Origin of the sequence: Palleronia sp. THAF1, from assembly GCF_009363795.1 — a bacterium.
In the GTDB taxonomy this organism is placed as follows: Bacteria; Pseudomonadota; Alphaproteobacteria; order Rhodobacterales; family Rhodobacteraceae; genus Palleronia.
Genome location: NZ_CP045420.1, coordinates 2462637 through 3249532 on the forward strand (window position 1 = coordinate 2462637; position 786896 = coordinate 3249532).

The window sequence follows — 786896 nt, forward strand, 5'->3', positions numbered from 1 at the left end:
GCCGGATCGTCGATGCCTCGACGACTGGACTTGGCCCCGACGCGGCGCCCTGACCTACCCACATTTAGAAACTTTCTAACTTTCCCGTGCTTCGGGGGTGGCCAATCCGGCGACAGGCCCCATTTTTGGCTGACCCGCGCAGGCAACGCCGCGCAGGTCAGTATTCTCCGGCAGGCTCTTTGCGACTTTGCCGGACGGGACGACGACAAGGAGACGACTTCCATGAAAGATCAAAACGAACACGGCGCCACGCAAGGCGCATGCCCTTTCCGGGGGACGCGCATCGGCGGCGCCCAGGGCACCGACCCGCAACTCGACCATTGGTGGCCCAACCGCCTGAAGGTCGAGCTTCTGCATCAGAACGGTCCGCAGGCGAACCCGCTTGGCGAAGATTTCGACTACGCCGCCAAGATCGAAGAACTCGATGTCGACCAGTTGAAGGAAGACGTTCGCGAAGCCCTGCGCACGCCCGTCGACTGGTGGCCCGCTGACTACGGCCATTACGGCCCACAGATGTGCCGCATGTCGTGGCACTCTGCCGGCACCTATCGCATCGCCGACGGTCGCGGCGGCGCCGGTCAGGGCATGCAGCGCTTTGGCCCCGTGAACAGCTGGTGGGACAACGGCAACATCGACAAGTCCCGCCGCCTTATGCTGCCGATCAAGCAAAAGTATGGCACGCAGGTCAGCTGGGCCGATCTTATCGTGCTCGCTGGCACCATCGGCATGGAAGATATGGGCCTGCCGCTGCAGGGCTTTGCCTTTGGCCGCGAAGACGCTTGGGAAGCCGATCAGGCGACCTATTGGGGCCCCGAAGGCTGGAACGGCAAATCCATCGATGAGGCTCCGCGTGGCCCGCTCGAAGGTCACCCGGGCCAGATGGTCAACCGTGGCATCCGCTGGGAAGGCGACCCGAAGGACGACCACTACGACCTTGAGAACCCGCTGGGTGCCTCGCACCAGTCGCTGATCTACGTCGATCCCGAAGGTCCAAACGGCAACGGCGATCCGATGGATGCCGCGCGGGACATCCGTGAAACCTTCGCCCGTATGGCGATGAACGACGAAGAGACCGTGGCGCTCGTCGCCGGTGGTCACGCGTTCGGCAAATCCCACGGCATGACCCCGCCGGACGAGATCGGCCCCGCACCCGAAGGTGCTCCGATGTCCGCACAGGGCTTCGGCTGGCACAACCCGCGCGGCACCGGCAACGCCGAATACACCATGACGAACGGCATCGAAGGGTCGTGGACCCCGAACCCGATCAAGTGGGACAACGACTATCTGGAAAACCTGTTCAAGTTCGAATGGGAGCAAACGAAGTCGCCCGCCGGTGCATTGCAGTGGACGCCCGTTGCCGGTCAGAACGCGCCGACCACCCCGGACGCGCACATCGAGGGTAAAGAGCATCCGCTGATGATGATGACCACCGACATCGCGTTCAAGGTTGACCCGGAGTACCGCAAGATCTGCGAGAAGTTTCTGGCGGACTTCGATTACTTCACCGAGGCGTTCTCGAAAGCGTGGCACAAGCTGATCCACCGCGACATGGGCCCCAAGGACCGCTACCTTGGACCCGACGTCGGACCAGACTTCATCTGGCAGGACCCGGTTCCAGCCGTGGATCACCCGCTGGTGGACGATGCGGACGTGGCAACGCTGAAGCAGGCGTGCCTGGATACCGGTCTGTCCGTGCGTGAACTGATCGCCGTGGCCTTCGCCTCTGCATCCACCTACCGCGACACCGACAAGCGCGGTGGAGCCAACGGTGCGCGTATCCAGCTTGATCCTCTGAATGGCTGGGAGGTGAACAACCCGACCATGCTATCCCGCGTATTGGAGAAGCTGGAAGGCGTGAAAGCCGACTTCGACGGCAAGGCATCTGGTGGGAAGAAGATCTCGATGGCCGATCTGATCGTGCTGGCGGGTGCCGCTGGTGTCGAGAAGGCCGCCAAGGATGGCGGTCACGACATCACCGTCCCGTTCACGCCCGGTCGCACCGACGCGACGGCCGAGCAAACCGACCCCGAGCAGATGGACTTCCTTCAGCCCGTGGCCGACGGCTTCCGCAACTACATCAACACTGATGTGCGGTTCGGCGTCGCCCCCGAGCATCTGTTCCTGGATCGCGCGGCGCTGCTGAAGCTGACCACGTGGGAATGGACGGCGCTGACCGGTGGCTTGCGGGTTCTGGATCAGAACTACGATGGCTCGCAACACGGTGTCTTCACCGACCGTCCGGGCGTTCTGTCCAACGACTTCTTCAAGGTCCTGTGCTCGATGGACTACGAGTGGAAGCCGCACGACGAGGCAGAATCGACCTTCGATATCGTCACCCGCAACGGTGGCGAGCAGAAGTTCACCGCAACGCGTTGCGATCTGGTCTTCGGCACCAACAGCACTCTGCGCCAGTCGGCGGAACTGTATGCGGGGTCCGACGGTGAAGAGCGGCTGGTCAAGGACTTCGTCCGCGCTTGGACGAAGGTCATGATGGCCGACCGCTACGACGTACCGGCCGAACGCAAGGCTGCCTTCTCGATCTGCTGATCGGGTCACCATCGCATCGATTGAGACCGGGGTTTCGACCCCGGTCTTTTTTTGTCCAGATCCTTGGCACGAAAAAAAATGTGGGTTCCCTGTTCATCAGATTTGCCATCCTCACCAGAAACGGCAAAGATGCAGCAGATTATTTTATCAAGCGTAAAATTTCTGCGGCGCATTTCCGCACCGCAGCAACGGAGAGCAGTGTGACATCAGCCGGATCCGACCCAGACCAGAAGCCCCGGATCGACACGATGGAAAACCTCGCGGTCGCCATCGGCGTATCGCGCCCCACCCTGTCGCGCTACTTTCAGGACCCCGACCGGGTCAGCCGGACGTCCCGCGCGCGCATTGAAAAGGGTCTTGCCCGCGTCGATTATACGCCGAATTTCTTCGCCACTCGCATGAATCGGAAGTCTACCGGCCTCATCGGTGTTCTCATTCCTTACCTGAACGATCTGTTCTTCACCAAACTGCAACAGGCGATCGAACTGGCCGCAATGCAGGCCGGCTTCAAGGTGCTGTCGCAAAGCTCTCATGCCGATCCAGCGGTCGAGTCGCGGGCGATCGGCACACTTGCTTCGATGAATGTAGACGGCGCCATCGTCGTGCCGTTGGGCAATGGCACCGACTTCGAAGCGCAAAGCCGCCTGAACCGTCGCCTTCCCTTCGTTTTGGCCGATTCTCGCCCTAAGGCATTGAGCCACGTGGATTACGTGGGCACAGAACACAGTCAAAGCGTGGGCTTGATCACCGACTACCTGGCCCGGATGGGAGAGCCTCCGATCTTCCTGGCGATGCCCCGTGTGAACTTCAACGCAGTCAATCACGAGAACGCGTATCTTGAAAAGATGGCCGAGTTGAACCTGCCATCGCGCGTTATCGGAACCGAAGAAATTCAGCCGGGCTGGCACTATGAGGCGCACGGCGAAGCGGCGCTGGCAGAGTACTTTGCGCGGGGAGAACTGACCGATGCATCCATCCTCTGCGCGAATGATCGCGTTGCCATAGGCGCCCTGCGGGCCGCCGCCCGCTTCGGCCTGTCACCCGGCTCTCATCGCCGGGGCGGATTGCGAATCGCGGGCCATGACGACTACCCGCTTTCGCAGTTTACCGTTCCAGCCCTGACGACGGTCGAGCAAAACCTCGACGCCATCGGCGCGGCGGCAGTGAAGCGCCTGGTCGAAAAGATACACGGGGAAAACTCCGGTGTGGATCATTGGGTTAAGCATTATCCCGGAACATTGAAGATCCGCGAATCTGCCTGAGTTCAGCCCTCTCAATCGAACTTCCTTTGCGCCAAGGTCAATTCCGCATTGACGTGAGCGCATGCCGTGCCCTAGGAATGAACACGCGTAAAAAAACCACGTTCTGGGAGGAATGAACGCATGACCCTCAAGCATACCCTTACTTCTTCGGCTGCAGTGCTCGGCCTTGCCGCCGGCGCAGCCTTCGCCGAAAGCCACACCAGCGACGCCACGCTGACCATCGCCACCGTGAACAACGGCGACATGGTCCGCATGCAGGGCTACACCGATCAATTCACCGAAGAGACCGGCATCGCGGTCGAATGGGTGACGCTGGAAGAGAACGTGCTGCGTCAGCGCGTGACCACCGACATCACCACCGGCGGCGGTCAGTTCGACATCATGACCATCGGCATGTACGAAGCGCCGATCTGGGCCGCGAACGAGTGGCTGGTGCCGCTGGACGACCTGTCCGACGATTACAACGCCGACGACATCCTGCCCGCCATGCGCGCCGGTCTGTCCTATGAAGATACGCTGTACGCAGCGCCCTTCTACGGCGAATCCTCGATGATCATGTACCGCACGGACCTGATGGAAGAGGCTGGCATGGAAATGCCGGAAGAGCCCACCTGGCAGTTCATCCGCGAAGCCGCCGCCGCCATGACCGACCGCGACGCCGACATCAACGGCATCTGCCTGCGCGGCAAGGCCGGCTGGGGCGAAGGCGGTGCGCTGATCATGACGCTCGCGAACTCCTTCGGCGCGCGTCCCGTGAACGAAGACTGGCAGCCGCAGCTCGACAGCGAAGCCTGGTCCGAAGCCATGACCTTCTTCACCGAGATGATGGCCGAATCCGGCCCCGCCGGTTACGCGACCAACGGCTTCAACGAAAACCTGTCGCTGTTCCAGCAGGGCAAGTGCGGCATGTGGATCGACGCCACCGTGGCGGCGTCCTTCGTGACCAACCCCGACGACAGCGAAGTTGCCGACAGCGTCGGTTTCGCCCTGGCACCGAACGCTGAAGGCGTGGACAAGAAGGCGAACTGGCTTTGGGCCTGGGCGCTGGCGATCCCCGCCGGAACCGAGCAGGCTGACGCGGCCAAGCAGTTCATCGAGTGGGCCACCTCGACCGACTACATCGAGATGGTCGCCGAGAACGAAGGCTGGGCCAACGTGCCTCCGGGTGCGCGCACCTCGCTCTACGAGAACGAGAACTACGCCGAGGTTCCCTTTGCCGAGCTGACGCTGAACTCGATCGACGCCGCCGATCCCAACAACCCGACGGTAGAGCCGGTGCCCTACACTGGTGTCCAGTTCGCCGCGATCCCCGAGTGGGCCGGCATGTGGGGCCAGGTGAGTCAAGAGTTCTCGGCCGCCTACGCTGGTCAGCAGTCGGTCGAGGAAGCGCTGGAAAAGGGTCAGGCCATCATGACCGAGGAACTGGAAGCCGCTGGCTACTAAGTTCTGACACTTCGGAAGGGGCGGCCCGCCTGCCCCTTCCACCCCGACGATGCGGGTCTTGCGATCCCCGCAATCGGCCCTTCGTCTTGATCGCCACCAGAATTCTATCGCTCGTCCGCGGACCGCACCGCGCTCAGGGAGACCAGCATGGCCACTCAACACTCACGCTCCGCCGCGCGCTTCATGATGGCCCCCGCCGTCGTATTGCTTCTGGGGTGGATGCTCGTTCCGCTGGTCATGACGCTGTGGTTCTCATTCCGCCAATACCTGCCCCTGCGCGGCGGCGACCAGGGGTTCGTCGGGTTCGACAACTACGTCCGCTTCATCACCTCCTCGGCCTTCTGGCCTTCGGTGCAGGCGACGCTGATCATCGTCGGTGGAGCGCTGCTTATCACCATCGTCTTCGGCGTCCTGCTCGCCATGCTGCTCGACCAGCCGATGTGGGGTCAGGGCGTCGTGCGTATCCTTGTTATCGCGCCCTTCTTCGTCATGCCCACCGTGTCGGCGCTGGTGTGGAAGAACATGTTCATGGATCCCACAAACGGCCTGCTGTCGCACCTGTGGCGTGCCTTTGGGGCCGATCCGGTGGTCTGGCTGTCGGACGCCCCGTTGTTTTCCATCGTGCTGATCGTAAGTTGGCAATGGCTGCCCTTCGCCACGCTGATCCTGCTGACAGCGATCCAGTCGCTGGACAGTGACCAGTTGGAAGCCGCAGAGATGGACGGCGCGCCGATCCTCAAGCGGTTCTACTACATCATCCTGCCGCACCTAAGCCGCGCGATCACCATCGTGATACTGATCCAGACGATCTTCCTGCTGTCGATCTTCGCGGAAATCTTCACCACAACCGGCGGAGCCTTCGGCACCCGGACCCTGACCTACCTGATCTTCCAGCGCGTGCTGGAAAGCCAGAACATCGGCCTTGGATCGGCAGGCGGCGTCTACGCCATCATCCTTGCCAACATCGTTGCCATCTTCCTGATGCGCATCGTCGGCAAGAACCTGGACAATTAAGGGAGGGCACAGACATGGCACGTTCCGTCACCACACGGCGCAAGGCGATCAACACCGCCATCGCCTGGGCCATCGGCCTGCTGATCTTCTTTCCGATCCTGTGGACGATCCTGACCAGCTTCAAGACAGAGGCGCAGGCCATCGCCGATCCGCCCCTGTTCCTGAACTTCGACTGGACGCTGGAAAACTACCGCATCGTGCAGGAACGTTCTAACTACATGCGGTTCCTGTGGAACTCGGTCATCATCGCGGGCGGTTCGACCGTTCTGGGTGTGATGATCGCCGTGCCGGCCGCCTGGTCGATGGCCTTCGTGCCGTCGCGCCGCACCAAAGACATCCTGCTGTGGATGCTCTCGACCAAGATGCTTCCCGCGGTCGGCGTGCTCTATCCGATCTATCTGATCTGCATCGAAATGGGCATTCTGGACAGCCGCATCGCGCTGGTCGTGATCCTGATGCTGATCAACCTGCCGATCATCGTCTGGATGCTGTACACCTACTTCCGCGAGATTCCGGGCGAGATACTGGAAGCCGCGCGAATGGACGGGGCGAGCCTGCGCAGCGAGATCCTTTATGTCCTGACGCCAATGGCCATTCCGGGCATCGCCTCTACCCTGCTGCTGAACTTCATCCTGGCCTGGAACGAAGCGTTCTGGACCCTGAACCTGACGGCTGTGAACGCAGCGCCTCTGACGGCCTTCATCGCCAGCTACTCGTCGCCCGAAGGATTGTTCTTCGCCAAACTCTCGGCGGCCTCGACCATGGCCATCGCGCCGATCCTTATCCTTGGCTGGTTCAGCCAGAAGCAACTTGTCCGGGGCTTGACCTTCGGCGCCGTAAAATAAGCGCCCTCACGTAGCGCAGCGGTAGGGCATAAAAAGGAATCACTCATGGGACGTATCACGCTTGAGAAAGTGCAGAAGAAGTTCGGCGACGTGGAAGTCATCCCGCCGCTGGACCTGACCATCGATGACGGCGAGTTCGTCGTCTTCGTCGGTCCCTCTGGCTGCGGCAAGTCCACCCTTCTGCGCCTGATCGCCGGGCTGGAGGACGTATCGGGCGGAGAGATTCGCATCGACGGCAAGCCGGCGACGGACCTGCCCCCGGCCAAGCGTGGCCTTGCGATGGTGTTTCAGTCCTACGCGCTTTATCCACACATGACGGTGCGTAAGAACATCGCCTTCCCGATGAAGATGGCCGGCATGGATCAGGCCGAGCAGGACCGCCGCATCAAGAAGGCCGCCGATGCACTGAACCTGACCGACTACCTGGATCGCCGCCCCGGCCAATTGTCCGGCGGCCAGCGCCAGCGCGTCGCCATCGGCCGCGCCATCGTGCGTGAGCCCGCCGCATTCCTGTTCGACGAGCCGCTGTCGAACCTCGACGCCGCGCTTCGTGTCGGCATGCGTCTGGAAATATCCGAACTGCACAACCGGCTTGAGACGACGATGATCTACGTCACCCATGACCAAGTCGAAGCCATGACCATGGCCGACAAGATCGTCGTTCTGCGCGCGGGCCACATCGAGCAGGTCGGCACGCCGCTGGAGTTGTACAAAGAACCGCGCAATGCCTTCGTCGCGGGCTTCATCGGCTCGCCCAAGATGAACCTGCTGGGCGGCGAACATGCGGCGAAGCATGATGCCGCGCTTATGGGCATCCGTCCCGAACACTTGGATATCGTGCCCACGGGCGGCACCTTTACCGGTACGGTTGGCGTGGCCGAGCACCTTGGGTCCGATACCTTCTTCCACGTCCACGTGGATAACATCGAAGAGCCCATGACCGTGCGCGCGGGCGGCGAGGTCGGCCTGAAGCACGGGGACACGATCCACCTTGAACCGCAGGCCGACAAGATCCACCGCTTCGACGCAGAAGGCCTGCGCATCGCATGACCCGACTTGCCGGGAAATCCGCCCTGATCACCGGGTCTGCCCGCGGCATCGGTCGCGGCTTTGCGCAGGCCTATATCGCCGAAGGCGCGACGGTTGCCATCGCCGACATCAACATCGACGCGGCGAACGCGACGGCCGACGAACTCGGCGATCAGGCCTATCCCGTGCAGATCGACGTGTCGGACCAGTCCAGCATCGACGCGGCTATCGCCACCGTGGTCGCGCGCACCGGCAAGCTGGACATCTGCGTCAACAACGCCGCTCTCTTCGATGCCGCCAAGACGATCGACATCACGCGCGCCAGCTATGACAAACTCTTCGGCATCAACGTCGCGGGCACGCTCTTCACCATGCAGGCCGCAGCCGCGCAGATGATCGCGCAGGGCCACGGCGGCAAGATCATCAACACGGCCTCTCAAGCGGGCCGTCGCGGTGAGCCACTGGTGCTTGTCTACTGCGCCACGAAGGCGGCCGTGATCTCGATGACCCAAAGCGCGGGCCTCGACCTGATCCAGCATGGCATCAACGTGAACGCCATCGCGCCGGGCGTGGTGGACGGCGAACATTGGAAGCACGTCGACGCCATGTTCGCGAAACTCGAAGACAAACCCCTTGGCCAGAAACGGGCCGAGGTCGAAGCAGGCGTTCCAGCCGGACGCTACGCCCAACCCGAAGACCTGTCGCCCATGGCAGTCTTCCTTGCCAGCAGCGACTCGGACTACGTGGTCGCGCAATGTTACAACGTGGATGGTGGCCAATGGATGAGCTGACGAAAACGACTGCGACGCCCCTGTCGAACGCAACGCTGGACAGGTTGCCGGATTCCATCCGCACGCCACGCTATGATCGCTCGAAGCTAACCCCCGGCATCGTCCACATCGGCTTGGGCAACTTCCATCGCGCCCATCAGGCATGGTATCTGCACCGCCTCATGGATCAGGGCTTCGCCCACGACTGGGCCATCATCGGCGCGGGCGTCCGGGCACCCGATACGGCCATGCGCGACCGCCTTCTCAAGCAGGACTGCTTGACCACGCTGATCGAACTGGACCCCTCGGGCAAATCCGCCGAGGTGACCGGCGCGATGATCGACTTCCTGCCCGTGGAAGAGACCAACGCCGCCCTGATCGCGCGCATGTCCCGTTCCGACATCCGCATCGTCGCCCTGACCGTGACAGAGGGCGGCTACTACCGCACGCCCGACGGTGGCTTCGACGCGGACCATCCCGATGTCCAGCACGACGCACAGAACCCCGCGACACCCCGCACCGCCTTCGGCGCGATGGTCGCGGCCCTCCGCGCGCGTCGCGATGCCGGGATCGGTCCCTTCACCTGCCAATCCTGCGACAACCTGCAAGGCAACGGCGATATCCTGCGCCGCACCATTACGGGCCTTGCTCGTCTGCAAGACGCTGACCTTGCCGATTGGATCGACGCCAACGCCACCTTCCCCAATGCCATGGTCGACTGCATCGTCCCAGCCACCGGCCCGGCCGAGTTGGATCTGGCGCGCGACTTCGGCATCGACGACGCCGCCCCTGTCACCCACGAGAACTTTCGCCAATGGGTGATGGAAGATGCTTTCTGCGCGGGCCGCCCGGATTGGGACAAGGTCGGCGCCACCTTTACGGCGGGTGTCCACACCTATGAGACGATGAAGCTACGCTGCCTCAACGCGGGGCATCAGGTCCTGGCCAACGCTGGCGAGATCCTGTCGGTCGAGACCATCGCCGACTGCATGGCCCACAACGCGATCAACGCCCTCTTCCGCAAGGTCGAGATGGAAGAGATCGTGCCCCACGTCGAAGCTGTCCCCGACATGCAACCGCGCGACTACGTAGACCTGATCGACCGTCGGTTCACCAACCCGCAGATCCGCGACACGACCCGCCGCGTTGCCTTCGACGGCTCCTCCCGTCACCCCGGCTTCCTGCTGCCCATCCTGCGCGACGCCCTGTCCACCGGGGCCCCGATCGAGGGCCTGGCGCTCGTCGAAGCCCTATGGGCCCGCATGTGCGAGGGTACCCGCGAAGACGGCAGCACCATCGAGCCGAACGATCCCATGTGGGATGACCTGCAGGCTACCGCGACAGAAGCAAAGACCCGCCCCGCCGCCTGGATCGAACAGCGCCGAATCTACGATGATCTGGCGGAAAACGCCCGCTTCGCAGCCGCGTTCGACACATGGCTGACGATGATCTGGTCAGACGGGACCAAGGCCGCGATCAACGCCTATACCAACGCCTGACAGCAAAAGGCCGCGCCCATCACCGGGCACGGCCTTTTCGCTTCATCGTTCCCGAAATACCTCGGGGGAGTCCGATCCCTGATCGGACGGGGGCAGAGCCCCCGCGTCACCCGCCTTACCGCAAAGGCACCTGAAACAGCGGCATCACCGCCGCCATTTCGGGCCCCCGCGCAAGGCCGGTCACCGCCAGCCGCAGCGGCATGAACAGCTGTTTGCCCTTGCGGCCCGTCTGTTCTTTCACGGCATCGGTCCACGCGCTCCAGGTCTCCGGTCCATAGGGATGGGCGGGCAGCAGGCCATAAGCCTCGTCCACGAAGGCACGATCCTCCGCCTCAAGCTCCACGGCCTTCGGCCCGTCACGGAACAGTTCCCACCACCCGGCCAGATCGGCGCGTGTGGCGACATTCTCGCGCACGACCTCCCAGAAGTCCGGCGCGATCTCGTCCGGCACGCCTACGGCACGGATATCGTCCGCCATTTCCTCGTAGGGCCGCGCCGAGATCACCCGCGCGGTCAGCGGCTTCAGATCCTCTGCATCGAACTTCGTTGGGGCAGAGCCAAACCGCGAGACATCGAACCCCTCGATCAGCTCGTCCAATCCGCCGCGCAGCTCGACCGGATCGCTCGACCCCAGTCGCGCCATCAGCGAGAGCAGCGCCATCGGCTCGATCCCCTGCGCCCGCAGGTCGCGCAAGGACAGCGTGCCAAGCCGTTTCGACAGCGCCTCTCCGCCCGGTCCGGTCAGCAACGAATGGTGCGCGAAGGACGGATGCCCCTGCCCCAGTGCTTCCATGATCTGGATCTGCGTCGCCGTATTGGTCACGTGGTCGGACCCGCGCACCACATGCGTCACGCCCATCTCGGTATCGTCCACCACCGAGGCCAGCGTATACAGCACCTGTCCGTCGCCCCGGATCAGCACCGGGTCGGACACGCTGGCCGCATCGATAGAGATATCGCCGAGGATCCCGTCGGCCCAGTCAATGCGCGCCTGATCCAGCTTGAACCGCCAGACACCGTCGCCGCGCTCGGCGCGCAGACGCTCCTTCTCGGCCTCGTCCAGACCAAGCGCGGCGCGATCGTAGACGGGCGGACGGCCCATGTTCAGTTGCTTCTTGCGCTTCAGGTCCAGTTCCGTCGGCGTCTCGAACGCCTCGTAGAACCGGCCCGCCGCGCGCAGCTCATCCGCCGCTGCCGCATAGCGATCCAGCCGCTCGGACTGCCGTTCGACCCGGTCCCAGGTCAGGCCCAACCACTCCAGGTCTTCCTTGATCGCATCCACATATTCCTGCTTCGAGCGCACGGGGTCGGTGTCGTCCAGCCGCAGGATGAACGTGCCGCCGGCCTTGCGTGCGATCAGCCAGTTGAACAGCGCCGTGCGCAGGTTGCCGATGTGGATGAAGCCGGTGGGCGACGGGGCGAAACGGGTGACGGTATCGGTCATGGGAACGGCCTTTCGGGATGCGCGCGTGTCGTCGCACTTTGCCCCTGACTTGTCGAGTGTGCGGGTTGTCGGGCGCTCCGCAAGGGCCATATCGCAGGCATGAATACGACCGCCCTGACCGCACCCGACCTTGCAGACATCGAACGCCTGGCCCTTGCCGCGCGCGACGCGCTGTCGCCCGACTTCAAGCGCCCCGCGATGCAGGTGGCCTTGCGGGTCGAGGACTTCGCCGACGAAGACATGCTAGATGAACTGGAGTTGGAAAATGCCTTCCAGCTGACTGGCATGTATGAAGGCATCCCGCTGATCGAGAAATCCAGCTTCGACCAGCCGATGCGCCCTGACACCATCTGGCTGTTCCGCCGCCCGATCCTGGACGAATGGGCCGAACGCGGCGACGTCACGCTGGGCGCACTGGTCAGCCACGTCTACATCCACGAACTTGCCCACCATTTCGGCTGGTCGGATGCGGATATCGCCAGAATTGATCGGTGGTGGGAGTGAAGCTTGGAGGTCCGCTGTGCGGACTAAACGAACCTTGAGTTTTGGCCCCCATAGACCGATGTTGCCGAGATGATAATCTGCAAACTCTATCACTCCGCTTGTATTACGTCGCTTTTTGTCAGCATCTTTCCAACCATCGCACTTTCTGACCCGACAGATTTTTTCCCGTCTGTAAAGATCCACGAAGACGATAGCATTCGGAATGAGTATGAGATGCGAGTGGTTGGGTGCTCGTTCGAAATTACGGAGTACACCCCATCACGCTCGACACCTCGCTTTATAAGCAAGACCATCTTTGATCTATCGTACTACGACACGAGCTTAAGTCGTGTGAACGCTCCCTATTCAGATGGTCGTCTGTCAACTCGGCTTAACGTTGTTTGGTTCGCTGATGATGTATCTGATGCTGATCTTGAACATGTGAACGTCCCTTTACGGGATGCTGGTCTGTCTTTCGCAGAGCGTCGAGATATTGACACGGTCGCAGCGCGAGAAAAACAGACTCGATTGAGAGAGTTGCTCACCGAGATAGAAGCTGGGGATTTTGGCGCATTTGCGGCCCAAAATCATACGGTCTCTTTCAATGTCGAGGGGTCGGAACTAGAAATAGCGGGAGTTCGTGTTGATCGGGCGTTCCAACTCCCCGTCGAACGTGATGATGCAACACAACTCATTTATGAGGTAAAAAATTACCGCATGGATCACTGCCCTGAACGCTAATTGACTTGAGTTACCATGGGCTCAAACCGGACCTTCGCCGTGTTTAGAATTGCTCTCCGGTGGAAGCACCGACACCCCCCAAAACGCAAAACGCCGCCCCAAGGGACGGCGCAGCGTAATTCGTAAAGGCGAGATCTTACTTGATCTTGCCTTCCTTGTACTCGACGTGCTTGCGCGCAACGGGATCGTACTTCCGGACCGACATCTTCTCGGTCATCGTACGGGCGTTCTTCTTGGTCACGTAGAAGTGGCCGGTATCCGCCGTCGAGTTCAGGCGGATCTTGATGGTGGTGGGCTTCGCCATGTCTCTCTCCTGGATCGGACGGACGTGCCGCCCCGGACCTGTGGCCCGCTTGAATGCTGAAGTGGCCTTCTACCGCCAATGCCCGCGCTGTCAACCGGCAAACCGACGAGTGTCTACCCAGCCGCCGCCTGCGCCTGATGAACGGCAAGGATCTGCTGGATCAGCCCAGAGGCGTTGCGCACGGGCGTCAGGGTCACAGCGCCGACCGGCTCTATCATAAGCGTGACGACATCGCCCAACCCGGCCCGTGTCACGGCGTTACGCAAGGCTGGCCAGTTGTCCTTGGGCCATAAGGTCCACCACGCTTGACCGACCCGCGCGTGCGGTTCTGTTGTGCGAGACGCCTGCTCACCAATATATCGCAACGCGCCGTCACGCCCCATGACGGCCACGTTCAGCCCAGACCGTCTCAAGTAGCCAAGGGTCACCACGGGCCTGCCACCGGCAACGGCCCTTGTGAAGCGATCATCATGCGACGAAGAGAGTGGCATATACACACATCCGAAACGGTTGCCACACAACCATAGGCGGAATCGGCCACTACGGATAGCCCCATGATCGAGTGGAAAATGCGCGGATGGCCTGTAAGCCGGATTCTGTCCCCGACCCGAAGGTCAGGGGGTGATCATTCCTCTGCGCCTGCCGTTGCCGACAGGCTCTAGCTGCCTACCCGGAACCCTGGCGAAAGCAGCCGTGGGTTCCCTATTCGGCATTGCTCCCGGTGGGGCTTGCCATGCCGGCGCTGTTGCCAGCCCCGCGGTGAGCTCTTACCCCACCGTTTCACCCTTACCCCTACATGAAGGGCGGTCTGTTCTCTGTGGCGCTGTCCATCGGGTTGCCCCGTCCGGGCGTTACCCGGCACCGTCGCTTTCCGGAGTCCGGACTTTCCTCGCGAGGGACCGAAGTCCCCCACGCGATCACCCGGCCATCCGCGCGACGCCCCGGTTAGGCGTTCGCCGCCGCCCGGTCAATCGCCGCCTGCCCTGCCAACCCCTGCGCGATGCCGACGTCACGCACATCGCACGGCCCCTTGGCCCATGGACGGTGCCGCATTCGCAAGCTTGCCAACAGCGCGTCTTGGGGGGCATCGGCAGTATACCCAGCGGCCCGAATCGCCTGCAGGAAATCGCCAGCGCCTTCGCCATCGGGCGTGGCCGCCGCCAAACCCTGCCGCGCCAACCGCGCCCAGTCGAAGCGCGCACCGGGATCAACCTTGCGCCCCGGCGCGCAGTCCGAGTGGCCGATGACGCCCCGCGCCGGGATCGACCAGCGCTCCATGATTCCGGCGACCAGGGCCTCGACAGCATTCATCTGCGCCGCCGCAAAGGGCATCGTTCCGGTGTTGTCGATCTCCAGCCCGATGGAATTGGAGTTCACGTCCCTGCAATCGCCCCAGGCCCCTGCGCCCGCGTGCCAAGCGCGGTCCGCTTCATCCACCAGTTGTTGCACGCTTCCCATCCGGTCGATCACGTAGTGGGCAGAGACCTGCGACTCGGGATTGCACAGCCAAGCGGCGGCCCGCTCTGCGCTTGTCATCGCGGTGTAATGCAGAACGATCAGCCGAGGCGTGCCGCCATCCCGGCGCGGCCCGCAGTTGGGCGAGGGTCGCCAGATTGCGGTCAGCCCCGAGCGGCCCGGAACGGGGCCGGGTTCCACCCGCAAGCGAAGCCGTCGCCATCGGGATCGACACCCAGCTTGTCACGTTGCGGGCCACCAGCAGCAAGAAACGCCTGCTGCGCCAGATCGGAAGACGCATATTGCGCACAGGCCCGCGTCGGATCCTTGGTCCCGAACACCCCGCCACGCCGATAGACCTGCTGACCCACGGCATTCGACGTGGACAGCGCGTATTGCACGATGTTCGGCCCCGACTCGCCTTGGCGCTGGGGTAGCGCGCCGGGTTGGATCACGGTGTACTGCGCACGCTGACGCGCCAGCCTCTCAGCATCGGACTCAATGGTCTCACGAGCCGAGACGGCCTCGAAGTTCTGCTCGTCCGAGATCGCGGTGCCGTTCGATGGCGTCGGCGCTGGCGCTACAGGCGCGGACGCCACGGGCGCAGGGGTAAAGTTCTGCGGTGCGGTGTTCGTCGCGGGGGGCAGCGGGGTCGCGGCCACCGGCCCGGTCTGCGGCAGCGTGCCACCGCCAGCGGGCAACCCGGCGGAACGCAACTCTTCCGACGAGATCACTGGCGCCGTCGGCACCGGAGCGGCAGCCACCGGAGCACGGGGCGCAGCCAGCTGGGCAGTCGCCAGACGCCGTGACTCGTAAGCCTCGTAGTCACCGAAACCGACACCGCGTCCGATATCGACCTGCGACGTTCGGAAGTCCGGATTGCTGTCGGGCAAGGTGCTGCCCGCGCATCCGGCAAGCAGTCCGCAAAGAAGAATCGGTCGGATCGTGTAGGTCATCTTTGGCGTCTCACCCCATCCGCCCCGAACCGGAACGGTGAGTGTTCTTTACCACCACCGCTGCGGCTTGGCCACAAAGCCTGCGGCCTGTTCAAGCGACTGTGCGATATTCAGCAGATCGCCTTCCTCGAAGGGCCGTCCGATCAGTTGCAGACCCACTGGCAGACCCTTTGCATCCTGCCCCGCAGGCACGCTGATGCCCGGCAGACCGGCCAGGTTCGTGGTCACCGTGAACACGTCGTTCAGATACATCTGCACCGGATCGGCGTCCGCCATAGCGCCCAGCCCGAAGGCGGCAGAGGGCGTCGTGGGCGTCAGGATCGCATCCACGCCGTCCGCAAAGACCTGTTCGAAGTCCCGCTTGATCAGCGTGCGCACGCGGCGCGCGCGGTTGTAATAGGCATCGTAAAAGCCCGCCGACAGCACGTAGGTGCCGACCATGATGCGCCGCTTCACCTCATCCCCGAAGCCCTCGGCGCGCGTGCGCTCATACATCTCGGTGATGCCGTCGCCCTGCTGCGGCTCGGCCCGGCGTCCAAAGCGCACACCGTCATAGCGGGCAAGGTTCGAAGACGCCTCTGCGGGCGCAATCACGTAATAAGTTGGCAGCGCATATTTCGTGTGCGGCAGCGCCACGTCGACGACCTTCGCCCCCGCATCTTCCAGCATCGCGCGGCCCTTTGCCCACAGCGCGTCGATCTCTTCGGGCATACCGTCCACGCGGTATTCTCGCGGCAGACCTATGGTCTTGCCCCGAATGTCGCCGGTCAGCGCGGCTTCGAAATCCGGCACGGGCATATCGACGGAGGTGGAGTCCAGCGGATCGTGCCCCGCCATCGCGCCCAGCAGGATCGCGCAGTCGCGCACGTCCTTCGCCATCGGTCCCGCCTGATCCAACGAGGATGCGAAGGCCACGATTCCCCAGCGCGAGCACCGCCCGTAGGTCGGCTTCAGCCCCGTGATCCCGGTGAAGGCGGCGGGCTGGCGGATCGAGCCGCCCGTGTCCGTGCCGGTCGCGCCCAGACATAGGTCCGCCGCCACCGCCGCCGCCGACCCGCCCGACGATCCACCGGGCGTCAGCTGCGTGTCGCCATCCCGCCACGGGTTCACCGCGTTGCCGTAAACGCTGGATTCGTTGGAAGAGCCCATGGCGAACTCATCCATGTTCAGCTTGCCCAGCATGACCGCGCCCGCCGACCACAGCTTGGCAGTCACGGTGGATTCGTACTCGGGCCGGAACCCTTCCAGAATGCGCGACGCCGCCTGCGACGGCACGCCCTTCACGCAGAACAGGTCCTTGATCCCAAGCGGAATGCCCCGCAGCGCGCCCTGGCCGCCCCCGTCCGCTGCCTTCGCCTGCTCCATCGCAAGGTCCGGCGTGTGATGCACAAACGCGCCCAGCGCATCGGCTTCCTGGATCGCACCCAGACAGGCCTCGGTCAGCTCGACGCTGGTGACATCGCCCTTGGCCAGCGCGTCGCGCGCGGCGGAAATGGTCAGCGTGTTCAGATCGGTCATCGCGCCGCCCCTGCTCTTCTTTGTTTTCTCAAATACTCAAAGCCCGACACAGCGGTCACTCGACCACCTTCGGGACGGCGAAAAACCCTTCGCGGGCATCAGGTGCGTTCTTCAAGACTGCCGCCTGCTGATCGCCGTCCGTCACAACGTCATCGCGGCGTACAAGGCGCTGCGGCGTGACCGACACCATCGGCTCCACCCCGTCCACATCCACTTCCGAAAGTTGGTCGATAAAGCCCATGATGCTGTCGAACTCTGCCGCCAGCGCGGGCAACTCGTCTTCGGTCACGGCAATGCGCGCAAGTTTCGCGGTGCGGCGGGCGGTTTCGATGTCGATGCTCATGGTGCGGCCTTTCGCGGGATACGCGCGCCGCTTTACCCCTCGGCCCGGTGCGGTTCAAGGCGGTGGCGGCGCAACACCGTGATCATCCAGCCCAGCATGGTCGCATTCAAGAGGTGCCACATGAAATGCGTGCCGAACGGCAGGACCGGGCACAGTGCATCGTCCACGGATCGCGCAACCAGCGAGGCACACAGGATCCCCGTCCCGATCGCCAGCCCGGCGGAGACGCGCGGCAATCGCGATCTCAAGAGGAAAGCGTAGACGAAGATCAGCAACGGCACCGGCCAATAGAAGGACGATACCGCAAACCCCGGCAGAACCGCGAAGACCTGCCCCGCGGCCAAGGCATAGGGCACGAACAGGACCGCGCCCAGCGCGGACACCCACATAGACCAGCCCCAGAACCGCAGATTGGCGGCGTAAACGTAGATCAAGATGTACAGCAGGATCGGCACCACATCCGCCAGGCTCGCCCACGCCGTTGCGAAAGTGTGGAACAGCCCCGACCCGATCCCGATCACCGCCAGCACCGCACACAACCACCGTTCGACACCCCGAGCGCGTGGCCACAGCCACAGCGCCACAATGACGAAGGCAAGGTTGGTGACGGCATTCGCAGGCTCGGCCAGCAAGCCCGGCCCAAGGCGTTCGCAATAGCCGTCAATCTGGGCTGTCCAATCCATCCGCGCGCCTTCGCTATTCCGGTTCAGACTGCGCCGACTTCATGTCGTCCGTCCCTGCGACCCGTTGACCATCAACGTCAGGCGCCCGCACCGCTTCGCCGATTGCGACCCGTCCCGGAGTCACCACGCTGGCATACCAACCGCCATGGCCGCGCACGGCGGAATAGCCCCCCGGCCCGAAGGTCTCTTCCATACGGCTGCACGGCGGGCATGGCCCTTCGATACACAGAACCGCACTCCCCACCTGCAAAGCGCCCTTGCGGAACGCTGCAAGGTTGATCCCGGACACCACAAGATTCCGCCGCAGGTCCTGTGCCGTCACGGCGTCGCGCCCCAACAAGGCCGCGATCACCGGCAGATGCTCTGCCTGGATTAACGTCACCGCCCGCTTTCCCGCGCGTCCGTGATCGCCGTCCAGCCCATCCAAGCTGACGACGGCCGACTCGACCGCGTCCAACGCCTCTCGCCGCGCGGGACGCAGGCCGATCCACTCGATCCGGCCCGACTGAGCGTGACGCTCCAACATCCGTTGCATCGGTGTCTTGCCCCCTGACATGCCGCAATCCCGCCCTACTGTTTCAGTCAAATGATTATCGGAGGATAGACCATGCTGAACCGTCGCCAACTGATCGCAGCCGGAGCCACCGGCGCCGCCCTTCCGCTTCTGCCCGCAACCGTCCGCGCCGCCGCGCATGAAGGCGGCGAGATGGCCAATCTTGCCGATGCTTTGACCTTCTCGGTCGGCGACACGCAAGTCACCGTCCTGTCCGACGGCGCGATCAGCATCGGCGCGGACGCCCTGCAAGGCATCGACCAAAGCGGCTACGACACGCTGATGAAAGAGGCCTACCGCGACCCCGCAACCTTCCGCGCCGCCGTCAACGGCTTCTTGGTCCGGTCGGGCGACCAGACGATGCTGGTCGACGCAGGATCCGGCGGCGCCATGGGGCCCGACCTTGGCCGCCTGATGGCGAACCTGCAGGCCACCGGCACCGCGCCCGAAGATATCTCGATGCTGCTGGCCACGCACCTGCACCCCGACCACGTCGGCGGAGCGGTCGCGGATGGCAGCGCGGTCTTCCCCAACGCCGAACTCGTGGTGCACGAGGATGACCGAACCTTCTGGTCCGGCGACGCCCCGGAAGGCGCAGAAAACTTCTTCCAGCTCGCCCAATCCGTCCTGTCCGCCTACGGCGACCGCCTGCGCCCGATCACCGGCGAAGAGGCAGAGATCACCTCAGGCATCACCGCCATGCACCTGCCCGGCCACACGCCCGGCCACTCCGGCTACATGATCTCATCCGGTGATGAGAGCCTGCTGATCTGGGCCGACATCGTTCACGTCGCGCCCGTTCAGTTCGCCCGGCCAGAGGTCACCATCGGCTTCGACGTGAATCCCGATCAAGCCGCCGAGACGCGCGCCCGGATGTTCGATCGTGCCAGTGCGGATCGCCTGAAGATCATGGGCACCCACATCGATTTCCCCGGCACCGGATATGTCGCGACCGACGGCGACGGCTACCGCTTCGTCGAAGCGGCCTACCCCTACAAGGCCTGATCCCATGACCAATCTTCCTGACGCACAACGCATCCACGTGGGTGACATCCGCATCACCTGCCTGTCAGACGGCCCCCTGCCACTGGGGGTCGAACAACTGACCGGCGTGGACGAACCCGAATACGCCCGCCTGCTGCGCCTGCACCACCACGACCCCGAGACCTGGCGCTCCGGCCTCAACGCCTTCGTCATCGAGACCGGGGATCGCAAGATCCTCGTGGACGCGGGCGTTGCGGGCAACATGGGCGATCACACGGGCCGCGTGCCTGCCAACCTGAAAGCTGCAGGCTTCGCGCCCGAAGACATCGACACCGTCTTCGTCACCCACCTGCATCCCGACCATATCGCGGGGCTGATGGACGGCGGCACGGCGCGCTTTTCCAATGCGACCCTCCGCGTTCATCAGGCTGACAAGGACCACTTCACCGACGACGACCTCGCCCAATCGGTCCTGAAAGCCTACGAGCACGAAACCTTCGCTGGAGAGACCGAAATCGCCCCCGGCCTGCGCGCCCTGCCCCTGCCCGGCCACACGCCCGGCCATTCGGGGCTGGAAATCATGGACGGTAGCAAGACCCTGCTGATGTGGACCGACATCGTCCACATCCACCCCGTCCAATTGGCCAACCCGAGTATCGGCACCGGCTTTGACGTGGACGGCGAACAGGCCGCGCAGACCCGCCGCCAAATGCTCGACCGTGTCACTGCGGACGACATCCCGATCCTGGGCAGCCACATCACCTTCCCCGGTGCGGGCTACATCGAGAAAGCCACCGAAGGCTACCGCTTGGCACCGATGGCCTACACGCACGACGTTTGAAGCCGAAGGCAGGCGGCGTTTGGGTTCAGCGCCGCCTGTCGCTTGCGGGCGCTCCTACGAGTGTAAGCCGCTGGGACCTAATGGCATCTGTGCGGACTTTCCCGATATTGCACATCTCTGGCAGAAAGACCGTTCCTGCACGACGCTACACATCAAGGATGATCGGACAGTGGTCCGAGACTTCCGGATCGTAAATGACGTCAAACCCCCTCACGGCATCCTGGTCGTTGATCAGCATGTAGTCGGCGAAGCGTCCCGGCTTTTTGTAGTGCGAGTTCCGGGTGCCGCCGAACCCGTGGGTTGTTACGAGTTCGGTCATTCCGGCATCGGCAAGGATCGAGAACGTCTTGCTATCTGGCTCGACGTTGAAGTCTCCGCAGATCACCGTCAGTTCGCCTGGCTTCGCCACCTGGCTTGAAAGATCGCGCAGCCGGTGCGCTTGTTCGGCACGTTGGGGCGTGTCCATTTTTCCAGCAAGGTCCCGCAGCCCGTGCATGTGCGTGACGCTCAAGGCGCGGTTCGCGTCATAATCCCAAACGCGCACCCCATGGGCGCTTCGAGAGCGCGGGTGATCCCCGAAGCCAACGGGAGAGTAGTCTTTGTGAACGAAGCCTTGGGACTGTCCGATGACCGGGAAAGCGCGATGCACGAAGGTCGCCAAACCCCACTGCGAAGGGATAGACGTGTCGCCGTCCCACAGGACGCCTTGTGCCGCGGGACAAAAGATTGCCACGTGGTCCGGCAGCGCCGATGCGACGTCGCGAAACAGGTTCGCGCGTTGGGGCAAGACGTGATCGCCGTCGCGATAGGTTAGCCAATGCTTCTCGGACGAAGAGCTATGAATGACCTCTTGAAGGCAAAGGATATCGGGTGCGGTCGCAGCCAGATAGGGCAGCATCACTTCGTACAGCTTGCCTCCCCAAGCGTTCAAACACATGATTTTCATAAGCCGCCACTCTCCTTAAGGCTAACCTTGGGTATAATGCCATCAAGGTGCAACAAGGGCTTGAGCCGGACTTTCACCACGCCCAACCACTCTCCCCAGCCCGCAGCTTCCCCACCATCGCGTCGCACATCTCAATTGCAACATAGGACCTACGCCCTATACCAACGTCATGCCCCGCGCCCCCTTCCAGATTGGTGATCACGCCGTCGAACCCGGAACACGGCGCACCGTCGATCTGCCGGTCTCTGTTTTGTCCGACCATACGCCCGTCACGATGTCGGTGCATGTGGTACATGGCAAACGTCCCGGCCCTACCCTGTTCATATCGGCTGCCGTCCACGGGGATGAGATCATCGGGGTCGAGATTGCGCGCCGCGTCCTTGGTGCGTCCCAACTCGACACCCTCAAGGGCACACTATTGGTCGTGCCGATCGTCAACACCTTCGGCTTCCTGAACCACTCGCGCTACATGCCCGACCGGCGCGACCTGAACCGGTGTTTCCCCGGTTCTGCTGCCGGATCACTCGCCGGGCGTCTTGCGCATCTGTTCATGACCGAAATCGTCGCCCGCTCTGATATCGGCATCGACCTGCACTCGGCCGCGATCCACCGCACCAACCTGCCGCAGATCCGCGTCTCGGCCAGCAGCCCAGACACCCTGCAACTGGCGCAATCCTTCGGCGCCCCCCTCGTCATCCGCGCCAAACTGCGCGAGGGGTCGCTGCGCGCCGCCGCCCGCGACACCGGCGTCGACATCCTGCTGTACGAGGCTGGAGAGGCGTTGCGCTTCGATGAGATGTCGGCCCGCATCGGTGCGTCCGGCTGTCTGCGCGTGATGCAAGCCCTTGGCATGATCGCCAAGAAAGGTCTCGGCCGCCGTGCCGACCGCCCCGTCACGGTCAAAGAGTCGTCCTGGGTCCGCGCGCCCGCCGGTGGCCTTTTGCGCCTGTTCCGCGAGTCGGGTGAGACGGTGGACGAGGGCCAGACCCTTGCCACCGTGTCCGACCCCTTTGGCACCACCGACACCGACCTGACCGCGCCTTTCGCGGGCGTCATCATCGGGCGTGCTACCATGCCCATCGTCAACGAGGGCGACGCGGTCTATCACCTCGCCAGCGTCCCGGTCACCGACAGCGAAGACCGTCTGACCCAGCTGGCCGCCGATCTCGAAGCCGACCCGATGTTCGACGAAGACGAGATCCTGTAGCGCAGCACCTTCCGATGCCCGCGCAAATCCCTTAGATGGGGCAAAAGCTCATTCCAATCGAAAGGCGCATTCCGATGGCCGCTTACAAGTTCGTTTACCACATGGACGGCGTCTCGAAGACCATCCCCGGTGGCAAGAAGCTGTTCGAAGACATCAAGCTCAACTTCCTGCCCGGCGTGAAGATCGGCGTCGTGGGCCAGAACGGCGCGGGCAAGTCCACGCTGATGAAGATCATGGCCGGGATGGACAAGGACTTCACTGGAGAGGCTTGGCACGCCGAGGGCATCCGCGTCGGCTACCTTGCGCAGGAACCGCAGCTGGACGAGGCGCTGGACGTGCGCGGCAACGTGATGATGGGCGTGGCCGCCAAGCGCGACAAGCTGGAACGCTTCAACGAACTGGCCATGAACTACTCGGATGAGACCGCCGAAGAGATGGCCCGGTTGCAGGACGAGATCGACGCCGAGAACCTGTGGGATCTGGACACCGAGGTGAACATCGCGATGGAGGCCCTGCGCTGCCCCCCCGATGACGCGCAGGTCTCCAGCCTGTCGGGCGGAGAGGCGCGCCGCGTGGCGCTGTGCCGTCTGCTTCTGGAAAAGCCGGAAATGCTGCTGCTCGACGAGCCGACCAACCACTTGGACGCCGAGACGATTTCCTGGCTGCAACAGCACCTGATCGACTACGACGGCACCATCCTGATCGTCACGCACGACCGCTACTTCCTTGATTCGATCACCGGCTGGATCCTGGAGTTGGATCGTGGGCGCGGCATTCCCTACGAGGGCAACTACTCCGCCTGGCTGGAGCAGAAGGCCAAGCGGCTGGAGCAGGAAGCCCGTGAGGACAAGGCCAAGCAAAAGACCCTGTCGCGCGAACTCGACTGGATCAGGCAGGGCGCGAAGGCCCGGCAAGCCAAGTCCAAGGCCCGGATCGCATCCTACGAAAAGCTGGCCAGCCAATCCGCGCGGGAACGGATCGGCAAGGCGCAGATCGTCATCCCCAATGGCGAGCGTCTGGGCGGCAAGGTGGTCGAGGTCGAGGACCTCAAGCTGGTCAAGGGCGACAAGCTGCTGATCGACGGCCTGTCGTTCTCTCTCCCGCCCGGTGGCATCGTCGGCGTGATCGGCCCAAACGGCGCGGGCAAGACGTCGCTCTTTCGCTGCTTGACCGGTCAGGACCAGCCCGACGAGGGCAAGATCGACTGGGGCCCCACGGTGCAACTGTCCTACGTCGACCAGTCCCGCGACGCGCTGGACCCGGAAGCGACCGTCTGGGAAGAAGTCTCCGGCGGGTCGGAGATCATCGATCTGGGCGACGCCGAAATGAACTCTCGCGCCTATTGTGGTGCGTTCAACTTCAAGGGCACGTCCCAGCAGAAGAAGGTGGGCCTGCTGTCGGGCGGCGAGCGCAACCGCGTTCACATGGCGAAACTGCTGAAATCCGGTGGCAACGTCCTCCTGCTCGACGAACCTACCAACGATCTTGACGTGGAAACGTTAAGGGCGCTTGAAGACGCGCTCGAAGATTTCGCCGGCTGCGCCGTCATCATCTCCCACGACCGCTTCTTCCTAGACCGCCTCTGCACCCATATCCTTGCCTTCGAAGGCGACGCCCACGTCGAATGGTTCGAAGGCAACTTCGAGGCCTACGAGGAAGACAAGGTCCGCCGCCTGGGCGAAGAGGCGACCCGTCCGGGCCGGGTGAAGCACAAGAAGTTTGCGAGGTAGATTTGGAACGGAAACAGCTCAAAGATTTTATCAGTTTGGGCGTTTCGTGTCAGTATCTGAAACGCGCTAGGAGCATCGGTGATCTGCCGTATCGTGGTGATGGCTACGTGCGGTACAACATTGTTGAGTTTTCGCGCATCTTGAGGGCGAACAACTTAAAGGTTTCTTTAAATGCGGCGCGAATGCTGCTCGCGCCGATTACATTAAAATTGGATGAAAGTTATCCGGAAGATTCCGGCGATGTTATGACTAGGGATGAGTTGAGTTCGATCTCTGAAGCAATCAAACAGCTTGAAGTCGTCTTAGATGCCGAGTCACCGGAGGTGTCGGCCTTCTTTCCGATAGAGAAAAGGTACAATACCGACCTTCTACTAGATAATATAGGTGCGCTGTTCGGGACTGATAGCTTCGAGAAGCTATCAGAGAACTCTAAGGCGGACTTTGCTGAAGCTGGGAAGTGTATGCTTTTTGAAAGAAACACTGCGGCTGCGTATCATTTGATGCGCGGATCAGAGGGAGCGGTGAAGCACCTCTACAAATGCGCAATTAAGAGGAACCGCAGAAAGAATCTGACTTGGGGGTCCATGGTAGATCACATGAATGAGCGCGGTTTACTGTCAGAATCTTTGAAAGGCACCTTAGACAATTTCAGAAAGGGCTTCCGAAACCCAGTTGCTCATCCGGAAAAGTTTTACTCTAGTGACGAAGCACAGGACCTCCTCGGGACAACCACTCAATTGGTGAATCTGATCGTGGCTCACGAAAAATACGACGACTGTTAAGAAATCCGGCCTATACTTCACCCCTTACCCATCACCTTCCGTATATCTTTCAACCGCTTCTCGTGCGGACATCGTTCCACGCAGGCGGTGCACCATCCCTTGCGCAGGGATCATCATCTGTTCGTAGGTCATGTGCGGGCGATTGATGCGGGCCTGCGCGACCTTGCGGAAACCTGCCACCGGGGTGCGGTGATGGTACTGACCCTTGATTTATGGCTGCGCGAATGTTATTGCAGGGGTGCTGAGACGACCTCTATCGATCCCCTGTCTATCCCTCGCGGGCCGCAGCGTACTCGATCAGGCACCTTCTGCCGCTCTGTTGCACTTCCGCGAACAGGTTGATTAAGACAAGGAATATTCACATGGCCACTGGCACCGTGAAATGGTTCAACACCACCAAAGGCTTCGGCTTCATCGCTCCTGACGATGGCGGCAAGGACGTCTTCGTGCACATCTCTGCCGTCGAGCGTGCTGGCCTGACCGGCCTGCAGGACGACCAAAAGGTCTCCTTCGACCTCGAGTCCGGCCGCGATGGCCGTCAGTCCGCGACGAACCTGTCGCTCGAGTAATTCAGCGTCCTCGGACGTAGGAAAGGCCGCCCTTCGGGGCGGCCTTTTTCGTTTGAAACGCGGTTACTTGAGGTGCTTCTTCGCGGTGCGTGCAGCACCCTTGGCGAGCTGCGCCTTGGGCGATGAGCTGCGCGTCGTGGTGGCCGTGCGACGACGACCGCTTGTGGCGCTGGAAAAGACGCGGCGAAGGATGGATCCGATGGACATGGCGTTACTCCGATACTTGTGAATACAAAGCCAAACGTGCGTGCGCCGTCCCTGTTCCGCCTAGAGTTGCGCCACAACCTCGTCGCGCAGCGCTTCGATCTCGGACGTCCAGGCGCCCTTCCCCATTTCCAGCACGCCTTTGCCCAGGCCAAGGCTTTCCGCATAGACGATGCGGTTGCCCAGAACGGCCGTGGCACGCGGCACGTTGCGTTCGGCCAGCGCGCCTTCGATGTCCGACGACACCCGCGTGCCCGGCTTGAAGCGGTTGAGCACCACCAGCGGCGGTATCTCCAGCCGTTCGGCCAGTTCCAGGATCGAATCGAGCGCCCAGAGATCGACCTGGCTGGTCGCGACGGGCACCAGGACGAGCGATGATTCCCGCAACACAGGCCGCAAGTCGCTGTCGACCTTGGGCGGCGTGTCGACGATCACGAAGTCCACCGCCTTGCGCATCTTCTTGGTCTCGTAACCCGCACCCCACGCGCTTGCAGTGCCGAAGTCTATGCCTGCATCGCCCATCGCCTCGTCACGGGTCATGAACCAGTGGCCGGTGCTGCCCTGGGGGTCGGTGTCGAGCAGCGCGACCGAGTGGCCCGCCTTGGCCAGCGCGACCGCCAGATTGACGGCGAGCGTCGTCTTGCCGGACCCGCCTTTTTGCTGCGCAACGGTGATCACATGGCCCATGAAGCTTTCCCTTTATGCTGCAGCGCAGAATAGTGCTTGCCCCAACGACACGCAAGCGCGGCGGGCTTTCGCCGAAAACGCGGCAACACCTTGCCGATGGGCGTGGGCCTGCGCAGACTCAGCCGAAACGGGCAGGAGACGACACGATGAACATGACACGACGCACGGCAGGCTTCGGCTTGCTGGCATTTGGCCTCCAGGGGTGCATCGGAAACCCGATGGCCGGGCCATCCCCTGCGGTTGCGCGCGACACGATGCCGATGGTCGCCAATCCCGGCTGGGACGCGTGGGTTGCGAACTTCCGGCCGCGCGCGACGTCATCCGGGATCAGCGCGGCGACCTTCGACCGCGCGTTCCAGGGCGCGGGCTACATCCCCGGCGTGATCGAGCGGGATCGCAATCAGACCGAGTTCAGCCGCACGCTGGAAGACTACCTGCAAATCGCTGCCGGGCCGAAGAAGGTCGCCGCCGGTCGCGCGGCTTATGCCCGTCAGCAGAACACGTTGCGCGCCGTCGAGCAGCGCTATGGCGTGGATGCCAAGATCGTGGCGGCGATCTGGGGCGTAGAGAGCAACTTCGGAGAGCGACGCGGCGACATCAACACCGTCTCGGCGCTGTCGACGCTGGCCTACGACGGGCGGCGCGGCGCGTTCTTCGAGCAGCAATTGGTGGCCGCGCTGCGAATCCTGCAGAACGGCGATACGGCGCCCGCCAACATGGTCGGCAGCTGGGCCGGTGCGATGGGGCACACGCAATTCATCCCCACAAGCTACCAATCGCTTGCCGTAGATTTCAACGGCGACGGGCGGCGCGACATCTGGTCGGACGATCCGACCGACGCGCTGGCCTCTGCCGCCAACTACCTTGCCAAGAACGGCTGGCGCCGGGGGGGGCCGTGGGGGATGCTGGCCAGACAAGGCTCTGGCGGCACCGTCATCCAGCCGCAGCCGGGCGGACCGACGTTCCGGGTGTTCCACAACTTCAACGTCATCAAGCGCTACAATAACTCGACCAACTACGCGATCGGCGTCGGCCATCTGGGAGACCGCATCGTTGGTGGCCCGGCCATTGACGGCCCCTTCCCGCCCGACCAGTTCGGTCTGACCAAGGTGCAGCGTCTGGACCTGCAGCGCCGCCTAAACGCGGCGGGCTTCGACGCCGGAGAGCCGGACGGAGTGATCGGATCGGGCACTAAGGCAGCAATCGAGGGGTATCAGCGCCGCGCTGGCCTTGCGGTGACGGGCGAGCCTTCGGTCGCGTTGCTGCGGGCGCTGGGCGGCTAGAAAAGCGGTCTTGGTTCGGCACCCGACGCGGGCATGAACGCCGCCCGCGCCGGATGTCCGGATTCTAAGCGCCCGGCCCCATTGATCTTGGTCAGCGCGCCGGGTCGACCGGTTGCCATGGCGATGGCGGCCTCGACTGGCACGCCAACGTCGTTCACCATGAAACGAACGGCATTCGCCATCGTCAGATCGGCCCCGGCCAGCGTGCCATCTGCAAGGGTAAGCCGTCCGTCGGCCCGGCGGATTTCGCGCCCATTTAGCGTGAAGCGGTCGATTGGCGATCCTAGCGTCGCCATCGCGTCCGTCACAAGAAACAGCCCGCCCGGGCGGGACGCCTGTGCCGCGCGGATCGCGGCGGGATGGACATGCACGCCGTCTGCGATCAGCCCCATCGCGATGCCGGGCGTGTCGAGCGCGGCCCCCACTAGGCCCGGCGCCCGGTGAGACAGCGGGCTCATCGCGTTGTAAAGATGCGTGACCATGCTGGACCCGGCGGCGAAGGCGGCGCGGCACTGGTCGTAGTCGGTATCCGTATGGCCGAGCGAGACGATGGCCCCCGCCTTCGCGAGCGTTTTGATCTGCGCGGGTGTGACGCTTTCGGGGGCGACCGTGACCAGCAGGATCGGCAGGTGCGCAGCGGCTTCGCAAAGCAACGTCAGATCGTCCGCGTCCATCGTGCGGATCAGGGCCGGGTCGTGCGCTCCGCAGCGGGCGTGCGACAGGTGCGGGCCTTCGAGATGTAGGCCCGCGACGCAGGTGTCGCCCTGCGAGATGACTTGCTGGGCGGCGTCGATCGCCGCGCGCGTGCGGTCGGGTGTATCCGTGATCAGGGTCGGCAGGAGCCAGCCGGTGCCGGTGGCCGCGTGGGCTTGGGCGATCTGGAGCAGGCCGTCGGCGTCGGTCTGATCGTTGAACATCACTCCGCCGCCGCCGTTTGCCTGAAGGTCAACGAAGGCGGGGCAGATCGTGCCTTCTCCCAGATCGCGGCATTCGATGTCTGGTTGCAGATCAGCGATTGGAGTGATGCTTTGAACGATACCGTCTTGCAGTATCAAGGCCGCGTTCGGATGCTGGATCAGCCCGTCGTGGATGGTGGTGGCGGTGTAGGCGATCATCATGCGTTACCAGCCAGAGTAAGCGCCCCGTCGAGCGCGTCGCCCGTTGATCGTGTGAGATGGGCCATGTTCGAAGCGGCAAGCCAGGCGGCGTATGTGGGTCCAAGGCCACCGGTCAAGCACAGGCGTGCGCCAGGCGTGAGGCCGAGAGTCGTCAGCGCGCGGTCCAGATAGGCCGCGCCCTCTGACAACAGAGAGGCCGCGACCGGATCGGCATCGTCGGCCAAGATTAGGGGTGTCAGCGCTGCGAAATCACGTGGGGTCGCGGTGCGGGCGAAGCGCACGATACCGGCGGCACCGGCGTGGCGGTCGATCAGGTCGCGCGTGAGGTCGGAGTGCGGGATCAGCCCATCGACGGCCATCAGACACCGCGACAATGCCATGCGCCCCAGCCATGCGCCGGATGCCTCGTCCCCCAAGATCAACCCCCAGCCGCCCAATCCGCGAACCGTGCCGCCCGTAACACGGGCCACCGTCGATCCGGTGCCGACGGAAATGACGAAGCCGTCCTCTTCGCCCAGCGCGCCAATGGCATGCGTAGTCCGATCATCCGAAACGGTGCAGCGTGCGACCGGCAGATCGTCGGTGAACGCGGTGCCGACCGCTTGAGCATCGGCCTGATCCACGATGCCTGCCAAACCGAGGTGAGCCCGCGCATCCCGCATCACACCATCGGCCAAACCACTTTCGTCAACCGCAGCCCGCACCGCATGCAGGACATTCCGCACGGCCCCGTCCCGATCAGTCGTCGCGTTGGCCGGACCGCCTTCGGTGCGGACGACCGAGCCGTCGGGCGTTCGCAGGGCAACACGACAACCGCTTCCGCCGCCATCCACACCGATCAGCACAGGGTTCTGGTCGCTCAAGAGAGTTCCGATCGTTCAAGCCGCCTGGCCCTAGGAACGATACTTGGCTTCTTTGGTAAACCCCCTCGCAGCGGCGGACCTACATGGCCTGCTGCATGATCCCGGTCAAAGTCGCACCGTCGAGCGACACCGGGTTGCTCTTCATGGATGAGGATGCGTGAGCCTCATCGGCCACCTGCGCGGCAATCTCCGGCGTGACACCCATATCCCCAAGCCGCGGCAGACCGGCGGCGTCGATCCATGCCTCCAACGCCGACAAGCCGTCATCGCTACCGAACGCGGCGGCGATCCAGCGTTCGATATCCGTGCGGCGCGGCCCGGATATCTGGGCGAAATTCGCGCGCAAGGACGGGCATAGAAGGCGCCCGCACAACGCGCCATGTGCCGCGCCGGTGTGGCCGCCCAGCGGACCGGCGAGGCCGTGAACCACGCCCAGCCCGGCATTCGCGAGAACGATGCCGCCCGTGAGGCTGACCAGCGCCATGTCGTCAAACGCATCCCCATCCGGTGCCTCGATCACGCGGCGGAGGGCGGCCAAGCCGCGCGGGATGGCATCGCGGCAGAGCGCGTCGGTCAGGGGGTTCGCTTTGCTCGAAAGGTAAGGCTCGATCACCTGCACCACGGCGTCGAGGCCGGACGCGAGACGCACCGAGACCGGCGCGCTTTCTGTCAGCGCAGGGTCGACCAGTGCAAGTCGCGCCAACATTCGATCATCGCGCAAGGATACTTTGCGCGCGTGTTCGGGCACCCCGATGACGGCGTTCTTCGTAGCCTCTGCGCCGGTGCCAGAGGTCGTGGGGATCGCGACGAAGGGCAACGGTGCGACGTCCAGCGGCACGCCATCACCCACCACTTCAAGATGGCGCATCGGATCGCTGTCGGACGGGATCAGCGCGGCCAAGGCCTTTGCCATATCCAGCACCGCACCACCGCCGAGGCCGACGACCACGTCCGGCAGGTTGTCCTTGGCCGCCGCGATGGCCTCACGCAGGCTGGGCAGATCGGGCTCGCCGCGCGTCTCCAACACCTCGCCACCCAGCTTGCCTTGCAACTCCCGCGCGCGATCCGCAGAGGAGCGTCCGTGAACGATCAGCGGACGTGCGCCCAAGGCTGCGATCTCGTCGGCGGCGGTATCGAAGAGGCCGCGCCCGAAGGCGATGCGGGTGGGGAGTTGCAGGGAAAACGGCATGTCGCGGCTCCGGTATCGGACGAGTTCTCAAACGAAACCGGGGCGCGCGGTTTCCCACACGCCCCGGAACAGCAGTCAGGCGATGAGGATCACTGCCAGGACTGGATCAGCTCATCGTAAGAGATGGTCTGCGGCTCTTCCCGCTCGTTCTCCATCGCGGGCTTGGGTGCGCCCGGCTGCTCCAGCCAGTACTCGGCGCCCTGCTCGTCATTCAGGACCGGACCAAGATCACCCTGCACGCCGGCACGCTCAAGGCGCGCCATCACGTCCTCCATGTCCGAGCACAGCGTATCGAGCGCTTCCTGCGCCGTCTTCGCGCCAGACATGGCGTCGCCGATGTTCTGCCACCACAGCTGTGCCAGCTTGGGGTAGTCCGGCACGTTGGTGCCGGTGGGCGACCATTGGGTGCGCGCGGGCGAGCGGTAGAATTCCACCAGACCGCCCAAACGATCCGCACGCTCGGAGAAGTGGTCCGAGTTGATGGTGGATTCGCGGATGAAGGTCAGGCCCACGTCGGCCTTCTTCACGTCCACGGTCTTCGAGGTCACGAACTGCGCGTAGAGCCAAGCCGCTTTGGCGCGATCATCGGGAGTGGAGTCGAGGATCGTCCAAGACCCCACGTCCTGATAGCCGACCTTCATGCCTTCTTCCCAGTAGACACCATGCGGGCTGGGGGCGAGGCGCCACTTGGGCGTGCCGTCTTCGTTCATCACCTCGGGGCTGTCCACGAGTGGGGCCACGAAGGTGGTGTACATGAACATCTGCTGGGCGATGTTGCCCTGCCCCGGAACCGGACCGGCTTCAGAGAACGTCATGCCGGCAGCAGCGGGCGGCGAGTAGTTCTGAAGCCAATCGATCGCCTTTTCGACCGCGTAGACAGCAGCAGGCGAGTTCGTCGCACCGCCGCGATCCATGCAGGCGCCGACGGGCTGAGACTGCTCGTTCACACGGATGCCCCATTCGTCGACCGGCAGGCCGTTGGGCTCACCCGTGTCGCCCATCCCGGCCATGGACATCCATGCGTCGGTGTAGCGCCAGCCAAGCGACGGGTCCTTCTTGCCGTAATCCATGTTGCCATAGATTTCCTGATCCACGCCCATGTGGCTTAGATCGCGGCCGGTGAAGAAGGCGGCAATGTCCTCATAGGCGGCCCAGTTGACCGGAACGCCCAACTCGTAGCCGTATTCGTTCTGGAAGTCGGTCTGGTTCTTCTCGTCGTTGAACCAGTCATAGCGGAACCAATACAGGTTCGCGAACTGCTGGTCGGGCAGTTGGTACAGGTTGCCGTCCGGACCGGTGGTGAACTGGGTGCCGATAAAATCATCCAGGTCCAGAGTGGGCGAAGTCACTTCCGATCCTTCACCAGCCATCCATTCGGTCAGGTTGCGGGCCTGCCCGTAGCGCCAGTGGGTGCCGATCAGGTCAGAGTCGTTGACGAAGGCATCATAGACGTTCTGGCCGGATTGCATCTGCACCTGCAGACGCTCGACCACGTCGCCTTCGCCGATCAGGTCGTGGGTGACGTTGATGCCGGTGATCGCGGTGAAGGCCGGAGCCAACACTTGCGCCTCATACTCGTGGGTCGTGATGGTTTCGGACACGACGTTGATGTCCATGCCTTGGAACGGCTCCGCCGCATCCACGAACCACTGCATTTCGGCTTCCTGCTCCTCGCGGGTCAGGGTCGAAACATCACCGATTTCATTATCAAGGAACTCCATGGCTTCTTCCATGCCCGCGAATGCAGGCGCGGAGAGAAGCCCAAGCGCCACCGTCAGTGCGGTGGTCGATCTAAGAGCAACGTTCATCTTGTATCCTCCCTTGGATGTCGAACGGTCGTTATTGCGTCACGCGAAGCGAAAGATCGCAGCGGCGACGATCACACTGACGACAAGCGCCAGATACTGGGGGCCAAGCTCTAGCGCGAGCCAGCCCAAATTGATGAACCCAGCGGCGAGCAGCGAGATGAACAGCCTGTCGCCGCGCGTGGTCTCGATCCCCAGAACGCCCAGCTTCGGCGTCTCGGGATATCGAATTGCAAGGATGGTGAAGGTCACGAGCGTACCGGCCACCAGCCAGAAGAACAGCGCCGTGGGCAGCACCCACGCCATCCACCCACCGGGGTTCAGGCTGGCGGTCCATTCGATGGCACTGTCGTCCCCGCTTGCGGCCATGGCGCACCACAGGATGAACGCGCCAACGGCCAGCCAGACGCCGACGAGCGTGACGAACAGCGGGGTGTGCCCGTGGGAGACGGTGGTGCCGCCTTCGGTCTTTGCAATATCGGTCATCACACTCTCCCCAGAGCAAAGCCCTTCGCTATGTAGTTACGGACGAAGTAGATCACGAGCGCGCCGGGTACGATGGTCAGCACGCCCGCGGCGGCCAATACGCCCCAGTCGATGCCAGCCGCCCCTTGGGTGCGGGTCATCGTGGCGGCGATGGGCTTGGCGTCGACGGATGTCAGCGTGCGGGACAGCAGCAGTTCGACCCAGCTGAACATGAAGCAGAAGAACGCGGCGACGCCGATACCGGAGGAGATCAGCGGCATGAAGATGCGGGTGAAGAACCGACCGAAGGAATAGCCGTCGATGTAGGCGGTTTCGTCTATTTCCTTGGGCACGCCGCGCATGAAGCCTTCCAAGATCCACACCGCGAGGGGCACGTTGAACAGGCAGTGCGCCAGCGCCACGGCGATGTGCGTGTCGAACAGGCCCACGCTGGAATACAACTGGAAGAACGGCAGCGCGAAGACAGCAGGCGGGGCCATGCGGTTGGTCAGCAACCAGAAGAACAGGTGCTTGTCGCCCATGAAGTTGTAACGGCTGAAGGCATAGGCCGCTGGCAGGGCGACGGAAATCGAGATCACCGTGTTCAGAATCACATAGATCAGCGAGTTGACGTAGCCCATGTACCATGACGGATCGGTCAGGATCGTCTCGTAGTTCGCAAAGGTCAGATTCTGCGGGAACAGCGAGAAGGAGCCGAGGATCTCGGCGTTGGTCTTCAGGCTCATGTTCACCAGCCAGTAGATCGGCACCAGCAGGAACAGCAGATACAATGTCATGACCACGGCTGATCCGTTGATCCGATTGCCGCGCTTGAGCTTGGCATTGGCATTCTCTGCGGTGACGTCTCCGGGGAGATGCGCCGAGGCTGTCTGGTCGGTCACTGCCCGTTCTCCTTATCCAGGTTCGTCATGACGATGTAGAAGACATAGCTGATCACCATGATGACCAGGAAATACATCAGGCTGAACGCGGCTGCGGGGCCAAGGTCGAACTGGCCAAGGGCCATCTTCACAAGGTCGATGGACAGGAAGGTGGTGGCGTTGCCGGGCCCGCCCCCGGTCAAGACGAAGGGTTCCGTGTAGATCTTGAAGCTGTCCATAAAGCGCAGCAGGATCGCGATGGTCAGCACGCCGCGCATCTTCGGCAGCTCGATGTAGCGGAACACGGCCCAGCGGCTGGCTTGGTCGATCTTGGCGGCTTGGTAATAAGCGTCGGGGATGGATTGCAGGCCCGCATAGGCCAGCAGAGCCACTAGCGACGTCCAGTGCCAGACATCCATCGTGATGACGGTGGCCCAAGCGGCGTAGAAGCCCTGCGTGTAGTTGTAGTCGATGCCCATCGCGTCGAGCGTGTAGCCCAGCAGACCGATGTCCACCCGGCCGAAGATCTGCCAGATGGTGCCGACAACGTTCCACGGGATCAGCAGCGGAAGGCTCATCAGGACAAGGCAGAACGACGCCCAGAAGCCCTTTTTCGGCATGTTCAGCGCGATGAAGATGCCCAGCGGCACTTCGATCGCGAGGATGATGCCAGAGAACACGATCTGCCGTCCAAGCGCGTTCCACATGCGCTCGGAATGCAGCATGTCATCGAACCACGTCAGGCCCGCCCAGAAGAACTGGTTGTTTCCGAAGGTATCCTGCACCGAGTAGTTGACCACCGTCATCAACGGGATCACCGCCGAAAACGCGACAAGGATCAGGACCGGCAGGACAAGAAACCACGCCTTTTGGTTGTCGGTCTTCATGCCGCGATCTCCTGCTTTTTGGACCGCAGAGGCCCGTCGCCGCCCTCGGGGGCCACACGCCAGTCGTTTTCGTAGACGTTCACGCCACCTTCGACGAACTGCACGTGGGTGCCGCCGTCTGGCACGCTTTCGCCCTCACCCGCGATGGCCGCGACTTCCTGACCGCCAAGGTCCAGACGCACGATCTTGTGGCGGCCCACGTCTTCCACGCGCGTCACCCGCGCGGGCAGGCCGTGATCGCCCATACGCACGTATTCAGGCCGCACGCCGATCTTCAGCGCGCCGCCTTTGGTGGGGTAGGCTTGGCCCATGTCGAACCGGGTGCCGGCGATCTGGGCCTTCGTACCGTCAATCTTGGCGTCGAACAGGTTCATACCGGGCGAGCCGATGAAATAGCCGACGAAGGTGTGGCCCGGCCGCTCGAACAGCTCGTCCGGGGTGCCGATCTGCACGACGCGCCCGTCGTACATCACGACAACCTTGTCGGCGAAGGTCAGTGCCTCTGTCTGGTCATGGGTCACGTAGATCATCGTGTGCCCGAAATCCTGATGCAGCTGCTTCAGCTGGGTGCGCAGCTCCCACTTCATGTGCGGGTCGATCACGGTCAGCGGCTCGTCGAACAATAGCGCGTTCACGTCGTCACGCACCATGCCGCGACCAAGGCTGATTTTCTGCTTGGCGTCCGCCGTCAGTCCGGCGGCGCGACGGTCCAGCACATCTTCCATGTCGATGGACTTGGCAACGCGGGCGACGCGCTCGGCAATCTCGGTCTGTGGGAGTTTACGGTTGCGCAGCGGGAAGGCGAGGTTGTTGCGCACCGTCATCGTGTCGTAGACGACTGGAAACTGAAACACCTGCGCGATGTTGCGGTCCGCCGTGGGCAGATGCGTCACGTCCTTGCCGTCGAACAGCACGCGCCCGTGGGACGGGATCAGCAGGCCAGAGATGATGTTCAGAAGCGTGGACTTGCCGCAGCCCGACGGCCCGAGCAGCGCGTAGGCCTCTCCGTCGGTCCAGTCGTGGTTCAGCTCCTGCAACGCGAAATCGGACGGCGATTTCGGGTCGTCGAGGTAGCTATGGGCCAGAGTATCAAGGGTGATCTTAGCCATCAGGCGGCCTCTGCGTAGGGGGCGGGCTGCACAAGGCGGCCATCGGCACCGAAGATGTAGATGTGACGGGTGTCCAGATGCACCGTCAGCGCCTGCCCTGGATCCAGATGGCGCACCCCATGGACCAGCCCGACCCAACGCTGTCCGTCGTGGCGCACGTGCACGAAGGTTTCGGACCCGGTGATCTCTGTCACGCTGAGGGTGGTGTCGAAGCTGAGTCCGCCGTCGATGGCGTCCAGCGACAGATGGTTGGGGCGGAAACCGGCGGTGTAGGTGCCATCGGGTAGATTGACGCCGATCCGAACGGCGGGAACCTCTTGTCCGCCACCGAACCGAAGACGATCGCCGGTCTTTTCGACCTCGATGAAGTTCATCGGCGGATCGCTGAACACACGCGCAGTCGTCGCATCGGCGGGCTTGCGGTAGACCGTTGGCGTCGGGCCGAATTGCGTCACGCGCCCTTGCCAGAGCGTCGCGCAATTGCCGCCCAGCAGCAGCGCCTCTTCCGGTTCGGTCGTGGCATAGACGAAGATAGAGCCGGACTTCTCGAAAATGCGCGGGATTTCGGCGCGCAATTCCTCGCGCAGTTTGTAGTCAAGGTTGGCCAGCGGCTCGTCCAGCAAGACCAACCCGGCGTTCTTCACCAAGGCCCGCGCCAGCGCGCAGCGCTGTTGTTGCCCGCCCGACAGTTCCAGCGGCTTGCGGTCGATCTGCGGCGTTAGTTGCATCAGCTCTGCCGTTTCGCGCACGCGGGTGTCGATCTCGGCTTTATCCAGCCCCATCAGCCTCATGGGAGAGGCGATGTTGTCGTAGACCGACATCGAAGGATAATTGATGAACTGTTGGTAGACCATCGCGACCTTGCGGTCCTGCACGCGCTGGCCAGTGACGTCTTCGCCCTGCCAGATGATCTTGCCGGTGGTCGGCTTATCCAACCCAGCCATCAACCGCATCAGGGTCGTTTTGCCCGCAGACGTAGGCCCAAGCAGCACGTTCATCGTGCCCTTCTCAAGCGTCAGGTCGGTGGGGTGAATATGCGTCGCCCCGCCCTCGACCTTCGATACGTTCTGCAGCGTCAGCGTCATCTGGCTTGGCCCTCCCCAGTGTCGAATGTGAAGGTGTGAGCCGCCGCCAAGAACGCACACCCAAGGGTGAAGTGCGTGTGGCGCGGCCAGGCCTCCCATCCCGACAGCAACGGAGGGACGGTAGGAGATTCGACCCGACATGGAAAGCGGTATTTTCGCGAATGTTCGCTTTGACAGTGTCGTCGGTGGCACTACGGGCCTACTATGGTGGCTATACGTGTTTTTTGCCCATTTCGGCTGCGCCCCAAGGGCCTCGGCTTGGCCCTTTCGCATAATCGCGAAAATAAACTTGACTGAAACGAAAATCGCGAAAAGCTGGGTTCTGCGGAGGAGCCAGTGTCACAGACCATCAGATACCCCGAGATTATCGATATCGCCCGCCGCGATGGCAAGGTGACCGTCGAAGATCTGGCGACCCATTTCGGTGTGACGCTTCAGACGATCCGCCGCGACCTGACTGACCTTGCCGAAGCGGGGCGGCTGGAACGAGTGCATGGTGGCGCGGTACTGCCGTCTGGTACGTCCAACATCGGCTATGACGAGCGTCGTCGCCTGAATGAAGAGGCAAAGGCTGCAATCGGCCGCGCTTGCGCCGACGCCATCCCCAACGAAAGCTCTGTGTTCCTGAATATCGGCACGACGACCGAGGCCGTCGCGCGGCACCTGCTGACCCACCGCAACCTGTTGGTCGTGACCAACAACATGAACGTGGCCACGATCCTTGCCGGCAATCCCGATTGCGAGGTCGTCGTGACCGGCGGCGCGCTTCGACGGTCGGACGGCGGGTTGGTCGGGGATGTCGCAACAATGACCATCCGTCGCTTCAAGTTCGATATCGCCGTAATCGGATGCTCTGCCTTGGATGCGGACGGCGACCTGCTGGATTTCGACATGCAGGAAGTCGGCGTGACCCGCGCCATCGTGCAACACGCGCGACGGGTCATGTTGGTCGCGGACGGCTCGAAATTCCAGCGCAACGCTCCGGTGCGCGTGGCGTCGCTTGCCGATCTGGACGAAGTCATCACCGACATTACCCCGTCCACCCGTTTCCAAAACCGCTGCCGCGATGAGGGCGTTGCGGTGACACAGGCCAAGGTGGACGTCACAAAAAATGCCGCGGAATAGAGGCTCTTGTGCCGAATACGCGTCGTCGTCCGCTCCGGCCTGACTTCATGAAACTGCCTGGGAGTTGTCGCGCTTGCCGACCTGAATATGGCCTGCTTCGACCGCGTTAAGCAGGCCAATCGTGCCACCAAGAAGACCGTCCGACAATTCAGCTGTCGCGACGACTTGCAGACCGTGCCGACCCGACGCATCGCGGGCCGGGAACCCGACACCCATAGCGTCTGTCCGATCTGGACGCCGGCGCTGTTCTCCTTCGTCTACCAGCGCGATGCGTTCTTCTGAACAGACATGATCACCCGCTCTATCCCCGAAATGCAGACACGGCCTTTGGGCATGCTCCTGCGAGAAGACCAGTTCAACTCACTGGACCACAAGTCACCGCAGTGGGCCACACAAGTCGTCTCCGTGGCTCCGGTGACGCTCTTGTTCCTGACGGTCAAACGTCGGTTTCATGCCAGTGCGAACGCGGTTCGAAGCTAGGAAAGGTGAATCGCCAGAGGGAGATTTTTATGGAAATTTAATGATGATGATGGATTTTCCGCGATCAATTCCCAGCCGGCTCTGCCGCATTGGTGTTGTCGTCCTCATCTTTCTCACGCCCCCACAGCACGCCGCGCTTGCCGCTGCCCAGACGCTCCAGCACGGCGTAGATGGCCGGGATGATCAGGATGCCTAGGAAAGTCGCCGCGATCATGCCGCCCATGGCGGCTGCGCCGATAGCGTTGCGCGCCGCGGCTCCCGCGCCGCTGGCAAGGACCAAGGGCAACATGCCAAACACGAAGGCCAGCGCGGTCATCAGCACCGCACGGTAGCGCTGGCGCGCGCCTTCGGTCGCGGCCTCGGTGATCGACTTGCCGGACTCCCTCTGGTTCTTCGCGAACTCCACGATCAGGATGGCGTTCTTGGCCGCGAGTCCGATCAGCATCACCAGACCGATCTGCGCATAAACGTTCGCGGTGAAGCCCGCGAAGGACAGCGTCAGAGCCGCCCCCGCCCCCGCGATCAGAACGGACAGCATGATCGCCAGCGGTTGCAGCCAGCTTTCGAACTGCCCCACAAGGAACAGGTAGGCGAAGACGAAGGCCAGCGCGAAGGCGATGAAGGTCACGTTGCCCGCCTGCTGCTGCTGAAAGGACGCGCCCGAATAGGCAAGCTCATAACCCTCCGGCAGCTCTGCATCCGCAACGGATTGGAGCGCCTGCAGGGCCTCGCCGGAAGAGAACCCCTGTGCGGGTTGGCCCGATACGTCGGCGGCGGTGAACAGGTTGAAACGGGGCAGGATATAGGGGCCGAACTCGGTGCGCAGGTCCGACACGGCGGACAGCGGGACGACGCCGCCCATGCGATTCTGCGCGTAGATTTCGGTGATATTCTCTGGCGAAGAGCGGAAGCGATCCTCGGCCTGGATGCGCACCTGATAAACCCGCCCTTCGTACAGGAACTGGTTCACAAAACCCGCGCCAAGCGTCTGTCCTAGCGTTTCGTAGATCGACGCCACCGACAGGCCCAATTGTTCGGCGCGTTCGCGGTCGATATCGACGAAGATCCGGGGCACGTCGGCCGAGAACGTCGTGCGAGCGCCCCCGATGGCGGACTCTTGGTTCGCCGCGCCGATGAAGGAGCGCGCGACTTGCGCGACCTCTGCCGCGTCCTGCCCGTCGGTCGCAAGAATCTGCGCAGAGAATCCGCCGACCGATCCGGATCCCGGGATAGACGGTGGCGGGAAGGCGGTGATCTGCAAGCCCGGCAGTGTCTGGAATTGCCCATTCAACTGGCCCAACGTCTGGAAAACGCTAGGGCGCTCGCCCCACGGCAGCATCGTCACGATGGCGATACCGACCGAGGACCGCGATCCGCCAAGGAACGAGAAGCCCGAGACAGAGATGACGTTTTCGACGCCTTCCGTGCCTTGGATGATATCGGTTACCTCGGCCATCGCGTCTGTGGTGCGCTGGAGGGACGCGCCGTCCGGCAGGGCCACATCCACAAGGATCGCGCCCTGATCCTCTGAAGGGACGAGTTCCGTCGGCAGTTTCAGATAGGTCGATCCGGCTAGGAAAATCGCGATCCCCAAGACAGCGATGGCCAGAATACCGCGGGTCACGAAGAAGCTGACGACCTTTCCGTAGACATCCCTGCTCCACCACAGAACCTTGTTGAACTGGCGGAAGGGCCACCACGGTTCATCCTGCGGGTTCAGCATCGCGCCGCACAGGGCGGGTGTCAGGGTCAGGGCGACGACCGAGGACAGCACGATAGAGATCGACAGCGACAAACCGAATTGCCGGTAAAGCTGGCCGGAGATGCCCGGCAAAAAAGCGACCGGCAGGAACACGGCAAGCAAGACCAGCGTGGTCGAGATGATCGGGCCGGTGATTTCGCCCATCGCCTTTGTCACGGCTTCCCGGCGCGACATGTCGGGATTTTCCTCGATGACGCGGGTAGCATTCTCGACCACCAGAATAGCGTCGTCCACGACGATGCCGATGGCAAGGATCAGCGCGAGTAAGGTGATGACGTTGATGGAAAAGCCGATGGCCAGCAGGGCCGCGAAGGTTCCGATCAGCGAAACCGGGATGGCGATGATCGGAATGATCGTCGCGCGGACGCCTTGCAGAAAGACGAAAACGACCACGACGATGATCAGCGCTGTCAGGAGTAGCGTCTTGACGATCTCTTCGATTGTGACGCGCACGTATTGGGTAGTGTCGTAGACGACTTCATAGGTCAGTCCTTCGGGGAAACTGGCCTGTCGCGCCTCCAGCTCGGCCTTTACCTCGTCGACGGTGGCGATGGCATTGGCGCCGGGCGACTGGTTCACCTGCATCGTCAGGCTCTCGCGGTCACCGAGGAAGGAGTTGGTGGAATAGTCCTGCGACCCCAACTCGACCCGCGCCACATCCGACACGCGCACCAAGCCGCCCGCATCGCCCGAGCGCACCACGATATCTTCGAAGGAGGACACATCCGACAAACGGCCCTGCGCCGTGACGGTGAAGACCTGCGATTGCCCGTCGACGGCCGGTGCGCCACCGACCTGACCCAGCGCCGCTGCAAGGTTTTCGGACCGGATGGCGTCGGCCACATCGGATGGCGACAGACCGAATTGCGCCAGCTTGTCGGGGTCGGTCCAGATGCGCATCGCGTAGTTCGACGGGCCCAGGACTTGCGCGTTGCCCACGCCGTCGATCCGCTGCACGGCGGTCGTCAGGTTGGTGGACACGTAGCTGGCGGCGTCAACGATGGACAGGTCGCTATCCGGATCGACCGGGAAAGCAACGGCCAGCAGGAAGTTGGGCGACTGGGTTCGGATCGTCACGCCCTGATCGACAACAGAGGTGGGCAACTGCGGCGTCGCCAGCTGCACCCTGTTAGAAACGTTCACCTGCGCGATGTCCGGGTCCGTACCGATGGCGAAAGTGATCGACAGCGAATAGGTGCCCTGGTTCGACGACGACGAGGACATATACAGCATCCCCTCCACACCGTTGATCGCGCGTTCCAGCGGCGCGCCCACGGTCTCTGCCAGAACGGTGGAGTCAGCGCCGGGATAAGACGCCGAGACCTGCACCGTAGGCGGTGAGATGTTTGGATACTGCGTGACCGGCAACACGAACATCGCCAGCAATCCAGCCAAGACGATGACGATAGAGATCACGCCCGCAAGGCGCGGACGCTCGATGAAGATCTTCGAGATCATTGTGCGTCGCTTTCGCCCGAGTCGTCGTCCGTGCTGTTATCGCCGGAGTCCGCGCTATCGCCCCCTGACTCCTGCTCGCCGGAACCGCTGTCTTGCGATCCACCGGAGCCCTGCGATCCCGAACCGCCACTGCCCGGCGTTCCGCCCTGCCCTCCGGCCATGCGGGGATCGACTGTCTGACCCTCTTCCAACTGCAACGCACCCCGCACGATGACGCGTTCTCCGCCGTCCAACCCACGCGTGATCGCGACCTGGCCGGGCTCGGGGGCTTGCGTCACCTCGACCGGCATCCGCGTGACAGTATCGTCGTCGCGCACCACCCAGACCGCACGGCCGTCGCGGCTAAGCTGGACAGCGGCTTGTGGCACAACGGGAAGAACCGGTGGATCAATCTCGGACACCAGAAGAGAGACGTTTTGGTTCGGCAGGAGTAGCCCGTCGGGGTTGGCGAAGCGCACCCGCAGCTCGACCGTGCCCGTCTGCGGATCGACCTCGTTTCCCACGAAGGAAAACTCTCCGGCAGGCTGGTATGTCGAGCCATCCGGCAATTGCAGGCTCAGGCGATACTCCGAAGAGCCGCTCTGTGTAGATTGCGCCGCGGTCGCGGCTCCTTCTATCGGGGCCGACGACACGCCGCCGATGCCAAGCTGCGTCCACTCAAGCAGACGATTCTCGCCCAGCGAGAAGACACCCCAGATCGGATCGACCTGCACGACATTGGCCATCACTTCCGACGAGGGCGACACAAAATTGCCGCGCGTGATCAGCGGGGCGGAAATCTTACCGTCGATGGGCGCTTCGATCGTTGTATAGCTCAGGTCCAGCTCTGCCTGCTGAACCATGGCCTGCGCCTGATCGACCTGCGCACGCGCGGCTTCGGCGGCAGCGGTCGCGTCGTCCAGACCGGCTTGGCTGACCGTACCGCTGTCGCGCAGTTCTTCGTTTCGGGTCAACTGCCGCTCGGTTTCCAGTCGCGCCGCTTCGGCTGATGCCAAGCTGGCTCGCGCGGAGGCCAGCTGTGCGTCATATTGCGCGGACTGGATGCGGAACAGAAGATCGCCTTCGCTGACGCTTTCGCCGCCCTGAAAGCCGACATCTTCGACATAACCACTGATGCGTGCGCGGATCTCGACCCGTTCGATGGGCGCAACACGGCCCAAGAAACGGAAACTCTCACCCACGGCTTGCGGCTCAGCGGTCTGGAAGACGACGGCCGTGGGCCTGCTTTGGCCTTGCCCTCCTTGGCCCTGCTCCCCCTGCCCTTGCGCGCTTGCTTCCATTCCCAAGAGGTTCGCCAAGAAGTCCGGGACAGGAACCTCCCCAATCAAAGGCAATTCGACGCTCACGTCGCCCTCATCACCTTCGGAGTCACCATCTTGCGCCCCCGGCGCCATGGTTGTTGCAAGGAAAAATGCGGCCGTCCCGAAGAGGGCCGTCAAAGATATGTTTCGCACTGTCGGCCTCTCCTTCGAACGATGGGCCAGATAATGCAGCCGACCAGAATGGCGATGATTCTTAGCGCTTTGTCGCAGGCAAATGTAAAGCCTGAACCGACATGAACCGTTAGCGCGACCAAAACTGACAGGTAGGTGCGGGACATGCGAGCTGTACCATTCGCTCCCACTGCCCCCTTTTTTTGCACACGAAAGCGCGCCCTATTGGGGCGCGCTTTGTTTAGTCCGTTCATCGTTAGAGAGATACATTGAGATGGCGCTTACTAGGTTTGGCGGCGACCTACTCTCCCACGCCTTAGGACGCAGTACCATCGGCGCAACGGCACTTAACGACCGGGTTCGGAATGGAGCCGGGTGTTTTGCTCGCGCTATGACCACCAAACCGAGTAAGGGCCATCTCGTATCAGCTGGCCTGTGGGCCATCTATTTCAAGTCGTACACTGTGATGTATGCTTCTGATTTGATTTACTTCCTCACCTTTGGTGAGAGAGCCAGACTTCTACTGGATCAAATCAAGCCTATTGGACAATTAGTACCGGTCAACTGAATGCATTACTGCACTTACATCTCCGGCCTATCGACGTGGTGGTCTACCACGGTCCTCAGGGATACCTTGTTTTGAGGGGGGCTTCCCGCTTAGATGCCTTCAGCGGTTATCCTGTCCGATCATAGCTACCCAGCACTGCTATTGGCATAACAACTGGTCCACCAGTGGATCGTTCACCCCGGTCCTCTCGTACTAGGGGCAACTCCTCTCAAGTATCCTACACCCACGGCAGATAGGGACCGAACTGTCTCACGACGTTCTAAACCCAGCTCACGTACCTCTTTAAACGGCGAACAGCCGTACCCTTGGGACCTGCTCCAGCCCCAGGATGAGATGAGCCGACATCGAGGTGCCAAACGGTGCCGTCGATATGGACTCTTGGGCACCATCAGCCTGTTATCCCCGGCGTACCTTTTATCCGTTGAGCGATGGCCCTTCCACTCGGGACCACCGGATCACTATGGCCGTCTTTCGACTCTGCTCGACTTGTCAGTCTTGCAGTCAGGCTGGCTTCTGCCATTGCACTCAACGACCGATTTCCGACCGGTCTGAGCCAACCTTCGCGCGCCTCCGTTACTCTTTAGGAGGCGACCGCCCCAGTCAAACTACCCGCCACACAGGGTCCCGGATCCGGATAACGGACCGCGGTTAGACATCAAGCAGAGCAAGGGTGGTATCTCAAGGATGGCTCCACAGAAACTGGCGTTCCTGCTTCAAAGCCTACCACCTATCCTGCACATGCTCGGCCTAATGCCAATGTGAAGCTGTAGTAAAGGTGCACGGGGTCTTTCCGTCTAACCGCGGGAAGCCTGCATCTTGACAGGCAATTCAATTTCGCTGAGTCGATGTTGGAGACAGCGGGGAAGTCGTTACGCCATTCGTGCAGGTCGGAACTTACCCGACAAGGAATTTCGCTACCTTAGGACCGTTATAGTTACGGCCGCCGTTTACCGGGGCTTCAATTCAAAGCTTGCACTTCTCCTTTTAACCTTCCGGCACCGGGCAGGCGTCAGACCCTATACGTCGTCTTGCGACTTCGCAGAGCCCTGTGTTTTTAGTAAACAGTCGCCACCCCCTAGTTTGTGCCCCCCGCCAACAGTTGCCTGCTAACGGGGCCTCCTTCTCGCGAACTTACGGAGGTATTTTGCCGAGTTCCTTCAACATCGTTCTCTCAAGCGCCTTGGTATTCTCTACCAGTCCACCTGTGTCGGTTTAGGGTACGATCTTATAGTAGGGCTATTTCCAGGAACCTCTAAGCAGCCCAATCAATCCGATAAGATTGAACTACCCTCGAGATCCGTCACCTCTACATGGCCCAGGAATATTAACCTGGTTCCCATCGACTACGCCTTTCGGCCTCGCCTTAGGGGTCGGCTTACCCTGCTCAGATTAGCTTTAAGCAGGAACCCTTGGACTTTCGGCGACAGGGTCTCTCACCCTGTTTGTCGCTACTCATGTCATCATTCTCGCTAGTGATCTCTCCACGGGATCGCTCACGCGCCCGCTTCACAGAAAGCTCCTTGTCTCCAATACGGGCGAACCCGCTAAGGAGACAGTGAGCTATGTCACACTACGCTCCGCTACCATGCGCTATGCGCATCCTAAGCTTCGGCTCATGGCTTGAGCCCCGTTACATCTTCGCCGCAAGACAACTTATCTAGACCAGTGAGCTGTTACGCTATCTTTAAAGGATGGCTGCTTCTAAGCCAACCTCCTGGTTGTTTTGGTCGTCTCACATGCTTTCCCACTTAGCCATGAATTAGGGGCCTTAGCTGTAGGTCAGGGTTGTTTCCCTCTTCACGACGGACGTTAGCACCCGCCGTGTGTCTGCCAGATAGTACTCTACGGTATTCGGAGTTTGGTTAGGATCAGTAAGCCTGTGGGGCCCCATTACCCATCCAGTGCTCTACCCCCGTAGGTATTCGTCTGACGCTCTACCTAAATAGATTTCGCGGAGAACCAGCTATCTCCGAGTTTGATTGGCCTTTCACCCCTAGGCACAACTCATCCCGACCTTTTTCAACAGGTGTGGGTTCGGACCTCCAATAAGTGTTACCTTATCTTCATCCTGGTCATGCCTAGATCACTCGGTTTCGGGTCTGATCCCTCGAACTCATGCGCCCTATTAAGACTCGCTTTCGCTGCGCCTACACCTAACGGCTTAAGCTTGCTCGAGAGACCAAGTCGATGACCCATTATACAAAAGGTACGCCGTCAGGCCTCAAGGGCCCTCCGACTGATTGTAGGCGTTCGGTTTCAGGTACTGTTTCACTCCCCTCGTCGGGGTGCTTTTCACCTTTCCCTCACGGTACTGGTTCGCTATCGGTCAGTAAGGAGTACTTAGCCTTAGAGGGTGGTCCCCCCATGTTCAGACAGGATTTCACGTGTCCCGCCCTACTTAATACGTCCTATCGTGCTTCCTATACGGGACTGTCACCCACTATGGTCAGACTTTCCAGTCTGTTCTAGTCACATTCAAGGCTCGGCTGGTCCCCGTTCGCTCGCCGCTACTAGGGGAGTATCTGTTGATTTCCTTTCCTCCGGGTACTTAGATGTTTCAGTTCCCCGGGTTTGCTCTTATAACCCTATGTATTCAGGTTAAAAGTACCTGGTTAACCGCATTATTAGCCGTACCGAAGTACAGTAATAACACAGTATCAGGTGGGTTGCCCCATTCGGAGATCGCTGGGTCAAAGCCTATTCTCGGCTCACCAACGCTTATCGCAGAGTATCACGTCCTTCATCGCCTCTTACTGCCAAGGCATCCACCAAACGCCCTTTTCGCGCTTGATTTGATCCAGAAGAAGACTGGCTCCTTCTGCACCCCACCAGCCTTTTGAACTTCTGGCAGGGTATTAATCAAAAGCATACTTCCCGCTCCATCGCCTGGTTCAAACGATGGGCGTTTTGCGATCTTGCGATCGCATTGGTTAGTGTACTTGACTTGGAATAGTATTGTACCTTGTGGGTCGAACCCACGATCCACGGCGCACTGCCGGGATCAGTACAAAACTGATGTGTATCTCTCTTTACGATGTGAATGCGTCCGATTGGACGGTAAAGCAGCGCTGCTGCTTGACGGTACAATCGGGTTCTAGTGGAGCGTATCGGACCGAAGGTCCGTCAGCAAAACCGATACGCGCAACCAAGTCCGTGCGAAGCGCGGCATTGGTGGAGCGTATCGGGATCGAACCGATGACCCCCTGCTTGCAAAGCAGGTGCTCTCCCAGCTGAGCTAACGCCCCATTTTGCTGTGCAAAATGTGTTATTGGTGGGTCGAGGAGGACTTGAACCTCCGACCTCACGCTTATCAGGCGTGCGCTCTAACCACCTGAGCTACCGACCCAAAGACGGGCGGTAGCCCGTGTGTATCTGATCTGAAGAGATATGAGGACGGTCCGGTTCGTATATGTGCTCACTCCGGTGAAGGAGACCCCCGTGAGAGGGTGGCACTGCTAAGTGTTCCACGATCTTCCATGCGCTACCGCTTCGCTACTTGAGCGCGTTGGTAACTCATGTCCGATGACTAGGAACATCCTTAGAAAGGAGGTGATCCAGCCGCAGGTTCCCCTACGGCTACCTTGTTACGACTTCACCCCAGTCGCTGATCCTACCGTGGCCGCCTGCCCCCCGAAGGTTAGCGCAGCGTCGTCAGGTAGAACCAACTCCCATGGTGTGACGGGCGGTGTGTACAAGGCCCGGGAACGTATTCACCGTGGCATGCTGTTCCACGATTACTAGCGATTCCGACTTCATGCCGTCGAGTTGCAGACGACAATCCGAACTGAGATGCCTTTTGGGGATTAACCCACTGTAGGCACCATTGTAGCACGTGTGTAGCCCAACCCGTAAGGGCCATGAGGACTTGACGTCATCCACACCTTCCTCCCGCTTATCACGGGCAGTTTCCCTAGAGTGCCCAACTGAATGATGGCAACTAAGGATGTGGGTTGCGCTCGTTGCCGGACTTAACCGAACATCTCACGACACGAGCTGACGACAGCCATGCAGCACCTGTGTGTTATCCAGCCGAACTGACGGATCCATCTCTGGAAACTACGATAACCATGTCAAGGGTTGGTAAGGTTCTGCGCGTTGCTTCGAATTAAACCACATGCTCCACCGCTTGTGCGGGCCCCCGTCAATTCCTTTGAGTTTTAATCTTGCGACCGTACTCCCCAGGCGGAATGCTTAATCCGTTAGGTGTGTCACCGAACAGTATACTGCCCGACGACTGGCATTCATCGTTTACGGTGTGGACTACCAGGGTATCTAATCCTGTTTGCTCCCCACACTTTCGCACCTCAGCGTCAGTATCGAGCCAGTGAGCCGCCTTCGCCACTGGTGTTCCTCCGAATATCTACGAATTTCACCTCTACACTCGGAATTCCACTCACCTCTCTCGAACTCAAGACTAGCAGTATCAAAGGCAGTTCCAGGGTTGAGCCCTGGGATTTCACCTCTGACTGACTAATCCGCCTACGTGCGCTTTACGCCCAGTAATTCCGAACAACGCTAGTCCCCTCCGTATTACCGCGGCTGCTGGCACGGAGTTAGCCGGGACTTCTTTACTGGGTACAGTCATTATCTTCCCCAGCGAAAGAGCTTTACGATCCTAAGACCTTCGTCACTCACGCGGCATGGCTAGATCAGGGTTGCCCCCATTGTCTAAGATTCCCCACTGCTGCCTCCCGTAGGAGTCTGGGCCGTGTCTCAGTCCCAGTGTGGCTGATCATCCTCTCAAACCAGCTATAGATCGTAGGCTTGGTAGGCCATTACCCCACCAACTACCTAATCTAACGCGGGCCGATCCTTTACCGATAAATCTTTCCCCCGAAGGGCGTATGCGGTATTACTCTCAGTTTCCCGAGGCTATTCCGCAGTAAAGGGTACGTTCCCACGCGTTACTCACCCGTCCGCCGCTCACCCGAAGGTGCGCTCGACTTGCATGTGTTAGGCCTGCCGCCAGCGTTCGTTCTGAGCCAGGATCAAACTCTCAAGTTGAAACATCGCGAGCGATGTCCTTGACGTTCGAACCTCTGCACATCACACGACCTTTCCGCGCTACCGCTTCGCTACTTGAGCGCAACGACAACCCATAAAGGCCGTATAGTCTCTGTCTGTCGTGCTTCAGTTACCAAAGGCAACTGAGAGTCGTACAAACAGTGAAGCTGACCTTCCATCATCGACCCGAAGGCCTAGGAAGTCGATATACAGACGTTGATCCATCGAAATGAACCGTGACCGCCCACATATCTCTTCAGATACTCGCGATTTCAAAGAGCGTGAGAGACAAAACAAACCGTTGCGCCAAATCTTCGGCGCGCCCGCCTGCCGTCCCTCGAATTTCCGTGTTCGCCGTCTCTAGAGCTTGGCGAGAGTGGCGTCAACCGCTTTTTTGCGGCGTCTTCCGAAAGTCCCGTCCGCCCCGTCTGGCGTCCCGTCAGCGCCTCAGCGCCGCCGGTGAAGGGGCTTCTACGGATACCAACCGACCCCCGCAACCGCTTTTTCAAACAAAGATCACACTTTCTGCAGGCCCGCAAAAAAAGGCCCAAAATGTAGCGCGCCGCAGAACCCAACACCCAATATCAGCCGCCAAAGCGCAACTTTCGAAATCATAACACCACCATCTGGACCAACCAAAAGACACCCAAGCCCACCATGCCCCTGAGTAGCCCCGTGTATCGTGGACGCCTTCTTAGCTAAATCTGAAGCAAGGAGGCCATGATGGGCAGCAACACTTACAGTGACGATTTCAAGCGGGACGCGGTCGCGCAGATCACCGAACGGGGTTAACCGGTCAGGGAGGTTTCTGATCGCCTCGGGGTCAGCGCGTACTCTCTCTACACTTGGAAGAAGAAGTTCTCGAAGGCCTCCTCGGTCGACGCCGCGAGCGATGCAGAGATCCGGCGTCTGAAGCGGGAGCTGACACGAGTGACGGAGGAGCGCGATATTCTAAAAATGGGTCGTCGTTGACGCGCCGTCGCCAGCGGTCGCTCGGACCGGTGGCGCAGCCGCTGGCAACTCCGAGCGACAATGACGACGCGTATTTCGCCGGGGATGCAACCCTCTCGGGATCTTGCTCTGCAAGACCCTGCCGGGCAGCGAATGAGATACGCGTTCGTGGCCGAGCATCGCGGGAAATTCTCCGTCCGGGCGATGTGCCGATGTCTGCGCATCCAGCCGAGCGGGTTTTACGCTTGGCTGAGGAACCCTCTGAGTAAGCGGTCCATGGAAGACCAGCGTCAGACAGAGCTACTCAAGGAGGCCTGGGCCGAAAACGGGAAGGTCTATGGCCATCGTAAGCTGCATGACGACCTTCTTGAACAGGGCGAAAGCGTCTGCCTGAACCGTGTGGCTCGCCTGACCAGACTGGCCGGGATCAAGGCCCGGATCGGCCAAAAGCGCCGCCCCGGGAAGTATGGCGGCAAGCCGTCAGTCATGATCGACAACACGCTGGACCGCCAGTTCGACGTAGATGCGTCCGACAACGTCTGGGGTTGCCCATTGTGGCGGTTGCGATCAAGGCGCGATCCGTCTGAGCGACGATCGCGACGGTTCGAGCCCAATGGGCGACGACATCACCTACATACGGACGCAGGAAGGCTTCGCCTATCTCGTCGTTGTCATCGATCTCTTCTCAAGACGAATCGTCGGCCCCCTCTCGCGGTTTGCAGGCAAATCACTGCCGGGCAGCGGGATCGATGCAAAGTCGCCAAACGACCGATTTGGTCGTGCAGGCGTTGCTGATGGCGGTCTGGCGCCGAAAGCCCAAGACGAAGGTGCTGATCCACTCCGACCAAGGCAGCCAATTTACCAGTATTGACTGGGCCGCTTTCCTGAAAGCTCACGACCTCGAGCACTCGATGAGCCCCTCTCGGGATCTTGCTCCGCAAGACCCTGCCGGCAACGGACGCGGAAACTGCCATGACAACGCGCGCGTCCATCGTCCTCGGACTGATGGCGGACTTGGACTTGCCCTAGAGCTTCTTTAACCTGCTGAAGCGCGAGCGGATCAGGCGGCGAACCTATCGCACCCGCAAAGACGCCAGGCAGGACATGTTCGACCACATCGAGATGTCCTACAACCCGAAGCGAAAACACGCGCAAGACGGAATGTTGTCGCCTATCGACTTCGAGCGGCAGCAGAAACTGAGACACGAGGGCGTCTAAGAAACGCGGGGCTATTCAGTAGCAGGCTTTCGAGGGGCAGTTCCGGACCGATATAGGCAAGGATGCGGCACATCTTATTTCCAAACGTGGCAAGTGGGCGAAACCAAGACCGCTCCGCACGGCGCGGAGCCTGACCCTCGCAGGGACAACTTCCTAAGACAGTAGCCGTTCCTCGAACCACCGAAAACAAGTGCCGTGCTGACTTGGCGGACGGGAGTCAGTTCGTCGACGGGTAGCACATGCCTGAAGCGAACCCGCAAAGACAAAGCAGGACTGACGGTTCACGGCGTGGTCTAATCCGTTGCTCACGGCCCATAGCAGACCTTGACCAAATTCGGGGCATCGCTGCGTTAAGCTAAGCCGAACGCAGTGGTGTGCTGCGCCTGCAGCGTTATCGGCATCTTTGGGTTTGTCCTGCGAGCGAAGTATGTTCGTGCCAGTAGGAACGCGCTGTCTTCACGTACGATGATCTCTGGAGAAAGCGAAAATAAGTTCCATGCAGCGCATCATAAAATGACCTGACCTGCTGCGCCAAGCCCGGCGGCGAGGATCAGTATGCGGATGATGCTCCAACGCAAGCGCAACGCCAGAAAAGCGAACAAAAGGAACAGCGCCATTGCGAACCATTCGATCGTGGCCAAGTCTGGCTGCCAGAGCGTTATCGGTCCCATTTGCAGACGTGTGATTCTTGCGAACAAGACGTGCAGTGCGAACCAAATTGACAGGTTCAGGATGACGCCCACAGCCGCAGCCGTGATCGCCTTGAGCGCCCCATTGAGTCGGGGCTGGTTCGAGATCCAATCGATGTATGGGGCGCCCGCAAAAATCCACAGGAAGCAAGGTGCGAATGTCATCCATAGCGCCACCAGCGCAGCCGCGATCCCAAGAGCAAGCCCGCCGTCTTTGTAGCCGGCCAAAAAGCCCACAAACTCGGTAACGAGGATCAAAGGGCCGGGGGTGGTCTCTGCAAGGCCAAGGGCATCGACCATTTCCTGCGGCGACAACCATCCGAACTGCACCACGACATCCTGCGCCATATACGCAAGGACGGCATAAGCTCCGCCAAATGTGACCACGGCAAGCGTCGAGAAGAACGTGCCGACCTGAACCAGAAGGTCCGGCGCTCCAGCCGACGTCAGACCCAGAAGGGGAAGCAGCCAGATCGCCAGCCAGATGCCGATCGTGCGCCCGGTCTTGGCGATCGACACATGCGACATGTCGACGATCTGCGCCTGTGTTTCGCCGGTTGCCATGAACCACCCGACAAGAGCCGCAATCAAAACGATCAGCGGATAGGGGATCGACAGAAAGAAGATGCCAACAAAGGCAAGGCCGGCGACTGCCCAATGCCACCGTTGCGACAGGGCCCTCTTGGCAACGCGGAGTAACGCCTCGACAACGATCACGAGCACCGCGGCCTTGATGCCGTAGAATACGCCTTCGACAAGCGGCACGTCACCGTAGGTGCTGTAAATGGCCGCGAGAGTCAGGATCACGACCGCACCCGGGATGACGAACAGCAGTCCGGCAATCAGACCACCCACGGTGCCGTGAAGCCGCCAACCGGAATAGGTCGCCAGTTGCATGGCTTCCGGTCCCGGCAGAAGCATGCAGAAACTCAGCCCGTTCAAAAACTGTTCTTCCGTCAACCATTCGCGGTCGTCGACGACCTCTTTGTGCATCAGCGCGATCTGGGCGGCAGGACCGCCGAAAGACAGGACGCCGATCTTCCACCAGATGCGGGTCGCCTGTGCGAGAGAGGGATTGTCAGTCGCAGTCAAGTTTCTATCGGAACCGGCACACAACAGCGTCATGGTCCGAAAGCGGTGTCCCGGAGGACGATATCGATGGCAGGACCGATTGCGCGATGGGAGACACCCCTCGGCCGGCGAACCAGTCCAGCTTCATCACGCGCTCCGGGTGGGGCGTGATAAGGCTGGGGCGTGTGGTCGGCCCTTCCGCCGTGAAGGCCCAGGAATATCCGCGCGCCTCGGCAAGCGGGAAAAGCGCTTCGTCCCGCCAGTCGAATTGAGGCGGCGCATCGTTGCCGGTGTTCAGATCCCCGCCGATCAGAACCGGCATGTCCGGGGCGAAGTGGTCCACGCCATTCAACAGGATCTCCATCTGCGTCGCACGATGCGCAGAGTCCGCATTGCTTTCAAGGTGGGTGGACACGACACATAGCGGGCCGCCTTCCCGTTCGATCACCGCGGCAACAGCCATGCGGCCGCCGAGCCGTGGCTGCTCAGGGTCCGCGCCCGCCGCCTTAGAATACCAGTGGCCGTGGTCGTCGAGCCGGATAAGCGTCACCCGGCTTAGGGGCGCTTTTGACAGGATAGCGTTGCCGTGCCAGCCGATGGCATTGAAATCGTCCTTGCAGAATGACCGTTCCGTCGGTCCGCCCAGATCCATTTCATAGAACTCGACGCCGTAGGCGTAGGTCATGCCCAGCGCTTCGGCCATCGCAGCCGTGGTGTGGCGCTGGCCGGTGCGGGCCATGCCGTGGTCCATCTCGGACAAAAGCACGACATCGGGAGAATGGATCGCAAGATGCGCGGCGCTTTCCTCGGGGAAAAGACATCGTTCCAGGTTCCACGCCACCGCGGTCACGCTTCCCGGCAGCACTGAGATCGAAGGCGCACCGCCGGTCTGCACCATGCGCATCGCCGGAACGTCCAACATCATGGCACGATGGGCTTCCGCGGTGCGGGGCGCGTCCAAGAGCCTGTCGCGCTGGGCCTTCGTCACATTCGGCAGGGCGTCCGCAACGGTGATCGCGGGCATGGCATCTTCGGCCAGAAGAGCGCTCACAGCCGCATTCCCGTATCGGCATCGAACAGTGCAAGCGCATCGACGGGCAGATCGATCCGGTGCGTGCCCGCTGTGACGTCGGACTCCTTGAGGACATGCGCGGTGAAGGGTTGGCCCGAGACACTGCCATGCAGCAGGCGGTGCGCGCCCAGTTCTTCCACCAAAGCCACATCGAAGGTGGCGCTGCCTTGGCCGACCCGCACATCCTCGGGTCGGATACCAACTGTGATGGGCCCGGACCGACCAGTTGGTGTCTGCATCACGGTCGTGCCGTCGGCCAGTCGCACGGCAGCGTCGTCGGATGTCGCCTCGATCAGGTTCATCGGAGGCGCCCCCATGAAACTGGCGACGAAGGTGGACGCCGGAGAGTGGTAGATTTCGGCCGGCGTGCCGATCTGTTCGATCACGCCGCCGTTCAGCACAATGATACGATCTGCCATGGTCATCGCCTCGACCTGATCGTGGGTGACATAGATCGATGTCACGCCAAGCCGCCGTTGCAATGCCTTGATCTCTATCCGCATCTGATTGCGCAGCTTCGCATCGAGGTTCGAGAGCGGTTCGTCGAACAGAAACAGCGCCGGGTTCCGCACGATGGCGCGTCCCATGGCAACGCGCTGGCGCTGACCACCAGAAAGCTGCGAGGGCTTGCGATCGAGGTATTCGGTCAGATTGAGCATCCGCGCGGCCTCGTCGACCTTGGCAGCGATCTGGTCCTTCGACGTCCCCCGGTTCTTAAGCCCGTAGGCGATGTTTCGGCGCACGGTCATGTGCGGATAAAGAGCGTAGTTCTGGAACACCATCGCGATGTCCCGGTTCGCCGGATCGACTGTATTGACCTCACGCCCGCCGATGGTCAGCGTGCCGTCGGTAATGTCTTCCAGGCCAGCGACCATGCGAAGAAGCGTGGACTTGCCGCACCCTGACGGTCCAACGAGAACCAGAAACTCGCCGTCTTCGATCTCGAAGGAGCAGGGTTTCACGGCCTCGAAGCCGTTGGGATAGACCTTGCGGACGCGATCGAGTGTCACCCGTGCCATTTTCGCTTTTCCTTATTTGTCGGACTCGGTCAGGCCCTTCACGAACCATCGCTGAAAGAAGATCACGACCAGCACCGGTGGCAGAAAGGCGAAAACTGCCAGCAGGTTCGACCGGCCATACTCGGGGATATGACCGCCCTCCAGCCCCTGGGTGATCTGCTTGATCCCCTGAACAAGGGTGAACTTGCCCTCTTCGGTCGAAACCATCGTCGGCCATAGATACTGGTTCCAGCCGTAGACGAACATGATGATGAACATCGCCGCGATCATGGTGCGGGACAGGGGCACCAGAATGTCGATGAAGAATTTCACCGGCCCGGCACCGTCGATCTTGGCCGCTTCCAGCAGCTCCTCCGGCACTGACATGAAGAACTGCCGGAAGAAGAAGGTCGCGGTGGCCGAAGCGATCAGTGGTACGATCAGCCCGGTCCATGTGTTCAACAGGCCAAGCTTCTGGGTGATTTCGTAGGAGGGAACGATGCGCACTTCGAGTGGTAGGAGCAGCGTCGAGAAGATCAGCCAGAACGCCAGGGTAGCGAAACGCAGGCGGAAGTAGACGATGGCGTAGGCGGCCATCATTGCGACGACGATCTTGCCGACAGCGAAACCCACTCCTAGGATCATCGAGTTGCGAAACATGTTCAGACCGGTCGTCTCGCCCGAAAAGCTCATGCTTTCGTTCAGTGCAGCGTCCAAGTTTGTCCAGAAGCGATCGCCGATCTCAAGCGACGGTCCGGTTTGCATGATTTGCGCGTCGGGGATCGTGCTCATCTGAACAAGCATCAGAAGCGGTGCGATCATGAAGACCGCCCCCGCGATCAGCACTAGGTGATTCACGACCACGCTTGGGCGCAGGGGGCGGCGGTGACGGCGCACGGGCGCGTCCAACATGGACGCCTTGGCTTGATCCGGGGTTTGGTAAATCTCGGCCATTTTTCCGTTCACGTGTAATGTATGCGCCGCTCGACGAGACGGAACTGGAAGATCGTCAGCGCGAGCACCAACACCATGAGCACGACGGACTGCGCCGACGATCCACCGATGTCCTGCCCGCGGAAGCCGTCGAGATAGACCTGGTAGACCAGCGTGACAGGCTGATCGCCCGGATTGTTGCGCAAGATCGTGTCGATCATCCCGAAGGTGTCGAAGAGCGCATAGGTGATGTTGATGATCAGCAGGAAGAACCCCGTCGGTGCAAGCAGCGGGAAGGTGACTGTCCAGAACCTTGAGACACCCGAGGGATTATCGATCAAGGCCGCTTCGCGCACCGATCGCGGGATCGATTGCAGGCCGGACAGGAAAAAGATGAAATTGACGGGGATCTGCTTCCAGACGCTGGCCACGATCATCGCAAACGCGGTGTCGAAATACTCCAGCCGGACTCTGATTTGCCAGCCGAACTGGGCGAAGAACTCCGTCAGCGGTCCCCAGCGCTGGTTGAAGACAATCAGAGCGATGAAGCCCGCCACCGGGGGTGCCACGGCATACACCCACATAAGCAGCGTTCGGTAGGTCTTCGCACCGCGCAGAACCGTATCGGCCTTGACCGCCAACAGTAGTGCAATGGCCAGCGAGAAGAAGGTTACCAAAACCGTGAACCACAGCGTGAACCACGCATTCTTCAGATACTGAGAGCTTTCCCAAAGCCGTGTGTAGTTCGCCAAGCCGACAAACGTCTCGCCAAAGCCGAACGGGTCTTCGAGGTAAAAGGACGAGCGCAGGGCCTGCCAAGCCGGCCAGTAGAAGAACAGGCATATGATCGACAGCTGTGGCAGCAACAGCAGCATCGGCAGCCAGGGATTATCGAAACCAGCGCGTTTCATATCGGGTCCTAGAACGGGACACTGCGGCCACCCGGAGGTGGCCGCAGCAGATCATCAAAAGCGGCTTAGTTCGTGGCGGTCTGCGCGAAGCGGGCAAGCAGTTCGTTGCCTTCGGTTTCGATCGTCGCAAGCGCGTCCTCGATCGTGGTCTCGCCGTTCAGGAAGCGGGCCAGCTCACGGTTCTCGACGTCGCGGATCTGGACATAGAAGCCCATCCGGTAGCCGCGCGTGTTCTCGCCGGCCGGCAGCATAAGCTGCTTGATACCGGTCTCGGCGTCCGGGAACTGCTTGTAGTGGCCGTCTTCCTTGGCCATCTCATAGGCGGCTTCGGTGATCGGAACGTAGCCGGTTTCACGGTGCCACATGTACTGAACTTCGGGCGAGGTCAGATACTCGAAGAAGGCGGCCGTGGCGGCATTTTCTTCATCGTCGAAGCCCGACATCGCGAACAGCGAGGCGCCGCCGATGAAGCTCTGGTAGCCTTCCGAGGTGATGCTCTCCCAGTAGGGAAGATAGGTCGAGCCCCACTCGAACGGCAGATCCATAGAGGTTAGCCCGCCGAAATCGCCGGAGGAGCCGATGTACATCGCAGCAGAGGCATCGAGGAACTGCGCTTTGTTGTCATCCCAGCTGGTTCCGTGGAAGCCGAAGAGGCCGCCATCAAGCCATTCCTTCACCTTCGTGAAGTGCATGGCCATCTCGGGCGAGTTGATCAGGATTTCGGTCCCTTCCGCACCTTCATAACCGTTGTCGTTCGTGGCGAAGGGCAGATTGTGGCGGGAGTGGAAGTTCTCGACGAATTCCCACGGCAGGTGGGTCTGGACCAGCGGGGTATAACCGGCCTCTTGGATCGCCGGGGCGATCTGCTCGAACTCTTCGTAGGTGGCGGGCGGCTCGACACCGGCCTCTGCCAAGGCGTCGGCATTGTAGTACAGGACCGGCGAAGACGAATTGAACGGCATGCCGATCATCTTGCCGTCGGCATCGGCGTAGAAGTAGCGCACGCCGGCGATGTAATCTTCGATGTCGAAATCGACACCGTTCTGCTCCAGCAGATCCTGCACCGGGATCGTCGCGCCCTGGGCACCGATCACCGTTGCGGCACCGGCATCGAAGACCTGAACGACATTGGGCTGTTCGCCGGCACGGAAAGCGGCGATCGCACCAGTCAGGGTCTCTTCGTAAGAGCCTTTGAACACGGGCGTGATGACATAGTCACTTTGGCTGCCGTTGAAGCCTTCGGCGATCTCGTTGACGACATCGCCGAGGTGGCCGCCCATACCGTGCCACCAGGTGATTTCGGTCTGAGCGAAGGCTGCGTTGGCCGTCAGGCCGCACGTCGCTATCGCCGTGGTGATCAGAATTTTCTTCATGTCTTCCTCCGGTCCCGGACACGGCACGGCGCGCCCGCTGAACTGCAATCGCCCGGCGGCTGCCGCCGGTCCGCATGCACGTACGTGTCGCGCATGCAGCGTGACCTACGGCCCTTCCGTGACAGTCCTGCAAAGACATCGTTTCAGATTTGTGACGGCAGGCGGCGCCACGAGATCAGGTTTCGTCCGACCATAAGTTCGAGAACGCGGACCGGATGACGGCGTCTTCGCCTAAAGAACGCATGGTCTCTGCGATAGTCTGGCGGATGAAGTTCGCCTTGCCTACACAGGACAGCGCACCGGTCATGGTGGTCCGTCATATCGAATGAACGAGCGATACCACCTACGCATCGTCACGGTGAAAATGATGGTCTTCCAAGTTGCCTACGCGACCCGGTCGCCCAAGCTCCAGACACCGCGCAGAAGCGGTGTGTCGCCCGCCTGCCGCACGCGTAGAACATCGCCCCTTTGGCCCACCTCTAGCGCGCCACGGTCGTTCAGCCCGGCCGCGCGGGCGGGGTTGCGCGTGACCGTCGCAATGGCGCGCGGCAGGTCGGCCCAGATTTCGGCCAAGCGAAACGCTGAAAGTAACAGTGCCGCCGGAACATAATCCGACGAGACGATGTCCAGCAGGTCCGCCTGCGCAAGGTCTCGCGCCGCAATGTTGCCGGAGTGAGAGCCCCCTCGGATCAGGTTCGGCGCGCCCATCATCACGGCGATGCCGTGGGCGCGGCAGGCTTGGGCCGCTTCCAGTGTTGTCGGAAATTCCGCGAAGCCGACGCCATTCCCGGCAGAGGTCGCCACATGCTCGGCGGTCGTATCGTCGTGGCTGGCCAGAACCGCGCCCAGCCGGTGCGCCTCTGTCACGGCGCCGGCTTCGTGCTGTGCGCCAAAGCGGCGTTGCAGGTCCACGAGCTGCTCCACATGCTCGGCAAACTCCCCGTCGTTCATGCCTCGCTTCTTGGCGACGTAGGCTTTCAGCGCAGACATATCGCGAAACTGACGCTGGCCGGGCGTGTGATCCATCAGGCTCACGATGCCGACGCGGTCTTCGGGGCCAAAGGCGGCCAGCTCTTCCAGCAAGGTCTCCGAGCAGATTTCTGCCCGCAGGTGCAGAAAATGGCTGATCTTCAGAAGACCCGCCGTCCGGGCGGCGAGCAGTTCGGTGGCCAGCTTGCGGGCGTAATCCTCGTAGCGCGCCTTGCCGCTGTGGATCGAGCCGCAACGCAGCGCATCGAACACGGTCGTGATCCCGGTCGAAGCAAGTTCGGCGTCGTGGGCGACCAAAGCGGGCAGATGCGGCCAATCAACTTCGGGACGCGGCTCTAGATGGCGTTCCAAATTGTCGGTGTGCAATTCCACAAGACCGGGCAGGACAAAGTCGCCCGCGCAATCCACGGCGTCCGAAGGCAGGTGGTCCCCTTCGGCGATGTCGCGGATCGTGCCGTCTTCAATGGTCAACGCGCCCGTCATCACCCGATCGGCCAGAACGAGTTTTGCATTGGCCAAACACAAACAGCCTGACATGTCGCTGTTACGGGCGGTCGCCATAGGTGTCTTGGGGAAAAGAGAGTTCATGTCATACACCCGTTTTGCGATTTACTACTTTCCGCCAGAGGGGCCCTTGGCCACTTTCGGCAGGAATTGGTTGGGCTGGGACATCGCGCGGGGCGGCGAGGTCCCGCAGTTCGATCTTCCTGGTCTGCCCAGCATTACTGCGGCTCCGCGGAAATACGGTTTCCACGGCACATTGAAGCCGCCCTTCCGTCTGTCCGATGGCCAGTCGCTTACGGCGTTGGAAGACACTGTTGCGGAATTGGCTGCGACGACCGCTGCTGCGACCTGTGATACGCTGGAACTCAAAGCCATCGGCCGCTTCTTGGCGCTGACACCCAAAGGGGGAAATGAGGATCTGCGCCGTTTGGCAGCTGCGTGCGTGCGCGACCTCGATATCTTCCGTAAGCCGCCCGCGCCCGATGATCTGGAGCGCCGCAGGAAAGTCGGGCTGACGGATCGGCAAGAGGCCCTGCTGACACAGTGGGGCTACCCTTACGTGATGGAGGAATTCCGCTTTCACCTGACCTTGACCGGCCCCTTGTCGGAGGGATCGGCAGAACTCTGGATAGAGCGCGCCGAGCGTGTCCTGCCAGCACTGCCGAACCCATTCGTCGTGGATCAGATCGCGCTGTGCGGTGAGCGGGCCGACGGGCGGTTCGAAGTGATTCATCGCTACACGCTTGCTGGCTGAAGCAGCGCCGCCGCGCGGCCGACCGTTTCTGCCAGTGGTCCGTCGTTCGACACATGGATCACGTCCAAACCTGCCGGCAAGGGCATCTGCGCTCGTGACAATCGCAATGCGATGTCTTCCGCTGTCTCACGACCGCGGGCGGATAGGCGGCGCGATAGGGTGTCCGGTGTCGCGGTGATGTGAAGGACCGCGAAGTCGAGAAATCGCTCCGCAGCGTCAAGCAGTACGCCGCGGGACAGGTTCGCAAGGCAATCCCTTCCCCGTTCCAAATGCGCGGCCACCGTGGCGGGGATGCCGTAGCGCAGCCCGTGCGCGTTCCAATGCAGCACAAAGGACCCGCTGGATGCCATCTCCTCGAACGTCTGGTCATCGACGGCATCAAAGTCTTCCCCACCCAGTTCCGGCGCACGAGTGATGACCCGGCGCACCAAGTGAACGTTTGGCATCATCGCTTGCAGCCCCGCCGTCACGCTGTCCTTGCCGACGCCAGAGGGACCAACCACGGCGATGAACCGCCCCCGCGTCATGCGGCCAGACCGGGGGTGAAGCGGCCCACGTCAATCTCACGGTCGCAGACGCGGGCGCGCGCGGCCTCGTCGTGGAAGATGCCGACGATCGCCGCACCGCGGGCCTTGGCGTCCTCTATCAGCGACAGAACCACCTCTCTGTTCGCGGCATCGAGGCTTGCCGTAGGTTCGTCCAGCAACAGCGCCGGATAGGCATGCGCGAAGCCGCGTGCGATGTTCACCCGTTGCTGCTCGCCCCCCGAGAAGGTGGTGGGCGACAGAGACCACAGTCGCTCGGGGATGTTCAACCGGTTCAACAGATCGCGTGCGCGGCTTTGGGCATCATCCTCCGAAACACCCAGCACTCGCAGCGGTTCAGCGACCACATCCAGCGTCGGCACGCGGGGCACTACGCGCAGGAACTGGCTGACATATCCCAGCACTTCTCGGCGCAGAGCGATGATTTCACGGGGCGTGGCCTGCACGATGTCAGTGTCGCCGATGCGGATCTGACCCGCCTGCGCCAGATAGTTGCCGTAGATCATCCGCATCAGGGTAGACTTGCCAGCACCGGAGGCTCCGGTCAGCGCCACGCATTCACCGGGCTCGATGGAAAGGGAGACATCGCTGACGACCTCGATCACCGCGCTGCCCTGATTGTGCAGGGTGAAGGTTTTCGAGACATTCCGAAGGGTAATCATGCGCGAATCTCCGTTGACCAATCGAACTGCCGCAGCAATCCGCCGCGTCTGCCGCCTGTCTTCTGGAACGGCGTCGCAGCGGGTTCTTTGGGAAAATCGGTGGTTGCCGAGAATGCGACAGGTGGCGCGGCCTTTGCCTCTGCGATGTTCAGGAACGCTGAGACAAGCGACGTCCCGATACCCTTTCCCCGATGCGCGGGATCGACCAGAAGCTCATCCAGCATCGCAGTGTCACCCTGACCTACGAGGGTCGGAAAGACATACCCAGCGGCCCAGCCAACGACGCGATCGTTGTCGTACGCCAGCACTGCGATCACCGATCGGTCGGCCAGAACCCGTTCAAATTGCGTCTCGGACATGGGGGCCGAGCTGCGCCAATCATCCGGCAACGTCCTTTGCAGGAACGCCATGACGCCGGGATAATCTGCGGCGCGCATCGATGCGATACGAACAGTCATCCCCTCACACCTGCAAAACGGAACTGACAAGAAGCTGGCTGTAGGCGTGCTGGGGGTCGTCCAACACCTGATCTGTTAGCCCGGCTTCGACCACATGGCCCGATTTCATCACCATCAGCCGATCCGCCAGCAGGCGCACCACGGCCAGATCATGAGTTACGATGATTGCCGACAGACCCATGTCCCGCACAAGGCCGCGCAGCAGGTCCAGAAGGCGGGCTTGGACAGAGACGTCGAGACCCCCGGTCGGCTCATCCATGAAGACCAGCCTGGGTCCGGTGACGAGATTGCGCGCGATCTGAAGGCGCTGCTGCATACCACCCGAAAAAGTCGTGGGCCGATCGTCCACGCGAGCGGCATCGATCTCTACCCGTTCAAGCCAGTCGGAGGCCTGATCGCGGATGTCGCCATAGTGGCGCGCGCCCACGGCCATCAGACGCTCGCCGACATTGCCGCCCGCCGACACGCCCATGCGCAGCCCGTCGCGGGCGTGCTGGTGAACGAAGGCCCAATCGGTGCGCCCGAGCATCCGACGCTCCGGCTCGGACATGATGACAGTGTCGCGCGGGCCGTCGGTACCGGTGTTGAAGACCACCGTGCCCGCGTCCGGGGTCAGGTGTCCGGCAAGGCAGCTTAGCAGCGTGGACTTTCCCGACCCGCTTTCACCGACGATGCCCATGACCTCGCCGGGATAGAGGTCGAACGATACGTCGGCACAGCCCAAATGCACGCCGTAGTGCTTGGTGATGTCCCGGACAGACAGGAGGGGCGTCATGACCATGCCAGCGCCTCGAACTGCGGCCGGTAGGTGCCGAAGCTCCATTCGTGGCCCTCGGGGTCGCGGCACCGGTAGCGACGGGTGCCGAACTCGGTATCTTCAGGCGGATAGACGATGTCGGCGCCGGCATCCCGGGCGCGCGCGAAATGCGCGTCGAGATCGTCGACCACGATATAAAGGCCGGGGCTGGAGCCGGTATGGCGCGCGTCGGCGCTGCCCAGCATGATGATGGCACCCTCGTATTTCATTTCGCCATGCACGAGCCGTCCGTTTTCATCGTCGAAGGCTTGGATCGTCGCGAAGTCGAAGGCCGCCTGCAGAAAGGTCATGGCCGCCTTGGCATCGACATAGGAAAGGTAGGGTACAAGCGTGGGTGGCTGCGTCATGCGGCGTCCTTTCCCCGGTGGCCCGCCGCTTGGCGGGCGGTGCAGTAGTCGGTATCCGAGCAGACGAACATGCGGGTTCCCGCGTCGTCCACGATGACTTCGTCCAGATAGCTGTCCTCGGCCCCGCACAGGGCGCAAGGATAATCAGCGCGCGAGGGCTCGAAGGGGCGGTCTTCGAAATCGAGGCTGACGACCTGCGTATAGGGCGGCAGCGCATAGATGCGTTGCTCGCGTCCCGCGCCGAACAGCTGGATAGCGGCCATGTCGCCCAGCTTGGGATTGTCGAACTTGGGGATCGGCGACGGGTCCATCACGTAGCGGCCTTCGACCTTCACCGGATAGGCATACGAGGTGGCGATGTACCCATGGCGGCTGACGTCCTCGTACAGCTTCACGTGCATCAACCCGTATTCTTCCAAAGCATGCATCTTGCGAGTCTCGCTCTCGCGCGGCTCCAGAAAGCGCAGCGGCTCGGGGATCGGCACCTGATAGACAAGGATCTGCCCTTTGGTCAGCGGCTCTTCGGGGATGCGGTGGCGGGTCTGGATCACCGTCGCGTCCCGCGTGGCGGTCGTGGTCACCACTCTGGCGGTGCGTTCGAAGAAGCTGCGGATAGAGACGGCATTGGTCGTGTCATCCGCGCCCTGATCGATAACCTTAAATTGGTCGTCTGGCGTCAGCACCGCTGCCGACACCTGCACGCCTCCGGTGCCCCAGCCGTAGGGCATCGGCATCTCGCGACTGGCGAATGGCACCTGGTAGCCGGGGATCGCCAGGCCTTTCAGAATCGCGCGGCGGATCATCCGCTTTGTCTGCTCGTCGAGGTAGGCGAAATTGTAATCGGTCATTCTGCGGCCTCCTGCATGTCTTCGGCCCCTGCCCCGCGGCGCAACTTGCGCACCAGCTCCAGCTCGGACTGAAAATCGACGTAATGGGGCAGCTTGATATGCTCCAGAAAGCCCGTCGCCTGGATATTGTCGGCATGGTAAAGAACGAACTCGGCATCTTGCGCAGGCGCGCCCTGATCGCCCTCGCCAAGCTCTTCCCATCGAAGCGCACGGTCCACCAAAGCCATGGAAATCGCCTTGCGTTCCGTCTGGCCGAAAACCAGCCCGTAGCCGCGCGTGAACTGCGGCGGCTCTGTCTTCGACCCCTTGAACTGGTTCACCGTCTCGCACTCGGTCACGGCAATCTCACCGATCTCGATGGCAAAGCCGAGCTCGGGGATATCCATCTCCACCGGAACCGAGCCGATCCGCAGCTCTCCGACGAAGGCGTGGTTGCGCGCGTAGCCACGTTGGGTGGAATAGGCGAGGCCAAGGGTGAACCCTTCATCCGCACGGGCCAGAGCCTGCAGGCGCAACGCCCGGTCGGCGGGCAACTCCAACGGCTCGCGCGTCAGGTCGGGCGGTGGCGTGTCGTCTTGCGGAGCTTCTTCGATCAGGCCTTCGCGGTTCAGAAATTCTGTGACATGCGGGACTTCGCCGGGTTCGGTCTCGCGTATGGGGGCCTTTGGGACTTCGCCCTCGGCGGCTAGTTTGAAATCCAGCAGACGGTGCGTGTAGTCGAAGGTGGGTCCAAGAACCTGCCCGCCGGGCAGATCCTTGAAGGTCGCCGAAATGCGCCGGTCACAGACCATCCCGGCGGTATCGATCGGACGCGACGCCCCGAAACGCGGCAACGTGGTGCGGTAGGCCCGGATAAGGAAAATCGCCTCGATCAGGTCGCCCCGCGCCTGCTTGATCGCCAGCGCGGCAAGATCCGGATCGTAAAGGGAACCCTCTGCCATGACGCGGTTCACAGCAAGGCTCAGCTGCTCACGAATCTGGTCCACGCTCAGCTCTGTTACGGCGGTATCGCCCCGGCGTTCCTCGGCCAGCCACGCATGGGCGTTCTCGATCGCCCGCTCTCCGCCCTTCACGGCAACGTACATCAGCGCACCTCTGTCGATCGGGGCAGCGCCGCCAACCGGCTGCCGCTTGTGAAGATGAAATCAAGGCCAAGCGGGAACAGCGCATGATTGTCTTGGAAAGCGCGGGTCTCTGGCAGGGACAGGGCAGCACGGTCCTGGATACCGGGACCGGTGAGCGTTGCGCCCGAAGGGTCGAGCGTCGGACATTCCACGATCAACGTGGCCGACCGGTCCGGATATGCGGCAGTACCTTTGGGGTAGGCGTCAAGGGGAGCCAGCGCCTGCCACGTTCCAAGGGCGAACATGCAGTCGGCGGGCCCGGCGAACGGTGCGCTGGTGTGAAAGGCGATCCAATCGCGGACCGGATCGCAATCGGCGGCACCTGCCAGATAGAGTGGCGTATCCGTGTCGCACAGCGTCAGAAGCACGGCACCCGCCGCCAGGGACAGAAGCGCGGGCGGTTCTGCGCCCTGAACCTGATGTAGCGTTCCGGGGCGGGCCATCGCTTCCATGACGCCGCGGAAGACATGGGCCGACTGGCGAGACGGATCGGTGAAGCCTCCGGAAAGGATTTGGGCCTGCATCAATCTTCCCCTCGGACCATGGTGAAGAAATCCACTTTCGTTGCGGCGGCTTTGCCCGCGCGGGCGGCCTTCGTTGCAGCAGCTTCGGCTTCCAGCGGGTCCAATACCGCATCCTGCACCGCCCCTGCCCTGTCGGTCTGCATCAGCGCGTCGATCAGTGCCGCGGCTTCGGCATCCGCCTTGCGCCGGCCTTGAATGTAGGCATGACCGGCCTCTCCGCTTGCCAGGCTCAGGGCACAGCGGGTCACCGTCACCTCGCCCAGATTGAACGGCGATCCGGTCCCGCCCGCACGGCCGCGCACCATGGCGGTGCCGACTTCGGGCGCGCGGAGCCAAGTGAAGGACGGGCGCGGCATCGCGGCATCCAGAAGGGCCGCGGCACGTCCCTCAGGCGCCTTCGCCAAGACGCCCATCCAGTGCCTACGGTCTGCAATGTGGTCAAATCCGTCTTTCATCTCGACAACCGGCCAGTGATCTATACAACTATACATATGATACGCGATTCATCGCCGTCTGACAGAAGAGTTTTGTGAAACTTGCGTGACGCCAGCCCCAAGACGCCGATCTGGAAGGCCATAGCCGACTCCCTGCGGACTGACTTGGCAGAAGGGCGCTATACTTCCGGTGACAGGTTGCCGACCGAAGCCTCCTTGGCCGAGCGGTTCGGTGTGAACCGCCATACCGTGCGTCACGGGATCGCAGCGCTAGTGAAGGAGGGGTTGATCCGCACCCGGCGCGGCGCTGGGGCATTCGTGGCAGCCACGCCGACGGACTATCCCATCGGTCGCCGTGTGCGGTTTCACGAGAACCTGATTGCCGCCGGACGCAGGCCGGAAAAGCGCGTCCTCCATCTGGAAGAGCGTGCGGCAACCGAAGGAGAGGCTGCTGCGCTGAAGGTCGCGCCCGGCGATCCGGTTCTGGATTATCACGGCCTGTCGCTGGCGGACGCTCAACCCATCGCCCTGTTCGAAAGCCTGTTCCCGGTCGCGCGGCTAGAGGGGATATCAGAGGCGCTTCATGATACCAGCAGTGTGACTGCGGCCCTAAAGGCGATGGGCGTGGATGACTACACCCGCGCCTCGACCCGTTTGACAGCAGTGCGCGCCACGGCGACCCAGGCTTTGCACCTGTTGGTGACAGAAGGAGACCCGCTGCTGCGTTCCTCGGGTGTGAACGTGGCCGCTGACGGGATACCGGTGGAATACGGCCGGACATGGTTCGCGGGCGACCGGGTCACGCTGACGCTTGAGTCCGACTAGGAGGCCGCTCGAACATGATGCGCTCTGCGTCGTGCGAAATGGCCTCGAAACCGTCCCGCAGGTAGAAACGGGCGGCGTCGCGGTTTGACGTAAGGACCGAAAGGCGCAGGGGCATCCCTTGTGCGGCAGCCGCTTGAAACACGCGCGCAAGTGTCGATGCTCCGATGCCCTGCCTTCGACTGTCGGGTCCGATATAAAGCTTGCGGAGGCGCAGGTGATCGGTGTGCCAGGCGGTCGCCACGCAGCCCACGTCTTGCCCCGCAACTTCGATCATATCGTGGTTGGACAGATCGAGAGTGTCGGGGGTGGCAGACGGCGTCCAAACGCCCCACAGTGCCTCGGCGTAGGGCCTCATCCCGGCTTCTTCCAATATCAGGATGAGAGCAGCATCATCGCGCGTGGCGGGGCGCAAGGTGATGGACCCGCCAGTCATCGACCCTCGTAGCGCTCAAGAAAGGCTTCGGCCGTCAAAGTTCGGAAGTCCTGAAGCGTCGCACGTAGCGCCTCATGCGGCCAATCCCACCATGCAAGCGTAATCAAACGTTCGGCGATGTCCGGGGCTGGCGGGGGCGCAGGGGTTTGGCCGGGGTCCCCGTGACGATAGTGTAGGGGTCCACGTCGCGCGTCACGACGGCCCCGGCAGCGACGACCGCGCCGTGCCCCAGCGTGACTTCCGGTTTCACCATCGCCCCCGCACCGATCCAAGTGTCGTGCCCGATATGCGCCACTCGACTCTTGCGGTGGGAGAAGAAGGCATCGTCGCGCCCGGCATCGTCCCAGTAATCGTCCGAGCGGTACAGGAAGTGATGACATGCGGCGGTGTCGAGCGGGTGGTCCGTCGCCCCGATGCGCGAGAAGGCCGCGATATTTGCGAACTTGCCGATCCGGGTATTCGCAATATCCGCGTAGCGGTCGCAGTAGCTGTAATCGCCGAAGACCGAATGGGCGATGCGGCTGCCCCTGCCGATCTCGACGTAGGCGCCGAAGGTGCTGTCGGTGATCTCGCAGTCGGCATGGAGGAACGGCGTCTCGGCCGAAAGCCGCGCCATCAGGAGCTGCGCCCGATCAGCTTGCCGCGCAGCCAGCCGGAGAACCAGTCCATCACCATGACCATCAGAACGATCAGGATGATATAATACGCGACCTCTTCCCAGTCCTTCTGGGTCTGGATCGCCTGAGTCAGCAGCAGCCCGATACCACCGCCGGTGATCGCGCCGATGATGGTGGCCGAGCGGGTGTTGGATTCCAGGAAGTAGAGGACCTGGGACAGAAGCACGGGCACCACCTGCGGGATCACACCGAAGCGGTAGCGTTGCAGGGGCTTGGCTCCGGTGGAGGAGATTCCTTCGATCTGCTTGTCGTCGACGTTCTCCAGCGCTTCGGAAAAGACCTTGCCGAAGGTGCCGGTGTCGGTGATCAGGATTGCCAAAGCACCGGTCAGCGGCCCCGGTCCGAAAGCGCGCGCCAGCACAACCGTCCAGATCAGCGCGTCCACCCCGCGTACGAAGTCGAACAGACGCCGGGTCGCGGCGCGCATCACCATGACGGGTGAGAAGCGGCGCGCAGCCAAAAAGGCCAGCGGCAAGGCGATGATGGCGGCGCCCATCGTGCCGAGGAACGCCATCAGGATCGTCTCGCCGATGGCCCACGCTACGTCTTTGTGCCGCCACATGGCGTTGTTCCACCAATCGGATACTGCGCCCACGATATTTGGCCGCGCCGGGTCGATCCTGTCACCGAACAGGATCGAGAGCAGGCCTTGCCCGTGGTACGGGCTGTCGAGCGTGAACCAAAAGAGCTCCCACCCCGGGAAGTAGTTGAACACTTCGGTGCGGGACCCGGTCATGGTGATGCGGCCTTCGGGCGTGGTGATCCCGATGCGGCGGTCAGAAGCAGAAATCCAGTCGGGCACCTCGTCGGGCAAGTTGGTGACAAGGGTCCGGCCTTCGGCCTGAACCGCAATCAGGGGGAATCCGGGGATCTCTACCTCGGTGCGGGCATCGGGCAAGTAGCGTACGATGTGGTCGGCACCGAGATCGATGGTCAGGACATCCTCGCCCGACACCCAGTCGGGACGCTGTCCTTCGGGGTACTCTCCCTTGCGCTCTCCCTCGACCGCATAGGTCGTCTCATCCGATCGGTTGTCGCGCGTCACATGCACCTTGTAGGACCAGCTGTCCGAGGCGAGCGTAACCGCGTTGTTCAGATTGGCGCGTCCTGCCAGCCCCGGCACGTCGAAGGCGAAGAAGACATACGTCAGATAAAGGATCACGACTCCCAGAAGACCTACGGCTTTCAGGCGCTTGCGTTTGAACAGGTTGGCGGTGGCGAAGCGGGTGGTTTCCAGGTCAATCGCGGTCATTGGCTGTATCCCACGGTCAGTCGGTTACGATATCGGCTGGAGACCTGATCGAAAAAGACGATGGTCCCGAACAGAAGAATGAAGATCGCCGCGGCCTCGTCGAACCGTCCCGGCCCCCATGCCATCGAATTGCGCAGCTCGTAGCCCAGCCCGCCCGCGCCGACGAACCCGAGGATGGCGGAAGCGCGGATGTTGATTTCGAACCGTAGCAGGGCGTAGCTGACGTAGTTGGGCGCAACTTGCGGCACGATACCCAGCAGCATGGTCTGCGACCACGTTGCTCCGGTCGATGCCAGCCCCTCCACAGGCTTCACGTCCGCGTTCTCGGCGACTTCGGAAAACATCTTGCCCAAGGCACCTGCGGTATGGATCGCGATGGCAATCATCGCGGGCACCGGACCGCCGCCCAGAACGAAGATAAGAACGAGGGCGATCACGATCTCTGGCACCGCGCGCATCAGGTCGGTCAGGCGGCGGAATACCGGGATTAGGCGTGGCCATTTCGCCAGACCGCGCGTGGCCAGAAGCGACAAGACAAGCCCGCCGATAGCACCGATCAAGGTGGAAACGGCGGCGATGTTCACGGTCTCAACGAGCGCCGGAAAATATTTGGCGATCAGACCGGGCAGATCGGCGCGCTTTCCCCAAGCTTCCGACAGAACGTCCGCCGGGTAATCTCCGACCTGATGCAGGCCCGCCCAGAAACCACCCGCGTTGCGGTCATCCGCGATATTGAAGCCCGACACCATCAGCACCACGAAGATCAGCAGGGTCAGCCCGCCGTAAAGCCGGCGGCGATGGACCTGTGCCATGTAGCTGTCGCGGATGTTGTCCAGACGAGGCGCCGCGGCACCAAGAGTCGCGTCGGTCATGCGTGCCCCCCGCAAACGAAGAACCGGCGGCCCGCCATGGGGCCGCCGGTCGATGGTCGTATCAGGATCAGTTGCCGATCACGGACTGACGGGCGGCGATGATGCTCTCGTACATCTCGTGGGTCACGGGCTGGAAGCCCAGCGTGTCACCAGCGGCTACACCGTATGCGCAGTCGGGATCCGCGTCGTAAAGACCGTCCACCAGTTCGGTCATGGTGGTCTTCACCTCTTCGGGCAGCGCCGAGCGCAGCACGACGGGGCCTTCGGGGATGACATTGGACTTCCAGATCTCGACCAGGTTGTTCATGTCGACGAGACCGGCATCCACGGCCTTGCGCAGCGCGCCGGAGTTGTAGCCGTCTTCCCAGTTGCCCTGACCGTCGGCCCAGGTCACGCCACCGTCGATATCGCCGTTGGCGACGGCGACGATGGTCTGCTCGTGACCGCCGGTGAAGACGACGTCACCGAAGTAGTCGCCCGGCTCCATCGTGATGTTCTCGCCCTGCTCGGGAATCTCGATGGAGGGGATCAGGTAGCCCGAGGTGGAGTTCGGATCGCCGAAACCGAAGACTTTGCCTTCCATGTCATCGAGCGACGTGACGCCACTGTCGGCACGCGCGAAGCCGATGGAATGATAGCCAACGGAACCGTCGAGGTTCACCTTGATCAGCACCGGCTCGACCACTTCAGGGTCCTGCAGATAGGTCGCAGCGTAGGAGGATGCACCCAGCCACGCCATGTCGATGGTGCCGCCCAGCAAGCCCTGGATCACACCGTTGTAGTCGGCGGGCGCGAAAAGCTTGGTTTCGACACCCAAGGCCTCGGTCGTGTAATCGGCCAGGCACTGATAGCTGTTCATGCGGTCCTGCGCATTCTCACCGCCAAGGATGCCGATGCGGAACTCGGAAATCTCTTGCGCGAACGCGGTGCCGCTCAGGGCAGTGGTGGCGACGAGGGCCAGTGCGAGGGTCTTCTTCATCGGTCTCTCCGTGGGTTTTGCCCGGTTGCCTTTAGGCGTCTTGAGGGCGTGGTTATGGGTTCGCGCTTGGCGCGCAGTGGAACCGGGCTCAGACGTAGGCTTCCGCTTCGCGGACCTCCGGCCTGTCCAGTGTCTCGATCTGGGTAGATGTGGCAGCTTCCGAGAAATCCGCGCCCGCCCCGTAGATGTCGCGCGCCGCTCCGGTGGTGAGCTGCTCGGGTGTGCCGTCAAATACGATCTTTCCGTCGCGCATCCCGATCACGCGGTCGCAATAGCGCCGTGCTGTATCCAGCGTGTGCAGGTTGGCGACGACCATGCGGCCGTCTTCTTCGTGGATCGTGCGCAGCGACTGCATCACGACCTGCGCATTCATCGGGTCGAGCGAGGCGATGGGCTCGTCGGCCAGGATGATCTTCGGGTCCTGCATCAGCGCCCGCGCGATGGCGACGCGCTGTTGCTGCCCGCCCGACAGAGCTTCGGCACGCTTTGGCGCCTGTTCGGCGATCCCCAAGCGGTCCAGGATTTCGATCGCCCGATAGATATCTTCTTGGGGATAGAGGTTGAACATCGTGGCAACGGTCGAGCGCTTGTTCAACGTGCCATGCAGCACGTTTGAAACAACATCCATGCGCGGCACCAGATTGAATTGTTGAAAGATCATCGCGCAACGTGATTGCCAGTTGCGTTTGGCAGAACCCCGCAGGCCCGTAATCTCTTCCCCTTCGAAGCGGATCGTGCCTTCAGTCGCATCCGTCAGGCGATTGAGCATACGAAGAAGGGTCGACTTACCCGCGCCGGATCGACCGATGATACCCATCATCGTTGGCCGCTCGACAACGATACTCGCGGAATCTACCGCGATCTTGTCCCCGAAACGCTTTGTCAATGACTCGACGTGCAGCATACGGCCCCCTGATCGTTGGAAACGCATTAGGCGCGCAGTGCTACAGGTATGTGACGGTTCGAATTCGATTTCGTAAAACGGTCACGACTGCCGCCTGGCAGGCGAGCCGTTTCGTTTGCAGAAATTATCCACAGGTCGTCATTGAAGTGTTACAATAGACGAATTCAGCGTCCGGGAGTGTCCACTATCATGCGTCTTTGTCTCGTGTTCCTTGCCATGTTGGCCACGCCCGCATCGTCCCAGTCCGTAATTTCCGATCTTCGGTGTGACGACAGCACGCGTCTATCGCGTTCTTTACAGCAGAACATGGGCGCCGAACGCCGGGGCACTGGCCTACGCGATCCCGAAACAACTCTCGAAGTTTGGGTGACGCGCGAAAGCGGTGATTGGGTGCTCCTGCAGACTTATGCGAACGGAACATCTTGCATCGTCGCTGTAGGCGCACACTGGGAAGGTCTTCTGCCCGAACCGGCGTGACCTTTTCTACGACCCGCTTTACGGCGATGTTCTTCGGGACGCACAAAATGCACCTTCCCAGCAGTCCGAAACAAAAAGTAGAATTCGCCGAAAAAATTCCGCAGGCGCACCGAATGTCTGCTTACCGCCCTCCATGTTAATTTCTGCGCGGCGTAGGACTCCACAGCGCGGGCGGAATATGGACCTTCATGGCATTCTAAATGGACGACATGCGGACCTAGGGTGCCGATCTTCTAAACGGTCGCACCACCCCAACTTCTTAACCTCCTTGCCGTGGACCGTTGCCCTGCTCCGGTCCGCATTGCAGGCTCAGCCGGAAGACATCGTATAAGGCCCCCTCGATCATGTCGAAGAAAACGCTCAACAAGGCGAACCTCGAACGGCTCGGGGCTGACACACTTGCAGCGTTGATCATGGAGCTGGTGCAGGGAAGTGCCGCCCTGCAGCGTCGGGCGCGGCTGGAGTTGAGTGCGGCGCAGGGGCCGAAGGATGTCGCGGCCGATATTCGCAAGCGCTTCGCCGCGCTGCGCCGCGCCAAAAGCTTCATCGGTTGGCGCAAGCAGCGGGCGTTTGCCAAGGACCTGACCGGCCTGGTGCGGATGATCGACGACAGCGTTGCGCCCCATGATCCGAACGAGGCCTTCGAGCTGCTCTGGTCCTTCCTGCAGTTGGCCCCGTCGATCTTCGAGCGGACGGATGACAGCAACGGTACCGTCGGCGGCATCATGGATGACGCGATGGTGTCCCTCGCCGCCGTGGCGCCGCAGATCTCTGTAACGCCCGAGACGCTGGCGGAGCGCATCCTCGACGCTGTCGGCAGCGCGGGCTACGGAGAGTTCGACGGCATCATCCCGGCGACGGCAGAGGCCTTGGGCACCAGCGGCTTGGAGCACCTGAAACAGATCACGCAGGTCTGGATCGACACCGCGCCCGACCCGGACGAGCTGTCGCAATATCAGGGCTATGGACTATCCGCATCTGCCGCCGATCGGGCGCGGCGCGACAGGCATCTGACGGGGTCGATTATCCTCGCCGATGTCGCGGACGCGCAGGGCGACGTCGATGCCTATATGGCCCGCTATTCCGCCGAACAGCTGACCTATGGCACCATCGCACCGGGCGTGGCCCGCCGCCTGCTGGACGCCGGTCGGTTGGACGAGGCCTTTGCCATTATCACCCGCGCACGCGCCGCCGACGCGGCGAAGGAGTCCAGCCCATTCCATTTCGACATCGCCGAGGTGTACGAGGCGTGCCTGTCGCAAATGGGCTGCACCGATGACCTGAAGGCGCATCTTTGGCAGACGTTCGAGCAGACCCTGAGCGCCCCGCATCTGCGCCGGTACCTCAAACTGCTGCCGGACTTCGACGATATCGAGGCCGAAGAACGCGCGCTGAACTTCTCCGAAGCCTATCCCGATCTGGAGGCCGCCCTTGGCTTCCTGATCGACTGGCCCGCGCACGACCGCGCCGCGCGGCTGGTCCTGTCGCGCCCCACAGAGATCGACGGGGACTTCTACGAGGCCATCACTCCCGCCGCCGACGCGCTGGAGGCAAGCCAACCGCTCGCCGCCGCGGTTCTGCGCCGCGCGATGATCCTGGATACGCTGAGTCGGGCCAAATCCAAACGCTACCGCCACATCGCCCGCCACTTGCTGGCCTGCCGGTCTGCCGATGCAGAAATCGAAGACTACGGAAGCGTGCTGAGCCACGCTCAGTTCGAAGAAGGACTGCGTCAGGCGCACGGACGGAAGTATGCGTTCTGGAGCTTCGTCGATGATCAGTAAGCACTGAGCCGGTTCGCGAACCTCACCTGACCTACGCTTGTAACCGACGGCTGTTTCTTCTGCGTTCGTGCGGGAGGTCTGAAAGCCCCGGCCAGTTGGCTTCGCACAAAATCCGACTTCTGTCGAAAAGTCGGTGTTTGGATGTCGAACCACATGATGTGAAGTGGCCTGGCAGGGGCTGAGGGACTCGAACCCACGACCCTCGGTTTTGGAGACCGATGCTCTACCAACTGAGCTAAACCCCTAGGCCGAGGTCGGGGTATCCCCGCCGGGGCGGACGGTCAAGGCCGGATCGGACTGGAACAGGGCGCCGGGTTCCGCGTTGGCAGCGTGAAGAATTAAAGAGAACCGGAAGGACAGAAAAATGGCGCTCAATTCGCTGAAAGACGTGTATGTGGACCAGCTGCAGGACATCTACTCTGCCTGTAAGCAATCCATCGAAGCGACAACGAAGCTTGGCCAAGCAGCCAGCGATGACAAGCTGGGCAAGGCCCTGGCCGCCGGGTCGGCTGGTATTGCAGAAGGTATGGAGAAGCTGGAGCAGATCGCTAGCGATCACGGCTTCGACCCGAACGGTGAGTTCTGCAAGGGCATGGAGGGGCTTGTGAAAGAAGCCCACGCGCACGCGCTGGATGAACAGTTCGGCTCTGACGAAGCGCGCGATGCGATGATTATCACACAGTATCTGCGCATGGTGCACTATGCGCTCGCAGGCTACGGCATCACGGTGGTTTACGCCAACAAGCTGGGTCTCGACGGCGATGCGGCCCTTCTTCAGCAGTGCTACGACCAGACGCAGGACGGCCACGAGAGCATGATGGGCATTGCCCGTGAAGGTGTCGGCGCGGCTTAATCCCCCACTCCCTCCTCAGTCCATCGCAGCGCCCCGTTCCGAAAGGACGGGGCGCTTTTTGTATTTCAAGCCGATCACCGAAGTGTCGTTTTGCCGACCCCAAATCCCGGTGCAAGCTGAGCGCAGCCACAAAAGGAGATGATCCATGTCGACCCTGTCTCGCCGTGCCGTTCTGTCTGGCAGCGCCCTTGCTCTGCCCGCTTTAGCCGCCAACCGTTCCATGGCAGCGTCCACCGATCCATTTACATTTGAGGTCACGCGCGACGATACGGCCTGGCGCGCCCTTCTGGGCGATGATGTCTTCGGTATCATGCGCGAGGGCAAGACAGAGGCGAAGTACGCCAGCCCTCTCACAGAAGAGACGCGCGACGGCGATTATTGCTGCAAGGGATGCGAACTGACACTTTACACCGGGCGATGGAAGCGTTCCGTGGACAAGGGCTACGTCTTCTTCGCCCAGTCCGAACCAGATGCTATGCTGATGTCGATTGACCAGGCGATCCCGGACGATGCCGTCAAAGCGACGGCCGATGAACGCCGTATTCTGGACGACTCGGCCGCAATCGAGGTGCATTGCCGCCGCTGCGGCAGCCACATCGGGCACATCCTGATCGTGGACGGTGCCCTGCTTCACTGTTCGAACGGCACTGCGCTCGAGTTTCAGCCGTCCGATACCTAGAAGATCTTGAACCGGCGCATCAGCCAGACGGCGATGGCAGTAATCGCGATCAGCGCGCCGGCGAACACCCAGAACGCGTAGGGGTTGTTGACGCCCGGCATCCCACCCACGTTGATCCCCATCAAGCCAGTCAGGAAGCCCAGCGGCAGGAAGATCGCTGAAATCACACTGAGCACGTACAAGTTCTTGTTCAGCCGCTCTGCTCGCGCGCCCTCGATCTCGTCGCGGATCGTCTGCAACTGCTCTCGCGTCGCCTCTAGGGCTTCGGTGACGCGCAAAAGCTGGTCCGTCTGTTCCGCGATCTTGGTCGTGTCTTCATCCGTCAGCCAAGCCAGCTTCACGCGGGACGCATCCCGCACGGCTTCACGTTGTGGCCCCATGAAGCGGCGCAGCTCGGTCAGCTCCAAGCGCTGATCGGCCACCTCTGTGCGGAGAGATGCGTCCTCCGGCGTCGCAATCGCCGCCTCTTCCAGCCGGTCAGCGCGATCCTCGAGGTCCGCGACCTGTTCCTCGATCCGGTCGGTCAGTCGTTCGATCAGCGCTGCCAACAACCCGCCGGAGCGATCCGGGCCACTGCCGTCGGCGACCATCTGGGCCAGTGTCTCGACACTACGCAGGCGGAAGCGCGACAGCGACACGATGCGCGCGGAGTCGATATACAGGCGGACAGAAACCATGTCTTCGGGGTCCTGACCCGCGTTGAAGTTGATGCCGCGCAGGTTGACCAGCAGCCCGTCGCCGATCCGCAGCGCGCGGGGGCGCGTGTGGGCGTCGGTCAGCGCATCGCGCACCGAGGGATCGAGCCAATCCAGATGCGCGTCGATCCAAGGATCGGTGTCCGGGTGGTCTGCTTGCAGATGGAGCCACGCGGGCGACGGGTCGTGCAGGGCCTTCGAAATGTCGCCATCGCCGGTCAGTGGTCGGCCGCGATCCGGACCATCCAAGGCGTAGGCAAAGGCGATATGGTCGGTCATGGCGGTGATGGTCCTGGCTGACATTATAGTTTGGAAACATGGAGCCGAAACGAAAAAGGACGACCCCGAAGGATCGTCCTGTGTGTTTCGTGGCCCAGATTGGCTGGGCGGGACCGTTCGGGCTGACGCCCAAGCCGACCCTTACTCGATGATTTTCGACACGACGCCTGCGCCGACGGTGCGGCCGCCTTCGCGGATGGCGAAGCGGAGCTTCTCTTCCATCGCGATCGGCGCGATCAGCTCGACGCCGAAGGACACGTTGTCGCCCGGCATGACCATCTCGGTGCCCTCGGCCAGCTGAACCGTGCCGGTCACGTCCGTCGTGCGGAAGTAGAACTGCGGACGGTAGTTGGCGAAGAACGGCGTGTGACGGCCACCCTCTTCCTTGGTCAGGATGTAGGCTTCGGCCTCGAACTTCGTGTGCGGCTTGACCGAGCCGGGCTTGCAGAGCACCTGGCCCCGCTGCACGCCTTCACGGTCGACGCCACGCAGCAGCGCGCCGATGTTGTCGCCCGCTTCACCACGATCCAGCAGCTTGCGGAACATTTCCACGCCCGTGCAGGTCGTCTTCTTGGTGTCGCGAATGCCGACGATTTCGATCTCGTCGCCCACGTTGATCACGCCACGCTCGACACGACCGGTCACAACCGTACCACGACCCGAGATCGAGAACACGTCCTCGACCGGCATCAGGAAGGGCTGGTCCACGGCGCGCTCGGGCGTCGGGATGAACTCGTCGACGGCGGCCATCAGCTTCTTGATAGACTCTTCACCGATCTCGGGGTTGTCGCCGTTCATCGCGGCCAGGGCCGAGCCGGGGATGACGGGCATGTTGTCGCCATCGTACTCGTACGAAGACAGCAGTTCGCGGATCTCCATCTCGACGAGCTCGAGCAGCTCTTCGTCGTCAACCTGGTCGACCTTGTTCATGTAGACGACCATCTGCGGGATGCCGACCTGACGACCGAGCAGGATGTGCTCGCGCGTCTGGGGCATGGGGCCGTCGGCGGCGTTCACGACCAGGATCGCGCCGTCCATCTGGGCGGCACCGGTAATCATGTTCTTCACGTAGTCGGCGTGGCCGGGGCAGTCGACGTGGGCGTAGTGACGGTTCTCGGTCTCATACTCCACGTGGGCGGTCGAGATCGTGATGCCGCGGGCCTTCTCTTCCGGCGCACCGTCGATCTGGTCATAGGCGCGGAAGTCGCCGAAGTACTTCGTGATCGCCGCCGTCAGCGTCGTCTTGCCGTGGTCAACGTGACCGATCGTGCCGATGTTAACGTGCGGCTTGTTACGTTCGAATTTTGCCTTCGCCATGGCGTCAGACCCTCACTTGATTCAGGGGCAAGACCGCCGGTCGGGCGGGCCCGGTTCTACAACGCGGGCTACGTAACTTTCGCCCCTGGAAGATGCAAGCGTCAGTTGGCGGGAATGCCCCCGCCAGAGGACACGGCAGCGGCACTTCGCGCGCGCAACTCGCTGCGGCTGATGTTCATGCGGGTCTGGCCCGGCTCTGCCACGAACCAATCGGGGTTCTGCTTGAGCCAGGTTTCGACCTGCGCCGCACCATTGCGTGTCAGGTTCGCAAGCTGCTCTTCCTTGCCGCGAACGATGCCCGACCCGACGATGGGGGCAGTGTTCTCCAGTCCTTCGAAGGCTGTGAACTGCTTGGGCTCGGCGTTCAGGCGCTGCTGGGTTTGGTTGTCGTAGACGTTGACCTCGAAGATCAGGGCGGACTTCGGGGTGTAGACCAGCGGCAGGCCCGGTTGCGCCAGCACGTAGCCCCCGATGGAGACGCCGATGTGGTAAAGCCCGTCGCCGTTATAGCGGGCCAGACGCGTTTCCAAAGCCTGCTCCATCGCGCCGGTCAGCTCAGGTCCGGTGACGGTGCGCGAGAACGGCCCCTGCTTCACGCCGTTGGCCTGCACGATGTTATAGCCCAGCCGGAAGTCGCCCAGATCGGCGTTTTCGCTGACGGGCGGTGTGATGCATCCGGCAAGCGACAGAAGAAGGCCAAGGGCGGCGGCAAGGCGAAGGATCATCGGGCAACTCCTGAGACAATGACGTTACCGTTAGCGGGCGGAGGGCATCGCGCAACCCCCGCTCCCGGTCAATCGAAGCGGTTGTTGCGCGGGAACCCACGCGGCGCCATGCGGCCCGCGCTCGCGCGTTTGCCGACCCATTCAGCCAGTTCGTCGGACTTCACGGTGCGGGTGCGGCCTGCGGGATCGGCCCATGACAGGCCTTCGGAGAGCGGGAAGGTGATCGCATCCGACAGACCGCCGTCTTTGAACCGTTGCAGGCGAACGCCCTTGCCGCGCCCCATTTCCGGCAGTTCTTCCAACGCGAAGACGAGCAGCTTGCGATTCTCCCCCACCGCCGCAACGTGATCTCCCTGCACGGGGCGGACAACGCTGGCGACCACGGGCGCCTTCACATTCAGCACCTGACGGCCCGCGCGGGTCTGGGCGATCGCCTCGTCCTCTGGCAGAATGAAGCCGTCACCCGCGCTGGATACGACCAGCAGCCGCTCACCGGGGCGGTGGATGCGCAAGGACACGATCTGCGCCTCGTTCGGCAGGTCGATCATAAGGCGCACGGGCTCGCCCATGCCGCGCCCGCCGGGCAGGTTCGACACCGGGATCGTATAGACCCGTCCCATCGAGCCGACCAGCAGCAGCTTGTCCGTCGTTTCGGCGTGGAACGTGAACAGCGGGCCGTCACCGTCCTTGAACTTCAATTCGGCGTCCAGATCCACATGCCCCTTCATGGCGCGGATCCAGCCCATTTGGCTGCAGACGACCGTGACCGGCTCACGCTCTATCATCGCCTCCATGGGTACGTCTTCGACGGTGCCGGCCTCCGCGAATCGACTTAGGCGGTGGCCGCGCGGGTGGTCCTTGCCGAACTGCTTCTTGGTGGCGCGCAATTCGTCCGAGACGGCGTTCCATTGCAGGCCGACGTCGGCCAGCAGATCTTCGATCTCGGCCCGTTCCGCCATCAGCGCGTCGTATTCGCGCTTCAGTTCCATTTCCTCGAGCCGCCGCAAAGCGCGCAGACGCAGGTTCAGGATGGCCTCGGCCTGCACCTCTGTCAGCTCACCATCCGATGCGGGGGGCGAGACATAGGCCTCTTCGTCCATCGCGCGGGGCGGAATATCGGCCCAGTCCTGCCGCATCAGCGCGGCCTTCGGCTCGGTGTCGTAGCGGATGATCTCGATCACGCGGTCGAGGTTCAGGAAGGCGATGATGAAGCCTTCGAGGACCTCCAACCGGTGGTCGATCTTGCCAAGCCGGAAGCGCTTGCGGCGCAGAAGGACGTCCTGCTTGTGATCCAGGAAGGCGCGTAGCACTTCCTTCAGCGAGCAGACCTTGGGCGTGCGCCCGTCGATCAGCACGTTCATGTTCAGCGCGAAACGAACCTCCAGATCGGTCTGCTTGAACAGCATCCCCATCAGCATCTCGGGGTCCACCGACTTGGCGCGCGGCTCCAGAATCAGGCGAATATCCTCGGCAGACTCGTCCCGCACATCTGTCAGGATCGGCAACTTCTTTGTCTGGATCAGCTCGGCGATCTTCTCGATCAGGCGGGATTTCTGCACCTGATAGGGAATTTCGGTGACGACGATCTGCCACTGTCCGCGGCCCAGATCCTCGACCTCGTACTTCGCGCGCAGGCGAAAACCGCCGCGGCCGGTGCTGTAGGCCTCGGCCATTGACTCCGGCGATTCCACGATGACGCCGCCCGTCGGGAAATCCGGCCCCTTCACGTAGTTCAGCAGCGTCTCGTCGCGGGCGTCAGGCGTCTTGATCAGATGCAGGCAGGCGTCCACCAGCTCGACGATGTTGTGCGGCGGGATGTTGGTGGCCATGCCCACCGCGATCCCGCTGGAGCCGTTCGCCAGCAGGTTCGGAAAGGCGGCGGGCAGGACGACCGGCTCGGTCAGCGTACCGTCATAGTTCGGGCGGAAATCGACGGCATCCTCATCCAGACCGGACAGAAGCGCCTCTGCTGCCGTGGTCATCCGCGCTTCGGTGTAGCGCGACGCCGCCGGGTTATCGCCGTCGATGTTGCCGAAGTTGCCCTGTCCGTCGACCAGCGGGTAGCGGATCGTGAAATCCTGCGCCAAGCGCGCCATCGCGTCGTAGATCGCGCTGTCACCGTGAGGGTGATAATTTCCCATCACGTCGCCACTGATCTTGGCGGACTTGCGGTAACCGCCGTTCGATCCCAGCCGCAACTCGCGCATTGCATACAGGATGCGGCGGTGGACCGGCTTCAACCCATCGCGCGCGTCTGGCAGGGCGCGGTGCATGATCGTGGACAGCGCGTATTGCAGATACCGCTCCCCGATGGCCCGGCCAAGGGACTCGGACAGTTCGGCTTCGGCATCGATGTTCGGCTCGTCGGTCATATTGTCGGGATACCCAGACCGGTGCCGGGCCGAAAGTAAAATGGCACTTGGATGGACCTTTTCTGTTCACGGGGACGTTAGCGTGGCGTAATGTAGCAGCACCGCCGTCCGGAGCATCAAAATGATTCGCCTTACCCTTCTGCTCGTCGCAGGCCTCGTCGTGACCTTCAGTATTGCTGGGCAAGATCCGAACATCGAACAGGGCAGCGATGCCGGGATGGACGTTTCGCGGGCCCAGAACGATCTGGTCGATCCGGGCAAGCTGGCGCTGGACGATGAGGCGGGTGCGATCGAGCGGGCGATTGCCGCGACGGACACTTACGAGCCAGAGCAGGTCACCGAGATGGTGCAAGAGGCCTCTTTGATCCAACCCGCAAAGGCGTCGGAAACGTCTGCTCTTGCCGTAATCAACGCCACACGTGTGAACTTGCGCGCGGGCCCTTCAACCGCGAACGCCGTGCTGGACCAAGCCACTCGCAACCAGCAGGTTCAGATCGTCGAGCGCACTGCCGATGGCTGGGCGCGTATTCAGGTGTTGGACACCGGCACGACCGCTTGGATCTACGATCGCTTCCTCACGCCGCAGGGATAAGGCATTCCGTTCCGGGACGTGGCGCGCTAAGCCAATCTGACCCGAAACCAGACGGACTCGCCCATGTTTTCTGACCCGCTGTTCCTATTCGTGGTGATCGCTTGCCTTGCGGTCGCGGCGGTCCTGCTTCTTGGCATTGCGAACTTCGGCAAACCGGGACCGGACGCGGCCAAAAAATCCAACAAATACATGCGCTGGCGGATCTATGCACAGGCGGGTGCCGTGGTCGTCATCTTGATCTTCGTCTTCTTCCGCCGCATGGGGGGCTGATCCATGGTCGTTCTATCCAAAATCTACACGCGCACCGGCGACGGCGGCGACACCGCCCTGGGAAATGGTACCCGCGTGGCCAAGCATGACCGACGCGTCGAGGCCTACGGCACCGTGGACGAGGCCAACGCCACCTTCGGGATGGCCCGCCTGCACGCGACCGGAGATCTGGCCCAGCAAATCGAGCGTATCCAGAACGACCTGTTCGATCTGGGCGCGGACCTGTGCAATCCCGACATCGCGCGCGATGAGCAGGCCGAATATCCGCCTCTGCGCATGGTGGCCGCACAGACCGACCGGCTGGAGCGTGAGATCGACGCCATGAACGAACGGCTGGAAACGCTGCGCTCCTTCATCCTGCCCGGCGGCTCGCCACTCGCCGCCCATCTTCATGTGTGTCGCACCGTCACCCGCCGGGCCGAGCGTCGTACGATGGAACTCGCCGCAGCCGAAACGCTGAACGAGGCGGCGATCACCTACCTTAATCGCCTGTCCGACTGGTGCTTTTGCGCCGCGCGTCTGGCGAACGACGATGGCCGCGCGGATGTGCTATGGACGCCCGGCGCGAACCGCTGAATTCGCGAAAACGGGGCGTCACAGGTCCATGACGCGGCGTTTTTGACCTGTTGCCCTTCTTCGCTCCGCGCTACGTCTTCGCTGAAGATATAGTAGGAGGACGACATGAAGATTCTGGTCCCCGTCAAGCGTGTGATCGACTATAACGTCAAGGTCCGCGTGAAGGGCGACGGCAGCGGGGTAGATCTCGCCAACGTCAAGATGAGCATGAACCCGTTTGACGAGATCGCTGTCGAAGAAGCGATCCGCCTGAAGGAAGCCGGCACGGCCGAAGAGGTCGTCGCGGTGTCCATCGGCGTCAAGCAAGCTCAGGAAACGCTGCGCACCGCGCTTGCCATGGGTGCCGACCGCGCGATCCTGATCGTCGCCGCCGACGACGTGCATCAAGATATCGAGCCTTTGTCCGTCGCCAAGCTGCTGAAAGCCGTGATCGACGAAGAGCAGCCGGGCCTTGTCCTATGCGGCAAGCAGGCCATCGACAACGACATGAACGCCACCGGGCAGATGCTGTCGGCTCTGCTGGGTTGGTCGCAGGCCACCTTCGCCAGCAAGGTGACGATCGAAGGCGATCATACCACGGTCAAGCGCGAGGTCGACGGCGGGATGCAGTCGATCAAGGTGAAGATGCCCGCCGTCATTTCGGTGGACCTGCGCCTGAACGAACCGCGCTATGCATCGCTGCCGAACATCATGAAGGCCAAGAAGAAGCCGCTGGAAGAGAAGACGCCCGCCGACTACGGCGTTGACGTCTCGCCGCGGCTGGAAGTGGTCAAAACGGCCGAGCCTGCCGAACGTCAGGCTGGCATCATGGTCAAATCAGTCGAGCAACTGGTCGACAAGTTGAAGAACGAAGCGGGGGTGATCTGATGGCTGTTCTACTTCTTGCAGAGGTCGATGACGGTGAGCTGAACATGGACGCGACCGCGAAGGCGGTTTCGGCGGTCAAGGACTTGGGCGATATCCACGTCCTCTGCGCCGGGGCCAAGGCTGCGGACGCGGGTAAGGAAGCCGCGACGATCCAAGGTGTCGCAAAGGTGCTCGTGGCCGAAAACGATCAGTATGGCCACCGTCTGGCAGAACCGACCGCCGCGCTTCTCGTGCAGCTTGCGGGTGATTATTCGCATATCTGCGCGCCTGCGACGACGGATGCCAAGAACATCCTGCCCCGCGCCGCCGCCCTGCTGGACGTGATGGTCATCACCGACGTTTCCGGCGTGGTGGATGCTGACACGTTCGAGCGACCGATCTACGCGGGCAATGCGATCCAGACGGTGAAGTCGAAGGACGAAAAGAAGGTCTTTTCGATCCGCACGTCCACCTTCGACGCCGCCGAGACTGGCAACAATGCCGCCGTCGAGAACGTCGATCCGGGCGATGCGCCGGGCCTGTCCGAGTGGGTCGAGGATCACGTGGCCGAGTCCGATCGCCCCGATCTGACCTCTGCCGGGATCGTTGTCTCTGGCGGTCGCGGTGTCGGTTCGGAAGAAGACTTCAAGATCATCGAAGGTCTTGCCGACAAACTGGGTGCCGCCATCGGTGCATCCCGCGCGGCGGTCGATTCGGGCTACGCACCAAACGATTGGCAGGTGGGACAGACCGGTAAGGTCGTCGCACCCGATCTGTACATCGCCGTCGGTATTTCCGGTGCGATCCAGCACCTCGCCGGGATGAAGGACAGCAAGGTCATCGTTGCGATCAACAAGGACGAGGAAGCGCCGATCTTCCAGGTCGCCGATTATGGGCTTGTCGCCGATCTGTTCGACGCCGTCCCGAAACTGACCGAGAACGTCTGATCCAGACCTGTTCGCATTGAAACGAAGGGCCTGTCGAAGATATTCGGCGGGCCTTTTCCATTCCGGGCTTACGCGCTGCGCCGATGGCCCCCTCCCTCTCGCAACCGCAATCGTGACAGGCACCGCGCCACTCGCTCGGCTGCGATGTCCTGCACCTCTTCGGGGCTGATACGGCCTTTGAACCGCAGGGGCGATTTCGGTCGCACCACAACCTCTGTCCGTTCCGCCACCGATAGCGATGCCGCCATCGCCTTTGTTACGAACGGTGGATCGCCGTCATGCACGGTATCGCATTCTTCGTCTGGCCGACGCTCTCCGATCCACAGCAGGACGACCGGCTTGCCCAGTTGCGAAATCAGAATGCCCATCCGCTCCAGCCACGTGCGCTGCAGAGTTTCTCGGACCACGGCGAACCGACCCGGAGATACCGCGTAAAGGTCTTCCAACAGATGACGAACAAAGTGGTGCCGTTCGAACTCGATTTCAGGATACAGCGCGCGCAAGCGGTCTTGCTGTCCGATAATCCGATCATTCCGCCATTTGTGAACACGGTAATACGGATTGCTCAGCTGGTGCGCGCCCGGAACGGTCAGAACGACGGCATCCGCCTGCCGCGCGATCTCCAAAAGTCCCGGATCCCCCAAGATCGCGTCGGGTCCACTGTGGGGCGCCGACAAATCGATGCAAACGTCATGCGTCCTGTCTTCGATCCCGTCCATCAATGCCGCCGAATCTGCGGAAGACACCGCGCGACTATCCAGCAGCGCGATATACGGTTGCGTCAGTGGCTTGATCGGCCCCCGGCAATCACGTGCCGCTCCCGGATAGCGGCACATGTCCTCTGCGATCGAACTATAGCGGTCCATCCCACCCTCCTTGTTCCCCGCTTGGGACTAAAGCGCAGTCGGATGAGCAAAGGCTTAAGGTCTAAAATTCACCTGATTTTAAGCCCGCCTTGCATGTCGCGGAGCCCCCCGCCTATGGTCGCGCAAAGCAGTCCAAGGCGGAGCAAGTCGCGATGAGAATCGAAAGCGTTGGCGTGATCGGCGCAGGCCAGATGGGAAGCGGGATCGCGCATGTCTTCGCGCTTGCAGGCTTCGATGTGCACCTGACGGATGTCAGTGCCGATGCTTTGACGCGCGCTACCGACGGCATCGCCGCGAACATGGATCGTCAGGTCTCACGCGAGAAGATCGCCAGCGACGACCGAGACGCCGCGCTGGCTCGCATCGCCACAACCCAAACGCTGACGGACCTAGGCCAGTGCGATCTGGTGATCGAAGCCGCGACCGAGCGCGAAGCCGTGAAGGACGCGATATTCGCCGAACTGGTACCCGCGCTCAAGCCGGAAACGATCCTGACCTCAAACACATCGTCGATCTCTATTACGCGGCTGGCGTCGAAAACGGACCGGCCCGAGAAATTCCTGGGCTTCCACTTCATGAACCCCGTTCCGGTGATGAGCCTCGTCGAGCTGATCCGGGGTATCGCCACCGATGACGAGACGTTCTCGGCGTGCATGGATGTGGTCGACCGTTTGGGAAAAACAGCCGCGACCGCGGAAGATTTTCCGGCCTTTATCGTTAACCGCATCCTGATGCCGATGATCAACGAAGCGGTCTATGTCCTGTACGAAGGCGTCGGCAATGTGAAGTCCATCGACAAGGCGATGAAGCTGGGCACGAACCACCCCATGGGGCCGCTGGAACTGGCGGATTTCATCGGGTTGGACACCTGCTTGGCCATCATGAACGTGCTGCACGACGGCTTGGCGGACACGAAGTACCGCCCCTGCCCTCTGCTGACCAAATATGTCGAAGCCGGATGGCTGGGGCGCAAATCAGGTCGCGGTTTCTACGACTACCGCGGCGACGAACCGGTGCCGACCCGCTAGGCGACTCACAGGTTCAGAACCGCGGCTCTGACGCTTTCGGTGGTCAGGTTGAAAGGCGTCATTGGCGGCCCGATCCTGATATGGAACGGCTTGTCGGCGCGCCGCAGCACTTCGTGCAGCAGAACCCCTTGTCTCGATATCGGATGGACCCGCGCCGCAAAGCGATACAGCCGGGACGGCTGGTCCAGGATCCGAACCGGCAGAACGGCGGCGCCGACCTCCTGCGCCAGTCGCACTCCGAACGCTGACCATTCCGGCTCTGCCCCAGTTGCAATACGCCCCGCCGGAAATAGCGCGACCGATCCACCGCTTGCCAGATGCGCGCGGGCCGTCCGGGTCAACTCGCGGAGCCGCGCGCGTCGGTCGACGGAATGGCCATAAGGCACCGCCAAAAGCAGCGGGGCGACTTGCGGCATATCATCCGCCAAGGCCCGCGCCATGATCCGGGTGTCGCCACGCACACTGGATAAAGCCGACAACAGTGCGGCCCCGTCAAGGATACCGGTCGGATGGTTGGCCAGCACCACCAATGGCCCTGTCCGGGGCACATTTTCCAACCTGTCCGCGACGATCGCGATGCCCAGGGCCCTCAACGCGTCGTTGCACAAATCGATACCGTTCGGCAGCGGCCCGCTGGCCAGATGCCGGAGTCGCCACAGCAAGCGCGGCGTTGCGAGGGTCATCCATTCAAGCGTTCGGACAGCTAAGCCAAAAGACGTGCCGGGCAGACTGCGCGCATAGCTCAGCCGCCGTGCGATGCCGATCACATGTCTTCGCCGAAGCGACCCGCGACAAGCGTTTCCAACGCATCGGCCAATGCATCCGCATCCGGACCCGTCGTCTCAATCTCTATCGTGGTGCCACGATGGGCGGCCAGCATGAGCAAGCCCATGATCGAATCGCCCGATGCGCTTTGCCCATCATGCCGAACATCCGCGCGAGCGTCATGCGCTTCGACGACCTCGACCAGTTTAGCCGAGGCACGGGCGTGCAAGCCTTTCTCGTTGACGATTTCCAGCTTGCGCACGGCCACGCCTAGCGACCGCCGCTGGCAAGTTTCAATTCGGGCTGCGGCCCGGACATGGTGTCCAGATACTTGCGTCCGGCCATAAGGGCGGTCTGTATCGCCTCTGTCAGCGGCTGATGGCGCGACTTGGCGAGCTTGATCAGAAGCGGAAGGTTCGCGCCGTATATGATGCGCCGACTGTCGGGATTACAGGCGCGCAGTGACAGGTTTGACGGCGATCCACCGAACATGTCGGTCACAACGATAACGCCGTTCCCTTCGTCAACGGAATCGGCCGCGGCGCATATCTCTGCCTGTTTGCGCACGCGGTCGCATTCGGGTTCGATAGAAACGGCCACGATGCCGGGTTGCCGGCCCACGACATGCTCGACCGCCGCGAGAAACTCGCGGGACAAACCCCCGTGGGCGACGATAACGATGCCTATCAAGGCGACCACTCCCGTTGCGACGTGTCGAACCGACCCTGCCGCTTTAGCTCCCCGTTACATAATTGACACCCAGCGGACTCAATTCGCAAGGCCATCGGAGCAAAGTGCCGCAACGGCACGCGGACTGTTGCGGTTCGGTGCGTCATGCCAGCCGCTCTCCGGTCAGCAAAACCAGCACTGCATTCGCAGGCGCGGGATGATTGCGCGCGTGAACCAACGGCAGATTGATTCCGTCTACGCTGTCTGTACGCATGGGCGGCAGGCGTTCGGGTTCGGACATATCAAGGTCCACTATCAGACCAACGGATGTCGGTGGCGCGGTCGGTACACGCAAGATGCCGATGCCACGCGCTTCGATTTGGCCGAGAATGGCATCGGGTGCCCATGCCATAAGCGTGCCATTTGTCGCGCGAAGGCACGTGCGATCATCGGCTATCAGGCATGCACCCCGCGCCAGCAACGCAAGCGCCAATGTTGACTTGCCAGTGCCAGAATCTCCGCGGATCAGAAGGCCGCGGCCATTATACGCGACGGCGCTGGCATGAAGAATCAGCGAGGGTTTCCGGTTCACACCGGCAGGCCGACCACGAAGCGCGCACCCAACGGCGTAGAGGTGGGATCGGCATCCGTCGGAGCGATGTTCTCGGCCCAGATGACACCGCCGTGCGCCTCGACGATCTGTTTCGAGATCGCAAGCCCAAGACCGGAGTTGTTTCCGAACTGTCCTTCGGGACGTTCCGAATAGAAACGCGTGAAGATCTTTTCCAGCGCGCTGTCGGGGATGCCGGGGCCGGTATCTTCGACCACCACCAGCACGCGGTCATCGCGCTTACGAGCCCAGAGGCGGATCGCGTCGCCCTCGCCACAGAACGAAATGGCGTTGGTGATCAAGTTCACGAAGACCTGCGCCAACCGTCCCTCAAGGCCGTCAATGACGATAGGTTCAGACGGCAGGTCATCGATGAACTCGATACCCTTCGCTTCGGCATCGCGGCCAAGGTAGTCGGACAGGTTCGTGAGCATACCCAGAAGATTGAAGCTCTCTTCGTCTTCCTTGACCAACTCACTGTCCAGACGGGACGCGTTGGAAATATCGCTGACCAATCGGTCCAGACGACGCACGTCGTGGTCGATCACATCGAGCAGCTTCTCGCGTTGTTCGTCCTTCTTCACGAAGCGCAGGCTGCCGACGGCAGAGCGCAGCGAGGCGAGCGGGTTCTTGATCTCATGCGCGACATCGGCGGCGAACTGTTCATTGGCGTCGATGCGATCATAGAGTGCGGCGACCATGCCGCGAAGGGCCGATGACAGACGCCCGATTTCATCGGGACGCGCCGACAGGTCGGGGATGCGCACACGGCCGGGATTCATGGTGCGCGTGTTGCGGTCCCGTCCGATTTCAGCGGCTGCGGCCAGATCGGAAAGCGGATTAGCGATGGTCGAAGCCAGCACGAGGCTAAGGCCGATGGACACCACGATGGCGATGACGAACATCTGCAAAACTTGTTCGCGCTCGGCCCGCACGAGGTTGTCGATTTCGCCCGCGCCGCTGGTGAGGGCAACGGCGCCGATGACCCGCTCGCCGCTCATGATGGGAGTCGCGACCGCGAAGACGGTCGCGCCATTTTTCACTAGGTTGGTTTCGACATGGGTACCACCCTGCAGCGCGCGCTCAACCAGCAGGTTGGCCAGCCGTTGCGTTTCCGAGGACAGGCCGCTTTCGTCACCCTTCTGAAGCGCGTTCGCCAAGAACATCCAGCCGCTTTCAAGCGCGTCCGTAATGACCGTTGAGCGTGGCTGGCGATCCAGCCCGGTGACATCCGACAGACTAGCCCGTTCGGTGCCGCGAGAGGTCGCGACGATTTCGCCATCCAGATCGAAAACGAAAGCCGATGATGGGCCGGGCAGTTCCAGCGCCGTCAGAGTCTGTTCGGGGTCCAGTCCGTCGCCCAGCGCCGCGTCGGGGGTTTGCAGAAGCTGCGCCTCAAACACGTTAGCAAGCAGATGGGCCTCGGAGACCAACGCCGTTTCGCGCTGGAAGACCAGACTGTCGCGGAACGGGTTCAGGAACAGAACGCCGACGACGAGCATCAGGATCGCCAGCAGATTGAACGTGATGATCTTGCGCGCCAAGGGCGAGCGGTTGATGGCGATCATGCCGCCGCCGCGCGTCTTCTGACGCGCTTCGCGGTCGGCAGAGGCATCGGGGCGTACCCAGTCCTCTCCGAGCAGCAGCCCATCCTTGGGCCCGCCCCGGCTGTCAATGTCGGTCGCCATCGCCACGAGCTTACTCTTCGTTGTAACGGTAGCCAATGCCGTAGAGCGTCTCGATCGCCGAGAACTCATCGTCGACGGAGCGCATCTTCTTGCGCAGACGCTTGATGTGGCTGTCGATGGTCCGGTCGTCGACGTAGACCTGATCATCGTAGGCGACATCCATCAGCTGATCGCGGGACTTCACGAAGCCCGGTCGCTGCGCCAACGCCTGCAACAGCAGGAACTCGGTGACAGTCAGCGACACGTCGCGGCCCTTCCAGCTGACCGAGTGGCGCGCGGGGTCCATGTTCAACTGGCCACGGGTCATAACCTGCCCGGCTTCTGCCGCCGTGGGCTCATCACCGCCGATGACTTCCTGGCGCCGCAGCAGCGCGCGGATGCGTTCGACCAGCAAACGTTGGCTGAACGGTTTCTTGACGTAGTCGTCCGCGCCCATTCGAAGGCCGAGAACTTCGTCGATCTCATCGTCCTTGGAGGTCAGGAAGATCACCGGCATCTGCGTTTTCTGGCGGACCCGCTGAAGCAGATCCATGCCATCCATCCGGGGCATCTTGATGTCGAACACGGCCATGTCCGGAAGTTTCTTGTTGAACGCATCCAACGCCTGCTGACCGTCATTGTAGGTTTCGACCTCGAAGCCTTCGGCTTCAAGAGTCATGGCGACGGACGTCAGGATGTTCCTGTCGTCGTCGACGAGAGCAATTCTCGACATGTGACTGTCCTTTTACTGCGCGATGTAGTGTTGCCTGAGGTTTCTTAATTTTTTCCTTATCATTCCGGCTCGATCCCCCGATGGCAACAGATTTCGCGAATCACCGCCGCACTCCTGCCACATCGTTGCCAGAATGCAGTTGATGTTGACTTAATTGCCGCACCAGGTGGCACATGGTGGCGTTAACTTCTGGCAGATTGCGCTAACGACCCTTTAGCCATGGCTGGGGTTCGTGATAACAATCCGCACCTCAGGCGCGCCTGCCGCGCAACAATAATACGGATGCACCCCATGACCGACGGCCGCGTGAACCCCGATCACACCCTTGAGACGCAAGGTATCAGCGGGCTGGGCCACGTGCGGTATAACCTGAGCGAGCCGCAACTGATGGAAGCGGCCCTGTCGGCGGGCGAGGGCAAGCTGGGGCGCGGTGGCACGCTGCTGGTCTCTACCGGCAAGCACACCGGCCGCTCGCCCAAGGACAAATTCGTCGTCCGCACTCCATCGGTCGAGGACACGATTTGGTGGGAAAACAATCCCCCGATGGAGCCTGACGCCTTCGGGCAGCTCAAGTCCGACATGCTGGAGCACATGAAGGGTCGCGACTACTACGTGCAGGACCTGTTCGGCGGCGCAGACCCCGCGCACCGCCTGGACGTGCGGGTCGTGACGGAACTGGCTTGGCACTCGCTGTTCATCCGTCACCTGCTGCGCCGTCCCGATGCGGAAAGCCTGGCCGCTTTCACGCCCGACTTCACGATCATCAACTGTCCCAGCTTCAAGGCCGACCCCGACAGGCACGGCTGCCGATCCGACACCGTCATCGCCATCAACATGGACGACAAGACGATCCTGATCGCGGGCACGGAATACGCGGGCGAGAACAAGAAGTCCGTCTTCACGCTGCTGAACTACATCTTGCCCGAGAAGAACATCATGCCGATGCATTGCTCGGCCAACCATGCCCCAGGCAACCCTGTGGACACCGCCGTGTTCTTCGGCCTGTCGGGAACCGGCAAGACCACCCTGTCGGCCGATCCGGGTCGCATCCTGATCGGCGACGACGAGCACGGCTGGTCAGAGCGCGGCACCTTCAACTTCGAAGGCGGCTGCTACGCCAAGACCATCGGCCTCGATCCCAAGGCAGAGCCCGAGATCTACGCCACCACCCACCGCTTTGCGACGATCATAGAAAACATGGTCTACGATCAGGACAGCCGGAAGCTGGACTTCGAAGACGACAGCCTGACGGCGAACATGCGGTGCGCCTACCCGCTGCATTATATTTCTAATGCCTCCGAAAGTGCGCTTGGTGGCCATCCGAAAAACGTCATCATGCTGACCTGCGATGCGTTCGGCGTGTTGCCCCCGATTGCGCGACTGACCCCGGCGCAGGCGATGTATCACTTCCTGTCGGGCTTCACAGCCAAGGTCGCCGGGACCGAGCGTGGCGTGACCGAACCCCAGCCCACCTTTTCCACCTGTTTCGGCGCGCCCTTCATGCCGCGCCGTCCGGAAGTCTACGGCGAGCTTCTGAAATCCAAGATCGCCAAGCACGGCGCGACCTGCTGGCTTGTGAACACCGGCTGGACCGGCGGGGCCTACGGCGATGGCAGCCGGATGCCAATCAAGGCGACCCGCGCGCTGCTCACCGCCGCGTTAGACGGAAGTCTGGCTGACGCGCCGTTCCGCAAGGATCCGAACTTCGGGTTCGAGGTTCCGACCAGTGTGTCGGGCGTGCCCGACCTGCTGCTGGATCCGCGGCGCACCTGGGGCGACCCCTCTGCCTACGATGCGCAGGCTCGCAAATTGGTCGACATGTTCGCGGACAATTTCGCCCAATACGACAGCCACATCGACGACGACGTGCGCGCGATCGCGTTGGGCTAGGCGCGCCCTCACCCTTCGATCACAAAATCGGGAACCCTTTGCGCCGTCACCTCTTGATGGAGTGTGGCGGCGTTGTTGCGTCGCGTTAATGGTAACAAGGGTTACAAAGATGAAAATCACCACCAAAAATCTGCTTCTCGGCACCGCGTTGACGCTGCCCATGACGGGTTTTGCTTTCGCGCAAGACTCTCAGATCACCGAGGATATGCTGTCTGGCAAGTCTGACGAGTGCGTCCAGCTTGGCGAAGCCGCGATGGATGCGAACCTGGAAGACGGCATGGATCGCGTCATGTCCGCCATCGAGGCCGACAATGCCGAACAGTGCGATGCTCTGACCGAAGAAGTCGTGCAGCTTTCCGAGGAAAGCGCCGCGCAGGCGTCCGACAGCGCCGAAGCTTCTGCCAGCGACTCCGAGCAGGTGTCCGAGCAAGTGACGGCCGAAACGGAGGTCGATGTCGAAGCCGTTGCGCAGGCCTCTGTCGCCGATCCCAACGTCGACGTCCAAATGCCCGGGCCAGAGGTAAGCGTTACCCCCGCCACCCCGAGCGTCACCGTCGACAGCGCCGCGCCCGAAGTCGAGATCGAGCAGCAGCAGCCCACCGTCGGCATCGAGATCCCCGAGATCATCGTGCGCGTGAACATCCCCGCTCCGAACGTCTATATCCTGACCGAGGACCCGACCGTCAGCGTCAGCCAAGGCGATCCGCAGGTCGAGGTTACGCAGGGCGAGCCGAATATCACCGTTACGCAGCCTGATCCGACCGTCGACCTCAACATCGCAGGCAATTCGTCGGATGGCGGCAACGGCGAGGTCGATGGCGAGGGCATGACGTCTGCCGACGATGAGGAAATGGCTGCCGGTGGCAATGTCAGCAGCTCTGTCGGCGAGCCGACCGTTCAGGTCGTGACGTCGAACGACGAGCCGCAGGTTCAGGTGAACAGCGGCGGTGAGCCAACCGTATCCTACCAAGGCGCCGATCCCACCGTCGACGTGACCTTTGCGCAAGAGCCGACCATCGAACTGACACAGTCGGGCGATCCGCAAGTGACGTTCGAGACCGCAGAAGAGCGTGAGCAGCGTCAGAGCGAGCAGCAGGCTTCGAACGCTTCGAACGGCGAGCAGTCCAACGCGGATGGCGAGCAGTCCAACGCCGCGATGAGCGACTCGGAAGGTGCGGACGGCGAAATGGCCGCTGAAGGTTCCGATACAGACGTTCCGGCTGAACTCGAAGCCAGCACAGACGCCGAAGCCGACACCGCGGCCGATGGCGATACCGGTTCTGCCGAAAGCTCGGACATGGAAGCGACCGATCAGGACATGGAAGCGACCGATCAGGACATGGAAGCGACCGATCAGGCGGAAGCCGGTGCGATGGCCTCAGGCTCGACCATGATGGTCAGCGATCTGATGTCGATGCAGGTGATTTCCGCAAACGGTGAAGACCTTGGTTCGCCCGACGCGATCATCGACGACAACGGCAACACTGTTCTTGTCGTGTCTTCGGGTGGTTTCCTTGGCCTTGGCCAGACGCAGGTGCCCGTGAATCTGTCCGACGTCACGATCAAAGGCGAGAACATCGTGCTTCAGGACATGACCGAAGAGCAGATCGAAAGCGCATCGGACTTCGAGTACGACAGCAGCCTTGCTTTGTCCGACGACACCGAAGTCAGCGTCGGCAACTAAGCCAGCCGATGACGGGACGAAAAGGGCACCTTCGGGTGCCCTTTTTACATTCAGCCCATGATCCCGCGCCGGATCAGGTTCGCGCCCGCGACCACCAGCACCACCAGGGTCCACCGCCGGAACCGCGCCGGATCAAGCCGGTCTCCCATGCGGAACCCGACCCACATGCCCAGCGCCGCTGGCGCCATCAGCAAGAGCGAAAAAGGAAAGGTCTGCGCGTTTAGAACGCCAGAGTTCAGGTGCCCGGCCAGCAGCATAAGCCCGCCCAGCCCAAAAACCACACCCTGCACCGCCATCATCCGCGCGCGCGGCGTGTCCAAGGCCAGCAGGTACAGAACGGTCGGCGGCCCCCACACACCGGAGATCCCTCCGATCAACCCCGCCAGACTGCCGATCCCAAGGTCGGCGGGCAAACGATAGGCGTCCGCAATCCGAATCTGCCAGCCCGACAACAATAGCAACGACATCGTCAGCACCGGCACGCCAATGAACAGGTACATCCCTTGCGCGGGGATCGCTGTCACGATCTGCGCAGAGACGAACACCATCACGCAGACCGCCGCGATGAAGCGCCAGAAGCCGCGCAGGGCGTCCCAGGCCTCTGCCCGGCCTGCTCGCAACACCTGCAACAGGTTCGACGCCGCCGTCGGGATCAGCAGCCCGGCCAGCGCAAGCAGTGGGTCCATCACCATCGACAGACCGGAAATCATGATAAGCGGCATGGCGAATCCCACCGCGCCCTTCACGAACCCCGCGAAGAATGTGATGGCTATAGCAAGCGCCAGCGTGACGGGGGGCAGTAGGTCAAGCATCATGGCCAAGGCCTTACGCGATCCAATTGCGGAGCACAGGAAAAATTCATGCTGAAATCCGCTGCGTCATTTTCGGTCTTTCTAGGCATGTTTTGCGAAATCATCTTGCGCGGCCATTCTGCGCGCGCTACCTCCTCTCGCAACTGCAGAAACAGGAGCCACGCCCATGCCCCATGACGGACAGGACCGCATCGAAACGCCCGCCGCCACACTGCTGGACGATCTTCTGACGCTGACCGCGAAAGCCGTTCCCGTGGTCGAGGCGTTGCAGCACAGCGCCACCGCTGCCCTGCGCGACTGCGTTGTGATCGACGGGCGCGTCTCTGCCTCTGCCCTGGAAGCCGAACAGCATGCCGCGCACGGGCTGTCTTGGCTGGCCACCTACACCGAAGCCCTGCGCCAGATGCAGGCATGGGCCGACAAGCTGACCGCCGAAGGCACATTCGGAGAGGTCGAGGCCCTGCTGCACCAGATCGCGTTCGGCGAATACCTGGCGCAGATCAAGGGCGGCATCCCCATGTCGCAGACCGAGATCCTGCGCCTGTCTGCCTTGGGCATTGACGCCGCTCCGCTGGACACCCCGGCCATCGACACGCTGATCGCAAAAGGCAACTCCCCTGCCGCGCGCGCGCGCCTTGTCGCCCTGATGCGCGAGCGCAGCGCCGAGATCACGGTGGGCCGCTCTGGGCTGGACGAAGAGTTGGAGATGATCCGCGAGCAGTTCCGCCGCTTCAGCGTCGACCGGGTAGAGCCGCACGCTCACGGCTGGCACCTGCGCGATGAGTTGATCCCGATGGAAATCATCGACGAGATGGCCGAACTGGGCGTCTTTGGCCTGACCATCCCCGAAGAATACGGCGGCTTCGGCCTGTCCAAGGCCTCCATGTGCGTTGTCTCCGAAGAACTGTCGCGCGGGTATATCGGCGTCGGCTCTCTGGGGACGCGCTCGGAAATCGCCGCCGAACTGATCATCTGCGGCGGCACCGAAGAGCAGAAGCAGCACTGGCTGCCCAAACTGGCCAGCGGCGAGACCCTACCCACCGCCGTCTTTACCGAACCGAACACCGGATCCGACCTTGGCGCGCTGCGCACCCGCGCGGTCAAGGATGGTGACGACTGGACCGTCACCGGCAACAAGACATGGATCACCCACGCCGCTCGCACGCATATGATGACGCTGCTGGCCCGCACCGATCCCAGCACGACGAACTACAGCGGCCTGTCGATGTTCTTGGCGGAAAAGACGCCCGGCACCGACGAAGCCCCCTTCCCCGACACCGGCATCACCGGCGGCGAGATCGAAGTGCTGGGTTACCGCGGCATGAAGGAATACGAGCTGGCCTTCGACGGCTTTGCCGTGAAGGGCGAGAACCTTCTGGGCGGCGAAGAGGGCAAAGGCTTCAAGCAGCTGATGGAGACGTTCGAGTCCGCGCGCATTCAGACCGCCGCGCGTGCCATCGGCGTTGCGCAATCCGCGCTGGATGTGGCGATGCGCTATGCAGAGGACCGCAAGCAGTTCTCGAAATCGCTGATCGATTTCCCGCGCGTATCCGACAAGCTGGCGATGATGGCAGTCGAGATCATGGTGGCACGACAGCTCACCTACTTCTCGGCCTTCCAGAAGGACAACGGACGCCGGTGCGACGTCGAAGCGGGGATGGCCAAGCTTCTGGGCGCCCGCATCGCTTGGTCTGCCGCGGACAACGCGCTTCAGATCCACGGCGGCAACGGCTTTGCGCTGGAATACAGCGTCAGCCGCATTCTGTGCGATGCGCGCATCCTGAACATTTTCGAAGGCGCGGCAGAGATCCAGGCACAGGTGATCGCGCGCCGCCTCCTGGACACGCGCAGCAACTGAACCGAGTGATGTGCAGAGTGTCCGGCGAGCAAAGGGGTCGCGTGCGGCTACTCGATGACCTCGTCCGGTCCGACGCCCCACAGGGCCGTTTTTTCAATCCAGCCACGGTGGCCGTCCTTGCGGATCCGGCACCACGCCACGCCGCATTCATCGATCCGGGCAACGACCCCACGCTTGGCGACAGCGATCTGTGGCGCGCGCACGTCGGGCTGGGCGCGCAGAACAGCTTCTTCGCTTTCGATCAGCACGGTGCGCACGCCGGACAGCAGCGAATAGTGGACCCAGCCGCCCTGCCCGTCGCGATCCTCGACCCGGCGCCAGTGCTCGTATTCCGCCGTGATCTGCAAGGGCAGGTCCTTACGGCGATACACCCAGTCGATGCGGTGGCTCAGCGAAGGACCGCGCCGCACGTTGCCTTCCGTCGACTTCATCGACACGAAGCGGGGCAGCGGCAGGTTGGTCACCGCACCCCGCGCTTGAACGGCGGTCACTTGCGTCACCTCGGCGGCGTCCTGCGCAATGGCGGGATTCGACAAAAGACACGCAGCCAAGGCCACGCGGATCGCAAATCGTTTCATGGTCCTGCTCCGACCGCCTGCATTTCCGGGGTCTTCGGCTTGTGCCACGCCCCGTTCGCGTTCAACTTGCGCCACGTCGCGCCACAAGCCAACTGCCAAGGAGACCCCCATGCCCGCTGAGCGTCCGAGTGTTGTCGTCACGCGACGGTTACCCGAGCCCGTAGAGGCACGGATGGCGGAACTCTTCGACGTCACATTGCGCGAAGACGACACGCCGATGACCCGCGACGAGCTGATCGACGCCGTCGGGCGCGCCGACGTTTTGGTGCCCACCGTGACCGACCAGATCGACGCCCGTTTGCTGGCCCGCGCGGGAGAGCGGCTGAAACTGATCGCGCATTACGGATCGGGCGTGGACAACATCGACGTGGCGACAGCCCGGCAGCGCGGCATTCTGGTGTCGAACACGCCCGGCGCGTCCACCGACGATACCGCCGACATGACTATGGCGCTGGTACTGGCCGTGACCCGTCGCCTGCCCGAAGGCTTGCAGACGATGCGCGCGGGCGAATGGACCGGGTGGGCCCCGAACGCCTTGCTGGGCGGGCGGATTTCCGGTCGGCGTATCGGTATTCTGGGCATGGGGCGGATCGGGCAGGCGGTCGCGCGACGGGCTAATGCCTTCGGGATGCAGGTCCACTACCACAACCGCCGCCCCGTGCGGGATCGTATCGCCGACGAACTGGGTGCGACCTACCATGAAAGCCTGGATCACATGCTGTCCCGCGTGGATGTGCTTAGCGTGAACTGCCCACATACGCCGTCCACGTTCCATCTGCTGAACGCCCGCCGCATCGCGTTGATGAAGCCGACCGCAGTGGTGGTGAACACTTCTCGCGGGGAGGTGATCGACGAGAACGCTTTGGCTCGTGCCTTGGCCGACGGTGCAATCGCCGGCGCTGGCCTGGATGTGTTCGAACACGGGGCCGAGGTGAATCCCAAGCTGCGCGACACACCCAACACCGTGCTGCTGCCTCACATGGGTTCGGCCACCGTCGAAGGGCGGCTGGAGATGGGCGAGAAGGTTATCATCAACATCAAGACCTTCGCAGACGGCCATCGCCCGCCCGATCAGGTTGTGCCGGGCGATCTATAACCGCGCGCAATCCGGTCTTGTCAGCGATAGGATCACTGATGCGCAGCGTAGCGTAGGGTCGACCCGCTCGATCTTCGACGACCTGCATCCTGACACGGGTGTCCAAACTTGCTCCATTCTCACTCTCAGACTGGATAACGTAATCCTGCGGTCGCCCCATGAACGAAAGCTCGATCTTCTGACGTTCGCGGCCTTGGTAGTGACCGCACCCGATCACTTCCAACAGGTGACGGCCCGCCATGCGGCTAGGCGTGGTTCGATACGCTTCGGCCGCCGCGGCGCTGACAGCCAGATAGCGTTTGTCAGGCCCGATCGCGGCCACCCGCGTTGGCGCGCGCATGACCATCCGCGCCAGATCCTCGCTTTCGATCGTGGGCGGCAAGGGATCGGGCAGTCGGCTGAAACGCATTGCGCCCGCAAGGACGTTCGGAAGGCTGGCGCGGTCGTAGCGCGCCAAAGTCTCGCTCATTCGATCAAGGCCCGGCCCGAAGGTGTGCAGCGCATCAACGCGTCGACGCGCAAAGAAGTCGATCATCTCGTCCAACTCCTGCACGGAGGCGGGCACAAAACATTCGATCCGATCCAGAAGTGCCGCATTGCGCCGCAACAGCTGCGCATGCGAGCGCGTCGTTTCATCCGTCTGGATGGCGACGCGCAATTGGGCATCCGTAAGCCTGAAAGCGGCGCAGAGTTCGGTAAAACGTGTAACGACGCTCATCAGCAGTCCAATATTCGATCCGGTAGAAGTTGAGCGATAAGTCGCTCATCCGAAAGTGAATATTGCGGCGAAATCTAAACCCAAGGTTGATTTTGATCCGATTGCCTGAGGAAAGCCGACTCAGAGTTGCATCAAAATCCGGCGTTTACTTGTAAATGTGATCTTCACCGGGGAAGGCACGGGATTTCACCTCGTCCGCGTAGGCGCTGACGGCGTTCTCGATTTCCTCACCAAGACGCCCATAGACCTTCACGAATTTCGGCGCCCAGTCCCCCAGCCCCAGCATATCTTCAAGCACAAGGATCTGCCCGTCGCATTGGGCCGAAGCGCCGATGCCGATGGTGGGGATATCGACCGCGCGCGTGATCTCCTGCGCCAAAGGCTCAACCACACCTTCGACGACCACCGCGAAGGCACCGGCTTCGGCCACCGCTTTCGCGTCCTCGATGTGCAGCGGCCAGCTGTCTTCGTCGCGGCCTTGCGTCTTGAAGCCACCAAGCGTGTGCGAGCTTTGGGGCGTCAGCCCGATATGCGCCATCACGGGAATGCCGCGCTGGGTCAGGAAGTGGATGGTTTTCGCCATGCGCTTGCCGCCCTCCAGCTTGACGGCGCCGCATTGGGTTTCTTTCATGATGGTCGCTGCGTTCCGGAACGCGACGTTGGGGCTTTCTTCGTAGCTGCCGAAGGGCATGTCCACGACGATCAGCGCCCTCTTGGTGCCCCGCACCACCGCGCGCCCGTGCATGATCATCAGGTCCATGGGCACGCCGACGGTCGTCTCCATCCCGTGCATCACCATGCCCAGACTGTCGCCCACCAGAATGAAGTCGGCATATTTGTCGACGATTGCGGCGGTATGCGCGTGGTAAGAGGTCAGCGATACGATGGGCTCTTTGCCCTTGCGCGCGGCGATCTGCGGCACGGTGGTGCGACGGATGGGGGCGGCGTTCTGTGTGCTCATCATGGCTCCTTCGGGCTGGCGACGATGTTGTCGATCAGTAGCACGTCGCCGAAACGAACAGCCAGCAGAAGCACGACCGGACGCGTGGGCCGACCTGTGACGGACGACAGGTCTTCGGCGTCGCGGATATCGATTGAGCGGATGTCTGCGCCATCGGCTTGCGACAGAACTGTCCGCATCCGAGCCCGCGCAGTCGCTATCGTGCGCCCTTCGGCGATTGCCGCCTGCCCGGCCTGCAAGGCAGCGAACAGCGCCGGCGCCGCTGCGCGTTGCCCCGTATCAAGCCGCACATTTCGCGACGACATGGCCAGACCATCGGCTTCGCGCACCGTCGGTATCCCGTGGATGGCGACAGGAATATCGAGATCGCGGACCACGCGGCGGATGACGCACAGCTGCTGATAGTCCTTCTGACCGAAGAACGCGGCGTCGGGTTGCGCGATGTTCAAAAGCTTCGTCACCACGGTCGCCACGCCCCGGAAATGGCCCGGCCGCAAACGCCCCATCAGCACGCGCGACAGATCGGTCGCCTCGACGATGGTTTCGGCATCGCGGGCATACATCTGCGCAGGCGTCGGCAGGAACACCGCGTCCACCCCTTCGGCCCGCAGCAGCGCCAGATCGCGGTCGGCATCGCGGGGGTAGCTGTCCAAATCCTCTGTCGGGCCGAACTGCGTGGGGTTCACGAAGATCGTCGCAATGACGTGGTCGCATTGTTCCCGCGCCGCCCGAACCAGCGACAGGTGGCCGTCGTGCAGATAGCCCATGGTCGGCACCAGCCCAACACGGCCCGTCATCGCAGCCCGCTGCTTTCGAAGCTCTTCTTTCGTCTCGCAGACCTGCATCGCGCCCTCTTTTCCGTCGCGTGCTATCAACTTCGCCACCTTCGGCCAAGCCAGCGATTGTGGACGGACAGCAACGCTTACGCTCGCGACACCATTAAGGTCTTCGCGGAAGCTGCTCTGAGGGTTATGTGAATCCGCATAAGCGGCGTCAGACCGCAATTTGAGGCAGGATATTTTCAATATGGCGGGTTCCCCCGGCACATATGTTTTGGCGTGGTCGCAGACCGAGATTGACGGTCTGTCCAGCGCCCCCCCAGCCGCGATGCAAATCGGCGCCGCCTGGTCGTGGAGCGGCGAGGCGCAGCGCATCGACGGCAGTTCCAGCATCCTGATGCTGCTCGATCCCATCGGCGGGCGCGACTTGCGCCGCCGTGCGTCTCGCGCCGCGTTCAAGATCTTGCGGCGGGCTCAGGTACCCGTGGCGGATATGGACGAACTGGACTTCGAACCGTCAGCCATCGAGACGCAATTCTCCTTGACCGACGGCATCCGCGTTTTTCCAGCCGCGCTTGTGAGCACGGAGCTGACAGCACGCCCGCTGATTGTTTTCCCCGAGGCTTTGCCGCCAGCTGGTGCGCAGCTTTACGTGCTGACCGCGCCAGAGCCGTCGCGGCGCGCACGACCCGCAGCACCGCCCAGTGTCATCTGTTTCACCACCGGCACCCGGCTTGATACGCCCACCGGCCCCATCGCCGTCGAACACCTGCGCCCCGGCGACACGCTGCGCACCAAGGATGCAGGCGATCAGCCGATCCTCTGGACCGGTTCACGCGAATACTCCGGAGCGCGCCTGCACGCCCTGCCGCATCTGCGGCCTGTCCGCATTCCTAATGCCGCCTTCGGCGCGGGCGATCCCCGGGGCGATCTGCTGGTCTCCCCCGATCATCGACTGTTGATACAGGGGGCCGCGGCCCATGCGCTGTTCAACACGCCCGAAGTCCTTGTGACTGCCGCCGATCTGGTCGGGCGGTGCGGCATCGGGGTCGACCGCTCTGCGCGGGACGTGACCTACCACCATATCCTGCTGCCCCGGCACGAAATCGTCTGGGCCAACGGCATGGCGACGGAAAGCTTCCACCCCGATTACGCCGACCTGTCCGACATGCCGGATGCGGCGCGAACCGCCCTTCAAGCGGCGATCCCCGATCCCGGCCATGTCGTTGACGGCTACGGCCCCCCCGCCCGCCGAATGCTGAAAAGCGCGGAAGCCGAAATCATGTTTCACGACGGCGCTGGCCGTCAGGCGCTGCGGCAATTCGCCTGATCCCCAACAACGGTTGACTCCCCTGAGCGCGCGCTTATAAGCCGCCGCTCTATGGTGTTGGTGGCCCTCGCAAGGGGATGCCTGTCGGTGCGCAAGCGCAAAGGACAACGCCCTTCACAAGCGCGCTTCATCCCGAAAAGTGGATGCCGGTTTTCGGACCAAGATGAAGCGGCCACATAACGAAGGAGATCAGCCGTGACCAAACGCACGACTGCCAAGTACAAGCTCGATCGCCGCATGGGCGAGAACATCTGGGGCCGTCCCAAATCCCCCGTCAACCGTCGTGAATATGGCCCCGGCCAGCACGGTCAGCGCCGTAAGGGTAAGGTGTCGGACTTTGGTCTGCAGCTGCGCGCCAAGCAGAAGCTGAAGGGCTACTACGGCGACCTGACCGAGAAGCAATTCCGCCGCATCTTCGCCGAGGCAGAGCGCCGTCGCGGTGACACCGGTGAGATCCTGATCGGCCTGCTTGAGCAGCGTCTGGACGCCGTCGTCTACCGTGCCAAGTTCGTGCCGACCGTCTTTGCCGCACGCCAGTTCGTGAACCACGGCCACGTCACGGTGAACGGCCGCAAGGTCAACATCCCCTCCTACCGCGTGAAGGAAGGCGATGTGATCGAGGTCCGCGCCAAGTCCAAGCAGCTGGCCATCGTGCTGGAAGCCGCCGGTCTGCCCGAGCGTGACGTGCCCGACTACCTTGAGGTCGATCACTCCAAGATGACCGCCACCTTCACCCGCACCCCGGGCCTGGGCGATGTGCCCTACCCCGTGCAGATGGAGCCGAATCTGGTCATCGAATACTACGCCCAGAACTAAGCTGTTCTGGTTATCGAATTGCGAAGGCCGTGCCCCCGTGGCGCGGCCTTTTGCTGTTTGTCGCTGGCGCGTCTTGGCAGCGCCCCGTTGTTAGGCCTGACTGCCGACCTTAGGTAGCTGAGTGTCACCCCAACCGGAGCCGCCACCATGACCGATCTTGCCCTTATCACCGGAGCGTCGTCCGGCATCGGCCGCGAGCTCGCGCGATATCACGCGGCGAAGGGCGGCGACCTGATCGTCGTTGCGCGACGGGAAGAGGCGTTGAACGCCCTGAAGGCAGAGCTGGAGCAGGCGCATGGGGTCACTGTCCACCTCATGGCCGCTGATCTGGGCGCGCCAGGTGGGGCCGACGCTTTGGCCGACCGGATCGAAGCGGACGGACACTCCGTCGGCGTTCTTATCAACAACGCGGGCTTCGGCGGGCAAGGCCTGCACATCGACCGCGAGTTGAGTGACGAGCAAGACATGATTGACCTGAACGTCAAGGCGCTGGTCACCCTGTGCCACCGGATCGGCGGCGCGATGGCAAAGTCGGGGCGTGGGCGTATCTTGAACGTCGGCTCGACCGCCGGCTTCATTCCCGGCCCGAACCAAGCCGTTTATTTCGCCACCAAGGCCTTCGTGAACTCGTTCAGCCAAGCGCTGGATGAAGAGCTGCGCGACCGTGGCGTGACCTGCACGGTGCTGACGCCCGGCTACGTCGAGACCGAATTCGCCGACCGCGCCGACCTGCACGGCACCGGCTTGACCAGGCAAAAGGGCAAGACCGCCGCCGAGACCGCCAAGATCGGCTACGACGCGATGATGGACGGTAAGCTGGTCGCCCATAATCAAGCCGCTTTGGGCGTCGCGATGAACTTCCTTGTGCCCTTCGTTCCGCGCAGACTGCTGCTGAAGCAGATCAAAAAGTCACAGGCAAAGTAACGCAGTCTGGACGCTAGCCCTGTGGTGCAACCCTCGCTAGAAAGACGCCGAGCAGGAGTAACCAGTCATGTCCCACGCCATCGAGCCAAAGCCCGGTATTCTTCAGATCGCGCCCTATCAGGGCGGGGCGAGCCACGTGGACGGCGTGCGCGACGTCATCAAACTGTCGTCGAACGAGAACCCTGCGGGGCCGCCGCAATCGGCACGCTCGATGTTCAAGAAGGCCGAGCATCTTCTGAACCGCTACCCTTCGACCGACCACGCCAGCCTGCGCGCCGCTATCGGAGAGGTGCACGATCTCGACCCAGAGCGCATCATATGCGGTGCGGGCTCGGACGAACTGATCCACATGCTGTGCACCGCCTACACCGGGCCGGGCACCGAGGTGATCTACACCGAACACGGCTTTGCGATGTATCGCCTGTCAGCGCTTGCTTCCGGTGCGACCCCGGTGGAAGTGCCCGAGCATGAGCGCAAGGTGGACGTGGATCGCATACTCGACGCGGTGAACTTCCGCACCCGTCTTGTCTTCATTGCGAACCCCGCGAACCCGACCGGCACGATGCTCGGCTCGAACGAGATCGGGCGTCTGGCCGCCGAACTGCCCGAGAATGTGCTGCTGGTGCTGGACGGCGCCTATGCCGAATACGTCGATGGCTATGACGGCGGCGCCAAGCTGGCGACCAAGCGCGAGAACGTCGTGATGACGCGCACGTTCTCCAAGATCTACGCGTTGGGCGGCCTGCGCGTCGGCTGGGCCTACGGCCCGTCTCACGTGATCGAAGTGCTCAACCGCGTGCGCGGACCGTTCAACCTTGGCACCCTGCAACTGGTCGCTGCCGAGGCGGCGGTAAAGGATCGGGAGTTCGTGGAAAAGAGCCGGGCCGAGAACGCGCGCCTGCGCACGTGGTTGGCCAAGGCGCTGGCAGAGATCGGCGTGATGTCCGACACCTCTACCGCGAACTTCGTGCTGGCGCGCTTCGACTCCGAGGAAGAGGCAAGCGCCTGCGAGGCTCACCTAAGAGGCGATGGAATCCTTGTGCGCAAGGTCGGCGGCTACAAGCTGCCGCATTGCCTGCGCATCACCGTGGGCGATGAACCGTCATGCCGTCGGGTCGTTCATTCCATTGCAGCCTTCAAGGGCCAAGACGTGTGATCCGCCACGCGGCCATCCTGGTCGCGCTGATGGCGGGGCCGGTCTGGGCCGACGCGCCAGCATCCAGTCTGCGACCAGAGCCGCGCCCCATGCTAAGCGCGCCGATGCCCACCCGCGTCGAAGGTCCGCGCGTGGTGGCCCGAGTCATCGGTCCCGCGCGCGGCGACGTTTTGCTTGGTCCGGCGGGCAGCGTTGGGCTGGTGGCCTCTCCTCGCCCCGACGCGCGGCCCGACAATCTGCGACGCCGCAATACCGTGGCACGGGTGGGCACGCCCGATCTGGCACCGTCCGGCGTGCCGGGCGCGATCTGTGGCAGCGCAGCGATCCGCGGCGTGGCCATCGCCCCCGTCCCCGGCCGCATTGCAGGCTGCGGCGTGGCCGAGCCGGTGAAGGTGTCCATGGTGCAGGGCGTGGCACTTAGCCGTGCGGCCACGATGGATTGCCGAACCGCGCAGGCTCTGTCGAACTGGGTCGGCAGCGCGGTGCGCCCGGCCATCGGACGGTTGGGCGGCGGCGTCACCGGGCTGCGCGTGGCCGCCGGCTACGCCTGTCGCACGCGGAACAACCAGCCGGGCGGCAAGGTGTCGGAACATGGAAAGGGCCGTGCCATCGACGTGTCGGCATTCAGGCTTGCCAACGGAGCGGAGATCACTGTTCTGAAAGGCTGGCGCGACTCACAGCACGGCCCGATCCTGCGGCGCATCCATCGCGGCGCTTGCGGCCCGTTCGGGACCGTTCTTGGCCCCGAATCGGATCGCTTCCACAAAGATCACTTCCATCTGGACACGGCGCGCTACCGATCCGGAAGCTACTGCCGCTAGGGCGTCAACGTCTCGAACCGCAGACCCTTCGCGGTGCGGTTCGGGAAGCCTTCCCAGTAGGTATGCTCGTCGGACTCTGTGCCGTCTTCGGCAACATCGTAGACGCCGTCGTCCGACACTTCGACTAGATCAAGGTAGGCACCCCGATCTTCTTGGCCCTTCAAGTGCAGGTCCAAGAAAGCCGTCGTGAAGTGCTGCAGGATGTTGTTCATCCGTGTCGTGTCCCAGACAGCGTCGGCGTAGTGACCGTAGATGCCTTCAACCTCCCACGCCTCTTGCGGCGCGGGCATGGGGGCGGCGGCGTTGTGGTTCGCGTCCCCAAAGCTCAGCAGGTGGCGCGTGGTGCCAGAGGTTTCGACGAAGATCTGGCGGATGGCGGGATACTCCGACACATCGTCCACACTACCCGCGACAAGCATCAGCGGCAGGTCGATCTGACCCAGCCCTTCTTCGCTCCAGAAGTCGCGATTGCGGCCCCACGGGCCGATGGCAATGACGGCGGCAAGGCGGTCGTCTTGGATCTCCGCCAGTCGATCCGCACCCACGGCCAGTTCCTGCAGGATGGCGCCCGGCGGATTGTAGCGGTCAGGCCAGTCGCCGTCCGCCTCGATCCCGGCGCCAGAAAAGATCAGAGCACCGTAGCCCCCCATGGAATATCCGATCAGCCCGGTGCGGCTGGCGTCGATGATGCCGCCCAGATCACCCTCTTGCGATGCCATCGCGTCCAGCACGAAGGACTGATCCTGCGGGCGATTGTAAAGGGTCGAGGCGAAGGCACCCATGTCCGAATACGTGCTGTCCGGATGGTCGATAGAGACCGCGACATATCCCTTGGACGCAATGTTCTCGCCCAGATGCGTCATCAGAAAGCGGTTGCCGGGATACCCGTGAGAGATCAGCACCAGCGGGAAGGTTCCATCCGCCACATCGGCGTCGCGGGCGGCGCGGCCGGACAGCTGCACCTCGGTCTCGCCGTCGCGTAGGAAGGCGGTATAGGTGCCGCCCGGTTCAGTGCCATCGGCGGCGGGGTAGAAAACCTCGACCGTGATATCACGGTCATAGCGCACCATCTCACCTTCGGTGGAGTTCACCACATCTACGACGTCGGGCCGGGTCAGCGTCAACGTACGCACCCCGATGGTGTGATCCCCGTAGGCCGCAAGTTCGGGCGCGTCGGGGCGGATGCGGTCGATGGGGTTGTCCTGCGCTACGGCAGGCAAGGCCATCAGCCCGGCGGCGAAAATCGTGGCATGCTTCATTTGAAAGTCCTCCCGCCGCACAACCTAAGGCGGCGCGCGGAAGGACAAGGCATCATGCCGCAGGATAACCCAATATCTGGATGCGGGTGCCGATCTCATCAAGGATGGCCGGGTCGTCGATGGTGGCGGGCGTCTTGAATTGTTCACCGTCGGCGATCTGCGCCATGGTCTTGCGCAGGATCTTGCCCGACCGGGTCTTGGGCAGGCGATCCACCACAGTCGCCAGTTTAAACGCCGCGACAGGGCCGATCTTTTCGCGCACCAGCGCGACCAATTCTTTCGCGATCTGCGCGTCGGATTTGTCGGTGCCCTTTTGCAGCGTGACGAAACCCATTGGCAACTGCCCCTTCAGCGCGTCCTTCACCCCGATCACGGCGCATTCGGCCACATCGGGATGGGCGGCCAGAACCTCTTCCATCAGGCCGGTGGATAGCCGATGGCCCGCGACGTTGATGACGTCATCGGTGCGCGCCATGATCCACAGGTACCCGTCTTCGTCCATCATGCCCGCATCGCCGGTGTTGTAATAGCCGTCGAACCGTTCAAGGTAGGCCTTCCGATAGCGATCATCGGCCTGCCATAAAGTTGGCAGCGTGCCCGGCGGCAGGGGCAGCTTGATGGCGATAGAGCCCAGTTCGCCGCGCGGCTTCTCTGCCCCGTCCTCTGCCAGGATATGCACCTCGTAGCCCGGCATCGGCACGGTGGGCGAACCGATCTTCACTGGCAGCGCCTCGATCCCGGTAGGGTTGGCGACCATGGGATAGCCGCTCTCGGTCTGCCACCAGTGGTCGTAGACCGGCACGCCCATGACTTTTTGCGCCCATTCGATGGTGTCCGGGTCCGCGCGTTCACCCGCCAGATACAGCGCACGCAGGCCGGAAATGTCGTGGCCTTCCATGTATTTCGCTTTCGGGTCTTCTTTGCGGATCGCGCGAAAGGCGGTGGGGGCGGTGAAGAACGATTTGACGCCATGTTCAGCGATGACCCGCCAGAATGTCGACGGATCGGGGGTGCCGACGGGCTTGCCTTCGAACACCACGGTCGTGTTGCCGTGGATCAGCGGCGCATAGCAGATGTAGCTGTGACCCACGACCCAACCCACGTCCGACGCGGCCCAGAAGACTTCGCCCGGATCGACGTTGTAGACCGCCTTCATCGTCCAGTTCAGCGCCACGATGTGCCCGCCAGTGGGGCGCACGACGCCTTTGGGCTGACCGGTGGTGCCACTGGTATACAGGATGTAACAGGGGTGATCACCCCGGACGCTGACGCAAGGTGCAGGCTCTACGCCCTCTTGCGATGCGTGCCATTCGACGTCGCGGCCTTCGACCAGCGTCGCCTCGGCCTGCGGGCGTTGCAGGACGATGCAGGTCTCTGGTTTGTGCGTGGCCTGTTCAATGGCGGCGTCCAGCAGGGGTTTGTATTCGACCACGCGGTTCGGCTCGATCCCGCAAGAGCCTGCGATGATGGCCTTGGGCGTCGCGTCGTCGATCCGGGTGGCCAGTTCAGAGGCTGCGAAGCCGCCGAACACGACCGAATGGATCGCACCGATACGCGTGCAGGCCAACATCGCGACGACCGCTTCGGGCACCATCGGCATGTAGATGACCACCCGGTCGCCGTGGCCCACACCGCGCGCCTTCAGCGCGCCCGCAAGCATCGCGCAACGGTCCTGCAATTCAGCGTAAGAGATATGCGCCTTCGTATCGGTCACAGGGCTGTCGTAGATTATAGCAGTCTGCTCGCCGCGCCCCGCTTCGACATGGCGGTCGACGGCATTGTAGCAGGTGTTGGTCATACCATCGGGGAACCAGTTGGTGCCGTCGTCCGACAGGGCTGTTTCGGGGAAGGTATCCCAGTGGACGCGCTGCGCCTGCTCCATCCACCAGCCTTGCGGATCGGCCTTCCATGTGTCGTAGATTGCCTTGTAGCCCATGATCGTTCCTCCCCGGTCTTTCGCACAACTCCTGCCGCCAATGAGAGGTTTGCGCAAGATAGTTGCGCTAACAGGCTTTAGGGAGAGGTTCGGAACACCATCTCGCGGCCCGCTTCGTTCGACAGGATCAGCACGTTGCCCTGCGCCTCCGCGAACTGCATTTCGGCCAGTGTCGCGAAGAACCGCGTTTCCGCTGCAAGATCGGGGCACGCGCGCTTCGTTGCGGCGATGGGGCCCAGATCGAACCACGGATAGGGCACGGTGAGCGGGGCGGCGTAGCTGTTGCACGGCCCCTGCCCCGAGATGCGACCCTCCGCGAACGTCATCGTCGCCCGCGCGCCGAAGGGTTCCTGATTGATCCCATCGAGCGAGTAGGATGTGTCTTGCGCGTAGGCCGACACCGTTTCATCGGGGCCACAGGCTGCCAGTGCCAGCAGCAGTATCGTCAATCTTCGCATCTCGCCCCCTGTCGCGCTGTTTCGCATCGCCCTATCATAAGCCGCGATGACTGACACCGACCGATTGAACCTGCGCGCACAGACCGCTTCGGTCGCCGTGGCGCTGATCCTTGTGACCGCGAAGCTTTGGGCGCTGGCGGCGACGGGGTCGCTTTCGGTCGCCGCGGCTCTGGCGGATTCGGCGCTGGACCTGATGATGTCCTTGGGTGGCTTGGCCGCGATCCGCTACGCCGCGCGCCCCCCGGACGACGATCACCACTTCGGCCACACCTCTGCCGAGGATCTTGCCGCACTGGGTCAGTCCGCCTTCATCGCGCTGTCGGCCATCGCCATCGCGGCGGCGGGCGTGCTGCGGTTGGGCCAACCCGCCGCGCTAGAGAACGAGGGCGCGGGCATGGCCGTCATGGCGCTGTCCATCGGACTGACCGGAGCATTGGTCTTCTATCAATCCCGCGTGGCCCGGCGCACCGGCAACCGGGTCATCATGGCCGACCGCTTGCACTACGTGGGCGATCTACTGCCCAATCTGGGGGCGGCGGCGGCGCTTTATGCGTCGGGTGCGTTCGGGCTGGTGTCGCTGGATACGGTGGTTGCTCTGATCGCCGCCGTTATCATGCTGATCGGTGCGGGGCGGATCGGCGCAGGCGCGTGGAACGCCCTGATGGACCGCGCGGCGGGGCCAGAGATGATCGCCGAGATCGGGCGCATCGCGGACGATGCTGCCGGCGTCGAAGGCCACCACGACCTGCGCACCCGGACCGCCGGCACGCGCGTCTTCGTGAACCTGCACATAGAGATCGACGGCACGCTGCCGCTATCGGACGCGCATGAGATCGGAGAGGACCTGCGCCGCACCATCGTGCAGCGCTATCCCGGCACGGATGTGATGATTCACCACGATCCGGTCTAGGCCGAAGCCCCGAAGGACTTCGACCGAACGGCTTACACCGCGATGTTCGGGATGATCTGCTTTTTGCGGCTGACGATGCCCGGCAGAACGACCTGATCGCTGTCTCCGCACACGGTCGAGAAGCTCTTGTTCGCCACGTCGCGCACCTGATCGTTCGGCAGAAGCAGCGTCGCCTGCTGTTCCAGGATGTCCACGACGAAGAGCATCACGTGATCCACGCCGTCTTCGGCCTTCACGGTCTCCATCGCCTCGAACAAACCCTCTTTCCGCTTCAAAACGGTGTCGGGAGAGGTCGTTTCCAGCACCGACACGCGGAAGCTGGTGCCGTCCACCTCGTGCTTCTTGCTGTCCATCCGCACCAATTCCACGTCCGAAAACGCAGACACGTCGGACTTCGCGGCGAACATCTCTGTCGCGTAGCTGGGGATCTGGATGCCTAGGTCTTCGGCCAGACGCTGTGCCACGGCCTTGTCGTGGTCGGTCGTGGTGGGCGACCGGAATTCCAGCGTGTCGGACAGGATGCACGACAGCATCGCGCCCTTGATCGCGTCCGGCATACGGTCGGCATCGTCGCCCATCAGGTCGTGCATGATGGTTGCCGTACAGGCAAGCGGCTGGATGGTGATCTCGATCGGGCCCTTCGTCTCCAGCCCGCCGACAAGACGGTGGTGGTCGATGATGGCGCGGATGTTGGCGTCGTTGATGCCCTCGGGCAGTTCACCGGGATTGTTGGTGTCCACGATGACCACGTCCTGACCGGCCTCGACCCCGTCGATGATCTGCGGCTTGTCCAACTCCCACCGCTCCAGCATCCATGCGGCTTCGGTGTTCGGCTCGCCCAGCAGGGCGGGCTCTGCGGTGCGGCCCTTCACTTCGTTCAGGTACCACGCCCAGATGATGGGCGATCCGGTCGAATCGGTGTCGGGGGACAGGTGGCCGAAAACCAGTGTGGACATGGGTTATTCCTTGCGTGAGCTAAGCGTCGCGGCGCTGTATACCAGCACGGTGGCCCTTGTCACCCACGCGATCGCCGGGCCATCTAGCACCATGGGACTACGGGAAAGCGACCTTTACGCGCCGGTGAAGGCGCTGCTGGAAGGTCAGGGATATGTCGTGAAGGGCGAGATCGGCGCGCTTGACGTGATGGCCGTACGCGGGGACGAACCTCCGGTGATCGTCGAGCTGAAGGTGTCGTTCACGCTGGGCCTCGTGCATCAGGGTGTGGCGCGGCAGGGACTTAGCGATCACGTCTACCTTGCGGTGCCGCCGGGCAAACACGCCACGAACAAGCGCAACACCGGCCTGTGTCGACGGCTGGGACTGGGGCTGATCTTCGTGCGGCCTGCCGATGGGCATGTCATCGTTGCCTGCGATCCGGCCCCCTACAGCCCCCGCACCTTTCCCAAGCGCACGGCCCGGCTGCTGCGAGAGTTCGCGCGCCTGGAAGGCGATCCGAACGTCGGCGGCGGCACGCGGCAGGGGCTGATGACAGCCTACCGACAGGACGCCCAGCGCATCGCTGACGCTTTGGAAGATGGCCCACTGAAATGCGCCACGATCCGCAAAGCATCCGGCGTGGACCGCGCCACCCCGATCCTGGCCGACAATCACTATGGCTGGTTCGAGCGCGTCTCACGCGGGGTCTACGAGCTTAGTCCGAACGGCAAAGCGCGACATTCGGCAAAAACCTGAGAACCGTCATTCATTTGCCCTGATTTATCGGTAGACTGACCGCATGGATCAGATACTCGCACAAAACCTGCCCCTTTTGCTTCTTGCCGGGCTTATCCTTCTGGTGGTCTTTCTGGCCGTCAAGATCGTCCCGCAGTCCGAGAAATACGTGGTCGAACGGTTTGGCCGCCTGCGCTCTGTGCTGGGTCCCGGCATCAACCTGATCGTGCCCTTCGTGGATACCGTTGCGCACAAGGTGTCGATTCTAGAACGGCAGTTGCCCACACAAACACAGGACGCGATCACCGCCGACAACGTGCTGGTTCAGGTCGAAACGAGCGTCTTCTACCGCATCCTGGAGCCTGAAAAGACCGTCTACCGCATCCGCGACGTGGACGGTGCTATCGCCACCACGGTCGCCGGTATCGTCCGGTCGGAAATCGGCAAGAACGAGTTGGACGAGGTGCAATCTAACCGCTCGACCCTGATCGCGACGGTCAAGGAACAAGTCGCGATGATGGTCGATGACTGGGGGATCGACGTGACGCGGGCCGAAATCCTTGACGTGAACCTGGATGAGGCCACCCGCGCCGCGATGCTGCAACAGTTGAACGCCGAACGCGCTCGGCGTGCTGCGGTAACGGAAGCAGAGGGACTGAAACGATCAGTCGAACTGGCCGCTGATGGCGACCTTTATGCCGCCGAACAGTCGGCAAAGGCCCGCCGCATCACCGCAGAGGCCGAAGCCTACGCCACCGCCATCGTCGCAGAGGCCATTGCCGACCACGGCATCGAATCGGCGCAGTATCAGGTGGCGCTGAAACAGGTCGAAGCCCTGACCAAGATGGGCACAAGCAACGGCTCGCAAACCATCGTGGTCCCGGCGCAGGCGCTCGACGCCTTCGGCGATGCGTTCCGCATGCTGAAAGGACGCGGCTGATGCTGTCGGCGTGGGGGGCCTGGGCCATCCTCGCGGCGTTTTTGGCCGCCGCCGAACTGCTACTTCCAGCGCAAATCCTACTTGGCTTCGCCATCGGCGCCGCTGCCATCGCGGTGCAGATTTGGCTTGGCATCATAGGAGGATCGGTCGGCTGGACGCTGACGGTCTTCGCCGTACTCAGCCTTGCCGCCTGGATCGCGCTGCGCCAGCTGTCAGGCACGCGCGACGGCCAGATCCGTCTGTGGGACCGCGATATAAACGACGATTGATGTCCCGCCTGAAACGCACGCGCAATCTCGTTGACACGCGCCAGTGTTCTGCCTATCTGCTCCTTCGTTAGCACTCTCCCCGTGTGAGTGCTAACACCAGACATTCACTCGAACCAAGGAGCGTTCAGATGGCATTTACCCCCCTGCACGACCGCGTTCTCGTCCGTCGTATCGAAGGTGACGAGAAGACCAAGGGCGGCCTGATCATCCCCGACAGCGCCAAGGAAAAGCCTTCCGAGGGCGAAGTCGTCGCCGTTGGCGAAGGCGCGCGCAAGGAAAATGGCGATCGCATCACGCCCGACGTGAAAGCGGGCGACCGCATTCTCTTCGGCAAGTGGTCCGGCACCGAGATCACCGTCGACGGTGAAGAGATGCTCATCATGAAGGAAACGGACATCCTCGGCACCCTCGCCTGAGCTGACGTCCCGATCCATCCCTGAAACGATAGACTGAAGGAGCACCCATCATGGCTGCCAAAGACGTCAAATTCGAAACATCCGCCCGCGACAAGATGCTCAAGGGCGTGAACATCCTGGCCGACGCCGTAAAGGTCACGCTGGGCCCCAAGGGCCGCAACGTCGTGATCGAGAAATCGTTCGGCGCGCCCCGCATCACCAAGGACGGCGTTTCCGTCGCCAAAGAGATCGAGCTTGAGGACAAGTTCGAGAACATGGGCGCACAGATGGTGAAGGAAGTCGCTTCCCGCACCAACGATGAAGCGGGCGATGGCACCACCACAGCCACCGTTCTGGCCCAGGCCATCGTCAAGGACGGCCTGAAGTCCGTCGCCGCCGGCATGAACCCCATGGACCTCAAGCGCGGTATCGATCTGGCCACCGCCAAGGTCGTAGACGCGATCAAGGCCGCCGCACGTGACGTGTCGGGTTACGACGAAGTTGCCCAGGTCGGCACCATCTCTGCCAATGGCGAGTCGGAAATCGGTCGTCAGATCGCCGACGCGATGGAAAAGGTCGGCAACGAGGGTGTCATCACCGTCGAAGAGAACAAGGGCCTTGAGACCGAGACCGACGTGGTCGAGGGCATGCAGTTCGACCGCGGTTACCTGTCGCCCTACTTCGTGACCAACTCGGACAAGATGATCGCCGATCTCGACGATTGCATGATCCTGCTGCACGAGAAGAAGCTGTCTTCCCTGCAGCCGATGGTGCCCCTGCTCGAGCAGGTCATTCAGTCCCAGAAGCCCCTGCTGATCATCGCCGAAGATGTCGAGGGCGAAGCCCTTGCCACGCTCGTCGTGAACAAGCTGCGCGGTGGTCTGAAGATCGCTGCCGTCAAGGCACCGGGCTTCGGTGATCGTCGTAAGGCCATGCTGCAGGACATCGCGATCCTGACGGGTGGTCAGGTCATTTCCGAAGACCTCGGCATGAAGCTTGAGAACGTCACGATGGACATGCTTGGTTCCGCCAAGAAAGTGTCGATCACCAAGGACGAGACCACGATCGTCGACGGCGCTGGCGAAAAGGCCGAGATCGAGGCACGCGTTTCCCAGATCCGTACGCAGATCGAAGAGACCACCTCGGACTACGACCGTGAGAAGCTGCAAGAGCGTGTTGCCAAGCTGGCCGGCGGTGTTGCCGTCATCCGCGTCGGTGGCATGTCCGAAATCGAGGTGAAAGAGCGTAAGGACCGCGTCGACGACGCGCTGAACGCCACCCGCGCCGCGGTTCAGGAAGGCGTCGTCGTCGGTGGCGGTGTCGCTCTGATCCAAGCGGGCAAAGCGCTCGACGGTCTGGAAGGCGCGAACTCCGACCAGAACGTGGGTATCTCGATCGTGCGCAAGGCTCTGGAAGCCCCGCTGCGTCAGATTGCCGAGAACTCAGGCGTCGACGGTTCGGTGGTTGCGGGCAAGATCCGCGAATCCGAAGACAAGGCGTTCGGCTTCAACGCTCAGACCGAAGAATATGGCGACATGTTCAAGTTCGGCGTGATCGACCCCGCGAAGGTCGTCCGTACCGCGCTGCAGGACGCCGCTTCGGTTGCCGGTCTGCTGATCACCACCGAGGCGATGATCGCCGACAAGCCGTCCAAGGACAATGGCGGCGGCGGCGGTATGCCCGACATGGGCGGCATGGGCGGCATGATGTAATAGCGCGCCCAGCGCTACGTGAAGATTGGGGCGGTCCTTCGGGGCCGCCCTTTTTCGTGGCACCCCACAATGTCATTCGACATAGGCCATTTTTGACCTGTCCGAATTTTAGTCTGGATCGCGTAATCCGATCCCGCGTTGTCCTATCAGTTGTAACCAGTGAAGGAGTAACCCCCATGACCGCAGGAACCCACAATCTCGTATCGTCCGCCGATGTCACCGGTACGACGGTATATGGACACGACGGCGACAAGGTCGGCAGCATCGATCGACTGATGATCGACAAGCAAAGCGGCAAGGTCGCCTATGCAGTCATGAGCTTCGGCGGCATCCTCGGTATCGGCGGCGATGAGCGCCCTGTTCCGTGGAACACGCTGACCTATGACACCAGCAAGGACGGTTTCGTCACATCGATCACCGAAGCGCAGTTGAAAGACGCGCCCGACGCCAAGGACGACTGGCGCTCGGACCGCGACTGGGAGAAGCGCACGCACGAAAGCTACGGCGCTTCGCCCTATTGGATCTAGCGAAGGTAGGGGCGGCGCTTCGGTGCCGCCCTTTTCTATTTCGCGTCTTCGCGTAGGGTGCGCGGATGACGCCAACCATTACCCCCTACCGAGACCACGACGCCGCAACGGTCGAGGCCCTGTTGCGGGCCGCTTTCGGACAGCAGGCAGAGGCCGATCTGGTCGTTGCCCTGCGCCGCGATGGGGCTATGGCGGCTGAATGGCTGGCAATGGCAGAGGATCGGATTGTCGGCTACCTCGCCCTGTCTCGGATGGACGCTCCCGACGGGTGGTTGTGCCTTGCACCGCTCGCCGTGCAGCCGGAACGCCAGGGACAGGGGATCGCCATGGCACTTTTGCGCCACGTGGTCGATACGGCGCAAAGACCGGTTGTCGTTTTGGGAGAGCCCGCGCTTTACGAGAAAGCCGGTTTCTCGACACAGCACGCGCAACGACTGACCAGCCCCTACCCGCTGTCGCACACGTTGCTTCTGCACCCGGGCGACGACACCCCGGCAGAGACGCTGATCTATCCAGCCGCTTTCGGCTGACCCTATGCGCCTGATCCTGACAACCACGCTCGTTATGACGGCCTTCGCCGCGAACTCGGTCCTCAACCGGGCGGCGGTAGGCGGCGGGCAGATCGGCTCGATGGACTTCGCGGCGCTGCGGCTGGTGTCGGGCGCGGCTGTTCTGGCCCTTCTGGCCACGTGGCGCAGCGGGACTGCTTGGCTGGCGGGGTTCCGCGCGGTGAACATCGGCGCGTTGGCGACCTACGTGATCGGGTTCTCGCTGGCCTACGTTGCCCTGCCAGCAGGGGCCGGCGCACTGATCCTGTTCGCCACGGTGCAGGTCACGATGTTCGGGGGCGCAGTTCTGACGCGCGACGCGATCCCCGCGCGGCGATGGATTGGGGCCGTCGCTGCCTTGGCGGGGCTGGCGTGGATGCTGTTGCCGGGTTCAGGCGGTGTGGCCGCAGGGCCGGGCGTGCTGATGGTGATCGCAGGCATCGGCTGGGGCGTCTATTCCCTCCGCGGCGGCGCTGGCGGCGGCCCGCTGCACACGACGACCGCCAGCTTCGTCGGTGCTGTGCCCATTGGTTTGGCGGCGTGGCTGCTGGCCGGTCCTGCGCCATTCACCGGCACGGGCGCTGCACTCGCCATCGTTTCGGGGGCCGTCACCTCGGGCCTTGGCTACGCGCTGTGGTATGCCGTGCTGCCCGCCCTTGGCGCCACGCGCGCGGCGCTGTCGCAACTGACCGTGCCGGTGATTGCCGTGTTAGGCGGCGCGGCGCTGCTGGCAGAGCCGGTGTCCCTGCGGCTGGTACTGTCCTGCGCAATCGTGATCGGCGGCGTCGCCTTCGGTCTGGCCCCCTCGCGGGCACGCGCCTAGATACAGCGGATGAAAACACTTCTGCTTCTGGCGCTTCTGGTCCCCGGCATCGCGCGCGCCGATTGCGTCGTGCTGCTGCACGGCCTTGCGCGTTCCTCCCTGTCGATGGAGGTGATGGCTGAGGCTTTGCAGGCGCGCGGCTACACCACCGCCAACGCCAACTACGACAGCAACTCCGCCCCAATCGGGGAATTGGTCGAGCGCATCGTGCCGCCAGCGGTCGAAGCTTGTGGCGATCAGAGGGTGCATTTCGTCACGCACTCCATGGGCGGCATCCTTGCCCGTGTCTGGCTGGAGGACCATCGCCCCGCGAAGATGGGCCGGGTCGTGATGATGGCGCCACCGAACAAGGGCACGGAACTGGTGGATGCATTCGGAGAGCTGCCACCGTTCGAATGGTTGAACGGCCCGGCCGGTCTGCAGCTGGGCACTGGCCCGGATAGCCTGCCGAACCAGCTGGGCCTCGCGCGGTTCGAACTGGGTGTGATCGCGGGCAACCGATCGTTGAACCCGGTCTATTCAGCGATTATCGAAGGGCCCGACGACGGCAAGGTATCGGTCACCTCTGCTCAGGTGAAGGGAATGGATGATTTTATCGTCCTGCCGGTCAGTCACACCTTCATGATGATCCGACCCATCGTGATCGAACAGGTGGCGGCGTTCCTTGAGACGGGCGCGTTTCGGCACGATTGAGAGCGTAGAGCGAGGGCGCTGCCCTCGCGCTCCCGAGGTATTTTCGGAAAGATGAAACGGCCGGTCAGACGATGCGGTTGACGTGGCCCATCTTGCGACCGGCGCGGGTTTCGGACTTTCCGTAAAGGTGGATCGCCGTTGCAGGCTCTGCGCGGAGTGCCGGCAAACGGTCCATGTCGTCGCCGATCAGGTTCTCCATCACCACGTCCGAATGGCGCGATCCATCGCCAACCGGCCAGCCCGCGACGGCGCGGATATGCTGTTCGAACTGATCGATGGCGCAGCCGTTCTGCGTCCAATGGCCAGAGTTGTGAACGCGGGGGGCAATCTCGTTCACGATCAGCCCCTGCGGCGTGACGAACAGCTCCACGCCCAAGACACCAACGTAGTCGAGCGCCGTCAGGATGCGAGAGGCGATCAGGACGGCGTCGGTGGAAACGCTTCCCGGTACCCGCGCGGGCACCGTCGTCGTGCGCAGGATACCGCCCGCGTGGACGTTCTCACCCGGATCGAAACAGGCGACACGACCGTCGAGGCTGCGCGCCCCGATCACACTGATCTCTGCGGTGAAATCGACGAAGCCTTCGAGAACGGCAGGCGCGCCGTTCATCTCGGCAAGCGCTTGGTCCGCGTCCGACACGTCGTTGATCCGCGCCTGCCCCTTGCCGTCATAGCCGAAGCGCCGTGTCTTCAGGATCGCGGGGACGCCGATCCGGTCCATTGCAGCGCTCAGGTCATCGGCGCTTTCGACGTTTGCGTAGGGCGCCGGCGTCAGGCCCATGTCCGACAGCCAGTCCTTCTCTGTCAGACGATCCTGGCTGATCCGAAGCGCTTCTCTGCCCGGTCGGATCGGAACATGCGCCTCGATGGCGTCGAGCGCAGCGGTGGGGATGTTCTCGAATTCGTAGGTGACCACGTCGCAGGCCTGCGCAAAGCGGCGCAGGGCGTCGGCGTCGTCGTAGTCGGCTTGTAGATGGAAATTGCTGACGTGGCTGGCGGGGCAATCGCCCGCAGGCTCGAAGATGCAGGTCTTGAAGCCAAGGCGAGAGGCCGCGACCGACAGCATACGGCCAAGCTGACCGCCGCCCAGGATGCCGATCGTGCTGCCGGGGGAAAGGGGATCAGTCATCCGAAGGCACCTCTGGGATCGACGCGGTGAGGGACGCGCGCCACGCATCGACGCGTGAGGCCAGCGCGGGGTCCGTCATTGCCAGCATCTGCGCCGCCATCAACCCGGCGTTCGCAGCCCCTGCCGCGCCGATGGCCATGGTCGCGACCGGATAGCCCTTGGGCATCTGCACGATGGAGTAGAGCGAATCGACGCCCGACAGCGCCTTGGTCTGAACCGGCACGCCGATCACCGGCACGCGAGTCTTGGATGCCATCATGCCCGGCAAATGGGCGGCACCCCCTGCGCCTGCGATGATGACCTTCAGGCCCGCATCGACTGCGCCACGCCCATAATCATACAGACGATCCGGTGTGCGATGGGCCGAGACGATGCGCGCTTCATAAGACACGCCAAGTTCATCAAGAATGGTCGCCGCTTCGCGCAGCGTGGGCCAATCGGACTGACTTCCCATGATGATACCGACATCCGGCATTCCGGCCTCCTGCGATGCGTTCGGGCGCAACCATAGGCAGGCCCACAGCCGCCCGCAACGCTAGGCTATTATGTCAGGCAGCAGCCGGTCTTCGATATCGGCGATGCGATCCTTCAGCATCAGCTTCTTCCGCTTCAGCCGCTGCAGGGTCAGCATGTCGCCGCGCCCCGACTCGTGGATCGCGCGCACGGCCGCATCCAGATCGGCATGCTCGGCCTTCAGGAGCTGCAGCTTGACCTGCAGCATCTGCGCCTCGTCCATCGTCTGGGGGTTCGTCGTTCCATCCATCTGCCGGAACTTACACCGACTGCGCCGTCGGGCAAGCATTGCGATCTTGCGTGACGCCCCTGCACTCCCCATATTTTTGACACAGGCGGTCGCCATAACGGGACCGGCGTTGCACAGTCGCTTTGAAGAAGGACGTGTCGATGACGAAAATGGCTTTGGGAACCCATCCGTTCCTGCTGGGCTTCGATGAGCTTGAACGGCTGGTCGAACGCACCGCGAAATCCGACGCGGGCGGATACCCCCCGTACAATATCGAACAGACCGATCAGAACGCCTACCGCATCACGCTTGCGGTTGCTGGTTTCGCCGAAGACGACCTGTCGATCACGGTCGAGGATCAGCAACTCGTCGTGCGCGGTCGCATCTCTGACACCGGCGAACAGCGCGTGTTCCTGCACCGCGGCATTGCAGCGCGGCAGTTCCAACGGACCTTCGTGCTGGCGGATGGCGTTGATGTAACAGGTGCAAGGATAGAGAACGGCTTGCTGCACGTCGATCTGACCAAAGCGCAGCCCGACACGGTCGTCCGAACGATCCGCATCACGAAAGGTGAGACATAAGCCATGAACGAGAGCTTCGAAAATATCATCGAGACGCCCGAAAACATCGTCTACGTGCGCCCCGTCGCGTTGGACGATCTGCCAGACGAAATTCGCGAACAGGTCGACGGGATGACCGAACTTTACGCCGTGCATAATGGCGCGGGTGAGCGCTTGGCGCTGGTCAAGGACCGCGATCTGGCCTTCACCGTCGCGCGCCAGAACGACATGGCGCCGGTTTCAGTACACTGATTTCAACGCCCCGCGGCGATGCGGGGCGTTTTCGCTGGGCGGTCGCGGGCTGACATGGCACGACTGTGGCAACAGCATTGCCCGAGGCCCATATGACCCAGATCGTTCACTCTCTCTCCGAAATCTCCGAACAGTATGACGCCTTGTTCTGCGATCTGTGGGGCTGCGTGCATGACGGTATAAAAGCGCTGCCAGAAGCGGTTGCCGCACTGCAAGCGTTCCGCGCCAAGGGCGGTATGGTTGTTCTGTTGACCAACGCGCCCCGCCCGCGCGCAGACGTGGCCGAGCAGATTGCGAAGTTCGGCGTGCCGGATGACGCATGGGACACAATCGCGACATCAGGTGATGCGGCGCGCGTGGCCTTGTTCACCGGCGCCCTGGGGCAAAAGGTCTATCACATCGGCGAGCCGCGCGATCAGGGCTTCTTCGAGCCGTTGAACCTTGTCGAGAACCCCGTTGCCATCGAACAGGTGCCGCTCTCGCAGGCTGAGGGCATCGTGTGTACCGGCCCCTTCGATCCCAAAGCCAACCCCGACGTGCTGCGCCCGCAACTGCTGGAAGCAAAGACACGCGGGCTGACGATGCTGAACGCGAATCCCGATATGGTTGTGGATCGCGGTGACAGCCGGGAATGGTGCGGTGGCGCGGTGGCGCAACTGTATGAGCAGATGGGCGGCGCTGTGCTGGCCTTCGGCAAACCCCACCCCCCGGTCTACGACATGGCACGGCGACGGTTGGCGGAAGCGGGCGCGGCCTCTATCCCCGACGAACGCATCCTTGCCATCGGTGACGGCATCCTGACGGATGTGAAGGGCGCATTGCTGGAAAAACTGGACGTGCTCTTCGTGACTGGTGGATTGGCGGCGGCTGAAACGAACGTCGATGGCGAGCCCCAGCCCGAGCGATTGGACGCATTCCTTGGCAGAGAGGGCTTCGATCCGAACTACACCATCGGAATGCTGCGCTAGACCAAAGTACATGCTGCAGTTGCAAAGTAATTATATTGCAACTTTTGCCCGTTACGTGTAGCAATCTTGCAAGCAGGATTATTACGCGGAGACTGTCATGCTCGATACAACCACGTCCACCGGCCCGATTTTCATCGAAGATCTGACCGTCGGCCTGACTCGCCACATCGAGAAAACGATCATCGACCGCGATATCGAGCTGTTCGCCGAGGTGTCCGAGGACCGCAATCCCGTTCACCTGAACGAAGCTTACGCCCAATCCACCATGTTTCAGGGCCGGATCGCCCATGGCATGCTGACCGCCGCATTGATCTCTGCCGTGATCGGGGAACAACTGCCCGGCCACGGCACCGTCTACCTGCGCCAGTCCATGGCATTCCTTGCCCCGGTCCGCCCCGGCGATACGGTGCGCGCGGAAGTCGAGGTGAAAGCGATCGACATGAAGCGTCGCCGCGTGACGTTGGATACCCGGTGTCTGGTCGGTGAAACCCGCGTGCTGCACGGCGAGGCCACGGTGCTCGCGCCATCACGCACCGGCTAAGGCTTGCCCATCGCGCCGTGCGGGCCTAGGTCGCGCGGATGCGCATCTTCCGCAGTCATACCGGGCTGAAGCCCGACGCCCGCGGGGCCGCCGCCGCCATCGGCAACTTCGATGGCGTCCACCTTGGCCATCAAGCGGTGCTCGACCACGCCCGCGCCGCGGCCGATGATCTGAATGCGCCGCTGGGCGTCGTCACGTTCGAGCCGCATCCGCGTGAGCTGTTCCAACCCGACGCCGCGCCTTTCCGCCTGATGAACGCCGAAGCCAAGGCCCACCGGCTAGAGCGTCTCGGCGTCGATCATTTGTACGAATTGCCCTTCACGACCGACCTGACCGCCCTGTCCCCCGATGCCTTCGCGCAGGACATCTTGGCGGGTGGGCTGGGCCTGAGCCACGTCGTCGTTGGTCAGGACTTTCATTTCGGCGCGAAGCGCGCGGGCGATGCAGAGACGCTCCAGCTCTTGGGCGAGAAATTCGGCTTCGGCGTCACCATCGCGACGCTGGTCCAGGACAGCGGGACAGAGATCAGCTCGACCCGTATTCGCAAGGCGCTGAGCGATGGCGATCCCCGCTCCGCCGCGGCGATGCTGGGCCACCTGCACCGCATCGACGGGCCGGTGATTCACGGCGAGAAACGCGGGCGCACGTTGAACTACCCGACCGCCAATATGGACCTGACCGGCCTGCATCTGCCGCGATTCGGCGTCTACGCTGTGACGGTCGATATTTTGGACGGACCGCACAAGGGTCAGGTCAAGGGCGTCGCCTCACTTGGTGTCCGCCCGATGTTCGGAGAGAACGTGCCGAATCTGGAGACTTTCCTCTTCGATTTCTCCGGCGATCTTTACGGCGCGCACCTGTCCGTCGGGCTGGTGGAATTCCTGCGCGGAGAGGAAAACTTCGACAGCCTCGACGCGCTGATCCAGCAGATGGACGCCGACAGCGCGCAGGCTCGGAAGATCCTCGCATGACCGATGATCCCATCCGCCGTCAGGTCGGCCGCCCGAAGTTCTGGGAACGCTACCCGCTCGACCAGCTATCCAACGCCGAGTGGGAGGCGCTGTGCGACGGCTGCGGCAAGTGCTGCCTGAACAAGCTGGAAGACGAAGACACCGCAGAGATCGCCCTGACCCGCGTGGCCTGCCGCCTGTTCGACGACGACACCTGCCGCTGCGCGCAGTACGAGATCCGCAAGCAGTTCGTGCCGGAATGCATCGTGCTGACCACCGAAACCCTACCCAAGATCGCCTATTGGCTGCCACAGACTTGCGCCTATCGTCTGCTGCATGAAGGCGAACGCCTGTACCCTTGGCATCCCCTGATTTCCGGCGATCCCGAAACGGTCCACGAGGCCGGCGTCTCGGCCATCGGTATCACGGTGCCGGAATTCGAGGTGCCGGAAGAGGAATGGGAAGACTACATTATCGAGGAGCCGACCTGAATGTTCTTTGCCTCTGACAACGCCGGCCCCGCGCACCCCAAGGTGATCGAAGCCGTGATGCGCGCCAATGACGGCTACGCCATGCCCTACGGCGCCGAAGACGCGATGGCACGCGTGCGCGGCAAGCTGCGCGACCTGCTGGGGATGCCCAACGCCGCGATCTACCTAGTCGCCACCGGCACTGCGACGAACGCGCTGATGCTGGCCACCATGTGCAAGCCGTTCCAGACGATCTTCTGCTCCGAGGTTGCGCATATCGAAGAAGACGAGTGCGGCGCGCCGGAGTTCTTCACCTCTGGCGCCAAGCTGACATTGGTGGACGCGCCTCAGGCAAAGATGACGGCTGAGCACCTTCGCGAGGCAATCGACAGCACCGCCGATGGTGTCGTCCACGGCGTTCAACGGGGGCCGGTGTCGATCACCACCGTCACCGAGCGCGGCACGGTCTATACCTTGGACGAGCAGAAGGCGCTGGTGAACGTCGCGCGCGAATACGGCCTGCCCGTGCATCTGGACGGCGCACGGTTCGCCAACGCCGTCGCGTCGCTGGGCTGCACGGCGGCGGACATGGCGCAGGGCTTCGACGCGATCAGCTTCGGTGCCACAAAGAACGGCTGCATGGGGGTCGAAGCAGCCGTCTTCGCCGATCCCGCCCACGCGTGGGAGTTCGAGCTGCGGCGCAAGCGCGGCGGTCACCTGTTCTCCAAGCACCGCTTCCTATCGGCCCAGATGGAGGCCTATCTGGACGGCGACCTATGGCTGGAGATGGCGCAATCCGCCAACGCCGCCTGCGCTCGGCTGGTCGCGGGCTTGCGCAACATCAAGACGGTGACGCTCGCCAATGACAGTGAGGCGAACATGATCTACCTTACCTTCCCCCGTGCCGCACACCGCCGACTGAAGGACGCGGGCGCGCAGTTCTATTCTATGGGCACGATGGATGGACCGGACGACGAGCCGGTGCTGGCCCGAATCGTCTGCGACTGGTCGGCAACAGCAGAGAACGCGGACCGTTTCCTGCGCATCCTTGAAGGCTAGGCGCGCGGCGCTTTGATCGCCTGCGCCACCTGAGCCGCATGGGTCAGCGGCGCCATGTGGCCAGCCCCATCGATCCGGGTGCGCGTGGCGTTCGGCAGACGCATTTCCAGCGCATCAAGGATCGCGGGGATCACAGGATGCGTCTGGGCGCCCCGCACCAGCAGCACGGGCGCGTCGACGGCTTCCAGCGCGCCATCGGCCAGGAGCCCGCATTTGTCCTGCGACAATCCCGGCCCACTGCGCCGCACCAGGTCGATGCGCTTGACCATCTCTGCGCGCATCTCTTCGGGCATCGCGTCCCACGGTGCGCCGGTGCCCCAGATCTGCATGAAGGCGCGCGTTGCCGCCACGGCGTTTCCGCCACCGATGTCCGCCATGATAGGGGCGTGATCTTCCACATACCGGGCATGGGCATCCGTGCCCTCGGCCGCAGCGAAAAGAACCGGCTCGATCAGTGTCAGGCTGCGGACGAGCGCAGGATTTCGCACCGCGACGCCCAGCGCCACGACGCCGCCCAGCGAATGGCCAATCAGATCGGTGGGACCGTCAAGGAACGTTTCTGCCTGTGCGATGGCCCTGCCAAGATAATCCGCGTCGGCATCCGCATCGCCGCTGCGCCCATGCCCCGGCAGGTCGGGCAGGATCGCCCGCCCCTGCCCCAACGCCTTTGCCAAGGGCATCAGCGCGCGGCCCAATGCCAGCGAGCAGTGCAGCATCAGCACCCGCTCGCCTTCGCCGACCTCATCCCAGTGAGTGTCGATCCTGCCGCGTACCTCTGTCGGCATCAGCGCGACAACTGCCAGTCAAGGTGATCCAGCCGATCCTGCCCCCAAAAACGATCGTCGCTGTCGGTGATATAGAACGGCGCGCCGAAGGCCCCGTTCATCACGGCATCCTCTAGGTTGCGGGCGTAGTCGTCCGCCGCACTCAGCATCGCGCTAGAGGCCAGCGATGGATCGAAGCCCGCCGCGTCCAGCTTCTCGGCGATCACGTCATCTTCGGCGATATTCTTCTCTTCCGCCCAGCAGGCGCGGCAAAGCCCGTGCACCAGCGCGCCTATGTCGCCGCCACCGGCCTTCTGCGCGGCGATGATGGCGAAGGAAGACGGCGCGGGGTTCGTCGGCCAATGCGCGGGCTTCAGGTTGATCGGCAGGTCTTCCATCGCAGCGATCCGCGCCAGTTCCTGCAAGCGGTAGTCCTGACGGTTCGGGTGCCGATCCTTGGGCGGCACGCCCCCAGTCCGACCGAACAACTGGATCACGTCCAGCGGCTTGTATGTAATCGTGGCCCCGTGTTTGGCCGCAATCGTTTCCAGCCGAGTGCCTGCCAGATAGGTGAACGGCGAAACCGTTGCGAAATAGTAGTCGATATGGGCCATCCGCCCCTCCTGTCGTTTCGTTCCGGTTTCCGCCGTGGCGGGCGCTGTGCTAGGCCGCAGCGGCGGACCCGAGTCGTCCGTGCTGCCAAGGAAGTCCCATGCCGACCACCCAAGAGCCGAAACTGATTTCGGGCAATGCCAACCTGACGCTTGCTCGCACAATTGCGCGGCGGATGTCGATGCACCGGGGCAAGTCGGTCGATCTGGTGGACGCACGGGTGGAACGCTTCAACGACGCGGAAATCTTCGTGGAAGTCTATGAGAACGTGCGTGGCGAGGACATGTTCATCATCCAGCCCACGTCGAACCCCGCGAACGACAACCTGATGGAACTGCTGATCATGTCCGACGCGCTGCGCCGGTCGTCGGCGGCGCGCATCACCGCTGTCATTCCCTACTTCGGCTACGCCCGACAGGACCGCCGCACCAAGGCCCGCACGCCGATCACCGCCAAGCTGGTGGCCAACATGATCGCCGAAGCGGGGATCGAGCGCGTTCTGACGATGGACCTGCACGCGGCACAGATCCAAGGCTTTTTCGATATCCCAGTGGACAACCTTTACGCCTCTCCGGTGTTCGCGCTGGACATCAAGCATGCCTTCAAGGGTGCCATGGAAGATGTGATGGTGATTTCACCCGACGTCGGCGGTGTGGCCCGTGCACGGGAACTGGCAAAGCGCATCAATGCGCCGCTCGCCATCGTCGACAAGCGGCGCGAGAAAGCGGGCGAAGTGTCGGAGATGACTGTGATCGGCGACGTGACCGGCAAAACCTGCATCATCATAGACGACATATGCGACACCGCCGGCACGCTGTGCAAAGCAGCCGCGACATTGATAGAGGCAGGCGCGGCAGAGGTGCACGCCTACATCTCACACGGCGTGCTGTCCGGCCCGGCGGTCGAACGGATCACCAACTCGGTGATGAAGTCGCTGGTCATCACCGACTCGATAGAACCGACGGAAGCCGTGAAGGCCTGCTCCAACATCCGCATCGTCCCCACGGCGCCGATGTTCGCGCAGGCGATCCTGAACATCTGGAACGGCACCTCTGTCAGCTCGCTGTTCGAGCATCACACGCTTGGCCCGATCTACGAGGGTCTATACGCCGACGACTAGGCCCTAGCGCATCATCCAGTCGATCAAACGGCGTTGCAGTTTGCCGTAGGGCGGACGCGCAAGGGAACTGCCGGACAGGCGCGACTGGGTGAACACACCCTTCGCGTGGGACAGCGCACGGAATCCTTCGGGGCCATGATAGGCCCCGATTCCGCTGTCGCCGATACCGCCGAACGGCAGGTCTTCCTGAGCGTAGTGCAGCAGCGTGTCGTTGATCGTGACGTTGCCGCTGGTGGTGCGGTCGGTCACGGCGTCCCGCGCGGGTCCGGCAGGCCCGAAGACGTATAGGGCCAACGGACGGGGGCGCGCGTTCACATGGGCGATGGCGTCCTCGACCCCGTCATAGGGGATGATCGGCAGCAACGGGCCGAAGATCTCGTCCTGCATCACGGTCATATCATCGGTCGCGTTCAGGATCAGACGCGGCGTGACGGCTTTGCTGTCGGCTGGCTTCAGTAGATCGATAACACGCGCACCCTTGTCAGCGGCATCGCGGGCCATCGCCTGTAGCCTGTCACCGTGGGTGTCGTGGATCGGGTGCGTCAGACCAGCGGCCCCGTCAGGATAGAGCTTGCGCGCCTGCGCTTGCAAAGCCGCCACGACGGCGTCCAGCTCGCCACGCGGCACCAGACAATAATCCGGCGCGATGCATGTCTGACCCCCGTTGGCGAGCTTGCCGAACGCGATGCTGGCGGCAGTACGGTCCAGATCGGCGCCGTCCAGCACAATCGCGGGGGACTTCCCGCCCAGTTCCAGCGTTACGGGCGTCAGATTAGCCGCCGCAGCTTGCATCACCTTGCGCCCGACGCTGGTGCCGCCTGTGAAGACCAGATGATCGAAAGGCAGTCCTGCGAAGGCCGCGCCGACATCGGCACCGCCCTCTACCAGCGCAACCTGATCCTGCGGGAAGGTCTCGGCGAGCATCGCGCGCAACTCGGCGTTCACATGCGGCACGTATTCCGATGGCTTCAGTATCGCCCGATTGCCCGCTGCCAAAGCCGTGGCGAGCGGCATCAGCGACAGCGCAAACGGGTAGTTCCAGGGCGACATGATCCCCACGACGCCCTTCGGCTGATACAGCACGCGAGCGCGGGCAGGCATGAATGGCAGCGATACACGACGCTGTTCGGGCCGCATCCAACGGCGCAGGTTGGCGCGCAGGTAGTCGATGCCCTGCACCAACGGCACAAGATCCAGCAGTTCAGTTTCTGCCTTTGGACGGTGCCCAAAATCAGCCATCGCAGCAGCGGCGAAGGACTCGCGCCGCGCTAGAATCGCCGCCTTCAGCCGCGCCAGATCCGCCCGACGTGCGTCTGCATCTGGCGGGCCGTCACGCAGGAATGCGGCTTTCTGAGCCTCCAGCAAATCGTGCATCACGCGTCCTTCGGAAAGCGGGCCACGATCTCATCGGTGTCCTGCCCGAAGCGCGGCGGCGCGCGGTCGAAGCGCACGGGTGTCTTCGACATCTTCAGCGGATTGCCTAACAGCCGCACGGCGCCCTTCGCCGTGCCCGGCACATCCATCGATACCACCATCTCACGCGCGACAGCCTGATCGGATGCCAGCGCCTGCCCCACCGTCTGTACGACCGAGGCGGTCACACTCTGCGCATCCAGCCCCGCCACGATGTCCGCCGACGGCAGGGCGCGCATTGCAGGCTCCAGTATGTCCATTAGCGCCTCACGATTGTCGGTCCGCGCGAAATTGGTGGTGAAACGTGGATCGGCAGGCAAGTCGTCCCGGCCAAGAAACGCGCAGAAGCGGTGGAATTGCGCGTCGTTCCCGACAGCTACGACCACATGCCCATCGGCCGTTGCGAACTCTTGATAAGGCACAATGGCCGGGTGTGCATTGCCATGGCGCGCAGGCTCTTCGCCCGTTTCCAGATGCGTCGTGCCCACGTTGATCAGCCACGACATCTGGCTGTCGAGCAGCGCGATATCCACGTGCTGCCCCTCGCCTGTCCGATCCCGGTGACGCAAAGCGGCCAAGATACCGGTACAAGCCTGCAATCCGCAGATGATATCAGCCACCGCGACGCCCACCTTCATCGGCGCGCCGTCCGGTTCGCCCGTGATCGACATGATCCCGCCCGCCGCCTGCGCCATCAGGTCGTAGCCCGGCTTGTCGGCGTTGGGGCCCGTCTGCCCGTAGCCCGAGATCGAGCAATAGATCAGCCCCGGATTGAACTGCAGCATCGCATCCGCGTCCAACCCGTATTTCGCCATACCGCCTGGCTTGAAATTTTCGACCAGCACGTCCGCCTCGGCCACCATGCGCCGGATCAGCGCCTGTCCATCGTCGGACGACAGATCCACCGCGACGGAATACTTGTTGCGGTTGGCCGACAGGAAATAGCCCGACAGATCAGTGTCGCGGCCCGCATCATCCTTCACCGACACCGGCCCCCAGTGGCGCGTGTCGTCACCGCCTGTCGCGGGATTCTCGATCTTCCAGACCTCTGCTCCCAGGTCCCCCAGATGCTGCGTGCAGGTCGGCCCCGCGAGTACCCGGCTCAGGTCAAGCACCTTTACCCCGTCCAATGCTCCGGCCATGCGATCCTCCGTCAGTGTGCCATAGTGACAGACCATACCGCGCGGGTCTGCGAAAGGCGGTTCGGCGGCCCAAGATGCCGAACTATCGCGCCGCAACTGACGAGAGGATCGAAGACCAAGGCAACGACATGCATTCGAAATCGGTTAAATGAATGCCGATTCTTGGCTGAATAAGAAAAAGTGGCGCGCTGGGGAGGATTCGAACCCCCGACCCTCTGATTCGTAGTCAGATACTCTATCCAACTGAGCTACCAGCGCGTGCGAGGCGGTGACTAACGCCGCCCCGAGGGCTTTGCAAGCGGGAAAGCCGCGATAATTTACGTGCTACAATCCGGGGCGCACGCGGTCTGGCGATGTCAGCAGACGGGCGGGCACGTCATCGTCCACCGCGTAGTCCAGCGGCGCGTGGTCGGTGCAGAACGTGATGCGCTTGAAGTGGAAGCGATGCTCATCCCCTTCGACGGCGTCAGAGACGATCAGCCCCGTGGCGACATGGCGTTCACCTTCGTAAAGATGCACCAGACCCGGCACCGCGCGCGTTCCGGCATCCAAGGCCAGACCACTTTTCCAGAAGCGTCGGACAGGAGCATAGGTCTCGCCCCAGACAAGCCGTAGGCCGGTGAACCCGGCCGCTTTGGCCTTCCGATCCGATAGGGAAGATCGAGTTTGCATGGCACACCTCCTACTGCTCGGTGGAACATGACACTGCGCCATCCCCATTCAAGAACGGAAATATGAACAGTGGGTGAAATTCTCATGGCGCTTGCGGCACGCGTGGCGAAAGGGTCGCACTGGCCTAGGTGGCAGGCCGGACAAAAGGAGAGACTCGATGGGTAAGCTGATCGACGGTACATGGCGTGACGTCTGGTACGACACCGACGCCTCTGGCGGGAAATTCGAGCGTTCGGCGCAGGACTTCCGCAACTGGATCACGCCCGACGGCGCGCCGGGCCCCAGTGGCGAGGGCGGCTTCGCGGCACAGGCGAACCGATATCACCTTTACGTCTCTTACGCCTGCCCTTGGGCCAACCGCGCTCTGTTCTTCCGCAAGCTGAAGGGGCTGGAAGACATGATCGACGTATCCGTCGTTCACCCCGACATGCTGTCCGAAGGCTGGGAGTTCCGCACCGATTTTCCGGGCACGACCGGCGACAAAGTGTTCGGCGTTCCCTACATGCGCGACGTTTACCTGCGCGCCGAACCTGCGATGACGGGCCGTGTTACGGTGCCAGTGGTCTGGGATCTGAAGCAGAACAAGATCGTCTCGAACGAAAGCGCGGATATCATCCGCATGTTCAACGGCGCGTTCGACGGGCTGACCGGAAATACCGATGACTATTACCCGGAAGAACTGCGCGGCCGGATCGACGAGATCAACGACCGCGTTTACGACACCGTGAACAACGGCGTCTACAAGGCGGGTTTCGCCACCACGCAAGAGGCCTACGACGAAGCAGTCATCGCCCTGTTCGATTCGTTGGAGTGGTTGGAAGGCATCCTGTCCCAGACCCGCTATCTGACCGGCGACCGCATCACCGAAGCCGACTGGCGCCTGTTCTCGACACTCGTGCGGTTCGATCTGGTCTATCACACCCACTTCAAGTGCAATCGCAACTACCTGCGCGACTACCCCGCCATGTGGGCCTACACGCGCGAGCTGTACCAATGGCCGGGCATCGCGGAAGAGGTGCATTTCGACCACTTCGTGCGCCACTACCATTACAGCCATGACATGGTGAACCCGAATCGCATCATCCCCTTGAACCCGGTGCTCGACTGGTCCGAACCGCACGGGCGTGGATAGGACAGGAGCCTCCGGCGGAGGTATTTGGGGAACGATGAAGGTCTAGAGGCGGCAAGCGTCCGGGATATCGGCGTGGCCGGTCTCGATGAGGTCGGCCATGAGGCGGGCGGCCGGGATATGTGTGCCGAAGCCGATCTTGAAGCCGCCGTTCAGCACGTAGTGACCTGGCCGGTCGGGCCAGAGATCGATGACCGGCGCACGAGACTTGGCGCGGGGCCGCAGGCCGGCCCAGCGCGCGGTCACCGGGGCATCCTTCAGAGCAGGCACAGCGATGCGTACGCGGGTGATGACGTCATCGAGTTGCGTGTCAGTGGACAGGTCATCGTAGTCCCGCTCGGTCGTGGATCCGATGCCGACGGTGCCGTCCGCGTGGGGCACGATGTGCAGGCCGTCGGCATAGATCTGGGGTAGGTCTTTGGCGTCATAGGCCAGGCGCGCGGCTTGGCCCTTGATGGCTTTGCCAGCCGTTTTCCCCATCGCGGCGCTAAGATCATCCAGGCCAGCGGCGCCCGTTGCGTGGATGACCGCGCCGCGCTCGGGTGCGTCTGTTTCGATGGCACCGCCGCGCATCTGGATGGCGTGCGCCAAGGCGGCGATGGCGCGCGGCGCGTCTACGCGGGCGGTGAGGGTGTCAAAGATGACGCGGCCCGTGGGGCTGAGCGGGGTCCAGCCTTCGGGCGCGTCGATCGCCTGCCAGCGGTGGTCGGGCCAGAGGGTTGCCGCACTTGTCGCGCGGGCAAGCGCACGTTCCTCGGCATCCGCATCGGCAAGCGGTTGCAGGCGGCCCGTGCGCGCGTAGCCGGGGCTTTGACCCATGCCTTCGATCTCGGCCCAGAAAGGCTCTGCCGCGACAAGGCACTCATATTGCAGCGCTTTCAGCGGCGTCCAGTTCTCTGGCACATGCGGCGCCAGCGCGCCGACGAGGTTGCCGGACGCGCCCGCCCCCGGCCCGGCAGGGTCGATCACGGTGACCTGCCAGCCCCGCGAGAGAAGCTCCCAAGCGAGGGTCAGACCGTAGATGCCCGCGCCGCGGATTGTGGCCTCACTTGTCATCGTTCCGGTCCCGTGGTGAGTGCGCGTGATGCAGGGGTAGGGCCGATGATGAGCGATGAAAAGGTCACGTGGCGGGATGGCGTGCCGGTGTCGGTGCGGTTCGATGATCCATATTACTCACTGCAGGATGGCGTTGCCGAAACGCGTCATACGTTCCTGGCCGGGAACGGGTTGCCGGGGCGGCTGGTGCCCGGCTTTCGGATTGCGGAACTGGGGTTCGGAACGGGGCTGAACGCGGTCTGCCTTCTATCGGACTTTCGTCGGATTTCCGTCGGACCATTCCGCGATGCCCCGCTGCGCTACACCGCGTTCGAAAAGCATCCGCTTTCAACGTCAGAGATGGAGCGCGCGCTGGCCGGGTTCCCCATCGTGGCGAAGGCGGCGTCGGAACTGCTGGACGCTTGGGACGGGCATCGGGCAGAGTTGGACGGAATCGTGATCGAAGTGATCAAGGGCGACGCGCGCGAGACCCTGCCTGGATGGGAGGGGCGCGCCGATGCGTGGTTCCTGGATGGTTTCGCGCCCGCGAAGAACCCCGAATTGTGGGAGGCCGAACTGATGACGCAGGTCGCGGCGCATACCGCACCCGGCGGCACCTTTGCGACGTACACCGCCGCCGGGCAGGTGCGGCGCGATCTGGCCGCCGTAGGCTTCGACGTGCAGCGCGTTCCGGGATATGGGCGCAAGCGGCACATGAGCGTTGGGCGATTGGCATGAGAGAGCAGAACACGCGCGCGGGCATCTGGCTGATGGTGCTGGTGACGTTCATCTTCGCAGTGCAGGACGCGATAAGCCGCCATCTGGCGGCGGAATACAATGTCATCATGGTCATCACGATCCGCTACTGGTTCTTCGCCGCCTTCGTGATCGCGGTGGCGTCCCGCGCCGCAGGCGGCATCCGGGCGGCGGCGCGCACGTCGCAACTGGGCGTGCAGATCTTTCGGGGCGTGCTGCTGGCGGTCGAGGTTTGTGTCATGGTGCTGGCCTTCGTGCTGCTGGGGCTGGTGCAGGCGCACGCGGTCTTCGCCTGTTACCCGCTGTTGATAGCGGCACTTTCGGGGCCGGTACTGGGCGAAAAGGTCGGCTGGCGGCGCTGGGCGGCGATCGGCGTGGGCTTCGTCGGGATCATGGTGATCCTGCGACCGGGCTTCGCCGTGTTCTCTCCGGCGGCACTGGTGGCGCTGGTCTCTGCCTTCGCCTTCGCGCTGTACGGTTTGCTGACGCGCTATGTGGGCCGCAAGGACAGCACGGCGACATCGTTCTTCTGGACGGGTGTGGCGGGGGCGGCGGTGCTGACGCCGGTGGGCCTTTACCTTTGGGAGCCGATGAGCGGGCCGGATTGGGTCTGGATGGGCACCCTGTGCTGTTCGGCGGCGTTCGGGCACTGGTGCCTGATCCGCGTCTACGAAATCGCTGAGGCCAGCGCCGTCCAGCCCTTCGCCTATCTTCAACTGGTTTTCGCCTCGGCCATCGGCGTGTTCGTTCTGGGCGAAACGCTGGAGCCGTGGACAGCGGTGGGCGCGGCGATCGTGGTGTCGGCCGGGCTGTTCACGCTGATTCGGGCACGGAAGGTTGCGGGCTAGCCGGGCGTTCGCCCTCGAACGGGGTGTTTGGGAACGCAAAGAACAACGCGGGGCGGAAACAAGAAAGGCCGCCCCGGTGTGAGGGCGGCCTTTGATCTGGTCGAGGTCTGGAAACCTCAGCCCTGGCGGGCTTTGAACCGGCGCTGCGTCTTGTTGATGACGTAGACACGGCCCTTGCGGCGCACCACGCGGCAATCGCGGTGGCGGGCTTTCAGCGAACGAAGCGAATTACGAACCTTCATTTGCTCTCTCCCATCTGTCGCGGCGCGGGGCACGCGCCTGAGGTTTCGGTTCGGCACCCGAGGGGGCCAGTGAATATCGTGGCGGTGGTGGGAGATACTGGGATTGAACCAGTGACCCCTTCGATGTCAACGAAGTGCTCTACCGCTGAGCTAATCCCCCGTCCGCCTATGTCCCGATCCCGAAGGACGCCGCATCAAATGCAACACGCACGGCCAGGGCCCCGCGTCGGTGGGCGGTCTATAAAAGCAGACGCTGCCCTGTTCAAGCGCTTTCCGAACACCATCTTGCCGGATAGGAGAAGCCATGCCCGTCCGCCCCGACCCATTGCGCGCATTTGATCTGCATCAGCCCGAACAAAGGCTGACGCCGTTCGTATTTGCCTCTCCGCATTCGGGCCATCACTACCCGCCATCCCTTGCGCGGCGCACGATTCTGTCGGCGCGGCAGTTGCGCTCGTCCGAGGATGCGTTCGTGGATCGTTTGTTCGCTAGCGCACCTTCGCAGGGCGCACCCTTGTTGGCCGCGCATCTGCCGCGTGCGTGGCTGGACGTGAACCGCGCCGCCGATGAACTGGACCCAGCGCTGATCGAAGGCCAGCGGCGCGGCGCGCATAATCCGCGTGTGGCGTCCGGCCTTGGGGTGATCCCGCGCGTCGTGTCCGGCGGGCGCCCGATCTATTCGGGCAAGTTGCGCCGGACAGAGGTGCAGGAGCGGATCGAGAACACGTGGCACCCCTATCACGCCGCGCTCGAAGCACTGATGGCAGACAGTTGCGATCAGATGGGGCAGGCGATCCTGCTGGATTGTCATTCCATGCCACATGAGGCGCTGGATCAGGTGCGCGTCCGCGGTCGGCGGCCTGATGTGGTGCTGGGCGATCGGTTCGGAGCCTCTGCCAGCGACGATGTGACCGCTTTGGTCGAGTCAGAGTTCACGCGCGCCGGGTTCACAGTGTCGCGCAACGCGCCCTTCGCGGGGGCCTATATCGCACAGCACTACGGGCGACCCGAGGTGGGGCGGCACGTCGTGCAGATCGAGTTGGACCGCTCTTGCTACATGGATGAGGCCGCGATTGCCCCGCACGGCGGGTTCGATGAGGTGCGCGACCGTATTGCGCAGGTGATTGCGCGGTTGTGCGGCGCCGATATGTCGGGCGCTGCGCTGGCGGCAGAGTAGGCTTAGCCCAACGCGCGCCGTAGGCGATCCTGGAAATGCGGGATGACATCCGGGCGCGACAGGAAATCCGTGACGGGCATCAGGATCAGGCGTCGGCCTTCTTCGCCCAGCGCAAGGTCCGCATCGCGCAATCCGGGCCAGCGGGCCGCGAAGAAGATGCCCCGTCCGTTGGGCAGGTCGTAGGCGGCGCGGTGGAACAGGCGATCTGCGGCAAGGATCAGGCCGGTCTCTTCCCGCACCTCGCGGATCACCGTGTCTTCGGGAGATTCGGTCCCCTCTCGCCCGCCGCCGGGCAAGTCCCACCAGCCGGGCCATGGGATGTCGGGCCGGTCGTCGCGCAGAAGGGACACAACGCTGTCGCCTGACAGGATCGCGACCTTTGCGCCGTGAAACGCCTCTGTTGTCGGGCCGCCCGTCATCTTACATTGCCCCCATGCCCGTCCTGTGCCGAGATTGCCTGACCACCTTCGCCGATGGGGCACGCTGCCCCACCTGCCGGTCGCCGCGCATCCTGCGGCACGCTGAACTTTACGATCTCTCCATCGCCCATATGGACTGCGATGCCTTCTATGCCAGCGTCGAGAAGCGGGACGATCCATCATTGCGCGATAAGCCGATCATCGTCGGGGGCGGCGAGCGGGGCGTGGTGACGACCGCTTGCTACATCGCGCGGATCAAAGGCGTGCGCTCTGCCATGCCCATGTTCCAGGCATTGAAGCTGTGTCCGGAAGCCACCATCGTGCGCCCCCGATTCGAGGTTTATGCAGAGGTCAGCCGTGCCGTGCGGCAGATGATGGACGAGCTGACGCCGGTGGTGGAGCCGCTGAGCCTGGACGAGGCGTTCATGGACCTGACAGGCACTGCCAAGCTGCACGGTGCGCCACCTGCCGCGATGCTGGCAGGACTGGTGAAGCGGATGCAGGCGGAACTGGGGATCACGGGATCTATCGGGCTGTCGCACAACAAGTTTCTGGCCAAGATCGCATCCGATCTGGAGAAACCGCGCGGGTTTTCGGTGATCGGCAAGGCAGAGACGGTGGACTTCCTGACCCCGCAGCCGGTGTCGCTGATCTGGGGCGTGGGGGCTGTGACGCGCGAGGCGTTGGAGCGCGCGGGCATCCGTACATTTTCCGACTTGCGCCGCTGGGACCAACGCGACCTGACAGAGCGCTTCGGGGGCATGGGCACGCGTCTGTGGCATCTGGCGCGTGGAGAGGACGTGCGGCGGGTGACGGCCAACGCCCCCGTGAAAGGTGTATCCAACGAAACGACCTTCCGCGCCGATACCGGCGATGCAGAGGTCCTGGACGGTTATTTATGGCGAATGTCCGAGAAAGTCTCTGGCCGGCTGAAAGCCAAGGGAATCGCGGGCACCATCGTGACGCTGAAGCTGAAGCGGGCCGATCACCGGCTGCTGACCCGCCGTCTGACACTGGGTGAGCCGACGCAGATCGCGGACCGGATCTACCGCACGGCGCGCGCGCTGATGGAGCCTGCGCTGGCCGAAGGGCCGTTCCGACTGTTGGGCGTGGGTGTCTCTGATCTGTGCGACGGATCGCAGGCAGATCATTCGGGCGACCTGTTGGATCCCCAGGCGTTGGTACGGGCAAAGGCAGAGCGGGCGACAGACGCGATCAAGGCGCGGTTCGGGACGGATGCGATCGTGAAGGGGCGGGCGCTGCGGTAAAACCTGCACAACTCCGTTGATACCGTGTTTTCCCTTCCTTGTCCGGCAAGCCCCTCCCCGCTTGGCAGCATGCCCGAGGGCCAAGCGCGACAACCCGCGCACGATCGCGTCAGTCCGCTTGCCCGCGCGCCCTCCCCTGCTATGCCCAATCTCAACCCGAGATGTGCCCAAACCCAAGGTTTCCATGCGTCCCATCCTGACTGCCCTGCTGCTGTCCGTCGCCGCCCCCGCCCTCGCCGCCACTGGCGAAGGCGAGATCATCGTGCCCTGCGGAGGCCCCTTCTCCAGCTTCGTCCAGAACATGGAGCAAGCCGCCGTCCAACGCGGCGCCGATCCCGCGACCGCGCGCGCGTTCTTTGCCAACGTCCGGCAAGACAGCGCAACGCTGGCCGCCGATCAACGGCAGGGCGTCTTCACCTTGCCCTTCACCGACTTCGCACGCCGTCTGATCTCGAACGCGCGGATGCAGAACGGACAGGCCAACGCCGACCGCTACGCCCAGACGTTCCAACAAGTGCAGTCCCAGTTCGGTGTACCCGAAGGCATCCTGCTGGCCTTCTGGGCCTTCGAGACCGACTACGGCGCGGTGCAGGGCGACTTCAATACAGTGAACTCGCTGGTCACACTCGGGCACGACTGCCGCCGTCCGGGGCTGTTCCAGCCGCAAGTGCTGGCCGCTTTGGAGCTGTATGCGCGCGGCGATCTGGACCCTGCGACCACCACGGGTGCGTGGGCTGGTGAGATCGGCCAGGTGCAGATGCTGCCAGAGGATATCCTGACCAACGGCGTCGATGGGGACGGCGACGGACAGGTGACGCTGAAGACCTCTGCGCCCGATGCCCTTATGTCCGGCGCGAAGATGCTGCAGGATCTGGGCTGGCGCGCGAATGAGCCTTGGCTGCAGGAAATCACTCTTCCGCAGGGCTTCCCGCTGGATCAATCGGGGCTGGAAGTCACGAAGTCGGGCAGCGAATGGGCCGCGATGGGCGTCTCGCCCCGCTCTGGCGGGATCGCAGGGCCGAACCTGCCCGCCAGCGTGATCCTGCCACAAGGACAAGGCGGGCCCGCTTTCCTCGCCTACCCCAACTTCTCTGTCCTGTTCGAGTGGAACCAGTCCTTCACCTACGTGCTGACAGCCGCCTATTTCGCCACCCGTCTTGAGGGCGCGCCCGTCTTCAACGCAGGCAACCCCACGCCGCCGCTGTCGGACGCCGAGATGCGGTCACTTCAGACCAAGCTGCAGTCCATGGGCTACGACGTGGGCAGCGTCGACGGCATCCTTGGCGCAGGCACACGCGGTGCCGTGCGGGCCGAGCAAGCGCGCTTGGGGCTGCCGGTGGACGGGTGGCCCACGCGCCAGTTGCTGAACGCTCTGTAAGACAGGTGCGGCCCGCTTGACACCGGGCCGCCATTCCTCACGTTGCGCACATGACCCCTGACCACATCCCTGCCATCCTGACGCTGACCCTGAACCCGGCGCTGGACCTGTCGTCCGAGACGCCGCGTATCGCACCGGGCCACAAGCTGCGGTGTACAGAGCCCAGGTTGGATCCAGGTGGCGGCGGCATCAACGTCAGCCGTCTTGTCGCCCGACTGGGCGGTGACACGACTGCCTTCGTCGCACTGGGCGGAGGCACGGGAATGCAGTTGGTCGCCGCATTGCAAGCGGAACGGATTTCCACGCGCATCATCCCGATCGGCGGTGAGACCCGTCGATCCCTGTCGGTGCGTGACCTGACCACGGGCGAGCAGTTCCGCTTTATGTTGCCCGGCCCTGCCCTGACAGCCGCCGAATACGATGCCGCTGTCACCGCGCTGACAGAAGAGGCTGCGGCGGGCGATTTCGTGGTGATTTCAGGCTCTTTGCCCACGTGTGCCGCGCCGGACCTGATCAACGACATCGCGCACCGCCTGTCCGAGCAAGGCGCACGGCTGGTGATCGATACCTCGGGTGCGGCGCTGGATCACATTGTCGCGCATCCCCCTGCGGACGGAGCGATCCCGGAGGTCTTGCGTTTTGACCACCTGGAGGCGGAAGAAGCGGCCGGTCGCTTTCTGTCGACCAAGGAAGATACGGCCCGCTTTGCCGCTGATCTCGTCGCACGCGGGATCGCAAGGCGGGTGGTTGTAGGGCGGCAGGCAGAAGGCAACCTGCTGGCCGATGCAACCGGCATCTGGTTTGCGCAGGCGGCGACAGTCACGGTCATATCCACCATCGGCGCGGGCGACAGCTTTCTGGCCGCTCTGACCTTCGTGTTGGCCAGCGGCGCCTCTCCCGCCGAAGCGTTGCAATGGGGCACCGCAGCCGCCAGCGCTGCCGTGGCAACGCCGGGAACGCAGATCTGCACCCCCGAAGCGATCGAAGCACTGCTGCCCGAATGCGCCGTTCTGCCGGTGGCGATCTAGCACAAACCCGCCGCAATCCTTGCCGGACATCCGGCTTCGTCAGCCCTGAAATTTTGGTATACCATGTCAAGATTTTTGGTATACCAAATCAAGCAGGGGAGATTTCGCCGTGGATACACCATCGAAGGTTGCCGTCATTGGCCTGGGCTCCATGGGGTATGGCATCGCCGCTTCTGCCTTGCGGGGTGGCCATCACGTCTGGGGCTTTGACGTCAACACGACCCCGGCCGACCGCTTTCGCCAAGAGGGCGGAGCAGAGGGTACGTTGGCCGATGTCGCCGATGGCTTGGATGTCGCGATACTTGTGGTGTTGAACGCAGCGCAGACCGAAGAGGTGTTGTTCGGCGCAGATGCGCTGGTGCCCCGGTTGCGGCAGGGCGCCGTCGTCATGTCTTGCGCGACCGTGCCGCCGCAATTCGCGCGCGACATGGAAACGCGCTGTTCAAAGGCCGGTGTACTCTACCTGGACGCGCCGATCTCTGGCGGCGCGGTCAAGGCAGCAAGTGGCGATCTGACGATCATGGCATCGGGACCGGATGCGGCCTTTGCGGCGGCGCGACCCGTCTTGGATACCGTCGCGGCGACCGTGTTCGAGCTTGGCGACAGCGCCGGGCCGGGATCCGCGATGAAGGCGACGAACCAGTTGCTGGCGGGCGTCCACATCGCGGCGATGGCCGAAGCGCTGACCTTCGGTATGACCCAAGGCGTGACGCCGGAGGCGTTCCTCAAGGTGATCTCGAAATCCGCAGGCACCAGCTGGATGCTGGAGAACCGCGCCCCCCACGTGATCGACGGCGACTACACGCCGCGCAGTTCGGTCAACATCTGGCCCAAAGATCTGGGGATCGTGCTGGAGATCGCGGAAGACGCAGGCTTCGACGCGCCGATCACCGCGACCGCGCTGGCGCAATACGGCAAGGCGGTCGAGATGGGGTTGGGCGGCGTGGATGACGCGGCGGTGGCCAAGGTCTACGCGCGGCAGGCGGGCCTGACCCTGCCCGGAGAAGACGAATGACCACCGTTCTGGGCTGCATCGCGGATGATTTCACCGGGGCAACCGATCTTGCGGGGCTGCTCGCGCGCTCTGGTGTAAAGGTATCGCTGCGGATGGGCGTGCCTGATGAGACGCCATCCGAGACCGCACCGTTCGAGGTGATCGCCCTGAAAATCAGAACCGTCCCGGTGGATCAGGCCGTTGCGCAGGCGCTGAATGCACTGGAATGGTTGCAGGCTGCGGGCGCGCAGCGGTTCTTTTGGAAGTACTGTTCGACCTTCGACTCCACGGCGGATGGCAACATCGGACCGGTGGCGGAAGCGTTGATGGACGCGCTGGGGTCCACGCAAACGATCTACTGCCCCGCTTTCCCCGAAAACGGGAGGGCGATCTTCATGGGCAACCTGTTCGTGGGCCAGCAGCCCTTGGCCGAAAGCCCGATGAAGGACCATCCGCTGACGCCCATGCGCGATTCCAGCCTGATCCGGCTGCTGAAGCCGCAGGTGACACACCCGGTTTGCCTGGCTGACAGGCTTACGGTGGCAAAGGGGGCGGAAGCCCTACGCGATCACCTGAGCTACCTGTCGTCGGAAGGTGTTGCGCATGTGATCGTCGATGCGGTCGCCGATGAGGATCTGAAGACCATCGCGGAGGCCTGCCACGACATGCCGTTGATGACCGGCGGTTCTGCACTGGCGATGCCGCTGCCAGCGTTGTTCGCAGCCGATGGCCTGTTGGCCGCCGATGCGCCCGGCATGCTGCACCCCGATCTTGGGCCGGGCGCCGTGGTGCTGTCGGGCAGTTGCTCGGCGATGACCAATCAGCAAGTCGCCAGCTACTTGGCGACGGGCGCCGCCGCCTATCGGTTGGACCCGCTGGAACTGGCCGAGCGCGGGCCCGACGCCGCCGTCGCATGGATCGCAGCACAGGATCTGACGAAAACCCCCCTGATCTATGCCACTGCCGATCCAGCGTCCGTGCGCGCAGCGCAAGAGAGGCTGGGCGTCGAGCGGGCCGGGGCCATCGTGGAAGACGCACTTGCCGCCTGTGCCCTGGCCGCGCGAGACGCGGGCGCGCGTCGGTTCGTCGTCGCTGGTGGCGAAACCTCGGGGGCCGTGACGCAGGCGTTGGGTGTGGACCGGCTGGATATCGGAGCCGAGATCGCGCCGGGGGTGCCGTGGTGCTTTGCCGTGTCTGAGGGCACGCCCATTGCGCTAACGCTGAAATCCGGCAACTTCGGAGCCGAGACGTTCTTTGCCGACGCCCTGTCGAAGCTGACCCCATGAGCGAAGAGGCCCGCCTGCGCGACCTGATTTGCCTGTTGGCCAAGTCGATGTTCGACCGGGGGCTGACGGGTGGATCGACCGGCAACATCTCTGCCCGCACGCCCGACGGTGGTCTGCTGGTGTCGCCCACGGGCACATCGTTCGGGCGGCTCGATCCCGCGCGACTGTCACGCTTCGACTCGGATGGAAGGCTGATCGACGGAGACGCACCGACCAAGGAAATGCCGCTACATACCGCGTTTTACGATACGCGCAGCACGGCGGGCGCGGTGGTGCATCTGCATTCCTGCCACTCGGTCGCGTGGTCGATGATGCCGGACGCGAATGAGGATGACTTCCTGCCGCCGCTGACCCCCTACGCAATCATGAAGCTGGGCCGCGTGAAGCTACTGCCGTTTTTCCTGCCCGGCGATCCCGCGATGGGAGAGGCCGTGCGCGGACTGGCGGGCAAGCGCAGCGCGGTGATGCTGGCGAACCACGGGCCTGTCGTCGCGGGCAAGGATGTGGAAGCCGCCTGCAACGCTGTGGAAGAGCTGGAAGACACCGCGCGACTGGCGATGCTGATGCGGGGATATGACGCGCGCGCGTTGACGCCCGAACAGGTGCAGGCGGTTGTCACGAAATTCGATGTGGAGTGGGACGGATGAAGTTCTCGGCCAACCTTGGGTTTCTATGGACCGACCGCCCCCTGCCAGATGCGATCCGGGCGGCCCATGCAGCAGGCTTCGACGCGGTGGAATGCCATTGGCCGTATGACGTGCCGGCGGCAGAGGTGAAGGCGGCGCTAGATCAGACCGGATTGAGGATGCTGGGCCTTAACACCCGGCGCGGCGATGTGGCAGGCGGCGAGAACGGGGTAGCCGCCCTGCCCGGTCGCGAGGAAGATGCGCGCGCGTTCATCGACGAGGCGTTGGCCTATGCCGTGCAGATCGGCGCGGGCTGCATACATGTGATGGGCGGGTTCGCGCGCGGTGACGCGGCGCTGGCGGCCTACGTCTCTAACCTGCGCTACGCCTGCGATGCCGCTGCGCCGCAGGGGATCACGATCCTGATCGAGCCCCTGAACCGCCATGACGCGCCCGGCTACGTCCTGCGCACCACGGATCAGGCCGCGGAAATCATCGAGGCCGTCGGCGCGGCGAATCTGAAGATCATGTTCGACTGCTACCATGTCGGGCGCACTGAAGGCGACGTGACCACCCGCCTGCGCGCGCTGTTGCCGATGGTGGGGCATATCCAGTTCGCCTCTGTCCCCGACCGGGGCACGCCGGATCATGGAGAGCTGGACTACGCCTACGTCTTCGCCGCCATCCGCGATCTGGGGTGGGAGGCACCGCTGGGTGCCGAATACAAATCGGCAAAGCCGACCGATGAGACGCTGGCTTGGCTGGCCCCGATACGGGAGCGGTTCGCATGACCACCCGGATTGAAGCCGACTACCTGATCGAAACGCCTGTCGATCCTGCGAAGGCTGCTGCGGCGATGGCGGGCGAACAAAGCTCTGGCACCTTCGTTGCCGTGCCCGGAGAGACGCCCGAGTTGCACGAACGCTCTGCCGCGCGGGTCGAGGCATTGGAGGTCGTGGAAACGGTCGATGCCCCGTCGTTGCCCGGCGGGGCCACGGGCGACAGCTACACCCGCGCGCGCGTCACCCTGTCGTGGCCGTTGGACAACATAGGACCGGACCTGCCGAACCTGATGGCCACGGTCACGGGCAATCTGTTCGAGTTGAACCAGTTTTCCGGCCTGCGCATCCTCGATCTGCGGCTACCGGAAGCGTTCGCCGATGCCTACCCCGGCCCGAAGCACGGCATCCCCGGCACGCGCGATCTTGCTGGCGTGGCCGAAGGCCCGCTGATCGGGACGATCATCAAGCCCTCTGTCGGATTCAACGCAGAGCAGACCGCCGATCTGGTTGGCACGCTCTGCGATGCGGGCATCGATTTCATCAAGGACGACGAGTTGCAGGCCGACGGCCCGGCCTGCCCCTTCGAGGACCGCGCCCGCGCGGTAATGCGCGTGGTGAACGACCACGCCGACCGTACGGGCAAGAAGGTCATGTATGCCTTCAACCTGACCGGAGAAGTCGATCAGATGCGCCGCCGTCACGACCTGATCCGCGAACTGGGGGGAACCTGCGTGATGGTCTCGCTCAACTCGGTCGGGCTGTCGGGTTTTCTGGGCCTGTCGCGCCACGCAGACCTGCCGATTCACGCGCATCGGAACGGCTGGGGGTATCTCAGCCGCGCGCCGATGCTGGGATGGGACTATGCCGCGTGGTCGAAGTTCTGGCGGCTGGCGGGCGCGGATCATTTGCACGTCAACGGCTTGCGCAACAAGTTCAGCGAGCCGGACGACAGTGTAATGGCCTCGGCCCGGTCGCTGTTGGAGCCGATGTTCGAGAGCAAGCCGTGCGTTCCGATGCCGGTGTTTTCGTCCGGGCAGTCGGCGGTGCAACCGCCGGAGACTTACCGTCAGCTGGGCAGTGCCGATTGCATCTACGCGGCGGGCGGTGGGATCATGGCGCACCCCGGCGGCGTGGCGGCGGGCTTGCAAAGCCTGCGTGACGCGTGGGATGCGGCCATCGCGGGCGTTTCGGCGGATGACTACGCCAAGGACCACCCGGCGCTGGCCGCAGCACTCGGCAAATATCGCGCATGAGCCTGCCGGACGGCATATTGATCGGCTGGGTCGGCGATGACTTCACCGGATCGGCGGCGAGCATGGAGGTGCTGGAGTTTTCTGGTGTGCCCGCGGTTCTGTTTCTGGACGTACCGACGCCGGAGCAACTGGCGCGGTTCCCGGACGTGCGCGCGGTCGGCGTCGCCACGACCGCGCGCAGCCATGCGCCAGATTGGATGGACCGCCATCTGCCGCCGATTTTCGACTTCCTGCGTAAGACAGGCGCGCCGGTCATCCACTACAAGACCTGCTCTACACTAGATTCCGCGCCGCATGTGGGATCTATCGGCAGGGCGATAGAGATCGGACAGGGGGCGGTGGGCAGCGATACCGTGCCGTTCCTCGTCGCCGCGCCGATCATGCGGCGCTATCAGGCGTTCGGGCATCTGTTCGCAAGCGCTGGCGCGGACGTGTATCGGCTGGACCGGCATCCGGTAATGGCCCGCCATCCGGCCACGCCGATGACCGAGTCCGACGTGGCGCGGCATCTGTCAGCACAGACGGATTTGCCGGTCGGTGTGCAGACGGTCGAGGATCTGGAGCGCGACGCGCCCACTTTTCTAGCAAACGGCGGTATCGTCACGCTGGACGCGATGACCGACTCACACATGGGAACGAACGGCGCGCTGATCTGGGCCCGGCCTCAGCCCTGTTTCGTCGCCGGATCACAGGGCATCGAATACGCATTGATCGCGCATTGGCGGGCGACTGGCGACCTGCCGCACACCGTCCGCACCGACGGCGTCGGCTCCGTGGATCGCATCGTCGCGGTGTCGGGCTCCGTCTCGCCCACCACCGCCGATCAGATCGCCTGGGCCGGGGCGAACGGGTTCGAGGTCATCGCGCTGGACGCGGCGTCCGTCGTCGCGGGCGGCTCGGCGGACGCCACGTTCGACGCTGCGATCCGCGCGCTGGAGGCGGGCCGCGACCCGCTGATCTGCACCGCGCGGGGGCCGGACGATCCGGCGGTTGCACGAATGAAAGCGGCCTGCGACGGGATCGACGCAGAGACCGCGAACGCCCGCATCGGGGCGGCGCTGGGGCAAGTGCTGAAACGCATTCTGACGCAGACTGGCCTGACCCGCGCCGTCATTTCTGGCGGTGACACATCGGGCCACGCCTGCCGCGAGTTGGGGCTGTTCGCCTTTACCGCGCTGGCCCCGACCATCCCCGGCGCGGCGCTGCTACAAGCGCACTCCGACGACCCCGCGCTGGTGGGTCTGCAACTGGCGCTGAAGGGCGGGCAGATGGGAAGCGACGATTATTTCGGCTGGATCAAACGCGGCGGTGGGGCCGCCTGATGGAGAGAGACATGACAAAAGTTGCACTGCTGGGCGCGGGCGGAAAGATGGGCGTGCGTCTGGCGCAGAACCTCAAGCCGACGCGGTTCGAGATCGACCACGTGGAGGTCAGCGAAGCTGGGCGCCAGCGTCTGAAGGACGAGGTTGGCGTGGATGCCGTGACCGATGGCGACAACGCGATCTCCGACGCTGACGTGGTGCTGATGGCGGTGCCCGACCGGCTGATCGGAAAAATCGCCCATGGCTTCGTCGAAAAGCTCAAGCCCGGTGCCGCCGTCATCGTGCTGGACGCCGCCGCCCCCTACGCGGGCGAGATGCCCAAGCGCGATGATGTCACCTATTTCTGCACGCACCCCTGCCATCCGCATATTCTGGAGCCGCACGACAGCATCGAGGCGCAGAAGGACTACTTCGGTGGCATCGCAGCCCCGCAAGGGATCGTCTGCGCGCTGATCCAAGGGCCGGAAGAGCACTATGCCCTGTGCGAAGAGATCGCCAAGATCATCTACGCGCCGGTCGCCCGCTCGCACCGCTGCACGCTGGAGGGGATCGCCATTCTGGAGCCTGCCCTGTCCGAAACGGTCGCCGCCACCATGGCGCTGGCCCTGCGCGACGCGACGGACCGCGCGGTGTCCATGGGCGTGCCGGAAGCCGCGGCGCATGACTTTATTCTGGGTCACCTGAAGATCGAACTGGCCATCGCCTTCGGTATCTTCCCGGAGGGCAAATTCTCGGACGGAGCATTGATGGCTATCGACAAGGCGAAGTCGGTCATCTTCAAGGAAGACTGGTTGGATCAGATCTTCTCGCTCGATGCGGTGAAGACGTCCGTGAAAGACATCTGCGCCGGATAGGCGATCAGGGGAGGAGACCCGATGACCAAGACACTCGCAATCGGCGGCTATACGGAAACGGACCGCGCGGCCTATGAGGCAGATCTATCGCCCGTCTTTCTGGACGGACCCGCCGCATTGGCTGACATGGAAGAGGCCGCACGCGCCGAAGTGACCGCCATCGGCTACAAGGGCCACCATGCCTTTGGGGCCGAGCAGATGGACCTGCTGCCGAACCTTGGTCTGATCGCCAACTTCGGCGTGGGCTACGACGCCATCAACATCCCCGCCGCCGACGCGCGCGGGGTCAAGGTGACGAACACGCCCGACGTGCTGAACGACGATGTGGCCGACCTCGCCGTGGGAATGCTGCTCGCCCAGGTGCGCGAGATGATGCAGGCAAGCGAATGGGCGCGCGATGGCAACTGGGCGGAAAAGGGCGAATACCGGCTGAACCGCAAGGTGTCCGGCAACACCGTCGGCATCCTTGGGCTGGGTCGCATCGGGCACGAGATCGCGGACCGGCTGGCAGCGTTCAAGATGGACATTCATTACTGGTCGCGCTCGGAAAAAGAGACGCCGGGCTGGACCTACCACGACGATCCGGTGGCGTTGGCGCAAGCAGTGGATTTCCTGATAGTCGCCTTGGTCGGCGGCCCAGACACGGAAAAGTTCGTGTCGAAAGAGGTCATCGCCGCGATGGGTGAGCGGGGCGTGCTGATCAACATCTCTCGCGGGTCGACCGTGGACGAAGAGGCGCTGATCGCCGCGTTGAAGGACGGCACCATCTCGGGCGCGGGGCTGGACGTGTTCCTGAACGAACCGAAGATCGACGCGCGGTTCTACGACCTCCCGAATGTGGTCATCCAGCCGCACCAAGGCTCCGGCACCGTCGAGACACGGGCCGCCATGGGGCAGCTTCAGCGCGACAACATCACAGCGTTCCACGCGGGTGACAGCCTGCTTACGCCGGTGAACTAGGGGTACGATGATGCGCGAAAACCACTTCAAGAAAGCGATCCTGAACGGCGAGCAGCAGATCGGCATTTGGCATATGACGCGTGACACCCAGATCACCGAGATGCTGGGCGGCTGCGGGTTCGACTGGGTGCTGATCGATTGCGAACACACGCCGAATTCCGAAGCTGACGTGCTGGGCATGTTGCAGGCGCTGAACGGCAGCCCGTCGATGCCCGCCGTCCGCCCGACGCACCTGAACGTGGCAGAAATCAAGCGCCTGCTGGATATCGGCGCGCAGACGCTGATCGTGCCCTACGTCCAGACCGTGGAAGAGGCCAAGCTTGCCGCTGCTGCCGTCAGTTATCCGCCCGAAGGCGTGCGCGGTGTCTCTGGTGGGTCGCGGTCCAGCATGTATGGCACCGTGCCGGGCTACTTCCAGAAGGCGCGCGACGAGATCTGCCTGATCATCCAGATCGAAACCGTCTCTGCCATGGACCAGTTGGAAGACATTGCCGCGGTTCCGGGAATCGACGGCATCTTCATCGGCCCCGCCGATCTGGCAGCCTCCATGGGTCATCCGGGCAATACCGGCCACCCGGATGTGGTCGAGGCCATCTTGTCCGCGATGAAACGCATCCGCGCGGCGGGCAAACCCGCGGGCTTCCTGTCCGCCGACCAGACGATGCTGGACAAGGTGGTCGAGGCGGGCTGCACGTTCACTGCCGTCGATATCGACTTCGGCCTGCTCCGTCGCGCGGCACTGGACCGACTGGCGACCTGCCGGAAGTTCAAGGGCTAGGCGGCTCGGGAAGTGGACTGCCCCGGTGTCTTCAGGAGAGGCCAGATCAGTGGACGAGGCTGCCGTTAGCCGAAGGTGAAGAAACTCAGCAGCCCCGCAGGCGGAGGTTCGAGACGAATTAAAGCATAGAACCAGTTGGGTTTCAGTATGCGAGGCCTTGGTTCCGATAAAGGAAGCTGGTGAGAAGATATGGCTTCAACCGCTGCAGGAACAGCTTGATCTGACTTTCTCAGCGGCCTCGACCTCGATCATTCGGCTTGCAATCGCTTGAAGGATCATCTGCCTGTGTGAGCCGTGGGGGCACCAAGACTTCCACGCTTAGTCAAATTCCGGACGCTGCCCCTTTTCCTGCACTGCGACCGAAGACGGCACCAGAGGTCAGGCCAGAGCCGCCCGGGTAGCCTTCTTAGAAAACACCTCCGACAAGCTCTCCGGCGGCGAAGAGACCGGGGATCGGCGCGTCGTCTGCGTCCAGAACGGCGCCGTCGTCAGAGACCTTCAGCCCCCCATAAGTAAAGGTGATGCCGCCTGTCACGGGATAGGCTTTGAAGGGCGGGGTATCGAGCATCTGCGCCCAGTTCGACTTGGGCAACGGCAGTCCTTTGGTGCCCTTTCCGTCAAGCACAGTCGGGTCGAAGGCGACATCGGCGTTCACAGCCTCGTTGAACGCGCTGATCGTCGCGCGGGCCGCAGTGGGATCGACGCCGTCCAGTTTCTCGCACAGCTCTTCCAGCGTGTCGGCCTGCACGAAATGCGCGTCGTGAAAGCGATATTCGGCGTAGAGCAGATCATCCACTTTCGCGTCGAAGATCTGCCAGGCGAAATGGCCGGGCTGTTCCAGCACCGCCTTGCCGAATTGCGCGTAGGTGTAGTTGCGGAAGTTCTCGCCTTCGTCGACGAAACGCTGGCCCTCGGCATTCACCATGATGCCGAGGAAATAGCAGACCTCGCGGTAGTTCTTCCGCTCGGCCGCGGGTAGATCAAGGCCACCGAAATCGGCCATATGCAGGTCCATCGGCGTGGCGTGCGCGCCCGGATACAGGCCGTAGCGCTGGGCGCCGACGGTATCCGCCATCGCAAGCCCGTCACCGGTATTGTGCGGCGTGCCGCGCACTTTCGCCTTGTCCCAATGTCCGCCCATTAGCGTCTTGCGCATCTCGGCGCTGGCCTCGAACCCGCCGCTGGCGAGGATCACGGCGTCGGCCAGAATGTCTTCATCACCGACCTTCACGCCCGTGACGCGGCCACCTTCGGTCAGCAAGCTGGTCACGGCGCTATCGTAGCGGACCGTGCCGCCAAGGCGCTGGAACGCGGCCAGTTCCATGTCGAACAGGCCGACGCCTTCGTTCTCGGCGGCTAGCGTCAGGCCACCCCAGAACACGTGGCGACCGTCCTTCTCAAAGCTCTGGCGGCTGTAGATCGGCTCGAATTTTACGCCATGCTGGCCCAGCCATTGCATCGCGTCCAGCGACTCGCCGATCAGGCGGTTCTGCTAGGGCGACAGGGGCCGGCCTCCGTTGAAGCCCAGCAAATCCTCGGCGAACTTGGCGCGGCTGTAGCCGCCGAAGTCGGTGGTGGCGAGGCGCGGATCGTTCGGGTCCTTCAGCAACGGCAGCAGATCGTCGGCCCCATCATAGGCAAACCGCATGGCGCCAGCGGTGTATTTGGTGTTGCCACCCGCCAGCGCCTTGCCAGCCTTCTCCAACATCAAGACCTGCGCGCCGCCTTCCAGCGCGGCAAGACCCGCACACATGGCAGCATTGCCCGATCCCACGACGATAACCTGCTTTGACATTTGTAATTCCTCCGATTAGCAATTTGTGCATCCGAGTGGATACAATTTGGAAAGACCGTCGATGACCGCCGATCCAACAGACCTGTCACAAGGCGGCGTGGCCTTCGCCAAACTGATGCAGGCGATAGAAGCGGGTCAGTATCGGCCCGGTGATCGCCTGCGCGAGGTCGAGATTGCCGAGCGCCTGTCCCTGTCGCGCACCCCGGTCCGAGAGGCGTTGCGGCGGCTTGAGGCCGAAAACATCATCGAACACCGCCCCCGCGTCGGTGCCGTCATCCGTAAGTTGGAGCAGTCCGAGGTCGTCGAGCTTTATGAGATGCGACTGGTGCTGGAACGCACGGCCGCGCAGCTCGCCGCCAAGCACGCCGTCGCGGCAGAGGTCGACGTGCTGGCCGGATTGAACGACGATCTGGCCGCCTGTGAAGACGATCCCGCGCGGGCAGCGGCGATCAATCAGAGCTTTCACCGCACGATCTACCTTTCGGCGCGCAACCGGTTCCTGCTGGACGCCGCGCGCGCGATGAACAACGCGCTGCTGCTGCTTGGCCCGACCACGCTGGCAGATGCCGAACGGATCGCGACCGTGGCGGACCAGCATCGCCAGATCATCGAAGCCATACGCGCAGGTGATATCGACGTGGCAGGCGCGGCGGCAGAGGCGCATCTGCAAACCTCTTTGCGCTACCGTCTGCGGGCCATGCGCGAATGATCCGTATCGCGATCACACACGCAATCGCCGCTACGGGCGTCGCGGTCTTCCTGGTCCTGTCACTGCCCTTGCCGTGGCTGCTTGGACCGATCTTCGCCTGCCTGATCGCGGCGCTTGCGGGCGTGCCCATGCGCGGAATCCCGGTCCTGAACAACGCCATGCGCTCTATCTTGGGCGTCGCGGTGGGGGCGACCTTTACCACCGCGCTTGTGATCACGATGGCCTCAATGTGGTCGACGCTGATCCTTGTCCCGGTGATGGTCGCGGCGATCGGGCTTGTCGGCGTGCCGTATTTCCAGCGGCTCTGGGGCTTTGATTTCGCCACCAGCTACTACGGCGCGATGCCCGGCGGTTTGCAGGACATGCTGATCTTCGGAGAGGAAGCGGGCGGCAATGTTCGCGCGCTGTCCCTGATTCACGCGACGCGCGTCATGGTGATCGTGGTAGCGCTGCCGTTTATCCTGCAGGGCTACTGGGGCGTGGACCTGAGCAACCCGCCCGGAGCGCCGGCCGCCAGCCTCCCGCTGGCGCAGATGGCACTGATGGTCGTGGCGGGGCTTGGCGGCTGGCAGATCGCCAAGCGGGTGGGGCTGTTCGGAGCCTCTATCCTCGGCCCGATGATCCTGGCGGGTATCTTCGCGCTGGCGGGGCTGTTGCAACACCGCCCCCCAGCAGAGGCGATCTGGGCCGCGCAGTTCTTCATCGGACTGACGGTGGGCACAAAATACGCGGGCGTAACGGCAAAGGAGGTGCGGCATGACGTATCCGCCGCCTTCGGATTTTGCATCGTCCTGCTGATCCTATCGGCGATTTTCGTGGAGGCGATCCACCTCTTCTCGCTTGCCCCGCCGATGGAGACCCTGTTGGCCTTCGCCCCCGGCGGTCAGGCCGAGATGGCCGTGCTTGCCCTGATCGCGGGGGCCGATCTGGCCTTCGTCATCGCGCATCACGTTCTGCGGATCGTGGTCGTCATCCTCGGCGCACCCATCGCGGCGCGGCTGTTCAAGCCTGCACCAAAGGGGTAGGCGGATGGCCGGACCCGACCATGGCGATCAGAACCTGCGCCAGCGTCTCTTGATCTTCCGGCAAATCGGCGCGGTTCAGGTAGGGCCCGCGCGAGGTGCCGCCGCGCATGAAATGGAAGGGGATCGCGGTTTGGGTCATGTCAGGGGCCATGGCAGGTCGATGAAGTTTTGCAGCAGTCCGGGCGGGAAGTCGCGGTTCAGCGTCCACGCCATGCCGCAGATGAAGGCGATCCCGGCGACGGTGTAAAGCACGGCATGGCCCCAACCCTTGCCCGCGCGGTAGCGGATGAAGAGAGCCAGAAAGCCTGCCAGCGCGATGATGAACCCGAACAGCGCCGAGGCGATCAGAAGGCTCACGAACCACGCCAGCGTGGCCCACAGGCCGTAGGCATTGTCATCCGCTTCCTGCGCTTCGCGGTCGGCGAAGACGGGCGCGGTCTCACCCGCGCGCATCATTTGTACCAAGAGGAAAGCGCGACCGATCAAGGCAACGGTGACCACGAAGATCGGAAAGACCCGGTCCATACGAGCGTAGTCGGGGATGAGGACGGCGTTCCAATAGGCCACTGCGACGTAGCCGGTGATCGCCAGCATGAAGACCAGCGGCGCGCGTTTGCTGCCGGAAGACACCGCGCCTTCGGCCTGGATTGTCTTGGCCTGCCGCAGACCGACGACGACGGACAAGAGCGTGATGATGATCAGCACGATCACGATGGGGCTGAAGATGTAGTCGATGCCGTCTTCGAACCCGCGACGGAAACGGGACGCTCCGATCTGGTAGGCCTGGTTGGTGTAGCGCTCTGCCGGGCCGGACAGCACGAAGCCGATCAGGAAAGCCGGGCGCGACCAGTCGAAGCGGCGCATCAGGATGCCCAGAAGACCGATGCCGAACAGGGCAACCAGATCCCAGATTTCTTGCCGGGACTGGAACGCCACGAAGCTGATGATCATGAACAGGAAAGGGGCCAGCAAGGCGAAGCGGATCTGCGTGAGCCGCGCGATTTCGCCAGATGCAGCGATGCACAGAACCGTGCCCACCACATTCGCCAGCGCCAGAAGCCAGACGATGGCATCGGTGAAATCAAGGTTGTTCTTCAGCATCGACGGCCCGACCTCGATCGAGCCGGTGCCCAGAAGCGCCACGGCAGAGATGAAGATCGCCATCGAACCCGATCCGGGGATGCCGAACAGTAGCGTCGGCACCAGCCCGCCGCCTTCCTTTGCGTTGTTCGAGCTTTCCGGCCCGATCACGCCGCGCACGTCGCCCTTGCCGAACTCGGATTTGTCCCGCGCGCCCTGAACCGTGTGCCCGTAGGCGATCCAGTCCACGACCGATCTACCAAGCCCGGGGATGACGCCGACGACCACGCCGATCAGCGAGCAGCGCATGGACAGCCACTTGTTCGCCCACCAGTCGCGCACGCCGTCGACCCAGCCACCGCCGATGGGCGCGCGATCTGAAATCGCCTTGTCGCGGCGCAAAAGGGCGATGATCTCGGGGATGGCGAAGATGCCTAGGCCGACGATGACCAGCCGAAGGCCATCGGCGATGTAGGGTATGTCATACGTTGACATGCGCAGCGCGCCAGAGCTTGCGCCCTCGCCGATGGTGCCCACAAGGATGCCCAGACAGGCCGCGATCAGACCCTTCAGCGCCACCCGACCGGCAAGGATGCCGACCATCGACAGCCCAAAGATCGTGATCATCAACAGCTCTGGCGTCTGGAACAGCAGAACCACGGGACGCGCGGCCAGGATGAAGACGGTCAGGAACGCCGCCCCCACCAACCCGCCGAACAGCGACGACGCGAAGGCCGCCGACAGGGCACGCGCGGCCATGCCCTTCTTCGCCATGGGAAAGCCGTCGAGCACGGTCGCCTGCGAAGCGGAAGAGCCGGGGATACCCATCAAGACGCTCGCGAAGGTATCGGATGTCGGGACCACCGCGACCATGCCGACCATCAGGGCAAGGCCGGTCGCAGGTTCCATCCCGAACATGAAGGGCAGCAACAGCGACAGGCCCGCGATACCGCCTAGGCCGGGAAAGACGCCAATGCACAGGCCCATCACCACGCCAAGCACAAGGAACCCCAGCACGTGGACCTGCATGATCATGCCAAACGCATCGTTAAGCGCAGGCAGTGCTGTCGCGAAGACATCCATCACGGATTCCCCCAGAAAGTTCGAAAAAAAACCCACCCGTTCGGTACACGGATGGGGTCGAAGCGCCCTTAGTTCAGGACGACGCCGTAACGCTCTTCCAGCCAACCGATGATGAAGGCCTTGGCTTCGGGCGACACTTTGGTCGCGCTTTCCAGCGCAGCTTGCGCCGCATCGCCGGTCATCTGCGGGTAGACGCCCAGACGAGCTTCCGAGTTCTCGGCGAAGTCGTCGCGCGCTTTGACCGCCTCGAAAGCTTCGGTGTAGGTCGCGATGGCCTCTTCCGACGCGCCGGCGGGCAGGAAAACCATCTTCTGCGCGGCGAAACCGGCGATGAAGAAGGCTTTCCAGGCGTCCCAACGCTCACCGCTCGTTTCGCAAGATTCGGTGGCTTCGCAGACTTCCTTGAAGGACGGCATGTCGGGGAAGGTGGGATCGCGCACGATGTTGCCCGCGTCGTCCAGCGCACCGAACGAGACCCACGGGGTTGCCGTGCCAGCCTCGACCAGCGGCACGACGCCGCCCAGGTAGGAAGACGAGGTTTGGTAGTCGATATTGGCTTCGCCACGCTCGAACATCAGACGGCCATCGCCGCGACCTTCGATGCCGAAGACCGGCAGCCCCAGCATTTCCCATGCCAGAAGCGGGACGAGGTCAAGACGCGTGGCGCCTTGGCTGCCGTAGATGAAATCTTCGCCCTGCAGCGCGGTCATGTCACTGTTGTCGCCCGGTCAGCCGGGCAGCGCGTCGAATAGCACGGGCGCGTGCGCGTTCACCCACTTGGCCGATCCGTCGGTTTCCATGAACTGGATCATCCATTCGATCGTCTCGCCGGACATGTCCATTTTGCTGGCTTCGGGCAGCACCTGCGTTCCGCTTCGAGCAGTCGACAAGGCCAATGTACGAACCTTGCATCCGCCAACATTCGTACCTGGGCTGCACTTGCGCATCGTCGTCGTCGAGGACGACATCTCGGTCGCGAAAGGCATCGGCTACTACCTGCAGGACGCGGGCCACACCGTCGATCTGCTGCACGAAGGGGCAGAGGCGGATGCGTTTCTGGCCCATGATGACGCCGACATCGTAGTGATGGACATCAACCTGCCCGGCATCGATGGCATCGCAATCTTGCGTCGGATGCGAGATCGGGGAGACACCCGCCCGGTCTTGCTGCTGACCGCGCGGTCGGACACGGGGGACAAGGTGGCGGGCCTCGATGCCGGGGCCGACGACTACCTGAGCAAACCCTTCGAGATGGATTAGTTTTGCGCCCGCATCCGTGCCCTGTCGCGCCGTGTGTCCGCGCGGTCCGGACCGGTTCATACCATTGGAGGCCTACGCTTCGATCACGCCGCCCGCAGTCTGAAGGGCGCGGACGGCCCCCTTGATATCCCGCGCCGAGAGGTCGCGCTGTTCGAGCGTCTGCTGATGGCGGATGGGCGTATCGTGTCGAAACAGATCCTGCTCGACAGCCTGTATGGCACCGGGGCCGACGTGGATGAGCCGGTGGTCGAGGTCTACGTCTCGCGCCTGCGCAAACGGCTACAGCCCCACGGGATCTCGATCACCGTCAAGCGGGGGTTGGGTTACATGATGCAGGCGGTGCCGTGAACCGCAGCCTGTCCCTGCGCGCGCGTCTGACGGTCGTCATCCTGACCCCGCTTTTGCTGATCGCGCTGGCTGTCGGTGCTTGGGCCTACATTGATGCGCAGCGCGCCGCCGCCGCGCGGTTCGACCGTTCGCTTCTGTCTACCGCGCTCGCCATCTCGCGCGATACGGCCGTGACCGGGGGCGACGCGCTTAGCGAAGAGACGCGCGATCTGCTGCGCGACACCTCTGGCGGGGCAGTGTTCTACCACGTCTATGCTCCCGACGGGGTCTTCGTGACCGGCTACGCCACCCCGCCGGTGCCGCCCGAACAGGTTCCGTCCGACGCCACTCAGGCGTATTATGACGCCGTCTACCGCGGTGCCCCGGTCCGGGCGCTGCGCTTTTCGCAAAGCACATCCATCGACCAAGTGTCTGGCTTGTTCACTTTCACTGTGTGGCAACAAACGGCGCTGCGCGACGGCTTCGTCCAACGCCGCACCGAGCCCGTGTTCGTCATCATCGCGTCCATGATCGGCGCGTTGGCCTTGATCGTTTGGTTCGGGGTGCGTCTGGGCTTGACCCCGTTATTGGAACTGGAAGAGGCCATCGCGCGCCGGTCCGCAACCGATCTGTCTCCGATCCGTCGCCAGGTCCCGGAAGAGGCTTACGGCATCGTCGCCCGTTTCAATACGCTCCTATCAGAGCTGTCGCGCACCATGGCCAACAAGGACGCAATCATTTCGAACGCGGCGCATCAGCTTCGCAATCCCATCGCCGGCGTGCAGACACTGGCAGAGGCGGTTCATCATGCTCGAACCATGGAGACGGCGAAGGAACGCTCTGCCAACCTGCTGGTGGCTGTAAGAGAGGCGGGGCACCTGACGGACACGCTTCTGACGCTTGAAAAGGCACGTGCCCCTGCGACGCCCGTATAGTTAGACCCTGTTCCGATGCTCGAACAGATCGCTAGAAAGACCGCCGCCCGGTGCGCAGAGCGCGGTATCGTCTTTGCGCACGATCTTCCTGCACAGCCGGTCCAGCTTGCGGGCGATCCGGTCATGTTCGAGCAGGCGATCCTGAACCTGCTGGACAACGCGCTGGTTCACGGGGGCCCGGATACGCGCAAGATCGACCTGACCGCGCGCACGGTGGACGGGGCGCTGCACATCATGGTGCGCGACGACGGGAAAGGCATACCGCCGGACGCCTTCGATCGCACGCTGGAGCGGTTCAGCCAGATCGGCGCCGGCACGGGATCAGGCCTTGGGCTTCCCATCGCCGCCGCAGTGGCCGAGTCCTTCGGCGGCCGGATCGCCTTGGCGAACGAAGCGGGGCAGCTGTCGGTCACCTTGATCCTGCCGATGTAGGGGCGGAAAGGATCGTCGCCAATTTCCGAAGGTTCTGTGCGCTTGCGGAAAGGAGGAATTCGGCGTTTGCGCCGCAAGGCCCTTGCAATCGGAGCTCTCCGAGGCCGAGGATGCGCTTGAGGTGGGCGAATAGGGTTCTGAACTGCCGTTTGCTGCGCCGTGGGCGGCCGGTAATTCTTCGGTAGCGCGGCCGGGCATCGTCCTGCTTCGGCCGCCCCTGCCCGACTTTCAACCGAAGAGCCTGTCAGCCATTACGCCGCCGGTTTGTCGTCTTCAAGATAATAGCGGATGTTGTCCTCGAAGGTCTCATCCGCCTCCAGCCCCAGCGACAGCGCCTTGTCGGCGCGTAGATCGAAGCGCCATCCTTTGACAATGGCCTGAATGTCGGGCTGGGCGTCCCATGTGATGCGCTCCGCCGGTTCCGGACCTGCAACGGCGGTCATGGCGTCGATCAGCTGGCGGACGGACCACATCTTGCCGGGCATGATCATGCATCGGTTCTGGCCCAGATCTTCGGCCCTCAGCTCGGCCCCCTTGATCAGGTTCTCCACGCATTTGCGGGGGGACAGGTAGTAGTGCAGGAAGTCGTCCTCGACCGGGCAGTTTGCGGGCTGGCCGTTCAGAGGTTCTCGCAGGATGGATGACATGAAGCTGGACGCCGCGCGGTTGGGCGCGCCCGGACGGACAGAGATCGTGGGCAGGCGGAAGCCGCGCCCGTCGATGTAGCCCTTGCGCGAATAGTCGTTGATCAGAAGTTCACCCACCGCCTTCTGCGCGCCGTAAGAGCCTTGGGGGTTCAGGAACGTGTGATCGGTGATCGGGTCCGGGACCTCTCCGCCGTAGACGGCCATCGACGACGTGAAGACCAACACTGGTTTGCTGCCCAGCGTGCGCAGGCGTTCCAGAACGTGAAGCGTGCCGACCATGTTGATCTGCCAGCCCGCGTCGAAATCCTCTTCCGCGTGGGCCGAAACGATGGCGGCCAGCAGGTAGATCACGTCCGCCTCTGCGGTGACGGTCTGCTCGACCGATGCGGGGTCGGCGATGTTGCAGGTGGTGGTCTGCACCTCGAAAGAGGCATCGACCGGCGTGGGGTCATTGATGTCGGCCAGCGTCAGCTTGGTGATGGGCTGGCCGCGAAGGGTGCCGCGTTCGGCCAGCTTTGCGGCCAGCTTCTGACCGATGACGCCACCGCCGCCGATGATGAGGATGTTCATATGCGTTCTTCCTTATCGTTTGTGTCTCTGGCTTTCGTCACAGCAGCCCCCGCCCCGCCAGATTGCGCATCAGGGCAGAGGTGCCGAAGGTCCACGGCGGGCAGTCGGGCGAGAGGCGGACGGTGTTGGTCAGCGTGCCGAGCGATGGCTCTGATATGCGCACAACGTCTCCAACATGGTGGGTAAAGCCCTGCCCTTGGCCGTCGCGGTCCTGCGTTGGGGCGAACATTGTGCCGCAGAACAGCATGACGCCGTCGGGGTATTGGTGGTGTGCGCCAAGGGTCTGGGCGACCAGATCGGCGGGATCGCGGCTGATCTGAGTCATCGACGACGCGCCGGTCATCTCGAACCCGTCGGTGCCGGTGACCGTCATCGTCAGTTCGGCGCGCCGCACATCGTCCAGCGAGAAGCCGTCGTCGAACAGGCGGATCGCGGGACCGATGGCGCCAGAGGCATTGTTGTCCTTGGCCTTGCCCAGCAGAAGGGCGGATCGCCCCTCCACGTCGCGCAGGTTCACGTCGTTACCCAATGTCGCGCCGACGATGCGACCGGCGGGGCTGACGGCCAGCACGACCTCGGGCTCGGGGTTGTTCCAGGTGGACACCGGATGCAGCCCCACCGCCGCGCCCCAGCCCACGGCGGACATGGGCTGGCCCTTGGTGAAGACCTCTGCGTCCGGGCCGATTCCGACTTCCAGGTATTGCGACCATAGCCCTTCGGCCATCAGAACGCGCTTGACCTCGTCGGCCTGCGCCGAGCCAGGGGTCAGGCCCGCAAGGCTGTCGCCGATGATGCGACCCACCTTGGCGCGGATGGCGGTGGCGCGGTCGGCGTCGCCCGCGGCCTGCTCTTCGATCACCCGTTCCACCATGGAGGCGGCGAATGTGACACCGCAGGCCTTGATCGCCTGCAGATCGTTGGGGGACAGCCAGCGCAGCGCGTCACCGGTGGCGTCGGGGGTGGATGCGTCGTGCAGGTCGGTGACGGCGCAGACGTCTTCGCCAGTTGCGGCGCGCGCGGCATTGGCCGGGTCGTCGGTGGCCAGCAGGTCAGCCATCGTCGGGTGCGCTTTACCGGTGATGTCGATCACGCGGTCGCCGTCGATCCGGACCAGCGCGGGGCCGATGCCGGGACGCCAGATGCGACCGACGAGGGTGGCGTTCGTGGTTTCGGGCAGCATGGGCGTTCCCCCTAGTTTGCGGCGGGCAGCATCTTGCCCGGATTAAGGATGTTATGCGGGTCGAAGCCCGCCTTGATCGCGCGCATGTACGCCAGCGCGGCGCCGTGTTCGGCGGCCATGAACTTCTGTTTGCCCAGCCCGATCCCGTGCTCTCCGCTGACCGTGCCTCCAAGGCGCAGGGCGGTTTCGGCAAGAGCGGTCGTGAACTTCTCGGCGCGGGCCATCTCGTCCGCGTCCTGCGGATCGACGCTGAGGCCCGCGTGAAAGTTGCCGTCGCCGACGTGGCCGACGATGGTGCTTGTCAGCGCCAGCCGTACCGCGTCCCGTTGGGCCTGCAACACCGCTTCGGCAAGGCGAGAGATCGGGACACAGACATCCGTGGGCCAGATATGCCCGCCCTTGCCCAACGCGGCGCTGGCGTAATGCGAGTCGTGGCGCATGGCCCAGAGCGCGTTGCGCTCTTCGGTGGTCTGCGCCGTCGCCCAGCCTTTCGCGCCGAAGTCTGCCGCGATCTCTTCGAACGTCACCGCCTGCGCCGCGACGCCGTCGGGCGTGCCGTGAAATTCAAGGAACAGATGCGGTTCTTCCGGCAAGCTGACGCCGGAGTAGGCGTTGAAGCCGCGCACCATCATCTCGTCTACCAGCTCGATCCGCGCCATGGGCAAGCCGGACTGGATCGTCAGGATCACGCAGTTCACCGCATCTTCCACTGAAGGAAAGCGGCAGGTGGCCGCGGTGATCACCTCTGGCGTGCCCTGCAGGCGCAGGGTCAGTTCGGTGATGATCCCCAGCGTCCCTTCGGAGCCGATCAGCAAGTGCGTCAGGTCATAGCCCGTGGATGATTTGCGCGCCCCGCTGCCGGTGCGAATGGTCGTGCCGTCGGCCATCACGGCTTCCAACGCCAAGACGTTCTCGCGCATCGTGCCATAGCGCACGGCGGTCGTGCCGCTGGCGCGGGTCGCCGCCATGCCACCGACGCTGGCATCCGCGCCGGGATCGACGGGGAAGAACAGGCCGGTGGCGCGCAGGTCTTCGTTCAGCCGCTTGCGGGTGATGCCCGGCTGGACGGTGGCGGTCAGGTCTTCGGGGTTCACGCGCAGAACAGAAGCCATCCGCGCCATATCAAGGCTGATGCCGCCTTTCGTGCAAAGGTGCTGCCCTTCCAGCGAAGACGCGGCGCCGTAGGGGACCACGGGGCAGCGTTCCTCATTACAGATCTTCAGGATGGCCGAGATTTCCTGTGTCGTTTGCGGGAAGGCCACGGCGTCGGGCGGGGTCGCGGGATAGTAGGTCTCGTTCTGGCCGTGCTGGTCGCACATAGCCTGACTGGTCGTCAGGCGCTCGCCCAGCAAATCGGCAACGCGGATAATGGCATTCGCGATGGTCATGCAGCGTTCCCGGATGCCGACCACAGCGCCAAAGCCACGACACCCAGCATCGACAGCGCCATCGCTATATTGATCGCCCGTTGCGTGCGCGGCGGCAGGTTCAGGCGGTGCAGCGACACGCCCGCCCAAAGCCACGCCAGATGCAAAGGTATCCAGATCGCGTTCAGGATCAGCGCCTTGGTGATCATTTCGAACAGAAAGCTGTCGGGCGCATAGTTGAACCCCAGGATCAGAGAACTGTTCACCGCGTAAGCCTTCGGGTTGATCGCCTGCAGCATCAGGCCGCCCAACACGCCGGGCGCTGTCTTTGCCTCCATGAACGAGATCTGCGCGCCTGCGAAGGCGATCCGCGCGGCCAGATACAGCAAGTAGCAAACCGATCCGATCAGCAACAACGTGCGCAGCCACGGCACCGACAGGATGATCGCGGCAAGGCCTGTCATCACCGACAGCATCACAAGGTTCGTGCCGATGAACAGGCCCAGAACGTACCGCAGCGACGGGCGGAAGCCGTAGGCCGCGCCGAAGCCCGCGGTCGTCATCACGCCCGGTCCCGGCGTGATAATCAGGAAGAAAACGGCTGCGGCGAAGGTCAGCATGGGGCGAACGCGCCCCGCGCGGTGCTGGTGTCGAACGACGCTGTCACGGCAAGCCTCCCTCCCTTCCCCAGAGCGACGATTGCATTGCCCTCAGGATGGTATACCATTTCGATCAAGCCGGGTTGACCGGGCAATGTCAATGGCCTGCGCCGGATCGGATGGCATCGCGGCAGGGCGACAAACGGGGGGACTACCATGAGCGATAAACCAACAATCGGGTTCATCGGCGTCGGCTTGATGGGGCACGGGATGGCCAAGAACATCCTGCAGGGCGGCTATGCCCTTGTCATCAAGGGCAACCGCAATCGCGGCCCGGTGGACAGCCTGCTGGGCATGGGCGCGACAGAGGTGACGACCGCGCGCGAGATGGCCGAGCGGTGCGATATCATCCACCTGTGCCTGTCGAACTCGCCGCAAGTCGAGGCCATCATTCGCGGCCCGGACGGCATCCTTGCGGGCGCGCGCGAGGGGCTGATCGTGGTGGACACGACGACCGCCGATCCAACCTCGACCATGGCGCTGGCCAAAGAGATGGCCGCCAAGGGGGTTCACATGGTAGACGCACCGCTGGGCCGGACACCGAAAGAGGCAGAGGAAGGCAAGCTGGACGCCATGGTCGGCGCGTCGGACGAGGCCTTCGCCAAGGTGAAACCGGTGCTGGAATGCTGGACCGGATCGATCAACCACCTTGGGCCGGTAGGATCGGGCCACAAGATGAAGCTGATCATGAACTTCATGTCGATGTCCTATGCCGCGATCTACTCCGAGGCGCTGAGCATCGCGGTGAAGTCCGACCTGACGCCCCAATCGGTGCGCGACGTCATGGGCCCGTCCCGCATGGGTTGCGGTTTCTTCGACACGTTCTTTTCAGCAACCGTCGGCGGCGATCCGAACGCCCACAAGTTCGCCATCGCGAATGCCGCGAAGGACGTACGCTACGTGGCCAACATGGCGATGGCGGCGGGCGTGATGAACCCGATGGGCGCGGCGGTGCGCAACTACTTCGACCAAGCGGAAGCGGCGGGCAAGGGACAGGACTACGTGCCGACCATCGCCAACCACATCGCCGAGCTAAACGGCTGCGACCTGCCGAGGGCGGTGAAGAAGGGGGAGGAGTAGGGATTAGAGGGGTTGGTGGGGATGCGGCGTGATTGGGTCGCACCGTGTCGGGAATGACGGCTTTGAGTTCTCTAGCAGAGCCAAGAAAGATAACGGTATTTGACACGAACTCTTATTTGCCCGAGCAACAGTTTAATAAAGGCATGTGCGAGGCATTGAACGCTATATGGAACTATCAGAAAGTACAATCGCAACCTTTATGGAGTTCGGCGAGCGCTTCAATCTTCTTGCCCAACAAGAGATATATGAAGACGGTGCAATTTGCGTCTTCTATGATCGGCAAGCTGGTTTAGACGAAGACATATGGATGTGCTTCAACAATATTGATGAAATCTCTTATAGCGCAGGCAAATTTTTCGGTGGAAGCGCCTTTCCATGTCCGGACGCGCTAAATGATTTTACCGAGAGTATTAACGGTATCCTATCCGGCAGGCATCAAATCCGTTACGGCTGGTTTGGATCAGTTCTTGAAGAAAAAGTTGGTGAGACATGGAAGATCAGGGGAAGGTACTCAAGTCCACACTGGAACGGTTTTCGGTTCCGAACTTTCGCAAATAAACCGCTAGAAGGAAGCTATTGACCGCAAGAAATTTTTGGCATTTCCGCGACATCAGGTTCCAGGATTTCGCCAGTATTGGTGCCATGCGCGTGCCATGGCTTTTGTCGCTCCCCCCCCTACTCCACGATCTTCGCCGTTCCGTCGGCCAGCATCGCTTCCACCGCTGGCATCTCGCAGAAGCCGTCTTGGACCTTCGCGTCCAGCGTGTCTTCCAGTTCCTGAATGGCTGCCAGCTGCGCGATGACCGCGTCGATCTGGGCGTAGGGGACGACGACGACGCCGTCGCGGTCGGCGACGATGATGTCTCCGGTCTCGACCTGCCGCCCGCCGACGACCGCGCCGAAGCCGACCTTGCCGGGGCCGTTGGAGTAGGGGGAATTGGGGCTAAGGCCTGCGCACCACGCGGGCAGACCGGCGGCGACGATGCCGGGGTAGTCGCGCATCTGGCCGTCGGTCACGAAGGCCGCGACGCCCTTGTTCTTCATCATCCCGCAGAAGCGGTCTCCGGCGGCCGAGCAGTTCTTGTGGCCGTGCACGGCAGAGACGATGATGTCGCCCGGCTCTGCGATATGCAGCGCGCCCATGGTGGCCAGGATCTCTGCCGGCCCGTTGTCGGCCACCAGCGCGGGGCCGTGGGCGTGGGTGGGCAGGTCAAGGCCGCCGCCGATGGGCTGGATAGACGCGTCGAGCGCACCTTGTCCGCCCATCGCGTCGCATAGGAAACCGGTGGGAATGTCCTTGAACGCGCCCACCTGTTCAGCACTGGGGCGGCGGATGGTGGCGCGGATTTGCAGCTTTGGCGGCTCTTTGATCATGGGGTGTCCTTCGTGGTTCAGGTCAAGAGGAATTGCATCAGATACAACGCGCCCATCCCCGCCACGATGGCCCAGATCACGCCGAAGCGCAGACCTGCCACGAAGGCCGCGACGGCGGCGATCATGCGGATGGGATCGGGGGTGCCGCCCGTCGCTTCTGGCCACACGACCAGCGGCACGAAAAGCGCCGGGAAGACCGCGACACCGACATAGCGCAGGTAAAGCAGCGCCCAGTCGGGCAGCCTGCGTCCGCCCAGAAGGCCAAGGAACGAAAATCGGATCAGGAAGGTGCCAAGGCCCAGCAGCAGGGTCAGCACCCAGAAAGAGGTCGTGTCGATCATGCGCTCGCCCTCGCGCGGCGTTTCACGAACAACTCGGCTTGCCCGCCTGCCAAAATGCCGAGCAATGCCGCGACCATCAGGCCCAGCGACCACGGCACCCACGCAAAGGCCAGGGCAGAGACGCCCGCCACCAATGCCGTGACGATATGCGGGCCGGACCGCAAAAGGGGCGCCGTCAGCGCGATGAAGCAGATCGGCACCGCGAAATCGAGGCCGAAGGACGCCGGGATCGCCTGCCCCACCAGCGCGCCGACAAGCGTGAAGCCGTACCAGAACGGGCAGATCAGCATCATGCATCCGAAGTAGTAGGCGACCTTGGACGCGGGCGTCATCTCTGGCCGATCCTCATAGGTGCGGTAGGCGACGGCGAAGGCCTGATCGACCATGAGGTAGGCCATCAGCGCGCGAATGCTCAGGCGGGCGTGACCGATATGCGGAACCAGAGCGGCGGAATACATCGCCATGCGCAGGTTCACCGCCAGCGCCGTCAGCAGCGCGATGAAGACGGGCGCTTGGTCCTGCAGCAGCGCCAGCGCGGTGAACTGAGATGCGCCCGCGATCACCAGGACCGACATCGACATCGTCTGCAGGACGTCCAGCCCCGCATCCCGCGCCACCACGCCGAACAGCAGCGAGTAGGGCACCACGATCAGCGTGAACGGCGCGCAGTCGCGGTAGCCCTGCCAGAAAGCGCGGGCCTGGGTCATTCCACCTGTGCTGCGCGCTGGACCAACCGCACATAGGTCAGACCCGCGGCGTTCGCCTTGCACCGGGCACCTTGCCGCTGGATGACCTCACCCGTGTCGCGGCCCACGGCGCGCGACAGCTCCTCAAGACGGTCGCATTGCAGCAAGGCCGATAGAACATCGTACTTCGTTTCGATCCGCGCGATGGTCGCGATCTCTTCGGATGCGCCCTCGGTCAGGCGGGCGATACGCTCGGCGATACCCGCGTTGAACGTGGCTGCCTCCTTCGTGAAGCACAGCGTGGCCACGGCGGGTGTTTCCGGATCGGTCGCATCGCAGGTGGCCAGTGCGTCGGTAATACAGGCACCGGGCGTTTCGCTTTCGGCGATGCAGGCGTCTACCGCAGCGATATCGACCTGCGCCATCGCTGGCGCGGCCACTGCAAGACAGGCAACAGAGAGAAGCAGGCGGATTGTCACAGAAGGATCTCCCTGAACGCACGACCATCTCGGCCCTTGCATTTGGTATACCATTTAAGGAAGCTGTGCCAAGGCCGTCCGTTGGCCGAAAGGGGATCAGATGACAGATACGCGCGCCAACAAACGCTTCCGCTCGCAAGAGTGGTTCGACAACCCGAACAATCCGGGCATGACAGCCCTGTATGTCGAGCGCTATCAGAACAGCGAATACACGCGCGAAGAGTTGCAGGGCGGGCGCCCGATCATCGGCATCGCGCAGACCGGCAGCGATCTGGCGCCCTGTAATAAGATTCATGTCTTCCTCATGGACCGGATCAAGGCGGGCATCCGCGAGGCAGGCGGCGTTCCGATGGAATTCCCGGTTCATCCCATTCAAGAAACCGGCAAGCGCCCCACCGCCGCATTGGACCGCAATCTGGCTTATCTGAGCCTCGTCGAAGTGCTGCACGGCTATCCGATCGATGGCGTCGTGCTGACCACTGGCTGTGACAAGACCACCCCTGCCATGCTGATGGGCGCGGCCACCGTGGACCTGCCCGCCATCGCGCTGAACGGCGGGCCGATGCTGGACGGTTGGTGGCAGGGCAAGCGCGCGGGCTCTGGCACGATCGTCTGGGAAAGCCGCCGCCTGCTGGCCGAAGGCAAGATCGACTACGAAGAATTCATGAGCCGCGTGTGTTCGTCGGCCCCCTCGCTGGGTCATTGCAACACCATGGGCACCGCCAGCACGATGAACGCAATGGCAGAGGCCTTGGGTATGACCCTGACCGGCAACGCCGCGATTCCCGCGCCTTTCCGTGAGCGGATGGCAATGGCCTACCAGACAGGACAGCGCATCGTTCAGATGGTCCTGGACGATCTGAAGCCGTCCGACATCATGACGCGTGAAGCCTTCGAGAACGCCATCGTCGTAAATGCTGCCATCGGCGGGTCCACCAACGCACCGCCGCATCTGCAGGCCGTCGCGCGCCACATCGGGGTCGAGCTGGATGTGAAGGATTGGGAAACCATCGGCTTCGACGTGCCGCTTCTCGTCAACATGCAGCCCGCCGGCGAATACTTGGGCGAATCCTTCTACCGCGCGGGTGGTGTACCTGCGCTGATGGGGGAACTCCTGAAGGCCGGTCGCTTGCACGAAGACGCAATGACCGCCACCGGCGCGCGGGTGTTGGAAAACCTGACCGGCTGGCGCAGCCGGGACGAGGACGTGATCAAGCCATACGACGCGCCCATGCGCCCCAATGCGGGCTTCAAGGTGCTGTCGGGAAACCTGTTCGATAGCGCCTTGATGAAAACCAGCGTGATCTCTGACGACTTCCGCAAGCGATTCCTGTCAGAGCCGGGGAACGAGGGCGTCTACGAGGCCCGCGCCATCGTGTTCGAGGGGCCGGAAGACTACCACGACCGCCTGAACGATCCCGCGTTGGAGATCGACGACCGCTCCATCCTGTTCATCCGCGGCGTGGGCTGCGTCGGCTACCCCGGCAGTGCAGAGGTGGTGAACATGCAGCCGCCCGACGCGCTGATCCGGGCGGGCGTGAACCACCTGCCCACCGTAGGCGACGGGCGACAATCGGGTACGTCGGAAAGCCCGTCGATCCTGAACGCCTCGCCGGAAGCTGTCGTGGGCGGGGGGCTGGCCTATCTGCGCACCGGCGACCGCGTGCGGCTGGACCTGAACGCCAGCCGGATGGACGCGCTGGTGCCAGAGGACGAATGGCAGGCCCGCATCGACGCGTGGGAGCCGCCCGTGTTGCACCACCAGACCCCGTGGCAAGAGATCTACCGCACGCATGTGGGACAACTGTCCACCGGCGGCTGTCTGGAACTGGCGACCGCCTACCAGAAGGTCGGCCGTGACCTGCCGCGCGACAATCATTGAACGAAGGCGAGACAGCATGAGCAAGACCATCATCATCACCGGCGCGGGCGGCGGCATCGGCAAGGCGACCGCCGACGCGTTCCTAGACGCAGGCTGGCGCGTCGGCTTCGTGGGACGCACGCCCGAAAAAGTGGAAGAAGCGGCAGGCGGACGCGATGGCGCGCTGCCCCTGCCCTGCGATGTGACGAACGAGGCAGAGGTGTCGGACGCCTTCACCAAGGCGCAGAACCAGTGGGGCCGGATCGACGCGATCTTCAACAACGCGGGCGTGTCGATGCCGTCCGAGACCATCGACGAGATCGACGTGGACGCATGGCGCAACCTGATCGATATCAACGTCACCGGCAGCTTCATCTGCGCGAAAGTCGCTTTTGGATGCATGCGCGCGCAAAACCCGCAGGGCGGGCGCATCATCAACAACGGCTCTATCTCGTCCGACGTGCCGCGCTGGGGTTCGGCGGCCTACACCGCGTCCAAGCACGCGATCACGGGGCTCACACGGTCGATCAGTCTGGATGGTCGCGCGTTCTCTATCGCGTGCGGCCAGATCGACATCGGCAACGCGCTGACCGACATGGCGCGCAAGATGACCAAGGGCGTGCCGCAGGCCGACGGATCCATCGCGGTCGAGCCTGTGATGGACGTGTCGCATGTGGCGAACTCGGTCCTGCACATGGCCAGCCTGCCACTGGACGCGAACGTGCAGTTCATGACCGTGATGGCAACCAACATGCCCTATATCGGGCGCGGCTGAACAGAGTTACGCGGGCGCCTTCTGGCGCTCGCGGTTCCAGATATACAGGCCAGAGGCGATGATGATCAGCCCGCCGGCCAGCGTCCAGATCGTTGGATAAGTTGCAAAGACAAGGATGCCCGCTACCGCCGCAAGAAAGATCTGGCTGTAGACCATCGGCGCAAGGATCGACGCATCGGCCCAGCGATGTGCAACGGTGGCAAGGATATGCCCCATCATGCCGAACCCGCCGATCAGAAACATGATCAGCCACTGCAGGCCGTTTTCGGGCCAGACCCACACAGCCCACGCGAACGGCGCCAGGGCGACCGACGCCAGCCCTGACGACCACACCTGCTGGGTCGCGTTAGTCTCTATCCCAGCCAGCATCCGCGTCATGATGAAATAAAGCGACGCGATAATCAGCGCAGCTAGCGAGAAGAACATCGCCGGGTGGAACTCTGTCCCCCACGGCTGGATCACCACGAGCACACCCAGGAACCCCACGCAGACCGCCACGATCCGACGCAATCCCACGCGCTCTCCCAAGATCGGGATGGCCAGCAGCGTGACCACGATGGGACCGGCGAACATGATGGTCGTGGTGACGGTGATCGGCAGCGATTGCAGCGCGAAGAAGTTGCAGATTGTCGATCCGAACAGGAACAGCGACCGCAGGGCCTGCCGGAACGGCGCTTCGGAATGGAAGATCAGGCGCCGTTCCTGCGGCAGATACAGGATCATCGCATAGGCGAAGTGCCCGAAGTAGCGCACGAAAACGACCTGCATGACGGGTAGCCCCGCCAGCACCAGCCACTTGGCAGAGGTGTCGATACAGGTGAAGAAGACGACCGCGAAGAACATGGTCAGCACGCCTGCCTTGGCGCGGTCTTCTCTGGGAATGGGGGTGCTCATGGGCGTATCGCGATCAGATCGTCATTCCGCCATCAATGCAGACGCACTGCCCGGTCATGTAGCGGCTTTCGTCGCTGGACAGGTAGACGACCAGATCGGCGATCTCTTGCGCCTGACCAATGCGGCCCATGGGCTGACGGGCAACGAAGGCGGTCATTGCGGCATCGTAGTCTCCGCTCGCGCGCAGACGTTCATGCAGGCTAGGACTGTCCACCGTGCCCGGCGCGATGGCATTGCAGCGGATGCCCTGCCCCACGAAATCGGCGGCGACCTGCTTGGTCAGCCCGATCGTGGCGGCCTTTGACGTGCCGTAGATGAACCGGTTCGGCAGGCCCATGACGGAAGAACACACCGATGCGATGTTCACGATGGCCCCATGCCCCCGGTCTATCATCCCCGGCAGCGCCGCCTGAATCGCCTGCATATGGGGGCGGACATTCAGGTTCATTGCCGTGTCGAAGTCCTGATCGGTGGCCTCAAGGATCGTGCCCGCATGGACGATACCGGAACAGTTCACCAGAATATCGGGAGCGGTGTCGTGCACCGCCTGCGTCAGCGCCACCTTGTCGGTCACGTCAAGCGCGAAGGCATGGGCGGCCTTGAGCCCCTTCAGCAAATCACCATTCAGGTCGGTCGCCGTCACCGACGCCCCTTCACGGATCAGCGCCTCTGCCGTCGCGCGCCCGATGCCTTGCCCAGCGGCTGTGATGAAGGCGGTCTTGCCCTGTAATCTCATTTCTTTTCCCCAAGATGGGCCTGCATCCAGTCCACCATCGCGGGCACCATCATATTACCCTCTCCGCCGTCGCGCGCTTCGCGCAGGGTGGCGTCGGCGGCCCCGGACATGCGGCTTTGCAGGCCAAGATCCTGCGCCATCTGGCGGTAGTAGCCCACGTCCTTCGCCGCGTTCGCGACCGAGAAGGCCAAATCGACCTGACCGTCCACCGCATAGTTGCGGATGAAGCCCATCATGCCCGAATGGTTCGGCCCCGCCGCCATGACGTCATACAGCGCCTGCCGCTCGATGCCCGACGTGTCGGCGACCGCGAACGCCTCTGCCATGGCGCAGGCGGTGGTCATGGCGAAGTAGTTGTTGATCAACTTGATCGTGTGGCCGTTGCCCAGCGCACCAAGGTGGAAGACGTTTTCGCCCAACACGTCGAGCACCGGTTTGACCCGAGCGTAGGCGTCCGCATCTCCCGCGCACATGATGTTCAGCTGGCCGTCCTTGGCGTGCGCTGGCGTGCGGCCCAGCGGCGCGTCGAGGTACGTTGCCCCCTTCTCTGCCAGCGCCGCGCCGATCTTCTTGGTGGACTCGGGCAGCGAGGTGCCAAAGTCGATCACGACCTGCCCCTGTTTCGCGCCCGCCAGTACACCGTTGTCACCGTAGACGCGGCTTTCGACCTGATCAGAGGTGCCGACGCAGAGCATCACGATATCCGCGCTTTCGGCCAACGCCTTGGCGCTTTCCGCCTCGGTCCCGCCGCGCGAGATGGCTTCCTCCACACCCGTACGGTCGCGGTTGCCCAGAACAGTCACAGCATAGCCTGCGCCCTGCAGGCATTCGACCATCGCCCGGCCCATGAGGCCAAGGCCAATGAAGCCTATCGTCGGTGTCGTCATCGTTTTCCCCTTCGTTTCATACGCCAGTATAATCGCCGGGCACCTGCCCCGCGCGCACAGGCCTGCCCTGTTGTGCGGACAAGGCGGCTGCCAGCGTCATCTCCAACGCCTTCATGCCATCCGCGCCCGTACACAGCACGTCGTCTTCTGCTCCACCGACCACGCCGGCGAAACGGGTGATCTGTTCCAGCAGCGGATCGACCGTGTCGCAATGCGGGCCATCGCGGCGCGTCAGCGGCTTGGACCACTCGACCTCTCCGGGATCGGAGCGGCCCCAGAAGGTCAGCGATGGAAACTCCAGCGAGCCCAGCGTGCCGACGAACCGCAGGTAATCCTGCCCCGATGGCGCGATGGCCGGATTCTCGGCGGTCGCGGACTCAAACGACCAAGGTGACGCGCCCGCGTCGGAAATCAGGAACGAGCCCAAAGCGCCGCTTTCGAACCGCAAGGCGAGGGCGGAAGTATCCTCGACCATCAGCCCGCGCCGCGCGTTGGATGTCAGCGCGGTGATCTCATCGATTTCGCCAAGGAAGAAACGCAGGAGGTCCAACTCATGCGTCAGGTTGGTCAGCAGTGGGCCAGCGCCGGGAAGGCGCCGCCATTGTGCGTCGTAATAGGTGTCGTGTTTGCGCAGGGACCACATGCCCTGAACGCCGACGACATCGCCGATCTGCGTCAAGGCCTCGCGCGTGGCGCGCGAAAACGGATGGCAGCGGCGGTGGTGGCCGGTGAATAGCGGGACGCCCCTGTCGGCGGCGCGAGTCACGATATCCGTCGCCTGATCCATCGTCCCGGCGACAGGCTTTTCGACGATCACCGGCCAGCCCCGGTCGATGCATGCCAACGCAGAGGCATGGTGGTCCTGCGTCGGCGTGGCGAGGATCGCGGCGCGCGTCTCGTCGGGTACGTCATCCAACGTCGCGACCGCGTTCAGCCCCATGGACCGCAGTTCGGCCCGCCGCGCAGCCACCGGCTCGACCACCGCCGCGATGCGGGTCGCCGCACATTCCTGCGCCACCTGCACATGCCGCATCCCGATGGAACCTGCGCCGATGATGACGACCGGCAGTTGGCTCACATCACGGCCCCGACCTGCCACGGCACGAATTCGTAGTCGCCAAGGCCTTGCGCTTCGGACTTCGAGGCTTCGCCCGATGCCATGCGCAACCACATCTCGTAGATCTCGCGGCCCACCTCTTCGACGCTGGCGCCGTGCGACAGGATGGTGCCCGCGTTCACGTCCATGTCCGATGTCAGGCGCTGGAACATCTGCGTGTTGGTGGCGACCTTCATCGTCGGCGCGGGCTTAGAGCCGAAGGCCGATCCCCGCCCGGTGGTGAAGCAGACAAGATTGCAGCCACTGGCGATCTGGCCGGTGACGCTGGCCGGGTCGTAGCCGGGGCTGTCCATGAAGGTGAAGCCACGGGTGGTGACGGGTTCGGCGTATTTGAACACGCCGGTCAGGGGGGTCGTGCCGCCCTTGGCCGCAGCCCCAAGCGACTTCTCAAGAATCGTCGTCAGCCCGCCCGCCTTGTTTCCGGGGCTGGGGTTGTTGTCCATGTTGCCGCGATTGCGGCTGGTGTAGTCCTGCCACCACTCGATCAGGCCGATCAGTTTGTCGCCCACGGCGCGATCCGTCGCGCGGGCGGTCAGCAGGTGTTCGGCGCCGTAGATCTCTGGTGTTTCGGCCAGCACACCGGTGCCGCCCTGCGCCACCAGCAGATCGCAGGCATGACCGACCGCCGGGTTCGCGGTGATGCCCGACCACGCGTCAGAGCCGCCGCATTGCAGGGCGACCATCAGTTCAGAGGCTGGGCATTCCTCACGCTGCACATCATTAACCAGCGGCAGCATCGCCTCGATCTTCTTGATTCCCAATTCAACCGTGGTGCTCAGGCCGCCCACGTCCTGGATGTTCATTGCCTGAAACAGCGGGCCGGGGGTCAGGCCGTAGGCTTCGATCAGCCAGTCGATCTGCATCATCTCGCAGCCCAGACCCGCCATCAGCACGCCGCCCACGTTCGGGTTGCGCGCATAGCCCCAAAGGGTGCGTTGCAACAGCTCGAAGCCCGTGCCGTCCCCGCCCATGGCGCAGCCGGTGCCATGGACGAATGCGGCGACGCCGTCGACGTTGGGATAATCCGCCAGCTTGTCCGGCGTGAAGTGTCCTGCGATCATCCGGGCGGCGGTGGCCGAACAATTTACCGAGGTCAGAACGGCGATGTAGTTGCGCGTACCGACCCGTCCGTTGGACCGGCGATAGCCCTTGAAGGTGTCCCGCTGCGTGGCAGGCACGACCGGGCGCAGGTTGGTCGAGAATTCGTACTCCGTATCCACATTGCGGAACTCTAGGTTCTGTGTGTGAACGTGTGCGCCTTTCGCGATGTCTTCCGCTGCATAGCCGATGACCTGCGCGTATTTGTGGACGGGTTGGCCCTTGGCGATATCCACCGTCGCCATCTTGTGGCCGCGCGGGATCAGTTGGGTCGCCCCCTCCTGCCCCACTTCCAGCGGTGTGATCGCAGTGACGACGTTGTCTTCGGGGGACAGGCGGACAGTGTTCATGTGGGCAACTCGGTCAGGGGATCAGGCGCAGGCGGGGCTGTCGCTTTTCCAACGGTGGATCGGGATGTGTGGCTGACCGCCCAAGCGCAGGCGCGCATCGCGCCACATGTCCCGCCAAACCTGCCAATCGGTCAAAACACGTTCAGGATGCGCATGGGAGCGGGCGACGAACTCTGGGAAGTGCGACCGGCCCGTGGGTTGCCCGGTGACGTTGTAGCGTACATCGAAGGACCAGCGGAACCGGTCCGATGTATTGTCCAAAGAGGCATGCGGCGTCAGCGGATGGAAGATGACCGCGCCACCCGCCTTGACCGGAAGCGGCTGTGCTTTTTCCAGATCGAGGCAGCCGTCCGCGATGGCCGTCTGCTTCTTTGGGCAATGCGGATACATCTGCGGCTTGCCGGGGATCACCTGAAGGCAACCATTCTCCACAGTCGCATTGGAGATCGCCAGCCAAACCGTGACCATCTGCGTGCCGTCGCCGTCTGCGTGCGCGACGGCACGATCCTGATGCCAGTCGGTCGCCATGACATGGGCGCGGTTTTCAGAACCGTTCAGCGTCGGCGCAGGGGGCTTGAGGCGGACGTGCTGGATGGGATTTGATGTCAGTTCCGGCCCGATCAGCGACTCCACCAGATCCAGCAAGTGCGGCGCTGTTATCATGTCGAACACCGCAGGCCCGAAGTGGAACGGCGTATCCGGCGCGATGTCTCCGCCGGGCAACGAGATATCCATAGGCTGGAACCAGTCGCAGCCCGCGTCGTAGCTGGTCAGCAGCTTTTGCCAGAAGTCCATGTCGCCCGGCGGGGGCACCCGTCCTTCGGCGTGCCAACCGTCATACAAGGTGTCGAGCAGGTCTTCGTACTCGCGCTTCACACTGTTGAGGATCGGCATGGGCAGAACGTCAGGCACGACGATTACGCCGTTGGTGTTGAAGTCGTCGATCTGTTGCTGCGTCAGCATGGCGAAACTCCCTAGACTTTGACGGATTCCAGTTTGTCCCAATCGAACACCACCCCATGGCCGGGACGATCGGGCGCAATGGCGTGGCCGTCTTCGATCTGCAGCGGCGTCTCGACATAGTTTTCCAGCCCAAAGCCGTGCGCCTCCAGATACGAGCGGTTCGGACAGGCGGCGAGCAGGTGCACCGTGATGTCATGCGCGCCGTGGCTGGTGACGGGCAGGTGGAACGCCTCTGCCAGCCGCGCGATCTTCATGAAGGGCGTGACGCCACCGCAGTTGGTGACGTCCGGCTCTGGGAAGGTCACACCGCCTTCGATGGCTGTGCGGAATTCCCACAACGAGCGCAGGTTCTCACCCGCCGCGATTGGGATGCCGCCTTCTGTCAGGATGCGACGATGGCCGGCGGGGTCCTCTGGCGGGATGGGTTCCTCGAACCACGTCAGGTCGAATTCCGCGTAGGCCTTGGCCGCGCGCACGGCACCGTCGACGGTGAATTTCATGTTCGCGTCAGCCATCAAGGGCATGTCTGGCCCAAAAGCATCGCGCAGGGCGGCAAGCTTGGCCACATCCTCTCGCAGCAGATCCCGGCCCACCTTCATCTTGATGGCGCGGTGGCCCTTGGCGCGGTTTTCATGCGTCTGCTCGACCAACTCCGACGGCGTCAGGTGAATGTCGATCCCGCCAGCATAACAGGGCACCCGCGCGTCGAACCCACCCAACAGACGCCACAGGGGCAGATCCGCGCGTTTCGCCTTCAGATCCCACAGCGCCATATCCAGCGCCGAAAGCGCCAGCACCGTTGGCCCGCCACGTCCGCCGTAGTGGAAGGCCCACCATAGGTCCTTCCAGATCGCCTCGATCAGCGATGGATCGCGGCCGAGCACCAGCGGGGTCATCTCGCGGGCGAGAATGTCGGCGATGGCCCCGCCGTTCACACCGCAGGTAAAGGTATAGCCTACGCCCGTCGCCCCGTCGCTGTCGGTCACGCGGGCGGTGACGACCTCGAACGCGGTCATCGTGCCGTGCATGCTGTCTTCCAGCGCCACTGGCAGCGGGATCAGGTAGTGGTCGGTCTTCACGCTGGCGATAGTGGTCATGGCGCGGTCCGCAAATTGCAAAAGGGGCGGAACGCGCCCGCCCCCTTGGGATGTCTAGAATGCCGGCCCTGCGATCACAGGAAGATCGACACGATGGGCGGCCAGATCAGCAGGACCGACAGTGCCACAAGTTGCAGCGCGATGAACGGCAGGAAGCCCCGGAAGATCGCCGTCAGCGTGATGTGCGGCGGTGCGACCGACTTCAGGTAGAACGCCGCAGGGCCGAAGGGTGGCGACAGGAAGCTGACCTGCATGTTCATGCAGAACACCACACCGAACCAGATTGCCACGTGACGCGGCTCCAACTCTCCGAAGATGCCGATTTCCGCTACGGGAAGTTTCAGCACGATGGGCAGGAACACCGGCATGATCAGCAACACGATGCCGACCCAGTCCATGAACATCCCCATGATCAGGAAGATCAGCATCATCACCAGGATGATCGACATGGTGGGCAGTTCCGCCGCGATGATCAGGTTGGCCACGTAGGTCGGACCGCCGGACAGGGTGTAGGCCGCTGCCAGCGCCGCCGCACCGATGGTCACCCAGATGATCGTGCCGGTGGATTTCAGCGTGCGGATCAAGCTGTCCCACACGATCTCGAACGTCATCTCGCCGCGGACAAGGCTGATGGTGAAGACGGCAACGACGCCCATGCCAGCGGCTTCCGTAATGCCGGTGATGCCCATGTAGATGGATCCCAGAACCACGCCGATGACGATGACGGGCGCGATCAGGCCCTTGCCCATGTCCCAGCCGGTGGCGACACGCTCTTTGCCGATGGCGAACATCGCGGCGAACAGCGCGCCGAAGAAGCCCGCGATCCAGGGCAGGTCGGACACCATGCCCAGCGCAATGGGGTCTTCGCCCGGTTGCAGGGTGTTCTGTCCGGTGACGGTGAAGAACAGTGCGCGCAGGAACAGCACGCCGGTGACCCACAGGCCGAACTTCGTCAGGAAGCCCAGAAACATCAGACCCTTTTCACGTCCGTGCGGCTCATCGGGGTCGATGGGCGGCAGCGGGGCCAGCGACGGGTTCACCCGCGTGCGGATAAGGATGTAGACGATGAAGAACGACGCCAGCATGAAGCCCGGCAGGAAGGACGCGGTGAATAGCGCCTTGATCGAGGTTTCGGTGACGAGGCCGTAGAAGATCAGAACGATGGACGGCGGGATCATCGTGCCCAAGGAACCAGACGCACAGATCGTGCCGATGGCAAGGTTCTGATCATAGCCCAGCCGCAACATCTGCGGCAGCGCGATCAGGCCCAGCAGCACGACTTCACCGCCGATGATGCCCGACATGGCGGCCATGATGACGGCCATGATCGAGGTCACGACAGCAATGCCGCCCCGCGTGCCCGACAGCCACACGTTCAGTGAAGAGTACATGTCCTTGGCGATGCCGGAGCGTTCCAGCAGGGCCGCCATGAAGATAAACAATGGAATTGATATCAGGACGTAGTTGGTCATCTGCCTGTAGACCGCCTGGCCCAGCACAGACATCGGCCCTGCCCCGAAGTCGCGGAATAGAAGTTCCGGACCGAACTTCATGATAAGAACGGCAACCGCCAGAAAGGCCGAAGCAAAGCCAAGCGGCATGCCGATGGCCAGCAGGAAGAACATCGCCAGTAGCAGGATGATGCTCAGCGTTCCGATGTCGGGGACCTTCATCCACGAGAGCATGCTCAGGAATTCCATTGTCACTTACCTCAGCGTCTTGCGGATGTTTTCGATCTCGACTTCGTCCATATCGTCGAGGGACAAATGCTCAGGGGCCTTGTTCCAGTCGGCGATGATGTTCGACAGCGCCTGCAGCGCAACGAGACAGATGATGATCAGGATGGCGCCCTTCAGGATGCCCGGAATGGGCGGATCCCACGCGGTGCCGAAGGTCTCCATTCGCAGGAAGCGGCGCATGGCGTCATCGTAGCCGCCCCAGACCATTGCAAAGGTGAAGAACCAGATCAGGAACAGCGAGATGATGTCCGAGACCTTCTGAAAGAAGCGGGGCATCATGTCGTAGATCACGTAGATGCGAATGTGGCTGCGCTGCTGCATGGCGTAAAGGCCCGCAAGCAGGAACACGAAGCTGGCCATGAAGAGAGACAGCTCGTTCGCCCAAAGCGTCGGGCGCGCGAAGACGTAGCGAGAGACGACCTCGTAGAACATGACCAAAACGGTCAAGGCGACAAGGATCATCGCGACCCGCGACAGGACGAGGGATATGATGTCGAACACGCCGTCGGGATGATACTCGATCGCGCCACGGCTGTCGGACAGGTAAAGCGACAGGGTCAGGACGGTGCCCAGTATCACGAACAGCATCAGCTGAACCATCGGGCGACCCTCGGGGCGGATCATCTCGTACATTCCGATGGAGTCTTCAGTCAGCAGGCGGTTGGCGATCAACCAAACGTACAGAACGGCGAAGACGGCGGAAAATCCGATTGCGGCCATGCGTATCGGCTTGCGCATCGGACCCAGCCAAAGGCTTTCCTGATTCATCCTGACAATCCCCCGAAGAAAGCGGGCCCGTTGGCGGCCCAAGGTAACGGCACATCTGGAGAACGCGGGCCCCGCAATGGGGGCCCGCGATAGACGAGCGAAGAGGCACGACCATCAGGCCACGCGTCGTCGTCCTTAGTCGATCAGACCAAGCTGGCTGAGGTAGGCTTTGTGGCTTTCGACCAGCGCCGCGGCTTCGGGGCTGCGGGTGGCCCAGTCATCCCAAGCGGCCTGAGCGGCAACGCGGAATTCCTTGCGGTCTTCGTCCGACCAGGCGTACAGCGTCACGCCCTGCTCTTGGAGTTCAGCGGCGGCTTCGGTGTTGGCCTTTTCGTTCGCCATGGCGATCTGGAAGGACAGCTTCTGCCACGCGGTCTCCATGATGCGGCGCTGCTGCTCGGTCAGGCCGTTCCACACGTCGAGGTTACAGGCCAGGTGATCCGACGGCATCGAGTGGAAGCCGGGGTACGTGGCGTGCTTGACGATGTCATACAGACCAAGGCCCACGTTGTTCGCCAGACCCGAAGCGTCGGCACCGTCGATGATGCCGGTTTCCAGCGCGGTGAAGATCTCGGTGAAGTCCATCACGATGGGCGAGGCGCCCAGCTTCTCGAAGATCTCGGTCTCCATGCCCGGGGGCGAACGGAACTTCCAGCCTTCCAGATCCTCGGGACCGGCCAGCGGCTTGGAGGACGAGAACGATTCCTGACCGTAGATGGCCCAGCCGATCAGCTGCATGTTCTGCGCGTTGTAAAGCTCTTGCGCAGCCTCCCAGCCACCGCCGTGATACAGCCAGCTATACTGCTGCCACGGGGTGTCGTAACCGCCCATGATGTCGCCGACAAACTGGAACGCGGGGTTCTTGCCGGTCTGGTAGGCACCGCCCGTCGCGTCGCAATCCACGATGCCGTTGATCGCGGCGTCGAAGGTCTCGGTCGTTGCGACGACAGAGGAAGAGTAGAACATCTCGATGGTGATATCGCCGCCGGACATGGTTTCGACGTCGTCGATCCACGTGGCCAACATCTTGCCGGTCGGGTGCTCGGTTGCGTAGTGCGTCTGGATGCGCAGGTTCACAGGCTCGGCCACTGCGGCACCTGCGACCAATGCGGTCGCACCAGCCATCATCAAAGCTGACTTCAAGTTCATGGTTATTCCTCCCTAAGCGGCTCTGCGTGGCCACCTGTCTTAAATTGATGCAGTCGAGTGCATCGCGACGAATGGTATACCATCCTGACAAAACCGTAGCGAACGAAATCTCGACACGCAACGTTTTTTGGTATACCAGATTTGAACTTTCGTTGTTCTGTTCTAAGCAGCCGAAACGAAGGTAGCTGAACAGTCAGAACAGGCCGAATGTCGAAAGAATCGCTTGCCGAACACATCGCCAACGGACTTCGGCGCGACATCCTTCGGGGCAAGCTGTCGCCCGGCAAGCCGGTGAAGGAACGCGACATCGCGGCGGATATCGGCGTCAGCCGCACCCCCATCCGCGAAGCGATCCGCATCCTGTCGAAGGAAGGTCTGGTCGAGCTGCGACCCTCTCGCAGTCCCATTGTCGCGATCTCTGATTTCACCGAAATCTCGGACCAGACAGAGGTGCTGATCGCGCTGGAAAAGCTGTCTGGCGAGCTGGCCTGTAACAATGCCACCGACCGTCAGATCGAACAGTTGGCCAAGATCACAGCCAATATGTCCGACAACTTCGACACTGCCGATCCACTGGACATGTTCGAAACCGACATGTCCTTCCATACCGCCATCGCGGTCGCCTCTGGCAATCATGCGCTGGCCGAAACTCACGGGACATTCCTGCGCCGCCTGTGGCGCGCGCGCTATCTTGCTGCCAGCAAGCGCCGCAATCGCGACCGGGTGGTCAACGAGCACACGTTGATCCTGAATGCCTTGCGCGCACGGGATGCAAGCGCCGTCCGGGACGCGATCGACAACCACCTGTGGCACCTTGCGGACGATATACGCGCCGCCATGGAGCACGAAGCAACCGCACACGAATATAGGGAAGACAACGATGAAGCTTTTGCGATTCGGACCGAAGGGACAGGAAAAACCGGGCATGCTGGACGCTGACGGCAACGTCCGCGATCTGTCCGGCAAGGTTGCTGAATTCGCGGGTGACGGCGTGTCGCTGGACGCCTTGGATGCGATCCGCGCGCTGGACGTGGACCGCCTGCCGGTCGTCGCGGAACCGGGCCGCATCGGCAGCCCGCTGGCGTCTGTTCCGAACTTCTTCTGCATCGGCCTGAACTACGCCCTGCACGCGAAGGAAAGCGGCGCGGACGCGCCATCGGAACCCATCGTCTTTTCCAAGGCGACATCGGCGCTGTCCGGACCGTTCGATCCGGTCGTCATCCCGCGCACCTCCGAGAAGAGCGACTGGGAAGTCGAGCTGGGTGTCGTGATCGGCAAGCCGACCCTGTATGTCAGCGAGGATGACGCGCTGGATCACATCGCGGGCTACTGCACCATCAACGACGTGTCCGAGCGCGCCTTCCAGATCGAGCGTCTGGGCCAATGGATCAAGGGCAAGTCAGCCCCCACCTTCGGTCCCGTCGGCCCCTATCTGGTGACGGCGGACGAGGTTGGCGATCCGCAGAACCTGCGCGTATCTCTCGACCTGAACGGAGAGACCGTTCAGGACTCCAACACCAGCGACATGATCTTCAGCGTGCGCCAGATCGTAAGCTACATGAGCCAGTTCATGCAGCTGATGCCCGGTGACATCATCGCCACCGGCACGCCGTCGGGCGTCGGCCTCGGCATGTCGCCGCAGCGCTTCCTGAAGCCTGGCGACGTGATGGAGATCGAGGTTCACGGGCTGGGCCGTCAGCGGCAGGAAACCGTCGCCGCAGAGTGACCCCGAACCTCAACGCCTATCTCTACTTCGAGGCCGTCGCGCGGCGCGGGACCATCACCCGCGCCGCCGAGGAGCTTTCGGTCTCGCCGTCCGCCGTCAGCCAGCAGGTCAAGCTGCTGGAGCAACGTCTGGGCATCAAGCTGTTCCGCCGCGAGGGCCGCGCCCTGTCGCTGACGTTGGAGGGCGAGCAGCTTTACCAATCCTCGACCACCGCCTTGCGCTTACTTCGCGACGCCGGGCGGCACCTTGGCAAGACGCGCGAGACGCATCGCCTGAACCTGCGCGTGACGCCCAGTTTCGGGGTGCGCTGGCTGGGGCCGCGTCTGGCTGATTTCGTGGCGCGCCATCCCGATTGGGATCTGCGCATCGACGCCGCCCCCGATCCCACTGATTTCGAGCGTGAGATCATGGATCTGGATATTCGCTACGGCGCGGGCGACTGGCAGGGACTGCACGCGCAGGACGTGGTGCCTGACCATGTGCTACCGCTGTGCAGCCCGGATTATCTGGCAGAACTGAAGAGCGATGCAGGTCCCGCCATGATGCTGGATCAGGCCCGCCTGATCGACAGCGCGCGGGCCGTTTGCCAGTGGGACTTCTGGCTTCTGCAAAACGGCATTCAGACGCAGGCCAACCGCAAGTCGATCCTCATGGACCGCTCATCCATGGCGCTGCAATTGGCGCTGGACGGGGCGGGGATCGTGCTGGAATCACTGGCGCTGGCGCTGCCGGAAGTGACCGAGGGGCGACTGGTCCCTGTGCTGTCCGATGTGCCGGTGCTCAGCTTCCCCTCCTACCGCGCCATCTGCCCTGCCCGGAACCTGAACCGCCGTGCTGTACGGCAGTTTTTGGGTTGGCTGGACGACGCCGTGGCCGAGCACGCGACGCAGGTGGACGCAGTGCTCAGGCGTCACGGGCTAACGGTTCAGACGCTTGGCTTCGACGGTAGTCAGTTGATCGCGCCCTAGTGGATCAGCGACCCGCCGTTCACGTCGATTTCCGAGCCGGTTACATAGGCCGACAGGTCCGAGGCCAGGAACAGCGCACAACCCGCAACGTCAGACGCTTCCCCGGCGCGCCCCATGGGGATGCCGGCCTTGATCTGCTCCATCATCTCGTCGGTCAACATTCCGCCGGTGATATCCGTCGCGATGAACCCCGGACAGATCGCGTTCGAGCGGATGCCATCGGGCGCCAATTCCCGCGCCATGGCCTTCGTCAGCCCCAGCACACCGGCCTTGGCCGCCGAATAATGCGGCCCGCCGAAGATGCCGCCACCGCGCTGCGCCGACACGGATGACATCTGCACCAGCTTGCCCGACTTACGCTCCCGCATGTGCGGGATGACGGCCTGGCTCATGTGCAGGGTGCCCAGCAGGTTCACGTCCAGCACCGCGTCGTAGTTCTCGTGGCTGATGTCCATAATCTTCAGCGGCTGGGTGATGCCTGCGTTGTTGACCAGAATGTCGATCTGGCCGAACGCCTCCAGCGCGGCAGCGACGGCGACGTCGCAGTCTTCCTTGCGGGTGACATCGCAGGCCAGACCGATGTGCTCGTCCCCGATATCGGCGGCGGCATCTTCGGCCTTCGCAGCATCTAGATCAAGGATCGCGATGCGTGCGCCGTGGGCCGCGAAGAGTTGCGCGGTCGCCTTGCCCAGGCCCCGCGGGCTGGCGGCCCCTGTGATGATGGCGGTCTGTCCGTCCAGAAGCTTCATTGTCGGTATCCTAATCCTTGTGAACGGGATGGCCGGTCAGCGCCTCATAGGCGCGGATCACGGCGCTGTCGTCTTCGCGGCCCAGGCCCATGCCGCTTGCGCCGATCATCATCTGGTAAGCGGCAGCGGCCAGCGGCACCGGCGCGCCGCTATCCCGCGCAGTTTGCACCACAAGACCCAGATCCTTGATGAAGATATCGACGGTTGACGTCGCTGTCGCGCCGGTCGTCATCATACGCGGCGCGCGATCATCCATCATCCAGCTTTGCCCGGCAGAACTGGACACGATGTCGAACAGCGTCTGCGGATCGCACCCGGCTTTCGCGCCGAAGGCCATCAGCTCGGCAGCGGCGACAAGATGCACCCCGGCGGCAAGCTGGTGAACGACCTTGTAAGTCGCGCCCAACCCGGCCTCATCCCCCAGCCGGTGAACCTTTTTCGAGATTGCAGCCAGCACCGTATCGGCCCGGTCGAATGCCACTTGCGGGCCGGACGCCATGATTGTCAGCCTCCCATCATCGGCCCCGACCTGACCGCCGGAAACGGGCGCGTCGAGCATCGTGTGACCCTGCTCGGCCAGCCTTGCAGCAATCGCCCGCGCCTCTGAAGGCGCCACGGTAGAAGACAAGATAACGACCGCACCCGGTGCCAAAGCGTCGGTGACGCCGGCGAACAGCGCCGCTTCGGCCTGCGCGGCGGTGGCGACCATGACCAGCAGCAGATCGCAGTCTGCGACGACGTGGGCAGCGTCCTCTCCGGTCGAGCCGCCCTCCTGTGCGAAGCGGGCGCGCGCACCCTCGGACAGGTCGAACCCGGCCAATGGAATGCCCGCCGCCATGATGTTGCGGGCCATGCCCTGACCCATCGCGCCCAGCCCGATCATCGCGGTCCCGGTCATTCTAAGCGTTCAACCATGACTTGATCGACGCGCAGATGCGCGGAACGGTGATCCCGTACTGATCGTGCAGCGTCGGCAGCGCGCCCGCGTCAAGAAACGCGTCCGGCAGGGCGATCTGGCGGAAGGGCACATGCACCTGCGCGCGCATCAACGCACCCGCGACGGCCTCTCCCAGCCCCCCGGTGATTGAGTGGTTCTCTGCCGCGACGACCAGCCGCCCGCCCTTGGCGGCCTCGGCGCAGATGGTTTCGGCGTCCAGCGGTTTGATCGTGGGCGAGTGCAGCACCGCGCAGGATATGCCGTCGTTGGCCAGCGCCTTCGCCGCATCCAAAGCGCGCATCGTCATGAACCCGGACGAGACGATCAGCACGTCCGTCCCGTCGACGATCATCTGTGCCTTCCCCAGTTTGAACCGATAGCCGTATTCGCCCAGCACGTTCGGCACCTTGCCCCGCAGAAGGCGCATGTAGACCGGGCCGGGCGTGTCGGCGATGGCGCGGGTCGCTTGGTCAATGTCCACCGCGTCGCAGGGGTCCAGCACCGTCAGGCCCGGCATCCCGCGCATGATCGCCAGATCCTCGGTCGCTTGGTGGCTGGGGCCGTAGCCGGTCGACAGACCGGGCAAAGCACAGCAAATCTTGACCGGCAGGTTTTCCTCGGCAATCGCCATGGCGATGAAATCATAGGCGCGGCGCGCCGCGAAGACGGCGTAGGTGGTGGCGAACGGCACGAAACCCTCGCGCGCCAGACCGGCGGCGGCGGACATCAACAGCGCCTCTGCCATGCCCATCTGGTAGAAACGGTCTGGATGCGCCTCGGCAAAGATGTGCAGATCGGTGTATTTCGACAGATCGGCGGACAGCCCGACGATATCGTCGCGCGTCTTCGCCAGATCGACCAGCGCGTGACCGAACGGCGCCGCCACCGTGTCGCGTCCTTCCGCGTCGAGCGAGGCGATCATCGCGCTGGTGGCGACGCGCTCTCCATCCGGGACCGAACGCGGCGTGTATTTCGACTTGCGACGAGAGGAGGCGGGGATGTTCACAGCGGCGTCTCCTGATCCAGATGGGCAATGGCCTTGGCCCATTCGTCGGCCTCGACCCGAATGAAATGGGTGCTCTCGCGGGTTTCCAGGAACGGCACGCCCTTGCACATCTTGGTGCGGCAGATGATGACGCGCGGCTGATCGCCCGGATGGTTGCGCGCGGCGTCGAAGGCGGCGACCAGCGCGTCCAGATCGTTGCCGTCAACCTCTTGCGCGTGCCAGCCGAACGCGGCCCATTTCGGGGCCTCTTCCGCGGTGGCCAGTGCGTCCAGCGTGGGGCCGTCCGCCTGCTGGTTGTTGAAATCGACGATGGCGATCAGGTTATCCAGCTTCCACTGCACGGCAGACATGACTGCCTCCCAGGTGGAGCCTTCGCCCAGCTCGCCATCCGACAGAAGGTTGTAGACGAAGGCGTCCGACGTCTTGTGCTTTAGCCCCAGCGCGGCCCCTACGGCGATGCCCAGACCGTGGCCCAACGAGCCGCCCGTGATCTCCATCCCCGGCGTGTAGGACGCCATGCCGGACATGGGCATACGGCTGTCGTCCATCCCGTAGGTCTCGATCTCGTCTTCGGGCAGGATGCCAGCCTCTAGCAGAGCCGCGTAGAGGGCAATCGCGTAGTGGCCGATGGACAGGTAGAAGCGGTCGCGCCCCTCCCATTCGGGATCATCGGCGCGGTAGGTCATCGCGTGGAAGTAGGACGTGGCAAGCACATCCGCGACGCCCAATGCCTGCCCGATATATCCCTGCCCCTGCACCTCTGCCATACGCAGGGCATACCGCCGGATCGCCCAGGCACGGCGCGCAAGGCTGACGTTGGATCCAGAAATGTCGCGTTGATCTGGCAAGACGGTCTCTCCCACGTCGCTATCGGGGAACAGTCGCTGCAAGTTACGGCCTGCGACAAGCGGGAAATCGTAAAGGACTGTTTAGCACAGCTTAACGACTGCGTTGGAAAACATGATGGTTCTCTGCCATCGCCCGCCGTTATCGTGGCTTGACCCCACTGGAAGGCGCACGCCATGAACCTGTCCGCAATGCTCGCCAAACGCACCGCCGAAGGCCGCCCCGTTCGCATCGGCCTGATCGGCGCGGGCAAGTTTGGCTCCATGATCCTGGCTCAAGCGCAGCACATCGACGGCTATCACATCGTGGGCATCGCCGATCTGGATCCGTCTAAGGCCAAGGCGTCGCTGGCGCGCGTCCATTGGAGCGCCGAACAGTACGCCGCCACGTCCTTGCAGGACGCCGTCGCATCGGGGGCCACCCACGTCACCGACGATGTGGGCGCCCTGTTCTCCAACGACCAGATCGAGGTTATCATCGAGGCCACCGGACACCCCATCGCCGGTGTGCGCCACGCGATGGCGGCCATCGACGCGGGCAAGCATGTGATCATGGTCAACGTCGAGGCCGACGTGATGTGCGGCCCGATCATCGCGGAACGGGCCCGCAAGGCGGGCGTGGTCTATTCCATGGCCTATGGCGACCAGCCTGCCGCCATGTGCGAGTTGGTGGACTGGGTCCACTCCTGCGGGTTCGAACTGGTATCGGCAGGCAAGGGCATGAACTTCTGCCCCGGCTACCGCTATTCCACGCCCGATACCGTCTGGGATTACTTCGACTTCAGCGAAGAACAGGTGAAATCGGGAGACTTCAATCCGAAGATGTACAACTCCTTCACCGACGGAACCAAGGCCGCCATCGAGATGGCCGCCGTGGCAAACGCAACGGGACTCGACTGTCCGTTCGACGGTCTGGCCTTCCCACCCTCTTCGCTGGATGATCTGGCCGAGGTGTTTAAACCCGCAAGCGAAGGCGGGCGGCTGGAAAAGAACGGTATCGTCGATATTGCGGCCTCCCGCGAGCCCGACGGACGCTTGGTCCCGAACAACATCCAGTACGGCATGTTCGTCACCTTCCGCGCGCCCAACGAATACACCCGCCAGTGCTTCGACCAATACGGACTGCTGACCGACGCATCCGGCTGGTACGGCAGCATGTGGCGACCGTTCCACCTGATCGGGCTGGAAACATCTGTCTCGGTCCTGTCGGCGGCGTTGCGGGGCGAACCCACGGGTACGTCGAACCGCTACCGCGGCGATGCGGTGGCCACGGCCAAGGGCGATTTCGCAGCGGGCGACATGCTGGACGGCGAAGGTGGCTTCAAGGTCTGGGCCAAGGCGATCCCCGCCAGCCGCGCCGTGGCGGAACGCGCTCTGCCCATCGGCCTTGCGCATCATGTTAAGTTGAAGCGTGACATCAAGCGCGACCAGATCGTGACGCTGGACGATGTGGAAGTGGCCGACGATCTGGATATCCACGCCTTGCGCGATGAACAGAACGCCCTGCTGGACAGCTGATATGGCAGACGTCCAGAAAATGGCCGACGCCATCCGCTTCCTTGCGATCGACGCTATCCTTAACGCGGGCGAGGGCCATCAGGGCGTGCCGCTGGGCATGGCCGAAATCGCGGCGACGCTGTATGCGCGCCACCTGAAAGCCGATCCCACCGATCCCCTTTGGCCCGATCGCGACCGGGTTCTGCTGTCGAACGGCCACGGGTCGATGCTGCTCTACGCGCTGTTGCATCTGTCGGGCTATGAGAAGGTCTCGCTGGACGCGCTGAAGTCCTTTCGCCAGTTGCACTCCGTCTGCGCGGGCCACCCCGAAATCGAGCAGGACGCAGGGATAGAGATCACGTCCGGCCTGCTGGGTCAGGGCATCGCTTGCGCCGTCGGCATGGCGGTGGCCGAAGAACGGCTGGCCGCCCGTTTCGGACGCGAGCTGGTGGATCACCGGACGTGGGCCTTCGTGGGTGACGGCTGTTTGCAGGAAGGGATGGGGCAAGAGGCGATCTCGCTCGCCGGGCATCTGCAACTGGGCCGCCTGACGTTTCTGTGGGACGACAATCAGATCACCGACGACGGCGATACCGCGCTGTCGATTTCTGAAGACGTCCCCGCCCGCTTCCGCGCGGCGCAGTGGCACGTGATCGAGGTGGACGGTCACGATATCGACGCGCTGGACGCGGCGATGGCTAAGGCGAAAGCCGATCCGCGCCCGTCGCTGCTGGCCTGTCGCACGACCATCGCGCGCGGGATCCCGCGCCTGCAGGGGAAACGCGGTGGGCATAGCGCGCCGCTGACCGCACAGGACGCCGAAGATGCACGCTCCGACCGCGATTGGCCCTACCCGGCGTTTCAGGTGCCGCAGCCTGTTTACCGAGACTGGCGTAACGCGCTGGCGTCCGGCACACAGGCCCATGCGGGCTGGTCCGCGCGGTTGGCCGCCAATCCCGACGCCGCCGAGTACACCCGCTGGATCAGCGGCACCCTGCTCGATGGCTGGACCGACGCCCTGCCCCGCACCAATGCGCCGCGCCCTACGATACAATCCTCTGGCGACGTCTGCGATGCACTGGCCGAAGCCTTGCCCGAAACCATCGTCCTTTGCGCCGATCTGGAAGCGCCCACGAACCACAAGCGCAGCCGCGCTGCCTTCACCCCCAACAGCCGCGCTGGCACCTATGTCCACTGCGGCGTGCGCGAGCATCTGATGGGCGCGATGACCTGCGGAATCGCGGCGCATGGCGGGTTGCGCCCGATCAATGTCACTTACCTTGCTTTCGCCGATTACGAGCGTCCCGCGATGCGGATGGCGGCCCTGATGGGACTGCCTGCGATCTTCGTCTTCAGCCACGACTCCATTGGCACCGGCAGCAACGGCCCGACGCACCAACCCGTCGAAACCCTCGCCGCATACCGCGCGATCCCGAACATGCGCGTCTTCCGCCCCGCCGACGCGGTAGAGACCGTCGAGGCATGGCAGATCGCATTGGAAACCCGCACCGGCCCGTCGATGTTCGCGCTGTCCCGGCAGGACGCGGACCCAGTGCGCCGCGATACGAGCAAAATCCTGTCGCGCAAAGGTGCCTACGTGCTGGCCGGGCCCGAAACGGACCGCGACGTGACCCTGATCGCCACGGGAACAGAGGTCGGTCTGGCCATGCGTGCCTGGACTACGCTGGAGGCGCGTGGCCTGCGGACCACCGTCGTCTCGATGCCCTGCTGGGAGCTGTTCGAGGGGCAGAACGCCGACTATCAGGCGCAAGTCCTTGGCACCGCACCACGCATCGCCGTAGAGGCCGCGCTGAAGTTCGGGTGGGAGCGTTGGCTGCGCCCGCAGGATCGGTTCATCGGGATGACCGGCTTTGGCGCATCGGCCAAGGGCCCGGAACTCTACGCACATTTCGGCATCACCGAAGCGGCAATCGTGGATGCTGCGACCGAACTGGTGGATCACTGATTTACCAGGCAACGCGCCAACAAGTTGAGTGGGCACGCAGGGACCCGAAACAACCGGGTTGCACCTTCCCTACATCCCGATACCAACTACGTCCCAAGACATTGGGGCGTGCAGAACCCGGTGCCATGTGGAGGTGTCATGGGTTCGATCATCAAGATCATCGATACGGTCAACGAGATCGTGGGGCGCATCGTCGTTGTGCTGGCCGCCGTCTTCGCCGCCATCATCATCTACGATGTTGTCATGCGCTACGTCTTCAACGCGCCGACCCGCTGGGCGTTCGATCTGTCGAAGCAGCTTTACGGCTTCTATTTCATCCTCCTCGGCGGCTACGCGTTGCGCAACAATGCGCACGTCCGCGTCGATCTGCTGATCGAACGCTTCTCTGACGGCTGGACCCGCATCGTCGAGGTTCTGGGCTACGTCATCTTCTTCTTCCCCTTCACCTGGATCTTCCTGACCCGCTCTTACGACTTCGCGGCAACGTCATGGGCGCAGGGTGAAACGACCTACGGCGCCGTTGCGCTGCCGATCTACCCGCTGAAGGCAGCGCTTTGCGTCGCGTCAGGTCTGCTACTGATCCAAGGTGTGTCACAGGTTTTGAAGATCCTCTTCGACCACCGTGAAGAGCAGGAGATCCATCAATGACCGGGCTGGGCGGCGAATCCATCGCCATCGTTATGTTCGGCTTGCTGGTGCTGGGTCTGATGATGGGCCACCCGCTGGCCTTCGTGCTGGGCGGCACCGCCGTTCTGGGCGCGTTCATCGCCGGAAAGCCGATGGTGTTGGGCATCGTCATCAACCGCATCTTCGGGGATGTGCTGGACAATTACACGCTGATCGCGATCCCGCTGTTCGTGCTCATGGCCCAGTTCCTCAGTAATTCGGGCGTGACCGACAAGATGTTCGAATCCCTACGATTGCTGATGTCGAACGTGCGCGGCGGACTGGCGCTGGCAGTGGTCTTCATCTCGATCCTGCTGGCGGCGACGACCGGCATCATCGGTGCGTCGATCACCGTCATGGGCGTGATGGCGCTGCGGCCGATGCTGCAATACGGCTACGCGCCGACGCTGACGACCGGCGTGATCGCCGCGTCGGGCTGTCTGGGCATCCTGATCCCGCCGTCGATCATGCTGATCCTCATGGCGTCTTACTCACCACTGTCGGTGGGAGAGCTGTTCGCGGGCGCAATGATCCCCGGCGTCATCCTTGGCCTTCTGTACGCAGGCTGGGTCGCACTTCTGGCCGCCTTGCGCCCCGACATGGCCCCCAGCGTCATGCCCGACGACATGCCGCCGCGCCGCGAACTCTACCTCATGCTGATGAAGGAAGCGGTGCCACCGCTACTGCTGATCTTCGGCATCCTCGGCTCATTGCTGGCGGGCATCGCCACGGCGACGGAAGCCTCTGCCATCGGGGCCGCGTTGGCACTGGTCATCGTCATCGCGCGCGGGCGCTTCAGCCTGTCCGGCTTCTACGACGCACTGCGCGAGACCGGGAAGACCAGCGCGATGATCCTGTTCATCGTGGTCGGCGCCACCGCCTTTACCGGCGTGTTCAACATCACCGGCGGGCTGCGCGCGACGCAAGAGATCATCCGCGGATTGGAAATGGAAACCTGGATGCTGCTGACGGTGATGATGTTTATCGTCTTCATCCTTGGCGCATTCCTCGATTGGACCGGCATCGTGCTGCTGTCCTTCCCGATCTTCCTGCCCATCGTGCAGGAAATGCCATCGGTCGACCTGCTGTGGTTCGTCGTTCTGATGTCTATCGTTCTGCAAACCAGCTTTCTGACACCCCCCTTCGGCTATGCGTTGTTCTATCTGCGCGCCATTGCGCCGAAGGAGGTGAAGACCACGGACATCATCAAGGGGGTCCTGCCGTTCATCGGCCTGATCGTGATGATGTGCGTGGCCGTGGCGCTGTTTCCGGGTCTTGTGACCTGGCTTCCAGCCACGCTGTACCGTTGAGACCAAGAAAACCATTAGGGAGAGTAACCATGACTATCCGTTCCAAGGCGCTTGCCGCCACCGCCATGACGCTGACGCTTGCCGCGCCCGTCGCCGCTCAGGAAAGCTGGACGATGACGACGACGTGGCCGTCCTCGCTTGAACTGATCGAGTTCGACCGCCACTTCGTCGAATTGGCCAACCAGTTGACGGGCGACGCCCTGACCATCGAGTTCTTCGAGGGTGGTTCGCTGGTGCCAGCTGGCGAGGTGTTCGGCGCTGTGCAGTCGGGCACCGTTCAGGCCGGCGCCGACTGGCCGGGCTACTGGGCAGGCCGCGACGCCGCCTTCACCCCGCTGGCCACTACGCCGGCGCTGTTCAACGCGGTGGATTACGTCAACTGGATCCAACAGTGGGGCGGACGTGAGTTCTATGACCAGACCTACGGCGAATACGGCATGGTCTATCTGCCCTATGGCGTGACCAACAACGAATCCGGTTTCCACACCAACAAGTCGATGACCACGCTAGAAGACCTTCAGGGCATGCGCCTGCGTGTGTCCGGCAACGAACAGGGCCGCATCTTGGAACGCCTTGGCGGCAGCCAGGTCTCGATGGCCGGTGGCGAAGTCTATCAGGCACTGGAACGTGGCGTGATCGACGGTGGCGAGTTCTCAACACCGAACGTCGACTATTCGGCAGGCTTCCAGCAGGTCACGACGCACTGGTCGACCCCCGGCTGGCACCAATCGGCTTCCGTCTTCGGCGTGTCGATCAACCAAGCCGCGTGGGACGCGCTCGACGAGGACACGCAGGAAAAGCTGCGCATCGCGGCCGATGCGACGATGCTGTGGTCGCTGGCCTTCACCGAGAAGCGCGCCACCGAGGCCTACGCCAAGTGGGACGAGGAAGTGACCGTCGAGCGCTACACCGACGAAGCACTGGCAGAAGTTCAGAACATCGCGAACGAGGTGATCGTGGAGGTCTCTTGCGAGAGCCCGTCCGCAGGTGCGGTCTACCTGTCGATGGCCGAATACCTCGACAACTACGCCCAATGGCGTGAGGCATCGGCACCCTACAACCTCGGCCGCTCGCCCGATGGCCCGTCCGTAGAAGAACTGCAGGCCTGCGTCGACGGCTCGTGATCGACTGAACAGTCAGGGATGGGCCGGTCTTCGGATCGGCCCATTTCTATTGCGGGCCAGGCATTCCACCGACCCATTCGATATCCTCTATGACCGCCGCCGCTACATCCAGACTACGCGCCGCAGCCACGCCCAGCCCCGGCAGGATCATCCACTCCAACGCCCACGCAGCGCCGGAGCGCTCCTGTTCGTGAACCTGCGCATGGTGTATCGCGGATAGCTGCGTGGCGGTGTACCGTGCGAGCGTGACCAACAATTCCGCGCGGATCGGGTTCTGCTTGTGCGGCATCGCAGATGACCCACCACCCCCGGCAATTCCAATCTCCTGCATCTGCGCCATAAGCGCGATGTCCTGCCCGATCTTGCCGCAGCTGCCCGCGATCATCGACATCAGCCCAGCGCATTCGACCAGACCGTCCCGCGTCGTGTGCCAGCAGGGTCCGGCGGAAAGGCCGAGCGCACCGGCCACATGCGCAACCATCGCCTCCGGAATGTCCCTTCTGTCGCCCACCGGGCCGCCGATCTGAACGACCTGTACACGGGGTCGCAGGGCCGCCAGCCGTGCCCGATGGCGCGGCAAAGCAGATGCCCAGCCAACGAACCGGGTTCCGGCGTCGATGGGCAGCGCGTCCTGCATCCGGGTACGGCCCATGATGCGGGTTTGGCCGAACCGCGCATCGGCCCGCGCGAGCGCACTTTCCAATCGATTTAACCGCGTATCCAGTAGGTCGAGCGTGTGCTGCAGCGTCATCGCCAGCGCGCTGTCCATGACGTCTTGCGAGGTCGCGCCGACATGCACCGCCTCTGCCGCGTCACCGGCTGCGGCCTTCAGTGCGCGCACCAAAGCAGGTACCGGAAGGCCGTCATTCGCGGTCCCGCCGCGCAGCAGGTTCATGTCCGCTGGCCAGCCCTCAATCACCCTGGCGGCGCGTTCGGCTGTGTCCGGGTCGACGCGCCCGGTGGCACCCAGCGCGCGGGACCAGGCAGCCTCGAACGCCAGCATTTGGGACAGCTGCCGCTCTGGCGACCAGATCGCTTGCGCCTCTTCATCGGCGAACAAGCCGCCGAGCCAGGGGTGATCGAAGACAGAGATCATCCCAGCCGCGCCAGCAGATCATGGATTGCGCGGACGACGGCATCTGGCGCCTCGATGCAGGGAAGATGACCGCCCCCGTCGATAAGGCGGCACTCTGCATCGGGCAAAGCATCTGCCAACCCGGCGAGCAATTCGGGCGGCGTCGACAGGTCATCACTGCCCGCGATGCAGATCGCGGGCTTGGTGATCTCGGCCAGTCGGCTCCGCAGGTCTGTGTCGCGAATGGCGGCGCAGCAGGTGGCGTAGCCCTCGGTCGGCGTGCGGGACAGCATGGCGTGGTAGCCTGCAAGCTCGGTCGGGCGCTCGGTGCGGAAGGCGTGCGAAAACCAGCGCTCCATCACCACGTCAGCCATGACGTCCAGCCCCTGCGCAGCAAGCGTGTCCAGCCGGGCCGTCCAGAACGCATGATCGCCGATCTTCGCCCCGGTGTTCGACAGGATCAGCCCCGCGACCAGATCGGGACGCGTCAGGGTCAGCTGCTGCGCGATCAGCCCACCGACCGACACGCTGCAAACCAGCGCGTCTGTGATGACCCGCGCGTCCATCAAAGCCGCAACATCGGCGGCGTAGGTGGCCGTATCGGCGGGGTCGGTCCGGCTGAGACCGTGGCCGCGCTTGTCCATCCGCAAGATCGGATGGTCGCCTGCCAGCCGGTCGATCACCGCATCCCAGATGCGGAAATCGGTGCCGAGGCTGTTCAGGAAGACCAGTGGCCGCCCGGCGCCGGGGCGATGGGCGTAGTGGATGACCGTCCCGTTGAGCTGGGCAAACTCAGGCATGTCGGGCCACGATCATCATGGCGCAGCCCGCAGGCCCAGGATCGCCCGCGCCTGCGCAGGCGTCGCGACCGTGCGCCCAGCCTCGACCACGATATCCGCCGCCCGCTTCACCAGCGCGGCGTTCGAGGGCGCAAGCGTCTCGCGGTCAAGTCGGATATTATCCTCCAGCCCGGCGCGCAGGTGGCCGCCCGCTTCGGCGGCCCAGCGGTTCAGTTCCACCTGATGCCGCCCGATCCCGGCAGCACACCAGGGCGCGTCCGCGCCGAACAGCTCATGCACCGTCTGCACGTAGAAATCGAAGACGCGGCGCACGGCGGGCATGGCGTTCTGCACACCCATGACGAATTGTACGTAGGGCGTGCCCAGCAACTCCCCACGGTCCTTTATCGTCTTGGCCTGATAGATGTGAGACAGGTCGAACGCTTCGATTTCAGGCTTCACGTCGTAGGTTCGCATCTCGGACGCCAGCCATGTCACCAGATCGGGCGGGTTCTCATAGACGCGCGTGGGGAAGTTGTTCGAGCCCACGGACAGCGACGCCATGTCGGGTCGCAAGGGCAGCATCCCGCCGCGCGCCTTCCCAGCGCCAGAGCGTCCCCCGGTCGAGAGCTGCATGATCATGCCGGGGCAATGCGCTTCGACCCCCTCTTTCAGAGCGGCGAAGCGGTCGGGGTCTGACGACGGCGTCTCGTCGTCGTTGCGGACGTGGGCGTGGCAAATACTGGCTCCGGCCTCGAACGCGGCGTGCGTGCTTTCGATCTGCTCGGACAGGGTCGTGGGAACGGCGGGATTGTCGGCCTTCGTCGGGACGGACCCGGTGATGGCGACGCAGATGATGGCGGGATCAGACATCTAGGAACACGGTCTCCTTGGGGCCTTGCAGCCGGATATCGAAGGTGTATCGCCCATCGCCTTCGGCGCGCGCGATCAAGGTGTCGCGGCGGGTGGCCGGGTCGATCAACGCCAGAAGCGGATCGGCGGCGTTCGCCTCTGCCTCATCCCCGAAATAGAGACGGGTTTGCAGCCCGACGTTGATCCCGCGCGCGACCATCCACAGCGACAGGTGCGGCGCTTGAGGGCGATCGTGGCGGCCCGGAACGGAACCGGGTTTTACCGTCTCGATGCGAAAAGACCCGGTGTCGAAGTCGGTCGCCACCCGCCCGAAGCCTGTGAAGCCGGAGTCCACCTCGGCGTGGCGCGTATCGGCGGGGTGCGGATAGATGCCGTTCGGATCGGCCTGCCAAACCTCGATCAGCATGTCGCGCACCGGTGCGCCCATGCCGTCGTAGACGTGGCCTTCAATGACAATGCGGTCCCCGACAACGTCGGGTCCGGCAATGGTCTGCCCGAACGCGATCGGATGCAGTGACAATCCCGCAAGCGACGGCACCGTGCCGATATGGACAAACGGCCCGGCGGTCTGGGACGGCGACTCCTTGGGGTATTCCAGCGGCATCACGCGCCTTCCATCTTGTTCTCGAACAGCGTCTGGCGACTGCCGCGCAGAACGATGTCGAAGCGGTAGGCAAGGCTGTCCAGCGGGATCGAGGCGTTCAGGTCCAGCGGCGCGACCAGCCGATCCAGCGCAGCGGCATCGGGGATGGTCTGGGCGATGGGGTCTTGTGCACGCAGGGGATCGCCTTCGAAATACATTTGGGTAATCAGCCGCTGCGCCAGTCCCGCCCCGAAGATCGAGAAGTGGATATGTGCCATCCGCCAAGAATTCGCGGAGTTCCGGAACGGGTAGGCGCCCGGCTTTACAGTGCGAAAGACATAACCGCCTTCGTCGTCCGTCAGGCACCGACCGCAGCCGCCGAAGTTCGGATCAAGCGGGGCAAGGTAGCCGTCCTTCACGTGCCGATACCGCCCCCCGGCGTTGGCCTGCCACACCTCCAACAGCGCACCGCGCACGGGGCGTCCGTTCTCATCCATCACGTGTCCGTGGACGATAGTGCGCTCACCGATGGCCGCTTCGCCCGTGTAGTTGTGGATCAGATCATTGTCCAAATCGCCAAGGGAGGTGTGGCTGAACGTCGGTCCGGTGATCTCGGACAGCGAGCTCTCGACCGACAGAAGCGGCAGGCGCGGGCTGCGCGCAACGCTGGTCTTGTAGTCGGGCGTCAGCGCGGGCGGATGCCACCGCCGGTCGCGCTGGTAGTAGTCCCAACTCATGGCGCGCCCTCTTCGGCAAAAGTCTCGCGCGCGATCTTCAGCGCGTGATTGGCGCGCGGGACACCAGCGTAGATCGCTACGTGCATCAGGGCCTCGCGAATATCACTGGCGCTGGCCCCCGTGCGTGCGGTTGCGCGGACGTGCATCGCAAGTTCGTCGAAATTGCCGGTTGCGGCGAGCAAGGCGATCGTCAGCATCGATCGTTCGCGCGCCGTGATCGCGTCCGATGCCCAGACAGTACCCCACGCGCCCTCGGTTATCATCTCTTGGAACGGCGCGTCGAAGTCGGTCTTCGCGGCTTCCGCGCGGTTCACATGCGCGTCCCCCAGAACAGCGCGGCGCACCCTCATGCCAGCGTCGTATCGGTCGGTCATGGGCGGGACCTTGCGCCGGAGTGATCGATTCGGGTCATGTCGGCTCCTTCGCCAATAGGTCCCGCAGCAGGCGAGCCTCGTCCAAGGGACGGTCGCAGAAATGCGCCCATGCGTGGACCCCCTGATAGAAGAAAAGGTCCCAGCCGGACATCGCCATCAGCCCAGCCCGCGCGGCATGCTTCAGAAACGGCGTGTCGCGGGGCGTGTAGACAGAGTCGAAGGCCCAGCCTGCATTGGCCATAGCGCTGGGCTCGAGCGGGGTGCGCCCGTCGCCGTCCATCCCAAGGGGCGTGCAGTTGATCACACCCTCCGCCCCGTCTGCCATATCCTCGGCCACCGCACCCGCCGACAGGCGCAGGCCGGACGCCGCGTTCGACATGTCGCGCGCAAGCCGTTCGGCCCGGTCGGGATCGCTGTCGGCCAGCCGGATGTCCCGCGCACCCAACGAGATCAGCGCGAAGGCAATCGCACGACCCACACCGCCCGCGCCGATCAGCAAGACCGGGCCGGGAACGGCAGCGCCACGCTGACGCGCGTAGGCGGCCTTGAACCCGGTGTGATCGGTGTTGTGCCCCTGCGGGCCACCCGGTCCGAAAATCACGGTGTTGACGGCACCCATGGAGCGAACGAGCGGATCGTCGATCCGCACCATCGCGGCGGCGCGCTCTTTATAAGGGTACGTCACGTTGATCCCGCGGAAGCCTCCCGTCTCGCAGGCCGCGAATACCGCCTCGAAGTCTTGGCCCAGATCGGCGGGGATAAGACTGTCGTAACGCACGTCCACGCCGGTCTGCTGTCCTGCAAGCCGGTGCAGGCGCGGCGCCTTCGACTGGGTGATGTGATCCCCGATCAGGCCAAGGTGAAGTTGCACGGTCATGCTGGCCCCTTTCGAACCCTGTCCCGCCCGATGGATGCAGGAAGGCTGCGCGCGCTTCAAGTCGGGTCGTGGGTCCAGCGGTAGCTAGGCGGCGTGGGGCCCTTGTTGCGCCCGCCCTGTTCGGTCTGCTCCCACGCGTGGGCCAGGATGCCGACGCTGCGCGACAGCCCGAAGAACCCGCGCGCCAACGGGCCGGGGCAGCCGAGTTCGCCGTAGATCACGGCTGTCGCGCCGTCGATGTTCAGGGACAAGGGCGCGCCCCGTTCGCGTTGCAGATGCGCCCCAATGGCCCGAGCGGTCGCGGCCAACGTGCCGCCAACAGCGCCCTGTGCCGCCGCTTCATCCACCAGCGCGAGCAATCGCGGCGCGCGGGGATCGACGGGTTTGTGAAAGCGGTGGCCGAAGCCGGGCAGGTATTTGCCATACTCCGCGCGCCAGCTATCCAGCGCAGCGGACATCGCGTCGCCTTCCAGGCCGGCACAGGCATCGAACAGCGCGATGGCCTGTTCCCCGGCCCCTCCGTGCACATCGCCCAGCATGTTCAGACCCGTTGCCATCGACGATTGCAGCCCAATCCCGCAGGTCGCCGCCATCCGCGCCGCCGCGATAGAGGGTGCTTGCGGGCCGTGATCCACCGCGGCCACAAGCGCGGCCTCGAACAGCGCGGCACGGGAGCCCTCGATGCGGTTGCCCATGACGAGAAACCAGATCGTTTCGGCGAAGCTCATCGCGCCGATGATCTCTTCGATAGGCGTGCCGCGCAGGGCGATGCGGCCCGGCTCCATGTCGATGATAGAGGTGCGCCACCAGTCGGAAACGTCGCTCATGTCACGCCCTTCTTCGCCATGTCCGCGATCTCGTCGAGTGTGTAGCCTAGGCCTTTGAGGATCGCTTGCGTATCCTTTCCCAAAACGGGTGGCGGACTGTCCACCTTCGGCCGCTGCCCGTCGATCTGCGCACCGATGCGCATCAGGTCAATGGCGCGATCCACGCCCGGAGCGTCCTCGAACCGGGCAAGAAAGTCGCGATCGGCGACCTGCGGGTGGGACAGGATGTCGGGCAAGCTCATCACCGCACCGGCAGGCACTCCAATGGCGTTCAGTTCCTCAGCCCAATCTTCGGCGGGTCGCGTGGTCAGCACCGTTTCCAGTTCTGCCTTCAGCGTCAGACGGTTCGCCTTGCGATCCTCTCGCGTGGCGTAATCGGCGCGATCCAACAGATCGGCGCGCCCCAGATGCCGCGCGAGCGTCTCCCACTGCTCGTCGCGGTTGGCGGCAATGTTCAGCAGGCCGTCGGCGCACTGGAACGCGCCAGAGGGGGCGGATGTGGGGTTCTCGTTGCCATGCGGCGCGGGCGTGACGCCGCCGATCAGGTGGTTCGAGACCACCCAGCCCATCGTTGCCAGTACCGATTCCAGCATCGACACGTCGATGACGCACCCACGCGGATCGGCCTGCAGTGCGGCGCAGATCGCCATCGCCGCCGTCAGCCCACCCACGGTATCGGCGAGCGGATAGCCCACGCGCAACGGCGCGCTGTCCGCATCTCCGGTGATCGACATGACGCCCGAGACGCCCTGCACGATCTGATCGTAAGCGGGCCTGTTCGCCCATGGGCCATCCTGCCCGAAGCCGGAAATCGCGCAGTAGATCAGACCCGGATTTTCGGCCCGCAGGACGTCTGGCCCTAAATTCAGCCGCTCCATCACGCCGGGGCGAAAGTTTTCGATCAGCACATCGGCGGTCGCGACCAGACGCTTCAGCGCGTCTTTGCCGCGCGGGATTTTCAGGTTCAGCGTAATGGATTGCTTCCCCGCGTTCTGCGCCAGGAAGCTGATCCCCATGCCGCGCGCGGAAAGCGTGGGGTCCAACCCCAGATTGCGGGCCAGATCGCCACGGCCCGGCGCTTCGACCTTGATCACTTCCGCCCCCAGATGGACCAGTTGGTGACAGGCGAAGGGACCGGCGAGCACGTTGGTCAGGTCAAGAACCCGCGTGCCCGCCAGCGGTTTGGTGGGGTCAGTCACCCTCTGCCACCCCGCGTGCCCGGCGACGGGCGCGGTAGGCCCGAAAGCTGGGCAAAAGGACCAGAACGGCTGCCAGGATCAGAAGACCCAGCGTCATCGGACGCTCCAGAATGAAGCCCAACCCGCGATACAACTGCATCGACCGCGCGAAGTTGTCTTCCAGCATCGTGCCAAGGATGAAGCCGATCAGCAGCGGTGCCAGCGGATAGTCGGCGAACTTGAAGATAGTCGCCAATACGCCAAGCCCCACCAGCATCAACAGCTCTGTCGCGTTGTTTTGGCCGATGTAGGCGCCCATGAGTGTGAAGAACAGGATGAACGGGATCAGGAACGTGCGCGGAATCGTCAGGATCTTGGCGATGTAGGGGATCAGCGGCAGGTTCAGAATCAGCAGCACGAGGTTGCCGATATACATCGAGATGATGACGGCCCAGAAGATGTCCGGCTCATCGATCATCAGGCGCGGGCCGGGCTGGACGTTCAGCGCGATGAGCGCGCCCAGAAGGATCGCTGTTGTGCCCGATCCGGGGATACCCAGCGTCAGCAACGGCACGAACGAACCGGTGCAGGCCGCGTTGTTTGCCGTCTCCGGCGCTGCGAGGCCCTTGACCGAGCCCTTGCCGAACTCCTTCTGCTCTTCTTCCGACGCGATGTTACGCTCGACCGCGTAGCCCAGGAACGACGCGATGGTCGCGCCAGCCCCCGGCAGCACGCCGATGAAGAAGCCCTGCACCGATTGCCGCCCGATCACCGGCAGCATGGCGCGCCCCTCGGCGCGGCTGAAGCGCAGGTTCTCGATCTTGCCAGAGCCGCCTTCGGTTTCCGACCGCTTTGGATCAAGGACAAGGTAGATCGCTTCGGGCAGGGCGAACATCGCCATGGCGAGCGTGATGAAGCTGATGCCTGATTGCAGGTCCATCATCCCCATCGTGAACCGCGGCATGTTGAACAGCGCGCCCTCGCCGACGGTTGCAAGGATCAGGCCCAGAACCGTCATCAGTAGCGCCTTTGCGACTTGGCCTGTTCCAGCGAAGGCCGCGATGGCCGACAGACCGACGACCATCAGCGCGAAGTATTCCGCCGAATGAAACAGCAGCGCGACGGACGACAGCGCGGGCGCAAAGATCGCCAGCAGGATCGCCCCGATCGTGCCGCCTGCGAAACTGGATACGGCGGCGATGGTTAGTGCCTTGCCCGCCTGTCCTTTTCGGGCCATCGGGTAGCCGTCGAAACTGGTGGCAACGGTGCCTGCCACCCCCGGCGCGTTGAGAAGGATGGAAGAGGTCGAACCGCCGAAGATCGCGCCGTAGTAAACGCCCGCCAACAAGATCAGCGCAGCCGTCGGATCGCCCAGCGTGATGGCGATGGGGATCATGATGGCGATGATCGACATCGGGCCAAGGCCCGGCAGCATGCCGATGAATGTGCCGATCAGGCAGCCCGCGACAACCATCGCAAGGTTCTGGAACGACAGGGCGGCCGACAGGCCAAGAAGGATGCCTTCAAGCATGGGTCAGCCTTTCACAGGAAATTGGGCAGGGGGCGTAGAAAGATGCCAAGCACCTGATCGACCAGCCACCAAACGATGCCGGCAGCGGCAACGGCAGAGACGAGGATGGCGATCCAGCGGCGCTCCCCAAGGATCAATGCTCCGCCCGCGATGAATACGGTCGTGGACAGCAGGAAACCCGCCGGGCGCAGCGCAATAGCATACAGCACCATCAAGCCGAGCAAGGCCAAGGCTTGACCAAGCTTGTATTCGTGCAACCGCCGCCAGTTGATATCGGTGGGCGAAGGCTCGGAGCCCTCAGTCGCCTCGAGTCCGAACAGGACGACCAAGCCGACGATCACGCCGAAGACGCTCAGGATTTTGGGGAAGGTCGAGGGCCAGACGGGGTTGCGCTGCATGAAAGGCGGTAGCAGTTGGTCCATCGTGAAGAATGCCGCGTATCCGTAGACGCAGCAGAATGCCACGAAGACGAGCGCGATCCAGCGATCAAGAGCCATGACGTTCTCCTCCCTGAGAATATCTTTGGGTCACTATGTAAAGCGGACGGCCGGACTGATCCCGGCCGCCCACAGATCAAGAACTGTCGATCAGAGGAAACCGAGTTCCCGCATCAGGTCGCCGATTTCCTGTTCCTGCTCTTCCAGGAAGGTGCGGAAATCGTCGCCTTCATTGTAGATGTTCACCCAGCCGTTGCGCGAACGAACGTCTTCCCAGGCTTCGGTCTCGTACATCTGCGAGAAGGCCTGCTGCATGGCCGTGACCTGCTCTTCCGGCAGGCCGGGGGCCGCGAAGAAGCCGCGCCAGTTCACGAATTCGGTGTCGATGCCCTGCTCGACGAAGGTGGGCGCGCTGTCGTAGGCAGGCACACGCTCAGCCGCGGTGATGCCAAGGATGCGAACTTCGCCCTGCTCGGCCAGTGCGATCGCCTCGGACAGGCCAGTGGACAGCGCGTCGATCTCGCCCGAAAGCAGACCGGCCATCGCCTCACCGCCCGCGTCGTAGGGGATGTAGTTCAGCATGGTCGGGTCTTCGCCCGCCGCACGCATCACAAGCGCGGCCACAAGGTGGTCTAGGCCACCGGGAACCGAACCGCCGCCGACGGCGAAGTCGTCGCCCTGCTCGTTGTAAGCGGACAGCAGGCCTTGCATGTCCTGAATGTCGCTATCGGTTGGCACGACGATGGCAGCGTAGTCACCGATTGTGCCGGCAACAAGCGTCAGGTCGCGGAACGACTGCGGGAAAACTCCCGTCAGGGACCGGATCACGATGGGGGTAGAGTTCACCATCACCGTGTTGTTCAGGCTTTCGGCGTTCTCGATCATGTAGTTGATCGCCGTGCCGCCGCCGCCGCCGGACATGTTCTCATAGCTGGCCGAACCGACGAGGCCCGAGTTGGTCAGCGCTTCGCCGGTGCCGCGTGCGGTGCCGTCCCAGCCGCCGCCAGCGCCGCCCGGAATGATGAAGTGCAAGTCTTCCATGACCTGCTCGGACGTGTGCTGCTCGGCAAAGGCGATGCCGCCAAATGCGAAGGTGGCCGTCGCGGCCAGCATGGCGGCGCGGCGTGTAAAGGTGGTCTTCATTGGTATTCCTCCCGTTTGACAGGCGGTCGTGGACCGCCCATTCCTGTGTTCACCACAGCAAACTGACATGGACCTGACACGCTGGCGGCAGATCGAAGGATGCAGATGCGCTACCTCTTGGTAGAGGATAACTCTGAACTGGCCGACGCGATCATGAACCGTCTTGTCCTTGATGGTCATGCGGTGGACCATGCCGGTTCTGTGGCACAGGCCCGCGACTGGCTGGCCGCCGCGTCCTATGACCTGATCCTGCTGGACGTCATGTTGCCCGACGGCGACGGGCGCGACCTTCTGCGACTGACCCGCAGGGACAACGGCACACCCGTCATCATGCTGACCGCGCGGTCGCAGATTTCAGACCGTGTCAGTATGCTGGATCAGGGGGCCGACGACTACATCACAAAGCCTTTCGACTTTTCCGAACTCGAAGCCCGATGTCGCGCCGTTCTGCGCCGTCGCGGTGGCTCTGCCCGAAACGAGATCGCCATCGGAACCGCGATATTCGACCCCACGTCCGGCAGCCTGCGCATGGGCAACGAGACGACCGAACTTCGCAACAGGGAAACCCGCCTGCTGGAAACGCTCGTGCGCCATCCCGGTCAGGTCATGTCGAAGGATCGCCTGCTCGACAGCCTGTTTTCCTTTGATGCGGATGTCACCGAGAACGCCATCGAAGTCTACATCGGCCGTCTGCGCCGCCGCCTTCAGGGCACCCACGCGCGGATAGAAACGGTGCGCGGCATGGGCTACCGGCTCGACCTGCCGGAATGACGCCACAGGGTTCTATCCTTCGCCGCCTGACCCTGCTGCTGGCCGGGGTGGCGGCGGTGCTGTCGATCCTGTCGTGGCTTACGGTGTCCGACTTCGCGCGTCGCGCGGTGGGTCAGGCGCAGGACAACGTGCTGGCCGCATCGGTGACCAGCATCGTGGAGACGCTGCGCGCGGAAGACGGCGAGGTGCAGCTTGAACTGCCCTACTCCGCCTTCTCCATGCTGGGCGCGATCAGCGAAGACCGCGTGTTTTACCGCGTGACCGCCGACGGAGCCCTGCTGACCGGCTACGACGATCTGCCGAGTGTGGGCGCGGGCGAGGCGGACCCGACCCGCGTGACATTCGCGACCGACGGCTACGCCGGAGAAACGGTGCGCCTTGCAAACGCCACGCGGATCGTGGCGGTCGGCGGCGATCCCGTTCCGGTGTCGGTGACCGTTGCCCAAACGCGGGCCGGGGTGACGCAGGTGGCGTTGGACCTGTCGCGTCGTGCGGCGCTGATATCGCTGATCTTCTTCTGCATCGCGGTCCTGCTGTCGGCCATCGCCGCGCGTGCTTCTCTGCGACCCCTGTCCGATGTCACGGATGCCGTCGCGCGGCGCGGCCCGTCCGACCTGCGCCCCCTGCGCCGCCGTGCCCCGTCAGAGCTTGCACCTTTGATCGAAGCGCTGGACCGGCTGATTGTAAGACTGGCCGAGACCGTCAGCCGGTCCGAGGAATTCATCACCGAAGCCGCGCACCGCATCCGCACCCCGCTGGCCACGGTCAGGATGCAATCCGAACTGGCGTTGCGCGAAGCCACGACCGATCCGGACCGCCAACGCCTGCGCCGCATCATCCGCGCCGTAGACGAAAGCTCACGCTCGGCCGGTCAGTTGCTGGATCACGCAACGGTGGCCTTCCGGGCCGAGGATCTGGTGCGCGACCCCGTCGATCTATCGCAACTGGCCCTGCGCACCGTCGCATCGATCCGCCCGACCGCAACGATGCGCGACATCGAAATCACGCTTCGCACCGACCCCGCGCCCGTACTGGGCGATCCGGTCCTACTGGACACCGCGCTGCGCAACGTGCTCGACAATGCCGTCAAATACTCGCCCGAAGCGACGGATATCCACATCGCCACCGGGCAAGAGAAGGGCGAGGCCTTCGTGCGCGTCAGGGATCAGGGGCCGGGGTTGGGCAGCGGTGCGTTCGACGACCTGACAGAGCGCTTTCGTCGCGGCGATACGGCCGCCGAGCACGTCGGCTCTGGGTTGGGCCTGACCATCACGCGTGATGTCCTGAAAGCCCACGGGGGTCGGCTCATTCTAGAGAATTGCAACGGCATGGAAGGGAACGGCGCATGCGTATCGCTTATCTTGCCCTCGGGCTGATCCTGTCGCTTTGGTCCGGCGCAGTCGCTCAGCCGATGCTGGAGGATCGGCACGTCTACGAAGGAACCTCCGATCGTGTGCTGCGCATCCTGTCGACCGCCGATCTCGACGTGTTCGATCCCTACCTGACCGCATTTCACGACCGGAACCCCGCAATCGGCATCGACTACAGCGTCGTCTCGTCAGCCGATCTGGAACGCCTGATCCGCGACGGCGCGCCCTACGATCTCGCGCTGTCCTCGGCGATGGACCTGCAGTTCCAGCTTGCCAACGACGGCTACGCCTTGCGCTACCAATCCGAGGCGACGAAGCAGCTTCCCGACTGGGCCGTCTGGCGCGAGCTGATATTCGCCTTCACCGCCGAGCCCGCCGTGATCGTCATTTCCGAGGATGCGATGGGCGACCTTCCGATCCCCACGACCCGCAGCGATCTGATTACCTTGTTGCGCGACCACCCGGACCGGTTCCGAGGGCGGATCGGCACGTATGACGTGCGCGACAGCGGTCTGGGCTATCTGTTCGCCACGCAGGACGCTCGCGCGACGGAAGCCTACTGGCGATTGTCAGAAGTGATGGGCCGTCTGAACCCCAAGCTGTACTGCTGCTCTGGCGCGATGATCGATGAGCTGTCCAGCGGCGCTCTCGTGCTCGCCTACAATGTCCTTGGCAGTTACGCGCGCAACCGGCTGGCGACAGAGGGGGCGGACGACCTTCTTATCGTCGAGATGCAGGATTTCGCCAACGTCATGCTCCGCACCGCCATCGTGCCGAAACAGGCCGCGGCGCCCGAGCTTGCCGGTATGTTCATCGATCATCTGGTCCGCATCGGCCTGCGACCGATCCCTGGAAGCTGGCCTCTTCCACCGCTGAACGGCATCAATGCCGCCACTGACGCGCAAAGCTTCGGTCCGATCCGTCTGGGACCGGGGCTGATGGTCAATCTGGACCGACTCAACCGACGAAACTTCCTAAACGCTTGGGAAAACTCGATCCGCCAAACGCAGATAGGGGGTCGGTAAGAGCGGCGCCGTAGTCACATCCGATACGCAGTCATCCGCCCCTTTGCCTTCACCACGACCGCGTGGATGCCCTACTGCACGGGCATGTGCGATGACAGCTTGGAGTACCCGTTGGCGATCCAAGAGAGACTGGGATTGCAAAGCGGATACCGAGCCTGATCAAGCCTGCCTCCACCATCGAAACGCTGTTCGATCTGGCGGGCGCCACGGCGCACGCCTTGGTGTCAGAAAGAACTTCTTCAGGACCAGATGACCCAGATCCTGCGCACCATGCTGACGCCTTCCCTCTCGAAGAGTATCGCGCGGGAAACTGCGCGGGTACCAGCGTTTCGATGTTGATTGTTCGGGTTAGCAGAGCACGGTGCGGGGCGCGCACAGGTTTGCTCAGGGTCGGCGTATCGTCGAGCTTCGACATCACTCCCAGCTTTTCGCTAAGAAAGAAGACCGGTTTTGACCGCGAAAAGCGACACACCGCGGCAATTAGCTTACCCTCAAGGCCCGGCGCAAGATTCAGAAGTACAACTTTAACCGCCCCAGCCGGTTCGTTTTCTGGACGTATCAATGGGCACTGTCGGCCGGAACGGCCTAGCTATGCTTTGGGGGACCCGACACCCACATGCTGTTCATAGTGGTAAACATGTGCCCCTCGAGTCCTCGTCGATGCAAGCGAAGCCTGGGTCCTCCACTGGTGCAGTGCGGCGTCGCTTGAAATGCTATCCAGTCGCCAACAAGCTGCGACTATCGGCGTAGAACGCTTACTGGCTTCATACCCCGACTTCTGGTCAGGCGCCCCACGTCCGGATTGGACCAGTGTCGATATGGGTGAACGAGTCACCGTAGCGCCCGACGCCACCGATCTGCAGCCATTCGGCCACGTTCGCGACCTGCTGCGGGGGAACGCCGTCCAAGCGGATATCGGCTGCGCGACGCCGCATGTGATAGCTTTTGGTCGCGGCCCCGATTCCCTTGCTGCGCAGGTGTTGCGTGGTGCGGGGCGTCCGGAAACCCGACAGCAGCGTGATTTCGCCCGAGTGCCCGTTCTGGCGCGCGATCGTCGTAAGCGTTGCAAGGCCCCAGTAGATCCTGCGATCCATGTCGGGCGCTTCGTCCTCTCGCCAATCCCGGAAGACCCAGTCGAGCTTGCGGATCGCGCGCCTGCTCTCGCGACCGTTCTTCATGAACTGGACAGCGACACGCTCGTCGGTATGCGCGTTCTTGATGTTCAAGTAGCTGTCCACATGCGGGAAGACATTGTCGAGCCGGGTGTCCGCACGGGTCGGAGGCGGTAGCTCTTCGTAGGCGCGTCTGCCGCAGCCGGACAGAAGAGGCAGCGCGGCACTGGCTCCAAGGCCAAACAGGATCTCGCGCCGACCGAATCGGCCCTCGGAAGGGGTTTTTGTCTGCATCTTTTGCCTCGTTACTGCTCTGCCCCGTTTTCGGGGTCTCTCAGAAGAACCGCTTCCGCGCGTCCTGTGTGCACAGGATGAGAACCCAACACCTCTGACGCAAGCATTTTTCGGCTTTACGCGCGAGTTGGATGGCCCACGCGCTTTCAACATCACGCTCGGTAAGGTGTTGTGATGGCCATTTTGCACGAAGTGTGGCGGGGTTCCGCGGTGCGATTTCGGCAGGATAATTGGACCGGCCGTTGCAGTGGCCTCTTTCGACTGTCACGTCATCACAGGCGAGCCGAACGTGTGGATGGCCTCGGTCAGCGCCTCGGCACAGAAGTCGGCCTCCAGCCTGTTCGAGATGCGCCGATTCAGCTCCTTGTGGATGTGCCAATCCAAGATCGCCACGAGGTAGAGGAACCCACGTCGCATGGGCAGATAGGCCGTTTACAGTCTAAGGACGTCATTCACGTGTCGCACGGAGCAAACGCAAACCTTTGATTAAAAACGGGAATACGACCTATAGGGCGGTCTTGCCGCTCCGGAGACCACAGGCCCGGCGCAAAGGATCGCTCGAACCACGTCAGGTCGCGCAAAGCGTCCTTTACGACGCGTCGCCATGCGCACGGCGGTAAGAAAGGTGGGAGTCCGTCGTCGAGCGGAAGGCCGGGGCCGACCTGGCCAGTAAAGTATCCGTTGCAGCCCCCGCCGGGCTTGTCGAGATCAGCCGGGAGGGCGACGGCCCTGTTTGAAGCTACCGGAGCAGATCCCTGAAAACGAACAGATCGACACACTGCCGAAATCCACATCCGAACTGCTCTCATGAACCGCGTCTCAGCCGTCGGAATGGCTGAGATCGTTTGTGATGAATGAAATCGTAGGGAAACGGGGAAGTTCGCCTTCAGTCTGGGCCGCGCAACAACGCCGAATTTCTTGCAAATCAGCAAAGTAGCCCTTGTGACGGCATCTATCGTGCTCGCGCCACGGGCCTTTGGAAAATCTAGCCGTGCAATACGCAGAACCGAATCGGGCGTGCCGTCCACCAATTCTCATATCTGGTGAGCTTCGTGATCCCGTGATCAAACAGGTTTCCGCGCGCTTCTTTTCGAAAGCAATTGCTCGATCGACAAGAGGAGGGAGGTGAGAGGCTGGACAACGACCCAAGCGAGGCTCGTTACGGCTGCTTCCTTCCGGATCTGACCGGGTTGGCGAGGTGCCTGCCCGCGCCAACCTCTCGATGCTCATGTATCTGGGCGTGCCTCGCGTTTCAACCCCTGCTCAACGTCGGCGCAACCATCTCTGGATCGGTGCCCAGAGACAGGCGGTAGCTGTCCCAACCGTCCTTCGAAACCCGTGTTCGGACCAGCCCGACTGCACCGGCATCCGTGGAATACCCACGGGCCCCCTGCCCGATCCGGTGCATCGCGATGGCGTAGGGAATCGGCAGGAAATTGAAAATACGTTGTGGCGGCAGGGGATCACCTGCCTCCAGGTAGGCGAGCAAAGCCCGGTCGCCGCGCGTCCCGGTTTTGATTTCCTGCACACCCTGCGGAACCGGAAAGCCCCCTCCGCCGCGCATTCGGTGCTCCGTGACGGCCAGTAGGATCGGTGCTTCAGGCGACAGACGCATACCTTCGATCTTTAGGTTGCACACGCGGCGCGGGGGATGCCCTGACGGCGCGCCGTCGGCGCAAAAGGCGGCTGGCTGTGACAGGTCCAGATCGAAGGTGGCGCTGTCCGGCAGATCGTAGGCGGCCGACGGAAACTGGCTGTCTGTCAGTTCGGGCACGACCTCACCGGGGATGACCTGACGCAAGGCCGAGACCGACCGCTCTAGCCACAGTGTCAGATCGGCGACGGTCGCCGGAATGCCCCAGATCGGATCGCCATGGGGCACCAGATCGCGCAGATCGCCCTTCGTGATCACTCCTGAGGGTAGATCGACATAGTTGCGCGCGCCGCCAAGACCGCCCGCAAACACCGGCGCGGCCAGTCCGATGATGGGCCTGTCCGCCAGTGGCCCGTCTGTGACCGCCTCGCGCACGGCTTGTGCCGAAGCCGCCGCGACAAGACGTGTGGCGCGGCACAGGCCCAAGCGCGCAAAATAGGTGTGAAGGGGGATGTTCACCTCGGCCACCGTTCGCTGCGCATCCAGAAGGGCCGCTGCATGGACGGCCCTGCTGGCCGCCAGAACATCGGGCGCCGACGCCACTGGCGGTCGCTGGGCCGCGACCTCATGCACCGTGACGTGGCTACCGGCGACCGTCCAGCCAGCCTTCGACCAGTTCAGCGACAGGTCGATCGCCCCAACCGCGCGACCCCAGGCCCCTGGCATGACGGCAGGGACACCAAGGATGGTGCCCTCAACGGGGTCGACCCCATCCGACGCGCGCCATCCCGGTCCGGGAAACAGACCGTGCAGGTGCCCCATCGCGATCGCATCCACGCCGGCCTGCGCCAGCGCCACTGCGCTGTCCGGTCCGTCGTGACACATGGCAATGACCAGATCCGCCCCGGCATCGCGCATCTCACGCACCAAATCATCCGCAACCTGCGGCACGGGAGGCACCGCCAGCCGGTCCCACGGCATGTTTTCTGCGCCCGTCAGCGTTGCGGGCGGCAAAAGCGCGGTCAAGCCGATGATCAGGTCGTGCGATTCCCCATCCACCGTCAGAGTACGCTGGACCAGTCGGAAACGCGGTCGAAACCCCTTACCGTCCGATAGCCGCATGATGTTGCCCGTGACGATTGGCACAGGGTCATTTACCAACGCCAATTCGAGCAGCGACAGCCCACCGTCAAAATCATGGTTGCCCAGCGCCACGGCGTCGTAGCCGGCGGTCGCCATCGTCGACATGACGGCGCCGACACCTTGATCCGGCAAGGCGGCGTAAGGGCGCCCATGCAAAAAATCCCCACCATCCACCAACACGTTGACTGGCGCTTCCGCCCGCAGACGCGCGATGATCCCCGCCGCCCGACTAAAGCCCTTCAATGGGTCTGGACGGCGGCGCGCGTAGTCGAAATCGCGCAATTCCGCATGCAAGTCGCTTGTCGCGATCAGTCGCAAGATGGGTGTGCCGAATGGCGGGGTCACGAAGCCTCCTGACGGCAATAGGCGAAAACTCGCCTCAAGGTTGTATTCTCATCATCCTCTGTATTGACTTGTCAATCAGGCTCCGCCCCAGCACACCGATGACCGGAGGTCTTCATGCGCAACGCGGAAACAGTCACCTTTGGTGGATCGGGATTGGATCGCTCGGCAGCGCAGCGCCGGGATGAGGGCAGCTTGCGCGCAGACCCCGCGGCTCGGGTTACGCCGCTGTGGCGCGGCAAGCCGCTGATCCAGGACGACCCTGACAGCGGAGCGCTGTCGCTGGCCCATCTTCCCACGGATCACGCGGCACTGCGCGATTCGGGCCAATGGGTCTTTCTAGGCGTCGAGGGCGACACGCCGCGCTTCGCCGCTGATATCAGCGCTTGGGAACCGGCAGAGATGCCCGACACGCTGGGCGCCTTCCACGACCCGTCGCGGCAGGCGCATCCCGACTTCGCCCCCGCGGAGTTCGCCGAATTACGCGCGACGATGCTGCAACTGACCGCACGGGACGCGGAACTGGCGGCCACCGCTCGCGGCATCCTGGAATGGCACCGCTTGCACAGGTTCTGTGCCAACTGCGGCCACGCCACCGACAGCGCGCAATGCGGCTGGCAACGCACCTGCCCCTCTTGCGAGCGCCACCATTTCCCGCGCACCGATCCGGTGGTCATCATGCTGGTCACGCGCGGCAATTCCGTGCTGCTTGGTCGCTCTCCCGGCTGGCCAGACGGGATGTATTCACTGCTGGCGGGCTTCGTTGAGCCAGGCGAAACCATAGAGGCCGCCGTGCGCCGCGAGACGTGGGAGGAAACCGGAATTCGCGTCGGTCAGGTGGACTACCTTGCAAGCCAACCCTGGCCCTTCCCCGCATCGCTGATGATCGGCTGTCGGGCCGAGGCGGTGTCGTCCGATATCCGCGTCGACCCAGAGGAAATCGAAGATGCCCTATGGTTGAGTCGCGAGGACGCGATGCAAGCCATGGCGGGCAAGCATCGCATCCTGCCGGCCCGGAAAGGTGCGATTGCGCATTTTCTTCTGACGCGGTGGCTTGCGGACACGTTGGATTGACGGTTTGTTCGCAATCGCCCCCTTCAACACAGGCCATTCCATTGAAGTTCTCTTCCCGCACCGAGATCGACGCCCCACCGACGGTCGTGTTCGAACGTCTGTCCGACTTCGAACGGATAGAGTCCTTGGCGCGCGAGCGTGGCGTCAAGGTCGAACGGCTGGACGACGGCTCTGAAGGCCCCTCGGACGCACGGTGGCGGATCGATTTCGACTACCGGGGCCGCAGCCGATCCTGCGATGCAGCAATCGCCGCCTACGTGCCCGGCGAACAGATCGCCGGTCGCGGAGAGCTGGAGGGCCTGTCGATCTTCGGCAATGTAGAGCTTGTGGAATATGATCCGGGCAAGACCCGCATGTTCTGCACCGTTGATCTGAAGCCTTCCTCGATGCGCGCGCGTCTTCTTGTTCAGTCTCTAAAACTGGCGAAAGGCACGCTGGACCGCCGGTTCGCAAAGCGCCTGAACCAGTTCGGCAAGCGTTTGGAAACCACCTGACGGCGCGCCATTGCCCTTCCACCGAAGGGGTGACAGACACGACTGATGAATATCCGTAGCAAGGCCTTGGCCGTCCACTTCCTGACCGCGACCGGAGCGGTCTTCGCAATGCTGGCCCTTCTGGCCGCGGTGCAGAACGAATGGGGCATCATGTACCTGTGGCTGGTCGTCGCCTTCGTGGTCGACGGCATCGACGGCCCGCTGGCCCGCCGCTACGACGTGAAGGCAAATGCACCCGGCTACGACGGCGTGCTGATGGACTTGATCATCGACTACCTGACCTACGTGTTCATCCCCGCCTACGCCTTGTTTTCCAGTGGCCTGTTGCCCGGCTGGACCGGCTGGTTCGCGATCATTGTCATCACCTTCGCCAGCGTCGTCTATTTCGCCGACACTCGCATGAAGACAAAGGATAATTCGTTTCAAGGCTTTCCGGGGTGCTGGAACATGGCCGTCCTCGTGTTTTTCGCGGTAGAGCCTGCTTGGGGCACGATATTGGTCATCACCGCCCTGCTGGCCGTCGCGATGTTCCTGCCCCTGAAATTCGTCCACCCGGTCCGCACGAAACGCTGGCGCGCTCTGACGCTGCCGATCGCGCTGGTCTGGACCATTCTGGCCATTGCCGCCGCATGGCAGGATTTCGCGCCCTGGCGTCCGGTTGAATTGGCGCTGATCGTCACATCGATCTACCTAATCTTCGCCGGTATCGCGCAGCAGGCGACAGAGCGCAGCCAGCTTTAAAGTCGCGTCAGCACGACACATGCAAGGATCTGCATCGAAATATCTTTGTTCGTCCCCAGCTTGATTGTGGCGTTCCAGCCTGCGTGCAGCAGGGCCACGACCATCGCCGCCAGAAAGACGCCGATGCTCACCCGCGCAGGCCCAACCGGATCGGCCCCTTTGCGGTTGCGGCATCGACCGGCGTGCCGCCCTGCGTCGCCACCAGATCGGCCCCGGCGGCCACTCGGCGCACGTCATCCATCAAGGGCCGCCAGTCATCCGACAGCCGCCGCGCCGCCTCGGACGGGCAAAAGGTGCTGCCCGCCCCGCGCTCTTCCGCAAGGTCCATCAGGACCGCGCGGATGTCGTCATCCGACATACTGGTCCTTCAGAACCCGACGCAGGATCTTGCCGCTGGCGGACTTCGGGATCTCGTCCACGAAATGCACCTCGTGCAGTTGTTTGTAGGTCGATAGCCGCCCGGAAATATGGGCCTTCACGCCCGCCTCGTCGATCTCACCAGACTTCACGATGAAAGCGATGGGCACCTCGCCCGCTTCATCATCCGGCTTGCCCATGACGGCGGCGTCCTGGATCGCATCGTGGCCGACCAGTTCAGCCTCCAGCTCCGCAGGCGCGACCTGAAAGCCCTTGTACTTGATCAATTCCTTCACCCGCTCGCGCACGAACATGTATCCGTCTTCGTCGATCACACACAAATCGCCGGTGCGCAGCCAGCCGTCTTCGGTGATCGTTTCCTTGGTCGCGGCATCATTGCCCAGATAGCCCTGCATCACGTTCGGCCCGCGGACCCACAGTTCACCCTCTTCGCCCGGCGCGCGATCCTCCAGCGTGTCAGGATCGACCACGCGGCTTTCGCAGTTCGGCACCGTCAGACCCGATGCTCCCGCACGCGGGTTGTCGATAGGGGTCACATGGCTGACCGGCGACAGTTCTGTCATACCGTAGCCTTGCGTCATCACGCCGCCCATGCGCGCCGCGCAGGCATCGCCCAACTCGCCACCCAGCGGCGCAGCGCCACACATCACGCGATCCACGGACGAATGGTCGAACTGATCCACCATAGGATGCTTGGCCAAGGCCAAGGCGACCGGCGGCACGATATACAGAACCTTCGGCTTGTGCTCGGCCACCAGGCTCAGGAAGCGTTCCAGATCGAAGCGCGGCATCGTCACCAGTCGCGCACCACGGGCGAGATACTGGTTCATCAGAACGGTCATGCCGTAGATATGGAAGAACGGCAGAAAGGCGATGGTCGTCTCGCCCACCTGCGGATCAAAGAAGGCGGCGCATTGCTCGACGTTCGCCACCAGATTGCGGTGGGACAGCATCACGCCCTTCGGCATCCCCGTCGTGCCCGAGGAATAGGGCAGCACCACGATGTCCTTCTCCAGATCGACATCGGCCTGCGCCTGCAACGGGTCGCCCAGCAGATCCTCCAGCGTGGTCTCTCCTGCGCCGATCACCGCGATGGTCTCGACGCTGGTGCCTTGGATCGCCTCGCGCGCGGTGTCTGCAAAGCCCGCCACTACAACGAGGATTTTCGCCTTGCTGTCCAGCAGCTGCTTACGGACTTCATAGGCGGTGTAGGTCGGGTTGATCGTCGTCACCGTGCCACCGGCCCAAGCGACGCCGTGAAAGACGGTCACGTAATCCGGGATGTTCGGCGCCATCAGCGCCACCACACCGCCCTTGCCCAGACCGCGCTGCGTCAGTCCACCGGCCAATCGCTTGATCCGGTCCTGCAACGCGGCGGCGGTCATCCCGGCGCCGCTGGTGCCATCGGTCAGAACGACCCCGTCGGGGTCCATCTCCAGACCTTGGAACAACCGCTCGGTGATAGAGATGTCGGGGATGTCGATATCGGGATGCGGGCTCTTGAAGACGGTCACGGCGGTTCCTCCCTTGGCGTGCTGGCGATGACCCTAGCACCGCGTCGGGCAGGGGAAAGGGGGTCAGAGCTGCCAGAGAACGACACCGATCCCGACAGTGCCGAAAGCGAGTAGCAGCGACAGGATAGACAATCGCCATGTGGGCTGCGCGGTCGCGTCGTGGGTATCCAGATCGCGACAGGCGCGGCGCGCCTCGTCCCAGCCCGCGACGAAGATGACGAGCGCCGCGAGCAGAAAGGCCGACGCGATGGCCTTGGGCACCCACTTCGGTTCATAGACCGAGAACACCGCCTGCAACGCCAAGGCAACGACCACGGTGGTCAGACCGGTGCGCACCCAACCGGCATAGGTGCGTTCCGCCGCAAGGCGGGTACGGTCCTCGGCCCAGTCCGTGCGATCTTGCGCCAGCTTGTTCTTATCGCTCATCTGACCACCTTCTCGCGTTGACAGCTTCAGTCCAGACGCTCTGGCAGGCGCATCCCGCGCAACACTTCATCCACCGATTGCGCCCGCTTGCCGGCACGCTGCACCTCTGTGATCTCGACTGCGCCGCTGCCACAGGCGACCGTGAAACCGTGCAACACCGTGCCGGGCGCTCCATCGTCTTCCGCCACCCGCGCGCGCAGCAGCTTCACCCGCTCGCCCGCGACCTCGCACCATGCGCCGGGAAAGGGCGACAGCCCCATGATGTGCCGCGCGACCTGATCCGCCGGGCGGGACCAGTCCACCCGCGCCTCTGCCTTGTCGATCTTGTCGGCGTAGGTCACGCCCAGCTCGGGCTGCGGCATGTCGGGCAGCGCGCCCAGACGCTCCAGCGCCGCGACCACAGCATCCGCGCCCATGGTAGACAGCCGGTCATGCAGGTCGCCCGTGGTGTCACCCGGCCCGATGTCCGTTACTTCGCGCAGCAGCACCGGCCCGGTGTCCAGCCCAGCCTCCATCCGCATGATGCAAACGCCGGTCTCTTCATCGCCCGCCATCACCGCGCGATGGATCGGCGCGGCCCCGCGCCACCGGGGCAAAAGAGAGGCGTGGATGTTCAGGCACCCATGCGTCGGCGCATCCAGAACCGCTTGCGGAAGGATCAGCCCGTAGGCCACGACGATGGCGATGTCCGCGTTCAGCGCAGCAAAGTCGCCCTTCTCGGCAGCGCCCCTCAACGACGCTGGATGCCGCACCTCGATCCCCATTTCCTGCGCCACCAGATGCACCGGCGACGGCCGGTCCTTCTTCCCCCGCCCCGCCGGTCGCGGCGGCTGGGTGTAGGCGCAGACAACATCGTGCCCGGCAGCAATCAACGCGCGCAAAGGTGCTACGGAAAACTCGGGCGTGCCCATGAAAACGATACGCATGGCGATCTCCTTGACGACGCTACAAAGCGGACCGCAACGCTGCGCGTTCTTCCTTCAGCGACCCGGTGAACGGATCGCGTCCGGCACGCGCGTACCAGTAAAGCGCATTCGACTCGTCGCCCTCGATCCGATGCAGATGCGCGTGGACCCAAGCAGCCTCTGCACTGGGGTCAGCCTGCGCGAGTTCGTGCGCGCGATCCCACTGCCCGGCCTCCAGCGCATCGAGCGCCTCTTTCATCGTTTCCTTCATCGCATCTTCCCCGATTTGCGGATCAGCATGTCCCGCTTTGTGCGGCTTAGCCGATCTACATAGAGCCTGCCCCCCAAGTGGTCGATCTGATGCTGAACGCTGGTTGCCCAGAGGTGCACGAAATCGCGCTCTACCGTCGCGCCGGTCTCGTCCATGAACTGTACCGTCACCGCGCGGGGCCGCGTGATCTTGGCCGACACCCCCGGCAGGCAAGGAGAGGCCTCTTCATGCTCTCGCCCCTGCCCGCTGGCGTGGATCACCTGAGGGTTCGCCATCCGTACCGCCTGCCCGCGTTCGGACGACGCATCGACCACGGCCAGCCGCAGCATCACACCGATCTGCGGTGCGGCCAAACCGACGCCCGGCATCGCCTCCATCGTGTCTATCATGTCATCCCAGACGGCGCGCACCTCGTCCGTGATCGCCTCGACCGGGGCGGCAGGCTTCCGCAATCGCCGGTCGGGCCAAAGAAGGATCGGGCGCGCGGTCATAGCGGATCTCGCGGCGCTTGCGCGCGATAAACCGGCAACCGCCAGTCCAGCGCGATGGAGCCTGCGCGCAACGCGAAGACCGTTGCCGCTGCCAGCATCAGCGCCACGCTTTGCGCCACGAAGGCTACCGACAACACCGCCACCCCGGCCCCCGCCAAGGTTGCCGTCGCATAGATCTCACCCTGCTTCAGAACCAGCGGCACTTCGTTCGCGACCACGTCTCGCATCAGCCCGCCGAATGTGCCCGTCGCCATGCCCATGACCAGCACGATGGGCCAGGACATCCCCGCCGCCATCGCCACGCCAACCCCTGCCGCAACGGCAGAGGCCAGCGCCGCCGCGTCCAGCCAGTACAACGCGCGCACCCGGCTTTCCAACAGATGCGCGGTGAAGAACACGATCACCGCCGACAGGATGCACAGGCCCAGGTAAGACGGCGTTGCGATCCAGAAGATCGTGCGGTCCAGCAGAACATCGCGCAACGTGCCGCCGCCCACGCCGGTCAGCACCGCCAAAAACCCGAAGCCCACGATATCCAACTGCGCGCGGCTGGCCGTCAGCGCGCCGGTCAGCGCGAAGACGATCACCGCCGCGTGGTCCAGTACCCCGACCAGCGTCATTTGAACGGCGCCATCCCGGCGCGCGCCAATTCATCCGCGCGCTCGTTCTCGGGGTGGCCCGCATGGCCCTTCACCCATGTCCATGTCACCTGATGGCGCGCCTGCGCCGCATCCAGACGCTTCCACAGATCGTCGTTCTTCACCGGCTTCTTGGCGCTGGTCTTCCAGCCGTTCCGCTTCCACCCGTGAATCCAGCTTTCCACGCCGTTCTTCACGTACTGGCTGTCCGTCACCATCGTGATCCCAGACGGACGCGCCAACGACTCCAGCGCGTTGATCGCCGCCAACAGCTCCATCCGGTTGTTCGTCGTCGGAGCCTCCCCGCCCTTCAACTCAAGCCGCTTCACCTCTGCCTCACCGTCACGCGCGATCAGCAGCGCGCCCCAGCCGCCGGGGCCTGGATTGCCCGAACAGGCACCGTCGGTATAGGCGAAGAGATCAGGCATCGGGTTTCCGGCTTAGATGGATGACAAAGGGATCGACATTGACGGTCAGACCAGCGCCCGCCCCGTTTCGCAAGCCAATGTCGCTGCCTCCGGACTCATCCGATGATGATCGGCAGCAACGTCACGACGACAACGAAGGTCAGGATCAGCCGCAGCGACACCCACCACGGCGGCGCAAGGCCCTGCCGTTGGAACATCCAGTCCAAGCCAAGGATGCCCACGAAGCCCAGTGCCAGATAGATCGCGGCAGAGACCGGCCCGCCGCCCACGAAGAAGAACGCCCATAGCGCGGGCAGCGTCGACACACCGTAACCGAACGCCGCCTCCGCACCCTCGGCCCGCGTCGCAAAGCCCCAGAGCACGCCGGACATGAAAGACAGGATGACGGTGCCGTAGGCCAATTGCACGTAGGGGCCGACGAAGCGCGGCCCCAGAATGTCGGCGGTGAACACGCCTAGGCTGGGGAATGCCATCGTGGACACGCCCCACAGGAACGGAAGCAGCCCCGCAAGGCCCAGCGCGAGCGGAGCGAAAGGTATCTTCGTCATGCCCGCTCCACCGCCAGCTTGCCCGCCAATCCGGCGAAGAGCGCCGCAATTCCGCGCGACAGCCACCGCAGGGCGCGCGGCGATGACAGCACACGGTCCCGCGCCACGGCCGCCATCACGCCGTAGCCCGCGAAGACGATGAACGTCAGCACCATGAAGACCGCGCCCAACACCAGCATCTCACGCGATGCCGCAGTCGGATCACCTGAAAGAAACGGCGGCAAAAGCGCTAAGAAGAAGATCGACAGCTTGGGGTTCAAAGCGTTGATCAACACTCCGCGCAGCGCGGTGCGCCAGCCGGGCTCGGATCCCTGATCCGGATCCACCCGCAGCGCGCCGCCCGACCGCAGCGCCTGCCACGCCAGATACAACAGATACGCGACACCAGCCCAACGCAGCGCGTGGTAAGCCAACGCACTGGTGTGCATCACCGCCGCCAAGCCCAAAGTCGCCGCCACAAGCGCGGGCACGATCCCGAAGGTGCACCCCAGCGCCGCCCAAAGGCTCGCCCGTCGCCCGCGCCCCAATCCGATCGCAACGGTATAGATCACCCCGGTGCCGGGGATCAGGACAACGACCAAAGCGGTCAGCAGGAACGGAAGAGAGATCATTTCGGGCCTCGCCGGATCGCAACACGGAACGATCTTGCACCGCCCGTGCCACAGGGCAACCCGGCGCGCGGCAATGCCGCCTCTTTGTTTTCACAAATACTCACGGCGCACGGCCTGTCGCGTGCGGACAGTCAGGCAGGCTCGCGCAACACCCGAGGCACCTTGAACTCGATGTTCTCTTCCGCCGTCACGACCTGCTCGACCGTAACGTCGAACCGCGTGCGGAAGGCGTCGACCACCTCGTCGATCAGAACTTCGGGTGCACTGGCACCGGCGGTGATGCCGACGGACCCGATCCCCTCCAGCGCCCGCCAGTCGATGTCTGTGGCCCGCTGCACCAGTTGCGCATAGCCGCAGCCCGCACGGCGGCCCACTTCGACCAGCCGCTTCGAGTTCGACGAATTCGGCGCGCCGACGACCAGCATCGCATCCAGCTTCGGCGCCATCGCCTTTACCGCTTCTTGTCGGTTCGTCGTGGCGTAGCAGATATCTTCCTTATGCGGCCCGACGATGGCCGGGAAGCGCGCCTTCAGCGCCGCGACGACCTGTGCCGTGTCATCAACAGACAGCGTCGTCTGCGTGATGAAGGCCAGCTTTTCGGGATCGCGCACATCCAGCTTGGCCACATCCTCGGGCACCTCGACCAGCAGCACTTCGCCTTCGGGCAGTTGGCCCATGGTGCCCAGCGTCTCGGGGTGGCCGGCGTGGCCGATCATCACCATCTGCAGGCCGTTCTGGTGGTGGCGCTCGGCCTCGATATGCACCTTGCTGACCAGCGGACAGGTCGCGTCCACATAGACCATCTCTCGCGCCCGTGCCTCTGCGGGAACGGCTTTGGGCACACCATGGGCCGAGAAGATCACGGGGCGGTCCGTGGGCGCTTCGTCCAGCTCTTCCACGAAGACCGCGCCCTTCTCGCGCAGACCGTCCACGACGAACTTGTTGTGCACAATCTCGTGGCGCACGTAGACTGGCGCGCCCCATTTCTCGATCGCCATCTCGACGATCTTGATCGCGCGGTCCACGCCCGCGCAGAACCCGCGCGGCGCGGCCATATACAGCGTGAGAGGCGGCTTGGTCATCAATGTCTCCTTCGTGCATCCGACACCTAATCAGGGGCGGGCCGTGCGTAAAGGTGGCCGACTTCGGGATACCTCCGGCGGAGGTATTTGAGGAACGATGAAAACACTGGCGTTGACCGGGCGCCGTACAGGGCATAGATGCCGTCCCAAGACGCCGGGTCCAGGCCGCGTGAGCCAGTGCTGAAAGTCAGCACATCGCAGGACCGGTGCAACGCATCCCACATCACGCGGGGGAGGCGCCGGGAACGGCGGCCTTTCGGACATCCGGTCCGCAACGTCAGACCGTTCGCGCTTCTGAACGCATCGCCCTGCGGGTCCGACCGATGTCCGACGCGGGGCCGACCCTTATCCGACAGGAAGAATCTTCGTGGATTTCGACATGCTGGGCCTTGCGCCCGCCCTTCTTTCCCGCCTTGCAGAGCGTGGCCTTGATACCCCCACACCCATTCAGGCCAAAGCCATTCCCCACGGCCTGCAGGGCCGGGACGTCATGGGTCTGGCACAGACCGGCACCGGCAAGACCATCGCCTTCGGCCTGCCCATACTGCAGGGCCTGATCGAAGACGGAAGCCGTCCCGCGCCCAAATCCGTACGCGCCCTTGTGCTTGCCCCCACCCGCGAACTGGCCAATCAGATCGCCGACAACCTGCGCCCGTTGTCCGGCGGCAGCCAGATCGGCATCGCCGTCGTCACCGGCGGTGTGTCGGCCAACCGTCAGAAGGGCCGGCTGGAGCGCGGCGTCGACATTTTGATCGCCACGCCGGGTCGCCTGCTGGACCTTCTGAATCAGAAGGCCCTGACCCTGTCCGACACGCGTTTCCTGGTGCTGGACGAGGCCGACCAGATGCTCGACATGGGTTTCATCCATGACCTGCGGAAGATCGCGCAGCATGTGCCCGAGACACGCCAGACGCTGCTGTTCTCGGCCACCATGTCCAAGGACATGAACGAGATCGCCCAGACCTTCCTGCGCAACCCTATCCGGATCGAGGTCGCCTCTCCGGGCAAGCCAGCCGACAAGGTGACACAGGAAGTGCGTTTCATGCCGAAAGAGGCGAAAGTAGACGAGCTTATCGCTCAGCTTGGCACCCACAAGGGCCAGCGGGCGCTGATCTTCGTGAAGATGAAGCACTCTGCCGACAAGCTGATGAAGCAGCTGGAGCGCGCCGGTTTTCCGGGTGCCGCGCTGCACGGCAACCGCAGCCAGAACCAGCGCGACCGGGCGCTGAAGGCCTTTACCAACGGCGAGATCGACGTGCTGGTCGCCACCGACGTGGCCGCCCGCGGCATCGACATCCCAGAGGTCGATTTCGTCTACAACTTCGAGCTTCCGAACATCCCCGAGACCTATGTCCACCGCATCGGTCGCACCGCGCGGGCGGGGCGCGATGGCAAGTCGGTCAGCTTCTGCCAGCCGGATGAACTGGGCTATCTGCGCGATATCGAGAAGCTGCTGAAGATCACCGTTCCCGTGGCGCAGGATGCGTCCTGGGCCCACGAGGCGCCCATCGCGCCACCGAAGCCCGGCGGCGGTCGTCGCCGTGGCGGTGGCGGCGGTGGCGGTCGTCCCGGTGCGGGTCGCGGCGCGAAGCCGGGCGGCGCGCGTCCGCAGGCGGCCAAACCCGCTGGCGGCAATCGCCGGCGTCGTGGGCCGAAGAAAGCCTAAGCGGACGTCTCGGCGATCCACGCCATGACATCTCCGACCGTCTCCGCCTCTCGTCGTTTCGGGATCGCGGGGCGGTCGATCATCACGACCGGCAGGCCCAGCGCGCGCGCCGCCTGCAACTTCGCCACAGCGCCCGTGCCGCCCGCGTTCTTCGACACGATCAGCTCGATCCCGTGCCGCTCCATCAGGGCGCGGTCATCGGCAGCGGTGAACGGGCCGCGCGAAACCTCTACTTGGCAATCCGGCAGCGGCAGTGCGCCCTGCGGCGGATCGACCAGTCGCAGCAGATAGAAGTGCTGAGGGTTCGGCGCGAACTCTGCCAGATGCATCCGCCCCACCGCCAGCATGACCCGTTTGCGCGGACCATCCAGCGCAGTAACGGCCCCGGCAATGTCGGGGACATGGGTCCAGTCGTCGCCCGGCGCGGCCTGCCAAGGCGCACGCGTGAGGGCGATTAAGGGCACCCTTACGCTCGCAGCAGCCGCGATGGCGTTACCGCTCATCTGTGCGGCAAAAGGGTGTGTGGCGTCGATCAGGTGGGTGATCGCGTTCTCACGCAGGTATGCCGCCAACCCGTCAACCCCACCAAAACCGCCGACGCGTTGCGGCAGGGGCTGTCGCACGGGCCGCTCGACCCGTCCGGCGAAGGACACCACACCGCTCAGCCCCGCATCGGACACCGCGCGCGCCAGCGCGGTCGCCCCGGTCGTGCCGCCAAGGATCAGAAGGTTCGGCTTGTTCATGGCGCGCACCCTGCCCGCCGCCTCTTGCCGCTGCAACCGCCGCGTGGCAGGCCATCTTCCATGACGCATTGGCTGACAATCATCGGGATCGGGGAAGGCGGCGTGGACGACCTGACCCCTGCCGCGCGCTCTGCCCTGAATGCGGCAAAGGTGGTCATGGGCCCGCCCCGTCATCTGTCGATGGTGCCAGACACCGGCCCGCAGCGGATCGAATGGCCTGTTCCCTTCGCCGATGGGATCGACACGCTGCTGAACCATCGCGGCACCGACACCGTAGTCCTCGCATCCGGCGATCCGTTCTGGTTCGGCGCCGGATCGGTGCTGTCCGCGCGGCTGGAGCGGAACGAATGGATCGCCCATCCCGGCCCGTCCGTCTTCTCCCTCGCCGCCGCCCGCATGGGTTGGCCGCTGGAACGGACCACCTGCCTTGGCCTGCATGCAGCCCCCCTGTCGAAGATGCGCACGGCGCTGCATCCCGGCGCGCGTTTGATCGTCACCCTGCGCGACGTCGCGGCGGTGGCTGACCTTGCGGGCTACGTTGCAGACCTGGGCTTCGGTGACAGCGAGATTACGATCCTCGAACGGCTTGGCGGCCCATCGGAACGGATCACCACCGATATCAGCGGCCCCTTCGACGCCCCCGTCGCCGCCGCGATCACGGTCGCAGGCAGCGGCACCGCGATCCCGCTTGCGTCAGGTCGCCCTGACCCGATCTACGCCCACGACGGTCAGATCACCAAGCGCCCCGTCCGTGCCCTGACCCTGTCAGCGCTGGCCCCGCAGCCGGGGGAACACCTGTGGGACATCGGAGGCGGCTCTGGCTCTGTCGCCTTGGAGTGGTGCATGGCGCATCCCACCTGCCGTGCGACGGTCATCGAACGCCGCCCCGACCGCGCCGACCGTATCCGGGCGAACGCCGATGCGCTCGGCCAGTCCCTGTCCGTCATCGAAGGCACCGCCCCCGACGCCCTGTCAGGCCTGCCGCAACCGCAGGCCATCTTCGTCGGCGGTGGGCTGTCCCAGGCTTTGCTGGACCGCTTGGCCCCCTTTGCCGGCACCCGCCTCGTCGTCAACGCGGTTACACTGGAAACCGAGGCGCTCGTCCTTTTGCACCACGCCAAATACGGCGGTGAGCTGCTTCGCGTCCAGATGGCCCGCCCCGAACCCTTGGGCGGTTTCCACGGCTGGCAGTCGAGCTACCCCCTTCTGCAATGGAGCGTCACGCTATGATCGTCGCAGGCTTCGGCTTCCGTGCAGAGGCGACTCAGGACAGCCTTGCCGACGCGCTTGCGCAGACGGGCGCGCAGCCCGATGCGCTGGCGACCATCGCCGACAAAGCACATTCCCTCGCCTCCCTCGCCACGCGCATGAACCTGCCGTTGCACACCATCCCGCAGGCAAAGCTACCCGCCGACACCCCCACCGACAGCCCCGCCTCCCGGACCCACCGCGCGACCGGATCGGTCGCCGAAGCGACCGCGCTGGCCGCCGCGGGCCCCGGCGCGCGGCTGATCACACTTCGCACAATATCCACCGACCGCATGGCCACTTGCGCCATCGCAGAAGGAACCGATCCATGACCGTCCACTTCATCGGCGCAGGCCCCGGCGCGCCCGATCTGCTGACCCTGCGCGGCCGCGACCGCATCGCCGCCAGCCCCGTCTGTCTTTACGCCGGATCGTTGGTGCCAGAGGCGATCCTGTCCCACTGCCCGCCGGGCGCGCGCATCGTGAACACCGCGCCCATGGATCTGGACGCCATCATCAACGAAATCGAAACCGCCCACGCGGCAGGACAGGACATTGCCCGCCTTCATTCCGGAGATCTCTCCGTCTGGTCCGCGATGGGCGAGCAACTTCGCCTGCTGGCAGAGCGCAACATCCCCTACACCATCACTCCTGGCGTGCCCGCCTTCGCCGCTGCCGCCGCCGCCATCGGCGCAGAACTCACTGTGCCCGAGGTCGCGCAATCGGTTGTCCTGACGCGCACTCCGGGCCGCGCCTCGACCATGCCGCCTGCGGAATCGCTGACGAACTTCGCCGCCACCGGGGCGACCCTCGCGATCCATCTGTCGATCCAGAACCTCACCAGCGTGGTCGCTGACCTTACCCCGGCCTACGGGCCCGATTGCCCCGTCGCCATCGTCTTCCGCGCCAGTTGGCCGGACGAAAAGATCATCCGCGCCACTCTCTCCACCGCCGAAGCCACGCTGCCTGACGGCATCACGCGCACCGCCCTGATCCTCGTCGGCCCCGCTCTGAGCCAGAATACCACGACCAGCCAGCTTTACGCCGCCGACTACGACCGCCGCTATCGCCCCCAGACTGCCGACAGCCCGTGGATCGACGGCCCCGGAGACTGACCCTCCCTTCTTTGTTTTCTCAAATACTCATCCCCGGCCCGACCAAAGGACCAGCCCCATGACCCTGCCTCCCGGACTTCTCGTCTCAGCCCCCGCATCGGGCACCGGCAAGACCACCGTCATGCTGGGCCTATTGCGCGCGCTGGCCGATGACGGTCTGACGGTGCAGCCCTTCAAGTCCGGCCCCGACTATATCGATCCGGCGTTCCACCTTGCCGCCGCCGGGCGTCCGTCCTTCAACCTCGACACCTGGGCGATGGGCGATGACCTGCTGAACGCCATCGCGGCCCAGGCCATCGGCTCGGACATCTGCGTCGCCGAAGGCTCCATGGGTCTCTACGACGGCGTCGCCACCAAGGGGCGCGCAGGATTCGGCAGTTCGGCAGAGACCGCGCGCCGCATGGGGTGGCCCGTGATCCTTGTGATCGACGCCAGCGGTCAGGCACAATCCGCAGCCGCCACTGCAATGGGCTTCGCCGCCTATGCGCCCGATCTGCCCTTCGCGGGCGTCATCCTGAACCGCGTCGCATCGCCCCGCCATGAACGCCTGATCCGCGTCGGGATGGAGCGGGCGGGCCTGCCCGTGCTTGGCGTCCTGCCCCGACGCGGGGACCTCGCCCTGCCAGAGCGTCACCTCGGGTTGATCCAAGCGGTTGAGCACCCCGATCTGAACGCTGCGATCGACGGCTACGCGCAATTCCTGCGCGAAAACGTCGATCTGGCAGCCATCCGCGCCGCCGCCCTCTCTGGCCCCATGCCGCCCAAGGCCGCTCTGCCAAAGCCCCCCGCCCAGCGCATCGCGCTAGCGCAGGACGCCGCCTTCTCCTTCACCTACCCGCACCTGTTGGAAGGCTGGCGACAGGCGGGTGCAGAGATCCTGCCCTTCTCACCCCTTTCCGACCAGCCCCCGCCCGACGCCGATCTCGTCTGGCTGCCCGGAGGCTACCCCGAACTCCACGCAGGAACCCTCGCCGCCGCTACCACCTTCCGCGCCACCCTCCGCCGCCACGCCGAAACCAAGCCCGTCCACGGCGAATGCGGCGGCTACATGGCGCTGGGACAGGCGCTGATCGACAAGGACGGCACGCGACACAAAATGGCCGGCCTCCTCGGCCTCGTCACAAGCTACGAGAAACGCAAGTTCCACCTCGGCTATCGCCGCGCGGTCCTGAACGCTCCCCTCCCCGGCCACCCCGCCAAAGCCGCCCTAAGGGGCCACGAGTTCCACTACTCCACCATCCTCGAAGAACCCGACGCCCCCCTCGCCGCCGTCACCGACGCCGACGGCAACCCGGTCCCGGAAACCGGATCGGTAAAGGACAACGTAACGGGGACGTTCTTCCACATGATCTCGGGGGAGGAAGGATGATTGGAGCCACAGGACTCGGCACCTAAGGTCAATCACACACCAAAACTTCAAGAGACTGTCATGGACGTCGCCACAGGCTTTGACGGACAAGAAGACCGACTGATCGCCCTGTTCACCGCCACATTCACCGACACGGAAGGCGCGGAAGAGGGCAGGCTGATCGGCGGGCTGGTTCACGATCTGCTCACGACCACACCGGCGTCCGATATCCACGTCTTTCGCGCCGAAGACGACAGCACCCTGATCGGCGCGGCCATCTTCACGCAGATCACCTACCCCGATGAACCGAACCGCGTGGTCCTGCTCTCTCCCATGGCGGTCGCAACCGACCGGCAAGGCAAGGGTGTCGGCCAAGCTCTTCTCATCCAGGCCCTCGCAACGCTCCGGTCGGAAGGAGCCGAGGTTGCGCTCACCTATGGCGATCCGGACTACTACAAGCGCGTCGGGTTCGCGCCGATCACCGAACAGCAGGCTTGCGCACCTCTGCCTCTCAGCCACCCTCAGGGCTGGATCGGGCAGTCGCTGACGGACCAACCCATGCCTATCCTGAGCGGCAGGCCCACGTGCGTCCCAGCCCTGAACCGAGCTGACGTCTGGTAGCGCGCTTCACCTTCGCCAAGAGAGCGTGTCACGACGACCGCGAAACCACCCTTCCCCCCGCCCCACACCAGTGCCAAAAGCCCCCCATGACAGGCTTCGTTTCCTTCGTGGGCTCTGGCCCCGGTGACCCCGAGTTGCTGACGCTCAAGGCGGTGGACCGTTTGCGTCGTGCGGATGCGGTGCTGTTCGACGACCTGTCGTCTGGCCCGATCCTTAGCCACGCGCGCTCCGGGGCGGACATGGTCGCGGTTGGCAAGCGCGCCGGGCGGCCCTCTCCCAAGCAGGACCATGTCAGCCGCCTGCTGGTGGATTACGCGCAGGGCGGCGGTCGTATCGTGCGGTTGAAATCGGGTGACTCAGGCATCTTCGGACGGCTGGAGGAAGAACTGGTCGCCCTGCGCGACGCCGGCATCCCGTACGAGATCATCCCCGGCGTCCCTTCGGCCATCGCCGCCGCCGCCGCCGCGGGCATCCCGCTGACCCGGCGCTTCACCTCGCGCCGCGTCCAATTCGTTACGGGCCACGATGCGTCAGGCGAGCTGCCGCCCGACATCGACCTGAATGCGCTGGCCGATCCGATGGCCTCCACCGTCGTCTTCATGGGCAAGCGCACCTTCCCGACGCTGGCCTCCGCCCTGATGGACCGCGGCCTGCCGCCCCACCAGCCGGCAATTCTGGCGGAAGCGGTGTCGACGCCGCACCAGCAGATCACGCGCAGCACCGTCACCGACCTTGCCGATCGGCTGGCCCAGGAGCGCGGCGACCAGCCCGCACTGATCCTCTACGGGCCGCTCGCGGATGGTTGAGATCACGCTCGTCGGTATCGGCACCGGTCACCCGGACCACGTTACCCTGCAGGGACAAAAGGCGATCCGGGACGCGCAGCTGATCCTTCTGCCGCGCAAGGCGGGAAAGGACGATCTGGCCCACCTGCGCCGCGCCATCATCGAGGCGGCCGGATCGAACGCCCGCATCGTGCCCTTCGACTACCCAGAGCGTGACGACAGCCTGCCCTATCAGGTGCGCGTGGCCCAGTGGCACGACGAAATCGCAGCCCGCTGGGCTGACGCGATTGGCGATGCCAAGGCCGCCACGCTACTGGTGTGGGGCGATCCGGGCCTTTACGATTCGACCCTGCGCATTGCCGACCGCCTGCCCGGCGCGCGCACTCGCGTGATCCCCGGCATCTCTGCGCTGCAGGCCCTGACAGCCGCTCACGCGATCCCGTTCAACACCGTGAACGGCCCCGTCACCATCACCACGGGCCGCCGCCTGCGCGACTCCGGCTGGCCAGAGGGGGCCGAAACCGTGGCCGTGATGCTGGACGGCGACTGCAGCTTTGCGACCTTGTCCGAGAATCTGACGATCTGGTGGGGGGCTTATCTGGGAATGACGGAGCAAGTGCTGGACCACGGCCCGCTGCCGGAGGCGGGCCCCCGCATCACCGCCACACGCGCCGCGGAACGCGAACGGCATGGGTGGATCATGGACACATACTTGCTGCGGAAGGGGTGAGCCGTGGCATGAAACCCATCCTGCATCTTTGCGCCACCTGCCGCCCAGACACGGAGACCAGTGCCCTGCGCGCGGCACTTGGGGACACGGCAGACCTGCGCCTGCACGACTGCCTGAACGTCTGTAATCGCCCCACAGCCCTGTCGATCCAAGGCAACGGGACGGCCTATCTGTTCGCAGATGTCGATCCCGAGACGGACGCCGACGACATCGCCGCCACCGTCCGCACCTATGCCAATGCCCCAAGCGGAAACATCAATGACGCCCGCCCCTGCGGACGCCTACGCCATTGCCTGATCGGCAAGATCCCGGCAGCCTGACGGCCCTCTTCATCTTGTCGAAAATACTCACGACGCCACGCCCGCCGAAGGCGTGGCGGTCAATCGAGCGTCAGGTCGACGGCAACCGCTTCACCATCCACCGCCAAGGGCCGATGGTCGTTCGAGGTCAGCGTCACCTGAACATAACCTCCGGTCGGCACATGCACCCAAGGCCCATAGAACCGGCCTAGTTTCACGCCGTCCACGTAGACATGCGCGTGGCCTTGTCCTGCCACGTGATCGCCACTTGCCGACTCAGGCGCGAAGGTGAAGTTGGTCGGCTCAAGATACAGGTTCCAGCCTGCCATCGGATCGGGCGTGGCCTCGACCGTCAACGAGGGCGCATCCGAACCGGACACATCCAGCGGCATGTCATGGGCGTGGTCCATGCCCGCGCCGTGGTGCGCCGGGTCGGAGTGGTCGTGGCCAGCCATCTCCCACCCTTGCGACACAGCCAGAAACACGCCGAGGCCGACCCCGATCACCAAACCGATGACTCCAAGCGCCAGCGCCCGCATCACGCGTCTCCCCGCGCCCAAAGCGCGCCGCAGAGCGAACCAAGCGCCGCCCAGACCGCCAACCCGACGCCCAGCGCACGGGCTGAGAACAAGGCGCCCAATTCGGGCGGTGCGGGACCGGTGAAGCCATCGGGCTGGGGCGCGCCGATTGCATGAGGTGCGGCCAGCAGGACGATACCTCCGACCCACCAGACCCAGCCGCGTCCAAGGCCCAGTAGCAGGCAGCCGATGCCCGATGACACCACGCAACCCAGCCACCACGCCTGACGCGCCGCCAGATCGGCCGCGGCGACCCCCGGCAGTTCCGGCGGCAGGCCGATGGCCGGGGCCAGTTGCACCGTTACGAAACCCGCAATGCCCCAGATGATTCCGGTGCGTCCGTCAATATCGGCCCAGCCACGATCGGCGGCGACGGCCATGAATGCGGTCAGGATCAGCGCGTAACCGATGTAGACGACAGCCGAGAACAGCACGCTCAGAATATCGCGCATGGGGTCGAAGTTATAGGCGACGGGGGCCGAAGATCCGTCCTCCCCGAAGTGCGTCAGAGCGCCGCCTTCATAAAGCTCGGCAGCCAGAAGGACGGGCTGCACGAATGCGAATTGCAGCACGGCAGCCAAAAGCCCCGCGGCAAAACCGGCGATCAACGCGCCGGTCAGCAGTCTGTAGGTCATGGATTAGTGGCAGGGAAAGCCGGTGGCGTGGCGCACGTCATGCGCCGCGTCGTGCAAGGCATCGGCTTGCACGTGGCCTGCAAGAACGATCAGGCCAAGGCCCATCGTCAGCGCCAGAAGCGCGGGGGCCATAACGCCCGTCTTGGGCAGGGTCTGGATGGCGGCGGTCGCGGTCTGCGTCTTCATCGGTCTTCCTTTCCTTACCGTCTCCCCGACGGGTTGGCTGAACTCAAACCCGGCAGGTCTCCTGGCTTGCGGGTCAACACGTTACATCCGCCTTCCCCGGGAATCGGCCCCGAGTGGCTGTCTGGATGCACGCTAACCGCTTACAGTCGCGGGGGCGGCTTCGGCGTTTCACCGAATTCCCTATTGGTCCCGTCGCTTGCGACGACGACACCGGGCCCTTCCTCCGTAGCGCCGATCCGACCCTGTGGAAAGAGGCGATCTTAGCGGGGACGTCGAAAGCTTTTCGCCAAGCGGTCCGCGTAGGCGTCCCGCGCTTCTGGCGACATCTGCGTCAGCCGGTCGATCAACGCGGCTTCCGTCCGCGCGACCCGGGCATCTCCGATGCGCCGAGCCTCTGCGAACGCGATTTGCAGCGCCTCTGGGTCGAAGGGGATGGCGCGCAGCGCCTCTAGCACGCTCTCCAAGCCGCGACCCCGCGGTCCGCGCGGACCTGCGCGCAGATCATCCACCAGCGCCTGCCGATCCGGCTTGTCCAGCGCGCGCACAAGGGGCGCTGCCGGGCCGCCCATACGCGGACCGCGATCGCGGTCGGGGCCGTCAAAGACCTGCCCCAGCACGACGCCAGCGACCGCAAGGTTTAGCGCCAGAGAGCCGATCAGCACGAATCGCCACAGACGGGGAAGCGTCGAGAACCTCATTCCGAAAGCTCCGCATATTGAAAGCCGTAGCCTCCGGCGACATCGGTAAAGTCCGACCCAAAGGTCGCCCCGGCGATATAGCCGCCCGGATCGCCCAGCCCCACGGCCAGCCCCATGACGCAGGCCGCCGCAAGGCTGCCCCACGCCGCGATATCGCGACGGCGGCGGGCGCCTGCGGTGGTCCGTGCGTCGCGCATCACGCGAGCCATCAGCAGCTCGGACGGCTTGGGGTGATCGCGGCGACCGGCCTCTAGCGCAGCATCCGCCAGCACACGTTCCATCAGGTCGCCACTGGCATCGGACTTCAGCCCGCGCAGGCCTGCGATCAAATCGTCATCATTCATCGACATATCCCAGCGCCTCCTTGCGACCGGCCAATATCTTCCCAAGCGACGCGCGCCCCCGTGCGGTCAGGCTTTCCACCGCCTCGACGCTGATGCCCATGGTGGCGGCGACATCGGGGTTCGGCAATTCCTCTATGTGGCGCAGGATGACGGCAAGACGCTGGCGTTCGGGCAGGGCGGCCAGCGCCTCTTCCAGCGCCACCTTCCGCTGCCGGTCCTGCATCCGCACCGCAACGCTGGGGTCGGGCGCGGCAGGTTCGTTCGCTGCATCCAGCGGGTCCGAAGGCCGCCGCGCACGCAACCGATCCGTGCACAGGTTCGCCGCCACACGGTAAAGCCAGGTCGAGACCTTGGCCCGCCCTGCCTGCCACTCCGGTGCGATCTTCCATAAGCGCAGCAGAGCCTCTTGCGCCACATCCTCTGCCTCTGCCGCATCGCCCAACATCCGCTGCGCCACGGCCAGCACGCGCGGCACGTGCCGCTGCGCGAGGGGTGCGGCGGCGGACATGTCGCCGGCGGCATAGGCCGCGAGCAGGGATTCGTCAGAAGGCTCGGTCATGCGGTCAAGATGGGGGCGGACACGCGCCCGCCCCCTGCTTCCTTAGCCACGGTCGCGATCATGGCCGTGGCCGCGTTTGCCATCGTGACCACGCTTGCCGTGCTCGGGCAGATCGGCGATCTCTTCGGCGTCGAGCACGCCATCATCATTGGCATCGGCCCGCTCGAACATCCGCTCGATCCGGTCGCCCCGGTTGCCGCGCGGCTGGGGCAGGTTGTCGATGGCGATCTGGCCATCGCCGTCCTCGTCGAAGCGGTCGAACATCTGGCCCGCGCGGTCAGTCGCGCGCTGGGTGGCGCGCTCGGTTGCGGCGGCGATCACCTCGTCGCGGGTAAGCGTGCCATCGCCATTCGAATCAGCCATGGCCATCGGGTTGGCGGGCGCAGCCTGTGCTTCTTCCAGCGAGACCTGACCGTCGCCATTCGTATCAAGCCGCAGGATCGGGTGCGGACGCTCTGCCTGCGGCGTGGTGTCCTGCGCGATGGCGGTGGTGGTCAATGTGGTGCCTGCCAGCAGGGCAAGAAGGGTGGTGCGGATCATCGGGTTTCTCCTGAGTTTCTTTGGCCGTCTGCCTCGACGACGCCCCTGATACGCGGCCCGCGCCACCTTCCGTCGCCCACCGCGACAAATCAAGGATCACGCATGCGCGAGCGCACGTCTTACTTGCGAGAGTGTCAACTTTAGTGTTCACTCTGTGTATGAGTGTCAACTTATCCTTACACCCCGAGCGGCGCACACCCGAACCGGCCGCCCTGCTGACCCTGATCAAGCCGATCACGTGGTTCCCGCCGATGTGGGCCTATCTTTGCGGCGTCGTCTCTGCCGGCGTCTGGCCCTCAGAGTGGGCGCTGGTGGTCTTGGGCGTCGTGCTGGCCGGTCCCATCGTCTGCGGGATGAGCCAGGCGGCGAATGACTGGTGCGACCGCCGTGTGGACGCCATCAACGAACCGGATCGGCCCATTCCTTCGGGCCGCGTGCCGGGCCGTTGGGGGCTGTGGGTGGCGCTGGCCATGTCCGTACTGTCGCTGGCCGTCGGCTGGATGCTGGGGCCGTGGGGCTTTGGTGCGACGCTCGTCGCCGTCGCCGCCGCCTGGGCCTATTCCGCAGAGCCCCTGCGCCTCAAGCGTGACGGCTGGTGGGGGCCGCTGTTGGTGGGCTTTGCCTACGAGGGGCTTCCGTGGTTCACCGGCGCCGCCGTCGTCAGCGCCGCAGCACCGTCGTTCTTCGTGGTGCTGGTGGCGTTCCTCTATGCCGTCGGCGCACAGGGCATCATGGTCCTGAACGACTTCAAGGCGGTCGAGGGCGACCGGGCCATGGGCATCCGCTCGCTGCCCGTCACCAAGGGCCCCGCCATCGCCGCACGGCTGGCCTGCTGCGTGATGATCCTGCCGCAAATGTTGGTCGCGACGATGCTGCTGATTTGGGGCCAGCCGATCTACGCGCTCGCCATTACTGGCCTGATCGTCGTCCAAGGCGCCATGATGCGCCGCTTCCTTCAAGCCCCGGCCCAGCGTGCGCTGTGGTATTCGGGCTTCGGCGTGCCGCTTTATGTGGCGGGCATGATGGTCGCCGCCTTCGCGATCCGGGGGCTGGTGCTGTGACCCTGTCTTGGCTGTCCATCGTGCGGCTGGGGCTGGTCCAGATGTGCCTTGGGGCCATCGTCGTGCTGACGACCAGCACGCTGAACCGTCTGATGGTCGTCGAACTGGCCCTGCCCGCCGTCCTGCCGGGCGCGCTGGTGGCGTTGCACTACGGCGTGCAGATCACACGTCCCAACTGGGGCTTTCTGTCCGATACAGGCGGCCACCGCACCCGCTGGATCATCGGCGGCATGGCGGTTCTAGGCGCAGGCGCGCTGATCGCTGCCGCAGCCATTCCGCTATTGGACACGAACTTCGCCGCTGGCCTTGGCATCTCGATACTCGCCTATGCGCTGATCGGTCTGGGCGTCGGCGCCTCCGGCACGTCGCTTCTGGCGCTTCTGGCCACCGCTACTGCGCCGCACCGCCGGGCCGCTGCCGCCACGATCACATGGCTGATGATGATATTCGGCATCGCCGTGACGGCCGGCGTCGTCGGCGGGTTGCTCGATCCCTACTCTCCCGCACGCCTGCTGGTCATCGTCGCCGCCGTCTGCGCCATCGCGCTGGTCCTGACCATCGTGGCCACCTTCCGTATCGAGCGCGGGTTGATCGCCCGGCCAGAGCCTGACCCCATGCCGTTCCGCGAAGGGCTGGCAGAAGTCTGGGCAGAACCCAAGGCGCGCGCCTTCACCCTGTTCGTCTTCCTGTCGATGACCGCCTACTTCATGCAAGAGTTGATCCTGGAACCCTACGCCGGTCTGGTCTTCGCCTTCACGCCGGGCCAATCGACCTCGCTGTCCGGCGCACAGAACGGCGGGGTCTTCGTCGGTATGCTGATCGTCGGCATCATGGCCACCGGCTTCCGCTTCGGCGCCCTGCGCGATTGGGTCGTTGCGGGCTGCGTCGGCTCTGCGGCGGCGCTTTGTGCCATTGGCCTGCTGGGCCAGACGGGCGCGAACCTGCTGGTCCCGGCCACCGTCGCACTGGGTGTCTTCAACGGCATGTTCGCCGTTGCCGCCATCGGGTCGATGATGGCTTTGGCGGGTGAAGGACGTGGTGCGCGCGAAGGCACGCGCATGGGTCTGTGGGGTGCGGCGCAGGCCATCGCCGCAGGGTTCGGCGGGCTGACAGGCGCCGCGGCGGTGGATATCGCGCGCACGCTGACGACCGACGCCACGGCCTTCGGGCTCGTTTTCGCGGCAGAGGCCGTTCTTTTCGTCGCAGCAGCCGTCATGGCCGCGCGGATCATGGAGGGGCGTACTGCCGCCCCGCAATTCAGGGGTGAAGCACATGTATGATGTCGTCGTGATCGGGGGCGGACCTTCGGGTGCCATCGCCGCAGAAGATCTGGCCCGCGCCGGTCGCAAAGTTGCCCTGCTGGACAAGGCCGGCCGCATCAAACCCTGCGGCGGCGCCATCCCGCCCCGCCTGATCGCGGATTTCGAAATCCCCGACAGCCAGCTTGTCGCCAAGGTGAACACCGCGCGGATGATCTCTCCAACGGGGCGCGCGGTGGATATTCCCATCGAGAACGGTTTCGTCGGCATGGTCGATCGCGGACCGTTCGACGAATATCTGCGCCAGCGCGCCGTCGATGCCGGGGCCACCCGCATCACGGGCCAGTACCTTCGGATCGAGCGTGGCGACACGACGGCGGTGGCTTACCGCTGCAAGGACACGGGCGAGGAAAAGTACCTGCCCACGCGCCTGATCGTCGGTGCAGACGGCGCGCGCAGCCGCGTCGCCAAGTCAGAGGTGCCGGGCGGCAAGGAAATCCCCTACGTTATCGCCTACCACGAAATCATCGCCGCACCCACTCAGGCCACCGAAGCCTACGACCCAACCCGTTGCGACGTGATCTACGATGGCAAGGTCAGCCCTGACTTCTACGGCTGGGTCTTCCCGCACGGCCACTCGGCAAGCGTTGGCATGGGCACGGGCATCGACGGCATCGACCTGAAGGAAGCCACCAAAGCCCTGCGCGCCGCCTCTGGCCTGTCGGACTGCGAGACGTTTCGCCGCGAAGGTGCGCCAATCCCCCTGCGCCCGTTGGATACATGGGACAACGGCAAGGACGTCATCCTCGCGGGCGACGCGGCGGGTGTCGTGGCGCCGTCCTCGGGCGAGGGCATCTACTACGCCATGGTCGGCGGCCGGGTTGCCGCCACCGCAGCACAGGCCTGCCTCGCCAGCGGCAAGGCGAAGGACCTGCAACTGGCGCGCAAGCTGTTCATGAAAGAGCACAAGACCGTCTTCAAGGTCCTGCGCACCATGCAGGATGCCTATTACAAGTCCGACGAGCGCCGCGAACGCTTCGTCTCGCTCTGTCACGACGTGGACGTCCAGCGCCTGACGTTCGAGGCCTATATGAACAAGAAGCTGGTCGGCGGTCGGCCCCTTGCGCACCTGAAGATCGGCGTGAAGAACATGGCACACCTGCTGCGCCTTGTCCCGGAAGCCCACGTATGACCATCACCATCCCCGCCTGGATCGACGGGCGCCTTCAGCCCGTCGAGAAGCTGACAGCCCATAAACGCGGGCTGCGCCACAAGGCGGTGTCTGTCTTCGTGATGGCCGGGGATGCGCTGCTGCTGCAGAAACGCGCGTCGGTGAAATACCACACGCCGGGCCTGTGGACGAACACCTGCTGCACCCATCCCGACTGGGACGAAGACCCCCACACCTGCGCCATCCGGCGGCTGGACGAGGAACTGGGTCTGCGCGCCCCGGCCCTGACCCATCGCGGACAGGTCGAGTATCGCGCCGATGTAGGCGGCGGGTTGGTCGAGCACGAAGTGGTCGAGCTTTACACCGCCGACGCCGAGATGACCCTTCCGCTGCGTCCGAACCCGGAAGAAGTCAGTGAAACCCGCTGGATGCGGCTTCACGATCTCGTCAGGGATGTGTCGGAAAACCCTGCGAACTATACGCCGTGGCTGCGAATTTACCTTGAGAAACATGGCGAAGCGATCTTCGGAGAGCGGCTCGCCTCCTGACGGGCGCTGGGGCCACACCTGAACCCCGTTGCGCGGTCGTGCGTTGTGATTGCAGATCGGGGATGGCAGATCATCCCCAACCCTGACTTCGCGGAACCAGACACATGCAGCTGACACGACGCCACTTCATCGCGACCGGACTGACGGTCCTGTGCCCATCTGCCGTTCTGGGCCACGCCGGACTGCCCCACACCTCGCGCGATACGATGACTGCGCGTGACGTTCCGGTGCGGTCGGATGTGGCCGTCGATACGATCCATATCTTCCCGGAGTACTTCTCGCTCTACCACGTCCGTTCGCCCGGTCAGGCGCGCGAGTACCACATCGCCGTGGGCGAGCAGGGCCGCAACATGTCCGGCACAACCGTCATCCAGCGCAAGGCAGAGTGGCCGTCTTGGACTCCGACGCAGAACATGATCCGCCGTGAGCCCAACGTCTACGCGAAGTATGCCGGCGGCATGGAAGGCGGCCCCGACAACCCGCTGGGCGCCCGCGCGCTGTACCTGTACCGCAATGGCCGCGACACGATGTACCGCATTCACGGCACGCCCCAGCCCTGGACCATCGGCATGGCCGCATCCTCTGGCTGCATCCGCCTGACGAATGACGACGTGATCGAGCTGTATCCGAACGTCGCCACCGGAACGCGTGTGACGACTTACGTCTAAGGTGCTTCAGCCATCGAGACTGTGTGCGCCGCTGATGCTGCGTCCCCTCCCTGTTGCGAGCAGGGGCGTTTCAATGGCGCTGATTACAGTCTTCCTGGGAATTGCCGTTGCCCTTTGGGCGTCCGACGCACGCGCTCAAGACCCCTACGCCGACGCGCCGCCATTCGATCCGTCGGCGGCCTGGTGTACGGACGACCTCTACATGTCACCTGGCGCGCAGAGATACGTCCCGGACGGCGCAATAGCCCAGGTTGGACCGTACTATCTTCGGGTTTGCCTCAACGGCCCTAGCAGGTCGGCACCCGGCGAAAGAGCGATGCGCTTCTTCTACAACCCCGAGCGCGTGGAAGGTCTATCCAGCGTCAAAGTCATGACGGGCCTGATGGTCAACGCTTTCTCTCCTTGGGTTGAAAAGCTTCAATCGACTCTTTCTCGGCACCAGTATGTCGGCGCACAGCAGATCGGTGGCGCGACCTACAGCATTTACCGTTACGTTCGACCTGACGGAGATCTGGGCGGTGCAACATTCGTCTACAAGACGGACGACGTGACGAGGGAGGATGCGCTGCCACCGCATCTGTTCGAGTGTACGCAGCCGGTCGTTCCACCGTATGCGCTGCAAGGCCGGTGCTTTCTGGATATCGGCTAGGGGGAGATTTGGGCGAGCCTTCTCTTTCTCAGCGTCGCGCCCGCAGTACCCACACCAATCCCCGTCAACCGCTTTCCCGAATTCGCACTCGACATGAAACGGGTGCTGGAAACCGCCGATGTGACGGATGAGTACAAGAACGCGGATCTGGATCTGCCCTTCCTTCAATAGTGCATCTGCAAGCTTGGCCATTAGTGATTGTTATCCGCTCGAAGATTCACCGAAAGCTTCTTCCCAACCAAAAAAGCACCGCCACGGCGATGCCGGGCGGTGCAAGGTTCCTGTAGCCAACAGGAAGGGAACCGGGGCCCCGCCAAGGGCCCCTTTATCGCGTGACCCATGGGTCGTGCGATCCCGGAAGAAGCGCGTGGGCAAAGCCCCGCGCTTCTGTTTCGATCAGGTAAGGACCCGCTGCACGGCGTCGATCGCCGCATAGGGGTCTTCCGGCAGCACCCGCGACAGCAGGCGCAGCGCGTAGATGAACAGCACCACTCCGAAGAACAGGACGGCGGCATAGAACGCGCCCTTACCCATCTGCAGCGCCACCCAGCTATACAGCGAAGGTGCCGTGTCGTGCTCCAGGTGCCAACCCGACGGCTGGTCCTGGCGCTTGGCGAACTTCTTGGCGGATTCGGTCATATCGCTCATTGCGTCACTCCATCACTGGGGGGCTGTAGATCATGAACTCTTCCGGCGTGCGGGCGGGAACGTAGTTGTTCTGCGCACCGTAGCCGTGGTCCTGCGCCCAGATGAACCAGTTGTCGACGACCGTGCCGGTCAGCAGGATACCGATGCCGCCGGTCAGCGTCGTCAGCACCGCGAACCACCACGCCCAGCGGTGGATACCTTCCATCGTGGCGTTGAAGCCCATGGTCCAGCGCCAGAACAGGCCAGCCCGTTCAGAGGCCGTGCCCCGGTCGTGGATCTGGTCCAACTCGCGGTCCGCACCGTAGCGCGAACAGGCCAGGATGGTGCCGCCGTGCATGGCGAACAGCAGGACCGAGCCGTAGAGGAACACGATCGAAAGCGCGTGGAACGGATTGTAGAACAGGTTGCCGTAAGTCAGCGAGAACAGGTTCGTCCAATCAAGGTGCGGGAAGATGCCGTAGGGCACGGCTTCCGACCACGATCCCATCAGCAGCGGACGGATCAGGCCCAGCACAAGGAACAACCACACCGCGCTGGCGAAGGCCCAGAACACGTGCTTGCCCATCTTGAGCTGCGCCGCCAACTGCCAGCTGCGCGCCAGCCAAGACATCACCGCAACCAACAAAAGCGCCGAGGCGATCAGGAACAGGCCACCATCCCACAGGGGCGGGATCGACAGGCCGTACTCAGGCGAAGGCGGCTCTAGCGCCAAGTAGAACAGCTCGCGGAAGAATAGCGCCGGATTAAAGTCCACCTGCACCCAGAAGCTGATGCCCACCAAGAAGAACCACAGCCCGCCCGTGATGAACGACAGCACGCCGAACGGCCCCAGGTAGATCGGTCCAAGCTGCGCGTTGCCCAGCCAGCCCAGCAGCTGGCTGAAGCCACCGGGATCTGTGCGATCACGTTCGTCCAGTCCCGCGCCGACCATGCCGGTTTCGGGCGGACCCTGAACCTGCACCTGCGTGAAGATGTTTTGATATTGGATTTTCGATGCCATGTCTCAGACCCTCCTTACAGGTCGGCCCACCAGGGCAGGTTGAGATACCAGTCCCACCAGACGACCCATTGGTCGAACCAGATGGTGCCAGAGATCACGATGCAGACCGCCGACCAGAACCCGGCGTTGATCGCCAGCAGCCAGCCCAGACGGTGGATACCCATCGGCCCGATCGAGTAGCCGATGAAGTCGCGGAAGAACGTGTCTTCGTGGTCGGGCGACTTCATGGGCTCGCCCTTTTCGGGGTTTGCCGCGGACAGGATCAGCGATCCGTGCAGCGCAAGCGCCAGTGTGGTGGTGAAGAACAGGGTCACCGCCAGCATGTGCGCCGGGTTGTAGTGGAAGTTGCCGTACAGGTAGCCGGTGTAGCTGACCCAATCGAGGTGGCTCCAGATACCGTAAGGGAACGCATGGCCCCAGGCACCCATCAGCACCGGACGGATCACCTGCAGCGTGGTGTAGGCGAAGATCGCGACGAGGAAGGCGATCGGCACGTGGAAGCCGATTCCCAGCTTGCGACAGATCTCGATCTCGCGGAACGCCCAGCTTAGGAAAGCACCGTGCGCGCAGATCGTGATGATCTGCCACAACCCACCCAATTGCAGGGGTGCAGCCCCCAAACCGTAGGAAATGGGCGGCGGGTTGACCGAGATCAGCCACGGGTTCCAGACGCCCTGGATCGCTGCGGTATAGAAAATGAGGATGGTTCCGAGACCGGCGAAGAAAACCGTCGTGATCCCGAAGAAGCCTACGTAGAACGGGCCGACCCAGAAATCGAACAGATCGCCACCGATAAGCGTGCCACCCGGCACGCGGTATTTTCGTTCGAAGCTGAGCAATGCCATCTTTCGACTCCGTTACTTGGCGGCGTGGTGGGCCGTCGTGTCTTACAATTGAAAGGCGTGGGGCGGGCGGACCCGCCCCGACGCGGTTGTCAGGGCCGGATCACTCGGCAGCCGAGGACTCGCCGGGCACGCCATACTTGGCGGCCGAGGTCTCGAACCAGTTGTACCGGTCCGTGCTGAGCAGGACGAGGTGAATCATCGCTGCAAGCAGGAACAGGAACACGCCCTGCGCCACGAAAACGCGACGCGGGTCGAAAACCAGCCAGATCTTGTAAAAGTTTGCCATTGTCTAAGTCCCCCTCAGAACCACGGGCGCCAGATGAACACCGCGATATGAGCGAGAATCGCGACGATGGAGAAAAGCCAAAGTCCGCTCATATAGACGGAGTGCAGCTCTTGCGCCTGCTCGTCGGTAAGACCCGTAAAGGACAGGTCGGTTCTATCAGCCATTATTGAACACTCCTAGAGTATCGTGCTGACGCCGCGGGGCCCCGCGGCCGGGTTCCAGCTTACGCCGGACTTCTCGTTGACCCGAGGGCCCCCGTGAATTTCGTGTGTGGATCACGCCGAGAAGATCATCGGCGTGATGATGCGTGCCTGGCTCCAGGCGCGCTTGATGGGTCCGCGCTCGGGCAGACCGCTCGAGCGGATCGCCGTCAGTGCCCAAGTCAGGCAGGCCAGCGGAACGGTCGCGGCGAAGATGATCGCGAAATAGATTGCGAACTCTGTCTTCAGGCCGGTCTTGCCGCGCTCGGCGGCTGCGAAACCCGTGTTGGTCATGTCGCTCATTGGTCGTTCTCCCTGTTGGGTCGGTTCCGTGCGGGGCGCAGGGCCTGCACGATCTCTTTGGCCACCGTCTCATCGCCGTTTGCGAGGGACTGGCGCTCGGCTGCATCGCGCAGCTGGCGGGCGGCGGAAATTCGGGTCAGCACCGGGTGCTCTGCCACGATGCGGTCAAGCTCTGCCTGAGCTTCGGGCTCCCACGGCAGATCGCGGCGCAGTTGCGCGGGCGTGGCCGCTGCATCGTCCATCTCGCTGCCCAACGGCAGGATATGGAAGAGCGCGTCGAACAGCCCGTTGCAGATCTCTTGCAGCAGATAGGTGGCGCCGGCATAGCCCATGAAGGGCGTGCCCGTCGCACGCCGGATCGCGGCACCGGGGAAGCTGGCGGGGATGAACGAGGGCTGCGGGCCGTGGCCTGCTTTCGTTTCTGCCAGGTACATTTTCTCGTTGATCGATCCCATCAGGATCAGCGGCCGTTTCTCGTGGATCATCGAGCGCACGGCTTCGTTGTCGGACTTCTTGCCCGCGGTGCGTGAGACCGCGAAGGCACAAGGAAAGCCGAGCTCGTCTTCAAGATAGTGGCGGATGCCACGGGTATAGGTCTCGGTACCGACGATGCCGAACTCTGCGGTCGCAAAGAAATCCTGCGTGACAGAGCGCCACAGATCCCACACCGGCTTCAGCGTCGAATGTTTCTCGCGCTCGATGAAGGGCTGCGGGTCCAGACCCAGCATCGCGCCCAGCGTTTCCAGGAACCGCGTGGTGCTTTCGACGCCGATGGGCGCTTGCAGATACGGTTTGCCCAAGGCTTCCGACAGCCCGCGTCCGAATTCGCGATACATGCAAATGTTGACGTCGGCGTTCACCAGATTGCGCATCTCGGCCAGATGGCAGCCCAGCGGCATGACCATGTTGACCTCTGCGCCGATCCCTTCGACCAGACGCCGGATCTCGGCCAGATCGGAGGGCGAATTGAAGACGCCGTACATCGGACCAAGGATGTTCACGCGCGGAGCGGCGCCCTCTTCGCGCTTGGCCTCGGGCGGCATCCGCCCCTTGGTCTGGCCCCATTCGGTGAACAGCCAAGTCATCGCGCGGTCAGCGCATTGCCACTGATCCTCGTCGATGGTGCGGGGCAGGAAACGCTGGATGTTGGTGCCTTGCGGTGTGACACCGCCGCCGATCATCTCGGCGATGGAGCCGGTGACCACCACCGCCGGCAGCGCCGGGTCGAGCGTGTCCCAAGCGCGCTTCATGGCCGCTTCGGTGCCCGCACCCATCTCGTCTTCCGACAAGCCCGTCACCACGATCGGCATCTCGTGCGGCGGCAGGCCGTCGGTGTAGTGCAGAACAGAGGTCACGGGCAGGTTCTCGCAGCCTACGGGGCCGTCGATCACCACCTGCAATCCCTTGACGGCGGTAAAGGCGTAGACCGCCCCCCAATACCCGCCCGCGCGGTCGTGGTCGGTGATCAGCATTTGACACCGCCATTCGCCGCGACGCGGGCCTTCTCGGCCCGTTCCAGCTTCTTCTGGTTCTGCGCACGGAAATCGGCGCGAATGTTCGGCACACCCTCCCAGACACCGGCAGTATCGCCGCTGCCCACGCCTTCGTAGAACGCGCGCATCTTGGCCATCCGGTCGCGGTTCGCCATGGCGGTGTTGACCACCTGCGCCAGACTGCCCGCGCCCGCCGGACCCATCAGAGGCCGGGCGGAAATGAGGTTCGTGAAATAGAGCGCCGGGATACCCGCCTCCTTGGCCTTTTGGACGACCGGCGTGGTTCCGATTGCAAGGTCTGGCTTCACAGCCTCCATCGCTGCCAGATCGTCTTCAAGACTGGCGCGAAACTTCACCTTCACGCCCTTGGCCATCAGCCACTCCAGATCCGCCGCACTTGCCGGAGACTTGGCGCAGGCGGTTCCCACATATGGCACGTTCGCCCCGCTCTCGATCAGCAGACGGGCCACCAGCAATTCGCTGCCCTCGTAGCCCGACAGCGTGATCGTCCCGTCGATCCGCGCGCCCTGCAGCGCCCCCTTGATCGCGGGGAGAAAGGCGTTCTTCGCTGCACCGATCTGCGCCTCGGCCACGCCGAACGCATCACCGATGGCCGACAGCCAGGCGTCCGTTCCGTCGAGGCCTATCGGGGCTGATCCGATCACAGGCCGCCCAGCCCGCTCGAACACACGGGTGGCAGAGGTGTAGAACGGGTGGATCGCTGCCACCGCACCGCAATCAAGCGCGGCATAAAGCTCGCGCCATTCGCGGGCGGGCACGACCGGCCCGGCAGCCAGGCCCATGGGGGCCAGCATCGCACCGATCATCATGGGATCGGCGGGGAACATCTCTCCCAACAGCGCCACCGCCGGACGATCCGATGTACCGCTGGCCGGCTTCGCGACGGGGCCCGCTGCCACTTCTTCGGCAGCGTAGGCAAGCATCGCACCGGCCAGGACGTCCTTGGCTTCCGCATGGGTCGGCACACCAAAGCCCGGCACGTCGATGCCGATGATGCGCACACCGTTGATCTCTTTCGGCAGCAACCGAAGCGGCACGCCCGATGCTGTCGGAACGCAAAGGTTCGTCACCACGATGGCGTCGTATTGATCGGGGTTGGCAAGGTCGTGAACGCTGTCGCGGATATCCTCGAACAGCTTGCCAGTCACGAGCGATTCGGAATCGAACGGCACGTAACCGACCGACCGCCGCGCGCCGTAGAAATGACTGACAAAGGTCAGCCCGTAGACGCAGCACGCGCTACCGGACAGCACGGTCGCCACCCGGCGCATCCGCAAACCAGTCCGCAACGAGCCAAACGCAGGGCACATGCTCTGGGGCTGATCGTGCGGGCCCTTGGGATAATCGGCTGCGAACTGGTCAAGCAACTCGGACTGGCCCGCCTGACGCGCCGCCGCCTCCATCGTGGACCCGGCATGGCAGCCCATGCCGTCGACAGGCGCGTCGGCCACAGGCAACGCCTGCGTCGTCTCGGTTCCGTCATATGCCACGTCATCACTCATTTCATCGTTCCACAAATACCTCGGGGGTGCGGGGGCTAGCCCCCGCCGGTCTCACTCAAGCCTCGTCGTAGATCACTTCCAGCGACGCCTTCGGCGCGCTCTTCGTGCCGCGCATGTCGGCGTCGGTGGCGGGCACCAGCGTCACGTCGCCGCCTGTGTCCTTGCTGTCGAACAGCGCAAGCAAGCCGTCTTGATCCAGCGCGGTCGGGTGCTGCGGTCCGGCGGCGGAAACCTCCTCTGCCAGCCCCGCGAACAGGCTGCCCCACTGGGACTCTTCGGTGCCGACGATCTGGTAATTCGCCGATTTCTTGCGCAGGTCGTCGTCCTGCGGGATCGCGGCCAGCACGGGGATACCGACGGCCTTGGCAAAGGCCTGCGCCTCTCCGGATCCGTCGTCCTTGTTGATGACCAATCCGGCCACACCGACGTTGCCGCCCAGCTTGCGGAAGTATTCCACCGCCGAACAGACGTTGTTTGCCACATACAGCGACTGCAGATCGTTCGAGCCAACCAGGATCACCTTTTGCGCCATATCCCGGGCAATGGGCAGGCCGAAGCCGCCGCAGACCACGTCGCCCAGGAAGTCGAGCAGCACGTAGTCGAAATCCCAGTCGTGGAAGCCCAGCTTTTCCAGCAGCTCGAAGCCGTGGATGATGCCGCGCCCGCCGCAGCCGCGACCAACCTCTGGTCCACCCAACTCCATTGCGTAGACGCCGCCACGCTTGAAGCAGACATCACCGATGGCGACTTCTTCTCCAGCCAGCTTCTTGCGGGTGCTGGTCTCGATGATCGTGGGGCACGCCTTGCCGCCGAACAGCAGCGACGTGGTGTCAGATTTCGGATCGCAGCCGATCAGCAGGACGCGTTTGCCCTGCTCGGCCATCATGTGGGACAGGTTCGCCAGCGTAAAGGATTTGCCAATGCCGCCCTTGCCGTAGATCGCGATGATCTGGCACTTGCTCGTCGGCTCACCCTGCGGGATTTCCAACGTCGGCTCGGCGGCTTCCGCGCGCAGACCGGCGTCATAGTCCTTGAGGTTCGGAACGGTGTTCGGATCGTCGAGGCTCATGCCACGTCCTTCCAATTCAGCAGTAGTTTCAGGCAGGCGGGATCGGTAAAGGCGGTCTCATAGGCCTCCGCTCCGTCCGATGCGCTGCGTCGATGCGTAACCAGCCCGTCGAGCGACAGGGCGCCCTGCTCGACCAGTTGGCGGGTCACGCTCATGTCATTCGCGTTCCACTCGGCAGCCACCCGCAGGCGGGCCTCCTTCATGAAGGCGGGCGGGAAGGCGAAGCTGATGGGGTCGGTGTAAAACCCGGCCAGCACGATCTCTCCGCCCTTTTCGATGCGCCCGATCAGCTCGGGCAGCAGGTCGGCGCGGCCGCTGGCATCGAAGATGCAGCCGTAGTCGCGCGTCTCATCGGTGTCTGGATGGATCACATCATAGCCGCTTGCGCCGCCCATGCGATCGGGCGCGACCTCCCAAACGGTCGGCCCACCGCCGGCAAGAACGGTCAGGCGGGCCAGAAGGCGGCCCAAGGTCCCGTGGCCGACGATCAGATCGGGCAATTCGGTGCGTAGCCCGGCGATGGCGTGGCGGGCCGTGGCGGCCAGCGCCAGCAACGCGCCATTCTCACCCATGCCAGCATCGACCTTCGTCAGGCGTGACGCGGCAGAGACGATTCGCTTGGATGCGCCACCGAACAAACCGCGCACGCCGTCGTAGCAGTCGGCGCCGGGAACGAAGACCGTATCACCGACCCGAAGGCCCGCGCCGGGCGTGGTTTCGACGACTTCTCCCAGGCTCTCGTAGCCGGGCACCAGCGGGTAACCCATACCGGGGAACGGCGGCATGCGCCCATCCCAGAACAGCTTTTCGGTGCCGGTCGACACGCCGGAGGTTGCGATCTCTACCACAACATCGCCCTCGGTCGGGGCGGCCAAAGCCACGGTGTCCAGCCCCAGGCTGCGCGGTCCTTCCAAGATGATGGCCGTGGTGTCGATGATCGCATCCTCCCCAGGACAGAACGGTGTTCCGTCATCACGACGGGTTGAGTGTCAGTTTAACTTTACAGTCTTTGGTGTCAAATGAATTAGACAGATTGCCTGTCAGGCGCGACCCTCGACCACCGAGGTGACGAAGGCTCGGTGTGGCTTCGGCGCGCGGATATCCGTGAAGCCTGCTTGGCGCATCAGCGCTGCTATACGGGCCTGAGAGCGCGCTTGGCCCGTGCCCATCGCGGCGCAATAGGTCGCGAAATAGACATCCCCTGCGACGTGGGGCGCGTCTCCGCCGGTCATCGGCTCTGACACGATGAGCCGCCCACCCATTGGCAACGCAGCCTTCGTTTTGGCCAGAAGCGCCTGCACCGTGTCATCGGAATGATCGTAGAGCACGCGGATCAGGGTGATCGCGCCCTGCCCTTCGGGCAGCGCGTCCTCACGGAACGAGGCCGGCGCCTTTGTCACCTTCCCCGCCAACGCTTCGGGCACCGTGTCCAGCACTGTTGGCAGGTCAAACAAGGTGACGGCAGCGTCTGGATAGGCCTCCAGCACCTTCGCTGCGAAGGCCCCCGATCCGCCGCCCACATCCGTCAGCCGCGCCACGCCGCGCAGATCGACTTGCGAAAGCGTGTCCTCGGCCACCAGCGCCTGACTGTCGGCCATCAGCTTGCTGTAGCGCGTGGCTTCTTCCACTCCAGCACCGCCGCCGAAGACGTAGGGCCAGAAGCTGGCCAGTTCCGGCTTGGTCTCTCCTCGCAGGAAGGCGACGGGATCGGCCAAATCGCGGTACAGAACATCATGGTGCAGGATCATGTCGGTCAGGCCGGGCACGGAGCCCAGCACAGCGCCGCGCGGGGTGGTGGTGAAGTGCGCGCCATCCAAAGACAGCAGCCCCATGGCGACACCGGCGCGACACAGCAGGTCCGCGCGGTCGACTGACAGGCCCAGATCGGGGGCAAGGGCGGCTACGGTCTGGGGTGAGCGGCATCGCTCCAGCACGTCCAGCTTCACCAGCGCCTGCAGCATCTGGCTTTGCACAAAACCCGCGACTAGATCGAACATGCGCGCGCCCTCGGCCCGCACGAACGGGCGGGTCAGCGGGAAGCGCGCAGCTTTGTTCTGAAACGCAGGGTCAGAGACCGTCCGAGCGATCCACCCGGCAAAGGGCAGCCTCATTCGCCGGGCTGACGCATCGCTTCGCGCGGCGCAAGCTTGCGGGCGTAGCGTGTGACCAGGTCGGCCAGCATCGCTTCGCCTTCACAGGACGGGATCGAGGCGATGGCACCGGACAGGATGTCATCCAATCGTTGCGCAGCACCCTGCACGCCGAACTCTGCCACGGCGGACGGGCGACCGTGGCGGTCGTCCTGACCGGCGGGCTTACCCAGGTCATCATCACTCATCAGGGCATCGCGCAGGTCGTCGGCGACCTGGAACGCCTCTCCGATGCGCGCGCCAAGCTCTTCCCATGGCTCGGGGTCTTGCCCCGCCGCGACCGCGCCCATCTGCGTCGCGGCGACGAACAGCGCCCCGGTCTTGGCGCGATGGTAGGCGCGCAGGTCGATCTTGTCCTCACTCTCCCACCCCTGCCCCGCACAGATGCCACCGGGCATGCCGGTGTGGCGGCCCAGCAGGCCGATCAGGGCAACAGTGCGGTCAGGAGAGTCCGCAGCAGCGCGGGCCAGCACCTCGAACCCCATGACGATCAGGCTGTCGCCCGCCAGCACGGCCAGCGGCTCGGAAAACGCACGGTGCACGCTGGGCTTGCCGCGCCGCAAGTCCGAATCGTCGAAACACGGCAGGTCATCGTGGACAAGGCTGGCGCAGTGGATCAGCTCGATGGCGGTGGCGGCCGCGTCCGTCACGCGCGGCGTCGGATCGCCGCAGGCCAGCGCCACGCTTGTCAGGATCGTTGGCCGAATGCGCGCGCCACCGGGCGTGCAACTGTAACGCAACGCAGCGGCCAAACGCGGCGGCGCACTGCCCGCTTGCCCCAAACGCAGGGCGGCTTCGATGGCGGGTTCGATCCGGCTGGCGAGCATATCGGTCCTGACTGTCGGATCGAGCCGACGGCTAAAGTGTAAACTTATGTGGACACTTTAGGTGTCAGATGTCAACGTCCAAGCCATGTCCAATTCCCGTGTGATCGTCGTCGGTGCCGGTATGGGCGGCCTTTCCGCTGCCATGCGTCTGGCCGCGTCGGGCTGCGATGTTACCGTTTTTGAGTCGGCCTCCGCTCCCGGCGGCAAGATGCGCACGCTGCCCTCTGACGCGGGGCCGGTGGATGCGGGACCGACGGTACTGACCCTGCGCGATGTGTTCGATGACCTGTTCACCGACTGCGGGATGCGGCTAGACGATCATGTGACGCTGGAGGCTGAAACGGTCCTCGCGCGGCACTTCTGGCCCGACGGTAGCAGGCTTGACCTGCACGCGGATCACGACCGTTCCGTCAAGGCGATCCACGATTTCGCGGGGGCGAGGGCCGCCAAGCAGTTCCGCGCGTTTCACGCCGAAACCGACCGCCTGTTCCGCGCCTTCGACGCGCCAATGATGCGATCCGCCAAACCGTCCCTGGTCTCGATGATCCTGCGCGTCGCCGCCGATCCTGCCCTGATGCGCGCAATGACGCCCCTGTCCACGCTGGCCCAGCGGTTGGGGCGGCGCTTCGATGATCCGCGCCTTGTTCAGTTATTCGGGCGCTACGCCACCTATGTCGGCGGTCTGCCGCAGCAGGTGCCGGGGTTGCTCGCGCTGATCTGGCAGGCCGAGTCGCGTGGGGTTTGGCGGGTTCAGGGCGGAATGCACAGGCTCGCCCGCGCCATGGCGGATGCGGCTGAACGGCTTGGCGCTACCGTCGTTTACGACACCCCCGTGGCACGGATCGAAGATGGGCCTTTCGTGGTGCTGGCCGATGGCACCCGCCACCCAGCCGAACACGTCGTCTTCAATGGTGACCCGCGCGCACTGCGGCAAAGCCTGCTGGGGCCCAATCCCGCCCACGCAGTGAAGCAATCCGCCACCGAACCGCGCAGCCTGTCGGCTGAGGTCTGGGCCTTTGCCGCGACGCCCCACGGCCCGGACTTGCACCACCACAACGTCTTCTTCGGCGCGGACTACACGACCGAGACCGAATTACTCGCCCAAGGCGGCGTCCCTCACGACCCCACCGTCTACATCTGCGCGATGGATCACGGGACCGGGCGCACGCCGCCCGCCCTTGAACGGTTCGAAACCATCGTGAACGCCGCCCCCCTGCCCCACGACGACTCAGAGGCCCCATGCTACAATCAAACCTTCCAGACGCTGGCCGAACGCGGCCTGACCTTCACGCCGACGCCGAACCCGGCGACCAGAACTACACCGCAGGGGTTCGCGGCGCTGTTTCCGGGCTCTCTCGGGTCGATCTACGGGCGATCCCCATCGGGAACGATGGCGGCCTTCCAGAGACCGACGGCGCGAACGGCGATGAAGGGGCTGATCCTTGCGGGGGGCGGGGCGCATCCGGGCGCGGGGGTGCCGATGGCGGCGCTTTCCGGAAAGCAAGCGGCAGAGGCGATCATCAGCGCCCGAACTTCGACATTGCCGTCCCGCCGGACGGCTACGCCTGGTGGTACGTCGACGGGATCAGCGACGACGGTTCGCGCGCCGTCTCGATCATCGGGTTCATAGGATCGGTCTTTTCGCCCTGGTATCGCTGGTCCGGGCGGCGCGATCCGGAAAATCACTGCTGTATCAACGTCGCCACCTATGGGCCGAGCGGGCGGTTCACCATGACCGACCGGGGCCGCGCGGCGTTGCGTCAGACGCCGGATCAACTGACCGTCGGTCCATCGTCCATGCGGTGGAAGGGCGACCGGCTGGTGATCGAAGTGAACGAGATCAGCGGCCTGCCCGTCATCAGCCGCGTTGTCGGAACCATCACGGTCACACCCAGTGCGGTAACGGACCAAGAGCTGTTGCTGACCGATGACGGCGCCCATGTCTGGCGCCCCTTCGCCCCTGTGTCGCGGATCGAGGTGGACTTGGGCAAGCACGGCCAATGGTCCGGCCACGGATACTTCGACGCCAACTTCGGCACCCGCGCGCTGGAGGCGGATTTCGACTACTGGACATGGGGCCGCTACCCCACGTCGCAGGGCGCGTCCTGCTTCTACGACGCCACCCGCCGCGATGGCAGCGAACTGGCGGCGGGCTTCGTGTTCGGCGCGGATGGGACGGCGACAGAGGTGACGCCGCCGCCGAAACGCCCCATGCGCCGCTCGCTCTGGACCGTGCGGCGCGAGACACGGGGGGACGCGGGAACCAAACCGAAACAGGTGAAAGCCATGCTCGACGCGCCGTTCTACTGTCGCGCGGCGGTAGAGACGGTGATCGACGGAGAGACCACGACCGGCGTGCATGAGGCGCTTGACCTGAACCGCTTGCGCGGGCCGTGGCTGATGCCGATGCTCGCCGTCCGTGTGCCACGCCGGGCGGGGTGGCGGTTCTAGGCGCCTATCGCGCCAATGCCTCTGCCTCGATCTCGAACATCAGGCTTGGAATGGCGAGACGAGTGACACCCAGCAACGTCATGGGAGGGGTGTTGCCCGTTGGTCCGAACCGCTGGCCCATGAGATCGAAGTTTGCGAGGGCCGCATCGACGTCGGTCGCGTAAACGCCGAGGCGGGTCACGTTTCCAAGCCCCATGCCACCAGCCTCCAGCACGGCCTGCAGATTATCCAGCGCAAGAGCGATCTGGCCGCGCATGTCGCCGGGATGCTGCGGCGCGCCTCCGGAATCCACAGCCGTCTGGCCGGAGCAGATAAGGCGGCGGGTTGCGCCTTCTATGATCTCGGCCTGATTGTAGCCAAGCGAAAGGGACCAGTCCCAAGGGTTCACGGGTGTACGTTGCATGACAATTCTCCTTGTCGGGTTGCGATGCCACGACCTAGAGTCAAAAGGTGTCATATCTTGTCACCATACAGACGCGTGGAGCGCGATGACCGTTCGCCACCGCCAAGATGCCATCATCCGCCACTTGCGCCGGAACGGGTCAGCCACGGTTGCCGAACTGGCTCAGGTTGTCGGCGCATCCAGGCGCACGGTCTTGCGAGACATCGGCGCGCTGCGCGAAGAGGGCTACGTGATCGACACCGATCCGGGCCGCGGCGGGGGCGTACGACTTGACGCGCAATCGGTGCGCACAATTGCGCGTTTGTCGGTATCAGAGGTCTTCGCGTTGATCCTTGGCATCGCGGCAATGCGAGCCGCCCGCAGTCTGCCATTCCAGAGTCTTGCCGACAGCGGGCTCGCCCGGATCGAGGCGGCACTGCCCGCTGACCGATTGCGCGACCTGCGGGAATTCATGGCGTGCCTCTACGTAGGTGAGATTCCACCCCGGCAGGACTTATCGAATGTCGGCCAGATGGACCCCGATCTTCTGTCCGCCTTCGAGGGCGCATTCCTGCAGCGTCAGCACCTGCGGTTCACCTACACGGATGCCAAGGGCCGGCAAACCGAACGCATCGTCGAGCCGCAGGCGATGCTGATCCTGCCGCCGCTGTGGTATATGGTGGCCTGGGACCCGGCGCGCGATGACTTCCGGCACTTCCGCATGGACCGGATCGCCGTTCCCGAACGGGTCGAGGGCACCAACTTCCGCCGACGCCATGTTCCATTCGCCGCCGATGTCAGCCCCTACAGCGGCCTGCCACCCTACTCTCCGTCGTCGAGCGGTGCGTCCTGAGCGGGTTCGACCGTGCGGGCGTCGTCCACATCCCGTCGCTTGGTCTCGTCTGGTTCGGACAAGCTTCCGACCCGCCCCTCGATCTGCGTCCGGCCAGAGACGTTGAAGGTCTGCGTCTTGCCGTCTTTCGATTCGCCCAAGAACAGCGTCTGGTGCGGGAACGGGATCTCGATACCGCGCTCATCGAAAATGCGCTTGCAGATCTCGTTGTACTCGCGACCGACGCCCCATTGCGTGCCCGGGATACACTTTATGCGAGCTCGCAAGATCACGGCGCTGTCCGCCAGTGCCTGAACGCCGAACCACTCGAAGTCGCCGATAACATTACCGCCGAAGGCCTCCCCCGCGCGAAGTTCGTCGAAGGCATCGGTCATGGCGACTTTCACCTCGTCCACGTTCTCACGGTAGGCGACGCCCATATCGCAGAGGAAGTAACCGAAATCGCGCATGTAGTTCGACACCATGTCCACGCTGCTGAACGGGATGATGTGATAGACGCCGGAGACGTCGCGCAGGCTGACCGAGCGGATCGTCAACCGCTCTACCGTGCCGGTTATGCCACCCACGGTGATGACGTCACCCACGTTGAAGGCATTTTCGAACTGGATGAACAGACCGGTGATGATGTCCTGCACGAACTTCTGCGCACCGAAACCGATGGCCAGACCCAGCACACCGGCAGAGGCCAGAAGCGGCGCGATGTTCAGCCCGATCTCTGCCAGCACGAACATCAACGTGATGATCAACAGTGTGATCGTGCCCGCATTGCGCGCCAGCGACAGCAACGTCTGCTCGCGGCTGGTGGCGATGGTGCCGTATTGTGGATTCAGCCGGTAGTCCACGAAAGACGTCAGCGCGACCCAGATGGCGAAAGCCACCAGCAGGATCAGCGTCACCGAAATGAACTTGCCGGTAAACCTTAGTCCCATCTCGCTGCTCAGCCATTCGGTGAAGGATACCAGGTTGATGGCGTTCAGCGCGAACAGGATCACGAAAGCGACGATGATAAACCGCAGAACGGCAAGCGCTTTCGGCACGAACCGGTTCAGGCGGGTTTCCAGCAGCGGAAGACGGTCCCTCGTGGATGCCGGGATCTGGATGCCATTCTGCATCACACGGGTCAGAAACGTGCTAAGCGCGACACCGGCCAGAACCACCAGCACCACTTGCCCAGAGGTCGCTAGCGAGCTGAAGACCAGATTGGGTGGGCTGGCGAGCACGATGATGAACATCGCGAAAAGGTAGGCAAGCACCGGCCAGTGCCAGTGGCGTGCCAGCCAGCCCAGACCACCACGCTTGCGCACGATGCCCTGATCGCCCGTCAGCCAATCCGCGAGCTTAGTACGATTGCGCAGCACCATGATGACGGCAAAGGCCAGAACCAGCAGCGCTATGAACGCCGTCAGAGCCGATCCGGCTGCGTAGGACACCTCTTGGTTGACGACCGGCACCAGTAGAAGCTGCCCGTAGCCAACCAGCGACACCATAAGGGACACCCAAGCGTTCAAGCCTGTGGCTGTATCGTCCTTCATGGGCAGTAGGCGCATCTGACCGGCGGCGGGCGACAGGATCATCCGCACGCCCACTCGGATCACACCGACGATCCAGAAGGCGTTCAGGAACAACGTCTGGCGAATACCGATTTGGCCCACCTCGCCCAAGGCAAGTACGGCAAGGGCATAGCCGAACGCCGTCGCCACCACGACAAGCAGAAGGTCGATGATCAATGATATGATGAAGATCACGATCTTCATCATCGTCGAACTGCGCTCGACTTTGGAATTCAGCCGCCGAAACGCAAGCATCGCGATGCGGCGCAGAATGTAAAAGATCGCCACGGTGCCGACGAAAAGAACCAGCAACTCTCCGAAGGACTCGATGAAGAATGCCGCGTTCAGGCCGGACAATCCGCCGAAGATGTCCGGAAGTCGGTCAATCGCGCCAAGCACGTCCTGAATGCCGTTCGCGGCGGACTGCGCCGCGTCCTGCGTGAACTGGGCCACCTTTCGCGCAACCGATATCTGCGAGGACGGATCGATGATGTCCGGGATATCCGCCTCTTCCGGGGCAGCCTCTGCCTTTAGCCGTTCGATCAGATCGGCGCGGACCGTATCGTTTTCCAGCACGTCTATCAGGGTCTGCAATTCGGTCGCGCCGGTCTCTGCCGTCGCATCGTCCTGCGCCATGGCGGATGTGCCAATGACAAGAAATAGCGGCAGAATCAGCAGCCGAAGCAACTTTGCGGAAAGGGCCATGAAGGGGCTCCGTCGGATGGGGTCAGGTGGCGATGGGGCGGGCCCGGTTCAGCCGCCAAACCTCGAAATTAAGCGCGAATGCGATGGTTACCCACACAAGATACGGCACGAACAAAAGACCGGCGATCCAGTCGAGTTGCCAGAACTGCCAAAGCGTTCCGGCCACCGACAGCCACAGGATGCCGATGACGACCAGTCCAGCCTTGGTGTTGTGCAGCCCGAAGAAGACCGGCGTCCACAGCGTGTTGAACGCGATCTGCACGGCGAAGATCGCCATGGCGTGACCCGTCGTGTCCAGCGGTGCTGCTCGAGCGCCAGCGACCGCGATGCAGATGTAGAGGACCGTCCACGTCACCGGGAACACCCAGTTGGGCGGCGTAAAGCCCGGTTTGCGCAGCTCATCGTACCATTTGCCCGGCTGGAACATCGCTCCGGTCGTGGCGGCACCGGCGCAAGCCAGCAGAAAAATGAAGAAAAGGGTCCAGTCCATGGGATGCCAGATACGCCGTTCGCGCCCCGCGTCCACCCCACGCATGGCGGGATATGGGTTGAACAAGGCGTGACCGGCCCGATAACTGCGCGTGAAGCCTGTAAAACCGGAGCCGCGCCATGAGCCTGAACACCTACGGACACCTCTTCCGCGTCACCACTTGGGGCGAAAGCCACGGCCCTGCCCTGGGCGCGACGGTGGATGGCTGCCCGCCGGGTGTGGCGCTGACCGAGGCTGACCTGCAGGTCTGGATGGACAAGCGCAAACCGGGGCAAAACCGCTATACCACCCAGCGGCAGGAAGCGGATGCGGTGGAAATCCTGTCGGGTGTCTATGAGGGCCAGACCACGGGCACACCCATTCAACTGGCGATCCGCAATACGGACCAGCGCTCGAAGGACTATGGCGACATCGCCGAGAAATTCCGCCCCGGCCATGCCGATATCACCTACTGGCAGAAATACGGCATCCGTGATCCGCGCGGCGGCGGGCGGTCTTCGGCGCGCGAGACGGCGGCGCGCGTGGCTGCGGGCGGGGTGGCGCGGGCGGTGCTTGGGTCGATGGTGCCGGATATGAAGATCACCGGCTACATGGTGCAGATGGGCCCGCACCGCGCGGACCCGTCGCACTACGACTGGGACCAGATCGAACAGAATCCCTTTTGGACCCCCGACGCCGAAGCCGCCGAGGTCTGGGCCGCCTACCTCGACGCGCTGCGCAAATCGGGCGACTCGGTCGGCGCGTTGATCGAGGTCCGGGTATCCGGCGCACCCTCAGGCTTGGGCGCGCCGGTCTATGCCAAGCTCGACACCGATCTTGCCGCAGCGATGATGTCGATCAACGCCGTGAAGGGTGTCGAGATCGGCGATGGCATGGCCGCCGCTCTATTGACGGGATCAGAGAACGCGGACGAGATCTCCATGGGACCGGACGGGCCGGTCTACGGCTCGAACCATGCGGGCGGCATTCTGGGCGGGATTTCCACCGGGCAGGATATCGTCGTGCGGTTCGCCGTGAAGCCGACGTCTTCGATCTTGACGACTCGCAAGACGATCACGAAGGCGGGCGACCCCGCCGAAATCATCACCAAGGGCCGTCACGATCCCTGCGTCGGCATCCGCGCCGTCCCGGTGGCCGAGGCGATGGCAGCAGCGGTGATGCTGGATCATTTGTTGCTCCACCGCGCGCAGGTTGGAGAGGGTCCGCGCGGTCGGATCGGTTAAGGGGGCGCTGCCCCCGCGCTTCGCGCTCCCCCGAGGTATTTCAAGAACGATGAAGCGTTAGTCAAAGACGATGACCTGCCGGATCGCCTCTCCGGCGGCGAGGCGCTCGAAACCCTCGTTGATGTCTTCCAGCTTGATCCGGTGGGTCATCAGCTTCTCGATCGGCAGGCGCCCCGCCATCATCAGTGCGGCGAAACGCGGAATGTCGCGCTTGGGGACGCAGGAGCCGACGTAGCTGCCCTTGAGGGTCTTTTCGCTGACGGTCAGAGCCGAAACCGGGATCGACAGCGCGTCGGCGGGGTTTGGCAGACCAGCCGTTACGGTCGTGCCGCCGCGTTTGGTGGCGTCCCACGCGAATTTCAGCGCCTTGGCAGAACCTGCCAGTTCCACCGCCAGATCGACGCCACCGCCGGTCAGCTTTTGCAACTGCTCCAGCGCGTCGGGCGCGGCCGGGTCGATGGCGTGGTGCGCGCCCAGCGACAGCGCCGTTTCGCGCTTGTCTGCCGCGATATCGACGGCGACCACCGGCTGCGCGCCGCCTGCGAGTGCGGCCAGCAGGCCCGCCAGACCAACACCGCCCAAACCGACGATGGCGCAGCTTTGCCCCGCCTTCAGCGCCCCGGAATTCAGCACCGCGCCCGCACCGGTTAGCACCGCGCAGCCAAGCAACGCGGCTTGCTCCAGCGGGATGTCGGTGGCGATCTTCACCGCGGATCCCTGGTCGATCACCACGCGGTCCGAGAAGGCCGAGACGCCGATGTGATGGTCGATCTTGGTGCCGTTCACGCTGATCTTGCGCTCTCCCGACAGAAGCGTGCCGCTGGCTGCGGCCCCGGCGGCGGGCTGACACAGGGCCGGGCGGCCTTCGGCGCAGGGCAGACACTGGCCGCAGGACGGCACGAAGACGAGAACAACGTGATCGCCGGGAGCGAAGCGGGTGACGTTTGCGCCGACCTCTTCGACGACGCCGGACGCTTCGTGCCCCAAAGCCAGCGGCATGACGCGCGGTCGGTCGCCGTTGATGGATGACAGGTCAGAGTGGCAGACGCCCGCCGCCGCTATCTTCACGCGCAAGTCGTTGGGGCCGGGGTCGTCCAGCATCGCCTCGACGATCTTCAGCGGCTGCGAGTCGGTATAGGGGCGCGGCAAGCCCATCTCGGACAGCATGGCGATACGTGTTCTCATCGGTCCCTCCCGTTTTGCCGGGATCATGGACCGAGCTTGCGGATCAGGCCAGCCCGTCTTCGTCCAGAAGCGTGCGGCCCGCGCGATCCTCGACCTCGATCACCCAGATGTCCGGGTCGGATCGGCGTTGGGCGGCAATGGCATCATCGACGTCACGCTCGGCCCCTGCGGCGAAGGTGATCCAGACGCGCGTATCGGTCTCGAAGTCCCACTGTCGCTGGAAGGCCTTTGCCTGACCGTCCAGCGTCGCGCATTTCACCAAAACCGCACCGGCCGTGTCGTCGCCGCGTGCCACCACGAAGGCGGGGATATCGGCAAGCGACAGCCGCCGCAGATAGGCTGCGACCCAAAGGCCACTGGCCAGCCGTGGGCTACTCGGCATCGCGGATATCGAGGCCCATTTCCGTGTAGCGGTCGGCATCGTCCAGCCAGCCGGGGCGGACCTTTACTTGCAGGAACAGGTGCACGGTGCGGCCCAGAAACTCTGCCATCTCGGCGCGGGCGGCCTGGGACACAGCCTTGATCGTCTCGCCCTTCTTGCCCAGCACGATTCCCTTGTGGCCGTCGCGAATGACGTAGATCAGCTGGGAAATCTTTACCGACCCGTCGTCCTTTTCCTCCCACGCCTCGGTTTCCACCGTCAGCTGGTAGGGCAGTTCCTGATGCAAGCGCAGGGTCAGCTTTTCGCGCGTCATTTCGGCGGCGATCATGCGCAGCGGCAGGTCGGCGATCTGCTCTTCGGGATAGAGCCACGGGCTTTCAGGCAGGCGTTCGGCCAGGGCGCGGCGCAGATCGTCGGTGCCGTGACCACGTTCGGCGCTGATCAGGAAGGTATCGGCGAAGGCGAAGCGGTCGTTCAGCTTCTTGGTCAGCGCCAGCAGGGCGGGCGATTCGACCCGGTCGATCTTGTTGATGGCAAGGATGACGCCTTTGGCCTCACGCTCTTCCAACGAGGCGATGACCGCTTCGACCCCGTCCGTCAGACCGCGATGTGCCTCGACCAGCAGGACCACCAGATCGGCGTCGGCGGCCCCGTTCCAAGCGGCGGCAACCATGGCGCGGTCCAAACGGCGACGCGGGCGGAACAGGCCGGGCGTGTCAACGAAGACCAGTTGCGCATCGCCCTCCATCGCCACACCCCGGATACGAGCGCGCGTCGTCTGAACCTTGTGCGTCACGATCGACACCTTCGCGCCGACCATCCGGTTCAGCAGCGTCGACTTGCCCGCATTGGGCTCTCCGATCAGGGCGACGAATCCGGCGCGGGTGGTCATGGGGCGTGTCCTTCGATGTCAGGCGGGTGGTTCTAGCCGGGATCGGCGGGCGGGACCAGAGGTCGCCAAGGTGTAGATGCCGCTGCCGACGATCAAGACCGCGCCGATCAGCATGATGGCGTCGGGGCGTTCGGCGAAGATCAAGAACGCCAGGATTAGCGCGACCAGCAAGCGAGCGTAACGGAAGGGGGCGACGACCGAGACCTCTCCGCTGCGCATGGCGCGTGTGAGAGCGGTATAGGCAAGGACACCGACGCACCCCGTGGCAAGCAGGCGGATCAGGGCGCGGGCGTCTGGCGCCTGGCTAACAGGCTCGAAAAGGGTGATGATTGCGCCCGCCAAGATGACCATGGCGAAGCCGGATGTGCCCAGCTGGCGTGCCGACAGGCTGGGGGCAGAAGCGCGGGTGGCCAGGTCTCGGCCCGCGAAGCCCAGCATCCCGCCGACGGCAAACAGAAGCGCGGGGCTGAAGTCCGCACCCCATGGCCGCAGGATCAACAGCACGCCCGCGAACCCGACTCCCATGGCCACCCAACGTGCGCGGCCAACGTGTTCTCCCAGGATCAGTGCCGCCCCTGCCGTCACGACCAGCGGCGCGGCTTGCAGGATGGCAGACGTCGTCGCGAGCGGCGCGAAGGCCAGCGCGAGGGCGAAGAACAGGCGTCCGCCGGTCTCACACACCGAACGCCACAGAAGCGGGGTGGAGAACAGGGCACGGGGCCAGACGGATTCGCGCGCGTGCATCGACAGCGCAACGAACAGCGCCGTCCCAACCAGCCCGAAGATCAACGTGCCGACTCCGGCAGAGACGCTGGCGGTGGCGGATTTGAACAGGGCGTCCTCGATCCCGAAGCCGATCATGGCCAGCACCATGAAGGCGCTGCCGATCAGGTTGGGCGATCTCATGGCGCGACGGGGGGTGTCATCCCTCGACCTGCGCCAGAAGGGCCGCCGCCGCCTTCTGCTGGGCCTCACGCTTCGACTTGGCCGTCGCCTCGGCAGTCTGTCCGCCCTTCAGCTTTGCCGCGATGGTGAAGACAGGCGCATGATCGGGGCCGCTTCGCGCGACCTCGACGTATTCGGGCGGGGGCAGCTTGCGGGCCTGCGCCCATTCCTGCAGCGCGGTCTTGGGATCGCGGGCATCAGCCTCAACCCCATCGATTCGTCCGCCCCAAAGGCGCAGGATCACCTGCCGCGCCGCCTCGAACCCGCCGTCCAGATAGACGGCGGCGATCACCGCCTCCATCGCGTCGCCCAGAAGCGCTTCCTTCCGCCGTCCGCCAGACATCATCTCTGACCGGCCCAGCCGCAGCACCTCGCCCAACTCAATCGACCGCGCGACCTCGGCACAGGCTTCCTTGCGCACAAGCGCATTGAACCGGGGGGCAAGCTGGCCTTCGGCGGCCTTGGTGTCGGCCTCCAGCAGCGCCTCTGCCATGACCAGCCCCAGCACCCGGTCGCCCAGGAATTCCAGACGCTGATTGTCCGGACGGGTGGCACTGGCGATAGAGCCATGCGTCAACGCACGGATCAGCAATTCGGGGCGGGCGAAGTCATGGCCCAACCGCCCCGCAAGCGCGGATTGCTCGGCCGTCAGGCTCACTCGATCTTCTCATAGAAACGGTCGGGACGCCACGTCCAGAAGAACAGCATGGACCGGCCAGCGGACGAAAAGATCACCCGGTCCGCGCGACCGATCAAGTTCTCGAACGGCACGAACCCGACGCCCATCGCGTTCTGGCTGACGCGGCTGTCGGTCGAGTTGTCGCGGTTGTCGCCCATGAAGAAGAACTGTCCTTCGGGCACCGTATAGACTGGCGTGTTATCCAGACGGCTTTCGCGGACGTTCAGGATCGAGTGGGCGGGGCCATCGGGCAATTGCTCGATGAACTTCTCCTTGATGCACTCTCCCCCCAGCGCCACGCCAGCGTTTGCGCATTGCGGCAGGTTGCCCAGTGGGCCCTGCTTCTCGAAGGTCTCGACGAAAGTGCCATCGGGCGTCTGCTCAGCGGCGCGATCGTTGATGTACAGCACGCCGTCGCGCACCTGCACCGTATCACCCGGCAGGCCGATCAGACGCTTGATGAAGTCGCTGCCCGTCACCGGATGGCGGAACACGACAACATCGCCACGGTCGGGTTGCGATCCGAACCAGCGACCGTCGATGAAGGTGCAGACAGAGAACGGGCAGGAATACTGCGAGTAGCCGTAGGTCATCTTGTTGACGAACAGGAAGTCGCCGACCAGCAGCGTGTCCTTCATGGACCCCGACGGAATCCAGAAGGGTTGGAAAAACAGCGTGCGGAAAATGCCCGCGATCAGCAGCGCAGAGACAACCGTCTTCACGGTCTCCAGAATGCCGCCGTCTTTTTCCTTGGCCATGCCGCGTGGTCCCCATTGGAATGCCGCGCTTCAATGGGCGGGGGCGGTGGTGGTGTCAATCCTCGGGGTCCGGCACGTCGGACGGATCGGCATAGAGGCGCAGCACGTCATCCTGCATCACCGGCCCGGCCCAGCCGAAGGGCGCATCGGCTGCGGCGGCAAAATCCTGCAGCGACAGACCGTGGTAGGCGAAATAGCGATCCCGCACGGCAGGGCGGCCGGCGGCAAAGATGACACGTTCGATCCCGGCCATGCCGATGGCGCCGACGCACATCTCACAGGGTTGAAGGGTCGTGACGATGGACGCTCCTTTCAGGCCCTTCTCCGGGTTATCGGCGGCGGCATTCGCCATCGCGACGATTTCGGCGTGGCGCGAGGGGTCGTCGTCCACATGCACTTCGTTATCGCCCCAGGCGATCACCTCGTCGTCCATCAGGATGGCCGCGACGATGGGCGCGCGGTCGTCGTGGCTTTCGCTGATCTCGAATGCGCGGCGGATGGCTTTACCCAAGGCGGCGCGCTCTGCGTCCGTCGGTTCGATCTGGTGGTCGGTGTCGGACATGAAGCCTCTCCTCGCTGTGACCCCGGCCAACGGCCCGGTCGGTACGCGGTTCCTGCGACTTCATCGTTCCGTAAATACCTCCGCCGGAGGCGGTTCTAACGGCTGACAGGCAGAGCCTCTATCACCACGAAGGCCTGCGCCCAGGGATGGTCGTCGGTCAGCGTGACGTGGATGATCGCCTCGTGCCCTTCCGGCGTCATCTGCGCCAGTCGGTCGGCGGCCCAGCCGGTTACATGCATGACGGGCTGGCCGGTCGGCAGGTTCGTCACCGCCATATCTTTCCAAGCGATCCCCATGCGCAGGCCTGTGCCCAGTGCCTTCGAACATGCCTCTTTCGCCGCCCAGCGCTTGGCGTAGGTGCCGGGGGTGTCCTGACGTCGCACTGCCTTGCGCTGTTCGGTGTCGGTGAACACGCGGTTGCGGAAGCGGTCGCCAAAGCGGTCGAGCACGCCCGCGATGCGCTCGATATTCGCCAGATCGGTGCCGATTCCCAAGATCATCGCGCGCGGATTACGCCAGTCTGCTGGTTTATGGTGATCGCCACGGTCGCAGGATCGCTGCCCGCGCCATTGTAGATGCCCACCGGAACCCGCAGCGTCAGACCGGTGGCGGCGTCGTAGCTGGACCGAACGCCTGTCAGATCGACGCCCGAATACCCGCTGTCACCGTCTTGCGTCAGAAGCTGACAGATCTGAAACGGCTGCTCCGGGTCCGGTGCCAGCACCATGACGTAGGACGAACAGCACGCGGGCTCGCCCCCGGTATCCAGCGACAGAAGCGAGATCGCGCCATTGGCGTAGGTGCGCGTGGCGTCCGCAAAGGGCTGCGTTAGATTGCGCGCATTCGCGGCGAAGTGGTCGCAGTCCACGAAGGACTGCGCCTGCGCGGTGGCGGGCAGAAAAAGCGTAAGGGCGATGACACGAAGCATGGGGCTCTCCTTTCCCGGTAGACCTAGCGCGGGTTTGCCGCGCGACAGCCCGTCAGTTCATCGCCGCGCTCAGGCCCTTGCGTGTTTCGGTCGTCGCCATCTGGTCATGCAGCATCTGGAACTGCTCTCGCGCGACCTGCCGCTGGCCGGAGTTGAGATAGGCGTAGGCGCGCATCACGGCCAGATCGCGGCGGATCGAGCCTGTCAGCTTTTCAAGCGCGTTCAGATAGTTGATCGACTCCTCGAACCGATCCAGCTGGAACGCACGCACGCCACGCTGGTCCAGGATCGCGCCTTCGACCTGCACGCGTTGGGTCTGCGTCAGGTTCGTCGATGCAGCCAGCCGCGCGGCGTCTTCCGTCATCCAGTTGGCCAGCAGGGCCAGCGTCATGCCGAAGCGCGCGTCGCGCTGCACGGTCGCCCCCAAAGGCGCGGTCGAGGCGACGCGGAATGCGGCCAGCGCCTCCAGCGTGCGGTCCTTGTTGTAGGCGCACCACGCGCGCTCATACAGGATATCGATGGAGCGCGGGTTGGTAGAGCGGGCAAGGCAGCTGGCCCAGTCACCGATCTTGGCAGCGGCGCGCACCGAATCGACCCGTCCATCGCCCTTGGCGGGCAGTTTGCCAGCAGGAACGGGTTGCGACGGTTGCGTGGCTTGCGTCGTCTGCGCCGGAGCGGGCGTTTGGGCGGGAGCCGCGGGAACCGCGGGCTTCTGCGCCGCCGGAGCGGGGGCTTCGGCAGTCTGCTTCTGCGGCGCGCCGCCGCCCAGCAAGCGACGCTCGACCACATCGATCGAGGGCGTCAGCGCGGGACGAGAGCGGCGCGCGTGATCGGCAAGCTCGGACAGTTGCTCGGGGCTGGCGATCTCATTCGACTTTTCCAAAGTGGCCACGACGACAGAGCTGTCGGTGCAGGACCCCAGAACCCCGCGATAGGTATTCAAAGCACCGTTCGTATCACCCGCTTTGCGCTGCATGACGGCCAGTTGCCACGCGTTGTTCACACGGTCGCAGCGCAGGATCTGCGGGGTCTTGCGCACCACGTTGATCGCAGTCCCCGCATCGCCCGCAGACACGGCGGCGTCGAAGTTCTGTTGCGCCTCGCCCAGCGACAGCAGACGCACCATCTCGGTCGGCGGCTCCCAGTTGGGATGGACGCCACGCAGGTGATCCAGTCGCCCGCGTGCGGCGGTGAAGTTGCCGATCTCGATCAGCTTCCAGATGCGGTTGGCGTCTTCGCCCGGACCAGAGGGCGCGCTGGTAACTTGCTTCAACTCTTCCAAGCTCGCTGGCGGCACCCAGTCGGGATGAAGCGCGCGCAAGCGGCGCATCTCGGCCTGTGCCGAGCGCTGGTCGCCTTGCTCCAGATAGTAGCGCAGGGCGCGCAATTCGCCCGCCGCCAGTTCTTCAGCGCGCGCGACTTCAGCCAGCGCGAGGATGCCGAAGATCCCGATCAGGACCGCGTTGCGCACCAGCCGCCATGTAAGACGGGCGGCATCGCGTGGGCTGGACAGGGGCGCGAAACTCATAGGGGGAAACATTCGGGCGTAACCTCGATCTGGGCGAGAAACGCGAACAGGTGCAGCGTTCCGGGGTAGTAGGTCTGTTCGGGATCGAAAGGCGGCATCGCCGATCCGGGCTGGTTCTGGACCATGCAGGCAGCCAGCGATGACACGGCGCGGTAGCCCGGCTCTGTCGAAGTCTCCAGCACGGCGCCGGTCTTGTAATCCACGACAGTCGCAGCCAGTTCACCGGACAGTTCGCGCGCGGTCTCAGGCCGGAACGCCGTGGTCAGGGCGGGGTGCTCGGGCTTGCGTGACCAGATCATCCACAGCGGCACGCGCAGCGCCTCGTATCCAGAGTTGGCCGAGAATTGCTCGGACCGGCTTAGCCCGCTTTCCGTCACCTCGACCCAGTCGGGCACCGGCCCCATTCGGGCCAGTTCGGCCAACAACACGTCACCGTTGGCAGCTGCGGTGACCAGACGCGGCGCGCCGTAAGCCTTGCCCAGATCCTCCATCGCGCGAAGCATGTAGTACGATGGATTGATCACGTATCCGGTTTCCAACTCGAACCCGAAGGCCCCCGGCAGGAACAGGAACGCGCCCGTGTGGCCGGGGAAATCCACCACGCATTTCGCTTCCAGATCACGGGTGATCGCCTCTGCGCGGGAATGCCACTCCGGCCGATCGAAGCGGACCGCGGCGCGCATCAGCGCCCATGCGTAGAAAAGATCGCCGTCGCTGGCGTTGTTGGAATCAGCGACCGGGTTCGGTGCATCCGGTGCCCAGCGCCACGCCAGCAGTGCATCGGGGCGCACGGCCAGGTTCTCTTCGGTCCAGCGGAACATCGCCTCGAACGCGGGCTGATCGCCCATCCGTTCAGCCAGCGTCATGCCGTAGCCCTGCCCTTCGGAGTGGCTGACAAGTCCCTGAAGGCGGTCAATCACGCGGCCCGATTCGTCGAGATGCGCGTCTTTCCACGCCTCCCACGCGGCGGCGACAGGGTGGGCCGCGCCCTCGTCTGCCCAGCCACGCGCGGCGGCGGTCTGCGCGGCGAGTGGAGTTGCGGCCAAGAGGGCCAAGACCGAGCGGCGGTTCATCACTTCTCTCCTCGGGTCATCACAACAAGGCGCAGCGCGACCATCGCGGCCAGAAGCGCCAGGAAAAACAGCAGTGCGGTAAACGCCACCGGCGACCACGAGGCATAGTTGCCCATGACTTGCCGCGCGTTGCGTAACGTCAGCGGCTCGCGCAACACGGGCAGACGACGGCTGTCGGCCCACGACCGCCACAGCCCGTCGTCACCCAGAACGGAAAGCTGACCGTGCGGGCCACCAATCGTGCGGCGCGCTGCAGAGATAGAGGCCGCCACTTCGGTCAGGGGCACATCGCGCCCAAGGATCAGGTGGATCGAGCGGGGATCGCTGTCGTCCAGTTGCACCAGGACGGCGCGCCCGGATTGACGGTCCAGCCAGGCTTTCGCCTCGGCGTCGGCGTCGGGCAAAATCCGATCCCGAATGCTGCCAATGCGGTTGCGCAGCCCATCGGCGCGCGCGCCCCAGCCCGACACGATGCTGCCAAGGAACGGCTTTGGGTCCAGCGCGACACCCGGCGGCGCACCGAACAGGTCCTCGGGCAGTTCACCTATCTTGTCGACAGACGGCATGGCCAATGGAGCGATTTCGGGCGCACGAGAGACGACCTGCGCAATGGCGTCGGGCGCAAGATCATAATCTCCCATCGGGAGCCCGGTGACCTGATCGGCGGTCACCGCGGTCAGGCGGCTGGCGTAGGTCGACGGCTCGCCCAGCGTGGCCACGACCGTCATACGGTCGGCGGCGGGCAGGCTGTCCAGCGGTGCGCCATTCAGCGTGATATTGCCACCGCGCAGCGCGTAGACCGGCAGACGCAGCCCGTTCAGCCGCAACTTGGGCGACGGGGGAACGGTCAGGGTCGAGGTTCCCCTGATTTCCAGCTTCGGGAACCGGGCCTCTGGACAGGCCATGTCTTCGGACGCGCCTGGGATCAACGCTTCGAACTGCAGCAGATTCGGGCCTTCCTTCAGAAGGTTGGCGTAAAACTTGATCGGGAACTGCTCGATCAACTCGCCACCGTCTTCCACCAGCGGCAGAAGGCGCACCGTCTCGCCGTTGATGCGGATCAGCAGCATCGACTTTTCGGGCAGACCGCGTGCGTAGATGTAATCCAGGTGCAGGATCGCCTTCTGCGCCGTCAAAACCAGCCAATCGCGCGGCAGGGTGAACACTTGGTCGCGACGGAAGTAGTGGCTGACCGTCCGGGTGGTGCCCATACCGATGCTGTCCAGCGTCACTGGCTCTCCGGCGGCCATGCGCGTGCGGGGGTCGATGCCCTTTTGCACGGCGTCGGCATCCCGCGCGAAGGCGGCGGTGGACACGTCGCTGAGCGCTCCATCCAGCAGAGCTTTCGCGGCGGCAGCGTCGATACCGTCAGGCGGCACGGCGATCACCAGCACAAGCGCGCCATCGCCGCCACGGCGATACTCTGCCCCAGCAGGCCCAAGCGTCGGGATCAGCGTGATCCGTGCCATACGCGGCGGCAGCTTCGAGCGGTCCAGCGTGGCGGCGGGCGCCATGCCCCACGGAGGGCTGTCCTCATACGTCAGAACCCGTCCGCGCAGAAGTTCGGTGAAGGCGCGCGCCAATCCGTCCAGCATCGGCTGCGCCTTGGGCGACAGTCCTTCTGGATCGCGCAGGGCGATGGACAGGCCCGAACCGGCATCATGCGCCATACCGGCCAGAAAATCGACGGCACCGGGATCCAGCGGACGGGATTCCAGAACCGCGCCGGAACGTGTCAGATCAATGTCCGTCCACAGATCGAAGGCCGCTTCCGGTCCGCAGAACAGGCGGTGCGTCTGCTCCAGCCGGATCTTCACCTCGTTGGTGCCGGGCCGCCAGATGTCACCGGGGACGGGGAACAGTTCTTCGGCTTCGGGGTCGAAATTGCCCAGCGGCGCAGAGCCGATCACCCGGTCGTTGACCGTGATTTCCATGATCGAGCGTTCGGGCAACACGTCGACGCCCGACATATGCAGGATGCGCAGATTACCGGGCACCGCTTCGCGCGGCAGGAAAATAGAGAAGGTGGCGTAGGGGTTTTCGCCCTGAAGCCGCAGGGTCCGGCCCGGATTGGCGCCGGCACGATGCGACAGCAGCGGCGCGATGTCGGGGCCGCGCTCATCGACGGTTACATCCGCTGAACGCTGGCGAGACAGACGCGCCAGGCCCGATTGCATCGCAACTTCTGGGTCGGCTTCAGTCAGCGGATCGACGGTGTCGTCGGACGGCGCGGTGAAGGATGGGATCATGATGATCGCGTCCTCGCCCGACTGCGCGTGTGCCGTCGCGACGGCACACAGCCCCACGACCAGAGACATCAGGAACAGACGCATCAGCGATCACCCCCTGCCCGCATGGGTTCTGGCGGCAGGACGAAGGTGTCATCATCGCCAGAGGGCTTGCGCGCGGCGGTCGGCAGCGACGTGACGGATGCGGGCGTGCCAGCCCCACCGCGTTGCACAGGATCGACGTAGCCATCGAAGGCGGATACATGCACCGGAGCATCGGCGGCGATACCCGGCTTCGCCTCGCCTTCTGCCACGCGACGCCGACGGGCGGGTTCGGCGGCCAGCGCCTTCGCGGTCAGAACCATGCCACGCGCGGACAGCTTGAGCATGTAGGCCATGCCGCTGATCAAACCCATTTCCTTGAAGTAGCCTTGCCGGATGGCGTCCCAGCGCGCGGATTTGCCGTAGATCATGTGGCCCACCGTTTCGGCGACGATCCAGGGTTGATCTTCCGACATCTCGACACCGATCTCGATGGCATTGCCGTTGCGGCGGCTCCAACAAACGGTGCCCTTGATCGGGTGCGACAGCGACGGCGCGTCTTCCAGCAATGGACGAAAGGCGATCGGTGCGCCCTCGACGACCTGACCGGGCAGAATCTCGTTCGACACAGGGACGATAAGGCGAACGCCAGAGATTGAGGCGTCAGAGACCTGCGCACGGAGCAACCGTTCGGGATGGCCTGCAAGAGCGACATCGGCAGGCTCGTCCACCGTCACACGCGGCGCACCGCGGCGCTGCTGTTTTTCGTGGATAACCTGAAGCGCGGCACCGACCAGAACGAAGTTGAACACCGCCCAACCGCCGACAAGTTGCAGAACCTCACGGTCGCCGGGGAACATGACATAGCGGATACCGGCCATAAGCACGCCGGCACCCAGAAGCGCGAACAGCCACAGAAGCGGCCCGGCGATGGGCGACACGAACTCCTGGTCCAGCGTCTCGTCCTTTGCCGTGACGTTGAACTTCGCGCCACGCGGCTTGAGGAACGTCTTACCGATGGCGCGTACCAAATAGGGCGATTGCGCGGTCTCATAGAGCTCTGACATCAGGGGCCAGCGCGTCTTGTTGAATAGTGCGTTCTGCACGACGAAAGCGGTCACGACGTAGGTGACCATGTAGGCGATCACTTCCGTGTAGGTCGCAACGAAGATTTCCAGGCCGAAGAACAGGTACAGCAGCGGGGCCAGCATGAAGATCATGCGGATCACCGGGAAGAACCAGAAACTCATCGAGTTGATATAGCAAAGCCTCTGCGTGACCCCGAGGCCCTTGCGCATCAGGGGGTTCTTCAGCAGCAGCATCTGCATCATGCCTGCTGCCCAACGCCCGCGCTGTTCAATGAAGGACACGAAGGATTCAGGCTGCAGACCCGCGATCATGGCGCGGTTGACGTAGAGCGACTTCCAACCAGTCGCGTGAATATCCAGCGCGGTTTCCGCATCCTCGGTGATCGTCTCGCCCGAAAAGCCGCCGACCGAATCCAGCGCCTCGCGACGTATCAACGCAGCAGACCCGCAGAAGAACGTGCCGTCCCAACGGTCAAGGCCACGGTGAACGTGGCCATAGAACATCTCATTCTCGGGTGGGCAGTGATCGACAAGGCCGATGTTGCGATTGATCGGGTCGGGATTCAGGAAGAAGTGCGGGGTCTGGACAAGGAACAGGTCGTCGCGCTCGACGAAGTACCCTGCGGTGCGCGCCAGGAAGTCGCGCGTCGGCACGTGGTCTGCGTCGAACACCGCGACCAGATCACCGTCCAGACGATCCAAAGCGGCCGTCATGTTGCCGGCCTTGGCGTGCTCGTTGCGGGCACGGGTGGAGTAGATGCAGCCCAGATCGGCGCAAAGTTTTTTCAGCTCGACACGCCGCGCGGCGGATTGTTCTGCCTTCACGGGATCGTCGGAATTGATGCGCTCGTCGGTGCCGCCATCGTCGCACAGAACGACCCGAAGCTTGTCCTTGGGGTAGTGCATGTTCTTTGCGGCAGCCAGCGTGACGGCCAGCATCGACGCAGGTTCGTTATACGACGGCACCAGAACATCGACCGTCGGCAGATCGCGGGTGGCCACCGTTGGTGGCGCGGGGCGCGTGACCGGATCGGCGGTCATGAAACAGGTCAGGAAGAAGATGAAGATCGTGTAGGTCTCTGTCGCCAGCAACAGGATCGCAGCGGTCATCGACACCGGCGAGTCCCAACCCGGCAGCGTTTCCGTCACGCGCCAGATCCAGTAGCGCAGCACCATGGTGATCGCCGTCGCCAGCATGATGAAGCGCAGTGGGGCGACTTCGGAAAACGGCCGCAGCGATACAACCAGCATCACGCCTGTCACACCCAGAAGCGCCTGCGCCCAGACCGAGATCGGCACAGCGGCAAGGATCACGATGACCATGAACAAGACCAGCCACATGGCCAGCCACATCCCCTGAAACAGCGGGATCTGGCGACTGCGGTTGATCGCGATCAAGCTCATCGTACGGCCGCTCCCGGTGCTGCAAAGGGCGACTGCGTATGCAGCGGGGCCTGCCCGCCGTCCGCCGTGACACCGACCGCGCGACCCAGTGCGGCGGCTTTGATCGGTTCCAGCGCCTGCATCTGATCGCCGGGAACGCAATTGCGCAGCATGACGTCCACCGCGTCCGCGCCGTTGGGCAACATCCGCGACGAGCCCGCAATCGGCCGAATCGCCAGCACACAGGTCACACCCGGCCCCATCGCCTTCGACAGGAAGAAATATGGACCAAGCGCGTCTTCGGCGATCTGCATCTGGCCGTGCTTGGCGGTTTCGAACGGGGCCGGCAGGCCGCCGGATTCAGACAAGAAGGTTTCCAGCTTCAATCGTCCACGCGACCGGCCTTGCGCCTTGCGGGTGCGCAGAAGCATCAGGTTGTCGCCATCCATTGTGGTCTGGTTTGGCAGCGCGATCCTCTGCTCCTGCACGTGACCCAGATCACGCTCCAGCGTCAGAAGCCCCCCCGGCACATAAAGCCAGGCGCGGCCCGCAGGCATCATGCGATACTGCGTTGTCTCGATACGCTCAGAGCGGGTGGAGGTTGAGGACAGTTCCAACTGTCCGCAGGCCACAAGCACCACGCACAGCGTCAGTCCAAGCACACCCCTCGCGTGACGGCGCAATTCGGCTAAAGCCTGCATACCTGCTCGGTCCCCAATACCATGCCCTGGCAGTTCCGACAGGGAACCGCGCTTCAGTCTGGAGGGACGACACCGCTTGCCCGTTCTGTGACGGATCAGGCGACGACTGCTCGTTCCTCTTCGTTGTGTCCGAGTGCCCTTCAGAAAGGCCCCGACGTCGGATCTTCGCCCGACATTGGCCTTAACCTAGCCGCACTTGCAGCAACCTGGCGAGAGATTTGTGCGCTTACATCATGCCGCGTGTCTTTCGAACCACGCCGCGCAAGGCGCACACAAGATAAGGGGCGCCGAAGGGCGCCCCGATCAAGCTATAGAAATGACGTTTCGTTAGCGATCGTCTTCGTCCTTGTCGGCATCGTCTTCCGGCAGGTTGAAGAAGCTGTCCGCGTCGCTGACGTCGCGGTCATCTTTCTCTTCCAACTCCTCGCCGGTGTCAGACAGGGTGAAGCTTTCCAGCCCAGAGATCGCGGACGGCATCTTGGGATCGGTCTCACCGGCAAGGCTTTGCTCGGTCGACACCAGCTTGCGCCGCTCGTCATCGGTCATCACGCCACCTTCGCGCGCCTTCTTGGCGGCGGCTTTCTGAACCGCAAGGTCAAGCTCGGACTGCTTGCACAGGCCCAGCGCGACCGGGTCCACCGGCTCCAGGTTGTTGATGTTCCAATGCGTGCGCTCGCGGATCGCCTGGATCGTCGGCTTGGTGGTGCCGACAAGCTTGCTGATCTGAGAGTCTGCCAATTCGGGGTGGAACTTCACCAGCCACAGGATCGATGCCGGCCGGTCCTGACGCTTGGACAGCGGCGTATAACGCGGACCGCGGCGCTTTTCCTCGCCCACGGCGGCCTTGTTGAACTTCAGCTTCAACTTGTGCGTCGGGCTTTTCTCGGCGGCGTCGATCTCGTCCTGCGTCAGCTGGTTGTTGGCGATGGGGTCAAACCCCTTCACACCGGCAGCCACGTCGCCGTCAGCGATGCCCTGCACTTCAAGCTCGTGCAGACCGCAGAAATCGGCGACCTGTTTGAAGGTCAGTGTCGTGTTATCCACCAGCCAGACGGCCGTGGCCTTCGCCATGATCGGTTTATCGCTCATCCGTCCATACTCCTTAGCGTCAAGCAAACCTGTCCCGTGGCCCGGCTTCGGGCCGACCCGGAGGGTCCGGGCCAAGTTCGCATTGTGGGGGAACTCGATGCAGATATAGTCGCGACGGTCCCGTGATGGAAGTCGAAATGCTCAAACGCCTTGCCCTGCTGCTATCCCTTACCTTGCCCGGCACGGCCCCTGCCGATACCGCCGGAGAGTTCGATTACTACGTTCTGGCCCTGTCATGGTCGCCGACGTGGTGCGCTTTGGAAGGCGACGCGCGGGACGCACCGCAGTGCGACCGTGCCCTGGGATGGGTGATGCACGGCCTTTGGCCGCAGTATGATCGCGGCTATCCAGAGTATTGCACCCTGCCCGTACGCGATCCGTCCCGCCGCGAAACGGCGGCAATGTCCGACATCATGGGCGATGGCGGATCGGCGTGGTACCAGTGGAAGAAGCACGGTCGCTGTGCCGGACTAGAGGCGCAGGATTACTTTGCGCTGGCCCGTGAAGCGTTCGAGTCCGTCACCCGACCAGAGGTACTGCGAAAGCTGGACGCGCCCGTGAAAGTGCCCGCGAAAGTCATCGAAGAGGCGTTCCTGGCCGAAAACCCATACCTATTCCCCGACGCGATCACGATCACCTGCAAGAACCGCCGCATCCAAGAGGCTCGCATCTGCCTGTCGCGCGATGACCTGGGCCCCGTGCGCTGCGGCGCGGACGTGATCCACGATTGCACGCAACAGGACGCGTTGTTGGACCCGGTAGACTAGGCCGCCAGTCGGATCCCGCCCCGCACCAGCCCCATCAGTTCGCCGAAGTAGCCTTGGCTGCGGGCGGGCTGATTGGGGTCTGACGTGATCGCCATGACCATGCGCGGCCCGACCGCGATGACCTGCCCACCGTAGCCGCGCGCAACGGCGAAATCCGCGCCGCGTTCTTCGCCCAAAAACCAGCCATAGCCGTAGCCAAGGCCCGACCAAGGGGATCGGGTGCGCGGCTGGGTGGCTTCTGCGATCCAATCGCCCGACAGTACCCGCGTGCCATCCCACGTGCCGCCCGTCCGATGCATCTCTCCAAAGCGCAGCATGGCGTCGATCGTCATGCCCATCTGGTTGCCGCCAAGGTAGCGGCCCTGCGGATCGGTGACCCACGACGGGATCTCTATCCCCAGCGGCGCACCCAGCCGGTCGCGCATCTGCGACAGCAGCGACTGGCCCGTCACCTCTGCCAGCACAGCGCCAAGAACGTGCGTCGAGCCCGTGGAATACAACATCCGACCGCCCGGCTGATCCACCATCTCGCGCCCCAGTGCGTTCGCAACCCAGTTGCCGCTGGCGATCCAGCGGCCGTAGTTGCCGCCGCTCGTCCGGTCGAGGCCCGCCCGCATGGAGGCAAGGTGGCCTACCGTGATGTCAGCCACCACTGGGTCGGCATCGTTCGGGATCAGGCCGGGCGTGAGATCGCCCAGCGTCGCATCGAGCGACGGCACCTCTCCCCGGTCCAGCGCCGCGCCAAGGCAGGCGGCAACCCAGGTCTTCGACACGGATTTGACGTTGACGATTTCTCCCAGACCCGGTCCGCGCACGCGGCGGCGCAACACCTCTTCACCGTCGCGCCAGACGGCGATGGCATGCAGTTGATCGAAGCCCGCCGCGCGATCGGCAAGTGCTGTCCATCTATCGGTTTGCGCGAACACCGGCGCAGCGCAGGCTGCGGCACCGGATGCGACAACGAATCGACGGGTCAGAATCGGCATGAGCAAGCTCCGGGTTCGGGCAAAGGCCCGGCTATTCGCCCGCGACCTCCAGCATGATCTTTCCGATATGGTCCGAGGATTCCATCCGGGCATGGGCCTTCGCGGCATCGTGAAGCGGAAAGGTCTGATCCATGACCGGGCCCACGCGTCCCTCAACGATCAACGGCCAGACGTTTTCGCGCAGCGCGTCCGCGATGGCGGCCTTCGCGTTGTCGGACTGCGGGCGCAGGGTCGATCCGGTGATCGTCAGGCGTTTCACCATGACCTGCGCGAAGTTCAGCTCTGCCTTCATGCCGCCAAGGAAGGCGATCATCACCAGCCGTCCGTCGGGCTTCAGCAGCTTCACGTTCTTGGCGATGTAGTCGCCCCCGACCATATCCAGCACCACATCCGCGCCGCCTGCATCTTTCGTCACCGCCACGAAATCCTCTTCGCGGTAGTTGATGGCGCGTTCGGCCCCGAGGTCTTCGCAGGCCTTGCACTTCTCCGGCGTGCCAGCGGTCGTGAAGACCCGCGCGCCGAATGCCTTGGCCAGTTGGATCACGGTTGTGCCAATCCCGCTGGAGCCACCATGCACCAGCAATGTCTCACCACCCTGCAAGCGGCCCCGGTCGAACACGTTGGTCCAGACGGTGAAGTAGGTTTCCGGCAGCGCTGCCGCCTGCTTCATCGAAAGCCCCTGCGGCACGGGCAAACAGTGCGCGGCGGGGGTGCAGACATATTCAGCATAACCGCCCCCCGGCAGCAGCGCGCACACGCGGTCGCCCACCGAAAGGCCCGCGCCTTGCCCCACGGCAACGACTTCGCCCGAGCACTCCAACCCCGGCAGGTCAGACGCGCCCGGTGGCGGATCGTAGGCCCCCGCGCGCTGCAGCGCATCGGGCCGGTTCACCCCGGCGTAGGCCACTCTGATAATAACCTCTCCCGCGCCCGGCTGCGGCACATCGCGGGTGGTCTCGCGCAGAACCTCCGGGCCGCCAGCCTCAGTGATCTCGACAGCACGCATGGTGTCAGGCAGGGTCATCGACCGCCTCCGAAGCTACCGGGAAAACCCGCACGCGCGTCCTTCGGCGGCTTCATCTTCGACATCAGCCAGTTCGGCCCGGCCATTACCGCGCGCCCCAACGGGTTGCTGTTGATCGCCGACTTCACCTTTTCGATCCGCATCACGTCGTCGATGCGGCGGTCGATGAAGGCGCGGGTGTCTTGATGGTCCAGACTGTCGTCGCCCAACCAATACAAGACCACCGACGCGTAAACGCCCGACAGGGTCGCCCGCTTGGAATACCAGTTGCCGTCGGTCGAGCTGTCGCCCAGCGCCGTCCAGATCGTATCTGCCGTCTGCCACAACGCCCGCGCCCCATCCGCGGCGTGCATCGGCAGGGCGAACAGCGTGGTGCCCCGGCGGACGGCTTCCTTGTCCACCGAATCAAGGCGCAGCCAGACAGCCCGTGCGACCTTCTCGGAGTAGCGCAGAGCATCCATGTCCTCTTCCGCGATCCGCTCGACCATCCGCGCATCGCCTTGACGGTGGAAAGCCAGTGCCAGATCGACGGCGCCGCGCGGGAACAGCGAACGCGCCTCGACCAGCGGCACGTCTGCGTCTTCGGCGGCGCGACGCAGTGTCTCATCGCTCCAGCCATCGAAGGGGACGTGCATCAGCGCGGCGTCAAGGATACGGGCGGCGGGATCGGTCATGGCAAGCTCCTACGGCGGTTCTGACTGGACAAACTAGCGAGCAGACTGTAGATAGCCACTTCCTGCAGTTCCGAAACTCCAGACTAGAAAGGTGGTGAAAACCACATGCAGGTCAGTGTTCGTGACAACAATGTCGATCAGGCGCTTCGCGCCCTGAAGAAGAAACTGCAGCGTGAAGGCGTCTTTCGCGAGATGAAACTCAAGCAGCATTTCGAAAAGCCCTCTGAGAAGAAGGCACGCGAAAAGGCCGAGGCCATCCGCCGGCAGCGTAAGCTTGCCCGTAAAAAGGCCCAGCGCGAAGGCATGATGTAATCATCGCTTTCGATTGATTTGGATGACCCCCGACGCCCCGCGTTCGGGGGTTTTTCTTTGCTGGGGGCCGAATCGCCACAATGGCACCCCACCTTGCCCTTACCGCCCCCAACGCCTACTTCGGCGCGCGGCGAATAGCGGGGCGGACATGGATCATTTTCTCTACCGGGACGGGCGGCTGATGGCCGAGGATGTCGATCTGGCGCAGATCGCGCAGGAGGTCGGCACGCCCTGCTACGTTTATTCCGCCGCAACGCTGACCCGCCACTATCAGGTCTTCGAGGACGCGCTGGCGGGTATGGATCACCTGATCTGCTTTGCGATGAAGTCCCTGTCGAACGTCGCGGTCCTGAAACTGCTGGGTGATCTGGGCGCCGGCATGGACGTGGTGTCTGGCGGCGAATACGCCCGCGCCCGCGCCGCCGGTGTGCCGGGCGAGCGGATCGTGTTTTCCGGCGTTGGCAAGACCGCCGAAGAGATGGCGCTGGCGCTGGACGGCGGCGTTCGCCAGTTCAACGTGGAAAGCGAGCCGGAGCTGCGATTGCTGTCCGAAGTCGCCGCCGGGATGGGGGCCACTGCCCCGATCACCCTGCGCGTGAACCCTGACGTGGACGCACAGACGCATGAGAAGATCGCCACAGGACGCAAGACCGACAAGTTCGGCGTACCGATCGACCGCGCCCGCGACATATACGCGCTGGCGGCGTCCCTACCGGGGATCGAGGTTATCGGGATCGACGTTCACATCGGCTCTCAGCTGACCTCTTTGGAGCCGTTCGAGCAGGCCTATCTGCGGGTGGCCGACCTGACGCACCAATTGCGCGCCGAGGGCCACACCATCAAGCGGCTGGATCTGGGCGGCGGGCTTGGCATCCCCTACGCGCGGGACAACAACGCCCCGCCCCTGCCCGCCGATCTTGGCGCGCTGATCAAGCGGACCGTCGGCGATCTGGGCTGCGAGATCGAAATCGAGCCGGGACGCCTGATTTCCGGCAACGCAGGCGTGCTTTTGTCGAAAGTGCTGTATCTGAAAGAGGAATCGGATCACCGTTGGCTGATCCTTGATGCCGCGATGAACGATCTGGTCCGCCCTGCAATGTATGGCGCGCACCATGATATCGTGCCGCTGGTCGAGCCTGCCGCCGGGTCCGAGATGACGCCCGTCGACGTTGTCGGCCCCGTGTGCGAATCGGGTGACACCTTCGCCAAGGCGCGCACCCTGCCGCCCCTGAAGGCGGGCGATGTGGTCGCATTCCGCTCTGCCGGGGCCTACGCCGCCGTGATGGCCAGCGAATACAACTCGCGCCCGTTGGTGCCGGAGGTTCTGGTCAGCGGCGATCACCATGCCGTCATCCGCGCCCGACCGACGATTGACGATATGCTGGCACGCGATACGATCCCTGAATGGCTCTGACGCGGTATCCTTCGCATTGGGCCCCCTAAGCGCCCGGCAAAGGTCCATGACCCCGAAACGCCCACTTCCCGACGCCGCCCGCAAGGGCCTTATCCGACCGCTTCGGCTGACGCGGCTGGGCATGACGTCCGAACGCGCGGTGCGGGCGTTCTGGCCCGTGTGGACGATCCTGATCGGCGTGCTGGCCCTGCTGATGCTGGGCGCGCAGGACGTGGCCCCGTTGGAACTGGTCTGGGTCGCCGCGGTCCTGTCGGTTCTTGGCCTTCTGGTCTTCACCGTCCTTGGCCTGCGCCGCTTCCGCCCCGCGTCCGAGGCAGAGGCGCTCGCACGCCTGGATGCCACCCTGCCCGGCCGCCCCATCGCAGCGCTGACGGATGAGCAGGCCATCGGCTCGGGCGATGCCGCCAGCCGCGCGATCTGGGATGCCCACGTCATCCGCATGGCCGACCGCATCCGCGCCGCACGCGCCGTCCAGCCCGATCTGAAGGTTTCATCACAAGACCCCTTCGCCCTGCGCTACGCCGCTCTACTGGCGCTGGCCGTTGCGCTGATCTTCGGCTCGACCGCGCGGATCGGCAGTGTGACCGGCATGGCCCCCGGCGCGGGTCAGGCCCTTGCCAGCGGTCCGTCGTGGGAAGGCTGGATAGAGCCGCCCGCCTACACCGATCTGCCGTCGCTTTACCTGTCGGACCTGCCAGACAGCACAATTCCCGTGCCCGAAGGCGCCCGCGTGACGATTCGCGTCTACGGCGAAGTCGGCGCGCTGACCGTCACCGAAAGCGTGTCGAACGCCCCGGATGAGACGTTGGTCGCGCTAAGCACCGAAAGCGCGTTCGACGTGGTACGCGACGGGCAGATCCGCATTGACGGTCCGGGCGGGCGCGTCTGGGACATCGCGCTGATCCCCGACGACACGCCCCGTGTGCGTGTCCGCGACGCCCCCGAGCGCGCCGCGGGCGGAGAGTTCCGGCAGACCTTCAGCGCCAATGACGACTACGGTGTCGTGTCGGGTCAGGCGAGCGTGACGCTCGATATGGACCGGATCGATCGCCGCTACGGGCTGGCCGCCGACCCCGACGACCGCGATCCGCTTGTCGTCGATCTTCCTTTGCCGATCTCTGGCGATCGCTCAGAGTTCGAGGGCACTCTGGTCGAGACTTTTTCCCAGCACCCGTGGGCCAATCTGCCCGTGAAGATCACCTACGAAGTGACGGATGAGCGCGGCCAGACCGGGCGCGATCTGCCGTTCGAGACTGAATTGATGGGCCAGCGATTCTTCGATCCGCTGGCGCAGGCCGTGATTGAACAGCGCCGCGCGCTTTTGTGGTCGCGCAGCAACGCGCGGCAGGTGGCGCAGCTTCTGCGCGCCGTGTCGTGGCAGCCCGCCGATGTCTTCTCGTCCGAAACGCTGTATCTGCGTTTGCGCACGACTGTACGGCGGCTGGAAGCCGGACTGGACGTGACGCCGCTTAGCATCGAAAGGCAGGACGAGATCGCTGCCGAGCTTTGGGCGATCGCGGAAGAGCTGGAGTTCGGCGATCTGGCCGACGCCCGCGAACGCCTGCAGCGCGCGCAGGAGCGGCTGGCCGAAGCGATGGAGAATGGCGCCGACGAGGCCGAGATCGCCGAGCTGATGCAGGAACTGCGCGAGGCGATGAACGACTACATCCAGCAACTTGCCCGCGAGGGTCAGCAACAGGATGGCGAAGACCAGCCGCAGGGCGAAACCCAGCAGATGTCGGGCGACCAGTTGCAAGAGATGCTCGACGAGATCCAGCGCCTGATGGAAGAAGGCCGCATGGCCGAAGCGCAGCGCCTGATGGAGCAGCTTCAGCAGATGCTGGAGAACATGCGCGTCACCCAAGGACAGCAGGGTCAGGGCGAAGGCCAAGAGGCCATGGAAGGCCTGCAAGAGACATTGCGCGACCAGCAGAAACTGTCCGACGACAGCTTCGGAGAGATGCAGGACGGGCAGCAGCAGGGTCAGCAAGGTCAACAGGGGCAACAGCCCGGTGAAGGCCAGCAACCCGGCGAAGGTCAGGGCCAGCAGCAAGGGCAACAACAGGGGCAAGGTCAAGGACAAGGGCAAGGTCAGCAGCAGGGCCAAGGTGGCCCCCAAAGCCTGGCCGACCGCCAGCAGTCCTTGCGCGACGAATTGGGCCGCCAGCGCGGCAACCTGCCCGGCGCGGGCACCGAAGCCGGTGACGCGGCCCGCGACGCTCTGGACGACGCCGAACGCGCCATGGAAGGCGCGGAGGACGCACTGCGCGAGGGCGACACACCCCGCGCACTCGACCGGCAGGCCGACGCCATGGAAGCCTTGCGCGAAGGCATGCGCAATCTGGGCGAGGCCATGGCGCAGGAACAGCAGCAGGGTCAGGGCCAATCGCAGGCGCAAGGCGATCCAAGCGGCGAATCGCGCGATCCGCTGGGTCGTGAAGCCGGTGAAAGCGGTCAGATGGGCAGCAACGAGCAGATGCTGGGCGATGACGACGTGCGCCGTCGGGCCGAGGAACTACTGGGCGAAATCCGCCGCCGCTCTGGTGAGCAAGACCGTCCAGAAGCGGAACGCGACTACCTGAACAGATTGCTCGATCGGTTCTAGGGCCGCGCGCCGCCAGGTTAGTCGAACGTCCCGATCGCGCGTCCCACCAACATGAACGCCCGCGCCGAGCGGGTGTCGCCCAGCCGCGACAGTTCCGTATCGGTCATGCGCGGCTCGACGCGCGTGACGAGTTGATCGAAGATCCGCAGGAAATGCAGCGCGGTGTCGCGAAAGATCGGATCGGACCGCAGGCGGTCAGACACGGTGGCAACGGCCTCGGGTACGCGAATGCCACCGATATCACGCACAGCCGCGCCTCGTTCACCCCGCGCAAACCGACGCCATGTTTCGGGCCGGGCACGCTCGGGAGCTAGATCATCCATGTACAGCCCGTCATGGCTGAGCAGCGTCAGAACGTCTTGCGCAGCGGTCACGATCGGCTTCATCGCCGGATCCGTCAGCGCGCGCTTCAGGGCGCGAAAGCCGTCCTTATCCTCTGCATCGGCGGGAAAGTTCAGCGCCAAGACCAAGTCCGCAGTCGAGACCGGCGCAGGCATGTCTGCAGACGGCTCGGCCAATTTCAAAGCCGATTGCCCGTGTGACGGCGGCGCAGGCTGGGCCACAGCCGGACGCTGGGCAGAGGTCTTCGCGGCGTCCGACAGTTTCGCCATCTCGCGCCGCAAGGCCGCATGGTCGCGTGCCAACGCCGCAGTGGCTTGAGCTTGCCGATACAGGCCCCAGATCAACGCCACGGGGCCGAACACCGCCACGGGCAGCATCAGGATCAGCAGCGGCGCCAGATTCGTGCGCGTGACACCCGCCGCGAAGACGATCCACACCGCCAGTCCCAACCACAGAACCGTTCCGATCCAGGCCAGCGCCGTCGGTGGGCGCGCTATCGACTGATGATGTTCCAAACGCCTAGCGATATTCGACGGACAGGATTTCGTAGGACCGCTGGCCACCGGGCGTGCGCACCTCGACCGAATCGCCTTCGTCCTTGCCGATCAGGGCACGGGCAAGCGGGGACTTCAGGTTCAGTTTGCCGTTCTCCAGATTGGCCTCTGGCTCGCCGACGATCTGATAAACCTTCTCTTCGTCGGTGTCCTCATCGACCAGCGTGACCAATGCGCCGAACTTCACGGAACCGGACAGCTTCGAGGTGTCGATCACATCCGCGCGGGACAGGATGCCCTCGATTTCCTTGATGCGGCCTTCGATGAAGGACTGCTTCTCCTTCGCCGAATGATATTCGGCGTTCTCTGACAGGTCGCCATGCTCGCGCGCTTCGGAAATCGCGCGGATGATTTCTGGCCGGTCCTTGGATTTCAGACGCTTCAGCTCTTCATTGAGCGTCGTCTGGCCATGGCGCGTCAGCGGTATCTTATCCATTTTTTCTCAACCTCTCTGCCCAGAGGGGGCCACAATCGTAGGGTATTCAATCTTTCAAGGATCATGACACCCCAGTGCTCTGACAGAAAGCAGCGATTGGAAGGCGATCAAGGCGATGCGCGAATTTTTTCTCTTCACCGTGATCTATTCCGGCGTTGCCATCGTCTTCGCGACCGTCGCCGGCATGCATCCGGGCCTTGCGGCACAGATCACTACGCTGCGGCTGATGACGGCGGTGCGGATGGTACTGCCGGTCGCCATTCTGGCGGCGCCTCTGATCGCGGGGCTGTGGTGGTTCGGCAAGCGCGGGCTACTGGTACAGGTGCGTGACGCCGCGCTGGCTTTGGGCGCGACGGCGGTTCTGATGGCCAGTTTCATGACGCTGAAGGCCGCGATGCCGGGCGTCCTGCCCTATTTCGCCGACCCGCTGCTCGCCGATCTGGACGCCGCCCTGCACCTGGGCACGGATCCGTGGAGCCTGACCCACGCGGTCGCGGGTAGCTTGCCGGCCGAAACGGTCGATCTGATCTACGTGAAAGCGTGGTCGTTGATCGTTCTGGGCCTGCCCATAGCGCTGGCGCTGGACCCGGATGCGGCGCGGCAGCGCGTGTTCCTGACGCTGTATCTGTCGGCCTGGGTCATCTGCGGCAACGTGATGGCGCTTGCAGGCTTGTCCGGCGGGCCGGTTTACTATGCAGGGCTGACCGGCGTTGACCGCTTCGCAGACCTGCACGGCGCACTGGCTTCCAGCGGTATCGCCGACAGCTTCGTCGGATCGATCCAGGCGTCACTGTGGAGCGCGTATGAAAAGGGCGATTACGCACTTGCCGCCGGTATATCGGCCTTCCCATCAGTTCATGTGGCCGTTGCCTGCGTTTCGGCACTGTATCTACAGGCCCGTTTGCGCACCGCAGCCTCGGTGGGCTGGGCGTTCCTTGGTGCGATCCTCTTCCTGTCGGTTCACACCGGCTACCACTACGCCATCGACGGCTATGCCTCGATCATCGTGATCTGCACGATACTTGCGGTTTTGCGCCGTCGTGCGACGATTGGCGAAGGGCAAAGCGCCCCCGCGTAACGTCCCGTTGCGATTGACCCTTGCATCCCGGCCCCCGATATTGACGGTCAGCACTCGAAATGCCTGACCCAAGGGGATCCAGATGACCGATACGGCGCGCGAAGCCATGGAATACGATGTCGTGATCGTCGGAGCGGGGCCGTCCGGCCTGTCCGCCGCGATCCGTTTGAAGCAGCTGGACCCCGAACGCTCGGTCGTGGTGCTGGAAAAGGGATCGGAAGTCGGTGCGCATATCCTGTCGGGCGCAGTGCTGGACCCGGTGGGTCTAAACGCGCTGATTCCCGACTGGAAAGACAAGGGCGCACCGCTGAACACCCCCGTGAAGTCCGACAAGTTCTTCTACCTGGGCGAGTCCGGCAAGGTATCGGTCCCCACCAAGCTGATGCCGCCGCTGATGAACAACCACGGCAACTACATCGTCTCCATGGGCAACGTCTGCCGTTGGCTGGCCGAACAGGCCGAAGAGCTGGGCGTCGAGATCTTCCCCGGTATGGCCTGCTCTGAATTGGTCTACGACGAGGCGGGCAACGTGAAGGGCGTCGTCGCCGGTGAGTTCGGCATCTCGCCCGACGGCACCAAGGGCGACGGGTATGAGCCGGGCATGGAGCTTCACGGCAAGTATGTGATGCTGGGCGAAGGCGTGCGCGGATCTCTGTCCAAGCAGGTTATCGAGAAGTTCGATCTGGCCACCGACAGCGATGTGCAGAAGTACGGCCTTGGCATGAAAGAGCTGTGGGAGGTCGATCCCGAAAAGCACCGCGAAGGCGCGGTTGTTCACACAATGGGCTGGCCTCTGGGCAATTCTGCTGGTGGTGGCTCGTTTATTTACCACCTAGAGAACAATCAGGTTTACGTGGGCTTCGTGGTCCACCTTGGCTATGCCAACCCCCACGTGAACCCCTACCTCGCGTTTCAACAGTTCAAGCACCATCCTTACGTCAAAGAGTTGCTTCAGGGCGCCAAGCGCGTCAGCTACGGCGCGCGTGCGATCACCGAAGGCGGCTGGCAGTCTCTGCCCAAGACCGCCTTCCCCGGCGGCGTGCTGCTGGGCTGTGCGGCGGGCATGGTCAACGTCCCGCGCATCAAGGGCAACCACAACGCAATGCTGTCCGGCAAGTCTGCCGCCGAGGCCGCGCATCAGGCGATCGAGGCCGGGCGTCAGTCCGACGTTCTGGAAAGCTACGACCGCGACGTGCGCGAAGGCCCCATCGGCAAGGACCTCAAGCCCGTGCGCAACGTGAAGCCCATGTGGTCGAAGTACGGTCTACAGGCTTCCTTGGCGCTGGGTGGTCTGGATATGTGGACCAACACGCTTGGCTTTTCGCTGTTCGGCACGATGAAGCACGGCAAGACGGATGCAGAGGCGACCGAACCTGCGGACAAGCACAAGGTCATCGACTACCCCAAGCCCGACGGCAAACTGTCTTTCGACCGGCTGACCAACGTGTCCTTCGCCAACACCAACCATGACGAGAACCAGCCCGCGCACCTTAAGCTGAAGGATGCGGACGTGCCTGTGCAGGTCAACCTGCCGAAATATGCGGGCCTGTCCCAACGCTACTGCCCGGCGGGCGTCTACGAGTTCGTGAAGGACGACAAGTCGGGCGAGGATCGCTTCGTCATCAACTTCCAGAACTGCGTCCACTGCAAGACCTGCGACATTAAGGATCCCAGCCAGAACATCGTCTGGACCACGCCGCAGGGTGGTGACGGGCCGAACTACCCGAACATGTGACGAAACGGGGCGGCACATCGTTGCCGCCCCCGATTGCCCTTTGGCGGGGCGCAAACTACCCTTCTGTCCGTCTGACCCATGAAGGACCGCGCATGATCCGCCCTCTGCTGTTGGCTGCCAGCCTCGTCGCCGCCCTTCCCGCATACGCCCGAGAGAACGCAGGGGCCTATCTTGCGGGCCGCGCTGCGCAGATCGAGAACGATTTCGAAGCGACCAGCCGCTACCTGGCGGAAGCCCTGCAAGACGACAGTCTGAACCCGATGATGATGGAGACGCTCGTGGGCGCCTACATCTCCTTGCTGGAGATGGACGCCGCAGAGGACGTCGCAACCGATCTGACGCAGGCGGAAGTGCAAAGCCAGATCGCCGCGCTCGCCCTGTTCGCCGTGCCTGCAAAGGCGCGGAACTGGGCGGACATCCTCAACGAATTCGACGCAGGGCTCACCGTCGCGCCCCTGTTCGACGGCGTGGTCCGCGCCTTTGCGCTCTTGGGCGATGGTCGCGTGGAAGAGGCTTTGGCACAGTTGCAGGCCGTGCAGAACGCCCCCGGCACCCGCGCCTTCGGCGTCTATTACAGCGCCCTCGCCTTGGCCCAGCTTGGCCGTTTCGATGAAGCCGCGACCCTGCTCGACGAAGAAGATGAATTGCGGCTGACCCGCCGCGGTGTGCGCGCTCAGGCAGAGATCCTGTCGAACGTCGGCCGTAACGACGATGCGCGCGCCGTGCTGCTGGAAGAGACAAGTGGCAACCTGGATGAAACGCTGAACGCTATCGCGGCGCGTCTGGATGCCGGAGAGACCTTGCCGCTGACCATCGCCCCCGATCCGCAGGCCGCCATCGCCGAAATCGCCTTCGATATCGCCAACACAATTGTCGGCGAAACCGCTCCCAGCTACGCGCTGCTCTACACCCGCATCGCCGAATACCTGCGCCCCGGCCATCCAGAGGCGAGCCTTCTGTCCGCGCTGCTACTGGAAGACATGCAACAGTACGATCTGGCCATCGAAACCTATGGCCGCGTTCCCACCGATGATGTGACCTACGTGACCGCCCAGCTTGGCCGCGCCGAAGTCATGCGCGAAGCGGGCCGGGCAGAGGCCGGGATCGACGCGATTCGCGCTTTGGCGGAAGACTTCCCGAACAACGCCCTGATCCACATCACGCTGGGCGACGCCCTGCGCGAAGACGGCGCCTACGCAGAGGCCGAAGCCGCCTACAACGATGCCGTCGCTCTGTTCGAAGGGGACTCTGCCGCACAGTGGATCGTCTATTTCGCCCGCGCCATCGTGCGCGAACGCCAAGACGACTGGGACGCGGCAGAGGATGATTTCCAGAAGGCGCTGGAACTGTCACCGGGCCGCGCGACCGTGCTGAACTATTTGGGCTACTCGCTGATCGAGCGGCAGGAGCGTTTGGACGAAGCGCTGGTCATGATCCAGGAGGCCGTCGCCGCCGCTCCGAATTCCGGCCCTATTGTCGATAGCCTTGGCTGGGCGTTCTACCGCCTTGGCCGCTACGCGGAAGCCGTCGAACCGATGGAGCGCGCGGTCGAGCTGATGCCCGTGGACCCGGTCGTGAACGATCACTTGGGCGACGTGCTCTGGGCCGTGGGCCGCGAGTTGGAAGCCCGGTTCCAATGGCAGCGTGCGCTGAGCTTTGTCGAAAACGACGAGAATGAAGAGGTCGATCCCGACCGCATCCGCCGCAAGCTGGAGGTCGGGTTGGACGCGGTTCTGGAAGAAGAAGGCGCACCGCCCCTGCGGATGGCCGATGGCGGCTGAGGCCTTCGCGCCCGCCAAGATCAACCTTGCGCTGCATGTGATCGGTCGCCGAGACGATGGCTATCATCTGATGGAGTCGATCGTGGTCTTCGCCGATGTGGGCGATTGGGTCAAAATTCACGCCGCGCCGGACTGGTCGCTGAACATCAATGGGCCCTTCGCCCACGGTCTTTCGACCACCGACAACCTGTGCCTCAGCGCTGCTCGTCTGACCGCAGGGCCACCCGCTGCGCTGACCCTCACGAAGAACCTGCCCGTCGCCTCGGGAATCGGAGGAGGCTCTGCCGACGCTGCTGCCACCCTGCATGCGCTGCGTGCCATGGATGGCCGCGCGCTTCCCGTTGACGTGCTGCACCTTGGCGCTGACGTGCCGGTTTGCTTGGCCGGCAAGCCCGCGCTGATGAAAGGGATCGGAGAGCACCTATCACCATTGCCCCCGCTTCCCGAAGCGCACCTGTGCCTCGTGAACCCCGGCATCGCTGTCTCTACGCCGCAGGTCTTTGCCGCGCTGGACAGTCGCGACAACCCGGCCTTGCCTGCTGTTACAGACTGGCCGGATCTGCCTGCCTTTACCGATTGGCTCCTAGGCACCCGCAACGATCTTGAACGCCCGGCCTGCGCCATTGCACCCGTTATCGGGACGGTACTGGACAGGATTGCCGACACCGTTGGTTGCCGCCTCGCCCGCATGTCCGGCTCGGGTGCAACCTGTTTCGGTCTTTACGCCACAGCCGAAAACGCCAAAAGCGCCGCAGAGAAGATCAAATCGGATTACTCCGACTGGTGGGTCACAGCAGCCGCTATTCGCGCCTGACTCTGCTCTTCTTTGTTTTCAAGAATGCTCAAATCCCGTCGGGCAAGGTCAGCGCAACCGCGCCACGACGTAATCCGCCAGATCCCGCAGCATGTCGCGCAGGGGCGCGTCCGGCAGATCGGCCAGCGCCGCTTTCGCCGTCTCGGCCCAGTCGACGGCTGTCGCACGCGTGCTGTCCAGTGCACCCGTCTCGGCCAGCAACACCGCGGCCCGCTCCAGATCCGCGTCTTTCTGCACGCCCTTGCCGATGGTGCGGGTCCAGAAATCGCGGTCGGACGCCGCCACCGCGCGGATGATCGGCAGGGTCATCTTGCGCTCACGGAAGTCGTCACCAACGCCTTTGCCGGTGCCGTCCATCCAGTCGATCACGTCGTCGGCCATCTGGAACGCGATGCCCAGCGCGTCGCCGTAGGTGTGTAGCGCCTGAACATTGTCCTCTGGCGCGCCCGCAATCACGCCGCCGACTTCCGTCGCCGCAGAGAACAGCGCAGCCGTCTTGCCGCGCACGATCCGCAGGTAGGTGTCTTCGGTCGTGGCAAGATTCGCCATGGCGGTCAGCTGCAGCACCTCGCCCTCGGCGATCGTCGCCGCTGCGTTGGCCAGGATATCCAGCACTCGGATCGAGCCCGTTTCGACCATCAGTTGGAACGATCGCGCGAAAAGGTAGTCGCCCACCAACACGCTGGATTTATTGTCCCACAGCAAATTTGCCGTGGGCCGTCCGCGACGTTCGTTCGATTCATCCACCACGTCGTCGTGCAACAGCGTCGCCGTGTGAATGAACTCTACCGTCGCGGCCAGATGTACGTCGAAGGGGCCGGGGTAGCCCATCAGCCGCGCGCTGGCGAGCGTCAGCATCGGGCGGATGCGCTTGCCGCCGCCGCCCACCAGATGCTGCGTCACCTCTGGAATGCGCGGCGCATTCTCGGACGCCATGCGCGCGCGTATCAGCGCGTCGACCTCGGCCAGCGGTTCGGCCAGCGCTTGCGCCAGGCGTTCGTGCGGTTTGATCTGCTTGTCCATCCGCGCCCCCTTTCCCCCATCGCCCGCAACGCCTAGCGTCCGCGCCATGAAGGAACTCATGCGATCCAACGATCCGACGGCCATTGCGTTCGCCAAGGCCCTCTTGTCCGGCGAGGGGATAGAGGTGTTCGAACTGGACGTCCATACAAGCGTGCTGGAAGGCTCTATCGGCATTTTGCCGCGCCGCCTGATGGTCGCCGACCGCGATCATTTTCTGGCCGTCGCCACGTTGCGGGACAACGATGTCGACCAAGGATACTGACACCACCACCGATGCCTTTCTGAACGGACGGCTACGCCTGATCCAGCCTGTCAGCGGCTATCGCGCGGGGTCCGACCCGGTCTTGCTGGCCGCCTGCGTTCCGGCCCGTGCGGGCCAATCGGTGCTGGACGTCGGCTGCGGCGCCGGCGCGGCTGCGCTGTGCCTGGCCGCGCGCGTGCCGGGGCTGCACGTGTCTGGGATCGAGGTGCAGGCGCGCTACGCCGATCTCGCCGGGCAGAACGCCGCATTGAACGCTATCGAAGCCACCATTTATCACGCAGACATCGCCCATATGTCGCCCGCGCTAAGACAGACGCGATTCGATCACGTTCTGACGAATCCCCCCTATTTCGACAGGCGCAGCGGCTCAGCGTCCCCCGATGTCTTACGCGAAACCGCTTTGGGAGAGGCGCTGTCGCTGACCGACTGGATCACCATCGCCGCGCGACGGGTTGCGCCACGCGGCACGTTGACCGTGATACAGAAAGCCGGCCGCTTGCCCGATCTGCTGACCGCATTGGGGCCTGTGGTCGGTAGCTTGGCGGTCCTGCCGATCCAGCCAAGGGACAGCCGCGACGCGACTCTCGTGATCGCACAGGGCATTAAAGGAGGGCGCGCACCCGCGCGTTTGTTACCCCCGATGATTCTCCACGACGCGCACGGTTTCACCCCAGCCGCCGACGCCGTTCTGCGCGAAACGGCATCAATCCGCCTGTTTCCGCAGCGCAGCACGCAATAATCCTTACATTCTGTAACGCGTAGATGACAGAAGCGAAAATCGTTCCTACGTTGAAAGTCTCAACCAACAGGAGGTGACGCATGTCCATGAGCTCTCACGTTCAGGAACTTCGCAAGAAGCATTTGGCTCTCTCATCGCAGGTCGAACAGGCACAACGCAGCCCGTCGACCGATGATCTGGAAATCCGGGCCCTGAAACGCGAAAAGCTGCGCCTCAAGGAAGAAATCACGCGTCTGACGCACTGATCCGGCCCGCCGGAAACGCGAAAGGCCGGTGCATCATGCACCGGCCTTTTTTGTTGGTCACAGCAGTGCATCAGGCGAAGTACTGGCCGCCGTTTGCGCTAATCGTGGCACCCGTGATGAAGCCCGCGTCGTCAGAGGTCAGGAACGCCACGCAGCGCGCGATTTCCTCAGCCTCGCCCAGACGGCCAACGGGGATCTGCGCGATGATGGATTCGCGCACCTTTTCTGGCACGGCCATGACCATATCGGTCGCGATGTAGCCCGGGCAGACGGCGTTCACGGTAATGCCCTTCTTGGCCCCCTCCTGCGCCAGCGACTTGGTGAAGCCCAGATCGCCCGCCTTCGACGCGGCATAGTTGGCTTGTGCGAACTGCCCCTTCTGTCCGTTGATCGAACTGATCGTGACGATTCGCCCGAACTCACGCTCACGCATGCCGTTCCAGACGTTGTGGGTCATGTTGAACACGCCGGTCAGGTTCGTGTTGATGACGTCATGCCACTGCTCCGGGGTCATCTTGTGAAACGGCGCGTCGCGGGTGATGCCCGCGTTGTTAACCAAGATGCCAACGCCGCCCATGGCGTCTTCGACCTCGGCCACGCCCTTCTTGCAGGCGTCGTAATCGCCGACGTCGAACTTGAAGGTCTTGATGCCCGTCTCGTCGGTGAACTTGGCGGCGGCCTCGTCATTGCCGCCGTAGGTCGCGGCGACCTGATGGCCGGCCTCTTTCAAGGCCTTGGCGATGGCCGCGCCGATGCCGCGGCTGCCTCCGGTCACGATGGCTGTTCGTCCCATGCTGTGCTCCTCCCTAGAGTCGTTGCAGGTTCTTGTTGTCTTTCAGAAAACGGCGGGCGTCTTCCTCTCCGATAGCCCAAGTCTCGCGCAGCTTGTCGGGGTCCGTAAAGTCGATCTTGTCGGCGGGCACCTCTTCCGAGGGCTGCACATAGGTCAACCGATCCTCTTGCGGCAGGTTTCGAAAGCGTTTGGTCAGCAGGATCAGCGTGCGCCCGGCGTCATCCTTGGGCAGCGGCGCCTGATCGGCCATCCCCGCATCGACAGCCGGCGCGCCGTCCCATTCGGGTGGGTCGAAGGCGGGCGGGATCGTGGCGGCGGCGCACACAAGGTCGGTCAGATCGCCCGCCCGCGCGGCAGCGTTCGCGTCGATCAGCTCTGCCGTCAGACCGGCCTTTTGCGCCCACTTCAGATGCGGGGTCGAGCGAACATTCGTGTCGGCAACATAAACCAGCGTCATCGCGGCGCCGCTTAGCTTCGGCCAATCGTAGTCCGGGGGGCGGGCCAAAAGGATGTGGAAGTCCGGCCCTTCGGCGATCAAGCCGTGCGCTTCAGTGTCGCCAAAGCAGTCTTCGACGATCCCGCGATAGATTTGCTGGTGCGGCGAATTGCCGGTTTCATCATCAAAAGGTTCGTGAAGCGGCACGTTTCGGTCGTGGGCCGCGAAGGCTTCGATGAAGGTATCGCGCACGCGCGGCCCCCGGTTCGTTAGAAAGCCGCATCCGGTGCAGGCCCCGCCCGAAACGCCGGTGATGCGCTGCGGCGAGATCGGAACTTCCGCGCGCAGCACATCCATAAAACCGCCCTGCCACATGCAACGCGTTCCGCCGCCAGAGAAGACGACCTGATCGAAGAGCGTGTCCGGCATGGTTGCGCCGCGCACGGGGCGCGGCGCGCTCCCTTAGCCGCGCTCGACGCACATGGCGACGCCCATGCCGCCACCGATGCACAGGGTCGCAAGACCCTTCTTCGCGCCACGACGCTTCATCTCGAAAAGCAGCGTGTTCAGGACGCGGCAGCCAGAGGCACCGATTGGGTGGCCGATGGCAATCGCGCCGCCGTTGACGTTCACGATCTCGGGGTCCCAACCCATGTCCTTGTTCACAGCACAGGCTTGTGCGGCGAAGGCTTCGTTGGCTTCTACAAGATCAAGATCAGAAGGCTTCCAACCGGCCATCTCCAGCGCCTTGCGGCTGGCGGGGATGGGGCCGGTGCCCATGATCGACGGGTCGAGACCGACGGTCGCGTAGGACACGATGCGCGCGAGGGGCTCGATCCCGCGCTTTTCCGCTTCCTCGACGGACATCAGCAGGGTCGCGGCAGCACCGTCGTTGATGCCGGACGCGTTGCCGGCGGTGACAGAGCCGTCCTTGGTGAAAGCAGGCCGCAGCTTGGCCATGCCCTCGACGGTCGCGCCATCACGGATGTGTTCGTCCTTGTCGACGATCACGTCGCCCTTGCGGGTCTGGATGGTGTAGGGAACGATTTCGTCCTGGAAACGACCCTCGGCGCGGGCCTTCTCGGCCTTGTTCTGCGAGTGGACGGCGAATTCGTCCTGTTGCTCGCGGCTAATCTGCCACTGCTCGGCTACGTTCTCGGCGGTCTGACCCATGTGGTAGCCGTTGAATGCGTCCCACAGACCGTCGCGGATCATCGAATCGATGAACTTCAGGTCGCCCATCTTGTGACCCTTGCGCAGGTTGGCGACATGCGGGCTCATCGACATGTTTTCTTGCCCACCGGCGGCGACGATCTGCGCGTCGCCCAGACGGATGTGCTGTGCGCCCAGAGCCACGGCGCGCAGGCCCGAACCGCAGACCTGGTTGATGCTCCACGCAGCGGAACCAAGGGGAAGACCGGCGTTGACGTGTGCCTGACGGGCGGGGTTCTGGCCCTGACCGGCGGTCAGCACCTGGCCCAGAATGGTCTCCGACACATCGGCCTTGTCGACGCCCGCACGCTCGCAGATCGCCTCCAGAACCTTGGCCCCCATGTCGTGAGCGGGCACATCGGACAGGGCCCCATTGAAGGTGCCGACGGCGGTGCGGGCGGCGGATGCGATAACGACGTTGGTCATGGTGGTCCCCTTCGGATTACAGCGGCGGATGCGCTGGGTCACATCTTAACTAAAACGAATTGTACGACCTTTCTACCCGAACCTCGGTAGGTGCCCGATAGTCGTAGAGTCCCAATGCCGAACTCAGGCCGTCAACCGTTGGCCACATTTCGGCACGGCTCCCACCGGGGGCGGATCGTTGGGGCGCCGTATAGATAGCCCTGCAGGCAATCCACGCCCAAGCCGATCAGCGCCGACGCATCCTGCTGGTTCTCCACCGACTCGGCCACGGTCAGCATGTCGAAATGCGCGCCGATAGAGATCATCGCTTTCACCAGCGCCATGTTATCAGGATTGCGGGCGACGCCGTTACAGAACTCTCCATCCATCTTCAGGATATCGAAGCAGAAATCCTTGAGATACCGCATGGAGGTGTAGCCCGACCCGAAGTCGTCCAAGGCAAAAGCGACGCCACGATCCTGCAGCGCACAGATGAAATCGGACACCAGGCGTGGCGCGGTGATCGCGGAACTTTCGGTGATTTCCAGGATCAGGCGCTCCGCGACGGTGGGATCGGCTTCGATACCCGCGTTCAGCGTTTGCGTCCAAAGGGGATAGCCGATGGACAGTGCCGAGAGGTTCACCGATAGGCGCAGCCCCGGATGGCGGCGCAGGGCCTCCAACCCCAGCCGCAACGATATCGCGTCGATGCGGCGGCCAAGCTCCTTGTTTTCGATCTGCAGAATGAAATCGCGGGCCGGGATGATGCGCCCAGTGCGGTCGAGCACCCGGATCAGCCCTTCATAGAAGGCAGGGCGCACGTTTCGACCGGCGGCCACGACGGGCTGGAAGGCCAGCATGGCATTGCCACCATCCACAGCATCGGCCACCATCTGCACGACATCGCGGTCGCGCCTGCTGACGGCATCACTCAGCGGATCGCTGCTGGCGTCGCCTTGAACCACTGGTGAATTATCTTCGCGCATGTCGCGCCCCCGTTCCAATCTGAAGGCCACCTTGCGCCAAGGCTCCTAACATCGCGTAAAAATAAACAACTTTAGTGGATTTACTGTTTGGACCATTCGACCAGATGCCCGTGGTGCGGGACCGATCCTGTCTACGTTGCCTACCACGACACAGAGTGGGGCGTGCCGGAGTACGATTCGCGCGCCCTGTGGGAGAAGCTGATCCTTGACGGGTTTCAGGCGGGGCTGAGCTGGATCACGATCCTGCGCAAGCGCGACGCCTTCCGCGCGGCGTTCGAGGGGTTCGACCCAGAGGTGATCGCGGGCTGGGGCGACGAAGACGTCCAGCGCCTGCTGGCCGATCCGGGGATTGTGCGCCATCGCGGCAAGATAGCGGCGACTATCGGCAACGCGCGCGCCTATCTGGACATGCCCGAAGACTTCGCGACCTTCTGCTGGTCCTTCGTCGATGGCGCGCCGGTGCAAAATCGCTTCGATACCATGGAAGCTGTGCCGACCCAAACACCCGCGTCGGTCGCCCTGTCGAAAGCGCTGAAGGCGCGGGGTTTCAAGTTCTGTGGCCCCACCATCGTCTATGCGTGGATGGAGGCCTGCGGGCTGGTGAACGACCATCTGACCGGCTGTTTCCGCCACGAACCGACACAACAGTTGGCCGAAGGGGAACGCGCACCCGCAGCGTCGCGTTGATCACGGGAGTTTAAGAACCGAGGGCACTATGGCGCAGAAGAAAACGAAGAAAGACACATTAGATCCCGTCAAGAAAGCGGCAGGTCGGGTCGAAAACTTTCGCGCCTTGTGCGAGAACATGACCAGCGGCAAGCAGATCGTGCCGCCGGACATGCTGCGCGGTCAGGCCCGGCGCGAGCACGTGCGATCCACGTTGCGCGAGGACCACCAGACCCGGATCGAGGAACAGGCCGCCGGCACCCGCGACAAGTTCAAGAAGCTTGCAGGCAGCCGCTTCAGCTTCTTTCGCGGCACCGCCCTGCTGTTCTACCGCGACATGACCGGCCACGACGCCCACATGCCCACAGTTCTGACGCTAGGCGACGTGCACCCCGAGAACTTTGGAGTGATGCCGAACAAGGACGGCGTGCCCATCTTCTCGGTCAACGATTTCGACGAAGTCATCTACGCCCCCTTCACGTGGGACATCAAACGCGGCGCGGTGGGCTTTTGGCTGGCCGCGAAGGAAGAGGGCGATCTGTCGAAGAAGCACCGGCGCAAGATCATCAAGGCCTTCGTCGAGGGCTATCTGGAACAGATGCGCGCCTATGCCGAGAATGAAACCGAGAAGAACGATGCCTATCGGATGGACAACTCTCCGAAGGTGATCCGCAGGCTGTTCGAAGATGCCTGGGAAGAGCGCAAGGACTGGTTGTGGAGCGACTACCTGAAGGAGAACGGCCGTGGCTTTCGGGCGGATGACGAATTGGAGCCGATCAGTTCAGAGGTCGAGAAGTTCCAGAAGGCCATCAACGAATTGGCCGAGAAAAATGGAATCGACGCGCCGGATCGCGCGGGTGAGCTGAAGGTGAAGGACGTGTGCAAACGGCACGGTCAGGGCACCGCGTCGCTTGGACTGCCGCGCTACTATGTTCTGATCGAAGGGCCGTCCAAGGATGCGACGGACGATCTGATTATCGAGTTCAAGGACGCCCGCCGCTCGGCCTTGGAAGGCCTTGTGCCGCCTACGGAATTTGACGCCGGTAGAAAGGCAGACCGTATCGCGCATGGGCAAAGTGTGCAGCTTGCGCAGGGCGACATCTTCTACGGTGCGGTGGAAATCGACGGCAAACCCTTCATGTCACGCGAACGTGCCCCATTCCGGGATGACATCGACCTGGATGAACTGTCGAAGAAGACTTGGCGCAAATACGCCCGTGTCTGCGGTGCGGCATTGGCGCAAGCCCATGCGCTGTCCGACGATCTGGGTCAGGTGGACTATGACGTCGAGCCGTCCATCGTGGCGGCCTGCGAGCCGACTGAACTGTTTTGCGCCGATATAATCCGCTTCACCGAGGAAACGGCGAAGCGGCTGAAGCACGACCACAAGGCGTTCATCGAAGACTTCGAGGCCGGCGCGTTCGACAGCATCGATATGGTCTACCGCTGATCCCTGTCAGTCCAGGAAATCGGGGTTGCGCAGGATCGCCTTGGCCTTCCTGCGCTTTTCCACGTAGCCGCGCGTGGACACCAGCATCATATGTAGCGCTGCGGCTTGGCTGTTGGTCAGGCGCTCTGGGATGATCTGAATCCCCACCCGATCCAGCCGTTGAGCGATAGAGTTGGTCAGTTGCGCGTTGGGTGCCGCGACAGCGGGCGAAGCAAGGGCGGCGCAAAGAACAAGTGCGGTGGTGCGGATCATGGTCTGTCTCCGTCGGAAATGAAGTCTCTGCGGTAATAGCCTATGACCAGCATGGCAGTTCCCGCCAGCACCAATGCCTTCAGCACAACTTCCAGTGACAACCCACCGCCCAGCGCCAGCGCGATAACGCCGACGAGCGTGAACAGCAGTACCAGGACGGCAAAGAAGAGGGCGGCGTAGGCCATGATCTTGCGCGTCGGGCTGTCGCGATCCGCACGCCAGTCGATCAGCGCGAAGATGGGCGCGAACACAAGGATGGCGGCCACGCGCCATGCCTGCATGTCCAGCCGCCAGCGAGCATCCGTCCCCGTGAACGTCTCTATGGCGTCGAAGAGCATGCCCACAAGGTTCACCAGAACGACCGACAGGGACAGGAATGCCAGCCCATAGATCACGGCCTCTCGCGCTGAAACGAAGGGACGCGGGCGCGGCACCGGCGGGATAGAGGGCACATCGGCGAAGGCACCCAGCGCGCGGTCGGCGTCCTTGGCGCGCCATCCGGCCTGCACCAGCGTTGCGCGGATGTCGTCACGGCTGCGTCCCGCGACAAGCGCGTCGCGCACGAAGCGATCCAACTCTCCGCGCTGGGCCATCAGTGCGCCTTGGGCGCGGCGTCGAAGGCGGCTTTCTGGTCGGCGGTCGCCTCTGTCTGATGCTTGGCCTGCCATTCGTCGTAGGGCATGCCATAGACGATCTCACGCGCCTGCGGCTTGTCCATCTCTATGCCCCGCTCGTTCGCGGCTTCTTGATACCAGCGGCTCAGGCAGTTCCGGCAGAACCCCGTCAGGTTCATCATGTCGATGTTCTGCACGTCCGTCCGCTCTTGCAGATGGTAGCGCAGGCGGCGGAAGGCGGCGGCTTCAAGCTCGGTGCGGGTGGCGTCGTCCATGGGTGTCTCTCCTGCGGTTCGATGCAAGATTGGGCAGCGCCGATACGAAGTTCAAGGATTGACGCCCAAGGGTGCGCGGCGCTGTTGTCAGCCCACGGGCTTTGCCGCATAAGCCTGATCGACGCTAACAGGAGCCCTTCATGCGACGCCTTCGCAAGATCAAGATCGTGGCCACGCTGGGGCCCGCATCATCCGATTACGATACTATCCGTGCCCTCGCCGAGGCCGGAGCCGACGTGTTCCGCCTGAACATGAGCCACGGCAGCCACGACGAGATCGCGGAAAAGCACAAGATCATCCGCCAGATCGAAGAAGACCTGGACCACCCCATCGCCATCCTTGCGGACCTTCAGGGTCCGAAGCTGCGCGTGGGCGTGTTCAAGGGCGATTCGGCAGAGCTGGAGGAAGGGCAGGACTTCCGTCTGGACCTTGATAGCGCAGAGGGCGACGCCACGCGTGTTCAGCTTCCGCACAAGGAAATCTTCGATGCGCTGGAGCCGGGTGCCTCGCTGCTGGTGAACGACGGCAAGATCCGGCTGAAGGTCAAGGACCACGGCAAGGACTACGCGAACTGCGAAGTGATCGTTGGTGGCACCATCAGCAACCGCAAGGGCGTGAACGTGCCCGACGTGGAGCTGCCGCTGGCCGCGCTGTCCGACAAGGACCGCAAGGATCTGGAATTCGTCTGCAAGCTGGGCGTCGACTGGCTGGCCCTGTCCTTCGTGCAGCGCCCCCGCGACGTGCAGGAAGCGCGCGATCTGTCGGGCGGACGCGTCGCGATCCTTTCGAAGATCGAAAAGCCGCTGGCCGTGACGAACTTCGAAGCAATCCTGGAAGCCTCGGACGGCATCATGGTCGCCCGCGGTGACTTGGGCGTCGAACTGCCGGTGCAGAACGTGCCGCCGATCCAGAAGCGTCTGGTGCGTAAGTGCCGCGCCGTGGCCAAACCGGTGATCGTCGCGACGCAGATGCTGGAATCGATGATCGAAAGCCCGATGCCGACGCGCGCAGAAGTCTCTGACGTGGCAACGGCGATCTACGAAGGTGCGGACGCCATCATGCTGTCCGCCGAATCCGCCGCCGGTCAGTATCCGATGGAAGCGGTGCAGACGATGAACAACGTCGCCATGGAGGTCGAGGCAGACCCCACCTACCGCGACATCATCAACGCCAGCCGTGCCGGTGCGAAGGAAACGGTGGCCGACGCCATCGTCTCTGCCGCGCGCGAGATTGCCGAAACCACCGACATCAAGGCGATCTGCTGTTATTCGCAGTCGGGCACGACCGCGCTTCTGGTAGCACGTGAGCGTCCCGAGGTTCCGATCATCGCATTGACGTCCCGCAAGGGAACGGCCCGTCGGCTGTCGCTGTCGTGGGGAATGCACTGCGTAATGACCGGTGAGGTGACGCGCTTCAAGGAGGCGGTCATCAACGCGGCCCGCGCCGCCCGTGCCGAAGGCTTTGCAGAGGCGCGCGACCAGATCGTCGTCACCGCCGGTGTGCCGTTCGGTCAGGCCGGGACAACCAACATTCTGCGCGTCGCGCCCTGCGAAGAGCGGCTGATCTACGCCAGCGATCCGGAGTAGGTCGCTGGACTGGCTGCGCGATCTCTGGGCCTCTACCGCTGATCTGCGGGGCCGGATCGCGTCTTCGGTCACGGACCTGTGGGACGGCACGTCCGATCTGCGCGCCGACGCCGGGGAACTGGCGTCGGATTTTGGTGGCTGGGTGGCCAGCATCCATCTGAACTTGTCGCGCGACAGTGCCATCGTGATTTCGGTCGTCTTTCTGGCGCTGGCGGTGCCGTCCATCTTCGCGGCCTGGGTGGATCGGCGCATTCCGAAGATCGGTCTGGTGCTGATTGTTGTCGGCGGGCTGATGACCTTCTGGACGCTGAACACCTATCCGGGCGACTACGTCTGGGAAGATGTGCCTATGGCTTTCATCGAAGTCATCGCCTCTATCGTGAACTGACTTGCGTTCCGCGCGGGCCGGCGGTAAAGGGGCCGCCTGAATACCGCGGGGGCCGGCTCAAGTGGCATGCCGAGCGTTCCGCGCCAACCGACCCGATAGGAGACGGAAATGCCCAAGATGAAGACGAAATCGAGCGCCAAGAAGCGCTTCAAGGTGACCGCGACCGGCAAGGTCATGGGTGGTCAGGCCGGTAAGCGCCATGGCATGATCAAGCGCCACAAGAAATTCATCCGTGACGCACGCGGCACGACAGTTCTCAGCGAGCCTGATCAGAAGACGATCAAGGCCCACTTCATGCCCTACGCGCGCTAAGGAGAACAGCAGATGTCCCGAGTTACTTCCGGCAAGGTCACCCACGCCCGCCACAAGAAGGTCATCACGGCCGCCAAAGGCTACTACGGCCGCCGTTCGACGAACTTCAAAACCGCCACGCAGGCCGTCGACAAGGCGAACCAATACGCCACGCGCGATCGCAAGAACCGCAAGCGCAACTTCCGTGCCCTGTGGATCCAGCGGATCAACGCCGCCGTGCGCGCCCACGATGATCAGCTGACCTATTCGCGCTTCATCAACGGTTTGGCGCTGGCCGGGATCGAGGTGGACCGCAAGGTGCTCGCCGATCTCGCCGTGCACGAGCCCGAGGCGTTCAACGCCATCGTGGATCAGGCCAAGGGCGCCCTGCCCGCCTGAACCTACACGATTTGAAGAAGAAAGGCCGTCCTTCGGGGCGGCCTTTTGCGTTCGTAGGGCCATTCCTGCGATCGGTACCAGGACGCCTTGCCGTGCAATTGTCTGTGGCGGCGTTCCTGCAATGCGGCATAATTCTGGGCATCCAACGCTTGCCGGGCAGATGGAAAAATCCGTAAGCTGATGTCGGGGTAACATTGGGAAATCGGGTTGGTGCATGTTCTGCAACCCGACGACGCGGATATCGCGGCGGGGGTGAAGCGTATCGCTTTAGCCAGACTGGACGCGGCCTTGGCCGCGCTTGGGAACGGCGCTTTGCCCGTCGATCGGAAGGCCCGATTGGGCCGCACACATCTGAAAAAGGTGCGAGGTCTGCTGCGACTTGTGCGGCCGATCCTGCCGGACCATCCCGCGCAAAACCTTGCGCTGCGGGATGCGGGACGCATCGTTGTGGACCTATGCGACAGCGTCGAAATGGTGACTGCGATTGATCGCTTCGCAGACCTTCTGATCGATGGCTTGGGGCACGACGCCGCCGTCTCTTTGCGCGCCGCCATCGCCCAACAGGCCGAAAAGCGGCTGCGCGGCGACGATGTCCCCGATCTGCTGCAGCGCTTTCAAATAGCCCTTTTGTCTGCGCGCGAGCGGGTGCTGGATTGGCCTACGATCATGGATCGCGACGCGTTGGAGCGTGCGCTTGCCAAGACGCACCGCCGCGCGGACCGTGCAGTGGCGCTTGCCGTTACAGACGCCACTCCACAAAGGCTGCACGTATGGCGCACACAAACTGCCTACCATCGCACCCATGTTCGTCTGCTGCGCGTCACGATGCCCGGCCCGATGGAAGCGCATCTTGCTTTGGCCGATGCGCTGCTGGACGGGCTGGCAGATACGCGCGACGCTACCCTGCTGGATGCCATCTTGTCACAGCAGGACGGCGCAGTGCCGGACGATGCGCTAGCTAAGGCGCGGCTGGCGTTAAGTGAAGAACAGGACCGCTTACGCCCGATCCTCTTCGACATCGGCGCCGCATTGATGGCCGACACGCCGGACAGCTTTGCCCGGCGTGTCGCAATTTACTATGACATCTGGCGCTCGGGTCGACTGATCCCGTCAGACTAGCCCAAGCGCCCTACCCCGCTCAGGCCCCGATTTCTTCGTCCAGAAAGTCGGTGAACGCTTCCCAGCTTTCAGTCGCCGCTCGCTCTTGATAGCGATCCGACCCTTCGACGCTGAAGGCATGGCGCGCGCCGGAATAGATCTCGGAGGTGTAGGCGATGCCGGCGTCGTCCAATTCTCCCATCAAAGCCACAAGCTGTTCAGTCGTCGCCACCTGATCGGCGGCACCGTGCAGGATCAGGATCGGGCCCGCGCCTTCAGCATAGCTTTGGCCCTCTGGCGTCTCATACGATCCATGAAAGCTGGCGAACCCTGCAAAGTCGGACGCCATGTCCGAGCGCGCGGCTTCAAGCAGAACACCACCGCCGAAGCAGTAGCCCGCCATCACCATCGACTGCGCATCGGACATACCCTGCGCCGCCTGAACACCAGCAGCGATCAGAGCGCGCATCTTTTCGCGGTCCTGATACAGCTCGCCCGTCGCAGCCCGGCGTTCGTCCATGCTCTCCGCCGGGCTGTCGGCCCCGAACATGTCGATCGCGAAGGCGTCATAGCCCATGCCCGCAAGCTCATCGGCACGCATCTTCTCGTAGTCGGTCAGCCCGTCCCAATCGTGCGCGATCAGAACCAAGCCGCGCGGATTTTCAGCGGCCGCGAAATAGCCAGTGTGCGCGACGCCCTCGTAGTCGTAGTCCACATCTTCGGCCAACGCCGGGGCCGCCATCAGTGCGCTGCAGATCAGATAACGATACATGCTGTCTCTCCCATTGATTACGCCTTGAATGGTGGCCCGGCAGGGCACGGCGGCAAGAGCGGCACCTTGTCAGGCGCCGGGCGGCGCGGTAGCACGCCTGCGTCATCCAAGGGGCCCCACACCATGAGCGATCTGCGCGACACCTACCTGACCCGGATCGCCGAGGCAGCGGACGAGACCACGCTGGAAGAGGTCCGGCTGGCCGCCATCGGCAAGAAGGGCGAGATCGCGCTGGAAATGCGCAAGCTGGGCCAGATGACGCCAGAGGAACGGCAGGTCGAAGGCCCACGCCTGAACGCCCTGAAGGACGAAATCACCAGCGCCATCGCCGCCAAGAAGATGGCACTGGAAGATGCAGCGCTGGACGCCCGCTTGTCCGAAGAATGGCTGGACGTGACGCTACCGGGCCGTCGCGGCCCCCGATCAGTGGCCGAAGGATCAGTGCACCCCGTCAGCCAAGTGTGGGAGGAATGCACCGCAATCTTCGCCGACATGGGCTTCGCTGTCGCCGAAGGTCCGCAGGTCGAATCGGACTGGTACAACTTCGACGCGCTGAACATCCCCGACCACCACCCTGCCCGTGGAGAGATGGACACCTTCTACATGCACCGCGCGGAAGGCGGCAATCGCCCGCCGCACGTGCTGCGCACCCATACCTCTCCGGTGCAGATCCGGTCCATGCAGGAACAGGGTGCGCCGCTGCGCATCATCTGCCCCGGCCGCGTCTACCGCGCCGACTACGACCAGACGCACACCCCCATGTTCCACCAGGTCGAAGGGTTGGCGCTGGGCCGCGACATCTCGATGGCGAACCTGAAGTGGGTGCTGGAAGAGTTCTTCTCGGCCTACTTCGGCAAACAGGTCAAAACCCGCTTCCGCGCGTCGCATTTCCCCTTCACAGAGCCGTCGGCAGAGGTCGACATCCAGTGCTCGTTCGAGGGGGGCACCGTGAAGGTCGGCGAGGGCGACGGCTGGCTGGAAGTGCTCGGCTCTGGCATGGTCCACCCTTCGGTGCTGAAAGCGGGCGGCATCGACCCGACGGAATGGCAGGGCTTCGCCTTCGGCATGGGCATCGACCGCATCGCCATGCTGAAATACGGCATCCCCGACTTGCGCGCGTTCTTCGACAGCGACCTGCGCTGGCTGCGCCACTACGGGTTCAGCGGATTGCGCGTACCAACATTGCGGGGCGGAGTGTGACCCAACTCTTCCACCACGCCAACCGACAGAAGTCCGAACGCTCCAAGCGCTTCTACGCGCGGGTCGAGATGGCCTACACGCTGGTCGATTTCACCGCAGCCATGTGCTTCGTGATCGGCTCAGTGCTGTTCTTCTGGCCGACGTGGGAGACCTTGGCGATCTGGTTCTTCGTCATCGGCTCGGTCTGTTTTGCGGTGAAGCCGACCTTGAAGCTGTGGCGAGAGGTCAAGCTGGCGGCGATGGATGATAACAAGGACCTGTCCGAGCGTTTGTGACGCATTTCGCAACGCTCTGGCCGCCCCCATCTTCCAACCATGAAACGCCTCAAGATCGCGACCTTCCTTCTCCTCGCCGCCCTCGTCATCGCGGGTCACGTCGCACTATGGCTCTCGCCCGACTGGCCGACCGAATTGAAGCTGCAACTCACGATCCTGAACGCTGTCGGCTGGGCCGTTGTCATCCTGCCCGCGTTCGCCGTCGCCCGATGGGCCGCCGCGCACAAGTCGGACTGATCCGCTTCCCATTCGCCCGCCCCTGCGGTATCGCCGCTGGCGAACGACAAACGGGGCCGCGACGATGAAATTCACCCTTTCCTGGCTGAAGGATCACCTGGACACCGACGCAAGCGTCGACCAGATCGCCGAGGCTCTGACCGATCTGGGGCTGGAAGTCGAAGAGGTCGTCGACCCCGCCGCCGCCCTGCGCCCCTTCACCGTTGGCCGCGTCACCGCCGCGACCCAGCATCCCGACGCAGACCGCCTGCGCGTCTGCACTGTGGAGGCGGGCGACGGCCCCACCCAGATCATCTGCGGCGCACCCAACGCGCGCGAAGGCATCACCGTCGTCGTCGCCAAGCCCGGTACCTATATCCCCGGCCTCGACACCACCATCGCGGTCGGCAAGATCCGGGGCATCGAAAGCTACGGCATGATGGCCTCGGAGCGCGAGCTGGAACTGTCGGAAGAGCATGACGGCATCATCGAGTTGCCGTCGGGCGAGGTCGGGCAATCCTTCGCCGACTGGCTGGCCACGAACCGCCCCGACGCCATCGACCCGATGATCGAGATCGCGATCACCCCCAACCGCCCCGACGCGCTGGCTGTGCGCGGCATCGCCCGCGATCTGGCGGCGCGCGGTCTGGGCACGCTGAAGCCGCAGGAGACATCTGCCATCGACGGCGGCTTCCCCTGCCCCATCGGCGTGACCATCGACGACGCGGCCTTGCCCCATGCCCCCCACTTCACCGGGCGGCTGATCCGGGGCGTGAAGAACGGCCCCTCGCCCGACTGGCTGCAGGCGCGGCTGAAGGCGATCGGGTTGCGCCCGATCTCGGCCCTCGTGGACATTACCAACTTCTTCACCTTCGACATGAACCGCCCCCTGCACGTCTTCGACGCCGCCCGCGTCAAAGGCGACCTGCGCGTTCACCTGACCGACGGCGGCGAGACGCTGGAAGCGTTGGACGAGCGCACCTACACCTTCGCGCCCGGCATGGTCGCCATCTCTGACGACGCCGGCGTTGAAAGCATCGCAGGCATCATGGGCGGCGCGCCTTCGGGCGTGGAGGACGGCACGACCGACGTGTTCCTCGAATCCGCCTGGTGGGAGCCGGTGACCATCGCCCGCACGGGCCGTGCGCTGAAGATCAACTCTGACGCACGCTACCGGTTTGAGCGTGGCGTCGATCCCGCCTACACGCGCCCCGGTCTGGACGCCGCGACGCAGATGATCCTGGACCTGTGCGGCGGTGAGGCGTCCGAGGTGGTCGAAGCCGGCGCCGCCCCGGACCACGCCCGTGCGTATAAGCTCGACGCGGCGCGCTGCGCGTCGCTCGTGGGGATGGATCTACCCGAAGACCAGCAGCGCGCAACGCTGACCGCACTTGGTTTCGCCATGGATGGCGACATGGCCCACGTGCCGACGTGGCGCCCCGATGTGAAGGGAGAGGCCGATCTGGTGGAAGAGGTGGCGCGCGTCGCGTCCCTGACCCGGCTTGTTCCGCAACCCATGGTTCGCGCGCAGACGGGCGTGCCCAAGCCGATCCTGACAGAGACCCAGCGACGCGAGCAGACCGCCCGCCGCACCTGCGCCGCTCTCGGCTACAACGAAGTCGTCAGCTACAGCTTCATCGACCAGCCCACCGCCGATCTTTTCGGTGGCGGCACGGATGCCACGCGCGTCGAGAACCCGATCTCCTCCGAGATGAGCCACCTGCGTCCTGATCTGCTCGCAGGCCTGCTGCACGCCGCTGCGCGCAACCAGAAACGCGGCCAAGGCGATCTGGCGCTGTTCGAGGTCGGCAGCGCCTTCCACGGCGGTGAACCGGGTGAGCAAGTGGTGCAGGTCGCCGGTCTGGTAACCGGGCGCACCGGCCCCAAGGATGTGCATGGCAGCACCCGCGCGGTTGATGTCTACGATGTGAAGGCCGATGCAGAGGCAGTGTTGGCCGCGCTCGGCGCGCCCGCAAAGGTGCAGATCTTCCGCGATGGGGCCGCCTGGTGGCACCCCGGTCGCCACGGGCGCATCGGGCTTGGGCCGAAGAAGGTGCTTGGCGCATTCGGTGAAGTGCATCCGAAAATCTTGCGCGCGATGGGCGTCAAAGGACCCGCGATGGCCTTCACAATCTGGCCTGACGAAGTACCCGTGCCGCGCAATTCCGGCAACGCCCGCCCGGCGCTGGCGATCAGTGATCTGCAAGCGGTGGAACGGGACTTCGCCTTTGTTCTGGACGCGCGGGTCGAGGCGCAGACGCTGATCGCCGCCGCGCAGGGCGCGGACAAGGCGCTGATCGACGAGGTGCGCGTTTTCGATCAGTTCATCGGTGGATCGCTGGGTGATGGGAAAAAATCGCTGGCGATCACGGTGCGCATCCAGCCGAAGGACCAGACGCTGACTGATAAAGAGATCGAGGCCATTGCGGCCAAGATCGTCCAGAAGGTCGAAGGGGCAACAGGCGGTACGCTGCGCAGCTAAAGCGCGGCGCACCCCTTCTTTGTTTTCCCAATACTCAAGCCGGACGGCGACCAAGGAAAACAACCCTCAGGCCTTGACCGCGGCCCATCCGGCTTCGGCCATCAACGCGTCTGAACGCTCTTCGACAGCCTCACGCAGTCGATCCACGAAGGGCTGCTTATCCAGACCCGGCGGGATCGGCTCCAGAAATTCGATCACGGCGTGACCCTGCTTTTTCACGATACCGGTGCGCGGCCAGAAGACGCCGACGTTCACCGCAACCGGCACGCAGGTCTGGCCCAGCTGTTGATACAGCACCGCCGTCCCCGTCTTGTAGGGAAGCTCGACACCCGGCGCGACGCGCGTGCCTTGGGGATAGATGATCAGTTGGCCGGGTCGCGCCGCGCCCTTTTGCACATCGGCGAGCATCTTCGCGATGGCTTGGCCCTTCTTACCGCGATCCACCGGCACGCAGCCGATCTTGAGAGCGAACCAACCCAGCACGGGTGTGCGCGTCAATTCTTTCTTCATGATGAATTTGAACGCTGGCAGGACCGAGCACAGGATGATGATGTCGAAGAAAGACTGGTGCTTGGCTGCGATCATCACGGCACCCGTGGGGGGCGTCCCGCGCACTTCGGACGTCAGCCCGATCATCCAGGACGCCGACCAACGCACATAACGGCAATAGGCCTGGATCGCGCGATTGCCGTTGGCCGGATCGCGAAGGGTGGCCGGCACCCACCAAAGTCCCATCAGCGCCATGGCGACATACATCTGGATCGTGAAGATGAACGAGCGGATGGCCTGGATCATGGGATGTCCTTCAAGGCGCGCATGGCGGTGATACGGGTGGCCCAGAAGGCCACGATACCCGCGACCGGCGGAATGACCATAGGGGCGAGCCACCCGAATCCCGTGAAGCCCAGCCCCGTCAGGAAGCCGCCCGCCGCCTCGACGCTGGGCAGAGCCCAGATCGCGATCATGCCCGCAACCGTTCCCAGCGCCGCGCCGCCAAGCGCACGTAAGGTGAACCGGCGAACGAAGGCGCGGGCGATGAAGACGTCCCGGGCGCCGATCAGACGCAGCACGCGCATGACTTCGCGGTTCGCCGCCAGCGCCGATCCCGCCGCAAGCGTTACCATCGACGCCATCGTCAGCGTGATCAGCGCAAGAATCCCTAGTCCAAGCGTGTTCAGCCGATCCGCCGCGCGCACCAGCGGTCTGCGCCAGCGGGTGTGATCGTCCAGCACGGCACCCGGCGCTTCCGCGCCCAGCCGCAGGCGCAGACCCTCGGCATCGAAACCCGCGTCATCCTCGATCACCTCGATCAGTTGCGGGATCGGCAATGCCTCTACCGGCAGGTCCGGGCCGAACCACGGGGCCAGAAGCGCGCGCTGTTCTTCCGCCGGGATCGCGCGGGCGAAGGCCACGCCAGGGGTCTCTGACAGGATACGCAGCACCGCCGCCACCTGCACCTCACGCTGGTCCATCGGCGCAGAGATGCGGATCGTCGAGGATTGCGCCAGCGAGGTTGACCATCGCTCGGCCAACCGACTGGTCGCCAGGGAAAGAGCCATCGCGAAGACCGCAAGAAAGGCCATAGCAGCCGCGGTGAAGACGGTCAGCCGAGCCGAAAAACCACGCGCCGGGACGATCCGGTCGGCGTTGGTGTCGCCCTTCATCGTTTCCAACACGCTCTTCACAGATCGGCCCCGGCCATATCCAACTGCCCCTGCCGCAACCGCAGCACACGCGCGGACACCTGCGATTTCGCCGCGCGGATCAGGTTCAGGTCATGGGTGGCGATGAGCACAGCCTTGCCCATGCGGTTCAATTCGACGAGCAGTTGCAACAGGCGAAGCGACATCTCCCAATCGACGTTCCCCGTTGGTTCATCCGCCAGAATTACGTCCGGCGACAGGATCAGGGCCCGCGCCAGCGCCGCACGCTGCCGCTCTCCGCCCGACAGTTCCGGCGGCAGCGCATCGGCGCGATGACCCAACCCGACCCAAGCCAGCAATTCGTCCAGTTCCGCACGCCGGGGCGTTGGGTCCTCTCCCGCCGCAGCAAGGGGCATGGCCACGTTGTCACGCAACGACAGGTGGTTCAGGAAGCCGCAGTCCTGATGCACAACGCCCACGCGACGCCGGAATTGCGCCACGCCGTCACGGCCCAGTTCCGAGACGGGGCGCCCGAAGGCGATCACCTCACCATGGGATGGCGCAAGGTCCAGATAGCACAGCTTCAAAAGGGTCGTCTTTCCCGCCCCGGACGGGCCGGTCAGGAAATGGAACGAACCGGGTGCCAGCCGCAGGGAAATCCCGCTCAGAAGCGCCGTTGTGTCGTAGCCGTATCTGACGTCGTTCAGCTCGATCACGGGTCGCCTCGCCTTCGCGCGACCGTTTTGCCTCACAGGGCGGGGCGATTCAATCGGCAGTCGGCTCTGGTGTTGGATTTGTGCGATGCTGTCGCTACCGTGATGTTAACTATAAAAGGACGATCGGGAACTCCCGGCGAGGCATCATGCGGATCACCTGTCCCAATTGCGCAGCGGAATACGAAGTCGAGGCTGACATGATCCCCGACGCGGGCCGTGACGTGCAGTGTTCGGCCTGCGGTCACACTTGGATGCAGTTCAGCGACGGTCACGCCGAAGAGATCACAGTTCCTTCCGCAGCGATGCCCCCCGCGGAAGACAAAGCCGTTGTCCCCGAAGAGACGGCTGAACCTAAGCCACCCGCCCGCCGTCAGATGGATGACGAGACGCGTCGCATCCTGAAGGAAGAGGCCGAGCGAGAAGCAGCCGCCCGTCGCGCGCGCCGCCGTGCGGCAGAGACATCGCTGGAGACGCAAGCCGATCTAGGGCTGGATGAAACGCCAGAGGAACGCGTCACGGAGGCGAGCGCGGACTTGGACACGGCGCCCTCTCCCCGAACGGAATCGCGCAGTGGCCGCCTGCCGGACATTGAAGAGATCAACTCTACACTCGACGCCCGGCCACCAGAGCAGCACTACGGTTCAGACGCTATGACAATCACCGACGAAGCAGACACCACCGGCGACCCGGGCTTCCGCGGTGGGTTCGTCGCAATGATCTTGATCGCGCTGCTTCTGATCGCGATCTATTTGTTGGCTCCACGCGTCGCCGCTGCCGTGCCCGCGCTGGAACCCGCGCTAAGCGCCTATGTGGACGGGGCGAACGCGCTACGCCAGATCGTGAACGATGCACTTCAATCGGCTGCGGACGCCATCGGCGGCATCGCGGGATCGCCTGACGCAGGATCCTAGACCAAGCCGAAGCTTGCGTAGGGCAGGAAGTGCACCGGATCGCCCGGTGTGATCGTAGCCGCGCCTTCCTTCAATTCCACAAGTCCATCGGCCCAGCTTAATCCAGAAATACGGCCGGAACCTTCGGACCCGAAGACCTGCACGCCATCCGGCCCCATGCGCGCACGCAGGTATTCGCGGCGTCCGGGCTTCTTCATCTTGGAAAAGTCTGCGGGTACTGTGAAGCCTTCGGGTTCGACCCAAGTGCCTCCTGCCAGCACAGAAAGGGCCGGGCGCGCGAAGATCAACGCGCAAACGAATGCGGCGACGGGGTTTCCCGGCAGGCCGAAGACCGGAACGCCGCCGCGCATTCCCAGTGCCAGCGGGCGGCCCGGCTTTAACGCGATCCGCCAGGATGACAACGCGCCCTCGTCCCGTAGAAGGGCCGATACATGATCTTCGTCGCCTGCGGATGCGCCGCCGCTCGTCAGGATCGCATGACAATCAGCAGCGTCCAGCGCCGCGCGCAGAATGTCGCGATTGTCCGCGACGTGACCCAAGTCGACCGCCTCATGCCCCCAACGTGCCGCGATGGCCAGCAGCATTGGGCGGTTGGCGTCATAGGTGCGCGCAGGATCCTCGGTTGCGCCGGGCGACGCGAGTTCATCACCCGTGGACAAGACCCCGACGCGAAGGCGTTTGCGCACAAGCACAGTCGCAGAGCCGGTGGCAGACAGAAGCGCAAGGTCGGGTGGCGTCAGGCGATGGCCGTCGTCGAACAGCGGGGCGCCGACATCCACATCCTCTCCGGCGCGCCGGGTGTTCGCGCCGGGCTTGACCGGACCATTGAAGGCGACGTGGGTGGCATCGGTGCGCGTATCCTCTTCCAGCACGACGGTATCGACACCGTTCGGCAGGATCGCGCCCGTCAGGATGCGAATGGCGTGGCCTTGCGGCACCGTCCCTGTGAACGGCGCGCCCGCCGCCGCCCGTCCATTGGTCAGTGGCAGGGATTGCGCGCCATCGCCCGTTGCGGAATGGGCGAATCCGTAGCCATCCACCGCCGCATTCGGCGCGGGTGGATTGGCGCGGATCGCGTTGACGGCCGAGGCAAGGATGCGTCCGTCGGCACCCAGCACGGCAACGCTCTCGGTGCCAGTCACCCCGCGCAGGCGTTTGCGCAACAGGTCCAGCGCCGTGTCCACCGGGGTCCAGTCGACACCGGGCGGCAGGGCGAAGCAGTCGTTGGACAATGGCGGCGGGGTCAGGTCGGAATGGTCCGGCTTAACGCGCGCGCCGTACGCCTCCGGAGGGGCATTTCGTGCCAGCCCCGTCAGATGGTCACGATGTTCCGCCCCAAGAATCCACCCTTCCTCTGGCGCGTCGATCTGCATCATCGCCGCCAGTTCGTCAGCAGGCAGCGCGGCAAGCACATGAGCCAACAGCCGCACCTGATGACGGTCCCTGATGCCATCCTTCGGCACGGCGCTTTCGATCAGTCCCGGCCAGATCTCTGCCAGAACCGCAGGCGCATCCCGCCAGTCTTGGAATGGCCAGACCGCGACACCATCGATCCGCCGCAACCTTGAGAGCATCGGCAACCCCATCAGCGCCTGCCCGCCAACGGTCGGATGGGCGTTCAATTGCCAGACGCTGGACGATGCCTTGGCCACGGTATCGCAGGCCCGCTTCTCAGCGACCGTTGTCTGGGTCCGGTCCGTGCCTTTGAACGGTATATCGTCGAAACGCTCCTTCCATTGCCACGGCTTGCCCCAGAATGGCCCGACACCCGTGAATATCCGATTAAGCTGGGATGCGATTTCGAAGCGATTGTTCACGCCTTTCGCGTCATCCTCGATCCGTTCGGCCAGCCAGTCCCACAGAACCAGCGGATCATCGGACCCCGTCACCTGCCGCGCGAAGCCTGCCGGATAGCCGAACGGAAAATCGAACCCTGCCAGAACGCGCCGACCGGTGGCGATCTCTGCGCGCAGACGGTCGGCCAGCCATGCCTCGGCGGCCAAGCGGGTCGGCATATGGACTGGCTCTTCCGCCTCACCCTGCGACACAACGCCGATCCAGATCGCGTCTTTACCAATGGGGCGCACGCCCTGAGCGGCGGACCAATCCACGACGATGACGGTGTCGAACCCGCTCACAACCCTACCTGGCTTGCGATGAAGTCCGCGATGGCAGCGGTATCATCAAGGTCCAACACAGGGCGGTCGGTCAGTCCCGTGTCCCCTTTCGCCGCGACCACACGAATCGTCGGGTCGTCGGGTGCGATCAGCGGGCGACCTGTTTCGGCACGCCAAGCTTCGACCTTGGGGTGGGTGTCGCGCTTCCAGCCTTCCACCAGCACCAGATCGACCGGGGCCAACTTCGCCAACAGGTCCGACAGCGGCGGCTCTGGCGCATCGTCGAGTTCCGTCATCAACGCCCAGCGCGTGCCGGACGACAATAGCACCTGATGAGCCCCCGCCTCTCGGTGACGACGCGAGTCCTTGCCCGGCTGGTCCACGTCGAAGCTGTGGTGCGCATGCTTCAGGGTGCTGACCGTCACCCCCCGCGCGCGAAACTCGGCCACCAGACGCACCATCAGCCCAGTCTTGCCCGCGTTCTTCCAGCCTGTGACGCCGTAAAGCTTCATGCCATGCCCCGTGCGGTGTCCAAGTCTTCTGGCGTGTTCACGTTGAAGAATGGATCGCCGCGATCCACCGGGAAGGCTGCCAGCGCGGTGCCGTGCCGGTCGGTCCATGCGACGACCTTCCGGGTGCCGTCCTTCAGGGCGTCGCGCAGGTCATCGCGTAATGCGACGGGCCAAAGGCCGAAGGTCGGGTGCCGTGCGATCCCGCGCTCGGGATCAGGTGTCGCGGCAAGCGCGATGGGATGGCCCTGCGCCTCGGCAGCCAGAAGAAGCTGCGGCACCAGATCGGCGGGGAAGAACGGTGTGTCGGCGGCGACGGTAACGATATGGGTCGCGCCTTTGGTAGCAGCCCAGTCCAGCCCGGCCAGAACGCCTGCAAGGGGGCCGGGATGGTCGGCCAGACTGTCGGGGATCACCGGCAGCCTAAGATCGGCGAACCGATCAGGATCGCCATTCGCATTCAGCGCCATATCAGGCACCTGCGGCGCGAAGCGGTCGATAACGTGATCCAGGATCGACCGGCCACCCAGCATCAGCCGCCCCTTGTCGCCACCGCCCATCCGGGTCGCGCGGCCACCTGCAAGGATTACGCCAAGAGGGGCGATCATGGCGCTTCCTTTCGATGCCACTCCGACAGGGTCCGCAGCAGATCGCTCGCGTTCATTTCCGTCGGCAGCGCGGTTTCAGGAAGGATCAACCTTGCGGTTGGAAGCTCGATCAGGATCGCACCGTCGATGTGGCGAACGGCGCGCACGAACCGCCATTCTACGTGGCTTTCAATCCCGGGCCGACTGGCCACGATCCGTTTCGGATCGAAGCGCAAAGCCATTTCTCCACCGGTCTGGTTGTACGCCGCATGCATGCTCACTTGATGTCTGTGCTGCCGCCACCAGACCAGCAGTACCAGGATTGCCCCAAGGCAGGCTCCGGCCGAAAGTGGCACCAGGGACCCTCCGCCGAACAGCGCAAGATCCGTGCAGACAATGGCCAGCACCGCGCCTACTGTAGCAGCGAGCGCGCGAAACCCATCTTCGTTTTTGCGGGGCGGGTCGATAGGCGTCGTGATCGCGCGGCGATACAAAGCGGGCTCGATCTCGAACCGGAACACAAGATCATTGCTCATCGGCTTGCCGATAGTGCATTTGCCCCCGGAGCAGCATCGCGGATCAGGCGGTGTTCCCCCGCCAGGCAGGTAAACCGCTCTCCGCGCATCCGGCCGATCAGAGTCAGGTCCACTTGGGTCGCTATCTCTACCCCCCAGGCGGTGAAGCCAGAGCGCGAGACCAGTGAGGGGATGCCCATGTGGGCGCATTTGATGACCATCTCCGATGTCAGCCGCCCGGTCGTATACAGGATCTTGTCGGTCGGATCGGCGCCCGTTGCCAGCATCCAGCCCGCGATCTTGTCCACCGCGTTGTGGCGGCCCACGTCCTCCATATAGACCAGAGGCTCATCACCCTGGCACAGCACCGTGCCGTGGATCGCGCCCGCCTCAAGGTACAGCGACGGCGTGGTGTTGATGGTCTTGGCCAGCGCGTACAGCCAGCTTGTGCGCAACTCGGCTTGTGGGAGGCGCAGGTTCTCCAGCCCCTCCATCATGTCGCCGAAGACGGTGCCGACCGCGCAGCCGCTGGTGCGGGTCTTCTTGGCCAGCTTTTCCTCGTGGTTCGTCGGGCGGTCGGTGCGCACGACGACGGTCTCGACCTCTTCGTCGTAATCCACGCCGGTCACGGTCTCCCCATCGCGCAGCATCCCCTGGTTTTTCAGGAACCCCAGGGCGAGGTATTCGGGGTAGTCGCCGATGGTCATCGCGGTCACGATTTCCTGCCCGTTCAGGTAGATCGTCAGGGGCCGCTCTTCGACTACGGATATGTCCTGCACCGCACCCGTCTGATCGGTGCCCTGCACCCTGCGCGTCAGGCGCGGGTTCCCGGGGTTGGGGGCGATGTGATGGGGGGGATCACGGAATTGCATTTGCGGGTCGCTACCGGCTGGGGCACAGGGATCGAAGACCAACGATAGGGCGGCAACATGGGGTCCACCACCGCGAAATCATCCTTTGCGCGCGGCGCGGTGCAGGGACTGCCATATGTGCTGGTGATCGTGCCCTTTGGCCTGCTGTTCGGCGTCGTCGGGGCAGAGGCGGGGCTGAATATCGCGCAGGTCATGGGGTTCACCGTTCTGGTGATCGCGGGGGCGGCACAGTTCACCGCTGTGCAGTTGATGACCGAGAACGCGCCGGTGCTGTTGGTGCTTGCCGCGTCGCTGACGGTGAACCTGCGCATGGCGATGTATTCAGCCAGCCTTGTGCCGCACCTGGGCCGCGCACCGCTGTGGAAGCGGGCGCTGGTCGCTTATGTGATGGTCGATCAATGCTACGCCCCGGCCATCGTGGAGTATGAGACGCACCCGTCGATGACCGTGGGTGCTAAGGTCGCCTTCGTTCTGGGCGTGGCCGCGCCCATCGTGCCGATGTGGTATCTGGCGACATTCGTCGGTGCGACCTTGGGCGCCACGGTGCCAGAGGCTTGGGCGCTCGACTTCGCGCTACCGATGACCTTCATCGCGATGGTCGGCCCGTTGTTGCGGACACTGCCGCACGTATCGGCGGCCATCGTGTCGGCAGTTCTGTCGTTGCTGCTGGCAGACCTGCCGCCCGGTGTCGGGCTGATGCTGGCCGCTGCCATCGCGGTCGTTGTCGGCGCAAGCGTCGAGACATGGCAGGAGCGTCGGAAATGAATGCATCCGCTTGGGAAATCTGGGGCGTCATCGCCGCGCTGGGCGCGGGCACGTTTCTGCTGCGGTTTTCGTTCCTCGGCCTTCTGGGCGACCGCAATTTGCCGCCCCTGGTTCTACGGCTTCTGCGCTACACGCCGGTCGCCGTCTTTCCCGGTATCATCGCGCCGTTGGTGGCCTTCCCAGCCGCGACAGACGGGGTGTTCGACCCCGCCCGCGGTGTGGCCGCTGCCGTTACGCTTGGCCTTGCTGTGGCCACACGCAACCTGTTGCTCGCGCTCTTCGGCGGCGGGGCGGCGCTGTATCTGGGGCTTTGGCTGTTTTAGAACCACCGTCCGAAGGCCACGTAACGCGCACGGACGCTGACCGTCGCACTGACGGCAGACCACAGACCGTAAGCGACTCGTGTCAGCCCGCCCGTGGCGTTGAATAGGATCGCGTCGGTCGTGTTCAGAAGATTGACCATGACAATGGGCGGCTCGACGAAGGGCATCGGGTAATCCACCTGATCGCGCGGCCCTGTGAAGCCACCCGCTTTTTCGATGTCTAGCGTGATGTCGATATCCTCGAACCGCCCGGTGCAGATCTGCGTGCCGTCGGCGAAGCGTGTATAGCGCGCGGTGGCCGATCCGTCCGTCTCGATCAGTCCGCCCGTGGGCACATCCCCGGTCATTGCCACTGCGGCCAACACGTTGCCCGGACCGTATCCGTAATCCGCGCGCATCAACCTACCTGCGGTGGTGTCGGTGGGCGCTTGCTGAACCGCGGCCCCGTCCATCGTGCCGGAGGTGGGGTCAACGCGCAACGCAGTTGTCCAAGATGCGCCATCGCCCGAAACCTTGACCGAGAACGCATCCTCTCCAGCAAGGCCCATCTCTGCTCGCCCCGAGAAATTGCTTTGGAACAACAGCGATCCGGTGGCCGAGGTGTTCGCCTTGTTCACCGTCAGCCGGTGATCGTCACCCGCGTGCGACAGAAGCGTGGCGGGGCTGGCGACGCTTAGCCGATTGGTGTCATCCGCCGCAGCACCGACGCCCAGCCGATCGATGTCCGACAAAACCGGACCGCGCCAGCCCGCGGCCCCGAAGACGCGCAAAGCGCCTGTCGTCGCCTCGACCGCGATCCAACCGATCTGCGGCGTCACGAAAACCCAGCCGCCGTTCAACCACGCCGCGATTTGCCCGTCCGCGCCCACCCAATCCCCGGTCGGGTCCGCACCCACGATCCAAGCCTGTCCATCCACGGGTGTGTCGGGCGGCGACACCGTGTCAACGCCCTGCACCACAAGCTGCGACAGCACATCCAGCCGTGCCAGGGCTTCGTTGTGGGTCACGTGCTTCTGCGCCTGCGCGGCTTGGATCAAGGGAAGATCGAGATTGGGAGAGTTGTCGGACATCGGGCGCAACCTTTCGCAAACCGGGATGCGGCACCCTGCGCCGATCCGCATTACGAGCGCCTGAACACACCGCGCGTTCGGCAATACAGTTGCGCAACGCCCGCAATTGATGCCGGATTGGAAGCGCAGAAGCGGGCGCACGTTGACAGATACAGCCCGCGCGGCGTTTACCCCGCGCGAAGAGGCACGCAGTAAGGACACTCTCCATGAAAATCGCGATGATCGGCACCGGCTACGTGGGCCTTGTTTCGGGTGTGTGTTTTTCGGACTTCGGCCATGATGTGATCTGCGTCGACAAAGACGCCGCCAAGGTGACCCGGCTGGAGAACGGCGAAATCCCGATCTTCGAGCCGGGCCTCGATGTGATCCTTGAGAAGAACGTCGCTGCCGGACGGTTGGCCTTCACCACCGATCTGGCCGCCGCGCTAAAAGGCGCACAGGCCGTCTTCATCGCCGTCGGCACGCCCACCCGGCGCGGTGATGGCCACGCCGATCTGACTTACGTGATGGCCGCCGCAGAAGAGGTCGCGCGCGCTGCCGATCCCGGTGTCGTCATCGTCACGAAATCCACCGTTCCCGTCGGCACCAACCGCAAGGTGGCCGAGGTCGTGGCGCAGGCGAACCCCGATCTGGATTTCGAGGTCGCCTCGAACCCCGAGTTCCTGCGCGAAGGCGCCGCCATCGATGACTTCATGCGCCCCGACCGCGTGGTCGTCGGCGTGCAGTCCGACCGCGCCGGCGATGTCATGTCGGAAATCTATCGCCCGCTGTTCCTGCGCGAGTTTCCCATCGTCGTGACCGATCTGGAATCGGCAGAGATGATCAAATACGCCGCCAACGCCTTTCTTGCGACGAAGATCACCTTCATCAACGAGATCGCGTCCCTGTGCGAGCGCGTCGGCGCGGATATCAAACAGGTCAGCCGCGGCATGGGTCTGGACGGGCGCATCGGCAACAAGTTCCTGCATGCGGGGCCAGGCTACGGCGGATCCTGCTTCCCAAAGGATACCAAGGCTCTGGCCCGCATCGGGCAGGAACACGCGGCCCCCATGCGCATCACCGAAGCGGTGATCGAGGTGAACGAAGAGATGAAGCGCCGCATGACCGAAAAGCTGCGCGACCTGTGCGACGGCAGTTTCAACGGCAAGCGTGTGGCGGTGCTGGGCGTGACTTTCAAGCCCAACACCGATGACATGCGCGACGCGCCGTCCCTTACCATCGTACCCGCGCTCGTGGGCGGCGGGGCAGAGGTGCGCGTCTGCGATCCGCAGGGCCGACATGAGGGTGAGAAGCTGCTGCCGGGCGTCAGCTGGCACGCCGATCCCTACGACGCCGCGCAGGACGCCGATCTGTTGGTCATCCTGACCGAATGGAACGAGTTCCGCGCGCTCGACCTGTCGCAGTTGTCGGACACCATGCGCACCGCTCGCATGGCCGACCTGCGCAACGTCTATGCGATTGCGGATGTGCAGCGCGCGGGCTTTACCGCCTATGCGGCTGTCGGGCGTGCGGGCTTCGGTGTGGCGTGATCAGGTCGGCGGAAGTGGAACGCCGTCCTTGCCGAACACGATGTTATGCCGCCGGTCGACATTGCTGTTGTCGATCCTCTGCGTGCTGACGCCGGGCACCTGACCGAAATCGTTCATTAGCGCGTTGGGATACCATGTGGTCCCGACGTCGATCCCCGCCTGACGCAACAGCGTAGAGGTCGAGCGCGCGCAGGTCGCCTGCGGTGCCGCGCCGTGATTGCGCATGGCAGAGATCAAGCGGTTGGCCGTGGCCGCATCGACGGCCAGGTCCTGCCGCACGACGTAGTGGTCCTCGCGCACGTGATAGTCGATGTAACCGCGCTCGATGTTCGGCGTGATGCCGTAATGCAGATCGGCGACTTCCGGGACGTTGGGATGGCGGAACGACCCAGCCGGGTCCCACAGAACCCGCTGCGACCCGTTCACCATCAGCGCGGTGTGTGCGCCCGAGTCGCCCGCGACCGTGCGCACGGTCAGCAGTGTCAGCTGCGGCGGGCCAGAATGAACATAGGCCGCGCGCGCGACTTCGGCAGGATCGGCGGGCGGCGGATTGTTCGTGCCGCACCCTGTCAACGTCAGGGCCGCCAGCACGGCCAGCATCAGGGCGCGGATCATGGGTTTAGCCGTTGATCAGGGCAAGAAGGACCAGCGCCACGATGATCGCGATCACCGTCCGCACGGTCCACTTCACGAACCCCTCGAAGGTCTTTTCCTGCTCTTCGATGTTCATCGATCCGTGCGAGTGCTTTGCCATGGTCCGCTCCGACAATTTGCGTTTTCCGGCTGATAAACGATTCGTCCGGGCCTGTCACGCGCGCTTGGCGTCGCGCTGACGCATGACGAATTGCCATGTGCCGGTATCATCCTCGTGCCGATCCGCCTCTCCCAGATGCCAAAGATGCATGCAGTGGGCGACCGCCTCGACCAGTGCGAGTCCGTATTCGCCGCCCGTGATCTGCCGCTTGAAGATCGGCTGAAAACACTCGCCCGCGCTATGGGAGGTGGCAAGATGGGTCCGCAGACGATCCAACGCACCGGTGTGGTTCTCTGTCAGTTGACGCAGCCGCAGCGGCAGGCCGCGAAATGGCAGCTTGTGGCCGGGCAGGACCAGCCGGTCAGGCGTTGCAATGCCCTGAAACGTCTCACACGAGATCAGGAAGTCGCCCACTGGATCGCCTTCGGGCTCGGTGGCATAGAGCCCGAGGTTGGGAGAGATCGAGGGCAAGAGCTGATCGCCCCCCAGCACCAGCGGCCCGTCCTCTTCCCACAAGGTCGCGTGTTCGGGGGCGTGGCCGTTGCCCATGTGAACGTGCCACCAGCGCCCGCCGATCTGGATCATCTGGTCTTCGACAAGACGGTTGAAGCCCAGCGGCAGCGGATGCACCACGTCTGCGAAGTTGAACGGGCGCTCTTCCAGCCGGGTCGCCAAAACTTCTGAATCCATGCCGCAGGCACGCCAGAAGGCGGCTGTCTCAGGCGATGGACGCTCTTGCTCATCAAGAAGCAGCATCCGCGCCATCAAGTAGGCCGTGCGCGGCATCAGCAGTTCCGCGCCGTGCTCGGCCATGAACCAGCCAGCGAGGCCGACGTGATCGGGATGGTGGTGCGTCACCAGCACGCGCGACACACGCCGCCCATGCAAGGCCTGCACCCACATGTCACGCGTCTTGCGGCTGTCGAAGCCCGTGTCGACGACGGTCACGCTGCCGTTCGGCTCTGTCAGGATCCAGCAGTTCACGTGGTCAAGCTTCATGGGCAACGGCAGGCGCAGCCACTCGATCCCCTCGGCGACCGCGAAGGACGCGCCGAACTCCGGCGCGTCCTGCCATTCGTAGCGGATCGTGTCGTTTCCGCTCATCGCATCGCCTCTCGGTGTTCGATCGGCGTGCTTAGATCAGGCAGCGGCCAGATCGTCCAGCGTCAGCGCATACAGACCATCTGCGCCCGCCTTGGCGTGCACCAGAAGCGACGCGTGCTCGGGCAGCAAACGTTCGATGTAGAAGGCCGCCAGCGCGCGACGCCCAGCGTCGCCCTTCACCGCCGCGCGCAGATGCGCAACGCCGCCCAGCACACGGGCAAAGGCGCGAAGATAGGGAACGGCCCCGGCGAAGCGGTCCTGCATGTCTTGGGCCACCAGCACATCCGTCGCGTCCCGCAATGCCTCGGTCGCGTCCCAGACGGCTTGAGCCAGCGCATCTTCGGACTTGCGCGCCTCTTCGATCATGGCCTGCATCTCGTCGATCAGGGCGAAGGCGGCGTCCCCCCCGTCCATCATCTTGCGCGCGACAAGATCCATGGACTGAATGCCGTTCGTGCCTTCGTAGATCGGCGTGATCCGGGCATCGCGGCTGTATTGCGCGGCGCCCGTTTCCTCGACGAAGCCCATGCCACCGTGCACCTGCACGCCCTCATGCGCGACTTCGTTGCCGATGTCGGTGCCGAAGGCCTTGGTGATCGGCGTCAAAAGCGCGGCGCGGGCCTTCCACGACGTATCCCCGGTAGCCGTCGCCATGTCGATGGCTACGGCATTCATCATCGCGATGGAGCGTGCGGCGAAGAGATCCGCCTTCATGCCCGTCAGCATCCGGCGCACATCCGCATGCTCTACGATGGTACCAGTGCCTTCTGCTTTGCCTTGCGTGCGATCCAGCGCATACGCCAAAGCATGCTGATAGGCGGCTTCGCCCACGCCAATACCCTGCACGCCCACGCCGAGACGGGCGTTGTTCATCATCGTGAACATCGCGGCCATGCCCTTGTTTTCCTGACCGACAAGCCAGCCCTTCGCGCCGGAATACTCCATGACGCAGGTGGGCGATCCGTGGATGCCCATCTTGTGCTCTAGGCTAACGACCCGCAGGTCGTTCGGCTCTCCGGGTGTGCCGTCGTCCTTGGGCAGGTACTTCGGGACAAGGAACAGGCTGATGCCCTTGGTGCCGGGAGCCGCGTCCGGCAGACGGGCCAGCACCAGATGCACGACGTTCGGCAGGAATTCAGCGTCACCCCAAGTGATGTAGATTTTCTGGCCGGTGATATTATAGCTGCCGTCATCGTTCGGCTCTGCCTTCGAGCGCAGCGCGCCCACGTCCGATCCAGCCTGCGGCTCGGTCAGGTTCATTGTGCCAGACCACTCACCGCTGGTCAGCTTGGTCAGGTAGGTCTGCTTCAGCTCTTCGCTGGCGTGATGCTCCAGCGCCTCGATCTGGCCTTGGCTCAGCATCGGGCACAGTTGCAGCGACAGGCAGGCGGACGACATCATTTCGTTCACGGCACTCGCCACTGTCATCGGCAGGCCCATGCCGCCGTATTCGGGGTCAGCGGCCATGCCGACCCAACCGCCTTCGGCAATCGCCTTGTAACCTTCGTCGAATCCCGGAGACGTCCGAACAACGCCGTTTTCCAGCTTGGCGGGGTTCTCGTCACCCGCGCGGTTCAGAGGGGCCAGCACCTCTTCGCACATGCGGCCAGCTTCGTTCAGGATCTGCTCAACAACCTCCGGCGTCGCCTCGGCGAAGCGCTCGGTCTCTGTGACGCAGTCGAAACCCACTATGTGATCGAACAGGAAGCGGAAATCCTTGAGCGGTGCGCGATACGGCATGAAATAATCCCCCTTAGACTATGTAGTTAAAGTGGCCCGCGGCCCATCGCTCGGCAAGTCAAACCCTGCGTCAGAGACTGCGGCTTGATCGCATGGCGCTGTCGGAATAGGCGATTCCCCATGACAGAACGCCTGACCCCGGACCAGATCGATCGTGCCGCGCAGATCCTGCGGGATGGTGGGTTGGTCGCCTTTCCGACAGAGACGGTCTACGGGCTGGGTGCCGATGCAACCAACGCGGATGCCGTGGCGCGCATCTATGCGGCCAAGGGGCGGCCCGCGTTCAATCCGCTGATCGTGCATGTGCCGGATACGGACGCGGCGGAGCGGCTGGTGGCGTTCGACGCTCGCGCGCAGGCTTTGGCCGATGCCTTCTGGCCCGGACCGATGACGCTGGTTCTGCCGATACACAATGACGCACCCGTTGCATCCCTGACGACCGCTGGCCTGCCCACCCTCGCCGTTCGCGTTCCTGCCACGCCGCTTGCGCGCGCGCTTTTGTCAGCCGTGGACCGCCCCATCGCCGCCCCGTCGGCGAACCCGTCCGGTCGGGTCAGCCCGACGATGGCGGAACACGTCATGGCGGGCCTTGGGGGACGGATCGAGGCGGTGCTCGATGGCGGCGCCTGCGGCGTGGGGGTCGAGTCGACCATCCTGATGCCCGTCGCGGACGGCGTGCGTCTGCTGCGCCCGGGCGGGCTGGCGACGGAAGAGATCGAAACGCTGCTGGGCGACCCACTGCTGCCCGCCGATGACTCGGCCATCACTGCGCCGGGCCAGCTTGCCTCGCATTACGCGCCTGCGGGCCGAGTGCGGCTGAATGTGACCACGCCGGAGCAGGAAGAGGTGCTGTTGGGTTTCGGCCCGGTGGATGCCGCGCTGAACCTGTCGGAAACGGGAGATTTGCAGCAAGCGGCAGCGCGGCTGTTCGACTGTCTGCAACAGCTCGACTCGATGCAGGTCCAGCGCATAGCCGTATCGCCTATTCCAGACCACGGCCTTGGGCGTGCCATCAACGACCGCCTGCGCCGGGCCGCCGCCCCCCGCTAATTTCCGGCGACCACGCGCCCCGCGCCAGCGTCCGAAATTTCCAGAAACAGCTTGCGACGCACCGCCTCGGCAAAGCTCTCGCGGTCTTCTGCCGTCACCACGAATGCACCCGGACCACCGATGATCTGGCTCTCGTATGCATCTTCCAGTCCGCCCTGTGCGCGGCCCGGATCGTCGGGGCGCAGGATCGGCAGCGCGTTGATCGTCACGCCGGCCGCCACGACACGGGTGCGGGCCTCTTCGATGGAAGGTCCGGTGTAGTTGCGCACGCTGTCGCCAGAGAAGTCGATGACGCGGCGAAAGCCGACCATCTCGTTCTCGTCCATCATCCGCAGCCCTTCCAGCAAGGCCGCGCCGATGGCATTGCTGCCGTAGGCGGAACGAGGTCCATTGCGCAGCGCCTCGGCAAAACGTTCCGCGTCTTCGGCATCGCGGATCCGCATCCAATCCACAACGACACCCTGGTTCGTCGCCCATTCCACGTAAGTCACCGCGATCTCGCCGTAAGCCGTGCGCGCGATCGCCTCTAGCACCTGCGGATCGGTGATCGCCTGCGCATAGCCTTCGAGCTGAAACGCGATTTCTCGCGCGTCGATAGAACCGGAAGCATCGGCCAACAACACCAGTTCCAGATCGGTATCTTCGGCAAATGCCGTGGAACCCAGCCATAACAGAACGACGCAAACCCAGCGCATCACAAGGTCCTTTCGGAAGACACGATTATACGACTTTCGTAGAAGACTAAGCCATTTTTGCAAATTTTCACCTAGCTCCGCTCTTAGAGGCGGTCGTCAACCAAGACCGAACCGCCCGGTAAAGGAGGAACCAGTGACCAGTGGAACGCAACGCAGACCAAGCAACGCAACGGGATATTGGAAGGCGAACCTTCGCACGATCTACGGTTGCCTTATCGTCTGGGCACTCGTCAGCTTCGGCTTCGGCATACTACTACGCCCGCTTTTGGCCGGGATCGAAGTCGGCGGAACCGATCTGGGCTTCTGGTTCGCGCAACAAGGCTCGATCCTGACGTTTCTTGTCCTGATATTCTTCTACGCCTGGCGGATGAACAAATTGGATCGCGACTACGGCGTCGAGGAGGATTGAGCCATGGATCAGTATTATCTCAACCTTCTCTTCATTGGCGGCTCGTTCCTTCTGTACATCGGCATCGCGGTCTGGGCGCGGGCCGGTTCGACCGACGAGTTCTACGCAGCGGGTCGCGGCATTCATCCGGTCACGAACGGCATGGCAACGGCGGCGGATTGGATGTCAGCTGCGTCGTTCATCTCTATGGCCGGTCTTCTGGCTTTCAACGGCTATTCGGCTTCCAGCTATTTGATGGGGTGGACCGGAGGTTACGTACTGCTGGCGCTGTGCCTTGCCCCCTACCTGCGCAAGTTCGGCAGCTTCACGGTGCCAGAGTTCATCGGCGACCGCTACTATAGTTCAACCGCGCGGCTGGTGGCGGTGTTGTGCCTGATCGTTGCCTCGCTGACCTACGTCATCGGCCAGATGACCGGCGTTGGGGTCGCCTTCTCGCGCTTCCTTCAGGTCGAGAATTCAACCGGCCTCTTCATCGGTGCCGCGGTGGTCTTCTTCTACGCCGTGCTCGGCGGAATGAAGGGCGTGACCTACACGCAGGTCGCGCAGTACGTCGTACTGGTCTTCGCCTACACCGTGCCTGCGATCTTCATATCGCTGCAACTGACCGGAAACCCTGTTCCCGGCTTAGGTCTGTTCTCGAACTTCGAGGCGACGGGAGAGCCAATCCTGACAACACTGAACGCAACGCTCGCCGACCTTGGCTTTGCGTCCTACACTGAACAGGACACAAGTTTTCTGCCGATCCTGAATATGACGCTCTTCACGCTTACGCTGATGATCGGCACGGCAGGGTTGCCCCACGTGATCATCCGCTTTTTCACGGTGCCGAAAGTGTCAGACGCGCGACTGTCGGCAGGTTGGGCGCTGCTGTTCATCGCGATCGTCTACCTGACTGCGCCAGCCGTCGGCGCGATGGCGCGGCTGAACATCATGGACACTATCTGGCCGGGCGGCGCCGAAGGCGAGGCAATGCTTATCGAAGAGGCTCCACCGTGGTTCGAGAACTGGCAGACCACGGGTTTGCTGGGGCTGGAGGACGCAAATGGCGATGGTCGGCTGCAATATTTCAACGAAGACGCCGAGACCCTGCCGCCGGTCGCCGAAGCATCAGGGGCCGAAACCAACGAACTTGTCGAGTTCAACCGCGACATCCTGGTGCTGGCGAACCCCGAAATCGCGCAGCTTCCCAGTTGGGTCATCGCGCTGGTGGCGGCCGGAGGCATGGCGGCCGCCCTGTCTACGGCAGCAGGCCTTCTCTTGGCGATTTCTTCTGCGGTCAGCCACGACTTGCTGAAGCGGACACTGACGCCGGGTATCTCCGAGAAGGGAGAGTTGCTGGCGGCGAGGATCTCGATGGCAGCCGCGGTCGCTGTTGCAACCTGGTTGGGCCTGAACCCCCCGGGTTTTGCGGCTCAGACGGTTGCGCTGGCCTTCGGCATTGCCGCAGCGACGATTTTCCCGGCGCTACTGATGGGCATCTTTTCGAAGCGCATCAGCAATGTAGGCGCGGTCGCGGGGATGGTGACAGGCTTGGTATTCACGGTGGTCTACATCTTCCTGCACAAAGGCTGGTTCTTCGTACCGGGAACCAACAGCTTCCCCGACACCATCGAAGGATCGCTATTCGGCATCGAATCCACAGCCATTGGCTGTGTCGGGGCCGCACTTAACTTCATCGTGGCCTTCGTGGTCTCTGGCCGCACAGCGGACACGCCCGATGATGTAAAGGCGATGATCGAAAACGTGCGGATCCCGCGCGGCGCCGGCGGCGCGTCAAGCCATTGATCTAATCCCGGCTCCCTCCAGGGAGCCGGGAACGCCATGCCCTTGAGTGGCGTTCACTTGCCATGTGCCGCTCCTGTCTGTCTCGCCGCAAATTCCTGACACTCTCTGCCACCGCGCCGTTGGCGCTGTCGGCCTGCGATGACGGGCCGAACCTTGTCAGTCAGGCGGAAGCCGCCGAAATGGGCGAGGCGGCGTGGGCACAGATCAAGTCGGAAACGCCGATCAGCCGCAACGCGACGTACCGTCAAACTCTGGACCGCGTGTCCAGCCGCCTGATCAACGCGGCCTCCCTGACCGACCGCAATTGGGAGATCGAGGTCTTCGCCACCCCCGACGCCAACGCCTTCGCGCTGCCCGGCGGCAAGATCGGCGTTTACGAGGGCATGTTCGACGTCATCGGATCGGAAGACCAACTGGCCGCCATCGTCGGCCATGAAATCGGGCACCTGCAGGCAGAACACCCGCAAGAGCGCATGTCTGCGCAGGTCGCCACCGACACCGGCATAAGCATCGTCGCCTTTTTCCTGAACCTCGGCGGCATCGAATACAGCCGGGAAATCGCAGCGGCCCTGGGCATGGGCGTGCAATACGGCCTGCTGATGCCCTTCAACCGCGAACAGGAACTGGAAGCCGACGCGCTGGGCCTGCGCCTGATGGACAGCGCCGCCTACAATCCCAGGCAGGCGGTGGACCTGTGGCAGCGCATGGAAGCGGCTGGCGGCGCGCGAACGCCGGAATTTTTGGCGACCCATCCCGCCCCGCAAAACCGCATCCGCGAAATAGAGGCTATCCTGCGGGAATTATAGACCTCCGGTATCTGACCTGCAGGAAACCCAGATTCAACATTTGACCGGAACCTGCCATCAATAAGCCGAAGTCATATGTGATTGTTCACGCCATGACTTATCTGACCGCCCCAATCCGCCGCGTCGCAGTTGATCCCAACACCTGCATCATGGGCATCGGCGTGACCGCATTCACGCTGCTCTGCGTCCTATTCTGGCCCTTTGTCGCCGATGATGCCTACATCGTCGGACGCTATGCGCTGAACGCGGCGGCGGGCGACGGTCTGGTCTATAATGTCGGAGAGCGGGTGTCGGCGTTGACATCACCGCTGCACGCGCTGCTGGCCTCTGCCATAGCGCGCGCAGGCTTTCATCCTGTCGAAAGCTATCGGCTGCTGGCGCTCTGTCTGATCGTCGTCGGCTGGGCCATTGCCATCCGGCGCACCGGGATCGGCGGCACACGACTGGCGCTGTTCACCGCGCTGTCGCTCGGCTCTCCGTTTCTGGCGCTGTGGTCTGTCGGCGGTTTGGAAACCGCGATCCTTAGCCTTCTGGCAACGGTCTTCGCCGCTTGGCTGGTCGTGCTAGGCCGTGCAGGGTCCGCGCGGGATCGCGACTATCTCGCTCTGGGCGCCTTGGCAGGCATGATGTTCCTGACGCGGCACGACAGCGTCCTGATCACGGGTCCGCTCCTGCTTGCGATACTTTGCGTGGATTACCGGCGTCCGATGCTCTGGGTCGGCGGCCTGCTGTGTGCTGCCATCGCCGGAAGCTGGCTGCTGTTCGCGTGGCTCTATTACGGGGACGTTCTGCCAACATCCTACTACATCAAGCTCGCCCATTCGAGCCGTGCCTCGATCGACAGCATCTCGGCGCTGCTGAATTTCGCCTTGCTGTCCTTCCTCGCCCCTCTGGCACTCCTGTGGCGCCCCACCCGCGACACACGCCCGAAACTGACAAGCGCGATCCAGATCGGGGGCGGCGTCGCGTTCGCCCTGTTCGTCTTCTATGCCAGCCGATCCGCCGGAGAGCACATGATGTTCGGCTACCGCATGTTCATGCCGTACCTGACGGCGGCCGCGTTGGTCGTAACATTGTCCCTGCCGAACATCCGCCGTGCCATCGTTGTCATCGTATCAGCTGTCCAAGCCGTCATGGCAGCCGTCGTTCTGACCGTCGGCGTGAACCCGGCACCACTGGCCGGTCTGCCGGGGCTGTCTGCCGCCTATGCTGAATATCAATTCGTCACGCCGCACGCGTTCGGGCAGTTTGCGAAGATGCTGGAAGCGGATGCGGAGGACATCAAAGATCACTGGTCTGCACAAGGCATCGAAACGCAGCCAATCGCCTACTTGCGTACAGGTGGAATGGGCTATCACCTACCCCACTTCCACATTCTGGAGGCACTCGTGTCCTACAGGCACGACTGCGGCATTCTCATTCGACCGATGATAGAGGCGGCGCATTATACGCAGCAATTGGGCTTCAGCCTAACGGGCACCTTCGTTCGCGATCATACGCGCACCAGACCCGACGTGGCCGATGACGCGGCGCTTCTGTTCACCTCTACACTCGAATGGGACAGACCGGCCGAGACTGGCTATCTCTTCGGCCCGAACCCTGCTGTGCTGGACCTTGGCGACAGCCTTGGGGCCCGATGCCATGCGCCCGAAAGACCGGCAGCGAGTTGATCGGATCAAGGCGCGGACACCTGGGAGCTGACGGAAACGATCCTCTCGCCTGTCGGCATCGATCCCGCTAGGACGCCGGTGAGCAGACGCGGAGCCTACCCAGTGCTGAAAGACCTGACCTTTCCCGCGATTTACATGGGGCTTCTCGCGGCCTTCGTGGGCTTTTCGTCGTCCTTCGCCATCGTTCTGGCCGGCCTGTCGGCCATGGGCGCGACCGAGGGCCAGGTCGCAACAGGGCTGTTCTTCGCGACGCTGGGCATGGGCATCGGCAGCATCTGGCTGGCCGCCGCCACGCGCATCCCCGCCGCCGTCGCTTGGTCCACGCCGGGAGCGGCGTTTCTGGCCTCCACCCAAGCCCTCCCCGGCGGCTTTCCCGAGGCTGTCGGCGCGCTGATCGTCTGCGCCGGACTGATCGTTTTGACGGGCCTGATCCCCGCCTTGGGCCGCGCCGTCGCGGCCATTCCCAAGCCCATCGCGAACGCCCTTCTGGCAGGCGTGCTTCTGCCCCTTTGCCTAGCCCCCGCACAGGCAGCCGGACTGGCCCCTTGGGCGATCTTGCCGCTGGTCGGCGCCTGGATCGTCGGGCTGGCCCTTCACAGACTGGCCGCGATGCCCGCTACGATTCTTGCACTGATCGCTGTGATCGCCTTCGGATCGGACAACGGTGCCGCCGTGCAGATGGGTGGCCTGCCCGACCTGACGCCCATCGCGCCAGTCTTCAGTCTGCAGGCCGTCATATCCATCGGGATCCCGCTATATCTGGTGACCATGGCGGGCCAGAACATCCCCGGTTTCGCGGTGCTCGACCTGCACGGCTACACCTACGACCGCCCGCCCCTTCTGCGCCGCACCGGCATCGTCAGCGCGGCCTTCGCGCCCTTCGGGTCGATCCCGGTGAACATGTCGGCGATCACGGCGGCCATGATGAGCGGTGAGGACGCAGGCCCCGATCCTGCGCGCCGCTACTGGGCGGCCATCACCTCTGGCGTTGCTTACGTGGTGCTCGCGGTCTTCGCCGCTCCGGTCGTGGCACTGGCCGCCGTCGCCCCCGCAGGCGTCATCACTGCCGTCGCCGGTCTGGCGCTGATCCCGGCGCTCGTGGGCGCGCTTTCAGGCGCGTTCGGAGAGGGCAAGCGGATCGAGGGCCCGGCACTGACCCTTCTGATCTCGGCCAGCGGGACGACCTTGCTGGGCATTTCCGGCGCGGTTTGGGGCGTGCTGGCGGGGCTGCTGGTGTGGGGCGTGACGGCCCGGCGGCGCTAGGCGTCGAAGACCTGCACGCCACCGACCCAAGTGCCCAGAACCTTGCCTTCCATCCGCGCGCCGTCGAAGGGTGTGTTCTTGGATTTCGATGCCAACATCTCTCGGTCCAGCACGAAGGGGGCGTTGGCGTCGAAGAGGACCAGATCGGCGGGGGTGCCGGGGGACAGGGCGCCTGCATTCAGGCCAAGGCGTTTGGCGGGGTTCATGGACAGCGCGCGCCACAGTTGCGGCAGGGTCAGGTGGCCCGCGTGGACAAGGCGCAGGGCAGCGGGAAGCAGCGTTTCCAGGCCCACCGCGCCAGAGGCGGCTTCTTCGAACGGTAGGCGCTTGGATTCCTCGTCCTGCGGAGTGTGCATCGAGCAGATCACGTCGATCAGGCCGTTGGCGACGGCCTCGACTACGGCAAGGCGGTCATCTTCAGACCGCAGAGGCGGCTTAAGCTTGAAGAAGGACCGATAGCCGCTGACGTCGAACTCGTTCAACGTCAGGTGGTGAATTCCGACGCCCGCCGTCAGGTTCAGACCATTGCGCTTGGCGCGCTCCAGGCTGGGTAGGGCGCGGGCGGTGGTGATCTGGTCCACATGGTAGGCGGCGCCCGTCATTTCCAGCAGGGACACGTCGCGGTCCAGCACCATGCGCTCGGCCATGGGCGATACGCCTGACAGCCCGTAGAGCGACGCGAACTTGCCGCTGGTGGCCGCCGCCCCGCGCGACAGGATCGGTTCCTGAGCGTGCCCCACGACCAGTGCGCTCAGACCGGCAGCGTAGGTCAGCGCACGTTGCAGCACGCGCGTGTCGGTGACGACCCGGTCGCAATCGGTGAAGGCCACGGCACCGGCGTCTTGCAGGAAGCCGATCTCGACCATCTCGCGCCCATCGCGGCCTTTGGTCAGCGCGGCCATGTGGGCCACCCGCACCTGCGCGTCGACCTCGGCCCGGCGGGCAACGAATTCCAGCACTTCGGGCGTGTCGATCGCCGGGTCCGTATCGGGGCGCGTGACGATGGTTGTGACCCCCCCGCGCGCTGCCGCGCGCCCAGCGGATCGGAAGGATTCCTTGTGTCGCTCACCCGGCTCACTGACCTTCACGCCAAGGTCCACGATGCCCGGGGCAAGACACTTGCCGTTGCAGTCGATGGGTTGCGCGGTTTCCGAGGGCGCTTCCGCGATCCGGCCCGCGACGACGTATAGATCACCGATATCCTCGGTGCCGGTTTCGGGGTCGATCAGGCGGGCGTTGCGGAAGGTCAGGTCCATGGCCGAGGGCTTACGCCAAGCAAGGTTGGGCTGTCCATGGGGGCGCTGCCCCCGCCGCATCCGCGGCTCCCCCCAAGGTATTTGCGGAACGATGAAGCGATCAGATCGCGACCAGCCAGACGATCAGGGCGATCAAGAGCGCCACGAAGAGGGCGACCATCGCGACCTTGCCACTGGCCTTTCGATCCGCGCTGCCGGGCGCTGGTGCTGCGGGGGGTACGCCAGCGGCGCTGCCTTCGGCGGATGCGGCGCGCAAAGGGGTTACGGCAGGTGTCGGGCGCTCGGTACGATAAGAGCCGAGGTGCTGCAGCGGCGGCTTCGGCGACAGAGCCTTGGTCGCCGCACGCGTGCGCAGGATCAGAACCGGACCCTTGCGCCCGTTCAACCGCCCCGCGTCGCCGCGCACCGGGCCGCCTTCGACGCCCTCACCTTCGACGAGGTAGGCAGACAGGCCAAGATCACCCAGCGCAGTGGTATCCAAGGCCTCGACCCGTGTCGCGTCGATCTCTGTGCCAAGCAGATCGGCCAGCCGCGCGGGATCGTCGGCCAGTGCGGCCACCTCTGCCATGGGCAGATCGACGGCGAAGACGTGGACTGTGTCGATGGTGGTTTCGATGGTCATGGGCGTCCTTTCGGCTGTGCGACCCTAACGCGGCAAGCCGTTCGACGGGTCCTGCGCGGATCGGTGTTCGGCCAGAAGGCGGCGCAGAAGCTGCCGCGTTTGCCGCGGATCGCCAGATCCCGTGATGTGTTTGATGCTGCCGGAGTGCAGTTCGACCGCGTTAAACCGAACCCGTTTGATCTTATGCAAGGGTGCGTGGAAACCATCCTCCCACCGGACACCATCAGACGAGATGACCCAGCGATTATCGATAGGTAACGTAATCGCCAGACCTGACATAATCATGGCGATAAGAAGAGAAAATGCCCCCCCAATCAGCAGCTAACCAACAATACCTATGGGCGAATCCCGCATCAAGCTCGGCATGCCCTTTGCGACCCAGAACAAGATTGGAAAAGTGAGGATAATCACAACAGGAAGGGCGTGATTGAGCACCTTGCGCCACGCAGGCAGGTTTCGCCTATCGCCAGCAGCGAGCACATCCGGCGCATCATCCGGCAGCCACACGGGCCTCTCCATCACGCCGCGCGCCGGTCCCGTAGCCGCTGCGCCAGCAGGTCCATGCAGGCCATGCGCACGGCGACACCCATCTCGACCTGCTCTTGGATGACCGAGCGGTTGATGTCGTCGGCTATGGTCCCGTCGATCTCGACCCCGCGATTCATGGGGCCGGGGTGCATGACGATGGCGTCGGGCGCGGCGTGCGACAATTTTTCGGCGTCCAGACCGTAGCGGTGGAAATATTCGCGCTCGGACGGGATGAAACCGCCGTCCATCCGCTCTTTCTGCAGCCGCAGCATCATCACGACATCGGCGTCCTTCAGGCCCGCCTTCATGTCGTGATGCACCTCGACACCCCAATCCGCTGCGCCCGAGGGCATCAGCGTGGGCGGGCCGACCAGTCGGATGCGACTTTCCATCTTGCCCAACAGCCAGATGTTCGAGCGTGCCACCCGGGAATGCGCGATGTCGCCGCAAATGGCGACCGTCAGGCGATGCAGGCGGCCCTTGGCGCGGCGGATCGTCAGCGCGTCCAGCAGCGCCTGCGTGGGGTGTTCGTGCCGCCCGTCGCCCGCGTTCAGCACGGCAGCGTTCACCTTCTGCGCCAGAAGGTCCACGGCGCCGGAATGCGGATGGCGCACGACCAGCAGATCGGGGTGCATCGCGTTCAGCGTCAGGGCGGTGTCGATCAGCGTCTCGCCCTTCTTCACGCTGGAAGTCTGCATCGCCATGTTCATCACGTCCGCACCGAGCCGCAGGCCCGCGATTTCGAAACTCGCCTGCGTGCGGGTGGAGTTTTCGAAGAACATGTTGATCTGCGTCAGGCCCTTTAGCGCCTGACCGTGCTTTTCCGCGCCACGGTTCAGGTCGACGTAGGTGTCGGCCAGGTCGAGGATCTCGGTGATCTCGGACGGCGACAGGGGCTCTATGCCCAACAGATGATCATGACGAAACGACATGGGCGCAGATAGCGCCCGAAACGGGCTGGCGGCAACGGTTTGGCAATAAATTTATGTCAGCTTGCCCGCATGGCAGTCTTATTCGTCCGCATTCTCAGTCTTTTCTTCATCGGGTTCGGCGCGGCCGTGGCGCAAGGCGTGTCCCTGCGGGATGGCCCGATGGTGGCGTCGCCGTCTGCGTTCATCGTCTTGGACGCGCCGCCTGTCGCCGTGCGCGCGTCCTACCCCCAGGACGATCCCGCGCCATCCAGGTCAGAGGGTAGCCTGTTTGCAGGAAGGGCCGCAGGCACGCTGTTTGATGCCACCCCCCGCCCGGCGCCGCATCCCGCGCTGGTTCGGCGGGCGCCGCTGCGCGACAGCAGGGACGACCGTGCTGCGATCCTTGATCTCATCGCCCGCGCCGAAGCGGGGAAGGCCGGGTATGACGCCGTGCAGCTTAGCGCGCGGATCAAGCCACCGCGCAAACCGACGCAAATGACTCTTGCGGAAATCGACGCCTGGACCCGAGCGACCCCCGGCCAGCACCACGCCATCGGGCGCTACCAGTTCATTCCGAAGACCCTGCGGCGGCTAGTGAAACAGATCGGCGCGCCCCCGCAATCGCGCTTCACCCCCGAATTACAAGACAAGCTGGCCCATGTGCTGCTACGCGATGCCGGATACGCCGAATTGCGGATTGGCGCGATGGACCGGATCACCTTCATGCGCAACCTTGCGAAGATCTGGGCTGGGCTGCCAACGCCATCGGGCCGGTCATACTATCACGGGCACGCGGGCAATCGCGCCACGATCACGTGGGGAGAGTTCGATACAGAGATGAAGCGCATCCTGCCGGGCTGAGAAGCCGGGGCCGTCGGGGCTTGCGAATGCATGCGCAGCATTCTATCCCTGCCCGCAACTCAAACGACATAAAGTTGCGAGGCCGCGCATGTCCTTCCGTATCCAGCCCACACCTCCGGCCCGCCCGAACCGTTGCCAACTGTTCGGTCCTGGCTCTCGCCCTTCGATCTTCGAAAAGATGGCCGGCAGCGATGCCGACGTCATCAACCTCGACCTCGAAGATTCAGTCAGCCCGGACGACAAGCCGGAAGCGCGGCGGAACATCATCCAGGCCATCGGTGATATCGACTGGGGCGACAAGCATCTGAGCGTGCGGATCAACGGTCTGGATACGCCTTACTGGTATCGCGATGTGGTCGACCTGCTGGAACAGGCGGGCGACCGGATCGACCAGATCATGATCCCCAAGGTCGGAAACGCAGGCGACTTGTATGCCGTCGATGCGCTGGTGACCGCCATCGAAAGTGCCAAGGGCCGCACCAAGCCCATCGCCTTCGAAGTCATCATCGAGACCGCCGCCGGGCTGACCCATGTGAACGAGATCGCCGCCGCCACGCCGCGCCTGCAAGCGATGAGCCTTGGCGCCGCGGACTACGCAGCCTCGATGGGCATGGCGACCACGGGCATCGGTGGCACACAGGAAAATTACTACATGCTGCACGACGGCCAAAAGCACTGGTCCGACCCCTGGCACTGGGTGCAGACCGCCATCGTCGCTGCCTGCCGCACCCACGGCATCCTGCCGGTCGACGGCCCGTTCGGCGACTTCTCGGACGATGAAGGCTACCGCGCGCAAGCGCTACGGTCAGCGACCCTGGGCATGGTCGGCAAATGGGCGATCCACCCCAAGCAGGTGGCGCTGGCGAACGAAGTCTTCACCCCATCGGATGACGCCGTGGCCGAGGCGCAAGAAATCCTGGACGCCATGGAAGAGGCCAAGCGCACCGGGCAAGGCGCCGCCGTGTATAAAGGGCGGCTGGTCGATCTCGCCTCGATCCGGCAAGCGGAAGTAATCGTGAAACAGTCAGAAATGATCGCGCGTCGGTCGTGATCGGTCGCCAAGTCCCGCCACCGCGGGCCGCCCAGCAATGGGTCAAGGGGCGGCCCGCATCCTAAGATGCACGCGTACCGCACTACCCCTCCATCGAGGCAGATGTCGTCCGGCGCACCCCAAAGCGACCCGGCAAAAAGCCTTTCAACTTGATCCCCGCCCCATCGCGCGCCATTTGACCCCCTGAAGGGGAGACCGAATGACACAGTATCTGGATTTCGAGAAACCGCTCGCCGATCTCGAAGGCAAGGCCGAAGAGCTGCGCGCGATGGCGGAAGACGACGCTTCGGTCGCGACAGAGGCCAGCGCGCTGGACGAAAAGGCGAAGGCCCGGCTGGAAGCGCTTTATGCCAACCTGACGCCTTGGCAGAAATGCCTGGTCGCCCGCCACCCCGAGCGTCCCCACTGCCACGAATACATCCGCGAGTTGTTCACCGAATACACGCCACTCGCCGGTGATCGCAATTTCGCGGACGATCATGCCGTGATGGGCGGTCTTGCGCGGCTCGACGGTCGGCCTGTTGTCGTTATCGGCCACGAGAAAGGCCACGACACTAAATCGCGGCTGGAACATAACTTCGGCATGGCCCGCCCCGAAGGCTACCGAAAGGCGATCCGCCTGATGGATCTGGCGGACCGATTCGGCCTGCCCGTCGTCTCGCTGATCGATACGCCCGGTGCCTATCCCGGCAAGGGTGCAGAGGAACGCGGCCAGTCCGAGGCGATCGCGCGATCCACCCAGCGCTGCCTGCAGCTTGGCGTGCCCTTGGTGAGCGTCGTCATCGGCGAAGGTGGATCGGGTGGCGCGGTGGCGTTTGCCACGTCGAACCGGATCGCGATGCTGGAGCACTCGATCTATTCGGTCATCAGCCCCGAGGGCTGCGCGTCGATCCTGTGGAAAGACGCCGAAAAGATGCGCGAAGCGGCAGAGGCCCTGCGTCTGACGGCGCAGGACCTGAAGAAGCTGGGCGTGATCGACCGCATCATAACCGAACCCGTCGGCGGCGCGCAGCGTCACCCGAAACGCGCGATCCTGAAGGTCGGCGATGCGCTGGTGGACATGCTGGACGAAATGCAGGGCATGATCCCGGATGAGCTCCGTGCCGCGCGGCGCGAGAAGTTCGTGGGCATGGGATCCAAGGGGCTTGCGGCATGAAGGTGTACCTTTCCGGCGAAATCCACACCGACTGGCGCGACCGTGTTATCTCGGCCTGCGACGGCTTCGATTTGCAATTCTCCGCCCCCGTCACCGATCACGCGGCCAGCGACGATTGCGGTGTCGCGATCCTTGGGGCCGAGGACGACAAGTTCTGGCACGACCGAAAGGGCGCGTCGTTGAATGCTATCCGCACGCGCAACGCGATCGAGGGCGCGGACATCGTCGTCGTGCGCTTCGGCGAGCAGTACAAGCAGTGGAACGCCGCTTTCGACGCAGGCTATGCGGCGGCTTTGGGGAAATCCCTGATTATTCTGCATCAGCCGGATCATGCCCATGCGCTGAAGGAAGTGGACGCCGCTGCAAATGCCGTGTGCGAAACACCCGAACAGGTCGCGGCGTGCTTGCGCTACGTGCTGACGGGCGCACTGCCGGAATAGACCAACGCGTCAGGGCTTGTAGCGGCGCAGCGTGTCCCCGAAGGCGATCTTGGGTTCTATCTCGACCCGTTTCGGGTCGGACAGAGTGCCTGCGTTGCGATCCACAATGATCTGAGCTGCGGCACGTCCTGTGGCAGATCGCCCCGCATCCATGCTGGCCAGCTGACGGGGTAGACCGTCCAGCAGCGCCGTGCCGTTGAAGCCCGCAAGGCCCAGCCGCCCAGGGATGTCGATCCCCTGTTCGAGACACCACAGCAGACCGCCCGCGCCGATCATGTCGTTGGAGTAATACAAGAAATCCAGGTCGGGGTTCCGGGTCAGGATCGTTTCCGTCATCTCGCGCCCTTTTTTCAGGGCAGAACCGCCGGAGTAGAATTCCTGATCCGCGACCTCGTGGCCTGCCTTGGCCAGCGTATCGGTGAACCCTTCGAACCGTTTACGCGCGCGGTGGTCGAGCGGCATCTGGGTGCCAAGAAAGCCGATCTGTTCGAACCCTTGGCCCAAAATGGCTTCTGCCATCATGCGGCCCGCACGGCGTTGGCTGATCCCAACGACGCTATCCACGGGCTGACCGTCAACGTCCATGATCTCGACGACCGGAACATCGGCGGCGCGCAGCATCTTGCGGCAGGCGTCGTTGTGCTCGATCCCCGCGATGATGACGCCGGACGGACGCCACGACAGCATCTCGTAGATCACCTTTTCTTCGCGGTCGGGGCGGTAGTTGGTGACGCCGACGACCGGCTGCAGGTGGGTTTCGTCCAGCACATCGGTGATGCCCGACAGAACGTCCGGGAACACCATGTTCGACAGCGACGGGATGATCACCGCCACAAGGTTCACCCGACTGGACGCCAGCGCCCCGGCGATCTTGTTGGGCACGTAGCCCAGTTCCTTGGCGGCCAGCAGAACGCGCTGGCGGGTCGCGTCGCTGACATCGCCCCGGTTGCGCAGCACGCGGCTGACCGTCATCTCCGAAACGCCCGAGGCCTCTGAAACGTCGCGCAGGGTCATGGGGCGACGGGGCGGAATCGGGCGGTCAGTCATGGGCGCGTCCTTTTGTTCTTCAAGCTGTTTAGCGCGCCGTGAAAGTTCATGGAAGACGCACGCCATTCACCTTAGAACGTCGCGCAACGTATCGGCCAGTAGGCGCACCGCGGTGATTTGGTTGACGTATCCCGTGGCGGGCAGTCCGGCACCCTGCTGGTAGCGACGCAGCGCGGCTCGGGTGGCATCGTCGAACGTGCCGTCGACGGAGCCGGGGTTCAGATTCAGCCGGGCGAGCCGTGTTTCGATAGCGCGCCGAGAGATGCTGTTCAGCCCCACGGCGGCCTCTGCCGCCTCTGCCTCTGCGTTGCGACTATCCGCGCCGCGCAGCTCAATGATGGCGGCGCGGGCTTCTGCCACGAATTGCCCATCGGGAAAGGCGTTGATGTAGGTCTGATAGCCCTGCACCGTGTTCTGCGCCCGCGTGGCCCGCCAAATCTGACGCTCACGCTCGGACGCGCCTTCATCCTCGGCGCGGCGATCCCTGATCTCGGCCAGTCGCTCGCGGGCTTGGCCCGCGTAGATGCCATCGGGGAAGCGGTCGAGATAGGTGGCCAGTTCCGCCTCCGAGCGCTCGCTACCCATGGACGACCAAAGCTGTTCATCCTGCCGGCGCAGTTCCTCACGACGGCGGCGTTCCTCTGCTTCCAGTTCGGCCGCGCGCGCAGAGCCTTGCGCGTCGAGCAGTTGTACCTGTCGCGACGTCAGAAAGCCTGTCTGTTCGAAATCGTTGCGCGACTGCCAAGACCGCAAGGCCCCGCGCGTGCCAGGGCCGAAGATACCGTCGATCCCGCGCGTGTCGTAACCCAGAACGGAAAGGTCGCGCTGAACGTCCTGCCGCTGCGGCCGCGACAGGCCAAGCGCGGTTTCCGCTCGTTCGGCGCGCTGTTCCGGCGTTTCGGTCAGTGCATCCAAGCGCAGTTGCGCGGGCAGAGCGAAGGCGCCGTCGGGATAGCGTTGCAGATAGGCGCGATAGGCAGTGGCGTCGTCGCGCTGCTGGGTCAGCGCCCAGTAGCGTTCTTCTTCTGTCGTTTCACTTGGGGCCGTCTCACGGCCCGGCAGCAGAAAGGTCAGATCACGCGGGGCGAACCCGTCGACGCGTAGACCGCTGTCCGCCTCGATGGACGCACCTGGTTCCGCCAGCACGTCGCGTGTGAAGCGCAGGGCGCGCACCGGGTCGGTGACGACGAGGGTGACGCCAGACGGCAGATCAAGATCGGGGATCGCATCGGGGTCGGCAGCACCCAGAACCAGCACGCTGCGCCCGGCGGCATCGGCCATCAGGTCCGTCAGCGCCAGTACAGGCACGCCCGCCTCGGCACTGTCGATCGCGCCGTTGCCTTCAGCCTCCACCGGCAAGAACCAAGCCGTATCTTCGATGATCCCGAAACGCCCCGTCAGCACCACAGCCACCGCATCGGCACTACGGCCCATCTGCGAGAACGCGCGCAGGCGGGCGAATATCGTCGCCCGATCGGCGTCACGCGCCGTGACCGTTGCTACGCCCGCATCCTCCAGCGCGTCGACCGCCCGCGCGTAGCCGCGCAATTCCTGCCGCGTGCGATCCAGCGTGTCATAACGCGCATTGGCAATCACCAAAGCCGCCTCTTCCGCGAAAGAGGGCGTGGCCAGTAGGCAAAGCAGGGCGATCAGGCGGCGCATGGGGCAGGCTCCTTCAGGTGCTGTAGTCGCGTTGGTCGTCGATGACCTTGCCATCGCGGGGCAGGCTGCCGGGGGCGACGGTTTCCACCGTGCCGCGCAGTTTCAGAATGTCGCGCACGACGTCATCGGCGTTCTGCGGATCGCCGCCTTCCAGAGCCACGTGCATCGCGTCGGCCTCACCGTCGCGGGTGACTGTGACACGGGCGCGATCCACACCCAGCTTCGCCACCAGATCGGCGACCTGTTCGAGGCGGACGAACATGCCTTTGATCTTGGCGGTCTGATCCGCCCGCCCCATCCAGCCCTTGATCCGCATGTTCGTGCGCCCGCACGGCGACTGGCCTGGCAGAACGGCGCTTAGATCGCCAGTAGCGAACCGGATCAGCGGGTACAGCGGGTTAAGCGATGTGACGACAACTTCGCCTACTTCTCCCTCGGCCACGGGATCACCGGTTCCGGGAGTGACGATTTCGACGATCATCCCGTCATCGACGATCAAACCCTCCATGGCATCGGACTCGTAGGCGATGTTGCCCAGATCTGCGGTGGCGTAGCACTGGCGGCAAGCGATACCGCGCTCGGTGTAGACGTCACGCAGCGATGGGAACAGCGCACCGCCAGAGACAGCAGCCTTGGTGATCGCCAGCGACAGGCCAAGCTCATCCGCCTTTTCCAGCATGACCTTAAGGTAGTCCGGAGTGCCTGCGTAGGCCGTGACGCCCAGCTGGGCCGCCGCCTTCACCTGCAGTTCGGTCTGGCCCGTTCCGGCGGGCAGCGTCACCGCGCCCACAGCCCGCGCGCCGGACTCGAACATCATGCCGGCGGGCGTCAGGTGATAACCGAAACAGTTCTGCACCATGTCGCCCGCGCCGATCCCACAAGCGCGCAGGAAACGCCCCAGACGGAAGAAATCGCCATCGACGCGGCCCGGTTCATAGATCGGGCCGGGCGATTGAAAGACATGGGTGAAGTCGGACAGCGGACCGGTCAGCCCGCCCAGTGGCGGATGCTCGGACTGCAGGCGCACAAGGTCCGACTTACGCATCACCGGCAGGTTGGCCAGCGCGGCAGCATCTGTGATCTCGCCCGCATCAACGCTATCCAGATCGTAACCGGGCAAGCCCTGCGCGCGAGCGATCTGCGCAGGCAGGTCGCGGGCGATGTCGGCGGCGCGCTCATCCGCGCTACGGAATTCAAGTTTGGTGCTCATGCGGCCTCTCTATCCGACCCATCGCGGGCCATGCCATGTCAAAGGGGCGCTATTGGATAACGCCCCCTTCATCTTGTCGAAAATACTCATATCGAGGGAAAAATCAGCTAAGCCAGCGCTTGCGACGGCGGTAGGATCGGGTGTCGCGGAACGACTTCCGCCCCTCGTCCGACATGCCAAGGTAGAACTCTTTCACGTCCGGGTTCTCGCGCAGGTCGGCGGCCTTGCCGTCCATCACGACGCGGCCCGACTCCAGGATATAGCCCTGATGGGCAAAGCGCAGGGCGACGTTGGTATTCTGCTCGGCCAGAAGGAAGGACACGCCCTCTTTCTCGTTCAGGTCCTTCACGATCCCGAAGATTTCTTCCACCAGTTGCGGAGCAAGGCCCATGGACGGCTCGTCCAGCAACACGGTTTCGGGCCGGGACATGAGCGCGCGCCCGATGGCGCACATCTGCTGCTCGCCGCCCGAGGTATAGCCCGCCTGGCTTTTGCGCCGCTCTTTCAGGCGCGGGAAATAGGTGTAGACAAGGTCCAGGTCATCTTCGACCTTCCGCCGTCCGTCACCGCGCGTATAGGCGCCGGTCATCAGATTCTCTTCGATGGTCAGGTGTTCGAAGCAGTGGCGGCCCTCCATCACCTGAATGACGCCACGCTTGACCATATCGGCTGGAGCCATCCCTTCGATCCGGTCGCCGCGATACAGGATCTGCCCCTTGGTGACCTCTCCGCGTTCGGACTTCAGCAGGCGCGATACGGCCTTCAGCGTGGTCGTCTTGCCCGCGCCGTTGCCTCCCAGAAGCGCCGTGATGCCGCCCTTTTTCACCGACAGGGACACGCCCTTCAAAACCAGAATGACCGAGTTGTAGATCACCTCGATGTTCTTCACGTCGAGAAGCGTGTCGTCACCCTCGGGCGTGGCACGGGTCAGCGTTTCAGTGTCGGTCGCGGTCATGAATCAACCCTTCATACGGCTGGGGAATGGCTCGGGCAGTTGCCCGCCCGAGCCGGAGTCGCCTTACTCGCAGCGACGCTCGATGTTGTTTTCGGCCGCGTAGGCGGTCGCGTCCTCTTCCACCAAGCGCTGGATCAGGTCCTGATCCGACTGAATGTAGTCGGTCAGCACTTCCCAGCTGTCGGCTTCGGCGTTCCACTGGTTGATCGCGGCCTGACCCGATCCGCCGTGGTTTGAACAGGACGCCGAGAACGTCGGGCCGAACCCTTCAAGACCAAGCTCGGTCATGGTCTCTTCCGTCATCTCCAGCTGCTCCATCCCGTCACGCATCTGCGCGGGCGTGATGTCGGTCACACCGTGGATTTCCTGCGCCTTCTTTGCGCCTTCCACGGCGATCATCGCCGCATAGATGCCCCGGTTGTACAGAACCGTTCCGGCCTGATCGCCAGCGCCTGCGGCCAAGCCCTTGGACCAGACGTATTCTTCCAGGTCGTCGTAGAGCGCGAAGTCATCGCCCACGGCGTGGAAGTTCAGCGCCTTGTAGCCACTTGCCCGGTCACCCGCAGGGCGCACGTCGTTCTCGGATCCGGACCACCAGATGCCGATGAACTGGTCCATCGGATAGCGAATGTTCACCGCTTCCTGGATGGCAACCTGGTTCATCACACCCCAGCCCCACATGATCACATTGTCGGGCTGTTCGCGGCGGATCTGCAGCCACTGGGATTTCTGCTCCTGACCAGGGTGGTCGACGGGCAGTTCCATCAGTTCGAACCCATGCTCTTCGGACAGCTCTGTCAGCGTGCGGATCGGCTCCTTGCCGTAGGCAGAGTTGTGGTAGACCAGCGCGATCTTCTTGCCCTCCAGCGATCCGTCGTTCTCGTCCAGCAAGTACTTGATGGCAACGGAGGCGCCGTCCCAGTAGGTGGCGGGGTAGTTGAAGATCCACTCGAAGACCTCACCGTCCGACGCGGAGGTGCGGCCATAGCCCAACGTGTGCATCGGGATGCCGTCGGCGGACACGCGCGGGATCAGCTGGTAGGTGATGCCGGTGGACAGCGGTTGATACAGCAGTGCGCCTTCGCCCTTGGTGGACTCGTAGCATTCCACGCCCTTCTCGGTGTTATAGCCGGTCTCGCATTCGATCATGTTGATCATTTCGCCACCGATACCGCCATCACGCTCATTGATCAGCGTGAAGTAGTCGGCGTAGCCGTCGGCGAAGGGGATGCCGTTAGCGGCATATGGACCGGTGCGGTAGCTAAGCGACGGGAACGTGAGTTCCGCCATGACAGGTCCGGCACAAACCGATCCCAGCACCATCGCGGTGATTAGCTTCTTCATGTGTCTTCCTCCCAGAAGGCCCCGTTCGCCGGGGCAGTTTGTTGTGGGCGCAAGGCCCCCATGACTGAACCCTAGTGCGGGAACGGCCACATCCGCAATTTCTCCTTCGTGATCCGCCACAGCTGCGCCATCCCGTGCGGCTCGGCGATCAGGAACAGAACGATCAACCCGCCAGAGATCATGAACTGCAAATGCGCAGCCAGATCGGTGGGCCAGCCCAACCCGTCCACCAGCACGTTCTTCAGCAGCACCGGCAGCAAGACCATGAAGGCCGCGCCAAGGAACGACCCAAGGATAGAGCCCAGCCCCCCGATGATGATCATGAACAGCACAAGGAACGATTTGTTGATGCCGAAGGCTTCGCCCACTTCGACGGCACCAAGGTAGACGGCGAAGAACAGCGCGCCCGACACACCGATGAAGAAGGACGAGATACCGAAAGCCGATAGCTTGGCCCGTAGAGGATTCACGCCGATGATCTCTGCCGCGATGTCCATGTCGCGGATCGCCATCCATTTGCGGCCCATGGACCCGCGCGTCAGGTTGCGGCAAATCCAGGCGCTGGCGATTACGAAAACCAAGCAGAACAGATAGGTCGCCCAGGCCTGCGTCTCCGGCCCGGTGATGCGGAACCCCATCAGCGTCCGCTCGGGCGCGCTGATCTGGCCTGAAGCAGAGTAGTTGTAGAACCACCCCACCCGGTTGAACAGCCAGACTAGGAAGAACTGCGCGGCCAGCGTTGCGACGGCTAGGTAGAACCCCTTGATCCGCAAGCTCGGCAGACCGAACAACATCCCCACGGCGGCGGTGATCAGGCCAGAGATGATGACGTGAAACGCGATATTCACGTCCGGGAATGCCGTCATCAGCTTGTAGCAGCTATAAGCCCCCACTGCCATGAACCCGCCCGTGCCCAACGAGACCTGCCCGCAATAGCCGGTCAGGATGTTCAGCCCCAGTGCGGCGATGGCGTAGATCAGGAACGGCAAGAATACCGCGTTGACCCAATAGTCGTTGACGATGAACGGAATGACCGCCAACGCCACCGCCAGCAACGCCCAGTAGGCCCACCGATCCAGCTTGATCGGAAAAGTCTGGCTGTCGTCGCCATAGCTTGTCTTGAAGTCGCCTGCCTCACGATACAGCATCGCCTATCCCTTTCCCTTGACCCGGCCCGCGCCCCAGAAGCACAGGGCCGCGAAGACCAGAACACCCGCAACCCGTAGCCACGGCATCCCACCCGTCTCGGCAATTGCGGCGCGATAGATCACCACGATCAGCACCGCGATGGCCATCATGCCCAGCAGGCTGAGTGTCTGACTGACCATCTTCATCGTTCCGAAAATACCTCCGCCGGAGGCGGCGCGACGCTAGACACGCTCAATGATCTTCTCCCCAAACAGGCCCTGCGGACGGAACACCAGGAAGACCAGCGCCAGCACATAGGCAAACCAGTTTTCGGTCGCGCCGCCGACCATGGGTCCGATCAGGAATTCGAACAGCTTTTCCCCCACACCGATGATCAGGCCGCCCACGATCGCGCCGGGGATAGAGGTGAAGCCCCCCAGCATCAGCACCGGCAGCGCCTTCAGCGCGATCAATGACAGCGAAAACTGCACTCCCGATTTCGCGCCCCACATGACGCCCGCGACCAAGGCCACGAAACCCGCAAGGGACCACACCAGCACCCAGATGAAGTTCAGCGAAATCCCGACCGACAGTGCGGCCTGGTGATCGTCCGCCACCGCACGCATGGCCCGGCCCTGCTTGGTATATTGCGAGAACATCACCAGCGCGATCACAAGGATCGCTGCGATGATCGTCGCGGTGATGTCCAGGTTGTCGATGAAAAAGCCGTAGCCGAAGACGCCATAGGTGTTTTCGTCGATCCACATGTTGATGCCCTGCGGCAGGCCCACGTCCAGCGTCTTGATGTCGGACCCCCACATCATGTCGCCCAGGCCTTCTAGGAAATAGGCCAGACCGATCGTCGCCATGAACAGGATGATGGGCTCTTGATTCACAAGGTGACGGAACACGAGCTGGTTCACGATCCACGCGAACAGCACCATCACCGCCATCGTAAGCAGGATCGCGGCCAGCGCCGGAACCTCCCATCCGAAGCCGTGAATTTCGGTGCCGAAGACGGCGTTGATCAGATGCTCGAACGGCACCTGCCCTTCCATGATCCCCACCAGCGTCAGCGCCGCAAACAGCGCCATGACGCCCTGCGCATAGTTGAAGATACCCGAAGCCTTGAAAATCAGCACAAAGCCAAGTGCGACAAGCGCGTAAAGCACGCCCGCCATCAGGCCATTCAGCGTGACCTCCATCGCGAAGAGCAGTTGATCGGGCATCTCGGCCTCTCCTCCCTTTCGCCCCGTGACCGACGTTTCGCCGGAGTATTTTTGAAAACAAAGAAGGGGCGGGGCGGCCCTTCCTTGCGGTCGGTTTAGTCGTGGGCGACGCCAAGATAGGCGTCGATGACTTCCTGGTTGTTGCGCACCTCGTCCGGGGTGCCGTCGCCGATCTTGCGGCCGTAATCCATGACGACGACACGGTCCGACAGGTCCATGACCACGCCCATATCATGCTCGATCAGGGCGATGGTGGTGCCCATTTCGTCGTTCACGTCGAGGATATAGCGGGACATATCCTCTTTTTCCTCGACGTTCATGCCCGCCATCGGCTCGTCCAGCAGCAGCAGATCGGGTTCCGCCGCCAGCGCCCGCGCCAGTTCGACGCGTTTTTTAAGGCCGTAGGGCAAGCGGCCCACGGGTGTCTTGCGGATGTGCTGGATCTCCAAGAAGTCGATGATCCGCTCGACCTTGGCGCGGTTCTCGGTTTCCTCGCGCTTGGCCTTGCCGAACCAGATGGACTGCGCGAACAGGCCCGCGCTCATGTCGTTCAGGCGGCCCGTCATCACGTTGTCGAGGACCGTCATCCCCTCGAACAGGGCAATGTTCTGAAAGGTGCGGGCGATGCCGTCGCGGGCAACCTGATAGGGCTTCATCTGCGGGCGGCGCTCGCCCCGGAACCAGACCTCGCCTTCTTGCGGGACATAGAAGCCCGAGATGACGTTGAGCATTGACGATTTGCCCGCCCCGTTCGGACCGATGATGGCGCGGATCTCGCCTTCGCGGATGTCGAAAGAGATATTCTTGATCGCCTCCACCCCGCCGAAGCGCAGGGTGATGTTGCGCAGATCGAGGATCTGGCCGCCAATGGTGCGCCCGTCGGCGGTGATGTGGGGTTTGATGTCGGCGGTATCTTTCATGAGCCCGTCTTTCGAACGTAACCCGAGAAACCGCAGGCAGCGCCATGGAAGCTACTGCAACCCGGCCCTTGATCTACGATATAGGATAAAGGTCCATCCTGTTTCATCGTTACTTTGCAAGACTGGCCAAATTCGGCGGTACTTACGGTCCAGTTCCCATTACTCAATTCATCAACTCTCCCTTGGATTTCGCCCAAGCAGCCGCGACCTTTAAGAATCAGATTTGCGTTTTGGCCCTGCACAAACATAGAAAGGGAGGCATTGTCGCCGTTTCCAGAATAGCTTCCGTCTAAGGAATTTCGTGAAACCTCTGCGGTGTTCACGCAGCCTGTAAGAATTGTACTGACTACAAAAAGACTGACTGTGTTCAAAGGCTTCATTCCGCCGCCTCCCGCATGTCACTCCGCACGGGAAACACCTTGGCGTCCACGATTCTAAGCGTCGCCTTGATCTTGCCCTTGCGGCCATCTTCGTAGGTCACTTCGGTCTCGGTGTAGATCTCGTCCTTGCCCTCGTACAAAGCGCCGACGAGATCCTCGAACTTCTCTCCGATCACCTTGCGGCGGACCTTTTGGGTGCGGGTCAGTTCGCCGTCGTCCGCGTCGAGCTGCTTGTGCAGCACGCAGAAGCGGTGGACCTGGCAGCCCGACAGCATGGGGTCCTGCGCCACGCTTTCGTTCGTTTCCGCCACGTGTTCGGCCATCATCTCCAGCACCTTCGGATGCTGCGACAGTTCCTGGTAAGAGCCATAAGAGACGTTGTTGCGCTCGGCCCAGTTGCCTACTGCGTTCAGGTCGATGTTCAGGAAGGCCATGCAGTTGTCACGGCCCGCGCCGAAGACGACGGCCTCCAGGATGTTGGGGAAGAACTTCAGCTTGTTCTCGACATACTTGGGCGCGAACATACCGCCCGTGGCCAGCTTGCCCACGTCCTTGGCCCGGTCGATGATGCGCAGGTGGCCGGTGTCGTCCTCGATGAAGCCTGCATCGCCGGTGGCGACCCAGCCCTCGGAATCCTTTGTGTCCGCCGTGCTTTCGGGGTTCTTGAAGTATTCCACGAAGGTGCCGGGCGAACGGTAGTAGACCTCTCCATTCTCGGCGATGCGGATTTCGACGCCGGGGGATGGCACGCCGACGGTGTCGGACCGGACCTGACTGTCAGGCTGCTGGGTGATGAAGACGGTCGCCTCTGTCTGGCCATAGAGCTGCTTCAGATTGATGCCGAGGCCGCGGTAGAAATCGAAGATCTCCGGCCCGATGGCCTCTCCCGCTGTGTAGCCGACGCGGATACGGCTGAAACCCAAGGTGTTCTTCAGCGGGCCGTAGACCATCGCCTCGCCGATACGGTATTTCAGGCGATCCCACGCGCTGACGATTTCGCCGTCCAGTATCTTCGGCCCGACCTTCTGCGCATGGTCCATAAAGTGGTGGAACATGCCGCGTTTCAGACGACCCGAATCCTCCATCCGGATCATCACGGTGGTCAGTTGGCCTTCGAACACACGGGGCGGCGCGAAGTAGTAGGTGGGGCCGATCTCGCGCAGGTCGGCCTGCATCGTGTCGGGGCTTTCGGGGCAGTTGACGCAGAAGCCCGCCCAATAGGCCTGCCCGATGGTGAAGATGAAATCGCCCACCCAGGCCATAGGCAGGTAGGCAAGGATCTCTTCCTGCTCGGTCAGGTTGTCGAAATCGCAAGATGCCTTGGCGGTTTCGATGATGTTCCGGTTCGATAGAACGACGCCTTTGGGGCGGCCCGTCGTGCCAGAGGTATAAAGCATGATGCAGGTATCATCGTACTGCGCGGCATCCCGGCGGGTCTGCATCTCTGCGCCCAGATCGTCGCGCTTGGCACGGCCCCGATCTTGTAGGTCGGCATAGGCGATCAGACGCGGGTCGTCGTATTTCCGAAGGCCGCGCGGGTCGAGGTAGACGATCTTGCGGATGCGGTCGTTGTCCTGCGCGGCATCCATCATCTTGTCGACCTGCTCCTGGTCGCCGACAATGGCCATGACGGCTTCTGCATGGTCCAGCTGGTAGCCGATCTCTTCGGGGGCGGCATCCTGATAGATCGGCACCGGAATCCCGCCCGCGCATTGCACAGCAACCATCGCCCAATACAGGCCCGGTCGGTTGCGGCCCGAGATGATGACATGTTCGCGCGGCTGCAGCCCGGCGTCGATCAGGCCCAGCGCCAGCGCTTCGATCTCGTCACGCGTTTCGGCCCAGGTCCAGCTTTGCCAGATCCCGAATTCCTTTTCGCGATAGGCCGCGCGGCCTGATAAACGGTCTGCGTTCCGCGCCAACAGCGCAGGGATGGAGACGACGGTCTCGGTCAAAGCTGATCCTCCCGGTGGTCGATGTTTCGACCGGATCCGTCGTTCGATGCGACGGCTTGGGACAGAGCGTTGCGGAGTTTTGTCAAAGGGTCAAGTCGACGATTGCACACACTGGGTTTGGGGCGGGCATTGTCGGCGGCGCGGGGCTTCGATAGGCCGTTTCGGCAAGGCATAGGGAGACAAGCGGTATGGGAGAGATCGTTCTTGTCCGGCACGGACAGGCCAACAGCGAGGCGACCTCGGAAGAGGACTACGACCGCCTTAGCGATCTGGGCTTTCAGCAGGCAGGCTGGCTGGGAGAGTGGCTGACGCGGTTCGAGACGCCGTTCGATGCCATCTTGTCCGGCACCCTGCGCCGCCACAGAGAGACCGCGCAGGCGATGGGCGTGGATGCTAAGGCCGACGCGCGCCTGAACGAGATGGATTACTTCAACCTTGGCCGCGCTTTAGCCGACCGGCACGGCATTCCCATGCCCGACAGTGATGGGTTCGCAGAGCACGCACCCAAGGTCATGCGCGCCTGGCACGCGGCAGAAATCATGGGCAACGAGAGTTTTGCGGATTTTGAAGGCCGGATTGTCGATGTGTTGACCGAAGCCGCCGCACCGGGGCGGCGCGTGCTTTGCGTGACCAGCGGCGGTGTCATCGGGATCGCTCTGCGGCATGTTCTGGGGCTCGATACCGACCGGCTGGCCTACGCCATGCTGCCGATCCACAACGCGTCGATCCACCGCTTCCACATCCGCCCCGAAGCGATGGTGATGAGCCAGTACAACGCCACCCCGCATCTTGACGCGTATCCGAATGCGCGCACGCACTACTAGGAGGCACCCGATGACGCATCTCTGGGTCCGCGCCGAAAACCGCGACAACGAGGAACGGGTGGGGATCACGCCGGACGGCGTCGCCGCGCTGATCGCACAGGGGATGCGCGTGACAGTGGAAGACAGCCGCCAGCGCGCGCTGCCGTTGCAGCCCTACCTGGAGGCCGGGGCCGACCGCGCGGACGAGGGCGCGTGGGTGGACGCGCCGCGCGATGCGCTGATCTTCGGGCTGAAGGAACTGCCCGACGATGGAACTCCCCTACCCCACCGCCACATCATGTTCGGCCATGCCTACAAGGATCAGGCCGACGGGAAACGCCTGCTCGCCCGCTTCCGCGAGGGCGGCGGCGCGCTTTATGATCTGGAGTATCTCGTGGATGAGGATGGCCGCCGCGTCGCCGCCTTCGGCTACTGGGCGGGCTTCGCGGGCGCGGCCGTATCGGTCATGGCCTGTGCCGCGCAACAGCGCGGCGCGGTCTGCCCCGCAGTCGGCACCTATACCAGCGCCGACGCTTTGGTGGCCGAGCTGCGGCACGGAATAAACCGGGATGCCTTGGCCGTCCCCGATGCGCTGATCATCGGGGCTCTGGGGCGCGTGGGCACGGGTGCGGCGGACCTGTGCGACCGGCTTGGTATTGCGACGACCAAGTGGGACATGGCGGAAACGGCAAGCGGCGGACCGTTCCCGCAGGTGCTGGAGCACGGGCTTTTCCTGAACTGCATCCTCGCCGGACCGCAGACGCCGGTTTTCGTGCCCGCCGACGCCGGAAAGCGCACCCGCGCGCTGTCGGTGATCGGGGATATCGCTTGCGACCCCACCAGCCCGTTCAACCCGGTCCCGGTCTATGACCGAGCGACCACGTGGGACGCGCCGGTGGTGCGGGTCCAGGACGCGCCGCCGCTGGATGTAATGGCGATCGACAACCTGCCCGCGATGCTGCCCGTGGAATCCTCGGAAGACTTCGCGGGCCAGTTGCTGCCGCATCTTTTGGCTTTGGATGCGATGGAAGATGGCGTTTGGGGCCGGGCGCACGCGATGTTCAAGCGTCATGCGGGCTGAACGCGGGATCCAGGTATTTGTAGAACGATGAAACAAGGAGACGGCGCATGACGATCCATTGGTGCGGAACGGGGCTGTCGGCGGTGCCGGGGCTGAAGCGTTTGCTCGATGCAGGCCGCGACCTGGTGGTCTGGAACCGCACGGTTGAGACGGCGCGCGCCGTGGCCGGGCCGGACGCCGATGTGCGGGCTTTCGATCTGGACGCCTTGGCGGCGGCTTTGCAGGCAGGCGATGTGGTTGTGTCGATGCTGCCCGCGGCGATGCATGTGGCGCTGGCCACCCGCGCCATCGACGCGGGCGCGCATTTCGTGTCGTCGTCGTACATCGCGCCAGAGATGCGCGCGCTGGATGACGCCGCGCACGAAGCGGGCGTGTCAGTGGTGAACGAAATCGGCCTCGATCCCGGTATCGACCACCTGTTCGCCCACGACCTGATGGCCGACTATCGCGCCTCGGATGCATTCGATCCGGCCAACCAGTTACATTTCCTCAGCTACTGCGGCGGCATCCCTAAGGTCCCGAACCCATTTCGATACAAGTTCTCATGGTCGCCGCTGGGGGTGCTGACGGCCCTGCGCTCGCCGTCGCGCAGCTTGCGGAACGGGGACGTCTTCGACGCGGCCCGACCGTGGGAGGCACTGTCGCGCTACGATGCGCCCTTGCCCCAGCCCGAAACGTTCGAGGTCTACCCCAACCGCGACTCGCTGCCGTTCATGGCGGAATACGGGTTCGATCCGGCATGGGACGTGCGCGACTTCGTACGCGGCACGCTGCGGTTGGACGGCTGGGCGAGCGCTTGGGGCGAGGTGTTCGAGCGCGTCGAAACGGCGGACGACGCCACCCTGCGCGACATGGCGCGGGCCTTCTGGCGCGACAATGCCTACGACGCGGGCGAGCCGGACCGCGTGGTGATGGTGGTCGATCTACGCGCGGCGCGGGACGGCGCGGACGTCTATCACAAGACCTGGGTCATGGATGCCTGGGGCGATGCAGACGGCACCGCGATGGCACGTCTTGTGTCCAACCCGGTGGCCCGCGCGGTCGAGGCCGTAGCGGCGGGCGACATGCCGTCTGGCGTGCAGGCCGCGCCGTCGCGCCCCGATCAGGTCGCAGCCTTCATCGACGAGGTGCGCAGCCTCGCGCAGCACGTCGAACGGGTGGACCGCCTTAGCTGACGATCTTGTAGTACAGGCTATCGGGCAGGAAGTTCAGGCCGCGCAGAGCGGTGGCAAGACCGGTGGGAAAGTTATGTGCGAAGCCGTTGGTACCCATGTGCTTGAACACCTCTTCCGCCGCCTCTTCCGGCTCCATGATCTGGGGCATCTTGAAGTCGTTCTTGTCGGTCAGGCGCGTGCGGATGAAACCGGGATTGACCAGTTGCACGTCGACGCCGGTGTCTTTCAGATCAGCATACATGCCTTCGGCCAGCACCATGACGCCCGCTTTGGACGCGGCGTAGCCGATGGAGTTCGGCAGCCCCCGGAACCCCGAAAGCGACCCGGTCAGAACGATATGGCCTGCATCACGCGCGACCATCGCGGGCACGACGTGGCCCAGCACGCGGACAGCGCCGGTGAAGTTAATGTCGGCCATCGCGGTGATTTCCTTGGGCGTCCATTCGGTCGCCCCCTGGGGCCAGTAGACGCCTGCCAGGAAGACCAGCCCATCGATCTGTCCGACCTTTTCCGCCGCCACCGCGACGCTGTCGTCATCGGACACATCACAAGCCACGACCTCTGCCGGGCCCGAAAGCTCGGACGCAAGATCGGTCAGGCGATCTTCGGACCGGGCGGACAGGATGACGGTTACACCCGCGTCGCTCAGCCGCGTCGCGACCATACGGCCCAAGCCTTCGGAGGCTCCGACGATCCAGTAGCGCTTGTTGGTGAAATCGCGGCTCATACGGTGCGGTCCTCTCGGGAAATCGTGGCGATGAGTTCGGCGACCAGCACGCCGCCTTTGCGGAACTGACTGCGGTTCACGATGGTCCCGCTGTCGTTCAGGTACATCCAATCAGAGACGTCGAGCAGGTGCCCGCCTGCGTCTTCGGGAATGCGAATGCGGTAGTTCAACTGCATCGCCGGGCCGACGATCTGGCCGCGGCCGCGCCCTTCGGTGTCGTCGGCTTCGGCTACGACACGTCCAGTATCGTCAACCTGCAGATGCCATGCGCGGTGTTGTTCGGCCCCGCCGTCGTAGCGGAAATCGACCTCTATCATGCCGTTGTCCCCGTCGAAGCTGCCGGTCATCACCGCGCGAAATCGCGACGACACGCGCCCGGTCGGGCCGAAGATGACACCGTCGCAGATGTTGCGACCGGCCAGATGCACGCGCGGATCCAAGTCGGGGCCAAGTCCAAGGTAGTCCGATGGAGATTGGCCCCGAAACGACAGAAATCTGCTGCGCATTACAAAAACGACGACTGCAATCGACAAAAGAACCGTCAGGTAGACAAAGACTTCCACGTAGCTCTCCACGCCCCGGATCCGGGGTTAACTATGTCAAATCACATCGCTAGCTCGTCGTAAAACTCAATCGTGGTGCGACAAGATCGGTTCCATCACAGCTTTGCCCGATGGCGACGCGCTGACCTCATGGTCGGGCGCCTCAGGACGCTGGCGATAGCGCGCGCCTTTCCACCACAGGACCAGTGCCTGCCAGTGGATCAAAGCCAGCACGCGCCGTGCCCCGAAAGGCCGCCGCAACATGGCTTTCGCCGCGCTCGCGGTCGTCATTGGGGCCCGCTTACCGGTCAACGTGGCGACCAGGCCGTCGGGTCCGTCCGAAAAGTCGATGCGGATGGCGATCCGGTCGGGGCGGATGTCGAAGGTGAAGGCGTAATCGCCCCCGATGCGCTGGAAGGGAGAGACGTGGAAGACCTTTGCCGCGCGCAACGTGTCGGAGGCTGTGATCGCCGCCAGGTCGTCGCGGTGGCACAGGTAGGAGTGACGGTCGCCGAAGGTGTTCGACACCTCGGCAATCACGGCACGCAGATCATCCTCCGTGTCCCGGATCAGCCAGAAGCTGACAGGGTTGAACACGTGCCCCAGCACGCGCGGTTGGGCCAGCAATTCGATCCGGTGGGCGATGTGGGCAAGCTGATGGTCGTCCAGCACTTGCCGCACCCAAGCGGCCCCCTGCCCCTGTTTTGGCGCACCGCCGTGGTCGGAATCGTGCAGCGACAGCAGATTGCCACCGTTGCGAGAGAACAAAGCGGGCCCCGTCACGTCATCCTCTGCATCGAGCAGCACGTAGTCGATTCCGTAGGTAAAGCGGTTTCCGATTCGATCCTTGCGCCCGTGGAAGGTCGTGCCCGCGATATGCTCGACCCGTGGCACGCTACTCGGCCGCCAGCCGCGCCGATTGCGCCAGCAGGGCGTCGGTCACATCCACGGCACTGGCGAAGCCGTCTTCGTGGAAACCGTCCCGCATCCACGCGCCGCAGAACCACGTGGCGCGCGTACCGTTCATCGCGCGGATGGCCCTTCGGCCCTGTTCGGCTGCGGCGTCATAGACCGGATGGCGGAACTCGCATTGGTCGTAGATCAGCGCTTCGTCGATCGGCGTCGTGGCGTTCAGCGTCACGAACAGCGGATCGTCCTTGGGGATCGGTTGCAGCGTGTTCATCCAGTAAGTCAGGTCGATCCGTTCCGGTCGTGGACCATCGGGCGCACAGTAGTTCCAAGCGGACCAGACCGCGCGCCGTTTGGGCATCTGGCGCGCATCAGCATGGAGCACCATGCTGTTGAACTGGTAGCGCACTGCGCCCAGCGCGGCCCGTTCCTCGGGCGAGGGATCAGCCAGCAAGGCCAGCGCATCGTCGGAATGGGTGGCGAAGATCACTTGGTCGAAAGACTGCACCTCCGCTCCCGCAATGCGCACCTGCGCGCCCCCGGCACGCGAAACCGATTGCACCGCAGCCCCCGTGCGGATCGTGACACCCGCATGGCGCAGGGCTGCTTCCAAACGCCAGACATACTCGACCGAGCCGCCCTTGACCGTCAGCCATTGGTGCTGGCCGGTGTGGTGCAAAAGGGCGTGGTTCTTGAAGAAGCGGATCAGCGCATCGGCGGGGAAATCAAGGATGCCCTGCGAGGGCGTCGACCATATCGCGCCGGATAGCGGCAGCAGGTATCGGTCGCGGAACCAATCGCCGGTGCCCAGCCGGTCGAGCAGATCGGATAGCGACATGCCCGGCTGCGCCGTCTCCAGCGCGCGGGCGTTGAACCGCAGGATATCTCGGATCATCCGCAAGAAGCGCGGATCGGCGGCGTTGCGTTTCTGCGCGAACAGAGCGCCCAGGCTGCGCAAGCCGTACTCGAACCGCCCGCCCCCGAAGGATGCACCGAAGCTCATATCGCTGTCTGTGATGGGCACGTTCAGGTCTTCGAACATCTGGACCAGATGCGGATAGTTCACGCGGTTGAACACGATGAAGCCGGTATCCACCGGCTGATCGCCGCGCTTGCCAGCCACCACCGTGCGCGCGTGGCCACCCAGCCTTGGGGCCGCTTCGAACAGCGTGACGCGAGCGGCGTCCTTCAGGCGCCAAGCGGCGGCCATTCCGGAAATGCCGCCACCGATGATGGCGATGCGAGGCTTGGTGCTGGTGTCGAAAGGCATCGTGTCTCCGCGTGTCCAGATCAGGCACGCAGGTGCGCGCGGGCAAGTTTCATCGTGGCAGAAGACATAGAGAACAAGCGGGGGCAAGCGTAGCAGGCGCGACGCTTGGCCTCATTCGCTGGCAACCGTGGTCGGAGGATCGATCTGGGGAGCCAGCTCCTCGAAGTCGAAGTTGTCCAGACGCTTGGATCGTTTCCCCGCCTTTTCGGCAGATATCTTGATCTCTGACACATCCTTGCGCGCCATCTCGAAGTGCTTGTCCAGATTGTTCACGCGCGTGCCGAGGCGTTCCAGATCGCCGTAGAGCATCCCCAACTCCTTGCGGATCGCGCCTGCCTGTTCGCGCATACGGGCGTCTTTCAAAACCGCGCGCATAGTGTTTAGCGTGGCCATGCAGGTGGTCGGCGACACGATCCAGACGCGCGCTTCGAAGCCCTGCCGCACGATATGGGGCAGACGGGCGTGCAACTCGGCGTAGACAGCCTCGGACGGCAGGAACATCAGTGCGCTATCCGCTGTCTCGCCTTCGATGATGTAGCGCTCGCTGATCGCCTTGATGTGAACCAGAACGGCCTGACCCAGCGCTTTCAGCGCGCGGGCCTGCACATCCGACCCTTCGGCGGCGACCAGCGCCTCGTAGGCTTCCAGCGGAAACTTGGCGTCGATGACAATGGGGCCGGGCGGGTTCGGCAGGTGGATCATGCAGTCCGCGCGCTTGCCGTTGGATAGCGTGGCTTGCAGCGAATAGGCGTCGGCCGGCAGCGCCTTGGACACGATGTCGTGCAGCTGGATTTCCCCGAACATCCCCCGCCGCTGCTTGTTCGACAGAATGTCTTGCAATGACAGAACATCGCCCGACAGCTTCTGGATGTTGTCCTGCGCCTTGTCGATCGTGGCGAGCCGTTCCTGCAGGCGGGTCAGCGACTCGGTCGTCTTGGTGGTCTGGCCGTTCAGCACCTCGTTCATGCGCTCTTGCAGCTCAGACATGGACCGCGCCTGTTTCAGCGTGGTGTCATGTAAGCGCTCCCCCATTTGGCGCTGCACTTCGGACAGACGCGCTTCGACCGTATGAAGCACCTGAAGCTGGGTCTTGGCGGCAGTGTCCGATACGGCCTGCAACGCGCCGGACAATTGCGTCTGCCCGGTGCCAAGCTGTGCCATGTCGCCATTCATCCGCCGCAACTCATGTGCCAGCAGTTCCGTGGTGCGGGCAGAGCGTCCGGTGCGCGCGATGGCGACGAACAGCAGAACAAGCGCCAGCAGCCCGGCCAGAGCGGCGGCGGTCAGGCCCAAAGCGACAGGATCGCCCTGCGCGATGCGGGTCAGCCAATCGTCCATCAGCTACGCCCGAACAGGCGTTCGATGTCGGACAGCTTGAGTTCGACATAGGTAGGTCGCCCGTGGTTGCACTGGCCGGAATGGGGCGTCGCTTCCATCTCTCGCAGAAGGGCGTTCATCTCTTCAGCGCGCATCCGGCGACCCGACCGGATAGAGCCGTGGCAGGCCATGCGCGACAGCACAGCTTCGATCCGCGCGCGCACTGAAAGGGTTTCGCCAAGGTCGTCGAGCTCGTCCAGAATGTCCCGCAGCATCGCTTCGGCGTTGATCTCCCCCAGGATCGCGGGGGTTTCGCGAACGGCGATGGCACCTTGGCCGAACGCCTCCAGCGTCAGCCCGACCTGCGCCAACTCATCCGCAAGATCCAGAAGGCGGGCGGCGTCTTGGTCGCCCAACTCCACGATCTCGGGGATCAGCAACGCCTGCGAAGCGACGCCGTTCTCGGCCATCTGCGTCTTCAGCTTTTCATACACCAACCGCTCATGCGCGGCGTGCTGGTCCACGATGACCATCCCGCTCGCGGTCTGGGCAATGATGTAATTCTCATGCACCTGCCCGCGCGCGGCCCCCAGCGGGTGATCGGTCGGCTCTTCGACGGGTGTGTCGATCACAGGATCATCCACGCGGGCGGACACGGGCGCAGACCCCCATTCGAAACCACGCGGCGCTTCCGAGAAACCCGAGCGCGGACGGTCCATCTGATAGACGTGCGGCTGCGACGGCTCTGGCCGCAGCGCGCCGAGCGTGGCATCGGCGACGGTGGTCGACGCGCGGTGCCCGGCATCGGCCAACGCATGCTTCAGCGCGGACACGATCAGGCCGCGCACAACGCCCGGCTCGCGGAAGCGCACTTCAGTCTTGGCGGGATGAACGTTTTGGTCGACGCGTGTGGGGTCGATTTCGACGAAGAGCGCGGCAACGGGATGGCGGTCACGGGACAGGAAGTCCTGGTAGGCGCCGCGCAGCGCGCCGTACAGCAGCTTGTCACGCACGGGACGGCCGTTGACGAACAGGTATTGGTGCGTTGCGTTGCCGCGAGAGTAGGTGGGCAGAGCGGCGAAGCCGGTGACGGTCACGTCCTCTCGGGTGGCGTCCAGACGCAGTGCATTGTCGGCGAAGTCTTTGCCGATCACCCGGGAAAGCCGGGTGTGGAGCGCATCGAACAGGTCGCCCTGTCCGGCATCGGCGCGGAATATCTCGCGCCCCTCACCGCCACCAGACACATCGCGCAGGCAGAAGCCGACCATCGGCTCGGCCATCGCCAACCGCTTGACCACATCGCCGATAGCTTGCGCCTCAGCACGGTCAGATCGTAGGAACTTCAGGCGCGCGGGCGTGGCGTAGAACAGGTCGCGCAATGCCACTACCGTGCCTCGGCGCAGGGCGGCGGGCTTCACCGGATCGGCGTGGCCGCCGCTGACGGTCATGCAAGCGCCTTCACCGTTCATGGCGCGCGATGTGACGGACAGACGTCCAACGGCGGCGAGTGAAGGCAACGCCTCTCCTCGGAAGCCGAAAGAGCGGATATTCAGAAGGTCGCTGCCGTCGATCTTGGATGTGGCGTGGCGCGACAGGGCAAGGGGCAACTCCTCGGGCGTCATGCCGCAGCCGTCATCGGTGACGCGGATTAAGGTCTTGCCGCCGTCGGCATAGTCGATCTCGATCCGTGTCGCGCCGGCGTCGATGGCGTTCTCGACCAGTTCCTTGACCGCCGACGCCGGGCGTTCGACCACCTCACCCGCAGCGATGCGGTTGATGGCGGAGTCGTCCAGCTGTCGGATGACTGGGCGGATATTGGGGTCATGCGCGGTCATGCCACTAGCGATAGCATGGATTGCGGTGCCCGCGAAACGGCTGTCTTGCGCGCAAAGCTCAGAAATCTGTGGAGAGATCGGGCGCGGTTTACGACTTTTTTTCGTAGCTGAAAAATCCAGCTACGAAAAAAAGATGTTAACGCGACACCGCAACAGTCAGCCGCCTACGCCGTCGGGATCGCCGACGACCAGGAAAGACAGGTCTTCGCCCCGGTACACCCGCTCGGCCACCCGCGCGATATCGTCCAGCGTGACGGCCTCGATCTTGTCGTTCCGCGTTGCGATGTAGCTGGTCGGCAGATCATCCAACTGCATGCCCACAAGGATCGACGCGATGTTGGCATTGCCATCGAACCGCAGTGGATAGGATCCGGTCAGGTAGGTCTTCGCGGCGTCCAACTCTTCCTCGGTCACGCCGTCCGCCACGCGGTCCCATTCGGCGCGCACCACGTCGATCAGCTCTGCCGCCGTCGCATTCGACGATTGCGCCTGTCCGCCCACATATTCTGCGAAGTCCATGGGGGCGAGGAACGTGCCGATGCCGTAGGTCAGGCCGCGTTTCACGCGCACCTCTTCCATCAGCCGCGAGTTGAAGCCCGAGCCGCCGAAAATCTCGTTCAGAATGTAGGCGGCGAAGAAGTCCGGGTCGTCGCGTTCGATGCCTTCGTGTCCGAACAGGATCACGGCTTGGGGCGTCGGGTACTCGATCACCTCCACGCCCGGCGCGATCTTCCAGCCTGCATCACCCGGAATCTCTGCTGCGGTAGACTGCGGCAAATCGGAGAACAGCTCGTCCAGGATCGCGCCCAACTCATCCGGCGTAATGTCACCGACCGCGCCGACATACACGTTGTCGCGCACCAAGACGTCGCGGTGGGCCTGCACAACGTCATCGCGGGTCAGGTCCGTTACACTCTCGATCGTGCCGTCTGACACCGAACCGTAGGGATGGTCGCCGAAAGCGCGGGCGTCCCATTCGCGACGGGCGATAGAGCCCGGATCGGTCGCGTCCGAGCGGATGTTCGACAAAACCTGATCGCGCACCCGATCCACGGCATCCTGCGGAAACGACGGCTCGACAAGGCTGCGGCGCAGCAGGTCCACGGCGTCATCGCGGTTCTCGGTCAGGAACCGGGCCGAGATGCTGACGGCGTCGTCGTAGGCATTGTAGGAAAAATCGGCGGCCAGGTCGTCACGCGCGGCGGCGAAGGCCTGCGCGTCCAGATCGCCGGTGCCCTCTTCCAGCGTTGCGGCCATCAGGTTGATGGCACCGCGTTTGCCGGGACGGTCCAAGACCGCACCGGGGCCAAAACGGATTTCCAGCGCGGTGAAGGGGATCGTGTGATCCTCAACCAACCAAGCGTCGATCCCTCCGGGAGAAGTCACTTCCTGAATATCCACCGCCGCGCGAACGGGCAGAGCGGACAGCGAAAGAACGGCAGCAAGGGCGAGGCGCATCATCATTGGACGGTCTCCGTCTGGTCGGGAACGATGGTGGTGGACGCGGCTTCGGTCTCTGTCGGCTCTGCCTCCGGCGGTGCGGTCAACCAGCCGGTGACGGCACGGTCGCGGTCGAACACGTCGCGCGCGGCTTCAATGATCTGCTCTCCGGTGACGGATTGCAGAACGTCCGGCCACGCCTCGACGTCCACGATCGTCAGGCCAGAGGTCAGCGCGCGGCCGTAGCGGTTGGCCAAGGCTTGTGCGCTGTCGGCTTCATAAATCGCCTGCGCCGAGATCTGGCGCTTGATGCGGTCCAACTGCTCAGGATCCACGCCGTCTTCGATAAAGGAGGCGATCTCGCGGTCCAGCGCGGCTTCGGCTTCTTCCAGCGACACGCCAGGCGCGGGCACGATCACCAGCCCGAAGGTCGTATCGTCGTAGGAGGTGCCGTTGTAGAACGCGCTGGTATACAGCGCCTCGCGACTGCCGAATTGCAGGCGAGAGTTCAATTCCGACGTCTGCCCACTGCCCAGTACCTGCGCGAGCAGCGTCAAAGCGGCGGCTTCCTCTTGCGCGCCGGTGTCACGTTCGGGGGCAAGGTAGGTGCGGATCACGTAGGGCTGCGCCACGCGTGCATCTTCATAGACCAAGCGGCGTTCGGCGGTCTGCGGGGGTTCCTGCGGGCGCTCGCGCGGCTCCAGCCCTTCGGTGGGCTCTAACGGGCCGTAATGCTCTTCGGCCAGTGCGCGCACCTCTTCCGGGGTCACATCACCAGCGACGATCAGGATCGCGTTGTTGGGTGCATAGAAGCGTTCGTAGAAGGATACCGCATCTTCCAAGGCCAGCGATTCGACTTCCGACATCCAGCCGATCACGGGGCGGCCATAGGGATGGTTCAGGTATTGCGCGGCATCGCGTTGTTCGGAAAACAGCGCGCCGGGGTCGTTTTCGATCCGCTGGTTGCGCTCTTCCTGAACGACGCGCAGTTCGGTGGCGATATCGCGGTCGTCCAGCTGCAGGTTGCGCATCCGGTCGGCTTCCATCTCCATCATCCGCTCCAGCCGGTCAGAGGCGACGCGCTGGAAATAGGCGGTGTAGTCAGGACCGGTGAACGCATTGTCGGTGCCGCCTTGGCTGGCGACGACGCGACTGAACTCACCCGGCTCCAGATCGTCGGTGCCCTTGAACATCAGGTGTTCCAGGTAGTGCGCCACGCCGGATACGCCCGGCTCTTCGTCGGCGGCACCGACGCGATACCACACCATATGGACCACGACAGGCGCACGGTGGTCTTCCAGAACGACGACCTCCATCCCGTTATCAAGCTCGAAGCTCGACACATCGGCGGCGGTAGCGGACAGGGGGAAGATCGAAGCGGCGAGAACCGCGAGACGACGCAACATGGGCACCTCTATGGGACGGACAGTCGCGCTTGATCTAGGAACGATCTGCGCGGCTGCAATCGGCGCTACGCGGTCGTGATCGACGTGTCAGTTATTCTCGACGGCCTCGGGCGGCGCGGCGGGGGTGCGGACACCGGCACGGCGCAGACGCTCCAGCTCGATATACTGGTCCAACTCCTGCCGCTCGTAGGCCGAGAAGTAGGTGTTCGTGCTGAACAGACGCTCCAGGAATTTGCCACGGTTCTGTTCGCGGAACGCGCGGTCCTCGGCGGCAAGCTGCGCGCGAATATCTGGCTGAACGCCGAATCGCGTGGCCCGCGCGATCAAAGCGGGGCCCTGCACCGGCGCGGTCGCACCACCCTGCCGTCCGCCCAGCGCGGCAATCGCGTCGGACAAAGGCGTCTGATCAGTACGGTTCGCACCGCCCGGCGTCGGCGCGGGCAGGTTCGAGAAGTCGGTGGGCTGTTCCAACGGCTTGTTGGGCAGCACGGCGAATTCATCCGGCCCGGGGCCGTCGTTCGACAAGCGCAGAAGGTCCGGCTCGCCGCTTGCGCAGGCGGCCAGTCCGGCCAGCAGAAGGCACGCGCCCAGTTTGGAAATCTTGCCCATCGGATCACTCCCGTCTCGTCGATCCCAGCCAATAACGTATCCTGCGCGCCGCGTCACGCGGTCTTCGACTTGCCCGTGAACAGGATCAGCCCGACCGCCCCCAGAAAGATCGCGATATCGGCCACGTTGAAGCTGTAGGGGTTCTCGATCCCGCAGCATGTCATGTTCAGAAAGTCCGCCACCGCGCCGTAGACGAAGCGGTCGATCACGTTGCCCAGCGCGCCACCGATCAGCAATCCGCCCGACACCTGACCCCAGTAGCCGGGCCGTTCGCGGTGCATCCAGATGGCGATCCAGACAGAGATTACCAGCGCCACGGCGATCAGGATCCAGCGCGTCGTCTCGGCACTGTTGGCGAAGAGGCCGAAGTTGATGCCTTGATTCCACGCCATGCGGAACGTCAGGAACGGCGGCACCACATCCACGACGCCGCGCGACATCAGACCCAAGACGTGCAGAACGAACACCTTGGTGATCTGATCAAGAGCGAAGGTTACGCCCGCAATGCGCCAGAGCGTGCCCATCAGTGGCGGAAGTGTCGCTGGCCGGTGAAGACCATCGCCAGACCGGCCTCATCCGCGGCGGCGATAACGTCTGCGTCGCGCATGGACCCTCCGGGTTGGATCACGGCGCGCGCGCCTGCCTCAGCTGCCGTCAGCAGCCCGTCGGGGAAGGGGAAGAACGCGTCGGACGCGACCACGGACCCTTGGGTCATCGGCTCGGCCAAGCCCAGCACTTCCGCCATGTCCTGCGCCTTGCGCGCGGCGATGCGGGTGCTGTCCACCCGGCTCATCTGGCCCGCACCGACACCCACCGTCGCGCCATCCTTGGTATAGACGATGGCGTTGGATTTCACGTGCTTCGCGACCGTCCAGGCGAACAGCAGATCCTCCATCTGCGCGTCCGAGGGCGCCAGCTTCGTGACCACCTTCAGATCGGCGCGCGCGACGTGGCCCGCGTCCCGGTCCTGCACCAGATAGCCGCCAGACACCTGCTTCCAGACCGTTCCGGGCGCGCTTGCATTGGCCAAGCCATCCGTCGTCAGCAACCGCAGGTTTTTCTTCGCGGCGAAGATTGCGCGGGCGGCGTCATCCGCGCCCGGGGCCACGACGACTTCGGTGAAGATGCCGGTGATCGCCTGTGCGGTTTCCGCGTCCAGGGGCCTATTCAGCGCGACGATGCCGCCGAACGCCGACGTCCGGTCACAGTCGAACGCGCGGGCGTAGGCCTCGGCCAAGGTCGCGCCCTGCGCCACGCCGCAGGGGTTGGCATGCTTGACAATGACGCAGGTGGGCGCCGCGTCCGCGAACTCGGACACCAGCTCGAAGGCGGCATCCGTGTCGTTGATGTTGTTGTAGGACAGCTCTTTGCCCTGATGCTGCACGGCGCTGGCAACGCCGGGCCGATCGGATCCGTCCACGTAGAAGGCCGCCGACTGATGCGGGTTCTCGCCGTAGCGCATGGTCTGGCGCAGGGTGCCAGCAACTGCGCGGCGGCGGGGATCCGGCTCTTCGATGGCAGCGGCCATCCAGCTGCTGACGGCGGCATCATAGGCGGCGGTGCGGGCGTAGGCGCGCTGCGCCATGGTGCGGCGGAAGCCAAGGCCGGTTTGGCCGTCGTTGCTGTCCAGTTCGACCAGCAGGGCCTTGTAGTCTTCGACATCCACGACCGTCGTGACGAACCCGTGGTTCTTGGCCGCCGCGCGGATCATGGCGGGGCCGCCGATGTCGATGTTCTCGATCGCCTCATCATAGCCCGCACCGCGCGCGACCGTTGCCTCGAACGGGTAGAGGTTCACCACCAGCAGATCGATCCCGCCGATGCCGTGCTCGTCCATCGCCGCAACATGGTCCGCGTTATCGCGCAGCGCCAAAAGGCCGCCGTGCACCTTCGGGTGCAGCGTCTTGACCCGCCCGTCCATCATCTCGGGAAAGCTGGTCACGTCGGCCACGTCACGCACGTCCAGCCCCGCATCGCGCAGGGCCTTGGCAGAGCCGCCGGTAGACAGAAGTTCGACTCCGCGGTCGGCCAGCGCCTGCCCCAATTCGATCAGGCCCGACTTATCGGAAACCGAAATCAGGGCACGTTTGACGGGGTGCAGGTCGGACATAAGCGGCAGGCTCCGGGGCTATCAGACCAGCACGGGCCGGTCCTCGTGGACGATGTCGCGCACCGCATCGGGGGTTTGCCGCGCTTTTGCAAGGGTCCAGCTGACCCGCGTGGCATAGTCGACGGCGGTGGACGACAGCACGATCTGTTCTGTCGGCGTCGGCTCGGCCTCTCCCACATCAAGATAGACGGACGCATTCAGCGATAACGCCGCCGCGCCGGTGTGGCGGAAGATCCAAAGCTCGCCCGACTTCAGCATCAGCTTCAGGCTCTGACCGTCCTCTGCCTCTTGCGCGACCACATCAGGGTGCAGGTGAAAGCGCACCTGAAACGGAATCACGCCACCCGCCCTGTCCAGGGCGCGGTCGAAAGCGCGCTCGTCCTCTCGCTCCACCGTCGCGATCACGTCTTCACCCTGCAAGCCGCGCCCGTCGTGGGACAGATAGAGCTGGCGCACATGGGTCAGCCCGTGGGTGGCGACATACCCGTCATGGCCCGCGATGATACCGGTGGACAAATCACTGCGCCGCCGTTCGATCCGCACGTCGCGGGGGGCGTCGGTCAGGGCGTCTTCGCTGCCTTGACCCAGTCGGGCCGACGATGTGCCGTCCAATGTCAGCGTCGAATGGGATTGCGTCGCGCGCCCCGCACGCCGCCACCGGTCGCCGAAGGTACGCCCCGATCCGCAGTTCACGATCAGCGGACGACGGCCACTGGTCAGCTCAAACGCCAAGGTAGAGGCGTGGGCGGCAATCGACAGCGGCCCCTCTGCCGGGGGCGCCGCGTCCAGAAGCAGGGTCGTGCGTCCATGCGACAGGCGCGCGTATCCCATGGCGCGGTCCGTCGGGGCCTGCGCGCGCTGGCCAGACAGCGCCAGCGCCGTGTCCAGCATCCCCGGCGCGCCACGGCCACCGCCGTGGAACCGCGCCAGCGATCCGTCGGCATGGCGCAGGGTGCGAAGAACGGGGGCCATCGCCTCGATCCGCTTGGCCAGCGACGGCGGCACAGTCTGGCCTGTTTCGACCAGATCGGTGCGGGCGCGCGTCAGATGCTCGAACAGCCACGCCAGCCGTTCGGGATTGCGCGACGGGATCGTGCCGTCCGGGGAAACGAGCGCTTCAACCTCTGCCACCAAGGCCTTCAGTGCCGGCTCGCGTAGTACGCCAAAGCCCTCGACCGACGCCGCGACTGACAACAGCCCCGCCAAAGCCTCGATCCGGCGCGCGCCCTTCGGCGCACGTTTCCACGTTCGGGTCAGCATTTCCGCCTGCACTTGCAACGACGCCGAAATATCCTGCGACCGAGGTTTTTCGTCCGGGATCAGCGTGTTGGCGTGGTCGATCCAACGGCGTGCCCGCTGACCCAGCAGATCGGGCCGCCATCCCTCGCCTTGACCCTTGCCGAACCGGGCGATCCACTGATCGGTCCATTCCCGCGCACGCTCGTCCCCGGCACCGCAGGCGATCAGGTCGTCCAGCCAGCCAAAGCCGTGCAGCGCATCCGTAAAACCGGCTTCCGGCACCGGAAGATCGAAGATAGCCGTCTCAGCCGCGTCGATGTGATAGCCGAAGAACATGAAGCGCCCGACGGCCATCCCCTGCCCGCGCGCGACGCGCCCCACGCTGCGCGGGCCGGGACGGCGCAGCAGAACGGCAGGGCGCGCACGCCGCAGCATGCGCCACAGCGCAATCCGGTCCATCAGGGTTAGGTTGTAGTCTGCCACTGCCCGCCTCGTCTTCGCGAAGTCGTTTGCAGCAGCCTAGCGGGCGACGTGCGCCCTGTCATCCGCGCCTATACGTTTGTGCGGAACACCGCCACGAAGAAGCCATCCATGCCACCGATGTCGGACCAGTAGTCGGGACGCAAGCGCAGGCCCTCCGCGCCGATCCAGTTCGGATCAATCCCCGGCACGTGAAGCGGTGTGGTCTCGACGGTGATGCCCGGATTACGCTCCAACGCATCGCGCACCTGCTCTTCGCCCTCGTCGATCAGCAGGGAACAGGTGCAGTAGACCACGCGCCCACCGGGCTTCACCAGCTTGAGCGCCCGGTCGATCATCTGCTCTTGCAGGCGGAAAAGGTCCGGAAACTCACTGCCGTCCTTGGCCATGGGCAGATCAGGGTGGCGTCGGATCGTACCGGTCGCCGAGCAGGGCGCGTCGAGCAGGACGGCATCGTATTCGCCCGTATGCGCCAGCGCATCGCCGATGACGACGTCGGCGCTCAGTCCCGTGCGCATCAGGTTCTCGGTCACGCGCCCCATTCGCCCTTCGGAAATATCCAGCGCCGTGACCTGCGCCCCAGCCGCAGCCAGTTGCAGCGTCTTGCCACCGGGCGCGGCGCACATATCCAGCACGCGCTCACCCGGTTGCGCACCCAACACCCGCGCGGGAATCGCGGCGGCAGCGTCTTGGACCCACCATGCGCCGTCCTCGAATCCGGGCAGCGCGCTGACCTGACCGGGGGCCGTCAGCCGCACCGATCCTGTGGGCGTAACCGTCCCACCCAGCCGCTCGGCCCATCCTGCCGGATCATCCTTCACCGTCAGATCGAGCGGGGGCACCTGCGCGAACACCGCCTCCATGTCCACCATCGCCGCCTTGCCGAAATCGGCGGCCAGCGGTTTGCGCAGCCATTTGGGCAATAGGGGCAGAGGCAGATCGTCCCACTTTCCGGCCCGCAAAACGTTACGCAGCACGGCGTTGACCATGCCGGTCTGCGTGCCGCCCCGCTCCAGCCCACGCACCATGTCCACCGCGGCGTTCACCGCACCGTGCGAGGCCGTGCCGTCCACGAACACCTCGACCACGGCCAGCCGCAGCGCGTTATGCACCGCAGGCCAAGGTTTCATGCGCAAAAACGGCCCCAGCGCCCGGTCCGCCCGGTCGCGCCAGCGCAGTGTCGTGACGGCCAGCCGCTGCGCGCGCGCCCGCTCGGGCCCGGACAGCGGCGCAAGGATATCCGGCATCGCCTCGGACAGCAGACGCTGTTCGTCGGTGACGGCATTCAGCAGGGCAAGGGCGGCAGCGCGGGCGGTATCCATGGGCATCCCTTGGAGGAACAGGTCGGCGCGCGTATATGTAGTGCTACGCAAGATGACCAGCGAGGCCGCCATGACAGACCGTAAAGACCTGCCCCCCGAAGCGATCCGCGCATTGCAAGAGGCCGAGGCGCGGCGCAAGGAAAAGCCCGCGCTGGACCTGCCCCCCGAATTGGGCGGGCGCGATGGCCCCGAAGCCGTGCGCTACGGCGACTGGGAAAAGAAGGGCATCGCCATCGACTTCTAGGGGTTAGCGGATCGACAGGTCCGCCGTATCCCCCTGCCCGCGATCCGCGATGAAACGCACGGACGCGCCGTCAGAGTAGACGGCCTGGCAGTTCATATCCCACGACCGAATCGCGACAGACATTTCACGGCAGAAATAGCCGTCCTGCCATGTCCATGATCCCGTCACGTTGAATCCAAGACCGCGCCCGGTGATCTGCCCGCCCGGCGTGGCCTGGATCGAGATTCCGCTGGTCGTCAGCGTCTTGCCCGCGACTGTCCCGATGAACGCATCGCGCGTTTCGATCCGGGGCAGATCCTGCGCGACGGCAGGTGCGGCTAGGGCAACAAGGGCGAGTGTCAGGGCTTTCATGGCATCCTCCGGCTATTGGTCGAAAGATAGCGCCGCCTCGGTTCAGTCCAACGCCAGCACATTCACCATGTCGTAATGACCGGGCGCCTGATCCTTGGCCCAGATCGCCGCGCGAATGGCGCCGCGTGCGAACAGCGAACGGTCGGTCGCGTTGTGCGACAGGGTCAGCACCTCTCCCGGACCTGCGAAAACGACATCATGATTGCCGATGATGTCACCGCCCCGAATGGCGTGAAAGCCGATATCTCCCTGCGTGCGTGCGCCGGTGATCCCATCGCGTCCCCGGTCGGACACCTCGCCCAAGGCGACACCGCGCCCCCTGGCTGCTGCTTCTCCCAGCATCAGCGCAGTGCCGGACGGCGCATCGACCTTCATGCGGTGGTGCGCCTCGACCACTTCGATGTCGTAGTCGATGCCCAGCGATGCCGCGACACGCTCGACCACGCGGGTCAGCAGGTTGACACCAAGGCTCATGTTGCCAGCCCGCACGATGGCGATCTTTTCGGCGCAGGCGTCCACGGCGGCGATGTCGTCATCAGTCATGCCGGTCGTGCCGATGATATGGGCAACCCCTGCCTCGGCGCAAAGCTGCGCCATCGCGACCGTGGCTTCGGGTGCGGTGAAATCGATCACTGCATCGGCTCCGGCCAGACCCTTGGCAGCGTCATCCGTCACGGTCACGCCGCCGCAATCCGTGCCGACCATCTCGTGTCCTGCCCGCTCGATCGCCCCCGAAAGGGCAACGCCGTCCGTCTGTTCGATCAGCTGGACCAACATCTGGCCCATCCGCCCCGAAACACCTGTCACCGCGATCTGCATGGCATCCTCCGTCTTTGCTTCGGGCTAACCCGCCGGACGCCCCGTCGCAACGACGCTGTTGCGCGGGCTGTCTATCATCCATATCTGCGAGCGCATGGCAAAGAACCGTTTTTCCCAAGGCTCCGGCCCCACCCAGCGTCAGCTGCGCGTGGGCGAGCTGATCCGCCGCACGTTGTCGGACGTGCTGAACCAGGGCGATATCCACGACCCGGACCTGAACCGCATGTCGATCACGGTGTCAGAGGTGAAGACCTCTCCGGACCTGAAGATCGCCACGGCCTACGTGCTGCCGCTGGGCGGCAAGAACCGGCCAGAAGCAATCGCCGCACTGGCGCGCAACAAGTCAGAGCTGCGCCGCGCACTGTCCAAGGACACGGCCCTGAAGTTCACCCCCGATTTGCGGTTCGTCATCGACGAGACGTTCGATCGGATGGACGACACCCGCGAGCTCTTCGCCCGCGAGGAGGTCCAGCGCGATCTGGATGGGGAAGAGGAATGATTCGCGCCTTTGCGATCCTGTTGGGATTGGCTGCAGCGCCTGCCGTCGCGGGCACCTGCGAGCAGACCGATTTCGACGGCGCGTCTTTCACCGTTTGCCGGATCGACCCGGCCACCGAAGACGTGCGTCTGTTTCTGAATGACGACACGGGCGCAACTCTGGGCAGCTTCTCGGCGGTGAACGACGCGCTGGATCAGGGCGATCTGGGCATCGCCATGAACGCGGGCATGTACCACCGCGACCGCAGCCCTGTAGGACTTTATGTCGAGGACGGACAGGAACTGTCAGGCATCGTGACTGCGGCCGGGCCGGGCAACTTTGGGCTGCTGCCCAACGGTGTGCTGTGCCTGACCGACAATGCGGCGCAGGTGATCGAAAGTCGTGCCTTCGCAAGCGCGCGACCCGATTGCCGCGACGCCACCCAATCCGGGCCGATGCTGGTCATCGACGGCGCTTTGCACCCGCGCTTTTTACCTGATTCCGACTCGCTGAACGTGCGCAACGGCGTCGGTGTCGGCGCGGATGGCACGCTGTTCTTCGCGATCTCTGACGCGCCGGTGAACTTCCACACTTTTGGGCGGCTGTTTCGCGACGCTTTGGGCACCCCGAATGCGCTATATCTCGACGGCTCGATCAGCCGCCTCTACGACGCCGACGGCGGGCGGCACGACGCTGGGTGGCCCATGGGGCCGATCATCGGCACGGTCCGGGGAGCGAACTGATGGGACGACGCAAGGGACGCGAGATTTCGGGGTGGTTGATCGTCGATAAGCCCGCGGGCATGGGCTCGACCGACGTTGTGAACAAGGTGCGCTGGGCGTTCGATGCAAAAAAAGCAGGCCATGCGGGCACGCTGGACCCGGACGCGACAGGCGTTCTGGCGGTGGCGCTGGGCGAGGCGACGAAGCTGGTGTCCTCCATCACCGATGCGCTGAAATGCTACGATTTCACCCTGAGATGGGGCGCCGAGACGACGACCGACGATGCCTCTGGCGAGGTGATGGAAACGTCCGACATGCGGCCCACGCGGGCCGCAATAGAAGCCGCGTTGCCAGCCTTCGTGGGCGACATTCAACAGGTGCCGCCCTCGGTGTCGGCAGTAAAAGTCGATGGTGAGCGCGCCTACGATCTGGCCCGCCAAGGCGAGCGCCCCGAACTCGCCGCCCGTGATCTTTATGTGGATGAGCTGACTCTCTTGGACGCTGACGACGACACCGCAACCCTGCGTCTGGTCTGCGGCAAGGGCGGCTACGTTCGCGCCATCGCCCGCGACCTCGGGCGCGCTTTGGGCGGTCATGCGCACGTGGTCACTTTGCGGCGCACGTGGTCCGGTCCGTTCGATCAGGCCGATGCCGTGGGCATGGACCGTATCGAGGAACTGGCGAAGTCACCCGAAATCGACGCGCTTTTGCAGCCTGTCGAGGCCGGCGTGTCCGACCTGCCGCGCTGCCACGTGACCGAAATGGCCGCGACCCGCATCCGCAACGGCAACCCGGCAGAGGTCGTCGGCACCGACGCCGAATTCGGCGATCTGACATGGGCGGCGCATCAGGGGCGGATCGTGGCGCTGGGTCACTACAAGGCTGGGCATTTCCACCCGAGCCGCGTTCTGAACCTTTGATCGAACGCCGTCACCTGAAGGGCGATGCCGAGAGCGTCGCGCTCTATTCGGACTGCGAACGCTACCGCTATGCCCTGACGCGGGTATGGAAGTCCGAACGCCGGCGCGCTTTGTTCGTTATGCTGAACCCCTCGACGGCCACGGAAGTCCAGAACGATCCGACCGTGGAACGGTGTGAGCGCCGCGCGCGGACGCTGGGGTTCGGTGCCTTCCGCGTATGCAACATTTTCGCATGGCGCGACACCGATCCGCGCGCGCTACGGCAGGCAGTGGACCCAATCGGGCCGGATAATGACGCCGCAATCCGCGACGGTTGCGGATGGGCCGACGTGGCGATCTGTGCGTGGGGCACCCATGGCGCGCTGGGTGATCGCGGTGTCGCGGTGGAACAACTGATGCGCGATGCAGGGTGCGAGTTGCATCATCTTGGACTAACGAAGGGAGGGCATCCGAAGCACCCATTGTATATCGCCTACTCCGAAACGCCAAGGCCGTGGCCCGCGGAAGATCAGACCGGGCCGGGAACCATTTGAATCGCATCGGCTGTCGCGTTTGGGACACCTACGATGACGGCGACGAGGGTGTCGTCCACGAACACCTCTGAATCGCCGCCGTCGATGGAGGGCAGAACGTCCAGCGCCGCTTCGGCGCTTCCTTCTATCTGAAGCACGTCGGTTTCCAGATCGAAGCCGACGACTTGCTGCGGAGCAGCCCCTGGCCCTTCCGCTACCTCTGCGTCATCGGGCAAGTCGGGCAAGTCGGGCAAGTCGGGCAAGATCGCCTCGCCCGTCACGTCTTCACCTGCAAGCGCAGGCTCTTCCGGATCGTTGGGCAGCAAGGCCTCATTAGCCGGTTCACCGGCGTCGGCTACGGTCTCTGGGTCGTCAGGCAGGATACCCGGATCGCCGTTCAACAGCAGCGCTTCGATACCGACCGCGTCACCACCTGCGGCAGACAGGGATATCGCGTCGACCGGAACCACATCCATATCGGTGAAACGCATCTCGACGGCGCCGTCAGGCACTTCGAAAGTCAGCATCGCAGGCACCGGAGGATCGGCATCGGGGTCGGCGGGGGAGGTCAGATAACCGGTCGTGTTCTCTGGCACGTTCAGTGCAATTTCCTGCGTCTCGGGATCGAAATCGGCGATCTCCATAACACCGGGAACGGCTTGAATTTCCATGATGGACAGGTCTTCCAAGGGCTCAACCGACAAGTCATCTGGCGTGTCGTCCGTAACGGCGTTCTGCTCAAACATCATTGCGTCAGCAAGTGGATCAGACGCTTCCGCCGTCTCGACAGCGTCGGACGAGTCGTCGGAACCCTCGTCGTCTGTGCCGCCCATTCCCACCGCGTCCGCCAAGCGTGCGAAATCAGGTAGCGCGAGCGCGCCCATGACCGAAGCGAGGATCAGACCCGTTAGCATTTCGCTTGTCCTCTTCGCGTCCTCAGGGGCAACTCTCTCTCAGCGTGCATAGCAGACACTGCTTCTTATACATATCGAGAAGTTACGAATTGGTCAACGCGCGCTCGACTGCAACAGGGCTTTCCAAACCGGCCAAGCTGGTCTAAGGGGCGCGCTTGCCGCGGTCCGCGCGGCGCATTCACGGGCCCGTGCTGGACGACATCCCGGCCGGTGCCGACATATCCAACCGATAGGAGGACCCGATGTCGATTACTGCAGAAGACAAGCAACAGGTGATGAAGGACTACGCGACGAAGGACGGCGATACCGGCTCGCCCGAGGTCCAGGTCGCGATCCTGACGCATCGCATCTCCGCGCTGACCGAGCACTTCAAGACCCATAAGAAGGACAACCACTCGCGCCGTGGCCTTCTCAAGCTGGTCGCACAGCGCCGCAAGCTGCTGGACTACACCCGCGCCAAGGACGAGGCCCGCTACAAGGACCTGATCCAGCGGCTGGGCATCCGCCGCTAGGTCGCACCTTTGAAATGACACGAGAAAGGGGCCCTACCGGCCCCTTTTTATTGTCCGAAGTTGGACACGCGAGCAGTTCACCGCACTTTTGTCTTGCAAAGAATCACGCCTTACCCTCCGTTAGGGTTGTAGGCGGTAACTTCAAGTCGGGAGCGTAGTGCGATGCTTCAGGAAACAACCCTCAAATCATCCATGACCGAAAACGGCTCGCTTTCCGGGACCGTCGTGATCGTCGAAGATGATCGCGTGATCGCCGAAGACCTGCGAAGCATGTGCGAAGAAGCCGGGATGCGCGTGCTGGAATTGATCGGACGTCCGCACAAGGCCGCAGAACGGATCGCCGCCCTGTCCCCAAGTCATGTGTTGATGGATATACAACTGGGCGGTCGTGAAGACGGCGTCGATATCGCGCTGAACGTGCGTCGGACGGACGCGCGGGCGAAGGTCATCTTCGTCACCGCGTCCGCCGATGAGCGGAACATGGCGCGAATTATGAAGAACGGCCCCCTGCCCGTCCTGGTCAAACCGATCAGCGAAGGACAACTGCGCGCAGCGCTCGCAGGTTAAGTCCGCCCGGCGGTCGCCGCCAGTCATCCCCATACGCACGCCTTCCCAACTCGCTTCGTTTCCTGTAGGGGCGGGCGCATCTGAGACGTGACGCTTCGACCCCGGCGCATGGCAGTGATGGATGGGGTCGGCGGCAATGGGGCCGCCAATCAATAGGACCACCAGAGAGGGCTCTGGCTGGCCCAGACAGGATAGAACAGATGTTCAACGAAGTTAAGAAATCGATGCAGTGGGGCGAAGAGACGCTCACGCTCGAAACCGGCAAGGTTGCACGCCAGGCCGATGGATCGGTCATCGCCACCTACGGCGAGACCTCCGTGATGGCCAACGTCACCTACGCCCGTCAGCAAAAGCCCGGACAGGACTTTTTCCCGCTGACCGTTCACTACAACGAAAAATATTACGCCGCGGGCAAGATCCCCGGCGGCTTCTTCAAGCGCGAGGCGCGTCCGACCGAAAAGGAAACGCTGACCTCTCGCCTGATCGACCGTCCGATCCGCCCGCTGTTCGTGCCGGGCTTCAAGAACGAAGTGCTCGTGATCTGCACCGTGCTGTCGCACGATCTGGTCAACGATCCCGACATGGTGGCAATGATCGCTGCCTCTGCAGCGCTGACGCTGTCGGGTGCCCCCTTCATGGGTCCGATCGCGGCCTGCCGCGTGGGTTACACGGATGGCGACTACATCCTGAACCCCGAAATCGAAGACATGCAGAAGCTGCGCAACAACCCCGAGCAGCGTCTGGACCTTGTCGTCGCGGGCACCAAGGACGCCGTGATGATGGTGGAATCCGAAGCCTACGAGCTTTCGGAAGAGGAAATGCTGGGCGCAGTGAAGTTCGCGCATGAGCAGATCCAGCCGGTGATCGACCTGATTATCGACTTGGCCGAGGACGCCGCGAAAGAGCCGTTCGACTTCACCCCGCCGAACTACGACGACCTGTACCAAGCCGTGAAGTCCGCCGGCGAAGACCAGATGCGCGCCGCTTTCGCCATAACCGACAAGCAGGAACGCACGACGGCCATCTCGGACGCGCGCGCCCACATTGTCACGCAGCTGAACGAAGAGCAGCAGCTGGATCCGAACCTTGGCTCTGCCTTCAAAAAGCTGGAGTCGTCCATCCTGCGCGGTGACGTGGTCAAGGGTGGCAAGCGGATCGACGGTCGCGCGACCGACGAAGTGCGCGACATCGTTTGCGAAACCGGCATCCTGCCCCGCACCCACGGCTCTGCCCTGTTCACGCGCGGCGAGACGCAAGGTCTGGTCGTCACCACGCTGGGCACCGGCGACGATGAGCAGATGATCGACGCGCTGGAAGGCACCTACAAGTCGAACTTCCTGCTGCACTACAACTTCCCGCCGTACTCGGTCGGCGAAGTCGGTCGTTTCGGACCTCCGGGCCGTCGTGAGATCGGTCACGGTAAGCTGGCATGGCGCGCCCTTCAGGCGGTGCTTCCGGCTGCGACGGACTTCCCCTACACGATCCGCCTGGTCTCCGAGATCACGGAATCCAACGGTTCCTCCTCGATGGCTTCTGTCTGCGGCGGCTCGCTGTCGATGATGGACGCGGGCGTTCCGCTGAAGGCACCGGTGGCCGGTGTGGCCATGGGCCTGATCCTGGAAGAAGATGGCGACTACGCGATCCTGACCGACATCCTGGGTGACGAAGACCACCTGGGCGACATGGACTTCAAGGTTGCGGGCACCGCCAACGGCATCACCTCGCTGCAGATGGACATCAAGGTCGCCGGTATCACGCCAGAGATCATGTCCAAGGCGCTGGAGCAGGCGAAAGCCGGCCGGATGCACATCCTGGGCGAGATGAACAAGGCGCTGTCCGAAGCGTCCGAGTTCTCCGAGCATGCGCCCCGGATCGAGACGATGCAGATCCCCACCGACAAGATCCGTGAAGTTATCGGATCGGGCGGCAAGGTGATCCGCGAGATCGTGGAAGTGTCCGGTGCCAAGGTCGACATCAACGACGACGGTGTCATCAAGATCGCGTCCTCGAATGGTGACCAGATCCAGAAGGCCTACGACATGATCTACTCGATCGTGGCAGAGCCGGAAGAGGGCAAGGTCTACAAGGGCACGGTCGTCAAGATCGTCGACTTCGGCGCCTTCGTGAACTTCTTCGGCAAGCGCGATGGCCTGGTCCACGTGTCCCAGATCGAGAACAAGCGCCTGAACCATCCGTCGGACGTGCTAAAGGAAGGCCAGGAAGTTTGGGTTAAACTTCTGGGCTTCGACGATCGCGGCAAGGTCCGTCTGGCCATGAAGATGGTCAACCAGGAAACCGGCGAAGAAGAAGCCCCGGCAGACGCCGAAGGCTGAGCCCCCATGCGCGCATGACGCTGACCTACCTAGAACACCTCAACGGCAGCCTCCCCGATCCGGGGGGGCTTCTATGCGTTGCGCTGATTCATAATGAAGCAGCGTTGCTACCGGAGTTTCTTCGCCACTACAGGGACTTGGGAGTGACGAGTTTCGTAATCGTGGACGATCGCTCGGATGACGGGACTTATGACTTACTGGAGGCAGCAGATGACGTCGCCGCGTTCGCGCCAGTGGCGGGGTCGACATACGCAGAACACAAGCGCAAGTGGCGATCGGAACTGCTTGATAAATTCTGTGCAGGTCGTTGGGCCATAGTTCCCGACATCGACGAACATATGGTCTTCGCTGGAATGGAGCATGGCGGCCTTCCTAAGCTTGTCGACGCCTTGGACGCAGACGGATGCGAAGCCGCGCAAGCAACGATGATCGATATGTACGCCGATGGCACTTTGGGCGACATGAACTATTCTAACGGGCGCTTGACCGACGCTTTCCCACTGTTCGACGCGCCTGACTGCTACCATCGCCTCGCCGCGCCTAAGCGATTCCGCCGCAAATTTCCGACTCCTTTCTTTATGGTAGTAGGCGGCATGCGACAGCGGGTGTTCGAGCCGGTGGCGTTTGATAGATCGAAGTGGACCCATCGCGCCTTCCTAGATTTCGCCGCGATCGAAAATGGGTTCGTGTCGACCGCTGGCGATCGCGTGAAAGCTGTGGCGCTGCGTCAGTTGGTGCGCAGCACTCTCGCAGACCGGCCGCTTTTCAATCTGACTAAGATTCCGCTCGTGAAATGGCGCAGAGGAATGACTTACTACAATGGCGCTCATGCCCTGTCCGGGCAGCTTGCTCTCTCAAAGCGCCGCTTGGCGCTGCTTCACTTCAACTTCGCAGGCGGCATGAGCGCGATACGTTACAAATCTGCCCGTGGCCAACATGCTGCCGGTAGTAACTTCTACAGACGGATTGAGGATGGCAGACCAGAGACGACGGCCCTACTCTTTGATCGTTCGCTGCACTACGTTCAACCGCAATCGCTGGGATCGCTCATTTCTTAAGCGAAGCTTCCAAGCCGTAGCTGCGAGCAACGCGGCTACTAGTTCCCGACACTACATAAAGGGGCTCGCAGAATGCGTGTTCGTATTTTTAAGGACCTCGAGAAAACGCTGCCGGAGGATCGGTTCGTCGCGTGGACCAATTTGCGCGGTCGCTACCGCGGCAAGCAGCATTATGTGTCCTCCGTGCCGAGCGAGCCGGAAGGCATCCTGATCGCTCAGGATAAGTTCGACCGGATTTATTTCTGCCGCCGTCCGCGCCACAACCGATACAAGAACGGCATCATGAACCGAGTCGATTTTTTGGCTCACGAGTATCACCTGGATCGGCTGACGGACCTGCGCGGCGGCACCTTCATCGACTGCGGCGCGAATGTGGGAGAGCTGGGCCTGTGGGCCAAGGTGCGCGGCTTCTCCTATATTCCGTTCGAGCCTGAGGATTTGGAAGCGCGTTGCGTCGATCTGAACGTGTTCGACGGGGCCGACACCTGCCATCGCAAAGGCCTGTGGAACGAGACGACGACGCTGCAATTTCATAGCAGCCCCGACAGCGCCGACAGTTCGCTGATCGCGTTCGAGGGCAGCACGCAGACTGCCAAATTGGAGGTCGTGCGGTTGGATGATGCCGTGGATCTGTCCACCGCTGACGGTCCCGTGATCTTCAAGCTGGAAGCCGAAGGCGCAGAGCCAGAGGTGCTGGAAGGCGCGAAAGACAGCCTCGCGCATATCGACTGGGTCGCGGTCGATTGCGGATATGAGCGCGGCCCCGACAAGCAGCACACATTCGTCGAGACGAACACCGCGCTCGTCGACCACGGTTTCCGCTTGGTTGCCGCGCAGTTCGGGCGCGTGACGGCGCTTTACGGACGCCCAGGCGCGACCTGATCTGTGACGCGCGTCCTGCACATCCATTTCGGCAAAGAAGGCGGCGCAGAGCGGTTTTTCGTGAACCTTGCCACCGCTTTTGACAAGCGAGGAGTCGAACAGCGGTTCGTCATCCGCCCCAACCGCAGTTGGGGCGACGCGATTGCCGCGCTCGGCCCGGTGCGTCACAGCAACTTCCAGCGGTTGTCGCCGATGCGCTCCCTCGTGCGCGCCCATATTCGCAAGACCTGCCGTGACTGGCAGCCGGATGCGGTGATGGCCTGGATGCACCGCGCCGCGCAGGCTCTGCCACCGTCGCATGATGGTGTGCGCCTGTGTCGGCTGGGAGACTACCCCGCAAACCTCAAACATTTTGACAACTGTGATGTCGTGGTCGGCAATGTCCCCGGCATCGCGCAACGGCTGGATGATCTGGGCTGGAGCGGCGGGCGCACGGTGGTGTCGAATTTTCCCAAGCCGGTGACGCCCCGGCCTGTGTCTCGTGCCGACCACGATACGCCCGAAGATGTGCCGCTCTTGGTCACCGGCGGGCGATTCGTGCCGCGAAAGGGCATGGACATTGCGATCCGCGCCGCCGCCCGCATTCCCGGCCTGTGGCTGTGGCTGATCGGTGACGGTCAAGAGCGCGCTGCACTGGAGGCTCTTGCCCGCGAACTTGGCATCGCCGACCGCACCCGTTTCATCGGCTGGGTGGACGAGACGATCCATTACATCGCCGCCGGAAACCTGTTCCTTCTGCCCTCGCGCCACGAGCCGCTTGGCAATATCCTGTTGGAGGCCTGGCAAGCTGGCGTACCGGCCATCTCGACCCGGTGCGAGGGGCCATCGTGGTTCATGCGCGACGGTGTCGATGGGCCGATGGTGGATATCGATGACATAGACGCGACCGTGACCGCCCTGCAGGCTCTTCTGGACGACCCGGCACGCGCACAGCGCCACGCGGCTTCGGCGACAGAGCGACTGCAGCAGATGTTTACCGAGGACGCCATTGTCGACGAATATATGCGCCTGTTCGCCATGACACCAAGTGAAGCAAGGGCCCTTCGATGAGCTTGGAAGCGTTTCTCATCAACCTTGACGGCTCCGACGCGCGACTGGCCACAGCCGCCAGCCAGTTGGACAGGATCGGGATGAAGTGGTCTCGAGTGCCTGCGGTGGACGGGCGCGGCAAGCCGACGTCTGATTTCCCGCAATACGATGATGCCGCCTGTCGCCGCTACATGGGCCGGTCGATGACGGGCGCGGAGATCGCGTGCCACCTTAGCCACGCGCGTGCCGCAGAAACCTTCCTGCACAGCGGGGCCAGCCACGGCCTGATCCTGGAAGACGATTTCACCCTGATTGCCGATGGCCCGACGCTGACCACGGTGTGCGAATGGCTGATGGCCGAAAGCGCGCTCGACTGGCAGATCGCGAACCTTGGCGCGCACAAGAACAAGATCAGCACAGAGATCGCGTCAGTCGAAGGCCACGCCATCCTGCGCGCGCATTACTTTCCGATGCTCGCCACCGCGATCCTGTGGACGCGGCCCGCAGCAAAGACGTTCGTTGCCGATGCCGCGCGCTTGTTCTGTCCTGCGGACAACCAGCTGCGCTACTGGCAGACCCGCACGGACGGTGGCCTTTCGATCTGGCCCCCCCTGATCCGCGCGGGGGACCACCCCAGCGATATCGACAGCAAGAGCCGTCGCACCGACAAAGTCGAGCGCACGGCGACCTATGGGCTGGCCAAACAAAGACGCCTCTGGACCGACAAGATCATCGCGTTTCGGCACCAGAAGGGCCTTTGACCGGAAGGCCTGATAAATACTTCGTCAGCCGCGATACTTCCGCGCGCGACTGCACTATCCTAATTACCAAATGATCGACTTCCGAAGGACCGAATCGCATGGATAGAAGAGACTTCATTACCACCGGCCTTGCCGCTTTCGGTGCGGCTTTGGTAGGCGGCCCCGCCGCCTTCGCGCAGGACGCGGCACCGGCGAGCTCTGGCTTGCCGCCACACCTGCAGCCCAAGTTCGTGCAGCTGCGCTATGCCCTACCCGCGAACGAAGTGCACGTTTTCCCCGATCACTTCCAGCTGTTCTGGACGCTGCCGAACCGTCAGGCGTGGCGCTACGGCATCCGCGTGGGGCGCGCAGGCCTGTATGAACCCGGACAGTACTTCGTGGGTGCGAAGAAAGAGTGGCCTTCCTGGACGCCGACGCCCGACATGATCGCGCGCGAGCCGGAGAAATATAAGCAATACGAAGACGGCATGCCCGGCGGCCCCGGCAACCCCCTGGGCGCGCGTGCGCTGTATCTGTTCCAGGAAGGCCGCGGCGACACGTTCCTGCGCATCCATGGCACGGCTGACGTGAACACCATCGGCCGCGCGGTTTCGAACGGCTGTGCGGGCCTGACCAACGAGCATGTGAAACTGCTGTATGAGCAGGTTCCGATGAACACCCGTGTGGTGCTGTATCCCAAGATGGTCTGAACGACCGTCTCGGTTTCTGATACGCTGAAGGCGTCGCTCGCAGAGCGGCGCCTTTTTCATGTGTTAGCGCCCGAACTGCGACACTGCGGCTGTGCAGAGCGGGTGCATTCCGACGCAAAAGCGCTTATTTCCATCCCGACACCGACGAAAGGTAGGCGAATGGACACGTTTCTTGGATTGGACGCATTGGTGCTGGCCCGGATCCAGTTCGCCTTCACCGTCGCATTCCACTTCATCTTCCCGGCATTTACCATCGGATTGGCAAGCTTCCTTGCCGTCCTGAACGGCATTTGGCTGAAAACCGGAGAGCGTGTTTACTACCGCCTGTTCAAATACTGGGTGAAGATCTTCGCCATCTCTTTCGCGATGGGCGTCGTGTCGGGTATCGTGATGTCCTACCAGTTCGGCACCAACTGGTCCGTGTTCTCTGACCGCGCGGGGCCGGTGATCGGACCGCTGATGGCTTATGAGGTTCTGACCGCCTTCTTCCTGGAGGCCGGGTTTCTTGGCATCATGCTCTTCGGACGCGACAAGGTCGGCCCCACGCTGCACATGGTTGCCTGTCTGATGGTGGCCGTCGGCACGGCGATTTCTGCCACGTGGATCCTATCGGTCAATTCGTGGATGCACACGCCTGCGGGCTACGTGATGGGCGAGAACGGCCAGTTCCTGCCCGACGACTGGATGAAGATCATCTTCAACCCGTCCTTCCCCTACCGCCTGCTGCACACCCTGACGGCTGCCTATCTGGGCACAGCCTTTGTGGTCGGTGGCGTGGGCGCGTGGCACCTGCTGCGGGGCAAGCGCGACAACATCGCCGTGCGGCGCATGTTCTCGATGGCGATGTGGATGGCCGCGATCGTGGCCCCGTTGCAGATCGGCGCGGGCCACCTGCAGGGCATGAACACCTATGAGCATCAGCCGACCAAGGTGCTGGCGATGGAAGGTCACTTTGAAAGCAGCGAGGACGGTATTCCCCTGATCTTGTTCGGCATCCCGGACCAAGAGGCGCAGGAAATGCGCTACGAGCTTTCGATCCCACGCCTTGGCGGTCCGATCCTGGAAAAGGGCCTGAGCGCGTCCATGGACGGGCTTGATACCGTGCCGATCGACGAACAGCCGCCGGTCGCCATCGTGTTCTACTCGTTCCGCATCATGGTCGGGATCGGCTTCCTGATGGTGGCCGTCGGGTTCTGGTCGCTTTGGGCGCGCTACAAAGGGCGTCTGTATGAAGACAAGTGGCTGCACCGCGCGGGTGTGCTGATGGCGCCGTCCGGTCTGGTCGCGGTGATCGCGGGCTGGATTACGACAGAGGTGGGGCGCCAGCCCTACACCGTCTACGGCGTGATGCGCACGTCTGAATCCGTGTCGCCCATCGCCGCCTCTGCCGTCGGTACGTCGCTTCTGATCTTCATCGCCATCTACTTCGCGGTGTTCGGCGCAGGCATCCTGTACCTGCTGAAACTGATGAGCCGCGCGCCGGACGTCGGTGAGAAAGAAACCGACGACAGCGGCCCGATCCGAACGGGTGGCATCACGCCGGGCAGCCTGCCCGCAACGCAGCCTGCGGAATAGGATCGAGATATGGACATCGGACTGGGCATCAGCATCGACCTGACCATCGCGTGGGCCATCCTTCTGGCGTTTGCCGTCTACGTCTACGTCATCCTCGACGGGTTCGATCTGGGCATCGGCATCCTGTACCCCGCCTTCCCCGCGAAGGAAGACCGCGACCTGATGATGAACACGGTCGCACCCGTCTGGGACGGCAACGAGACGTGGCTGGTGCTGGGCGGCGGCGGACTATTTGCCGCTTTTCCCATGGCCTACGCGATCATTATGCCTGCGCTTTATCCGCCGATCATCGCGATGCTTCTGGCGCTTGTGTTCCGTGGGGTGGCGTTCGAGTTTCGCTGGAAGGCAGCCTCGGATTTCTCCCGTCGATTCTGGGACTGGGCGTTCATCGGCGGCTCGACCGTTGCTGCGCTCAGCCAAGGGATCATTCTGGGCGCTTTGCTTCAGGGGATAGAGGTCGACGGCCGCGCCTATGGCGGCGGCTGGCTGGACTGGCTGACGCCGTTCTCGGTCACCTGCGGCGTTGCGGTGATCTTCGGCTACGGTCTTCTGGGCGCGTGCTGGCTGAACTGGCGCACGACCGGCTACATGCGCGAGCAGTCCCGATATATCGCGCGAATGCTGGGTTTCGTCACCGTCGCCTTCATCGGCATCGTGTCCCTGTGGACGCCGTTTCTGGAGCAGGAGTATTTCCAGCGCTGGTTCGCATGGCCGTCGATCCTGCAAGTTCTGCCGATCCCCGCGCTCGTCATCGGCTTTGTGTTCATGCTGGGCCGAGAGTTGTATAACGAGGCGAACGACTGGATGCCCTTCGTGCTGACGCTGGGTCTGTTCGGGCTGTGCTTCCTTGGCCTTGGCGTGTGCATGTGGCCTTACATCATCCCCACCGAGGTCACGATGTTCGAGGCTGCGAGCCCGTTCAAATCGCAGCTTTTCATGTTCGTGGGCGCAATCATCCTGATACCGATCATCTTGGCCTACACCATCTATGCTTACTGGGTGTTCCGCGGGAAGCTGGAGCACGGTGAAGGCTACCACTGATGCTGCGCCGGGTAGCTTGGTTCGTAGCGATCTGGGTGCTGAGCGTCACGGCGTTGGGCATCGTCGCCTACGGCATCCGGTCCATGATCTTGTAGACAAGGCACGTTGCGAGCCTATCTGGCCGCGGATGAAGCATTTTCTGATCCGCCTCGCCGCACTGGCCCTGTTGGCCGCCCCTCTTCACGCGCAGGAAGACACGCCTGCCACAAGCCAGCCCGCCATCGGCGACGCGACAGAGGAGGCCGCCTTGAGTGGCACGCTGACCGTCGCCACCCGAGAGGCCCCGCCCTTCGCCTTTCGCGGCCCCGACAACGAATGGACCGGCATCGCCATCGAGATGTGGGCCGCGCTCGCCGACGAGCTGGACCTTGATTACACTTTGGAAGAGGCGTCGCTGGCCGACATGATCGAAGGCACCACCGATGGCCGCTTCGACGCCGCCGTCGCTGCGCTGACGATCACGCCCGAACGCGAGGGGCGGCTTGATTTTTCGTTCCCCTACTATTCAACAGGCCTTGGTATCGCGGTCGATCCCGGCGCGTCGGGCGGCTGGCTGCGCGTCGCGGCAAACTTCTTTTCGTGGCAATTTCTGACCGTGCTCGCCAGCCTATCCGCTGTCTTGTTGATCGCAGGCGCGGCCATGTGGTTTTTCGAGCGGGGAAAAAACGAAGAATTCCCCAAGGCCCCGGCAAAGGGCTTGGGAGACGGCTTCTGGTGGGCCGCGGTAACAATGACCACCGTGGGCTACGGCGACAAAAGCCCACGCACACTGGGCGGACGTATCGTCGGTTTCATCTGGATGTTCACCGCGATGATCATTGTCGCCAGCTTCACTGCCGCCATTGCTGCGTCGCTGACGGTCGGTCAGCTCGGCGGGCGCGTCGGCGGCCTTCAAGATCTGGACAGCGTGCGCGTGGGCGTGGTCGCGGACAGCGCGGGCCAGACAGAGTTGACCGAGCGGCGCATCGACAGTCAGGGGTTCGAGACCGTCAACGCAGGCTTCAACGCTCTTCTGGCGGGTGATATCGACGCCTTCGTTCACGACCGCCCGCTGATGCTGTTCACGGCCGATCAAGACTATCAGGGACAGGTTCGCATCCTTGACGATAACGTCGGCCGTCAGGACTACGGCGTCGCTCTGCCAGAGGGCGATGACCTACGTGAGCCGCTGAACCGCGCGTTGCTATCCTATGTGCGCAGCCCCGAGTGGGGTGCCCTTACGCGGCGCTATTTGGGGACGAACTGACGTCGCGCAATGCACGGCGGCGCTGATCCCACAGGTAGATCGCCAGCGTCACAACCACGATGGCCCCGCCGATCAAGCCGCGGGGGCCAACGGCCTCTCCGACGCCCCACCACACGACGATGGGACCAAGTACCGTTTCCAGCAGCAACACAAGGCTGACATTGGCGGCAACGGTGAAGCGGGAGGCAAGGTTGAAGCAGGTGAAGGACACCGGAAGGATGCAGATGCCCGTGACCCAGATCGCGGGCAGATAGCCGTCTGTCTGCGTCAATGGTCCGGCCAGCGACCAGCCGGTCGATCCCGCGATCAGCGCGCCGAGGCCGACGGTCAGCAGCACCGGCAGATCGGGTCGTGCGCGGTAAATGGTGAAGGTGCCCGACAGTGACACCGCGACGACCAGCCCGCAAAGTGCGCCCAGAACGGCGTTCGACCCGCCACCGCCCTCTCCCCAGACCGACAGACCGATCCCGCCAAGGACGACGACAGCAGCGATCAGGGTTCTGGGCTTGATGCGGTCGCCCAGAAAGGCCGCGCCCAACAGCGCGGCGATCAGTGGCGTGCAGGCGACGGCGAATAGCACGACGGACACCGGAGCGATCGCGATGCCAGTGGCGAACAACCCGGCATTGGCGGCGCTCAACAGGATCGTCGTAACGCCGCCCAACGTCATCAGCGCCGCCAGATCGCGACGCTTGGTCCGCGAAACGATGATCCACGCCAGCGCAAGCACACAGGATTGAAGCAGCCCCCGCCATGCCACCATCTGCGCGGCGTCCAAACCGGAAATCCGCATCAGCAGCGTGTCGGGCACGATCACGAGCGCGCCGATCAGCGCGATGGTGATGCCCTTGATGTCGTTGTCCTGTCTCATGCATCGGCGCTATCCCATCGGAGGCGCACGAAAAAGGCCGGATCGCGCGGTGGCGACCCGGCCCTTCGGGGAAGGTATTTGAAGAACTGTGAAGCCGAAGCGTCAGCTCGGCTGCTTCGTCGTGCGGATGTAGGGCAGCTTCTGGTCGAAATCGCCGAACTTGTCTCGCGCCTCGTCGTCAGAGACACCACCGGTGATGATGACGTCGCCGCCTTGGCTCCAACCCGCGGGCGTCGCAACCTTGTGCTTCGCCGTCAGTTGGATCGAGTCCAGCGCGCGCAGGATCTCATCGAAGTTGCGGCCCGTGGTCATCGGGTAGGTCATCGACAGCTTCACCTTCTTGTCCGGCCCGATGATGAACACCGTCCGAACTGTCGCGTTGTCGGCAGGCGTGCGGCCGTCCGTGCGCTCTTCGGAAGCGGGCAGCATATCGTAGAGCTTGGCCACTTTCATCTCGGGGTCGCCGATCATGGGGTAAGAGACCTCATTGCCGGTGAAGGTCGCGATGTCGGACTTCCATTTGTGGTGGTCTTCCACCGGATCAACAGAAACGCCGATGATCTTGGCGTTCCGCTTGGAGAATTCCTCGGCCATGCCCGCCATCATGCCCAGTTCTGTCGTGCAAACGGGCGTGAAGTCCTTGGGATGGCTGAACAGGATCGCGTAGCCGTCGCCGATCCAGTCGTGAAAGCTGATCTCGCCTTCGGTGGAATCGGCGGTGAAGTCGGGGGCGGTGTCGTTGAGGCGCAGGGCCATGGGACTCTCCTTCGGTTGTCTCTTGAGAGGACAAGTAATCACGAACGCATGGGTTCAAAGGCACCAGAACAGAAAACAGGACGGCGTTCGCCCTAATCCGCGCCACGTGGGACGCGCGTTTGCAATCGTGCGCGGACGCACAGATTTGGTTTGTGGGCGGGCGTTTCGTGGATGGCTCGCACGCTCTATCTAGCGGCTCAACATAAGGAGGATGCCATGCTGACCCAGATCAACGGATTGCACCACGTCACCACAATCGGGTCCGACCCGCGCGCCATCGACCGCTTCTGGACGGAAACGCTGGGGATGCGGCGCGTGAAGAAGACCGTGAACTTCGACGCGCCCGATGTGTACCACCTGTACTATGGCGATACGGTCGGCACGCCAGGCACAGCGATGACCTACTTCCCCTTCCCAGACGCCCGCCCCGGCAAGCGCGGCACTGGAGAGGTCGGCGAAGTGCGCTTGGCGATCCCGCACGGTGCCGCCGGGTTCTGGGCGGATCGGCTTGGAACGCAGGTCGTCGAAGATCGCTTCGGTGCGGCATCGGTGCGCACAGAAGCGCCCGATGGCGATGTGTTCGCGCTGGTCGAGGATGACGATCCGCGCACGCCATATGCCGCCACCATCGACGCCGAGAACGCGATCCGTGGCTTTCACTCCGCGACGTTGCGCGTGGCCGACGCCGCGCCCACGGTCGAGTTGCTGCGCTTCATGGGCTACACGGAACAGGCGCGCGACGGCGATACCACCCGACTGATCCGTGAAGGCGGGACGGCCAATCTGATCGACGTGGTCGCCGCGCCTGACATGCCTGCCGCCGGTCAAAGCGCCGGGTCGGTGCATCACATCGCCTTCGCCGTCGATAACCGTGCCGCGCAGAAAGAGGTGCAGACAGCGCTGGCAGAGCATGGCTTTCAGGTCACGCCGCAGATCGACCGCGACTACTTCTGGGCCATCTACTTTCGCACCCCCGGCGGCATCCTGTTCGAAGTCGCCACCAACGAGCCCGGTTTCGACGCCGATGAGCCGCGCGAGACGTTGGGTCAGGCGTTGAAGCTGCCCGACCAGCACGAGCATCTGCGGGATCGGCTTGAGAAACATCTCGTGCCGCTGGGCTAGGCGCGCTAGGACGGCAGTATGACCTATGAAGCCTTGCGCCACGACGGCAGCGCCCCGAAAATTGCGTTCACCTTCCACGGAACCGGGGCGCAGGCTGCGCAACTACACGGCGTCGCCCAGCAGTTCCTGCCCGAACATCACGTCGTCAGCCCAGAGGGTGACGTGGACGAAGGCGGTGCGGCGCGCTTTTTCCGCCGTACAGGCGAAGGCGTTTACGACATGGACGACCTTGCCGCGCGCGTCGCGGCGATGGCGAAGTTCGTTCAGGCAGAGCGCGACCGCACCGGGGCGACCCACGCCACCGGCATCGGTTACTCCAACGGCGCGAATATCCTGTGTGCCACCGCGATGGCGCATCCAGACCTGTTCGACGCGCTGGTGCTGATGCACCCGCTTATCCCTTGGCAGCCACAACCGCAGCCCAAGATGGCGATGATGCGCGTCCTGATCACCGCAGGCCAGAACGATCCGATTTGCCCGGCACCACAGACGCAGGCGCTGGCAGAGTGGTTCACCGATCAAAAGGCCGATTGCCTGCTGGCGTGGCACCCCGGCGGCCATGAGGTTCAGCAATCCGAGATCGACGCGATCCGCGACTTTCTGGTTTAGCGACTAGAATGGTACCCGCGCGTCGAAGCGATGCCATGCGCCGCCGGTCGGGTGGCGCAGCTCCAGCGTTTGTGCGTGCAGCATAAGGCGCGGGTGGGCGCGGTCGTCGCCATTGGCATATAGCGTGTCCCCAAGGATCGGGTGCCCAAGCTGCTGCATATGAACCCGCAACTGATGCGACCGGCCCGTCAGCGGACGCAGGCGCATCCGGGTCTCTGCCCCAAGGCGCTCCAGCACCTCCCAATCGGTCTGGGCGGCGCGGCCTTTCTCGTAGTTCACGTGCTGCAGGGGGCGGTTTTCCCAATCGACGCAGAGCGGCAGATCCACCTGCCCCGCGTCCTGCGCCACCACCCCGGCAACCCGCGCGACATAGGCTTTGCGTGTCACCTTCTTTTCGAATTGCAGACCCAGATGGCGTTGTGCGTTGAGGGTGCGCGCGAAGACCATCACGCCAGAGGTGTCGCGGTCCAGACGATGGACAAGCAACACGCGCGGGTCATCCGCAAGTAGCCGCGCGATTACGCAATCGGCCAGTTGCGGCCCCTTCCCCGGCACCGACAACAGCCCCGCAGGCTTGTTCACCACCAGCAGATCATCGTCCTGATGCAGGATCGGAACCGGGCCGCTGGGCGGATCGTAGTCAGGCGCGGGCAAAGGTGGCATGCACGATCCGTTCCAGAGCATCCACGTCGGCGGCATCGAACGCGTCCGGCTGATCGCTATCGATATCCAACACCGCGATCAGCTCGCCAGAGGCATCGCGCACCGGCACAACGATCTCGGACCGAGTCGAAGATGCGCAGGCGATATGGCCCGGAAAGGCGTCCACATCCGCGACAAGCTGGGTTTCGCCCGTGCGCGCGGCCGCACCGCAGACGCCCCGATCAAACGGGATCGTCAGACAGCCGTGACCGCCTTGATATGGTCCGATCTTCAACAGGTCAGGCGCGACAACACGGTAGAAGCCGGTCCAATCGCAGCGCGGGTCCGAGTGGTGCAATTCGCATGCGACGGTGGCCATCAGGGCCACGGGGTCGCTCTCTCCGTCCGTCAGCGCCGCGATGCGGTCGGCCAGCGCGGTGTCTGTCAGTGCCATCCTATTTCCCGACAATGCTACCTTTTAAGCGGCTATTAGCATCGGTGTGTCACGGTGGCCATGCGCTGATAACAGAGGTGTCCGATGCAGATCGACATGCAGACCCGCGACAATGTTCTTATGGTTCGCCCCATGGAAGACCGGCTGGATGCCGCTGTCGCCGTGCAGTTCAAGGATGCGATGCGCGACCTGCCCATCGATGCCCCGGCTCGCGTGATTCTTGATATGGGCGGAGTGCAGTTCCTTGATTCCTCTGGGCTAGGGGCGGTGATCGGCGCGATGAAACTCCTCGCCCCCGCCCGTCGGCTTGAGATCGCGGATTTGACGCCGGCGGTGGCCAAGGTCTTCAAACTGACGCGCATGGAAAACTTCTTCACCATCCATGCCAGCGCCAGCGACGTGTCGCCGCCGCAGCCAGAGACCAGCCATGCCAGTTGAACGGATAGCGCCCCAGATCACAGGCGAAACCCTGTGTCGCCCCGATGGAAGACGAGAGCTGCGGGTCCTCTACCCAAGCGATCCCTTCGCGGTGCGCGCCGCCCTGAAGACGACAACCGATGCCCTGCGCGGCTTCGACGTGGCACAGGATGACTGCGATACGATCGAACTCGTCCTGGCAGAAGTTTTGAACAACGTAGGTGAGCATGCCTATCCGGGAGATGCATCCGGTATCGTGGAACTGCGCGTGGTCATCGCCACGGATTCCGTCGCCTGCGAAGTGCTGGATAATGGACCGTCGGTGCCGACGCACCTGCTGGATGGCCGCGATCCGCCAGTGCCCAGCGCGCTGCCAGAAGGCGGGTTCGGCTGGCATCTGATCCATTCGCTGTGCCGAGAGATCTCTTACACGCGCTTGGACGCGCGCAATATTCTGACGCTGGAAATCTCGCTGCACCGAAAGCTCACGCTTAGCTAGGCTGTGCCCTTTCCATCCGTTCGCACCGCCCCTAGCGTGGCCGCGATCAACGATGGGACTTACCAACATGCGTGATTTTCACCTGCCGGGCCGGTCGCCCGTCTACGCCTCCAACGGCATGTGCGCGACCTCTCATCCCTTGGCCGCGAAGGTCGCCGTTCAGACACTGGAAGCGGGCGGCAACGCGGTCGACGCGGCCATTGCGGGCGCTGTGCTGCTGGGGATCGCAGAGCCCCAGATGACCGGGATCGGCGGCGATTGCTTCGCGCTGATCTCGCAGCCCGGCAAAGACGTGGTCGCCGTGAACGGGTCGGGCCGCGCGCCGACGGCAATGGACGCGGCCAAGCTGCGCGCAGATGGCCACCGCCAGATGCCCCTGCGCCACGGCGCGGCCGTCACCGTTCCGGGCGCGATCGACGCCTTCTGCCGCATGTCGGAAGACTACGGAAAGCTTGGACTGCCGGATCTGCTCGCCCCAACAATCCACTACGCCGAGGAAGGCATCCCCGTGTCCGACCGCGTCGCCTTCGATTGGGCGCTCGACGCTGGAACGCTGTCCGGTGCCGCTCGGCGGGTCTACCTGCCCGACGGCAAGGCGCCCGCGCCGGGAACGATGTTCCGCGCGCCGATGCAGGCCGAAGTGCTACGCCGCGTGGCCGAACAGGGTCGCAGCGCGTTCTATGAGGGCGAGATCGCAGAGGACATGGTCGCCTGTCTGAACGCCGCCGGGGGCACGCATTCGCTGGCCGATTTCGCGGCGACCGAAGCCACCTACGGCACACCCGTCTCCGGCCATTACGGCGGCTATGAACTGGTCGAACATCCGCCCAATGGCCAAGGCGCGACCGCGATCCTGATGACCAACATCCTGTCGCACTTCGACATCGCCTCGATGGATCCCGTGGGCACCATGCGCGCCCATATCGAAGCCGAAGCCGCCAAGCTGGCCTACGACGCCCGCAACCGCTTCCTGTCAGACGAAGACCACGTCACCCGGCTGGAACACATGCTGTCGGCCGACACCGCCGAAGCGCTGGCAGCGTTGATCGACCCGAAGCGCGCCATGGGCGATCCGAGCGCCTTGTCGGGTGCGGTCCACAAGGACACGATCTACATCACCGTCGTGGACAAGGATCGCATGGCGGTGTCGCTGATCTACTCGATCTTCCACGGGTTCGGATCGGGCATCGCATCCGACAAGTTCGGCATCCTGTTCCAGAACCGGGGCGCCGGTTTCAGCCTGGAGGACGGCCACGCGAACGAGGCCGGTCCTAACAAGCGTCCGATGCACACGATCATCCCCGCCATGCTGAAGGTCGATGGCAAGGCCGTGATGCCCTTCGGTGTCATGGGCGGGGCCTACCAGCCTGCGGGCCACGCGCATTTCCTGTCGAACATCGCAGATTTCGGCATGTCACCCCAAGAGGCCATCGACTCGCCGCGCAGCTTCTCGGACGCCGGAACGCTGACCGTCGAGCGTGGGTACGCCGCGCAGGTCCGTCAGGAACTGGCCGACATGGGGCATTCGGTCAGCGTGCCGGAGAAGGCCATCGGCGGTGCGCAGGCGATCCAGATACACGACAACGGCGTGCTGGAAGGTGGGTCCGACCCGCGCAAGGACGGATGTGCGTTGGGCTATTGAGGGAGCAGACCATGGCGATCACACCCGTGTCCGAGCTTGTCGCGCAGGCCAAGGCGCGCATCACGACGCTGCCGCCCGATCAGGCCCGCGCCATGGCGGATGCGGGCGACGCGCTGCTGATCGACATTCGCGACGTGCGCGAGTTGCAGCGCGAAGGGCGCGTGCCAGGCGCCATTCATGCCCCACGCGGCATGCTGGAGTTCTGGGTGGACCCGGAAAGCCCCTATCACAAACCGGCCTTCGCGACCGACAAGACCCTGATCCTGTTCTGCGCAGGTGCAATGCGGTCCGCCTTGGCCGCAGCGACGCTACAGGACATGGGGGTGACCAATGTGGCCGAGATGGATGAGGGGTTCGGTGGCTGGAAGGACCGCGGCCTACCGGTCGAGCAGGACTAGTTCAGTTGGAAGTGCAGCGGATAGCTGCCGTCCTGTATTTCTCCGAAGAAGTCTTCAAGGTCGGGGTGGCCCACAGGCTCCCCGGAATAGTCGGCTTCAAGGTTCTGCTCGGACACATAGGCGACGTAATAGCTTTGATCGTTCTCGGCCAACAGGTGGTAGAACGGCTGATCGCGGGCCGGGCGCGCTTCTTCCGGGATCGACTCGTACCACTCCTCGGTGTTCGAGAATGTGGGGTCCACGTCGAAGACCACCCCCCGGAAAGGGTGCTTGCGATGGCGGACGATCTGCCCGAGATGATACCGTGCGCGGGTCTTCAGCATGGCGGATTCCCCCAATAAACGTGATTTAAGATGTAGAAACCTGAAGGCCGTGTCCATGACAACCGTAGGAAACACTCTGTGAACCTTGTCCTCACAGTGGGCGAGGTCGTCGCCCCCGTCTTCCTGTTGGCGGCCATCGGCTTCGTTTGGGTGCGTATGGGGCTGGCCTACGAGATCGAGTTCGTCACCCGCATGTCGATGACCCTAGGCGTGCCCTGCCTGATCTTCGTGTCGCTGATGAACACTGAAATCGACCCTGCGGCGCTGACCGTCGTGTCAGTGGCCGCCGTTGTGGCCTATGCCGCCGTGACCGTCGCGATGCTGGCGGTGGCGTTGCTGTTCCGGCTGGAGATCCGAACTTATCTTGCGCCACTGATCTTCGGGAATACCGGCAATCTTGGGCTTCCGCTGGCATTATTCGCCTTCGGGGACGAAGGTTTGGGCTATGCCGTCGTCGTTTTCGCCGTCATGGCGATCTATTCCTTCACCGCAGGCGTCTGGATCGTGTCTGGGGGTGGCTCACTGGTTCGCGTCATCAAGGAACCGATGGTCGCCGGAACGCTGCTGGGCGCGCTGTTCCTGTGGCAAGGCTGGCAGACGCCCGTTTTCCTGACGAACACCCTATCGCTGATCGGCCAGCTGGCGATCCCCTTGATGCTGATCACCCTAGGCGTCGCCGTCGCGCGGCTGACACCGCAAAGCTTCGGGCGGCCCGCAATCCTGTCGGTTCTGAAGGCGGCCGCGTGCACCGCCATCGCCGCGGCAGTTGGTCGCTATTTCGAACTTCCGCCCGTCGCTTTCGCCGCCCTCGTCATTCAGGTGGCGACGCCAGTCGCCGTTACATCCTACCTTCTGGCCACGAAATACGGGGCCGACGCGCAATCCGTCGCCAGCCTTGTGGTGGTCTCGACGCTGGCTTCAGTTCTGTATCTGCCGCTGATCCTTGCTTGGGTGATGTAGTCGCGCTTTGCGAAATCGGGATTTGCTGTTACGCTTTCTGCAAAACAAACAAACGACATTGAGCAGTCCCATGAACAAAGCCATCCGCGCCCTGGCGCTGTTGCTTCTCGTCGCGTCCTGTGGCGGCGAACGTCAGGCAACCGCCCCCCGCAATCTGGATAACGCCTGCGACATCGTCGACGAGCGTCCGCAGTACCTGCGCGCGATGCGCCGCACGCAGAACAAGTGGGGCATCCCTGTGCCCGTTCAGATGGCGACGATTCATCAGGAGAGTAAGTTCATCGGCAATGCGCGCACGCCGCTGCGCTTCTCGCTTGGGATCATTCCGATGGGCCGCCAAAGCAGCGCTTATGGCTACAGCCAGGCGTTGGACGGCACGTGGGAAGAGTACAAGGATGACCAACGCCGCCGCCGTGCAAAGCGGGACGATATCGACGACGCGACGGATTTCATGGGGTGGTACATGGACGCGACGACGCAGCGTCTTGGGATCTCCAAGGGCGACGCGAAGAACCAGTATCTGGCCTACCACGAAGGCCGGACAGGTTTCGCGCGCGGCAGCTACAACGCGAAGCCTTGGCTGCTGACGGTGTCGGACCGGGTGCAGGCGCGCGCCGTGCGCTACGAGGCACAGCTGCGCGCCTGCAATCGTCTGTAGGGATCAGCCCCCGCGAGAGTTGATCTCGGTCGGAATCGAGAAGTAGCTGGCCGGCAGTCCACCGACACGCTGCAGATCGCCCAGCGCGGTGGTTGTGCGATTGCCCTGACCGTCGATCACGACCCACTGGCGCAGCTGCACCGGATCGCCCGTGAACACCATCTCCAGCGAACCATACTGCGGGCGCTGGGGGTCCTGCGCGGTCACGATGGTCTTGTTGCCGTCTTGGCGGTGGCCCTGCACCATGCCCGCGCGGCCAAGGTTCACGTTCTGCTCAAGGATGATCGACAGCGGCGTCTCGCTCAGCGGATATTGCTCCGGCCGGCGCGAGTTGGATTTGGCGTCGAACACGGCAACCTGTCCGCCACCTGCCATCACCAGCATCTGCTCGGGCGGGTTGTAGTCGAAACGCATCCGGCCGGGACGGTTGATATACAGCGTACCGGTCGAAATCGTACCGTCGTTGTTGATCTGGGTGAACCCGGCCTGCGCGGTCGTCAGGCTGTTCAAATATTGCGACAATTGCGCCAGCGGTATCGGCGCGGCTTGGGCGGGCATCGCGGCCAGACCAAGGGTCGCGGCAGTTCCTGCAAGCATGGTGCGGCGGGTGAGCATCGGGAATCTCCGTCTTGTGTGCTGGGACTGATATAGGCCCGGACCTCGCGCACACCAAAAGTCATCGCATAACGACGCCGTGTCGCAGGATGGAACCGGGCGCTGCGCGGGACGCTTGAGTGGTCGAAGGGCGGATCGCCGCCCGTGAAATTACGTACGAGGAGATTTCCCATGCCAGAAGCATTCGTCAAAGGCCTGAACGACAACACCCGCACCAAAACCATTGATCTGCTGAACGCCCGCCTCGCGGACGTTATCTCGCTGGCCATGGCCGTGAAGCAGGCGCACTGGAACCTGCGGGGCGCCGGTTTCATCGGTGTGCACGAGTTGTTGGATGACGTGGCCGACCGCCTGCGCGAATCCTCTGACCTGATCGCAGAGCGTGCCGTGATCCTGGGTGGCATCGCCCGGGGCACCACCGAGGTCGTGGCCGAGCAGACCACCATGGCCGCCTATCCGGTCGAAGAGAAAGAGCTTCAGATCCACGTCGAAGCGCTGAAAGAGCGGTTCCTGGATGTGGGCGAAAAGGTCCGCGCGGCCATCGGCGAAGCTGGCGAGATGGGCGAGGACGACGTGGAAGACCTGTTCACCGAAGTCTCGCGTCAGATCGACAAGGACGCGTGGTTCATCGGCGCAAACTCTCCCGTTCCCGCATCCTGATCGGCCGGTTGCCGAAAAGTCATCCTACCTGGCCCTCGGGCCAGGTAACAATTTTGTAACGGACGCTGGACCATCCCGCCGACTTTCATCATCAGCGGCGGCATGTTGCTCTCATCGCGTTCGATTATCCCGCTTTACATCATTGTGGCTTCCATCGTTGTTCTGACGGACTGGACCCGCCTCGCCGACACCGCAAACCTGACCAGAGAGAATGGCAGCGTCGAGACGATGTCTATGGTGGGATATCTGGCCGCGCTGGCGGTGTACCTGCTGCGATCCGGCAAGCAGACGTTCTGGCCAGTGCCCGTCGTCCTTGGCCTGATGGCTCTGCGAGAGTTCGATGCCGACAAACGCTTTACCAGTGAAGGCCTGTTGAGCACCAATATCTTCAGCGCCGACACTCTTCTGTGGGAAAAGGGACTTGCGGTCGGCCTATGGGCGCTGCTGGTCTGCACGCTATTCACCCTGATCCGCTACCGTGCCGCACCTTTTGCGGCCGCGCTGCGCACGGGGTCGCGTTGGGCCATCCTGCTGTTAGCGGCGATCGGCATTGCGGCCTTCAGCAAGTCGATCGATGGGCTTGCACGGAAGCTCTCGCCCCTGAACATCGACGTCAGCGATCAAGTGTCCGCAGGAGCCGGAACGCTTGAAGAGATGTTGGAGCTTCTGATCCCGGTTCTGTTCATGCTTGCAATGACCCGCAAGAAGGATCGGCAGGATGCGCGCGTAAGCGACGACGCCATGCAACCTGCCGAATAGGCCTGCTTACTGAACCTCTGGCACCAGCACCTCGCGCTTGCCCACATGGTTGGCCGAGGACACGACACCTTCTTCTTCCATCTGCTCCACCAGCTTCGCGGCCTTGTTGTAGCCGATGCCCAGCTTGCGCTGGATGTAGCTGGTCGAACACTTGCGATCCCGCGCGACGATCTGCACCGCCTCGTCGTACTGCGCGTCCTCGCCGTTGGTGTTGCCACCCAGGCCCAGCACGGCGTCGATGTCGGACTCCTTGCCGTCCTCCGGGCCTTCCACGACGCCGGACTTGTAGTCGGGCGGGCCGAAGGACTTGAGGTAGGTCACGATTTCCTCGACCTCCTCGTCCGAACAGAACGGGCCGTGGACGCGGGTGATCTTCGATCCACCGGCCATGTACAGCATATCGCCCATGCCCAGCAGCTGCTCGGCCCCCTGCTCGCCCAGAATGGTGCGGCTGTCGATCTTGCTGGTCACGCTGAACGAGATCCGCGTCGGGAAGTTCGCCTTGATCGTACCGGTGATGACGTCGACGGATGGACGCTGCGTGGCCATGATCAGGTGGATGCCGGACGCCCGCGCCATCTGCGCCAAGCGCTGAATGCAGGCTTCGATCTCCTTGCCCGCGACCATCATCAGGTCGGCCATCTCGTCCACGACGACGACGATGTAGGGCAGGATTTCAGGCACCGTCTCTTCGGTTTCGAAGATCGGCTCTCCGGTGTCCTCATCGAAGCCGGTCTGGACAGTGCGCTCGAACAGCTCACCCTTGGCCAGCGCGTCCTTCACCCGGCCATTGAAGCCGTCGATGTTGCGCACGCCCATCTTGGACATCTTGCGGTAGCGGTCCTCCATCTCTCCGACGACCCACTTCAGCGCGACGACGGCCTTCTTGGGATCGGTGACGACGGGCGACAGCAGGTGCGGGATGCCGTCATAGACGGACAGTTCCAGCATCTTGGGGTCGATCATGATCATCCGGCACTCTTCCGGCGTCAGCTTGTAGAGCAGTGACAGGATCATCGTGTTGATCGCCACGGACTTACCCGAACCGGTCGTACCCGCGATCAGAAGGTGGGGCATCTTGGCCAGATTGGCGATGACGGGATCGCCGCCGATATCCTTGCCCAGCGCCAATGGCAGCTGGTGGTTGCCGTCACCGAAGTCGCGGTCAGAAAGGATCTCACGCAGTACGCACATCTCGCGCTTTTCATTGGGCAATTCGATGCCGATGACGCTGCGGCCCGGCACGGTAGAGACACGCGCGGACAGGGCGGACATCGAGCGCGCGATATCGTCTGACAGGCCGATCACGCGGGATGCCTTCAGGCCCGGCGCAGGCTCCAGCTCGTACATGGTGACGACGGGGCCGGGGCGGACGCTGACGATTTCGCCCTTAACGCCGTAGTCGTCCAGCACCGTTTCCAGCATCCGCGCGTTCTCTTCCAGCGCCTCGTCGGACAGAACGTGACGCTCCACACCAGAAGGGTCGGCCAGCAGGTTCAGCGGCGGATGCTCGTAGTCCGAATGGCGGTCCTCGAACGACAGCGAGGGCTGCGCTTCTTCCTTCGCGCGGGTGGACGGGCGCAGGGGCTTTTTCTGAACATGCTGCACCTTCGGCTTCGGGGCTTCGCGCACGACCTGCGGGGCGAAAGCGGGTGCAGACTGCGCATCGTATTCGACCGGCGCTGCGGTCATCGGCTCGGCCTCGAACACCTCATCCTCTTCGATGGCGGTGTCGGCCATGACCGGCGCTTTCGGCAGGATGATCGGCTGCGGTCCCTTGGGATGACGGCGCTTGACCTGCGGTTCGATCCGCGGACCGGCGGTCAGCATCGGTTGTGCGCGCGCACGGCTGCGGATGGCGTCGCTGATCTTGCCCTTGATGCGCTCACCGCTGGCGTATTGGTCGGGCATGTCGACTTCGGGCAGGTATTCCGGCTCATCCTGCGCGGTCAGGCCCAGCTTGTCGCCAAGGCGCGACAGGAAGCCCTGCGGCTCTTCGTACTCGTAAGCATCCTCGATCTCGTCCCAATCCGGCTCTGGCGCGGGGATCGGTGTGGCGCGAAGCACCGGGCGCTTCGGCATGGCGGGCATCTCCGGCTCGGGCGACAGAGAGCGTTCGGCGCGGGCGACACGCGCCGCCTCCAGCCGTTCCGCCGCGAGGCGCGCACCACTGCTGACACCGCGCGCGACACCGCGCTGGCCAAGGCCAAGAACCGCCACGATACCGGCGTAGGTGAAAATCGTTCCCGCCAGCAGCCAGTTCACGATGGTCTTCACCTCATGCTTTGTGAAGCCCAGCACGAAGCCACCCACCGCAACGGTGAGAACCATGATGAACAGCGCCGTCATCTTCAGGCCGAATGCGCCATCGACACCGAACAGGCCGAAGAGCGTGCCGAGCGCTGTGTCGCCGAACAAGCCGCCAAGCCCGAAGCTCTGCTCCCAGCCTGCGCCGGGCGTGTGGGTGGACAGGTAGATCGCCAGCAGGGCCACGCCGATGGGTACGAAAACGGCGCGCGAGACAGCCCGTTCCGCGCCCATGTGGAACAGAAAGCGGCCGCCCCAGACCATGAAGGACGCGACCACACCCCAAGACGCCAGCCCCGCGATGATGATCGCTGGTCCGGCAACGGACGCACCCATCCGCCCGAAGATGTTGCGCGCGGGATCGGTGGTCGCGGTCAGCCAAGATGGATCGCCCGGAACATAGGTGCCCAGCATCAGTGCCAGCACCAGCCCCGCTCCGATCAGGGCGATGCCGAACAACTCCTTGCCACGCCGCTCCAGGATCGCCTGGGTGTCGCTGTCGAACAGGGGGTCACGCCCGCGCGTCTGATAAGCCATACCGTTCCTCTTACGCATAAAGACAGTCGCGCAGCTTGATCAGCCCGCTCTGCAGTTCGTCTTCGTGGGCGACCAATGCCGCCCGGATGTATCCCGCACCGGGGTTCGCGCCGCCGACATCGCGGCTTAGATAATTGCCCGGCAGCACCCGCACGCCGGTCTCCTGCCACAGCTTCAGCGTGGCGGCTTCGGCGTCGTCCACCGGCAGCCACAGGAAGAACCCGGCCTCTGGCGCCGCGCAACCGTCGATGCCGTCGAACACCGCATCCACCATGTCGTACTTCGCGACGTAGCGGCGACGGGACGCGACGACATGATCCTCGTCCCGCCATACTGCCGCGCTGGCCGTCTGGATCGGGCCGGGCAGCGGCGCGCCCGCGTAGTCGCGCAACTGCTTCATCCGCGCCATGCTTTTCGGGCCAGCGACGGCAAAACCGGATCGCAACCCCGGCAGGTTCGAGCGCTTGGACAGCGAGTGGAAAATCACGATCCGCTCGGGGTCCGCGCCCATGGAATGCGCCACCTGCAACGCGCCCGGCGGCGGGGTATCGCGGTAGATTTCCGAATAGCATTCGTCGGCAAAGATGCGGAAATCATGCTTTTCGGCCAGCGCGATCAGGTCGCGCCAATAATCTTCCGTCGCCACCGCGCCCTGCGGGTTCGAGGGTGAGCAGATGTAGGCGATGGCAGTGCGATCCAGCGTCTTGGCGTCCAGCGCGGTGTAATCCGGCAGGAACCCGCTCTGCGCCGTCGCGGGCACGTAGACAGGCTGCGCGCCCATCGCAAGCGCGGCAACGGCATAGACCTGGTAGAACGGGTTGGGCGTCAGGATGACGGGTGCGTCTTCCGGGCACAACGCGACGGCGGTGTTGAACAGCCCCTCTCGGGTGCCGTTCAAGGGCAGCACCTGCGTGCGGGCGTCGACGGTCACACGATAGCGACGGGCCACCCATTCGGCGATGGCGTCCTGCAAATCGGCGTGGCCATGGTTCGGGGGATAGCGCCCGAAATCGGCGGCGCTTTCGGTCAGTATCTGGGACACGAAGGCGGGCGGATCGTGGCGCGGCTCTCCGATGGACATGTGCAGCACAGGACCGCCCGCGTCATGCGGGTCGAGCAGCGCCCGCAAACGCGGAAACGCATAGTCCGGCAGGGCCGAGAACCGGCTTGGAAACTGCATTGCTGTGCCTCACGGGTCGGGGTCTGACGCCCCATTTGCGTCGATCCTAGCCTGTGTCCGGCGTGCGCGTCCAGAAATTGCCATGTCGCATCGCGGGCTTGGGGGCTTGCCTGTGTCTTTTACGCCAGCGCCGATTCGGCAGCACGCCCCAAGCGCAACAATCGCCCTTCCGTGCGCGACGGCGTTTGCAGCAGCAGCCCGACCGACGGCGTATCGGTCGGCAGCGTCAGCCCCGGAAGGCCCATCAGGTTGCCGATCCGGGTGTTGCGCAGGGTCTTAAGGTTCCGCTCGGCATAGAATTCGGCGTCCGTCTCAAGCCGCGCCCGCTTCGGTGGCAGCATCGGGCAGGTTGGCAGCAGGACAGCATCGAAGCCCGCGGTGTCCGCCGCATAGTCGTGGCGCAGCGCCTCTAGCCGCACCCAAGCGGCAACGTAGTCCGGCGCGCTGACATCCGCGCCGCCCCGGAACCGCTCTCTCACCGGGGCAAACATCTTGTCGGGCGCGGCCTCGATGGTGTCGCGCCAGTGGCCGTAGGCCTCGGCGGCGAAGAGGGTTGCGGACAGCGGCATCGCCTTCGCCACGGCGGGCACCTTGCGGCGGACAATCGTCGCCCCCGCAGACTCCAGCTTGCGCACCGCACGGTCGAACGCATCGCCGATGGGGCCTTCCAGATCGTCAAGCGCGCTTGTCTCCAGCACCATCAGCCGTGTGCCAGACAGGCTGACGCCCCGCAGATCGCACGCACCGCCGCCCAGCGCCGCGAACAGCAGCGCCGCATCCTCGACAGAGCGCGCCAGTGGCCCGACCGTATCGAAGCGCGGCGCAAGGGGCACGACGCCATCCAGGGGCAGCACGCCACTGGTGGTCTTCAGACCCACTAAATCGTTCCACGCCGCGGGCACCCGCACCGATCCGCCCGTGTCCGACCCGATAGCCCCCGCCGCCAGCCCGAACGCGACCGATGTGGCCGCACCAGAGGACGAGCCGCCCGACACCGCGTCCGCATCGTTCACACAAGGCGGCGTGCCGGTCATGGGGTTCAGCCCAAGGCCAGAGAACGCCAGCTCGCTCATGTGCGTTTTGCCCAGACACACGAGGCCCGCGCGCGAACCACGCGCCAGCACCGCCGCGTCGGCCTCCGGCACGCGACCCTCCAGCAGCCGGCTGCCCGCTTCGGTCGCGACGCCTGCACTGTCGAACAGGTCTTTCCACGACACCGGCACCCCATCCAGAAGTTCGCGCCGCACGCCATTCCGAGCGCGCCCAGCGGCGGCCATAGCCTCGGCGCGCGCGCGATCCGGCGTGGTGCGGGCGTAGATCCGGTCAGACAGGTCGTGGTCCGCGATGGCGTCCAGATGCGCCTCGCACAGCTCCACGGGGTCGATCTGGCCCGCGCCGATGCCGCGTCCCAGTTCCGAAGCGCTCACCCTGAGCCAATCCATCGCACACCTCTTTGCCTGCCCACGATGGACAATGGCAGCGCGCGTCCCATAGTCCACCCCATGACCTACGATGTCCTTATCGGCGGCGGTGGCCTGACCGGCACCGCACTTGCCATCGCCCTGTCCCAGTCGGGCCTGTCCGTCGCGCTTGCAGACCCCCGCCCCGCGACAGAGCGTGGCGCGCAGGGCTTCGACGGGCGCAGCTACGCGCTATCGGTCGGCTCTCGGAACCTGCTGCGCGCGCTGGGACTGTGGGAGGCGCTGGCCGACACCGCCGGGCCGATCCTTGATATCCGCATCTCTGACGGGCGCGTTGGCGAAGGCCCGTCGCCCCTCACCTTGCATTTCGACCATACCGAGATCGAGGAAGGCCCCATGGGCCATATGGTCGAGGATCGCCACCTGCGCCCGGCCCTACTGGATGCGCTTGGCGATGTGACGGTGATCGAGGCCGGAGTGACCGCCCAAACCGAGGCCGACGACAGGATCGACGCCCTTCTGTCGAACGGAGATACCGTGTCGGTCCGCGTTCTGATCGCCTGCGATGGCAAGACCTCTGGCATCGCGAAACGCGCGGGCATCCGGCGCACGGGGTGGGAGTACGGCCAAGCCGCTTTGGTCGCCGCCATCGAACATGAGCAGCCGCACAACGGCGTCGCGCACCAGTTCTTCATGCCGGAAGGGCCGCTGGCGATCCTACCGCTGGCTGGCAACCGATCCTCTATCGTCTGGACCGAAAAGCGTGACCGCGCGCGGGCGCTGACCGATCTGGACGACAACGCCTATCTGGATCTTCTGCGTCCCCGCTTCGGTGATTTCCTGGGCGAGATCGCTCTGTCCGGCAAGCGGTTCACCTACCCGCTTGGCCTGTCCATCGCCAACCGCTTCGCCGCACCCCGCGTGGCGCTGGTGGGCGATGCGGCGCACGCGGTTCACCCCATCGCGGGACAAGGATTGAACGCAGGGTTGAAGGATGTGGCGGCGCTGGCAGAAGTTCTGATCGACGCGCGCCGACGCGGTGAAGACATCGGGCGGGTCGACGTTCTGCAACGATACGAGCAATGGCGTCGGTTCGATGTGACGGCACTGGCCGTGGCGACGGATGGGTTCAACCGTCTGTTCTCGAACGACAACCCGCTCTTGCGCGCCGCGCGTGACTTGGGTCTGGCCGCCGTTCAACGCCTGCCCGGTCTGCGCCGCACATTCATACGCGAAGCGGCGGGACTGACCGGCGACCGCCCCAAGCTGCTACAGGGCCAGCGCCCCTAGTCCAGCTTGCGCGCCTCATCGACCAGCATGATCGGAATGCCGTCGCGGATCGGGTAGGCCAGATGCGCGGCCTTCGACACCAGTTCCTGCCGCTCGGCATCGTAGGACAGCACGGCATGCGTCTCGGGGCACACGAGCGACTCCAACGCTTTGCGATTCACTTCGGTCATTGAAGTCGTTCCTCTCCACCGCCTGCGAGGGCGAATTCGATCAACGTCACCAGCGTCTCGCGCCGGGTCGTCAGGTCGGGCGCTTCGAGAAGCGCCTGTTTATCCTCTGGCTCGAACGGGCATAGCATAGACAGCGCGTTAATAAGCAACTCATCTTCTGCATCTGACAGCGACTCCCAATCCGTCTTCAACTCTTCCGCGTCGAAGTAACGGTTCAGCAGTGTCAGGAAACGAGTACGGTCGAAGCCTTCGTCTTTTTCCGGGCGGCCCAGGTCGCGCTGGAAACCGTCCCAAGACACCGCGCATTTGCGGTAGGGTGTGAAGCCTTCGACCTCTTCGCGGATACGGAAACGCGACACACCGGACAACGTGACCATGTAGCGCCCGTCTTCGGTTTCGCTCATGCCGGTCAGACGGCCTGCACAGCCGATAGAGTGTAGCCGCGCCTCGCCGCCCGGCGTCTCACGCGGCTGGATCATGCCGATCAGCCGCGCTTCCGTTTTCATGCAGTCTTCGATCATCGCCAGATAGCGCGGCTCGAATATGTGCAGGGGAAGTCTTCCACGCGGCAGCAGCAATGCGCCGGGAAGCGGGAAGACCGGGATTTCCGAAGGCAAGTCTGCGGTGTTCAGCATGTCAGGCGACGTAGGCCGCTACCCGCATCAGGCAAATATCAACGAAGACAATCGACGGCGACCTTTCAACGCAATCGGATCCTGCGGCGGCAGCGCTTCGAAAATGGTGAAGAGCTGCGTGCGCGCGGCGTCTTCGTTCCAGTCGCGGTCGCGGCGGAACAGTTCCAGCAATTCGTCGACCGCCTCTTCGGTCTGGCCGGTGGCGTACAAAGCCTGAGCCAGATCGAACCGAGCTTGATGGTTCGCCGGATCGGCGTCGACCTGCGCGCGCAGATCGTCCACCGGGCCAGCGTTCGCGGCTTGCTTGGCCAGTTCCAGTTGTGCGTGCGCGGCTTCCAGTTCGGGGGCTTTGGCGATGGACACATCGGCCCCGTTCAGGATCGCTTCCGCCTGCTCCAGATCGCCCATGGCAATGTGCGCGCGCACGAGACCGGCGTAGGCGGCCGGGTGGTTCGGCTCTTCGCCCAGGATGCCCGCGTAGATCTGCGCGGCGTCGCTGGCGGCACCGGACTCCAGCATCTCATCGGCGGCGGCGACGGCCTCGCCTAGACCGTCGCCCTCTGCCTCGCCCCCCGATTGGGCGATCAGGCGATCGACGAAGGCCTTGATCTCGGACTGGGGCTGCACGCCCTGAAAGCCGTCGATCGGCTGGCCTTTGTAGAATGCGTAGACCGTCGGGATGGACTGGATCTGCAGTTGCGCCGCGATCTGCTGCGCCTTGTCCACATCGACCTTCACCATCTTCACCGCGCCTTTCGCGGCGCGCACGGCGTCTTCCAGCATCGGGCCAAGCGTTTTGCACGGGCCGCACCACGGCGCCCAGAAATCGACGATGACGGGCACCTCCTGGCTGGCCTCGACCACGTCGGCCATGAAGGTGGCTTCTGTCGTGTCCTTGATCAGATCGGTGTCCGCTGCGGGCTGGCTGCCGCCGAGTTCGAGCATGGGTGGTCCTCTCGTATCCGTGTTCCTGCTTTAGATGGGCGGTCTGCCCGGGTTCTCAAGCCAATGGCAGGTCGAAGGTGGCAAAGACCGGTGCGTGGTCCGACGGCTTTTCCCACCCACGGGCATCACGTCGAACCCGGCTGCCATACGCGGCCCCGGCGATATCCGGTGTGGCCCACAGGTGATCGAGGCGGCGTCCCTTGTCGGCGGCGTCCCAATCCTTGGCGCGGTAGGACCACCACGAATACAGTTTACCTTCCGGGATGTCGGCGCGGGTCACATCGACCCAACCACCAGCCTCTTGCGCCTCTCCCAGCGCGGCAATCTCGACCGGCGTATGGCTGACGATCTTCAGCAGCTTCTTGTGGTCCCAAACGTCATCCTCACGCGGGGCGATGTTAAGATCGCCCACAAGGATGCTGCGTTCGGGGACCTCGGCGCGGAAGGCGTCGCGCATGTCGGTCAGGTAATCCAGCTTCTGCCCGAACTTCTCGTTCACCTCGCGGTCCGGCACATCACCGCCCGCAGGGACGTAATAATTGTGGATCACGACGCCATTCGGCAGGGCCGCCGACACGTGCCGCGCGTGACCCAGATCGGCATGATCCAATGCTGACACTTCGCGCAAAGGCACCTTCGACAGGATCGCAACGCCGTTGTAGCCCTTCTGCCCGCGTGCGATGCAATGGCCGTAGCCCAGCGCCTCGAACGAGGGCAGCTTGTCCACCGGCGACTTGCACTCTTGCAGGCACAGCACGTCGGGCGCGTCCTCGGCCAACAGACGTTCGACCAGGCCGGCGCGCAAACGGACCGAGTTGATGTTCCAGGTGCAGATCGTGAAAGGCAACGGCGTTCTCCTGTGGTGCGCGGCCTCTCTAACGGGCACGCGACCCGATGTCACCGGAACGCGGGAGGGCCTCACCCGTTGGTCCGCCAAACCAACCGGAGACCGATATGACCCGAACCTTCGCCCCTGCCGTCGCCCTTGCCGCGGCTCTTTTATCATCGACCGCCATGGCACAGGAAACCGTCGGCTCGATCGATGGCATCCTTGACGGACGCCAAGTGTCATTCGTCGTGATGGATGGAGAGGACGCACAGACCGGCTGGAGTGACACCGAAGACGGCATCCAGGTAACGCTGGACGCCTACCCCGCCGACAGCCCCATGTCCGACGAGAACCGGCTACTGATTGAGTTCACCGCCCAGACCGCCACGCGAATGCCGGAAATGACCGAAGGCACTGTGACCCTGACACGCGGAGACGATCCGCTGACCGCGACGGACGATGCGATAGACCTGTCGCTGAACAATTTGGAGGTTCAGGGCGAAAGCCTGTTGGTCACGGCAAACATTCGCGTCACCATGGCCCAAACCGAAGAGAACGTCTCTGTCGTGTCGCCAGCGGGCGTGACCATGTCCGCTGACCTTCAAGCGACCGTCATCCGCGCCGAGGACTGATCGGGCCGCGACGATGCGACACGAAAAAGGGGCCCGCGGGCCCCTTCCTTACATCGACAGACGGTAGCCGCCGGTCTCGGTAACCAGCAGCCGCGCATTCGACGGATCGGGCTCAATCTTCTGACGCAAGCGGTAGATGTGCGTCTCCAACGTGTGGGTCGTGACGCCCGCGTTATATCCCCAAACCTCATGCAGCAGCACATCGCGCGGCACGACACCGTCAGGCGCGCGGTAGAGGAACTTGAGGATATTCGTTTCCTTCTCGGTCAGCCGGATCTTCTTGTCGGCCTCGTCCAGCAGCATCTTTTGCGCGGGACGGAACGAATACGGCCCAAGCTGGAACACCGCGTCTTCGGACTGCTCATGCTGGCGCAGTTGCGCGCGGATGCGGGCCAGAAGAACGGGGAACTTGAACGGCTTGGTCACGTAATCGTTCGCACCCGCGTCCAATCCAAGGATCGTGTCGGAATCGCTGTCATGACCCGTCAACATCAGCACCGGGCACTTCACGCCTTGCTTGCGCATCAGTTTGCACAACTCACGCCCGTCCGCGTCAGGCAGACCTACGTCGAGGATCACCAGATCGAACAGGCCCTCTTTGACCTTATCCATCGCGTGCGCGGCTGAATCGGCCTCGAACACGTCGAAATCCTCTGTCATGACCAGTTGTTCGCTCAACGCCTCGCGCAGATCGTCGTCGTCATCGACCAATAGTATTTTCTTCAACGTGCTCATGTTCGAATCTCCTTGGTCCGACAACGCGCAGATGTGATCGTGGTTCACTCTGCACAACCGATGCGACAATCGCTCACGGATGCGTGGCCGCACGGGCGGTTTTATTTCACTTTCCTGCATCCTGTGCCTATCCCGTTGCCGATGGACGCTTTAGCCCCCCTGCCCCACGAACGTCGCACCCGCGCCCGGACCGATCTGGCGATGGGGTTGCCGATAATCATGACGAACGGCCCGCAGCGGATGCTGGTCGCGGCGGCAGAGGCTTTGTCTCCTCAACGGCTGGCATGGATGGTGCAGGACGGGACCGCCGAACTGGCGCTGACGCAGTGGCGAGCGGAAACGCTAAAAATTCGCGTGTACGATGACGATCTCGCCCGTATCGTGTTGGCCCCTGACACCGATCAAGCCGCGTTGAAAGCACTGATCGACCCCGTCGACGACTTGGCGACACCGATGAAGGGACCGTTCCGCGCCAGCCGTGAAGGTGACGCATCCATCGCGCGGGCCGGGCTGGCGCTGGCGAAGTCGGCACGCATTCTGCCCGCGGTCATCCTTCGGCCGGCCTTGCACGCGCACCCCGACCTGACGCAGATCGACGTGGCCGATCTGACCGCCACTCCACAACAACGCCCCATCGACGTGGTGGCCGCGCGCCTGCCCTTGGCTGTGGCCGAAGACACCGTTCTGCACGTCTACCGCCCCGGTGACACGGGGCCGGAGCATTACGCGCTGGAAATCGGCCGCCCCGACCGCGCAGCCCCGGTCCTGACGCGCCTGCACTCGGCGTGCTTCACGGGCGACGTGTTGGGCTCTCTGAAATGCGACTGCGGTCCGCAACTGCACGCGGCGATGGAGGGGATGGCCGCACAGGGCGGCGGCGTTCTTCTCTATCTGAACCAAGAGGGGCGCGGCATCGGGTTGGCCAACAAGATGCGCGCCTACGCTCTTCAGGATCAGGGGTTCGACACGGTCGAGGCGAACCACCGGCTGGGCTTCGACGATGATGAGCGTGACTTCAGCGTCGGGGCGGCGATGCTGCGCCATCTCGGGATCGGCAGCGTGCGGCTGATGACGAACAACCCCCGCAAGCTGGCGCGGCTGCAGGTGGAAGGCATCCATGTGGCAGAGCGTGTGCCGCTGTGGGTCGGCCAGAGCCAGCACAACCGCGATTACCTGCGGGTGAAAGCAGATCGCTCGGGTCACCTGGAATGAGCGTTCGTGACATGGTGCTGACGCCCACCGGCCTGCGCTTTGCCGGTCGGTGCATTCCCTGCACGATTGGACGCGGCGGGGTGACGGACCGCAAAGCAGAGGGCGACGGCGCGACGCCAACGGGCGTGCATCGCATCGTCGGGATGCTGTATCGGCCTGACCGGATCGCCCGCCCGACGGATTGGGCAGTGCCGATCCACCCGCGCGACATCTGGTCCGACGATCCCAGCGACCCGGCCTACAACACAATGGCCATAGCCCCGTCGCGGTTCTCGCACGAATCCCTGCGGCGTGCCGATCCTCTGTATGATCTGGTGATCCTGACGGATTGGAACTGGCCCATGGCTGTGCCGGGTCGTGGCTCGGCGATATTCATTCACCGCTGGCGGCGACGTGGCTATCCAACGGAAGGCTGCATCGCGATGGACCCGCGCGACCTGCTGTGGGTCGCCCAACGCATCGGGTTCGAAACGCGACTGATCGTCTAGGGGCGTTCGCCAAAGATAGCAGAGCCGACGCGGACATGGGTCGCGCCCAGTCGCACGGCCGTCTCGAAGTCACCGCTCATGCCCATGGACAGGCCGGTCAGGCCGTTGCGCTCCGCGATCTTGGCGAGCAGGGCGAAGTGCAGCGCAGGCTCTTCGTCCACCGGCGGGATGCACATCAGCCCCCGAATCGGAAGGTCCAGATCGCGGCAGGTCGTGACGAATGCATCCGCGTCGGCGGGCATCACACCGGCCTTCTGATCCTCTTCGCCGGTGTTCACTTGAACGAACAGATCGGGGCACTTGCCCATTTCCTGCGCCAGCCGGGCGATGGTGGTCGCCAGCTTGGGGCGGTCGAGCACGTGGATCGCGTCGAACAGCTCCATCGCGGCGCGGGTCTTGTTGGTTTGTAGCGGGCCGATCAGGTGCAGGTCGCAGGCGCCGTATGTGTCGCGGAAGCCTGGCCATTTGCCGTCGGCTTCCTGCACGCGGTTCTCGCCAAAACTGCGATGCCCTTCGTCCAGCACGGCTGCGACACGCGCGTCCGGCTGCTTTTTCGACACGGCGATCAGCGTCACGTCACCGGGATCACGCCCACAGGCCGTGGCGGCGGTAGCGATTCGCGTCTGTATATCGGTCAGTCCCATGGCACGCGTTCTGGCCGAGGGCTGCGCAAAAGAAAAGGGCGGCTCTGTAAAGAGCCGCCCGATCCGTCATCCAATCCGCGAGGAATTAGAAGTCCATCGAGATACCGAAGGAGTAGGTGTCGAAGTCGTTGTCGTCACCATCGGGATCGTTGTAGCCGTAGCCGAACTCCAGAGCGGCACCGCCACCCAGGTCGTAGTTGGCGACCAGACCGAAGCCTTCGTCTTCGCCACCGTCGTCGAAGTCGTAGATGCCGTAGTTGGCGGCGACCAGGATTTCGCCGAAGGTATAGCCTACTGCGATACCAAAGTGATCGGCGTCGAAATCGACGTCGTTGGTGCCATCGTTGGCTTCGCCGTTCAGCTCGGAGTAGTTCAGGATAACCTGAAAGCCCGCGACGGTGGTGTCGAGGCTGATGCCGAAGATGTCGACATCAAAATCCGCCGAGTCTACGCCGTCGCTGAAACGCAAGTCGGCCTGCTGGTAGCCAATACCAGCGCCGAAATCGAAGCCAGCGAAGCTGCCGGAGTAACGCATGCCGACGCCCAGGGCCGGATCACCATCAACATCGACTCCATCGACGTCCAGACCGAACACGGTTCCGTCGACTTCACCATCGACGCCCAGAGCCGCACCGCGGATACCTTCATCTTGGATCTCGGCGGACACGGCGAAGGAGAAATCACCGAAGGTGTAGTCGTAACGCGCGACCTGACCGTCGTAGATGCCGTCGAGGCCGGCGTTGCCGTTGTAACCAACGTGCTCGTGGTCATCGGCGATGGAGGAGCCGATGATGGCTTCCTGAAGAGCGAAGTCCAGCGCGCCGTCGGTGTCGCCCATGGTCAGCGTGCCGTAGACGCCGGAAACGAAGATGACAGCGCCGCCATCGTCAGAGTCGTCGTCGGTCGCGCCGACGCCGGGACCGTCAACGTCGGACAGTTCAACCTCGGCACCGAAGGTCAGGCCGGCATCGGTTTCACCGGCCATGGTGAAGACGACGTTGATGTCGGTGTGGAACTGCAGGTCACCGTCATCGATGTCATCGTCGGCGTTTACACCGAACACACCCATTTCGGCGGAACCAGAGATGTCCACGTCGGCCATTGCGAAGGCCGTCGAGGCGACCAGAGCCGTGGAGGCGAGAAGAAGATTTTTCATGTTTTCCCTCATGATCTAAAATCGGCCCCAAGAGGTTTGCCTCGTGGGTACGGATGCTGATTGCGCTTTTTGGTGGAACGACTCAATGCGCAGCGATCAGTCGGGGATCAGGTCTTTTCAGATGGTGCAGCTATGTCACACCGCCCATTGCGGGCAACAGATGCTGGCACCGCCACGAAAAACGGCCGCCCGAAGGCGACCGTTTCAGAACAATCGGCAAGAGAGCCGATCATGTCACCACGATTAGTCGTTCAGCAGGGCGTCGATCTGGTCACACTTTTCCGACTCATCGGCGGAACCGGCGGTCAAAAGAACGCCAGCGACCTGCGCCATGGTCAGGTCCATGATCTGCTCGTCGTCGACTTCGTAGTCACAATCGGCAACGGCTTCGGCGAACTTCGACTGAACCATCGTCATCTCTTCGGTCATGTGCGCGGCGGCGAAAGCGGCCGGAGCAGCGACGAGAGTGGCGGCGGCGAGGGTGATGATACGCTTCATAAGAGTAGTCCTTTTACTTCGTTCTGTTGTGCCCCGACGGATCGGGGCGGCTATGCACACTCGGGCGTGAACCGGCCGAAGCCGGACCCTGTAAACTCGCATCTAAATCGTAACTACATACAGTCACGTATGTGGCCCAAAAAAAGTTCCAAGACACGAACTTTCCACGTTGGGCCCTCTGATGCCTGTTCAATCAACCCGCCTGCCGGGATTTGGTTCCTTGCCCGATGCAAATCACTCGGTTAGTCACGCAGAGACATTGTTATATAGAGGACGGCGTCATGCAGGGATCGACCCCTTTGAGGATCGTCGCGGCGCTTGCGGCGGTCGCGATCGTGGCAGGCTGCGGAAACCGTGAGGGCAACCTTGCGCAGCGCGAGGCCCGCGCGAATGCTCTGGGCGTGAACGAAGAGCGGTCGACCATCTTCGACCTGTTCCTGAACGTCGATGACCCGAACCGCACTGTCGAGGTGAACAAGTATATCTGGACCGCCGCGCAAGAGGTTCTGGACTTCCTGCCGCTGGAAACCGCCGATCCGTTCTCTGGCGTGCTGGTCTATGGCTACGGCACCCCGCCGGGTGGTGGGCAATCCTACCGCGCAACCGTCTTCGTGCAGGACCCCGCTTTGGACGCCCGGTCGCTGAATGTTGCCATGGCCACCCGTAGTGGTCCCGTCACCCGCGCCACCAGCCAGGCCATCGAGGATGCGATCCTGACCCGCGCCCGCCAATTGCGCCTGGGCGACGACGCGCTTTAACCGGCCAGTTCTTCGATCCACTGGAACTGCGCGGGCAGGCACACCCGCTTGAGGTCGTAGTCGCGCAGCACCCGTGCGCGCGCCGCGGCCCCAAGATCACCGCGCAGCTCCGGGTCTTCGATCAGCTCTTCGACGCAGTCGACCAGCGCCTCCTTGTCGAAGAAGTCGAACATCAGCCCGTTTTCGCCATCCGTGATCGCTTCGCGCACCGGAGCGGTGTCGCTGGCGACAATGGCGCACCCGGCACTCATCGCTTCCATCAACGACCATGACAGGACGAACGGATACGTCAGATAGACGTGCACCATGCTGACCTGCAGCAGCTTGGTGAAATCCTCGCGCCCGATTCGACCCGTGAAGTGCACCCTGTCCCAGTCGGCGTCGGAGATTTGATCCCCCACCTCGGCCAGCATCTTCTGCTTCCAGGTGCCGCCCTCTTTCGGCGCACTGCCGTAACTGACGCCATCTTCGCCGACGAGCACGACCTGCGCATTGGGCCGCCGCTTCAGCAGATCAGGCAGCGCGCGCATGAATACGTGGAAGCCGCGATACGGCTCCAGATTGCGGTTTACGAAGGTCACGATTTCATCCCCGGCGGCGAAGGGGGGATGGCCCTCCAGTTCCAGCCGGGCCACGGGGTCGGGCTTGATCGTATCGGTGTCGATGCCATCGAACACGACGCTGATCTTGTCGCGCAAGGCGTCGGGATGGCCGTCCGCCTGCCAAAAGGTCGGCGCGATTCCGGCATCGGCGGCTTCCAGTTGCAAGCGCATGGCAAGGTTCTTCATTTCGACACGCGGCCCGCGCCCAAGCTCTGTCGCACTGTCGAACTCTTGGTCGAAGCCAATGTCCGCGCCGCTTTCACGATAGTAGAACTCGCAGAACACACCGATCCGTGCGTCGGGCCAGACGTGCCGCAGGTACATCGCCTCTCCCCAGCCTGAATGCGCGACGATGACATCGGGCGACAAACCACGGTCCTTCAGCGCCATGCACGCACGATAAACGATGGCTCCGCGATCCGCCGCGCGGTTCAGCGTGTTCACCCACGGATGCAACACGTGATTCTTCGGCGCGTCGTACTTATAGGCGATCACCTCGACCCCGCGCCACTTGATCGATTTTTCGACCCGGCTTGTCAGCGCGACAACCCGGTGCCCCGCCTGCGCCAGCGCCGGGGCCAGATGTGCGAATTGACCCGGAAAGTTCTGGTGTAGGAAAAGAATGTTCATCGCATGCTCGGTAATCTGTTTTGGACGCGTGATGCCGTAAAATTGGGGCGATGATAAGGAGCATTGGCTGGACCCTGCCCCCGTGCGCTCCTATCAAGTCCCGCAACACACCGAAGACCATCCCGAAGGGGCGCCCATGGACCGCTACGACGCAGCCGCCATCGAACCGAAATGGCAGCAGGAATGGGAGCGCGCAGGCTGCTTCACCGCCAAGCGCGATGCCGCGAAGCCGAAGTACTACGTGCTGGAGATGTTCCCCTACCCATCCGGCAACCTGCACATCGGTCACGTGCGCAACTACGCGATGGGCGATGTGGTCGCGCGCTATAAGCTGGCGACCGGCCATGCCGTGCTGCACCCGATGGGCTGGGACGCGTTTGGCTTGCCTGCTGAAAACGCAGCGATGGAACGCGGCGTGCACCCCGAAGGCTGGACGCGCGAGAATATTGCCAACATGAAGGGGCAATTCGGCCGTCTTGGCCTGACGCTGGATTGGTCCCGCGAATTCGCCACCTGCGATCCGGACTACTATGGCCAACAGCAGGCCATGTTTATCGACTTCCTGGAAAAGGGCCTCGTGTACCGCAAGAACGCGGTGGTGAACTGGGATCCCGTGGACATGACCGTTCTGGCCAACGAACAGGTCGAAGACGGGCGCGGCTGGCGGTCCGGCGCGTTGGTGGAACGGCGTGAGCTGACGCAGTGGTTCTTCAAGATCAGCCAATATTCCGACGATCTGCTAGGCGCGCTCGACGGCTTGGACAACTGGCCCGACAAGGTCAAATCCATGCAGCGCAACTGGATCGGCAAGTCGCGCGGCCTGCAATTCGGCTTCAAGCTGGACGACGCGGCCGACGGCTTTGACACGATAGAAGTCTACACCACCCGCCCGGACACCCTGCTGGGCGCGTCTTTCGTCGGCATCTCTGCCGATCATCCGCTGGCAAAATCGCTGGAAGGCGACAATCCGCAACTGGCCGCCTTCAACGCCGAGTGCCGCAAGATGGGCACCGCCGAAGAAGACATGGAAAAGGCCGAGAAGCGCGGCTTCGACACTGGCTTGACCGTCACACATCCGCTGGACCCGGACTGGCACCTGCCCGTCTTTGTGGCCAACTTCATCCTGATGGACTACGGCACGGGCGCGATCTTCGGCTGCCCCGCCCACGATCAGCGCGATCTGGAGTTCGCGCGCAAATACGACCTGCCGGTGATCTCGACCTTCCAGCCGGTCGCGGGAGAGCACATCAAGCCAGAGAATGACGGCACGCCCTACGTCCCGCCGAAGACCGAAACCGTGACCTACATCAAGCTGGTCGCAGGCGCTCCCGAACAGACCGGCGAGCAAGCCATCGACGCGGCGATTGCCGAGGCCGAGCGTCTGAACATCGGCAAGGGCGTCACCAAGTTCCGGCTGCGCGACTGGGGCCTGTCGCGGCAACGCTACTGGGGCTGCCCGATCCCGGTGGTGCATTGCGATGCCTGCGGTGTGGTGCCCGAGAAGAAAGAGAACCTGCCGGTCGAGCTGCCCAAGGACGTGTCCTTCGACCGCCCGGGCAATCCGCTGGACCGGCATGATGACTGGCGCAATGTGCCCTGCCCGTCGTGCGGCGCGGACGCCAAGCGCGAGACCGACACGATGGACACCTTCGTGGACTCAAGCTGGTACTACGCGCGCTTCACCTCCCCCGGTGCAGAAACGCCGACCGACCCCGAAGACGCCGCCTACTGGATGAACGTCGACCAATATATCGGTGGCGTCGAGCACGCGATTTTGCATTTGCTGTACTCCCGCTTCTTCGCCCGCGCGATGAACGAGGCCGACCACCTGCCCGACGCCGCCCGCGAACCCTTCGACGCGCTGTTCACGCAGGGGATGGTGACGCATGAGATCTACATGACCGAAGAAGACGGGAAGAAGACCTATTACTTCCCGCACGAGGTGACGAACGGCAAACTTGCCGACGGGCGCGAGGTCAAGGTCATCCCCTCCGCCAAGATGTCCAAGTCCAAGCGCAACGTCGTGGACCCGGTCGAGATTATCGACCGCTTCGGGGCCGATACCGCACGGTGGTTCGTCCTGTCCGACTCGCCCCCCGAGCGGGATGTCGAATGGACGGACGCAGGTGCAGAGGCCGCATCGAAGCACCTCGCCCGCGTGTGGCGCACCGCCATGGCCGCCCGCGATGCGGCAGAGACGGGGCAGGGTGACGAAGACTTGCTGCGCGAGATGCACAAGACCATCCACGACGTGACGATGGGCGTCGAAAGCTTCGGCTTCAACGCGGCCATCGCGCGGCTCTATGCTTTCGCGGCGACGCTGCAGAAATCCAAGGCGGGACGCAAAGCACAGGTACAGGCGGCGCGCACGCTTGCGCAACTCATGTCCCCCATGACACCGCACCTGTCCGAAGAAATCTGGCAGGCGCTTGGTGGCGAAGGGCTGATCGCAACCGCCGCTTGGCCGAAGGCCGATCCGGCGATGCTGGTGGAGGACGAGGTGACGCTGCCGATCCAGGTGAACGGAAAGCGCCGCGACGAGATCCGCGTGCCCAAGGACATGCCGAAGGACCAGATAGAGGCAAAAGCTTTGGCCTCTGACGCGGTTCAGCGTAGCCTTGACGGGAAGGAACCGAAGAAGGTGATCGTCGTGCCGGGGAAGATCGTGAATGTCGTGGTGTAAAGCAGCCTGCCTGACCCTTCTGCTGTCGGCTTGCGGGTTCACCCCCGTCTACGGCCCCGTCGGCGTTGCCCGTGGCCTGACCGGAGAGATCGCAATCGACCCACCGCGGGACGAGACCGGCTTCGTTTTCGTCAAAAAGCTGGAGGAACGGTTGGGCCGCGCCAGCAGCGCGCGCTACCGTCTGGCCGCCGATCTGGATGTCTCGGAAGAGCGTCAGGGCATCACGCCATCGAACGATTCGACGCGGGTGCATGTCGTCGGGACGCTGGACTACCAGTTGCTGCAGGCGGGCACGAACGCCCCCGTGCGCAGCGGGCAGATCACAAGCTTCACTGCCTATTCCGATCCCGTCTTCACCGACACGCGCGTCACAATCGCGGGCAATCCGGTCACCGTCCGCGCGGCACGGCGCGACGCGACCGAACGGCTGATGACGATTCTTGCCGACCGGTTGACGGCCGAACTGCAGGCGTCCGCCGCCGATTGGCGGCAATGAAGCTGAACGCCCGCGACGCGAACGCCTGGATCGCGAAGCCCCCGCCCGACCGCCCCGGCACGCTGATCTACGGCGAAGACGCGATGCGCGTTGCGCTGAAACGGCAGGACCTTGTGGCGAACCTCGCCGGTCCCGGTGCGGACGAGGAAATGCGCCTGACACGCATCGCCGCCGCCGATCTGCGCAAGGAAAAGTCGCTGCTGTCGGATGCGCTGAAGGCGCAGGGTTTCTTCCCCGGCGCACGGGTTGCACTGGTGGAAGACGTCACGGCCCACAATGCCGACCAGATCGTCGCGGCGCTGAGCGATTGGAAACCGGGCGACGCGCATATCGTCGTGACGGGCGGGCAGCTGAAGCCGACCAACGCCATTCGCAAGACGTTCGAGAAACACCCCAGCGCCGTCGCCATCGCAATCTATGACCAGCCCCCCGACCGGGCAGAGATCGAAGGTTGGATCAAGGACGCGGGCCTTGCCCCCGATCGCGACGCCATGGGCGCGCTGATGGAAATCGCGCAAGCTGTCGGGCCAGGCGACCTGCGTCGGATGATCGACAAGCTGGCGCTCTATAAGCACAACGATCCGGCCCCGCTGACGCCCGATGACATTGCCGCCTGTGCCCCGGCCTCGACCGAGGCCGAGCTTGACGACGTGTTGAACGCCGCCGCCGATGGGCGCACCGGGCAAATCGGCCCGATCCTTGCGCGGCTGGAAGCGCAGGGCGCGCAGCCGGTGGCCTTGGTGATCGCCGCCACCCGCCACTTCCGCACTTTGCACGCCGCCGCCGCTGATCCCGGCGGCCCGGCGTCGGGCATCGGCAAGCTGCGCCCGCCGGTCTTCGGGCCCCGCCGCGACGCGATGCTGCGACAGGCCCAGCGTTACGGGATGCACCGGTTGGAAGACGCGCTGCGGCTTCTGACCGACACCGACCTGACCCTGCGGTCTACCGCCCGCGCCCCGCAGATGGCGCTGATGGAACGCACACTCATACGCCTTGCCATGATGGGACGACGCTGATGCTGACGCTTTACGGAACCTCGAAAACCCGCGCCTTGCGGCCCCTGTGGCTGCTGGAAGAACTGGGCTTGGATTACACCCACGAGCCGACGCCGCCGCGCCATGACGCGCTAAAGACGCTCAGCAATCTGGGCAAGGTGCCGGTGCTTGACGCCGACGGTACCGCGATCACCGACTCAACGGCGATCCTGACCTATCTGGCGGATCGCGAAGGCCGCTTTACCGCCCCCGCCGGTACGCTTGCGCGGGCCGAGCAGGACGCGCTGACCTTCATGGTACTGGATGATCTGGAAGGCCAGCTTTGGACGGCAGCCAAGCATAGCTTCATCCTGCCCGAAGAGCGCCGCGTTCCAGCCGTGAAAGAGACCGCGCGGTGGGAGTTCTCGCGCTACGTCGACAAGCTGATGGAACGCCGCAAGGGACCGTGGCTGATGGGCGACGAAATGACGATTCCCGACATCATCGCCGTTCACTGTGGTGGCTGGGCCAAATCCGCGAAGTTCGAGACGGATAACGAGGATTACGTCGCCTACATCAAGCAGGGTCGCGCCCGCGAGGCCTTCAAACGGGCTGCCGCGCTGCCCTGACGCGGGAACGAAGACGCCACCGCTTTGTTGCCACCGCAACGAGTATAGGAGCGTTCCCATGTCCCAGAAATCAGCCATCGTCCTTGGCGGAAGCGCCGGTGTCGGCCACGCGGTCGTCACCGCCCTTGTCGACAGGGGCTACCGGGTCGGCGTTGTCGCCCGCGGCGAAGACCGCCTGGCAGAGATGCGCGACACACTCGGCGACCGGATCGCCACCTCCAGCGCCGATGTGGGCGACGCCGCGGCTTTGGAAGCCGCGACCGACACGCTGATTGCCGAGATCGGCAAGCCCACCGTCTGGGTGAACAGCGCCATGCTGACCAGTTTCTCGCCGTTCGAGAAGGTCGAAGCCGACGAGTTCAAGAAGATCGTCGACACAACGTTGCACGGTCAGGCGAACGGCTGCCGCCTTGCTTTACGGCACATGGATCGCGGCAATATCGTCAACATCGGGTCGGGTCTTGGTTATCGCTCCGTGCCGTTTCAGGCCGCCTATTGCGCGGCCAAGCATGGTATCAACGGCTTCACATCGGCCCTGCGCTGCGAGTTGATCCGCGACAAGCGCCCCATAACCCTCTCGGTGGTGCAACTGCCCGCGCTGAACACGCCGCAATTTGATTGGGCGATCAACCGATTGGAGCAAAAGCCACAGCCCGCCCCGCCGATCTTCCAGCCACACGTCGCCGCGAATGCGGTGATGAAAGCCATCGACACCGACGCGCGCGAGATCCTCGTGGCAAAATCCGTGATCCAGTTGGTCTTCGGCAATTTCATCGCACCCGACTGGCTGGACAAAAAGCTGGCGAAAGACGGGGCCGAGATGCAGAAATCCGGCGCGAATGAGCCCGGCGGGCGTGAGAACAACCTGATGACGCCAGCAACCCACGCAGCCGGGGCCAAGGGCAGCTTTACCGACCGCGCGGAAGACAGCGCCTTTACCATGGATGGCGACACCCTGCGCTATGCCATCTTCGGCGGTGCGCTGGGTGTCGCTTTCATCCTTGGTCTTCTGATCGGTTAGGGATCAGTTGCAGGCGGTCTCTTCCCGCTCTTCGACACCTTCCCAAACGGCGGCGCCCCACTTCGGCAGGCGCCGCCCATCCCAGCCATGGCTTAGCACGGGCGCCATGCCTTGCCGGGTCGGCACGGGCAGTTGGTCATCGCCGAAGTTGAACACCACCAACCAACGCTCATCCCCCTTCGTGATCCGCAGGGACATGGCCGTATCAGAAGCGTCGCATTCCACCTTGTCCGGCGCGGCGATCCGCGTCTCTTTCCGGAACGCCATCGCACGGCGGTAGAAGTTCAGCACAGACTCCGCGTTATCTTCCTGCGCCTCGACGCTCAACGCCTTGTCCCAACGCATGGGCAACCACGGCTCGCCTTTCGTGAAACCGAAGTTTTTCAGGTCCTTCCGCCACGGGATCGGAATGCGCGGCGGCTCACGCCCCGGAGCGTCTGGCCAATAAAGCAGATCAAAGGGGTCCGTCGTCTCTTCCTTTGTCAGATCAAGCTGCGGCAGTCCCAATTCTTCACCCTGATACATCAGCGCGGCCCCCGGAAGGGTGGCGAGCAGCATCGCGAAGAACTTGGCACTTTCGGGCGACCCATCGCCCAGATCGCTGTTGTGGCGCACCTGATCGTGGGACGAGAACCACCACGGCGCGCACCAGTCCCCGTCCAACTGCCGCAGGATATCTGCCAAAGCGGTCGGGTTCGTGGAAACAGTCGGCGGCAGCGTGTTGTAGCACCCGTCCAGCCGCCCGTCGGTCGTGAAGCTTTTCGATATCTCGATAGCGTCGTTACCGGTGTTGCTTTCGCCGATCAGGTAGATGTCGTCCCCCACCCATTTGCGCATGTTCTCGGTGTAGGCCGCGCCGTCGCCGGGCAGCAGGTCGTACACGTGGTCTTGATATGAGTATGGGTTGTGGTTCGGCCCCGTGACCCGGGATGCCACAACGGGCCGCGCAGGCGGATTGTCGGGCATGTCGGGATCGAACAGATACGCCGTGACCACGTCAAAGCGGAAGCCGTCGACGCCGCGATCCAACCAGAACTCCAATGTTTCGCGAAACATGCGCTGCACGAGCGGATGTCGCAGGTTCAGGTTCGCCTGACAGGACAGGAACTGATGGTGGTAGTATTGCTGACGACGGTGGTTCCACGTCCAGGCGGGCGGGCCGAACTGGCTGATCCAATTGTTCGGCGGCGTACCGTCCGGCTTCGGATCGCGCCAGACGTAGCATTCCGCCTTTTCCTCGTCGCCGTCCAGCGACGCCTGAAACCACGCGTGATCGGTGCTGGTGTGGTTGAACACTGAATCGACCATGACCAGCAGATCGCGGTCGTGCGCTTCTTTCACCAGCCGGTCGAAATCTTCCAGCGTGCCGTGCCGCTCTGCCACCGCGCGGTGGTCGGCCACATCGTAGCCGCCGTCATGCAGCGGTGAGGTGTAGAAAGGGCACAACCACACCGCATCGACGTTCAGCGATGCGATGTAGTCAAGCTTTTCGGTAATCCCGTTCAGATCGCCGACGCCCGACCCGGTCGTGTCGTTGAACGACCGGGGATAGACTTCGTAAATCAGCGGGTTCGCTGGCCACTTACGCCCCAACGATCATGCCTCCGTTCGGGTGCAGCGTCTGGCCGCTGAAATAGCTGCCATCGGGGCCGGCAAGGAACAGGAAGGCCGTCGCGACCTCCCACGGCTGGCCGCAACGGCCCATGGGAGTGGACGATCCGAAATCCTCGACCATGTCAGCGGGCATGGTGCCGGGAATAAACGGCGTCCAGATCGGACCCGGAGCCACGCCGTTCACGCGGATACCCTTGGCCGTCAAGGCCGACGCCATCGAGCGCATGAACGCCAGCGACGCCCCGCGCGTGGTGGAATAGCCGATCAAGCTGTCGTTGCCCTGGAACGCATTGACGCTGTTGGTGATGACGACGCTCGCGCCCTCTTCCAGATGCGGCAAGGCGGCCTGCATGACGTAGAAGTAGCTCTTGATGTTAGAGCTTATCATGTCGTCCAGCATCTCGTCCGACAGCTTCTCGTCGATGGGCGAATCAAGGTACTGCTGGGCGTGGTTGATGACCAATGTGTCGAGCTGGCCGTAATGATCGACCACCTTCTTCACCACGTCATCGGCATGGGTGCGGTTCCCCAGATCGCCTTCCAAGGTCAGGCATTCGCTGCCCTCGTCCTCGACGATCTTCTTCGTATCTTGGGCGTCACCCGTCTCCGAACGGTAGGCGATGGCGATCTTCGCACCCTCGCGCGCAAACAGCGCCGCCGTTGCGCGACCGATCCCAGAGTCTCCCCCGGTGATCAGAACGATCTTGTCCTTCATTTTGCCGACGCCCGGAAAGCGGGGCTTCCAATCGGGGGCCGGAGTCATCTCTGACTCGCGGCCCGGCATGGTGTCTTGGGTCTGCGGCGGAATCTTCGGATCGGTTGCCATCTGCTTGCCCCCCTTACGTGTTGATTGCTGCGACAGCGCCGCCATCGACGCGGTAAGCGGACCCGTTGGTGAAGGTCGCGCGGTCCGAACACAGCAGGCCGATCACGGCGGCAACCTCATCCGGCTGACCACGACGCTTCAGCGTCAGGTAGGGCCGCTCTTCTTCCAAGAAGGTCTCGACGGCCTTGTCCTCGGACACGCCCATCTTCTCGGCGCGCATTTCCATCATGCCATCGGTCATCGGGCTTTCGATGAAGGCGGGCGAAACGGTGTTCATCAGCACGCCCTTGGGGCCGTAGACGAAGCTGGCGCCCTTGATAAAATTCAAAAGCGCGGCCTTCGACGTGTTGTAGACGGCCTCGTCCCAGTAGGGCTGAACGGCGTTCTCGGACGTGACACAAACCATCCGGCCCCAACCTTTATCGACCATCTGCGGGATCATCCGCTTGGCCAGACGCACGGCAGACATGAAGTTCGTCTCCCACACGCGGCGGTATTCGTCGTCTGTCATCTCCAGCGGATCGCCCTTTTCGCCGGTGACACCAGCGGCGTGGACAAGGATATCGATCCCGCCCTTGTCCTTCATGGCATCGGCCAGCTTGTCGATGTGATCGGTCTTCGTCAGGTCGGCGGCCATGTATTCGACGTCCGAGCCGATCTGCTCGGCCTGAGCCTTCACATCGCTCTCATCCATGTCGGTCAGCGTGATCTTCACGCCTTCCTCATGCAGAACCCGAGCGGCAGCGGCCGCAAGCCCGCCCGATCCGCCGGTGATGAGTGCGCGCTTGCCATTGATCTTCAAGTCCATCTCGGACCCCCGTTCATATTGTCATTCGATCAGCTAACGGAAAGCAGCGCGCGACGTTCCACCCCGCGACACATCTGTCGCGGGCTGCCCCTTTATCTTGTTTAGAATATGCGCCTTGCTGGCGTCAGGCCGCCCGCGCTTCGGATGGGTCCAGAAGCCCTTCGGCCACCAGACGCTGCGCCCAGCCTTTTGCGCCGGTAAAGTGGTGCACCTGCCAGCCGCGCGCCTCTGCCGCCGCGATATTTTCGGGGCGGTCGTCGGTGAACAGGATACGGGAGGGGTCCACGCCGGTGCGCTGTTCCAGCGCCTCGTAGATGCCCGCTTCGGGCTTCAAGATACCCAGATGACCAGACACCACGGCACCGTCGAACTCGGCCAGCACCGGGTAAAGCACCTGCGCATAGTCGAACGTCTCGCGCCCGAAATTGGTCAGCGCCCAGACCGGCATCCCCTTGGCCCGAAGGGTGCGCATCATGTCGACGCTGTCGTCGATCAGCGGGGCCGCCATCTTGTCCCAATGGGTGTGCCAAGACCGGATATCCTTGCCCCAGCGCGCGTAGGTCTGAGCCGTCTCCTCGACCGTTTCGGCCCAGGGCGCGCCCGCGTCGATGGACAGGTTCATCTTGTGCAACGGCACTTCGCGGAACATCCGCACGCGCGCCACACGCCCCATGGTGCGGTCGTAGAACCCTTCGGGATCCCAGTTCAGCAACACGTTGCCGATATCCAGCACCACCAGATCGACGCCCATATCAGCCCCCTTTCGCAGCCCTCACCGCGCGCTCCAGCGCGTCGGCGAACCGGCTGCGGTCCTGTTTCGAAAACGGGCGTCCACCGCCCTGACGGAACGGGTCCGCGGCGCGAAGGTCTGTCATCAGGTCGCGGGTCGCAAGCGCCTGACCGACGTTCCTTTCGGTCAATGCCTCTCCATCCGGCTTCAACACGCGGGCCCCCGCCGACACGGCCTTCGCGGCAAGCGGGATATCGCTGGTGATTACAACGTCACCGGGCCCACAGCGGTCTGCGATCCACATATCGGCCACGTCCGCACCGTGATCGACGTAGACCATCTGGATCAGCGGATTGTTCGAAGGTCGCAGCCCCCCGTTTGAGACCATCGCGACTTCCACCTTGTGGCGTGTCGCGACCGTCTCGACCTCGGCCTTCACCGGGCAGGCATCGGCGTCGACGAAAATAGTCACCGATACAGCTCTTCGGCGTGAAAGCGCAGGTGGTCTTCGATGAAGGACGACACGAAGAAATAGCTGTGGTCGTAGCCCGGTTGCAGACGGAAAACGCCCTGCTGCTTGCGCTCTGCCATCGCGTCGGCCAGCGCGCGCACCTTCAGTTTTTCCCAAAACTGGTCGTCGGTTCCCGTATCCACCAGCACCGGCCCGTCAAACCCTTTGGAGCGCATCACCTCGGACGCGTCATGCGGCGCCCATTTCGAATGGTCCTCGCCCAGATACAGCCCCAGCTGGCGCGTGCCCCAGTCGCTGTCCATCGTCCGGCTCATGGGCGAAAATGCCGAGATGGAGCGATAGCGTTCGCGCCCCAGACCCATCCCGATCGTCAGCGCGCCGTGCCCTCCCATCGAGTGGCCGGTGATCGCCTGGCGGTCCATGTCCAGCGCGAACTCGGACCCGACCAGCGCAGGCAACTCTTCGGTTACATAGTCCCACATATTGAAGTGCTTGGCCCAAGGCGCTTCGGTCGCGTTCACATAGTAGGACGCGCCCTGCCCCATATCGAAGCTGTCGTCATCCGCCACGCCTTCGCCGCGCGGCGAGGTGTCGGGGAATACCAGCGCGATCCCGAATTCCGACGCCCAAGCCTGCGCGCCCGCCTTTGTCATCGCGTTCTCATGCGTGCAGGTCAGGCCCGACAGGAACCACAGCACCGGCACCGGGCCGGTCCGCGCCTCTTCCGGCAGGAACAGGCCGAAGGTCATATCACAGGCACAGGCCTTGCTGGCGTGGGTGTAGACCCCTTGCGTGCCGCCGAAGCAGGCGTTCTCGGACTTCGTTTCCATGACTGTCATCCCTCTTCTGACGGTGCCGCACCATGGAGCGCGCGTCGGGCGCCGGTCAACCGACGCGGCAGCCCAGAGCGACAGAGTGCTTGATGAAAGACGGCGGACAGACCATCTTAAGTGAACCGCCGCGTTCAGTTTGGCGGACCAGTATAAGGCAGGTGCATGACCGTCGAATCGCAGATCAAGAAGGGTCGCAAGTACGATCAGGTGATCGACGGAGCCCGCACCGTCTTCATGGCCGACGGGTTCGAAGGCGCGACCGTCGACTCCATCGCCAAATGCGCAGGCGTGTCGAAGGCCACGCTATACAGCTACTTCGCCGACAAACGCCTGCTGTTCATGGAAGTCGCCACCTGTGAGTGTGGCAAGCAGGCGACTGCGGCCATCGACAGCCTGAACATGTCCCGCCCCCCGGCAGAGGTGCTGCACACCGCGGGCACCCATATGCTGGGGTTCATGCTGTCAGAGTTCGGGCAGCGCGTATTCCGCATCTGCGTGGCCGAAACCGACCGCTTCCCGGAATTAGGCCAACGCTTCTGGGAATCCGGGCCAGGTCAGGTGGAAACCACACTGCGGCGCTACTTCACCCAAGCCATCGAACGGGGCGAGTTGAGGATCGAGGATACCTCGCTCGCCGCACATCAGTTCGCCGAGCTATGCAAGGCAGAACTGTTCCCTCGGCTGGTCTTCGGGATGCAGACCGAGTTTTCAGAAGCCGAGCGCGAACGCGTCGTCGATGGCGCGGTCCAGATGTTCATGGCGCGGTACGGCACGCAGAAACAATAGGCCGTGATCCAGGCATTGTTCACAAAACAAAAAATAGTCACGTTCCGCTGAAATTTCTCCATTCCAAAATTTATCATTCAGTCTCAATTACAAGTATTAATAAATCTTTATTCTTTATAAGAAATTTTCGGGAGGCATACTTATTTAACTTTGAGGGCACGGCGAATCGCCTCAGGGTTGCATCACGCAACTGCCATATGACGTGGGGACGATGGCGGTTGACTTAGTGTAACCGCGCATCTTGTGCGCCATGGTAGGAGCTTATCATGCCCACTCGTACTCGCACGATTGACGACCTCGACCGGTTCAACGGAAGCCTTGTTCAGCTGAACAACAACGTAATTCTCTCATCCTTCACCAGCGTCGCACCACGGACCGCGACCTTTCAGGATGACGACGGCGATTTCCTGTTCGAAGCGCCGCCAGAAAATGGAACGCTTGGAGGGGCAGAGATTCTGTCCGCAACCAGCGGCACCGCCTCGGCCGGTATCACTCTTCTGGGTATTACGATCAGTGCGTCCAGCCCGGTCAACGTGAACGTGTATGAAACGACAGACGGCACCTTCGTGGAATACCCGGATGGCGACCGCGCCGCACTGCTGAACGGCCTCTTGTCCAACATAACGAACCCGCTTCTCAGACCGCTGCTGGGCAACAACCCGCTACAGTTCCTTGAACAGAACGCCCTTCTGACCTTCAACCTAGGCAACGATGTTGCCATTCCGGTCTGCTTCGGCGCCGACACCGGGATCGCCACCCGATCCGGTGAGATCATGGCCGGCAATCTGCGGCCCGGAGACGAGATCATCACCCGCGACCATGGCTACCAGAAGCTCCGCTGGGTCGGAGCGCGAACGGTGAGGGCGATCGGTGCCTTCGCCCCAATCCGGTTTGCGGCCGGTTCGATCAACAACACCGAAGCCATGGTCCTGTCGCCGGAACATCGCGTGCTGATCTCCGGTCGGGAAGCCGAACTTCTGTTCGGAGAGCCAGAGGTTTTCGTTGCGGCCAAGCACCTTGTCGGCCTGCCCGGAGTGAAGCGCAAGACGGGCGGTTTGATCAGGTACGTGCATTTCATGTTTGAAAGACACGAAATCGTCTTCGCGAATGGCACCTGTTGTGAATCGTTCTACCCAGGCGATATCGCACTGAACGCCTGCGAGCAGAACCAGCGTGAGGAAATCTTCTCTCTGTTTCCCGAACTACGCGGCAATGTCGATATCAACTACACCATCGCCCGCCGCAGTCTTAAGCGGTTCGAGGCAAAAGCGCTGCGTCAGATGGCGTGGTAGCGCCCTACCCGGCAGGAGGGTCGCGAGAGCGACCTTCCCGTTCATCATCATGTGAAGATGGTCAGTCCACGCGCCGGATGTGTAGCTGGTTGCCGATCTTCTTGGCCTCGAACCGCTTCAGCTCCATCACCAGATCGCTCAGCTTGCGCTTGCCGTAGGTGCGGGTGTCGAAGTCGGGGTGCTCTGCGGTGATGTATTGGCCGATCTGACCCATCGCGTACCACTCGTCGTCCTGTTCGATCCGGTCCATCGCCTGCAGGATAAGGGGCACCGCCTCAATGGGTGCGACCTTGCCGGACACCGTGGCGCTTGGCGCACGTCCACTTTCGGCGGCCTTGGGCTGCACCGGCTCGTCCACGATGTTCTCGATCAGGATGAAACGGTTGCACACGTTGCGCAGCGCTTCCGGGGCCTTCTTCTCGCCGATGCCGATCACATCCAGGCCGTTTTCGCGCACGCGGTTGGCCAGCGCAGTGAAATCCGAGTCCGATGACACCAGAACGAACCCGTCGAAGCGGCCCGTGTGCAAAATATCCATCGCGTCAATCACCAGCCCGATGTCGGACGCGTTCTTGCCCACGGTGTTCGCGGTTTCCTGATGCGCCACAAGGCCAAGGTCGCGCACCACCTTCGACCAGTTGTTCAGCCGACCCGACGACCAGTCGCCATAGACCCGCCGCAATGCCGGTTCGCCGAAAGACGTGATCTCTTTCAGGATCGGCGCCGCATATTTCGCGGGGATGTTGTCGGCGTCGATCAGGACGGCGTAAAGTGGACGGCTGCGGCGGTCGCGGTCACGTTCGGGCATGGGGCCTCTTCTTGGTAGGGACAGCACTTTACGCCTGCGCCAGCGGTCGGGTCTTGTCAAACCCCCGTGAGCCTCTTGCCGCTGCACCCTGCGCGTGCAGATTGGGGGCATGACAGGATCGATCCATAAATTCGCGGTGTGCCTTGCGATGGCGGGGATGCTGGCGGCGTGCCAGCCGGAACCGCCAGCGCCGACGGAGACCTCCGAGTCGGCCCAGCCGAAGGGCAAGGCCGAAAAGGCGACAGAAGACCTTAGCGGTTGCGCGCCCGCCAGTTTCAACGGGCGCGCCCGGATGGGAACGCCGGTCGACCAGATCGATGCGACCGGCCCGGACGGGCGGCGCGTCATACGGCCGGGTCAGATGGTGACGATGGATTATCTTGCCGGTCGGCTGAACCTGGTCGTGGACGGCGCGGGCAACCTGACCCGCGCCTACTGCGGCTAACCGCTAGCCCATATCCGGTTCTGTCGCGGCGAAGTCGCTATCCTTCGACAGACGCTCCCACCAGTCGGTCAGGCCACCGGCTTCGAGCAGCTCCGATCCGTGGGGCGTCATGTTCGTGTAGAAGACAAGCGGCCCAAGGTAGTAGTCGGCCATCGAGCAATGCGCGCCCGCCAGCCAGTCGTCGCCATTACGGATCTCGCCCACCAGCTTCATGAATTTTTTCGCCTGATCCAGCGTCTCGTGATGCTGCTCTTCACTGGGGTTGCCGATGAAGTCCGGCTTGATGTGGTAGAAGGTGACGCCAATGAGCGCGTCGTAGCCGTAGCCGTGGATCAGTGACACGATTTCCTGCGCGCGCGCCTTGTCCCACGCACTTTCAGGGATGGCCGAGGGGCCGTCGTAGGCCGCTTCCAGATAGGTGACGATGGCATCGGTCTCGCGCAGGCGGTGGCCGTCGATGTCCAGCACTGGCACCTTGCCGAAGGGGTGCCGTTCCAGATGTTCGGGCTGGCGCGGTTCGCCTTCCAACACGTTCACAGGGTTCTGGTCGTAGTCGACGCCCTTGCGGCGCAGGATGATGCGGGCGGTGCGGACATAGGTCGAGCCGCTGAAACCGTGCAGCATGGTGTCAGGCATGGGGGATCCTCCGTTGATCTGTTACACGGAACGGTAGCGCGCGCCGCGATCAGGCAAAGGCCCCCTGGCAGAACCAGCCCGACGACAGGCCCGCACCATGGGCGTAATACATCCACAACCGATCGCCGCTGTCGCAAGTGACGCGCCAGTAGTCCCGCACGCCCGTGCGCCACGCCGGATCGTCCAGCCACCATTCGGGGGCGATGCGTTCCGGGCCGGTCGCCTCGATCAGTTCCAGATCACGGTTGCGCCAACGGAACGTGGGCGGCGGGCGGGGAGTATCTTCGGCGGTCACGGCCTCTGACGGCCAGATCAGATGCGGGCGCGGTACGGGGCTGCGGGGCCATTCCGTGGCGGGTTCGGACCACGCGGCGGCAAGCACCTTTACCTCTTTTTCCGGGATGTGGCTGTCGGCAGGATGCTGGCGCGTGATCCGCTCCAGCCCCACGCGCGCGCCCAGCCGCCCGATCAGATCGTCCATCGGCGTGCCCGTCAGCCGGGCCACCGCATCCTCTGCCGCCTCGGCATGGCCGCGATGCTGACGTTCGGAAACGGGTTCGGTCACATGGGCCTCTATCCGCACGCAGTCGATGCCGAAACCGGCCTCGATCTCGGGCACCTTCATCGCCAGAAGCGGGCGCAGGCGGTCGGGATCATGGGCGGGCCGGGCCAGCCCGACCTCTGCCACGCCCATCGTGTGATCGGTGCGATGACACTCCAGCCGCACCCGCCGCGCGCCGCGCCCATTGTCGCGCAGCTTGTCGCACAGGGCCGGCAGCAGGCGGTCGATGGCGGCCATCACGTCAGCTTCCAACCCGATAGGCTCTGGCAGCGTCAGACGCACGGCGAACCGCACCTCTGGTGCGGCGGGCGACACCGGTTCCGGCGCGGTGCCCAGCGCCTGATCCAGTCGCTGCACCAGCGCCTGCCCGAACCGCCGGGCCAGCGCGGCACGGGGCTGACCCGCCAGATCATCGACCCGGCGCAGGCCCAGACGGCCCAGTTCGGCCACCGTGTTCGCGTCCAGCCGCAACGCCGCAACCGGCAGCGCGGCCAGCGCGCCATGCATCTTGCCGGGTGGGGCGATGCGTCCCTCTGGCCGCGTCTGGTCCCGTATCTGGGGGGCGTCTCCGCCCCGCTCCCACTGCCGCCGCTTGGCCGCGCGGGATCGGGTGGCAGGGGCCTCCATGTCGATGGCATCGCCCGACCGGCTGCTGCCAGCCCGCCGCCCGGCATAGCGCGACAATGCCCAAGCCGCGCCCACCGTATCGGCGATGCCCGCCTGCACCGACAGGCCCAGATCAGCGCAGTCCTGTTCCACCTGCGCCAGCAACTCGGCCTCTCCGCCGAACAGATGGGCGCAGCCTGTCAGGTCCACGATCAACGCGTCGGGGGCCTCTTCCGCGACCCAAGGGCTGAACTTGCCTGCCCAACGGCGCAGCGCGGCCAGGAACGCGGTGTCGGCTGGCGCGCTATGCCAGCGGGTCGTCAGGCCCGGACAGGCGGCCATCGCGTCGCGCAAGCCCTGCCCGCGCGACAGGCCCGCTGCCGAAGCCTCTCTCGACAGGCTGACAAGCACCTGCGCCCCGCCCCGGTCGGCGACCACGGCGAAGGGCGCGCCCATGGGATCACCCATGCGGCGCAAAAGGCGCTCTGCCCCCATGCGGGGAAACCAGAGCGAGAGGATACGACGATGTGCCATGCGCGACTCCCGTGGCAGCGGAAATCTGTTCACTTTATGTTCCATTAACTAAGCGAGGCGGGGATGCGGAGTCGAGTCCTTCAGCGCAAAGCACTGCGCATGACATTCGGTGGGGAGTGAGAGAGTGAAGTCCGATGCCGCGGCCCAAGCTGGGGGCAAGGAAGACCGCGACACCGGTTAGCTATTCGCTATGATGGCACCTTGCCCCCGCCGCGTGACGACATGATGCCCATGCCAAGGTTTGATTAAGACGAAACCGTTGACAATATCGCCCTCTTGCCAAGACCCGCACGGTCCCCCACGTTCAAGGGATGACCGTGATGACCCCCACGCCGTTCCCCGGAAAACCCGACCCCCACGATCGGACCGCCTTCGACCGGACCGAGTTGAACCTGATCCTGTCGCTTTACGGCCGCGCGGTCGCCGCCGGCATCTGGCGCGACTACGGGATGAGCTTTCTGCGCGACGTCGCCGTCTTCTCGATCTTCCGCCGCAGCGCCGAGCATCCGATCTACCGCATTGAAAAGCGCCCCAAGCTGCGCAATCGGCAGGGAATGTATGCGGTCATCGGCATGGACAACCAGATCCTGAAACGCGGCGCGGACCTGCGGTCGACCCTGTCGGTACTGGATCAGAAGCTGATCCGCGCCATCGACTAGAGCCGCCTGCGCGCCGTCACCGGCCCATCGCCCTGTGCGTCGATGCGGGCGATTGCGTCCTCGATCCGCTCATAGGACACTGCCATATGATGCGCGTTGGCGTGGATCAGAACGTCGGCATCCACCGCCATCGCCACATGGCCTTTCCAGAAATACAGATCGCCGCGCTCTGGGACTTCGTCGGTCAGGGCACGGCCCAGCACAGCCTCTTGCAAGTCCGAGTCGCCGGGGCACGGGATGTGGCAGGCCAGGCACGCGGCCTGCACCAAGCCGGAACAGTCGATCCCCAGAGTCGAGTTGCCACCCCACAGGTAAGGCACGCCAAAGAACAGCTGCGCCACCGCCGCGGGGTCGGTGAAGGCGCGGTTGGCGGGCACCAGATGCGGGCGGGGGATGTGCAGACCGCCCTCGATCTCGAAGAACTTGTCTCCGCCCGCGACGACTTTCACCCGCGCACCGAAGCCAAGGTGATGCACAGCGATCCGCTTCATGTCGGGCGCGGGATAGGCGTGGGTCGCGGCGACGCCGACGATGTGGGTGGCGTCGGCGCGCGCACCCAGATCGCCCTCGGCCACGTAGCCGACGTAGCCATCCTTGCCCGCGCGGACGAAGGCCATGCCGCCGCGCCGCTCGAACACGTCCACCGGATCGCCCCACAAAAGCTGGCGATCGCGGGCGGTGCGGTCTGGCGTTTGCCACAGGTCGGCCACCGGCACCGTTACCTGCGCAGGTTCCGGCGTCACGAAAGCATCGGCACTCACGCGTCCCATCAACTCGCGCGCGGCGACACGGCCGTTGGCGGGGGTCAGGCGGCGGTCGGTCATACCATCCCCTCGATCGCCGCGAAGAGCGCTCGCGCCCCTTGGCCGACGCCGCCCTTGGGTCGGGCAGGCGACGCGCTGGGGTTCCAGCCGTAGATGTCGAAATGCACGTAACGCGGTGCCGTCACGAAGCGGCGCAGGAACAAGGCGGCGGTGATCGACCCGGCGAAACCGCCTTTGGGCGCATTGTCGAGATCGGCGATGCCCGGCTCGATCATCGTCTCGTAGGGGGCCCAGAATGGCATACGCCACAGGGGATCGGCGTTGCGCGTGCCCGCGTCGGACAGCGCTTGCGCGAAGCCGTTGTCGTCGGTGTAGAACGGCGCGAGATCAGGCCCCACCGCCACGCGCGCGGCGCCCGTCAGTGTTGCCATCGAAACGGTCAGGTCGGTTTCTTCCTCTCCGGCCAAGGCCAACGCATCGGCCAGAACCAAGCGCCCCTCGGCATCGGTGTTGTTGATCTCTACCGTCAGCCCCTTGCGCGAGGGCAGGATATCACCGGGACGGAAGGCGTCGCCCGACACCGCGTTTTCTACCGCCGGGATCAGGACGCGCAGGCGGATGGGCTGCCCCGTCTCCATCAGCATCTGAGCGAGGCCCAGCACCGTCGCTGCGCCGCCCATGTCCTTCTTCATCAGCCCCATAGAGGCACCGGGCTTCAGGTTCAGACCACCCGTATCGAAACAAACCCCCTTGCCGACCAGCGTGATGCGCGGACCGGCATTGCCCCACGTCATGTCGATCAGTCGCGGGGATCGCCCCTCTCCCGCGGCCTGCCCGACCGTGTGAATCAGCGGGAAACCTTCCGCGAGGGCGTCACCGTCGGTGATCGCGATCTGCGCGTCGAAACGGTCGGCCAAAGTCGTTGCCGCGCGGGCCAGATCGGCGGGGCCCATATCACGGGCGGGGGTGTTGATCAGATCGCGGGTCAGCGCCTCTCCGGCGGCCATCGCCTCCAACCGCGCGGCATCGACGCCAGCGGGCACGACCAGCGTGGCGGTGGGTGCGGGAGACGTCGCGTAGCGTTCGAACCGGTAGCCCGCCAATAGCCACCCAAGCGCGGCTTCGTCCAACTGTGCGGCATCCAGATCACCGGAAAGACGCCACGGCCCCGCCGGCAGCGTCGCGCGGGCTGCGGCCACCGAGAACCGCGTGCGCGCTTGCGCCGACGCATCACCCAAGCCGACCAAAGCCGCCTCTGGCGCGCCATTCGGTCCCGGCAGGACCAGCATCTGCCCCGGTTTGCCCTGAAACTCCGCCGCTTCCGCCCAAGCGCGATGCGGCTCGGACGCGCCGTCCTGCCACGCCGTAAAGCCATCGGGCGTCAACGCATACAGCGTCCGGACCTCGGCGGTGTCGGGGGCAAAGCGCAGGGGATCGTCGGTCATGGGGCGGCTTTCTGCTGGGTCATCGCGCCCGACCCTAGGCCCCACGCCGCCCGGTGCAATCCCCGGCGGTCACACCTGATCGCTGTGACGGCATGCATCCTCGAACAACGCGCGGCCCAACCGCATCAGCCGCGCAGCGTTGGCAGCCAGTGCGGGCGCGTCATCACTGTGGGTCAGACGCTGCGTTGTGTGGGCCACCCGCGCGATGCGATTCAGACCTAATGCCCCGGCCTGCTGCGCCAGGGGCTCCAGCCGGTCGCGCAGCAAATACAGGTCTCCGTGATTCCACGCGTGGGAGATCGCGCTCATCCCCTCGGCCAACTCCTCCAGACCCGGCCCGAGGTCGGGGTGCCAACCGCCATCGGGCTGGGTGGTGCTCAGCAACCGCCAGGTATCCTGTTCGGCCCGTTCGGTCAGGCCCAGTTCGATCACGTTCATCTTCGGCATCCTTCATCGCTAGAGGATGACATGCCATCCGACGGTGCGTTGGACCCGACGTTGGCAAGGCAAGATGATGGAATGTCCCGACGATTCGCCGTAAAGCTTGTGCAGTCAGATGGAACGGAGTCCCCATGTCACCTGCGAAGCCCCTGCCTCAGTACCTTGTTCAGCGCTATCACGGCTGGCACGCCACGACCTTTTCGGAGAACCACGCCTGGTATCGCCGATTGGCCGACGAGGGGCAGCGCCCGCGCGCGATGGTGATTTCGTGCTGCGACAGCCGGGTGCACGTCACGTCGATCTTCGGGGCGGAGCAAGGTGAGTTCTTCATCCACCGCAACATCGCCAACCTGGTGCCGCCCTATGAACCGGATGGCGCGCAGCACGGCACCTCGGCGGCGGTCGAGTTCGCTGTGACGGCCTTGAAAGTCGCCCACGTGATCGTCATAGGCCACTCGCTGTGCGGCGGCGTGAAAGGGTGCATGGACATGTGTTCCGGCCACGCCCCCGAACTGGAAGAAAAGACCAGCTTCGTCGGCCGCTGGATGGACCTGCTGAAGCCGGGCTATGAGCGTTTGACGACGGAAAAGCCGGACTTCGACATCCGCGATCTGGAGCACGAGGCCGTGAAGACCTCTCTCGCCAACCTGATGACCTTTCCGTTCGTCAAAGAAGCAGTCGAGGCAGAGCGCCTATCCTTGCACGGTTTGCACACCGATATCGCGGAAGGCAGCCTGACGATGCTGGACGCGCGCACGGATACGTTCCAGCCGGTCTAGGCGGTCGCATCGCAGCCGATTCAGCTTGCCAGTTGCAACGGCTCTGGCGGCGTGACGTCGAACAGCTTGTCGATTTTGCTGCGGGTGCGGTGGCGCCGCTCGGTCGGGCGGTCGGGCGTCTCGAAAAACACGTTGTCCTTCGAGTGGCGAGACAGGCTCAGGGCGCGAGTGCGGCCCGAACGGGCTTTTTGGCTGAGGTCTATCATTCTGCTTCTCCTGCTGGGACCGGGTATCGTCGGTCGTGGCAAGATCAGAGTCGTCAATGGGTGTGGCGGAAACGTGGCGACAGCATCGCAATTCGCGCAAAATGCTTTGAACGGGCGAAGAGTAAACGGATCACCCTTAATTCGATGCGTCGGACCAGCACTGCACACTGCGTGCGCAATGGGTGGTCTGCCCTTTGCCGCCGGCCTTTAATCAAAGGCATTCGGCAGCGATGCGGGCGTGAAGACTTGCGCCTTCATTCCGCCACAATCCGATCACTCGGCGGCAACGACGAACACGTTTTCTTCGATCTGCTTGATGCCCTTCAGGGCGATCTGGCGACGCTTGGCGGCTTTGAGCATGAGTTCGGACATAACGGTCTCTTTCGTGTTTTCCATCGTTGTGCCGTAAGCCACGGGCGCACTGTGAAACGAGTTTCACGGCGTCGTGATTTTTTTCACGAAAAGCAAAAAGGCGAGCCTGCGAAGGCCCGCCCCAACTGAAATTAACGTATTACGAAGACCCGGTGTACCGCAGTCAGCCCTTCTTCAAAACCTCACGCCCCAACAACTCGGCGATCTGGATTGCATTCAGGGCAGCGCCCTTGCGCAGATTGTCGGACACGCACCACAGCGACAGGCCGTTGTCGATGGTCGGGTCCTGGCGGATGCGGCTGATGAAAGTGGCAAAGTCGCCGACGCATTCGATGGGCGTGACGTAGCCGCCCGGCTCGCGCTTATCCACGACCATTATGCCCGGCGCCTCGCGCAGGATGTCGCGCGCTTCGTCTTCGTCCAGGAACTCTTCGAACTCGATGTTGATCGCTTCCGAATGGCCCACGAAGACCGGCACGCGCACGCAGGTTGCATGCACCTTGATGGAGGTATCGACGATCTTCTTCGTCTCTACGACCATCTTCCACTCTTCCTTTGTCGAGCCGTCTTCCATGAAGACGTCGATCTGCGGGATCACGTTGAAGGCGATCTGCTTCTGAAAGGCCTTGGGCGGCTTGCTGTCGGTCGGGTTGTAGATCGACTTCGTCTGATCCCACAGCTCATCAAGACCGTCTTTCCCGGCGCCGGACACGGATTGATAGGTGGACACCACCACGCGCTTGATCTTCGCGCGGTCGTGCAGCGGCTTCAGCGCCACCACCATCTGCGCGGTCGAACAGTTGGGGTTCGCGATGATGTTCTTCTTGGAATAGCCGTGGACCGCTTCGGGGTTCACCTCCGGCACGATCAGCGGCACTTCGCTGTCGTAGCGGTACAGCGACGAATTATCGATCACCACGCAGCCCGCCTTGGCGGCCTTGGGCGCGTAGGTCTTCGTTGCGTCCGACCCGATGGCGAACAGGGCCATGTCATAGCCCGTGAAATCGAACGTATCGAGATCCTTGGTCTTCAGCGTCCGGTCACCGTAGCTCACTTCGGTGCCCAGTGACTTGCGCGATGCCAGCGCGACCACCTCGTCGGCGGGAAAATCGCGTTCGGCAAGGATGTTCAGCATTTCGCGACCCACGTTGCCCGTGGCGCCTGCGACGACGATCCTGTAACCCATGGAATGTCCTTTCGATAACGTCGCGGTCTCTAACGGATGCGATTGGAACGTGAAAGGCCCCGCAGACGTCCTATGTGTGTCAACGGACCGCTAACAAGGAGCATTCGCCATGATGTATATTCTCGTTCTTCTGATCCTCGTCGCCTTGCTGGCCCTGGCCGGCTTCAACTTCATGAAGAGCAAGTAAACCTGCGCTTCACGTTCCGGGGACGAGCGCGCGGCGTCCGTCCTCGTGCAACGTGAAGACAGAGCGGCCTTCTATCGCCGCAGGTATCAGCGGTCTGCCATAACCGGCACCGCCATCGAGATTCACGCGGTTTCCCCGATGTTCGGGGAAGTCCAAGGCAGTGTGTCCGTGGATCACAAGCCATGGGTGGGGGCTTTCGACCTCCAGCCACCCGTCCCTGATCCACATCAGATCTTCCGGGTCCTGCTGTGCCAAGGGCACATCCGGCGCAATGCCGGCGTGGACGAACAACAGATCGCCTTCTTCGATGTGGTGCGGCAGGTCCGATAGGAATTGCACATGTGCGTCTGGCACGGCCTCTCGCGCGGCACTGCTAAGCTCCATATCCGACAGCGACTGCCCGTCGATTTCATAGGAGGCCAGCGTTTCACGCCCGCCGTTGCGATCATGCAGGAACAGCGGCGCACCGCCCAACCCATAAGAGGCAAGCGTCGACGGCCCGCCCAGACGTTTGTTCATCCAGCTCAGGCCAGAGCCGATGTGGCTGTCGTGCTGCGCGCCGTTGGTCAAGAAGTTCAAAAACATCTGATCGTGATTGCCACGCACGAAACGCCAGTTGCGCCCCGCGTCACGTCCTTCGATCAGACGATCCAGCACGCCGCGACTGTCGGGGCCGCGGTCGGTGAAATCGCCCAGAAACACCACCTGCGCGTCCGGCCCGCCGTCTGCCTCGATCAGCGCCAGCGCGCGATCAAGCTCTGCGGCCTGTCCGTGGATGTCGCCCACTGCGTATAGGGTCATCCCGCGATCTCTGCACCAATAGCGCGCGCCGCCGCAGCCGGATCAGCAGCCTGCCAGACCGGCCGACCAACCACGATGTGATCCGCGCCCGCCTGCAAGGCTGCTGCCGGTGTGCTGATGCGCTTCTGGTCGCCTTGCGCCGCGCCCGCTGGCCGAACGCCCGGCGTGACGATCAGCCGACCATTCGCCGCCCCAAGGCCGCGAATCGCTGCGGCTTCCTGCGGGCTCGCGATCACGCCATCGGCCCCGGCCTCGAACGCGCGACCCGCACGCTCGACCACCAGATCGGACACATCGCCCGCCTGCATCAGCCCGTCATCCAGATCGGCACGGTCCAGCGAGGTCAAGATCGTCACCGCCAAAATGCGCGTGTTCGTCCCAGACGCCCCTTCCATCGCGGCACGCACGACATGCGGGTCGCCATGCACCGTCAGGAAGTCCAGATCGAACCGGCACAGGCCCCGCACCGCAGCTTCGACCGTCGCGCCGATATCGAACAGCTTCATATCCAGGAAGATACGCTTGCCGTGCTCGTCCTTAAGCTCTTGCGCCAGCGCCAGACCACCGCCGGTCAGCATCCCCAAACCGATCTTGTAGAACCCCACCGAGTCGCCCAGCCGCTCGGCCAAAGCCAGTGCGGCCATCGCGTCCGGCACATCCAGAGCTACGATAAGTCTGTCGTCGGTCATGTCGTCTCTCCTTGCCTCGCACCGCCCTTGCCCCATCTGAGACAGTGCAGCAAGGCGCGGACCCCGCGATGGGGACATTCGATGCCTGCCAGATATTCTACGGAGACGTTCATGGCCAATTCCTCGCTTAGCAATACCAACCCTCTGGTCCCGATCGGCATCATCGGTGCCGTCGTCGCCGCCGTGATGATCGGCGTCTTCGCCGTCGCCGATGATGGCCCGCCCGATGAGCCGACCGTGATCGCGGAAGACGTGGACGGAGAGCCCGCAGGCGCGGGCACGATGGCCGAGGGCGAAGCCGACATGGAAGAAGAGGGCGTCACCGAAGAACTTGATGAGGTAGAGCCAGCCGCTGGCGGCGAGATCCCGGCGCAAGAGAACATCGACACCGAAGGGTCGGATGAGGCCAGCACCGAAAGCGACAGCGAAGCTTCGGATAGCGAAGCTGCGGACGCGCAGGGCAACGAAACCGAAGAGCGCGTGACCGAGGAAGGGGCGACCACGACCGAAGCCTCTGAAGCCGGTGGCGCGGATGGCGAACAGCCCGTCGGTGCCGATGCCGCCGAGCAGGACGGTGCGGCCAGCGAAGAGGACGATTCCTTCCTGATTGATGAAAGCAGTGACAACCCGACGCCCGCCGACGAGAACACCGAGTCTTCGACGGAGAACGCTGAAGCCCTGCCCGAAGGCCGCGACGCGGAGACCGAGCTGAATCCAGAGGACTGCCAGGATATCGTGCGCGACACCGACGATGGCGGTGCGGCGGTTGTGCCGACCCCCTCTGGCCCCAATGGCAACATCGGTGACTGCGTGGAAAGCGCGCAGTAATCCGATCCCACCCCAATCGCACAAAAAAACGCCCTGTCGAAAGACAGGGCGTTTTGAGTTGAGGTAGGTCGTACCTACAGGCAGTGAACATTCAAGCGGCGTGGACGGCACCCGCGCTTGTGGTCTGTGACATGAAGTGCTCGGCGAGCATGGTCGCGTCGGCAATCAGGCGGGCGCGCAACGGGGCCGCACCTTTGTCATTCACATTCGTGCGGACGCGATAGGGGCGCAGCGGGCTGCCCTGTTGCTTGACGTAAAGCGTCACGGTGGCCTCGATCCGACCGAAATCACGGTCGCGTGAGACGGCATCAATATCGGCATCGACGAAAATCATTCCGGATGTACCGTTGAGAATCTTGGGAAGCGTGCCTGTCATTGTCTTGCTCCTATCTGCTCGAAGCGACTTTTTTGCCGCGTTGTCCATAATACGCGCGAGCCTGTGGATAAGTTCCTTCACACGCCTGTGAGCGCCAATCTTGATCGATTCCCCGCCAGTCCCCATCTCCTTGTCACAAGGCCCAAATCGCCGTGCCGCATCAGGGCGGCGAAGACACGGGCGCTTATGTAGGAGAGTGACGACATGAACTTGGAGAAGTTCACGGAACGGTCGCGCGGCTTCATTCAGGCTGCCCAGACCATCGCAATGCGCGAGAACCATCAACGACTGCTGCCAGAGCATCTGTTGAAGGCGCTACTGGACGACGAACAAGGCCTGGCCTCGAACCTCATAACCCGCGCAGGCGGTGCGCCGCAGCGCGTGGCCGAGCAGGTAGAGCTAAGCCTTGGCAAGCAGGCCAAGGTTTCCGGCGACGCGGGGCAGGTTTATCTGGACCAGACCACCGCGCGTGTTCTGGACGAAGCCGAGAAGCTTGCCAAGAAAGCGGGCGATTCGTTCGTGCCGGTGGAGCGGCTGCTGACTGCGCTCGCCATGGTGAAGTCCAAGGCCAAGGACGCGCTGGATGCCGGTGCGGTAAATGCGCAGGCACTCAACGGCGCGATCAACGATCTGCGCAAGGGCCGGACGGCCGACTCCGCCTCTGCCGAAGACGGCTATGAGGCGCTGAAAAAGTTCAGTATCGACCTGACAGAGCGCGCCCGTGCGGGAAAGATCGACCCGATTATCGGCCGCGACGATGAGATTCGCCGCACGATGCAGGTCCTGTCGCGCCGCACCAAGAACAACCCCGTTCTGATCGGGGAGCCGGGCGTCGGTAAAACGGCGATCGCCGAAGGTCTTGCCCTGCGCATCGTCAACGGAGACGTGCCGGAGTCCTTGCGCAACAAGCGCCTGCTCGCGCTCGACATGGGCGCGCTGATTGCCGGTGCGAAGTACCGTGGTGAGTTCGAGGAACGGCTGAAGTCCATCCTCAAGGAAGTCGAAGCCGCCGCCGGTGAAATCGTGCTGTTCATCGACGAGATGCACACGCTTGTGGGTGCCGGCAAGGCCGATGGCGCGATGGATGCGTCGAACCTGCTGAAACCCGCGCTCGCACGCGGGGAATTGCACTGCGTCGGCGCGACCACGCTGGATGAATACCGCAAGCACGTGGAAAAAGACGCGGCTCTGGCCCGTCGTTTCCAACCGCTTGTCGTGGAAGAACCCACAGTGCCGGACACCGTGTCGATCCTGCGCGGCATCAAGGAAAAGTACGAGCTGCACCACGGCGTACGGATCAGCGATTCGGCTTTGGTCGCTGCGGCAACCTTGTCGCACCGCTACATTACTGACCGCTTCCTGCCCGACAAGGCCATCGACCTGATGGACGAAGCTGCTTCGCGCCTGCGGATGGAAGTCGACTCCAAGCCCGAAGAACTCGACGCACTGGACCGGCAGATGCTGCAGATGCAGATCGAGCAAGAGGCTCTGCGCAAGGAAGACGATCAGCCGTCGAAGGACCGGTTGGAGACGCTGGAACGGGAACTGGCCGACGTGCAGGAACAGGCTGAGGCGATGACCGCCAAGTGGCAGGCAGAGCGCGACAAGCTGGACAAGGGCCGCACCCTGAAGGAGCAGCTGGACCGCGCCCGCGCCGAGTTGGACATCGCCAAGCGCGAAGGCAATCTTGCCCGTGCCGGGGAACTGTCCTACGGCATCATCCCCCAGTTGGAGCGGGAGTTGAACGAGGCCGAGAACTCCGAAGACCTGATGGTCGAGGAAGCTGTGCGGCCCGAGCAGATCGCGCAGGTCGTGGAACGCTGGACCGGCATCCCCACGTCCAAGATGCTGGAAGGCGAGCGGGAAAAGCTGCTGAAGATGGAGGAAGAGCTGGGCCGCCGTGTCATCGGTCAGCGCACCGCCGTCACGGCGGTGGCCAATGCCGTGCGCCGCGCGCGCGCGGGTTTGAACGACGAGAACCGTCCATTGGGCTCGTTCCTGTTCCTTGGGCCAACCGGCGTCGGCAAGACCGAGCTGACGAAGGCCGTTGCCGAATACCTCTTCGACGACGATCAGGCGATGGTGCGTATCGACATGAGTGAGTTCATGGAGAAACACGCCGTATCGCGTCTGATCGGCGCCCCTCCGGGCTATGTCGGCTATGATGAAGGCGGCGTCCTGACCGAGGCCGTGCGGCGGCGTCCCTATCAGGTGATCCTCTTCGACGAGGTCGAAAAGGCGCACCCGGACGTGTTCAACGTGTTGCTACAGGTGCTGGATGATGGCGTTCTGACCGACGGTCAGGGGCGGCACGTGGACTTCAAGCAGACACTGATCGTGCTGACCTCGAACCTTGGGTCGCAGGCGCTAAGCCAGATGCCCGAAGGCGCGGATGCCGCTGCGGCCAAGCGCGATGTGATGGACGCGGTGCGGGCGCACTTCCGCCCAGAGTTCCTGAACCGTCTGGATGAGACGGTCATCTTCGACCGCCTCTCGCGGCCCGATATGGATGGCATCGTCAAGATCCAGCTGCGCCGGTTGGAGCAGCGTCTGGCCCAGCGCAAGATCACGCTGGACCTGTCGGACGCGGCCCGGACCTGGCTGGCTGACGAAGGCTATGACCCGGTCTTCGGCGCACGCCCCCTGAAGCGCGTGATCCAGCGCAGCCTGCAGGATCAGCTGGCAGAGGCGATCCTGTCCGGTGACATCGCCGATGGCGCGACCGTCACCGTGGATGCAGGACCAGATGGGCTGTTGGTGGGCGACCGCATCGCCGCATCGAACCGGCAACCGCCGCAGGACGCGGTGGTTCACTGAAACTGAAAAGCCTCGCCAAACGGTGGGGCTTTTTTTCGTCCCGAACGCGCCCCGAAGTCGTTCCTTTCGGACCCTTGCTTATGCCGCAACGCAGCATCCCCTTACTGCGCATTGTGCGTCCGCAGAAAACCCTCAGCTACTCAACAGCGCGATGAACTATACGCATGCGCTCGTATCGAGTGAGGAAAGAGTAATGCCCAATCGGTCACGCATCGAGTCCCGCCCCACTACGGCTGAAACGGAGCGCTGGAAACGCTATCGCAAGACCGTCGCAACGCTTGAAGCGCTCGACGATAGCACCCTTGCGGACATCGGTATCAAACGCGGCGACATTCATGCGCGCGCAACCGCCCACGCATGGAGCACGCCATGATTTCCGACATGCTTCCCAATCTGACGGTCGAACGTAACCGCTACGACTGCGCCGCCGGTCGCCGCGATTTCATCTTGGTCCGACCTACACGCAAAACCGCGCCCAACGGTCTGATCGTCATGCTGCACGGTTGCGGTCAGTCCGCCGAAGACTTCGTGCGGCTGACCGGGATGGCGCAGCTTGCGGCATCCCATGGCTGGGCGACCCTCTGGCCAGAGCAGGCCGGCGCGGACAACCACTTGAAATGCTGGAACTGGTTCCGCACCGCGCACCAGCGCCGCGGCTTCGGCGAACCCGCAATTATCGCCGGGATGACAGAGACGATCACGATGGACCTTGGCATCCCGACTCACGCCGTCGCCGTTGCCGGTTTTTCGGCGGGCGCTGCGATGGCGCTGATCCTACGCGACACATACGCCGACGTGTTCTTCGCCACCGTAGCGCATTCCGGCGTCGCCACCGGGGTCGCGCGCAACGGGATCGCGGCGCTGTCGGCCATGAAGGGCGAAGGTAGCATCGGCGCAACGAATCACGCCGAACGACCCCTGTTGATCATACACGGCGGCGACGACACGGTGGTCGACCCTTCGAATGCCGCGCGGATCGCAAAGGATGATCCGTTCGCTCGTCTCGTCACGGTAGATGGCCTGGGCCACGCCTGGTCAGGCGGCACGGACGGCGAAAACTTCGCGGCCCCGACGCTGCCCTCGGCGTCCGACATGGTGATGAAAACGGCGCTGACCACGACAGAGCGTCAGGTGCAGCCTGCCAGACACTCTAATCCTATGCGCATCGTGACGCGCATGGGCGGCTGAGACGAAGCGACGGCTTGATCCGCTACGCCGTCCCGCCATCGCTGGACAGCAGGATCGGGTCGATGCCCATGGCCTGGATTGCCGCTAGCCACCGATCCTCGTGGTCGGCGGCGAACACGATCTCGAGCGAGGCATCCGACACCAGCCAGCCGTTCTGCGCGATCTCGTCCTCCACCTGCCCCGGTCCCCAGCCAGCATAGCCCAACGCGACCAGTGCCCGCCCCGGCCCTTCGCCGTCACCAATGGCGCGCAGGATATCCAGCGTCGCGGTCATCGCGAACATCCCGCCCACGTCCAGCGTCGACTCGTCCAAGGCGTAATCCGGCGAGTGCAGGACGAAGCCGCGCGTCGTCTCTACCGGGCCGCCGAAGAACACCGGATCGGTCACAGGTTGCGCGCAGGGGATCGACAGCTGTTCCAACAGGTCGCCCAGGTCGATATGCGGCGCGGGCTTGTTGACGATCAGGCCCATGCCGCCGTCAGCACCGTGGGCGCACATCACCACAACACTACGCTCGAATCGCGGATCGCCCATGCCCGGCATGGCGATCAGCAGCTTTGCGGTCAGATCGAACGGTTTATCCATGCCCCAGACATGGCGTGACCAGGGCGCAGCACAAGGGAGTTGTTGCACCATCGTCTCGGGGATGTGACTTCCGCACCGACCACGGGGCCGGATAAGGCTCGCTGCATGATCCGTATCCTTGCCCTTCTTACCGCCATTCTCTGTGCCGCGCCTGCCGTCGCACAACACTCTGACGTCACGCTGCTGCCCGGCTGGCGCAGCGACGCGGGCACGCATATCGCCGGGGTGCAGATCAGGCTGGCGCCCGGTTGGAAGACCTACTGGCGCCGACCGGGAGAGGCAGGGATTCCCCCGTCGTTCAACTGGTCCGGCTCTGACAACGTGGCCGATGTGCAGATCATGTGGCCGGTGCCGTCGGTTTTCTGGCAATCCGGTATGCGATCCGTCGGCTATGATCGCGGTGTCGTTCTGCCGATCCACGTGACACCCCGCCGCGCCGGGCAGCCCATCGCGTTGCGCCTTTCGCTCGATATGGGCGTGTGCCGCGACATCTGCATTCCGGTAAGTGCAACGACGCGCGCGACACTGCCCGCGGCCGCGACAACCACGGACCCGCTGATCCGCTCTGCCCTGTCCAACCGCCCGTTTACCGCGACAGAGGCGAACGTCTCCGGCGCACGCTGTGACCTGCGCCTGACGCCCAAGGGCGCAATCCTGACCGCGACGCTGAAGATGCCGTCGCTAGGCCGCGCCGAAGAGGTGGTGTTCGAGCCTTCGGACCCGCGCCTGTGGGTTTCGGAACCCAAGACCCAGCGACAGGGCAATACGCTGGTGTCCACCGCCCACGTCCAACCGCCACGCGGGCAGCCACTGTCACTGGATCGGAACGGGTTGCGCATCACCGTGATCGGCGACCGGGGTGCTGCCGAGATACTGGGCTGCGCCGCCCGCTAGCTCATGCGGATCGCATCCTTGTCGATGGACAGGACGTAGCCGCGACGCTGGATCGTGCGGACCAGCAGTTCCGACACAAGCTGGTTGCCCAGCGCATCGCGTAGCCGCTTGATCCGCGTGGCCCCCGACGCCTCGTCACACTCCGAAACTTTCTTGCCAGACACCATCGCCTCGATCTCGGCGCCCGACAGGATGTCTTCGTCCATCCGCGCTTCTGCCAGAACGCTCAGCGTCTCGATCGCGGCCTCGGTCAGTTGAAATTCCATATCGTTGATTTGCACCGCGCGTTCCTCGCGGCTGATCAGCAGGGATTTCACCGTGATACCCGCGCGTTCCATTTCGCCCACGCGGCGATAGAGCTGGACCATCAGCACAAGGAACACCAGGGCCGTGACCAGAAGCGCCACGGCGAAAACCAACAGCACGAAGATCACGACGCGGTAGCTGGCCAGCACTTCCGAAAAGGCGGTGCCTGATTGCGCAAGGATCTCCAGCAACCGGATGGACCCAGCATCGGTCAGCCCGGCGCTTTCGACGAACAGCCGCTCGACACGGGAATTGAACGCGTCCGCAGACGGTAGCGTCAGGAACAGCAGAACCGCCGTCAGCCCAAGGATCGCCACGATACCGACGATGCCCCAGCCGATCAGCCGTGCAATGCCCTTTGAGCTTTCAGTAACGGAGGAAATACGCGCCAGCATCCGCTTCGATCTCCAATGCCTCATCCTCTGTCATCACCGACATCACGCTGAGCAGAGTCCAGTCATCGACAGCGATCCGGCCCGCAACGGCGGCTTCGGGGTCTTCGCATTCGGCGTCTGTCAATTCAACGACGCCATAATGCAACTGAAGCGGATCATCCCGGCTGGCCTTGTAGTCCACGAAGCAAGCCGCAGCGGCAGGGCCGGCGAACAGCGTAAGCGAGAGGACGAGGAAAAGGCCTTTCATGGGGAACGTTCCGATGGGTCAGGAGTGCGTCTGATGTGGCGGCGGCGTCGATGTCATTCAATGACATAGGCTGTCTGCGCCCTTCGTCATCCCATGACAAGGCTGCGTCATTGCCTGTCTTGGCCCTTTGACCCCATCTCCAATCCAGACAAGCGACCCCGACGGTGTGCGACCCAAAAGGAGAAACACCATGATCAAGACCCTGACCGCCGCCGCCCTTGGCCTGACCCTGGCGCTGACGCCCATCGCGTCCGCCCCTGCACAGGCGCTGGACCGGGACGACGCAGCAAAGATCCTCGGGACGCTCGCCATCGTCGGAATCGCCACCGGCGCGCTGAACAACAATGGCCGGGCCAATGTCACCGTGCAGCGTGGGCAGGCCCGAGGCTTCCGCGACCACCGCCGCACCCGGCGCGCCCTTCCGGCGCAATGTCTGCGCAGCGTCGACACGCGCCGTGGACACATTCGCGTCTTCGGCCAGCGCTGTCTGCAACGCAGCGGCGTGCCCACAAGATACCTGCCCCATGCCTGCGCCACGCAGGTCCGGGTCGGGGGACGACACCGAGCCGCCTATGGCGCCCGATGCCTGCGGCACAACGGATGGAGGGTGGCGCAGCACCGGTGAGTGCGGCCTCTCTTCTTTGTAATCCACTCTGTCTACGACCGCACATCTCGGGCAGTGGATTGCAACGCGGGGGCGATGGTTTCGACCATCGCCCCTTTTTACGTCTTGATGGGCCTGCGCGCGTCTTTCATGCCGTTCCCATGCCCGACTACACCTTCGAATCCCGTCTTCACGCCCTTGGCGCCCGGATCATCGCCGGCGTGGACGAGGTCGGTCGCGGCCCCCTTGCCGGCCCCGTCACCGCCGCCGCCGTCATCCTGCGCCCCTGTCAGGTGCCTTCCGGCCTGCGCGACTCGAAGAAGCTGACCGCAGCGCGGCGCACCGAACTGTCCGCCCAGATCACCGACTGCGCCCATGTGGGGATCGGAGAGGCCAGCGTTGCTGAGATCGACGACATCAACATCCTGCAAGCCACCTTCCTTGCCATGCGCCGCGCCATCGCCGCGCTGCCCGTGGCACCGGACGCCCTGCTGATCGACGGCAAGCTGATCCCTCCGGGCCTGCCCTGCACCGCGCAGGCTGTCGTGAAGGGCGACGACCGCAGCGCATCAATCGCGGCGGCGTCAATTGTGGCGAAAAACTGGCGGGATTTAGGCATGTTGGCGCTGGCGCAACAGCACCCGTTCTACGGGTGGGACACAAACATGGGCTACGGCACCGCCGCCCATATGCTGGGACTGAAAAGACACGGCGTGACCACACATCATAGACGCTCCTTCAAGCCCATCCACAACATATTGTTACAAGAAAAATATCCACAGCCTGAGATCAAATAGTTTTTGTAAGGCAGGAACGGTCCTCGCATGCTGAACGGACAATAAGCGACCCACCAAAAAAAAACGGGTCGCAACCTGAGGCAGTGATGATGAAAACGAGTGGAACCGAGGCAGCACCCCTGCCCCTGGACGAAATCTTGCGCGGTGATTGTATTGATCTGATGAACGCCCTTCCAGAGGCGTCCGTCGATCTGATCTTCGCCGATCCCCCCTACAACCTGCAACTCAAAGGCGAGCTGCATCGCCCCGACAATTCCCGCGTCGATGCGGTGGATGACGACTGGGACCAGTTTTCCAGCTTTGCAGCCTACGACGCCTTCACAAAGGCTTGGCTGAAAGCGGCGCGTCGTATTCTCAAGCCCGACGGCGCGATCTGGGTGATCGGATCGTACCATAACATCTTCCGTGTGGGTGCCGCGCTGCAGGACCAGGGATTTTGGATCTTGAACGACGTGGTCTGGCGCAAGTCCAACCCGATGCCGAACTTCAAGGGCAAGCGTCTGACCAACGCCCACGAGACGATGATCTGGGCCGGTCGTGACGAGAAATCGAAGCCCACCTTCAACTACGACGCGCTCAAGGCCTTGAACGAAGGCACGCAAATGCGATCCGACTGGGTGCTGCCGATCTGTTCGGGGCATGAGCGCCTAAAAGACGGCAAAGGCGACAAGGCGCACCCGACGCAAAAGCCGCAATCGCTGCTGCATCGCGTTCTGGTCGGCTCGACCAACCCAGGGGACGTCGTGCTCGATCCCTTCTTCGGCACCGGCACCACGGGTGCTGTCGCCAAGATGCTTGGCCGCCACTTCATCGGGCTGGAGCGCGACGAGGGTTATATCGAGGTCGCCACCAAGCGCCTGTCGAAGATCGTGCCCTACGAGAAAGCCGCGCTGGAAGTCACCACGTCGAAGCGCGCAGAGCCGCGTATTCCCTTCGGCCAACTTGTCGAGCGTGGCCTGTTGCGTCCCGGAGAGACCTTGGTGAACCCCAAAGGCATCGCCGCCAAGGTGCGTGCCGACGGGACGTTGTCCACCAAGACGCACAAAGGGTCGATCCATCAGGTCGGGGCCGCTTTGGATGGTGCGCCGTCCTGCAACGGCTGGACCTACTGGCGTTTCGTGCGTGATGGCCAGCACGTTCCCATCGACCAGCTTCGCCAACAGATCCGCTCTGAACTGAGCTGAACCAGTTACCGCCGGTGACATCTGGTGAGCGCGCCTTTCGGCGTGCCCCGATGTCGCTACCTTGCCCCGCCGTCGCACCGCGACGTGCGGGGTCTTTTTTTCGGGGACCATTTGCGCCGCTGACCGTTAGAGAACGGTAATTCAGGGGGGACAGACAGATGTTGCGCGAAGCCGGAACACGCGATCCAGACGATGAAATCGTTGTTCAAGAACGACCCGAATTGCTGACCTTTTGCGGTTTCGCTGGGCTGCTGGGATCGATCATACCCATAATCGCGATCTTCTATGCCACCCAAGTCACGCAGCACGACTTCATCGCCGACACGATCAGCGACCTCGCACGGGGCGAGAAGAAGTGGATCATGGACGTCGCATTCTACTTCAACGCCGCCGGGATGCTCGGGCTGGCCATCGCATCCGCCCACGCGCATCTGGGCCGGGCCGCGTGGAGCATGGGCATCCTGTTCCTCGCATTCCTGGCGCTTGTCGTCGTTCTGCTTGGCCTGTGGGACGAGTTCGGCGCGACAGCCGAAGGCGACGGCATGGCGGTTCACACGCAACTGACCTTCGCGCTGGGACCGCTCTACCTTGTCGGGCCGCTGTTCATGGCACAGGGCGTCGCGGGCGAGCATCCGCATATGCGCTGGATGTTCATCATCGCCGCAATCGGCTGGTTCGTCTTTGCCGTGGCGTTCAAGCTGGTGCCCACCAGCATCGACGGCATTTTGGAAAAGATCGGCATCGGCGCGACGTATCTGTGGACGATCCCACTGTCGCTGCTGTTCCTGAACCGCGGTCGGCGGCATCTACGGGACGGGCACCACAAGCGCCACCAACAGGGCTGAACAGAAAAGGGCGCCCGATGGCGCCCCGTTCCGTCAATATAACCAAGGATTTAAGCGTTCACGCTATCCTTTAGGGCCTTCGCGATGGTCATCTTGACCACCTTGTCGGCCTCTTTCTTCATCTGCTCACCCGTGGCGGGGTTGCGGACCATGCGCTCGGGGCGCTCACGGCAGTAGATCTTGCCCACGCCCGGAAGCGTTACGGCACCGCCCGACGACACTTCGTCGGTGATGATCGCGGTGATCGCATCCAGCGCTTCGCCGGCCTCTTTCTTCTGAACGTCCATCTTCTCGGCCAGCGCGGCGACGAGCTGGGTTTTGGTCATGGGCTTCTGAGCCATGTTTTGTGTCTCCCTGAGTCAATGCGCGATGTGCGCCGTGGTCGTGACTAAACGCCATCCTTTCGCCGCTTACAACAGTTTGTGAGGCGCGAAGTCCAATAAAACAAGGTCGTCGGCGGGCCGTCGCTACAAGAAAGCGGTTTCCTCGAACGAGCGAAGCTTGCGACTGTGGATGCGTTCCAGCGGCATCTCCCGCAACGCCTCCATCGCGCGGACACCGATCAGAAGGTGCCGGGCGACCTGCGTTCGGTAGAAGTCCGTCGCCATGCCCGGCAACTTCAACTCCCCATGCAAGGGCTTGTCGGACACACACAGAAGCGTGCCGTAGGGCACCCGAAAGCGGAAGCCGTTGGCGGCGATGGTGGCGCTTTCCATGTCCAGCGCGACGGCCCGAGATTGCGACAGCCGCTGTACCGGACCGGAATGATCCCGCAACTCCCAGTTGCGGTTGTCGATCGTCGCCACGGTGCCGGTGCGCATGATCCGCTTCAACTCATAGCCTTCAAGCTGGGTGATCTCTTCCACCGCCTCTTCCAGCGCGATCTGGATTTCGGCCAGCGCCGGGATCGGCACCCAGACGGGCAGATCGTCATCCAGCACGTGATCTTCGCGCAGGTAGGCATGGGCTAGAACGAAGTCCCCCAACCGTTGCGAATTGCGCAGACCCGCACAGTGGCCGACCATCAGCCACGCATGGGGGCGCAGCACCGCAATGTGGTCGGTCGCGGTCTTCGCGTTCGACGGGCCGACGCCGATATTCACCAAGGTGACGCCCTGCCCATCTGCGCGCTGCAAGTGATAGGTCGGCATCTGGGGCATCTTCGCCAGCGGCTCCAGCACGTCATCGGGGCCGGTGATCTTGCGGTTTCCTGGCCCCACGAAAGACGTGTAGCCGCTGTTCGGATCGGCAAGCACCTGACGGGCATAAGCCTCGAACTCTTCCACGTAGAACTGGTAGTTGGTGAACAGCACGTGGTTCTGGAAATGCTCGGCGTCGGTTGCGCTGTAGTGGGACAGACGCGCCAGCGAATAGTCGATGCGCTGTGCGGTGAAGGGCGCAAGGGGGCGCGCGCCATCGTCGAACACGAAGCCTTCACCATTGACGATGGCGTCATGGGTCACAGTCAGGTCCGGCGTGTCGAACACGTCGCGCAGCGTGTAGGCCATGGCGCCATCCTGCGGAACGGTCAGCCCCGGCGTGTTGGCAACGGCGAAGTGCAACGGCATCGGCGTGGTCGAGAGCCCGACTTGCACGGGTGTCCCGTGGTTCTTCAACAACAGTCCGATCTGCTGTGTCAGGTAGTCCCGGAACAGGTCGGGGCGCGTGATCGTCGTGGCGTAGGTGCCGGGCTCGGCCACGTGGCCGAAGGACAGGCGGCTGTCGGCCTTGGTGTAGCTTGTCGTCGCAAAGCGGATTTCGGGGTAGAACGCCCGGTACCGCGTTTGCGGCACGTCCCCGTCGAGCGATGCCATGAAGTGCTCGGTCAGGAAGCTGACAGATGCATCGTACAGCTCTTGCAGGCGCGTGACGGCAGCGGCGGCGTCGGTGAAGGACTCCGGTGCGGGTTGATCGGGCGTCTGGGTCGGCAGGCTATCGGTCATGGGGGCGCTCCTTTGGCCACGTGCGTAACGCCAAGCTATATCGTTTAACAAGCACACCCGTGCGACAGTCGGGCGCGGAACCGCGCGGCCTGCCCGGCGCTTGATCCGACAATGAAACGCATCCCCGACCTTGTGTACTACCCCGACAACCGCCCCGGTATCCGCCGCAAACGGGCTGGAAGGGGGTGGTCCTACATCGCCCCCGACGGCACCCGCATCGACGACACTGCAGAGCGTAAGCGATTGAACGCCCTGGCCGTGCCGCCCGCCTATGAAGATGTCTGGATCTGCCCCCGCGCCGATGGCCACCTGCAAGCCACGGGCCGAGATGAGCGGGACCGCAAGCAATACCGCTATCACGAGGACTGGACGGCTTACCGCGCGCGCGAAAAGTTCAGCCAGCTGGCCGAATTCGGCGAAAACCTCCCCCGTATCCGCCGCCGCATCAATGCCGATCTGAAGGGAGAGGCAGGCGACCGCGCGCTTGCCATTGCAGCCGTGCTGGCGATGATCGACCGTCTGTCCATGCGCGTGGGCAACCGTGACTACGCCGAAGAGAACGGCGCATTCGGGGCCACGACCCTGCGCCCGCGCCACGTCAAGCTGACCGAAGACGCTTTGGCGCTGGATTACCGGGGCAAGGGCGGCAAGAAGATCACCCGCAAGCTGCGCGACAAGAAGCTGGCGAAGGTGCTGCACCAGTTGGACGACCTGCCCGGTGCCACGCTGGTGTCGTGGACGGACGACCAAGGCGACACGCATGAAGTCACCTCCAGCCAGGTGAACGAGCTTCTAGCCGACATCACCGGCGAAGACTTTACCGCCAAGACCTTCCGCACGTGGAACGGCACGGTGGCTGCGCTGGAAACCGCGATGCGCGAGGAAAAACTGACGATCAAGGCGATGGCAGACGCCGCCGCGCAGTGCCTTGGCAACACCGCCACCATCGCGCGCAATAGCTACATCCATCCCGCCGTGATCGACCTGACAGAGATGCCGTTCGCCGACCGCCAGGCCCTCGCGGACGCCCCCGAAAAACGCGGTCTGCGCATTGGGGAACGGGCTGCGCTTTCGCTTCTGTCGCGCTAGGTCTGCGGCATGAGCGATCATTCCCCATCCCCGGTCCGCCTGCTGTGCATCGGCTGCGGCTACTCCGCCCGCGCCCTCGCGGCTCGCGTGATAGCCAACGGCGGTGAAGTCGTCGGCACCACCCGTTCCGAAGACAAGGCGCAAGGCCTGCGCGACATGGGCATCACGCCGGTCATCTGGCCCGGCACGCCACTCGCCCCGCATCTGGATTGGGCAACTCACATCGTTCACTCCGTCGCGCCGGACGACGACGGCGACCCGGTACTGACCGACCACGGACGCGAAATCGCGGACGCGCAGCCCAACTGGTTCGCCTACCTTTCGACCACCGGCGTGTACGGCGACCACGATGGCGCTTGGGTGGACGAGGACTCGCCGCTCGCACCATCGACCACCCGCGGCGCGCAACGGGTGCGGGCCGAAACTGGATGGCAGGCACTGGCCGCGCAGACCGGCCTGCCGCTGCATATCTTTCGCCTTGCGGGCATCTATGGCCCCGGTCGCGGCCCCTTCGCCAAAGTCCGCAACGGGACGGCACGGCGGATCGTGAAGCCCGGACAGGTCTTCAGCCGCACGCATGTCGAAGATATCGCGCAGGTTCTGCACCGATCCATGCAGGCCCCTGCCCCCGGATCGATCTATAACGTCTGCGACGATGACCCCGCGCCGCCGCAAGACGTGATCGCCCACGCCGCCGATCTGCTGGATGTCCCTCGCCCGCCCGAAATCGCCTTCGCCGACGCGGATATGTCGCCTATGGCGCGCAGCTTCTACGCCGAGTCCAAGCGCGTGCGAAACGACCGCATCAAGCGCCATCTGGGCGTCGTGCTGCGCTACCCTACGTATCGAGAGGGGCTCGCTGCCCTTTTGACCCAAGAGGACTGACATGGCCAAGCATCCGACGAATTTCGCTGTCATCGGCTTGGGGAATTTCGGCTCGACCGTCGCGAACGAACTGAAGCGGTTCGGTAACTACGTCATCGGGATCGACATCGACGAGGATCGCGTCTCGGATCATGCCGAGAATCTGGACCAAGCCCTGATCGTGGATGCCCGGTCGGACGCTGCCCTGCGCGATGCAGGCATCGCCGAATGCGACGTGGGCGTCATATCCCTGGGGGACGACCTGGAAGCCAGCGTGTTGGCGACCATGAACCTGAACCTCCTTGGGGTCGACAAGATCTGGGCCAAGGCGATTTCGAAAACCCATCACCGCATTCTAACCAAACTGGGCGCCGATCACGTCGTCCATCCAGAGGCGCGGGTGGGGCAACAAGTGGCGCAGGTGCTGCACAACCCGATGGTGCGCGACTACGTCTCGCTCGGAAACACGTACAACGTGGTGAACATGCGCGTCTCCGATGCGCTCAACGGCAAGAAGCTGGCAGATCTGAACCCCGGCAAGTTCGATCTGCGCGTGCTGGGCGTCATGCGCGGCACCGAATTCATCGGGCGCGAGGGTGATCCCTGCGCGCTGGAGGAAGACGACATCCTGCTGGTGCTGGGCCGTCGCAAGGATCTACGCAGCTTCACCGAGTCCCTCGAATGAACTTCGGCAACTGGCTGCGCAGGCTTCCCCCGCCGGGGATGCTCGCGGTTCTGTACCTGACCCTGATTGCCGTCGGCGCGAGCGTTCTCAAGCTGCCCTTCGCCACGACCGAGGCGATTTCTTGGTCCGATGCCCTGTTCACATCGGCCAGTGCCGTGACGGTGACGGGCCTGATCGTCGTGGATACCGCGACGGTCTTCACCCACTTCGGGCAGGGCGTCATCATGGTGCTGATGCAGGTCGGCGGTCTTGGGTTGATGACCTTCGCCGCACTGCTTCTGGCCGCCCTTGGCATCCCCATCGGCATCCCGCAGCGCATCGTGTTGCGAGAGGACTTAAACCAAACGTCCCTGACGAACCTGATGGCGCTGGTGCAGATCATCCTGAAGTTCGCCCTAATCTTCGAAGGAGCTGCCATTATCATTCTGGGCTTCGTCTTCGTGCCGGATCACGGCTGGGCGCAGGGGCTTTGGCATGCCGCATTCCATGCCGTATCCGCCTTCAACAACGCGGGCTTTTCCAGCTTCACGACCTCGCTGGTAGATTATCAGGACAACTGGCTAGTCACCATCAGCGTGCCCTTGCTGTTCATCCTGTCCGGCCTTGGCTTCATCGTCGTGGCCGAGATGACAGAGATCAAATCGTGGCGGCGACTATCGCTACACTCCAAGCTGATGCTGGCGGGAACGCCGGTTTTGATCGTCATCGGCGTGGTGCTGTTCGGCCTGCTGGAGTGGAACAACCCCGGCACATTGGGCGGGATCGACAGCCTGTCCGGCAAGCTTCAGACCGCGTTCTTCCAAGGCGTCACGCCCCGCACCGCCGGGTTCAACACAACCGACACGACCCAGATGTACGACGCCACCGCGTTGGTCACGATGGGGCTGATGTTCATCGGTGGCGGATCGACGTCCACCGCCGGGGGCATCAAGGTCACGACCGCCATCGTTCTGTGCATGGCAACGCTGGCCTTCTTCCGCCGCCGCAAAGAACTAAGCGCCTTCAACCGCGCCATCGGCAACAGCGAGGTACAGAAGGTCATGGCGCTGCTGACGGTGTCGATCATCGTGCTCTTCACCGCGACTTTCGTGCTGCTGATCGGACACGACGCCCCCTTCGTGACACTGCTGTTCGAAGTCGTCTCGGCCTTCGGGACGGTGGGGCTGTCGATGGGCGCTACGTCGACATTGGACGATTCGGGGCGGGCGGCGATCATAGTGGTGATGTTCTTGGGCCGCGTCGGGCCGCTGGTGCTGGGCTTCTTCCTGGCGACGCAAACGATCCCGCACGTGCGCTATCCCAAAGGACAGGTGTACCTGGGCTAGTCGAAGGTCGCTGCCGCCAGTGCATCGACGATGCGCAGCACTTCTTCCGGGCCGCGACCGACACTTTGCGGATGCTCCAGGACCGCGCGGACACGCAATTCTGGGTCGAGGATAATGGTCGTCGCCACCTCTCTGCCGTCGTCCGATCCGCGCGTCGACATGCCGAACGCCGCTGCGATGCGCCCGTCTTCGTCCGACAAGATCGGGAACGCGATATCCATACCGTGCCGCTCAGACAGGGAGTCGATCCAAGCGCGTTCGGTGACAGGATCGGACTGGGTAACACCAAGAATGCGGCACCCCCGAGCCCCGAATCGCGGCTGCGCACCGGCCAGCGTGATAACATCCCGCTCTGACAGGGTAGCATAGGCGGATGGATGCCCGAAGATCATGGTGAAATGTCCGGCAGCCCAGCGGTGCAATTGCATTGGGCCATGGGTTCCGTCTGCCCAAACATCCGGAATCCTGCCGCCGATACTAAGGGCAGCCGGCGGCGAGACAGCCGGTTCAAGTTTGGTCATTCTAGGATCAGCAATGTAGTGAGACATGTGCACGCAACTATAAGCGGTTTCCCGCCTAGGTTGCACGGCAATTGGTCATGGCGATAGATCAACCTGCGGGCGACAGCATCTGCCGACGCCGGACTGTAACCTTTTCGCTACAGATGTATCGTCAACTAGACTTAAGCTCGCTTGGACAGGCTTTCGATTCCCATAACATCCAGCACCTTGGCCTCGATATCCTCGGCGTTCAGGCCAGCGACGGCATACATATCGCGCGGTCCGGCCTGATCGATGAAAATGTCGGGCAGCACCATGGACCGATACTTCAGCCCTTCATCAAACACGCCGCGCTCTGCCAGAAGCTGCGCGACATGGCTGCCGAAGCCGCCGATGGCACCTTCCTCGACAGTGATCAGCGCGTCGTGGTCACGCGCCAACCCCAAGATCATGTCTTCGTCCAACGGTTTGGCGAAACGTGCATCGGCGATTGTGGGTGTGATGCCCCGTGCGCCCAGCGCCTCGCAGGCCTGTTCGATCTCCAGCATGCGCGCGCCGAAGTTCAGGATCGCAACGCCAGAGCCTTCGCGCACCATGCGGCCCTTGCCGATTTCCAGCACCTCACCACGTTCCGGCATATCGACGCCCGTGCCCTCACCCCGCGGGAAGCGGAAGGCGATGGGGCCATCGTCATACGCTGTGGCGGTGGCGACCATGTGCTTCAGTTCGGCCTCATCGGCCGCGGCCATGACGACCATGCCGGGCAGGTTCGCCAGAAACGCCGTGTCGAACGCGCCCGCATGGGTTGCGCCATCCGCGCCCACCAGACCGGCACGGTCGATGGCGAAGCGCACGGGCAAACGCTGGATGGCAACGTCGTGGACGATCTGGTCGTAGCCGCGTTGCAGGAAGGTGGAATAGATCGTGCAGAACGGCTTCAGCCCGCCCGCCGCCAGTCCGGCGGCGAAGGTCACCGCGTGCTGTTCGGCGATGCCCACGTCGAAACAGCGCGAGCCGTAGCGAGCGTTGAACGCGGTCAGTCCGGTGCCGTCGGGCATCGCGGCGGTGACGGCGCAGATACGCTCATCCCGGCTTGCCTCGTCCAGCAGCGCGTCCGAAAACACGCTGGTGTAGGACGGCGCATTGGATTTCGCCTTGGACTGCTTGCCCGTCACCACGTCGAACTTCGCGGTCGCGTGCCCCCGGTCGGCAGCATCCTCGGCGGGGGCGTAGCCTTTGCCCTTCTTGGTGATGACGTGGATCAGCACCGGCCCGTCGGCACGCGCGCGAACGGTGCGCAACACGGGCAGCAACTGGTCCATGTCGTGCCCGTCGATGGGGCCAAGGTAGCTGAAGCCCAACTCTTCGAACAGGGTGCCGCCCATGGTCATGCCCTTCAGCATGTCCTTGGCTCGACGCGCCCCTTCGCGGAACGGCGGCGGCAGCATGGACACCGCGCCCTTGGCAGCGGCCTTGAACTCCTGGAACGGCGCGCCAGCGTACAGGCGCGACAGGTAGGACGACATCGCCCCGACCGGCGGCGCGATGGACATCTCGTTGTCGTTCAGAATCACGAACAGCCGCTTGCCCAGCGCGCCCGCGTTGTTCATCGCCTCGTAGGCCATGCCTGCGCTCATCGCGCCGTCACCGATCACCGCGATGGCGTCGCCCAGCGACGGATCGGGAGAGCCGCCAAGATCCCGCGCAACGGAAAAGCCCAAAGCGGCAGAGATCGAGGTCGACGAATGCCCCGCCCCGAATGGATCATAGGGCGATTCGGACCGTTTCGCGAAGCCTGACAGGCCGCCTTTCTGGCGAATGGTGCGCATCCGGTCGCGCCGCCCGGTGATGATCTTGTGCGGATAGGCCTGATGGCTCACGTCCCAGATCAACCTGTCGCGCGGCGTGTCGAAGACGGCATGCAGCGCCACGGTCAGCTCAACCACGCCAAGTCCTGCGCCCAAATGCCCCCCGGTCTGGCTGACCGCGTCGATGGTCTCTGCCCGCAGATCATCGGCCAGTGCGCGCAGCTCACTATCGCTCATCCGGCGCAGGTCGGCGGGGGATTGCACGCGATCCAGCGTGGGGGTGCGGGGGCGGTCCGTCATGGGGTGTTCCTTCAGCGTGCGTGCCAGAACCTAAAGCGACGCGAGCACGCGCGCAAATGGATCATCGGTCGCGGGTAATAACGAAGCGCGCGCAGTCGCGCAGGGTATCGGCGCGGGGGCCGTAGGGCGACAGCGCGGCGCAGGCTTCATCCACCAGTTCGCGCGCGCGAGACTTGGCGCCGTCCAGCCCCAGCAGCGACACGTAAGTCGCCTTACCCGCATCGGCGTCCTTGCCGACGGCCTTGCCCGTGGCCGCCGCGTCGCCCTCTACATCCAGCACATCATCCACGATCTGAAACGCACGGCCCAACGCGCGGGCGTAGGTCATCAGGGGGGCCGTATCAGCACCGGCCATCACCGGACCGGCACAGGCCGACCATTCGATCAACGCGCCGGTCTTCTTGGCCTGCAACGCCGCGATCCCATCCAGATCCAGCGGCTGCGCCGCCGTCTCGGCCGCGATATCCAGCGCTTGCCCGTAGACCATCCCGTCCGCCCCGGACGCCTGGGCAAGCGTCGCCGATAGCGCCAACTTCCGCTCGGCTGGCAAACCGCCCTCTGTCACCAGCTGGAACGCCACGGTCTGCAGGGCATCACCCACCAGCACAGCCGTCGCCTCGTCCCATTTTACATGAACCGTGGGCTGGCCGCGCCGCAGGGCGTCATCGTCCATGCAGGGTAGATCGTCGTGGACCAGCGAGTAGGCGTGCAGTGCCTCAATGGCAGCGGCGGCGGGCAAGGCATCGCGCTGCGCTACATCGTGCAGCGCCGCCGTCTCCAGCACAAGAAACCCGCGCAGCCGCTTGCCGCCAGCGGCCGCGTAACGCATCGCGTCCGTGATCGGACCTTCGGGAAAAGCGGCAAGCGTGGCGTCCAGATGCACGCCCACCGTGCGGGCCGCGTCATCCAGCCGGGCGGCGAAGCTCACGGATCCAAGGGCTCTGTGCCGGTGGCCTTGCCGTCGGCGCCAGCGGTGATCTTGGCGACCTTCTCTTCGGCGGCCTTCAGCGTCGCGGCGCAACGCTCTTTCAGCTTGGCGCCGCGCTCGTAAAGCTCAATCGATTTCTCCAGCTCGACGTCGCCGCGCTCCAGCTGGCCGACGACCTGCTCAAGCTCTTTCATCGCCTGCTCGAAGGACATCTTCTTGATATCATCGCCGCTCATGCGCTCGCCCCCTTCAACACATCCACATGCGCGCGGACGCTGTCCGCCAGCGCGTCCAGATCATAGCCGCCTTCCAGTGTCGAGACGATGCGCCCCTCGCAATGCGCCGCCGCGATCCCGCACAGGCGTTCCGTCAGCCACGTGAAATCGTCTTCGTCCCAGTTCAATTCCGCCAGCGGATCGGCGGCGTGGGCGTCGAAGCCCGCAGAGATCAGCAACAGTTCCGGCGCGAACCCGTCCAGGCGCGGGAAGACGACCTCTTCATAGGCGCGGCGCATTTCCGCGCCCCCGGTACGGGGGGCCAGCGGCACGTTCAGCACGTTGCCATGCGCGCCCGTCTCATGCTCTGCCCCGGTGCCCGGATACAGCGGCATCTGGTGGGACGACACGAACAGCACACGCTCATCGTTCCACAGCAGATCCTGCGTGCCGTTGCCGTGGTGCACATCGAAATCGACGATGGCGACGCGGTGCAGATGGTGACGCTCCAGCGCGTGCTTCGCGGCGATGACAACATTGCCGAACAGGCAGAACCCCATGGAGGTCTCAGTCTCCGCGTGATGGCCCGGAGGGCGGCAGCCAACGAAAGCCGCCTTCGCCTCATCATCCAGCACGGCGTCCACGGCGGCGATGTTGCCACCGACACCCCGCCGCGCGGCATTCAGCGTTCCGGGCGACATATGCGTATCGCCATCCAGCGCGATGGACCCGCGCTCGGGCGAGGCTTCCGTCACCCGATCCAGATACCGTTGCGGATGGACCAGCAGGATATCGTCGTCGGTACATTCGGGCGCGCTGCGCCGTTCCAACCCCAGCCCCGACAGCCCCCGCTCGACCGAATCGAGCCGTGCGATCTGTTCGGGATGGCCCGCGGGCGTGCGATGATCGCGCCCCGCGTCGTGCGAATACCAGATAACCGACATACTGCCCCCGTTCGTGTCGTCGCCAGCCTAACGCGCGCCCTAGTCGGGGGCCAGCATATAGCCAGCGCCGCGCACGGTTTGCAGGTAGCGCGGGTTCTTGGGGTCCGTCTCGATCTTGCGGCGCAGACGGGTGATCTGCACATCCACCGCACGATCCTGCGCGCCCTCGCCGTCCGGCCCGCCGCGCCCCAGATCCTCGATCAGCCGTTGCCGCGACACGACCTCTCCGGGGGATTTCGCGAAGATACGCATCAGCGCGCTTTCGGTGGCGGTCAGCCGCACCGTGTCCTCGCCCGACCACAGCTCTCCCCGCCCGATATCGTAGCGCACCGGCCCCAGCGACAGCATCTTGGGCTGCGCCTTCTCGGGCTCTGCACTGGGCATCCGGCGCAGGATGGCGTTGACGCGCAGAAGCAACTCCTTCGGCTCGAACGGCTTGGGCAGGTAGTCATCCGCCCCCGCTTCCAGCCCGGCGATGCGATGCTCTGTCTCTCCGCGCGCGGTCAGCAGCAGAGTCGGCAGCGAGCGGTCTTCCGTCAGCCAGCGGCACAGCGAAATCCCGTCTTCGCCCGGCATCATCACGTCCACCACCGCCAGATCGAAATCCAGACCCGCCAAGATACGCCGGGCGTGCGCCGCGTCGCGGGCCATGGTGACGTAAAAGCCGTTCTTCACCAAGAACTTGCCCAGCAGACCGCGAATGCGCTCGTCGTCGTCGATGACCAGCAGGTGTGGGGTGTCGATCATGCCGCGCCCTCGAACAATCGTTTCAGATCATCGTCCATCATCTCTTCCAGCACCGCACGAAAGCCCGACACCGCCTGCGGACCCGCGCGCCGGAAGGCATCGCGCATCCGGGCCGTCTGCGCCTCTGACAACTTGGCCTCCAGCGCGGCGCCTTCCTCGGTCAGCGTCAGGTGCCGTTCGCGCCGGTCGCGTGTGCCGACGGCGCTGACAACCAGGCCATCGGCGATCAATGTGCGCAGGATGCGGTTCAACGATTGCTTCGTCACGCCAAGGATCGCCAGCAAATTATTTACCGTCGTGCCGGGCCAACGGTTGATGAAGTGGATCGCGCGGTGGTGTGCGCGGCCGTAACCGTAATCTGCAAGGATGCGGTCGGGATCGGCTGTAAATCCCCGATACGCAAAGAACATCGCTTCGATCCCGCGGCGCAGCTGAGCGTCGGTCAGGAACAGCAGGTTTTCGTTTCTTGCCCGGTCTTCGGCCATGTCGCCCCCGAAAGTGCCTGTTCTTCGATCACGAGTTATGTCAGCACCGTTGACATTCTGCAAGCGCGCAAGCTACGTCAGACCATCAATTATAGACCGATTATGTCCAATTCGGACCTGATCGCGCAACATTCGGCAGGAGATGGCCCATGTCTGGTGGATACGACGATCGCGACGGCAAGATCTGGATGGATGGCACTCTGGTCGAATGGCGCGACGCCAAGGTCCACATCCTGACCCACGCGCTGCACTACGCGAGTTCCGTGTTCGAAGGGGAACGCTGCTACAACGGCACCATCTTCAAGTCCGTCCAGCATTCCGAACGTCTCAAGCGCTCCGCCAACCTGATCGACTTCGATATCCCCTATTCCGTCGATCAGCTTGAGACAGCGAAGGCCGAGGTTCTGAAGGCCAACGGCCTGACCGACGCCTACGTGCGCGCCATCGCATGGCGCGGCGCGGGCGAAGACATGGGCGTCGCGTCGGCCCGTAACCCGGTCCGCGTGGCGGTCGCCGCGTGGGAATGGGGCAACTATTACGGCGACGCCAAGACCAAGGGCGCCAAGCTGGACCTTGCCAAATGGAAACGCCCCAGCCCCGAGACGATCCCCTGCGAGGCGAAGGCCGCTGGCCTGTATATGATCTGCACCATGTCGAAGCACGCTGCCGAAGCGAAGGGCTGCTCTGACGCCATGATGCTGGACTATCGCGGCTACGTGGCCGAGGCGACGGGGGCCAACATCTTCTTCGTCAAGGACGGAGAGGTGCACACCCCCAAGCCCGACTGCTTCCTGAACGGCATCACCCGCCAGACCGTTCTGGCGATGCTGAAGGACAAGGGCATCACCGTCCACGAGCGGCACATCATGCCCGAGGAACTGGAAGGCTTCGAGCAGTGCTGGCTGACCGGCACCGCAGCAGAGGTCACGCCCGTGGGCCAGATCGGCGACTACCACTTCGAAGTCGGCGCGATGGCTCTGGACGTCGCCAGCAGCTACGAAAAGCTGGTGCGCAGCTAATTCTTACCCGACGAGCGGAACATGTCATAGGCGACCAGCGCAAGCGTCAGCCCGGCCACGATCATCAGGTCGGGCTCGGGCACCTCGAACACAAGGATGCCGACGAAGGCGGCAAGCGCCACGAAGGCCAGCAGGGCCAGGATGCGGTTCATGCGTCGTCCTCCGTTTCGATCCAGTCATACAGCCATTGCGCCGTGCGCAACAGGCGCGCGTCGTTGCCGCGCGCGCCGATCAGCTGCACGCCAAGGGGCATGTCTTCCACGTGCAAAACCGGCACGGTCACGGCAGGCGTGCCACACAGCGTCCACAGCCCGTTGAAGATCGCGTCGCCGGTCGTCTCCGGTCCGGGCGCGGGTCCAAGCGCGGCGGGGCACAGGATCGCGTCGCAGCGGGCGAAGATTTCATCCAACACCGCGTTCAGCACCTTGGGCCAATCCAGCGCGGCGATGTAATCGCGCGCCAGCGTCGTGTTGCCTTCCGCAATGGCATCCTGCGTGACCTGCGCCAGCCCACCGCGCTCGGCGTATGCATGATAGCAGCGCGCCATTTCCGCGAAGTTGATGCGGCGGCGGACGGTCTCTGCCTCGGCAAAGATCGCGGGCAGTTCTACGGGAAAGCACTGTTCACCCAACGCCTCGGACAGCTCGCCAATCGCCGCCAGAGTGTCGGGGTGCGCGCGGTCCGCGCCCGGCGGGGTCAGCACGGCGAAGATCGGTTTCAACGGCGCGCCCTTCGTCACCGTGGTCAGCATCGCGGGCGGCGGTAGCGGGGTGTCGCCCTCTGCCGGGCCGAACAACACGTCGCACAGCAGCGCCGCGTCGCGGGGGTCGCGGGGGAAGACGCCGACGGTATCCAAGCTGGGCGACTGCTGAAGAACCCCATGCGTCGGGATCGCGGCGAAGGTCGGCTTGAAGCCCGTCACGCCGCAGAACGAGGCGGGCCGCACCACCGATCCGCCGGTCTGTGTGCCGATGGCCAGCGGAGTCATCCCCGCCGCAACCGCCGCCGCGGACCCGGAAGACGAGCCGCCCGGCGTGCGGCCGACATTATGCGGATTGCGCGTCTTGCCCGGCTCCATAAACGCAAGTTCGGTTGTCACCGTCTTGCCAAGGATCAGCGCACCCGCAGCCTTCAGACGCTCGACCAGAAGTGCATCGCTGCGCGGCACACGACCGGCATCCGACGCGACCCCGTTCTCTGTCGGAATGCGCATCGTGTCGATCACATCCTTCAGACCGACCGGCACGCCATGCAGCGCGCCAATGGGCTGGCCGGACTTGCGCAGCTTGTCCAGAGCAACAGCCTGCTTGCGCACGAAGTCCGCATCGAACCACGCCCAAGCACCGATCTGCGGCTCCACCGCCTCGATCCGGGCGATATGCGCCTCGGCCACGTCCACCGCCGATAGCGTGCCGACGGCCAAACGGTCGCGAAGGTCCAGCGCCGAAAGCGCGGCAAGATCAGCCATAGAACAGTTCCGGCAGGTAGAAGACGATCTGCGGGAAGACATACATCAGTACCATGGATATGATGACGCAGACCAGGAACGGCAGGCACCCCGCGAAAATCTGCGTCAGGCGCACCTCTGGCGGAGCGATGCCTTTCAGATAGTAGGCCGACATCGCCATGGGTGGTGTCAGGAAAGAAGTTTGCAGGTTCAGTGCCACCAGCACGCCGAAGAACAGCGGGTCGATCTCGAAGAACATCAGAAGCGGCAGGAAGATCGGCACGAAGATGATGATGATCTCCGACCATTCCAGCGGCCAGCCCAGCAGGAAGATGATCACCTGTGCCAGCAGCAGGAACATCAACGGCGACAGGTTCAGCGATTGCACGAAGTGCGAGATCACTTCCTCTCCGCCCAGATACGAGAACACGGACGAGAAGGTGTAAGACCCGACGAACAGCCAGCACACCATCGCCGTCGTGCGGACCGTCAGATAGACGGATTCACGCAACCGCTGCCATGTCATCGCGCGGTAAAGTATGGCCAGAAGCATACCGCCCAACGCGCCGATGGATGCGGCTTCGGTCGGCGTTGCAAGGCCGAACAGGATAGAGCCCAGAACCGCCAAGATCAGGAACGCCAGCGGCACGAAGGACGTCAGCACCATGATGAAGAGCTTGCCGCCGGACACATCCGGGATGTCCTCTGCAGTGGGGCGCGGCGCGACGGACGGTTGCAGGATCGACCGCCCGACGACGTAGGCCAGATACAAGCCCGTCAGCGTCAAGCCCGGCAACAGCGCACCCGCGTACAGCCGCACGATCGAGACGTTGGAGGCAGCAGCATAAACGATCAGCATGATCGACGGCGGGATCAGGATGCCCAACGTGCCGCCCGCGCAGATGATGCCGGACGCAAAGCTGGGATTGTAGCGCGCCTTCAACATCGCGGGCAGCGCCAGCAGGCCCATCAGCGTCACGACCGCGCCCACGATGCCGGTGGCCGTGGCGAACAGCGCGCAGGTGATCAGGGCGGCAACGCCCATGGACCCCGGCACACGCTTCGACGCGATGTTCAGCGTGGAAAACAGGCGGTCCACGATGTTCGCGCGCTCGACGATGTAGCCCATGAACAGGAACAGCGGGACGGCGGTCAGAACCTCGTTCGACATGACCGTAAAGGTCTGGTTGATGAAGAGGTCGAATATTCGGTTGTTGAACAGCCCCTCCCACCAAAGCTGGGTCTGTTCCAGCCAGCCAGTCGTCTCGGGGTCCGCACGGTCGTAGCTGCGCCACATCCGGCGCGCGTCGAAGTAGGCGTAATAGCCAAAGCCGATGCCCATCGCCATCAACGTGAACGCGATGGGGAAGCCCAGGAACACGAAGACGATGAACAGCCCCAGCATCATCAGGGCGACCATGGGATCGGTCATGTGCGGTTGTCCTTCTCGGCCTCGTTGGCCTTTTGCATCAGCAGGTCTTCGGTTTCGAACACGTCTTCATGCGCCTTAATCCAGGTGCCGGTGCGGATGCAGTGGATGCAGCGGAAGACCTCTGCCACGCCTTGGATCAGCAGCAGGATGCCCGCCGCGACGATGATCGTCTTGAACTGATAGATTGGGATTCCGGCGGGGCTATTGACCGAGACCTCGCCGTATTGCCACGACCGTGCGGCGTATTTCCAACCGGCGAAGATCAGCGCCAGCACGCCCGGAAAGAAGAAGAGAAAGTAGAGAACCAGATCGACCTTGGCCTGCGTCTGTGGCGACCAGAGGCGATACAGGAAGTCGCCGCGCACGTGACCGCCGCGCGACAGGGTGTAGGCCCCGCCCATCATGAACAGCGTGCCGTACATGATCCACGATACGTCCAGCGCCCATGTGGTGGGCTTGTTCAGAACGTATCGCACGAACACCTCGTAGCCGGTGCCCACGGACATGAAGATGATAAGCCACGCGAATGCCTTGCCGAACCATGCCGACACGGAATCCGCAAAGCGGATGTAACTGATCACAGGGGTGCCCTTTCGGATGCGATGCGGGCCGCGCGATCACGCGGCCCGCAAGACGATCACATCGACAGTTTGCCGGGGAAGTAACGCTCGAACGCAAGGGCGTAATCGGGCGCGTTCATCAGCTCGTAGTAGCTGACCTGCTCGACCCAGGCGCGCTGGCTGTCGAGGCACTTCTTCATGAACGGATCGGCTTCCAGCTCGGGGATCAGCTCATCCCATGCGGCCAGCTGCGCATCCAGAATCTCGGTGCTGGTGCGCGTAACAGTCACGCCAGCTTCTTCTTCCAGATACTTCAGGTCCGCCGAGTAACGACGCGCGGCCTTCGCCTTGTTGGCGGTGGACGCGGCTTCGACGCCATGGATCAGGATCGCCTTCAGATCCGGCTCCATATCTTCCATCATCAGGCCGTTGAACAGGAATTCGAAGCTTTCGGACGCCTGGTGGTAGGACGACAGCAGATAGTTCTTGGCCACGTCCTGCGCACCGAAGTCGCGGTCGGACGAAGGGTTGTTGAATTCGAACGCATCGATGACGCCACGCTCCATCGCGGGCACGATCTCTCCGCCCGGAAGCTGCGCGACCGACATGCCAAGCTTGGCCATCAGGTCAGCGGCCAGACCAACGGTGCGGTACTTGAAGCCTTCCAGCTCTGCGACCGTGGTGACGGGCTCTTTGAACCAGCCGAAGGGCTGGGCATACATCGGGAAGCCCATGTAACCGTCGACGTCGAGACCCATGATGTCCTGCGTCAGTTCGTCGTACAGAGCCTTGCCGCCACCTTCGTAGAACCAGTTCATCATCGTCTCGGCAGAGCCACCGAACACGGGACCGGTGCCGAACAGCGATGCGGCCTTGTTCTTGCCGTACCAGTAGACGGGCACGGAATGCGCGGCGTCGATCAGACCGTCATTCACGGCATCAAGGACTTGGAACGCGGCCACAACGGCACCTGCGGGCAGCACATCGACCTGCAGGCGGCCACCCGACATCGCGTTGACGCGGTCGGCGTAGTCCTGGGCCATTTCCTGCCAGATGTTCGACGACGGCCAAGAGGTCTGCATCTTGATGACCTTGGGCGCCTGCGCCAGCACGGCGGGGGCGGCGATCAAGGATGCTGCACCGGCGGTGCCGCCCATCAGCGCGGATTTCTTCAGAAAGGACCGGCGGCCCATGCTGCTTTTCGACATTGGTATCTCCTCCCGAGAGATTGATGAACTCGCAGTTTTCTACACAAACTCCGGGTCGACATGCCCGGATAACACTGGTTGCGTCACCGGCGCTTAGTGTAGGCACCTCTTTCCATCGCGGTAAAGGCATTACACCGATGATGTTCGCGCGCCTTGTGCGCATCGCCACGTCAAGCGCCTGAAATCCGGCAACTAAAACAGGGTGCCGCAACCTTGCAGCGGTGACCTTTCTGCATCCCCGATCTAGGCTCTCCGCGACACTTCGCCTCGGGCAACTCCTTATGCGCTTGGGACCAAATGCTTCGGACACGCGAACCTCAGGCAGACAAACGCACCGCACGGCCGTAAGGCCGCCGTTTGCTAAACACCCTTTTACCGTCGCATTTCAGCGCACAAGCGCCCGATATTCTGGCAAACCTGCGCGGATCGGACTGAAACGCGCCGTCACGTTTCCGCCATCACCGCCCGCGCGGACCCATTCCTGATTTAAACAGCTTTCAGCATGACTGCAGGATCTGGGTCGAGGACATGGCTTTTTCACTTCGGAACGGTCTGGGCGTAGGGCCAGGCCAACGTAGCCGCGCATCCCTTGCGCATTTCCGCTCACGAACACGCGATGGATGGAAATGCGGCGGCGCAGCAAGCAATGATCCGCCGCGAAACGCAGGGCAAGCTTGCGATTCTCATATCGCAGAGCAGTTATTCCGATAGCATGACCATTACAGCCGACCAGCCACCCCGCCCCATTGCCGCAGCGCCGCATCCTCGCGCAGCGACCGGCGGCGTACGTATCCGCGACCCGCGCCTCGACTTCTACCGAGGCATGGCGATGTTCTTCATCTTCATCGCCCACACGCCCGGCAACGTCTTCAACAGCTGGATTCCCGCGCGCTTCGGCTTTTCGGACGCGACAGAGATCTTCGTGTTCTGCTCTGGCATGGCCTCAGCCATAGCCTTCGGCGCAGTCTTCGACCGGGCAGGCTGGCGCCTAGGAACAGTCCGCGTCGGCCACCGCGTGTGGCAAATCTACTGGGCGCATCTCGGCCTCTTCCTCGCCTGCGCCACGTTCCTTGCCGCGCTCGACCAGACCGGCGCTTTCGACACCGTCTACATCGGCACGCTGAACCTGTGGAAATTCTTTCAGGACGATCCCGGCCCGCTGCTCGTTGGCTTGATGACACTGACCTACGTGCCCAACTACTTCGACATCCTGCCGATGTATCTGGCGATCCTGCTGATGCTCCCGATCGTCATGGCGCTCGCCCGGCTGCACCCTGCCGCCGCTGGCGGTTTCGTCGTCGTGCTGTGGCTGCTTGCGCAATCCCAACTGTGGAGCTGGGGCGGCCTTGGCCTACCGGCAGAGCCGTGGTCCGACCGTCGCTGGTTCTTCAATCCCTTCGCATGGCAGTTGATCTTCTTCACTGGCTTCGCGCTCATGCGCGGTTGGCTGCCAACCCCGCCGGTACGAACGTGGCTGGTGCTGGTCGCCGCAGCGATTGTGGTGGCCTTCGCCCTCATGTCCGACGTGGCGATCCGAGAAGCGGGCCAGACCTGGGCGCGCGACTGGCGCGGCGACAACCCCCTGTGGGTGTCGAAATCAAACTTCGGCATCCTGCGCTACCTGCATTTCCTGGCGCTCGCCTACCTTGCCTGGGTCATCGCCGGTCCGGGCGGTCGCGCGCTGAATGGCCCCGATTTGCCGGTCGCATGGCGCCGCTTCGTCGCCGTCGTCACCAAGGTCGGTCAGCAATCGCTCGCCGTGTTCCTGTTCTCGATGTTCTGGGCGCGCGTGACCGGTTTCGGACTGGATCAAGTGGGCCGCGACTTCGGCACCGTGGCGCTGGCCAACGCCATCGGCTTCGCGCTGATGATCGCGCTGGCCTACGGCGTCGGCTGGATCAAAGGACAACCATGGAAGGCCCCCCGCCCATGATCGACAGACGCACTCTGATGGCCCTCTCCGCCGCGGCCCTCGCGCGCCCCACATTCGCCACCGAGCATGAGGGCGAACCGTTCACCCCACAAACCGTGATCGACCTTGCGAGGTCCCTGTCCGGACGCGATCGGGAAGAGCCTGCGAAGGTTCCGCAAGAATGGCTGGACTTGGACTACGATCAATACCGGTCGATCTGGTTCCGCCACGACCGCGCGCTGTGGCAAGACACCGAAAGCCCTTACCGCGTCGATTTCTTTGCGCCCGGCCTCTATTTCCCGACCCCGGTGCGCATCGATCTGGTCGAAGACGGCATGGCCCGCCAACACCCGTTCACCCTGTCGGATTTCGACCGCAGCGACCAATTCCCGGACCTTGGCCCCGATCCGTCGCTTGGCTTCTCTGGCTTCCGCCTGCGCACGGGTCTGGAAACGCCGGACATCTTCCAGGAGTTCTGCGTTTTCCAAGGCGCCAGCTATCTGCGCGCCATCGGTCGAGGTCAGGTCTATGGCCTCTCCGCCCGAGGCCTTGCCCTTGGCACCGGATCGCCTGGCGGCGAGGAATTCCCGGAGTTTCGACGTTTCTGGCTGGAATCCCCAGCCCCCGGAGACACGCGCATCACGGTGCACGCCCTGCTCGACAGCCCGTCCGTGGCAGGGGCCTACACCTTCGTCATCGACCCCGGCGACAGCACGGTGATGGATGTGACTGCCACCCTGTTTCCGCGCGTAGAACTGGAACGGGTCGGCATCGCGCCCATGACATCCATGTTCCTGTTCGACGCCACCAACCGCAATCGCTTCGACGATTTCCGCCCCGCCGTGCACGACAGCGACGGGCTGTCCATGTGGAACGGTGCCGGAGAGCGTCTGTGGCGGCCCTTGGCGAACCCTTCAACTCTGCAGATCTCCAGCTTCTCAGACAACGGCCCCAAGGGCTTCGGCCTGATGCAGCGGTCCCGCGCCGTGGGTGATTTTTCGGACTTCGAGGCGGACTACCACCGCCGCCCCTCTCTATGGATCGAACCTCTGGAGAACTGGGGCCAAGGCGCGGTCGAGCTTGTCGAGATCCCGGCGGATCGCGAAATCTACGACAACATCGTTGCCGCATGGCGCCCCCGCACCGCACTGCAGCCCGGCCAACGCCATAACATTGCCTACCGCCTGCATTGGACCGACGCCGCCCCGAACCCCGGCGACGTGGCGCAGGTCACAGAGACCCGACAGGGTTTGGGCTTTGAGCAGACGGACCGCGTTTTCGCCATCGACTTCGCGGCGCACCCTGCGCTGGACGGCGATCTTGATGCGCTGACGCCTTTCGTCGGGGCAAGCGAAGGCTCGCTTACCGGTCCCCGCTTGGAACGGCATCCCGGAACCGGTGGCGTGCGGCTCAGTTTCGCCTTCGACCCTGCCGAAGGCACGGCGCGCGAATTCCGCGCCCAAATCCTGCGCGATGGCACACCCGTTACCGAAGTTTGGCTTTACCGATGGACGACCTGATACGCCTTGATGCAACCGGCAGCCGCATGCCGCCCGAAGCGCCCCTGCCGCATCCGCGTCAGTCGCTGGCGACCGGCTTCACTGGAGACGGCGGTAGCACTGCGCCGCTATCGCGTCCACGCGGCATGCGTTGGCTGACCTTCGCGCCCGCGATCCTGACCACCGCAGCGCTCTTGCTCGCCTTCGCCCACTGGGCCGCCGCCGATGGCCTGATCTGGCTGGAAACGGCGCTGATTGGTCTGACGGGTCTCACGTTTTTCTGGATCGCCCTTTCGCTGGCGACGGTGACGACCGGCTTGCTCTCCCGCCGCGCCGAGCAAATCGCAGCGTCTGACAACGCGCCGTTGACGGTCGCGCTTGTCGTGCCGATCCACCAAGAGGATGCAGCAGACGTGTTCGGCAACGCGCGGGCGATGCTCGACGCCTTGGCTGCCGCGCCGTCTCACCATGCCTTTACGCTGTATTTTCTAAGCGACACGCGTGACCCGGTGCTGGCAGAGGCCGAGTTGCGCGCCTTCGCCGCCATGGATGACAGCGCCCCGATCCCGGTGCATTACCGGAGGCGTGCCGAAAATACCGACGCCAAGGTCGGCAACCTGTCCGATTGGGTCAGCCGTTGGGGCGGACGGCACGATGCGATGATCGTGCTGGATGCCGACAGCCTGATGGGCGCGAACGCCATCGTCGATCTCACCGACGCGCTTGCGGGCGACCCGAACGCCGGGCTGATCCAGTCCTTCCCGCGTCTCTATGGCGCGAAAACCCTCTTCGCGCGGATGCAACAGTTCGCATCCGCTGTCTACGGCATGCCGTTGGCAGAGGGGCTGGCCGCCTGGACGGATAGAGAGGGCAACTATTGGGGCCACAACGCCATCATCCGCGTACCCGCCTTCGCTGCCTGCGCGGGCCTGCCTGCCGGACCGGGCGGGGGCCTGATCCTCAGCCACGATTTCGTCGAGGCCGGCCTGTTGCGCCGGGCCGGTTGGTCTGTGCGCTTCCTGCCGCGCATCGCCGAAAGCTACGAAGAAGTGCCGCCGACGCTCATCGACTACATCATCCGTGATCGCCGCTGGTGTCGGGGCAACCTGCAACACCTGCGCCTGCTGGGCGCCAAGGGCTTCGCCAGCGTCTCACGCTTCCACCTGTTCCAGGGTGCCATGGCCTACCTGTTGTCACTGGCGTGGTTCGGCCTTCTACTGATCTGGGCGCTACTGGGCGAGGGCAGCAACGGCTCCGTCGTGTCCTACTTCTCAGGCGAGAACCCACAGGTGACATGGCCGCGCATGAACAACGAAGGCAACGCGGCCTTCCTGATCTTCATGTACGCGATGCTGCTTGCCCCAAAAGCGATGGCCGCCCTATCGGTGCGCCGCTTCGGGCGTCGCTATGCCGACCTCGGCGGGCCGCTGCGCTTCGTCGCGTCGCTGGCTACAGAGATTGTCGGCTCGGTCCTCTTCGCGCCGATCATGATGGTGCAGCAAACCCAATCGGTCCTGCGCGCAGCCTTCGGGCAAGGCTCTGGCTGGAAGCCACAGGTGCGCAACGGCACGCGTCTCGGCTGGACCGCCATCCTCAAGTTCCACGCGGTCGAAACGGCGCTGGGCCTTTTACTGACCGCAGGGATGTTCCTGGGGCTGGTGTCGTGGTGGCTGTCGCCTGTCGTCTTTTCGCTGCTGATGGCTGTCCCGCTATCACGTCTCAGCGGGCTGGACCTGCACCGCGTCGGTCTTGGCGGCCTGCTGGGAACAGAGGACCAGTTCAACGCGCCCGAGATCATCCGAAGCGCGCTTCATCACCGTCAGGCGTTCCGGCACTATCTGGACGACACCAAGATCGCAGCAGAGTAAGCGCACCGCAGTCTTCCGTCAGGCGACCATCGCCTCGGCGTTCTTCAGGTCCACGCTGACCAACTGGCTGACACCCTGTTCGCCCATCGTGACGCCGAACAGCCGGTCCATCCGCGCCATCGTTACCGCATGGTGCGTGATGATCAGGAACCGCGTGTCGGTCTGGCGCGTCATCTCGTCCAGCAGGTCACAGAAACGCGTGACGTTCGCATCGTCCAAGGGCGCGTCCACCTCGTCCAGCACGCAGATCGGCGCGGGATTGGCGAGGAATACAGCGAAGATCAGCGCCATGGCGGTCAACGTCTGCTCACCGCCCGACAGCAATGACAGGGTGGATAGCTTCTTGCCCGGCGGCTGACACAGGATTTCAAGACCAGCATCCAGCGGATCGTCCGACTCGATCAGTTCCAGCCGCGCATCCCCCCCGCCGAACAGCGTCTTGAACAGCGTGCCGAAGCTGGCGTTCACCTCCTCGAACGCGGTCAGCAGCCGTTCGCGCCCCTCTCTGTTCAGCCCGGCGATGCCCTTGCGCAACTCGGCGATGGCCGCTTCCAGATCGGCATTCTCGGTGACCAGACCGGTATGCTCGGCCTCGACCTCTTTGGCATCCTCTTCAGCGCGCAGGTTTACAGCGCCCAAAGCATCGCGCTGGCGACGCAGGGTCGCGATCTCGTCTTCGATCTCGCGCGCGGGGGGCAAAGCGTCGGGGTCGGAAACGGCCAGCTGTTCCAACAAAGTCTCGGGCGCCTGATCCAGATCCTCGCGGATGCGCTCTGCCGCAGCGGTTACGGCGGCACGGGTAGCGTCCGCCTGCGCCTCGGCTGCGGCGCGCGATTCGCGCGCTTCACCAGCGGCACGCTCTGCCGTTCGCTCGGACAGTGTCGCTTCGCGCAATGCGGTTTCACCTGCTTCAAGCGCGGCCTTCGCGGCCCCACGGCGCGCCTGCGCATCCTGCAGGCCGCTCGTCAGCTTGCCCTGTTGCGCGGCGATTTCAGCAGGCGCAGCTTCGGCGCGCGACAGCTCGGTCGCCGTTCGATCGCGCCGGGATGCGATCTCTCCCAAGCGCCCACCGGCACTGGACAGGCGCGCCCGCCAAGAGGCCACGTCCTTCTCGATCTCCGCCAGTCGCTTCGTGCGCGCCGCACCCTCGCGACGCAATTCATCATGCGCTGCACGCTTGGCCATCGTCGTCATCCGCGCGGCTTCGACGGTCAGTTTCACATCCGCCACACGTGTGCGCAGCCCCTCCAGATCGGCAAGACCAGCCATACCAGCTTCGGCCTCGGAAAACCGTTTCGCCGCGCTGCGCGCATCCTCGGCGTGGCGCGCAACGGCCTCGCGCGCGGTCTCCAGCCGCCCCGTCGCAAGATCGCGATCCGCCTCGGCCCGCGACAGCGCGCGGCTGAGTTCGGTGACGCGCGCGTCGGCCTCACGTCGGGCGGTGCGCGCATCGGCATCGGCCCGAGCCAGTTCGGCGGCGCGCGCCTCGACGGCCGCGTGGCGCTTGGTTGCGGCATCGGCCTGCGCCTCCAAAGCCTCCAGATCAGTGGTCAGCGCGTTCAGCCGGTTGCGCTGTTGCAGGCGCAATGCCGCTTGGCTTGGCGCGTCTTCTGGGCGGGCGCGGTAGCCGTCCCAGCGCCACAGATGCCCCTCGGTCGAGACCAGCCGCTGCCCCGGAGGCAACCCCGCCTGCATCGCATCACCGGCGGCGGCATTCACGACGCCGATCAAAGCCAAGCGACGGGACAGGGCGGGCGGAGCGTCCACCGCATCGGCCAGCGGAGTCGCCCCCGCAGGCAGGGTCGGCGCGTCGTCGTAGACGTCCAGCGTGACCCAGCCGGTCCCCTCCGTCACAAGCGGCGCGCGCAGATCGTCGGCCAAAGCGGCACCGATCGCCGCCTCGAACCCCGTATCGACGCGCAGTCGGTCCATCAGGCTTTCCCCACCCTCCGCATCCCGCGCGACTAGGCGGGACAGCGCCTGATGTTCCGCACGCAGGGTGCCCAGCGCGCCCGTCGCCTCGGACCGTGCGGCACGGGCCTCTGCTTCCTCGGACTGGATGCGCGCGCGGGCAGCATCGGCAGCATCCAGCGCGGCCTCGGCCCTGTCGGCCAACGCACGGGCGGCGTCCTGCTCGGCACCCGCCTTGGTGGCGCGGCTTTCGGCATCGGCCAATGCGGCTTCCGCCTGCGCGACCGTTTCCTTGGCCCGACTTTCCGCCTGAGCGCTACGCTCAACCGCCGCCCGGCTGTCGTCCAAAAGGCGCTGGGCGGACTGGTGGCGGGCGGCAAGCCGGGCAACATCTTCGGTCAGCGCTGCCAAGGCCCCTTCCCGTTCACCCAGGATTCGCGCGGCCTCATCTGCCGCAGCGGCAGCCCCAGTCAGATCATCGTCATACCCGTCCTCATCAGCGCGCAGGCGAGTGGCTTCGTCTTCCAGCGCGGCGATGGACTGGTCGGCATCGGCGTTCAAAGCGGCTTCACGCTCGGCATCGCGGTCCAGCTGGCGCAGGCGACCGGACAGTCGGGCGATCAGATCTTCGGCCTGCTTCGCGCGATCTGCCAGCGTCGCGGCTTCGACCTCTAGCCGCTGCACCAGCGCGGCGGCGACGGCGTCTTCCTCGCGCAAGGCAGGCATCGCGCCGTCAGCCTCTTCGCGCAATCGGGCCGCTTCCAGCGCTGCGCGCTCGGCCGTTGCAGCGGCAGTTGCACGGTCGCGCAAGGTCGCATCGGCTGCACCACGAGCTTCTTCAGCCTCACGCCAGCGGCGATACAACAACAGACCCTCTGCCCGGCGCAGCCGATCCCCGATCTGGCGATAGCGCGCGGCCTGCTTGGCTTGCCGGGCGAGCTGCTGAAGCTGAGCGGCGAGCGCGTCGATAGTGTCGTCCAGCCGCGCAAGGTTCGCCTCTGCGCCCTTCAGCTTCAACTCGGCCTCGTGCCGCCGCTGATACAGGCCGGAAATACCCGCAGCTTCCTCTAGAATGCGGCGGCGGTTCTTCGGCTTGGCGTGAATCAACTCACTGATCTGGCCCTGCCGCACCAGCGCCGGGGAATGCGCGCCGGTCGAGGCGTCGGCAAACAGCATCTGCACATCGCGGGCGCGCACGTCGCGACCTTGCGCCTTGTACGCGCTACCCGCGTCGCGGGTGATGCGGCGCACGATGTCGATCTGGTCGGCGTCGTTGAAAGTCGCGGGGGCCAGACGGTCGGCGTTGTCGATCACAAGGCTGACTTCGGCGAAGTTGCGCGCGGGACGAGAGGAGGTGCCCGCGAAGATCACATCCTCCATACCGCCGCCGCGCATCGCGGTCGGTCGATTTTCACCCATGACCCAACGCAGAGCTTCCAGAAGGTTGGACTTGCCGCAACCATTCGGGCCGACCACGCCCGTCAAACCGTCAGCGATCACCAGATCGGTCGGATCGACGAAAGACTTGAAGCCGTTCAGGCGCAGTCGTGTGAATTGCATGAGGGAAAGTCCCGATTGCCAGTTGGGCAACAGGATCAGGCGTGTGCGTCAGCCTGTCAACGCTGACGCACCAGATCGGGTCTGTATGGGCGGGTTATCCCCAAGATATTGCCTTGCAGCCTAGTCTCTATCGCCATCGTAGGGTTCCGGCCCCCGGATCGGCTTGTCGCGCCGTTCGTCGATGGCGACATCATCCTCAGGCTTCGAGGGTTTGTCGTACTTGGTCTGGCCCTTGCCCTTGTCTTCAGCTTCGCTGATGCCGAAGCCCTTCTTGGCGTCGTTGCGTTCTTTGCTCATGCCCGTGTCCTTCGATTGGGTGCATCGGGAAACGCGTCGCAGACGAACCGGTTGCGCGACGCATGCGCACACAGGGTCAGTGCGGATCGAGCACGATCACAGCCGTCGGCACCGGCGGGGGCGCATCCTTGCAGCGCAGGCGGGCGAGCACGATCGCCTGATCGCCATCGACACTACGCACGGGGCACCCGGCCACGCGCTCCACGGCCATGGTAGCGGCGTCGAAAACGGCGCGCTTCTTCGGAAGCCAATTGCGCGACACGCGAATGGCCTGCGCGGTGTCCCCCTTTATGCGGACCTGAAACGCCATAGCCCCGATCTCGACACGCTGCGCTGGAACGTTGCGCATCGAGAGACTTGGCGAATCGCACCCTGCGAGGATGAGCACAAAGATCAGTAGAAGAGGTACAAACGGCATACGACACGTATACCCGGACACCCTTAAAGAAGCGTTAAGCCGCTAAGATCGCGGGTCACTTCAAGGCAAACGGCGGTGAAGAGGATCCCGGTCGCGATCAGCACGATGGCGTGCCAGATCGCCGTCTGGAACGGCAGGCGCTTTGCCAGGAAGATCGGCACGCCCAAGGTGTAAAGCACACCGGCCACCGCGATCAGGATAGCGACGGGGCGGTCCACGTCTGCCAGGATCTCTCGGCCGAAATAGACGCCGACCCAAGCCAGCCCCAGATACAGCGCCAAACCCAACCAGCGCAGGCGATCTGGTGCGATCATCTTCAGCGACGTGCCGCCCAGCGCCACGGCCCAAAGCCCCGCCAGAAAGCCCACCCCCGCCGATCCCGTCAGCGCGACAAGCGGCGTGAAACTGCCAGCGATCTTAAGGTAGATGGCCGAGTGATCCAGCCGCTTGAACAGCGGGGTAAACCGACCCTCGGCCGACATGTTGTACAGCGCGGAACATCCCAGCATCGCCAGAAGCGTCGCACAGTAGACCGATACGGCCGCAACGGTGCCAGCATCGCCCCGCCACGTCACAGCCATCCAGACCAGCACCGGCACCGCGATTGCGGCCAGCGACAGACCCAACACGTGTACGACGGCATCGGACAGCCGTTCTGCGCGGACGCGGGGGTGAAGGGTGGGTGCGGTGATCGGGGCCATACAGCATAACCTGGCCCCGAAGCGCTTGGCGGGGAAGACCTGACGCAGCGTGCGTCGGTCAAACCCGCGTCAGGAGTTGGACAGGCGGTCGCGAATCTCGATCAGCACATCCAACTCGGACGGGCCGGTCTTGACCTCTGGGGCGACATCGTCGGGCTTTTCTGCGACAGCCTTGAGACGGTTCACGAACTTCACCAGCATGAAGACAACGAAGGCGATGATCAGGAAATTGATGATCGCGGTGACGAACGCACCATAGGCGAAGATCGCTGCACCGGCTTCGCGCGCGGCATCCAGACCGATGCCCTGCGGCACTTCACCTGCCAACACGATATACATCGACGTGAAATCGATCCCGCCCAAGATCAGGCCGATGATCGGATTGATCAGGTCCGTGACAAGGCTGGTAACGATGGCGGTGAACGCGGCACCGATGATGATCCCGACGGCGAGATCCATGACATTGCCCTTGGCAATGAAGTCCTTGAATTCCTGAAGCATGAAGCTGTCCCCTTCTTTTTACGTCTGCGACTGTTCGCCGCGATCGCCCTATAGGCTTAGCCGCAAGGCCGGGGAAGCCTTTTTACGCAGGGGAAAGCGCGTATGCGCTGACGCACTTGGTTTGCCGAAGTTGGTGCGCCTGTGCGTGTTCGCAAGTTTTGCGGTGAGGGCAAAGCACTAGATCGCAAGCGACACCGACCAAAAGGACCATTTTCATGACCGACCTGAGCGCCTTTCCAATCACCCGCAAATGGCCCGCCGAGGACCCATCGGTGATTCAACTCTATTCTTTCCCAACGCCCAACGGCGTGAAGGCCTCGATCATGCTGGAAGAGGTCGGCCTACCGTACGAGGCGCATCTGGTGAAACTTGGCGACGAATACGTCAAATCGCCGGAGTTCCTGTCTCTGAACCCCAACAACAAGATCCCCGCGATGATCGACCCCAACGGGCCGGACGGCCCCATCGGCCTATGGGAGAGCCACACGATCCTGACCTACCTTGCCGAAAAGACAGGCAAGCTGGGCGGCACCGGCGCTGCGCGGTGGGAGGTGCAGAAGTGGCTGTCGTGGCAGGTCGGCGGGCTGGGTCCGATGTTCGGACAGTTCGGCCATTTCGTGAAGCTGGCGAAAGAAGACGTGCCTTACGGCAAGGAACGCTACACCGAAGAAGCCAAGCGCCTGCTGGGCGTGATCGACCGTCAGCTAGAGAGGCGCGCGTGGGTCGCGGGCGACTACTCGATCGCCGATATCGCCATCGCTCCGTGGCTGAACGCCTTGGCGTTCTACGAGGGGCAGGAACTGGTCGGCTGGGACGACCACACCAATGCCGTGGACTACGTGCGCCGTTTCTACGAGCGTCCTGCCGTGCAGAAGGGCAAGTCCATCCCCGATCCGAAGGGCTAGGGTCGCGGCAGAAAGCTGTTACATTTCGGAAGCGATGATGGCGCGGTTAACGTCTTGGCAATGACTTTTTTTCGTAGCTGAAATCTCCAGCTACGAAAAAAAGATGTTAACGGCAGAATTTGCAATTTATGCCAACACTTTAGAAACAGGCACCGCGTCGCGCTTCTGCGCCTGCCCGACGGGCTCGTTCGTCAGCTGCCCCGCATGCACGTTCAACCCTTCGGCAAGGTTCGCGTCGTCCCGGCACGCCTGCTTCCAGCCCTTGTCGGCCAGTGCCAGCATGAATGGCATCGTCGCGTTCGACAGCGCTTGCGTCGATGTGCGCGGCACCGCACCCGGCATATTGGCGACGCAGTAGTGCATGATGCCGTCGATCTCGAACGTCGGGTCCTGATGCGTCGTGGCCTTCGAGGTCTCGAAGCATCCCCCTTGGTCGATGGCCACATCCACCAGCACTGCGCCGGTCTGCATGTCCGCCAGTTGCGCGCGGCTGATCAGCTTGGGCGCTTCGGCCCCCGGCACCAGCACCGCGCCGATCACCATGTCGGCCTCTGCCACCAATTCGGCAGTGAAGGTCTTGGACGCATAGCCCGTTTTGAACCGTTGCCCGAACATGTCGTCCAGCGCCCGCAAGCGCGGCAGCGAACGGTCCAGAACGGTGACGTCCGCACCCATCCCCGCAGCCACCCGCGCCGCATTGGTCCCGACGACACCGCCGCCGATCACCACGACGCGCGCAGGCTCGACCCCCGGCACGCCGCCCATCAGCACACCACGCCCGCCGTTCGCCTTCTGCAGCGTATAAGCGCCCATTTGCGGCGCAAGGCGACCGGCCACCTCGGACATCGGGGCCAGCAACGGCAGACCGCCGCGCCCATCCGTCACCGTCTCGTAGGCGATGCAGGTGGCACCACTGGCCAGCAGATCGTCGGTCTGGGCGCGATCGGGCGCAAGGTGCAGGTAGGTGAACAGCACCTGCCCTTCGGACAGCATCGCACGCTCTGACGCCTGCGGTTCCTTGACCTTCACGATCAGCTCGGCGGCGTCGAAAATATCCTTCGCATCCGGCACGATCCGCGCGCCCGCAGCCTCGTAGTCGGCATCCGTATAGCCGGCCCCTTCGCCGGCACCCGCCTGAATCATGACGTCATGGCCGTGAACGACCGCCTCGGCGGCGGCGATAGGGGTCAGTCCGACGCGGAACTCCTGCGCCTTTATCTCTGTGGGGCAGCCGATCTTCATGGGTCCGTCTCCTGCGGTTTCATTCCATAGGAGTCTAATCCGCTTCGGCCGGAAGAGGAGTGCGTTCTGCCTTGCCATTTCCAGCGGTAGCGGCAGGATCATGCGCAACACACGCATAAAACAGAAGGACTGCCCGCCATATCCGCAATTGATGAAATAGACCGACGCATCCTACGCGTGCTACAACGCAAAGGGCGACTGTCGAACGCCGAACTCAGCGCAGAGGTCGCCCTTAGCCCCTCTGCCTGCCACCGCCGTGTTGCACGCCTGGAATCCGAAGGCTTGATCGCAGGCTACGCCGCATTGCTGAACCGCCGCGCCTTGGCGCGAGGCGTAACCGTCTTCGTCGAGATCACATTATCCGCCCAATCGGACGACACGCTCGACGCGTTCGAGGCAAGCGTGCTCCGTATCCCCGAGGTGCTGGAATGCCACCTGATGGCCGGGTCGGCGGACTACCTGCTGAAAGTCGTGGTCGCCGACAGCGAGGATTTCGCGCGCCTGCATCGTCGCCACCTTGCCCGTCTGCCGGGTGTGGCGAAGATGGAATCGAGTTTCGCCCTCAAGCGCGTGCGGGAGACGACGGAGATACCTCTGTGATGTAATGCGCTGCCGCATCCAGTGCCGCGCGCCCTTCCGGGATCAGGTCGGGCCACAGCGGAAACAGATGCCACAGCCCCGGCCAGACGCGCAGATCCACCTCCGCACCCGCAAGCGCCGCACGGCGCGCGAAGATCAGCGAGTCGTCCAACAATATCTCTGCCCCACAGGCCAAAATCATCGTCGGCGGCAGGCCGGTCAGATCGGCCGTGGCGGGCGAGACCTCTGGGTCCGTCGGGTCATAATCGCCCAGCGCCATCCGCGCGAAACTCTCGTCGCCCTCGTGGTCGTTCATCAGATCAGCATCACGCTTCCGCGTCTCGGACAGTCCCGTGCGGTCGGTGTTGGGCGACATCAGCACCAGCCGCTGCACCAGGTCGGGCCGCCGCATCCACATAATCAGCGCCAACTGCCCACCCACCGAGTCGCCCACAACGGGCACGCAGCCCAGTGCCTCCAGCACCGCCTGCGCGGCATCGGGCTGGGCGGGCCACTTATGCTCGGGCGCCTTGGGATAATCCGGCACGATCACCTGCCGACCCGTCGCTTGCGCCACATACCCAGCCGCCAGCGCATGGGTCTCCGGTGATCCCAGCACCAACCCGCCGCCATGCAGCCACAGGATCGGAGGACCTTCACCAAACATCCCGCAAGGCACGCCGGCAATGGTCTCAGTCAGTACATCGGGCAAGGGCGCAAACAGATGGGAGAACGCCGCCCGCATCTGATCCGGCGCGCCGTCCATCTCGGTATCACGAATGCGCTGCGCCAGCGCGGCTTTGTCTTTGGGGCGATCTGTCATAGCCAGCCAACGCACGGCCCGCCGGGCGGTTCAGCGCGCGCGCAGTCGCAGGAAGATATACAGCGGCAGCCCGCAACTCACCCCGATGCAGAACGTCGCCGGGATCGCGATCAACCGCAGCCAGTCGCGGGTCTGCGCGGCTTCCCACAGCACCCAGACCGTCAGGGCAATAGCCGCAATCGTCAGGTCCCAAACCAGCCCGGTGGTCGAGGCGTTCACGTACCACGCATCGATCATCTGACCAAAGGAATTGCCCTGCCCCAGATAGGTCATAAACCAGTACATCGGATGCACCGCGCCCCAGACCGCCAGTGCAAGGAACACCCAACGCATCAGCGTGAGCTGCCGGAAACGCCGATGGTCGCGGTGCCGGATACATCGATCCGCACACCATCGCCCGTGGTCTCGATGCCCGGCGTGACAGGTTCGGGCTGGCCGTCGGCACCACATGCGGCCACCGTCAGGACAAGGATCACAGCAAACGGCTTCATCACAAGCGTTCCTTCCAACGGGCGATCTGCGCGCGCACGTTGTCGGGCGCGGTTCCTCCGTAGGATGTGCGCGACGCGACCGAGTTGTCTACGCCCAAGACGGCGAACACGTCCTCGGTGATCGACGAATGCGCCGCCTGCATCTGCTCCAGCGACAGGTCGGGCAGGTCGCAGCCTTCGGATTCCGCCAGCGCCACCAGCGATCCGGTCACATGGTGGGCGTCGCGGAACGGCAAGCCAGCCTCTCGGACCAGCCAGTCGGCAAGGTCGGTTGCGGTGCTGAACCCATGCCCGGCGGCGGCGCGCAAGGCGTCCTTGTTCGCAGTCAGGTCCGACACCATCCCCGTCATCGCCGCCAGCGATAACATCAACGTGTCGGCGGCGTCGAAGACCTGTTCCTTGTCTTCCTGCATGTCCTTTGAATAGGCGAGCGGCAGCCCCTTCATGACCATCAAAAGCGCCGATTGCGCCCCGAAGATGCGCCCGATCTTGGCGCGGATCAGCTCTGCCGCGTCGGGGTTCTTCTTCTGCGGCATGATCGAAGATCCGGTCGAGAAACGGTCCGACAGCGTAACAAAGCGGAACTGCGCGGAGGACCATATCACCAGTTCCTCGCTCAGGCGGCTCAGGTGCATCGCGAGGATCGAGGACGCGCCAAGGAAGTCCAGCGCGAAGTCCCGGTCGGACACAGCATCCAGAGAGTTCGCCATGGGCCGGTCGAAGCCCAGCGCGTCCGCCGTCGCGTCCCGGTCGATCGGGAACGACGTGCCCGCCAGCGCCGCAGCACCCAGCGGCGACTCGTTCATCCGCTTGCGCGCATCGGCGAAACGGGACGCATCGCGGCCCAGCATCTCGACATAGGCCAGCATGTGATGCCCCCATGTCACCGGCTGCGCGGTTTGCAGGTGGGTGAAGCCCGGCATCACCCAATCCGCGCCAGCCTCTGCCTGCACCAGCAACGCCTTTTGCAGCGCTGCGATGCCGTCCAAAGCCGCATCGCATTGGTCACGCACCCAAAGCCGGAAGTCGGTCGCCACTTGGTCGTTGCGCGACCGGCCCGTATGCAGCCGCCGCCCCGCGTCGCCGATCAGTTCGATCAACCGCGCTTCCACGTTCATGTGGATGTCTTCCAGCGCTGTCGAAAACTGAAACCTTCCGCCCTCGATCTCTGACAAGACCGTCAACAGGCCTTCCCGGATCGCCTCTGCATCCTTATCCGTGATAATACCCTGCGCCGCCAACATCGCGGCATGGGCCCGAGAGCCCTGCACGTCCTGGGCCGCAAGTCGCTGGTCGTACCCGATCGAGGCGTTGATCGCCTCCATGATCGCGTCCGGGCCACCGGCGAAGCGGCCGCCCCACATGGCGTTCGAGCTCTTGGAATCGGACATGAACGACCTTTCGGAGGATGACATGAAATTGCTTGCCGCCGCTCTTTATCTGGCGCTTGTCACGGGCGCAAACGCCGCAGACCTTTCGGGTGTCGAACTGGCGGGCGACATGCGCAAGCTGGTCGTCCATTCCGAACCGAAGTCGGTACCGGACCTGACGATGGAAGCCCCCGACGGCACGCAAACGACGTTGGCCGAGTACGCGGGCCAACCCGTCGTGTTGAACTTCTGGGCAACGTGGTGCGCCCCCTGCCGCGAGGAAATGCCGGCGTTGCAGCAGATCCAGCAGGACGGGCTGGCGCAGGTCGTGACGCTGGCGACAGGTCGGAACTCGGTCGAAGGCATCGAACGCTTCTTCGAAGAAGAGAGCATCACCGATCTGCCGATTCTACTGGACCCGTCGCAAACCGCCGCGCGCCAGATGGCCGTCCTTGGCCTGCCTGTCACCGTTCTGATCGACGCGAAGGGCCAAGAAGTCGCACGCCTGACCGGCGGCGCGGACTGGGCGGACGAAAACGCCAGGGCCGTACTGGAAGCCCTTCGATGATCCACCTCCCCCCGCTTCTGGCCGCATCGGCGGTATTCTACGGCGTGCGCTGGCTGCGGCGCGGGCGCGTCGGCACCGAAGACGCCGCCCGCGCGATCTGGTCCGACGCGCATCCGGGGGATGATGTAATCCGCTGCGCCGTGTCCCAGGACGGTCGCGCGGCGCTGGTGGAAAGCGACTGGGGCATGGGCGTGATCGGGCACAACGGGCGCATGGTGCAGCGGCTTGATACGGTCGCCGTCGAGCGGTCGGCCGACGGCCTGACCGTTCATGTGCCCGGAGACACCGTGCCCCTCAGGTTGTCGCAAACCGAAGCGACCGACTGGCACCAGCGCCTATCGTCGTCCCGGCCCAGCATCGACGCCGTCTGACTACACCGCCGCCTTGCGGCTCTCGTCCAGATAAATTTCGCGCAGGCGCGCCGCGACCGGGCCGGGGGTGCCTTCGCCCACGGCCTGCCCGTCAATTTGCACCACCGGCATCACGAAGGTGGACGCCGAGGTCACGAAGGCCTCGTCCGCCGCCTGCGCCTCTGCCAGCGAGAACGAGCGTTCTTCCACCTTCATCTGCGCCTCTGCCGCGAAGCGTAAAACGGCGGCGCGGGTGATCCCGTGCAGGATCTCGTGCCCCAGATGCCGCGTGATGATCGTGTTGTCCTTCACGATATAGGCGTTGTTCGACGTGCCTTCGGTGATCATGTCGTCCTCGATCATCCACGCATCGTCCGCGCCCGCTGCCTTTGCCGCCATCTTGCCCATGGACGGGTACAAAAGCTGCACTGTCTTGATGTCGCGCCGGTCCCACCGCAGGTCGGGTATGGTGATGACCTTCAGCCCCACCTTCGCCATAGGCGCATCCGCCAGCCCGGGCTTGGTCTGCGTGAACAGAACCACCGTCTGCGGCGTCCCCTCTGGCGGGTAGGCGAAATCGCGATCCGCCGCGCCGCGCGTGATCTGCAAATAGATCAGCCCATCCTCGATCTCGTTCTCCGTCACGAGCCGCCGATGAATGTCCAGCAGCTCGTCACGGCTCATGGGCATCCCCATGTCCAATTCACCCAGACTGCGCTCCAACCGCACGGCGTGACCTTCGAAGTCCAGTATCTTGCCGCCCAGCACGCTTGTCACCTCGTAAACGCCGTCGGCGAACAGGAACCCCCGGTCGAAAACCGAGACCTTGGCATCCTCTTCGGGCAGGAAGTCGCCGTTGACATAGACGGTGCGGGACATGGGCGGGCCTTTCGCGTTGTGCTTCGGCGGTGTGCGGCACCCGCGCGGCCCGGTCAAGATCGGCGTGGTCGCGGGACGCGCGGGGGGCTAGGATCGCGGTGATGCTGGACGCCGACTCATATCACGCCGCGCTCGACGCGCTGGACTGGCAGATCGACCTTGGCGCGGACGAGGCGATTCTGGATGCGCCCGTGAACCGCTATGAGACGGCTGCCGCACCCAAGGCGAAAGCCGCCGAAGCCCCGACGCCCGTCGCCGCCCCGGAACCGTCGGTAGAGGCGCAGAAGGCAGCCAACGCCGCCACGGACCTGGACGGCCTGAAAGCCGCCCTTGCCGCGTTCCAGGGGTTCGAAATCAGAAGAGGCGCGCGCAACTTGGTGTTCTCGGATGGAGACTCCTCTGCCCGCGTCATGGTGATCGGAGAAGTCCCGGATCGCAATGAGGACCGTGAAGGCAAGCCCTTCACCGGCCCCGCGGGGCAGTTGTTCGACCGTATGTTCGCCGCCATCGACCTGTCGCGCGACGGGGGCCTCTACGCCACCTGCGCTCTGCCGTGGCGCACGCCCCACGACCGCGCCGCGACGCCCGATGAGCTGACGATGATGCGTCCCTTCCTGCTGCGCCACATCGAACTGGCCGCGCCCGACGTCCTGATCATCATGGGCAGCACCCCGGCCGAGCTGCTCTTGGGCCGGGCCGCCATCTCGCGCCTGCGCGGCAAGTGGACCGAAGCGGCAGGCAAGCCAGCGTTGCCCATGCTGCACCCCGCCGCCTTGCTGAAAACACCCGAGGCCAAGCGCGACGCATGGGCCGACCTGCTGTCCCTGAAGGCCCGGCTATGAAGATCCTCGCCGTCTCGGACCTGCACTGCGACACAGCCGCCGCCGATGCGCTTGTCTCTGCCGCCGGTGCCGCCGATCTGGTCATCGCCGCGGGCGACTTCGCGAATGCGCATCAGGGACTGGACGCCTACATGGCCCGCCTTTCCCCCATCGCCGACCGCATGATCTGCGTGCCCGGCAACAACGAGACAGAAGCCGCCCTGCGCAAAGCGACCAATGCGACCGTGCTACACGGCGAAACTTGTGAGTGGAACGGCCTGCGCATCGCAGGCCTTGGCGGCGGCATCCCGCCCCTGCCCTCGCTGCCGTGGAAAAGCTGGGACCTGGCGGAAGCCGAAGCCCAAGCGCGCCTAGACCGGATCGACGGTGCCGACATCCTGATCACCCACTCCCCTCCCATCGGTTTGGGCGACAACCACACGACTCTGGGCCACATCGGATCGACCGCCATCAAAAGCGCCCTGCTGCGCCTACGCCCGCAGCTTGCCCTCTTCGGCCATATCCACGACTGCTGGGGTGAAAGCGGCATGCTGGGCGACACGCATTGGTGCAACCTTGGCCCGCAGTCGCGCTGGTTCACGCTCTAGCCCTTGGCAACGCGCCTCACGCCCTACCTCCCTCATCAGCACAGAAGGAGAGCCGCCATGACCACCTATACACCGCCGAAAGTCTGGACATGGGACAAGGAGTCGGGCGGCAAATGGGCCAGTCAGAACCGCCCCATCGCGGGCCCCACCCACGACGCCGACCTGCCGCGCGGCGACCACCTTTACCAGTTGCACTCGATGGGTACGCCCAACGGCCAAAAGGTCACGATCCTGTTCGAGGAATTGCTCGCCGCAGGCTTTGATGCCGAATACGATGCCTGGATGATCGACATCACGGAAGGCAGCCAGTTCGGCTCTGGTTTCGTGGAGGTGAACCCCAACTCCAAGATCCCCGCGCTGCTCGACTACACCGGTGACACGCCCGTCCGCGTTTTTGAGTCGGCCGCGATCCTGATGCACCTCGCGGAACGCTACGGCGCGTTCCTGGGCAACAACCACACAGAGCTTCTGTCGTGGCTCTTCTGGCTGCAAGGCTCGGCACCCTACCTTGGCGGCGGTTTCGGCCACTTCTACGCCTACGCGCCCGAAAAGTTCGAATACCCCATCGACCGCTTCGCCATGGAAACCAAGCGTCAGCTCGACGTGCTGGACCGCCACTTGGCCGACCACCAATTCCTTGCAGGCGACGACTACACCATCGCCGACATCGCCACCTTCCCGTGGTACGGCCGCATGGTCTTCGGCAAAGCCTACGACGCCGGCGAATTCCTGAGCGTCCACGAATACGACCACGTGATCCGCTGGGCCAACGAAATCGCCGCCCGCCCCGCCGTCAAACGCGGCCAGATCGTGAACCTCAAGGGCGAGGGCAAGTTGGAAGAACGCCATGCCGCCTCTGACTTCGACGCGCTGAACCTCTAGGCTTCATCGTTCCAGAAATACCTCGGGGTTAGGGGGCAGCGCCCCCGTCCGCGCAAAGGATCCCACACCCATGAGCCGTATCGACGAGACCCGCGATTTCATCCCCGCCCGCATCGCCGTTCTGACGGTCAGCGACACGCGGCAGGCCGATGACGACCGCTCCGGCGACACTCTCGTCCAACGCCTTACCGATGCGGGCCACACCCTAGCGGCCCGTGCGATTTTGCGCGACGAACGCGACGGCATCGCCCAACAACTGCGCGACTGGTGCGACGGGGGTGAGATCGACGTGATCCTGACCACGGGCGGCACTGGCCTGACGGGCCGGGACGTCACCGTCGAAGCCCACCGTGACGTCTACGAGAAAGAGATCGACGCTTTCGGCACCGTCTTCACCCACGTCTCGATGGCAAAGATCGGCACCTCTGCCGTCCAGTCCCGCGCCTGCGGTGGTGTGCGCAACGGCACCTACCTCTTCGCCCTGCCCGGCAGCACCGGCGCCTGCAAGGACGCGTGGGATGAAATCCTGAAATGGCAGCTCGACTACCGCCACCGCCCCTGCAATTTCATCGAGATCCTGCCAAGGCTCGACGAGCACATCCGTCGCAAGTGAGTCCCCAACCAAGCCTTGTTCACCGAATCGCAATATGGGATCGGTAGCCAACCAAGAGCAGCACAGAAACGGGCACCATGCAGGACCCACAGGCGATCCTCGCCTCAGTCTTCGGATTCGACGCCTTCCGCCCCGGTCAGGCGGACATCGTGCAGGCCGTCACGGATGGTGAGCCGGTGCTGGCGATCATGCCCACCGGCGGCGGAAAATCCCTGTGCTTCCAACTGCCCGCCCTCCTGCGCGATGGCCTGACGCTCGTGGTCTCCCCCCTGATCGCCCTCATGCGCGACCAGGTGCGCGGCCTTCAAGAAGCGGGCGTCGCCGCAGGTTGCCTGACCAGCGCGAACACCGAAGAGGAAACGCAAGCCGTCTGGGAGGCCATCGCCGACGGCTCGCTGAAACTCCTCTACCTCGCCCCCGAACGCCTCGGCTCTGCCGAACGGATGCTGTCCCGCGCCAACATCTCCATGATCGCGGTGGACGAAGCGCACTGCGTCAGCCAGTGGGGCCACGACTTCCGCCCCGATTACCTGCGCATCGGCGCGTTGCGCCGGTCGCTGAACGTGCCCCTGGCCGCCTTCACCGCCACCGCCGACGCCGAAACGCGCGAGGAAATCGTGCGCCGTCTGTTCGACGGCATTGAGCCGCGCCTATTCTTGCACGGCTTCGACCGTCCGAACATCCATCTGGCCTTCACGCCAAAGGACAAGCCGCGCGAGCAGATCCTGAACTTCGCCGCCGCGCGAAAGGGGCAGTCCGGCATCGTCTACTGTGGCACCCGCGCCAAGACCGAAGGTCTTGCCGATGCGCTGAACAAGCAGGGTCACATGGCCGCCGCCTACCACGGCGGGATGGAGGCCGACCAACGCCGCGCCGTCGAACACCGTTTCGCGGTTGAAGATGGGCTGATCGTCTGCGCTACCGTCGCCTTCGGCATGGGGGTCGACAAGCCGGATATCCGCTGGGTCGCCCACGCCGATCTGCCCAAGTCGATCGAGAGCTATTACCAGGAAATCGGGCGCGGCGGCCGGGACGGTGCCCCTGCCGAAACCCTCACCCTTTACGGCCCCGACGACATCCGCCTGCGCCGTAGCCAGATCGACGAAGGCACGGCACCGCCCGAACGCAAAGCCGCCGATCATGGCCGACTGAACGCGCTTCTGGGACTGGCCGAGGCACTGGGCTGCCGTCGCACCCAGCTCCTCGCCTACTTCGGCGAAGACAGCGAACCTTGTGGCAACTGCGATCAATGCGAAAAACCGCCCGAAACCTTCGACGGGACCGAAGCCGTGCAGATGGCCCTGTCCGCCATCCTGCGCACCGGCGAATACTTCGGCACAGGGCACCTTGTGGATATCCTGACCGGTCGCGCGACCGACAAGGTCAAGCAACGCAGCCACGATGATCTGCCCACCTTTGGCGTTGGACAGGCCACTCCCGCCAAGCAATGGCAGGCGATCTACCGCCAGATGCTGGGCCGCGACCTTGTTCGCCCCGATCCCGAGCGCCACGGCGCGCTGCGGCTGATGGAAAGCTGCCGCCCGATCCTCAAGGGCGAGGCGCAAATCAAGCTTCGTCGCGACACGCTGACCGCCCGTGACCGCCCCGCCGTCAAGACGCTGGTATCGGAAGAGGACGCGCCGCTTCTTTCCGCGCTAAAGGCCCAGCGCCGCGCTCTCGCGGAAGCACAGAACGTACCCGCCTACATCATCTTCAACGACAAGACCCTGATCGAAATGGCCGAACGCCGCCCCACCGATCTGGACGGCATGGCCGGGATCACCGGGGTCGGCGCGAAGAAGCTGGCCGACTACGGCGCGACATTCCTGAAGGTCATCAACGGCGCGGTGGAAGAGGCTCACCCCGCCCGGCGCAAGCTGGCAGGCCAAGCCGCGGGTACCGTCTACGACCGTCTGATGGAAGCGCAGGGGGACCTCGCACGCGGCGAAGACGGCACCGGCAAGCCCATGTCCTGCCCCGCCGGCACCCTGCGCTGGATCGCCGAGCGCCGTCCATCCGATCTGGATCAACTGGCGCGCGCGCCGGGCCTGAACCAACCCAAGCTGGATCGCTTCGGAGACCGCTTTCTCGAAATCTGCCGCGACACCTGACCGGGTTGAGACCGCGCGCCCCACGACGTATCTCAGGGCTTGCAGGAGGTGCCACATGCTCATCGCGATCTCGCCAGCCAAACGTCTGAACTGGGACACGGTCAACGTCCCGACGACCGAACCCCGTTTGCAGGATCAGGCCGACATCCTCGCCGGTCACGCGCGGCAACTTTCGCTGGGCGATCTGAAGTCGCTGATGGGCCTGTCGGACGATCTGGCCAAGCTGAACCGCGACCGCTTCCGCGACATGGCCGATGGGACAGACCGCCGTCCCGCCGCCTGGGCCTTTGCGGGCGACACCTACCAGGGGTTGGAAATGCCGACGCTGGATGAAGCGGCGCAGGCCTTCGCCGACGATCACCTGCGCATCCTGTCCGGCCTTTACGGCGTGCTGCGCCCCCGCGACGGGATCGAGGCCTACCGCCTTGAAATGGGCAGCAAACTGAAGACCCGGCGCGGCAAGTCCCTGTATGACTTCTGGGGGGATCGCCTGTCGCAGGTTCTCAACGACGACGCCGCGGCCGCTGGCACGCATGTCCTTCTGAACTGTGCCAGTCAGGAATACTTCGGCGCGGTGGATGCCAAGGCTTTGAACCTACAGGTCATTACACCCCGGTTCCTAGATGAGAAGAACGGGCAGGCCAAGGTGATCTCGTTCCACGCCAAGCGGGCGCGCGGCGCGATGGCGCGCTTCGTATGCGAGCACAGGATCACCGACCCGGCAGCGCTGATGGACTTCGATACCGCTGGGTATGCCTACGCGCCCGACCTGTCCGAACCGGATGCGCCCGCCTTCTTCCGTAGCGAGGCGGCCGCGCAAGCGGCCTAGCCGCCCTTTGCCTCTCGCGCGTTGTCCAGTTCTGCCGACAGCGCATCGCGCTTAAGTGGCTTGTGGATGACCCGGTCCATACCGGCCGTCAGGAAACGCTGTATCTCTTCCGGCAGGATATGTGCTGTCATCGCCACGATGGGCAGCGGCGGCCTGTCCTGATCAGCCTCCCACTTGCGCAAGCGGCGGGTCGCCTCGCAGCCGTCCATGTCGGGCATGGAGATATCCATCAGCACCAGATCGGGCGGATCGGCGCAGACAAGATCGATGCACTCCTGCCCGTTCTGCGCGATCCTAAGATCGACGCCCAAAGGCTCCATCAACTTGCCGAGCACCATGCGATTGGTCGCATTATCTTCTGCCGCGACAACCCGCATGACAGGTCGCACCATCGGGTCTGCGCGCGCAGCGTCCGGCCCCGGTTCCGAGGCGACGGGCAACGGCAGGACGCAATCGAACGCAGCGCCACCGCCTTCCCGGTCACGGTAGGTCAGCGTGCCACCCATCTGCTCAGCCAGCTTGCGACAGATCGCAAGGCCAAGGCCACTGCCATCGTGCGGTCGCGCGGTGCCGTCCTGCGCTTGTGAAAAGCCTTGGAAGATATGCTCGACCCTGTCCGCAGGAACGCCCGCGCCGGTATCCAGAACGGACAAGCGTAGCGCTGGCTGGCCCTTTGCGCTTCGATCGGAAGCAGCCTGCACCGTCACCGTTCCGGCGTCCGAGAATTTCACGGCATTGCTCAACAGGTTGGCAAGGATCTGACGGATACGTCGCGCGTCGCCCATGAAGCTGACGGCCAAACCGGGCGAGGCGTCCGGCACCAACGTCAGGCCTTTCAGACGCGCCTGCGCCTCGAAGCTAGCCACCGTTTCCTGCACCAATGCGACGGGTGAGAACGCATCCGAAGACAACACGATCCGATCAGCCTCTGCCCGCGAAAAATCCAGAACGTCATCCATGAAGGTTAGCAGCGCCCCGGCAGAACGGCGCAACGTACGCGCAAGTTCGATCTGGTCCGCATCCAGCCCCGTCTCCAGCAGCAGGTCTGCGGTACCGACAAGACCGTTCATCGGGGTGCGGATTTCATGGCCCATGTTAGACAGGAAGGCCGACTTCGCACGCTCCGCCGCCTGCGCCGCCGTATGCATGCGCCGCAACTCGATCTCCTGCTCCTTCATCGCCGTGATGTCGATGCGGAAGCCGGCGCGCCCGCCATCGGGCGTCTCGACCTCGACCACGCGCAACCACCTGCCGTCGCTGATCTGCTGCTCAATCGGCTTGCCATCCAGGTTCTGGTGCCGATCCAATCGCTCTTCCAGCCAGGCCTCTTCACGTCCGATGGCCTCTTGATACTGTCCGCTGCGCAGGCCTGCTTGCAGGATATTGGTAAAGGTTGTGCCGGGCGTTATCGCATCCCGCGAAACGGCGTAGAAACGGCGGTATTGCTCGTTGCAGGTGACCAGCCGATCCTCGGCGTCGAATACAACGAACCCATCCGGAAGCGCCTCGATCGCAGATTGCAGCCGCAGCATGTCGGTTTGGTCACTGCCGCGCGACACCACACCACCGTCCGGCAATCGCGTTTCGATCAGCTTGATGATTCGCCCATTCCACAGATACATCACTTCTGGCGGAATCGGGTCGTGCCGCCATCGGCCCGCCATGTATTCGGGCCAGTCATTCCCTCTGTTGCCCGGATCGACGACCCCTTCCTGCAGGAGCGCGGCGAACAAATCCCGTACCGGCGTGCCGGGCTGCGTGACGTCCAACCCGTCGAAGATCGACAGGTAGGCCGCGTTGGCCGCGATCAGACATTCTTGCGCGTCGTAGATCGCAAATCCGTCCGGGATGGTCTGCAAGGCCGCCCACAGCGCGGATTTTTCCATCCGCTCGCCCGCGCGATCTTCGGCTGCATCGCGGGCCACGCGGTCTCGGTCGGCGCGCAGCTCTGCGTTCTCTGCCGTCAGCTTCTCGGCTTGATCACGCCAATCGGCCATACGGCGATGCAGTGTGCCGTTCGCCAGCTCAAGCTTGCGCAACTTATCGCTAGAGGCATCGACGCTGGTCACCAGCATGCGCTCGGCGGCAAGCCGATTGCGCCGATCCTGTTCCTGTCGCGTCAGTTCTGCCCCGCGCATCCATCCCATCCTTACGTGCCCGCGCACCATGGCGCGGGCCGTCCTAAGGTTGGGTTAACACGCGATCAGAGACGTTCGATCGCCAGCGCGATACCTTGGCCGCCGCCGATGCACATGGTGATCAGAGCGATCTTGCCGCCTGTGCGTTCCAACTCGTACATGGCCTTCACGGTCAGGATCGCGCCGGTTGCGCCCACCGGGTGGCCCAGCGCAATCGCACCGCCGTTCGGGTTCACCTTGGCTGCATCCAGCCCCAGTTCGCGGTTCACAGCGATGGCCTGCGCGGCGAAAGCCTCGTTCGATTCGATCACGTCGAAGGCGTCGGCGGTCAGGCCCGTCCGCTCCATCAGGTTGCGCACGGCGGGGATCGGGCCGATGCCCATCACCTCTGGCCGGACACCGGAATGCGCGTAGCCCACCACCCGGAATTTCGGCGTAAGGCCCGCATCGCGTGCGGCCTGCCCACGGGCCAGAACCAAGGCCGCGGCACCGTCGTTGATGCCGCTGGCGTTGCCCGCCGTGACGGTGCCGTCCTTCTGGAACACGGCGCGCAGCCCGGCGAGCTTTTCCAGCGAGGTCTGTTTGGGGTGCTCGTCCTTCGCAAAGGTCGCCGTCTCGCGCCGCGACGCGATCTCGACCGGCGCGATCTGCTCTTGAAACCGATCGTCCGCCATCGCCGCCGCCGCGCGTTCCTGGCTGGCCATGGCGAAGGCGTCCTGATCCTCGCGCGAGATGCCGAACTCGGAGGCGACGTTTTCCGCCGTGACGCCCATGTGGCCGGTGCCGAAGGGGCAGTTCAGCGCGCCCAGCATCATATCGCGCGTTTCCACGTCACCCATCTTCTGGCCCCACCGCGCAGCAGGCAGGATGTAGGGAGAGCGGCTCATGCACTCGGCCCCGCCCGTCAGCGCGAAGTCGCAATCGTTCATGGCAAGGTTCTGGATCACCGATACGATGGCCTGCGCGCCCGACCCGCACAGGCGGTTCACGTTCATCGCAGGCACGGTTTCGGGCACGCCCGCGTCCATCGCGGCGACGCGCGACAGATACATATCGCGCGGCTCTGTGTTGATCACATGCCCGAAGACGACATGACCGATCTGGCCCCCTTCGACCCCGGCACGCTCCAGTGCGGCGCGGCTGGCGGTGGCGGCAAGGTCGATAGGTGGCACGCCGGACAGGCTGCCGCCGAAGGTGCCGATGGCGGTGCGGGCACCGGACAGGATCACGATATCGTCGAGCATTGTGGTTTCCTTCTCTTTTCACCAGCACACATAATCCAACACACCACTTCCGCCCAGCGCAACGCCACGTTCGCGCCTTTCAAAAGACGGATGCCATGTTTCGTTACGCTTTCTTGCTGCTCGCCCTGACCGCTCCTGTCGCCGCGCAGGAGGCACCTGAACCGCGACCCGACCGCTCTGTGATGGACGCCGCCGCGCAGTCGGCGCTTGACGATTGGGCCAGCGCCTATCGCGGACGGGCATTGGTGCAAGGCGTGCCGCGCGCCGTGCTGGATCCGGTGCTTGACGGTCTGACCCTGCGCCCAGAGGTCGTCGCCGCCGACCGCGACCGCCGAGCGATGCAGCAGCCGGTGTGGACCTATTTCGACACCGCGATCACCGAGGAACGAATAGAAGCAGGCCGCGCTGCGATGGCGCGAGAGACGCGTATTCTGGAAGCGATCGAGTCCCGCTACGGCGTTGAGCCACAGATCATCGCCGCGATCTGGGGCATCGAAAGCGACTACGGCAGGGATTCCGCGCTCGACGATGGCCTTGCGGTTCTGGCCAGCCTGGCGGAGGGCGCGCGTCGTCCCGCCGCGTTCGAGGCCCAGTTGACCGCCGCCCTGAAGATCGTCGAGGCGGGCGACGTCGAAGCCAGCGATATGAGCGCGGCCATCGACGGCACGATGGGTCAGACCGGCCTGCTTCCGACGACGTTGATCGTGCACGGCGTCGATTTCGATGGCGACGGACGTCGCGATGTCTGGGACGACAGTGCCGACGCCTTGGCGACCACCGCCGCATTCCTGTCCAGCTACGGTTGGGTGCCGGGCCAGCCTTGGGGCGTGGAGGTGACGCTGCCCGATGGCTTCGACTACGGGCTGGCGCGTCGGGCCGAGACGCAATTGCCTTCGGAATGGGCAGAGCTGGGCGTCACCGGCACCGATGACGCACCCGTCGACGACTTCGGTCCGGCCTCGATCCTGCTGCCGGCTGGGGCGGAGGGCGCGGCCTTCCTGATCTTCCCGAACTTCTCTGTGCTGGAACGCTATGATGCCACCGACGCATGGCCCCTTGCCGTCGGCCTCTTGTCAGACGGCCTGACCGGCGGCGACGCGCTGGCGGCCGACTGGCCACGGGACGACCGTATTCTGACAGAACAAGAACTGACAGAGATGCAGCGTCTGCTGACCCAATCCGGATTCGACACCTTTGGCATCGACGGACGGGTCGGCCCCCTGACCATCGCCGCGATCCGCGCCTTTCAGACGGATCGCGGAATGGTGCCGGACGGCTACGCGTCATTGCGCGTGTTGCGCGCGTTGCGGGACTAGTCGACCGTCAGGTCAGAGACTGTGGCGTCGATCATCGACTCGGTATCGTCGCTATCGGCGGACACTGCGATCCCCAGCAGTTGGGATGGTCGCTCTCCGAACGCGCGGTCCAGATCGGCATCGAAGTCGATGCTGACATCGCTCTGCCCAGTGCCCGTCCCTTCGACCACGATGGTCTTGCCGCGCTCGCCCAGATAGGGGCTATCCAGCATCGTGCCCGGCTCTGACTGACCGCCGCGCACGTAGACAAGGATGCGGGCGTTGTCCTCCCCCAGAAGGGAGCGCAGCGACGCGCCTTCCAGCCGCTCTGCCGTTTCGGGGTCAGCGAAAACGAAATAGAGTGCCAGATTGCGGTCATCGCCACCCTTCACCGACAGATCGGTTGCCGGAACGCCATCGCGAACCTCCCACGACCAGCTTGCCGTGCTCGCATCCGCCAGATCGGGCGTGCGACGATAAACCAACGACACCGCGCCGTCGGAAGCGACGGTCAGCGCATCGCCCTCGCGCGCATACTCGTTGCCCTTCTGGAACGGGAAGCGCTGATCTTCCCATTGGTCGTCGAAGGGCACAGGGGCCGCGACGGCGGCAAAGGGTAGCAGCGACAAGATGGCGGCGGTCAGGATCGGACGCATGGGACTCTCCGGTTTCACTTCGGTTCATGTTACCAGTGACACGTACGCTGGGGCGCGAAAGGTCCACCGCTGACCAAAGCGTGATGGGTGTTTCATCCTCGAAAAGGTCTGGGAACCCGTTCGTGCAGCGTGCCCGCCTCCAACCCACACAAGACTTTCCGCCGAAGGGGGTTGGAACATTGGCCCGGAATAAGCATTTCACATCATAAGACATCTCCGGACGCGGCCATTCAGCCGCCCGTGCTGCGGAACAAGGCGCATTCTGCCCGATCCCACAGCCGCCGGTCACACAATCGAAACGCACCACTCGCGTCCGGGGCAAGGCTCCGGCCACGCGCGCTGTCATCAAACTGAAAGGATCGCCTATGCTTCGCATCGCCACCACCCCAGCCCTATGGTCGAACGACGACGACCATACCCTTGGCGCCAACACCTCTGTCGAGACCGCTTTGACCGCAATCGCAGAGCTGGGCATCGAAGGGGTCGAGGACGGCCACAAGCTGCCGACCGAGCCGGGTGCGCTGAAGGCGACGCTGGACCAGCATGGGCTGACCTTCGCCGCCGGTTTCCACGGCACGCACCTACTGGACCGCTCTGCCGAGGACGAGATCGAGGCGCTGGCCCCCGTCATCGTTCGCCTGCAGGAAGTCGGCTGCAAGACGCTGGTGCTGCGCGAAGTGTCGAACGCGATCAGCGATGCGGACACGCCCATGTCCCGCAAACCAACGCTGGACGACGCCGCGTGGGACAGCTTCGGCCTGAAGCTGGAGCAGGTCGCCAAGCATCTGGCCGAACATGACATCGTCGCGTCGTATCAGCCCTACGCCGGAACTGTGATCCACACCCCGGAAGAGATCGACCGCCTGATGACAGAAACGGGCACCAACCTGTTCCTGTGCTTCGACTCCGCGCAGATCTATGTCGGCGGCGGCGATCCCGGCCAAGTGCTGACGCGCCACCTGCCCCGCGTGCGCCACGTCCACCTGGGCGACGTGCGGGTGCGTCCGCTGACCAAGTCCCGCATGGGCGACACTGGCTGGCCGGAAGCCGTTCGCGCCGGCATCTTCGGCCTGCCCGGCGACAAGGACGGCTCTGTCGACTTCAAGACGCTGCTGAACTTGCTGACCGCCTCTGAATACGAAGGCTTCGTGACCCTCACCGCCGGGATCGACCCCGAGCGGACCAACCCGAAAGAGGCGTTGACGCAGGCGATGAAAACCTTGGCCAATCTGGCGCAGAACGGCACCGTCGCCGCCTGATCCATCTTTCCATTGAAAAGATCAAAATGACCGGGCCTCGTGCCCGGTCTTTTTACATGCGCGACCATGTGCCGATCACAATTCGAGCGGTCATGCTTTTCATTGCCCGAGAATGCGCCATAATATCCGGAAATCGCGTGCAGTATTCAGGACCGAGGTTCTTATGACCGACAAACCATCCCTCTCCCGTCGTTCCATTCTTGTCGGCACAGCCCTCACCGGTGCTGCTGCTGCAGTCGGCGGTGCTGCCGATGCGGCCACCGACATCGCTCCCGTCACCGATGACAAGCGTACTGTCGTCCTGAAGGACACGCCCCACACCCGCGCCTACATGGCGCTGGCGCGAAAGGGATAAGACCATGCTCAAGCGCACATCCAGCCGAACCCGCTCTGCCCGTCGTTCCGACCCCGCACCTACAGCACGTGACACCGGCCTCTCGCGCCGTGGTTTCCTGCAGGCGTCCGGCGTCGCGGGAGTCGGCCTTGCCGCCATCAGCGGCCTGCCCCGCACCGCCCGCGCGCAAACGGCGGTAGAAGCCGCCGACCTGCCGCAGTTCAAGAAGACCATCTGCCAGTTCTGCTCGGTCGGCTGCTCCATGTGGGCAGAGGTCGAAAACGGCGTCTGGGTCGGTCAGGAACCGGCGTTCGAGTCGCCCATCAACCAAGGCACCCACTGCGCCAAGGGCGCGGCCATGCGCGAGATCAGCTTGGGCGAACGTCGCCTCAAGTATCCGATGAAGAAGGTGAACGGCGAATGGACCCGCATCAGCTGGGACCAGGCCATGGAAGAGATCACCACCAGGATGCTGGAGCTGCGGGACGAATTCGGCCCCGATTCCACATACTGGCTGGGTTCTGCCAAGTTCTCGAACGAACAGTCCTACCTCTTCCGCAAGCTGGCCGCCTTCTGGGGCACCAACAACGTCGACCACCAGGCCCGAATCTGCCACTCGACCACGGTCGCGGGCGTCGCCAACAGCTTCGGCTACGGCGCGATGACCAACACCTTCAACGACATCCGCAAATCGAAAAGCATCTTCCTGATCGGCGGCAACCCCGCTGAAGCGCACCCCGTATCCATGCTGCATGTCCTGAATGCGCGCGAGAACGGTGCGAAGATGATCGTTGTCGATCCGCGCTTTTCCCGCACCGCCGCCCATGCCGACGAATACGTCCGCATCCGTCCCGGCACCGATATTCCGTTCCTCTGGGGCCTCGTGCGAGAGATTTTCGAAAATGACTGGCAGGATCAGGAATACCTCGACCAGCGCGTCTGGAACATCGAAGAAGTCCGCGCCGAGTGTGAGCAGTGGACGCCAGAGGCCGTCGAAGACGTCACCGGCATCCCCGCCGAACAGACCCGGCAGGTCGCCCGCACGCTGGCCGAGAACCGTCCCGGCACGCTGATCTGGTGCATGGGTCTGACCCAGCACACCATCGGGTCGTCCAACACCCGCGCCGCGTCGATCCTGCAACTTGTCCTTGGCAACATCGGCAAGGAAGGCGGCGGCGCAAACATTTTCCGCGGCCACGACAACGTGCAGGGCGCGACCGACCTTGGCGTCGCCGTCGACACGCTGCCCGCCTACTACGGTCTGGCCGCCGGTGCATGGAAGCATTGGTGCCGCGTCTGGGACACCGAATATGAAGAAATGAAGGCCCGTTTCGCCAGCACCGAACTCATGGAAGCCGCCGGCATGCCGCTGTCGCGCTACATGGACGCGATCAACGAAGAGAACGAGAACCTAGACCAGCCGAACCCCATCAAGGCGATGATGTTCTGGGGCCACGCCGCGAACTCTATCACGCGCGGCCCCGACCAGATGAAGGCGCTGGATGCGGTCGATCTGCTGTGTGTCATCGACCCCCACCCGACGCAGGTGGCGATCATGACGAGCAAACAGGACGGCGTATACCTGTTGCCCGCCGCGACGACGGCGGAATGCCACGGCTCGGTCACCAACTCCAACCGCTCGGTGCAGTGGCGCGACAAGGTCTTCGACCCGTTGTTCGAGGCCAAGACCGACTACGAAATCACCTACCGCTTCGCCCGCGCCTTCGGCTTCGCGGACGAGATGTTCAAGCACATCGAGGTGGATGGCGTAGAGCCTGTCGCCGAATCCATCCTGCGCGAGATCAACCGCGGCACGTGGACGATCGGCTACACCGGCCAAAGTCCGGAGCGTCTGAAGAAGCACATGCGCCAGCAGGAAGATTTCGACTCGACCACGCTGATCGGCAAGCCCGGCACCGATGTCGAAGGTGAATATTTCTGCCTGCCGTGGCCCGCTTGGGGCACGCCTGAAATGGGCCACTGCGGCACTCCGATCCTGTACAACACATCTAAATCGGTGGCCGAGGGCGGCCTGCCCTTCCGTGCCCGTTGGGGCGTGGAGCACGAAGGCTCGAACCTTCTGGCCGAGAACAGCTTCACCGTCGATTCCGCGATCGAGGATGGCTATCCCGAAATCACCCTCGGCGTGATCGAGGCGCTCGGCTGGGAAGGTGAACTGACCGCGAAAGAGCGGCTGATCATCGCGATGGTGGGCATCGACCGCTTCACCCACGATCTGTTCGACATCAGCGAAGAAGATGCGCAGGCCCGCATCCGTCAGCTCAGCGTCGAGGCCCTGCGCGAGCAGGCGCAGATCTCTTCCGACGACATCGACGGCTCGTGGCAGGGCGGTCAGGGCGGTCGTGCGAAAAGCGCCGACCAGACACTGACGACCGAATTGCAGTCGGAATATCCCGAAAACGCCATGACCGCGATCATGTCCTACCTCTCCAGCCAGGAAGAGGCGGAAGAGGGTAAAAGGCTGCCCGTGGAAGAGCAGATCCGCCGCGTGAACTGGAAGACCGACCTGTCAGGCGGCCTGCAGCGCGTCGCGATCAACCACGGCCTTGCCCCCTACGGCAACGGCAAGGCGCGCGCCGTCGTCTGGAACTTCCCCGACACCGTGCCCGTCCACCGCGAGCCGCTGTATACCAACCGCCGAGACCTGCTGCCCAAGTTCGCCACCTACGACGACCGCCGCTCGTGGCGCTTGCCGGTCAAGTTCGGCTCTATCCAGGAACAGGACTTCAGCCAGGACTTCCCGATGGTCCTCACCTCGGGCCGTCTGGTGGAATACGAAGGCGGCGGCGACGAGACCCGCTCGAACAAGTGGCTGGCCGAGTTCCAGCAGGAAATGTTCGCAGAGGTGAACCCCCGGGACGCCGCGCTGCAGGGCATCACCGACGGTGACATGATCTGGGTCGAAACCCCCGCCGGTCGGGTGCGCGTCGCCGCGATGGTCACGCCGCGCATCGGCGTCGGTACGGTGTTCATGCCGTTCCACTTCGCGGGCTTCTTCCAGGGCGAAGACCTGACAGACCGCTACCCGCAGGGCACCGCGCCCGTCGTGGCGGGCGAGGCCGCGAACACTGCCTGGACCTACGGCTACGACGTCGTGACCCAGATGCAGGAAACCAAGGCCACCCTCTGCCGCATCGCGCAGGCGTAAGGAGTAACCAGTTATGGCAAGAGTAAAATTCCTCTGCGACACGGATCGCTGTATCGAATGCAACGCCTGCGCGACATCGTGCAAGAACGAGCATGAAGTCCCGTGGGGCATGGTTCGCCGCCGCGTCGTGACGATCAACGACGGTGAACCGGGCGAGAAATCCATCGCGATTTCCTGCATGCACTGCACCGATGCGCCTTGCGTCGCGGTGTGCCCCGTCTCGACCCTGTATCAAACCGATCTGGGCGTCGTCCTGCATGACAAGGACACCTGCATCGGCTGCGGCTACTGCTTCTACGCCTGCCCGTTCGGCGCACCGCAGTTTCCCCGTGCCACCCTGTTCGGCTCACGCGGCACGATGGACAAATGCACCTATTGCGCCGGTGGCCCGGAAGAGAACGGCTCGGAAGCCGAGTTCCAGAAATATGGACGTAACCGACTGGCCGAGGGCAAGCTGCCCATCTGTGCCGAAGTCTGCTCGACCCGCGCACTTCTGGCCGGTGACGGAGAGGTCATCGGTGAAATCTACCGCGAGCGTGTGCTGACCCGCGGCTTCGGCTCCGGCGCTTGGGGCTGGAAAACGGCCTACTACCCAGAGGAGGCATAAGACATGACGATGATGCACGCCTCCGACACGGACATGGGTGCCCCTAACAAGGCAACGCCGGATAGCGGACACGGCCACCAGCCCCCGCACCAGACTTTCTGGCGCATCGTCGGCGCGATCTTCGCGCTGATCTTCGCGCTACTGCTGGTCATTCAGGTCTTCGAGATCTTCGACGGCGACAACCAGACCGTCCCCGAAGTCCGTTGGGGCACGCCGCCCATATCTGACGTGCAGACCGGCCTGTCTGGCGTGCAAACCGAAGACATCCTGCGCGACCGTGCCACGCTACAGGCCGACCGTCAGGAATTCGGGCCGTCTCCCGATGCGCCCCGCACATTCCAGGTCGGCCCGGAGGTTCAGCTGCAAACCGAAGAGATCGAAAACACCTCGCCCTTCCTGACCAACAGCTGGGCCAATCCCGGCGAGGGTGAGACCGCCATGGTGCGCGGCACCGACCGTGTCGAAGGCGTGTCGTCCCTGCCCTACAACGGCGCGGAAATCTTCGAGCGTCCCTTCGCTCGCGATTGGCGTCTGGGCCTTGCCGATTTCTCCACCCACTTAGGCGCTCTCGCCATCCTTGGCTTCGCCTTCCTGCTGTCCTTCTTCCTGGCCGTCCGGGGTCGCGTCCCGATCGCTTCGGGTCGCTCCAGCAAGCCCCGCGTCAAGCGCTTCGGCCTGCTGGAACGCGCAACGCACTGGATGACCTCTGCATCGTTCCTGATGCTGGCGCTGACGGGCATCGTGATCGCCTACGGCGACACCCTGATCCTGCCCTTCGGCGGCGATATCCTTGGCCAAGCCGGTTGGCTGGCGACGTGGGGCCACATGATGTTCTTCCCGTCCTTCGCCATCGGCGTCGTGCTGATGTTCATCATGTGGGTTGGTCGCAACCTGCCCGACCGCTATGACGCCAACTGGCTGAAGAAAGCGGGCGGCATGTTGTCTGACACCACCCACCCGTCCGCCAAGAAATTTAACGCCGGGCAAAAGCTGATCTTCTGGTCTGTCATCCTCGGCGGCGGTGCGCTTATCGCGACTGGAATCGTGCTGATGTTCCCCTTCGTTCTGGGCATCAATGTCACCAGCTGGGCCATGCTGGCCCACGCGATCATTGCGGTTCTCATGATCGCGGTTATCCTTGGTCACATCTACATCGGCTCGGTCGGCATGGAAGGCGCGTTCGCCGCAATGTGGTCCGGCAAGGTCGATCGCAACTGGGCCGCCGAGCACCATGACGTGTGGCTCGCGGAAATGGAGCAAGGCAAGGAGACGCGCCAATGATCGGGTTTCTCGCAGGCGTCGTTACCGCCGCCGTCCTGTCGGTCGTGATGCTGGTGGGCATGCAGACGCTCTATGTGCCAACGGAAATGCTCTACTCCGGCCCCAACCTGCAACTGAACGACCACCTGATCGAACAGACAGTCGGTGGTGGGACAGAAAGCGATTGAGCGAGCCGCTTGAAATACACCTTCTGAACGCGACCGGCCGTCTTCGGCCGGTCGTGTCGTTTCTGCACTCACGCATCCGCGCCGCGGTCGAAGAAACCGCCCGCCACCTGCCGCTTGGCCCGCTGGATGTGGTGGTCGAAGCTGGCCCCCGGGTCATTCCCGAAAAAGGCGCGGTCGGCTACACGCCCCATGCCAACGCCATCTTCGTGACCGTCGACCCCGACAATCCCGCGCTGGTCGCGGACGAGAACCGCGCCTTCGAAAGGATGATCGCGCATGAGCTGCACCACGCCGTGCGCTGGACCGGCCCCGGTTACGGCACGCATCTGGGCGAGGGGCTGATCTCTGAAGGTCTCGCCTGCCGATTCGTCCGCGAAGTCTACGGCCCACCGTTCGAGCCTTGGGAAAAGGCGTTCCACCCTTTCGATCTTGCGCCACATCGCGATGCCGCACTCGAACGATGGGACAAGGCCTACAACCACCCGCGCTGGTTCATGGGCACCGGGGACCTGCCACGCTGGCTCGGCTACTCACTGGGCACCGACCTTGTCGAGCGCCACCTTGCCGACCACCCCCACGACAGCGCGACCGGCCTTGTCCACGCCGACGCGGACCGCTTCAGACCATCCGCTTGATCGCCGCCGCGTGCCCGTCCTTGGCGGCCAAAGCGGCCTCTGACACCTCCGCCACCGCGCCGTCCAGATCATCGACGATCCGATCCACCAGCCCCATCGCCAGCGCCTCTTCAGCCCCGATCTTCACGGCGCCCATCAGGATCAGCTTCGCGCGTGCAGGCCCGACCAACGCCACAAGCCGCCCCGGATCGTCAGGCTGCGGCAGATAGCCCAGCTTCATCACCGGGTAGAAGAACCGCGCGCCCGGCACGGCGATCCGCAGGTCGCAGGCCAGCATCATCCCCATCGCACCGCCCGCACAAGGCCCGTTCAACGCGGCTATCGTCAGCCCGGCGAATCCCGCCACCGCGTCCGACACCTCTTTCCAAAGCGGCGAAACGGCCAGCCCCGCCCTTGCCGCCTCCAGATCCGCCCCGGCGGAAAAGACGGACCCCGCGCCGGTCAGAACCAACACCCGCGCATCGCAGGCCGCCGCGTCGCGCACCGCTTCCAGCATCTCCGCCGTCAGCGCGTTGGCCTTGGCCGAGCGGTCCAGCACCACGCGCCGCAGCGCACCGTCGTCTTCGATCCGCACCGTCATGGCTCTTTGCTCTCCGAACTACCCAAGACCAACCACGCAAAACACGCCATCAGTCGATCAGACCCACCGCCCGGCGCACATCCTCGTCCCGCAGGCGCACTTCCTGCCCGCCAAGACTGTCCCCGGCAGGTCCAGCCATCCACACCAAGGCGCGGCCGACCCACTCCGGCGGGATGTGATCGTCCCAGTCCAACTGGCTAACCGGGTTCACGCCCGACGCCTTGATCTCGCGCTGCATCTCTGTCGCCACGGTGCCCGGCGACAGGCCCATCACCCGCACGCCCCTGTCGCGCAGTTCCAGATCGGCAGCCTCTGTCAGCATCTTCGCGCCCGCCTTCGACGTGCAATAGGCCGACCATCCCTCCAACGCGTTGTGCGCCGCACCCGAGGATATGGTGATGATCCTCCCCGATCCCTGCGCCTCCATCACCGGGGCGGCAGCGCGGATGCCGTGGAAGACACCTTTGACGTTGATATCGATGGTCTGTCCCCAGGCGTCCGGGTCGGCTTCGGACAGGCGTGCGATGGGCTGGATCACGCCCGCGTTGTTCACCACGACATCCAAGCGCCCGAAGGTGTCCACCGCCGCCTCCACGGCCTGGCTGACCTCCCAGAACCGAGAGATGTCACAGGGCACCGCAAGCGCCTGATCCGGCCCCAGATCGCCGGCAATCTCTGCGATATCCCCGCGAGAGCGCGCCAGCAGCACGACTCGCGCGCCTTCTGCCGCGAAAGCCCGTACTGCCGCTTCTCCGATTCCACGGCTTGCTCCGGTGACCAGCACCACCTTGTCGTCCATCGTGCCCATGTCGTGCGTCCTTCAATCAGTCACCTTGCCGCGAGCCTAGGGCGATGTGCCGCCCTGTCCATCGCTTCTTGCTTGACGCGCGCGCAGCAAGCGCCACCCTTTGCGCTCTGTCTCGAAAGGATGATCCATGATCCGCCTAGCCCCCGTCGCCGCTGCCGTGTGGCTTGCATCCAGCCCCCTCGCCATCGCGCAGGTAGCTCCGGATGCACTGTGGTCCGCCTGGCAACAGGGCGCCGGGTTCGTCAGCGCCACCGGCACCGCTGAACCCGACGGCGATGCTTTGGTTGTCGAAGGCCCGCGCATCAATATCGGCGCCTTGCGGCTGGAGGCCGGCAGCCTGCGGCTGGTGCCCGATGGCGACGCGACGGTGATCGACCTGCCCGACACCTTCACCATGACGCAGGGCGACATCAGCGCCGATGTCTCTGCCGCCGATCTGACCTTGCGCGCAGCGGGTGATCCAACGAATCCAACCTATACGCTGATCGCGCCGCAGATGGACGCGGCCCTCAGCGGACAAAGCCTGACCGCCGATCTGATCGCCACCGCCGTCGATGCGACCATCGCCCCCGACGCAACGCAAGCCAACATCGACCGCCTGGCCATCACCAGCGAGACCGCCGGTTTCAGCGCCAGCCGCGATGGCGTCGACCTGCTGATCGACGGCCCGCTCGACGCGCTCACGGCCCTTGCCGCCGGTGAAGCCGGGTCCGACGTGGCGATCACGCTGAACGCTAGCGAAACCGCGCAGACAAGCACGCTGCCCGATGGGCGCGGCACGTTGCGCACGGTCACTGGCCCGTCGGAGGAGGCCGCCAGCGCGTCGGACGGCACCGTATCCCTGTCGCAAAGCGTCTCGGCCATTGACCTGTCGCTCGACACAGCTGCCCTGCCGATCGAAGCCGCAACCTTCGCCATAGATACCGCCACCTGGTCCGTCACCGGCCCTGCCGCCACCCGGTCAGAGCCATCACCCATGGCGGTCGATCTTGCGCTGAACGGCATCACGGCCTCTGAAGACCTGTGGCAGCTCTTCGATCCCGCCGAAACGCTTAGCCGCGACCCCGCCGAACTGCGCCTTGCCTTCAGCGCTGACGTCACCCGCGACAGCGCATCCAGTTACACAGCGCAACGCGCCGCGCTGGAAACCTTGCGCCTGTCGGTCCTAGGCACCGAGCTGACCGGACAGGGCGCCGCCATCTTCAGCCGTCCCGACGCGCCCTACGGTCGCCCGGTCGGCACCTTCGCCTTCACCCTGACCGGCGCGGTCGAGCTTCTGGATCGCCTGCAAGCACTTGGCACCCTGCCCGGCGGCCCGCTGATGGGCGCGCGCATGGGGCTGGGCTTCTTCACGCGTCCCGGATCGGAAGACGGCGAACTGACCAGCAGCGTCAAGATCGGCCCCGACGGCATCGTGACCGTGAACGAACAGCAGATTTACCAGATCCCCCTGCGTGCGGCACCGGGGCAATAGGGCTTGGCCCCGCGCGGCTGGCCCCCTACATCAGGCAAGCCGCAAAAGGACGACCCATGACCCAAGCCGCGACCCTATCCCAACTCTCCGCTGATCTCCTGGCAGCAGCGACACGCGCCGGGGCCGATGCCGCCGACGCCATCGCGGTCCGTGACGCATCGCTGTCGATCAACGTCCGCGCCGGAGCATTGGAAGATGCCGAGCGCAGCGAAGGAGTCGAGATCGGGTTGCGCGTCCTGATCGGTCAGCGACAGGCCTGCGTGTCGGCGTCCGACCTGACGCCCGCCACGATGCAGGACATGGCAGAGCGCGCCGTCGCCATGGCCCGCGAAGCCCCGGAAGACCCCGGCGCAGGCCTTGCCGATCCGTCACAACTCGCAACCGACTTCGACGCCGCAGCCCTTGAGTTGGCCGACGATGCGGCGGAGCCGGACCCCGCGCATCTGGAACGGCTTGCGCTGGAAGCCGAGGCCGCCGCACTCGCGGTCAAAGGCGTCTCCCGAAGCCAAGGCGCTTCGGCCAGCTACGGCTGGCGCGACATGCACCTTGCCGCGACCAATGGCTTCTCCGCCGGCTATCGTCGCACCGGATCCTCCATCTCTGCCGTCGCCATCTCGGGCGAGGGCACCAAGATGGAGCGTGAATACCACGGCGAAAGCCGCACCCACGCCGCCGATCTGCCCGCCGCCGCCGGAATCGGCACGCTTGCAGGCGAACGTGCCGTCGCCATGCAAGGCGCGCGGCAGGCCAAGACCGGTGCCTACCCCGTTCTGTATGACGAACGCATCTCGTCCTCGTTGATCGGCCACCTGCTGATCGCCACCAACGGCAGCTCCATCGCGCGCGGCTCGTCCTGGGCGCGTGATTTGCTGGGCGAAGAGGTGTTGCCGACCGGCCTGTCGCTTACCGAAGACCCGCACCGCCCGCGCATCGCGGGCTCTCGCCCCTTCGACGCGGAAGGCCTTGCTACCCGACCGCGCGACATCGTGCGTGACGGTGTGCTGCAAGGCTGGACGCTGGACCTTGCCACCGCCCGCAAGCTGGGCCTGCAAAGCACGGCCAGCGCCGCGCGCGGCACCTCCGCCCCTCCGTCCCCATCGGTCACCAACGTCACCCTGACCCCCGGCACGCACACCCGCGACAACCTGATCGCGCAGATGGGCACCGGCCTGCTGGTCACCTCGATGATCGGCTCGACCATCAACCCCAACACCGGCGACTACTCGCGCGGAGCCTCGGGGTTCTGGGTCGAGAACGGCCAGATCGCCTACCCGGTGAACGAAATTACCATCGCCGGCAATCTGCGCGACATGCTGCGCCGCATCACGCCCGCCAACGACGCGCGCGACCACCTTTCGCGCCGCGTGCCGTCCTTGCTGGTCGAAGGCCTGACGCTTGCCGGCGCATGACCTGGCCCTTCTGACCGATGCCGCAGAAATGGGAGGCAAGATCGCGCTGCAACACTGGCAGCGCGATCCCAAGGTCTGGACCAAGGACGACGACAGCCCCGTCTCGGCCGCCGACCTCGCGGTCGACGAAGCCATCCGCGACGCCCTGCTGGCCGAACGCTCCTACGCGTGGATGTCAGAGGAGACGCCCGACGACCTGTCGCGCCTGAATGCCCAACACTGCTTCATTCTCGACCCCATCGACGGCACGCGTGCCTTTCTGAAGGGCGAAGAAAGCTGGTCCGTCTCGCTTGCCGTCACGACTGGGCCAGATGTCACCGCCGCCGTCGTTCATCTGCCCGCGCGGGGCCTGACCTATACCGCCGACACCACCGGCGCCTGGCTGAACGGTGATCCGATCACCTGCGCGGACCTTGCGGAAACCCGAGGCGCCCGCGTCCTTGCCAACAAAGCGGTTTTCGATGCCAAACACTGGCGCACAGACCCCGGCTTCAAACGTATCTTCCGCCCGTCCATCGCCTACCGCATGGCCTGCGTCGCCCATCCCAAGGCCGACGCCATGCTGACCTTCCGAAACGCTTGGGATTGGGACATCGCCGCCGGGACCCTGATCGCCCAAAGCGCCGGGGCCCGCGTGACCTCCCGCACAGGCGCGGCGTTGCGGTTCAACTCGGCCTCCCGCACCAATGACGGCGTCATCGCCGCGAACCCTACGCTGCACGCGGCAATCCTGGGCTGCGTTTCTAGCTAGCACTACCGCGCATGGGTATTGCCAGATGCACCCCGATATCTGATTACAAAAGAGAAAAGCGGGCGCTACCCGAAGGATAAGTCACCCTTCTGGACAAAATCTCGTCACACTCCATATACTAGCATCGCAGCAATCACACACCTTACGCAGGGAAGAACCTGCTCGATCCAAAACGGGAGCTGAGAGCCGATGCGGTTCGTTGAACGCAATGCTGTTTCTGTCAGCGGGCGCGGCGCGGTACCGATTGTCTTTCTGCACGGCTATGGCTGCGACAGCGGTATGTGGCGCGCCGTCCTTCCGGCCTTTCAGGACGATTTCAAGGCCATCACCTACGATCTGACGGGATACGGACGCTCTCATACCGCCGACTACGATCCCGAGCGCTACGCCTCTCTCGAAGCCCACGCCGACGATCTGATCGCGATCATCGAAGAGCTTGATCTGCGCGATGTCATTGCAGTCGGCCATTCTGTCAGTGCCATGACCGTCGGACTGGCCGCGAAACGGCGGCCTGACCTGATCTCGCGCCTTGTCATGGTCTGCCCCTCTCCCAGCTACGTCGACGACGGCGACTACGTTGGCGGCTTTCTTCAGGAAGACCTGCATAGCCTTCTAGATATCGTGGATTCGAACTATCTGGGCTGGTCGCGACAGATGGCGCCGCAGTTCATGGGCGCGCCGTCCCAACCCAAGCTGGGCGAAGAACTGGTCGACAGCTTTTGTCGGACCGATCCGGATATCGCGCGGCATTTTGCGAAGGTGACCTTTCTGCACGACCACCGCGCCGAGGTGAAGGATATCAAGCAGCCGACCCTGATCCTGCAATGCCACGATGATGTCCTTGTACCACCGCAGGTCGGCGACTGGATGGTGGCCAACATGCACGACGCCACGCTGACCGTTCTGGAGGCAACAGGCCACTGCCCGCATATGAGCGCGCCGAACAGGACGTCTGACGCCATCCTGACCTTCCTGCACGCGCCCGCCGCAGCCTGATCGCGTATGCAGCCAACAAGCGATCTTGAAGATTGGCCATGCGGATTGATCGATCTCGACGGCGCGGGGCGCGTGTTGACCATGAACGGCCAGATGAAAGCATGGCTTGGCCTGGACGACGATCAACCCGGCCTGACCCTGCACGACCTGCTGCCGCGCGCCGTGCGCATCTATTTCGAAACGCACCTGCGTCCGTTGCTGATCGTCGAAGGCAAGCTGAGCGAAGTTTCCGTCGATTTCCTATGCAGCGACGGCACCCGCTTGGGAACATACCTGAACGCCGTTGCGGATCGTTTGGACGGCAAGCTGACTCGCATTCGGATGGCGGTCTTTCGCAACGAAACCCGCAAGGCGTTCGAGCAAGAGCTGATTGCACGCCGCCGGGAAAGCGACCTGTTCAAGGTACTCGTGGCGTCATCGCCTCAGGCCATCGTCTCGATCGACGACGGGCAAATGATCCGCAGTTGGAACCCCGCCGCGACAAGACTCTTCGGATACGACGCGGAGTCGGTCATCGGGCAGCCCATCCGATCCATCCTGCTGTCATCCGAGATGCACGCGCCGTTCGAGGCCGCACTTGCACGGGCCACGGCCGGTGAAATCGTGCGCGACGAGACGGTACGCATCCACCAGAACGGGCACCCGGTCGACGTCGAAGTCTCGATCGCCGTCGTCCACGATGAAATCGGCAAGGTCTCCGGCTTCATGCTGACCTTCATCGACATCAGTCATCGTAAGGCGGCCGAAGCCGAAGCCAGCAACTTGCTTGAGGAACTCAACCACCGGTCCAAGAATATCCTCTCCATCGTTCAGGTGATCGCACGGCAGACCGGGCGTTTCCACGACGGCCCCGAGTTTCACAATGTGCTGTCGCAGCGCCTCGCCAGCCTGATCTCCAATCAGGAAAGCCTGATTCACAAGCAGGGCCGCACCGCCGACCTGGGTCATTTGGCAAAAACGCAGTTTTCGCATTTGATCGATCCCAAGGGCGATATCGTGACACTCGAAGGACCGCCAGTTCAGCTGAATCAGCAAGCGGCGCAGGCCATCGGAATGGCGATCTTCGAGCTGGTGACCAACGCCGTGAAATACGGCTCGCTGTCACAACCTGATGGCCGCGTCCTGCTGACATGGACGGTCGTGGAAGAGGATGAACCAGGGCTGAAGATGACGTGGCAGGAGGAAGGCGGCCCTGCGATAGCTGCCCCCGCACGTCGGGGCTTCGGCTCGCAGGTCACCGGACCAATCCTGGAGGGCGTGACTCATGGCCAGACAACGCGCGACTACGTGGCAAGCGGCTTTGTATGGACATTTTCCGCGCCGTTGGATCGACTCTGCTGAAGACGATGTGCCGGGCATAACCTTGGGACGTCTTTTGCTCCCTGCACTCTGCGAACACTCTCGCTGAACGCCGAAGATATCGCTCTCCGGGTAGACTGGCCGGCGGGACCGCGGGACGACGAGCGGACAGATCATGCCCACTCTCGTCGGGCCACCTTGCTGTACATCGGCCAGACGCTGCCACGACATCCACCCACCAAATGCCCTACGCACACCCTACCCGCGCTGCACATTTGCCCGACGTCCGCTGCACGCTTGCGGGACGGATGCGGGACGGCCTAGACACAGATCAAAGGAGAACCCCCATGACCCAACGCCTGCACCTCGTTTTCGGCGGTGAGCTGATCGATCCGTCCAAGAATGCCTTCAAGGACATCAAGGACATCCACATCGTCGGCATGTTCCCCGACTACGCCAGCGCCTATGACGCGTGGAAGACCAACGCCCAGAAGACCGTCGACAACGCCCACATGCGCTACTTCATCGCCCATCTGCACCGCATGATCGACGAAGAGATCGACGGCTCGCCGACAGAGGCGCTCGACGGCTGATCGCCGGTCCATGCCAGACCTGTCCCTGACCTTGCTGCGCCACCGGCTGGCCGCCAGCCGGGAATCGGCACGCCGCCCGCACCCTGCCATGGCAAGCGCACCGCGTCCCGATGGGCGGCTTTTGTGGGTACATTACGGCGCAGGGGCCAGCGTTCACCCCACGGGGCTGGTGTTGGACCGCCTGCGCGACGAGCTGTCGGATCTGTCCATCCTGACCACCGGAATGGGCGCGCCAGAGCGCCTGACTGCTCTCGCCCCCGCCGATACCGCCACCGATGCCGTGGCGTTTTTGGATCACTGGCGCCCCTCTGCCGCGCTGTTCTGCGGGGCCGACCCCTTCCCGCTTCTGTGGGAGATCGCCCTGTCGCGCGGCATTCCCCTGCTGGCCGCTGACACCGATCCCGCGCGGATGGCGCTGGCTTTGGTCAAGCCCATGGCGCAGTTCGACGCGGTGATGGCCCGCGCCCCCGATCCGCGCCTCGGAGCGGTGGTCGAGGTCTCCGGCCCTTTTGCACAGGTCGCCGCGCCGCCCGCCGTTGCAGCGAAGGTGCTCCAGGCAGCCATCGACCGTATCGGAGCGCGGCCCATCTGGCTGGCGTTGAACACCGCGCCAGAGGAGGTGTCGCTGGTGCTGGACGCGCACCGCCGCGCGGCACAGATGACCCACCGTTTGCTACTGATACTGATGACCGAGGATGACGCAGAGGCCGGTGAGGCGCTAGAGGCGTCCGGTTTGCGCTGGCAGGTGACCAATACGGCCCCAGTTGCCCCCGATACGCAGGTCATCCTGGCAGATCGCGATCCGGGTCTGTGGCTGCGCCTTGCGCCAGTTGCCTTCTTGGGCGGCACGCTTGCGACCACCGGCCCCGTCGCACCCGTTGCGATGCCGGCCGGGCTTGGTGCAGCGATCCTGACCGGCCCACGCCTGGGGGACGATCCGGACATGCTGCAAAGTCTGCTGGACGCCGATGGCGCACGTCGCGTGACCGATGCGGACAGCCTTGGCACGCAGGTGGAACGCCTGCTGAACCCGGAAGAAGCCGCAGCGCTTGCACACAACGCGTGGACCGTGACGACCGAAGGCGCAGAGGCCAGCGCGCGCCTGTTTTCATTGCTGGACGACACGCTGGCGGGCGTGCCCGAATGAGCAGCCCGCCGCGCTTCTGGTCCGCACCGCCGGACGCGCCGGGCCTTGCAGCGCGCGTTCTGTCGCCGCTGGGTGCGCTCTACGGTGCTGCGACCGCGCGGCGTGTGGCGCAGCCGGGTGCGTCCGTCGGAGTGCCGGTGATCTGCGTCGGAAACATTAACGCGGGCGGGACGGGCAAGACGCCAACCGTGATCGAGATCATCCAGCGCCTGACCGCGCGCGGTGTGGCGGCGCAGGTCATCAGCCGCGGATACGGTGGCTCGAACAAAGACACGCGCAAGGTCAGCACCAGCGACGATGCCGCGGTAGTAGGCGATGAGCCGCTTCTGTTATCGGCCTTCGCGTCCACATGGGTCGGTCCCGATCGGCTGGCGCTGGCCCGAGCAGCGGTAGCAGATGGCGCGCAGGCGATTGTCATGGATGACGGCTTCCAAAACCCGGCGCTGGCCAAGGATTTGTCCTTGGTCATCGTTGATGCGCAGGCTGGCTTCGGCAACGGGCGCGTGATCCCGGCGGGACCGCTGAGAGAGCCTGTGGCCGCCGGTCTGGCGCGCGCCGACCTGCTGCTGTCCATCGGCGATTCATCTGCCCAAACCGCCTTCCATGATCTGTGGGGCCATGCCATTCATCTGCCCCACCTGACCGGCGCTTTGGAACCACTGCCGACTGGGATGCCATGGGCCGGGCTGCGGGCCTTCGCATTTGCGGGCATCGGACGGCCCGCCAAGTTTTTCGAAACGTTGCGAGGGCTTGGTGCAGAGATCGTCGGCCAGCGCCCACTGGACGATCATCAGCCGCTGTCATCCGCCCTGCTGCAACGCCTGACGGCAGAGGCTCAGGCGGCGAACGCGCAGCTTGTCACAACGGAAAAGGACGCGGTGCGCTTGCCCGCGTCCTACCGTGCGTCGGTTCTGACTCTGCCCGTGCGATTGCAGATTGCAGACGCGACGCCCTTGGACGCCGCGCTGGACCGCATCGGGCTTTAGCTGTCTTCGTCGAGCTTCTCGTCGAGGATACGCGAGAACTCGTCATACGGCATGTTCGAGAACTTCTCGCCGTCGATGATGAAGCTGGGGGTGGATGTGATGTCATCCGCCTCGGCGTTCTGTTGGAAGTTGGCATACAGCGCCTCGGCCTTCGTTCCATCGGACAGGCAGGCAGTCAGCTGATCGTCGGTCAGACCGGCGGTCTTGCCCAGCGTTTTCAGGTTCTCGGCGATTTCTGCCGGTTCACCTTGTGTCCAGTCGCGCTGGCGCTCGTAGATCAGGTCCGAGATGCCGAAGAAGCGGTCGGTCGAGCCTTCGCAGCGCGCGACCATGTCGGCCCACAGGCCGTAGCGGTCGAAGTAGACGCCGCGATAGGTGAAGCCGATCTTGCCGGTGTCGATGTAATCGGCCTTCAGCTCTTCGAACACGGTGTCGTGGAACGTCGCGCAATGGGGGCAGGTAAACGACGCGTATTCGATCACCTGGATATCTGCGTCGGGGTTGCCCAGCGTCATTTCCTGGATGTCCACTTCTGCGGCGACGGCGCTGCTTTCCTGCGCGTTGGCGGCAGCGAAGGGTGTCGAGGCCGGGTTCGCGGTGGGCTGAGACATATACCATGCGCCCCCTGCAACGGCGGCAACGGCAATGGCGGCAAGGGGAAGCGTCTTCATGGTCGGTCCTTTTTCTTCGACAGCACATTCGTGCCAAGGCGTTCTAGGGCGGCGCGCAGATCTGCGTCGCCGACGTCAGTTGCGGTCTCTCGCGCAGCTTTGATGACAGCGGGATCAAGCGTGCGTTCCGGCGGTGTGTAGCCAGCCGCCGTTTCGCCAAAGCCCGTGGGCGCGGTTTGCGTGATGTGAATGCGGCGGATCGCCTGATAGCCGTAGCAGGCGTTCACACGCTCACGCAGTTGTTCCTTCTGCATTTCCAGCATCGGTGCCTGCGCGCCGGTGGTCAGAACGGTCAGAGTGGCCCCAAGTGGGCCGCGTCCGAACGACACTTCGACGGGTTGGCAAATCTTGGCGATCGCCTCGCCCGCCACCTCTGGCCAGCAGGTCAACAGGCGCGACACGGCAAAGCCACGGCTCTCGCCGACGGTGCGGATGCTCCGCTCCATCAGGCTGGCGGCGCGCACGGCCCCCTTGCGGAACCTGCGGCGATGTGGCGTCTGGGCTTGGCTCATGACCGGCAATCTATGCCTTGGAGCACGGGACGGAAGAGCAAACCCGGATCGAGGGCATAAAACATGCGTGACGCGCTGACACGATCCTTGCTGGACTGGTACGACGCCAACGCGCGCGAGATGCCGTGGCGCGTGGGTCCAACCGACCGGAAGGCGGGCGTGCGGCCCGATCCCTACGCCGTCTGGCTGTCCGAGGTGATGCTTCAGCAGACGACCGTCGCCGCCGTGCGCGCCTATCACCAACGGTTCATCGCGATCTGGCCGACCGTGGGCGATCTGGCGGCGGCTGACGATGCGGCGGTCATGGCCGAATGGGCGGGCCTTGGCTACTACGCCCGCGCCCGCAACCTTCTGAAATGCGCGCGCGCCGTGGTTGCGGATCATGGTGGACGCTTCCCAGACACCTATGACGCGCTGCTGACCCTACCGGGGATCGGCCCCTACACCGCCGCCGCGATCTCTGCCATCGCGTTCGACCGAGCGTCAGTGGTGGTGGACGGCAACGTCGAACGTGTGATGGCGCGGATGTATGCGGTTCAGACGCCGCTGCCCGCAGCGAAACCCGAGCTTACGGCGCTGGCTGCCGCACTGACGCCCGACACACGCCCCGGAGACTACGCGCAAGCGGTCATGGATCTTGGCGCAACCATCTGCACGCCGCGCAGCCCCGCCTGCGGCATCTGCCCGTGGATGAGCGACTGCGCCGCCCGCAAGCAGGGCATCGCGGCAGAGCTGCCGAAGAAGACACCGAAAGCGCCGAAGCCCGTGCGGCGGGGCGTCGTCTACGCCGGTCGGCGCCCTGACGGCGCCTGGCTGCTAGAGACGCGGCCCGACAAGGGTCTGCTGGGCGGGATGGTCGGCTTTCCCGGATCGGACTGGGCCGAGGTGCCGGAGGACACAGCGCCCCCCGCCGACGCCCGCTGGCAGGACGCCGGAGAGGTGCGCCATATCTTCACCCATTTCCACCTGATCCTGCTCGTCCGCGCCGCGACGGTCGAAGGCCCCGCGCAACGGGGCAGATTCACACCCGCAAATGCCTTCAACCCCCGCGATCTGCCTACATTGATGCGCAAGGTCCTTAACGCAGCCCTTGCGGCATTGCCGCCGCTTGAGCGGACGCCCGACACGGATGTAGAAGACACGTAATGACCCACCTGTCCAAAGCCCTGCCGTTCTGGCTATCGCTGCTGCTTGTCCCAGTGATCCTGGTGTCGGCGGCGCTAGGGGGGTGGTGGCTGATGCTTGTGCCTGCGCTGACGTGGTGGCTGTTCTCGATCATCGACAGTTTCGCTGGTCTGAACGAAGCCAATGAAGACCCCCAAACCCCAGACAGCCAGCTGTTCTGGTATCGCACAGTCACACTGATCTGGTTTCCAATCCAGTTCACGCTGACATTCGGCTTGATCTGGTACGCCACACACGCGGACTATTCGGGCGCGGAACAGTTCTGGCTGTTCTTCGGCATGGGCGTCTTGTCCGGCACCGTCGGCATCAACTACGCGCATGAGTTGATGCACCAGCGCAACCGCGCCGAACGCTGGCTCGCCGATCTGCTTCTGGCGATCGTTTTCTATTCCCACTTCCGGTCAGAGCATCTGCTGGTCCATCACCGTTACGTCGGCACGCGCCGCGACCCCGTGACGGCGCGCTATAACGAGGGCTTCCACCGTTACTACCCGCGCGTCCTGCGGCAATCGCTGATGTCGTCCTTCCGCGCCGAAGCTGCCATGCTGGCCCGCAAATCGCTGCCGTGGTTCCACCGCAGCAACCCGTTCTGGCGCTACTGGGCGTTGCAGGCAGGCTTCTTGATCCTCGCCTTCGCCCTTGGCAGCTGGACGGGCGTCGGCCTTTTGCTGGTTCAGGCGGGCGTTGCGATCTGGCAGCTGGAGTTGGTGAATTACGTCGAGCACTACGGCCTGACGCGCAAACATCTTGGCGACGGCAAGTACGAGCACGTGCAGCCCCGCCATTCGTGGAACGCGTCGCAGAAGGCGTCGAACTGGCTGCTCATCAACCTGCAGCGCCATTCGGACCATCACTACAAGCCGGACCGCCGTTTTCCGCTGTTGCAGACCTTCGACGATACGCAGGCTCCGCAACTACCGGCAGGCTACCCGATCATGACCTTCGCCGCGATGATTCCGCCCCTGTGGAAGCGGATCATGAATCCGCGCGTGAAGGCGTGGCGCGCGCAATTCTATCCAGAAATCGAGGATTGGCAGCCCTACAACAAGGCGCTGAACCCCGCGCCGCGCTAGGTCTGGTGGCTGTCGCACGCGAAGGCCGAACGCCCGCCAACCTTGGACTTGCGGATCGTGCCATCGCACTTCGGACAGGCCCCGCCGTCTTCGCGGTGGTGAATGATCCAATCGTTCGGCAGCTGAGCATAATCGGCATCGGTATCCGACACTGCATTCAGCACTTCATGCATCGCGTCGAACAGCGCGTCGATCTGCGCGTCTTCAAGCTCGTTGGCATTCCGATCCGGCGCAATGCCCGTGCGATACAGCATCTCGTCCGACCACAGGTTGCCGATTCCGGCCACCTTCTTCTGCGCCATCAGCGCCGACTTCACCGCGCCGTTCGTTCCGCCGATCACGGCACGGAACACATCGCGCTCAATACCCAGCGCATCCGGCCCCCAGCCCTCATCGTTCAGAAACGCATCGGGATCGTCGATCACCCTCACCCAGCCCAGCTTGCGCGGGCAGCGATAGGCCAGCCGGCGCGTTCCCTCGAACGCTATCAACAGCTTGGTGTAGTCCGGTGGCTCACGCTCGCCCTCGTCGAAGGCGTATAGCTCGCCGGTCATCCCCAGATGTACAACGATCCAAGGGCCCGCGGCCGAGCCCGCAAAGATCAGTTTGCCGTGGCGCCGCGTCTCGGTGAACTGCCGCCCGACCAGCCGTCCGCGCTCGTTGTCGCCCGGCAGGTCGATGTATTCGACGTCATCGGACAGCGTCACCGCCTCGATGGTGCGGTTGAGGCAGTCGCGTTCGATCCGGCGGCGATTGGCTTCGGCTTCGGGCAGTTCTGGCATCGGCTCAGGTCAGCTCTTCGTCTGCCTTTGCGCTGTCTTCCGAGGTCTCGGGATCGTCCGAGCGCTCGGTCTCGTCCCCCCCCGACTCCGGGATGTGATGCACGATGGTGCGCGTCGGGAACGGAATATCCAGACCCTCGGCGTCCAGCGCCTCTTTCACCTTGCGCTTGATGTCGGCCTGATAGGCGAAATAGTCATCCGCATCGACCCAAGCGCGGCACATGAAATCGACCGAGCTGTCGTTGAGATTGTTCACCTGCAGCCACAGATCCTCGTCCGTCATGGTGCGCTTATCGCCCAGAACAGTCTCTCGGATGACCCGTTCGGCATCGGCAAGGTTCACACCGTAACCCACGCCAAACGTCCACTCTGCCCGCCGATGCGGGTAGACAGAGTAGTTGACGATGGTGTTCCCCCACACGTCCTTGTTCGGGATGATGATCTGCACGTTGCCGATGCTGGCCAGTTCCGTGAAGTTCAGCGTGACTTCCTTCACCGTGCCCATCTGGCCGTTCACCTCGACGAAATCGCCTTCTTTGATGGGCCGGAAGAAGATGATCATCACGCCCGCCGCGATGTTTGTCAGCGTGCCCTGCAATGCCAGGCCGATGGCCAGACCGGCGGCACCGATGGCCGCGACGATACTGGTCGTCTGCACCCCGAAGGTGTTCAGAACAAAGAGGAACGTGAATGCGAGGATCGCGTAGCGTGCAAGGTTGCCCAGGAAGTTGAACAGCGTCGTGTCCATGTCCGGCCGGGCGGTGCCGATGGACCGGATGCGGCGCTTGACCCACCCAGCGATCGTGTACCCCACAAGCAGGATGAAGATCGCGGACAGGACATTGCCAGCGATCGACAGCAGGAAGTCCAGCGTCAGAATGTCGCCGATGGTCTGGTCCCCAAGCGAGAAGTTCAGGATCGGGTTCAGAATGGGGTCTAGGAAATCCATCACGTCAGCGCGTCCATCTTTTCGGCCAAGTCTATATCTCGCGCGCTCAAACCCTTTACGTCGTGGCTCGTCAAGGTAACGGAAACGCGATTGTAGACGTTCGACCACTCTGGGTGATGGTCGACGGCCTGCGCATGGATCGCGGCGCGCGTCATCCAACCGAAGGCCTCGATGAAGTCGGCGAACTTGTAGTCCTTGGTGATCGCGTCTCGACCTTCGACCTCTGACCATCCTCGTTCGGCCAACCTCGCCAGCGCCTCCGTGCGCGCTTGGCCTTCTAGCTTGTCGCTCATTCCGGCTCTCCCTTGTCCTTTCGGAACGGACCGTAGCTGGTCAGAACCTCTATCTCTTCGTCCACCGCGCGACGTTCGGCGGTTAGAAACTGCTCGACTGCCGTGCGGAACCCCGGATCGGCAATCCAGTGCAGCGAGTGCACCGCGTGGGGTAGGTAGCCGCGCGCGATTTTATGCTCGCCCTGCGCGCCCGCCTCGACCCGTGTGCGACCATGCGCCAGCGCCCAGTCGATGGCCTGATAGTAACACAGCTCGAAATGCAGGAACGGCACGTCCTCGATACAGCCCCAATAGCGGCCATAGAGTGTATCGCGACCGATGAAGTTCAGAGCACCGGCAATCGGCGTGCCTTCGTCCAGCGCGAGCATCAGCAACATGTCATCGCGCAGGTTCGCCTGCGCTTCCTCGAAGAACGCGCGCGTCAAATAGGGTGTGCCCCACTTCCGCGCGCCGGTGTCCTGGTAGAACTGCCAGAAGGCATCCCAATGGTGAGGCTTCAGCTCATCGCCGGTCAGATGCACGATCTCCAGCCCGGCCTCTTGCGCAGAGCGGCGTTCCTTGCGGATCGTCTTGCGCTTGCGCGATGACAAAGCGGCAAGGAAGCCGTCGAAGTCGCCGTAATCCTCGTCGATCCAGTGATACTGCTGGCCAAGGCGGTGCAGAAGGCCCATCTCAACACCCGCCTGCGCCTCGGCCTCTGTGCAGAAGGTCGCATGCAGGGTGGCGATGTCATTCTGATCGGCGATGCGCACCGCGCCCTCGACCAAAGCGGCATAGCCGATCTCATCGTGGTCCGGGTGCGTCAGGAACCGCCGCCCCGTGGCCGGCGTGAACGGCGCGGCGATCTGAAGCTTCGGGTAGTAGCTGCCGCCCGCGCGCTCATAGGCATGGGCCCATGAATGGTCGAAGACATATTCACCCTGACTGTGTCCCTTGGCGTAAAGCGGCGCGCAGGCGATGATCTGCCCATCGGCCTCGGCCGTCAGGTAATGCGGTGACCAGCCGGTGCCCGGCCCGACAGAGCCCGAAACCTCCAGCGCCTTCAGAAAGCGGTGCGTCGTAAAGGGATCGACCGGCACCCCGCCATCCGGGTTCGCGCAGGCATCCCAGTCGGCCGCGTCGATGGCGGTCAGGCTGTGGTGGCTGGAAACGGCGATCTGCGGCTGGTCGGACATGGCCGAGAGGTGTGGCGGGAGGCGCCAAGATCAAGCGGGCGCGAAACCTTCGAACGTGATCTGATCGGCATATTGCAGCGCTGCGTCGGCCTGTTGTTGGCCGCGGATGGTCCAGCACAGCACCGATCCACCGTGCTGCTTCACCTGCGCCACGGCAGCGGAGGATAGGGTAGTGTGGTCGTGGCTGATGAAGTCCAGCGCGTCGCGCCAGCCCTCGATGGGGCCGTCCCCCTCGGTCGTCAGCCCCAGATGCACCCCGGCGGGTAGCCAGTCGAGCGCGTGAATGTAGGTGTGCCGGAACGACATCACCGCCAGCCGCGCCCCGCCGCGCGCAACTTCGGCCACCACCTGCCCGACGGCCTGTTCTGGACCCAGGTCGCAGGTCTGATCCTTGATCTCGACCAGCACCGGCACACGGTCACCGATCTGCGCCAAAACATCGGCCAGCGGCAAGATCACATCGTCCGACCCGGTCAGCCGCACGGTGGCCAGTTGTTCGGCGGTCAGGCTGCGCACGGGCCCTTCCAGATCAGTCAGGCGATCCAGCCGGGGATCGTGGAACACCACCGGCACACCATCGCGCGACATCTGCACGTCCAGTTCGATCCCATAGCCCTGCGCCACGGCGGCATCGAAAGCGGAGCGGGTGTTCTCGATCACGCCGTTCCGGCGGTCGTGCAGCCCGCGATGCGCAAAGGGTCGGGCAAGGCAATCAGCGGGAAGTGTCATGCGATCTGGAAGATACCCTCGATCTCGACCCGCACGCCCATTGGCAGGGCCGCGACGCCGACGGCAGAGCGGGTGTGCCGCCCTGCGTCGCCCAGCACTTCGGCCATCAGGTCGGACGCGCCGTTCACGACCTTGGGTTGGTCGGTGAACTCGGGCGTAGAGGCGACGAAGCCGGTCAATTTCACCACCTGCACCAGTCGGTCGAGATCCCCATCGCAAGCCTTGCGCACCTGAGCCAACAAGGACAGCGCACAGGCGCGTGCCGCGGCCACTCCCGCGTCGATATCTTCCGGTCCGTTACAGATACCGGTCATCAGGCCGTCCGGCCCGGCGCTGATCTGACCGGATACGTACAGAAGGTCGCCCATAAACAGGAATGGCACGTAGTTGGCCGCCGGGGCGGGTGCGTCGGGCAGTGTGATGCCCAGTTCATTCAGTCTGTCGTCGATCTTGCCCATGTCATCCTCCGGTGCTTACAGGCCACCCAATCCCCACGCCACGTCCGCGTCAACCTTCGCGGAAGGCACGGGTGAAATAGTCGGTCAGAGGCTTGGTCAGGTAGGCGATGGGCGTGCGGTCGGCGGTGCGCAGATACGCCTCTACCGGCATGCCGGGGATCAGCGACAGTCCTTCGGGCAGCTTGTCGATCTCTCCCGGAGACAGCACCAGTTCGGCGCGGTAGAACGCCGCTTGGCTGGTATCGTCGACAAATGCGTCCGCGGATACCAGGATCACCTGCCCGGATAGTTCCGGCGTCGTGCGCGCATCGAAGGCGGGGAAGCGCAGGATGACCTCTTGCCCCTCTGACACCTGATCGATGTGAATCGGCGGCACGCGGGCCTGGATAACCAGCGCGCGGTCCTGCGGCACGATGTATAGAACCGGCGCAGCGGGTGTGACCACGGCCTGCGGGCCGAAGACGCTCATGTCGTAGACCACGCCGCCGACAGGAGCCGTGATCGCTGTGCGGGCACGTTGTTCGGCCAGACCGGCGACGCGCTCTGCGATCTCGGTCTGGCGCACGCGCAGGTCGCGCAGTTCGGTGATCGCCTGCTCGCGGCGCTGAACGGTGTAGACCAGCACTTGATTGTCGATCTCGGAAATTCGCTCACCCGCCTCGGCCCGGCCTGCGATCAATTCGCCGATCTGGCCCTGCAAGCGCGCCGCCTCCCGGCGCAGCGACAGGACGCGACTGGCCTGTGCAAGACCCCGATCCAGCAGCGTTTGCTGGCTCTCCAGTTCTTCGCCGATCAGCGACACCTGCTCGCGCAGCGATTCTTCCTGCGCGCCAAGCCCGTCGATCTGGCGGTCGATCTGGGCGCGGCGACGTTCAAGCTGGCCCAGCGTCATCTTCGCCGTCTCGCGCCGCGCTTCGAACAGATCGCGCTGGCCCGTGACAAGATCGGCGACCTCGGGTTCGAGATCGGCCAAAGCCAGCAGGTCGTCGGGAAAGGTAATTGCCTCCGAATCCGCCTGCTCGGCTTCCAGCCGGGCGCGGCGGGCGCGAAGCTCATTCAGTTGTGCGCGCGCGGCGGTCAGCTGGCTGTCGAGCAGCTTGGTATCCAGAACCACCAGCAGATCGCCTGCCTCGACGGTATCGCCCTCCCGCACCAACACCTGTTCCACGACGCCGCCGTCGGGGTGCTGCACGATCTGGCGGTTCTGATCGACCTCGATCTGACCGGACACGACGACCGCACCGGAAATCTGCGAAAACGCCGCCCAAGATCCGAAGCCGGCGACCAACAGCAGCAAGGTGAAGAGACCCAGCAGAATGGGGCCGCGGGCGGACCAACTCATGAGACGCCTCCGGGATCGGCGGTGATCTGGCGGTGGTTCTGCGTGACCTGCCGCAACACCTCATCGCGGGGACCGAACGCGCGGCGCATTCCGTTTTCCAGCATCACCAGCGTATCGCACCCGGCGATGGCGGACGGACGATGCGCCATCAGCACGACCGCGCCGCCCGATGCCTTCATCTCAGCAATAGCGATGTTCAGCGCCTGCGTTCCCTCGTTGTCGAGGTTTGAGTTCGGCTCATCCAGCACCAGCAGCACCGGATCGCCATACATGGCGCGGGCAAGTCCGATCCGCTGCATCTGCCCGCCCGACAGCCGCCCGCCCGCGCTGGAAACCGGCGTGTCATAGCCCTGCGGCAGCTTCAGGATCATCTCATGCGCCGCTGCCTTCTGCGCGGCTTTCACCACAGCCTCGGACGATACCTGCGGGCTAAGGCGCGCGATATTCTCGGCGATGGTGCCGTCGAACAGCTGCACGCGCTGGGGCAGATAGCCGATGTGCTGACCCAGAGTATCGGGCTCATACTGATCCAGCGCGGCGCCGCCGAGGCGGATCTTGCCGCCCGCGCTGCGCCACACTCCGGTCAGCGCCCGTGCAAGGGTGGATTTGCCAGAGCCTGACTGGCCGATAACGCCCAGCGCCTGCCCCGGCTTCACCTCGAACGAGACCATGCGCAGCGACGCTTGCGGCTGGCCCGGCGGGATCACCGTGATCTGATCCACCACAAGATGCGCAGAGGGGCGCGGCAGTGCGGTGCGCGCGGGTTCCTGACCCTGAGCGCTGAGCAATTCGGCCAGCCCGGCCCAGCCCTGTCGCGCGCGCTGCACCAAGGGCCATTGCCCAAGCGCTTGGTCGATGGGCGCCAATGCACGACCCATCATAATAGAGGCTGCAATCATGCCGCCCGGTGTCAGTTGCTCTTGCAGAACAAGCCACGCGCCCAATGCGAGCATCAGAGATTGCAGAAAGATGCGCGACGTGCGCGTCAGAACCGTGAAGCCACCCGTCGTCTCGGTACCCGTCATCGACTGGGTCAATGCACGCTCGCGCAGGTCCTGCCAGCGCGAGAACGCGGCATCCTGCATGCCAAGAGAGCGCACCATTTCAGCCTCTTGCCGGACCTGTTCGGACATTCGGTGCGCCTGAACCTGAGCCATTTGCGCCTGCGATTGAACGCCTTTGGACAGAAGCTGGTTCAGGGCCGCGATCCCCGTCAGAACGATCAGCGCGCCAAGCGCCAGCCAACCCAGCAAAGGGTGGAAGATAAAGATCAGCGCAAGGAAAAGGGGCGTCCAAGGAAGGTCGAACAGCGCGGTCAGAACCGGGGAGGCCAGAAGGCGTTGCACCGATTCCAGATCGCTCAGGTAATTTCGGACGTTCGCGTCGGGGTTCGTGGCGGCCGCGCGCACCGTTGCTTCGAACACCCGCCGGTCCAGCCGGGACTGAAACCGCGCCCCGATGCGGCCAAGGATGCGGCTGCGCGCAAGATCCAAGAGGCCCATCATGATGAACAGGAACGCCATCAGGAGCGTCAGCGCCACCAGGGTGGATTCGGACCGAGAGCCCAAAACGCGGTCATAGACCTGCAGCATGAACAGCGGACCCGTCAGCATCAGCAGGTTCACTAACATGGAAAACAGGCCGACAGCCAGGAACAGGCCGCGGCTTTCGGACCGGACCTGCGCCAGTTCAGCCCGCCCCCTGCTTAGATCCGCCCGTCCCGCCATGAGCCAGCCCCGCTTGAGTTGCCCGCGTCACACTCTATCGTGCAATACCTACAGCGGGATTAAAGATTATGGAATTCATGCCGCTAAAACGATGAAAGGTGTGACCATGCGACTTGCATTGATCCTGTCACTGGCTCCGATGCCGTTGATTGCGCAGGAAACCTTGGACTTCAGCGGTCTGTGGCGCGCTAACCCCACGGCGCAATGCGTCTACACCGGCGGTGACGGAAGTGCCCTCAAGATCGAGGACAACACGCTTTTCGGCGTCGAAAACCGCTGCGACATGACCAATCCTGTCAACGTGAACGACATGAACGCGCAGCTTTTCGATATGGAGTGCGCCGGCGAAGGTGAACGTTTCGAAGGCCGCGCCATGTTCATGGAAGCCAGCGACGGCGGCCTGTACCTGATCTGGGACGGTATCGCGTTCAAATACGAGCGCTGTGGCGAGGATGCCGCCGTCGGCACCGTCACCACATCGGAAGAGCTGGGAATCACCCAGTAATCAACGACCCTTCAGCGCACTGGTCAGGTCGATGGTGGCGTCGGGTCGCCCAAGCCGGGCGCGATAGACCGGCAACGATTCGGCGACGCGCATGACGTAGTTTCGGGTCTCGTCGAAGGGGATCATCTCGATCCAGTCGATCACATCCACATCCTGCTCACGCGGATCGCCGCGCCGATCCATCCACTGCAAGGGACGGCCCGGACCAGCGTTGTAGCCTGCCGACACCAAGACCGGGTTCACGCCGAACCGACGCTCCAGCCCCGCCAGATAGGCCGTGCCAAGGCGCGCGTTGTAGGTCGGATCGGCATAGAGCCGGTCGCGCGAATAGCGAATGCCCAACTCACGCGTCACATCCTGCGCTGTGCCGGGCATAAGCTGCATCAACCCGCCCGCACCCACGCGAGACGAGACCACGGGATCGAACTCGCTTTCGCGCCGCGCGATGGCCAAAGCCAGCTCTTCCGAGACCGGCATTTCTTCCAGTCCCAGGTCGACGACCGGGAAGTAGGCGCGCGGGATAACGATCCCGTTCTGCGCCGCACGCTTCGCGACCCGCACGGCGATATGCGGCTCGCCCAAGGACAGAACCAGATCGCCCAGCGCCGCAACCTCATCCGCATCTAGATCATCGGCAAGATGGGTGAAGAATGTTTCCGCATAGTTCCGCTCACCCGCCGCTTGAAGGATCAGCGCGGCCTCCAGAACGCTGCTGTCGCGAAACGAAACCTCTTCCAGCGGTGGCGCTTCGGGCGGGTCGATCAGGTCGGGATCGGCGCCCGCGCCGATACGTTCGGCGGCGAGCAGGCCGTAGAAGCTGGTCTGGTGCAGCGCTCCTGCCGCATAGGCTGCGGCGGCTTCATCCTCTTGCCCCAAGGCTTCATGCGCCCGGCCCACCCAGTAGTGTCCCCGCCCCAAAGAGATCGGGGTAAACACCGCTGCGCGCATCCGCTCGAAGTGACGCAGCGCATCCTCGGGGCGATCAAGGAACCGCAGCGCCAGGAAGCCCGACAGCCACTCCAACGCGGCGTAGTCCGACCCTTCGGTCAGCCAGTGGGGAGATGCGACGGCGTAGGCGGTATCGTAGTCACCTTCCCGCATCAGTGCACGCGCCAGATCTTCGCGGTAACCGCCCCAGCTCGCCGGATCGCCCAGTCGTGCGGCTTCGGTGGACTGCCGGCGCAGCAGCGCGATCGCTTCCGAATCACGGTCACGCGCTAAAGCCTGCCGGAAGGCGCGGTAGGCCAGTCCCGCATCGCCACGCTGCGCGGTGTCCAAGTCTTCGGCAACGGCCGCGGCATCGCTGCCCCGCAAGGCACTCAGTCGCGCCTGCACCACGGCGGCCAGATCCCCATCCAAGCGCTCGACACTGCGCGCCAAAGCGCTTTCAGAGCCGTTCCAGAACATCTGCTCCGCACGTTCGGCTTCCAGCGGCTCCAAGACATTTGGATACAACTTCAGCAGCCGCTGCTCTGCGCGCCCTGTCATCGACCGCTCGACCCACGCCAGCGCCGCGGTGCCGCTTGCGTCGCCATCGCGACCCAACACGCGGTAGGCATCGACCAGCGCTGTCACGCCCTGGCCCGTCACGGGGGTGGCATCGCCGAAGAAAGCAAGCACGTCACCCGCCGTTTCTTCGGACAGATCGCCCGTGGGCAGGTGCTGTTCGGCATTCGCGCGCAGCCCCGACAGGCCGGGCCAATCGGGATTGCGCTTCACGAAAGCCAGCGCCGCTTCGAAATCGCCGAAGCCTTCGCGCAGCCACAGCCAATCCACGATATCACCGGCGACAGGCCCCGCCCGCGACGCCGCTGTTTCGGCGGCGAGCCACCGCCCGCCCCTGACAGCTTCCATCGCGGCAGAAATGCCGTCGTCAAAACCGGACCGGGCGGGGGTCTGCGCTTGGGCCGGAAGGCCCAAACAGATCAGCACTGAAAATACAATTGCACGCATAGGCATGAGATACGCCCCAGCCGCACGATGTCCAATTCACGACCTTGGCAAGAGGCCGTGTGCGGCATAGGGTCCGCGCGCCGGAAATCCCCGGTTCATCGCAATCAGGAAGGATACCTCATGTTTCACGGGTCCATCGTCGCACTGGTCACGCCGTTCAAGGACGGCAAGCTGGATCTCGACGCCCTGAAACGGCTGGTGGACTGGCATGTCGAAGAGGGCACCAGCGGCATCGTGCCCGTCGGCACCACCGGTGAGACACCCACGCTTAGCCATTCTGAGCATGAGACCGTAGTGGCCGAAGTGGTCAAGCATGCCAACGGGCGCGTGAAGGTCATGGCGGGCGCCGGGTCCAACAACACGGTCGAGGCGATCAGGCTGGCCAAGCACGCGCAGGACGTGGGCGCGGACGGCGCGCTGGTCGTCACACCCTACTACAACAAGCCCACGCAAGCGGGGCTCTACGCGCATTTCCAAGCCGTGCACGACGCCACCGACATCCCGATCGTGATCTACAACATCCCCGGTCGGTCCATCGTCGATATGTCACCCGCCACCATGGGCGAACTGGCGAAACTGCCGCGCATCGTGGGCGTGAAGGACTCCACCGGCGATGTCGTGCGCGTGTCCGAGCAGCGGATCACCTGCGGCGCCGATTTCATCCAGCTATCGGGGGAAGACGCATCAGCCCTTGGCTTCAACATCCACGGCGGCGTCGGCTGTATTTCCGTCACGGCCAACGTCGCGCCGAAGCTATGCGCTGACTTCCAGAAGCTAATGGCCGACGGCGACTGGATGGCCGCGCGCGATCTGCACGACCGGCTGATGCCCTTGCACGAGGCCGTGTTCACCGAGCCGGGCCTTGTCGGCGCGAAATACGCGCTGTCGCTGCTGGGTCGCTGTCAGGACGAAGTGCGCCTGCCGCTGGTGCCGCTGACCGAGGGTACGCGCCTTGTAATGAAGTCCACGATGGAGCGTCTGGGCCTGATCGGCTAGGCGATCTGTGGGCGGGGCTGCTGGACAGACCCCGCCCGCCTGCCTATCTGCACCGAATGGCAAAACCCAAGGACAACCCGAATTACAAGGTGATCGCCGAGAATCGGCGCGCGCGCTACGACTATGCAATCGAGGACGACCTTGAGTGCGGGATTATCCTGCAGGGGTCCGAAGTAAAGTCCCTACGCACCGGTCAATCCAACATCGCCGAAAGCTATGCCACTGTCGATGACGGAGAGCTGTGGCTGGTGAACGCGTACATCGCTCCGTACGAGCAGGCGATGTTTGGCCACGAAGATCGCGCCCGTCGCAAGTTGCTGGTCAATCGCAAGGAACTGGCGCGGCTATGGTCAGACACCCAGCGCAAGGGCATGACGCTTGTGCCTTTGGTGCTGTACTTCAATCACCGCGGCATGGCGAAGCTGAAGATTGGGATCGCAAAGGGCAAGAAAGCGCCCGACAAGCGCGCGACAGAGGCCAAGCGCGACTGGCAGCGCCAAAAGCAGCGGCTGCTGAAAGACCATGGTTGAGCGGAAAGCTCAGGACTTTCCACGCTTGTGGCTCATGCGCGCGGATAAAGTGGAAAGGTAGTCCGCAAAGGCGGCATCCTTCGTGGCGGACAGGGTCAAACGGTGGGTGTCTGTAAGCAGTTCAAGCGCCTGCTCTTTCTCCGCATCGGAAAACGGCGCATCCGTGCGCGCGAATGCCCCCATACTCTGCGACCCCTCGGCAGAAGTTGAGACAACCACCCAATGGTTCATCCCGAAGTCGCGAGCAGCGCCGAAAATGTTCTTTTCGTCCAGCTTTATCAAGGCGTTCCACTCGGCAATACCGGCGTTCGCCAAGCTCCAGCGCACGGCTGGGTCGTCCATCACAACACCTTGGGAGAAATAGTATTCCACCCATTCAGGTGAGTATGTCTGGAACAGGTAAGTCGGACCGGCAAACTTCAAATGAAGCGCCGCTGCAAATCCCGCGGGTGCCAATTTCCGCATCTCTTCTATGAGCGAGTCGATTTGGTTCGTTTTACTCGTTGTCACGCCGTTCTCCCCAGCATTGCTGCCCAAGCAAGCACGTACCACTGGAACTGAACGATAGAGCGGCGTGCGGGCCGTCAATGTCAAGAATTCTTCGGCGCCGCAATGCAGCGCCGAACAGGTCGATTGAGGTTAGCCGCGGGCACCAGAAGAACATGCTCATCCCATTCCAGACAGCATGGGATGTTCTTAGGCATGATATAATCCATCTTTCTCATGAACGGCACGCTCCCCATCACGGCAATGACCCACGCAACATAACATACAATCGGGCTTCGTGTCCTTTATGTCCGTCAAACACTCACACGTCGCGCCGTTTCCACCGTTTCATGCTCCACTGGAACCTGCAGGACTGCGTAGCTGCGTCCGTCCTGCGCACTGCGCCACCGATCACCAATCTGACTGACATTGCCGTATCCCAGCTTTCGTAAGGAACGTGTAAACGCCGGAACTGTAAGAGCAACCATCTCGGCAGCATTAAGAGTAACCGCGCACGCGACAAGCCCGGCGACCACCGTTGCCAATGCCTCTTCACGCTCTGCAGCCGACACCAGACTCTCGCAAAGCAAGAGACGCGTGATCTCAGCGGCATCGGCGAAGTCCCGCCCGGCCGGTATGGCGGTTGGCGGGATGTCGGCTAGCGCGCCACGAGCGGCATCTGCCATCATGCAGCCGGTTTGCCCCCAGCGCGCGTCGTAACGCATGATTCGCGCTCCGCCGATGACTCGCCCACCTATCATCGCGACGGAATAGAGGGCAGTAGGATTGTCGTATTGGTCCATTTCCATGTCGTGGTCATGGGGGATCGACCACGACAATGTATCCACGAAGAACCGCTTTCGCAGTTGCAGGAATTGCGAATATGAACCACCATGGGTTGCGAAGTCACGAAAGCCGAAGGTCGCGCCGGTAATTGTCTGTGGCATTGGAGTTTCCATCTGAAGTTGCAGTATAATATTTATCTACAACTTTAGATTTAATCCGCACAGCCGTGTTTTACTGTTTCCTGCGCCGCATCAATCCAGCCAACCAAGACGTGTTGCATCCATCACGGCCTGCATATTCGTGCGCGCAGACAGCTTGCCACGCCCGTTCGTCAGTCTCTGCTTCACGGCGCTTTCGCTGATTCCAAGCTCAAAGGCGATCTCTTTCAGCATGCGCCCCTCGCCCAGCAGACGAAACGCCTCTTGTTCGGCCCTCGTCAGCAGATTTTCGGGGCGTACGTCCCTGTCCACACCTTGCAGATTCGCGATCAGCGAACGCAGCTCATCGTCCGTGAACTCACGATCGGACCGGGCAAAGCTTCCGAAAGAGCGCAGAGAGGTGTCTTTGTCGTGCGACAGGCAAACCGCTGCGCCGAAAGTCAGTCCATGATCTGCGGCGTCGGCAAGAATGCCGCGCGGATCGTTCGCTGCAAGCGTGCTCCACCGGATCGCACCGGTGTTCCGGTAAATCCAGCGCATAACCGGATCATCGAGCATATAGCCCCGGCGGGTATAGGTGTCTGCCCAGGCTGCGGGATAGGTGTTCTGCTCAAACTCCGGGAAGGCGAACCCGACGCGCAGCGCGATGTGGTAACCAGCGGGCGCCAAGAATGCCACGGCGTCGACAGCCTTGATGTGCGTGGCTTCGTCCATACGCCCCTATCAATATCCTCCACCAATCAACTGCAATGTCGGGTCTCATGAATTGATGGAGATTCGCGAAAGATCCCGGACACGTTTCTGCTATAACGACCTGCCGTCACTTTCCGCAAAGGTTAAATACGACCAGAAGTTGCGCCAAACACGCGTCCGGTATCGCAATATTTCGTTTGCGATCCGCCGGTCTTGCACCTGCGTGGCTGGTGATCTAGCGCCGAATGCGACCGCCGCACAGGACGCATTCCATGACCGACGATCCCCGTACGCTCGTTTCGACCGACTGGTTGGCTAAACACATCAACGATCCGGACCTGAGGATTGTCGATGCCTCGTGGCACATGCCCGATCAGAACCGCGACGCACGCGCCGAATACGACGCAGCCCACATTCCCGGTGCCCGTTTCTTTGACATCGACGAAATTTCGGACCAGCGCTCAGAGTTGCCGCACATGGCCCCGCCGCCAGAGAAGTTCATCAGCCGGATGCGCGCTATGGGCATCGGCGACGGCCATCAGGTCATCGTGTACGACACCCACGGGATGCTGTCGGCCGCGCGCGTCTGGTGGACCTTCAAGCTGATGGGCAAGGACGACGTGGCCGTTCTGGATGGTGGCCTGCCCAAATGGCAGGCCGAGGGCCGCGAGATCGAGGATATGCCCCCCGTCATCCGCGACCGCCACATGACCGTGACCCGCCGCAACCACCTTGTGCGCGACGTGACGCAGGTGGCAGAGGCGTCGAAGCTGGACACGCCGCAAATCCTTGACGCCCGCGCCGCCGAGCGGTTCGCCGGATCGGTGAAGGAGCCGCGTGAAGGACTGCGGGCGGGCCATATCCCCGGATCGAAGAACCTGCCCTTCAACCGGCTGTTGCACGACGATGGCACGATGAAGGACGAAGCAGGCCTGCGCGCCGAATTCGACGCAGCCGGCATCGACCTTGGGCGGCCCGTCATCACCACTTGCGGGTCCGGCATCACGGCCGCGGTGCTAGCCCTTGGACTTGCCCGGATCGGCCACGACGACTGGTCGGTCTACGATGGATCATGGACGGAATGGGGCGCGTTCGCCGACCTTCCCGTCGCAACCGGAGACGCCTGATGTTTTCCAATCTCAAGGACCAGCCCGCAGACAAGATCCTGATGCTAATGGCCAGCTACAAGGAGGACGCGCGGTCGGACAAGCTCGACCTTGGCGTCGGCGTCTATAAGGATGCGCAGGGCAATACGCCCGTCATGCGTGCCGTGAAAGCCGCTGAAAAGCGTATCTGGGAAGAGCAGACCACCAAAAGCTACGTCGCGCTCGCCGGTGATTCCGCCTTTGCCGACGCCATGCGTGATCTTGTGCTAGGCGACAGTGTGTCAGCCGACCGCGTGGCCGCCATCGCCACGCCCGGCGGCACCGGCGCCTTCCGGCAGGGCGTAGACCTGATCCGCACGGCCAATCCCGACGCGACCGTCTGGATTTCGGCCCCCACCTGGCCGAACCACGTCTCGATCCTGAAAACCGTGGGACAGGCATTCAAGGAATACCGCTACTTCGACACCACCACCGGTGAGGTCGATTTCGACGGCATGATGGCGGACCTCGACGGCATCAAGGAAGGCGATGTCGTCCTGCTGCACGGCTGCTGCCACAACCCCACCGGCGCGAACCTGTCCGGCGAGCAGTGGAGCGGCGTGGCCCAGCTTCTGCGCCAGAAAAAGGCGCTGCCCTTTGTCGATATCGCCTACCAGGGCTTCGGCGACGGTCTGGACGAGGACGCCGCAGGCACGCGTATTCTGGCCGAGACCCAGCCCGAAATGCTGATCGGTGCGTCATGTTCGAAGAACTTCGGTGTCTATCGTGACCGGGTCGGCTTGCTGATGGCCGTGGGCGACTCGGCGAACAAGAAGACCACGCAGGGCAACCTGAACCACCTGAACCGGCAGAACTACTCGTTCCCGCCGGACCATGGCGCTCGCGTTGTCACCACCATCCTGACCGACCCCGATCTGCGTGCCGACTGGCAGGCGGAGCTGGAAGACATGCGCACCGGCATGCTGGTCTTGCGCCAGCAACTCGCCGATGAACTGCGCCAGCGCCTGAACGATGATCGGTTTGATTTCATCGCTCGGCACCGGGGCATGTTCAGCCGCCTTGGCGTGGACGAAGCGAAGGTCGAGGCCATGCGCAAAGATCACGGCGTTTACATGGTGTCCGACAGCCGCATGAACATCGCAGGTCTGAACGCTCAAACCGTCCCGATCTTGGCGGACGCTATCGCCAAGACCTGCCGCTGATCTACCCTCCTGTCCGACACCGGACAGGAGAGCCCCATGGAGACCGAACAGATCGAGACGGGCACATTCGAGCGCTGGACGCCGGATGACGTCGAGGCCGCGCTCGCGAATCACGAGATTGTCGTGATCGACGTACGCTCGCCGCAGGAATTCGCGGTCGAGCATATCGAAGGCGCGATGCTGATGCCCATGCCGTTCTTCCGCGCCGACCACCTGCCGACGCAGGATGGCAAGCGTATCGTTCTGCACTGCGGTAGTGGCCTGCGATCAGAGCGGATGGCCAAGATCGCGTCAGAGGCGGGGATTGATCCCATCGCCCACCTCGAAGGCGGCTTCACCGCGTGGAAAGAGGCCAAGAAGCCCCACATTGGGACCGATTTCATGTCGGGTGCTCCGAAAAAGGTCATGCCGAAATAGACACCGGTATGCCGCAGAAGGACAGGTTAGCGCCCTGTTTCTCTTTGCTTTTCTAATTTCCCATCCCGATCCATCAACCGGCCAAAACGACTGATCCGTCGTGCCTAGGCGTGAAAATGCCGGTTCGGGTGATGACATCGCCCTCATGGGCTCCATGGTTAACGCCTTACCATTGTAAAGGAGTTGCCCATGTCCATCGGTATATGGATCAGCCTAGCTGCCTACTTCGTCCTGATGCTCGGCATCGGACTATATGCGTGGCGAAAATCCACGTCCAACTCCGAAGAATACGTGTTGGGCGGTCGCAACCTTCCCCCCGCCGTCGCGGCGTTGTCGGCAGGTGCGTCGGATATGTCCGGCTGGTTGCTGTTGGGCCTTCCGGGCGCGCTGTACGCCGCTGGCCTGATCGAGGCTTGGATCGGCATCGGCCTCTTCTTCGGCGCGCTGGCGAACTGGATCATCGTCGCCCCGCGCCTGCGTGAACAGACAGAACGTTATGACAACTCGCTGACGATCCCCGCCTTCCTTGCCAACCGCTTCCCGTCTCAGGCCACCGTGCTGCGCGTCGTGTCGGCGGTCATCATCGTGATCTTCTTCTCCGTCTACACAGCCTCCGGCTTGGTCGGGGGCGGCAAGCTGGTGCAGTCGGCATTCGACGGCAACTATCAGGTCGGCGTCTGGCTGACGCTGGGCGTCGTGCTGGCCTACACGGTCGTCGGCGGCTTTCTTGCTGTGTCACTGACCGACTTCGTGCAGGGCTGCATCATGGTGTCCGCACTCGTCATCATGCCGCTGATCGTCCTGTACGCCGGTGAGGGCGGCGGTTTCGACCAAGCCGCGAACACCCTGTCAGAGGTGGACGGCTTCACCTTATCACTGTTCGACGGGCTGACGCTGTTCGGCTGGTTATCCGCGGTCACGTGGGGCTTGGGCTACTTCGGGCAACCGCACATCATCGTGCGCTTCATGGCGATCAAATCGGTTCCGGCCGTCGCCACCGCGCGCAACATCGGCATGACGTGGATGGGCATCTCGCTGATCGGCGCCATCGGCATCGGCATCTTGGGCCGCGCCTATGTCGAGCGGAACGGCGTGACGGTGGACGACCCCGAGACGATCTTCGTCGTCCTGTCGAACCTGCTGTTCCACCCGCTTGTCACCGGCTTCCTCTACGCCGCGTTGTTGGCCGCGATCATGTCCACGGTCTCGTCACAGCTTCTGGTCGCGTCGTCGTCGCTGGCAGAGGACTTCTACCGACTGTTCGTCCGCCGCAACGCGTCGGAGACCGAGGTGGTGAACATCGGTCGTCTTGCCGTCGTGGCGGTCGGCGTCGTCGCCGCCTTCATCGCGCGCGATCCCGACAGTCAGGTGCTGGGACTGGTGTCGAATGCCTGGGCCGGCTTCGGTGCCGCGTTCGGCCCGCTGATCATCCTGTCGCTGACGTGGAGCCGTATGACCGGCGCAGGCGCCGTCGCGGGCCTTGTGGTCGGTGCGGGTGTCGTGGGCCTGTGGATCCTGATGGGCTGGGGCTCCAGCTTCCTTGGCGGACCGGGCATCTACTCGATCATCCCCGGCTTCATCGCCGCCTTCATCGCGATCATTGCCGTCAGCCTGGCGACCGAGGACAGCGGAGAACACCGCGCGGTCGCGGCGGAGTAAACCTGCTTTTCCAAGCTGAATGACGAAGGGCCCGTTCCGAAAGGATCGGGCCCTTATTGATTCCATCCCCAGTCTGACATCAGTTGATCATGACGCGCGGCTACGAAAGGTTCGGGAACTGCCTGCGCTTGCGTGCCAATCCTCGCACAGCGATCAGACCTTCAGTCTCACCGGCCCCGCCACTTCACATAGTCGACGCCAAGAAACGCGAAAAGGCCCGGATCGCGATGATCCGGGCCTTCCGCTTTACGGTGCCGGGCGGGGGAGGAGGTCCGCCTGGAACCGATCTCTTATCCCTTCGAGAAGTCGGGATAGGCTTCCATGCCCAGCTCGGCCACGTCGAGGCCCATGACCTCGGCCTCTTCGCTGACGCGGATACCGACCACGGCCTTCAGGATGAACCACAGCACAAGACTGACCACGAAGGTGAACACACCGTAAGCAATGATGCCCGTCAGCTGAGTCACCAAAGCGGCATCGCCGTTGTAGAAGACGACCGCGATTGTGCCCCAGATACCGGCGAACAAGTGGACCGGGATGGCACCGACGACGTCGTCGATCTTCATCTTGTCCAGCATCGGCACGGTCAGCACCACGATGATACCACCGATCGCCCCGATCCACAGCGCACCGAACAGCGACGGCGCAAGGGGTTCGGCGGTGATCGACACCAGACCGGCAAGACAGCCGTTCAGGATCATCGTCAGGTCGGGCTTCTTGTACATCACCTGCGTCATGATCAGTGCAGCGATGGCACCCGAAGCAGCGGCCATGTTGGTGTTGGCGAAGATGCGACCCACATCGGTGATGTCACCCACGGTGCCCGCAGCCAGCTGCGAACCGCCGTTGAAGCCGAACCAACCCAACCACAGGATGAACGTACCCAGAGTGGCGAGCGCAAGATTGGAACCCGGCATCGGATTGGTGCGGCCGTCCTTGTACTTGCCCAGACGCGGACCCAGCACGATGGCACCGGCCAGAGCAGCCCAGCCGCCGACAGAGTGCACGATGGTCGAACCGGCGAAGTCAGAGAAGCCGGCTTCCGACAACCAGCCGCCGCCCCACTGCCAGGAGCCCGAGATCGGGTACATGAAACCGGTCAGGATGATGACGAAGAACAGGAAGGGCCACAGCTTGATACGCTCGGCCAGAACGCCCGACACGATGGACGCCGTGGCGGCTACGAACATCAACTGGAAGAAGAAGTCCGACGCGACGGAGGCGTAGTCCAGCGCAGCATCGCCGGCAGCAAGACCCACAGGCTCCAGCACCGTCGGTACGAAGTTAAAGGCGAAATAGCCGTTGAAGTCGCCCGGATACATCAGGTTGAAGCCAACCAGCCAATACATCAGCGACGCGATGGAAAAGAGCGCGATGTTCTTGGTCAGCTGCATGGTCACGTTCTTCGAACGCACCAGACCCGCTTCCAGCATGGCGAAGCCTGCCGCCATCCAGAACACTAGGAAGCCGCCCACAAGGAACAGCAGCGTGGTCATGATGTAGGGGCCGATTTCGTCGAAGCCGGGGGCGGCAGCCTCGGCAGCCTCCTGCGCGAACGCAGCGACCGGCAGCGCTGTCAGCGCGGCGGTCGTCAGTATGCGATTGATGGTTTTCATTGTCTTCTTTCCGTTTTCCCTGGGGACGCTCAGATCGCGTCGGCGTCGGTTTCGCCGGTCCGCACGCGGGTGGCGCTGGCGACATCGAGGACGAAGACCTTGCCGTCGCCGATCTTGTCGGTCTTGGCTGTCTTCACGATCGTCTCGACCACCTGGTCGGCCATGTCGGAGGTCACGACGACCTCCAGCTTGATCTTCGGCACGAAGTTCACGGCGTATTCCGCGCCACGGTAGATTTCGGTGTGACCGGACTGCGAGCCGAAGCCCTTGATCTCGGTCACCATCATACCGCGCACGCCGATGGTGGTCAGCGCTTCGCGGACCTCCTCCAGCTTGAACGGCTTGATCGCTGCGATGATGAGTTTCACGTCTATCCCCTCGTCAGTTATCTTTGACGGACCAGTGGTCCACGCGGCCTAGACACTCTGCCCGGATCGCGATCACAACGAATCCGAGTGCTTAAACGTATTGCACTTCCGGTTATTTGCACAATTTATGCGCAATTTTAGGGCTTAGCCCAAAAGTTAAGCGATCAAGAATCGGTTGGCGCTTTGCATTGCGGTTCTATCGGCGTGCGCTACGGCGTATGGTGCCGCAGAGCAGAATGACACGAAGCGGAGCCCACGCATGGCCCGACGCCCCCTGACCGCCCCGAAGCGCACGACGAAGCCCACCAAGCGCGCACCGGCCAAAACACCGCCCACGCGCCGCGGCAAGGCCAAGCGCACCACCCGCCGGTCCCGTCCGCGCGGGCCTCTGGGTTTGGTCCTGATGCCGTTCAACTGGCTGTTCCGCCTGATCTTCCGCCTTGTATGGCGCGGTGCGGCCGTGGCCCTGCTGATTCTGGGCCTGGCCGTCGGCTACGTCTACACCACCCTGCCAGAGCCGCAGGCGCTTCTGGATGGCCGCGCGCGCGGCTCTGTCACGCTGCTGGACCGCTACGGGGATATTTTCGCGTGGCGCGGTGAGCAGTTCGGCGGCCAGATCACCGCAGACACGGTGTCCGAACACCTGCGCAACGCCATCATCGCCACCGAGGACCGCCGCTTCATGTATCACCCCGGCGTCGATCCCATCGGCGTGGCCAGCGCCGTGAAGATCAACCTTGCCGAAGGACGCGGCCCGCTGTCTGGCCACGGCGGCTCTACCATCACCCAGCAGACCGCAAAGCTTCTGTGCCTTGGTGTGCCCTACGATCCCGACACGTGGGAATCGGAGACCGCGTACGAGGCTGACTGCCGCGAGGGGTCTTTGTGGCGGAAGATGAAGGAAGCCGTCTACGCGATGGCGATGGAGGCGCGCTATACCAAGGACGAGATCCTCACGATCTACATGAATCGCGCGTTCCTTGGCGCTGGCAGCCGCGGGTTCGAGGCCGCCGCCCAGCGCTATTTCGGCAAATCCGCGAACGTCGTCGATCCGGCGGAAGCCGCAATGCTGGCCGGTCTTCTCGTCGCCCCCACCCGCTACGCGCCCACCGCCGACCTGGAGCGCAGCCAGAACCGCGCGTCTGTCATCGTGTCGCTGATGGAAAGCCAAGGCTACCTGACCGACGCCGAAGCGACCTTTGCGCAGGACAACCCCGCGCGCCTGTCCGAAGCGGCAGAGGCCCGCGCGGGCGGCTATTTCGCGGACTGGGTCATGTCGTCGGCTCCCGACTTCCTGACCCGAAAGACGACCGAAGATGTGTTGCTGACCACAACCTTCGACGCCCGCATCCAGCGCGCCGCCGAAACCGCGCTGCAGCAAGTGTTCGACACCAAGGTCAATCCAAGCTCCAAGGCGCAGGCCGCTATCGTGGTGATGAGCGCGGACGGCGCGGTGCGCGGCATGGTCGGCGGGCGTAAGTTCAAAGGTGTCGCAGGCCAGTTCAACCGCGCGATCCAAGCCAACCGACAGACCGGATCGGCCTTCAAACCCTTTGTCTTCGCCGCCGCGCTCGACATGGGGTATTCGCCGCTCGATCAGGTCATAGATGAGCCGTTGACGATGAACATCCCCGGTTCCGGCCCATGGTCGCCGGAAAACTACACCCGCGATTTCAAAGGCCCGATGACGCTGGTCGATGCGCTGAAAGAGTCGCGCAACATCCCCGCCGTAAAGGTCTCGGAAGGCGCAGGGCGCGATAACGTCCGCCGGATTGCGTCCGAATTCGGGCTAAACAGCGACTTGGCCGACGGCCCCTCGCTGGCGCTTGGCGTGTCCGAATCCACGTTGATCAACATGACGGGCGCCTACGCTGGCATCCTGAACGGCGGCTCGGCCGTCGATCCCTACGGCATCTTGGAACTGCGCGTGAAGGGCGACGACACCCCCCTGATCGGTCAGGAAGGCGGCCTTGGCCAGCGCGTCATCACCGAGGATGCCGCGCGCCAGCTGGTCTACATGATGTCCCGCGTGATCGAGGATGGCACCGGCGCCCGCGCGCGACTTGACCGACCCGCAGCCGGCAAGACAGGCACCACACAGGCCGCGCGCGATGCGTGGTTCGTGGGCTTCACCGCAGATTACGTCACCGGCGTCTGGATGGGCTACGACGACAATACCCCACTGAAAGGCGTCACCGGCGGTGGCCTGCCCGCCGAGATCTGGCGCGAGACCATGGTCCGCGTGCATCAGGGCCTACCGGTGAACCAGCTTCCGATGGATGCCCCCGAGCCGCCGCGATACGAGCCCGAACCGCAGCCGCAACCCCAGCAGCAGCCTCAGGTCGCCAACGGACCAGAATCTCCAAACGACGTTCTGGTCGGCCCGGTGGAGCAGGTGCAGCAGCCGAACGTCGCCGAGCAGATCATCAACGATGTTCTGGGATCGATCTTCGGGCGGAACTGACCGGCCGAAGCTACACGATCCTCCAGTCTGTCGCTGTGTTTTCCTGCCAGCCGTTCTCATGCAGAACCGGCGTTTCGGTCGCTTCTACAGCGCGGCCCAGGCACAGATAGCCCGTTAAAAACCAGTCGGAGGGCACATCCAGCACCCGCGCGACCGCAACGGGGTCTAGAATCGAGACCCACCCCAACCCGACATTCTCGGCACGCGCGGCAAGCCACAGTGTGTGGATCGCCATCACCGTGGAGTAGTCCAGCATTTCCGCCATCGTCTGTCGCCCCAGTCCGCGTCCTTCTGTCACACCATGATCGGTGAAAACCGCCAAATGCACCGGGGCTTCTTTCAGCCCGGCCAGCTTGAGCGCGACATATTCCCGACGCGTCTCTGCATCGTAGGCGCCAGCGGCGTCGGCATTACAGGTTTCGAATATCTCGACCACCTGCGCCCGCTTGGCCCTGTCCTCGACCTGAAGCACACGCCAAGGCCGCGCATTCCCCACCGATGGCGCGCACTCGACGCTTCGGCGCAACCGATCCATCAGGGCCTGATCCAAAGGCTCGGGGCTGAAGTGCCTGACATCCCTGCGCCATCGCAAGATGTCAGCCAAAGCGGTGCGGTGCGTAACAGTCAGATCCATACCGCGCGTCTCGCAGTCTGCGCCGTTCAGGGCCAGTGCTTTCACCGATCAGCGAAAGAGTGAATGGCTGGTGACCCCGGCGTGATTCGAACACGCGACCTACGGTTTAGGAAACCGGTGCTCTATCCAGCTGAGCTACGGGGCCATCGGTTGTGGTCCTAACGCACGGACGGGCGCGGCGTCCAGTCAGATGGCAAGGTCTTCGCGCTCCAGAACGCCTGCGACTTCGCTGAAGTCAGCGCCATGTGCGACGATCACGCCCAACCTGCGCATCGCTGCCATCGCAACGCGGCTGGCCTCATCCGCGCCCGTGCCCGGTTCGCGCAGGATGACGGCCAGAACGCGGCTGCCATGGCGATGGCAGGCCTCTAGATAAATCTCTGCGTCATGCTGGCCGGTGTCACCGATCAATACGAAAGGCAAATCGGGGTTCGCGGCCATGATCCGATCGATCGCGTCGCCCTTGTGATTGCTGTGACCGCGCGTGATGAACTGATCTTCACTGATCCCCAGATCCCGCAGGAAGATCGGACCGGCCACAAGGCCCGCGCGGTCGAACACCTTTTCCAGAAACGAATGCATGTTCCAAGGCGAAGAGGAAACGAAGAACACCGGGTTGCGACCGTGATCGCTCAGGTGGTCCATCAGGACGGTCGCGTCCGGGAACACGCGCCGGGTCGTGGCCGATCCGGTGAAGGTCGTCCACAGGTTCTTGGCCAGCGAATAGGCCCCAGTCTGCATGATCGTATCGTCGATATCGGAGACAACCCCCAGCTTGGCTTCGGGCGAGGGCACCAGAGCACGCGCCGATACCCGGCTGCTGTCGTCATCGTCGATCTGTAGTGCCACATCATGCCAGCCGGGGGCGAAGTTGCCCGGTATCGTCAGCATGACGTAGCCTTCATCGTCGCTGAATGCCTCGGCCCCACTGTCAATAGCGACGACGCGGACGTTCGCAACCTCTCTGGTCAGGAACAACGAAGCCATCTCGCGCAGGTTTTGCCAGCGGCTTTGTCCGGGATCGGGCGTGGTGCGTCGCAGGCTGGCCAGAACGCGGGCGCGCATCACAAGGCCGTCCGGTGTGCCGAATCCGCGATAGGTGTCCAGCACCGGACGTTCGGGCGCATCACGCTGGAACACACGCTCGACAGCGCGTTCCCCCCAAATCGCCAAACGGTGCAAAACCGGTTTCAGCCGCACTGCACATCCCCCCTACATCACAGAAAGTCTAACCCTAGCCCAGCGTGCCGCATCCGCAACGGCTGCATCCGCGTCATCGCACAAGCCTTCGGCCACCTGTGACAGGGACGCATCGCCCGAGTTACCAATGGCATAGCAGACGTTGCGCACCATGCGGTCGCGCCCGATCCGCTTGATGGGCGAACCGACGAAGCGCTCGCGAAATGCTGTGTCATCCAGCGCGGCCAACTCCGTCAGCAACGGCGCGCGGCGACCCGGTTGCGGGGCCAGCCGCATATCGCGCGCTTTCACCGCGAACTTGTTCCACGGACAGACGGCAAGGCAGTCGTCGCAGCCGTAGATGCGGTTGCCCAGACCGGGGCGCAGCGACTCATCCACCGGGCCTTTGTGTTCAATGGTCAGGTAAGAGACGCACCGCCGCGCATCCAGTTGGAAGGGCGCGGGGAAGGCATCGGTCGGACAGATATCCAAGCATTTGCGACAGCTTCCGCAGTGCTCCTGCTCGGCATCGTCAGCCGGGAAATCCAGTGTCGTGAAGATTGCGCCAAGGAACACCCAGTTGCCCAGATCGCGGCCCAACAGATTGGTGTGCTTGCCTTGCCACCCAAGCCCCGCCGCCTGCGCCAAGGGCTTCTCCATCACAGGTGCCGTATCGACGAAGACCTTTATCTCATGTTCCGGAGCCTGCTCCAGCAACCAGCGCCCCACGCGCTTCAACCGTTTCTTCACGACGTCATGGTAGTCGCGGCCCTGCGCATAGACGCTGACCGCCCCGCGATCGCGCAGTTCCACATCATCCAGCGGGTCATGCCCCGGCGTATAGCTTTCGGCCAGCATCACGACGGACCGCGCCTCTGGCCACAAGCTGCGCGGATCGCTACGCCATGCGCGCTTCTCCGCCATCCAGTGCATCTGGCCCTGATACCCGGCGTCGAGAAAGGAACCCAGACGCGCACCCGCCTCCGACACCGCGTCGGGGCGACAGACACCCATCGCCACGAAGCCCGCCTCATCGGCATACGCGTGCAGCGCCTGCTTCAAAGCAGCCCCGTCGGGCTTCATCGTTCTAAAAATACCTTAATCCGACGCATCGCCTAAAAATCCAAATCGGCGTAATGCGGTGGCGGCATGAAACCGGGCACCTGATCGCTCAGGATGCCACGGAAGGCGGGGCGCGACTTGATCGTGGCGTACCAGTTCTTCACGCCCTCGTTCCGGCCCCAATCCACGTCGCTGGTGTAGTCGAGCGCGGACAGGTGCGCGGCGGCGGCGAAATCGGCCAAGGTCATCTCGTCGCCCGCAAGCCAACGGCGCTTGTCGAGCAACCACGCCATGTAATCGAGGTGGAACTTGATCGCCTTGGTGCCCGCCTTGACCTTCCCGCTGTCGGGATAGCCTGCGCCCTGAATCTTCTTGTTCACCCGTTCGTATAGAAGGTTCGATGTGACCTCGCGAAAGAACCCATCGTCGAACCACGCGCAAAGACGCCGGACTTCATAGCGTGCATCCGCGTCCTTTGGCAGCAGCGCGGGCGTCGGCACCGTTTCTTCCAGGTATTCACAGATTGCTTGGCTTTCGGCCAGATTGCGCCCGTCGACTCGCAGGATCGGCACCTTGCCCGCCGGGTTGCGGCGCAGGAAGTCAGAGGACCGCTCCCAGTAGCGCTCTTCCAGCAGTTCTGCCTCGATCCGCTTTTCGGCCAGAACCAGACGCACTTTACGGCAGAAGGGCGAAAGCGGTGCGTGATACAGTCGATACATGAAACCTCCGGGAAACCGCCTTCTTCCTGCCTGCAACGGCGCTGCGCTTCAATCCTCGAAACAATCCGAGCGGCCGTCCGCCGCGATTGTCGCCGCGCCGCTCTCGATCTGCGCGACCCGCCGTTGCATCGGGGTTGAAGGCGAGTTGGCGGACCGCTCCTTCGGGTTCGGCAAGACAGAGGCCAGCCGCGCAGCCTCGCGCGCCGACAGTTGCGCGGGGGGCTTTTGGAAGGCGGCATAGCTCGCGGCGTCGATCCCGAACACGCCTTCGCCGAATTCGGCGACGTTCAGATAGACCTCCAGGACGCGCCGCTTGGACCAGACGGCCTCGACCAGCGGCGTCAACAGCGCCTCCAGCGCCTTGCGCGGCCAACTGCGGCCCTGCCAGAGATAGACGTTCTTCACGACCTGCTGGCTGATGGTCGATCCGCCGCGCGTCCCGCCTTCTTCGATGGCAGCGCGGATGGCCGCCACATCGAAGCCCCAGTGATTGCAGAAATTTGCATCCTCTGCCGCCACGACGGACCGCGCCATGACCGGCGCGATCTCTTCCAGCCCGATCCATTGATGATCGAGCGTGCCCAGCCGCCGCGTCTCGGATGCCATGTAGGGGGTCGTCGGCGGATTGAAGACGGCAAACAGCGCGACCGCACCCAGCACGACAACCACGATGCTCAGCGCGATGCGCAGCACGACGCGGCGCACACCGCCCTTCACGGCAGCGCGTTTGCGCCCGCGCGTCTTGGTCTGCTTGGTCTGTTTCTTTGCCTGCTTCGCCATGCCGCCTGACTAGCGGGACGCGTCCGCAGGGGAAAGACGCCTTACCGCAATGCGTCGACGATCAGTGCCCCGATGGCAGCAGACCCGGACGGCGACGGATGCACGTTGTCAGGGTCATACAGCGACGGATCGGTCATTACTTGCCCTGTCTCGACGAAACGCACGCCCGGATCGCGGGCGGCAAGGCGGCCGGCGCGGGCGTCAAGTTCAGCCAGTTCCTCGCGGCAGGCGTCCATGCCACCACCGCGACCGGACGGCCCGTAGTATCCGACGATCAGCACCTTCGCCCCCATCGCCCGCAGTTGTCCCACGATCTGCGCGATGGCCCCATTCCGCCCATCCGACGTCAGCAGCGTATTCAACTCGGCATCGCACCGGGCACATCGACAGCTGCCGCTTAGATCGTTCGCGCCGCCGTTCAGGATCACCCAGTCCCACGATCCACGCTTGTACTGACGCGGTATCTCCAGTCCTGCCGCCCGCAGCAGCGGGTTCGGCTGCACGATGCGGGCACCGGAGCGCGCGCCTTTGACCACCCGTTGCCCGGTCCGTGCCGCCACCACGTCACCGACGGATTGCGACCCGTTCCATGCAAGAACCGAGTCGCCCATCACCAATATATCGCCCCGCGCCATTCCGGCGCAGAGCATCAAGACACAGAACAAGCGGATCATTATTACTCTCCAAAAGCGGAACGGGGCCCCGAAGGGCCCCGCCAAATCACTCTGCCGGAACGGCCTGGTCTTCGATCCCGATGGGATGCTCCAGCTTGTGGACCATCTCTGTCGAGCAAACCTGCAAGAACTTCGGCAGCTCGCTCTCCCAATGTTGCAGGATCTCGGACGCGCGGGACGATCCCGTCTCCTTCTGGTGCCGTTCGATCAGATCACGCAGAACGCCGGTCCAGTGATCCGTGGTCACGTCGCAGGTCACGAGCGTTTCCATGTTCATCAGGCTGGGAGCGACGCCCTCGGGATCATAGATGAAGGCCATGCCGCCGGTCATCCCCGCACCGAAGTTCGCGCCGATGGACCCAAGGATCACGGCCACGCCGCCGGTCATGTACTCGCACCCGTTCGATCCACAGCCCTCGACCACCACGGTGGCGCCAGAGTTGCGCACCGCGAAGCGCTCGCCCGCACGACCAGCCGCGAAGAGGTAGCCGTCGGTCGCGCCGTAGAGCACCGTGTTGCCGATGATCGTGTTCTCGGCCGCCTTGAGCGGAGAGACCATTGGCGGACGCACTACGATGGTGCCCCCCGACAGGCCCTTGCCCACGTAGTCGTTGGCATCGCCCGACACTTCCAGCTTCAGGCCGGGTGCTGCGAAGGCCCCCAACGACTGGCCCGCGCTGCCCGTCAGCTTGACGTGCAGGTGGTCGGGTTGCAGCTGGTTGCGCATCCCGAACCGCTTGACGATGTGGCTGGCCGTCCGCGTGCCCACGGTGCGGTGCGTGTTCCGAACGGCATAGGACAGCTGCATCTTCTCGCCATCCTCCAGGAACCGCTGCGCGTCGCGCACGATTTCTGCGTCCAGCGTGTCCAGCACGGCCTGACGTGGTTGATCGCGGTCGTAGACGATCTCTCCGGCGTCATCGACGGTGATCAGAAGCGGGTTCAGGTCCAGATCGTCAAGATGCGCCGAACCACGGCTGACCTGAGACAACAGGTCGGCCCGGCCGATCACGTCATCCAGTGACTTCGCCCCGATCTCTGCCAGGATTTCGCGCACTTCCTGGGCGTAGAAGGTGATCAGGTTCACCACCTTCTCGGCGTTGCCGGTGAACTTGTCGCGCAGCGCGTCATCCTGCGTGCAGACGCCCACCGGGCAGGTGTTCGACTGGCACTGACGCACCATGATGCAGCCCATCGCGATCAACGCCGCGGTGCCGATGCCGTATTCCTCGGCCCCCATCATCGCCGCCATCACCACGTCGCGGCCCGTGCGCAAACCACCGTCGGTGCGCAGCGTCACGCGGCTGCGCAGGTCGTTCATCGCCAGAACCTGATGCGCTTCGGTCAGACCCATCTCCCACGGCAGGCCCGCATACTTGATCGACGTCGCGGGCGACGCCCCGGTGCCGCCGTTATGGCCCGAAATCAGGATGATGTCCGCCTTTGCCTTCGCCACGCCAGCGGCGATGGTGCCGACGCCCGACGACGCCACCAGCTTTACCGTCACCTTGGCACGCGGGTTGATCTGCTTGAGGTCGTAGATCAGCTGCGCAAGGTCCTCGATCGAGTAAATGTCGTGGTGCGGCGGCGGCGAGATCAGCGTCACACCGGGGGTGGAGTGCCGCAGCTTCGCGATCAGAGACGTTACCTTCATGCCGGGCAACTGCCCGCCCTCACCGGGCTTGGCACCCTGCGCGACCTTGATCTCCAACTCTTCGCAATGCAGCAGATATTCCGCCGTCACACCGAAGCGACCGCTTGCCACCTGCTTGATCTTCGCGCTCGCGTTGTCGCCATTTGGCTCCGGCGTGAAGTCATCCGGGCTTTCGCCCCCTTCACCCGAATCCGACTTCGCCCCGATCCGGTTCATCGCGATGGACAGCGTCCGGTGCGCTTCCGGCGACAGAGCACCCAAGGACATTCCCGGCGTCACGAACCGCTTGCGGATAGAGGTGATGCTTTCGACCTCTTCGATGGGGATCGACTTGCCGACCGCCTTGAAGGCCATCAGATCGCGCAGGTGGATCGGTTCAGCACTGGTCATCTTGGCCGAATACTGCTTCCACATCTGATAGCTGGCCGTGTTGCAGGCCATTTGCAGCATGTGCATCGACGTCGCTTCCCACGCGTGGCGCTCACCAGAGCGGCGCGACTTGTAGAAGCCACCGATGGGCAGAACGTCCTTGCCGCCTTGGAAGGCGCGGGCGTGGACCTCTTCCGTCTTCATCTGGATGCCGTTCACGCCGATACCGCTGATCCGCGACTGCATGCCGGGGAAGTACTCGGCGCACATGGCGCGGGATAGACCCACAGCCTCGAAGTTCAGGCCACCACGATAGCTGGAGATCACGCTGATCCCCATCTTCGACATGATCTTCAGCAGACCCGCATCGATGGCCTTGCGATACCGCGCGACGGCCTCGGTCAGCGTGCAATCCAACAATCCCCGGCCGATCCGATCGGCCAGCGAATCCTCGGCCAGATAGGCGTTCACGGTGGTGGCGCCGCAGCCGATCAGAACCGCGAAGTAATGCGGATCGATGCACTCGGCAGAGCGCACATTGATAGACGTGAACGTCCGCAGACCTTGCTTGGTCAGGCCCGAATGCACCGCGCTGGTCGCCAGGATCATCGGCATGGCCACGCGATCCGCCGACACGCCCTGATCCGTCAGCACCAGATGACCGGCACCCGACCGAACGGCGTCCTCGGCCTCGCGCCGGATGCGCTCCAGTCCCGCACGCAGCGTGCCCGGACCTTGACCGGGTGCGAAGGTGCAGTCGATCTCGACCGAGTCAGAGGTGAACGCCTCGACCATCCGATCGAACTGGGCGTTGCCGATGAACGGGCTGTCCAGGATGATCACGTCGGTTTGGCTGCTGCTTTCGTCCAGCACGTTCTTCAGGTTTCCGAACCGGGTCTTCAAGCTCATCACGCGGAATTCGCGCAAGCTGTCGATGGGCGGGTTCGTCACCTGGCTGAAGTTCTGCCGGAAGAAGTGCGACAGCGGACGATACTGCTTGGACAGCACCGCCGAGGGCGTGTCGTCGCCCATCGACGCGATCATCTCCTTGCCGTCTTCGGCCATGGGCGCCAGCACTTGCTCCAGCTCTTCGATGGAGTAGCCTGCCGCGATCTGGCGGCGCTTGAGCGCTTCGCCCTGATACTCCGCGACCTCGGTCACCTTCGCCAGTTCAGAGTCCAGTTCGGTGATCTTGCCGACCCATTCGCCGAAGGGCTGACTGGCGGCCAGCTTGTCCTTGATCTCGGCGTCGTGGAACAGCTTGCCCTCCTGGATATCGACGGCCAGCATCTGACCCGGGCCCAGCGCGCCCTTCTCGACGACACTGGATTCATCCACGGGGACCATGCCCGCTTCCGAACCCGCGATCACAAGGCCATCACCCGTCACGACATAGCGCATCGGGCGCAGACCGTTGCGATCCAGACCGGCGCACACCCAGCGCCCATCAGTCATCGCCAAGGCGGCGGGGCCGTCCCACGGCTCCATCACCGAGTTGCAGTAGGAATACATGTCGCGCCACGCCTCGGGCAGCTCGTTGGCCTGCTTCGACCACGACTCCGGCACCAGCAGGGTCTTCGCCATGGGCGCGGACCGGCCAGAGCGCACCAGAACCTCGAACACCGCGTCCAGCGCGGCGGAGTCAGAAGACCCCAATGCGACGATCGGCTTGATATCGTCGGCCAGATCCCCGAACGCCGAAGAGGCCATGCGGATCTCGTGCGACTTCATCCAGTTCAGGTTGCCCTTCAGCGTGTTGATCTCACCGTTGTGAGCCAGCATGCGGAACGGCTGGGCCAGCCACCACTGCGGGAAGGTATTGGTGGAATAGCGCTGGTGGTAGATCGCAAACGCGCTCTCGAACCGCTCGTCCTTCAGGTCCGGGTAGAATTCGGCCACGTCCTGCGCCAGCATCATGCCTTTGTAGATGATCGACCGACACGACAGCGACGCGATATACAGCTCCTTCACGCCAGCAGCGGCGCTCGCCTTCTCGATCCGGCGGCGGATGACATAAAGCTCACGCTCGAACGTCTCTTCGTCCACGCCCTTGGCGTTGGAAATCAGGATCTGCTCGATCTCGGGCCGCGTCGCGTTGGCCTTGCGGCCAAGGCAGGCGATATCGACCGGCACGTGACGCCAGCCATAGATGTAGTAGCCCATCCGCAGAACTTCGGTCTCGACGATGGTCCGGCAGGTCTCTTGCGCGCCGAAGTCTGTGCGCGGCAGGAAGACCTGACCCACGGCCAGCGTCTGCCCCTCAATGGGCGTGTGGCCGGTGCGGGCGATCTGGTCCGCGAAGAATGCCGCCGGGATCTGCACGTGAATACCCGCGCCGTCGCCGGTCTTGCCGTCGGCATCCACCGCACCCCGATGCCAGATCGACTTCAGCGCGTCGATGGCATTGGCGACGACCTTGCGGCTGCGCTGCCCGTCCTTGGCGACTACGAGGCCCACGCCACAGGACGCGTGTTCCTCTTCCTCGCGATACAGCGAATGCTCGGACATCCAGGCGCGCTTGGCTTCCTGAGCAGCAACCCACTTTGCGTCGAACTCGGTCATCACATCTCTCCTTCGCGGGGAAGGAAGCGACCACGCCGCCCCTTCATCGTTCTTGAAATACCTCGGGGGCTGCGCAGCAGCGGGGCAGCGCCCCTCCCCCATAGAAGTTTACCTTACTCGGCGGCGACCGATCCGGCCTGACCGATCTGCGCCATGATCGCTTGAGCCGCCTCGCGTCCGTCGCGGATCGCCCAAACGACAAGCGACGCACCGCGCTGTATATCGCCGCAGGCATAGACGCCCGGCAGGCTGGTCTCATGCGTCTGGAAATCGGCAAGCACCGTCCCCCAGCGCGTCACTTCCAAGCCGTCCACGCCCCAAAGCTTCGGCAGTTCTTCCGGTTCGAAGCCCAGCGCCTTGATCACCAAGTCCGCCTCTTCGACATAGTCCGATCCCTCGATGATCTCGGGAACGCGGCGACCCGTCGCATCGGGCTGCCCCAGACGCATCTTCTGGACCATGACGCCTTCGACGGTTTCGCCAGTGAAGCCTTTGGGCGCGCTCAGCCAGACGAACTCGACACCCTCTTCCTCGGCGTTCTGCACTTCGCGCTGGGATCCGGGCATGTTGTCCCGGTCCCGACGATACAGGCATTTCACGCTTGTCGCGCCCTGCCGGATAGAGGTCCGCAGGCAGTCCATCGCGGTATCGCCACCGCCAATCACGACGACCTTCTTACCCTTGGCATTCAGTTCACCGCTGTCGAATTCCGGCACGCTGTCACAGAAGTTCATCGCGCGGTTGGAGGCTGTCAGGAAGTCGATGGCGTTGACGATCCCCTTCGCGCCGACGCCCGGAGCTTGCAGGTCGCGCGTCTTGTAGACACCCGTGGCGATCAACACGGCGTCGTGGCCTTCGCGGATCTCTTCGAAGGTGATGTCGGTGCCCACGTTGCAGTTCAGCTTGAAGGTCACGCCGCCTTTTTCCAACTGCTCGATCCGGCGCATGACGACGTCCTTCTCCAGCTTGAAGCCGGGGATGCCGTAGGTCAGCAGGCCGCCCGCACGGTCGTAGCGATCATACACGGTGACCTGAACGCCCTCGCGTCGCAGCATGTCGGCACAGGCCAGGCCGCCGGGGCCGGCACCGATGATGCCGACACTCTCGGGCCGTTCGACCGATGGGTTCGGAAAATCCACCCAGCCTTCATCCCACGCAGTGTCGGTGATGTATTTCTCGACAGCGCCGATGGTGACGGTGCCATGACCGGACTGCTCGATGACGCAGTTGCCTTCGCACAGACGGTCCTGCGGGCAGATGCGGCCGCAGATTTCGGGGAAGGTATTGGTCATCTGGGCGATGTCATACGCCTCGCGCAGACGCCCTTCGGCGGTCAGGCGCAGCCAATCGGGAATATTGTTGTGGAGCGGGCAATGCGACTGGCAATACGGCACACCGCACTGGCTGCACCGGCCCGATTGCTCGGCGGCCTTTTCGGTCGCGAACTCTCCATAGATTTCTGCGAAATCTTCCCGGCGCTCGTCCGCAGTGCGCTTTTCGGGCATGTCGCGCGAAATCTTGGTGAACTTCAGCATTTTCTGACTGGCCACGGCACATCTCTCCCAAAGCTGTTCCGCTGCACATACACCGCCCGCTACGTCGAATAAAGGGGTGAATCGCGATTTAGGTAACTAAAGCTGACCCTTTATTACAACCGGACGGACAAGAGTCGGCCAGCCAACCAACACAAGGCCAAGAAAAGGTCCGAACCGGATATTCCTTTTCACTTGGCCTAAGCTCCTCTTTGCCGGACAACCGCCGCGACACCGCTTCCAAGGCTTAGATCATGTCGCTCTTCTACCTCCTCCTCGTCGCCGTCGTGCAGGGGATCACAGAGTTTCTGCCGGTCTCTTCGTCCGGCCATCTCGTCCTGCTGCCCGCCCTGACGGGACAAGCCGACCAAGGCCTTGCCATCGATGTCGCGGCCCACGTGGGCACGCTTGTCGCGGTGGTGATCTTCTTCTGGGCAGAGGTGCGCGTCGCCATAGGAGGCGTTCCATCACTTGCACGAGGTCAGATCGACAGCCGCGGCGCGTTTCTTGCGCTATGCCTGATCGTCGCGACGATCCCGGTGATCCTGATCGGCCTTGTTCTGAAAGTGACCGGCTTTGCCGATGCCATGCGCAGCGTCGCCGTCATCGGGTGGAGCACGATCGTCTTCGGCCTGATCCTCTACTGGACCGACCACAAGGGAGAGGAAGCGCGCACCGCGCCCGAGTGGACGCTGAAACACGCCGTTACGATGGGTTTGTGGCAGGTGCTGGCACTGATCCCCGGCACGTCCCGTTCCGGCGTGACGATTTCCGGCGCGCGACTGCTGGGCTACCACCGGCGCGATGCGGCAACGTTGTCGATGTTGATGTCGATTCCGACGATCCTGGCATCCGGTGCGATCCTGTCGCTGGACGTGATCGGACAGGCCAACGCGGCGCTGTTCCGCGACGCCGCGATTGCCGCCGTGTTCTCGGCCATCGCGGCGTTGATCGCGTTGAAGCTGATGTTCAAATTGCTCGAGTCGGTCAGTTTCACGCCCTACGTGATCTACCGTCTGTTCTTGGGCAGCGCGCTACTGATCTGGGCCTACAGTTAAGAGAAGCCCGCCCGGTTCGATCCGCCCTTCATGCGCTCCGGCGCCTTGTGCAGGTTCTCGGCGCTGTCATTCGACTCGGCATACTGACCGGAGGGACGGAAACGCCACAGATAGTCGGGCAACACGGCCTCAGTCGCGATGGGTTGGATGCCAAGGTCTGCAAAGGTCTTCACGCCTTCCCCAACGATATTGTCCTGCCCCAGATTGCGCACTTGATCGAGCGTCAACGGACCGGCGATCAGGCCGAAGGTCGCCGACTTTACCAGATCGAAGCCCCAGCCCATCAGCTTGGCGATGGGCATGGGCGTGTTCAGGATCAGCGCGCGACGGCGAATGGTCGCCAGCATCTCGCGCATCCACTCGCGGAAATCGGAAACATCGGGCCCGCCAAGCTCGTAGATGCCCGGCTCCGCCTTGCCCAGAACGCCCAGCTCGATCGCGGCGGCGACGTCGTCCACGTAGACCGGCTGGAACTTCGTCGACGCACCCACCAGCGGCAGCAACGGCGCCATACGGGCCATCCCGGCGAAGCGATTGAAGAACTCGTCCTCGTGCCCGAAGATGATGGACGGGCGCACGATCATCGCGCTGGGGAAGGCATCCAGAACCGCCTTCTCGCCAGCGGCCTTGGTGCGGGCATACTCGCTGGGGGCATTCTCGTCAGCGCCGATGGCAGAGACCAGAACGAACTGCGCGACACCAGCCTTCTTGGCCATCGTCGCGATACGCGCGGCACCCTTTTGCTGCAGCGCCTGGAACGTCTGCTTGCCAGTTTCTTCCAGCACACCGACGCAGTTCACCACGGCGTCCGATCCAGCGATCGCAGCGCGCACGCTGTCGTCATCGCGGATGTTGCAGAAGATCGGCTCGACCTGACCGACAGAGCCGTAGGTGCGCACGAAGGGTGCATCGTTGGGGCGACGGCACGCGCACCGCACGCGCCAGCCCTGCTTGGCCATACGCCGGGCGACATACCGCCCGACAAAGCCTGTTCCGCCGAAGATGGTGACGAGTTTCATGGGCCGGTCCCTTGTCCTTCGCGTGCCTCCAGCGCGGTGTAAGCCGCGCCCCCTGTAGAAACAAGCGCCCGAACGTGAAGAAGGTCCCGAAATGGCGTTGACACCCCCTTGGGGCGTCGTTAGATCGCGGCCTCACGACACCTGCCCAGGTGGCGGAATGGTAGACGCGCCAGCTTCAGGTGCTGGTGTCTGTATGGACGTGGAGGTTCGAGTCCTCTCCTGGGCACCAATTCCCATAAAATGGGAACATTGTCGTTCATCCGATATACAAACTTATCCTGCATGCTGCCCGCAAAGCGGCGCGCGCGCCGCGTCTTTCGCGGAGGACGGATCATGCGTGGTATGTTTGCAGCCTGGATCTACGGGCTGGCGTTGTTTTCAGGATTTACGCTTGGCGTGGCCGTGACCCCGCTCGACTTGGTGTCAGGCGCCGTCGGCTGGTTCTCGTCAGAGCACTAGAAATGGCCCCGCCTGCCCTGTTCGCAGGCAGGGCATGCGTACTATTGCGAGATACGCGTGACCGAGATCAGATTCGGCAGCGCTTGGCTTATGGCTCGGTTGAACGACGTGATCGGCTGCGTCTCAATGAAGACGATATCGTTGGGGCGCATCTCGAACTGCGGTGCGAGCGCCAGGTTGATCGCGTTCGCCGCATTCAAGCGCCACGCCGTTACCGTGTCGCCACTAGCGCGGAGCACGTAGATCTCACGGGCATTGGCGGTCTCGGTCTCAAACCCTTCGGATGCAAACAGCACGTCCGCCAAGCTGGCCTGCCGCCCATAGGGCAGCGGGAACCTGGCTTGTGTCGCGACCTCTCCGGCGAGATAGACGTAATCGCGATCTTCGCCGTCAAGTTCAGTCCGAGCACGGAAATTGTCGCGCTGCTCATTCAGGGCCGCGCGGCGCAAACCGATCTCTGTCTGCAGTTGCGACAGGGCCGCAGCCTGAGTCTGCTGCCGCAAGCCGATCACGTCAATTTGTTGCGAATAGAAGCGGAGCGCACGATCCAAATCGTAGGTCGTATCGACGAACACCGCATCACCACCGGTCAACTGCGTATCCCGCAGTTCAGGACGCGCGAGGTACTGCTCATAGGGAATCTGATACAGGGTGCCATCGCGGTAGATGCGGATCGATGCGAACTCTTCATCAGGCGCGGTCACGCCGCCGGCACCCGCAATCGCCGTATCCAGTGTCAGATCGGTGATGGTGATCGGCAGGATCGCGGTCTGCGCAACCGCACCACCCACGACGACGCGCTGCGAGTTGAAATCGGCAATCTCCAGGCTGAAAGACGGGTTGAAACCGGCCTCGACCAGCGCCTGGAACACGTTGGCTTCGGCCTCTTCCACGGTGGAACCGGCCACGTCGATCGTCCCAACGTCGGGGATTGAGATCGAGCCATCGTCACGGACCGTGTAGCCCTGCCGCTGATTTTGAGCAGCCAAGAGACCAGAGAGTTCTTCGACGGTGCTGGAAGCCGCTCGGGTGGCGATCAGGATCGAGTCGCCCACGCCAATCCGATACGGCCCGTTGTCGACCGGAGGCGGCAGGCGCAGGTCGGTCGGACGACGCTGTTCGTTTGGCACGAAGGGCGCGGCGGGGAGTCCGGAGACGCCAGCACCGGCACTGCCGCCACCGGTCGCCTGATAGAAGACTTCCGGCAAAGTCTTGGGCGTGTAGGGCGCGTTATTGGCGATGGGAATCGTCTGAAGCGTGATCTGCGTGACTTCGACGTTGGCAGAGGTGTTCCGCAGGCCCACAGCAGGATCGATATAGCTGATACCGCATCCCGACATGGATACGACGATCGCCAAGGCTCCGAGAATACCACGCTTCATATTACAACCCGCCAGGTTCAGTGCATGTCGGTAACTTCGGGCACAACGGCAAACGCCAAATGGTGACACGCGACCGACTTAATTCAGCCCGGTTGTAGTGATCACGAACGGCGGACTGCAACGCCTGCTGTCGGCAGATCGGCCCCGGATGCAGGAACGATGCGAAATTGCCACGCGGAGACCCGCCGAAATCAGGCCTTAGAAGCCGCTGACGGGGGGTTGATAGGTGAAGGTCACGCCCACTTGGGTCTCACCTGCGACCAGCGATCCGATGCCACTACGGCCAGAGGCGTTGGTAGCGTAGATGTCGATGGCCGAGATCGCTTCCCGGAAGGTACGGCGCAGGCCGAAGGCATAAATGTCGTCGGCACCGCTATCGCGGAAGGTAACTTCGGACAACAGCTTCACCCGGTCGGTCAGGTCAAAGCCCAAGCCGATGCCCGCACCGTAAAGCTCTTCGTCGCCGAAGACCGCCGCCTTGGGGTTCAGTGTAACATCGGCACGCTCGCCAAGATCCTTACGCACGGCCGCTTCGGCGAAGAACACGCCTACGGTCGGGGCGCTGAAATCGCGACCGAACATCACCCGCGCACCCAAGCTGAACGGGTCGCCTTCGGCCTCTGCCATCGCCTGATATCGAACGCCGACCCCGTAGCGAACGTCCTCTTCGGCTTCGGCGCGGAACTCTTCCGCATCTTCGAGGGCGTAATCTTCGAACGTGAATTCGACCTGGAAGTCCGGATCTGGCGAGATGAACGCCTCGATCCGGGCATTCCCGCTGGAGCCATAGGATGCCGAGAACCGCGCCTCGTTTGATCCGATGGTCGCAGGGCCGATCAGCGTGATTCCATCCCCGAACGTCAGAACCTTGTCAGACGCCGCGACCTTCGTGCCGTAGCGCGGAATGTTGAAGCGCTTGCCCGACGGGATCAGCGACAGCGACGCGCCGTAGACGACATCGTCACTCGCGGTGAAGGCGGTCACGTCGTCCAGCAGCGGTGTATCGGAGTAACCGTTGGTGACGAAAACGCTTGCGGCCAGTTGCGGCGTCAGAGCGTATTGTGCGCCCAACGTCAGGATCGTGTCCTCGTCGCCTTCAATGCCATCGTCTATCTCGCGGAACAGCTTCTTCGCGCTACCCCAGAAGAGGAAGCGGTCGGATGGTTGCCAACCAAGACCAAGGGCAACAAATCCGCGATCGCCCAGCGCGGGAAGGCCTTGGATTTCGTCAGGGAGGGATGTGTATCCCAGCTCGCCATTGGCGAACACGCGATCGGTCAAGCGGTAGGTGCCGGGCAGCGAAAGCGTTGCGCCCACCACGTCTTCCTTCTCAGACCCGTCGAAACCGTAGCGGAAGTAGGTGACGTTCCCCTCGATAGCCATTGCATACCGCGACGTTTCGACCAAGCGGTACTTCATATTCAGACCAGCCGCACCGAGCGAGAAGTTTTGCGCCCGTCCCAGGAACGGCTCACCCAATGGATCATCGAAGACGGAACCGCTGAAGCCCAGCTGGAACGGCCAGTATCCCCGCGCGCTGACCGTGCCGTCATAAACCTGCGTGCCGGTACCGGAACCTTGGCCCTCGGGCTGACGCGTGCCGATGACCAAGCGGTTGGTCGCTTGGGGCTGCAGGTACCCCGTCGACATGCCTGGCACGTTCGTCGGTACGAGCGCGAAAGGCTCCGCCGGAGTTTCAGCCATGGCCTGGCCTGTCATCAGGGCAATAGTGGCGACGGCAAACGTGCGGAGCATCATGTGTATCCAAAGCTGACTTTGGTCTACAATTAGATCATAGCACACGCGCGCTGAACCCCAGCCGAACCGAGATGCGATCTACGCCGCGCGATGCGTTGCAAGAAAGAACCATTCCCCAAGCCGGCGGGCCGAACGCTCGAAAACTGGTGTTTCTGCAAGTATCAGATTGCCCACGACTCAACCTGAAGACGTATCTCGTTTGAAAACAGGCGACATGCATCCGGAAACCGCGAGATTCGCGCACAAAGCTTGACCGGAATAGGCTCCCCGGTGCAAGCACCGCGTGGCGATTCGTGGGCGACGGGTGCATAGCTTTTCTGCTTGAGACAGGATGCGTGAGGCTGTGGTCGTCACGCTAAACATTTCGATGCTTTGCAAAGAGCAGTTTCCACAGAACGCGATGGGTTTGAACCAGTCGATTATTTTCACGGGGATCATGGTCCATCCTCACGGAGGCAGGAATGTATAATCGCCTGATCCAGATGCCGCGTCGCTTTAAGCGCGCGATCTTGCTGGGAATAGATGTCGCGCTCGCGCCCGTCTCACTGGGTCTGGCCTTGGCCTTGCGCTACGGGATGACCTCCCCGTGGTCGCTATTGCTCGACTACCTGACGATCTTCGGTGTCGTGACGGCGACGGCTCCCCTGGTGGTCATTCTCTTGGGCGTTCACCGCATCAAGCTGGAAAACCTGGAAGTTCGCGCCATAGGAATGCTTGCAATGTCAGCGGTCCTGCTAGGGGTCACCGCAATAACTGCAAGCTATCTTTTCAACGCGGGCACTCCGCGAAGCGTCCCTTTGATCTTCGCGGTCTTGTACTTTGTCTTGTGCCTGGCCGCGCGCTCTTTCCTGCTGGTCATCCTGAACCTGCTGTCGGAAACACGCGGCCAAAGACAACGCGCTGTCATCTATGGTGCAGGTTCGGCCGGCATCCAGATCGCAGCCGCTTTGCGCGCCTCGAACACCCTGCGGCCAATCATGTTTGTGGATGACAGCCCGTCCCTACAAGGACTGCAGATCGCGGGCCTGCGGGTTCGGCGGCCATCCGAGTTGAAAACGCTTGTCGCGCGGCATCGGATCGACATCGTCGTCCTTGCGCTGCCCACAATCGACGCCGGTCGCCGCGAAACGATCGTGCGAGAGATCGGCGCGCTCGACGTCGCCGTGAAGATGCTGCCAAGCCATGCCGAACTTCTGGAGCGTGGTGGGATCGAGGAAAAGCTGCGGCCAGTCGTTCCCGACGACCTTCTGGGGCGCGACAAGGTCGATCTGAATGTGCCGGAAGTCGCCAGAGCCTATGACGGACGCAACGTGATGGTCACGGGGGCCGGCGGCTCTATCGGATCAGAGCTGTGCCGTCAGCTTCTGGACTGCCGACCACGCCGGATCATCCTTTTCGAGCACTCTGAATTCGCGCTGTACCAGATCGACCAAGAGTTGCGCGCCATGCTGCCCGCCGGGTCTGCTATCGAGATCTGCACCCGCATGGGGTCCGTCACCAACCCCGCGCGGGTGCGCACCGTGATCCGTGAGCAGGACGTTAACTTCATCCTGCACGCCGCTGCCTACAAGCACGTGCCGCTGGTGGAGGAAAACGAACTGGAGGGCGCGCGCAACAACATGCTGGGCACCAGCATCGTTGCCGAGGCGGCCATCGCAGCAGGCGTAAAGCGTTTCGTTCTTGTCTCTACCGACAAGGCGGTGCGACCAACCAACGTCATGGGCGCGACCAAACGGCTGGCAGAGATGGTCATTCAGGACCTTCAGACCCGCACATCCAGCACCAAGTTCGCGATGGTGCGCTTCGGCAATGTGCTGGGCTCTTCGGGGTCGGTCCTGCCGCTGTTCCAACGGCAGATCGAACGTGGGGGTCCCGTCACGGTCACGCACCCCGATGTGACGCGGTTCTTCATGACCATCCCCGAGGCCGCGCGTCTGGTTCTGCTGGCCGGAGCGTTCGCGGAAGGTGGGGATGTGTTTGTGCTGGATATGGGCCGCCCCATGCGCGTGATGGATATCGCGCGCCGCCTGATCGAACTGTCCGGGCGGCAGGTAAAAGGCCCGGGCACACCCGATGGAATCGCCATCGAAGTGACCGGGCTGCGGCCCGGCGAAAAGCTGTTCGAAGAACTGTTGATCGACGAAGCCAGCGTGACCGCCACTCCACATCCGAAGATCATGCGGGCCAAGGAAGAGCGTCTGTCCCAGATCGAAACGGCAGCGATGATCCGCGGCGTATCCGCGTCGCTCGACTCCGGCGACTCCAGGGGGCTTCGTCGGATCATCAGCAGATACGTGCGCGGTTTCAGCTGTTCGGTTGCCCAAGAAGAAACCAAAGTGGAGGCCGTCGGTGCCAAAGACTAATGAGCGCGTCCTGATCACAGGCGGAACCGGCTCTTTCGGGAAAACGATGCTGCGTGCCTTGCTCGACGAGGGCGTTCAGGAGATCCGCATCCTCAGCCGCGACGAAGAGAAACAGGACGCCCTGCGCAATGATCTGCGAGACGATCGGGTGCGCTACTATATCGGCGACATCAGGGATCGCGACGCGGTTGAGCGGGCTGTCATGGGCGTCGATTCAATTTTTCACGCCGCCGCGCTGAAGCAGGTCCCGTCCTGCGAGTTCTTTCCGCACGAGGCAGTGCGCACCAATATCATCGGCTCCGAGAACGTGATCCGCGCGGCCATCCGCGCCGAGGTCGGTAGCCTTGTCTGCCTGTCCACCGACAAGGCCGTCTTCCCCGTCAACGCGATGGGAATGTCGAAGGCCATGATGGAAAAGGCGGCGCAGGCGGCCGCGCGTGATCTGGGCGACGGTGCCGCCACAACGATCTCCTGCGTGCGCTACGGAAATGTCATGTATTCGCGAGGCTCGGCGATCCCGCTGTTCGTGCGCCAGATCAAGTCGGGTCAGCCGATCACCGTGACAGAGCCGACCATGACGCGTTTCCTGATGCCCTTGCGGGACTCGGTCTCCTTGGTCCGCTACGCCTTTGACCATGCCAACCAAGGCGATCTGTTCATAAAGAAAGCGCCAGCCTCCACGATCATCGATCTGGTCGAAGCAATGAAACAGCTTTTTAACGCACCGGATCACCCCGTCGAAGTGATCGGCTGGCGGCATGCTGAAAAGCTATACGAAACACTCGCAAGTGCTCAGGAGTTAACTCAGTCCGAGGATATGGGCGATTACCACCGCATCCGGATGGACACGCGGAACCTGAACTACAAGGCGTATTTCAGCGAAGGCGATGAGCGCACGCACACCTTCGAAGACTACCACTCGCACAACACCGAACGGCTGGATATAGACGGCATCAAATCACTGCTGCTCAGCCTTCCCGAAATTCAAGCTGAATTGGCTTGATCAGAACCACCAAAGAGGTGCCTATCCAATGTCGTCGCAGCCTGCAGCCCCGGTCGAAAACCAGAAATCCCTTGCTCTTCGCATTAAGGGAGCGATCGGTCACAAAGCTTGGCGTCACGTCACGCGCCCAGTTGCTTGGGCGCTGAATAAGGTTCCGCAGACAACGCTCTATTCTGCCGGCGTAAAGCTACGGCGCACCAGCTTTCCCTATAGCGTGCTGTCTGATGGCGACGTTGCAATTCAGGTCGGCGCGCCGCGCGACTTGCTGAAGGTGGGGCGAATACGCGCCGTCTATTTCGCGATGATGGTCGGTCCGCGCGGTCGGTTGTTTATTTTCGAACCCGAACCCAACAGCGCTGCCGACATGGAAGCCTATTTGAAAAAGGCCGGTCTTGCGGATCGTGTGACCGTGATCGCCAAGGGGTGCTGGACCGAAGAGCGCGTGCTGCGCTTCTGGTCAAATCCCAATCACGCCGCATCCAACCTGCTGGAAGACGTATCCGAATGGGACGAGGCCGAGTTGCGCGAGCGCGGCTACCAGCCCAGCGAAGTTCCGGTGACGACCATAGACAAAGCATTGTCGGAGGCTGGGGTAACGAAGGTTCGGCTGATCAGTGTTACCACCAACGGATCGGAAGAACAGATTCTGCAAGGCGCGACCGACACTCTTTCGCGAACCGAGTACGTCGCTCTGGCAGACACCGGTCCAGAAATTCATGCGCTTTCCGAACGTTTCGGTTTCCAGAATGTGGCCATTGACGACCGGGGCTTTACCTCGCGTCGCTCCGAAGGCTAGTTGTCATGAGGCGCATCGTTGTCACGGGAGCCGCCGGTCTGATCGGCTGGCACGCGCAAGCGCGACTGCACGCAGCGAATTGTGCGGCTTCCTTCCACGGCGACGAAAAACCTTATGATATCATAGCCCTGAACCGAAGCGCGTACAACAACGATGCGATCTTGCGCAACGCGTTGATCGGGGCGGATGCGGTCTTGCATTTCGCAGGTGTGAACCGTGCGCCTGATGACGACGTCGAGACCCAGAATCCAGCGATTGCGCATCGACTGTTGGCCGCCTGCCGTGAAAGTGGCGCAACTCCCCATATCGTCTACGCCAATTCCACCCACTCCACGTCCAACACGCCCTACGGGCGCGGCAAGCGCCATGCTGGAGACGTGCTGTCGAACGGACCGGGAGGCTACACCGATTTGGTGCTGCCTCACATCTTCGGAGAGGGCGCTCGGCCCTTCTATAACAATGTTACCGCAACCCTGATCCATCAGATCTTGGCGGAAGAAACGCCTGATCTGAACCCTGACGGACGCGTCAGTCTGGTGCACGCGGGTGATGCCGCCCAAGCCGCTATCGACGCCGCGCTGATTGGAACCTCAGGCCGGGTCGCGCCCGAAGGACGTGAAATCGGCGTGCCTGCGCTGTTCGAGAAGCTGACAGCCTTCCATGCCTCTTATCTTGCGAACATTGTGCCAGACGTGTCGGATCCGTTCGACCTGGCGCTGTTCAACAGCTATCGCGCCGCCAGTTATCCGGAGCGATGGCCGCGCCCCATGAAGTTGAACACCGACGCGCGTGGCACTCTGTTCGAAGCCGTGAAGGGCGGTGGTGGCGGCCAGACATTCCTCTCCACGACAAAACCCGGCATCACGCGTGGCAATCACTTCCATCTCCACAAAGTCGAGCGCTTCCTTGTCGTTCAAGGAGAAGCGGTGATCCGCGTTCGACGGGTCCTTGATGAAGAAATGTGGGAGTATCGAGTCAGCGGGGATGCGCCTGCTGCGGTAGATATGCCGACGCTACACACCCATTCCATCGAGAATATCGGCGATACCGACCTTCTTACGCTGTTCTGGACGCACGACCTGTTCAACCCTGCAACCCCCGACACTTACGCCGACAAGGTACTTGCATGACCAAACTGAAGGTGATGACGATCCTGGGCACTCGGCCAGAGATTATCCGGTTGGCCCGAGTAATGGACAGGTTGGATCGATATACCGACCACATCATAGTCCATACCGGACAGAACTGGGACTATGAGCTGAACGAAGTCTTTTTCGAGGATCTGGGCGTGCGCAGGCCGGATCACTTTCTTGGCGTTGGTGGCGGCACTCTGGGGGAAACGCTGGGCGGTATCCTCTCTAAGACAGAAACCGTATTGGCCGACGAGAAGCCCGACGCTGTCCTGATCCTTGGTGACACGAACTCTGCAATCTCGGCAATCATGGCGCGACGCATGAGGATCCCGGTCTACCATATGGAGGCGGGCAACAGATCCTTCGACCGCAACGTGCCGGAGGAAACGAACCGGCGGCTGGTCGATCACATCGCTGACTTCAACCTCGTCTACACTGAGCATGCGCGTCGACATCTTCTGTCAGAGGGGCTGGAGCATCGGCGTATCAACCTGACCGGCAGCCCCATGCGCGAGGTGCTGGAGCATTACCGCGACCGGATCGAAGCATCAGATGTACTTGAACGGTTGGGATTGAAGCGACGCGGCTACTTCATCGTATCGTTGCACCGCGAAGAGAACGTAGACAGTCCCGAGCGTCTGACCGCGCTGGTAGAGACGTTGAACGCGTTGGCAGAACGGCACGACATGCCGGTGATCGTGTCTACGCATCCGCGCACACGAAAGCGGCTGGACGCTTTGGATGTTGGGTTCGATCCGCGTATCCAGTGGTCCAAACCGTTCGGCTTCCACGACTATAACGCACTGCAGATGAACGCCTTTTGCGCGATCTCCGACTCGGGCACGATTGCAGAGGAAGCATCGATCCTCGGCTTTCCTGCAATCACCCCGCGCGACGCAATCGAGCGGCCCGAGGGGCTGGACGTCGGCTGCCTGATCATGACCGGCCTCGACCGCGACACAATCCTCTCGGGCGTCGTCGCAATCACCCAAGCCTTTGCAGAGCGAGAGGCTCGTGACCTGCCGCATTCCGTACCGGCAGACTACTGTGTCGCCAATACGTCCGAGCGGGTCGTCAATCTGATCCTCGGCACGGCACGCTTGTCGAACCAGTGGGACGGGATCCGCAGCTGATGGCATTCGTGCTGATCGTCCACCGCTACATTTGGCCGTCCGATGCCTCGACCTATGCCGCGATGTTGCGCGACATCGCCGAGCTGCATGGGGCGGAAGGCGACCGGGTCGCGATTTGCACCGCCTTTGCGAATAAGGCAGAGGCCGCGGCGCGGCAAGACTGGGCCGATGCGGAGGGGATTCAGCTGCACCACACTGAATTGGCCCCTGATCGCGGGCGCACATCCCTTTCGCGACTGGGCGCGATGTTGCGTTTCTCGGCTTTCGCCCTGCGGGTGGCGCTTCAGGTGAAGCCCGACGCGATCACGGTGACCTCCTATCCGATCCTGACCCCCGCTTTGCCACTGGCAATCTGGGCTAAGGCGACCGGTCGGCGTGTGCTTTTCCACGTCCAGGATATTTTCGCGCAAAATTTGATCACGACAGGTGGTGCATCCAGGGTCATCGGGCGACTCTTGCACCGGCTCGAACGGATGATCGTGCGTCGCGCTGACGTGGTCGTGACGTTGTCTGCAGACATGAAAAAGTCACTTGGCGACGACACGCATATCGTCGAGCGACAGAACTACACCCCCACCGATGGCGCAATCCTGTCGCCCCAGCGCGATGCGCCTCTTTTCGTTTATGCAGGTAACCTTGGCGCGCTGCAAAACCTGTTGCACTTCATCAATGCCGCGACCCAAGCCCGCAAAATCGTGCCTTTTCGCATTCTTCTGCTGGGTGGCGGCTCTATGGCAGAAACGCTACACGACAAAATTACACGCAAGGGCCTAGATTTCATCGAGATGCGTGGGCCTGTCTCACGCGATGAGGCTGCGCAAATCGTGGCCGATTGCGACATCGGCGTGGTCTCAGCGCAGGCTCATCTTTTCAGTTACGCCTACCCCAGCAAGGTCTTCACGTATTGGGCATCCGGCCTACCGGCGCTTGTGATGACCGAAACCGACTCGCAATTGGCGGCAGAGCTTGAACGCGACGGCTTGGGCCGCGCAGCGTCGCCTGTGAACACGGACGCCGCCGCCAAGACCATCGTTGCAATGGTGCGTGACTGGAAAATCCAAAGGCCCGACAGACAGGCAATCGCGGCCATCTCCACCGCCGCGTTCGGTCGTGATGCGTTCCTGAACGACTACCGGGCCCGCATCCGTCCGATGTGGCTGGGAGAATCCGCATGACTCCCCCACCCGTTTTCTTGATCGGTGCGGCGCGGTCCGGCACCAAGATCCTGCGCGATATACTCGCAAGCTCGGACGGCGTTTCTGCTGTGCCATACGATGTGAATTATGTCTGGCGCTTCGGCGCCGAAGACGTGTCACATGACCGGCTGGATCCATCGGAGCTAACCGAGCGGCGCGCTGCCTTCATCCGGCAAACCCTGCCGCGACAGGCTAAGGCGGCTCCCGGTGACGTGATCTTGGAAAAGAGCGTTTCCAACACCTTGCGCGTGCCTTTTGTGGACGCCGTGTTCCCAAATGCCGCATATGTCCATTTGGTGCGCGACGGGCGCGATGTAGTGGAAAGCGCGATGCGGCAGTGGCAGGCCAAGCCCGACTTGCGCGCACTTTGGACCAAGCTGCGCGGGATGCCCTTGTCAAATGCTGGCTACGCAATGTGGTTCGGCGGCAACTTGCTGAAAGGGTTGGTATCCGGTCGCGGTGGCGGTAAGGTCTGGGGGCCGCGTTTCGACGGTATTGAACGGATCGCCGAAGAGGACGGGTTGGCGGCGGTCTGCGCGTATCAGTGGGTGTGCTCGGTGCAGCAGGCGACCGCAGATCTTGCCGAGCTGGGTGATCGTGTTCACGAAATCCGCTACGAACGCCTCGTCGATGCGCCCGACACAGTGGTTGGGTTGGCACAGGCACTGGACCTGCCCGACCCCGATGCGGTGCGCGACACCGCGCATGCCAGGTTACGTCCGCAGCGCTCTGGCTGGGCCAACCTACCGCGTGCGCAGCAAGACACCATCATGGCAATCATCGGCCCAACCCTTGCCGAACTGGGATACACATGAACCACTCGAACGTCCCCTTCTTCCGTCCAAGCATCGGCGACGCCGAGATTGACGCCGTCACCAAGGTCATGCGATCCGGCTGGCTGACCACGGCATCAGAGGCGCCGGCTCTGGAGAAGTCGTTCGAGGAATATCTCGGCGGGGATGTCCACGCCCTTGCCGTCACATCCGCGACCGCTGCCCTTCACCTTGGTCTGGACGCGTTGGGGGTCGGCCCCGGTGACGAGGTGATCCTGCCCACGCTGACCTTTACCGCAACCGCAGAGGTTGTGCGCTACATGGGGGCAACACCGGTGCTGGTCGATATAGACCCTGCAACATTGTGCCTGTCGGTCGACGGGGTGCGTACAGCGATCACGCCGCGCACCAAAACGGTCATGCCGGTCCACTTCGCCGGACGCGCCTGCGATATGGCTGGATTGCGCGCTTTGGCTGACGCGCACGGCCTGACGATCCTTGACGACGCGGCGCATGCACTGCCTGCGAAAACAGGGGGCGCGTTGATCGGATCGGCGGCTGCACAAGCGGACGCTACGGCGTTCAGCTTTTACGCCAACAAAACGATGACGACAGGCGAAGGCGGCATGCTGATCGTGGCCGACGCCGACCGCGCCGCGCGCAGCCGCACCATGCGCTTGCACGGGATCGACCGGGATGTGTTCAAACGGTTTACCGACACAAAGGCACCGTGGATCTACGATGTCGTGGCGCCCGGCTTCAAATACAATCTAACCGACATGGCTGCCGCGATCGGTCGCGTGCAGTTCTCTCGCCTGTCCGAGTTCCTAGATGCACGAACGACGCGTGCCGCGATCTACGATGATGCCTTGTCCGATCTTCCGCTGACGCTGCCGCCGCATGCCGCGCCCGGAGACATGCATTCGTGGCACCTTTATTGCGTGCGGATCCGAGAAGACGCCCCTCTGAGCCGCGACGCCTTCATCAATGCGATGAAGGACGAGGGGATCGGAACGTCCGTTCACTACCGACCCCTTCATCAAATGACCTACTGGCGGCACTTGGTCGACAAAGGGAAATTCCCAAATGCGGACGCCTATTTCGAACGCTGCGTCACGTTGCCCTTATTCATGTCGATGACAGATGATGAGCAGGCTCGGGTCATCACGGTCGTGCGGCAAATTCTTTCGTGACACGTATCTTCGACATCATCTTTTCAGCCGTAGTGCTGATTTTAGTCTCTCCGATCCTGATCGGTGCCGCAATTGGCATTCGTGTCAGCTCTCCGGGTCCGATCTTCTATCGCGCCCGTCGAGTTGGGCGAAAGGGTGAGGTGTTTTCGATGCTGAAGTTTCGCACTATGCATATCTCGGAAGGTGGATCGGTCATAACCGCCTATCGTGACCCACGGGTGTTCGAACTCGGGCGGTTTCTAAGAGCAGCCAAGGTTGATGAGTTGCCGCAGTTCCTAAACGTGCTGCTGGGCGATATGGCTGTAGTCGGACCGAGACCGGAAGATCCGAAGATCGTCTCTAAGGCATATACGGACTGGATGCGCGAAACTCTTGATGTGCGACCGGGCATCACCAGCCCCGGCGCACTATTCTACTATTCCTATGGCGAAGACTTGGTAAGCGCCGCCGATGCCGAGGGCAGCTACATCCGTGAACTTCTTCCCCCGAAGCTTGCTATAGAGCGCGCCTATCTCGAGCGCGCGACACTAGTCTCGGACATTGGTGTCATCTTGCGAACGCTTTTCGCAATCGTCGGAATGATGATCGGCAAAACCGTGCCACCGGTCGATCAGGATATTGACCGAGCAGAACGGTGGTGGCCCAGCGTTCGACTTGCAATACCGCGTCCACCCCATCAGTCCTAACGACACCGCAGTATATAGATTGGGCCTTGGCCACATGAATATCCTCAGACGACACCCATTTCCGCTTCGCTCTTCGTACCGTCGCGTCTATCCTAGGGTGAACGATCTGTTTTTTCGTACCGTTCATGTGAATGAATTTCCCAAGTCTGGCGGTACATGGGTTGCTCGGATACTGGCCCACGCCTTGGACTACCGTTTCGATGACAACCGATGGCCTGCGCCGGGCAACGCAGTTATGAAGCACCATCGCCTGTCATTCGGCCAACCGGCGACGCTGTGCGTCGTACGCGACCCAAGAGATGTTGCGGTTTCTTTCTACCACCACTGTCGAACAGTCTATCGCGACGAGGGCTTCAACGAGGCTGCCGTGGCAATCATGCGAGACAAGGTTTTCCTAACAGATCGCTCAGAGGAAGAAGAACTCGACGCATTCGTGGGCATCATCACCGGATCTCCGGTGTTTCCAGCCTTCACGTGGAGCGCGTTCTACACGCATCCTAGCCGGTCGAACGAACGACTGGTCAAGTACGAAGACCTTCGAGACGACGCGGCTACAGTTCTCAAAGATGCGTTGAAGGCATTGGACATCAACTTCGACTCCGCTCGCGTCAATGACGCCGTCGCCGAACATGATATCGACCGACTCAGGTCACGCGGCGAGAATGTCGGCGAAGGGAATTTCATAAGACGTGGCAAGGTTGGCGGCTGGCGGGACTCCCTGTCTTCAAATGCTGTAGCGCGGATCGAAGCAGAGGCCGGGTCACTTCTGGCTAAACTTGGCTATGCCTGATGGCCATCGCCCGATCCGCCATCTTTGTTACCTTTCCCTTCGCTGCGTCCTTCGCGGTCATCCTTCTGATTTCTAGGTTTTATTCCGGAAGTGAACTTGCCGGGTTCTTTCTGTTTCAGGCCATTTTCTTACCGATCGTCACGTTGCTATCGCAGGTCAGATCCCTCATCAGCTTTTTGGACATGCGGGCGCCCGCCGCAAACGCGGGCCTTGATGTCATTTCTGTCCTTTTGGCAATAGCGGCCCTTTCGCTTCTAGGAAAAGAGCTGATCTCAGCCGGGGCCGTTGCGCTGTATGCGCTCTCGATCCCGCTCGTTGCACATGGTCAGGCCGCCTTGGCTTCGATCCAGCGCCGTCGTCAGGCGCGGCGATGGGCGATCCTGCCAGTCGCAATCGCGTTCGGTCGGGTTCTGGTAATCTGGGTTGCCATTAAAGCCGAAACGGTCGAGCCAGCAGGCCCTTTTCTTGCCAGCGTCCTCGTCCTAGTGCTACCCATCCTGCTTGTTCGCCGCATCGAAGCGCAGGACTCGCCAAAGACCAAGCCCATCGCTCTGAGTGACTTCGGAGCAATGCTTACGTTTTTTGCGACTGGCGCCGTGTTCTTTCAGATCGACAAATACGTTCTGGCGATATTTGAGGCGCAGACTGAAATTGTCTTGGCAGGAGTGGTTGCAACCTTGGTCCTGTCTCCGATGTCCATCCTTTTCGCTATTGTCTATCGTGCTGATCTTGCGTCGATCTATGGAAGTGATAACCGCGATCAGCCCTTCCGCACCGCCCTATTTACCCGAAGCGCGACCCGTTTCATCACTGCCGGCACAGGCTATATTGCTTTGCTGGGCCTCTACTGGACACCGCTGACTTCAACGCTTTTCCCTGTCTTCTCCGGTTCAGCTATCTGGCCAATACTGATGGGAGCAGCGGTCATACTCGACAGAATTGGCTTGCTTACCGTCTACATTTCAGGACGCTCGGATATGTTTCGGCGTGCGTCGATTGCCAAGTTTGTATTGATCGCTCTAACGATAGTTCTGATGCTGTTGTCGCTCCAGTTCTTCGATCTGAATCTGACGCATCTTTTTGCGGCATACCTGATATCTTCTGCGATCTGGCTAGTCCAAGTCTGGAGGCTGCGATGACACGGACGTTTTCGCCGCTGCTCCTTCTTATGCTGGGTGCGTTCGTATTCGAATACTTGGTTCGGTTGCCGTATGTCCTTCACGTCTCGCGTTCGCCAGAAATGGGCAATTCGGCTTGGATAAACGCATTTTCCAGCTTTCCAGCCGCAGAGATCATTTTCTACGGATTAACGCTGACGACCCTAACTCTGCTCGTGGTTCTTGGCAGCACACTGATCGCAGGAGCGGCACAACCGTATGAGGTCTCCGGCAGCGGCTGCATACCAATCCCGTCTCTTCTGCATGTTGTAGCGGCCTTCACGATAGCCGCTGCGGGGCTTGCCATCCTGTCGATCGGCATCAATGCTCTATTCGACGCCTTCTCTAGTAAGAGATCGGAATTGGGCGAACGCGGCCTGACGTGGGTCCTCTTAAAGATCGCGGTGTTCAATCACTTCATCGCCTGCTTGTATTTCATTCGTATGTCGCAGACGCGAAGCATGGTTGACCGTATCATGTTTGTTGCGACAATTATCGCCCTGATTCTACCCGCGTTAGTATTCTCGCAGCGATCTATTCTTATCGTGTTCTTTCTGGAAATCGTTTACCTTCAGCTCTTGCTTGGATCTTTTAGAGTTAGGCGTGTCGCGCAGATCGGTCTCGTCGTTTTTGCGACACTGCTCTTGGTTTCGATCCTCAGGCCGTCTGTGACGTTTTCCTCCAACTTCGAGGCTATCGCATTTGGATTGGAAAAGATTGCTCAGTCTCGATATTTCTTCGATTTCACAAAGTTGGGTAACGTCTACCTCTGGGCCAGCGACCAGAATTGGCTCGGACCGATTTCGGTTGGGTTCATTTTAGAACCCTTTTTTGGTGACGACGTTCTCTTCTACAAAGAGATTGGCCCTTTGATCGCAGAGCGGGTCTATTTTTTCCGCGCAGTCAATGGCATCACCCCAGGTGTCGTTCTAGAATCTTTACTATCGTTCGGATTAGTGTTCGGCTTTATGTTCTTTGGCGGAATTGTTTACGTGGCTTACAGGCTGGAGCGGCGTATCTTCACTGGTCGTGAAAAGGCTGGATGGGCGGCGCTCTACTGGATCATCGTGCTTGGCAAGTTCCCGTTGCTCTTGAACTCCTCCCTAGGAGCCTTCGCTTTCCAGCTAGTCTTGGACAGCAGCATGTTCATGGGAGTTATGATGTTGTTGAGCGTTAGGACATCGCACAGAAGGAACGTGCGACCGACGTTGAATACCCGCATGAGTTGAGCCTTCGGTTGAAAACCATAATTTCTTTGCATCTTTTTAAAGCGGCGAGTTGCTACTGAGGCCTTGATGGGATGACGTTTCGTCAATCTATCATCTCGACAGATTGTTCGGAACCATCTAAGAGCTGCTCGAAGGAGAATGACCGATCCTACCCAAGAGCAGCTGCATGTGGTTCCGCACTATCGCTACCGTCTCATTTCTGACGATCCCAACCTGCGGAGGTGCCAGCGTGTCTCAGGTTACTTATGATTGCACGGGCGCACCGCCCTCCATGTGCCAAGCGTTCGAACAGGCACTTCTGGACGTGGGTGCACCTTCTGCAACGCAGAACAGCAATTCGCCCGATGTAACGCTGGTCGTTATCAGTCTCTCCGAGAACCTCATTCGGCTGCGGATCGATCAACGCGCCGCCGCCGGGCAGGGCGAGGAAGTCATGCATATCGTTTCAGATCGCACGTTCGGTGCCGATATGTATCTCGGGATCGTTGCCAACGCCCTTAGAGCGAACTCAATATCTTTCTAATATTCTCTATGGAGCTTCCCCATGTTGCAAACATCCCATCATGATCATGACAACGGTGTCGCGGCAGACGTGGTCGAAATTACCGACGCGCCAGAGAATACAACAACTCCGTACGAGATTGGTCTGGGTGACTCCTTTCAGGGCACGATCGATGTGCTCGGCGACATCGATTGGGTCGAGGTAACGTTTGAAGCCGGCGTGACCTACACCATCTCCGGTACGGTGGGTGCTGACAAATATCTCGACTTCGTGATCTACGACAGTGACGGGAACTTCGTTGACAATTATCTTGATGACGTTGCCAGCGACACCACGTCGACATACACCTTCACGGCCACGCAGAGCGGCACTCATTACTTGTCCGCAGAAATCTACCAAGATACTGGCTCTTACTCGGTCAGCTACGCGGTTGGCAACACGCCTCCACCCAGCGGAGGCACCTTGGAAGAGTTGACTTATCAAGAGATCGCCGACTACCTGACCTTTGGCTATTGGGACGAAGCGACGAGTCTCCCGGACAACTACACGCCGTTTTCGTTCAACGTGGCTCCGGGCGGAACGATCACCGTAAACATTTCAGCGCTGACCGACGCAGGTAAGCAGTTTGCGTCATATGGTCTGGCCGCCTGGGCCGAAGTAACAGGTCTGAACTTCGCGCTGTCCACCTCTGCCGGTGCCGATATCATTTTCGATGATAACCAATCCGGCGCATTTGCCAGCTCCAGCTTCTCCAGCACGCCCGGCGAGATCGAGCAATCCAATGTGAACGTATCGACAAACTGGATTGCAGGCGACATCGTGACCGACTCGAATGGAAATCAGATCGCGCAACTTAACAGCTATTCCACCCAGACCTATATCCACGAAATCGGTCACGCATTGGGATTGGGACACGCCGGGAACTACAACGGGACCGGTGGCTATGCAGAAGACGGCAGCGGCGATAACTTCTATCTGAATGACAGCTGGCAGGCGACTGTCATGTCGTATTTCAGCCAAATCGAAAATACCCACATCGATGCCAGCTTCGCCTATATCGGGGGCCCGATGATGGCGGACATTCTTGCGATTCAGGCGCTCTACGGAACGTCTGGCAATCTAAACACCGGACATGACGTCTACGGGACGGGCGGGACCATGTCGCCATATTACGCGGCGCTTCTGGCCGAAGGTCTGAGCTTCGTAATCTACGACGAAGGCGGGATCGATACGGTCGACCTGAGCATCGACCTGGCCCAGAGTGATGAAGCCTTCGCCCATGTCGACATGAACGACGGCACCTATTCCGATTTCTACTTCATCAATGGCGGCCTCGTCGAAGCCAATATCGGGACCATCGGGATTGCACAGGGTGTCGACATAGAGAATCTGATCATGGGCAACTATGACGACATCGCAATCGGCAACGCCCTAAGCAACAACATAGACATGGTTGCGGGTGATGACTCGGTCAACGCGGGTGCGGGAAACGACACGGTTTTCGGCGGCTCTGGCAGTGACACCATCAATGGTGAGGAAGACGACGATCTTCTGTACGGCAACGATGGCGACGACAGGCTGACCGGTGGATCCGGCAACGACGTGCTGAACGGCGGTTCTGGATTCGACAACCTAAATGGCGGTTCAGACGACGATATCCTTCGCGGACAAGGCGATGGGGACACCATGATCGGCGGTCTTGGTGACGATGAGCTGTACGGCGGCAACGGGTCTGACTCGATGTCGGGCAACGCCGGTAACGACACTATGCTGGGTCAGGGTCTTGGCGATACGCTTGATGGCGGTGGCAACGATGACCTGATCTACGGCGGTTCTGGCAACGATGTTCTGCTCGGCAGCGGTGGGAACGATACCATATTGGGTCAAGGAAACAATGACACCATGGACGGCGGCACCGGGAACGACTCACTTGTCGGTGCGGCTGGGCTCGATCAGCTGTTCGGCGACGTTGGAAACGATACGCTGAAGGGCGGAGGCGCGAATGACACCCTAAGTGGCGGCGACGGCGATGATCTGCTCGTCGGCGGCGCGGGACGGGACGTCTTTATTTTCGATGACGGTGGCGACACGGACCGGATCAATGGCTACCAGCAAGGCTTCGATACGATACAGATCGACGATGACCTTTATGCGGGCAATCTTTCAGGTCAGCAGATTGTCGATACCTTCGGATCCCTGAACGCCAACGGAACGATCCTGACGCTCGATTTCGGGAATGGCACGATTATCGAAATTCAGGCCGGTGGCGGAATTGACGATGCCACACTCGGAAACGATATATTCGTGTTGTAATCGCTGCCGATCATTCAAATGCGTTATAGGCGCCGCGTGTCACCACGCGGCGCCTTCTTCTACTCGTAGTAGTTTGCGCCATAGCTGGCATAGGCACCGTAGCGTTCACCGTATCCGTAGCGTCGCATACCCGCGGGATCGACCTGCGACAGCACCATCCCGGTTATAGAAGCATTCGCCGACTCCAGCATCTTCATACCGTTGCGAACCTGCGCCACGGTCGTAGCGTCCCACTTAACGACATAAAGAACGGCATCAGCTTTCACGCCGATGACGCGAGCATCCGGAACGACCAAGACCGGCGGGGTGTCGATCACCACCACGTCGTACAGCGCACGCGCCTCTTGGATCAGTTCGGCAAGTCCAGGCTGCGAAAAGAGATCAGCGGCATTCATCTCGGCACGACCCGCAGCCAAGACATCGCATCCCAGTGACGGGACATACTCGACCGCGTCCTTCAGCAGCACTTCATTCGTCATCACGGACAATATGGAGTGCTGACCCGCCATAGAAAAATACTCGGCGAAGACGCGGCGTCGAATGTCGCACTCAATCAGCAACGTCTTGCGCCCGAGGCTTGCGAAGTTCATCGCCAGGGCCAGGGATTGGGTGGTCTTGCCTTCCGATGGTATCGATGAAGTCACCATGATGACCTCGGGGGGAGCCTCCGGGTTGGACATCAAAAGCGAGGTTCGTAGGTTCCGGATCGCTTCAGCTGCGGGCGAAGAGGGTTTCTCGCGCAGATACTCAATGACATCTTTGCGGCGTTTTTTCGGGATTTGCGGTATTTGGCCCATGATTGGACTCAACGAGATCGCCTCCAGATCCTCTCCGGTCCGGAATGTGGACTGGCCCATCTCGCGTAATACAACGTAGCCACTGCCAACGAGCAATCCCGCAATCAACGAAAGCACCATCAACAGGTCCGCCTTCGGGGCGGACGGACTGCGCGGCACCACCGCGTAAGACAGGATTCGGCTATCGGCTTGCTGCAGGCCCTGCTGAACCGAAATCTCCTTCAACCGCGCCAAGAAGTTCTCGTAAATCAGGCGGCTGGCCTCCGCTTCCCGCTCAAGCTGCTCGAACACCAGAAGATCTGCCGATTGGCGTTTCTGCTGTTGTTCCAATGCGTCAAGGCCAGCCTGCAGACTCTCAATACGGGCATTGATCCGGGCTATATCGGTCTGGGCGCGTCGCGCTGCCGAGCTCTCCGCCTCCAACTCATCGAGAAGCGCTTCGGCTTCAGTCAATTCGACCTCCAGGTCGGCTAGTCGCTCCCTGCGGTCAGCGATCTGTACGTTGAGACCGGCCACCGCTTCGGCACTGACGACATCGATTTCTGCATTGAAGGTCGATACAGCGACCTCGGCCGCACGCAGTTCGGCACGCAGTTCGGCCACGCGTTCGGACAGCCAGGCAGACGCCTGCTCAGTCGCGTCAACCACCAGTCGGAATTGATCGTCAATGTAAAGCTCTGCCAACCGATCGGCGATCCGCGCCGCTTTTTCGGGCTGGTCCGCTATTATGCTGATCCGGAAGACGAAGCTTTCTCGGATATTCGTTATCGTAAGCTGCTGCAGAACCGAGTCGACCGTAGCATCTAGCGCTTCCCGCTCGCTCGGCGTCCGAGGCGTTGCGTTGCCGGTCAAACGACGAAGCCACGTCCCAACATCCAGGATCGACGCTTCTCGAAGATACGGGTTGAATGCCGGATCGCTAACCAAATCAAGATCGATAGCAAGACGCTCCAGCAGAATGCGGGATCGAAGAACCTCTACCTCAGTGTTAACAACCGACGATTCACCGCCAAGGCTCGATATCACGCTCTCGAAGTCGACGATCTGTTCGTCTCGGCTCTCCAGCGCCACGATCGTCGTTGCTGTGAAACGCGGTTGCGCCACCAGCGTCAGATAAAACCCGGCTAGCAGCAAAAAGACCACTACCACTAGAATGATTCGCGCCTTTTCCCGCCACAGAAGCGCAGGAATACTCGAACCCCCTAGGTCAAGAGAGGAAGTGTCCAGAACGGCCATCACGGGCACCTTGAGTTGGAAATGCGAGTAGATCGTCAGATACCACCACGACGACACAGGTTCCATGCCCTTAATTCTGACATTGGAACACCTTGTTGCTCAAAGCGTCTACTAAATGGACCTCTTCTTTTAACAGACATGGACCTGTCGCGCTTTGGTGCCGCCCCGGTGTTCGTTTAGGTCGCCTTGCGCCCGAATGCGACGGAGCTTTTCCAGCCCAGTACTGAGTGATGTCCGTTGCCAGCAGGGTTTTGCTTTGCAAAATCCCGAGAGGGGCCAGCTTCGCTCGCGCAGCTGAGCGTAGAGTTGGGCATCAACCCCAAAACAGTTGCGAATTGGCGGAAACTGCAAACGGTTGAGGACCTTAAGACCGGACCTCGAGAGCCGCGTTCGACCGTTCTTACTGAGGCAGAGGAAGCGATGGTCGTCGCGTTCCGACGCCATACGCTACTGCCGTTGGATGATTGTCTCTATGCCTTGCAGCCAACAATCCCGCATCTGACCCGGTCAGCGCTGCACCGGTGCCTTCAGCGGCATGGGATCTCGGGACTGTCGGATGTCGGCGGCGACAAACCCGAGCAGCAAAAGTGCAAGCGATACCCAATCGGGTTCTTCCATATCGATATTGCCAGAGTTCTGACGATCAAGAACGCGACCGTCAAAAGGTACCACTACGACAGCCACGACCAACTGCGCACGCACCTTGCCGACTTCATGGCAGCCAACACCTTCGCCCGCAGGCTCAAGACGCTCAGCGGACTCACGCCCTACGAATACATCTAAAAATCTGGACTTCAGAGCCGGACAGATTCATCATCGATCCAATCCACCAAATGCCGGGACTGAACACCTAGCCGCAACTGTGATCTATTAGTTATGAAGCGTGACAAGGAAGAGGCGCGGTGCCGCGGATATCTCGTTTTGCCCGGCATCGGCTACAGGATCGATGAAGAAACCGAAGAGGTGTCAAGCCTCCGCCGTTGCTCTAATTTAGCTCGTCAAGGATGTTTCTAAGGGTCTCAAACAGACGCTCGATCTCATCCTCGGTGATAATGAACGGGGGCGACAGCGCGATGATGTCGCCCGTGACGCGGATCATGATGCCCTTGTCCCACGCCATCTTCATCGCCTGCCATGCCCGCTTGCCCGGAGCGCCCTCGCGCGGCTGCAGCTCGATGGCACCGACGAGACCAAGATTCCGCAGGTCGTGAACGAAGGGCAGCCCGCGCAATCCGTGCAGCGCATCCTCCCAGATCGGCGCGAGGCGCTCGACGCGCGCGAACAGGTCGTTCTGTCGGTAGGTTTCCAGAGACGCCAGCGCAGCGGCAGTCGCCAGCGGGTGCGCTGAATAGGTGTAGCCGTGGAACAGTTCGATCGGCGTATCGGCGTGGTCCATAGCAGAGCTGTAGATGTGCTCGCCCACGATCACGGCCCCCATCGGCACCACGCCGTTGGTCAGGCCTTTTGCCGTCGCGATGATATCGGGCGTAACGCCGAAGTATTCGGACGCCGACGCGGTGCCGAGGCGACCATACGCGGTGATGACCTCATCGAAGATCAGCAGGATACCGTGCTTGTCACAGATCTCGCGCAGGCGTTTCAGATAGCCCTTCGGTGGTAGCAGAACGCCGGTCGAGCCTGCCATCGGCTCTACGATCACGGCGGCGATGGTGCTGGGATCATGCAGCGCGCACAACCGCTCAAGATCGTCGGCCAGTTCCGCGCCATGCTCGGGGCAGCCGCGCGAGAACGCGTTGCGGTCGTGGTCGTGCGTGTGCCGCAGGTGATCGACACCTGCCAGCATCGTGCCGAAATGCATCCGGTTGCGGACAATTCCGCCGACCGAAATGCCGCCGAAGCCGGTGCCGTGATAGCCCCGCTCGCGCCCGATCAGCCGGGTGCGGGCCGCGTCGCCCTTCATCCGGTGATAGTGCAGTGCGATCTTCAGCGCAGTGTCGACGGACTCAGAGCCAGAATTGGTGAAAAAGACGTGGTTCAGACCGTCCGGGAAATGCGCGGCCAGCTTCGACGACAGTTCGAACGCCTGCGGCGTGCCGAAGTTGAAGTGCGGCGCGTAATCAAGGGTCGAGACCTGCTTCTTCACAGCCTCTACGATCAACGGGTCATTGTGGCCTGCGTTGACGCACCACAGGCCCGCCGTGGCGTCCATGATCTGCCGCCCGTCGGAGGATGTGTAATACATCCCGTCTGCACTGACGACCAAGCGCGGATCGGCGGCGAAGTCGCGGTTCGGGGTGTAGGGCATCCAGAAGCTGGAAAAGTCGTTTGCGCTGGGGTGTTGGGTCACGGGACGGCCTCCGGGTCGGTGGAACCGTCCGAGTGTGCACCGCCCGCGTGCCAAGGCAAGCGCAATCCTTCTTCGTCAGAAGTCGGTGCTGACCGACATCGTGGACAGGAAGCCTGACACTTCGGCAGAGACCCCTTCGCTTTCGCCCCAGATCAGGGTGAGCACTGCAAAGGCGAGGCCACAAATTGCAGCCGTGATGACCACCCAGTCAACCGTAACTGCGCCCGACGTATCCGCCAAAAATCTTTTAAGACGTGCCAATGAATATCCCCTTGATCGCTCAAATCCTGTAGGACCGAAAGTGTCATAGTTTTAAGGCCAGCTTTTGGCGGAATGGTGGCAACGTAAAATTTTAGCGATTTAGACGATAAAGCGTGAACGCCGCGAGAGAGGCGATGATCGCGATGCCAGCGGCACCCGCGACGAAGACGGTAAACGCCGCCGCGGGCGAGGCGATCAAACCACTGCTACCAACCACCAAAGGACCGAAGGCAAAGACGAACAGCGCCGCCATCGCGAGCGCTGCGACGGCCACCCAGCCCCGCGCTGCGCCCGCACGTTTGGCTGTGGTTCGACGCAAGGCGCGGAAGGCAGCGGCTGCGTCCACCTGCATCGCCAGCATTGCTGGCACGGCGACCAGAACCAACACCAGCCCGAAGCCCAGCCCGTAGACCAGAGTGATGACGGTCGGCTTCAGAAACTGCGCCTGACTGGACGATTCGTACAGCAACGGCGCAAGGCCCAGCACGGTGGTCAGCGTGGTCAACAGAACAGGGCGCAATCGATCGCAGGCTGCGTCGATGATGGCCACGCGGGGTGCGCGGGTTTCGCGGTATTCATCAACGGTCGAAACCAGCACGATAGAGTCGTTGATGATGATACCCGTCATCCCGATCAGCCCGACAATAGAAAACATCGAAAGCGGCACGTCCCAGATGTAATGCCCCCAGATCGCACCGATCAGGCCGAAGGGGATGACCGCCATGATGACGATGGGGCGCGTCCAGCTTGCGAAGATCCAGGCCAGCGTCAGGTAGATACCCAACAGGCACAGCAGGAACCCGATCAGCGCGTCGTTCAGGAATTCGTCTTCGTCCTCAGAGAGGCCGGACAGGTCGGTCTGCACGCCGAAGGTCTCTGACAAGCGGGGCAGGATATCGTCTTGCAAGATCGTCATGATCTCTGTCGCGCGCGCCGGATCGTCTTCGGACAAATCGCCGGTGACGCTGACCAGCCGAACACCGTTTTCCCGGCGGATGGTGGAAAAGCCGTCCTGCACCTCGATCTGCACCAGATCGGACAGACGCGCGGTGCCGCCCGTGGGCGTGGGCAGGATCGCGCGGTCAAGGAAATCAGCGGTGATCTCTGCATCAGGCAGTTCGACCCGGATCGTGGCAGAGCGTGTGCCATCGGGATAACTGGCGGCCTCTATCCCTTCCAGCCGGTCGCGCAGGGTGCGACCGATACCGTCGATGGTGAAGCCTAGCGCCTCGCCCTGCGGGGTCAGGGTCAGGACGTATTCCTGCTTGTCATAGGCCAGGCTGTCTTCCAGCGCAGAGACCTCTCCGAAGCCCGCAAGCTCGGATTTCAGCGCCTCTGCCGCGTCTTTCAGAACGCGCGTGTCGGCACCGGACAGGCGCACGTCGATGGCGTCGCCACCGGGACCAGAGCGCCAGCCGCGGAACGACAGTTCCTGCAGAAGCGGATGGCGGATCACCTTGTCTTGCAGGTCGGCCACGAACTCGAAACTGGAATAGGGGCGCAGGTCAGGGTCGATCAGCTCGATAGAGATCGCGCCGAGTTGCTCCGGCTCTGTGTTCTCGGTCCCCGACAGGCCCCGCCCGGAATTGCCGCCGATTTCGGACAGCGCGTAGTCGATGGGGTTCGCCCCGTAATCCTCGACATACTGCGCGCCGATCTCTTCCAGCGTTTGCTGGATCAGGGCAAGCTGCTCCAGCGTGTCCTCTCGCGTCGCGCTAGCCTGCATCGCGAAGTTGCCGCTGACAGAGCCTTGCTCCGGCGAGTTAAAAAAGCGCCACTGCACGGTGCCGGAGATCAACAGAACCGTCTGCAAGACCAGCAGCACGACCGCCCCCGCCAGCACCGGGTAGCGCGCCCAAGTCACCAGTTGCATCAAGGGACGGAACAGGCGCGCGCGCACCCACTCGAAACCCCGGTTCACGATACGGCTGGGCAGGTCGTACCAGTGGTCGCGTCCGGTGTGGGCGAGCGCGTGGCTCATGTGGTGCGGCAGGATCAGGAAGCATTCCACAAGGCTGGCCAGCAGCACGACGATGACGGTGAAGGGAATGTCGGCGATCAGCGTGCCGAAGGTGCCACCGATGACGACGAGGCCGAAGAAGGCAATGATGGTCGTGATCGTGGCCGAAAAGACGGGCGGGAACATGCGTTGCGCGGCCCGTTCGGCGGCGGTTACAGGGTCTTCGTGCAGATGACGCACGCGGAAATCGGCATGTTCGCCCACGACGATGGCATCATCCACAACGATGCCCAGCGTGATGATCAGCGCGAACAGCGAGATCATGTTGATCGTGATTCCGGCGGCATACATCAGCGCGATGGCGGCGGTCATGGCGACTGGAATACCTGCCGCGACCCAGAACGCGGTGCGGGCGTTCAGGAACAGGAACAGAAGCAACACCACAAGGCCCAGCCCCATCGCGCCGTTGTCCAGCAGGATGTTCAATCGGCCAGAGATGTAGTCGGCGCGCGCCCGGATCAGGTCGATCTGCACGCCCTGCGGCAGGTTGGGGCGCAGATCGGCGGCCACGTCCTCCACCACGTCCTGAATTTCCAGTGCGTCCCCCCGTGCAGAGCGTTCGACGGTGATCGAGATTGCAGGGTTATCGCCAACGAAATAGGCCCGCGCCCTGTCAGCGCCTTCGACCCGGACGGTCGCCACGTCGCCGACGGTCAGCGGAGCGCCATCGTCGCGACTGCGCAACACGATGGCCCCGATGGCGTCCGCCCCACGGCTCGCCTGCCCCGCACGCACCCGCGCGGTGCCGCCCACGTCGCCCGCGGGAGCGGTGTCGCTTTCGGCGGCGATGGCATCCGCGATCTGCGCAAGCGTCAGGTCGTATTGCACCAGCGCCAGCGACGGCACCTCGACCACCGTTTCGGGCGCGGCAAGGCCACTGATGGTGGCCTGTGTCACGCCGCGCTGGAAGAGTTGCGCGATGAACTGGTCAGCCACGCGGCCCAGTTGTTCGACGCCGATGGGCCCGGTAATGACCACGTCGGTCACCCGGTCGCGCCAGCCGCCCCAGCTGATCTCTGGCTCTTCCGCGTCTTCGGGCAGGTTCGACACGCCATCCAGCGCGGTTTCCACATCAGCCGCCGCACGCGCGATGTCCCAGCCCGGCTCGAACTCCAGGTTCAGGCTGGCGCGGCCTTCACTGGCCCGCGCACTGGATTCGGCCACGCCCTCGACCGCCTGCAAGGCAGGCTCGACAAGCGACACGATGCCTTCATCCACCGCCTGAGCACCCGCGCCGGGCCACGCGATGGAAATGTCGATGTCGTCGGACACCACGTCCGGGAAGAACTGCGCGCGCATCTGCGGCACGGCGGCAAGACCCAGTGCCAGCAGGATAACAAGCAGCAGGTTGGCGGCGGTGCGGTGACGGGTGAAGTAGCTGATCAGGCCAGTCATCTAGCCGCCCCGAGCGCCTTCAAGGCGTTCCACGATGCGCGCAGGCACCTGATCCTTCTGCAACGCGGCCAGCACGCGCGCCTTGGCGGCGTCGGGCATCCCATTGTTGCCTTCTACCAGCGCAATCAGTTGCGCGCGGCGTTCCGGCGTCAGATCGACGACGTCCTCCGGCGCGGGTTCGGTGTCACTGCCATCGGCTTGCCGTAGCGGGCGCACCTTGATCCCCGGCCCCAAAAGCGGAGATCGCTCTGCCACGACCTCGCGCCCCTCCAAATCAGGGGCGCGGACAAGCACGGTGTCGCCCTGGCTGCGCAGACGGGTGACGGAAGCCAGTTCAAGCCGGTCATCCTCTCCCAGCACCAGCACCGTATCGGCACTATCCACAGCGCCTGCAGGAAGGCGCGCGACGCCGTCCAACTCCGGCTCTGTCACGCGGATGCGCGCGAAGTCGCCGGGGCGAAAGCCCTGCGGCTCTTCTAGCCGCGCATACAGGCGCCGCCCGGTTTCGCCCTCTCCCACCGCCGCAGCCTCGCGCGTGATGGTGGCGGGGGTGGACAGTGTGTAGCCGCCGACTTCCAGACTGACGGTCGCGCTGTCGGTGGCCAGTTCGCCCCCTTCCAGCAGCCGAACGTATTCCGGTGTGGACAGGGTGAACGCGATTTCCAGACGGTCGGGATCGAGCAGGACGGCAAGCTGTTCGTTGGCCGAAACCAAGCCCCCTTCGGACACGGTCAGATCGGACAAGGTGCCATCGAAGGCGGCGGTCACACGCGTGTCGTCCAGCGTGCGCTGCGCCTCATCCAAAGCGATCTCGCTGCGGGTGAGGGCAGTCCGGGCCTGTGCCACCCGCGCTTGCGCCTGTTGCAGCGCCTGCCTGCGGGACAGGATCTGCTGGCGGGCGGACGACGCGGCGAGTTCTGCCTCTTCGACGGCAGCATCCGTGCCGATCCCACGCTCTGCCAGATCGCGTTGACGCGAAGCGGCCCGTTCGCGCAACTCTGCCTGCGCGCGCGCCGCATCCACGTCTTCTTCCGCCAATGCCGCGCCGGACTCTGCGTCCGTCAGCTCCGCTTCCGCGTCGGCAAGATCAGCCTCTGCCAGTGCCAAGGTGCGTTCGGCATCCACCGGGTCGATGGCGAACAGCAGATCGCCCGCCGAAACGGCCTGCCCATCATCCACAGGCATCTGAACGATGCGGCCAGAGACAGGCGCGCGCAGGTCCAGGGCGCGCCGCGCTTCAATCTGGCCGAAGCTGGCAAGTTCGGGGGCAATCGTCTGCGGCGTCACAGTCACGATATTCGCCGCGAAGACCTGCTCACGCCCCGGACGCGCGCCCGGCTCTGACGCCGCACGCTCTTGCAGCGCATCGCGCAGGGTCAGCCCGGCGAAGGCCAGGCCGCCAATGGTCAGCGACAGAAGGAACAGGCCCGTCAGGGCACGGCTAAGAAAACGCATGTGCGACGATACTCCGGTTCACATCATATAGCCCATGCCCGCGCCGCCACAAAGCACGCAGGCGTGAGTGATACGTCGTGTCGCGAGCGTTCCGTCGGTTTAAACGAACGCGCCCATGTTATTCATCAGGACGATGCGCAGGGCGTAGATGCCGATCAGGGCGACCAGCGGTGCCAGATCAAGGCCACCCATCTGCGGCAAGATGCGCCTGATCGGGCCATACAACGGCTCTAGCAGGCGGTTCAGGCCGTCCCAGATTTGCGCCACAAGCGGCTGACCCAGGTTCAGGACCTGGAAGTTGATCAGCCACGACATGATGATGTGTGCGATCATAATGAACCAGACCACATCAAGGATCAAAAGCAGGATCTGGATGATCGACAGCATGGGGAAAGCCCTTCGTTTAAGCGTTTCGCGTTACGTAACGACGCGCTGGGGCAGCGGCAAGGCTTGACCATTGGCGATCGGCGCGCCACCTCGCCGCGCATGTATCCCCTGATCCGCTTCGCCAAGGAATTGGCCGTCCACCGCAACGCGCCCAAGCTGGCGCTGTTCGACACCCATGTCAGCCACCACCGCGTCTGGCCCATCGACATCGACCTGTGGATGGAGCTGAACAACGGGCGCACGCTGACCCTGTATGATCTTGGGCGCATCGTGATGTTCAAACGCACAGGTCTGGTGGCGTTCATGCGCGAGCGCGGCTGGGTTGGGACGGTCGCGGGGTCGTCCGTGCGCTACCGGCGGCGGGTGCAGATGTTCCACAAGGTCAGAATGAAGACACGCATCGTCGGCTGGGATGCGAAGTTTCTGTATATCGAACAGGCGATGTTTAGGGCCGATGGCGAATGCACCAGCCATGCCCTGTTGCGCACCGCCGTGACTGACCGCAAGCGCATGATCCCGATGACAGAGGCCGCGGCGGCGTTGGATGCGGGTGACAGTCCCGCCTTGCCAGACTGGGTGTCGGCATGGTCCGACGCAGACGACCACCGGCCCTGGCCGCCGATGCAGGACTAGACCGTCAGAAATTGCACCGCTTCGCCCGGCACGATCATCGCAGCGGTCAACCGGCCCGAAAAATAAGCTCCCGTGTCGCAGGACACGCGCCGCTCATGCACGCGCGGTTCTTCCACCACGTCGTGTCCGTGGACGACCCAAAGACCGTCAGGCCGCGGCGCCTTGTAGAAGAACGGATGGCCCCACAACATCGGGCGGGACTCCTGCAACTCGGGCGGCGCCACGGGGTCCATAGCGGCATGAACGCAGATCACATCGCCTGACTGTTTCCACAGGGGAAGATTGCGCAGCCAGTCCTCCATGCCATCCGCCATTTCCTGCCGAAGCTTCTCGGAGGCCGCCGCGAGCACCTCGGGGCGCGCGCGTTCGATCACGCCGCCCACGCCGAAACTGGCGAGTGTCTGCAAGCCACCGTGGCGCAGGAAACGACCTCCACGCTCTTCCGGGCGATCAAGGAAATCGAGCAGCATCTTCTCGTGGTTGCCCATAAGCGGGGTCAAAAGGCCTGGATATGTCTCTTGGAACGCCATCAGCGTTTGGATGACGGCACGACTGTCCTCTCCACGGTCGACATAGTCGCCCAGGGTGACCAGATCGGCATCCTCGATGTCTCGCGCAAGCAGCTCTGCGGCGACGCGATCGAGCATATCGTTCAGCTTGGCGCTGCATCCATGCAGATCACCGATGGCGATCAACGGGCGGTCGGGTCGCGGGGCAGATGCGGTCTCGTCAATATTCATGTCGTAAAGATAGCCCCGATGGCCCAATACTTCGAGCGTCTCGCATCACAATCCGCTGACCGGCCCGCGCAGAAAATGCTTCCCACCCTGCTGTCCGGGTTGTTTAGTCCCGGCAAACGGGGTGGGACAGCATGACCGACAAGCGCATCTGGGGCTGGTGGTTCTTCGATTGGGCCTCTCAACCCTATAACACGTTGCTCATCACCTTCATCTTCGGCCCCTACGTGGCGTCGGTCCTAGGCGATGGCACGCAGGCGCAGGCCGCCTGGGGCTATGGCATCGGCGCAGCCGGCATCGTGATGGCGATCCTTGCGCCGATCCTTGGCGCAATCGCAGACCAAACGGGCCGCCGGATGCCGTGGATATGGCTGTTCTCGGCGCTGTACGTCGCCGGATCGTCGATGCTGTGGTTCGCGGCACCGCAGGACTTCGACCTGTTCCGCACGATGATCTTCTTCGGCATCGGCCTGATCGGGATGGAGTTCGCGACGATCTTCACCAACGCCATGCTGCCGACCCTGACGACACCGGAACGGCTGGGGCGCGTTTCCGGCTCTGGTTGGGCATTCGGTTATGTCGGCGGGCTGATCGCACTGGTGGCGATGCTGCTGCTGTTCGCGGAAGACGACACCACGGGCCGCACGTTGATAGGGATAGAGCCGCTGTTCGGGCTGGACCCTGAAACACGGGAAGGCACGCGCTTCGTCGGTCCATTCACCGCGATCTGGTTTGTCGTGTTCATGGTGCCCTTCTTCATATGGGTCAAAGAACCTCGCGTCGCGGGTGGCAGGGTGCAGATCGGCAAGGCGCTGAGCGGACTGAAGCGCACCATCCGCCGCCTGCCCGAAACACCGTCGCAACTGACATTCCTGATCGCGTCCATGCTGTACCGCGACGGGCTGTCCGGGGCCTATGCGCTGGGCGCGATTTTCGCGGCCGGCGTGCTGGAGTGGTCCGTCGTGCAGACCGGCACCTTCGGCATCCTTGCCGTCATCTCTGGCGCGGTCTTCGCGTGGCTTGGCGGGCGCGCGGACGAACGGTTCGGGCCGAAGCCCGTGATCGTCACATGCTGCGTTCTGCTGTTGGTCACGATCCTTGTCGCGATGTTCGTCAGCCGCGAGTCGGTGTTTGGCGTGCCGCTGGAGCCCGGATCGTCCTTGCCGGACATCATGTTCCACGGAATCGGAATCGCCATCGGTGCGGGCGGTGGCGCATTGCAGGCTGCAAGTCGCACCATGATGATACGGCAGGGCAATCCAGACCGCATGACAGAGGCGTTCGGCCTGTACGCGCTGTCGGGCAAGGCCACATCCTTCATCGCGCCCCTGTCCATCGGGGTCGCCACATCGTTGACGGGATCGCAACAGTTGGGGATCTCGCCGCTTATCATCCTTTTCGGAGCGGGGCTTATCCTGCTACTGTGGGTGAAACCCGACGGAGATCGCGCAGTATGAGTATCCTACGTTTCATCGGTGCCGCGGCACTACTAGGGCTTGCCGCTTGCGGTAGCGGCACCCAAACTATTCCCGTTCCCACGCTTGCGGGCGTGGAGGTCACGCAAAGCGGCTTGGCCAAGCAGCTGTTCGGCAACAAGGGCCGCCCCGCTGCCCTGCCCTCTGCTCCTTACGGATTCTACTCCAAGGGATGCCTCGCCGGCGGTCAGCAACTGGCCGAGACCGGACCGACCTGGCAAGCGATGCGCCTGTCGCGCAACCGCAACTGGGCGCATCCCGAAATGATCGATGTGGTGCAGCGCATCAGCCGCACTGCCGCCGCCCATCCCGCGTCGAACGGAATTTACGTCGGCGACATGAGCCAGCCTGCAGGCGGCCCGATGCTGACGGGACACGCCAGCCACCAGATCGGCCTCGACGCCGATATCTGGCTGATGCCCGCCACCTTGGGTCTGTCCCGTGAACAACGTGAAAATATCTCTGCCGTCTCCATGCGCCGCGCCAACGGGGCCTATACGAACAGCCGCTGGGGCGACTTCCAGCGACAGATCGTCAAAGCCGCCGCGCAGGACCCCCGGACCGAACGCATCTTCATCTTCCCCGGTGCCAAGGTCGCCATGTGCGATGCCGAGACCGGAAATCGTGATTACCTGCGTAAAATTCGCCCTTGGTATGGCCACCACTACCACTTCCACGTGCGCATCAAATGCCCCGCCGGGGCGCAAGGCTGCGTCGCGCAGGATCCAGTGCCCGCAGGTGACGGCTGTGCGGATGCGCGCCAGTGGGTCAGCAACATTCTGAACCCGCCGCCCCCCAAGCCACGCGATCCGAACGCGCCGCCACCCAAACCGAAGCGTGAACTGACGATGGCAGACCTGCCGCAAGCCTGCCAAGCGGTACTGGCCCGCTGATCCTACGCCTTCTGCTTCTTGTTCTAGCCGTTCCAGCCCACGCCGCCGAACTTATCGGCGCGTGGGAATGGTCGGTCGTTGACCCCGAACATGGAGGTTACTCCGCGATCGAGATGTCGGACGGCGGGCGGGAGGCGGTCATTTTAAATGATCGTGGGCGTCTTCTGGACCTGCGGATCGACCGGACAGAGGGCCAAATATCGGCGATCGAGATTGCGAAAGAACGCATAATTCCGGCCCCCGACGTCAGCGGCGGGCAGCAAGACACCGAAGGACTTGCCATTTCGCCGGACGACCGAACCTTTATCAGCTTCGAAGGTCGGTCCTTGGTGGCCGAACTTCAAAACGTGGATCCGCGCATACGCGTTCTTCCGATGCGCCCGTCTTTCGAGAAGCTGAAAGACAATCGCGGGCTGGAAGCGCTTGCGGTGACGCCAGACGGCGCATTGTGGACCGTTCCCGAAGCCCGCGACGGCGATGGCTTTCCGGTTTCGATTTGGCGCAACGACGCGTGGGCAGACGGCCCGGTCATTCCCCGAGAAGACGGGTTCGTGCCCGTGGGACTGGATTTCGACGATGCTGGCCGTCTTTACCTTCTGGAACGGCAGTTTCTTGGACCCTTCGGCTTTCGCAGCCGGGTACGTCGGTTCGACTTGGACGGCGATACGGTCGTCGCGGGCGAAACCTTGATCGAGACCGACGCGGGTCAGCACGACAATCTGGAAGGCATCGCAGTCTGGCGGGATGACGACGGGCGGCTGATCGCGACCGTGGTGTCGGACGACAACTTTTTCGCGCTGCAACGCACGGAACTGGTGGAATACGCTCTGCCAGACTGACCCCAGCGTCAGACCACGACCGCGCGCCGTTCCTGCTCACCCACGTCGAAAATTCGACGGTAGCGCTCGACCTCGTCCTTGGGCCCCGTCGCCTTTGCCGGATTGTCCGACAGCTTGACCGTAGGTGTGCCGTTCGCCGCGCGGGCCTTGCAGACAAGGCTGAAGGGCGACAGCGCGTCGCCGTCCGTCAGACCCCGGAAGTCGTTGGTCAGCAAGGTGCCCCAACCGAACGATACACGCACCCGGCCCGAGAATTGCTTGTGCAGCGCCTCGATCTTGGTCACGTCCAGCCCGTCCGAGAAGATGATCAGCTTATCGCGCGGGTCCTCTCCCTGCTCTTTCCACCAGCGGATCGCCGTCTCTGCCCCCTGCGCCGGATCGCCCGAATCGATACGCACGCCCGTCCAGCCCGCCAACCAATCTGGCGCGTGCTGGAAGAAGCCTTCGCTGCCGTAGGTGTCGGGCAGGACGATACGCAGGTTGCCCTCATGCTCTTCGTGCCAGTCGGCCAGCACGTCGTAGGGGGCCTGCCGCACCGCGTCCTCGTCCTCTGCCATTGCGGCGTAGATCATCGGCAGCTCATGGGCGTTCGTTCCGATCGCCTCAAGATCGCGGTTCTTGGCGATCAGGCAATTCGACGTGCCGATAAAGCGATCTCCCAAACCTTCCTGCATCGCCTGCACGCACCAGTCCTGCCACAGGAACGAGTGGCGCCGTCGCGTCCCGAAATCGGCGATACGCAGGTCCGGCAGGGCCTGCAGACGCTCGATCTTCTCCCAAAGCTTGGTCATCGCGCGCGCATAGAGCACTTGCAGCTCGAACCGCCCCATATCGCCCAGAACAGCACGGCCGCGCAGTTCCATGATGACGGCCAGCGCCGGGATCTCCCACAGCATGACTTCGGGCCAAGACCCTTCGAACGTCAGCTCATACTGATCGCCCACGCGCTCTAGGTGGTAGTCGGGCAGGCGCAGGTTCTCGAACCAGTCCATGAAGGCGGGCGTGAACATCTGGCGTTTGCCATAGAAGGTATTGCCCCGCATCCACGTGCTTTCGCCACGCGTCAGCGACAGAGAACGTATGTGGTCCAACTGTTCGCGCAACTCGCCTTCGTCCACCAGCTTGGCCAGCGGCACGGATTGCGTGCGGTTGATCAGGCTGAACGTGACACGCGTGTCGGGATGTCGTCGCAGCACCGTTTGGCACATCAAGAGCTTGTAGAAATCATCGTCGATCAGCGAGCGCACGATCGGGTCGATCTTCCACTTGTGGTTCCAGACGCGGGTGGCGATGTCGATCATGGTACGCTCCTTGGCTGGGGGCATATGTGCAGTCTGCGTCGCGCAGGGCAAGCCGATGGTCGGATTGCGGGTTGTCCCGCTGTCCAGCGCAGCTACGCTCCGCCACAACAGATCAAGGGAGATCCGCCATGATGAAGACCCGTGCCGCCGTAGCACTCGAAGCCGGCAAGCCGCTGGAAGTGATGACCGTGAACCTCGAAGGCCCCAAGGCCGGTGAGGTTCTGGTGGAGATCAAGGCCACCGGGCTGTGCCACACCGACGAGTTCACCCGTTCCGGCGCGGACCCCGAAGGCATCTTCCCCGCCATTCTGGGCCACGAAGGCGCGGGCGTGGTGATCGAAGTGGGCGAGGGCGTGACCAGCTTGGAAGTGGGCGACCATGTCATCCCCCTTTACACCGCAGAATGTCGTGAGTGCGAATACTGCCTGAATCCCAAGACGAACCTGTGCCAAGCTGTCCGCGCGACGCAGGGCAAGGGCGTCATGCCCGATGGCACCACCCGCTTCAGCATGGAAGACGGCACACCGATCTACCACTATATGGGCTGCTCGACTTTCGCGAACCACACTGTCCTGCCCGAGATCAGCCTGGCCAAGGTTCGCAAGGACGCGCCTTTCGATAAGATCTGCTACATCGGCTGCGGCGTGACCACCGGCGTGGGTGCGGTGGTCAACACCGCCAAGGTAGAGCCCGGTTCCAACTGCGTGGTCTTCGGCCTGGGCGGCATCGGTCTGAATGTCATCCAGGGCCTGCGGATGGTGGGGGCCGACATGATCGTCGGCGTCGATCTGAACGACAGCAAGAAAGAGATCGCCGAGCAGTTCGGAATGACTCACTTCGTGAACCCCAACGACGTTGATGGCGATCTGGTCGAACATCTGGTCGAGCTGACCGGCGGCGGCGCGGATTACTCTTTCGAGTGCATCGGCAACACCAATGTCATGCGGCAAGCGCTGGAATGTTGTCATAAGGGCTGGGGCGAAAGCATCATCATCGGCGTCGCGGGCGCTGGCGAGACCATCGAGACGCGTCCCTTCCAACTGGTCACGGGCCGCGTCTGGCGCGGCTCTGCATTTGGTGGCGCGCGGGGCCGGACGGACGTGCCGAAAATCGTGGACTGGTACATGCAGGGCAAGATAGAGATCGACCCCATGATCACCCACAAGCTGACCCTGGACGAGATCAACCACGGCTTCGATCTGATGCATGAAGGCAAGTCGATCCGCGCGGTCGTCGAATACTGATACGTTTGTCGCGGTAGCCTCGTGCTGCCGCGATTGATTGGCTGGGCGGGTCATCGCAAAGGATCCGCCCATGCTTCGTCTTACAGCCCTTCTGATCGCCACCGCGTCGCCAGTCTTCGCCCATGAGTACGGTTTCGCGGGCATCCTCTCGAACGACAACTCCGGCGAGATGCCGGAACTGACGCTGTCCTCTGGCCAGCCTATCGCAGACGGGCCGATCACGCTGGAGTCCGGCAAGGTCTACGAAATGGAGATCGAAGCCGATGGCTCGGCCGAACTCGCGCTGGCGGGCTCCGCATTCTTCCGCGCCATCTGGATCAACGAAATCGTCATCAACGGGCTGGAAATTCGGCCCTACGGCATCGAGTCGGTCGAATTCGACGAAGCCGGAACGATGGAGATCGAATTCCTCGCCATCAAGCCCGGACGCTACGAACTGCGACAGCCCGGATCGAGCGGCGACACGCAGGCGGTCCAAATTACCATCCAGTAGCGGTTATTCCGGGTCGACGCTCCCGCGCAGGGCCTTCACCTCGCCCCGCGCCTTCTTCGCCTTCAGCCGCCGTTTCTTCGATCCCAACGTGGGCCGCGTCGGAATGCGCCGCTTCGGCTTTTCCAGCGCCGCCCGGATCAATTCGACCAGCCTATCCCGCGCGATATCGCGGTTGCGGGCCTGATGGCGCGTCTCGCTGACCTGGATCAGCAATGCGCCCTCCTTTGTCCAGCGCCGTCCGGCCAGCCGTTTCAGCCGGGCTTTCACAGGTTGGGGCAGGTTCGGCGAGCGTTCCGCCTCGAACCGCAGTTCCACCGCCGTCGCGACCTTGTTGACGTTCTGCCCACCGGGGCCACCGGCCTGGGTGAACTGCTCGGTCAGCTCCCAGTCTTCGATTTCTATGCGGTCGTTGATGCGTAGGGTCATGGGCCAACAATAGCGCGTGCACAGAAAAAGGGACCGCCGATGTGGCGGTCCCTTCGAATGTTTCGGAGGTGGGCCCGGTTAGGGTCCGACCCAATCAAGGTTTCTCACGTCGGGGGTTGCCCCTAGCCGCGCATCCCCATGACTGTTCCGCCCTCACACTCCTGCATCATTCTCGACACTGGACCACCTCCTTCCATTTGATTTCCGATAACCCAAGCGTGCCATAGATTTCGGGTATGTCAAACGAAATTACGCGACCTGTTGTGTCACTTTCGACGTGATGATGCGGAAGGGGATCAAGGCGATCAGCGCGAGCGCCAGTTTGACGCCCCAGTCGGCCAAAGCCAGCGATACCCATCGCGGCACTAAGGGGCCTGCGTTCAGGAACGGCACGGCGTCCGTCGCCCACGAAACCTGACCATCGGCGAAGGCCCCGAACGACAGAAAGCCCGCGAAGGCGATGGTGAAGAAAAGCGCCGTATCCAGCGCCGAGCCGATCAGGGTGGATGCCAGCGGCGCGTTCCACCACTTGCCCCCGCGCATCCGGTCGAAGACGAAAACGTCCACCAGTTGCGCAACAAGGAACGCGGTGCCGGACGCAACAGCCACCCGCAGCGGCACGGCGGCGTAGGTGAAGCCATCACCCTGCAACATGATCTGGCTGCCGATCAGCGAGCAGATCACACCCACGACGAAGCCCGCGAAGACGACGCGGCGGGCAGTGGATGCGCCGTACAAGCGATTCATCACGTCGGTCACAAGGAACGCCAATGGATAGGTGAACGCCCCCCAGGTCAGCAGACCGTCAAGGATCAGGAACTGCACAAGGATGTTCGAGGCCACGACAATGGCGGCCATGGCAAGAATGCCGGGAAGAAGACGGGTCATGGATTCGTCCGTTTTTTAAACAAGGTGGTCGGAGACTTGTGGCGCGGCGCGTAGCCGGTTGCGCGCGCTCGCGCAAGGGTCGCCGGTCAAACGGTAAGCGCCAGGGCCACCCAGCCTGCCGTCTCTGCCAGTAGCTGCACAGCCCCGCACACGTCGCCCGTCTGCCCCCCGATCCGACGCATCGCAAGCGCGCGGATGACCAGATAGGCGAGCGTGACCCCAATCAACGCCGCGATGCAACCTGCCCCAAGCCAGATGGCGGCGATTCCCGCCGCAACCAGACCCGGAGCACGCTGCGCCGCACCCCCGGTCATCGCACCCAGCCCGCCATCGCGCGCGGGCGGCAGGCGCAAGGCGAGCAGCATGGCGACGCGGCTTCCGATACCGAGGAACAGGAAAGCCGGCAGCGATCCGACCTCTGCGATTGCCAACGTTTGAAGAATCAGCACCAGCCCAACGGCCAACACGCCGTAGCTGCCGATGCGACTGTCGCGCATTATTTCCAGTACATGCGCCCGGTCGCGGCCACCGCCGATACCATCCGCGAAATCGGCCAGACCATCATGATGCAGCCCGCCCGTCACCAGCACCAGAGCGCCGACGGCAAGGGCCGCGCCCAGCGCGTCATCCGTCAGCCCGAACACCGCCCAAGCGATCAGCGCCGGAAGCACGCCAACCAGCGGAAACGTCCACGCCAACGACGCCAACGGCGGTGCGTTATTGATCCGGCCCACCGGCAGGCGCGTCAGGAACATGACCCCAAGCCGCAGCTCGTTCAGGCGGCTCATCGCAAACCGGCCTCGGCGAAGGTCGCCATGCCACCGTGGCAGGCCACGGCGGCGCGCAGGACGCCCAACGCGACCGCGGCCCCCGACCCTTCGCCCAGCGCCATCCCGAGATCGAGGATCGGACGCTGACCAATCGCCTCCAGCATCCGCGCGTGCCCCGGCTCGGCGCTGCGATGGGCGACAAGGCAGTGGGACAGCAGATCGGGGTCATGCGCCCACAGGGGCAGCACGGCGGCGGTGCAAATGAAACCGTCCAGAATGACCGGAATGCGCGCCGCACGCGCGGCCAGCACCGCGCCGACGATGGCCGCCAACTCGCGTCCGCCGACATTCGCGATGGCGTGCAGCGGCGGCTGACCGCCGTGCCGTTCAACTCCAAGGCGCGCCGTTTCGACCTTGCGCGCCATGACATCCGTGTCGGCGCCGGTGCCGCGCCCAACCCAATCTTCTGCGGCGCCGCCCAAAGTCGCATGAGCCAGCGCAGCGGCGGTCGTCGAATTGCCGATGCCCATCTCGCCCAGAATCAGCACGGAGGCACCCGTATCCACCGCAGCCCGACCCACGTCCATCGCGGCCAGTGCGTCGGCGTCGGACATCGCCGCGCCTTCGGTGAAGTCGGCGGTGGGGCGATCCAATTCCAATGGTACGGCGGTCAGCGACGCGCCGGACACGGCGCATAACTGGTTGATCGCGGCCCCGCCCGCGTTGAAGTTCGTGACCATGCCCGCCGTCACCTCTTGCGGGAACGGGTTCACGCCGCGTGCGCAGATCCCGTGGTTGCCCGCGAAGACCAGCGCCTGCGCGGCGTCGATCCGGGGCCGCGCGGTCCGCTGCCAGCCCGCCATGAAGATTGCCAGCTCCTCCAGCCGCCCCAGCGATCCGGGGGGTTTCGTCAGCTCCATCTGCCGTGCCTGCGCGGCCTGGGCGCTGGCGTCGTCGAAGGCGGGCAGACCAGACAGACGCACGGGCAGGTCGGTCATGGCAGTCAGGTCGTCAAATCGCATGGGGCTTCACTTTCAGGGGTTGTCCGGCGACGCAGAGGTAAACCTCGTCCACCGTGTCAGCGATTGTCTGGTTCAGCGTGCCAGCGGCATCGCGAAACCGACGCGCAAGGGCGTTTTCCGGCACGATTCCCGCACCGACCTCGTTCGTGACGAAGATCACAGGGTGGGGCAGCGTCGGGATCACCTGCGCCAAGGCGGCCCCGGCCTGTTGCCAGTCGCGGTCGGCCAGCATCAGGTTGGTCAGCCACAGGGTCAGGCAGTCGACCAGCACCGGCCCATTCGCTTGGCCCAGCGCGCCCACCAGATCGAACGGCTCTTCAATCAGGTTCCATTCCGGCCCGCGGCGATCACGATGCAGGGCCACGCGGTCCGCCATTTCGGCATCCCGCACCTCTGACGTTGCGATGTAGACGGGGTGCGGGCCAAGGTCGGCCATCAGCCGCTCGGCCAATTGGGACTTGCCCGAACGGGCACCCCCGGTGATGAGGATCGACTTTGCCATCCCGAGGTGACACACCACAGCGCACCGCAAATTGGAAGCCCGACGACGCCGATGCCCACCCGCCCCGACCTGTTCCTGATCCGCCACGCGCCGGTCGTGCCGACGGGCCTTCTGGCCGGGCGCAGCGATCTGGATTGCGTGGTGCCGGATGGGGCGACTGTGCCAAGTTTGCCGGAAGGGCTGCGCGTGGTGTCCAGCCCCGCGCGGCGCTGCGTGAAGACGGCGAGGGCGCTGTTTCCGGGCCAAACGATGGACCTCGACCCCGGCCTTTGGGAGCAGGACTTCGGCGTTCACGACGGGAAACCGCTGGCCGATCTGCCCGACCTTGGGCCGCTATCGGGCGACGATCTCGCGCAGCATCGATGGGAAGGCGGCGAAAGCTTCGCGGACGCTTGCGCGCGTATCTGCGCGCGGCTGGCGCATTGGGGGCAGGTCGCGCGCGATACCGGACCCATCGCGCTGGTATGCCATGCCGGAACGGTGCGCGCGGGCCTTTCGCTGGCGCTAGGCCGCCCCGGCCCCGCGCTGTCGTTCGAGGTCGCACCCCTGTCGGTCACCCGCCTGACCGCTTGGCCCGGTGGCTGGGCGGTCGGGTTCGTCAACAGGATCGCGCCGTGACGCCGTCGCACTTCGGCGAATGGATGCAGGGCAGGCTGGGGCCGAAGGGGCCGGTCGTACTGATCACCCTTGCCTGTCCGATCCCCGCCGTTCGGGTCGGTACCGGCTCTGCGGTCCCGGGGGCTGCCGCCTTCTGCGCCGCACTCGGCATCGAGGATCCGGATCGAAGGGTTGCCGCTATGTTCCAGCCCGGAGCAGGCTGCGGAACCTCTACCGCCTCCTTGCTGGCAATCGCGGGCAGGCAGGACCCCGAACGTCTTGCACGGGCCTGCGTCGCCGTGGAGCGCGCCACCGATCCGTTGATGTGGCCGAGGCCCGACATGCTACTATGGGCACCTCGGACGGCAAAGATCATCACGCGATTGCGACGCCCGCCTGCCTACGAGATCCTTGGCGGGTTCTATGGTCCAGCGACGCCGACCAACCCTGACGACATCGATTTTCCCGACATCTCCGACCTGATCGTGCGTTACGAAGTGGGCGAAGGATTGGTCCCGTTGGCCACGGAAAGCGCCAGGCGCACGACCGCCCTGCGTGGACCGGATACGGACCCCACCTTCTCGTTGGCAAGAAGACTGGGCGCCCTTGGCCATGCGCGCGCCCACACCGGATCGGCCCGCGCGCTGGTTTTTCCGGTCGGCGGCATCCCAAACGGTGCAGAAGATGCGCTGCGCGAGGCAGGGTTGTCCGGTCCGGTGCGATTTGTGACAGGCTATCGGTGATGAGCGTGGCGATGATGATGGCACTCGGTTTCGACGCCGTTTTCGGATGGCCGAATAGGCTGTACCGGCGCATCGGACATCCCGTCACGTGGATCGGCGCGCTTATCGGCTGGTGCGATGCGCGGTGGAACAGCGGCCGGCCTGAAACGCGCCGCGCCGCCGGGATAGCAACCGTCGCCGTCGTTCTTGCCCTAAGCGTGCTTCCACTTCTTCTCATTGCCTCGGCCCTTCCGAGTGGCTGGATCGGTAGCGTGCTGACGGCATTGCTAGCGTGGCCATTCCTCGCCGTCCGATCGCTGTACGATCATGTCGCCGCCGTGCGCGATCCTTTGCTCCGAGGGGACATTGAAGGCGCACGCCACGCAGTCTCTATGATCGTTGGCCGTGACCCGTCGCGGCTGGATGGTGCGGGTGTGGCGCGCGCGGCCACAGAAAGCTTGGCCGAGAATGCCAGCGACGGTGTCATCGCCCCGCTGTTCTGGGGCGTGCTACTGGGCCTGCCGGGGATCGTGGCGTACAAAGCGATCAACACGATGGATTCGATGATCGGACACCTGACCCCACGCCACGCCGATTTCGGACGCGCCGCCGCGCGACTGGACGACGTGGCCAACTGGCTGCCCGCGCGACTGACCGGCGCGCTATTCTGCATAGTTGCGCCCAAGCCCCGCGCCGTCTTCACCGCCATGCGCCGCGATGCGCCGCACCACCGCTCTCCCAATGCGGGCTGGCCGGAAGGAGCCATGGCGGCGGCGCTTGGCGTTCGGCTGTCGGGACCGCGCGTCTATGCTGACCGGATCGCGGATGAGCCTTGGCTGAACGCCGGCGCACCAGATCCCGGCGGCGTCGAGCTGGATCGCGCGCTGGCTCTGTATCGGCGCGCAATGTTCGTTGCTGGGGGCGCGTTGCTGGCGCTGGCGTGGTGGTGATGCGCGATCACGGCGGCAATCTAGACACGGCGCGCGTGCGGTACGGAGACGGCGATTGGATCGACCTGTCCACCGGCATCAACCCTCGCCCCTACCCGGTGCTTGACCTGCCCGCGCACGCTTGGACCGCGCTGCCCACCCGCGCAGCGATGACCGCATTGGCCGAGGCCGCGCGTGGCGCTTACGGCACCGACACCGATGTGGTGCCACTGGCGGGCGCGCAGGCGGCGATCCAGATGATCCCACGCATCGCGCCGCGCGGCACCGCGCGGGTGGTCGGCCCCACCTACAATGAGCATCGCGGCGCGTTGGAGCAAGCCGGCTGGTCGGTGGAAGAGGTGCGAGACCTGGACGCCTTGCGCGGCGCGGCCCTGGCCATCGTCGTAAACCCGAACAACCCGGACGGCAGGTGTTGGACCGCCGAGGCGTTGCTGGACGTCGTAGATGACGTGGGCCTGCTGGTCTGTGACGAAAGCTTCGGGGACATCATGCCGGGTGCCTCTCTCGCGCCGCATCTAAAGGGTGTCGCCAATGTCATCGTCCTGCGCTCTTTCGGGAAATTCTATGGCCTTGCGGGGGTCCGTCTTGGCTTCGCGGTCTGCGCTGCGCCGCTGGCTGACGCCTTCCGCGCCGAGGCTGGACCGTGGCCCGTATCCGGTCCCGCCATCCACATCGGGGCGCGGGCTTTGGCGGATACGGAGTGGCAGACAAACACTCGCAAAAGACTGGCGCATGATGCTGACCGGCTCGACGCCATGGCGGCACTGGCGGGCTGGCGGCTTGTCGGCGGCTGCGACTTGTTTCGCACCTATGACACCGGCGATGCCGTGGCCGCGCAAAAGCGGCTTGCGCGGCATCACATCTGGAGCCGCATCTTCCCCTACAGCGACACGTGGCTGCGGCTGGGCCTGACTGACGGCGACACGAATTGGGCACGGCTGGAGGCGGCTTTAACGGGCGGCGGCGAGTAGCGCGTCCACGTCCAAGTGCGTTTCCAGATGGTCCGCGAGGGCATCCAGCGCGGCTTCGACTCCGGCACCGTATCCCGTCTGCGACGCGACGCCGAACCCGGCAAGCCACGCCGCGCGAAAGGCGTCATCCCGGAACATGCCGTGCAAGTAGCTGCCCGCGATGCGTCCGTCGGGACTGACCGCGCCTTCGGGGGTGCCATCGACATGCGCAAAGGGCCGCGCGCGATCAGGGCCATCGCTATTACCCATGTGGATCTCGTAGCCATCGAACGGCGTATCCGTCGCCGCGTGGATCGCGCACACCTCGGTCAGATGTTTGTCCGCGCCCATCGTCGTCGCGATATCCAGCAGGCCAAGACCGCGATCCGCCCCACTGGCGCCTTCGATCCCGCCAGGGTCGCGCACAACACTCCCGAGCATCTGATAACCGCCGCAGATGCCCAGCACATGCCCGCCGCGCCGCACATGCGCGGTCAGATCACCGTCCCATCCTTGCGCGCGCAGAAACGCCAGATCGCCACGCGTGGACTTGCTGCCCGGCAGGATCACAACGTCGGTATCGCCGGGCAGCGCCTGCCCCGCTTCCAGCATCGTCAACCGCACGCCCGGCTCTGCCGCCAACGGGTCCAGGTCATCGAAGTTCGCGATCCGAGACAGGCGCAGACAGACGATGTGCAACCCCTCCGTCCGGTGTTCGGAACGGATATCCAGGGCATCCTCTGCCGGAAGGCGCGCGGCCTTTGGGAACCACGGCACGACACCGAAACCGGGCCAGCCGGTGCGGTCTTGGATCAGAGCGTAGCCATCGTCGAACAGCGACGGATCGCCACGAAACTTGTTGATCAGGAACCCGCAGACCATGGCTGCGTCGCCCGCGTCCGTGACCGCATGCGTGCCGACAATCTGCGCAATCACGCCACCCCGATCGATATCACCTGCCAGCACGACCGGCACGTCGGCGGCGCGCGCGAAGCCCATGTTGGCGATGTCGCCCGCGCGCAGGTTCACCTCTGCCGGGCTGCCAGCGCCTTCGACCAGCACAAGATCATGGGCTTCCTTCAGCCGCCCGAAACTTTCGACCACACGTTCCAACAGCTGCGGCTTGAGGGCGGCATAGTCGCGCGCGCGCACGCTTGTCAGGCGCTTGCCTTGCACGATCACCTGGCTGCCGGTCTCTGTTTCCGGCTTCAGCAGCACCGGGTTCATATCGGTATGCGGCTGTAGCCCACAGGCCAGCGCCTGCACCGCCTGCGCGCGCCCGATCTCTCCGCCGTCCACCGTTACGGCGGCATTGTTGCTCATGTTCTGCGGCTTGAAGGGCGCGACCGACAGACCGCGCCGACGCGCAACGCGGCACAGGCCCGCGACCAGCATAGACTTGCCCACGTTCGATCCGGTGCCCTGCAGCATCAGCGCACGACTCACAGTCCTAGCACCTCTGGCAGTCGATCCCGAGTGTCTGGGCCAAAGCGGAACGTGCGCCACCCACGCTTGGCCGCGGCGGTGATGTTCTTGCCGCTGTCGTCGATCAGCAGAAGATCGTTGGGCGGTAGCTTGGCCCAGTCTTCAATCTGACGAAAGAAGCCCGCATCCGGTTTGGCCACACCCATTTCGCCGCTGGCAAACACATGTTCGGCGGCGCGACCGGCATCGGTGCGCGCGGCGATATAGCGGGCACGAGCAGTAGGGTTGTTGGTTCCGATCACCTTGCGCCCGGCATGGGCCTGCATCCACCCGACCGCTTCGGCATCGGGTCGGTCATCAGCGGTCAACCAATGGGCGAGGAAATCCTCGGCAGAGATCGCGTGGCCTTCGTCCGCGATCCAGCCGTTCAGACGATCCAGCAGGTCGCAGTCGCCATTCAGCACATCCCGCGCCTGCCCCGGCACATTCAGGAACCGCCGGAAAGAGGCGGGCGGGATACCGATATCGCGGTCGAGCGTTGAGACCCAGGGGAAGACTTCGCCGCCGGGATTGACGTTCAGAACGCCGTCGAAATCCCAAATGGTCAGGGGCGCGGACATCAGATCAGAGGGCCGTCAGTGGGGTGCGAGCAAGCCCGTGAACATCTTTTTTTCGTAGCTGAGAAATCCAGCTACGAAAAAAAGTCGTGAATGCGCGCAGGCGCAGGGTCAAAACTCCACCCCCTTCTGCGCCATCACACCATCACGGAACGGGTGCTTCACCAGCTCGAACTCAGTCACAAGATCGGCCGCCTCGATCAGCTCCGGCTTCGCGTTGCGCCCCGTCAGAACGACATGGGTCATCCGCGGCTTCTGGTGCAGCAGGAAGTCCACCACCTCGTCGATATTCAAGTAATCGTAGCGTAACGCGATGTTGATCTCGTCCAGCAAAACGAACTGCACACCGGGATCGAGGATCTCGCGCTTCGCGATCTCCCACCCGGCCTGCGCGGCAGCGATGTCGCGCTCGCGGTCCTGCGTTTCCCAGGTGAACCCCTCTCCCGACACGAAGAACCGGCAGTCGTCGGCGAACCGCTCGCGCAACAGCTTCTTTTCGCCCGTCTCCCAGTTGCCCTTTACGAATTGCACCACCGCGCAGGGCATCCCCCATGCGATGCAGCGCATGACCATCCCAAAGGCCGACGACGACTTACCCTTGCCCTTACCGGTATGGACGACGATCAGACCTTTCTCTTCGGTCTTCGTCTCCATCATCTTGTCGCGCGCGGCCTTGATCTTCTTCATCTTGGCGTTGTGGCGCTCAGCCGTACCATTTTCGTCGCGGCGCGCGGTTTCATCATCGGCACCGGGAGGCGCGGTTTTATCGGCTTGTGCGGTCGGATCGTCCATCGCTTGACTCCGTGGCGGTATACCCCCCATGTCTCACCCGCGCTGGTGCCCGTTGCAACGGGTGAAAAGGGAATGGGGCTGTTCTACCGCAACAGACCTCAGCCGCCCCCGCGACCGTGACCGGAGAGGTCGCCCGATCCACTGGCTGACACCGGGAAGGGGGGCGATCGCGGGCCAACTGGCCCACATCCGCAAGCCGGGAGACCTGCCAGCACGAGTGAATGGATCGGACGGGGTGTGCCGATGCCGGGATTGGGCCATGGCCCCGCCTCGCGCGTTTACCCCGTCCCTGTAAGGGTGCGACATGAGCGAGCCGGAACTTCTGATCTGCGTGAAATGCCGCCGCGGCATCGACCAACCCGGAGAGGAACGCCGCCCCGGCAAGGTGCTGGCCGACCGCGTGGCCGCCGACTTGCCCGATGGCCTGCGCCTGATCGAAACAGAATGTCTGTCGAACTGCGACCGGGGCTGCTCGGTGGCTCTGCGTGGTCCGGGCCGGTGGACATTCGTCTACGGCAACCTCACGGAAGAAGACGCCGAAACCGTGATCCATGGCGCATCCCTCTACGCAGGCGTCGCCGATGGACTTGTGCCCTGGCGCGAACGCTCCGAACACTTCAAGCGCAACTGCATCGCGCGTATCCCTCCTTTGGAGTCCTCCAATGACTGATCTGTCGAAACTCCCCGTCACCGTCGTCACCGGCTTTCTGGGCTCGGGCAAAACGACCCTGATCCGCCACCTGATGGCCAATCCGGGCGGCCGCCGCCTTGCCGTTGTCGTCAACGAGTTCGGCGACGTGGGCGTGGATGGAGAGATCCTGAAGGGCTGCGCCATCCCCGACTGCCCGGCCGAGAACATCGTTGAACTCGCCAACGGCTGCATCTGCTGCACCGTCGCCGACGACTTCATCCCCACGATCGAAGCTTTGATGAAGCTCGACCCCCGCCCCGATCACATCCTGATCGAGACGAGCGGCCTGGCACTGCCCAAACCGCTGCTAAAGGCGTTCGACTGGCCCGATATCCGCTCGAAGATCACCGTCGATGGCGTGATCGCTCTGGCCGACGCCGAAGCCGTCGCCGCAGGCCGCTTTGCCCCGGATGTGGACCGCGTAAACGCCCAGCGCGAAGCGGATGACAGTCTGGATCACGAAACCCCGCTGTCCGAAGTCTTCGAAGACCAGATCTCCTGCGCCGACATCGTGCTGCTGACCAAGCCCGACCTTGCCGGCCCTGAGGGCGTGGCCAAGGCCCGCGCGATCATCGAGGCCGAAGCTCCCCGAAAACTGCCCATCGTCGAAGTGGCCGAAGGCGCGGTGGATCCCCGCGTGATCCTGGGGCTGGAGGCAGCGGCCGAAGACGACATGGACGCCCGTCCCAGCCACCATGACAATGCGGACGATCACGATCACGAGGATTTCGAAAGCGTCGTCATCGACCTGCCCGAAATCACCGATCCCGCCGATCTTGTCGCCAGGATCGAGGCGATGGCCAAAGAGCAGAACATCCTGCGTGTGAAGGGCTACGCCGCCGTCGAGGGCAAGCCCATGCGCCTCCTGGTCCAGGCCGTCGGCGCGCGCGTGCGGCACCAGTACGATCGCCCCTGGGGCAGCGATCCGCGCCGGGGCCGGGTGGTCGTCATCGCCGAACACGACGACATCGATCCGGACGCCATCCGCGACGCCCTGATCGCCACCGAACCCGCCGAGTGACCATGAGCGTGCGCCGCCCCTTCTTTGTTTTCCCAAATACTCCGGCCGAACGGTCCGGGAAGGCGAGACGACAGCGCAACGCGAGGCGCGCGCCACTCTCTCCATGCGCGGGGCGCGCGCAACCTTCCCCATGCGCGGGGCGCGCGCAATGCATGTGATCTTCCGCGAAAGTCACGGGCTGGAGGAAACCGACACCCCGACCGATCTGGGCCAAACACCCGCCGATCTGGTGGTCCTGTCGTTCTCGGACTCCGACCTTGGCGCCTTCGCGGAAGGGTGGAGGCGAGGACGCGACGGCCTGCCGACCCTCCGCCTCGCGAACCTGTCCGCCCTGCGCCATCCGCTGTCCGTCGACACCTACGTCGAGCAAACGCTTGCAGGCGCGAAAGGCATCTTGATCCGTCTGATCGGCGGCGCGCCTTACTGGTCCTACGGACTTCAACAGGTGCAGGCCCTCACCCGCCGCCATGGCGTCGCGCTGGCCGTTCTGCCCGCTGACGGGCGCGCGGATGAAACGCTGGACGCCGCTTCTACCCTGCCCGTTTCAACCCTGCGCCGCCTGCAACATCTCTGCGACACCGGCGGCGCGGTGGCCGCACAAGCCGCGCTGCAGCAGATGGCGCTTGCGAGCGGTCTCTATGCGGGTCCGGTACGTGGGCAGAAGGCTCTGCCGATGGTGGGGGCGTGGCTCCCCGAACACGGTCCATGTTGCCCAGTGGTGACGTCGGACCCCAAGACTGCCGAACGAACCAAGGGGCGGGTGCTTCTAACCTTCTACCGCTCATGGCTTGTTGCCGCCGATCTGGAACCCATCGCCGCGCTGATCGAAGCGTTCCGCGCCCGGGGTTTCGAGGCTCTGGCCCTCTTCGCCCCATCGCTCAAAGCGCCGGACGCGGCTGGCTGGTTGCGGCGGCAGGTAGCACATTGGAAGCCGGTCGCTATCGTCAACGCCACGTCCTTCTCGGGTCGCGGAGATGATGGGACCTCTCCACTCGACGCCGCCGGATGCCCGGTGTTTCAGGTGGCACTGTCAACTTCTACACACACCGTCTGGGCAGATGCGGAACGGGGCTTATCGCCTGCGGACCTTGCGATGCATGTGGTCCTGCCGGAAATGGACGGACGCCTGATGGCCGGCGTCGTGTCCTTCAAGGAACCCGGTGCGCGCGATGACGACCTGCAGTTCGCCCGCTTCGCCCACCGCCCCGTGCCAGACCGAATCGAGGCCGTCGCCGACCGCGTCTCTGCCTGGGTCACACTGCGCGACCGACCAGTGGCCCAGCGCCGCGTCGGACTGGTTCTGTCCAGTTATCCGGGCCGCGACTGGAACATGGCGCATGCGGTGGGTTTGGATGCGGTAGCCTCCGCCAGCGGTATTCTGACCGACCTCGCAGAAGCGGGCTATGATCTGTCCGACATCCCGGACCTGCCCGCCCGCCTTGCCGCGCGCGACGTCGCGTGGCCTGTCGCCGACTACGAGGCCGCCCTCGCTACCTTGCCGGGAGATCTCCGCGCGGACCTACTCGCCGCGTGGGGACCGCCCAAGACCGACCCGGATGTAGCAGACGGCGCCTTCCGTTTCGCCGCGATCCCAACGGGCACCAGCATCGTCGCCCTGCAACCTGAACGCGGCGACGTCGCGCAAAAGGACGACGACTACCACGACCTGTCGCGCACCCCGCGCCATGCCTACGTCGCCTTTTACCTGTGGCTGCGCACCCGCGCCGACGCCATCGTGCATCTGGGCGCGCACGGCACGCTGGAATGGCTGCCGGGCAAGGCCGTCGCCATGTCTGCCACCTGCTGGCCAGAGGCGCTGATCGGCGATCGGCCCGTGATCTATCCCTTCATTGTCAACGATCCCGGAGAGGCCGCGCAAGCCAAGCGTCGCATCGGCGCGGTTACGCTGGGCCATGTTCCGCCGCCGTTGAAACCTTCTGGCACGCCGGAACGGCTGGCGCATCTGGAGGCGCTGCTGGACGAATTCTCCAACGCCGACGGACTGGACCCCAAACGCCGCGACCGCTTGCAGGGTGACATTCGGGCAGAGGCGCAATCGCTGGGCGTGGAAGACGACCTTGGCCTCGACGCCGTCAGCTGCAGCGCAGAGGCCATCGGGCGGATCGACCGGTTCGTCTGCGATGTGAAGGAAGGCCAGTTCGGCGACGGCTTGCACATTTGGGGCCACGCCAATGCGTTCGACGATGGCATGGGCGAACGGCATGCGCTGCTGGATGCGCTCGATGGCAAGTGGATCGCGCCGGGGCCGTCGGGCTCTCCCTATCGCGGGCGGACGGACGTGCTGCCGACGGGCCGCAACCTGTTCACCGTGGATGCCCGTGCGGTGCCGACACGCTCGGCCTACGCGCAGGGGCAACGTCTGGCAGACGAGTTGGTGCGCCGCCACTTGCAGGACGAAGGCGACTGGCCGCGCACGCTGGTGGTGGATCTTTGGGGAAGCTCGACCATGCGCACGGCGGGTGAAGATTTCGCCATGGCGCTGGCGCTGATGGGCGTGCAGCCCGTCTGGGATACGGGATCGGAACGGGTCAGCGGCATCGAAGTTCTGCCCATCGCAGAGCTGGATCGGCCCCGCGTGGACGTGACTTTGCGCATCTCCGGCTTGTTCCGCGACACGTTCCCCGGCCTGTCCCGTCTGCACGGTCAAGCGGTTACGGCACTGGCGGCACGAGACGAGGCCCCGGACTGGAACCCCTTCGTCGGCACGGCGGGCGCGCGGGTCTATGGCCCTGCGCCTGGACAGTTCGGGCTGGGTCTCGACTCGCACGATTACGGTGAGGCTGGCCGCGCTGCGGCTGGGGAGGCTTGGCTTGCCAGCAGCGCATGGGCGCACGACGGTGCCGACCCCGTGCGGGATTCCGAGGGCTTACGGGCCCGTGTCGTCGCCGCTGAAGGTTTCGTCCACACGCAAGATCTTGCTGAAACCGACCTTCTGCTGGCGGGCGACTACGCAACCCACGAAGGTGGGTTCGCCGCTGCGCAATCCGTGACGGGCGGCGCAGCGCGGCTATGGCATCTGGATAACACCGATCCTGCGAACCCCCGCACCCGCGACCTGAAGGAAGAGATCGCCCGCGTGGTTCACGCCCGCGCCGCCAATCCCGACTGGATCGCGGGTATGATGCGGCATGGCTTCCGGGGCGGTGCCGAAATCGCGGCGACGCTGGAGCACATGGCCGCTTTCGCGCAACTGGCCGATGCCGTGGCATCGCATCTGTTTGATGCTTACCACGATGCGACGCTTGGGCAGGAGGTTGTCGTGGACTTCCTTCAGGATGAGAATCCGCAGGCATTGCAGGCGCTGCGCGATCGGTTCGCGGCCTTGCACGACGCTGGCCTGTGGCAGACGCGGCGCAATTCAATTCTGGCAGAGCTGGCGCGATGACCGACCAGACGGCCAGGGTATTTTCAAAAGCAAAGAGCGTGAAGGGATGGTGTCCCGGTGCGTTACGGCCCATGCGATCCGGCGATGGGCTGGTGGTCCGCGTGCGGCCCCGGCTGGCACGGTTGTCGCGTGAGCAGGCGGTCGGGCTGGCCGATCTGGCGGGGCTTCACGGGTCAGGCATCGTCGAGCTGACCCGGCGCGGGAATGTGCAGCTTCGGGGCGTATCAGAGGCCACGTTGACGCCGTTGCAGAAAGGTCTGGCGTTGCTGGGTCTGCTGGACACCGATCCCGGAACCGAGACGAAGCGCAATATCCTGACGACCCCGTTCAGCGCCGCCGAAGATATGAGCGAACGCATCGGGACGACTATCGAGGCTCGGCTCGGTGAGCTGCCGGAATTGCCGGCCAAGTTCGGGTTCATTGTGGATTGTGGAGAGACGCCCGTGTTGGCGGGCGATCCGGGCGATATCCGGATAGAGCGTGCTCCCGGCGGAGTCGTGGTTCGGCCCGACGGAGGCAGCGGCACGGTCACGGCCGAAAACGCAGCACCTGACGCTGTGATCGCCCTAGCGCATTGGTTCGCGCGTCACCGTACGCCGGACCAGAGGCGGATGAGAGACATCGCGGCGGGCGAGGCTGCGCCCATCATACCTGCCGGTGAACGGCCAACGCCCGGGCAGTCTCGCTTCGGACCCATGGTCGGCGTCGCCTTCGGCCAGATGGACGCCACCCTGTTCGCCGCTGCCGCGCGTGCGTTAGACAGCCTGCGCATCACGCCGTGGCGTATGTTGATCCTGGAAGGCGCAACCGCGATCCCGGACGGCTTTATCACCGCGCCCGACCCTATCCTGAGCGTCGACGCCTGCCCCGGCGCGCCGTTCTGTGCCGAAGCCACGGTGGAAACGCGGGACATTGCCCGTCTGATCGCGGGGCGCGCCGACAGCATCCACGTCTCTGGCTGCGCCAAGGGATGCGCGCGCTCGGCCTCGTCGGCCGTTACGCTGGTGGGCCGCGATGGCCGGTTCGACCTTGTCAAAGAGGGCTGCGCGGGCGACACGCCCTGCGCGACCGGGATCGCACCAGAGGATGTTCCAGATGCCCTATGATTACGAGAAGAACGGCGCTGCGATCTACAAGCAGTCCTTCGCCATGATCCGTGCGGAAGCGGACCTGGCGCGCTTCGACAAGGACGCCGAGCAGGTCGTCGTGAGGATGATCCATGCCGCAGGCCTCGTCGGGTTGGAAGAACACGTGCGCATCTCTGACGGGTTCGTCCCCGCAGCCCGCGCCGCACTTGAGGCTGGTGCCCCGATCCTGTGCGATGCGCGTATGGTCAGCGAAGGCGTCACACGCTTTCGCCTGCCCGCAGAGAACGCCGTGATCTGCACCCTCAATGACCCCCGCGTGCCCGAAATGGCGAAAGAGGCCGGTAACACCCGGTCCGCGATCGCGCTGGAGCTGTGGCGGCCGCATCTGGCAGGCGCGGTGGTGGCCATCGGCAACGCGCCGACTGCGCTGTTCCACTTGCTGAACATGCTGGAAGATTCCGATTGCCCACGTCCCGCCGCGATTATCGGCTGCCCCGTCGGTTTCGTCGGCGCGCGCGAGTCGAAGGACGCACTTTGGGCTGACCAGCCGGTGCCGTCGCTGATCGTGGAAGGCCGGTTAGGCGGCAGCGCGATCACCGTCGCCGCCGTCAACGCCATCGCGAGCCGTGCCGAATGACAGGCCGTCTGATCGGTGTCGGCCTTGGCCCCGGAGACCCGGAGCTGATGAGCGTCCGTGCCGACCGCCTTGTGCGCAGGGCAGCAACGGTCGCCTACTTTCGCAAGGCGGGTCGGGCAGGACGGGCGCGCACGCTGATCGACGGGCTGCTACGCGATGACGTCGAAGAGATCGCTATGGAATATCCCATCACAACCGAAATCGCGGTGGAAGACCCCGCCTACAACGCCGCACTATCTGCTTTCTACGAAGAGGTCGCAGCCGACCTGCGCGCGCGGATCGAGGATGGCGAAGAGATCATGGTGCCGTGTGAGGGCGACCCGTTCTTCTATGGCTCTTTCATGCACCTCTACACCCGGCTGAAGGACCACGTGCCCGTCGATGTCGTGCCCGGTATCACGGGCATGTCGGCGGCGTGGACAGCATCGGGCGCTCCGATCACTTGGGGCGACGACGTGCTGTCGGTGGTGATGGCGACGCTGCCCGAGGACGCTTTGGCCCGCACCTTCGCAGAGACCGACGCGCTGGTGGTGATGAAGATCGGGCGCAACATGGACAAGGTGCGCCGCGCGTTGCGCCAAGCGGGCAAGTTCGACCGCGCATGGCTGGTGGAATGTGCGGCGATGGCCGAGCAATGCGTGATGCCGCTGGCCGAAGCGGAAGGCCGCCGCGTCCCGTATTTCTCTATCGTGCTCGTCCACGGACAGGGCCGCCGTCCGTGATCGGTTGGGTGCGCATCGTAGGCCTTGGGCCGGGGGATGAGGCCCTGTGGACGCGACAGGTCAGCGACACGCTGGCGCAGGCGACCGATGTCGTGGGCTACATCCCTTACGTGAACCGCGTGGCGGATCGCGACGGGTTGGTGAAACACGCAAGCGACAACCGGCTAGAGGTCGACCGTGCGCAACAAGCCCTGACCATGGCCACCGAAGGGCGGCGCGTTGCCGTCGTCTCATCCGGCGATCCCGGTGTCTTCGCCATGGCCAGCGCGGTGTTCGAAGCGGTGGAGGCCGGGCCACCCGAGTGGCGCGCGCTCGATATCCAGGTGCAGCCCGGCATAACCGCGATGCTCGCAGCCTCCGCCGCTTGCGGAGCGCCGCTGGGCCACGACTTCTGCGCCATCAACCTAAGCGACAACCTTAAGCCGTGGGAGGTGATCGAACGCCGCCTGCACTTGGCCGCCGAGGCCGACTTCGCCATGGCGTTCTACAACCCCCGCTCTGCCAGCCGCCCCGAAGGCTTCGCCCGCGCGCTGACCGTGCTGAACGAAGCCTGCGGCGACAACCGACCGATGATCTTCGCGCGCAATGTCTCCTTGCCCGACCAGACCATCCGCATCGTGCCGCTACCCGATACCACCCCGGACATGGCCGACATGCGCACGGTCGTATTGCTCGGATCATCCCGAACGCGGATCATCGAACGGGACGGCGCGCCTATCGTCTACACACCCCGGAGCATCTGATGCGCTTCGAAGATATATACGCCGAAGAGATCGCAGCGGGTCAGATTGAAGCCGACCCCGCGCAGGAAGTCATGCTGCCGGAGTTCACGCGGCTGGCCGATGCACTGGCAGAAAAGCCGAAGCGCGGGTTCTTCCGTAGCAAGCCGGAAGCGCCGAAGGGATTGTACCTTTGGGGCGGCGTCGGGCGGGGCAAGTCGATGCTGATGGACCTGTTCCACAAGCACGTCACGGTTGAAGGCGGGCAGCGTCGGGTGCATTTCCACGCCTTCATGCAGGACGTGCACAAGGGGATTGCCGCCGCGCGCAAGAAAGGCGTCAGCGATCCGATTCAGACGGTGGGTGAAGATATCGCCGACGGTCTGCGCCTGCTGTGTTTGGATGAAATGCAGATCGGAGACATCACCGACGCCATGATCGTGGGCCGTTTGTTCGAACGGCTGTTCGCCGGGAATGTGGCCATCGTCACCACGTCGAACCGGCCCCCGGACGATCTGTACAAGGACGGCCTGCAACGCGACCGTTTCGTGCCCTTCATCGATCTGCTTAAGAAACGGATGGAGGTGGTGCACCTGACCTCTCCCCGCGACTGGCGGCAGGATCGGATCGCAGAGGCGGAAACCTACTTCACCCCAGCCAACGCCGACGCCCACGCCGAGATGGACGTGCTGTGGGACAAGTTGACCGGCGGCGCGGCGCCGGAAACGCTGTCCTTTGAAGTCTCGGGTCGGACCGTCGAAATCGACCGCTATTCCAATGGCGTCGCGCGTGCGGGGTTTTGGGAGTTATGCGGCAAGCCGCTGGGCGCTGCCGACTACCTGGCGCTGGCCGAGCGTATCCGGGTGCTGATGCTGGAGGACGTACCGCGCCTGTCGGGCGACAACTACAACGAAGCAAAGCGCTTCGTCACCCTGATCGACGCGCTCTACGAGGCCCGCAACCGTTTGGTCATGTCCGCCGCCGACGTGCCGGAATCGCTTTATGCCGAGGGCACCGGTAGCTTCGAATTCGAACGCACCGCCTCACGCCTGCGCGAGATGCAATCGGAAGGATGGGGAAGCTGATGCGCTACTGGTTGTTCAAATCCGAACCCTCTGACTGGTCGTGGGATGATCAGGTGGCAAAGGGCGACGCCGGAGAAGAATGGTCCGGCGTGCGCAACTATCAGGCGCGCAACATCATGCGGCAGATGGCGGTGGGCGACCGGGGGTTCTTCTACCACAGCCAGTCCGACAAGGCCTGCGTCGGCATCGTCGAGGTAATGGCAGAGGCCGCTCCGGACAGCACCGACGACAGCGGCAAATGGGAGTGCGTGACGGTAAAGGCGGTCCAGCCCTTGCCGCAGCCCGTCACGCTGGCGCAGGTGAAAAACACGCCGGAACTGGCGGATATGGCGCTGGTGAAGTCGATGCGCCTTTCGGTCCAGCCCGTCAGCGAAGACGAATGGCGGATCGTCTGCCGCATGGGCGGCTTGGGCGACTAGCCCGCCCGCGTAGCCGAAGCCCGCGCGTTGGGGTCGCGCTGTCCCTGCGGAGACGGCTCTTCAATTCCGGCTTCTTGCAGCGCCTCCAATGCGCCGGGTGCGAACAGGCGCAGCACGGTCCAGCCGATCAAACCCAAAGCAATCGTCATCGCGGCCGCAGCGGCCATGGTGCCGATACGCTCATAAGCCAATTGGTTCACTTCCGTCACGAGTGCCAGAACCTCTATCACCGCGACGGTCAAAAGCGTGGTGAAGATCGTGTAGCTATAGGGCAGCATCCGGAACCCGAGGATCAAGCAGGCCGCGCCCAAAGTCACAAGAAGGGCGGTCGATCCCGTCAGCAGTGCGACACCGACCGCGATGGCCGTTCCGATGATGGTGCCGACCGTCCTCTTGATCGTGCGCGAGAACAGCTCTCCGTGCGGAGGCAGGACGAGGATTACGAAGGTCAGCGGAAACCAGAAGCCGTGCTGCCCGAAGAACAGATTGCCCACGTAGACGGACAGTGTGATCCCCACTGCAAGTGCGACGCCGAAGACCATCGCGTAGGACTCACTTTCGGGGTCTTCGGTGCCGGTCGAGCACTGCTCCCCGAACCACCAGACCACCGCCTGCGCCCAGATCATCGCAAGGATGAACACGCCGAACAGAATGGGTAGATCGACGCCCTGCAGGATTGATGATGTAAATAACGGCCAGGTCAGCAATCCCCGGATCGCGGCCTTGGCCATGCCGAAGGACCCGCAGATTCCTACCATGATCCCGAGCCACGGGGCGACCAACAGTGCCATTTCCGGCTGCCCCAAGGACAGCAGCCCCGCCATACCCATCACCAAGGTGACCAGCGTGCCCACCTTCAGCCCTGCGTCTTGCGAGGCCAAGCAGGCAGGCATCGCGGCGACGAAGGCGACGGCGCCGGGACGGCCAAGGAAATACACCGCCACCACGGCAGGCAGGACCATGGCGACGACCATCATCGTCACCTTGCGCCACGGCATGGGCGCGTCGCTTTCGAACAGCGCGGCGGTCAGTCGGTTGGCCATCTGTCGCAGATAGGTCCCCACCGCGCCGTTACGAGACAGACGTTACTTGTAGACGGCTTCCTTGCCGAAATGCTTGGTCAACAGGTAGTAAACGACCGCGCGATGCTTGTTACGGTTCGACCGACCGTAATCCTCGATCACCTTCTGAATGCCGCCCATCAGGCTTTCGCTATCGGCCAGACCCAGCTTCTTCATCAGGAAGTTCTTCTTGATGGTGTTCAGCTCTTCTGTGTCCGAACCGGCAACGGTGGACGCATCTTCGTTGTAGATCGACGGGCCGCAGCCGATGGTCACTTTGCGCAGCAGGTCCATGTCAGGCTCGTGCCCGACCTTCTCACGCAGGTCAGCGGCGTATTTCTCGATCAGATCGTCGCGTCGGCTCATGGTGGTGTCTCCCTCTTCGTCCCTTCGCGGCTTTCTGCCGCATGCACGGACCCTAAACGCCAAGATTCCGTGCGGGAAGGAAAATGTCCTTTTACGTGCCATGCATCACGCTCTGTAAACTTGGAAACGCTTGACCGAGGGGGAAATCGGGGTGCAGCGTCGTATATCCGCCCGCTCGGGGCCCATCGGGAAGGGACAAACCCATGTCGCAGGAAACCTTCGTCGTCGCCTATGATGACGACACCGCCGACACCGGCGTACTGGATTGCGCCATCGCCCGCGCGCAGAAGTCAGGCGCAAAGCTTCTGATCATCCACGTGCTTGAGTGGTCACCCTACAGCTTTCTAAGCCAGGAAGAACTAGCCGCGCGCGGCAAGCGCCGGGCAGAGGAACTGGACCGTGCGCGCGACCACGTGATTGCCCCGGCGCTGGAGCGTGCGAAGACCGCAGGGGTCGAGGCAGAGGGCGTGACCAAGCACGGATCGGTTGCCGATCTGGTAGTGCGCACGGCCCGCGACGCATCGGCGGCCTTCATCTTCGTGGGCCGCTCCGGCTCTGGCGAAGCGCGCGCCCGTATCTTCGGATCGGTGCCACTGGCCATTGCGCAGGTCGCAGACATCCCAACCGTCATCGTTCCCTGAAGGAGACTGTCATGAAGTATCTCGCACCGCTCTTTCTGGCGCTGACGACTGCCCTGCCCGCCCGCGCGCAAGGCATCGACGAGACGATCAACACGATCTTCGCCGACTACACCGGCTGGTATGTCAGCCTGATCTTCGCGAACCTTCCTGGCACCAATTTCTCTTGGATCGCCCTTTGGCTTGTCGTCGGTGCGGTGGTCTTCACCGTTTACTTCGGCGCGATCCAGTTTTCGGGCTTCATGCACTCGATCCGGCTGGTGAAAGGCGACTTCTCCGATCCCAACGACGCCGGAGAGGTCAGCCACTTCCAAGCCCTCGCCACCGCTCTTTCGGGAACCGTCGGCCTTGGCAACATCGCCGGTGTCGCGGTCGCTGTCAGCATCGGCGGACCTGGCGCGACGTTCTGGATGGTGATCGCTGGCCTTTTTGGCATGGCGACGAAATTCACCGAATGCACGCTGGGCGTGAAGTATCGCAATGAATATCCGGATGGCAGCGTCTCTGGCGGACCGATGTACTACATCGTCAAGGGCTTCAAGGAACGTGGCCTGCCCTTGGGTGGCTTCATGGCGATCGTGTTCAGCTTCTTCACCATTCTAGGCGCACTGGGCGGCGGCAACATGTTCCAGGCCAACCAGGCCCACGCGCAACTGTCGACCGTGCTGGGCGACTATCCCGGCTGGATCACCGGGGTCGTCATGGCGATCATCGTGTTTCTTGTGATCGCGGGAGGCCTGCGGTCCATCGCGAAAGTGACAGAGAAGGTCGTGCCGTTCATGGGCGTCTTCTACGTGTTGGTCTCGCTGGCGATCCTGGTGGTCAACGCGGATGAAATCCTGTGGGCGTTCGGTCAGATCTTCCAAGGGGCGTTCACCGGACTTGGCGTCGCGGGCGGCTTTACAGGCGCGCTGATCCAAGGCTTCCGCCGGGCCGCCTTCTCGAACGAAGCGGGTATCGGCTCGGCAGCCATCGCGCACTCTGCCGTGAAAACGAAGGAGCCTGTGACCGAAGGCTATGTCGCCCTGCTGGAGCCGTTCATCGACACCGTGGTGATCTGCACGATGACGGCTCTGGTCATCGTCATCACGGGCGTGCTGCAGCAAGACACTGCAACGGGCCTGTATATGTGGAACGAAGAGGCGGGCCGTATCGCCACCGAAGGCGGCGTGACCGGCGTGGAACTGACCAGCGCCGCCTACGCACAGGCGTTCAGCTGGTTCCCGCCACTGCTGGCCATATCCGTGGTACTGTTTGCATTTTCGACGATGCTGTCATGGAGCTACTACGGGCTGAAGGCGTGGACCTATATTCTGGGCGAAGGCAAGGCGAAGGAACTGACGTTCAAGGTCATCTTCTGCCTGTTCATCGTGATCGGAGCTGCCGCCAGCCTTGGCCCGGTGATCGACTTCTCGGATGCCATGCTGTTCTCGATGGCGATCGTCAACATCATCGCGCTCTATTTCCTGATGCCCATCGTGAAGGGCGAGCTGTCGCGTTACCAAAAGCGGCTGCGGTCAGGTGAGATCAAGAAGTACGAAGGCTGACCCGCGCAAGGATCACACGAGCGTGATGCATATTCCGGCTGGGATGATAGCGTCTCGCTCGTGATTCGAATCAACGCATAGGGATGCAGACAATGGGACTTCTCAATTTCGTTAAGAACGCCGGCAAGAACCTTTTTGGCGGCAAAGCCGAAGCGGCGACAGCCGATACGCTGCAGAAGGAAATCAGCGATCTGGGCCTCGACGCCAGCGGTCTGGATATCCAGGTCGACGGTGACAAGGTCACGGTGAACGGCACGCCCAAGGATCAGGAGACCAAGGAAAAGGTCCTTCTCGCGCTGGGCAACGTGGAAGGCATCGCCTCGGTCCAGGACGACGCCGATGGCGACCTGCCGACCACCCACACTGTCGAAAAGGGCGACAGCCTTTGGAAGATCGCCGAGGCCACGCTGGGCGACGGCGCGCGCTACCAAGAAATCTTCGAGGCCAACAAGCCGATGCTGTCCGACCCCGACAAGATCTACCCCGGCCAAGTGCTGCGCATCCCGGCCAAGTAAACGACAAAGGCCCCGAACGCTGGTTCGGGGCCTTTTTCTATCCGCAGGTCTGCAGAGATCAGTAGCGGTAGTGCTCGGGCTTGAATGGGCCTTCGGGCGTGACGCCGATATAGGCCGCCTGCTCCGCGTTCAGCTTGGTCAGCTTGGCACCGATCTTCGCCAGATGCAGCGCGGCGACCTTCTCATCCAGATGCTTGGGCAGGATATAGACGTCGTTGGTGTATTCGCCGCCGTTCTTCCACAGCTCAATCTGCGCCAGAACCTGGTTGGTGAACGAGGCCGACATCACGAAGGACGGATGGCCGGTGGCGTTGCCAAGGTTCAGCAGGCGGCCCTCGGACAACAGGATGATGCGATTGCCCGAGGGCATCTCGACCATGTCCACCTGCTCCTTGATATTCGTCCACTTGTGGTTCTTCAGGCTGGCGACCTGAATTTCATTGTCGAAGTGGCCGATGTTGCCGACGATCGCCATGTCCTTCATCGCGCGCATGTGCTCGATGCGGATGACGTCCTTGTTGCCGGTAGTGGTGATGAAGATGTCGGCGGTGTCGATCACGTCTTCCAGCAGAACGACCTCGAACCCATCCATCGCGGCCTGCAGCGCGCAGATCGGATCGACTTCGGTGACCTTAACGCGCGCGCCGGCACCCTGCAGCGACGCGGCAGAGCCTTTGCCAACGTCGCCGTAGCCCATGACGACAGCGACCTTTCCGGCCATCATCGTATCGGTGGCGCGGCGAATACCGTCGACGAGCGACTCCTTGCAACCGTACTTGTTATCGAACTTCGACTTGGTGACGCTGTCGTTCACGTTGATCGCCGGGAAGGGCAGTTGGCCCTTCTTCTTCAGGTCGTACAGGCGATGCACGCCGGTCGTCGTTTCCTCGGACACGCCCTTGATCTGGTCGCGCATCTTTACGAACCAGCCGGGGCTTTGCTTCATGCGCTTCTTGATCTGCGCGAAGACGGCTTCTTCTTCTTCGGACTGCGGCACTTCGATCAGATCGGTCTCGCCTTCTTCAACACGTGCGCCGAGCAGGACGTACAGCGTTGCGTCGCCACCATCGTCCAAGATCATGTTCGGGCCGTCTTCGAACTGGAACGAACGGTCCAGGTAATCCCAATGCTCGACCAGGCTTTGGCCCTTCACGGCAAAGACCGGCACACCCGACTCCGCGATCGCGGCAGCGGCGTGGTCCTGCGTGGAAAAGATATTGCACGACGCCCAGCGCACATCGGCGCCCAGCGCGGTCAGCGTCTCGATCAGAACGGCGGTCTGGATCGTCATGTGCAGCGAGCCGACGATGCGCGCGCCCTTCAGCGGCTGCGCGTCGCCATACTCTTCGCGCGTGGCCATCAGACCGGGCATCTCGGTCTCGGCGATATCCAATTCCTTGCGGCCGTAGGCGGCGAGTGAAATATCCTTGACGATGTAATCTTCTGGCATGATCCGGTCCTATGATAACGGAGTTGGCAGGCCCTTAGCACCGAGGGGCGATTGCCTCAACGCTCATGAGCGTCGCGTTTCAGAAACGGACAGGATATATGGCGAAACAACCCCGCGCGTGGCAACGGATGCTGTCCGGTCGCAGGCTTGACCTGCTGGACCCGACGCCCGTGGATATCGAGATCGAGGATATTGCCCACGGGCTTGCGTTCGTCGCGCGCTGGAATGGGCAGACCAAGGGCGATTTCGCCTACTCGGTGGCCGAACATTCCCTACTGGTCGAGACGCTGTTCACCCGCATGGCGCGCGACGTCACACCACAGTGGCGGCTGGCGGCCCTGCTGCACGATGCGCCAGAATACGTCATCGGGGACATGATATCTCCGGTGAAGGCGGCGGTGGGCCCGGGCTACGGCGCGCTGGATGACAGGCTGACGGCGGCGATACACCTGCGCTTCGGCCTGCCCGCGACAATCCCTGTCAAGGTGAAACGCCAGATCAAGGCAGCCGACAAGGTATCCGCATGGATGGAAGCCGTTCAGATCGCGGGCTTTTCACAATCCGAGGCGACGCGGTTCTTCGGACACCCGGATCCGGCCGTCATGGAAGGGCTAGATATCGTTCTGCGGCCGCCGAGAGACGTGCGACAAGCGTTCACCGATCGCCACGCCGAATTGCTCGCCGAAATCTAAACACTACCCAAGCCAGACAAACCCGTCGTCGAACTGGATCTGCGCTACGCCGACCAGCAGGTCACTGCCCTGATCGCCGACCAGATCGGTAACGCGGACGCCGTCATCGCAGGTCTCGACCTGGAAATCACTGGCGTCACCTGCGTAAAGGGCGGTGACAAAAGCATTTTCTGCAAGGATCGTATCGTCACCCGCGCCGCCCGAAACCGTACCAGAGGCATAGCGGAACACGAACATATCGTTCCCCGCGCCGCCAGAGGTTTCAAACTCTCCGTAGGCCACGGCCACGCAGTCATCGCCAGCGCCGCCGTCTATCGTGCCGCTGGCATACCGCGCCACAATCAGATCATCGCCCGCGCCTCCAGACAGTCGAGCAGAGGCATATTCAGCGACCAGTACGTCGTTGCCCACGCCGCCGCTCAGACTGCCCGAGCCAAAGCGCAGCGCCATGCGGTCGTCGCCCGCACCGCCATCCAGTTCGAACTCTCCATAGGCAGCCGTTACAACATCGTCGCCCGCGCCTGCGTCGATATCCATTCGTCCGAACCGCGCCTCGATCCGGTCATTTGATCCGGTGCCATCCAGCGATGCGATCGTGTGCTCTGCGCGCAAAGTCACATCGTTGGGATTCTCTTCAAAAATGAAGCAATCGGCGTTCAACCAATCGTCGATTATGCTGATATTCATGGCTGTGCCTGTAATCTGTTGCGCGTTCCGAAACAGTTAAACCCCGCGCGCATGACTGACGCGGGGCACAAACATGGCCATTTCAGGATGGTTAACGCGGGCTGCGCTTCGACAGGATGCGTTGCAGCGTGCGCCGGTGCATCGAAAGACGGCGTGCGGTTTCAGAGACGTTACGGTCACACTGCTCATAGATGCGCTGGATATGCTCCCACCGCACGCGATCTGCCGACATCGGGTTCTCTGGCGGCGGCGGCAGGTCTTCCCCGTTGGCCATCAAAGCCGCGGTAATCTGGTTCGCATCGGCGGGCTTCGACAGATAGTCGGTCGCACCGATCTTCACGGCGGCGACAGCGGTCGCGATGGCACCATAGCCGGTCAGCACGACGATCCGCGCGTCCTCGCGCTTGGCGCGGATGGTCTCGACGATGTCCAGACCGTTGCCATCCGCCAATCGCAGATCAATGACGGCATAGGCCGGTGTCTTGCGCATCGCCTGCGCCCGCCCGTCCGCAACGCTTTCCGCCGTTTCCACGGCAAACCCACGCTTCTCCATCGCGCGGGCAAGACGTTTCAGAAACGGCTCGTCATCATCGACGAGCAGCAGTGAAGGATCGGGGCCAAGATCGAGTGCTCCGGTGTCTTCCATCGAAATCACCTACAGAAATTTGTCCCAACTCAGGTAGGCGCAGCGGCAAACAGGTCAAATGACGTGCCAGCCTATCCCAGCTGGCATGCGATGGCGTCTGCCACCTCTTGCGACGTCTCGCCGCTGCCCGCCGCACCCGGCGCGCCCCGGAAGTAGGCGATCGTTCCGTCCTCTGGCGTGACCAGATAGCTGAAGACCGAATGGTCCATCAGGTAGGTGGCATCGTCCTCGCCACGCCGCTGCCCGTAGACGCGATAGGCCTGCATTGCTTGCCTGACCTGCGCGTCAGACCCGGTCAGCCCGATCATGTCCTCGTGCATGTATCCGGTGAACTCTTGCACGATCTCGGGTGTGTCACGCATGGGGTCTATGGTGATGAAGACCGGCGTCACGTCGATCCCCTGTTCGGCCAGCAGGTCCACCGCCTCGGCGTTGCGCGCCGCGTCGAAAGGACACACATCGGGGCAGAAGGTATAGCCGAAATAGATCAACGTGGGGCCGTCGATCACATCGGTGTTGGTCACCGTCTCGCCTTCGCCGTTCACCAGCTCGAACGGTCCGCCCAGCGCATCGAAGCCACCGGCCACGGAATTGACGTTGCAAGGATCGCCGCCCTGACGCGACCAGACGATAAGCGCGGTGCCCGCGATCAGGCATACCACACAGACGGCGGACAGGATGGCGGCAAGACGGGTCACGGCGGGCTCCGATCATGGGACAACGCCGCATTGATCCCATATCATCCGTCGCTACAACAGGGCCTGATGACACAGGCCGTACCCGATCCGCTGGACCCGCGTCTGGCCTTCAGCCGCCGCGCGGACTGGGTCCGCGTCCGTACGCTTGTCCTGCTGCGCTGGATCGCGATCGCCGGACAGATCATCGCTGTCGTGGTCGCCATGCAGCTCTTCGGTTTTTCGGTGCAGATCGGCCTCGTCACCGTCGTCATTGGTGCGGCTGCCATCACCAATCTGATGGCAACGCTGGTTTTTCCGGAGAACCGACGGCTATCCGAGCGCGAACTCGTCGGGCTGCTGGTCTTCGACATGATCCAGTTGGCGCTTTTGCTGACGCTGACGGGCGGGCTGAACAATCCCTTTGCGCTGCTGGTTCTGGCACAGGTCGCCATCGCCGCAACGGCCCTTCCCTATCGCGCCACGATCCTGGTGTGCGTGGTCGGCATTTTGGCAACCACCTCTGTCGGATTCTTTCACGCCCCCCTACTGCTGGTCACGGGCGAGGTTTTGGAACTGCCGCCCCTATTCCAAGGCGGCTTCTGGGTCGCGATCGTGATCGGCATCACCTTCCAGGCCGGTTACGCTCACCGCGTCGCCAGTGAAGTGACGGCGATGGGCGACGCCCTGACCGCCACCCAGATGGCCCTATCGCGTGAACAAAAGCTGACGGATCTGGGCGGTGTCGTCGCTGCGACCGCCCATGAACTGGGAACGCCGCTGGCCACCATCGCCGTTGTCTCGGCCGAACTGGTGCAAGAACTGGACGACGACGATCAGCGCGCGGACGCTCAGCTGATCCGCGACCAAGCCGAACGCTGCCGTGTGATCCTGCGAGAGATGGGGCGCGCCGGGAAGCAGGACACGCATATCCGCATCGCGCCCATGGAAAGCGTCGTTCAGGAGGCCGCCGAACCGCATCTGGATCGGGGGATCGACGTGCGGATCGAAGCGCGTGCAGAACCCGGCCACGACCCGTCGCACCCATCCGTGCATCGACTGCCAGAGATCATCCATGGCCTGCGCAACCTCGTGCAAAACGCCGTCGATTTCGCGACGACCACGGTCTGGGTCGATCTGCGCTGGTCGGAGTCGACGATTACGATCCGTATCGCCGACGATGGGCCGGGCTATCCCCCCGACATGCTGCCGCGCCTGGGCGATCCGTTCCAGCGCCAGCGCCAACACAGTCGCGAGGAAAGCGGCAATCGGCGCAGCTATGACGGTATGGGTCTTGGCCTGTTCATCGCAAAGACGCTTCTCGAACGGTCAGGAGCCGAAACAACCTTCGCCAATGGCGTCGACAGCCGCAGGAAGGGGGCGGTGGTGTCGGTCGTTTGGCAGCGTGATGCGATTGCAATCGCACACGATCGTCCAGCGCTTTCCGAAAATATGCCAACCGCCTGAAAGCGTAGCCTCGCGTTAACGGTGGTTTAACCGAATCCCGGCAATGTGATGGGAGACATCGCTAGCAGGGGACTTTCCGTCGTGCTGACCGATCCAATCACACTTGTGGCCCTCGCCGCAGCTGGCTCTGTTCTGGTCGCGCTTAGCGCCATCTTCCTGCTGATCCGCTTTGGGCTTCGCCCCGCCGCGTTCCCCGAAGTCTCTGGCCGCACGGTCTTCCTGCTGCGCCAGGACCGGGTTATCGACGCGTCGCAAGCGGGCAGTGACATTCTGGACGGCTTGGGTCCGGATGGCTGGACCGCGCAGCGCATCGTCGGCTGGTTGTCAGAGCTGTTTCCCGAACTACCGACGCACCTGTCGCAAAAGAATACGCCCCGCTCCGGCGCTTTGATCGGGCAGGACGGCATATCCCGGCTGAAGCTTGCGGCGGACGGCGACTGCCTGCGCCTTACGCTGACCAATGACGGAAACGAGCGTGTTCAAATGGACCGCATCCTGCACAACGCGATCCAGACGGAACTGGAAACCTTGCGCAGCATGACCGACACGCTGCCGATACCGGTCTGGAAATGCGATGCCTCTGGGCGCATCCTGTGGGTGAACCGTGCCTACATGGACCTGGCGGACGCCGCCGATCTGTCCTCGCAATGGCCACCGGCCCCATTGTTCGATCTGAACGGCGCGGTTCCCGGCCAGGTGCGCCGTCTGCAACTGAACGGCCGGTGGTTCGACTGTACCGTCAGCGGCATCAAGGATGGTCCCGTTGTATCTGCGGTGCCTGTAGATGACCTCGTGGCCGCGAAGAACGCCTTGGAAACTTTCAAACAGACGATGTCGCGCACCTTCGCGCAGCTGATGGTGGGCCTTGCGATCTTCGATCACGAACGAAGACTTGCAGTCTTCAACCCCGCACTGCTTGACCTTACGAAGCTGCCCATTGATGTGCTGATTGCAAAACCCTCTCTCGAGTCTTTCCTCGATGCCCTCCGCGCGCGCCAGATGATGCCCGAGCCGCGCGACTACGGCACGTGGCGGGACAAGATCATCGACGTGGAAACAGCAGCGCAAAACGGCACCTATTCCGAGCTTTGGCACCTTCCGGGCGGCAGAACCTACCGCATCACCGGGCGACCGCAGACCGATGGTGCTTTCGCCCTGTTGTTCGAGGATATCACGGCCGAGATCGATCTGACGCGTCGCTTCCGCGCCGAGATAGAGACGACGAACGCCGTCATCGACGCTCTGCCAGATGCCATCGCCGTCTTCGACGCAACCGGTACAATGACCGTCAGCAACCAAGCGTATGACCACTTGTGGGGCACCGCGACGCAGGATCGCATTGATACGGTTTCGCTGTCAGAGGCGCAGCGCACCTGGTGCGCACGCGCTGAGATTCCGAACATCGAGGATTTGATCGCGCAGACAGTCGAGGCCAGCGCCCGACCCGCAGCGGACGTTCGGATGGATGACGGGCGACGCCTGACCGTGTCGGTTCAGAAGTTGGTCGGCTGCGCGACGATGATCCGCTTCGTTCAGCACTCTGCCGCGATCAGCACGATCATGCCCGCCCGCGCGCACGCGCAGATCGAAAGCCGTTTGAAGGCGTAAACGCTTGAAGCCGACCGGCGCGGGGGTCATCCTGCCGCCATGCCGAACCGATCCATCCACCTTCCAAACGCCGCTGCCACCGATGCGCTGGGCGAAAGCCTCGCCAGCCGACTGCAAAACGGCGACACTGTGCTTCTGTCCGGCGATCTGGGCGCGGGGAAAAGCCACCTTGCCCGAGCTACGATGCGCGCGCTCGGCGTCACCGGAGACATACCTTCGCCCACATATACGCTGGTTCAGACGTACCCTGCCAGTCCCCATGAAATCCTGCACGCCGATCTTTACCGTCTCGGCGATGCGTCCGAACTTGCCGAGCTGGGGTTGGATGATGCGATCGGGCGATGCATCTGTCTGATCGAATGGCCGGATCGGCTCGACACCAAGCCAACTGACGCTTTTACGATCCACCTTGTGCCAAGCGGGGACGGTCGCACCGCCACACTCAGCGGCCCCGAACGACTGGTTCTCAAATGATCCCCGCCGCATTTCTTGCTGCCACGGGTTGGTCCGACGCCACAGCGACCCCGCTTGCCGGCGACGCCTCTTCTCGCAGCTACACCCGATTGGCGCAAAACGGCGAAAGCGCAATCCTGATGCGGGCCAATGGCACTCCATTGTTCCCGTTCCTGCGGGTCGCCGAACACCTGCGCGGCATCGGGCTGTCTCCTCCCACGATCCTCGCCGAAAGCGATGACATGCTGCTGATCGAGGACCTGGGCGACGCCGTCTTCGCCCGCCTCATCGCAGCCGATGCGTCCCGCGAACACCCATTGTACGAAGCCGCCACCGATCTTCTGGTTACACTGCAAAACGCGGCACTGCCGGAGTATCTTGCGCCCTATGGCCCAACCCAGATGGCCGCTGCGCTTGAGCCGTGCTGGACCTACTACACGCGCTGCGATGGCGCCCATATCAACCGTATTTTCCGCGATCTGCTAGAGAGCCATGCCCCCGAAACCACGGCCCTTCTGCATCGCGACTATCACGCAGAGAACCTGATCTGGCTGCCCGACCGCACTGGTCCCGCCCGCGTCGGCCTGCTGGATTTTCAGGACGCCCTTGCCGGGCATCCGTCCTACGATCTCGCCTCTCTTCTGCAAGACGCGCGCCGTGACGTGTCCGCGGACCTGGAAGAGGCAATGATCGAGCGGTTCTGCACCACGACAGACTGCGATCCCGACGCCTTCCGCGCCGCTTACGCCCTGCAATCGGTGCAGCGGCACCTGCGTATCCTTGGCATCTTCACCCACCTAGCCGACGAACGCGGCAAGCCCGGATACCTGGCCCTGATCCCCCGCGTGCGTGGCTACCTGGATCGTTGCTTGGCTCACCCCGTCTGTGAATCGCTCCGCGCGCCATTGGCGGAACTCCTGCCATGAGCCGCCCCTGCATGATCTTCGCTGCCGGGTTCGGCACGCGGATGGGCGCGCTGACCAAGGATCGGCCGAAGCCGATGATCAACGTCGCGGGCCAGCCACTGATCGACCGCGCCGCAGCACTTGCACGCGCGGCGGGGGCGGCACCGCTGGTCGCCAACACCCACTACCTTGCCGACCGGATCGAGCCGCACCTGCGTGACCTTGATATCGCCGTGTCGCCCGAACCGGATCTGATCCTGGACACCGGGGGTGGCCTTCGCAAAGCTTCGCCGCTGCTTGGCGCTGCAGAGGTGTTCACCCTTAACCCGGACGCCCTGTTCACCGGTCCGAACCCTTTGACAACTTTGGCCGATGCATGGCTGCCCGACATGGGCGCCCTGCTGCTGTGCGTTCCTCTGGATCGTGCGCACGGGCGGAAGGGAGTTGGCGATTTCGCGCTGAAAGACGGCGCGCTGACCCGCGGCGGCGACTTGGTCTACACTGGCGCGCAGATCATCGACACGCGCCTGCTCGACACCATCCCCGAACCGGTCTTCTCGCTGAACCGTATCTGGTTCGACCTTGCCGAGCGTGGCGCTCTGCACGGCGTCGTTCATCCCGGGCATTGGGCCGACATCGGACATTCCGAAGGCATTGCCATCGCCGAGGATATGCTGCGTGTTTGACGCCCCTGCCCCGCGCGTCTTCGCCCTTCCGCCCGGCGCCGACTTCGCGACCGAACTGGTACGCGGGTTAGAGGCGCGGATGGGTGATGCTGCCCCCGAGGACTGGGCGCGGGTAGAGCTGTTCGTGAATACCACACGCCTGCGCCGCCGCCTGATCGACGTGTTCGCCAGCGGCCCGCCGCGTTTGTTGCCGCGCATCCGTCTGCTGACCGGGCTTGCCGCCGACCCGTTGTTGACCGACCTGCCGCCCGCGCTGCCACCTTTGCGGCGCAAGCTGGACCTTGCACAATTGGTGGCCCGACTGATCGACGCCCAACCCGAAATCGCCCCACGGGCCGCCATTTACGACCTCGCCGACAGCCTTGCGGCGCTGTTCGATGAAATGCACGCAGAGGGTGTGTCGCCCGATGATCTGGATGCGCTCGACATCACCGATCAGTCGGGCCACTGGCGGCGCGCCCTGCGATTTTTGACCATCGCCCGAGATGTGGTCCAGGCCGACACTCTGCCCAGCGCAGAAGCGCGCCTGCGCGCTGCTGCCGAGGCTTTGGCAAAGCGATGGGCCACCAACCCGCCCGATCATCCGGTAATCGTCGCCGGATCCACCGGGTCGCGCGGGCCGGTGTCGATCCTGATGCAGGCCGTGGCACGTCTGCCGCAAGGGGCCATTGTGCTGCCAGGGGTGGACCGTTCGATGCCAACCGCTGTCTGGCAAGGCCTGACCGCGCCGCAGCCGATGCCGTCAGAGGATCATCCGCAGTACCGCTTTGCCGCGCTGTGTGCTGATCTTGGGCTGGACCCTTCTACCCTGCCCGGATGGACCGACTCGCATCCCGTTGCCCCGCGCGCCGCGCTACTGTCGATGGCGCTGCGCCCGGCGCCGATCACCGACCAGTGGATGTCCGAGGGGCCCGGCCTTGGAGACATGCGTGTCGCGACCGACGGGCTGTCCCTGATCGAAGCCGCCGATCCCGGCGAAGAGGCGCTGGCCATTGCCTTGCGCCTAAGGCGCGCACTGGATCACGGCCAACGCGCCGCGCTGATCACGCCCGATCGGGTGCTGACACGTCGGGTACAGGCCGCTTTGGATCGCTGGGGCATCACGGCGGATGACAGTGCGGGCGATCCGCTACATCTGACGCCGCCGGGCCGCCTGTTGCGGCAGGTCGCCCATGCGATGGGCACGGCGCCCGGCCCCGAAGAGGTGCTGGCGCTGCTCAAGCACCCGCTGACGCAATCGGGCGGCGACCGAAACCAGCATCAGTTGAACACGCGCCGCCTGGACGCTTGGCTGCGGGACCACGGCGCGCCGCACATCACTGGCGCGACGCTGATCGAATGGACAAAGAACTGGCCCGACGCCACGGATTGGGCCCAAACGCTCGGCAAATGCCTCGATGCGATAGCGGCCCGCAGTGCTGGACCCCTATCCGAACTCGTCGCGGCGCACCTTGCACTGACCGAAGCGCTCGCTGGTGAAGGTGGCACCCTTTGGGACCGGGCAGAGGGGCGCAAGGCGCTGGACGCCATGCAGGCCTTGCAGGCCGAAGCCGACGCGGGCGGGACGATTTCCACCGGCGACTACGCCCGCCTGATCGACTCTGTCCTCTTGGCCGAAGAGGTTCGCCGCCCCGACGATGGCCGCCCGGACGTGGCGATCTGGGGCACGCTGGAAGCGCGCGTTGGGGGGGCCGATCTGGCGATCCTTGCCGGTTTGTCCGAAGGCACGTGGCCAGAACCGCCGACGCCCGACCCATGGTTGAACCGCACGTTGCGGCATCAGTTGGGTCTGTTGCTGCCAGAGCGTCGCATCGGTCTGTCCGCCCACGACTTCCAGCAGGCGGCTTGCGCGCCGCAGGTCGTGTTCTCTCGCTCGATCCGTGATGCAGAGGCCGAGACCGTCATGTCGCGCTGGCTGAACCGCCTCACCAATCTGCTGAGTGGATTGGCCGAAACCAACGGCCCAGAAGCGTTGGACGAGATGCGAGAGCGCGGCAACGTCTGGGTCGAACAGGCCCGCCGCGCCCGCGCTTTGACGATCGCAAGCCCGCCTGCGCATCGCCCCTCTCCGCGCCCGCCGGAGAACGTGCGACCGACGCGCTTTTCCGTCACGCGGATCGAAACGTTGGTGCGCGATCCTTACCAGATCTACGCACAGAACATTCTTGGCCTCTATGGCCTGAACCCCCTGCGCCCTGACGCCGATGCCCGAATCCGGGGCACGCTGTTTCATGGGATATTGGAAGAATGGCTCAAGGCAGGGCCGGACCTGACCGAAACAACAGCCCGCAACGGCCTGCTGAAGATCGCGCGTGCCCATCTGGCAGACCTGCCGTGGGCCACAGCCCGCGTCACATGGATGGCGCAGATTGAAGGCGTCGCGGACTGGCTGATTGAAGGTGAAAGCAAGCGGCAGGCCAGCGCGACACCCATCGCCTTCGAACGCACCGCGATGTTCGAGGTGCCGGGCACCGGCGTCACCCTGAAAGGCACCGCCGACCGGATCGACCGGGCAGAGGATGGCCAGCTTACGGTCATCGACTACAAGACCGGCGCGATCCCCAGCCCGAAGCAGATCATCCGCTTCGACCGACAGTTGCTGCTGGAAGCAATCATGGCAGAGGCCGGCGCCTTCCCCGATGTGCCTGCGGCACCCGTGGCTGCCATCTGCCACATCGGCCTTGGCAGCGCGCGACGAGACGATCCGCACCCGTTGCGCGAAGAGATCGGGGCCACGAAGAATAGCGAAGGCGTTACGCTCGACCCCGACGCCGCCCTGTTGGACCTGCAGACACTGCTAACCGCTTACGGCAAGCGCACACGGGGCTACAGTTCGATGCGGGCGATGGAATCGCGCCTTGATTGGGCGGAAACGGCGCATCTGGCGCGGTTCGGGGAATGGGACCTGTCCGACCCCGCAAAGCCAGAGGATGTCGGATGAACGACGCCAACGCCCGCCAGATCACCGCCGCTCAACCCGCGCTGTCCACGTGGCTGTCGGCGAACGCGGGTTCGGGCAAGACGCGCGTATTGACCAACCGCGTCGCCCGCCTTTTGCTGTCGGACGTGGACCCGACGCGCATCCTGTGCCTGACCTATACGAAGGCCGCCGCGTCCGAGATGCAGAACCGCCTGTTTGCCACATTGGGCCGCTGGGCGATGATGCCGGACGACAGCTTGCGCGCTGAACTCGCCGATCTGGGAGAGTCCGCCGCCGCAGATCTGGCCAAGGCGCGGCGCCTGTTCGCCAAGGCCATCGAGACTCCGGGTGGCCTGCGCATCCAGACCATCCACTCTTTTTGCGCCGTTTTGCTGCGCCGCTTCCCGCTGGAAGCAGGCGTCACCCCGCGCTTCACCGAAATGGACGACCGCGCCGCCGCGCAGTTGCGGGCCGATTGCCTGGAAGAGTTGGCCGAAACGCAGCCTGATCTGATGCATGCGCTGGCGCGGCAGACGGGCGATATCAACGGAATCGTGGGAGAGATCACCGGGCGGCGCGACGCGGTCCGCCCCGCGACAGAGGCAGACCTGCGTGCCGCGTTGGACCTGGGGCCAGACATCACGTTGGACAGCGTTCTTGCGCAGGTGTTCGATGCCGACACCGAATCCGTCCTGACCGACCTGCGCGCCGTCCTCGCCAGCGGCAGCAAGACAGACATGGCCGCGCAGGCCAAACTCCAGTCCCTTCGCCCTCCCTACGCGACCGGCACGCTGGCGGTTCTGGAAGACGTGATGATTACCGGAGCGAGCGCGAAAGCTCCCTTTTCGGCCAAGATCGGGAGTTTCCCCACCAAGGCCAGCCGCGCGGCGCTGAACGAGGACACCCGCACCGCGCTCGACGCCCTGATGGAGCGCGTCGAAGCCGCACGCGCGACGCGCCTTGCCCTTGCTACGCTGGACCGCAGCCTGACGCTGCACGCTTTCGCAGACGCCTTCCTGACCCTCTACGCCAAGGCGAAAGAGGCGCGCGGTTGGCTGGACTTCGACGACCTGATCTTGGGTGCGCGCACCTTGCTGTCGAGATCCGAAGTGGCCGAATGGGTGCTCTATCGTCTCGACGGGGGAATCGACCACATCCTTGTCGACGAAGCGCAGGACACCGCACCGGCACAGTGGGACGTGATCGAGGCGCTGTCGCGCGAGTTCGCGTCCGGTCAAGGCGCGCGGGACGCTCATCGCACGATCTTCGTGGTCGGCGACAAGAAGCAATCGATCTATTCCTTCCAAGGCGCGGACCCCGAAGGCTTTGACCGGATGCACGATCATTTCGCCGGGCAACTTGGCGCCGACGCGCTGCAACGGCTGGAATTGCAGCATTCGTTCCGCTCTGCCCCCGCCATCCTGCGGGCCGTGGATGCCGTTTTCGCCGACGGACTGGGCGGAGATGTGCAGCACATCGCGTTCAAGGATACGATGCCCGGCCGCGTTGATCTGTGGCCCCTGACCGAAGGCGATCCGCCCACCGATCCGCCCGATTGGCAAGACCCGGTGGACCGCGAAGATCCCGAAAGCGCCATAGCCAAACTGTCGCGCCAGATCGCCAAGACGGTGCGCGGCTGGCTGGATGCGGGCGAGACGATCCCCGATGGCAAGGGCGGTCAGCGCAAGCTGGGTGCGGGCGATATCCTTGTGCTCGTCCGCTCTCGCTCTGGTCTGTTCCACCCGCTGATCCGGGCCTGCAAAGCAAAGGGCATCGAGATCGCAGGTGCCGATGTGCTGGAGCTGGAAAGCGATCTGGCGGTGCGCGACCTGCTGTCCCTGCTCCGCTTCTTGGCTCTGCCCGATGACGACATGTCGCTGGCTGAAGCCCTGCGCTCGCCCCTGTTCGGTCTGTCAGAGAGCGATCTTTATCACTTGGCCCAAGGTCGTACTGGCACCCTGTGGAAAGCCCTGCGTGAAAGCGATCACGATCCAGCGCGCGAGACGATTGGCGATTTGCTGAATAACGCGGATTTCCTGCGACCCTACGAGCTGCTCGACCGGATCCTGCTGCGCCACCGGGGCCGCGAACGGCTGCTTGGGCGGTTGGGTATGGAGTCCGAGGATGCCATCGACGCCCTGCTGGCACAGGCGCTGGGATATGAGCGCACGGATATCCCTTCGCTGACCGGCTTTCTGGCCTGGTTCGACGCCGAAACCGTCAAGATCAAACGCCAGTCCGACAGCGCGGGCGGGCGGTTGCGCGTGATGACCGTGCATGGCGCGAAGGGTCTGGAAGCGCCAGTGGTGATCCTTGCCGACACCACCAAGGTTCCGCGCAACGATGAGCGCAAGCTATTGGCGATCCCCGGTGGACCGACTTTGTGGAAGCCTGCCAAGCCGGAGCTTCCGCCGGTTCTGACACCGATAACCGACGCGCTGGATGCCGCTGCCGCAGCCGAACGTGACCGCCTGCTTTATGTCGCGATGACCCGCGCGGAAAGCTGGCTGGTGGTGTGCGGGGCGGAGCTGAACACACTGAAGAACACCTGGTACGAGCAGATCGCAACCGGTTTGGAAGCTCTCGATCATGAACCATTGGACGTCGAGCCCGGCACCGCAAAACGCTTTGCCAGTGGCAACTGGGGTGGACTGGAACAACGCGACGGCGCAGTGACAGACGTGGAACCGGCGCCGTTGGAAGGCTGGTTTCACGAGATGCCGCCCGCGCCCGACGTCGTGGCCCCATTACTGACGCCCTCGTCTTTGGGTAGAGCCAAGGCACTATCCGGCGAGGTCGATCCCGATGACGATCCCGACGCGGCGTTGATCCGGGGCACGCGCATTCACCTGCTGTTAGAGCACCTGCCCCCGGATCGCCCTGACGATTGGCCAGCACTCGCTCGCCGCCTTTTAGGTGCCGAACAACTAAGCGATGCAACGCAGGCCGACCTTTTGGCCGAGGCAGCGGGTGTGCTGACGAACCCAACGCTCGCCGCCCTGCTGCAAAAACCCGCACTCACGGAAGTGGACCTGACCGCGCCGCATCCCTCTGGCGCGCGCATCGCCGGAACGGTGGACCGGCTTGTGATCACACCGGACCGTATCACCGCGATCGACTACAAATCGAACCGCCTGATCCCTGATCGACAAGAAGATGTGCCCGACGGATTGCTGCGCCAGATGGGTGCCTATGCGCACGCGCTGGCCGCGATCTATCCCGACAGGCAGATCGAAACCGCCCTGCTCTGGACCCGCGCCCCGCGCCTGATGCCGATGGACCCGGACCGCGTAGCAGCAGCCTTCGCCAGCGCGCTGCCTTGACCGCCCCCAGGCGCGTCCTTACCTCAGACGAAACCCCACGCTCCAAAGGAGAACACCATGGCCACCGTTGCCGTCACCGATGACACCTTCGACGCCGAAGTCCGCCAATCCGACATCCCTGTCGTCGTGGATTTCTGGGCCGAGTGGTGCGGCCCCTGCAAGCAGATCGGCCCCGCGCTGGAAGAGATCTCGAACGAGATGGACGGCCAGGTCAAGATCGTGAAGGTCAACGTGGACGAGAACCCGAACGCCCCCGCACAGATGGGCGTCCGCGGCATCCCGGCCCTGTTCCTGTTCAAGAACGGCGAAGTCGTGTCGAACAAGATCGGCGCTGCGCCCAAAGCCTCGCTGGAAAGCTGGATCAAGGAAGAGATCTGATCCTGATCTTTCGACCAAAAGCAAAGGGCACCCCGGCGGTGCCAGCCCCTGACGCTAAATGTTGAAAAAGTTCTTCGGTTGGCCGCATTGCGGCCAACTTTCTCTTCGACACCACGCTTGACCGTCATCCGAATGGAGAACAAAGGTGTCGAGTGTCTCGAAGATATCTTCGGGAGCAGCGGTCGTGCCGCTGGCCCGGAGACTGCCTGCGCCCGCGGCAGGTGTCGATCTCAACTTCTGCCGCAACCCGGCCTGCGCCCAGTATGGCGTATTGCCAGATCCGTTCAAGCGGCCGAACGGCTCTCCGCCCGCGCCACCTGGCGTGCCGCGCGGAGCGGTTCCGGGTGGTAAGCACAGAGAGTTCTACAAGTGTCCGGCTTGCCGCACAACCTCCCGGGTGAAGAACAACCGTGCAGTCGTGGAGGAACACGAGCGGCTACGCCGCCTGCGCGATGTTGATCCCTGTGCGCCGGCCTGCCGCGCTGCGGACTGCGCGAACCAAGGTCTCCCCGTCAGAGAGCATCCTGAGCTCTACCAGCGCTTTGGCAGGACGGAGGGTGGCGATCCGCGCTGGCGGTGCAAGGGCTGTGCGAAGACCTTCTCAAGCGGTAAGGCGGCCCGGCGCCATAAGCGGTCGGACAAGAACCGGCTGGTTCTCGACATGCTGTGCAACGACCTGTCGCTCGCCAAGACCTCGAAGATCTCCGGGTTGTCCTACCGCGACATCTATCGGCGGATAGAGTTCTACCACGACCAAGTCAGGAGCTTCGTGGCGCGCCGTGAGGACTTCTCCCGGATCGACTTCGCAGAGGCGGGCTCACGCTTCGCCACCGATAGCCAGGCACTCACCATCAACTGGCCCAGCCGTAAGCGGCGCTTCCCGGTCGTGTTCCAGCATCTCTGCACCGCGCACGCGCGCTCAGGGTTCATCATGGAGGCTTCATTCCAACTCGACCCAGAGATCTCGCCGGCAGAAGCAGAGGCCCAGTCTTTTGCGGCCCAAGAGGACCACATCTCGACCGCCTTCCGGCGCCATGCCCGCATCTGGACGAAGAGCGAGTTCGACGCCCACCTCTTCCGTCTGGCCAAGGCCGCAGGGCTGACGCAGGTGGAAGAATATGGGCTGCCCGCCACCGGCTCGATGCTGCGCTACGATGTAATGCAGTTTGCGCACGCGATGCGGCTGCGCGATCATATCGGCCAGACGGACGCGCCGTTGATCTTCGTGATGGATGGAGACGCTGGGCTCAAACAATCCTTCACGACCGTCTTCCAGCCGGCAGTGTCGGCTGGGCGCGCGCATCTGGCTATCATCGACTTCGACAAGGCGATGACGAACGACATGCGCAACTGCGTGGTCGCCGACGGTCGCACCGATCTATGTGCCTCTACGGGGCTAACCCCAAATGAGATCAGCTTGATCCCGTCGGAGTTCTTCGCGAAGATCCTCGACGAGGAGGTCGCTGTCCGGCTTGTCGGGGAGCCGGTCGGAGAATGGTTCCAGTATCCGTTCCCGACAAAGAGCGAACCCAACAAGCGGGTGCTGTTGATCACCGATCATCCCGGGCTGGAGGCGCGGGATAAGGCGAAGCTGATGCGCCTGGCCACGCTCCGCAGCGTCGACAGCTACTTCCACCGCTTCCGCTCGAATGTGCGTTTCGCGAGCCGACCGCAGATCTCGACGAACGGCCCCGGCCGCGTCTGGGGTCGACATCACCTCTACGACCCCGTCGTTCTGTCGAAGCTCGTGGAGGTTTACCGCTTCTACCATAACTGGATGGAGCCGGGTGTGGATGGGAAGACCCCCGCGATGCGGATTGGGCTGGCTCGTGGGCGCATCTATGAGCGAGACCTACTGTAGATCTACCCTTGGTTCGGCGGCATCGTCGCGTGGTTCTGTCGCGCCAGCACGATGTTCGCGCGATCCTCATCGGTTGCTCGTCGTGCAGGCATCCATTGGAACTCGGCCACGCCGATATCTGCCGCCCTCAACGCCTCGACCAGGCGCGCGCTTGCGAAGAGTCCAAAGTCCCACATCGGGTCGCGCCACAGCTCGACGCCAGTCTCAGCCTCCTCCTCGACGGGGATCGCACCGGGCTTGGTGTCCGGCCACCCTGACACAAGACCACGGGGACGGTTAATACCCTGGAACATATCCTCCTCCAGCGGCACCAACGTGTCCTTCCGCTCCGAGACATGCAGGTGGTGAAGCGGCCCGAGATCGCCCGTCGGAATATCCCGTCCGTCGGCATCAACCAGCGGCACGGGCGTGAGGCGGGAGGACCCGAGGTCGAAGTTCCTGAGGACATCCGCCGCCCTTGCGGAGAAGATGAAGTGCCATTCCATGCGGCGCACATCACCCAGCGCATCCGGGTCGAAACCCGGCGCCGCCACGAGGCGGGTCGGCACTTGGTCATCGCTGAGTGGCCAGCCGAAGAAGCCTGCATCCATACTGGCGTAGGGACACGGGGACGGGCTTTCGGGGCGGATCGCGAGCTTGAGAGCGGTCTTCCCGCTGACCTGGCTGAAGTGGATGGTAGAAAGAGTCACGGCGATCGTTTCCAGTAATCGGGATCTGAAGATAGATAGGTAGGAACCAGGTGACGTTCCCCGAAATGAAGAAGCCCGCGAGTTTTGCTCGCGAGCTTCAACATTTACCGTCAGGGGCTGGCCCGGCGGTGCCCTTTTTCATGCGCGCCACCCGCATCGCGTCAACGCGGCGATGATTTGTGCCTCTGCGTCGGGCGCGGCGGCGCTGATAGCCATTTGGCGGAAGAACCAAAACAAGTAGCGGTCGTAGTCAGGAGGCGCTGAGCGGGCCGCTTCGAACGCCTGTTCAACCCCCAGATCGACCACGTTCGCAGCGATGTGGTGGAAATCGATCCGACCGAACAGAACCGCCGGTTTGTGAAGGAAGTAACCCATCAAGGCGACGGACGAATTCTGGGTGACGACGAGCGAGGCCTTGGGCAGCAGACGGTCCATATCCCCCATGACGATGTTCAAATTGGGATGCGCCGTCTGCAAATCACGCAGCGTTGCATGGTCAGCCTCATCGTAGTCTTCCTTCGGATGCAAACCCGCAACCACGGGCGCATCGCCGACCTGTTCCAAAGCCCTACGCAACATCTCGACCGGCGACATCGTCTGGAAGGAACGGGATTGCCGGATGCGCCCTTGCAAGGGAACATAGACCGTTCCATCCCCCGGCCCCGGCGCGGCACCGTTCAGATGCTGCTTCCGACGCCGGTCACAAAATGCGGCAGCCTGCGCGCCATCGACCACAACGGGATCGAACCGCGCACGCGCAACCTCGAACTCCCACCGCTTGGCCGTCGTCTCGATCCGCCAGAACGGATATAAATAGGCCAGCCGCAGAACGAATTGCCGCGGCCCCAAGGGCGCGTGCATCAGCACCAACGAATGGCCGGGACGCTCGGCACTCTTCCGCCGCTCTGCCGCACCATCACCGCACAACTCGATGGCCCCACCCAAAGCGCTACGCAAACGCTCTGTGAAGTTGTGTTTCCCTGCATGCGCACGCGCCAACAAGGTCGGGTGATAGTGAACGCGCAGGACCATGTCGCCACGCTACGACACGTCGTCCGGTTGGCAAGTGCGCTTACGCTCTCCATATCGGGGCGAGCAGACAAGGAGACGGACATGACCGCGCACTCAGGCCCCGGCTGGCACGGCACCACGATCATCGGCGTTCGCAAAGGCGGGCGTGTGGTCATTGCAGGCGATGGGCAAGTGTCCATGGGCGACACTGTGATGAAGGGCACGGCGCGCAAGGTGCGTCGGCTGTTCCCCGGCGGGCAGGACGTGATCGCGGGCTTCGCGGGATCGACCGCCGACGCGTTCGCGCTTCTGGAACGTCTGGAAACCAAGCTGGAAGCAACGCCCGGCCAATTGCAGCGCGCAGCTGTCGAGCTTGCAAAGGACTGGCGGACCGACAAGTACCTGCAAAAGCTGGAAGCCATGCTGATCGTATCCGATGGCCGCGACCTCTATGTCGTTACCGGCGCAGGCGATGTGCTGGAACCCGAGCATGACGTGGCCGCCATCGGATCGGGCGGCAACTACGCGCTCGCCGCCGCACGCGGTCTGTATGACACCGACATGGACGCCGAAGCGATCGCACGCCGCGCCATGGGGATCGCCGCAGACATCTGCGTCTACACCAATGGCAACCTGACGGTGGAGATGCTGGGCGAGTAGCCCTCTCTCTTTGCTTTCCAAATACCCAAACAGCCTCAACCATCCGCGCCGACCGCGAAGGACTGATCCATGACCGACCTGACCCCCCGCGAAATCGTTTCCGAGCTTGACCGTTTCATCATCGGCCAAGCCGACGCCAAGCGCGCCGTATCTGTCGCGCTGCGCAATCGCTGGCGCCGCAAGCAACTGCCGCAGGCGATGCAGGACGAGGTGTATCCCAAGAACATCCTGATGATCGGGCCCACGGGAGTCGGCAAGACAGAGATATCGCGACGCTTGGCCAAGCTTGCGCGCGCGCCGTTCCTGAAGGTGGAGGCCACCAAGTTCACCGAGGTCGGCTACGTGGGCCGCGACGTCGAGCAGATTATTCGCGATCTGGTCGAGCAGGCAATCACCATGACTCGTGATCACATGCGCGACGACGTGAAGACCCGGGCCGAAGCCAACGCCGAAAACCGAGTCTTGGACGCCATCGCCGGAGAGAACGCACGCGAGGGCACGCGCGAGATGTTCCGCAAGAAGCTGCGCTCGGGCGAATTGGACGGGACCGAAATCACGCTGGAGGTCGCCGACACGTCGAATCCTCTTGGTGGGATGGAGATGCCGGGAATGCAGCCCGGAGCGAACATGCCGAACCTTGGTGATCTTTTCGGAAAGGCCTTCAAGGGTCGGACAGAGCGCAAGACACTGACGGTCGCGGAAAGCTACGAAGTGTTGTTGGCCGAGGAAGCAGACAAGCTGCTCGACGACGAGAGCGTGACGAAAGCCGCGATCGAAGCGGTCGAGCAGAACGGCATCGTATTCCTGGACGAGATCGACAAGGTCTGCGCCCGGCAGGACGCCCGTGGCGGCGAAGTCAGCCGCGAGGGCGTGCAGCGTGATCTGTTGCCCCTGATCGAAGGCACCGTAGTCGCAACCAAGCATGGCTCGGTGCGCACGGACCACATCCTGTTCATCGCCTCTGGTGCGTTCCACGTCGCCAAACCGTCGGACCTGCTGCCCGAACTGCAGGGTCGTCTTCCGATTCGGGTCGAGCTGCGCGCCCTGACCGAAGCCGATTTCGTGCGTATTCTGACCGAAACCGACAATGCCCTGACGCGGCAGTACACGGCGCTTCTTGGGACAGAGAAGGTAACCGTGGACTTCACCGACGAAGGTATCGCGGCCCTCGCGCGGATCGCTGCCGAAGTGAACACATCGGTCGAAAACATCGGCGCGCGTCGGCTGTACACCGTCATGGAACGTGTCTTCGAAGAGCTGTCTTTCGACGCGCCCGACAAGGGTGGGGAAACGATCACCGTCGATGGAGACTTCGTCGAAACCCATCTGGGAGAGCTGTCGCGGTCGGTGGATATGAGCCGGTACGTTCTGTAACCGGCTGGCTCTCTGTCGGATCTAGGGAAAATTCGCTCTTCCCTTTCCCGTCGGGCACGTCACCTATCGCGCATGTCTTTCCTGACCTTCCTGCGCGCGAACGCCCCTTTCCTTGCCGTCGGCGTTCTGCTGACCTTCTGCTCGTCCTTCGGGCAGACCTTCTTCATCTCTGTCTTCGCCGGAAATATCCGGGGCGAGTTCGCTCTGACGAATGGGGACTGGGGGCTGCTTTATTCCATCGGAACCACGGCCTCTGCCGCCGTGATGATATGGACGGGGATCCTGACCGACACGTTCCGCGTGCGCATTCTGGGGCCCGTGGTTCTGGCGATGCTGGCGCTGGCGTGTCTGTCCATGTGGGCGGCGTCGGGTTGGTGGTCGCTGGCGTTCACCATCTTCGCGCTGCGCTTTGCCGGACAGGGGATGGCGACATTGGTCGCGACGGTCGCGATGGCCCGTTGGTTCGTCGCCTCTCGGGGAAAGGCGCTGTCCGTCAGCAAGATCGGTGTATCACTGGGCGAGGCGTTCCTGCCGTTGATCTTCGTTGCCCTGATGGCGGAGATCGACTGGCGCACGCTGTGGCTGATCTCTGGCGGGATCATCGTCGCGCTGATCCCCCTTCTGTGGCCGTTACTGCGGCTGGAGCGGACGCCGAAATCCATCGCCAGCGACAGTCAGGCAGTCGGAATGCGGGGTCTGCAGTGGACACGCAAGATGATGCTGTCCCACCCGCTGTATTGGCTGATTGTGCCGATGCTGATCGCGCCAGCCGCCTTTTCGACGGCATTCTTCTTTCACCAAGTGCATCTGGCCGAAGCGAAAGGGTGGAGCCACCTTGGCCTTGTTGCCACATTCCCCGTCTTCACAGCCGCAGCCGCCGTGTCGATGTTCACATCGGGGCCAATCATCGACCGGGTCGGCACCGCGCGGTTGATGCCGATTGTCTTGCTGCCGATGGGCGTCGGGTTCGCAGGCTTCGCCTTCGCGCCAAGCCTTGCGACGGCAACGATCTTCACCGGCCTCATGGGGCTATCGCAGGGTTTGAACAGCACCGTCCCGGCGGCGTTCTGGGCCGAGTTTTACGGCACGCGCTACCTTGGCGGGATCAAGGCGTTGGCGGCGGCTGTAATGGTGTTCGGGACGGCAATCGGTCCGGCACTCACCGGCATCTTGATCGACGCCGGCATCGCGTTTCCGCAGCAGATGTGGGGGATCGGGGTCTATTTCTTCGTCGCGGCCGGTCTGGTCTGGATCGGGATCAAGGGCGCGCGCGGCTCACTTCCGGCGCAGGTAGACGTAGAACGCGCCTGACCCGCCGTGGCGGCGGTGTGCTTCGGTGATCTGAAGTACGATGGGCCGCAGGGGGCCGCCCGTCAGCCACGCAGGCACCTGATGACGCAGAACGCCACGCCGCTCCGGGATCGGCCCGCCATCGTCGCGGTCGCGTCCCTTGCCGGTGATCACCAGCACCAGCCGCTTGCCCGCCGCATGGGAAGAAAACACGAAGGACATCAGCCGCGGATGCGCTTCGGCCAGCGTCAGACCGTGCAGGTCGATACGGCCTTCGGGAACGATCTTCCCCTGCTTCAGCCGCTTGTGCGCCTTAGCGTCCATTGTCAACGGCTGGTGAGCCAAAGAGTGCGACAGGGACGGCTGGATGTCGTTCCCCGGTGCGGACCGCGCGCCCATCGTCAGCCGAGACAGATCCGCTTTTGGCTGCTCCGGATGAACATGAACGCGGGGCGCAGGTGCTTTCGGCATTTCCACGCGACGCGGGGGATGCAGGGGCTTGGCACTGCGCTCTACCCGGTCCCACAGCTCACGCTCGTCCGGTCGAAGATCACGGCGGCGGGCCATTACAGGGGTTCGGCTTGCGCGTAAGCCCGCTGGATCGGCAGCAGGACGACCATGCGCCCGCCCTCTTTCACCGTACCCGCGCGCTTGCCCGCTGCAGCGCCTGTTCCGAAGAAGATATCCGCCCGTTGCGCCCCCTTGATCGCGGAGCCAGTGTCTTGTGCAATCATCAGACGACGTAGATCCTGCGCACCATCTGTCTCTATCCACACAGGCGCACCCAGTTTGGTAATCGATGGATCGACGGCGATAGAGCGCATTGCGGTGATCGAGCGATTCATCGCGCCCAGCGGACCATGCTCGGCCGGGACGTGGCTGACCTCTCTGAAGAACACGAACGATGGGTTGTGGTGCAGCAGCTTGCGCCCCTCTTCCCCATTGGAGCGGACCCAATCCTTGATGCGATCTGCGCTGGCTTCGTGCGCGTCCATCTCGCCACGTGCGATCAACTCCTGACCGACCGAACGATAGGGGTGGCCGTTCTTGCCGGCATAGCCAACACGGATCGCGGTGCCATCGTCCAGAGCGACCCGGCCAGACCCCTGCACCTGCAGGAAATAGGCGTCGACCGGATCGTCAATGTAAGCGATTTCCAGGCCCCTGCCGCGCAGGGCGTCGGTCTCGTCGATCTCGGCACGGGTCAGGAAGGGGCTGCCATCGGGCGCATCGTCCGGAAGGGCGTAAAGTGGGTGCTGATACGCGCCGCCGCGATAGCGAGAGCCTTTCAGTTCCGGCTCATAATAGCCGGTGAACAGCATTGGCTGGCCGTCTTCGATCAGAACCGGGGCGAAGTGCAGTTCGAAAAAACGGCGGGGGCTGTCAGTCCAGTCGGCGGCTGTCAGGCACAGCGTGCGCCAGTCTGGCTCTGGCAGATCACCGCATGTTTCACGGAAGACAGACAGGGCGGCCCCGTGATCGTCTGTATCCCATCCCTGCAGGTCAGAAAATTCCAGAACGGTCTGCTTGGTCACGCTTGCCTCCGCGCCGGTCATCGACGCGATCGCAAGGAACACCGAAGCCAGACCGGCACGCATTACTCGCCCGTGGCGATCAGCAGCCAGTTGGGATCGTCCGCACCCATTGTCCGTCCGAAGGTCCAGGTGTCGCGCTGGCGCTTGATCTCGTTTACGTCGCCTTCGACGATCTCGCCGTCGGCGTTGGTCACGACCGTCGTCATCTCGGCCAGGAAACGCACGGTCACTTCGCCGTACTTGCTGTCGCGGTCGAAGGTGGCACGATACAGCTCTACGTCGCGTACGCCGACGATCTCGCTTTGGATCGACAGGCCTTGGGCCTTGCGCTCCGCGATGACCTGATCGAAAGCGTCGGCCACATCGGGGTCAAGAAAGCCACGGACGTCCGAGATGTCGCCGCGCTCGAACGCTAGAAAGATCATTTCGTAGGCCTGGCGTGCGCCCGACAGGAATTCACCGACATCAAAGCCCGGCTCTGCCATCTTCATGGCGGCCAGGGCCTTGGCACTATCGGACCCGTCTTCGACATGATCGGTGATGTCCCGATCCGGGCCACCTTCGATCACTTCGAACTCAGGCCGTTTGCGCGCGGGCGCATCGGGCTGCGAGGTGACGGGCGGTTTTTCGAAACCGTCGCGCGTGCCCAGCACGTTCTTCAGACGCAGGATCAGGAAGACGGCGATCCCGGCGAGGACAAGAAGCTGTATCAATGAGGAACTCATGGGCTCTCTGGTGGATGGGATGGCAAGAAGGACGTTCGTTCCTATCTAGGGACCGGGTGGGTGCAAGTCCACCGCTCGACCCGTGACAAAAAAGGACCCGCCCCATGTGGCTGCTTGCCGCCTTCATCGCCGTACCCCTGATAGAGATCGCCCTGTTCATCCAGGTGGGGGGAGCCATCGGCTTGTGGCCGACCCTTTTGATCGTGATCGTTACCGCGATCCTGGGCACGACGCTGGTGCGCAGCCAGGGCGCGCAGGCCTTGGGTCAGCTGCGATCCAGCTTCAACGAATTGCGCGATCCGGCCGAGCCACTGGCAAACGGAGCGATGATCCTGTTCGCGGGCGCGCTTCTGCTGACGCCGGGGTTTTTCACCGATGCCTGCGGGTTCGCCCTGCTGGTGCCGGGCGTTCGCAAACGGCTGTTCACCGAACTGAAGTCTCGGGTGAAGGTACAGACGATAGCTTATGGCGACGCTCAGCCACAGCGCCGACCGCAGGGGCGTGGCGATGTGATCGACGGAGAGGCACAGGAAGTCGAAATCAAGCCACGTGATCCCAATCAGCCCGCGTCTGGCTGGACCCGCGATGGGGGCGGTGATAGGCCCAAGACCGACTGAATTTCAGGAGAGCCCCGATGGCCGAAGAGACCCCCGCAGCCACCCCAAACGGTGCGCAACAGCCCACCATGCCACAGATCCGCCCTATGGCGCAGTATATCCGCGACATGTCTTTCGAAAACGCGCTGGCCCAGCGTGGCCTGGGTGAAAAGGTGCAACCCGATGTGAAGGTGCAGGTCAGCCTGGACGCCAAGAAGCGCGAAGGGCAAGAGGACCAGTACGAGGTCGTCGGAAAGTTCACGATCCGCTCGCAGAACAAGGAGACCGACGCTGCGCTGTTCCTGCTGGAGCTGGAGTATGGCGGTGTGTTTCACGTGACGAACGTGAAGGACGACCAATTGCACCCGTTCCTACTGATCGAAGCGCCGCGCCTGATGTTCCCTTACATCCGCCGCATCGTCGCCGATGTGACCCACGACGGTGGCTTCCCGCCCCTGAACCTGGAGCCGATCGATTTCGTGCAGCTCTACCGTCAGGGTCTGGCGCAGCAGAAAGCGGCGCGAGAGGCGCAGGGCACTGCCTAGACGCTAGGCTTTCCAGACAGCGCCGTCGCCCAGCTTTTCCACGAAAGCGGCATGGGCGGCGGCCTCCTCATCGGTAACACGCGAGGGCAGGGCGACCGGGCGCGGCTGCGGCCGCCAGTTCGAGTTTTGATCCACGTTCTTGCCGCCCGATTGCGAAGACAAACCGAAGTCCGGCTGCCGACCACCGATCAGTTCCAGATACACTTCCGCAAGAATCTCGGAGTCCAGCAGCGCGCCGTGCAGCGTGCGGTTGGAGTTGTCGATCCCGAAACGACGGCAGAGTGCATCCAGTGATGCGGGTGAGCCGGGGAAACGCTGGCGTGCGATGGCCAGCGTGTCGATGGCCTGATCCCAAGGTAGCTGCCGCAGTCCCAGCCACTTCAGCTCTGCATTCAGGAATTTCATGTCGAAGGCGGCGTTGTGAATGATCATTTTCGCGTCGCCGACGAAATCCAGAAAGTCCTGTCCGACAGCGGCAAACTTCGGTTTGTCGCGCAGGAAGTCGTCACCCAAGCCGTGCACCTGGAACGCTTCATCGGGCATCGACCGTTCGGGGTTGATATAGACGTGGAAAGTCTTGCCGGTAGGCACATGACCCATAAGCTCGACCGCACCGATTTCGACGATGCGGTCGCCTTGCTCAGGCTCGAAGCCCGTCGTTTCGGTATCCAGCACGATTTCACGCATGGCGCATCCGTTCGATTATCCTGTCTATATGGTCCGCAGTTTCGCTGATCGACGTGCTGGGCACAACGACGTCGGCACGCGCCCGCTTGTCGGCATCTGGCATCTGTTTCGACAGGATATGCGCGAACTTCGCTTCGGTCATGCCGGAACGGGCCAGAACGCGGTCGCGTTGGATATCGGCGGGGGCAGAAACAACGACCGTCAGGTCCATGTCGGCGTCGCCGCCGGTTTCGAACAGCAGCGGGATGTCGAAAACGACCATGTCAGAGTCCGCGTTTTCATAGAATTGTGCACGATCTTGGGCCACCAGCGGGTGCACGATCCGTTCGATTTTCTTCAGCGCAGTATCGTCCTGCGCGATCCAGTCGGACAGGACAGAACGATCGACACCATCGGGTCCGACGGCTTGCGGATGGATAGCGCCGATCGGCTCTACCGCAGCGCCTCCGATCGAATAAAGTCGATGAACGGCGGCGTCGGCGTCCCAGACAGGCACACCGCGCTGGCGGAACAGATCGGCGGCGGTGCTTTTGCCCATGCCGATGGAGCCGGTCAAACCGATGCGCTTGGGACGGATCACGCCAGAACGACCGCACGCAGTTCGTCGTCCACTTCGGGGCGCTGACCGAACCAGCGTTCGAACCCCGGAACAGCTTGGTGTAGCAGCATTCCCAACCCATCCACACAGGTGCAGCCCGCTTCGCGCGCGGTGGCGAGGAAAGGCGTCTCCAACGGTGTGTAGACGATATCGGTGACGGTCGCGCCCCGTCGTAGACCATCGAGGGGGACGCGAAACGCCGGTTTCCCCTGCATTCCCAACGACGTGGTGTTCACGACAGTCTCTGCATCGTCAAGGATGTTACCGGCCTGCGACCAGTCCACAACTTCCAACCGGCTACCGAATTCTTGCCGCAACCCTTCCGCACGGCCACGGGAGCGATTGGCGATACGGATCTGCGGCACGCCGGCGTCGAGCAATGCAACGACCACGGCACGTGCTGCACCGCCGGCCCCGTAGACCGCGGCGGGGCCGCTGCGTGGCCGCCAATCCGGGGCGTTCTGGCGCAGGTTTTCGATGAAACCGACGCCATCGGTGTTATCGGCATGAATGGTCCCATCGGCACGGAACGTCACGGTGTTCGCCGCACCGATCAAGGCAGCGCGATCCGTGACGTGGTGCGCAATCTGCAGAGCGGCTTCTTTGTGGGGGAGGGTGACGTTGCAGCCGACGAACCCCATGCTCGGCATCTGCGCGAGGACGGCCCCAAGGTTGTCCGGTGCAACATCGAGCGGGACGTAATGCCCGGCAATACCGTAACGTGCCAACCAGTGGCCGTGCACCCGAGGTGAACGGCTGTGGGCGATGGGATGGCCAAGAACGGCGGCGACTGGGATGGTGTCTGTCATGCGGGCAGAGTGCCCCTGACCGTCAGCCACGACAAGAGCGGCAGCATCGGCAGGCCAAGGATCGCGTAGTGATCACCTTCGATACTGTCGAAGAGACGAATGCCTTCTTCTTCGATCTTATAGCCACCGACACTGTGACGAATGCTGTCCCAGTTCCGTTCGACGTAGGCATTGATGTAGTCGTCTGTGAGAGTGCGCATCGTCAGCCAGACGGTCGCGACATGCCGCCAGATGGGGGCTGCATCCTCGTAGGCGACAATGGCTGAGTGCAGCCGATGCTTTGACCCGGACAGACGGTGCAGGTGATCGAGTGCCTCTTCCGGCGTTTCAGGCTTAGAGAGGATCTTACCGTCGTGGTCCAATACCTGATCGCATCCCAAGACGAGCCGCCCCGGATTGCGACCGGAGACCTTGCGCGCCTTGGCCTCTGCCAGAGCATCGGCAATATCATGCGGAGTTGCGCCGTCATCGAAAAGCGCGTCGCGCAGGCTTGCTTCGTCGATACGAGCGGGAAGCGCTTCGAAGGGAACGAGGGCGGCGGTAAGAAGATGCTGACGGATCAAGGATGCAGAGGCGAGGATAAGGGCCATGATAAACCTGTGGATAGGACAGGGAGGGCATGTGCCTGATATGGCGGACCGAAACGTCAGGCGGAACAACTGCCCGTCCATGCCCTTCGACGGGACGATTTGTCCAGTCCGTCGCAGCGCTATCTGGGGCCTCTGGACAGATGGCCGTCAAGACAAACTTGTCCTCACGGATATCCACAGTGAATCCAGGGTGTATTACAGAAACTAAGATACTGTAATATATACCATAATCAGATGTTCTTGATATGTCTTTCCTTTCCTTCCACTCACAAGTCTCGGTATGCGGAGAAGTCGACGAGAGAGCAGAGTCGTCCCGTTATCCATGACCTCTACTTACAACCATCATCCTTTTCCTAAATATTAATTAAGATAAGAGAGGCGCATGACGGATTTTCTGATGACCCTCTATCCTTGGCTTCTGACTGGACACATCCTGTCTTTCGTCGCTTGGATGGCGGCGCTGTTCTATCTGCCGCGCCTGTTCGTCTACCATGTCGAGAAAGGACGCGGAGATGCCGGGAAGGAAGCGCTGTTCCAAGTCATGGAACGCAGGCTGCTGAAGGCGATCATGACGCCTGCGATGATCGCGACATTCGTGTTCGGTCTGCTGTTGATCGGTACGGGTGTGGTCGACTGGTCCAGTGTGTGGCCCTGGACGAAGGCGGCGGCGGTTCTGGCGATGGCCGGGTTTCATGGATGGTGCGCGAAGACGCGTAAGGCGCTTGCGGCGGGGCAGTTTGAGCGGAGTGGGCGTCACTATCGAATGATGAACGAGGTGCCGACGCTGCTTCTGATCGTCATCGTCATATCCGTGATCGTCCGTCCGTTCTGATTGACAAATCCGACAGCGCCGCTTAGCTGCCCACAACCCGCCGTCCGGTGGTGTGATTTCATTCGATGACTGCGATGATGCTTCCGGCCCCGTGTCGGGACGAGGGATATGTGATGAGCGACCGTGTGAACCTTGCCGATCTGAAGGCGCAAAGCCCCAAGGATCTTCTGTCTTTGGCGGAAGAGCTGGAGATCGAGAACGCCTCGACCATGCGTAAGGGCGAGATGATGTTCTCGATCCTGAAGGAGCGCGCGGACGAGGATTGGACGATTGGCGGCGATGGCGTGCTGGAGGTTCTGCAGGACGGCTTCGGGTTCCTTCGCTCGACCGAGGCCAACTACTTGCCCGGCCCCGATGATATCTACGTCAGCCCCGAAATGATCCGCCGTTTTGCACTGCGCACGGGCGACACGGTGTCGGGTGTGATCCGAGGGCCGGATGAGAACGAACGTTACTTCGCGCTGATGGACGTGGAGAGCATCAATTACGAAGATCCCGCGAAGGCGCGGCACAAGGTGGCGTTCGACAACCTGACGCCGCTGTACCCCGATGAGCGTCTGAACATGGAAACGGATGATCCGACCGCAAAGGATCGGTCGGCGCGTGTGATCGATCTGGTGGCGCCGATTGGAAAGGGTCAGCGGTCCTTGATCGTGGCACCACCCCGAACGGGTAAGACGGTTCTGCTGCAGAATATCGCCCATTCGATCGCAACCAACCACCCAGAATGCTACCTGATCGTTCTGCTCATCGACGAGCGGCCCGAAGAGGTCACGGACATGCAGAGGTCGGTTAAGGGCGAAGTTGTATCCTCGACTTTTGACGAGCCGCCGTCGCGCCACGTGGCCGTCAGCGATATGGTGATCGAGAAAGCGAAGCGACTGGTTGAGCATAAGCGAGATGTAGTAATCTTGCTCGACTCGATTACCAGACTTGGTAGGGCGTTCAACACGACGGTTCCGTCCTCGGGCAAGGTTCTGACGGGTGGTGTGGATGCGAATGCGCTTCAACGTCCCAAGCGGTTCTTCGGTGCAGCGCGGAATATCGAAGAGGGTGGATCGCTGACCATCATCGCGACGGCGCTGATCGACACCGGCAGCCGGATGGACGAGGTGATCTTCGAAGAGTTCAAAGGTACCGGTAACTCTGAGATCGTTCTGGATCGTAAGGTCGCCGACAAGCGTGTGTACCCGGCGATGGATATTCTGAAATCTGGTACGCGTAAGGAAGAGCTGTTGGTTGATAAAATGGACCTGCAGAAGACCTATGTCCTGCGTCGTATTCTGAACCCGATGGGGACGACGGATGCTGTGGAGTTCTTGCTTGGTAAGCTGAAACAGACCAAGACCAACTCCGAGTTCTTCGATTCGATGAACACCTAAGGATCAAATACGGCCATGGACACGATCTTTGCCCAGGCCACGGCGCCCGGCAAAGCGGGTGTGGCCGTGGTCCGTATATCCGGCCCGGACGCCTTTTCCGGCGTGTCAAAGTTGTGCGCGCTTCCACAGACACGAAAAGCGGGATTGCGGCGGATACGAGATCTTGATGGTGGGATCCTGGATACCGGGCTGGTCATTGTGTTCGAAGCAGATGCCAGCTTTACCGGCGAGCCGGTTGTCGAGTTGCAGCTTCACGGCTCGATTGCCGTTATGGCGGCTGTGTTGCGAAGCTTGGGGACTCTGGACGGTTTTCGCCCGGCTGAGCCTGGTGAGTTTACGCGTAGGGCGCTGGAGAATGAAAATCTCGATCTCTCACAGGTAGAAGGTCTTGCCGATCTTATTGACGCCGAGACCGAATTTCAGAGAACGCAGGCGCAGACAAACTTGGGCGGCGCTCTGACAGATGCGGTTCAAGAGTGGCGTAGCGATCTTGTCGAAGCGAGCGCCCTCCTGGAAGCAGCCTTGGATTTTTCGGACGAAGATCTGCCAGTCGATGTGGCGCCTGATGTCCTTCAGCGGCTTGAACGTGTTCGTAGTGCTCTTCGCGCGCAGATGGACGGTTACTCAAAGGCCGAGCGGGTGCGGAACGGCTTTGAAGTCGCTATTTTGGGGGCACCCAATGCGGGGAAGTCCACTCTGCTGAACGCGATTGCGCAGCGGCCTGCAGCTTTGACATCGGAGATAGCCGGGACGACACGGGACGTGATCGAGGTGCGGCTGGATCTGTACGGGCTTCCAGTCACGTTGCTCGATACGGCTGGTCTGCGTGACACAGACGATCCGCTGGAAGCAGCCGGAATTTCTCTGGCGAAACAGCGTGCGGCTGCCGCAGATTTGCGAATTTGGTTGGCTACAGATGAGGTTCAGCCGCCGGTGGCTGTTGATTTAGTGTATCGGGCGAAGGATGATGATGGCGACTTCGGTGGCGTTTCCGGTTTGACCGGGTCCGGTGTATCCGAAATGTTGTCTGCGATTACGGAGCGTCTTCGCGAAGCAGTTCCATCTAACCAGATGGCAACCCGTGACCGGCATTTTTATAGTATGCAGCGTGCAGTTGGCTATATGGATGTGGCGAGCGCCAAGATAGAGGCTGGGTTACTTGATGAGCTCACCGCCGAAAATTTGCGATTGTCCGCGCAGTTGCTGGGAGAACTCATCGGCGCGGTGGACGTCGAAGATTTGCTGGACCATATCTTCTCAAGCTTTTGTATTGGAAAGTAGGTGTTTCACGTGAAACATTATGATGTGATTGTCGTGGGCGGTGGGCATGCTGGGGTAGAAGCTGCTGCTGCCGCTACCCGTATGGGCGCAACTGTGGCACTCGTAACAATGAAGCGCGAAGCCATCGGCGCCATGTCCTGCAATCCTGCAATCGGTGGTTTGGGGAAAGGTCATCTTGTCCGCGAGGTTGACGCCTTGGATGGCCTTATGGCGCGTGCAGGTGATCGTGCTGGTATTCAGTATCGCCTGCTAAACCGCTCAAAGGGACCGGCTGTCCAAGGACCTCGCGCCCAAATGGACCGCGAACTCTATCGCGCTGCAGTTCAGGAGGGGTTAAGCGCAACCGACATCGATATTGTCGAAGGGCAGGTGGCCGATCTTGTAGAACAATGCGGTGTCATTGTGGGGGTTAGGCTGTCAGACAATCAGGCTCTGTCGTCTGACGCTGTAGTCCTGACGACCGGGACCTTTCTGAACGGAGTCATCCACATCGGCGATCAGACGCGCGCTGGTGGTCGTGTAGGCGAGGAAGCGTCGATCGCCTTGTCTGAGCGCCTTTACGGTGCTGATCTTCCGATGGGTCGTCTGAAGACAGGAACGCCGCCGCGATTGGATTCGGCTTCAATCAACTTCGATGTCCTCGAACGACAGCCCGGAGACACCGCGCCGGAGATGCTCTCGTTTTTGTCCGCTGCTCCAAATGCCCGGCAGGTGCCTTGCCATATTACGCACACCAACCCGGAGACGCATGATATCATTGCTCAGAATCTTCATCGGTCCGCGATGTATTCAGGCAATATCGCAGGAACAGGCCCAAGATACTGTCCGTCAATTGAGGATAAAATTGGTCGGTTCGCCGATAAGACATCCCATCAGGTGTTTCTAGAGCCCGAGGGCCTGAAATCGCGCGCCGTCTATCCAAATGGGATTTCCACGTCATTACCAGTTGATGTTCAAGAACAGTATGTGCGTTCTATCAAGGGCTTGGAACACGCTCTTATTCTACAACCAGGGTATGCGATTGAATACGACTACGTTGACCCGCGCGCCTTGGATGGGTCTCTTGCGGTGAAATCCATGCCGGGTCTGTTCTTGGCGGGTCAAATCAACGGGACGACTGGATATGAGGAGGCAGCCGCCCAAGGTCTCGTGGCGGGCGTTAACGCTGTCTGCAGGTCGCGCGGCAATGAGCCGTTCATACCCTCGCGTACTTCGTCATATATCGGCGTGATGATTGATGATCTTGTGTGTCGTGGTGTGACCGAGCCCTATCGCATGTTCACATCGAGGGCAGAGTTCCGTCTTTCATTACGGGCAGATAATGCCGATCAGCGGCTGACGCCGATTGGCATGGCTCTCGGTTTGGTTCATTCACCGCGAGTAGAGAAGTTCGAGCGAAAGCTGGAAGCCCTGGAAGAGGGTTACTGCACGTTGCGTGGTGTGACCGCCAAACCAAAGGCAGCCATAGCAGTGGGAATCGGTGTCGCTGCCGATGGACCAAGCCGGACCGCTTTGGACTATCTGAGTATCCCGGGCGTTGATGCATCCAAGATTGCCAAGCTTGATCCGAAATTGGACTCGATAGACGCAGAAACCTGGATGCAGATCGAGAAAGAAGCAATCTATATCAACTATATGGATCGCCAGACCCTTGATGTTGCCCGTCTTCGAAAAGCTGAGACGACGCCGATTCCGAACGATTTTCGGTTCGAAGATGTGGCCAGCTTGTCCAACGAATTGAAAGATAAACTCTCCCGTTCCCGCCCGTCGACCTTGGCTGCGGCGCAGAAAATCGAAGGAATGACACCAGCGGCTTTGAACGCAGTGATCTTTGCTTTGCGTCAGCGGGAAACCACGCGCTCTCGAAGTGCATGATGGACGTTTCACGTGAAACAGAAGGCCGTTTGAACGAGTACGCTAAGCTCCTTCGACAGTGGTCTGTGAAGATAAACCTTGTCGCGCCATCAACCTTAGATGATCTGAAAGAACGACACCTTGCCGATAGCGCCCAACTCAGAACGCACGCCGCGCACTGGAACAAATGGTGCGATCTGGGCAGTGGCGGCGGCCTTCCTGGCATCGTAATCTCAATCCTTAGTCCTGAGTGTCACGTCTCTTTGATCGAATCGGATAAGCGAAAAGCGGTCTTCCTGACACACGTGGTCACGAAGCTTGATCTGAATGCCACGGTATTTGATGGTAGAATCGAAACGATAGACCCGCAGAGAGCAGATGTCGTTTCCGCACGAGCACTTGCACCGTTACCACGTCTGATCCCTCTCGCTCTACGGCACGGTCACTCCGGAACTCGATATATTTTTCCAAAGGGACTGCGGTGGCGCGAAGAAATCAATGAGGCGAAAAAAGTATATCGCTTCGACGTTGACGCCCAGCCCAGCATTACCGACAAACACGCAGTCGTCTTGGTCTTGGAGAATTTTGAACGTGCCTGATCGGATGCTGAACACCCCAAAAATCGTCGCCATCGTCAATCAAAAGGGTGGTGTGGGCAAAACGACGACAGCAATCAACTTGGGCGCAGGCTTGGCGCGTGAGGGCCACAACGTCGCATTGATCGATCTGGATCCACAGGGAAACGCGTCCACAGGATTAGGAATCGAAGTTGCCCGCAGGGAAATGAACAGCTACGATTTACTAATCGAGCAGACCGATTTGGCGGATTGCCTCCAGAGCTCAGAGATAGAGGGTCTCGCCATCGTGCCGGCCACATCTGATCTAAGTTCGGCAGATGTCGAAATGGTCGCAATGGGCCACCGCGCAACGCTTCTGAAAGATGTGCTCCAGCCGAACCGCATCGGTAGCCTCGGTCTGGACTATATTCTGATCGACTGCCCGCCCTCTCTTTCGTTGCTGACGATCAACGCCATGGTATCGGCGCACTCGGTGTTGGTTCCCCTGCAGTCCGAGTTTTTCGCTCTGGAAGGCCTTTCGCAGCTTATGCTGACGATCAAAGAGGTTCGTCAAAGTGCCAACCCGAATCTGGGGATCGAAGGCGTCGTTCTTACCATGTTCGACGGGCGCAATCGGCTTGCACAAGGAGTGTTGGCCGATGCACGCGAGACTCTAGGTGATCTGGTGTTTGACACGATCATTCCCCGGAATGTGCGGGTCAGTGAAGCACCGTCTTATGCGCAATCGGTTCTGGACTATGATCCGGCATCGAAGGGGAGCTTGGCGTACCGCGCGCTAGCGCAGGAATTTGTTGCGCGAGACCGTATGTAGAAGGAGCCGTCATGGCCGAGAAAAAAGATCGAAAAGGCGGTTTGGGTCGGGGCCTTTCCGCCCTTATGGCGGACATGGATTCTGGGCAGGCGTCCAATCCCGTGACGGCAGACGCATCCGCATCGACCGGCACATCATCGCCGCGTCAGCCCGACACGACTGTCCCCATCGAAAGGATTGAGCCCAATCCGGACCAGCCCCGCCGCCTCTTCGATGGTGAGAACCTCGAAGAACTCGCGGCGTCTATCGCCGCACGCGGCATCATCCAGCCTTTGATCGTACGTCCTCACCCCAAGCGCCCGGGTGCTTATCAGATCGTTGCCGGGGAACGTCGCTGGCGGGCCGCACAGATGGCCAAGTTGCACGATGTGCCCGTCGTCATCCGCCAGTTCGATGACACCGAGATGCTGGAAGTCGCAATCATCGAAAATATCCAGCGCGCCGACCTAAATCCGGTGGATGAAGCTGCGGGCTATCGCCAACTGATGGATCGCTTCGGTCACACCCAAGAACAGATGGCCGAAGCTTTAGGAAAGAGTCGCCCCCACATCGCCAATACCCTTCGTCTTCTATCCCTCCCAGACACGGTCCAGGAATGGCTGGCCCAAGGGAAACTAACAGCGGGCCACGCCCGCGCTTTGATCCCGGCTGAAAATGCCACCGATCTCGCGCGCCAAGTTATCGCCAAGAACCTGTCCGTCCGCCAAACCGAGGCGCTGCTTCGAAAGCCTGCGACCACGGGCAAGGAGCGTGTAGACAAACAGCGGAAAGACGACAAAGACGCCGACACGAAAGCGCTGGAACAGGATCTGACCGCTGCGATGGGGGTCAAGGTCACGATTGACCATACGGACGGAAGCGAGCGTGGAAAACTTTCGATTCACTATAACTCTTTGGAAAAGCTGGATGATATCTGCCAGCTTCTGTCGCGAGGGCTGGGCCTAAGCTAATAGCTCCCGCAGGATAGCGTTCAGCAATGGTCGTCCAGCAGCTGTAAGGCGCAAGCGCTCAGACGTCTGCTTGACGACGCCAATTTCTTCCAAGCTACTGATTTTACTCGAAGAAACGTCGATTTCCGACAATGGCACCCCGTCGAGAACACGCAAACCCATCATCAGGCGTTCTGCAATCTGATCATCCGCCGTCAACGCGCTGCGTTCCTCGACCTGGGTCCCGGAGCGCACCCCGGCCAGCCACTTCATAGGAGCCGACACCGCTTCGGTTGCCCACCGCTTGCCATCAATGGTCACGCGACCATGCGCTCCGGGACCGAAGCCGATGTAGTCCTGTCCTGACCAATAAATCATATTATGGCGCGATTCCGCGCCCGGACGCGCGTGGTTCGAAATCTCATAGGCTGGGAGCCCTGCTGCAAGGGTCATCTCTTGCGTCAAAGCAAACATGTCTGCGGCCAGGTCTTCCTCCGGTAACCCCCTCAATCCGCCCGCAGCAAAGCGGGCGCCGAAAGCCGTCCCATCCTCAATTGTCAGCTGATACAGCGACAGATGATCCGCGGCCAAAGCCAGAGCTGCATCCAGCTCGGTTTCCCAATCGCTCAAGGATTGATCCTGCCGCGCATAGATCAGATCGAAGGACAGGCGGTCGAAGGTTGACCGAGCCAGATCGACCGCCGCTCGCGCCTCGGCTACCGAATGCAAGCGACCCAACCGCCTCAAATCTGCATCGTTCAAAGCCTGGACACCCAGCGACACCCGATTCACTCCGGCAGCGCGATAACCGGCAAAGCGATCCGCCTCCACAGAGGTCGGATTTGCTTCCAGCGTGATTTCCACATCGTTGGTCGTCCGCCACGCGCGCTGCACGTCGTTCAAGACAGAGGTGACGGTTTCTGCCTCCATCAAGCTCGGGGTTCCGCCGCCGAAGAACACCGACTGCACGACGACGTCCGGCATCTCTGCGCGATAACGCGCGATCTCGGCAGAGTAGGCGGACCGCCAAGCGGCCTGATCCACCTTGGCAACCACATGGCTGTTGAAGTCGCAGTAGGGGCACTTGGCCTGACAGAAGGGCCAATGAATATACAGTCCGACCTTATGCAAAACTGCCCGCAATCATCTTCGCAAAGGCGTCCGCACGATGAGAGATGCGGTTCTTTTCCCAGCGGTCCATCTCACCGAAGGTCACTGTATACCCATCCGGTTGAAAGATCGGGTCATACCCGTGGCCTTGCGCGCCGCGCATGGGCCAGACGATCTGGCCTTCCATGGTGCCCGGATAAACCTCGTCATGCCCATCCGGCCATGCCAGGACCAAGGTGCAGCAGAACCGCGCGCGCCACGGCTGCGCGGCCCCTGCCGCGACCAGCTCATCATGCGCGCGCGTCATCGCCAGCCCGAAGTCCCGTCCCTTCGGCGTTTCCGCCCAATCGGCAGTCCAGACGCCGGGACGATTACCCAAAGCGTCGATCTCGATCCCGGAGTCATCCGCCAATGCAGGCAATCCGGTCGCCGCAACAGCCGCTCGCGCCTTGATCCGCGCGTTCTCAACGAACTTCACGCCATCCTCCACCGGCTCTGGCAGGCCGTGGTCGGCGTTGGACGACAGCGACAAACCGTAGGGCGACAGCAGATCCGCAATCTCTTCCAGCTTGCCGCGATTGTGCGTCGCCACGATAAGCCGATCGCCGGTGAAGCGCCGTGTCATGCGACCGCCGCCGCCTGAGCCGCAACCAGCGTGTCGACGCCAGCTTCGGCCAAGTCCAACAGCCCGTCCATCTGCGTCCGAGAGAACGTCGCGCTTTCGCCGGACATCTGAACCTCGATCAGCTGTTTGCTGCCCATCATCACGAAGTTGCCGTCTACCCCGGCTTCGCTGTCTTCCGGATAGTCGAGGTCAAGCACCATCTGCCCGGCATACAACCCGCAAGACACTGCGGCGACGTGATCCAGAATCGGATCACTGCGCACATCGCCCGCCTTCATCAGCTTGGCCACCGCCAGCTTCAGCGCCACCCAACCGCCGGTAATAGACGCACAGCGCGTCCCGCCGTCGGCTTGAATGACATCGCAGTCGATAGTGATTTGCCGCTCGCCCAGCGCCTGCATATCCACCCCGGCGCGCAACGAGCGCCCGATCAGACGCTGGATTTCCTGCGTCCGCCCCGATTGTCCATTCTTCGCCTCGCGCCGCATCCGCGTGTGCGTCGCGCGGGGCAACATCCCGTATTCCGCCGTTACCCAGCCCTTGCCAGACCCCTTCATCCAGCCCGGCACGCGCTCTTCCAGCGACGCGGTGCACAGCACATGAGTGTCGCCGCAACGGATCAGGCACGACCCTTCGGCATGGCGCGTGACGTTCGTTTCGATTGAAACCGGACGCAGTTCGCTTAATTGTCTGCCAGAGGGACGCATGAGTATTCTCCTGTGTTTCCTCGCCCTGATATGCCCCCCAAGAAGCGCGGCGCAACCCCGGGACCCTATGCCAGACACGCCAGACCGCCAGACCCTGATGGCAGAGATGAACGACCGCACCAAAGAGGTGTTTCGCCGCGTCGTCGAAGGCTATCTTCAATCGGGCGAGCCCATGGGCAGCCGCACCCTCACGCGTGAGATGTCGGAAAAGGTTTCTGCCGCCACGATCCGCAACGTGATGTCGGATCTCGAACTGATGGGTCTACTGGGATCGCCCCATATCAGCGCCGGGCGGGTGCCAACCCAGATGGGCCTGCGTATGTTCGTGGATGGCCTCCTCGAAGTCGGCGATTTGGGTGAGGATGATCGTGCGAAGATCGACGAGACACTGGGCTCGAACGAGCGTGACGTTGGCACTTTGCTCGATCGTGTCGGCTCGGCACTGTCCGGCGTCACATCGGGCGCCAGCCTCGTCCTGGCTCCCAAACACGAAGCGCCCATTCGTCACATCGATTTCGTCAGTCTCGCGCCCGACCGCGCCCTTGTCGTCCTCGTCTTCGCCGATGGCCACGTTGAAAACCGCGTCTTCGCGCCACCCCCCGGGCAGACGCCATCGTCCATGCGCGAGGCCGCGAACTTCCTGAACGCAATGGCCGAGGGGAAAACGCTGTCCGAGCTGCGCGCCCGTATCGGCCACGAAATCGCGTCCCATCGCCGGGATCTCGACACCTTGGCGCAGGTGATGATCGACGCAGGGCTTGCCCAGTGGGAGCACGAGGGCGAGCCCTATGAGCGTCTCATCGTCCGGGGCCGCGCCAACCTTCTGGGCGCGGACGAGGCCGATCTGGAACGCATCCGTACGCTCTTCGATGATCTGGAGCGCAAGCGCGATATCGCAGAGTTTTTGGAATTGGCCGAAGACGGGCAGGGGGTGCGTATTTTCATCGGCTCGGAGAACAAGCTTTTCTCACTTTCGGGTTCCTCTCTGGTCGTCTCTCCTTATATGAACGCTGACCGTAAGATCATTGGGGCGGTGGGCGTGATCGGACCCACCCGCCTGAATTACGGACGCATCGTGCCGATCGTGGATTACACGGCCCAGCTGGTGGGACGCCTGCTGTCTGGCCGCAGCTGAATAGAATACGAGGCATCATGTCTGACGAAAACGAACGCGACATCCAGGCCGCCATCGATGAGATGCTGAAAGGCGAAGACGACGCCGGCGTGTCGGCCGCCGACAAGGTCAAACGCAAGTCCGCGCCCCGTACCGGGGACGAGGAATTCGACTTGGATGCGCTCGCCAACGGGGACGACATCCCCGAAATCGGCGAAACCGATGGCATCGCCGCTGAAGTCGAGCAACTCCGGGCCGAGAACAACGAGCTGAAGGACCGCTTCGTGCGGGCCCTTGCCGACGCCGAAAACTCCCGCAAGCGTGCGGACCGCGAACGGCGCGAGGCAGAGAACTACGGCGGCTCGAAGATGGCGCGCGACATGCTGCCCGTCTACGACAACCTCCAGCGCGCGATGGAAGCGATCCCGGAAGAGAACCGCGAAGCCAACGCCTCCTTGATCGAAGGTATGGAATTGACCCTGCGCGAATTGCAGAACGTCTTTTCCAAGCACGGCGTCGAAGTCGTGGCACCCCAGGTCGGCGACCGCTTCGATCCAAAGATTCATGAGGCGATGTTCGAAGCGCCGGTTCCGAACACCGTCAAAGGTGACATCATTCAGGTGATGACCGTCGGCTTCATGATCCACGATCGTCTGTTGCGTGCCGCACAGGTCGGTGTCAGCGCCACGCCCAAGGCATGAAGCTCGCCGCCAGCCTGTCGCGTCTGGGCACCGAGAGCGCGTTCCAAGTCCTCGCTCGTGCCGGGGAACTGGCCGCGCAGGGACAGGACATTATCAACCTTGGCATCGGCCAGCCCGATTTCCGCACGCCCGAACACATCGTACAGGCCGGGATCAAGGCCCTCCAAGATGGCGCGCATGGCTACACGCCCGCCAACGGACTGCCCGCCCTGCGCGAAGCCGTCGCCGCCGACCTGCACCGCCGCCACGGCGCCACGGTCAGCCCCGACAATGTGATCGTCCAACCCGGCGGCAAGCCCACAATGTTCTTCGCGGTCATGGCCTTCGGCGAACCGGGGGCCGAGATCATGTATCCCAACCCCGGCTTCCCGATCTACGAGTCAGTCATCAACTATACCGGCGCGACGCCCGTTCCCATTGCTCTGTCCGAAGATCAGGGGTTCGCCTTCGACGCCGAGATGGTGCTGGGCCAGATCACCGACCGCACGCGCTTGATCATCATCAACTCCCCCGCCAACCCCACCGGCGGCGTCACCCCGAAAGAGCAGATAGACAAGCTGGTCGCTGGCCTCGAAGCCCACCCCCACGTCGCGCTGCTGTCGGACGAAATCTACTCTCAGATGCTCTACGACGGGCGCGAACATGTCTCGTTGCTGAACTATCCCAGCATACGCGACCGCCTGATCGTCCTAGACGGCTGGTCCAAGACCTACGCGATGACCGGCTGGCGTCTCGGCTTCGCCGTATGGCCCGATAAGCTGGTCGAGCCCATCACCCGCCTTTGCGTCAACGACCACTCTTGCGTCAACGCCGCGACCCAGCATGCCGGCATCGCCGCGCTCACCGGTCCGCAGGATGAGGTGCGCGACATGGTTGCCCAGTTCGACACCCGCCGCCGCTATATCGTGAAGGCCCTGAACGACCTGCCCGGCGTGCGCTGCGCCGACGCGGGCGGCGCCTTTTATGCCTTTCCGAACATCGAAGGCACTGGCATGGACAGCCGCACAGCGCAGGATCGCTTCCTGACTGAAGCGGGTGTTGCGACAGTCTCAGGCACCAGCTTCGGCGCGATGGGCGAAGGGTTCGTGCGGTTTTCCTACGCCAACAGTCTGGAACGTATCGAAGAAGCCATCGGCCGGATCGATAAACTCCTGGCGGGGTAGGGGGCGCTGCCCCCGCGCGTTCCGCGCTCCCCCGAGGTATTGTCGGAACGGTGAAGCTAGGTCGGCTTCACCAACCCCTTTAGCTCATACACCAGTTCCAAAGCGGCCTTCGGTGTCAACTCGTCGGGATGCAGCTCCGCCAAACGTGCTTCCACATCGGACCTCTTTGCTTTCGCAGGGGATGTCGGCGCGGCAGAGAACAGTGGCAGGTCGTCCACCAGCGTTGCGCGCTTGCCCTCCGCCTCGCCCTTTTCCAACGCGGCCAGTACGACCTCTGCCCGCGCGACCACGGCCCCCGGCAACCCTGCCAGCTTCGCCACTTGGACGCCGTAGCTGCGATCCGCCGATCCCTTGCGCACCTCATGCAGGAAGATGACCTCACCTTCCCACTCCTTGACCGTCACCGTCGCATTGCGCACGCCATCGAGTTTTTCGGCCAGCCGCGTCAACTCGTGGTAATGGGTGGCGAACAAGGCGCGGCAGCGGTTCACGTCGTGCAGATGCTCCAGCGTGGCCCAAGCGATCGACAAGCCGTCATAGGTCGCCGTACCGCGCCCGATTTCGTCCAAAATCACCAACGCCGCATCGTCCGCCTGGTTCAGGATCGCCGCCGTTTCGACCATCTCGACCATGAAGGTCGACCGCCCCCGCGCCAGATCATCCGCCGCGCCCACGCGGCTGAACAACTGGCTGACGACCCCGATGGTCGCCGCATCCGCAGGAACGAAAGCCCCCATCTGCGCCAGCAATGCAATCACGGCGTTCTGGCGCAGGAATGTGGACTTACCGGCCATGTTCGGCCCCGTCAGCAACCAACACGCGGCCCCGCTACCGTCGGACAGGTCGCAATCGTTGGGGATGAACGCTCCGCCGCCTTGTGCCTTCAATGCACGCTCGACCACTGGATGCCGCCCGCCCGCGATGTCGAACACACGGTTGTCTTCCACCACCGGACGCACCCAGTCTTCGGCCCGCGCCAGATCGGCCAGCGCGCTCTGCACATCCAGTTCCGCCAAGGCCCGTGCCGCGCGCCCGACATCCGCCGCCGCCTCGACCACCGCCTGCGACAGTGAAGCAAACAGCGTCTTCTCGATCTCCAGCGCCCGCGATCCTGCGTTGAGAATCTTCGTCTCCAGCTCGCTCAATTCGATCGTCGTAAAGCGCACGGCACTGGCTGTCGTCTGCCGGTGAATGAACCGGTCCAGCCCATGCATCTTGTCGGCGTGGGTCGCCGTCACTTCGATGAAGTAGCCCAGCACGTTGTTGTGCTTCACCTTCAGTGCGCTGATGCCGGTTTCTTCCGCGAACTGCGCCTGCATCGCTGCGATCACGCCGCGTCCCTCGTCCCGAAGCTTGCGCGCCTCGTCCAGATCGGTGTCGTACCCCGGGGCAATGAACCCCCCGTCGCGCACCAGCAAAGGCGGTTCGGCCACCAGAGCGGCATCCAGCATCTCGATCAGCGCGTCATGGTCACGACAACCTTCCAAAGCGTCGGCCAGCAGGTCGGGCAAGTCACCGCGCATCCCGTCCGCAATCTCCGCCGCCCGGCTCAGCCCATCGCGGATCGCTGTCAGATCGCGCGGACCGCCTCGCTCCAGCGCCAGCCGAGACAGCGCGCGGTCCATATCCGGCACCCGGCCCAACGCTGTCCGCAGGTCTGCACAAGCGCGCCAGTCATCGTGAAACCAAGCCACCGCCGACTGCCGCGCGCGGATCGTGCCCAAATCGCGGGATGGGGCTGTCAGCCGTCGTTCCAATAACCGACCGCCCGGTGCAGTCACGGTCCGATCCACCGCCCACAAAAGCGATCCCGTGCGTCCACCCGACAGCGCGTGTGTGAGTTCCAGATTGCGGCGCGTCGCGGCGTCGATCTGCATGACGGCGCTTGGTTCTTCGCGCACCGGGGGGCGCAGCAGGGGCAGCTTCCCCTTCTGCGTGATTTCCAGATAGTCGACCAGCGCGGCCATTGCCGACACCTCGGCCCGTGCAAAGGATCCGAACGCGTCCAGCGACCCCACCTTCCAGGTCGCACACAACCGTGCCTCTCCGGTGGTCGAATCGAATGATCCGCGCGACAGGGCCGTCGTTGCCGCGCCCATGTCGGTCACCAAGGGGGCCAGTTCACCCTCGACCGTTTCGCTCAGCAAAACCTCACGTGCCGCCAGCCGAGCGAGTTCCGGGCCAAGTCGGACTCGCGTGCAGGGGGTCACGCGCATCTCACCGGTAGAAATGTCGACCCACGCCAGCGCCCCCTCACCGCGCACATCCGCCCAGGCCGCCAGATAATTGTGCCGGCGTGCGTCGAGTAGGGATTCTTCGGTCAACGTGCCTGGCGTCACCAGCCGCACGACGCCGCGTTTCACGACCGACTTCGCGCCGCGTTTCTTGGCTTCTGCCGGATCTTCCAGCTGCTCGCAGACCGCGACGCGAAAGCCCTTGCGGATCAGCGTCAGCAGGTAGCCCTCTGCCGAGTGCACAGGCACGCCGCACATGGCGATATCCTCGCCCAGATGCTTGCCGCGTTTGGTCAGCGCGATATCAAGCGCCGCCGCTGCGGCGACCGCGTCATCGAAGAACAGCTCGTAAAAGTCGCCCATGCGATAGAACAGCAGCGCATCGGGGTGATCCCTCTTGATCCCCAGGTACTGCGCCATCATCGGCGTTGGTTGATCGGTCACGCAGCAGCCCCCTGTCCCTGTCGGGACGGTCTAACGCAGGCGCGGAATGGGGTGAAGTCAGGCCGCGTCGATGGCCGTCATCAGCATCTTGCGCGCTTCTTCCGCATTGCCGCGACCCACCAGCTTGAAGGGCCGCTCGATCATGTCGTTGTAGGTTTCAAAGAACTGCTCGATGTCCCACGCAAACCCGGACCGCAGTTGTTCCAGCTCGGTGATGTCGGAAAAAACTCGGCTCATCGTGGCGACGGCGACAACACGGTCGTTTCGCGTCATCTCTCCGCCCTCGTCGTTTTCCATCTTCAGCACGCCGATCAGCCGCGCTTGGATCAGGGACCGCGCCGGCACCTCTCCGGCAGTCAGCAGTACGATATCAAGCGCGTCTCCGTCCGGCGCGATGGTGTTGGGAACGAACCCGAACGAGCAGGGGAACGTCACGCCCTCGGGCATTTCGATCGCAATGCGCACAAGGCCGTGGTCGTCGATATCGTATTTGTGCCGCGATCCTTTTGGCGTCTCAACAAAGACGTTCACGGTGTCATCGTCGTTCCGGGGCGAGACGTCTTTCAGGTCGAGCATGGCCATGTGTGGTCCTCCTGAAAACTTAAGCGCCCATGCCGCGTGGCGTTCCCTGCAAAGTTTTCACTGGTGCGCTTAAAAGCCTCATGCGACCAAGAACATCCGCAACATGGAGGGGACGATGGCCAAGAAATTTACCGATGAAGAGGCGCTACTGTTCCACATGCACCCGCGCCCCGGCAAGTTCGACATCGCCGCTTCCGTCCCGATGGCCACGCAACGCGATTTGTCTTTGGCTTATTCCCCCGGTGTCGCGGTGCCCTGCGAGCGCATCCACGCCGATCCGGGACAGGCCTACGATTATACGAACAAGGGTAACTTGGTCGCCGTGATCTCCAACGGCACGGCGGTTCTGGGCCTTGGCAATCTTGGCGCGCTGGCCTCGAAGCCGGTGATGGAGGGCAAATCGGTCCTGTTCAAACGTTTCGCCGACGTGAACTCGATAGACATCGAATTGGATACCGAAGACCCCGATGCCTTTTGCGCTGCCGTGAAACTGATGGGGCCGACCTTTGGCGGCATCAATCTTGAGGACATCAAGGCGCCCGAGTGCTTCATCATCGAGCAGCGTTTGAAGGAAGAGATGGATATTCCCGTCTTCCACGACGACCAGCACGGCACGGCGGTGATATGCGCGGCGGGTTTGATCAACGCATTGCATATCTCCGGCAAGAAGATCGAAGACGTGCGCATCGTCCTGAACGGTGCAGGCGCAGCCGGAATCGCCTGTCTTGAACTCCTCAAGGCCATGGGCGCGCGGCACGACAATTGCATCATGTGCGACACCAAGGGTGTGATCTATCAAGGCCGCACAGAGGGCATGAACCAGTGGAAATCTGCCCATGCCGCCGCCACCGACAGCCGCACGCTGGCCGAGGCCATAGACGGCGCGGACGTTTTCCTGGGCCTCAGCGTCAAGGGGGCGGTAACGGCGGACATGGTGCGTTCGATGGCCAAGGACGCCGTGATCTTCGCCATGGCCAATCCTGACCCCGAGGTAACGCCGGAAGAGGTGCACGCGGTGCGTGAGGATGTGATCGTGGCCACAGGCCGGTCCGATTACCCCAACCAGGTCAACAACGTCTTGGGCTTTCCCTACCTATTCCGTGGTGCGCTCGACATTCACGCCCGCGCCATCAACGACGAGATGAAGATCGCCTGCGCCGAGGCGCTGGCGGCATTGGCCCGTGAAGACGTCCCGGACGAGGTCGCGCTGGCCTACGGTCAGAACCTGAAGTTCGGACGCGACTACATCATCCCGACCCCCTTCGATCCCCGCCTGATTTGGCGCATTCCGCCCGCCGTCGCGCGGGCGGGTATGGATACCGGCGTTGCCCGGCGGCCCATCGTGGACATGAACGCCTATGAGCAGGCGCTGAAGGCGCGGATGGACCCGACGAGTTCGATCATCCAGTCGATCTTCGCCCGAGCCCGCGCGCGTCAGGCTCGCATGATCTTCGCGGAAGGCGACGACATTCGCGTGCTGAAAGCCGCCATCACCTACCGGCGTGAGGGCTTGGGAGAGGCCTTGGTCGTGGGCCGCGAAAGCGATATCGCGGCGAAGCTTGAGGCAGAGGGTCTGCGCGAACAGATGGGCGCGTTCGAGATCGTCAACGCGGCTTCGACCCCGCATCTCGATACCTACAAGGCGTTCCTTTACGAGCGCCTGCAACGGCGCGGCTACGACCGGACGGATATCCATCGTCTGGCCGCGCGCGACCGCCACGTCTTCGCGTCGCTGATGCTGGCGCATGGCCATGGCGACGCGATGGTCACGGGTGCCACGCGCAAGTCGGCGCATGTGCTCGATCTGGTGGGCCACGTCTTCGACACGCGGCCAGAGGACGGGGCAGTGGGCATCACCGCGCTGATCCGCAACAACCGCGTCGTGCTGATCGCCGATACGCTGGTTCACGAATGGCCCGATGAGCACGATCTGGCCAACATCGCCGCGCGCGGGGCCGATGTGGCGCGCGCGCTGGGCTTGGAGCCTCGGGTCGCTTTCGTCAGCTTCTCGACCTTCGGCTACCCGGTGTCCGAACGCGCTGCCAAGATGCATCTGGCCCCCGGCGTGCTGGACGCACGCGGGGCGGATTTCGAATACGATGGCGAGATGACGGTGGATGTGGCGCTGAACGCCGATGCGATGAAACACTACCCGTTTTGCCGCCTGACCGGCCCTGCCAACGTGCTTGTCGTGCCCGCGCGACACTCGGCGTCGATCAGCGTGCGGCTGATGGCGGAAATGGGCGGGGCCACGGTGCTGGGGCCGATCCTGACGGGCCTACGCAAGCCGGTGCAGGTTGCGACGACCGGTATGGGCGCCAGCGAGATTTTGAACATGGCAGCCATCGCCGCCTGTGACATGGCGTAGATGAGTATTTGCGAAAACTAAGAACCGGGGCGCGGCGCCTAGCAGATCTGGGTAATGGCTGCCGCCCAGAGCTTTGCCCCGATGGCGATCAGGTCGTCGGGGAAATCGTAGCGCGGATCGTGCAAGGGCGGCTGCACTTCGCCTGAGCCAAGGAACAGCATCGCGGCGGGGGCGAGGGCGTTCAGCCGTCCAAAATCCTCTGACGGGCGCCATGGCTGGCCTTCTTCGCTATGCGGGATGCCGGCCGCGTCGAGCGCGTGGCGAAGATGTTTCACGGGTTCCGGATCATTCCCGGTGGCCTCGAAAACCTCGTGGTAGGTGATCGTGGCGTCCAAGCCTTCGCCTTGTGCGGTGTCCCGCACCATGGTTTCGGCTTGTTCAATCAGAAGATCCATCCGCGCATCGGTCAGCGTCCGCAGCGTGGAGCGGATTTCGCCGTCGCCCGGTGCCACGCCGAAGGCGGTGCCGCCCATCGAGACGCCTGCCACAGTGACCAATGCGAACTCTGGATCGGGGAACGTCGCCTCTGCCAAGTCGGTCAGCCCTTCCATCAGCGTTGCCAAGGCACGCCGAGGGGAGATGCCGTGTTCCGGCGTGGACGCATGGGCCGCGCGCCCGGTCAGCCGCACTGCCATTCCGCGTGACGCGCAGGCCATCGGACCTTCTTTCAGGGCCACATGGCCCAAAGCCAGCCCCGGCAGGTTGTGCAGCGACACGACCAGATCGGGTTTCAGCATTCGGCTGCGGGGATCGTCCAGAACCGCCCGCGCACCTGCGCCGTCTTCCTCTGCGGGCTGCAACAGCAGGATAGCGCGGCCCTTCTCGAAGCCGCGCCCCAAGGCACGGGCCAAGGCGATCAGGATCGACATGTGGCCGTCATGGCCGCAAAGGTGAGCGGTGCCGGGAGTGTCGGAGGTCCAGTCGACACCGGATTCCTCGACGATGGGAAGCGCGTCCAGTTCGGCGCGGATCATCAACGTGCGACCCGGCTTGGACCCGTGAAACACGCCTGCGACCCCGGTCCCGCCCAAGCCCGTCACTACGTCGGCTGCACCGGCATCGCGCAGTTCGGTGGCGATGCGTTTGGCTGTTTGATGTTCAAGCCCCGAGAGTTCGGGCGCGCGGTGCAGGTCATGGCGCAGGGCGCGGGCGTGGGTGATGTCGGCGTCGGCAATCTGGATCATGGGGCCACCGCATCACGGGCGGCTCCGGATCGCAACTTACTTCACGAAGGGAGCCGCATCGCCCCACACGGCTTTGACCCGCGCGTCGCGGCCACAGCCCTGCCGGTAACGCACGTAGGCTTCGTTCTTCGGCACAGCGACGCCAAAGCGGGTGAAGGCCACGCGGTCCTGGGACTTGTAGTAGTCTTGGTGGTATTCGCCGACCGGAGAAAACTCGTTCACTGGCATGATCTTGGTCACGATATCCCGGCCCAACTGTTGCTCGGCCGCGGCCTTGGCAGCTTCTGCCGCTTGGCGCTGAGCTGCGGTCTCGTAGAAAATCGCGGTGGTGTATTCCAAGCCGCGGTCACAGAACTGCCCGCCCGCATCCAGCGGATCAATCGAGCGCAAAAACATGTCGTAGATCTGGCGGTAGCTGATCTGTGTGTCGTCGAACGGCACGCGCACCGCTTCCAAATGGTCGCCGGAATTGCCGTACGTCGGGTTGGCCGTGGCGCCGCCTGCAAAGCCAGAGACGACGTCGCCGACGCCGCGCACCTTTTCGAAGTCAGCTTCGACGCACCAGAAGCAACCGCCGGCCAGATAGGCGGTCTGCTGTGCGGCGGTGGCGTGGCCCGCCGCGAAGATCAGGCCGAATGCGGCCACCAATGGTTTCAGTGAAAATGTCATGGATCGTCCTCCTTGCCTGCACCCTTTGCGCCAGATGGTTTGGTTGCAAGCATTGCTGCGCTGTCTCACGCGGGTGTGACGGTGGATTGGCGGTGGCCGCGGCAGAGGGTTGCGCTATGATATCCGCCTACGCCGCCGCCGGGTGCGGCCCGATCAAGCAGGTTTTCCATGAGCGGAATCATCGCCCTTCTCGACGATGTCGCGGCCATCGCCAAGGTCGCGTCGGCTTCTGTCGACGATGTTGTCGGCCAAGCCGTAAAAGCGTCGGGCAAGGCGGCGGGCGCCGTGATTGACGATGCGGCGGTGACGCCGAAATATCTGCAGGGTTTTTCCGCCAAACGCGAACTGCCTATCGTATGGAAGATCGCGCGCGGATCGCTGTTCAACAAGCTGGTGATCCTGCTTCCCGTGGCCCTTTTGCTGGCGACGTTCGCGCCGTTCGTCATTCCTATCCTGCTGATGATCGGCGGCGCGTATCTGTGCTTCGAAGGGGCAGAGAAGGTCTGGCACAAGATCAACCCGTCGGATCACCATTCCGAAGAGCTGGTGTCCGAAAAGCTGAGCGCCGCGCAGCTGGAAGAGAAAAAGGTGAAGGGCGCGGTGAAGACCGACTTCATCCTGTCGGCCGAAATCATGACCATCGTGCTGAACGCGTTGCCGCAAGATGTGTCGATCTGGATGACCGGCGCGAGCCTTGCGGTGGCGGGTATCATCATCACCATCGTGGTTTATGGGGCCGTCGCGTTGATCGTGAAGGCCGACGATGTGGGTCTACACATGGCGGCAGAGGGCAATAGCGGGTTCGTGCAGTCGCTAGGTCGGGGGATCGTACGCGGTATGCCGACCGTTATGCTGCTGCTGGTGGTCATCGGTACGGCGGCGATGATCTGGGTGGGCGGAAATATCATCGTGCATGCGTTGAACGAGCTTGGCTGGCATCTGCCCTATGACGTGATTCACGATCTCGCTGTCGGAGCTGCGGCGTCCGTGCCGGAGTCGCTGGCGGGCGCCGTCGAATGGGGTGTGACGGCGTTCTTGGACGGGATCATCGGTTTGGTTCTTGGACTTGCACTGATCCCCGTCGTCACGAAGCTGATCGTCCCTCTGTCGAGTTGGCTGTTTCCCGAAAAGCAGGCGACGCCGCATTAGGTATTTCCGCGTTCCACGCAGGATCATCCCGCTGGCCTTTGCCACTGGACGACAGGTGATCAAGGAAGGCCACGAACTCTTCGGTCCTTGCCGTTGAGAGATCGGCTGAACGGCCATGGATGCGTTGAAATACGCCGAAGAATCCGGTTTCCGTTTCGGTCAGCGCCATGTCCCAACCATCGAACCGACGCGTTTGCAGCGGTCCTTCGGATAAGGTCTGCACATCCCGATGTCGCCAGTCGGCTTGGATCAAACGTTTGATGTGGGCAACCTGATCGTCAGCGCCCTCCAGATATTGAACGAAATGCGACCCCTCCCGTTGTAGGAACCCCGAGATGCCGCATTCGATGTTTCGCTGCCGCGACCGCAGATAGATCATAGCTTCGTCGGTAGAGCGCGACGGAATGCAGGCGACAGATCGATAGAGCCAATAAGTTAACATCGGCACCTCCTTTTCAGAAAAATTGCTGCCGAATGGTTAATGAACTCCCAACGCGAGAAACCCGTCTTTGAGGTTGCGCAAACGATCAGGCTGCGGTCCCTTCGCCGCATGACAACGCACACCGCACACGACGACCCGCGCAACGCCGATATCCTGATTTGGGTGAATGGCTCTCTCAGGCCCCGCGCAGAAGCTGTCGTGTCGGTCTACGACGCAGGCTTCATGCTGGGCGATGGTATCTGGGAGGGAATGCGCCTGCACAACGAGCGCTGGGCGTTCTTGGATGACCACATGGATCGATTGTTCGAAGCCGCGTTGGCGGTGGACATCGACATCGGTATGTCCCGTTCCGACCTCATCGCCGCGCTAGAAGATACGACCCGCGCCAACGGTATGACCGACGACGCGCACTGCCGTCTGATGATCACGCGCGGGATCAAGGAGCGGCCCTTTCAGCATCCAGCGTTCTCGGTCACCGGGCCGACCGTGGTCATCATCTGCGAACACTCGGTCCCGTCGCTGCCGAAGCCGATCCGGCTGGCCACCGTTCCGCATCAGCGCGGTCTGCCCATGACGCAGGACCCAAAGCTGAACAGCCATTCCAAGTTGAACTGCATCCTCGCCTGCATCGCCGCCGAAAAGGCGGGCGCGGACGAGGCCCTGATGCTTGACGTGCATGGTTTCGTGAACACCACCAACGCCTGCAACTTCTTCATCGTGCGTAAGGGAGAGGTTTGGACCAGCACCGGCGACTACTGCATGAACGGCATCACGCGCCAGAAGGTGATCGACCTGTGTCGCGCCAACGATATCCCGGTGTTCGAGCGCAACTTTAGCTTGGTCGACACATACGGCGCGGATGAGGCGTTCCTGACTGGCACCTTCGGCGCTCAGGTGCCTGTGGGCAGTATCGACGGGCGTGTGATCGGCACCGAAGCGGGGCCGATGACCCAACGCATCCGTGCGCTTTATGCCGATCTGGTGGTGGAAGACTGTGCCTGACCTGATCGCGGCGTGGTCCGGCCCGCGCAACCTGTCCACCGCGATGATGTATGCCTTCGCCACGCGGGGCGATTGCGCTGTGCAGGATGAGCCGTTCTACGCGCCATTTCTTGCGCGCACCGGCCTTGGTCACCCCATGCGCGACACGATTCTGGCCCGACATGAGACCGATCCAGCGCAGGTCGTCGCGGGCTTCGACGGTGGGCTGACCTATCTCAAGCTGATGGCGCATCATATGAAGGGGATGCCGCTGGATTGGGCGCATGGCGCACGGCACCTTCACCTGATCCGCCACCCCGCTCGCGTAATCGCCAGCTACACGGCCAAGCGCGAACGACCCTCGCTCGATGATATCGGCTTCCCGCAGCAACGCGCCTTGTTCGATCGGTTCGGCGGCGTGATCCTCGACAGCGCCGACATTCGCGCCGATCCCGCTGGCATTCTGTCCCGCGCCTGTGCCGCGCTGGGCTTGCCCTACACCGACCGCATGCTGGAATGGCCGAGCGGCGGGCATCCCAGCGACGGTGTTTGGGCGGCGCATTGGTACGGGGCGGTCCATGCCTCGACCGGCTTCGCTGATCCCGAAGGGCCGTTGCCAGTGCTGACCGGCGATGCCACTAAGCTTCTGGAGCGTGCCTTGCCGATCTACGAAGACCTCTACGCCCAGCGCCTCACGCCGGAGTGAGGGGCGGCAGCGCGGGGGTGCGCTAGGTGTGTGGGGCAAAGGAGAGCCCTCATGACCGACCTCAATCGCCGCACAGCCCTTGGCATAACCTTCGCCGCATTGCTGGCCACAACGCTTGCCCCCGGTCGGCTGTTCGCGCAGGGGCAGGGGCCCGTCGTCCTGATCACGGGCTGTTCGTCGGGCTTCGGTCGCCTGACGGCAGAGACGATGGCCCGCGCCGGCTACCGAGTGGCAGCCACGATGCGGGACAGGCGTGAGGCGAATTCCGAAGCCGCGCTGGCTTTGACACAGATGGCCGATGACGCTGGGCTGGAGTTGGCCGTCTTCGACATGGACGTCCGCTCGGACGACAGCGTTGCCTATGGTCACGCCAAGGCGGTGGAACGGTTCGGCCCGGTCGATATCCTGATCTCCAACGCCGGCATCGGCATCCCGCTGCCCCTCGAGGCGTCGATGGAGGCCACCCGCGAGGTGATGGAAACGAATTTCTACGGTGGCCTGCGCGTCGCCCAAGCCGTCTTGCCATCCATGCGCGAACGCCGAACCGGCCTGATGATTCAGGTCACCAGCGCGCTGGGCCGCTACTCCATCCCGCTGTACGGTGCCTACTGCGCGTCGAAGCACGCGCTGGAAGCCGCGTTCACCGCGATGGCCTATGAGTGCCATCCCTTCGGCATAGAGACGACGATGGTTCAGCCCGGCGGATACGACACGCTGTTCAAGGAAAACGCGGCAGAAGATGTGGCCGGCTACTGGCCCGATCTGCCCGAAGCGCTGCGCAAAGCCTACGCCGACCACCGCGACGCGACCGACAACATCCTGCGCAATGTGGCGACCCCGCCGTCCCAACAAATTGCAGACGCCATCCTGCGCGTTGCCCAACTGGACCCAGGGAGCCGCCCCCTGCACGTCTCCGAAGGGCCGGGCATGTCCGACCTGCCACCCCTGAACGAGCGACTGCAAGCCGTCACCGAGTCCAGCACCCGCAACTACATTCGGCGGCCAGAGTGGGTGGATCTGGCTACTTGAGCACCTGCGCCAGCTTCAGCGCGGCCTTCATGTCACCCGATACCTTGATCCGGCGGGTGGCGAAGGCGGTCATGGGATTCAGCTTGCCGGACAGCAGCCTCTCCAGATCGGGACGCGAGATGTGCAGCGTGCAGTCTGCGGGGCGGTCTTCGAGATACGCGGTATCCCCGATCAGCGTGATCGCGCCTTCGTCCCCGCAATCGAACTGGATCGACGCGTCGAGCGGGCGCTTGTTCAGGCCCTTCTGAATCCGGTCGCGCAGCTCTGTCATCGTCATTTCAGCACTCCTGCCAGTCGGGTCAGCGCAATCTAGACGGCCCGCCGCGAACGGGAAGCGCGAGTCGTAATTACGTTCCGTCGCGCGCCGCTTCGCGAATATCGTCGGCTCGTTCGCCGGGGTCCGGGTGGGTCGACGCCCAGCCGCCCTGTGCCCCCTGATCCGCGGCCCAGTCGAAGAAACGCGCCATGCCTTCCGGGTCGTAGCCCGCATCCATGGTCAGACGCACACCCTTTTCATCCGCCTCACGCTCATGCTGGCGAGAGTGGCGCAGCGACAGCAGCACGCCGCCTTCCAGAAGCACATCTTCGATGATCGGCCCGGTATCGCCCGCGATCAGGGCGACCAGCACGTAGATCCCGAGTGAGCGGTAAAGCTGCGACAGGCCGTGCTGTTCGGTGACGTGCCCCAGCTCGTGCCCCAACACGCCCGCGATCAGGTCGATGTCCTGGAATTCGGACCACAGCGCGTCCGTCATGATGACCGTGCCGCCCGGCAGCGCCGCGGCGTTCGGACCCATGCCGCCGCCGTCGCGGAACAGCAGGCCATGCTCGAACCGGGTGCGCTCGTTGTCGGGCAGTTCGGCCAGCAGGTGGTTGTAGACGGTGCGTATTTCGGCCTGCGTGTCTTCAGACAGCGCGGTCTCGTCGAACACCGCGCGGTCCATGATGCTCAGTGTCGAGCGGTCGATGGTGGCTCGCACGGATTGCGGGGTGGACCATACCGCGACGGCCACCAGTGCAGGCAAGGCATAAAGACAGATCAACGCGATCCCGGCGACCGACGCGGCAACGACACCGATCAGACGTGGAGAGAACGCTTCGGACCGGTGCAACAGGCTGGCGGACGGGCGACTGCCCATCAGCGCCTCTATCCCAGCATGGTCGTCCGTTTCGAACAGCGTGCCATCGGCGAAGGACACGCGTCGAGAAGTGCGGCCAACCGGATCGGACAGGCGCGCGTCGGTGCGTGCGAAGTCGTGTGGGGCGTCGCTGTCGGACACCAGCCGCAGCCCGTTGTCACTCGCCATCAGGATAGCTGTGCTGGCAGCGGCGCGGCCCGGTGGGAAGGCCCGTCCCTGAACTTTGGTGCCGTCGCCCACCGTCATGGCTTAGATCGGCAGGCCGACATCCAGCCCCTCGATATCGCCATAGGCGTCGTCGATAGCGCTGCCCTCATGCGCGATCCGACCGGCGATATCGTTCAGGTCGCCGTTGGGCAGGATTTGGGTGTTGTGGGCCAGATACCGCGCCATGCGGATCTGTGCCCAAGGCAGCATCAGGCCCAGCGTCAGGACCGTGACGATGGTGTTCGAGATCGCGATCCAGATATATTTGACCGGCGTGATGGTCGAGCGCAGACGATGGCCGCCCTCAATCTCGGTCGAAGCATAGATCGTGTTGCGCAGCAGGGCGCTGTAGATCAGCGCAGCGGGGATCAGGCCGAAGATCAGGAAGCCGTAGATGCCGCCAAGGAACGACAGCATGATAGCGGGATCATCCTCTAGCGCGGCGCTGTTTTGCGCGATCACCCCGATGGCCGGGCCAAGTGTGAAGACGCCGACGACCACGGCCCAGATCAGCGCGATCGCGAAGGCGCGGTAGAAGGGGCCGATGGGAGCCGCGAAGTGAAAATCGTGGTTGCCGATGCTGTGCCCCGACACAGAGAAGCGTGCCGCCTTGCGCGACCCGAAGGGTAGGGCCAGGAACGCGGTCAGGAACACGCCGATCGGCACCAGAAGATAAGTGACGAAGGCATTGCCGTAGGTGCCTTGGAAGTCGAACCGCACGTTGGACCAGCTTGTCACCCGCGCGTTGAAGCGCAGGGAGTGGATGATCAGTTTTGGCAGGTACAGCACCAAGGCAAGCGTCAGGATCAGGCCGACGACCGGCACGACCGTCAGAACCGTGTTCCAAACGACAAGCGCGACCACGACGATAATCCGCCCGATCAAAATTTGCTTGCCGGTCGCGTGGTAGTCGAAGCTGCGCCCGTCGATGGCGGTGTTGCGCTTGAAATATTGCTCTTTGCGCACTTTCGCCCAAGCCGAATAGATGCCGAATGTCACGATGGTCAGCAACAGGTTGACGATCCAGATTCCGAACCACTCCCCGGCTTTTCCGGAAAATTGCACGGGGACGGCGGTGTCGGGCGATGTTTGGCTCACGTCGGGCTTTCAGGTTGAACGATTTGTCACATCGCTAGCGTTAAGGGTGAGCGCATGGAATGCCGTTCAACACCCCATGCTTACCCATGCGTTAAGCGATGCGAAATCGCCTCAATTCAAGCGTCTGTCCCGCGCTGCCAGAAGCTTCAACCGCAGGGCCTGCAACTGGATGAAGCCCGCCGCGTCCTTCTGATCATAGGCACCGGCATCATCCTCGAACGTCACGTGCGCTTCGGAATACAGCGAGTGATCCGACCAGCGACCGACGGTGCGCGCGGACCCCTTGTACAGCTTCAGCCTGACGGTGCCGGTGACATGCTGCTGGCTGTGGTCGATGGCGGCTTGCAGCATCTCGCGTTCAGGCGAGAACCAGAAACCGTTGTAGATCAGCTCGGCATATTGGGGCATCAGTTCGTCTTTCAGATGCGCCTGTCCGCGATCCAGCGTGATCTGTTCGATGCCACGATGGGCCTCCAGAAGCAGGGTGCCGCCGGGGGTCTCGTAGATGCCACGGGACTTCATGCCGACAAAGCGGCCCTCGACCAGATCGAGCCGACCGACGCCATGCGCGCCACCCAACTCGTTCAGCTTGGTCAAGATCGTCGCGGGAGACATCGCTTCGCCGTTGATCGAAACCGCATCGCCTTTTTCGAACCCAACCTCGACATATTCCGGCTGATCGGGCGCATCCTCGGGGTTCACCGTGCGCTGGTAGACGTAATCGGGCGCGTCCTCGGCCGGATTTTCCAGTACCTTGCCCTCGGACGAGGTGTGCAGAAGGTTCGCGTCCACGCTAAACGGGGCTTCGCCGCGCTTGTCCTTGGCGATCTGGATCTGGTGCTGTTCGGCGAACTCGATCAGCTTGGTGCGGCTGGTCAGGTCCCACTCACGCCAGGGCGCGATCACCTTGATATCGGGGTTCAGCGCATAGGCGGCCAGCTCGAACCGGACCTGATCGTTGCCTTTGCCGGTGGCCCCGTGGGCGACGGCATCCGCTCCCTCTTGCGCCGCGATTTCCACCAGACGCTTGGAAATCAGCGGCCGCGCGATGGAGGTGCCCAGCAGGTACAGCCCTTCGTACAGTGCATTGGCGCGGAACATCGGGAACACGAAGTCGCGCACGAACTCTTCGCGCAGGTCCTCGATATGGATGCTGGCGGCACCCATGTCTTCCGCCTTTTTGCGGGCAGGCTCCAACTCTTCGCCCTGACCCAGATCGGCGGTGAAGGTCACGACCTCGCAGCCGTATTCGACCTGAAGCCATTTCAGGATGATCGAGGTGTCGAGGCCCCCGGAATAGGCGAGAACGACTTTCTTCGGCGCGGTCATGGTGTCTCCTTAATGCTGCCGCGCGGATATCTTGTTCAGAGCGTAGCGACAAGATCGCGGCTGCGGAGGATGTGATGAAGGGTTACCACTTGTTTCGACACGCGTTGGCCATGGTGCTGCGCGATTTGCCTACGACGACGCGGCTGACAGCGGTTCCCTATGCCATCGGCGCGATCTGGTCCGTGTGGTTCGCAGTGACAGCGCCGACAGTTAACGGTGTGCTGATGATCCGGGAACCGTCCGGTTTGCTGGGCGTCGGGGCCCTGTGTCTACTTTCAATAGTGTCGATACTGTGGCTCGCTGTCGTGTGGCACAGGTATGTGCTGTTGGGCGAAGCTCCGAAGCGGTTTTTGCCGGAGGCCAGCGTGAGCCGTATGAAAGGCTATCTTATCAAGGGTATTCTGACCGTCCTTGTCACCCTGCCCGTCGCAGGTATCTTTGGTGTCCTCTCTTACCTGCTTTCCTACGGCGGACCGTTGATCGGCGCGGTAATGGGCTGTGGTTATATATTCGCCTTGGTGGCGGTCATTGGCCGTGTAAGTGCAATCTTACCAGCCGTTGCAGTTGATAGACCGATTTCTCTGCGAGAGTCGTGGGCGCAGACTAAGCAAGCCACGCCCGCGATCGTGGTCGCGTTCCTGATGGCCGGTGTCACTATGGCCGTGGCGAGTATGATGGTTCTGGCGGTATTTCTGACTGCCGGTAAATTGGCCTACCTCGCGATCCCGAATTTCTTGATTCAGTGGTTCAGCACCGTTTTGGGTCTAAGCCTGATTACCACGATCTACGGCCACTACATCGAAGGCCGCGAATTGACCTGAGCGTCGAAGCGCGCCACTGCGGTGGCATGACAGATTTCACCGATGCCGCCTTGGCCGTCACCGCGCGTCTGCGCTCGCTGTTTCCCGCGACGCCCTTGCAACGCAATGCCTACCTGTCCGCGCTGTATGATGCCGACATCTGGCTGAAGCGCGAGGATCTGTCGCCCGTGCGTTCCTACAAGATCCGCGGCGCGTTCAACGCGATGCGCAAGGCGCTGGAGGCTGATCCAGATCAGGACCTTTTCGTCTGCGCCAGCGCGGGTAACCACGCGCAGGGTGTGGCCTTCAACTGCGCGTCCTTCGGCAAGCGTGGCGTGATCTTCATGCCGGTCACAACGCCTGCGCAGAAGATCGACAAAACCCGCGCCTTCGGCGGCACGGGCGTCGAGATCAAGCTGGTGGGCGACTACTTCGATGAGACGTTGAAGGTCGCGCAGGAGTTCTGCGCAAAGGCGGGCGGGCATTTCCTGGCGCCGTTCGACGACCCGCACGTGATCGAAGGCCAAGCCTCTGTCGCGGTAGAGATGATGGACGCGATGGAAGACGCGCCCGACATGATCGTGCTGCCGGTGGGCGGTGGTGGCCTGTCGGCGGGGATGAAGCGGTACCTGGATGAGGTTTCGCCCGACATCGAACTGCTGCTGGTCGAGCCCTTGGGTGGGGCCAGCCTGACGGCGGCATTGGCGGCAGGAGAGCCGGTGACCTTGCCGCGCGTCGATTCTTTCGTGGACGGTGCGTCGGTCGCGCGGATCGGTGCGCGCCCATTCGAGGTGTTGCGCGACGTGCCGCCCGAAAGCGTGCTGATTGCCCCCGAAGACCGCATCTGTACCACGATCCTGACGATGCTGAACGTCGAAGGCATTGTTCTGGAACCAGCGGGTGCACTGTCCTTGGATGTGCTGCCGTCCTTGAAAGACCGGCTGCGTGGCAAGCGGGTGGTGTGTATCACCACTGGCGGCAACTTCGATTTCGAGAGGTTGCCGGAAGTGAAGGAACGCGCGCAACGCTATTCGGGTATCAAGAAATACATGATCCTGCGGATGCCTCAGCGTCCCGGTGCGCTGCGCGATTTTCTGGAGCTGTTGGGACCAAATGACGATATCGCGCGGTTCGAGTATCTCAAGAAGTCCGCACGCAACACCGGATCGGTGCTGATCGGGATCGAAACGGCAAAGCCCGAGAATTTCGATGCGCTGTTCGCGCGGCTGGACGCCGGTGGCTTCGCCTATCGCGACATCACAGACGACCAGACGCTTGCCGAACTTTTGATCTAGGCGCGCTCACGGCAACCCCATGTGGGCAGACAGAGCGCGCAAGCCGTCCGTAAATGCGGCTGTGATGTCTTCAATATCAGGCTCGTTTCCCGCCGCGAACTGGGTTTCCCCCTGTCGGCACCGCGCCGACAGATCGCATAACCCCATGTTGTCGGCGCTTCCGCGAAGTGTGTGCAGGCCGTCCGCAAGCTCAGATCCCGCGCGATCCGGCAAAGCGCCAACAATCTCTCCGGCTTCCTCTCGGAACAACTCGATCAGCTCGACGAACTCGACGTCGCCGAACGTGTCCCTCAACTCTTTAATCCGTGCTTTGTCGATCATCGGTTCGGCTTTCGCATGTGCCCGAACGTCTTACCGAACGGAAGTTAAGGTTTCGTTTCCCGCCGATTAACCCTCTCTTTACCGTTGGTCGGTATGACCGACAGAGTGATGAACTCTTTGGACGACTCCGCCGTGACCGCGACAGCTCCCGCCGAAATCGTATGCCTCGACCCGGCAGGCGCGATCCGTATCCTGGTGGTGGACGACAGCCGCCTTCAGCGGCGCATCCTGATGTCCGCGCTGGGCTCTTCGGGTTACATCCTGAGCGAGGCCGCGTCCGGCGAAGAGGCCTTGGAGTACTGTCGCGTCCAACCACCCGACATCGTCATCAGCGACTGGATCATGCCGGGAATGACTGGCCTTGAACTGTGCACCGCCGTGCGCGCGGAACGGTCCGATGACTATATCTATTTCATCATCCTCACCTCGAAGTCGGAGAAAGAGGAACTGGCGCAGGCCTTGAACACCGGCGCCGATGATTTCCTGTCCAAACCCTTTGCGGCGGGCGAATTACGTAGTCGTCTAGCTGCGGGTGAACGGCTTTTGCGGATGAGTCAGGAGTTGCGGGAAAAGAACCGTCTGATTTCGACCACGCTGCACAAAATGCGAGAGATGAACGCCGCGCTAGACCGGGATTTGCTGGAGGCGCGCAAACTGCAAATGTCACTGGCACCGAGTGCGCCCGTGCAGCGCGATGGCTGGACGGTCAGTTTCGCTTTGCATCCGTCGGGCCATATCGGCGGCGATCTGATCGGCAGTCTTACGACCGGCACTGATAGGCTGGGTATATACTGCTTCGACGTCTCGGGCCACGGCATTGCCTCGGCTCTGATCGCGGCACGGCTGGCGACGTGGATGTCTGAAGCGGCGTCCGACCAGCATGTCGCCGTGCGACCGGGCGCGAACGGCAGACAGATGCTGCCGCCGACTGAGATCTGCACCCGTCTGAACGCGCGGTTTCTGGATCAGGTCGATACCGATCATTATTTCACGGCGCTGGTTGGCGAACTCGACCTGCAAAGTGGGCACTTCATCTTCGCACAGGCCGGCCATCCGCACCCCGTTCTTCAAACGGCGGAAAATGAGCGCACTTTGATCGGTCAGGGTGGCCCTCCGATTGGCTTATTGCCCGATGTAAGTTTCGAACAATTCGATATCGTGATCCCACCGGGAGGGCGGCTGCTTTTGTATTCCGACGGCGTCACCGAATGCCCTGATCCCAGTGACGAAATGCTGGACGAAGATGGGCTGCTCGATTTCATGGATCGCCATGCTGCGCTGGTCGGTGACATTTTTCTGGATGCGCTCAATCAAGATTTGATCGCGTGGGTCGGAGACAAGGACCTGCCCGACGACATGTCCGCCACCTTGATCGAAAGGCGCGCCTAGGCCCCCAACGCGCGCAGCACCATCGCGGCGTCCCCTCGGTTGGCCAACTTGCTCACGGCGTCTCTGATGGGCATCCAGACAGGCACATGATCCGGCTCTGACGGCAGGCCGATCCGCAGCGTGGGCCGGGCCAGATAGACGTGGCAGACCTTTTCTGCGTAGCGGTCGTAGTCCGGCATGAAGGTGAAACGCCGGAACGTGCCCAACTTGCGCGGCGACGCCATATGCCAGCCGGTTTCTTCGAGCACCTCGCGGTGCAGCGCGGGGATCGGGTGCTCGCCCGCCTCTATCCCGCCGCCGGGCAGCTGGAACTCGTCGTGGATGCCGCCCTGCCATGTCAGCAGTACATCACCTCCTTGCCAAAGCACGGCATAGGCGCCCGGACGGGCGGGATATGTGCGGTCGCGCAGGGGCGGTGGGCCATAGCGGCGGATCATGGGCGTCCCTTCGGGGTTCAAGGCGGCATTGCCGCACCTATATGGACGCGGTATGCCGAAAACCTGACGCGTGAGGAAGCCCATGACCCTGGGACAGACCATTGCCTGGGACGATACCGTCCTGCCCTTCCAGCTTGACCGCTCGGACATCCGCGGCCGCGTCGCGCGGCTGGACGGTGTGCTGCAGCAGGTTCTGTCGCAGCATGACTATCCCCCGGCGATCGAGGCTTTGGTGGCCGAAGCCGTGACCCTGACCGCGTTGATCGGGCAGACCATAAAGCTGCGCTGGAAGCTGTCGCTTCAGGTGCGCGGCGATGGTCCCGCGCGTCTGATCGCCACCGATTACTACGCGCCGGGCGAGGATGGCTCTCCCGCCCAAATCCGTGCCTACGCAAGCTATGATGCCGACCGTATCGCCGACGATTCCGTGCCGTTCGACCTGATCGGCAAGGGATATTTCGCGATCCTGCTAGATCAGGGCAACGACATGAAGCCGTACTCCGGGATCACGCCCATCGCCGGTGGCTCGCTGTCGTCCTGCGCTGAAACCTACTTCGCGCAGTCCGAACAGCTGCCCACGCGTTTCGCTATTTCCACCGGCATCGCGCAGGAGCCGGGCGCCGCGCCCCATTGGCGTGCGGGTGGCGTGATGCTGCAGCACATGCCCGAAGCATCGCCCCTGCGCGCGGATGCAGAAACCGAGAGTTCCGACGGCTTGATGCGGGCTGACGACATTCTGGATGGCGACGAGGCCGAGAATTGGAAACGTGCCAACCTTCTACTGGACACTGTCGAAGAGACAGAGCTCGTCGGCCCTTCCGTGCCGCCGACCGACCTGCTGGTGCGCCTGTTTCACGAGGAGCAGCCGCGCGTCTTCGATGCCCAGCCCGTGCGCTTCGGCTGCACCTGTTCGGCAGACAAGGTGCGGCAATCGCTGTCGATTTACTCGCAGCGCGATCTGGAACACATGACGACGGACGAAGGCATCGTGACGGCCGACTGCCAGTTCTGCGGCGCGCATTACGAATTCGACCCCAAGACGTTGGGGTTCGAAGCGCAAGATGCGACCGGAACGGGTGAGTGATCTGCGCGCCCGGCTGGTTACTGCGCTACGGCGTGCCGACCAGCCGACTTCTGACTTCGACCTGAACGCCGGTGCCATGCCGAAAGGCCAGCGTAGCCTGCGCGGCGCAGGGGTTTTGGTGGCGGTGCGCGAAAGTGGTTCGGTTATCCTGACCAAGCGCGCTGCCCACCTGTCCCAACATCCCGGCCAAGTCGCTTTTCCCGGCGGTAAGATCGACGCGGGCGACGGCTCTGCCCGCGCCGCCGCGTTGCGCGAGGCATGGGAAGAGGTGGGGTTGCCGCCAGAGTCCGTGGACGTGCTGGGCGAGTTGCCGGGGCATGAGACTGTGACGGGCTATGGGATGACCCCTGTTCTAGGCATGGTCAAAGGCGATCCGCCGCTACGACCCGAAGAAGGCGAGGTGGCCGAGATATTCGAGGTTCCGCTGTCGTTCCTGGCAAACCCGACCAACTACAGTGTGCAATCGCGCGACTGGCGCGGGCAGACCCGGCGCTACTATGCGGTACCCTATGGCCCCTATTACATCTGGGGCGCGACGGCGCGGATCCTGCGTGCCTTGGCGGGGCGGTTGGCATGAAGATCGACGGCGACTGGCGGCGCGATCCCGATGCGCAACGGCTGATGGCCGCGCTTGCCGACGCGGGCCATAGCGCGCTATTCGTGGGCGGTTGTGTGCGGAACGCGACCTTGGGTGCGCCTGTCGCCGATATCGACATCGCCACCAGTGCTGAACCGCACCAAATCATCGACGTTGCGAAAGCGGCTGGCTTCAAGACGGTCCCGACCGGCATCGACCACGGCACCGTCACTGTGATCGGTGCGCAGCCGCTGGAAGTCACGACCTTCCGTCGCGACGTGGATACCGACGGTCGGCACGCCACCGTCGCGTTCACCGACAACGTGGCCGATGACGCCGCCCGCCGCGATTTCACGATGAACGCGCTTTATGCTCAGGCCGACGGCACCATTGTCGACCCATTGGGCGGCTGGGACGATCTGCAGGCGCGCCGCGTGCGGTTCGTGGGTGACGCAGGCCAGCGCATTGCGGAAGATTATCTGCGCATCCTGCGCTACTTCCGCTTCCACGCTTGGTACGGCGACGCTTCCGAGGGGTTGGACGCAGAGGCCTTGGCCGCCTGCGCCGACGGTGCGGAAGGGCTGGAGAGACTGTCCGCAGAACGTGTCGGGCGCGAGATGCTCAAGCTGCTGGCCGCCTCTGACCCCGCGCTGTCCGTCGCTGCGATGGGACAGGCGGGCATTCTGGCGCGCGTGCTACCGGGCGCTGATCCCGCCGGTCTCGCGCCGCTGGTGCATCTGGAAGAGCTGATCGGCGTGGCTCCGGACGGTGTGCGGCGGCTGGCGATCCTTGGCGGTGAAGACGTCGCCGATCGCCTGCGCCTGTCCCGAAAAGAAGATGCCCGCCGCGTTCTGCTGCGCGACGGAATCGGCTCTGAAGCGGGGCTGGCCGAACTGGCGTGGCGGCACGGCACCGACACGGCCCGCGACATCGCCCTGTTACGCTCTGCCACCTTCAGCGCGCCTTTGCCTGCGGATATGGACGCGCGGATCGAAGCTGGAGCGGGGGCCGTTCTGCCCGTGACCGGCGGGGATTTCGCGCAGACCGCGAAGGGCGCAGAAATAGGTCGCAAGCTGGCCGAGGCCGAGCAGCGCTGGATCGCATCGAACTTCACCGCCACGCGCGATGAGTTGCTGCGCTGACGCAGCCGGTTTCCTTTGCCGTGCGAATGGCTATCTAACAACCTTCGCACCCAGACCGAAGAAAGCGCCCTTCATGCGCAGGCTCGCCTCTCTGATCGACGCTTTCCGCCCCGCCGACGGTCCCCCGCCGCGGACGCTGGGTGCATTCATGCGCTGGGCACTGGCGGGATCGTGGCGTTGGATGGCCGTGGCCGGGGGCCTGTCCGCATTGGCTGGCACCGCAGAGGTCGTGACGGCACTTTTGCTGGGCAAGGTCATCGACTCGGCGGTGGACACCGGTGTCGAAACCTACTTCGACGCGAACCTCTGGCTGATCGTCGGCACCGCCGCGTTCTTCCTGTTGCTGCGGCCTTTGCTGTTCGGATTATCGTCAGCCGCGAATTCGATCATGGTTGCGCCAAATGTGAACCCGATGGTCCTGATGCGCCTGCACCGCTACACGCTGGGGCAGGCCGTCACCTTCTTCGACGATGACTTCGCGGGCCGCATCGCGCAAAAGCAGATGCAGACCTCGCGCGCGATCACCGATGTCGCCAGCGAATTCATCAACGTGGTGTGCTTCGCGCTGGCCTCATTGGTCGGATCGGCGCTGTTGCTCACGACGATCAACGTCTGGATGGCGCTGGGCCTGGCGCTTTGGGCCGTCGCCTACCTGTTCCTGATCCGCTGGTTCATGCCACGCATCCGCAAACGCTCAAAAGCGCGGGCCGCGACGCGGGCGATGGTGTCGGGGCAGGTCGTGGATACGATCACCAATATCAAGACGGTCAAGCTGTTCGCCCACGACGACTATGAGGACCGCGCCGCCTTCGATTCCATCGCGACCTTCCGTGAAAAGGTGGTGGACTACGGCATTCTGTCCGCAGGCTTCCGCTTTACGCTGATGGCCGTCGCAGGCGTTCTGCCGGTCCTGTTGATCGGCGGCACGTTGTGGCTGTGGTCGCGCGGCTCGGCCTCTGCCGGGGACATCGCGGCTGCGGGCGCGATTTCGATCCGTATCGCGCAGATGACGGGCTGGGTGTCGTTCACCTTGATGGCGATGTACGCGAACGTGGGCGAGGTCGAGGATGGGATGAACACCCTGACGCCGCCCCATGCCTTGCCGGATGCTGCCGATGCGATCCAGTTGCCCGAGGGCAGTGAGGTTGCGTTGAATGATGTGACCTTCACCTACGGGCGCGGCACAGGCGGCCTGCGGGATGTGTCGCTGACCCTACATGAGGGCGAGAAGGTCGGAGTCGTGGGTGCGTCCGGCGCGGGCAAGTCGACGCTCGTGGCGCTGTTGCTGCGCTTGTATGATGTGGAACAGGGCGCGGTACGGGTGGCGGGAGCCGACGTGCGCGGTGTGACGCAGGAAAGCCTGCGGCGCCGTATCGGGATGGTCACGCAGGAAACCGCAATGTTCAATCGTTCGGCGCGCGAAAATATCCTGTATGGCAACCCAGAGGCGTCCGAAGACGACATGATCGCCGCCGCCAAGCAGGCGGAAGCGCATGAGTTCATTCTGCAACTTCAAGACTTCAAGGGCCGCACCGGCTACGACGCGCATCTGGGCGAGCGGGGCGTCAAGCTGTCGGGTGGCCAACGCCAGCGTATTGCCCTGGCCCGCGCTATTCTGAAGGACGCCCCGATCCTTGTGTTGGATGAGGCGACGAGCGCCCTTGATTCCGAAGTCGAAGCCTCGATCCAGGACGCCTTGGAACGTGTGATGGAGGGCAAGACGGTGCTGGCCATCGCGCACCGCCTGTCGACGATTGCGCATATGGACCGGATCGTCGTGTTGGAAGAGGGACGCATCGTGGAAGAGGGGACGCACTCCGAGCTGCAGGCCATGGGCGGCATCTACGCGCGCTATTGGAAGCGCCAGTCAGGCGGCTTCCTGCGCTATGACGAGGCTGCCGAATAGATGCAGGTTACGATCAAACGACTGGGCCATCGTGGTGACGGCATCGCTGACGGGCCGATTTATGTTGCCGGGGCGCTGCCGGACGAAGTGGTAGAGGGCGACGTGCAAGACGGGCGTATGGCCGCGCCAACGGTCGTTTCCGCATCTGCGGATCGGGTGCACCCGGACTGTCCACACTATGGCACGTGTGGCGGATGCCAGGTGATGCACGCGAGCGACCCGTTCGTGGGCCGATGGAAGATTGACGTGGTGCGGCAGGCGCTGGCCGCGCATGATCTGCCTGCGCCGATCAAGGGCATCGCGACTTCGCCGCCGCAATCGCGTAGACGGGCGGTATTGTCGGGGCGGCGCGGCAAGGATGGTGCTGTTGTTGGGTTCCACGGGCGCAGGTCCGACCAGATCGTCGGGGTGCCCGATTGCCGCGTTCTGCATCCAGACATCATCGCGGCCTTCCCGCTGCTGCGTGACTTGACCGAGCGGCTTGCACCGCGCGGTGGGGAAATGTCGCTGACCGTCACCACATCGAAGAACGGTTTAGATATCGCCATCACCGGCGCGGGCGCGGTTGCGCAGAAGACTGCGACCGAACTGGTGCGGATCGTGTCCGAGGCGGGGATCGCGCGGCTGACGGTGGATGGCGACACGCTGCTGCGCGCCGTCGATCCGGCGCAGACGGTCGCGGGGGTGTCGATGGTGCCCGCGCCGGGGGCCTTCCTGCAGGCGACGCCGCATGGCGAATCCGCTCTGATTGCCTGCGTCAGCCGCGCGCTTGGCGATGCAGGGCATGTGGTCGATCTGTTCGCGGGCTGTGGCACCTTCGCTTTGCCGATCTCCCGTCGCGCGCAGGTTCACGCGGCAGAGGGCGACAAGGCGATGACCGACGCGCTGTTGGCGGCGTGGCGCAAGGGGCGCGGCCATCGCCCATTGACGGCGGAAACGCGCGATCTTTTTAGCGATCCTTTGACGGCGGACGAACTATCACGCTTCGATGCGGCTGTCATCGATCCGCCACGTGCCGGGTCCGAGGCGCAGATGCACCAGATCGCGGCCTCTAAATTGGGCCGCGTCGCAGCGGTGTCCTGCAACCCGGTGACGTTCGCGCGGGATGCGAAGGTACTGACAGAGGCGGGCTTCGCAATGGAGTGGATACGGGTCGTGGACCAATTCCGCTGGTCCACGCATGTGGAGCTGGCGGCGGCGTTCACCCGAGCCTAGTCCGTCGGACAGTCGCCGGTCACGCAGTCCAATACAGTCTGTTTCTGCGCGTCGGTTGGCGTTGGAAATGCCCATTGAGGACAGGGGCCGAGCTCTAGGATTGGGTCTGCGCCGTCACTACGCAGGAACGCGAGCGTCTCTACGCCCGATCCGATCCCGCCGCAGCTTTGCATCATGCACGTGACGTTCAGAATCACCTTGTCGCGTGTCGGATCGGTGAAACCGTCCGACGTCAGCGCATAGCCGTTGAACTGCGCGGGGATGCTGGCGGCTTCGCCATCGCCGAGCGTGGTCCCGTCGAACGGCGGCGACAGCGTGTCGAACTCGAATTTGCCGACCACGATGCGATATGTCTCTGACGAGTCCATCGCCGCCTGCGTGCTGCGTGCCACGTCTGGAACGATGCAGGACAGGGCCAGTGCAGGTTGTGCGGCCAGACTGATTGCAGCTGCGGCTAGGACGGACCGGATCATAACTTACCCTCGAACTCTTTGAAAACCTGCGCGTAGACATCGCGTTTGAATGGGACGATCTGGCGAACCAACTCGTCGGGTGCCATCCAGGTCCAGGCGTTGAACTCCGGGTGGTCGGTGGCGATGTTCACGTCGCTGTCCTGCCCGTTGAAGCGGCAGAGTAGCCATTTCTGACGTTGCCCGCGGTATTTGCCCTTCCAGATACGGCCCAGAAGATCGTCGGGCAGGTCATAGAACACCCAATCGTCCAGTTCGGCCTCGACCGTGACCTGATCGGGCGTAATGCCGGTTTCCTCGGTCATTTCGCGCAGGGCGGCGTCGCGCGGGGTTTCGCCCGGATCGATCCCGCCCTGCGGCATTTGCCAAGCGCCCTGGTTGTGGTCGATACGCTGCCCCGCGAATACGTTGCCGTCGGCGTTCACCAGCACGACACCGGCGCAGTCGCGATAGGGCAGGTCTTCGCGGGAATAGCGGGTCATTGCTCGGACCGAATCGCCATGTATCCCTTGAGGATGTCGATGGCATAAGCCAGCTGGTAATCCTCTATCCGCAGTTCGGCCGCTTGCTCTGCGGCCTCCTGTTCTTCGCGGATGATCTGCTGCTCGTCTTCCGAAAGGCTGTCGTTCGAAATCGCGCCGCGCAGATCGGCCTCAGAGCGGCGACGGCGGGCATTGTCCTCTTCTTCGTCCTCCATCACCTCGACCTGCTCGACCGGAGGCTGCTGGACCACGATGTCGGGCGACACGCCCAGCGACTGGATAGAGCGGCCCGACGGCGTGTAGTAGCGCGCCGTGGTCAGGCGCATCGCACCCTCTCCGCGCAGGGGCATGACCGTCTGGACAGAGCCTTTGCCGAAGGACTTGGTGCCGACGACGATGGCGCGGCGGTGATCCTGCAAAGCGCCCGCGACGATCTCGGAGGCTGACGCCGATCCGCCGTTGATCAGAACGACCACCGGCTTGCCTTCGGCCAAGTCGCCTGCAGTCGCATTCACGCGGTCACTGTCGGCTTGATCGCGGCCACGGGTCGAGACGATTTCGCCTTCCTCCAGGAACGCATCGCTGACCCGGATGGCCTGTGTCAGCAGACCGCCGGGGTTGTTGCGCAGGTCCAGCACGAAGCCGTTGACGGCGTCGATACCGCCCGCTTCCTCGACCAGATCGTTCAGCGTCTCCTCCAGCTTGGGGTAGGTCTGGTCAGAGAAGGTGATGACCCGCAGGACGACTGTGTCGCCCTCCAGCCGTCCGCGGACGGCGGTCAGTTCGATGGTGTCGCGGATGATCGACACGTCGAACGGCTCATCCGCGCCTTCGCGAACGACGGTGATGACGATTTCCGATCCCACCGGCCCGCGCATCAGTTCGATGGCGTCGTCCAGCGTAAGTCCAAGCAAGCCCTCGCCGTCCACGTGGGTGATGAAGTCGCCCGCCTGCATTCCGGCCTCGTCCGCCGGGGTGCCATCCATGGGCGACACGACCTTCACGAAGCCGTCTTCCTGCGTCACCTCGATGCCCAGACCGCCGAACTCGCCGCGCGTCTGGTCGCGCATACGGTCGGCATCGGTGGGCGACAGGTAGGACGAGTGCGGATCAAGGGATGTGAGCATGCCGTTGATGGCGGCCTCGATCAGATCCTCTTCCTCGACCTCTTCGACATATTGCGCGCGGATGCGCTCGAAGATGTCGCCGAACAGGTCAAGCTGTTCGTACACGCTGGTATTGTTCGCGTTTTCCTGCGCAATCAGCGGCCCTGCCACCTGCGTCGTCAGGACCGCGCCCGCCAGTGTTCCGCCGATCGCGGCCATCGCAAATTTCTTCATCTCTCGCGCCTCATCCTTGATCGAGCACGAACCATTCCGCAGGGTCCTGCGGCGACCGGTCGTGCCGTATCTCTACATATAGTCTCTGACCGCCTGTTTCGGCCCCGTCGGGTTGGAACCCCGCCATTTCCGCATCCACCGAACCGCCCATGATACCGATGGGGGCACCGGCGGGCAGGACTTCTCCGGTCGCACCATAAACATCCGCCATCCCGGCGAACACCATCAGATACCCCGGTTCAGGCTCTAGTATCATCACATTCTTGTAGTCCAACAGCGGCCCAAGGTAGCGGATCGTTCCCGCCCATGGCGTCGTGACCAGCGTGCCGGGGGCTGTGTCGATCACCCATCCGGGCCGCGCGATACCGGCGGCGTCGGTTTCCTGATAGGCACGGGCCAAGCGACCGGGTACCGGCAGGCCAAGCTGGCCGCGGGCCTCGGCAAAGGCGGGCAGGCTGTCGGCCAGCGCATCGGGCGGCAGGGTCGATAGGCTTTGCGCGAAGTCCGATAGCGTCTGCGCGTTGGCGGCCAGACGCTCCATCGTGGCGGGATCTTCGGTCGCGCGGCGCGGCAGGTCCGAGCGTGCCTCGATCGCGGCAGCAAGGCGCGCGCGGGCGTCTTGCCACTCCGAAAGACCTTGCTCCAGATCGACCAGGGCACTGTCCTGCAGGCCTCGCATGGTCGAAACCTCTTGCAGATCGCGGCGCAGGTCTTCCACGCGCGACAGCATCGCGGGCGTGACGTCGCGCATCAGCATCCCGGCGCGCGCGGTGGCCGTGGGGCCAGAGGGATGTAACAGCAGCATCGCCTCGGGTGCCTGTCCCATGGCGGTCAGAGCGTTCAGAACAGCGCCCACCTGCGCCGTGTCTGTCGCCAGTCGTTCGGTCACTTGGGACTCGCGGTCACGCGCGGCGCGCAGGCTGGCGCGCATGGCGGCCAATCCGTCCTCATAGGCGCGGATCACCTTCGTCAGTGCAGCAATCCGCCCGTAGCCATTATCGGCCACGTTCAGCCCGGCGGCGGCCACACGCAACTGCCCTGCGGCATTTTCGGCCATCGCCGCCGGATCGGTCTGGGCGTGGGCGGGCAGCGCCAGCGCAAGGGTCAGAACGGTGGCCCGGATCATCGACGGATCAGGCTTTCGCCGGTCATCTCGTCCGGCTTCGGCAGGCCCATCAGTTCCAGAAGTGTCGGCGCCAGATCACCCAGCTTGCCGTTCGCCAAGGGCGCGCCATCAGGCCCACCCACAAGGATGCAGGGCACAAGGTTCGTCGTGTGCGAGGTATGCGGCCCGCCCGTTTCGGGATCGACCATGGTTTCGCAATTGCCATGGTCGGCGGTCACGATCATCGCGCCGCCCGCCTTTTCCAGCGCCGCCAGCACCCGGCCGAGCCCCTGATCCACAGCCTCACAAGCGGCGATGGCAGCATCCAGATCGCCGGTGTGGCCCACCATGTCTGGGTTGGCGTAGTTGCAGACGATCAGATCGTAACCGCTCTCGATAGCCTTCACGAAATGGTCCGTCACTTCGCCCGCGCTCATCGCTGGCTGCATGTCATAGGTGGCGACCTTCGGAGACTTCGGCATCTTGCGGTCTTCACCCTCTTCCGGCGTTTCGCGACCGCCGTTCAGAAAGAACGTGACGTGCGGATACTTCTCTGTCTCAGCCACGCGGAACTGTCGCAGACCATGCTTGGCCACCCATTCGCCCAGCGTGTTCACCAGCTTGCGCTTGGGGAAGACGGCAGAGAACCAGTCGGCGTGGTCGTCAGAGTATTCGACCATCCCCAGCCGCGCGTTGAAGTCGGGGCGGCCCGAGACATCGAATTCGGCGAACCCCGGCTGGCCCATCGCGCGGAGGATCTCGCGGGCCCGGTCAGCGCGAAAGTTGAGGCAGAAGATACCGTCGGTGTCGTGCATTCCCTTGTAGTCGTCGATGACGGTCGCGGGGATGAACTCATCCACCTTGTCGTTGTCGTAGGACTGCTGAACAGCGGTCTTGGCGTCCGGGGCCGTCGCCTTGCCCGTGCCGTCCACCATCGCGCGATAGGCGGTTTCGACCCGCTCCCACCGATTATCGCGGTCCATGGCGTAGTAGCGCCCCGTCACGGTCGCGATGGAGCAGCCATCCGGCAGCTTGGCCAGAAGATCGTCCAGAAACCCCAGCGCGGACTGTGGGGCTACGTCGCGTCCGTCGGTGATCGCGTGGATGACGACCGGAATATCCGCGTCACGGATCGCCTTCGCGGCGGCAACGATGTGATCCAGATGCCCATGGACCCCGCCATCGGACACAACGCCCATCAGGTGCGCCGCACCGCCGCTGGCGTTCAGGTTCGATATGAAGCTTTGCAGCGCGCCGTTTTCGAAGAACGACCCATCTTCGATGGCCAGGTCGATCTGCCCAAGGTCCATCGCGACCACACGGCCCGCACCGATGTTGGTGTGACCGACTTCAGAATTGCCCATCTGCCCATTCGGCAGCCCCACATCAGGGCCGAAGGTTACAAGCTGCGACGACGGACCCGCCGCGCGGATGCGGTCGAAGTTCGGTGTGTTGGCCAACGCGGGGGCGTTGTTGTCACGCGTGTCGCGGTCGCCCCAGCCATCGAGGATACATAGAACGACGGGTTTAGGGGTGCGCATCGGTAAACCTTGGGCTGCTTTGGGCGGACACTAACCGCATCGCCCGCCATGGCAAACCCGTCAGACACGGTGATAGGGGCTTCCCGCCAATATCGACGCGGCACGGTAGATCTGTTCGGCCAGCATGACGCGGACCAGCATGTGCGGCCAGACCATCTTGCCAAAGCTGATGGACATATCGGCGCGCGCGCGCAGGTCGGGCGCGATCCCATCCGCACCGCCGATGACGAAGGCGATCTCCGGACGTCCCGCGTCGCGGTAGCGCGCGAGCAATTGTGCAAGGTCAGGAGAGGTCAGCGGCTTGCCCCGTTCGTCCAGCGTGACAAGAACGGCCCCGTCGGGGATCGCGCGTGCAAGCGCTTCGGCCTCGGCATCCATGCCGCTGGTCTTCCGGGTCTCGACCTCTGACTCGGTCAGCGGGCCAAGCGACAACGCGCGCCCGGTCCGGTCGAACCGGGTGACGTAATCGTCGATCAGGGTGCGCTCGGGGCCGGTGCGTAACCGGCCCACGGCGCATATGCGAACACGCATCTAGAAGCGCGCGGCGGCCTGTTCGGGGCTAAGCCACATCTTTTCAAGCTGGTAGAACTCGCGCACTTCGGGGCGGAACACGTGGACGATCACGTCGCCCGCGTCGATCAGCACCCAGTCGCCGGCATCTTTGCCTTCGACTTTGGACAGAACGCCGTGCTTTTGCTTCAGACGCTCGACCAGCTTGTCGGCGATGGACACGACCTGACGGGTCGAACGGCCGGATGCCACGATCATGTGATCGGCGACCTCTGATTTGCCGCGTAGATCGATCTGCACGACGTCTTCAGCCTTGTCGTCGTCGAGTGAATTGAGGATTTCGGCCAGAAGCGCGTTGCTTTGGGCCATGGTGTCGGTGGTCGCCATCACAGGCGCCGACCGGGGAGCAGGCCCGTCATGGGCTGCGATCTCTGCAAGAGACAGGACATTGTCCTCCTTGTGCGTCGCGCCGCAAAGCCCCGGCGCAGGGTATCATCAGACTAACCGCTTGCGCGTCCGCTGCCAACAGATGTGCGACATCCCGTCACGTCGGGCGGTCGTGACACATTTGATGTGGCCATGAAGAGACATTCGCGGCCCGCGTGCACGGGGTGCATGTGGATCGGCGGTCAGACGCCTATATCAATGTGCATGAGCGAAATTGCGACAGATCAAGATGCCGCCACCGCGCGTCCCGCGAAGTCCACGTTGCGCCGATCCGGTGTGACGTGGCGCACGTGGTGGCAGGCGGGCAAGGCCGTTTTCCTCGACCTGAATGACAGCAACATCGGGCTGATCTCTGCCGGAATCGCGTTCTACGGCATGTTGGCGATCTTCCCTACCTTGGCTGCGATCATCGCGATCTGGGGCTTCTTTGCTGATCCAGCAGCGGTCTACGAGCAATTGAACACCATCCGGTCTCTGGTTCCCGCGGATGCCTACGTCATCTTGGACCAACAACTGACGTCTCTTGTCACCGCCAATTCGTCTACGGTCGGCTGGACCACTCTGATCTCGCTTAGCTTCGCGCTATGGTCGTCGCGGGCGGGTGTCGCGGCTTTGATCCGGGGTCTCAACGCCATCTACCGCGAGAAGAACCGCGTCGGCGTCCGCCAGCTTGCGGCCGCGTTCGGCGTGACGTTCCTGCTTATCGGCGTCGCGCTGGTGGCGTTGCTGTCGGTCGTCATCCTGCCAATCGTGCTGGCGGTTCTGCCGCTTGGCCCGATCACCACGCTGATGATCGCAAGTGTCCGCTGGGTCGTGGCGCTGGGTGTGCTGATCATAGGGATCGGTGTGCTGTATCGCTATGGACCGAACCGCCGCAAAGCGCGTGTTGCTTGGCTGACGCCCGGTGCGTTGGTCGCCGTTGTGATCTGGGGCGCTATTTCCTACGGCTTCAGCTACTACCTGACCAATTTCGGCAACTATAACGAAGTCTACGGTGCGTTAGGTGCCGTGATCGCGTTGCTGATGTGGTTCTACCTGTCGTCGTTCTCGATCTTGCTGGGGGCGTCGCTGAACGCGGAACTCGAACGGCGGGTGCGCGTCGACACCACAGTTGGTGATGAAAGACCCATGGGCCAGCGCCGCGCGTCCGCTGCGGACACCTACATTTCCGACTAGGGGGGATTACATAAGCGGGCGGTGCCGCTTGAAGTCTTCGATGCTGACGACTGCCAGCTTTTCCAACGCAGGCACATCATGCAGCGCCAGCCGGTTGCTGCTCCACGACAGAAGGCCGCGCTCGCGCAGCTTGGCGAGGGTCTTGTTCGTATGCACTAAGGACAGCCCAAGCGTGTCCGCCAGATCCTGCTGACGGAACGGAAACAGCAGTTCGCCGTCCTGCAACAAATCAAGCTGAATCGCACGCATCCAGATATTCAGCAGGCCCCAAGCGATCCTCTCGATGGCCGAGCGCTGCCCAATACTCGTTAGCGCTTCGCCAAGGAAATGTTCCTCCGTCGCGCCGAGCCAGGTGATGTCGTATGCGCGCGACGGGTGGTTCTGGAAGATCGAGAACAATTCCGCACGCTCGAAGACGCAGAGCGTCATGTCGGTAACAGCTTCGACGCTATGCCCCATCTCGTCGGCCACGGCCGCTTGCAAACCGATGAAGTCGCCCGGCATGACGAAGTTGATGATCTGGCGACGGCCATCGTCCAGCGTCTTGAACCGGATCGCCAGACCTTCGAGCACGGTAAACATCTGCGCAGATCGCGCGTTTTCCATGAGGATTGGCGTTCCCGGTCCGATGGATAGCTCGTCGCGCTTGAAGGACTCCATGAAGGACAGTTCGTCCTCGGACATCTCATCAAAGATTTCCAGCTGCCGGAGAGGGCAGTTGCGACACTTGGTCGACATTTGTTGACCCTCCCCCTTATGCGCCGGGTCGGCGCACCGTGAACGAACATGCGTCGCCCATGGTCACGGGACCACAATGCAGGCGACGCTTTTGTTATTGTTCATAGAAACAGTGTTATGGGCTGGGAAGGCAAGAGGAATCTGCGCTCCTGCCCGTCCCACGGCGGGAAGGAGACTGTGCTTAGTCCTTACGCCGCACGGCGCGACCGGCGGCAATTCCCATGATCAGCGCGTTGACGAGCGACGCTGCGCTTAACGCAGGCTGGTTCATCGGGTTCTGAAGCTGCGCCGCAGCCTCTTTGGACACCACGCGTGGAGGCCGCTTCGCCCATAGCAGCGCGAAGAAGCCAAGCACGATGAAGATGCCCGCAGCGCCCAAAGCTGTCGGAAGTGCGCCGTACTGCTCTTCAAAGTAGATCCAAGCAGCGACGGACAGGAAAACCAACCCGATCACGCACAGAACGCCACCGATCGCACCCCATTTGGTGCGATGGGCGACGGCTTTTGCAGAATAGCGGAAGGCGGCGAGTTGCGGTCCGAACATGGATCAGCGACGCGACAACATGCCGATCAGCAGGCCGATGCCTGCCGCGATGCCCAACGCCTGCGCCGGATTCTCACGTACGTAGCTTTCTACATCGTCATACTTCGCCTGCGCTTCGCTACGCAATTCGTCGGCACGACGGCGGGCTTCAGCCTGTGCTTCACGACCCTTCGTGCGGCCGTAGTCGCCGAGCGACTCGGTCAGTTTCGAAATATCCGACTTCAGCATCTCGACCTGGCGTTGCAGGTCCTCGGTGCTTGTGTTCCCAGCGCCGGTCTGTGCGGCGTGCGGAACGTTAGTGTCTACTGCTTTGACCATGGTTTGGTCCTCCTTGCGAGCGCATGAATTCGAAGGATCAATGCAAGCTGCGACGGTTTGTTCCAGTCGGTTGGAACCGCGTGCGCAGCGGACCATTGGTTCTCAAAGGGGGACGCACACAATGACCAGACGATTAAGCGATCTTTTGAACCTGACGGCGACGACTGGCGATTCCAAATTGCCCGTCCGCGCTGTCTTCCATGACAGGCAGACATTGGAATTACGGCAAGTCGCAGTTGATGCCGGATCATGGCTGTCGCGGCACGAGGTGCTGGTGGCCATCGACCGTTTCGATGCGCCGGGCGACGAGACATGGCCGCTGCGCATCTCAGAGGATGATCTGAAGAATGCGCCTGAATGGGAGCATACGGATAGCGCGATAGGCTTGCCGCCTTTGGTCACGGGGCCGTTCGGCTACACATTCTCGCCGATGATGATGGCGGCAGGGATGGCCACTTCAACCGAGCGCGCGATGCCGGGCGTGCCAGAAAATCAGCAAGACATCGTTGGACAAGATGAACATGGCCGTCTGGCAGGGCTGGAACGGTCCAGCGATCTGGTCGGGCCGGATGCGTTCGGGCCGAATGGCCGGATCGGGGAGGTGACTGATCTGCTGCTAAGCGATGATCTACAGATCGTGGCGCTGATCGTTGGCAAGGATGATCCGGTTGAGATGCGTATCGACCGTGCGCGTCACCGGGCCGATCAGGGGTATTTCGTCTTCGACTGACGCTTCAGGCTGGCGCGCCTTCGTCCACCTGCGGCAATTGTGCCGTCTGCTCGGCAGAGGCGCGCGCCGCGGAAACCAGCGCCCGGAAAATCGCGCGCTGGCGGCGGGCATAGAACAGGTGTTCGGGATGCCACTGCACGCCAAGCGCGAAAGGTTCCTCCGTCCGCTCAATGGCTTGGATCATGCCGCCGGTGTCGCGTGCGGCCACGCGCAAACCCCGTCCCAGCGTTGATACGGCTTGGCTGTGCAGCGCGTTCACCTTCATCGGCACGGTGTCGGTATGGGCGGCCAGTCGCGTGTCCGGCACAATCTCGACCACCTTCTTCGGCAGGATCGTCCAGACCCGTTCTGACTTGTCGTAGGTGCCATAGGCGTCCTGATCCAACCGCCCGCCCAGCGCGATGTTCAGCATCTGAGAGCCGCGACAAATGCCGAGAACCGGCTTGCCCTGCTGCATCGCTTCTTCGACCAGACAGGTCTCCATCTTGTCTCGCGCGGGATCAAGCCGGGACGAGGTAATGATCTGTCCGCCGTAAAGGTCCGGGGAAATATCGTCGCCACCGCCGATGATGATGCCATCCACGCCCGACACATCGGACGGTTGCCCTGCAACCCAGCGCACAGCGCGGCCCCCGGCCAGCCAGACGTTGAACGCCACAAGCGGAAAGATGCGCCAGCCTGAGCGGGCGGATGTGGTCACGCCGATGACAGGCTTCATGGAAGCGTCACCGCGTCGTCCAGAATTTCGGCGGAAGTGGCGGCCCAGCGACCGGGGATCGGAACAAGACGATCGCGATAGGCACGCCAGCATTGCTTGAGGTCGTCAAGCAAGTCGCTGTCCGCCGCGACGCCTTCGACGGCGCACCAGCGGTTCCATTCCAACGCGACGGACCAGTCGTCTTCGTCCAACCGGCAATCGGGCAGGCGGTAGTGCCACGCGGGGCGGCCCGATTTGTGTTCCATCTGCGGGACGGCTGCGACCACCGCGCCTTCGTCCAGATGTTTCAGGATCGGCAAGGCATCCAGCGCGTGATTTCGGCTGGGAGCGGTTTCCAGATAGGCCGACTTGATCCTTTCCAGCGTCCAGTCCGTTTCCGGGTCGCACAGGCGGTCCAGAAGCTCGGTCGGATAGGTGTCCACGAAGGGCAGCAGGCGGCGCGAAGCGTCGATGCCCATTCGGGCACGCAACCAATCCTCGGTCAGGGCGAAGGCTGTCAGCATGGGCAGGATATCGTCCACCTGTGTGCCGGGCAGGGCCACGTTCAGATGCACGCCGAAGCCCAGAAGGATGCCGTCGCGCGTGCCGTATGCGCCGTTTTGCACCAGCACGTCGCATAGGGCATCCACCCGCGCGATCTGGCTGGGCAGGATCGGTTCCGTCACGAACTCCACCGGGATGACAGAGCGGCCCAGATCAAGGCCGCGCCGGGCCATCTGGCTATCCACAGTGTCGCGCAAAGCGGTATCCAGCAGGACCTCGACAGACCCGATCTCTGTGTCGTCGATCCGACGTTCGTAATCGGCGGTCTTCGTGACCGTGCCACCCAAAGTTTCGGCGATGATCCGCGCTACCGCGTCCTCATCCAGGCCGCCGCATTCGATCTCTATACCAACGCGGCGGGGCGTGCCGTCGTGCAGGTTCGGCACGGGTAGATCGGCAATTTCTGGCATCAAACAAGCTCCGGCGGTGCGCCCGGAATGTTCATCCCGAACTCTCGTGCGACCCGCACGTCATAAGGCAGCAGGAAGCTGTCGCGGTTGTCGGGTTGGCGCATGGCGTCCAGTTCGGCCTGCTTGCGCACCTGCGGCACCAAGGGTGCCGAGGGGTCAAAGCCGGCGTCGCACATCCAGTGGGTCAGCGAGCGATTGAGCGAGTCCTGTGCGAAATCGGGATCATCCAGTAGCAAACCGGCTTCGGTATCCCAGTGCAGCGAGCGGCTGTTCAAGTTGGCAGAGCTGACGAGGATCGAACGACGGTCGAAAATCGACACTTTGGCATGAACGTAGATCAGCGGTGCGCCCAGCAGGCTGGAACGGTCTTCGGTTTTCGCAAGCCCGATGGACGCGGCGCGGCGTTGAGCGGGGCTGGTGAAATAGCAGCGATCCCCGAAAGCGTCCTGCATCTCTTCGATGCATTCGGCTTGCAGAAACTCGCCGAATTTCACGTCGATTTTCTTGCGGTTCTCGAAGGCGACATCCTCTGGCGCGCCAGGCAGGATCACCAGCAACTCAAGATCATCGACCTCACGACCCCGGTCGCTGATGGCGCGGGCAAGCTCACGATCGCGGAAGAACTGTGTTTCGAAATAGATTGAGGATTTCGCCTGCCCGATTTGCTCTAGTGTGCGATCCTTGATCGAGTTGCGCAACACCTCTGGAGCCATCGAAATGATGTTGTTGCGGTGCTTGGACAGGGTCGTGCAGAAGCCGTGCGCTTCCTCGGGCGGTTCTGCTTTCCCATCGACGGCATCGAGCATTGCATCCAGGTGCGCCTCGGCCACCGCTGCGGCGGGGCCAGACACCCACATCTGCACATCGTGCCACGTTTCCTCGGCGGCACGGCGGTGGACGGGCGAGTCGTAGCGGCGGGGGTTCAGGTCCAGCCCGCCGATATAAAGATGCTGGCTGTCGAACACCGCAAGTTTCTGATGGTGAGACACGGGATGCAGAGGGGGCGGCTGCATATTGTAGGTCTCTGCCTCGCCGTCATCGTTCAGGCGTAGCCAGGGGTGCGTGCCGGGCAGGTCCTCATAGGACTGCTTTCGCTCCTCCGGGTCCTGCTTGTTCAGGTAATCGCGCACATCGCCAAGCTCTGACCAGACGCGGGGCCAAAGGGCGGCACGCGCCACCGGGCCGGCTTGCGCCGGGTGCATCGCGGGGGTGACGTTCAGCAACGTCTCATCATCCAAGCGGTCACGGATCGCATCGAAATGGCGCATGGTGGCCCACGTCAGCTGATGCATGTCCGGCGCAACGATGGGATCAAAATCAGACAGGATCAGATCGAAGCGCACGCCCTTGTTGATGACGTGGACCAGCAGATCGGCCCACGTTTCGCCCACGGCGCAGCCCTCTTCCGAGCGTAACTTCGTTTCGGGATCGAACACGCGAAATCCCGCAGCGACGCGTCGCTCTGCCGCCAGCATGGCGCGCTCGAACGCGGGCCACGCCTCTTCGGCGGTGATCAGTAGTTGAGGCTTTTCACTGGCTGTCATGATTCTTGGGCGAACTCGCTGGGGTTGAAGGCGACTGTTACGATATATGCGTCGTCCTCATCCTCAATGCTCGTATCCGCATCCAGTTGCATCGCGAAGGCTGCCATCAGCTGCTGACCCAGCCCCGTGGACACCTGTGCTTCGTCGTTGACGTAAGGGCCGGTGGAATTGGCGACCCGCAACTCGACAGAGTTTTCGGCCAATTCGCGCAAAGTCAGCTCAATCCATGGTGTGCCATTGGGCGGGCGGCCGACGTATTTCAACGCATTCGTCACCGTTTCCGTCACCAACAACGAGAGCGGCACAGCTTGATCGGGGTAGAGCGCCACGTCATCCACCCCGATGCTGATGGATACTCCCTGATCGGCGGCGTCCGAGTTTTTCACAGTTTGATCCACCAGCTCGCGGATCAGATGGGCCGAGTCCACACGGCTGAGCACGCTGGCCTGATAGAGATTGCGGTGGATCGTTGCCAAACCCAGCACACGGTCCTGCAGGCGACGCAGGATGAAGCGCGTTTCGGCCTCTGTTGCCTTGCGCAACTGCATGTTCATCATCGACGCGATTAGCTGCAGGTTGTTCTTTACCCGGTGGTGGACCTCTTTCAGCAGCACGTCTTTTTCATGGATCGAGTTCTCCAGATCGGCCTCGTCGCGCACGATGCGTTCGGTCATCTGGTGGAATGCCTCGATCACCTCTCGCAGGTCCGAAGGCGTGTCAGATCCGTAGCGCGGCGGCATGATGCGGCGATTGGCAGTAAAGGCGCGGATGCGCAGACGCAGGTAGCGGATGTGGCGAACCACCAGGCGGTGCACAGCGAAATAAGCGACGCCGATCGACACCATCCACATGAGTAGCGGAAAAAGGATCGCGCTGGCTGCCGTCAGCCCGGCTGTGCGTACGGCGGACGGCGGCCAGACCGCCAGCGCGTAAAGCTCTCCGGGCAGCAGTGGCGCAATGGTGTAGAAGCGGTTCGCGCCCCCCTGAGAGGTATCGCGGAAGCTGATCGGCTCTTCACTTCCAAGTCCGATCATACGGCTTTCTGGCGGAAGCTCGTCGCTAAGGTTGTCTTCGCTCTCGGCAGTCCAAAGGATCTTGCCGTCTGCCGTGAAAGACGTGGCGAACAGAGGATCCAGCTCTCCTTCCCGGCGATTGACTTCTAGTGTGTTTTGCGGAATCGACAGGGCAACATAGCCCGCGATTTCCCCGTCCACCCGGTAAGGTTCGGATACGACGACCACGCTGCGGCGCGAGATACCACCGGTCACGGCGTTCACGTGCGGGCGGGGATCATCGATGAATTCCTGATAGATGGTCGAGCCGCTCAGGTCGGTTCCGATGCCGTCTGAGCCACAGATGGCGATCCCCTCCATCGAGACAACGCCGGCGAAGGTGACGTTGGCCACTTCGTTCACAAAAGAGGCGGCGCGGGCCGAACATTCTTCGGGGTCGTCCAGAAGGCCGGGGAACGTGCGGGCCGCAATCTGTGCTGCCCCCCGAACGCGCAGGATACTTTCGCGTTCGACGGTTGCAGCGGTCAGCGTAGCCGCGACAAGCGCCGCTTCCGCGTTTCGGTCGGCCTCGTCGATGACGCGGTAGGTCTGGACCATCGCAATGATGCCGATCGGCAGCAAGGCAAGCCCCAACAGGGCTGCCAAGCGGACATCCAATCGGTCGAGACCGTCAATTCCGCGCCCATCGCTAAGCACAAGCTACCCCTGTCGCGAGTGGTTCGTCGACATTGCCGACGCGTTCGTCGTATCTGAGATAACCGGATCTTCGTCAGGATCGAGTTCCATCAGCTCTGCAAGACGCCTGCGCCCGCGATTTGCGCGGCTTTTGATGGTGCCCACGGCGACGCCACACATCTGCGCGGCCTCCTCGTAGGCAAAGCCCTCGGCCCCGACCAGCGTCAGGGCTTCGCGTTGCTCATCGGGCAATTGCAGGAAGGCCTTGCGGAAATCGGTCATCGCCAGACGGCCATCGTGGGCTGGACGCTCAGACAAGGATGCCGCCATGACGCCGTCCACATCCGCGACTTCGCGCTTGGCCTTGCGGCGGATCGAGTAGAACGCGTTGCGCTGGATCGTGAAAAGCCACGCCCGCAGGTTCGTACCAGGCTGGAACTTGTCCATGTTTTTCCACGCCTTTTCGATGGTGTCCTGCACCAGATCGTCGGCAGCGGCAGAGTTGCGCGTCAATGACATGGCGAACGCGCGCAGGGCACCAAGGTGTTCGACCAATTCATCGCGCGGGTCGCGCACGGTGTCTTCAGTCATCGGAACCGGTCCCGGCTTCGCCTTTATCTTGCTCTTTCAGCTTTTGTAGCAAGGACTTGAAGCGGTCGGGTATGTCGTCGTCCTGCTGGTCCATGTAAACGCGACGCAGATTCTCGTCGATTTGGCGCATTACGCTCGACGTCTTCTTTTCGTCGGTCATCAGATAGGGCCACTCGATTATTTCAGGAACTTGGGCGCGGGTCGGGAACTAACCCGCGACCGGCGGGTTGGTTCCAAAGAATTTAAGATCAGGGACAACATCATCCATGCCATCTCGAACGGAACAGATCGACCTGTCGGACATCATCGGGGATGAGCTTCCCTACCTGCGCCGCTATGCGCGCGCCTTGACCGGATCCCAGCGCACCGGTGACAACTACGCCGCAGCCACGCTCGAGGCGATCCTGCAAGAACCCGCGATTTTCGAACGCTCGATGGCGCCGAAAACGGCGCTCTTCCGGGCGTTCCACATGATCTGGTCCACCGCCGGTGCGCCCACTGCCGATACTGAAGATCCCACCAGCCGCATGGAAAGCCGGGCGCTGGATCATATGGCGGGCCTGACCAACAATACGCGCGAGGCGCTGCTTCTGTCGACGATCGAAGGCTTCAGTTTCGAACACGTCGGTCAGATCATGCAGGTCGACACGGACGAAGCCGAATCCCTGACCAATATCGCCATCGCCGAGATGGAAAAGAGCATGTCCGGCAAGGTCATGATCATTGAAGATGAGGCCATCATCGCGATGGATATCCACTCCATCGTGTCCGAGATGGGCCACAACATCACCGGCATCGCCCGGACCCGCGACGCCGCCGTGACGCTGGCGTCCAAGGATCGGCCCGACCTGATTCTTGCGGACATTCAACTGGCGGATAACTCGTCCGGCATCGACGCGGTGAACGACATTCTCGAGCAGTTCGGAAACCTGCCCGTTATCTTCATCACCGCCTTCCCGGAACGCCTGTTGACTGGCGACAAGCCAGAACCCGCGTTCCTGATCGCCAAGCCCTACTCGGTCGAGCAAGTTCGCTCTGCCGTCAGCCAGGCGATGTTCTTCTCATCGACAGAGACGCTGAAGGCCTGAACGCTTTCTATTGCGAGTCAAAATGAAAAAGGCGGCCCAATAGGCCGCCTTTTTCATGTCTTGTAACTAGGATCGGTCTATTCGGACTGGCGCTGCGTATCGTCCGAATTCTCGCGCGCCGCCTTGATGGCTACGAGAACCAGAGAGACGCCGAGAAAGACGAAAAACAATACTTGTGCGAGGCCAGCCGCAACGGTCGCGTCGCCGCCGAAACCAAATAGACCTGCGGTCAGCGCGACCGCGAAAGAAATAAACGACCAGTAGAGCATCGGATCGATCCTGTTCATTGGGCCCCCCTGTTGAGAACCCAAGAAGACTCCGGCGCGGTTGTTCCGGTCGAGTGTAAAAAAACTTAGCAAACTGCGACGCAATGTGTCGCAGCTGCATCAGTAGTCACGCTCGAAGAAGATCCCCAAGGTCGTCTCTCCGGTATTGTTGGCACCGCCGCGCACCGTCAGGCTGTCCGTCACATCAAGGTTCAGGTTGATCTCGGCTTCTCCGGCGGCATTCACCGTCACGTCGGAATAGACGTTTTCGCTTATATATTTGCCTGCCCGGACGCCGACATTGCCGTCTTCATCCGTGGTCACATCCAGATCGTCGAAGCCCGTTCTCTGACGCAAGCGCGCAATCACTCCATCGCCGCCACGTCCCGCAAGCGTGGCCACGGCAGACGCAAGCTGAGCCGCCTGGAGCGGAGAGATCTCTTCGATCGACCGGCCGAACAGCAGGCGCGACAGCACCTCGTCTTCCGGCAGTTCCGGCTCGGACGCGAAAGTAATCTCTGGTTCTGTTGCCTCACCCTCAACGATCACAAAGACGGTGACATCGCCCGTGTCCGTGCGGGCAACAAGACGAATGCGCGGATCGAAGTCACCCTGCAGGAAGACAGAGCCTTCCGTCAGCGTGATCCGCTGGCCCAGCAGGTCCAGCCGCCCGCGGATCAGGTCGAACTGGCCCGACGGGATGACGTTCGCGGTGGTCCCGCCCAGACGCAACTGACCGCCCAACTCTGCATCAAGGCCCCGGCCGCGGATGAAGATTCGGTTTTCGGCCACGATCAGCAGGTCGAGTGGGAAGGCGACGCCGCCGCCGCCGCCCGCGCCATCGCCGGGCTCTTCGATCAGATCGGCCTTTTCGCGGGTGCGGCGCACATCGGCAGGCTCGTTCACGTGGACAAGCCCATCGGGGATTGGCCCGGTCACGCCCAGTCCGGTGGACGGAATGCGCACTTCGGTTTCGCCGACCATGATCGTGCCGCCGATGGTGGCACCGCCCGTCAGCGGCCCGGTGACCGTGACGCGCCCGTTCAGTGACGTGCGATACAAGCGCGGGTCTTCGAACACGACCTGCACAAGTTCGATCCCGAGTTCGGCATTGTAGCCGGCATTCAGCGAGATCGGCCCCGCCACGCGAATCTGCCCGCCTTCCTGCTTGTTCGCCGTCAGGTTCAGTTGCACTTGCCCACCGGATAGCTGGGCGGTGCCGTTGATGTCTTGCAGCACTGCAGGAAGCGACGGGTCGATGAAGCGGCCGCCCGCGACCGTCACGGTGCCCGTGGCCGACGATGGGGCGAGGGGGCCGTTCAGGCGAATGTCGAAGCGCGCATCGCCCTCCAACGCGCGGTTGCCAAGGAACGGGTTGGCCACGCGCAGCGGCGCGTTGCCCGTCAGGCCCAGATTGGCGCGGTCGAAGCTTTCAGCGACGGTGCCGTTGACGCTGGCGGTGATGCCCTGCGGCCCGGTCAGGTCCACGTCCAGAACGATGTTCGACCCCTGCTGTCCGGCGCGGCCCCGTGCGGTGACGGGGCCGTCAAAATTGGGAACGAATTGCCCAAGGTTTGCGAGCCGCGCGTCGAAGGTCAGGTTGCTGGCCCCACCGAAGATCGAGCCGTTGGCGGTGGCATCCAGTCCGGGTGTATCCAGCGCGAAGGTCTGCACCCGGATTGGCGCGTTTGCCCCGTCACGGGACGCCTGCGCGTTCAGAACCGTGGCCCCACCCGCGAGCAGCTGATCGACCTGTGCGATACCCACACGCAGGCCCTGGCCGCGGGCGTTGGCCGTCAGATCGAAGCGGCTGGCATCGATGGCGGAACGCCCCTGCGCCTGCATCGACACAGAGCCAGAGAGCGAGCGGTTCGCCAATCGATTGAACCGCGACAGATCGGCAGCGCGCAGATCGACTTCACCGTCGAAAACCGGTGTCATGTCGATGTCGGAGACCTCTCCGAGCAGATCGAGCACCACGCCCGCCCCATCTGCATCGACCGATATCTGCCACGTCTCTCCAGTCTGTTCCGCGAAGGCCATGACGGTGCCCTGGCCTGACATTTCGGGCACGATAGCGCCCAACTCGGAGAACACGATGTTCAATTGCCCGGCGTTGTCGTCGCCGCCGTATTGCCCTTCACCAGCCACCCGAACCTGCGGGTTCGACAGCTGAATCGTCGGCGCTTCGATACGGTCGCCCTCTTTGCTGGCGACGATGTTCAACGTGGTCACGCCGTCCATCAGGCGGTTCACCTCGGCTTGGCCAACTTCCAGATCCTCTGTGCGACCCTCGATGGTGGCCTCTGCGCTGGACAGATCGAAGCGCGCGCCGCCGTCCACGGAAAGATCCACCGATCCGCCCAGTTCGCGGTTTGCGATGGCGGAAAAGACCGACAGTTCGTCCACGGTGATTTGCGCTGTGCCGCTGGCAAGGGGGGCCACGTCATCCATCCCGAGGTCGGTTACGATGACGTCAGCGATCACCCGCGCGCCCGCGCCGGTGCCGTCCAGATCGACGGTCCAGCCGTCCTGATCTTCCTGCGCGTCCAGAACGATCGTCGCAGGGCCGGTCATGTCGGGCACGATGTCCGACAGGTCGGGCATTTCGATCCGCACATCGACGTTGCTTTGCTGCGATGCGATGAAGGCCTCTCCGCTCACGCTGACTTGCGGGTTCTGTAGCGTCAGTTCGGGCACGGTGATCTGCGGACCGTTGCGCTGGACTTGCGCGGCGATGGTCGTTTGACCGGCCAGCAGGCGATCCGCTTCGGGTTGATCGATCTGCACATCCGCGATCAGGCCATCCAGCGTTACGTCGACTTGGCGCAGGTTCAGACGCGTCTGGCCGCGCGTGTCCAGATCGACAGAGCCGCCCAGTTCGCGCCCTGCGAAGACACTGAAGTTCGACAGATCGGCGGCTTCGACCGCCAATTCGAACAGCGCGAGCGGGCTTTCTGCGTCGAGTTCCCGGATCGTAGCGTTTCCCGCGATCTGCGCATCGGCACCATCGGCGTCCAGAACGATGCGCCATTCGTCTTCCGGGCGCTGCGCGGTCAGATTGAGCGTGGCAGGCCCGTTCAGGTCGGGGTCGATCCGGCCCAGATCGTCCAACCGCGCGGCGATCTCTGCCGTACCACCGTCAGAGGTCAGATCAGCGCTGCCATTCACGGCCAGCGCTTCGTTGTTCAGAAGCAGACGCTCGACTCGCAGGCCGGTCTCGTCGCGCATGGCGTCCAGCGTTAGCGCCGTTGCGCCGACCAGAAGCGGATCGACCAGGTCGTTGCCGATGGCCAGATCCTGCGCGCGACCTTCCAGCGATACGTCGAACGCGCCCGAAAGCGCCTGCGCCTCCAGCGACAGATCGACCGAAGCGCCGCCAGCCAACGGCGTGCCGGCGAGCGCGGCAAAGATCGACAGATCATCGGCGTCGAGTTGTGCCGTCAGCGACAGGGGCACGTTCTCGCCATCGGGATCGACCTGACCCTGGCCATTCAAGGTGAAGGCGTCGCCATTGATGCGCAGCGTTTGCAATTGGATCGGCTGGTTCGCATCGTAGCCGATCTCGATCCGGCCAGTGATTTCGTCGCCGACCGCCTGTCCGATACCACCGTCGTCAAAGGCCAGCCCGGCGGCGATCAGGTCGAAACCTGCCGTTATACTTAGATCGTCACCCGCGCCCGCGATGACACCGCCACCGTCTAGCGCGATGCGTTCGGCTTCCAGCCCCGTCTGATCGAAGCCCTCCAGCACGATTTCGGCGTCCCATTCTTCGCTGACACTGGCGTCGAAACCGATGTCCAGCCCGACTCGCGACACGCGCACCTCACCACCCACCGGCAGCAGGACGGGGCCGCTTTCGTTTGCGATCTGGCCGGTCACATCGATCAGATCGGGCACGCCATCGGCCCCAACGCTGACCTCGCCTTGAAGGGTGATGGAGTCCGCTGCCAGCTCGAACTGATTCAGCGTAAAGCCGCCCTCGGCCCCTTGCGCGCCAGAGGCTTGAAGCGACACGTCCGGTCCGAAGAACGGACGGTAGTTGGGGGCGAACAGGGCGGTTACGTCACCGCCCAGATCGACGGCGAAACCCTGGGCGCCATTGTCGGTCTCGCGCAAGGATACAGTACCTTGCAGACGCGGCTCGCCGTCGGTGTTCAGGTCGATGGTGGCGTCAAAGTCCGACAGCGGGCCTTCGCCCTGGATGCTTGCTTCGACCGAAGGGCGGCCGGGCAGGTTCGCAAGGCTTGCAACGATACCATCCGGACCTTCTTCGACCGTGACGTCGATGGCCAATTCACGACCGTCGTTGTCGTAGCTGCCCGCGATGCGGAAGATGCCCGTCTCGTCGTCGATCCGCTCGGCGGTGATGTCCACCTCGCCCGATCCGCCAGAAAGAGAGGCAGAGCCTTCCAGCGTCATCACCGTTTCTTCGCCGATGACCGGCTGGCCCAGCTCGACCCGTTCGATCGCCAAACGACCCAGTTCAATCGACACTGGCAGCTCGGGCAACTGAAACGGCTGCGCCTCCGGCGACGGGACATCCACCCGTTCTTCGCCCTGCGGCAGACGGGGCAGGATCACTTCGGCCGCAGTCAGTTCCTCGACTGATAGACGACCGCGCAGCAGCGCGGCGCGGTTCCAGTCCAAGACCGCGTCGTTGACGGTCAGCCAAACGCCTTCTTCGTCGGAAATCTGGATCGACGCGACCGTTGCGCGGCTGGACAAAGCGCCCTCGAACCCGCTGACGCGCACTTGGAAACCGTCGGACGACAGGCGATCCTCGATCAGGTTCTCAAGAAAGCCGCCGCCGTCCTCGTCGGGATCGGGTTCTTCCTGCGCCATGACGGGCATGGCACCGATGACGCAGGTCAAAAGACCCAGACGAAGATACGACCTAAAACCCATGTCAGAATGCCTGCCCGATACCCACGTAAATCTCTACACCGTCACTTTCGTCCGCAAACCCGGTGCTGCTGACCGGAACCGCCACATCCAGCCGGATCGGGCCGATGGGCGTCAGGTAACGCAAGCCCAGCCCCGCGCCTGAATGCGTATTGTCGCCATCCGGAAAGCTGTCCGGCCCCACCGCGCCGAAGTCATAGAACGCGACCGCACCGATGCTGTCGGTAATACCCACGCGCGCTTCGACAGAGGCAGCGGCGTAAGAGCCACCGCCAGAGTCCACGCCATTCGGCAGCACGATGCCGAGTGATTGATAGGCGTGACCGCGCACTGTGCCGCCGCCGCCCGAGTAGAAGCGGTATTCGTTCGACACCTCGGTCACGTCCGCACCGAAGATAGAGCCGCCCTGCAAGCGGCCCGCGAGCGTGAAGCGCTCGTCATCGCCAAAGCTCAGGTAGGTGCGGGTGTCGTAGGTAAGACGCGCGCCGCTGCCGGTGGCGTCGTTGGTGCCTAGAAACGGCGTCAGTGAGATGTCGGCGAAGTAACCGCCTTTTGCGTCCAACGGTTCTTCGCGCGAGTCGTAGGACGCCGAAAGCGGCGCGATCAGCAAGGAATAGTCCGTCGTGCCGGTCTCATCCTCGACCCGGCTGAATCGATACCCCAGACCGTATTCGATCTCGATCTCGTCGTTCACATATCGCTGGATGCCGAAGACCAGCGATCCGGTGTCCGAGATGTAATCCTCTTCGTCCAGCCGCGCGATTCCAGCTTCGGCGAAGAAGGTGTTTTCGGGCGAGAAGGTCGCAGGACGTTCGAACCGAGCGCCAAAGCTGTAGTCGGTCCCACCGGTGCCGCCGCCGATGCCCGACACCTCACCGTCGAGGCGCAGCCGTTCCGCGCCGCCGAACAGGTTGCGGTGGATCCAGTAGCTGGACAGGGTCAGCCCCTCGACCGACGACAGCTCGGCACCGAAGCCGATGCGGCGCGGAGGGAAGGCCGACAGGGTGGCGTCCACATCAAGCGTGTCGTTCGGATTCAACGTCTCCGCTTCGGTCAGGGCGACCGCGGAAAACACCTGCGTACGGCGCAAGCGCCGAGTTACATCGTCCAGTTCATCGGGATCGAAGACTTGCCCGGTCGGGAAGCCTGCAATGTCGCGCAGGCGTTCCTCTCGCACGTCTTGGCTGCCTTGGAACCGGATGTTGCCGAAGCGCACCAGCGGGCCCGGTGCAACGCCGATGTCCGCCGCCAGCGTATCCTGTTCGTGCTGCGCCACGACGCTTTGGCTGCCGATGTCGGCCTTTGCGTGACCGGCCTGCCGCCATGCATCAACGGACGCGGACGCCGCATCGCGGATCACGCCGGACCGAGCCGGTGCGCCGGGGGCGTATTCTTCGGGGATGACGCCCGCGACCGGAAGCGGCCCGATTTCAGAGCGTGAAAAGTTGTAGATGGGGCCGGGCTGCACCGACACGCGGATCGACTGGATCGTCCCAAGCTGTGCCAAGGGAGAGATATCCGCCGCTTCGGTGCCGTTGACGGTAATGTTGATGACGCCGCCATAGCGCCCCGTGGAATAAAGCGTTCCGACCAGCCGACCATAGTCCGCGCGTGCAGCGGCAAGCAGTTCGGCAGGGTCGGTTACGTCCTCTGATTCCGCTGCGACAAGCAGCGACGATTGGCGCAGATCTTCAGTGATCTCATCGTCGCCGGCGACGTCGAAGATCAGGCCGTCGAAGGCATAACTCGGCACTGCGCCCAGAGAGAACATGGCGCATGCGCCGAGCAAGATCTTAAAGGTCACGCAGAGGCCCCCCGGTATGCGCATCGGCGTTACCTTAGGGCTTGTTGTGGCGGGCGACCACCCGCCACCGATCACGTTTATGCTCTATTCGTCCACTTCGGCGGCAACTTGCGCCCATGTGATCAGGGTGAACACGGCCGTTCCGCCAAAGACATTGCCCAGAAGGACAGGGAAAAAGAACCGCAAGGATTCTGCCCATCCGATGACCCCGGTCAGAACGAGATACGCCATTTCCACGGACCCGGCGATGATGTGCGTGAAGCCACCCGCAGCAATCAGCCACGTAAAGGTGAAGATCAACAAGAAGCCACCCTGCGGCACCGTTGGCAGCATCCAGACGATCGCAGCCACGATGACACCGGCCGGGATGGCTTTTGCGAATCCTTCCAGCGGCGGATGCAGGATCGCCTTTTCCGAGATCTCGGTCAGCGCCATCTGTATATCTGGCCCGAACGCGCCAGTGTATGCCATGAAGGCCGCCGCAATGAAGGCGCCGATCACGTTCGCTGTCAGCACGATCGCCCACAGACGTCCGGTCAAGTAAAAGTATTCCTTGCAGGGCTGCGATGTCAGCGGAAGCACAGTGGTGATAGTGTTCTCTGTGAACAGCTGCATCCGGCCCATGATGACCAGTAGGAAACCAAGGGTGTAGCCGAAGGATTCCACCAGCGGACGCCAAGCGGTATCGGGCAGCCCGACTTGCAGGATCGCCTCTCCCAGTACCGAGAAAGAGATCAGGATACCGGCGGCAAGACCCGAAAAGACCAGCGACGTCTTCGGCCGCGTCATCTCGTCGGCACCGTCCCGGCGGATAACTTCGTAGATCAGGCGCGCTGAAAGACGTGAGGCCTGCTCGACCGACTCGCGTTCTTCACCATCCATGTTCTGTTCGGCTTCCTGCTGGCGATTGATATCCTTCGCGCGCAACCGTTCTTCGTCTCTCGATACCATCCAATGAATCCTTCAAATGATATTGCCGGAACATTTGCCGCGGCACTTCTGTTCCCCGCGCAGATTGCGACGGAAGGACATAGCATGGCCGACAGCATCAAGAACAAAGACACCTACGACGCATTACGCGACGATGGGATGTCCAAGGAAAAGGCCGCGCGCATTGCCAATGCGCAGGCCAACGATGACATGAACCCGTCCGAGAAGGGCGGCAAACAGCCCCCCTACGAGGATTGGACGAAGGACGAGCTGTACGAGCGGGCGCAAGAAATCGGCATCGATGGGCGATCCGACATGACGAAGGACGAACTGATCGAGGCGCTGCGCAACCACTGACCGCGCAGCGCCGAATTTTTACCAGCCGTTTTCGGTGACGATCTTGTCCTCATCGAAGCCCGCGTCTTTCAACGCGTCTCGGATATCATCGACCATCTGTTGCGGCCCACAGATGTAACAGGGCTTGGACGTATCGGTCGCGTGCTTCTTCAGGAAATCCGCGTCGATCATGCCGTGGTGCAGACCTTCGGCTGCCTCGTCCGTTACAACGAAGATCGTTTCCAGCCCGTCCATCTGCTCCCACTCGTCGCGCAGGATGATGTCGCGCTCGGTTTCGTTGGAATAGATCAGCACGCTGCCCTCCAACGTTCCGTCCTTGGCGCGGCGCCGCAATATCGGGATGTAGGGCGTGACACCCGCGCCGCCTGCGATGAAGTAACCCGGGCCATGGTCAGTGATCGCGCCGTCGGGTGCGTCGGCCAATACCTGATCGCCGGGAGACATGCCCGGGATTTGCTTGGTCACGCCGTTGTCGTGATCGGGGTAGGTCTTGATCACGAATTCCAATCGGTCCGTTTCCTCGGGCTGAGAGGTCATCGTGAACGCGCGGTCTTCGTCGCGCCAGCCGTCTTCGTCCAGCGCCCAATGCGTCGCCTGACCGGGCTTGAAGTCGAAGCCTTCGGGGCGATCAAACACCATGCGGTAGGTGTCGTGGGTGACGGGGTGCTTTTCTTTCAGCGTCAATGTGTAGGTCATTGCGGGCTCCATTCGGTTCGCAGCGAAAACGGATGGGCCGGGGCGCGGTTCCTTAGATGCCGGCGCGTGTGCGGTCGTGCCGCTCCAGTTCTGCGAAGACCTCGATCAGCCCCTGCTGCCACTCGCGGCGCGGCGTCTCTCTGCGGGCGGCGGCCACCAGATAGGCGGTTTCCGGCAGGGGCGGCGCGTAGATCACAGCAGACCTTGGCATGGCAAGCGTGACACCCGTGCGCACCAGCGACACCCCCATCAGAGCCGTCTTGCGCGCCTTGCCGGTGCGCGCGCGCGGCCCGATGCTGTCGCAGCCGTTGGCGCGCACGGCGCTGCCGATGGCGGCATAGATATGGCGCGCGGCGAAGATACCGGGACGCGCAGACAGGGGCAGGGCGCCGATTCCGGCTTCGGCCCGTCCATATAAGCGCTGGGCGTCCGACAGCAGGCGGTTCACCATGCCGCGGATTTCGGGCGTGGGTCGCGGATCACGCAGGAACGCGGCCTCGTCTATGCCAGCATCACGCAGCCAGTCGCCCGGCAGGTAGATGCGCCCGGCGCGCGCATCCTCGCCTACGTCGCGGGCGATGTTGGTCAGTTGCATCGCGACGCCCAGATCGCAGGCACGCGCCAGTGCATGTTCGTCGCGCACCCCCATCAGCACGCACATCATCGCACCCACGGCAGAGGCGACGCGCGCCGAGTAGCCATAAAGGTCTGACAGCGTGTCATAACGGCGGCCCAGCGCATCCCACGCCAGGCCTTCCAGCAACGCTTCTGGCAACACGCGCGGCATGTCGTGGTCTGAAATCATCGCGGCGAAGGCGCGGTCGGCGGGGCGGTTTGATGGTGTCCCTCGATAGGCCAGATCAAGGCGGTCGCGCAGGCGCAGGACAGCGTCGCGCTTGTCGTCGCCATCGTCCACCAGATCGTCGGCCAGACGGCAGAAGGCATACAGCGCCAGGGCGGGATCGCGGACCTTGTTCGGCAACATGCGAGACGCCGCATGGAATGACAGCGATCCCGTGCGGATCGCCTCGCGGCAGTGGGCCATATCGGCGGCGTCGATCATTCTGCGGCCAACCTTTCCGTGCCCCCTGCAGGCGCGTCCGGGACCAGCTTGCCCAGCACTTCCGCACTGGAGATCACGCCCGGCAGACCCGCACCGGGATGGGTTCCCGCACCGACCAGATAGACGCCTTCGGCCTCTTCGCTGACGTTGTGGGGCCGGAACCACGCCGATTGCAGGATGCGCGGCTCGATGGAAAAGCCGGAACCGTAGGGCGACAGGTAGCGGTCGCGGAAATCGTTGGGTGTCATCACGTGCTCTGCCGCAATCCGCTCGCGGAAGCCGGGAATCACGGTTTCCAGCTGCGCGGCGACCAGCTCGCGGTACTTTGGCTCTTCCGCCTGCCAGTCGACCATGTCGCGATGCCCCAGATGCGGCACGGGCGACAGGGCATAGAAGCAATCGTCGCCCTCGGGCGCGGCGCTGGGATCGGTGACTGTGGGGCGGTGAATATACAGGCTCATGTCGTCCGACAGCTGGCCTTTCAGGAAGATGTCATGAACCAGCCCCTGATAGCGCGGTCCGTTCAGGATGGTGTGGTGGCCCACGTCTGACCACATATCGCGCGTGCCCTTCGTTCCGAAATACCAGACATACAGACCCATGGACCACCGGCGGCTGTTCACCTTCTCTTCGGTCCAACGCTTCTGGCCGGGCAGAAGCCGCTGATAGGTGTGGCCTGCATCGGCGTTCGATACGACGAGACCAGCATCCAGCCGTTCGCCGTTCACCAGAGTCACGCCTTCTGCGCGGCCCTCGGCAATCCTGATCTCATCCACCTCGGCCCCGAAGCGCACCGCGCCCCCTTGGCTGCGGATCACCTTTACCATCGCATCCGCAATCGCGGCCACGCCGCCCATTGCGTAGTGGACGCCGAATTCCTTTTCGAGATGGCTGACAAGGATATACATCGAAGTCACGTTGAACGGATCGCCGCCGATGAACAATGGATGAAAGCTGAAGGCCATCTGTAGGCGCGGGTCCTTGAACCGCTTTTTCGCATGCGCCGCGACGGAGCGATCCGCGCGCAGCTTTACAAAAGTCGGCAGCACTTTCACCAGATCGGCGAACTTGTGCATGGATCGGCGGCCCAAGTCCTCGAACCCGAAGCTGTAGCGCGCCTCGCTGTCCTTCAGGAACTTCTCGTAGCCGCGCAAATCCTTAGGGCTGAGGCGCTCCACCTCGGCCCGCATCGCGTCGGTGTCCTGCCGCGCGGTAAAGCTGGAGCCATCAGGCCAGCGGATCTCATAGAAGGGATCAAGGGCGCGTAGGTCCACATCGGCATCGAAATCGCGCCCGCAGGTCGCCCAAAGCTCGCGAAACAGTTGCGGCACGGTCACGATGGTCGGCCCCAGATCGAAGCGGAAGCCATTCTTGTGAACAGCCGATCCGCGCCCGCCTGCGCTATCCAACCGGTCCAGCACCGTGACACGGTAGCCCTTGGCCCCAAGCCGCATTGCCGCTGCAAGGCCACCAAGCCCGGCCCCGATCACGACTGCTTCTGATTGCGATTCCACCATGCACCGATCCTAGCAGTGTAAACTAAACCTGACAATTTATCTGTCGCCCCCTTTCCCCGAAAGCGCAACCCGTGCAAAATAGGATCGTCTCTACCGGGGGAGGTCGGACGATACAGACCGTCACGCTATCGCTGTTCCGTTTCGGACCCGTCACCGACCGTCTGTGGGTGCTGGGGCAAATGGCGCTTGCCCGCTTGGATTTCATGCGCGACCGCGACTGTTCATTCTGGAAGCTCTGCGGCTCCGGCACGGGGCAGGGATTCACGCCCCTCCCCAATACCGCGGTCTGGGCGATCCTTGCCGTTTGGCCGGATGAGGCGACGGCCCGCGACCGTCTGACGCAGGCCCCTATTTACCGTCGCTGGTCCGCCCGCGCCGAAGAGACGTGCTCTTTGTTGCTGCACCCGATTTCCGCACGCGGCACATGGTCCGGCAGCACGCCGTTCAAGCCGCAAGACGCCATGCCCGGCCCTGTCGCCGCCTTGACGCGCGCCACGATCCGACCGCGCCACATGCGGCGGTTCTGGGCCGCCGAACCCGACATTTCTGCTCGTATCGGCACCGATCCGAACGTCGCATTCAAGATCGGAATAGGCGAGTTGCCATGGCTGCATCAGGTCACCTTCTCTGTCTGGCCTGACGCCGACAGCATGGCGGCCTTCGCCCGCACCAACGGTCCCCACGCCGAGGCGATCCGCGCCGTTCGCGACGGCGATTGGTTTGCCGAAGAACTTTACGCCCGCTTTCACGTCGCCGATACGCTGGGCACGTGGAACGGCGCGCCGCCCCTAGACAAACTGCCAGAGGCCGCATGACCAAGGTTTTCCCCTTCACCGCTATCGTCGGACAGGACGATATGCGCCGCGCCATGATCCTGACGGCCGTGGACCCCTCCATCGGCGGTGTTCTCGTGATGGGTGACCGGGGCACCGGCAAATCCACCGCCGTTCGCGCGCTGGCGCAACTGCTGCCGAAGATCCGCATGATCGAAGGCTGTCCCGTGAACAGCGCCCGCGCCCGCGATGTGCCCGATTGGGCCGATGCGGTGACCGGTCGCGCGGTCACGCGGCCCACACCGGTCGTCGATCTGCCGCTGGGGGCCAGCGAAGACCGTGTGACCGGCGCGCTTGACATCGAGCGCGCCCTGACCCGTGGCGAAAAGGCGTTTCAGCCCGGTCTGCTGGCACAGGCCAATCGCGGCTACCTGTATATCGACGAGGTGAACCTGCTCGAAGACCACATCGTCGATCTGCTGCTGGACGTGGCGCAATCGGGCGAGAACGTGGTCGAACGCGAAGGCCTATCGATCCGCCATGCCGCCCGCTTCGTGCTGGTCGGCTCCGGCAACCCAGAGGAAGGCGAGCTGCGTCCGCAACTGCTCGACCGCTTCGGCCTGATGGTCGACGTGACCTCTCCATCGGATATCGACACCCGCGTGGAAGTGATTCGCCGTCGTGACGCCTTCGAGTCCGACCGCACCGGCTTCCTGCGGCGCTGGAAGGACGCTGAAACGGATCTGCGCGGCCAGATCGTTGCCGCCCGCAAGCGTTTGTCGAAGGTGGCAACGCCCGATGACGCCTTAGAAGACTGTGCGCGACTGTGCATCGCGCTCGGCTCCGACGGCCTGCGTGGAGAGCTGACGTTGCTGAAAACCGCTCGCGCCACCGCCGCGTTCGAGGGTGCGGATGAAGTCACGCGCGATCACATCACCCGCGTCGCCGCAATGGCCTTACAACACCGTCTGCGGCGCGATCCGATGGACGAATCCGGCACTGCAACTCGCGTGCAGCGGGTGGTTTCAGAAACCTTCGGCCCCGCCGTCGCCGCTGCCGAATGACTTGGGCGCGCGCCACACTTGCGGCGCGCTGCCTTGCCGCCGGGGGTCGCGACTTGGGCGGGTTGTGGCTGCGCGCCCGCTCCGGCCCCGCGCGCGATACATTCCTTTCAGCCCTGCCGCCCCACGTCCGCATCCATCCCGATATCGGGGAAGAGGCCTTGTTCGGCGGTCTCGACTTGACGGAAACCTTGCGCAGGGGCCGCACTGTCAGCCGTGATGGCCTGCTGGCGAACGCATCGCTGATCGTCCTGACTGGCGCCGACCGATGCCCACCCGCCTTGGCAGCGCGACTGGGGCAACACCTGGACGCAGGCGGCGCGCCCATCGTGGCTGTCGATGAAGGCGACGGTGACGACCTCCCCCCATCCGCACTGACAGAACGACTGGGCTTGTTTGTCACGCTCGACGGGATCCCACTGTCCGATCTGGTGCCGGTGCCGAGCGTAACCGTGAACGCGTCCTCGACTGTACGCGTCTCATCCGAAGCCATTGCGGCCATCACTGTTGCCGCCGCGACGCTGGGAATCGGATCCCTTCGCCCACCCCGGTTTGCGCTCGCCGCGGCCCGCGCGATGGCACGGCTCGGTGATCGCTCGACTCCGTCCGATGATGACCTGCGCGACGCCGTCTCATTAACCTTGGCACACCGTGCCGCGCCCGCGCCGGAGGACGCCCCCGAACCCGAACCGCCGCCCGATGCGCCGCAGCCGCAAGACGCGGACCCAGCGGATGGCGGCGGCACGAAGGGGGATCGAATGGTCGACGCCGCTCGGGCCGCGTTGCCGCCGGGCTTGCTGACGGCTTTGGCCGCCGGTCGTGCCCAAGATGCCTCCGGCACCGGGGCCGGGGCGCAGAAAACGAACGGCACACGCGGGCGACCGCGGCCCGCGCGACCCGGCGCGCCGTCGCGGGGGCGGATCGACACCGTCGCCACCCTGCGCGCAGCGGCCCCATGGCAGACGATCCGCCGCGCGGCGCACCCCGACGATTCAAGACCCGTCCTGATCCAGCCCTCCGACATTCGGCTTCGTCGGTTCCAGCAACAGACCGAGCGCCTGGTGATCTTCGTGCTTGACGCGTCCGGCTCTGCTGCGATGGCGCGATTGGCCGAAGCAAAGGGCGCGATAGAGCTTCTGCTGTCTGATGCCTACGCCGCCCGCGACCACGTCGCCGTCGTGGGATTTCGAGGCAACGGCGCACAGTGCCTGCTCGCCCCCACCGGCTCGCTGACCCGCGCCAAACGCGCCTTGGCCGGTTTGCCGGGCGGTGGCGGCACACCGTTGGCGGCAGGGCTGCAGATGGGAGTGACTTTTGCGACACAGGCCCGACGCGGCGCCAGATCCCCGAGCTTGGTTCTGATGACGGATGGGCGGGCGAACATCGCTACCGATGGCCTGCCAGATCGTACAAGGGCCATGTCCGAGGCGCAGGACGCTTGCCGCCTGATCGCCGCGGCCAGTCTGCCGCTGCTATGCGTCGACACCGGAACGCGCCCGAACCGCGCGCTACGGGAACTGGCCGATATTGCGCATGCCCGCTACCTTGCCCTTCCTCGGGCCGGGGCGGGCGCTCTTGCGTCCGCAGTCCTGCAATGACGCCGACCCTGCCGGCAGACTGGCCGAACCGACACGTCTCGCGCTTCGTCGACAGTCGTCCGCATCGCTGGCACGTACAGGTGATGGGGGACGGACCGGTCATTCTGCTTCTGCACGGCACGGGCGCGTCTGTGCATTCCTGGCGTGACATCATGCCGAATCTGGCGCGGGATCACACTGTGGTTGCCGTCGATCTGCCCGGTCACGGTTTCACCCGGCTTGGCTCGAGGCGCAGGTCTTCGCTTGCGGCGATGGCGCAGGATGTATGGCAGCTGTGCGATACGATGGACGTGCTGCCGAAGGCCATCATCGGCCATTCTGCAGGCGCGGCGATCGCGTTGGACATGATCCGGGGTCGAGATAGCGCCATCCAGGTTGTAGGCTTGAACGCTGCTCTGGGTTCCTTCGATGGACCTGCAGCCTGGGCCTTCCCGGCTCTCGCCAAAGCCCTGGCCGCTGCCCCCTTCGTGCCACGTATTCTGTCTTCGATGGCAAGTGGGCAAAGCGGGGTCGCTCGGATGTTGTCGGCAACCGGATCGCGGATCGACCCGGCGGGCGAAGCGCAATATCGCTACCTTGTCGGTATGCCGGACCATGTGGATGGTGCGCTAGAGATGATGGCGCAGTGGTCGACGGACGGTTTGCGTCATGCCCTTGCAGACCTGTCGGCACCGGTGACGCTACTATACGGTGAAGGCGATCAAACTGTACCGCCATCCGTATCGAAGCAGGCCGCGCGCCAGCTTCCGAACGCATCATCTCGCAGTCTCGGATCGCTGGGCCACCTCGCCCACGAAGAAGCGCCGGATGCCGTTGCGCAGGCGTTACGGGTTGCACTTGCTGAGTCAACTTACTGAACGATGAAATCCGCATGAAGCGCCCCAGCGGCTTTGATACTTTTCAGGATGTCGATCATATCGCGCGGCGCGACGCCGAGCGCATTCAGTCCTGCGACTACATCCGACAGGGATGTGCCACTGGGAACCTCTGCCAAGCCGATTCCCGGCTCTTGCTCGATCCCGACCTGCGTGCGGGGGACGATCACGGTCTCTCCGGGTGCGAAGGGGTTGGGCTGCACCGCGATCGGCGCCTCTTCGACCCGCAGCGTCAGTCCACCCTGACTAACCGCAACCCGGCTGATCCTTACGTCTTCGCCCATGACGATCGTTCCAGAACGCTGATCCACCACAACGCGCGCACGTCGCTCAGGCTCGACAGTGATGTTCTCGATCTGCTGAAGCGCGTGTGCCGGCGAGGGCGCTCTGGTTGCGCCGATGTCGACCAATACCGTTCCTGCGTCCAGCATCACGGCGGCGCTGCGCTTGAGGGACCCGTTGATTGCCTGCTCGATCCGGCCCGCAGTTGTGAAATCAGGGGTGCGGAGCGCCAGGCGGATGGACGACAGCTTGGTAAAGTCAAAGTCGATCTCGCGTTCGACACGGGCGCCGGCAGGGATCGTACCCGACGTTGGAACGCCTTGCGTAATTGCCGCCGCCTCTCCAGCGGCCGTCGCTCCACCGGCGATGACAGTGCCCTGCGATACAGCATAGATCTGACCATCCGCTGCATTCAGGGGGGTCATTATCAGCGTGCCACCCAGAAGTGATTGTGCGTCGCCGATGGCGGAAACGGTCACATCGATCCGGCTGCCTGTTCGCGCGAAAGGCGGTAAATCGGCGGTAACTAGAACGGCGGCCACATTCTTTGGCCGGAACTGCTCGCCACTGACGTTGACGCCCAGTCGTTCCAGAATCGTCGACATGATTTCCTCGGTGAACGGAGCATTCCGCAAGCCATCGCCCGTACCGTTCAAGCCGACGACAAGGCCGTATCCGACCAGATCGTTGCCGCGCACGCCGTCGAACTCGACCAGATCTTTGATCCGCACAGGTGCAGCCTGCGCCGATAGGCCAACCAAAGCGATCAGCCCCGCAAGAAGAATGCGCGCGATCAAAGGAAATTAACCAGATTGAGACCGGAGAGTCGCGCCGTCAGGGTGTAGAGTGTTTCCAGCTGGGTCTGCGTCTCTTGCAGTCGCGTTGCCGTGGCGTAGGGATCGACCGCTAAGGTGTCGAGACGCGCGGTCTCGTAGGCGGCGCGTGCACCGGCTGATCGACTGGCCGCAATCTCAATCCTGGCTTCGGTGGCACCGACGCGGGATTGAACTTCAATCAAGCCTCTTTTTGAATTGATCACCTGATCCAGTGACGCATCCACGGCAAGCTGCTTGGCAGCGCCGGAAAGTGCCGTATCGGGAAGGACGGCAAGTGTGGCAAGCGTCTTGAGCGTATCCCTGATCGCGGTGTCGTCGGCGCGAAGGGTCGGCGCGGCACGATCCTGCGGGCCGATGCGGATCGGTTGGCTATCAGTTGTGCTCCCCAAGTAGTCGTTGGCCTCAAAGGCGCCGCCGGGGGCGAAATATGCGTCGATTGCGGCGGTCAGATCGCTGGGCGTGGCTACGCCCGACACGGCGGCGGCTATGTCGGCAAGAATAGCGTCGGCACCCCGTGTCGCGGGACCGTTCAGAGCAGTTCCACAAAAGAGACTGCGGCCCGCGCTTTGCATGTTCAAGTCCCCGATAACCCCCGCGAAGGCGTTGCGCGCTTGCTCTGCTACGATCTGATGCTGGGTCGGGTTCTGGGCTTGCGCGAGCGCGATGACACCATCTTGCACATGGAGCAGTCGATCCTGCATTGAAGACAGTGCTGTCTGCGTTGACCGAGCCGTCAAGCTCGCCTCGGCGCGGGCTGTGCCATAGGCATTCAATTCGTCGATCTGACGGGTCAGCGCGGTCAATGCGCGTGTGTCGCCGCGAGTTGCTGCGCCAACGTCCTGCGTCAGCCCGGTCGTCAGCTCCATCGACAGCTTTGTCAGGTCTGACTGGATACGGGTTTGTGCGTGACGTGCGACCATGCTTTGCGCAAGCGTTCCAAGGGGGATGGCGGGCATATCAAATCTCCAGCAGGCGCTGGATCATTGATCCGGCGACTTCGATAACGCGGGCATTGGCGGCGTAGGACTGTTCGACCAACAGAAGCTGACGCATTTCGTCATCGACATTGACCCCTTCGGCTTGTTCGGATTGCAGCATGGTGTCGTGTCGGCCGGCCGCTTCCGTCAGTCCAATTTCAGCTTGAAAGGCCGCACCAGTCACGGCGGCCAGCATCGAGTCAATCATTCCGCCTGCGTTCAGCGATGCAGAGGTCAGGGACGCATCCGATGGTATAGTGCGGGCGTCGAGCGCATCGGCCAAGCGGTTCAACAGGCTGGCATCACCGCTGTTTCCGGGCGCTGAAGCCCCCAATCCGTCGCGCAGCCGATAGAGGCTGCCGCCCTGACCGGGATCGATTGCTGAGTTCACTGTAAGTCGCTGGGCAAGACCGGCAGCGGGTGTGGCGCCGAGCGCAAGGCCGTCGTCTGTCAACAGGCCGGGCGCTCCAGAGGTGGTGGTCGTGTCGATTGGGTCGGCTTGCAAGCGCTCGATCAGGTTGCGTGCAACCGAGTCGATCTGAGCTTGGACATTGGGGAGCGTCTCATCCCGAAGTGTGAAGAATTCAGCCATCTTGCCTCCCGAAATCGGGTTGCCCGATCTAGCTGTGTCGACGGGCAGGCCATTGATCTTTAGCCCGGACAGCGGTCCACCGTTCACCATTGCGGGCGACATTCCGTTTGTGGCCGTGAAGGTGAATTCGGCCGGCCTGGTATCCAAGATCACCTTTCCGCTTTGAGTGATCAAAGAAACGCTTCCGTTGTCCCGGGGGATTTCCCGAATCGGTATCAGATCGGCAATCCTGTCGATCGCGACACGACGTTGGTCCAGCAGGGCATTGATGTCCTGATCACTCCGGGTTCCGGCAGAGATGCGGATATTGAGATCGTGAACTTTCTCCAGTGTGGTGTTCAGAGTTTCGACTCCGGTCGCGATGGCGCTGTCTGCCGCACGCCGTTCGCTTTGCACAGCTTCACCGATTGCGTTGATGTGGCCAACCAGATCGCCGAGTGCGGCTTGCAGATTGCCCAGTCGCACATCGGAATCCGGGCGCGACTGCGCTTCGATCAGCCGTGCCGATAGCGCGGCGAAACGGCCTGTGAGGGAAAAGCTGTCGTCGGCGGAGCCAACAGTGCGTGAGATTGAAGCCATTGCCGATTGCCGCGCTTGCGCACCGCCCATCGCTGCCTCTGATATGCGGCGATCGGTAACGAGAGACAACGTCTCGCGTCGACTGATCGTCGTGATCTGCACCCCGCCGATCTGACCGGAGGTGCGCACGATCTGTCGCGCGCCGTAACCTGGCGTCAATGCGTTGGCCACGTTGTTCGATATGACCTGAGCGGCCCGTCCTGCGACGCCAAGCCCGGAGGAGGCAGAGTACAGTGCAGCTGTGATCGACATGGTTCAGATCGCCCTATCGCTTGAGGTTGGTGGTTTCCTGCAGCATCTCGTCGACGGTCTGAATGATCTTCGCGTTCGACGAATAAGCGCGCTGCGTCTGGATCAGCTGTGTTAGCTCTTGGGCTACATCGACCGAACTTGCCTCGCGCGCAAAGCCCAACGTCTCACCGACCGGGCCTTGGCCCGCGTCCCACAGAAAGATGCTGCCGGACTCAAGGCTTATGCCAAAGCTCTGACCGTCTCCTGGAACCAGTCCGTTGGGATTGGCCACGTCGATGACCGGCACTTGGTAGATCGGACGGGTAAAGCCCGAATCGTAGATGGCTTGAATAATTCCTCCTTCATCGATCTCTACTCCTTGCAAGATACCCACCGGAGAGCCGTTCTTCGAAAGGAGAGAGGGCGAGAAGCCGGAATCCAACTGGGTAATTCCACCGGCTTCTCCCAAGCGGCCGATATCAATGTCGATCATGCCGCCTGATCCCGTGGTAAGCGGGATTATGCCATAGCTGGGGACGTAAACACCGCCTGACACTGTCGTAACAGAAGCGAGTGTGCCGCCCCCGGTGGGTGAATCGCTAAATTCCATGGTGTATTCCCCGATCACCGCACCGCCGGAATCGCTGTCGGTGATCTGGACCGTCCACTCATTGTCGGTCCCCGTCGGCGTAAACTCGAAATTCAAGATATGTGTCTGGCCTTGATTGCCGAAGTACTCCAACGCGATGTCGTGTGGGCCGCCCAAGGAGGTGGGATCGGAATCCACTGAGGGAAGGTTCAGTTGAACCGACATCTGATCGGTCGGGTTCGCCGCGAACTGATTGTGGAAGATGTTGATCGGCACCAATCCATCTACCGCATCCCGTGGAAAGCTGGGAAAGCTACCGTCCAATGACGCGGGCCAACCGAGTAGCGCATTGCCTGCACTGTCTACGAGATGCCCGGCCGCGTTGGGGCGGAAGGAGCCGGTGGTCGCCAAGGCGGTCTTGAACGGATCCCCGGAGATGGCGCTTGTATAGTTGGCTACGGGCAAGAAGCCGCGGCCATTGATAGCAATATCCGTCGCGTTGCTAGAAGCTTGGATCTGGCCGCGTTCATCCACCATCCGCAAGGTCGAGCTGCTGACACCGCCGGCGGTAAAACGCGAGGCATTCCCCGAATTGGTCACCAGCGCATTGAAGTCCGTGAACGAGCGCTTGTATCCGAACGTGGACGAGTTCGCGATATTGTCCGAGATGCTGGCGAGTCGTTGTGCATTGGCATTCAGACCGCTGACGCCAGCCGCGAGAGAAGACGAGATCGACATGGATAGGGTCCTTTCGGGAAAACCTGTTCTTCGACTCACTGCTATCGCACGCGTCTTAATGTTGCCCTAACGCCGACCGCTTTCCCGCAAGAGAACGAGCTCGATCCGGTTGTTGCGGATGTCTTGGGGATCGGGATGCAGGGGGTCGTTGTCGGCGAAGCCGGTCATTCGTGCGATCCGGGGTTCTCCGGTGAAGCCGCTGGCGAGCAGGCTGCGCACGGCCTCTGCGCGTCCGGTCGAAACGGGCCACACCGTTTGGGTCTTCAGCACGACCGCGTCGGAACCGACGTGCCCGTAGACGGCGACATCGTTCAGCGTGAGGCGGAAGATATCGTCGACCACGGCCACAAGCTCTCGCATCAAGGGGGTTGGCCGCGTGCCGTCGAACAGCGGTTTGCCGGGCAAGGCAAAAATATCGACGACAAGCCCCTCATCGGAGACATGCGTGTCGATATGGGACAGCAGGTCGTCGGCGACGCTGCTTTCGCCCGAATCGGCATCCAGCTTCGTTTCGATGCTGTCGAAGACTTCGCCGTCGGCAGCCTCTGGAATGGAAGAACCGGACAAGTCTTCGGCAACAAGACTTATGCCGCCAAGCATGCCCGCCCCACCGCCGGAATCGCGCGCGACGGGGATTTCGGGGCTGAAGTAGTCCGCCAAACCTTTGCGTTGATCTTCGGTCGTCGCGTTCAGCAGCCACATCATCAGGAAGAATGCCATCATCGCCGTCACGAAGTCGGCATACGCGACCTTCCATGCGCCGCCGTGGTGGCCGCCACCGGCGACCACCTTCTTGCGCTTGATAATGATCGGCGCGTTGCTGCCCTTAGCCATCTTGTTCCCCTTCACGTCCCCGCACCCTGTTTACACGGTGTCGGTGAAGGGCAGGCTAATGGATAAAAAGCCGTGCGCTTTCTGGCGCGTGCCCTATGTCCGGCGACGGAGGTGACGAATGGGCAAGCGGAACGATCTGGAAATTTACGACGATGTTGCGGCGCAGTGGTGGTCTGACGACATACGCTGGGTGCGGGTGCTGAAGAATATGGTGCCGGGGCGGTTGAAGTGGTTCGACCGGCACATTCTGTGGGACGGCAAGGACGTGCTGGACCTGGGCTGTGCGGGTGGGTTCATGGCCGAGGCTTTGGCCGGTCGTGGCGCGCACGTTACCGGAATAGATCCCGCGGAAAAAGCGATCGAAACCGCGCGCGCCCATGCCGAGCAGGACGGTCTGTCGATCCGCTATGATGTCGGTGTGGGTGAGACGATGGACTACCCTGACGCCAGTTTCGACGCGGTTGTCTGCGTCGACGTGCTGGAGCATGTGCAAGACTTGCAGCAGGTCCTGGACAACGTCGCGCGCGTGCTGCGTCCGGGTGGACGGTTCCTGTTCGACACGATCAACCGCAATCCGATCGCGCGTCTGGCGGCGATCACGATGGCAGAGGATGTGTTCCGCATGTTGCCGAAGGGCACACATGATCCGCATATGTTCATCACTCAGGATGAGCTGCGCAGCGGTTTGGACAAGGCGGGGCTTGTGCCGCGCGACTTCACGGGGCTCGGGCCGACGGGGCTGAACAAGCGGGGCGATCCGACCTTCGGGCCGATCCCGATCCAGACGGTGATCTACATGGGTTACGCCGAAAAGCCGGAGGCTTAGGCGCGGACGCCCAGTTCGCGGGCAAAGAGCGTCTGGATCTCGGCTTGGGTGACGCGGGGCGCGGCGGCACGCGTTTCCCAAGTTGTCTTTGCTACGACGTCGCGTGTGCGCTGCGTGAACAAGGCTGAGATAATGTCGGCCATTTCGGTCTCCGGTCTGTTTGCGCCCCCACGCCTTCTCAGTCACGTGAGGCCGCCGCACCGAGTTTCACGCCGTGGCGCTTTTTCGACATCTTTCTTCCAGAAATGAAAAAGCCCGCCATATCAGGCGGGCTTTTCCGTGTTCATGCTGGTCGGATCAGAGCGTCCGCTCGACCTCTTCGCGCTCGAAGATCTCAATGACGTCGCCTGCGCGGATGTCCTCGTAGTTCTCGAACGCCATGCCGCATTCCTGACCGGACGGCACGGATGCCACCTCGTCCTTGAAGCGCTTGAGCGTCTTGAGCGTGCCTTCGTGGATGACCACGTTCTCGCGCAGAAGACGCACGCCGGCGGACCGCTTGGCGGTGCCTTCGGTGATCAGGCAACCCGCGACGTTGCCGACCTTCGAGACCTTGAAGACCTCTTTGATCTCGGCGTAGCCGATGAAGTTCTCGCGCACTTCAGCCGACAGAAGGCCAGAGGCCGCCGCTTTCACGTCATCCACGAGGTCGTAGATCACGCTATAGTAGCGGATCTCCACGCCTTTCTGGTTCGCCGTCTGACGGGCAGACGCATTGGCGCGGACGTTGAAGCCAATGACCGGCGCGCCGGAGGCTTCGGCCAGACCCACGTCTGTTTCCGTGATTGCGCCCACGCCGTAATGCAAGACGCGCACACGGACTTCTTCGTTGCCGATCTTTTCCATCGCTTGAACGATAGCCTCGGCAGAACCTTGCACGTCGGCCTTCACAAGGATGGGCAGTTCGGCGACCGATTCGTCGGCCTTCGCCTTGTCCATCATCTGCTCAAGCGTGACGGCGGCACCGGCAGCGGCACGTTTGTCCTTGGCGGCGGACTGACGATACTCGGCGATTTCACGCGCCTGCGCTTCGGTCGCGACAACGTTCAACACGTCACCGGCCTCTGGCGTGCCGTTCAGGCCCAGCACCTCGACAGGAACGGACGGACCGGCTTCCTTGACGCGGGCGCCCTTGTCGTTCTCAAGCGCGCGGACTTTACCCCACTGCTCACCGACGACGAAGATATCGCCCTGACGCAGCGTGCCATTCTGGACCAGAACCGTGGCAACAGGTCCGCGGCCCACGTCCAACTTGGCCTCGATCACCGCACCTTGTGCCGGGCGGTCGGCGTTGGCCTTCAGCTCCAGCAGTTCGGATTGCAACGCGATGGCTTCCAACAGTTCGGGCAGGCCCTGACCAGTGGTGGCCGAGACTTCCACATCCTGAACGTCGCCCGACATCTTCTCGACGATAATTTCGTGCTGCAGAAGGTCGGTGCGCACCTTGTCGGGATTCGCCTCGTACTTGTCGATCTTGTTGATCGCCACGATCATCGGGACCTTGGCGGCCTTGGCGTGATTGATCGCTTCGATCGTCTGCGGCATGACCGCGTCGTCCGCGGCAACCACCAGCACCACGATATCCGTCACCTGCGCACCGCGCGAGCGCATCGAGGTGAAGGCCGCGTGGCCCGGCGTATCCAAGAACGTCAGCGCAGAGCCGCCATCGGTTTCCACCTGATAGGCACCGATGTGCTGCGTGATGCCACCGGCTTCTCCATGCACGACGCGCGCCTTGCGGATCGCATCGAGGATGGACGTCTTGCCGTGGTCGACGTGGCCCATGATCGTGACGATGGGCGCACGGGGCTTCAGATCCTTGGGATCGTCCTGCACCTGTTCAATGACCTGCTCGACGTCCGCGTCCGAGACACGCTGCACCTTGTGGCCGAATTCTTCGATGATCAGCTCCGCCGTGTCTTGGTCGATGGTTTGCGTCTGCGTCACCATCATGCCGTTGTTCATCAGCGCCTTGACGACGGCTGCAACACGTTCGGACATACGGTTTGCCAGCTCGGAGACGGTGATCGCCTCTGGCAACTGGACGGTGCGTGTGACCTTTTCGCGATCCTGGCTCTCGCCCATCGCTTTGCGGCGCGCGCGCTCCTGCTGCCGCTTCATCGACGCCATGGACCGCTGACGGCCGCCTTCGCCACCGCGCAGCGCCTGGCTGACGGTCAGCTTGCCGGACCGGCGCTTGTCGCCGGTGTCGCCCTTGGGCTTCGCGCGGTCGGCTTCGCGGGTGTCGGTTTCCTTGCGGGCCGGGGTCGTACGGGCGGGGCCGCGTGCTTCCTTGGCTTGCGCGGCGGCAGGGTCGGCAGCCGGAGCGGGAGGCGCGTTCTTCGCGGCCTGCTCATCGGCCAGACGGCGCGCGTCTTCCTCGGCCTTGGCTTTCAGCGCCTCTTCGCGCTCTTTCTCTTCGCGTTCCTTCGCCTCGATCTCGGCGCGGCGACGCTCACGCTCTGCGGCGCGGGCCTTCTCTTCGGCCTCACGCGCGGCGGCCTCTTCGACCTCACGCGATTTCGCTGCCTGAAGCGCCTTCATGCGGCGTTCCAACTCGGCATCGGTGATGCCTGCGGGGCGTTTCTTCGGATCGCCGCCGACCGGCGCGGCAGAGCCGCCCTCGGGCTTCGCCCCGGTGGGCTTCGGCATCACCACGCGCTTGCGCTTGGTTTCGACCACGACGCTTTTGGTCCGCCCGTGGCTGAAGCTCTGCTTTACAGAGCCAGACCGGGGGCCGGAGCCGCGAACACCGAGGGTTTTCTTGCCGTCACTATCACTCATCAGGTCGTCTTTACCTTTCCGGCGTCATCGTCGTCGCCATATTCCGTCCGAGGCCCCTTGGCCACGTCCGTTGCGGGCGGTTCGGCCGCCGCAGTGTCCATCGACGGCCCATCTGCCGCCTGTTCAGAGATGCGAACGCCCGAAAGCCGCACTGCATCGTCCCTGAAATCTTCAGCGAGTCTGCCTGCGGCAAGCGCTGCATGTATCACACGTTCCCGACCGAAGGACAAACCCAATTCATCCGCCGTCAGTATGTCAAAAAAGCTGCCGCGACCGCCGGGCTTGTACAGCTTCGACTTGCCGCGTTCCGACCCGTCAGAGGCCTGCAACAAGATCCGGCACTGGTCCTTGTCGAGCCAGTCCTTCACCTTCTCGAAGCCGGCCACTGCACGGCCCGCCTTGCGCGCCATGCCCAACCGGTCGGTGCATCGCTTGGCGAGCGCGGCTTCCACCGCGTTCACCAGCCCATCGGGCACGCCGACCTGTTTTTTCGCGCCACGAGAGAACAACCGCTTTTTCACGGCTTCTTCCAGCACAGCGCGTTCGGCCGACACATACATGCCCCGACCCGGCAGTTTCGACGCAAGATCGGGATAGACCATGTCATCGGGGCCCGTAACGAAGCGGATCAGCCCCCGCTTGGGGCTGACCTCGCCTGTAACAAGGCATTTGCGCTCGGGATTGAACGGCGCTGGTTTCGGCTTGCCGCGGGTCAGGCTTGTACCTCTTCCTCTTCGACGGTTTCGTCTTCATCGACTTCCAGATCGGCGGGATCGACCCAGCCCAACTGGATACGCGCGGTCATGACCATGGCCTGCGCTTCTTCCAGATCGACGCCGTGGGGCTCTAGCAAGCCGTCATCCTTCTTGCGTTCGCCATTCTCTGTGGTCCAGCCACCGGCCAGTTCCCAGTCGGCGCAGGTGGCGAAATCTTCCAGCGTCTTCACGCCATCTTCCGCCAACGCCTGGATCATCTGGGGAGTAAGCCCCTCGAATGCAACCAGGCTATCCTCGACACCCAACTCACGGGCGCGATCCAGCGCGGCCTTGTTCTTGGCCTCGATGATGTCGCGGGCACGGGCCTGCAACTCGCCGGCCGTGTCGTCATCCACACCGTCGATGACCGTCAGCTCGTCGATCTCGACATAGGCGACTTCTTCGAGGTTGGTGAAGCCTTCGGACACCAGAAGCTGCGCGAAGAATTCATCCAGATCCAGCGTGTCCATGAACAGCTTGGTGCGCGTCTCGAACTCGGCCTGACGACGCGCGGATTCCTCTTCTTCGGTCATGATGTCGATATCGAGGCCCGTCAGCTGGCTGGCCAGGCGCACGTTCTGACCGCGACGGCCGATGGCAAGCGACAGCTGCTCTTCCGGCACCACGACTTCGATGCGCTCGGCGTCTTCGTCCAGAACGACCTTGCTGACTTCGGCGGGCTGAAGCGCGTTCACCAGGAACGTCGGCAGGTCTTCGTTCCACGGGATGATGTCGATCTTCTCGCCTTGCAGCTCGTTCACGACGGCCTGCACGCGGGAACCGCGCATACCGACGCAGGCGCCCACGGGATCGATGGAGTTGTCGTAGGAAATCACGCCGATCTTGGCGCGCGAACCGGGGTCACGGGCGACGGCCTTGATCTCGATGATGCCCTCGTAGATTTCGGGCACTTCCATCTTGAACAGCTCGGCCATGAACTCGGGCGCGGTGCGCGACAGGAAGATCTGCGGGCCGCGCGGCTCGCGGCGCACATCCTTGATGTAGACGCGGATGCGGTCGTTGGGGCGATACGCCTCGCGACCGATCTTCTCGTTGCGGCGCAGCACGCCCTCGCCGGGGTTCAGGTCGACGATGATGTTGCCATATTCCTCGCGCTTGACCGCGACGTTGATGATCGTCCCGATGCGGTCCTTAAACTCTTCGAATTGCTTGTCGCGCTCGGCTTCGCGCACCTTCTGCAAGATGACCTGCTTGGCGGATTGCGCGGCGATGCGACCCATTTCCACGGGGGGCACTTCCTCGACCAGCGTGTCACCGACGGAGGGATCGTCTAGATACTGTTTGGCCGTCTCGACCGTCATCTCGGCTTGGTAGTTTTCCAGCTCTTCGTCTTCGACCACGGTGCGGACGCGCGTGAAGGTCGCGCGGCCCGTCTTGCGGTCGATGGACACGCGGATGTCCATCTCGGACCCGTAGCGCGACTTGGCGGCGCGGGCGAGGCTCTCTTCCATGGCCTCGACCACAAGGCCGGGGTCGATCTGCTTCTCTCGGGCGACCGCTTCGGCGGTCTGAAGAAGCTCAAGCTGGTTGGCAGAGGTGATGGCCATGCCGGTCAGTCCTTCTGTTCGGGAAGACGCGCGTCGTCTTCGCTGTCGATGATTGTTTCAACTTCGTCGAATTGGGTCTCGTCGATCTCGCCCTTGTCCTTGCGGGCGCGCAGAACGTCGCGGATCAAGTCGTCGGTTAGCACCAGTTTCGCGTCCGACAGCCAGTCGAACTGCAGGCCGATGGTGCCTTCCTCGATCTCGATCAGCACTTCGCTGCCTTCGGTGCCCGCCAGTTCGCCTTTGAAGCGGCGGCGACCGTCGATCATGTTCTCGGTCTCGATCTTGGCGGTGTAACCCTGCCAAGCGTCGAAGTCCTTGAGCCGCGTCAGGGGCCGGTCGATGCCGGGACTGGAGACTTCCAGGTTATAGGCTTCCTCAATCGGGTCTTCCACGTCCAGGTGCGCCGAAATCGCGGTGGATATCGTGGCGCAGTCATCCACTTCGATCCCGCCGTCGGGCTTGTCGGCCATGACCTGTATGCTGGGTGTCTTGCCGCCCTGATAGCGCACGCGGACAAGCTCGAATCCCAACCCCTCGATCACGGGGGTGATGACTTCCGCCAGGCGGCGGTCGATGCTGGCTTTGGCGATCAGGTCCGACATGAAGATCCTACAAGGGTCATATATAAGTCCGACGGCATGCATATCCGTCGCGTGGGCACAAAAAAACGGGCCAGCGGCCCGTTTCGGAAGTCCGGTGGGTTCCGGGTGTGGACCCCGAAGCCGCGCTGTTGAGGATCAGATACGGGTCCGCCCGTCAATTTGCAAGAGGGACCGCGGTGCTAGGCGCTCGCTCGCCCGAAGCGGTCGGTCTCTGCCACCAATGCGGCGCTGATCCCCGGTTCGCTTAAGGCATGGCCTGCGCGCGGCACCATCTTCAGCGTGGACTTTGGCCATGCGCGGTGCAGCGCATCGGCAGAGATGGGCGGGCAGATCATGTCGTAGCGGCCCTGCACGATCAGACCGGTGATCCCCGCCAGACGGTCGGCTTGGGCAAGGATCTGGCCGTCGTGTTCCAGAAAGCCCTTGTTCGTGAAGTAGTGATTTTCCAAGCGGGCGAAGGCGCGCGCGTACTCCGCCGGGCTGTCTCCGCCGGGGCCGTCGTTGTCGATTGAGGCCAGCGTGTTCTCCCATAACGTCCAGACCCGTGCGAAGCGCGTTTCCGTCATCATGTCGCCGCTGAACAGCCGTCGGTGGTAGGCGGCGATCAGGTCATCGCGCTCATCCTCAGGGATCATCGTCTCGAACCGGCGCCACAGATCAGGCCAGAAGCGACCGGCGCCGCCCGCGTAGAACCAGTCGAGCTCGGCCTGCGTCAGCAGGAACACGCCACGAAGGATCAGGTGCAGCGTACGGTCTGGATGCGCCTCGGCGTAGATCAACGCCAGCGTCGCGCCCCAAGAGCCGCCGAAGACAGCCCATTTGTCGATTCCCAAGGTCTCGCGAATCAACTCGATGTCGCGCACAAGATGCCACGTCGTGTTGTCGGTCACGCTGGCGTGGGGGCGCGACCGCCCGCAGCCGCGCTGGTCGAACAGAACGATGCGGTAGATCGCGGGATCGAAGTAGCGGCGCATCGACGGTGAACACCCGCCGCCCGGTCCGCCATGCAGCACAACGACGGGCAGACCGTCCGGATTGCCGCATTGTTCCACGTAGACCGTATGCCCATCGCCAACCGAAAGCATCCGCTGATCGAACGGGTCGATCCTCGGATACAGATACGATGCCGCGCTCTTTTGCCCTGCCGCCTTGTCCATGGCAGGGCTATATAGCCGAACGTCCCTTTCATGCGAGGGGGTCGGACAGAAAAGGAGCGCCGCATGTCATCTGTCGATGCTGCCGAAATCCAGAAGTTCGCCGCCATGGCGCAGGACTGGTGGGACCCGCAGGGCACCGCCAAGCCATTGCATATGCTAAACCCGTGTCGGTTGGACTACATCACGCGCCAGATCGCGGCAGAGTTCGATCGCGACTTGACTGGGCCGGAACCGTTCGCCGGTCTGCGCATCGCTGACATCGGTTGCGGTGGGGGGCTGATCTGCGAACCGCTGGCGCGTCTTGGTGCCGATGTGACCGGGGTCGATGCCGCCGAAGAGAATATCGCGGTGGCAGCGCTGCATGCAGAACAGCAAGGGTTGCGTATCGACTACCGCGCAACAACGGCAGAGGCTTTGGCAGCGGACGGCGCGCAATTCGACGTTGTGCTCGCGCTGGAGATTGTCGAGCACGTTGCCGCTCCGCCCGCGTTCCTGCAGACCTGCGCCGACCTACTGGCCCCCGGCGGTGTCGCCATTACCTCTACCCTGAACCGCACCGGCAAAAGCTTCGCTTTGGGGATCATCGGGGCGGAATGGGTTATGAGGTGGCTGCCGAAGGGCACGCATGACTGGAACCGGTTCGTCACGCCGGACGAGATGAAGCAGATGCTGGAAGGCGCTGGTCTGCACTGCGTGGACCGCATGGGCATGGTGTTCGATCCCCTGCGCTGGAGCTGGTCGCTGAACCCGCGCGATCTGTCTGTCAACTATATCGCGACGGCGCTTAAAGCCTGAAATCTTGGTCGTAGGTCAGGCTGGGGATCTTGGCACGCGCCTCGGCCACGGCGGCCAGATTAAGGTCCAGTACGGCCACGCCCGGCTCGGTCCCCATGTCGCACAGCACTTCCCCCCAAGGAGAGACGGCCATCGCGTGGCCCCATGTGTCTCGTGCGCGATCCGTCGAGGTGGGGTGGCGCCCGGTTTGGGCGGGGGCCAGAACGAAGCAGCCGGTCTCTATCGCACGGGCGCGCAGCAAAGTTTCCCAGTGGGCGGCCCCGGTGGTGGGTGAGAAGGCAGAGGGCACAGTCAGTATATCGGCCCCGGCCTGCGCGAGCTGGCGGTAGAGGTGCGGGAAACGGATGTCGTAACAGATCGTCATGCCAAGCTTCGCTTTGGGCAGATCGGCCAAGACGGCTTTGTTTCCCGGCGCGTAGGCGGCTGATTCGCGATACGTCTCGGTTTCCGAGACGGCTACGTCGAACATATGGATCTTGTCGTAGTGCGCGACGATGTTGTCGTCCGGTGCAATCAAGAACGAGCGGTTCACGAATCGCGCGCCTTCGACCAGCGCCAGCGATCCGATCAGCAGCCAGATGCCTAGCGTCTGCGCTTCGGCGCGCAGGGCGGCGAGCGTAATGTCATCCGCTTGCGTCTGCAGGACCGCGCGTTGCCGATCACGGTCGGCAGAGACGCTGTTCGTCACCTCGGGCGTCAGCACGAAACCGGCCCCCTGCGCCGCAGCCTGCCGCACGAACGCAAGCGTTACGGGCAGGTTGGCGGCGGGGTCGTCAGAGGCGGTCAATTGGACCAGCCCAATCTTCACGTCAGCAACGCGTCCAGCTTGCCGTCACGCTCTAGCTTGGCAAGGTCATCGTAACCGCCGATGTGGGCGTCATCGATGAAGATCTGCGGCACGGTGTGACTGCCGTTCGCGCGGGTCATCATCTTTTGGCGCAGGTCCGCATCGCGGGACACGTCGGTCTCTGCGAAGGATACGTCCTTGGTTTTCAGCAACCGCTTGGCGGCGTGGCAGTAGCCGCACAGGGGCGAGGTGTAGATTTCGACGGTGGCCATAAGCGTCTCCTTTTGGGTCCGCTGCACCTAGGGTGTCTTGACCACGCGCGCCAGTGCCAGCACCCGAACGTCGCGCGCGCCGGCCTGCCAAGCGGCCTCTGTCGCGGCGGCGAAGGTGGCGCCGGATGTCATAACGTCGTCGATCAGAACGACGTTTCGGTCCTTTAACACCTTCCCATGTCGCAAGCAGGGGCGGATCGCGCCGTCGAGGTCGGCGAAGCGGGCGCGGCGGTCCACATGCTTGTGCGGTTTCGTGGCGCGGACGCGCACCAAGGCGCGCAGCGCAATGTCGTGCCCGGTAACGCGCCGCAGCGCGCGGGTCAGGATCGCGGCCTGATCGAACCGGCGCTTGATGCGGCGGGTCCAGTGGCTGGGCACCGGCACCAGCAGGGGATCGTCGGGCCACAGCGCGGCACCGGCCTTTGCCATCCACCGCGCGGCGGGTGGGGCAAGGTCCAGCCGGTCGGAATGCTTGAGGCGCAGCACCATGTCCCGCGCACGGCCATCATAGGCGAGAGCGGCACGCCCCTTGGTCCAGGGTCGGGCGATGGTCAGGCAATCGTCACAGCGCAAATCCTCGGCCGCTTCCCCGTCCAGCGCGGTGCCGCACAGATCGCACAGGCACGCGCCGATGAACGGCGTCTCGCGCCAGCAGGGGCCGCACAGCGCGCCCGTGGTTTCCGTTTCCGCGTCGCACATCGCGCAGGTGGGCGGATAGATCGCGTCGAAGGTCGATTGCCAGAGTCCCATGTCGCCCCTACCTGCGGAGGATGACCACCGCGCCAAAACTGACCGACCGCATCGCCCTGACGCTGCATCGCGCCCGCACCCAACAGGACGCGCTCTTCCTGCACGAACTGGCTGCCGATCAGCTGCAGGATAGGCTGGGAATGGTTAAAAAGCGGTTTACCGACGTCGCGATCGTGACGGGGCATCCGCAGACCTGGGCTGACCGCTTTCCGAACGCGAAGATCGTGCCTGATACACCTACGCTGACGCTGGAGGTCGGCGCGCATGATCTGTTGATCCACGCGATGGCGCTGCACTGGGCCGACGATCCCGTAGGGCAGGTCATCCAATGCCGTCGTGCATTGCGGCCTGATGGGCTGTTCCTGTCGGTCTCTCCTGGCGGGCAGACCTTGGCCGAGTTGCGCGCGGTGCTGGCGCAGGCGGAAGCGAACGTCGCCGGTGGCCTGTCCCCGCGCGTCGCCCCGATGATGGACCTGCGCGATGCGGGTGCGCTGTTGCAGCGCGCTGGTCTTGCGCTGCCTGTCGCCGATGCCGAGCGGTTTACCGTCACTTACGCCGACTCCCCATCGCTGATGCGCGAACTGCGCGCGATGGGCGAAGGCAACGCGCTTCACGCCCGTGATCGGCGCATTCCGCCGCGCGCGTTGTTCGCCGAGGCGGCCCGCCTATATGCACAGCACCATCCCGCCGCGGACGATCCCGCGCGCATTCAGGCAACGGTTGAACTGATCCATTTGTCGGGCTGGGCGCCCGATGACAGCCAGCCCAAACCCCTGCGTCCCGGTTCTGCCAGTGCGCGGCTGGCGGATGCGCTGGGCACCACCGAACTGCGGCCAAGCGACAATTCGTCCGGGCCGGAAGATTGACGAAGGCGGGCAATCCGCTATCCCCACGCTTTGTAGCGGGGCCGAGAGGAAGACGATCATGCTGGACGCGAAATCCGACACGCCGATGTTCACCGCAGACGATGCGGTCTGTCCAGTTCACGCCAAGCCCGACCACCCGGCGATCCCGCCCGCGCGAATCGGCATCCTGGTCGCGAACCTCGGTACGCCGGACAACTACGACTACTGGTCGATGCGCCGTTATCTGAACGAGTTTCTGTCGGACAAGCGCGTCATCGACTATTCACCGTTCATCTGGCAGCCGCTGTTGCAGGGCGTGATCTTGACGAAGCGGCCGTTCTCATCCGGTGCGGCCTACAAGTCGATCTGGAACGAAGAGCAGGGCGAAAGCCCGTTGATGACGATCACCAAGGCGCAGACAGAAAAGCTGCGCGACGTTCTGGTGAAGCGTTACGGCGCCGACGTGCGGGTGGATTTCTGCATGCGTTACGGCAACCCGTCCACCAAGTCGAAGGTCGAAGAGATGATCCGCGACGGGTGCCAGAAGATCCTGTTTTTTCCGCTGTATCCCCAATACGCCGGGGCGACGGTCGCCACCGCGAACGATCAGTTCTTCCGCGCGCTGATGGATGCCAAGTGGCAGCCCGCCAGCCGCACCGTGCCGCCCTATTTCGACCGCCCCAGCTACATCGACGCTTTGGCGCAATCGATCGAGCGGGCTTACGGCGCGATGGACACGAAGCCCGACGTACTGGTTTGCTCGTACCATGGCGTGCCGCAGCGCTATCTGATGGAGGGCGATCCCTATCACTGTCAGTGCCAGAAAACGACGCGCCTGCTGAAAGAGCGGTTGGGCTGGGACGACACACGAATCACCACGACCTTCCAAAGCCGATTCGGCCCTGAAGAATGGTTGCAGCCTTATACGGTTGAAGAGGTCGCGCGGCTTGCCGAGCAGGGGAAGAAGAACATTGCCGTTTGCGCGCCCGCGTTCTCTGCCGACTGCATCGAGACGCTGGAAGAGATTAACGAAGAGATCCGCGAAAGCTTCGAGGAAGCGGGTGGCGAGCGGTTCACCTACATCCCGTGTCTGAACGACGACGACGCGCATATAGCCGCGCTGGAAGAGGTCATCGCAGAAAATCTGAGCGGCTGGATCTGATCCGGCTCAGGTCGCGATCAACCATAGAAAAAGGGCGGCCAGAGTGATCTGGCCGCCCTTTCGATTTCGGAATGAACCGAAATTAGTCGGAGATGGCGACGGCGGCCACTACTGCCAGAAGCAGCAGCGGAACGACGATACCAGCCGACGAGGACGAGGATTCTTCCACGACCACGGCGGGTTCCATCATGGGCTCGACCATACCGCCAGCGAAAGCGCCGGTGGAAGCAACGGTCAGAGCAGCAGCGAGAGCGATCTTCTTCATGTCAAACTCCAAATTAGCCTAGTGCCTATGGATTAGTGAGGCGGCAGCAGGCACCCATAGATACTGTACCTCGACCGTGGTTTAAGCACCAACGGCCACAGCAAGCAAATGCGCGCCGATCACGCACAGTTCCAAGGAACGTGAAGTTTGTTAAATTAGCAACACTTGAGTGCCCGTCGTCGTCAGGGCGTAAAGCTCTTGGATGTGCTCGTTATACAGGCCGATGCAGCCGTTAGAGGACCTGCGCCCGATCTTTCGCGTGTCCTGCGTGCCGTGAATCCGGTAGAACTGCCACGACAGATACAATGCGTGCGTTCCAAGCGGATTGTCCGGGCCGGGGCCGATGAAGTCGGGCCATTCCGGATTGCGCTCTTTCATCGCCGGGGTCGGGGCCCAGCTGGGGCCTTCGACCTTGCGAATCACCTCTGTCCGGCCCTTGCGGGTCAGATCGTCGGTCTGGGGCACGCTGGTCGGGTACAGTTTGTAGACCGACGCATCGTCGTTCCAGTAGTGCAACGCCCGGCTGGAGATGTCGCACAGGATCGCGCCGTTGGTCGTGTTCTCGAAATACGGACGCCAGTCCAACGTCCGGAAGCTGGACGCATTGCGGCGCGTCTGTCCCTGAACGGGCGCGCGATACTCGGTAGAGTTCTGCTGCGCGATCGCGGGCGCGGCCAAAACGGTCGCGGCGGTGCCGGACAGGAAGAAACGGCGATTGACGCCACGGGTCTTGTTATCGGTCATAGAGCTGCCTTTGGGAAAACGTGTTTCCGTTTTGATCGTAATATAGCGATTTGGCCGGCACCGCGCAAATCACGCAAGCGTGGTCTTGCTTATGTCTACTGTGGGCAAAGATTGAACCGCTTAGGCAATGTCGCTAAGCCCTTGGCGATCCGAACCGGAGCGCTGCCGCCCATGATCCGTCCCGTCCTTGTTTCTGCTGTCGTCCTTGGCCTTGCCGCCTGTGGCGGGCCTGCTGTTGGTCCGACTACTCCGGCGATGGCGCCGGGTGGGCAGCAGGTTTATCGCATCCAGCCGGGCACCGAGGATGCGGTGCAGTTGCGGTTCCTCGATGGCATGAACGCGCTGCGGCAGGCCGCCGGCGCGCCGCCAGTGGCCTTCAACGCTTCGCTCAACGCCGCCGCCGCGACCCACGCCCGCGATATGAGCGTGCAGAACCGTCCGTGGCATTTCGGTTCCGACGGCTCGTCGCCGCTCGATCGCGTGCGGCGCGTGGGGTACGGTGGGCGCCTGCTGGGCGAAAACATCAGCGAGACGTTCGAGACAGAGCTTGAGACGCTCGCCGCTTGGATGGAAACGCCGGAGACGCGCACGATCATCACCGATCCTCAGGCGACCGACCTGGGCTTTTCCTGGTTCCAAGAGGCGTCGGGCAAGATCTGGTGGACGATGGTGACGGGCAATCGCAGCGCCGCGGCGATCAACAACGCGGCGACAGCCGCCGTCGCGCCACCCGCCGGTCGCTGATCTACTGAGCGTCAGCCACGGGCGTCGCCGCTAGCGGCGCGCCGTCCGGTCCCAAAGAAAGTACCGGCAACTGATCCATGGGCATCACGTCGCTTGGTGCGGGCGACGGCGGCGCGACCTGCGCGTCGGGCGCGGGTGTCGGCTGGACCACTACGGCATCGCCTGCCGCCAATTCAGCGGCAGGGGCGGCTACGACGACGGGCTTCTGAGCATAGATGCTGATCGGCGTCCCGTTCTGAACCATGGCGTAGATATCCTCGATCTCGCGATCCGTCACGGCGATGCAGCCCCATGTCCAATCCCTGGGAGCACCCTTCTGGTAGCGCGGCCCACGTCCGTGAATGAAGATGTCGCCACCTGTCGGCTTGCCTAGCGCCTTTGCTTCGGCGCGATCCTCGTCATTCGGGTAAGAGACGCCGATCGACAGGTGGTAGCGGCTGTTCGGATTGCGCCGGTCGATCAGGTAATCGCCTTCCGGCGTGCGTCCGTCGCCTTCGATCTTCTTGTCGCCCTCTGGCGCGAAACCCAGCCCGATGTCGTAGCTTTCAAGCACCCGATTATGGTGCAGCAGATACATCTCTCGTTCCGCCTTGTAGACGACGACGCGCGTGACCTGCGGGCCATCATAGGTGCGGAACTTCGACTTCTGACCGCAAGCGGACAGCGCCAGAAGCGAGATCAGAATGACAAACGCGCGTATCGGGGACATGGATGTGCTCGTGGTTTGGGATTCGGGCCCTTGGTTGCGCCCGCGATACCGTCCGCCGCTGTCCCTTGCGAGGAAAAATCAAGCGGCTGGGCGGTGTGTCGCCGCCTGTGATCGTCACAAGGCCTGCAAATAACGCCCGTATTCGGTCTTTTCGAACATCTTTGCGCGCGCCATCAACTCTTCGCGAGTGATCCATCCCTGCCTATAGCCGACCTCTTCCGGGCTGCCGGACTGCAATCCCTGCCGATCCGTCAGGGTGCGCACGAAGTTCCCCGCATCGAGCAGCGACGCATGGGTGCCGGTGTCCAGCCAGGCATAGCCTCGACCCATCTGCTCGACCTGCAACGCACCATCGGTACGGTAGCTTTCCAGAAGGGTGACGATCTCCAGTTCTCCCCGTTCGGACGGTGTGACGGCGCGCGCGCGCTCGGGGGCGGTGCCGTCGAGGAAGTAGAGCCCCGTGATCGCGAAGTTGGATGGGGGGGTGCTTGGTTTCTCGACGATTTCGGTCACGTTGCCATCCTGATCAAAGCCCACAACGCCGTACCGTTCCGGATCGGCGACGTGGTAGCCAAAGACCGTCCCGCCTTTGGCGCGTTGATCTGCCGCTGCCAGCATTTCCGGCAGGCCGTGACCGAAGAAGATGTTGTCGCCCAGCACCATCGCAGAGGGCGCGCCGCTCAGAAAACCCTCGGCCAGCAGGTAGGCCTGCGCCAGACCGTCGGGAGAGGGCTGTTCGATATACGTCAGCGACACGCCCCACTGCGCGCCGTTGCCCAAGGTGCGCTGGAACTGGTCGCGGTCCTGCGGGGTGGTGATGACGGCAATGTCGCGAATGCCCGCCAGCATCAGGACCGTCAACGGATAGTAGATCATCGGCTTGTCGTAGATCGGCAGCAGCTGCTTCGACACGCCCATGGTGATCGGAAACAGACGGCTGCCGGTGCCGCCTGCAAGAATGATGCCCTTGCGTTGGGTCATGTGGTGTCCTTCAGGATGGCGGGGAGGGCGTCGCGCCAATCGGGGCGCGGCAGGCCGAATGTGGTTTCGGTGGTCGAGCAGTCGAGCCGCGAGTTCAGCGGGCGCTGCGCAGGTGTCGGGTACTCGGTGGTTGGTATGCCGGTGACGTTGGTGCGTCTCCCGGCTTCGGCGAAGATCGTGCGCGCGAAGTCCGCCCAGGACACATCCGGCGCGCCGGTGAAGTGGTAGGTGCCGCTACGGCGCGGGTCTGCGATCAGCGCCTCGGCGATGGTCAGGCAGGCCGTAGCGATGGCTTTTGCCGGGGTCGGCCCGCCGATCTGATCGTCAACGATGTTCAGCGTGTCGCGGGTCTCGCTTAGCCGCAGCATGGTCTTCACGAAATTGGAACCATGAGCAGAGAAGACCCAGGATGTGCGCAGGAGTGCGTAGGTCCCGCCTGCGGTTCGCACCGCATCCTCTCCGGTCAATTTCGTACAGCCGTATACGTTCAATGGTCCGGTGGGTGCATTTGATGGGAACGGCCGGTCGCCGCTGCCATCAAAGACGTAATCGGTCGACAGGTGCACCAGCGGCGCGCCGAGCTCGGCACAGGTGGTCGCAATGACTGCAGGAGCCTTGGCGTTGACGATTCGCGCGGTGTCGGCGTCGGTCTCTGCCGCATCGACCGCCGTGTAGGCGGCCGCGTTGATGACGGCGGCAGGCATACGGGTTCGGATGGCGGCGGCGCAGGCGGCGGGGTCGGTCAGGTCGGCTTGGTCGCGGCCAAGGCAGAGCGTGTCCGGGAGTTTGCCCAGTTCCGTCGCTACCTGCCCCGTGCGTCCGAAAACAAGGATCATCCGCCTGCTCCCAACCGCATGCCGAGGCCTTCGCGGGATTGCAGGGCGCGCCACCAGTCCTCGTTCGCAAGATACCAGTCCACTGTGCGCTCCAACCCCTCCTCCAGCGTTACCGAGGGCGTCCATCCCAGCTCATCCCGGATGCGCGACGCGTCGATGGCGTAGCGCGCGTCATGGCCGGGGCGGTCGGCAACGAAGGTGATCTGGTCGGCGTAGGGCTGTGCGGCGGGCCGCTTGGCATCGAGGATCGCGCAGAGCGACCGCACCAGATCGAGGTTCGAGCGTTCGTTGTGCCCGCCGATATTGTAGCTACGCCCTACCGCTCCCTTTTCCAGCACCAGCAAAAGTGCTGTGGCGTGGTCTTCCACATACAGCCAGTCGCGCACGTTCGCGCCTTGCCCGTAGATCGGCAGCGGTTTGCCCGCGAGCGCGTTCAGAATGACCACCGGGATCAGCTTTTCGGGGAAGTGGTAGGGGCCGTAGTTGTTCGAGCAGTTCGTCAGCAGGACCGGCAGCCCGTAGGTCTCATGCCACGCGCGCACCAGATGGTCCGAACTGGCCTTGGACGCCGAATAGGGGCTGCGCGGGTCGTAGGGTGTGCTTTCCGTGAACAGACCCGTTGGGCCGAGCGAGCCGAACACCTCGTCGGTAGACACGTGGTGAAAGCGAAAGCTGTCGGGTTTGCCTTTGGTGGTCCAATGGGCGCGGGCAGCTTCAAGCAGTGTGTAAGTTCCGGTCACATTGGTGTCGATGAACGCGCCGGGCCCGTCGATGGATCGATCCACATGGCTTTCGGCGGCAAGGTGCAAGACGGCGTCTGGGGTATGCTGCGCGAAGATGCGGTCCAGCGCCGCGCGGTCGCGGATGTCGGCGTGCTCGAAGTTGTATTCCGGCGCATCCGCCACGCTCGCTACGTTGTCGAGACACGCCGCATAGGTCAGCGCATCAAGGTTCACGACCTCATGCCCCTGCGCCACGGCCAGCCGCACGACCGCCGATCCGATGAAACCCGCGCCGCCTGTGACAAGGATCTTCATGGCGAACCGAAGGGGCTGGTGAAATCGCCCAATCCGGAGGCGGCGGCATCCTTGTCAGAGATCACAGGCGTCACGTCCATCGGCCACTCGATCCCGATCGCGGGGTCGTTCCACAACAGCGCGCCCTCGGTCTCGGGTGCGTAGGTGTCCGAACACTTGTAGACGATTTCAGTGGCGGATTGCAGCGTCATGAAGCCGTGGGCGAAGCCTGCCGGGATCAGCAGTTGCCGCCCGTTCTCGAACGATAGTTCCGCGCCGAACCATTGCCCGTATGTGTCGCTGTCCCGCCGGATGTCTACTGCCACGTCGAACAGCGCGCCACGCCCGCAGCGCACCAGCTTGGCCTGAGCGCGGGGCGGGGCTTGGAAATGCAGGCCGCGCACGGTGCCCGCTTGCGCCGACAGCGAGTGGTTGTCCTGCACGAACATGGTGTCGATCCCCGCCGCCGCGAACGCAGGCGCAGAGTAGGTTTCAGCGAAGAATCCCCGGTGATCGCCATGGCGCTTGGGCGTGATCAGAAGCACGCCTGAAAGGGGGGTAGGGTCGATCTGCATGTCTGTCCCGGTCTGTCTTTGCCCATGGGTAAGGCGGCAAAGCGCGCGCGAACACCCTTTTTCGCGACTCCACATAAGAACAAAAATAGAACATGCTGGGGTATGTCGAATCGCCCCGATACCGTCGAGCTGTCGATCACCTCGAACTTCACGTTCCTCACGGGTGCCTCGCACCCCGAGGAATACGTGGATCGGGCGGCTTTACTGGGGATCAAGGCCATTGCGGTGGCGGATGAGAACTCTGTCGCCGGGATCGTGCGGGCCTTCGTGCGCATCAAGGAACTGCGGCGGCAGGTAGCGACGCGGCTGGCGTCTGATCCCATCGGGCCGCCGTGCCCCGCGCATCTCTCCGCTGGTCCGAGTGCTGACGTGACGACGGTGCCTCGCTTGGTGCCGGGCGCACGGATCGTTACGGATCAGGGGTTTGCAGTCACTTACCTGCCCCGTGATCGCACCGCGTGGGGGCGCTTGTCGCGGCTTCTGACGCTGGGGCGGCGGCGGGCGAAGAAAGGTGAGTGTGCGCTGCGCCTGCCCGATCTGATCGAATGGGGCGAGGGTGCAGAGCTGCTGATCCACCCCGGCGGCCCGCCCGATTGGCAAAAGCAGGCCGCTCGGCTGATCGCGGCGCATCCCGGCCAGTGCAGCCTTGTTCTGTCGCCCCGCTACGACGGCGAAGACCCTGCGCGGTTCGACCGGACCACCCGCATCGCCGCCGATCTGGGCGTGCCGACGGTGGCCAGTGGACGGCCCGTCATGCACCACGGCAGCCGCCGCCGCTTGGCCGATGTGCTGACCGCAATCCGCACCGGCACGCGTGTCGATGCGCTGGGGCGGGCGGCGCTGGCGAACGCCGAACAGCGGCTGCGCGGGCCGTATGAACTGCGTCGGCTTTTCGCTGGGCATCCCTCGGCCCTTGAACGCGCGGCGCTGGTGGCCGCGCGCTGCACTTTCTGCCTGAGCGAGCTGCGCTACGAATACCCTTCCGAGGCGACGGAAAGCGAGACCGCAGACCAGCGCCTTGAACGGCTCGCGCGCGAGGGGCTGAAGTGGCGCTATCCCAGCGGCGCGCCCGAGCATGTGCGCACGCTTCTGGCGCACGAACTCGATCTGATCGCCAAGCTGAATTACGCGCCCTACTTCCTGACTGTGAACGACATCGTCGCCTTCGCGCGGTCTCGTAACATCCTGTGCCAAGGGCGCGGGTCGGCGGCGAACTCGGTGGTGTGCTACTGCCTGGGCGTCACCTCCGTCAGCCCCGAGATCGGCACCATGGTGTTCGAACGCTTCGTGTCAGAGGCGCGGGACGAGCCGCCCGATATCGACGTGGATTTCGAACACGAGCGTCGGGAAGAAGTGATCCAGCACATCTATGAACGCTACGGTCGCCACCGTGCGGGTCTGTGCGCGACGGTCATCCACTATCGTGGCAAGCGTGCGATCCGGGAAGTGGGCCGCGCGATGGGGCTGTCCGACGATACGCTGGCGGCGCTGTCGTCGCAGCTTTGGGGGTTCTTCGGCGTCAACGGGCTAGAGACGCACCGCATGGCCGAGATCGGGCTGGACAGTGCCGACCCGCGCCTGCGCCAGACGATGGACCTGATCTTCCAGATCATCGGCTTCCCGCGCCACCTGTCCCAGCACGTCGGCGGCTTCGTCATCACCGAAGGGCGGCTGGACGAGTTGGTGCCCGTGGAAAACGCCAGCATGGAAGATCGCACCATCATCTGCTGGGACAAGGACGACATCGACGCGCTGGGTATCCTGAAGGTGGATGTTCTGGCACTGGGGATGCTGACCTGCCTGCGCAAGGCGTTCGACTTGATCGAGCGGCACCACCGGCTGGACTACACGCTGGCCACCCTGCCGCCCGAATGCCCGGAAACCTATACGATGCTAAGCCGGGCGGATTCGCTGGGGGTGTTCCAAGTGGAAAGCCGGGCGCAGATGAACTTCCTGCCGCGGATGAAGCCCAAGACCTTCTATGACTTGGTGATTGAGGTCGCCATCATCCGTCCCGGTCCTATTCAGGGCGACATGCTGCACCCCTACCTGCGTCGGCGTGAGGGGAAGGAGCAGGTGACGTTCCCCTCGGACGCGCTGGGCCGGGTGCTGGGCAAGACGCTGGGGGTGCCGCTGTTTCAGGAACAGGCGATGCAGATCGCGATCATCGGGGCGGGCTTCAGCCCGGATGAAGCCGACCGTCTGCGCCGCGCACTGGCGACGTTCAAGAAGCTGGGCAACATCAGTGAATTCCGCAACCGGTTCCTCAAGGGGATGGCCGACAACGGCTATGAGGCCGAGTTCGCCGAACGCTGCTTCGCTCAGATCGAGGGGTTTGGATCGTATGGCTTCCCCGAAAGTCACGCCGCGAGCTTCGCGCTGCTGGTCTATGCGTCCGCGTGGATCAAGCGGCACCACCCCGGCATCTTCGCCTGTTCCCTGCTGAACGCGCAGCCCATGGGGTTCTACGCGCCCGCGCAGATCGTGCGGGATGCGCGCGAACACGGGGTCGAGGTGCGGCCCGTATCCATTCAGGACAGCTATTGGGACAACGTGATGGAGCCCGACGGGCGCGGCGGCCTCGCCCTGCGGCTGGGGTTCCGGCAGATCAAGGCGCTTTCGGAAGACGAGGGCAACTGGATCGCTGCCGCCCGCGCCAACGGCTATCCGGGGGTGGAAGACGTGTGGCGTCGGGCGGGCGTGTCGCCCAAGGCGTTGCGCATATTGGCCGAAGCCGACGCTTTCGCGCCCTTGGGCCTGTCGCGCCGTGACGCGATCTGGGCTGCGAAGGCGCTGGGCGGTGTGAAGCCCTTGCCCTTGTTTGGTGGGGATATCGACGGGGAGGGCATCGTGGAACCCGCCGCTTTGCTGCCCGAGATGACGGCGGGGGAAGAGGTGGTCGAGGATTACGTCTCCATGCGTTTGTCGCTGCGCGCCCACCCCATGAGCTTCCTGCGCGCGCGGCTGACGCCGGGAATGGGCCGCGTGCCGACAGGGCCGGTGGCCGAAGGACGGCGGTTCACGGAAGCGCGCGGCCTGATCCGGTCAGAGGCCTGGGCCAAGGACGACGAGAGCGGTGGGCTGAAGTGCGTTAGCGTGCGCGAGTAGTCAGCGCTTGGACTTGCGCGGACCCTTCGGGATTTTGGAGCGGAAGGCGGGCGGACGTTTCGACACCCGGACTACGAACTTCTCTAAGCGGGGATGCGTGCGCAGCGCATCCAGCGTGTTGAAATTGCGCGCAAGCTCAGCCTCGGTCAACGTGGCGTGAATTTCCGAGTGGCAGATCTGATGGAGCAAAACGGTGGGACCACTCTTACCACCGCGCAGCTTCGGAATCAGGTGATGCAGGCTTTGCGGCACGCCCGACGGGATGGGGCGATGGCACAGGCCGCAGATCGGATCGGTGTCTTGCATTGGATGAAGATCAGTACAGGGCGGCGCCCAGGCAAGGGACCCGGTGTCGCGCCGGGGCGTTTTGGCTGTGATGACCAAATACGAGACGTTTCACCTTCTGCCGGGCGACGATGTGCCCAACAACCCCGATTTGCCGGTGATCGTGGTGCGGGGTGCGTTCCGTCCCCCCGGTGATGCGGCCAAGCGATTGGCGGCGAACGGTTGGACCGGCCTATGGACGTGGAGCGTTTTCGATCGTCATCACTTCCACCCCAATGCCCATGAGGTTCTGGCTGTGGCCAAGGGCGCCGCAGATTTGCGGCTGGGTGGCGCGTCCGGGCGCGATGTGGCTGTCGGTGCGGGTGACGCGCTGATCCTACCGGCCGGAACCGGGCATTGCTTGCTGGAGGGGCGTGACAGTTTTGAAGTTGTCGGAGCCTATCCGCCCGGTCAGCAAGATTACGAAACGCTGTGGGGCGGTGATCTGCTTAATGGCGTGTCGGAGCGCATCGCAAGGGTTCCGCTGCCCGGGACCGACCCGATTACCGGGGCGGCAGACACGTTACCAACAGCGTGGCGCGCCTAGTCCTCTCGCGCAAGCAACGCGTACTTCCGCAGCTTCACGTAAAGCGACTGGCGCGACAGGCCCAGCATCTCAGCCGCCGCGACGCGGTTGTCGTCGGTGAGTTCCAGCGCCGTTTCGATGCACATCTTTTCGATCACGTCGGTCGTTTCGGCGACGATCTCTTTCAATGTCGTGGCGCCCACAAGATCGCGGGCGGGGCGGACAGGGGTGCCGGATTGCGTCGTCTGGCCGGGATCGACGCGGGGGGCGTCGCGCAGGATCAGGCCGAAGCCGGGGTGCTTCGGATCGGCCAGATGCACTGCCGACACCTCTACTGCGATTTCGTCTCCAAAGGGGGACGACAGGCGCGTGGCGAAAGATTTGATGCGCCCGTTGCGGCTGGCGTTGTCCAGCAGCACCTTCAGGTCCACCGCGCCGCGCACGAGGAAATCGGACAGGGGGCGGCCCCGGATCACGTTGATCCCGTCCAGATCGGCCATCGACAGGAACGCCGCGTTGGCCGCCGTCACCCGGCCTGTGCGGTCGCAGAAGACCAGACCGTCCGACGTCTGCTCGAACAATTGCGACAGACGGATCGAATCGTCGTTCAGGCCTTCGTCGGCGGAGTCCTGATCGAAGCGACACAGGACCAGCCGCTCGCCTGCCGCGCGAAAGGCGATCGGACGCATTTTGACGATCTGCTTGCCCGCGCGAACGGTGATCGAGATCGGGCCGGCGTCTTCGTCCTGCGCATTGGCGGACATGGCCACCAGGTCGAGCGGGCCGGTTTCCTGACCGATCCACTTCGAAAGTGGACTGCCGGAAATTTCGTCGACCGTGCCGTTCAGCAGCCGCGCGGCTTTGCCGTTCAGCTCGGCGATCTTGCCGGTCTGCGCGTTCACGAAGACGACCGCATCGCGCGTCGTCTCCATCAGCACCTTCATGCGCGTCGAAATCTCACGCTGGTGCTCATAGTCCCGTTCCAGCGCCATCTGGGTTTCGACAAGCTGCTGCTGCATCTGCGCCACTGGCTTCAGGTCGCGGCCCAGAAGCAGGATTGCGCCGTCGGGACCGATGGTGTGGAAACTGTAGCGCAGCGGATAGGCCAGACCGGTTTCGGGCAGGTGATTGAGTTCCAGCGGACGCGGAGAAGTGTTGCCCGCGTTCAGCTCTGCCAGTCGCGCGTCAAACTTCTCGACGCTTTCGCTGGTCAGCATCGAGCGGAACTCACGCCCCTGCCATCCACCAAGCGTGTCGGTAGCGGAATGGGCTGGGTTCACCAATACACTTAGCACTTCACCCAGGTCAGAAATCACCACCGAAATGTCGGACGCAGCCGCAATGATGTTGCCCAGCACGTCTGGTCCGATCAAGGGGATCGCCCCGCTCGACCAATATCGTGTGCCTCGGCTTGTCATCTGGCTTGCTTGTCCTTCGGTTCGGTCAGTGGTGGCGTGATGGTGTTGCGTCATGTCCGGCTAATCGTAGTGCTTCTTGGGGGTCGCTTGTCACATGGTCCGCTCCGGTCAAGCGGATCACGGCGTCATGTCCTATCTCAACGATCCCGCCACCGACGATCAGCGGAACCTTGCCTTCGGTGGCGCGGCGCAGCGCCGTGATGGTCTGATGGACTGCGCCCAGATCGTCCGACAGCGCGACAGAGACCATCACCACATCGAAATCAGAATCGGTGGCGATGTGGCGGACTTCCTCGGCGGGTCGGCCCAGAACCAGTCGGACGGACGCGCCGAAGCGACGCAACTGTCCGGTCAGGACCATCGCACCAAGCGTGTGGTACTCATCCGCCAGCACCATCACCATTATGTCATCTGCGGGCCCGTTCGGGTCCTCTGCCGACAGGGCACTGTCGCGCAAAAGCGCCTGCAAACGGGCCGAGCCAATGGTGACATCGGCGAAGCTGACCTGATCGGCGCACCACTCGTCACCCAATTCGCGGGCGACGGCGGGGACGTAGACATCGCAGATCTGCGCCACGGATACGCCCGACGCGCGCATCTCTGATATGGCGGAGTCGCGTTCTGCCGGGTCCGGCGTCGTCACGGCGGCACGCAGACGCGCGATCCATTTCGCGGATGTGGCGTCGGCACGGGCCCGGCGCTGCGCAATCGTGTCAAGCGCGCGCGCGACAAGGTCGGTCACTTCACTGGACCGCTCGGCTTGGAACTTTGGCTTCGGATCTTGCGATGCCATGGTTTCGAACACCCCGCACGTCGCCCCGGCCCTACCGATGCGTGGGTAGAGTATGCCGCGTTCGGGGAGGCTTTGTCAAAATTATCTGACAGGCGGCGGCGAGAAAGGCTGTCGACCGCCTCAAGGTGTAAGTTTAAGTTGACACTTCGCGCGGCCAGTGATTGGTTCAGGGCATGTCAGTAGTTGTAGCCAATCCATCTCAAACTCCTGCCGCGCGCCGCCCGGTCTACACCGCAGCAGAGCGCGCGCGTCGAGATTCGACCCCTTGGACGCTGGTGCAGGGTGTGCTTGCGCCAGTACAATTCCTTGTCTTCATCGTCTCTGCGGCGCTGGTGCTGCGGTACCTTGTGACGGGCGACGGGTACGCGGTCGCGACCGTGTCCGTCGTGGCGAAGACAGTGATCCTGTATGCGATCATGGTGACAGGTGCGATCTGGGAGAAGGTCGTGTTCGGTCAGTACCTTATGCATCCCTCCTTCTATTGGGAGGATGCCGTCAGCTTCGCCGTCATCGCGCTACACACTGCTTATCTGGTTGCTCTGTTCGGCGGCTTCGTGGGCCCGGTCGCGTTGATGTGGATCGCTCTGGCGGCCTACGGAATCTACGTCGTCAATGCCGTGCAGTTCGTCGGCAAGATGCGCCAGGCGAGGGCAGAAGCATGACCGAGCTTCCCCCCACCCGCGGCTGCGGCAACGCACCTGTTCTAAAAGAGCGCGGCCAGCGCGAGGTCTTCTGCGGCCTGACGGGAATCATCTGGCTGCACCGCAAGATGCAGGACGCCTTTTTCCTTGTGGTCGGGTCGCGCACCTGCGCCCACCTGCTGCAATCCGCCGCCGGTGTAATGATCTTCGCAGAGCCGCGCTTCGCAACGGCGATCCTTGAGGAAACCGATCTGGCCGGGCTTGCCGACGCGCAGGACGAACTGGACCGTGAAGTCGCCCGCCTGCTGGAACGTCGCCCCGATATCCGCCAGTTGTTCCTCGTCGGATCTTGTCCGTCGGAGGTCATCAAGCTGGATCTCGCGAAGGCGGCAGAGCGGTTGTCGGTGGAACATGCGCCGCATGTTCGGGTGCTGAACTACTCCGGCTCGGGGATCGAGACGACTTTCACCGAAGGCGAAGACGCCTGCCTCGCTGCGATGGTGCCCGCGCTGCCCGCGACCGACGAGCGCGAGTTGCTCATGGTCGGCGCGTTGCCCGACGTCGTCGAGGATCAGGCGAATGCGCTTCTGTCCGGTCTGGGCATCGACCGCGTGCGATGGCTGCCTGCCCGTCGCGCGGATGATCTGCCTGCCGTGGGGTCGAATACTGTCTTCGCTCTGACCCAACCGTTCCTGGGTGAAACGCATGCCGCCCTGATCCGTCGCGGCGCACGGCATATCGCGGCACCCATGCCATTCGGGGAAGAGGGGACGACGCAGTTCCTGTCCGCGCTTGCCCGTGAATTCGGCGTGTCGAAAGAGCAGTTCGAAGATGTGACCGCCGCGCCCCGCGCCCGTGCCCGCAGGGCCATCGCCCACGCGACCGAAACGCTGAACGGCAAGTCCATCTTCTTCTTCCCCGACAGCCAGCTGGAAATCCCACTGGCCCGTTTCCTGACCCGCGAGTGCGGGATGCAAGCGGTCGAGGTTGGCACCCCTTTCCTGCATCGCGCCATCACCGGGCCGGACCTTGATCTGCTGCCCGAAGGGCCGGTGATTTCCGAAGGGCAGGACGTGGACAAGCAGCTGGACCGTGCACGCGCCGCCCACGCCGACCTGACGGTTTGCGGGCTGGGCCTTGCGAACCCGCTGGAATCCGAAGGGCTGACGACCAAGTGGGCCATCGAACTCGTTTTCACGCCAGTGCATTTCTACGAGCAGGCCGGTGATCTGGCCGAGCTGTTCGCGCGCCCGATCCGCCGCAAGGCCAAGCTGCGGGTGGCCGCAGAATGAAGTTGCACCCAGCATATCAACTGAGCGCGAACGTGTTTGCCTGCGGCAACCACTTCATCGCGCGCACGGCGACTTCCATGGGATACCTCCCATGAAACTCGCCGTGTGGACATATGAGGGCCCGCCGCATGTCGGTGCGATGCGCGTCGCCACCGGAATGACCGGCCTGCACTACGTGCTGCACGCACCGCAGGGCGACACCTACGCCGACCTGCTGTTCACCATGATCGAGCGGCGCGGCAAGCGGCCTCCGGTCACCTACACGACGTTCCAGGCGCGTGATCTGGGGGCGGACACCGCCGACCTGTTCCGCACGGCCTGCAACGACGCGGTGGCCCGTTTCGATCCGCAGGCGATCATCGTGGGTGCCTCTTGCACTGCCGAGCTGATCCAGGACGATCCCGGTGGCATGGCGGAAACGCTTGGCTTCGACATCCCGGTCATCGCGCTGGAACTGCCCAGCTATCAGCGCAAGGAAAACTTCGGCGCGGACGAGACGTTCTACCAGATCGTCAAGCGCCTTGCGCAGCCGATGGAGCGCACCGCGCGCGTCACCTGCAACATCCTTGGCCCCACCGGTCTGGGCTTTCGCCACCGTGACGACGTGCGCGAGATCACCGGACTGCTGGCTGACATGGGCGTCGAAGTGAACGTCTGCGCGCCGATGGGGGCGTCGCCCGCCGACATAACCCGCATGGGTGCTGCGCATTTCAACGTGCTGCTCTACCCTGAAACGGGCGAGACGGCGGCGCGCTGGTGCGAGAAGACCTTTGGTCAGCCGTTTACCAAGACCGTTCCCATCGGCGTTGGCGCAACCCGCGATTTCGTGGCGGAAGTGCTGGAATTGGCCGAAGGCGCGACCGTCCCGTCCGAAGAGGCGCTGCGCCTGCCGTGGTATTCGGCCTCGGTTGATTCCACCTACCTGACCGGCAAGCGCGTGTTCCTCTTCGGCGACGCAACGCACGTCATGGCCATGGCCCGCGTCGCCCGCGACGAGATGGGGTTCGAGGTCGTCGGCATGGGCTGCTACAACCGCGAATTCGCCCGGCCCATGCGTGCGATGGCCAAGGAATACGGCCTGACCGCGCTGATCACCGAAGACTATCTGGACGTCGAGCAGGCCATCGAAGCCGCCGCGCCAGAGATGATTCTCGGCACCCAGATGGAGCGCCATATCGGCAAGCGTCTGGGCATTCCCTGTTCGGTGATCTCTGCCCCCGTCCACGTGCAGGATTTCCCGGCCCGCTACTCTCCGGTCATGGGGTTCGAGGGCGCGAACGTGCTGTTCGACACGCTGGTTCATCCGCTGGTCATGGGGCTGGAAGAACACCTGCTGCACATGTTCCGCGAAGACTTCGAGTTCCACGACGACGCCGGTGCCAGCCATCATGGCGGCAAGGCAAAAGCGCGTATCGAAGAGACGCCTGTGGAAACTGCCGAGACCGGCAGTGACGTGGTCGTCTGGCTGGATGCGGCCGAACGCGAGCTGAAGAAGATCCCGTTCTTCGTGCGTGGCAAGGCGCGTCGGAACACCGAAGCCTTCGCCGCAGAGCGGGGCGTGACAGAGATTTCCGTCGATACGCTGTATGAAGCGAAGGCCCATTATGCGCGATGAATTAGGCCATACGCGCGCGGGATACCGCATCGCCATCGTGACGCTGGACGCGCACGCCGCCGGCCCTGCCGCGCGTGTGCTGCCGCGCCTGGAAAAAGACTTCCCGGGCCTGTCCGTCAGCGTCCACGCTGCTGCCGAATGGGGCCACGATCCCCACGCCCTCGACGTGGCGCGCGATGCGGTGCGCGACGCCGATATCGTCGTGACCTCGCTGATCTTCCTCGAAGAGCACGTGCAGGCCATCCGTCCCGGTATCGAAGCTGCCCGCATGCGGGCCGATGCAGTCGTCGGCATGGTGTCTGATGCGGCCATCGTGAAGCTGACGAAGATGGGCGATCTTGATATGGCCAAGCCGCAAAGCGGTGTGGCCAAGCTGATGAAGCGCCTGCGCGGATCGGCCAAGCCCTCTGGCGCGTCCGGGGCCAAGCAGATGTCGATGCTGCGCCGCCTGCCGAAGATCCTGCGGTTCATTCCCGGCAAGGCGCAGGACCTGCGCGCCTGGTTCCTGATGATGCAATACTGGCTAGGCGGGTCGGACGACAATATCGAAGCGATGATCCGCTTCCTGATCTCGCGCTATGCCTCCGAGAAGACATGGCGCGGCGTCGATGCGCCCGCGCCGGTCGAATACCCAGAGGTTGGGCTGTATCATCCGGACACGCATATCGTGGACGATCCCAAGAAGCTGCCGAAGACCGACGGCCACGCTACGGTCGGCCTTCTGATGATGCGCAGCTACATCCTGTCGGGTGACACCGCGCATTACGACGCCGCGATCCGTGCGTTGGAGGCGAAAGGCCTGAACGTGCGGCCCGCCTTCGCCGGTGGCCTCGACGGTCGACCCGCGATCGACGCTTATTTCGCGGGTGGTCGCGTGGACGCTTTGGTGTCGCTGACCGGCTTCTCTCTGATCGGTGGCCCGGCCTACAACGACAGCGATGCTGCGGCGGAAGTCCTTGGCACGTTGGACGTGCCCTACATCGCCGCGCACCCGTTAGAGTTTCAGACGCTGGGCCAATGGGCCAACAACGCGCAGGGCCTCGGCCCGGTCGAAACCACAATGCTGGTCGCACTGCCCGAAATCGACGGCGCGACGAACCCCACGGTCTTCGCCGGCCGCCACGGCCCCGATGGCTGCGATGGGTGTGCGTTGAAGTGCCGCCCCTCCGCCACCCAGGCGCGCGCCATGGCCCCATGCCCCGAACGGATCACGGCACTGGCCGACAAGGTGGATCGTCTGGCGCGCCTGCGTCGGTCCGAAGCGTCCGAGCGCAAGGTCGGCATCGTGCTGTATGGTTTCCCGCCGAACGCCGGCGCGATTGGCACGGCGGCTTATCTGTCTGTGTTCGAGAGCCTGTGGAACACGTTGGTTCAAATGAAGTCCGACGGGCATGATGTGGATCTGCCAGCCGATGTGGACGCCCTGCGTGCCGCCGTCCTGAAGGGCAATGCAGCGCAGTATGGGCAAGAGGCGAACGTCGCTGCCCATGTCAGCGCCGATGAGATCGTGCGCGATACGCCGTGGTTGTCAGAGGTCGAGGCTGTGTGGGGCGCCGCTCCGGGACGTCAGCAGTCGGACGGGCGCGGTGTTTTCGTTCTGGGCGCGCGGTTCGGCAACGTCTTCGTCGGCGTGCAGCCCGCTTTCGGCTACGAGGGCGACCCCATGCGCCTGCTGTTCGAGCGTGGTTTCGCGCCGACGCACGCCTTCGTGACCTTCTACCGCTGGATGCGCGAGAGCTTTGGCGCCGACGTGCTGCTGCACTTTGGGATGCACGGTGCGCTGGAGTTCATGCCGGGTCGTCAGGCCGGGATGGGTCCGGGCGACTGGCCGGATCGCCTGATTGGCGGGCTGCCGAACGTCTATCTTTATGCCGCGAACAACCCGTCCGAGGCGACACTGGCGAAGCGCCGGTCCAACGCGGTCTGCGTGACGCATCTGACGCCGCCGGTTGGCGCGTCGGGTCTGTATAAGGGGCTGGCCGAGTTGAAGGACAGCCTGTCGCGTTGGCGTTCCAACCCCGATGCGCGGGCCGATCTGGAAGAGCTCATCGCGGTGCAGGCCGAGGCGGTCGATCTGGGCGGTGTCGCGCTGGACGATATGTGGCTGAAGCTGCTGGAAACAGAGACGGCGCTGATCACGGACGGTTTGCACATCGTGGGACGCGGCATGGATGCGGACCAGCGCAGCGCGATGATCGCTGTGATGCCGGACGGGACCGACGCCATTGCGATGGAAATGGCGTTAAGCCAGCAGACCGAACTGCCCGCCTTGATGCGTGCGCTGGGCGGTCGGTTCATCGCGCCCGTGCCCGGCGGCGACCTGATCCGTTCCCCCGAGATTCTGCCCACGGGCCGCAATATCCACGCTTTCGATCCGTTCCGAATGCCGACTGCTTACGCGATGGCCGACGGCGCGCGTCAGGCGCAGTTGATCCTGGACACGCACAAGACCACGCCGCGCTCTGTCGCGCTGGTCCTGTGGGGCTCGGACAACATCAAGTCCGACGGTGGGCCTATTGCACAGGCTCTGGCGCTGATGGGGGCCGTTCCGCGGTTCGACAGCTACGGGCGTCTCTGCGGAGCTGATCTGGTGCCGTTGGAAGACCTTGGCCGTCCCCGGATCGACGTGGTGATGACCCTGTCTGGCATCTTCCGCGACCTGCTGCCGCTGCAGACCAAACTGCTGGCCGAGGCTGCGTGGAAGGCCGCCATGGCCGACGAGCCGCTGGAGCAGAACTTCATCCGCGCCCACGCCCTGCGCTACGCCGAAGAGACCGGCTGCGACATGGAAACCGCCTCCCTGCGCGTGTTCTCAAACGCGGAAGGCGCCTACGGGTCGAACGTGAACCAGCTGGTCGATGCGTCGGCTTTCGACGATGAGGACGAGCTGGCGGACGCTTACCAGACGCGCAAGGGCTTCGCCTATGGACGCGACGGCAAGGCGGCACCCCAAGCCGCACTGTTGCAGGCGGCGTTGAAGGACGTTGATCTGGCGTACCAGAACCTCGAATCGGTCGAGCTGGGCGTGACCACGGTAGATCACTACTTCGACACGTTGGGTGGCATCTCTCGCGCAGTGCGCCGGGCCAAGGGCAGCGCCGCGCCGGTCTATATCGGCGACCAGACGCGCGGCACCGGCAAGGTCCGCACGCTGCAGGAGCAAGTCGCGCTGGAGACACGTTCGCGCGCCCTGAACCCTCGCTTCTACGAGCCGCTGCTGCAGCATGGGCACGAGGGCGTCCGCGCCATCGAAGCGCATGTGACCAACACGATGGGCTGGTCCGCCACGACCGGAGAGGTCGAGCCGTGGGTCTATCAGCGCATCAGCGAGACGTTCGTTCTGGACGACGCGATGCGCAAGCGTCTGTCGGACCTGAACCCGACGGCAAGCGCGCGGATGGCCGGACGACTGATCGAAGCGTCTGAACGGTCCTACTGGACCCCGGACGCGGCCACGTTGGAAGCGCTGCACGGCGCTGCCGACGAACTGGAAGATCGCATGGAAGGGATCGCGGCGGAATGAACTGGCGCGCTTCATATCAAGTGACCGGACTGGGGTGCTGCCCCGGCCGCGTAGGTATTTTTGGAACGATGAAGGGGGGCGTGATGGCCTCTCGGGAAGGGATCTTATGAGCCCCAAGGATGATGTCGCGACACTGCGTCGAGCGGCGGGCATGCCCCGTTTGGGAGAAGACGGCGAAGGTTCGGTGCAGGTGCATCAGGACCCGTCATCGCAGATCGAAGGCGCGAAGGTGTTCGCGGTCTACGGCAAGGGCGGAATCGGCAAGTCGACGACCTCGTCGAACCTGTCGGCGGCGTTTTCCACGCTGGGCCACCGGGTGCTGCAGATCGGTTGCGACCCGAAGCACGACAGCACGTTCACGCTGACCGGCAAGCTGCAGCCGACGGTGATCGATATCCTGAAGGACGTCGATTTCCACGCCGAAGAGCTGCGCCCCGAGGATTTCGTGGCGACCGGCTATAACGGCGTGCAATGCGTCGAAGCGGGCGGACCTCCAGCGGGCACGGGCTGCGGCGGTTATGTCGTCGGTCAGACCGTCAAGCTGTTGAAGCAGCACCACATGCTTGAAGACACCGACGTGGTGATCTTCGACGTGCTGGGTGACGTGGTCTGCGGTGGCTTTGCCGCCCCGCTGCAACATGCTGACCGCGCAGTGATCGTCACGGCCAACGATTTCGACTCCATCTACGCCATGAACCGCATCATCGCCGCGGTGCAGGCCAAGTCGAAGAACTACGGCGTGCGTCTGGCGGGGTGCATCGCGAACCGCTCGAAGGACACGAACGAGGTCGATCGCTACTGCGACACGGTCGGCTTCCAGCGCATCGCGCATATGCCCGACATCGATGCGATCCGCCGCAGCCGTCTGAAGAAGAAGACGCTGTTCGAGATGCCCGACGAGGAAGACATCGTGCGCGCGCGCGCCGAGTACATTCGCCTGGCTGAAAAGCTGTACGCGGGCACCGATCCGCTGGCCCCGGCGCCGTTGCCGGACCGTGAAATATTCGAACTGCTTGGATTCGATTGATGCCTGACGCGATACCATCCCTTGACGCACGTCGAGCGCTTGATCGCTGGACGCCCACGCGTGAGCGGGTGAAAGACTATTTCGACTCCACCGCGACCGACACCTGGGCGCGGCTGACGTCGGATGAGAAGGTGTCGCGCATCCGCGAGACCGTGCGCGCCGGGCGTGACCGGATGCGTGCGCTCATGCTGTCGCGTTTGCCCGAGGACCTGTCCGGATGTCGCGTTCTGGATGCCGGTTGCGGTGTCGGGCAGATGAGCCAGGCCTTGGCCGAGCGCGGCGCCGAGGTCGTGGCCGTGGATATCGCGCCGGCCATCCTTGACGTCGCGAAGCGGCGGATGCCGGAAGAACTGCGCGACCGCGTCACCTTCATCGCGGGTGACCTGAGCGATGACGGTCTGGGCGACTTCGATCATGTCGTCGCGATGGACAGCCTGATATACTACGAGGCGGCTGAAATCTGTTCGACGCTGGCCAGCCTTGACCCGCGTGTGTCGGGCAAGATCGTGTTCACCGTGGCGCCAAGCACGCCGATGTTGATGATGATGTGGGGCGCCGGACGGCTGTTTCCGAAAGCCGATCGCGCGCCGGTCATGGTGCCGCAATCGCCGAAGCGTCTGGCACGGCAACTGACCAAGGCGGGCTGCGTGCGTCTGCTGCGCCCGGTCGAGCGCGTGAACTCCGGCTTCTACATCTCCCATTGCATGGAGGTTCTGCCGTGAGCATCGCGCGCCTTCCCCTGCGCTATCTGCCCTTCGCCGATGCGGCCAGCGACGGCCTGCCGATGGCGCAGTTGCTGCGCCTGTCGCTGTTTCAGGTGTCGGTCGGCATGGTGACGGTGCTGCTGCTTGGCACGCTGAACCGGGTGATGATCGTGGAACTTGGGCTTGGCGCGATGCTGGTGGCGGCGATGATCGCGCTGCCGGTGCTGGTCGCGCCGTTCCGGGCGTTCTTGGGGCATCGCAGCGATACGCACCGCTCTTCAATCGGTTGGCGTCGGGTGCCGTATCTGTGGTTCGGTACGCTGTGGATGATGGGCGGGCTGGCGTTGATGCCATTCTCGCTGCTCGTTCTGGGCGGTGATACCGTGCACGATGTGCCCTTCGCGGGCACGGGACTGGCCGGGGCCGCGTTCATCATGACGGGCCTTGGCCTGCACATGACACAGACCGCCGGGCTGGCGTTGGCGTCGGACCGCGCGGATGACGAGACGCGTCCGCGCGTCGTGGCGCTGCTTTATGTGATGTTCCTGCTCGGGATGGGCGTTTCCGCTGTCGTGATCGGTTGGCTGCTGTCGGACTTTACGCCGTTGGCTTTGATCCGGGTTGTGCAGGGGTCGGCGCTTCTGGTCGTTGCGCTGAACCTTGTGGCCCTGTGGAAGCAAGAGCATGTGCGCCCGCAGACCAAGGCCGAGCGTTCGGCCCCCCGTCCGCGTTTCGCAGATGCGTGGCAGAACCTGACCAGCGGTGGTGATGCCGGGCGGCTGCTGGCCGTCGTGTTCATCGGGACGCTGGCGTTCAACATGCAGGACGTGCTGCTGGAACCCTACGGCGGCGAGATCATGGGGCTAAGCGTCGGACGCACGACGTGGCTGTCGGCGATGTGGGCGGCTGGTGCGCTTTCTGGCTTCGCCTTGGCGGGCAGGGCCTTGGCGCGCGGGCGCGATGCGTTTCGGATGGCGGCGACCGGGTTGCTTGCGGGCGTAGTCGCGTTCTCTGCCGTGGTGTTCGCGGCCCCAATGCAGGCCGCTTGGCTGTTCTACGCGGGCGCTGTCGGGATCGGTTTCGGATCGGGCCTGTTCGCGGTGGCAACCTTGACGGCCGCCATGGGCCTTGGCGCGCGCGGCATCGCCGATCACGGACTGGCGCTGGGTGCCTGGGGCGCGGCGCAGGCCACCGCCGCAGGTCTGGCCATCGCGCTGGGCGGAGCAGTCCGCGACGGCGTTGCAATGCTGGCCTCCAAGGGCGCGCTGGGAGAGGCGCTGAACACGCCCGCCATCGGTTACACCACTGTTTACCATATCGAGATCGCACTGTGCTTCGCGACGCTCATCATACTTGGGCCGCTTGTGCGGCTGTCGTTCATTCAACCCACTCAGACCCCGGAACGCGGCAAGATCGGTCTTGCTGACTTCCCAACATAGAAGGAGGACATCATGGTTGGTGTCGAATTTTTCGGAGATACAGATCTTGCGGCGGTCGCAATCTGGGGCTTCTGGCTCTTTTTCGCGCTGCTGATCTATTATCTGCAGACCGAGAACATGCGGGAAGGTTACCCGCTGGAAAAGGACGATGGCAGCATTTCGCCGAATCAGGGCCCGTTCCCGGTACCGGCGCCCAAGACGTTCATCATGCCCGAAGGCGTGCCGGACGTAACCGTGCCCTCTGCCGAGAACGAGCTGCGCCACGCCCGTGCCGAACTGGCACTGGCGCGCACCGCGCAATCCGAAGGCTTCCCGCACGCGCCGATCGGCGATCCGATGCTGGACGGCGTCGGCCCCGCATCCTGGGTGCCACGTGCCGACCGGGCCGAGCGTGACGGCGAAGGCCACATCAAGATCCAGCCGATGTCGAAGCGCGATGCGTTCTTTGTGTCCGCCGGACGCGACCCGCGCGGGATGCCCGTGGTGGCCAATGACGATCAGGTCGTCGGCGAAGTCACCGATCTGTGGATCGACATCCCCGAGCAGCTGATCCGCTACCTGCAGATCAAGCTGGAAACGGGTCAGACCGTCCTTGCTCCGATCCAGCTGGTTCGGGTTACGGCGCGCTACGTCGATGTCCGCACGCTGAACACCGAGCGCATGGCACAGGTGCCGCAGACCGCCTCGATGGAGCAGATCACGCTTCTGGAAGAAGAGAAGATCACGGCCTTCTACGGCGGTGGTGAGCTCTACTGCCGCTAGGAAAGGAAGACCGAATGCCCCGCGATTACCGCGACGATCCCGACTTCACCATCGAAGAGATCCCCGGCCTGCCGGAAGCCTTGCCACGCGGCGAAAGCGTGCTGTGGCAAGGGCGGCCGAAGGCTTGGAAACTTGCTGTGCAGGCGCTGTCTCTGAAGTGGATCGCGGGGTATTTCGTTCTTCTGGCCGGTTTGCGCGGGGCCACGCTGGCCGCCGATATGGGCTGGGCAACGGCCATGGGCTACGGCGTGCCGCTTCTGGTGGTGGGTGCCGTGGCCTGCGCGATCCTGTTCGTGATCGCCTACGTGCAGGCGCGCGCCACGGTCTACACGATCACGACCGAGCGGGTCGCGATGCGGGTGGGTGCGGCGCTGACGCTGACCGTGAACCTGCCGTTCGCACGCATCGAATCCGCCGATCTGGACACCAAGACGGGTAGTATCGTGCTGACGCCGTCGGGCGAGACGCGGCTAAGTTACTTCGTGCTGTGGCCGCATGTTCGGCCGTGGCACATGCGCCGCGTGCAGCCGACCCTGCGCGCGCTGCCGGATGCTGAAGCTGCCGCCCGCATTCTGGGTGAAGCCGTCGAGGCGCAGCAGATGCGCCCGCAAGTCACAATGATGGCAGCGGAATAGGAGAGAGCGATGTCTCGGAACCAAGGCCTATACTTCGACGCCGAACGCCGCGAGATGCAGACCCGCGACGTTCACATGATCCCGCCGAAGCTGCTGATCGCGATGGCAGTGCTGGCGCTGGGCGCTCTGGCGCTTGCGACCTACTCCAGTGTCACGGGCCGCGCGCTGGCCGGTGTGCCGCCCGAAGCCGAAGTGCTCGACAGCCGGACGTTCGTGCTGGAAGGTGATAGTGTGGCCGTCAAGCTGAGCACGCCGGACGGAGACGTTCTATACGAGACCGACAATGGTGCCTTCATCGCCGTCGTCGGAGACGCACTGCGCCGTGAGCGCAAGGTGCACAAGGTGGCGGACAATCCGCCCGTCACGCTTGCCCGTCTAGCCAACGGACGACTGGTGCTGACCGATCCCGCGACGGGATGGTCGGCCGAAATGACCTCTTTCGGTGCCGGCAACGCCCGCCACTGGGAGGTCCTGTTCAAGTAAGCCGCTTGGGCAGTAGCCAAAAGAAGGGAACCGCCAATGGGATTTTTCACCAAAACGACCGAGACCGCGCCTTGCACGGTCGAGGTTGTCCACAAGTTTGAAGAGCTGTCCGCCCATGTCCGCCTGGACAACGGCAGCGTCATCCACCCCGGTGACACGGTGCAGGTGCATGGCACCCCCGTGATGGCCGCCTGGGGAGAGGCTATAAGCGAGCGCCGCACCGCCACCATCACCCGTGCCAGCGGGCTGGAGCGGATGTGGACCAAGCTGACCGGCGACTTCGAGTTCATGGAGCTGTGCGAATTTTCGTTCAGCGAAGAAGTGCAGGCGACCGGTACGGGCGGCGAAGAATGCCGCAGCGAGGTGGCAGCATGAACGCCCCCCTCAAGCACACCGCAGACGCCACCACGGTCGAGGAAAGCCTGGAGATTCAGCAGGCACAGGCGAAGTTCGACAGTGACGACGCGACCGCGCTCGCCATGCAGAACACCCTGCTGACGCCGCGCTTCTACACCACCGATTTCGACGAGTTGGACGCCATCAATGTCGAGCCCGTTCGCGAAGAATGGGATCAGTTGATGGCCCGGATGAAGGCGGATCCCAACAAGGGTCACTTCAAGAAGACGGAAGACTGGGACGCCGTCGACTGGGAGAACATGGAGCCGGAGCTGAAGGCCGAAGCGCTCGATTTCCTGATCTCAAGCTGCACCGCTGAATTCTCTGGCTGCGTGCTGTACAAGGAAATGAAGCGTCGCGGCACGAACGCCGATATCAAAGAGCTGTTCAGCTACATGAGCCGCGATGAGGCACGCCACGCTGGCTTCATCAACGACGCACTGCGCGAAGCGGGTGTTGCGGTGAATTTGGGCTTCCTGACACGCGAGAAGAAGTACACCTACTTCCGCCCGAAGTTCATCTACTACGCGACCTACTTGTCGGAAAAGATCGGCTACGCGCGGTACATCACTATCTACCGCCACCTCGAGGAACACCCCGAGCACCGCTTCCACCCGATCTTCAAGTGGTTCAAGGAATGGTGCAACGACGAGTTCAGCCATGGCGAGGCCTTCGCCCTGCTGATGCGCACCGACCCATCGATCACCGGCAGCTTCAAGAACAAGCTGTGGATCCGGTTCTTCCTGACAGCCGTCTACTCCACCATGTACGTGCGCGACCACGCGCGCCCGAAGTTCCACGAAGCGCTGGGGATCGACATCGACTGGTACGACATGGAGGTTTTCCGCAAGACCAACGTGATCGCGCGTCAGGCCTTCCCGGTTGAGTTGGACATCGACAATCCGCGCTTCCTGAAAGGCTGCAAGGCGATGGACGCCGCCGTGCGCGATATGGATGCGGCCAAGGCTAAGGGCGGCTTCGGCGGCCTTTTGGGGCGCATCGGCGCGGGCGCGCGTGCGGGTCTGGCCTTTGCCTCGATCTACACGATGCCGATCAAGAAGAACGACGTGCCCGACGACGTGCGTCTGGAACCTGCGTTCTGAACGACTGACAGACCCGGCGGCATCCGTGTCGCCGGGATAATTGAGAAAAGCAAAGAGGGCTGTGCCTGTGCTCGATAACCCATGGATCGCCGCGCTGGTCGCGCTGTTCGTCTGGTGGTTTTCCACCGGGGCGATCCTGTGGGCGGTGCAGCGTGCCGACGGCAAGGACGCCGGTGCGCACGGGCGCGTCGTACTGTTCGGACTGCCGGTGCTGGTGGCCGGGGTCGCGGGTGCGATCGTCACGGCCGGTCAGGCGGGCGCGGCCTATGGTGCGTTCTTCTCAGCCTTGGCGATCTGGGGCTGGATCGAACTTGCGTTTCTGACCGGCTGGATCACCGGCCCGCACAGTGTCGCGATGCCGTTCTGCGTGAACGACGCTCAACGGTTTCGTGCGGCTTGGGGCGCGTTGATGTGGCACGAGCTGCTGCTGTTCGCCGGGCTGGTCGGCCTGTTCGCATTGACGTGGAACGCGCCGAACACGCTGGCCTTCTGGACTTACGCGGTGCTGTTCGCAGCGCGCATTTCGGCCAAAATGAACATTTTCTTCGGCGTGCCGCGCATCAACGTGGAATTCCTGCCGCGCCCGTTACAGCACTTGCCCAGCTATTTCCGGCAAGGGCCCGTTTCGTGGCTGTTCCCGGTTTCGATCCTGATGCTGACGGCCGCCGTCTTCTGCTGGATCGAGCGCATCTGGATGACGGGTGAGGTGGGCTTTGCACTGCTGGCTGCCCTGACCGGGCTGGCGCTTATCGAACATTGGCTGATGGTGGTGCCGCTGCCAGACGCAAAACTATGGCGCTGGGCGATGCCCGCGGCTCGACAAGGACTTGAGGGAGGCGAGACGAATGGACTTTGACAAGGCATTCACCGAGCAACTGGATCGGCTGAAGGCCGACGGCAACTACCGCGTCTTCGCAGACCTCGAACGCGTCCTTGGGACTTTCCCGCGCGTGAAGAATCACGGGCCGGGACCGGACGAGGTGACGGTCTGGTGCTCGAACGATTACCTTGGCATGGGCCAGCACCCGGATGTCGTGGGCGCGATGGTCGAAGTGACAGAGACTTGCGGCACCGGCGCGGGTGGCACGCGCAATATCTCGGGCACCGCGCACCACCACGTAGCGTTGGAGCGCGAGCTGGCCGATCTGCATGGCAAGGAAGACGCGCTGCTGTTTTCGTCCGGTTACGTCTCGAACTGGGCGGCGCTGTCGACACTGGGCTCGCGGCTTCCGGGTGCGGTGATCTTCTCTGACGCGCTGAACCACGCCTCGATGATCGAGGGAATGCGCCATTCCCGCGCCGAGCGGGTGATCTGGAAGCACAACGATCCCGAAGATCTGGACCGCGCGCTGTCGCTGTATGGTCCCGACGTGCCGAAGATCGTCGCGTTCGAGAGCGTCTATTCCATGGATGGCGACATTGCGCCCATGCGCGAGATCGTGGAAGTCGCCGAGAAACATGGTGCGATGACCTATCTGGATGAGGTGCACGCCGTCGGTATGTATGGCCCGCGGGGAGGCGGTGTGGCCGAACGCGAAGGTCTGATGGATCGCATCACGCTGATCGAGGGCACGCTTGGCAAAGCCTATGGATGCTTCGGCGGCTATGTGACCGGTTCGCGCGCGCTGTGCGACTTCATCCGGTCCTTTGCCAGCGGTTTCATCTTCACCACCGCGATCCCGCCTGCCGTTGCAGCCGCGGCGGCCACTGCGGTGCGGCACCTGAAAACGAGTCAGATCGAACGCATGCGTCAGCAGCGGCAGGTCGCACGTTTGCGCGAGGGGCTGGATCGTATGGGTATCCCGCATTTGCCGAACCCCAGCCATATCATCCCGGTGATGATCGGAGATCCGGTGAAATGCCGCATGATTGCCGATGTGCTGATGCTGGATCATGGGATTTACGTGCAGCCCATCAACTATCCGACCGTGCCCAAAGGGACCGAGCGTCTGCGCTTTACGCCTGGTCCCTGCCACTCCGACGCGGATATCGATCAACTGGTCATGGCTCTGAACAGTTTGTGGAAGCAATGCGCCTTGGCCCGGCAAGTGGCATGATATCGCACCTAGTTGATGGACTGCGCGCTTGACGCTGGCACAGTGAAAGCTACGCTTCAAAGCAATGAAATCATGTCCGGTGTTGTCCGGATGATGGGAGGATATCGTATGAAATCGATGAGTTTTACTATTGCCGCAATGGCGCTGTTTGCTGCACCGGCTTTCGCCGAAAGCCATGTGTCCGGTGACGCTGCGGCTGGCGAGAGCGTATTCAACCAGTGCCAAGCCTGCCACGTGGTGACCAACGACGAAGGTGAGACTCTGGCCGGTCGGGCCGGCCGCACGGGTCCAAACCTGTACGGCATCGAAGGTCGCACCGCCGGCACCGTCGAGGACTTTCGTTACTCGTCTTCCATGGTCGAAGCGGGTGAGGCTGGGCTTGCCTGGAACGAGGAAGACTTCGCCGCCTACACGCAAGACCCGACGGGCTTCCTGCGCGAATATCTGGACGACAGCGGCGCGCGGGGCAAAATGGCCTTCAAGCTGCGCAGCGAAGATGACGCAAAGAACGTCTATGCGTATATCGTCTCGCTTGGCGGTGGCACCCCGATGGAAGAGGCCGAAGAAGGTTCGGGTAGCTAAGCCTGTATCCTTTCCGGTTGAAATGCGGCCGCCCCGAACCGGGGCGGCCGTTTTCGTTTCAGAAGTAGCTGCGCACAAGGGCACCCGAAATCAGCGTCCATCCATCCGCGACGGCGAAGAACGCCAGTTTGAACGGCAGCGAGACGATCGCCGGCGGGACCATCATCATACCCATGGACATCAGTACTGCCGCGACCACGAGGTCGATGATCAGGAACGGCAGGAAGATCAGGAAGCCGACCTGAAACGCGCGTTCGATTTCGGATAGCAGGAAGGACGGTACCAGTGTCGACAGGGGTGCGTCTGGCGCAAGCTGGGTGGTGTCATCGGGTCTCAGCGAGGTGAGCGCCTCGAAGGTGCCGGGATCGATACGGGCGGCCATGAACTCCTGGAATGGGGCAAGCGCGCGGGGTACGGCCTCTTCGATGGTCATCGCGCCGTCCACAAGTGGTGTGATGCCGACGTCCCATGCCTCGCGAAAGATCGGCTCCATCACGAAGTAAGTCAAAAACAGTGCAAGAGTCACGATCAGCATGTTCGGCGGCGCCTGTTGTAGCCCGATGCCTTGGCGTAGGATCGAGAGCACCGTTACGAGGAACGGAAAGCAGGTGATCATGATCAGCAGGCCCGGCACCAGACTAAGGACGGTAACCAGGACCAGAAGCTGTATACCGCGCCCCGCGAGGCTGCCTTCACCGTCGAAATCGATCTGGATCTGCTGTGCCTGAAGCGGCCCCGCGATGATCGCGAAAGCCACAAGCAGCGTCAGGCAAGGCAGAAGCCTTCGGATCAAAGGCCAGTTTCCATATCCGCGACCTCGGTCAACCGGACGGAAAGAGCGCCATCGTCACCTTCTGTCTCTTCCAGCATACCACGCGCGATAAGGCGGTCGCCGACATACAGTTCCACCGGGTCATCCACACGCGTATCCAGTGTCAGGACAGCGCCTTGTTCCATGCTAAGCAACTCCGACAACTTCGGGCGCGCCTTGCCGACGGCGACGGTGATCTCCACAGGCACGTGGTGCAACGGATTAGGCGGCCGTGACGGCGCTATGGTGTCGGGTTCATCCATGGGACAGGGTTTCCTCGTTCAGGGTGTCGAGCGCGGCCAGCGCGTCGTTCAACGTGGCTTCTACGATGCTCAGGTCGATTTCCCGCGCGCTTTGGCCAAGCCGTATGTGGATAAGGCCCGGGCCCAGCGAGTCATCGGCTTCTATGCGGGTTGGGAAGCGCGCGTGGGCAGAAAGGCAGTTCGCCATCTGCTCGGCGTCATCGGGGCAGACGTTGATCAAAACCTCGGGGTCGGGTTGTCCGTCGGCCAATTGGTGCATCGCCTGTTCTAGCCGGTGCCCTAGGGTCTCTTGCAGCACACGCGGTACGATGGTCTCGACGATACCCGAAAGGAGGGGGCGCAGAGCTGACATGACGTGCGCGCGGGCTTCGTGGAACGTGAACCCAAGCTCTTCCATCCGAGCGGCAAGCGCACGTTCTGCGCCATCGGCTTCCGCCTTGTAGGCATCGGTCGCGTCGTCCCAGCCTGCGGTATAGCCTTTGTCGAAGGTCGCGAGCTTTTCCGCTTCGAGTCGCTCTCCGTCGATGACCGCCAGAGGAACAAGACCGGTGTATTGACCGAAGTCTTCTAGGATCAGGGGGGATGCGCTCATGCCTTTTCGCTTTCATCTTCCATCCAAGATCGCAGGATCTCTAGCGACTCATCCTGTCTTTCATCGATAAGTTGGCGCAATCTGTCGACGGCGCTGGTGGGGGCGGTTGCGTCAGCGGCCGCCGTAGGCTCCATGCCAAGCGGCTGTCCGGCTTGCCCCATGAAGTCCGGCATGTCGTCCGGGTCGATCTCGCCTGTCAAAGCGGTCTCGGACATGGGCGCGCCAGAGATATCGGCTGGCGCCGCAAGCGCGGGGGCCGTTGGCTTGGCCATGATCGGGCGAACGACGAACAGCCCCAAGACCAACGCGACGATGCCAAGAATGGCGATCTGTGCCAGACGCATAGCGTCGATGGGGCCGAACAGGCTGGCTGCGACGGGCGCGGTTCCGTCCTGGGGCACCGCTTCGAACTGCATCGACCTGACCGAGAGCGAATCGCCTCTCTCCGGATCATAGCCAACGGCGGCCGACACAAGTTCGGTCAGCGCTTCGATTTCGGCTTCAGGTCGTTCAGTCCAGACAGTCGCTCCGGTGTCATCCACTGTTTGGATCCCATCGATCAGAACAGCGGTTGTGATTCGGTCGATAGCACCAGGGGAACGCGTGACCTGACGCTCAATCTGGCTGACCTCGAAATTCGTGGTTTCGCGCGTTTCGTTCGACTGGCTGGAGCTGGACCCGCCGCCCTGTTCCGCGCCGTCTCCATCGGGCAGATTCGATGCAACCGTCACTTGGCCACCGCCGCCGTCCGCGTTCGTGCTGCTGGATTGTGTAACATCTTGGCTGATCGCGATGCGGCTGTCGGGGTCGATACGCCGTTCGGTGATTTGCTCGGTTTCGGTCATCGTCTCGACGTTCACCTCGACGACCACTTTGCCGTATCCCACGCGCGCTTCCAGCAGGCGTTCCACGTTACGCTTCAGCTCTGCTGCACGGTCGCCTGACGCGCCGGCGCCTTGATTGGTGTCCTCTCCGGCAAGGATTACGCCGCCGGTGGCGTCTATGACCGACACATTCTCGGGTGCCAATCCACTGACGGCAGAGGCGACAAGGTATCGCAAGGCCCGCGCATGTGCAGAGGACAGGCCACCACCGGAGGGTGTGACGGTGACGGACGCCGTTGCGACAGCCTCGCGTTGGAACGGTTTGGTGCCGGTATTGGCGATGTGCACCCGCGCGTTCTGGATCGCGGGAGAGGCGACGATCGTGCGGGCAAGCTCACCCTCGGTCGCGCGCCAGTAGGCGGCATCGAACATCTGACTGGTGGTGCCGAACCCGCTCATCCCGTCGAGCAGTTCATATCCTTGCGACACGTTTTGCGGCAGCCCTTCGCTGGCCAGCGTCATGCGCAAGGCATCTCTTTGCGTGCTGTCCACAAAGATTGCACCACCGCGCACGTCATACACAACGCCACGGGCGTCGAGCGCGGCGACAACTTCGCCAGCAGCCCCTGATTCGAGACCGGAATACAAAAGATCCATGTCCGGGCGCGAGGCCATACGGGCCACCATCAGAACCAGGGCGAACATCGCGACGGTTGCGCCGACGACCATGATGCGGCGTTGGACCGTCAGTCCGGCCCATGACGATACGATCTGTTGCAAGAAGCGACCTCCTGTCACCTCGGGACACACGTTCTTTCCCGATGCGGCCACTTTCCCTCATCCGTCTTAACAATCGGTTAGTGGCTTTGCGTTTATCTGGCTCCAGCAAGATGTTTTGATACGAGGTGCCGGAATGGCCGACGAAACCGAAGAGGATGCCGCCCCGAAGAAGAAGGCCGGCAAGGGATTGCTCGTCGGATTAGTGCTGGCGGTCCTGTTGGGCGGCGGCGGATTCTACGCGGTGTTTTCCGGTGTGATCCTGGGCGAATCGGGCGACGTGGCAGCGGCCGAAACGGATGATGATTCCGTCGATGCGAAGGCGCATGACGGTGAGGAGGATGCGGATTACAGTGCGCTGTCCGGGCCTGCGGTTCCGGCCAGCGTGTCGGACGTGGCCTTCCTCCCGGTCGAGCCTGTCGTGGTGTCATTGGCCGGGGCTGGAAGCAATCGCCATCTGCGTTTTCGGGCCGAACTAGAAGTGCCGTCAGACTACGCGGATGAGGTCGAACACCTTATGCCGCGCGTGATCGATGTGATGAACGCCTACTTGCGTGCCGTCGACCCCGCCAGCCTGTCATCGCCTGGTGCCCTTATCGCGCTGCGCGCCCAGATCCTGCGACGCCTTTCGCTGGTAATCGGTGCGGAACGCGTGACCGACGTGCTGGTCATGGAATTCGTCCTGAGTTGAGGAGAAGAGAGATGAACGCCATCGCCGATGGGCTTTTGATTGCTGGCGCGATCGGGGTCGCCTTTTACTGTTTCGTCTTGTCGCGTCGCCTGACCCGATTTACCGACCTTGATCGGGGCGTAGGTGGCGCCGTGGCGATGTTGTCCAGCCAGGTGGATGATCTACGGCGGGCCTTGGACGATGCACGATCCACCGCAGAATCTTCCGGTCAATCACTGGAAGATTTGACCGACCGAGCCGATGCGGTGGCGCGCCGGTTGGAGCTACAGGTCGCGTCGTTGCAGGACATTGCCGAGCCTCCCGCGCCGACGGAGCCTGCTCCCATGCCCGCAAATCGTGCCAGCGCGGCTCCAGCGACCCAGTCGTTCTTCTCGCGCAGATCCGTGGGTGTCACGTCATGATGGCGCGTATGAAGATCAGCCGTATCGGTGTTTTGCCCGTGTTGGGCGGTCTGCTGATGGCCTCGGCCTTCTTGCGAATCGCCGGCTTCCCAGTCTCCACGCTGGTCGCTCCGATGGCGCAGGCCAGCCGTGCCGAAGCAGACACCACGCAAGAGCCAGATGAGTTGGCGGAGATCCTGGACGTTTTGAGCGAACGGCAAGCCGCACTGGACGCCCGCGAAACACAACTGGATGCCGATGCAGAGCGTCTGGCCGAGGGGCGTGCGGCCCTCGCTGCGCAATTGGCGGAAATCGAGCAGGCGGAGACGGAACTCAGGCGGTTGCTCAACCTAGCTGACAAAGCTGCCGAGGACGATCTGTCTCGCCTTGCAACAGTGTACGAAAACATGAAGCCGGCCGAGGCGGGTGCGTTATTCGAACAGATGCCTCCGGCGTTTGCCGCAGGGTTCCTTGGCCTTATGGGGCCTGCAGCTTCGGCGCGCATCCTTGCCGCGCTGAAACCCGAAACAGCCTATGCGGTCAGCGTCATTCTAGCCGGTCGAAATGTCGACACGGTGGAGAACTAGGCCGTGCACCTTCCCCAAATCAAAGGACCGAGTAAATGATCGCGATCATCGGTGTCATCGTCGTCTTCGTGATGGTGTTCGGCGGCTATCTGGCTGCGGGCGGCAAGATGGGGATCATCCTGAAGTCCCTTCCGTTCGAGATGACCATGATCATGGGAGCCGCTGTCGGAGCCTTTCTGCTATCGAACGACGGCGCCACGGTGAAGCACACGATCAAGGACATCGCGCGCATTTTCAAAGGTGCGAAATGGAAGGCTGACGACTACCGCGACCTGCTGTGCCTGCTGTTCGAGCTCATTCGTTTGGCCAAGTCCGATCCGCTTGCCGTCGAAGCGCATATCGAGGCACCGCAGGACAGCACGATCTTCGGGCGTTACCCGAAAATTCAGAAGGACCGCGAGTCGGTCGAGCTGATTTGCGATACGATGCGCTCGGCTTCAATGAACTATGACGACCCGCATCAGGTTGAAGAGGTTCTGGAAAAGCGGATGGAATCCAATCTGCACACCGCGCTTCACTCCAGCCATGCGCTTCAGACCATGGCTGACGGACTGCCCGCCCTTGGCATCGTCGCAGCAGTGCTTGGTGTCATCAAGACTATGGCGGCCATCGACCAACCGCCCGAGGTGCTGGGCAAGATGATTGGCGGTGCGCTTGTCGGAACGTTTCTTGGCGTATTTTTGGCGTATGGTTTTGTCGGGCCCTTCGCCGCGAAGCTCAAGGCAGTAGTCGAAGAAGACGCGCAGTTCTACCAGCTTATCCGAGAAGTGCTGGTCGCCAACCTGCATCAGCACAGCCCTGCGATTTGCATTGAGGTTGGTCGCCAGAATGCTCCTGCCCATCACCGCCCTGCTTTTGACGCGCTCGAAGAAGCGTTGAAGGGCACAAAGGCCGCATGATGCGTTGGCTACCTTTACTGTTGGCGATAATTCCCGCAATTGCCAGTGCTGAAACGCGCGTTCGTACCGCCGAGCACGAGACGTTCACACGCGTGGTTATCGATTATGCCGTTCGACCAGATTACAATCTCGAAATTAACGAACGCCAAGTGCAGGTTCAAACGGATAAGGTCGTGCACTACGACCTGTCTGACGTTTATCGGCGGATAGACCGAACGCGCGTCACCCAACTCAGCAAGAGCGAAGCCGCTCTTCTTATCGACCTTGGGTGTGATTGCACAGTCACCCAAACCGAGTTGCCGAGCGGCGGACTGGTTATCGACATCGGTGACCCGGATCGAACGGCGCGCCCTATTCGGGGGTCCGAGGCCCAGCAGGAGCTGACAGCACTGCAAGAACCGCCTTCGGAAGTTTCGCCAGCTTCGCTCGTCAATTCGACCGTGGATCTTCCGATGATCCCTGGTCTTCTGACCCGAGAAGCTGCCGAGCCGTCTCCGATGGCAAAGACACTTAGGGAAAGCTTGATCGCGGATCTTCTCGACAATTCTATATCGGGGGTGTCCCTGGCGCCTCTGGCAAAGCAACCGGTCATCGCTGACGCAAAACCCGAGGACGGAGCAGGCTCAATATCGACAGGGCAAATCGCGGTCGACACCAGAAGTGGCCAATACGCGCGCGGTAGCCAACGCATACCTGCGCGGGCCACGTGCGCCCCGGTCCTGTTGCTGTCGATCCCAGATTGGCTTGCTGGTCCCAAAACGCTCGATCCTGCATCCAGCAATCCTGAAATACTCAATTCAACCGCCAAGAAACTTATTATAAATGGATTTGGCGTAGAGGCCGCAGCAATCCTCGACCCTTCGATGCGCACATCTGACGATGCCGTTCTGCTTGAATTGGCGCAGCTCGTGGATGCACCGATCGAAGCGCCTCTGATTGTCGCAATGTCGGAATGCGGCGACTTGGCAACCCTTTTCGCGGCACTTGCCGATCCACCGACGCCTCCGGCACGACCGGGCGCTCTCGTGGCGGCGATTAGTTCACTCCCAAACCAGCTTCGTAACTTCTACGGGGACAGGGTTACAAAACAAATGCGAAAAATTGGTCAGATCGAAACGGCTGAACTTGTGATGGCCGCCGTCGGTCGCACTGATCCGGCGCAGACGGGTCCGGTTTTGACACCGAACGAAATTGGGCCGAGCGATAGACGGCGGGGAAATGCAGATTTGGAGATGGAAATCGCACTCCGTACACCGGATGCTCCAAGCGCAATCGCCGCGCTGATTATGGGATACATCAATCGGGCCGAACCTGTGCCTCAAGATATCTTCGACCAGGCGAGTATCATTCTACGAGAGTCAGAAGGTGTCGCGCGGTTTGAACTTGAACGGGCGATGTTCGACGCGTGGATCGCTGAAGAGGACGTGCAAAGTGCGAATACTTTGATCTTTGAAGTTGCAAATCGCTCAAAGGAAGAGGCGGTCGTTTTGCGCGAACGACTTGCCAAGAGTGTCTTGGAGTTTTCATCGGACGCAGATTTTTTACGTGGTTTAGCGGTTATCGCAGTTGAGCCTTTGGCGAATGCCGAGCTGCGGATCGGATTGGCGGATCGTTCACTGCAACTTGCGATGCCGCATTTGGCGGTGGCAATCTTAATGGCGAACCGAGGCGTGCCGTCCCGGCCAGAGCGGATTTTGTTGGCGCAGGCGCATCTAGATCGCCAAGACTGGGCAAAAGCTTCGGATATTCTCGGTCCCATGACCGGAGCCGATGTCGATAGCCTACGTGCTCGCCTGCCGGCGCCTCCGGTTTCCATCCCGGTGGAAAGGATAGCTGAACCAGCGGAGAGGGTGCCGCCAACCATTAGGGCCCGCAGTTCAAAGCTGGTCTCCGAAACAGAGTCCTTGAGAGAGGAATGGAGCGCGTTTCTGGAGCCATAGTTCGAGCGTAAACCTTTGCTAAAGCATTGTGGGGCATTCTTCGGGCTACACTGCGTCCACAAAGGGTCGTGCGGATGGTCATCGAACCACTGAAAAATTCGGTCAGGCTGACGGGCATCAATGCTGCCCTTGAAACGGTGCGATATGTCAGCCCATTCTTGGAAAACAGGTACGCTCCATGAGCATTCGCGATCTGTTTCAGCCGACGATACTGCTTGCGCTTGCGCTGATGTCGATCATTGTAATGATGGTTCTTCCCGTGCCGGCATGGGTTCTCGATATCGGGCTTGCTACATCCTTCGCGCTTGCGATTTTGATGTTCACCACGACTTTGTTCATTGAGCGGCCACTGGAATTCTCTGCCTTCCCGACCGTTCTTCTTGCATCCTTGATGCTCCGCCTATCGCTCAACGTCAGCTCGACCAAGCTGATCATAGGAGAAGGACACACGGGCACCGGCGCGGCGGGAGACGTCATTGAGGGCTTTGCCATGTTCGTCATGGGGGGCAGCGTGTTCCTTGGCCTTGTGGTGTTTGGCGTCCTGATGATCGTGAACTTTATCGTGATCACGAAGGGTGCGGGCCGAATGGCAGAGGTCGGCGCCAGGTTCGCGCTAGACGGGATGCCTGGCAAGCAGCTGGCCATCGACAGCGACATGAGCGCGGGTGCGATCGACCACGCCGAAGCCAAGACCCGCCGCGAGCGTGAGCAGGCGGAGACGACATTCTTCGGCTCGCTCGACGGTGCGTCCAAGTTCGTGAAGGGCGACGCCGTCGCAGGCCTTCTCATCACTCTTTTGAACTTGGTGATGGGTCTTGCGATGGGCACCATCGTCCACGGCATGCCCGTTGGAGCAGCTCTGGAAACCTACGCCATCCTGACCGTCGGCGACGGGCTAGTGACCCAAATTCCCGCAGTCGTCATCTCCATCGCTTCAGCACTGTTACTGGCCCGCGGTGGTACGACCGGCTCGACCGATATGGCTTTCTTCGCGCAGTTGGGTCGCTATCCCGCTGCCTTGGCGACGGTTGCTGTGTTGCTGGCTCTCTTTGCTGTCGTGCCGGGGCTACCTTTTGTCCCGTTCATGGCAGGCGGGATCGGTCTGGGTTGGCTGGCGTGGCGCGCGCAGGGCGCCGCGAAGCAGCGCGAGACCAACGCTGCCGTAGTGCCGAAGTCGACGCCGGTGCGAAAATCAATGGGGGACGTCCTTGATCTGGACGACATCCATCTGGAGTTCGCCCCTGATTTGGTGCCGTTGGTGCTTGACCCGGCGACTGGGCTGGATGCTCGTATCGGCAACATGCGCAATCACGTGGCCGCTCGATTTGGCCTTGTCTTGCCAGAGATCCGTCTAACGGACGACCCTGGACTGCCACCGGGCACCTACGTCGTTCGCATTCACGGGGTAGAGCGCGTACGCGATCGGATCGAAAGCAACCATGTCCTTGCGCTGGTCAACGATGGCAACCCCGATGCGCTGCCAGAGGGTATGGACGTGGCAGAGCCTGTCTACGGCGCAGCCGCTCGTTGGATCGCGGGAAAAGATCAGGACGCCGCCGCGCAAGCTGGGATTACGACCGTAACGCCAGCCGAGGTCTTGGCGACACACCTGCTGGAAGTCATCAAGCAAAATTTCCACCGTCTTCTGACTTTGAAAGCCCTGCGCCGCTTGCTGGACGAGTTCACGCGCCTATCCGATCCTGATCGCGCCGCCGCGAACCGCAAGCTGATCGATGAATTGGTGCCCGACAAGGTGCCAATCGAATTGCTGCTGAATGTCCTGCGTCTGCTGCTAGAAGAGCGGGTGTCAATCCGCAACATGCCCATGATTTTGGAAGCAATCGCGAGTGCCCGAACGCAGGTGTCAAGTTCGGAGGCCATCTGCGAACTCGTGAGGCAAAGACTGAGCTTCCAACTCATCGCGGAACTCAAACGCGCGGATGGCACCGTTCCGCTTATCCAGTTGGACCCCGAGTGGGAAGAAACCTTCAGTCGCCACCAGTTGCAGGGCGAGCCCGGCGATACGTCCGTCGCGCTGCCGCCCGATGCGTTCAACAAACTGGCCGACGGCGCAGCGGATCGTCTTGGAACCGCAGCCGAACGCGGGTTATATCCGGCACTTGTCACGTCAGCACGGCGGCGTCGGTTTCTGCGGATGGTTCTGTCGGCAAAGGGACTGTCAAACCCGGTGCTCAGCTTCGAAGAGTTAGGAACAGAGGCGCAGCCCGCATTGGTCGGAACAGTGCCCGCGTGATCCAGTCCCTGACAGCGTTGACCGGGTTGGCTGAGACGGCATTCGTTGCCGGTTTCGCGGTGTTCCTGCGCGTCGGTGCTGCGATGTCGATGCTGCCTGCTTTTGGCGAACGGTCGATCCCCATGCGTGTGCGGCTTGCGCTGGGCATCGCATTTACACTGATCGTGACGCCTGCTGTCGTGGCGCGTCTTCCAGGACTGACTGCTACCGATCTTGCGGGACGTTTCCTGCTGATCGAGACTGTGATCGGTTTTGCCCTAGGGGGCATGCTACGGCTGTTCGTGATTGCTCTGCAGCTTGCCGGAGCGATGGCCGCGCAGACGATTTCCCTTGCCCAGATATTCGGCGGCGGCGCAACCGATCCACAGCCGACCATCGGCCATATCATGGTGATGGCCGGTTTGACGCTTGCTGTAATTCTAGGGCTTCACGTCAAGATCGCCGAATACCTCGTATTCTCATATGAGCTTTTGCCAGCCGGGCAGTTTCCGGATGCGGCCGATCTAGCCGCTTGGGGTGTCGAGCGCACCGCCCGTGCCTTCGCCCTCGGGTTCGCGCTGGCTATGCCGTTCGTAATCACATCGCTGATCTACAACCTGACGCTAGGCGTCATCAATCGCGCGATGCCTCAGCTTATGGTGGCCTTCGTCGGCGCGCCCGCGATCACGCTGGGCGGCTTGGCGATCCTTGCGCTGTCCTTACCGCTTGCCCTGCAGGTCTGGATGCAAGCGTTGGACGGGTACATGGCAAACCCGGTCGCGGCCACGCGATGAGCGATCAGGACGAAAGCGAAAAGAGCCACGAGCCTTCTCAGAAGAAGCTCGATGATGCGCGTAAGAAAGGGGAAATTCCAAAATCGACTGATCTGACGACCGCCGCGGGCTATGCGGGGATGGTTCTGGTCGCCGTAGGCTTTGGAGCGGATTCTTTGCAGCGGATCGGTGCAATCCTTGCCGGTGTGCTTCATCGGGCCGGCACGCTTGATCCCGGAGCGCCAGAGTTGGTGCCGGTGGGCGCGCAGTTGGTCACGGCCCTGCTGCCTTGGGCGCTTCTGCCGATCGGCTTTTGCATCGTGTCCTTGCTGGGCCAGCGCGCGTTCACCTTTGCCGGTTCCAAAATGGCACCGAAAGCCAGCCGTATCTCTGTTCTATCCAACGCCAAGCAGAAGTTCGGGCGCGGCGGATTGTTCGAGTTCGCAAAGAGCGCGGTTAAGCTGACCATTTATTCCATAGCTCTGTTCGTGTTCCTCTGGCGCTCTCTGCCGGAAATCATCGGTTTGGTGACACTCGATCCCGGCGTGGCGACTGCCGCGGCACTCGCGATGACGGTGCGATTTCTGTGGCTGGTTCTGGTGGTGGCGCTGGCGATTGGTGTCATCGACGTGGCGTGGCAACAGGCCGAGCATGCGCGCAAGAACCGCATGTCGCGCAAAGAGATGACGGACGAGCAAAAGGAAAGCGACGGCGATCCTCATATGAAGGGCCAGCGCCGCCAACGTGGAATGGAGATCGCTTCGAACCGAATGCTTGCGGATGTCCCGGACGCCAGCGTGATCGTGGTGAACCCAACGCACTATGCGGTAGCCCTGAAGTGGTCGCGCAGCTCAGCCGGAGCACCCGTTTGCGTGGCGAAAGGCGTTGATGCCGTTGCCCTTCGCATCCGCGAACTGGCCGAAGAGGCAGGCGTGCCGATCCATTCCGACCCGCCGACAGCCCGCGCATTGCATGCCACCGTGGAAATCGGCGGTGAGATCTCGCCGGAGCAATTCGCGCCGGTCGCTATCGCGATCCGCTTCGCCGAGGTTATGCGACGCAAGGCACGTGCGCGATGACCGATGGATTGAAGGACTTGGCTCGTATCTCTGCCATGTTGCGAGATCGCGAACTTGGCGCTGTCGAGCGGATCGTGTCACAGCTGAACGCGATTCAGTCCGACATCGCGCGCTTGCAAGATGCACAATCCGCGCGCAGGACCGATGCATCCATCGATACCGCGCGCCTGACAGGAATGGATATGAGCTGGCTTGCGGAAACAGAGCGCCGGATCCTGCGCCTGCGTCAGCAAGAGGCGGCGTTGCGCGCTGCCCATGAAACAGCGTTGGGCAGAGCGCGTAAGGCGTTCGGCCGCGCCGACGTGACGGCGCGGATTGCCGGGATCAAGCCGCCTGTTTGACGATATCCAGAAGCAACACGTCGTACAGACCCGGCCCGATTTCCGCGCGGGCGGTTTCCATTAAGGCGGTCTTCAACCGATCGAGCTTGCCGTTCGACGTGAAGTTACCCTCGAAGCCACTGGTGTTGGCGTGATCGAGCATGACCCGCAGAAAACGGTCGCGCAGCCTTGGCTTGCGTTTCTGTGCGATGTCTTGTGCGGCGCTATCGGTCTCTAGCGTCAGCGAAAGCACGACCAATGCGTCAACGCGGCCGTCCTTGATGATCGGAACGACGAACTGATGGTCCAGACTGACAAAGATCGGATCGCCAGATGGCGCATCGTGGCTGTCGTCTTTGGCGTGGTCCGGTTCGGTGTGCGCGACTTCCCCGCAGGGATTTTCGGTCTGCGCGACGTCCGGCAACTCGGGCGATGGGCGCAGCGCAAAACCGGCGCCGACACCTGCGCCGAGGCCGACCAGGGCCAGCGCAATTGGGATGAGCAGTTTCATGAGCGTGCCTTTCAGAACGGCAGGATGATATCGGCGACCTGCTGACCGTAGCGTGGCTGCTGGACGTCGGTGATCTGGCCGCGTCCGCCGTAGGAAATACGGGCGGCGGCGATCTTGTCGTAAAGAACCTCATTCCGACGCGAGATGTCTTCGGGCCGGACGATGCCGGTTACGATCAGCTCACGCAGTTCGAAGTTCAGGCGTAGCTCTTGCCGCCCTTCGATCGCGAAGGCACCGTTCGGCAAGACTTCGGTGACGGTGGCAGCAACGCGCAGGGTCAGGCGTTCGTTGCGGGAGGTACTTCCGTCACCCGAAAAACCGGAACCAGACGAAAGTCCCACGGCGCTGTTCAAATTTGCCCCTTCCGGCAATTTTTCATTGATACGTTGTGGGATGCCGAAGAAATCGTTGATCGCCATATTGGAATTGGCACTCCGCGACCGATCAGAGGCGTTCGAGAATTCGGCGCGGTCATCGATCTCGACGATGACGGTAACGATGTCGCCTCGCGTTTCTGCCCGGCGGGTTCCCAGCAACGATCCCCGTCCGCCGGACCAAAGCGATGCGGCGTCGGTATTCCGTTCGGGCTCGTACGACACCGGCAGTCCAGGGCTTTGCATCGCCACGAGTTCGGGGCTTTGGGCGACTGGACTAAGGGCAGGCGGCCGTCCCACGTCATTGATCCGACCGCAGGCGGGAGCTGTTACGAAGGAGAGGATTGCAAGGCATAGGATGGGACGCATCAGCGGAATCCTTGTGAGACGGTGACGGTTCCGTCGGGCATGACGTCTCCGAAGACGGTTGCGCGAGAGGACAGGTTCATGACGCGCAGGCGGTCGCCAACACCGGCGCGATCCAGCGCGCGACCATCGGCGCGCATGCGCAAAGTGCCGGCGGCATACTCTATAACAACGATCTGATTGCGCTCGATCAACGCGGGCGGGCCGATGTCGCCCGTGCGCACCGGCCGTCCGGCGTAGAGCGTCACGCGCGCTTCCTGTCCGATTGCAGCTGACGGGTCGGACAGCAGACCGGGCGCGCCGCCGGGGGCGATTTTCAAGTCGCCGGGACCGATCAGGCTGCGCGCGCGGATCGTCGTGGTCGCGACTACCATGTCGGCCAGCGCCGGAGCTGCCGTCAGGATGAGAAGAAGGGCGATGCGGATCATCGGATCTGCGTCGTCGCGCCGAGCATCTGGTCGGCGGCGGTGATGACTTTTGAGTTCAGCTCGTAGCCCCGCTGCGCCTCGATCAGCTTGGTGATTTCTCGAACGGGATCGACGGAACTGTCTTCCAGATAGCCCTGCCGCAACGTGCCCAAGCCATCGGTGCCCGGCTGTCCGCCGACGGGTGCGCCGGATGCGGGGCTTTCGACGAAGAGGTTCGAGCCGATCGCTTCCAGCCCCTTCACGTTGGAAAAGCCGACGAGGTTCAACTGACCCAGGATTTGGGGTTCGACCTCGTTCGCGAAGTAGGCGTAGACCTCGCCGTCTGCGTTGATCGCGATGGCACGTGCGTCTTCGGGGATGGTGATGCCCGGTACGGCGGGATAGCCGTCCGATGTGACGATCTGGCCGTCCGCGGATCGTTTCAGAGCACCGTCACGAGTGTAGCCGGACTGGCTCGAGGGCAGCGTGACCTCCAGGTAACCGTTGCCTTCAATGGCAAGATCCAGATCGCCGCCGGTCTGGACCAAAGTGCCCTGCGCGACCTCCATCGTCACGGCGGCAGAGCGTGCGCCTAGGCCAAGTTGGATGCCTGTCGGCAGTTCGGTGCCGGTGGCGGACGAGATCGCGCCGGGGCGAGCGACCTGTTCGTAGTGCAGGTCGGCGAATTCTGCGCGGCGGGCGTTGTAGCCGGTGGTGCTCATGTTCGCGAGGTTGTGGGAAATGACTTCCACCCGCTGTTGCTGGGCGGCCATTCCGGTGGCGGCGATGGACAGGGCGCGCATTGATGTCTCCTATCGGCTTAGGGTGGAAAGGACGTTGCGGATGCGCTCGTCCTCTTTTTCGGAAAAGCTCTGGCCAAGCTCGTAGGCGCGCTGCACCTCGATCATGCGGCTGATCTCCAACAGGGGGTTCACGTTCGACGCTTCCAAATGGCCCTGCAGGATCGCTGCGCCTTCGTCGGGGGGGATCGGCTCTGCCGGAGCGGACAGGCGGAACAGAAGGCCCGATCCACGTGTCACGTCTTGCGGCGCGGCGGCGCGCCAAAGGCCGATCTGTACCAGAGGAACTCCGTCAGCTGAGATCGTGCCGTCACGCGCAACGGCGACGCCGCCCGCGTCAGGCGGGATGAAGATCGGCGCGCCGCCGGCATCCAGAACGCGGTTCCCCTCGTTCGTGACCAGCTCGCCGGCTGCGTTCGGCAGGAAGTGACCGGCGCGGGTCAACGCCTCTCCGTCCGGGGTCTCGACGAGGAAGAAGCCGTCGCCTTCGATCGCCATGTCGAAGGTGCCGCCAGTCCTTTCGACACCGCCCTGAAGGTTCGAGGTGTGGCGGACGTTTCCCTTCGCCATGGACAGGGAAGGGGCGTCATCGATAGCCCTGATATGCTCGGCGAAGATCACGCCTTCCTTGCGGTAGCCTTGCGTCGATGCGTTTGCGATATTGTTCGCGATCGTCTGCATCTCATGTCGCAGACCGGAAAGTCGGGTGAGGACGGTGTAGCCGGCGTTATCCATGGATCAGCCCCCCGAGATCAGCGGCACGATGGTCGCGTCGAAGTAGGTGGTAAGGGTGCGCGTCATGAATCCCATCGTCGCCCAGAACACGAGGCCGATGGCGACCAGCTTGGGCACGAAGGTCAGCGTCATTTCCTGCACCGAGGTCAGGGCCTGAAACAGACCGATCACAAGACCGGCGATCAACGCCACCGTCAGGATCGGCGCAGAGATCGTGACAGCGATCCACAATCCCTGCCGCAGCGTGTCGTAGTAGACGCCTTCATTCAGCATCAGACGGGCATCCGCAGGATTTCCTGATACGCCTCGACCACTTTGTTGCGCACAGTCACGGCGGTATCGACGGCGAATTTCGCTTCTCCCAGTGCCTGCACCAGCGCGTGCGGATCGGCGGCACCGGTCATAGCGGCGCGGGCTGTATCGTCGCCCTTTTGCAGCGTTTCGGCAAAGCTCTGAACAGCTTCCGTCGCGGCGGCAACGGCCGGATCGGGTGTCGTGGCCGGGCGAGCGGCGGCATAGCGCTGGGCGGCGAAGGCGGCGGCGATGTCCATTCTGGACCTCCTGTTCTGTCGTTTGGATTAGCGGCGCAGCAGCTCTAGAAGCCCCTGCGCCATCTGGCGGGATTGATCGAAGATCTTGAGGTTGGCCTCGTACGAGCGCTGCGCTTCACGGGCGTCGGCGACCTCTATGATGAGATCGACGGTCGAGCCGTCGTAGAAACCAGTGTCGTCGGCCATCGGGTGGCCGGGGTCGTAGACACGCGGCAATTCGCGACGGTCAAGTTGAACGCGGTCGGCTTGGACTGTTCCGTCGGCCATGTCGCGAAATGCGATCGTCTTGCGCCGATAGCCGGGGGTGTCGGCGTTTGCGATGTTTTCCGAGACGTGGCGTAGACGTTCGGACTGCACCTGCATCCCACTGGCGGAGGCCGCCATGCTGCCAAGTACATCGCTCATGGCTCTCCCTTACCTGTTCCGTCCGAGCGCGCTGCTCAGGATGTCGCGGGCGCTGGAATAGATCGAGAGGGCCATGTCGTGGCTTTGGCGCGCCTGCGCGGCGTGCATCATCTCCGTCTCCAGCGAGACGGTGTTGCCGTTAGGGGAGGCTTCCCCGTCTCGTAAGATCATCCGATGTTCAGTTGCACCGGGATGCGCGCCGATGTGGCCGGGTCGCGTGGCTTGCATCCGAACGGCGGGGTCCAGCTCTTGCGCGAAGTCGTTGATGTCGGTGGCGCGGTAGCCCGGCGTATCCGCATTGGCGACGTTGCGGGCGATATGCGACTGGCGCACGGCGGCGTGGGCCGCCATCCGATGCGCGATCTCTTTTATCCCCATATCTGCCATTTTCGACGTCTCCTTCGTCTGGGTTCAACGAAGGCTTAACGGTGATTCGTTTAGAAAGGGTTGAACTGAAGAAAATTGGACTCGGAAATGACACCAGCCGGTTACGATAATATTCGCGCTGCCCTGAACGGAGTAACGATCGAGCGTCCGTTGGGTCAGGTGTGCGGCATACTGGAAGGGACGATCGAAGTGTCGGGCCTGAACCGTCTCGTAGCGATCGGGGATCGTGTCCGGATCGGCGCGACTGGTCGAGAACTCATGGGCGAAATCGTAGGTGCCGAAGGCACCAAGATGCGCGTGCTGCCCGACGGTTCCGCAGGGGGCCTGCGCATCGGCGACGATGTGGCGGTTATGGGTGTAACGACCGTATCCCCCGATGACAGTTGGATCGGGCGTATCGTCGATCCTGCGGGTCGTCCTTTGGATGGGCGACCTTTGCTGCCCGGTCCGACCAATCGCAGTCTGGCCGCGCGCGCGCCTGCTGCTGCAGACCGGCGTACCATGGGCGCGCGAATCGAAACCGGGCTGCGCGCGTTCAACACGCTTCTACCCATCGTGCGCGGCCAACGGATCGGGCTTTTCGCCGGCTCGGGTGTTGGCAAGTCCAGCCTTTTGGCCGCCCTTGCACGCAGGTTGGACGCTGATGTGGTCGTCTTCGCGATGATCGGCGAACGAAGTCGTGAGATCCGCGATGCGGTCGAACGCGGGCTGGGGCCGGACGGCATGGCGCGCACCGTCATCATTGCGGCAACGGCAGATGCCCCCGCGACCGAGCGTGCGCGATGTTTACCTGCGGCGTTGTCTGTTGCGGAGCATCACCGCGATGCCGGCAAGCACGTGCTTCTCTTGGCCGACTCGATCACCCGCCATGCCGAGGCTCATCGGCAGGTAGCCGGGGCGCGGGGCGAGACACCTGTTTTTGGCGGCTACCCGGCTTCGATGCCCACAGATATAGCGGCACTGTGCGAACGGGCGGGACCGGGCGCCGAAGGGCAGGGCGATATTACGGCCGTCTTCACGGTTCTGGTGGCTGGGGGCGATCATGACGGACCGGTGGCCGATACCCTGCGCGGGATCCTTGATGGCCACATCGTTTTGGACCGCAGAATTGCCGAGCGTGGTCGCTTCCCGGCGGTGGACTTGTCGCGGTCCGTTTCACGATCTTTGCCAGAGGCTGCCAGTGACCACGAGAACACCCTGATTGCAGAAACGCGCCGCCTGATCGGAGCGTATGAACGGTCCGAGATGATGATTAAGGCCGGACTATATGCCGCTGGCAGTGATCGGACGCTTGATGCCGCAATAGAGTCCTGGGCGCGCATCGATACGTTCCTGAGCCAAAGCGAGGCCGGAACGATGCAGGACAGTTTCGTGGCCTTGGCACGCTGCCTGTCGCGTCGCGGTCAGGGGGGCGGAGAATGAAATAAATCGGTGAGGACACTGAGCAATCATTGGCGGATCGCCATCAGGCTTTGTGGAAGCGTATGGTCTCTGCACTTGCCTTGACGGGCGGCTCTAACAGGGTCGATTTCAGCCCGCCTGCAGCACGGTCAGCGCGATGCTGGCACCCGTTGTCCGTGAGACGTTGAAACCCTGAAGCTGACTGAGGGCCAAGAAGCGTGTTCGCAATTGGTCTTTGATGTCCGTCTTGTTCAGCTCTGCCAGTTCCGACGTGCCAAAGGCCGCTTCGGCGCGCGATTTGAACTCTGAGAGCTGGCGATCAATGTCCAGAGTCCCGAAACTTTCGGGCAGGTTCAGCGCCACTTCGAAGACTTTGCGCAAGGGGGGCGTTGCCATCACGGTGAACCACTTGGCATCGTTGCCCTGAGGACTTTTGGCAATGTCACCAAGGTCGCGACTTAGCCCTAGGGCGAGGCGCATATCTGTGTCGACCTCGCCCGCTGCGATCTCGAACTGGCGGTCGCGGTAGAGACCTGTGATCCGTTCGGCGAAGCCCGTATCTTGCGTGCGCGGGCCTCCGATATCCCCGAAACCGAAAGCACGGGACATGGCAAGGTAACGCTTGTCCGTGAAGCGGTTTACGAGAGAGCTTGGATCGCGGGAATTCGCGCCGAGTACTTGCTCGATCAAGTAGCGACTATCGACATCGCTATCGAGACCGAAGGCCCCCAAAGCGACTTCGCGCAGTGTGCGATCCGCGACTAGCTCCTCCGGAGAGCCGATTTGTGCGATCCGCTCTGCGAAATGATCGAGGCGCCGCTGGACCTGTGGCTGTGCCTCGAACGCGGCCTGCTGGGCAGGGCGCGTGCGTAGCAAGAACTGGTATCCACCAACGCCGGAGAACGGTATCGCAGGAACAAATGTCATACCGGTGACCGGCTGAGCAGCTCAGTTTCCACGTGCAGCAAGCTGCGCAGGGCCTTCAGGGTTTGGTAGGCTTGGCCATCGCTGGCGGCCCGCCGGGCGAGCGAGAGAGCCTCATGTTGTTGGGGTTCGGTAAAGATCTGCGAGATGGCATTGATGCCTGAGACAAGATCTGGAGCAACATCCTCGATGCGTCGGTCGCCCGACAGCACGAGCTGAGCCAGATAACAAAGGCGGCGCACCGGCGTCGTTGCCTCATTCGGATGAATGGCGTCGCGCAGCCGCAAGATGTGGGCCCCCGGCGTCAGGATGTTCAGGCGACCACGCCGCTGACCGTTCTCGATCACCGCGCCGTTGATCAGCAGCCGTTCCGACGGTGCAAGTTTGAGGACCAGACCACTCATGCGGCACGCGCCGATGTCTGACGAAGTCCCGACATGATCGTCGTGTTGACGTCTATTAACGCCTCTGTGCCGATTTCGCCGCGCAGAACACGCGAACTGTGATGAGTCACGAATTCGGACAGGTAGAAGATTCTCGCACGCAATTCTTTGGGGAGGCCATTTTGAGGATCTGCGACTTCGGTGGCGAGAATTGTCCAGAGCGCGCGATTGTCCGCAATGGCATGCGCCTTTTCGGAGGCGGATTCGGCTTTGCGGAGCGCGGTGGTGGCCTTGGCGAAAACATCGTACTCGATGGAACGAGGTGTCCGGATGGAACTGTTGGTCGCAGCGTATCCTGCATGGGCCATAAGAGATGCGTTCACGGCGTGTCCTTTTTTAGACGTGTGCGGTTACACCGCTGACAGTAAAATCAAACTGGCCGGGGAGTGCGAAGCTCCCCGGCCAGTCACGATCAGCGGAACAGGGACAGTAGCTGCTGCGGTGCCTGATTGGCGATGGACAGCGCCTGGGTTCCCAGCTGCTGCTGCACCTGAAGCGCCTGCAGGCGGGCCGACGCCTCTTCCATGTTGGCGTCCACCAACGAGCCAATGCCGGACTTGATCGAGTCGGTCAGCTTGCCGACAAATTCGCCCTGATCGGAGATCCGTTTGCCCGATGCGCCCAGGGCAGCCGCACCATCAACAGCCGTCTGGATCAACGTTTCCATCGCGGTGATCGACGTTTCGGCCGCAGCCGCAGAACTGACATCTATGGTGGTCAGGTCGAGGTTCGCCTCGAAGTCGACCGATGCGACGTCGATATTGGATGCCGTGACTGTACCCCCCGCATCGCGGTCAATCGACGACAGGACCGAAATGCCAGCGTTACCCGCAGTGTTCAGCAGGTTCGCGCCGTTGAATTGCGACGCGCCGATCACCGAGGTGATCTGTGCCTTCAGTTCGTTCACATCGGCGGTCAGCTTGACATTGTCGACGTTCTCACCGGTTGCGGCGACGACCTTTTCCTTCATCTCGTTCAAGAGATTGGTGACTTGTTCCGCTCCGGCACTGGCAACCGAGACGGTCGATTCGCCCAGCGACAGGCTTTTCGAGATTGCCGTGAAGCCGCTGACATCAGATTCCATCACCTTGGAGATGGCCCAGATGGCCGAGTTGTCTTTGGCTTGACCGACTTCTTTGCCGGTGGAAATCTGGCTTTGAACTTCGCCAAGGTTCTTGTTGATACCTTTTAGCGTTTGAAGGGCCACCATCGCGGAGTTGTTGGTCAGAATGCTGGACATGTGTGTTTCCTTATTTTCCGAGCGCGCCTTATGCGTCGCGGATATGCCCTGATCGGGCGGTCGTTTGGCCATTCTGACCTGCAGCCCCGGTGTGGCGGGGCGTTCTGCGTTCGCTTCCGAACACGGGTGACCATGGGGGGAAATGTCTAACAAGTGATGACCGGGGCTGGGAAAACTCGGTCAATTCGGGGGCAAATCGCTCAAGTTTTAGGTGATTGCGCCCAGACGTATGATCTGACCGCCAGCCGCGTCTGCGTCCTCGCCGTCGTGCGTGACCAGCACGACGGGCAAACCGCGTGCGGTCGCCGTCTGGAATACCATCTGCCGGGTTTGCTCTCGGCGATCTGCGTCGAGCCGAGAGAACGGCTCGTCCAGCAAAAGCGCTTCCGGTCCCGCAAGGATCGTCCGCATAAGCGCGATCCGGGCGCGTTGACCACCGGAGAGAGTCGCCGGGTCACGCGGCCCGAAATCGGCAAGGCCGACTTCATCGAGTGCCTGCTCTACAAACTCTTGGCGCTGCGCCTTGGGGCCGGGGGGCAGTCCGAACGCCAGATTGCCGGCGACGGACAGGTGCGGGAACAGAAGGTCGTCCTGGAACAGGATGCCGATGCGTCGTCGATGAGTGGGCAGGTCTGTCACGTCGCGCCCGTTCAACACGATCCGGCCCTGCGCCGCGAATGTGCGATCCAACGTCCCGGTCAGGAAGGCCAGAAGCGTGGACTTGCCGCTGCCGGATGGACCCATGACGGTCAGCACCTTACCTTTCGCGACCTGTGCATCGATGGCGAACAGCGCCGTGCCGTTCAATGATATGGATACGTTCGAGAGGTTCAGACCGTCAGACATGAAGCCCTCGTCGATTGCGGAACAGGACAGCGGGAAGCACAAGCGCCAGCGCGAAAGGCAGAAGCGCGGCGCCGGTCTGTGCAAGGGCGAAGGCCCCGATGGCGCGGCGGTCGCCGCCGGATGACAGGGCGACGGCCTCGGTCGTCAGGGTCGCGACGCGCCCCCCGCCGATCAGAAGGGTCGGAAGGTATTGCCCAACGCTGACGGCGATACCGATGGCCATTGCGGTCAGGACGGGACGCAGGAGCATCGGAAGACGAATGCGCCAAAGGATGTTGGTGTGGGTCGCCCCAAGCGCGGCGGCGACGGTGGCCTGCCTTGTATCCCACGCGCGCCATGGGTCGCCCAGCGACAGGAACACGTAGGGTAGAACGAAGACCAGATGCGCTGCGATCACGGGCGCGCGGCCCGTGTCGGCTCCGACCGATAGCAGAAGTGTCTGTAGTCCCGGAAGGAAGGCGATTTGTGGTACGAGCAGGGGCAAATATAGCGCCCACGTCGCACGCCGTGTCATGCGACCGCCGTGTCGGTGTTCGGCCTCCAAGCAACCGATGGTCAGGATCAAGGCCAGTGCGGTCGCGATTCCCGCCACGAGGAAGGTGTCGGTGGCGGTGTCCGCAAGGGCGTCCGCATGGCGCATCCACGTACGCGCGGTCAGCCCGGCGGGCAATGGGTCCGGGTAGGCCCATTGCGCGGCCACAGACCAGAGGGCTAGCAGTGCGAGGCCCAGCAAGGTCGTTATCGCCGTGACCGCCGCCAGCGGCAGACCAACGGCGCGGATCACGGCGTCACGGGCGTGGCGGTGTCCCGAGCGGGCCCAGATGCAGCCCAAGCGTGCGACGGCCCATTCGCCCGTGCGCCACAGCGCCAGAACAGCCAGAACCAAAGCCAGTTGCCAAAGTGCTCCGGCGGCTGCTGTCATCCGGTTTTGAAGGTCAGGCGCGCCCATCCATTCGACGATCTGCACAGACAGGGTCGGCGGAGTTGTTGGCCCCAGTATGAGCGCCACGTCCACGACCGACATGGAAAAGGCGAGGACGACGTAGATGGGCAGGCGGATCTGGGCGTAGATCGCCGGGAAGACGCTCTTTAGCCATCCAGCGATGCGCCCGTAGCCAAGGCTGCGCGCCACGGCGAGCGTGCGGGCGGCCTGCACTTGCGGCAGCGCGGCGAGGGTCATCAGCAAGAGAAACGGCACCTCTTTCGCGACCAGCCCGGCGGTCAGCGAAAGGCCCCATGGGTCGCCCACGACCAGCACGTCGGGGGGGCGGTCAAAGCCCGCGACTGGCGCGGCAAGGCGCATGATCCAGCCTGATGGCGCGATCAGGAACGCCAAGCCGAAGGCGGCGGCGGCATGGGGGACGGACAGTAGCGGCGACAGCGCGCGTTCCAGCCATTTGAAGGGCCGGGTGCCGGACCAACCGGCGACGATCAGTGTGACGATGGCGAGCGACAGCATCGTCGCCAGAAGGCCAGAGGTGATCGACAGCCGAGAGGCGTCCGCCAAACCGCGCCATGCGAACAGGGCTTGGAACGCGACAAGCGACGGACCGTGAAAGCCCGCCGCCGGAAGATGGCCGAAAGCGGGAAGCAGCGCGCCGTATAGCCCGGCGATGACCGGTCCCAGCATCGCCAACAACGTCAGCGCGGGCACGAATCGCAACATGCCCGCGCGGCCCCGTTATTCGCTGCCGTAGCGGTCGATCCACTCGGCCTCGACGGCAGTGGACCAGCTGGCGTGCGGCTCGGGCAGGGCCTCACCCAGATCTGCCGGGCCAAGCGTTGCGATGCCAAGGTCCAGATCGGCGAAGGCCTGCGCCTGTTCTTCGGTCAGCGCGGCGGTGTCCAGAACCGTGCCATAGCCCAGAACGTCAGGGTCCTGCGCACGCAATTGCGCTTCGGGAGACAGCAGCATGTTGGCGACCACCATCGCTCCGGCCTTCGCGCCCGAATTGTAGGGAATGGCAACGAAGCTGGCGTTGCCGATGGTGCCGCCGTCCGGGACGAAGGTGCGCACCGTGTCGGGCAGCTGGAAGTTTGCGATGGCGGTCGACGCCTCCGATGGCGAAAGAGACGGCGCGATGTCGATCTCGTCATCCGTGATCAGTTGGAACTGTGCCGGGCCAGAGGCCGGGTAGCTTTCGCCCTGGCGCCATAGGTTCGGCTTCAGCGCGTCCAGGTAGTCCCATAAGGGTTGGGTGATCGCATCGAAATCTTGCCCATCCACAGGGCTTTGAAGCACGCCTGGGTCTTCAACCAACGTTACAAGCGCCTGTTTCAGAAATGTCGTCCCCAAGAAGTCGGGCGGCTGGGGATAGGTGAAGCGGCCCGGATTGGCGGCCGTCCAGTCAGCAAGCGCTTGCATCGAAGACTGCGGCTGTGCGTCTTCGCTGTCGTACATGAAGACGAACTGGGCTTTGGCCCAAGGGCTTTCCATACCATCGACCGCAGTGCCGAAGTCGTTGGTGATGACCCCTTCCTCGGCGACCAGATCGTAGTTCGGAAGCTGGGTCGCCCACGGTCCGAACAGCAGATCGGCCTCTTTCATATTCGCGAAATTGGCGCCGTTGATCCATATCAGGTCCACGGCACTGTCATCGTCGTTGCCCGCCTGCCGCTCGCTGAGAACGCGGGTCACGGCGTCGGCGGTATCAGTCAGCTTGACGTGTTCCAGCGTGACGCCGTGTGCGTCCAGCACCTGCTCGCCGATCCAAGCGATGAAATCATTCGTCGCGGTCGATCCGCCCCATGCATGCCAATAAACGGTCTGCCCTTCGGCCTCTTGCGTGACGGCAGACCATTCAGCGGGATCGGGATTGGCAAGCGCCGTTGAGGGCAAAAAGGCGGCTGCGAGGAGAAGACGGTGCATGGCAATCCTGTTCGTTGTGACGGCGTTCATTTGGGAAACACGCGGCGGGCGGCGAAAAGTCTCAAGCTGGCTGTGGCAAAGCACAACGCTCCGAAGATGTAGGCGAGAGGTGCGAAGAAAACAGGCAAGAGGCAGATCAGGACGAAGAAGCCGATCGTTTCGGTGCCTTCAAGCAGGCCGTTGGAATAATACAAGGATTTCTGGCCCTGCGCGTCCGTCCGCATCTCATGCTTTTCCGCCAGCAGCGCGAAGCCGAGAAAGCTGGCGCCATTGAAGTAGAAGCTGGTCAGAAGGAATGCAGCGGCCAGCCCATTCGCGGCCGGATCGAGCGCTGCGAAACCAAGCGGCACCGCGCCGTAGAACAAAAAATCAGCGGTGATATCGAGGTATCCGCCGTAATCAGTCTTGCGAGAGGCCCGTGCGACCGCGCCATCCAAGCCGTCCGCAATGCGCGACAGAAGAATCAGGATCAGCCCCGTCAATATCGCGCCCATCGCGATCGTCCCTGCGGCAGCCAGGCCAATCGCCAAACCCGTCAGGGTGACTGCATCTGCGGTGACGCCGCGCGCCGCCAAGTGCCGCCCAAGGCGGTTCAGCGGCGGGTCAATCAGTTTGCGGGCGGCGGCGTCGAGCACGGTTGGTCCTTGATCAAGGCGTGCTGGATCGTGGCTGAAAGACGTATGCCGTGCAATCTGACTTGTCGGAGTTGTGAGCGACCGCAACACGCCACGCCGCAGGACGATTTGCGATCAGGCCCGACGCTCTAATCCAACTCGGTCGACCGGAATTTCCGTCCGGCTTCCGTCCGCGGAATAGGTACGTGTCGCAACACCCGACAGGATCGCGCGCACCCGCTCTCGTGCAGAGTCCAGCCCGTCTTGCGCAGCCTTCAGAAGCGCACCGTTCCGCTCGGCCTTTTTGCGCATGGCGTCAAGCGTGCTGCGTTCCGGCGCCGCAGAGATCGCAATACGCTCTGCCAGTTCTGCCTTGCGACTCGCAAGGCCCAGCGCACCGTGAAGATCTCCACTCATAAGGCATGCACGCTCGCGATCCAGAAGGACGCACAGGGCGGTCAGATCGCGGCTCATGGTGCAACCGACATGGATCGGACGAGGTGTTCGGCCAGGCCGATACCGCCGCCTTCGACCATCATCCGCGCCTGTTCCTGTCGCATGAGCGATGCAAACTGATCCTCACCCGCGCCACCTGCGAATGCGCCTTCCATCGCACCCAGACCAGCGCTTTTCATCATCTCGGACAGGAACGCCGCTTCAAGGTTCTCGGCTGCGGCGCGAATGGCGGTCTGCCGGGGCTGCGGCGGGGGCGTCGATGTTATCTCCATCGGGAACTCCTTTTTCTCTGATGTGACAGTTATCGGTGCTGCCGGTAAAGAAATGGTAAGTTTTGTAGGGAATAGTCGCGACATCACAAAAGGATTCGCGATGCCGACCCTTGGTTCCATTCTCGCGCACACCCAGCCGGACTATCGAACCGGGGTGCCTAAACCCGCGCCCACCGGCCTTGGGGTCTTCGGTCGTGTTCTGGATGATCTTACCGCCTCCGTTGGGCCGGACAGCGTCGAGAAAGTGAAGACGCGTGCCGCGGATGAGGTCTACTTCACAAGCGAAGATACGGACGAAGCTTCTACGGACGCAACGGATGCAAGCCGTCACGAGACAGCTTTAGAGGTCGTGGATATGGATGCGGACGAAAGCCTGCCAAGGGTACAGAGTGCGGAGCCCGCGCAGCCTGACCTCATCGAGACGTTAGCGCCGTTAATAGCACCGGCTCTGTCGACTTACGCGGGACAAGCGACGCGCACTGTAGCACCTGAAACAGGCGGGGCTGCCGGGGTAGAGGCAACCCAGGCGGGCCGCTGCGAATATCCCGATCCGTCGGCGACCGTTGTTCAGGTGCGGCTGGCGAATCCGGCGGCGATTGCACCGACCGAACATGTGAATGCTGCCGCGACGGATCCGGCCAGCACTGTATGGCCCGATAACGGGTTCAGAGTGCTCCAAGCACCAATTGAAAGAATGCACGTTGGAACACCTATGAGGTTGCCCGATGGGCCGCCCAGCGCCGAAACTCAATCTAAGAGCAAGGTGGTCGAATCGTTAGCCGAGTTGCCTTCAAAGAGCGTTCCGGCACCTGCGGGTAAATTTGACACGGAGGTGTCAGCGCCTCTTGGTTCGATCGGTGAGCCGTTCAAGCTGACACCCGCCGAATGGCGGACATTTGTCCAACAGCCACTTTCGGTTCGGAAATCGACGCACTTGGACGAGATCACACTCCAACGCCTGAGCGGTGACCCCAAGCCTATCTTATCCGCCCCAACCTTGCCGGTCTCACAACTGAGCGGGAGCGTCCCCGCCGTTGTTACGTCGCCGCCCATATCCGAAGCGCAGACTTTCGTGACGGCCAGCAATCCTTTGCCAAACCTTGGCTTTGCGACACAGACCAGCACTCTTGGCCTCGTCGCAGCTTCTAGCGATTCGCAGCCGGACATGCAGGACGGTCCATCGGTCAGGGTGTCAGGACGTCTTAAGGGATCGGACGGCCTGATCGACACCTTCTCCAGGCTGATTATGCCGAATGTCGGGCCGTCCGCCTCTGCGGCAGAGGCTCCGACTCGGGTTTTACGGGACAAAAGCGCTGGCGATCGACTAGCCGCGATGCCGACACCAATCGAAGCCAGGGCCAGCACCACTCGGACAGTATTGACAGCGACTGAGCAGATGCCTGCGCCCGCCGTCTCAAGTGCCGTGTCTTTGGCAAGCGCAGAGGTCATTGAGTCGATGTCCGGTTTGGCTTCAACAGACGAAGTGATGACGGATCGGTTGCCGATGGAAGCCACGGTCGCTTCATTGAACAGGTCCGTGTTGATCGCACCGACGTCTTCCACAAGTTCTTTGACACAACCCGCCGTGCAATCGGTCGCGGAAGCTGCCGTACAACTCAAGAATGGCCAGACCGAAATCGCGCTTTCTCCGGAAGAACTGGGGCGTGTCTCTATCCGCATGACGCAAACCGATGGCGGGTTGGTCGTTCTACTGACGGTCGAGCGTGATGATACTCAGGCGCTACTACGTAGGCATGCGTCTGATCTAGCTGACTCACTGCGCGCTGCGGGGCTGGGGGAGGCGCAGATTGATTTCGCCGATCGGGATGATCGCAAGGGCGAGCCTACTATGCGGCCAAGCGAAACAAGCGCCGATTTCGACCCTGCCGAACAGGACTCGACGACATCGCCCCAAAGCCGACCGGCCTCACCCGGCGGCATTGCCGACCGCATCGACATTCGGATGTAAGGAAAACCGATGGATATTTCTTCGCTGGCCGCTACCCAAAACGCGGCTCCCACGGTCTCTGCCAGTCAGCCCGCGATCTCGTCTGACTTTCAGACCTTCCTGACGTTGTTAACGGCGCAGATCAGCAACCAGGATCCGCTCGATCCGATGAAGGCCGAAGAGTTTTCGGTGCAGCTTGCGACGTTTTCGGGCGTCGAACAGCAGGTGCAGACCAATGATCTGCTGAAGGCGCTCCTGAACGGCTCGGCCGGAGAGGACTTTACCGCAATGACCGGCTGGATCGGACGCGAGGTGCGTGCCGTCATGCCGATGAGTTATGATGGTGCGCCGATCTCGCTTGATCCCGGTCGTTCCGTGGCGGGCGATACGCATTACATCGTTGCCCGCGATGCCGCCGGCATAGAAATCATGCGACAGCAAGCCAGCGCTGCCGGAACTCCGATCGAGTGGGATGGTATCGGGCCCGATGGCGTCGCAGTTCCGCATGGCACCTACACCTTCACATTGGAAAGCTACGCGGACGATACGCTGGTGGCCGAGTCCGCCGTTGCAGGATACGCGCGCGTGACGGAAATACGATTTGGGTCTTCTGGCCCAGTGTTGGCGCTTGAAGGTGGTGTCGAGATCGCTTCTTCCAGCGTTTCCGCGGTCAGGGAAGCTTCGTAAAGTCAGTGGTAACGGGCGGGTGATCGGCTTGCCGTGTCGGAGGTTCGATTTGGTCAGGCCCATGTGAACGATCAGAACGTCACAGGCCCACCGCAACGACCGCGACCGCAGAGGCCGCTGCCGCACCAAGAACGGCGGCCAGCGCAAGGCCTTTCCAGTCGCGCTTTGGCTCTGGGTTCGATGGAGTCCCCTGCCGGATCAAGGCCGCCTCCGCCAGTTGCGGCAAGCGAGGGCCAAACCGCGCCAGCACCCTTGCGGTTTGCGCCAGATCCCGAGCGAAGGCCTTCGGTCCAAGATTGTCGCGGATATAATCTTCGACGATGGGGCGCGAGACTTCCCAGATGTTGATCTGCGGATACAGCGATCGCGACACGCCTTCGACGACCACCATCGTGCGCTGCAGAAGGATCAGTTCAGTGCGCGTTTCCATGCCGAAGCGTTCCGTCACTTCGAACAGGTAGCTCAGCAAGCGCCCCATCGAGATCCGCGTGGCGTCCATGCCGAAGATTGGCTCACCAACGGCGCGCAGGGCGCGGGCGAACTCATCAACATCGCGGTCCGGCGGAACGTAACCAGCCTCGAAATGGACCTCGGCGACGCGGCGGTAGTCCTTGCGGATGAAGCCGAACAGGATTTCCGCGTAGACGCGCCGGGTATAGGCATCCAGCCGCCCCATGATCCCGAAATCCAGCGCGATGATATCGCCATTGCGGGCGATCTTCAGGTTTCCCTGGTGCATGTCAGCGTGGAAGAACCCGTCCCGCAACGCGTGGCTTAAGAACAGCCGCAGCACGCGTTCGCCCAGTGCTTTGCGGTCGTGGCCTGCGGCGATGATGCCTTCGATGTCGTTCGCGCCCAAACCATCGGCCCAGTCCAGCGTCATCACACGGCGGGACGACAGGAACCAATGAACTTGCGGCAGGCGGAAACCCTCGTCCGCTTCGGTGTTCGCGGCGAATTCGGCGGCGGCAGAGGTTTCAAGCCGCAGGTCCAGCTCACCTTGAACGACGCCGTCGAAGTGGCGGATCACGTCCATCGGCTTCAGGCGACGCGCTGATGGGGCCAGCAGGTCGACGATCCGGGCGGCGAAATAGAAGGCATCCACATCACGCCGGAACGCACGTTCGATGCCGGGACGCAGGACCTTGATCGCAACATCTTGGCCCGTCTCGCGCAGGGTCGCGTGGTGGACCTGCGCGATCGACGCGGCGGCGATGGGTTCGGAAAAGTCCGCGAAGATCGTATCGGGATCGACTTCGAGTTCAGAGGCGATAGTGGCCAGCGCGACGTCGCGCGGGAAGGGTGGCAGGCGGTCCTGCAACATGCGCAACTGCAACGCCACCTCGTCGCCGACGACATCGGGGCGGGTAGACAGGACCTGCCCGAACTTGATGTAGGCGGGGCCCAGCGCAGTGATCGCGCGGGTCGCGGGCGGCAGGTTCGGATCGCCCTTGTAGCCCAGCCATTTGAACGGCCAGCCAAGGGTGCGCGCGGCGAGTCGTAAGGAACGCGGCGCGCCGAACGCGTCCAGCAGGACCGTCATCGCTCCGGTCCGCTCCAGCGTGGCGCCGGTGCGGATCAGCCGCCAGATGTTGTGGGGGCCACGCACGCGGCTACAGCTTCCAGCCGGAATGCAGGGCGGCGATGCCCAGCGACAGGTTGCGGTACTTCACCTGCTCGAAGCCCGCCTGCTGGATCATGTCGGCGAAGGTGTCCTGATCCGGAAAGCGGCGGATCGATTCCACGAGATACTGGTAACTGTCGCGATCGTTCGCGATCATCTGCCCCATGCGCGGGATGACGTTGAACGAATAGGCGTCATAGGCGCGTTGCAGCATGTCGTTGGGGATCTGGCTGAACTCCAGCACCATCAGGCGGCCGCCGGGTTTGAGGACGCGGAACGCTTCCGACAGCGCATCTCGGATCCGGGTCACGTTCCGGATACCGAATGAGATCGTGTAAACATCGAACTGCGCGTCATCGAACGGCAGCGCCATCGCATCGCCGACGACCCAATCGAGACGGGCGGCCATGCTCTCGGCCTCGGCGCGTTGGCGCCCTTCGATCAGCATCGGCTCTGTCAGGTCCAGCACCGTGGCGCTGGTGCCCTTCGCGCGCTTGAGGAAACGGAAGGCGATATCACCGGTGCCACCCGCCACGTCGAGCAGGCGTTGACCGGCGCGCGGGGCGAGCCAATCCATCATCCCGTCCTTCCACAGACGGTGGATGCCCATGCTCATCACATCGTTCATTACGTCATAACGCGACGCAACGGAACTGAAGACGCCGTGAACGCGGCCCGCCTTCTCATCCTCGGGAACGGTCTGGTAGCCGAAGTGGGTCGTCTTTGCGTCGTCTTGGGGCATGAGCTCTTGCGGTCCTTGGCGGGTCGGCTTTCTTATAAGTGGCTGCGCGGGGCTTACAATGCGACCCTATTCCGCGATGGAGGCCCGATGCCCGAATTGCCAGAGGTGGAAACCGTGCGGCGCGGACTTGTTCCCGCGATGGAAGGTCGCGTGATCGAGCGTGCAGAGGTGCGCCGACCCGATCTACGCTGGCCGTTCCCGGACTGCATGGCCGAACGGCTGGGCGGCGCGCGGATCGATGCGCTGGGACGGCGGTCGAAATATCTGCTGCTGCATCTGGATACCGACGAGACGCTGATCGTGCATCTGGGCATGTCGGGCCGGATGCAGGTGGATGAAGCGCCGACCGCCGGATTCGTGCAAGACACCGGCGGCGCGGCGAAGCATGACCACGTGGTTTTTCACATGGCAGGCGGCGCGCGTGTGACGTTCAACGACCCGCGGCGATTCGGGGCCATGGATCTGGCGGCGACGGACCGGCTGGACGACCATTGGCTGCTGGCGAAGATCGGGCCAGAGCCTTTGGGCAACAGCTTCGACGAACGCCACTTGATCGAGGCCTTCGCGGGCCGCAACACGCCGGTGAAATCGGCTTTGTTGGACCAGGGAATCGTCGCCGGTCTGGGCAATATCTATGTGTGCGAAGCGCTACACCGGGCGGGTATCTCTCCTCGGCGCAAGGCGGGGCGGATCGCCGCGCCCCGCGTGGCCGCCCTTGTGCCGGTGATCCGCGAGACGTTGCGCGACGCGATCGAGGCGGGCGGATCGAGCTTGCGTGACTACCGCCAAGCCGATGGTGCGATGGGATATTTTCAGCATACCTTCCGGGTTTATGGACGCGAAGGTGACGCTTGCGTCACCGATGGCTGCGGCGGCACGGTGCGGCGAATCGTCCAGTCGGGACGATCAACTTTCTACTGTGCGCAATGCCAAAGATAGCTTGATCGGCGGCGCGCGGTTGGTAAGGCTCGGTCTCTGACGTAAACTGCAAAGCAGGAATTCCATGGCCTTCAAGACCATCGTCGTCGAGATCGAGGACCACGTTGCGCTGATCCGGCTGAACCGGCCGGACGCGATGAACGCGCTGAATGCGACCCTGATGGGCGAGTTGGCGCAGGCGATCGCCGAAGCAGACGGCAATGAAAAGGTGCGCTGCATCGTTCTGACCGGCTCGGAAAAGGCATTCGCCGCCGGAGCAGATATCAAGGAAATGGCGGATCGCAGCTTCGTCGATGTATTCGGCGCGGACATGTTCGGCCGCGATCCGGGCGTTATCGCACGCTGTCGCAAGCCGATCATCGCTGCCGTGTCCGGCTATGCGCTGGGCGGCGGGTGCGAGCTTGCGATGCTGTGCGACTTTATCATCGCCAGCGACACCGCCAAGTTCGGCCAGCCAGAGATCAATCTGGGCGTTATCGCCGGGATTGGTGGCACCCAGCGACTGACCCGTTACGTGGGCAAGTCGAAGGCAATGGAGATGAACCTTACGGGTCGCTTCATGGACGCAGAAGAGGCCGAGCGCGCGGGACTCGTCAGCCGGGTCGTGCCGTCGAAGAAGCTGATGGAAGAGGCGATGACGGCGGCCCAGAAGATCGCCGAAAAGAGCCAGATCGCGACGATGGCCGCCAAGGAGGCGGTGAACCGGTCGTATGAGACGACGCTGGCCGAAGGCCTGATGTTCGAGCGTCGGCTGTTCCATTCGATGTTCGCGACCGAGGATCAGAACGAGGGCATGAACGCGTTCCTTGAAAAGCGCGAGCCGCAGTTCCGCGACAAGTAGGCCGCGCGCCTTTACAAAGCGGCGCGCCTGGTTCATAGGGCGCGCTGAAATGCGTGCGAGACCCGCCAAGGTCGGATCGTCCGGTACTGAACCCGGACTCTCGGGGTTCCCGCGCGCGCCGCTATTGACGCAACGGACAGAGAGAAGATCACAGCATGGCCAATACCCCCCAGTCCAAGAAGCGCGCTCGCCAGAACGAGCGTCGCTACCAAATCAACAAAGCCCGCCGCTCGCGCATCCGCACCTACCTGCGCCGCGTCGAAGAGGCCATCGAATCGGGCGACCAGTCCGCTGCGAAAGAAGCCCTGCAGGCCGCTCAGCCCGAGCTGATGCGCGGTGTGACCAAGGGTCTGATGCACAAGAACACGGCGTCGCGGAAGATGTCCCGCCTGTCGAATCGCGTGAAGTCGCTGAGCTGATCCGGCTGACTTCCGGTTCCCGACAGCCGCGAAAAAAAACTGTTACAATCGAGAAAAGGGCAGGCTTCGGCGCTGCCCTTTTTGTTTTCAGGGACTTCCGCTGTGCGGCCCGGACACACCTCTGGGATTCGCTCGGTCGGTAATTCTGTCAACAGATTTGTGTACCTTGCGACGGGGTCGCGGGGGTCGCTATGAATAGAGAGCGATTCACGGTCGGGGGGATAGAAGAGCCGAAACGAAGCGAGGCAACGAACGACAAAAGCCTCTTGAAAGACTTCGTAAGGACGCGACGAGCCGGATGAAGATCCGGCGCAGCGGTGCTCTTTTTTGTCCAATATTTTACCAGTTTCGACCTGCCGGGCTGCCACCCGGTCTGTGCGAAGCTTTTGTGTTCTCGGATGCTGGCACCCCTTTGGGGGATGTCGGAGATATGTCCGAACGCCCCGCGTTGTGATCGTTTAGTTTGGCATCCTTGAGGGGGGATGTCGTCGAAGCAGTGCAACGGTGGGATGAC

807 protein-coding genes, 7 tRNA genes, 3 rRNA genes, 2 other RNA genes, 7 pseudogenes and 2 riboswitches (1 of these 828 only partly in view) are annotated in these 786896 nt (G+C 63.3%); of the genes and pseudogenes, 375 read left to right on the plus strand and 451 right to left on the minus strand.

Annotated elements, in window-relative coordinates; translation table 11 throughout:
- The 9 genes from FIU81_RS12200 to FIU81_RS12240 all read left to right on the plus strand — a co-directional run.
- A protein-coding gene (locus FIU81_RS12200) for a gamma-glutamylcyclotransferase family protein (RefSeq protein ID WP_124111216.1) crosses the window boundary here: on the plus strand, positions 1-53 show its final stretch. The gene continues 538 nt to the left of window position 1, outside the view; only the last 53 of its 591 coding nucleotides appear in the window; its start codon lies beyond the left edge, outside the window; its stop codon occupies positions 51-53.
- 169 nt (positions 54-222) lie between these two features.
- Positions 223-2547 (plus strand): catalase/peroxidase HPI, encoded by a 2325-nt coding sequence (gene katG, locus FIU81_RS12205; RefSeq protein WP_124111215.1) that lies wholly within the window; start codon positions 223-225, stop codon positions 2545-2547.
- Positions 2548-2627: 80 nt separating this feature from the next.
- Positions 2628-3809, plus strand: a complete 1182-nt coding sequence (locus FIU81_RS12210) for a LacI family DNA-binding transcriptional regulator (RefSeq protein WP_254695912.1) — start codon at positions 2628-2630, stop codon at positions 3807-3809.
- Positions 3810-3929: 120 nt separating this feature from the next.
- Positions 3930-5252 carry an ABC transporter substrate-binding protein gene (locus FIU81_RS12215; RefSeq protein WP_124111214.1) on the plus strand — a complete coding sequence of 441 codons (1323 nt, stop codon included), beginning with the start codon at positions 3930-3932 and terminating at the stop codon, positions 5250-5252.
- 147 nt (positions 5253-5399) lie between these two features.
- A complete protein-coding gene (locus tag FIU81_RS12220) occupies positions 5400-6266 on the plus strand; it encodes a carbohydrate ABC transporter permease (protein WP_124111213.1) in 867 nt (288 codons plus the stop codon).
- 14 nt (positions 6267-6280) lie between these two features.
- Positions 6281-7111 carry a carbohydrate ABC transporter permease gene (locus FIU81_RS12225; RefSeq protein ID WP_124111212.1) on the plus strand — a complete coding sequence of 277 codons (831 nt, stop codon included), beginning with the start codon at positions 6281-6283 and terminating at the stop codon, positions 7109-7111.
- A 45-nt stretch (positions 7112-7156) separates the two neighbouring features.
- Complete coding sequence (locus tag FIU81_RS12230) at positions 7157-8161, plus strand: ABC transporter ATP-binding protein (RefSeq protein WP_124111211.1); 1005 nt, start codon at positions 7157-7159, stop codon at positions 8159-8161.
- Positions 8158-8931: an L-iditol 2-dehydrogenase gene (locus tag FIU81_RS12235; protein WP_124111210.1), complete on the plus strand. Its 774-nt coding sequence runs from the start codon at positions 8158-8160 to the stop codon at positions 8929-8931. Before FIU81_RS12230 ends, FIU81_RS12235 begins: the two co-directional genes overlap by 4 nt.
- Positions 8919-10409, plus strand: a complete 1491-nt coding sequence (locus tag FIU81_RS12240) for a mannitol dehydrogenase family protein (protein ID WP_124111209.1) — start codon at positions 8919-8921, stop codon at positions 10407-10409. Before FIU81_RS12235 ends, FIU81_RS12240 begins: the two co-directional genes overlap by 13 nt.
- Positions 10410-10524: 115 nt before the next feature.
- Here the strand turns inward: FIU81_RS12240 and gltX are convergent, their stop codons facing one another.
- Positions 10525-11853 carry a glutamate--tRNA ligase gene (gltX, locus tag FIU81_RS12245; protein ID WP_124111208.1) on the minus strand — a complete coding sequence of 443 codons (1329 nt, stop codon included), beginning with the start codon at positions 11851-11853 and terminating at the stop codon, positions 10525-10527.
- A gap of 99 nt (positions 11854-11952) precedes the next feature.
- Between gltX and FIU81_RS12250 the strand changes: the two genes are divergently transcribed.
- Together FIU81_RS12250 and FIU81_RS16770 are read left to right on the plus strand one after the other, a co-directional pair.
- On the plus strand, positions 11953-12357 hold the full coding sequence (locus FIU81_RS12250) for a metallopeptidase family protein (protein WP_124111207.1): 405 nt from the start codon (positions 11953-11955) through the stop codon (positions 12355-12357).
- 330 nt (positions 12358-12687) lie between these two features.
- Entirely contained in the window at positions 12688-13077 is a 390-nt protein-coding gene (locus FIU81_RS16770; RefSeq protein ID WP_172971470.1) for a hypothetical protein, read from the plus strand.
- A gap of 136 nt (positions 13078-13213) precedes the next feature.
- Here FIU81_RS16770 and rpmG read toward each other — a convergent pair whose 3' ends face one another.
- From rpmG to FIU81_RS12300, 9 genes are all read right to left on the minus strand, one after another.
- Complete coding sequence (gene rpmG / locus FIU81_RS12260) at positions 13214-13381, minus strand: 50S ribosomal protein L33 (protein ID WP_108894314.1); 168 nt, start codon at positions 13379-13381, stop codon at positions 13214-13216.
- A gap of 113 nt (positions 13382-13494) precedes the next feature.
- The gene (locus FIU81_RS12265; protein WP_124111205.1) at positions 13495-13809 is read right to left on the minus strand and encodes a hypothetical protein; all 315 of its coding nucleotides are present in this window, start codon (positions 13807-13809) and stop codon (positions 13495-13497) included.
- Positions 13810-13950: 141 nt separating this feature from the next.
- An RNA gene (gene rnpB, locus FIU81_RS12270) (RNase P RNA component class A) lies at positions 13951-14314 on the minus strand.
- 12 nt (positions 14315-14326) lie between these two features.
- Positions 14327-15037, minus strand: a complete 711-nt coding sequence (locus FIU81_RS12275) for an N-acetylmuramoyl-L-alanine amidase (protein WP_413816238.1) — start codon at positions 15035-15037, stop codon at positions 14327-14329.
- The gene (locus FIU81_RS12280) at positions 15001-15792 is read right to left on the minus strand and encodes a hypothetical protein (protein WP_124111204.1); all 792 of its coding nucleotides are present in this window, start codon (positions 15790-15792) and stop codon (positions 15001-15003) included. Before FIU81_RS12280 ends, FIU81_RS12275 begins: the two co-directional genes overlap by 37 nt.
- Positions 15793-15840: 48 nt before the next feature.
- Positions 15841-17310 carry an Asp-tRNA(Asn)/Glu-tRNA(Gln) amidotransferase subunit GatA gene (gene gatA, locus FIU81_RS12285; RefSeq protein WP_124111203.1) on the minus strand — a complete coding sequence of 490 codons (1470 nt, stop codon included), beginning with the start codon at positions 17308-17310 and terminating at the stop codon, positions 15841-15843.
- Positions 17311-17365: 55 nt separating this feature from the next.
- A complete protein-coding gene (gene gatC / locus FIU81_RS12290) occupies positions 17366-17653 on the minus strand; it encodes an Asp-tRNA(Asn)/Glu-tRNA(Gln) amidotransferase subunit GatC (protein ID WP_124111202.1) in 288 nt (95 codons plus the stop codon).
- A gap of 32 nt (positions 17654-17685) precedes the next feature.
- Positions 17686-18336, minus strand: a complete 651-nt coding sequence (locus FIU81_RS12295; RefSeq protein ID WP_124111201.1) for a ceramidase domain-containing protein — start codon at positions 18334-18336, stop codon at positions 17686-17688.
- Positions 18337-18349: 13 nt separating this feature from the next.
- The gene (locus FIU81_RS12300) at positions 18350-18892 is read right to left on the minus strand and encodes an MOSC domain-containing protein (protein WP_254695914.1); all 543 of its coding nucleotides are present in this window, start codon (positions 18890-18892) and stop codon (positions 18350-18352) included.
- A gap of 51 nt (positions 18893-18943) precedes the next feature.
- Here FIU81_RS12300 and FIU81_RS12305 point away from each other — a divergent pair, with 51 nt between their 5' ends.
- Positions 18944-19894 (plus strand): MBL fold metallo-hydrolase, encoded by a 951-nt coding sequence (locus FIU81_RS12305; RefSeq protein WP_124111200.1) that lies wholly within the window; start codon positions 18944-18946, stop codon positions 19892-19894.
- 4 nt (positions 19895-19898) lie between these two features.
- Complete coding sequence (locus tag FIU81_RS12310; protein ID WP_172971471.1) at positions 19899-20714, plus strand: MBL fold metallo-hydrolase; 816 nt, start codon at positions 19899-19901, stop codon at positions 20712-20714.
- 145 nt (positions 20715-20859) lie between these two features.
- Here FIU81_RS12310 and FIU81_RS12315 read toward each other — a convergent pair whose 3' ends face one another.
- On the minus strand, positions 20860-21660 hold the full coding sequence (locus FIU81_RS12315; RefSeq protein ID WP_124111198.1) for an endonuclease/exonuclease/phosphatase family protein: 801 nt from the start codon (positions 21658-21660) through the stop codon (positions 20860-20862).
- Between the two features lie 169 nt (positions 21661-21829).
- On the opposite strand from FIU81_RS12315, the gene FIU81_RS12320 reads away from it, so the two are divergent.
- The 4 genes from FIU81_RS12320 to FIU81_RS12335 all read left to right on the plus strand — a co-directional run bounded on the left by FIU81_RS12320 (position 21830) and on the right by FIU81_RS12335 (position 25948).
- On the plus strand, positions 21830-22867 hold the full coding sequence (locus FIU81_RS12320) for a succinylglutamate desuccinylase/aspartoacylase family protein (protein ID WP_124111197.1): 1038 nt from the start codon (positions 21830-21832) through the stop codon (positions 22865-22867).
- Positions 22868-22941: 74 nt separating this feature from the next.
- On the plus strand, positions 22942-24597 hold the full coding sequence (ettA, locus tag FIU81_RS12325; RefSeq protein ID WP_124111196.1) for an energy-dependent translational throttle protein EttA: 1656 nt from the start codon (positions 22942-22944) through the stop codon (positions 24595-24597).
- A 2-nt stretch (positions 24598-24599) separates the two neighbouring features.
- Positions 24600-25379, plus strand: a complete 780-nt coding sequence (locus tag FIU81_RS12330) for a hypothetical protein (RefSeq protein ID WP_124111195.1) — start codon at positions 24600-24602, stop codon at positions 25377-25379.
- A gap of 362 nt (positions 25380-25741) precedes the next feature.
- A complete protein-coding gene (locus FIU81_RS12335) occupies positions 25742-25948 on the plus strand; it encodes a cold-shock protein (RefSeq protein WP_124111194.1) in 207 nt (68 codons plus the stop codon).
- Positions 25949-26011: 63 nt separating this feature from the next.
- On the opposite strand, the gene FIU81_RS16775 is transcribed toward FIU81_RS12335, so the two are convergent.
- Together FIU81_RS16775 and parA are read right to left on the minus strand one after the other, a co-directional pair.
- The gene (locus tag FIU81_RS16775; protein ID WP_172971472.1) at positions 26012-26155 is read right to left on the minus strand and encodes a hypothetical protein; all 144 of its coding nucleotides are present in this window, start codon (positions 26153-26155) and stop codon (positions 26012-26014) included.
- 60 nt (positions 26156-26215) lie between these two features.
- Entirely contained in the window at positions 26216-26839 is a 624-nt protein-coding gene (gene parA / locus FIU81_RS12340; protein ID WP_124111193.1) for a ParA family partition ATPase, read from the minus strand.
- A gap of 146 nt (positions 26840-26985) precedes the next feature.
- Here parA and FIU81_RS12345 point away from each other — a divergent pair, with 146 nt between their 5' ends.
- The gene (locus tag FIU81_RS12345; protein ID WP_124111192.1) at positions 26986-28122 is read left to right on the plus strand and encodes a lytic murein transglycosylase; all 1137 of its coding nucleotides are present in this window, start codon (positions 26986-26988) and stop codon (positions 28120-28122) included.
- Here FIU81_RS12345 and nagA read toward each other — a convergent pair.
- The 9 genes from nagA to FIU81_RS12390 all read right to left on the minus strand — a co-directional run bounded on the left by nagA (position 28119) and on the right by FIU81_RS12390 (position 37524).
- A complete protein-coding gene (gene nagA, locus FIU81_RS12350; RefSeq protein WP_254695915.1) occupies positions 28119-29237 on the minus strand; it encodes an N-acetylglucosamine-6-phosphate deacetylase in 1119 nt (372 codons plus the stop codon). The genes FIU81_RS12345 and nagA overlap by 4 nt on opposite strands.
- A complete protein-coding gene (locus FIU81_RS12355) occupies positions 29237-30103 on the minus strand; it encodes a BadF/BadG/BcrA/BcrD ATPase family protein (RefSeq protein WP_172971473.1) in 867 nt (288 codons plus the stop codon). The genes nagA and FIU81_RS12355 overlap by 1 nt, the downstream gene beginning before the upstream one ends.
- Before the next feature lie 79 nt (positions 30104-30182).
- Positions 30183-31292 carry an iron-containing alcohol dehydrogenase gene (locus tag FIU81_RS12360; protein ID WP_124111189.1) on the minus strand — a complete coding sequence of 370 codons (1110 nt, stop codon included), beginning with the start codon at positions 31290-31292 and terminating at the stop codon, positions 30183-30185.
- An 89-nt stretch (positions 31293-31381) separates the two neighbouring features.
- Positions 31382-33100 (minus strand): ABC transporter substrate-binding protein, encoded by a 1719-nt coding sequence (locus FIU81_RS12365; RefSeq protein WP_124111188.1) that lies wholly within the window; start codon positions 33098-33100, stop codon positions 31382-31384.
- A 39-nt stretch (positions 33101-33139) separates the two neighbouring features.
- Entirely contained in the window at positions 33140-33583 is a 444-nt protein-coding gene (locus FIU81_RS12370) for a DUF2160 domain-containing protein (RefSeq protein ID WP_254695916.1), read from the minus strand.
- Positions 33583-34380 (minus strand): carbohydrate ABC transporter permease, encoded by a 798-nt coding sequence (locus FIU81_RS12375; protein ID WP_124111342.1) that lies wholly within the window; start codon positions 34378-34380, stop codon positions 33583-33585. The genes FIU81_RS12370 and FIU81_RS12375 overlap by 1 nt, the downstream gene beginning before the upstream one ends.
- Before the next feature lie 80 nt (positions 34381-34460).
- On the minus strand, positions 34461-35330 hold the full coding sequence (locus FIU81_RS12380; RefSeq protein ID WP_124111187.1) for a carbohydrate ABC transporter permease: 870 nt from the start codon (positions 35328-35330) through the stop codon (positions 34461-34463).
- Positions 35327-36439: an ABC transporter ATP-binding protein gene (locus tag FIU81_RS12385; protein WP_124111186.1), complete on the minus strand. Its 1113-nt coding sequence runs from the start codon at positions 36437-36439 to the stop codon at positions 35327-35329. Before FIU81_RS12385 ends, FIU81_RS12380 begins: the two co-directional genes overlap by 4 nt.
- The gene (locus FIU81_RS12390; protein WP_124111185.1) at positions 36439-37524 is read right to left on the minus strand and encodes an ABC transporter ATP-binding protein; all 1086 of its coding nucleotides are present in this window, start codon (positions 37522-37524) and stop codon (positions 36439-36441) included. Before FIU81_RS12390 ends, FIU81_RS12385 begins: the two co-directional genes overlap by 1 nt.
- A 336-nt stretch (positions 37525-37860) precedes the next feature.
- Here FIU81_RS12390 and FIU81_RS12395 point away from each other — a divergent pair, with 336 nt between their 5' ends.
- Positions 37861-38649: a DeoR/GlpR family DNA-binding transcription regulator gene (locus FIU81_RS12395; RefSeq protein WP_124111184.1), complete on the plus strand. Its 789-nt coding sequence runs from the start codon at positions 37861-37863 to the stop codon at positions 38647-38649.
- Between the two features lie 87 nt (positions 38650-38736).
- Positions 38737-38931, plus strand: coding sequence for a hypothetical protein (locus FIU81_RS12400; protein ID WP_124111183.1), 195 nt, complete (start codon positions 38737-38739; stop codon positions 38929-38931).
- Between the two features lie 262 nt (positions 38932-39193).
- On the opposite strand, the gene FIU81_RS12405 is transcribed toward FIU81_RS12400, so the two are convergent.
- The 7 genes from FIU81_RS12405 to FIU81_RS12435 all read right to left on the minus strand — a co-directional run bounded on the left by FIU81_RS12405 (position 39194) and on the right by FIU81_RS12435 (position 49354).
- Positions 39194-42349 carry an efflux RND transporter permease subunit gene (locus tag FIU81_RS12405; protein WP_124111181.1) on the minus strand — a complete coding sequence of 1052 codons (3156 nt, stop codon included), beginning with the start codon at positions 42347-42349 and terminating at the stop codon, positions 39194-39196.
- On the minus strand, positions 42346-43695 hold the full coding sequence (locus tag FIU81_RS12410; protein WP_172971474.1) for an efflux RND transporter periplasmic adaptor subunit: 1350 nt from the start codon (positions 43693-43695) through the stop codon (positions 42346-42348). Before FIU81_RS12410 ends, FIU81_RS12405 begins: the two co-directional genes overlap by 4 nt.
- A 375-nt stretch (positions 43696-44070) precedes the next feature.
- Positions 44071-44185 (minus strand): 5S ribosomal RNA (gene rrf / locus FIU81_RS12415).
- Positions 44186-44311: 126 nt separating this feature from the next.
- Positions 44312-47143 (minus strand): 23S ribosomal RNA (locus tag FIU81_RS12420).
- A gap of 376 nt (positions 47144-47519) precedes the next feature.
- Positions 47520-47595 (minus strand) — tRNA-Ala (locus FIU81_RS12425).
- A 24-nt stretch (positions 47596-47619) separates the two neighbouring features.
- A tRNA-Ile gene (locus FIU81_RS12430) sits at positions 47620-47696 on the minus strand.
- Positions 47697-47892: 196 nt separating this feature from the next.
- Positions 47893-49354 (minus strand): 16S ribosomal RNA (locus FIU81_RS12435).
- Together the 16S, 23S and 5S rRNA genes with 2 tRNA genes alongside form the textbook arrangement of a ribosomal RNA operon.
- Positions 49355-50077: 723 nt before the next feature.
- On the opposite strand from FIU81_RS12435, the pseudogene FIU81_RS12440 reads away from it, so the two are divergent.
- Positions 50078-51523 (plus strand): annotated as a pseudogene (locus tag FIU81_RS12440) (IS3 family transposase).
- 506 nt (positions 51524-52029) lie between these two features.
- On the opposite strand, the gene chrA reads toward FIU81_RS12440, so the two are convergent.
- The 8 genes from chrA to FIU81_RS12475 all read right to left on the minus strand — a co-directional run bounded on the left by chrA (position 52030) and on the right by FIU81_RS12475 (position 60097).
- The gene (gene chrA, locus FIU81_RS12445) at positions 52030-53337 is read right to left on the minus strand and encodes a chromate efflux transporter (RefSeq protein ID WP_124110844.1); all 1308 of its coding nucleotides are present in this window, start codon (positions 53335-53337) and stop codon (positions 52030-52032) included.
- Positions 53309-54307 (minus strand): endonuclease/exonuclease/phosphatase family protein, encoded by a 999-nt coding sequence (locus FIU81_RS12450; protein ID WP_124110848.1) that lies wholly within the window; start codon positions 54305-54307, stop codon positions 53309-53311. The genes chrA and FIU81_RS12450 overlap by 29 nt, the downstream gene beginning before the upstream one ends.
- Positions 54308-54330: 23 nt before the next feature.
- Entirely contained in the window at positions 54331-55374 is a 1044-nt protein-coding gene (gene ugpC, locus FIU81_RS12455; RefSeq protein ID WP_124110843.1) for a sn-glycerol-3-phosphate ABC transporter ATP-binding protein UgpC, read from the minus strand.
- Positions 55375-55386: 12 nt separating this feature from the next.
- The gene (locus FIU81_RS12460) at positions 55387-56265 is read right to left on the minus strand and encodes an ABC transporter permease subunit (protein ID WP_124110847.1); all 879 of its coding nucleotides are present in this window, start codon (positions 56263-56265) and stop codon (positions 55387-55389) included.
- A 50-nt stretch (positions 56266-56315) separates the two neighbouring features.
- On the minus strand, positions 56316-57197 hold the full coding sequence (locus FIU81_RS12465) for an ABC transporter permease subunit (RefSeq protein ID WP_124110842.1): 882 nt from the start codon (positions 57195-57197) through the stop codon (positions 56316-56318).
- A 65-nt stretch (positions 57198-57262) separates the two neighbouring features.
- Positions 57263-58570: an extracellular solute-binding protein gene (locus tag FIU81_RS12470; protein ID WP_124110841.1), complete on the minus strand. Its 1308-nt coding sequence runs from the start codon at positions 58568-58570 to the stop codon at positions 57263-57265.
- Between the two features lie 175 nt (positions 58571-58745).
- Positions 58746-58877 carry a hypothetical protein gene (locus tag FIU81_RS17045; RefSeq protein ID WP_256366144.1) on the minus strand — a complete coding sequence of 44 codons (132 nt, stop codon included), beginning with the start codon at positions 58875-58877 and terminating at the stop codon, positions 58746-58748.
- Between the two features lie 77 nt (positions 58878-58954).
- Positions 58955-60097 carry an alpha-D-ribose 1-methylphosphonate 5-triphosphate diphosphatase gene (locus tag FIU81_RS12475; RefSeq protein WP_124110846.1) on the minus strand — a complete coding sequence of 381 codons (1143 nt, stop codon included), beginning with the start codon at positions 60095-60097 and terminating at the stop codon, positions 58955-58957.
- Between the two features lie 49 nt (positions 60098-60146).
- Between FIU81_RS12475 and FIU81_RS12480 the strand changes: the two genes are divergently transcribed.
- The gene (locus FIU81_RS12480; RefSeq protein WP_124110840.1) at positions 60147-60818 is read left to right on the plus strand and encodes a DUF1045 domain-containing protein; all 672 of its coding nucleotides are present in this window, start codon (positions 60147-60149) and stop codon (positions 60816-60818) included.
- Here FIU81_RS12480 and phnN read toward each other — a convergent pair.
- Genes phnN through phnG form a run of 9 tightly spaced genes read right to left on the minus strand, consistent with a single transcriptional unit; the run spans position 60800 to position 66598 of the window.
- Complete coding sequence (gene phnN / locus FIU81_RS12485) at positions 60800-61345, minus strand: phosphonate metabolism protein/1,5-bisphosphokinase (PRPP-forming) PhnN (protein ID WP_124110839.1); 546 nt, start codon at positions 61343-61345, stop codon at positions 60800-60802. The genes FIU81_RS12480 and phnN overlap by 19 nt on opposite strands.
- On the minus strand, positions 61342-62025 hold the full coding sequence (gene phnL / locus FIU81_RS12490; protein WP_124110838.1) for a phosphonate C-P lyase system protein PhnL: 684 nt from the start codon (positions 62023-62025) through the stop codon (positions 61342-61344). The genes phnN and phnL overlap by 4 nt, the downstream gene beginning before the upstream one ends.
- Positions 62022-62483, minus strand: coding sequence for a GNAT family N-acetyltransferase (locus tag FIU81_RS12495; protein WP_124110837.1), 462 nt, complete (start codon positions 62481-62483; stop codon positions 62022-62024). Before FIU81_RS12495 ends, phnL begins: the two co-directional genes overlap by 4 nt.
- Positions 62484-62487: 4 nt before the next feature.
- Complete coding sequence (gene phnK / locus FIU81_RS12500; RefSeq protein ID WP_124110845.1) at positions 62488-63258, minus strand: phosphonate C-P lyase system protein PhnK; 771 nt, start codon at positions 63256-63258, stop codon at positions 62488-62490.
- Entirely contained in the window at positions 63255-63647 is a 393-nt protein-coding gene (locus FIU81_RS12505) for a VOC family protein (RefSeq protein ID WP_124110836.1), read from the minus strand. Before FIU81_RS12505 ends, phnK begins: the two co-directional genes overlap by 4 nt.
- Positions 63644-64495 (minus strand): alpha-D-ribose 1-methylphosphonate 5-phosphate C-P-lyase PhnJ, encoded by an 852-nt coding sequence (locus tag FIU81_RS12510; protein ID WP_124110835.1) that lies wholly within the window; start codon positions 64493-64495, stop codon positions 63644-63646. The genes FIU81_RS12505 and FIU81_RS12510 overlap by 4 nt, the downstream gene beginning before the upstream one ends.
- The gene (locus FIU81_RS12515) at positions 64492-65580 is read right to left on the minus strand and encodes a carbon-phosphorus lyase complex subunit PhnI (protein ID WP_124110834.1); all 1089 of its coding nucleotides are present in this window, start codon (positions 65578-65580) and stop codon (positions 64492-64494) included. The genes FIU81_RS12510 and FIU81_RS12515 overlap by 4 nt, the downstream gene beginning before the upstream one ends.
- Positions 65580-66143, minus strand: a complete 564-nt coding sequence (phnH, locus tag FIU81_RS12520; RefSeq protein ID WP_124110833.1) for a phosphonate C-P lyase system protein PhnH — start codon at positions 66141-66143, stop codon at positions 65580-65582. Before phnH ends, FIU81_RS12515 begins: the two co-directional genes overlap by 1 nt.
- On the minus strand, positions 66143-66598 hold the full coding sequence (phnG, locus tag FIU81_RS12525; protein ID WP_124110832.1) for a phosphonate C-P lyase system protein PhnG: 456 nt from the start codon (positions 66596-66598) through the stop codon (positions 66143-66145). The genes phnH and phnG overlap by 1 nt, the downstream gene beginning before the upstream one ends.
- 81 nt (positions 66599-66679) lie before the next feature.
- Between phnG and phnF the strand changes: the two genes are divergently transcribed.
- Positions 66680-67402 carry a phosphonate metabolism transcriptional regulator PhnF gene (gene phnF / locus FIU81_RS12530; protein ID WP_124110831.1) on the plus strand — a complete coding sequence of 241 codons (723 nt, stop codon included), beginning with the start codon at positions 66680-66682 and terminating at the stop codon, positions 67400-67402.
- Here the strand turns inward: phnF and FIU81_RS12535 are convergent.
- The 6 genes and pseudogenes from FIU81_RS12535 to phnC all read right to left on the minus strand — a co-directional run bounded on the left by FIU81_RS12535 (position 67377) and on the right by phnC (position 72519).
- Positions 67377-67835: a GNAT family N-acetyltransferase gene (locus FIU81_RS12535; protein WP_124110830.1), complete on the minus strand. Its 459-nt coding sequence runs from the start codon at positions 67833-67835 to the stop codon at positions 67377-67379. The genes phnF and FIU81_RS12535 overlap by 26 nt on opposite strands.
- Positions 67832-68451 (minus strand): annotated as a pseudogene (locus FIU81_RS12540) (chloramphenicol acetyltransferase). Before FIU81_RS12540 ends, FIU81_RS12535 begins: the two are co-directional and overlap by 4 nt.
- Complete coding sequence (gene phnE / locus FIU81_RS12545; protein ID WP_124110829.1) at positions 68451-69764, minus strand: phosphonate ABC transporter, permease protein PhnE; 1314 nt, start codon at positions 69762-69764, stop codon at positions 68451-68453. The pseudogene FIU81_RS12540 and the gene phnE (FIU81_RS12545) overlap by 1 nt, the downstream one beginning before the upstream one ends.
- Positions 69761-70636, minus strand: a complete 876-nt coding sequence (phnE, locus tag FIU81_RS12550; RefSeq protein ID WP_124110828.1) for a phosphonate ABC transporter, permease protein PhnE — start codon at positions 70634-70636, stop codon at positions 69761-69763. The genes phnE (FIU81_RS12545) and phnE (FIU81_RS12550) overlap by 4 nt, the downstream gene beginning before the upstream one ends.
- 67 nt (positions 70637-70703) lie before the next feature.
- Positions 70704-71615 carry a phosphonate ABC transporter substrate-binding protein gene (gene phnD / locus FIU81_RS12555; protein ID WP_124110827.1) on the minus strand — a complete coding sequence of 304 codons (912 nt, stop codon included), beginning with the start codon at positions 71613-71615 and terminating at the stop codon, positions 70704-70706.
- Between the two features lie 88 nt (positions 71616-71703).
- Entirely contained in the window at positions 71704-72519 is an 816-nt protein-coding gene (gene phnC, locus FIU81_RS12560; RefSeq protein ID WP_124110826.1) for a phosphonate ABC transporter ATP-binding protein, read from the minus strand.
- 821 nt (positions 72520-73340) lie between these two features.
- Between phnC and FIU81_RS12565 the strand changes: the two genes are divergently transcribed.
- Positions 73341-74780 carry a DUF6880 family protein gene (locus tag FIU81_RS12565; RefSeq protein WP_124110825.1) on the plus strand — a complete coding sequence of 480 codons (1440 nt, stop codon included), beginning with the start codon at positions 73341-73343 and terminating at the stop codon, positions 74778-74780.
- A 169-nt stretch (positions 74781-74949) separates the two neighbouring features.
- On the opposite strand, the gene FIU81_RS12570 is transcribed toward FIU81_RS12565, so the two are convergent.
- A tRNA-Trp gene (locus FIU81_RS12570) sits at positions 74950-75025 on the minus strand.
- 119 nt (positions 75026-75144) lie between these two features.
- Between FIU81_RS12570 and FIU81_RS12575 the strand changes: the two genes are divergently transcribed.
- Together FIU81_RS12575 and FIU81_RS12580 are read left to right on the plus strand one after the other, a co-directional pair.
- The gene (locus tag FIU81_RS12575) at positions 75145-75633 is read left to right on the plus strand and encodes a DUF892 family protein (RefSeq protein WP_124110824.1); all 489 of its coding nucleotides are present in this window, start codon (positions 75145-75147) and stop codon (positions 75631-75633) included.
- A gap of 145 nt (positions 75634-75778) precedes the next feature.
- Positions 75779-76312: a peptide-methionine (R)-S-oxide reductase gene (locus FIU81_RS12580; RefSeq protein WP_124110823.1), complete on the plus strand. Its 534-nt coding sequence runs from the start codon at positions 75779-75781 to the stop codon at positions 76310-76312.
- Here the strand turns inward: FIU81_RS12580 and FIU81_RS12585 are convergent.
- The 4 genes from FIU81_RS12585 to FIU81_RS12600 all read right to left on the minus strand — a co-directional run bounded on the left by FIU81_RS12585 (position 76309) and on the right by FIU81_RS12600 (position 81700).
- Positions 76309-77286, minus strand: coding sequence for a zinc transporter ZntB (locus tag FIU81_RS12585; RefSeq protein ID WP_124110822.1), 978 nt, complete (start codon positions 77284-77286; stop codon positions 76309-76311). The two genes, FIU81_RS12580 and FIU81_RS12585, sit on opposite strands and share 4 nt — an antisense overlap.
- A gap of 141 nt (positions 77287-77427) precedes the next feature.
- Positions 77428-78603 carry an elongation factor Tu gene (gene tuf, locus FIU81_RS12590; protein WP_152460901.1) on the minus strand — a complete coding sequence of 392 codons (1176 nt, stop codon included), beginning with the start codon at positions 78601-78603 and terminating at the stop codon, positions 77428-77430.
- A 101-nt stretch (positions 78604-78704) separates the two neighbouring features.
- Complete coding sequence (locus FIU81_RS12595) at positions 78705-79328, minus strand: hypothetical protein (RefSeq protein WP_124110736.1); 624 nt, start codon at positions 79326-79328, stop codon at positions 78705-78707.
- 68 nt (positions 79329-79396) lie between these two features.
- Complete coding sequence (locus tag FIU81_RS12600) at positions 79397-81700, minus strand: DNA topoisomerase IV subunit A (RefSeq protein ID WP_124110735.1); 2304 nt, start codon at positions 81698-81700, stop codon at positions 79397-79399.
- A gap of 121 nt (positions 81701-81821) precedes the next feature.
- Here FIU81_RS12600 and FIU81_RS12605 point away from each other — a divergent pair, with 121 nt between their 5' ends.
- From FIU81_RS12605 to FIU81_RS12625, 5 genes are all read left to right on the plus strand, one after another.
- Positions 81822-82292, plus strand: coding sequence for an SH3 domain-containing protein (locus FIU81_RS12605; protein WP_124110734.1), 471 nt, complete (start codon positions 81822-81824; stop codon positions 82290-82292).
- A gap of 63 nt (positions 82293-82355) precedes the next feature.
- Entirely contained in the window at positions 82356-82562 is a 207-nt protein-coding gene (locus tag FIU81_RS12610; protein ID WP_124110733.1) for a twin transmembrane helix small protein, read from the plus strand.
- Between the two features lie 3 nt (positions 82563-82565).
- Positions 82566-83138 (plus strand): cob(I)yrinic acid a,c-diamide adenosyltransferase, encoded by a 573-nt coding sequence (locus FIU81_RS12615; protein ID WP_124110732.1) that lies wholly within the window; start codon positions 82566-82568, stop codon positions 83136-83138.
- 105 nt (positions 83139-83243) lie between these two features.
- Positions 83244-84005, plus strand: a complete 762-nt coding sequence (locus tag FIU81_RS12620) for an electron transfer flavoprotein subunit beta/FixA family protein (RefSeq protein WP_124110731.1) — start codon at positions 83244-83246, stop codon at positions 84003-84005.
- Positions 84005-84931 (plus strand): electron transfer flavoprotein subunit alpha/FixB family protein, encoded by a 927-nt coding sequence (locus tag FIU81_RS12625; protein ID WP_124110730.1) that lies wholly within the window; start codon positions 84005-84007, stop codon positions 84929-84931. Before FIU81_RS12620 ends, FIU81_RS12625 begins: the two co-directional genes overlap by 1 nt.
- Positions 84932-84999: 68 nt before the next feature.
- Here FIU81_RS12625 and FIU81_RS12630 read toward each other — a convergent pair whose 3' ends face one another.
- The gene (locus FIU81_RS12630; RefSeq protein WP_124110729.1) at positions 85000-85797 is read right to left on the minus strand and encodes a DUF6473 family protein; all 798 of its coding nucleotides are present in this window, start codon (positions 85795-85797) and stop codon (positions 85000-85002) included.
- 152 nt (positions 85798-85949) lie between these two features.
- On the opposite strand from FIU81_RS12630, the gene FIU81_RS12635 reads away from it, so the two are divergent.
- Positions 85950-86825, plus strand: a complete 876-nt coding sequence (locus FIU81_RS12635; protein ID WP_124110728.1) for a 3-hydroxybutyryl-CoA dehydrogenase — start codon at positions 85950-85952, stop codon at positions 86823-86825.
- Positions 86826-86830: 5 nt separating this feature from the next.
- On the opposite strand, the gene FIU81_RS12640 is transcribed toward FIU81_RS12635, so the two are convergent.
- The 6 genes from FIU81_RS12640 to FIU81_RS12665 form a co-directional block, all read right to left on the minus strand.
- Positions 86831-87508: a 1-acyl-sn-glycerol-3-phosphate acyltransferase gene (locus FIU81_RS12640; protein ID WP_124110727.1), complete on the minus strand. Its 678-nt coding sequence runs from the start codon at positions 87506-87508 to the stop codon at positions 86831-86833.
- An 80-nt stretch (positions 87509-87588) separates the two neighbouring features.
- A complete protein-coding gene (locus FIU81_RS12645; RefSeq protein WP_124110726.1) occupies positions 87589-87858 on the minus strand; it encodes an HPr family phosphocarrier protein in 270 nt (89 codons plus the stop codon).
- 2 nt (positions 87859-87860) lie between these two features.
- Positions 87861-88280 carry a PTS sugar transporter subunit IIA gene (locus FIU81_RS12650; RefSeq protein WP_124110725.1) on the minus strand — a complete coding sequence of 140 codons (420 nt, stop codon included), beginning with the start codon at positions 88278-88280 and terminating at the stop codon, positions 87861-87863.
- Positions 88281-88422: 142 nt separating this feature from the next.
- On the minus strand, positions 88423-88851 hold the full coding sequence (locus FIU81_RS12655; protein WP_124110724.1) for an HPr kinase/phosphorylase: 429 nt from the start codon (positions 88849-88851) through the stop codon (positions 88423-88425).
- On the minus strand, positions 88848-90557 hold the full coding sequence (locus tag FIU81_RS12660; protein ID WP_124110723.1) for a sensor histidine kinase: 1710 nt from the start codon (positions 90555-90557) through the stop codon (positions 88848-88850). The genes FIU81_RS12655 and FIU81_RS12660 overlap by 4 nt, the downstream gene beginning before the upstream one ends.
- Before the next feature lie 10 nt (positions 90558-90567).
- On the minus strand, positions 90568-91269 hold the full coding sequence (locus tag FIU81_RS12665) for a response regulator transcription factor (protein WP_124110722.1): 702 nt from the start codon (positions 91267-91269) through the stop codon (positions 90568-90570).
- A gap of 291 nt (positions 91270-91560) precedes the next feature.
- Here FIU81_RS12665 and FIU81_RS12670 point away from each other — a divergent pair, with 291 nt between their 5' ends.
- A complete protein-coding gene (locus FIU81_RS12670; protein WP_124110721.1) occupies positions 91561-93159 on the plus strand; it encodes a phosphoenolpyruvate carboxykinase in 1599 nt (532 codons plus the stop codon).
- A 109-nt stretch (positions 93160-93268) separates the two neighbouring features.
- Positions 93269-94843 carry a hypothetical protein gene (locus FIU81_RS12675; RefSeq protein ID WP_124110720.1) on the plus strand — a complete coding sequence of 525 codons (1575 nt, stop codon included), beginning with the start codon at positions 93269-93271 and terminating at the stop codon, positions 94841-94843.
- A 50-nt stretch (positions 94844-94893) separates the two neighbouring features.
- Here FIU81_RS12675 and FIU81_RS12680 read toward each other — a convergent pair whose 3' ends face one another.
- Entirely contained in the window at positions 94894-95658 is a 765-nt protein-coding gene (locus FIU81_RS12680; protein ID WP_124110719.1) for a sulfite exporter TauE/SafE family protein, read from the minus strand.
- A 163-nt stretch (positions 95659-95821) separates the two neighbouring features.
- On the opposite strand from FIU81_RS12680, the gene FIU81_RS12685 reads away from it, so the two are divergent.
- Positions 95822-97513 (plus strand): acyl-CoA dehydrogenase family protein, encoded by a 1692-nt coding sequence (locus FIU81_RS12685; RefSeq protein ID WP_124110718.1) that lies wholly within the window; start codon positions 95822-95824, stop codon positions 97511-97513.
- A gap of 47 nt (positions 97514-97560) precedes the next feature.
- Here FIU81_RS12685 and FIU81_RS12690 read toward each other — a convergent pair whose 3' ends face one another.
- On the minus strand, positions 97561-98091 hold the full coding sequence (locus tag FIU81_RS12690) for an SH3 domain-containing protein (protein WP_124110717.1): 531 nt from the start codon (positions 98089-98091) through the stop codon (positions 97561-97563).
- A 109-nt stretch (positions 98092-98200) separates the two neighbouring features.
- On the opposite strand from FIU81_RS12690, the gene FIU81_RS12695 reads away from it, so the two are divergent.
- Complete coding sequence (locus FIU81_RS12695) at positions 98201-99187, plus strand: 2-hydroxyacid dehydrogenase (protein ID WP_124110716.1); 987 nt, start codon at positions 98201-98203, stop codon at positions 99185-99187.
- Here the strand turns inward: FIU81_RS12695 and FIU81_RS12700 are convergent.
- The 3 genes from FIU81_RS12700 to panC all read right to left on the minus strand — a co-directional run bounded on the left by FIU81_RS12700 (position 99129) and on the right by panC (position 101750).
- A complete protein-coding gene (locus FIU81_RS12700) occupies positions 99129-99905 on the minus strand; it encodes a hypothetical protein (protein ID WP_124110715.1) in 777 nt (258 codons plus the stop codon). The two genes, FIU81_RS12695 and FIU81_RS12700, sit on opposite strands and share 59 nt — an antisense overlap.
- Before the next feature lie 145 nt (positions 99906-100050).
- Positions 100051-100866, minus strand: a complete 816-nt coding sequence (gene panB, locus FIU81_RS12705; RefSeq protein WP_124110714.1) for a 3-methyl-2-oxobutanoate hydroxymethyltransferase — start codon at positions 100864-100866, stop codon at positions 100051-100053.
- Positions 100866-101750, minus strand: a complete 885-nt coding sequence (gene panC / locus FIU81_RS12710) for a pantoate--beta-alanine ligase (protein WP_320414777.1) — start codon at positions 101748-101750, stop codon at positions 100866-100868. Before panC ends, panB begins: the two co-directional genes overlap by 1 nt.
- A 142-nt stretch (positions 101751-101892) precedes the next feature.
- Here panC and FIU81_RS12715 point away from each other — a divergent pair, with 142 nt between their 5' ends.
- From FIU81_RS12715 to FIU81_RS12735, 5 genes are all read left to right on the plus strand, one after another.
- Positions 101893-102975 (plus strand): Hint domain-containing protein, encoded by a 1083-nt coding sequence (locus tag FIU81_RS12715; protein WP_124110713.1) that lies wholly within the window; start codon positions 101893-101895, stop codon positions 102973-102975.
- A 195-nt stretch (positions 102976-103170) separates the two neighbouring features.
- Positions 103171-103791, plus strand: a complete 621-nt coding sequence (gene rpsD, locus FIU81_RS12720; protein WP_124110712.1) for a 30S ribosomal protein S4 — start codon at positions 103171-103173, stop codon at positions 103789-103791.
- Between the two features lie 147 nt (positions 103792-103938).
- A complete protein-coding gene (locus FIU81_RS12725) occupies positions 103939-104715 on the plus strand; it encodes an SDR family NAD(P)-dependent oxidoreductase (RefSeq protein WP_124110711.1) in 777 nt (258 codons plus the stop codon).
- Positions 104716-104782: 67 nt separating this feature from the next.
- Positions 104783-105871 (plus strand): histidinol-phosphate transaminase, encoded by a 1089-nt coding sequence (gene hisC / locus FIU81_RS12730; RefSeq protein ID WP_124110710.1) that lies wholly within the window; start codon positions 104783-104785, stop codon positions 105869-105871.
- A complete protein-coding gene (locus FIU81_RS12735; RefSeq protein WP_124110709.1) occupies positions 105868-106692 on the plus strand; it encodes an extensin family protein in 825 nt (274 codons plus the stop codon). Before hisC ends, FIU81_RS12735 begins: the two co-directional genes overlap by 4 nt.
- Here the strand turns inward: FIU81_RS12735 and FIU81_RS12740 are convergent.
- The 3 genes from FIU81_RS12740 to FIU81_RS12750 form a co-directional block, all read right to left on the minus strand.
- On the minus strand, positions 106689-107951 hold the full coding sequence (locus tag FIU81_RS12740) for an alpha/beta hydrolase family protein (protein ID WP_124110708.1): 1263 nt from the start codon (positions 107949-107951) through the stop codon (positions 106689-106691). The two genes, FIU81_RS12735 and FIU81_RS12740, sit on opposite strands and share 4 nt — an antisense overlap.
- A 52-nt stretch (positions 107952-108003) precedes the next feature.
- Positions 108004-109887 carry a propionyl-CoA synthetase gene (locus FIU81_RS12745; RefSeq protein WP_124110707.1) on the minus strand — a complete coding sequence of 628 codons (1884 nt, stop codon included), beginning with the start codon at positions 109885-109887 and terminating at the stop codon, positions 108004-108006.
- A gap of 77 nt (positions 109888-109964) precedes the next feature.
- On the minus strand, positions 109965-110345 hold the full coding sequence (locus tag FIU81_RS12750) for an META domain-containing protein (protein ID WP_124110706.1): 381 nt from the start codon (positions 110343-110345) through the stop codon (positions 109965-109967).
- A gap of 46 nt (positions 110346-110391) precedes the next feature.
- Here FIU81_RS12750 and FIU81_RS12755 point away from each other — a divergent pair, with 46 nt between their 5' ends.
- Complete coding sequence (locus FIU81_RS12755; protein ID WP_124110705.1) at positions 110392-111255, plus strand: cation diffusion facilitator family transporter; 864 nt, start codon at positions 110392-110394, stop codon at positions 111253-111255.
- A gap of 32 nt (positions 111256-111287) precedes the next feature.
- Here FIU81_RS12755 and FIU81_RS12760 read toward each other — a convergent pair whose 3' ends face one another.
- Positions 111288-112211: a manganese-dependent inorganic pyrophosphatase gene (locus FIU81_RS12760; RefSeq protein ID WP_124110704.1), complete on the minus strand. Its 924-nt coding sequence runs from the start codon at positions 112209-112211 to the stop codon at positions 111288-111290.
- Between the two features lie 91 nt (positions 112212-112302).
- Between FIU81_RS12760 and FIU81_RS12765 the strand changes: the two genes are divergently transcribed.
- From FIU81_RS12765 to FIU81_RS12805, 9 genes are all read left to right on the plus strand, one after another.
- Positions 112303-112947, plus strand: a complete 645-nt coding sequence (locus FIU81_RS12765; RefSeq protein ID WP_124110793.1) for a DUF2161 domain-containing phosphodiesterase — start codon at positions 112303-112305, stop codon at positions 112945-112947.
- 43 nt (positions 112948-112990) lie between these two features.
- The gene (locus FIU81_RS12770) at positions 112991-113866 is read left to right on the plus strand and encodes an SPFH domain-containing protein (RefSeq protein WP_124110703.1); all 876 of its coding nucleotides are present in this window, start codon (positions 112991-112993) and stop codon (positions 113864-113866) included.
- Positions 113866-114135: a hypothetical protein gene (locus FIU81_RS12775; RefSeq protein ID WP_124110702.1), complete on the plus strand. Its 270-nt coding sequence runs from the start codon at positions 113866-113868 to the stop codon at positions 114133-114135. Before FIU81_RS12770 ends, FIU81_RS12775 begins: the two co-directional genes overlap by 1 nt.
- A gap of 128 nt (positions 114136-114263) precedes the next feature.
- Positions 114264-114551, plus strand: coding sequence for a co-chaperone GroES (locus FIU81_RS12780; protein WP_124110701.1), 288 nt, complete (start codon positions 114264-114266; stop codon positions 114549-114551).
- A gap of 50 nt (positions 114552-114601) precedes the next feature.
- Entirely contained in the window at positions 114602-116242 is a 1641-nt protein-coding gene (gene groL / locus FIU81_RS12785) for a chaperonin GroEL (RefSeq protein WP_124110700.1), read from the plus strand.
- A gap of 176 nt (positions 116243-116418) precedes the next feature.
- A complete protein-coding gene (locus FIU81_RS12790; protein ID WP_124110699.1) occupies positions 116419-116769 on the plus strand; it encodes a PRC-barrel domain-containing protein in 351 nt (116 codons plus the stop codon).
- A gap of 65 nt (positions 116770-116834) precedes the next feature.
- Entirely contained in the window at positions 116835-117299 is a 465-nt protein-coding gene (locus FIU81_RS12795) for a GNAT family N-acetyltransferase (RefSeq protein WP_124110698.1), read from the plus strand.
- A 4-nt stretch (positions 117300-117303) separates the two neighbouring features.
- Positions 117304-118140: a DMT family transporter gene (locus FIU81_RS12800; protein WP_124110697.1), complete on the plus strand. Its 837-nt coding sequence runs from the start codon at positions 117304-117306 to the stop codon at positions 118138-118140.
- A gap of 9 nt (positions 118141-118149) precedes the next feature.
- Positions 118150-118833, plus strand: coding sequence for an alpha/beta fold hydrolase (locus FIU81_RS12805; protein ID WP_124110696.1), 684 nt, complete (start codon positions 118150-118152; stop codon positions 118831-118833).
- Between the two features lie 64 nt (positions 118834-118897).
- On the opposite strand, the gene FIU81_RS12810 is transcribed toward FIU81_RS12805, so the two are convergent.
- From FIU81_RS12810 to FIU81_RS12820, 3 genes are read right to left on the minus strand one after another with little or no spacing between them, the layout of a single operon-like run.
- Positions 118898-119962 carry a 5-(carboxyamino)imidazole ribonucleotide synthase gene (locus tag FIU81_RS12810; protein ID WP_124110695.1) on the minus strand — a complete coding sequence of 355 codons (1065 nt, stop codon included), beginning with the start codon at positions 119960-119962 and terminating at the stop codon, positions 118898-118900.
- A complete protein-coding gene (purE, locus tag FIU81_RS12815) occupies positions 119955-120437 on the minus strand; it encodes a 5-(carboxyamino)imidazole ribonucleotide mutase (protein WP_124110694.1) in 483 nt (160 codons plus the stop codon). The genes FIU81_RS12810 and purE overlap by 8 nt, the downstream gene beginning before the upstream one ends.
- 60 nt (positions 120438-120497) lie before the next feature.
- Positions 120498-120698 (minus strand): DUF465 domain-containing protein, encoded by a 201-nt coding sequence (locus tag FIU81_RS12820; protein WP_124110792.1) that lies wholly within the window; start codon positions 120696-120698, stop codon positions 120498-120500.
- 167 nt (positions 120699-120865) lie between these two features.
- Here FIU81_RS12820 and FIU81_RS12825 point away from each other — a divergent pair, with 167 nt between their 5' ends.
- The 7 genes from FIU81_RS12825 (at position 120866) to FIU81_RS12855 (ending at position 125504) form a co-directional block, all read left to right on the plus strand.
- A complete protein-coding gene (locus FIU81_RS12825) occupies positions 120866-121285 on the plus strand; it encodes an Hsp20 family protein (RefSeq protein WP_124110693.1) in 420 nt (139 codons plus the stop codon).
- A gap of 3 nt (positions 121286-121288) precedes the next feature.
- Positions 121289-121516, plus strand: a complete 228-nt coding sequence (locus FIU81_RS12830; protein ID WP_124110692.1) for a DUF1150 family protein — start codon at positions 121289-121291, stop codon at positions 121514-121516.
- A 92-nt stretch (positions 121517-121608) separates the two neighbouring features.
- Positions 121609-122484: a TIGR01459 family HAD-type hydrolase gene (locus FIU81_RS12835; protein WP_124110691.1), complete on the plus strand. Its 876-nt coding sequence runs from the start codon at positions 121609-121611 to the stop codon at positions 122482-122484.
- Between the two features lie 97 nt (positions 122485-122581).
- Positions 122582-123025 (plus strand): MaoC family dehydratase, encoded by a 444-nt coding sequence (locus FIU81_RS12840; RefSeq protein WP_124110690.1) that lies wholly within the window; start codon positions 122582-122584, stop codon positions 123023-123025.
- Between the two features lie 38 nt (positions 123026-123063).
- Complete coding sequence (locus FIU81_RS12845) at positions 123064-123996, plus strand: bifunctional riboflavin kinase/FAD synthetase (RefSeq protein ID WP_124110689.1); 933 nt, start codon at positions 123064-123066, stop codon at positions 123994-123996.
- Complete coding sequence (locus FIU81_RS12850; protein WP_124110688.1) at positions 123993-124466, plus strand: YcgN family cysteine cluster protein; 474 nt, start codon at positions 123993-123995, stop codon at positions 124464-124466. The genes FIU81_RS12845 and FIU81_RS12850 overlap by 4 nt, the downstream gene beginning before the upstream one ends.
- A complete protein-coding gene (locus FIU81_RS12855; protein WP_124110687.1) occupies positions 124467-125504 on the plus strand; it encodes a threonine aldolase family protein in 1038 nt (345 codons plus the stop codon).
- Here FIU81_RS12855 and FIU81_RS12860 read toward each other — a convergent pair.
- Positions 125501-126289 (minus strand): alpha/beta fold hydrolase, encoded by a 789-nt coding sequence (locus tag FIU81_RS12860; protein WP_124110686.1) that lies wholly within the window; start codon positions 126287-126289, stop codon positions 125501-125503. The genes FIU81_RS12855 and FIU81_RS12860 overlap by 4 nt on opposite strands.
- Positions 126289-126882, minus strand: a complete 594-nt coding sequence (locus FIU81_RS12865) for a 2-hydroxychromene-2-carboxylate isomerase (protein ID WP_124110685.1) — start codon at positions 126880-126882, stop codon at positions 126289-126291. The genes FIU81_RS12860 and FIU81_RS12865 overlap by 1 nt, the downstream gene beginning before the upstream one ends.
- A 98-nt stretch (positions 126883-126980) precedes the next feature.
- Between FIU81_RS12865 and FIU81_RS12870 the strand changes: the two genes are divergently transcribed.
- Positions 126981-128000 (plus strand): ribose-phosphate pyrophosphokinase, encoded by a 1020-nt coding sequence (locus tag FIU81_RS12870; protein ID WP_124110684.1) that lies wholly within the window; start codon positions 126981-126983, stop codon positions 127998-128000.
- Positions 128001-128003: 3 nt separating this feature from the next.
- Here the strand turns inward: FIU81_RS12870 and FIU81_RS12875 are convergent, their stop codons facing one another.
- From FIU81_RS12875 to FIU81_RS12890, 4 genes are all read right to left on the minus strand, one after another.
- Positions 128004-129374 (minus strand): coniferyl aldehyde dehydrogenase, encoded by a 1371-nt coding sequence (locus FIU81_RS12875; protein ID WP_124110683.1) that lies wholly within the window; start codon positions 129372-129374, stop codon positions 128004-128006.
- Positions 129374-130555, minus strand: coding sequence for a CaiB/BaiF CoA transferase family protein (locus FIU81_RS12880; RefSeq protein WP_124110682.1), 1182 nt, complete (start codon positions 130553-130555; stop codon positions 129374-129376). Before FIU81_RS12880 ends, FIU81_RS12875 begins: the two co-directional genes overlap by 1 nt.
- A gap of 181 nt (positions 130556-130736) precedes the next feature.
- Positions 130737-130813, minus strand: a tRNA-Arg gene (locus FIU81_RS12885).
- A gap of 66 nt (positions 130814-130879) precedes the next feature.
- Positions 130880-131227: a hypothetical protein gene (locus FIU81_RS12890; RefSeq protein WP_124110681.1), complete on the minus strand. Its 348-nt coding sequence runs from the start codon at positions 131225-131227 to the stop codon at positions 130880-130882.
- Between the two features lie 157 nt (positions 131228-131384).
- Between FIU81_RS12890 and FIU81_RS12895 the strand changes: the two genes are divergently transcribed.
- Positions 131385-132359 (plus strand): glutathione S-transferase family protein, encoded by a 975-nt coding sequence (locus FIU81_RS12895; RefSeq protein ID WP_124110680.1) that lies wholly within the window; start codon positions 131385-131387, stop codon positions 132357-132359.
- Positions 132360-132401: 42 nt separating this feature from the next.
- Here the strand turns inward: FIU81_RS12895 and FIU81_RS12900 are convergent, their stop codons facing one another.
- Complete coding sequence (locus FIU81_RS12900; RefSeq protein WP_124110679.1) at positions 132402-133412, minus strand: NAD(P)/FAD-dependent oxidoreductase; 1011 nt, start codon at positions 133410-133412, stop codon at positions 132402-132404.
- A gap of 48 nt (positions 133413-133460) precedes the next feature.
- On the opposite strand from FIU81_RS12900, the gene mnmD reads away from it, so the two are divergent.
- Positions 133461-134129, plus strand: coding sequence for a tRNA (5-methylaminomethyl-2-thiouridine)(34)-methyltransferase MnmD (mnmD, locus tag FIU81_RS12905; protein ID WP_124110678.1), 669 nt, complete (start codon positions 133461-133463; stop codon positions 134127-134129).
- On the plus strand, positions 134126-134995 hold the full coding sequence (locus FIU81_RS12910; RefSeq protein WP_124110677.1) for a DMT family transporter: 870 nt from the start codon (positions 134126-134128) through the stop codon (positions 134993-134995). The genes mnmD and FIU81_RS12910 overlap by 4 nt, the downstream gene beginning before the upstream one ends.
- Positions 134996-135111: 116 nt before the next feature.
- Here FIU81_RS12910 and ykgO read toward each other — a convergent pair whose 3' ends face one another.
- Both ykgO and FIU81_RS12920 read right to left on the minus strand, forming a co-directional pair.
- Positions 135112-135237, minus strand: a complete 126-nt coding sequence (gene ykgO, locus FIU81_RS12915) for a type B 50S ribosomal protein L36 (protein WP_008182844.1) — start codon at positions 135235-135237, stop codon at positions 135112-135114.
- Positions 135238-135322: 85 nt separating this feature from the next.
- Positions 135323-135397, minus strand: a tRNA-Val gene (locus FIU81_RS12920).
- A gap of 144 nt (positions 135398-135541) precedes the next feature.
- On the opposite strand from FIU81_RS12920, the gene FIU81_RS12925 reads away from it, so the two are divergent.
- Entirely contained in the window at positions 135542-136414 is an 873-nt protein-coding gene (locus FIU81_RS12925; protein ID WP_124110676.1) for an N-formylglutamate amidohydrolase, read from the plus strand.
- Positions 136415-136416: 2 nt separating this feature from the next.
- On the opposite strand, the gene FIU81_RS12930 is transcribed toward FIU81_RS12925, so the two are convergent.
- Entirely contained in the window at positions 136417-136833 is a 417-nt protein-coding gene (locus FIU81_RS12930) for an NUDIX domain-containing protein (RefSeq protein WP_124110675.1), read from the minus strand.
- A gap of 14 nt (positions 136834-136847) precedes the next feature.
- On the opposite strand from FIU81_RS12930, the gene FIU81_RS12935 reads away from it, so the two are divergent.
- From FIU81_RS12935 to FIU81_RS12990, 12 genes are all read left to right on the plus strand, one after another.
- Positions 136848-138101 (plus strand): DNA polymerase IV, encoded by a 1254-nt coding sequence (locus tag FIU81_RS12935; protein ID WP_124110674.1) that lies wholly within the window; start codon positions 136848-136850, stop codon positions 138099-138101.
- A 184-nt stretch (positions 138102-138285) separates the two neighbouring features.
- Positions 138286-139479 carry a lytic murein transglycosylase gene (locus FIU81_RS12940; protein ID WP_124110673.1) on the plus strand — a complete coding sequence of 398 codons (1194 nt, stop codon included), beginning with the start codon at positions 138286-138288 and terminating at the stop codon, positions 139477-139479.
- A gap of 50 nt (positions 139480-139529) precedes the next feature.
- Entirely contained in the window at positions 139530-140507 is a 978-nt protein-coding gene (locus FIU81_RS12945; RefSeq protein WP_124110672.1) for a 1-phosphofructokinase family hexose kinase, read from the plus strand.
- Between the two features lie 151 nt (positions 140508-140658).
- Positions 140659-141522, plus strand: coding sequence for an L-threonate dehydrogenase (ltnD, locus tag FIU81_RS12950; RefSeq protein WP_254696063.1), 864 nt, complete (start codon positions 140659-140661; stop codon positions 141520-141522).
- A complete protein-coding gene (otnK, locus tag FIU81_RS12955; protein WP_124110670.1) occupies positions 141519-142787 on the plus strand; it encodes a 3-oxo-tetronate kinase in 1269 nt (422 codons plus the stop codon). The genes ltnD and otnK overlap by 4 nt, the downstream gene beginning before the upstream one ends.
- Entirely contained in the window at positions 142784-143434 is a 651-nt protein-coding gene (locus FIU81_RS12960; protein WP_124110669.1) for an aldolase, read from the plus strand. Before otnK ends, FIU81_RS12960 begins: the two co-directional genes overlap by 4 nt.
- Complete coding sequence (locus FIU81_RS12965; protein WP_124110668.1) at positions 143431-144204, plus strand: hydroxypyruvate isomerase family protein; 774 nt, start codon at positions 143431-143433, stop codon at positions 144202-144204. The genes FIU81_RS12960 and FIU81_RS12965 overlap by 4 nt, the downstream gene beginning before the upstream one ends.
- On the plus strand, positions 144201-145448 hold the full coding sequence (locus FIU81_RS12970) for a ribulose-bisphosphate carboxylase large subunit family protein (RefSeq protein ID WP_124110667.1): 1248 nt from the start codon (positions 144201-144203) through the stop codon (positions 145446-145448). Before FIU81_RS12965 ends, FIU81_RS12970 begins: the two co-directional genes overlap by 4 nt.
- Positions 145445-146770: a four-carbon acid sugar kinase family protein gene (locus tag FIU81_RS12975; RefSeq protein WP_124110666.1), complete on the plus strand. Its 1326-nt coding sequence runs from the start codon at positions 145445-145447 to the stop codon at positions 146768-146770. The genes FIU81_RS12970 and FIU81_RS12975 overlap by 4 nt, the downstream gene beginning before the upstream one ends.
- An 11-nt stretch (positions 146771-146781) precedes the next feature.
- Positions 146782-147624, plus strand: coding sequence for a phosphogluconate dehydrogenase C-terminal domain-containing protein (locus FIU81_RS12980; protein WP_124110665.1), 843 nt, complete (start codon positions 146782-146784; stop codon positions 147622-147624).
- A 21-nt stretch (positions 147625-147645) separates the two neighbouring features.
- Complete coding sequence (locus tag FIU81_RS12985) at positions 147646-148584, plus strand: 2-hydroxyacid dehydrogenase (protein ID WP_124110664.1); 939 nt, start codon at positions 147646-147648, stop codon at positions 148582-148584.
- Positions 148585-148594: 10 nt separating this feature from the next.
- Positions 148595-149362 carry an HpcH/HpaI aldolase family protein gene (locus FIU81_RS12990; RefSeq protein ID WP_124110663.1) on the plus strand — a complete coding sequence of 256 codons (768 nt, stop codon included), beginning with the start codon at positions 148595-148597 and terminating at the stop codon, positions 149360-149362.
- A 406-nt stretch (positions 149363-149768) separates the two neighbouring features.
- Here FIU81_RS12990 and tcuA read toward each other — a convergent pair.
- A pseudogene (tcuA, locus tag FIU81_RS12995) lies at positions 149769-151157 on the minus strand (FAD-dependent tricarballylate dehydrogenase TcuA).
- 61 nt (positions 151158-151218) lie between these two features.
- Between tcuA and FIU81_RS13000 the strand changes: the two are divergent.
- Both FIU81_RS13000 and FIU81_RS13005 read left to right on the plus strand, forming a co-directional pair.
- The gene (locus FIU81_RS13000; RefSeq protein ID WP_124110662.1) at positions 151219-151866 is read left to right on the plus strand and encodes a GntR family transcriptional regulator; all 648 of its coding nucleotides are present in this window, start codon (positions 151219-151221) and stop codon (positions 151864-151866) included.
- The gene (locus FIU81_RS13005) at positions 151863-152891 is read left to right on the plus strand and encodes an AbrB family transcriptional regulator (RefSeq protein WP_124110661.1); all 1029 of its coding nucleotides are present in this window, start codon (positions 151863-151865) and stop codon (positions 152889-152891) included. Before FIU81_RS13000 ends, FIU81_RS13005 begins: the two co-directional genes overlap by 4 nt.
- A 1-nt stretch (position 152892) precedes the next feature.
- On the opposite strand, the pseudogene FIU81_RS13010 reads toward FIU81_RS13005, so the two are convergent.
- The 4 genes and pseudogenes from FIU81_RS13010 to FIU81_RS16975 all read right to left on the minus strand — a co-directional run.
- Positions 152893-153030: pseudogene (locus tag FIU81_RS13010) on the minus strand (PrpF domain-containing protein); the annotation flags it as partial.
- Positions 153027-155054 (minus strand): tripartite tricarboxylate transporter permease, encoded by a 2028-nt coding sequence (locus tag FIU81_RS13015; RefSeq protein WP_124110660.1) that lies wholly within the window; start codon positions 155052-155054, stop codon positions 153027-153029. The pseudogene FIU81_RS13010 and the gene FIU81_RS13015, both read right to left, overlap by 4 nt.
- A 68-nt stretch (positions 155055-155122) precedes the next feature.
- On the minus strand, positions 155123-155764 hold the full coding sequence (locus tag FIU81_RS13020) for a hypothetical protein (RefSeq protein ID WP_254695921.1): 642 nt from the start codon (positions 155762-155764) through the stop codon (positions 155123-155125).
- Positions 155765-155782: 18 nt separating this feature from the next.
- Positions 155783-155944, minus strand: a complete 162-nt coding sequence (locus FIU81_RS16975; RefSeq protein WP_254695922.1) for a hypothetical protein — start codon at positions 155942-155944, stop codon at positions 155783-155785.
- A gap of 49 nt (positions 155945-155993) precedes the next feature.
- Here FIU81_RS16975 and FIU81_RS17090 point away from each other — a divergent pair, with 49 nt between their 5' ends.
- From FIU81_RS17090 to FIU81_RS13035, 4 genes are read left to right on the plus strand one after another with little or no spacing between them, the layout of a single operon-like run.
- Positions 155994-156314: a response regulator transcription factor gene (locus FIU81_RS17090; protein WP_320414778.1), complete on the plus strand. Its 321-nt coding sequence runs from the start codon at positions 155994-155996 to the stop codon at positions 156312-156314.
- A 33-nt stretch (positions 156315-156347) separates the two neighbouring features.
- Positions 156348-156662 (plus strand): winged helix-turn-helix domain-containing protein, encoded by a 315-nt coding sequence (locus FIU81_RS17095; protein WP_320414779.1) that lies wholly within the window; start codon positions 156348-156350, stop codon positions 156660-156662.
- Positions 156659-157576: a sensor histidine kinase gene (locus tag FIU81_RS13030; RefSeq protein WP_124110659.1), complete on the plus strand. Its 918-nt coding sequence runs from the start codon at positions 156659-156661 to the stop codon at positions 157574-157576. The genes FIU81_RS17095 and FIU81_RS13030 overlap by 4 nt, the downstream gene beginning before the upstream one ends.
- Positions 157577-157591: 15 nt before the next feature.
- Positions 157592-158008 (plus strand): sensor histidine kinase, encoded by a 417-nt coding sequence (locus tag FIU81_RS13035; protein WP_124110658.1) that lies wholly within the window; start codon positions 157592-157594, stop codon positions 158006-158008.
- Here the strand turns inward: FIU81_RS13035 and FIU81_RS16980 are convergent.
- The 5 genes and pseudogenes from FIU81_RS16980 to FIU81_RS13060 form a co-directional block, all read right to left on the minus strand.
- Positions 157986-158144 (minus strand): annotated as a pseudogene (locus FIU81_RS16980) (IS5/IS1182 family transposase); the annotation flags it as partial. The gene FIU81_RS13035 and the pseudogene FIU81_RS16980 overlap by 23 nt on opposite strands.
- 115 nt (positions 158145-158259) lie before the next feature.
- Entirely contained in the window at positions 158260-159225 is a 966-nt protein-coding gene (gene denD, locus FIU81_RS13045; RefSeq protein ID WP_124110657.1) for a D-erythronate dehydrogenase, read from the minus strand.
- A 37-nt stretch (positions 159226-159262) separates the two neighbouring features.
- Positions 159263-160405, minus strand: a complete 1143-nt coding sequence (locus FIU81_RS13050) for a fumarylacetoacetate hydrolase family protein (RefSeq protein ID WP_124110656.1) — start codon at positions 160403-160405, stop codon at positions 159263-159265.
- A gap of 11 nt (positions 160406-160416) precedes the next feature.
- Complete coding sequence (locus FIU81_RS13055; RefSeq protein ID WP_124110655.1) at positions 160417-161793, minus strand: FAD-binding oxidoreductase; 1377 nt, start codon at positions 161791-161793, stop codon at positions 160417-160419.
- The gene (locus FIU81_RS13060) at positions 161790-162392 is read right to left on the minus strand and encodes a LysE family translocator (protein WP_124110654.1); all 603 of its coding nucleotides are present in this window, start codon (positions 162390-162392) and stop codon (positions 161790-161792) included. The genes FIU81_RS13055 and FIU81_RS13060 overlap by 4 nt, the downstream gene beginning before the upstream one ends.
- A 195-nt stretch (positions 162393-162587) precedes the next feature.
- On the opposite strand from FIU81_RS13060, the gene FIU81_RS13065 reads away from it, so the two are divergent.
- Positions 162588-163511 carry an NAD(P)-dependent oxidoreductase gene (locus FIU81_RS13065; protein ID WP_124110653.1) on the plus strand — a complete coding sequence of 308 codons (924 nt, stop codon included), beginning with the start codon at positions 162588-162590 and terminating at the stop codon, positions 163509-163511.
- Positions 163512-163677: 166 nt separating this feature from the next.
- Complete coding sequence (locus FIU81_RS13070) at positions 163678-164091, plus strand: hypothetical protein (protein ID WP_124110652.1); 414 nt, start codon at positions 163678-163680, stop codon at positions 164089-164091.
- 95 nt (positions 164092-164186) lie between these two features.
- Here FIU81_RS13070 and FIU81_RS13075 read toward each other — a convergent pair whose 3' ends face one another.
- The 4 genes from FIU81_RS13075 to FIU81_RS13090 are packed head-to-tail and all read right to left on the minus strand — an operon-like array spanning position 164187 to position 166391.
- The gene (locus tag FIU81_RS13075; protein WP_124110651.1) at positions 164187-164885 is read right to left on the minus strand and encodes an RraA family protein; all 699 of its coding nucleotides are present in this window, start codon (positions 164883-164885) and stop codon (positions 164187-164189) included.
- 17 nt (positions 164886-164902) lie between these two features.
- On the minus strand, positions 164903-165226 hold the full coding sequence (locus FIU81_RS13080; protein WP_124110650.1) for an AzlD domain-containing protein: 324 nt from the start codon (positions 165224-165226) through the stop codon (positions 164903-164905).
- Positions 165223-165933: an AzlC family ABC transporter permease gene (locus tag FIU81_RS13085; protein ID WP_124110649.1), complete on the minus strand. Its 711-nt coding sequence runs from the start codon at positions 165931-165933 to the stop codon at positions 165223-165225. Before FIU81_RS13085 ends, FIU81_RS13080 begins: the two co-directional genes overlap by 4 nt.
- The gene (locus tag FIU81_RS13090) at positions 165930-166391 is read right to left on the minus strand and encodes a hypothetical protein (RefSeq protein WP_124110648.1); all 462 of its coding nucleotides are present in this window, start codon (positions 166389-166391) and stop codon (positions 165930-165932) included. Before FIU81_RS13090 ends, FIU81_RS13085 begins: the two co-directional genes overlap by 4 nt.
- Before the next feature lie 100 nt (positions 166392-166491).
- Here FIU81_RS13090 and FIU81_RS13095 point away from each other — a divergent pair, with 100 nt between their 5' ends.
- Positions 166492-168273 carry an IlvD/Edd family dehydratase gene (locus FIU81_RS13095; protein WP_124110647.1) on the plus strand — a complete coding sequence of 594 codons (1782 nt, stop codon included), beginning with the start codon at positions 166492-166494 and terminating at the stop codon, positions 168271-168273.
- A gap of 16 nt (positions 168274-168289) precedes the next feature.
- Positions 168290-169027: an SDR family oxidoreductase gene (locus FIU81_RS13100; protein ID WP_124110646.1), complete on the plus strand. Its 738-nt coding sequence runs from the start codon at positions 168290-168292 to the stop codon at positions 169025-169027.
- Between the two features lie 6 nt (positions 169028-169033).
- Here the strand turns inward: FIU81_RS13100 and FIU81_RS13105 are convergent, their stop codons facing one another.
- The 10 genes from FIU81_RS13105 to FIU81_RS13150 all read right to left on the minus strand — a co-directional run bounded on the left by FIU81_RS13105 (position 169034) and on the right by FIU81_RS13150 (position 179825).
- Positions 169034-169921, minus strand: a complete 888-nt coding sequence (locus tag FIU81_RS13105; RefSeq protein ID WP_124110645.1) for a DMT family transporter — start codon at positions 169919-169921, stop codon at positions 169034-169036.
- 13 nt (positions 169922-169934) lie between these two features.
- Entirely contained in the window at positions 169935-170657 is a 723-nt protein-coding gene (locus FIU81_RS13110) for an SDR family oxidoreductase (RefSeq protein WP_124110644.1), read from the minus strand.
- Positions 170654-171544: an NAD(P)-dependent oxidoreductase gene (locus FIU81_RS13115; protein ID WP_124110643.1), complete on the minus strand. Its 891-nt coding sequence runs from the start codon at positions 171542-171544 to the stop codon at positions 170654-170656. The genes FIU81_RS13110 and FIU81_RS13115 overlap by 4 nt, the downstream gene beginning before the upstream one ends.
- Before the next feature lie 16 nt (positions 171545-171560).
- Complete coding sequence (locus tag FIU81_RS13120; RefSeq protein ID WP_124110642.1) at positions 171561-172622, minus strand: Gfo/Idh/MocA family protein; 1062 nt, start codon at positions 172620-172622, stop codon at positions 171561-171563.
- Entirely contained in the window at positions 172619-174109 is a 1491-nt protein-coding gene (locus FIU81_RS13125; protein WP_124110641.1) for a UxaA family hydrolase, read from the minus strand. Before FIU81_RS13125 ends, FIU81_RS13120 begins: the two co-directional genes overlap by 4 nt.
- Before the next feature lie 21 nt (positions 174110-174130).
- Positions 174131-175072: a phytanoyl-CoA dioxygenase family protein gene (locus FIU81_RS13130; RefSeq protein WP_124110640.1), complete on the minus strand. Its 942-nt coding sequence runs from the start codon at positions 175070-175072 to the stop codon at positions 174131-174133.
- Positions 175073-175083: 11 nt separating this feature from the next.
- Positions 175084-176169, minus strand: coding sequence for a mandelate racemase/muconate lactonizing enzyme family protein (locus FIU81_RS13135; protein WP_124110639.1), 1086 nt, complete (start codon positions 176167-176169; stop codon positions 175084-175086).
- A 74-nt stretch (positions 176170-176243) separates the two neighbouring features.
- Positions 176244-177869, minus strand: a complete 1626-nt coding sequence (locus FIU81_RS13140) for a TRAP transporter large permease (RefSeq protein WP_216644255.1) — start codon at positions 177867-177869, stop codon at positions 176244-176246.
- 6 nt (positions 177870-177875) lie between these two features.
- The gene (locus tag FIU81_RS13145; RefSeq protein WP_124110638.1) at positions 177876-178676 is read right to left on the minus strand and encodes a TRAP transporter small permease subunit; all 801 of its coding nucleotides are present in this window, start codon (positions 178674-178676) and stop codon (positions 177876-177878) included.
- Positions 178677-178811: 135 nt separating this feature from the next.
- Positions 178812-179825, minus strand: coding sequence for a TRAP transporter substrate-binding protein (locus FIU81_RS13150; RefSeq protein WP_124110637.1), 1014 nt, complete (start codon positions 179823-179825; stop codon positions 178812-178814).
- 207 nt (positions 179826-180032) lie between these two features.
- Between FIU81_RS13150 and FIU81_RS13155 the strand changes: the two genes are divergently transcribed.
- From FIU81_RS13155 to FIU81_RS13165, 3 genes are read left to right on the plus strand one after another with little or no spacing between them, the layout of a single operon-like run.
- The gene (locus tag FIU81_RS13155) at positions 180033-180764 is read left to right on the plus strand and encodes a GntR family transcriptional regulator (RefSeq protein WP_124110636.1); all 732 of its coding nucleotides are present in this window, start codon (positions 180033-180035) and stop codon (positions 180762-180764) included.
- Entirely contained in the window at positions 180706-181551 is an 846-nt protein-coding gene (locus FIU81_RS13160) for a fumarylacetoacetate hydrolase family protein (RefSeq protein WP_124110635.1), read from the plus strand. Before FIU81_RS13155 ends, FIU81_RS13160 begins: the two co-directional genes overlap by 59 nt.
- Positions 181548-182519, plus strand: coding sequence for a LysR substrate-binding domain-containing protein (locus FIU81_RS13165; protein WP_124110634.1), 972 nt, complete (start codon positions 181548-181550; stop codon positions 182517-182519). Before FIU81_RS13160 ends, FIU81_RS13165 begins: the two co-directional genes overlap by 4 nt.
- Here FIU81_RS13165 and FIU81_RS13170 read toward each other — a convergent pair.
- The 4 genes from FIU81_RS13170 to FIU81_RS13185 are packed head-to-tail and all read right to left on the minus strand — an operon-like array spanning position 182516 to position 185978.
- On the minus strand, positions 182516-183268 hold the full coding sequence (locus FIU81_RS13170; protein ID WP_124110633.1) for an SDR family NAD(P)-dependent oxidoreductase: 753 nt from the start codon (positions 183266-183268) through the stop codon (positions 182516-182518). The two genes, FIU81_RS13165 and FIU81_RS13170, sit on opposite strands and share 4 nt — an antisense overlap.
- Positions 183269-183278: 10 nt before the next feature.
- Entirely contained in the window at positions 183279-184166 is an 888-nt protein-coding gene (locus tag FIU81_RS13175; RefSeq protein WP_124110632.1) for an NAD(P)-dependent oxidoreductase, read from the minus strand.
- A gap of 1 nt (position 184167) precedes the next feature.
- On the minus strand, positions 184168-185211 hold the full coding sequence (locus tag FIU81_RS13180) for a transketolase family protein (protein ID WP_254695923.1): 1044 nt from the start codon (positions 185209-185211) through the stop codon (positions 184168-184170).
- Positions 185208-185978 carry a transketolase gene (locus FIU81_RS13185; RefSeq protein WP_216644296.1) on the minus strand — a complete coding sequence of 257 codons (771 nt, stop codon included), beginning with the start codon at positions 185976-185978 and terminating at the stop codon, positions 185208-185210. The genes FIU81_RS13180 and FIU81_RS13185 overlap by 4 nt, the downstream gene beginning before the upstream one ends.
- Before the next feature lie 255 nt (positions 185979-186233).
- On the opposite strand from FIU81_RS13185, the gene FIU81_RS13190 reads away from it, so the two are divergent.
- The 5 genes from FIU81_RS13190 to dctP all read left to right on the plus strand — a co-directional run bounded on the left by FIU81_RS13190 (position 186234) and on the right by dctP (position 192619).
- On the plus strand, positions 186234-187574 hold the full coding sequence (locus tag FIU81_RS13190; RefSeq protein ID WP_124110631.1) for an NAD(P)H-dependent oxidoreductase: 1341 nt from the start codon (positions 186234-186236) through the stop codon (positions 187572-187574).
- Between the two features lies 1 nt (position 187575).
- Positions 187576-189519 (plus strand): transketolase family protein, encoded by a 1944-nt coding sequence (locus tag FIU81_RS13195; protein WP_124110630.1) that lies wholly within the window; start codon positions 187576-187578, stop codon positions 189517-189519.
- A 138-nt stretch (positions 189520-189657) separates the two neighbouring features.
- Positions 189658-190167, plus strand: a complete 510-nt coding sequence (locus FIU81_RS13200; RefSeq protein WP_124110629.1) for a TRAP transporter small permease subunit — start codon at positions 189658-189660, stop codon at positions 190165-190167.
- Between the two features lie 5 nt (positions 190168-190172).
- Positions 190173-191495: a TRAP transporter large permease gene (locus FIU81_RS13205; protein ID WP_172971510.1), complete on the plus strand. Its 1323-nt coding sequence runs from the start codon at positions 190173-190175 to the stop codon at positions 191493-191495.
- 29 nt (positions 191496-191524) lie between these two features.
- Complete coding sequence (gene dctP / locus FIU81_RS13210) at positions 191525-192619, plus strand: TRAP transporter substrate-binding protein DctP (RefSeq protein WP_124110628.1); 1095 nt, start codon at positions 191525-191527, stop codon at positions 192617-192619.
- A 46-nt stretch (positions 192620-192665) separates the two neighbouring features.
- Here dctP and FIU81_RS13215 read toward each other — a convergent pair whose 3' ends face one another.
- The 12 genes from FIU81_RS13215 to FIU81_RS13270 form a co-directional block, all read right to left on the minus strand.
- Positions 192666-193715, minus strand: a complete 1050-nt coding sequence (locus FIU81_RS13215) for a 3-carboxy-cis,cis-muconate cycloisomerase (protein WP_124110627.1) — start codon at positions 193713-193715, stop codon at positions 192666-192668.
- Positions 193712-194494, minus strand: coding sequence for a 3-oxoadipate enol-lactonase (gene pcaD / locus FIU81_RS13220; RefSeq protein ID WP_124110626.1), 783 nt, complete (start codon positions 194492-194494; stop codon positions 193712-193714). The genes FIU81_RS13215 and pcaD overlap by 4 nt, the downstream gene beginning before the upstream one ends.
- 15 nt (positions 194495-194509) lie before the next feature.
- On the minus strand, positions 194510-195346 hold the full coding sequence (locus FIU81_RS13225) for a 3-keto-5-aminohexanoate cleavage protein (RefSeq protein WP_124110625.1): 837 nt from the start codon (positions 195344-195346) through the stop codon (positions 194510-194512).
- Positions 195339-195950, minus strand: a complete 612-nt coding sequence (gene pcaG / locus FIU81_RS13230) for a protocatechuate 3,4-dioxygenase subunit alpha (RefSeq protein ID WP_124110624.1) — start codon at positions 195948-195950, stop codon at positions 195339-195341. The genes FIU81_RS13225 and pcaG overlap by 8 nt, the downstream gene beginning before the upstream one ends.
- On the minus strand, positions 195950-196666 hold the full coding sequence (pcaH, locus tag FIU81_RS13235; protein ID WP_124110623.1) for a protocatechuate 3,4-dioxygenase subunit beta: 717 nt from the start codon (positions 196664-196666) through the stop codon (positions 195950-195952). The genes pcaG and pcaH overlap by 1 nt, the downstream gene beginning before the upstream one ends.
- Positions 196663-197040: a 4-carboxymuconolactone decarboxylase gene (gene pcaC / locus FIU81_RS13240; RefSeq protein WP_124110622.1), complete on the minus strand. Its 378-nt coding sequence runs from the start codon at positions 197038-197040 to the stop codon at positions 196663-196665. Before pcaC ends, pcaH begins: the two co-directional genes overlap by 4 nt.
- Positions 197041-197074: 34 nt before the next feature.
- Positions 197075-197917 (minus strand): shikimate dehydrogenase family protein, encoded by an 843-nt coding sequence (locus FIU81_RS13245; protein WP_124110621.1) that lies wholly within the window; start codon positions 197915-197917, stop codon positions 197075-197077.
- A gap of 56 nt (positions 197918-197973) precedes the next feature.
- Complete coding sequence (locus FIU81_RS13250; protein WP_124110620.1) at positions 197974-198744, minus strand: citryl-CoA lyase; 771 nt, start codon at positions 198742-198744, stop codon at positions 197974-197976.
- A complete protein-coding gene (locus FIU81_RS13255; RefSeq protein WP_124110619.1) occupies positions 198741-199943 on the minus strand; it encodes a CaiB/BaiF CoA transferase family protein in 1203 nt (400 codons plus the stop codon). The genes FIU81_RS13250 and FIU81_RS13255 overlap by 4 nt, the downstream gene beginning before the upstream one ends.
- A complete protein-coding gene (locus FIU81_RS13260) occupies positions 199936-201453 on the minus strand; it encodes a tripartite tricarboxylate transporter permease (RefSeq protein WP_124110618.1) in 1518 nt (505 codons plus the stop codon). Before FIU81_RS13260 ends, FIU81_RS13255 begins: the two co-directional genes overlap by 8 nt.
- An 11-nt stretch (positions 201454-201464) precedes the next feature.
- Positions 201465-201950, minus strand: a complete 486-nt coding sequence (locus tag FIU81_RS13265) for a tripartite tricarboxylate transporter TctB family protein (protein WP_124110617.1) — start codon at positions 201948-201950, stop codon at positions 201465-201467.
- A 90-nt stretch (positions 201951-202040) separates the two neighbouring features.
- On the minus strand, positions 202041-203033 hold the full coding sequence (locus FIU81_RS13270) for a tripartite tricarboxylate transporter substrate binding protein (RefSeq protein ID WP_124110616.1): 993 nt from the start codon (positions 203031-203033) through the stop codon (positions 202041-202043).
- 105 nt (positions 203034-203138) lie between these two features.
- Here FIU81_RS13270 and FIU81_RS13275 point away from each other — a divergent pair, with 105 nt between their 5' ends.
- From FIU81_RS13275 to FIU81_RS13285, 3 genes are read left to right on the plus strand one after another with little or no spacing between them, the layout of a single operon-like run.
- Complete coding sequence (locus FIU81_RS13275) at positions 203139-203804, plus strand: response regulator transcription factor (protein ID WP_124110615.1); 666 nt, start codon at positions 203139-203141, stop codon at positions 203802-203804.
- The gene (locus tag FIU81_RS13280) at positions 203801-205180 is read left to right on the plus strand and encodes a sensor histidine kinase (protein ID WP_124110614.1); all 1380 of its coding nucleotides are present in this window, start codon (positions 203801-203803) and stop codon (positions 205178-205180) included. Before FIU81_RS13275 ends, FIU81_RS13280 begins: the two co-directional genes overlap by 4 nt.
- Positions 205150-206199, plus strand: a complete 1050-nt coding sequence (locus tag FIU81_RS13285) for an ABC transporter substrate-binding protein (RefSeq protein WP_124110613.1) — start codon at positions 205150-205152, stop codon at positions 206197-206199. The genes FIU81_RS13280 and FIU81_RS13285 overlap by 31 nt, the downstream gene beginning before the upstream one ends.
- A gap of 782 nt (positions 206200-206981) precedes the next feature.
- Here the strand turns inward: FIU81_RS13285 and FIU81_RS13290 are convergent.
- From FIU81_RS13290 to FIU81_RS13300, 4 genes and pseudogenes are all read right to left on the minus strand, one after another.
- Positions 206982-207605 carry a YcbK family protein gene (locus FIU81_RS13290; RefSeq protein WP_172971476.1) on the minus strand — a complete coding sequence of 208 codons (624 nt, stop codon included), beginning with the start codon at positions 207603-207605 and terminating at the stop codon, positions 206982-206984.
- A 276-nt stretch (positions 207606-207881) separates the two neighbouring features.
- Positions 207882-208031 (minus strand): annotated as a pseudogene (locus FIU81_RS16785) (IS3 family transposase); the annotation flags it as partial.
- 697 nt (positions 208032-208728) lie between these two features.
- Positions 208729-208827: signal recognition particle sRNA small type (gene ffs, locus FIU81_RS13295), an RNA gene on the minus strand.
- A gap of 30 nt (positions 208828-208857) precedes the next feature.
- A complete protein-coding gene (locus FIU81_RS13300) occupies positions 208858-210687 on the minus strand; it encodes a metallophosphoesterase (RefSeq protein WP_172971478.1) in 1830 nt (609 codons plus the stop codon).
- A gap of 114 nt (positions 210688-210801) precedes the next feature.
- Between FIU81_RS13300 and nudC the strand changes: the two genes are divergently transcribed.
- The 3 genes from nudC to FIU81_RS13315 are packed head-to-tail and all read left to right on the plus strand — an operon-like array spanning position 210802 to position 212993.
- A complete protein-coding gene (nudC, locus tag FIU81_RS13305; RefSeq protein WP_124110610.1) occupies positions 210802-211758 on the plus strand; it encodes an NAD(+) diphosphatase in 957 nt (318 codons plus the stop codon).
- Between the two features lie 41 nt (positions 211759-211799).
- The gene (locus tag FIU81_RS13310) at positions 211800-212252 is read left to right on the plus strand and encodes an SRPBCC family protein (protein ID WP_124110609.1); all 453 of its coding nucleotides are present in this window, start codon (positions 211800-211802) and stop codon (positions 212250-212252) included.
- A gap of 45 nt (positions 212253-212297) precedes the next feature.
- Positions 212298-212993 carry a CDP-alcohol phosphatidyltransferase family protein gene (locus FIU81_RS13315; protein WP_124110608.1) on the plus strand — a complete coding sequence of 232 codons (696 nt, stop codon included), beginning with the start codon at positions 212298-212300 and terminating at the stop codon, positions 212991-212993.
- Here FIU81_RS13315 and FIU81_RS17050 read toward each other — a convergent pair.
- The 12 genes from FIU81_RS17050 to ispH form a co-directional block, all read right to left on the minus strand.
- Positions 212990-213124 carry a hypothetical protein gene (locus tag FIU81_RS17050; RefSeq protein WP_256366147.1) on the minus strand — a complete coding sequence of 45 codons (135 nt, stop codon included), beginning with the start codon at positions 213122-213124 and terminating at the stop codon, positions 212990-212992. The two genes, FIU81_RS13315 and FIU81_RS17050, sit on opposite strands and share 4 nt — an antisense overlap.
- On the minus strand, positions 213121-213351 hold the full coding sequence (locus FIU81_RS13320; protein ID WP_124110607.1) for a DUF3253 domain-containing protein: 231 nt from the start codon (positions 213349-213351) through the stop codon (positions 213121-213123). Before FIU81_RS13320 ends, FIU81_RS17050 begins: the two co-directional genes overlap by 4 nt.
- Entirely contained in the window at positions 213341-214885 is a 1545-nt protein-coding gene (locus tag FIU81_RS13325) for an AMP-binding protein (protein WP_124110606.1), read from the minus strand. Before FIU81_RS13325 ends, FIU81_RS13320 begins: the two co-directional genes overlap by 11 nt.
- A gap of 63 nt (positions 214886-214948) precedes the next feature.
- Positions 214949-215311, minus strand: a complete 363-nt coding sequence (locus FIU81_RS13330) for a YidH family protein (RefSeq protein ID WP_124110605.1) — start codon at positions 215309-215311, stop codon at positions 214949-214951.
- Positions 215312-215337: 26 nt separating this feature from the next.
- On the minus strand, positions 215338-216237 hold the full coding sequence (gene fmt / locus FIU81_RS13335) for a methionyl-tRNA formyltransferase (protein WP_124110604.1): 900 nt from the start codon (positions 216235-216237) through the stop codon (positions 215338-215340).
- Between the two features lie 19 nt (positions 216238-216256).
- On the minus strand, positions 216257-216487 hold the full coding sequence (locus FIU81_RS13340) for a hypothetical protein (protein ID WP_124110603.1): 231 nt from the start codon (positions 216485-216487) through the stop codon (positions 216257-216259).
- The gene (gene def, locus FIU81_RS13345) at positions 216484-216978 is read right to left on the minus strand and encodes a peptide deformylase (protein ID WP_124110602.1); all 495 of its coding nucleotides are present in this window, start codon (positions 216976-216978) and stop codon (positions 216484-216486) included. The genes FIU81_RS13340 and def overlap by 4 nt, the downstream gene beginning before the upstream one ends.
- Entirely contained in the window at positions 216975-217598 is a 624-nt protein-coding gene (locus tag FIU81_RS13350) for a trimeric intracellular cation channel family protein (RefSeq protein WP_124110601.1), read from the minus strand. Before FIU81_RS13350 ends, def begins: the two co-directional genes overlap by 4 nt.
- Entirely contained in the window at positions 217595-218044 is a 450-nt protein-coding gene (gene rnhA, locus FIU81_RS13355) for a ribonuclease HI (RefSeq protein ID WP_124110600.1), read from the minus strand. The genes FIU81_RS13350 and rnhA overlap by 4 nt, the downstream gene beginning before the upstream one ends.
- Positions 218045-218139: 95 nt before the next feature.
- Positions 218140-218592, minus strand: coding sequence for a DUF3429 domain-containing protein (locus FIU81_RS13360; protein ID WP_124110599.1), 453 nt, complete (start codon positions 218590-218592; stop codon positions 218140-218142).
- On the minus strand, positions 218589-219203 hold the full coding sequence (locus tag FIU81_RS13365; RefSeq protein ID WP_124110598.1) for a LysE family translocator: 615 nt from the start codon (positions 219201-219203) through the stop codon (positions 218589-218591). Before FIU81_RS13365 ends, FIU81_RS13360 begins: the two co-directional genes overlap by 4 nt.
- 131 nt (positions 219204-219334) lie before the next feature.
- Positions 219335-220285: a 4-hydroxy-3-methylbut-2-enyl diphosphate reductase gene (gene ispH, locus FIU81_RS13370; RefSeq protein ID WP_124110597.1), complete on the minus strand. Its 951-nt coding sequence runs from the start codon at positions 220283-220285 to the stop codon at positions 219335-219337.
- Between the two features lie 367 nt (positions 220286-220652).
- Between ispH and FIU81_RS13375 the strand changes: the two genes are divergently transcribed.
- Positions 220653-221951 carry a DEAD/DEAH box helicase gene (locus FIU81_RS13375; protein WP_413816211.1) on the plus strand — a complete coding sequence of 433 codons (1299 nt, stop codon included), beginning with the start codon at positions 220653-220655 and terminating at the stop codon, positions 221949-221951.
- On the opposite strand, the gene FIU81_RS13380 is transcribed toward FIU81_RS13375, so the two are convergent.
- Positions 221948-222694: a cobalt-precorrin-6A reductase gene (locus tag FIU81_RS13380; protein ID WP_124110596.1), complete on the minus strand. Its 747-nt coding sequence runs from the start codon at positions 222692-222694 to the stop codon at positions 221948-221950. The genes FIU81_RS13375 and FIU81_RS13380 overlap by 4 nt on opposite strands.
- Positions 222695-222754: 60 nt before the next feature.
- Between FIU81_RS13380 and cbiE the strand changes: the two genes are divergently transcribed.
- The 8 genes from cbiE to FIU81_RS13420 all read left to right on the plus strand — a co-directional run bounded on the left by cbiE (position 222755) and on the right by FIU81_RS13420 (position 228860).
- Positions 222755-223924: a precorrin-6y C5,15-methyltransferase (decarboxylating) subunit CbiE gene (gene cbiE / locus FIU81_RS13385; RefSeq protein ID WP_124110595.1), complete on the plus strand. Its 1170-nt coding sequence runs from the start codon at positions 222755-222757 to the stop codon at positions 223922-223924.
- Positions 223921-224274, plus strand: coding sequence for a cobalamin biosynthesis protein (locus FIU81_RS13390; RefSeq protein ID WP_124110786.1), 354 nt, complete (start codon positions 223921-223923; stop codon positions 224272-224274). Before cbiE ends, FIU81_RS13390 begins: the two co-directional genes overlap by 4 nt.
- Entirely contained in the window at positions 224271-225056 is a 786-nt protein-coding gene (gene cobM, locus FIU81_RS13395) for a precorrin-4 C(11)-methyltransferase (protein WP_124110594.1), read from the plus strand. Before FIU81_RS13390 ends, cobM begins: the two co-directional genes overlap by 4 nt.
- 58 nt (positions 225057-225114) lie before the next feature.
- Entirely contained in the window at positions 225115-226425 is a 1311-nt protein-coding gene (locus tag FIU81_RS13400; RefSeq protein WP_124110593.1) for a cobyrinate a,c-diamide synthase, read from the plus strand.
- A 60-nt stretch (positions 226426-226485) separates the two neighbouring features.
- Positions 226486-227025, plus strand: a complete 540-nt coding sequence (locus FIU81_RS13405) for a GNAT family N-acetyltransferase (protein WP_124110592.1) — start codon at positions 226486-226488, stop codon at positions 227023-227025.
- An 86-nt stretch (positions 227026-227111) separates the two neighbouring features.
- Positions 227112-227831, plus strand: coding sequence for a uroporphyrinogen-III C-methyltransferase (gene cobA, locus FIU81_RS13410; protein WP_124110591.1), 720 nt, complete (start codon positions 227112-227114; stop codon positions 227829-227831).
- Positions 227824-228540 (plus strand): precorrin-6A synthase (deacetylating), encoded by a 717-nt coding sequence (cobF, locus tag FIU81_RS13415; protein WP_124110590.1) that lies wholly within the window; start codon positions 227824-227826, stop codon positions 228538-228540. The genes cobA and cobF overlap by 8 nt, the downstream gene beginning before the upstream one ends.
- An 8-nt stretch (positions 228541-228548) precedes the next feature.
- Entirely contained in the window at positions 228549-228860 is a 312-nt protein-coding gene (locus tag FIU81_RS13420; protein WP_124110589.1) for a DUF1636 family protein, read from the plus strand.
- A gap of 59 nt (positions 228861-228919) precedes the next feature.
- On the opposite strand, the gene FIU81_RS13425 is transcribed toward FIU81_RS13420, so the two are convergent.
- The 7 genes from FIU81_RS13425 to FIU81_RS13455 all read right to left on the minus strand — a co-directional run bounded on the left by FIU81_RS13425 (position 228920) and on the right by FIU81_RS13455 (position 232379).
- Positions 228920-229378 carry a hypothetical protein gene (locus FIU81_RS13425; RefSeq protein ID WP_320414780.1) on the minus strand — a complete coding sequence of 153 codons (459 nt, stop codon included), beginning with the start codon at positions 229376-229378 and terminating at the stop codon, positions 228920-228922.
- On the minus strand, positions 229378-230052 hold the full coding sequence (locus FIU81_RS13430) for a CbtA family protein (protein ID WP_124110587.1): 675 nt from the start codon (positions 230050-230052) through the stop codon (positions 229378-229380). The genes FIU81_RS13425 and FIU81_RS13430 overlap by 1 nt, the downstream gene beginning before the upstream one ends.
- A 3-nt stretch (positions 230053-230055) precedes the next feature.
- Positions 230056-230238, minus strand: coding sequence for a CbtB domain-containing protein (locus FIU81_RS13435; RefSeq protein ID WP_124110586.1), 183 nt, complete (start codon positions 230236-230238; stop codon positions 230056-230058).
- Positions 230239-230271: 33 nt separating this feature from the next.
- Positions 230272-230468, minus strand: a riboswitch (cobalamin riboswitch).
- A gap of 30 nt (positions 230469-230498) precedes the next feature.
- On the minus strand, positions 230499-230936 hold the full coding sequence (locus FIU81_RS13440) for a periplasmic heavy metal sensor (RefSeq protein ID WP_124110585.1): 438 nt from the start codon (positions 230934-230936) through the stop codon (positions 230499-230501).
- Entirely contained in the window at positions 230933-231280 is a 348-nt protein-coding gene (locus FIU81_RS13445) for a hypothetical protein (RefSeq protein ID WP_148085630.1), read from the minus strand. The genes FIU81_RS13440 and FIU81_RS13445 overlap by 4 nt, the downstream gene beginning before the upstream one ends.
- Entirely contained in the window at positions 231273-231839 is a 567-nt protein-coding gene (locus FIU81_RS13450; RefSeq protein ID WP_124110583.1) for an RNA polymerase sigma factor, read from the minus strand. The genes FIU81_RS13445 and FIU81_RS13450 overlap by 8 nt, the downstream gene beginning before the upstream one ends.
- Before the next feature lie 42 nt (positions 231840-231881).
- Positions 231882-232379: an EF-hand domain-containing protein gene (locus FIU81_RS13455; RefSeq protein ID WP_124110582.1), complete on the minus strand. Its 498-nt coding sequence runs from the start codon at positions 232377-232379 to the stop codon at positions 231882-231884.
- A 158-nt stretch (positions 232380-232537) separates the two neighbouring features.
- On the opposite strand from FIU81_RS13455, the gene chlG reads away from it, so the two are divergent.
- The 6 genes from chlG to FIU81_RS13485 all read left to right on the plus strand — a co-directional run bounded on the left by chlG (position 232538) and on the right by FIU81_RS13485 (position 237735).
- Positions 232538-233440, plus strand: coding sequence for a chlorophyll synthase ChlG (gene chlG / locus FIU81_RS13460; protein WP_124110581.1), 903 nt, complete (start codon positions 232538-232540; stop codon positions 233438-233440).
- Positions 233437-234720, plus strand: a complete 1284-nt coding sequence (locus FIU81_RS13465; protein ID WP_124110580.1) for a BCD family MFS transporter — start codon at positions 233437-233439, stop codon at positions 234718-234720. Before chlG ends, FIU81_RS13465 begins: the two co-directional genes overlap by 4 nt.
- Positions 234713-235891, plus strand: a complete 1179-nt coding sequence (locus tag FIU81_RS13470) for a geranylgeranyl diphosphate reductase (RefSeq protein WP_124110579.1) — start codon at positions 234713-234715, stop codon at positions 235889-235891. Before FIU81_RS13465 ends, FIU81_RS13470 begins: the two co-directional genes overlap by 8 nt.
- Positions 235888-236418 (plus strand): isopentenyl-diphosphate Delta-isomerase, encoded by a 531-nt coding sequence (gene idi / locus FIU81_RS13475; protein WP_124110578.1) that lies wholly within the window; start codon positions 235888-235890, stop codon positions 236416-236418. The genes FIU81_RS13470 and idi overlap by 4 nt, the downstream gene beginning before the upstream one ends.
- Positions 236419-236522: 104 nt before the next feature.
- Positions 236523-237086, plus strand: a complete 564-nt coding sequence (locus FIU81_RS13480) for a L,D-transpeptidase (RefSeq protein ID WP_254695924.1) — start codon at positions 236523-236525, stop codon at positions 237084-237086.
- Positions 237087-237159: 73 nt separating this feature from the next.
- The gene (locus tag FIU81_RS13485) at positions 237160-237735 is read left to right on the plus strand and encodes a hypothetical protein (RefSeq protein ID WP_124110577.1); all 576 of its coding nucleotides are present in this window, start codon (positions 237160-237162) and stop codon (positions 237733-237735) included.
- Positions 237736-238131: 396 nt separating this feature from the next.
- On the opposite strand, the gene pufX is transcribed toward FIU81_RS13485, so the two are convergent.
- From pufX to FIU81_RS13545, 12 genes are all read right to left on the minus strand, one after another.
- On the minus strand, positions 238132-238383 hold the full coding sequence (pufX, locus tag FIU81_RS13490; RefSeq protein ID WP_124110576.1) for an RC-LH1 core complex protein PufX: 252 nt from the start codon (positions 238381-238383) through the stop codon (positions 238132-238134).
- A 4-nt stretch (positions 238384-238387) separates the two neighbouring features.
- The gene (gene pufM, locus FIU81_RS13495) at positions 238388-239383 is read right to left on the minus strand and encodes a photosynthetic reaction center subunit M (RefSeq protein WP_124110575.1); all 996 of its coding nucleotides are present in this window, start codon (positions 239381-239383) and stop codon (positions 238388-238390) included.
- Positions 239384-239397: 14 nt separating this feature from the next.
- Positions 239398-240228 carry a photosynthetic reaction center subunit L gene (gene pufL / locus FIU81_RS13500; protein WP_124110574.1) on the minus strand — a complete coding sequence of 277 codons (831 nt, stop codon included), beginning with the start codon at positions 240226-240228 and terminating at the stop codon, positions 239398-239400.
- Positions 240229-240328: 100 nt separating this feature from the next.
- Entirely contained in the window at positions 240329-240514 is a 186-nt protein-coding gene (gene pufA / locus FIU81_RS13505) for a light-harvesting antenna LH1, alpha subunit (protein WP_124110573.1), read from the minus strand.
- A 14-nt stretch (positions 240515-240528) separates the two neighbouring features.
- Positions 240529-240678 carry a light-harvesting antenna LH1, beta subunit gene (gene pufB / locus FIU81_RS13510; RefSeq protein WP_124110572.1) on the minus strand — a complete coding sequence of 50 codons (150 nt, stop codon included), beginning with the start codon at positions 240676-240678 and terminating at the stop codon, positions 240529-240531.
- A gap of 111 nt (positions 240679-240789) precedes the next feature.
- Positions 240790-241017 (minus strand): cytochrome PufQ, encoded by a 228-nt coding sequence (pufQ, locus tag FIU81_RS13515; RefSeq protein ID WP_254695925.1) that lies wholly within the window; start codon positions 241015-241017, stop codon positions 240790-240792.
- On the minus strand, positions 241014-242489 hold the full coding sequence (bchZ, locus tag FIU81_RS13520) for a chlorophyllide a reductase subunit Z (protein WP_124110571.1): 1476 nt from the start codon (positions 242487-242489) through the stop codon (positions 241014-241016). Before bchZ ends, pufQ begins: the two co-directional genes overlap by 4 nt.
- Entirely contained in the window at positions 242483-244033 is a 1551-nt protein-coding gene (bchY, locus tag FIU81_RS13525) for a chlorophyllide a reductase subunit Y (RefSeq protein WP_124110570.1), read from the minus strand. The genes bchZ and bchY overlap by 7 nt, the downstream gene beginning before the upstream one ends.
- A 55-nt stretch (positions 244034-244088) precedes the next feature.
- Positions 244089-245102: a chlorophyllide a reductase iron protein subunit X gene (locus tag FIU81_RS13530; protein ID WP_124110569.1), complete on the minus strand. Its 1014-nt coding sequence runs from the start codon at positions 245100-245102 to the stop codon at positions 244089-244091.
- Complete coding sequence (gene bchC, locus FIU81_RS13535) at positions 245099-246037, minus strand: chlorophyll synthesis pathway protein BchC (RefSeq protein WP_124110568.1); 939 nt, start codon at positions 246035-246037, stop codon at positions 245099-245101. The genes FIU81_RS13530 and bchC overlap by 4 nt, the downstream gene beginning before the upstream one ends.
- Before the next feature lie 105 nt (positions 246038-246142).
- Positions 246143-247213: a methyltransferase gene (locus FIU81_RS13540; RefSeq protein WP_124110567.1), complete on the minus strand. Its 1071-nt coding sequence runs from the start codon at positions 247211-247213 to the stop codon at positions 246143-246145.
- On the minus strand, positions 247210-248079 hold the full coding sequence (locus FIU81_RS13545; protein ID WP_124110566.1) for a polyprenyl synthetase family protein: 870 nt from the start codon (positions 248077-248079) through the stop codon (positions 247210-247212). Before FIU81_RS13545 ends, FIU81_RS13540 begins: the two co-directional genes overlap by 4 nt.
- 85 nt (positions 248080-248164) lie before the next feature.
- On the opposite strand from FIU81_RS13545, the gene crtD reads away from it, so the two are divergent.
- Complete coding sequence (gene crtD / locus FIU81_RS13550) at positions 248165-249709, plus strand: 1-hydroxycarotenoid 3,4-desaturase CrtD (RefSeq protein WP_124110565.1); 1545 nt, start codon at positions 248165-248167, stop codon at positions 249707-249709.
- Entirely contained in the window at positions 249664-250530 is an 867-nt protein-coding gene (gene crtC / locus FIU81_RS13555; protein ID WP_124110783.1) for a carotenoid 1,2-hydratase, read from the plus strand. Before crtD ends, crtC begins: the two co-directional genes overlap by 46 nt.
- A gap of 4 nt (positions 250531-250534) precedes the next feature.
- On the opposite strand, the gene FIU81_RS13560 is transcribed toward crtC, so the two are convergent.
- A complete protein-coding gene (locus FIU81_RS13560) occupies positions 250535-250933 on the minus strand; it encodes a RidA family protein (protein WP_124110564.1) in 399 nt (132 codons plus the stop codon).
- Positions 250934-251018: 85 nt separating this feature from the next.
- Between FIU81_RS13560 and FIU81_RS13565 the strand changes: the two genes are divergently transcribed.
- Positions 251019-251765, plus strand: coding sequence for a helix-turn-helix transcriptional regulator (locus FIU81_RS13565; protein ID WP_124110563.1), 747 nt, complete (start codon positions 251019-251021; stop codon positions 251763-251765).
- Here the strand turns inward: FIU81_RS13565 and FIU81_RS13570 are convergent.
- Together FIU81_RS13570 and tspO are read right to left on the minus strand one after the other, a co-directional pair.
- The gene (locus FIU81_RS13570; protein ID WP_124110562.1) at positions 251735-254020 is read right to left on the minus strand and encodes a mechanosensitive ion channel domain-containing protein; all 2286 of its coding nucleotides are present in this window, start codon (positions 254018-254020) and stop codon (positions 251735-251737) included. The two genes, FIU81_RS13565 and FIU81_RS13570, sit on opposite strands and share 31 nt — an antisense overlap.
- Positions 254021-254042: 22 nt before the next feature.
- Complete coding sequence (gene tspO / locus FIU81_RS13575) at positions 254043-254510, minus strand: tryptophan-rich sensory protein TspO (RefSeq protein ID WP_124110561.1); 468 nt, start codon at positions 254508-254510, stop codon at positions 254043-254045.
- Between the two features lie 119 nt (positions 254511-254629).
- Here tspO and aroC point away from each other — a divergent pair, with 119 nt between their 5' ends.
- Positions 254630-255733, plus strand: coding sequence for a chorismate synthase (gene aroC, locus FIU81_RS13580; RefSeq protein ID WP_124110560.1), 1104 nt, complete (start codon positions 254630-254632; stop codon positions 255731-255733).
- Between the two features lie 57 nt (positions 255734-255790).
- Here the strand turns inward: aroC and FIU81_RS13585 are convergent, their stop codons facing one another.
- From FIU81_RS13585 to FIU81_RS13655, 15 genes are all read right to left on the minus strand, one after another.
- Complete coding sequence (locus FIU81_RS13585) at positions 255791-256918, minus strand: zinc-binding dehydrogenase (protein ID WP_124110559.1); 1128 nt, start codon at positions 256916-256918, stop codon at positions 255791-255793.
- A 43-nt stretch (positions 256919-256961) separates the two neighbouring features.
- Complete coding sequence (locus FIU81_RS13590) at positions 256962-257300, minus strand: DUF1491 family protein (RefSeq protein ID WP_124110558.1); 339 nt, start codon at positions 257298-257300, stop codon at positions 256962-256964.
- Positions 257290-258192, minus strand: coding sequence for a GTPase Era (era, locus tag FIU81_RS13595; RefSeq protein ID WP_124110557.1), 903 nt, complete (start codon positions 258190-258192; stop codon positions 257290-257292). The genes FIU81_RS13590 and era overlap by 11 nt, the downstream gene beginning before the upstream one ends.
- A gap of 18 nt (positions 258193-258210) precedes the next feature.
- A complete protein-coding gene (locus tag FIU81_RS13600) occupies positions 258211-259098 on the minus strand; it encodes a DMT family transporter (protein WP_124110556.1) in 888 nt (295 codons plus the stop codon).
- Positions 259099-259114: 16 nt separating this feature from the next.
- Positions 259115-259795: a ribonuclease III gene (gene rnc, locus FIU81_RS13605; protein WP_124110555.1), complete on the minus strand. Its 681-nt coding sequence runs from the start codon at positions 259793-259795 to the stop codon at positions 259115-259117.
- Positions 259792-260574 (minus strand): signal peptidase I, encoded by a 783-nt coding sequence (gene lepB, locus FIU81_RS13610; RefSeq protein WP_124110554.1) that lies wholly within the window; start codon positions 260572-260574, stop codon positions 259792-259794. The genes rnc and lepB overlap by 4 nt, the downstream gene beginning before the upstream one ends.
- Before the next feature lie 55 nt (positions 260575-260629).
- The gene (locus FIU81_RS13615) at positions 260630-261136 is read right to left on the minus strand and encodes a nucleoside deaminase (RefSeq protein ID WP_124110553.1); all 507 of its coding nucleotides are present in this window, start codon (positions 261134-261136) and stop codon (positions 260630-260632) included.
- Between the two features lie 95 nt (positions 261137-261231).
- Positions 261232-261636, minus strand: coding sequence for a holo-ACP synthase (acpS, locus tag FIU81_RS13620; protein WP_124110552.1), 405 nt, complete (start codon positions 261634-261636; stop codon positions 261232-261234).
- Complete coding sequence (locus FIU81_RS13625; RefSeq protein WP_124110551.1) at positions 261633-262064, minus strand: hypothetical protein; 432 nt, start codon at positions 262062-262064, stop codon at positions 261633-261635. Before FIU81_RS13625 ends, acpS begins: the two co-directional genes overlap by 4 nt.
- Positions 262065-262116: 52 nt before the next feature.
- A complete protein-coding gene (locus tag FIU81_RS13630; RefSeq protein ID WP_124110550.1) occupies positions 262117-263592 on the minus strand; it encodes a hypothetical protein in 1476 nt (491 codons plus the stop codon).
- Positions 263589-264665 (minus strand): glycosyl hydrolase family 8, encoded by a 1077-nt coding sequence (locus tag FIU81_RS13635; RefSeq protein ID WP_124110549.1) that lies wholly within the window; start codon positions 264663-264665, stop codon positions 263589-263591. The genes FIU81_RS13630 and FIU81_RS13635 overlap by 4 nt, the downstream gene beginning before the upstream one ends.
- A complete protein-coding gene (locus FIU81_RS13640; RefSeq protein ID WP_124110548.1) occupies positions 264665-266998 on the minus strand; it encodes a cellulose biosynthesis cyclic di-GMP-binding regulatory protein BcsB in 2334 nt (777 codons plus the stop codon). The genes FIU81_RS13635 and FIU81_RS13640 overlap by 1 nt, the downstream gene beginning before the upstream one ends.
- Positions 266998-269427: a UDP-forming cellulose synthase catalytic subunit gene (gene bcsA / locus FIU81_RS13645; protein WP_124110547.1), complete on the minus strand. Its 2430-nt coding sequence runs from the start codon at positions 269425-269427 to the stop codon at positions 266998-267000. Before bcsA ends, FIU81_RS13640 begins: the two co-directional genes overlap by 1 nt.
- A complete protein-coding gene (locus FIU81_RS13650; protein WP_124110546.1) occupies positions 269424-270068 on the minus strand; it encodes a hypothetical protein in 645 nt (214 codons plus the stop codon). The genes bcsA and FIU81_RS13650 overlap by 4 nt, the downstream gene beginning before the upstream one ends.
- Before the next feature lie 366 nt (positions 270069-270434).
- Entirely contained in the window at positions 270435-271196 is a 762-nt protein-coding gene (locus tag FIU81_RS13655) for a DUF1013 domain-containing protein (RefSeq protein ID WP_124110545.1), read from the minus strand.
- Positions 271197-271333: 137 nt separating this feature from the next.
- Between FIU81_RS13655 and FIU81_RS13660 the strand changes: the two genes are divergently transcribed.
- Positions 271334-271963, plus strand: coding sequence for a ribonuclease T2 family protein (locus tag FIU81_RS13660; protein WP_124110544.1), 630 nt, complete (start codon positions 271334-271336; stop codon positions 271961-271963).
- Here the strand turns inward: FIU81_RS13660 and FIU81_RS13665 are convergent.
- The 3 genes from FIU81_RS13665 to FIU81_RS13675 are packed head-to-tail and all read right to left on the minus strand — an operon-like array spanning position 271960 to position 274647.
- Positions 271960-272949 (minus strand): serine hydrolase domain-containing protein, encoded by a 990-nt coding sequence (locus tag FIU81_RS13665; protein ID WP_124110543.1) that lies wholly within the window; start codon positions 272947-272949, stop codon positions 271960-271962. The two genes, FIU81_RS13660 and FIU81_RS13665, sit on opposite strands and share 4 nt — an antisense overlap.
- A 31-nt stretch (positions 272950-272980) precedes the next feature.
- Positions 272981-273967, minus strand: coding sequence for an NAD(P)H-quinone oxidoreductase (locus tag FIU81_RS13670; RefSeq protein ID WP_124110782.1), 987 nt, complete (start codon positions 273965-273967; stop codon positions 272981-272983).
- A gap of 2 nt (positions 273968-273969) precedes the next feature.
- A complete protein-coding gene (locus FIU81_RS13675; protein ID WP_124110542.1) occupies positions 273970-274647 on the minus strand; it encodes a COQ9 family protein in 678 nt (225 codons plus the stop codon).
- A gap of 105 nt (positions 274648-274752) precedes the next feature.
- Here FIU81_RS13675 and rpsU point away from each other — a divergent pair, with 105 nt between their 5' ends.
- The 3 genes from rpsU to FIU81_RS13690 all read left to right on the plus strand — a co-directional run bounded on the left by rpsU (position 274753) and on the right by FIU81_RS13690 (position 278978).
- Complete coding sequence (gene rpsU, locus FIU81_RS13680) at positions 274753-274959, plus strand: 30S ribosomal protein S21 (protein WP_007426337.1); 207 nt, start codon at positions 274753-274755, stop codon at positions 274957-274959.
- Between the two features lie 148 nt (positions 274960-275107).
- Positions 275108-276373: a diaminopimelate decarboxylase gene (gene lysA / locus FIU81_RS13685; RefSeq protein ID WP_124110541.1), complete on the plus strand. Its 1266-nt coding sequence runs from the start codon at positions 275108-275110 to the stop codon at positions 276371-276373.
- 46 nt (positions 276374-276419) lie between these two features.
- Positions 276420-278978, plus strand: coding sequence for a TIGR02302 family protein (locus FIU81_RS13690; protein ID WP_124110540.1), 2559 nt, complete (start codon positions 276420-276422; stop codon positions 278976-278978).
- 17 nt (positions 278979-278995) lie between these two features.
- On the opposite strand, the gene FIU81_RS13695 is transcribed toward FIU81_RS13690, so the two are convergent.
- Both FIU81_RS13695 and greA read right to left on the minus strand, forming a co-directional pair.
- The gene (locus tag FIU81_RS13695) at positions 278996-279835 is read right to left on the minus strand and encodes a hypothetical protein (RefSeq protein ID WP_124110539.1); all 840 of its coding nucleotides are present in this window, start codon (positions 279833-279835) and stop codon (positions 278996-278998) included.
- Positions 279836-279839: 4 nt separating this feature from the next.
- Positions 279840-280310, minus strand: a complete 471-nt coding sequence (greA, locus tag FIU81_RS13700; protein WP_124110538.1) for a transcription elongation factor GreA — start codon at positions 280308-280310, stop codon at positions 279840-279842.
- Between the two features lie 115 nt (positions 280311-280425).
- On the opposite strand from greA, the gene FIU81_RS13705 reads away from it, so the two are divergent.
- The 4 genes from FIU81_RS13705 to FIU81_RS13720 all read left to right on the plus strand — a co-directional run bounded on the left by FIU81_RS13705 (position 280426) and on the right by FIU81_RS13720 (position 285718).
- The gene (locus FIU81_RS13705; RefSeq protein WP_124110537.1) at positions 280426-281388 is read left to right on the plus strand and encodes a phosphatase PAP2 family protein; all 963 of its coding nucleotides are present in this window, start codon (positions 280426-280428) and stop codon (positions 281386-281388) included.
- Positions 281389-281470: 82 nt separating this feature from the next.
- Positions 281471-283123: an electron transfer flavoprotein-ubiquinone oxidoreductase gene (locus FIU81_RS13710; protein ID WP_124110536.1), complete on the plus strand. Its 1653-nt coding sequence runs from the start codon at positions 281471-281473 to the stop codon at positions 283121-283123.
- A 92-nt stretch (positions 283124-283215) separates the two neighbouring features.
- Entirely contained in the window at positions 283216-284904 is a 1689-nt protein-coding gene (locus tag FIU81_RS13715) for a tetratricopeptide repeat protein (RefSeq protein ID WP_124110535.1), read from the plus strand.
- Positions 284894-285718, plus strand: a complete 825-nt coding sequence (locus FIU81_RS13720) for a 4-(cytidine 5'-diphospho)-2-C-methyl-D-erythritol kinase (protein ID WP_124110534.1) — start codon at positions 284894-284896, stop codon at positions 285716-285718. The genes FIU81_RS13715 and FIU81_RS13720 overlap by 11 nt, the downstream gene beginning before the upstream one ends.
- Before the next feature lie 48 nt (positions 285719-285766).
- Here FIU81_RS13720 and FIU81_RS13725 read toward each other — a convergent pair whose 3' ends face one another.
- Entirely contained in the window at positions 285767-286741 is a 975-nt protein-coding gene (locus FIU81_RS13725) for a polyprenyl synthetase family protein (RefSeq protein ID WP_124110533.1), read from the minus strand.
- 46 nt (positions 286742-286787) lie between these two features.
- Between FIU81_RS13725 and FIU81_RS13730 the strand changes: the two genes are divergently transcribed.
- The 3 genes from FIU81_RS13730 to FIU81_RS13740 all read left to right on the plus strand — a co-directional run bounded on the left by FIU81_RS13730 (position 286788) and on the right by FIU81_RS13740 (position 287987).
- Positions 286788-287003, plus strand: a complete 216-nt coding sequence (locus FIU81_RS13730) for a DUF2007 domain-containing protein (protein WP_124110532.1) — start codon at positions 286788-286790, stop codon at positions 287001-287003.
- Positions 286984-287742 carry a tRNA1(Val) (adenine(37)-N6)-methyltransferase gene (locus FIU81_RS13735; RefSeq protein WP_124110531.1) on the plus strand — a complete coding sequence of 253 codons (759 nt, stop codon included), beginning with the start codon at positions 286984-286986 and terminating at the stop codon, positions 287740-287742. Before FIU81_RS13730 ends, FIU81_RS13735 begins: the two co-directional genes overlap by 20 nt.
- A gap of 80 nt (positions 287743-287822) precedes the next feature.
- Entirely contained in the window at positions 287823-287987 is a 165-nt protein-coding gene (locus FIU81_RS13740) for a YdcH family protein (protein ID WP_124110530.1), read from the plus strand.
- Positions 287988-288057: 70 nt separating this feature from the next.
- Here the strand turns inward: FIU81_RS13740 and phbB are convergent, their stop codons facing one another.
- From phbB to FIU81_RS13760, 4 genes are all read right to left on the minus strand, one after another.
- A complete protein-coding gene (gene phbB, locus FIU81_RS13745; RefSeq protein WP_124110529.1) occupies positions 288058-288780 on the minus strand; it encodes an acetoacetyl-CoA reductase in 723 nt (240 codons plus the stop codon).
- A gap of 13 nt (positions 288781-288793) precedes the next feature.
- Positions 288794-289645 (minus strand): patatin-like phospholipase family protein, encoded by an 852-nt coding sequence (locus FIU81_RS13750; protein ID WP_124110528.1) that lies wholly within the window; start codon positions 289643-289645, stop codon positions 288794-288796.
- A gap of 33 nt (positions 289646-289678) precedes the next feature.
- On the minus strand, positions 289679-290854 hold the full coding sequence (locus FIU81_RS13755) for an acetyl-CoA C-acetyltransferase (protein WP_124110527.1): 1176 nt from the start codon (positions 290852-290854) through the stop codon (positions 289679-289681).
- Positions 290855-290985: 131 nt separating this feature from the next.
- Positions 290986-291819, minus strand: coding sequence for an EAL domain-containing protein (locus tag FIU81_RS13760; RefSeq protein ID WP_124110526.1), 834 nt, complete (start codon positions 291817-291819; stop codon positions 290986-290988).
- Positions 291820-291906: 87 nt separating this feature from the next.
- On the opposite strand from FIU81_RS13760, the gene FIU81_RS13765 reads away from it, so the two are divergent.
- Together FIU81_RS13765 and FIU81_RS13770 are read left to right on the plus strand one after the other, a co-directional pair.
- Complete coding sequence (locus tag FIU81_RS13765) at positions 291907-292506, plus strand: DNA-3-methyladenine glycosylase I (protein WP_124110525.1); 600 nt, start codon at positions 291907-291909, stop codon at positions 292504-292506.
- A 118-nt stretch (positions 292507-292624) separates the two neighbouring features.
- Positions 292625-293935, plus strand: a complete 1311-nt coding sequence (locus FIU81_RS13770; RefSeq protein ID WP_254695926.1) for a DUF2252 domain-containing protein — start codon at positions 292625-292627, stop codon at positions 293933-293935.
- A 6-nt stretch (positions 293936-293941) separates the two neighbouring features.
- Here the strand turns inward: FIU81_RS13770 and FIU81_RS13775 are convergent, their stop codons facing one another.
- Genes FIU81_RS13775 through FIU81_RS13785 form a run of 3 tightly spaced genes read right to left on the minus strand, consistent with a single transcriptional unit; the run spans position 293942 to position 295076 of the window.
- Complete coding sequence (locus FIU81_RS13775) at positions 293942-294187, minus strand: hypothetical protein (RefSeq protein ID WP_124110523.1); 246 nt, start codon at positions 294185-294187, stop codon at positions 293942-293944.
- Positions 294184-294780, minus strand: a complete 597-nt coding sequence (locus FIU81_RS13780; protein ID WP_124110522.1) for a DUF5671 domain-containing protein — start codon at positions 294778-294780, stop codon at positions 294184-294186. Before FIU81_RS13780 ends, FIU81_RS13775 begins: the two co-directional genes overlap by 4 nt.
- Positions 294780-295076, minus strand: coding sequence for a DUF1244 domain-containing protein (locus FIU81_RS13785; RefSeq protein ID WP_124110521.1), 297 nt, complete (start codon positions 295074-295076; stop codon positions 294780-294782). Before FIU81_RS13785 ends, FIU81_RS13780 begins: the two co-directional genes overlap by 1 nt.
- A 140-nt stretch (positions 295077-295216) precedes the next feature.
- On the opposite strand from FIU81_RS13785, the gene pyk reads away from it, so the two are divergent.
- The 5 genes from pyk (at position 295217) to FIU81_RS13810 (ending at position 298859) form a co-directional block, all read left to right on the plus strand.
- Positions 295217-296662 (plus strand): pyruvate kinase, encoded by a 1446-nt coding sequence (gene pyk, locus FIU81_RS13790; RefSeq protein WP_124110520.1) that lies wholly within the window; start codon positions 295217-295219, stop codon positions 296660-296662.
- Between the two features lie 142 nt (positions 296663-296804).
- Positions 296805-297050, plus strand: a complete 246-nt coding sequence (locus FIU81_RS13795; protein WP_124110519.1) for a hypothetical protein — start codon at positions 296805-296807, stop codon at positions 297048-297050.
- A gap of 108 nt (positions 297051-297158) precedes the next feature.
- Positions 297159-297362, plus strand: coding sequence for a 50S ribosomal protein L35 (rpmI, locus tag FIU81_RS13800; RefSeq protein ID WP_124110518.1), 204 nt, complete (start codon positions 297159-297161; stop codon positions 297360-297362).
- Between the two features lie 12 nt (positions 297363-297374).
- The gene (gene rplT, locus FIU81_RS13805; RefSeq protein ID WP_124110517.1) at positions 297375-297740 is read left to right on the plus strand and encodes a 50S ribosomal protein L20; all 366 of its coding nucleotides are present in this window, start codon (positions 297375-297377) and stop codon (positions 297738-297740) included.
- 210 nt (positions 297741-297950) lie between these two features.
- Complete coding sequence (locus FIU81_RS13810; RefSeq protein WP_172971479.1) at positions 297951-298859, plus strand: CHAD domain-containing protein; 909 nt, start codon at positions 297951-297953, stop codon at positions 298857-298859.
- 19 nt (positions 298860-298878) lie between these two features.
- On the opposite strand, the gene FIU81_RS13815 is transcribed toward FIU81_RS13810, so the two are convergent.
- Complete coding sequence (locus FIU81_RS13815) at positions 298879-299610, minus strand: dienelactone hydrolase family protein (RefSeq protein WP_124110515.1); 732 nt, start codon at positions 299608-299610, stop codon at positions 298879-298881.
- A gap of 123 nt (positions 299611-299733) precedes the next feature.
- Here FIU81_RS13815 and pheS point away from each other — a divergent pair, with 123 nt between their 5' ends.
- The 4 genes from pheS to pheT all read left to right on the plus strand — a co-directional run bounded on the left by pheS (position 299734) and on the right by pheT (position 303783).
- On the plus strand, positions 299734-300810 hold the full coding sequence (pheS, locus tag FIU81_RS13820) for a phenylalanine--tRNA ligase subunit alpha (RefSeq protein ID WP_124110514.1): 1077 nt from the start codon (positions 299734-299736) through the stop codon (positions 300808-300810).
- Positions 300807-301085, plus strand: coding sequence for a YrhK family protein (locus tag FIU81_RS13825; protein ID WP_254695927.1), 279 nt, complete (start codon positions 300807-300809; stop codon positions 301083-301085). Before pheS ends, FIU81_RS13825 begins: the two co-directional genes overlap by 4 nt.
- 39 nt (positions 301086-301124) lie before the next feature.
- Positions 301125-301322, plus strand: a complete 198-nt coding sequence (locus FIU81_RS13830; RefSeq protein ID WP_124110513.1) for a phenylalanyl-tRNA synthetase subunit beta — start codon at positions 301125-301127, stop codon at positions 301320-301322.
- Positions 301323-301386: 64 nt separating this feature from the next.
- Positions 301387-303783, plus strand: a complete 2397-nt coding sequence (pheT, locus tag FIU81_RS13835) for a phenylalanine--tRNA ligase subunit beta (protein WP_124110512.1) — start codon at positions 301387-301389, stop codon at positions 303781-303783.
- A 66-nt stretch (positions 303784-303849) separates the two neighbouring features.
- On the opposite strand, the gene FIU81_RS13840 is transcribed toward pheT, so the two are convergent.
- Genes FIU81_RS13840 through FIU81_RS13850 form a run of 3 tightly spaced genes read right to left on the minus strand, consistent with a single transcriptional unit; the run spans position 303850 to position 306142 of the window.
- Positions 303850-304578, minus strand: a complete 729-nt coding sequence (locus FIU81_RS13840) for a lysophospholipid acyltransferase family protein (RefSeq protein WP_124110510.1) — start codon at positions 304576-304578, stop codon at positions 303850-303852.
- Positions 304575-305447, minus strand: a complete 873-nt coding sequence (locus FIU81_RS13845; protein ID WP_124110780.1) for a cell division protein FtsX — start codon at positions 305445-305447, stop codon at positions 304575-304577. Before FIU81_RS13845 ends, FIU81_RS13840 begins: the two co-directional genes overlap by 4 nt.
- A 17-nt stretch (positions 305448-305464) precedes the next feature.
- The gene (locus FIU81_RS13850) at positions 305465-306142 is read right to left on the minus strand and encodes a cell division ATP-binding protein FtsE (protein WP_124110509.1); all 678 of its coding nucleotides are present in this window, start codon (positions 306140-306142) and stop codon (positions 305465-305467) included.
- A gap of 146 nt (positions 306143-306288) precedes the next feature.
- On the opposite strand from FIU81_RS13850, the gene FIU81_RS13855 reads away from it, so the two are divergent.
- On the plus strand, positions 306289-307053 hold the full coding sequence (locus FIU81_RS13855) for a zinc-ribbon domain-containing protein (protein WP_124110507.1): 765 nt from the start codon (positions 306289-306291) through the stop codon (positions 307051-307053).
- Here FIU81_RS13855 and FIU81_RS13860 read toward each other — a convergent pair.
- From FIU81_RS13860 to FIU81_RS13880, 5 genes are read right to left on the minus strand one after another with little or no spacing between them, the layout of a single operon-like run.
- On the minus strand, positions 307050-309191 hold the full coding sequence (locus FIU81_RS13860) for a molybdopterin-binding protein (RefSeq protein ID WP_124110505.1): 2142 nt from the start codon (positions 309189-309191) through the stop codon (positions 307050-307052). The two genes, FIU81_RS13855 and FIU81_RS13860, sit on opposite strands and share 4 nt — an antisense overlap.
- Complete coding sequence (gene mobB / locus FIU81_RS13865) at positions 309188-309682, minus strand: molybdopterin-guanine dinucleotide biosynthesis protein B (RefSeq protein ID WP_124110503.1); 495 nt, start codon at positions 309680-309682, stop codon at positions 309188-309190. Before mobB ends, FIU81_RS13860 begins: the two co-directional genes overlap by 4 nt.
- On the minus strand, positions 309679-310287 hold the full coding sequence (gene mobA, locus FIU81_RS13870; RefSeq protein ID WP_124110501.1) for a molybdenum cofactor guanylyltransferase MobA: 609 nt from the start codon (positions 310285-310287) through the stop codon (positions 309679-309681). Before mobA ends, mobB begins: the two co-directional genes overlap by 4 nt.
- Positions 310284-310787 carry a hypothetical protein gene (locus FIU81_RS13875; RefSeq protein WP_124110499.1) on the minus strand — a complete coding sequence of 168 codons (504 nt, stop codon included), beginning with the start codon at positions 310785-310787 and terminating at the stop codon, positions 310284-310286. The genes mobA and FIU81_RS13875 overlap by 4 nt, the downstream gene beginning before the upstream one ends.
- 11 nt (positions 310788-310798) lie before the next feature.
- A complete protein-coding gene (locus FIU81_RS13880) occupies positions 310799-311653 on the minus strand; it encodes a formate dehydrogenase accessory sulfurtransferase FdhD (protein ID WP_124110498.1) in 855 nt (284 codons plus the stop codon).
- A gap of 57 nt (positions 311654-311710) precedes the next feature.
- On the opposite strand from FIU81_RS13880, the gene FIU81_RS13885 reads away from it, so the two are divergent.
- Together FIU81_RS13885 and FIU81_RS13890 are read left to right on the plus strand one after the other, a co-directional pair.
- Positions 311711-312418: an AzlC family ABC transporter permease gene (locus FIU81_RS13885; protein ID WP_124110496.1), complete on the plus strand. Its 708-nt coding sequence runs from the start codon at positions 311711-311713 to the stop codon at positions 312416-312418.
- Positions 312415-312741, plus strand: a complete 327-nt coding sequence (locus FIU81_RS13890; RefSeq protein WP_124110495.1) for an AzlD domain-containing protein — start codon at positions 312415-312417, stop codon at positions 312739-312741. Before FIU81_RS13885 ends, FIU81_RS13890 begins: the two co-directional genes overlap by 4 nt.
- Here the strand turns inward: FIU81_RS13890 and FIU81_RS13895 are convergent.
- Positions 312738-313811 carry a DUF2793 domain-containing protein gene (locus FIU81_RS13895; RefSeq protein WP_172971480.1) on the minus strand — a complete coding sequence of 358 codons (1074 nt, stop codon included), beginning with the start codon at positions 313809-313811 and terminating at the stop codon, positions 312738-312740. The two genes, FIU81_RS13890 and FIU81_RS13895, sit on opposite strands and share 4 nt — an antisense overlap.
- A 206-nt stretch (positions 313812-314017) precedes the next feature.
- Between FIU81_RS13895 and FIU81_RS13900 the strand changes: the two genes are divergently transcribed.
- Positions 314018-315340 carry a UDP-glucose dehydrogenase family protein gene (locus FIU81_RS13900; protein ID WP_124110492.1) on the plus strand — a complete coding sequence of 441 codons (1323 nt, stop codon included), beginning with the start codon at positions 314018-314020 and terminating at the stop codon, positions 315338-315340.
- On the opposite strand, the gene FIU81_RS13905 is transcribed toward FIU81_RS13900, so the two are convergent.
- Genes FIU81_RS13905 through FIU81_RS13920 form a run of 4 tightly spaced genes read right to left on the minus strand, consistent with a single transcriptional unit; the run spans position 315341 to position 318938 of the window.
- Positions 315341-315955 carry a hypothetical protein gene (locus FIU81_RS13905; RefSeq protein WP_124110491.1) on the minus strand — a complete coding sequence of 205 codons (615 nt, stop codon included), beginning with the start codon at positions 315953-315955 and terminating at the stop codon, positions 315341-315343.
- A gap of 4 nt (positions 315956-315959) precedes the next feature.
- Positions 315960-316094: an aa3-type cytochrome c oxidase subunit IV gene (locus FIU81_RS13910; RefSeq protein ID WP_124110489.1), complete on the minus strand. Its 135-nt coding sequence runs from the start codon at positions 316092-316094 to the stop codon at positions 315960-315962.
- 54 nt (positions 316095-316148) lie between these two features.
- Positions 316149-317198 (minus strand): MBL fold metallo-hydrolase, encoded by a 1050-nt coding sequence (locus FIU81_RS13915; protein ID WP_124110488.1) that lies wholly within the window; start codon positions 317196-317198, stop codon positions 316149-316151.
- A gap of 36 nt (positions 317199-317234) precedes the next feature.
- On the minus strand, positions 317235-318938 hold the full coding sequence (locus FIU81_RS13920) for an acyl-CoA dehydrogenase (protein WP_124110487.1): 1704 nt from the start codon (positions 318936-318938) through the stop codon (positions 317235-317237).
- A 120-nt stretch (positions 318939-319058) separates the two neighbouring features.
- Between FIU81_RS13920 and FIU81_RS13925 the strand changes: the two genes are divergently transcribed.
- The gene (locus FIU81_RS13925; protein WP_124110485.1) at positions 319059-319988 is read left to right on the plus strand and encodes an L-threonylcarbamoyladenylate synthase; all 930 of its coding nucleotides are present in this window, start codon (positions 319059-319061) and stop codon (positions 319986-319988) included.
- Here FIU81_RS13925 and FIU81_RS13930 read toward each other — a convergent pair.
- Positions 319985-320683, minus strand: a complete 699-nt coding sequence (locus FIU81_RS13930) for a DUF1194 domain-containing protein (RefSeq protein ID WP_124110483.1) — start codon at positions 320681-320683, stop codon at positions 319985-319987. The two genes, FIU81_RS13925 and FIU81_RS13930, sit on opposite strands and share 4 nt — an antisense overlap.
- A gap of 133 nt (positions 320684-320816) precedes the next feature.
- Between FIU81_RS13930 and FIU81_RS13935 the strand changes: the two genes are divergently transcribed.
- The 5 genes from FIU81_RS13935 to FIU81_RS13955 all read left to right on the plus strand — a co-directional run bounded on the left by FIU81_RS13935 (position 320817) and on the right by FIU81_RS13955 (position 326616).
- A complete protein-coding gene (locus FIU81_RS13935; RefSeq protein WP_124110482.1) occupies positions 320817-321092 on the plus strand; it encodes a DUF4212 domain-containing protein in 276 nt (91 codons plus the stop codon).
- Positions 321093-321095: 3 nt separating this feature from the next.
- The gene (locus FIU81_RS13940; RefSeq protein WP_124110481.1) at positions 321096-322877 is read left to right on the plus strand and encodes a sodium:solute symporter family protein; all 1782 of its coding nucleotides are present in this window, start codon (positions 321096-321098) and stop codon (positions 322875-322877) included.
- 62 nt (positions 322878-322939) lie between these two features.
- Entirely contained in the window at positions 322940-323683 is a 744-nt protein-coding gene (locus tag FIU81_RS13945; protein WP_124110479.1) for a M48 family metallopeptidase, read from the plus strand.
- Between the two features lie 92 nt (positions 323684-323775).
- Positions 323776-325353, plus strand: coding sequence for a glycosyltransferase family 39 protein (locus FIU81_RS13950; RefSeq protein ID WP_124110478.1), 1578 nt, complete (start codon positions 323776-323778; stop codon positions 325351-325353).
- 78 nt (positions 325354-325431) lie between these two features.
- A complete protein-coding gene (locus tag FIU81_RS13955) occupies positions 325432-326616 on the plus strand; it encodes a benzoate/H(+) symporter BenE family transporter (protein ID WP_254695928.1) in 1185 nt (394 codons plus the stop codon).
- Here FIU81_RS13955 and pyrC read toward each other — a convergent pair.
- From pyrC to FIU81_RS13970, 3 genes are all read right to left on the minus strand, one after another.
- Positions 326613-327872 (minus strand): dihydroorotase, encoded by a 1260-nt coding sequence (pyrC, locus tag FIU81_RS13960; RefSeq protein ID WP_124110477.1) that lies wholly within the window; start codon positions 327870-327872, stop codon positions 326613-326615. The two genes, FIU81_RS13955 and pyrC, sit on opposite strands and share 4 nt — an antisense overlap.
- A 100-nt stretch (positions 327873-327972) precedes the next feature.
- A complete protein-coding gene (locus FIU81_RS13965; protein ID WP_124110475.1) occupies positions 327973-328494 on the minus strand; it encodes a hypothetical protein in 522 nt (173 codons plus the stop codon).
- 518 nt (positions 328495-329012) lie between these two features.
- Positions 329013-329954, minus strand: coding sequence for an aspartate carbamoyltransferase catalytic subunit (locus FIU81_RS13970; RefSeq protein ID WP_124110473.1), 942 nt, complete (start codon positions 329952-329954; stop codon positions 329013-329015).
- Positions 329955-330023: 69 nt separating this feature from the next.
- Here FIU81_RS13970 and FIU81_RS13975 point away from each other — a divergent pair, with 69 nt between their 5' ends.
- From FIU81_RS13975 to FIU81_RS13990, 4 genes are all read left to right on the plus strand, one after another.
- Positions 330024-330794 (plus strand): hypothetical protein, encoded by a 771-nt coding sequence (locus FIU81_RS13975; protein ID WP_124110471.1) that lies wholly within the window; start codon positions 330024-330026, stop codon positions 330792-330794.
- An 88-nt stretch (positions 330795-330882) separates the two neighbouring features.
- Positions 330883-331845, plus strand: a complete 963-nt coding sequence (locus tag FIU81_RS13980; RefSeq protein WP_124110470.1) for an L-malyl-CoA/beta-methylmalyl-CoA lyase — start codon at positions 330883-330885, stop codon at positions 331843-331845.
- A gap of 199 nt (positions 331846-332044) precedes the next feature.
- The gene (locus FIU81_RS13985) at positions 332045-333001 is read left to right on the plus strand and encodes an acetyl-CoA carboxylase carboxyltransferase subunit alpha (protein WP_124110469.1); all 957 of its coding nucleotides are present in this window, start codon (positions 332045-332047) and stop codon (positions 332999-333001) included.
- Complete coding sequence (locus FIU81_RS13990) at positions 332998-333441, plus strand: YtoQ family protein (protein ID WP_124110468.1); 444 nt, start codon at positions 332998-333000, stop codon at positions 333439-333441. The genes FIU81_RS13985 and FIU81_RS13990 overlap by 4 nt, the downstream gene beginning before the upstream one ends.
- Positions 333442-333450: 9 nt before the next feature.
- On the opposite strand, the gene FIU81_RS13995 is transcribed toward FIU81_RS13990, so the two are convergent.
- From FIU81_RS13995 to FIU81_RS14035, 10 genes are all read right to left on the minus strand, one after another.
- The gene (locus FIU81_RS13995) at positions 333451-334488 is read right to left on the minus strand and encodes a LacI family DNA-binding transcriptional regulator (protein WP_124110467.1); all 1038 of its coding nucleotides are present in this window, start codon (positions 334486-334488) and stop codon (positions 333451-333453) included.
- Positions 334489-334554: 66 nt separating this feature from the next.
- Positions 334555-336150, minus strand: a complete 1596-nt coding sequence (locus FIU81_RS14000; RefSeq protein WP_172971481.1) for a peptidoglycan-binding protein — start codon at positions 336148-336150, stop codon at positions 334555-334557.
- 13 nt (positions 336151-336163) lie between these two features.
- The gene (locus tag FIU81_RS14005; protein WP_124110465.1) at positions 336164-337360 is read right to left on the minus strand and encodes a phenylacetate--CoA ligase family protein; all 1197 of its coding nucleotides are present in this window, start codon (positions 337358-337360) and stop codon (positions 336164-336166) included.
- Between the two features lie 103 nt (positions 337361-337463).
- Positions 337464-338315, minus strand: a complete 852-nt coding sequence (locus FIU81_RS14010; RefSeq protein WP_124110463.1) for an ABC transporter ATP-binding protein — start codon at positions 338313-338315, stop codon at positions 337464-337466.
- A gap of 63 nt (positions 338316-338378) precedes the next feature.
- Positions 338379-339659: an ABC transporter substrate-binding protein gene (locus FIU81_RS14015; protein ID WP_124110462.1), complete on the minus strand. Its 1281-nt coding sequence runs from the start codon at positions 339657-339659 to the stop codon at positions 338379-338381.
- 71 nt (positions 339660-339730) lie between these two features.
- Positions 339731-340807, minus strand: a complete 1077-nt coding sequence (locus FIU81_RS14020) for a branched-chain amino acid ABC transporter permease (protein ID WP_124110461.1) — start codon at positions 340805-340807, stop codon at positions 339731-339733.
- Positions 340808-340810: 3 nt separating this feature from the next.
- A complete protein-coding gene (locus FIU81_RS16790; RefSeq protein ID WP_172971482.1) occupies positions 340811-340987 on the minus strand; it encodes a hypothetical protein in 177 nt (58 codons plus the stop codon).
- A gap of 42 nt (positions 340988-341029) precedes the next feature.
- Positions 341030-342016, minus strand: a complete 987-nt coding sequence (locus FIU81_RS14025) for a branched-chain amino acid ABC transporter permease (protein WP_124110459.1) — start codon at positions 342014-342016, stop codon at positions 341030-341032.
- A gap of 95 nt (positions 342017-342111) precedes the next feature.
- Positions 342112-342936, minus strand: a complete 825-nt coding sequence (locus tag FIU81_RS14030; RefSeq protein WP_124110457.1) for an ABC transporter ATP-binding protein — start codon at positions 342934-342936, stop codon at positions 342112-342114.
- Between the two features lie 376 nt (positions 342937-343312).
- A complete protein-coding gene (locus FIU81_RS14035) occupies positions 343313-345271 on the minus strand; it encodes an AMP-binding protein (RefSeq protein ID WP_124110456.1) in 1959 nt (652 codons plus the stop codon).
- Between the two features lie 188 nt (positions 345272-345459).
- On the opposite strand from FIU81_RS14035, the gene FIU81_RS14040 reads away from it, so the two are divergent.
- Genes FIU81_RS14040 through FIU81_RS14050 form a run of 3 tightly spaced genes read left to right on the plus strand, consistent with a single transcriptional unit; the run spans position 345460 to position 348330 of the window.
- Positions 345460-346095, plus strand: coding sequence for a histidine phosphatase family protein (locus tag FIU81_RS14040; protein WP_124110455.1), 636 nt, complete (start codon positions 345460-345462; stop codon positions 346093-346095).
- Between the two features lie 10 nt (positions 346096-346105).
- Positions 346106-347155: a saccharopine dehydrogenase gene (locus FIU81_RS14045; protein ID WP_124110454.1), complete on the plus strand. Its 1050-nt coding sequence runs from the start codon at positions 346106-346108 to the stop codon at positions 347153-347155.
- A gap of 47 nt (positions 347156-347202) precedes the next feature.
- On the plus strand, positions 347203-348330 hold the full coding sequence (locus FIU81_RS14050; protein WP_124110452.1) for a saccharopine dehydrogenase C-terminal domain-containing protein: 1128 nt from the start codon (positions 347203-347205) through the stop codon (positions 348328-348330).
- Here the strand turns inward: FIU81_RS14050 and FIU81_RS14055 are convergent.
- The 13 genes from FIU81_RS14055 to FIU81_RS14115 all read right to left on the minus strand — a co-directional run bounded on the left by FIU81_RS14055 (position 348323) and on the right by FIU81_RS14115 (position 363542).
- The gene (locus FIU81_RS14055; protein WP_124110451.1) at positions 348323-349057 is read right to left on the minus strand and encodes an SDR family NAD(P)-dependent oxidoreductase; all 735 of its coding nucleotides are present in this window, start codon (positions 349055-349057) and stop codon (positions 348323-348325) included. The two genes, FIU81_RS14050 and FIU81_RS14055, sit on opposite strands and share 8 nt — an antisense overlap.
- Positions 349054-349563, minus strand: a complete 510-nt coding sequence (locus tag FIU81_RS14060) for a DUF3833 family protein (RefSeq protein WP_254695929.1) — start codon at positions 349561-349563, stop codon at positions 349054-349056. The genes FIU81_RS14055 and FIU81_RS14060 overlap by 4 nt, the downstream gene beginning before the upstream one ends.
- 123 nt (positions 349564-349686) lie before the next feature.
- Entirely contained in the window at positions 349687-350493 is an 807-nt protein-coding gene (locus FIU81_RS14065) for a DUF1365 domain-containing protein (protein WP_124110450.1), read from the minus strand.
- Position 350494: 1 nt separating this feature from the next.
- Positions 350495-351778: an NAD(P)/FAD-dependent oxidoreductase gene (locus FIU81_RS14070; protein ID WP_124110449.1), complete on the minus strand. Its 1284-nt coding sequence runs from the start codon at positions 351776-351778 to the stop codon at positions 350495-350497.
- 111 nt (positions 351779-351889) lie between these two features.
- Positions 351890-353116, minus strand: coding sequence for a DNA recombination protein RmuC (locus FIU81_RS14075; RefSeq protein ID WP_124110448.1), 1227 nt, complete (start codon positions 353114-353116; stop codon positions 351890-351892).
- Complete coding sequence (mutL, locus tag FIU81_RS14080; RefSeq protein WP_124110447.1) at positions 353116-354930, minus strand: DNA mismatch repair endonuclease MutL; 1815 nt, start codon at positions 354928-354930, stop codon at positions 353116-353118. Before mutL ends, FIU81_RS14075 begins: the two co-directional genes overlap by 1 nt.
- 156 nt (positions 354931-355086) lie before the next feature.
- Positions 355087-356388 (minus strand): M16 family metallopeptidase, encoded by a 1302-nt coding sequence (locus tag FIU81_RS14085; protein WP_124110777.1) that lies wholly within the window; start codon positions 356386-356388, stop codon positions 355087-355089.
- Positions 356389-356390: 2 nt separating this feature from the next.
- Positions 356391-357776 (minus strand): M16 family metallopeptidase, encoded by a 1386-nt coding sequence (locus FIU81_RS14090; protein ID WP_124110446.1) that lies wholly within the window; start codon positions 357774-357776, stop codon positions 356391-356393.
- Between the two features lie 87 nt (positions 357777-357863).
- Positions 357864-358385 carry a DUF3035 domain-containing protein gene (locus FIU81_RS14095; protein WP_124110445.1) on the minus strand — a complete coding sequence of 174 codons (522 nt, stop codon included), beginning with the start codon at positions 358383-358385 and terminating at the stop codon, positions 357864-357866.
- A 53-nt stretch (positions 358386-358438) separates the two neighbouring features.
- On the minus strand, positions 358439-358909 hold the full coding sequence (lspA, locus tag FIU81_RS14100) for a signal peptidase II (RefSeq protein WP_124110444.1): 471 nt from the start codon (positions 358907-358909) through the stop codon (positions 358439-358441).
- Entirely contained in the window at positions 358909-360495 is a 1587-nt protein-coding gene (gene purH, locus FIU81_RS14105) for a bifunctional phosphoribosylaminoimidazolecarboxamide formyltransferase/IMP cyclohydrolase (protein WP_124110443.1), read from the minus strand. The genes lspA and purH overlap by 1 nt, the downstream gene beginning before the upstream one ends.
- 21 nt (positions 360496-360516) lie before the next feature.
- Positions 360517-362217, minus strand: coding sequence for a heparinase II/III family protein (locus tag FIU81_RS14110; protein WP_254695930.1), 1701 nt, complete (start codon positions 362215-362217; stop codon positions 360517-360519).
- 68 nt (positions 362218-362285) lie between these two features.
- A complete protein-coding gene (locus tag FIU81_RS14115) occupies positions 362286-363542 on the minus strand; it encodes an RsmB/NOP family class I SAM-dependent RNA methyltransferase (RefSeq protein WP_124110775.1) in 1257 nt (418 codons plus the stop codon).
- A gap of 64 nt (positions 363543-363606) precedes the next feature.
- Here FIU81_RS14115 and FIU81_RS14120 point away from each other — a divergent pair, with 64 nt between their 5' ends.
- Positions 363607-363780 (plus strand): DUF1674 domain-containing protein, encoded by a 174-nt coding sequence (locus tag FIU81_RS14120; protein WP_124110442.1) that lies wholly within the window; start codon positions 363607-363609, stop codon positions 363778-363780.
- A gap of 3 nt (positions 363781-363783) precedes the next feature.
- On the opposite strand, the gene FIU81_RS14125 is transcribed toward FIU81_RS14120, so the two are convergent.
- Together FIU81_RS14125 and dapB are read right to left on the minus strand one after the other, a co-directional pair.
- Positions 363784-364131 carry a dihydrodipicolinate reductase gene (locus FIU81_RS14125; protein WP_124110441.1) on the minus strand — a complete coding sequence of 116 codons (348 nt, stop codon included), beginning with the start codon at positions 364129-364131 and terminating at the stop codon, positions 363784-363786.
- Positions 364132-364173: 42 nt separating this feature from the next.
- Positions 364174-364950 carry a 4-hydroxy-tetrahydrodipicolinate reductase gene (dapB, locus tag FIU81_RS14130; RefSeq protein WP_124110440.1) on the minus strand — a complete coding sequence of 259 codons (777 nt, stop codon included), beginning with the start codon at positions 364948-364950 and terminating at the stop codon, positions 364174-364176.
- Positions 364951-365044: 94 nt separating this feature from the next.
- On the opposite strand from dapB, the gene rbfA reads away from it, so the two are divergent.
- From rbfA to FIU81_RS14150, 4 genes are read left to right on the plus strand one after another with little or no spacing between them, the layout of a single operon-like run.
- Positions 365045-365449 carry a 30S ribosome-binding factor RbfA gene (gene rbfA / locus FIU81_RS14135; protein WP_124110439.1) on the plus strand — a complete coding sequence of 135 codons (405 nt, stop codon included), beginning with the start codon at positions 365045-365047 and terminating at the stop codon, positions 365447-365449.
- Entirely contained in the window at positions 365446-366171 is a 726-nt protein-coding gene (locus tag FIU81_RS14140) for a phosphodiester glycosidase family protein (RefSeq protein WP_124110438.1), read from the plus strand. The genes rbfA and FIU81_RS14140 overlap by 4 nt, the downstream gene beginning before the upstream one ends.
- Positions 366171-367070: a tRNA pseudouridine(55) synthase TruB gene (gene truB / locus FIU81_RS14145; protein WP_124110437.1), complete on the plus strand. Its 900-nt coding sequence runs from the start codon at positions 366171-366173 to the stop codon at positions 367068-367070. Before FIU81_RS14140 ends, truB begins: the two co-directional genes overlap by 1 nt.
- Positions 367067-367603 (plus strand): DUF1643 domain-containing protein, encoded by a 537-nt coding sequence (locus FIU81_RS14150; RefSeq protein WP_124110436.1) that lies wholly within the window; start codon positions 367067-367069, stop codon positions 367601-367603. Before truB ends, FIU81_RS14150 begins: the two co-directional genes overlap by 4 nt.
- Here FIU81_RS14150 and FIU81_RS14155 read toward each other — a convergent pair.
- Positions 367579-368496 (minus strand): hypothetical protein, encoded by a 918-nt coding sequence (locus tag FIU81_RS14155; protein WP_124110435.1) that lies wholly within the window; start codon positions 368494-368496, stop codon positions 367579-367581. The two genes, FIU81_RS14150 and FIU81_RS14155, sit on opposite strands and share 25 nt — an antisense overlap.
- Positions 368497-368738: 242 nt before the next feature.
- On the opposite strand from FIU81_RS14155, the gene rpsO reads away from it, so the two are divergent.
- From rpsO to FIU81_RS14215, 12 genes are all read left to right on the plus strand, one after another.
- Positions 368739-369008: a 30S ribosomal protein S15 gene (rpsO, locus tag FIU81_RS14160; protein WP_124110434.1), complete on the plus strand. Its 270-nt coding sequence runs from the start codon at positions 368739-368741 to the stop codon at positions 369006-369008.
- 162 nt (positions 369009-369170) lie between these two features.
- The gene (locus FIU81_RS14165) at positions 369171-369575 is read left to right on the plus strand and encodes a response regulator (RefSeq protein WP_124110433.1); all 405 of its coding nucleotides are present in this window, start codon (positions 369171-369173) and stop codon (positions 369573-369575) included.
- Between the two features lie 200 nt (positions 369576-369775).
- Positions 369776-371908 (plus strand): polyribonucleotide nucleotidyltransferase, encoded by a 2133-nt coding sequence (gene pnp, locus FIU81_RS14170; protein WP_124110432.1) that lies wholly within the window; start codon positions 369776-369778, stop codon positions 371906-371908.
- Between the two features lie 14 nt (positions 371909-371922).
- Positions 371923-372966, plus strand: coding sequence for a glycosyltransferase family 2 protein (locus tag FIU81_RS14175; protein WP_124110431.1), 1044 nt, complete (start codon positions 371923-371925; stop codon positions 372964-372966).
- A 72-nt stretch (positions 372967-373038) separates the two neighbouring features.
- Entirely contained in the window at positions 373039-373848 is an 810-nt protein-coding gene (locus FIU81_RS14180) for an FkbM family methyltransferase (protein WP_124110430.1), read from the plus strand.
- 3 nt (positions 373849-373851) lie between these two features.
- A complete protein-coding gene (locus FIU81_RS14185; RefSeq protein ID WP_124110429.1) occupies positions 373852-374898 on the plus strand; it encodes a glycosyltransferase in 1047 nt (348 codons plus the stop codon).
- Positions 374895-375638 carry a glycosyltransferase family 25 protein gene (locus FIU81_RS14190; protein ID WP_124110428.1) on the plus strand — a complete coding sequence of 248 codons (744 nt, stop codon included), beginning with the start codon at positions 374895-374897 and terminating at the stop codon, positions 375636-375638. The genes FIU81_RS14185 and FIU81_RS14190 overlap by 4 nt, the downstream gene beginning before the upstream one ends.
- Before the next feature lie 98 nt (positions 375639-375736).
- Complete coding sequence (locus tag FIU81_RS14195) at positions 375737-376327, plus strand: L,D-transpeptidase (protein ID WP_124110427.1); 591 nt, start codon at positions 375737-375739, stop codon at positions 376325-376327.
- Between the two features lie 159 nt (positions 376328-376486).
- Complete coding sequence (locus FIU81_RS14200) at positions 376487-377902, plus strand: cytochrome ubiquinol oxidase subunit I (RefSeq protein WP_124110426.1); 1416 nt, start codon at positions 376487-376489, stop codon at positions 377900-377902.
- A 9-nt stretch (positions 377903-377911) separates the two neighbouring features.
- A complete protein-coding gene (gene cydB, locus FIU81_RS14205; protein ID WP_124110425.1) occupies positions 377912-378943 on the plus strand; it encodes a cytochrome d ubiquinol oxidase subunit II in 1032 nt (343 codons plus the stop codon).
- On the plus strand, positions 378943-379038 hold the full coding sequence (locus tag FIU81_RS14210; RefSeq protein ID WP_124110424.1) for a DUF2474 family protein: 96 nt from the start codon (positions 378943-378945) through the stop codon (positions 379036-379038). The genes cydB and FIU81_RS14210 overlap by 1 nt, the downstream gene beginning before the upstream one ends.
- Positions 379039-379070: 32 nt before the next feature.
- The gene (locus FIU81_RS14215) at positions 379071-380189 is read left to right on the plus strand and encodes a transporter substrate-binding domain-containing protein (protein WP_124110423.1); all 1119 of its coding nucleotides are present in this window, start codon (positions 379071-379073) and stop codon (positions 380187-380189) included.
- On the opposite strand, the gene FIU81_RS14220 is transcribed toward FIU81_RS14215, so the two are convergent.
- Both FIU81_RS14220 and FIU81_RS14225 read right to left on the minus strand, forming a co-directional pair.
- On the minus strand, positions 380161-381060 hold the full coding sequence (locus tag FIU81_RS14220; RefSeq protein ID WP_124110422.1) for a DMT family transporter: 900 nt from the start codon (positions 381058-381060) through the stop codon (positions 380161-380163). The two genes, FIU81_RS14215 and FIU81_RS14220, sit on opposite strands and share 29 nt — an antisense overlap.
- Positions 381061-381162: 102 nt before the next feature.
- The gene (locus FIU81_RS14225) at positions 381163-381816 is read right to left on the minus strand and encodes a peroxiredoxin (protein WP_124110421.1); all 654 of its coding nucleotides are present in this window, start codon (positions 381814-381816) and stop codon (positions 381163-381165) included.
- 216 nt (positions 381817-382032) lie between these two features.
- Between FIU81_RS14225 and FIU81_RS14230 the strand changes: the two genes are divergently transcribed.
- Both FIU81_RS14230 and FIU81_RS14235 read left to right on the plus strand, forming a co-directional pair.
- A complete protein-coding gene (locus FIU81_RS14230; protein WP_124110420.1) occupies positions 382033-382938 on the plus strand; it encodes a VOC family protein in 906 nt (301 codons plus the stop codon).
- A gap of 18 nt (positions 382939-382956) precedes the next feature.
- Positions 382957-383547 carry an alpha/beta hydrolase gene (locus FIU81_RS14235; RefSeq protein ID WP_124110419.1) on the plus strand — a complete coding sequence of 197 codons (591 nt, stop codon included), beginning with the start codon at positions 382957-382959 and terminating at the stop codon, positions 383545-383547.
- A gap of 3 nt (positions 383548-383550) precedes the next feature.
- On the opposite strand, the gene FIU81_RS14240 is transcribed toward FIU81_RS14235, so the two are convergent.
- Both FIU81_RS14240 and FIU81_RS14245 read right to left on the minus strand, forming a co-directional pair.
- A complete protein-coding gene (locus tag FIU81_RS14240) occupies positions 383551-384210 on the minus strand; it encodes an RluA family pseudouridine synthase (RefSeq protein ID WP_124110418.1) in 660 nt (219 codons plus the stop codon).
- Entirely contained in the window at positions 384188-384643 is a 456-nt protein-coding gene (locus tag FIU81_RS14245; RefSeq protein WP_124110417.1) for a GAF domain-containing protein, read from the minus strand. Before FIU81_RS14245 ends, FIU81_RS14240 begins: the two co-directional genes overlap by 23 nt.
- An 84-nt stretch (positions 384644-384727) precedes the next feature.
- Between FIU81_RS14245 and FIU81_RS14250 the strand changes: the two genes are divergently transcribed.
- The 4 genes from FIU81_RS14250 (at position 384728) to FIU81_RS14265 (ending at position 387599) form a co-directional block, all read left to right on the plus strand.
- Positions 384728-385081, plus strand: a complete 354-nt coding sequence (locus FIU81_RS14250; protein WP_124110416.1) for an STAS domain-containing protein — start codon at positions 384728-384730, stop codon at positions 385079-385081.
- On the plus strand, positions 385071-385559 hold the full coding sequence (locus tag FIU81_RS14255; protein ID WP_172971483.1) for an ATP-binding protein: 489 nt from the start codon (positions 385071-385073) through the stop codon (positions 385557-385559). Before FIU81_RS14250 ends, FIU81_RS14255 begins: the two co-directional genes overlap by 11 nt.
- 67 nt (positions 385560-385626) lie before the next feature.
- Positions 385627-387201: a gamma-glutamyltransferase family protein gene (locus FIU81_RS14260; RefSeq protein WP_124110414.1), complete on the plus strand. Its 1575-nt coding sequence runs from the start codon at positions 385627-385629 to the stop codon at positions 387199-387201.
- A gap of 11 nt (positions 387202-387212) precedes the next feature.
- Positions 387213-387599 carry a rhodanese-like domain-containing protein gene (locus tag FIU81_RS14265; RefSeq protein ID WP_124110413.1) on the plus strand — a complete coding sequence of 129 codons (387 nt, stop codon included), beginning with the start codon at positions 387213-387215 and terminating at the stop codon, positions 387597-387599.
- Here FIU81_RS14265 and hspQ read toward each other — a convergent pair.
- Positions 387596-387922, minus strand: a complete 327-nt coding sequence (hspQ, locus tag FIU81_RS14270) for a heat shock protein HspQ (RefSeq protein WP_124110412.1) — start codon at positions 387920-387922, stop codon at positions 387596-387598. The genes FIU81_RS14265 and hspQ overlap by 4 nt on opposite strands.
- A 78-nt stretch (positions 387923-388000) precedes the next feature.
- Here hspQ and FIU81_RS14275 point away from each other — a divergent pair, with 78 nt between their 5' ends.
- Positions 388001-388882 (plus strand): AEC family transporter, encoded by an 882-nt coding sequence (locus tag FIU81_RS14275; protein WP_124110411.1) that lies wholly within the window; start codon positions 388001-388003, stop codon positions 388880-388882.
- A gap of 70 nt (positions 388883-388952) precedes the next feature.
- Positions 388953-389540 (plus strand): lytic transglycosylase, encoded by a 588-nt coding sequence (locus tag FIU81_RS14280; protein ID WP_124110410.1) that lies wholly within the window; start codon positions 388953-388955, stop codon positions 389538-389540.
- Positions 389541-389543: 3 nt separating this feature from the next.
- On the opposite strand, the gene FIU81_RS14285 is transcribed toward FIU81_RS14280, so the two are convergent.
- Complete coding sequence (locus tag FIU81_RS14285) at positions 389544-390155, minus strand: LolA family protein (protein WP_124110409.1); 612 nt, start codon at positions 390153-390155, stop codon at positions 389544-389546.
- A 171-nt stretch (positions 390156-390326) separates the two neighbouring features.
- Between FIU81_RS14285 and dps the strand changes: the two genes are divergently transcribed.
- Positions 390327-390815 (plus strand): DNA starvation/stationary phase protection protein Dps, encoded by a 489-nt coding sequence (gene dps, locus FIU81_RS14290; RefSeq protein WP_124110408.1) that lies wholly within the window; start codon positions 390327-390329, stop codon positions 390813-390815.
- 102 nt (positions 390816-390917) lie between these two features.
- On the plus strand, positions 390918-391574 hold the full coding sequence (locus FIU81_RS14295) for a hypothetical protein (protein WP_124110407.1): 657 nt from the start codon (positions 390918-390920) through the stop codon (positions 391572-391574).
- 6 nt (positions 391575-391580) lie between these two features.
- Here the strand turns inward: FIU81_RS14295 and FIU81_RS14300 are convergent, their stop codons facing one another.
- From FIU81_RS14300 to FIU81_RS14310, 3 genes are all read right to left on the minus strand, one after another.
- Positions 391581-394418 (minus strand): DNA translocase FtsK, encoded by a 2838-nt coding sequence (locus FIU81_RS14300; protein WP_124110406.1) that lies wholly within the window; start codon positions 394416-394418, stop codon positions 391581-391583.
- Between the two features lie 10 nt (positions 394419-394428).
- A complete protein-coding gene (locus FIU81_RS14305; protein ID WP_124110405.1) occupies positions 394429-395598 on the minus strand; it encodes an aminotransferase class I/II-fold pyridoxal phosphate-dependent enzyme in 1170 nt (389 codons plus the stop codon).
- A 119-nt stretch (positions 395599-395717) separates the two neighbouring features.
- On the minus strand, positions 395718-397040 hold the full coding sequence (locus FIU81_RS14310; RefSeq protein ID WP_124110404.1) for an amidase: 1323 nt from the start codon (positions 397038-397040) through the stop codon (positions 395718-395720).
- Positions 397041-397064: 24 nt separating this feature from the next.
- Between FIU81_RS14310 and FIU81_RS14315 the strand changes: the two genes are divergently transcribed.
- Positions 397065-398309: an FAD-dependent monooxygenase gene (locus tag FIU81_RS14315; RefSeq protein ID WP_124110403.1), complete on the plus strand. Its 1245-nt coding sequence runs from the start codon at positions 397065-397067 to the stop codon at positions 398307-398309.
- On the opposite strand, the gene FIU81_RS14320 is transcribed toward FIU81_RS14315, so the two are convergent.
- From FIU81_RS14320 to FIU81_RS14335, 4 genes are read right to left on the minus strand one after another with little or no spacing between them, the layout of a single operon-like run.
- A complete protein-coding gene (locus tag FIU81_RS14320; RefSeq protein ID WP_124110402.1) occupies positions 398306-398479 on the minus strand; it encodes a Trm112 family protein in 174 nt (57 codons plus the stop codon). The genes FIU81_RS14315 and FIU81_RS14320 overlap by 4 nt on opposite strands.
- Positions 398476-399114, minus strand: coding sequence for an LON peptidase substrate-binding domain-containing protein (locus FIU81_RS14325; protein ID WP_124110401.1), 639 nt, complete (start codon positions 399112-399114; stop codon positions 398476-398478). The genes FIU81_RS14320 and FIU81_RS14325 overlap by 4 nt, the downstream gene beginning before the upstream one ends.
- 27 nt (positions 399115-399141) lie before the next feature.
- On the minus strand, positions 399142-400059 hold the full coding sequence (gene trxA / locus FIU81_RS14330) for a thioredoxin (protein WP_124110400.1): 918 nt from the start codon (positions 400057-400059) through the stop codon (positions 399142-399144).
- A gap of 55 nt (positions 400060-400114) precedes the next feature.
- Positions 400115-400906, minus strand: coding sequence for an exodeoxyribonuclease III (locus tag FIU81_RS14335; RefSeq protein ID WP_124110399.1), 792 nt, complete (start codon positions 400904-400906; stop codon positions 400115-400117).
- Between the two features lie 107 nt (positions 400907-401013).
- Here FIU81_RS14335 and FIU81_RS14340 point away from each other — a divergent pair, with 107 nt between their 5' ends.
- A complete protein-coding gene (locus FIU81_RS14340) occupies positions 401014-401520 on the plus strand; it encodes a hypothetical protein (protein ID WP_124110398.1) in 507 nt (168 codons plus the stop codon).
- 48 nt (positions 401521-401568) lie between these two features.
- Here the strand turns inward: FIU81_RS14340 and FIU81_RS14345 are convergent, their stop codons facing one another.
- A complete protein-coding gene (locus tag FIU81_RS14345) occupies positions 401569-402255 on the minus strand; it encodes a response regulator transcription factor (RefSeq protein WP_124110397.1) in 687 nt (228 codons plus the stop codon).
- Positions 402256-402396: 141 nt separating this feature from the next.
- On the opposite strand from FIU81_RS14345, the gene ribA reads away from it, so the two are divergent.
- A complete protein-coding gene (gene ribA, locus FIU81_RS14350; protein WP_124110774.1) occupies positions 402397-403467 on the plus strand; it encodes a GTP cyclohydrolase II in 1071 nt (356 codons plus the stop codon).
- Entirely contained in the window at positions 403464-403955 is a 492-nt protein-coding gene (locus FIU81_RS14355) for a L,D-transpeptidase family protein (protein WP_124110396.1), read from the plus strand. Before ribA ends, FIU81_RS14355 begins: the two co-directional genes overlap by 4 nt.
- Here FIU81_RS14355 and FIU81_RS14360 read toward each other — a convergent pair.
- The 3 genes from FIU81_RS14360 to FIU81_RS14370 form a co-directional block, all read right to left on the minus strand.
- Entirely contained in the window at positions 403952-404599 is a 648-nt protein-coding gene (locus FIU81_RS14360; RefSeq protein ID WP_124110395.1) for a YggS family pyridoxal phosphate-dependent enzyme, read from the minus strand. The genes FIU81_RS14355 and FIU81_RS14360 overlap by 4 nt on opposite strands.
- An 85-nt stretch (positions 404600-404684) precedes the next feature.
- Positions 404685-405755, minus strand: a complete 1071-nt coding sequence (locus FIU81_RS14365) for a porin (protein WP_172971484.1) — start codon at positions 405753-405755, stop codon at positions 404685-404687.
- A gap of 243 nt (positions 405756-405998) precedes the next feature.
- Positions 405999-406253, minus strand: coding sequence for a hypothetical protein (locus tag FIU81_RS14370; RefSeq protein WP_124110393.1), 255 nt, complete (start codon positions 406251-406253; stop codon positions 405999-406001).
- Between the two features lie 281 nt (positions 406254-406534).
- On the opposite strand from FIU81_RS14370, the gene FIU81_RS14375 reads away from it, so the two are divergent.
- On the plus strand, positions 406535-407011 hold the full coding sequence (locus tag FIU81_RS14375) for a DUF3576 domain-containing protein (protein WP_124110392.1): 477 nt from the start codon (positions 406535-406537) through the stop codon (positions 407009-407011).
- On the opposite strand, the gene FIU81_RS14380 is transcribed toward FIU81_RS14375, so the two are convergent.
- A complete protein-coding gene (locus FIU81_RS14380; RefSeq protein WP_124110391.1) occupies positions 407008-408243 on the minus strand; it encodes a glycosyltransferase family 4 protein in 1236 nt (411 codons plus the stop codon). The genes FIU81_RS14375 and FIU81_RS14380 overlap by 4 nt on opposite strands.
- Positions 408244-408379: 136 nt before the next feature.
- Here FIU81_RS14380 and leuS point away from each other — a divergent pair, with 136 nt between their 5' ends.
- The 5 genes from leuS to FIU81_RS14405 are packed head-to-tail and all read left to right on the plus strand — an operon-like array spanning position 408380 to position 414046.
- The gene (gene leuS / locus FIU81_RS14385) at positions 408380-410926 is read left to right on the plus strand and encodes a leucine--tRNA ligase (protein WP_124110390.1); all 2547 of its coding nucleotides are present in this window, start codon (positions 408380-408382) and stop codon (positions 410924-410926) included.
- Entirely contained in the window at positions 410913-411422 is a 510-nt protein-coding gene (gene lptE, locus FIU81_RS14390) for an LPS assembly lipoprotein LptE (protein ID WP_124110389.1), read from the plus strand. The genes leuS and lptE overlap by 14 nt, the downstream gene beginning before the upstream one ends.
- Positions 411419-412438, plus strand: a complete 1020-nt coding sequence (holA, locus tag FIU81_RS14395; protein ID WP_124110388.1) for a DNA polymerase III subunit delta — start codon at positions 411419-411421, stop codon at positions 412436-412438. Before lptE ends, holA begins: the two co-directional genes overlap by 4 nt.
- Positions 412438-413025: a glutathione S-transferase family protein gene (locus FIU81_RS14400; RefSeq protein WP_124110387.1), complete on the plus strand. Its 588-nt coding sequence runs from the start codon at positions 412438-412440 to the stop codon at positions 413023-413025. Before holA ends, FIU81_RS14400 begins: the two co-directional genes overlap by 1 nt.
- 58 nt (positions 413026-413083) lie before the next feature.
- On the plus strand, positions 413084-414046 hold the full coding sequence (locus tag FIU81_RS14405; protein WP_124110386.1) for an SDR family oxidoreductase: 963 nt from the start codon (positions 413084-413086) through the stop codon (positions 414044-414046).
- 3 nt (positions 414047-414049) lie between these two features.
- Here the strand turns inward: FIU81_RS14405 and FIU81_RS14410 are convergent, their stop codons facing one another.
- The 6 genes from FIU81_RS14410 to fghA all read right to left on the minus strand — a co-directional run bounded on the left by FIU81_RS14410 (position 414050) and on the right by fghA (position 419326).
- Positions 414050-415639 carry an alpha-amylase family glycosyl hydrolase gene (locus FIU81_RS14410; RefSeq protein ID WP_124110385.1) on the minus strand — a complete coding sequence of 530 codons (1590 nt, stop codon included), beginning with the start codon at positions 415637-415639 and terminating at the stop codon, positions 414050-414052.
- The gene (locus FIU81_RS14415; RefSeq protein WP_124110384.1) at positions 415629-416486 is read right to left on the minus strand and encodes an SDR family oxidoreductase; all 858 of its coding nucleotides are present in this window, start codon (positions 416484-416486) and stop codon (positions 415629-415631) included. Before FIU81_RS14415 ends, FIU81_RS14410 begins: the two co-directional genes overlap by 11 nt.
- Before the next feature lie 13 nt (positions 416487-416499).
- Positions 416500-417294: an SDR family NAD(P)-dependent oxidoreductase gene (locus tag FIU81_RS14420; RefSeq protein WP_124110383.1), complete on the minus strand. Its 795-nt coding sequence runs from the start codon at positions 417292-417294 to the stop codon at positions 416500-416502.
- A gap of 124 nt (positions 417295-417418) precedes the next feature.
- A complete protein-coding gene (locus tag FIU81_RS14425) occupies positions 417419-418045 on the minus strand; it encodes an HAD family hydrolase (RefSeq protein WP_124110382.1) in 627 nt (208 codons plus the stop codon).
- Position 418046: 1 nt separating this feature from the next.
- Positions 418047-418496: a YaiI/YqxD family protein gene (locus FIU81_RS14430; protein WP_124110381.1), complete on the minus strand. Its 450-nt coding sequence runs from the start codon at positions 418494-418496 to the stop codon at positions 418047-418049.
- Positions 418493-419326: an S-formylglutathione hydrolase gene (gene fghA / locus FIU81_RS14435; protein WP_124110380.1), complete on the minus strand. Its 834-nt coding sequence runs from the start codon at positions 419324-419326 to the stop codon at positions 418493-418495. Before fghA ends, FIU81_RS14430 begins: the two co-directional genes overlap by 4 nt.
- A gap of 165 nt (positions 419327-419491) precedes the next feature.
- On the opposite strand from fghA, the gene FIU81_RS14440 reads away from it, so the two are divergent.
- Positions 419492-420115, plus strand: a complete 624-nt coding sequence (locus FIU81_RS14440; RefSeq protein ID WP_124110379.1) for a TetR/AcrR family transcriptional regulator — start codon at positions 419492-419494, stop codon at positions 420113-420115.
- Positions 420116-420381: 266 nt separating this feature from the next.
- Positions 420382-421407, plus strand: a complete 1026-nt coding sequence (locus FIU81_RS14445; RefSeq protein ID WP_124110378.1) for a Hint domain-containing protein — start codon at positions 420382-420384, stop codon at positions 421405-421407.
- Positions 421408-421468: 61 nt separating this feature from the next.
- On the opposite strand, the gene FIU81_RS14450 is transcribed toward FIU81_RS14445, so the two are convergent.
- Positions 421469-422215 carry an NYN domain-containing protein gene (locus FIU81_RS14450; RefSeq protein ID WP_124110377.1) on the minus strand — a complete coding sequence of 249 codons (747 nt, stop codon included), beginning with the start codon at positions 422213-422215 and terminating at the stop codon, positions 421469-421471.
- Between the two features lie 109 nt (positions 422216-422324).
- On the opposite strand from FIU81_RS14450, the gene FIU81_RS14455 reads away from it, so the two are divergent.
- Positions 422325-422660 (plus strand): I78 family peptidase inhibitor, encoded by a 336-nt coding sequence (locus FIU81_RS14455; RefSeq protein WP_216644257.1) that lies wholly within the window; start codon positions 422325-422327, stop codon positions 422658-422660.
- Positions 422661-422663: 3 nt separating this feature from the next.
- Here FIU81_RS14455 and FIU81_RS14460 read toward each other — a convergent pair whose 3' ends face one another.
- Positions 422664-423296 carry a glutathione S-transferase family protein gene (locus tag FIU81_RS14460; protein ID WP_124110376.1) on the minus strand — a complete coding sequence of 211 codons (633 nt, stop codon included), beginning with the start codon at positions 423294-423296 and terminating at the stop codon, positions 422664-422666.
- Positions 423297-423345: 49 nt separating this feature from the next.
- Entirely contained in the window at positions 423346-424998 is a 1653-nt protein-coding gene (locus FIU81_RS14465) for a Y-family DNA polymerase (protein ID WP_124110375.1), read from the minus strand.
- A gap of 311 nt (positions 424999-425309) precedes the next feature.
- Here FIU81_RS14465 and FIU81_RS14470 point away from each other — a divergent pair, with 311 nt between their 5' ends.
- On the plus strand, positions 425310-425657 hold the full coding sequence (locus FIU81_RS14470; RefSeq protein WP_124110374.1) for a DUF2794 domain-containing protein: 348 nt from the start codon (positions 425310-425312) through the stop codon (positions 425655-425657).
- Here the strand turns inward: FIU81_RS14470 and FIU81_RS14475 are convergent.
- From FIU81_RS14475 to FIU81_RS14485, 3 genes are all read right to left on the minus strand, one after another.
- Positions 425654-426481, minus strand: coding sequence for an NlpC/P60 family protein (locus FIU81_RS14475; RefSeq protein ID WP_124110373.1), 828 nt, complete (start codon positions 426479-426481; stop codon positions 425654-425656). The two genes, FIU81_RS14470 and FIU81_RS14475, sit on opposite strands and share 4 nt — an antisense overlap.
- Entirely contained in the window at positions 426478-427866 is a 1389-nt protein-coding gene (locus FIU81_RS14480; protein WP_124110372.1) for a leucyl aminopeptidase family protein, read from the minus strand. Before FIU81_RS14480 ends, FIU81_RS14475 begins: the two co-directional genes overlap by 4 nt.
- A gap of 69 nt (positions 427867-427935) precedes the next feature.
- Positions 427936-428304: a hypothetical protein gene (locus tag FIU81_RS14485; protein WP_124110371.1), complete on the minus strand. Its 369-nt coding sequence runs from the start codon at positions 428302-428304 to the stop codon at positions 427936-427938.
- 134 nt (positions 428305-428438) lie between these two features.
- Between FIU81_RS14485 and FIU81_RS14490 the strand changes: the two genes are divergently transcribed.
- Positions 428439-429086, plus strand: coding sequence for a carbonic anhydrase (locus tag FIU81_RS14490; protein WP_124110370.1), 648 nt, complete (start codon positions 428439-428441; stop codon positions 429084-429086).
- Positions 429087-429106: 20 nt separating this feature from the next.
- Here FIU81_RS14490 and FIU81_RS14495 read toward each other — a convergent pair whose 3' ends face one another.
- The 5 genes from FIU81_RS14495 to pyrF all read right to left on the minus strand — a co-directional run bounded on the left by FIU81_RS14495 (position 429107) and on the right by pyrF (position 432527).
- Entirely contained in the window at positions 429107-429292 is a 186-nt protein-coding gene (locus tag FIU81_RS14495; protein WP_124110369.1) for a hypothetical protein, read from the minus strand.
- A gap of 273 nt (positions 429293-429565) precedes the next feature.
- Positions 429566-429706 (minus strand): hypothetical protein, encoded by a 141-nt coding sequence (locus FIU81_RS16795; RefSeq protein ID WP_172971485.1) that lies wholly within the window; start codon positions 429704-429706, stop codon positions 429566-429568.
- Between the two features lie 121 nt (positions 429707-429827).
- Positions 429828-430850 (minus strand): aspartate-semialdehyde dehydrogenase, encoded by a 1023-nt coding sequence (locus FIU81_RS14500; RefSeq protein ID WP_124110368.1) that lies wholly within the window; start codon positions 430848-430850, stop codon positions 429828-429830.
- A gap of 196 nt (positions 430851-431046) precedes the next feature.
- Positions 431047-431838, minus strand: a complete 792-nt coding sequence (locus FIU81_RS14505; protein ID WP_124110367.1) for a metallophosphoesterase family protein — start codon at positions 431836-431838, stop codon at positions 431047-431049.
- Entirely contained in the window at positions 431835-432527 is a 693-nt protein-coding gene (gene pyrF / locus FIU81_RS14510) for an orotidine-5'-phosphate decarboxylase (protein WP_124110366.1), read from the minus strand. The genes FIU81_RS14505 and pyrF overlap by 4 nt, the downstream gene beginning before the upstream one ends.
- Positions 432528-432638: 111 nt before the next feature.
- Here pyrF and FIU81_RS14515 point away from each other — a divergent pair, with 111 nt between their 5' ends.
- Positions 432639-433355: a hypothetical protein gene (locus FIU81_RS14515; protein ID WP_124110365.1), complete on the plus strand. Its 717-nt coding sequence runs from the start codon at positions 432639-432641 to the stop codon at positions 433353-433355.
- A gap of 91 nt (positions 433356-433446) precedes the next feature.
- Here the strand turns inward: FIU81_RS14515 and FIU81_RS14520 are convergent, their stop codons facing one another.
- On the minus strand, positions 433447-433731 hold the full coding sequence (locus tag FIU81_RS14520; protein ID WP_124110364.1) for a hypothetical protein: 285 nt from the start codon (positions 433729-433731) through the stop codon (positions 433447-433449).
- Positions 433732-433935: 204 nt separating this feature from the next.
- On the opposite strand from FIU81_RS14520, the gene clpB reads away from it, so the two are divergent.
- The 3 genes from clpB (at position 433936) to FIU81_RS14535 (ending at position 437736) form a co-directional block, all read left to right on the plus strand.
- A complete protein-coding gene (clpB, locus tag FIU81_RS14525; RefSeq protein ID WP_124110363.1) occupies positions 433936-436548 on the plus strand; it encodes an ATP-dependent chaperone ClpB in 2613 nt (870 codons plus the stop codon).
- A 193-nt stretch (positions 436549-436741) separates the two neighbouring features.
- A complete protein-coding gene (locus FIU81_RS14530) occupies positions 436742-436921 on the plus strand; it encodes a DUF1127 domain-containing protein (protein WP_124110362.1) in 180 nt (59 codons plus the stop codon).
- Entirely contained in the window at positions 436918-437736 is an 819-nt protein-coding gene (locus FIU81_RS14535) for an alpha/beta hydrolase family esterase (protein ID WP_172971486.1), read from the plus strand. The genes FIU81_RS14530 and FIU81_RS14535 overlap by 4 nt, the downstream gene beginning before the upstream one ends.
- Positions 437737-437758: 22 nt before the next feature.
- On the opposite strand, the gene FIU81_RS14540 is transcribed toward FIU81_RS14535, so the two are convergent.
- Positions 437759-438322, minus strand: coding sequence for a YqgE/AlgH family protein (locus FIU81_RS14540; protein WP_124110360.1), 564 nt, complete (start codon positions 438320-438322; stop codon positions 437759-437761).
- Between the two features lie 105 nt (positions 438323-438427).
- Between FIU81_RS14540 and FIU81_RS14545 the strand changes: the two genes are divergently transcribed.
- Positions 438428-439216 (plus strand): protein-disulfide reductase DsbD domain-containing protein, encoded by a 789-nt coding sequence (locus tag FIU81_RS14545; RefSeq protein WP_124110359.1) that lies wholly within the window; start codon positions 438428-438430, stop codon positions 439214-439216.
- Here FIU81_RS14545 and FIU81_RS14550 read toward each other — a convergent pair.
- Both FIU81_RS14550 and FIU81_RS14555 read right to left on the minus strand, forming a co-directional pair.
- Positions 439213-439917 (minus strand): winged helix-turn-helix domain-containing protein, encoded by a 705-nt coding sequence (locus tag FIU81_RS14550; RefSeq protein ID WP_124110358.1) that lies wholly within the window; start codon positions 439915-439917, stop codon positions 439213-439215. The genes FIU81_RS14545 and FIU81_RS14550 overlap by 4 nt on opposite strands.
- Positions 439889-440164 carry a hypothetical protein gene (locus FIU81_RS14555; RefSeq protein ID WP_124110357.1) on the minus strand — a complete coding sequence of 92 codons (276 nt, stop codon included), beginning with the start codon at positions 440162-440164 and terminating at the stop codon, positions 439889-439891. Before FIU81_RS14555 ends, FIU81_RS14550 begins: the two co-directional genes overlap by 29 nt.
- Before the next feature lie 190 nt (positions 440165-440354).
- Between FIU81_RS14555 and FIU81_RS14560 the strand changes: the two genes are divergently transcribed.
- The 4 genes from FIU81_RS14560 to FIU81_RS14575 all read left to right on the plus strand — a co-directional run bounded on the left by FIU81_RS14560 (position 440355) and on the right by FIU81_RS14575 (position 443594).
- On the plus strand, positions 440355-440789 hold the full coding sequence (locus FIU81_RS14560) for a hypothetical protein (protein ID WP_124110356.1): 435 nt from the start codon (positions 440355-440357) through the stop codon (positions 440787-440789).
- A gap of 140 nt (positions 440790-440929) precedes the next feature.
- Entirely contained in the window at positions 440930-441565 is a 636-nt protein-coding gene (locus tag FIU81_RS14565; RefSeq protein ID WP_124110355.1) for a ribonuclease HII, read from the plus strand.
- A gap of 86 nt (positions 441566-441651) precedes the next feature.
- Positions 441652-442749 carry a site-specific DNA-methyltransferase gene (locus FIU81_RS14570; protein ID WP_305848547.1) on the plus strand — a complete coding sequence of 366 codons (1098 nt, stop codon included), beginning with the start codon at positions 441652-441654 and terminating at the stop codon, positions 442747-442749.
- A gap of 158 nt (positions 442750-442907) precedes the next feature.
- Positions 442908-443594, plus strand: coding sequence for a DUF998 domain-containing protein (locus tag FIU81_RS14575; protein ID WP_124110353.1), 687 nt, complete (start codon positions 442908-442910; stop codon positions 443592-443594).
- A 50-nt stretch (positions 443595-443644) separates the two neighbouring features.
- On the opposite strand, the gene FIU81_RS14580 is transcribed toward FIU81_RS14575, so the two are convergent.
- Entirely contained in the window at positions 443645-443935 is a 291-nt protein-coding gene (locus FIU81_RS14580; protein ID WP_124110352.1) for an HU family DNA-binding protein, read from the minus strand.
- A 126-nt stretch (positions 443936-444061) separates the two neighbouring features.
- A complete protein-coding gene (locus FIU81_RS14585) occupies positions 444062-445537 on the minus strand; it encodes an AMP nucleosidase (RefSeq protein ID WP_124110351.1) in 1476 nt (491 codons plus the stop codon).
- A 111-nt stretch (positions 445538-445648) separates the two neighbouring features.
- Between FIU81_RS14585 and FIU81_RS14590 the strand changes: the two genes are divergently transcribed.
- From FIU81_RS14590 to FIU81_RS14605, 4 genes are read left to right on the plus strand one after another with little or no spacing between them, the layout of a single operon-like run.
- Positions 445649-446626, plus strand: a complete 978-nt coding sequence (locus FIU81_RS14590; protein WP_124110350.1) for a DNA topoisomerase IB — start codon at positions 445649-445651, stop codon at positions 446624-446626.
- A gap of 9 nt (positions 446627-446635) precedes the next feature.
- Entirely contained in the window at positions 446636-447511 is an 876-nt protein-coding gene (locus FIU81_RS14595) for an SDR family oxidoreductase (RefSeq protein ID WP_124110349.1), read from the plus strand.
- A 1-nt stretch (position 447512) separates the two neighbouring features.
- Entirely contained in the window at positions 447513-448175 is a 663-nt protein-coding gene (locus FIU81_RS14600) for a potassium channel family protein (RefSeq protein ID WP_124110348.1), read from the plus strand.
- On the plus strand, positions 448172-449500 hold the full coding sequence (locus tag FIU81_RS14605) for a TrkH family potassium uptake protein (protein WP_216644258.1): 1329 nt from the start codon (positions 448172-448174) through the stop codon (positions 449498-449500). Before FIU81_RS14600 ends, FIU81_RS14605 begins: the two co-directional genes overlap by 4 nt.
- Here the strand turns inward: FIU81_RS14605 and FIU81_RS14610 are convergent.
- The 7 genes from FIU81_RS14610 to FIU81_RS14640 all read right to left on the minus strand — a co-directional run bounded on the left by FIU81_RS14610 (position 449497) and on the right by FIU81_RS14640 (position 455427).
- Complete coding sequence (locus FIU81_RS14610; protein ID WP_172971487.1) at positions 449497-450021, minus strand: redoxin domain-containing protein; 525 nt, start codon at positions 450019-450021, stop codon at positions 449497-449499. The two genes, FIU81_RS14605 and FIU81_RS14610, sit on opposite strands and share 4 nt — an antisense overlap.
- Positions 450022-450182: 161 nt before the next feature.
- On the minus strand, positions 450183-452108 hold the full coding sequence (gene dxs / locus FIU81_RS14615) for a 1-deoxy-D-xylulose-5-phosphate synthase (protein WP_124110346.1): 1926 nt from the start codon (positions 452106-452108) through the stop codon (positions 450183-450185).
- Positions 452109-452169: 61 nt separating this feature from the next.
- On the minus strand, positions 452170-453036 hold the full coding sequence (locus FIU81_RS14620) for a polyprenyl synthetase family protein (RefSeq protein WP_172971488.1): 867 nt from the start codon (positions 453034-453036) through the stop codon (positions 452170-452172).
- Positions 453033-453272 carry an exodeoxyribonuclease VII small subunit gene (locus tag FIU81_RS14625; RefSeq protein ID WP_124110345.1) on the minus strand — a complete coding sequence of 80 codons (240 nt, stop codon included), beginning with the start codon at positions 453270-453272 and terminating at the stop codon, positions 453033-453035. The genes FIU81_RS14620 and FIU81_RS14625 overlap by 4 nt, the downstream gene beginning before the upstream one ends.
- A complete protein-coding gene (locus tag FIU81_RS14630; protein WP_124110344.1) occupies positions 453269-454195 on the minus strand; it encodes a histone deacetylase family protein in 927 nt (308 codons plus the stop codon). The genes FIU81_RS14625 and FIU81_RS14630 overlap by 4 nt, the downstream gene beginning before the upstream one ends.
- A 39-nt stretch (positions 454196-454234) precedes the next feature.
- The gene (locus tag FIU81_RS14635) at positions 454235-454942 is read right to left on the minus strand and encodes a response regulator (RefSeq protein WP_124110343.1); all 708 of its coding nucleotides are present in this window, start codon (positions 454940-454942) and stop codon (positions 454235-454237) included.
- On the minus strand, positions 454939-455427 hold the full coding sequence (locus FIU81_RS14640; RefSeq protein ID WP_124110342.1) for a MarR family winged helix-turn-helix transcriptional regulator: 489 nt from the start codon (positions 455425-455427) through the stop codon (positions 454939-454941). Before FIU81_RS14640 ends, FIU81_RS14635 begins: the two co-directional genes overlap by 4 nt.
- A 149-nt stretch (positions 455428-455576) precedes the next feature.
- Here FIU81_RS14640 and FIU81_RS14645 point away from each other — a divergent pair, with 149 nt between their 5' ends.
- Positions 455577-456446, plus strand: coding sequence for a branched-chain amino acid aminotransferase (locus tag FIU81_RS14645; protein ID WP_124110341.1), 870 nt, complete (start codon positions 455577-455579; stop codon positions 456444-456446).
- Here the strand turns inward: FIU81_RS14645 and FIU81_RS16800 are convergent.
- From FIU81_RS16800 to FIU81_RS14665, 5 genes are read right to left on the minus strand one after another with little or no spacing between them, the layout of a single operon-like run.
- On the minus strand, positions 456443-456598 hold the full coding sequence (locus FIU81_RS16800) for a hypothetical protein (RefSeq protein ID WP_172971489.1): 156 nt from the start codon (positions 456596-456598) through the stop codon (positions 456443-456445). The two genes, FIU81_RS14645 and FIU81_RS16800, sit on opposite strands and share 4 nt — an antisense overlap.
- Positions 456595-457914: an amidase gene (locus FIU81_RS14650; RefSeq protein WP_254695931.1), complete on the minus strand. Its 1320-nt coding sequence runs from the start codon at positions 457912-457914 to the stop codon at positions 456595-456597. The genes FIU81_RS16800 and FIU81_RS14650 overlap by 4 nt, the downstream gene beginning before the upstream one ends.
- On the minus strand, positions 457907-459325 hold the full coding sequence (locus FIU81_RS14655; protein ID WP_124110339.1) for a TRAP transporter large permease: 1419 nt from the start codon (positions 459323-459325) through the stop codon (positions 457907-457909). The genes FIU81_RS14650 and FIU81_RS14655 overlap by 8 nt, the downstream gene beginning before the upstream one ends.
- Positions 459322-459906, minus strand: coding sequence for a TRAP transporter small permease subunit (locus FIU81_RS14660; protein ID WP_124110338.1), 585 nt, complete (start codon positions 459904-459906; stop codon positions 459322-459324). The genes FIU81_RS14655 and FIU81_RS14660 overlap by 4 nt, the downstream gene beginning before the upstream one ends.
- Before the next feature lie 56 nt (positions 459907-459962).
- Positions 459963-461093 (minus strand): TRAP transporter substrate-binding protein, encoded by a 1131-nt coding sequence (locus tag FIU81_RS14665; protein WP_124110337.1) that lies wholly within the window; start codon positions 461091-461093, stop codon positions 459963-459965.
- Positions 461094-461805: 712 nt separating this feature from the next.
- Here FIU81_RS14665 and FIU81_RS14670 point away from each other — a divergent pair.
- The 3 genes from FIU81_RS14670 to mdoH are packed head-to-tail and all read left to right on the plus strand — an operon-like array spanning position 461806 to position 466372.
- The gene (locus FIU81_RS14670; RefSeq protein WP_124110336.1) at positions 461806-463026 is read left to right on the plus strand and encodes an OpgC family protein; all 1221 of its coding nucleotides are present in this window, start codon (positions 461806-461808) and stop codon (positions 463024-463026) included.
- Positions 463023-464525: a glucan biosynthesis protein gene (locus tag FIU81_RS14675; protein WP_124110335.1), complete on the plus strand. Its 1503-nt coding sequence runs from the start codon at positions 463023-463025 to the stop codon at positions 464523-464525. The genes FIU81_RS14670 and FIU81_RS14675 overlap by 4 nt, the downstream gene beginning before the upstream one ends.
- Complete coding sequence (gene mdoH, locus FIU81_RS14680) at positions 464513-466372, plus strand: glucans biosynthesis glucosyltransferase MdoH (protein ID WP_254695932.1); 1860 nt, start codon at positions 464513-464515, stop codon at positions 466370-466372. The genes FIU81_RS14675 and mdoH overlap by 13 nt, the downstream gene beginning before the upstream one ends.
- An 18-nt stretch (positions 466373-466390) precedes the next feature.
- Here the strand turns inward: mdoH and smc are convergent, their stop codons facing one another.
- The 5 genes from smc to mscL form a co-directional block, all read right to left on the minus strand.
- Positions 466391-469843 (minus strand): chromosome segregation protein SMC, encoded by a 3453-nt coding sequence (gene smc, locus FIU81_RS14685; protein ID WP_124110334.1) that lies wholly within the window; start codon positions 469841-469843, stop codon positions 466391-466393.
- Between the two features lie 120 nt (positions 469844-469963).
- The gene (locus FIU81_RS16805) at positions 469964-470140 is read right to left on the minus strand and encodes a hypothetical protein (RefSeq protein WP_172971490.1); all 177 of its coding nucleotides are present in this window, start codon (positions 470138-470140) and stop codon (positions 469964-469966) included.
- A 76-nt stretch (positions 470141-470216) separates the two neighbouring features.
- Entirely contained in the window at positions 470217-470489 is a 273-nt protein-coding gene (locus FIU81_RS14690; protein ID WP_124110333.1) for a hypothetical protein, read from the minus strand.
- A 92-nt stretch (positions 470490-470581) separates the two neighbouring features.
- Positions 470582-471259, minus strand: coding sequence for a PAQR family membrane homeostasis protein TrhA (gene trhA / locus FIU81_RS14695; protein WP_124110332.1), 678 nt, complete (start codon positions 471257-471259; stop codon positions 470582-470584).
- A 69-nt stretch (positions 471260-471328) separates the two neighbouring features.
- Entirely contained in the window at positions 471329-471760 is a 432-nt protein-coding gene (gene mscL / locus FIU81_RS14700; protein ID WP_124110331.1) for a large conductance mechanosensitive channel protein MscL, read from the minus strand.
- A gap of 215 nt (positions 471761-471975) precedes the next feature.
- Between mscL and FIU81_RS14705 the strand changes: the two genes are divergently transcribed.
- Complete coding sequence (locus FIU81_RS14705; RefSeq protein ID WP_124110330.1) at positions 471976-472665, plus strand: glutathione S-transferase family protein; 690 nt, start codon at positions 471976-471978, stop codon at positions 472663-472665.
- A 126-nt stretch (positions 472666-472791) separates the two neighbouring features.
- On the opposite strand, the gene ald is transcribed toward FIU81_RS14705, so the two are convergent.
- Positions 472792-473907 (minus strand): alanine dehydrogenase, encoded by a 1116-nt coding sequence (gene ald / locus FIU81_RS14710; RefSeq protein ID WP_124110329.1) that lies wholly within the window; start codon positions 473905-473907, stop codon positions 472792-472794.
- A gap of 138 nt (positions 473908-474045) precedes the next feature.
- On the opposite strand from ald, the gene FIU81_RS14715 reads away from it, so the two are divergent.
- Positions 474046-474507: an Lrp/AsnC family transcriptional regulator gene (locus FIU81_RS14715; protein WP_124110328.1), complete on the plus strand. Its 462-nt coding sequence runs from the start codon at positions 474046-474048 to the stop codon at positions 474505-474507.
- On the opposite strand, the gene FIU81_RS14720 is transcribed toward FIU81_RS14715, so the two are convergent.
- From FIU81_RS14720 to argH, 4 genes are read right to left on the minus strand one after another with little or no spacing between them, the layout of a single operon-like run.
- Entirely contained in the window at positions 474470-475309 is an 840-nt protein-coding gene (locus FIU81_RS14720) for an alpha/beta fold hydrolase (RefSeq protein WP_124110327.1), read from the minus strand. The genes FIU81_RS14715 and FIU81_RS14720 overlap by 38 nt on opposite strands.
- Before the next feature lie 30 nt (positions 475310-475339).
- Entirely contained in the window at positions 475340-475642 is a 303-nt protein-coding gene (locus FIU81_RS14725; RefSeq protein WP_124110326.1) for a DUF2834 domain-containing protein, read from the minus strand.
- Positions 475642-475800, minus strand: coding sequence for a hypothetical protein (locus tag FIU81_RS16810; RefSeq protein WP_172971491.1), 159 nt, complete (start codon positions 475798-475800; stop codon positions 475642-475644). The genes FIU81_RS14725 and FIU81_RS16810 overlap by 1 nt, the downstream gene beginning before the upstream one ends.
- Entirely contained in the window at positions 475800-477191 is a 1392-nt protein-coding gene (gene argH, locus FIU81_RS14730; protein ID WP_124110325.1) for an argininosuccinate lyase, read from the minus strand. The genes FIU81_RS16810 and argH overlap by 1 nt, the downstream gene beginning before the upstream one ends.
- Between argH and FIU81_RS14735 the strand changes: the two genes are divergently transcribed.
- Both FIU81_RS14735 and FIU81_RS14740 read left to right on the plus strand, forming a co-directional pair.
- Positions 477190-477738, plus strand: a complete 549-nt coding sequence (locus tag FIU81_RS14735; protein WP_254695933.1) for a TlpA family protein disulfide reductase — start codon at positions 477190-477192, stop codon at positions 477736-477738. The two genes, argH and FIU81_RS14735, sit on opposite strands and share 2 nt — an antisense overlap.
- On the plus strand, positions 477735-478109 hold the full coding sequence (locus FIU81_RS14740; protein WP_124110324.1) for a hypothetical protein: 375 nt from the start codon (positions 477735-477737) through the stop codon (positions 478107-478109). The genes FIU81_RS14735 and FIU81_RS14740 overlap by 4 nt, the downstream gene beginning before the upstream one ends.
- Here the strand turns inward: FIU81_RS14740 and FIU81_RS14745 are convergent, their stop codons facing one another.
- On the minus strand, positions 478110-478967 hold the full coding sequence (locus tag FIU81_RS14745; RefSeq protein ID WP_124110323.1) for a D-amino-acid transaminase: 858 nt from the start codon (positions 478965-478967) through the stop codon (positions 478110-478112).
- A gap of 104 nt (positions 478968-479071) precedes the next feature.
- On the opposite strand from FIU81_RS14745, the gene FIU81_RS14750 reads away from it, so the two are divergent.
- The 6 genes from FIU81_RS14750 (at position 479072) to yaaA (ending at position 484831) form a co-directional block, all read left to right on the plus strand.
- Positions 479072-479809, plus strand: a complete 738-nt coding sequence (locus tag FIU81_RS14750; RefSeq protein WP_124110768.1) for a uracil-DNA glycosylase — start codon at positions 479072-479074, stop codon at positions 479807-479809.
- Positions 479806-480396, plus strand: coding sequence for a metallophosphoesterase family protein (locus FIU81_RS14755; RefSeq protein ID WP_124110322.1), 591 nt, complete (start codon positions 479806-479808; stop codon positions 480394-480396). Before FIU81_RS14750 ends, FIU81_RS14755 begins: the two co-directional genes overlap by 4 nt.
- Before the next feature lie 57 nt (positions 480397-480453).
- Complete coding sequence (gene yghU / locus FIU81_RS14760; protein ID WP_124110321.1) at positions 480454-481278, plus strand: glutathione-dependent disulfide-bond oxidoreductase; 825 nt, start codon at positions 480454-480456, stop codon at positions 481276-481278.
- Positions 481279-481348: 70 nt separating this feature from the next.
- Positions 481349-481891, plus strand: coding sequence for a molybdenum cofactor biosynthesis protein B (gene moaB, locus FIU81_RS14765; protein WP_124110320.1), 543 nt, complete (start codon positions 481349-481351; stop codon positions 481889-481891).
- 77 nt (positions 481892-481968) lie between these two features.
- Positions 481969-484002 (plus strand): DNA helicase RecQ, encoded by a 2034-nt coding sequence (gene recQ / locus FIU81_RS14770; protein WP_124110319.1) that lies wholly within the window; start codon positions 481969-481971, stop codon positions 484000-484002.
- 55 nt (positions 484003-484057) lie between these two features.
- Positions 484058-484831: a peroxide stress protein YaaA gene (yaaA, locus tag FIU81_RS14775; RefSeq protein WP_124110318.1), complete on the plus strand. Its 774-nt coding sequence runs from the start codon at positions 484058-484060 to the stop codon at positions 484829-484831.
- Here yaaA and FIU81_RS14780 read toward each other — a convergent pair.
- Both FIU81_RS14780 and FIU81_RS14785 read right to left on the minus strand, forming a co-directional pair.
- The gene (locus FIU81_RS14780; RefSeq protein WP_172971492.1) at positions 484828-486969 is read right to left on the minus strand and encodes a PAS-domain containing protein; all 2142 of its coding nucleotides are present in this window, start codon (positions 486967-486969) and stop codon (positions 484828-484830) included. The two genes, yaaA and FIU81_RS14780, sit on opposite strands and share 4 nt — an antisense overlap.
- 65 nt (positions 486970-487034) lie before the next feature.
- Complete coding sequence (locus FIU81_RS14785; RefSeq protein WP_124110316.1) at positions 487035-488213, minus strand: acetyl-CoA C-acyltransferase family protein; 1179 nt, start codon at positions 488211-488213, stop codon at positions 487035-487037.
- Between the two features lie 95 nt (positions 488214-488308).
- Here FIU81_RS14785 and FIU81_RS14790 point away from each other — a divergent pair, with 95 nt between their 5' ends.
- On the plus strand, positions 488309-489529 hold the full coding sequence (locus tag FIU81_RS14790) for a lytic murein transglycosylase (RefSeq protein ID WP_254695934.1): 1221 nt from the start codon (positions 488309-488311) through the stop codon (positions 489527-489529).
- Here FIU81_RS14790 and FIU81_RS14795 read toward each other — a convergent pair.
- Positions 489526-490164, minus strand: a complete 639-nt coding sequence (locus FIU81_RS14795) for a DUF3047 domain-containing protein (protein WP_124110315.1) — start codon at positions 490162-490164, stop codon at positions 489526-489528. The two genes, FIU81_RS14790 and FIU81_RS14795, sit on opposite strands and share 4 nt — an antisense overlap.
- A gap of 365 nt (positions 490165-490529) precedes the next feature.
- Between FIU81_RS14795 and FIU81_RS14800 the strand changes: the two genes are divergently transcribed.
- The 7 genes from FIU81_RS14800 (at position 490530) to FIU81_RS14830 (ending at position 497616) form a co-directional block, all read left to right on the plus strand.
- Complete coding sequence (locus tag FIU81_RS14800; RefSeq protein ID WP_124110314.1) at positions 490530-491423, plus strand: TIM barrel protein; 894 nt, start codon at positions 490530-490532, stop codon at positions 491421-491423.
- Between the two features lie 163 nt (positions 491424-491586).
- Entirely contained in the window at positions 491587-491778 is a 192-nt protein-coding gene (locus tag FIU81_RS14805) for a twin-arginine translocation pathway signal (protein WP_124110313.1), read from the plus strand.
- A 4-nt stretch (positions 491779-491782) separates the two neighbouring features.
- Positions 491783-494926, plus strand: a complete 3144-nt coding sequence (locus FIU81_RS14810) for a molybdopterin-dependent oxidoreductase (RefSeq protein WP_254695935.1) — start codon at positions 491783-491785, stop codon at positions 494924-494926.
- 13 nt (positions 494927-494939) lie between these two features.
- Positions 494940-495533 (plus strand): formate dehydrogenase FDH3 subunit beta, encoded by a 594-nt coding sequence (gene fdh3B / locus FIU81_RS14820; protein WP_124110312.1) that lies wholly within the window; start codon positions 494940-494942, stop codon positions 495531-495533.
- 3 nt (positions 495534-495536) lie between these two features.
- The gene (locus tag FIU81_RS14825) at positions 495537-496814 is read left to right on the plus strand and encodes a formate dehydrogenase subunit gamma (RefSeq protein WP_124110311.1); all 1278 of its coding nucleotides are present in this window, start codon (positions 495537-495539) and stop codon (positions 496812-496814) included.
- Positions 496811-496981: a hypothetical protein gene (locus tag FIU81_RS16815; RefSeq protein WP_172971493.1), complete on the plus strand. Its 171-nt coding sequence runs from the start codon at positions 496811-496813 to the stop codon at positions 496979-496981. Before FIU81_RS14825 ends, FIU81_RS16815 begins: the two co-directional genes overlap by 4 nt.
- Complete coding sequence (locus FIU81_RS14830; protein ID WP_172971494.1) at positions 496978-497616, plus strand: DUF2268 domain-containing putative Zn-dependent protease; 639 nt, start codon at positions 496978-496980, stop codon at positions 497614-497616. Before FIU81_RS16815 ends, FIU81_RS14830 begins: the two co-directional genes overlap by 4 nt.
- Here the strand turns inward: FIU81_RS14830 and FIU81_RS14835 are convergent.
- Positions 497600-498196 carry an enoyl-CoA hydratase/isomerase family protein gene (locus tag FIU81_RS14835; RefSeq protein WP_124110309.1) on the minus strand — a complete coding sequence of 199 codons (597 nt, stop codon included), beginning with the start codon at positions 498194-498196 and terminating at the stop codon, positions 497600-497602. The genes FIU81_RS14830 and FIU81_RS14835 overlap by 17 nt on opposite strands.
- A gap of 49 nt (positions 498197-498245) precedes the next feature.
- Entirely contained in the window at positions 498246-499004 is a 759-nt protein-coding gene (locus tag FIU81_RS14840) for an SDR family oxidoreductase (protein WP_413816212.1), read from the minus strand.
- 127 nt (positions 499005-499131) lie between these two features.
- Here FIU81_RS14840 and FIU81_RS14845 point away from each other — a divergent pair, with 127 nt between their 5' ends.
- The 8 genes from FIU81_RS14845 (at position 499132) to lpxK (ending at position 507659) form a co-directional block, all read left to right on the plus strand.
- Entirely contained in the window at positions 499132-500478 is a 1347-nt protein-coding gene (locus FIU81_RS14845; RefSeq protein ID WP_124110308.1) for a DUF2125 domain-containing protein, read from the plus strand.
- A gap of 56 nt (positions 500479-500534) precedes the next feature.
- The gene (locus tag FIU81_RS14850; protein ID WP_124110307.1) at positions 500535-501887 is read left to right on the plus strand and encodes a TldD/PmbA family protein; all 1353 of its coding nucleotides are present in this window, start codon (positions 500535-500537) and stop codon (positions 501885-501887) included.
- A complete protein-coding gene (locus FIU81_RS14855; protein WP_124110306.1) occupies positions 501874-502638 on the plus strand; it encodes a 3'(2'),5'-bisphosphate nucleotidase CysQ in 765 nt (254 codons plus the stop codon). The genes FIU81_RS14850 and FIU81_RS14855 overlap by 14 nt, the downstream gene beginning before the upstream one ends.
- Positions 502639-502827: 189 nt before the next feature.
- Entirely contained in the window at positions 502828-503634 is an 807-nt protein-coding gene (locus FIU81_RS14860) for an alpha/beta fold hydrolase (RefSeq protein WP_124110305.1), read from the plus strand.
- A gap of 45 nt (positions 503635-503679) precedes the next feature.
- Positions 503680-504975: a PAS domain S-box protein gene (locus FIU81_RS14865; protein WP_172971495.1), complete on the plus strand. Its 1296-nt coding sequence runs from the start codon at positions 503680-503682 to the stop codon at positions 504973-504975.
- A 305-nt stretch (positions 504976-505280) separates the two neighbouring features.
- On the plus strand, positions 505281-505526 hold the full coding sequence (locus FIU81_RS14870; RefSeq protein WP_124110303.1) for a DUF4170 domain-containing protein: 246 nt from the start codon (positions 505281-505283) through the stop codon (positions 505524-505526).
- Between the two features lie 10 nt (positions 505527-505536).
- Complete coding sequence (locus FIU81_RS14875; RefSeq protein ID WP_124110302.1) at positions 505537-506673, plus strand: 3-deoxy-D-manno-octulosonic acid transferase; 1137 nt, start codon at positions 505537-505539, stop codon at positions 506671-506673.
- The gene (lpxK, locus tag FIU81_RS14880) at positions 506670-507659 is read left to right on the plus strand and encodes a tetraacyldisaccharide 4'-kinase (RefSeq protein ID WP_124110301.1); all 990 of its coding nucleotides are present in this window, start codon (positions 506670-506672) and stop codon (positions 507657-507659) included. The genes FIU81_RS14875 and lpxK overlap by 4 nt, the downstream gene beginning before the upstream one ends.
- On the opposite strand, the gene FIU81_RS14885 is transcribed toward lpxK, so the two are convergent.
- Entirely contained in the window at positions 507656-508330 is a 675-nt protein-coding gene (locus tag FIU81_RS14885; protein WP_124110300.1) for a DsbA family protein, read from the minus strand. The genes lpxK and FIU81_RS14885 overlap by 4 nt on opposite strands.
- Positions 508327-508842: a DUF721 domain-containing protein gene (locus tag FIU81_RS14890; RefSeq protein WP_124110299.1), complete on the minus strand. Its 516-nt coding sequence runs from the start codon at positions 508840-508842 to the stop codon at positions 508327-508329. The genes FIU81_RS14885 and FIU81_RS14890 overlap by 4 nt, the downstream gene beginning before the upstream one ends.
- A gap of 63 nt (positions 508843-508905) precedes the next feature.
- Between FIU81_RS14890 and mutY the strand changes: the two genes are divergently transcribed.
- Positions 508906-509988 carry an A/G-specific adenine glycosylase gene (gene mutY / locus FIU81_RS14895; protein WP_124110298.1) on the plus strand — a complete coding sequence of 361 codons (1083 nt, stop codon included), beginning with the start codon at positions 508906-508908 and terminating at the stop codon, positions 509986-509988.
- On the plus strand, positions 509988-511100 hold the full coding sequence (locus tag FIU81_RS14900) for an alkane 1-monooxygenase (RefSeq protein WP_124110297.1): 1113 nt from the start codon (positions 509988-509990) through the stop codon (positions 511098-511100). Before mutY ends, FIU81_RS14900 begins: the two co-directional genes overlap by 1 nt.
- On the opposite strand, the gene FIU81_RS14905 is transcribed toward FIU81_RS14900, so the two are convergent.
- From FIU81_RS14905 to FIU81_RS14940, 8 genes are read right to left on the minus strand one after another with little or no spacing between them, the layout of a single operon-like run.
- Entirely contained in the window at positions 511097-511882 is a 786-nt protein-coding gene (locus FIU81_RS14905) for an Fpg/Nei family DNA glycosylase (RefSeq protein ID WP_124110296.1), read from the minus strand. The genes FIU81_RS14900 and FIU81_RS14905 overlap by 4 nt on opposite strands.
- Positions 511883-511886: 4 nt before the next feature.
- A complete protein-coding gene (locus tag FIU81_RS14910) occupies positions 511887-512831 on the minus strand; it encodes a mechanosensitive ion channel family protein (protein WP_124110295.1) in 945 nt (314 codons plus the stop codon).
- Positions 512831-513124 (minus strand): 4a-hydroxytetrahydrobiopterin dehydratase, encoded by a 294-nt coding sequence (locus FIU81_RS14915; RefSeq protein ID WP_124110294.1) that lies wholly within the window; start codon positions 513122-513124, stop codon positions 512831-512833. Before FIU81_RS14915 ends, FIU81_RS14910 begins: the two co-directional genes overlap by 1 nt.
- Positions 513121-514299, minus strand: a complete 1179-nt coding sequence (locus tag FIU81_RS14920; RefSeq protein WP_124110293.1) for a GNAT family N-acetyltransferase — start codon at positions 514297-514299, stop codon at positions 513121-513123. Before FIU81_RS14920 ends, FIU81_RS14915 begins: the two co-directional genes overlap by 4 nt.
- A gap of 30 nt (positions 514300-514329) precedes the next feature.
- On the minus strand, positions 514330-515028 hold the full coding sequence (locus tag FIU81_RS14925) for a glycerophosphodiester phosphodiesterase family protein (RefSeq protein ID WP_124110292.1): 699 nt from the start codon (positions 515026-515028) through the stop codon (positions 514330-514332).
- Positions 515025-515486 carry a RidA family protein gene (locus FIU81_RS14930; protein WP_124110291.1) on the minus strand — a complete coding sequence of 154 codons (462 nt, stop codon included), beginning with the start codon at positions 515484-515486 and terminating at the stop codon, positions 515025-515027. Before FIU81_RS14930 ends, FIU81_RS14925 begins: the two co-directional genes overlap by 4 nt.
- 49 nt (positions 515487-515535) lie before the next feature.
- Positions 515536-516828 carry an HlyD family type I secretion periplasmic adaptor subunit gene (locus FIU81_RS14935; RefSeq protein WP_124110290.1) on the minus strand — a complete coding sequence of 431 codons (1293 nt, stop codon included), beginning with the start codon at positions 516826-516828 and terminating at the stop codon, positions 515536-515538.
- Complete coding sequence (locus FIU81_RS14940) at positions 516825-518555, minus strand: type I secretion system permease/ATPase (RefSeq protein WP_124110289.1); 1731 nt, start codon at positions 518553-518555, stop codon at positions 516825-516827. Before FIU81_RS14940 ends, FIU81_RS14935 begins: the two co-directional genes overlap by 4 nt.
- Positions 518556-518661: 106 nt before the next feature.
- Between FIU81_RS14940 and FIU81_RS14945 the strand changes: the two genes are divergently transcribed.
- On the plus strand, positions 518662-519060 hold the full coding sequence (locus tag FIU81_RS14945) for a hypothetical protein (protein ID WP_124110288.1): 399 nt from the start codon (positions 518662-518664) through the stop codon (positions 519058-519060).
- Here the strand turns inward: FIU81_RS14945 and FIU81_RS14950 are convergent, their stop codons facing one another.
- Entirely contained in the window at positions 519061-521013 is a 1953-nt protein-coding gene (locus FIU81_RS14950) for a lytic transglycosylase domain-containing protein (RefSeq protein WP_124110287.1), read from the minus strand. It lies immediately after the preceding gene.
- Positions 521014-521133: 120 nt separating this feature from the next.
- Here FIU81_RS14950 and dapA point away from each other — a divergent pair, with 120 nt between their 5' ends.
- Together dapA and smpB are read left to right on the plus strand one after the other, a co-directional pair.
- Entirely contained in the window at positions 521134-522009 is an 876-nt protein-coding gene (dapA, locus tag FIU81_RS14955; RefSeq protein WP_124110286.1) for a 4-hydroxy-tetrahydrodipicolinate synthase, read from the plus strand.
- A 56-nt stretch (positions 522010-522065) separates the two neighbouring features.
- Positions 522066-522539, plus strand: coding sequence for an SsrA-binding protein SmpB (gene smpB / locus FIU81_RS14960; protein ID WP_124110285.1), 474 nt, complete (start codon positions 522066-522068; stop codon positions 522537-522539).
- Positions 522540-522548: 9 nt separating this feature from the next.
- Here the strand turns inward: smpB and FIU81_RS14965 are convergent, their stop codons facing one another.
- From FIU81_RS14965 to FIU81_RS14975, 3 genes are all read right to left on the minus strand, one after another.
- The gene (locus tag FIU81_RS14965; RefSeq protein ID WP_124110284.1) at positions 522549-523049 is read right to left on the minus strand and encodes an autoinducer binding domain-containing protein; all 501 of its coding nucleotides are present in this window, start codon (positions 523047-523049) and stop codon (positions 522549-522551) included.
- Positions 523050-523339: 290 nt separating this feature from the next.
- Positions 523340-523972 carry an acyl-homoserine-lactone synthase gene (locus tag FIU81_RS14970; RefSeq protein ID WP_172971496.1) on the minus strand — a complete coding sequence of 211 codons (633 nt, stop codon included), beginning with the start codon at positions 523970-523972 and terminating at the stop codon, positions 523340-523342.
- A gap of 90 nt (positions 523973-524062) precedes the next feature.
- On the minus strand, positions 524063-524683 hold the full coding sequence (locus FIU81_RS14975) for a helix-turn-helix transcriptional regulator (RefSeq protein ID WP_124110282.1): 621 nt from the start codon (positions 524681-524683) through the stop codon (positions 524063-524065).
- Positions 524684-524934: 251 nt separating this feature from the next.
- Between FIU81_RS14975 and sseA the strand changes: the two genes are divergently transcribed.
- From sseA to putP, 4 genes are all read left to right on the plus strand, one after another.
- Positions 524935-525789 (plus strand): 3-mercaptopyruvate sulfurtransferase, encoded by an 855-nt coding sequence (gene sseA / locus FIU81_RS14980; protein WP_124110281.1) that lies wholly within the window; start codon positions 524935-524937, stop codon positions 525787-525789.
- Positions 525789-526970 carry an aromatic amino acid transaminase gene (locus FIU81_RS14985; RefSeq protein ID WP_124110280.1) on the plus strand — a complete coding sequence of 394 codons (1182 nt, stop codon included), beginning with the start codon at positions 525789-525791 and terminating at the stop codon, positions 526968-526970. The genes sseA and FIU81_RS14985 overlap by 1 nt, the downstream gene beginning before the upstream one ends.
- Positions 526971-527006: 36 nt before the next feature.
- Positions 527007-527387, plus strand: a complete 381-nt coding sequence (locus FIU81_RS14990; protein WP_124110279.1) for a rhodanese-like domain-containing protein — start codon at positions 527007-527009, stop codon at positions 527385-527387.
- A gap of 189 nt (positions 527388-527576) precedes the next feature.
- Positions 527577-529046 (plus strand): sodium/proline symporter PutP, encoded by a 1470-nt coding sequence (gene putP / locus FIU81_RS14995; RefSeq protein ID WP_124110278.1) that lies wholly within the window; start codon positions 527577-527579, stop codon positions 529044-529046.
- Positions 529047-529336: 290 nt separating this feature from the next.
- On the opposite strand, the gene FIU81_RS15000 is transcribed toward putP, so the two are convergent.
- Together FIU81_RS15000 and FIU81_RS15005 are read right to left on the minus strand one after the other, a co-directional pair.
- Positions 529337-530662 (minus strand): ammonium transporter, encoded by a 1326-nt coding sequence (locus FIU81_RS15000; protein WP_124110277.1) that lies wholly within the window; start codon positions 530660-530662, stop codon positions 529337-529339.
- Positions 530663-530691: 29 nt separating this feature from the next.
- A complete protein-coding gene (locus FIU81_RS15005; RefSeq protein WP_124110276.1) occupies positions 530692-531030 on the minus strand; it encodes a P-II family nitrogen regulator in 339 nt (112 codons plus the stop codon).
- A 259-nt stretch (positions 531031-531289) separates the two neighbouring features.
- On the opposite strand from FIU81_RS15005, the gene FIU81_RS15010 reads away from it, so the two are divergent.
- Positions 531290-533494: a transglycosylase domain-containing protein gene (locus FIU81_RS15010; RefSeq protein WP_124110275.1), complete on the plus strand. Its 2205-nt coding sequence runs from the start codon at positions 531290-531292 to the stop codon at positions 533492-533494.
- 10 nt (positions 533495-533504) lie between these two features.
- On the opposite strand, the gene bluB is transcribed toward FIU81_RS15010, so the two are convergent.
- From bluB to FIU81_RS15055, 9 genes are all read right to left on the minus strand, one after another.
- Positions 533505-534128: a 5,6-dimethylbenzimidazole synthase gene (gene bluB / locus FIU81_RS15015; protein WP_124110274.1), complete on the minus strand. Its 624-nt coding sequence runs from the start codon at positions 534126-534128 to the stop codon at positions 533505-533507.
- Positions 534129-534196: 68 nt separating this feature from the next.
- Positions 534197-534273: transfer RNA gene (locus tag FIU81_RS15020), tRNA-Arg, on the minus strand.
- Positions 534274-534314: 41 nt separating this feature from the next.
- Positions 534315-535328 carry an App1 family protein gene (locus FIU81_RS15025; protein ID WP_124110273.1) on the minus strand — a complete coding sequence of 338 codons (1014 nt, stop codon included), beginning with the start codon at positions 535326-535328 and terminating at the stop codon, positions 534315-534317.
- 12 nt (positions 535329-535340) lie between these two features.
- A complete protein-coding gene (gene queG, locus FIU81_RS15030) occupies positions 535341-536390 on the minus strand; it encodes a tRNA epoxyqueuosine(34) reductase QueG (RefSeq protein ID WP_124110272.1) in 1050 nt (349 codons plus the stop codon).
- A gap of 32 nt (positions 536391-536422) precedes the next feature.
- Positions 536423-537088, minus strand: coding sequence for a glutathione S-transferase family protein (locus tag FIU81_RS15035; protein WP_124110271.1), 666 nt, complete (start codon positions 537086-537088; stop codon positions 536423-536425).
- 48 nt (positions 537089-537136) lie between these two features.
- Positions 537137-537868, minus strand: coding sequence for a monofunctional biosynthetic peptidoglycan transglycosylase (mtgA, locus tag FIU81_RS15040; RefSeq protein ID WP_124110270.1), 732 nt, complete (start codon positions 537866-537868; stop codon positions 537137-537139).
- 41 nt (positions 537869-537909) lie between these two features.
- Positions 537910-538542, minus strand: a complete 633-nt coding sequence (locus tag FIU81_RS15045) for an SGNH/GDSL hydrolase family protein (RefSeq protein WP_124110269.1) — start codon at positions 538540-538542, stop codon at positions 537910-537912.
- A 46-nt stretch (positions 538543-538588) separates the two neighbouring features.
- Positions 538589-543127 carry a glutamate synthase large subunit gene (gene gltB / locus FIU81_RS15050; RefSeq protein ID WP_124110268.1) on the minus strand — a complete coding sequence of 1513 codons (4539 nt, stop codon included), beginning with the start codon at positions 543125-543127 and terminating at the stop codon, positions 538589-538591.
- 113 nt (positions 543128-543240) lie between these two features.
- Positions 543241-544677, minus strand: a complete 1437-nt coding sequence (locus FIU81_RS15055; protein ID WP_124110267.1) for an NAD(P)-dependent oxidoreductase — start codon at positions 544675-544677, stop codon at positions 543241-543243.
- 236 nt (positions 544678-544913) lie between these two features.
- Here FIU81_RS15055 and FIU81_RS15060 point away from each other — a divergent pair, with 236 nt between their 5' ends.
- Positions 544914-545717, plus strand: coding sequence for an undecaprenyl-diphosphate phosphatase (locus FIU81_RS15060; RefSeq protein ID WP_124110266.1), 804 nt, complete (start codon positions 544914-544916; stop codon positions 545715-545717).
- On the opposite strand, the gene FIU81_RS15065 is transcribed toward FIU81_RS15060, so the two are convergent.
- Positions 545714-546736, minus strand: a complete 1023-nt coding sequence (locus tag FIU81_RS15065) for a complex I NDUFA9 subunit family protein (RefSeq protein ID WP_124110265.1) — start codon at positions 546734-546736, stop codon at positions 545714-545716. The genes FIU81_RS15060 and FIU81_RS15065 overlap by 4 nt on opposite strands.
- A gap of 143 nt (positions 546737-546879) precedes the next feature.
- Between FIU81_RS15065 and FIU81_RS15070 the strand changes: the two genes are divergently transcribed.
- Positions 546880-546965, plus strand: a tRNA-Leu gene (locus FIU81_RS15070).
- A 104-nt stretch (positions 546966-547069) separates the two neighbouring features.
- Positions 547070-547195, plus strand: coding sequence for a hypothetical protein (locus tag FIU81_RS17055; protein ID WP_256366149.1), 126 nt, complete (start codon positions 547070-547072; stop codon positions 547193-547195).
- A gap of 41 nt (positions 547196-547236) precedes the next feature.
- Here the strand turns inward: FIU81_RS17055 and FIU81_RS15075 are convergent, their stop codons facing one another.
- Both FIU81_RS15075 and FIU81_RS15080 read right to left on the minus strand, forming a co-directional pair.
- A complete protein-coding gene (locus tag FIU81_RS15075) occupies positions 547237-548577 on the minus strand; it encodes a polysaccharide biosynthesis/export family protein (RefSeq protein WP_124110264.1) in 1341 nt (446 codons plus the stop codon).
- A 198-nt stretch (positions 548578-548775) separates the two neighbouring features.
- A complete protein-coding gene (locus FIU81_RS15080) occupies positions 548776-550335 on the minus strand; it encodes a hypothetical protein (protein ID WP_216644259.1) in 1560 nt (519 codons plus the stop codon).
- Between the two features lie 461 nt (positions 550336-550796).
- On the opposite strand from FIU81_RS15080, the gene FIU81_RS15085 reads away from it, so the two are divergent.
- The 14 genes from FIU81_RS15085 (at position 550797) to FIU81_RS15150 (ending at position 566602) form a co-directional block, all read left to right on the plus strand.
- Entirely contained in the window at positions 550797-552698 is a 1902-nt protein-coding gene (locus FIU81_RS15085) for a polysaccharide biosynthesis protein (protein WP_124110262.1), read from the plus strand.
- Complete coding sequence (locus FIU81_RS15090) at positions 552685-553701, plus strand: SDR family NAD(P)-dependent oxidoreductase (protein WP_305848566.1); 1017 nt, start codon at positions 552685-552687, stop codon at positions 553699-553701. The genes FIU81_RS15085 and FIU81_RS15090 overlap by 14 nt, the downstream gene beginning before the upstream one ends.
- A 28-nt stretch (positions 553702-553729) precedes the next feature.
- A complete protein-coding gene (locus FIU81_RS15095) occupies positions 553730-554497 on the plus strand; it encodes an FkbM family methyltransferase (protein ID WP_124110261.1) in 768 nt (255 codons plus the stop codon).
- A 5-nt stretch (positions 554498-554502) separates the two neighbouring features.
- On the plus strand, positions 554503-555627 hold the full coding sequence (locus tag FIU81_RS15100; protein ID WP_124110260.1) for an NAD-dependent epimerase/dehydratase family protein: 1125 nt from the start codon (positions 554503-554505) through the stop codon (positions 555625-555627).
- Entirely contained in the window at positions 555624-556763 is a 1140-nt protein-coding gene (gene wecB / locus FIU81_RS15105; protein ID WP_124110259.1) for a non-hydrolyzing UDP-N-acetylglucosamine 2-epimerase, read from the plus strand. The genes FIU81_RS15100 and wecB overlap by 4 nt, the downstream gene beginning before the upstream one ends.
- Positions 556763-557938: a glycosyltransferase family 4 protein gene (locus tag FIU81_RS15110; protein WP_124110258.1), complete on the plus strand. Its 1176-nt coding sequence runs from the start codon at positions 556763-556765 to the stop codon at positions 557936-557938. The genes wecB and FIU81_RS15110 overlap by 1 nt, the downstream gene beginning before the upstream one ends.
- Positions 557935-558774, plus strand: coding sequence for a sulfotransferase family protein (locus tag FIU81_RS15115; RefSeq protein ID WP_124110257.1), 840 nt, complete (start codon positions 557935-557937; stop codon positions 558772-558774). Before FIU81_RS15110 ends, FIU81_RS15115 begins: the two co-directional genes overlap by 4 nt.
- Positions 558771-559925, plus strand: coding sequence for a DegT/DnrJ/EryC1/StrS family aminotransferase (locus FIU81_RS15120; RefSeq protein ID WP_124110256.1), 1155 nt, complete (start codon positions 558771-558773; stop codon positions 559923-559925). The genes FIU81_RS15115 and FIU81_RS15120 overlap by 4 nt, the downstream gene beginning before the upstream one ends.
- A complete protein-coding gene (locus FIU81_RS15125) occupies positions 559922-560611 on the plus strand; it encodes a sugar transferase (protein ID WP_124110255.1) in 690 nt (229 codons plus the stop codon). The genes FIU81_RS15120 and FIU81_RS15125 overlap by 4 nt, the downstream gene beginning before the upstream one ends.
- Positions 560612-560645: 34 nt before the next feature.
- Positions 560646-561401 (plus strand): sulfotransferase domain-containing protein, encoded by a 756-nt coding sequence (locus tag FIU81_RS15130; protein WP_124110254.1) that lies wholly within the window; start codon positions 560646-560648, stop codon positions 561399-561401.
- Positions 561401-562540, plus strand: coding sequence for a hypothetical protein (locus FIU81_RS15135; protein ID WP_124110253.1), 1140 nt, complete (start codon positions 561401-561403; stop codon positions 562538-562540). Before FIU81_RS15130 ends, FIU81_RS15135 begins: the two co-directional genes overlap by 1 nt.
- Entirely contained in the window at positions 562537-563787 is a 1251-nt protein-coding gene (locus tag FIU81_RS15140) for a hypothetical protein (protein ID WP_124110252.1), read from the plus strand. The genes FIU81_RS15135 and FIU81_RS15140 overlap by 4 nt, the downstream gene beginning before the upstream one ends.
- Positions 563788-564058: 271 nt before the next feature.
- Entirely contained in the window at positions 564059-564310 is a 252-nt protein-coding gene (locus FIU81_RS15145; RefSeq protein WP_152460918.1) for a hypothetical protein, read from the plus strand.
- A 21-nt stretch (positions 564311-564331) separates the two neighbouring features.
- Positions 564332-566602, plus strand: coding sequence for a M10 family metallopeptidase (locus tag FIU81_RS15150; RefSeq protein WP_124110250.1), 2271 nt, complete (start codon positions 564332-564334; stop codon positions 566600-566602).
- Between the two features lie 59 nt (positions 566603-566661).
- On the opposite strand, the gene FIU81_RS15155 is transcribed toward FIU81_RS15150, so the two are convergent.
- Positions 566662-568701, minus strand: coding sequence for a polysaccharide biosynthesis tyrosine autokinase (locus FIU81_RS15155; RefSeq protein ID WP_124110249.1), 2040 nt, complete (start codon positions 568699-568701; stop codon positions 566662-566664).
- Between the two features lie 228 nt (positions 568702-568929).
- Between FIU81_RS15155 and FIU81_RS15160 the strand changes: the two are divergent.
- A pseudogene (locus tag FIU81_RS15160) lies at positions 568930-569489 on the plus strand (hypothetical protein).
- 131 nt (positions 569490-569620) lie between these two features.
- Here FIU81_RS15160 and FIU81_RS15165 read toward each other — a convergent pair.
- The 5 genes from FIU81_RS15165 to FIU81_RS15185 form a co-directional block, all read right to left on the minus strand.
- Positions 569621-570901: an aspartate aminotransferase family protein gene (locus tag FIU81_RS15165; protein ID WP_124110763.1), complete on the minus strand. Its 1281-nt coding sequence runs from the start codon at positions 570899-570901 to the stop codon at positions 569621-569623.
- Between the two features lie 117 nt (positions 570902-571018).
- A complete protein-coding gene (locus tag FIU81_RS15170) occupies positions 571019-571204 on the minus strand; it encodes a Flp family type IVb pilin (RefSeq protein ID WP_124110248.1) in 186 nt (61 codons plus the stop codon).
- Positions 571205-571295: 91 nt separating this feature from the next.
- Positions 571296-574619, minus strand: a complete 3324-nt coding sequence (locus FIU81_RS15175) for an efflux RND transporter permease subunit (RefSeq protein WP_124110247.1) — start codon at positions 574617-574619, stop codon at positions 571296-571298.
- On the minus strand, positions 574620-576074 hold the full coding sequence (locus tag FIU81_RS15180) for an efflux RND transporter periplasmic adaptor subunit (protein ID WP_124110246.1): 1455 nt from the start codon (positions 576072-576074) through the stop codon (positions 574620-574622). It abuts the gene before it with no gap.
- 99 nt (positions 576075-576173) lie between these two features.
- Positions 576174-576461 carry a YggT family protein gene (locus tag FIU81_RS15185; protein WP_124110245.1) on the minus strand — a complete coding sequence of 96 codons (288 nt, stop codon included), beginning with the start codon at positions 576459-576461 and terminating at the stop codon, positions 576174-576176.
- A 99-nt stretch (positions 576462-576560) separates the two neighbouring features.
- Here FIU81_RS15185 and FIU81_RS15190 point away from each other — a divergent pair, with 99 nt between their 5' ends.
- On the plus strand, positions 576561-577094 hold the full coding sequence (locus FIU81_RS15190) for an acyl-CoA thioesterase (RefSeq protein ID WP_124110244.1): 534 nt from the start codon (positions 576561-576563) through the stop codon (positions 577092-577094).
- On the opposite strand, the gene FIU81_RS15195 is transcribed toward FIU81_RS15190, so the two are convergent.
- Positions 577091-577834: a metallophosphoesterase family protein gene (locus tag FIU81_RS15195; RefSeq protein WP_124110243.1), complete on the minus strand. Its 744-nt coding sequence runs from the start codon at positions 577832-577834 to the stop codon at positions 577091-577093. The genes FIU81_RS15190 and FIU81_RS15195 overlap by 4 nt on opposite strands.
- Positions 577835-577965: 131 nt before the next feature.
- On the opposite strand from FIU81_RS15195, the gene FIU81_RS15200 reads away from it, so the two are divergent.
- The 3 genes from FIU81_RS15200 to FIU81_RS15210 all read left to right on the plus strand — a co-directional run bounded on the left by FIU81_RS15200 (position 577966) and on the right by FIU81_RS15210 (position 581038).
- The gene (locus FIU81_RS15200; RefSeq protein WP_124110242.1) at positions 577966-579288 is read left to right on the plus strand and encodes an MFS transporter; all 1323 of its coding nucleotides are present in this window, start codon (positions 577966-577968) and stop codon (positions 579286-579288) included.
- Positions 579285-580199, plus strand: coding sequence for a penicillin-insensitive murein endopeptidase (mepA, locus tag FIU81_RS15205; RefSeq protein ID WP_124110241.1), 915 nt, complete (start codon positions 579285-579287; stop codon positions 580197-580199). Before FIU81_RS15200 ends, mepA begins: the two co-directional genes overlap by 4 nt.
- A gap of 113 nt (positions 580200-580312) precedes the next feature.
- Positions 580313-581038, plus strand: a complete 726-nt coding sequence (locus FIU81_RS15210; protein WP_124110240.1) for an esterase-like activity of phytase family protein — start codon at positions 580313-580315, stop codon at positions 581036-581038.
- Positions 581039-581046: 8 nt separating this feature from the next.
- Here the strand turns inward: FIU81_RS15210 and pncB are convergent, their stop codons facing one another.
- Entirely contained in the window at positions 581047-582339 is a 1293-nt protein-coding gene (gene pncB, locus FIU81_RS15215) for a nicotinate phosphoribosyltransferase (protein WP_124110239.1), read from the minus strand.
- Between the two features lie 131 nt (positions 582340-582470).
- Between pncB and FIU81_RS15220 the strand changes: the two genes are divergently transcribed.
- Both FIU81_RS15220 and FIU81_RS15225 read left to right on the plus strand, forming a co-directional pair.
- A complete protein-coding gene (locus tag FIU81_RS15220; RefSeq protein WP_124110762.1) occupies positions 582471-583583 on the plus strand; it encodes an S-(hydroxymethyl)glutathione dehydrogenase/class III alcohol dehydrogenase in 1113 nt (370 codons plus the stop codon).
- Between the two features lie 70 nt (positions 583584-583653).
- Positions 583654-584076 (plus strand): hypothetical protein, encoded by a 423-nt coding sequence (locus FIU81_RS15225; protein ID WP_124110238.1) that lies wholly within the window; start codon positions 583654-583656, stop codon positions 584074-584076.
- A 3-nt stretch (positions 584077-584079) separates the two neighbouring features.
- Here the strand turns inward: FIU81_RS15225 and arfB are convergent, their stop codons facing one another.
- The 5 genes from arfB to cobU all read right to left on the minus strand — a co-directional run bounded on the left by arfB (position 584080) and on the right by cobU (position 587684).
- Positions 584080-584502: an alternative ribosome rescue aminoacyl-tRNA hydrolase ArfB gene (gene arfB, locus FIU81_RS15230; protein WP_124110237.1), complete on the minus strand. Its 423-nt coding sequence runs from the start codon at positions 584500-584502 to the stop codon at positions 584080-584082.
- Positions 584503-584751: 249 nt separating this feature from the next.
- A complete protein-coding gene (locus tag FIU81_RS15235; RefSeq protein WP_124110236.1) occupies positions 584752-585390 on the minus strand; it encodes a queuosine precursor transporter in 639 nt (212 codons plus the stop codon).
- Between the two features lie 86 nt (positions 585391-585476).
- A complete protein-coding gene (gene cobS, locus FIU81_RS15240) occupies positions 585477-586178 on the minus strand; it encodes an adenosylcobinamide-GDP ribazoletransferase (RefSeq protein WP_124110235.1) in 702 nt (233 codons plus the stop codon).
- Complete coding sequence (gene cobT / locus FIU81_RS15245) at positions 586175-587182, minus strand: nicotinate-nucleotide--dimethylbenzimidazole phosphoribosyltransferase (protein WP_124110234.1); 1008 nt, start codon at positions 587180-587182, stop codon at positions 586175-586177. Before cobT ends, cobS begins: the two co-directional genes overlap by 4 nt.
- A complete protein-coding gene (gene cobU, locus FIU81_RS15250; protein ID WP_124110233.1) occupies positions 587172-587684 on the minus strand; it encodes a bifunctional adenosylcobinamide kinase/adenosylcobinamide-phosphate guanylyltransferase in 513 nt (170 codons plus the stop codon). The genes cobT and cobU overlap by 11 nt, the downstream gene beginning before the upstream one ends.
- A 51-nt stretch (positions 587685-587735) precedes the next feature.
- Here cobU and FIU81_RS15255 point away from each other — a divergent pair, with 51 nt between their 5' ends.
- Genes FIU81_RS15255 through cobD form a run of 4 tightly spaced genes read left to right on the plus strand, consistent with a single transcriptional unit; the run spans position 587736 to position 590924 of the window.
- On the plus strand, positions 587736-588302 hold the full coding sequence (locus FIU81_RS15255) for a histidine phosphatase family protein (RefSeq protein ID WP_124110232.1): 567 nt from the start codon (positions 587736-587738) through the stop codon (positions 588300-588302).
- Positions 588299-589024 carry a propanediol utilization protein gene (locus tag FIU81_RS15260; RefSeq protein ID WP_254695936.1) on the plus strand — a complete coding sequence of 242 codons (726 nt, stop codon included), beginning with the start codon at positions 588299-588301 and terminating at the stop codon, positions 589022-589024. The genes FIU81_RS15255 and FIU81_RS15260 overlap by 4 nt, the downstream gene beginning before the upstream one ends.
- Entirely contained in the window at positions 589024-589953 is a 930-nt protein-coding gene (gene cbiB, locus FIU81_RS15265; protein ID WP_124110230.1) for an adenosylcobinamide-phosphate synthase CbiB, read from the plus strand. Before FIU81_RS15260 ends, cbiB begins: the two co-directional genes overlap by 1 nt.
- A complete protein-coding gene (gene cobD / locus FIU81_RS15270; RefSeq protein WP_124110229.1) occupies positions 589953-590924 on the plus strand; it encodes a threonine-phosphate decarboxylase CobD in 972 nt (323 codons plus the stop codon). The genes cbiB and cobD overlap by 1 nt, the downstream gene beginning before the upstream one ends.
- Here cobD and FIU81_RS15275 read toward each other — a convergent pair.
- From FIU81_RS15275 to cobO, 3 genes are all read right to left on the minus strand, one after another.
- Positions 590904-592349, minus strand: a complete 1446-nt coding sequence (locus FIU81_RS15275; RefSeq protein ID WP_254695937.1) for a cobyric acid synthase — start codon at positions 592347-592349, stop codon at positions 590904-590906. The genes cobD and FIU81_RS15275 overlap by 21 nt on opposite strands.
- The gene (locus tag FIU81_RS15280; RefSeq protein WP_124110228.1) at positions 592346-592948 is read right to left on the minus strand and encodes an HAD family hydrolase; all 603 of its coding nucleotides are present in this window, start codon (positions 592946-592948) and stop codon (positions 592346-592348) included. Before FIU81_RS15280 ends, FIU81_RS15275 begins: the two co-directional genes overlap by 4 nt.
- Positions 592949-593056: 108 nt before the next feature.
- Positions 593057-593632, minus strand: a complete 576-nt coding sequence (cobO, locus tag FIU81_RS15285) for a cob(I)yrinic acid a,c-diamide adenosyltransferase (protein ID WP_254696065.1) — start codon at positions 593630-593632, stop codon at positions 593057-593059.
- Positions 593633-593763: 131 nt separating this feature from the next.
- Positions 593764-593965: riboswitch (cobalamin riboswitch) on the plus strand.
- 76 nt (positions 593966-594041) lie between these two features.
- Between cobO and FIU81_RS15290 the strand changes: the two genes are divergently transcribed.
- The 9 genes from FIU81_RS15290 to FIU81_RS15330 all read left to right on the plus strand — a co-directional run bounded on the left by FIU81_RS15290 (position 594042) and on the right by FIU81_RS15330 (position 603525).
- Complete coding sequence (locus FIU81_RS15290; protein ID WP_124110226.1) at positions 594042-594407, plus strand: DUF1636 family protein; 366 nt, start codon at positions 594042-594044, stop codon at positions 594405-594407.
- On the plus strand, positions 594400-595449 hold the full coding sequence (gene cobW, locus FIU81_RS15295) for a cobalamin biosynthesis protein CobW (protein ID WP_124110225.1): 1050 nt from the start codon (positions 594400-594402) through the stop codon (positions 595447-595449). Before FIU81_RS15290 ends, cobW begins: the two co-directional genes overlap by 8 nt.
- A 148-nt stretch (positions 595450-595597) precedes the next feature.
- Positions 595598-598855, plus strand: a complete 3258-nt coding sequence (cobN, locus tag FIU81_RS15300) for a cobaltochelatase subunit CobN (RefSeq protein WP_124110760.1) — start codon at positions 595598-595600, stop codon at positions 598853-598855.
- A gap of 71 nt (positions 598856-598926) precedes the next feature.
- A complete protein-coding gene (locus FIU81_RS15305) occupies positions 598927-599961 on the plus strand; it encodes a cobalamin biosynthesis protein CobG (protein ID WP_124110759.1) in 1035 nt (344 codons plus the stop codon).
- Complete coding sequence (locus FIU81_RS15310; RefSeq protein ID WP_124110224.1) at positions 599951-600580, plus strand: precorrin-8X methylmutase; 630 nt, start codon at positions 599951-599953, stop codon at positions 600578-600580. Before FIU81_RS15305 ends, FIU81_RS15310 begins: the two co-directional genes overlap by 11 nt.
- On the plus strand, positions 600577-601302 hold the full coding sequence (locus FIU81_RS15315; protein ID WP_124110223.1) for a precorrin-2 C(20)-methyltransferase: 726 nt from the start codon (positions 600577-600579) through the stop codon (positions 601300-601302). The genes FIU81_RS15310 and FIU81_RS15315 overlap by 4 nt, the downstream gene beginning before the upstream one ends.
- Positions 601299-602045: a precorrin-3B C(17)-methyltransferase gene (gene cobJ / locus FIU81_RS15320; RefSeq protein WP_124110222.1), complete on the plus strand. Its 747-nt coding sequence runs from the start codon at positions 601299-601301 to the stop codon at positions 602043-602045. The genes FIU81_RS15315 and cobJ overlap by 4 nt, the downstream gene beginning before the upstream one ends.
- Positions 602042-603106: a cell division protein ZapE gene (gene zapE, locus FIU81_RS15325; RefSeq protein WP_413816239.1), complete on the plus strand. Its 1065-nt coding sequence runs from the start codon at positions 602042-602044 to the stop codon at positions 603104-603106. Before cobJ ends, zapE begins: the two co-directional genes overlap by 4 nt.
- Entirely contained in the window at positions 603106-603525 is a 420-nt protein-coding gene (locus FIU81_RS15330) for an EVE domain-containing protein (protein WP_124110220.1), read from the plus strand. Before zapE ends, FIU81_RS15330 begins: the two co-directional genes overlap by 1 nt.
- Here FIU81_RS15330 and FIU81_RS15335 read toward each other — a convergent pair.
- On the minus strand, positions 603522-604568 hold the full coding sequence (locus FIU81_RS15335; RefSeq protein WP_124110219.1) for an FUSC family protein: 1047 nt from the start codon (positions 604566-604568) through the stop codon (positions 603522-603524). The genes FIU81_RS15330 and FIU81_RS15335 overlap by 4 nt on opposite strands.
- 42 nt (positions 604569-604610) lie before the next feature.
- The gene (locus tag FIU81_RS15340) at positions 604611-604952 is read right to left on the minus strand and encodes a DUF2853 family protein (RefSeq protein WP_124110218.1); all 342 of its coding nucleotides are present in this window, start codon (positions 604950-604952) and stop codon (positions 604611-604613) included.
- A 203-nt stretch (positions 604953-605155) separates the two neighbouring features.
- Between FIU81_RS15340 and FIU81_RS15345 the strand changes: the two genes are divergently transcribed.
- The 3 genes from FIU81_RS15345 to lysM all read left to right on the plus strand — a co-directional run bounded on the left by FIU81_RS15345 (position 605156) and on the right by lysM (position 607652).
- Complete coding sequence (locus tag FIU81_RS15345) at positions 605156-605593, plus strand: universal stress protein (RefSeq protein WP_124110217.1); 438 nt, start codon at positions 605156-605158, stop codon at positions 605591-605593.
- Between the two features lie 11 nt (positions 605594-605604).
- A complete protein-coding gene (locus FIU81_RS15350; RefSeq protein WP_124110216.1) occupies positions 605605-607137 on the plus strand; it encodes an alanine/glycine:cation symporter family protein in 1533 nt (510 codons plus the stop codon).
- A 92-nt stretch (positions 607138-607229) separates the two neighbouring features.
- A complete protein-coding gene (gene lysM / locus FIU81_RS15355; protein WP_124110215.1) occupies positions 607230-607652 on the plus strand; it encodes a peptidoglycan-binding protein LysM in 423 nt (140 codons plus the stop codon).
- A 58-nt stretch (positions 607653-607710) separates the two neighbouring features.
- Here lysM and ahcY read toward each other — a convergent pair whose 3' ends face one another.
- Positions 607711-609102 carry an adenosylhomocysteinase gene (gene ahcY, locus FIU81_RS15360; protein ID WP_124110214.1) on the minus strand — a complete coding sequence of 464 codons (1392 nt, stop codon included), beginning with the start codon at positions 609100-609102 and terminating at the stop codon, positions 607711-607713.
- A 98-nt stretch (positions 609103-609200) separates the two neighbouring features.
- Here ahcY and FIU81_RS15365 point away from each other — a divergent pair, with 98 nt between their 5' ends.
- Positions 609201-609794 carry an HD domain-containing protein gene (locus tag FIU81_RS15365; protein ID WP_124110213.1) on the plus strand — a complete coding sequence of 198 codons (594 nt, stop codon included), beginning with the start codon at positions 609201-609203 and terminating at the stop codon, positions 609792-609794.
- A 3-nt stretch (positions 609795-609797) separates the two neighbouring features.
- Here FIU81_RS15365 and FIU81_RS15370 read toward each other — a convergent pair whose 3' ends face one another.
- The 3 genes from FIU81_RS15370 to FIU81_RS15380 form a co-directional block, all read right to left on the minus strand.
- The gene (locus FIU81_RS15370) at positions 609798-610481 is read right to left on the minus strand and encodes a calcium-binding protein (protein ID WP_124110212.1); all 684 of its coding nucleotides are present in this window, start codon (positions 610479-610481) and stop codon (positions 609798-609800) included.
- Positions 610482-610572: 91 nt separating this feature from the next.
- The gene (locus FIU81_RS15375) at positions 610573-611127 is read right to left on the minus strand and encodes an ActR/PrrA/RegA family redox response regulator transcription factor (protein WP_124110211.1); all 555 of its coding nucleotides are present in this window, start codon (positions 611125-611127) and stop codon (positions 610573-610575) included.
- A gap of 71 nt (positions 611128-611198) precedes the next feature.
- Positions 611199-611825, minus strand: coding sequence for an SCO family protein (locus FIU81_RS15380; protein ID WP_124110210.1), 627 nt, complete (start codon positions 611823-611825; stop codon positions 611199-611201).
- A 66-nt stretch (positions 611826-611891) separates the two neighbouring features.
- Here FIU81_RS15380 and regB point away from each other — a divergent pair, with 66 nt between their 5' ends.
- The 9 genes from regB to FIU81_RS15425 all read left to right on the plus strand — a co-directional run bounded on the left by regB (position 611892) and on the right by FIU81_RS15425 (position 625402).
- Positions 611892-613268, plus strand: coding sequence for a sensor histidine kinase RegB (gene regB / locus FIU81_RS15385; RefSeq protein WP_124110209.1), 1377 nt, complete (start codon positions 611892-611894; stop codon positions 613266-613268).
- Between the two features lie 48 nt (positions 613269-613316).
- Positions 613317-614876: a PAS-domain containing protein gene (locus FIU81_RS15390; RefSeq protein WP_124110208.1), complete on the plus strand. Its 1560-nt coding sequence runs from the start codon at positions 613317-613319 to the stop codon at positions 614874-614876.
- A gap of 39 nt (positions 614877-614915) precedes the next feature.
- Complete coding sequence (gene tsaE, locus FIU81_RS15395) at positions 614916-615350, plus strand: tRNA (adenosine(37)-N6)-threonylcarbamoyltransferase complex ATPase subunit type 1 TsaE (RefSeq protein WP_124110207.1); 435 nt, start codon at positions 614916-614918, stop codon at positions 615348-615350.
- On the plus strand, positions 615347-616255 hold the full coding sequence (locus tag FIU81_RS15400; protein ID WP_124110206.1) for an aminoglycoside phosphotransferase family protein: 909 nt from the start codon (positions 615347-615349) through the stop codon (positions 616253-616255). Before tsaE ends, FIU81_RS15400 begins: the two co-directional genes overlap by 4 nt.
- Positions 616252-616920 (plus strand): nucleotidyltransferase family protein, encoded by a 669-nt coding sequence (locus FIU81_RS15405; RefSeq protein WP_124110205.1) that lies wholly within the window; start codon positions 616252-616254, stop codon positions 616918-616920. The genes FIU81_RS15400 and FIU81_RS15405 overlap by 4 nt, the downstream gene beginning before the upstream one ends.
- Complete coding sequence (gene addB / locus FIU81_RS15410; protein WP_124110204.1) at positions 616913-619861, plus strand: double-strand break repair protein AddB; 2949 nt, start codon at positions 616913-616915, stop codon at positions 619859-619861. Before FIU81_RS15405 ends, addB begins: the two co-directional genes overlap by 8 nt.
- Positions 619858-623163: a double-strand break repair helicase AddA gene (gene addA, locus FIU81_RS15415; RefSeq protein ID WP_254695938.1), complete on the plus strand. Its 3306-nt coding sequence runs from the start codon at positions 619858-619860 to the stop codon at positions 623161-623163. Before addB ends, addA begins: the two co-directional genes overlap by 4 nt.
- Before the next feature lie 57 nt (positions 623164-623220).
- Positions 623221-623541, plus strand: coding sequence for a thioredoxin (trxA, locus tag FIU81_RS15420; RefSeq protein ID WP_124110202.1), 321 nt, complete (start codon positions 623221-623223; stop codon positions 623539-623541).
- A 184-nt stretch (positions 623542-623725) separates the two neighbouring features.
- Positions 623726-625402 carry an IS1 family transposase gene (locus FIU81_RS15425; protein WP_124110201.1) on the plus strand — a complete coding sequence of 559 codons (1677 nt, stop codon included), beginning with the start codon at positions 623726-623728 and terminating at the stop codon, positions 625400-625402.
- A gap of 2 nt (positions 625403-625404) precedes the next feature.
- Here FIU81_RS15425 and FIU81_RS15430 read toward each other — a convergent pair whose 3' ends face one another.
- Positions 625405-626091, minus strand: a complete 687-nt coding sequence (locus FIU81_RS15430; protein ID WP_124110200.1) for a hypothetical protein — start codon at positions 626089-626091, stop codon at positions 625405-625407.
- A gap of 138 nt (positions 626092-626229) precedes the next feature.
- On the minus strand, positions 626230-627123 hold the full coding sequence (locus FIU81_RS15435) for a hypothetical protein (RefSeq protein ID WP_124110199.1): 894 nt from the start codon (positions 627121-627123) through the stop codon (positions 626230-626232).
- An 81-nt stretch (positions 627124-627204) separates the two neighbouring features.
- Between FIU81_RS15435 and hslV the strand changes: the two genes are divergently transcribed.
- The 3 genes from hslV to FIU81_RS15450 all read left to right on the plus strand — a co-directional run bounded on the left by hslV (position 627205) and on the right by FIU81_RS15450 (position 630447).
- On the plus strand, positions 627205-627762 hold the full coding sequence (hslV, locus tag FIU81_RS15440; RefSeq protein WP_124110198.1) for an ATP-dependent protease subunit HslV: 558 nt from the start codon (positions 627205-627207) through the stop codon (positions 627760-627762).
- A 69-nt stretch (positions 627763-627831) separates the two neighbouring features.
- A complete protein-coding gene (gene hslU, locus FIU81_RS15445) occupies positions 627832-629136 on the plus strand; it encodes an ATP-dependent protease ATPase subunit HslU (protein ID WP_124110197.1) in 1305 nt (434 codons plus the stop codon).
- 72 nt (positions 629137-629208) lie between these two features.
- Positions 629209-630447: an MFS transporter gene (locus tag FIU81_RS15450; protein WP_124110196.1), complete on the plus strand. Its 1239-nt coding sequence runs from the start codon at positions 629209-629211 to the stop codon at positions 630445-630447.
- On the opposite strand, the gene FIU81_RS15455 is transcribed toward FIU81_RS15450, so the two are convergent.
- Genes FIU81_RS15455 through FIU81_RS15465 form a run of 3 tightly spaced genes read right to left on the minus strand, consistent with a single transcriptional unit; the run spans position 630412 to position 632686 of the window.
- On the minus strand, positions 630412-630993 hold the full coding sequence (locus FIU81_RS15455; RefSeq protein WP_124110195.1) for a Smr/MutS family protein: 582 nt from the start codon (positions 630991-630993) through the stop codon (positions 630412-630414). The genes FIU81_RS15450 and FIU81_RS15455 overlap by 36 nt on opposite strands.
- Positions 630993-632024, minus strand: a complete 1032-nt coding sequence (locus tag FIU81_RS15460; protein WP_124110194.1) for a murein transglycosylase A — start codon at positions 632022-632024, stop codon at positions 630993-630995. The genes FIU81_RS15455 and FIU81_RS15460 overlap by 1 nt, the downstream gene beginning before the upstream one ends.
- Entirely contained in the window at positions 632024-632686 is a 663-nt protein-coding gene (locus tag FIU81_RS15465) for a Tim44/TimA family putative adaptor protein (protein WP_124110193.1), read from the minus strand. Before FIU81_RS15465 ends, FIU81_RS15460 begins: the two co-directional genes overlap by 1 nt.
- Positions 632687-632790: 104 nt before the next feature.
- On the opposite strand from FIU81_RS15465, the gene FIU81_RS15470 reads away from it, so the two are divergent.
- Together FIU81_RS15470 and secB are read left to right on the plus strand one after the other, a co-directional pair.
- Positions 632791-633303 (plus strand): FxsA family protein, encoded by a 513-nt coding sequence (locus FIU81_RS15470; protein WP_124110192.1) that lies wholly within the window; start codon positions 632791-632793, stop codon positions 633301-633303.
- 17 nt (positions 633304-633320) lie between these two features.
- Positions 633321-633827 (plus strand): protein-export chaperone SecB, encoded by a 507-nt coding sequence (gene secB, locus FIU81_RS15475; RefSeq protein ID WP_124110191.1) that lies wholly within the window; start codon positions 633321-633323, stop codon positions 633825-633827.
- Positions 633828-633830: 3 nt separating this feature from the next.
- On the opposite strand, the gene dnaQ is transcribed toward secB, so the two are convergent.
- The 4 genes from dnaQ to FIU81_RS15495 are packed head-to-tail and all read right to left on the minus strand — an operon-like array spanning position 633831 to position 636511.
- Positions 633831-634514, minus strand: a complete 684-nt coding sequence (gene dnaQ, locus FIU81_RS15480) for a DNA polymerase III subunit epsilon (RefSeq protein ID WP_124110190.1) — start codon at positions 634512-634514, stop codon at positions 633831-633833.
- Complete coding sequence (gene coaE, locus FIU81_RS15485) at positions 634507-635091, minus strand: dephospho-CoA kinase (RefSeq protein WP_254696066.1); 585 nt, start codon at positions 635089-635091, stop codon at positions 634507-634509. The genes dnaQ and coaE overlap by 8 nt, the downstream gene beginning before the upstream one ends.
- Positions 635091-635921 carry a shikimate dehydrogenase gene (locus tag FIU81_RS15490; RefSeq protein ID WP_124110188.1) on the minus strand — a complete coding sequence of 277 codons (831 nt, stop codon included), beginning with the start codon at positions 635919-635921 and terminating at the stop codon, positions 635091-635093. The genes coaE and FIU81_RS15490 overlap by 1 nt, the downstream gene beginning before the upstream one ends.
- Positions 635918-636511, minus strand: a complete 594-nt coding sequence (locus FIU81_RS15495) for a Maf family protein (RefSeq protein ID WP_124110187.1) — start codon at positions 636509-636511, stop codon at positions 635918-635920. Before FIU81_RS15495 ends, FIU81_RS15490 begins: the two co-directional genes overlap by 4 nt.
- 382 nt (positions 636512-636893) lie before the next feature.
- On the opposite strand from FIU81_RS15495, the gene hemJ reads away from it, so the two are divergent.
- The 7 genes from hemJ (at position 636894) to FIU81_RS15530 (ending at position 644199) form a co-directional block, all read left to right on the plus strand.
- Complete coding sequence (gene hemJ, locus FIU81_RS15500) at positions 636894-637343, plus strand: protoporphyrinogen oxidase HemJ (RefSeq protein WP_124110186.1); 450 nt, start codon at positions 636894-636896, stop codon at positions 637341-637343.
- Positions 637344-637453: 110 nt separating this feature from the next.
- Positions 637454-638725: a transcription termination factor Rho gene (gene rho / locus FIU81_RS15505; RefSeq protein ID WP_124110758.1), complete on the plus strand. Its 1272-nt coding sequence runs from the start codon at positions 637454-637456 to the stop codon at positions 638723-638725.
- A gap of 15 nt (positions 638726-638740) precedes the next feature.
- On the plus strand, positions 638741-640006 hold the full coding sequence (mnmE, locus tag FIU81_RS15510) for a tRNA uridine-5-carboxymethylaminomethyl(34) synthesis GTPase MnmE (RefSeq protein ID WP_124110185.1): 1266 nt from the start codon (positions 638741-638743) through the stop codon (positions 640004-640006).
- Positions 640007-641881, plus strand: a complete 1875-nt coding sequence (gene mnmG, locus FIU81_RS15515; RefSeq protein ID WP_124110184.1) for a tRNA uridine-5-carboxymethylaminomethyl(34) synthesis enzyme MnmG — start codon at positions 640007-640009, stop codon at positions 641879-641881.
- Positions 641882-641946: 65 nt separating this feature from the next.
- Positions 641947-642459, plus strand: a complete 513-nt coding sequence (rsmG, locus tag FIU81_RS15520; protein WP_216644260.1) for a 16S rRNA (guanine(527)-N(7))-methyltransferase RsmG — start codon at positions 641947-641949, stop codon at positions 642457-642459.
- A gap of 4 nt (positions 642460-642463) precedes the next feature.
- On the plus strand, positions 642464-643249 hold the full coding sequence (locus FIU81_RS15525; protein WP_124110182.1) for a ParA family protein: 786 nt from the start codon (positions 642464-642466) through the stop codon (positions 643247-643249).
- Positions 643250-643260: 11 nt separating this feature from the next.
- Positions 643261-644199 (plus strand): ParB/RepB/Spo0J family partition protein, encoded by a 939-nt coding sequence (locus FIU81_RS15530; protein ID WP_124110181.1) that lies wholly within the window; start codon positions 643261-643263, stop codon positions 644197-644199.
- On the opposite strand, the gene hemW is transcribed toward FIU81_RS15530, so the two are convergent.
- From hemW to rph, 3 genes are read right to left on the minus strand one after another with little or no spacing between them, the layout of a single operon-like run.
- Positions 644191-645321, minus strand: a complete 1131-nt coding sequence (hemW, locus tag FIU81_RS15535) for a radical SAM family heme chaperone HemW (protein WP_413816213.1) — start codon at positions 645319-645321, stop codon at positions 644191-644193. The genes FIU81_RS15530 and hemW overlap by 9 nt on opposite strands.
- Positions 645302-645913 (minus strand): non-canonical purine NTP pyrophosphatase, encoded by a 612-nt coding sequence (locus tag FIU81_RS15540; protein WP_124110180.1) that lies wholly within the window; start codon positions 645911-645913, stop codon positions 645302-645304. Before FIU81_RS15540 ends, hemW begins: the two co-directional genes overlap by 20 nt.
- On the minus strand, positions 645910-646620 hold the full coding sequence (rph, locus tag FIU81_RS15545; protein ID WP_124110179.1) for a ribonuclease PH: 711 nt from the start codon (positions 646618-646620) through the stop codon (positions 645910-645912). Before rph ends, FIU81_RS15540 begins: the two co-directional genes overlap by 4 nt.
- Positions 646621-646687: 67 nt before the next feature.
- Between rph and hrcA the strand changes: the two genes are divergently transcribed.
- The 3 genes from hrcA to FIU81_RS15560 are packed head-to-tail and all read left to right on the plus strand — an operon-like array spanning position 646688 to position 649598.
- Positions 646688-647755: a heat-inducible transcriptional repressor HrcA gene (hrcA, locus tag FIU81_RS15550; RefSeq protein ID WP_124110178.1), complete on the plus strand. Its 1068-nt coding sequence runs from the start codon at positions 646688-646690 to the stop codon at positions 647753-647755.
- A 17-nt stretch (positions 647756-647772) separates the two neighbouring features.
- A complete protein-coding gene (locus FIU81_RS15555; protein ID WP_124110177.1) occupies positions 647773-648435 on the plus strand; it encodes a nucleotide exchange factor GrpE in 663 nt (220 codons plus the stop codon).
- Positions 648432-649598 carry a pyridoxal phosphate-dependent aminotransferase gene (locus FIU81_RS15560; RefSeq protein WP_124110176.1) on the plus strand — a complete coding sequence of 389 codons (1167 nt, stop codon included), beginning with the start codon at positions 648432-648434 and terminating at the stop codon, positions 649596-649598. The genes FIU81_RS15555 and FIU81_RS15560 overlap by 4 nt, the downstream gene beginning before the upstream one ends.
- A 56-nt stretch (positions 649599-649654) precedes the next feature.
- Here FIU81_RS15560 and mutS read toward each other — a convergent pair whose 3' ends face one another.
- The gene (mutS, locus tag FIU81_RS15565) at positions 649655-652255 is read right to left on the minus strand and encodes a DNA mismatch repair protein MutS (RefSeq protein WP_124110756.1); all 2601 of its coding nucleotides are present in this window, start codon (positions 652253-652255) and stop codon (positions 649655-649657) included.
- Positions 652256-652333: 78 nt separating this feature from the next.
- Positions 652334-652858 (minus strand): inorganic diphosphatase, encoded by a 525-nt coding sequence (locus tag FIU81_RS15570; RefSeq protein ID WP_124110175.1) that lies wholly within the window; start codon positions 652856-652858, stop codon positions 652334-652336.
- Between the two features lie 115 nt (positions 652859-652973).
- On the opposite strand from FIU81_RS15570, the gene FIU81_RS15575 reads away from it, so the two are divergent.
- The gene (locus tag FIU81_RS15575; RefSeq protein WP_124110174.1) at positions 652974-655226 is read left to right on the plus strand and encodes an NADP-dependent malic enzyme; all 2253 of its coding nucleotides are present in this window, start codon (positions 652974-652976) and stop codon (positions 655224-655226) included.
- A 38-nt stretch (positions 655227-655264) separates the two neighbouring features.
- Here the strand turns inward: FIU81_RS15575 and FIU81_RS15580 are convergent, their stop codons facing one another.
- Positions 655265-656410 (minus strand): amidohydrolase, encoded by a 1146-nt coding sequence (locus tag FIU81_RS15580; protein WP_124110173.1) that lies wholly within the window; start codon positions 656408-656410, stop codon positions 655265-655267.
- Positions 656411-656446: 36 nt separating this feature from the next.
- Positions 656447-657079, minus strand: coding sequence for a peptide-methionine (S)-S-oxide reductase MsrA (gene msrA / locus FIU81_RS15585; protein ID WP_124110172.1), 633 nt, complete (start codon positions 657077-657079; stop codon positions 656447-656449).
- 168 nt (positions 657080-657247) lie between these two features.
- On the opposite strand from msrA, the gene FIU81_RS15590 reads away from it, so the two are divergent.
- Positions 657248-658228: a DUF808 domain-containing protein gene (locus FIU81_RS15590; RefSeq protein ID WP_124110171.1), complete on the plus strand. Its 981-nt coding sequence runs from the start codon at positions 657248-657250 to the stop codon at positions 658226-658228.
- Here the strand turns inward: FIU81_RS15590 and FIU81_RS15595 are convergent.
- A complete protein-coding gene (locus tag FIU81_RS15595; protein WP_124110170.1) occupies positions 658164-658670 on the minus strand; it encodes a BLUF domain-containing protein in 507 nt (168 codons plus the stop codon). The genes FIU81_RS15590 and FIU81_RS15595 overlap by 65 nt on opposite strands.
- A 108-nt stretch (positions 658671-658778) precedes the next feature.
- Here FIU81_RS15595 and FIU81_RS15600 point away from each other — a divergent pair, with 108 nt between their 5' ends.
- The 3 genes from FIU81_RS15600 to FIU81_RS15610 are packed head-to-tail and all read left to right on the plus strand — an operon-like array spanning position 658779 to position 661386.
- Entirely contained in the window at positions 658779-659672 is an 894-nt protein-coding gene (locus tag FIU81_RS15600) for an aminotransferase class IV (protein ID WP_124110169.1), read from the plus strand.
- The gene (locus tag FIU81_RS15605) at positions 659665-660357 is read left to right on the plus strand and encodes an HAD family hydrolase (RefSeq protein ID WP_254695939.1); all 693 of its coding nucleotides are present in this window, start codon (positions 659665-659667) and stop codon (positions 660355-660357) included. The genes FIU81_RS15600 and FIU81_RS15605 overlap by 8 nt, the downstream gene beginning before the upstream one ends.
- Before the next feature lie 51 nt (positions 660358-660408).
- The gene (locus FIU81_RS15610) at positions 660409-661386 is read left to right on the plus strand and encodes an SDR family oxidoreductase (protein ID WP_124110168.1); all 978 of its coding nucleotides are present in this window, start codon (positions 660409-660411) and stop codon (positions 661384-661386) included.
- On the opposite strand, the gene FIU81_RS15615 is transcribed toward FIU81_RS15610, so the two are convergent.
- The 4 genes from FIU81_RS15615 to FIU81_RS15630 form a co-directional block, all read right to left on the minus strand.
- Positions 661379-661663: an SCP2 sterol-binding domain-containing protein gene (locus FIU81_RS15615; RefSeq protein ID WP_124110167.1), complete on the minus strand. Its 285-nt coding sequence runs from the start codon at positions 661661-661663 to the stop codon at positions 661379-661381. The genes FIU81_RS15610 and FIU81_RS15615 overlap by 8 nt on opposite strands.
- A gap of 70 nt (positions 661664-661733) precedes the next feature.
- A complete protein-coding gene (locus tag FIU81_RS15620; RefSeq protein ID WP_124110166.1) occupies positions 661734-662771 on the minus strand; it encodes a M48 family metallopeptidase in 1038 nt (345 codons plus the stop codon).
- Between the two features lie 3 nt (positions 662772-662774).
- Positions 662775-663830, minus strand: a complete 1056-nt coding sequence (locus FIU81_RS15625; RefSeq protein ID WP_254695940.1) for a YjgN family protein — start codon at positions 663828-663830, stop codon at positions 662775-662777.
- A gap of 111 nt (positions 663831-663941) precedes the next feature.
- On the minus strand, positions 663942-665159 hold the full coding sequence (locus tag FIU81_RS15630; RefSeq protein ID WP_124110165.1) for an argininosuccinate synthase: 1218 nt from the start codon (positions 665157-665159) through the stop codon (positions 663942-663944).
- Between the two features lie 74 nt (positions 665160-665233).
- Here FIU81_RS15630 and FIU81_RS15635 point away from each other — a divergent pair, with 74 nt between their 5' ends.
- Together FIU81_RS15635 and ilvA are read left to right on the plus strand one after the other, a co-directional pair.
- Positions 665234-665980 (plus strand): hypothetical protein, encoded by a 747-nt coding sequence (locus tag FIU81_RS15635; RefSeq protein ID WP_124110164.1) that lies wholly within the window; start codon positions 665234-665236, stop codon positions 665978-665980.
- A 26-nt stretch (positions 665981-666006) separates the two neighbouring features.
- A complete protein-coding gene (gene ilvA, locus FIU81_RS15640; RefSeq protein WP_124110163.1) occupies positions 666007-667254 on the plus strand; it encodes a threonine ammonia-lyase IlvA in 1248 nt (415 codons plus the stop codon).
- A 6-nt stretch (positions 667255-667260) separates the two neighbouring features.
- Here ilvA and FIU81_RS15645 read toward each other — a convergent pair whose 3' ends face one another.
- A complete protein-coding gene (locus FIU81_RS15645; protein WP_124110162.1) occupies positions 667261-667575 on the minus strand; it encodes an Hpt domain-containing protein in 315 nt (104 codons plus the stop codon).
- Positions 667576-667668: 93 nt separating this feature from the next.
- Between FIU81_RS15645 and FIU81_RS15650 the strand changes: the two genes are divergently transcribed.
- Positions 667669-668964, plus strand: coding sequence for a PP2C family protein-serine/threonine phosphatase (locus FIU81_RS15650; protein ID WP_254695941.1), 1296 nt, complete (start codon positions 667669-667671; stop codon positions 668962-668964).
- Here the strand turns inward: FIU81_RS15650 and FIU81_RS15655 are convergent.
- Complete coding sequence (locus FIU81_RS15655; protein ID WP_124110161.1) at positions 668961-669401, minus strand: NUDIX domain-containing protein; 441 nt, start codon at positions 669399-669401, stop codon at positions 668961-668963. The two genes, FIU81_RS15650 and FIU81_RS15655, sit on opposite strands and share 4 nt — an antisense overlap.
- A gap of 82 nt (positions 669402-669483) precedes the next feature.
- Between FIU81_RS15655 and FIU81_RS15660 the strand changes: the two genes are divergently transcribed.
- The 5 genes from FIU81_RS15660 (at position 669484) to FIU81_RS15680 (ending at position 675325) form a co-directional block, all read left to right on the plus strand.
- Entirely contained in the window at positions 669484-670485 is a 1002-nt protein-coding gene (locus FIU81_RS15660; RefSeq protein ID WP_124110160.1) for an Hsp33 family molecular chaperone HslO, read from the plus strand.
- Positions 670478-671062: a CoA pyrophosphatase gene (locus FIU81_RS15665; RefSeq protein ID WP_254695942.1), complete on the plus strand. Its 585-nt coding sequence runs from the start codon at positions 670478-670480 to the stop codon at positions 671060-671062. Before FIU81_RS15660 ends, FIU81_RS15665 begins: the two co-directional genes overlap by 8 nt.
- Complete coding sequence (locus tag FIU81_RS15670; protein ID WP_124110158.1) at positions 671059-672204, plus strand: CCA tRNA nucleotidyltransferase; 1146 nt, start codon at positions 671059-671061, stop codon at positions 672202-672204. Before FIU81_RS15665 ends, FIU81_RS15670 begins: the two co-directional genes overlap by 4 nt.
- 73 nt (positions 672205-672277) lie before the next feature.
- The gene (locus FIU81_RS15675) at positions 672278-674110 is read left to right on the plus strand and encodes an ABC transporter ATP-binding protein (protein ID WP_124110157.1); all 1833 of its coding nucleotides are present in this window, start codon (positions 672278-672280) and stop codon (positions 674108-674110) included.
- The gene (locus tag FIU81_RS15680) at positions 674111-675325 is read left to right on the plus strand and encodes a class I SAM-dependent RNA methyltransferase (RefSeq protein WP_124110156.1); all 1215 of its coding nucleotides are present in this window, start codon (positions 674111-674113) and stop codon (positions 675323-675325) included.
- Here FIU81_RS15680 and FIU81_RS15685 read toward each other — a convergent pair.
- From FIU81_RS15685 to rsfS, 7 genes are read right to left on the minus strand one after another with little or no spacing between them, the layout of a single operon-like run.
- The gene (locus FIU81_RS15685; RefSeq protein WP_124110155.1) at positions 675322-675798 is read right to left on the minus strand and encodes a hypothetical protein; all 477 of its coding nucleotides are present in this window, start codon (positions 675796-675798) and stop codon (positions 675322-675324) included. The two genes, FIU81_RS15680 and FIU81_RS15685, sit on opposite strands and share 4 nt — an antisense overlap.
- Complete coding sequence (locus FIU81_RS15690; RefSeq protein ID WP_124110154.1) at positions 675795-676277, minus strand: RNA pyrophosphohydrolase; 483 nt, start codon at positions 676275-676277, stop codon at positions 675795-675797. Before FIU81_RS15690 ends, FIU81_RS15685 begins: the two co-directional genes overlap by 4 nt.
- Entirely contained in the window at positions 676274-677617 is a 1344-nt protein-coding gene (locus FIU81_RS15695; protein WP_124110153.1) for a S41 family peptidase, read from the minus strand. The genes FIU81_RS15690 and FIU81_RS15695 overlap by 4 nt, the downstream gene beginning before the upstream one ends.
- A 10-nt stretch (positions 677618-677627) precedes the next feature.
- Positions 677628-678743: a murein hydrolase activator EnvC family protein gene (locus tag FIU81_RS15700; protein ID WP_124110152.1), complete on the minus strand. Its 1116-nt coding sequence runs from the start codon at positions 678741-678743 to the stop codon at positions 677628-677630.
- Complete coding sequence (gene gpmI / locus FIU81_RS15705) at positions 678740-680263, minus strand: 2,3-bisphosphoglycerate-independent phosphoglycerate mutase (RefSeq protein WP_124110151.1); 1524 nt, start codon at positions 680261-680263, stop codon at positions 678740-678742. The genes FIU81_RS15700 and gpmI overlap by 4 nt, the downstream gene beginning before the upstream one ends.
- Positions 680264-680323: 60 nt before the next feature.
- Positions 680324-680794, minus strand: a complete 471-nt coding sequence (gene rlmH / locus FIU81_RS15710) for a 23S rRNA (pseudouridine(1915)-N(3))-methyltransferase RlmH (protein ID WP_124110150.1) — start codon at positions 680792-680794, stop codon at positions 680324-680326.
- Positions 680795-681160, minus strand: coding sequence for a ribosome silencing factor (gene rsfS, locus FIU81_RS15715; protein WP_124110149.1), 366 nt, complete (start codon positions 681158-681160; stop codon positions 680795-680797).
- A 264-nt stretch (positions 681161-681424) separates the two neighbouring features.
- On the opposite strand from rsfS, the gene FIU81_RS15720 reads away from it, so the two are divergent.
- Entirely contained in the window at positions 681425-682396 is a 972-nt protein-coding gene (locus FIU81_RS15720) for a YihY/virulence factor BrkB family protein (RefSeq protein WP_124110148.1), read from the plus strand.
- Positions 682397-682402: 6 nt separating this feature from the next.
- Here FIU81_RS15720 and FIU81_RS15725 read toward each other — a convergent pair whose 3' ends face one another.
- The 3 genes from FIU81_RS15725 to FIU81_RS15735 all read right to left on the minus strand — a co-directional run bounded on the left by FIU81_RS15725 (position 682403) and on the right by FIU81_RS15735 (position 683996).
- Positions 682403-683002 carry a Crp/Fnr family transcriptional regulator gene (locus FIU81_RS15725; protein ID WP_413816240.1) on the minus strand — a complete coding sequence of 200 codons (600 nt, stop codon included), beginning with the start codon at positions 683000-683002 and terminating at the stop codon, positions 682403-682405.
- A gap of 313 nt (positions 683003-683315) precedes the next feature.
- On the minus strand, positions 683316-683678 hold the full coding sequence (locus FIU81_RS15730) for a hypothetical protein (RefSeq protein ID WP_124110146.1): 363 nt from the start codon (positions 683676-683678) through the stop codon (positions 683316-683318).
- Between the two features lie 3 nt (positions 683679-683681).
- A complete protein-coding gene (locus FIU81_RS15735; protein WP_172971498.1) occupies positions 683682-683996 on the minus strand; it encodes a DUF883 family protein in 315 nt (104 codons plus the stop codon).
- Positions 683997-684117: 121 nt separating this feature from the next.
- On the opposite strand from FIU81_RS15735, the gene FIU81_RS15740 reads away from it, so the two are divergent.
- Complete coding sequence (locus FIU81_RS15740; protein WP_124110144.1) at positions 684118-684726, plus strand: hypothetical protein; 609 nt, start codon at positions 684118-684120, stop codon at positions 684724-684726.
- A 4-nt stretch (positions 684727-684730) separates the two neighbouring features.
- Here FIU81_RS15740 and FIU81_RS15745 read toward each other — a convergent pair whose 3' ends face one another.
- Genes FIU81_RS15745 through FIU81_RS15770 form a run of 6 tightly spaced genes read right to left on the minus strand, consistent with a single transcriptional unit; the run spans position 684731 to position 690380 of the window.
- Complete coding sequence (locus FIU81_RS15745; RefSeq protein ID WP_124110143.1) at positions 684731-685444, minus strand: gamma-glutamyl-gamma-aminobutyrate hydrolase family protein; 714 nt, start codon at positions 685442-685444, stop codon at positions 684731-684733.
- Entirely contained in the window at positions 685441-686397 is a 957-nt protein-coding gene (locus FIU81_RS15750) for an amidoligase family protein (protein WP_124110142.1), read from the minus strand. The genes FIU81_RS15745 and FIU81_RS15750 overlap by 4 nt, the downstream gene beginning before the upstream one ends.
- Complete coding sequence (locus FIU81_RS15755) at positions 686397-687941, minus strand: phospholipase D-like domain-containing protein (RefSeq protein ID WP_124110141.1); 1545 nt, start codon at positions 687939-687941, stop codon at positions 686397-686399. The genes FIU81_RS15750 and FIU81_RS15755 overlap by 1 nt, the downstream gene beginning before the upstream one ends.
- Complete coding sequence (locus FIU81_RS15760; RefSeq protein WP_124110140.1) at positions 687938-689599, minus strand: sensor histidine kinase; 1662 nt, start codon at positions 689597-689599, stop codon at positions 687938-687940. The genes FIU81_RS15755 and FIU81_RS15760 overlap by 4 nt, the downstream gene beginning before the upstream one ends.
- A gap of 54 nt (positions 689600-689653) precedes the next feature.
- On the minus strand, positions 689654-690220 hold the full coding sequence (locus tag FIU81_RS15765) for an RNA polymerase sigma factor (protein ID WP_124110139.1): 567 nt from the start codon (positions 690218-690220) through the stop codon (positions 689654-689656).
- Complete coding sequence (locus FIU81_RS15770) at positions 690213-690380, minus strand: NepR family anti-sigma factor (protein ID WP_254695944.1); 168 nt, start codon at positions 690378-690380, stop codon at positions 690213-690215. The genes FIU81_RS15765 and FIU81_RS15770 overlap by 8 nt, the downstream gene beginning before the upstream one ends.
- Positions 690381-690486: 106 nt before the next feature.
- Between FIU81_RS15770 and FIU81_RS15775 the strand changes: the two genes are divergently transcribed.
- Complete coding sequence (locus tag FIU81_RS15775) at positions 690487-691308, plus strand: response regulator (RefSeq protein ID WP_124110138.1); 822 nt, start codon at positions 690487-690489, stop codon at positions 691306-691308.
- A gap of 77 nt (positions 691309-691385) precedes the next feature.
- Here FIU81_RS15775 and FIU81_RS15780 read toward each other — a convergent pair whose 3' ends face one another.
- From FIU81_RS15780 to FIU81_RS15795, 4 genes are all read right to left on the minus strand, one after another.
- Complete coding sequence (locus tag FIU81_RS15780; protein WP_320414781.1) at positions 691386-691595, minus strand: DUF1328 domain-containing protein; 210 nt, start codon at positions 691593-691595, stop codon at positions 691386-691388.
- A 99-nt stretch (positions 691596-691694) separates the two neighbouring features.
- The gene (locus FIU81_RS15785) at positions 691695-696482 is read right to left on the minus strand and encodes a translocation/assembly module TamB domain-containing protein (RefSeq protein WP_124110137.1); all 4788 of its coding nucleotides are present in this window, start codon (positions 696480-696482) and stop codon (positions 691695-691697) included.
- Position 696483: 1 nt separating this feature from the next.
- Positions 696484-698283, minus strand: a complete 1800-nt coding sequence (locus tag FIU81_RS15790) for an autotransporter assembly complex protein TamA (protein ID WP_172971499.1) — start codon at positions 698281-698283, stop codon at positions 696484-696486.
- Positions 698284-698367: 84 nt separating this feature from the next.
- On the minus strand, positions 698368-699234 hold the full coding sequence (locus FIU81_RS15795) for a formate/nitrite transporter family protein (protein ID WP_124110135.1): 867 nt from the start codon (positions 699232-699234) through the stop codon (positions 698368-698370).
- 84 nt (positions 699235-699318) lie between these two features.
- Between FIU81_RS15795 and FIU81_RS15800 the strand changes: the two genes are divergently transcribed.
- Positions 699319-699570: a Rho termination factor N-terminal domain-containing protein gene (locus FIU81_RS15800; RefSeq protein ID WP_124110134.1), complete on the plus strand. Its 252-nt coding sequence runs from the start codon at positions 699319-699321 to the stop codon at positions 699568-699570.
- A gap of 18 nt (positions 699571-699588) precedes the next feature.
- Here the strand turns inward: FIU81_RS15800 and FIU81_RS15805 are convergent, their stop codons facing one another.
- The 3 genes from FIU81_RS15805 to FIU81_RS15815 are packed head-to-tail and all read right to left on the minus strand — an operon-like array spanning position 699589 to position 702846.
- A complete protein-coding gene (locus tag FIU81_RS15805; RefSeq protein WP_124110133.1) occupies positions 699589-700266 on the minus strand; it encodes an FAD-binding oxidoreductase in 678 nt (225 codons plus the stop codon).
- A 52-nt stretch (positions 700267-700318) separates the two neighbouring features.
- Positions 700319-701329 (minus strand): 15-cis-phytoene synthase, encoded by a 1011-nt coding sequence (crtB, locus tag FIU81_RS15810; RefSeq protein ID WP_124110132.1) that lies wholly within the window; start codon positions 701327-701329, stop codon positions 700319-700321.
- Positions 701326-702846, minus strand: a complete 1521-nt coding sequence (locus FIU81_RS15815) for a phytoene desaturase (protein WP_124110131.1) — start codon at positions 702844-702846, stop codon at positions 701326-701328. The genes crtB and FIU81_RS15815 overlap by 4 nt, the downstream gene beginning before the upstream one ends.
- Positions 702847-702917: 71 nt before the next feature.
- On the opposite strand from FIU81_RS15815, the gene crtA reads away from it, so the two are divergent.
- Genes crtA through bchO form a run of 4 tightly spaced genes read left to right on the plus strand, consistent with a single transcriptional unit; the run spans position 702918 to position 707135 of the window.
- The gene (gene crtA, locus FIU81_RS15820; RefSeq protein ID WP_413816214.1) at positions 702918-703661 is read left to right on the plus strand and encodes a spheroidene monooxygenase; all 744 of its coding nucleotides are present in this window, start codon (positions 702918-702920) and stop codon (positions 703659-703661) included.
- Positions 703658-704683: a magnesium chelatase ATPase subunit I gene (bchI, locus tag FIU81_RS15825; RefSeq protein ID WP_124110130.1), complete on the plus strand. Its 1026-nt coding sequence runs from the start codon at positions 703658-703660 to the stop codon at positions 704681-704683. The genes crtA and bchI overlap by 4 nt, the downstream gene beginning before the upstream one ends.
- On the plus strand, positions 704680-706278 hold the full coding sequence (locus FIU81_RS15830) for a VWA domain-containing protein (protein ID WP_124110129.1): 1599 nt from the start codon (positions 704680-704682) through the stop codon (positions 706276-706278). Before bchI ends, FIU81_RS15830 begins: the two co-directional genes overlap by 4 nt.
- The gene (gene bchO, locus FIU81_RS15835; RefSeq protein WP_124110128.1) at positions 706275-707135 is read left to right on the plus strand and encodes an alpha/beta fold hydrolase BchO; all 861 of its coding nucleotides are present in this window, start codon (positions 706275-706277) and stop codon (positions 707133-707135) included. The genes FIU81_RS15830 and bchO overlap by 4 nt, the downstream gene beginning before the upstream one ends.
- On the opposite strand, the gene FIU81_RS15840 is transcribed toward bchO, so the two are convergent.
- From FIU81_RS15840 to FIU81_RS15860, 5 genes are all read right to left on the minus strand, one after another.
- Positions 707129-708232 carry a flagellar basal body P-ring protein FlgI gene (locus FIU81_RS15840; protein ID WP_413816215.1) on the minus strand — a complete coding sequence of 368 codons (1104 nt, stop codon included), beginning with the start codon at positions 708230-708232 and terminating at the stop codon, positions 707129-707131. The genes bchO and FIU81_RS15840 overlap by 7 nt on opposite strands.
- A complete protein-coding gene (locus FIU81_RS15845) occupies positions 708229-709227 on the minus strand; it encodes a flagellin (RefSeq protein ID WP_124110127.1) in 999 nt (332 codons plus the stop codon). The genes FIU81_RS15840 and FIU81_RS15845 overlap by 4 nt, the downstream gene beginning before the upstream one ends.
- A gap of 1 nt (position 709228) precedes the next feature.
- The gene (flgK, locus tag FIU81_RS15850) at positions 709229-710671 is read right to left on the minus strand and encodes a flagellar hook-associated protein FlgK (protein ID WP_124110126.1); all 1443 of its coding nucleotides are present in this window, start codon (positions 710669-710671) and stop codon (positions 709229-709231) included.
- A 13-nt stretch (positions 710672-710684) separates the two neighbouring features.
- Entirely contained in the window at positions 710685-711977 is a 1293-nt protein-coding gene (locus tag FIU81_RS15855) for a flagellar hook protein FlgE (protein ID WP_124110125.1), read from the minus strand.
- 66 nt (positions 711978-712043) lie between these two features.
- Positions 712044-712811, minus strand: a complete 768-nt coding sequence (locus tag FIU81_RS15860; protein WP_124110124.1) for a flagellar motor protein MotB — start codon at positions 712809-712811, stop codon at positions 712044-712046.
- Positions 712812-712929: 118 nt separating this feature from the next.
- On the opposite strand from FIU81_RS15860, the gene ubiG (FIU81_RS15865) reads away from it, so the two are divergent.
- Positions 712930-713637, plus strand: coding sequence for a bifunctional 2-polyprenyl-6-hydroxyphenol methylase/3-demethylubiquinol 3-O-methyltransferase UbiG (gene ubiG / locus FIU81_RS15865; RefSeq protein ID WP_124110123.1), 708 nt, complete (start codon positions 712930-712932; stop codon positions 713635-713637).
- Here the strand turns inward: ubiG (FIU81_RS15865) and FIU81_RS16820 are convergent.
- The 6 genes from FIU81_RS16820 to pip all read right to left on the minus strand — a co-directional run bounded on the left by FIU81_RS16820 (position 713634) and on the right by pip (position 720503).
- Positions 713634-713780, minus strand: coding sequence for a hypothetical protein (locus FIU81_RS16820; RefSeq protein ID WP_172971500.1), 147 nt, complete (start codon positions 713778-713780; stop codon positions 713634-713636). The genes ubiG (FIU81_RS15865) and FIU81_RS16820 overlap by 4 nt on opposite strands.
- Positions 713781-713934: 154 nt before the next feature.
- The gene (infB, locus tag FIU81_RS15870) at positions 713935-716421 is read right to left on the minus strand and encodes a translation initiation factor IF-2 (protein WP_124110122.1); all 2487 of its coding nucleotides are present in this window, start codon (positions 716419-716421) and stop codon (positions 713935-713937) included.
- Positions 716421-717137, minus strand: coding sequence for an RNA-binding protein (locus FIU81_RS15875; RefSeq protein WP_124110121.1), 717 nt, complete (start codon positions 717135-717137; stop codon positions 716421-716423). Before FIU81_RS15875 ends, infB begins: the two co-directional genes overlap by 1 nt.
- Positions 717134-718744 carry a transcription termination factor NusA gene (gene nusA / locus FIU81_RS15880; RefSeq protein WP_124110120.1) on the minus strand — a complete coding sequence of 537 codons (1611 nt, stop codon included), beginning with the start codon at positions 718742-718744 and terminating at the stop codon, positions 717134-717136. Before nusA ends, FIU81_RS15875 begins: the two co-directional genes overlap by 4 nt.
- Positions 718745-718749: 5 nt before the next feature.
- Complete coding sequence (gene rimP / locus FIU81_RS15885; RefSeq protein ID WP_124110119.1) at positions 718750-719346, minus strand: ribosome maturation factor RimP; 597 nt, start codon at positions 719344-719346, stop codon at positions 718750-718752.
- Positions 719347-719525: 179 nt separating this feature from the next.
- Entirely contained in the window at positions 719526-720503 is a 978-nt protein-coding gene (pip, locus tag FIU81_RS15890; RefSeq protein WP_124110118.1) for a prolyl aminopeptidase, read from the minus strand.
- A gap of 63 nt (positions 720504-720566) precedes the next feature.
- On the opposite strand from pip, the gene ubiG (FIU81_RS15895) reads away from it, so the two are divergent.
- A complete protein-coding gene (gene ubiG / locus FIU81_RS15895) occupies positions 720567-721298 on the plus strand; it encodes a bifunctional 2-polyprenyl-6-hydroxyphenol methylase/3-demethylubiquinol 3-O-methyltransferase UbiG (RefSeq protein WP_254695945.1) in 732 nt (243 codons plus the stop codon).
- Here the strand turns inward: ubiG (FIU81_RS15895) and FIU81_RS15900 are convergent.
- From FIU81_RS15900 to FIU81_RS15910, 3 genes are read right to left on the minus strand one after another with little or no spacing between them, the layout of a single operon-like run.
- Positions 721288-722106, minus strand: a complete 819-nt coding sequence (locus tag FIU81_RS15900; RefSeq protein ID WP_124110116.1) for a carbon-nitrogen hydrolase family protein — start codon at positions 722104-722106, stop codon at positions 721288-721290. The two genes, ubiG (FIU81_RS15895) and FIU81_RS15900, sit on opposite strands and share 11 nt — an antisense overlap.
- On the minus strand, positions 722103-722357 hold the full coding sequence (gene grxC, locus FIU81_RS15905) for a glutaredoxin 3 (RefSeq protein WP_124110115.1): 255 nt from the start codon (positions 722355-722357) through the stop codon (positions 722103-722105). The genes FIU81_RS15900 and grxC overlap by 4 nt, the downstream gene beginning before the upstream one ends.
- A gap of 27 nt (positions 722358-722384) precedes the next feature.
- Positions 722385-723107, minus strand: a complete 723-nt coding sequence (locus tag FIU81_RS15910; protein WP_124110114.1) for a ComF family protein — start codon at positions 723105-723107, stop codon at positions 722385-722387.
- Positions 723108-723127: 20 nt separating this feature from the next.
- On the opposite strand from FIU81_RS15910, the gene FIU81_RS15915 reads away from it, so the two are divergent.
- Both FIU81_RS15915 and hemH read left to right on the plus strand, forming a co-directional pair.
- Positions 723128-723973, plus strand: a complete 846-nt coding sequence (locus FIU81_RS15915; RefSeq protein ID WP_124110113.1) for an SAM-dependent methyltransferase — start codon at positions 723128-723130, stop codon at positions 723971-723973.
- Positions 723974-724031: 58 nt separating this feature from the next.
- On the plus strand, positions 724032-725114 hold the full coding sequence (hemH, locus tag FIU81_RS15920) for a ferrochelatase (RefSeq protein WP_254695946.1): 1083 nt from the start codon (positions 724032-724034) through the stop codon (positions 725112-725114).
- An 82-nt stretch (positions 725115-725196) separates the two neighbouring features.
- Here hemH and FIU81_RS15925 read toward each other — a convergent pair whose 3' ends face one another.
- Both FIU81_RS15925 and FIU81_RS15930 read right to left on the minus strand, forming a co-directional pair.
- On the minus strand, positions 725197-725379 hold the full coding sequence (locus FIU81_RS15925; protein ID WP_124110112.1) for a hypothetical protein: 183 nt from the start codon (positions 725377-725379) through the stop codon (positions 725197-725199).
- A 150-nt stretch (positions 725380-725529) separates the two neighbouring features.
- Entirely contained in the window at positions 725530-726123 is a 594-nt protein-coding gene (locus FIU81_RS15930) for a L,D-transpeptidase (RefSeq protein ID WP_124110111.1), read from the minus strand.
- 171 nt (positions 726124-726294) lie between these two features.
- Between FIU81_RS15930 and FIU81_RS15935 the strand changes: the two genes are divergently transcribed.
- Entirely contained in the window at positions 726295-726867 is a 573-nt protein-coding gene (locus FIU81_RS15935) for a CAP domain-containing protein (protein WP_124110110.1), read from the plus strand.
- Position 726868: 1 nt separating this feature from the next.
- Here FIU81_RS15935 and FIU81_RS15940 read toward each other — a convergent pair whose 3' ends face one another.
- The 5 genes from FIU81_RS15940 to rfbC form a co-directional block, all read right to left on the minus strand.
- Positions 726869-727576: a L,D-transpeptidase family protein gene (locus FIU81_RS15940; protein ID WP_124110109.1), complete on the minus strand. Its 708-nt coding sequence runs from the start codon at positions 727574-727576 to the stop codon at positions 726869-726871.
- Between the two features lie 114 nt (positions 727577-727690).
- Positions 727691-728557 (minus strand): glucose-1-phosphate thymidylyltransferase RfbA, encoded by an 867-nt coding sequence (rfbA, locus tag FIU81_RS15945; protein ID WP_124110108.1) that lies wholly within the window; start codon positions 728555-728557, stop codon positions 727691-727693.
- A complete protein-coding gene (gene rfbD / locus FIU81_RS15950; RefSeq protein WP_124110107.1) occupies positions 728554-729393 on the minus strand; it encodes a dTDP-4-dehydrorhamnose reductase in 840 nt (279 codons plus the stop codon). Before rfbD ends, rfbA begins: the two co-directional genes overlap by 4 nt.
- Positions 729390-730430, minus strand: a complete 1041-nt coding sequence (rfbB, locus tag FIU81_RS15955; RefSeq protein ID WP_124110106.1) for a dTDP-glucose 4,6-dehydratase — start codon at positions 730428-730430, stop codon at positions 729390-729392. The genes rfbD and rfbB overlap by 4 nt, the downstream gene beginning before the upstream one ends.
- Positions 730427-730984 carry a dTDP-4-dehydrorhamnose 3,5-epimerase gene (rfbC, locus tag FIU81_RS15960; RefSeq protein ID WP_124110105.1) on the minus strand — a complete coding sequence of 186 codons (558 nt, stop codon included), beginning with the start codon at positions 730982-730984 and terminating at the stop codon, positions 730427-730429. The genes rfbB and rfbC overlap by 4 nt, the downstream gene beginning before the upstream one ends.
- A 102-nt stretch (positions 730985-731086) precedes the next feature.
- On the opposite strand from rfbC, the gene FIU81_RS15965 reads away from it, so the two are divergent.
- The gene (locus FIU81_RS15965; RefSeq protein WP_124110104.1) at positions 731087-734092 is read left to right on the plus strand and encodes an error-prone DNA polymerase; all 3006 of its coding nucleotides are present in this window, start codon (positions 731087-731089) and stop codon (positions 734090-734092) included.
- Here the strand turns inward: FIU81_RS15965 and FIU81_RS15970 are convergent, their stop codons facing one another.
- On the minus strand, positions 734093-734398 hold the full coding sequence (locus FIU81_RS15970) for an HNH endonuclease (protein WP_124110103.1): 306 nt from the start codon (positions 734396-734398) through the stop codon (positions 734093-734095).
- A gap of 70 nt (positions 734399-734468) precedes the next feature.
- Between FIU81_RS15970 and FIU81_RS15975 the strand changes: the two genes are divergently transcribed.
- Positions 734469-734963, plus strand: a complete 495-nt coding sequence (locus FIU81_RS15975) for a cupin domain-containing protein (protein ID WP_124110102.1) — start codon at positions 734469-734471, stop codon at positions 734961-734963.
- On the opposite strand, the gene ppsR is transcribed toward FIU81_RS15975, so the two are convergent.
- Together ppsR and FIU81_RS15985 are read right to left on the minus strand one after the other, a co-directional pair.
- The gene (gene ppsR, locus FIU81_RS15980) at positions 734960-736315 is read right to left on the minus strand and encodes a transcriptional regulator PpsR (RefSeq protein ID WP_254695947.1); all 1356 of its coding nucleotides are present in this window, start codon (positions 736313-736315) and stop codon (positions 734960-734962) included. The genes FIU81_RS15975 and ppsR overlap by 4 nt on opposite strands.
- Positions 736316-736385: 70 nt before the next feature.
- On the minus strand, positions 736386-737153 hold the full coding sequence (locus FIU81_RS15985) for a B12-binding domain-containing protein (RefSeq protein ID WP_124110101.1): 768 nt from the start codon (positions 737151-737153) through the stop codon (positions 736386-736388).
- Positions 737154-737326: 173 nt separating this feature from the next.
- Here FIU81_RS15985 and bchF point away from each other — a divergent pair, with 173 nt between their 5' ends.
- The 15 genes from bchF to FIU81_RS16060 all read left to right on the plus strand — a co-directional run bounded on the left by bchF (position 737327) and on the right by FIU81_RS16060 (position 753412).
- Entirely contained in the window at positions 737327-737815 is a 489-nt protein-coding gene (gene bchF, locus FIU81_RS15990; protein ID WP_124110100.1) for a 2-vinyl bacteriochlorophyllide hydratase, read from the plus strand.
- Complete coding sequence (locus FIU81_RS15995; RefSeq protein WP_124110099.1) at positions 737812-739086, plus strand: ferredoxin:protochlorophyllide reductase (ATP-dependent) subunit N; 1275 nt, start codon at positions 737812-737814, stop codon at positions 739084-739086. Before bchF ends, FIU81_RS15995 begins: the two co-directional genes overlap by 4 nt.
- A 91-nt stretch (positions 739087-739177) precedes the next feature.
- A complete protein-coding gene (gene bchB / locus FIU81_RS16000) occupies positions 739178-740701 on the plus strand; it encodes a ferredoxin:protochlorophyllide reductase (ATP-dependent) subunit B (RefSeq protein WP_124110098.1) in 1524 nt (507 codons plus the stop codon).
- Positions 740691-744224, plus strand: coding sequence for a magnesium chelatase subunit H (locus FIU81_RS16005; protein ID WP_124110097.1), 3534 nt, complete (start codon positions 740691-740693; stop codon positions 744222-744224). The genes bchB and FIU81_RS16005 overlap by 11 nt, the downstream gene beginning before the upstream one ends.
- A gap of 106 nt (positions 744225-744330) precedes the next feature.
- The gene (gene bchL, locus FIU81_RS16010) at positions 744331-745251 is read left to right on the plus strand and encodes a ferredoxin:protochlorophyllide reductase (ATP-dependent) iron-sulfur ATP-binding protein (protein WP_413816216.1); all 921 of its coding nucleotides are present in this window, start codon (positions 744331-744333) and stop codon (positions 745249-745251) included.
- Positions 745251-745973, plus strand: a complete 723-nt coding sequence (gene bchM, locus FIU81_RS16015) for a magnesium protoporphyrin IX methyltransferase (RefSeq protein ID WP_124110096.1) — start codon at positions 745251-745253, stop codon at positions 745971-745973. The genes bchL and bchM overlap by 1 nt, the downstream gene beginning before the upstream one ends.
- 62 nt (positions 745974-746035) lie before the next feature.
- The gene (locus tag FIU81_RS16020; RefSeq protein ID WP_124110745.1) at positions 746036-747394 is read left to right on the plus strand and encodes a PucC family protein; all 1359 of its coding nucleotides are present in this window, start codon (positions 746036-746038) and stop codon (positions 747392-747394) included.
- A 12-nt stretch (positions 747395-747406) separates the two neighbouring features.
- Entirely contained in the window at positions 747407-748156 is a 750-nt protein-coding gene (puhA, locus tag FIU81_RS16025; protein WP_124110095.1) for a photosynthetic reaction center subunit H, read from the plus strand.
- Between the two features lie 14 nt (positions 748157-748170).
- Positions 748171-748791: a photosynthetic complex putative assembly protein PuhB gene (puhB, locus tag FIU81_RS16030; protein WP_124110094.1), complete on the plus strand. Its 621-nt coding sequence runs from the start codon at positions 748171-748173 to the stop codon at positions 748789-748791.
- A gap of 9 nt (positions 748792-748800) precedes the next feature.
- Complete coding sequence (puhC, locus tag FIU81_RS16035) at positions 748801-749274, plus strand: photosynthetic complex assembly protein PuhC (RefSeq protein ID WP_124110093.1); 474 nt, start codon at positions 748801-748803, stop codon at positions 749272-749274.
- A 36-nt stretch (positions 749275-749310) separates the two neighbouring features.
- Positions 749311-749649 (plus strand): hypothetical protein, encoded by a 339-nt coding sequence (locus tag FIU81_RS16040; RefSeq protein WP_124110092.1) that lies wholly within the window; start codon positions 749311-749313, stop codon positions 749647-749649.
- Positions 749646-750773, plus strand: coding sequence for a magnesium-protoporphyrin IX monomethyl ester (oxidative) cyclase (gene acsF, locus FIU81_RS16045; protein WP_124110091.1), 1128 nt, complete (start codon positions 749646-749648; stop codon positions 750771-750773). Before FIU81_RS16040 ends, acsF begins: the two co-directional genes overlap by 4 nt.
- A gap of 67 nt (positions 750774-750840) precedes the next feature.
- A complete protein-coding gene (gene puhE, locus FIU81_RS16050; RefSeq protein ID WP_124110090.1) occupies positions 750841-751629 on the plus strand; it encodes a putative photosynthetic complex assembly protein PuhE in 789 nt (262 codons plus the stop codon).
- Positions 751619-752830 (plus strand): 5-aminolevulinate synthase, encoded by a 1212-nt coding sequence (gene hemA / locus FIU81_RS16055; protein ID WP_124110089.1) that lies wholly within the window; start codon positions 751619-751621, stop codon positions 752828-752830. Before puhE ends, hemA begins: the two co-directional genes overlap by 11 nt.
- A 117-nt stretch (positions 752831-752947) precedes the next feature.
- Positions 752948-753412, plus strand: a complete 465-nt coding sequence (locus FIU81_RS16060; RefSeq protein ID WP_320414782.1) for a c-type cytochrome — start codon at positions 752948-752950, stop codon at positions 753410-753412.
- Between the two features lie 58 nt (positions 753413-753470).
- On the opposite strand, the gene fliP is transcribed toward FIU81_RS16060, so the two are convergent.
- Genes fliP through fliF form a run of 4 tightly spaced genes read right to left on the minus strand, consistent with a single transcriptional unit; the run spans position 753471 to position 756682 of the window.
- The gene (fliP, locus tag FIU81_RS16065; protein ID WP_413816217.1) at positions 753471-754169 is read right to left on the minus strand and encodes a flagellar type III secretion system pore protein FliP; all 699 of its coding nucleotides are present in this window, start codon (positions 754167-754169) and stop codon (positions 753471-753473) included.
- 32 nt (positions 754170-754201) lie between these two features.
- A complete protein-coding gene (locus FIU81_RS16070; RefSeq protein ID WP_124110087.1) occupies positions 754202-754486 on the minus strand; it encodes a FliM/FliN family flagellar motor switch protein in 285 nt (94 codons plus the stop codon).
- Entirely contained in the window at positions 754479-755078 is a 600-nt protein-coding gene (locus FIU81_RS16075; protein ID WP_124110086.1) for a hypothetical protein, read from the minus strand. Before FIU81_RS16075 ends, FIU81_RS16070 begins: the two co-directional genes overlap by 8 nt.
- Positions 755075-756682, minus strand: a complete 1608-nt coding sequence (fliF, locus tag FIU81_RS16080; protein WP_124110085.1) for a flagellar basal-body MS-ring/collar protein FliF — start codon at positions 756680-756682, stop codon at positions 755075-755077. Before fliF ends, FIU81_RS16075 begins: the two co-directional genes overlap by 4 nt.
- A gap of 133 nt (positions 756683-756815) precedes the next feature.
- Between fliF and fliL (FIU81_RS16085) the strand changes: the two genes are divergently transcribed.
- The 9 genes from fliL (FIU81_RS16085) (at position 756816) to FIU81_RS16125 (ending at position 765602) form a co-directional block, all read left to right on the plus strand.
- The gene (gene fliL / locus FIU81_RS16085; RefSeq protein ID WP_124110084.1) at positions 756816-757370 is read left to right on the plus strand and encodes a flagellar basal body-associated protein FliL; all 555 of its coding nucleotides are present in this window, start codon (positions 756816-756818) and stop codon (positions 757368-757370) included.
- Between the two features lie 11 nt (positions 757371-757381).
- Positions 757382-757771, plus strand: a complete 390-nt coding sequence (locus FIU81_RS16090; RefSeq protein WP_254695948.1) for an SIMPL domain-containing protein — start codon at positions 757382-757384, stop codon at positions 757769-757771.
- On the plus strand, positions 757768-758337 hold the full coding sequence (locus FIU81_RS16095) for a MotE family protein (protein ID WP_124110083.1): 570 nt from the start codon (positions 757768-757770) through the stop codon (positions 758335-758337). The genes FIU81_RS16090 and FIU81_RS16095 overlap by 4 nt, the downstream gene beginning before the upstream one ends.
- Before the next feature lie 35 nt (positions 758338-758372).
- Positions 758373-759236, plus strand: coding sequence for a flagellar motor stator protein MotA (gene motA, locus FIU81_RS16100; protein ID WP_124110082.1), 864 nt, complete (start codon positions 758373-758375; stop codon positions 759234-759236).
- Positions 759233-761176, plus strand: coding sequence for a hypothetical protein (locus tag FIU81_RS16105; protein ID WP_124110081.1), 1944 nt, complete (start codon positions 759233-759235; stop codon positions 761174-761176). Before motA ends, FIU81_RS16105 begins: the two co-directional genes overlap by 4 nt.
- 178 nt (positions 761177-761354) lie before the next feature.
- Complete coding sequence (gene flhA, locus FIU81_RS16110) at positions 761355-763430, plus strand: flagellar biosynthesis protein FlhA (RefSeq protein WP_124110080.1); 2076 nt, start codon at positions 761355-761357, stop codon at positions 763428-763430.
- Positions 763427-764203 carry a flagellar biosynthetic protein FliR gene (locus FIU81_RS16115; RefSeq protein ID WP_254695949.1) on the plus strand — a complete coding sequence of 259 codons (777 nt, stop codon included), beginning with the start codon at positions 763427-763429 and terminating at the stop codon, positions 764201-764203. The genes flhA and FIU81_RS16115 overlap by 4 nt, the downstream gene beginning before the upstream one ends.
- The gene (locus tag FIU81_RS16120) at positions 764200-765261 is read left to right on the plus strand and encodes a flagellar biosynthesis protein FlhB (protein WP_124110079.1); all 1062 of its coding nucleotides are present in this window, start codon (positions 764200-764202) and stop codon (positions 765259-765261) included. The genes FIU81_RS16115 and FIU81_RS16120 overlap by 4 nt, the downstream gene beginning before the upstream one ends.
- Entirely contained in the window at positions 765258-765602 is a 345-nt protein-coding gene (locus FIU81_RS16125; RefSeq protein ID WP_124110078.1) for a hypothetical protein, read from the plus strand. Before FIU81_RS16120 ends, FIU81_RS16125 begins: the two co-directional genes overlap by 4 nt.
- Here the strand turns inward: FIU81_RS16125 and fliL (FIU81_RS16130) are convergent.
- Genes fliL (FIU81_RS16130) through FIU81_RS16170 form a run of 9 tightly spaced genes read right to left on the minus strand, consistent with a single transcriptional unit; the run spans position 765586 to position 770117 of the window.
- Positions 765586-766092, minus strand: coding sequence for a flagellar basal body-associated protein FliL (gene fliL / locus FIU81_RS16130; protein WP_124110077.1), 507 nt, complete (start codon positions 766090-766092; stop codon positions 765586-765588). The genes FIU81_RS16125 and fliL (FIU81_RS16130) overlap by 17 nt on opposite strands.
- An 11-nt stretch (positions 766093-766103) precedes the next feature.
- Positions 766104-766835, minus strand: a complete 732-nt coding sequence (gene flgH, locus FIU81_RS16135; RefSeq protein ID WP_124110076.1) for a flagellar basal body L-ring protein FlgH — start codon at positions 766833-766835, stop codon at positions 766104-766106.
- Entirely contained in the window at positions 766835-767260 is a 426-nt protein-coding gene (flgA, locus tag FIU81_RS16140) for a flagellar basal body P-ring formation chaperone FlgA (protein ID WP_124110075.1), read from the minus strand. Before flgA ends, flgH begins: the two co-directional genes overlap by 1 nt.
- Positions 767257-768042: a flagellar basal-body rod protein FlgG gene (flgG, locus tag FIU81_RS16145; protein ID WP_124110074.1), complete on the minus strand. Its 786-nt coding sequence runs from the start codon at positions 768040-768042 to the stop codon at positions 767257-767259. The genes flgA and flgG overlap by 4 nt, the downstream gene beginning before the upstream one ends.
- 9 nt (positions 768043-768051) lie before the next feature.
- Positions 768052-768774 carry a flagellar hook-basal body complex protein gene (locus tag FIU81_RS16150; RefSeq protein WP_124110073.1) on the minus strand — a complete coding sequence of 241 codons (723 nt, stop codon included), beginning with the start codon at positions 768772-768774 and terminating at the stop codon, positions 768052-768054.
- A gap of 3 nt (positions 768775-768777) precedes the next feature.
- On the minus strand, positions 768778-769047 hold the full coding sequence (locus tag FIU81_RS16155) for a flagellar biosynthetic protein FliQ (protein WP_124110072.1): 270 nt from the start codon (positions 769045-769047) through the stop codon (positions 768778-768780).
- The gene (gene fliE / locus FIU81_RS16160; RefSeq protein WP_124110071.1) at positions 769047-769325 is read right to left on the minus strand and encodes a flagellar hook-basal body complex protein FliE; all 279 of its coding nucleotides are present in this window, start codon (positions 769323-769325) and stop codon (positions 769047-769049) included. The genes FIU81_RS16155 and fliE overlap by 1 nt, the downstream gene beginning before the upstream one ends.
- A 27-nt stretch (positions 769326-769352) precedes the next feature.
- A complete protein-coding gene (flgC, locus tag FIU81_RS16165) occupies positions 769353-769730 on the minus strand; it encodes a flagellar basal body rod protein FlgC (protein WP_124110070.1) in 378 nt (125 codons plus the stop codon).
- Between the two features lie 9 nt (positions 769731-769739).
- On the minus strand, positions 769740-770117 hold the full coding sequence (locus FIU81_RS16170; RefSeq protein ID WP_124110069.1) for a FlgB family protein: 378 nt from the start codon (positions 770115-770117) through the stop codon (positions 769740-769742).
- 87 nt (positions 770118-770204) lie between these two features.
- On the opposite strand from FIU81_RS16170, the gene FIU81_RS16175 reads away from it, so the two are divergent.
- Positions 770205-771539 carry a FliI/YscN family ATPase gene (locus tag FIU81_RS16175; RefSeq protein WP_124110068.1) on the plus strand — a complete coding sequence of 445 codons (1335 nt, stop codon included), beginning with the start codon at positions 770205-770207 and terminating at the stop codon, positions 771537-771539.
- A gap of 108 nt (positions 771540-771647) precedes the next feature.
- Here FIU81_RS16175 and FIU81_RS16180 read toward each other — a convergent pair whose 3' ends face one another.
- The 10 genes from FIU81_RS16180 to FIU81_RS16225 form a co-directional block, all read right to left on the minus strand.
- On the minus strand, positions 771648-772445 hold the full coding sequence (locus FIU81_RS16180) for a DUF1217 domain-containing protein (protein ID WP_124110067.1): 798 nt from the start codon (positions 772443-772445) through the stop codon (positions 771648-771650).
- Positions 772442-772846: a flagellar biosynthesis repressor FlbT gene (gene flbT / locus FIU81_RS16185; RefSeq protein ID WP_124110066.1), complete on the minus strand. Its 405-nt coding sequence runs from the start codon at positions 772844-772846 to the stop codon at positions 772442-772444. The genes FIU81_RS16180 and flbT overlap by 4 nt, the downstream gene beginning before the upstream one ends.
- Positions 772843-773208, minus strand: a complete 366-nt coding sequence (gene flaF, locus FIU81_RS16190; RefSeq protein WP_254695950.1) for a flagellar biosynthesis regulator FlaF — start codon at positions 773206-773208, stop codon at positions 772843-772845. The genes flbT and flaF overlap by 4 nt, the downstream gene beginning before the upstream one ends.
- 89 nt (positions 773209-773297) lie before the next feature.
- Positions 773298-774125, minus strand: a complete 828-nt coding sequence (locus FIU81_RS16195; protein ID WP_124110065.1) for a flagellin — start codon at positions 774123-774125, stop codon at positions 773298-773300.
- Between the two features lie 207 nt (positions 774126-774332).
- Entirely contained in the window at positions 774333-774971 is a 639-nt protein-coding gene (locus FIU81_RS16200) for an ATP-binding cassette domain-containing protein (RefSeq protein ID WP_124110064.1), read from the minus strand.
- Complete coding sequence (locus FIU81_RS16205; RefSeq protein WP_124110063.1) at positions 774964-776637, minus strand: ABC transporter permease; 1674 nt, start codon at positions 776635-776637, stop codon at positions 774964-774966. Before FIU81_RS16205 ends, FIU81_RS16200 begins: the two co-directional genes overlap by 8 nt.
- Before the next feature lie 15 nt (positions 776638-776652).
- Complete coding sequence (locus tag FIU81_RS16210; protein ID WP_124110062.1) at positions 776653-777840, minus strand: ABC transporter substrate-binding protein; 1188 nt, start codon at positions 777838-777840, stop codon at positions 776653-776655.
- Positions 777841-777866: 26 nt separating this feature from the next.
- A complete protein-coding gene (locus FIU81_RS16215) occupies positions 777867-778475 on the minus strand; it encodes a CDP-alcohol phosphatidyltransferase family protein (RefSeq protein ID WP_124110061.1) in 609 nt (202 codons plus the stop codon).
- Positions 778476-778589: 114 nt separating this feature from the next.
- The gene (locus FIU81_RS16220) at positions 778590-778871 is read right to left on the minus strand and encodes a hypothetical protein (protein ID WP_124110060.1); all 282 of its coding nucleotides are present in this window, start codon (positions 778869-778871) and stop codon (positions 778590-778592) included.
- 53 nt (positions 778872-778924) lie between these two features.
- Positions 778925-779182 (minus strand): rod-binding protein, encoded by a 258-nt coding sequence (locus FIU81_RS16225; protein ID WP_124110059.1) that lies wholly within the window; start codon positions 779180-779182, stop codon positions 778925-778927.
- Positions 779183-779204: 22 nt separating this feature from the next.
- Between FIU81_RS16225 and FIU81_RS16230 the strand changes: the two genes are divergently transcribed.
- Together FIU81_RS16230 and FIU81_RS16235 are read left to right on the plus strand one after the other, a co-directional pair.
- On the plus strand, positions 779205-781151 hold the full coding sequence (locus FIU81_RS16230) for a flagellar hook-length control protein FliK (protein ID WP_172971501.1): 1947 nt from the start codon (positions 779205-779207) through the stop codon (positions 781149-781151).
- Positions 781152-781160: 9 nt separating this feature from the next.
- On the plus strand, positions 781161-781817 hold the full coding sequence (locus FIU81_RS16235; protein ID WP_124110057.1) for a flagellar hook capping FlgD N-terminal domain-containing protein: 657 nt from the start codon (positions 781161-781163) through the stop codon (positions 781815-781817).
- A 79-nt stretch (positions 781818-781896) separates the two neighbouring features.
- On the opposite strand, the gene ubiB is transcribed toward FIU81_RS16235, so the two are convergent.
- Positions 781897-783426 carry a 2-polyprenylphenol 6-hydroxylase gene (gene ubiB / locus FIU81_RS16240; RefSeq protein WP_124110056.1) on the minus strand — a complete coding sequence of 510 codons (1530 nt, stop codon included), beginning with the start codon at positions 783424-783426 and terminating at the stop codon, positions 781897-781899.
- Between the two features lie 4 nt (positions 783427-783430).
- Complete coding sequence (gene ubiE, locus FIU81_RS16245) at positions 783431-784183, minus strand: bifunctional demethylmenaquinone methyltransferase/2-methoxy-6-polyprenyl-1,4-benzoquinol methylase UbiE (protein WP_124110055.1); 753 nt, start codon at positions 784181-784183, stop codon at positions 783431-783433.
- Between the two features lie 87 nt (positions 784184-784270).
- Between ubiE and mutM the strand changes: the two genes are divergently transcribed.
- The 3 genes from mutM to rpsT all read left to right on the plus strand — a co-directional run bounded on the left by mutM (position 784271) and on the right by rpsT (position 786382).
- The gene (gene mutM / locus FIU81_RS16250) at positions 784271-785122 is read left to right on the plus strand and encodes a bifunctional DNA-formamidopyrimidine glycosylase/DNA-(apurinic or apyrimidinic site) lyase (RefSeq protein ID WP_124110054.1); all 852 of its coding nucleotides are present in this window, start codon (positions 784271-784273) and stop codon (positions 785120-785122) included.
- A 64-nt stretch (positions 785123-785186) separates the two neighbouring features.
- The gene (locus FIU81_RS16255; protein WP_124110053.1) at positions 785187-785963 is read left to right on the plus strand and encodes an enoyl-CoA hydratase; all 777 of its coding nucleotides are present in this window, start codon (positions 785187-785189) and stop codon (positions 785961-785963) included.
- 155 nt (positions 785964-786118) lie between these two features.
- Positions 786119-786382 carry a 30S ribosomal protein S20 gene (gene rpsT / locus FIU81_RS16260; protein ID WP_124110052.1) on the plus strand — a complete coding sequence of 88 codons (264 nt, stop codon included), beginning with the start codon at positions 786119-786121 and terminating at the stop codon, positions 786380-786382.
- Positions 786383-786896: the final 514 nt, after the last annotated feature.

Coding starts and splice junctions, on each gene's coding strand:
- FIU81_RS15310 (WP_124110224.1), top strand. CDS start 599,951: ATGCCCTATGATTACGAGAAGAACGGCGCTGCGATCTACAAGCAGTCC.
- FIU81_RS14910 (WP_124110295.1), bottom strand. CDS start 512,831: ATGGATTTCCTAGACCCCATTCTGAACCCGATCCTGAACTTCTCGCTT.
- FIU81_RS13600 (WP_124110556.1), bottom strand. CDS start 259,098: ATGAGATCGCCCAACCTGATCGGCAGCGCCTTCATGGTGCTGGCCATG.
- FIU81_RS13350 (WP_124110601.1), bottom strand. CDS start 217,598: ATGACGCTGGTCGGGGTACTGGACCACGCGGCGGTGATCGTCTTCGCG.
- FIU81_RS13855 (WP_124110507.1), top strand. CDS start 306,289: ATGCGGATCACCTGTCCCAATTGCGCAGCGGAATACGAAGTCGAGGCT.
- FIU81_RS15465 (WP_124110193.1), bottom strand. CDS start 632,686: ATGAGTTCCTCATTGATACAGCTTCTTGTCCTCGCCGGGATCGCCGTC.
- FIU81_RS12960 (WP_124110669.1), top strand. CDS start 142,784: ATGAGCGAAGAGGCCCGCCTGCGCGACCTGATTTGCCTGTTGGCCAAG.
- FIU81_RS13760 (WP_124110526.1), bottom strand. CDS start 291,819: ATGCGCGAAGATAATTCACCAGTGGTTCAAGGCGACGCCAGCAGCGAT.
- FIU81_RS16820 (WP_172971500.1), bottom strand. CDS start 713,780: ATGGCCGACATTATCTCAGCCTTGTTCACGCAGCGCACACGCGACGTC.
- FIU81_RS12510 (WP_124110835.1), bottom strand. CDS start 64,495: ATGACCGATTACAATTTCGCCTACCTCGACGAGCAGACAAAGCGGATG.
- FIU81_RS15350 (WP_124110216.1), top strand. CDS start 605,605: ATGAAGTATCTCGCACCGCTCTTTCTGGCGCTGACGACTGCCCTGCCC.
- FIU81_RS14975 (WP_124110282.1), bottom strand. CDS start 524,683: ATGGACGAAGCCACGCACATCAAGGCTGTCGACGCCGTGGCATTCTTG.
- FIU81_RS14550 (WP_124110358.1), bottom strand. CDS start 439,917: ATGCTGGCGCGTATTTCCTCCGTTACTGAAAGCTCAAAGGGCATTGCA.
- wecB (WP_124110259.1), top strand. CDS start 555,624: ATGACCAAACTGAAGGTGATGACGATCCTGGGCACTCGGCCAGAGATT.
- FIU81_RS17045 (WP_256366144.1), bottom strand. CDS start 58,877: ATGACCGGTGCGCTGTCCTGTGTAGGCAAGGCGAACTTCATCCGCCAG.
- rplT (WP_124110517.1), top strand. CDS start 297,375: ATGTCCCGAGTTACTTCCGGCAAGGTCACCCACGCCCGCCACAAGAAG.
- FIU81_RS16125 (WP_124110078.1), top strand. CDS start 765,258: ATGACCGATGGATTGAAGGACTTGGCTCGTATCTCTGCCATGTTGCGA.
- FIU81_RS13170 (WP_124110633.1), bottom strand. CDS start 183,268: ATGAAGCTTCTGGACGGACAGACCGCCATCATCACAGGGGCCGCCAGC.
- FIU81_RS13730 (WP_124110532.1), top strand. CDS start 286,788: ATGAAGGAACTCATGCGATCCAACGATCCGACGGCCATTGCGTTCGCC.
- FIU81_RS12505 (WP_124110836.1), bottom strand. CDS start 63,647: ATGACGCAGCCACCCACGCTTGTACCCTACCTTTCCTATGTCGATGCC.
- chlG (WP_124110581.1), top strand. CDS start 232,538: ATGAGTGTCAACTTATCCTTACACCCCGAGCGGCGCACACCCGAACCG.
- FIU81_RS14565 (WP_124110355.1), top strand. CDS start 440,930: ATGCCCGACTACACCTTCGAATCCCGTCTTCACGCCCTTGGCGCCCGG.
- FIU81_RS14405 (WP_124110386.1), top strand. CDS start 413,084: ATGTCCCAGAAATCAGCCATCGTCCTTGGCGGAAGCGCCGGTGTCGGC.
- FIU81_RS16175 (WP_124110068.1), top strand. CDS start 770,205: ATGACACCAGCCGGTTACGATAATATTCGCGCTGCCCTGAACGGAGTA.
- FIU81_RS14125 (WP_124110441.1), bottom strand. CDS start 364,131: ATGAAAGCCCTGACACTCGCCCTTGTTGCCCTAGCCGCACCTGCCGTC.
- FIU81_RS15345 (WP_124110217.1), top strand. CDS start 605,156: ATGTCGCAGGAAACCTTCGTCGTCGCCTATGATGACGACACCGCCGAC.
- FIU81_RS12250 (WP_124111207.1), top strand. CDS start 11,953: ATGAATACGACCGCCCTGACCGCACCCGACCTTGCAGACATCGAACGC.
- FIU81_RS12230 (WP_124111211.1), top strand. CDS start 7,157: ATGGGACGTATCACGCTTGAGAAAGTGCAGAAGAAGTTCGGCGACGTG.
- FIU81_RS12335 (WP_124111194.1), top strand. CDS start 25,742: ATGGCCACTGGCACCGTGAAATGGTTCAACACCACCAAAGGCTTCGGC.
- FIU81_RS13340 (WP_124110603.1), bottom strand. CDS start 216,487: ATGAAGGAAACGATGAAAGAGGCGCTCGATGCGCTGGAGGCCGGGCAG.
- FIU81_RS14540 (WP_124110360.1), bottom strand. CDS start 438,322: ATGGATAAACCGTTCGATCTGACCGCAAAGCTGCTGATCGCCATGCCG.
- ribA (WP_124110774.1), top strand. CDS start 402,397: ATGGACGCTTTAGCCCCCCTGCCCCACGAACGTCGCACCCGCGCCCGG.
- FIU81_RS12595 (WP_124110736.1), bottom strand. CDS start 79,328: ATGATCCTTCGCCTTGCCGCCGCCCTTGGCCTTCTTCTGTCGCTTGCC.
- FIU81_RS14200 (WP_124110426.1), top strand. CDS start 376,487: ATGGACACGTTTCTTGGATTGGACGCATTGGTGCTGGCCCGGATCCAG.
- FIU81_RS15390 (WP_124110208.1), top strand. CDS start 613,317: ATGGGAGACATCGCTAGCAGGGGACTTTCCGTCGTGCTGACCGATCCA.
- FIU81_RS14500 (WP_124110368.1), bottom strand. CDS start 430,850: ATGGGTTACAGGATCGTCGTCGCAGGCGCCACGGGCAACGTGGGTCGC.
- FIU81_RS15985 (WP_124110101.1), bottom strand. CDS start 737,153: ATGGCATCGCAAGATCCGAAGCCAAAGTTCCAAGCCGAGCGGTCCAGT.
- clpB (WP_124110363.1), top strand. CDS start 433,936: ATGAACTTGGAGAAGTTCACGGAACGGTCGCGCGGCTTCATTCAGGCT.
- FIU81_RS14920 (WP_124110293.1), bottom strand. CDS start 514,299: ATGTCCGACCAGCCGCAGATCGCCGTTTCCAGCCACCACAGCCTGACC.
- FIU81_RS14905 (WP_124110296.1), bottom strand. CDS start 511,882: ATGCCAGAACTGCCCGAAGCCGAAGCCAATCGCCGCCGGATCGAACGC.
- FIU81_RS14340 (WP_124110398.1), top strand. CDS start 401,014: ATGACCCGAACCTTCGCCCCTGCCGTCGCCCTTGCCGCGGCTCTTTTA.
- FIU81_RS13975 (WP_124110471.1), top strand. CDS start 330,024: ATGGCAGTCTTATTCGTCCGCATTCTCAGTCTTTTCTTCATCGGGTTC.
- FIU81_RS13655 (WP_124110545.1), bottom strand. CDS start 271,196: ATGAGCGATAAACCGATCATGGCGAAGGCCACGGCCGTCTGGCTGGTG.
- FIU81_RS12515 (WP_124110834.1), bottom strand. CDS start 65,580: ATGTACGTTGCCGTGAAGGGCGGAGAGCGGGCGATCGAGAACGCCCAT.
- FIU81_RS12465 (WP_124110842.1), bottom strand. CDS start 57,197: ATGAAACGCGCTGGTTTCGATAATCCCTGGCTGCCGATGCTGCTGTTG.
- FIU81_RS12970 (WP_124110667.1), top strand. CDS start 144,201: ATGACCACCCGGATTGAAGCCGACTACCTGATCGAAACGCCTGTCGAT.
- FIU81_RS14795 (WP_124110315.1), bottom strand. CDS start 490,164: ATGCGTCCGATCCTGACCGCCGCCATCTTGTCGCTGCTACCCTTTGCC.
- FIU81_RS14670 (WP_124110336.1), top strand. CDS start 461,806: ATGACCATTACAGCCGACCAGCCACCCCGCCCCATTGCCGCAGCGCCG.
- nagA (WP_254695915.1), bottom strand. CDS start 29,237: ATGATCGCCTACACCGCCACCACCATCCACGACGGGCTGATCCAGCAT.
- mtgA (WP_124110270.1), bottom strand. CDS start 537,868: ATGGCGAAGCAGGCAAAGAAACAGACCAAGCAGACCAAGACGCGCGGG.
- FIU81_RS13070 (WP_124110652.1), top strand. CDS start 163,678: ATGGAACTATCAGAAAGTACAATCGCAACCTTTATGGAGTTCGGCGAG.
- lptE (WP_124110389.1), top strand. CDS start 410,913: ATGTCGTGGTGTAAAGCAGCCTGCCTGACCCTTCTGCTGTCGGCTTGC.
- FIU81_RS14930 (WP_124110291.1), bottom strand. CDS start 515,486: ATGGGCAAGATCGACGACAGACTGAATGAACTGGGCATCACACTGCCC.
- FIU81_RS13330 (WP_124110605.1), bottom strand. CDS start 215,311: ATGAGCGATAAGAACAAGCTGGCGCAAGATCGCACGGACTGGGCCGAG.
- FIU81_RS15935 (WP_124110110.1), top strand. CDS start 726,295: ATGATCCGTCCCGTCCTTGTTTCTGCTGTCGTCCTTGGCCTTGCCGCC.
- FIU81_RS12450 (WP_124110848.1), bottom strand. CDS start 54,307: ATGCCCGCGATCACCGTTGCGGACGCCCTGCCGAATGTGACGAAGGCC.
- FIU81_RS14230 (WP_124110420.1), top strand. CDS start 382,033: ATGCTGACCCAGATCAACGGATTGCACCACGTCACCACAATCGGGTCC.
- FIU81_RS12670 (WP_124110721.1), top strand. CDS start 91,561: ATGACCGACGGCCGCGTGAACCCCGATCACACCCTTGAGACGCAAGGT.
- FIU81_RS12675 (WP_124110720.1), top strand. CDS start 93,269: ATGAAAATCACCACCAAAAATCTGCTTCTCGGCACCGCGTTGACGCTG.
- FIU81_RS15495 (WP_124110187.1), bottom strand. CDS start 636,511: ATGGCCCTTATCCTCGCCTCTGCATCCTTGATCCGTCAGCATCTTCTT.
- FIU81_RS12865 (WP_124110685.1), bottom strand. CDS start 126,882: ATGGCCCATATCGACTACTATTTCGCAACGGTTTCGCCGTTCACCTAT.
- putP (WP_124110278.1), top strand. CDS start 527,577: ATGTCCATCGGTATATGGATCAGCCTAGCTGCCTACTTCGTCCTGATG.
- crtD (WP_124110565.1), top strand. CDS start 248,165: ATGTCCAATTCCCGTGTGATCGTCGTCGGTGCCGGTATGGGCGGCCTT.
- FIU81_RS16095 (WP_124110083.1), top strand. CDS start 757,768: ATGATGGCGCGTATGAAGATCAGCCGTATCGGTGTTTTGCCCGTGTTG.
- fdh3B (WP_124110312.1), top strand. CDS start 494,940: ATGGCAAGAGTAAAATTCCTCTGCGACACGGATCGCTGTATCGAATGC.
- FIU81_RS12680 (WP_124110719.1), bottom strand. CDS start 95,658: ATGATGCTTGACCTACTGCCCCCCGTCACGCTGGCGCTTGCTATAGCC.
- ispH (WP_124110597.1), bottom strand. CDS start 220,285: ATGACCAAGCCGCCTCTCACGCTGTATATGGCCGCGCCGCGCGGGTTC.
- FIU81_RS15570 (WP_124110175.1), bottom strand. CDS start 652,858: ATGGCCATGCTCGACCTGAAAGACGTCTCGCCCCGGAACGACGATGAC.
- FIU81_RS15915 (WP_124110113.1), top strand. CDS start 723,128: ATGACCACCGCGCCAAAACTGACCGACCGCATCGCCCTGACGCTGCAT.
- bchZ (WP_124110571.1), bottom strand. CDS start 242,489: ATGCTGATCACCGACCACGACCGCGCGGGCGGGTATTGGGGGGCGGTC.
- FIU81_RS15375 (WP_124110211.1), bottom strand. CDS start 611,127: ATGGAAGACACCGGAGCACTCGATCTTGGCCCCGATCCTTCACTGCTG.
- bchF (WP_124110100.1), top strand. CDS start 737,327: ATGTCAGTAGTTGTAGCCAATCCATCTCAAACTCCTGCCGCGCGCCGC.
- FIU81_RS12775 (WP_124110702.1), top strand. CDS start 113,866: ATGCTGTCGGCGTGGGGGGCCTGGGCCATCCTCGCGGCGTTTTTGGCC.
- FIU81_RS14470 (WP_124110374.1), top strand. CDS start 425,310: ATGACCGTGATGACCCCCACGCCGTTCCCCGGAAAACCCGACCCCCAC.
- FIU81_RS13400 (WP_124110593.1), top strand. CDS start 225,115: ATGACCCTGCCTCCCGGACTTCTCGTCTCAGCCCCCGCATCGGGCACC.
- FIU81_RS14285 (WP_124110409.1), bottom strand. CDS start 390,155: ATGCTCACCCGCCGCACCATGCTTGCAGGAACTGCCGCGACCCTTGGT.
- FIU81_RS14210 (WP_124110424.1), top strand. CDS start 378,943: ATGCTGCGCCGGGTAGCTTGGTTCGTAGCGATCTGGGTGCTGAGCGTC.
- gatC (WP_124111202.1), bottom strand. CDS start 17,653: ATGAGCATCGACATCGAAACCGCCCGCCGCACCGCGAAACTTGCGCGC.
- FIU81_RS15630 (WP_124110165.1), bottom strand. CDS start 665,159: ATGACCGCGCCGAAGAAAGTCGTTCTCGCCTATTCCGGGGGCCTCGAC.
- FIU81_RS13570 (WP_124110562.1), bottom strand. CDS start 254,020: ATGGCCCTTTCCGCAAAGTTGCTTCGGCTGCTGATTCTGCCGCTATTT.
- FIU81_RS12760 (WP_124110704.1), bottom strand. CDS start 112,211: ATGTCCACACTGGTTTTCGGCCACCTGTCCCCCGACACCGATTCGACC.
- FIU81_RS14505 (WP_124110367.1), bottom strand. CDS start 431,838: ATGACCCTATACGCAGTGGGCGACATCCACGGACAGGCCGCAGAGCTT.
- FIU81_RS14020 (WP_124110461.1), bottom strand. CDS start 340,807: ATGCTGTATCGTGAGGCAGGCGACTTCAAGACAAGCTATGGCGACGAC.
- FIU81_RS16060 (WP_320414782.1), top strand. CDS start 752,948: ATGAGTTTTACTATTGCCGCAATGGCGCTGTTTGCTGCACCGGCTTTC.
- FIU81_RS14520 (WP_124110364.1), bottom strand. CDS start 433,731: ATGACAGGCACGCTTCCCAAGATTCTCAACGGTACATCCGGAATGATT.
- FIU81_RS14640 (WP_124110342.1), bottom strand. CDS start 455,427: ATGGCCGAAGACCGGGCAAGAAACGAAAACCTGCTGTTCCTGACCGAC.
- FIU81_RS14545 (WP_124110359.1), top strand. CDS start 438,428: ATGATCCGTATCCTTGCCCTTCTTACCGCCATTCTCTGTGCCGCGCCT.
- FIU81_RS14195 (WP_124110427.1), top strand. CDS start 375,737: ATGGATAGAAGAGACTTCATTACCACCGGCCTTGCCGCTTTCGGTGCG.
- FIU81_RS14810 (WP_254695935.1), top strand. CDS start 491,783: ATGCTCAAGCGCACATCCAGCCGAACCCGCTCTGCCCGTCGTTCCGAC.
- FIU81_RS12240 (WP_124111209.1), top strand. CDS start 8,919: ATGGATGAGCTGACGAAAACGACTGCGACGCCCCTGTCGAACGCAACG.
- rnhA (WP_124110600.1), bottom strand. CDS start 218,044: ATGCCTGATCTCTTCGCCTATACCGACGGTGCCTGTTCGGGCAATCCA.
- phnK (WP_124110845.1), bottom strand. CDS start 63,258: ATGACGCCCCTCCTGTCTGTCCGGGACATCACCAAGCACTACGGCGTG.
- FIU81_RS15470 (WP_124110192.1), top strand. CDS start 632,791: ATGTGGCTGCTTGCCGCCTTCATCGCCGTACCCCTGATAGAGATCGCC.
- FIU81_RS13565 (WP_124110563.1), top strand. CDS start 251,019: ATGACCGTTCGCCACCGCCAAGATGCCATCATCCGCCACTTGCGCCGG.
- bchB (WP_124110098.1), top strand. CDS start 739,178: ATGAAACTCGCCGTGTGGACATATGAGGGCCCGCCGCATGTCGGTGCG.
- ykgO (WP_008182844.1), bottom strand. CDS start 135,237: ATGAAGGTTCGTAATTCGCTTCGTTCGCTGAAAGCCCGCCACCGCGAT.
- gltB (WP_124110268.1), bottom strand. CDS start 543,127: ATGACCGAGTTCGACGCAAAGTGGGTTGCTGCTCAGGAAGCCAAGCGC.
- FIU81_RS14915 (WP_124110294.1), bottom strand. CDS start 513,124: ATGAGCGACAAGCTAGAAGGCCAAGCGCGCACGGAGGCGCTGGCGAGG.
- FIU81_RS13050 (WP_124110656.1), bottom strand. CDS start 160,405: ATGCTGCCCGAAACCACGAACGCCACCCTCGTCGGTCGCATCTGGCGT.
- FIU81_RS12690 (WP_124110717.1), bottom strand. CDS start 98,091: ATGAAACGATTTGCGATCCGCGTGGCCTTGGCTGCGTGTCTTTTGTCG.
- FIU81_RS14000 (WP_172971481.1), bottom strand. CDS start 336,150: ATGCGCCGCCTGATCGCCCTGCTTTGCCTACTGGCCACGCCCTCTTTC.
- FIU81_RS16195 (WP_124110065.1), bottom strand. CDS start 774,125: ATGTCCAGCATTCTGACCAACAACTCCGCGATGGTGGCCCTTCAAACG.
- FIU81_RS14240 (WP_124110418.1), bottom strand. CDS start 384,210: ATGCCACCTTTGCCCGCGCCTGACTACGATCCGCCCAGCGGCCCGGTT.
- FIU81_RS15580 (WP_124110173.1), bottom strand. CDS start 656,410: ATGATCCAGATTGCCGACGCCGACATCACCCACGCCCGCGCCCTGCGC.
- FIU81_RS12585 (WP_124110822.1), bottom strand. CDS start 77,286: ATGACCGACCATATCGCCTTTGCCTACGCCTTGGATGGTCCGGATCGC.
- FIU81_RS14935 (WP_124110290.1), bottom strand. CDS start 516,828: ATGAGTTGGTCCGCCCGCGGCCCCATTCTGCTGGGTCTCTTCACCTTG.
- FIU81_RS15645 (WP_124110162.1), bottom strand. CDS start 667,575: ATGATCGACAAAGCACGGATTAAAGAGTTGAGGGACACGTTCGGCGAC.
- FIU81_RS14655 (WP_124110339.1), bottom strand. CDS start 459,325: ATGACCGATCCCATGGTCGCCCTGATGATGCTGGGGCTGTTCATCGTC.
- FIU81_RS12630 (WP_124110729.1), bottom strand. CDS start 85,797: ATGGACCGCTATAGTTCGATCGCAGAGGACATGTGCCGCTATCCGGGA.
- FIU81_RS12310 (WP_172971471.1), top strand. CDS start 19,899: ATGACCAATCTTCCTGACGCACAACGCATCCACGTGGGTGACATCCGC.
- FIU81_RS13470 (WP_124110579.1), top strand. CDS start 234,713: ATGTATGATGTCGTCGTGATCGGGGGCGGACCTTCGGGTGCCATCGCC.
- cobO (WP_254696065.1), bottom strand. CDS start 593,632: ATGAAGAAGATCAAGGCCGCGCGCGACAAGATGATGGAGACGAAGACC.
- rph (WP_124110179.1), bottom strand. CDS start 646,620: ATGCGTCCCTCTGGCAGACAATTAAGCGAACTGCGTCCGGTTTCAATC.
- FIU81_RS15185 (WP_124110245.1), bottom strand. CDS start 576,461: ATGCTGTCGATCATCCAGATCCTGCTTTTGATCCTTGATGTGGTCTGG.
- FIU81_RS15670 (WP_124110158.1), top strand. CDS start 671,059: ATGAAGATCGACGGCGACTGGCGGCGCGATCCCGATGCGCAACGGCTG.
- regB (WP_124110209.1), top strand. CDS start 611,892: ATGACACAGGCCGTACCCGATCCGCTGGACCCGCGTCTGGCCTTCAGC.
- FIU81_RS14310 (WP_124110404.1), bottom strand. CDS start 397,040: ATGGATTGGCTCAGGGTGAGCGCTTCGGAACTGGGACGCGGCATCGGC.
- fmt (WP_124110604.1), bottom strand. CDS start 216,237: ATGCGTATCGTTTTCATGGGCACGCCCGAGTTTTCCGTAGCACCTTTG.
- FIU81_RS14120 (WP_124110442.1), top strand. CDS start 363,607: ATGACAGACCGTAAAGACCTGCCCCCCGAAGCGATCCGCGCATTGCAA.
- FIU81_RS14555 (WP_124110357.1), bottom strand. CDS start 440,164: ATGAAAGGCCTTTTCCTCGTCCTCTCGCTTACGCTGTTCGCCGGCCCT.
- puhC (WP_124110093.1), top strand. CDS start 748,801: ATGTCTCGGAACCAAGGCCTATACTTCGACGCCGAACGCCGCGAGATG.
- FIU81_RS14315 (WP_124110403.1), top strand. CDS start 397,065: ATGGACAATGGCAGCGCGCGTCCCATAGTCCACCCCATGACCTACGAT.
- FIU81_RS14260 (WP_124110414.1), top strand. CDS start 385,627: ATGCGTGATTTTCACCTGCCGGGCCGGTCGCCCGTCTACGCCTCCAAC.
- FIU81_RS15560 (WP_124110176.1), top strand. CDS start 648,432: ATGAAGCTCGCCGCCAGCCTGTCGCGTCTGGGCACCGAGAGCGCGTTC.
- FIU81_RS12930 (WP_124110675.1), bottom strand. CDS start 136,833: ATGACGGGCGGCCCGACAACAGAGGCGTTTCACGGCGCAAAGGTCGCG.
- ald (WP_124110329.1), bottom strand. CDS start 473,907: ATGAAGATCGGCTGCCCCACAGAGATAAAGGCGCAGGAGTTCCGCGTC.
- FIU81_RS14030 (WP_124110457.1), bottom strand. CDS start 342,936: ATGAAAGATACCGCCGACATCAAACCCCACATCACCGCCGACGGGCGC.
- FIU81_RS15460 (WP_124110194.1), bottom strand. CDS start 632,024: ATGCGTGCCGGTCTGGCTTCGGTGTTCCTTGCGATCGCGTCGATGACC.
- FIU81_RS14305 (WP_124110405.1), bottom strand. CDS start 395,598: ATGCAGTTTCCAAGCCGGTTCTCGGCCCTGCCGGACTATGCGTTTCCG.
- FIU81_RS17055 (WP_256366149.1), top strand. CDS start 547,070: ATGCGTGGTATGTTTGCAGCCTGGATCTACGGGCTGGCGTTGTTTTCA.
- FIU81_RS13630 (WP_124110550.1), bottom strand. CDS start 263,592: ATGAGTTTCGCGCCCCTGTCCAGCCCACGCGATGCCGCCCGTCTTACA.
- FIU81_RS13195 (WP_124110630.1), top strand. CDS start 187,576: ATGGCAGACGTCCAGAAAATGGCCGACGCCATCCGCTTCCTTGCGATC.
- ltnD (WP_254696063.1), top strand. CDS start 140,659: ATGGGGTATGGCATCGCCGCTTCTGCCTTGCGGGGTGGCCATCACGTC.
- FIU81_RS13245 (WP_124110621.1), bottom strand. CDS start 197,917: ATGACCGTGCAACTTCACCTTGGCCTGATCGGGGATCACATCACCCAG.
- FIU81_RS13985 (WP_124110469.1), top strand. CDS start 332,045: ATGACACAGTATCTGGATTTCGAGAAACCGCTCGCCGATCTCGAAGGC.
- FIU81_RS14375 (WP_124110392.1), top strand. CDS start 406,535: ATGCAGGGATCGACCCCTTTGAGGATCGTCGCGGCGCTTGCGGCGGTC.
- FIU81_RS15750 (WP_124110142.1), bottom strand. CDS start 686,397: ATGCCAGAAATTGCCGATCTACCCGTGCCGAACCTGCACGACGGCACG.
- FIU81_RS12965 (WP_124110668.1), top strand. CDS start 143,431: ATGAAGTTCTCGGCCAACCTTGGGTTTCTATGGACCGACCGCCCCCTG.
- FIU81_RS14805 (WP_124110313.1), top strand. CDS start 491,587: ATGACCGACAAACCATCCCTCTCCCGTCGTTCCATTCTTGTCGGCACA.
- FIU81_RS15555 (WP_124110177.1), top strand. CDS start 647,773: ATGTCTGACGAAAACGAACGCGACATCCAGGCCGCCATCGATGAGATG.
- mdoH (WP_254695932.1), top strand. CDS start 464,513: ATGGACGACCTGATACGCCTTGATGCAACCGGCAGCCGCATGCCGCCC.
- cobN (WP_124110760.1), top strand. CDS start 595,598: ATGCATGTGATCTTCCGCGAAAGTCACGGGCTGGAGGAAACCGACACC.
- FIU81_RS13015 (WP_124110660.1), bottom strand. CDS start 155,054: ATGGATGTCTTCGCGACAGCACTGCCTGCGCTTAACGATGCGTTTGGC.
- FIU81_RS16200 (WP_124110064.1), bottom strand. CDS start 774,971: ATGTCTGACGGTCTGAACCTCTCGAACGTATCCATATCATTGAACGGC.
- FIU81_RS15830 (WP_124110129.1), top strand. CDS start 704,680: ATGACTTGGGCGCGCGCCACACTTGCGGCGCGCTGCCTTGCCGCCGGG.
- FIU81_RS14720 (WP_124110327.1), bottom strand. CDS start 475,309: ATGACAGATCGCCCCAAAGACAAAGCCGCGCTGGCGCAGCGCATTCGT.
- FIU81_RS14665 (WP_124110337.1), bottom strand. CDS start 461,093: ATGTCGAAAAGCAGCATGGGCCGCCGGTCCTTTCTGAAGAAATCCGCG.
- FIU81_RS12460 (WP_124110847.1), bottom strand. CDS start 56,265: ATGTTGGACGCGCCCGTGCGCCGTCACCGCCGCCCCCTGCGCCCAAGC.
- FIU81_RS15330 (WP_124110220.1), top strand. CDS start 603,106: ATGCGCTACTGGTTGTTCAAATCCGAACCCTCTGACTGGTCGTGGGAT.
- FIU81_RS12320 (WP_124111197.1), top strand. CDS start 21,830: ATGCCCCGCGCCCCCTTCCAGATTGGTGATCACGCCGTCGAACCCGGA.
- FIU81_RS13885 (WP_124110496.1), top strand. CDS start 311,711: ATGGGGTCCACCACCGCGAAATCATCCTTTGCGCGCGGCGCGGTGCAG.
- FIU81_RS13720 (WP_124110534.1), top strand. CDS start 284,894: ATGGCGGCTGAGGCCTTCGCGCCCGCCAAGATCAACCTTGCGCTGCAT.
- FIU81_RS15650 (WP_254695941.1), top strand. CDS start 667,669: ATGACCGACAGAGTGATGAACTCTTTGGACGACTCCGCCGTGACCGCG.
- motA (WP_124110082.1), top strand. CDS start 758,373: ATGATCGCGATCATCGGTGTCATCGTCGTCTTCGTGATGGTGTTCGGC.
- ettA (WP_124111196.1), top strand. CDS start 22,942: ATGGCCGCTTACAAGTTCGTTTACCACATGGACGGCGTCTCGAAGACC.
- rfbB (WP_124110106.1), bottom strand. CDS start 730,430: ATGAAGATCCTTGTCACAGGCGGCGCGGGTTTCATCGGATCGGCGGTC.
- FIU81_RS15045 (WP_124110269.1), bottom strand. CDS start 538,542: ATGATCCGCTTGTTCTGTGTCTTGATGCTCTGCGCCGGAATGGCGCGG.
- FIU81_RS14005 (WP_124110465.1), bottom strand. CDS start 337,360: ATGAGCACCAAACTTGAATTCCGTAGCGCGGATGAGCGCGCCGCCGAC.
- FIU81_RS14355 (WP_124110396.1), top strand. CDS start 403,464: ATGAGCGTTCGTGACATGGTGCTGACGCCCACCGGCCTGCGCTTTGCC.
- FIU81_RS12345 (WP_124111192.1), top strand. CDS start 26,986: ATGAACATGACACGACGCACGGCAGGCTTCGGCTTGCTGGCATTTGGC.
- FIU81_RS14070 (WP_124110449.1), bottom strand. CDS start 351,778: ATGCCTTTCGACACCAGCACCAAGCCTCGCATCGCCATCATCGGTGGC.
- FIU81_RS15575 (WP_124110174.1), top strand. CDS start 652,974: ATGGCCAAGAAATTTACCGATGAAGAGGCGCTACTGTTCCACATGCAC.
- FIU81_RS12380 (WP_124111187.1), bottom strand. CDS start 35,330: ATGAAGACCGACAACCAAAAGGCGTGGTTTCTTGTCCTGCCGGTCCTG.
- FIU81_RS15085 (WP_124110262.1), top strand. CDS start 550,797: ATGTATAATCGCCTGATCCAGATGCCGCGTCGCTTTAAGCGCGCGATC.
- FIU81_RS15140 (WP_124110252.1), top strand. CDS start 562,537: ATGACACGGACGTTTTCGCCGCTGCTCCTTCTTATGCTGGGTGCGTTC.
- FIU81_RS13890 (WP_124110495.1), top strand. CDS start 312,415: ATGAATGCATCCGCTTGGGAAATCTGGGGCGTCATCGCCGCGCTGGGC.
- FIU81_RS14295 (WP_124110407.1), top strand. CDS start 390,918: ATGTTGCTCTCATCGCGTTCGATTATCCCGCTTTACATCATTGTGGCT.
- FIU81_RS14850 (WP_124110307.1), top strand. CDS start 500,535: ATGACCCAAGCCGCGACCCTATCCCAACTCTCCGCTGATCTCCTGGCA.
- FIU81_RS13150 (WP_124110637.1), bottom strand. CDS start 179,825: ATGAACTTGAAGTCAGCTTTGATGATGGCTGGTGCGACCGCATTGGTC.
- FIU81_RS14800 (WP_124110314.1), top strand. CDS start 490,530: ATGCTTCGCATCGCCACCACCCCAGCCCTATGGTCGAACGACGACGAC.
- FIU81_RS12890 (WP_124110681.1), bottom strand. CDS start 131,227: ATGCAAACTCGATCTTCCCTATCGGATCGGAAGGCCAAAGCGGCCGGG.
- FIU81_RS16020 (WP_124110745.1), top strand. CDS start 746,036: ATGGCGCAGTTGCTGCGCCTGTCGCTGTTTCAGGTGTCGGTCGGCATG.
- FIU81_RS13545 (WP_124110566.1), bottom strand. CDS start 248,079: ATGCTCGCCAGCCGGATCGAACCCGCCATCGAAGCCGCCCTGCGTTTG.
- pcaD (WP_124110626.1), bottom strand. CDS start 194,494: ATGCCTGAGTTTGCCCAGCTCAACGGGACGGTCATCCACTACGCCCAT.
- FIU81_RS12610 (WP_124110733.1), top strand. CDS start 82,356: ATGTTTTCTGACCCGCTGTTCCTATTCGTGGTGATCGCTTGCCTTGCG.
- cobT (WP_124110234.1), bottom strand. CDS start 587,182: ATGCGATTTGACGACCTGACTGCCATGACCGACCTGCCCGTGCGTCTG.
- FIU81_RS14370 (WP_124110393.1), bottom strand. CDS start 406,253: ATGAAGCGTATCATCACCCTCGCCGCCGCCACTCTCGTCGCTGCTCCG.
- smpB (WP_124110285.1), top strand. CDS start 522,066: ATGGCAAAACCCAAGGACAACCCGAATTACAAGGTGATCGCCGAGAAT.
- bchM (WP_124110096.1), top strand. CDS start 745,251: ATGCCTGACGCGATACCATCCCTTGACGCACGTCGAGCGCTTGATCGC.
- hrcA (WP_124110178.1), top strand. CDS start 646,688: ATGCCAGACACGCCAGACCGCCAGACCCTGATGGCAGAGATGAACGAC.
- FIU81_RS15845 (WP_124110127.1), bottom strand. CDS start 709,227: ATGCCCGCCATCCCCCTTGGAACGCTTGCGCAAAGCATGGTCGCACGT.
- flhA (WP_124110080.1), top strand. CDS start 761,355: ATGAGCATTCGCGATCTGTTTCAGCCGACGATACTGCTTGCGCTTGCG.
- FIU81_RS13940 (WP_124110481.1), top strand. CDS start 321,096: ATGGATCAGTATTATCTCAACCTTCTCTTCATTGGCGGCTCGTTCCTT.
- FIU81_RS14990 (WP_124110279.1), top strand. CDS start 527,007: ATGGAGACCGAACAGATCGAGACGGGCACATTCGAGCGCTGGACGCCG.
- FIU81_RS15780 (WP_320414781.1), bottom strand. CDS start 691,595: ATGAACAGGATCGATCCGATGCTCTACTGGTCGTTTATTTCTTTCGCG.
- dnaQ (WP_124110190.1), bottom strand. CDS start 634,514: ATGCGTGAAATCGTGCTGGATACCGAAACGACGGGCTTCGAGCCTGAG.
- FIU81_RS13320 (WP_124110607.1), bottom strand. CDS start 213,351: ATGTCGGATGACGACATCCGCGCGGTCCTGATGGACCTTGCGGAAGAG.
- FIU81_RS13895 (WP_172971480.1), bottom strand. CDS start 313,811: ATGTCCGACAACTCTCCCAATCTCGATCTTCCCTTGATCCAAGCCGCG.
- FIU81_RS13280 (WP_124110614.1), top strand. CDS start 203,801: ATGACGCCACAGGGTTCTATCCTTCGCCGCCTGACCCTGCTGCTGGCC.
- FIU81_RS14755 (WP_124110322.1), top strand. CDS start 479,806: ATGAAGATCCTCGCCGTCTCGGACCTGCACTGCGACACAGCCGCCGCC.
- FIU81_RS12740 (WP_124110708.1), bottom strand. CDS start 107,951: ATGAAGCATGCCACGATTTTCGCCGCCGGGCTGATGGCCTTGCCTGCC.
- panB (WP_124110714.1), bottom strand. CDS start 100,866: ATGAGCACACAGAACGCCGCCCCCATCCGTCGCACCACCGTGCCGCAG.
- phnD (WP_124110827.1), bottom strand. CDS start 71,615: ATGAAGAAGACCCTCGCACTGGCCCTCGTCGCCACCACTGCCCTGAGC.
- arfB (WP_124110237.1), bottom strand. CDS start 584,502: ATGACCCTACGCATCAACGACCGCATAGAAATCGAAGACTGGGAGCTG.
- FIU81_RS13585 (WP_124110559.1), bottom strand. CDS start 256,918: ATGAGAACACGTATCGCCATGCTGTCCGAGATGGGCTTGCCGCGCCCC.
- FIU81_RS12475 (WP_124110846.1), bottom strand. CDS start 60,097: ATGTCAGGCTGTTTGTGTTTGGCCAATGCAAAACTCGTTCTGGCCGAT.
- FIU81_RS13560 (WP_124110564.1), bottom strand. CDS start 250,933: ATGCAACGTACACCCGTGAACCCTTGGGACTGGTCCCTTTCGCTTGGC.
- pufB (WP_124110572.1), bottom strand. CDS start 240,678: ATGGCTGATAGAACCGACCTGTCCTTTACGGGTCTTACCGACGAGCAG.
- pyk (WP_124110520.1), top strand. CDS start 295,217: ATGCGACGCCTTCGCAAGATCAAGATCGTGGCCACGCTGGGGCCCGCA.
- FIU81_RS14300 (WP_124110406.1), bottom strand. CDS start 394,418: ATGGCTTATCAGACGCGCGGGCGTGACCCCCTGTTCGACAGCGACACC.
- FIU81_RS16800 (WP_172971489.1), bottom strand. CDS start 456,598: ATGAACCGCATCCTGGCCCTGCTGGCCTTCGTGGCGCTTGCCGCCTTC.
- FIU81_RS12385 (WP_124111186.1), bottom strand. CDS start 36,439: ATGGCTAAGATCACCCTTGATACTCTGGCCCATAGCTACCTCGACGAC.
- FIU81_RS12990 (WP_124110663.1), top strand. CDS start 148,595: ATGCGCGAAAACCACTTCAAGAAAGCGATCCTGAACGGCGAGCAGCAG.
- FIU81_RS12635 (WP_124110728.1), top strand. CDS start 85,950: ATGAGAATCGAAAGCGTTGGCGTGATCGGCGCAGGCCAGATGGGAAGC.
- FIU81_RS16040 (WP_124110092.1), top strand. CDS start 749,311: ATGGGATTTTTCACCAAAACGACCGAGACCGCGCCTTGCACGGTCGAG.
- FIU81_RS14215 (WP_124110423.1), top strand. CDS start 379,071: ATGAAGCATTTTCTGATCCGCCTCGCCGCACTGGCCCTGTTGGCCGCC.
- tsaE (WP_124110207.1), top strand. CDS start 614,916: ATGCCGAACCGATCCATCCACCTTCCAAACGCCGCTGCCACCGATGCG.
- FIU81_RS12985 (WP_124110664.1), top strand. CDS start 147,646: ATGACCAAGACACTCGCAATCGGCGGCTATACGGAAACGGACCGCGCG.
- fliL (WP_124110084.1), top strand. CDS start 756,816: ATGGCCGACGAAACCGAAGAGGATGCCGCCCCGAAGAAGAAGGCCGGC.
- FIU81_RS14360 (WP_124110395.1), bottom strand. CDS start 404,599: ATGGGACTGACCGATATACAGACGCGAATCGCTACCGCCGCCACGGCC.
- FIU81_RS12945 (WP_124110672.1), top strand. CDS start 139,530: ATGACCCCTGACCACATCCCTGCCATCCTGACGCTGACCCTGAACCCG.
- FIU81_RS13060 (WP_124110654.1), bottom strand. CDS start 162,392: ATGCTGACCTTCGCCGCAGCCGTTTTCTTCCTGATTATCACGCCGGGA.
- puhB (WP_124110094.1), top strand. CDS start 748,171: ATGCCCCGCGATTACCGCGACGATCCCGACTTCACCATCGAAGAGATC.
- FIU81_RS14630 (WP_124110344.1), bottom strand. CDS start 454,195: ATGTCGGTTATCTGGTATTCGCACGACGCGGGGCGCGATCATCGCACG.
- FIU81_RS13080 (WP_124110650.1), bottom strand. CDS start 165,226: ATGATCGACACGACCTCTTTCTGGGTGCTGACCCTGCTGCTGGGCCTT.
- FIU81_RS14445 (WP_124110378.1), top strand. CDS start 420,382: ATGCCCACTCGTACTCGCACGATTGACGACCTCGACCGGTTCAACGGA.
- FIU81_RS13905 (WP_124110491.1), bottom strand. CDS start 315,955: ATGATCCGCGCCCTGATGCTGGCCGTGCTGGCGGCCCTGACGTTGACA.
- FIU81_RS12750 (WP_124110706.1), bottom strand. CDS start 110,345: ATGCGAAGATTGACGATACTGCTGCTGGCACTGGCAGCCTGTGGCCCC.
- FIU81_RS13285 (WP_124110613.1), top strand. CDS start 205,150: ATGCGTATCGCTTATCTTGCCCTCGGGCTGATCCTGTCGCTTTGGTCC.
- FIU81_RS12770 (WP_124110703.1), top strand. CDS start 112,991: ATGGATCAGATACTCGCACAAAACCTGCCCCTTTTGCTTCTTGCCGGG.
- FIU81_RS15340 (WP_124110218.1), bottom strand. CDS start 604,952: ATGAGCCGACGCGACGATCTGATCGAGAAATACGCCGCTGACCTGCGT.
- lspA (WP_124110444.1), bottom strand. CDS start 358,909: ATGGGCACGCTCTGGCGCATTGCGGGCGTAACCTTCGCTCTTGATCAG.
- FIU81_RS12850 (WP_124110688.1), top strand. CDS start 123,993: ATGACCGATGATCCCATCCGCCGTCAGGTCGGCCGCCCGAAGTTCTGG.
- leuS (WP_124110390.1), top strand. CDS start 408,380: ATGGACCGCTACGACGCAGCCGCCATCGAACCGAAATGGCAGCAGGAA.
- pncB (WP_124110239.1), bottom strand. CDS start 582,339: ATGATCGACATCGCCACCCGCGTCTGGAACCACAAGTGGAAGATCGAC.
- phnC (WP_124110826.1), bottom strand. CDS start 72,519: ATGCTGCACGTCGAGTCATTGACAAAGCGTTTCGGGGACAAGATCGCG.
- FIU81_RS15490 (WP_124110188.1), bottom strand. CDS start 635,921: ATGACAGACACCATCCCAGTCGCCGCCGTTCTTGGCCATCCCATCGCC.
- FIU81_RS14585 (WP_124110351.1), bottom strand. CDS start 445,537: ATGACCGATAGCCTGCCGACCCAGACGCCCGATCAACCCGCACCGGAG.
- otnK (WP_124110670.1), top strand. CDS start 141,519: ATGACCACCGTTCTGGGCTGCATCGCGGATGATTTCACCGGGGCAACC.
- FIU81_RS14900 (WP_124110297.1), top strand. CDS start 509,988: ATGACCCACCTGTCCAAAGCCCTGCCGTTCTGGCTATCGCTGCTGCTT.
- FIU81_RS12400 (WP_124111183.1), top strand. CDS start 38,737: ATGGCCTGCTTCGACCGCGTTAAGCAGGCCAATCGTGCCACCAAGAAG.
- pyrC (WP_124110477.1), bottom strand. CDS start 327,872: ATGGACCTGACCTTCCGCAACGCCCGCCTGATCGACCCCGAAACCGGC.
- FIU81_RS14085 (WP_124110777.1), bottom strand. CDS start 356,388: ATGCGCCTCGCCCTTGCTGCCGTTCTTTCGCTGTCCGCTCTGCCCGTT.
- rfbA (WP_124110108.1), bottom strand. CDS start 728,557: ATGACCCAACGCAAGGGCATCATTCTTGCAGGCGGCACCGGCAGCCGT.
- FIU81_RS13530 (WP_124110569.1), bottom strand. CDS start 245,102: ATGAGCCTCGACGATCCGAACACCGTTCCGAACCTCAAGGACTATGAC.
- FIU81_RS14455 (WP_216644257.1), top strand. CDS start 422,325: ATGACAGGATCGATCCATAAATTCGCGGTGTGCCTTGCGATGGCGGGG.
- FIU81_RS13910 (WP_124110489.1), bottom strand. CDS start 316,094: ATGGCAAAGCACTCGCACGGATCGATGAACATCGAAGAGCAGGAAAAG.
- FIU81_RS12715 (WP_124110713.1), top strand. CDS start 101,893: ATGGCGGGTTCCCCCGGCACATATGTTTTGGCGTGGTCGCAGACCGAG.
- FIU81_RS13215 (WP_124110627.1), bottom strand. CDS start 193,715: ATGATCTCTGTCTTCGATCACCCCTGGCTCGGCGGCTTGTTCGCCGAT.
- FIU81_RS13425 (WP_320414780.1), bottom strand. CDS start 229,378: ATGCGGGCGCTGGCGCTTGGAGTCATCGGTTTGGTGATCGGGGTCGGC.
- FIU81_RS13095 (WP_124110647.1), top strand. CDS start 166,492: ATGACAGATACGCGCGCCAACAAACGCTTCCGCTCGCAAGAGTGGTTC.
- FIU81_RS16255 (WP_124110053.1), top strand. CDS start 785,187: ATGGCCTTCAAGACCATCGTCGTCGAGATCGAGGACCACGTTGCGCTG.
- bchL (WP_413816216.1), top strand. CDS start 744,331: ATGAGCCCCAAGGATGATGTCGCGACACTGCGTCGAGCGGCGGGCATG.
- FIU81_RS14675 (WP_124110335.1), top strand. CDS start 463,023: ATGATCGACAGACGCACTCTGATGGCCCTCTCCGCCGCGGCCCTCGCG.
- rpsT (WP_124110052.1), top strand. CDS start 786,119: ATGGCCAATACCCCCCAGTCCAAGAAGCGCGCTCGCCAGAACGAGCGT.
- FIU81_RS13100 (WP_124110646.1), top strand. CDS start 168,290: ATGAGCAAGACCATCATCATCACCGGCGCGGGCGGCGGCATCGGCAAG.
- FIU81_RS15795 (WP_124110135.1), bottom strand. CDS start 699,234: ATGGTATCGAGAGACGAAGAACGGTTGCGCGCGAAGGATATCAATCGC.
- FIU81_RS14835 (WP_124110309.1), bottom strand. CDS start 498,196: ATGACGGTGCGGATCGAAGACGACGGTGCGCTGCGGCGCGTGGTGCTG.
- FIU81_RS15145 (WP_152460918.1), top strand. CDS start 564,059: ATGTGCCAAGCGTTCGAACAGGCACTTCTGGACGTGGGTGCACCTTCT.
- FIU81_RS13155 (WP_124110636.1), top strand. CDS start 180,033: ATGTCGAAAGAATCGCTTGCCGAACACATCGCCAACGGACTTCGGCGC.
- bluB (WP_124110274.1), bottom strand. CDS start 534,128: ATGGATCTGACTGTTACGCACCGCACCGCTTTGGCTGACATCTTGCGA.
- FIU81_RS12845 (WP_124110689.1), top strand. CDS start 123,064: ATGCGCATCTTCCGCAGTCATACCGGGCTGAAGCCCGACGCCCGCGGG.
- FIU81_RS13275 (WP_124110615.1), top strand. CDS start 203,139: ATGCGCTACCTCTTGGTAGAGGATAACTCTGAACTGGCCGACGCGATC.
- FIU81_RS14250 (WP_124110416.1), top strand. CDS start 384,728: ATGCAGATCGACATGCAGACCCGCGACAATGTTCTTATGGTTCGCCCC.
- FIU81_RS14040 (WP_124110455.1), top strand. CDS start 345,460: ATGGGAGAGATCGTTCTTGTCCGGCACGGACAGGCCAACAGCGAGGCG.
- FIU81_RS15765 (WP_124110139.1), bottom strand. CDS start 690,220: ATGACTGAAGACACCGTGCGCGACCCGCGCGATGAATTGGTCGAACAC.
- mutS (WP_124110756.1), bottom strand. CDS start 652,255: ATGATGGCGCAGTACCTGGGGATCAAGAGGGATCACCCCGATGCGCTG.
- FIU81_RS12805 (WP_124110696.1), top strand. CDS start 118,150: ATGAAAACACTTCTGCTTCTGGCGCTTCTGGTCCCCGGCATCGCGCGC.
- FIU81_RS14045 (WP_124110454.1), top strand. CDS start 346,106: ATGACGCATCTCTGGGTCCGCGCCGAAAACCGCGACAACGAGGAACGG.
- FIU81_RS16775 (WP_172971472.1), bottom strand. CDS start 26,155: ATGTCCATCGGATCCATCCTTCGCCGCGTCTTTTCCAGCGCCACAAGC.
- rpsU (WP_007426337.1), top strand. CDS start 274,753: ATGCAGGTCAGTGTTCGTGACAACAATGTCGATCAGGCGCTTCGCGCC.
- FIU81_RS13290 (WP_172971476.1), bottom strand. CDS start 207,605: ATGCAGACAAAAACCCCTTCCGAGGGCCGATTCGGTCGGCGCGAGATC.
- FIU81_RS15755 (WP_124110141.1), bottom strand. CDS start 687,941: ATGACAGCCAGTGAAAAGCCTCAACTACTGATCACCGCCGAAGAGGCG.
- FIU81_RS15680 (WP_124110156.1), top strand. CDS start 674,111: ATGCAGGTTACGATCAAACGACTGGGCCATCGTGGTGACGGCATCGCT.
- FIU81_RS14075 (WP_124110448.1), bottom strand. CDS start 353,116: ATGGACGATTGGCTGACCCGCATCGCGCAGGGCGATCCTGTCGCTTTG.
- FIU81_RS12280 (WP_124111204.1), bottom strand. CDS start 15,792: ATGACCTACACGATCCGACCGATTCTTCTTTGCGGACTGCTTGCCGGA.
- FIU81_RS12910 (WP_124110677.1), top strand. CDS start 134,126: ATGAGAGAGCAGAACACGCGCGCGGGCATCTGGCTGATGGTGCTGGTG.
- FIU81_RS15745 (WP_124110143.1), bottom strand. CDS start 685,444: ATGAAGCCTGTCATCGGCGTGACCACATCCGCCCGCTCAGGCTGGCGC.
- FIU81_RS12295 (WP_124111201.1), bottom strand. CDS start 18,336: ATGGATTGGACAGCCCAGATTGACGGCTATTGCGAACGCCTTGGGCCG.
- FIU81_RS13830 (WP_124110513.1), top strand. CDS start 301,125: ATGAAACGCCTCAAGATCGCGACCTTCCTTCTCCTCGCCGCCCTCGTC.
- FIU81_RS13965 (WP_124110475.1), bottom strand. CDS start 328,494: ATGACCATCGAAACCACCATCGACACAGTCCACGTCTTCGCCGTCGAT.
- pip (WP_124110118.1), bottom strand. CDS start 720,503: ATGGACAAGGCGGCAGGGCAAAAGAGCGCGGCATCGTATCTGTATCCG.
- FIU81_RS14840 (WP_413816212.1), bottom strand. CDS start 499,004: ATGGGCACGATGGACGACAAGGTGGTGCTGGTCACCGGAGCAAGCCGT.
- mutL (WP_124110447.1), bottom strand. CDS start 354,930: ATGACCGCGCATGACCCCAATATCCGCCCAGTCATCCGACAGCTGGAC.
- FIU81_RS14175 (WP_124110431.1), top strand. CDS start 371,923: ATGACGCTGACCTACCTAGAACACCTCAACGGCAGCCTCCCCGATCCG.
- pufL (WP_124110574.1), bottom strand. CDS start 240,228: ATGGCATTGCTCAGCTTCGAACGAAAATACCGCGTGCCGGGTGGCACG.
- FIU81_RS14420 (WP_124110383.1), bottom strand. CDS start 417,294: ATGGACTTGAAGATCAATGGCAAGCGCGCACTCATCACCGGCGGATCG.
- FIU81_RS14055 (WP_124110451.1), bottom strand. CDS start 349,057: ATGAGCCGCGATTTCACCAACAAGCGCTACTGGATCGTCGGAGCCTCC.
- FIU81_RS13625 (WP_124110551.1), bottom strand. CDS start 262,064: ATGCTTCGTGTCATCGCCCTTACGCTTTTTCTGCCCGCCACCGCGCAG.
- FIU81_RS12855 (WP_124110687.1), top strand. CDS start 124,467: ATGTTCTTTGCCTCTGACAACGCCGGCCCCGCGCACCCCAAGGTGATC.
- FIU81_RS15720 (WP_124110148.1), top strand. CDS start 681,425: ATGAGCGAAATTGCGACAGATCAAGATGCCGCCACCGCGCGTCCCGCG.
- FIU81_RS13270 (WP_124110616.1), bottom strand. CDS start 203,033: ATGAAGACCACCTTTACACGCCGCGCCGCCATGCTGGCCGCGACGGCC.
- FIU81_RS12880 (WP_124110682.1), bottom strand. CDS start 130,555: ATGGCCGGAGCATTGGACGGGGTAAAGGTGCTTGACCTGAGCCGGGTA.
- FIU81_RS12875 (WP_124110683.1), bottom strand. CDS start 129,374: ATGCACGATTTGCTGGAGGCTCAGAAAGCCGCATTCCTGCGTGACGGC.
- FIU81_RS13225 (WP_124110625.1), bottom strand. CDS start 195,346: ATGTCTGATCCCGCCATCATCTGCGTCGCCATCACCGGGTCCGTCCCG.
- FIU81_RS16105 (WP_124110081.1), top strand. CDS start 759,233: ATGATGCGTTGGCTACCTTTACTGTTGGCGATAATTCCCGCAATTGCC.
- FIU81_RS15010 (WP_124110275.1), top strand. CDS start 531,290: ATGGCCCGACGCCCCCTGACCGCCCCGAAGCGCACGACGAAGCCCACC.
- ubiG (WP_254695945.1), top strand. CDS start 720,567: ATGTCATCTGTCGATGCTGCCGAAATCCAGAAGTTCGCCGCCATGGCG.
- FIU81_RS13710 (WP_124110536.1), top strand. CDS start 281,471: ATGACCGATACGGCGCGCGAAGCCATGGAATACGATGTCGTGATCGTC.
- addA (WP_254695938.1), top strand. CDS start 619,858: ATGAACGACGCCAACGCCCGCCAGATCACCGCCGCTCAACCCGCGCTG.
- FIU81_RS12390 (WP_124111185.1), bottom strand. CDS start 37,524: ATGACGCTGACGCTGCAGAACGTATCGAAGGTCGAGGGCGGGGCGACG.
- FIU81_RS14870 (WP_124110303.1), top strand. CDS start 505,281: ATGACCCAACGCCTGCACCTCGTTTTCGGCGGTGAGCTGATCGATCCG.
- pufQ (WP_254695925.1), bottom strand. CDS start 241,017: ATGAGCGACATGACCAACACGGGTTTCGCAGCCGCCGAGCGCGGCAAG.
- FIU81_RS15195 (WP_124110243.1), bottom strand. CDS start 577,834: ATGAATATTGACGAGACCGCATCTGCCCCGCGACCCGACCGCCCGTTG.
- FIU81_RS16155 (WP_124110072.1), bottom strand. CDS start 769,047: ATGCTGAATGAAGGCGTCTACTACGACACGCTGCGGCAGGGATTGTGG.
- FIU81_RS13390 (WP_124110786.1), top strand. CDS start 223,921: ATGATCGTCGCAGGCTTCGGCTTCCGTGCAGAGGCGACTCAGGACAGC.
- hslV (WP_124110198.1), top strand. CDS start 627,205: ATGACCGCGCACTCAGGCCCCGGCTGGCACGGCACCACGATCATCGGC.
- FIU81_RS14875 (WP_124110302.1), top strand. CDS start 505,537: ATGCCAGACCTGTCCCTGACCTTGCTGCGCCACCGGCTGGCCGCCAGC.
- FIU81_RS14255 (WP_172971483.1), top strand. CDS start 385,071: ATGCCAGTTGAACGGATAGCGCCCCAGATCACAGGCGAAACCCTGTGT.
- nudC (WP_124110610.1), top strand. CDS start 210,802: ATGCGCAACGCGGAAACAGTCACCTTTGGTGGATCGGGATTGGATCGC.
- FIU81_RS12695 (WP_124110716.1), top strand. CDS start 98,201: ATGCCCGCTGAGCGTCCGAGTGTTGTCGTCACGCGACGGTTACCCGAG.
- FIU81_RS15335 (WP_124110219.1), bottom strand. CDS start 604,568: ATGGCCAACCGACTGACCGCCGCGCTGTTCGAAAGCGACGCGCCCATG.
- FIU81_RS13635 (WP_124110549.1), bottom strand. CDS start 264,665: ATGAACCGCCGCTCGGTCTTGGCCCTCTTGGCCGCAACTCCACTCGCC.
- FIU81_RS13755 (WP_124110527.1), bottom strand. CDS start 290,854: ATGACCAACGTCGTTATCGCATCCGCCGCCCGCACCGCCGTCGGCACC.
- FIU81_RS15540 (WP_124110180.1), bottom strand. CDS start 645,913: ATGACACGGCGCTTCACCGGCGATCGGCTTATCGTGGCGACGCACAAT.
- FIU81_RS13920 (WP_124110487.1), bottom strand. CDS start 318,938: ATGCCGTATCGCGCACCGCTCAAGGATTTCCGCTTCCTGTTCGATCAC.
- FIU81_RS13420 (WP_124110589.1), top strand. CDS start 228,549: ATGAAACCCATCCTGCATCTTTGCGCCACCTGCCGCCCAGACACGGAG.
- FIU81_RS14605 (WP_216644258.1), top strand. CDS start 448,172: ATGAACTTCGGCAACTGGCTGCGCAGGCTTCCCCCGCCGGGGATGCTC.
- FIU81_RS14095 (WP_124110445.1), bottom strand. CDS start 358,385: ATGGGCAAGATTTCCAAACTGGGCGCGTGCCTTCTGCTGGCCGGACTG.
- phnL (WP_124110838.1), bottom strand. CDS start 62,025: ATGATTACCCTTCGGAATGTCTCGAAAACCTTCACCCTGCACAATCAG.
- FIU81_RS13840 (WP_124110510.1), bottom strand. CDS start 304,578: ATGATCCAGGCCATCCGCTCGTTCATCTTCACGATCCAGATGTATGTC.
- tuf (WP_152460901.1), bottom strand. CDS start 78,603: ATGGCGAAGGCAAAATTCGAACGTAACAAGCCGCACGTTAACATCGGC.
- FIU81_RS13690 (WP_124110540.1), top strand. CDS start 276,420: ATGACCCCGAAACGCCCACTTCCCGACGCCGCCCGCAAGGGCCTTATC.
- FIU81_RS15530 (WP_124110181.1), top strand. CDS start 643,261: ATGGCCGAGAAAAAAGATCGAAAAGGCGGTTTGGGTCGGGGCCTTTCC.
- FIU81_RS13480 (WP_254695924.1), top strand. CDS start 236,523: ATGCAGCTGACACGACGCCACTTCATCGCGACCGGACTGACGGTCCTG.
- era (WP_124110557.1), bottom strand. CDS start 258,192: ATGACCACCCGCGCCGGATTCGTCGCCCTGATCGGAGAGCCCAATGCG.
- dctP (WP_124110628.1), top strand. CDS start 191,525: ATGACTATCCGTTCCAAGGCGCTTGCCGCCACCGCCATGACGCTGACG.
- rpmI (WP_124110518.1), top strand. CDS start 297,159: ATGCCCAAGATGAAGACGAAATCGAGCGCCAAGAAGCGCTTCAAGGTG.
- FIU81_RS13665 (WP_124110543.1), bottom strand. CDS start 272,949: ATGCCGATTCTGACCCGTCGATTCGTTGTCGCATCCGGTGCCGCAGCC.
- FIU81_RS15525 (WP_124110182.1), top strand. CDS start 642,464: ATGCTGAACACCCCAAAAATCGTCGCCATCGTCAATCAAAAGGGTGGT.
- hisC (WP_124110710.1), top strand. CDS start 104,783: ATGTCCCACGCCATCGAGCCAAAGCCCGGTATTCTTCAGATCGCGCCC.
- FIU81_RS14590 (WP_124110350.1), top strand. CDS start 445,649: ATGAAACGCATCCCCGACCTTGTGTACTACCCCGACAACCGCCCCGGT.
- FIU81_RS12895 (WP_124110680.1), top strand. CDS start 131,385: ATGGGTAAGCTGATCGACGGTACATGGCGTGACGTCTGGTACGACACC.
- purE (WP_124110694.1), bottom strand. CDS start 120,437: ATGCCGGATGTCGGTATCATCATGGGAAGTCAGTCCGATTGGCCCACG.
- sseA (WP_124110281.1), top strand. CDS start 524,935: ATGACCGACGATCCCCGTACGCTCGTTTCGACCGACTGGTTGGCTAAA.
- nusA (WP_124110120.1), bottom strand. CDS start 718,744: ATGGCCATCACCTCTGCCAACCAGCTTGAGCTTCTTCAGACCGCCGAA.
- FIU81_RS13035 (WP_124110658.1), top strand. CDS start 157,592: ATGCTCGAACAGATCGCTAGAAAGACCGCCGCCCGGTGCGCAGAGCGC.
- FIU81_RS12315 (WP_124111198.1), bottom strand. CDS start 21,660: ATGAAAATCATGTGTTTGAACGCTTGGGGAGGCAAGCTGTACGAAGTG.
- flbT (WP_124110066.1), bottom strand. CDS start 772,846: ATGAGTGGTCTGGTCCTCAAACTTGCACCGTCGGAACGGCTGCTGATC.
- FIU81_RS13740 (WP_124110530.1), top strand. CDS start 287,823: ATGTCCATGAGCTCTCACGTTCAGGAACTTCGCAAGAAGCATTTGGCT.
- rfbC (WP_124110105.1), bottom strand. CDS start 730,984: ATGCAGATCGACCCTACCCCCCTTTCAGGCGTGCTTCTGATCACGCCC.
- flgH (WP_124110076.1), bottom strand. CDS start 766,835: ATGCGTCCCATCCTATGCCTTGCAATCCTCTCCTTCGTAACAGCTCCC.
- FIU81_RS13450 (WP_124110583.1), bottom strand. CDS start 231,839: ATGACCGAGCCTTCTGACGAATCCCTGCTCGCGGCCTATGCCGCCGGC.
- FIU81_RS14580 (WP_124110352.1), bottom strand. CDS start 443,935: ATGGCTCAGAAGCCCATGACCAAAACCCAGCTCGTCGCCGCGCTGGCC.
- yaaA (WP_124110318.1), top strand. CDS start 484,058: ATGCTCATCGCGATCTCGCCAGCCAAACGTCTGAACTGGGACACGGTC.
- FIU81_RS13160 (WP_124110635.1), top strand. CDS start 180,706: ATGAAGCTTTTGCGATTCGGACCGAAGGGACAGGAAAAACCGGGCATG.
- FIU81_RS16205 (WP_124110063.1), bottom strand. CDS start 776,637: ATGTTGCGATTCGTGCCCGCGCTGACGTTGTTGGCGATGCTGGGACCG.
- FIU81_RS16235 (WP_124110057.1), top strand. CDS start 781,161: ATGGATATTTCTTCGCTGGCCGCTACCCAAAACGCGGCTCCCACGGTC.
- bchY (WP_124110570.1), bottom strand. CDS start 244,033: ATGAGTGATGACGTGGCATATGACGGAACCGAGACGACGCAGGCGTTG.
- FIU81_RS14450 (WP_124110377.1), bottom strand. CDS start 422,215: ATGCCCGAACGTGACCGCGACCGCCGCAGCCGTCCACTTTACGCCGTC.
- FIU81_RS13260 (WP_124110618.1), bottom strand. CDS start 201,453: ATGCTTGAAGGCATCCTTCTTGGCCTGTCGGCCGCCCTGTCGTTCCAG.
- FIU81_RS14220 (WP_124110422.1), bottom strand. CDS start 381,060: ATGAGACAGGACAACGACATCAAGGGCATCACCATCGCGCTGATCGGC.
- dxs (WP_124110346.1), bottom strand. CDS start 452,108: ATGACGGACCGCCCCCGCACCCCCACGCTGGATCGCGTGCAATCCCCC.
- FIU81_RS15150 (WP_124110250.1), top strand. CDS start 564,332: ATGTTGCAAACATCCCATCATGATCATGACAACGGTGTCGCGGCAGAC.
- phnN (WP_124110839.1), bottom strand. CDS start 61,345: ATGACGCGGGGGCGGTTCATCGCCGTGGTTGGTCCCTCTGGCGTCGGC.
- FIU81_RS12605 (WP_124110734.1), top strand. CDS start 81,822: ATGATTCGCCTTACCCTTCTGCTCGTCGCAGGCCTCGTCGTGACCTTC.
- FIU81_RS13775 (WP_124110523.1), bottom strand. CDS start 294,187: ATGATCCGCACCACCGCACTTGTTCTTTGCGCCGCCCTTGCTTCGCCC.
- FIU81_RS12225 (WP_124111212.1), top strand. CDS start 6,281: ATGGCACGTTCCGTCACCACACGGCGCAAGGCGATCAACACCGCCATC.
- FIU81_RS16075 (WP_124110086.1), bottom strand. CDS start 755,078: ATGAGCGCATCCCCCCTGATCCTAGAAGACTTCGGTCAATACACCGGT.
- mscL (WP_124110331.1), bottom strand. CDS start 471,760: ATGCTTCAGGAATTCAAGGACTTCATTGCCAAGGGCAATGTCATGGAT.
- FIU81_RS14690 (WP_124110333.1), bottom strand. CDS start 470,489: ATGCGCAACGTTCCAGCGCAGCGTGTCGAGATCGGGGCTATGGCGTTT.
- FIU81_RS15400 (WP_124110206.1), top strand. CDS start 615,347: ATGATCCCCGCCGCATTTCTTGCTGCCACGGGTTGGTCCGACGCCACA.
- FIU81_RS15120 (WP_124110256.1), top strand. CDS start 558,771: ATGAACCACTCGAACGTCCCCTTCTTCCGTCCAAGCATCGGCGACGCC.
- FIU81_RS12600 (WP_124110735.1), bottom strand. CDS start 81,700: ATGACCGACGAGCCGAACATCGATGCCGAAGCCGAACTGTCCGAGTCC.
- FIU81_RS12975 (WP_124110666.1), top strand. CDS start 145,445: ATGAGCCTGCCGGACGGCATATTGATCGGCTGGGTCGGCGATGACTTC.
- FIU81_RS15455 (WP_124110195.1), bottom strand. CDS start 630,993: ATGGCCCGCCGCCGTGATCTTCGACCGGACGAGCGTGAGCTGTGGGAC.
- FIU81_RS12300 (WP_254695914.1), bottom strand. CDS start 18,892: ATGTCAGGGGGCAAGACACCGATGCAACGGATGTTGGAGCGTCACGCT.
- lysA (WP_124110541.1), top strand. CDS start 275,108: ATGGATCATTTTCTCTACCGGGACGGGCGGCTGATGGCCGAGGATGTC.
- FIU81_RS15940 (WP_124110109.1), bottom strand. CDS start 727,576: ATGTCCCCGATACGCGCGTTTGTCATTCTGATCTCGCTTCTGGCGCTG.
- FIU81_RS15600 (WP_124110169.1), top strand. CDS start 658,779: ATGACAACGCACACCGCACACGACGACCCGCGCAACGCCGATATCCTG.
- pyrF (WP_124110366.1), bottom strand. CDS start 432,527: ATGACCGACGACAGACTTATCGTAGCTCTGGATGTGCCGGACGCGATG.
- FIU81_RS12925 (WP_124110676.1), top strand. CDS start 135,542: ATGCCCGTCCGCCCCGACCCATTGCGCGCATTTGATCTGCATCAGCCC.
- FIU81_RS13315 (WP_124110608.1), top strand. CDS start 212,298: ATGAATATCCGTAGCAAGGCCTTGGCCGTCCACTTCCTGACCGCGACC.
- pcaH (WP_124110623.1), bottom strand. CDS start 196,666: ATGAGTTGGGACTACTACCAGCGCGACCGGCGGTGGCATCCGCCCGCG.
- FIU81_RS16170 (WP_124110069.1), bottom strand. CDS start 770,117: ATGGCAGATATGGGGATAAAAGAGATCGCGCATCGGATGGCGGCCCAC.
- FIU81_RS15925 (WP_124110112.1), bottom strand. CDS start 725,379: ATGAAGAAGATCGCTCTCGCTGCTGCTCTGACCGTTGCTTCCACCGGC.
- FIU81_RS15785 (WP_124110137.1), bottom strand. CDS start 696,482: ATGGGTTTTAGGTCGTATCTTCGTCTGGGTCTTTTGACCTGCGTCATC.
- FIU81_RS13750 (WP_124110528.1), bottom strand. CDS start 289,645: ATGCCGGACACGCTCTTCGATCAGGTCGTCTTCTCTGGCGGCGGAACG.
- rimP (WP_124110119.1), bottom strand. CDS start 719,346: ATGTCGGACCTGATCGCCAAAGCCAGCATCGACCGCCGCCTGGCGGAA.
- FIU81_RS15740 (WP_124110144.1), top strand. CDS start 684,118: ATGACCAGACGATTAAGCGATCTTTTGAACCTGACGGCGACGACTGGC.
- cobW (WP_124110225.1), top strand. CDS start 594,400: ATGACTGATCTGTCGAAACTCCCCGTCACCGTCGTCACCGGCTTTCTG.
- mobB (WP_124110503.1), bottom strand. CDS start 309,682: ATGAAGCTTTACGGCGTCACAGGCTGGAAGAACGCGGGCAAGACTGGG.
- FIU81_RS14745 (WP_124110323.1), bottom strand. CDS start 478,967: ATGTCCCGCACCGTCTATGTCAACGGCGACTTCCTGCCCGAAGAGGAT.
- FIU81_RS14465 (WP_124110375.1), bottom strand. CDS start 424,998: ATGGCACATCGTCGTATCCTCTCGCTCTGGTTTCCCCGCATGGGGGCA.
- cobD (WP_124110229.1), top strand. CDS start 589,953: ATGCGCGATCACGGCGGCAATCTAGACACGGCGCGCGTGCGGTACGGA.
- FIU81_RS15060 (WP_124110266.1), top strand. CDS start 544,914: ATGTCGCTCTTCTACCTCCTCCTCGTCGCCGTCGTGCAGGGGATCACA.
- FIU81_RS13190 (WP_124110631.1), top strand. CDS start 186,234: ATGAACCTGTCCGCAATGCTCGCCAAACGCACCGCCGAAGGCCGCCCC.
- FIU81_RS14845 (WP_124110308.1), top strand. CDS start 499,132: ATGATCCGCCTAGCCCCCGTCGCCGCTGCCGTGTGGCTTGCATCCAGC.
- FIU81_RS14090 (WP_124110446.1), bottom strand. CDS start 357,776: ATGTTGCGTCGTCTCGCGGTTCTCGCCGCTTCGATCTTCCCCCTGTCC.
- FIU81_RS15610 (WP_124110168.1), top strand. CDS start 660,409: ATGACCGACCTCAATCGCCGCACAGCCCTTGGCATAACCTTCGCCGCA.
- FIU81_RS15190 (WP_124110244.1), top strand. CDS start 576,561: ATGTATCCCCTGATCCGCTTCGCCAAGGAATTGGCCGTCCACCGCAAC.
- FIU81_RS14025 (WP_124110459.1), bottom strand. CDS start 342,016: ATGCCCGATCAACTGCTCTTCGCGATGGAGGTCACGCTGAATGGCCTG.
- FIU81_RS12370 (WP_254695916.1), bottom strand. CDS start 33,583: ATGACCGATATTGCAAAGACCGAAGGCGGCACCACCGTCTCCCACGGG.
- FIU81_RS15700 (WP_124110152.1), bottom strand. CDS start 678,743: ATGATCCGGGCCACCGTTCTGACCCTTGCGCTGGCGCTGCCCGCCCAC.
- FIU81_RS13105 (WP_124110645.1), bottom strand. CDS start 169,921: ATGAGCACCCCCATTCCCAGAGAAGACCGCGCCAAGGCAGGCGTGCTG.
- FIU81_RS15930 (WP_124110111.1), bottom strand. CDS start 726,123: ATGACCGATAACAAGACCCGTGGCGTCAATCGCCGTTTCTTCCTGTCC.
- trxA (WP_124110400.1), bottom strand. CDS start 400,059: ATGCTCGAACTCGGCGGCAGCCAGCCCGCAGCGGACACCGATCTGATC.
- secB (WP_124110191.1), top strand. CDS start 633,321: ATGGCCGAAGAGACCCCCGCAGCCACCCCAAACGGTGCGCAACAGCCC.
- FIU81_RS12780 (WP_124110701.1), top strand. CDS start 114,264: ATGGCATTTACCCCCCTGCACGACCGCGTTCTCGTCCGTCGTATCGAA.
- FIU81_RS14265 (WP_124110413.1), top strand. CDS start 387,213: ATGGCGATCACACCCGTGTCCGAGCTTGTCGCGCAGGCCAAGGCGCGC.
- def (WP_124110602.1), bottom strand. CDS start 216,978: ATGACCGCGCGCCCGATCCTTCTTTGGCCCGACCGGCGATTGCGGAAG.
- crtB (WP_124110132.1), bottom strand. CDS start 701,329: ATGATCGACGCCGCCGATATGGCCCACTGCCGCGAGGCGATCCGCACG.
- FIU81_RS13990 (WP_124110468.1), top strand. CDS start 332,998: ATGAAGGTGTACCTTTCCGGCGAAATCCACACCGACTGGCGCGACCGT.
- FIU81_RS14190 (WP_124110428.1), top strand. CDS start 374,895: ATGAGCTTGGAAGCGTTTCTCATCAACCTTGACGGCTCCGACGCGCGA.
- FIU81_RS13185 (WP_216644296.1), bottom strand. CDS start 185,978: ATGGCAGAGGTGCAGGGGCAGGGATATATCGGGCAGGCATTGGGCGTC.
- phnE (WP_124110829.1), bottom strand. CDS start 69,764: ATGACCGCGATTGACCTGGAAACCACCCGCTTCGCCACCGCCAACCTG.
- FIU81_RS12870 (WP_124110684.1), top strand. CDS start 126,981: ATGCCGACCACCCAAGAGCCGAAACTGATTTCGGGCAATGCCAACCTG.
- FIU81_RS14530 (WP_124110362.1), top strand. CDS start 436,742: ATGCCCAATCGGTCACGCATCGAGTCCCGCCCCACTACGGCTGAAACG.
- mutY (WP_124110298.1), top strand. CDS start 508,906: ATGCGTGACGCGCTGACACGATCCTTGCTGGACTGGTACGACGCCAAC.
- FIU81_RS15035 (WP_124110271.1), bottom strand. CDS start 537,088: ATGTATCGACTGTATCACGCACCGCTTTCGCCCTTCTGCCGTAAAGTG.
- FIU81_RS15690 (WP_124110154.1), bottom strand. CDS start 676,277: ATGACCCGCTATTCCCGCGAAGACCTGCCCTATCGCGACTGCGCCGGT.
- FIU81_RS16005 (WP_124110097.1), top strand. CDS start 740,691: ATGCGCGATGAATTAGGCCATACGCGCGCGGGATACCGCATCGCCATC.
- FIU81_RS15135 (WP_124110253.1), top strand. CDS start 561,401: ATGGCCATCGCCCGATCCGCCATCTTTGTTACCTTTCCCTTCGCTGCG.
- FIU81_RS13435 (WP_124110586.1), bottom strand. CDS start 230,238: ATGAAGACGCAGACCGCGACCGCCGCCATCCAGACCCTGCCCAAGACG.
- rpsO (WP_124110434.1), top strand. CDS start 368,739: ATGTCGATTACTGCAGAAGACAAGCAACAGGTGATGAAGGACTACGCG.
- FIU81_RS14440 (WP_124110379.1), top strand. CDS start 419,492: ATGACCGTCGAATCGCAGATCAAGAAGGGTCGCAAGTACGATCAGGTG.
- cobS (WP_124110235.1), bottom strand. CDS start 586,178: ATGAGCCGCCTGAACGAGCTGCGGCTTGGGGTCATGTTCCTGACGCGC.
- moaB (WP_124110320.1), top strand. CDS start 481,349: ATGAGCCGTATCGACGAGACCCGCGATTTCATCCCCGCCCGCATCGCC.
- dapB (WP_124110440.1), bottom strand. CDS start 364,950: ATGCAGATCGCGGTGACAGGTGTTTCGGGGCGGATGGGCCAGATGTTG.
- FIU81_RS15910 (WP_124110114.1), bottom strand. CDS start 723,107: ATGGGACTCTGGCAATCGACCTTCGACGCGATCTATCCGCCCACCTGC.
- FIU81_RS13950 (WP_124110478.1), top strand. CDS start 323,776: ATGACTTATCTGACCGCCCCAATCCGCCGCGTCGCAGTTGATCCCAAC.
- FIU81_RS13250 (WP_124110620.1), bottom strand. CDS start 198,744: ATGAGCGACGTTTCCGACTGGTGGCGCACCTCTATCATCGACATGGAG.
- FIU81_RS14400 (WP_124110387.1), top strand. CDS start 412,438: ATGCTGACGCTTTACGGAACCTCGAAAACCCGCGCCTTGCGGCCCCTG.
- FIU81_RS12745 (WP_124110707.1), bottom strand. CDS start 109,887: ATGGGCTACAAGGCAATCTACGACACATGGAAGGCCGATCCGCAAGGC.
- FIU81_RS15655 (WP_124110161.1), bottom strand. CDS start 669,401: ATGATCCGCCGCTATGGCCCACCGCCCCTGCGCGACCGCACATATCCC.
- FIU81_RS14985 (WP_124110280.1), top strand. CDS start 525,789: ATGTTTTCCAATCTCAAGGACCAGCCCGCAGACAAGATCCTGATGCTA.
- bchI (WP_124110130.1), top strand. CDS start 703,658: ATGACCAAGGTTTTCCCCTTCACCGCTATCGTCGGACAGGACGATATG.
- FIU81_RS16180 (WP_124110067.1), bottom strand. CDS start 772,445: ATGACATTTGTTCCTGCGATACCGTTCTCCGGCGTTGGTGGATACCAG.
- FIU81_RS13115 (WP_124110643.1), bottom strand. CDS start 171,544: ATGACGACACCGACGATAGGCTTCATTGGCCTTGGCCTCATGGGCCGG.
- FIU81_RS15620 (WP_124110166.1), bottom strand. CDS start 662,771: ATGACGGTGGGCGACGGCACCAAAGTTCAGGGACGGGCCTTCCCACCG.
- parA (WP_124111193.1), bottom strand. CDS start 26,839: ATGGGCCATGTGATCACCGTTGCGCAGCAAAAAGGCGGGTCCGGCAAG.
- FIU81_RS12495 (WP_124110837.1), bottom strand. CDS start 62,483: ATGACTGTTCGTATCGCATCGATGCGCGCCGCAGATTATCCCGGCGTC.
- hemA (WP_124110089.1), top strand. CDS start 751,619: ATGGACTTTGACAAGGCATTCACCGAGCAACTGGATCGGCTGAAGGCC.
- FIU81_RS14245 (WP_124110417.1), bottom strand. CDS start 384,643: ATGGCACTGACAGACACCGCGCTGGCCGACCGCATCGCGGCGCTGACG.
- FIU81_RS14600 (WP_124110348.1), top strand. CDS start 447,513: ATGGCCAAGCATCCGACGAATTTCGCTGTCATCGGCTTGGGGAATTTC.
- FIU81_RS14735 (WP_254695933.1), top strand. CDS start 477,190: ATGAACGACCTTTCGGAGGATGACATGAAATTGCTTGCCGCCGCTCTT.
- FIU81_RS16150 (WP_124110073.1), bottom strand. CDS start 768,774: ATGGATAACGCCGGCTACACCGTCCTCACCCGACTTTCCGGTCTGCGA.
- FIU81_RS13925 (WP_124110485.1), top strand. CDS start 319,059: ATGACAGAACGCCTGACCCCGGACCAGATCGATCGTGCCGCGCAGATC.
- FIU81_RS13175 (WP_124110632.1), bottom strand. CDS start 184,166: ATGACCGGGACCGCGATGATCGGGCTGGGCGCGATGGGTCAGGGCATG.
- FIU81_RS12305 (WP_124111200.1), top strand. CDS start 18,944: ATGCTGAACCGTCGCCAACTGATCGCAGCCGGAGCCACCGGCGCCGCC.
- FIU81_RS14155 (WP_124110435.1), bottom strand. CDS start 368,496: ATGCTAACGGGTCTGATCCTCGCTTCGGTCATGGGCGCGCTCGCGCTA.
- FIU81_RS13735 (WP_124110531.1), top strand. CDS start 286,984: ATGTCGACCAAGGATACTGACACCACCACCGATGCCTTTCTGAACGGA.
- FIU81_RS12220 (WP_124111213.1), top strand. CDS start 5,400: ATGGCCACTCAACACTCACGCTCCGCCGCGCGCTTCATGATGGCCCCC.
- FIU81_RS16210 (WP_124110062.1), bottom strand. CDS start 777,840: ATGCACCGTCTTCTCCTCGCAGCCGCCTTTTTGCCCTCAACGGCGCTT.
- FIU81_RS13780 (WP_124110522.1), bottom strand. CDS start 294,780: ATGGCCCAGCGCGGAGAGTTGGATCGCTTCGTGCGCGACGCGCTTGTC.
- FIU81_RS12480 (WP_124110840.1), top strand. CDS start 60,147: ATGTCATACACCCGTTTTGCGATTTACTACTTTCCGCCAGAGGGGCCC.
- FIU81_RS12725 (WP_124110711.1), top strand. CDS start 103,939: ATGACCGATCTTGCCCTTATCACCGGAGCGTCGTCCGGCATCGGCCGC.
- FIU81_RS13380 (WP_124110596.1), bottom strand. CDS start 222,694: ATGAACAAGCCGAACCTTCTGATCCTTGGCGGCACGACCGGGGCGACC.
- FIU81_RS14460 (WP_124110376.1), bottom strand. CDS start 423,296: ATGCCTGACACCATGCTGCACGGTTTCAGCGGCTCGACCTATGTCCGC.
- FIU81_RS14060 (WP_254695929.1), bottom strand. CDS start 349,563: ATGCGCAGCAGATTTCTGTCGTTTCGGGGCCAATCTCCATCGGACTAC.
- FIU81_RS13915 (WP_124110488.1), bottom strand. CDS start 317,198: ATGAGCGGAAACGACACGATCCGCTACGAATGGCAGGACGCGCCGGAG.
- FIU81_RS16790 (WP_172971482.1), bottom strand. CDS start 340,987: ATGGTCAGTCAGACACTCAGCCTGCTGGGCATGATGGCCATCGCGGTG.
- FIU81_RS14115 (WP_124110775.1), bottom strand. CDS start 363,542: ATGCCCATGGATACCGCCCGCGCTGCCGCCCTTGCCCTGCTGAATGCC.
- FIU81_RS14485 (WP_124110371.1), bottom strand. CDS start 428,304: ATGAACGTGATCGAACTGGGCCTGACCGAACGGGCCGAACAGGATACC.
- FIU81_RS15815 (WP_124110131.1), bottom strand. CDS start 702,846: ATGGTGGAATCGCAATCAGAAGCAGTCGTGATCGGGGCCGGGCTTGGT.
- flgG (WP_124110074.1), bottom strand. CDS start 768,042: ATGCGCGCCCTGTCCATCGCCGCCACCGGAATGGCCGCCCAGCAACAG.
- FIU81_RS14860 (WP_124110305.1), top strand. CDS start 502,828: ATGCGGTTCGTTGAACGCAATGCTGTTTCTGTCAGCGGGCGCGGCGCG.
- FIU81_RS12860 (WP_124110686.1), bottom strand. CDS start 126,289: ATGCCGACAGAGGTACGCGGCAGGATCGACACTCACTGGGATGAGGTC.
- FIU81_RS13640 (WP_124110548.1), bottom strand. CDS start 266,998: ATGCGTCTGTTCCTGATGTCTCTGGTCGTGGGGCTGTGTGCCGTCGCG.
- FIU81_RS12640 (WP_124110727.1), bottom strand. CDS start 87,508: ATGACCCTCGCAACGCCGCGCTTGCTGTGGCGACTCCGGCATCTGGCC.
- FIU81_RS13075 (WP_124110651.1), bottom strand. CDS start 164,885: ATGATCAAAGAGCCGCCAAAGCTGCAAATCCGCGCCACCATCCGCCGC.
- FIU81_RS13980 (WP_124110470.1), top strand. CDS start 330,883: ATGTCCTTCCGTATCCAGCCCACACCTCCGGCCCGCCCGAACCGTTGC.
- hemJ (WP_124110186.1), top strand. CDS start 636,894: ATGACGGATTTTCTGATGACCCTCTATCCTTGGCTTCTGACTGGACAC.
- FIU81_RS14475 (WP_124110373.1), bottom strand. CDS start 426,481: ATGACCGACCGCCGCCTGACCCCCGCCAACGGCCGTGTCGCCGCGCGC.
- flgC (WP_124110070.1), bottom strand. CDS start 769,730: ATGAGCGATGTACTTGGCAGCATGGCGGCCTCCGCCAGTGGGATGCAG.
- FIU81_RS15855 (WP_124110125.1), bottom strand. CDS start 711,977: ATGTCGATCTCGTCTTCTCTCGCGGCTGGCGTCAGCGGTCTGAATGCC.
- FIU81_RS13880 (WP_124110498.1), bottom strand. CDS start 311,653: ATGCAATTCCGTGATCCCCCCCATCACATCGCCCCCAACCCCGGGAAC.
- FIU81_RS13970 (WP_124110473.1), bottom strand. CDS start 329,954: ATGTCGTTTCGTCATGATCATCTGTTGGGCATAGAGCCCCTGTCGCCG.
- FIU81_RS12405 (WP_124111181.1), bottom strand. CDS start 42,349: ATGATCTCGAAGATCTTCATCGAGCGTCCGCGCCTTGCGGGCGTGATC.
- FIU81_RS13360 (WP_124110599.1), bottom strand. CDS start 218,592: ATGACGAAGATACCTTTCGCTCCGCTCGCGCTGGGCCTTGCGGGGCTG.
- fliE (WP_124110071.1), bottom strand. CDS start 769,325: ATGGACATCGCCGCCGCCTTCGCCGCCCAGCGCTATGCCGCCGCTCGC.
- FIU81_RS15995 (WP_124110099.1), top strand. CDS start 737,812: ATGACCGAGCTTCCCCCCACCCGCGGCTGCGGCAACGCACCTGTTCTA.
- FIU81_RS14490 (WP_124110370.1), top strand. CDS start 428,439: ATGTCACCTGCGAAGCCCCTGCCTCAGTACCTTGTTCAGCGCTATCAC.
- FIU81_RS13930 (WP_124110483.1), bottom strand. CDS start 320,683: ATGCGCTGGGTTTGCGTCGTTCTGTTATGGCTGGGTTCCACGGCATTT.
- FIU81_RS15180 (WP_124110246.1), bottom strand. CDS start 576,074: ATGCGTTTTCTTAGCCGTGCCCTGACGGGCCTGTTCCTTCTGTCGCTG.
- pufM (WP_124110575.1), bottom strand. CDS start 239,383: ATGGCATCGAAAATCCAATATCAAAACATCTTCACGCAGGTGCAGGTT.
- chrA (WP_124110844.1), bottom strand. CDS start 53,337: ATGACGCTGTTGTGTGCCGGTTCCGATAGAAACTTGACTGCGACTGAC.
- FIU81_RS12660 (WP_124110723.1), bottom strand. CDS start 90,557: ATGGCGACCGACATTGACAGCCGGGGCGGGCCCAAGGATGGGCTGCTG.
- FIU81_RS12620 (WP_124110731.1), top strand. CDS start 83,244: ATGAAGATTCTGGTCCCCGTCAAGCGTGTGATCGACTATAACGTCAAG.
- phnH (WP_124110833.1), bottom strand. CDS start 66,143: ATGCAGGCCCAAATCCTTTCCGGAGGCTTCACCGATCCGTCTCGCCAG.
- denD (WP_124110657.1), bottom strand. CDS start 159,225: ATGAACATCCTCATCATCGGCGGCGGTGGCGTCATCGGTCAGAAGCTG.
- mobA (WP_124110501.1), bottom strand. CDS start 310,287: ATGATCGCCCCTCTTGGCGTAATCCTTGCAGGTGGCCGCGCGACCCGG.
- rsfS (WP_124110149.1), bottom strand. CDS start 681,160: ATGGCGACCACCGACACCATGGCCCAAAGCAACGCGCTTCTGGCCGAA.
- idi (WP_124110578.1), top strand. CDS start 235,888: ATGACCATCACCATCCCCGCCTGGATCGACGGGCGCCTTCAGCCCGTC.
- FIU81_RS16120 (WP_124110079.1), top strand. CDS start 764,200: ATGAGCGATCAGGACGAAAGCGAAAAGAGCCACGAGCCTTCTCAGAAG.
- FIU81_RS15685 (WP_124110155.1), bottom strand. CDS start 675,798: ATGATCCGGTCCGTCCTAGCCGCAGCTGCAATCAGTCTGGCCGCACAA.
- FIU81_RS14780 (WP_172971492.1), bottom strand. CDS start 486,969: ATGCGCGGGGCAGAACTGACGCGACAGGAACAGGATCGGCGCAATCGG.
- mepA (WP_124110241.1), top strand. CDS start 579,285: ATGAGTATCCTACGTTTCATCGGTGCCGCGGCACTACTAGGGCTTGCC.
- FIU81_RS15165 (WP_124110763.1), bottom strand. CDS start 570,901: ATGCCCTACACCCCGAACCGCGACTTCGCCGCCGATCCGCGCTTGGTC.
- mnmD (WP_124110678.1), top strand. CDS start 133,461: ATGAGCGATGAAAAGGTCACGTGGCGGGATGGCGTGCCGGTGTCGGTG.
- FIU81_RS15660 (WP_124110160.1), top strand. CDS start 669,484: ATGACCCTGGGACAGACCATTGCCTGGGACGATACCGTCCTGCCCTTC.
- FIU81_RS14180 (WP_124110430.1), top strand. CDS start 373,039: ATGCGTGTTCGTATTTTTAAGGACCTCGAGAAAACGCTGCCGGAGGAT.
- cobF (WP_124110590.1), top strand. CDS start 227,824: ATGGTTGAGATCACGCTCGTCGGTATCGGCACCGGTCACCCGGACCAC.
- FIU81_RS16225 (WP_124110059.1), bottom strand. CDS start 779,182: ATGGAGATAACATCGACGCCCCCGCCGCAGCCCCGGCAGACCGCCATT.
- pufA (WP_124110573.1), bottom strand. CDS start 240,514: ATGGCAAACTTTTACAAGATCTGGCTGGTTTTCGACCCGCGTCGCGTT.
- FIU81_RS13540 (WP_124110567.1), bottom strand. CDS start 247,213: ATGAGGCTGCCCTTTGCCGGGTGGATCGCTCGGACGGTCTCTGACCCT.
- FIU81_RS13705 (WP_124110537.1), top strand. CDS start 280,426: ATGCGCGAATTTTTTCTCTTCACCGTGATCTATTCCGGCGTTGCCATC.
- FIU81_RS15800 (WP_124110134.1), top strand. CDS start 699,319: ATGGCCGACAGCATCAAGAACAAAGACACCTACGACGCATTACGCGAC.
- FIU81_RS12535 (WP_124110830.1), bottom strand. CDS start 67,835: ATGACTGGCGGGTCCATCACCTTGCGCCCCGCCACGCGCGATGATGCT.
- FIU81_RS14890 (WP_124110299.1), bottom strand. CDS start 508,842: ATGAGCCAAGCCCAGACGCCACATCGCCGCAGGTTCCGCAAGGGGGCC.
- FIU81_RS15370 (WP_124110212.1), bottom strand. CDS start 610,481: ATGAATATCAGCATAATCGACGATTGGTTGAACGCCGATTGCTTCATT.
- FIU81_RS14325 (WP_124110401.1), bottom strand. CDS start 399,114: ATGCTGAACACCGCAGACTTGCCTTCGGAAATCCCGGTCTTCCCGCTT.
- FIU81_RS15280 (WP_124110228.1), bottom strand. CDS start 592,948: ATGTCCGCGCCCCTGACCATTTGGGATTTCGACGGCGTTCTGAACGTC.
- FIU81_RS14575 (WP_124110353.1), top strand. CDS start 442,908: ATGTTGCGCGAAGCCGGAACACGCGATCCAGACGATGAAATCGTTGTT.
- FIU81_RS15365 (WP_124110213.1), top strand. CDS start 609,201: ATGGCGAAACAACCCCGCGCGTGGCAACGGATGCTGTCCGGTCGCAGG.
- FIU81_RS12755 (WP_124110705.1), top strand. CDS start 110,392: ATGACTGACACCGACCGATTGAACCTGCGCGCACAGACCGCTTCGGTC.
- FIU81_RS15965 (WP_124110104.1), top strand. CDS start 731,087: ATGTCGAATCGCCCCGATACCGTCGAGCTGTCGATCACCTCGAACTTC.
- FIU81_RS13675 (WP_124110542.1), bottom strand. CDS start 274,647: ATGACCGATCCCGCCGCCCGTATCCTTGACGCCGCGCTGATGCACGTC.
- yghU (WP_124110321.1), top strand. CDS start 480,454: ATGACCACCTATACACCGCCGAAAGTCTGGACATGGGACAAGGAGTCG.
- FIU81_RS12565 (WP_124110825.1), top strand. CDS start 73,341: ATGTCGAAGAAAACGCTCAACAAGGCGAACCTCGAACGGCTCGGGGCT.
- rpmG (WP_108894314.1), bottom strand. CDS start 13,381: ATGGCGAAGCCCACCACCATCAAGATCCGCCTGAACTCGACGGCGGAT.
- FIU81_RS15255 (WP_124110232.1), top strand. CDS start 587,736: ATGCCCACCCGCCCCGACCTGTTCCTGATCCGCCACGCGCCGGTCGTG.
- flgA (WP_124110075.1), bottom strand. CDS start 767,260: ATGATCCGCATCGCCCTTCTTCTCATCCTGACGGCAGCTCCGGCGCTG.
- FIU81_RS14535 (WP_172971486.1), top strand. CDS start 436,918: ATGATTTCCGACATGCTTCCCAATCTGACGGTCGAACGTAACCGCTAC.
- FIU81_RS15110 (WP_124110258.1), top strand. CDS start 556,763: ATGGCATTCGTGCTGATCGTCCACCGCTACATTTGGCCGTCCGATGCC.
- FIU81_RS15235 (WP_124110236.1), bottom strand. CDS start 585,390: ATGACCCGTCTTCTTCCCGGCATTCTTGCCATGGCCGCCATTGTCGTG.
- FIU81_RS13485 (WP_124110577.1), top strand. CDS start 237,160: ATGGCGCTGATTACAGTCTTCCTGGGAATTGCCGTTGCCCTTTGGGCG.
- FIU81_RS13445 (WP_148085630.1), bottom strand. CDS start 231,280: ATGAATGATGACGATTTGATCGCAGGCCTGCGCGGGCTGAAGTCCGAT.
- tspO (WP_124110561.1), bottom strand. CDS start 254,510: ATGGACTGGACCCTTTTCTTCATTTTTCTGCTGGCTTGCGCCGGTGCC.
- FIU81_RS12615 (WP_124110732.1), top strand. CDS start 82,566: ATGGTCGTTCTATCCAAAATCTACACGCGCACCGGCGACGGCGGCGAC.
- FIU81_RS13725 (WP_124110533.1), bottom strand. CDS start 286,741: ATGGACAAGCAGATCAAACCGCACGAACGCCTGGCGCAAGCGCTGGCC.
- FIU81_RS14425 (WP_124110382.1), bottom strand. CDS start 418,045: ATGGGCGTCGATCTGGTGGTGCTGGATATCGGCAACGTGTTGCTGAAC.
- lysM (WP_124110215.1), top strand. CDS start 607,230: ATGGGACTTCTCAATTTCGTTAAGAACGCCGGCAAGAACCTTTTTGGC.
- FIU81_RS14790 (WP_254695934.1), top strand. CDS start 488,309: ATGTTTCGTTACGCTTTCTTGCTGCTCGCCCTGACCGCTCCTGTCGCC.
- FIU81_RS14320 (WP_124110402.1), bottom strand. CDS start 398,479: ATGACCGAAGTGAATCGCAAAGCGTTGGAGTCGCTCGTGTGCCCCGAG.
- FIU81_RS14925 (WP_124110292.1), bottom strand. CDS start 515,028: ATGACACTTCCCGCTGATTGCCTTGCCCGACCCTTTGCGCATCGCGGG.
- cobM (WP_124110594.1), top strand. CDS start 224,271: ATGACCGTCCACTTCATCGGCGCAGGCCCCGGCGCGCCCGATCTGCTG.
- FIU81_RS15080 (WP_216644259.1), bottom strand. CDS start 550,335: ATGATGCTCCGCACGTTTGCCGTCGCCACTATTGCCCTGATGACAGGC.
- recQ (WP_124110319.1), top strand. CDS start 481,969: ATGCAGGACCCACAGGCGATCCTCGCCTCAGTCTTCGGATTCGACGCC.
- acsF (WP_124110091.1), top strand. CDS start 749,646: ATGAACGCCCCCCTCAAGCACACCGCAGACGCCACCACGGTCGAGGAA.
- FIU81_RS14280 (WP_124110410.1), top strand. CDS start 388,953: ATGAACAAAGCCATCCGCGCCCTGGCGCTGTTGCTTCTCGTCGCGTCC.
- FIU81_RS13660 (WP_124110544.1), top strand. CDS start 271,334: ATGCTCAAACGCCTTGCCCTGCTGCTATCCCTTACCTTGCCCGGCACG.
- queG (WP_124110272.1), bottom strand. CDS start 536,390: ATGAAGCCCGACGGGGCTGCTTTGAAGCAGGCGCTGCACGCGTATGCC.
- FIU81_RS12685 (WP_124110718.1), top strand. CDS start 95,822: ATGCCCCATGACGGACAGGACCGCATCGAAACGCCCGCCGCCACACTG.
- trxA (WP_124110202.1), top strand. CDS start 623,221: ATGGCCACCGTTGCCGTCACCGATGACACCTTCGACGCCGAAGTCCGC.
- phnE (WP_124110828.1), bottom strand. CDS start 70,636: ATGACCGACGCGACTCTTGGTGCCGCGGCGCCTCGTCTGGACAACATC.
- gltX (WP_124111208.1), bottom strand. CDS start 11,853: ATGACCGATACCGTCACCCGTTTCGCCCCGTCGCCCACCGGCTTCATC.
- mutM (WP_124110054.1), top strand. CDS start 784,271: ATGCCCGAATTGCCAGAGGTGGAAACCGTGCGGCGCGGACTTGTTCCC.
- lepB (WP_124110554.1), bottom strand. CDS start 260,574: ATGGCCAAGGAAAAAGACGGCGGCATTCTGGAGACCGTGAAGACGGTT.
- FIU81_RS13085 (WP_124110649.1), bottom strand. CDS start 165,933: ATGACCCAGGCCCGCGCTTTCTGGCAGGGCTACCGCGACTGCGCGCCG.
- FIU81_RS15155 (WP_124110249.1), bottom strand. CDS start 568,701: ATGGAACCTGTGTCGTCGTGGTGGTATCTGACGATCTACTCGCATTTC.
- FIU81_RS13715 (WP_124110535.1), top strand. CDS start 283,216: ATGATCCGCCCTCTGCTGTTGGCTGCCAGCCTCGTCGCCGCCCTTCCC.
- FIU81_RS13065 (WP_124110653.1), top strand. CDS start 162,588: ATGAGCGATAAACCAACAATCGGGTTCATCGGCGTCGGCTTGATGGGG.
- FIU81_RS13995 (WP_124110467.1), bottom strand. CDS start 334,488: ATGACTGACCGCCCGATTCCGCCCCGTCGCCCCATGACCCTGCGCGAC.
- FIU81_RS13590 (WP_124110558.1), bottom strand. CDS start 257,300: ATGCCGAGTAGCCCACGGCTGGCCAGTGGCCTTTGGGTCGCAGCCTAT.
- FIU81_RS12980 (WP_124110665.1), top strand. CDS start 146,782: ATGACAAAAGTTGCACTGCTGGGCGCGGGCGGAAAGATGGGCGTGCGT.
- FIU81_RS15735 (WP_172971498.1), bottom strand. CDS start 683,996: ATGGTCAAAGCAGTAGACACTAACGTTCCGCACGCCGCACAGACCGGC.
- hemH (WP_254695946.1), top strand. CDS start 724,032: ATGCTGGACGCGAAATCCGACACGCCGATGTTCACCGCAGACGATGCG.
- hslU (WP_124110197.1), top strand. CDS start 627,832: ATGACCGACCTGACCCCCCGCGAAATCGTTTCCGAGCTTGACCGTTTC.
- FIU81_RS12810 (WP_124110695.1), bottom strand. CDS start 119,962: ATGACTGATCCCCTTTCCCCCGGCAGCACGATCGGCATCCTGGGCGGC.
- msrA (WP_124110172.1), bottom strand. CDS start 657,079: ATGACATTTTCACTGAAACCATTGGTGGCCGCATTCGGCCTGATCTTC.
- purH (WP_124110443.1), bottom strand. CDS start 360,495: ATGTCCGACCTGCACCCCGTCAAACGTGCCCTGATTTCGGTTTCCGAT.
- FIU81_RS12365 (WP_124111188.1), bottom strand. CDS start 33,100: ATGAACGTTGCTCTTAGATCGACCACCGCACTGACGGTGGCGCTTGGG.
- FIU81_RS15130 (WP_124110254.1), top strand. CDS start 560,646: ATGAATATCCTCAGACGACACCCATTTCCGCTTCGCTCTTCGTACCGT.
- ubiE (WP_124110055.1), bottom strand. CDS start 784,183: ATGCCCCAAGACGACGCAAAGACGACCCACTTCGGCTACCAGACCGTT.
- FIU81_RS15860 (WP_124110124.1), bottom strand. CDS start 712,811: ATGGCTAAGGGCAGCAACGCGCCGATCATTATCAAGCGCAAGAAGGTG.
- FIU81_RS14235 (WP_124110419.1), top strand. CDS start 382,957: ATGACCTATGAAGCCTTGCGCCACGACGGCAGCGCCCCGAAAATTGCG.
- FIU81_RS12700 (WP_124110715.1), bottom strand. CDS start 99,905: ATGAGCGTCGTTACACGTTTTACCGAACTCTGCGCCGCTTTCAGGCTT.
- FIU81_RS12830 (WP_124110692.1), top strand. CDS start 121,289: ATGAACGAGAGCTTCGAAAATATCATCGAGACGCCCGAAAACATCGTC.
- FIU81_RS14945 (WP_124110288.1), top strand. CDS start 518,662: ATGCGACTTGCATTGATCCTGTCACTGGCTCCGATGCCGTTGATTGCG.
- puhA (WP_124110095.1), top strand. CDS start 747,407: ATGGTTGGTGTCGAATTTTTCGGAGATACAGATCTTGCGGCGGTCGCA.
- FIU81_RS12825 (WP_124110693.1), top strand. CDS start 120,866: ATGACGAAAATGGCTTTGGGAACCCATCCGTTCCTGCTGGGCTTCGAT.
- ubiG (WP_124110123.1), top strand. CDS start 712,930: ATGGGCAAGCGGAACGATCTGGAAATTTACGACGATGTTGCGGCGCAG.
- FIU81_RS13455 (WP_124110582.1), bottom strand. CDS start 232,379: ATGATCCGCACCACCCTTCTTGCCCTGCTGGCAGGCACCACATTGACC.
- FIU81_RS12235 (WP_124111210.1), top strand. CDS start 8,158: ATGACCCGACTTGCCGGGAAATCCGCCCTGATCACCGGGTCTGCCCGC.
- bchO (WP_124110128.1), top strand. CDS start 706,275: ATGACGCCGACCCTGCCGGCAGACTGGCCGAACCGACACGTCTCGCGC.
- ahcY (WP_124110214.1), bottom strand. CDS start 609,102: ATGCCAGAAGATTACATCGTCAAGGATATTTCACTCGCCGCCTACGGC.
- bcsA (WP_124110547.1), bottom strand. CDS start 269,427: ATGAGCTTGATCGCGATCAACCGCAGTCGCCAGATCCCGCTGTTTCAG.
- FIU81_RS13615 (WP_124110553.1), bottom strand. CDS start 261,136: ATGTCCGACACCGACCACCAGATCGAACCGACGGACGCAGAGCGCGCC.
- pheS (WP_124110514.1), top strand. CDS start 299,734: ATGAGCGATCTGCGCGACACCTACCTGACCCGGATCGCCGAGGCAGCG.
- pcaG (WP_124110624.1), bottom strand. CDS start 195,950: ATGCCGCTGGAATACCCCAAGGAGTCGCCGTCCCAGACCGCCGGGCCG.
- aroC (WP_124110560.1), top strand. CDS start 254,630: ATGAGCCTGAACACCTACGGACACCTCTTCCGCGTCACCACTTGGGGC.
- FIU81_RS15970 (WP_124110103.1), bottom strand. CDS start 734,398: ATGCAAGACACCGATCCGATCTGCGGCCTGTGCCATCGCCCCATCCCG.
- katG (WP_124111215.1), top strand. CDS start 223: ATGAAAGATCAAAACGAACACGGCGCCACGCAAGGCGCATGCCCTTTC.
- gatA (WP_124111203.1), bottom strand. CDS start 17,310: ATGACCGATCTGAACACGCTGACCATTTCCGCCGCGCGCGACGCGCTG.
- phbB (WP_124110529.1), bottom strand. CDS start 288,780: ATGGGACGAACAGCCATCGTGACCGGAGGCAGCCGCGGCATCGGCGCG.
- FIU81_RS13945 (WP_124110479.1), top strand. CDS start 322,940: ATGTGCCGCTCCTGTCTGTCTCGCCGCAAATTCCTGACACTCTCTGCC.
- FIU81_RS16810 (WP_172971491.1), bottom strand. CDS start 475,800: ATGAAGCCGTTTGCTGTGATCCTTGTCCTGACGGTGGCCGCATGTGGT.
- FIU81_RS15115 (WP_124110257.1), top strand. CDS start 557,935: ATGACTCCCCCACCCGTTTTCTTGATCGGTGCGGCGCGGTCCGGCACC.
- dps (WP_124110408.1), top strand. CDS start 390,327: ATGCCAGAAGCATTCGTCAAAGGCCTGAACGACAACACCCGCACCAAA.
- truB (WP_124110437.1), top strand. CDS start 366,171: ATGGGACGACGCAAGGGACGCGAGATTTCGGGGTGGTTGATCGTCGAT.
- FIU81_RS15095 (WP_124110261.1), top strand. CDS start 553,730: ATGTCGTCGCAGCCTGCAGCCCCGGTCGAAAACCAGAAATCCCTTGCT.
- FIU81_RS16070 (WP_124110087.1), bottom strand. CDS start 754,486: ATGGATGAACCCGACACCATAGCGCCGTCACGGCCGCCTAATCCGTTG.
- FIU81_RS14225 (WP_124110421.1), bottom strand. CDS start 381,816: ATGGCCCTGCGCCTCAACGACACCGCCCCCGACTTCACCGCCGATTCC.
- FIU81_RS13140 (WP_216644255.1), bottom strand. CDS start 177,869: ATGGAATTCCTGAGCATGCTCTCGTGGATGAAGGTCCCCGACATCGGA.
- FIU81_RS14365 (WP_172971484.1), bottom strand. CDS start 405,755: ATGAAAAATCTTCTTCTCGCCTCCACGGCTCTGGTCGCCTCGACGGCC.
- cobA (WP_124110591.1), top strand. CDS start 227,112: ATGACAGGCTTCGTTTCCTTCGTGGGCTCTGGCCCCGGTGACCCCGAG.
- argH (WP_124110325.1), bottom strand. CDS start 477,191: ATGTCCGATTCCAAGAGCTCGAACGCCATGTGGGGCGGCCGCTTCGCC.
- FIU81_RS14050 (WP_124110452.1), top strand. CDS start 347,203: ATGACGATCCATTGGTGCGGAACGGGGCTGTCGGCGGTGCCGGGGCTG.
- holA (WP_124110388.1), top strand. CDS start 411,419: ATGAAGCTGAACGCCCGCGACGCGAACGCCTGGATCGCGAAGCCCCCG.
- phnG (WP_124110832.1), bottom strand. CDS start 66,598: ATGAAAGACGGATTTGACCACATTGCAGACCGTAGGCACTGGATGGGC.
- FIU81_RS16805 (WP_172971490.1), bottom strand. CDS start 470,140: ATGAGCAAAGAACGCAACGACGCCAAGAAGGGCTTCGGCATCAGCGAA.
- infB (WP_124110122.1), bottom strand. CDS start 716,421: ATGAGTGATAGTGACGGCAAGAAAACCCTCGGTGTTCGCGGCTCCGGC.
- FIU81_RS15805 (WP_124110133.1), bottom strand. CDS start 700,266: ATGACCTACACATTGACGCTGAAAGAAAAGCACCCCGTCACCCACGAC.
- FIU81_RS13405 (WP_124110592.1), top strand. CDS start 226,486: ATGGACGTCGCCACAGGCTTTGACGGACAAGAAGACCGACTGATCGCC.
- acpS (WP_124110552.1), bottom strand. CDS start 261,636: ATGATCTTGGGAATCGGCACCGATCTGGCGAATATCGAGCGCATCGCG.
- FIU81_RS15075 (WP_124110264.1), bottom strand. CDS start 548,577: ATGAAGCGTGGTATTCTCGGAGCCTTGGCGATCGTCGTATCCATGTCG.
- smc (WP_124110334.1), bottom strand. CDS start 469,843: ATGCAATTCACACGACTGCGCCTGAACGGCTTCAAGTCTTTCGTCGAT.
- FIU81_RS12580 (WP_124110823.1), top strand. CDS start 75,779: ATGTCGACCCTGTCTCGCCGTGCCGTTCTGTCTGGCAGCGCCCTTGCT.
- FIU81_RS12665 (WP_124110722.1), bottom strand. CDS start 91,269: ATGTCGAGAATTGCTCTCGTCGACGACGACAGGAACATCCTGACGTCC.
- FIU81_RS13200 (WP_124110629.1), top strand. CDS start 189,658: ATGGGTTCGATCATCAAGATCATCGATACGGTCAACGAGATCGTGGGG.
- FIU81_RS13125 (WP_124110641.1), bottom strand. CDS start 174,109: ATGAACACTGTCCGCCTGTCCCCCGAAGACAACGTCGTCACTGCGATC.
- FIU81_RS12840 (WP_124110690.1), top strand. CDS start 122,582: ATGCTCGATACAACCACGTCCACCGGCCCGATTTTCATCGAAGATCTG.
- FIU81_RS14635 (WP_124110343.1), bottom strand. CDS start 454,942: ATGATCGACACCCCACACCTGCTGGTCATCGACGACGACGAGCGCATT.
- FIU81_RS15225 (WP_124110238.1), top strand. CDS start 583,654: ATGCTTCGTCTTACAGCCCTTCTGATCGCCACCGCGTCGCCAGTCTTC.
- FIU81_RS14495 (WP_124110369.1), bottom strand. CDS start 429,292: ATGATAGACCTCAGCCAAAAAGCCCGTTCGGGCCGCACTCGCGCCCTG.
- FIU81_RS15315 (WP_124110223.1), top strand. CDS start 600,577: ATGACAGGCCGTCTGATCGGTGTCGGCCTTGGCCCCGGAGACCCGGAG.
- rlmH (WP_124110150.1), bottom strand. CDS start 680,794: ATGCGTGTTCGCATATGCGCCGTGGGCCGGTTACGCACCGGCCCCGAG.
- FIU81_RS15200 (WP_124110242.1), top strand. CDS start 577,966: ATGACCGACAAGCGCATCTGGGGCTGGTGGTTCTTCGATTGGGCCTCT.
- FIU81_RS14480 (WP_124110372.1), bottom strand. CDS start 427,866: ATGACCGACGATCCCCTGCGCTTTGCCCCCGACACCGCCGAGGTCCGG.
- FIU81_RS12215 (WP_124111214.1), top strand. CDS start 3,930: ATGACCCTCAAGCATACCCTTACTTCTTCGGCTGCAGTGCTCGGCCTT.
- FIU81_RS13815 (WP_124110515.1), bottom strand. CDS start 299,610: ATGTATCGTTATCTGATCTGCAGCGCACTGATGGCGGCCCCGGCGTTG.
- FIU81_RS12765 (WP_124110793.1), top strand. CDS start 112,303: ATGGGACTACGGGAAAGCGACCTTTACGCGCCGGTGAAGGCGCTGCTG.
- FIU81_RS15695 (WP_124110153.1), bottom strand. CDS start 677,617: ATGAAGAAATTTGCGATGGCCGCGATCGGCGGAACACTGGCGGGCGCG.
- FIU81_RS15975 (WP_124110102.1), top strand. CDS start 734,469: ATGACCAAATACGAGACGTTTCACCTTCTGCCGGGCGACGATGTGCCC.
- FIU81_RS14345 (WP_124110397.1), bottom strand. CDS start 402,255: ATGAGCACGTTGAAGAAAATACTATTGGTCGATGACGACGACGATCTG.
- FIU81_RS15100 (WP_124110260.1), top strand. CDS start 554,503: ATGAGGCGCATCGTTGTCACGGGAGCCGCCGGTCTGATCGGCTGGCAC.
- FIU81_RS14625 (WP_124110345.1), bottom strand. CDS start 453,272: ATGAGCGGCGATGATATCAAGAAGATGTCCTTCGAGCAGGCGATGAAA.
- grxC (WP_124110115.1), bottom strand. CDS start 722,357: ATGGCCACCGTCGAAATCTACACCTCGCCCCTGTGCGGCTACTGCCAC.
- fghA (WP_124110380.1), bottom strand. CDS start 419,326: ATGGAAACGAAGTCCGAGAACGCCTGCTTCGGCGGCACGCAAGGGGTC.
- FIU81_RS15000 (WP_124110277.1), bottom strand. CDS start 530,662: ATGAAAACCATCAATCGCATACTGACGACCGCCGCGCTGACAGCGCTG.
- FIU81_RS15450 (WP_124110196.1), top strand. CDS start 629,209: ATGTCTTTCCTGACCTTCCTGCGCGCGAACGCCCCTTTCCTTGCCGTC.
- FIU81_RS15290 (WP_124110226.1), top strand. CDS start 594,042: ATGAGCGAGCCGGAACTTCTGATCTGCGTGAAATGCCGCCGCGGCATC.
- FIU81_RS12835 (WP_124110691.1), top strand. CDS start 121,609: ATGACCCAGATCGTTCACTCTCTCTCCGAAATCTCCGAACAGTATGAC.
- FIU81_RS13785 (WP_124110521.1), bottom strand. CDS start 295,076: ATGGACGACGCCACCCGCACCGAGCTTGAAGCCGCCGCCTTCCGCCGC.
- FIU81_RS14725 (WP_124110326.1), bottom strand. CDS start 475,642: ATGCGTTGGGTGTTCCTTGCACTGGCGGTCTGGGGCGCGGTGCATCCG.
- FIU81_RS13900 (WP_124110492.1), top strand. CDS start 314,018: ATGAAAATCGCGATGATCGGCACCGGCTACGTGGGCCTTGTTTCGGGT.
- cydB (WP_124110425.1), top strand. CDS start 377,912: ATGGACATCGGACTGGGCATCAGCATCGACCTGACCATCGCGTGGGCC.
- FIU81_RS13770 (WP_254695926.1), top strand. CDS start 292,625: ATGACCAGCGGCAAGCAGATCGTGCCGCCGGACATGCTGCGCGGTCAG.
- FIU81_RS14610 (WP_172971487.1), bottom strand. CDS start 450,021: ATGACCAAACTTGAACCGGCTGTCTCGCCGCCGGCTGCCCTTAGTATC.
- FIU81_RS14140 (WP_124110438.1), top strand. CDS start 365,446: ATGATTCGCGCCTTTGCGATCCTGTTGGGATTGGCTGCAGCGCCTGCC.
- FIU81_RS15615 (WP_124110167.1), bottom strand. CDS start 661,663: ATGACGATGACAGAGCTGCGCGACCGGATTCAGAAGGGCCTGAACAAG.
- pcaC (WP_124110622.1), bottom strand. CDS start 197,040: ATGACCGACCGATACGACGCTGGCATGAGGGTGCGCCGCGCTGTTCTG.
- FIU81_RS16090 (WP_254695948.1), top strand. CDS start 757,382: ATGAACGCCATCGCCGATGGGCTTTTGATTGCTGGCGCGATCGGGGTC.
- fliL (WP_124110077.1), bottom strand. CDS start 766,092: ATGAAACTGCTCATCCCAATTGCGCTGGCCCTGGTCGGCCTCGGCGCA.
- FIU81_RS13020 (WP_254695921.1), bottom strand. CDS start 155,764: ATGACCGCGCTGCAGGGCGAAGATTTCATCTACGGCAGCCAAGGCGCC.
- FIU81_RS12795 (WP_124110698.1), top strand. CDS start 116,835: ATGACGCCAACCATTACCCCCTACCGAGACCACGACGCCGCAACGGTC.
- FIU81_RS14415 (WP_124110384.1), bottom strand. CDS start 416,486: ATGGCAACCGATCCGAAGATTCCGCCGCAGACCCAAGACACCATGCCG.
- FIU81_RS15405 (WP_124110205.1), top strand. CDS start 616,252: ATGAGCCGCCCCTGCATGATCTTCGCTGCCGGGTTCGGCACGCGGATG.
- gpmI (WP_124110151.1), bottom strand. CDS start 680,263: ATGCGCACCCCTAAACCCGTCGTTCTATGTATCCTCGATGGCTGGGGC.
- FIU81_RS14165 (WP_124110433.1), top strand. CDS start 369,171: ATGCTTCAGGAAACAACCCTCAAATCATCCATGACCGAAAACGGCTCG.
- FIU81_RS14380 (WP_124110391.1), bottom strand. CDS start 408,243: ATGAACATTCTTTTCCTACACCAGAACTTTCCGGGTCAATTCGCACAT.
- FIU81_RS13265 (WP_124110617.1), bottom strand. CDS start 201,950: ATGGCTCTTGATCGCTGGATCGCGCTCGTCTTCGTGGCATTCTGCTGC.
- FIU81_RS15595 (WP_124110170.1), bottom strand. CDS start 658,670: ATGTTAACTTATTGGCTCTATCGATCTGTCGCCTGCATTCCGTCGCGC.
- FIU81_RS13135 (WP_124110639.1), bottom strand. CDS start 176,169: ATGACCACTATCGCCAGCGTGAAGACCGACCACTACCTGATCCCGCTG.
- FIU81_RS12625 (WP_124110730.1), top strand. CDS start 84,005: ATGGCTGTTCTACTTCTTGCAGAGGTCGATGACGGTGAGCTGAACATG.
- FIU81_RS16815 (WP_172971493.1), top strand. CDS start 496,811: ATGATCGGGTTTCTCGCAGGCGTCGTTACCGCCGCCGTCCTGTCGGTC.
- FIU81_RS13145 (WP_124110638.1), bottom strand. CDS start 178,676: ATGAATCAGGAAAGCCTTTGGCTGGGTCCGATGCGCAAGCCGATACGC.
- ilvA (WP_124110163.1), top strand. CDS start 666,007: ATGACAGATTTCACCGATGCCGCCTTGGCCGTCACCGCGCGTCTGCGC.
- FIU81_RS12940 (WP_124110673.1), top strand. CDS start 138,286: ATGCGTCCCATCCTGACTGCCCTGCTGCTGTCCGTCGCCGCCCCCGCC.
- FIU81_RS13005 (WP_124110661.1), top strand. CDS start 151,863: ATGATCCGTATCGCGATCACACACGCAATCGCCGCTACGGGCGTCGCG.
- FIU81_RS12470 (WP_124110841.1), bottom strand. CDS start 58,570: ATGAAGAAAATTCTGATCACCACGGCGATAGCGACGTGCGGCCTGACG.
- FIU81_RS13130 (WP_124110640.1), bottom strand. CDS start 175,072: ATGCTGACGCAGCAACAGATCGACGACTTCAACACCAACGGCGTAATC.
- FIU81_RS15175 (WP_124110247.1), bottom strand. CDS start 574,619: ATGACTGGCCTGATCAGCTACTTCACCCGTCACCGCACCGCCGCCAAC.
- FIU81_RS14560 (WP_124110356.1), top strand. CDS start 440,355: ATGATCAAGACCCTGACCGCCGCCGCCCTTGGCCTGACCCTGGCGCTG.
- trhA (WP_124110332.1), bottom strand. CDS start 471,259: ATGGCCCCGATCACCGCACCCACCCTTCACCCCCGCGTCCGCGCAGAA.
- FIU81_RS13365 (WP_124110598.1), bottom strand. CDS start 219,203: ATGATCTCTCTTCCGTTCCTGCTGACCGCTTTGGTCGTTGTCCTGATC.
- FIU81_RS14595 (WP_124110349.1), top strand. CDS start 446,636: ATGAGCGATCATTCCCCATCCCCGGTCCGCCTGCTGTGCATCGGCTGC.
- FIU81_RS14950 (WP_124110287.1), bottom strand. CDS start 521,013: ATGCGTGCAATTGTATTTTCAGTGCTGATCTGTTTGGGCCTTCCGGCC.
- FIU81_RS15435 (WP_124110199.1), bottom strand. CDS start 627,123: ATGGTCCTGCGCGTTCACTATCACCCGACCTTGTTGGCGCGTGCGCAT.
- FIU81_RS12820 (WP_124110792.1), bottom strand. CDS start 120,698: ATGGACGAGGCGCAGATGCTGCAGGTCAAGCTGCAGCTCCTGAAGGCC.
- flgK (WP_124110126.1), bottom strand. CDS start 710,671: ATGTCGATCACAGCTGCACTGTACTCTGCCTCCTCCGGGCTTGGCGTC.
- FIU81_RS15065 (WP_124110265.1), bottom strand. CDS start 546,736: ATGAAACTCGTCACCATCTTCGGCGGAACAGGCTTTGTCGGGCGGTAT.
- cobU (WP_124110233.1), bottom strand. CDS start 587,684: ATGGCAAAGTCGATCCTCATCACCGGGGGTGCCCGTTCGGGCAAGTCC.
- FIU81_RS15220 (WP_124110762.1), top strand. CDS start 582,471: ATGAAGACCCGTGCCGCCGTAGCACTCGAAGCCGGCAAGCCGCTGGAA.
- FIU81_RS15775 (WP_124110138.1), top strand. CDS start 690,487: ATGCCATCTCGAACGGAACAGATCGACCTGTCGGACATCATCGGGGAT.
- pnp (WP_124110432.1), top strand. CDS start 369,776: ATGTTCAACGAAGTTAAGAAATCGATGCAGTGGGGCGAAGAGACGCTC.
- FIU81_RS14740 (WP_124110324.1), top strand. CDS start 477,735: ATGATCCACCTCCCCCCGCTTCTGGCCGCATCGGCGGTATTCTACGGC.
- rbfA (WP_124110439.1), top strand. CDS start 365,045: ATGGCAAAGAACCGTTTTTCCCAAGGCTCCGGCCCCACCCAGCGTCAG.
- FIU81_RS12790 (WP_124110699.1), top strand. CDS start 116,419: ATGACCGCAGGAACCCACAATCTCGTATCGTCCGCCGATGTCACCGGT.
- FIU81_RS13110 (WP_124110644.1), bottom strand. CDS start 170,657: ATGAGATTACAGGGCAAGACCGCCTTCATCACAGCCGCTGGGCAAGGC.
- FIU81_RS13055 (WP_124110655.1), bottom strand. CDS start 161,793: ATGACCATCGCGAATGCCATTATCCGCGTTGCCGATTTGCTGGGCGAG.
- FIU81_RS13430 (WP_124110587.1), bottom strand. CDS start 230,052: ATGACCTACAGACTGCTGACCGGCGCGTTGATCGCCGGTTTTGCCGCG.
- FIU81_RS14970 (WP_172971496.1), bottom strand. CDS start 523,972: ATGCCACAGACAATTACCGGCGCGACCTTCGGCTTTCGTGACTTCGCA.
- FIU81_RS14645 (WP_124110341.1), top strand. CDS start 455,577: ATGTCTGGTGGATACGACGATCGCGACGGCAAGATCTGGATGGATGGC.
- FIU81_RS14515 (WP_124110365.1), top strand. CDS start 432,639: ATGGCCAATTCCTCGCTTAGCAATACCAACCCTCTGGTCCCGATCGGC.
- hspQ (WP_124110412.1), bottom strand. CDS start 387,922: ATGCTGAAGACCCGCGCACGGTATCATCTCGGGCAGATCGTCCGCCAT.
- dapA (WP_124110286.1), top strand. CDS start 521,134: ATGTTTCACGGGTCCATCGTCGCACTGGTCACGCCGTTCAAGGACGGC.
- FIU81_RS14940 (WP_124110289.1), bottom strand. CDS start 518,555: ATGGCGGGACGGGCGGATCTAAGCAGGGGGCGGGCTGAACTGGCGCAG.
- pufX (WP_124110576.1), bottom strand. CDS start 238,383: ATGAGCGATATGACCGAATCCGCCAAGAAGTTCGCCAAGCGCCAGGAC.
- greA (WP_124110538.1), bottom strand. CDS start 280,310: ATGGATAAGATACCGCTGACGCGCCATGGCCAGACGACGCTCAATGAA.
- FIU81_RS14885 (WP_124110300.1), bottom strand. CDS start 508,330: ATGAAGACGCTTCCCCTTGCCGCCATTGCCGTTGCCGCCGTTGCAGGG.
- FIU81_RS15770 (WP_254695944.1), bottom strand. CDS start 690,380: ATGACCGACGAAAAGAAGACGTCGAGCGTAATGCGCCAAATCGACGAG.
- FIU81_RS13440 (WP_124110585.1), bottom strand. CDS start 230,936: ATGAGGTTCTCGACGCTTCCCCGTCTGTGGCGATTCGTGCTGATCGGC.
- mnmE (WP_124110185.1), top strand. CDS start 638,741: ATGGACACGATCTTTGCCCAGGCCACGGCGCCCGGCAAAGCGGGTGTG.
- FIU81_RS15725 (WP_413816240.1), bottom strand. CDS start 683,002: ATGGAAAACGCGCGATCTGCGCAGATGTTTACCGTGCTCGAAGGTCTG.
- FIU81_RS13845 (WP_124110780.1), bottom strand. CDS start 305,447: ATGAAGGGCGACACCAACGCCGACCGGATCGTCCCGGCGCGTGGTTTT.
- FIU81_RS15675 (WP_124110157.1), top strand. CDS start 672,278: ATGCGCAGGCTCGCCTCTCTGATCGACGCTTTCCGCCCCGCCGACGGT.
- FIU81_RS14825 (WP_124110311.1), top strand. CDS start 495,537: ATGACGATGATGCACGCCTCCGACACGGACATGGGTGCCCCTAACAAG.
- FIU81_RS13000 (WP_124110662.1), top strand. CDS start 151,219: ATGACCGCCGATCCAACAGACCTGTCACAAGGCGGCGTGGCCTTCGCC.
- FIU81_RS14010 (WP_124110463.1), bottom strand. CDS start 338,315: ATGACCGCGACCGACACTGAAACGCTGACCCGTGCCACGCCCGAGGGT.
- lpxK (WP_124110301.1), top strand. CDS start 506,670: ATGAGCAGCCCGCCGCGCTTCTGGTCCGCACCGCCGGACGCGCCGGGC.
- FIU81_RS12575 (WP_124110824.1), top strand. CDS start 75,145: ATGGCGCTCAATTCGCTGAAAGACGTGTATGTGGACCAGCTGCAGGAC.
- FIU81_RS15210 (WP_124110240.1), top strand. CDS start 580,313: ATGTCGGACGGCGGGCGGGAGGCGGTCATTTTAAATGATCGTGGGCGT.
- FIU81_RS12900 (WP_124110679.1), bottom strand. CDS start 133,412: ATGACAAGTGAGGCCACAATCCGCGGCGCGGGCATCTACGGTCTGACC.
- FIU81_RS15590 (WP_124110171.1), top strand. CDS start 657,248: ATGAGCGGAATCATCGCCCTTCTCGACGATGTCGCGGCCATCGCCAAG.
- pheT (WP_124110512.1), top strand. CDS start 301,387: ATGAAATTCACCCTTTCCTGGCTGAAGGATCACCTGGACACCGACGCA.
- FIU81_RS14785 (WP_124110316.1), bottom strand. CDS start 488,213: ATGCTCGACGATATCGTGATCCTGTCCGGTGCCCGCACCGCCATCGGC.
- cbiE (WP_124110595.1), top strand. CDS start 222,755: ATGACGCATTGGCTGACAATCATCGGGATCGGGGAAGGCGGCGTGGAC.
- ugpC (WP_124110843.1), bottom strand. CDS start 55,374: ATGGCACGGGTGACACTCGATCGCGTCCGCAAGGTCTATCCCAACGGC.
- cbiB (WP_124110230.1), top strand. CDS start 589,024: ATGAGCGTGGCGATGATGATGGCACTCGGTTTCGACGCCGTTTTCGGA.
- groL (WP_124110700.1), top strand. CDS start 114,602: ATGGCTGCCAAAGACGTCAAATTCGAAACATCCGCCCGCGACAAGATG.
- FIU81_RS15305 (WP_124110759.1), top strand. CDS start 598,927: ATGCGATCCGGCGATGGGCTGGTGGTCCGCGTGCGGCCCCGGCTGGCA.
- FIU81_RS14570 (WP_305848547.1), top strand. CDS start 441,652: ATGATGAAAACGAGTGGAACCGAGGCAGCACCCCTGCCCCTGGACGAA.
- FIU81_RS14015 (WP_124110462.1), bottom strand. CDS start 339,659: ATGAAGAAGCTAATCACCGCGATGGTGCTGGGATCGGTTTGTGCCGGA.
- FIU81_RS14650 (WP_254695931.1), bottom strand. CDS start 457,914: ATGGCTGATCTTGCCGCGCTTTCGGCGCTGGACCTTCGCGACCGTTTG.
- FIU81_RS15635 (WP_124110164.1), top strand. CDS start 665,234: ATGAAGGGTTACCACTTGTTTCGACACGCGTTGGCCATGGTGCTGCGC.
- FIU81_RS15730 (WP_124110146.1), bottom strand. CDS start 683,678: ATGTTCGGACCGCAACTCGCCGCCTTCCGCTATTCTGCAAAAGCCGTC.
- FIU81_RS12800 (WP_124110697.1), top strand. CDS start 117,304: ATGCGCCTGATCCTGACAACCACGCTCGTTATGACGGCCTTCGCCGCG.
- FIU81_RS12935 (WP_124110674.1), top strand. CDS start 136,848: ATGCCCGTCCTGTGCCGAGATTGCCTGACCACCTTCGCCGATGGGGCA.
- rfbD (WP_124110107.1), bottom strand. CDS start 729,393: ATGATCCTTGTTTTCGGACGCACGGGGCAGGTAGCGACGGAACTGGGC.
- FIU81_RS16220 (WP_124110060.1), bottom strand. CDS start 778,871: ATGAGTGGAGATCTTCACGGTGCGCTGGGCCTTGCGAGTCGCAAGGCA.
- FIU81_RS12360 (WP_124111189.1), bottom strand. CDS start 31,292: ATGCCGTTTTCCCTGCAACTCCCCACCCGCATCGCCTTCGGGCGCGGC.
- FIU81_RS14705 (WP_124110330.1), top strand. CDS start 471,976: ATGACCGACCTGAGCGCCTTTCCAATCACCCGCAAATGGCCCGCCGAG.